We start from the raw sequence: 922746 nt of genomic DNA, 5'->3' as shown, positions 1-922746 counted from the left end.
TTTATTCCTTAAGGCCGGTTTTTATGTGACAAAGCAATGAACACGGGATTGTGTGATTGAAAGGGGCAGGACTTTCGGGTAAACTGATGAAAGGAATAACGGAGGTTAGAATTCATGAATACTTCATTTAGCATTGTCCAATTGATCATTTCGGTTCTACTGTTTTACGTAATGTTTTTCGGCATCGGTTTTTTATTGAATATGCTGCTGCGGATGACGTGGCTGATGGCGATCGTCTATCCAATCGTCATTTTGCTGGTCATTGACGATGTCAGCTTTTTCAGCTATTTCACAGATCCAGGCGAGTCTTTCTCCATGCTCGGCGATACCATCGCCTCTCTTACAGGAAGCGATATTGCCGTGTTGCTTGCCGGTTGGGCAGGAGCGATCACTTCCGGGTTTGTTATGAAAATCTTGCGTAAAAACGGTTATCAAATGTTCTAAATTTAACGATAGAAAACCGCCGGACCGATGGAAGGTCTGGCGGTTTTTTGTATGCGAGGGGTGGGCCTATCAACGCAGGATGCTATAGAAAACGATTGCGATGGCAATGCCGGTGAGCGCGCCCATAAACACTTCACTCGGTTTGTGCCCAAGCAGCGTTTTCAGTTCTGCTATTTTTTCTTCTTCTTTTTTCTGCGGCCATTTTCTCGTCTCATCCATGAATAGATAGAAATCGTTGCGCATTTTGTTGATCGTCAACGCTTGCTGGCCAGCTTGGAAGCGAACGCCCGTAGCATCATACATCGTGATGACGGCGAACATCGCGGCCACAGCAAAAATAGTGGAATCCACCCCGTGCTCGAAAGCTACAGCCGTCGTCAAGGAGGTCACAGCAGCCGAATGCGAACTGGGCATCCCCCCGGTCGAAGTGAACAATTTCCAATCCAGTTCACGGGTCACCGCATACTGAATCGGGATTTTAACAAATTGGGCAAAGACAATAGCGAAAAGGGCAATCATCAGCGGCAAATTAGAAAACAATTCCATCCGGTAAACAACCTTTCCATTCCTTGATATTGGTTTAGTATAACACACCGGGTTTACGGGTTAATGGAAAATCATTTCGGGCGCCGAACTACCCCGTTTACTGAATAAATGCTAAACTGGAAGAGCAAGTAAAATAGAGGGGGAGACAAAATGGAATTACGCATACAAGCTGATGCAGCTCAAGTAGAAGCTGACATTTTAATCGTCGGTTTAAGCCGGCATCCGGAAAACAGCAAAGGATGGGAAGCATTTTCAGGGCGCTTCAACGGCATGCTGGAAGAATGGGTCAAAGGCGATCTGCCATTTGATTTGAATTCACTGATTACATATCCTGCGCTAAGCGGTTCTATTCCGCGCGTTCTTTTTGTGGGTTTGAACGACCGCAAGAAATTAACAGAAGATGCGCTTCGCATCGCTTTTGGCCATATCGGAAAAGAGCTGGCGAAAAAGAAAATCAAACATGCCGCTGTTTATTTGGATTCGTTCCTAAACGATGATATTTCTTCAGAAGATGCCGCTTATTTGGCAGTGGAAGGCATCACAATGGGCACGTATAAATTTGATGACTACAAAACTTCGTCCAATGAAGCCGATGTGTCACTCGAGACGCTTTCTATTCTCTCAGAGGACGATGCAGAAGAACTGCAGGCTTCTGCTTTCATTGGACAGGTTTTCGGCCAGTCGGTCAATGAAGCCCGTACACTTGTCAACATGCCAGCGAATTTATTGACGGCGACAGCAATGGCGGACTACGCAAAAGAATTAGGCGAAACATACGGATTCGAAACAGAGATTCTGGGCAAAGCCGAAATGGAAGAGCTGGGGATGGGGGCGATTTTAGCAGTCAACCAAGGGTCGGTTGAAGAGCCTCGCCTGATCGTATTGAAATATAAAGCGACGGAAAACTTTGAGGAGCCGCTTGCACTAGTCGGCAAAGGGATTACGTTCGATACCGGCGGCTATTCCTTGAAGCCGAAAGACGGCATTGTCGGCATGAAAGGCGATATGGGCGGAGCGGCAGCCGTTCTCGGTGCGATGAAAGTCATCGGCGAATTGAAGCCAGAGAAAAACGTGATTGCGGTCATTGCATCGACAGACAATATGGTGTCAGGCAATGCCTTCAAGCCGGATGATGTGATTACCTCTTTAAGCGGCAAGACCATCGAAATTTTGAACACGGATGCGGAAGGGCGCCTGGTGCTTGCGGATTCTGTGACTTATGCAAAACAGATGGGGGCAACGCATATCATTGATGTAGCTACGTTAACAGGCGGAGTCATCGTGGCATTAGGAAATGATAAAACAGGCGCTTTGACGAACGATGAAGCGTTCTTTGAAACGTTCCTGGAAGCTTCGGAAGAAACCGGGGAATTTGTTTGGAGATTGCCTCTGACGGAGAGCGACAAAAAACGGATCCGTAAAAGCGATGTAGCGGATTTGAACAACTCACCGGGACGCGATGGCCACATGATTTTCGGCGGCGGGTTTGTCGGGGAGTTTGTCGACAATACGCCGTGGATCCATTTGGATATTGCCGGCACATCCCATGCAGCGTCAGCGCATGATCTTGGACCACAGGGCGGAACAGGCGCGATGGTGCGGACGCTGGCCATGATGGTAGAGAAAATGGCGGAAGAAGCGTAAAAGAATAAAAAACAAGCGGGTTATGCGACAATCGCATACCCGCTTGTTTTATTGTTGGCGTTTTTTCTTGGCTACGGCTTCTTTCATATCGTCCCGCACCGTTTCTTCCGCTAGTTTAATGCCCGACATATAAGAGGCACGGCCAATTAAATGGCCGGCTACCGGCGACGTAATAAACAGAAAAATGATGGAGATGATCAATTGGGAGTTGAAATGATCTTCAATCAGCCAAAAGTAGATGAATGTCCCTCCCAGTATACACATGACGCCGAGTGTAGAGCTTTTAGAAGCGGCGTGAGTGCGTGTATACACATCTGGCAGGCGCACAAGGCCGAGTGCCGTAACAGCGCTGAAAAGAACCCCAGTGCTGATTAAGATAATAATGAGGATATTAGCGATTGTCGTTTCGATCGAAAATCTCTCCTCTCTCAATGAATTTTGCGAAAGCTGTCGTGCCGATAAACGACAGGATGCTCAACAGCAGAATAATTTCCAAAAAGAATTCTGTGCCGATGATGAGTGACAAGAGGGCGACGATGGAAACTAAGGCGACGCCTAAGGCATCGAGTGCCACTACCCGGTCAGCCACTGTGGGCCCTTTTACGAGCCGATATAAGAGTCCTACGAACGCACAGCTGATAACGACTAAGGCTATCCAATAAAACATCATCATGGACGGCTCACCTCCATAATGGCACGTTCAAATGTATTTTTGATTGAAGAAACGGCCTCATCGATGTCAGCAAAATCAATGGCATGGATATACAATTTTTTCTGATCATCGGAAATTCCGATAACTAAAGTGCCAGGCGTAAGGGTGATTAATGCTGATAGCAGCGTGACTTCCCAGTCTTGCTTTAACTCCGTTTCAAGTTCAAAAACAGCAGGGCGGATATTCAATCGCGGCTGAATCACTAACCTGAATACGGAAATGCTGGACATCACCAACTCTTTCAAGAAGAGGAAGAAGAGGGAAATCACTGCCCAGATTCTTACAAGATACAAGCGATGGCTGAAGAATCTTCGCATTAAAATCACGAGAAGAAGCCCGACCAAAAAGCCGATTGCGAATCCGGTAGGCGAGAAGGAGTTCGTCATGAACATCCAAACGCCTGCCAAGAAGAAATTAAGTAAAATTTGCAAAGCCATCGTCATCTACTCCTTTAATACCGCATCTATATAGATGGATGGATTTAGTAGAACTTCTCCTGCTCCATTAATGAGGGGCATGAATAATTCTGCGCCCACACCGAGGATAACGGTGATTCCGACCAGGATGACAGCAGGGACGAACATTTGGTAATAACTGCGTTTTTTGAGCGGAACAATTTTCACAGGCTCGCCCCAGAACGCATAGATGAAAATACGGATCGCACTCAACAGTACGAGCAAACTTGTCGCAAGCACGACAATGCTGCCCCAGAACTGAGGGCCTTCAAATCCGCCTTGGACAATCAACAGCTTACCAGGGAAACCGCTAAGCGGCGGAATGCCGGCTAAGCCGAAAGCGGCGATGAGATAGACCCAGCCAAGCACAGGATAAGTCTTCATCAATCCGCCCATCTCCCGAAGATTGGAAGTGCCGAAAATGACTGCCACAATCCCTACGAGGAAGAATAAGGCGGCTTTGATCAACATGTCATGGACCAGATAAAAGAGTGCTCCCTCGATTCCTGCTTCGTTCATCTGGGCAATCCCGAATAAGATGACCCCGACAGCAATAATGATGTTATAAATAATGATTTTCTTGACATCAAAATAGGCGAGGGCACCGATGCATCCGGCAAGAATGGTCAAGATAGCAATGATGCCGAGCAATTCGTGCGTAAAAGCTATGTTCATGGTGAAGAACAAAGTGTATGTACGGATAATTGCGTAGACACCGACTTTTGTCAGCAAAGCTCCAAATAAAGCTAAAACGGGAATTGGGGGCGCATGGTAAGCGCCAGGCAGCCAGAAATAAAGCGGAAAAATAGCTGCTTTGAAGCCAAACACGACCAAGAACATGACGGCAATGACGGTCAATATGCCAGTCTCTTCAATCTGTGGAATTTTCACGGCCAAATCCGCCATATTTAACGTTCCTGTCACTGAATAGAGAAAGGCGACGGCCGCTACAAATAAGGCAGAAGAAATGACATTCACCAACAAGTATTTGATGGATTCCCGCAGTTGCGGCTTTTCGCCGCCGTGTACAATCAGCATATAGGAAGCCATGAGCAGTACTTCGAAGAAAACAAATAAGTTAAAGATGTCTCCTGTGGTAAATGCTCCGTTGACCCCAACCAGTAAAAACAGCACAGCTGGATAGTAAAAAGATTTTTCCCGATCGATTCCAATTGTCGGCATACTGTAGAAAATGACGAACAAAGTGATGATGGTCGCACTTAGTACAAGTAGGACGGACAGCATATCTGATACCATCGTTATGCCGAACGGCGCATCCCAACTTCCCAAGGTGACCGCTTGGACACCATCGGCTTTCACTTTCAAGAGAAGGAACAGCACCGAAATTAAAGTAGCGACAGCAGCGGCAGCCGAAATAATGCGCTGCAGGCTAATATTTTTCGGAAAGAATAACAAGATGGCAGCAAATAATAGGGGAATTAAAATCGGAAACAGAAGTAAATTAATCATTGTCTTCAGTTCCTCTCATCAAATTCATATTATCGGTGCCGAGTTCCTGGTATGCACGGTAAGCAAGGACTAGGAAAAATGAAGTTACAGCAAAAGAAATAACAATGGCTGTCAAGATCAAGGCTTGAGGCAACGGATCTGCATAGTCGCTCACGCTGACGCCATCAGCAACGACTGGCGGCGCAGTTCCACCAAGCCCGCCCATCGTTAAAATTAAGAGATGGGCGCCATGGCTTAGAAGGCCGGTTCCGATAATAATACGGATCAAACTTTTAGAAAGCATTAAGTAGACAGCGGCCATGAAAAGAAAGCCGATGACAAAAGACATAATAATTTCCATTATTCATCCTCTCCAATCGTTTGAATAATGGTCATCGTAACGCCAACAACAACCAGATAGACACCTAAATCGAATAACGCTGCAGAATGCAAAGACGTTTTGCCGAATAGCGGCAAGTCAAAATAATCATAAGCATGCGTAAAGAAAGGTACGTTAAAGAAAATGGAAGCGGCGGCTGTAGAAAGAGCAATCAATAAGCCAATTGCTGTCAGCATAACGTAATTAACCGGAATGATTTTCTTCACGGTTTCAATATCATACGCCAGCATCAGTAGGACGATGGCACTTGCGGTTAACAAGCCGCCTACAAATCCGCCGCCTGGTGTGTAATGTCCGGCAAAAAAGATATGGACGGCAAACATCAGGATGATGAAAGTGACCACTTTTGTCGCCGTTTTCAGCATCACATCATTTGTTCTCATGTTGGCCCTCCTTTTTTGTTAAACGGAGTTTGATCATGGTGATAATCGCAATGCCGGCGATGCCGAGAACAGTGATTTCAAATAAGGTATCAAATCCGCGGTAATCAACGAGAATGACATTGACAATATTTCCGCCGCCTGCTTCCGAATAGACCGTTTCCTTATAATATTCTGAAATAGAAGGCAGGATCTTTTGTGAATGGGCAGATAAAGCTACTAATGTCATAGTGGCCCCGACGCCTAATGCAATTAATCCGTTTCCGACCTTAAAGCCTATGCGCTCTTCTTTTTTGCTGGATTTCGGCAAATGATAGAAAGCCAAAAGGAATAAGGCAACAGAAATTGTTTCAATGACCAATTGGGTCAGCGCCAGATCCGGTGCCCGGAAAATGACGAAGAATAAGGCTACCGAATAGCCGACCGCACCAAGCGCAATAATGGCCGTAAGCCTTGATTTTGCTGCCAAAATGGTAATGGTGCCGCCGACTAAAGCAAGCGCGATGACAATTTCATAAAAGCCGATCGGAGCTAAATCCGTCAGATCGAATGCGAAAGCTTCGTTCAAAAATAGCGTGCTCAGCACGATCAAGAAAAAGAAGCCAAACATATAAACGAGGTAAGAACGGATGAACCCTGTCATATAAACGGCTGAAAAACGATTGGCCCCGCCGTCGCTCATGTACATAAAATGATCATATAAGCGGTTGAGCGACACCTTGTCTGGGAAGGCGTCATAGGAGCGCTGCCATTTGCGGAGCGTCCAGAACATCAAACCGCCGATTAGGAAAATGCCGATTGTCATGGCCAGTTCCGGCGTTATGGCTCCGTGCCAAGCTGCTACGTGGACATGGACATCAGATGGCGAATCATACAAGAAAGGCTGGATCGCCGCAACTGCAGGATTCACAATCCACTTGCCGACAAAGTTTGGAACAAAGAAAATGGCGACAACCAATACCGCTAAAATAGCGGGAGAAATCAACATGCCGATCGGCGCTTCGTGGGCTTGCTTCGGCAATTCTTCCGGCTTATGCTTGCCGGCGAATGTATGGAACACAAAATAGAAACTGTAGATGAACGTAAACACGCTCGCAATCCATGCAACTACTGGGAACAATAATCCCCAGACATCCATGGAGAAAAGGTCAAATTCCGTGATGGCAAGCATGGCCGTTAAGAACATTTCTTTGCTTAGGAAGCCGCCGAATAACGGAATGCCGGCCATGGAAAACGAACCGATCATGGCGATCGTGAAGCTGACCGGCATTAAACTCATCAAGCCGCCGAGCTTGCGGATATCGCGTGTGCCGGTTTCATGATCGACAATGCCGGCAATCATAAACAAACTGCCTTTGAAAACAGCGTGATTGACGAGATGGAAAATTGCTGCAAAGCCGGCATATTTAAAGACGGTTTCTGCTGCATTCTCAACATGGAAGCCCATCGCAGATGCGCCAAGCAAACTCATGATCAACCCGAGCTGGGAAACGGTCGAAAAGGCAAGAATGCCTTTTAAATCTTTTTGTTTTAAGGCAAAGAATGAACCCCAGAACAAAGTAAACAAGCCAACTCCCGTGACAAGCCAAATCCATGTGCCTGAAACCGCAAAAATAGGCGTGAACCTTGCGACAAGATAGAGGCCAGCTTTGACCATGGTCGCGGAGTGGAGATACGCACTGACTGGCGTCGGCGCCTCCATCGCATCCGGCAGCCAGATATAGAATGGAAATTGCGCAGATTTTGTAAAAGCTCCAAGCAAAATCAAAACTAAAGCCCAGACGAAGAAATCATGCCCTGCAAGTTCCGGGGCTTGGGCGATCAGTTCCCGAATGGAATAAGTATTGCCCATAATGCTCAGCAAAACAAATCCTCCGAGCATCATTAAGCCGCCGAATACGGTAATCATCATCGACTTCAACGCTCCAAAACGCGAACGGTCCCGGGTATACCAGTAGCCGATCAGCAAGAACGAGGAAATCGAAGTCAATTCCCAGAAAAGATAGAGGGAAATCAGATGATCCGATTGGACAACGCCAAGCATGGCGGTCATGAACATCAGCAAATAAACATAAAAATTATGTAACTGTTCGCGTTTTTTATCCAAATAAAAAATGGAATATAAAACGACGAGTGCTCCTATTCCGCTGATCAAAAGCGAGAATAGCAGGCTTAACCCATCTATATAGGCAACGATGGCAAGATCGATTGAAGGAATCCAACTCAACTCAGAAACAAGCGTACCGCCTTCAAGCGTAGTCGGCAGCAGCGTTAAATAATAGATGAACAGAATCACTGGAACAATCAAGACAAACCAACCCGTATGGATGCGGCCAAGTTTTTTAAATAGCAGCGGAATGAACAAAGCTGCAATCAATGGTAAAAAAATCAAAAACACAAGTGACAAATGAATCCTCCTTCCAAGCGCATTCATGATGAGTTTCTAGAAAAATTATAACGTACATAGCAAGATTTTGCACCGTTGCACAATTGTCCGCCTGAAAAAGAAGGCAAAATTCCAACGCTTTAGAAATAGGAAGAAACTCAATTAAGAAAAATTTGTGAAACCGGTTATAAAGCCGAAAAAAGCACCGATTCCTAAAAAGAAACCGGTGCATGTTCACAAATTTTCTTGAATTTCCTAAGTGGATTTCAGTTCCTGTTCAAGCAGAACGTCTTCGAAATCCTGTTCGGGCTTAGAAGTCGTATATTTCAGGAAGAAAAACGACAATAGGAACAGGACGCCAGTGACGACAAAGACAGAGGAAATGCCAATAAATCCGCTGACGATTCCGCCGAACATCGGACCGACGATATTGCCGAGGAAGCGGAAGCTGGTGTTATAGCCCATTACTTCGCCTTGAATTTCAATCGGCGCTTCCCGGCGCATCAACGCCGTAGTTGTTGGGATCATGCCGCCGACAGCGATGCCGAACAAGAGACGGAGAACCATCAATTGCCAAAGTTCGGTGACGAAAGCTTGCGGTACGATGAACACAAAAGCGAGAATCAGCAAGAACGTCAAGACTTTTTCATAGCCAATCTGATCCCCGAGCCGGCCCCAGCGCCGGGCAAAAAGCAAATTCCCGACGCCTGTCGCACTGAACGTGATGCCGGCAAGCAAGGCGACATTCGTGCTGTCTGTTAAATGGGAAACGTATAATGACAGGAGAGGCTGGATGCTGAAGTTCCCGATTTGGATCAGGGAAGTGATGATCATGACGTTAAAAAGAAGCCGGTGATTTATGATTCCCTGTACAATGGTTTTTCGGGCATAGACATGGGCATTCTTTTTCTTCACTTTCTTCACTTCTTTCAAGCCGACTGCCACGATCAACGCAGCGAACCCGATGACGCCGGAAGTGATGACGAAAGTGTAGATGAAACCGAACGTGTCAGCCATCAAACCGCCGATCACCGGTCCGAAAAGCGTACCGGAAACACTGCCCATCTGAAGCGTGCCAAGTGTTTTGCCGGCCGTTTCCTTCGCAGTCTGCGAACTTACAAAAGCGAGGGAAGTCGGGATGAAGCCGGTGACCAACCCCATAAACAAGCGGATAAAAAACAATTGCGGCACTGAATCAGCTGTACCCATGAGGAAAATGCTGATCGCAATACCGAACCCGTTAATGATCAATATCGGTTTGTAGCCGTACTTATCGGCAATCCGCCCCCAAATCGGAGACATGATCAAAGCTGCGACGAACGTGACCCCGAAAACCAGCCCTGCCCATCGCTGCACATATTCTTCCGTGAAATTGCCCATCGATTCGATATAAAGAGAAAGGAAAGGCATGATCATAGTGGTGCTTCCTGCTACGAGGAAATTGGAAAACATGATAATGAAAAAGTTCTTTTTTTGTGTATCCATTCCGTGAATCCCTTCTTTCTGAACCACTCATCTACCTCTTATTATATATTATTTCGCCTCACGAAAAAAGTATGATGAACTGTGGGTGAATTCGGAAAAATCTTGTGATAAACTAGAGCGGGGTGAATCGAGATGAAAATGAAAATAGCACTATTGCTTTTATTGGCTGCAGTATTGGCTGCTTGTTCGAGCGGAGAAGAAACGGCCGGCGAAAAGGCTGAACCTAAAGAAGCCCAAACTGCTTCTGACACCGCTTCTGAAACACAAGAAGAAGTGGAATTGCCGCAGCTTTCCAATGAAGTGGCGGAAAATGAAGCGCTTGTCGAGATGAAAACGTCCATGGGGTCCATGAAAATCAAATTGTTCCCGGAATATGCGCCGAAAACCGTTGAGAACTTTTTGACGCATGCGGAAGAAGGCTACTATGAAGGCGTCACTTTCCACCGGGTGATTAAAGACTTCATGATCCAAGGCGGCGACCCGACCGGTACAGGCGGAGGCGGCGAAAGCATCTACGGTGAAAGCTTTGAAGATGAATTCAGTGAAAATCTCTACAACTTCAAAGGCGCGTTGTCTATGGCAAACGCAGGGCCAGGCACAAACGGCAGCCAGTTCTTCATTGTTCAGGCTCCTGTCGCTGACCCGAATGCTTTCAATGAAATCCATACGGATCAAATCGTGAAAGCATACGAAAAGCTGGGCGGTACGCCTTGGCTTGACGGAAAGCATACGGTCTTCGGCCAAGTGATCGAAGGCATGGATATCGTTGACGCTATGGCCGCGGTTGAAACGGCTGAAGCCGACAAGCCGGTTGAAGATATCGTTATCGAATCCATCGAAGTGCTTCAACCATAAGAAGAAGGGAGTTGGTCTATGAACCGGCTCCCTTTTCTTTTTTTGCCAATGTGCTATTATAGCTTCTATAACTATAGAAATGTCAGGTGAAAAAGATGAGTATGAGTGAGATGAACCGAAGAGCGGTGAGAGTCTTGGAAGAATGGGATCCGTTTGCTCTCGGGGAAGAGCGGTACGGCGTGGAAATTGGCAATGTGGTGGACCAATTGCATGTATTGGACCATCCTTCTGATTTAGCCAAGCAAATCCAGAGCATTTATGAAGTTTCTTTTGAGAAGTGGATTCCTTTGGAAAAATGCGTAGATATTTCATACAAGCTCTTGGCGTTAAAATATGAAGCGAAATCCATCATCTAACTAAAAAAGCTATCGGCAGCTCAGGCTGCCGATAGCTTTTTATTTTGCTGCTGACAAACCGTCTGTCAAATTGGAGGACGGAACTTCAAGCGCATTTGAGAGTTTCAAAATGGTTTGGAGCGAAGGCACTTCTTCTCCGGATTCGTAAGCTTGGAGGCGGGCTACGCCGACTCTTGCTTTTAATGCTAATTCATCAAGCGATAAGTTGCGCTCTTCGCGCAAAAATTTTAATTGAGCCGCTAAATCTTTTTTCATAATGAAACACTCCTTCGCATGGTGATACTTTCCTATATGGAAATAATACCATAATCTTTTTATTTCGCTAGTCGAATATTATGGCATTTTACAGACAATCTAGTTAGAAAGCGTCAATGATTCCTTGGATAAAGACGATGACGATGGCGATTGGAGCCACGTATCGGACAAGAACACTCCAAATGCTAACCCAGGTTGAAGCGCCGCTAAGCTCCGCTTGCGTATCGGTTTTCTTCAACACGTAGCCGGCGAACAGCGAAATGAATAAGGCGCCGATCGGCAAGCCGATTTTGCTGGTCAACACATCCACAAAATCAAAAAACGTATAGCCAAATAAGAATGGTTCCGACATGACCCCGAAAGACAAGGCACTTGGAATTCCCACGAGGAAAATCATCAACCCATATAGCCAAGCAATTTTCCGGCGGCGTTCGAATTTGTCTTTGACGCCAATCGATACGACAATTTCGAGCATCGCAATAGAGGAAGTCAATGTCGCGAACAACATCAAAATAAAGAAAATGATGATTAAAAATTCACCCATGAACAGCTGATCGAAAATCGCCGGCAAGATGATGAAAACAAGCCCTGGACCTTGGTCAGGTGAGTAGCCTAAGGCAAAAACTGCCGGGAAGATGATTAATCCCGCCATAATCGAAATAATGATATTCAACGAAACGACGCTAAGCGCTGAACGGGTAAGATTTTCCGATTTGTCTAAATAGGATGCGTACGTGATCATACCAGCAACCCCGACACTAAGCGAGAAAAATGCTTGGCCAAGAGCGGTCAAAGCGGTCTCGAAATTAAAGAAAGACCAATCCGGCACAAACATGAATTCCACTCCAGCCATCGCGCCGTCCAGTGTCAATGAACGGATCATCAAAACGACAAAGAAAATCAGCAAAGCAGGCATCATGATTTTGCTGGCGCGTTCGATGCCGGCTTGCACTCCGCCTTGGACGATCCAAATCGTCAAGAACATAAAGACTGCTTGGGCGAGCAGGACTTCCAAAGGATTTCCGATAATGCCATTAAACAATTCAGCAAATGCATTGTCGCCAAGATTTGATAATTGCAGAAGCAAAGAGCGGCCAAGATACGATAAGATCCATCCGCCGACTACACTGTAGAAAGACAAAATCATGAAAGAGAAAAAGAAACCGGACCAGCCGATTAAAAACCATTTCTTGCCGGGAGCCTGCTTTTTTAAACTTGTCACGGCATCCGCTTGGCCGCGGCGCCCGATGACAAATTCAGCAAGCAGCACAGGCAGCCCAATGGCAATGGTGCTTACGATAAACATTAAAATAAAGACACTTCCGCCGTTCGAGCCGGTCTCATAAGGGAATTTCCAGATGGCTCCTAAACCGATGGCGCTGCCGGCAGCAGCCAAGATAAAGCCGATCTTCGAAGTCCATTGTTCGCGTTTTTCCATTTCTTCACTCCTATAATCTATAGATTTTTTCATTCTACACGAGCTCCCTTGAAAAAAATAGCCATATTTCAAATCACAGGTTATTTATCGTGTATAATAAACAGAAAAAGGAAAAGATTGAATATTCCTTTAACGCGAGGGGCGACATCACTTGAGAGAGAAAGAATTATTTCATGCTGCACAGACCGGCGATGGCGCAGCATTTGGGGAATGGTGCAGGAACCACTGGTCGCGTATCGGGCAATTCGGCTATCAAAACGGTGTGCCGCCTGGCGATCTGGTCCTCTACCAGGAAGCCGTCTATCGAGCCATTGGAAAGCAGCTCCTGAAAATAGAAGTTGATCAAGCGGAACAAGCTTTATATATAGAGGCAATTGCTGCCTTGAAAGAATACGCACGCCAAACCTCATCGGGCGAAAGGGAAGAATTGCTGCGTTTTGAGGAAGACCTGGAAATGCATCGCGCCATCCAGCAATTAGCGGAAGACAGAAGAGTGATCTTCACTTTATTTTATTTTCAGCATATGGACAATGAAGCAATTGCGCTGCTGACTGGCCAGTCAACGGAGAAAATCGAGGAAGAGTTGGCTAAAGCGGTAGAATTTCTGGCTGATGCTTTACAGTTGGAAAGCGTCGGCCAAACGATGAAAAGAATCGAATTCCTGGAGAAATCGTATAACCGCATCCAGGTGCATGTTCAGGAGGAGGATTTGCTGAGCGGTGTATCGGAAGAAGAACCGGAGCTTGCAAAAGCGGCAGTCGCCCGGAATGCTGCCCCTACCAAGAAAGTAGCTGCGCTGCTAGTCACGGCGGGCTTGTTTTTGACCGGTGTAATCGGCGCATCGTTTGTATTGAATGATGAGAATCCGAAAATTACGGCTTCTGCAGATAAAGAGGACCAAATCACAAGAGAATTGATTGAGGACTGGCGGGCCCAATACAAAGAAGCGCGTAAAACAGCGCCTGAGCGGATGGGCATCCAGCAGGAAATGTTCGATCAATTTGGCTACGTCAAAGAAGCCGATGCCAAGCTGAAGCGCATTTTAAGCGATAAAAACATCAAAAAGATGGAAAACAACCCTAAAATACTGGAAGAGGAAATGACAAAGGCTTTAGTGAGCATCGAAACTCCTAAAGGGATGGTTGCCAGTTTAAGCGGGACGGTATTGCCGGCAGAAGAAGCCCAGGAATTCCTTCATGAATACGCATTGAAAACGAAAGAAATCATGGGGGTTGTGGATACGGCTCTTCTTGCGCATCAGGAAGAGTTGGCAGAAATGAAATTCGAGGGGGAGCTTTCCCCTGAAAAGTTGATGGGCAACCAAAAAAAAATGCCGGAGGAGCTTCAGCATTTGCTAGCCGGGATGCATGAACAAGGCTTGATGATTTCCACGCACCCATACGAAGAACGGTTTATATTGCGGCGCAACATGGACGCTCTTTTCTCGAATGAAGGGCTGAGCATGGATTTTTACACGAGCGAATACACGCATTTATTGCAAAACGAACCATATTTTGATGAACAGGGTTTGTTAGTTGATGTCGAATTCATGTCTTATGTGTTGAATGGGATGGAAAGAGCATTGATTGAATCGGAAAATTATTCTCGTTTGTATTTGGAATTTGAATACATTTTCCAGCATAGTTTTTGGCTCATGGTCAAAGGTTCGGATGCAGACCCGATATTCGACAGCAAAGGCGTCGTCCATAAAAAGTACCAGACTGCCTGGAAACAAATGCTGATTCAATCTGGAAATCCGATGATTTACACGCTTCTTCCGATTGTCGAGGAAATGGAAGCGAGCGGCTGGACGAAGTCTGAGAGCTATGACGCATTGGCCTATACCGATATTGTCCAGGCACTTTACTTGGAGAAAGCGCAGCAGTTGGCTGAAAAAATGCCGAATGGCGATGTGAAAGTGGAACATCGGATGGTTGATTTAGCGAATTTTGATTTCACTGAGACCGAAAAACTGTATGAAGCATTTTCCCAAAACCATGATGTGGCTTTACTGGAAAATGTCGACCCGCTGGATATATTATTCCTTTATTATTATGCGAACAATCAAGAAGATAAAGAAATGATGTGGCATTTGACAGCCGATAATGGCTGGAAGCCAGAAAAGGACCAATTCTTATCCGAATGGAGAAAGCAGCCGGATCTGTCTGAAAACGTCCGATGGGTCGAAACGGCGAAAGACGGCTTTGAGCGGAACGGCCGAACTTTATTTTTATATCCCTCAATGGGCTATGGGATGCAAGGTGTGATCAGCGAGCCTACGCCAAAGCTGATCATGTCGGAAAACCATACATGGCTGGTTGAGAACCAGCTGGTTGAATCGTACGTGCTCGAAGAAGAACCTGAATTTGTGGCGAAAGTCAAAGCCTTGTATGAAAAATTTGCAATTGATTTTGATCAGGACATGCTTGAGGACTTAACAGCGGGCGAAATTTCCGGGATGTTTTTCTACGCAAGAGAAGTGGAGGACTACGCAGCGATGCAGAAACTGTCGGATGAAGACGTGTTGGCCCTGGACGCTGATTATTTTGTCCAGCAATTAAAAGTACGGGGTGTTCCGAAGCTTTCAGAGATTGGCCGCCTGCTGTTTTCAAGTGAAACCTTGCATTACGATCTCAATTTGCAGCGGTCCGGCAGAATCCAATATGAACTGAAAGAGGCAGACGCTGAGTACATGATGGGCAACGGCCATGCCTTGTTCCAAAGGGATAAAGGATGGCGAATTGGCAATATGGATATGTACTGATTTTACTCTGCTGCCTATGTTGTGCTATAATATACAGATGCCAATAGGTGTATAGGATAATTTAGATAAGACTAGGAGCGGGTAGAACATGACAAAAACATATCAAGCAGGAGACACAGTCTCAGGAAAAGTAACAGGAATCCAGCCATACGGTGCGTTTGTAGCACTTGATGAGCAAACTCAAGGATTGGTCCACATTTCAGAAATCACACACGGCTACGTTAAAGAAGTCAGCGAATACCTTTCAGTTGGCCAAGAAGTAGACGTAAAAGTTTTGGAAGTTGATGAAAAGTCTAAAAAAATCAGCTTGTCAATCCGCGCATTGCAAGAGCAGCCACCAGCAGCTCAGCGCAGCGAAAAGCCAAAACAATCTCTTCAATCACACGTGAACGAAAATGATTCAGAAGGATTCAACTCGTTGAAAGACAAAATGCAAGAGTGGATCAAGCGTTCTGGACAGTAAGAAAAGTGGAGTCGGCCATCTAGCCCCGACAAGCGCTGGAGACTTTGCCGGAAATGGCGCATTTTGCCATTGAGGTGAAGTCGAAGCGACCTCGAGGGGCTGGCCGACGGAGCTAGACAGGAAGAAAAGTGGAGTCGGCTGAAAAGCCGGCAACAAAATAACGAAGCGCGAGGCTATCCTTGCGCTTCGTTTTTTTTGATTTTCCGGAGCCGGTATTGCAGATTTTGCCGGCTCATGCCGAGGGCGGATGCAGCTTTCGTGACATTGCCGCGGTGGAGGTCCATCGCTTTTTGAAGATAATAGATTTCAGCTTCCCGCAAATAATCATCCAGCGGCAACAAGTCTTTCCGGGAGTGGAAGATGAAATCTTCGGGAGTCGCCGATCCGATTTTTTGGGTTTTGGCTTTAAAATGCTGCGGCAGCAGCTGGTACGTAATTTTTTCTTGAGTGGTCAATAGGGAAGTCGCTTCGTCCAGTATCAGTTCGAGCTCTTTTAAATTGCCGGGCCAGTCGTATGATAAAAACAATTCTTCCACTTCTGCGTCAAGCCCCGAAACAATCGAGCCAAAATGCATGCGATGGCGTGACAGATAGTCTTCGACGAATGGCACGATATCTTCTTTCCGATTGCGCAGCGGCTCCAATTGAATCGTCATAGCTGAAAAGAAATAGTATAGTTCTTTCAGCAATTTTTCCGAACTGATGAGGTCTACCGGATCTTCACCGACACTGGCAATGAAATAGGTGTCACTCGTAGCACGGGACTTGGCCATTTTCAAGAGATGCTCTTGAAGCGGAAGGGAGAGAAGATCGATCCGTTCGCAATAGATTGTGCCGCTTGGATGTTCCGCCAGATCGAGCCCGAGGCGGTCGATCTTCTCCTGATCTGTGCCGTGGCAATACAAAGTATGAAGCTGTCCTTCAGAAGATGAAGCGAAGTGGATAGCTTCTGCAATCAGCTCTTTTCCGGTGCCCGCTTCACCAATCAGCAATACCGGCAACTTGATCATCGCCGCTTTTTGGGCTGTCGCAATAACTTGCTGCATGCTGTCCGATATGGCGGAAATGCTATTGAAAGTAATCGGCTCCTCGTATTTTTTCAATGGCTGATAAACCACTTTTTCCAGCGTGGTGACATCTTGGGAGATTTCAATCGCTCCGACCAATTGCCCGTGATCAAAAACCGGATAGGTATCATTGATCGTCGTGATCTCCTGCCCTTTCCGATTCCAATAAGTCTGTTTTCGATTCGAAACCGGCATGCCGCTCTGCAGCACTTGCAGCAGCGTACTTTCATGCTGGTCGAATCGGAACATTTCCAACAGCGAACGATCCGCTAATTCTTCAAAATCAAATCCTTCAATTTCTTTCATTTTATCGTTGTATAAGATGGTTTTTCCTTTGGTGTCAATGGCATGAATGCCTACTGCCACACGTTCAACAGCGAATTGATAAAACAAGGAAAGATCTTTTTCTGACGCGCTCACGTTCTTCACTCCAAAATTATTTTGACGTTATCCGATAAAATACTTGAAAAATGCAATTATCTTTTGCATTATTATAAGTATAAACTGTTTGTAAGTGCAAATTTTTTTTGCACTTAAACAAATTTCAAGGAGGATTCACATGATTCCCTATAAACACGAACCATTTACTGATTTTTCACAAGAAGAAAACCGCAACGCGTACCTCGAAGGGTTAAAAACAGTTGAAGCTTATCTTGGCCAAGACTATCCATTAATCATCGGCGGCGAACGTGTAACGACTGAAGATAAAATCGTTTCCTTCAACCCGGCAGATAAAGAAGAAATCATTGGCCGTGTTTCTAAATCGAATAAAGAATTAGCTGAAAAAGCGATGCAAAGCGCTCTTGAAGCTTTTAAATCATGGAAAAAAGTAAAGCCTGAAGTGCGCGCAGACGTATTGTTCAAAGCAGCAGCGATCATTCGCCGCCGCAAACACGAATTCTCTGCACTTCTTACCAAAGAAGCGGGCAAACCGTGGAACGAAGCGGATGCAGACACAGCGGAAGCAATTGACTTCCTGGAATATTATGGCCGCCAAATGCTTCGCCTAAAAGACGGCATGCCTGTTGAAAGCCGTCCGGGTGAATACAACCGCTATGACTATATTCCACTAGGTGTCGGCGTTGTCATTTCCCCATGGAACTTTGCATTTGCGATCATGGCAGGAACTACGGTTGCAGCAATGGTGACAGGAAATACGGTTCTATTAAAACCAGCGTCAACAACTCCGATCGTAGCTTATAAATTCATCGAAGTTCTTGAAGAAGCGGGCATGCCTGCAGGTGTCGTCAACTACATCCCAGGACCAGGCGGAGAAGTTGGGGATTACTTGGTTGACCATCCGAAAACTCGCTTTATTTCATTCACAGGATCACGTGCAGTCGGACTTCGCATTGCCGAACGTTCTGCAAAAGTGAATGAAGGGCAAATTTGGATCAAACGTTTAATCGCTGAAATGGGCGGTAAAGATACAATGGTCGTTGATAAAGAAGCCGATCTTGAACTGGCTGCTCAAACGATTGTGAAATCAGCATTCGGTTTCAGTGGACAAAAATGTTCAGCAGCTTCACGTGCAGTGATCGTCGAGGACGTTTACGATACAGTGCTTGAGCGCGTTATCGAATTGACGAAAGAATTGACGATCGGTAATCCAGTTGAACAATCGAACTTCATGGGACCGGTTATCGACGCAGCGGCATTCAAAAAAATTACGGATTACATCGAAATCGGAAAAGAAGAAGGACGTTTAGTGGTCGGCGGAACTGGCGATGATTCAACAGGTTACTTCGTGAACCCGACGGTCTTTGCAGATTTAGACCCGAATTCACGCATTATGCAAGAAGAAATCTTCGGGCCAGTCATCGGAATTTCAAAAGCGAAAGATTTTGATCAGGCGCTTGAAATTGCCAACAACACAGAATACGGCTTGACTGGAGCGGTCATCACGAACAACCGCGAACACTTGGAGCAAGCGCGTGAAGAATTCCATGTCGGAAACCTTTACTTCAACCGCGGCTGTACAGGCGCAATCGTTGGATACCAGCCATTCGGTGGATTCAATATGTCAGGGACTGACTCTAAAGCAGGCGGACCGGATTATTTAACACTTCATTTGCAAGCAAAAACTACTTCTGAAATGTTATAATCATTCCGTTAATGTTATAATTATTCATTGAAAAGGCAGACTGATCGTCTGCCTTTTTTAAAAATAAGGAGGAATTGACATGACTAAGACGCAAACAATCATTGAAACTACTGAAAAATACGGTGCCAACAACTATCATCCACTGCCAATCGTCATCACAGAAGCAGAAGGTGTATGGGTAAAAGACCCGGAAGGCAATAAATTCATGGATATGCTTTCTGCATACTCGGCAGTAAACCAAGGCCATCGCCATCCGAAAATCATTCAAGCATTGAAAGACCAAGCGGATCGTGTAACCTTGACTTCACGTGCTTTCCACAATGACATGCTGGCTCCTTGGTATGAAATGATCTGCAAGATTTCTGGAAAAGAAATGGCATTGCCGATGAACACAGGAGCAGAAGCGGTCGAAACAGCATTTAAAGCTGCTCGTCGCTGGGCTTATGATGTTAAAGGGGTAGAAGAGGGACAAGCAGAGATCATTGCGTGCAACGGAAATTTCCATGGCCGTACAATGACAGCGGTATCATTATCTTCTGATCCTGAATACCGCAGAGGGTTCGGGCCAATGTTGCCGGGCATCAATTTGATTCCTTTCGGAGATCTTGAAGCCTTAAAAGCTGCTATTACGCCAAATACAGCTGCATTCTTGATTGAACCGATTCAAGGCGAAGCAGGAATCATTATGCCGGAAGAAGGCTTTTTGAAGGCAGCAAGAGAACTTTGCCGTGAGAATAACGTCCTATTCATTGCCGATGAAATTCAATGCGGCCTTGCACGTACAGGCAAAATGTTCGCGTGTGAATGGGAAGACGTAAACCCGGACATGTACATACTTGGAAAAGCACTTGGCGGCGGTGTCTTCCCGATCTCGTGTGTAGTCGCTGACAGCGATATTCTAGGTGTATTCAACCCGGGCTCGCATGGCTCTACATTCGGCGGCAACCCGCTTGCTTGTGCCGTATCGATTGCGTCAATGGAAGTACTGCAAGAAGAAAATTTGGCACAGCGTTCTCTTGAACTTGGAGAATATTTCATGGGAAGACTTCGCGAAATCGAACATCCTTCTATTAAAGAAGTGCGCGGACGCGGTTTGTTCATCGGCATGGAGTTGACGGAAGAAGCTCGCCCTTATTGCGAGCAGCTAAAAGAGCTTGGTTTATTATGCAAAGAAACGCATGATACGGTGATCCGTTTTGCGCCGCCTCTGGTTATTGCGAAAGAGGACTTGGACTGGGCGATTGAGCGCATCCAAAAAGTATTCGCAAAATAATATCAACCTAGCAAATCCAAAGTCAATTATGTTACACTAGTGGCGGAGTAATTACTATAAATATAAAGAGGCGAATTAAAACAATGGCTGAAAACCTGAACTTGTTGACGTCAACGCAGAACGTGATCAAAACTGCATTGGATAAACTTGGATACGAAGAATCGATGTATGAACTTCTTAAGGAACCGATGCGGATTATGGAAGTACGCATTCCGGTTCGAATGGATGACGGAAATGTAAAAGTGTTCACTGGATTCCGTGCGCAGCATAATGACGCAGTAGGGCCGACAAAAGGCGGAGTGCGTTTCCACCCGGAAGTAAACCGTGAAGAAGTTATGGCATTGTCGATGTGGATGACGCTTAAATGCGGCATTGTCGATCTGCCTTATGGTGGCGGTAAAGGCGGCATCATCTGTGATCCACGTGAAATGTCCATGCATGAAATCGAGAAATTGAGCCGTGGCTACGTAAGAGCGATCAGTCAAATTGTTGGACCGAACAAAGACATTCCAGCACCGGATGTATTTACAAACTCTCAAATCATGGCTTGGATGTTTGACGAGTACAGCAAAATCGATGAATTCAATTCACCTGGTTTCATTACCGGTAAACCGATTGTCCTAGGCGGTTCTCAAGGCCGGGATAAAGCGACTGCTCAAGGGGTAACCATTGTTATTAATGAAGCTGCTAAAAAACGCGGTTTGGATATGAAAGGCGCACGTGTCGTTATCCAAGGTTTTGGCAACGCAGGAAGCTTCCTTGCAAAATTCTTGCACGATGCAGGAGCGAAAGTAGTCGGCATTTCGGATGCGTACGGTGCATTGCATGACCCGGACGGATTGGATATCGATTACCTGCTAGATCGCCGTGATAGCTTTGGCACTGTGACTACTTTATTCGATAATACGATTTCAAATAAGGAATTGTTTGAACTGGATTGCGATATCATCGTCCCTGCTGCCATTTCGAATCAGATTACCGCTGAAAACGCGCCGAACATCAAAGCTTCGATTGTCGTAGAAGCGGCTAACGGTCCAACGACGGCAGAAGCGACAAAGATCCTCACAGATAGAGGGATTCTCCTTGTTCCGGATGTATTGGCAAGTGCCGGCGGCGTTACAGTTTCTTACTTCGAATGGGTACAGAATAACCAAGGTTATTACTGGACACAGGAAGAGGTAGATGAAAAACTGAACAAAAAGCTAGTCGATGCATTTGAAAACGTTTATAACGTTGCAACTACGCGCAATATCGACATGCGACTTGCCGCTTATATGGTAGGTGCCCGCAGAACTGCAGAAGCTGCACGCTTCCGTGGTTGGGTATAAGAAAAAATGGCCGTTCCTAGAAACAAAGGAACGGCTTTTTTTAGTGCATAATTTTTGCGTTTTCCTTAGGCTATCGACATAATAGTAAAGGAAAAGGAGGTTAAAACAATGAATTCATTTTCTTTTTATAACCCAGTAAAATTGATCTTCGGCAAAGGCCAACTCGAATCACTCCAAACAGAATTGCCAAATTACGGCAAAAAAGTTTTAGTAGTCTATGGTGGCGGCAGCATCAAGAAGAATGGCCTCTATGATGAAGTAATGGATACCTTAAACCAAGCAGGCCTTGAAATCTTCGAATTAGGTGGAGTAGAGCCGAACCCGCGGATTACAACCGCGCGAAAAGGCGTTGAAATCTGCAAAAAAGAGAACATCGATGTTTTATTGGCAGTCGGTGGCGGTTCAGTCATTGATTGTACGAAATTGATCGCATGTGGTGCTACATATGATGGAGATGCATGGGACTTCGTCTCCCGTAAAGCCCAGCCTCAAGGCGCTTTGCCTTTCGGTACAGTATTAACCATTGCAGCAACCGGTTCTGAAATGAACGCTGGATCTGTTATTACGAATGAAGAAACGCAAGAGAAATACGGTTGGGGAAGCCCTTTTTCATTCCCTAAATTTTCAATTCTGGATCCTACTTATACGATGTCGGTACCGGAAAACCATACGGTATATGGAATTGTCGACATGATGTCCCATATTTTCGAGCAGTATTTCAATAATGCAAGCCATACGCCAGTTCAAGACCGGATGTGTGAAGGGGTATTAAAAGCGGTTATTGAAACGGCGCCTAAGTTGATGGAAGATCTTCAAAGCTATGAACATCGTGAAACCATTATGTTTGCAGGTACGATTGCTTTGAACAAATTCCTGGAAATGGGCTATCGCGGAGACTGGGGCACACATAATATCGAACATGCGGTATCAGCAGTTTATGACATTCCGCATGCAGGCGGATTGGCCATCCTGTTCCCGCAATGGATGCGCCACAATGCAAAAGAAAATCCAAGCAAATTTGCCCAATTGGCCGTTCGTGTATTTGATGTAGATCCGGAAGGGAAAACGGAAGAAGCGATTGCTTTTGAAGGAATCGACCGTTTACAGGAATTCTGGACTTCATTAGGAGCGCCGACGAAACTGGATTATTATGGCATAGACGATTCGAAAATCGATTTAATGGCTGAAAAAGCGATGGTCTATGGTGAATTTGGCAATTTTGCTAAATTAAATGGAGAAGATGTAAAACAAATTCTTCAAGCTTCACTTTAAGCATAAAAAAGACCAGGCATTGAGCCTGGTCTTTTTCTATGCTTTCGGTTCTCTAAGAGGTGGCAGGGATTCAGGGCGTGTGCTTAAATGTTTCCAATGTGTTTCGCCATCGTCTGCATCAAATGTTACAAGGACATCATCGACGCTTGGCTGGCTTAAAATAAGCTGTGCTAACAAATCCTGCAATTCATCTGCTTCTTTAATGGACAATTCAGGATCAATTTCAATTTTTGTTTCAACATGCAGAAACTCACCTTCTTTTACCACTTCAAGTTCTTTAATATCCCGCACCCCTGGGTGGTCTAACAGGACATGGGCAATGTGGTTGACCATTTGCTCATCCGTTTCGCCAATCGCACCGCGGGCATTTTCGAGAAACACCTTCATGACTACATAAAACATCATGAGGCCGATTGCGATGGAAGCAGCCCCTTCAATTGCAAGGAAGCCGGTAAAATGAGCAATTAGGACAGCGATCAATGCAAGTACGCCACCACTTGTTGCGACCAAATCTTCCATAAATACAAGTTTAGTAGCAGGCTTTGCACGGTTTAAATGGCCAAAGCTTGTCGTGACAGGTGCCATGATGCCGCCTTTAACTCCGGCTTCATGCAACACTTCTTTGCCGGCTTTATAAAGAACAGCAAATTCAAGAATAATGGCTATCGATAAGACCACAACACTAATGATAAATCCTTCAGCTTCAACTGGATGAGTCAGCTGATGCCAGCCTTCTACAATTGTTTCGTAAGCCATGATGCCAACGACCAAGACAGCTCCTAACAGCACAAGGTTTAAAAGCCTGCCAAACCCATTCGGAAATCTTTGAGTCGGCGCCTTTTTAGATAATGCAGAGCCGATGAAAACAAAATATTGGTTCGCGGCGTCTCCAATGGAGTGCATCGTTTCAGCAAACATGGCAACATTTCCTGTAAAGAAAAATGCAATTCCTTTCATAATTGCGATTACTGTGTTCATCACCGCAGCCAGCAATGATGGTTTGTTCCCGCCTTTTAATAATGTAAAAAATTCACTCATCCCAATTCCTCCTCAGCTGATCAATTCAATTTCCGCTTTCTCAACATGCTTTATTTTTAAAATCCTTTCATATAAAGCTACAGTTTCTGTCTCTTGCAAAAAAGAAGCGCGTATCGCAATTTCATGGCAAGGAAAATCTTCTTCTCTGTGTTGAAACAAAGACATAGCTTCTATAATAACGCCTTCTGACGTTATTTCTTTAATGGCCTCCTCAATATGGGAGGGGTCTGAAATGAAAATCTTGATATTCGCTTCTATTAACCGCAATCGCTTTGGCCCGAATTTGAAAAGAAGGGGAGGGACAACCTCGATTCCGATCAGGATAATCAGCACTGAAAATGCAGCTTCTACATAAAAACCTGCTGCTACGGCGATACCGATGCCGCCAGCACCCCAAATCATAGCAGCAGTAGTTAAACCAGAGATGGAATCATTGCCGCGTTTTAAAATAACGCCGGCACCAAGAAAACCGATTCCGGAAACAATCTGTGCAGCTAAACGCAACGGATCCATCGTGATATTAACATTCGCAAATTCACTCCCTTCTGCAAGATAAGCAGATTCAATTGATATGATGGTCAATAAGCAGCTGAATGTCGCGATGACGATGCTCGTCTTTAAGCCGACAGGTTTTCTTTTCAATTCTCGTTCAAGCCCAATAACTAAACTTAAAAGTGCGGCAACCAAAAGTTTGATAAAAGTTTCAAAGGAAGCGAGAGGAAGAAAGGTGAAAAAATCCATATCAGCACTCCTTTCAAATGATGGTTGATAAAGAAAGGGGGACATGTCACACTATTTAAAGTGTGAAACTTTGCATAAGCAATAGAGAGAAGAGGCGTCTTTATGGAAAAACCAGTTGTTCATCCTTTGATCCCAATCATCATTGGTGTATTCTCTGTCGCGCTGTCAGCGATTTTTGTAAAAATGACTTCTGCTGATTCAGGAGTCACTGCTTTTTATCGGATGCTTTTCTCCGTTCTACTTATGAGTCCGGTGTTCTTTATGAAATATACCCAGGAAATCAAGAAGCTAAGCAAAAAAGATTGGGCATTCACTTCAATAGCTGGGATTTTCTTAGCATTCCATTTCATTCTATGGTTTGAATCGTTGAATTACACCTCTGTTGCCAGTTCAACGGTTCTTGTTACCTTACAGCCTTTATTCGCATTCGCAGGAACCTATTTCTTTTTTAAAGAGAAGCTATCAGTTAAAACGCTCGTTTCTGGAGCAATCGCTGTACTCGGCAGTGTATTAATTGGCTATGGAGATTTTAAAATTAGCGGTTCCGCTTTATATGGAGATATATTAGCGTTGATTGCATGTGCCCTTATCACAGGTTACTTGCTATTTGGCCAGGATGTACGCCAAAGATTATCGCTCATCACCTATACTTTTGTTGTTTATAGCTTTAGTACAATAACATTGTTCTTCTATATAATTGCAAAAGGCGAATCTTTTGGCCCGTATCCTGCTTCCGAATGGATGTGGTTTTTACTTTTAGCGATTATTCCTAACTTACTTGGCCACACATTATTCAATTGGTCTTTGAAGTGGGTGAGTACGAACGTCATTTCGATCGCGATTCTTTTTGAGCCCGTGGGAGCTGCTATACTGGCTTATTTCATACTTGGAGAGCTATTAAGTTCTTCTCAAATTATAGGCGGAACAGTGGTATTATGCGGCATAATCTTATTCGTAGCAGACTACGGAAAAATAAAATCATTCTTTTTTAGAAAAAGGGGTTGATTTTCTGCGCTCGGCGGTTTATATTTATATATGTCCTTAAGACGACCGAAAAAATATTTTAAAATAGTATTGACAACAAGTCGGACCTAAGGTATATTAATAAAGTCGCCAATGAGTGCGGCGAACATGAACCTTGAAAACTGAACAGCAAAACGTCAATAAATTACTGATCAGGCTCAGCCAGATCGAAGCGAATCGCGCGCCTTTTCGGAGGCGGCGATGCGCCAGCAGTATTGAGCAATCAACACTACTCTATAATGGAGAGTTTGATCCTGGCTCAGGACGAACGCTGGCGGCGTGCCTAATACATGCAAGTCGAGCGGAACTGGGGGAGCTTGCTCCTTCCAGTTTAGCGGCGGACGGGTGAGTAACACGTGGGCAACCTGCCCTGCAGATCCCTCAAAGACGATGAGGTAGATAGGTTCGAGGTGGAAGCGTGGCGACACGTGCAGCTGACGAATACTAATCGATCGAGGACTTAACCAACTTTGTTTACGGAAACCAGCGGTTTCACCCGTTTCAATGTCGCCTATCCAGTTTTGAAAGAATAAGGCAAAAGTTTTTTTAAAAAAAGCTTGAAATACCGGTCAGAATTGGTATAATAAAACTTGTCTTTCAAAAACTAAAGAGTCCAGTGATGATGGCAAAGAGGCCACACCCGTTCCCATCCCGAACACGGAAGTTAAGCTCTTTTGCGCCGATGGTAGTTGGGGGTCTCCCCCTGTGAGAGTAGGACGTCGCTGGGCATACATACTGGAGGATTAGCTCAGCTGGGAGAGCATCTGCCTTACAAGCAGAGGGTCGGCGGTTCGATCCCGTCATCCTCCACCATTATTTTCTCTTTCGCCGGAGTAGCTCAACTGGTAGAGCAACTGACTTGTAATCAGTAGGTTGAGGGTTCAAGTCCTTTCTCCGGCACCACTTTTTGTGAGAGCCATTAGCTCAGTTGGTAGAGCATCTGACTTTTAATCAGAGGGTCGAAGGTTCGAATCCTTCATGGCTCACCATTTTAATTTCATTATTGCCACGCGGGTGTGGCGGAACTGGCAGACGCACTAGACTTAGGATCTAGCGCCTTCGGGCGTGGGGGTTCGACTCCCTTCACCCGCACCATTTTTGCGGAAGTAGTTCAGTGGTAGAACGCCACCTTGCCAAGGTGGAGGTCGCGGGTTCGACCCCCGTCTTCCGCTCCATTTTTTTGCAGCAATTCAAAGCCGACCCATGCCGGGGTGGCGGAACTGGCAGACGCACAGGACTTAAAATCCTGCGGTAGGTGACTACCGTACCGGTTCGATTCCGGTCCTCGGCACCATCTTTGTTTGCAGAAAAAAACCGTCAGGTTTTCATCATGAATAAGCGCCCGTAGCTCAATTGGATAGAGTACTTGACTACGAATCAAGCGGTTAGAGGTTCGAGTCCTCTCGGGCGCGCCATATTTTTATAAGAAGCATCTCAGTTCGGGAAGTAGCTCAGCTTGGTAGAGCACTTGGTTTGGGACCAAGGGGTCGCAGGTTCGAATCCTGTCTTCCCGACCATTCAATGGGGCCTTAGCTCAGCTGGGAGAGCGCCTGCCTTGCACGCAGGAGGTCAGCGGTTCGATCCCGCTAGGCTCCACCAACTATATATTTTAAAGATCCTGGCGGCGTAGCTCAGCTGGCTAGAGCGTACGGTTCATACCCGTAAGGTCGGGGGTTCGATCCCCTCTGCCGCCACTTTTTTAGGACCTTTAGCTCAGTTGGTTAGAGCAGACGGCTCATAACCGTCCGGTCGCAGGTTCGAGTCCTGCAAGGTCCACCATTTATCTATTATCACGGAGGAATACCCAAGTTTGGCTGAAGGGATCGGTCTTGAAAACCGACAGGGGAGTCAAATCCCGCGGGGGTTCGAATCCCTCTTCCTCCTCCATCTTTATAAAAAATGTGTGGACTATCCTTTTAAAAACTTCTATATAATAGAAGAAACTAGTAAGACTATCATTATCGCGGGGTAGAGCAGTTCGGTAGCTCGTCGGGCTCATAACCCGGAGGTCGCAGGTTCAAATCCTGCCCCCGCAACCAAATGGTCCCGTGGTGTAGCGGTTAACATGCCTGCCTGTCACGCAGGAGATCGCCGGTTCGATCCCGGTCGGGACCGCCATTTTTATCTTTCAAATGTGGGTCAGTAGCTCAGTTGGTAGAGCATTAGATTGAAGCTCTAAGTGTCGGCGGTTCGATTCCGTCCTGACCCACCATTTATGCGGGTGTAGTTTAGTGGTAAAACCTCAGCCTTCCAAGCTGATGATGAGGGTTCGATTCCCTTCACCCGCTCCATTATACATATGGGCCTATAGCTCAGCTGGTTAGAGCGCACGCCTGATAAGCGTGAGGTCGATGGTTCGAGTCCATTTAGGCCCACCATTCCGAAGTAGCTCAGTGGTAGAGCACCGCACTGTTAATGCGATGGTCGTAGGTTCGAATCCTACCTTCGGAGCCATACTGGGGAAGTACTCAAGTGGCTGAAGAGGCGCCCCTGCTAAGGGTGTAGGTCGGGAAACCGGCGCGAGGGTTCAAATCCCTCCTTCTCCGCCAGTAATTGGCCCCTTGGTCAAGCGGTTAAGACACCGCCCTTTCACGGCGGTAACACGGGTTCGAATCCCGTAGGGGTCATATAAAAGTGCCATGCATTCAATTGCATGGCACTTTTTCTTTTGTTCAAAACTTTACCTTAACGAATGGCTGTTTCTTTAGATGAAAAAAGAGGTTCTTCAATTAAGAAGAACCTCTTTTTTCTATAGTAGATGATGAATCAAGAGCCCAATCCCAAGCAGGAAGGCAAATAAAGTATTGGTAATTCCTGTTGCCTTCATTGCTGGCATAACTTCAAGCGGCGCAGTATAGCGTTTGAAAGTTTTCACAACATTGAATGCTTTAGGGGCACTTAGAAATACTAAAAGGGTCCACGGGGTTAAATCATTGAAAATCACTAAAGCCAAGATCCATAAATATGAAATAGCAAAGAATGAAGCCAGAATCATTACTCCGACCGGTCTGCCTGTCAGGATAACCAATGTCTTTCGGCCGCTTGCAGCATCTCCGACCATATCACGGATATTATTAGTCATCATGATCGCTGCAACTAATAAGGTGCTTGGTACGGCTAGCAATGATGCTTCTACTGTGACAGACATCGTTTGGATATAGAACGCAATAATTACAATTAAATAGCCCATAACGACTCCTGAGAACAATTCACCAAATGGGGTATAAGCAATAGGAAATGGGCCACCTGTATACAAATAGCCAATAGCCATCGCTGCACCGCCTACGACGAGCAGCCACCAACTGGTTTGAGAGCAAATCCAAATGCCGATAACAGCAGCGATTAGATAGAGAAGCAAAGCAAGTGATAAAACAGTTTTGGGTTTGACCCCGTTCCGGACAATAGCACCGCCGATACCGACAGATTTTTCATTATCCAATCCACGGGCAAAATCATAATATTCATTGAACATATTGGTTGCCGCTTGAATCAATAAACTCGCAATCAGCATGGCGAGAAATAATCCCCAATGGATATCGGTATAATTGATGGCGATCATGGTGCCTAAAAATACGGGAGCAAACGATGCGGTTAATGTATGTGGACGAGTTAATTGCCACCATACGCGCCAGCCGCTGTCTGCCTGAATGGAATGTGTCATGTTGTGTACCTCTCCTTTAATTCTTTCCACCCTTTATTGTACTTCAAATTCACGGTAAATACAGCATATGGTGTGCTGAAATTGGAAGAAAAGAGTATGATAGAGGGTAGAGATTTAAAAAGTGAACTATCACGTGTATTTTGCATTTAAATGAAAAACGGAGGTAATTTGATGAATTCACAGCAGTATTCATCGCCGGAAAATTTTACGGATACGCGTTACTTGGCGTATCGATTTTATACGGAAACGATTGAGGTATCCAGAATGTCGGCTTTGGCTTTTTTTGAAGCGGGTGAACAGCAGTTTAAAGGGAAACGGATGTTTTGGCAGAACCGGGAAAAGACGTTTACGTGGGTCGGTCTTGGACATGCGCATGTAATATCAGCCCATAGCCCGCACGGCCGCTTCGAGCAAATTAAAGAAGAGTGGCAAAGTTTATGCAAACAAATTGTCAATGAAGAGCGGGAAGTTCAGCCCATTCTTTTCGGCGGCTTCTCTTTCGATCCGTTAAATGAGAAAGATAGCGTATGGACAAAATTTCCAGAAGCCTATTTTGCTGTGCCGACTTTTCAAATGATTATTAAAGGTGAACGGGCATATGTCAGTATCCATCTCATCACAAAGGATAAAGATACGTTTACTGCTTTTGATGCATTGCGTAAAGAACGGGATCGATTAATCCATTCCGCTCAAGTATCAGAACTCAAAAAATACCGTAAACCGCTAGTCGTTAAACGGACAGAACTGAAAAAAGATGAATATCTTGATTCCATTAAAAAAGTGACGGCTGTTATTAAAGCGAAACAGGCGGAAAAAGTCGTAATTGCCCGAGCACTAAAGCTGAATTTTGATCAGCCTTTGGCACCGGCATCTGCTCTTTCCCAAGTTTCAGAAGAACAGCCGGAAAGTTTTCTTTTCGGAATGGAAGCTGAAAATCAGTTTTTCTTTGGGGCGACACCTGAACGATTGGTTAAAGTGGAGGACCGCCAAGCACTGTCAACTTGTTTAGCAGGATCGACTCCACGCGGCAAAACGGTAGAAATTGATGCCGCACTTGGCAATGAATTACTAAATGATAAGAAAAACCGTTCGGAGCATCAATTTGTCGTGAAGATGATCAGCCAGGTATTCGATGCACATAGTTCGAAGATGTTTGTGCCGAAAACGCCGAAGCTGATGAAAATACGGGATATCCAACACCTTTATACGCCAGTCGAAGGGGAGTTGAAAGATGGATCCAATCTATTGGATCTTGTACGGGATCTGCATCCGACGCCTGCTCTTGGAGGAGAACCGAAACAGGAGGCGATGAGTTTGATCCGCCAGTACGAAACGATGAACCGGGGCTATTATGCTGCTCCTGTTGGCTGGATCGATGCAAAAGGCGACGGCGAATTCGCTGTCGCAATCCGTTCAGCTTTGCTTGATGGAAAAGATGCTTATTTATATGCGGGTGGGGGAATAGTTGAAGATTCCCATCCGGAAGCAGAATATGACGAAACATGGGTTAAATTCAGACCGATGCTCCGTGTACTTGGAGGTCAAATGAGTGACGAATCGTAAATCATTAACAGAGTATGTATCAGCTTTTACCCATTCACTCGTCCATCTTGGAGTGAAAAATGTAGTTATCAGTCCAGGTTCCCGTTCGACGCCGCTTGCTTATGCGTGTATGAAACAGGAGGGCTTGACGGTTTACCGTCAAATCGATGAACGTTCAGCAGCTTATTTTGCTTTGGGGATGGCGAAAGCTTCCGGCAGTCCAGTGATGCTTCTTTGCACATCTGGAACTGCTGCAGCTAATTATTTTCCTGCCATTGTAGAAGCGTATTATGCACGAGTTCCTTTATTGGTAGTGACGGCTGACCGTCCGCACGAATTGCGCGAAGTGGGTGCGCCTCAAGCGATCAATCAAATCAATCTGTTTGGCTCCCATGTGAAGTGGTCAGCAGATTTGCCGATGCCGGAACCGGAAAATCAATTGAGTTTTCTTTCCCGGCATTTGCACCGTTCGATTGCCACAGCGAAAACGGCGCCAAAAGGCCCTGTACATTTAAATGTGCCATTCCGTGAACCATTGCGGATCGATTTTGAGCAAACCTATGAAAGCCCGGGAGAGATGATGCATTTTACCGGGGAGTTTGTCTTGAATGAAGAAACCAAAACGTTCCTTCAAAACCTAATGGCTAAAGAACGGGGCTTATTAGTAGTCGGTGAAATGACAGAGCGGATGCCTTCGGAATTTTGGAAGTTTGCTCGAGAATTAAATTGGCCGATTTTAGCTGATCCTTTATCCAATCTTCGTTCAGGGGTTAAGGCCGAGGACCGGCATTTAATCATTGATGCCTATGACGCTTTATTGAAGAATGGGGAATTTAAAGAAGCCGTGGTCCCTGATACAGTGATTCGGATTGGCCCGCAGCCAGTTTCGAAGCCGTTGACATTATTTTTGGCAAGCGTTAAACCGGAAACGTATGTTGTTTTTGATGAAAGTCCGATGATGCGCGATGCGCAGTCTGTTGTAACCCATCACATCCAAGCGCCTCCAACAGAATTATGGAAGCTTGGACTGGAGGCACGGCAGCAGCAGGGATTTACCGAGAAATGGCAGAAAGCATCGGCGCTGTATTGGGAAATTGTTGAGCAGCATTGCCAGGATGAAATGGATGAAGGGGTTCTTGCTAAAGTGCTGTTCGAAGAATTAGATGCTTGCGATTTGATCGTTGGCAGCAGTATGCCGATTCGGGATGTAGATACATTCTTCCGTACGAACGGGCGAGATGCCATGATTTATGCAAACAGGGGAGCTAACGGAATCGACGGAGTCGTTTCTACGGCATTCGGTGTACAGGCGGCTTCCAAACGCCCTGCTTATTTATTGATAGGCGATTTGTCGTTTTTGCATGATATGAATGGATTGATTGCATCTAAAATGCAAGAAACGGATTTGACAGTGGTCGTCATGAACAATGACGGCGGCGGAATTTTCTCTTATTTGCCTCAATCGGAAGAAGAGCGGCATTTTGAAGCGTTGTTTGGTACACCGACCGGCTTGAAATTTGAAGATGCAGCGCGCATGTACGATACAGAATATGCTGCTGTTCAAACAAAAGAGCAACTGGTCGAGGCGTTGCGACTGCCGAAAGAAAAACAAGTCAAAATCATCGAAGTCTTTACTGATCGACAGCAAAATGTGTTGAGCCACCGGAAACTATGGGATCGATTTAACGAGGAGCTGGCGAAGCAATGAAAATGAAAGTTAACGGCTTGGATTACCATGTGGAATTACGGAATGAAGGCCAGTCTCCGTCTATCGTTTTTCTGCACGGCTTTACAGGAAGCACCCAAACGTGGCGGAAGATAGCTGATAAGCTGCCGGACTATAAAATCGTTCTTGTGGATTTGCTGGGCCACGGCAAAACTGCGATTCCGGAAGATGCTTCCCGCTACGTCATGGAGCTGCAAGTCCGTGACTTAAATTCTTTGTTTATGGAACTTGGCTTAAAGGAATTTATTCTAGTCGGCTATTCAATGGGCGGCCGGACCGCTCTCGCTTATTCTGCTGCGTATCCGGAACGCTTGCAGGCGCTTGTTCTGGAAAGTGCATCGCCCGGACTTAAAACGGCTGAGGAGCAGTTAGAACGCCAACAGCGAGATAGTGAACTTGCGTTAAAGATTTTAGCGAATGGCATGCCGTCTTTCGTTGAGAAGTGGGAAAACATCCCTCTTTTTGACAGCCAAAAAAAACTGCCGAAAGAAATAAAGGAAGAAATCAAAAAAGAACGGCTGAGCCAACAGCCACTGGGACTTGCAAACAGCTTAATCGGTATGGGAACCGGCTCGCAGCCGTCTTATTGGAACCAGCTAAGAGGCATTCGTGTTCCGGTATTGCTGATCACGGGGAGCTTGGATTTGAAATTCCAAGGCATTGCTGACGAGATGAAAACGGCTTTTTGGCAGGCGGAGCATCAAATAGTCGATGCAGGACATGCAATTCACGTGGAAAAACCGGCTGAGTTTGCTACAATAGTAGATGAGTATTTGAGATTGAACATCCAAGGAGGAAAATCATGACTCGTGAATGGGTAACAGAACGTACATATGAAGACATCAAATATGAGACGTATAACGGCATTGCTAAAATTACCATCAACCGTCCGGAAGTGCGCAACGCATTCCGCCCGAAAACAGTGGAAGAAATGATCGATGCATTTTCTCGTGCACGCGACGATTCTAAAGTAGGCGTTATCGTCTTGACCGGCGAAGGCGAAAAAGCATTCTGCTCAGGCGGAGACCAAAGTGTACGCGGGCACGGGGGCTATGTAGGAGAAGATGAAATTCCACGTTTGAACGTATTGGACCTTCAACGTTTGATCCGTGTAATTCCAAAACCGGTCGTAGCAATGGTTTCAGGTTATGCAATCGGCGGCGGACATGTCTTGCACGTAGTCTGCGATTTGACGATTGCAGCTGACAATGCACGTTTCGGCCAAACAGGCCCACGCGTCGGTTCTTTTGACGCTGGATACGGTTCAGGCTATTTGGCACGTATCATCGGCCATAAGAAAGCGCGTGAAATTTGGTACCTATGCCGTCAATACGACGCACAGGAAGCATTGGATATGGGCTTGGTCAACACAGTCGTGCCATATGAGCAGCTTGAAGATGAAACGGTTAAATGGTGCGAGGAAATGCTCGAAATGAGCCCGACTGCACTTCGGTTTGTAAAAGCGGCGATGAACGCTGATACAGATGGCCTTGCTGGGCTTCAGCAAATGGCTGGAGATGCTACATTGCTTTATTACACAACAGACGAAGCGAAAGAAGGACGGGACGCGTTTAAAGAAAAACGCAAACCGGACTTCGGCCAATTCCCTCGTTTCCCTTGATCAACGAATATTCAAAAGCTGTCCTCTCAGGGGACAGCTTTTTTTAGAAAAATAAAACGCGGAACTGGGATTTCAGCTGTCTTACAAGAAAGGATTTTTATAATGACCTATCCAAACTGGCTGACTCAGCGCAGCCATTTAAGCGGCAGCCGTATGGCGCTGTCTTTTCATGATCAGCAATGGACTTTTTCTGAAGTCAATGAGTTAGCGCTTGAATATGCAGGAAAGCTGGCTTCTTTTGGCATCAACACGGATTCCCGTGTCGCCATTCTTGCGAAATCCACGCCTGATTTTGTTTTTATTATGTATGGATGCCTGCATGCCGGCTGCGAAATGGTGATGCTGAATGAGCGTTTGGCTCCAGCAGAATTGGCTTACCAGATTGAAGATTCTGCGGCCGATTTTGTTTTAGTAGACGATGTGCTGCAGGAGAAAATCGAAGAGCATGTACCGGTTTTATTCAGCAAAATCAAAGCAGCTGCTCCGTCCGACTGGGTGCCGGCGAGCGAATGGAAAAAAGATCGGACGATTTCGATCATGTATACCTCAGGGACGACGGGACATCCAAAAGGTGTCCGGCAAACGGCTGAAAACCACTTTTCGAGCGCTGTTTCGTCTGCATTGAATATCGGGATTGCGCCGGAAGATGTCTGGCTTTGCTCTGTGCCGCTGTTTCACATTAGCGGATTTTCCATATTGATGCGTTCACTGATTTACGGCATGGGCGTACGCTTGTATGAAAAATTCGATGCAGAGCGGAGTGTCGAAGAAATTTGCAACGGAACGGTGACACATGTGTCAGTGGTCAGTGTCACCTTAGAGCGCATCCTCCGCACGATTGAAGAGCGGGGAGCTACAGCTTCACCGAAATTTAAAGCCGTCCTGGCAGGAGGAGGCCCAGTGCCGGTTGCGTACATTCGACGTGCAGAGGAATTGCAGATTCCTGTCCTCCAGACATATGGAATGACAGAGACTTCCTCGCAAACGACGACGCTTCAGCCGGCTGATGCCGAGCGGAAAATCGGTTCATCCGGCAAACCGCTGTTTCTGTATCAAGTGAAAATAGAAGGGGCTGAGAACGCTGGTGAAGCCGGCGAAATTCTCATCCACGGGCCGCAAGTGACGCCTGGATATATTGGCCGCTTTTCGGAGCGGGAAGTGCAAGCCGACGGATGGCTTCATACAGGCGATATCGGCTATTTGGACGAAGAAGGATTTTTGTTTGTCGTAGATCGGCGTTCAGATTTAATTGTTTCCGGAGGCGAAAATGTCTATCCTGCTGAAATCGAGAAAGTGCTGCTCGCCCATCCAGCTGTCCGGGAGGCCGGGGTATGCGGTGCACCGGATGAAAAATGGGGAGAAGTGCCGGTGGCTTTTGTCGTTTTGAACAAACCGGCAGAGACTGAGGAGCTGCTCGCTTATTGCAAACAGCAAATCGCTTCCTATAAAACGCCAAAGCAATTGAAGCTCGTGGAATCGCTGCCGCGCAATGCTTCCAATAAACTCTTACGAAGAGAGCTGAAAACATGGTTGTAACGATCTCGGAAATCGGTTTATCATCGATTAAGCAGCCGTTGAAGCAGCCGTTTAAAACGTCTTTGCAGCGCGTAGAAGAGCGCGAAGTGATCCTGGTAAAAGTGCAGTCATCAGAAGGATTAGTGGGCTACGGGGAATGTGTAGCGTTCTCCACACCTTGGTATACAGAAGAAACTGTGGCCAGCTGCCGCTTTGTAATGGAAAATGTGCTGATTCCTTTATTGAAAGGCAAGGTGGTGGAGAGACCGGAAGAGATCCATCATCTTTTTAGCCGGGTAAAAGGCAATCGAATGGCGAAAGCGGCGATTGAAATGGCTATCTGGGACCTGTTTGCGAAGAAAAAAGATCTGCCGCTTTGGCAAATGGTCGGCGGGACCCGCGAGGCAATTCCAGCAGGAGTAGTGGTCGCGGCGGATGAGACGGAAATTTCTGATCAGGTAGAAGCGGTGGTTGAAAAAGGGTACAGCCGAGTTAAGATAAAAATTACTCCCTTCACCAATATAGAATTGCTTACAGGCATCGTTTCCCGTTATCCCGATACGCTGTTCTTCGCTGATGCAAACGGTGCATTTGATGAGCAGAGTTTCGAGCAGCTTAAACGGTTTGACCAAATCGGATTGACTTTGATTGAACAGCCGTTTGGGGAACAGGAGTGGCATTTGCATGCGAGAGCGAAGCGGGAAATGAAAACACCGATTTGTTTGGACGAAAGCATCACGTGTTTAGAAGACGTCGAGCGGGTGATTAATGAGCAAGCAGGCGACATCATTGTTTTGAAAATGGCCCGGCTCGGCGGCTGGAGCGAAACGCTGCGGATCGTCGAATTGTGCCGGCAGCATTCTATTGGGATGTGGGTGGGCGGCATGATTGAGTTCGGTGTGTCAAAAGCCCATAATCTCGCTCTTGCAGCACTTCCCGGAATTTCTTTGCCTGGCGATTTTTCAGATTCGGATCATTTCTGGAGACAAGACATTATTGAGCCTGGAATAAAAGTCAGGAATGGGAAAATTGCATTGAGCGAGAAACCGGGCATCGGCTATGCGGTCCGTTATTAAGCAAGCATGGATTCAACAGAATCCGTGCTTTTTTTTCAGGCTTTTGGAACCGTTTCAAGATTGAGGCGTATAAGATAATAGAAGAAAACCGATAAAAGGAGGCGCCAGATGTTCTTAAAAAGAGTCACATTGCTCCACGAAAAAATTGAAAATCGGGTGGAGTATCCGTTTACCATTCCTTCGATCAGTGGACTTGAGCAATTGGAATTAACAAGCTCGGTCACTTTTTTTGTCGGGGAAAACGGATCCGGAAAATCCACGCTGCTTGAAGCCATTGCTGATAAATGCGACTTCAATACAGCTGGCGGGGGCCGCAATAATATATACGATGTCCATGCTTCCCAGTCGGTATTGGGCGATTATATCCGTTTGTCCTGGCTTCCGAAAATCGGGAACGGCTTTTTCATGCGAGCGGAATCGTTCTACCATTTCGCGACACATATTGATGAAATGGCAAAAGAAGAAATGATTCCATACCGGGCATATGGAGGGAAATCCTTGCATGAGCAGTCTCACGGTGAATCGTTTTTGTCCCTATTCTTAAACCGCTTTAGCAGCGAAGCCATTTATTTACTGGATGAGCCGGAGGCGGCGCTTTCCCCTCAGCGGCAATTGATGTTTTTGCGGATTTTGCACGAATTGACGCAAGACGAAGAATGCCAATTTATTATTGCGACCCATTCTCCGATTTTGCTTGGATTCCCCGGAGCTCAAATTCTTAGCTTCGACCATGGAGAGATTCAAGAAATCCAATATGAAGAAACGGACCATTACCGCATCACGAAATCATTCTTGGACCATCGGGAACGGTTTTTAACAGAAATTACGGCAGATGAAGAAGAATGACAGCAAACGACCATAAAATCAATAAAAACATAAAAAAAGGCGGACTCCATACGGAATCCGTCTCTTTTATTGCAAAGCTGTTTTCAACGTTTCAAGATTTTTTTCCATCAAACTGAAATAGGTTTCTTCGTTGTCGATGTTTTCTTGGGTGAGAACGCCGAGATTGTTCAATTCAAGCGCTTCTGCACCGACTTCTTTCTGAATCACTTCCGTAAGATTCGACGACACGTTCTGTTCGAAAATGATGTGTTTGATGTTTTTCTCTTTTGCTAAATCAACAATTTCTGTCAGTTCTTTCTGCGATGGTTCATCTTGGCTGTTTAGACCGGCGATTGCGACTTGCTCCAATCCATATGGCTCCGCCATATAGCCGAATGCCGCATGGGAAACGAAGAAGGTTTTCTTGTCCACTTCTTCGGCCATTTTCGCAAAGGAGCGGTCTAATTCTTCCAGCTCAATTTTCAGATCGGCGTAATTGCTTTCGTAGATTTCCGAGTTTTCCGGATCTGCCTCCGCCAAGGAATCTTTGATCGATTCCGCTAATTTCTGGCTAAGCACAGGAGAAATCCAGACATGGGGATCCGTTGAACCATGGTCGTGGCCATCATGCGAGTCCTCTGCATGGGCATCATCGCCGTGATGATCTTCTTCGTGGCTGGTCGCCGCAACCAATTCTTCATCCGTGATGGCATCAGCGGTTGCGACAAACTCGACTTTCTCATTTTTCAGCGTTTTTTGGGCGCTGTCGATAAATCCTTCCAGGCCAAGGCCAACGTAAAACAGCAAATCCGCTTCAGCAAGCGCGATCATGTCTTGCTGGGTCGGTTCAAAGCTATGTTCATTGGATCCTGCGGGATAAATGGATTCAACGGCAACGGCATCGCCGCCAATCCGTTCCGTAAAGTAGGTAAGCGGATAGACGGTCGTATAGACATGGAGCTTCGAATCGGCTTCCGGTTCAGGTAGTGAGCCGGAAGATGCGTCTCCACAAGCGGCCAATAATAAAACCAGGATAAACAAGGGAATAAGTTTCTTCATGAGTTTCCTCCAAAATGTAACGGTTACGTTTTATTTACTTAGAGAATATTACACGATGCGTTTTCAAAACACAAGAAAAACCACCAAAATTATTTTTTTGGTGGCCATTCTTCCGGAACAAAATCGATTCCGCCTTTATTGAAAGGGTGGCAGCTCAGGATGCGGCGTATGGCTAAATAGCCGCCCTTGAACGCACCGTGCTTTTCCACAGCTTCGATTCCATAATGCGAGCAAGTCGGATAGAACCGGCAGCTCGGCGGTGACAGCGGCGAGATGAACCGCTGATAAAAGCGGAATATCTTGATTAACGCAGTTTTCATAATCGCTCATCTTCTTTCAAGAGGGTATTTCCTTATGTTTATTGTAGGCAGATTGGAGGTATAAATAAAGTATAAGAGCTTATCAAATACAAATGGAGAGTGATTTTAATGTCAGCAGAATTAAACCACGAATTAAACGTGCAAGTCGCAACATGGTCAGTAGCCTATACGAAATTACATAATTTCCATTGGTACGTAAAAGGCCCGTCATTCTTTACGCTTCACGTGAAATTTGAAGAATTATATAATGAAGCGACGCTTCATATGGATGAAATTGCAGAACGTTTGCTTGCGCTTGGCGGCAAACCGGTTGCAACGATGAAGGAACAGCTGGAGCTTTCAGTCGTTGAGGAAGCGACAAGCAAAGAAACGGCAGAAGAAATGGTCGATATCATTGTCAGCGATTACGATAAAATCATGAAATCATTGAAAAAAGGCATGGAGCTTGCAGCAGCGGATGGGGACGACATGACAGAAGATATGTTGAACGCGATCCACCAGAACTTAGAGAAGCATTCTTGGATGCTTTCTGCATTCTTAGGCGAAAAGAAGTAAAATAGAAGGACTCGGGCGTACACTTTAACGAGTGTACGCTTTTTTGATGGCAAAGAGGTGAAATGATGAAATATACAGATTTAAACGGACTGCCCTGTGAACTTTCTTTTGTACCCGGAAGCTTTGAAATTCCAAGCAAGCATGTGCTGGTGATTGCTAAGCACGAGGGAAAATGGCTAATGACCGACCATCCACAGCGTGGAATCGAATTTCCGGGCGGTAAAGTGGAAGCGGGCGAAAGTTTAGAGGCAGCCGCCGCCAGGGAAGTATATGAAGAAACAGGAGGCGTAGTGGAAAAGCTGGAATGGTTTGCCGCATACGCCGTTTATGACGAGCCAGCTTTCTGCAAAACGGTTTTTGCTGCCAAAGTGGAGCGAATCGATTCGGTAAATTTGTTGGAGACAAAAGGCGCCGTATTGAAAGAGACATTAGAGGACACAGGAAATTTCAGTTTCCTTATGAAAGATCCTGGAATGCTGAAAATTATGGAGAAGGTGAAAGCGCTTGGAAAATGGGAAGATTGAATCGGCGAAACGTTATCCTTCGCCTAATCCGCAAGTCAAGTTGACGGAAATCGTTTATTGGTCGGAAGGCCTTAAAGTAAAAGGGCTGCTCGCTGAACCGGTGAATAGGGAAAGCACGAGCGGCATCCTGTATTTAAGGGGCGGCATCCAATCGATCGGTATGGTGCGCCCGGCTCGTATTGCGCAATTTGCGTCATACGGATTTACCGTGTTTGCGCCTTATTACCGTGGGAACCGCGGCGGAGAAGGGCGCGACGAATTTGCAGGGGCAGACCGCTGGGATGCGGTCCATGCCGTGGAGGTGCTCAAGCAGAAATGTCCAGGGCCGGTCCATCTATTGGCATTTTCACGCGGCGGCATCATGGCGCTTTGGACAGCTGTCTTGCGGGATGATATTGCTTCTGTGGTGACTTGGGCAGGCGTGACGGATACCGTGCTCACATATAAAGAGCGCCCGGATATGCGCCGCATGATGAAACGCTTGTACGGCGGTACCCCAAACACAGCCTTGACTGCGTTTGAAGAACGGAATCCATTGCTTCGGATTGAAGAAGCACATATGCCATTCTTAATCATTCACGGGCTGCAAGATGAAAATGTTTTTCCTGCGCAGGCCTATTTATTGGAAGAAGCGTTGAAGATGAATGATCAACCGCATGAAACCTGGTATTTCCCGGAATACACGCATTTCTTCCCGCCGGCAGCGAACCGCAAAGTGGCAAAGGCATTGACTATATGGATGAAAGAGCAGGAAAAAAGTTGACCGATTGGAACCAGGAAATAAAAAAGAAGCTCTCCATATTAACTGGAGAGCTTCTTTCCGTTTTTTTGCTTATGACAGTGGAGCCGGTCCGCCAAGTTGGCTGATCGCTGGATCAACTGTGCCGAACTTTTTGAAGTTTTCTTGGAACTTAGATGAAAGTTCTTTTGCTTTTTGATCGTATGCTTCTTTGTCTGCCCATGCATGGCGCGGATTTAACACTTCAGTCGGAACTCCTGGAATTTCTTTTGGAATTTCCAAGCCGAAAATTGCTTCTTTTTCGGTTTCAATGTTGTGCAATTCGCCTTTCATGGCTGCACGCACCATCGTCCGTGTGTAAGAAAGCTTCATGCGGTTTCCGACGCCGTATTCGCCGCCAGTCCAGCCTGTATTCACTAGGAAAACATCGACATTGTGATCGTCGATTTTCTCACCCAGCATTTCAGCATACACCGTTGCGTGAAGCGGAAGGAATGGTGAACCGAAGCATGTTGAGAATGTTGCTTCAGGTGCCGTGATTCCGCGTTCTGTACCGGCAAGCTTCGATGTATAGCCGCTTAGGAAATGGTACATCGCCTGTTCTTTTGATAGTTTGCTGATCGGAGGCAAGACGCCAAATGCATCCGCCGTCAAGAACACGATCGTTTTAGGGTGTCCGCCTACAGACGGGTCTACAATATTATCGATTGCTTGAATCGGATAAGCTGCTCGTGTATTCTCAGTTAGGGAACCATTGTCATAATCAGGGATGCGCGTTTCCGGATCCACTACAACATTTTCAAGAACCGATCCGAAACGAATCGCGTCATAAATCTGCGGTTCGTTTTCACGCGATAAATTGATGGTCTTCGCATAGCAGCCGCCTTCGATATTGAAAACGCCGTTATCCGACCAGCCGTGCTCGTCGTCGCCGATCAATTTGCGGTCGCCGTCTGCGGATAAAGTCGTTTTTCCTGTACCAGACAATCCGAAGAATAACGTAACATCGCCGTCTTTGCCAACGTTCGCTGAGCAGTGCATAGGAAGAATGCCTTTTTCCGGCAAGATATGGTTCATAATCGAGAAGATGGATTTTTTCATTTCGCCTGCGTATTCTGTTCCGCCGATCAAAATGATTTTCTTTTCCATCGAAACGATGATGAACGTTTCAGAATCTGTTCCATCAACCGCAGGATCCGCATGGAATGTCGGTGCATAGACAACCGTAAATTCCGCTTCGTGCGCAGCCAGCTCTTCTTTTGTCGGGCGAATGAATAGTTGATGCGCAAACAGATTGTGCCACGCGTATTCATTGATGGTTTGGATCGCCAAGCGTGATTCGTGGTCTGCGCCGGCAAAGCCTTTAAATACATATAACGCATCTTTTTGCTTCAAATGGTCGATGACTTTCGCATACAAATTCTCGAAAATCTCAGAAGAAATCGGGCGATTGACATTGCCCCAGTCTATTTTGTCTCTCGAAATCGCTTCATCAACGATGTACTTATCTTTTGGCGAGCGGCCTGTATATTTGCCGGTTTCAGCTGCTACAGCGCCTTCTCGAGTCAATACCGCTTCCCCACGGGATGTTGCAGCTTCCACTAATTGTGGAACTGATAATTGGACGTGCACGTTTTGGCCATTTAAAAGATCCTTTAGGTTGTTTTTAATATTCACTGGATTCATTTATATGTACCTTCCTTTTCGGTTATTCCCATTGCGAATGGGGAGGATGTATATTCGAAGATTAGTATAACACATTGTATTAAATAGTCTATACTAATAACGGGTGGAATCGAAAAAAACGAAAATAATGTGCTTTTTGAAGGCCAATAAACCTATAATATCTTTTATTCAAACGGATGGTCATTAAAACGTTGACATCGCTTTGCACATTCCGTATGATGAAAAATTGAACGGATACTCTTATTCCGAGCTGGTGGAGGGGTCAGGCCCAATGAAACCCGGCAACCTGCTGCGATTTGCAGCGATGGTGCCAAACCTGTAGCAAGGCTTTTAGGCCTTGGATGATAAGAGTGAAAGGTGCTGCTGATGATTTCTCCTTTCCTCATGCAAATGATGGAAGGGATTTTTTTATGAAATTTTGCCCTTAATCCTCGTGTGCAAGAGCCACAACGGCTTAAAGTTCAATCCCTTTTGGGAACGGACTTGACATGGGAAACGAGTACCGTATCAATTTCGAGAGCAATCTCGCAGGATCTAAGGAGGAACACATTTTGACAAACCGTCGATTATTCACGTCAGAATCAGTAACAGAAGGGCATCCGGATAAAATTTGCGATCAGATTTCAGACGCCATTTTGGATGCCATTTTATCAGAAGACCCAAATGCACGCGTTGCATGCGAAACAACCGTAACGACTGGACTCGTTTTAGTCGCAGGAGAAATCACGACTTCTACGTATGTTGACATTCCGAAAGTCGTTCGTGAAACCGTTCGCGAAATTGGCTATACCCGTGCAAAATACGGATTCGATTCTGAAACAAGTGCCGTTTTGACAGCGATTGACGAACAATCACCGGACATTGCTGCCGGAGTCAATGTAGCGCTTGAATCGCGTGAAGGCCAAATGACAGATAAAGAAATGGACGATATCGGAGCAGGGGACCAAGGCTTAATGTTCGGCTATGCAACAAACGAAACCGAAGAATTCATGCCGCTTCCGATTGCTTTGGCGCATAAATTGGCGCGCCGCCTTGCAGAAGTGCGGAAAGAAGAAATTCTTCCTTACTTGCGCCCGGATGGGAAAACGCAAGTAACGATCGAATACGATGAAAACAATAAACCATTGCGTGTAGATACGATTGTCATTTCGACGCAGCATCACCCAGAAGTGACGCTTGAGCAAATCCAGCGCAATCTTAAAGAATATGTCATCAACGAAGTGGTTCCTGCACACTTGATCGATGAAGAAACAAAATACTTCATTAACCCGACTGGCCGTTTTGTTATCGGCGGACCACAAGGAGATGCCGGCCTTACAGGACGCAAAATCATCGTAGACACTTACGGTGGCTATGCACGCCACGGCGGCGGAGCTTTCTCCGGGAAAGACGCAACGAAAGTGGACCGTTCGGCAGCTTATGCCGCTCGCTATGTAGCGAAAAACATTGTCGCAGCCGGCCTTGCTGAACGCTGTGAAGTGCAGCTTGCTTACGCAATCGGCGTCGCACATCCCGTATCAATTGCCGTTGATACATTTGGAACAGGCACAGTAGAAGAAAACAAATTGATTGAGCTTGTGCGCGGAAACTTTGATCTTCGCCCAGCAGGCATCATCAAAATGTTGGATCTTCGCCGTCCAATCTACAAACAAACGGCAGCTTATGGCCACTTCGGCCGCACGGATATCGACCTTCCGTGGGAGCGCACGGACAAAGCAGCTGCTTTGAAAGAGCAATCCGCCCAATAATAAAGAGAAAAGACGGCTGAGCGAATTTTGCTCAGCCGTCTTTTTTTCTATTGAAGCGATTTATAGTAAGCGCCTTTTTCAGCGTATTCGCGGACGATGCGCTGCATGTCTTCGATGTCTTCTTCGCGCAGCTCGCGCACCACTTTTGCCGGCCGCCCAAATGCCAGCATGCCAGGAGGGATGACTTTGCCTTGCGGAACAAGGCTGCCAGCGCCGATAAATGCACCTTCTCCCACTTCTGCTCCGTCTAGGATGATGGAACCCATTCCGATCAGTGCCCCTTTGCGGATTTTACAGCTATGCAAAGTCACTTGATGGCCGATGGTCACTTCGTCTTCCAAAATCAGCGGGTTCCCCGGGCTTTGGTGAAGCATGCACAGGTCCTGGATATTGGTTTTCTTGCCGATAATGGTAGGTGCGACATCGCCGCGGATGACGGTATTGAACCAAACCGATGAATCTTCACCGATTACAACATCGCCTGTAATCGTTGTATGGTCAGCGATAAAAGCCGAAGGATGAATAGATGGATGCTTGTCTTTGAATGGGTAAATCATGGAAAACCTCCAGTAAAAAAGATAAGATAATATTAATCCTATCAAAATAAGCGCAAAGGTCAAATGCACGTTGCAGGCTGCGCTAAGGAAAGGGGGGCAATACATGTGGAAATGGGAATCGATCGGACCGGCGAAAGCGGTAGTGGTCCTTGTACACAGTGCATATGAACATCATCTGCGCTATGCCTGGCAAATCGATCAATGGCGCGGCGCGAACTTCCACGTCATCATGGGCGATTTGCCCGGGCATGGCGAAAATGCTGGAAATGAGAGCGCTCACCGGGAATCGTTTGACGAATATGAGAAATCCATCAAAACAGCTGTGAAAGTGGCGATGGAAAATGAATTGCCGGTATTTATCGTGGCCCAAGGATTAGGTGCGACTCTCGCGATGGGTGTGCTTTCCAAAAATAGAATAAACATCGCCGGCGCTATTTTCACATCGCCTTGGCTGCAATTGATCAAGACCCCTTCTAAATTCTCGAATGCCTTGACCGGCTTTCATAAAGTAACATCGCGGGTAAAGATCAATCACCATATTTCCATTGAAGAATTGACCAAGAACCAGGAAGTGATCGAGCAGGAAAAAGAGGATCCTTTCTACAGGACTGAGATTTCAGTTGGCTGGTATCATGAACTTCAATCGTATTTGAAGCAGCTGGCCCAAAGCAAAGGGGCATTTCCGGATATTCCGGTGTTTATCCATACAGGAGAACGGGACATCATCACCGATAAAGAAATGGCGAAACGTTGGCTCAAACAGCAGAACCTGAAGGAATTCAGCTATAAAGAATGGACAAACGGCTACCATGATTTATTCCAGGAGCCTGAACGCGAAGACATTTTCATTTCTTCGCATTTATTCATCAAAAATGTTTTGCGTTCGTTAGGATACGTGGTGCAATAAGTTTTGTGAGAGAAGGGATGACATGGCATTAGCCTACAGCATATTAGACCAATCACCGATTTCAGAAGGCCTTACACCCGAGCAGGCGCTGAAGGAAACGGCAGAGCTTGCACAAATGGCGGAGAAATGGGGCTATACGAGATTTTGGGTTTCTGAACACCACGATGCAACGACGCTTGCAGGATCTTCACCCGAAATTTTAATCTCCCATTTAGGGGCGGTGACCAATACCATTCGGCTCGGCTCAGGAGGCGTCATGCTGCCGCATTATGCTTCGTTTAAAGTGGCCGAAAACTTTAAGCTGCTTGAAACTTTATACCCGGGACGGATTGACGTCGGAGTTGGCCGGGCGCCGGGCGGGATGCCGCGGGCGAGCTACGCGCTGAATGATGGCCGGAAACGGGATGTAGACCGTTTTCCCACTCAAATAGATGAACTGCGCATGTATTTGGAAGACCGGATTCCGGAAGACCATCCCTACTATGGCATGAAAGCAACGCCGGTGACAAAGTCAGCGCCGCCTGTGTGGGTGCTTGGCTCTAGCCAAAGTTCTGCGCAACTCGCTGCTGAAAAAGGCTTATCTTATATGTTCGCCCAATTCATCAACGGAGAAGGCGGCCAAAGTTTTGCCGAAACCTACCGCGAACGTTTTGAATCGAAGGATGGATCAAAGCCATATCAAGGCGTGGCGATTTTCGTTGTGTGCCAAGAAACGGAAGAGAAAGCGGAGTGGGTGGCATCTTCCATGGATTTGTCTTTAGCTATGGGGGCACAGGGAATGCCGTCAAACGGTACGCCGCCGCCAGAGCGCGCATTCAATTATCCTTATTCGAAATTCGAACGCCTGCTGGTGGAAGAAAACCGCCGACGGATGATTGTCGGGACGCCGGAAAAGGTGGCCGATGCTTTGGAGGCGTTGGCAGAAGGCTATGGTGCGGAAGAATTGATGCTCGTGACCATTACCTATGATTTCGCGGACAAATTAACTTCTTACCGATTAGTGGCAGAAGAAATGCAGAAACGGCAAAGCAAATAAAGCAATTAGACGATTTACTTTTGGAAAAATCGAATCGCTTCTTAAGACGAATAAACGTCCGCAAAATGTTTTCAACATTTGCGGATGTTTTTTTATTGCCCTGGAAAATAAAAAAAGGCTTGCAATTAGGAAGCAAAAAATATAATCTATAAAACGTAATGATTACAGTTTGTAAAATGTTTAAAAGGAGCGAATCAGAATTTTTTATTGTGCTAAGGTTTTGATGTTTAAGAAGGGGAAAAATTTTTGCGGTTTCACAAAACGTAATGATTACGAATAAAAAGAAAGGCAATTGGGTTTTGAAAGACTGTACATAAAGATATGACATTTAATTTCAGGAGGAATAGAAAATGAAGAAAACAATAAAAGGATTCGGGTTATTGCTATTAGTTTTAGCATTAGCCGCATGCCAGTCAACTGACGAAACAAACACGGGCAGCGCCACTGAGCAGCGGGCTCATTCAGAAAGCGAAAAAACGGATCAGGAAGTGCCTGAAGGTGTATTGATTGAAGGGATGGCAGCACATTATCATACAGGAGATAAAATCGAGCTGACAGCATTCTTAAAAGAAGAAGCTGAAGGCGGCCATTGGCACTGGTACAGCAGGGCTAGCAGCTCCGATGAATGGGAAATGATTTCTGGACAGGAATCAGCCGGTTATACCGGAAAAGCAACGAGTGAAATAGCAGAAATCAAAGCGGCCTTTTACGGTGAGGGAAAAGGTTCAGAAGTCCAGTCGGCACCTGCCGAAATTGTGATTGATGACCATCATGGCCATGATGAAGCCACGACTCAAATCTATGACGGTTATTTTGAAGACGAACAAGTAGCGGACCGGGGATTATCGGATTGGGAAGGGGATTGGCAATCTGTTTACCCTTATCTCGTTTCAGGGGATTTAGATGAAGTTTTTGCACACAAAGCTGAAACTGGCGATATGACAGCGGAAGAATACAAAGAATACTACACAACCGGCTACATAACGAATATCGATCGGGTGTTAATCAGAGACGAGAGTGTGACGTTTTTTGATGGGAAAGAGGAATATTCAGGAGAGTATGCCTCAGACGGCTATGAAATTCTTACCTATGAAAAAGGAAATCGCGGGGTCCGTTTTATTTTCAAAAAGACGGCAGGCTCCGAACAAGCACCTGCCTTTATCCAGTTTAGCGACCACCATATCTACCCGGTCAAATCTTCACATTTCCATTTGTATTGGGGAGCGGACCGGAAAGAATTATTGGAGGAAGTTACGCACTGGCCAACCTATTATCCTTCAGATTTAGATGCAGAAGGGCTAGTCCGTGATATGTTGGCGCATTAGAGGAGTAAAACAAAAGCACCCGGAGAATATTCTCCGAGTGTTTTTGTCATTGGATGGATTTGGTAAACGCTTAAGCTTCTTGCAACATCTTGCTTCTCTCGCAAACAAGAATTTCCCGAAGAAACAAGCCTTTTTTAACCAAGCAGCGGTCGGTGATCGAAAACCCGGCTTCATCGATCATGTAGTCGATCGGATCGATCGTCACCACAAGCAATTTTTCGGTGACCGGCAGCGCGTCTTTCAGAATTTCTTGTTGCTCAGACTCTGTAGCATTCGTGTAGAGGTTATAGGGCATGTCGATGATGGCGACATCGTATTGCTGTTTGATGTCGGCAATGGCTCCTAAATCGACAGAACCCGTTAAACCGAAATGTTCAATATTCTCGCGCGAACCTTCGACGACAAGGGGATTGATGTCACGCCCGACAATATCGATGCCCATCGACAACGCTTCGACGAGTACGGTGCCAATGCCGCAGCAAGGATCGATCGCTTTCACTCCAGCTGGATCCGGTACGGCAATATTGGCAAGCGCCCGCGCCACTTTTGTACTGAGGGCTGTCGAGTATTCGCGCGGTTTTTGCTGATGTTTGAACCAGACAGCTTCAGTTTGCAGATAGTGGCCGAAATACCAACGGCCGCCGAACAGGATCAACCCGAAAACGACGTCCGGCTGATGGACATCTGCTTTTCCTTTGATGACAAAGCCTACCTGCCATTCGATGCTGCGTTTTTCCGTGTAGTCGACTTGATCAGCAGGGGCCAAGCCGTTCAGTTTTGGAAAAATGACTTTAAACGTGGCATTCCCCAAGTCGATATTAGCCGCCTGATAGACGATATCAGCAAGTGCAGGCGCTTCAAACAGCAATTCAATCCGCTCCTTGATAAAGGGGCTTCTGCTGGGCTCGATTTTCCGGTTGCTTTTTAAGACTTTTTCCTCCGTATCTTCTCCGAAGAAAGATCGCATCTCTAGTAGGCATAAGTCTTTTTCGTCTTGATGATAGGCATATGTATAAATAAATTCACCTGTGGTGGTTAAGTTTTTCAATCCATCCCGTCCTTCATTCTGGTTATTAGGGTCTTATCAAACAGTATACCAATATCTGCTCAGCGGTGAGCTGCCGTTTCCGTCTAATGAGTGACGGCGGATGACGTATTCAGTTAAACTAGTACGGAATGAGAGACAGCGGGGGGATAAGCATGACTGAATTACAACGCATTGCGAAGCAAGAAGCTCTTGAAATGCCGGCATTTAAAAGTCACGAGGCGGCATTTCATTATTTTGAAGAAAAGTATGGCGAAAAAATCGTATTTGAAGAATCGTCAGATGGAGGCAAACAAACTTGTTATTTCTACCGATTGATTATTGATGAAGCCGCCTACATTGAAGGGGTAACGGAAATGAATTCCACAGGGAACATTCCCTTCGATTTTTTGAAGAGCTACCAGCCCATTCGGATTTGGGAAGATGGCCGCGTCGAAGTAGATGTTCAATGAATGAAGAGAAAGAAAAGAGGCGATGCCATTGGAGCATTGCCTCTTTTTCCTATTTCTTCTCGATTGCCACCAAAAAAGGAGGGGAGTGGCGCTGGTTGATAAAGCCGTACTGCAAAACGTCGAAAGAAGTCTGCGGCAATTGGACGACATAATCCATAACCGCATCCCGTTCTTCGCTGCCGCCCTCATGTCCCGAATAAATGACAATCAGCACAACGCCTTTTGGTTTCAATAAGCCTAGACATTGGCTGATAGCCGCCAAGGTTGACTGGGATTTTGTAATGATGCTGTGGTCGCCTTTTGGCAAATAGCCGAGATTAAATACGGCCGCGGCAACGGGAGCTTTTACGTAGGTTGAAATCTTCGCATGGCTGTCATGGATCAATTCGACCTGGGCAAATCCCGCTGTGCGTTCTCTCGTGTTTTGGATCGCTTCTTCCTGAATATCAAATGCGAAGACTTTGCCCGCATCACCGACGAGCCCGGCCAAAAAATGTGTATCGTGGCCATTTCCAGCAGTCGCGTCAATGGCGCAGTCGCCGGCTTCAACTGCTTGTTCCAGTAAGAATTTTGTATAAGGCAATACTCGCTGCAAGGTCATGCATTGACACGCTCCCGGTAATTTTTTCCTTGCCAAGAATTTCTGGCTTCAAGTTCCGCATCAATGCCGTTTAGAACGTCCCATTTATTGGCGCTCCACATCGGTCCGATCATCAAATCGATGGGGCCGTCTCCAGTGATCCGGTGGATGACCATTTCAGGCGGCAGCACTTCGAGCTGATCTGCGACCAAATGTATGTAGTCCTGCTTTTCCAGAAATTCAACCATTCCTTTTTCATATTGCTTCACCATCGGCGTTCCTTTCAATAGATGAAGCAGATGGATTTTGATGCCCTGGACGTCTAGCTTTGCCACTTCGCGGGCGGTTTCCATCATCATCTCCCGGTCTTCCAAGGGCAAGCCGTTGATGATATGGGTACAGACGCGGATGCCGCGGTTCCGAAGTTTTGTGACGCCTTCCACATACGAAGGGAAATCATGCGCCCGGTTCACAAGAAGCGCGGTGCGTTCATGGACCGTCTGCAAGCCGAGCTCCACCCAAAGATAGGTGCGTTCGTTTAATTCCGCGAGATAGTCAACGACATCATCCGGCAGGCAGTCCGGGCGTGTTGCGATGCTCAATCCGATGACGTTTTCCTGTTCCAGCGCCGCTTCAAACTTTTCTTTGATTACCGAAAGCGGGGCATGTGTATTCGTATAAGCTTGGAAATACGCCATATATTTTCCGTCTTTCCATTTCCGGTGCATTTTTTCTTTTATTTTTTCGAATTGGACGGGGATGGAATCGACCCGGTCTCCAGCGAAATCACCCGATCCTGCAACGCTGCAGAATGTGCAGCCGCCGTGCGCGACTGTGCCATCGCGATTGGGGCAATCAAAGCCGGCATCGAGTGCAATCTTCATCACTTTAAATCCAAAATGGTCGCGCAAATGGCGATTCCATGTGTAATAGCGTTTGCCGTCAGAAGAAAAAGGCAAGCTCATTTCCATCGTTAACAACTCCTCTTTCCACTATTGTAGCACGGGCTAAAAAAGCGCTTCAACGGCAGAAAAATCTGTCTTTGAGGGTATCGGTTAATTTCTCTTGTAGAGACGGTCCAAAAGGAATACAATGACTCTTGGAATTTAGTTCGAAGGGAAGAATTGACATGCCGAAACGCGTATGGCTATTAATCATTGGAATGCTCGTCAACGTCACAGGGAATTCATTTTTATGGCCATTGACTACTATATATATGCACGATCATTTAGGGAAATCGTTGTCGCTTGCCGGGCTCGTTTTAATGGGCAACGCCGGGGCAGCTGTTATCGGGAATTTGCTTGGCGGGGCGCTGTTTGATAAATTCGGCGGCTACAAATCGATTATGAGCGGGATTATCATCACCATTCTTGCATTGTCGGGTTTGACGCTTTGGCATGAATTTTCGCCGTTTGTCGTTTTTTATACCATCATTGGCTTTAGCGGGGGAATCGTTTTCCCGAGCATGTACGCGATGGTTGGGACAGTCTGGCCGGAAGGCGGCCGCAAAGCGTTTAATGCCATTTACTTGGCTCAGAATGTCGGGGTAGCGATTGGGCCTGCGATGGCGGGAATTTTAGCTGCCTATAGCTTCGACTATATATTCGGAGCGAACTTAGCGATGTATATCCTATTCTTTTTCATCGCTTTATTCGGCTTCAAATCGATGTCAATTTCTCCGCTGTCCCATACTTCTGTGATCAATGAAGGAAAAAAAATACGGAAACGGGCGCCTTTCAATGCGTTGATGATTGTTTCTGCCGGATATTTTCTTTGCTGGGTCGGATATGTGCAGTGGCAGTCAACGATTTCTGCTTATACACAGGAAATCGGGATCACATTGACGCAGTATAGTTTCTTATGGACGTTGAATGGGTTCCTGATTGTCGCAGGGCAGCCGTTTATCCGTCCGATCATGAAACGCATTGAAGACAATATCAAGCAGCAATTGATTATAGGAATCTTGATCATGATGGTTTCTTATGTCGTCGTTGCATTTGCGCAAGATTTCTCGATGTTCATTGTGGCAATGGCCATTTTGACCGTCGGGGAAATGTTCGTGTGGCCTGCTGTGCCGGCACTTGCGAATCAGCTTGCTCCGAAAGGCCGTGAAGGATTTTATCAAGGGATCGTCAACAGCGTCGCAACCGGTGGGCGCATGGTCGGGCCGCTGCTCGGCGGTGTCATGGTCGACGTCTACGGGATGCCGGCATTATTTGTGCTCGTGACGGTATTGGTGGCAATCGCCATCATCACTTCCTTGTTATATGACCGTCCGTTGAAAAAAGAACAGGCAGAGCAGCTTCAAGAAAAGTATAGTTGAGGAAATGGAGAAGAAGGCCGGAAACGGGCCTTCTTTTTTATTTGTAAAAATTGCAGCAGAGGTTATTCCTTTTGGTTTTGGGTCCCTGTATTGCCTTTTGGCTGAGACTTTGTTTAAATTGAAAGTGAAAGCGTTTTTTATTTACATAATTCTGTCAATGGAAAGAACGGGGGATGGCTGAAATGAAACCGATTTATGGATCCGCACGCGAAGCGGTGGAACAGATTCAAGACGGCGCAACAATCATGGTTGGCGGGTTTGGGCTCGTAGGGATTCCGGAACAGCTGATTTTGGCGTTGGTCGACAAAGGGGTAACGGACTTGACCGTCATTTCGAATAACTGCGGAGTCGATGAGTGGGGGCTTGGGCTGTTATTAAAAAATAAACAAATTAAGAAAATGATCGGCTCTTATGTAGGAGAAAATAAAGAATTTGAACGCCAAGTGCTGTCCGGTGAAATTGAAGTGGAATTGACGCCGCAAGGTACATTAGCTGAAAAGATGCGCGCAGGCGGAGCAGGGATTCCGGCGTTTTTCACACCGGCTGGCGTCGGTACGACGGTCGCTGAAGGAAAAGAAATCCGTGAATTCGACGGCAAGGAATATGTACTGGAGCATGCGCTCCGTGCCGATTTCGCATTAGTGCGTGCGCACAAAGCGGATAAGATGGGGAATCTCGTCTACAACAAAACGGCACAGAATTTCAACCCGTTGGCAGCAGCCGCTGGAAAAATCACGATTGCAGAAGTCGAAGAAATCGTCGAAACCGGCGACATCGACCCGAACCACGTGCAAACACCGAGCATTTATGTGCAAGGTTTATTGCAGGCGAAACAGGAAAAACGCATTGAACGGCTAACGACCCGTTCGGTCTAAGAAAGGATGTGTGCAGCGATGGATAAAAACCAAGTAAGAGAAAGAATTGCGAGACGTGCAGAAAAAGAGATCAACGACGGGGACTACGTAAACTTAGGGATTGGCATGCCGACATTGGTGGCGAATTTCATCTCCGACAATAAAAGCGTCGTGCTCCAGTCGGAAAATGGATTGCTCGGCATCGGGCCTTATCCGACAGAAAATGAAGTGGATCCTGATTTAATCAATGCCGGAAAAGAAACCGTGACAACGATCAAAGGCTCCTCTTTTTTCACTAGTGCTGAATCGTTTGCCATGATCCGCGGCGGCCATATTGACGTAGCGATCTTAGGCGGAATGGAAGTTGCTGAAAATGGGGACTTGGCCAACTGGATGATCCCCGGGAAAATGATCAAAGGCATGGGGGGCGCGATGGACCTGGTGCACGGCGCCAAAAAAGTCATCGTCATCATGGACCATGTGTCGAAAGACGGCTCCCCGAAAATCAAAAAACAGTGCGATTTGCCGCTGACAGGCAAAGGCGTGGTCAACAAAATCATCACGGATCGTGCCGTCATCGAAGTGACGCCGGACGGTTTGGTGCTGACGGAAGTGTTTGAAGGCTTCAGCGTCCAGGATATCATTGATTCGACGGATGCTCCGCTGAATACCGAGAACGTGAAAGTGTCCTGAGCTATTGCCAAAAAACGGCGGTTCCGCTAAAATAAAGGGTAATAACCTATGACAGTGAAGAGGATCAGTAAATTGTTTTCATTCTGTAGAGAGCCGGCGGGTGGTGCAAGCCGGTGTCTGGAGCAATTGAACTCGCCTTGGAGTCCGTGTATGTGAAACCAAGTAAGATACACCGTTTTCCGCGTTAAGGAATCAAGTTGAGCGAGCAATCGCTAATTTGGGTGGTACCGCGGGAGACTCCCGTCCCTTATGAAGATGAGGGGCGGGAGTTTTTATTTTGAGGAGGAATTTGAGATGACATTCAAGCACAAGACAGTCGAGAAGAAATGGCAGAAGTTCTGGGAACAGAACAAAACGTTCAAAATGGAAACCGATTTTGATAAACCGAAATTCTACGCATTGGACATGTTCCCGTATCCATCTGGAGCTGGACTCCATGTGGGCCATCCGGAAGGCTACACGGCAACGGATATTTTGAGCCGCGTGAAACGCATGCAGGGCTATAACGTTCTTCATCCGATGGGCTGGGATGCATTCGGCCTTCCGGCAGAACAATACGCACTCGACACAGGGAACGATCCGGCGGAATTTACGGCGAAGAATATTGAAACGTTCAAACGCCAAATTCAGGAACTTGGATTTTCGTATGACTGGGACCGCGAAGTCAACACGACCGATCCGTCTTACTATAAATGGACGCAATGGATTTTTATCCAGCTTTACAATAAAGGCTTGGCGTATGTAGATGAAGTGGCCGTGAACTGGTGTCCGGCGCTTGGCACTGTTCTGGCCAACGAAGAAGTGGTCGACGGCGTTTCTGAACGCGGAGGGCATCCGGTTGAACGCCGCCCAATGCGCCAATGGGTGCTGCGCATCACGGAATATGCGGACCGTTTGCTGGAAGATTTGGAAGAGCTGGACTGGCCGGACAGCTTGAAAGATATGCAGCGCAACTGGATCGGGAAATCTGAAGGAGCGGAATTGGAGTTTAAGGTAGAAGGTACGGAGCACTCATTCCGCGCATTTACCACACGTCCGGATACGATTTTCGGTGCCACTTATGCGGTTCTTGCACCGGAGCATAAATTGGTCGCTTCCATCACGACAGCAGACCAAAAAGCGGCAGTTGAAAAATACATCGATGATGTGAAAACGAAGAGCGATTTGGAACGCACCGATTTGGCGAAATCGAAATCCGGTGTGTTCACAGGATCTTACGCAATCAACCCGGTCAGCGGCGAAAAAATGCCAATCTGGATTGCGGACTACGTGCTTGCGACTTACGGAACAGGTGCCATCATGGCGGTACCTGCGCATGACGAACGCGACTATGAATTTGCGAAGCAATTCGACTTGCCGATCGTCGAAGTGGTATCCGGCGGAAACGTCGAAGAAGAAGCCTATGCAGGCGACGGCGAATTGATCAATTCGGACTTCTTGAACGGCTTGAACAAAAAAGAAGCCATCGCCAAAGCCATTTCTTGGCTTGAAGAACACGGCGTCGGCGAGAAGAAAATTACGTATCGCCTTCGTGACTGGCTGTTCAGCCGCCAGCGCTATTGGGGTGAGCCGATTCCAATCATTCACTGGGAAGATGGCACCATGACGCCGGTCGATGAAAAAGACTTGCCACTGATGCTGCCGGTAACGACGGATATCAAACCGAGCGGAACAGGCGAATCGCCGCTTGCGAATATTTCGGAATGGGTCAATGTTGTCCATCCGGAAACCGGCATGAAGGGCCGCCGCGAAACAAACACAATGCCGCAATGGGCAGGAAGCTGCTGGTATTACTTGCGCTATATCGATCCGACAAACGACGAAATGCTAGCTGATCCGGAATTGTTGAAACACTGGCTTCCGGTTGATGTTTACATCGGCGGAGCGGAACATGCCGTCCTTCATTTATTGTATGCGCGCTTCTGGCATAAAGTGCTTTACGATCTTGGCGTCGTTCCGACGAAAGAGCCGTTCCAGAAACTGTTCAACCAAGGAATGATCCTGGGAGAAGGCAATGAAAAAATGTCGAAATCCAAAGGCAATGTGGTCAACCCGGACCAGATCATCGAAAGCCACGGAGCAGATACGCTTCGCCTTTACGAAATGTTCATGGGGCCGCTGGAAGCTTCGATTGCTTGGTCAACAAACGGACTTGACGGTGCACGCCGCTTCCTGGACCGTGTATGGCGTTTGTTCATCGATGAAGAAAGAGATGCATTGAGCGCGAAAATCGTGGATGCAAACGACGGCAAACTGGAAAAAGTCTATCACCAAACCGTGAAGAAAGTAACGGAAGACTTTGAAGGGCTTCGTTTCAATACCGGGATTTCGCAAATGATGGTCTTCATCAACGAAGGCTATAAGGCTGACGCGATTCCAAAAGAATACGTTGAAGGCTTTGTGAAATTGTTGTCGCCAGTCGCTCCGCACGTAGCAGAAGAGCTATGGGAGAAATTGGGCCATACCGAAACGGTGACGTATGAAGCGTGGCCGACGTTCGACGAATCGAAAATGGTCGATGATGAAATCGAAGTGGTCGTGCAAGTGAACGGCAAATTGAAAACGAAACTCGTGATTTCTAAAGACAGCACGAAAGAACAGCTGGAAGCGGCAGCACTTGCGGATGAGCATGTCCAAAAAGCTGCAGAAGGCAAACAAGTCCGTAAAGTGATCGCGATTCCAGGAAAACTGGTCAACGTGGTCGTCGGATAAAACAGCAAAACCTGCCGGGAATTTCCCGGCAGGTTTTTTCTTTGTGCAAATAAACTCCTGGATACCGCAAGCAATATAAGCGATTGCGCAAGCAAATCATGAGATTCCGCAAATAAAACAGGAAATTCCGCAAACAACCACAAGGATTCCGCAAGCAACCCCGAAAACGCCTAAAATAAAAACCCATTTGCTCGGAAGCAAACAGGTTTTGTCATCAATTAGTCACTTTCAATTCTTCTGCAAAAGCTGCGGCACTGCGCCCGGCAACGTTTCCGGTCACGAGCGCGGACGTAATATTGTATCCGCCGGTATAGCCGTGGATATCCAAAATCTCGCCGCAGAAATATAGGCCGGGCTTTTTCTTCGAAGCCATCGTTTTTGGCTCGATTTCTTTGATTGAGACGCCGCCGCCGGTGACGAACGCTTTTTCGATCGGCTGCGTGCCGGTCACGTTCATCGAAAACGCCGTCAATTGCTGGGCGAAAGCCCGCACTTTGTCGCTGGCAAGCTCTGCACCGACCGCTTGCGGGTCGATGCCTGCACGCGCCATTAAGAACAGCAGCCAGCGCTCTTGCGTAATGCTTTTCCAGACATTTTTCACCGCTTTTTTCGGTTCGTCTTTCATCATTTTATGAAGCAGCTGGAACGCGGATTCGGCATTTTCCTCCGTTAAGGTATTGATGCGCATCTCCACCGGCTCGCCGCCATTTTTCTTCATTTCCTTGACGACATACTGGCTGCAGCGAAGCACCGCCGGCCCGCTAAGCCCGAAGTGGGTGAAGAGCATATCCATTTGGTGGGTCACCAAGTTTTTCCCTTTTTTATTCAATACGGACACTGCGGCATCGCGAAGTGCGAGCCCTTGAAGTTCGCGGCTGACGATAAACGGCTCTTTTGATAATAAAGGCACTTCGGTCGGGTACAAGTCGGTAACGGTGTGGCCCGCTTTTTCAGCCCACGGGTAGCCGTCGCCCGTTGAGCCGGTTTGCGGAACAGCTTTTCCGCCGACTGCGACCACAATGGCTTTGGCTGTAAATTCTTCACCGGAATGCAGGCGGACGCCGGTCACTTTTTCATCGGTCATCAACAATTTCTTGACCGGCGAATCCAGCATGACTTTCACGTTCAGCCGGTCCATTTCGCGGAACATCGCATCGGCTACATCTTGCGCCCGATTTGACACAGGGAACATGCGCCCGTGGTCTTCTTCTTTTAAAGCAACGCCTAAGCCTTCAAAAAAGGAAATGATGTCTTCGTTATTGAAGACGGAAAATGGGCTGTGCAGGAATCGGCCGTTGCCCGGGATATTTTTCACAATTTCGTCAAGCGGCAGCCGGTTGGTCACGTTGCAGCGCCCGCCGCCGGAAATGACCAGTTTTTTTCCGAGCTTTTTGCCTTTTTCGATCAGTAAAACCTGCTGCCCTGATGAGGCAGCGGCGATGGAAGCCATCAATCCTGAGGGACCCCCGCCGATAATGATAACGTCATACATAATATAAGAACTCGCTTTCGTTTTAATTTTAGAAAATAAAGGAAGTGGTTTTAATGTTTAGGGTTCAGCGGCAAAAAGCGCCGCTTATAGGGCATCCTTGTTAAATCCCTATTGCTCCTGCAGCACTTCGTGCTTCGTCGCAAAGAGATGAGCCAAACTTCTTTTGACTCATCTCTTGCCTGCCAGAGCTGAACAGGCATCTCCGCTTTTCTTACAGTATACACGATGCGTCGAAACTCGTTGAGTAATTTCTTCTATAGGTGTAAACTATCGTGTAGATTGCTTTTAACAATGAACAAGTCAGGAAGTGCAAAATGTCATCACTCATTAAAGGAACCGCCATTTTAACCTTAGGTTTATTTCTGTCAAAAATCCTCGGAGTCCTATATGTTATTCCATTTTACGGCATGGTCGGAGAAGAAAATATCGGCCTGTACCAATATGCGTACATACCTTATAACTTGATGCTGTCGCTGGCCATATCGGGAGCGCCGATTGCGTTTTCGAAATTTGTCGCTAAATACAATTCGCTTGGTGATTACGAAACCGGAAGAAGGCTGTTGAAATCGGGGTTGACCACAATGATGGTCACCGGCTTTGCTGCATTCGTCTTCCTGTATTTATTTGCCGGCCCGCTGGCGGAAATCACCATCGATTCAAATGATAAAGTCCACACAGTCGCAGACGTGAAAGAAGTGATCCAATGGGTCAGCTTTGCGCTGCTGGTTGTGCCATTCATGAGCTTGTTCCGCGGATTCTTCCAAGGCTATAATTTCATGATGCCGACCGCTGTCTCGCAATTGATCGAGCAGATTGTGCGCATTGTGTTCTTGCTTGCAGGCGCTTATCTTGTCTTGAACGTTTTTGGCGGAACGCCGGAAACTGCGGTCCAGATTGCAGTGCTTTCCGCTTTTGTCGGCGCGCTCGGCGGGGTCCTTGTCCTATTTTATTATTGGAAAAAGAAAAAACCGGAATACAATCAGCTGCGTGCGAACTCGGTTGAATCGTATGATGTCAGTCTGCGCGATATGTATAAGGAAATCGCGATCTACGCGGTTCCGGTCGTGTTTTTGGGCATCGCCAATCCGTTATTCCAATTTGTCGACATGCTGACATTCAATAACGCGATGGCTGTTACGGAAGGAGCGGCAAACTCAAGCATCTATTTGAGTATGCTGAACTTCCAGACGCATAAACTGGTCATGATCCCGGTTATGCTTGCGACTGGATTTTCCATGGCGCTCATTCCGTTGATCACGAAATATTTTACAATCAATGACCATAAAGCGGTAAACCGGACACTTGATCAGACATTCCAGATTCTCTTGTTCTTGACGCTTCCGGCAGTTGTCGGAATGACGCTCTTGTCCGATGAGCTTTACCATATCTTCTACGAAATCAGCGATATGGGTTCTGAAGTGCTGTCGCATTACTTGCCGGTAGCGATTCTTTTCGCTTTGTTCCCGGTTACCGCATCTATTTTGCAGGGGATCAACCAGCAAAAATGGATTATCCTGAATTTATTGGTCGGCTTGTTATTGAAATTGGCGTTGAATATTCCATTGATCGAACGCTTTGAAACAGACGGGGCGATCGCTGCCACCATTATCGGCTATGTCGTCGCAATCGGCATGAATTTAGCGGTCATCAAAGTGACCATGAATTACCGTTCGAATATGGTGCTGCGCCGGCTATTCCTGATCGTTTTGATGAACATCGTCATGGCGATTGCGGTTTTTGCAGCTTTAGCCGGAGTCGATGTATTCATTGATATGGATACAAAACTCCATTCGATTTTCCGTATCCTGATTGTCGGAGCAATTGGCGGGGCGGTTTACGGCTATCTTGGATTGAAAACAGGAATTGCCCAAAAACTATTGGGTGAGCGTTTAACAAAATACACGAGAAAATTCGGATTCTAGGAGGAAGACATGCGCATCGATAAGTTCTTGTCGAATATGGGGTATGGCTCCAGAAAAGAAGTGAAAATTTTACTGAAATCAAAAGCGGTCGAAGTGAACGGGAAAGAAATCCGCGACCCGAAAGTCCATATCAACGAACTTTCGGATGAAGTGACGGTCGGCGGCGAACGCGTAGAATATGCAGAATTCATCTATTTGCTGATGAACAAACCGCAAGGCGTGATTTCGGCGACGGAAGATAAATACGACCGAACGGTCATCGATCTGCTTGAGGAAGAAGAACAGAACTTTGAGCCGTTTCCGGTCGGGCGCCTGGATAAAGATACCGAAGGATTTCTTTTGCTGACGAATGACGGAAAACTTGCCCATGAACTCCTGTCACCGAAGAAACATGTAGACAAAAGGTATTTTGCTATCATAGACGGAGAAGTTACGGAAGAAGACGGTGCGGCTTTTGAGAACGGCGTCGTCCTCGATGATGGCTATAAAACCAAACCGGCTGTGCTGAAAATCCTGAAAAGCGGAGCAGTCTCCGAAATTGAATTGACGATTACGGAAGGCAAATTCCATCAAGTGAAGCGGATGTTCCAAAGCGTGGGGAAGGAAGTCACGTATTTAAAGCGTCTATCGATGGGGCCGCTGGAATTGGATCCGGCGCTTGCACTCGGCGAATACCGCCATTTGGCAGAAGAAGAAATAGAGCGCTTAAAACAAAGAAAATGACCGCAGCCTTTGCGGTCATTTTCTTTGTTTAAGAAGGTTTCTTGAGCTGTCTGTACGATTTTCCTGCGCTTTGCATGTCCAGTCGCAAGCACCCAGCCTCTCGAGTCGCTTCAGTCTTATCTATAATGGCAAAAACCGCCATTTCCGATAAGCCTTCCAGCGCTTTTCAAGGATTAGCGGGTGCTTGCGCTTTTTCTGTCAGGAAGTCATCTTCACCTTTTTATGCGTCGTTGTCCATTTGCCGCGAGTTGGACTCGTCACCAAATCGTTGAAGGCTAACACATTCAAATCTCTTTGAATGGTGCGAGGAGTGATGCCGAATTCATCGACAAGATCTTGCGTAGTTACAGTTCCGTTGTCACGGATGTACTTATACATATCTTTAATTCGAATGAGCATACGATCAGTTGTAGGTTTCATGTAAGAGAACCACTCCTTCATCTTTTTTCCCATAGGCAAAGACTAGCGGACGAATTGTTGAGGTATACTCAACGGTTTTGAAATAAATGCCAAAGACAGCCCCTTTTCTTAATAAATATGCCAAATCTATTATCTGACAATTTGATTATATCGAAAAAGTAATAGAATATCCATAATTATTACCGATTTCACACAATCTTAATAGATGAAATCAGGATTTTTCAGGAGATTTTCAGGATCTTCCTTCAAAAAAATCTAAAAAGGTGTACAATAGCTTTAATCAAAAAAGGGGAGTGAATTATGGACTGGCTACAAGAAGCGGAAAAACGAAGAGAAAGCATAATTACCGAATTGCGGCAATTGCTCGCGATTCCGAGTGTGCTGAGTGAAGAGACAGCACCAGATGCCCCTTTTGGCAAGGAAGTTAAACGAGCGCTCGACTGGTTTTTAGCGAAAGGCGAGGAAAAGGGCTTTGAAGCGAAAAATGTGGCGGACGTTGCCGGACACCTGGAAATCGGCACGGGCGAAGAACTGCTTGGGATTTTAGGGCATGTCGATGTGGTTCCTGTTGGCGATGGCTGGACAAAAGAGCCTTTTGGCGGCGAAATTGAAAATGGCAAATTATATGGCAGAGGCGCCATCGATGATAAAGGTCCGACAATTGCTGCTTGGGCCGCTTTAAATATCGTCAAAGAAGCCGGCTTTGAATTTTCAAAGCGGGTTCGCTTAATTATCGGAACAGATGAAGAAAGCGGCTTCCGCTGCGTCGACCGCTATTTTGAAACTGAAGAAATGCCGACGATTGCGTTTGCACCTGATGCAGATTTTCCGATCATCAATGCCGAAAAAGGAATTGCCGGCCTTCGTCTTTCCAAAAACATTTGGGAGATGCCGGATGAATTGATTTCTTTCGTTTCAGGCAAACGCACGAACATGGTGCCGGACTTGGCTGAAGCGGTTGTCGAAGGCGGCCTTTCCGATTGGCAGCAGGCCTTTGAAACGTTCTGCACTAAACACTCCGTTTCAGGGTCGGCTGAAAAACAAGGTGAAGGCGTCAAATTGCTCCTCTCTGGAAAGTCAGCCCATGCGATGGAGCCGGACCACGGAATAAATGCTGGAATTCTCCTGGCACTGTTTTTAAAAGATCATTTAACTGGAGACGGCCAGGAATTCACCGAATTCATCTCTGCTAATTTTTATCAGGACTCTCGCGGTCGTAATTTAGGTCTGGCATTCCGTGATGACATTTCTGGAGACACGACGTTCAACGCCGGAATTTTCCGTTTTGAACGAAATGAAACAGCGACTGTAGAAATCAGCATGCGCTATTCGATCACTTACCCGTTCGAAGAGCAAGTGAAGAAAGTGGGGCTGCTCGGATACGAATTGACGGTTGAATCCAATTCCCCTCCACATCATGTTGATGAAAATGATCCGTTCATCAAGACGCTGCAGAAAGCCTATGAACGGCAAACCGGCGAAAAAGCTGATCTTTTAGCGATCGGCGGCGGCACTTATGCGCGCGTTCTCGATAAAGGCGTAGCTTTTGGGATGCTGTTCCCGGGTGAAAAAGATGTTGCCCATCAAGCGGATGAATTTGTCGATATCGACAATTTGATTAAAGCGACTGCGATTTACGCAGAAGCCATCTATGAATTAGCTTGCAAAAAATAAGAAATGAAATTGAGAAAAGAGGGACTGCTGATGGATTGGATATTGCATAATGATGAATTTATTCGTGAAGAGGAATTGAACATTTCAAAAGAAGACCGGGGTTATCAATTCGGCGACGGGATCTACGAAGTGATCCGTGTGTATGAAGGCAATCTATTTACGGCGGAAGAGCATATCGACCGCTTCTATGAAAGTGCGGAAAAGATCAAGGTCATCATTCCTTACACAAAAGACGTCTTCCATAAATTGATGTACGATTTGGTGGAAATGAATGAAATCGAAAATGGGCAAGTGTATGTGCAGCTTACACGCGGAGCATATACGCGCCAGCACCAATTCCCATCCGATACGGCACCGGTGCTCATTGCCTATCCGAAAAAGCTAGAGCGTCCGCTTGAATTGATGGAAACGGGTGTCCATGCGAAATTTATCGAAGATATCCGCTGGCTGCGCTGCGATATCAAGAGCCTGAACTTGCTTGGAAATATCCTGGCGAAACAAGAAGCGTACGAAGCAGGTTGTTTTGAAGCCATTCTTCACCGCGGCGAAGTAGTCACAGAAGGGTCTTCTTCCAATATGTACGGTTTGAAAAACGGAGTGCTGTATACGCATCCGGCATCGAACTTAATTTTAAACGGCATCACCCGCCGCGTAATTTTAAACTTATGTGCAGATCTTGGCATCGAAGTCCAAGAGCTTGCCTTCACGAAAACGCAAGCGCTTGAAATGGATGAGTTCTTCATGTCTTCAACGACGACTGAGGTTATGCCGATTGTCCAGATCGATGGGCAGCAAATCGGAGAGGGCGTTCCTGGAGAACTTACCCGCAAATTGCAGGAAGCTTTTGAAGCAAACCTTAAATTGACCGTAAAATCTTAATAAAGTGGCCGGCAAAAGCCGGCCGCTATTTTTTTGTTCTGCTGCAAATGGTAGACTGAAGAGAGGTGAAGCTGATGGAAGCCCATTATTTTATTGGAATCAAAATTCCTGCTTTTGCTGCAGCTGCTTTGGAGCAGGCCAGAAGTTCCTGGGGGATGGATCGCCACAAACGCTACACGGCACCGGAAGATATGCATTTGACTCTCTTGTTTATCGGCAACGATCCACACGAAGAAATCGCACAAGCAGCGGAGGCTTTAAAAGAAATCGATGCTGCTGCTTTTGAGTTGACGATTAATGGCATCGGCGTTTTCGGGAACCCGGCAACGCCGCGCATCGTTTATGCAGCCACGGGGGAAAGCGAAGCGCTCCGAAAACTGCAGGCGAACGTAAAAGAAAAAATCTTGAAATTTCAGATGAATCCGGATTTAAAGCCGTTCGTGCCCCATATTACGCTAGCGGCGAAATGGAAAGGCGGTCCGCCTATCGAACCGGATTGGCAGCTTGAACCGCTCACTTTTCCAGTAGACAGCTTTGCGATTTTCCGCATCGCTCCCGGGCACAAACCGAAATATATTGAGAAGTATACCTATCATTTGAAAGAAGGCGTGTAAGGCGCCGGGATGAGGCCATATGAAAACATTATTTATCATCAATCCAGCAGCCGGAAACGGCAATGCCATGAAAAAGTGGAGAACGTTTAATAAAACACTGGATTTTCCTTTTGAAGCGAAAATCACGGAGTACGCGGGCCATGCCATTCGAATCGTGAAGTCATTGCAGCAATCGGAAGATTCCTATCTGGTGATTGGTTTTGGCGGAGACGGCACGCAGCGGGAAATCACCATCGGTGCAGCAGGAGCAAAAAATCTTGTGGTGGGCTCAGTAGCGGCAGGGTCTGGCAATGATTTCGGGAGAGGGTTCCAATCATTTAAAGACGGTCCAGCCATTTCAGATTTTTTAAAGTCGCCGAAAAGCTCTATTGAAGATCTGGGCGAATTCAGCAATGGGGAAATGCATCAATTCGTCAGCAGCAGCGGCATTGGGTTTGATGCGGAAATCTGTGAAGTCGTCAACCGCTCCCGGTTGAAAAAGTATTTAAACCGGATCGGTGCCGGCAAACTCGTTTATTTGATGTATGTTGTGCTAACGTTGATCCGTTTTCAGAAATTCGATTTAACGCTCCACCTTGATGGAGAGGAAAAAGAATTCAGGGACGTTTGGTTTGCAACCATCCATAATCAGCCGTATTTTGGCGGCGGCATGAAAATTTCTCCCCATTCAAAAACAGATGACGGCTTGCTTGAATTAACAGTGGTCCATGGAATTTCGCGCTTGAAACTGCTGCTGGTCTTTGGTACGGTTTTTAGCGGAGCCCATACACGATTTAAGGAAGTGGCCCAGTTCAGCGCTAAAGAAATTTTGGCTGCGACGCCGCATCATTCGGTCCACCGGCATGTCGATGGAGACGCGATTGCCAAGACCGATTTGGCGGAAACAGTGACGTATGCTGTGAGCGCTTCAAAATGGCAGGTTATCCAGCAATAAGGAGAACGAAGGCAATTTGCCTGTTTATCATTATAAGAAAGAAAGAGGATGTAAAATGAGAGCACGCTATAAACCGTGGGCAGCGGATTTAATCGAATCGCACCCGGAAATCGTTATTCCTGATCCAACTTTATTAAAAGGAAAATGGCAGCAAGAATTTGGCAACGACCAGCCGCTTCATATTGAAGCCGGCACCGGAAAAGGGCGCTTCATCGTCGGAATGGCAAAAGCGAACCCGGAAATCAATTACATCGGGATCGAATTGTTCGACAGTGTCATTGTTACGGCGCTTGAGTCCGTATTGGAAAGTCCGGAAGGCGTACCGAATCTTCGGCTGCTGCGCGTCGATGCAAAAAATCTGGCAGATTACTTCGAAAAAGCGGAAGTGGATCGCCTGTATCTGAACTTTTCCGATCCTTGGCCAAAAACGCGCCATGCAAAACGCCGATTGACGCATGAATCTTTTTTGAAGATTTATCAATCAATTTTGCCGGCTGATGGCGAAATCCATTTTAAAACAGACAACCGCGGCCTGTTCGAGTATTCATTGGTAAGCATTTCAGAATACGGGATGCTGTTGAAAGACGTTTCCCTTGATCTTCATGCTAACGAGCCGGAATGGAACATCATGACGGAATACGAAGAGAAGTTCTCTAAAAAAGGCCAGCCGATTTACCGGATGGAAGCGCAGTTTCAAGAAAATTAATTCACAAGGGGGATTTACAGTGGAGAAATTTCAATTTCACGATATGGCATTAACATGGTTGGACGGGGGCACTACTTGGCTGGACGGGGGCACAATGTTTGGGGTGGTGCCGAAAGTGGTCTGGTCAAAACGCTACCCGGTCAATGAAGGCAATCAAATTGAATTGCCGACCCATCCGATTCTAGTTCAATACAAAGGGCACAATGTCCTCATTGACAGCGGACTCGGTTCTGGAAAATTGACCGATCGCCAAAAACGCAATTTAGGGGTTTCTTCAGAGTCTCAGATCGAAGAAAACTTGAAAGAAATCGGTTTAACTTTAGAAGACATCGATACGGTCATCATGACGCATTTGCACGGCGACCATGCTGCCGGGCTTACGAAATTGCAGGGGGATCAGTACGTACCGGTTTTCCCGAATGCGACTATCCATGTTTCTGCAGTCGAATGGGAAGAAATGCAGCATCCGAATATCCGTTCCAAAAATACATATTGGAAAGAGAATTGGGAGCCGATCGTCCGCCAAGTGGAAACATTTGAAGGGGAAAAGACCTTGTTCGATGCCTTTACGATGATCCATACCGGGGGCCATTCTAACGGCCACAGCGTTGTGAAAATGGAAAGCGGCGGGGAAACGATTTTGCATATGGGAGATATTATGCCAACGCATGCCCATCAGAATCCGCTATGGGTCCTCGCTTATGACGACTACCCGATGGATTCGATTTTTGCGAAAGAAAAGCTGATGAAAGAAGCGTTGGAAAAAGGCTATTATTTCTCCTTCTACCACGACGCCTATTTCCGCATTTTAAAATGGAGCAGCGACGGCAAAGAAATCGTCGAATCTGTTGCCTATAAACAGAAGCCATAAAAAGAGGAGTTGTCCCAAAAGCAATTTGGGACAACTCCTTTACTCATTTATATTTAAACTTTTGTAACTTCAAGAACTGCGCCTGTGTACGCATCTGCAAGGAATTCGAATTGCTCAAGTTCATCCTGGCTGTGGCGCGTAATGCCGCCTTTATAAACGTCTGTCGTAATCGCATGCTGTTTGTATGGCTCGGTTTTCATGAAAATCCACGAGCCGTCAATCGGACCTTCTTCTTTAAATGCTGCTTTCACACTGCTTAATACATCGTCTGCAGGATAGAGCTTTTCTTTGCGGTCATACACTTCTTTGATGATGAAAGTGGCTGCTACACCTGTAACAAAGCCGATCAATAAATCACGATTCTTCACTGAAATCCCTCCTATACGTACTGTTTAAATTGTACCATAGAAGTTTTCGATGCGAAATTAAAAGGGAATGCGGAGAAGAATTCTTTCGGAAAACGAAATGCAAGGCTGGAAATAAACTGATAAAAGAACTAAACTAGATAAAGGCAAGTTATTTAGGAGGAATTAAACGCATGAATACTGAGACAAAAGAATTATTTAAAACCTTAACAGAACTTCCGGGAGCGCCTGGAAACGAGCATGCGGTCAGAAAATTCATGAGGCAGGAACTTGGAAAGTATTCTGATGAATTGATTCAGGACAACCTTGGAAGTGTTTTTGGCGTTAAGCAGGGCAACGAAGATTCGCCAAGAATTATGGTGGCAGGCCATATGGATGAAGTTGGGTTCATGGTCACGCAAATTACCGACAACGGCATGATCCGCTTTCAGCCTTTAGGCGGCTGGTGGAATCAAGTGATGCTTGCGACACGTGTAGAAATTATTGCAGGCGATCGGATCATTCCTGGTGTCATCGGGTCGATTCCGCCGCATCTACTCAGCGATGAATTGCGCAGCAAACCGATGGAAATCAAGAATATGCTGATTGATATAGGAGCTGACGATCGGGAAGATGCGTTGTCGTTCGGCATTCGCCCTGGACAGCAAATCGTTCCTTACAGCCCATTCACGCCGATGGCCAATGACAAGAAAATCATGGCCAAAGCGTGGGATAACCGCTATGGCTGCGGACTCGCCATCGAACTGTTGAAAGAATTGAAAGATGAAAAGCTGCCGAACCAATTATTTTCTGGCGCTACTGTAATGGAGGAAGTCGGCCTTCGCGGTGCTCAAACGGCTGCGACGATGCTCAAACCGGATCTTTTCTTTGCACTGGATGCTAGCCCGGCAAACGATGCCAACGGCAACAAAAACGAATTTGGCCAGCTCGGTAAAGGCACGCTCCTGCGCATCACAGATAAGAGCATGGTCACGCATCGCGGCATGCGGGAATTTATCCTGGATATGGCAGAGACCCATAACATTCCTTATCAATACTTTGTCTCTCAAGGCGGTACCGATGCCGGAAGAGTCCATTTAACAAACGAAGGGGTGCCGAGCTCGGTCATCGGCATTTGCTCGCGATACATCCACACATCGGCTTCGATCATCCATACAGACGATTATGCAGCAGCAAAAGAGCTGTTGGTGAAACTTGTAAAGGCAGCCGATCAGACGACGGTGGATACCATCAAACAAAACGCTTAAAAAGTGCCTTCGGGCGCTTTTTTTTGAATTGATCTCAAAATAGAAAGGGAGAAGCAGGATGAAAACGTTAACTGTGTCAGTCGCTTCGAAAAATCCGGCAAAGATCGATGCAGTCTCGGCTGTTTTGGAAAAGTTGCAACTAGGAGCCGAAATTGTGCCGGTGGATGCTGGATCCGGCGTCTCCGCCCAGCCCTTTTCATTGGAAGAAACACGCCAAGGAGCTGTAAATCGGGCCCAGGCAGCCCTCCTCGGAAAATATGATCTGGCATTCGGGCTTGAAGGCGGCGTATATGTATTAGAAGAGTCGCTTTACTTGTGCAATTGGGGAGCCCTGGCAACAAAAGAAGGGCGCATCTATACTGCTGCGGGAGCACAGCTGCCGTTGCCGGAGCGGATTTCTGAACAGCTGCGCGCCGGACGGGAACTGGGTCCGGTGATGGATGAATATGCCGGAGAAATCGGCATCCGCCATCATAAAGGGGCGATCGGCATTTTAACGTCAGGGCTCGTTAAACGGAATGAAATGTTTGAGCACATTGTCGAACTGCTGGCTGGCCAATTCCTGAAAGACAGCGATTAAGTTGCATGTCCCTTAAAACACCTTTAAAATAAGGGTTAGTTACGAAGTTAGGGAGGAATTTGTGTGCCTCGTAGGAAATTGGGATTGGCAGTGATAGCCGCTGCATTTTTACTTGCCGGATGCGTTGCGACGCCGGAAGAACGAGTGGCGAATGGAATGGAATCAGTTGAATCGGCATTTGAACAACAGCCGGAAAATACGAACGAACAGACAGACCATGTGGAGTTCTATCTGCCGGGAGGCTACACAGTCGAAGAACCTTCTGATGAAAACAATATTATTATCACAAAGGGCAGCGATTCCTTTGTGTTGTTCGTCAATCCGAATGAATCAGCAGACAGCCGGTTGTTCTACGACCTTCAAAAAGCTAATCCGGAGCAGGAGTGGATAGCGGATGAAACTTTCGAGGAAAATGGGCGTTTTGGATTTGCAACCGTTCGGAATATTGCAGAAGACCTCTATGAATTGGTGGTCAGTGCCGGAGGCGTCAAAATGACGACCATTTCCAAAGAAAGCAAAATTGACGGTAATCTGGAATGGATGATGAAGACGGTCCGTTCAATCGACAGCGAAGAATAGGAGTTTAAATGATGAGAAAATTAGCGAACGTTGAAGAATTCAATACACTGGCAGCTACAGAATCTGTTGTATTCATGTTCACTGCCGGATGGTGTCCGGACTGCCGCTTCATCGATCCGATTATGCCGGATGTGGAAGCGAAATTTAGCGGCTATACCTTTGTATCAGTAGACCGCGATGAGTTCATCGACTTGTGCATCGAAAAGGATATTTACGGCATTCCAAGTTTCCTCGCTTATAAAGACGGGTCAGAAGCTGGCCGGTTTGTCAGCAAAGACCGCAAAACGCAAGACGAAATCGAATCATTTATCACGAATTTATCTGCTTAAAGCATTGGTTTCATTAAAGCAGAGGCGGCGGGATAAAAAAATGACGGTTCGCCATTTATGGCAGAACCGTTTATTTATGAAAGAAGGGACGCAAACCGATGAAATCATTTGAACTTGTCAATATTCTAAGAGAGCGGATGCCGAATCCGCAATTGAATTGGCGTTTCGACCGGGAAAAGAACATGCTCCACATCAATCATGAAACATTGAAAAAAGGCACAAGCATTTCACTTCCACAAGTGATCAACCGGTACGAAGCAAAAGGGGAACCGGCGATTGAAGAAATCGTCTACATCATCACGGAAACATTTGAAGCAATGGAAAAAGAGCTGAAAGGTGAATTGAAATCGACGGAACATATTTTTCCGGTCATCCGCTCGACTTCGTTTCCGAAAGAGTCGAAAGAAGGAAATAAGTTCGTAACGAGCGAACATACGGCAGAAACAAGGATCTATTATGCTTTGGATGCCGGGACTACCTATCGCTTAATTGACGAAAATATGTTAAATTCATTAAGTCTGACAGTCGAGCAGCTCAAAGAAATTGCCAAATTCCAGGTGAAGAAGCTGAAAACTGCAGTGAAAGAAGATCAAGTGGCGGGCAACGTGTTTTATTTTCTAAATGAAAATGACGGCTATGATGCTTCCCGAATTTTAAATGACAGTTTCCTAAAAGAGATGAAAACAAAAATAACCGGTGATATGACCGTTTCTGTGCCTCACCAAGATGTGCTGATCATTGGAGATATCCGGAACGAAACAGGCTATGATGTGCTGGCTCAAATGGCAATGCACTTTTTCACGAACGGCAAAGTGCCGATCACGTCACTTTCGTTCATTTATGAAAATGGCGAGCTGGAACCGATTTTCATTATGGCGAAGAATCGAAAAGAAGAGGAGAACGATAAGAAATGAATGCTTTTTACAACAAACAAGGAATTGGCGATGTGCTTTTAGTCCAATTGCAGACAGAAACACCAGAAAAAATTCACCCGGAACAAACAGGGGATATTACTTTGATTAAAGACGCTTCGGGCGCGATTGCCGGATTCAATTTGTTTAATGCGAGTGAATACATGGAGCTGGAAAGTGCAGCTTCTGTTGAAGTGACGGAAGGACTGGTGACGGTTCTTCAAAATGCCTTGGAGAAAAATGGCGTTGACTATATTTTAGAAGTCGATTTATCGCCTAAATTCGTGGTCGGATATGTGGAATCGAAAGAAAAACACCCGAATGCCGATAAATTGAACATTTGCCAAGTAGCGGTCGGATCTGAACAATTGCAGATCGTCTGCGGCGCGCCGAACGTGGAGGCAGGCCAAAAAGTGGTTGTTGCCAAAGTGGGAGCTGTGATGCCATCTGGAATGATTATTAAAGATGCAGAGCTTCGCGGAGTGGCTTCAAGCGGGATGATTTGTTCTGCAAAAGAATTGGCGTTGCCGAATGCGCCCCAAGAAAAAGGGATACTCGTTTTACCAGAAGATGCAGAAACGGGATCACCATTTGAAGTAAAGGCGTGACGCAAAATGAGTTGGGTTAAAAACTTATGGAGCCGTATGTTCCCCGAAGACACGGAAGAAGATTATGAGGAAATTGAAAAAGAATCCGAGCCGGTTTCTTCTGCTCGCCCTAAAAGAGCACCTTTTCGATTCCCTGTCATAACGGACGAAGAAAAAGGATCTTTCATCAAACAAAATCCTAGAAACGGTAAGCTTGACGACAGTTTCAGAAGAGGCGATGAGCAGCCGGTTGCACCGAGAAGACGGCCGGTGAATCCGGCTATCCAGCGCGCGTTAAACTACGATGCGAAATCTTTGCAGGAAGACCAGCTGGAAACGGTGAAAGAACACACGCCGGTGAGGAATCGTGAGCCGAGTCAACATGTTGAACCTACCCGGACTTACGAACCGCGCCGAAGACGCGAGCTGCGCAGCTATGAAGCACCGAAGCCAATCGTTCAATCCTATGAACCGCCTGCGCCGCCGAAAAGCCGCAAATACGAAGCGCCGAAAAGCGTTAAAAAAACCCGGCGCTTTGAACCAACTCGCGTACCTTCACCGATTTACGGCTACAATGACACGCCGGAAATCCGCAGCAACAATCCGATTGTGAAAAAGGCTACAACTTTTGAGCAATTGAAAAACGACGAGAAGGAAGTTTCAGCGATTCTTGCAGCAACAAAGGCTCCGGCTTTGAATTTTGCGCCGGATCCAGTTGAACAACCAAAAGAGGCGGCGCCTCAGCCGATTGACAACGATTCGCCTGATCCAACATTTGAGCTTTTGACAGCGAAAAAAGAAGCAACACCGATGGAATTGGATTCTAGCCCTAAAATCCTTGATAAAACGCCAGCGCCGAATGGGGATTCAGGGGATGAAGTTGAAGCCGCAATTGAAGCGGCACCGGAAATGACAGTGGAAGCTCCGAGCGAATCCGAATCAGATACGGTGGAAGCGCCTGCTGTAGGTCTATCAGTTGATCCGGCTCCAGAAGCGCGTAAAGAAGAAGTAGATGAAATCAAAAATGAAAATCCCGTACATACTGAACGTGAAGCTGCTGCAGTGCTGCCGGCTGAAACGGCGAAACCAGCTGAGAAACGGGAAAAGACAGTGCCGTTCAATGTATTGATGTTAAAGTCGGATAAAGAACGGATCAAAAAGCCGTCCATTCCTGCAGTCCCTCGGCCTGAAAAAAATACCCCCGATGTTCCAGCTGTGGAAGCTGAATCATCGGACCAAATGCAAGCATCGACGGATGAAAAGAAATTGGAAGTCAAACGGCAAATGATGTCGGAAGTGTTGTCTGCTGAAAAAGCGCCTGAAATGGAGTCGCCAGAAGCGGTTGAAGCAGAAACAGTGGATTCCAGTAAAGAAGCTAAGGCCTACGAGCGTCCGGGAACCGATTATCTCCGGCCGCCCGAAAACGATTTAGTGGACGAAGTCTGGATGGAGGAACAAGGAGAGCGGCTCATTGAAGCGTTATCCCATTTCCAGATCCAGGCGTCCATATTAAGCATTGTCCAAGGGCCTGCTGTTACGCAATTTGAAGTGACAGTCGCACAAGGCGTAAAAGTCAGCAAAATCCGGAACTTGGCGGATGACCTGAAATTGGCATTAGCTGCCAAAGATATTCGGATTCAAGCCCCGATTCCTGGGAAAAGCTCAATCGGCATTGAGATTCCAAACCGCAAATCCCGGCCTGTCCGCATTTCGGAAGTTATTGAAAGCCGCGTGTTCCTGGAATCTGAATCACCGATGGAAGCGGCTCTTGGACTTGACCTGACCGGAAAGCCGGTGACGCTGGATCTTCGGAAAATGCCTCATGGTTTGATAGCAGGAGCTACAGGATCCGGGAAAAGTGTATGCATCAATTCCTTGTTGGTGAGCTTATTGTATAAATCCTCTCCAAGAGATTTAAAGCTTTTGCTGATCGATCCAAAAATGGTGGAGTTGGCCCCGTATAACCATATTCCGCATCTGGTCAGCCCGGTCATTACGGATGTGAAAGCGGCTACTGCTTCTTTGAAATGGGCAGTCGAAGAAATGGAACGGCGCTATCAATTATTTGCCCATGCTGGGGTCCGTGATTTAAACCGCTACAATAAGATGGTGGAAGAAAAAGGCGATTATGCCCAACATCTGCCTTATATTCTGATCGTCATTGATGAATTGGCCGATTTGATGATGATGTCGCCTTCAGACGTTGAAGATGCGATTTGCCGGATTGCCCAGAAAGCGAGAGCGTGCGGAATCCATCTGGTAATTGCGACGCAGCGGCCATCGGTAGACGTAATTACAGGATTGATCAAATCCAATATTCCGACACGCATCGCGTTCTCGGTTTCTTCCCAGGTCGATAGCCGGACGATTCTGGACACGCAAGGAGCGGAACGCTTGCTCGGCAGGGGAGATATGCTTTATTTAGGAAATGGCATGTCTGCGCCTGTCCGCATCCAGGGCACGTTTGTGACAGATGAAGAAATTGAAGATGTTATCGCCCACGTAAGAGCTCAAGGCGAACCGGAATATTTCTTCAAAGAAGAAGAATTGATCAAGCGGGCGAGCGGAGCCGATTTTCAAGATGATTTGTTTGAAGAAGCATGCCGTTTTATTATGTCTCAAGGAAGCGCGTCGACGTCCCTCCTTCAACGCAAATTCCATATCGGCTACAACCGGGCGGCGCGATTAATGGACTTGCTTGAAGAGCACGGCTTTATTTCGGAACAGAACGGAAGCAAAGCGAGAGCGGTTCTTATGACAGAAGAAGACATTACTGAAGTATTTCAGTAAGAATTTCAAAATACTTGAAAATTAAAAGGATATATCGGGTATATTGCTCTTTCATAAAAAATGGTATAATCGAGTGATTATGTTTTAACATAAGCAAGCAGCTATTCAGTCCGTCAGACGAATTGATTAGACTAATTTTCAACTCCCACAGGAGGTTCATTTATGACAGTACTACATTTTACCGGCATTAAAGGTTCCGGTATGAGCCCACTTGCGCAAATTATGCACGATATGGGGGAACAGGTCCAAGGCTCGGATATCGAACAGCACTTTTTCACAGAAGACCGTTTGCGTGAAAGAGGCATCACAATTTTGCCTTTCGACGAAAATAATATTCAAGAAAACATGACAATAATTGCAGGGAATGCTTTTAATGACAATCACCCTGAACTTGTAAAAGCGAGAGAGCTTGGCGCAACCATCATCCGTTACCATGAGTTTCTTGGGGACTTGATGAATCAATATGTATCGGTGGCAATCACAGGAGCGCACGGCAAAACGTCGACTACCGGATTGATGGCGCATGTACTTGATGGCTATAAACCCGTTTCATACTTGATCGGGGACGGGACCGGATTCGGCAAAGAAGATTCGCATTTCTTTGTAGCAGAGGCGTGCGAATATCGCCGCCATTTCTTGGCTTATCATCCGGATTATGCAATCATGACAAATATCGATTTTGACCATCCCGATTATTTTGCAGGAATCGATGATGTGTTCAATGCCTTTGAAGAAATGGCAAAGCAAGTGAAAAAATGCATCATTGCTTGCGGAGACGATGAATACCTTCAACGGATCCAAGCGCCGATTCCGGTCGTCTATTATGGATTTGGAGCGGAAAATGATTTTCAGGCGAGAAATGTCGTCAAGTCGACAGAAGGCACGACATTTGATGTGGTAATCCGCAATGAATTCTACCATACCTTCACGATTCCGATGTTTGGCGACCATGCGATATTAAATGCATTGGCAGTCATTTCCCTCTGCCATTATGAAAATATTCCAGCAGAAATTGTCCAGCAGCAATTAGCGGATTTTGAAGGAGTAAAGCGTCGGTTCACCCAAACTGAAATCGACGGGCATATTCTGATCGATGATTATGCGCACCATCCGACTGAAATCAGTGCGACTTTGCAATCTGCACGCCAAAAATTTCCGGATCGGGAACTTGTGGCCATCTTCCAGCCGCATACTTTTACACGGACGCAAACATTCCTTCAGGAGTTTGCCGACAGCTTGAGCGAAGCTGACCATATTTATCTATGCGATATTTTCGGTTCTGCCCGGGAAGAAGCGGGCGTTTTGACGATTAAAGACCTTGAAGAGAAAATTGAAGGCAGTTATATTCTCCAGGCAGATGACGTTAAGCCGCTGCTCGCACATGGACAAGCCGTATTTTTGTTTATGGGTGCCGGAGATGTGACGAAATTCCAAGAAGCATTCGAGAAATTATTGAAGACTGAGGAAACAGTTTAACTTTTAAGTTAAGCTGTTTTTTTATGCAGAAATTCTACGAGAATGGGATGTAGGGATTACAGAGGAATTGAATAAAGCCCGATTTCTGCAAAGCAGAAAAAGGCGGGTGAGGGAGATGGGAAGAGAAGTTAGCGGGAGTTTCTAGTTTTCTGAGCCAAATCGTCTTTTCTATAGGAGGATTTCCTTAAGTTTTGTTGAATTAAGTTAAAGTACCGGTGTTTAGGTGTATAAGCAGCAGGGTACAAAAGAGATATAACAGTTTCGCAAAAGGAGGAAAAAGCATGGATTGGCAAATACTGCTTTACATAGCAGCTATCGTAGCAGCTATCGGATTTTTAATTCTATGCGTAGCATTGGCGATGACATTGAATTCGCTGAAGAACACATTGAAAGAGGTAACTGGAACAGTAGCAGGCCTTGAAAATCAATTGCAGGGGGTCACGTTGGAGACAACGAACTTGCTGCACAAAACCAATGAATTAGCTGAAGACATTCAAGTTAAATCTGAAAAACTGAACACAGTGGTAGATGCAGTGAAAGGCGTAGGAAATTCGGTAACGGATTTGAATTCGTCTATCCGCCGCGTCACTTCTGAAGTATCCACTCAAGTTGAATTGAACCAAGACAAGATTGCGCAAGTTGTTCAATGGAGCAACGTTGTCATGGGAATCCGAGACAAGTGGAAAGAGCGCAAAATCTATGAATCCCGTGCTGCATCATCTTATGCACCTGTTCCAGGGCAGAAGCAGTTGCCGCACAATGATCAATACTAAACTACTTTAATGGAGGAATGTTCAAATGACTCATAACAACGACAACAACCAACGCCCAACTTATAATGAACCGCAATACAATCGCGACTATTATTCTCAAAACGGCCAGAACTATCAGCAAAATGATTATGTGCCGCAATCTTACGGCATGACAAACCGCTATGATGACCTTTACGATTATGAGGATGAGTCAAGCTCAAAAGACTTTATCATCGGCGCTTTAGTCGGCGGAATTATCGGTGCTGCTACAGCATTGTTCTTAGCGCCTAAATCAGGCAAAGAATTGCGTTCGGATTTAAATACGCATGCCACTACTTTAAAAGAAAAAACAGCAACTTATACAGATACTGCCAAAGGAAAATCTGGCGGGTTAACACAGCAAGTTAAAGACCAGTCTTCTAAAGTTGTGGATAAAGTGAAAAATCTGAAAGGCGGCCAGTCTCCGATGGATGACGGTACGGCTTCATCAGAAGGCGAAGAATCGATTGAAATGTTGGATACGGTGCAAAATTCAGTGGATAAAGCAGAATCATCAGGCAAAGAAGCCTTTACGTCAACTGCAAATGCTTTGCGCGAAGCAGTAGAAGAAGTGAAAGAAGAAAAGAAATCCGAATCAAGCAACAGCAACTCCAGCAGCAATAAACCAAACAACAACTCAACCAACAAAAATAATAATTCAAACAGCAATAACTCAAGCAACAAAAACAACAACAAATCATCAAACTGATTTAGGAGCGGGTTAAATGGAAAATCTAGTGCGTGTACAGGATCTGGACAGTTTGAAGCAGCATGCAGGGAAAGCCCAGCATTATTGGCTATTTAAACACAGCAGTACATGCCCGGTTTCAGCCGCCGCATGGAATGAATTCAACGAATACTGTTCATTGCATCCAAATCAACTGTTTTTATTTTTAGTGGTTCAGGAAGACCGGGAATTGTCACAAAATATTGCGCAAATCACCGGAATCAAACATGAATCGCCTCAATTGTTCCATTTTTCAAGCGAAAAAGTGGATTGGCATGCCTCTCACGGGGATATAACCAGCAAATCCATGACTGAATTTATCGCTTAAAAGTAAGCTGAAGCCTTGTGCTTCAGCTTTTTTCATTCCAAAACACTTTAGCGCGTTGAATCGCTAAAATAAATTTCGTGACTTTATTGAATACTTTGCTTATAATAGTCCTAATATGTTAATATGAGTCACTAAGTAAGGTGAATCTCGAAAGGGGAAGTAGAAAATGAGCCAATTAGATTTAGAACAGCTTAGAGAAAAAGTTGACGCAGTCAACCTGCAAATCCTTTCTCTTATCAACGAAAGAGCAACAGTCATCCAGGAAATCGGAAAGATCAAAGAAAAACAAGGTGTCAATCGCTACGATCCGCTGCGTGAACGCCATATGCTTAACTTATTAAAAGACCATAACAACGGCCCGCTTGATCAAAAAACCGTTGACCATATATTCAAGGAAATTTTCAAATCCGCTTTGGACTTGCAAGAAGAAGACCAACGCAAAGCATTGCTGGTTTCCCGTAAAAAGAAATCAGAGGATACCGTAATTACAGTTAACGGGGAACGCATCGGTGAAGGAACCCCTTCATTCATCTTCGGGCCATGTGCAGTTGAATCGCAAGAGCAAGTATCGAAAGTTGCAGAAGCAATTGGCGGAAAAGGCCTTCGTTTAATCCGCGGTGGAGCATACAAGCCGCGTACTTCTCCTTACGATTTCCAAGGTCTAGGCCTTGAAGGCTTGAAAATGTTAAAAGCGGCAGCAGAACAATACAATTTGGCTGTCGTGACGGAAATTGTGACGCCTTCGCATTTGGAAGACGCATTGCCGTACTTGGATGTGGTTCAAGTAGGAGCGCGCAATATGCAGAACTTCGAATTGCTGAAAGCGGTAGGGCAAATCAACAAACCGGTTCTTCTAAAAAGAGGGATGGCTGCTACAATCGATGAATTCATCAATGCAGCAGAATACATCATCGCATCAGGAAATGATCAAATCATCCTTTGCGAACGCGGAATCCGCACTTACGAAAAAGCGACAAGAAACACACTGGACATCTCAGCAGTGCCGATCTTAAAGCAAGAAACGCATTTGCCGGTATTTGTAGACGTTACCCATTCTACTGGCCGCCGCGACCTCTTATTGCCAGCTGCTAAAGCGGCAATCGCAATCGGAGCTGATGGCGTTATGGCTGAAGTCCACCCAGACCCAGCAGTCGCATTGTCCGATGCAGCTCAGCAAATGAATTTGCAGCAATTCGATGAATACTACGATTCATTGATGAAATTCATGAAGCAATACGAATTGAAAATGTAATTCCGAAGAGCCGGGCCCCCCGGCTTTTCTTTTTTTAGTTGATTAGAGGAAACGCTTTATCGTATGATTATAGATATAGGAAAGGAGGGCGCACCGTGACCGTTACGATTTATGATGTAGCAAGAGAAGCGAATGTATCCATGGCTACCGTTTCGCGCGTAGTGAATGGCAACCAAAACGTAAAACCTGCTACAAGAAAAAAAGTATTAAAAGTAATTGAAGAATTGGGGTATCGCCCTAACGCAGTGGCTAGAGGGTTAGCCAGCAAGAAAACGACAACGGTCGGCGTCATCATTCCCGATATTTCAAACAGTATGTATGCAGAATTAGCTCGGGGAATCGAAGACATTGCGACCATGTACCGCTACAACATCATCTTGTCGAACTCAGACCAAAATCAAAATAAGGAACTTCAATTGCTGGAAACAATGCTTGGAAAACAAGTGGATGGCATAGTTTTCATGAGCGATGTAATCTCAACTGAACTTCTTTATGAAATGGAAAGATCGCCAACTCCGATCGTTCTAGCCGGATCGATTGATGAAACGAATGCAGTGGCATCCGTAAATATCGATTATCATGGAGCTGCCTATGAAGCGGTTAAAAAATTGGTCGATAATGGACATAAGAAAATAGCTTTTGTTTCGGGTCCGTTAAGCTCTAAGATCAATAAAGACTTCAAATTAAAAGCCTATAAAGAAGCGTTGGAGGACGCAGGCATCGACTATGATGAGAAATTGGTCGTAGAATGCAATAACTCTTATGATGAAGGAATGAAAGCAGTCGCTACTTTGCAGCCTTATGAGCCAACCGCTTATTTCGTCAGCAATGACGAAATGTCGATCGGTGTCATTCATGCGCTTGAAGAAAGCGGGAAAAAAGTGCCTGAAGATGCAGAAATCATCAGCTACGAAAATTCCAAACTGGCTCGCATGGCACGTCCAATGCTGACATCCATCGCATTTCCTTTATATGATATCGGAGCCGTCTCCATGCGTTTATTGACAAAGTATATGAATGAAGAAGAAATCGAAGAAAAACAAGTCATTTTGCCGTATCGCATTGAAGAACGCCAATCGACAAAAAATAATGCATAAAAAAAGAGCCCTCATCAGGGCTCTTTTTTATGCATTTCGAATCATATATAAGGCTTTATTGAGCATTTGGAAGTTCTTGTCGGTTATTTCTTCTTTTCTTGGAATGGCTTGGTACATATTGACGGGGTCTTCCCACGTTTTAATCAGCGGCACAGGCGATTCGGGCTGCCATTTGGAAAGCCATGGTTCTGGCAAATTGCCATGCGGCAAAGGGAAATTATTCATTTCCATCCAAATCATCGACCAAGCGCGAGGGACAACGCGCCAAATGTCATAACCGCCGCCTCCGACCGCAATCCACCGGCCGTCGCAGTACGTGTGAGCCAGTTCGTGGGCGATTTTAGGAATCTCTCGATAGATATTCATCGTTCCATATAAATGGGTAAGCGGGTCCAAATAATGGGCGTCAGCACCGTTTTGGCTAAGGATAACGTCGGGCTTGAAGAATTCTACAATTTCTTTCATCGCTGTCCGGTAAATATCAAGAAACGATTCATCTTCCGTAAAGGCATCGATCGGAAAATTGAAAGAAGTGCCATAGCCTTGGCCGCTCCCGCGTTCGTTGATATTGCCGGTTCCAGGGAAGAGGTAGCGTCCGGTTTCGTGAATCGAGACCGTGCAGACGTCCGGATCGTCATAGAAGCTCCATTGGACGCCGTCCCCATGGTGGGCATCGGTGTCAATGTAGAGGACCCTCGCTCCGTATTTTTTCTTGATGTAATTAATGGCCACTGAACTGTCGTTGTAAATGCAGAAGCCTGAAGCTTTTCCGCGGAACCCGTGATGGAGGCCGCCGCCCAGGTTCAAAGCATGCTGGGCTTTTCCTTCCATAACGTAATCGACAGCAGTCAATGTGCCGCCGACTAATCGCGCACTCGCTTCATGCATGTTCTCAAAAATCGGCGTATCTTCGGTTCCGATGCCATAGCTTTCACCGGCTTCCGGTGTGATTTCGCCTCTGCTTGCTTTTTTTACGATTTCAATATAGCGTTCGTCATGGGCAAGCAGCAATTCCTCATCTGAAGCGACTCGGGCAGGCACAATCAAGTCTTCTGGAAGCGCATTCATTTCGCGGAGAAGATCGATGGTCAGCACAAGCCTTTTTTGGTTGAATGGATGCGTATCAGAAAATTTATACCCCAATTGATCTTCTGAAAAAATAAATACTGCGTGTTTCATTCGTTCATTTGCGGTGCGCTCGGCCATAAGACATCGAAACCTTCTTTTCGCAAGTCCTCAATGAGCGAAAGCGGATTCATCGTTTGAACCCGGAACACCAGGATTTTGTTCGCGCGATTGCTGCTGTCGGGGTATACCAGCACGCTTAAAATATTCACGTTTTTATCATGGAAAACTTTGGATACATCAAACAGAACGCCGGAGCGGTCAGGGACTTTTATTTCTATTTGCGAGCCTGGCTGATGGGCCCCGGTCAATTCAATGTATTTGTACAATAAATCCGTTTCGGTGATAAAGCCCACCAATTTGCTATTGCTGATGATCGGAAGGCAGCCAATTTGCTGATCATAGAAAACCAATGCGATTTCTTCCACAAAATCCATCGGGTGAGCCGTGATCGGATTTTTGGTCATGATGTCTTCCACTTTTTTTTCGTAAGCGTCTTTTTTAGGAGAGACGGTAAAACGGGAGGGCAGGGCATCTTTTAAATCACGGTCAGATACGACGCCTACGACTTTGCCATTCTCTACTACGGGTGCGTGGCGGATTCGCTGTTTTTCAAAAAGTTCAAATACATCTTGGACGGTTTGGTCCACAGATAAAGTTTGCACTTCCGTTTTCATAATTTCTTCTATTAACATGGAAACACCCCTTTTGTTCGATTAATACATATAGCGGTTCATGAAACGGAGCTGGTCAAATTGCTGGACCGACTCTGGCGGAACTCTGCTGCCGATTCTGGCCATCAAGCAATTGGCGGGATGGGAACTGATTTCCGGATCGTCAGTCGCGAAATATTCCAATCCGCCAGCCTGCATCATCTTCTCCATAATCTTTCGGTACTCCCAGACATTTAATCCGGTGCCTTTTAAATCCCAATGCCAATAATATTCAGTCGTAATGACGATGAAATCTTCGAAATAATCATCCTGCATCGATAAGCGCAGCAAAGATTTTCCGACACCGCCGCCGCGGTATTTAGGAATGATTTCGATGGCGCCAAGTTCAATCAAGTCTTTCATTTTTCCTTCCGACCATCGTTCAAGAGGATCAGGGTAGAGGAAAGTTACGTAGCCGACAATGGTATTTTCCACTCGGGCAATAAGAATGCGGCCTTCCGGGAGATCGGCAATTTCCGTAATGGCTTTGTGCTGTTGGGCCGGCTGTCTAAATGCCACGAGGTCTTCGTGGAATTCAAGCGCTTTCAATTCTTTTGAAGGGACGGGCCCTTCAAGAAGCAGCGGACCATTTTTTGTTTCTAGATTCATTGAATGGTATTCCTTCTGATGTTCCATCTTTTCACCGCCTGTTAGGTACAATTAGGTACATTATACATGAAATAAAAATAGAAATGGGATTTGGAAAGTGAAATTATCCATTGTTTTCTAAAAAGTTAAAATTATTCGCAATCAATTGTCAGAATGTTGTAGAATGAAGGAGAACCAATTGGGAAAGGATGATTTGGATGAAAGTGGAAGCGATACCAGCAAAACAAGGGGAGCATCATCTACATAATTATGAAGACATCGCAGCTAATTTCGACTGGACTGAAGTTGAAAAAGAATTCAGTTGGTATGAAAGCGGTAAAGTAAATATGGCGTACGAAGCGATCGACCGCCACGCTGAATCCTATCGAAAGAATAAAGTAGCTCTTTACTACAAAGACCAATCGCGAAACGAGTCGTATACGTTCTATGAAATGAAGCGTATGACAAACCGTGCAGCGAATTTATTGAAATCCCATTCGGAACTGGAGAAAGGCGACCGCATGTTTATTTTTATGCCGCGTTCTCCGGAACTCTATTTTGCCATGTTCGGTGCCTTGAAAATGGGCTTGATCGTCGGGCCATTATTTGAAGCGTTTATGGAAGGCGCCATTTACGACCGCTTGGATGACAGCGACGCGAAAGCGATTATTACGACTCCGGAATTATTGCCGCGCGTGCCGTTTGACCGGCTGCCGCATCTTAAAACTGTTTTCCTTGTAGGGGAAGAAATTGAAGAAAATGATCATACGGTTGATTTCATGAAGCATCTTCACGGGGCTTCCGATAAATTTGAAATTGAATGGCTGGATAAAGAAGACGGCCTTGTGCTCCATTATACTTCCGGTTCGACCGGAAAACCGAAAGGCGTTCTACATGCCCAATATGCGATGGTCCAGCAATACCAGACCGGCAAATGGGTATTGGACCTTCAGGAGGAAGATATCTACTGGTGCACAGCCGACCCTGGCTGGGTGACGGGGACAGCTTATGGCGTCTTTGCTCCATGGCTGACCGGTACGACTACTGTTATTTTAGGAGGACGTTTTTCTCCCGATGGCTGGTACAAAGCGATTGAAGATTTTGGCGTCACCGTTTGGTATAGTGCGCCGACAGCTTTCCGCATGCTGATGGGCGCAGGAGATGCATTGGTAAAAGAATACGATCTATCAACGCTTCGCCATGTTTTATCCGTTGGGGAGCCCTTGAATCCGGAAGTTGTGCGTTGGGGTGTCCAAGTATTCGATAAACGGATCCACGACACATGGTGGATGACAGAAACGGGAGCGCAGACCATTTGCAACTACCCATCCATGGCAATCAAACCGGGCTCGATGGGCAAACCGGTTCCGGGCATCAAAGTGGCCATTGTTGATGATCAAGGAAACGAACTGGCGCCAAACCAAATGGGCAATTTGGCGATCGAAAAAGGCTGGCCGTCCATGATGCGCCAAATTTGGAACAATCCATCAAAATACGAATCGTATTTCTTGAATGATAAATGGTACGTTTCCGGGGATTCGGCTTATATGGACGAAGAAGGCTATTTCTGGTTCCAGGGACGGGTAGATGATGTCATCATGACTTCCGGCGAACGCGTAGGTCCATTCGAAGTAGAAAGCAAATTGCTTGAGCACCCAGCGGTGGCAGAAGCAGGGGTCATTGGAAAACCGGATCCGGTACGCGGGGAAATCATCAAAGCCTTTGTTGCGTTAAATGCGGGCCATGAACCTTCTGAAGAATTGGTCCAAGACATCCAGCAATTCGTCAAAAAAGGGCTGGCTGCCCACGCGGCGCCGAAAGAAATCGAATTCAAAGACAAACTGCCGAAGACCCGAAGCGGTAAAATTATGCGCCGTGTCTTGAAAGCATGGGAACTCGACTTGCCGACAGGCGATTTGTCGACGATGGAAGATTAATAGAGAAAAGCGGAGGCAGCCGTTTTGATCCGAAAGGCTTAAGACAGATTGGCGAAGCGGGGTTCTTTGCCGTACAGCCAAGATGGCTTATGACCCGAGGATCTGGCTGTTGGAGTCTGGACAATAGAGAAAAGCGGAAGTGCCCGTCTAGCCCCGACAAGCGCTGGAGGGCTTTCAGGGAATGGCGCTCTTTGCCATTTGCTGAGAGACCGAAGCGACTCGAGGGGCTGGGCACTGGAGTCTGGACAATAGAGAAAAGCGGAGGCAGCCATCTAGATTCGCCGGACATAAGACGAGCTGGCGAAGTGGCGTGTTTTCAGCCACACAGCCGGATTGGCTTATGACCCAAGAATCTGGCTGCCGAAGTCTAGACAAAGAAAAGCGGAAACAGCCGTTTAGATCCGAAAGCTTGAAACATAAAAGGCACCAGCTGAGATTTTTCTCAGCTGGTGCCTTTTTAAGTTGCGGGAATAAATTATTCACCGTCGCCTTCTTCCGGTTCTGTTGGTTCAGCCGGAGGAGGGGTAGTGCCGCCATTAGCTGGAGGAGGAGTAGTTTCTTCTTCTTCCTCTTCCTCTTCAGGAGGCGTTTCCGTTTCGTCTTCTTCATCCGCCGGAGGAGCTGTATTTTCCTCCGGTTTGGCAGGAGCCGCCGGTTTTGGCGCTTCAATGCCTACTGTATTGGAGAGCGGCGATTGTTGGCCGGTGATGTCCACAGCTACGACAAAATAGCTGCCTGGACCCGGCAAAGTATAAGAATTTCCACGAGATTCCGAGATGGAAGCGAGTAAAGAATTGCCTCCGCCGCTCCGGTAAATGCGGTAGCCGACGACATCATTCGAAGCGGAATTGCTCCAAGTAAGAGTTCTGCCGTTCAACGATGCTTGAACACCGGCAGGCGCTACGCCATCGTGGTTCAATGTAGAACCGGAAACAATATTCGAGAATCTTGAATTGCCCGGGAAGAGTTTGCTTGCATCTCCGCCCAATTTACCGAGCATGCGGTCAATATAAGCTTTGGAAACACCGGCACCGCCGCTGCTGACAAATTCTCTTGGCGTACTATCCAGTGCCAAGTAACGGGAACCATTTACAGTCGTATAAGATCCTGAAGTCAAGCTGTCATCTGCTTTTGTCGGAACCATAACGTTGGCATTGAACAAGTCGGCTTTCACTAAGCCAGCACCCGAACATGCACCGCCTGGGGCAAGCCCTGAAATGCTGCAGAATGAGCGGGTGACAACGCCTTCAGGTGCTTTGAACGTTTCTTTAGTACCGATTAATTCAGGGTTCGTGTCATAAGCGGCATTCATTAAGCGCGCCCATAACTGGTTAACCCGGACAGAAGGCTGTAATTCGCTGTTTGGCCGGTCATTTAATTGGAACTTCTCTGTTCCATAGCCGAGCCATACGCTCATCGTTACGTTCGGGTTTAAGCCGACGATCCACACATCTTTTGCATCTTGGGTGGTTCCGGTTTTGCCGGCAAAGTCTGAGCTGAATTTAAGTAAGCTGTTTGCACGATTACCAGTACCACGTTCCGTTTTAAAGACATCGCGCATCATATCCGTAAGGATATAAGAAGTTTGTGGAGAAAATACTTGTTCTCCGTCTTCTGTATTTTGTTCAAATACGATATTGCCGTCTGCATCTTCAATGCGTTGAATCATGTATGCATCTTTATGTTTGCCATTTGTAGCGAACATGGAGTAAGCACTCGTCAGTTGTTCAACTGAAGCTTCGACACCGCCGCCAAGGGCAGATGTTAAAAAGGCATTCACTTTCTCTTTATTCTCAATCACTCTCGTTAATCCAGCTTTTCTCATATAGCTGCTTGGATCTTGGTTTTGAATTTGAGAATAGAGGCGAAGTGCCGGCAAGTTTTGGGATTCTGCTAAAGCATTGCGGGCAGGCATGATGCCTTGTTCGCTCGTTGGAACAAAGTTGCTCGGTTTGTAAGGCTTCTGGCCAGGGATATTTTGTGTGAATTTCACATCGACCACCGGGCTGCCAGCCCCGATTTTTCCTAGTTCAATCGCAGGTCCGTAAACCAACAGCGGTTTAGCGGTAGAACCGATGGAACGGAAAGCTTGTGTCGCATGATTCAGTTTTTCGATTTCAAAATCGCGCCCTCCGACAAAACTTAAAATTTTGCCGGTGCTGTTTTCGACGGTCATACTGCCGATTTGGACAGGGTATTGCTTCTGTATTTCTTCGCCCTCTGCATTAAGAGCAGGAGCGGTCAAAGTCGCCCCGTACGATTCGTAGGATGCGGCCGCTTTTTTCTGTGCATCGAACATTTCTTTGTTGATGGTCGAGTAAATGCGGTAGCCATTCGAACGAACGGCACGGTCTGCCAAAATGGCATATTCTTCGTATAACTTATCATTTTCTTCTAATGTAGCAGGGTCGATTCCATTTTGTTCAGCGAGTACATCCATAATGATGCGGGATGCACGTTTTTCTAGCTCAACTGTGATGTGCGGATATTTCTCATAAGAACGCTGTTCATCTAAACGGAAATCTTTTTTGATGTCGTAAGCGATTGCTTCATCGTATTCTTTCTGGGTAATGTATTCTGTTTCCTTCATCCGGAATAGCACCGTCTTCATGCGGTCAATTCCGTACTGCAACGCTTCATCGTCTTTCGGATCGCCAGTTGATGTATAGGGCGTATAGCGGAAAGGCGCTTTCGGGATTCCCGCAATGAAAGCGGCTTGCGGCAAGTTCAAATCACTTGCAGATACGTTAAATAAGCCGTTTGCCGCAGTTTCAATCCCAGCAATATTCGCACCGGAAGAGTTTCTTCCGTAAGGGATGATGTTTAAATAAGCTTCTAAAATCTCGTCTTTCGACATGAATTTTTCGAGGCGCATTGCAAGCAAAATTTCTTTGGCTTTTCGTTCGTAGGATACTTCATTGGTTAAAATTTGGTTCTTGATCAACTGCTGTGTCAATGTCGATCCGCCTGTTTGGCTGTCGGAGTTTGAAACATCCTGGAACAATCCACGGAAAATCGCTTTTGGCACGATTCCGTCATGTTCTAGGAAGTATTCATCCTCTGTCGCAAGAACCGCGTCAATTGCAAATTTTGAAACCTTATCGAGCTTTGTTTCTTTTCGTTCTAAATCGGTGCGTAATTTTCCGATATAGACTTCGTTGTCAAAAAACATCTCAGAGGTTTCGGCATAGCTGTAAATTTCACCGCGCATTTCATCCGGCGTACGAAGTTTTTCTTCGTCCACCAGGGAAGCGAAATAACCGGCTCCAACGGAAGCGGCAAATACACCGCCGACGACAAATATAATTGCAAGCAAAATAGCCAAGTTCCAAAGCACACCACTAGTGATGCTCAAACGTTTTGCCCATTTTGCGGAAGTCCATCTATTGTAGGTTTCTTCGGTTTTCCTAAGGCCGTCCCTTATCTTTTCAAGCACTTTATCAACCTCCTAAAATCTCGCTTTATTATAGCATATTCACACAAAAGCAACTAAAAAGATTGACAATATGTCATAATAAAGTAAACTAACTAATATATTTTCATATTCAAACGATGAAGAGTCCGAAGTAGGCGTTGCAAACTTTGTAGAGAGAGCCGGTGGTTGGTGCAAACCGGTCAAAGCGCAGTAGCTGAATTACAGGCTTGGAGTTTACGGAAGTGCCCCGTACGGCACATATTGAGTCGGGAGAATCAGATTCTCCAAGCTGGGTGGTACCGCGCAAAAGCGTCCCTGCATGAATTTCATGCAGGGGCTTTTTTTATTAGCTGAAACAAGGAGGAAATGGAAATGGCAAATGCATTATTGGAAGACTTAAAATGGAGAGGCTTGCTTTACCAGCAAACCGACGAAGAAGGCATGGAGAAATTATTAGATGAACAGAAGATTTCGTTGTACTGCGGTGTAGACCCGACAGCGGATAGCATGCACATCGGCCATATCGTGCCGCTATTGACATTGCGACGTTTTCAGACGCACGGGCATCAGCCGATTCTTTTAGTCGGCGGAGCTACCGGCATGATCGGCGATCCCTCTGGAAGAAATGAAGAGCGCCAACTGCAGACAACGGAACAGATTGATAAGAACGTGGAAGGCATTAAAGTCCAAATGGAACAAATTTTTGATTTTGCTTCTGAAAATGGTGCGAAAATGGTTAACAACCGCGACTGGATAGGGCAGATGAGCATTATTGAATTCTTGCGCGACTACGGAAAATTGATTTCCGTGAATTACATGCTGGCAAAAGATTCGGTTGCATCACGTTTGGAACAAGGAATTTCTTTCACGGAATTCTCATATACATTGATTCAGGCAATTGACTACAACCACTTGTACAACCATTACAATTGCCGCGTTCAAATCGGCGGTTCTGATCAATGGGGGAATATCACATCAGGGCTTGAAGTGATTCGCAAAACACATGATGAAGAAGCGAAAGCTTTTGGCATCACGATTCCGTTAGTGACGAAAGCGGACGGAACGAAGTTCGGGAAGTCGGCAGGCGGCGCTGTTTGGCTCGATGCGAAAAAGACTTCTCCTTACGAGTTCTACCAGTTCTGGATCAATACAGCGGATGCAGATGTCATCAAATACTTGAAGATTTTCACATTCCTCGACCGCGAAGAAATTGAAGCTCTTGAAACTACAGTGGAAACGGAAGCGCATTTGCGTAAAGCGCAAACGGTTTTAGCTGAAGAAATGACCAAATTGATCCACGGCGAAAAAGCGCTTGAAGATGCGCAGCGCATCACGAAAGCCTTGTTCAGCGGAGATTTGAAGGCTTTATCAGCAGAGGAAATGCGCGCTGCTTTTAAAGATGTGCCATCAGTTGAACTCGCGAAAGAAGCGAAGTCGATTGTCGACTTGATCGTCGAAGCAGGCATTTCTTCATCTAAACGCCAAGCGCGGGAAGATGTCACAAACGGCGCAATTTCGGTGAATGGTGAAAAAGTCACTGACCTTGACTACATCATCGATGAAAAAGACCGGTTGGAAGATGCGTTCTCCATCATCCGCCGAGGCAAGAAAAAATACCATATGGTTCAGTTTAGTTAATAAATAAAGGCAAAATGCGGCTTCCATTGGGAAGCCGCATTTTTTTAATCCGCTTTTGTTTCAAGTGTTTTTTCTTTCTTCATTAATTGAATGAGCTGATAGCCATCAGATGAGTGTCCTGCGTATGGACCCATCCATTTCGGATAGATGACAGGGATGGACGTACCGGCAAATAACCAAAGATTAATGTACATGAAACCTTTCGTGAAATTCTGAAGGTCCCAATTCGTCAGCTGATTTAAAGCGGCGAAAGACAAAAGTGCAAGGCTTAATGAAGCAGCAGGACCTCCTGCTAAGAATAAGAATCGTTGAATTTTTGATCGTTTTTCTTTTGGCTTCACCAAAGCGCAAAATCCGTAATAAGCCCACCGGATATGAAACGAAATCTTTCCGAACCGAAAATTTTCTTTATTGCTGTCATCCAACGGACCTAGATAGACTCTCACTTTTTCTTTGGATAACAAAGCACTGCCAATGGCATGGCCGACTTCATGAAGAAGGACTGCAATCGGTAGGCCAACCAATTAAATCAATACAAAAGAAATCATGCCATCCCTCCTGGTCTTAATACGGAGCTAGAATCGAAAGGTTTCACCAGTAAATGGAAAAAGTCATAAAATGTTCACGAAATGAATATCTTGAAGTCAGGATAAGTCGTCTCACAACAAAAAAATACGTATTCATTATATGATAGGGGATGTGAATATAATTTATTGGAGGAATTTGAACAAATGAATGTATTAGTAGTAAAAGCGAACAACCGTCCGGCAACTGAAGGCATTTCAAGCAAGATGTACGAAACGTTCATGGAGTCGGTGAAAGATAATAAAGACTTGAACGTAACAACTTATGATGTGTACGAAGAAGATATGCCTTATTTCGGCCAAGATCTTTTCAATGCATTCGGCAAATTGCAAAATGAAGAAGAATTGACAGATATCGAACAACGTCTATTAGCAGCGAAACAAAAAGCAATGGATGCCATTTCTGCAGCTGACCTTGTGGTATTTGCATTCCCATTATGGAATTTGACGATTCCTGCTAAATTGCATACATTTATCGACTATGTGTATGCCGCTGGATTTGCATTCAAATACGATGCAGAAGGTAATATGATTCAATTGATGACAGACAAAAAAGCGATTTTCTTGAATGCACGCGGAGGCGTTTACTCTTCACCAGAAGCGGCACCGATGGAAATGGCTGTTAATTATATGCGCAATGTTTTCGGCGGCGTGTTCGGCATGCAGATTGTTGATGAAGTCATCATCGAAGGCCATAACGCAACACCTGACAAAGCGGCACAGATTATCGAAGAAGGCCTTGAGCGAGTGAAAGAGGCAGCTTCTAAATTGGTTCACCAAAACGCATAATCTACTAGAGAAGCGCTTAACCGTCTATCGAGCAATTTTGCTTGGTAGGCGGTTTTTTTTATTTTAAAGAGGAATAGCGGCATTCCGCAGAGAATGCAGTTAAGAGGATATTATTAGTTGAATCGAGGGATTTAATGAGTACAAAATGGTTGGAATGGGCTAAACGCATTCAGTCTCTGTCTCAAGCAGGGTTAACTTACTCGAAAGATGTATACGATATGGAGCGTTTTGAAGAATTGCGCACTATCAGTACAGAAATTATGGCTGAACATACCGAAGTGGAAATGGAAAAGATCAAAGACTTATTTGCGAGTGAAAAAGGTTACCAAACTCCCAAGGTGGATGTCCGGGGAGCCGTATTCCGGGATGGGAAAATTTTATTGGTCAAAGAGAAAGTCGACAATAAATGGGCGCTTCCAGGAGGCTTTTGTGATATCGGCCTATCCCCAAGCGAGAATATTGTGAAAGAAATAAGGGAGGAATCGGGGTTTCAAGCTGTTCCAGTAAAACTATTGGCTCTTTTGGATATGAATAAACACGGACATCCGCCGCAGCCCTATCATTATTATAAATTATTTGTTCAATGTGAAATTGTAGGCGGTAGGGCATCATTTGGAGTAGAGACGGACGGAGTCGAATTTTTCTCAGCTGCTGCATTGCCTGAACTTTCTTTGAATCGGAACACAGAAGCTCAAATCGAGATGCTTTTTTCGTTTTTACATCATCCAGAAAAAGCAGCGATTTTGGATTGAATTTAAAAGTAGGGTGGGGTATGGATGAAGCGGCAGCATGCGGGTTTGGGAATAATAATAGCGGCACTTGCAGCTTGTATGCCTACAAGCCCGATTATCGAGAAAGAAATAGAAAAAATCGATATTCGCTGTCTGGAAACGGAGGCTCTGATTGAAATCACAGATCCGGTCCGTTTACAGGCCGTAAAAGAGGAAATCAATTCAAGCAAACGAGAAGGAACAGAAGAGTTCGAACTGGCGGAAGGCCATACTGCAATATTGCGATTTGATGATGGCAGTGAATGGGAGACGACGTTTTATCCTTCAGGGCATGCAGTGATTGAAGGATATTATGTCCGTTCAGAACTTGAAGATTTTTGTGGAGAATAAAAAAGGGGATGAAAGTGAATAGGTTGGCTAAACATCGTTTATGATCTAAACGGTGTTTTCTTTTCGGCTCCAAAGCTTAAAAGTTTTACGGCGTTTTCCAAACTTTCTTTTTGTCTGGGTCGTCTAAATTTAAGACAGGAGGCTAAGCAGTGGACGAAATAACGTTTGACCAGATCAGTACAGCAAGTTCAGAGGAAATTATTAACGAAGCTATTAAAGAATATGGAAAGGAAATTTTGCAGCTCGTATATTCTTATGTGAAAAACCGGGCGGCTGCAGAAGACTTAACTCAGGAAATTTTCATTAAGTGCTATAAATCACTGCATACATACAAGCAGAAATCGACATTCAGAACGTGGCTCTGGCGAATTGCTATCAATCATAGCAAAGATTATTTGAAAAGCTGGCATTACAAGAATATCGTTCTCGCTATAGAAGAGCCATTCCTTCATGAGGACAGCAACATTGCGCTGGAAAAATCAATTATCCAAAAAGATGAAGATGAGGAACTGGCTGCTGTTGTCATGAAATTACCCGTCATTTATCGGGAAGTAATCTATCTCTATTATTTTCAAGAGCTCTCAATCCGTGAAATTGCTGCAACTTTAATGAAGAATGAAAGTACCATCAAAACAAGATTAAAGAGGGCTAAAGAACTTCTTAAAGAAAGTTTGGAGGGATAACAATGGAAGAACGTTTAAAAGAACTGAGACAAGTGATGAAGAAAAAAGTATTCAATCAATTGGAATTTACAGATCAACTTAAAAACAGCATCCACACGGAAATAAGAAAGCAGGTGGAGAGTGATGAATATGTCTATTTGTCTGTGCTGCAACTTCTCGTACAAGAAAAAACAGGTGTTGTCTTAATCACTTACCTTCGAAGCAGGGGCATTAAAAGGTTTGAAGAAAATGAGGGATTGCTATATAGCTTATTGCATCGTTTAGAAGTGAATGGTCTTTTGGTCAGCAAATGGGAAGAGAATGAAGCAAAGTTGTATAGTTTAACTGATAAAGGCCAGAAAATATTAAGGAAAGCTGAAAAGAAATATGCTGTTAAACAGTCTTATTTAAAAGAGATATTGGAGGTGTAAAGAGCTGTGGGGAATAGAAAAAACCATTATGTGAAGAAAGTGACTGAGCAAGTTCGTTCAAAAGAAGCGAAAGAACAGGTTGAAGCTGAATTAACTTATCATTTAAGAGAAACCCAAAAGGCATTGCTTAATAAAGGACTTAATGAGATGCAAGCAGAAGAAAGGGCAATTGAACAGATGGGAAGTCCAGTTCATTTAGGGATACAGCTGAATTCGCTTTACCGGCCAAAACTGGATTGGGCCATGCTAACGCTGTTCCTGTTAATTATCGGATTTAGTTTCTTGCCTCTCGTAGCAATAAATGCCGCAGACCTCGGCAGTTATATCGGGAAGAAAAGTGTCATGGCAGTGCTTGGAGTTGCAGCTGCAATAGGGTTAATGTTCTTTGATTACCGGAAATTAAAAAATCTACATTGGCTATTTCTGGGGATTGGGATTATATTGCTGCTTCTGTTGAATTTCCTGTCCACTGGAATGATGAACGGTTATCCAATTATCGATTTTGGTCCGCTGTCTTTTCAAATTCTACATACCTTGCCAATTTTATTTCTGTTTTGGGCTTCTTATTTAGTGCAGGAACAAGCGGTATTCTGGAAAGCTGCTCTTTTCTTTCTCCTGACTTCCGCTTTAATGCTAAATGCAGGTGGAATGGCTGCTTTCCTGATTTATAGTTTAATGGTTTTAACCATGTTGATATCCAGCTCCTTGAACAATAAGAAAATATTCGGATTTGCAGCAGTTTGCTTGACGTTAACCGCTTCTATAATGGCTATCACATTTACTTCTCTGAAAGAGTATCAATTAGAGCGCTTCTATGCGTTTTTGAATCCTGAAAAATATAGTGAAACTTCGGGATATATGTACATGCAAATTAACCAAATAGTAAGTGAATCCACATGGTTTGGCGATCTTAGCGACATGCAGTTTATCCCTTCTGCGCATACAGACTTCATTTTCTTAAATATTATTCATCATTTTGGATGGGCAGCTGGGTTGCTTCTTTTACTTGCGTTAACTGGAGTGGCCGTTCGCATGGTCTATATTGCTCGCCAACTAAAAGATCCATATGGAAAGATGTTGCTGAGCGGAGGAGTTGCTCTATTTGTAGTTCAAGCTATTTATAATATCGGGATGATTTTTGGAGTGCTGCCGTCGATCAGCATGTCATTGCCGCTTCTCAGTTACGGATTCTGGCCGACTATGCTTGGTGCCTTAGTAGTGGGCATTTTCCTGAGTGTTTATCGCCGCAAAAACTTTAACATTAGAGCTGAACCGAAGTCTTTGCATTAAGTACTGAAATTCCGTAATGATTGGATCAAAAGGAAAATGTTTACCTCCTCTCTCTGCGGGTAATTTGTCACTATGGCAGAACATAATCCAGAGGAGGCGTTCAGAATGGCAAAACAACGAGTTGCAGGATCGTATCAAACAGAAAATGAAGCAATTGCCGCGATAGAGGAGTTAAAGCGGCAAGGTTATCGTTCAGAAGATATTTCCGTACTAAGCAAGGATAAAAGAGAAGCAGAAAATATTATGGAAGAAACCGATACGCATGTCGAAGAAGGTGCAGCTGCTGGCGCTCTAACAGGCGGCGCCTTAGGTGGTCTCGGCGGCGTGCTGGCAGGAATTGGGGCTCTAGCCATTCCCGGAATCGGTCCGATTGTAGCAGCTGGACCCATTGTTGCTGGATTGACGGGAGCTGCCGCTGGCGCAGGCATCGGTGGTTTGGCTGGCGCTTTGATCGGGATGGGTATTCCGGAAGACGAAGCACAGCGCTATGAATCTCAATTTAATGAAGGCAGCATTTTAGTATTAGTTGAAGATCAGAAAGATTTCCTTCCAGACCATAACGACCGGGATGGCTTTGTGGATCCTAAAGATCCGTTGATCGGCGGAAATTCTTCGACGGCGATCAGAGGCGACGATGGTCTGGATGATACGCGTTCAATTGAAAAACGCGGACCTGCGGGACTTTAACAATTAAAGCAAGCAAAAACGAGCAGCCGTATATGGCTGCTCGTTTTTATCGTTGTTTCGCTTTGATGAATCGCGGCAATTCCATATCCCTGTACTGTTCTGGGTGAAGAAGTTTTCCGAGCTTCACTGCTCCTTCAATCAAGCGGGGAGAAGGCCGGCAATACAGCTCTTCTTCCATTACATGGATGTTTTCAAAGCCTTTCATTTCATCCCAGCCCGGGCGTTTTCGGACAAGCTCGGGTTTGACTTTGGAGGTCATGATGCCGACCCAGGCGAGCAGAATATAATCGGGATTTCGTGTTCGCACATCTTCCCAATCGGTTTGGATATTCGCAGAATCGACGTCTTCGAAAACGTTGCGCCCGCCAGCGAGCTCGCTGATCTGCGTCAGCCAGTTGACGCGGCCTGGCGTGAACACAGGCTTCGGCCACCATTCCCAGTAAAGGGAAGGGCGAGAAGAAACGGCTGCCGCCCGCTTTTTTAAATCAGCGACAACAGATAGAAATTCCTGTTGAATGGGAACGGCGTCTATGCCGCAAGCTTGGCCAATTGTTAAAAGGTCATGGCCAATTTCCTCTAAAGTTTGGGGATCCAACACAAGGTGCGGAATCTTTCTTTTTACCAATTCTTCCACATTTTTTTCCATTCCCGGTACGCTGAGGGAAGCCAGAACCAAATCGGGCTTCAACGCTTCGAGTTCATCCATTCGAATCGATAAATCAGGCCCGAGCCGAGGCAAGTGAGTAATTGAACTCGGCCAATCGGAATAATCATCGATTCCTACAAGCAAATCCTCTGCCCCTAAAAATGCAAGCAGCTCGGTATTGCTTGGACAAATTGAAATAATCCGCATTATCTGCACCTCCGTTTTAACCAGTTTACCATTAAAAAAATCCCTCTGCCAAACAGGCAAAGGGACTCATAGAAGAAGACAGTCATACAGAGTTTGGCATTCCGCCGCTATTGCTGATAGTTGGGAATCGGTAACAGGTAACTTGGGAACGGGTGATAAGTCATGGGTTTGGCCATTTCCTGTTCGAGTAAGTGCACCGAAGCGCAGCAATTTTCTTCCTCTATGCCTTGAAGCGGAGTCTCACCCCTTCAAGGTTAAAAATATGTTGAACCATCGAAATTAAGTGCTATCGTATAATTTTTAGCGTTGATGGCATTCGATAGCCGGTTCGCCTGGCGTTCATTGTCCAGTGCTTTTAAGCGATATTCCTCGGGATCGAATAAGGCGACTCTGATAAGCGCCGCAGCTTCGCCGAAATTATAAGGGAATTCCTCTTTTTTAGAAGCGCCAAAAACTTTGTAGAGTCGGGCTTTTGCGCGAAGCTGGGTAGCGTATTCAATCGCCTCAACGATAGTTAGGGCTTCGCCGTTGAATTCGATGACATGCGAAATGTTTGCTTCATACATTAATTTGTCCAATGTCCTAAAATCCTTGCGGACGTTTTCCAAATCGTATTCAGCATCTGCGATTGAACGAGCTTGTTTAGGCAAGCTGCCTCCTTTTTCAATCTCTGCAAAAGAGACACGCACCATTTCCTCTTCCAATTCGTGAATCCGCTTTGCCAAAATACTTTTTAATTTGACTGCCTCTGCAAGTGAAACTTTCGCCATACGCCTTACCTCATTTCGGTTTTCATGATAATACAAGATTAGCACCTCCGCTATAAATCGACAACAAAAAGGCAAAAAGGGGAAAGAATAAAAAATGTCTCGCTTATAATTATGCACTTGTTTAAAGAATCGTATATGATTAAATTAAGGCAATTTAATTTAGAAACTAAGGTGATTTTCAAGGCAAATTAGCCTGTCCGAAAATGCCTCTGGATGCAAAGGGAGAGACATATGCTCAAAAATCAGGGTTTATATCATTATTTGACTGAACGTACATGGGAATTAACCGAAAAATGGTATGAAGGGTTGGACAAAAATAAAGGGGGAGTCTACAGTTCGACTGACCCTGAAAAAATAGAAACGTTAAAGCATCAGAACCATGAATTTCATGTGCGTTTCTGTGCCATGTTTGAAAAAGATAAGGAAGAGTTTTTTGCGGGTTTCCAAGATTGGATCGAAACGATTGCCAAAGATGAAGACCATCTCTCCACGCCGGTAGTGAGTGTACTCGGCGAATTTTTCCGGACGCAGGAACAATACTTAGAAATGATTGGATCTTATGCCAAAGAGAATGAAGATACGGTCTCAATAGAACAATTAAATGAATGGAATCTTGCAGTAGTGAATTCAATCAGTTCGGTCATCCTTGAGTTCACTTCCCAAAATACAAAAGCCGCTCAAGATCGCTTGCATGCCCAGCAGCAAATGATCGTGGAAATGAGTGCACCCGTTATCTTGCTGACGAAACACTCAGGTTTTCTTCCGCTGATCGGCGAGATTACGACCCATCGTGCTCAAATCGTTTTTGAAAAAACGCTTCGCCAGAGCGCTAAACACAATATCGAAAAATTGTTCATCGATCTTTCCGGGGTGCCGATCATCGATACGATGGTCGCCCAGCAAGTGTTTCAGCTGATCAACGGTCTAAAGATTATTGGAGTCAAAACAGCCTTGTCCGGCCTGAGCCCGGTCATCGCACAAACAGCCGTCCATCTCGGAATTAAATTTGTGGACATTGAAGTTTACAATACATTGGCACAAGCGCTAAAAGAAAATGGCATTTCGTTAATAGACGGATAATAAAGCCCTCATTAAAGCGGCGCTTTCGTTGTTAGTTGAATCTAGCAGCGAAAGCGCCGTTTTTTTATGCGATCTTTTTAATGAAAGAAATGTAAAATTATTCTAAAAAAATGATGCAAGTTGCTTTTTCGAAGAAGTATACTGATAGAGTCGGGGGAAAGGATTGCATCAAACAGCAAGGGGCTTGCCGATGATTGCTGCTGTAATCGAAGGACTTATAAGTAAAGTTACGAGCTTGTACAACTAGGAGGACGAGGGAATGGTCGGTACTGCTGCACTTTCAAAAAGAAAAAAGTTTTTTGAAGATTGGACTCTGTTTGAAAAAAGTTGGCTGGTTGTTTTTGCTGCGATTAATATCTATTTATTCTTTGCCTGGGACGATACACTTCTTGGGTTAATCAGTTCTTTGACCGGAATGTTTTGTGTGCTGCTAGTCGCAAAGGGGAAAATCAGCAATTATTATTTCGGGATGGTCCAAACATCCACCTATGCTTACATTTCTTTCACTTATGGGCTGTACGGAGAAGCCATGCTGAACGGGCTTTTCTATTTTCCGATTCAGTTTATCGGATTATACTTATGGCACCGTAACAGCATAAAAAACAAAGACAGTGTACAAGGCGAAGATGTCGCTGTAAAAACAATGAGCATCAAATCTTGGATGTATTCAATAATCGCCGTCATTGCCGGGACTGTGCTGTATGCTATTTTGCTTCAGGTGATCGGCGGGCGGTCTGTCGGATTGGATTCGGCGACAACGATTCTTTCGGTCATGGCGCAAATTCTGATGCTTAAGCGATTTGCAGAACAGTGGCTAATTTGGATTTTAGTAAATATCTTGTCGATTGCCTTATGGGTAATTACGCTCGATGCATCAGGCGGCAACGATTATGCATTGGTTGTCATGTGGACGGCATTTTTATTCAATTCGATTTACGGCTACTATAACTGGAGAAAAATGGCCAAGAAGCAGGATTTGGCAAAGGAGAGCATGTAGGGATGGCTATAGGAAAAGTAGGGATGTATGGCGGGAAATTTCTAATCGTCCATCAAGGGCATGTAAGTGCCATGATTCGAGCCAGTACGATGGTCGAAGAATTGCACGTCATGATTACACATGATGAAGAATATGAAAAGGAATTCTATTTTAAAGGAACGACGATGAAGCCGATCCCATTCCATCAACGGCTCCGGTGGTGGAATGAACTGACGAAAGACTTGCCGCATGTTAAAGTCCATGCAATTTCTGAAAAGCAGACCGGCGAATTTTCAGATTGGGAACAAGGGGCCGAAAGCATTAAATCGGCCATTGGAAAAGAGATTGATACGGTGTTCAGCTCCGAACCGGAATATGGGCGGCATTTTGAGAAGCTGTATCCGAACGCGCAGCATATTGTTCTGGATGCAGAACGACGGACTTATCCGGTTTCTGCGACGCAAATCCGGGAAGAAGGGGCAATGAAGCATTGGGCAATCATTCCGCACGTCGTCCAGCCATATTTCGTCCGGAAAATAGTGGTGGTCGGCACTGAAAGCTCAGGGAAGTCGACATTGGTTAAGAACTTGGCCAATTTGTACAATACGAGTTATGTAGAAGAATACGGACGCACGTTCTACGAAGACATCGGCGCAGAAATTGCGATTGAGTCCGATTTTCCGAAAATCGCCTTTGAACACAAGTACCATGAAGAAGAACAGGCGAAGCGCGCCAATAAACTGCTGTTCATTGATACAGAAGCGAATGTGACCCAATACTTTTCTTGGGCCTACCTCGGCTACGAACAGCCAATCTTGGATCATGTCGCGGATCTTCAACGGTATGATTTATGGCTATTCCTGGAGCCTGACGTGGAATGGGTGGATGACGGCATGCGTTCTTTCGGTGACCCATCCGTAAGGCAGAAGAATCATGCCTACCTCAAAGGACTTTTGGATAAACGCGGTATTCGATACCATTCCATAAACGGCGATTATAACGAACGGCTGGAAAAAGCGATCGAACTCGTGGACGGAGTGCTGGAAGAAAAACTCTATTCCTAACCTGAATAAACCAGTAAATCAAAAGGGCTCCCTTTAAACAGGGGGCCCTTTTTCTTTCCACAAAAAAACCTCGAACCGGCGGACCGGATCGAGGTTTTTTCAATTACCGTGAGTAGTACTCAACGATCAACTGTTCGCTGATTTCAGCAGACAATTCGCTGCGCTCTGGAAGGCGCACGAATGTACCTGTTTTAGTATCAGCATCGAAAGTAACATATTCAGGAACGAAGTTGCTTACTTCGATTGCTTCGTTAACTACATCAAGGTTGTTAGATTTTTCACGGAAAGAAATCGTTTGTCCTGGTTTCACGCTGTATGACGGAATGTCAAGGCGTTTGCCATCAACAAGGATGTGGCCGTGGTTAACTAATTGACGAGCTTGGCGGCGAGTGCGCGCAAGACCTAAACGATATACAACGTTATCAAGGCGAGCTTCAAGCAAGATCATGAAGTTTTCACCGTGTTTACCTGGCATTTTACCAGCTTTGTTGAACAAAGTTTTGAATTGGCGTTCGTTTACACCGTACATGAAACGAAGTTTTTGTTTTTCTTGAAGTTGCAAACCGTACTCAGAAACTTTTCTGCGTTGGTTAGCACCGTGTTGACCTGGTGCGTAAGGGCGTTTTTCTAATTCTTTACCTGTGCCTGTTAGGGAAACTCCTAAGCGGCGTGACAGTTTCCATGATGGACCTGTATAACGAGACATATATGTCTCCTCCTCTTTTTTTGGTTTTTGAAGTAAAATAAAAACCAGATGCATTCATGCTGTAAGCCATTTTGTTTTCATGTACCTTCGCTCTGCAGCCATGAGTTACGCGATACACCTATGCAGATAGGAACAAAATGAACAAACACGCACATACAACTGCTGCGATTATTTTACACAAAGTCTAGTATAACTGAAATCGAAAGAAAAAGTCAACGAAAAGAAAAAACTGTCTGAAGCAACGGCTTTCTTTTTTTTAATTTCCAAGGTAGAATGAAATTAGTTATAATGTAAGCGTTTTCAAAAACTACTAAGGGGTGTAGGGAAATGAAGAAATCAAGGATGACTATGGAGACAGCGGTAATTCATAAGGGGTATGGCAGTGCTGTTCATCACGACAGTTTAGCTGCTCCGTTGTATCAGACTTCGACGTTTTCTTTTGAAACGGCAGAAGAAGGGGAAAGCCGTTTTGCGGGAGAGAAAGCTGGCAATATTTATTCGCGCCTTGGAAATCCGACAGTGCGCATTCTGGAAGAACGAATGGCTGAAATTGAATACGGCGAAGGGGCGCTGGCATTTGGCTCGGGGATGGCGGCAGTCAGTGCGATTTTAATCCATGCAACAAAAGCGGGAGACCATGTTCTGTGCTCGCGCGGCATATATGGCTGTACGTTCGGTCTATTGGAAATGATGGAAGAGAAATATAAGATTACGCACGACTTGGTCAGCATGACAACCGAAGAGGAAATTGAAGGGGCGCTCCGTCCGGAAACCGTCTGCATCTATTTAGAAACGCCGATCAACCCGACGATGGAAATTGTCAATCTGGAAGCGGTTATGGCTGTAGCCAAAAAGCATGGTTTGCGCGTAATCGTTGATAATACCTTCAGTTCGCCGTATCTTCAAAATCCCATTTTAATGGGAGCCGATTTTGTTCTGCATAGTGCGACAAAATATTTGAACGGACACGGCGATGTCATTGGGGGCATTCTTGTCGGAAAAGATGGGGAAGAGATGCAAAATATCCGCATGACTGTGCAAAAAGACGTTGGAGGAATTATGTCGCCTTTCGATGCCTGGCTTATCATCCGCGGTTTGAAAACATTGCATGTCAGAATGGACCGCCATATCGCGAACGCAAAGAAGGTTTTGGCGTTCTTGAAAGAGGAACCGCTGGTGAAAAAAATCTACTATCCATTTGACGATGCCCATCCGCAAGTGGAAATCGCAAAAGCGCAAATGAAAGACGGCGGCGGTTTGATTTCATTTGAAATTGAAGGCGGCAAAAAAGAAGCGCAGGCTTTCATGAATGCCTTGTCGCTGATTAAAATCGCGGTCAGCTTAGGGGATGCAGAAACCTTGATCCAACATCCGGCCTCCATGACCCACGCAGTAGTGCCGCAAACAGAAAGGGAAGCGATGGGCATTACCGAATCGCTCATGCGCCTTTCCGTTGGACTTGAACATACAGATGACTTAATCGAAGATTTGGCAAAAGCGTTTGAAACGGTAAAACCGAAATTGCAGGAAGCCTAGAAAAGCGGAAGCGCCCGTTAAGCCCCGACAAGCTTAAGACAGCCAGCGGCGGAAATCGTGATTTCCAGAGCTGGGTGGCTTAATACCTCGAGGGGCTGGGCGCTGGAGTCTGGACAATAGAAAAGCGGAAACAGCCGGTTAGGTCCGAAAGGCATAAGACAGATTGGCGAAGCAGCGTTCTTTGCCGCATAGCCAAGACGGCTTATGACCCGAGAATCTGGCTGTTGGAGTCTGGATATTAGAAAAGCGGAAGCGCCTAGCTAACAATGATGGCTTCAAACTTCTACAAAAAAAAGCCAGGATCTCATTTTATGAGATCCTGGCTTTTCACGCTTATAGATGTTTTAGCAGAATTTCTGCAAAATGCTCAAGGCCCGCTTGATCATCGGCAGTGAAACGGCTAAGTTCTGGACTGTCGATATCCAGAACGCCGATTACAGTGCCGTCTTTTACGAGCGGCACCACGATTTCAGAACGCGAAGCTGCGTCGCAGGCAATATGTCCAGGAAAAGCATGAACGTCTTCAACCAGCATCGTTTTCTTTTCCGATACGGCGGTGCCGCAGACGCCTTTTCCGACTTGGATGCGGACACAAGCAGGCAGGCCTTGGAAAGGTCCGAGAACCAACTCTCCATTTTCCATCAAGTAAAAGCCGACCCAGTTAATGCGTTCCAAAAACTGATTGAGTAGCGCAGAAGCATTGCTTAAGTTTGCGACTGTATTGGTTTCACCTTCTAATAATGCATCCAGCTGTTTGCCGAGCATCGCATACTGGTCTGCACGGGTGCCGCTGTAATCTGTTTGAGTAAACATTCAAAAACCTCTTTTCGTTTAAGGGTGATCTATATTTTTGCTTTGTTAAGTATAGAATTTCTCATAATGCTTATGCAAGCCATTCGCACTATGGGCATCCGAGCCAAAAACAAGTGGAATAAAAAGCGATTTTGCATAATCGATGTAAGGAAACGGAGGATACGGTTCCAGGCAATCGGGTTTTGAAAAACCGGCACCGTTCATATCAATTTCCATTCCAGCTTCTTTGATCCGGTTGAATAGTGCTTTTATGCGCAAACTGTCATCGATTTGTTCGCCGTGTGCCAGCTGGAATTTATGCACTAATGTCGGATGGCCGATCCGCTTAGGCTTGAAAGCGCCGAGTTCCGCTAGAATAGAGGATTCTACCGCATCGTAATATTGGCTGTAGACGGCTTCAACTGAACCCATTTTTCTCGATAGTTCCATGAAAACTTCTTTGCTGAAATCCATGCAATAAAACTGGCCGGCTGATTCAAGAAAGTGGACAGACAAGATGGAATCGTCTAACACAGGCCCGTATTCATCCAAGAATGCCTGCGTTTCTTTTTCGTAGCCGCGGATATAATCAATTTCCAGGCCTAAGCGAATGCGAATATCGTTCTTATATGCATCTTTTGCCTGTTGAATGGCGTCTATATATGGAGGCATCTCTTCTAATCTCATGCCGCTGTCCTGCTCAGGCGTTGGATCAACGAATGAGGAGGGGAGGGGAGCATGTTCCGTAAAGGAAATGTCGGTAAAACCGGATTTAATCGCTTTTTCTATGTAGGAATCGAGTGAATCTTGCGTGCCGTGAGGGCAGAAAGGCGTGTGGATATGCCCGTCTCTTTTCATTAAAACACCAGCTTTCTTTCGAGTTGAAAAATATTTATCCGTTTTCTCCAATTTGACAAACAAAAGAATGGAATACATGTTAAAATAGTAGAATCATGAAATAAATTTACATAGACCAGCAAATGTGATTTTGGAACAGGGGGCTATATGACTTATGATGAAGTATATCATCATTGCGGTCATCATTCTATTAGCGGCAATTACCGTCGGCTTTTTGTTTCGCAAGAAACACAGCGCGGAAATCGAACGCTTAGAACAGTTAAAACTGCAAATACAAAATAAACCGATACTTGAAGAACTGACGAAAGTAAAGCAATTGAATATGAATGGCCAGACGGAGGAAATGTTCGAACGCTGGCGCAACATATGGACGGAAGTAATGGATGTACATATTCCGAAAATCGATGCTTCTCTATTTGACGCTGAAGATGCCATCGACCGCTTTAAATTCGGAAAAGCTTCATCGATTGAAAGAGACATTGAAGCCCGCATTGAAAATGTGGATCAGCAAATGAATGATATTTTGGTCGAGTTGGAACAATTGATTGGCAGTGAAGAAAAAAACCGCAGCGAAATGGACCTGATGAAAGAGCAATATCGCCAAGCTCGCAAGAATTTATTGGCCCATCAGCATTCCTACGGCGCTGCTGCCGGTCCGCTCGAGAAAAAGCTGGAATCGTTCACACCGCTTTTCAATGAATATGATGCGTTGACGGAACAGGGAAATTACTTGGAAGCTCGTGAAATAGTCATGAATTTAGCGGCTGAAGGGGATTATGTCTTTTCGTTAATCGATGATATTCCGCCTTTGCTCACGGATGTCCAATCCAAAATTCCTTCCTATATAAACGAATTGCGCAATGGCCAACGGGAAATGGAGTCTCAATCCTATTACCTGAACCATCTGGAACTGGCAGGGCAGCTGAATGGCATGGAAGATGAACTGGCTGTTTTGAAACAAAATATTGCAGAGCTTAACATTGCCGAAGCAAAAGAAGAAGCCGAAATGATGAAAGACCGCATCGATTCCTTCTATGAATTGCTTGAAAAAGAAGTCAAAGCGAAGCACTATGTGGATCAATACAAAGTGGAGACGGGACGCCAATTGGAAATCGTTTCCCGCGAAACAAACGCCATGGCGGAAGAATGTGCCATTGTCCAGCAAAGCTATAAGATTCCGGAAAGCGAAGCTTCCATTCCGGTCGATTGCCTGGACAAATTGGAAGAATTGCAGAGCCGCTTCGATCTATTAGAATCGCGTACAGGAGAAGCGCAATCGGCGTATTCAAGTTTAGAAGAAGAGCTTGCTTATATCCGGGAAGAATTGACGAAGATTGATGTCATCCAAAATGATTTCTCTAATTCGTTGAGAAGCCTGCGCATCGATGAAAATGCAGCCCGCACGAAATTAGAAAGCCTAAAACGGCAGTTGCAGGAAACCGACCGCATGCTCCATAAAGCGAATATGCCGGGAATTCCAGAAGAAATGGATGTCCGCTTAGAAGAAGCGGAAGAGCATCTATTTGTAGCTATGCAAGGGCTGCAGGAAGTTCCATTGAATATGAAATTAGTTGATAACTACTTGATGAAAGCGGAGAAGTGCATCGATGAGGTAGATGAAAAAGCGACAGAGATGGTGGAAAATGTTCAATTGATCGAACGCATCATCCAGTATGGAAACCGCTACCGCAAAACGAATCCGCAAATGAATGCCAAGTTGATGGAAGCGGAAGAATCGTTCCGCCAACTCCGGTATACAAAAGCATTGGAAGAAGCCGCTACAGCTGTCGAAACGTTTGAACCGGGTTCAATGAAACGCATTGAAGTGCTGGTCAAAGAAGATGCTTGGCGTACGTAAATACAAAAAGAAACCACCAGCCACTTGAGCTGGTGGTTTCTTTTTCGGAGGTGCCTGAAATGATTTATTTGGATAATAGTGCAACAACCAAGCCGAGAACAGAAGTGCTGGAAACCTTTATGAAAGCCAACGAACAATATTATGCCAATCCGGCTTCTTTGCATCAGATGGGAAATGAAGCCGAAGACTTGCTGGAAAATGCAAGAGAGCAAATCAAGCGCATTTTAAATATGGAGCACGTAATTTTCACTTCGGGTGGAACAGAATCCAATAATTTAGCCTTATTTGGAGCTGCCCGTGCCAACCGGCATCGAGGAAAGCATATTATTTCTTCAGCTACCGAGCACCCTTCTGTTTTAAATTCGTTGAAAGAATTGGAGAAGGAAGGGTTCGAAATTACAATCTTAAACGTGAATTCATCAGGGGAAATCAGTTTGGATGAGTTGAAGAATGCGCTTCGAAACGATACGATTCTTGTAAGCCTCATGCATGTCAACAATGAAATCGGGACGATCCATCCGATTGCTGAAGTAAAAGCTTTGTTGCAAGAATCGCGTACTTTGCTGCACGTGGATGCTGTGCAGAGCATAGGGAAGATCCAGTTAAATGCCAACAGCATGCCGGATTTATTGACGGTTTCCGGCCATAAAATCCATGGCTTGAAAGGCAGCGGCGTGTTGGCTTTCAACCAACTTGAACTTTCTGCGGTTCAATTTGGCGGCGGCCAGGAATCCGGCTTGCGAAGCGGAACGGTATCTGTGCCGCATGCAGCCGCTTTCGCGAAAGCACTCCGGCTAGCTGAACCCAATCCCGCTTTTGCTGATTGGAATAAGGAACTGCGGGAATTTTTCTCGGAATTTGCCGGAGTCAAAGTGGTCAGCCCTAATGGGGCAGCTCCACATATTCTGGCCGTTGCGGTAAAAGGCGTCAAAGGGGAAATTTTGGTATCCGGGCTTCAAACCGAATCTGTCATCGTTTCGACTTCGAGCGCCTGCTCTTCAAAAAACAAAAAGGCAAGCCATGTAATTGAAGCAATCGGACTTTCGCGGGAATATAAAGATGGCGTCATGCGCATCAGTTTCGGGGCATTTACAACAGCAGAAGACATTGCGCGTTTAAAAGAAGCATTCACAAATATGCATAAGCTTATAAAATAATCGGCAAGTCTACAGCCAGGAATATAAATTTTATCAGTTTTGCCATAAAAGGAGATTTATTGGATGAAAACAAATCAAATCCTCGTCCGTTACGGGGAATTATCGACTAAAGGAAAAAATCGCAGCTCGTTTATTGGGCGCCTGCGTGATAATATCCGCCAAATGTTCGCAGATTTAGAGAACATCCGAGTCAAAGCAGAGCGCGACCGGATGTTCATCTTTACAGACAGCGAAGAAGATATGCAGCAAATCTTGGAAAGGCTGCCGAAAGTTTTCGGCATCCAATCATTCAGCCCGGTGACGGAAACGGCTTTGACGATGGAAGCGATGCAAGAAGCTGCGATTGCCGTGATCGATAAGCTCGACCTTGAAGGCAAAACGTTCAAAGTGAACGTTAACCGGGCGAATAAAGATTTTCCTCACGAAAAGCTGGAAATTATGCAAGCAATCGGTTCGAACGTATTGCGCAATTTCCCCGAACTCACGGTTCAAATGAAAAAACCGGACATCGAATTAAAAGTCGATATCCGCGAAAACGGTGCCTTTTTAATGGCGGAAGTCATTCAGGGAGCCGGCGGCCTGCCGGTCGGAGCTGGCGGAAAAGCGTTATTGATGCTGTCAGGCGGCATTGACAGTCCGGTAGCAGGCTATCATATGCTGAAACGGGGAGTTCGCCTGGAACTGATCCACTTTTTCAGCCCGCCTTTCACGAACGACCGCGCAAAAGAGAAAGTGTTTGATTTGGCCGAAAAACTCAGCCATTTTGGATCTTCGGTAAATCTGCATGTGATTCCTTTTACCGAATTGCAGCAGGAAGTGCATAAGCAAGTGCCGGATAATATTACAATGACTTCGACGCGCCGAATGATGATGAAAATAGCCGATTTGGTTTTAGCGGAAACGAAAAGCCAAGCAATCATTACCGGTGAAAGTTTGGGGCAGGTAGCGAGCCAAACACTGGAAAGCTTGAATGCCATCAACGCCGTGACCAACTCACCGGTGCTGCGGCCATTAATTGCAGCGGATAAGCTTGAAATCATCGAAACGGCTCAAAAAATCGGGACTTACGATATTTCCATCCGGCCGTTTGAAGATTGCTGTACAATTTTTACGCCAGCCAATCCGAAAACAAAGCCGAAACTGGAAAAAGTGGAGTACTACGAGAACTTCGTATCGTTTGATGAATTGATCCAAGAAGCAGTACAGAACCGGGAAGTCATTAAATTCCCACGAAAAAAAGAAAATAAGTTTGAAGACCTTCTCTAACTGCCTGAAAAGGCAGTTTTTCTTTTATTATAATTATTTTGAATAATAAAATAGTTAGGTTATGATAATAAGGATATAATAATTTTTACCATCCAAGGGGGACAGCCTAGTGAACAGAGAAGACTTATTGGCACCGGAATCTTATAATTTAACGGAAGAAATTGAACGCTTTGCAACAGGTGATGGCAAACTGGCAATCATTTGGGAGAACGGCCAAGGGAAAAAGAAAGAAGTTACATACGATGAATTAATCAAACAAGCAAATAAAGCGGCAAACAGCTTTGAAAAAGCAGGGCTCCAAAAAGGAGATATCGTCTTAGTGATGGTGCCTCGCTTAATCGAAGCCTATATTGCTTATACCGGGGCTCTAAAAGCGGGGCTTGTCGTGATTCCAAGTTCTGAAATGCTTCGGGCAAAAGATATCTCTTATCGTTTGAACCATAGTGATGCGAAAGCGGTCATCGCTTACGAACTGTTCATGGATCAGTTTGAAGAAGTGGAAGAAATGAAAAAGGTCACAAAATTCGTCATCGGCAAATCGGACACGAGCTGGATTTCATTGACTGATGAGATGGAAACAGCTTCTGATGAATACCAGGCTGCAGAAACGAAAAATGACGACATGGCATTTCTGTCCTATACGTCCGGGACGACGGGCAATCCAAAAGGGGCTGTCCATAGCCACGGATGGGCGTATGCACATCTTCGCACTTCCGCTGAGCATTGGCTGGGCGCGAAAGAAGGCGATCTTGTCTGGGCAACGGCAAGCCCTGGCTGGCAGAAATGGATCTGGAGCCCGTTCCTTGCGACACTCGGAAGCGGGGCTACCGGATATGTGTATAATGGCAAATTCGATCCGGAAGTTTACTTGCAGATTTTAGAAAGTCAGAAAATTAACGTTTTATGCTGTACTCCAACAGAATACCGGTTGATGGCGAAGCAGAAAAATTTAGCCTCTTTCGACTTGTCTTCTCTGCACAGTGCAGTCTCAGCTGGCGAGCCGTTAAATGCGGAAGTCATTAATGTATTCAAGGAACATTTCAATTTGGAAGTCCGGGATGGATACGGCCAAACAGAAAACACCTTGTTGGTCGGAATCATGAAAGGGATGGAAATCCGCATCGGTTCCATGGGGAAACCGACTCCAGGGAACCGGGTCGAGATCATCGATGAAAATGGCCAGCCGGCAGCGGAAGGCGAAGTCGGGGATATCGCGGTGCATGTTTCAACGCCTGCTTTATTCAAAGGCTACTTCAAAGACGATGAACGGACGAAAATGCAATTCCGCGGCGATTACTACGTCACTGGCGATAAAGCATCCAAAGACGATGACGGCTATTTCTGGTTTGAAGGAAGAGGAGATGACATCATCATTTCTTCCGGCTATACGATCGGGCCATTTGAAGTGGAAGATGCCCTCGTCAAACATCCCGCCGTTCAGGAATGCGCGGTCATCGGCGCTCCGGATGAGATCCGCGGGACCATTGTCAAGGCATTTGTCGTTCTAGTAGAAGGCAATGAACCATCTGGCGAATTGGTCAAAGCATTGCAGGATCATGTAAAAGAGCTGACAGCCCCGTATAAATACCCGAGAGCGATCGAGTTTTTAGAAGAACTTCCGAAAACCGCTTCCGGCAAAATTCGCCGAGTGGAGCTCCGGCAAAACGAAAAAAATAAATCCTAACAGCAAGCGGCCGGTTTATTCGGCCGCTTTTTTTATTTAACCCGGCGAATCTAGACGGCCGCTTCCGCTTTTCTTATTGTCCAGACGCCAGCGGCCAGGCCCTCGGGTCATAAGCCATCTTGGCTATGCGGCAAAGAACGCCGCTTCGCCAATCTGTCTTATGCCTTTCGGACCTAAACGGCCGCTTCCGCTTTTCTTGTTTACTTAAAAATTATAGGGGCATATAATTAGACTATTATTTCGAGAGACAAAATAAAGAGAGAATGGTGAGCATTTTAAGATGAGCGATGAAAAAAGAGGCATACTGTTTACAATACTGACTTATACCATCTGGGGAGTCTTGCCGATTTATTGGAAGACGGTCGACCATGTGCCGGCGGATGAAATTTTGAGCGGCCGTGTCGTCTGGTCATTTTTGATTACCTTGGCGGCTATCGTATTAATCGGGCGGGCTAAATTATTAGTAGCCGATTTAAAAGCTTTGTGGAAATCGAAAAAAACATTTTTTACATTGATGCTGGCCTCGTATTTAATTACAGCGAACTGGTTCTTGTATATTTTTGCGGTAACAAACGACCGGATCGTAGAAACCAGTCTTGGCTATTACATCAATCCGCTTGTATCGATGCTGCTCGGAGTGTTTTTCCTAAAAGAGAAAATGGCCCCGGCAGTTAAAGTCGCTTTTGTATTTGCGGCAACGGGCGTTGCGATCTTGACGATTTCATACGGCGAGTTTCCTTGGCTTGCTTTTGGAATGGCATTTAGTTTTGCCTTCTACGGCTTTATCAAAAAAACGATTAAATTGGATGCACTCCGGGGACTGGCGCTTGAAACTTTATTTGTCCTGCCGCTTGCAGCGGCATACATGGTTTATTTGTTTGTTTCCGGACAGGCTGTATTCCTCCACGATTCCGGCACAACGGATCTGTTGCTGATCTTAAGCGGTGCAGCGACTGCGCTGCCATTGTTCCTGTTTGCCACAGGGGCGCCGTTGATTCCGATGTATATGATCGGTTTCCTTCAATATATTGCGCCGACGCTGATGCTGCTGCTTGGCGTACTGGTCTACGGAGAAGATTTTGACCGCATTGATTTGATTTCCTTTTCGTTTATCTGGTTTGCTTTAGCGCTGTTTACGGGATCAAAAATTATCGAGGCGCGGAATGGCAAACGGGCAAATGCCAATGCACCGCTTTAATAACTTCCCGCAGAAATGAAACATTTTTTGGTGTTGCACGTATAATGGGTTGTAGACTTAAAGGAGGGAACTGAATAGATGAATACAAAAAGATGGATCGCGTTAGTGGCGGCCGCAGCCGTTTTAGGGCTATCTCTTGTCATTAACTCCGCATTTGCATTTTTCCAATCTGCGATGAATGCGAATTTTGATGAAATGTTGGCTACAAGTGAAACAAGTTTTGCCGAAAATGTGATTGAATCAGGTGATTTTGACGAGCGCATTGCAGTATTGAATGTGGAAGGTGTGATCCAAGACACCGGAGAAGCGTCGCCTCTGTTCGGAAGTGCCGGCTACAACCATGAATTTTTCATGGAGCAGCTGGAGCAAGTGAAATCAGATGACAGCATCAAAGCGTTTGTCTTAAAAGTGAATTCACCAGGCGGCGGAGTGGTCGAATCTGCTGAAATTTACGATAAGATCAAAGAGATTCAGGAAGAGACAGAAAAGCCGATGTACGTATCAATGGGAGCGACAGCTGCTTCCGGCGGCTATTACATTGCAGCACCGGCCGATAAGATTTTTGTGAACCGCGAAACTTTGACTGGCTCGATCGGCGTCATCATGGAAAGCGTCAACTACGGAAAGCTTGCTGAGAAATACGGCATCGACTTTGTGACGATCAAATCGGGGCCATATAAAGACATCATGAGCCCGACGCGTGATATGACAGACGAAGAAAAGAAAATACTTCAAGATATGCTGGATGATTCCTATGAGTCATTCGTCGATATTATTGAAGAAGGCCGCGGCATGTCAGAAGCTGAAGTGAAAGCTGTCGCAGACGGCCGTGTGATGAATGGCCGCCAGGCAGTAGAAGCGAATTTGGCCGATGACTTCGGCTATGAAGAAGATGTCATTGCAGCAGTGAAGGAAGATTTCGGATTAGAGAATGCGGAAGTTTTTGAATACGGCGCATCGGATGGCCTGGGATCTCTGCTTTCATTTAAACTCAACTCATTCTTAGGGAATGACATGGAATCAAAAATGATGGCCAAATTATTTTCAGAGTACAACTCGCCGCGGATGATGTATCTTTACGGTGAAAAATAAGGGAGGGACGATTGATGACGGACCATTTGAATGAGGGAAATCAGGCTGTACCAAGTGAACACGCAGCTCGTCCCTCAACTCCGGATTATGAAGAAGTTCTATTTTACGAACGCAAACCTGCCGGATTTTGGGTGCGGTTTTGGGCTTATTTGATCGACTTGCTGCTCATTTCAGCGGTCACTTCGATATCGGTGAAACCGATCTTCCTTTTATTGGGGCTTGAAACGAGCGGCTCGCCTTGGTATGCACCGTATGCCATCATTTCCGCGGTTCTTTTCTATGCGTATTTTGTGTTGATGACAAAATACTTGAGCCAGACAGTCGGCAAAATGATTATGGGCATCCGGGTCGTTTCATTGAAAACCGATAAATTGTCTTGGAGCACGCTGCTTTTCCGCGAATGGATTGGCCGCTTTATTTCTGCGACAATTTTGCCGTTGTATTGGATTGTAGGATTTACTCCTTTGAAACAGGGAATCCATGATTTTGTTGCAGATACGACAGTGATCCATGAGCAGGCTTACCGCAAAAGCGCAATAATGAAGAAAAAAGCAGCAGATGGGTCTGAGTTGCAACACAACGAGGCATTCTAGTAAGATTGTAAGTGGAGAAAAAGGAGGCGTTTTTGTTGGTACAAATTACGTTTAAGAAAAATCCTGTGACGTTGCCAGGAAATGAAGTTAAAGTAGGAGACCAAGCACCGGATTTTACAGTTCTGGCAAATGATTTGAGCCCCGTGACCTTACAGGAAACGGCAGGGAAAGTACGTTTGATCAGTGTGGTGCCTTCTCTTGACACGGGCGTTTGTTCCGATCAGACAAAACGTTTTAGCGAAGAAGCCGCTTCACTTGGCGACAATGTAGAGGTATTGGCAGTTTCCGCGGATTTGCCATTCGCCCAAAAGCGTTGGACTGAAATCAACGGCGTGAACAGCATCACGGCGCTGTCGGATCACCGGGACTTATCGTTCGGAGAAGCATACGGCGTCACGATGAAAGAGCTGCGTTTACTCGCGCGTTCTATTTTCGTTGTAGATGCAAACGACCGTGTCGCTTACGTGGAATACGTTCCAGAAGGCACGGACCATCCGGATTACGACAAAGCGATCCAAGCAGTAAAAGAATTGACAAACTAATACAAGAAACCCACTCATACTGAGTGGGTTTCCTTATTGAGGACGGTTAAGAAAATGAATTCAGCAATGGAAAAGATATTTTATTTTATTGATAATCACGCGACGGACATACAGAAAGAACAGGACCTTTCGTATTTGGAAAGCTTGCTTGAAACGACAGAAACGTGGCTGGACGGCCATATCAAGCCGGAAGAAGATGCCGGAAAAGAAGATGTGCGAAAAGCGATCCAGCTGGCAATCCTGAAAGGGATGAAAGAACATGTCCAGCCGCACCATCAGATGACGCCGGATGCCCTTGGGCTTTTGATGGGCTATTTGGTCGAGCTGTTCATCAAAGAACAGAAAGCGACGATCCTGGATCCTGCGCTTGGTACCGGGAATTTGCTGCTGACGGTCATGAATTACCTGGACGGCCAATTGACAGGTGTCGGAGTTGAAATCGACGACTTGCTGATCCGCTTGGCGGCTTCTACAGCTGATTTAGTGGAACAGCCCGTCACGTTCTACCGGCAAGACGCGCTTCAGCCACTATTGATCGATCCGGTGGATGCAGTAATCGCGGATCTTCCGGTCGGCTATTATCCGGATGAAGAAACAGCCGGCGGATACGAGCTGAAAGCGGAAGAAGGCATGTCGTATGCCCATCATTTATTTATCGAGCAGGCGCTGAAGCATACAGTGGATGGCGGCTATTTGTTTTTCGTCATTCCAAAAGGGCTCTTCGAATCGCCGCAATCTGCACAGCTTCATACTTTCCTGAAAAAGCATGCGCATATCCAGTCGGTGATGGAATTGCCAAACACTTTGTTCAAGAACTCAACGTATGCCAAAGGTATTTTGATCTTGCAAAAGAAAAAAGAAGGCGTAAAAGCGCCGAAAGAAGTGCTGCTCGCCGTTGTTCCGAATATGTCGAAGCCAGAGCCGATGGCAAAATTCTTCTCTCAAGTCAGCGGTTGGTTCAAGGAAAACAAAGCTTAATTTCCTGTTTTTATGATATAATAGAAGCCAATAGTCTAACTGTATAAGATCTATACAAGAAACGGGGGATGAACGATGGCTGAATCGAACGACACACCGAAAAAAGTCAGTTTGCAGGAAGCGGTAAAACGCCAGCTGGAAGCAAAGAAAAACCAGGCCGTAAACAATAAAGGCGGTGGCGGATCTTCAATGGAAACGAAAAAGATGAAGAGCCAGCAAACGAAAAAAGTGAGCAACACACGCCGCAAAATGGGCGTGTAAACGAGAACCTCCAGCACAATGCTGGAGGTTTTTTCTTTTGCATTTTTATGGCGGTTTGGTGAAGAAAAGCGAATGGCACAGGAAATGCCTCTATTGTTAGAGAAATAAAAGGAAACAGAAGATAGAGGGGCACAGTCAGATGGACAAATGGAGACAGCAATTGATCAATACGGAAAGAGGCGTTTTTGAAGTTTTCACTAAAGGAGAAGGGCCGGCGATGTGTGTAGCGCATCACTATTCCGTTTTCAATGCAACGGGCGACTATTTTGCCGAAACTTTTACACCGTTTTGCACCGTCTATTTAGTTAATCTAAGGGAAGCGGGCCAATCAGCTAAAGCGGAGCAGCCGTATCAGCTCAGTATGCTTGAGACAGTTTTTGACCTGGAAGCGGTTCGGAAGGCGCTTGGATATCAACAGTGGATCTTTGCCGGGCATTCGACCGGCGGGATGCTTGGTGTCATTTATGGAATAGCGGCTTCAGCAAGTTTAACGGGATTGATGCTAGTCGGTGCGGCAGCCAGAGACTACGCGGCTTTTTCAACCGACTGCATTTACAACGAAGACCATCCCGAATTCCAAAAGATGCAAGATTTATTGGAAGCTTTGAAACAAGAGGGGCTTGAGCCGGAGCAAAGGAAGGAGCTCGGAATTCAACGGACCCAACTTTCGCTTCATCAACCCGACGGCTATGAACAATATTTTCATAGCAGACATGCAAAAACGATTTCCGCAATCCGCCTGGACTTTTTCAGCCGCGAGCTGCAGGTTTTCGATGTCACGCGGAAATTGCATCTGATTACAGTACCCGTGTGGATTGCGTGTGGGGAACATGATGTCCAGTGCCCGCTTCTCTACTCGATAGAAATGAAAAAGGGGATTCCGAATTCGCAATTGGCTGTTTTCAGCAAAAGCAACCATTATCCATTTTTAGAAGAAAAGCCGAAATTCGTATCGGATGCCCAGTCGTTCCTTGCAGAAGTAAGCCAGCAAAACAAAGCTCAAATGGACGTTTGAAAATTGTGTACAGAAAATTTCGTTGATGGTACAATCAGGAAAAATAGAGTTCTTAGGACAGGAGCATATTGAGTTGAACAAAGATAAATTTTTTATGGCCGCTTCAGCAGCCGCCATCGCAGCCGCTAGTGTAGCCGCACCGGCCAATGCAGCATCTGCGCATCCTTTTACAGATGTCGGGGAAAAATACGAAGAAGCTGTCAGTTTCCTCTTCGAAAATGAAATACTCAGCGGCAAAACGCCAACTCAGTTCGGGACCCAGCAAGCATTAACAAGAGGCGATGCGGCGGTCATCATGGCCCGTACATTAGGCGTAGACACGGAATTGGCGCCGGATGCCGGATTTACCGATCTGAATGACCGTGTACGAGGCTCTGTCAACGCCCTTGCTGAACTCGGCATTGTGGCTGGCGTCACCGATACCCAATATAAGCCGAATGACAAGTTGACGCGCGGCGCCATGGCGAAATTCCTGGTGCTCGGCTTTGCGTTGGAGGAAGAGCAGGAATCTGAAACACCATTTACCGATGTCGGCGGTGTGTTTGCTCCCTTTATCAATTCATTGTATGGACTTGGCATTACCAACGGAAAAACAGAAACGTCTTACGGAACTTATTTGAACATCACGCGCGGGGAATTTGCAAATTTACTCTATAAAACCATTTCCTATATCATCGATAATATGTACTTGTTTGAAATTGAACGTGCGGAAGTCACTTCTTCTACTTCGTTTCAAATCGTGGCTAAAAAAGAAGTGCCGGCAGAGTTTTCTCCTCGTGACTTAGGCTATTACTTTTTCTATTCGGCGAGGCTGGATGATGGTACACTGATCGACTTTACGCCGAATTCTTTTCAGCTTTCCCCGGACCGGAAAACCTTTGTCATCAATCATAAAAACGACGACATGGCGGGAAAAAAAGGCATCATCGTCATCAGTGATTTTGACAGCACCGTAGAGATCCCGTTCGATTTTACAGTTCCTGAAATGACATCAGGCGAAGGCATTCAAGTAACGGAAGATATTAACACCATTTTTTCAGTGCCGACAACACTCGAAAGAAAAGAATAAATGAAGAGCCTTTGCTGAACGGAAGCAAAGGCTTTTCTTATCGAAAAATTTAGTCTGTGATCCGACTGATGTTTAACGTATAATGAAACAAATGGAAAATTAAAGCAAATGATAAGTTGGAAGGGGAATCATAAAATGACGACAATCGGTATTGTACGACATGGGATTACAGAATGGAACCGTCTCAGAATCTCGCAGGGCTGTGCAGATGTGCCGTTGAACGATACAGGCCGCAAACAGGCAGCAGCAATCGCTCAACGCCTAGCAGAAGAAAACCCTTGGGACTTGATCGTTTCAAGCGACCTCTCACGGGCAAGAGAAACGGCAGAAATTATAGCTGAAAAACTGCAGATGCCGATTTCCCGTTTGGATCAGCGGATCCGCGAAATTTCCTGCGGAGAAATTGAAGGGACAACGGAAGCGGAGCGCTTAGAAAAATGGGGTGCGGATTGGCGAAGCTTAGACCTTGGCATGGAAAAAACGGAAGATGTGGCAGCCAGAGGATTGGCGTTTATTAAAGAACTAGCCGAACAGCATCCTGGAAAACGGATTTTGATGGTCAGCCACGGAGCATTGATCGGCTTAACTTTACAGGCGCTGCTGCCGGACCAATTTCTTAAGACGGATCTGGACAATACGTCCATCACGATTCTTGAACAGGCAGAAGGTCTCTGGCAATGTCCTTTGTATAATTGCACAAAGCATTTAACAGCCCTGCAACCAATGGAATAATGCTGCCCCGCCGTCCCAGCCCTTTTCTAAATATTTTTTCAATTACATAAGTTTTACATTATAATGAAAGTATGAAAAAAGGAGTTCAAGCAAGGAGGGACGGCATGGACGAGTTGAAGGAGAAGGTAGCGGAAGCTTTTATCCAATTGGAAAAGAAAAATTTAGGGCAGGCTGAGTTTTTATACCAGGAATGCATGGAAGAATGCCGTGAAGGCAATCCGGATTTATTCAAATCGGCTCTTTTGGGGCTTGGCAATGTGAAAAGCGCGCAGGGCAAATTTGATGAAGCGCAAAAAATCTACCAGCAGCTCTACGAGGGTGCTTCTCAAGAAAACGATTGGGAATACAGTGCGGTTGCGCTGCATCAGTTAGGGGCGGCAGAGCGTTTGTCCGGCAAGCTGAAAGCAGCCAAAGAAACCTTTATCCGTGAATACGACGTCCTGCAAAAGCATATGCCTTCTTCTAATGCCTTGTTTGCAGCGAATTACTATGAGCATGGCCTTATTGCGTTGAGTGAAGGAAAGGTTAAAGCAGCCAAAAAAATGATGCAGACGTCGCTGGATTATGCAATGAAATCGGATGATTTGGTGAGCATTGGCTATTCCTATCGGGGCAACGGGGCAGTGCTGCAAGCGACTGGTCAAAATGAAGAGGCGATGAAGTCTTTTGCTACCGCAAATAAAATGTTTGCACAGGCAAAAGAAAAACTTGCGATCAAAGAAGTGCAGGCAATTATTGCGGAATTGGAAAGCGCAGGTTCGGGAGATAACCGCAAAAGTGAACTTTTATAGAGGCTGCTGCACCAGTCTGATAAAATAATGAACCGCTTTGGCAATGAGATGCAGGAAGGTGAAAAAATGCTGCCACAGGAAATAGCAGTCCAGAAAATAACGGAAAGTTTGATACGTGATCCATTCATAAAAGCAGTATTTTTAAAAGGATCGATGGGGAGAAACGAACACGATGAACATTCGGATATCGACCTCTATTGTTTAGTGGATGGGAAGGACGAAAAAGCTTTTCTGAATAACAGAAAAGCCCATCTTGAATCGTATCGCCCGATTATTTTTGAAGATGATATCTTTATCATTGCCCCGCAGCTTATTGCGGTATTCGACGATCTTTTGCATATGGACCTTTTCACCGTGACCGCGGAATCTTTTACGAAAAAGGATTTCTTCAAAGTGCTGTATGACCCGCATGGGGCAATGGAAGAATTTAAAGAAAGCCAATCGCTGACGATCAGTCCGCAGGAATTCAAAGATGCGGTGATTGATGTGGCCTGGTTTATGTTCCAATACAAAAAAGCGGCTGCCCGTGGAAACGATGTATGGGCATCCCGCATGCTGACCAACTCGATCGACCATGTTGCACGGGTGCTGATGCACAAATACAAACCCGATCGGGCCCAGCTCGGATTAAAAGCGATGAGTACTGCCTTGCCGAATGAAGTAAAGGAAGATCTTGCGGCACTATTGGAAACGATCACGCCGAATCGGCACCGGGACGCGGTCGTCCGGTTGAGCAATTTGCTTCATAACGAAATGGAATGGATCATCGAGAAGCTCGAAGGCGATACCCAAACGGAAGAGCTCCTTAGAAGGATGGTAGAATGGCATTTGCCGATTAAAGGAAAGATATAAACGTTAAGTTTACAATATACTTATTATGAGGAATTTTATTTTAAACATTCACTTGAATTTATTATGATGCTATTCCATAAAACAGCTGCCTTATAACAGGGCAGCTGTTTTTGTTATCTATTTGATAAATTGGAGGGGCGCACCCAAAGCTTGGAAAAATCCACGTAGCCAAAGTGGCTGATGGAAATGTTCATTAAATCTGCAGAAAAGGGAATCTGTCTCTTTTCATAATACAGAGGAATCAATAGAGAGGATTCGACCAAATATTTTTCGAGTTCCAAGTTCAACCGAGTCCATTCTGAAAACGGCGTATGGGCATACCGGTTTAAAAGATTGCTCAACGTTGAATCTGTTTTGCAATGTGCCGCCAGGGGAGAATAGCCGTTTCGGAAAAAATGGTAGAAGGAAAAGCTTTGGTTCATTTCAAAGACTTCGCCGTGTACAAAAAGATCTGCTTGTTGATCCAGTCCGTTGTCATTCAATTTTTCTTTAAACGACAGGTGCTGGATTTCGACAGGGATTCCTTCCTCTTCTAGTGCTTCTTTTAGCCAAGCTGTTGCCCCTTCTAAATAATCGGTCGTTTTGATGATGAGTGGACGGTCTAATTCCGGGCGAGGCGGACGCGAAATCGGATAATCAGGATGTTCACCGATCAGTATGCTCTGATGGTTGGCTTTAGCCCGAGGGTAATGGGCTTCGATTTTATGGCGGTGCTTAGCTATCGCAAAATGGATGTAGTCACGGACTTCTTTCTGCTGGATGGGAGAGTCCCGAAAAGCATTGAAGATGACCATGCCGACCCCTGAATCACTTTCAACGATAAACGTATCACAGGACGCGTCTTGAGACGTCGAACGATAGATGATCGAATCAAAATCTTTGGGCACTTGAATGAATTCCACAGCATCCAGCAACGGACGTTCCCGGAAATAATCATTGAATGCCCTTAATGTCGTCTTGCTCAATCCATCTCCCTCGAAGCAGAACGGCCCCGTTCCAATCACCTCTCCAGAAAGCTCTTTAAAAATACTCGAATTGATCATCCCAAGCATTTGAAGGCAATAGCTGCAGCCGGCCGGAAAACTGATTTCCAAAACGAGCGGAGCGATCGCTTTGACCGAAGTGATCGGTTGCCACAGTTCCTGGAAATGGCTATGGCGGCGCAAACGGTTCAAGCATTTTGCTGCATCTTCAGCGGATAAGGTGGAGCCGTCATGAAATTTCACATCTTTTCGTAAATACAGCACCAGTCTCGTGTCGCTCATTTCCCAGCTATGGGCAAGTTCCGGTTCCACCTTTCCCATACTGTCAACAGAAACGAGACGGTTTAAGACATTCGCAATCATATTGGCACTATAAATGTCCGCAGCTTCTAAAGGGTGCCTCGTGAGCAGCGGATTTTTCTTCGGAACAATCAATTTATCGGCATCGCTCGTGTCCTGGACATACCCGAAGTTCATTCGAAATTTATCGACCAAACGCATTTTGCTTTCCATTGACCAGTCGAGTAAAAGATACTTGCTGCTGACTTCCACTGATTCCTGTTCAATTATTTTCATCAATTCTTCTTCTAAACTTTTCTCCACATCTTTCAGCCACTCCAGTTTGGAGACATTTCCTCTTCCTTTGCCTGCGGTGAAGGTGAGCCAGCCTTCAATGCTCCATTTTTGGAGAAGTCGCGACGTTTGCTTCAAGCTTAACTGAAGAATCTCTGCAAGATCTTGCTTTTTAGCCGCACCTGAAGGGACGGCATGCCACATTTTCAATAATTGCTGATCCATGGGTTCCTCCTTTTAAAGTGGACATTAATTTTAATAAATGTCTATTTTCTAATTGTTTTGTCTAGTTTAATATACATAAGACAAAGGAGGCTGACAACATGAAATGGAAAGACTATCCACAAAACATCAAAGTCCGTTTGATCACTTCATTTTTTAACCGGGCAGTATCTTCTGCAGTAATGCCTTTTATGGCATTGTTTTTCGCCCAGGAAGTAGGCAAGGTATGGGCAGGAGCCTTCTTGGTATTTACAGTCATTATCGGGTTTCTTATTAATTTAATCGGCGGCTATGTGTCGGATCGTTTTCCGAGAAAACAGGTAGTCGTATGGACTTCCGCTTTGAGCGCTATTTTTTTCCACTTGATGACGATCAGTTTATTGCCTGATCAAAATTGGATTTGGCTATTTGCTGCAGCCTATCTGTTCTTTGTCGTTACCAGCAGTTTGGGGCGGCCAGCCATGCATGCACTGATCATTGATTCCACTACTCCCGAAAACCGGAAAGCAGTTTATACGATCGAGTACTGGCTGACGAATCTTTCCATGGCAATCGGGGCAGCGCTTGGCGGATTGCTGTACGTCAATCATCAAATCGAGCTATTTATTCTCTTGACCATTACGGCATCAGGGCTTCCGATTGCTTTTCAAATCTGGTTGCAGGACGGGGATGTGGAGCAGCGGAAACAGCAGCATCAAAATGTTTTAATGGATGTGCTGCAAAATTACCGTGTCGCTTTTCGCGATCTCCCGTTTGTGAAAGTTGTGGTCGGCTCCATGTTCATCTTTGCGGCTGAATTTTCTTTGAACAGCTACATCGGCGTCCGTTTGGCGGAAACGTTTGAAGCCGTCAGCATCGGCAGTTTTGAAATCGTCGGCGTTCGCATGCTCAGCCTGTTAAATATCCAGAACATGCTTTTGGTCGTATGCTTGACGTTTTTTGTCAGCCGGATTACAGATAAATTCTCGAAACAGAAAGTCTTGCTGACTGGCCTGATCGTCTACAGCATCGGCTATATTACCATTACGTCAGCGGACGTTTGGTATATCTTAATTCTATTTAACTTCATTGCGACGATCGGGGAACTGATTTATTCACCAGTCCGCAATGCCGAACAAGCCAACATGATTCCAGCCGACAAACGCGGCTCTTACTCCGCTTTTTCTAACATCTCATTCAGCGGAGCGGACTTGCTGGCGCGTTCGACCATTATCATAGGCGCTTATCTCGTGCCGTCGATGATGTCCGTGTATATCGGGGTCTTATTGATGATTGGCACGTTCTTAGTTTACACGGGTTTATTCGTCAGAAATTATACAGCTCAGAAAGAAATAATTACCAAATTGTCTTAGTAGATCTCAATAGAATAGTGTACTATTAATAGAAGAAATGAAAAATTCTGATTAATAGCAAGGAAGAAATAGCTGGCTAAAGCTATTTCTTTTTTGTCGGATTGACAAGATTTAATTGGAGGGAAGCAGCTGTGAACATACGAAAAGCATTGCCGGAAGACGCAGAGAAATTAATAGACTTAATGAAGCATGTAGAACAATCGGGATTGATGCTGTTCGAACCTGGAGAGCGAAATACGCATCCGGAACACTTCAGTAAAAGAATCGAGGCTTTAGGCGAAGATTCCGCCATTTTTTTAGCAGAGGATGCGAGAAGCCTCGTCGGTTATTTATTTGCCATGGGAGAAGGTGTGAAGCGAAAGCGGCACTCGGCCTCCATTGCTTAGGCATTGCCGAGGAGCATAGAGGAAAAGGGATCGGAACGGAACTTTTCGCAGCTTTGGAAAGTTGGGCAAGAAAAAAAGGGCTTCGACGCCTTGAATTGACAGTGATGGAAACGAATGCAGCTGGACAGGCTTTGTATAAAAAAGCGGGGTTTGAAGTGGAAGGAACGAAAAGGGATTCATTGATTGTGAATGGCCAATTTATCAATGAATATTATATGGCGAAGATTATCGGATAACCCGACTTTATAAAAGGAGAATGTAGCTTTGATTATTCAAAATGAACATCTTGCGATCCGCGAAATAACGCTAAAAGATAAAGAAATCATGGCTCATTGGCTGTCAGATCCGCGTGTCCTCCATTTCTATGAAGGACGGGACAATCCCCATGATGAACAGCTGGTCGCGGCTCGTTTTATCAATCGACATGACGAAACAGCAAGATGCATCGTGGAATACAAAGGAAGAGCGATTGGCTATATTCAATTCTACCCCGTCTTAGCGGAAGAACGGAAAATTTACGGGTACGGCAGCCAGGAGAAAATCTTCGGCACCGATCAATTTATCGGAGAGCCGGATTATTGGAATAAAGGAATCGGCACCGAATTGGTGAAGTTCATCAAACCTTATTTGTTCGAATCATTAGGAGCAGACCGCATCGTCATGGACCCGCAGACTGAAAATAAGCGGGCGGTAGCCTGCTACGAAAAATGTGGATACCGGAAAGTGAAACTTCTGGAAAAGCATGAACTGCACGAAGGGAAAATGAGAGATTGCTGGCTGATGGAATGCAGAAAGGTGTAATTGCGTATGGCAGCCGGTGCTGATAATTGCGAATTCCGAGCAAGGAGGCGATAGAGTGAAGAACAAAGTCATTTTTGCTTTTTTGGTGGTATTGACGACCAGCTTGATGGGGTCCTCATTTGCAGTGGGCAAAATGGGCTTGGAGTTCCTTCCGCCGCTTTTGCTGGTCGGCCTCCGTTTTACATTAGCGGGTATACTGATGGCTGTTAGTGTAAAAGTTTTAAAAAAGAAGCACCCTGTAAAAGCTAAAGACTGGCTGAAAATCCTGCTGATCGGCGCGCTCCAGACAGCGGGTGTGATGGGTGCGATTTTTTTAAGCCTTCGAACGATTACGGCTGGGGAATCTGCTATTCTCACTTTTATGAATCCATTGCTGGTGGTAATATTCGGTACGCTTGCCTTGAAGATTACGTATCGTTTCCTGCAGTGGGCCGGTGTGTTTTTAGGCTTTTTGGGCGTGGCCGTTACGATGGGCGGACAAATCCAAATGGAAATTGGCACTCTTTTCGGTTTTGCAAGCGCGGTTTTCTGGGCAGTCGGAACTTTATTGATCAAAAAATGGGGCTGGCAATTTGATACTTGGGTTTTGACGGCTTATCAAATGTTGTTCGGCGGCATCCTTCTTTTGGGGATGAGCTTGTTCCTGGAAAGTAAGCCTCCTGTGTTCACGGCCGCTTCTGTGGTAATTATTCTATGGCTTGCGATTCCGGCATCCATTGTCCAGTTTTCGGTTTGGTTTTATTTGCTGCAAAACGGTAATCCTGGAAAAGTCAGTGCCTTTCTATTCCTCGCCCCATTTTTTGGCGTCCTTACGGGCTGGCTACTGTTGGACGAAAAAATTGGAATTACGCTGCTAATTGGCGGTGTTTTGATTTTTGCAGGAATTTTCTTGGTGAATTGGCCGGACAAAAAGGCAGAAGGAACAGTGCAAGCAGAAATTGCAAAAGGATGAAGAGGTGGCTTATGCGGACTTACACATTGCTGGAAAGTTTTTTATTTCCTTATATTGAGATTAATTCCTATAACTTAGCGAAAACACAACTAAATAAAAGGTGCTAATGCATATTAAAAAAAGAGTGAAATCTGACCTGAACCTCAGGTCTTTTTTTATTGAATTAGTTACAAAAACAGGTTTAAAAGATAACAGAAAAGTGTATACATAGTTGGGAGTTATGAAACGCATCACAGCATGAATCTGGCATCAGCTGAAAAAGAGGGGTAGCAGAATGTTAAGCAGATATAAGAAATCCTATAGAAAAATCGCAATGGGCCTTCTCGCTTTGGTTGTGAAAGATAAAGAATTGAGAAGTCTTCAGCAATTAATCGATCTGTATGAAAGCGATCCGCTTTATCAATTATATATTTGGAAAGAAAACGAAAAAATCGTCGGATTGATCGGCGTGGCCAAAGAAGCCAATGAGTTTAATGTCCAGCATCTATCGATTATCCCTTCGTACGCAAAAGACGAAATCGCCGAAAAGATGCTTGCGAGCCTGCAGGAGATTTCCCGGTTTGAAAAAATGAGAATTGCGAATGAAGCTGACGAGGAATCATTGCCTGTATCAAAAGGAATCGCATCTATGGAACAAGCCATTTCGTAAACGATCAAACTTCAGATGGAATCAAATGATTCCATCTGAAGTTTTTTTCGTTCTTGCAATCCCTATTCTTGTTTCTTTATAAAAAGAAGGCTTGACTTGTAAAAAAGACATGATAAGATTTAAAGAAATTAGAAATCGATAGAACTTGTTGAATGATGAAAAAGTAGTTTGATTGTGTGCAGCCAAAAGAGACTGGACGGCAGGTGGAAGTCCAGGCAGCAAATCAAATGAATTACGCCATCTGTATTTTTCAGCAAACAATGAAGTGGATGCGTCGATGGAAGCGAGGCATCAAATTGGGTGGTAACGCGGAGAAAACCTTCGTCCCTTTATAGGGATGGAAGGTTTTTTTGTTTGGATAAAAGATTGGGTTTCAGGAAAGGGAGTCGTGAAGAATGTTTCAGATTAAAGCAGTGATTTCACCAAATTTTAAAGAGGCGATTGCGCTAACGGCTCTGGTTGTGGCAATCATCAGTGTGAGCATTATCCGGTTTGAGGCAGCGCCGCACATGCCCATTCTCTTTTCAATTTTTTTATTGATTTGCTACGGGCTGGCAAAGAAAGTGCCTTACCGTGAACTGGAAAAAGGGCTGGTAGAAGGTGCCGGAGCCGGAATGGGCGCAGCCTTCCTATTCTTTCTCATCGGCATTTTAATCAGCAGCTGGATGATGAGCGGTACAATTCCGACTTTGATCTATGCAGGGTTTAACCTTGTCACCCCGTTATTCTTTTTTGCCATCGTTTTTGTTGTGACGTCTCTCATTGGGCTGTCAATCGGCAGTTCATTGACGACGGTCGCAACAGTGGGCGTCGCTTTTACCGGGATCGCAGGAGCGATGGATTTATCTCTGGCGATCACGGCAGGCGCAATCGTGTCCGGTGCTTTCTTCGGAGATAAGATGTCTCCGCTTTCCGACACGACGAATCTGGCGGCTTCCATTGTCGGCACCGATTTATTCGAGCACATCCGGAATATGGGCTGGACGACTATTCCGGCATTTGTTCTAAGCTTTATTTTCTTTGCCGTCTTATCGCCAAGTGTGGAATTGAAAGATACAGCAAATATTGAACTCTTCAAAAGTGGCCTGCAAGAGACCGGATTGATCCATTGGTATGCTTTGCTGCCGCTCATCTTGTTGGTATTCCTAACTTTAGCAAAAGTGCCCGCCTTGTTGACATTGGCCATCAGCTCGATCACTGCCGTCGGCTTGTCTTTCGTTCATCAAAGCGTCCCGTTTTCTGGCGTGCTCGGAACTTTATTCGGCGGCTACGTGTCTAATACAGGGATTAAAGAAATTGATGCTCTGCTCACACGCGGCGGTATGCAGAGCATGTTCTTTACCATCGGGCTTGTGCTTCTTGCGCTCAGCATGGGTGGAATGCTCTTCAAGCTGGGAATCATCCAGTGTTTGCTGGCCCAAATTGAAAGCTTATTGAGAAAAGTGGCTTCCGTTGTCGCGGCATCTGCTTTAACGGCCATTGGCGTCAATATTTTAATCGGAGAACAGTACTTGTCGATTCTGTTGACGGGGCAGGCTTTTCAAGGAGCCTATGCCAAACTTGGCTTAGCTGGTAAAAACTTGAGCCGCGTCATGGAAGACGCCGGGACCGTTGTGAATCCGCTGGTGCCATGGAGTGTATGCGGCATTTTCATTACATCCGTGCTCGGAATTTCTACGCTCGCGTACCTGCCGTTTGCGTTTTTCTGCCTGCTTTCCCCGATCTTAACGGTCTTGTTCGGCTTTACCAATAAAACACTGACCTATGTGGATAAGGCTTGATTTTTAAAAGAGGGAAAAGTATCAGGAATTTAACTGGAAAGTTATAATGGAAAAATAGTCAGCTTTTATCACATCAATTAGTATCGGAGGAGCTTTTTATGAACGAACTGCCGATTTGCCCTAAGTGCAATTCTCCTTATACATATGAAGACGGCAATATGCTCGTTTGCCCGGAATGCAGCCATGAATGGAATCCAGCTGCCGAAAGTGAAGAGACAGACGAACCGAAAGTCAAAGACGCCAATGGCAATTTACTGGCGGATGGGGATTCTGTTACGGTTATCAAAGATTTAAAGGTGAAGGGAAGTTCTTCTGTTTTAAAAATAGGGACGAAAGTGAAAAATATCCGCCTTGTTGAAGGGGACCATAATATCGATTGCAAAATTGATGGCTTCGGGCCGATGAAGCTGAAATCAGAGTTCGTGAAAAAAGGATAAAAGGCATATGAAAGAAAGGGGAGTTTCAATGTATTGGACAGACAGATGGGCAGAAGCAAATGGTGTGAAATTGCACTATATGGAAACCGCTATTTTTGATGATATGATGACTCCTTTAGTCTACGTGCCGGGGGCCTTAAACCAAGCAGAACAAGCGACTGAGCTATTGGGCTATTTCGAAGACAGAAGACGGATCAGCATGAGTTTGAGAGGGCGAGGCAAAAGCGAAGCGCCACACTCAGGCTATGCCTTCAAAGACCATGTTGCAGATATTGAAGCAGTCGTTGGAAGAAGCGGAGTAAAAGAATATTGCCTTCTCGCATATTCGATGGGCGTTCCTTATGCCATCGATTTTGCTGCAGAAAATCCTCATTTAAAAGGGATGATCCTTTGCGATTATCCTGCAAAATATCCATCCATTCCCGAACAATGGGTGAACCGGGTAAGAGCCAGTGGTTTTGTCCCTCAAGAAAATTCCCATGTACCGAATGCGATCCAGCAAGAATCTGTTTCGCTCAGCTTAGAAGAGCAATTGGCAAAAATTGATATTCCGGTTTTAGTCATTAGAGGCGAAAAAGAAGGCTCCCTGTTAAAAGAAAGCGACGTGGAATTTTTCCAAAAGCATTTAAAAGATGTCCGAATCATGACCGTAAAAGACGCTGGCCATGAACTTTGGGAACCCGATAAGGAAAACTTCATTCGGCTTATTGCCGGATTTTTAAAATGGCTGGACAAAAAAGAAAAATTTCTAGGATAGGAAGAAGCGGATGATTTAAACGAATCATCCGCTTCTTTACGTTTCCAAAGTTATTAGACAAATATTCAAAGACTGTTCATTTTCTGAAACTTTTCTGCCAAGTTGTTCGTATATACTAATAGGAAATACATCGAACATAGGAAAGATTTCATGCGTATACATAAGCTATAAAGAGAGGAGAGGCGTTGTGAAACGTACTTGGGGATGGATTTTGGGAATTGTCTTGTTTAGCGGCTTGTTTTTTTACTTTACCACCTTCTTTTCCTACGAGGCATCATCGGCCGCGCTTTCAGGATTTCCCGTACCGAAAAGCGCAAAGCTGACCGAAGAAAATGAAGCGGCGAAATTATACGAATGGAGCCGGGCTTCTGAGGAAAAAGGAATTCCTTTTGGCTATGAAGTGGTGTTAAAAGCGAACGGCTGGGAAAAAGGTTCGAGGCAAGGTGCTTCTGTACGCTACACGAAAGGCGAAGAACAAATAGATGTCATTTCTGCTTCGAATCGCTTGATCTTGATCCGCATTCAATAAACGGCTATCCAGCCAAATGAAAAGCTGTATCCAGAAATTCTGGATACAGCTTGATTCGGTTTAGCGGCGCCCGATATCCGATCCGACATCCGGTTTTTGCGGATCTTGGAGCGGTGTTTTATCGCCGACAATATAATCAGTGGGGCTATTGCTTTCCAATTCATCGCTTGTGCGGTAAGTGCTCGCATCGATATCATCGTCTTCGGTATCTTCTGTCCGTACGACCAATACGTCGCATTTAGCAGAACGGACGATATGCTCGGATACGCTGCCAATCAAGAAACGTTCGACTGCATTCAATCCAGTAGCTCCGCAAATGATCAGATCTGCAGTTACTTTTCTGGCAAGTTCCCGGGAAATCATGGTTTTCGGAGAACCGTAGTCGACCAAAATGTTAACTTTTTCAACGCCTGCTGCCTGTGCTTCTTTTTTATAGCCGCCAAGCAAATCTTCTGCAAACTTTTGGGCGCGGTCTGCGATGGAGCGGTCGTAAGCTTCAATCGCCGCAAATGAACGCGTGTCAATGATGTTCACTAAGTTCAATGTGGCGTGGTTCCGCTTGGCAATGCCGACCGATTTTTTAAATGCCCATTCTGCTTCTTTGGAGCCGTCAACTGCTACTAAAATTTGTGAATATTTCAGTGTCATATTGCATTCCTCCTTGTCTATATTGTTTAATTTCGCTAGAGCTGGAGAGAAATCCTTTATTTAAAGGAGAAAATGTGCGAGAAAAATGGACAAATTGTGAAGCAGACGCTTTCGTACAATAACGTTTTAAATGGATGAATTAAGAAATCTCTTCCGTTATGAAGAATAACCCGAAAAAATGCATGAAAGCCGGCAAATGGGTAATACAGTTAATGAAGGCGGGGAACGCCCGGCCATTTATTTAATAGAAGCATGTAAACGGAATTTATAAATAGGAGGGTTTGTTATGCGAATAGGCATACCGAAAGAAATTAAGAATAATGAAAACCGGGTAGCAATGACTCCGGCTGGCGTGGTCAATTTAGCGGTGCACGGCCATGAAGTCGTGATCGAAACGGACGCAGGAACAGGTTCCGGGTTTACAGATGCGGATTATGAAGCGGCTGGAGCCCAAATTGTCCAATCAGCGGAAGAAGCATGGGCACAAGAAATGGTCATGAAAGTGAAGGAGCCGACTCCGGAAGAATATGGATATTTTAGAGAAGGCTTGATTCTCTTTACGTATCTGCATCTTGCGCCGGAACCTGAATTGACACAAGCGATGCTGCAAGCAAAAGTGACAGGCATTGCCTATGAAACGGTGCAGCTGCCGAATAATTCTTTGCCATTGCTGACGCCGATGAGTGAAGTCGCCGGCAAAATGTCGACGCAGATCGGCGCGCAATTTCTTGAAAAGATTCATGGAGGCGGCGGTATTCTTCTCGGCGGCATCCCTGGCGTTTCGAGAGGGAAAGTGGCGATTATCGGCGGCGGAGTGGCCGGGACCAATGCAGCGAAAGTGGCCATTGGCATGGGCGCAAGTGTGACGATCCTCGATTTAAATCCGGACCGCCTTCGCCAATTGGATGACTTATTTGGAACAGACGTTCAAACCATGATTTCCAATCCGATGAACATTGCGGATTCGGTGAAAGAAGCGGATCTTGTCGTTGGAGCGGTATTGATTCCTGGAGCGAAAGCGCCAAAACTGGTGACGGAAGAAATGATTCAATCGATGAAACCGGGATCGGTGGTTATCGATATTGCGATTGACCAAGGCGGCATATTCGAAACAAGCGACCGTATCACCACCCATGACAACCCAACGTATATGAAGCATGGCGTGGTTCATTACGCCGTGGCCAATATGCCGGGAGCGGTGCCGAGAACTTCCACCATCGGTTTGACGAATGTCACTGTGCCGTATGCCGTGCAAATAGCGAATAAAGGCTTTGAAAAAGCAATAATGGAAAATGAAGCATTAAAAAAAGGCGTTAATACATTTAATGGTTTTGTCACTTATAAAGCAGTGGCAGACGATCAAGGTGAAGAGTTTCGACCGGTCGAAGAATTGATTGGCTAATTGAAAAGGCGGCCCAGGAAAAATTCCTGGACCGCCTTTTTTCGTTTATGAATGGTGAATGATCTGCAATTCTTTTGGAAACTTCGTTAATACTTCAACGCCAGTTTCGGTAACAGCGACATCATCTTCGATGCGGACGCCAACTTTTCCAGGCACATATACGCCTGGTTCTAACGTAAAGACCATTCCTGCTTCCATAACCATATTATTGGAGCCGTGAAGCGATGGGAATTCATGGACAGAAATGCCAAGGCCATGGCCTAGGCGGTGCGTGAAATATTCGCCGTAACCCGCTTTTTCAATGACATCGCGGGCAGTCTTGTCCAGTTCAGCAGCTGTTACGCCGGGTTTTACCGCGTTCAATGCAGCTTCTTCCGCTCGTCTGACGATTTCATAGACTTCTTTTTGTTCTTCGGAAGGTTCGCCAAGGGCAAGTGTCCGCGTAATATCCGAACAATAGCCTTTATGGACGACGCCTAAGTCGAAGAGCACAAGGTCGCCGCTCTGAAGTTTTCTATCACCGGTCTTGCCGTGGGGAGAAGCCGCTTTAGATCCGGCTAAAACCGTTGTATCGAATGACATATGGGTGACTCCGCGTTTTTTCAGCGCCAGCTCAATCTCGGTCATCAACTCAATTTCGGTGATGCCTTCACGCAAGTTTTTGGCTGCCACTTCGATTGCGTAATCAGCCAGTGCTGCAGCTTCTCTTAAGATTTCCAATTCCGCTTCATCTTTGATGACGCGCATCGCGTTGACTTTGTCATCTAAGGCAAAGAAGGACGGATTGCCGAAGAATTCGTTCAATGCCTCGTAACGGTCCACGGTCATATGGGATTTTTCAATCGCCAATGTACGGATGGAATCCGATTTGGCTGAAGCTGTCCGGTGAAGGACTTCCATGGCGTTTTCCGTATCGACATGGCCGATGATATCCCCAGACCAGCCGGCATTTTGTGCATCCGGTATTTCCATTTGCGGACAAATGAGGAACGGTGCCGCATCTTTGAAAACCATAACCCCAAGAAGCCGTTCATGCGGATCGCTTTTAAAACCGCTCAAGTAAAATACGTTATCCGGGTTGGTGATAAATGCCGCGTCGATTTCCATTTCGTTTAAATAGCTTTGCAATTGCTCAATTTTATTCATATGTATTCCTCCTTGTCTATGTGTAGCATATCAAAAATCGGGGTATAATACAGCTTGGAAAGATCGATAATGAGAGCTGGAGGGGATTAAATGAAAGTATCATTTCATGGCCATTCGGTAGTGAAAATTCAAACAGCAGGCAAAGTGATTTTAATTGATCCATTCATTTCGGGGAACGGGTTGACGGATCTCGTGGCAAGCGAAGAAAAGCCAGATGTCATTCTTTTGACGCATGCACACAACGACCATGTCGGCGATACGGTAGAACTTGCACTGCGGAACAATTCGCAAGTAGTGGCGCCGGTGGAGCTTGCCAATTATTTGGCTGGCCAAGGAGTTGAAACGGTTGGCATGAATCTTGGCGGCGCAAAAGAATTCGAGTTCGGCACCGTCAAATACACGAAAGCCTTCCATAGTTCTTCTTATACCACTCCTGAAGGCGATGCCATTTACGGCGGAATGCCGGCGGGTATCCTTTTTAAAGCGGAAGGGAAGGCGATTTACCACGCAGGCGATACTGAAGTGTTCGGCGATATGGAAATCATCGGGAACCGCAATGAAATAGATTTGGCGTTTGTGCCGATCGGCGATTTTTTCACGATGGGGCCGGACGACGCCGCTTATGCGGTGGAATTGATCAAGCCGAAAACCGTGGTGCCGATCCATTACAACACGTTTCCGCCAATCAACCAGGATCCTGAATATTTCAAAGGTCTTGTTAAAGGCGCAGAAGTCAAAATTATGCAACCTGGAGACGTTATCGACTATTAATTTTCAGCAAGGAGTTGTCCCCATTTAGTTAGGGACGACTCTTTTTTATGGATGCCGGTTCAGTCTGTTTTTTCTATGACTTATGATACACTTGGAAGTATAGAATGCGAGAAAGAACAGGTGAAATTATGGCGACGAAACACGAACAGATACTGGAGTATATCGAAACGCTCCCGGTGGGCGAAAAGATCTCTGTGCGCCGCATTGCAAAAGATCTTCAAGTCAGTGAAGGGACGGCCTACCGGGCAATCAAAGAAGCGGAAAACCAGCGCCTTGTTTCAACGATTGAACGTGTTGGGACCATCCGGATCGAGCGGAAGAAAAAAGAGAACATCGAACGGCTCACCTACGCGGAAATTGTCAACATTGTCGATGGCCAAGTGATGGGCGGGAGATCCGGGCTGCATAAATCGCTGAACAAATTTGTCATCGGTGCCATGCAATTGGATGATATGATGCGCTATACAGAAGCGGGGAATCTGCTGATTGTCGGCAATCGCTTTAAAGCCCACGAATATGCCTTGCAAGCAGGCGCCGCCGTGCTTGTGACCGGCGGCTTTGAAGCTTCAGATACGGTAAAGAAATTAGCGGATGAATATGAGCTTCCCGTTATTTCAACGAGCTACGATACGTTTACTGTAGCGACCATGATCAACCGTGCCATCTATGACCAGTTGATTAAAAAAGAAATTTTATTGATTGAAGACATTTTGATTCCTTTGGAAAATACAAATTTTCTGCAGGACAAAGATACGATCAGCCATTACCACGAATTGAACAAGGAAACCACGCATGGCGGCTTCCCGGTCGTCGATGACCACGGCAAGCTGGTCGGCATCATCACATCACGTGATGTCATCGGGCACGGCGATGCCGAATTGATTGAAAAAGTAATGACGAAAGATCCGATTACGGTTTCCATGCAAACGAGCGTCGCTTCAGCGGGGCATCGCATGATTTGGGAAGGCATTGACTTGCTGCCGGTGGCAGATGACCACGGCAAGCTAAAAGGCGTCATCAGCCGGCAAGATGTGCTGAAAGCCATTCAAACCGCACAACGCCAGCCGCAGCAAGGCGAAACAATTGATGATCTCATTATGGGGCAGATGCATCTGCAATCGACGGATAAAGTCGTTCTGAATTTCCGGGTGACCCCGCAAATGACCAATGCTTACGGCTCGATTTCCTACGGAGCATATTCGGCGATTTTAATCGAAGCCGCTACAACAGCGTTAAAGACAAAAAACCGGAAAGACAGTGCGCTGGAAAATATGACGGTCTATTATTTGAATCCCGTTCAACTGGACTCGACGGTGCTGATCAAACCGGTGATTTTAGACATGAGCCGAAAATCGGCAAAAGTCGACGTTGAAGTGAGCTTCGAAAATAAGATTGTTGGAAAGGCGTTACTAACGTTCCAATTGCTGGACCGCTAGAAAAGCGCAAGCGCCCGGTAAGCACCGACAAGCGCTGGAAGCCTTGGCGGAAATGGCGTTCTTTGCCATTGGCGGAAAGGCTGAAGCGACTCGAGGGGCTGGGCGCTGGAGACTAGACATTAGAAAAGCGTAAGCGCCCGGTAAGCACCGACAAGCGTTGGACAATAAAAAACCCCTCCTATAAAAGGAGAGGTTTCTTATTGGTTCAAACGCGCTTCTTCGGCTACGAACGAGTGGTAATGCTTCGCCGCTTTGTAATTGTAGATCATCAAAGCGAGGCCAAGAATGATGAAAATGCCGGAAATAATGTACGTCACAATCGATTGGAAGACGAACAATTGGTTGATGCCAAAAAACAGCACAAAGCTGCCAAGCGCAACAGACGCGATGGAGGCATACCATTTTCTCCGGATGGGCAAAGTTGCACGGAATTGTTTTGTTTTATAATAAAAATAAAAAACAAATGATATAATTATCATACCTACTAATACGATCATTGGAGAACCTCCTGTATTCCATAACTCACTCCTATTGTACTGAGAAATGGACAAAAATGCGAATGGATTTCCTTAAAAAACGGAGGAACAGCAAAATGTACAGTCAAATCATCGACACAATTAAAGAATACGAAACCATCATCATCCACCGCCATGTCCGGCCGGACCCGGATGCTTACGGATCCCAATTAGGCTTGAAATACTTGCTTCAGCACAATTTTCCCGAAAAGCGGATTTTGGCTGCAGGCGAACATGATTTCACTTTGGACTTTTTGGATTTTCCAGACCAAGTGGAAGACGGCGACTTTGATGGTGCTTTAGTCATTGTCACAGATACCGCAAATACCGAGCGGGTGGACGACCAGCGTTATCAAAACGGCGAAAAGATCATTAAAATTGACCATCACCCGAATGATGACGCATACGGAGATCTTTTGCAGGTGGACACCAATGCAAGCTCCGCCTCCGAATTGATTTATGAATTATTTACATACGGCCAAGAGCAGGAAAATTGGGAGATGCCGGATATGGCTGCGCGTCTCCTATATGCTGGAATCATCGGAGATACTGGCCGCTTCCTCTTCCCGAGCACGACGGAAAAAACGTTTAAAATTGCCGGAGAATTGATCAAATACAATTTCAGCCGCGATGAATTGCATAACGGCATGTACGAAATGGAACGGAAATTGCTGCATTTGCAAGGCTATATCTATCAAAATTTTGTGATGAACGAAAGCGGCGCAGCTTACGTGAAAATTACGAAAGACGTTTTGAAGGATTTTGACGTTACGGCATCGGAAACTTCCTTGTTGGTCGGTTCTCTCGGAAATGTCAAAGGCTTAAAAGCCTGGGTCATGTTTATCGAAGAAGATGCGGAAATCCGCGTTCGGCTGCGCTCGAAAGGGCCGGTCATCAATGGACTGGCAAAAGAGTTCGGCGGCGGGGGACATCCGATGGCTTCAGGAGCCACAGCCTATTCATGGGAAGAAGCCGAACAGGTCATCGAACGTTTGACAAAAATTTGCGCTTCATAAGAAAGGAGGGATTGGATTGTCAATGGTTTATCCGCATATAAGCACGTCAGCAGATTTGCTGAAAAGCACGGTTCGCCTTGATGAACTTTTCCCTTTTCTGATCGAACAGGGGACGGCATCTGCAGCAATCGTCAACTCGAAATTATACGGCATTCTTCCATTTTGGGAAGCGTGCCATAAGGCCGGCATCCATGGGGTGGTCGGCCTTTCTGTGTTTATCGAATTTGAGGAGCAGGAGTACCCAGCAGTGCTCTATGCCCAGTCAAATGCGGGGTATAAAAACTTGCTTAAAATTACGTCCGCCTTATCGACACGGGATAAAGCGGCGATTCCCGAACAGTGGCTGAAAGCCTACCGGCAAGGATTAATCTGTGTGATTCCTGATAAAGCGGAATGGGTGATGACCGATCGAAGCGAAGCGGTCCATTTTCTCCAGGAAATTTTCGGCAGCTTTTGCTATGGCAGCATCGAACGTCCCGGAGGACAGCGCAATAACCATGAAGAAGCCTTTATCGCTTTATGCGAAACAGAAGGTTTACAAATGATGGCGACGCAAGAAAGCCGCTATTTGCATGAAGGCGATGCTTTTTCCCACGAAGTTGCTTCGGCTATTTCACAAGGCTTGAAGATGAACGATCCGGAACGCAAGCGCCCTGCTCATCAAAAAGCGCATGTGCCTTCTGCAGAAGAATTTTCCTCCTGGTTTTCGGATCGTCCGGAATGGCTCCAGATAACCCGGCAGGTGCTTGAAAGCTGCAACGTGACCATTCCTTTGAATCAACAGCTGCTGCCGGTATTTCCATTGCCGGACGGTACAGACCGCTCCACTTATATTTGGGATCTTTGTACAGCGGGCCTGGCCGAACGGATTCCAAATTACGGGGAAACCTATTTGGAGCGGTTGAAGTACGAACTCTCGGTCATTCGGAAAATGGGCTTTATCGATTATTTTCTAATCGTTTCGGATTTCATGAAATTTGCGCGAGACAATGACATTCTGACAGGGCCGGGCCGAGGATCTTCAGCCAGCTCGCTCGTCGCATACAGTTTACGGATTACGGATGTCGACCCGCTGGAACACGATTTGCTGTTTGAGCGTTTCTTGAATCCGGAACGGGTGACATTGCCGGATATCGACATTGATTTTGCCGATCACCGGCGCCATGAAGTCGTAGAATATGTCGCAAAAAAATACGGGGAAGTGCGCACCGCACAAATCATTACATTCGGTACTCTTTCAGCAAAAGCGGTAGCACGCGATACCGCTCGTGTATTTGGATTTGAACCAGAAGAGCTGGACGCGATTTCGAAAATGATTTCGAACCGGCCAGGCACGACATTGCGCTCTGCCTTGAAAGAAAACAAACGGTTGAATGATTGGATCATCGAAAAGGAAGAACGCAAAAAATGGTTTAAAACCGCTTTGAAATTGGAAGGGCTCCCGCGGCACGCCTCTACCCATGCTGCCGGCGTAATTTTAAGCCCGACGCCGCTCGTCGACCATGTGCCGATCGAAAAAGGGAACGAAGGCATATATATCACGCAGTGGCCAATGGCGGAACTGGAAGCGGTCGGCTTGCTGAAAATGGATTTCTTAGGACTCCGCAATTTGACGATTCTTGAACAAATCCGGCGTCTGCTCTTTAAAGATACGAAAAAGTGGATGGATTACCGGAAGCTTCCCTTGATGGATGCCGAAACGTATGCGCTTTTAGCGCAAGGAGATACGACGGGCATCTTCCAATTGGAATCGGATGGCATGCGCGGTGCCTTAAGGCAGATCAAACCGACGGCTTTCGGCGACATTGTCGCCGTCAACGCGCTGTTCCGTCCAGGCCCGATGGAATTCATTCCTTTATATGCACGGCGAAAGCACGGGCAGGAACGGGTGGACTATATCCACCCACTGCTTGAGCCGATTTTAAAAGAAACATACGGCATCATTGTCTACCAAGAGCAGATCATGCAGATAGCTTCCCGCATCGCCGGCTTTTCTCTTGGCGAAGCGGATTTGCTGAGACGCGCTGTCAGCAAAAAGAAACGGGAAATCCTTGACGAAGAACGAAAGCATTTTACGCAAGGTGCGGTGAAAAAAGGGTTCTCAGAATCAGAAGCATCGCAAGTCTATGACTTGATCGTGCGGTTTGCCGATTACGGATTTCCAAAAAGCCATGCCGTAGCCTATAGCATGATTTCCTATCAGCTGAGCTATATGAAAACGCATTACGCCGTTTACTTTTATGCGGCGCTGCTCGCTAACAGCGCAGGCAATGCTGAAAAGACCGCACAGCTCTTGCAGGAGATCAAGGATAAAGGCATCCCGGTCCTTCCGCCGTCTGTCCAAAAGAGCCGCTATTCGTTTTCTGTTGAAGAAGGCCAGATCCGTATTGGCTTGAATGCAGTCAAAGGAGTGCCGGGAAGTGCCATTAAAGCGCTATTGGCAGCACGGAAAGAAGGTCCGTTTTCGAGCCTCTATGCGATAGCCGAACGCATTTCAGCCATCCATTTTACCCGAAAGGCTTTTGAACCGCTGGCAAAAGCAGGCGCCTTGGATGATTTTGGGCTCGACCGCGCGACGGTGCTTGCTTCACTGGACAGTGCCGTCAAGCATGCGGAATTGGTGAAGCCGAACGAAGAGCCTGGCCTATTTGATGAAATGGGATCGAGCTTTATGAAACCGAAATACATTCAAGCTTCTCCTATTCCGGAAACTTTAAAGCTCGACTATGAAAAAGAAGCGTTAGGATTTTATTTGTCGACTCATCCTATGGCGAGAGAAAAACAGCAGCGCAATAAACCCTATACCGATTTAAAGAATTTGAAGAATATCCAAGACCGAAAATCGGTGACGGTTCTCGGAATGGTGGACGATATTAAACGGATACGCACCAAAAAAGGCGATGCAATGGCTTTTGTAAGTTTGCAAGATGATTCCGGCCAGGCTTCTGTCACCTTATTTCCGGCGGAATATGCCAAATATAATCACTTGCTCGAGTCGCACAGCGTTTTGGAAGTACAAGGAACGGTAGAAAACCGGAACCATAAAACTTCCGTTATTTGTAAAACTATTCATACTTGACTGCCTTTCTTTTGAGAAAGGCAGTTTTTTCTTTACGGCAGCCGAAAAGTTTTGTATTCTAGAAAATATGAGTGGCCAGACCACTTTCAAATTTATGGAAGTAAGGAGCTATCATGAATCAGTCAAAACGATTTTTAGACATAGTAAAAGACATTCGTGACATGATTCGGCGGGAAAAGATCAAACCGGGCAATCGTATTCCATCCGAAAGGGAGCTGGCCGAGAAATTGCAAGTCGGCAGATCAACGCTGAGAGAGGCGCTGCGAAGTTTGGAGCTGCTTGGCTTGATTGAAACGAGACGGGGGGAAGGCACGTTTCTTTCTGACCATCGAAACCATCAATTGGTGGAAGTTTTATCGACGTTCATCTTACAGGATAAACAGTCTCAGGAAGATGTTTGGGAAACCCGGCTGATCCATGAAGTGTCCGCTATCCAGACGATTTGCCAAAACAGCAAATTAGCGAGCTTAAAAGTTTGGGATAGCTTCAGAAATCGGCTGAATGAAAATGAAAGCTTCTACCGGGAAGATTTTGTCCGTGAACTGATGGTGCTGTCCGGGAACCGGTTATCATTGAAAATTTGGTTCCTGCTGCAGCAGTACAGCGGAAATCCTTATCAGGAGCCCGTTACAGCAACTGAAAAAGAAATGCTGCTACCATTATTGGCTGCGCTTGAGCAGCAAGATATGAGCTCGGCAATTGACTTATTTAAAACTTGGAGCGGTTGGATACAAAAGGGGAGAATGCAAAATGGCAATGATTCGCGAGATCTTTAAGCGCAACAAAGACAAACAAGGCACCACAATGCCAAATAAAGATTCAAAAGATATTCCGGAAGGATTAATGACAAAATGTCCTTCGTGCAAACAAATCACATTGACGAAAGAATTGAAGAGCCTTCATAAAGTCTGTCCGAAGTGCGACCATCATTTTAAAATGACGGCTTATGAACGCGTCGAAAGTTTATTGGACGAAGGCTCTTTCGAATCGATCGACGATCACATCAAATCCGAAAATCCGCTTGGGTTCCCAGCGTATACCGATAAAATCCGTTCCGACAGTGAAAAAACGGGGTTAAACGAAGCGGTCTTGACTGGAACCGGAAAATTGAACGGCCAAGAAATCGTCGTAGCGATCATGGATTCCCATTTTCGGATGGGATCGATGGGGTCCGTAGTCGGGGAGAAAATTACACGCGCTGTGGAAGCTGCGACCGTGAAAAACTTGCCGTTCGTCATCTTTACAGCAAGCGGCGGCGCCCGGATGCAAGAAGGCGTTTTATCATTGATGCAAATGGCCAAAACAAGTGTGGCATTGAAGCGCCATAGCAGCGCAGGATTGCTGTTTGTTTCCGTTTTGACCCACCCGACGACTGGCGGCGTATCCGCTAGCTTTGCTTCGGTGGGCGATATTAATATTGCCGAGCCGAAAGCGTTAATCGGATTCGCGGGGCGCCGGGTCATTGAACAGACTGTACGCGAGAAGCTGCCTGAAGATTTCCAAACCGCAGAATTTCTGTTGGAACATGGCCAGCTAGATGCTGTGGTCCATAGAGCGGATATGAAAGAAAAATTGAGTACAATCGTGCGTCTGCATACGAAAGGAGCTGTTTGAAATGGCTAAAAAAAACGCAGCTCCAAAAACGATGGGTTTTGAAGAACCCCTGATTCAATTACGGAAAAAAATCGAAGAATTGAAAGAATATACCGCAACTGCGGATGTCGATCTCAGTTCAGAAATTGACAGCTTGGAAGAGCGCTTGGCAGGCTTGGAAAACGATATTTATGAAAACATGAAGCCATGGGACCGCGTTCAAGTCGCGCGCCATCCAGATCGTCCAACAACATTGGATTACATTCCGTTGATTTTCAATGATTTTATCGAATTGCACGGAGACCGGCTTTACGGAGACGATGAAGCGATTGTCGGCGGCATCGGTTCGTTTGATGGGCAGCCGGTCACCATCATCGGCCATCAGCGAGGCAAAGACACAAAAGAAAATATTCGCCGCAACTTCGGAATGCCGCATCCGGAAGGCTACCGAAAAGCGCTGCGCTTGATGAAACAAGCAGAGAAGTTTAATCGGCCAATCGTTTGTTTGATTGATACAAAAGGCGCATATCCGGGCAAAGCAGCGGAAGAGCGCGGGCAAAGCGAAGCGATTGCGAAAAACTTGGTTGAAATGGCTGGCCTCGAAGTGCCGGTTCTTTCAATTGTTATTGGCGAAGGCGGAAGCGGCGGAGCGCTTGCCCTTGGAGTCGGCAATCACATTTTGATGCTTGAAAATTCTACGTTCTCTGTAATTTCGCCTGAAGGGGCCGCCTCGATTTTATGGAAAGATTCAGCACTGGCTCAAACAGCTGCCGAAGCCATGAAGATCACGGCACCAGACTTGTTTGGCATGAAAATCATCGAAGCGATCATTCCAGAGGTTCGCGGAGGCGCGCATCATCATTATGAAAAGCAAGCCGAAATGATTGCACAAGCCATCCGAAAATCTTTTGAAGAGTTGAAGGGGCTGTCAGGCGAAGAACTGATCGATCAGCGCTACAAAAAATTCCGGTCAATCGGTATTTTCAGCGAATAAACTCAAGCAATCGACAGCCAGGCGGAAAATGCCTGGCTGTTTCATTTTTGCAGGAAATTTACTACGAATAAAAAATATAAGCGCTTACAGTTTTTGAAAGATAAAAAAAACCAGCTCTTAATGGAAGTATTATGGTTTGGAGACTGACAGTAAAGGGTTTGCATGGTAAGGTGAAAAGAGTACAAGGATTAGTGGGAGGCGAAACAAATGAAGCGAATTGGTGTATTAACAAGCGGAGGCGATTCCCCGGGAATGAATGCTGCAATACGGGCAGTTGTTCGGAAAGGAATTTTCCACGGCTTAGAAGTCGCTGGCATCTATCAAGGATACCAAGGGTTAATTGAAGGGAAAATTGAGACCTTGGAAGCCAGGGATGTTGGGGACATTATCCAACGGGGCGGAACAAAATTGTATTCCGCACGATGCGAAGCTTTCAAAACGGAAGAAGGCCAATTAAAAGCGATTGAACAAATGAAAAAGCATGGTTTGGAAGGGCTTGTTGTCATAGGCGGCGATGGCTCTTATCAAGGTGCGATGGCTTTGACAAAACACGGATTCCCGTGCGTCGGAGTTCCGGGCACAATTGATAATGACATTCCAGGCACTGATTACACAATCGGTTTTGATACGGCTTTAAATACAGTAATCGAAGCGATTGATAAAATCCGGGATACTGCAACTAGCCATGAACGGACATTCATTATAGAAGTAATGGGCCGGGATGCAGGAGATTTGGCTCTATGGGCAGGTCTGTCCGGCGGAGCGGAAACGATTTTAATCCCCGAAGATGATTTTGACCTGGATGAAATCATTGATCGGTTGGAAAAAGGGAGAAAACGCGGCAAACGCCATAGCATCATCATCGTGGCTGAAGGCGTTATGAACGGCAATGCCTTGGCTGATTTGATTACCTCTAAAGCGGATATTGAAACACGCGTTTCAGTTCTTGGCCATGTTCAGCGAGGCGGTTCACCGACTGCGAGAGACCGGGTGCTCGGCAGTTTGTTCGGAGCTCACGCAGTGGAAGTTCTCCTTCAAAACATTGGAGGCCGGGCAGTTGGCATGAAAAATCACCAAGTGGTAGACTATGATATGACTAAGGCATTTACGACGAAGCATGAAACAGATATGAGTTTGTACACCTTATCCAAAGAACTATCAATTTAATAAGGCAAATGGAGTGAGTATATTGAGAAAAACAAAAATCGTATGTACGATCGGACCAGCAAGTGAATCACCGGAATTGCTCGAATCGCTGATCGAGGCAGGCATGAACGTAGCCCGTTTAAACTTTTCGCACGGAAGCCACGAAGAACATGCAACTCGCATTCAGCGCATCCGTGATGCAGCAGCGAAAACAGGCAAAATTGTAGGGATCCTACTAGACACGAAAGGCCCAGAAATCCGTACCCATAAAATGGAAAATGATTCCATTGAATTGGTGACGGGCCAGGACATCGCGATTTCCATGACAGAAGTGGTTGGGACGAGCGAGATGTTCTCGATCACTTATGAACAGCTGATTGAAGATGTGCAGGAAGGATCGGTTATCCTGCTAGATGACGGGTTGATTGAGCTTCGTGTGAAGAGCCTCGACAAAGCGAATGGCTTGATCCACACGTACGTGGAAAATGCAGGAACGCTCAAAACAAAAAAAGGCGTAAACGTTCCAGGTGTATCCGTGCAATTGCCGGGGATCACTGAAAAAGATGCGCAGGATATTCTTTTCGGAATCGAGCAAGGCGTCGATTTCGTCGCTGCATCATTTGTGAGACGAGCTTCTGATGTAATGGAAATCCGCAGCTTGCTTGAAAAAAATGGCGGATCTCATATCCAGATCATCCCGAAAATCGAGAACCAGGAAGGCGTCGACAATATTGACGAAATCATTATGGTTTCTGATGGCTTGATGGTTGCCCGTGGAGATCTTGGTGTAGAAATTCCAGCGGAAGAAGTGCCGCTAGTCCAGAAATCATTGATCGAAAAATGCAACAGCGCCGGCAAACCGGTCATTACAGCGACACAGATGCTTGATTCTATGCAGCGCAACCCGCGTCCGACACGAGCAGAAGCAAGTGATGTGGCCAATGCGATTTTTGATGGGACGGATGCCATCATGTTGTCAGGTGAAACGGCAGCCGGCATTTATCCGGTAGAATCCGTTGAAACGATGCACCGCATTGCAATGACAACGGAAGATGCATTGAACTACAAGCAAATCGTCTCGAACAGAAGAAAAGAAAAAGAATCGAATATGACAGAAGCTATCGGCCAAGCTGTTGCTTATACAGCTTTAAACTTAAAAGTTAAGGCGATTATCGCTCCAACAGAAAGCGGCCATACAGCGAAGATGATTTCGAAATACCGCCCAGGCGCACCGATCATCGCTGTGACGTCTTCTGATATTCCTTCTAGAAAATTGACGCTCGTATGGGGAGTTCAACCGATTGTTGGATCCAAAGTTCATTCAACGGATGAATTGCTGGAAAACGCAGTAGATGAAAGCTTGAAGCACCATTATGTGAAGCACGGAGATTTAGTCGTGATCACTGCGGGCGTACCGGTAGGACAAGCGGGTACAACAAACTTGATGAAAGTGCATTTGATCGGCGACAGCATTGCACAAGGGCAGGGCATCGGCAAATCCGTTGCTTTCGGCAACACGCTCGTTGTGAAAAATTCACAGGAAGCATTGGGTCAAGATACGACCGGGAAAATCATCGTAACGATCGGAACAGACCGTGAAATGATGCCGGCTATCGAAAAGTGTGCCGGAATCATAACGGAAGAAGGCGGATTGACAAGCCACGCAGCAGTTGTCGGCTTAAGCCTTGGAATTCCGGTTATCGTTGGCGTTGAAAACGCAACGTCGTTGATCAAAAACAATTACGATATTACAATTGACGCCGCTTCAGGCATCATTTATGATGGCCACGCCAGCGTCCTATAAGCTAGCATTGACATCAGCCACTCCGTTCACCAGCTTTTTTTGCTGAAGGGCAACCTGGATTTTCGGTTTAGGAAGCCGGCAAGGATCCGATCGATTCTTGCTGGCTGCTAATCGAAATCGATGCAGAGAGGGGACTAAGCAAACGATGAAATGGATTTTTTTAGCGCTGCTCCTTGTACCGACACTGGAATTGGCCATTTTAATTTGGGCTGGAGGAGCCATTGGATTTTTCCCGACGCTATTGATTATTGTAGGAACAGGTTTGCTGGGAGCTTTTCTAGCGAAGAAGCAAGGGCTAAAAGCGATACGGGATATTCAAGAGAGCTTTAATCGATTTGAACCGCCGGGCGACCATTTGCTGAAAGCGGCATTTGTCCTGGTTGGCGGTGTTATGTTATTGACTCCCGGCTTTATTTCGGATGTCATCGGCTTAACTTTATTGTTTGGGCCTACCCAGAAAATCTATAAACCTTTAATCATGAAACTGTTGAACAATAAGATGAAGAACGCTCGGGTTATCGTACGATAATTCCGAGTGAATTCATCGTTTTAAAGGAATTTCTAATAAAAACAAGCGTTTTCATTCACAAATTCTTCAACATTGATTATAATGGGTTAGTAAGGCATTCAGCGGAAGTCTACAAAAGACAGATAACCCATCATTTCGGGCTTTTTTTTTGGAGTGATGAAATATACTGGAGAAGGAGCGAATTATATGACATCGGCAAAAGGTTTAGAAGGTGTAGTAGCTACACAATCTGCCATCAGTTCTATTATTGATGACACGCTTACATACGTTGGCTACGATATCGATGATTTAGCAGTCAACGCGAGTTTTGAAGAAGTGATTTATTTGCTTTGGCATCAACGCTTGCCAAAAGCTGATGAATTGGCAGAGCTTAAGCAGCAACTAGCAGATAACATGGCAGTGCCGCAAGCAGTTCTGGATCATTTCAAAACATACGATATTAAAAAAGTACATCCAATGGCTGCTCTTCGTACAGCCGTTTCCATGCTCGGCTTATTCGATGAAGAAGCGGAAGTTATGGAAACTGAAGCAAACTACCGTAAAGCGATCAAAATCCAGGCGAAGATTTCTACGCTTGTAACAGCTTTCGGCCGCATCCGCAATGGCCAAGAGCCAGTAGCTCCTAAAACGGATCTAAGCTTTGCAGCTAACTTCCTTTATATGTTGTCTGGTTCTATGCCAGAAGACATCGAAGTCGAAGCTTTCAACAAAGCGCTTGTTCTTCATGCAGACCACGAACTGAATGCATCGACTTTCACAGCACGCGTTGCGGTGGCGACTTTGTCTGATATCTATTCAGGCATCACAGCTGCAATTGGAGCTTTAAAAGGTCCATTGCACGGTGGAGCGAACGAACAAGTTATGAAAATGTTGACAGAAATCGGTTCTGTAGAGAACGTAGAATCTGTCATTACTGAGAAACTTGCCAACAAAGAAAAAATCATGGGCTTCGGACACCGCGTATACCGCAAAGGTGACCCTCGTGCCAAACACTTGCGTGAAATGTCACAGAAATTGACAAAAATCCGCGGTGAAGAAAAATGGTACGATATGTCTGTCAAAATTGATGAAATCGTAACGGGACAGAAAAACCTTCCACCAAACGTGGATTTCTATTCTGCATCTGTTTACCATTCATTAAATATTGAACATGATCTATTTACACCAATTTTTGCTGTTTCACGTACTTCAGGATGGTTGGCTCATATTCTTGAGCAGTATTCAAACAACCGCTTGATCCGTCCACGCGCAGAATACATCGGACCTGGCATGCAGAAATACATCCCAGTGGAAGAACGATAGGATTTAGCATAAAAGTATCATAAACAATAGGGCTTGCACTTTGTGCAGCCCTATCAATTTGAACTCAGGAGGCAATTACACATGACAAACGGCGAAAAAATTACAGTTGAAAACGGCGTATTGAACGTTCCTAACCAAGCAGTTATCCCATTCATTATCGGTGACGGTACTGGCCCGGATATCTGGAATGCAGCTTCACGTGTATTGGAAGAAGCAGTAAACAAAGCTTATAACGGCGAAAAAGCAATCGTATGGAAAGAGGTTCTTGCTGGCCAAAAAGCATTCGACGAAACAGGCGAATGGCTTCCACAAGAAACGCTTGACGTTATCCGCGAGTACTTGATCGCAATCAAAGGACCTCTTACAACGCCAATCGGCGGCGGTATCCGTTCATTGAACGTGGCACTTCGCCAAGAATTGGATCTTTACACTTGCTTGCGTCCAGTCCGCTATTTTGAAGGCGTACCTTCACCGGTTAAACGTCCTGAAGATACAGACATGGTCATCTTCCGTGAAAACACTGAAGATATCTATGCAGGTATCGAATACGCGAAAGGCACTGAAGAAGTTGAGAAAGTGATTTCTTTCCTTAAAGACCAAATGGGCGTTAACAAAATTCGCTTCCCTGAAACTTCAGGAATCGGCATCAAGCCAATTTCAGAAGAAGGAACAAAACGCTTAGTACGTGCTGCAATCAACTATGCAATCACTGAAGGCCGCGAATCATTGACTTTGGTCCACAAAGGGAACATCATGAAGTTCACTGAAGGAGCTTTCAAAAACTGGGGCTATGAAGTGGCTGAGCAAGAATTCGGCGACAAAGTATTCACTTGGAACCAATACGATGCGATTAAAGATGAGCAAGGAACAGATGCTGCAAACAAAGCACAGGAAGAAGCACTTGCTTCTGGAAAAATCCTTGTTAAAGATTCAATCGCTGATATCTTCTTGCAGCAGATTCTTACGCGTCCAAGCGAGTTCGACGTTGTTGCAACAATGAACTTGAACGGAGATTACATCTCTGACGCATTGGCTGCACAAGTTGGCGGAATTGGTATCGCACCTGGTGCGAACATCAACTACATTTCTGGACATGCAATTTTCGAAGCGACTCACGGTACAGCTCCGAAATATGCTGGACAAGATAAAGTAAACCCTTCATCTGTCATTTTGTCAGGCGTCTTGATGCTTGAACACTTAGGATGGAACGAAGCAGCGAAATTGATCACAAACTCAATGGAGAAAACAATCGCTTCTAAAGTTGTAACTTATGACTTTGCCCGCCTAATGGACGGCGCTACAGAAGTGAAATGCTCTGAGTTTGCTGACGAATTGATCAAAAACCTATAAGATAAAGAGAGGGAGGCCATCCCTCTCTTTTTTTATCCACTTTAACCATAAAGGAGAGTTTTTATGACATTGAAGCGTAAAAAGATTTCAGTTATCGGTTCAGGTTTTACAGGAGCGACCACGGCTTTTTTATTGGCCCAAAAAGAATTAGGCGACGTCGTCTTAGTGGATATTCCACAAATGGAGGACCCGGCTAAAGGAAAAGCGCTTGATATGGCCGAAGCCTCTCCTGTACAAGGTTTTGATGCACATGTGAGCGGAACGGCCAATTATGAAGATACGAAAGACTCGGATTTGGTGATCATTACGGCCGGCATCGCCCGTAAACCGGGAATGAGCCGCGACGATCTTGTCCAAACGAACCAGAAAGTCATGAAAGCTGTTACAGCGGATATCGTAAAATACTCACCCAATACAACCATTATCGTTTTGACCAACCCGGTTGATGCGATGACGTATACCGTTTTTAAAGAATCAGGATTTCCAAAGGAACGCGTGATTGGCCAATCCGGTGTATTGGATTCAGCACGCTTCCGAACCTTTGTGGCTGAAGAATTAAATGTTTCGGTCAAAGATGTTACTGGATTTGTTTTAGGTGGACACGGAGATGATATGGTGCCGCTTGTGCGCTACTCCTATGCTGGCGGGATTCCGCTGGAAACGTTGATACCGGAAGCAAGGCTTTCGGAAATTGTCGATCGTACCCGCAAAGGCGGCGCTGAAATTGTCAACTTGCTGGGCAACGGTTCCGCCTATTATGCTCCTGCTGCTTCCTTGGTTGAAATGGCCGAGGCCATCTTGAAAGACCAACGGCGTATTTTGCCTTCCATCGCTTATTTGGAAGGCGAGTATGGCATGGATGGCATCTATTTAGGGGTGCCGACCATTTTAGGTGCAGGGGGCATTGAAAAAATCCTTGAAATCGATTTAAATGAAGAAGAAAAAGCATTGCTAAAAAAATCGGCCGAATCCGTGAAAGCAGTCATGAAAGTTTTAGCTTAACGCTATATTGAACCGGGCAGGAGAACTCCGCGCCCGGTTTTCTAATGGCATAAATATTGTTGGGATAGGAGCAAAGGCCTGAGTCTGTATGATTGCCTGGACGCTTGCACAATTCAACATATAATTGATACTATAAGAGTATTAAGATTGGGGAGGGAACTTATTATTGCTTGGAAAAAAGCGTGAATTAGGCCGTAAAATAGAAGACCTGAAAATAGGGGAGAATCTGCAGTTGACAGAAACGGTTGAAGATAAAGATCTTCTTCTTTACCTCGGACTTACCAACGATGGAAACCCGCTATACATCCAGCATGATTTCGCTGCACAAACGGCTTTCGAAAAACCGGTCGTGCCAACCATCATGTTGACGGGGATTATCACTTCGGCCATTTCAAAATATTTACCAGGCCCTGGATCTTATATTAATGAACAGCAAATTAAATTTCACCGGCCTGTCTATCACTACTCAACTTTTCATTTCTCTTTGGAATTAGTGAAAATTGATGTAGAAGGAAACGAGGTCACGATAAAAGTCGAAGCATCTGATGAAAAAGGCAATTTATTGATTTCGGGAACAGTTCTCGTCAATCCGCCCAAGCTGGAGAGCCAGTTGGCCAGCCATTAAGATGATAGCCGTAATGCGGTTTGAAATGGGGGTTTCAAACTGAATGTGGAGGATGTAAAATGCTGAACAAAATATTGATCATTGAAGATGAGCATTCGATTGCAACATTATTGTCCTATAATCTGGTGCAGGCAGGCTACGAAACGATTGTTGCCTATGACGGAAAAGAAGGCTATGAAATGGCAATGAGCGAAAAACCTTCCCTCATTGTCCTGGATTTGATGCTGCCTTCTATGGATGGAGTCGAAGTGTGTAAATCGCTTCGCCAACAAAAAATCAATACGCCGATCATCATGCTGACAGCAAAAGGCGATGAATTCGATAAAGTATTGGGGCTGGAATTGGGTGCAGATGATTATATGACGAAGCCATTCAGCCCGCGTGAAGTCGTCGCACGCATCAAAGCGGTACTGCGGAGAGTCCAAGCTGCGCCAGCAGAAGCACAGGATTCATCTGCCCCGTTAATCATGGGGAATTTGGCTGTTTATCCAGAACGTTTTGAAGTGTTTTTGAATGAGGAACAAATTGAATTTACGCCAAAAGAGTTCGAGCTTCTCGTATATTTAATGGAAAACAAAAACCGGGTATTGACCAGAGACCAGTTATTAAGTGCCGTTTGGAAGTATGATTTTGCCGGAGATACACGGATAGTTGATGTACATATTAGCCATTTGCGGGAAAAAATAGAAGAAAATAGCCGAAAACCTCTTTTTATAAAAACGATTCGGGGGCTCGGATATAAATTTGAGGAGCCAAAAGCCGGATGAAGTCATTCAGACATCGGCTTCTGGTGACGATAATGGCATGGATCAGCTTGCTTTTAGCATGTATTCTTCTTATAGTCATCCAACTTTTCCCGATGTATGCAGAAGCGGAAGACAAAACGGAAGTATGGATTATCTTGGCACTGATTTTTATCGGTGCTTTGTTGTTTTCAGCACTTATCGGTCATCGGATCATTAAAGTCCAAGCTCTTCCGATTGAAAATGTTACTCAAACTGCACTGGAGCTCGTCAAAGGAAATTACCGTGCCCGGGCTTTTGAGTATGGCAACGTCGGTGCAGTTCAATTAAGTTCTACAATCAACATATTGGCACGAAATCTGCAGGAAATCACGGCTGTCCGTGAAATGGAGCAGGAGCGCCTAAAAACCTTGATTGAGAATATGGGCAGTGCCTTAATCATGATTGATCGGCAAGGCGGCGTTGCTTTAGTGAATCGATCATTTTTGGGAGAATTTCATTTGATTGAAGAACAAGTGCAGGAAAAGTTTTACAAAGAAGTGCCTCTGCCTGAGGTATTTGAACGATTCATCGAACAAGTTTTTATGACAGAGCAGGCGGCACGGGATCAATTGGAGTTTAAACAAGGCATCCATACGAAAAATATTGACGTATACGGAGCCCCTGTGCTTGGAGACCATGAACAATGGCTAGGAATCGTGATTGTTTCGCATGACATCACCGAGTTAAAACGGCTCGAACAAGTCCGAAAAGACTTTGTAGCGAATGTCTCGCATGAGCTGCGGACGCCAGTTACGTCGATCAAAGGCTTTTCCGAAACGCTGATTGATGGAGCCTATACGGACGAAGCAACCTTGCTGTCATTTCTGGAAATTATCCATACGGAAAGCAATCGGCTTGAAATGCTGATCAACGATTTACTGGATCTTTCCAAAGTGGAGCAAGCCGGTTTCCGAGTCAATGCGCTTCCGACTGATATGGAAAAAGTGATCAAACGGGCAGAAGAAATGGTCAGCAAAAGAATCGAAGAAAAGAAAATCAAACTGGATCTCCAGCTCGAACCGGTTATTCTTCAAGGCGATCCCGACCGTCTATTGCAGGTCATGATGAATTTGTTAGTGAATGCGATTACTTATTCATCGTCTGAGACCACCATCACGGTAAGATTATATACAAAAGGCAAATCCGCCTTAATTGAAGTGGAAGACCAAGGAATTGGGATTGAGGCTTCTGAAATTGGACGTTTGTTCGAACGTTTTTACCGAGTTGACCGGGCAAGAAGCCGGAACTCGGGCGGCACCGGATTAGGATTATCAATTGTAAAGCATTTAATCGAGGCGCATCACGGAAAAGTAGATGTGGAAAGCACAGTAGGAGTGGGGACTAAGTTTACTGTTCAATTGCCTTTAGGGAGTTAATTTAGGAGGAAAGCATGGATACATTACCTTTTTTGCCAATCATTGTAGGAACGGATATGAACGCCTACAATATGGCGATTTCATTTCACGAAGCTTATGGAATTAAGCCGATTTTAGTCGGAAAAGAACCTTTGTCATTCACAGCGATGAGCAATATCACGGAGACGATCGAATTGCGCTCCGGCTTGGCCGATTCTGCTCAATTTGCTTCAATCTTAACCGAGATTGCTGGGAAATACAGAACGCCGGGCAAGACGTTGTTGCTGATCGGCACAAACGATTTATATGTTCGGTTAATTATTGAGAATGCCTCTGTTTTAAAAGAGCATTTTGTTTTCAATTACATCAATGAAGATCTGATGAATCAGCTTCAAGTTAAGGCGAATTTCTATAAGCTTTGCAAAGAACATGGCATTGAAACACCAACGACGTTCTTTTACGATTGCCGCTCCGGCAAGCCGTTTGAAGAACAGATGATGTATCCTGTCATTATCAAGCCGAGCAACGGGATCAAATACAATCTCAATAAGTTTGCCGGACAGCAAAAAGTGTATAAAGTGGAAAATCCGCAAGAGCTGAAGCAAGTCATCGATACGATCATCGGAAGCGGCTATGATGATGAACTGATCATCCAGGATTTCATTCCCGGCGATGATACGTATATGTGGGATTCGGTGATTTATGCAAGTTCCAAGGGCAAAACGCAGCTTGTAACGTTTGCCCAAGTCGTACTGCAGGAACATACCGTGACCGCAATCGGGAACTATACTGCTTTAATTACCCGCTATGATAAAGAAATGATGGTGAAGCTCCAGAATTTCCTTGAAGCAGTGGGCTATACCGGATTTGCGAATTTCGATTTGAAATACGATGAACGCGATGGGAAATTCAAAGTCTTCGAAGTGAATATCCGCCAGGGGCGTTCGAGCTATTACGTTACGGCGCTCGGCCATAATATGGCTTCTTGTTTCGTCGACGACCTCATTTACCACGTTGAAAAACCGGTCACTTATCTAAATGAAGATTTCCTATTCACGGTCGTGCCGAAAATCGTCTTGAAAAAGTTCGTAGACAATAAAGCCGTTCAGCGTGATATTAAAGAATTATTGAAAAAAGGCAAATATGGAAATCCGTTATTCTATAAAAAGGATACGCATTTAAAGCGGAAGCTGTATTTGTTTGCGCGGCAAATCAATTATTATAAGAAATATAAAAATAATCAGTGGTAATATTTACAAAACATTCACACTGCCTTCACAATAGAGTGATATGGTGTTTAAGAACCCCCTTTAAACCGCATAAATGAAAAAGAGCCCTCTAACCCGGGGCTCTTTTTCGTGTTCTAATGAAAAAAGAAAGAGTTGTATGTAAGATTGTTTAATTTCATGAAACTATTTTAATATTGCTTCGTAGAATGAGTATACATAATAAAAAGGGGGTCATTTTATGACTACAAAAAAAATACTGAGCGTCATTGGCTTAGCCTTGTTGGGAATCGTCCTATTAATTGCTGTTTTTACTTCCTGGTATACCGTAGACGAATCCGAACAAGCCGTCATTATCACGTTCGGGGTAGCGAATGAAACCGTAACAGAATCGGGCTTGCACTTCAAATTGCCATGGCCGATCCAAAAAGCTGAAGTGCTTTCCAAAGAAACTTACAGCTTGCAATTCGGCTATAACCAGAATGATCAAGGAGAAATCACCTCTTACGACGCAGAAACCAAGATGATTACGGGAGATGAAAACATCGTCCTTGCGGATTTAATCGTCCAATGGAAAATCACAGATCCGAAAAAGTACTTGTTCAATTCAGAGTCGCCTCGGGAAATTCTCCATGATGCCACTTCTGCTTCCATCCGTTCCATCATCGGGAGCTCGCTGATCGACGATGCCCTTACTTCAGGGAAAGCGGAGATTGAATCGGAGACAAGAGATTTGCTGGCATCGCTTATCGACAAATACGATATCGGCATATCTATTTTGGCCGTCAAACTCCAAGACGTTGAGCTGCCGAATGAAGAAGTCCGTGCGGCCTTTACGAATGTAACGGATGCACGGGAAACGATGAATACAAAAATTAACGAAGCGAAAAAATACGAAAACCAGAAACGCAATGAAGCGCTTGGTGAAAAAGCAGCCATCAATTCGCGTGCTGAAGGGCAAAAAGTGGCGCGTGTTGAACAAGCACGCGGAGACGTCGCAGTATTTGATAAACTGTATGCCGAATATCGCACGAACCCTGAAGTCACACAGCAGCGCCTGATCATTGAAACATTGGAAACTGTTTTGCCGAACGCAAAACTTTATATCATGAATGACGAAGGCGGCACAATGAAATATTTGCCGCTGGAGAGCATGCAGTCTGTCGTGCCGCCGGCTGCTGAGACTGAAGAAGGAGGCGGAAACTAATGGAGCCAAACAAACCGATCCCTGAATCTCCGAAACCGAATCCATGGGGAAATTCAAAAAAACCGAAAAAGCAAAAAGAACCGAAAGAGCCGATCAATTTTAAGAAGCATTGGAAACTGATCATCGGTGCAGTTGTCCTTTTGGCTGTCTTCCTTATTCTTTTGACAAACGTCTATGTCGTTAAAGAAAACGAGTACCGGGTTGTCCGCCAATTCGGAGAAGTCGTTGACATTCACGACGATCCCGGCATTAAAATGAAAATCCCGTTTATCCAAAGTGTGACGTCGCTGCCGAACTACCAAATGACTTATGACGTTTCAGAAGCCGAAATCAATACAAAAGATAAGAAACGGATCATCATCGATAATTACGCAGTATGGGAAGTTGTAAACCCGATCGATCTAATCTCCAATGCCGGAACGATCATTAATGCAGAATCCCGTATGGAAGAATTTATCTATTCGGTTGTCCGGGCTGAACTTGGCCAATTGAATTATGAGGAAATCATCAACGATGAAAATTCTTCTCGCGGCAGCGTGAACGACAACGTCACAAAGAAAGTAAATGAGTTGTTAAAGACAGACAAATACGGCATTCAAGTGATTGATGTCCGCATCAAACGCACCGATTTGCCGGAAGAAAACGAACAATCGGTGTATACACGGATGATTTCTGAGCGCGATTCTACAGCCCAGGATTATTTGTCTCAAGGCGATGCAAAAAAACGGGAAATTGAAGCTCAAGCGGACCGGGAAGCGCAGGAATTGATCGCAACTGCCCGCAAAGAAGCCTCGTTGATTCAAGCGGAAGGCGAATCTGAAGCCGCTAAAATCTATAACCAATCGTTCTCAAAAGACCCGGATTTCTACCAGTTGTACCGGTCTTTGGATTCCTATACAAAGACCATTGGCGAGGATACAGTCATCATCCTGCCATCTGATTCCCCTTACGCCAATATCTTAACAGGGAATTTGGAATAAAAGGGAGCCGTCATTTCTATTCTTTTTGCCTGCATGGTAAAATGATAGGAATGATGGCTTATTTATTTTCATCGAAGACATAAAAGCCGCCAAAAATTTTGGCGAAGCAGATGAACGATTCTTTTTGAAGATCGTCAGTAGTGAGAGGGGTAATATTGTGGCGAAGAAAATTCTTTTATTGGACGGAAACAGTTTGGCTTACCGCGCATTTTTTGCGCTGCCTTTGCTTACGAACGAACACGGCATCCATACAAATGCAGTCTACGGGTTTACAATGATGCTTCAGAGAATCCTTGAAGAAGAGCAGCCGACGCACATGATCGTGGCATTCGATGCAGGAAAAACGACTTTCCGGCATGAAACGTTCAGTGAATACAAGGGAGGGCGCCAAAAAACGCCGCCTGAGTTATCTGAGCAATTCCCTTATTTGAGAAAACTGATCGATGCCTACCGCATCAAACGGTACGAATTGCCGAATTACGAGGCGGACGACATTATCGGCACATTGAGTTTAGAAGCTGAACGAGCCGGTGACGAAGTGATTGTCATTTCCGGCGATAAAGACTTGACGCAGCTCGCTTCTCCGTCGACGACGGTCTACATCACACGTAAAGGTATTACCGATATTGAGAAATACACGGTAGAACACATTAAAGAAAAGTACGGCTTGACGCCAGAGCAAATCATCGATATGAAAGGCCTGATGGGCGACGCTTCAGATAATATTCCCGGGGTGCCGGGAGTAGGCGAGAAAACCGCGCTTAAATTGCTTGCGGCCCATGGCACTGTGGAAGGTGTTTATGAAGCCATTGACCAGCAAAAAGGCAAGTTGAAGGAAAAGCTTGAAGCCAATAAAGACTTGGCATTGATCAGCAAAAAGCTGGCAACCATCGAGCGCCAAGCGCCGATTGAAATCGCGGTCGATGAACTTTCTTACGGCGGGCCGGACCAGGATGAACTGGTGAAGGTCTGGAATGAATTGGCGTTTAAATCGTTGCTGGAAAAGATGGAATACACCGCAGAAGAGACCGAAAAGGAAGAATTGACTTTTGAAGTGCTGAGCGAAATTGATGCATCGATTCTGGAAGATGAAATGGCTGTCCATTTGGAATTATACGATGAGCAGTACCATACGTGCGATTTGCTCGGCGTTTCGCTTGCCACAGCTGAAAAAACCTATGTGATTCCGATGGACGTCATCAAAGAATCGCAGGCGTTCAAAGATTGGTTTAAAGATGATACGAAGAAGAAATACATGTCGGATTCCAAAGCATCGACAGCAGCCTTTTTCCGCTGCGGCGTCGAAGTGGACGGCGTGGATTTCGATTTGATGCTCGGAGCCTACATTGTCAACCCTTCGCTGACTTATACCGACTTGGCGAATATCGTTCAAGAATACGGCTACAGCGAAGTTTCCCAAAACGAACAGATTTACGGAAAAGGCGCTAAAAAAGCCGTGCCGGCCGATGCGGTTCTGCATGAGCACATTGCAAGGAAAGCCCGTACGATCTGGGCTGTGCGGCCGCTCGTGTTGAATAAATTACAAGAAAATGAGCAATACGATCTGTACCGCAATTTGGAATTGCCGCTTGCCACGATACTAGGTGCCATGGAGTCGCTTGGCGTCACCGTGGATAAAGAGCAATTGCTGGCTATGGGAGAGGAATTATCCGGCAAACTGGTGAAAATCGAATCGGAGATCCACAGTTTGGCGGGTGAAGAATTCAACATCAATTCACCGAAGCAATTAGGTATGGTTCTTTTTGAAAAGCTGGGGCTGCCGGTTCTCAAGAAAACAAAAACCGGCTATTCGACAGCAGCGGATGTATTGGAAAAGCTAAACGGACAGCACGAAATCATTTCACACATCCTTCTATACCGCCAGCTTGGGAAAATCCTTTCTACGTATATCGAAGGGCTGTTGAAAGAAATCCATGAAGACGGCAAAGTTCATACGCGTTTCCAGCAAGCCTTGACGACGACAGGACGTTTGAGTTCCATCAACCCGAACCTCCAGAACATTCCTGTGCGGTTAGAAGAGGGACGGAAAATCCGAAAAGCCTTTATTCCGTCATTCCCGGGATGGGTAATGGTCGCTGCCGATTATTCGCAGATTGAATTGCGCGTCCTAGCAGAAATGTCGAAAGATGAGCGGCTGATCGAGGCGTTCAAAAACGACCGGGACATCCATACGACGACGGCCATGGATGTGTTCCATGTTCCGGCAGAGGAAGTGACCGGCGATATGCGCCGTGCGGCAAAAGCGGTCAACTTCGGGATCGTCTACGGAATCAGCGATTATGGCCTTTCCCAGAATTTGAATATTACCCGAAAAGAAGCGCAAGCTTTTATTGACCGGTATTTTGCGAGCTTCCCGGGAGTGAAAGGGTATATGAATGATGTTGTGGCAGGTGCGAAGAAGAACGGTTTTGTGACGACGCTTATGAACCGCCGACGCTATTTGCCGGATATTACAAGTTCGAACTTCAATTTGCGCAGCTTTGCAGAACGGACCGCGATGAATACGCCGATTCAGGGAAGTGCTGCTGATATCATCAAGAAAGCGATGATTGACATGGCCGATGCTCTGGAGCGCGAAGGGCTAAAAACGCGTATGCTTCTGCAAGTGCACGATGAATTGATTTTCGAAGCGCCGCCGGAAGAATTGGAGAAGTTGAAGGAATTGGTTCCGCAAGTAATGGAGCATGCCGTTGAGTTGAATGTTCCGCTGAAAGTGGACTTTGCCTTTGGCGATACGTGGTACGATACAAAATAACAGGAGGCTTTTGAATGCCTGAACTTCCAGAAGTTGAAGGCGTCGTCCGCCAGATCCGGCCTGCTGCCCTCGGCAAGAGAATCGAGGAAGTATTCGTTTCGGATACGATCCGGATTTCAAAAACGAGCGGCAAGGAAGCGATCATCAAACGGATGGAGACAGACTTGTTTATCAGCCGGTTGATGGGCGCACAGATCATCGGCGTAGAACGGCGCAGCAAATACATTTATTTTACATTAAAAAAAGATGGCGAGTTTTTGCTGGTCAATCATCTCGGCATGTCTGGGGCATGGTTTTATGTCGACAGCCTGCTGTCGATCGGGGAAGAGAAGTTCCGCAAGCATGTCCATGTGGTGCTGACTCTGAGCGACGGCAATTTATTGGCATTTTCCGATATCCGCCGTTTTGGCGAAATGCGGGTATTAAAAGAAGAAGCGGACTTTCCGCCGCTGCTTTTGATGGCTCCGGAACCATTCGAAGAAAGGGCCATGGCGCATTTTCTTCAAATGGCCGAAAGCCCAAAATACCAAAATAAACCGATCAAAGAAGTGATCATGGACGGACAGGTCATATCGGGCTGCGGGAATATCTACGCAACCGAAGCGCTGTTCAAAATGAAAATCCATCCGAACCGGGCAGCAAAACGAATCAGCAGAACGCGGAAAATTGAACTGTTCGAGACGATTGTTGCGATTTTGCTGGAAAGCATCGATGCAGGGGGAAGCACGATTTCAGACTACCGCAATGTCAATGGGGAATCTGGCAATATGCAGAACCGTTTTGGCATGTACGGCAAAAAACAATGCATGGAATGCGGCAGCATGACGAAGTCTCTGCAAATTGGCGGAAGAACTTCAGTCTACTGCCCGACCTGCCAAAAGTGAGGACGAGAAAATGATTATAGGACTGACTGGCAGCATTGCGAGCGGAAAAAGCACCGTTTCGAAAATGCTTGAAGAATTAGGATATCCCATTATTGATGCCGATCAAGTAGCGCGGTTAGTGGTCGAGCCGGGGCAAGAAACGTTGGTGAAAATCGCCGCTTTGTTCGGACAAGATGTCATCAAAGAGGACGGCACGATGGACCGTGCCAAAGTCGGCGAATTGATTTTTAACGATCCGGCTAGCCGCAAAAGTTTAAACGACGTCATCCATCCGGCCATCCGGCAGGAAATGCTCCGGCAGCGCAGCGAACTTCTGGAGCAGGGGCATGAAACGATTATTATGGACATCCCATTGCTCTTTGAAAGCCGGCTCCAGCATTTCGTCGATAAAATTTTGGTTGTCAGTGTAACGGAAGAGAATCAGTTGAAACGATTAATGGAGCGAAACGGGCTTAACGAGAAGGAAGCGCGTGCGCGCATCGCTTCTCAATTGCCGATGTCGGTGAAAGAAGAAGGGGCCGACGCAGTCATTTACAACAACGGCACTTTTGATGAAACAAAATGGCAGCTGAACCGCATCTTGGATAACTGGCAGGTTCAATTGGGAAGAGAATAAAACGGGATAATAGGCTTGTCGTCTATCGAAGCAGCCTATTTATAGTTATTGTGAATGCTGAAAATCAATCCAAAAGCATGAAAAGTCGAAGCCGGGTGCCAGTCGCCCGGCTTTTTTTATTGGGTTCGAATTAAAGGTTCCATAAAACAGTAAATGTGTTATACTATATAAGAAATTAAAAATCAACAGTATGACTTATTTAAATGGGGGTCTCATAAAATGACAATTTCTATTGCGATTAACGGATTTGGCCGTATTGGCCGCATGGTTTTCAGACAGGCAATTTTAATGGACGACATTAAAATCAGTGCTGTAAATGCCGGATACCCTGCTGAAACTCTCGCGCATCTTATTAAGTATGACACAAATCACGGCACCTTTATGGGTGACGTCTCTTCCGAGGAAGACGCATTAATCGTTAACGGCAAACGAGTTCAACTCGTTAACGAAAGAGATCCTTTGAATCTCCCGTGGAAAGAAATGGACATCGACATCGTAATCGAAGCAACCGGCAAATTTAATTCGCGAGAAAAAGCGGCGCTTCATTTAGATGCGGGAGCTCGAAAAGTCATATTGACCGCACCAGGAAAAGACGAAGATATCACCATTGTGATGGGGGTCAATGAAGACAAATTCAACGTCGACGAACATAGCATCATTTCCAATGCCAGCTGCACGACCAACTGCCTTGCCCCTGTCGCAAAAGTATTGAACGACGCATTCGGCATTGAAAATGGCCTCATGACGACTGTTCATTCTTTTACAAACGACCAGAAAAACCTGGATAACCCGCATAAGGATTTGAGACGCGCGCGTGCGTGCAGCCAGTCGATTATCCCTACTTCTACCGGTGCTGCGAAAGCGCTGTCATTGGTCTTGCCGGAACTCGAAGGAAAGCTTCATGGAATGGCGCTGCGTGTGCCGACTCCGAACGTCTCGTTAGTGGATCTAGTAGTGGATTTAGAGCGGGATGTGACGGTTGATGAAGTGAACGAAGCCTTTATCAAAGCCTCTGAAGAAGGTTTGGATGGGATTTTGGCGCTCACGATGGAACCATTGGTATCAGTGGATTTCAACACCAATCCGAAGTCGGCAGTAATTGACGGACTTTCTACGATGGTGATCGGCAAACGCAAAGTGAAAGTTCTTGCCTGGTATGATAATGAATGGGGCTATTCTGCACGCGTCATTGATTTGACGAAAAAAGTAGCGGATGCTTTAGTCTTCGCTGAAGCTTAACCCGAAAATGCCGCGTTTCTTTTTCAGGAAACGCGGCATTTCTATGTCTTTGGCGGGTCTCGACGCCACTGAAAAAAACTTGAATTAAATTTATTGCATTTCATACAGATACACCTTATACTAACATTCGTAGTTGAAAATTAACTACCAGCTTCTATGTGTTCATGGAACTTCATGAAGGCGTTCAGGAAGCATGTGTTTTATTCACATGACTGCTTAAAGGGTTAGGACCTCTTTGGACTAACTTTCCCCCGTGGTAGTCAACTTTGAATATTTTGAGCACGAAAACAAAATGATATCAAAGGGGGAAACGAACCATGGAAACAATGGGACGTCACGTAATTGCAGAACTTTGGCAGTGTGATTTTGACAAATTAAACGATATGGATTATATCGAACAAACTTTTGTTGATGCAGCACTGAAATCCGGAGCGGAAATCAGAGAAGTAGCTTTTCATAAATTTGCACCTCAAGGTGTAAGCGGAGTTGTAATCATTTCCGAATCGCATTTGACAATCCACAGTTTTCCGGAGCACGGCTATGCAAGTGTAGATGTTTATACTTGCGGAGATCTTGATCCGACGATTGCAGCGAAGTATATCGCTGAAGCGCTGAACTCGCAAACGAGTGAAGTGACCGAATTGCCGCGCGGCATGGGTCCAATTGGCGCTGGAGAAACAAAAGTTTCAGTAACTGTATAATCCGTTATTTTGAAAAACAGCAAGCAGGGGATAAATTCCTCTGCTTTTTCTATTTTCCTAAAGAAATTTTGTTATACTAGAAAAAACAGATAGAAAGTTTAGGGAGATGTCGAAATGAAATGTCCGGCTTGCCAGCATAATGGTACACGCGTAGTAGATTCGCGGCCAGTTGATGATATGAAGTCCATAAGAAGGCGCAGGGAATGTGAAGCTTGCGGCTATCGTTATACGACGTTCGAAAAAGTGGAAGAGATGCCATTGATTGTGGTGAAGAAAGACGGATCGCGCGAAGAGTTCAGCCGCGAAAAAGTGTTGAGAGGCTTGATCCGTGCTTGTGAAAAACGCCCGGTTTCACTGGAAGTTCTTGAAAGCGTTGTATTCGATATTGAGAAAGACCTTCGGCGACAGGGAAATGCCGAAGTGAAATCAGAAGAAGTCGGTGAATTGGTCATGGACCGTTTAGCTGGCATCGATGAAGTCGCTTATGTTCGATTTGCATCGGTGTACCGCCAGTTTAAAGACATTACCGTATTTATCGATGAATTGAAGGATTTATTGAAAAAGAGTCCGGATGACAAGAAGTCCGAGTAAGGCGGTGGATTATGACAGCCCTGTATAACGAACTTCAGCCTGCAGATTCCTTCCGAATTCTCATGCCGTATCCTTTTTCCAATTATGACCGCCAGTTGTTGACGCTCCTCTACCAGCCGCTGGTCGGTGCAGAAGCCATCGCTTTTTACTTGACGCTGTGGGCGGAAGGGGAAGAAAGCGCGCAAGAAGCAACACATTACGTATTAATGAACACACTTGGCGTATCCATTTCGCGGATTTTTGAATCACGTATTCAAATGGAAGCCATTGGGTTGTTGAAAACGTACCGCAAAGACCAGGAAAACCGTTCGTTTGTCTACGAACTTTGTCCGCCGCTGGATCCGAAAAGTTTTTTTGCCGATCCGCTGCTGTCAATGTTTCTTTTCAGCAAAGTGGGGGAAACGACTTATCGCAAAGTAAGGGACCGATTTGTGGTCCACCGGGAAGTGTTGGAAGGCTATGCGGAAGTGTCACGTACATTTACCGATATCTTTCAGCCGGTCCATGCCAAAGCAGGCTATCCTTCCGGGACGGATGACTTGCAGGAACGCAAAAAAGGTTCGTATGAAACGGAAGCGGAATTTGATTTTTCTTTATTGCGCCAAGGGTTGTCAGAGCAATTGGTGCCGCACAAAGTGCTGACAGCGAGCATCCGCGAGCTCATTGAAAAACTGGCATTCCTCTACAGCTGGGGGCCGCTTGAAATGCAGAAAGTCATTCTGCTCGCCATTGATGAGGACTATAAACTGACGCTTGAAGGTTTGAAGCGGGCAGCCGCTGATTATTACAAATTGACGGTAGCCACCACAGCGCCTCAATTGGTGCAAGTGAAGAAAAAAGAAACGGCCAAAAAAGAAGCGCCGAAAACAAAAGAAGACGAATTGATCGATTATCTGGAGTCGGCTTCTCCGGTCGAAGTGCTGCGGGATATTGCAAATGGCAAGGAGCCTTTGCCGGCAGATGTACAGCTCGCGAATCAGCTGGTTATCCAGCATGGCATGGAGCCCGCAGTCGTGAATGTCCTGCTGCAATATGTCCTGCTGCGGACGGATATGAAACTGACTAAGGCTTATGTAGAAAAATTGGCGTCCCACTGGCTTCGAAAAAATATCAAAACGGCAAAAGAAGCGATGGAGCTTGCGCGCATTGAGCACGAGCAGTATTTGAAATGGAAATCGGAAGGATCTCCGGCAGCAAAAACGAGAAGTTCTTCTTCCAGCCGCAAACCGGTAAGGGAAGAAAAATTGCCGGAATGGTTCTATAAAAAAGATGAGGTTCAGCCTGCAAAAGAGGCGGACAACTCTGAAGACCTCGAAGCGGCAAAACAAAAACTATTAGCGAAATATGCGATGAAGAAAGGTAAGGGTGATTAAATGGAACCGATCCGGGAGACATTGAAACGTGTCGTGAATGCCCCTGCTTTTTCCGAGCGCTACAATGCGATGCGGCAGGAAGTGCTGGAGCATCCGGGCGTTCAGCATTTTTTAGATGAACATTCTTCGGAAATTGATAAAAGCATCGTCGATAAAGGCATGGGCAAGCTGTATGAATACATCGACCAGTCCCATGACTGCAATAAGTGCCCGAACCTTGGAGCCTGCATCAACCATTTAAAAGGGTTTGAACCGAACTTGGTTCTAGAGCGCGGCAATATCGGGATTTCTTATACGCCGTGCCGCTTAAAGAACGAGCACGACAACAAGCGCCGTGCGTCTTCATTGATCCATAGCATGTATATGCCAAAAGAAGTCATGGAAGCGACTTTGTCCGGATTTGAGCTGGATGCGAGCCGCGTAGAAGCGTTCAATGCCGTCGATTCTTTCCTTGATGCCACTAAGGGGCCGGGCGAACTTCCGGAAAAAGGCATCTACCTTTACGGGAAATTCGGCATCGGCAAATCCTATTTGCTGAGTGCAGTGGCAAATGCATTGGCTGAGAAAAACATCAAATCGGTCTTGGTTTTCGTTCCTGAATTCATGCGTGAAATGAAACAGGCGATTGGCGACCAGACCTTGCAGGAAAAAGTGAATTATGTAAAAAAAGCGGATGTCTTGATGCTGGATGATATCGGAGCAGAAGCAATGTCGAGCTGGACGCGGGATGAAGTGCTTGGCACGATCCTTCATTACCGGATGGCTGAAAAGCTGCCGACTTTCATGACGTCGAATTTCAGCTATTCAGAACTTCAGCACCATTTGACGTATTCCCAGCGCGGCGAAAAAGAAGACCTAAAAGCGGCGCGTGTGATGGAGCGCATCCGTGCATTGACAACTCCGGTCAAACTGGACGGACGAAACCGCAGAATTTAATCCATCAAGGTGTTGTCTTTTTAAAGTTTTCGTCGTATAGTAAAAACAATCGATACAAACTAATGCGTTGACAAGGACAAGAGTGGATTTGTACGGCTCATAGAGAGGGAGGCCCTGGCTGAAAGCTTCCCAGTACGGCAAAAACACTTACCACCTTTGAGCAGCAATTGTGAAATTTTCCAGTAGCAATTGACGGTACCGGCCCGTTAGCCGATGCAGAGCTTCATTTTGGACAGGATCCGTCCGTCCAGGATAGAAGAAGGGTGGAACCACGAACTTAAGCTTCGTCCCTTTGGGATGAGGCTTTTTTTTATTGGTTTCATTTGGGGCTGGCATCTTGGAAGCCGCGAAATAAGGCTAGATGCTCGGCCTAGAACATAAAAAAGGAGAGAGCAGAATGTCAGACATGATCCAATTAACATTTCCAGACGGCGCAGTAAAGGAGTTTCCAAAAGGCACAACAACTGAAGAAATTGCCCAATCGATCAGCCCGGGCCTTCGCAAGAAAGCACTCGCTGGTAAAGTAGGCGAACATTTGATTGATTTGAAATCACCGATTTCAGAAGACGGCAGCATTGCGATCATCACACCGGAATCCGATGAGGCGCTGGAAATCCTTCGCCACTCTTCGGCTCATTTATTGGCACAGGCAATCAAACGCCTTTATCCGGATGCAAAACTTGGCGTCGGCCCGGTGATTGAAAACGGCTTCTACTATGATATCGATACAGAAGAGTCGATTTCAGCGGAAGATTTGCCAGCGATCGAAAAAGAAATGAAAAAAATCATCAACGAAAATATTGAAATCGTCCGCCATGACGTATCTCGCGCTGAAGCGCAAGAACGTTTTGCGGCGATCGAAGATCCGTACAAATTGGAGCTTTTAGAAGCGATTCCGGAAGATGAGCAAGTGTCGATCTACGAACAAGGCGAATTTTTCGATCTATGCCGCGGCATCCACGTACCGTCCACAGGCAAATTGAAAGAATTCAAATTGCTGAGCGTTGCGGGTGCATACTGGAGAGGCGACAGCGACAACAAAATGCTGCAGCGCATCTACGGAACTGCTTTCTTCAAAAAAGAAGAGTTGAAAGCGCATCTTGAAATGCTCGAAGAAGCGAAAGAACGCGACCACCGTAAAATCGGGAAAGAATTGAATTTATTCATGAACTCCCAAAAAGTAGGGCAAGGCTTGCCGATGTGGCTGCCAAAAGGCGCAACAATCCGCCGCATCATCGAACGCTATATCGTCGATAAAGAGGAAAGCTTAGGGTATGACCACGTCTATACTCCGGTTATGGGAAGCGTCGACCTTTATAAAACAAGCGGCCACTGGGACCATTACCAGGAAGATATGTTCCCGGTCATGCAGATGGACAACGAGGAATTGGTTCTTCGTCCGATGAACTGCCCGCACCATATGATGATCTTTAAACAAGGCATCCATTCTTACCGCCAATTGCCGATCCGCATCGCGGAACTTGGGTTGATGCACCGCTACGAAATGTCAGGTGCGTTGTCCGGCCTTCAACGCGTTCGCGGCATGACGTTGAACGATGCGCATATTTTTGTGCGCCCTGACCAAATCAAAGACGAATTCAAACGCGTCGTCAACTTGGTCATCGACGTATACAAAGACTTTGATTTGAAAGATTATTCGTTCCGCGTTTCTTACCGTGACCCAGCGGATAAAGAAAAATACTTTGACGATGACGCAATGTGGGAACGTGCACAGTCTATGCTGAAAGAAGCGATGGACGATCTTGGCCTGGATTATGTAGAAGTGGAAGGCGAAGCGGCATTCTACGGTCCGAAACTCGATGTCCAAGTGAAAACTGCGCTCGGCAAAGAAGAAACATTGTCGACTGTCCAACTCGACTTCTTGCTGCCTGAACGCTTCGATTTGAGCTATATCGGAGAAGACGGCAAACAGCACCGCCCAGTCGTTATCCACCGCGGCGTCGTTTCAACTATGGAACGGTTTGTGGCTTTCTTGATCGAAGAATACAAAGGCGCATTCCCGACTTGGCTGGCGCCGGTCCAAGTGGAAGTGATTCCGGTTTCGCTTGATGCCCATAGCGACTACGCGAAAAACATCCAAGAGAAATTGCAATCCCACCGGTTGCGCGTCGATATCGACGAACGCGATGAGAAGCTTGGCTACAAGATCCGCGAAGCGCAAATGCAAAAAGTTCCGTATATGCTGGTGCTTGGCGACCAGGAAGTCGAAAACGGTTCGGTCAACGTCCGCAAATACGGCGAACAAAAATCCGAAAGCATGCCGTTCGATGATTTCTTGAAACTGATCCAAAGCGAACTTCGCTAAAGGGTTGACATGCTAATATGTGCATGGTATTATGAATAAGGTTATAGAATACTTATATGTGCAAGCAGGAGCACCCGCTTCTCACCTGATCGACCAGTTGTTGGCAGGTAGACACGATTTTGACTTTTTCACGCTGCGGCGTGCTGTCATAAATTGCGGGTGGGCCGAACGAGGCCCATCCGCTTTTGTTTTGGATCGGACCTGTAAGCCGACACGGTCGGTTACACATGTTAAGCTATTCGCGACACTATCCGGAGGTGGATTAATATTAGCAAAGACATCAATGTAAATGAAGGTATTCGTGCACGTGAGTTACGGGTTATTGATCAGAACGGTGAGCAACTCGGTATTAAAACACGTAACGAAGCACTTGAAATTGCTGCACGTGTCAACTTGGATCTTGTACTAGTGGCTCCTCAAGCTAAGCCACCGGTCGCACGCATTATGGACCATGGTAAGTTCAAGTTCGAACAACAAAAGAAAGACCGCGAAATCCGTAAAAATCAGAAAGTCATCGTTGTAAAAGAAGTGCGTTTAAGCCCTTCAATCGACGACCATGATTTTAACACGAAACTTCGCAATGCGATTAAGTTCCTTGAAAAAGGGGACAAAGTCAAAGCTTCAATCCGCTTTAAAGGCCGTGCGATTACGCACAAAGAAATCGGACAGCGCGTCCTTGAACGCTTCGCAGAAGCATGCAAGGAAGTTGCAACGGTTGAACAGCGCCCTAAAATGGATGGCCGCAGCATGTTCTTGATGCTAGCGCCAGTTAACGAAAAAGAATAACAGATCAATTGTTTAGGAGGAACTCGAAATGCCGAAAATGAAAAGCCACCGCGGTGCGATGAAACGTTTCAAGAAAACTGGAACTGGTAAAGTAAAACGCAACCGTTCACACACAAGCCACTTATTTGCAAACAAATCGACTAAGCAAAAACGTCACCTACGTAAAGGGAAACTTGTTTCTGCAGGCGACTTGAAACGCATCAAATCTCTTATCTATAACATGAAGTAAGAAAAGCGGAAACGGCCGTTCAGATTCGAAAGGCATAAGATGAATCGGCGAAGCGGCGTTCTTTGCCGCACAGCCGAGTCGGCTTATGTCCGAGAATCTGGCCGTTGGAGTCTGGACAAGACAAACACACGAACAAAAAATCGAATTTTATATATTCAAGCAGGAGGTAATGTGATATGCCACGCGTAAAAGGTGGAACAGTGACGCGCCAGCGTCGGAAAAAGGTCATTAAATTAGCAAAAGGTTATTATGGTGCAAAGCACATCCTTTTCAAAGTAGCAAACCAGCAGGTAATGAAGTCAGGTAACTATGCTTACCGTGACCGCCGCAACAAAAAACGTGATTTCCGTAAACTATGGATCACGCGCATCAACGCAGCAGCTCGTATGAACGATATTTCATACAGCCGTCTAATGCACGGTCTTAAAGTTGCTGGAATCGACATCAACCGCAAAATGCTAGCTGAAATCGCTGTATCTGATGCAGCAGCTTTCACAGCACTTGTAGATGCTGCAAAAAAAGCAGTAGCGAAATAATTTCAAAAACAAAAGACTGACGAATTTCGTCAGTCTTTTTTTCATGGAGGGATTCAGTTGTTTTTAATCATTGCCGGATACTTTACCGTGCTTTCGCTGCTGGCGCTTATTATGATGAAAGTGGATAAAACCCAAGCGCAGCGCCGGAGCCAGCGAATACCAGAGAAAAACCTATGGTCTGTTGCGATTCTAGGAGGCGGCATCGGCGCCTATATGGGCATGATGTGGTTCCGCCATAAGACCCGGCACACCAATTTCCGTATAGGCTTCCTAATGCTTGCAGTCATTGATGCAGCCGCTTTGGTTTGGAGCTACTTGAATTTTGTTTGATTTACTGTTTCATTAACTGTTCGATCGGATTTTTCCAATTGATTTTGGCAGCGGGGTAATTCATCTGGATTTCTTTTTCAAGGAAATAGAAATCTTCTTTTGTGAAGCCCTGCAGCTTATCCGGATTTTCCGCCCATACGAAAATGGAAACGACTTCAAAAGCATCTTCGGTCGTTCCTAAATATTTTTCGCCTTCAAATACAGCGCCTCTCAGCGTAATGAAAAAATTCTTGCGGACGTTTTTAACATCATCATAAAAGTAATAAGAGTTCGCTTCAATAGCTGCGTCCAATTTCCGTTTTGGATCTACTACATAGCGGATTAACCGGTAAAATAAATAAATGATAAGTGCGATGACAACGAGGCGTATGAAAAAAGCCATGAGAAATCCCCCATCTCTATAGGTTCTACTGTATAATACGGACGAAAAGTACTTTGGTTTCAAGATTTTATTGAAAAAGGAGGATTTTTATGAACTTGCATCAATTATTCGAAATGCAGGAAGAATTGGACCGTTACATCCAGACAAATCGTGGCATCGAAGAAGACGTTTTCCAAAAAAAAGGCTTGGCACTGCTAATCGAACTGGCGGAGCTTGCAAATGAAACCCGTTGTTTTAAATTTTGGAGCACAAAAGGACCATCCGATCGTGAAGTTCTGCTTGAAGAATACGTCGATTCCATTCATTTCTTGCTGTCGCTGGGGATTGAAAAAAACTTGAGCACATTGGAGACATGGCCGGATGCGGTCAAGCATGCCGATTTAACGGAACTTTTCATCGGAACGCAGGAAAAGATTTTGAAATTCATGGACAACCATTCCATGTTCACGTATCAGGAAATTTGGAGCTGGTACGGCGGGATTGCTTCGGCTCTCGGCTTTAGCTACGAAGACGTGCTGGAAGCGTATTTTGCGAAGAACCAAGAGAATTATCGCCGCCAAAAAGAAGGGTATTAAACGAATTTTTTGATAAAAGAAAGCGCATCGATTATAATAAAAAAGTAAAAATATTTAGGAGGTCGAAATAATGGCTAAAATGGATGAAACCGTATTGATGCTGAAAGAACTGACAGACGCTAACGGGGTGCCGGGCAACGAACGCCAATCCCGCGAAGTGATGAAAAAATACATAGAACCTTATGCAGATTCAATTGAAACAGATGGTCTTGGCAGCTTGATCGCGAAAAAAGAAGGATTGGCAGACGGACCGAAAATCATGGTTGCCGGACATTTGGATGAAGTCGGCTTCATGATTTCTCAAATTGACGATAAAGGCTTTTTGAAATTCCAACCGCTTGGCGGCTGGTGGAGCCAAGTAATGCTGGCGCAGCGTGTAACGATCACAACGCGCAGCGGAAAAGAAGTAACCGGCGTCATCGGTTCGAAGCCGCCGCATATTTTACCGCCGGAAGCCCGCAAAAAACCGGTCGAAATCAAAGACATGTTCATTGATATCGGTGCGTCTTCCCGCGAGGAAGTAAAAGAGTGGGGCGTAGCTCCTGGAGATATGGTGACTCCGTATTTCGAATTTACGGTGATGAACAATGAAAAAATGCTGTTGGCGAAAGCTTGGGACAACCGCATCGGCTGCGCCATCGCGATCGATGTCCTAAAAGGATTGAAAGGCCAAGACCACCCGAACGTCGTTTACGGTGTCGGCACGGTCCAGGAAGAAGTAGGCCTTCGCGGAGCAAAAACAGCAACAGCTAAGATCCAGCCGGATATCGGTTTTGCTGTTGATGTGGGCATTGCTGGCGACACACCGGGAATCACCCAGCAGGAATCCACAAGCAAAATGGGCGCTGGCCCTCAAATTCTTCTATTCGACGCGTCGATGGTTTCGCACCGCGGCTTGCGTGAATTGGTAGTCGATACGGCCGAAGAAGCCGGCATCCCTTACCAATTCGAAACGATTGCCGGCGGCGGAACCGATGCAGGCTCGATCCATTTGACAGCAAACGGCGTACCGGCACTGTCGATCGGGGTAGCAACGCGCTACATCCACTCGCACGCAGGCATCCTGCACCGCGACGACTACGAAAACGCTGTGAAACTGATTGTCGAAGTCATCAAAAAATTAGACAAAGACACAGTGGCGCGCATTACATTTGAATAAAGGATTTCCCCTTCCACGTTTTGTGGGAGGGGATTTTTTGTGGGTTGCGCAAACAAAGTGGTTTATTCCGCAAGTAAACTTGGTTATTGCGCAAATAAGCTTCCTTATTTCGCAAACAACGCAAGGTATTCTGCAAACAAACTTCAGAATTCCGCAAATAAAATTGAGGTTGCCGCATGAGGATCACTTTCTTCTTAAATATGTAGAAAATTTTTATATCTGAAATAGGGAATTCGGTGATATACTTCAGTTATTCTTTCAGGAGGTGTTCAATGAGTAAAAAAAGGATCTCTTTATTGTCCGAAACTGAGTCGTTGGAAAGGCTGATGTACCGGCTGCCTGAAAATCATCCGAAGCTTCCGTTTCTGAAAGTCGAGCATTACAGGACGGCTGCCGGAAAGCGGGGAGAAGAAAGGCTGCAAAGGAAGTTCAGTGAATTTGTATCGGAAGACAGTCACCGCTTTCTCCGAAATGTTTGTCTGTCGCTAGGAGATTGGAAAATCCAAATGGACGGATTATTGCTGACCGAAAGAGGAGCAGTCATCATTGAGTCTAAAAACATCAGCGGCCAAATCCATTTTGATGAACTGACAGATGAATTTTCGAGGACCGATATGGAAGGCGTTCGGACTGTAATGGAAGATCCGGCCATCCAATTGAATAAACACATTCGTTTTCTGGCAATGTTTTTTAAGCGGCATAAAATAAATTTGCCGGTTAAAGGCGTCGTTGTTTTTACATCGAAGCATTGTGAATTTATTGCGAAACCTAAAAATATTTACGTGTGCAAGACCTATCAACTGATTGAGTATCTTTTCGCCATCCTTCAGACTTTCCCCCAAAAAGTCACTCATCTAAATTTATCGAAAGTAGATAAACTTCTCCAAAAGCACCAAAATCCTTATAAGCGACTTCCTTTATGCCAATTATATGTTATTGATCCGGAAGAATTGGAATCCGGAATTCTGTGCACTCATTGCAAGAAGCACAGTATGTTGCACAAGCATAAAATCGGTTGGGTCTGTGCAATCTACAATGGTGCGGATCCATGCGCTTTTCAACAAACTGTCCAAGAATATTTTTCGTTAATTGACCAACAGATCAGCAATAAACAGCTACGGAAATTTTCCAAGCTCGAATCAAAGTATGCTGCATCTCGTTTATTGGCAACCTTTGATCTTGAACCAGCAGGCGCATTCAGGAACCGGACCTATCAACTAAAGAAAAACGACTAGCTTTTCACTCTTGGTGAAAAGCTTTTTTTGGTTGCTGCAAATAAAGTCCCTTGATGCGCAAATAAACGTGTAAATTCCGCAAATAAAACGTCCGATTCTGCAAACAAACTTCCTCTTTCCGCAAATAACACTTGGTATTCTGCAAATAAACCCCAAAACCTGAAAAATAAAAAAATCTAATGTTAACTCTACTTGACTAAATGTTAAGTATACTGTACATTATGTTATATAAACCGAACATCTACAAAGGGAGGATGAAGTAGATGCTGAAAAACCGCGTAAAGGAATTGCGGGCGCGCTATGGATTTACACAAAGTGATCTCGGCAAGCGGGTGGATGTGACGCGGCAGACGATCGCATTTATTGAGAAAGGGGAATTTTCTCCTTCAATTACGCTCGCTTTGAAACTTGCTCATTCATTGGAAACGACAGTGGACGATTTATTTTGGCTCGAAGGGGAGGACTACGATGAAAAATGATTTTCGATTGAATTACCCGCTTTGGATGATGGCTTTTATTTTATTGCTAGGGGTGTTGGCGTTTGGGTTGAATTCGCCGATTACGGAGTTCGTCAATACAGAGAAAGAAACGAGCTTTACCATCAAACTGGAGGCGTTGGAAGGCTTTATCGTGTTTTTTTCAATCATTATATATTTTGCAATGCTGGTGATCTTCATGGTGCGGCTTAAAAAGCACAATAAGGAAAATCCGACGCAAAAGATTTCGCCGCTGGCTATCCGCCCGCCTGAGTATTTGGAGCAGGACGAAGGCATGACATATATTACGCGAAAAGCGGTTCAGAAAGTTTATAGCTTCATTACGCTTGCGCTTCCGCTTCTCGCGACACTTGTAATCTTCCTGCCGGTGCCGAAGCTGCTCATCATTTACGGAATTCTCGCAATCGCATTTGGCCAATATTTGATTTACTACCTCGAAGTTCGAAAACACTTTAAGGAGGAAACAGAATGATCTATGAATACTTTCTCGTTTTCCTTGGCGCCGCCATTCCGTGGCTTGAAATCGCATTGGTGATTCCGCTCGGCATTGTCTGGGGCCTGTCTCCTTTTTGGGTAATGGTCATGGCCTTTGTCGGCAATATGCTGACGGTGCTCGCCTTGATCATCGGCTTTGATAAATTCAAGGATTGGTATTTAAAGCGGCAAGAAGCGAAAGGAAAGACGGATTCGAAGAAAAGTGAGCGCGCAAAGAATATATGGAATAAATATGGATTGCCTGGGCTCGCATTGCTTGGCCCGATTCTGATCGGCACGCATATTGCGGCATTTATCGGAATGACGCTCGGTGCCACCAAACGCAATACGACGATTTGGCTCGCCGTCAGCATCGGTTTATGGACACTTGTTTTTGGGCTCGCAACCGCACTCGGCTTTGACTTTTTCACGAGAGAGCTTTAGCTGGACGCTTCGCCCGCCCACCTTATGCCTGTCGAATCGAAACGGCTGCCTCTGCTTTTCCTTAATATGCTATACTTGAGCTATTCTGAAATAAAGGCGTGAACTGAACATGAAAAGAATTGAATCGACACAAAACTCGCTGGTGAAGCATTGGAAAAAACTTGTCACCACTCGCAAAGAGCGGGATAAATTCACCGAATTCCTGGTGGAAGGCTTTCATTTGACGGAAGAGGCACTGAAGAAAAAAGATGCCATCAAGTCATTGATTGTCCGGGAAGGCGTGGAAATTCCGAGGGATTGGAATGTGGACGATGTGCCGATGTATTCCGTGACTGCAGCTGTTGCGAAAGAGATTTCCGAAACGGAGCACTCGCAAGGAATTTTCGCTCACTGTGCGCAGCTGGAATTCACAGAAGCGGATCAGCAGCAATGGACAAAACTTTTGCTGATTGATGCAGTCCAAGATCCGGGCAATATTGGCACGATGATCCGCACCGCATCTGCAAGCGGCATCGATGCGGTGGTTTTAGGAAAAGGATGCGCGGATCCGTTCAATCCGAAAACGGTGCGTTCGGCGCAAGGGTCGCATTTCCAGATCCCCGTTGTCCGTGGCGAGTTGGAAGAATGGACTGGGCAATTGAAAGAACGCGGCATCGCATTATTCGGCACGGCCTTGATTAATTCAACACCAGTTCATGAAGTGGAGAGCCAGGAAGCGTTCGCTTTGATCGTCGGCAATGAAGGAAGCGGTGTGGATCCGGTTCTTTTGCAGAAAACGGACCGCAATTTGATGGTGCCGCTCTACGGTGAAGCGGAATCGCTGAACGTGGCTGTAGCGACTGGAATTTTGCTGTATAGTTTAGTTCCGAAAAACTAATTTGATTAAATGAACGCAATTTCGTATAATTGAATAGTAAATAAGAAAAGCTGTGACCGGGAAAAGTACGTTGTGCCGTTGCATCAAGAGAGTCTGCGCCTTGGCTGGAAGTGCGGATATGCGAGAAACTTCAGAAGTTCACCCCGCGAGCTGCCTGTCGGGACCAGCAAGCTGCTGTAAAGATGGGCCGGTGAAGAGCCGTTACGTAAACGAGTGATTGCGCCTGGCGCAATAACTAGGGTGGTACCGCGAATAATGCCTCGTCCCTTTTTGGGGACGGGGCTTTTTTATGTTTAAGGAGGAGAAAAGATGGAAGCACAATTGCAGGCATTGAAAACAGAAGCGCTTGAAAAAATTGCAGCAGCAGCGAATGTGAAAGAATTGAATGACGTCCGTGTCGCTTATTTAGGGAAAAAGGGGCCGATTACCGATCTTTTGAAAAGCATGGGGAAATTGCCGGCTGAAGAGCGTCCGAAAATGGGCGCGCTTGTAAACGTTGTCCGTGAAGAAGTCACGACAACATTAGAAGAACGCATGGTCATTTTGGAAGAAGAAGCGATCAACATGAAATTGCAAAGCGAGACCATTGATATCACCTTGCCAGGACGCCCTGTCCGCACCGGAAATCCGCATCCGTTAACGCGTGTTATTGAAGAAATCGAGGATTTATTTATCTCGATGGGCTATGAAATTGCGGAAGGCCCGGAAGTTGAAAAAGATTATTACAATTTTGAAGCGCTGAATTTGCCGAAAGGCCATCCGGCGCGTGATATGCAGGATTCTTTCTATATTACCGAAGATATTTTGCTTCGTACGCATACGTCGCCTGTCCAAGCGCGTACGATGGAAGCGAAAGGCGGCGAGCCGATCAAAATCATCTGCCCGGGGAAAGTCTATCGCCGCGACAATGACGATGCAACGCATTCCCACCAATTCACACAGATCGAAGGTTTGGTCATCGGCGAAGATATCCGTATGAGTGATTTAAAAGGAACGTTGTCTGTATTTGCGAAGAAAATGTTCGGCGATGATCGTGAAATCCGTCTTCGTCCAAGCTTCTTCCCGTTCACTGAGCCTTCCGTTGAAATGGATATTTCTTGCTTCAAATGCGGCGGGACTGGCTGCAACGTCTGCAAGAAAACCGGTTGGATTGAAATTCTGGGAGCTGGAATGGTGCACCCGAACGTACTTGAAATGGCCGGCTATGATTCAAAACGCCTGACAGGATTTGCTTTCGGCATGGGGCCGGAGCGTATCGCAATGCTGAAATACGGCGTAGAAGACATCCGCCATTTCTATACCAATGATGTCCGCTTTTTATCCCAATTCCAGCGCACTGAAGTTTAAGGAGGAAATCAAACATGCTCGTATCCATTAAATGGTTGAAAGAATATGTCAATACACAAGAGTTAGATCCCGCTGAACTGGGTGAGAAAATCACTCGTTCAGGAATCGAAGTGGACGCAGTCATCGACCGTTCACACGGCATGACGAACGTTGTCGTCGGCTACGTAGAATCGTGCGAAAAGCATCCGGAAGCGGACAAATTATCGATTTGCCAAGTGAACGTCGGAGAAGACGGCATCCAACAAATCATCTGCGGCGCCCCGAATATCGCAGCAGGCCAAAAAGTGATCGTTGCCCGTCCAGGCGCTGAATTGCCAGGCGGCATCAAAATCAAAAAAGCGAAGCTCCGCGGAGAAGTTTCGAACGGAATGATCTGCTCGCTTCAGGAACTTGGAATCGAAGGGAAATTGGTGCCGAAAGCTTATGCAGAAGGCATATACGTGCTTCCGGAAAACGCAGAAATCGGTTCTGACGTGGTGACGAACTTCGATCTTGACGATACGGTACTTGAACTGGGCTTAACGCCAAACCGTGCAGATGCCATGAGCATGCTGGGCGTGGCATATGAAGTCGGCGCTATTTTATCGGAAGAAGTGAAGCTGCCGGAAGCCACATATACAGAAGCGGCAGAAACGGCTGAGTCGATGCTGACATTGAACATTGACGCACCGGAAGCAAATCCGTTGTATGTCGCAAAAGTCATCCGCAACATCGAAGTGAAAGAATCGCCGATGTGGCTGCAGCAGCGTCTCATGGCAGCAGGCGTCCGTCCGCACAATAACGTCGTCGACGTGACGAACTTCGTCTTGATGGAATATGGCCAGCCGCTGCATGCGTTTGACTACGATTCTTTGAAAACCGGGAATATTACGGTCCGCCATGCGAAGCAGGATGAAATGATCACGACTTTGGATGATGCAGAACGCAAATTGTCGCCTCATCATTTAGTGATCACAAACGGCAAAGAACCGGTAGCACTTGCAGGCGTAATGGGCGGCGCAAATTCAGAAGTGAGCGATTCGACAACGACGATTGTCATCGAATCGGCCTATTTCGCATCGGGATCAATTCGCCAAACTTCGAAAGACCACGGCTTGCGAAGCGATGCCAGTTCCCGCTACGAAAAAGGCGTCGATCCGAACCGGGTCATTCCAGCAGCTGAACGTGCCGCAAGCCTCATCGCTGAACTTGCAGGCGGAGAAGTGCTGGCTGGATCGGTCATTTTCGACGAATTAGAGCGCGAAGAGAAAATCGTGAAAGTAAGACCGGATTTTATTAACACCCGCCTTGGAATGAAAATTCCATTTGAAGATATGCTGGAAATCCTGGAGCGCTTGAAGTTCAAAACGGAAGCGGCGAACAACCAATTGATCATTTCGGTGCCGACCCGCAGACAGGATATCCAAATTGAAGAAGACGTTGTGGAAGAAATCGCGCGCCTATACGGCTACGATGAAATTCCAGCCACCTTGCCGGAAACGGAAGCGCGTCCAGGCGGTTTGACGCCGTATCAAGCGAAACGCCGGATTGTGCGCCATTTCTTGGAAGGCGCAGGCCTGCTGCAAGCAACGACGTATTCATTGACTTCTGAGAAGTCTGCGAAGCAATTTGCGTTGGCGGAGACGGACACAACGCGACTCCTGATGCCGATGAGCGAAGAACGCAGCATTCTGCGCCAAAGCTTGCTTCCGCACCTTCTTGATTCGGTTACTTACAATACGGCTCGCCGCATCGATTCAGTTGCCCTATATGAAACCGGCGCTGTATTCTTGAAAACCGATGAAGAACTATTGAATGAAGAAGAGCATCTTGCGATCGCAATGACGGGCTTATGGCTCGACAATAGCTGGCAAGGCGAGAAGAAACCGGTTGATTTCTTTGTATTGAAAGGCATCGTCGAAGGGCTTGCTGAAAAGCTTGGCGTTGAATTGACATTTGAACGCGGGCAGATGGACGACCTCCATCCAGGGAGAACGGCTTTCATCATTCTTGATGGCCAGCGGATCGGCGTTATTGGCCAATTGCATCCGACCGAACAAAAAGAACGTGATTTGAAAACGACCGTGGTGCTGGAACTGAACTTGGCAGCGCTGCTAGAGCTGGCTGCGGATCCATTGCTTTACACGCCAGTTTCGCGCTATCCATCGATCACACGTGATATCGCCCTCGTCCTATCAAAAATTGTGGAAGCAGGCACGATTGAGAAAGTCATTCGAACAGCTGGAGGCAAATTGCTGAAAGACGTCCGCGTATTTGACCTATACGAAGGCGATAAGATGGAAGCAGGCAAGAAATCAGTAGCGTTTACATTGACGTACTTTGATCCAGAAAAAACATTGACAGATGAAGAAGTTGTAGCGGTACATGATAAAGTATTGAAGGCTTTGACAGAAGTCGGAGCGGAACTTCGGAGTTAACAAACAAGGAATAAAGTATAAGAAAAAAGCAGAATTCACGAATTCTGCTTTTTTCTGTGCTTCTTTATAAGGTAGTAAGTAATACTATTGTAATCAAATAGGGCTAGCAATCTTATTAAGGAATGATAAAATAAGAATATTCCAAAAGAATTTCAATAGCGTTTTTTATTCGCCAGCGCTTGGGCTTTCTTCGTATTGGCGAAATGAGCTTTCGTGATGTTTTTTAAATAGCTTTCGCCGTGCTTCAATAAAATCTTGGCGGCAGCTTCATCCACTATTTTTCCCGCGCCTTTTGGCAAGGCGATGCCGGTTTCCCGGCTCATCCGGTCCATTTCTTCCAGAAAAGCGACGCGCGCAATGATGGAAGCACAGGCCACGGATACGTGGAGACCTTCTGCTTTGGTCGAGAACAGGACATTTTCCTGGATGATTTCTTTCTCGTCTTTAATGTGCTTGTAGTAAATGCCGCGTTCGGCAAATTGATCGATTAATATGGCATCAGGCTTTTCCGGTGCCATCTTTCGCAACACGTGTTTTAATGCCTGGTTATGCATCAGCGCTTTGATTTTACCTTGCGACCAGCCTTGTTCTTGTACGCGGTTGTATTTTTCATTTTTCAATGTCAGGACGCTATGGGCAAAAGCCGCCTTTAAATCAGGAGCCACGCGGCGCATCCAATCGTCCGTCAGCTGCTTGGAATCCTTTACGCCAAGCTCGTGGGCGAGCGCTACTTTATCCGCCGGTACGTAGCAGGCGGCCACGGTAATCGGCCCAAAGAAATCGCCGGTCCCGGTCTCATCGGAGCCGAGTACGGAAAGTTTCGCGAAGTTCGGCGGCAGCTGATCGCCTTTGGCCGCGACTGTTTTGGCGGCTTCAGCTTCTCCCCAACGCACAGCTTCCCGTTCGGCGCCAGCACCTTGAAACATGGCTTTTCCAGAGGTGTAGACTGTGACGACCGTATCCGTTAATTTGGCCGTGAAGCGGACATAAGGCGTTTTCGCAGCCGTTTGGTTCGGCTTGTAATGGGCAATGATTTGGAGGAGACTTTCCTCCGGAAGTTTCAACACAATATTTGACATGAAGGCGCCTCCTTTCTTATGATTCACATTGTACGCGTGTTCATGTTATGATTATCTATAGCATTTCTAAGGAGGGGTGGAGCATTGTCGGATGAACAGAAAATAACGACTTCAGTCGAAATATACGGCGATACCTATAAAATTGTCGGCACGGAAACATCCGGCCATATGCGGCAAGTGGCATCGATGGTGGATGAAAGTATGCGCGAGTTCCATGCGATGAATCCATCTCTCGATAGTTCGAAGCTGGCCGTTTTGGCCGCCGTCAATACGGCTCATGAATATCTTAAACTGAAAGAGCGGGTAGAACAATTAGAAAATGAATTGAGAAAGTTGAAGGGTTGACGTAGATGCTTGATATTATTTTATTGATTTTATTGATCGGCGGCATAATTGTCGGTGCGAAACGGGGACTGGTCCTTCAGCTGATCCATATGGTTGGCTTTATCGTGGCGCTCGTTGTCGCTTATCTCTATTATAAACCGCTCTCGGAATATTTTGTCCTGTGGATCCCGTATCCGGCTGTCAACGATGAATCGCGTTTCACGATTGCCATTGAACAGCTGGATCTGGACCAGACGTTTTACCAGTTGTTTGCCTTTGCCTTGATTTTCTTTGCGGTGAAATTCGGCCTGCAGCTGCTTGCGTCCATGTTCGATTTCTTGAAGTATTTGCCGGTGCTCGGATTTATCAGCAAAGTGCTCGGCGCCGTACTCGGTTTTATCGAAGTATACATACTCCTATTCATCTTTATCTATGTGTTTGCACTGCTTCCGATGGAGGCAATCCAGAATCAGCTGGAGAATTCCGGAATCGCCCAAATGATGCTGGAGCATACGCCTTATTTCTCGGAGAAAGTAAAAGAATGGTGGTATATTTATATGTAAGCAGTAACTTCTCTCTTACTGGAGGGAAGTTTTTTTAAGTCTAAATCTGGAGGTCTGTCTGTATGAATAAGAAAATCATCATCAGAACACTCGAAAAAATTGCGTTATATATGGAATTAAAAGGGGAAAACCCATTTAAAGTATCGGCTTTCCGAAAAGCCGCGCAAGCGCTTGAGCTCGACCAACGGAGCTTGGATGAATTAGGGGATGTAACGAAACTCAAAGGCATCGGGAAAGGAACGGGTGACGTCATTCTGGAATTGATCGACAGCGGGAAATCTACGTTGCTTGAGGAATTGCAGGAAGAAGTGCCGAAAGGGCTGATTCCATTGATGAAATTGCAGGGCTTGGGCGGCAAGAAGATTGCGAAGCTCTACAAGGAACTGGGCATCGATTCTGCGGAAAGCTTAAAGCAGGCTTGCCTAGACCACGAAATTCAGAAGCTTCCGGGATTCGGTCCGAAGTCAGAAGACAAAATTCTCAAGGAATTGACCGATTTTGAATCCCGTCCAGGCCGGCATCCGATCTGGAAAACGGAAGAAGCTGTTGAATTTATCTCTGAGATTCTGTCAAACATCCAGGAAGTCGCCGAGTTTTCGGTAGCGGGCAGTTTCCGCCGGACGAAAGAAACAAGCAAGGATCTCGATTTTATTGTAGCAACGGACGCTCCTCTAGTCGTCAAAGATCAGCTGCTAGCCGCATTGCCTGTCCAGGAAACGATTGCTTCCGGCGAAACGAAAGTATCGGTGACCGTGGAATTCCAGGATCTGATCGATATCGATTTCCGTCTGGTGGCGCCGGAAGAATTCACGACAGCGCTTCACCACTTCACCGGATCAAAGGATCATAACGTGAAAATGCGCCAATTGGCCAAATCGCAGAACAAGAAAATCAGTGAGTACGGCGTAGAGCAGGAAGATGGCTCGATTGCAACGTTTACATCCGAAACAGATTTCTATGCCCATTTCGGTCTGCCGTTCATTCCGCCGTCTGTCAGGGAAGATGGCCGGGAACTCGACCGTCTTGAGGAATTGCCGGATCTTGTCGATTTAACAGACATCCAATCGGATTTGCATATGCACACCACTTGGTCGGACGGCGCCCATTCGCTGCCGGAAATGATTGATGGCTGCAGGGCAAAAGGCTATAAATATATGGTCATCACCGACCATTCCGAGTACTTGAAAGTGGCGAACGGCTTGACGCCTGAACGTTTGTTGAAACAAAATGCGGAAATCCGTGAGCTGAATAAAAACTATGATGACATTGAAGTGTTATCCGGTACGGAAATGGATATTTTGCCGGATGGCTCGCTGGATTTTGACGACGAGGTATTGGAGCAGCTGGATTTTGTCATCGCAAGCATCCATTCCAGTTTCCAGCAGCCGCAGGAGCAGATCATGGAGCGGCTGTTCACGGCAATGAAAAATCCGCACGTGGATATGATTGCCCATCCGACCGGCCGCATAATCGGCCAACGGAGCGGCTACGACCCGGATATCGAACAATTATTGGACTGGGCAAAAGAATACGGCAAAATCGTTGAATTGAATGCAAGTCCTTACCGTCTTGATTTAGCAGTTGAGTATTTGGAAATGGCGCAGGAAAAAGGTGTGCCGGTTGCGATCAATACAGATGCGCACGCCATTGAAGGTTTGGATGTTATGGAAACCGGGGTCAAGCATGCGCAAAAAGCTTGGCTGAAAAAGGATCATGTGGTCAACACATGGCCGCTTGAACGCTTTAAAGAATTTTTGAAAAAGTAGGAGGTGTCTCATTTGATCGCTGAACGCGCATTGAGAACACTAGAATATTATAAAATCCGCGAAGAAGTGGCACGTTTCTGCACTTCATCGCTTGGGAAAGCCCATATTGAAAAATTGCTGCCGTCGACGGATATCGATGAAGTCAACCGATTATTGGAACAGATGGACGAAGGGGCAAGCATCTTACGCGTAAAAGGGAATGTGCCGATGGGCGGCATTTTCGACATCCGCATGCATGCAAAACGCGCACAAATCGGGGGTTCGCTTAGCCCGATGGAATTGATGGAAGTGTCATCGACCATCCGGGCGAGCCGCATTCTCCGCCAGTTTTTTGAAGGCATTCGGGAAGAAGAAACAATCCAAATCCCTCTTTTCCTGGAAATGAAAGAATCAATGCCGATCTTGACGCAGCTCGAACACGATATCAATATGTGCATCGATGACAACGGCGGTGTTTTGGACAGTGCGAGTTCCGCACTTCGCACCATCCGCCAGCAGCTCCGTGCACAGGAAAGCCGCGTACGCGAACGGCTCGAAAGCTTGGTCCGCGGTAAAAACGCCTCGAAAATGCTGTCAGATTCCATTGTGACGATCCGCAATGACCGCTTCGTTATTCCGGTCAAGCAGGAATACCGGAGCCATTACGGCGGCATCGTGCATGACCAATCATCTTCCGGCCAGACTCTTTTCATCGAACCGGATGCAGTTGTCCAAGCAAACAACGAAGTTCGCCGATTGAAGATGAAAGAAAAAGAAGAAATCGACCGCATTCTCCAAATGCTTTCTGCTCAGGTGCAGGAAGTGGCGCACGAATTGTTCTTATTGGTTGAAGTGCTTGGAGAAATCGATATGATTTTTGCGAAAGCGAAATACGGTGCAGCCAATAAATGCTCGAAACCGGAAATGAATACAGAAGGCTATATCAATTTGAAAAAAGCACGCCATCCGCTCATTCCAATTGACGAAGTGGTGCCGAATGACATCGAATTCGGGCGCGATATTACAGCAATCGTTATTACCGGACCGAATACCGGCGGGAAAACGGTGACGTTGAAAACCGTTGGGCTAAGCACCTTGATGGCACAATCGGGCTTGCCGGTTCCAGCACTTGAAGGATCGGAACTAGCGGTGTTTGATCAAGTGTTTGCCGATATCGGCGATGAGCAGTCGATTGAACAGAGCTTAAGTACGTTCTCTTCCCATATGGTCAATATCGTGGATATCTTAACGAAATTCGACGAGAACTCCCTGGTCATTTTTGATGAGTTGGGGGCAGGGACCGATCCGCAGGAAGGGGCAGCGCTGGCGATTTCTTTACTGGATGAAGTGCATGGCCGCGGTGCGAGAGTCATCGCGACGACCCACTATCCGGAATTGAAGGCGTACGGCTATAACCGTCCAGGTGTGGCCAATGCCAGCGTAGAGTTTAATGTGGAAACGTTGAGCCCGACTTACCGGCTGCTGATTGGCGTTCCCGGACGAAGCAATGCGTTTGAAATTTCCAAGCGCCTTGGTCTCCCGGAGCATATTATCAGCCATGCGAAAAGTTTTACTGGCACGGACCGGCGTGAAGTGGATTCGATGATTGCGTCGCTTGAAACGAGCCGCAGAGAAGCCGAGAAAGATGCGGAACGTTCAAGTGAAGTGCTGGAAGAATCCGAACGCTTGAAAAAAGAACTGGAAAATCAGTTGAAAGAATACGAAGAGCAAAAAGAGAAGCTGCAGGAAAAGGCAAAAGAAAAAGCACGGAAAATTGTGGAACAAGCAACCCGTGAAGCGGAAAGCGTCATGTCTGAACTCCGCAAAATGCAGATGGACCAAGCTTCTTCAGTAAAAGAACATCAGTTGATCGATGTGAAAAAACGTCTCGAGGCAGCAATGCCGGAAAACCGCGTTTTGAAACGAGCGGCGAAAGCGAACCAAGTGAAGCCCTTGAAACCGAATGATGAAGTCAAAGTGATTTCATTCGGACAAAAAGGAACTTTGATCGAAAAAGTATCCAAGGATGAATGGATTGTCCAGATCGGCATTTTGAAAATGAAGCTGCCGGAATCTGATCTGTCGTATACGAAACCGGAAAAACAAAAAGAGACAAGAGCCATGGCAACCTTGTCGAATCGGGACAGCCATGTGAAATTGGAACTCGACTTGCGCGGAGAACGCTATGAAGATGCCCTTGTCCGTGTTGAAAAGTATATCGATGATGCGTTACTATCTAATTACCATCAAGTTTCAATCATTCACGGCAAAGGAACCGGTGCGCTGCGCACAGGGGTCCAGCAATATTTGAAGAAACATCCGAGAGTTAAAAGCTATCGCTTCGGGGAAGCAGGGGAAGGCGGCTCTGGCGTAACAGTCGCAGAGCTAAAGTGATTTCGTATAGGGGAGAATAGACATGTCAGAGACTGGGTTTTGGACACATCCGTTAGTGGAAACGGCGGGATATTTCAGCGTTGTCGTTTTATGTTTAATCGTCGCCATGGTGATTTTTGAATTGGTGACGAAGTATAAAAACTGGGAAGAAATCAAAAAAGGAAATTTAGCGGTAGCAATGGCAACCGGCGGGAAAATTTTCGGCGTCACGAATATTTTCCGCTTTTCCATCGAACGCCATAATACCTTGCTGGAAATGATCGGCTGGGGATTGTATGGGTTTGCTTTATTGATTTTTGCTTATCTTTTGTTTGAGTTTCTGACTCCGAAATTCAAAGTGGATGAAGAAATTGAAAATGACAACCGTTCCGTCGGCTTCGTCTCGTTGACCATCTCAGTCGGCCTGTCTTTCGTCATCGGTGCAAGTATTTCTTAGGAGTTGTAAATTATGGAGAACCTGATCAAGATCCTATTTGTATGCTGTGCATTATTCATCATCGTAGGAATCGTTTTTCTGTTTATTATCTAAATCTGAGCAGTCGGCCGAAAAGGCGGGCTGCTTTTTTCTTGGACTTATTTGCTGTTGAAAGCGTTCTCATTTACAGATATAATTAAAAATAGGAATATTCACACGATTTGAAAATCAAAAGGAGGAAAAAAGAATGACAGAAAAGCCATGGCTTGCCCATTATCCGCCTGAAGTCCCAAAAACTTTGGACTACAAAAGTATGCCGGTGCAGGAATATCTGACACATGCTTATGAACAATTTCCAAAGAAAACGGCCATCCATTTCATGGGAAGAGATGTGAGTTACGAAGAGCTTTATGATTCCTCGATGAAATTTGCCAATTATTTGCAAGGTCTTGGCATCCAAAAAGGCGACCGGGTGTCCGTCATGCTGCCGAATTGTCCGCAGGCCGTGATCAGTTTCTACGGGATTCTATATGCTGGCGGGGTAGTGGTGATGACGAATCCGCTATACACAGAACGGGAAATCGCATACCAAATGAACGACTCCGATGCAAAAGCCATCGTTTCTTTGGATATTCTCTTCCCCCGAATTTCAAAAGTTGTGAAAGATACAAAACTGGAAAATGTCATTATTACTGGAGTCAAAGACTATCTTCCGTTCCCGAAAAATATGATTTACCCATTTATCCAGAAACGCCAGACCGGGTTATCGGTGAAAGTGGAGCATCGCGGAGTCAATCATTTGTTTACAGAAGTGATGAAGACCGCATCTAAAGAAGTTGAAACTGCTGAATTCGACTTCAACGAAGATCTTGCGCTGCTTCAATATACAGGGGGGACAACGGGCTCGCCTAAAGGCGTTATGCTGACGCATAAAAACTTGATTTCGAATGCGACGATGTGCGATACATGGCTTTACAAATGCAAAAGGGGCGAAGAAACGGTTCTTGGCATCATTCCGCTATTCCATGTTTATGGTTTAACGACGGTGCTGATCCTTTCCGTCATGCAAGGAAACCGAATGGTGCTGCTGCCGAAATTTGACGCAGAAACGGCACTTAAAACGATCAACAAACAAAAGCCGACTTTATTCCCCGGCGCTCCTACGCTTTATATCGGCCTGATGAACCATCCGGATATCGGAAAATACGATTTGTCTTCTATTGAAGCCTGTCTGAGCGGGTCTGCACCACTGCCGGTTGATGTACAGGAGAAATTCGAGAAAATTACTGGAGGCAAACTGGTGGAAGGCTACGGCTTAACGGAAACGTCGCCGGTTACCCACTCGAACCTGATTTGGGGAGAACGCGTCAAAGGGTCGATCGGATTCCCGTACCCTGATACGGACTGTAAAATTTTCCTTCCTGGAACGACGGATGAGGTGCCGGCAGGAGAAATTGGAGAAATTGCGATTTCGGGTCCACAAGTGATGAAAGGCTATTGGAACCGGCCCGATGATACCGCTGCGACGATTGTCAACGGCTGGCTGCTGACAGGAGATCTCGGCTATATGGATGAAGACGGCCATTTCTTTATCGTCGACCGCAAAAAAGACATGATCATTGCAGGCGGATTCAATATCTACCCGCGTGAAATCGAAGAAGTCCTTTATGAGCACGAAGCGGTACAAGAATGTGTCGTAGCCGGAATCCCGGATCCATACCGCGGTGAAACAGTAAAGGCTTACATTGTGCAAAAAGAAGGGTATACTGTTTCTGAGGAAGAGTTCAATAAATATTGCCGTGAACATTTGGCAGCATTCAAAGTTCCGCGCGTCTATGAATTCCGCAAAGAGCTTCCCAAAACTGCAGTCGGAAAAATCCTCCGCCGTTCATTAGTGGACGAAGAAGTCGCGAAGCAAAATGAAGCGGTGCCTTCTTAATTAGCCGGAAAGAGCCAACCACTAACGCCGTCATAACGAAGCTAGCGCTGATAAAAGCTTGACACTTTAATAAATAGCCTATAATATGAAAATATGAATGAAGCGCCATTCATATTTTCATATTTTTTTTGGGTGGTGATGATTTGGTAAAAAAGGATAAGCCAAAATACAAACAGATCATAGATGCTGCAGTTGTGGTAATTGCAGAAAATGGCTATCATCAAGCGCAAGTATCTAAAATTGCGAAGCAGGCTGGGGTAGCTGACGGCACCATCTACCTTTATTTCAAAAACAAAGAAGATATACTGATTTCCGTTTTTGAAGAAAAGATGGCGGTGTTTGTGGAGAAGCTCGAACAGATCTTGGTTCGCGATATTCCGGCAGTGGATAAATTAGGTTTGATGATTGAAAGCCATTTTAGTCTGCTGGCAAGTGATCTGCATCTCGCCATTGTGACCCAATTGGAACTCAGACAATCGAACACCGAGATTCGAATGAAAATAAATGGCGTGTTAAGAGGATATTTATTGCTGCTCGACAAGATCCTTGTTAAAGGGATGGAAGACGGAGAATTCGATGAAAAAATGGATATCCGTTTAGCTCGTCAAATGGTTTTTGGTACAATGGATGAGACCATCACCACTTGGGTGATGAACGATCATAAATATGATTTAGTCGAATTGGCGCCAAAAGTCCACCGTCTCTTGATGAAGGGGATTCGCGCTTAGGGAAGGGGTTCGTCGAATGGAATTTATCAGTTGGAAAAAAGAAGACGGCGTTGCGGTTGCAACAATCAATCGTCCGCCGGCAAACGCTTTGTCTCGTGCATTGATCATGGAAGTGAACAGTCTGCTGGATGAAGTGGAACATGATGAAGAAGTCCGTGCAATCGTCTTGCATGGCGAAGGAAGATTCTTTTCTGCAGGAGCGGATATCAAGGAATTTACAGAAGTAACCAGCGGCGAAGAATTTTCAAAACTGGCAGCAAGCGGACAAGCTGTGTTCGAACGCGTGGAAACTTTTCATAAACCGGTGATTGCAGCCATCCATGGAGCGGCTCTAGGCGGCGGTTTGGAATTGGCAATGAGCTGCCATATGCGTTTTGTATCTGAAAATGCTAAACTAGGATTGCCGGAACTTCAGCTTGGTTTGATTCCGGGATTTGCTGGAACGCAGCGTTTGCCTAGATACGTAGGCGTCGCAAAAGCAGCAGAAATGCTTTTGACAAGCGATCCGATTACTGGAGCGGAAGCAGCCCAGCTGGGATTAGCCAACCGGGCTTGTGCAGAAGCAGACTTACTTTCGGAAACGCTTTCAATTGCAAAGAAAATTGCGAAGAAAAGTCCAGTTTCTGTTAAAGCGGCCATTGATATGCTGCAGTATTCGAAGTCTGCGAGCTACCATGAAGGCGTAAAAGCAGAAGCGGCTTCTTTTGGAACAGTTTTCGTTTCAGAAGATGCAAAAGAAGGCATCCAGGCATTCCTGGAAAAACGCGAAGCACACTTTAAAGGGAAATAATACTTGGGAGGTTTACGTTCATGAACATTTATGTATTGGTAAAACGTACTTTTGACACAGAAGAAAAATTAGTCATCTCTGGTGGCAAAATCCAGGACGACGGCGCAGAATTCATCATTAATCCATATGATGAGTATGCGATTGAAGAAGCGATCACGGTTCGTGACGAACACGGCGGGGAAGTAACCGTTATCACAATCGGCGGAGAAGAAGCAGAGAAACAGCTTCGTACGGCGCTTGCGATGGGTGCGGATAAAGCAGTCTTGATCAATACAGAAGACGATTTGGAAGAAATGGATGAGTTCACGACTTCCTACATATTAGCTGAATACTTAAAAGACAAAGAAGCAGACTTGATTTTAGCCGGGAACGTAGCAATCGATGGCGGCTCTGGCCAAGTGGGGCCGCGCGTTGCTGATTTGCTTGACATCAACTACGTGACGACGATTACGAGCCTAAAAATCGATGGATCCACTGTAACGATTGTAAGAGACATCGAAGGGGATGCAGAAGAGCTTGAAACGTCATTGCCATTGCTTGTAACAGCTCAGCAAGGTCTGAACGAACCTCGTTACCCATCACTTCCAGGGATCATGAAAGCGAAGAAAAAGCCGCTTGAAGAGCTGGAGCTCGATGATTTGGATATCGAAGAAGATGATGTAGAAGCGAAAACAGAAACAATCGAAATTTACTTGCCGCCGAAAAAAGAAGCTGGCCGCGTGCTAGAAGGCGATATTTCAGCACAAGTTTCGGAATTGGTCGGATTACTGCGCAACGAAGCGAAAGTTATCTAAAATAAGAAAAGCGCAGGCAGCCGGAGTCTGGACACTAAAAATAACTGAACGATTAATTTTCACATCTACTTAGGGGGTAAACAGACTATGTCGAAAAAAGTATTGGTATTAGGCGAAACGCGTGAAGGCGCATTGCGCAACGTAACGTTTGAAGCAATTGCCGCTGCGAAAAAAATCTCTGGCGGTGGAGAAGTAGTAGGCGTGTTGATCGGCGATTCAGTCGCTGACTTTGGCGCAGAACTGGTAAATTACGGAGCTGACCGTGTCATCACGGTGGAGCATCCTCATTTGAAATCCTACACTTCAGATGGCTACGGCCAGGCATTCATGGCTGTCATCGATCAAGAAAACCCGGAAGGCATCGTTTTCGGCCACACAGCAGTCGGAAAAGACCTATCGCCTAAAATTGCATCGAAATTGCAGTCCGGTTTAATTTCGGATGTGACGAATATTGAAGGAGAAGGCGATGACGCTGTATTTGTCCGTCCGATCTATTCAGGTAAAGCGTTCGAAAAAGTAAAATCAAAAGAAGGCCTTACATTTATCACAGTCCGTCCGAACAACATTACGCCACTAGCAAAAGAAGAGCGTTCAGGCGACATCAGTTCACTTTCAGTGGATATTACAAACTTGCGCACGATCATCAAAGACGTTGTCCGCAAATCAGCGGAAGGCGTTGACCTTTCAGAAGCGAAAGTGATCGTTGCCGGCGGACGCGGAGTGAAGAGCACAGAAGGCTTCGAGCCATTGCAGGAACTTGCGAACCTTCTTGGAGGGGCTGTAGGCGCTTCACGCGGAGCGTGTGATGCGGATTACTGCGATTATTCATTGCAGATCGGCCAAACAGGCAAAGTGGTAACGCCGGACCTTTACATCGCAGCTGGAATTTCAGGCGCGATCCAACACTTAGCAGGTATGTCCAACTCGAAAGTCATTGTTGCGATCAACAAAGACCCAGAAGCGAACATCTTCAAAGTTGCGGATTACGGCATTGTCGGAGACTTGTTCGAAGTCATCCCGATGCTGACAGAAGAATTCAAGAAAGTAATGTAAGATAGAAAAGCGCAAGCGGGCGTTAAGCTCCGAAAGGCATAAGACAGAACAGCGAAGCGGCGCTCTTTGCCGCATAGCTGGACTGGCTTGTGCCCCGAGGACCTGCCCGCTGGAGTCTGGACAAAGAAAAGCGACGGCCCTTGCGATAGTGAGGGCCGTTTTTTTATGGGAATTAATGCGAACGCACCTCATTCTGGAAGTTCCGCACCCCAAACCGGTTTTTCCGCACCTAAAATGGATATTTGCGCACCTAAATACAAAGTTTTCGCACCTCAATAATTAATTAGTGGTATTGAATGAAAAATGAAGCATCCTGTCGCCTTATGGATTCGTCAGCTTCAAAAATGCGCTGCCGTTTAAAAATCCTCTATCCGGTTTTTCGTTTTATTCTCCCGCGTACGGGGTAGATAGGGAGTAGGCAAATAAATAGCTACGGTTTTTAGGGCATGCTATAATCTAGACATAGTTTGGTTACATTATAAGGAGGAATTATTCATGGCAATAGTACACGGTACAGATTCAAACTTTTCACAAGAAATCTCAGAAGGTTTAGTATTAGTAGATTTTTGGGCTACTTGGTGCGGGCCTTGTAAAATGATTGCTCCAGTTCTTGAAGAATTAGACGCTGAAATGAGCGATAAAGTTAAAATCGTAAAAGTGGACGTGGATGAAAACCAAGAAACTGCTGGAAAATACGGCATCATGTCCATCCCGACTCTTCTATTGATGAAAGACGGAGAAACAGTTGATAAAGTTGTTGGATTCAGACCAAAAGAAGCTTTGGCAGAATTAGTTAACCAACACGCATAATTCTTAACCGGGTCCAGTGATGGCCCCGGTTTTTTAATAGGGTGAGAAAATGGCAAATGAATTGATCCAACACAAATTAGCGATTCTTCCCGATCAGCCGGGCTGTTACTTGATGAAGGACCGGCAAGAAACGGTCATTTACGTCGGCAAAGCGAAAGTGCTGAAAAATCGTGTGCGCTCTTATTTTACCGGAAGCCACGATGCGAAAACCCAGCGCCTGGTAGGGGAAATCGTAGACTTCGAATACATTGTCACGAATTCGGAAAAAGAAGCGCTGATCTTGGAACTGAACTTGATCAAAAAGCATGATCCGAAATACAATATCATGTTAAAAGACGATAAAACTTATCCGTATTTGAAAATCACAAATGAGCGCCATCCGAAATTGATTATCACGCGGCAGGTAAAGCGCGATAAAGGAAAGTATTTTGGCCCTTATCCGAATGCGTATGCAGCGAGTGCCACAAAAAAATTGCTCGACCGGCTTTATCCGCTTCGTAAATGCCATACGATGCCGGACCGCGCCTGCCTCTACTATCACATGGGGCAATGCTTGGCGCCTTGTGTGAAACCTGTTGAAAAAGATACTTACCGAGAAATGATTGATGATATTTCCCGGTTTTTAAACGGCGGTTTCCGTGAAGTGAAACAGGACCTCGTTGAAAAAATGTCGGAAGCTGCAGAAAACTTGGAATTTGAGCGGGCGAAGGAATACCGTGACCAGATTTCCCATATCGAAACGGTTATGGAAAAACAGAAAATGACGATGAATGACTTTACGAACCGGGATGTCTTTGGCTATGCCATTGATAAAGGCTGGATGTGTGTACAGGTGTTTTTTGTCCGGCAAGGCAAGCTGATTGAGCGGGACGTTTCGTTATTCCCGCTTTACCGGGACCCGCAGGAAGAGTTTATGACATTCCTCGGACAATTTTATGAACAATCAAACCATGTAAAGCCGAATGAAATCTTATTGCCGGAAGGCGAAGATGCGGATTTGGTTCGCGAATGGCTGGATATGCGCGTTCTTATTCCGCAGCGCGGAAAGAAAAAAGACTTGGTGGCGCTGGCAAAGAAAAACGCTGAAATTGCCATCAAAGAAAAGTTCCAGTTGCTTGAACGCCAGGAAGAGCGCACAGTCGGAGCTTGTGCGGAGCTTGGCGAAGCGATGAATATCGAAACGCCGCTTCGCATCGAGGCATTTGACAACTCCCACATTCAAGGGGCCGATGCCGTTTCTGCAATGGTCGCTTTTGTAGACGGCAAGCCTTCCAAAAAAGATTACCGGAAATATAAAACGCGCAGCGCGTCTAAACCGGATGATTACGCCGCCATGCGCGAAGTCATTCGCCGGCGCTATACACGTGTTTTGCGCGACAACTTGCCGCTTCCTGACCTGATCGTCATTGACGGTGGGAAAGGGCAGATGGAATCGGCCCGGGAAATTATCGAAGACGAACTGGGCTTGTCTATTCCAATTGCGGGCCTCGCAAAAGATGCAAAGCACCAGACTTCCCAGCTGTTGTATGGCAATCCCGTAGAAGTGGTGCCTTTGAAGCGGACGAGCGAAGCGTTTTATCTGCTACAGCGGATTCAAGACGAAGTTCACCGTTTCGTCATCACTTTCCACCGGCAGCTGCGCGGCAAAAACTCGATCCAGTCGGCGCTTGATGGGCTGCAAGGCGTCGGGCCTAAGCGCAAACAGCAATTGCTGAAGCATTTCGGCTCCGTCAAACGCATCAAAGAAGCGTCAATTGACGAGTTAAAAGAGGCGGGGATGCCGGAAGGCTTGTCTCAAACGATTTATCAGCATTTTCAAAATGAGACATTGTCAACCGAGTAGTAACATGTTATCGTAGAAGAATAATTGAATCACTTGGAAAAGTGATGATAGAGGTGCGGCCGTCAAGAGTAGCCATTCGGAGATTTGCAGAATCGATGAAGAATGGAGAAAGGGACGCCCGCCGAAGTGTGCTGAAGTTTGCAACTCGCATGCTGGTCCTGCATTTAATAAGTGCTGGGCTGTCAGAGTTTATCTCTGGAGGGCTATCTCACATGGACGTTTTTCGTATTCGTACATGCTAAAGAGGTAGTTTGCCGGTCAATCGGCGAGCTGCCTTTTTTATTTGGCAGGCAAAGCTATATCCAGTCTTTGCTTTTCATGTTGAGGGCCACATCGAAAAAATGTGGGAGTGAATGGAATGAAAACAGTTGTCATGAAATTTGGAGGAACATCAGTCGCAACTCCGGAAAAAATTATCGGTGTCGCGAAAAGAGCCATTGCTGAAAAAGAGAAAGGCAGTAGAGTCGTAATCGTCGTATCTGCGATGGGGAAAACGACCGATACATTGTTGGGGTTGGCAAGCGAGATATCAGCAGAACCGCCGAAGCGGGAGATGGACATGCTGCTAGCTACAGGGGAACAGGTGACCATTTCACTGCTCGCCATGGCATTTAAAGCGCTTGGCCATGAAGCTTTGTCGTTTACCGGTTGGCAAGCGGGCATCGAAACCGAATCGGTGCCGCGCAATGCACGCATTGAACAGATCCATACCGATCGGCTGGAAAAAGTATTAGACAATGGCTGCTTCTGCGTAGTGGCAGGATTCCAAGGCGTTGACAGAATCGGCAATATTACGACGCTTGGTCGCGGAGGGTCCGATACGACAGCAGTGGCGCTTGCCGCTGCCTTAAAAGCAGACCGCTGTGATATTTATACCGATGTGGACGGCGTCTATACATCGGATCCGCGCTTTGTCGGCGGTGCCCGGAAGCTCGAGCAAATTTCCTATGACGAAATGCTGGAACTCGCCAATCTGGGGGCTGGCGTCCTGCATCCAAGAGCTGTCGAATTTGCGAAAAACAACCAGGTTTCCTTGTCGGTCAGAGCTAGTTATTCCGATGAACCCGGCACAATTATACAAGAGGTGGTCACTGTGGAAAAAAATCTTATCGTCCGAGGCGTCGCTTTTGAAAAAGGCATTGCGCGCGTCACTGTCACATATAAAAAACCGTTTAATGGTTCATTGGCAAATATCTTTACCAAGCTTGCCGAACACCATATCGATGTGGACATCATCGTCCAGAGCATTACGGATGCATTCCCGCCGTCCGTTTCGTTTTCCATCAAAGAAGAAAGCCTGGAAGAAGCGCGCCGGGTGCTCGAACAATACAAAGAGGAAATCGGCTTTGTCTCCTGCGAATTTGAAGTAGGCCTCTCGAAAGTCTCCATTGTCGGATCCGGCATGGTTTCAAATCCGGGAGTCGCCGCGCAAATGTTCGATATTCTCCGCATGGAAGAAATTCCGGTGAAAATGGTCAGCACCTCAGAGATTAAAGTATCGGTCGTTGTGCCGCTCGATGAAATGCAAAAATCAGCGAATGCCTTGCACAGAGCCTTTGGTTTAGATGAATAAAAAAGAAAACCCCGATAAACAGATTCGGGGTTTTTTCATGGAAAAGAACAGTGATGGCTCAAAAGTGAGGCTATGCTTTTTCACGCAGATCCGTTTTTAAGGTGATCCGCACGAAATTCTTTTTCGGGAAAACTTCTTCGTAGGCTTCTGTCAAGAAACCGCCCACTTTTTGTTTTTGTTCAGCCAGAAAGCCGGCTTCCAGTTTAAAGCAGCGATTTTCGATTTTGTTGGGGTGGAGTGTATAGGTGGTTTCATCCTTGCCGGCCTTTTCCAAGGACAATTGGCCAAAATTTGCTTGGCTAAAAAAATCAGGTGCTTCTTCCATCGCGAAAAGAGGGAATTTGCGGGCAAGCGATTTCCCGGCCCAGTAAAGGATATCAGCCTCGTGCTGGCCTAAAACTTCTGATAATACATAGTCCCGTATAATTTCATAACCGAACTCCTGATCGGTTTCCGCATCTTTTACAGTCATGTCAAACCCACTTTCAGTATAATAAATTAATAGTAAGAATCACTTAGAAATATGCTAGTTGCCTTGACGCTCCAATAGGGGCGGAGTACAATAAATATGTCATATTATTGTATCATGATGTTGGTTGCAGTCAATGGATGCTTTCGTAACATATCGTTTGCTCTTTTTTCTGCGTATTATTGCTTGAGGGAGGTAAAAGTTTTGGACAATCGTGAATTTTTAATGCGCAGGTTACATTCTTTACTCGGAATCATTCCAGTAGGGCTGTTCTTGACGCAGCACTTAATCGTCAACCACTTTGCTACACAAGGTGAAGCTGCTTTCAACAAAGCTTCTCACTTCATGGCGAACTTGCCGTTTGTTATTTTCTTAGAGATCTTCGTTATTTATTTGCCGTTGATGTATCATGCGTTCTACGGTGTATACATAGCGTTCACGTCTAAGCATAACCCGGGCAAGTACAGCTACATGCGCAACATTTTATTTGTTGCTCAACGTTTCACAGGTATTTTCCTGGTAGTCTTCATTGCGTGGCACGTCTTTGAAACTCGTTTCCAAGTTGCGATCGGCAATGCAGCGGAAGCTGATTTCAATATGATGGAAAATATCCTGAGCAACCCATTAATGTTAGCGTTTTATATTGTGGGTGTTACGGCAGCGACGTTCCACTTGGCTAACGGCTTCTGGTCATTCTTAGTCACTTGGGGAATCACGCAATCGGAAAAATCTCAACGTATGGCATCCTACTTCACGCTTCTAGTGTTTGTAGTGCTGACTATCATTGGTATCAGAGCTTTGTTTGCGTTCGTTTAAGAACGTTTTGATTATTGGTGAACTAAAAGAGGAGTGAATACCAAAATGGCGAGAGGCAAAATTTCTATCGTAGGCGGCGGCCTTGCCGGTTTGATGGCAGCAATTAAAGCTGCTGAAGCTGGCTCACCTGTCGACCTGTTTTCAATCGTTCCAGTTAAAAGATCTCACTCAGTTTGTGCACAGGGCGGGATCAACGGAGCGGTAAATACGAAAGGTGAAGGGGATTCCCCGGCAATTCACCTTGATGACACCGTTTACGGCGGTGACTTCCTGGCGAACCAAAAACCTGTTAAAGCAATGACAGATGCAGCACCAGGAATTATTCGCATGTTCGACCGCATGGGCGTTATGTTCAACCGTACGCCAGAAGGTCTTCTTGATTTCCGCCGTTTCGGCGGAACGATGCACCATAGAACGGCTTTTGCCGGTGCAACAACTGGCCAGCAATTGCTTTATGCACTAGATGAGCAAGTTCGCCGCCATGAAGTAGCTGGCTTAATCACAAAATACGAAGGCTGGGAATTCCTTGGCTTAGTATTGGATGACAACGGCGTCGGCAAAGGGATCACTGCCCAAAACATGACGACAATGGAAATCCGGGCGTTCCGTGCAGATGCAGTCATTATGGCAACTGGCGGACCTGGGATCATTTTCGGCAAGTCGACAAACTCTGTCATCAATACAGGGTCTGCTGCTTCGATCGTTTATCAGCAAGGCGCGTATTATGCAAATGGCGAGTTCATCCAAATTCACCCGACAGCGATTCCAGGAGACGACAAGCTTCGTTTGATGTCTGAATCGGCTCGCGGTGAAGGCGGACGTATCTGGACATATAAAGATGGTAAGCCTTGGTATTTCCTGGAAGAGAAATATCCAGCTTACGGAAACTTAGTTCCTCGTGATATCGCAACGCGCGAAATCTTCGATGTTTGTGTAAACCAAAAACTAGGCATCAACGGCGAAAACATGGTTTATCTTGACCTTTCCCATAAAGATGCAAAAGAATTGGATATCAAGCTTGGCGGAATCATTGAAATCTACGAGAAATTCACTGGTGATGACCCTCGTAAAGTTCCAATGAAAATCTTCCCGGCTGTCCACTATTCAATGGGCGGACTATGGGTTGATGACCACCAAATGACAAGCATTCCTGGCGTTTTGGCAGCAGGAGAATGCGATTATTCTCAGCACGGCGCGAACCGCCTTGGTGCGAACTCATTGCTTTCTGCGATTTACGGCGGAATGGTTGCAGGACCAAACGCAATGGAATACGTTCAAGGTTTGGACGTATTGGCTGAAGATCTTCCTTCAGACATCTATGACCGTGCAGTTGCTGAAGAGCAGCGCAAATGGGATGAAATTCTTGCACTTGATGGAACTGAAAATGCTTACGTTCTACACAAAGAACTTGGCGAATGGATGACAGACAACGTAACAGTTGTTCGCTATAACGACCGCTTGAAAGCGACAGACGAGAAAATCCAGGAATTGCTTGAACGTTTCAACCACATCAGCATCACGGATACTCAGCTTTGGAGCAACCAAGGCGCAATGTTCGCGCGCCAGTTGAAAAATATGCTACATTTAGCACGAGTGATCACGCTTGGGGCTTATTACCGCAATGAAAGCCGTGGAGCTCATTACAAACCGGACTTCCCGGAGCGCAATGACGAAGAATTCTTGAAAACAACGATGGCCAAATTCAATGGCTACGATGAGCCGATTTTCACTTATGAAGAAGTCGATACATCGCTGGTTGAACCTCGAATTCGAGATTACTCATCAGCACACTAAGAAGGGAGCTAATTTACCATGGGTGAAGCAGCAAAAACGGTTATATTTGAAATCGAACGCCGAAACTCTACGGATGAAGAGCCGTATTTCGAGAAGTTCGAATTGCCATATCGCTTGAACATGAACGTCATTTCGGCGTTGATGGAAATCCGCCGGAATCCAGTAACAATGGACGGCAAAAAAACAACTCCGGTCACTTGGGACATGAACTGTCTTGAGGAAGTATGTGGAGCTTGTTCAATGGTCATCAACGGCAAAGCGCGCCAGTCGTGTACAGCTCTTGTCGACCAGTTGGAACAGCCAATCCGCCTTCAGCCGATGAAAACATTCCCTGTAGTCCGCGACTTGATTGTTGACCGCAGCCGCATGTTCGATTCACTGAAAAAAGTCAAAGCTTGGGTGCCGATCGATGGAACCCATGACCTTGGCGACGGACCTCGTATGCCTGAACGCAAACGCCAATGGGCTTACGAACTTTCAAAATGTATGACTTGCGGCGTATGCTTAGAAGCATGCCCGAACGTCAACGACAAATCCGATTTCATCGGACCTGCACCACTTTCACAAGTTCGCTTGATGAACGCACACCCGACTGGCTCTATGACGCGCGATGAACGCTTAAATGCGATCATGGGCGAGGGTGGACTGGGCAGCTGCGGTAACTCTCAAAACTGTGTTGAATCTTGCCCTAAAGGAATTCCTTTGACAACTTCAATCGCAGCGTTGAACCGCGACACAACAGTTCAAATGTTCCGCAACTTCTTCGGAAGCGACAGAATGGTAGACTAGTAACGAAAAGCGGAAGTGCCCATGTAGATTCGAAGGGCATAAGACGATCGGGCGAAGCGGCATATTTTCAGCCGCACAGCCGGAGTGGCTTATGCCTCGAGAATCTGGGCACTGCAGCTAGACATCGCGAAAAGCGGAAACGCCTTTTTACGTCTAGATAGAGGAAATGTTCAAAATCCCTGCTCCGGCAGGGGTTTTTTCTTTTGATTTATTTACATAAGATTTCAGGTGGAAGGCCGATTTTTGCTATACTAATAAAATATGACCTTGTATTACATACTGGAGGATTTTAAATGAAAGCCAAGTACATTGAAAATTTTAATAAATGGAAAGAAGAGTTTCGCTTTTCTGCGCCAGTCCAAGTCCGCTTTTCAGAAACAGATATGTTCGGGCATGTAAACAATACGGTGCCGATTACTTATTTTGAATTTGCGCGCATTGAGTATATGAAAGAACTGGGGCTAATGCAGCGCTGGCTAAAAGGCAGCGATTTGTTTCCGGTCGTCGCGGATATGCAAGTCGACTACGTGAAGCAAGTTTTCTTCGACGAGAAATTGGACGTATTCGTCAAAATTGCGTCAGTCGGCAACTCTTCGATCGATGTCCATTACCACGCAGTCAATGAAAAACAAGAAACCTGCTTTACCGGAAGAGGCGCGATGGTGCAGATTTCAAAGAAAACCGGAAAAGGATTCCCGTGGAACGCGGAAGAAAGGGAATTGCTCACCGGCAAACAGGCGATTTCAATAGAAAACTGACTGGGTTCTTGCCATAACCGCAAAAAACCTTCACTATAGAAGAGAAGATACGTAACCGAGGAGTGGATGATTGAAATGACAAATACCAATAACCATATTCCACACAATTCCGATAAAGTAGCGTTTATGGAAAAAGAATTGCGCTATATATCCGGCTTGATCAAGCAAAAAGGCCGAGAGATTTTGAATTCTTATACGATTACGCCTCCCCAATTCGTGGCGCTGCAGTGGCTTTTTGAACATGGCGATATGACAATCGGAGACCTTTCGAACAAAATGTACCTGGCTTTCAGCACAACGACAGATCTTGTCGACCGCATGGAAAAAAATGAGCTGGTGGTCCGTGTACGGGAAGAGCAGGACCGCCGAGTCGTTCGAATCAAATTACTAAAAGAGGGCGAACGGATCATTGAAGAAGTGATTCAAAAGAGACAAGATTATTTAGAGACGGTGCTTGAAGATTTTAGCGCCGATGAAGTTGAACAGTTTTCATTCCTGCTTGAAAAACTTCATACAAACATGAAATAGAATTGAGGTAACTAATTTGAATGCGCCAATCGGAGTTATTGATTCAGGAGTAGGCGGACTGACGGTGGCAAAAGAGATCATCAAACTTTTGCCGAACGAACAGATTTATTACATAGGGGATAATGCCAGATGCCCTTATGGACCCCGTTCTCTCCAAGAAGTCCGTAAATTCACATGGCAAATGGCTGAAGCTTTGATGAAAAAGAAAATTAAGATGCTGGTGATCGCCTGCAATACAGCGACGGCTGCTGCTTTGAATTCTTTGCAGAAAAACTTGCCGATCCCTGTCATTGGTGTAATTTTCCCGGGAGCGAGAGCTGCCATTAAAACATCGCACAGCAAAAATATCGCAGTTCTTGGAACGCTAGGGACTGTGAAAAGCGGCGCGTATGAAAAAGCGATCAAATCGCTGGTTTCTTCTGCCCATGTGGTCCAACTGGCCTGCCCGCGGTTTGTGCCGCTTGTGGAAAGTGATGAATACGAAGGGGAATTTGCCCGGACGATGGTACAGGATACACTTTCCCAAATTGAAGAGGAAGAATTTGATACCGCTATTTTAGGCTGTACGCATTATCCGCTATTGCAAGGATTTATTGAAGAAGTTTTCGGCAGTGGTGTAAAGGTATTGTCTTCTGCCCAAGAAACGGCAAAAGACGTCGAGCGGCATTTGAGGTACAATAAACAGCTTGCTGACCGGCAAAAGCCGCCAGTCCATCATTTTTATACATCCGGTTCCACGCCGATCTTTACTTCGATTATTGAAAAGTGGCTGAACATTGAACATCCATTGATCCACTCTATCCGATTCCCCAAGACCTGATGGCTAAGCTATCAGGTTTTTGGCTGTCTTAAAGGAAATATGGTAAGCTATTTGAGCAAATACAAGGAGGATTCTCATGACAAGAATTGATGAACGAGCAACAAATGAACTGCGCCCGGTGCAGATGGAAGTGGATTATTTGATCCACCCTGAAGGGTCTGTATTAATCACGGTGGGCCAGACGAAAGTGATTTGTACAGCGACGGTGGAAGACAAAGTGCCGCCATTTCTGCGCGGCCAGGGAAAAGGCTGGATTACGGCAGAGTATTCCATGCTGCCGCGTGCCACCAATAGCCGGAACCGCCGGGAAGCATCTGCCGGGAAAATCAGCGGCCGGACAATGGAGATTCAGCGGTTGATCGGCCGTGCGCTGCGCGCTGTCGTAGATTTGGAAAAGCTTGGCGAACGGACGCTTTGGATTGACTGCGACGTGATCCAGGCAGACGGCGGGACGCGTACAGCTTCGATTACTGGGGCTTTTGTAGCGATGGCGATGGCTATAGGGAAATTGGAGCTTCCGGCATTTCCGGTTACCGACTTTCTAGCAGCGACAAGCGTGGGAATCGACAGTGAACATGGTGCCATTCTGGACTTAAACTATGTAGAAGACTCTTCTGCAGAAGTGGACATGAATCTTGTGATGACGGGATCCGGCCAATTTGTGGAATTGCAGGGGACCGGAGAAGAATCGACGTTTACACGGGCGCAGCTCAATGAACTTCTTGATCTTGGTGAATCCGGCATCCAGCAATTGATCGGAAAACAAAAAGAAGTACTGGGGAGCCTGGCGCAAAAAATCGGCGAAGAGGTGAAATCGAATTTATGAAACAAGTAATCATTGCAACTCAAAACAAAGGCAAAGCAAAAGATTTTGAAGCCCTTTTTGGGCCGCTCGGCTACGAAGTGCTGACGCTTCGCGATGTAGCCAAAGACATGGACGTTGAAGAAACAGGGGTTACTTTCGAAGAAAATGCCATCCTCAAAGCGGAAGCTGTAGCTGAAGCCCTTCAAACGACGGTGATTGCGGACGACAGCGGCCTCGAAATTGATGCATTGAACGGTGAACCGGGGGTCTATTCCGCACGTTATGCCGGTGAAGCAAAAAGCGATGAAGCCAATATTGAAAAAGTATTGAGGAAATTGGAGGGTGTGCCTGAAGAACAGAGAACAGCACGGTTCCGGTGCGTTTTGGCGATTGCTTCGCCGAATAAAGAAACCGTCACTTATTCAGGATTCTGCGAAGGTGTGATTCTTTCCGAACGGAGAGGCGAGAACGGTTTCGGCTACGATCCGATTTTCTACGTACCGAGCGAGGGCAAGGCGATGGCCGAACTTGTGCCGGAAGAAAAAGCCGCCATTTCCCACCGCGGCAATGCCCTGCGTGAATTGGAAAAAGCGATGCCGGAATGGTTGAATAACGGCCAATAAAAGAAAATGAAATAAATTCTAATGTTTTTTTAAAATAGCGTTGACTTTTTGTTAAATCATTTCTATAATTAAAATTGTCTTTCAGTTGAAAATCGAACACCTCATACAAGGTGAGAGAGTTTCAATAGAAGAAAGCCTTGTCCCAGTAGCTCAGCTGGATAGAGCAACGCCCTTCTAAGGCGTCGGTCGGGCGTTCGAATCGCTCCTGGGACGTTTTAACTTTAATTTAGAGTGAGTTAAAGAATAATAAATGCGCTCGAATCGTTTATGTATAGCGGTTTTGAGCGTATTTTTATTTTTATTAGAATGTATAAGAAAAAGTTAAAAAATAGAATCATTTTACACACGTTTTACACACTGACTTTACGCATTGATGAAAACACTTCTTTCGTAAGCTCAGCATCTCGTTCGCGTAATTCTTTGATGATGTGCGAATAAACTTCCATCGTGATCTGTGGGTTTGCATGACCCAGTCTTTCAGAAACATAAAGAACGGTTGCGCCGGAATACAATAATATACTAGTGTGTGTATGACGCAAATCATGTACTGAGATTAAGTCGATTTTTAAGTCGGTTAAAATAGCCTTTAAAACCTTGTTAGCGCCTTCGTTTGTCAGTACCCCATATTTACTCTTGTCACTGTGGAAAACCAAACCACGGAAGTGTGAAGGGGTATTTTCGAATAAATTTTTAAAAGCTCCAAGAATCGTTTCATCCAAATCAATAATCCGGTCGGAAGCGCCGTCACCTTTTGTCGGACCGAAACCGGTTCCATTTTTATAGTCCCAAGTTTTATTTATGCGTAGTGTACCTTCATCAAAATTAAAATCCGATCGTGTTAAGCCAACTAATTCACCAAAACGCATTCCAGTAACTAACGCTAAGAGTAATAAATAATTTACTAGCTTTTTGTTATCCAAACGATTATAAAGGGCGTTAAGCAACTTTTCGCTTTCGTGCAAATGCAAATGTTTTTCTTCTGGACGTTTCGTCGGATTGCTCCCAGAGAACTCAGACTTTCTAGTAAAGTCTACACGGATCAGGCCTTCGTCCACAGCGTCCTTTACACAGGCCCGAATATGAGTATTTAGCTTCTTAGTGGTGAACTTCGCATGAGTTTCTGCATAATTGTTCAGAAATAGTTGATAGGCAGCTTTATTTATACTCTGAATAGGTTTATCGCCAAAGTATTTTTTTACCGTCTCATAGCTATTTAAATAGCGTTCGTAAGTTGTGATATGTTTATTTTTTTTGTAAAGATTTATCCAGTCGTGAAAGTATTCGGCGAAAGATGTGGATTTTGTCACTGGTGCGATGCCTTTTGACAATCCAGATTCTATTTCAGCAGCAGCCACTTGAGCATCCTTTTTAGTTCGAAAACCTCCTTTACGAATGGGCTTCGATTTCCCGTCTACCATTCGACTGACTGTATACTGCCACGTTTTTCCTCTTTTTGTTACGCTGGCCATAAAAATTCCTCCTTTAGGGTAAAAGAAAAGAGCAGAGAGACTGCTCTAAATTAAAAAGTAGTTACTGATTTTTTTAGTTTTCCAAGGATTTGGACATTCTTTACTTCATTGAGATCAAGAACTCTCGTTTCGTATTTGTCGTTAGAGCTTTCTAAAATTAATGTGTTCCCTTTTTTATAAACTTTTTTCAATAATGTTTCTTCACCCACAACAACTGCCGCAATTTCTCCATTTTCAACTTCGCTTTGTTTCCTGATTAATAATTTGTCCCCTTCAAAAATTTTAGAGCCTGTCATTGAATCACCTTGAGCGATTAGCATTATGTATTCTCCACCATTTAACCAATCTCTGGGAACATCTTCAAAGTCGATAGGGTCTTCAAAAATAATTCTGCCATTCCCGCATGAAATTTGACCGTATATAGGCAACCTTATAAAATTAAAAGCTTTATAAGAATGTTCTGATTTAAATTGATTATTTATACCCATGTAATCGGTAAACGTTTCATTGATTTCTAAATTATCTCTGTCTTCGGTTGGTTTGTATGATGGTTTTTCATTAATGTCTGGAAAAAAATCATTAATATTAACTTCCAAAGCGTGAGCAATGGCAAAAATCATATCTTGATCCGGCTCATTAGTTCCGTTTTCATAAGAAGAAATAGTATTATGTTTTACTCCAATTTTCAATCCCAACTCTTTCTGAGTTAACTTTTTAGCCTTTCTAAATTTCCTAATTTGCTGACCAACGTATTTTGTAATATCATGCGACATTTTATTTTCCCCTCTCGAATAACTTCTTTCCTTATTATATATCATGTTTCATGAAGTTGTCTACAATTTTTTTCATCATTTATGAAGTTTTTTGTTGTAATATTTTTTAACTTCATGTATCATGAAATTAATAAGTCAGGGGGTGATGAAATGCAAAGCAAACTAATATCACTTAGAAAGTATCATGGCATAACTCAAAAGGATATGGCAGATGAACTAGAAGTGGATCTTAGAACTTATATCAACAAAGAACATGGAGATTCACAATTTAAAATCAACGAAATGTTTATTATTGCAAAAAAGTTGAATACACCAATAGGTGATATTTTTTTACCGCCTAACTTCATGAATCATGAAGTTTCAGCGAAGAAAGAAGGTGAATGTCAATGCAGCAACTCTCAGTATGTTTGACAATACCGATTCCAGAAGACTCCGTGCTGATTTCGAAAGTAGAATTGGAGCAATTAAAACAAAGCGAATTGCACGGAGTTTACTGGAACATGAAAGACCTCGAACAACGGACTGGCCGGAAACAGGGATGGTTGAAAGAAAACGTTCTATATCCCTCGAAGTTTCGAAAAACTTTAGATGTTGAAAGTGGCGGGTTTGTTTCTTATCCGCAAGCTTCTGGACAACCTTGGGTTTTTCAAGCGACTAAAATGGCTAATTTTTTGGACGAGAACTTTCATCGCATTTTCAAAGAAAACTGAACAATATATTTTTTTGGTAATGAATTGGAATAAATTTCTTCAAAAAATAGTGATTGGATAAAGCATGTAAATGAAAAACAAGTATCAATATTATCCAATTGGAAGGAGCAGTCAAATGCTAAACGAACAAAACGTTATCGAAGTGATGACACTCGGCGCAATTGCCAGCGGCTTCATCGGAGCTGTAGTCGGCGCTTATGTGCTGGACCGGGCGAATGAGAAAAACTCGGGCCGGGAAGTCCACAGACAGTTTAATACTAATTATGCGCGCAAGATGGCGGCTCTGGCTACATCGTCAGGGACTATTCGGAAGGGGTGGAATTGAAATGGCATTTGAAAAGTCTTTAGTAAACACGATTGAACGACCAGAAATAAACGGCATCCAGAAAATTTATAAGTTTGACAATGATATGGGCGCAAGCGTCATCAAACACGATTATTCATATGGCGGCGATCAAGGATTGTGGGAATTAGCTGTAACTCAATACGAGGGTGAAGATTGGCACATCAATTACAATACGCCGGTTACTAGCGATGTAGAAGGTTATCTTTCTTGGGAAGATGTTGAAAATTCACTTCGTAAAATCAGCGAGCTTGAGGAAGGGGTTTATTGAAATGGTCTTTCTCAGAGTAACTGAACCATACGGTGGCACTCAAATCGTGAATATGGACAAAGTTGAACGCATTACGGATGCCGGCGCAGGACAGGCGAAGTTTTGGTTTAGCAGTGACGATGTGGACACAATGCTCGTCCAGGAAAGCTTTAAGGAAATCGAAAAGATGCTCGATGTGGCATTAACCGGTTATCCAAGAGTGGTCGATAAAAAAGCAATGGAAATGGTCACTTCGCTTCCGCCAGCTTTACGAAATGGGATGAAGGGTGGTTTGAAATCCAATGGATATTGAACATCCAGATATTGACCGGATCCAGCGCACCGGCTATCCATCCACAGACTATCTTGAATTTGAACGGCAGCAGGAAGAAGAAATGGAGGAAGAAGAATGAATGAACTAACTTTTATACACAAAGACTTATATCCAACAGCATTAAAGCTAGTGAAGAATTTCGTTTCAAAATCAGAAACACGCCCGATACTGATGTACTCGCTCCATACAGAAGATGGGGGCATGTGGGCGACAGACTCGCATCGTTTAATAAACATTCAAGATATTCACGGTTATGAAAAAGAATTGCTGGTACATGCAAAATCAGGAATGCTAGCTCATGGTGAATTTCCTAAAGTGGACCACTTGCTAAGTGACACTGAAAAGAATAGTGAACTATCCATAATTTTGGACAAAGAAAAGATTCAGCTGTGGATGATCTTATTCAAACAAATCGCGGCTATGGAGAAAGCATTGAAAGAAACCTTCCATGCTTCCGTTAAATTAAATTTCGCTGACGAGGGACTGAACATCGAAGTCTTAACTGGAAAGATTCGAATGACGCTGCCGGGCGAGGTTGTGAAAAAACCATCGAAGTTTGATTCAATATCTTTTTCAGCAGAATTTATGAAACAAGCAATGGAAGCATTTATGCAGCTTGAATCCAATGAAGTCAAAATATCTTTTGACGGAAGAAATAAGCCGTTCTTGATGACTGATTCGGAACGAGTGAAAATTCTCCTTCTTCCAATTAGAACATTCTAAGCAACGCTTTATTTTTTTACCACCCACTGTCAAATCTTTCTTGAAAGTTAGACGGAAATTCACTATCGGCTGTAAAAGTTTTGGAAGTCAGAAATTATTGGCATTGAAAGGGGTGAGGGCGTTGAGTGTAAAAAGCGCAAAAAAATAGACCTTCTGCTCGAACAGAAAGTCTACACCGTAAGCCTCTGGTGAGGAATAACAAAACTTAGTGATAGTTTATCACGAAATGGAGGAAAAAGCATGTCTGATTTTATCGAAGAAATTGAACGCGCCAAAGAAGAAGCTGAACGTGCATCTTTCCAGATCGATAACTTGGAAACGCTCGGCTGGGCATTCCGGAAATTATCTGCACTGCAAGCGAAAGAACAGGAAATTAAAGAATACGAGAAAGCTGAAATTTTCCGTATCAAGTCTTGGGCTGCTAAAGAAACTAACAAACTGGATGATGACATTCAATTCTTCCAATCACATATTGAGCGGTACCATTTCAGAAAGTTGCAAGAAGATCCAAAAGCTAAAACGCTATCAACGCCATATGGAAAGAGCAAAAGCACGACTTCGAAGCCCTCTCCACAATCTGTGGATGATACAGCGCTGCTCGAGCACATTAAGTCGAACGGCTTCACTGATTATTTGAAAGTGGAAGAGTCGGTGAAGTGGGGAGATTTTAAAAAGCGAATCCAAATCACTGAAACGGACGACGGATTTGCTGCATTTGATGAAAATGGCGAGAAAATCCCTGGCGTCATTGTTAAGCCGGAAAACATTTCGTTTAAATCGGAGGTGGAGAAATGAGTTTTGCTCCTAAGAAAGCGCGGCGAGAAAAACAAAAGGCCGTCATTGGTTTCATCGGTGCAAGCGGAAGTGGAAAAACAGTCTCGGCATTACTCACAGCTTATGGGATGATGCGCGAAGCTTATCCAGATGCTAGCGAAGAAGAAGTCTGGGAGAAGATTGGTGTTGCAGATACAGAGCATGGCCGTTCCCTTCTCTACGCAAATGAACAATTTGGTGAGGTAAAGGTCGGCGAGTTTCTTCATATAGACTTCGATCCACCTTATTCAACAGAACGATACAACGATGCGGTGCAGGCGTTGAAAAATGCTGGATGCGAAGTCGTTATTATTGATTCCCTCTCACATAACTGGCAGGGAGAAGGCGGCATTATCGAAACGCATGCCGGTATGTCAGGTAACTCGTTTCAAAACTGGGGGAAGCTGTCCACAGAGACAACCAGCCTAATCAAAACTTTAACTCGGAATAACGTTCATATCCTTTGTACACTTCGGACCAAGACGGAGTACGTTGTTGAACCGAACGAGCAAGGTAAGTCGGCACCGCGGAAGATTGGCACGAAGCCTGTTCAGAAGGACGAAATGGAATATGAATTCATGATAAATTTCGTCATCAATGCGGAACACTTAGCCGAGACCACAAAAGATAACACTCGATTATTCGAAGGGAATCTCGTTCGGCTAAATGAAGATGTCGGCTCCAAGCTTTATAAATGGCTCGAGCTAGGCGTTGATATCAAAGCCGAAGAAGCTGCAGAAAAAGCTAAAGAAGATGAAGAACGGGCGGAACTTGCTAAAGAAATCCGCAAGCTTGAACAAATCTCCGAAGCCCATAAAGCAAAGGTAACGGAATTTGAATATAAAACCAAAGCGAAGGTCGAGGACTTTAATTTGCTGCTTCTCGAACGCGCGAAATCATTGCTTGAAACTATCGAAGCACCTGCCACGGAAGAACAAACAAACTAAAACCTATTGGAGGAATTACACATGATTAAAGTAGACCACAGCCAAGCACCACAATTCGAGGAATTCAAGAACGGATTTTATGAAGCAGTCGTTACAGAAGTTAAACCAACTAAAACTAAGGGCGGAAAACCAATGTTAGTTTTCAATTACATTGTCCGCGATGATGTCAATCAGCCGTGTAAGAAAAAGCAAATCAACTTCGATAACTTTGTTATTCAAGAGGATAACGAATACTTCCCAGGATTCTTTAACCAACGATCTAAAGCATACGGAATTCCAAACGGGGTTGAATTTGCTACTTATACCGAGTGGGGACAATCAGTTGTGGGGAATGCGGTAAAACTGAAAGTTGAAGCTGTCCAGTCTGGACAATATGTAAATGCTAATGTCGTAGGCTGGTACCCAACAGAACATCCGTTAGGCTCAGCTCCGGCAACAGAAGATCCGTTTACAAACGGTTCGGGACCAATCAATGTATCCGATGAAGATCTTCCTTTCTGAGTCTAAAGTCCTAACTAAATTACCGAGGGGATAAAACCCCTCTTTCTTTTTATCAAAAATGAGGTGAGAACAATCGAACTGGAATACAAAGTAGACGGCATGAGAGTTAATTTAGGAGCGATTCCAGCGGAATTGAAGGAATGTCCTCAATGGATCGTGTGGAAGAAAGAGCAACGAAATGGGAAATGGACAAAGATTCCCTACCAGGTCAACGGTGAAGCTGCTCAATCTAATAATCGCAATACCTGGTCAACTTTTGAAGAAGCGTCGCAGGAGTTCTTAAATAATACGAAGTATGACGGCGTTGGTTTCATGTTTTCAAAAGATGATGAATATATCGGGGTGGATATAGATGACTGTCTCGAAGGGGATGTCGTTAATAAGTTCGCTGCTGAAATCATCAATCTCTTAGATTCATATACAGAATATAGCCCGAGTGGAAATGGAATTCACATCATCGTTAAAGGTGAGTTGCCGGCGCACATTACAGGCACAGGTAAAAAAGATTCGAAAATGGGATTAGAAGTTTATCGACACGGAAGATATTTCACTTTCACCGGCCATCGAGAAAACGATAACGATGTATATGAAAGAACAGAAGAAATTGAAGAATTATTCCGGAACTACCTAAAAGTCCAGAAGCCGATTAAGCAAGATAAAGTCGGCGGCAAAACGATGAATCTAACGAATGCTGATTTATGGGTGAAGATGTTCAATGCGAAAAATGGAGCTGCTATTGAGTCTTTATACAAAGGCGATCTAATCAATAATGATCATTCTTCATCAGATATGGCACTTTGCAACCACTTAGCATTTTGGACAGGAAAAAATGAAGTTCAGATGGATGCTATGTTCCGGGAGTCGAGCTTGTGGCGCGAAAAGTGGGATAAGGTCCATTACTCCACTGGAGAAACATACGGTGAAATGACCTTGAAGCAGGCCATCGCCGGATGCCAATCAACTATCCTGGACCATGAAAATTCTCAGTATCAAATCCACATAGCAAACAACAGCGATGACACATTCGTTGATGAAAATACGCTAAAGGATCTGAACAAATTCCCTCTATCTGAAATGGGGAATGCTGAACGAATTATCGATAAGCATGGAGATAATCTTTATCACATTAAAGGCGTTGGTTGGAAGATATGGGACGGCAAGCGCTGGGTTGACGACTATATGAGCAAGATTGAGGTTTGGACTTCTCAGACGCTCAGAGAACTGTTTAAAGGTGAAGAAGTCCACCGGAAATGGGCTAAGTCGTGTGAGCGTCGTAGTATCCGCATGAGCAGCATTAAAGACGCCGAGCCGATGCGCCGCATTGAGCGAACAGAGTTTGATTACGATTTGAACCTATTCAATTGCAAGAACGGGGTCATCGATTTAAGGGATGGGAAAGTGCTTCCTCATTCAAGAGACTTTATGATGACGCAAATTTCTCCTGTTGAGTACGATCCATTTGCAACTTCGCCAGTGTGGGATGCGTTTTTAGAATCCATCTTTCAAGACGAACAGGGCAACACGGATCATGACCTTATCAAATATATTCAAAAAGCGATTGGTTATGGATTGACCGGAGAAGTAACCGAACAAGTTATGTTCTTCTTCATTGGTGGTGGCCGTAACGGTAAATCAACCTTCATTAATACGATTCAGCACATTATGGGAGATTACGCACGTCAAACGAATACCAATACATTCGTTAAGAAAACAAATGAATCTGCAGCCAATAACGACATTGCCCGATTACACGGCTCTCGCTTTGTATCAGCTGTGGAAAGTGAAGAGGGTCAGCACTTATCGGAATCTCTTGTGAAGCAGCTGACAGGCGGAGAGAAGATATCTGCTCGATTCTTGAATCAAGAATTTTTCGAGTTCACACCTCAGTTTAAGATTTATTTCACTTCAAATCATAAGCCAATTGTCAAAGGCGCCGATGAAGGGATTTGGCGGAGAATCAAAATTGTTCCGTTTAACGTAACCATCCCGAAAGAGAAAGTGGATAAACGATTAAATGAAAAACTTATGAATGAATTGCCAGGGATTTTTAACTGGATGATAAAAGGCGCGCTTATGTGGCGAAAAGAAGGTCTTGGCACCACCGCTGCCGTAGATGCTTCCACAAAAGATTATAAAGAGGAAATGGATTTAATCGATCCGTTTCTAGAAACTCATTGCTTCTTAGCAGAGAACGCAAAAATTGAAGCGAAAGAACTTTATAAGAAATACGAACAATACTGCTTCGAGTATGGTGACTTTGCACTTAAAAACCGAACATTCTACCGAATTCTTGAAAGTAAAGGGTTTAAGAAAAAGCGAGGTACTTTAAACAAAGTCTACATTTACGGCATCGGGCTAGAGGGAGACCGATGGAAATATATCGAGCAAAATCCTTCAACAGTTACTGAATCAGTAACTCAAAAATCAGAAGAAAATTCTTTTAGTAACTCAGGAAAACAGGAGCAAAAAGCAATGAAAAAAATCTAAAAAATCTAGATGTATCAAGGGTTTGGCAGAAATGATTATTTTCCTAATTATTCTTATTTAGTTATTAGAGTTACTGAAATTACTTAAAAATAACTCAGTGAAAATAAAACGATATAACCCTTCTTCATGGGAGCCTGAGCAAAAAACGAGTAACTTTAGTAACTCGAACACTGGATAAGTAGTCTTGAACCGTTGGTATGAAAGGATTTTACGGCAGTTACTAAACTTCAAAACTTAGTAACTGAGGGGGTTTTTCAGTAAAGAAAAGTAACTAATTGAGGTGAAAAAGCCGTGATTTATAAAAATATCATCGAAACCTTCGAAAAGTGCGGTTCACCATTAAAAATTGTGAATGGAGAACTTTTCTACGAAGATAACGATTTAATTCCCGAACATTGTGTGGATCTGGCGAAAGAATTTAAAACACGAATAATTGATTATTTGGAAGGTCGACAAATGAACCAACTGTTTAAGCGAGATAATCTGTTCATGCAAATCATGTATTTCTACCGGAACATATCGGATGCATCCAACGAGCATATCGAACGCTGGTTAAATACCGACAGTGAAGCTGCTTCGGTATTCACAGAATTAACCGCAGCTTATGAATCCTGTGGATGGGACGACATTTCTAAGGTTCCGTTCAATTATGAAAATGAAGAAACGATTCTGCTGATGGAAAAACTTTATCAAAATGGGATCCGGTTCTTTAAGAAGGAGGCGGCATGATGATTCGCTACTCCTACACAGAGAAAGAAATGAAACAGATTCTAGATTCCATGACCATCATAGTGGATACTCGTGAAAAAATGAATGACCACATCTTGCAATACTTTAAAGCAAAGAAAATTCCGTTTGCTATCAAAACAATGAAAACAGGTGACTACAGTTGTTTGATTCCGAAAAATGAGGACCTTGGTATCAATCGAGATATTTATCTAAGTTCATGCCTAGAACGGAAAAATGGAGTGGACGAATTAATTGGTAACTTGAGCAAAGATAAACGGTCGGCATTTGAAAATGAGTTGATTCGCGCCAGTCAAAATCCCTTCACTCTGATTGTGGAAGATGCAGAAGGCTATGGCAAAATTCTAGCTGGCGTCTATAAGAGTCAATACGATCCGAAAGCTTTACTCGGAAGTCTAAAAACATTCGAAGCGCGTTATGATTTCTCGATTGTTTACCTAGATCCAAAATATACCGGCAACTATATTTACTACCACTTCTTATATCAGACACGTGAATATTTGAAGAAAGGGATGTTTTGATTGAGAAAAGGCATCGTCAACATCACTGCCCGTTCTGAACAGGAACTCGCCATGCGGATCCATGAACTCGAAGCGAGAGGGTATACGATCAAGCATCAAGCGCCAGTCCAATACGCCGACCGGCAGGAAATTTCCTACGATAGCACTCGCCGGGGCAAGAGCAAGAATTTCTTCCAGTACAATGCCCTGCCGGCTTATCGGGTGCAGATGGTGAGGGAGGAAGTAGAAGCATGAGAAGTCACTACGAAAAAGTAATAGCTGCAATTCCGAGCTGGAAGCCAACGTATCGGATTCCGCATTTCGGAGTCAATGCCATTAAACACATTTGTGGATGTGACACAGCACAGGCTGTTGAGATTTTGGACCGGCTTACCTATGAAGGGGCTGTGCCGAAGGAGAAATGGTGAGCAAGTTGCTCGGTAGTAGAATCAAACTATAGAGGAGTGGGAAATTTGGAAAGAAAAATAAAAATGGAATTACACCACGATCATTTTCAGAACTTTAAGCGGTATAACATTCCGCGAGCACAGTTGGTTATCGCAGATATACCATACAATCTGGGCAACAACGCTTATGCGTCAAGCAACCAGTGGTATGTGGATGGGGATAACAAAAACGGAGAAAGCGCACTGGCCAATAAATCATTTTTCAAGACTGACGAAAATTTCAATTTAGCTGAATATATGCACTTTTGCAGCAAGTTATTGAAAAAAGAGCCGAAAGAAAAAAACGAAGCGCCTGCCATGATTGTTTTTTGCTCTTATCAACAAATGCCGATGATCGAGCAGTACGGGAAGAAGTATGGATTTAACAAGTCGTATCCGTTGTTCTTTATCAAAAATACGAGTTCGCAAGTATTGAAGGCAAACATGAAAATCGTCGGCGCCACGGAGCACGCGGTTGTTTTGTACCGAGATAAGCTGCCGAAATTCCGCAATGGAAAAACCGACGATTCAAAAGGGCGCATGATTAAAAATTGGTTTGATTGGAAACGCGACAACGCGAAGGAATACCCGCGAGTACACCCGACGCAAAAGCCGATCAACCTATTGAAAGAATTAATCGAAATATTTACCGATGAAGGCGATGTAGTCATTGACCCATGCGCGGGAAGTGGATCTACTTTAAGGGCGGCCTACGAATTAAACCGGCACAGCTACGGCTTTGAGATCGAAAAAGAATTTTATAACAAAGCAAAAGAAACGATTTTAGATGTCAGCCACATAAACAAGTTTAAACAACTTGAAATTGACTACGACTTTGACGCGATTTAATACGCCATACGACCAAACAGCCGAGAAATGAAAGGATGATTCCTTATGAATATCTTACTCATTTTATGCTTCCTGCTCGTCGCGCTGGTGTGTTTCGCCAGCGGCATGGCGACGGGGGAATTTATCACAAGCGAAGAAGCGAGAAGAAAACGGAAGGAGAATAGCAATGGATAAAGAGGAACTGCGGTTGAAGCGCCAGGCGATCCTGCGGGAGATTGACCGACTTGAATATAAACGTTGCGAAAAATGTATGGGCAACACAACCACGAATGAACAACGGAATTGCAATTGCCATGCAGCGAAGAAAATCCGAAAGTTCGGGGAAGAATACAGCAGCTTGACGATGACTAGCAAACAAGACCGTCTTAATCGGATTGTGGAAGAATTCCATCGGAAAGGATTAACACCTGAACTGTACAGACGATTCCGTGAAGCTGAAATCAGCAACAAAGAAATTCGCAAGCTGATTGGCTGGGACGAAAGGAAGCTAAATGAATGGCGGAACGAAAATGGCTTTGCGTTAAGAGTGAAAAAGCCGAGCCAGTCTCCTATACAAGTAAAGGCGATCGATGCCGAAGAAAACGGATTAACCTTAGCCATTTATAAGAATTCGAAGAAAATCGGTTTTACGGATAAAGAAATCCGTGAGAAGTATCGCTTGAGTCAAACGGCGTTAGTTAAGTTCAAAACAAAATATAATTTGATGTTGCCGCCCGGAAAACACGCGAAAAGGCTTCCGAGGCAAATCAGTGGAGGGGTCAAATGAAAACCATCAAACAAGCTGTACTGGAAACCATTGAGCAGCGTTTAACTGAACAAACGGATAAAGGCAGCGCCAAATACGGACAATCCCTTGATGAGGTTCCTGTGCACGCCTACGACTGGAATTTAATGGCCGCAGAAGAAATGATTGACGGCTTGCAGTATCAGCAAATGGAGATTAAGAAGTTGAGACGCTTGAATAGCATTTTAGAAGATGAGAATAAAAAACTCAAATGGGAGTTGAAGATGCGATGAGTGAGAAGGTGTTGTTGACGAAGGAACTGGTACAAGAATTCGAGTCTTTCAAAGTATTAAGAAATTCGCTAGATGAGTGGGCTCGTGACAAACAGGACCCAAACGCAGCGAAGTCGATAATTCACGAATTAAGTTTCGATCAAATGGCTCGTGCATATTTAATCGGCTACGAAATCGAAAAGCCGAAGTTTCAGCCGGGGGACAGGGTGATTCATATAAATTATACAAATCATCCTGATTGGAAAAAAGATTTCAAAATTGCTGAGGTACTCAAGCAATCAGAATATAGAAGTCGTGTTTTCTTTGAACTTAAAGATTTCGGTGATTATGAAGAAAATTATATCCGCCACGCCACTCCAGAAGAAATCTACTGGCTGGAAACTCTCGGCAGAGACAAGGTCATGGACTTCCATGAGAACGACATCTACGTGGATGGAGACGGTGATTTATTTGAGCTAAGTCAAAACGGGCAGTGTGATAATTATACGCGATTCAGCTCTGCCGAAAAATGGTATAAATCTGGCGGAGATTTTAAAGGCGTCTACCCAGCAGACGCTTTCAAACCGTTTCCGAAGGAGGAATCCAAATGAGTGAATCAAATATCGAACGATTGCGACGAATAAAAAAGGAATGGCTCTCTATACAAATTCACTTTACGTGGCTGAGTGGTAAGGAACTGAAATTATTTCAAATGAGTGATGATTTTGAATTTCTTGTTCAACAAGCTGAGCGATTTGAGATTCTTTCAGAATATCATGATGGAGCGTTAGCTGAAAATCGAAGATTACGTGAAGCGTTGGAATTTTATGCAGACGCTAAGAATTGGTCTGTGGAAATTATTAAAGATAACGGAAATAAGCATCGCATTGCACACGTAGTAAATGGTGACAGTGGGAATATTGCCAGTAAAGCATTGGAGGGAACGGAATGATCGATGAATATGGCTGGTCAATCGTAATCTCAGTCTATTTAGTCTGGGGGATTGGAACAGGGATTCTCCTGTGGGTGTTATTCAAAATTTGGGAGAAAGTTTTTACTGAAATTCTAACAGTTTTCAAATTAAAGAAAGCTTTTATTGATTTCATCATTGACCGTAGAAAGAAGAAATCGGTTTATACACCGAAATTGAAAAAGGAGAGTGAGCGAAATTGATTATCGGCAGAAATCAACCTGTGCGTCATTGGCTTAGACAATTATTTGCAGAAGCTTTCGAGCGAGATTTAAAAAATGCCATAGAAGAACCGTTCACATACGAAAATAAGAAAGCGAGGGCACAAGATGAATATCGCAAATTTATTCGAAATCCAAAGAAAACTAGACGCTGAAATTGAAGCAAAGCATCCGACTGCTGCGGGTGAAGATCGATTGGCAAAACGCATACTGGCTTTACAAGTGGAATTGGGGGAATGTGCGAATGAATGGAGAGGGTTTAAGTTTTGGAGTACGGATCAGAAAGCGAGAACAATCGATAAAAAAGTCGTTTATGACCCTAACCCTGAAAATACGCAATCAGCGAAATTTGTTAGAACGAATCCACTCCTTGAAGAATATGTGGACTGCTTGCATTTCATTCTATCTATTGGCAACGGCTTAAACTTCGATATTCAAATGCTCGAGCAAATGGTAAGTCCGAAAAAAATGAAAAATCCTGTGGACCAATTCTTGTGGACAAATCGAGGGTTAACTAATTTATACGAAGCACATAGAGATATGACGCCGACCAGCCGACCGCATTATTACTTACTTCTATTCGATGCGATTATGGGACTCGGTGAAATGCTCGGCTTTACATGGAATCAAATCGAAGAAGCCTACATGAGCAAAAACGCCATCAACCATCAACGCCAGGCAGAGGGGTATTGATATGGTTCCTAAAAAACGCAACGTCGGCGATAAATATCGACCTGTAGCCACGGTGATGAAACGAAAGAATGGCGTACCGACTGTATTGAAAATTGGGAAGCTGCGGTATGTGTTGGATGCTTCGAGTAAATAGAGGGGAGAGTGGAAGATGAAATTCATCAAAGTCACTAAAGCGCAATCCAAGGAAAAAATAGCATTGCTAATTTCAGATGTAACTAAATTAGAAACTGACAAAATTCCCAGTCATCACCGCAGTATTGATTGCACAAAAATATATTATGGTGCCGATCATTGGGTGAGAGTCGAAGAATCGATAGATGATGTATTAAGGATGTTGGATAAAGGTTATCCAGTGAATACTGAATGACCACCGAACAACGCAACGAACTGATTGACGAACTGGTGAATCGGACGAAGATTCGCCGGAGTTATTTTGAAGCTTTATCAGATTCTCGTCTTTTAGAGGAAATAGATAAATTGGGATTGATTTATTGAAAAGGAGTGAACCAATTGGCTAAATCGTTGTTATGGATAATCTTCATTCTTCATTTTATAGCCGGCATGATTATTGCTTACGCAGGCGAGGAAGTCTCGCTTACCACTACTATTTTATCGATTGGCATTTTAGGCGTTATAGCTATCTGTGAATCAATCGAGAAAATAGGTAAATAAAATTTATATGAATAAATGAGGAGTGAACCAAATGGGCGCATTCATTGCTAGGCAACCAAACGGGTTATTGTGCAGGTTCTCTTCTGTGGTTGATTGTCCGACGAAATGGAATATGACCGATGAAGATTATCTGAATAATGCTACAGGCACCGTAAATAATCGTGAACACGGACAAGATATTTTAGATAACTACATGCAGCCTTTCACCGAAGTGATTGAATACTTCCGAACAGAAAACATGAGCGCTGCAGAATTTATCGATTTTCTTATTGATGTGGGTTATATCGAATTAAAGGAGTGAAAGCCAGTGACCACCAAACGAAAAGAAAGAGCCTACTTTTTAGTAGACTCCATTTCTTCCAACTTTTCTTTTATGGCAGCTTCAACGATCCGAGACTGAGGAATCATCGTTTTTTCTGAAACCTCTTTAAGTTTTTCAATCAGTTTTTCATCGAGAGAATAAGTTACTTTTATTTTCAAATTAACCAACTCCTTTAGCAGTAATATACCATACATTTATTGTATGAACAATGGTAATATGTTACAATAAGTGTATGGTATATCTAATTAAGGAGTGATGAAATGAAATACAAATGCTTCTGTCATCGGGATGATTTTAGAGATTTAACTAAAGAAGAATTAATGACAATGCTTCGAACTGTTAACAGCTTTTCGACAAAAGAATTCGTAGTCCATTATAAAATTCCTGAACGAGATTTTCACATGCTTATGATCGAAAGAAAAATGAACCCATTAAAATCTATTGGAGTTTATCAAGATGTGAAAGCAAAAGATTTCACTGGTTTATATATGTCTGATGAAATGATTAAAGGTTACAACATACAAACTCCGGCAAAAGCTACTAAAAAGTTAAAGTTTCCAAAGTTCCTAATTAAACCAAGGATGCCAAAAGAAATCAGAAGAGAGCGTCGAAAAATGTCAAAGGGTTTAATAAGAGAAATCAAAGAAATCTATAAAAACAAATGCGCTGTTTGTGGAACAGAAAAGAATATTGATATTCATCACATATTACCTGTTTCTGAAGGTGGGGAGTCATTGCCTCACAATCTTCAATTGCTTTGTGTGGAACATCACGCAGAAGCTCATAAGGGTGAACGTGCTTATAATCTCATTAAAAGTAGAGCTATAAAGTTAAGGGAGTGATTCGGTGTTAGATTCATATAGATTTTATGAAGATTTAATCATGGAGATTGAAGTCCTGGAATTGCAAATTGAATCTGCAATACAAGAACGTGAGAACTGGCATTTCATGAATAAACATCGAATAGGTAAACACTTACCACTTGATGAAGTATTGATCCGTATGGATACATTAGCCGAGCGCATCGAATGGCTGACAGAACGAATCGAAGATAAGAAGAAGCTTCGCCGGAATATACAAGAGAAGCTGAACGGCTTTGAAGGATTGGAGTACAAAGTAGCCTACCTTCGAATTGTCCAAGGTAAACGATTGGAAGATATAGCAGAGGAACTTGGCTACTCAGTGGATTGGATAAAGAAAGTATCAGCTACCGTAACTAAGCACTTAGAAAGCACTGACATAGTTTACAAAACCATGTAATCTAGTATTGTAAACTACTATGTATAAGCTACTTTGGTTGGCAATATCAAATATAAAGCGCTTGTGATGATACTCCGGTACATCGCAGGCGTTTTTCAATACATAAACGAAAGGATGTGATGCCTGTCAATAATCTAACCATGATAGATGGAGGAAGGACGGGGATCACATTATCTGCCAGCTCGGGCTTATGAGCGATGTAAAGCATCTGGCTGAATCGGCTGGGTGCTTTTGTATTTGTGTGGAGGGAGTGGGGATATGAATACTTGTTTTAATTTTCGTCATGGATGTAATAAGTCGGCGATTACTGAATTTTGTCCTGAGTGCTTAATGAATGGCGGCATATACAGCAGAAGTATTAATAAGGTTGCGTTTATCAAAAGGCTCTATAACTCTATTCGTGTAATGACAGAACCCAACAAGACGAATGAACAGTACAGTAACTTACATTCTAATGGCTATATATTCAAATGGGTAGTAAAGCTAAGGGCTAAACGATGACCGAACTCTACATCATCACCAGTTCAATCCTAACCATCTGTATCGGCGTTCCTCTTCTCTTCTTATACATTCATATGAATCGAGATTGGAGGGATTGATGTGGAGGAACTAAAACCGGACAGTCCATATAAAACCGAGAAAGATAAGAAGCTATTCTACTGCAGCCCGAAGTGGGAGAAGCTTAGACTCATTGCTCTCAAGCGAGACAACTACGAATGCCAAGAATGCAAACGTCAGGGACGAGTCACTGTGGACTCCAAGAAGATTGCAGGCGAAAAGAAGAAGGTTCGAATGAATGTCCATCATATTAAAGAGTTGGAAGATTATCCGGAGCTTGCACTTGACCTCGATAATCTCGAGACGCTTTGCATTCGCTGCCACAACTCAACGCATGGCAAGGAGTTTAAGTTGAAGCGTAAAGAGAAGCGATGGCAGGATGAATGGTGGTAACAGTTCTTCTTAATAAATAAAAATAGATTTAATATATTATTTTATCCCCCCGCCCAAATTATTTTGCCTTATTTTTTTCAACAGGGAGACCGAGGAGGGGGAAAGCAAATTTCAGATTTTAGAGGAATTCGCGCAAGGTAATGAATTGGGAATTGGTTTCCAAATAGAAGGGTGGGATTTAGGTGGCTAAAACCAAACGCGAGACATTGAGAAAGAAAATCGAAACGGATTTAATTCAACAATTGAAGGAAAAAGAAATCACCGGAAGTCATTATTCTGACTTGATACAAGACTACTTGTCTTTGTGGGATTTGAAATGCGAGTTAATCGGTGACATTGAAGAGACGGGAATAAAGGTTCCTGGTATGCACGGGCCTAAATCCAACTCTTCTATAAATGATTTGCACAAGACAAACGACCGGATGATTAAAATTCTTGATGCATTGGGATTAAAAGCAGTTTCAACGGAAGACAATAAAGAGCCTCCAAAGAAACCGGCTAGTGGTCTCCTATGATTCATAACAAACATGTGGATGAATACATTCGCCTGTTTGAATCCGGTCAAATCGTTTTAAATAAAGAGCGCATCATGCTGCTGGAACACCTGCAGAAGAGGGTACTAAGCCGTGACGATATCTATTTCGACGAAGAACTAATTGAAAACTTCATAGCGTTTGCGGAGAAATATTATTTCCCCTTAGGTTCATTCCAAAAATTCATTGCAGCGTTTGTTTTCCTTTTCTACAAGGAAGATGACGCTGTTTTTTATGACCAATTTTTATTACTGATGGCTAGGGGAGCAGGGAAGAACGGATTTATATCGGTTCTCATTCATTTCCTAATAAGCCCTCTGCACGGTATTGAAAAATACAATGTATCGATTGTGGCCAACACCGAAAAGCAAGCAAAGATGTCTTTTGTGGAAGTCTACGACACGATTGAAAGTAAAGAAGGGTTAAGCGATTATTTTTATCCGACAAAGAAAGAAATAAAGAGCCTGGATACAAACAGCATCATTCAATACCACACCTCAAATGCTTCTTCTAAAGATGGTTTGCGCGACGGTGCGGTTATCTATGATGAGATCCACAGATACGAAACAGCAGAAACCGTAAACGTGTTTTCGAGCGGGCTCGGTAAAGTTCGGAATGCTCGTGAGTTTTTTATCGGGACTGATGGTTTTGTTCGTGAAGGTTTCCTGGACAAAACCAAAGAGCGCGCCATGAGCATTTTAAAGGGCGAGGAACCAAACGATACCCTTTTCCCTTTCATCTGTCGCATTGATGATATTAAGGAAATTGACGATGAAGAGATGTGGGAAAAAGCGAACCCAATGTTCAGTAAGCCGATGAGTCTTTATGGGAAGGGCTTGTTCAAGAAAGTACAAGCGCAGTACCGACAGCTTAAAAGTAATCCTTCAGGAAGAGAAGAGTTTGTTACAAAAAGGATGAACCTTCCAGAAATTGATTTAGCTAAAGATGTTGCGAGCCGGGAAGAAATTCTAGCGACAAATCGTTCAATGCCAGACTTGCGAAATAAAACTTGTGTAGCCGGTCTAGACTTTGCCTCTATTAAGGATTTTGCAGCAGTTGGACTTCTATTCAAAATCAATAATGAATATATATGGAAAACTCATTCATTTGCTCGGCAAGGCTTCTTGGACAACGTTCAAATGAAAGCGCCGATTAAAGATTGGGCTGAGCAAGGGCTATTAACAATTGTGGACGAACCGGTAATCGATGTTAAGCATATCGTGCAATGGTTTGTTGAGATGCGTGAATTATATGGAATTACAAGCATCATCGCAGACACGTTTCGTTTGGATCTAGTTAAAACTGCGCTTGAAAAAGAAGGCTTCCACATTCTCTATATTAAAAATCCGAAAGCGATTCACTCTCTCTTAGCTCCAAGAATCGAAACGCTATTCGCGAATAACCAAATTATTTTCGGAGACAATCCACTGATGCGATGGTACACGAATAACGTTTATGTCCACATCAAACCTGATGGGAACAAAGAGTATTTGAAGAAAGATCGTTTTATACGTAAGACAGATGGATTTCAGGCGTTCTTGCATGCGATGTGGCAAGCGGACAATTTGTTGGAAGAAGAAGTCGAATTCTTCCTAGCGGATATTAACTTTTAAGGGAGGTGATAAATATTGGGGTTTTTAGATGCTGTATTTAAAAGGAACAGTGAACTTGGTTTCATGTTCGATGTGGAGTTGCTGCAAGATACGTCGAAGCGAATCCACATGAAGCTGTTGGCAATCGAGATATGCGCTTCCTTTCTAGCCAGAACCATTAGTCAATCTGAGTTTCGGATAAGGGATGGAAAGAGTTTCGTAAAGGATGAATTATATTACCGTTTAAACGTGCGGCCGAACAAGAACATGACGTCTAGTACATTTTGGCATACGGTCGTAACGAAACAAATTCACGATAACGAATGCCTTATTATTCAAGGCGATGACGGTGATCTGTTAATTGCGGATAGTTTTGACCATAACGCTTATGCGGTTTACGAAGACACGTTTACTAACGTGAAAGTCAGGGATTACACCTTCGGCAGAAGTTTTAAACAAAGTGAAGTTCTACACATGAAGTATCGAAATGAAAACCTTTCGCCTTTAATTGATGGGCTGTTTGCGGATTACGGTGAATTGTTTGGTCGTATCGTAGCTTCACAAAAGAGGAAGAATCAGATTAGAGGAACGGTCGATGTGGATGCCCGAGTTGGTCAAAGCGAACAAGCGAGAAATCAGCTACAGGAATTCATTAATAAAATGTACAAGGCATTCAGCTCGCAAGATGTCGCCATTGTTCCACAGCAGCCAGGCTTTGAATATAAAGAATCAAATAGTGGAAGTTCAGGAGCTGGGCAAAGTGTAGACGAAATCAACAAAGTGACGAATGGTTTCTTAGATCAAATTGCAATGGCCATCGGCATACCCATTAGCTTGCTTCGTGGCGACATGGCAGATGTGGAGAAGCAAACCAAGAACTATATGATGTTTGCGGTTAATCCATTTCTTAAAAAAGTATGTGATGAAGGAAATGCGAAGTTTATTGAGAAACAAGAGTTTTTAAATGGTAAGCGAATCGAAGCGAAGACTATTTCTTATAACAGCTTATTCGACCTTGCCAATTCAATCGACAAACTTATTTCTTCCAGCGCATTCACCGGTAACGAAATTAGGGACGAAATTGGTTATGATCGGTCGGACGATCCGAAATTGGATACGCATTGGGTAACGAAGAACTACACAGAAACAAATTCAACCGGCGAAGGAGGTGAGAATGAGTGAGGAAGATTTCGAAAGAAGAGTATTTCAAAAACTTTAAAAACCAATCGCATATCGAGCAAATGAAAAAAGTCGAACGACAGTTTAAAGCAGTTAAAAACGAAGCAACTAATGCAACCGAATTAACGATTTATGGCGTTATCGGTGATTCATGGTGGGAAGATTCAGTTTCTGCAGCTGACGTTGACGAAGCGTTGCAATCAATCAGCGGTGATATCGTAATCAACTTGAACAGTCCTGGTGGCGATGCATTTGAAGGGATTGCGATTTATAATCGTCTGAAAAAGCATGATGGCAAAGTAACCATCAATGTGGACGGATGGGCATGTTCAGCGGCTTCTGTAATCGCCTGCGCAGCGGACGAACTATTTATGGGACTTGGCTCTATGTTCATGATTCACGAAGCCAGCACGATTGTATGGGGTTCTAAAACGGACATGCGCAAAGAGGCGGATGTGTTAGAGAGTCTTGAAGAAGGCATCATCGATATTTATATGACGAAAGCAAATGTGAGCCGAGAAGAAATTAAGAACATGGTTGATTCAGAAACTTGGTTCAGCGCACAGAAAGCGGTTGAAATTGGTTTTGCTGCAGGCACAAATGCTGCATCATCTATAACGGATGATGAAGAAGTAACTCAATTAAAAGCTCAAATGTCAGCTTTGAAAGACGAATTAGCACAACTGAAAAATGAAAATCAAAAGAAGCCCGAGCCTGTTAAACAAAACAGAGCAGCGAGGCTTTTTTAAATTAAAAAAAATGGAGGAATTAAACAATGACAATCAAATTTAATAAATCAGAAACATTCCAAAACGCTAAGCAGGCTTTGACAGCGGTACTTTCTAAAGAAGACGTGACTGAAAAAGAGACTACAGAAGCTTACGAAAACTATTTCAATGCGTTGCAAACTGAGGTGGCTACTGCCATCACAAAAGAAGTGAACAACGAAATGTTAGATCGCTCAATTCTCCAACAACGCGGTCAGAACGTTTTGACTTCGGAGGAAACAAAATTCTTTAATGAAGTTGTAGTATCAGGCGGTTTCTCTGACGATTCTATCCTTCCTGTTACTACTCAGGAACGTGTATTTGAAGACTTGGTAAAAGAGCATCCGTTACTTGACGCTTTAGGTTTGCAGGATTTAGGAGCAGTTACACGATACATTGACGCTGATCCGACTAAGGCTTATGCATGGGGACCACTGTTTGGTCCGATTGCAGGACAAGTTGCTGCAGCATTCAGCGAACAAACAATTACTCAATTAAAACTTACTGCTTTCGCTGTTATCCCTAACGATATGCTAGAACTTGGACCTGTGTGGATTGAACGTTATGTCCGTGCTTTGCTTGTGGAGTCTTACTCTACTGGATTGGAATTCGGATTTGTTAATGGATCAGGAGTAAATCAACCAGTCGGTTTATTGAAAGACGTGAATAGCGACACGGGCGCAATCACAAATAAAGTTTCTTCAGGGACTTTAACGTTCGCTCCTTCTGAATATGGCGAAATTGTACAAGGTGAACTTTATAATGTGGTAAGTGCTTTGTCTACAAACGAGAAAGGTGAAGGACGTAAAGTGGCCGGAAAAGTCGTTATGGTTGTAAATCCTGTTGATGCGATTGGCGTACAGTTCCGTAATACGATTCAAACTGCAAACGGTCAATGGGTTACCGCGATGCCTTTCAACATTCAAGTAATTGAATCTGAGGAAGTACCAGCTGGAAAAGCAATCTTCTTTGTGAAAGGCGAATACCTAGCTGTTATCGCTGGCGGTTACAAATTGAAGAAGTTCGATCAAACACTTGCGATTGAAGATGCGACTCTATACACAATCAAGCAATTTGCAAACGGCAAACCAAAAGATAACAAAGCGGCTCTTGTTTACGACTTGGATATCAAATTTGGTTTTGCTGCTGATGCACCAACAGGCTAAGGAGGGGATTTAAATGGCAAAGTTTAAAGTGAAGAAAACCTTTAAAGACATCCACACGAACGAAATCTACAAGCCGAATACTGAAATCGAAATGACTGTAAAAAGAGCCGAAGAGGTAGAAAAAAACCTCGACGACTCTTTTTTAGTTCGGGTCGACACGCCGGATAAAAAAGAAAAGTAGGTGATTGAATGGCAATCACACCTGAAATTTTAACTGAGTTTAAAGAGAGAATGCGGTTGAGTGATGATGAAGATAATAACTTAACCCGCATTCTCAGCGCTTCTGAAAAGGCTCTGATTAGAGCCTGTGGAAGCCATCACATCAATGCCGATGAAACGTTCAAAGAATTAGTTTTTGAGCGTTCACGGTATGTCTATAACGATGCCTTAGAATACTTCAATGAAAACTTTTCTAGTGAAATTAATAGCCTTAGCATTACGAAGGCGATGGAAGAAATAGAAGGTGAAGCCGATGCAACCGTTTAAATATCAGCCTCCTATTAATTCTGGCCAATTCCGGAATCGTATTTCCATTTACGGTCCAACAATTTCGAAGGATGAACTTCACCAAGAAGTTGAAACATTTGGAGAAGTCGCAAAGGCATGGGCCATGATTAAAACGACGCAAGGGCGCGAAATCATGGAACCGGCAAATGCTGCCGAATATTCGACAAGATTCGTCATTCGGTTTTCAGCTTCTTTAAATGAATTGTTCAAAGCCGATTCTACGAGATTGGAAATTCATTACGATGGAATGATTTATGACGTTGAAAGCATCATTAACGACGATGAAGCTGATAAAACGTTCACGATTGTTTCGAAAGGGCGTGCTTAAATGGCAAACAGCCCAAATGATTTAACCACACTTCTTAACAGACAGCTTGCTTTATATGCTGATGACATTGTGGCGGATGTAGAAGAAGCTGTAAAAGAGGTTTCCCAAGAAGGCGTAGATAAGTTGAAGGCGAGAAGCCCGAGATTTACAGGGAGTTACCGAAAAGGCTGGCGTGTGAAGAAAGTAAAGAAAAAGTATGTCATCCACAATAAGACAGATTACCAGCTTACCCATCTGCTCGAAAAAGGGCACGCTAAGGTCGGTGGCGGGCGAGTGGCTCCTAAGCCACACATTGCCCTTGTGGAGCAAGAACTCATCGAGGAATTGCAACGCAGGGTGATCGAGGCGGTGGATCGATGACGCTAATCGATTTAGCAAACTTACTTTCCAGACTAGGTTATCCGTTAGCCTATTCCCACTTTAAGAGTGAGCAGAAGCCGCCATTCATTGTTTATCTGGTAACAAGCGGAGATTCTTTCTCCGCAGATAATACGGCGCTTCATGAAAGCGCGGATGTGGATATCGAACTCTATGTAGATACAAAAAATCTAACGCTGGAAAATCAAATAAAAACGTTATTAAAACAAAACGAACTCCCCTTCTCTTATGCAGAAACCTACATAAAAGAAGAGGGAGTTTTTAAATGCACATTTTCCATCCAATTAATATAAACGGAGGTTTTAAGAATGGCTCAAAACAAAGTAAACTTTGGTATTAAAAACGTGCATTATGCACTTGCAACAGAAGGAGAAAACGGAGCATTAACTTACGGGGCACCTGAGCGGTTGCCTGGCGCTGTTTCCTTGAATTTAGATCCTAAAGGAACACAGTCGGATTTTTACGCAGATGACCGTAACTATTACACAACTTCAACGAATAGCGGCTATGACGGCACAGTAACTATGGCAAACTTGACCGAAGAATTTAGAACAGACGTCTTAGGTGATGTATTAGAAGATGGGATTCTTACGGAAAATGCGAACGCGAAGCCGAAAACAGTAGCGCTTTTGTTTGAATTTGATGGTGATGTAAAAGCTACTCGTCACGCATTGTATAATGTCACGCTTGCGCGCCCAGGCTTATCCGGTGAAACAAAAACCGAATCCGCAGAACCAGGCACGCAGGAATTAACGTTTGTGGCAGCGCCAGACATTAATGGTGTTGTGAAGCGTTCAACTACTTCTCAAACCACTCCGGAGGTTTATGACGCTTGGTACACTACTGTTTTCACGAAAGTTGCGGTGGGATAATTGGAAAAAACAATCACAATTGACGGCAGACAGGTGGCTTTTAAGTCATCTGGCGCTCTGCCGAAACGTTATAAAATGCAGTTTGGTCGGGATTACTTCTCGGATATGTTAGCGATGAAGAGTATGAGCGAAGAGATTGTGGATGGTAAAGGGGAAATGCAAAGCGTTAACTTTGATTTGTTTTACGATATTGCATGGACACTAGCAAAAACAGCTGACAGTTCAATCCCTGATCCAGTGTCTTGGCTAGACGAATTTGACGTGTTCCCAATTGCTGATATTCTTCCACAGATCCAAGAACTGATTACGGCTTCCATTTCCTCTAACAACGCTAAAAAAAAGTAGGAAACGGTACTAAGTCATCTGGCGAAGCGATGACCACAGAAATGTATTTATTGCTTACTAAGGACGCCAAACTACAATCGGATGATTTGGAAACAATGACAGTCGGCATGGTTCTCGATTATGTGGACTATTACTTTGAAATAAAACATCCAAAAAAAGAGAAAGCAAGAACAGCGAGTCAGGCTGATTTTGATAGCTTCTAACTTTGAACACTTACTTCTTGAAGTAGGTGTTTTTATTTTTGCTCGAAAGGGTGTGAGGAAATAGTGAAAATACAAGGCATCACAATTGCTCTTGGAGCCGATGCATCAGGCATTGAAACGGCTTTGTCGGATGTGAACAAAGCATCAGGGAAGACGAGCAAGGAACTGCAGCAGATTAATAAAGCGTTGAAGTTCGATCCAGACAATGTCAATCTTCTGCAACAGCGCTTTGATGTACTACAGGACGCGGCCCGTAACGCGGCGGCAAAGTTGGATACTTTGCGACAGGCCCAGGCGGAAGTGGACCGTCAGTTTGCGGCAGGGGAAATTGATGATTCCCAATTCCGGGCGTTTAATCGAGAAATCGAAATGACCGAGGGCTTGCTTCGAAATCTGCAGAATCAGGCTCGGCAAACTGATCTTAGAATCAACCCCACTGTGGATACGAGCGACCTTCAAAATGCTGAGCAGGACATTGAAGATTTAGGCGACGCTGCTGAGCAAGCAGGGGATCGAATTACTCAAGCTCTGGCAGGCGCAGTAGCTGGGATCGGACTTGCGGGTATCGCTGAAAACGGACTGGCTGAATCGGATTTGCAAGCAAAGATCAATATCACGTTTGATGTGCCGGAAGATTCGAAACAAAGCGTTCGGGAAGCATTGGCGGAGGTTCAAGCCTATGGTGTGGACGGAGAAGAAGCTTTAGAAGGCTTGCGTAAACAGTGGGCTTTAAATAAAGATGCTTCTGACGAAAGCAATCGCTCAATCGTAAACAGCGCAGCGGCTATCGCCAGTGTCTATGGTGATATCGACTTTAAAGAATTGATTCAAGAAACGAACGAAATCGGAAAAGAATTAGAAGTTTCTGATGAGGAAGCTTTAAATCTTGTGAATTCTTTGCTGAGAATCGGATTCCCGCCGGATCAACTAGATATTATCGCTGAATATGGCGGGCAACTACGGCGTGCCGGTTATGAAGCTAAGCAGATTCAAGGAATCATGGCGGCAGCTGTCGGTACGGGAAGTTGGAATATCGACAACTTGCTTGACGGTTTAAAAGAAGGACGTATTCGCGCCACTGAAATGGGCGAGGGGTTATCTGAGGCAATGAAAGATAGCCTGAGAAAAGTCATGGGTCCAGTCAAGAAAATGAGTGACGAACAACTCCAAGCGATGGAAGAAGGACTGGAAAAGCAAGAAGGAGCTTTGTCTAAATCGCTCGACGCACAATACGAATCGACTGAAAAAGGTTTTGAAAAACAAGTGGAAGCTATGTCCGATTCGATGGATGAACAGTATGAAGCGGCTGTGGACTCGTACGACCGACAACGAGATGCGTTGGAAGATTCGCTAGCCGATGAATTAAAGTCATTCGAGAAAGCTGCGACTCAACGTATCAAGTTAATTGATAAAGAGTATATGGAAAAAATGAAGCTGATTGATGAAGACCGTTATAACAAACTCAAAGCGATTGACGATGAAATTAATGGACTAAGAGCCTTGACGGAAGCTGAAAATAAAGCTGCTAAAGATCGTGAGAATGCTGAGAAGCGTGCCGAACTTAATGCGGATATCGCAAATCAGCGAACGAAAAAAGGACGCCGGCTGGCCACTGAGAAGCTCAATGAATTTGAAGCGAAATTGCGCGCCGATCAAGTCCAAGAAGAACGTGATGCCGAAATTGAAAGCTTAAAAATCCGCAAAGACGGCATAAATGAGGCAGCGGACGAAAAGAAAGAAGCGCTTAAATCAGAATACGACCTATTGAAAGAGCGAGCAACACAAGAGATTGAGGTCGGCAAAGAAACGCTGAAAGAACGGCAGTCACTAGAATTAGAAGCCTTTGATAAAAGGAAAAAGGCTAGTCTTGAAAACCTGCAGGAAATTAACAGCAGGGAATTGGATGCGCTGAAAGAACGCCAAGAAGCACAGTTGAGCTTGATGCAAGAAGCCAATGCGAAAGAGCTAGAAGCTTTCCAAAAAATGAATGATGAAAAAATGGAGTTGGCCAAGAACCCTCCAGATTCAGCAGCATTTGTGGCTATGGAAAAACAATTGGTTGCATGGGGCAAGGCAATCGCCAGTGGTACGGATCCTAAAGCCTTTGAGGAAATGACTAAATGGTTGAACGGTATTGAAGATGCGACTCTGCGTAACACTTTAGGAGTCGGTATATTCGGCACCATCTGGGAAGATCAAGGCGAGAACATTGTTGAGTCCATTCTAGGTGCAGATGAAGCGCTAGTTAAGTTAAGCGAAAGCGAACAGAAAGCAAAAGACGTAGCAGACTCAATGGATGCTTCGGCACTCAAGAAAATGAATGAAGCGATACAAAGTATGATGGTTGAACTTGCGCCATTACTTACATTCATAGCTGGTATCATCGGTAAATTTGCTGAGTTTGTCGTTGCGAATCCAGCGATTTCAGCGGCATTTCTAGCAATCGCAGTGATTATCGGTACACTGGCCGCAGCATTTATTGCACTAGGTCCAGCCATAGCGGCAATTCCTGCTATATTACCAATACTTACAGGTGCCTTTGCTGCGTTGAGTGGTGTTTTTGCGACAGTCACAGCGGCACTTCCGGCAATTGGGGCGGCCATCGCTGCTATCGCGGCACCGGTAGCCATTGCCATTGCAGCAGTATTAGCTTTAATCGGCATCGTCGCATTGATCGTGAAAAACTGGGAACCAATCAAAGAGTTCTTTTCGAATCTGTGGGCGAATATAGTCGAGATTTTTATCAACACAAAAGACGCCATTTTCGAAGTGGTAGGAAATTGGATTTCAGGAATCAAAACAAGATTCACCGAAATGAAAGACGGAGCCATTGGCATATTTGAAAGCCTGTCCACAGCTGCGGGAGTCGTGTGGAGGGCAATGAAAGAAGTCCTAATGAAACCCGTAAATTCGATTAAGGACGCTATTACAGGTGTATTTGAGACAATTTCAGATACACTCACAGGCATCTGGGACGGCATTACAAATAAAATAAAAGACTCCATTAATTTCATCATCGAATTAATCAACGATTTCATCGGCGGCATGAACACGCTCAAGATTCCTGACTGGGTTCCGGCCATCGGTGGTGCAGGTGTAGACATTCCATCCATTCCAATGCTTGCAAAAGGCACGGAGTATTTCAAAGGCGGCCCTGCAATCGTCGGAGAACGCGGTCCAGAGCTTGTGGATATGCCGAGAGGTGCGAGGGTAACATCGAATGATAAACTGGCCGGCATGGGCGGCACAACGATTACCGGCAATAACTTTATTATCCGAGAAGAAGCAGACGTGAAACGCGTCGCAAGAGAATTGCACAATTTAGCACAAGTAGAAATGAGGGGGAGATAATGGCGATTCCAGGAATAACATTCAACGGCGTCCACAGTAGTACGTTACCGATTGTCATGCTTGATAGTCGCCGGCCCCTCTTTGCTCAGCCGAAAGATACCTATGTGGATATTCCGTTTCGGAGTGGGAGCGTACTGGTATTTGATCCAAGCTTTAATGATATCGAAGTAGAAGTGGATTTTTTGATAAAGACTCCAGCAAATTCCACTGTTTATAAAGAAGCGCGGAGAATTGCTCAATGGCTGACAACCCATGAAACACGGCGGCCATTGGTTTTTGATGACGATCCAACATTTACTTATCAAGCGAAAGTAAGCAACAGCATCGATTTAGAGCGTGTGGTTGAGTGGGGAACATTTACCGTTGTCTTCCGTTGCTTGCCGCATACACAGGAGGTATGAGCATGAGCAATTGGGACGGCGGTAGAACGTTTATCACGATTCGAGATAATGATACGTATGAGGAATTAGGCGTTGCCTATGATCTTATGAACACGAGTATTTACGAAGAAATTAATAACAAATTTACATTGGATTTTAATATACTTCCTTATTTCAACGTGTACCGAATCATGCATCCGAATTTTGTGGAATTGAACGGAAACTATTTTCGTATCCGGCGTATCGAGAAAAAACGAACCAATTCATTAATGATGGCCATCAGCTGTGAGCACATTTCTTATGAATTGAATAATCCCTACGAATTAGATGCAGCCAATGAAGATATTGAGTTGCCGGATGATTATCCATACGAAGGAACGCCGAGAGAAATTTTGGAAGAAATGTTACAGGGAACGCGTTTTTCTATTGGCGCCGTCCACTTTAATCAGTCGGTGCAATTTACTTCAAAGCCAATGGGAACACGAAGCATGATTATTGGTTTAGCCAACGAAATCGGCGCAGAGGTAGTATGGGATAAGTTTACGATTTCATTAGTTGCAAGACGCGGCGCAGACCGAAACTTATCATTTGAAGTCGGAAAGAATTTGCTTAGCATGACAGAAGTTTATGAAATCCATGCGAATGGTGCATATAATCGTTTCTACGATGTGGATGTAATTGATTTGTCCCGGATTAAAGACGAAAATGCGCAGCAGGAACTTTATGATATTCAGTTAGGCGATACCGTCACACTGATTGATGAACAGTTCAATATAAATATCAGTCAACGTGTGGTTAGTCATGAAATTGATCCATTTAGAAAAGAATTGCCGAAAATCCAATTGGAGCATGTTAGAAAAAGCATTACCGGCACGATTGCCGATGTTTCTTCTTCAATTACTGATTTGAAGCGCATGAAACCTGTACAGGGTGGAGGTGGATCGTCGGAGGTCGTGATCGATTTCGTTCCAGCTAATTTCAGTGATCCTATCATTAATTGGACTGACGCACCAACAGACCTTTCTAAATTAGTAAGACTAAGGGTAGTTTCAGAAGATTATCCGGTAACCGTTACAGGACCGTCAAATTTAATTGCTGGATTAAAAATTTTAGGTGAAGCATCAGAACCGACTACGCTTCAAGGTGGGTTGTTAATTGAGGTAGATGGTGTGGTAATGCCATTAAATAATTCTTTTGTAAATACGACTCTAAATCCAGGATTCAATACTATTGGATTTCCGTTTTCTTTTCCTTATTTCGATGAATCTTATAAAGGGAAAGACATTTTTATTTACATGCAATTAATCATTTCAGCCGGGACATTAAGAATTTTAAAGATGGGAACATCTATGTATTTAAAAGGACCCAATTTAATTGTTAGTGAACCAACCAATTCTTAAACAGAAAGGAAGTGCACCAATGGCAGAAATCAATGAAAGTAAACTGATCCGTGATGCGCTGGGTTCACCAATCCCGCAATATTGGGATGAAGAGAGCGAAGTGTATATCGCAAATACAGTCGATGGCAGCGAAATCGATGTGGATTTCAGCAAGAAGAAATTATTGCGTGATAAATTAGGCAGCCCGATTCCACAGCAAGCATGGGACCCTGCTGCAGGCAAATTTGTACCTGGCGGACCATCCACAGGAGTTGCCGGTGTTCAGTCGATTAATGGTAAAACAGGGGCGATTAGTGGCATTGCTGAGGAGAAGGATTTGCAAGAAGTTTCTCGGCAGTTGGCAGACAATGTAAAACAAGTTGATTTTGTTTCCTTGCTCAAAGATCATAATGTAACTGCTGATAACATCTATGCTCGTGTATTAGGGGAAAAGAACATAGAGGTTGTTGTCCCGTTCAAGGGGAATCAAGCCGCGACTTATGGATTTCGCAAACCTCCGATTGCGAATGAAGAATACATCCTATTCCAAGAGGCATTTGTCAGTGAGATTTCGAAAAGCAAAACCACAGTTAACAACAGCGTTGTGGCAAGAAAGGATTTCGGAGAAAGAACCGGCTCATGGTATGATCAGCTACTTGGCAGCACACTACCCAATGCCAATAACTATACGAGTGTCGTTGGGGCAACCATGACAATTAGGTTCACTGGAGACAAAATCGAGTTCAACACCTCCAAAAGAAACAACGGTGGGGTTTGGAAGTTCGTGTTGGATGGAAATGAAGAAAATGCCGTCTTGGTCAGCATCTACAATCCCACAACGATAAATAAAGTGACCATCCCGATTTTTGAAAACCTGCCCGTTGCAGAACATACAGTTGTGGCAACTTTCATAGGGGACGATCCGGCTAATCTGCCGAGCGGCGGAGCTGGAACTTCACGAGGTTGGATATTGTATAGCAGTGAGGGGAAGTATGACGAATACACTTTTACCACTAGTGAATTAAACGAAGAGGAAGGCACGACAATCTTAAACACAAAAAAGTTTGATGTCCTTCGAGACAACAGTAACAAAGAGTTCGCGGTTCGTGTCAAGCCTAACGGAACTTCCTTGACAACAGAATTTGTTCCTGGGCATGTTACGACAGCGACAGCGTTCGCGCTAGATCAGCGAATTTTATTTGATGGGATTGAGATGAAAGACTGGACTCCTGATGCATTTAAGGAAGTTCAAAGCGTACAAATCATTCAAAAAATGAAGGGCATCCATCCGCAGGATACTGCCAACCCATTAATGGAAATTTATTCGACTCACACCGTCACATCAAAAGGAGTGTCTGTTAAAATAAAAATCAAGTTCTTGCGAGAACTCTTCTGTTCAACTGGATATGGCATGATGTTCCCCGTGAAAAACAGTTTTGCAAATAAACTCCATACGAGCTTAGGGAATACGTACTTAACGGAAAAGACAGATGGAAGCATCACAAATTTGGTTGAAGATGATAAAGCCATCAGTTACCTTTATCTAAATGAAAAAGGTGTTAGTGGCGAGCGGGATATTGTTGCTGCTATGACAATCCAAAACCCATTCGAAAGTTTCCGATTAGGAAAGACAGACCGTGCAAATCCCGTAGTTTGGTTGCAGCACCGCGATACTGATATTCAAAAACTCTATACGCAACCTTACTTCAACGCTGTGATTCCGTCAGGCGATACTTTTGAAGTCGGCGGGAATTTCTTTATTGGGTCGCTACCTTATGCAGCCGAAACGTTGTTATAGAGAAAATTTAGGGATGCGACCATTGATGACATTTTCAATAAAATGCAACAAATGCGGCAATGTGGTTAACGAATTGGTGGAGCAAGAAGAAATTTATTCTGATGGTGAAACCTTATCTGACAGTAATTCTACCATTACAGTTAGCAGCATCGCAGGATACCACTTTACTTCTAGTATTGAGATATCCTGCAAATGCGGAAATACTATGTAGACGGACCAAACTACCGAGTAAAAATAATTTCAAAATCTTAGCAGGACTCCTTCCTCTTTTGCCGAATATTGGTAATGGGATGAGGGGGTGAAAATATGGGTTTAACTGAAAGCCAAATGCTAAGTTATTTAGAAGATACGGATTTAAATGAAGATACTAAAAGAGCTATAGTTAACTTAATCAGAGCGAATAACAAAGAAATTGAGAAATCTATGCCACAAGATTACGTTAAAAAATATAGCGATTTCAGAAGAGATAAGGGAATGAGATAATCTAAACCGAAGAGTGTCCACACGGGCGCTCTTTTTCTATGCCAAGAAAGGAGTGAGCAACATGTTCAAACGAAAGCAGGAAGCTATACCCGTCGTCGAGGTTGGGTTATCCATCCTTTCTCTATGCCTGGCATTCGTGTTTTTCGGCAGTCCGCAAATGTTTGACCGGCTGCCATCTACTTATGAATTTTTTAAAGCCCTGGCACCGGAATGGGGCTGGGCAATATTCTTCTTAGTGGCTGCTTCTTTAAAGTTACTGGGGATTGCAACGAAACAACGAAATATACGAAAGGCGGGACTGATCGGTTCCACTATCATCTATGGATTAATTGCAGCTGCGTATTATTTGGGGACTGGATTGTTCAGTATCGGCTTCTTTACGTACGCAGTGCTGTCGTTTATAGCGCTTTTTTCCGTACGGGAGGTTGATTTTTTAAATGGGGAATGATCAGGGGACAGGCTATGCTGTGCTAGATTTGAGAATGGGAGAGGCAGAGAAAGACATCAGAGAGTTGCGGGATGACTTGCGAAACCACATCAACCAAAACGATGACGAGCACAAGAAAATGCAGGCGAGCATCGCAGAAAGCAATTTGATGGTACGAGAAATTAATTTTTCAACCAAACAAGCAGCTACTGATATTAATGAAATGAAACAAAACTCTAAAGAGTCCACAGATCGAATCGAAAAGAAATTGGAAGCTCTGGGTGCCAAAACCGACAAAGAAAGCGGATGGCGTGCCATTATCATGGACATGATCAAGATTATTTTCTTACTAATCGGATTCATCGCTACAGGTAAATGGATTTTATAAAAGGAGGGAACAAAATGACGGCAGACAAACTAAAACAATATATCGGATTTATCGGGGGTGCTCTTGGGGGCATCCTTTTATTTTTGCAGGCGCTAGGAGTCGAGCTAGCGCACTTTAACAATGAATCGATCAACGCCTTTACTGAAATGCTTTTAACATTTGTGCCACTAATCCTGGTCGGTTATGGCGTGTGGAAGAATCAATATTTAGTAACAAAAAAAGCGAAGCAACAGGAGTATATTTTGAAAAGAAATGGAGTGAAGTAGCATGACTTACACGATTATCGATAAGTTCATTCCTACATCAAAATACGCCATTAAAGCACCTTATTCTATGAATCCTGAAACCATTACCATCCACAACACCTGGAACGATGCAGCTGCTTTATCAGAAGTGACTTACATGACCAGTAATGCAAATCAGGTCTCCTACCATGTTGCTGTGGACGATAAGCACGTAGTCCAAGCCATTCCTTTCTCTCGTAACGCATGGCACGCAGGGGATGGTCAGGGAGCAGGGAACCGCAAGTCCATCGGTATTGAAATCTGCTACAGCAAAAGTGGAGGAGCGAAATATACGGCGGCAGAAGAAAATGCGATTGATTATGTTGCACATATTTTAAAAGACAAAGGTTGGGGAATCGACCGTGTGAAATGGCACAAGGACTGGTCTGGTAAGAATTGTCCGCACCGCATTTTAGAGGAAGGACGCGCAGCTAGCGTTCGAAATAGAATCGTCAAGCGGCTGCAAAAATTGAAGTCTGGAGGCGTTACAGCTTCCGTGCCGCCTGTAAGCGAACGTGGCTATCTGATGGAAGGCGATTCTGGCGCAGAAGTGAAGAAGCTGCAGGAAGACCTGAATCAAGCCGGATTTAAATTAACTGTGGATGGCATTTTCGGTGAAGGCACAAAAGAGGCTGTCTTGAAGTTTCAACTCCGCACCAATTTAGAACGAGACGGCATCGCAGGCGCATCCACAAAAGCGAAACTTGCTGCAGTGATCGCCCAGCAGCCGAAACCAAAGGAGGAAGTAAAAGTGGCAGAAGAATATAAAAAGGACGCGCAACCGTCGAAGTCATTAGCTCCGGAATATAAGGAAACTGTAAAAGCCGGCATCACCGATGGAACTTATCCGCAGCGACCAGCTACCCGTGAAGAAGTGGCTGTTATGGTTTACCGGGCTTTTAATAAAAAGCAATAATATGCTATAATATAAGTACAGGATATATACACCTAGCGATGTACGTATTACTGTTTACGGGTAGTTTCTTACCGGTGTGCGCACACAAAGAAACGGTTTCGGATTGCTTCCTCGGTTTTGCCTTAAAACCAAATCGGCTGGTATAAAACTATGGCGAAAGCCCATTAAAAAAATCCTTTAATGGACAATCTTAAAAAATCAAAGAGTATACCGCAGTTACCTTAATTGGGCTGCGGTTTTTATTATTACATCTTGTCAAACACTATATAGTATAAGCCCTCCTGCTACGGAAATAGCGAGAGGGCTTTTTTTTATTCTGGCTTAGCTTGCAGTGCCATTGTATCTGATTCCGCATCGCCTTGGTATAAGTAATAAATGCCATTCAACGTATAGGAGGTTTCCTGATCCAGCATATTGCTTTGACCGTTAATGCCGAGTTTGTCTAATATCGTCATTTTCTGCGTGATACTTAATGAAGGATCTACACTTTCAATAAGGCTTTCAAAAGCTGCCATTACTTCTTTATTCTTAACTAGCAATGCGGCTCCCGAAGCGACCGTATTTACCTTAACGATTTCCTTATTATCATTTACGAACATGAAAGCATAAATGCCATCTGTCAAAGTTATATTATAGCGATTCTCTTCATATTCACGCTGCCATTTAGCGATTTCGAAATTCTTGCTACTAAGTGATTCTTTCAAAGCAACTTCGTAATTTTCCACTTTAAAACCAAACGTTTTCTCTTCCTCTTCGCTATTTACTGAACAGCTAACTAAAACCACCACTAACAAAACGATCACAAAAATCAAACCAAAGCATCCGATACCACAACCTTTTAGCGCCTTTTTGCTTTTATCATCCACAGAATCATCCCCTTGTTGATAACTATAATGGAAATGATATGCAAAATAAACAGTGGAAAATAGATATTATTGTTAACTGTTGAATATGGCAAAGTGTTTTTATTTCATGAGATTCCTTTTATAATAAAGAAATGACTATTTAGGAGGGGCGAATATGACCGGTATGATTCCACGCGAATACATAGAACACTTTGAGAATATGATCTATCTGCCAATGGTGATTAAAATCTTCAGGCAAGACCATCAGCACTTCCAGACCGGCGCATTCAAATTAAAAGGTCCATACCTGGAACTGGTCGAAGCTGCATGCAAAATCGCAGAAAGCGAATATCGAGAAACCAAAGAATATATGCGTAAAAAGAAATTGAAACTTGAGACCGGCGAACACGATGACTTTGCCACCATGTACATCTTTTATCATGATGGATTCACCAGTCGCCGGAAATACTTAAACGTTCGGCTGCGCAACCGGACGGAAGAATTGATCGGCGTTTATCTGCAGCAAGCCGCGAATATAGAAAAGCCCTCCGCCGATTAAGGTAGAGGGTTGAAATAGAATTTTACACAAATTTTACACAAAACTCATTGAAAACATTATAAACATTGGGGTTTCTTCCTATTATATACGTCCTCCTGGGACGTAAAATTATCGAAATGATACATAGAAAGAGGCCTGAAGCAATTTGCTCCAGGCCTCTTTTATTATAATTGCAGCATTAACCATTATGAATCTAATAGTAATTGGGGGGAGAAAGTTGTTGGTATGCGAAAACTGCAAAACCGAATGGACGTGGAAACAGACCTTAAAGAGCTCTTTTGTTTTGACGACAAGCATGACGTGCCCGTATTGCGGCGAAAAACAATATGCCACTCCGAAATCCAAAAAACGCACGTTTCTATTAAATATGCTGATTCTTTTGCCGCTGTTGCTCCAAGCTCTTTTTGAAATGGGGGTCTGGACCACTTTTAGCCTCATGATTGGATTTTTTATCCTTGTCATGATTTCCATGCCTTTTTGGATGAGCGTGCAAAACGAGGAAACATTTAAAATAATGTAAGGATCCGGTGCATTTGCTCCGGATTTTTTATTTGTCCAGAATGTGAATCGCTATCAAAAAAATCGAAAAAAATATGAACTCGAGTTCATGTTATTCTCCGATACGTGTTATTCTAAGAAAAGAGGTGAGAACATGCCAAATGAAGACCTTGTTGGAAGTTTTCCGACTTCTCCTAAACAATCACGATCAAAACAAAAAAAAGAAGCATTGATTGCCAGCGGCAAGGAATTATTCAGCCGAAAAGGGTTCGACCAAACCACTGCGAAAGAAATCGCTGCACACGCCCGTGTTGCGACCGGTACGTTTTATCGGTATTTTTCCGATAAGCGTCAGCTTCTCATGTCCCTGATCGAAAACCAATTGGATTCCATGATGCCGCTTGAGTTGGAATGGCGAGGGGGAGACCCGGAAAAGCTGCTCGCTGGGCGCCTTGAAATCCATTTCCACAAGATCAATGAATCCAACCTTCAAAAGCTGATGCCGGAACTTTTGCTGCGTGATGCCGAACTTGCTGAAATTGTAAATAAAGCAAGAGAACGTATTCACCAGAAATTTGTGAAGGATTTATCTGTCTTGCAGAAGAAAGGCTATCTTTGGCCGGACATTGATGTTGAAACTTTAACGTGGTGTTTGGAGTCCTTATTAGAAAAGCTGCAGAATCGGGTCAGCAAAGGCGAAGAAGTAGACTACCAACAATTCGCGAAAATATTTTGCCGAACTTTGTTCCCGCCGGAAAGCCTGCAGAAAATGCGCACAGGAAAGATTTAAGAAAGGAATGTGAAATGATGAAAGCTAAATTATTCACTGCAACCAGCAACACCTCATGCCGTAAAGCGATCGCTTGGCTCGATGAGTACGATATTCCATACGAAGAAAAAAACCTCTCCACGACACCCATCACAATTGAAGAGATTCAAGAAATCCTCTCGCTGACCAATGAAGGCACAGAAGAAATCATTTCGAAAAAAGCATATGCCATCAAAAAGCTGAAAATCGATTTTGATGCACTGTCCCTGCCTCAGCTTTATAAAGTCATCCAGGACAATCCAGGCGTTTTGCGCTTGCCGATTATCCATGACGGCCGAAAACTGCAGGTGGGCTACAACGATGATGAAATCCGCCAATTCTTGCCGCGCTGGTTCCGTTTGGATCAATTTAAACAATTAATCAGCTTGTCAGGGAATATATGATGGCGCAAAGCCTCTTATGAAAAAATTCTTGGTTTTATTTTCCCGATAAATCCCCTTATGTTATGATAGAGGCAATAAATGGGGTGGTTAAAATGCGGAAGAAATATAGGGAGCTCAAACGGAAAGGCAATGTCATTGTATTTCCGACCACGATTAGCCGATTGTTGACAGACGGCATGAATCTCCTGAAAGAGGAGCAGTATGCTGAAGCACGCGATAAGCTCTACCAAGTGCTGGCGTATGAACCTGAACATGCGGGGGCGCTTGGGGCCTATGCTTATTGCTTATTTGAGTTGGGGGATTACGAAGAGGCGCTCGACGTCTGCCGCGAACTGTTGAAAGTGGGTCCAATCCATTATTTGGAGACGATGGAATTATACATAAGCTTGTTGATGCAAGTCAGGGAATTTGAAGAAGCAGAGCAAATGATCGAAATGCTGATCGAGGAAAAGGTTTTGCCCGAAGAACGGCTCGAGCAATTTCAGCAATTGCGCGAGTTGAATGAACGGATTGCTGCAAATGTATCCAAAGAAAAAGTGGATATCCAGCTTTACGATGCTGAGCATTTTATCACGCTGCGGCCGAGCGAGCAGGAGCATTTGATCATGGAGCTGCCGCCGACATCCTTTGAGCCGCTGAAGGAGAAGCTGTTTGCGCTGGTTGAACATCCAAAAACCGATCTCCTCACAAAAACATACATATTATTTATGCTTCACCAGGAAAAAGTGGCTGGCCGGCTTCACATCCAAAAGTTCCATTACGAAGGGGAATTTTCTGCCGCCGCCTTGCCGGACCCTATAAACAATAAACGCATTGCAACAATCCGCACTTATTTAGAAGAAGCATTATCGAAAGACCCGACCCGCCTGGGAATGGCTATTGAACTGTTTGAACGGCATATTTACTTGTTCTATCCTTTTGCATGGGATGAATTTGAAGGGCGGGAAGTGGCCGAAGCCTATATGGGCTACTTGGACAGTTTGTTCACGGGAGAAGCGCCGAATGGGGTGGATGAAGAGCTGCACAAGCTGATAATTCAGGCAGAAGCTTGGTTTGAGATTCGGAATGGGTAGAAATAGTTGAACATGGCGCCATCTATGCTATAATATGGAGGTTGTCAAAATTCGTAGAAAACACGTACTATGACTTTGCAGAAAATGTTTGGAGGGCTAATATATGTCAGCAAAATGGGAAAAACAAGAAGGTAACACAGGAACGTTAACAGTAGAAGTGCCTGTAGAAGTAGTAAATGCAGGATTGGATCAAGCATTCAAGAAAGTCGTAAAAGAAATCAACGTGCCAGGTTTCCGTAAAGGGAAAATGCCTCGCCAAATGTTCGAAAAACGTTTCGGCGTAGAATCATTGTACCAAGATGCTTTGGACTTCATCTTGCCGGACGCTTATGCGAACGCTGTTGAAGAAGCCGGAATCAACCCAGTTGACCGCCCGGAAATCGATATCGATACAATGGAGAAAAACAAGCCATTGGTATTCACAGCTAAAGTAATCGTTAAACCTGAAGTTCAGCTAGGCGAATACAAAGGCATCGAAGTAACAAAACAAGATACTGAAGTAACTGACGAAGAAATCGAAAACCAATTGAAAGAAAACCAAGAACGTTTTGCTGAACTTGCTGTTAAAGAAGACGAAGCAATCGTTGAAGGCGATACAGCTGTTATCGATTTCGAAGGTTTCGTTGATGGAGAAGCATTTGAAGGTGGAAAAGGAGAAGATTATTCTCTTGAAATCGGTTCAAACTCATTCATCCCTGGATTCGAAGAGCAGTTGGTCGGCGTAAAAGCAGGAGAAGAAAAAGACGTTGAAGTCACTTTCCCTGAAGAATACCATGCAGCTGAGCTTGCTGGTAAAGCAGCAACATTCAAAGTGAAAGTACATGAAGTAAAAGCAAAAGAACTTCCTGAACTCAACGATGAATTCGCTAAAGAAATCGATGCTGAAGTCGCTTCTTTAGAAGAGTTGCGCACAAAAATGAAAGAAACATTGTCTGCTGAAAAACAATCAGCTTCTGATGCTCAACTACGCGATGAGTTGGTACAAAAAGTTGCAGAAAACGCAACAATCGACCTTCCGCATGCAATGATCCACACGGAAATGGACCGCATGATGCAAGATTTCGAACAGCGTTTGACGCAGCAAGGCATGAACCTTGACCTTTACTACCAATTCTCAGGACAAGACGAGCAAGCGTTGCGCGCTCAAATGCACGATGACGCTGAAACGCGCGTTCGTGTATCACTAGTTCTTGAAGCAATCGCTGAAGTTGAGAACATGGAAGTGACAACTGAAGACATCAACAAAGAACTTGAAAAAATGTCTGGCCAATTTAACATGGATGCAGAGCAAATCAAAGCGGCTTTAGGCGGTACTGAAATGCTTGAAAACGATATCCGTATGCAGAACACAGTTGAGTTCTTAGTAGAAAATGCTAACATCACAACTGAAATTGCAAACGCTGAAGACGCTGAATAATTAACGCCTATAATTTACAACCGAAAACAAGGCACGGCATCGTGCCTTGTTTTCCTCTACATAAAACCAATAAAATCGACTATTGTCATTTTAATTACGTACATAATGCTTTCCTTTTGGTTTAATTCTAATTAGTTGATACAATAACGAATATCTTGTAAGATAATGGCTTGAATAGGGGTGAATACATTGTTCAAATTCAATGACGAAAAAGACCATCTTAAATGTTCATTTTGCGGAAAACCGCAGGAGCAGGTCCGTAAACTGGTCGCAGGGCCAGGTGTATATATTTGCGACGAATGTATTGAGCTTTGCACGGAAATCGTAGAAGAAGAGCTTGGTACAGAAGAAGCAGTTGAGTTCAAAGAAGTTCCAAAACCGAAAGAGATTTTGGACATTTTAAACGGTTATGTAATCGGCCAGGAAAAAGCGAAGAAATCGTTGGCGGTCGCAGTGTATAACCACTATAAACGCGTTAACTCAAACAGCAAGATCGATGACATCGAACTGTCTAAATCGAATATTGTTTTAATTGGGCCGACAGGAAGCGGGAAAACATTGCTTGCTCAAACTTTAGCCCGCATTTTGAACGTTCCATTTGCTATCGCAGATGCGACGTCATTAACAGAAGCCGGATATGTCGGCGAAGATGTGGAGAACATTCTCCTGAAGCTGATCCAAGCTGCGGATTATGACGTGGAACGTGCTGAAAAAGGCATCATCTATATCGATGAAATTGATAAAGTAGCCCGCAAATCGGAAAACCCATCGATTACACGCGATGTTTCCGGTGAAGGCGTTCAGCAAGCCCTCTTAAAAATTCTTGAAGGAACAACTGCAAGTGTGCCACCACAAGGCGGACGCAAGCATCCTCATCAAGAATTCATCCAAATCGATACGACGAATGTATTGTTCATTGTCGGCGGTGCTTTTGACGGCGTAGAACAAATCATCAAACGCCGTTTGGGCAATAAAGTCATCGGTTTCGGTGCAGATCCAAACAAAGAGGAATTGGATCAGAAATCATTGCTCAGCCAATTGATTCCTGAAGATTTGCTGAAATTCGGTTTGATTCCAGAGTTCATCGGCCGTTTGCCGGTATTGGCAAGCCTTGAGCAATTGGATGAAAATGCATTGGTGCAAATCTTGACGGAACCGAAAAACGCATTGATTAAGCAATATCAAAAAATGATGGAGCTTGATGATGTCGAATTGACATTTGAAGACGATGCCTTAGTTGAAATCGCGAAATTGGCGATCGAACGAAAGACAGGTGCCCGAGGGCTTCGTTCAATCATTGAGAACATCATGCTTGATGTCATGTTTGACTTGCCATCCCGCGAAGATATCGTAGAATGCGTCATCACAAAAGAAACTGTCACTGAAAGCGCTCAGCCAAAACTATTGCTAGAAGACGGTTCAGAATATAAAGGCGACAATAACGAGAAAACATCCGCCTAAAAGTTACTGCTTTCAGCAAGAAGCCGCAGAAAATTTGCGGAATATAGGATGATACGGGCTGACTCTGATCGTGCACATCCGCGCGTTTAGGGTCAGCTTGTTTTTTTGATGAAAATAACCGGAGGTGTTCTCCCGAATGGCTAAGAAAAAAATAACGAAACGCGTGCCTTTATTGCCGCTGCGAGGCCTCCTCGTATTTCCGACGATGGTCCTGCACATTGATGTAGGCCGGGAACGGTCTATTGCGGCGCTAGAGCAAGCGATGCTCGAAGACAACATCATTTTCCTGGCGACTCAAAAAGAAATGAGCATCGAGCAGCCGGAAAAAGAAGATCTTCACAAAATCGGTACACTTGCTTACATTAAACAAATGCTGAAATTGCCGAATGGCACCATCCGTGTCCTTGTAGAAGGGCAGGAACGTGCACAATGGAAGCAGTATACAGAAGAAGAAAACTTGACGATGGTTGAAGTGACGACGTTCCCGGATGAAACGGAACGGACAGCGGAACAAGACGCATTAATGCGCTTGCTGCTCGAGCACTTTGAAAAGTATGCGAAAGCTTCGAAAAAAATCACGACTGAAACTTATAATACGGTGGCCGACATTGAAGAGCCCGGCCGTTTAGCGGATATGGTGGCTTCTCATTTGCCGATCAAAGTTGCGGGCAAACAGGAAATTCTTGAAACGTTCGATATCGATAAGCGATTGGAAATGCTGATCACCCGCTTGCACAATGAGCAGGAAGTGATTGATTTGGAAAAACGCATCAGCCAGCGCGTGAAGAAGTCGATGGAACAGACCCAAAAAGAGTTTTATCTTCGCGAACAGATGAAAGCCATTCAGACAGAGCTTGGCGACAAAGACGGCAAATCTGCTGAAATCGTTGATTTGAAGAAACGAATCGAAGAAGCCGGCATGCCGGAATCTACGGAAAAAGCGGCACTAAAAGAATTGGACCGTTACGAAAAATTGCCGTCAGCAGCAGCGGAAAGCGGCATTATCCGCAATTACATTGAGTGGCTGGTAACGATCCCATGGTCGAACGCGACTGAAGACCGTTTAGACATCAAATATGCGGAAGAAGTCCTTGACCGGGACCACGACGGCTTGGAAAGCGTCAAAGAGCGCGTGTTGGAATATTTAGCGGTGCAGCAGATGACGAAATCACTGCGTGGACCGATCCTTTGCCTCGTTGGGCCTCCGGGCGTCGGGAAAACGTCCTTAGCAAAATCGATTGCCGAATCGCTTGACCGCAAATTTGTCCGGGTATCGCTTGGCGGCGTACGCGACGAATCGGAAATCCGTGGACATCGCCGTACGTATGTCGGCGCAATGCCAGGGCGCATGATTCAAGGAATGAAAAAGGCATCTACGATCAATCCTGTTTTCTTGCTGGATGAAATCGATAAGATGTCAAATGACTTCCGCGGAGACCCGTCTTCTGCCATGCTTGAAGTATTGGATCCGGAACAGAACAATTCGTTCAGCGACCATTATATAGAAGAAACGTATGATCTTTCGAATGTTCTATTCATTGCGACGGCAAATGATCTTGGATCGATTCCGGGGCCGCTTCGCGACCGGATGGAAGTCATTTCGATTGCCGGCTACACTGAAGCCGAAAAACAAATGATCGCCAAAAACCATCTGGCGCCGAAACAATTGAAAGAACATGGGCTGGAAGAGGGCCAATTGACTTTCGATGACGAAGCTTTGCTTTCCATTGTCCGTTATTATACAAGGGAAGCGGGAGTGCGCGGCCTTGAACGCCAAATTGCTTCCATTTGCCGCAAAGTGACGAAACAGATTGTCAGCGGTGAAAAAGAATCGGTGGCAGTAACCGCTGATTTGGTCGAAGAATATTTAGGCAAACGCAAATTCCGCTATGGAATGGCGGAGACCGTCAACCAAATCGGTGTGGCGACAGGCCTCGCTTACACAACAGTAGGCGGCGATACGCTTCAAATCGAAGTTTCGTTATCGGCCGGCAAAGGCAAACTCCAATTGACCGGTAAACTTGGCGATGTCATGAAAGAGTCGGCACAGACGGCACTTTCATTCGTCAGAGCAAATGCCGAATCACTCGGCATTGATCCGTCTTTCCATGAGTCGCAGGATATCCATATCCACGTGCCTGAAGGAGCGGTGCCAAAAGACGGCCCATCTGCCGGGATTACGATTGCGACAGCTTTAGTATCTGCGCTGTCAAAACGCCCGATTCGCCGAGAAGTCGGAATGACCGGCGAAATTACATTGCGCGGACGCGTGTTGCCGATTGGCGGCGTGAAAGAGAAAACATTAAGCGCACACCGTGCGGGATTGAAAACGATCATCTTGCCGATCGATAATGAGCGGGATATCGAAGACATTCCGGAAAGTGTCCGTGAAGAATTGACGTTCAAACTTGTTTCTCAAGCGGAAGAGGCACTTGAAATCGCATTAGAAGGAGAAAACGAATGATAGTCAATAATGTAGAACTTGTAATCAGCGCCGTCCGGCCGGATCAGTATCCGGAAGACGGCTTGCCGGAATTTGCCTTAGCGGGGCGTTCGAATGTCGGGAAATCGTCTTTCATCAACAAAATGATCGGCCGTAAAAGCATGGCGCGCATTTCCTCGAAGCCGGGGAAAACGCAGACCTTGAACTTTTACAAAATCGAAGAGAAATTGTTCTATGTCGACGTACCGGGCTACGGCTATGCCAAAGTAGCGAAAACGGAGCGAGAAGCATGGGGCAAAATGATCGAGCGGTATATCACGGGGCGCGAAGAATTGAAGGCGGTTATCCAAATCGTCGACCTCCGCCATCCGCCGAGCCGCGACGATATCGCCATGTACGATTTTATGAAGCATTACGACATTCCGTGCATCATCATTGCAACGAAAGCGGATAAGATTCCAAAAGGGAAATGGGACAAGCATAAGAAAATTGTCCGTGAAACCTTGGAAATGGAAAAAGGCGATCCGCTAATCGTCTTTTCATCTGAAACCGGTCTTGGCAAAGATGCCGCCTGGGCTGAAATCGAAAAAAGAATGTAAAGTGCAAGAGTGCAGCTCGCAGCTGCACTCTTTTTTTATTTATAATGGCATTCTGCAAGGTAAATTGCCTATTCCGCAAATAAAACAAGAGATTCCGCAAACAAATCATTTATTGAGCAAATAAACTCCCGTATTCCGCAAGTAAACGCAGTTATTCCGCAAACAACAGCTCGCACGCTTAATGAGTTGCCGCACTATTTCGACTAAGAGCGTTATACTTGTTGTCGGAAGGATGCTTTGCTAAACTTACATTATAATAATTATAAAGTAATAATATTACCGCCCACTTTACAGCAAAATGTAAGAGTTTCATGGCTTGTTCACATTTTGAAAAGCTTATGGAACTATAATAGTGGTATACTTATAGATAGGAAATATTGAACGTGAAAGGTGTTTTGATCCCATGCATACATTAGTAGTCGGGGTGAATTATCGCTCTGCACCCGTGGAAATCAGAGAAAAACTGTCGTTTATCGAGTCTGAACTTCCACAAGCGATGCAAGCGCTAAAAGAACAAAAAAGCATATTGGAAGATGTCATCGTATCGACCTGCAACCGGACAGAGATCTATGCAGTGGTCGATCAGCTTCACACAGGCCGCTACTATGTGAAGCAATTCTTGGCGGAGTATTTTGGGCTTCCGCAAGAATCATTTTCCCAATATTTATTTGTCTATGAACAAGAAGAAGCGGTTGAGCATCTGTTCCGGGTAACAGCCGGCATCGATTCCATGGTGCTTGGTGAAACTCAGATTCTTGGACAGGTCCGGAACAGTTTCCTGGCTGGCCAGGAATACGGGACGACTGGAACGGTTTTCAACCAATTGTTCAAGCAAGCCGTGACGCTCGCAAAGCGCGCGCATTCTGAAACGGCAATCGGCGAGAACGCTGTGTCGGTTTCTTATGCAGCGGTTGAACTGGGCAAAAAAATCTTCGGCAGCTTGAAAAACAAGCATGTCGTGATTTTAGGCGCCGGCAAGATGGGCGAGCTTGCGATTAAAAACCTGCAAGGCAGCGGTGCTAATCACGTGACGGTCATTAACCGTACGTTTGAGAAAGCGGAAGCGGTTGCTGAGAAATTTGAAGGCAAAGCGTTGCCGATGAACCAATTGCAATGCGCATTGCTGGATGCAGACATTTTGATTTCTTCAACAGGTGCGACGGATTTTGTCATCGATTTCGAATTGATGCAATATGTGGAGAAGCTCCGCAAAGGCAAACCGTTATTCATGGTCGACATCGCCGTACCGCGTGACATCGATCCGCGCATTGGCGATTTGTCGAACGTCTTCTTGTATGACATCGATGATATGCAGGGAATCGTTGAAGCGAATTTGGCTGAACGTGAACGCGCTGCAGGGGAAATCATGGCCATGATCGGGCAGGAGTCGAACCAATTCAATGATTGGCTTGCAACACTCGGTGTGGTTCCAGTGATTTCGGCATTGCGCCAAAAAGCATTGGCCATCCAGTCGGAAACCATGGCGAGCATTGAAAACAAAATGCCGGATCTGACAGACCGCGAAAAGAAAATCCTCAACAAACATACAAAATCGATCATTAACCAATTGTTGAAAGATCCGATTTTGCAGGCGAAAGAAATGGCTGGTGCGCCAAAAGCGCGGGAACAGCTTGAATTGTTCCAGCAAATCTTTGGCATTGAAGAGGAAGTTGAAGCAGAAGTCCAGAAGCAGACGGCAGCCGTTAAACCTAAAGCAGCCGCTTCTTCAAAACAGGCAGAGCAACAGGAAATTCCCGGATATTCATTTTAAGCTTTCTGAAAGAGGCGTTTTCGAATCTATATGTTAAAATGTAGATACGAAGCGCCTTTAACTATGGAAACGAAGGGGAATAGGATGGCTGATATAACAATGGCAAGGCTGCATGAAGCTATGGTTATTCTATATGCTGTCAGCCTTGTTTTTTATTTTATCGATTATTTATATAAAGAGAAAAAAGCCAGCCGCATTGCCATGACGTTGCTCGGAATTGTTTGGGTTTTGCAGACTGTGTTTTTGGCGCTGTATATTATTGAAACGCAGCGCTTTCCAATATTGACCCTTTTCGAAGGGATCTATTTTTATGCCTGGCTGCTCGTGACATTGTCGCTCGTGCTGCGCATCTTTTACCGATTTGACTTTGCGGTATTTTTTATCAACATCATCGGATTTATCTTTATGACCATTCATACGTTTGCGCCGGTCCAGATTGAACGTTCGCCGGTCGGGGAATCGCTCGTATCCGAGCTGCTCTTGATCCACATCACGTTTGCGATCCTGTCCTATGTGGCGTTTTCGCTGTCTTTCGTTTTTTCAGCGCTTTACATGATTTTGTACCGCTTGCTGAAAAAGAAAAAGTGGACGAAACAGTGGAGCAATTTGCCGTCGCTCGGGCAAGCGGAGCTCGGCATGACGATTTCGATACTGGTCGGCATTTCCTTGCTGTTCGTATCGCTCGTCCTCGGGTTTCAATGGGCCGTCATTTCGCTTAATGAATTCTCGGTTTTCGATATGAAAATTGTCGGGTCATTCGTCCTGCTGCTTGTGTATAGCTGGATCCTGTACCGCAACCGCAAAGGCGCGCTCAGCGGCATGCCGTATGCCATGGCACATATTTATGCGTTTTTATTATTATTGATCAACTTCTTTTTAGGAAGTCGGTTATCTGAATTTCATTTCTGGTATTAAAGAAGGGTAGGATTCAAATGAGAAAAATTATTGTAGGTTCAAGAAGAAGTAAACTTGCGTTGACCCAAACGAATCAGTTTATTGAAAAATTAAAAGCGGCAGGTGCGCCGTTTGAATTTGAAATAAAAGAAATCGTAACAAAAGGCGACCGGATTCTTGATGTGACGCTTTCGAAAGTTGGAGGCAAAGGCTTGTTCGTCAAAGAAATTGAACAGGCGCTTTACAATAAAGAAATCGACTTTGCAGTCCACAGCATGAAAGATATGCCGTCGGTTCTTCCGGAAGGCTTTGTCATTGGGTGTGTGCCGGAACGTGAAGATCCGCGTGATGCGTTCATTTCAAACGATCATGTGAAATTGATGGACCTTCCAATTGGGGCCGTTGTCGGGACAAGCAGCTTACGCCGCAGCTCACAGTTGCTGCTTCTGCGCCCGGACCTTGATATCCAGTGGATCCGCGGAAACATTGATACCCGCCTTGCGAAATTGCGCTCTGGCGACTTTGATGCGATTTTACTGGCTGCTGCCGGTCTGAAGCGCATGGGCTGGAAAGAAGACATCGTGACGGAATTCCTGGAAGTCGATGAATGCCTTCCGGCGATCGGCCAAGGAGCACTAGGCATTGAATGCCGCGGAGAAGATACCGAATTGCTTGCGGAACTGGCAAAATTGAATGACGAGAACACGGCGCTTGCAGTTCATGCAGAACGCAAATTCTTACGAGATATGGATGGCAGCTGCCAAGTGCCGATTGCGGGCTATGCAACCGTTTCTGAAGGCGAAGTTTCGTTTACCGGTTTGATTTCGTCGCCGGACGCTGAACAAGTGTTCAAAGAAACAGCTGTCAGCCGTGATCCGATCGAAGTAGGCCGTACTGTAGCTGAAAAAATCAGTGCGCAAGGCGGCTATGACTTGATCCAAAAAGTAAAAGCTGAGAGCAATGTCTGAGAATATACAGCGTTTAAAGGGTGAGACCATTGTTTTCACCGGTTCTAGAAAGCCGGAAGAAGCAGTCTCGAGAGTAGAGGAATTGGGCGGCAAAGCATTGTATTTGCCGCTCATTGAGACGTCCATCCGCCAAAGCGAAATCCCTTCGGTCGAGCAATACGATTGGCTGATTTTCACAAGTGCGACGAGTGCAGAGGCTTTCTGCCAACTGCACGTTTCCACTCGTGCAAAAATCGCTGCGGTCGGGGAAAAGACGGCGGAAACCTTGGAGCAGCATGGCTACCAGGTGGATTTTATTCCTTCTATCTATAGTGCAGATGTCTTTATAAAAGAATTTCCCGCATTTGCCGGCAGTGATGTGAAATGCCTGTTTGTGAAAGGGACGCTTGCGAAGAGTACGATTGCTTCGATGCCGCTTCAAATCGATGAATGGACAATTTATGAAACTTCCCTTAAAATCGGCAATGCACATACATTGATGAATATGAAAGAACTGATTGTGATATTTGCCAGCCCTTCCGCAGTCTCGGCTTACCGGGAAGCTGGAGGGGATTGGTCAGGCATCCGAACGGCGGCCATTGGCCACATTACGGAAAATGCCATTAAACAGAATGGCGGACGGGTCGATTACCGCCCGAAAAAGTATACGTATTTAGAAGTGATCAACGAAATAGCGAAAGGGAGTTGCAAGAATGACAGAATTGAATTTTAGACGCCATCGCCGTTTGCGCGGATCGGCTAACATCCGTTCCATGGTGCGCGAAACAAGCGTACAGAAAGAAGATTTTATTTACCCGATTTTTGTCGTAGAAGGCGAGAATGTGAAAGAGGAAATCTCATCAATGCCGGGCGTATTCCATTTTTCATTGGATAGACTAGGCGAAGAATTGGACGAAGTGGTTTCTTTAGGAATTCCTTCCGTCATTTTGTTCGGTGTGCCGAATGAAAAAGACGCTGTCGGATCTCAAGCTTACCACGACCACGGCATCACGCAGGAAGCGATCCGTTTTGCAAAAGACCGCCATCCGGATTTAGTGGTCATTGCTGATACATGCCTTTGCCAATATACCGACCACGGCCATTGCGGCGTGATCGAAAATGGCGTGATCTTGAACGACGAATCGCTTGATTTGCTTGCCCGTACAGCAGTGTCTCAAGCGAAAGCGGGAGCTGACATTATTGCCCCGTCAAACATGATGGACGGTTTTGTCGCAGCGATCCGCTACGGTTTGGACCAGGCTGGTTTTGAAAACACGCCGATTATGTCATACGGCGTGAAATATTCTTCCGCTTATTACGGCCCGTTCCGTGAAGCGGCGCATTCAACTCCGCAGTTCGGCGACCGCAAAACCTATCAAATGGATCCGGCGAACCGCCTGGAAGCTTTGCGTGAAGCAGGATCAGACATCGAAGAAGGTGCGGATTTCATGATCGTGAAACCGGCTCTTTCTTATTTGGATATCATCCGTGAAGTGCGCGACAACTTTGATGTGCCCATCGTTGCCTATAACGTCAGCGGCGAGTACGCAATGGTCAAGGCAGCAGCGCTGAACGGCTGGGTCGATGAAAAGCAGATCGTTTTGGAAACGTTGCTCAGCATGAAACGCGCTGGAGCGGATATCTTGATGACGTATCATGCAAAAGATGCGGCACGCTGGCTGGAGGAGAAATAAATGGGATACGAAAATTCGATTGCAGCATTTAACGAAGCGAAAAATTTAATGCCGGGCGGCGTCAACAGCCCGGTGCGTGCGTTTAAATCAGTCAATATGGATCCGATTTTCATGGCTTCCGGCAGCGGTGCGACGATTACGGACATCGACGGCAATACGTATATTGACTATGTGTTGTCTTGGGGTCCGCTGATTTTGGGCCATACACATCCGGAAGTTGTGAAAGCGATTCAGGCGACGGCCATGTCCGGCACAAGTTTCGGTGCGCCGACTTTGCTTGAGAACGAACTTGCAAAACTAGTCATGGACCGTGTGCCGTCGATTGAAATGGTGCGCATGGTTTCTTCAGGAACGGAAGCGACGATGAGTGCACTTCGCGTAGCGCGCGGCTATACGGGACGCAATAAAATCTTGAAATTCGAAGGCTGCTACCATGGCCATGGCGATAGCCTGTTAATCAAAGCAGGTTCAGGCGTCGCGACGCTTGGCCTTCCGGATTCACCGGGAGTGCCGGCATCGATTGCGCAAAACACCATCACGGTTCCTTATAACGATTTGGAAAGCGTGAGACACGCATTCCGCGAATTCGGCGACGATCTTGCGGCTGTCATTGTTGAGCCGGTTGCCGGCAATATGGGCGTCGTTCCTCCGAAAGACGGTTTCTTGCAGGAACTTCGCAATTTGACGACGGAAAATGGCACGATCCTGATTTTCGATGAAGTCATGACAGGATTCCGCGTCGGCTATAACTGCGCCCAAGGTTATTTCGGCGTAACGCCGGACATGACGTGCCTCGGCAAAGTTATCGGCGGCGGGCTTCCGGTCGGTGCATTCGGAGGCAAACGCGAAATCATGGAACAAGTGGCGCCAAGCGGTTCCATCTACCAAGCAGGGACACTTTCAGGCAACCCGCTTGCGATGACAGCTGGCTATGAAACTTTAAGCCGTTTAAATGAAGCAAGCTATGAAACGTTCATTGAACGCGGTGACCAGCTGGAAGCCGGTTTCCGTGCGGCTGCTGAGAAATACAACATCCCGCATACCGTTAACCGTGCGGGTTCGATGATCGGCTTCTTCTTCACGAATGAAGACGTCGTTGATTTTGAATCAGCGAAAACATCCGATACGGCATTATTTGCCGACTACTACCGTTTGATGGCGGAAGAAGGCATTTTCCTGCCGCCGTCCCAGTTTGAAGGCATGTTCCTATCAACTGCCCATACAGAAGACCACATCGCAAAAACTGTGGAAGCTTTCCACAACGTATTTGCCAAATTAGCACGTTAAGAAGAAAAGAGAAGAGCGGCCGGATTTTGATAAATCCGCCGCTCTTTTTTGTGGAATAAAATAGGGTGAGTGTCCAAAGAATCTGAGTATATGCTCATAGAACGCGGAAAACTGCTCATAAACTCCATAGCGCTTCTCTTTTAGTGTAGAATGGACAGTAGCTTAAGTAGTGAAAGTAGGAAATTTAGTGAGACCGTTTATTTTAACTGCGTTGATCGCGATTGCTTCAGGGGCTTTATTTGAAGCTGTCGGCATGTTTTTGCCTTGGCTGCTCGGACCGATGTTCGTGCTCTTGATCTTAAATCAATTTACAAAACTGAAATTTTACTGGCCAAAATTTTTGAAAGTGGCGGGCCTCGTGCTTCTCGGCGTCCAAATCGGTTCGTCGTTTTCACGGGAAGCGGTGTTTTTGATGTGGTTTGATTTGCCGTTCATGGCCTTTCTGACACTTTCCGTTGTCGCGCTTTCTTTGCTTCTCGGCCTGCTTTTCCGCAAGATGGCGAATGAAACCTTGGCGACGAGCCTGCTTGGTTCCATGCCAGGCGGCTTATCGCAAATGGTTGTCATTTCGGAAGACGTCAAGTCCGCGAATGTTACCGTCGTAACGATGATGCAGACGTTCCGTATCCTATTGGTCGTCACGATTGTGCCGTTTTTGACAGTGTTTTTAAATGGACGGGAAGCGGGCGAAATCCTCTCGCAGGAATTTTCGTTCGCACCGGGCCATTTCTTTTTGGCGATTGCTGCGGGCATCCTGATTTACTTCGGCATGAAAAAAATCGGATTCCCGGCAGCGGAAGTGCTCGCACCCATTCTGACGATGGCGGGCATGCAGACGATCACGGGGGAAGTGCTCGTTGAAATGCCGTATTGGCTGATTGCCATGGCGCAAATTTTCATCGGGGCAAACTTGGGCCTTCAAATGGAGCAGGTTCGTGAAAAGATGAACATCCGCCTGGGTGCAGCCATTGTGGTGAACAATGTGCTGCTGATCGTTTTCTCAACTGTCATCGCGTTCCTGTTGACGAGCTGGCTTCCAGGGTATCTGTTCCTCGACTTCTTCTTGAGTGCAGCGCCAGGGGGCATGGCGGAAATGGCGATTACAGCGCTTGATGCTGGAGCGGACGTGGCGCTCATTACGAGTTTTCATTTATTCCGCCTGTTCTTTATCCTGCTCGTCGCATCTCCGATTGTGGCCGTTATCGTGAAAAAGCTTGACGCTAAAAGCGCAAATTGAGTACAATGGATTCAAGTAAATAATTAATGTGTTGATGAGGATAGTAAAATGTGCGTGCATTTCAGAGAGAAGGCCGAGTGGTGAAAGGCTTTCATGAACAAGCATTTGAATGTCACCTCGGAGCAGTTTCCGTGAAATTGGAGTAGCGGGGACCGGATGTGAAATCCGTTATCGAACTTGAGAGCCAGGTTTTTTTAACTTGCGCATAAAGGTGGTACCGCGAACAACTCCTTCGTCCTTTTCAGACGAAGGGGTTTTTTTGTTTTCTAAAGGAGTGGAAGGATATTACGCAAAGCAGCTCTACTTTTCTGCGAAAGCATTCATTGCTTTACTGCATAACTTACTACCATATGTTGAAATAAATAGTTTTACAAAATGATATTCCGCAAAACAGCTACGCTTTCCGCGGGCTCGCGCTAAGCTAACTCAGGCTATACGCCCGAGTGGATCTCAGCACTTCGCTGGTCCCGCAGGAGTCTCCGCTGTTTTGCTCCATATCAAGGCATCCCTTAGCGCCGGCGCGTCCAGGGGCTAGGCGGAGCAATAAGACGAGTGCTCTTCTCGGCTTATTGTGTGAGCCATGCCCAAAGCGCCGAAGCGATTTGTAACAGCTAATACTTTAGTTCAACATATGTGGTCATGAAAGTTAATAATTCTTTCATTATTAGTTATGAAAACAACGCGCCACGCTCAAGTCCGTACTTTATTTTAAAAGGAGGAATTTCAATGACTGAACAAATGCCGACAAAGTATGATCCGCAAGGGATTGAAAAAGGCCGCTACGAGTGGTGGATCGACAACAAATTTTTTGAAGCGAAACCGGAAAGCGGCAAAACGCCATACACGATTGTGATTCCGCCGCCGAACGTTACGGGGAAATTGCACCTTGGGCACGCATGGGACACAACGCTGCAGGATATCATGACGCGCATGAAACGCATGCAGGGGTATGATGCATTATGGCTGCCGGGGATGGACCACGCCGGAATTGCGACGCAGGCGAAAGTGGAAGGGAAATTGCGTGAAGAAGGCAAATCCCGCTACGACCTTGGACGCGAGAAATTCCTGGAAGAATCATGGAAATGGAAAGAAGAATACGCTGGCCATATCCGTGAACAATGGTCGAAACTCGGCCTCGGGCTTGACTATTCCCGCGAGCGTTTCACGTTGGATGAAGGTTTGTCGGATGCAGTTAAAGAAGTATTCGTTAAATTGTATGAGAAAAAACTCATCTACCGCGGCAAATACATCATCAACTGGGACCCGGCGACGAAAACCGCCATTTCCGATATCGAAGTTATCTACAAAGATGTGCAAGGCGCGTTCTACCATATGCGCTATCCACTCGCTGACGGCAACGGGCATATCGAAATCGCGACAACGCGTCCGGAAACGATGCTTGGCGATACAGCGGTCGCGGTTCACCCGAAAGATGAGCGCTACCAGCACTTGATCGGCAAGAAAATCATTCTTCCGATTGTTGGGCGCGAAATGGAAATCGTTGCGGACGATTACGTGGATATGGAATTCGGAAGCGGTGCGGTGAAAATTACGCCTGCTCACGACCCGAATGACTTTGAAATCGGCAATCGCCACAATCTTGAGCGCGTCTTGATCATGCACGAAGACGGCACGATGAACGAAAACGCCGGCAAATACGAAGGGCTCGACCGCTTCGAATGCCGCAAGCAAATTGTCAAAGACCTGCAGGATATGGATGTTTTATTCAAAATTGAAGAGCATATGCATTCGGTTGGACATTCGGAGCGCAGCGGTGCCGTAGTTGAGCCGTATCTATCGACGCAATGGTTCGTAGATATGAAGCCATTGGCACAAAAATCGGTGGATCTTCAAAAAGGCGAAGAAGGCGTAAACTTTGTGCCGGACCGTTTTGAAAAGACGTACCTTCACTGGATGGAAAACATCCGCGACTGGTGCATTTCCCGTCAATTGTGGTGGGGCCATCAAATTCCCGCCTGGTATCATAACGAAACCGGTGAAATTTACGTAGGCATGGACGCACCAGCGGACGCTGAAAACTGGACGCAGGACGAAGACGTTTTGGATACCTGGTTCTCATCTGCCTTGTGGCCGTTCTCTACGCTTGGCTGGCCGGATGCAGACAATGAAGAACTGAAACGCTACTACCCGACAGACGCACTTGTAACCGGCTATGACATCATCAACTTCTGGGTTTCGCGCATGATTTTCCAAGCGCTTGAATTCACGGAAGAAAAACCGTTTAAAGACGTATTGATTCACGGCCTCGTTCGTGATGCGGAAGGGCGAAAAATGTCGAAATCGCTTGGCAACGGGGTAGATCCGATGGACGTCATTGCCGAATACGGCGCGGATTCGCTTCGCTACTTCCTGGCAACGGCTTCAAGCCCAGGGCAGGATCTCCGCTTCTCGATGGAAAAAGTGGAATCGGTTTGGAACTTTGCGAATAAAATCTGGAATGCTTCCCGTTTCGCATTGATGAATATGGAAGGCATGACGTATGAGGAAATTGATCTTTCCGGCAAACGGTCAGTCGCCGATTCATGGATCTTGACTCGCTTGAATGAAACCATTGAACAAGTGACGCATCTTGCAGAACGTTATGAATTCGGTGAAGTGGGCCGTTCGCTTTACAACTTCATCTGGGATGATTTCTGTGACTGGTATATCGAGATGGCGAAATTGCCATTGTACGGGGAAGACGAAGAAGCGAAGCGGATGACGCGTTCGGTTCTTGCATATGTACTCGACAACACAATGCGCCTGTTGCATCCATTCATGCCGTTCATTACGGAAGAAATCTGGCAGAACTTGCCGCATCAAGGCGAATCGATCACGATTGCTGCTTGGCCGGTTGTGGATGAATCCTTGTCCGAAGAAAGCCAGTCAACGAACATGAAATTATTGATGGACATCATCACCGCTGTTCGCACAATCCGTGCAGAAGTGCAGTCGCCGATGAGCAAGAAAGTGCCATTGACGATTTCGGCTAAAGACGAAAATACGCATAATGTCTTGACGACGAATGCAGCGTACATCGAGCGTTTCTGCAACCCGGAAACCTTGACGATCGGCCAAAACATCGCAGCACCGGAAAAATCAATGTCCGCTGTGGTATCTGGCGCAGAACTCTTCATGCCGCTTGAAGGCTTGATCGACGTTGACGCTGAACTTGCGCGCCTTCAAAAGGAACTTGAGAAATGGGCGAAAGAAGTGAAACTCGTTCAAGGCAAATTGTCGAACGAACGCTTCGTTTCCAAAGCACCGGAAACGGTAGTGGCAGAAGAACGCAAAAAAGAAGCCGACTACTTGGAGAAGCACGCAACTGTTGAAAAACGCATGGAAGAATTAAAAAATCTGTAATAGCTAAAAGCCGGCCATTCTCGAATCTGAGGGTGGCCGGCTTTTTTGAGTTTTATTGACACTACTCGGCTCTTTATCGACACTAAATCACTTTCTATCGACAACTGATCCAATCCGAGCAAATAAAAAAAGCCTGTAAGCAACAAGTTTTCATCAAAAACGGAAGTGAGGGGTGCTTAGTTAGCCATCCACACCCGATTTCCATGTGCTATTGACACTATTTGACTCTTTATCGACACTACCCGAGTTTCTTTCGACACTCATCGGAGTTCTATTGACACTATGGGAGTTTCTTCTGACACTAATCGAGTTTCAACTTCAATTGTGTCGGCCTTACCCAGAAAAGCAAAATAAAAAAGCCCGCTTTATCAGCGAACTTCCATCACACGAGAAAAGGGGCATCTTTCTCCAATTTCTGAAGATGCTGCATCAACAATTCCACAATATTCTCTTCATGCGTTTAATAATACAGCCATGCGCCAATTTTGAAACTAAAGAAGAGGGGAGCAATGGCGATGAATGAGCTGCAGCCGAATTCCATATAAAATTAAAACGCTCCCGAAATGCATTTCAGGAGCGTTTTTATTACTCAGCAATTTTAACAATCGGCTTGATGGTCGAACCGTTTTTCGAATCCTCGAAAGCTTCGTTGATCTGTTTAAAATCATATACTTTCGTCAGTTTGTCAAACGGGAACAGGCCGCGCTTGAAATAATTCACGAGCTGCGGAATGAATACTTGCGGGATCGAGTCGCCTTCGATTACGCCCATCACGGTTTTCCCTTCTGCCATGATGTCGTTGTGGACATCAAAAGTCATTTCTGGCGTCACTCCGACGATTGCACAAGCACCGAGTGGGCGAAGCGAATGGATGGCTTGTTTAACGACCGGAGGAACACCGGTCGTCTCTACTGCATAATGCAGGCCGCCGCCCGTAATTGCCTTGATCTCTTGAACGACATCCACATTTTTGCCGTTCAGTATGTGAGTGGCGCCAAGTTCCTTCGCCAACTCCAGCCGGTTGTCGTGGATATCGACTGCGATGATATTGAGGCAGCCGGCAATTTTCGCGGCCATGATGGCACTCAATCCGACGGCACCGCTGCCAAACACAGCAATAGAAGAGCCGAATTCCGGCTTCAAGCGGTTCAATACCGTCCCGGCTCCTGTCTGAATTCCGCATCCAAGCGGCCCGAGCAGGGTCAAATCCACTTCTTTGTCGACTTTGACGACATTCCGCTCATTGGTCACTGCGAACGTACCGAACGACGACTGCCCGAAAAACGTTGAAACCGCATGGTCATGATGGTGAATCCGGTTTGTGCCGTCCTGCATCTTTCCGCCAAAGTTCAAATCGTTAAAATTTAGGCATACCGTCGGATGGCCGTTCAGGCAATTCTCGCAATGGCCGCAATAGGCAAACGACAAAACGACATGGTCACCGGCCTCAATCGTCGTAACCGCTGACCCGACTTTTTCCACAATGCCCGCTCCTTCATGGCCGAGCACCGCCGGAAAAGGCGATAAACCCAAATCCCGGGCAACGGCATCTGTGTGGCAAACGCCAGTCGCCACGATTTTCACCAATACTTCATGGTCTTTCGGTTCGCCAAGTTCCACTTCTTCAAATGTAAAATCTTCACCCAACCCGTGCGTCACTGCTGCTTGAATTTTCATCGAATCCCTCCTGGCATTTTTTGTCCACTTAGTAAGATACCCGCTTTCATTACAGAATAGTCATTCTGTAGGACAATCAACTCCGTCCCTGCAATTTCCCCTGTCCCATAAAAAAAGTCCGCAAGCAGCGGACTTTCATAGCGGGCGGAAAGGGGCATCTTTCTCCAATTTCTGAAGATGCTGCACCAATAACTCGGCAATATTCTCATCATGCGTTTCATAAAACGAACGGGCACCGACAGGATCTTCGATTTCATTGAATACATGCCGTCCGTCTGGCAATAAAAGAAAATCAACGCCGATGTAATCGCTTTTCAATGCACGGGCAATTTTTAATACGTCCTGTTCCTGCGCCGCAGTAAGGATGTATTTCTCCGCTTTGCCGCCGAGCGAATAATTCGCTTTGAACGAATCCGCAGAACTCCGCTCCACGGCACCAACTACTTCGTCTCCAATGACATAAGCGCGGACATCCGCTCCATGTTCAATAACGGGCTGGAAAATCGAAGCTTCAGCGGGAATTTCATCCGCCGAGTGAACCAATTCTACGCCAGTGCCGCCGTGGCCGTCCGCTGTTTTCGCCACACACGGAAATTCTATCGCTTCCCGGTAAGTTGGAATGACGGGCACTCCCATTAATTGCATGAACTGATACGACTGCCACTTGTCATTGGCGATCCGGTTCACTTCGGCGCGGTTGACCAAGCGAATTTTTTGGTCCTCCAAGAACCGTGCAGCAGAAGGGCGGCGGACCCTGAACAGAACGAGCGAACCTTCAAGCTTTTCGGCAAGCTCACCCAATCCTTCATTCGACCAATCGTCCCAGCACACGAGCTCAAAACTGCCGAACTTCTGCAGCTCATCGATAAATCCTTTATTGCGCTGAGCATCCGCTGTTTCGTATAAAAGAATCATTTCAAGTCCTCCAATATGAATGTGATCATGGCATCCGCGACATTGATGCCCGTGACATTCAAGATATTGCGGATATGGGCAGCGGCATTCACTTCACACACGAGCGGCTGTTCCTGTTCATCAAACAGCAAATCGACGCCGGCAAAAACTGCACCGACAGCATTGGCTGCCTCCAGTGCAACTTTCCGCTGCGCTTCGGTCAAGTCAACCGGAGAAGCGGTGCCGCCGTTCGTGATGTTCGCCCGGAAATCCGTTACGGAGTGGCGGTACATTGCGGCGACGATTTCACCGCCGACCACATTCACGCGAATGTCGCGTCCGCGGCTCGATGCAATAAATTCCTGAAAGACGAAATCGATGCCGCGAAGCGATTCCACTTTTTCGTAAAACTCCGCTTCCGTTTCGATTAGATAGACTTTCATGCCAAAGGAGCCGTGGCCTTCTTTGATGATCATCGGCAGTTTCAAGGCATCGATTACGCGTTCGAAATAACCGGATTCCAGAATCGAGAAATTCGGATAGACTTTCGGTGCGACGATGGTCCGCGGCATCGGGAGGCCATTCGCCGCCAGTTGGATATACTGCTTCGCTTTATTGTCGCAAAGGTCGATGATCGCCGGGTCGTTATAGACAGGCACACCACGGCTTTTCAGGAAATAGCCAAGCAGAATGTCTTTGTCGAGGAGCACCGCAAAATCCGGAAGATCGGATGGGAGAGAGAGGTCCATCATCGCCTCGTAATTTTTCATGATTGTGGCGGATACACCTGCGCGTTCCGCCGCATCGGCTGTTAAGCGGGCTTGGTCAGCGAATTTATCGGAGACCAGACTTCCGTTATAAATTACCCAACATGTTGTCATTTCCAGTTCTCCTTCATGGTATAATTAATCTTAAAAAAAGTGTATCACGTTTAACGGAGAAAGAAGGGTAAAAATGATAAATGGACTCGATACCTACAAGAAGAAATGGAACATCCAGACAGAAGCTGCTATCAAACCCGGCCTGCATGCCATCACAGCTGCCTTAAAAGAATTAGGCAATCCCCATCAAAAAGGAACATTCATACATATTGCCGGCACAAACGGCAAAGGCTCGACTGCCACTTTCCTGGCAAGCATCCTGCGTGAGCACGGGTTATCGGTCGGCAATTTCTTCTCTCCGGAAATTGAAGACCTCCATGACCAAATCCAGATCAACGGTGAGCCGATTCCAGAAGAAGAAATGGACCGCACGATGAACCGGCTCGCATCTCTCCGGACGCCGCTGACGGATTTCGAATTGTTGACGGCTGCAGCATTCCTGATATTCAGTGAACATCCGCTTGACGCCGTGATTATCGAAGCAGGGATGGGCGGACGCTTCGACAGTACGAATGTCATCGATCCATTCCTTTCAATCATTCCGTCTATTTCGATGGAACATACGGCTTTTCTCGGCGATACACTGGAAGAAATTGCTTGGCATAAAGCTGGGATTATCAAAAAGTGGAAACCCGTTGTTGTCGGCAATCTCCCAGAAGCCGCAATGGCAGTAGTAAATGAAAACGCTGACAAACTCCATTCCGAAGTCATCAAAGCTAAAGAGCCGATTACGGTAGAATTAAAACTGAAAGGGGAGCATCAAATCCGAAACGCCCAACTCGCAGTGGAGGCAGCGAAGGAAATACTGCTGTTGACATTCGAACCAGAAAAAGCGAATGCCGGGCTATCGAAAGCAAGCATTCCTTTTCGCTTCGAAGAACTTTATCCGGGATTGGTTTTGGATGCTGCGCATAATGTTGAAAGCGTTGAAGCGCTGATCCAAACGGTGAAAGAACAATTTCCGACAAAAGAAATTCACTTTGTGGTAGGAATTTTAAAAGATAAGAACTATAAAGAAATCTTGCGAAAACTGGAAGCGATCAGCGATCGGTTCACGTTTATCTCGTTCGAAAGCGAGCGTGCATTGGAAGCTAATACTTTATTTGAAGAAAGTAGAAGTAAAATAAAGACAATTCAAAATCAATATGATATATTACCTGTACAAGGTATAAACGTCATGACAATAGTCACGGGTTCAATGAATTTATTGTCAATTCTACGGAATGATAAATTTAAGGTATTTGCTAACTATAAAAGCGCCGCCCGCTAAGGGTTTAGCCTTAATTCGCGCAAAATCAGCTAGGGAGAAGATGCTATGCCGAATTCAAACAACAGAAGAACAGTTCTTTGGGCATTGTGGCTATTGATCGTTCTGCCTGGATTTTATTTGATCATCCATTATTTCCCGCCTCCGGAAATTGATCCATGGAACCTTTTTGCCTTCATCTTATTTTTCGTATTGATGTGTTTAATGCCCATGAATATCAACGGAGCATCGACTTTTCTCGTTCAATGGGTGACCGTCGCTGTATTCTTGAAATATGGCATTGTCGTAGAATTGTTCATTTCCCAGCTGACGATGCTGGTGGTGCTGTTCAGAAGCCGGACAGATGAACCGCAATCCCTTCGCATCCCGTTCAATTCGATCATGTTTTTCCTGATTTCCTGTTTAGCGGGTATGGCATTTATCTTGGCCGGCGGGGAAATTGGATCGGTCAATCTTGTCCATATCATCGTGTTCGGTTTAATTTTCCAAATCGTTTCAGTTGTTGCCAATCAAGTGATTTTTTACATTTACGATCAAATTACCGGCACGCCGAATAAATTCTTTTCCATTGACGCCATCTGGGATTTTGCGCTGACGTTGTGCGTGTTCCCTTACGCTATTGCCCTTTATATTACAGAAGCTTATATCGGCAGTGCGGCTCTCGTGCTGCTCGGCATTCCGTTCTTCATCATGACAGCGGTCATGAAAATGTACAACAGCTCGGAACAAGTCAACATCGATTTGAAAAAAGCAGGGGAGATCGGCCATCAGCTGGCTGCCCGGCTGTCATCGGACGAAGTGCTCGACCAATTCGTTCTTCAAGTAGCAGATATGTTCAAAAGCGATTACGCCTATGTCATCGACTACCGTGGCGGCGAATTGATCATGCTGCGGATGTTTGAAAATAATGAATTCATCAAATTGGACATACCGGCAGTCCGCTACAATAAAGGCATTGCCGGAAATGTCATCGTCACAAACACACCGGTCGTCTACGAGAAAAAGAGCCAGTGGAATGAAATTGTCACCGGTTATATCCCAGTGGATGCGGAAAGCATCATGTGTACACCGGTCGCCCGCAACAATAAAATTGAAGGCGTGCTCGTGCTCGCTTCGAAGAAAAAATATGCGTACGTCAGCCACCAGCTGCAGATTCTCGATATCTTGAGTACGTATTTCGCCGTATCGCTTGAAAAAGCGGGCTACGTCCAAAAAGCGATCGCGAAAAGCGAGCGCTGCGGCTTAACGAAATTATACAATTACCGTTATTTAGATGAAGCACTTGAAAAATGCATGAACAAAGTCAAATCCGGCGAGCTCGAAAAACTGTCGCTCGTCATGATGGACATCGACCACTTCAAGAGCATCAACGATACGTATGGCCACCAAAGCGGCAACGATATCCTGATCGAACTCGCACGGCTGTTGGAAGCGGAAGTGGGGGAGGAAGGCACCGTCGCCCGCTACGGCGGCGAAGAATTCGTCGTGCTCTTCCCGAATTACGGCAAAGACCTGTCGATGTTATTTGCAGAATCTTTGCGCAAGAAAATCGAAAAGCATCCATTCCGGATCAAAACCGATCTAGGTGCGGACCGGAGCATCCAAGACGTCCATATCACGCTTAGCATCGGTGTCTCCACTGCACCGGACGACAGCGACGAACCGAATGCACTGATCCGCAATGCGGACCGGGCGTTGTATATTGGAGCGAAGCAGGCGGGGCGGAATAAAGTAGCGGCTTATGTGAAATAGAAAAGAGTGGAACTCCTAAAACTCAGGAGTTCCACTCTTTTTAGTAGCTGCGGTCTTTTTCGAGAGGCGGGTCAACTTTGTAGATGACCGGCTCTTGCTGTTTTAAATCGGAATAGGTGGAGATGATTTCTGAATCGTAAATAACCTGTAAGCGAGAATCTCTAGTTTGCTGTCCATTTACATTTTCAAAATAATCAGCTCTATTTGGAATTTGATAAGATCCCGTGAAGAAAGTATCTTTTGCTCGGCCGCGAATTGCATTTAATACAATTTTTCTGGCAGAAATTCCACCATCAATCTTAATATTCGACCCTACTCCAAACATCTCAAAATCTTGTTCCGTATAAAAGAATCCCTTGATGTAACTCGGTGCATCTTGGTTGACCGAGTTGTTGGAAATTTTAATATTTCCTTTGGAAAGAATAATCAGGGAGCCTCTTTTGCCGGAACTAAGGCTTTTTCCATTGATCCGAGAGTATTCAATCGTTACGCTTCCATTAACGTATAGGAGTACGTTGCTAAGTAAATCGGCACCTTTAATAGTAACATTCCCATTAACATAGATTGGGCCATCTAATGTAATAGCCGAATAATTACTAACATTTTCAGAAGTGCTATTATTTCCGATCAAAAGATTCCCGTTTACATACATACCACTTTCAAATGTTGAATTTGTATCTAGAAAAGTTGCGCTTCCGTTTGTTGAGACTTGTTTGAATTTATTGGTGCCTTTAAAAGTGAATGTTCCGCTATCGTCATAGTAATTAACATAATCATATTTACTACAGAACCACCACCAACCATCGACACATACTCTCTCGCTATATGTATAGCTAAGGAATACTTTTGAAGAAGGCTTGTTTATTCCGTTTATCGTTTTGCTGCTTCCAGCATCTAAGTTTTCGACACCAGCACTTGTACGGCTATATTCAAAATTTGCTTTTTGAGTTGTAATACCGATCGGACTTCTAACTGGCTCCCTAGAAACCAAATCTGGAGCGAATCCAGGCCGAAACAAATCGTCAATATTGCTCTTTTCTGAATAACCATTAGAAGTAAAGTTGGTTAATGCAATATGGCTTGAATAAGTAGGGCTATGAGTAAAGAAATAAGCGTTCTTGCCAAGAAATAACCGAGAAGAATCCGTACCAGGAAGAGGAATAGCTGAAGGCGCTAGACTCGGAATCCATCGATCGCCGCCCAATTGAGCATAACCATTCGAGCTGGTTACGATGTTCCCGTCCACTTTCACATCTCCTGTAATATCCACTCCGCCATGCATCAGCAAATTTCCTTCTCCCGGTTGAAAACCATCTGAACTGTCAATATTGGTGCCAACGGCATATCTTAAAGCTTCAGGGGCAGTTTCAGCTCCAATTTCAATTTTGCTGACCAGCTCTCTATTGGATTTGCCTGAAGTTCCAATACTTTTAAAAGTAACCAATTTCTTTAATGGGTTTACTTCATTTTCTTCCGTAATGCTATCAACGTAGGATTCAATGCAAACTTTATAAGAACCGGTTGTAGATATGGTAGCTGCAGAATTAGTTGCTGTACATCTGTATTTATCCAAAATTCTTTCAAGCTGAAATAGAAAGTCGGTTCTTGGGACCCCATTGGCACCTAGATATTTGGTAAGATCATCATTTATTTGGGTCGTCATAAGATCAATGCCTTTTTGAGATAAATCTGCGGATTGTGTAATATCTTCTCGAACTTCATTTTTATTTCCACCATTAAAAGTGAACATCATCAGGGTAGCACCTAAAATACTAAACACAACTAATATCAACAATGTAACAAGTAAAGCGTAACCTTTCTGCTGTTTCAAGTATTTCATCAATGACGCCCCCTACCAGTTAAATGAATTCCATTTTGCATGACCATTATAGTTTATCCTCAATTATTGAAATAGTATTTTTAAAATCCATTTGGTGGGTTCTTCCTTTTACAGTAGTTTCAAGTGTGAATTTGATAGTGAATTCAACGCCATCTCTGGTATTGATATTGGCGATATTTGAAAGGTTGCTTGAAGAGGTGCATGGTACGGGAACAAATTTCACATTTGCATTATTAAATCTTACTGGCTGGCCCCGTACAATTACTTCTTTATTCAATACGCCTGTTTTGTATGAAGAGCCGTTGCTTTTAGTTACGCTTACTTCTGAATTTACAAATCCATTTGTGCAAGAGTTGACTAATTTTGCCTCTGTTTTTTTCATCACATAGAAATCTGAAATGTAATTCGCCATGATTAGATCGGCTTCATCCCGAAGTTCGGTTTCAACTTTGACCCGGTTGTAATTGTTATACCCCTGGAAAAGAATTGAATACGCTAAAGTACCGATAATACTCATGATCACTAATGTAGCTAAAACTTCGACTAAAGTAATGCCATTTTCATTATTAGGTTTAAGGCTTGACATAAGGCAAATATCCTTCCACAGTACTGGATAAATTTGAACTTGGAGACTTAGCAGTCACGGAGACATTATAAATAGATAAATTTAATTCCGAAGTGTTTTGAGTAAAATCAATGCTTATCAAATAATTCTTCCCATTAATGGTTTCTGTACGGGTAAAGTCTACACCGCTCTTTAATGTAGTAGGGGGGAATGCATAACCAGTATTTTTAAAATAAAGAACAGGATCTGATTTCAAGCGTTCCAAGTTTGCATCCGCTAGATTAATGATTACTAATTTTTCGCTATTGGTGACCGCTAGTTTATTCGTAGTTCCAAAAAGAGCCATAAATCCCATTAGAACAATAGAAATTAATACAACTGCTGCTAATACTTCTACTAAAGTTAACCCTTTTTCATTCTTCATAAAGCACCTCGTCTATCTAATGGAAAAATATAATTGGAACTAAATACCTATTTCAAAGATTTTTTTTTGCTTCTACAGATATATATAACACTTTTCCCTTCGCTAATCTATATTATGGGACTTTATTTTGCAATAAAAATATTTTCGTCTAGGAGGCAAGAACTACTTTCATCTGTAACAATTATCTTGTATGATAACAAGTGATTAGTAGTAAACTCAACCTAAGCGCTTTACTTCATTTTACATTTTATCAGGTGAATAGCGAGTTTTAGTAGAATAATCATTGTTTTGTCGATTTAAAATCAATTTCAATTTTTTTCAACTTATACAGGAGGTTCGTTATGGTTCGTATTTTAATTTTAATTATCTTTGCGGCAATTGTTTTTGCATTAGCTTATACCTTATTCAAGGCAATCCCGATGAAAAAGAAAATGACGATTTTAGTACGAGCGGTGACAGCGGCAGCAATCGGATTGATAATGCAAAATTACATGCCATTTTATATGTCGCTGCTTGCGATAGTGGCAATTTCTTTGATGGCGTCATTAATTTATATGAAGCAGTTAGAAAAAGCGCAATTGGAGAAGGTCAAACAGTCTGAAGAACGCCGGGCAGCTCGCCAGAAATTCCTTTCACGTCAAAGTAAAGTGAATTTGGTTAAGGATGATAATCAAGATCTTGCCAAAGCGTCTGGGATGGACAGCATGAATCCGAAGCGGAGGGAGTCGTAAGATGGACAATAAAGTTTTTGGGACTACATTTTTAGCGATTATCCTTTCAGCCTTTTTATTCTTCGGCGTTGCAAATGCAGGGGCTTTGGCTGTAGATAAATGGTTTTTTCCAGTCGAAAAATTTGGCGACAATACGTATATCGGTGCAACGGATGTTTCAAATATGGAAGTTACTGAAGCCAAACAACTATTTGCTGGCCGAGTGGAATCCTGGAAACAGTCTGCGCAGCTCATTGTCACGTACCAAGATGCAACTGCTAATTATCCATTGGACAACGCCCAGATCCTATTGGACGAAACAGTCCAACGTGCTCAAAGCGGTTCGCAAAACAATTTCGTGTTCGAATTATCGGATGCTACGACACAAACTTTTTTGGCGGAGCAGTTTCCTTCTGCGGTATTTTCCAATGAAGAAATTCAAAGCGTAACGACTAAATTAGAAGAAAGCCTCCATAACGGGCAAGCAGAAACCCGCATCACGATCAGTGATGACAATTTAAGTGTTGAACGCGAAGTCGTTTCTTCCGTTTCGTTCAACCATAATTTACAAAGCAAAGGCGCTCAAGCAGCATTGGCAGCGCTGGATGGTTTCCAAATAGCGCCGAATGCTCAATTCTCACTGATCGGCTTTTTGGAGGAACAAGGTCTTCAGCAAGTTTCGGATGAGGAGCTGACAGAAATTGCTTCGGCGATTTATGGAGTGGTGCTGCAATCTAATTTCATTATTGATGAACGAAGCATCGGCACGAAAATGCCTGCTGCTATTCCTTTAGGCCAGGAAGCGGCAATCAATCGAGCATTAAATGTCGATTTTGTATTTACGAATCCGAATTACAGCAGTTTTATCTTGAATATCGGAACAAACGGAGCGGCAATAGAAGCTTCAATGACCGGGTTGCCGTTTGTCTACTCGTATTCCGTTCAGATTGGTGAACAAGAAGAAGTAAAACCTCGTTTAATCAAACAATATAGTGCGTTCGTGTCGAATGGATCTACGGTGAAAGAACCTGGAGCGGATGGAGTCCGCTTGAATGTCAGCCGTTTGATTCTAGCTCAAGGAGAAGAGCTTGAAATTGAACCGATTTCAACCGATTTCTATCCGCCAACACACCGGATTGAAGTCTATCCTTTAACTTCAACAGAAGTGGTTCCAGAAGGTGGAGAAATTATAGATCCAGCTACTGGCGAAGTCACTACTCCAGGAAGCACTGATTCGACTCCAGGCGATACAGTAGATCCTTCTACAGGAACGGATGGAACGGGTTCATCTTCAGGGGATACAGGAATTGATGGATCCGGCTCTTCAACAGATGGCAGCCAAACTGGCGGCAATGGTGCGGCCAGTGGTTCTGAAAATAACAATAGTGGAACTGGGAACACGGGCAACAGTAATAACGCTGGTGGTTCAGAAAACAATAACTCGACTGGGGCGGGCAATAACGGCTCCGCACCAACTTACGATAAAGGCGGAAATATCATTAATCCTTAATAGCTTTGAGGGGGAGTAGACTTGGCAATCGTACGCAAAAGGCTAGGCGATATTTTAATTGAGCAAGGCTTGCTCACAGATGAAGATTTAAAAGAAACGTTAAAAGCAAAATCGGCTGACCAGAAATTAGGGGATGCTTTACTGCAGCGTGGTCTAGTAACCGAACAGCAATTGATCGAAACGCTCGAAGTTCAGCTCGGCATTCCGCACGTCACTTTGTTCCGCTATCCATTTGATCCAAATCTTTTCAATGTAGTGCCAAAGGAATTCGCAAAGCGCAATTTACTGGTGCCTTTAAAAACTGAAGGCGATAAATTATTTGTCGCGATGACAGATCCGATGGATTTTATTACAATCGACGATCTTCGCTTGACGACCGGCTTCCAAATTGAGCCGGCCATCGCTTCGAAAGATGATATCTTGAAGACAATTGCGAAATACTACGATGAAGAGTCGTACGATGAAATGCTTGGAGAAATGCCGCAAGTTACCCAGCAGCAACAAGAAGAACTAAGCGATCTGGATGCGCCGATTGTCCGGTTAGTAAACCAAATTCTTTCCAGCGCAGTGGCACAAAAAGCAAGTGATATCCATTTTGATCCGCAGGAAAGCCGGATTTTGGTCCGCTACCGCATTGACGGGGCGCTTCGTACGGTTCGGACATTGCCGAAACAGATGCAGGGAATGATTACTGCCCGCATCAAAATCTTAGCCAATCTGGATATTACAGAAAGCCGCATTCCGCAGGATGGACGGATTAAGTCGACTGTCGACTTCCGTCCGATCGATTTACGTGTTTCATCTCTGCCCACAGTTTACGGCGAAAAAGTGGTTATGCGGATTTTGGATTTAAGTAATAACTTAACAGATATTTCGAAGCTTGGTTTTAACCAGACAAATATGGAACGTTTTATGCAAGCAATCGAAAAACCGAACGGCATCATCCTAATATCCGGTCCGACAGGTTCAGGTAAATCTTCTACATTATATGCAGCGTTGAATAAATTGAATGCTGAAGAAGTAAACATCATTACCGTTGAAGATCCGGTTGAGTATCAATTGGAAGGCATCAACCAGATCCAAGTGAATACGAATGTCGGGTTGACTTTTGCCGCTGGGCTTCGTTCGATTCTTCGCCAAGATCCGGATATCGTCATGGTCGGGGAAATCCGGGATAAGGAAACAGCGGATATTTCGATCCGGGCTTCTTTGACCGGTCACTTAGTTTTAAGCACGATCCATACGAATGATTCAATCGCCTCCATTTCACGTTTGATGGATATGGGTGTAGAGCCGTTCCTAGTGACGGCTTCCTTAAATGCCGTTGTAGCCCAGCGTTTGATTCGGCGCGTATGCCGTGACTGCCGCGAAATCCAGCCGGCGACTATGCGTGAAAAAGAAATTTTTGAAAAACGCGGATTCGACATCGATATCATTGCAAGAGGAAGAGGTTGTTCCCAGTGCAATATGACGGGATATCGCGGACGGATGGCGATTCACGAAGTTTTAGTTGTAGATGAAGCCATTAAAGACGTGATTAACAGAGGCGGTACGGCAGCTGAAATCCGTGAAATTGCCAATAAAAACAAAACGATCTTTTTGATCGACGATGGCTTAATGAAAGTAAAGGAGGGCATGACAACGACAGAGGAAGTAATGCGCGTTGCCATGATTGACTAATTATGCCAAATGACTATATTAACAAAGTATTAACTGCTGCCCAGGAAAAAAATGTATCGGATATTCACATCACAGTCGGAATTCCACCGGTCTTTCGGATGCACGGAACGCTTCAGCGATTAGGGGAGGAAAGCATCACACCGGAACTTTCAAGAGAAATAGGAAAAGCATTAATTCCCGAGAAGCTATGGGACGTTTTTCTAGAAAAAGGCGAGATGGACTACTCCTACTCGTTACCTGGAGTTGCCAGATTCCGAGTCAACTCATTCCAGCAGCGTGGCTCGATTTCCCATGCATTCCGGATGATTCCGACCGGCGTTCCGACAATTGAAGATTTAAACATGCCGCCGACCTTAAAAAACTTGGCTGAAATCAACCAAGGGTTGATTTTGGTGACGGGGCCAACGGGATCTGGCAAGTCGACGACGCTTGCTGCAATGATCCGCCACATCAATGAAAAAATGAATAAGCATATCATAACGCTGGAAGATCCGATTGAATATTTGCATCAGCACGGGACGTCAATCATTGACCAACGGGAAGTCGGCTTTGACACCGGCAGTTTCGCAAATGGCTTGCGGGCGGCATTGCGCCAAGATCCAGACGTGATCTTAGTCGGAGAAATGCGTGACCTTGAAACCATTTCAACTGCCATCACAGCTGCCGAAACGGGCCACTTGGTCATGGCGACACTCCATACGTCGAGTGCCGCGTCAACGATTGAACGGATTATCGACGTCTTTCCGCCGGAACAGCAATCCCAAGTACGTACGCAACTTGGCGGTGTCTTAAAAGCGGTCATTGCACAGCGGTTGCTGCCGACTGCGGACAACAAAGGACGCGTCGCCGCTACGGAAATCATGATCAATAACACGGCCATCGCCAATTTGATCCGCACGGAAAAAGTGCATCAAATTCCGAACGTGATTTTGACGAACCGTTCTGCGGGCATGCATATGATGTTGACGACGATTCAAAACTTGCTTTCGCAAGGGAAAATCTCTCGCCAAACAGCACAGCCTTTCCTGGAAGGAGAGGAATAGAAAATGGCGCGTTTTAAATACGAAGGCCGTGACCGGAAGAAAATCCGTTCTGGGGTTGTAGTAGCTGCCAGCCGGCGTGACGCAGTCGAGCGGTTGCGTGACGAAGGCATCAAAGTGATCGATATCCGGGAAGTTCAAGCAACTGCCCTTCAAAAAGATATTGTGATCGGCAATCCGGTAAAACGAGATCAGTTTATCATGTTTCTTCGCCAGTTCTCGACGTTGATGAGAGCTGGCGTAACGATTGTTGATGCCGTACGCATCCTTTCAAAGCAAGTCGATTCCAAACCGCTGCGTAAAACATTAGTGGAAGTGGATGAAGAGCTGAGAAAAGGGAATACGCTATCGGATTCTTTGGCAAAATATCCAAAGATTTTTGAGCCGCTAACGATCAATTTGGTACGTGCAGGCGAGATGTCCGGGAATATCGATGAATCTCTTGACCGGTTAGCCACTCATTACGATAAAGCCTACCAAACGAGGCAAAAGGTAATTTCAGCTATGACGTATCCTGCGGTTGTAGGATTACTAGCCATAGGAGTTGTCATTTTCTTGTTGTCTTCAATCGTGCCGATGTTCGTCGATATGTTTGCGAGTTTTGGCGGCGAATTGCCATGGATTACGCAATTTGTTATGACTGCCAGTGACTTTGTCATCGGCTACTGGTATATTCTCGTGCTCATCGTAGTCTTGATAATTGCAATGTACTGGCTGATGAGAAAGAGCGAAGCGGGAAATATGTTTTTAGATAAAGTGGTTTTACGAGTGCCGATTTTCGGCAACATTATGAAGAAATCTGCTTTAGCAAGATTAACCAGAACTTTGAGCTCCTTGTTCTCAAGTTCAGTCCCAATCCTTCAAGCGATGACAATGACGGAGAAAGTAGTAGGGAACGCGGTCATGTCGAAAGTGCTCTTGTCCGCGAGAGACTCACTGGAACGAGGCGGCTCTCTAACTGAACCCATGAAAAATCACTGGGCATTTCCGCCGCTGATCCCCCATATGATTTCTATCGGAGAACAAACAGGTTCGCTCGACCATATGCTGGAAAAAGTGGCTGAGTTTTATGAGAAAGAAGTCGAGCAAGAAACGGACCGGTTAAAAGCATTGATCGAACCGTTGATGATTGTCTTCCTGGCACTACTTGTTGGGACTATAGTCCTTGCTATTATGATGCCGATGTTTGGTATGTTCGAAAACATAGACAATATGTAGGGACGAAAGTTCTTTTTGAATGTAAATTTTTTATAAATTTTTATGATTTTACTATTGTGTATTTTAGTTCTATTGATATAATAAGATTGTGCTTGAGAAAGTGCTAAAATAACCATATATGGGGGCAAACGCCGATGAAAAAATTCATCCAAAACAAATTAAAAGATCAAAAAGGTTTGACGTTAATCGAGCTTTTAGCAGTAATCGTAATTATCGCTATTATTGCTGCAATTGCAATTCCGGCAATTGGGAACTTAATAGACAACAGTCGTAATGGAGCGGTTAAATCAGATTATCAAAATGCATTAGCTGCAGCCAATGTTTATTTTACTGAAAATCCTGCTGGTGAAGCTAAAGAGGCAGTAACTAATAATCCGACTGTAACTGTAGGAGTGCTTCTCACTAAAGGTTTCTTAGATGATAAAGGTTCGTTGAAAGATGCAGTTGTAATAACTAAAAAATCTGGTGGTAACACGATTTCTGGATCCGCTGAGGCTAATAATAAAACTTACACTTTAAAGAGTGCATTAACAAATTCTCAACTTACTAGTATTAAAAATGGTGATTTCGAAGGAACTGCTATCGAACCAAAATAATTCTTTATGATTAAGTTTAGGAGCTGAAAAAATGGCCTTATCGTTTTTATCGAGGAAAGCGCGAGTCGCAACCATTACTATAGAAGAAGACGCAATCCGGCATGTGGATATCAAGTCGGCTTCGCCGCTGGAGTTGAGCTGTGCGGAAGAGATGGATCTTCCGCAGGGCATCATCGAAGACGGCAAAATTATGGATAGCGAAACGCTTGAATCGATTCTCGATAAGGCTGTTGATCAGTGGGGTCTCTCTAAGAAGTCAGTCCGCTTCCTCGCCCCTGACGAATTCGTGATTATCCGCAAAGTGAACTACCCCGAAGACATTGAAGCCGATGAACTGAAAGGCCACTTTTTTATTGAAATCGGCTCTACGCTTTACCTTCCCTTTGAAGATCCGGTATTTGATGTCGTGCCGTACGAATCGGATGCAGAAGAACCGGAAGCGATTATCATTGCCTCCAAAGAATCGGTCATTTCCGATTACGAGCGCGTGTTTGACCGGGCCAAACTGGATCCGGTCGTAGCGGATATTACGCCGCTTGCCTTGTACCGCCTCGGCTATTTGCAGCATGATTTCCAGAAAGACGAGCACATCATGCTGATTGATATCCAGTCAACGAAAATGACAGTGTCGATTTTCCATGAGCATTATCCGTTATTCATGCGTCCTGTAGAATTTGACGCATTCGGCGGTTTGGTTTTAGACAAAGAAACGATTACGTCTACGATTGAAACCGAATCCGAAAAATTAGCTAATTTTTACCGCTACAACATGAACGGTGGAGAAGCCGGCATTACGCATATCGTCTGCAATGGGGAGTTCGAAGACTGGTTTACGTTCCAGTCCCGCCTCGAAGAGCGGTTTGCGGTGCCTGTCACGCCGCTCGTCATTGATCCTATTCCGTCCGATCAGTTGAAAAGTGTACCTGTACGCTTCAATCGTGCGATCGGTCTCGCATTGAAAGAGGTGTAAGCATGCTGGTTGATATTAATTTATTGCCGCAAAAGGAACGGGACCGTCCCGCTTTCCTCATTGCGGCACTTTCGATTTTATTGGTAGCTGTCATTATTTGGGCGGTTCTCTTTTTCATGGCTCGCGCTAATACAGCTGAACAATCCGATTATTTGGCACAAAGCGAACAAATTGCAGCGGAACAAGCGATTTTGCGTGCGGATATCGAGCAGACTTCAGGTTTGAATGAAGAACAGCAATTGCAGGCGACCGTCGATTGGGCGGTAAACTACCAATACGATACCGTTCCGTTATTGGATGAACTGGTGTCGATCTTGCCTGAACGCGGATTTTTCAATAGTTTTTCTTACATAGCACCTAACCAAGCGACGTTGACGTTGCAATTTGATACAACGCGAGAAGCCGCTTATTATTTGACGCAATTAAAAGCATCCGACTTGATCGCTTCTGCGACTTTGGATTCTGTAGCAAACCAAGCCGTGGATACAGCGGTTGTCGAAGGGGAAGAAATCCCGGAAGACGCGATGCTTGAAAATCCGCGTTATTTGGCAACTTATTCGATTGTTTTTGTAGATGAACGCATTCCGGCAGAAGGAACGGCAGAAGGCGAAGTGGTGGACGGAGAAGTCGTTGCCCCGCCAGTTGAAGAAGTTCCGGCAGAAACAGCACCAGTAGAAGAAACTCCTGTAGAAGAGACACCAGTAGAAGAAGCACCGGCAACTGACGCAGATGCTGTTCCGGCTGAAACGGAGGGGGATTTGCGATGAGCAGTTTGACTCGGAGACAAAAAGAAATGGGGCTCGTGGTCCTGGCTGTTTTATTCCTTTTAGGTTTAGCTGCTTATTCGTATTTTGGCATCTATACACCTGCCCGCGATGCTAAATTGCAGGCAGAGCAATTATTGTCATCTGAACGGGAAGTGCTGATGGCGCTTGAGACACAAGTAAAATCAAAGCCGGTCGGCGAAAAAATCAGCATTTCAGACTTGCAGCAAAAAGTTTCAGTGGAACCGTTGACGGATCTGATCCTGTTGCAAGTGGAACAAGCTGAATTGATTTCGGATACACTTGCTCTATCGATCGCATTTACGGAAGGGCCGCTTGAATTGCTGCAGCCGGTTGAAGGCGTGGAGAACATTCAGGAAGTCTTAACGACGGTGGAAATCGAAGCAGCGGATTACGCAAGCATCCTGCGTTTTATCCGAGAAATCGAAGCGATGGATCGCATCATGATCATCGATGCCATCGATTTTGGCGCGAACCCGGAAGTGACACAAGTTACGGAAGAAGAAGAGACGCTAACCGCATCCCTCACTTTCTCAGCGTTTTACCGTCCGGATTTAATCGCTTTGCAAGATACGATGCCGAAAGTAGCGGTACCGGCTCCTGCTGGAAAAAGCAATCCATTGCCGCAGAACGACGGGACTGACCTAGAATTAGAGACGACAACGCCTGAAGCGGTCGAAGTGCCGGCTGCAGATTCAGTTCCTTCGGCAGACGCGGAAGAAGAAAGCACAGACGTTTCAAAAATCAATACACAAGACAGCTTCCAAGTTGCCGGCCTTTCTGAGCAAATTCATCAGATCAAGGCCGGCGATACGCTTTCTGCGATTTCCCTCGAATATTTCGGAGATGCTGATAAAGTAGCGGAACTGCAAGAAGCGAACGGGCTGGACAGCACCTTGATTTTAACGGGAAACCAATTAATTATTCCTGAACTTACATAAAAAAGAGATAATGGACGAAGAGCCTAGCGCTGGGCTGCTTCGAATGTTAAATTCCTTAGATGGGATAATAAAACGGTTGTTTCCATAAAAAAGTGGATTCAGCTTATTTGCTATGCAAAAAAACGGATGAAAAGGGGCCGCTATGACAATCACCTATACTGTGTTTTCGTTTATTTTCGGACTGGTTTTCGGTTCTTTCTTTAATGTAGTAGGCCTTCGGGTGCCGAAAAAGGAATCGATCGCTTATCCGCCTTCCCATTGCACAAACTGCAACCGCCAGCTGACGGCGCTTGATCTCATACCGGTATTTTCCTATCTCTTCCTGCGCGGCAAATGCCGATCGTGCGGCGAGAAGATCCACTGGGTTTATCCGCTGATGGAATTCATCACTGCGGTATTATTTGCGTTCTCATTTTGGGTCTTCGGGTTCACGCCGGAACTCCTCATTGCGATTCTTTTTGTGTCGCTTCTCGTGATTATCACGGTTTCGGATATCGCTTATATGCTGATTCCGGACCGGGTTTTGCTGCCGTTTGCGCTTCTCTTGCTTGTGCTCCGTTTCTTCATCCCGCTTGACCCGTGGTGGGATTCGATTTTAGGCGCTGTCGTCGGCTTCCTTCTATTGTTCTTGATTGCGGTCGTATCAAAAGGCGGCATGGGCGGCGGCGACATCAAATTGTTTTTTGTCATCGGTCTGGTGCTTGGGACGACGGGGACGTTGCTGACGCTGTTCTTAGCTTCTTTGATCGGTGCGATTGCGGGAATTTTCCAATTAAGAATAAAAAAAGCCGGCAGAAAAACACCGGTGCCATTTGGTCCTTCAATTGCGCTAGGCGCGTTGATTGTCTATTTCTGGGGTGAGCCGCTGCTTGATTGGTATTTCGGATTTTTAGGATGAAGCATAGGCTTCGTCCTTTTTTCTTTGCACCAAAATAAATATTTGAAAGCTGTTGGATATGCGAATAATCAAAAATAGAGCGGCAAATCCTATTTTTGATTCGGCCTATCGCTTAAAAAATCATTTTTCGCATCCTGAAGAAATTTTTCAAACCGAAAAATTTTCGGTATGATGCTAAAAAGGGAGGTATACGAAATGAAATTCAAAGCAAATCAGCCGGTTGTCTTGGCATCGGCATCGCCGCGTCGAAAAGAATTACTGGAAGGGCTCGGCATTAACTTTAAAATTATTCCGAGTAAAAAAGCAGAGCCTACGCCTGAAAATTTCAATACGGCTGTGGAATATGTGGTCGAATGTGCACTTCAAAAAGCGAAGGAAGTTGCCAAAGAGGCGCCGGAATCCGTTGTCATCGGTTCGGATACCGTTGTTGTGCTTGGCGGAGAGATCTTGTTGAAGCCGAAAGATAAAGAGCAGGCCCGGAATTTTTTAGCGCGTTTGTCCGGCAACACACATGAAGTGGTTACGGCGCTAGCGATTAAACAAGGGGATAACGAGCAAACATTTTATGAAGAAACTGAAGTGGCTTTCTACGAGCTGGACTCTGCGTGGATAGAAGCATATATCAACACGAGCGATCCATACGACAAGGCAGGCGCTTACGGCATCCAAACGGCGTCCGGGTTATTCGTCAAAGAAATTAAAGGCGATTACCAAACGGTTGTCGGCTTGCCGGTTGCGAGCCTTGCCCGGAAGCTGGAAGCGTCCGGCTATATTTCGCTGGAAGGGAGCCATGTCCATGCTGACTTCTGAACAGCCGTTGATGATCCGGGACGTCCATGCGCAGGACCGGCCGCGTGAGCGGCTGGTCAACCAAGGCGCCACGAGTTTATCCAATCAGGAATTGATTGCAATTTTGCTTCGCACCGGAACGAAGCAGGAATCCGTTTTACATCTCTCCAACCAGGTGCTCCTCCATTTTGAGCATCTCCATCATTTAAAAGATGCAACGATCGAAGAAATGACTTCCATTAAAGGCATTGGCCAAGCGAAGGCTGTTCAGCTTCTCGCTGCCATTGAACTTGGCCGCCGTTTATCCTCCAAACAAACCGACACAAAATATACCATTCGTTCCCCAAAAGATGCCGCCTCCTATTTGATGGCGGATATGACATCCCTCAAACAAGAACATTTCGTGGTTCTTTTTCTCAACATCAAAAACCAAGTCATGCATAAGCAAACCGTTTTCGTCGGCAGCTTGAATGCGAGCATTGTCCATCCGCGTGAAATTTTTCGCGAAGCGGTGCGCAGATCGGCCGCTTCCATCGTCTGTGCCCATAACCACCCTTCCGGAAACCCGGCGCCTTCACCGGAAGATATCGCCGTCACGAAGCGTTTGGTGGAGGCTGGCAGCATTGTCGGCATCGAACTATTGGATCATATCATCATCGGTGACCATCAATTCATTTCCTTGAATGAAAAGGGCTATATGTAACACTGTTGTTTTCTTTGCTTTTCAGCTATAATGAAAGGTATTGTGTAAACACTATGGCTTTTTGGCATATAAAGAAGGGAAGATTTGACTTGTTTGGAATCGGATCAAAAGATGTAGGAATAGACTTAGGTACTGCGAATACGCTAGTTTTTGTAAAAAATAAAGGGATTGTTCTCCGTGAACCTTCAGTTGTCGCGAAAAACACGAGCACAGGCGAAATCGTCGCTGTCGGAAACGATGCACGCAATATGATTGGCCGGACGCCTGGGTCCATCGTAGCGATTCGTCCAATGAGAGACGGCGTTATCGCTGATTATGATACAACGACGGCAATGATTCAATATTACTTGAAAGAAGCAATGAAAGTGGCAGGCGGGACTTGGAAAAAGTCGAACGTCATGATTTGTGTGCCTTATGGCATCACTTCAGTCGAACGCCGTGCGATTATCGATGCATCTCGCCAGGCAGGAGCTCGGGAAGCTTTCACGATCGAAGAACCTTTTGCAGCGGCAATCGGGGCAAATCTTCCGGTATGGGAACCTACGGGCAGCATGGTCGTCGATATTGGTGGCGGTACTACTGAAGTTGCAGTCATTTCACTTGGCGGCATTGTAACGAGCGAATCGGTTCGGGTGGCCGGCGATTCAATGGACCAGGCAATTACGCAATACATCCGCAAAACGTATAATTTAACCATCGGTGAGCGGACAGCGGAAGCAGTGAAAATGGAAATTGGTTCAGCTCGCGCAGCAACAGAAGCCGAGAAGAATTTAAAAATGGAGATCCGCGGACGCGATCTTTTGACGGGCCTTCCAAAAACAATTGAAATTTCTGCGGACGAAATTGCGGAAGCGTTGAAAGAGTCAATTGCCGCAATCATCGACGGCGTGAAAAAAACGCTTGAAACGACGCCGCCTGAATTATCAGCGGATGTCATGGAACGCGGAATCGTCTTGACCGGAGGCGGAGCGCTTCTAAAAAACCTGGACAAAGTTATTTCAGATGTTACAATGATGCCTGTTATCATTGCAGATGATCCATTGGATTGTGTCGCAATTGGAACTGGTAAAGCTTTAGATAATATGGATCAGATCCGACGCCAGCAATCGCATAAATAAGGAGGATTGCACTAATGCCACAGTTTTTTTCGAATAAGCGGCTTATCTTGCTGCTACTCGGCGTTATCCTGCTCGTCGCGTTGATTTCTTTTTCTCTGCGCGATCGGGATAATGTGTCATTGCCGGAGCAGATCATCAAAGATGCCGTTGGTGCTGGGCAATCGGTCTTTTCAGGGCCCGCACATTTTGTCACAGGGGTTTTCGATAACGTGGATTCGCTATTGAATACATATGAAGAAAACAAATACCTGAAATCACGCCTGGAAGAATTTGCAACGGTCCAGGCGGAAGTCACGGATCTTCGTTCTGAAAACGCGGAACTGAAAGAACTGGTCGGCAAAGAAGAGGATTTACGGGATTATAATCCAATCCAGGCAACCGTCATTGCACGGAACCCGGATCAATGGGAAGAGAAAATCGTCATCAACAAAGGCGAGACGAGCGGCGTGAAGCCGAATATGGCCGTCATGACAGCGCGCGGCTTGATCGGCAAGGTGACGCTGGTGACCAAATTGTCTTCTACGGTCGAATTGATTTCCACTCAAAACCCGAACTACCGCGTATCCGCGATGGTGCTCGGGGGCGATAAAGAGGTATTCGGCTTGATTGAAGGCTATGACGCCGATCGCCGGGAATTGCTCTTGAAGCGGATTGATGCTGAAATCGAACTCAAAGAAGGGCAAAAAGTCGTTTCCAGCGGGCTTGGCGGGATTTTCCCGAAAGGCATCGTCATTGGGGAAATTACGGAAGTGGCCATCGATGAATTCGGTTTGACAAAACTCGCTTACGTCAAACCGGCGGCAGACTTCACGTTGCTGAACCATGTCGTGATAGCGGACCGGCTGGCGCCGGAAGTGGACGGGGAAGATAATGGGGAGACAGGAGACGGTGAATCATGATCCGTTATCTGATTCCGCTTATCGGCCTGGTCCTGTTTTTCCTTGAACCTGTTTTCGGACTTTTTTCACCGCTGCAGATGAATGGCGATTTTTATTACATCGTCCCGCGCTTTTTGATCATGTTTCTGATATTCGTGTCCGTTTATTACGACACAAAACGGGCAATGTACTACGGATTATTTTTCGGACTCTTGTATGATGTCTTTTTCATTGATATTATTGGTTTATATTCTTTTTTGTATCCGGCCGTTTGTGTAATCGCCGGATACACCGTAAAATCAATCCACCGGAATCTATTCATCACGACTGTTTTGACTTTAGTCTTGACGGCGCTTTTCGAATTCGTCCTGTTTCAATTCTTTTCGTTGATCGGGCTTGCTTCGATGCCGATTAAAGCCTTTTTGGGAACCCGCTTGCTCCCGACGATGATTGCGAACTCGCTGTTTTTATTCATCTTGGGCTGGGCTTTCCGATCGGTGATCGTGGCCCGTTTTATCGAACGCCAGAACAGTCCGGGAATGTCCGGATACAACGGCCAGTAAGGCTTATTTTAATGAAAGCGCAGGTGACACATTTTTGAGGAATCTTGTCTATATCAAAGGGACGAAACAAGGGCTCGTTCTGCAGCTCGATGACCAGTGTTCTTACACCGATCTGCTGACGGAGCTGCAGGCAAAGGTGTCGGATCCTGCGCTTGATGGCAGTGCGGAAGTGCAGATTCATCTGGGGAACCGGTACTGCACGGAAGCGCAGACGAAAGAAATCATTGCGATCACGCAAAGCAATTCGCATCTGCGGGTGTCGAGCGTGAGAAGCGATGTCATTACCGTCGAAGAAAGCAACCGCCGGATCATGGAACGCCAATCCGAAACGTATGTCGGCATTGTGCGTTCGGGCCAGGTGGTCAAAGCGGAAGGCGATTTGGTCGTGGTCGGGGACGTCAATCCGAACGCGAAAGTGGTCGCCGGAGGCAATATATACGTGTTGGGCCGCTTAAAAGGGATCGCTCATGCAGGAGCAAACGGCAACCGTGAAGCGGTCATTGCAGCTTCATGGCTGGAAGCGACGCATCTGAAAATTGATGATGCGCTTGAAACGATGACCGATGAACTCACGGTGCTTTCCGAGCAGCCGGAAATGGAATGTGCTTATTTACATACGAATGGCCATATCATCATCGACCGCTTGCAGGAATTGCGCTTTATACGGCCGCAAATTTCAACGTTTAAAGGAGGAAGCTAATGTGGGAGAAGCAATAGTCATAACGTCAGGTAAGGGAGGCGTCGGAAAAACGACGACGACCGCCAATCTCGGCACTGCATTGGCTCTTCAAGGCAAAAAAGTATGCTTAATCGATACCGATATCGGTTTGCGGAATTTAGACGTTATTTTGGGACTCGAAAACCGGATCATCTACGATTTGGTCGATGTTCTCGATGGCCGCTGCAAAGTCCACCAGGCGCTTGTCAAAGACAAGCGTTTTGATGACATGCTGTATTTATTGCCAGCTGCTCAAACAACGGATAAGAACGCGATCAATCCGGAGCAAATGAAAGAATTGGTGACGAAGCTGAAAGATGAATACGATTTCGTCATTATCGATTGCCCGGCCGGCATCGAACAAGGCTATAAAAATGCCGTGGCGGGCGCCGATAAAGCGATCGTCGTCACGACACCTGAAATTTCAGCTGTCCGCGATGCCGACCGCATTATCGGTTTGCTTGAGCTCGAAGAAAACATCGAGCCGCCGAAGCTGATCATCAACCGCATTCGCCAGCATTTGATGAAAGCGGGCGAAGCGCTCGATGTCAACGAAATCACGACGCACTTGTCGATCGATTTGCTTGGAATCGTTGCTGACGATGAAACGGTCATTTCAAGTTCAAACCGCGGCGAACCGGTCGTAATGGATCCGAACAACCGCGCAGCAATGGGCTACCGCAATATCGCCCGCCGCATTTTAGGTGAATCTGTACCGCTTATGACAATGGATCAGAAGAGCGGCGGCGTGTTCTCAAAAATTAAAGCGATTTTTTCTAAATAACAAACGACGACGATGCCCCCGCATCCGAATTGTTTCTGCTCACAAACGAGCAGGAATGATTTGGGTCCGGGGGTTTTTTATTTGGGAGGTGCTAAATGAACGAACGATTGTTGGCGCAAATGGTATTGGTGGAAAGATTGTCAAAAAGCCATCCAGCTTGGAATTCGATAAGCAGCGAACTAAAAAGTTCGCTGGCTGGAGCAGGAGGAGAACAACGAACCCTATCCTTGTTGAAAAGAGAATTGATCCTTCCAGGAGAAACCATCATTTTGACGGATTTATCGATTCCTAATGGAAGTGGTTACGCCCAAGTGGATCTTCTTGTTGTAAATCAAAAATTGGTTTGCGTCCTCGAAGTGAAGAATATGAAAGGCGATTTCTATTTTGATTCGGAAAATTTTCAGTTTCATCGAATGGTGGATGGGCGGCCGGAAGGAATGAAAAGCCCGGAGTCACAATTGCATCGTGCAGTCAAAGCGACAGAACGGTTTTTAGGCATTCCTGTCGCCGGAGTGATTGTGCTGGCGAGCCGTTCAGGGCGAGTAGTAGAGGGGCCGAAGAACTATCCTGCAGTGTCTCTCGACTATTTGCCGTTCTATTTGGAAAGTTTAGTGGGAGGAAGAAAGCTAGTTGACGAACAGAAATTAGCAGCGAAAGTGCGTGCTTTGCCTAAGAGGAGTTTCGATCAGAATTTGTTGGAGCGCTACGGGCTTCGTATCGATTCCTTGCGGCTTGGTGTGACGTGTCCGCGATGCAGGAATTCGGCTTTGAGCAGAAAAAATCGAAAATGGCACTGCGGGGGCGGCGGCGGTTCCTTCCATGATGCACATGAAGTAACGCTTCAGGAATATGCGGTTTTATTCGGAGCGGAATTGCCGACAAGTTTTGCTTACCGGTTGCTTGGGGTAGAAGACAAGCATTTGCTTTACCGGTTATTGGAGAAGTCTGCCCTGCGGGGAAATGAACGCGGCAGACGGTGGATTGTGCCGAGGCGGGAATTGTTGGAGGCGTATTTTGGATCGATTTGGCGCTGAACGCACCTCGCTGCGATTGTTTCGCACCTCACAGCAACTTTTCCGCACCCCAGAGCCTAAAGTTCGCACCTCAACACCGAAAGCCCGCTCGCTATTGAATAAAACCGTTGACGCGGCATGCGCATGCGTGGTATTATTCTACTGTTATGTTTGTAGCGCACCTGTGCTACAACCGCTCGAATCAGGTTATTTGAAGAGCCAGCAGCAATGCCGGTCACCTGAATAGGCGAGTCTTAGTCTAAGAGGAGGTGCAAGGATATGTACGCAATTATTGAAACTGGTGGTAAACAAATCAAAGTTGAAGCGGGCCAAGAAATCTACGTTGAGAAATTGAACGGTGAAGCTGGTGACGTGATCACATTTGATAAAGTTCTATTTGTAGGTGGAGACGATTCTAAAGTGGGTGTTCCTTTTGTTGAAGGAGCTACTGTATCGGCAACTGTTGTTAAAAACGGCCGCGCTAAAAAGATTACTGTTTTCAAATACAAATCGAAAAAGAACTACCGTAAAAAACAAGGTCATCGTCAGCCATACACAAAATTGACTGTCGACGCGATCAACCTGTAAGACATGATTAACGTCAAAATTAAAGAAGCATCAGGCCGTATTTCTTCTTTCGAAATGTCGGGGCATGCGGACTTTGCGGAACACGGGCAGGATTTGGTATGTGCCGGAGCATCCGCTGTTTCTTTCGGAGCAGTGAACGCCATCATGGAACTTACCGGAATCGAACCTGGCATTACGCAATCTGAAAGCGGCTATTTAAAAGTCGATTTCCCGGATGGACTCGATGAGAAAACGGATGGACAGGTGCAATTGCTTGTTCGCAGCATGATTGTTTCATTAAAAACGATTGAACAAGACTATGAAGAATATATTAAAATAACCTTCACAGCTTAGGAGGTGGGACAGAATGTTAAGATTAGATCTTCAGTTTTTCGCATCTAAAAAAGGTGTAGGTTCTACGAGAAACGGACGTGACTCAGAATCTAAACGCCTTGGCGCTAAACGTGCAGACGGCCAAGAAGTAACTGGTGGTTCAATTTTATACCGTCAACGCGGTACTAAAATTTATCCAGGTGAAAACGTTGGACGCGGTGGAGACGATACGCTTTTTGCTAAAATCGACGGAGTCGTACGTTTTGAACGTTACGGACGCGATAAGAAAAAAGTGAGCGTGTACCCAGTAGCACAAGAAGCTTAATACAAAACGAAAGGGCTGCGCATGCAGCCCTTTTTATTTTGAAAAACTATGGCGGCGTTTTAAAATCTCTCTCATCTCTTCTTTTCCTGGAAAATCCAGCGGTAAAATTGGTATACTGAAAAAAGAAGACGAACGGGACGTGACTTATGAAAACACCAATGACAGTGGCACAATCGCTTCGGCATGCGCGCCATGATTTCTTGAATGAATTGCAATTGATCAAAATGAATTTGGATCTTGGGCGCTTGGATGAGGTCCAGGCGATTATTCGCACGCATGGCGAAGCGGCTGTGCAGATGAGCCGGCTCTCGGGTTTGAAAATGGAAAAGCTGGAAGAATGGCTGCTGCTTTCGCAATGGCGCTACCCGGAATTCCGTTTTCATCTCAGCTGCCAGGCGGTAAAGGCACCAGTCCATTTGGATGGACTTTATGCGGAAACGATTGAAGCGTTGATCGAGGCGGCTCTGGAAGGGACGGATCCGTACGAGGAATACGAATGCTTCCTTACGTTTTCGAACGAAGATTCTTATTTTATTGCAGAAATTCGGTTGACTGGTGAATGGACAGAAATAACGGTTCCGGAAACGGAGCTTGAGATAGTGAAAGCGTGCGGACCGGATGGCTTGAACATCGCCATACGCGCACAGATGGAGGGATAATATGTTTGTCGATCACGTAAAAGTTTATGTTAAAGGTGGAGACGGCGGAGATGGAATGGTTGCATTCCGCCGCGAAAAATATGTGCCGAACGGAGGGCCTGCAGGCGGCGACGGCGGTAAAGGCGCAGATGTCGTCTTTATGGTCGAAGAAGGCTTGCGCACGTTGATGGATTTCCGCTACAAACGGATTTTCAAAGCAGACCGCGGGACGCACGGCATGAGTGCGAATAAGCACGGCGCGAAAGCATCGGATTTAATCATCAAAGTTCCGCCGGGCACGGTTGTAAAAGACGCGGACACCGGTGAAACCATCGCCGACCTCGTTGAGCACGGGCAGACGGCTGTCATCGCTCGCGGCGGACGCGGCGGACGCGGGAATTCCCGCTTTGCCACGCCGCAGAACCCGGCTCCGGAATTATCGGAAAAAGGAGAACCGGGATTTGAGCGCAATGTCATCCTGGAACTAAAAGTATTGGCGGATGCCGGTTTAGTCGGATTCCCGAGCGTCGGGAAATCAACCCTATTGTCAGTCGTTTCGGCTGCGAAACCGAAAATCGCTGAATACCATTTCACGACGATCGTGCCGAACCTCGGAATGGTTGAAACGGATGACCACCGCAGTTTTGTCATGGCCGATTTGCCGGGACTGATTGAAGGCGCACATGAAGGCGTTGGCCTTGGGCATCAATTCCTTCGCCATATCGAGCGGACACGGGTTATCATCCACGTCATCGATATGTCGGGGATGGAAGGGCGCGATCCGTATGAGGATTACGTGACCATCAATGAAGAATTGAAGCAGTACAATATGCGTCTGACGGAACGCCCGCAAGTGATTGTAGCGAACAAGATGGATATGCCGGATTCGGAAGAGAACTTGAAGAAATTCCGCGAGAAATTGCCGGAAGATGCACAGATTTTCCCGATTTCTGCGCTTTCCCGCCAAGGCTTGTCGAATCTTTTATTCGCCGTGACGGATCTGCTCGAAGTCACACCGGAATTCCCGATGATCGAAGAAGTGGATGAAGAGTCGGACAACGCAGTTCTTTACAAACATGAAGCGCAAGGCGACGGCTTTGAAATTACGCGCGATCCGGATGGTTCGTTTGTGCTTTCAGGCTATGCGATCGAGCGCCTGTTCAAGATGACCGACTTCTCGCGTGAAGATTCAATCCGCCGTTTTGCCCGCCAGATGCGCGGCATGGGCATTGATGATGCACTTCGTGAGCGCGGCGCCGAAAATGGCGACACGGTACGTTTGATGGAATTTGAATTTGAATTTATGGATTGATCAATCGATCAGCCCGGATCGAGCTCAGCTGGCCATTGGCGCCGGCTGGGTTCAGTTTCTCTTTAGATGGAGGGTAAATGGATGAAGGATATATCAGAACAACGGTATTACTTGGTGCGCGAAGACGTTTTGACGGAAGCGATGCAAAAGACGCTTGAAGTGAAAAGACTGTTGCAGCGCGAACACATGTCCATATTGGATGCAGTCAATCAAACCGGCCTTTCGCGTTCCGCGTTCTATAAATACCGGGATGCTGTATTCCCGTTCCACTCAATCGTCAAAGAGCGGATCCTGACGGTATTCTTGCAGCTTGAAGACCGGTCCGGAACGCTTGCGACGCTATTGCAGGCGGTTGCGGAAGCCCGGTGCAATATTTTGACCATCCATCAGACCATTCCGATCCAAGGGCGTGCAAACGTCACGCTGTCTTTGGATGTCACGGCGATGGATTTGGAGTTGGAAACGTTCCTGCAGCAGCTGAAAAAACTCGATTTTGTCGAGTCGGCTGATGTGGTTTCAAGTGGATTATCTTAATGGAGGAGTGGTTGGATGGCTGAAACAAGTTTGAAAAACCGAATTTCTTTTTTAGGGCCGGAAGCGTCTTTCACGCATTTGGCAGCTTCACGTGTATTTCCGGGCAGCACCTTGGTTCCATTCACATCCATTCCTGAATGCATAGAAGCAGTGGCAGAAGGCAGCGTCGAGTACGCTGTCGTGCCGCTGGAAAATGCATTGGAAGGATCGGTTCCGCTGACGGTCGATTATTTATTCCATGAAGCGCAGCTTTACGTAGTAGCGGAAGTGCTTTCGCCGATCAGCCAGCATTTATTGGTCCATCCGGACAATGCAGGCGCGGAGTCACTGGAAGCGATCTATTCGCATCCGCACGCACTGGCACAATGCCATAAATTTCTTTACTATACATATAAAAACACGCCGCTTGAGCAATACAGTTCGACGGCCGCTGCAGCGAAAATGGTCAGCGAGCTGCCGGAACGCAATATTGCGGCGATCGGCAACGAATTCTCCGCCGAGAAATACGGCTTGACGATTCTGCAGCGCGATATCCATGACTTCCATTTCAACCATACCCGGTTTTTTGTGTTGTCGAAAACGAATCACCGCTTGGAAGATCCGAGCCATGAAGGCCAAGTGAAAACGACGCTGATGATTTCGCCGCCAAAAGATGACCGCTCCGGCGTGCTCCACCAAGTGCTTTCCGTGTTTGCCTGGCGCCAACTTAACTTGAGTAAAATCGAGTCGCGCCCGTTGAAAACCGGCCTCGGCAATTATTTCTTCATCGCCGATGTCTTGGAAGATGAACAGGCGCCGATGATGCGAGGGGCATTCGAGGAGCTTGCGGCGCTTGGCTGCGAAGTGAAGAGTCTGGGTTCGTATTTTACGTATAAGAGTGAATGACAAGATCCCGCGGCGACGGCGCTGCGGGATTTTTTCTGCCGAAAAGCGGATTCTGCAAATAAAGGAGGGGATTGCGCAAATAATATTGTTTATTCCGCATGCAATGCTCCTAATCCCGCAAATAAACCCGTGTATCCCGCAAACAACGAAGCAGATTCCGAAAATAAACGAAAAAATCCTGAAACCGGCGATCGGTTCCAGGATTTCGAGTAAGCTTTTATTCATTTTCCTCCAGCAACAAGCCATTCTCGCGCATGGCAGCAATGGCTTGTTCAAGCATCGCGACATTTGGTGCGGTGATCGTGTGGAGATGCGTGCCGCCGGTCAGTTCCAGCAAATAACTCGCACCTGTTTCACGCACGCGCTGCATGAACGCGTCGACTTCTTCGCTGTTTGAGACGTGGATGCCGGCGGTGAGTTCGCCGTAAACCGGGTGTTCAACGGATACGTCTTTCACCGTTACGCCGGTCGCGACGAGAACTTTGAGTTCGCGTTCCGTATCTTCCGCCTGGTGATGGCAGGCGATGGTGCGGCTGATTTCTTGATTGGCCTGGCTATTCATATAAAGATAGCCTTGGCTGGTCGCAATGATCGGTTCATTTTTCGCTTTCAACAGCGTCATGTCTCCGACGATGACTTGGCGGGAGACGTTTGCAAAAGCGGCAAGCTCGCCGCCGGTCAAAGGTTCTTCCGCCGTTTTTAATTTTTCCAGCAGGATTTGGCGCCGCTGTTCGCCGTAAAGTTTTTTCATGGGAATCCTCCAGCATTTTTGAATGATTTCTTCTATTTTACCACGGACGTTTTCAGAACGGGTTTGTTTCGTAAAAGGGGAACAGATATGCTATAATCAATAGGTTAAATTGAAGGGGCGAAAAGAATGTACGATTACATAAAAGGGACGGTTACGCGCGTAACGCCCGAATATTTAGTAGTAGAACAGCAAGGCATCGGCTGGCAGATTTTTGCGCCGAATCCGTATTCCTTCGGATCGGAAGAACTGCAGGTTTTCCTGCACCATCATGTCCGTGAAGATGCGCAATTATTATTCGGCTTTCCGACTTTGGAACAGCGGGAATTATTCCGTAAACTGATTTCCGTGTCCGGCATCGGGCCTAAAGGAGCGCTCGCGATTCTCGCAAGCGGGCAGCCGCAGCACGTCATCGAAGCGATCGAACGTGAAGATGAATCCTATTTGGTGAAATTCCCGGGCGTCGGCAAAAAGACGGCCCGCCAGATGATTCTGGACTTGAAAGGAAAGCTCGCGGAATTTTTCGGAGAGCCGCTTGAATCGGACGACTTCCAAGGCTTGCTTTCGAATGACGATATCGAACTTGAAGAAGCGATGCTCGCACTTGGTGCGCTCGGCTATTCGGAACGCGAAATTGCGAAAGTGAAGCCGAAGCTGAAAGACCTGGATCTCGATACAGAAGGCTACATGAAAAAAGCATTGCAATTGTTATTGAAACAAAACTGATGAAAAGGAGGCGAACGGCATGGAAGATCGCGTAATTGGCGGCGAAATTTCCGAATTTGATGAACGCTTTGAACAGTCCTTGCGGCCGCAGTATTTATCGCAGTATATCGGCCAGCAAAAAGTAAAGCATAGCCTGGAGATTTTTATCGAAGCGGCAAAGATGCGCGAAGAAAGTCTGGACCATGTATTGTTATACGGGCCTCCCGGACTCGGTAAAACCACGCTTGCTGCAGTCATCGCCAACGAAATGGCGGTCAATGTCAAAATGACGAGCGGCCCGGCGATTGAACGCCCCGGGGATTTAGCGGCCATAGTGTCGTCTTTAGAACCCGGCGACGTCCTGTTTATTGACGAAATCCACCGCCTGAACCGTTCGATCGAAGAAGTGCTGTATCCGGCGATGGAGGATTTTTGCCTCGATATCGTAGTAGGGAAAGGGCCGACTGCCCGGTCCGTGCGGCTTGATTTGCCGCCATTTACGCTGATCGGTGCGACGACGCGGGCGGGTGCTTTATCTGCACCGCTTCGCGACCGTTTCGGAGTGCATGCACGCCTTGATTATTACGACACGGAATCCCTTACGGATATTGTGATCCGGAGTTCGCAATTGTTTGAAGCGGAAATCGATCCGAATGCAGCGGTCGAAATTGCCCGCCGCTCCCGCGGAACACCGCGTATTGCGAACCGCCTATTGAAACGCGTCCGCGATTTTGCACAAGTGCGCGGCAACGGAACGATTACAGAAGAAATGGCGTCGCAAGCGCTTGAGATGCTGCAAGTCGATCCGCTTGGCCTCGACCATATCGACCATAAATTGATGATGGGCATGATCACGCGCTTCCGCGGCGGCCCGGTTGGACTGGATACGATTGCGGCAAGCATCGGGGAAGAATCGACGACGATTGAAGACGTCTATGAACCTTACTTGCTGCAAATCGGCTTTATCCAACGGACCCCGAGAGGCCGCGTGGTCACTCATACAGCATATGAGCATTTCAATATGGAAATGCCTGAATGACTCCAAATGAAGGAAGTTTTTAGAGATGAATGTTAATGATTTTGATTTCCACTTGCCAGAAGAATTGATTGCCCAAACGCCTTTGCTTGACCGGACCTCGAGCCGGCTGCTCGTGATGGACAAAGAAACAGGCGCGATCACGCACCGCCATTTCCGCGACATCACGGAACATTTGGAAGCGGGCGATACGTTAGTATTAAATGACACGCGCGTTCTGCCTGCCCGTTTAATGGGTGTGAAAGAAGAGACGGGCGCCCATATCGAATTATTGCTGCTGAAGCAGATTGAAGACAATGTGTGGGAAACACTCGTAAAGCCTGCGAAGAAAGTAAAAATCGGCACGGTGATTTCGTTCGGAGACGGGCTTTTGAAAGCAGAATGCACCGGCATCCTCGACCACGGCGGACGCCATTTCAAAATGATCTATGACGGCATTTTCTATGAGATTTTGGAGCAATTGGGCGAAATGCCTTTGCCGCCATATATCCGTGAAAAGCTTGAAGACCAGGAACGCTACCAGACCGTCTTCGCGAAAGAACGGGGAAGCGCTGCTGCTCCAACAGCCGGCCTTCATTTTACCGACGAACTTCTTGATGAAATCCGGGCTAAAGGTGTGAACATTGCCTTTATCACGCTGCATGTCGGACTGGGCACGTTCCGGCCGGTATCGGTCGATTCCATCAAAGACCATACGATGCATGCAGAATTTTACCGCATCAATCAGGAAACGGCTGATTTAATCAACGATACGAAAAAACGCGGCAACCGGGTGATTTCAGTCGGCACCACTTCAACACGGACACTGGAAACCGTCGCCAGCAAATTCGGCGGCGAATTGAAAGAAGACAGCGGCTGGACCGATATCTTCATTTTCCCGGGCTTTGAGTTTAAAGCGATCGACGGCTTGATCACGAATTTCCATTTGCCGAAATCGACTTTGGTCATGCTCGTCAGCGCCTTATCGAACCGCGACAACATTTTAAATGCTTACAATGAAGCAGTTAATGAACGCTACCGCTTTTTCTCTTTCGGAGATGCGATGTTCATTGAACCACAGAAAAAGGAGACTCATCAATGACGCAAGCAGTATGGTATGAACATATTAAAACATGCAAACAGACCGGCGCCCGTTTAGGGATTGTCCACACGCCGCACGGTTCTTTTGAAACGCCAGCCTTTATGCCGGTAGGGACGCAAGCGACCGTCAAAACGATGTCGCCGGAAGAATTGAAAGCGATGAACGCCGGAATCATCTTGAGCAATACGTATCACCTTTGGCTGCGCCCAGGCAACGACGTCATCCGCGAGGCAGGCGGCCTGCATAAATTCATGAACTGGGATCGCCCTATTTTGACGGATTCCGGCGGTTTCCAGGTCTTCTCATTAAGTGAATTCCGCAACATCAAAGAAGAAGGTGTTCATTTCCGCAACCATATGAACGGCGATAAACTGTTCTTGAGTCCGGAAAAAGCGATGGAAATCCAGAACGACCTCGGATCTGATATCATGATGGCGTTTGACGAATGCCCGCCGTATCCGGCATCTCATGACTATATGAAATCAAGTGTGGAGCGGACGTCCCGCTGGGCAGAGCGCTGCTTGGAAGCGCATGCCCGCAAAAACGACCAAGGCTTGTTCGGAATCGTCCAAGGCGGCGAATACGAAGACCTGCGCAAACAAAGCGCCCGCGATTTGGTATCGCTTGATTTCCCTGGATATGCAATCGGCGGATTGTCTGTAGGGGAACCGAAAGACGTGATGAACCGCGCGCTTGAGTTCACGACGCCGCTCTTGCCGGAAAACAAGCCGCGTTATTTGATGGGCGTCGGCTCGCCGGATTCCTTGATTGACGGCGCGATCCGCGGCGTGGATATGTTCGACTGCGTCTTGCCGACCCGCATTGCACGGAACGGCACGTTGATGACGAGCACCGGCCGGTTGAATGTGAAAAATGCTGCGTTCAAACGCGATTTCGGTCCGATCGACGAGAAATGCGATTGCTACACATGCACAAATTACACGCGCGCATACGTTCATCATTTGATCCGGACAGATGAAACGTTTGGAATCCGACTTACTAGTTATCATAATCTTCATTTTCTGTTAAACTTAATGGAACAGGTGCGCCAAGCGATTCGTGAGGACCGCCTGGGAGATTTCCGCGAAGAATTTTTTGAAGCTTACGGTTTCAATAAGCCAAACGCTAAGAATTTCTAAACACAGATAGAAAGTGAAAGGGGGAAATTGAAAAATGGATACTTTAATAGCCTTATCACCATTACTATTGATGTTCTTGTTAATGTGGTTTTTCATCATCCGTCCTGCTCAAAAACGCCAGAAAGCAACAGCGAACATGCAGTCGGAATTGCGCCGTGGAGACCGTATTGTCACGATCGGCGGCCTGCATGGCCTAGTCGATGCAGTTGACGATTCAACTGTCTACATCACTGTAGCTGATGGAACACGCATGCAATTCGAACGCCAAGCGATCGCTCGCGTGGTAGAGTCTGCAAAATCGACGATCTGATAAAAATTTCGCCTTCGACTCGAAGGCGATTTTTTTTGACTAAAAGAAACTGTTGAGATTCCAAATACAAGAAAAAGATGGTTCTAAACTTTCTTTCATTCGTATACAATGGAAAAGAACGGCTGAAGGGAGAATAAATATGTTAAAATTTACCGAACAATACGAAATGGTTTTGCCTGCGCTCGAAAGCAAATGTTCGGAATTTCATTATTTCCAGTACGATACTTTCACGCCAGAAGAATTGTGGCAATATTGTGTAAAGAAAAAGTGGCGAAAAAAAGACGTCGAAACGATGCATCTCTATGAAATGGTCAACGACATTATGGAAATGACGGCTTCGGAATTCGTTGCCTATCACCAGGTTGAAGGTTTGAAGGGCGGAAATTGGTTTACTGAAAGCGGACAGGACGATCTGGAGCAGCTGCTCCGTCCGTCAAATAAAAAGCCAACTTCTATTTGACACCGTTCAGCACCTGTTTCATAATGATAGTGCTGTGTTTTTCACACTGAGGAGGAAAGTTACATATGAAAGCAAGAGGTCGTATCATAGCCTTTTTCTTACTGGTCATCGTACTAATAGGAATGATTGGCACCACGAGTTTACCTATCGCAAAAGACATTAAATTAGGTCTGGACCTTCAAGGCGGATTTGAAGTTCTATATGAAGTAACGGCGCTTGAAGACGGACAGAAAATCAATCAGGACGTCTTGGCGGACACGACAGATGCGTTATCGAGCCGGATTAACGTGCTGGGTGTCAGCGAACCCGTTATCCAGATTGAAGGCGATGACCGGATCCGCGTTCAGCTTGCCGGCGTAGAAGACCAGGCAACTGCCCGTGAACTTTTATCGACCGAAGCAAACTTGACGTTCCGCAATGCGGAAGATGAAGTCATGCTTGCTGGTAAAGATTTAAAACAAGGCGGAGCCGCTGCCAATTTTGATGAAAATGGCCAGCCGGTTGTTACGCTTGAATTGAACGATCCAGGAAAATTCGCTGAAATCACGAGCGAAATTTCTCAGATGCCGCCGCCAAGCAACGTCTTGGTTATTTGGCTGGATTTTGAAGAAGGCGTGGATTCCTATGCAGCTGAAGTGGCGAAGCCTGATCCGAAATTCGTTTCGGCTCCGCGCGTCTCTCAGCGCATCAACTCTCCATCGGTGGAAATCTCAGGAGCTTTCACTGTTGAAGAAACGCAAAACTTAGCCGGTATTTTAAATGCCGGAGCCCTTCCGGTTAGTTTAGAGGAAATCTATTCCACTTCGGTTGGAGCGCAGTTCGGCGCAGAAGCATTGGATCAGACGATCTTTGCAGCGGCAGTCGGTATTGCGTTAGTCTTGCTGTTTATGCTGGTTTACTATCGTGTGCCAGGGCTTATTGCCGTCATCACACTGACCGTTTATGTTTACCTGATTCTTCTCGTATTCGAAATGATTGGCGGCGTCTTGACGCTTCCTGGGATCGCGGCGATCATGCTCGGGGTCGGGATGGCGGTCGATGCCAACATCATCACGTATGAACGGATCCGCGAAGAATTGCGCGTCGGCCGTTCGGTGAAGGAATCGTTCAAAGCGGGTGCAGCGGATTCATTCTCTGCCATCCTAGATGCGAACGTGACGACATTGATTGCAGCCATTGTGCTCTTTATTTTCGGAACAAGTTCAGTAAAAGGTTTTGCCACTTTGCTGATCATTTCCATCCTTGTCAGCTTCATCACAGCTGTATGGGGATCTCGCCTGCTTCTTGGCCTCTGGGTTAACAGCGGCGTATTGGACGGCAAATACGGTTTATTCGGCCTGCGGAAATCGCTCGTCCATAAACCGGAAGAAAACCTGGAAATCCTGGACTTATCCACTCGTTTTGACCGTTTTGATTTTGCACGAAACCGCAATAAATTCTTTATTGCATCGATTGCTTTGATTGTGGCAGGGATGGTCGTCATCGGCGTATTCCGCCTGAACCTGGGCATCGATTTCTCAAGCGGTACACGCGTTGAGATCACTGCCGACTCGGAATTATCGCAGTCTGAAGTGGAAGGCTTCTTAGAGGAAGCTGGATATGAAACAGAAGGCGTGGTTATTTCCGGCGACAACAATAATATCGGGGTTGCCCGTTATACAGAAGACTTTAGCCAAGAGCAAATCAACGAGTTGAAGTCGCTCGCTGTGGATGAATACGGAGTAGAACCGAATATTTCCACCGTGTCGCCGACAGTTGGAATTGAACTTGCGAAGAATGCCTTAAAAGCGCTCGCTTATGCAGCGATCGGCATTATCATTTATGTAGCATTCCGATTTGAATGGCGCATGGGTGTCGCATCCATCGTCGCTTTGCTGCACGATGCGTTCTTCATCATTGCTGTGTTCAGCTTGCTTCGACTGGAAGTAGACATTACTTTCATCGCGGCAGTCCTAACCATCGTCGGTTATTCGATCAACGATACGATCGTCACATTCGACCGTATCCGCGAGAATATGAGACGCATGAAGAAAATCGATACGATTGATGCACTGGAAGACATTGTCAACAAATCGCTTCGCCAGACGCTTGGGCGTTCGGTGAACACGGTATTGACGGTTATCTTCGTCGTTATAGCGCTGCTCGTTTTCGGAGCGCCATCGATTACGAACTTCTCGATCGCGTTATTGATCGGTTTAATTGCCGGTACGTATTCTTCAATTTTCATCGCCGCTCAATTATGGCTAGTGTTGAAAAAACGTGAATTGAATAAAAAAGGTCCAATCGACATCGAGAAATTGGAAGAGAAAAGCAAATGGGGTTCTGACGAGCCTGTCGTATAAGTTTATAAACGAAATGGAACAGGGTATAGATAATATGACCTTGTTCCATTTTTTTATTTATCCGAAAGGGGCTAACCCATATGAAATATCAATGGCTCGTTTTGCTGGGACTCTTATTTGCTGTTATTATCGCCATTTTTGCGACTGTAAACGTAGACCCGGTGCCCGTCAATTATGTATTTGGGGAAGCGGAATGGCCGCTGATCCTCGTCATTTTAGCTTCCGCGCTCCTTGGTTTCCTGCTGAGCGGAGTGGTCGGCATCATCCGGACATTCACGTTGCAGCGAAAAGTGAAGTCGCTGCAAAAAGAAATGGCAGTGAAAGAATCGTTGATCGCGACGCAGCAAAATGAAATCGCGGAATACCAGAAAGCCGGCGTTGAGCCGGAAGCAATGGTGATCACCGATGAAAAAGCACAGCTTTAAACGAAAACCTTTCGGCGGAACAGCCGAAAGGTTTTTGTCTGGAGAAAATTTCTGTATAATGGACGGGTAAGGAAGTGAATGAGAATGATTGAATCGAAAAAAAGATGGCGCTTGACCGCGCCTGATGAACAGATAGTAGAAGAAATTCAAAAAGAATTATCGATTTCGTCCGTCTTGGCGAAAATCTTAGTGACGCGCGGCCTGACGAGCGCGGAAATGGCCAAAAGATTTATGGACTTGGACCCAAGCGGCATACATAATCCTTATTTGATGAAAGATATGGATATCGCTGTCGAGCGGATACGCCAAGCCATCGAATCACAGGAGAAAATCATGGTATACGGCGATTACGATGCCGATGGAGTGACCAGCACGACAGTCATGATGACGGTTTTAGAAGATTTAGGAGCGGACGCAATATTCAAGATTCCCAATCGGTTCAAGCATGGCTATGGGCCGAATAAAGAATTGTTCCAGCAAGCATTTGATGAAGGCGTCAAATTGATCGTCACAGTCGACAATGGCATTTCAGGCATCGAAGAAGTAGCGTTCGCCAATGAGTTAGGCATGGAAGTCATCATCAGCGACCACCACGACATCGGAGACACGATGCCGAATGCACTCGCTATCGTCCATCCGCGCCATCCGGCAGGGCATTACCCTTTTGGCGAGCTGGCAGGAGTCGGGGTGGCTTTTAAAATTGCCCAGGCTTTATATGAAGATGTGCCAGATCATTTGTTTGAGCTTGTTGCAATCGGCACCATCGCGGACTTAGTGCCGCTGCACGACGAGAACCGGCTATTCGTAAAAGAAGGATTATCGGCGCTTCAAAATTCGCCGCGTCCCGCGATCGAAGCGTTGGCGGAAGTTTCCGGCGTCAAACAGCGTGAAATTACGGAAGAGACGATTGGCTTTATGTTCGGCCCCCGCATCAACGCCATTGGACGCTTGCAGGATGCCGACCCGGCAGTAAAACTCTTTATGACGGATGACCCGGGCGAAGCGCGGAACTTGGCAGGCGGCCTGGATGTGCTGAATAAAGAACGCCAGGCGATCGTAAAGAAAATTACTGATGAAGCTGTAGCCCAAGTGGATCAGCGTTATCCGGATGAGCCGCCGCATGTCATCGTTGTGGCCCAGGAAGGATGGAATCCGGGAGTAGTCGGGATCGTTGCATCCAAACTGACGGAAAAATATTATCGTCCGTCGATTGTCTTGTCGCTGAGTCCGGAAACCGGAAAAGCGAAAGGTTCGGCCCGCAGCATCGAAGGCTTCCATTTATATAACGAGCTTGCTGCTAACCGGGACATTTTGCCGCATTTCGGAGGACACCCGATGGCAGCGGGCATGACGCTCCAAATGGCGCATGTGGATGAACTGCGGGAACGGTTGAATCTTCAAGCAAAAAACAGTTTGACAGAGGAAGATTTGATTCCGGTGGTGGAAATTGACATTCCGGTTCGTCTGGATGAAATTGATATAGAGACGATCGAATCGATGCGCACACTTGCGCCTTTCGGGATGGGCTTTGCGAAGCCGAAGTTTTTCTTGGAAGGCGTAAAGGTGTCGTCGATCCGGAAAATCGGCGCAGCCCAGAATCACCTGAAGATGGAGCTCGCGCAAGATTCCGGAACGCTGGATGCGGTCGGCTTTGGCATCGGCTCGATTGGCGACGAATTGACGCCGGATGTGAAAATCGATGTGATTGGCGACTTGCAGATCAATGAGTGGAACGGCCGAAAGAAACCGCAATTGATGGTGGAAGATGTGCGGACTGACCAGTGGCAGTTATTTGATATCCGCGGCATCCGCCAGGTATCGCGCTGGTCAAAGCTGATTCCTGAAAAAGGGCAAGTTTTTCTTGCTTTCAAGCCGGAGACCGCAGCAGTTTTCCGGACGCTCATCGATGAGCCGATCTACAGTCCGGAAACCTTGAACGAACTGGAGGGGCCGAAGCATCATCTAGTGCTGCTCGATATGCCAGAGACGGAAGAGCAGTTAGCCATAATATTGTCGATTTTTAAACCGCAGCGGATTTATGCTCATTTCTACGCGAAGGAATCGCAGTATTTTGAGCAGATCCCTACGCGCGAGCAATTCAAATGGCTGTTTGCGTTTCTTAAAAAGCGTGGATCATTCGATTTCAAAAAGCACGGCGATGAATTGGCGAAGCATAAAGGCTGGAGCCGGGACTCAATATTTTTCATGCTGCAGGTGTTTTTTGAACTCGGTTTTGTTACACTTAACAATGGACTTACAGAGCTTGCTGAATCTCCAGGGAAACGTGATTTGTCGGAGGCGCCGATCTACAAGAAGCGGGAGCAGCAGATTGCGTTGGAGCAGAAGCTATTGTATGCATCTTATAAAGACTTAAAAGAGTGGTTTGATGCGAAAGTATCAGCCAAGGAGGAAGAACAGATATGGATTTAAAGCAGTACGTAACAATTGTTGAAGATTGGCCGAAACCGGGCATCAGCTTCAAAGACATCACAACGATCATGGACAATGGCGAAGCGTATAAATACGCGACAGACCAAATGGTGGAATACGCTAAAAAGGTCGGTGCGGACATCATCGTCGGCCCTGAAGCCCGCGGATTCATCATCGGCTGCCCAGTAGCTTATGCGCTTGGCATCGGCTTTGCACCGGTCCGCAAAGAAGGAAAATTGCCGCGTGAAGTGATTCGCGCTGAATATGGCCTTGAATACGGCAAAGATATTTTGACGATGCACAAAGATGCCATCAAACCTGGCCAAAAAGTATTGATCACGGATGATCTTTTAGCGACTGGCGGTACAATCGGCGCTACGATCAACTTGGTTGAACAGCTTGGCGGCGTTGTTGTCGGCTGTGCATTCTTGATCGAATTGACGTATTTGGATGGACGCAAAAACTTAGACGGCTACGACGTTATGACGTTGCTTCAATATTAACTGATTTCTCTCTGCCTTTTGGCAGGGGGATTTTTTTATAAATGCGGGGGTATGGAAAGGAGAGGTGATGGAAATGGAACTAAGCAAATACCACGATCCAGGAAAAAATAAAGAATTGATTGCGGCGATTTTGAACGATCCAAAGCCGTTGGCAGAAACGACAAGAGAAACGCTTGAACTTTTTCATTCCGTTAAACATTCAAAGCCGCTTCCCTTCCACAGTAATTACCGTAAATCGTGGATGGAACGTTTGTGGGCGTTGACCGGCAAAAAACATTCAACGGTGGATCCATATCATTATTCCATTACAGTCGCTGGAGGCGAAGCCGTACCCGAATGGAAAAGCGGGCTCGACCGGGAATATGCGAATCTGGAACGTTCGTTTCAGCGAATCGTAAATGTGGAATCTTTCGGGGCAGTCGGGGACGGAGTGACCGACTCAACGGAAGCCTTCCGAAATGCGATTGGAAGCGGGCAGGTGGATGTCTTTGTCCCTTCCGGCATTTTCATTGTGCGAAAAATCGATTTGCCGTCCTGGACTAGGCTGCGCGGAGCGGGCAAAGGGGCAACGGTGATCCGTCTCCACGATGAAGCGCCGAAAAAGCAGCGGCTCGTCACAAATCGAAACTACGTAAAAGGCAATCATCATATTTCCGTTGAAAACTTAAGCCTCGATTGGAATGTGGAGCGCCTCGGCAATATTGAAAACACGAGCGCCGGCCTCAACCATTCCAGCTGCCTGACCTATGCGCACTTGACTTATGGCTGGGTGAAAAATGTCGCGGCGTATAATCCTGGCCTGCATTGCTTTGACATTTCGTCTCCGACCTATAATTACGGCGGCGACGGGATCCGGGCAAGAGGAGGAAGCCGTTACATCTGGCTCGACCGGGCAAGCGGCTATGGATTTGGCGACGACGGCATCACCACCCATCACAGCGATTATATTTTCATTTCCAATTCGCATTTCTGCGACCCGAGCGGCCGTTCCCATCAAAAAGGCTTTTCCAATTCGAACGGCATCGAAATCGATGACGGCTCACGATTTGTCTGGCTGTCGAACAACTCGACAGCGCGCTGTTTCGGCGGTTTGGAAATTAAAGCCCACGCCACTTCGTCAGCTGCGACCGGTGTTTTTATTTCCGGCCATTTATCTGTCCATGACAACCGGTCGTTCAATTTCCGCCATATCGGCCACCATAAAGCGGAAGATCCGGATTCACTCAGCGCTTATAATATCGCAGCGCAATATCTTGTATCCGTCGCGCCGGTGTTTGCGGACATGTACGCCGGATCTTCTCCGCGGGCATTGGTCGTTTCGGGATTCCGCAACGTTGCCATCAACCGCTTCCGCTTTATCGGAGATCCGCACTATGACTATGCCAATCAACCGGCAGCCGCCATCCAATACAAAGCGGCGAATGTTTCCTTAACGAATGGAACATTTTCCGGATTCCGCACAGCGTCAGCAGACATTTCAATTGCCGGCGGGAAGCAGCCCGCGCTCCATGTGAAAGCGGCAAATATCCAGTGCCTTTCTTCCGCCAAAAAATCCGTCTCTGTCGGAAAAGGAAATTCGACAGCCATAGTTGAACAAATTAAGGCAGATTTGTGAAACAATTAAAGGTTAATTGCCACAAGGCTTTACTTTTACACCTGTTATTTTTTATAATAGAAAGATATACTTTTCGAAAAATTAAAAGCAAGGTGGGCAATTATGGCGAAAGATTTAGTAAGGACACCTGAAGACGTATTTGAGATGGTTGCGTCTTATATGAATGCCGATCATGTAGAAACGATTAAACGAGCATATGAAGTAGCGCTGAAAGCCCATGAAGGACAACTCCGCAAATCCGGCGAACCGTATATCGTCCATCCGGTGCAAGTGGCTGGGATACTCGCAGAACTGCAAATGGACCCAGCGACTGTTGCTGCAGGCTTTTTGCACGATGTCGTCGAAGACACGACTGTCAGCCGTGAAGACATTGTCCGTGATTTCGATGAAGAAGTCGCCATGCTGGTGGACGGCGTGACGAAGCTTAGCAAGATTAAATACATGTCCAAAGAAGAGCAGCAAGCAGAAAATCACCGCAAAATGTTTGTCGCAATGGCTCAGGACATCCGCGTCATTTTGATCAAACTGGCAGACCGCCTGCACAATCTGCGGACGTTGAAATACCAGTCCGTCGAGAAACAGCGCATGAAAGCGAATGAAACGTTGGAGATTTTCGCGCCGATTGCACACCGTCTCGGTATCAATACCATTAAATGGGAATTAGAAGACACAGCCCTTCGCTACTTAAATCCGCAGCAGTATTACCGCATCGTCAACCTGATGAAAAAGAAGCGCACCGAACGCGAAGAATACTTGAATAATGTCATGGATGAAATTCGCAAGCAGCTCAACGAAGTTGAGATAAAGGCGGATCTTTTTGGGCGTCCAAAACATATTTACAGCATTTACCGCAAAATGGCGATTCAAAACAAGCAGTTCAATGAAATCTATGACCTGCTCGCTGTCCGGGTAACGGTTGAAAGCATCAAGGATTGCTACGCCGTACTCGGCATCATCCATTCTACGTGGAAGCCGATGCCGGGCCGCTTCAAGGATTATATTGCGATGCCGAAGCAAAACCTTTACCAATCGCTCCATACGACGGTCATCGGGCCGCAGGGCGATCCATTGGAAGTGCAGATCCGGACGGAAGAAATGCACCGCATCGCCGAATACGGGGTCGCTGCCCACTGGGCGTACAAAGAAGGTAAAAAAGTCGATATGCCGAAGAATACGGTCGATTCGCGTTTGACATGGTTCCGTGAAATCCTGGATTTCCAGAACGAAGCGGACAACGCGGAAGAGTTCATGGAATCCTTGAAATTCGACTTGTTCTCGGACATGGTTTACGTGTTCTCACCAAAAGGCGACGTCATCGAAATGCCGGCTGGATCGGTGCCAATCGATTTTGCCTACCGTGTCCATTCGGAAATCGGCAATAAAACCATCGGCGCCAAAGTGAACGGCAAAATGGTCCCGCTCGATACCGAATTGAAGACAGGCGACATTGTGGAAATTCTCACATCGAAGCAATCATTCGGCCCAAGCCGAGATTGGCTGAAAATCGCCAAGTCGACGCAGACGAAAAACAAGATCAAGCAATTCTTCAAAAAGCAATTGCGTGTGGACAATGTCCAAAAAGGGAAAGAACTCGTTGAAAAAGAAATCAAAGCGCAGGATTTTATTCCAAAAGATGTGTTGACGAACGAAAACATCAAACGGGTTTGCGAAAAGTTCAATTTTGCCGGGGAAGACGATATGTTTGCAGCGGTCGGCTTTAACGGCATGACGGCGCAGCAAGTCGTCAACCGGCTGGCTGAACGCCAGCGCAAAAAACGCGAGCAGGAAGAAGCGATCGAGAAATTGACCGTGGAAATGAAATCCAATGCGCCGCGCAAACAGACGGAATCGGGCGTCATTGTCCGTGGCATCGACAACATGATGATCCGCTTGTCCAAATGCTGCAACCCGGTGCCGGGCGACAGCATCATCGGGTTTATTACGAAAGGCCGCGGCGTTTCCGTGCACCGCGCCGATTGTCCGAACATCCATGCAGACCAGATGGACCGCTTGATCCCGGTTGAATGGGACAATTCGGGGCTTCCGGAAAAGAAAGACTACCAAATCGATATCGAAGTGGAAGCTTATGACCGCACCGGCCTCATCAACGAAGTGATGCAGATGGTCAGCGAAGCGAAAACGACCATCGCTGCCGTCAGCGGCCGAGCCGATTCGAATAAAATCGCGACGATCAACATGACGATCCTGATTCCGCATATTACGCATCTGAACCGGGTAGTGGAACGCATCAAACAGATTCCGGATGTCTATTCCGTTCGCCGCGTCACGAACTAAGGAGGAACTATGAGAGTTGTTTTGCAGCGTTCAAAAGAAGCATCCGTAACCGTTGACGGGGAAGTGACGGGTTCGATCGAATCGGGCTACGTCCTGCTTGTCGGGGTTACGCATGAAGATACACAAAAAGATGTCGACTACGTCGCAGGGAAGATTGCCCAATTGCGGTTGTTTGAAGACGAAGACGGCAAGATGAACCGGTCGATTTTGGAAAACGGCGGAGACATCCTGTCGATTTCCCAGTTCACCCTTTACGGCGACGTGAAAAAAGGGCGCCGCCCGAGCTTTATCCAAGCTGCGCGCCCCGAAACGGCTGAACCGATCTGGGAAGCATTCAACGACGCACTCCGAAACAATGGGTTGAAAGTGGAAACCGGCATTTTCGGTGCAATGATGGATGTGGAGCTCGTCAACGACGGCCCTGTCACGATCGTAGTGGAATCGAAATAATAAAACCGGCTTGAAGGGGAGACCTTTTGAGCCGGTTTTTGGTTTTATTTGCGTAAAAAGTGGAGTTGTTTGCGGGATTCTCGAGTTTATTTGCACAATAAGTGATTTTATTTGCAGCAACCGGCTCGTTGTTTGCGCAATAGCGGACTTTATTTGCAAAATACACAAAAAAACAATGCGGAAGAAAATTCTCCGCATTGTTTTTTTACTCTTCTAATTGCGCATCAAAATAATGGATAATGCCGTTATACAAACCGAGTGCGGCCTGGTCACGGAATTTGCTGGTTGAAACAATTCGTTCGTCGTTGTAGTTGCTCAGGAAGCCAAGTTCAACGAGAACAGCAGGCTGGCGATTTTCGCGCAGCACTAAATAATTTCCGGGCTGGACGCCGCGGTCACGCAATTCGACTTTCTTGCCAAGCCCCGCGTTAATGTATTCAGCCAGCGGTTCCTGGTAATCATGCAGATAATAAGTCGTAAATCCAGAGACGCTGCTGTCATTCGTTGCGTCATAGTGGAGCGAAATAAAAGCATCCGCTGCCACTTGGTGTCCGGTGGAAACGCGTTTTCTCAAATCGACATACACGTCGGACTGCCGTGTCAGCACCACTTCCGCACCAGCAGAACGGAGATGGTGCGTCAACGTTTCAGCCGTTTTCAAGGTCAAGTCTTTTTCTTCAGTATCGCGTGCACCGACCGTACCGCCATCATTTCCGCCATGCCCGGGATCGATGACAATCGTCAAGCCGTCTAATGTGCCAGCTTTTCGGTCAGGTTTTTCTTTCTTTTCTTGCTGGACAGTTTCCGTTTCACCACTCGTCACGACCCAAGTCGCGATATAGGCATCTTGTCCGCCAGGCAAGGAAACTTGATACCAGTCGCCGTCTTGGCCGATGACCGACAAACGTTCTCCGGCATTTGAGCGGCTGACGACTTCAGAAGAAGTTGAAGGCTTCGAGCGGAGATTGGTGCCATCTGTCAAGACAGTCACCACTTCCGTATCGGTGCCGGAAACAGCGTTTGCGCTTTGATCGGATAAATGGCCATGAAACGCATATACCCAACCGCTGTCATTCGCGCTCAGTTCAATTTCGACCCAATTGCCTTCCATCGATTTGATCGGGAAGACTTTGCCTTTGCGCACTAAATCTTTCACGTCGGAATTCAGATCCGGTTTCGTGCGGACATTCAATGCGTCTACCGCAATCTCAAAAGAAGAGACGGCAGCTGCTTCAGGCGAGGGGCTGCTGACCGAGCTTTCGGAAACGCTTATGTATTGTTTGGCAACAAAACCGCGAGTATTATGGAAATCGATTTCGACCCAGTCACCGGCTTGCTGGATGATGGTCGCTTGTTCGCCGGCATTCATTTGCGTCAGGACAGAAGACGAAAGATCTGGCTGTGTGCGGACATTCAGCCGGTCTACAGTTGAAACGGCTGTCTCGCCAGATGCGCTGCTGCCAGAGTCACTTTTTGCTGATGTGGTCAGCCAAGAAGCGATCCATCCGGTTTCGCCGTCGATGTTTACTTCGTACCACTCATCTGATTGCGAAACGACGTTAACGGTTTCGTCTTTTGACAGGGAACCGGTGACGCTATACGATAAGCCCGGACCGCTTCGGATGTTGACGGTAGATGCAGAGATTTTCATCTCCGTGCCAGCGGCATAAGCTGCCGGAACATTTGCGGCAGGCAGGCTGCCGGCGGCCAATAAAATAAATAAGATCAAAACAATCGGCCATTTGCGGTTCATGTAGCACCTCCTTGGAACTTATTGAATTGGGACGCGAGGAAAAGAAAATCGGCATGGAATTTTCCTTCGTCTACTTTGTATTATTGTAAAAAATCCGGCGTTTGTCAAAAAAGGTTGACAAGGATTCGGGGAGTCCTTAAGATTAATCATTATACTCATATATTTAGATTTGCCGATGACGAAGAAAGTAATTGCATGATTGGCTGAAAAGAGAGGGAAAGTCCTGGGCTGTAAACTTTCCTGCAGGGATCTGTGATGAAAAACACTTAAGAGGCTCCTTTCTGAAAGGCTTTTGGCTTATTAGGAATGGACGGAACCGGCCGTTATCCGGAATGAGAGGATGGACAGTTTTTTTGTGCATCAACTAGGGTGGAACCGCGGAAGCTGAAAATGAGCTCTCGTCCCTTGCGTAAGCAAGGGGCGAGGGCTTTTTTGTTTGGAAAAAATAAGGGAGTGAAGAAAATGAGCATTCAAGCACCACGTGGCACATACGATATTTTGCCTGGCCAATCAGAGAAATGGCAGGAAATCGAACAGAAAATCAACGAACTATGCCGGCTTTACCAATACAAGGAAATCCGGACGCCGGTATTTGAGCACACCGAATTATTCCAGCGCGGTGTCGGCGATACGACAGATATCGTCCAAAAGGAAATGTATACATTCCAGGACCGCGGCAATCGCAGTCTGACGCTTCGTCCGGAAGGGACCGCTTCTGTAGTCCGGTCGTTTGTGGAAAATAAACTATTCGGCTTGCCGGACCAGCCGGTCAAATTATTCTATACGGGCCCGATGTTCCGCTATGAACGCCCGCAAGCAGGCCGCATGCGCCAGTTCGTGCAGTTCGGCGTGGAAGCGATCGGTTCAAAAGATCCGGCGATCGATGCAGAAGTGATTTCATTGGCGATGGAGCTTTACCGTTCCGTCGGTTTGAAGCGGCTGCGCTTAGTCATCAACTCGCTTGGCGACACCGAAAGCAGGCTCGCGCACAAAGAAGCGCTGGTGGCGCATTTCGCGCCGCGCATCGATGAATTCTGCAGCGACTGCCAGACGCGATTGGAAAAAAATCCGCTGCGCATCCTGGATTGCAAAGTCGACCGCGACCACCCGTTGATGGCGACAGCACCGTCGCTTGCCGATTATTTAAATGAAGAATCTCAAGCTTATTTTGATGATGTGAAAATGTATCTTGAAGAGCTTGACATTGACTATGTGGTCGATCCGAACTTGGTTCGCGGACTCGATTACTACAATCACACCGCTTTTGAAATCATGAGCGACGCCGAAGGATTTGGCGCCATCACGACACTTTGCGGAGGCGGACGCTATAACGGGCTTGTCGAAGACCTCGGCGGACCGGAATCGCCGGGCATCGGCTTTGCGATGAGCATTGAGCGTCTACTCCTGGCATTGGAAATGGAAAAAGTGGAAATCGGAAAGTCGCAGAATTTGGAAGTGTACGTGATTGCGATGGACGAATCCGCGAAGAAACAAGCGTTCAGCTTGCTCAAGGATTTCCGGGCAAACGGCATTTCGGCCGATATGGATTATACCGGACGCAAATTGAAAGCCCAGATGAAATCAGCAGACCGCAAAGGCGCAAGCTACGTCATCGTCATCGGAGAAACGGAAATGGCAAGCGGCAAAGCCGGTTTGAAAGAAATGGCTACCGGCGAACAGCAAGAGCTTTTATTCTCTGAAATGGCCGAAACGATCAAGAATAGAAAAACATTGGAGGAATAAAACATGTCGAGATCGCATTATTGTGGTGAAGTAAATGAAACTGTTATCGGACAGCGTGTAACGTTAAAAGGATGGGTACAAAAACGCCGTGACTTAGGCGGTTTGATCTTCGTAGATGTACGCGACCGCAGCGGCATCGTCCAAGTCGTGTTCAACCCTGAAATCTCAGAAGAAGCGGCAGCGATCGGGGAATCCTTGCGCAATGAATTCGTCGTCCACATCGACGGCCTGGTTGTGGAAAGAGCCGTTGGCCAAGTGAATGCGGCGATGAAAACCGGAAAAGTGGAAGTGCAAGTGGATCACGCTTCGATCATCAACGCAGCGAAAAACCCGCCTTTTGCGATTGAAGACAATACAGACGTCAGCGAAGACTTGCGTTTGAAATACCGCTACCTCGACTTGAGACGCCCGGCGATGTTCGAAACCTTCAAAATGCGTTCGGATATCACAAAATCGATCCGCAGATTCCTGGACACAGAAGGGTTCTTGGAAGTGGAAACACCGATCCTGACAAAATCCACACCGGAAGGCGCCCGCGATTATTTGGTGCCGAGCCGCGTGCATGACGGCGAATTTTATGCGCTTCCTCAATCGCCGCAGCTGTTCAAGCAAATGCTGATGGTTTCCGGATTCGATAAATACTACCAGATTGCCCGCTGCTTCCGTGATGAAGATTTGCGTGCTGACCGCCAGCCGGAGTTCACCCAAATCGATATGGAAATGAGCTTCCAGTCAATGGAAGACATTATCGGCATGAATGAGCGCTTGATGGTCCAGATGATGAAAGAAGTGAAAAACGTCGACATCGAGCCGACTTTTCAGCGCATGAGCTATACAGAAGCAATGGACCGTTTCGGATCTGATAAACCCGATGTCCGCTTTGGCCTTGAACTTGTCAATGTTTCAGACCTTGTGAAGGATTCTTCTTTCAAAGTGTTCACAGGCGCGATTGAAAACGGCGGCGAAGTGAAATTGATCAACGTCAAAGGGCAAGCGGCCCATTATTCACGCAAAGACATTGACGCACTGGGTTCATTTGCGGCGGTTTACGGCGCCAAAGGGCTTGCTTGGATGAAAGTGGAAGCAGACGGCATCAAAGGGCCGATTGCGAAATTCTTTGAAGGCGAAGCGGCAGATGCATTGAGGGAGCGCGCTGAAGCGGAAGCAGGAGACCTTCTATTATTCGTCGCGGATTCTTCGGCAGTTGTGGCGGATACATTAGGGGCACTTCGTTCGAAATTCGGCAAAGAGCTTGGCTTGATCGACAACTCGGTCTACAAATTCCTATGGATCACCGACTGGCCGCTATTTGAATACGACGAAAAAGAAGGCCGCTATTTTGCAGCGCACCATCCATTCACGATGCCTTTTGAGGAAGATATCGATAAATTGGAATCAGACCCGCAAAACGTCCGTGCACAAGCTTATGATTTAGTATTGAACGGCTATGAACTTGGCGGAGGATCGCTTCGCATTTATCGCCGCGACATTCAAGAGAAAATGTTCAGCGTGCTTGGCTTTACAGAAGAAGAGGCGCGTTCGCAGTTCGGCTTCCTGATGGATGCTTTCGAATACGGCACGCCGCCGCACGGAGGCATTGCATTTGGCTTAGACCGTTTGGTGATGCTGCTTTCTGGCCGCACGAACTTGCGCGACACGATCGCCTTCCCGAAAACAGCGAGTGCAAGCGACTTGCTGACGGATGCGCCAAGTCCAGTATCCAAAGCGCAGCTTGATGATTTAAGCCTATTGCTGAATGTTCAGAATACTAAAAAAGAACCAGAGTAAATTTCTTGTGCAAATAAAAAGAGTGTGCTAACATACAATTAGTAGAGAATCCTGATGTGTTCGTTACGAGCAATTCAGTTTTGACCCAACATTTTGTCGTCGGGAGACCAAATTTCATCATGGCTAACATGCCTTAACGGGAAGTTATAAGTGGTGGAGAGGTCACCCACCTGCTAGAAGCGGGTTCAAAAACGATGCGCAACACCAAGGACGGCACGATTGGGATTCTCCTATTATTTTAAATTTCCGCCCTCCGGCAATTTGTCGGGGGGTTTTATTTTGAGAAGAATAGGTATACTTTTTAAAGGTGCGAAGAATTTATAGTGGGCGTATTTCATGTCCAGACTCCAGCGCCCAGCCCCTCGAGTCGCTTCAGCCTTTCCGCCAATGGCAAAGAACGCCATTATCGGCAAGGCTTCCAGCGCTTGTCGGGGCTACACGGGCGCTTGCGCTTTTCTTCGTGTATAATTCCTAGTAGAATGATCAACTTTGAAGGGCAGGGAAATTATGTTACATCAATTTTCAAGAAATGAACTAGCAATCGGCAAAGAAGGCATGGACCTCGTCAAAAATTCGACAGTGGCCATTTTAGGGGTAGGCGGGGTCGGATCGTTTGCTGCAGAAGCATGCGCACGCAGCGGCGTCGGCCGCATCATTTTAGTGGATAAAGACAATGTCGACATCACGAATGTCAACCGCCAATTGGTGGCGAATCTTTCGACGGTCGGCCAGTCGAAAGCGGAAGTCATGAAAAACCGCATCGCGGACATCAACACGGACTGCGAAGTGATTTCCTTACATATGTTTTATACGGAAGAGACATATGAAGAATTTTTCAGCTACGAACCCGATTATGTCATCGATGCATCGGATACAATGATCTATAAAGTGCATTTAATGACGGAATGCTATAAGCGCGGCGTGAAAATCATTTCAAGCATGGGCGCTGCCAATAAAACAGACCCGACGCGTTTCCAAATCGCTGACATCTCGAAAACGCATACCGATCCGCTAGCGAAAGTCATCCGCCGGAAATTGCGTGCAGCCGGCATTAAAAAAGGGATTCCCGTCGTTTTTTCTGATGAAAGTCCAATCATCGTCCGCGAAGACGTGGTGGAAACTGTAGGAAAGCCGAATGCGCCGATCCGCAAAGCGCAGATGCCGCCATCCTCGAATGCATTTACGCCGTCGACGGTCGGCTTGATCTGTGCGAGCTGGGTCATCAACGACATTACAAAAAACATTCACATCAACCGTGTACGAAATAACTAAAAAGGATCCGGCTCGAAAGCTGAGCCGGATTTTTTATGCGGAAAATTGCTGAACGTTTATAAAAAACTTCGAAGGTTTGCAAATTTTTCAAACCGCTTATAAAAGAATAAATACGATAACCGAAAGCAGCCCTCTCCTATGAAAGCAAAAAAAGAGCCATTTCCAGAAGCGGAAATGGCTTTCGATCGTTTATTTTTTATTTTTCCGGAATGATTTCAGCTTTTCGTAAATGCCGGCGTACTTTTTCTCAGCTCCGGCAATCACCGGTTTATAATATTCGGCTTTCCGCACTTCTTTCGGCAAATAATCCTGGTCGACCCAGCCCCCGAACGAACCGAGCGGCGTGTCATGCGGATACCGGTAGCCGCCATGGCCAAGTTCGGCGCTTCCGGCGTAGTGCGTGTCGCGCAGATGCATCGGGATGTCGCCAGTCTCGCCTTTATTGATAGCGGAAATTGCCGCGTCGATCGCCCGGTAAGCGGAATTCGATTTTTCGGACAGGCACATTTCGGCGACGGCTTGTGCGAGCGGAATGCGGGCTTCGGGCAACCCGAGGCGATCTGCCGCCTGGCAGGCTGCGAGCACATGCCCGCCAACTTCCGGATTCGCGAGGCCGATGTCTTCATACGCCATGACGAGCAAACGTCGGGTGACGGCCGTCAAGTCGCCATTTTCTAATAGGTGCGCTAGATAATACATCGCAGCATTAACGTCGCTGCCGCGGACCGATTTTTGGAGCGCTGACAGCAAATTAAAGAAATGAGAGCCTTTTTTGTCGCCGAAGACGCCGACACGCTTAATCATCTGCTCCACCATTTGGTCTTCAACAATGAACGTATCGTCGATTTCATCCGATGCGATGATGATCGACTCGAGCATCGTCAGCGCTTTACGGGCATCGCCGTTTGTGCCATCTGCGATGCGCTCGACTTGTGCCGGTGAAATCCGGATCTTTAAATTGCCAAGGCCGCGTTTTGGATCGGTTAAAGCGGTGTTCAATAAATTCACAATATCGTCATGGGTCAACCGCTTGAGCTGTTTGATTTCCCCGCATCGGGAACGGATCGCCGGGTTCACGTCATGGAACGGGTTTTCCGTCGTGGCGCCGATCAACACGATCGCGCCGCTTTCGACATGCGGCAATAGGGCATCTTGCTGGAGTTTATTGAATCGGTGGATTTCGTCCAGGAATAAGAGGACTTTTCCGGTCATGCGCGATTCTTTGACCACGTCTTCGACATCTTTTTTGCCGGAAGTCGTCGCATTGAGCGCGATGAACGGCAATTTCGATGTGCCGGCGATGGCGTGGGCGATCGAGGTTTTGCCGATCCCCGGCTCGCCGTACAACAGCATCGACGGGATATGGCCGTTCTGGATCATTTTATATAAAGCCGTATGCGGGCCGATGACATCTTGCTGGCCGACCACTTCATCAATGGTGCGCGGACGCATACGGAAAGCTAAAGGTTCGTTCTGCAATGAAAAAACTCCTTCCGTACATTCGTTCTATCAGTATATCGTTTTGCTAAATAAAAGTCATTGCAAGTCCATTTCCGACAAATATGCTATACTATTTTGAAGAATAATTGGAATCTGACTCAGAGGTGTAAGCATGAAAATTTCAACAAAAGGCCGCTACGGCTTGACGATTATGATCTCACTCGCCAAACATTACGGAGAAGGGCCGATTCCGCTCCGGAAAATTGCGGCAGAATATGATTTATCCGAAGCGTATTTGGAGCAGCTTGTCGGCCCCTTGCGCAATTCGGGATTGGTGAAAAGTGTTCGAGGCGCTTACGGCGGCTACATGCTGACGCGCGACCCGAAAGAAATTTCCGCCGGAGATGTCATCAAAGTGCTGGAAGGCCCGATCCAACCAGTGGAAGGCATTGAAGACGAAGCCCAGCCGCAGCGCGAATTGTGGATCCGCATCCGCGATGCTGTGAAAAATGTGCTGGAGACGACAAGCATCGACGACCTTGCCAACCAAAAAGAAGACAATAACGAAAATTATATGTTTTATATATAAGGAGACAGTTAAAATGAATCGAATTTATTTAGACCATGCAGCCACTTCTCCGATGCATCCGGAAGTGGCTGAAACCTTTTCCGAAGCGCTTCTCAGCGTTTTCGGCAACCCATCAAGCATCCACGGGACCGGACGCGCAGCACGCAAGACGCTAGACGACGCACGGCGCATGTTTGCTGCAAGCATCCATGCAGACGACCCGGAAATCATTTTTACAAGCGGTGGGACGGAAGCGGACAATATGGCGATCTTCGGCACCGCTGCCAAAAAAGAAGGCAAGCACATCATCACATCGCAAATTGAACATCACGCTGTTTTGCATGCCTGCGAGAAATTGGAACGCGAAGGCTACGACGTAACGTACTTACCGGTTGACGAAAAAGGGTTGGTCCGAGCAGAAGACGTGAAAAATGCACTGCGGGACGATACAATTCTAGTGACCATCATGCTAGGCAACAATGAAGTCGGATCGGTTCAGCCGATTGCGGAAATCGGTGAACTGTTAAAAGAGACAGAAATTACGTTCCATACGGATGCGGTACAGGCTTATGGCGTTTTGCCGATTGACGTAGAAGCGCTGAATGTCGATCTTCTTTCTGTATCGGCCCATAAACTCAACGGCCCAAAAGGCATCGGTTTCCTTTATCAGCGAAAAGGCACGCCGCTTTCGCCGATTTTTTACGGCGGCGAACAGGAACGGAAGCGTCGTGCGGGAACAGAAAATGTTCCGGCGATTGCCGCATTTGCCAAAGCGGTCGAAATTTCGCTCGCGACGATGGACGAGCGGGCGGCAGCCTATGCGCGATATAAACAAATTTTTAAAGACGTCTTAACGGATGAAGGCATTGAGTTCTCCGAAAACGGCGGCAGCCAAATGCCGCATATTTTGAACTTGAGCCTGCCGGGAATCGATATCGAATCGTTCCTCGTTAATTTGGATATCGCCGGAATTTCCGCTTCGAGCGGATCGGCCTGTACTGCCGGCTCCATCGACCCGTCACATGTACTTGTGGCGATGTTCGGTGAAAAAGCCGAGCAATTGCGCAATTCCATCCGGTTCAGCTTCGGCATTGGCCTGACTGAACAGCAAATAACAGAAGCTGCAGAAATGACAGCACAAATCAGCAAGCGTTTAGCGCTGCTATGAAAAGGTGATAGAAAATGACGAAAGCTCCACAAGATACACGCGTTGTCGTCGGCATGTCCGGAGGAGTCGACTCCTCGGTAGCCGCGTATTTATTGAAAGAACAAGGGTATGACGTCATCGGCATCTTCATGAAAAACTGGGATGATACCGATGAAAACGGCGTCTGCACGGCTACGGAAGACTACGAAGACGTCATCCGCGTCTGCAACCAGATCGGCATTCCGTATTACGCCGTGAATTTCGAAAAGCAATATTGGGACAAGGTTTTCACCTATTTCCTCGAAGAATACAAAGCCGGCCGTACACCGAATCCGGACGTCATGTGCAACAAGGAAATCAAATTCAAAGCATTTCTTGAGCATGCACTGAGCCTCGGTGCGGATTATCTCGCAACAGGCCACTATGCGCAAGTCGCGCACGCGGAAAACGGCGAAACGAAAATGCTGCGCGGCAAAGACAACAATAAAGACCAAACGTATTTCCTGAATCAATTGAATCAGGAGCAATTATCGAAAGTGATGTTCCCGATCGGGCATATGGAAAAAAAGAAAGTGCGTGAAATCGCACTTGAAGCAGGACTGGCAACAGCAACGAAAAAAGATTCGACGGGCATTTGCTTTATCGGTGAACGCAATTTCAAGGAATTCCTTGGCCAATACTTGCCGGCACAGCCAGGTTCCATGGAGACGCTTGATGGCGTGAAAAAAGGATCGCATGACGGGTTGATGTACTACACCATCGGCCAGCGCCAAGGGCTTGGCATCGGCGGCGCCGGAGATCCGTGGTTCGTCATCGGCAAAGACTTGGAAAAGAACATTCTTTATGTCGGCCAAAATATTAACCATGAAGCTCTTTTCTCAGACAGCCTGTCTGCGGTAAACTTGAGTTTCACATCCGATACAGCACCGGTTGGCACGTTGAAATGCACAGCGAAATTCCGCTACCGCCAGGCTGATGTCGGCGTAACGGTGGAATTTAAAGGCGAAGAAGCCATCGTCACATTCGATGAGCCGGTCCGCGCGATCACGCCAGGACAAGCAGTCGTTTTTTATGACGGCGAAGAATGCCTGGGCGGCGGTACAATTGACCGTGTGTTCAAAAACGGCGCACGTTTGGAATATGTAGGTTAATGGGAGAGACGAATATGAATTACAATGAAATCGGGATACAAGCATTGCAAGAAGGCAATACGGAAGAAGCGATCAAAGCGTTCACGAAAGCGATTGAAGAAGAACCGGAGAACACCCTCGGCTACATCAATTTCGGCCATGTACTGACATCGATGGACGATGTTGAACGCGCTGAACGCTTTTTCCAAAAAGCGATCACACTGGATGAAACATCGGCTACCGCTTACTACGGGTTGGCCAACCTTTATTTCAATGTCGAGCGTTTTGAAGAAGCCTTGAAGCTATACGAAAAAGCCGTTCAATACGGCCTCGAAGGGGCAGATGCCCACTTCATGATCGGCAAATGCTTCGAAAGGCTGGAACAGCCGAAATTGGCCCTTCCGTATCTTCAGCGTGCCGTTGAACTGGATCCGGAAGACGTCCAGGCGCGCCTTAGCTACGGCATCACGCTGGCGTCAATGGAATTGTTTGACCTGGCAGAACCGCAATTTTTGCAGGTGCTGGAACGGGAGCCGGACCATGCCGATGCCCATTATAACTTGGGTGTCTTGTATGCTGTGTCGACTGACCGCACGGCGGATGCGATGCATCATTTGAAACAGGCGTATACATTGGATGAACGAAATGAAATGGCGCGTTATGCTTACGATATGATCGCGACGAAACTGCAATAACCACGAAAGAAAGGAGACGACAGACATGACCGGACAAATCGATTTATTCCAGGAAGAAGTGCAATTTGTACTGGGCAGGCCCGTCGTCTCGATTTTTCACAATCCCCAGAATTTATTTTCCATCGCGAAAGTGAAAATCCAACAGACGAACACCTCCTATACTGAAAAAGAAATCATCGTATCCGGCTATTTCCCGAAACTGTCGCTGGAAGAGCAGTACCGCTTTACGGGCTCGGTGAAAAACCATCCGAAATACGGCGTCCAATTCCAGGTGGAGACGTTTACGAAAGAAGTGCCGGAAACGGAACAGGGCATCGTCCATTATTTATCGAGCGATATGTTCAATGGCATCGGCCGGAAAACAGCGGAAACGATCGTCAAAAAACTCGGCAAAGACGCCATCAAAAAGATTTTGGAAGATCCGGAAGCGCTGGACGCTGTACCGCGCCTTTCCGATGAGAAGAAAGAGACGATCCGCTCCACGCTGCAGATGAATCTCGGTTTGGAGCGCGTGATGATCCAATTGAACGACTGGGGCTTCGGCCCGCAAGTCGGCATGCGGATTTATCAGGCGTACCGTGAAGAAACGATTGACGTCCTGACGAAAAACCCGTTCCGGTTAATCGAAGAAATCGAAGGCATCGGTTTTCAGCGGGCGGATGAACTGGGTGCGAAACTCGGCATCACCGGCGCTCACCCGGACCGCATCAAAGCATCGATCCTGCATTTATTGAACCAGGCATCGCTGTCGGAAGGGCACGTCTACATGGATGCGAAAACGCTGATTCCGCTCGTCAAAGAAATGCTGGAATCGAGCCAGCGCGATGAAATTTCCATCGAAGCGATTTCAAAAGCGATGATTGAGCTGAATGAAGAAAGCAAAGTGGCGGGGGGAGAAAACCGCCCCTATTTTCCGTCGCTCTATTATTCGGAAGTCGGCATTGCGACGAAACTCGAAACGCTGCTCGGCTCCCAGGCAAACCGCGACCGTTTCCCGGCATCCGAAGTACGGCGCGCCCTCGGTGAAGCGGAAGAGCGGCTCGGCGTAAATTATGCCGAAACGCAAATCCAGGCGATTGACGGCAGCATCAACTCGTCGGTCATGATTTTGACCGGCGGCCCCGGCACCGGGAAGACGACCGTTGTCCGCGGCTTGGTCGAAGTGTATGCGGAGCTTCACGGCTTGTCGCTTGATCCGAAAGACTACGCGAAGAAAAAAGAGCCGTTTCCGATCATTCTCGCTGCACCGACAGGGCGCGCAGCAAAACGCCTGAGCGAATCGACGGAACTGCCGGCCATGACAATCCACCGGCTGCTCGGATTTAACGGCCAGGAAAAAGAAGAAGAGACGGAAAAAGAAATCGAAGGGCGTTTGATCATCATCGATGAAATGTCGATGGTCGATACGTGGCTAGCGCATCAATTGCTGAAAGCGGTGCCGGACGATGCCCAAATTATTTTCGTGGGAGACCAGGATCAGCTGCCGCCGGTCGGCCCGGGCCAAGTGCTGCGCGATCTGCTCGAATCAAAACGGATTCCGACGGTCGAATTGAAAGACATTTATCGCCAGACTTCCGGTTCGTCCATTATCGAACTCGCCCACCAAATGAAAAAAGGCCAATTGCCGGCGGACATTACGGCTAAAACATCTGACCGGTCATTTATTAAAGCCGGTGCCGATCAAATTGCGGATGTTGTCGAGAAAGTGGTCAAGAGCGCGTTGTCGAAAGGGCATTCCATCAAAGATATCCAAGTGCTGGCACCGATGTACCGGGGGCCGGCGGGAATTGATGCCTTGAACCGCATGATCCAGGAAATGGTCAACCCGAATCCCGACGGCAAGCGGAAAGAACTCGTCTTCGGAGACATCACGTACCGGATCGGCGACAAGATTCTGCAGCTCGTGAACCAGCCCGAAAGCAATGTGTTCAACGGCGATATGGGTGAAGTGATTGCAATTTTAAAAGCGAAAGAAACGGTGGAAAAGCAGGATATGCTCGTGGCATCATTTGATGGCATCGAAGTGACGTACCAGCGAAGCGACTTGAACCAGTTGACGCTTGCGTATTGCTGTTCGATCCACAAATCGCAGGGATCGGAATTTCCGACGGTCATCATGCCGGTCGTCCGCGGCTATATGAAAATGCTGCGGCGCAATCTTCTGTATACGGGCATCACTCGCAGCAAAGACTTTTTGATTCTTTGCGGCGATCCGCAAGTGTTCCGCTACGGCGTTGAACGGACCGACGATGTGCAGCGCATGACAACATTGAAGAAGCGGCTGCAATTGTCTGCGGAAGAACCGGTCCAAGAAACAGAGACGGCTGAAAAAGCTTTACCAGTTGAAACAGTAGCTGCCGCTAAAACGGAGCTTGAAATGGCCGAAGCTAAAACGGCTGCGCCAAAAACAAAAGGGCCGGCTAGCCTCACCAATGAAAACGTCCATTTCATCCATCCGCTTGTCGGCATGGAAGGCATTACGCCGAAAGATTTTATGGAAGTATAGGAAGCGCTCGCATGTGGCGGGCGCTTTTTTTGAAGCGAGCTTCTTTAGCTGCTGAGCGTATTTTCACTTTAACCGAGCGTATTTCCGACATTACCGGGCGTATATCAAAATGATGCGGCTAATCGCTCCTATTGACACAGCGAAACCTTTTTCTATATAATTCAATTTATAGCAACCAACACATTGATGGAGACAGTATAATTTGGCAGCTGTACAGAAAAAGGTTCCCGAGGCTGAAAGAACCTTCCGCATGCGATTTTAGAAAGCTACTCCGGAGTGCAGCTAATCCCTGCCGTCACGCCGCGTTAAGGCATAATGAGAGACACGGATGTTTTCCGTGTAATTAGGGTGGTACCGCGAATTAAAGCCTTCGTCCCTTGCGCAAGCGCAAGAGATGGGGGCTTTTTATTGTGCCCGATCCCCGCGCTTGCCGCCCAAACCGGCTTTAGCTAAAAGAATTGAGGAGGAATAACGATGAAAAACATGAAAGCGGCAGACATCAGAAGATTGTATATCGAATTCTTTAAAGAAAAAGGCCACGATCAAGAACCGAGCGCGCCTTTAGTCCCGTTCGAAGATCCCTCATTATTGTGGATCAACAGCGGTGTCGCCACGTTGAAAAAATATTTTGATGGACGCGTGATTCCCGATAATCCGAGAATCGTCAATGCGCAAAAATCGATCCGCACAAACGATATCGAAAACGTCGGTAAAACAGCGCGCCACCATACGTTCTTCGAAATGCTCGGGAATTTCTCCATCGGTGATTACTTCAAAAAAGAAGCGATCCATTGGGCTTGGGAATTTTTGACCGACGAAAGATGGATGGGCTTCGATGCTGAAAAGCTTTCTGTCACGATCCATCCGGAAGATGAAGAAGCATACGATATTTGGCTGAATGAAGTCGGCGTGCCGGCTGAGCGCATTATTCGCCTGGAAGGAAACTTCTGGGATATCGGCGAAGGCCCAAGCGGACCGAACTCGGAAATCTTCTATGACCGCGGCGAAAAATACGGCAGCGACATGAATGACCCGGAATTGTATCCTGGCGGCGAAAACGACCGTTACCTGGAAGTGTGGAACTTGGTGTTTTCTCAGTTCAACCACAATCCGGACCATACGTATACACCGCTTCCGAAACAGAACATCGATACCGGTATGGGACTTGAGCGCATGGCTTCTGTCGTTCAAGACGTTCCGACAAACTACGATACCGATCTATTCACGCCGATCATTGCGAAAACGGAAGAGATTTCCGGCAAGAAATACGGCGAAGACGAAGAGGCAGATATGGCATTCAAAGTCATCGCCGACCACGTCCGTACCGTTGCCTTTGCAATTGGAGACGGAGCGCTTCCATCAAACGAAGGACGCGGATATGTTCTGCGCCGCTTGCTGCGCCGGGCTGTCCGCTATGCGAAAAAGCTGGGCATTGAACAACCGTTTATGTTTGAACTGGTGCCGGTAGTCGGAGACATCATGAACGATTTCTATCCGGAAGTGACGGATAAAAAAGATTTCATCATCCGCGTCATGAAATTGGAAGAAGAGCGTTTCCATGAAACTTTGCATGATGGCTTAGCGATTCTATCGACAGTCGTCGAGCAGCAAAAAGCAGCCGGCCATTCGGAAATTCCTGGAGAAGATGCATTCCGTTTGTATGATACGTACGGATTCCCAGTTGAATTGACAGAGGAATATGCGGAAGAAGAAGGCATGACGATTGACCACGCCGGATTTGAAGCAGCGATGCAAGCACAGCGCGACCGTGCACGCAGTGCGCGCCAGAACGTCAACTCGATGCAGACGCAATCGGAAGTGCTGGGGAACATTAAAGAGGCGAGCGAATTTATCGGCTATACACAAACGGTAGCAGATGCAAAAATCCTTTACATCATTAAAGACGGCGAGTTGGCTGAAAGCGCGCATGAAGGGGAAGAAGTGCAGGTTATTCTGGACCAGACGCCATTCTATGCTGAAAGCGGCGGTCAGATTGCTGACCACGGTAAATTGACGAACGACTTGGTGAAAGCTGTCGTGCTCGATGTGAAAAAAGCGCCGAATGGCCAAAACCTCCATTCGGTCAGAGTGGAAACCGGGGAATTGACGAAAGCATCGGTACACGCGCAAGTGGATGCAAGCGAACGCCGCCACACGGTCAAAAACCATACGGCAACGCATTTATTGCACCAAGCACTAAAAGACACTTTAGGGACACACGTCAATCAGGCGGGTTCTTATGTCGGACCGGATCGACTCCGTTTTGACTTCTCTCATTTCGGGCAAGTGACGAGTGGGGAACTGGAGCAAATCGAACGAATCGTCAACGAGAAAGTCTGGGAAGGCATTTCCGTACAAACCGGCTACCATAACTTGCAGGAAGCAAAAGACATGGGGGCTATGGCCTTGTTCGGCGAAAAATACGGCGACGTGGTCCGGGTTGTTGAAATCGGCGGCTATTCGCTTGAGCTTTGCGGCGGTGTCCATGTAGCAAATACAGCTGAAATCGGCGTCTTCAAAATTGTTTCGGAAAGCGGCATTGGTGCCGGCATTCGCCGCATTGAAGCAGTAACGGGCAAAGGCGCTTATGAAAACTTGAAAGACAGCGAAAACTTGCTTACAGAAACTGCGGGCCTATTGAAATCTTCGACAAAAGACCTGATCCAAAAAGTCCAATCGTTCCAGCAGGAAATGAAAAACCTTCAGCGCGAAAACGAATCGTTGATGGCAAAAGTTTCGAATGCCCAGTCTTCTGAAATTATGGCAGCTGCACGCCAAGTAAATGATATTACGGTGCTTTCTGCACGCGTTGAAGCCAAAGACAACAACCAATTGCGCCAAATGATGGACGATTTGAAACAGAAATTTGAGAAAGCGGTTATTGTGCTGGGTGCTGCTGACGGTGAAAAAGTCATGTTGGTCGCAGGTGTGACAAAAGAATTGGCCGGCGGGAACTATCATGCCGGACAAATCGTCAAACACGTAGCTGAACTTTGCGGAGGCAAGGGCGGCGGCCGTCCGGATATGGCGATGGCGGGTGCGAAAAATCCGGAAAAACTGGATGAAGCTTTGGAATCTGTCTACAACTTGCTCAAATAGGTTTAATAAATGGGAGATATCGTTTATAATGAGAGTCAGGCAGCGAGAACGTTTATCTCCTATCTAAATCCGAAAGCGAGGTGCTTGTCGTGAGTTCATTTGATCAAACTATGAAATTCAATCCGTCTGATGAATCGATGGAGCAGGAAGTGAAGCATGTGATGCTTCAGGTTCATGCTGCACTTGAAGAAAAAGGGTACAACCCAATCAATCAGATTGTCGGCTATTTATTATCAGGTGATCCGGCTTATATTCCTCGCCACCAGGATGCACGCAATATGATTCGCAAACTTGAACGGGATGAAATTCTGGAAGAGCTTGTGAAATTCTACATCAAAAAGAATAACGAGGAATAACATGAGAACAATGGGACTGGATGTCGGTTCGAAAACAATTGGCGTTGCCATCAGCGATGCGCTTGGGTGGACGGCCCAAGGCATCGAAACTGTCAAAATCAATGAAGCAATAGGTGAATTCGGCCTGGAGCGTTTAGGTGAATTGATCAAACAGTACGAAGTCAGCCAGATCGTTGTCGGTTATCCGAAAAACATGAACAATTCAATCGGTCCGCGCGCCGAAGCATCTGAGAAATTTGCAGCTCTGCTTGAAGAAGCGTATTCCCTGCCGGTTGTGCTATGGGATGAACGGCTTACGACGATGGCGGCAGAAAAAATGCTGATTTCAGCAGACGTCAGCCGAAAGAACCGCAAGAAAGTGATCGACAAGATGGCGGCAGTCATGATTTTGCAAGGCTATCTTGATTTTAAAAAATGATGAGGTGACCCAAATGGAACACGGACAAGAGCATATTACGGTCGTAGATGAAAACGGCAACGAACAATTATTTGAGGTATTGTTTACATTTGAATCAGAGGATTTCGGAAAATCATACGTTTTGTATTTCCCGGTAGGCGCTGAGGAAGATGACGAAGGCGAAATTGAAATCCAGGCTTCTTCTTTCACTGAAAACGAAGATGCAGATGGAAAAATCGCTGGCGGCGAACTTCGCCCGGTTGAAACGGACGAAGAGTGGGACATGATCGAAGAAATGCTGAACACGTTCCTTGAAGAAGAGGAACAAGAAGAAGAATTTTAATCTAAATTGGAAAGGGACGGAATTGAAGGCTGATTCCGTCTTTTTCTTTTGGGACGATTTCTGTATACTGATAGAGAGATACTTTAAGACATGGAACTTCTTCATTCCTGCTGCGTTTCAATAGTGTGGAACCAATGAGAGTGGCCAGTGATTTTCTGCTTATCCGGGCAGAGTCTTGCTGGCCATTAAAATGGAATGAAGATAAAGCTAAGGGGGGAACCCATGGACAAGCCGTCAAAGAAACAGATCATGTTCGAACGGATGAGCGAAAAGAAGAAAGAAACGAAGGTAGTCCGGCGGATTGTGGCGATTATTGCCTTGGTCCTGCTGCTGATTGTCGGAGTCGCTGGATTCCTGGCCTATAATTTTGTCACGAGTGCATTAGAGCCGGTCAATCCGGATTCTGAAAAAGTGATTGAGGTCGAAGTGCCGATCGGTTCGAATCTGGACAGCATTGCGGAATTGCTCGAAGAAAAAGGGCTGATTAAAAATGCCCGCATCTACAAATATTACGTGAAGTTCAACAATCATTCAGATTTCCAGGCGGGAACGTATGGTCTATTGCCGTCGATGACGCTGGATGAAATTACGGAAAGCTTGAAAACCGGCAAAGTCTACCGTGAACCGCTGTTCTCAATCACGGTCCCTGAAGGGCTGACGCTCGAAGAAATTGCAACGCGGGTTATTGAAGAAAAAACCGATTACACAGCTGAAGAATTCATGGCGCGTGTAACGGATGAAGCTTACATCGACCAGTTGATGAATGAGTACCCGACGCTCTTGACCGATGAAATCAAAGGCGAAAACGTCAAGTTTGCCCTGGAAGGCTATTTATTCCCGGCAACTTATCCGTTTTACGAAGAAGATCCGTCATTAGATTTGATCATTAAACAGATGTTGGATGCTACGAACTCAGTCGTATCCCAATATCAGGCGGTACTCGAAGAAATGGAAAAGACGCCGCATTGGCTGCTGACTTTCGCTTCGCTTCTTGAAGAGGAAGCGACAGCCCAGGCAGACCGTGAAACGATTGCCAGTGTCTTCTACAACCGCTTGAACGACGGTATGCCGCTGCAGACAGACCCGACCGTCATTTATGCAATGGGCGAACATAAAGAACGTTTGTTCAATAAAGACTATGAATTCGAAGATCCGTATAGCACCTATCAAAACAAAGGATTGCCGCCGGGGCCGATTGCCGGAGCCGGAGCTTCCTCAATCCAGGCTGTGTTGGATCCTGCTACGACGGAATACTATTATTTCTTAGCTGATTCCGAGGGAGTCAATCATTTTGCTAAGACATATGACGAACATTTGAAGAATCAGGCTGAATACATCGGCAACTGATGATGGACAAGAAGGAAGCGACCTCGCATTCCTTCTTGTTTTATGTTATTATAGGTAGTAATTTTTGCTGCGGTAAAAAGGAGCTTTTAACGATGGAACAACAGAATTTATCCGCTGCTTTGGCATTGGTCAGAAAATATGCAGAAACGCATCACGTGCCGATTATGGAAGAGTCCGGAATAGACGAATTGCTCGTTTTGCTAAAAGAGCAAAAGCCGCACCATATCTTGGAGATCGGTTCGGCAATCGGGTTTTCAGCCATTAAAATGGCTGCTGGAATGCCGGGATGCCACGTTGATACGATTGAACGGGATGATACCCGCTACGAGAAAGCGGTGGAATTTATTTCGCTTGCCGGGATGAGCGAGGCGATCCGCATTTTCCATGCCGATGCATTGGAAATGAATTTAGCGCAGTTGAAGCCTTCCTATGATGCGATTTTCATTGATGCGGCCAAAGGGCAATATGAAAAGTTTTTTGTGAAATACGAAAGCCTGTTGGCTGACAACGGCTTGATCTATTGTGATAATATGCATATGCACGGCATGGCCGATATGGAGATTTCGGAAATTCCAAGAAGAAAACGGACAATGATCCGGAATCTCAAAGCCTTCAAAGAACATATGCTGAATCACCCCTCTTACGAAGTGGAGTTGCTGCCAGTAGGAGACGGCATCATGATTTGCCGTAAAAAGCCATTCAAAAAATAATATAGTTTGCAAGGAGTATGGAAGAATGTCTAAAAACCGTCCAGTCGTAATTGGAATTGCAGGAGGATCCGGCTCAGGCAAGACGAGCGTAACGAATTCCATTTATGAAGTATTCAAAGAAAATTCAGTAGTGGTGATTGAGCAGGACTACTATTACAAAGACCAAAGCCATTTGGCATTTGAGGAACGGCTGGAAACGAACTATGATCATCCGCTTGCCTTCGATACGGATTTGCTGATCGACCATATCAATGAATTGATCGATAGAAAACCGATCGAAAAGCCTGTTTATAATTATGCCCTACATACCCGTGCTGAAGAAACGGTGGCGATTGAGCCGAAAGACGTCATCATTTTAGAAGGCATTCTTGTCCTTGAAGACCAGCGCCTTCGCGATTTGATGGACATTAAGCTATTTGTCGATACCGATGCCGATTTGCGGATCATCCGCCGTTTGCTGCGCGACATCAATGAGCGGGGACGGACGATCGATTCAGTCATTGAGCAATATTTGACCGTTGTACGTCCGATGCACAATCAATTTATCGAACCGACAAAGCGCTATGCAGATGTGATTATCCCTGAAGGCGGGCAGAACGAAGTCGCAATTGACTTGATGGTTACAAAAATTAAAACAATTCTTGAATAGATTGACAGTTTATAATATGATGATACGAGACTGACGGATAGCAACAATCCAAAGTCAGCAGTTGAAGGAGTGGGAACAATGGCTAACGAAAAACAATTTCCGATGACAGCTGCAGGAAAGCAGAAGTTGGAAGAAGAACTGGATTTCTTAAAAACCGTAAAACGCAAAGAAGTCGTTGAACGGATCAAAATAGCACGCAGTTTCGGGGATCTTTCCGAGAACTCTGAGTACGATTCGGCTAAAGAAGACCAGGCATTTGTAGAAGGTCGAATTTCAACATTGGAATCGATGATCCGCAATGCGGTCATCATCAACGAAAATGAATTGAACAAAGATATCGTCCGTTTAGGAACAACGGTTACTTTTGTAGAAGTTCCGGATGGCGACGAAGAATCTTATACAATCGTTGGGTCAGCTGAAGCAGATCCATTGGAAGGACGCATTTCCAATGACTCGCCGATTGCAAAAAGCATGATCGGCCGCACGATTGGAGAAAATGTTAAAGTTTTGACACCAGGCGGCGAAATGGAAATTAAAATCATTTCAATTACCTAATACTTTTAGCCATTCTTAGTAAGAATGGCTGTTTTTATTAAAAAATAATCGAAAATGAAACATTCTTTTCGTCAAATCGTCAAATTTGTTAGAGCGCATTATGCTAAAATAATGTGAAGAGGAGGCAATTGAATGTCAAATGAACAAAAACCGTATCCTTCTCGTTTGAAAAAGAAAAACCGGTCCAATTCTATTTTGAATATGATGATCGGTTTGGTATTTACATTAATCCTTATTACGGGAGCTTTTATATTCCTGGATAATGGAGAAGAAAATGCGGCGGAGCCTGAACAGGTGGAAATCGCATCAGATACTGAACAGCAAACGAGCGAAGAAGATACGAGTGCAGCAGAAAACGAAGCAACAACTGAAGAAACGACAGACACGGACACAGCAGTAGAAACAGAGGAATCGACCGAAGAGGCTGCCGAAGACACAGAAGCTGAAACTGCTGACGAGAACGCAGCAGCTGAAGAAGACAGTGCCGAGGAAGCAGAAGAAGGCAAAGTGACGGTTGGCGGAAAAATTACGCGTGAGGAATCAAATGATCCTATCGTGGAAGAAACCGTCATCAACACGAGCTGGGAGCCGGTCGGCACTTCCCAATCCGGCAACCATGTTTCGGTCTATGAAAAAGGTTCAGTAGATTGGAATGAAAAAATCCAGGCCATTTCTTATGCGACGGGTTTAGGCGAAGATAATATGTATATCATGATGGTGAAAAACGGCGGTGGGCCGCAAAAATCCATCGGTGTCGTTCAGTCGAAAGACCAATCCCAAAAATATCGCGTCCATCTTGAATGGGTTGACAGCGAAGGCTGGAAACCTGTTAAAATGGATGTATTAAAAACGCTTGATGGCGCCTATTAATAAGGCGTCTTTTTTTTCGAAATGATTTAAGGACGAAAGGATGATAATAAAATGAAAATTGGCGTAATTGGTGCGATGGAAGAAGAAGTGGAACTGCTGCGGAGCAGTTTGGAGAATACGGAGACAGAAACGATTGCAAATTGCGAGTTCACCTCCGGTACATATAAAGGCCAAGAAGTTGTCTTGCTGAAAAGCGGCATCGGGAAAGTGAACGCAGCCATGTCGACAACCCTTTTGCTTCATCACTTCAAACCGGATATCGTGATCAACACGGGATCCGCTGGCGGATTTGATGAAGAATTGGAAGTTGGCGCGATTGTCATTTCAGACGAAGTTCGCCACCATGATGTGGATGTGACGGTTTTTGGCTATGAAATGGGCCAGGTGCCGCAAATGCCGGCTGCTTTTACTTCCAATGAAGAATTGATTGAACTGGCCGTAAAAGCGGTAGAAGAGATCGGAGAGCACGCTCATGCAGTTGGCTTGATTGCTACAGGCGACTCATTCATGAACGATCCGGAACGCGTAGCGAAAGTGCGGGAGTTTTTCCCAGCAATGAAAGCCTCGGAAATGGAAGCAGCTGCCGTTGCGCAGGTGTGCTATCAATTTAATGTGGCTTTTGTCGTTATCCGTGCGCTATCCGACATCGCCGGCAAAGAATCGAATATTTCTTTTGATGAATTCCTTCCGGTAGCGGCAAAACATTCGACGCAAATCGTTCTTCATGTAATCGAGCGCTTGGCAGACCGAATTTAATTCATTCGTATGAGCAAAAGAAAAAAGCTGGAAGCGTTTTTTACAACGCTTCCAGCTTTTAAACTTTTCTTAAGGTAAATGTGCTGATCATCAAGATGGAGCAAATCATGAAAAGAAACATGAAAGCAACTGGCGGAAATACCGAAATTCCGAAAAAGGACAACGTGACAACTGTTCCGGCTGCCGTGATCGGCAAACCAACAAAATAGCCGTTCGATTCAGAGATGTTGAAGCGGGCGAGCCTGAAAGCGCCGCTGGCTATATAAATCACCGTGAACACCATGCCCGTTATGCCGAAATCGGTCAAAACCAATTCATAGATTAGAATTGCGGGTGCAACACCGAACGAGATGATGTCACTCATCGAATCGAGCTGTTTGCCAAGTTCCGATTCCTGATTGAACTTTCTTGCGACCATTCCATCAAAACGGTCTAGAAATGCGGCAATGAAAATAAAAAGTACGCTATAGCTATAGAAGCCGTTTAACGAGGCCATGATTGAGGCGCCGCCAAAAGTCATATTGCCGATAGTGAGCATATTTGCAGTTTGAGATCTCAGCTTTTTAATTGTGCTATCCATTCGTTCGATTATCAGCAATGGAAAACACTCCTTTTTTGTCTAGTCTACAGCAGATGTAATTTACAAATGCCTGCGATTTTATCGTGTACATTCTTTTCGGTGGAGTAGGCGGGGGATTATTCAGTATGGCATAATCCGGCATGCATGCCAACAGAACGGGCGAATTTAAGAAGACACTGTATATTTATAACCCGCTTATTCATTTCATTATACTGTGAAAGGCCAAAAAATGGTAGACTATTTTAAGCGATGGAGGTGCTCCTGTGAAGAAAAAACTTTATCAGCAATCAATTGAATTGACGAACGGCCCTTTAACTTCTGGCCTGGTCAAGAAATTTGCTGAATCACCGATAAGCCGAAAGTTTGTGCCTGGCTATATTAAAACTTACAAAATTGATACAAACGATATCGAAAATCCACTCACATCTTTTCCGACTTTGCATGATTTTTTCATTCGTACATTGAAGCCGGAGAGCCGGCCGATTGCTGATGCGGAGATTGTGTCGCCAGTGGATGCCCAAATCGAAATTGTAGGAGATTTGCATGAAGGCATTCAATTTCTTGTGAAAGGCCAGCATTATTCTCTTGCAGATCTGCTAGGCAGTAAAGCGTTAGCGGACCGGTACCGGGAAGGGAAATACATTGTTCTCTATCTTTCTCCTGCCGATTACCACCGAATACACAGTCCGGCGAATGGGAAAATCGTCAAGCAATATTTCCTTGGAAAAAAATCGTATCCTGTTAATGGATGGGGGCTAAAGTTTGGCAAATCGCCTCTAAGTGGGAATTATCGTCTGGTTTCTGAGCTTGAAACGGAATTCGGGCACATGTTGTCGGTGAAAGTCGGTGCCATGTTCGTAAATTCTATTCGTTTGACGAATCTGTCGGATCAATGGGCAAAGGGAGAGGAAGTTGCTTATTTCAGCTTCGGTTCGACTGTAGTGCTTTTCTTTGAAAAAGACAGCATTGAATTTTACGGGAATGTGAGCGCCGGAAAACGTATCTATATGGGAGAAGCACTCGCATATATGGTATAATCAATAGCATTAAGTTCGGAGAAACAGGAGTTGTTTGCAGTGTATCGATATTTTATACCGAGCCAATACGTGAGAAAAGTCTATGACATTTCGCCAGAGATGCTTTTGGAACAGAATGTAACAGGAATCATCACGGATTTGGACAATACTTTAGTTGAATGGGACCGAGCAGATGCGACGCCGATGCTGATTGAATGGCTGAAGGGCATGAAGGATGCCGGCATCCAAGTGGTCATTGTGTCCAATAATAATGAACTTCGCGTGAAGTCTTTTGCGGATCCGCTTGGCATCCCTTTTATTTTTCAGGCAAGAAAGCCGATGGGACGGGCTTTTCGTAAAGCTTTGGCCATTATGCATGTAAAGCGGGAAAATGTCGTGGTTATCGGAGACCAGATGCTGACGGATATTTTCGGCGGCAACTTGAACAAATTCCACACCATTCTTGTGCTGCCAGTCGCGCAGTCAGACGGTTTCTTTACGCGTTTTAACCGAATGGTGGAACGCCGCATCATGAAAAAACTAAAACAAAAAGGTCAACTTACTTGGGAGGAAGAAAATTGAACGAAATGCCAACATGCATCGGATGCGGAGCGCAAATCCAGACAGATCGCCCCGGCGAACTGGGATATGCTCCTGCATCGTCTTTAGATAAAGAAGAAATTATTTGCCAACGCTGCTTCCGTTTGAAAAATTACAACGAACTGCAGCCGGTTTCACTGACAGATGACGATTTCCTGAAAATCCTGAATGGACTAGGAGAACGCAAAGGGCTGATTGTGAAAATCGTTGATATCTTTGATTTTAACGGCAGCTGGCTGCCAGGCCTTCACCGGTTTGTCGGAAACAACGACATCCTGTTGATTGCCAATAAAGCAGATTTATTGCCGAAATCAGTCAAACAGCAAAAACTGGTCAACTGGATGAAGCAAGAAGCGAAGAAACTGGGCTTGAAGCCGATTGACATCTTAACGGTCAGTGCCCATAAAGGCACTGGAATAGATGAAGCGATGGCCTTGATCGATAAATACCGCAAAGGGCAAGATGTCTATGTGGTCGGCTCTACGAATGTCGGGAAATCGACGTTCATCAACCGCATTATCAAACAGGCAACCGGGCAGTCTGATATTATCACCACTTCCCATTTCCCGGGAACGACACTTGATATTATTGAAATCCCGCTGGATGACAAACGTTCGCTATACGATACGCCGGGAATCATCAACCATCATCAGCTTGCGCATTATTTGAATCCGGCCGACTTGAAAATGATCATGCCGAAAAAAGAGCTGAAGCCGCGCGTTTTCCAATTAAATGCGGAACAAACGCTTTATATCGGCGGCCTTGCCCGCTTTGATTTTATTAAAGGGGACCGCTCTTCTTTCACTGCCCATGTCGCCAACGACCTTGGAATTCACCGGACAAAGCTGGAAAATGCAGATGCTTTATATGAACAGCACCTGGGCGGAATGCTAGCTCCGCCTTCTGCTGAATATAAGGAAGATTTCCCGGAGTTAGTGCGCCATGAATTCCGGGTAAAAGATAGTAAAACAGATATCGTATTTTCAGGCCTTGGATGGATTACTGTCCAGCATCCGAATGTAGTGATCGCTGCCTATGCACCTAAAGGCGTCGAAGTGATTTTGCGTCCATCGCTGATTTAGGAGGATTTTCATGAAGAAATGGTATGCCGTAATAGGAGATCCGATCGCCCATTCCCTATCGCCCTTTATGCATGATTTGTGGATGGACGAACACGGGGTCGATGCCAGTTATATTCCGGTCCATGTAAAACCGGCGCGTTTGAAAGAATCGTTCGATGCTTTGAAAACGCTTGGTGTGGGCGGATTTAACATCACTTTGCCGCACAAGCAGGCCATCGTTCCTTTTCTGGATGAATTGGATGAAACGGCCATCATTATGGACGCTGTCAATACGGTGACGTTTGATGGCCAATCCTATAAAGGCTGGAATACGGACGGAGACGGGTTTGTCCGGTCGCTCATGACTGAGCAGATTGCGCTCCATGAAAAAGTGCTGATCATCGGAGCAGGCGGTGCAGCACGGGGCATTGCTTTTGCATTGAAACGCGCTAACTTTCATGACGTCTCGATCGCTAACCGAACCTATCAACGGGCAGAAGAATTGGCAGCAGCTACAGGAAGCGAAGCCATCACGATGCAGGATGCTGAAAAGTCTTTAGGGGATTTCCGCATTATTATCCAGACGACTTCGGTCGGGCTCGCGGAAGGCGAAGCCTTGCCGCTTTCGCTGGACCAGATTCAGCCGGATTCACTGGTGGCGGATATTATCTATACGCCGCTTGAAACTCCGTTTCTAAAAGCGGCAAAAGAAAAAGGATGCAGGATTTTGAACGGCGTCGGCATGTTTGTCTATCAAGGCGCCATTGCCTTTGAAAAATGGACGGGCATTCGTCCGGATACTGAAAAAATGATCCACATCATCACGGATAAACTAGGAGGAAATTATGTTAACAGGTAAACAAAAACGCTTTTTGAGAAGCGAAGCCCATCATTTAGATCCGATTTTCCAAGTCGGCAAAGGGGGCGTCAGCGGAACGATGCTGCGCCAGATCGAGGAAGCTTTGGAAGCCAGAGAATTGATTAAAGTCAGCATTCTTCAAAACAACGAAGATGACAAACACGACGTAGCGAACCAGCTGGCTGAAGGCACGTATGCGGAATTGGTTCAATTGATCGGCCATACCGTCGTGCTTTACAAACCGTCGGTCAATAAAAAACGGATCGAGCTGCCGGTGAGCAAATGAAAAGAGTCGGGATACTAGGCGGAACTTTCAATCCACCTCATCTCGGCCATCTGATCATGGCCAATGAAGCATTCCACGCCGTCGGTTTGGACGAAGTGCGCTTTATGCCGAATTTTATTGCCCCTCATAAAGAAGTCAGCGGTGCAGGTGCAAAGGAACGTTTGGCAATGACGGCGCTCGCAGTTGAAGACACGCCGTATTTCTGCGTCGAAGATTTTGAAATCAGGCAAGGCGGAGTCTCCTATAGCTTTGATACGATATCAAAACTGCGCGAAAAGGAACCCGACAGCGAATTTTATTTCATTATTGGCGGAGACACGGTGGAAGGCTTGAATACTTGGCACCGCATAGATGAACTGGCAGCGATGATCCGGTTTATCGGGATTAAACGGCCAGGCTATTCCCATATAAGCCCGTATCCAGTGCAAATGATCGACTCGCCAGAAATCCATCTATCGTCAACGATGATTCGCAGCCGCGCTTCTGCAGGAGGCACGATTCGCTTTTTGGTTCCGGAAAAAGTGGGAGCTTATATTCGAAAGGAGCGGTTATATGGATCGGAGCACGATGCTTCAGAGAGTGAAGAAACGCGTTCCTGAAAACCGGTTTAATCATATACTCGGGGTGATGAAGACTGCAATGGCTTTAGCCCAAAAATTCAACGTCTCGGAAGAAAAAGCGCAGATTGCGGCGATTTTGCATGATGTTGCTAAATTTTCCGACCGGGAATGGATGAAATCCATCATTGAAAAGCAGCAGATGGATCCTTTGCTTCTCGAATACCATTCTGAATTATGGCACGCTCCAGTCGGCGCCTATGTTGCTGCCTATGAATTCGGCGTTACCGATGAAGACATCTTGAACGCGATCCGCTACCATACGACGGGACGCCCGGGAATGTCGGATTTAGAAAAAGTGATTTATATTGCCGATCTTGTGGAACCGAACCGCAAATTTTCAGGAGTTGAAGAATTGCGACAATTAAAAGATCAAGGATTGGATGTTATGATGGAAGCCAGCGTCAAGCATACGATTGACTTTTTAACATCAAAAAATCAGCCGGTTTATCCGGATTCACTGAAGTGTTATGAATACTTCGTGCAACAGAAAGGGAAAGTGAAGAATGACTAAACACACATTACTACAAATGGCATACGATGCCGCAGAGGATAAAAAAGCCGAGGATATCGTGGTTTTGAATATGGAAGGCATCTCGCTTCTTGCTGATTACTTTATCATTTGCAGCGGGAACTCTGACCGCCAAGTCCAAGCGATCGCCCGTGAATTGATTGAGCAGTCAAACAAAGCGGGAAATGAAGTGAAGAGCGTTGAAGGATTTGATGCTGCGCGTTGGATCTTGATCGATCTTGGAGACGTGGTGGCCCATGTTTTCCATAAAGATGAACGGTCATACTACAACTTGGAGCGCTTGTGGAGAGAAGCTCCACAAATGGAAATATGAGATACGGAAAATTTGCATCAGTTTACGATGAACTGATGGAAGATATTCCGTATGAACGATATGTGGAATGGGTTGCTGCCCATGTGAAATCCGGCACTTTGCTGGATTTGGCGTGTGGGACAGGAACCCTTTCGCAGCTTTTTGCTGAAATGGGCTATCAAGTGACAGCGAGCGACTTGTCAGAAGAAATGTTGGCTATTGCAAGCCAGCGTTTCCAGGATGCCCAGCTCCAAATTCCGCTGCTCCAATTATCGATGGACCATCTGGAAGGATTAGCTGGCTTTGATGCCGTTACAATCGCCATTGATTCATTGAATTACTTGGAAACCGAACAACAAGTCCAGGAAACATTCAAAGAAGTGCATGGTGCACTGAATGCGGGCGGACATTTTTTCTTTGATGTCCATTCTCTCTATAAAGTGGATCATATTTATATGGAAAGCCCGTTTGTTTATGACGGAGAAGATATTTCATATATTTGGCATACAGCTGAAGGCGATTTTGACCACAGCGTAATCCATGACTTGACCTTCTTTATCCGCAATGGGGAATTTTTCGAGCGGTTTGAAGAAACGCACGAACAGCGGACGTTTCCGGTTGAGCAGTATAGCGCTTGGCTCGAAGATGCAGGTTTTGAAGTAATGGAAACCACAGCCGATTTTACAAATGAAAAACCTGGTGATGACAGCGAACGCATTTTTTTCCACGCAGTCAAAAAATAAAATTTGCCATCCGCAATCCTTGCGGATGGTTTTTTGTATTCGGATCCTGCTGGCTGAAAATAAATTCGACATGGACCGAAAGTTGATATATAATTCAGACAGCTTCCGTCTGATTGCCGATTGTGGAAATGAGGGAAACTGACTGAACTTTTCACAGTTGAAAGACAACATCGGCTGGCTGCTGATCCCGGCCATTGCCTTAATAGCCGCAGCCATCTATTTTTTAGCTCCTCAAGATGATCCAGAAGCGACGCTGGAACTGATCCAGCCCGAGCCCCCACAGCAAACTGAAACCCCCATCGAAAGCAATCCCATACCTGAAGTGATCATGGTCGATATTAAAGGCCAAGTTGCCAATCCAGGCGTTTATGAACTGCAGACAGGAGCGCGTGCAAAAGACGCGATTCAGGCAGCTGGCGGATTTTTAGAAACGGCTGAAACGTTGTCCATCAATTTAGCGATGGTCGTACAAGATGAAATGGTTCTCTACGTTCCGGAAATTGGAGAGGAAGGAGCTGTTCCGGCCATTCAGGCCGGGCAGCCTGCCGCAGCCGACGGCAGTCCGCTCGTTAATTTGAATACAGCAACGGCTGAGGAATTGATGACATTGACGGGCATTGGTCCGTCGAAAGCTGAAGCAATTCTTTCCTACCGGACAGAAAACGGAAATTTTCAAAGCATCGAAGACTTAACGAAAGTCTCAGGCATTGGCGACAAAACTTTTGAAAAACTGAAAGAGGCCATTACGGTGAATTAACCGGCTATGAGCCTAAAGGACGGTTGACGAAATTTTCGCCTCTGCTACACTTATTTTAACTAACCAGCAGGAGGCAATCAGATGAAGCGAATAACTTGGGATCAATTTTTCATGGCGCAAAGCCATTTACTAGCATTAAGAAGCACATGTACAAGGCTATCTGTTGGAGCGACGATAGTCCGGGACCGCCGGATTATGGCAGGCGGCTACAACGGCTCGATTTCAGGCGGCGACCATTGCATCGACAAAGGCTGCTATGTGGTGGATGGACATTGCGTACGGACCATCCATGCCGAAATGAATGCACTTTTGCAATGCGCCAAATACGGCATCAATGTCGGCGGTGCGGATATGTATGTCAGCCATTTCCCTTGCCTCCAATGCACGAAGTCGATCATTCAAGCCGGCATAGCGAGGCTGTATTATGCAGCGGATTACAAAAACCATGAATATGCAATCGAATTGCTTGAACAAGCCGGCGTTGAAGTGGTGCAAGTGCCATTCGATGAACGCAAAATTGATTTCTTAAGCGTAGAGAAGACAGCTTTGTACATGGAATTGCTCGAAAAATTGCGGGAAAAAGGCGGCAGCGATGAAGAATTGGCCCATTACAATGAACGGGTGAAACAATTATTCGGAGAAGTGGAAGAAGTAGAAGAAGCCGAAGTATAAGTCCGAATTTCTTCATTTATTTCGCGGCGGCTACGATGGCCGCGACTTATGCAGCGCATGAATCACCGAGGATGCTTGGTTTCATGGCGCTGCTTTTTTTGTGGATGGCCTGGAAACGGGAACCTCTTTTATTCATGGCATTGATCGGGGTGGCGGCCTGCTCGTTTTTTGCGCTGCAGGAGATCCGGCAACAAGAAGAAGCGCAATCCGGTTCAAAGTTTACCGGCGAATTGCTGTTTTTAGCCAATTATACAATCGATGGAGACGGGCTCCGCGGATTTGCCAAGCTCGATGGCAAGGAACTGGTTTATGCCAAATACCGGTTTGAATCCGCTGAAGAAAAAGCGCTTTATGAAAATTCGCTTTTTAAATCGACCTTACAGGTAAGCGGTGCTTTCGAAGAGCCCTCTGAGCCGTCCCATCGTTTTGCTTTTGATATGAAGAAATATTTGAAGCATAACGGCGCGAAAGGTTTGTTGAAAATAGAAGCCATTCATGCGATCGCTGAAAACCGCACCTTCAACAGCTGGATGTCGAGCAGGCGCGAATCTTTAAAAACACACATCCGCGAAAGTTTTCCAGCAGGTATATCTGTTGAGGCGGAAGCGCTATTAATCGGCGAGCAAGACCGTATGAGCCCCGAAGACCGGCAATTATTTCAAACGCTTGGCATTACGCATTTATTTGCCATTTCCGGACTTCACGTGGCGATTATCGCAGGCATCGCCTATTTTCTATTGATCCGGCTCCATTTTCGAAAAGAATCGGTCGTTCTGTGGATGCTGGCCATTTTGCCGCTCTATGCACTGCTTGCCGGGGGAGCGCCGTCCATCTGGCGTTCCGTCTGTATGGTATGCATTGTCCTGGCAGGAAGCCTCTTCAAATTGAAGTGGCCGATTTCGCATGTGTTAACCGCAAGTTTCATCTTTTTCGTGTTATGGAATCCGGCCCTATTGTATAATATCGGGTTTCAATTATCTTATGGCGCTACGTTTGCCATCATCTATTCCAGCCGGTTTTTATCCTTGTCGGCTTCGGCAATTAAAAATGGACTGATCATCACCGCGGTTTCCCAACTAAGTTTGTATCCATTGCTGCTGCATCATTTCTATGAAATTTCCCTTTCGTCTTTTTTAGTCAACAGTTTATTTGTGCCACTCTATACCGCAGTTATTTTGCCGGTAAATTTAGTTCTCTTAGGCATGACTTTCCTTTGGCCGGCCGGCGCAGACTTTCTTTTTCCCATTTATGAGCCGGTGCGGAGCCTTATTGCTGAACTGATGGAATGGCTCGCTCGAATTCCGCATCAAATGTGGAACCCGGGAAAGCCGGAACCGCTTATGGCCGTTCTGCTGATGGCAAGCGTATTGATTTTTTACGTGCTGGCTGAAAAGGGCTTTCGCCTATGGCAGTTGCTCGTTTTGATCGTTCCGGCGATTTTGTTTACATTGATGCCCTATGCCGACAACAATCTGAAAATCACGTTTTTGGATGTAGGGCAGGGTGACAGTGCGGTAATTGAATTGCCGTACCGAAAAGGGGTCTATGTGATCGATGCCGGCGGGCTTTTGCGTTTTGATCAGGAAACTTTTCAGGAGCGGGAGAAGCCTTATGAAATCGGCCGCCAAATTGTTGTCCCTTATTTGAAAGGGAAAGGGATTTCTGCTGTTGATATTTTGGTGCTTTCTCATGCAGATGCGGACCACGCAGAAGGTGCAGACGAATTATTTAAGCTCCTGTCCATCAAACAGCTTCATTTAACGCCGGGTTCAGCCGAAACGGATCTGATGCAGGCACTTGCGCCGTATGCTCAAGAAGCTTCTGCTGCTTTTCCATATGCTGGCTCTTCCTGGCGTTCGGGGAACATCAATTTTACGTACTTGTCGCCTGCAGACAGCCTTTATGAAGGCAATAACGATTCGTTGGTACTGCTATTGGAATCAGAGGAAATGCGGATCCTTTTTACCGGCGATCTGGAAGCGGAAGGGGAAAGGGAGCTCCTTGAGAAGTACGGAGAGAAAATCGCAAATCTGACGCTGCTCAAAGTCGGGCATCATGGCAGCAAAACGTCCAGCAGCGAACCTTTCCTGGAAATGGTGAACCCGGCCCTGTCGATTTTTTCTACGGGCAAAGACAATCGCTATGGCCATCCGGCAGATGAAGTGGTGCAGCGTTTTGAGGATCTGGGGTTGAAAACGATTAATACAGCAGAGCGGGGGACGCTTGAATTTTCCTGGGATCAGGGAGAAATGAGATTGGAAGCCATGCGCCCAATAAAAAAAGGTTCCAGCCCATAAAGGCGGAACCTTTTTTCTATTTAGCGAGCTACAAATTGCACTACTGCCGCAATAATAAAGATAGCTGCAAAAAATACGAATGATACAACAAATCCCATTCCTGCGTCGATCGCGTCATTGCGCTTCGACTGTACGTTCTGTTCAAATTCATTCATTGCTATCCCTCCTAATTCCCTCTTATTATAAGCGATGGGTGTGGAAAAATCTAGATTGAAGCGGATTAATCTAAAGGAATTTAGCGGCAGACACAAAAATGTCAAAATACCAAAACGGCTGAAAATCCGATATAGTAGAGGGAGGAGGTGCGGTTTATGATCACTTCAGTATGGAAAGCGATACGCAGTGGGCAAATCGATCCTGTATACATCATTACAGGGACGGAAAGTTATTTCATCGAAAAAACTTTGGATCTGTTGAAAACGAAATTGACGGACGGAGAACCGGAGTTCATTCACTTTGACCTGGACGAAGTGCCTGTCGATTATGTAATAGAAGAAGCGGATACGATTCCGTTTTTCAGTGACCGAAAATTGATCATCGCGAAAAACGCTTCTTTCCTGAAAGCGGCTGAACGCGGAAAGGAAAAGATCGACCACAATTTAAAAGCGCTGGAAGCATGGCTCGAAAATCCGCCGTCCAGTTCCGTGACGGTTTTTGTGGCGCCTTACGAGAAACTGGATGAACGCAAAAAAATTACGAAGCTCATGAAGCAGCGGGCAATCATGGTGGAAGCGAAATCGCTGCAAGCGCATGATTTGGAAACGTGGCTGGTCCATGAAGCGAAAAATTACGGCAAGGCGTTGGACAAGCAATCAGCCCAGAAACTGGTGGAGATGGCCGGGACCAATTTGACGCTCTTGTCGTCGGAGCTTGAGAAGATGTCGCTTTATCTCGGGGCGGATGAAGAAGAGATTACGGTCGGGTTGATCGAGCAGATGACGGCGCGGACCCTTGAACAGGATGCGTTCAAAATGCTGCAGTCCTATTTGGACGGAGATGTCAGCGGGGCGCTCAGCGTCTACTACGATTTGATCCGCCAGAAGGAAGAGCCGGTCGCTTTGACGGCGCTGCTCGCTTCTCAGATCCGTTTCATGGTGCATGTGTTTTATTTGCAGAAAAAAGGCTATCACGCACAGGCGATTTCCAAGCAATTGAAGGCGCACCCGTACCGCGTCAAATTGTTGGTGGAAAAGCGCCAGCAAATTTCCGAACAGCGTTTGCTGGAAGTGCTGGACGATTTAGCGGACATCGATCTGCAGTTGAAAACGCAAAGCGGAAACCGCGAACGGATCCTGGAGTTCTTTTTGATGAAACGGAAATCGAAAGCGGCAGATGCACGCTGAAAAAAGAAGAAAGGCCGACTCCCATAAGGGAATCGGCCTTTTGCTGTTACGCTTGTTTTTTCATCAAGCGAGATTTTCTACGAGCTGCTGTGTTTTTGTGGATAAGACCTTTAGAAGCTGCTTTTTCCACTTGTTTGATCGCTGCTTTTACAGAATCGCCAGCGTTTTCATCTTTGTTAAGAAGAGCTGTATCAGCTTTTTTAACCGCAGAACGCATTGTTGATCTCACGTGTGAGTTCTGAGCATTTTTCGTTTCATTCGTGCGGACACGTTTGATTGCAGATTTAATGTTTGGCATGTATTTCACCTCCTAGACAAATAGGAACAGAGATGGAATCATCTCATGTATCTTTTATGTCTCTATACAACATGAGTTATTTTATCAAATCGGGAAAAGGAATGCAATAGATATGTGCAAAGAAGTTTGCCTTGACACCAAAATCATTTCAACAGTCTTACATTGCTGAATACCGGCTGTACTGCTATAATTCATAGTAGTTTATATGGGAGTGAAGAGAATGAATCATGAGGAAAGATTATCCCGGCAAAGCAAAATCCGTAACTTCTCCATTATCGCACACATCGATCATGGGAAATCTACGCTTGCTGACCGCATACTAGAAAAGACAGAAGCATTAAGCTCACGTGAGATGAAAGCGCAATTGCTGGATTCCATGGACCTGGAACGCGAACGCGGAATTACGATTAAGCTAAACGCCGTGCAGCTGAACTACAAAGCAAAAGACGGAGAAACGTATATCATGCACTTGATTGACACTCCTGGGCACGTCGATTTCACATATGAAGTTTCCCGCAGCCTTGCTGCTTGTGAAGGCGCAGTGCTGGTTGTCGACGCAGCGCAAGGGATTGAAGCCCAAACATTGGCAAACGTCTATTTAGCGCTGGACAACGACTTGGAAATTCTGCCGGTCATCAACAAAATTGATTTGCCTGCAGCAGATCCGGAACGTGTCCGCCAAGAAGTGGAAGATGTCATCGGGCTGGACGCTTCAGAAGCGGTTCTGGCTTCAGCGAAAGCGGGCATCGGTATTGAAGAAATCCTTGAACAGATCGTTGAAAAAGTTCCGGCGCCTTCAGGTGACCCAAGTGCACCTTTGAAAGCTTTGATTTTTGACAGCGTCTACGATCCGTACCGCGGCATTGTCTCATATATACGGATTGTTGAAGGAACGGTGAAACCGGGAGACCGCATCCGAATGATGGCATCCGGCAAAGAATTTGAAGTCATCGAAGCAGGAGTCTTCACTCCGCGCGCAACGCTCCGCGAAGAATTGACGGTCGGCGATGTCGGCTTCCTGACAGCTGCCATTAAAAATGTAGGCGATGCAACGGTCGGGGATACGATTACGCTTGCAAACAACCCGGCAAAAGAAGCATTGCCAGGCTACCGCCGCTTGAACCCGATGGTATACTGCGGTTTATATCCGATCGATACGTCGAAATACAATGACCTTCGCGATGCACTTGAAAAACTGGAATTGAATGATGCGGCGCTGCAATTTGAGCCTGAATCGTCCCAAGCGCTTGGCTTCGGCTACCGCTGCGGATTCCTGGGATTGCTCCATATGGAAATCATTCAAGAGCGCATCGAGCGCGAGTTCAATATCGATTTGATTACAACAGCTCCAAGTGTTATCTACCATGTCCACATGACGGATGACGAAGTATTGAATATCGACAACCCGGCGATGATGCCGGATCCGCAGAAGATCCGCGTCGTAGAAGAGCCGTACGTAAAAGCAACAGTCATGGTGCCGAATGATTTCGTCGGAGCCGTTATGGAAATCTGCCAGAAAAAACGCGGCAACTTCCTGACGATGGATTATGTAGACAACTCGCGTGTCAGCATCGTCTATGAATTGCCGTTAGCCGAAATCGTTTATGATTTCTTCGACCAATTGAAATCAGGCACAAAAGGCTACGCTTCATTTGACTATGAATTGATCGGCTATAAAGAGTCGAAGCTTGTAAAAATGGACATCTTATTGAATAGTGAACAAGTGGATGCATTAAGCTTTATTGTGCACCGCGATTTCGCTTATGAGCGAGGAAAAGTCATCGTTGACAAATTGAAGACGTTGATCCCCCGCCAGCAATTTGAAGTGCCGATCCAAGCTGCCATCGGCCAAAAAATTGTTGCCCGCCAAACGATTTCAGCGATGCGCAAAAATGTTCTGGCAAAATGCTACGGCGGGGACATTTCCCGTAAGCGCAAGCTTTTGGACAAACAAAAAGAAGGCAAGAAGCGCATGAAGCAAGTGGGCTCTGTCGAAGTGCCGCAAGAAGCATTCATGGCCATCCTGAAAATGGACGACCAATCAAAATAAACAAAAGGAGGAGGCCGATTTTGCGCCTCCTTTTCCTATTAGAAAGAAGGAATACTATGGTCAAGGGATTGTACATCCATATCCCCTTTTGCCACCAGATCTGCCATTACTGTGATTTCAATAAAGTCTTTTTTAAAGACCAGCCTGTGGATGCCTACATTGATTCACTTGGAAAAGAGCTGGCGCTTTGGAAACAGGAAGGGGCGCTCGATAAGCCGTTGGAAACTATTTTTCTTGGCGGCGGCACTCCGACATCGCTCGACCCAGACCAATTAAAAAAATTATTGGGCTACATCCATGAATACGTGCCGATGGCGGAAAAGCTGGAATGGACATCGGAAGCGAATCCGGATGAATTGACAAAAGAAAAAATGGAAGTGCTGTTTGCAGGAGGCGTTAACCGCTTGAGCATGGGCGTCCAGACGTTCGATGCCGATCTATTGCAGCGCCTTGGACGCACCCACAGCAATCAGGACGTGCACCGTGCGGTAAAAGAAGCGCGCGAAGTCGGCTTTACGAACATCAGCTTCGATTTGATGTACGGGCTGCCGGGGCAAACGATGGCGCAATGGGAAGATACACTGAAACAGGCATTCGCATTCGATTTGCCGCATTTCTCTGCCTACTCCTTGATCATTGAACCGAAGACGGTTTTTTATAACTTGATGACAAAAGGCAAACTCAATGCCGTGACCGAGGATCTGGAAGCGGATATGTATGAAAAGCTGATGGCCGAAATGGAGCAGCGCGGCTTGAAACAATACGAAATTTCGAATTTTGGGCGGCCAGGATTCCAATCCCGGCATAATCTCATTTATTGGGACAATGAAGAATACATTGGCGCCGGCGCCGGTGCGCATGGCTACGTAAGAGGCATTCGCTATTCTAATGCAGGGCCCTTAAAAAAATACATGGGGCCGCTTGATGAAGGGAACCGTCCTTTGCTCAGCACGCATGAGGTGCCTATGAATGAGCAAATGGAAGAAGAAATGTTCCTTGGCCTCCGGAAGACGGCAGGCGTATCGCTTGCGCATTTCCAGGAAAAGTTCGGCCGTTCGCTTGAGGAAGTGTACGGCGAAATTATCGCCGCGGAGATCGGCAAAAAGAATTTGGCCATTGAAGAAGGCCGGATCAAATTAACGAAGCATGGCCGCTTTGTCGGCAATGAAGTTTTTGAGAAGTTCCTGCTTGCTTAATTTTGCGTGGCAGAAATGAACTGCTTCAGCCGGCGAAAATCAGTTTTAAAAAATTTGTCTTTCATTGACAAAAACAAAAGCGCATTCGTTGACAAGGCTATGAGAATTTGATAATTTTAAGGTAGTCTTAGCACTCACACCTATTGAGTGCTAACAGAGGTGATGATCATGTTAACAGAACGGCAGTTGCTCATTTTAAAAGTAACAGTAGATGATTACATTCAATCAGCTCAGCCGGTCGGATCGAACCAACTCTCTAAAAAATCCGAAATCCCATTTAGTCCGGCAACGATCCGTAATGAGATGGCTGATTTGGAAGGCTTGGGTTTTCTTGAGAAAACCCACACTTCTTCCGGCAGGGTGCCTTCGGAAAAGGGGTATCGCTACTACGTCGACCATATGCTGACGCCGCGTCCGCTGCCTAAAGAAGATATCGTGCAGCTTCGTTCCATTTTTGATGATAAGATTGCAGAAACCGAAGAAGTGATCAAACGGTCTGCCATGATCCTATCGGAATTGACGAATTATACAGCCATTCTGCTTGGGCCCAATATGCGGAAGCATACAGTTAAAAAGCTGTCGATTGTCCCTTTGACGATGGATACTGCAGTGGCAATTATCGTAACGGATAACGGCCATGTAGAAAACCGGGTCTTTACAATACCGCAAGGGCTGGATCCTTCGGATATTGAAAAGATGGTCAATATCTTAAATGAACGGCTAGTCGGTGTTTCATTGAACGACTTGCACCGCCGTTTGGAACAGGAAACTTTGACGATCTTCAAACAGCATGTTAACCGCTATGGCGAACTTTTTTCGACCTTCAGAAAAGCGGTTATCCTTCCGCAAGAGGACAATGTCTACTATGGCGGAAAGCTGAACATCCTGAACCAGCCGGATTTCCACGATTTGCATAAAATCAGGAATCTTATGGATGTGATGGAAGAGTCCAAACATATTCCCATGATTCTTCCTGTAGGCAGCCAAGGGCTCCATATACGGATCGGTTCGGAAAATGCGCTTTCAGCAATGGAAGATTGCTCAGTGATCACCGTTTCATACGATATCGGGGAAGAACAGACGGGATCAATTGCTATCGTCGGTCCAAAACGCATGGATTATAAACGCGTTGTCACGTTGCTCGACACACTTAGCGGCGATTTATCGAAAGAACTGACCCGAATGATCAGGGGCAAGTGAACAAAAGGAGGAACAGGATTTGTCTAATGAAAAAGAACCTCAAAAATCGACAGAAGAACTAGATCAGGAAATCCAAACTGAAACAAAAGGGGACGTAGTGGAGCAGCAAGAAGAACTCGTTCTTGATGAAGCTGCTGGACCTGCTGAAGAAACAGCGGAAGCCCCGGAAGTGGATGAAGTTGCTGCCTTGAAAGCGGAATTGGAAGCTGAGCAGAACAAATATCTTCGTTTATTGGCTGATTATGACAATTTCAAGCGCCGCTCCCAAAAAGAACGGCAAGACGCGGAGAAATTCCGCTCGCAGTCATTGCTGGCTGACTTGCTTCCTGTAATGGACAATTTTGATCGGGCTCTATCTGTTGAAACAAAAAGCGAAGAATCTGCGTCTTTATTAAAAGGCATGGAAATGGTTCAGAAATCTTTGCTTGAAGCGGTTAAGCGCGAAGGCTTAGAAGAAATTAAAGCACTTGGTGAGCCATTCGACCCGAATTTCCACCAAGCCGTCATGCAGGAAAAAGACGAAACAGCCGAACCTGGCGTTGTATTAATGGAACTGCAAAAAGGCTATACGTTAAAAGGCAGAGTCTTGCGCCCGGCAATGGTTAAAGTAAACGAATAAATCAGATGATGGAGGAATTTCAATGAGCAAAATTATCGGTATTGACTTAGGAACTACAAACTCAGCTGTCGCAGTATTAGAAGGCGGCGAACCAAGAATCATTCCAAATCCAGAAGGCAACCGCACAACTCCTTCTGTTGTTGCATTTAAAAATGGTGAACGCCAAGTCGGTGAAGTAGCGAAACGCCAGTCTATCACAAACCCGAACACGATCCAATCGGTTAAACGTTTGATGGGTACGCAGCAAAAAGTAACGGCTGAAGGCAAAGAATATACACCGCAAGAAGTTTCTGCAATGATTCTTCAATACTTAAAAGGCTATGCAGAAGAATACTTAGGCGAAAAAGTGACAAGAGCTGTCATTACAGTTCCAGCTTACTTTAACGATGCAGAACGCCAAGCAACAAAAGATGCAGGCCGTATTGCAGGCCTTGAAGTGGAACGCATTATCAATGAACCGACTGCAGCAGCGCTTGCCTACGGCCTTGATAAAATGGAAAAAGACGAAACGGTACTTGTCTACGACTTGGGCGGCGGTACGTTTGACGTTTCGATCCTTGAACTGGGCGACGGCGTTTTCGAAGTTAAATCAACAGCCGGCGACAACCGTCTTGGCGGAGATGACTTCGATAAAGTAATCATCGATTATTTGGTGCAGGAATTCAAAAAAGAAAACGGCATTGACTTGTCTCAAGACAAAATGGCGACACAGCGTTTGAAAGATGCTGCAGAAAAAGCGAAAAAAGACCTTTCCGGCGTTTCTTCTACACAAATTTCCTTGCCATTCATCACTGCAGGAGAAGCTGGACCGCTTCACTTGGAAGTGACAATGAGCCGTGCGAAATTTGATGAATTGACTTCTTCATTGGTAGAACGCACAATGGGGCCGACTCGCCAAGCATTGAAAGATGCAGGCATCTCTGCTTCAGATCTTGACCGCGTCATCTTAGTTGGTGGATCTACACGTATTCCTGCCGTTCAAGAAGCAGTGAAGAAAGAAACAGGAAAAGATCCTCATAAAGGCGTTAACCCGGATGAAGTTGTCGCAATGGGTGCTGCTGTACAAGGCGGCGTATTGACAGGCGACGTGAAAGATGTGGTCTTGCTTGACGTAACTCCGCTATCTTTAGGAATTGAAACAATGGGCGGCGTGTTTACGAAATTGATCGACCGCAACACAACGATCCCAACTTCAAAATCGCAGACATTCTCGACTGCTGCTGATAACCAGCCAGCTGTAGATATCCATGTATTGCAAGGTGAGCGTCCAATGGCCGCTGCCAACAAAACGCTTGGCCGTTTCCAATTAGCGGATATTCCGCCGGCACCACGCGGAATTCCACAAATCGAAGTAACATTTGACATCGATAAAAACGGAATCGTCAGCGTAAAAGCGAAAGACCTTGGAACGCAAAAAGAACAAACGATCACGATCCAGTCAAACACTTCATTAAGTGATGACGAAATCGAACGCATGATCAAAGAAGCAGAAGAGAACGCAGAAGCGGATGCGAAAGTGAAAGAAGAAGTAGAACTTCGCAATGAAGCGGACCAAGCTGTTTTCCAAACAGACAAAACAATCGCTGACCTTGGCGAAGTTGTCACGGAAGACGAAAAGAAACAAGCGGAAGAAGCGCGTGACGAGTTGAAATCCGCTCTTGAAAGCGACAATATCGACACAATCCGTGAGAAAAAAGATAAATTGAACGAAATCCTTCAAGGTTTGGCTATGAAAGCTTATGAGCAAGCGGCTGCAGCGCAGCAAGCAGCTGGCGGCCAAGAAGGTGCAGCTCCAGGAAACGATGACATCGTGGACGCTGAATACGAAGAAGTCAACGACGACAAAGACAAGTAAGATAAGCGGGGCCTGAAAAAGTCAAAGCAAAGCAACATGCTTTGGCTTTTTCAATGTCTTTGCAACCACAATTTAAACCGTGTACAATTACAGGTGATTGCAATAGGGAGAGTGACATATGAATAAACGAGATTATTATGAGGTGCTCGGCGTTTCAAAAGACGCTTCGAAAGAGGAAATCAAAAAAGCTTACCGGAAATTATCGAAACAATTCCACCCGGATATCAATAAAGATGCGGATGCTTCTGAAAAATTCCAAGAAGTAAAAGAAGCGTACGAAGTTTTAAGCGATGAGCAAAAACGTGCACAATACGATCAATTTGGACACCAGGATCCGAACCAAGGATTTGGCGGATTCGGCGGCGGTGCTGAAGGATTCGGGTTTGACGATATCTTCAGTACGTTCTTCGGCGGCGGTTCAAGACGCCGCGACCCGAATGCGCCGCGCAAAGGCGACGATCTGCAATATTCGATGACGATCGATTTCATGGATGCGGTTTTCGGCAAAGAAGAAGAAATCGAATTGCCGAAAGACGAAACATGTTCAACTTGCCATGGATCTGGCGCGAAGCCTGGAACAAAACCGAAAACTTGCCCTTATTGTGAAGGTTCTGGCCAAGTGAATGTGACACAAGATACGCCGTTTGGCCGTATGGTCAATCGCCGTGCTTGCCAACATTGCCAAGGCACCGGACAAATCATTCCAGAAAAATGCTCGACTTGCCACGGCGAAGGGAAAGTCCGCAAAGTCAAGAAAATCAAAGTTACCATTCCTGCAGGCGTCGATGATGGCCAGCAATTGCGTGTTACCGGCCAAGGCGGACCTGGCGTGAACGGTGGGCCAACTGGAGACCTTTATGTAGTCTTCCGCGTCAGACCGCATAAATCATTCGAACGTGACGGCGACGATATTTATCTGAATCTGCCTATTTCCATTGCCCAAGCGGCTCTCGGCGATGAAATCGAAGTTCCGACGGTTTCGGGCAAAGTGAAATTGAAAATTCCGGCAGGAACCCAAAGTGGAGCGCGTTTCCGTTTGAAAGGCAAAGGCGTGAAGAACGTTCATGGCTACGGCACGGGCGACCAGCACATTATTATCCAAGTGAAGACGCCAACGAAATTGAACGAAAAACAAAAGCAGCTGCTCCGTGAATTTGCAGAAATCAGCGGAGATATTCCTGAAGAACATAGCAGTTCGCTGTTTGATAAAATCAAGCGCACCATCAAAGGTGAGTAAAGGAGCCGGTTTTAGATGAAATGGTCAGAACTGTCGATTCACACGACAAACGAAGCGATTGAAGCTGTTTCGAATATAATGCATGAGGCAGGCGCAAGCGGAGTCGTCATCGAAGACTCCGATGACTTGACGAAAGAAAGAGCCGATGAATTCGGCGAAATCTGGTCGTTGGATCCCGTCGATTTCCCGTCAGAAGGCGTTATTTTAAAAGCGTATTTGCCCGTAAATAGCTTTCTCGGTGAAACAGTTGAAGCGATTAAATTGGCAATCAATAATTTAGTGAAGTTCGATATCAATCTTGGCGCCAATGTGGTAACGATCAGCGAAGTGAACGAAGAAGAATGGGCTACGGCGTGGAAAAAATATTATCACCCGGTAAAAATTTCAAAACGTTTTACTATCGTTCCGACGTGGGAGACGTATGAACCCGTTTCGAGCGATGAATTGATTATCGAACTCGATCCCGGAATGGCTTTTGGAACCGGAACGCATCCGACGACGGTCATGAGCCTTCAGGCGCTTGAAAAAACGGTGAAACCTGGAAATCGGGTAATTGACGTAGGGACAGGATCAGGCGTTTTGGCAATCGGTGCAGCTTTATTGGACGCCAAAGAAGTCCATGCCCTCGATCTAGATGATGTGGCGGTAACAGCAGCCCGGATCAATGTCAAATTGAATAAAGTCCAGAACAAAATCAAGGTCGTCCACGGCAATCTGTTGGATACGATTGATGAGCCGGGCGATGTTGTAGTAGCCAATATCTTAGCGGAAATCATCATGTCATTTACGGATGATGCTTTCCAAGCAGTGAAGCCAGGCGGGATTTATATCACTTCAGGCATCATTTCTGCGAAGAAAAATGATGTAAAAGACGCGCTTGAGGCTTCTGGATTTATCGTGGAAGATGTCATGATGATGGAAGACTGGGTAACGATCATTTCTAAAAAACCGGAATAACGGGGTGTAACGATGCAGAGATATTTTATAGACGGCAAAGTTCCCGACAATCGAAAAGTGGCGATAACAGGCGATGATGCGAAGCACATCGCCAAAGTTATGCGCCAAGGCGCAGGGGACGAAGTCATCGTTGTAATGGAAGGGAAATCTTTTTTAGCTACGATAGAAAGCGTCGATTTCGATATCGAGCTGCAGCTAACAGAGGAGCGGCAGGCGGATGTGGAACTTCCGAAAAATGTAGCGATTGCCTGCGGTTTGCCTAAAGGCGATAAACTGGAACTCGTTGTCCAAAAAGCTACGGAGCTCGGCATGCATGCCATGATTCCATTCGAAGCTGAACGGTCGATTGTGAAATGGGATGCTGGAAAAGGCGAAAAGAAACGGATCCGCCTTCAAAAGATTGCTAAAGAAGCAGCCGAACAATCCCATCGGGTGAAAATACCTGAAATACATAAAATCCATACGTTCAAGCAATTGCTTGAAACGGCAAAATCGTTTGATGCCATTATCGTCGCTTACGAAGAAGAAGCCCGGGCGGAAGGCGGTAAGCGGTTTGCCGAAATTTTAAAATCAATGTATGATAAAGATTCAATGATCCTTATTTTCGGTCCGGAAGGCGGAATTTCAGTTTCTGAAGTTGAGCAGCTGAAGGAAGCCGGTGCGTTGTTCACGGCTTTAGGCCCTCGTATTTTACGGACGGAAACAGCTCCGCTTTATGCCTTATCTGCAATGTCTTATGAATTCGAATGAGAGAGGTGGATACTGATGCCAACGGTTGCATTTCATACCTTAGGTTGTAAAGTGAATCATTATGAAACCGAAGCGATTTGGCAATTGTTTAAAGAACAAAGCTACAGCCGCGTGGAGTTCGAACATCATTCCGATGTCTATGTCATTAATACATGCACTGTTACGAATACAGGAGATAAAAAGAGCCGCCAAGTGATACGCAAAGCCGTGCGCAAAAATCCGGATGCTGTCATTTGTGTAACCGGGTGCTACGCGCAGACTTCTCCAGCCGAAATTATGGCGATTCCCGGCGTTGATATTGTGGTTGGCACGCAAGACCGCACAAAATTGCTCGGCTATATTGACCAGTACCGACAAGAGCGAAAGCCGATCAACGCAGTTGGGAACATCATGAAAAACCGTATATACGAAGAGTTGGACGTTCCGGCTTTCACTGACCGGACACGTGCTTCATTGAAGATTCAAGAAGGCTGCAATAACTTCTGTACTTTCTGCATCATTCCATGGGCCCGTGGGTTGATGCGTTCAAGAGACCCGCAAGAAGTCGTTAGGCAGGCGCAGCAATTGGTAAATGCGGGATATCAGGAAATCGTCTTGACCGGAATCCATACCGGCGGCTACGGGGAAGACTTGAAAAATTACAATTTAGCCCAGCTTTTGCGTGATTTGGAACAGCAAGTCGTTGGTTTGAAACGGCTGCGGATTTCTTCCATCGAAGCAAGCCAGTTGACGGATGAAGTTATCGACGTGCTCCAAAATTCGAATATTGTGGTGCGCCATCTTCATATTCCGATTCAATCGGGATCGGATACGGTATTGAAACGCATGCGCCGAAAGTACACAATGGAATTTTTTGCAGACCGGCTTGTGCAGCTGCGCAAAGCTTTGCCGAATCTTGCGATTACTTCAGATGTCATTGTCGGATTCCCTGGAGAAACCGAAGAGGAATTCATGGAAACGTACAGGTTCATCCATGAGCACCAGTTTTCTGAACTCCACGTTTTCCCATACTCGCAGCGCACCGGTACACCAGCTGCCCGTATGGATGGCCAGATTGATGAAGAAATTAAAAACGAACGGGTTCACCGCCTGATTGCGTTAAATGATCAATTGGCTAAAGAATACGCTTCGAAATTCGAAGGGGAATTGTTGGAAATCATTCCTGAAGAACGCTTCAAGCAAAACGAGGAAACCGGATTGCTTGAAGGATACACGGACAATTACTTGAAAGTGGTCATCCCTGGCGATGATTCGCTGATTGGAAAGATTGTCAAAGTGAAAATCGTGAAAGCCGGCTATCCATATAATGAAGGGCAGTTTGTCCGAGTGATGGAAGAGCAGCTGGTTTAGCGTAAAACCGAATTTAAAAAGAGAATGGAGTAATTTTAACATGACAAACATCGCTTCTTATATCGACCATACCTTATTAAAACCTGAAGCTACTCAAGAACAAATCGTCCAACTTTGCAAAGAGGCTGCAGAATACCAATTTGCTTCTGTTTGCGTGAACCCTGCTTGGGTAGCGACTGCAGCAAAAGAACTAGCTGACAGCACGGCGAAAGTCTGCACCGTGATCGGGTTTCCATTAGGCGCATCAACTTCTGAAACAAAAGCTTTTGAAACGGCAGATGCCATTTCAAAAGGCGCTGACGAAATCGATATGGTCATCAATATCGGCGCTTTGAAAAGCGGCAATCTTGAACTTGTGAAAAATGATATTGCGGCAGTAATAGAAGCTGCCAAAGGCAAAGCGATCGTTAAAGTCATTATCGAAACTTGCTTATTGTCAGATGAAGAAAAAGCAGTTGCATCACGCCTTTCAAAAGAAGCGGGTGCAGATTTCGTTAAAACTTCAACTGGCTTCTCAACAGGTGGAGCGACTGTGGCGGATGTGAAAATCATGCGCGAAACAGTAGGTCCTGACCTTGGCGTCAAAGCTTCAGGCGGCGTAAGAAGCTTAGAAGATCTAAACGCAATGGTAGAAGCGGGAGCAACTCGCATCGGCGCAAGTTCAGGCGTCCAAATCATGCAGGGATTAATTTCAAATTCCGATTATTAAGTATTGACCTAGGTCGATATATACGTTATAATTTTTGATATATAACACGTACTGTTATATGCTTCAACGTGTGTTCGGAGGGAGGGAAAAAGAGATGTCAAAAACTGTAGTTCGTAAAAACGAATCGATTGAAGATGCTCTTCGCCGCTTCAAACGCACTGTTTCTAAATCCGGAACAATGCAAGAGGTAAGAAAGCGCGAGTATTATGATAAGCCAAGTGTTAAACGTAAATTGAAATCAGAAGCTGCGCGTAAACGTAAATTTTAATTGACCTTACTCCATAAAAGACATTAAAAAATATGAACGATCAGCCATGGCCGGGTACACGAATCATCGTGTACCCGGTTTTTCTATGCCTTCTTCTGGAAGCGGTCGTCCCAATACGTTTGACTAGATGGCTGCCTCCGCTTTCAAATTCTGTAAGCGCATTCCTTCGTGTTTCAAAACTGTTCCTTTATAATGAAATTAGCTACAAAAAATGAAACCTTTTCCCTTTTGGTCCGTATTAAAGGTAGCAGTAAAACGAAAGGAGAGATTCGTTTGCATCCGTTTAGGATTTTCTCTGCATTCATGGCGCTAAGTGCGTTGTCGGTATTCTTCATGCCTGGTGCATTGGCAGCAGAGTCTGCTGAAGCGGGCAGCACGTTCGGCAGCCAATTGGTTGAATTTATCACTCATCCGGTTGTTGTGCCGGTTCTGCTGTCGATTGCAGCCCTAGGCATTCTTCTGGAAATGTTTACACCGGGCATGGGCGTGCCTGGGTTGATCGGGTTTACCGCTTTAGCTATTTATTTTTATGGCCATTGGGCAGCTGGGTTAGCGGGATGGAGCACGTTGTTCCTGTTAATTCTTGGCGTCACTCTCCTTTTAGTTGAACTGATTATTCCAATCGGGCTTATTGGATTTCTCGGGTTGTTAGCTATTCTTGGCAGCGTGTTATTGGCAGGCGGAGATCTTAAAACCACTGCCATCGCCATTTTGATCGCATTAATTGTAGCAACTGCAGGGATGGTGATTATTGTGAAATTTTTTGGCAAGAGGCTTCATCTATTCAAACGGGTGGTCTTGACAGATTCGACCAATACGGAGAGCGGATATGTATCGAATGTAAACCGCTATGAATTGGTTGGGCAATTTGCAAAGACCGCTACAGCACTTCGCCCTTCCGGTACGATTAAATTGATGGATGAACGGATTGACGCCGTTTCTGATGGACGGTTTATCGATGCTGGAAAAGAAGTGAAAATCATCAAAGTCGAAGGTTCACGGATCGTAGTACGAGAAGTGGAAAAAGAAGAGGAGGAATAGAAGCATGGAATTAGGTCTTATAGGTTTAGCCGCAGCAATAATCGGCGTCATCATTGTTCTGGCAATATTCTTCACGTTTGTACCGATTACCTTATGGATCTCTGCTTTAGCGGCAGGGGTTAAAATCAGCATCTTTACGTTAATCGGAATGAGATTGCGCCGCGTTATTCCGTCGCGCATCGTAAATCCGTTGATCAAGGCTTCAAAAGCTGGATTGACGGTATCGATCAACCAACTGGAAAGCCATTACTTAGCAGGCGGTAACGTTGACCGCGTTGTCAACGCATTGATTGCGGCACACCGTGCCAACATCGAGCTGCCGTTCGAACGTGCAGCTGCCATTGATTTGGCAGGCCGCGACGTATTAGAAGCGGTGCAAATGTCTGTTAACCCGAAAGTTATCGAAACACCATTTATTGCGGGTGTGGCGATGGACGGGATCGAAGTTAAAGCAAAAGCGCGTATCACGGTTCGTGCGAATATTGACCGCTTAGTCGGTGGTGCCGGTGAAGAAACGATTGTTGCCCGTGTCGGCGAAGGGATTGTCTCTACACTTGGTTCCAGTACAAACCATAAAAAAGTGCTTGAAAATCCGGATTTGATTTCCCAGACGGTTTTGGCAAAAGGCCTGGATTCAGGTACAGCGTTTGAAATCTTATCCATTGATATCGCGGACGTTGATATCGGCAAGAATATTGGTGCTGAACTTCAAACGGAACAAGCGGAAGCGGATAAGAAAATTGCACAGGCAAAAGCGGAAGAACGCCGCGCAATGGCTGTTGCAAGCGAGCAGGAAATGAAAGCGAAAGTTGTCGAAATGAGATCGAAAGTTGTTGAAGCGGAGGCGGAAGTGCCGCTCGCAATGTCCGAAGCGCTTCGTTCTGGCAATATCGGTGTTATGGATTACGTAAATTACAAGAACGTCCAAGCGGATACTGGCATGCGTGATTCAATTGCCAAGACCGGCACAGAAAAATCCGACGATAAACAATAACCGTCGACAGCAAGGGAGGTTATTGAATGGAAGGTTTTATCTTCGCACTTATTGTGATGGCGCTCGGAGCAATATTCGGCAATAAAAAAGGCGGCGAAGACAAGGATCCGGCAAGCAAACCGGTTCCAAAAAGCCCCCAGACCCGCCAAAGCCGGCAAGCACAAGCCCGTGAAGCCGGACAAAAAACTTTTAAACGAGTGGAAGACTACGCCAAAGAAATCTACGGCGATTTGCAGACTCAAATGAAAGAACAGCCCGAAAAAACGAAACAGGTGCAGCAGAGAGTGGAAAAAGCAATAGACCGGACGCCGCTTCGCGAAACTCGCCAGGAAATACAGCGTGAGATTCAAGAGCGGCAGCCGTCGGGCAGGCTGTCAGCACACCAAAATGCCCGTTCAGCTGCTCCTGCAAAACCAAAGCAGGAAGAGGATATCTTCCCGCTGGAAGCCAACAATATCCGAAAAGGCATCATTTTAGCAGAAGTATTGATGCCGCCAAAATCGAAAAGGTAATGTTGTAAACCGATCAGTTCATGCTGATCGGTTTTATTTTTCTAAATAATAATGTTATGTAAACAAAATGATTAAAATGTTTTACAATTCCAAATGAATAGTGATACAGTGAAATTGTACTAAATATTCGATTCCAAGGAGCGTCTACATGACAGAAAACCAACTATTAGAACTGCATGTGAAAGATCCAAATGAAGCGGTGCAGCTGCTCGGGATTTCTGATAGTCACATGACTTTAATCGAAGAAGCATTTCAAATTCAAATCATCACGCGTGGAGACGTTATTAAATTATCTGGCTCTGAAGAAGGCAAACATATTGGGAAATTACTGATTGAACAATTATTGAAAGTAATCCGCAAAAACATCAATATTGACCAGCGCGATATCGTCTCAGCGATTGAGATGGCCCGTGCCGGCACCATAGAATATTTTGCAGAACTATATGATGAAGAAGTTGCCAGAAATGCAGGCGGCAAAGCAATACGTGCAAAAACCATCGGCCAGCGGCATTATATTCACGCTGTGCGCAGCAATGATCTCGTCTTCGGCATCGGCCCTGCCGGAACAGGCAAAACATATTTAGCAGTGGTGATGGCGGTGCAGGCATTAAAGAATGGCCATGTCAAAAAAATCATTCTTACCCGGCCGGCGGTTGAAGCAGGCGAAAGCCTCGGTTTTTTGCCCGGCGATTTAAAGGAAAAAGTGGATCCTTATCTGCGGCCTTTATATGACGCACTTCATGATGTGCTCGGCCTGGAACAGACAAACCGGTTTATCGAACGGGGCACTATTGAAATTGCGCCTCTTGCTTATATGAGAGGGCGGACGCTGGATGAAGCATTCGTTATCCTCGATGAAGCGCAGAACACGACGAAAGCGCAAATGAAGATGTTCTTGACCCGCCTTGGATTTGGTTCGAAAATGATCATTACTGGCGACAAGACCCAGATCGACTTGCCGAGAGGCGCAGAATCCGGTTTGATAGCGGCAGAAACGACACTAGCCAAAGTACGTGGAATCCACTTCCAGTATTTAGAACGAGGAGACGTGGTACGCCACCCGCTAGTTGCGAGAATCATCGCAGCTTACGAAGACCAGCCTTCGTAAATTTAAAAAGCTATCATTTATAGCCGGCAAGGGAAAGAACGACTTTTCCTTGCCGGTTTTTTGCAGTTTTATCAATCCATACAAAATCCATCGATTGATGAAAAAAATGAAAGTAATATTACATAGCGAATTTCAAAAAATTACAAATAGACAATGAAATACTTTCTTTAAATTGATATGATGAAAGTACAAGAAGAGAGGTGTTTCAATGCGCAATTGGGCGAAACAAGTCTACGATAAGATGGGTTACCGGGTAATTGCAGCGGCGTTGATTTTTCTGATCGGCGCGATTATTTATGGGTTCCTTTTTGCCTCGGTGAACGGCGATACATATAAGGTTGAACTTTTCCAGCTTTCTGAAGAAACCATCCGGTCCGCTAAAACGGTGGAAGATCCGGTGAAAACGGAATTAGAACGCCAACGGGCTGCGGCTGAGCTGGGGCCGAGCTATCAATTTTCAGCAGAAAATGCGGACAACCAGGCAGCTTTGATCAAGTCGATTTTCGGGTATATATCGGATGTAAAGGAAATTCCTGAAAATGAAGAGACGCTGAAGCCTCAAGCCATCAACAAAATGATTGAAGATGTGAGAAAAAATCTCCAGTTGTTGGATACAAACGAAACGAATCTCCGCTTAACGGATGAAATGCTCCGAGCGTTGCTTCTGGTGCCGGATGAAAATCTAGCGAAAATGGAGCAGGAATTGACGGAACTGGTCAAATCCAGATTAAGCGAACCCCTAAGGGAAGAAAACGTCGAAGATGTTCAAAATGAAGTAGAGCAGGAGCTCCGGAAAAGTACGAGAATTCCTGCGTCCGCTTTGCAGGCGGCTGTTGTTATCGGACGTTTTGCCATTGTGCCGAATGAAGTCATCGACGAGGAATTAACGGAAGCGCAGGCAGAGTCCGCGCGGGCAAGTGTCGAACCGACCCGCATTTTGCAAGGCCAGGTATTGGTCCAGGAAGGGCAAATGATTGACCGTGAAGTTTACCGTCAATTGGAATTAGCAGGCATGACGCAAGAAAAGGAAGATTTTAAGCCGCTGGCAGGCTTATTGCTGTTCGTTGTGATCACGATGGGAATTCTTGTCATCTTAACGATTCGTTCGAAATCTTCGAATCAGCAGAAGCTGATTAAGTTCTCGGTTATTCTTGCGGTTGTTCTGATTTCATTGACGCTGATGCAGCTTTTAAGTTTAGTCAGCGATAATTTTGACGTGACCATCGCCTTTCTTTTTCCGACAGCGTTGGCTGGAATGCTGGTGCGCATGCTGTTAAATGAACGAATCGCTGTTTATGTGACATTAGTGATCGGGGCAGTGGGCGGAATGATGCTGCAAGGGGAAAACACTTCGACATTGCAGATGGACATTGCGCTGTACATCATTTTCGGAGGGCTTGCCGGCGTTTATTTGATTGCGCAGCAAGACCGCCGCTCTCATTTGCTGCAGACAAGTTTAGCTGTAGCCGTAGGAAATGCCCTTTTTATCGGTTTCTATCTATTGGTGGGCCAAAGCCAGTACGACTGGACAGAAATCGGCTTTTATTTTGCAGCTGCTGTCATTTCCGGGTTATTTTCCGGGGCTTTGACGATCGGTTTGCTGCCGTTTTTTGAGTCGGTTTTCGGCTTATTGTCAACCATGCGCCTCATTGAACTATCGAACCCGAATCATCCATTATTAAAGAAAATTTTAACCGAAACACCAGGCACTTATCACCATAGCGTCATGGTGGCGAACCTTGCAGATGCGTCCTGCGAAGCGATCGGTGCAAACGGCCTTTTGGCGAGAGTGGGCTGCTACTACCATGATATCGGCAAAACCAACCGTCCGCAGTACTTTATCGAAAACCAAGTCAGCATCAAAAACCCGCATGATTCCTTGCCGCCTGAAAAGAGCCGGGACATCATTTTGGCGCATGGTTCTGAAGGTGCGGAATTGTTGAGAAAGCATAAAATGCCGAAAGAAATCATCGATGTGGCAGAACAGCATCACGGCACCAGTTTACTGAAGTTTTTCTATTATAAAGCGAAAGAAGAAAATCCGGAGGTCTGTGAAAAGGACTACCGGTATGCCGGACCGAAACCGCAGACAAAAGAAATTGCCATCATCAGCGTGGCAGACAGCATCGAAGCGGCCGTCCGTTCGATGAAAGAGCCGACATCAGAAAAAATAAAAAAATTGGTTGATGCCATAGTTGAGGATAAACTAAAAGATGGGCAATTTGATGAATGTGACTTGACGATGAAAGAGTTGAAGAAAGTCAAACATGTGATGTGCGAAACGCTGAATGGCATCTTCCATTCACGGATCGAATATCCGAAAGAACCTAAATGATTGGAGGAAAAAATATGCTAACCATCGATTTTATTGATGAAACAGCGACGTTAGAAGAAAGCGAGCTGCAATTTGTTGAGAAAATTTTGAAGCATGCAGCAGAAGAGGAACGAGTGGGAGATTCGGAAGTATCGGTAACGTTTGTGACAAACGATATGATCCAAGCGATCAATAAAGAATACCGCGGCAAGGATGCGCCGACAGATGTCATCTCTTTTGCGATGGAAGAATTGGGCGAAGGGGAAATGGAAATCGTCGGTTCTCCTGAAGCGAGAGTTCTGGGAGATATCATCATCTCCTTGGACCGGACAAAAGAACAGGCTGCCGACTACGGGCATTCCTTCGAACGCGAACTGGGCTTTCTTGCTGTCCACGGATTTTTGCACCTGTTAGGTTATGACCATATGAATGAAACGGATGAAAAGGAAATGTTCGGAAAACAGGAGGCGATTTTGACATCGCTAGGCATCACCCGTGACGCACATGAAACTGAGTAGATTTTTCCGGTCTTTTCAATATGCAGCACAAGGGATCTATGCGGCAATCCAGAAAGAACAGAACATCCGATTTCATTTATTGGCGGCAGTTGTTGTAGTCCTTTCCGGGTGGCTGACCGGCCTTTCCAAAACAGAATGGCTCATCGTCATTTTGCTGATCGGCGGCATGCTCGCGTTCGAACTTGTCAATACAGCGATGGAGCGCGTCGTGGACCTCGCTTCGCCTGAGCTCCATCCGCTTGCAAAACAGGCAAAAGACATGGCAGCAGGTGCGGTTTTGGTATTTGCAGTGGCAAGTGCTATAATTGGTTTACTGATATTCATACCAAAATGGTTTTAACTTACAGAGGTGAAGCGCAATGGAAAAAGAACAATTGATGACAGAATCAAAAACGGCGCGGGAACGGGCTTATGTGCCTTATTCAAAGTTTAAGGTCGGCGCAGCGCTTCTGACGGCTGACGGCAAGGTCTACCACGGCTGCAATATTGAAAATGCGGGCTATTCCATGACAAACTGTGCAGAGCGCACAGCGATGTTCAAAGCTGTTTCAGAGGGCGAACGAAACTTTGCAGCATTGGCCGTTGTAGCCGATACGAAAGGACCGGCATCGCCATGCGGTGCATGCCGGCAAGTAATCGCCGAATTCTGTTCGCCGAATATGCCGGTTTATTTAACAAATTTAAATGGAGACGTCCAGGAAACAACAGTCAGTGAATTGTTGCCGGGAGCGTTTTCAACGGAGGATTTAGAGTATGCAGCAGGGAAATAACGGATTTAAATCAGGCTTTATCTCAATTATTGGACGTCCGAACGTCGGAAAATCGACGTTTTTAAACCGGGTGGTCGGCCAGAAGATCGCCATCATGAGCGACAAGCCCCAAACAACGCGCAATAAAGTGCAAGGCGTTGTGACAAATACAGACAGCCAAATGATTTTCATCGATACGCCAGGGATCAACGAACCGCGCCATAAATTGGGCGATTTCATGCTGAAAGTGGCGAAAAACACGTTCCGTGAAGTGGATGTGCTGTTATTTGTAGCCAGTGCAGACGACCGCATCGGCAAGCAGGACCGCTTTGTCCTTGAAATGATCAAAGGCTTGGACGTGCCGGTCTTTTTAGTATTGAACAAAATCGATCAAGTACACCCCGATGAACTGCCAAAATTGATCGAGTCTTACCGAAGCGAATACGATTTTACAGAAGCGATTCCGATCTCGGCGCTGCAGGGCAATAACGTGGAAAATCTACTCGCAAAAATTACGGAATATCTGCCTGAAGGGCCGCAATATTACCCGGCGGACCAAGTGACAGACCATCCGGAGCGCTTCATCATTTCGGAACTGATCCGGGAAAAGGCTTTGCATTTGACGCGCGAAGAAATCCCGCATTCGATTGCAGTGGTCATCGAGAAAATTGCACCGGACAGCGACAATGAAAACATGATCCGTGTCCAGGCAACGATCATGGTTGAGCGGGATTCCCAAAAAGGGATTGTCATCGGCAAAAAAGGTGCCCTCTTAAAAGAAATCGGTTCACGCGCACGCAAGGACATCGAAAACCTCCTTGGCTCAAAAGTCTATTTGGAACTTTGGGTAAAAGTGCAAAAAGATTGGCGCAATAAAGCAGTGCATTTGCGCGACTTCGGTTTTAGAGACGACGAATATTAAGGAGTCGGTTCCATGCTGAATCAATTAGAGGGAATTGTGATCCGGACGCAGGCTTACGGTGAAAACAATAAAATTGTGACGCTGTTCACCCGCGAAGCCGGAAAAATCACTTGCATGGCGAGAGGGGCCAAAAAGCCTTCAAGCCGCTTGGCTGCTGTAACCCAGCAGTTTACCCATGGCAGCTATTCCGTTTTCAAAGGGCGTGGAATGGGCACACTTCAAAGCGGGGATCCGCTCGAGTCGCTTCGCCACATCCGTGAAGACATTATGAAAACGGCTTATGCCAGTTACATTACCGAATTGATTGATCGGCTGACGGAACAAGATGAACCGCAGCCGTCAATCTATGATATGCTCTATCAGGCCCTTCATGCGATTGAAGAGGGGTATGATCCCGAAGCAATTTCCTTGTTTGTGGAATGGAAGATGCTGCCTTCAGCAGGACTGACGCCGACTTTGCACGAATGTGCGAACTGCGGGGCAACAGAAGGGGAATTCGCTTTTTCGTTTCAGGAACTCGGATTCCTTTGCCACCGCTGCTTTGAAGTCGACCGCTACATCATCCGTCTGAGCCCGGCGCTCGTGAAGCTGATCCGCACTTTTTATTTTGTCCCGATCGAACATGTCGGTTCCTTGAAATTGAAGAAGGAATCCAAATCGCTGCTTAAAGGGATTGTGCGGACAATCTACGAAGAGCAGGCGGGGATCCGCTTGAAATCCAGGAAATTCCTGGAACAATTGGAACGGACACCTGAATTTATGCCCCGAAAAGAAGAGCAGGACCCGCAGCAGGATGAAATTACCTGAGCGGGTCTTTTTTTGATGTTTTTACTGAAGGAAAAGCCGGTTGTTTGCAGAATCGGGAAGCTTTATTTAGAGTTACTTTCCGATCCTAAAAAAGAGGACCCGCATCAAAATTGCGGGTCCCCTTCATATACGATTAATTAAAATTGAATGTGTTTTTCGATATAAGCCTGTACTTCAGCAATCGGCATACGGACTTGCTCCATTGAATCGCGGTGGCGGACCGTAACTTGGCCGTCTTCCACGGAATCAAAGTCGTACGTGATGCAGAACGGTGTGCCGATTTCATCCTGGCGGCGGTAGCGTTTCCCGATTGACTGCGATTCGTCGTAATCAACCATAAAGTGCTTCGCCAGATCCGCAAATACTTCTGTTGCGCCTTCAGCCAGTTTCTTCGAAAGCGGAAGAACCGCTGCTTTATACGGTGCAAGAGCCGGGTGGAACTTCAATACAGTGCGTTTGTCGTCGTTTTCCAGCGCTTCTTCGTGGAATGCATCTACCAGGAAGGCAAGCGTTACGCGGTCAGCGCCAAGGGACGGCTCGATGCAATAAGGCACGTAGCGCTCGTTAGTCACCGGGTCGATGTAATTGAAGTCTTCGCCGGAATGCTCCATATGGCGCTTCAAATCGAAGTCGGTACGGTCAGCGATGCCCCATAGTTCGCCCCAGCCGAATGGGAATTTGTATTCGATATCGACAGTAGCATTCGAGTAATGCGACAATTCGTCTTCGTCGTGTTCACGAAGGCGCATATTGCCTTCCGACATATTCAAGTTCAGCAGCCAGTTTTTGCAGAAATCGCGCCAATAAGCGTACCATTCCAAATCTTCGCCGGGCTTGCAGAAGAATTCAAGTTCCATTTGTTCAAATTCACGTGTGCGGAACGTGAAGTTCCCCGGCGTGATTTCATTGCGGAAACTTTTGCCGATTTGTGCAATCCCGAACGGCATCTTTTTGCGCATTGAACGCTGGACATTTTTATAGTTCACGAAAATTCCTTGTGCAGTTTCCGGACGCAGGAAAATCTCATTTGTTGAAGATTCCGTAACACCTTGGAAGGTTTTGAACATCAAGTTGAATTGGCGGATATCCGTGAAATCTTCTTTGCCGCAAGTCGGGCATTTGATTTCGTGTTCTTTGATCAATTCAGCCATTCTTTCGAAAGACAAACCGTCTACGATCATTTCGATCCCTTTTGCATCCAGGGCATCTTCGATCAATTTATCTGCACGGTGGCGCGTTTTGCAGCTTTTGCAATCGATCATTGGATCGTTGAAGTTGCCGACGTGGCCGGATGCAACCCAAGTTTTCGGGTTCATCAAAATCGCAGCGTCAAGGCCGACGTTATGCGCGGATTCCTGGACGAATTTTTTCCACCATGCTTTTTTGATATTGTTTTTCAGCTCTACGCCAAGCGGGCCGTAATCCCACGTATTGGCCAAGCCTCCGTAGATTTCAGATCCCGGAAATACAAAGCCTCTGTGTTTTGCTAACGATACTATTTCTTCCATTGACATAAAAAAACCTCCATAAAATAAAAAATCGTACACGTCCCGGACATAATGTCCGAGGACGAGTACGTTAAGACCCGCGGTTCCACCTCGATTGGCTGCATAAAACAGCCCTCTTTAAAGAAAGTGCGACTCCGGAGTGCCTTTTCCCATCCATGCAGGCTTCCACCAACCCTGCTCGCTGATTGCGACGGTACTTATAACTCCATCATTGTCTGCTATTCGATTCTTTAGTATTGTATCATGCGAAAGTTTTCTTCGCAATATCGCATCCATTAGTATATAATAATCATCATTGAGTATAACATATTTTGAGGCGGTGAGTCCGATCGAACTCAATAAGAGACAAGAGGAAATCCTGCAGATTGTGAAAGGCAATGGTCCGATCACGGGCGAGCAAATTGCTGAACGCCTGCATTTGACAAGAGCAACATTACGGCCGGATTTGGCAATTTTGACGATGGCAGGATTTTTAGATGCCCGTCCGCGTGTCGGCTATTTCTATTCCGGCAAAAAACCCGGCCAAGACATAACGGATACGATGAATAATATGAAAGTGAAAGACTTTCAGTCGATTCCGGTAGTGGTCAGGGAAGACGTCAGCGTCTATGACGCAATTAGCCAAATGTTCCTTGATGATGTCGGAACTTTGTTCGTCGTAGACAAGAATTCGTTTCTGACGGGTGTGTTGTCCCGCAAAGATTTGCTGCGGACAAGCCTCGGAAGCCAAAATTTAACTGCCATCCCAGTACATATCATCATGACAAGAATGCCGAATATTACGTACTGCGTGAAAAACGAGTCGCTGATCCAGGCCGCTCACCGGCTGATCAATCAGCAGATTGATGCTTTGCCGGTCGTAGAAGAACAGCCGGAAGGCTTTAAAGTTATTGGCCGGTTGACAAAAACGAATATCACCCGGGCATTTTTATCATTGTCGGAAAACCACGAATTGTGAGGTGCACGAAATGAAACAGCTCCGTATGTTCATTGTCTCTGATTCTGTAGGAGAGACAGGCGAACTGGTTGCGAAGGCGGCTATTAGCCAATATTTATATGCAGATCAAAATGCTGTATTGAAGCGGTTCCCTTATATTGATTCCGTTGAGCATCTTGAGGAAATCATCAAACTGGCTGCACAGCAGCAGGCCTTCATCGTCTATACGTTAGTGTCGAAAGAATTGCGGCGGTATATCCAGGCGGAAACGCCAAAGTTCAATGTAACTGCTGTGGATTTGATGGGTCCGCTGATGGATGCGCTGGAAAATGAATTGGATTCCATTCCTTTAGAAGAAGCGGGGCTCGTCCGCAAATTGGATGATGATTATTTTAAAAAAGTGGAAGCCATCGAGTTTGCGGTCAAATACGACGACGGGCGCGACCCACGTGGAATTTTAATGGCCGATATCGTATTAGTCGGAATTTCGAGAACGTCCAAAACACCGTTGTCGCAATACCTCGCACATAAGCGTTTGAAAGTGGCGAACGTCCCGCTAGTGCCGGAAGTGGACCCGCCAGAAGAGCTTTACCGTGTCGATCCATCGAAATGCTACGGGCTGGTCATTTCTCCTGAAAAGTTGAATTCCATCCGGAAAGAGCGGCTGATTGCATTGGGATTGAGTGACGATGCCAATTATGCGAAAATCAACCGGATCCACGAAGAAATAGCCCATTTCGAGAAAGTTGTCAGCCGGATCGGCTGCGAAGTGATCGACGTCACGAACCGCGCTGTCGAAGAAACGGCCAATCTGATCTTAAGCAAACGGAAATAATCGCAAACTACACCCATGCAGGCATTTATTCCCAATAAAATAACGGAATTAAAGAAAAACCTCCTGATCAGGTGGTTTTTCTATTTAAGTTGTGGATTTTTTGTCGAAAACGTTTTATAATGAAGAATTGTGGCTAAAACAATTATAATGGCCAGGAATTTGCCTTGATCTTTTTAAGGAAAGATGAAGGAGTTCCGTAAACTATCACGAATTAAGTATGTTAAGCAAAAAAAGATGGTGATAATGTGTCAAATCGAGTTCCTGAAGAAGTGATCGAACAGATCCGCTCTTCTACGGATATAGTAGACGTCGTCGGTGAGTATGTACAATTAACAAAAAGAGGGCGCAATTGGTTCGGGCTCTGTCCATTCCATGGTGAAAGCACGCCTTCGTTCTCGGTTACATCCGACAAGCAGATTTTCCATTGCTTCGGCTGTGGAGCGGGCGGAAACGTCATCACTTTCCTGATGGACATTGAAAATATCACTTTCCAAGATGCATTGGCCCGCCTCGGCAGCCGGGCAGGGATCGATGTTGACGTTTCGGTTCCGAGCGATTCCGGTCCGGCACCTACAAAAACAGACCATCAGCTTATTTTGATGCATGAATTTGCAGCCGATATGTACCACCATATCCTTATGAATACAGAAGAAGGGCAGGAAGCGCTCGACTATCTGGAAAATAGGGGATTCACAAAGGAAATGATCGAAAAATACCGAATTGGCTGGGCATTGCCCGAATGGAATTACATGGCCACCGCTTTGCAGCGGAAAGGCTTCAGCGAAGAGGAATTGGTGTCGAGCGGGCTCGGGATCCAGCGTGAGCAAAAAAATGGATTTTTTGATCGCTTCCGCGGTAGAATCATGTTTCCAATTACCAATGAATCGGGGAAAGTTATTGCTTTTTCCGGCAGGATTTTAGTGAAAAGCAAGGAAGAAGCCAAGTATCTGAACAGTCCCGAATCGCCGATTTTCCAGAAAAGCCAGGTACTTTATAATGTGCATCTGGCACGCAATGCCATCCGGAAAAATCGGAAAATCGTCTTATTTGAAGGATTTATGGATGTAATTGCTGCCGGCAAAGCAGGCGTAGATAATGCGCTAGCGACAATGGGAACTTCGCTTACGCCGCAGCATATCAAAGCGATGAAGCGTTTTGCCCAGGAAATTGTCCTCTGCTTTGACGGGGATGATGCCGGATGGGAAGCTGCGAAAAGAGCGGCCATTGCATTGAATGAAGAAAATTTCAAAGTGGAAGTTGCCGTCCTCCCCGGCAAAATGGATCCTGATGATTTTGTCCGGGAACACGGCAAGGAAGCTTTTAAAGAGCAGATCATCGGCAAACCGCATGCGTTTATTGCGTTTGCAATGATGCATGCCCGCAGACATAAAAATTTTCAATACGAAAACGACCTTTTGCAATACATTCAAGAAGTGCTCCAGCTCTTAGCAGGGCGGTCGTCGCCGATTGAACGTGATCTTTACATCAAGCAATTGTCTAATGAGACCGGCCTGTCAGAGGAAGCGATTCTCCAGCAGTACCGGAAGCTTGAAAACAAAACCATTGAACGGAGCCGCCCAAGCGCGCCAGTTCAAGAAAAAGCGCCAAAGCGGGATCCGAAACGAGTGACATCCCTTCATCGCGCTGAAAGGCTGCTTTTTTCCCATGCCTTAGCGAATCCGCGTACCATGGAAAAACTAGCCGCGGCGGAGGATGGCATGCCGTTTGTCAGCGAGGAATTCAAAGCGCTGTATGTGCAGCTGCTTGGTTTTTACGAAGAGTGGGAAAAAGCGGATTTCCATAAATTTTTGGAAACGCTGCGCGATCCTGAACTTCGGAAGCTGGTGATGGAAACGGCTTTGAGCGAACGCGATCCCGAACATGCAGAAGAAGAGATCGCAGATTGCTTGGCCCATCTGCAAAAGCATCGAATCGAGCAGCAGATCAAATTAAAGATCCAGCAGTCGAAAGAAGCTGAAAAACAGCATGACTTGAAGCGTGCCTTAGTTTTGGCGCAAGAAGTGATTGCTTTGAAGAAATCATTATAGGTTAATCCCGTTTTTTTAAAGGAGGAAAATCGTATGGCTGAGAAATCAGAACGTCCAAACGAAGTTGAAGCTAGCAATGTCTCATTAAGCACTACAGAAGGTCCTGAAGCAACTGTAGAAGAAGCAAAAAAACAATTGATCGAAGCAGGTAAAAAAACGGGAGAACTGAACTATGAACAGATTGCCGATAAATTAGCAATTTTTGAAATGGAATCGGACGCCGTTGAAGAATTCATCGATCAGCTTGAGGGGCATGGCATTGAATTGGAACGGAAATCGGATGATGAAGAGCATTTGGACCGTCTCATGAAACCGACTGAAGAGAAATTCGACTTGAATGATTTAAGTGTGCCGCCAGGCGTCAAAATCAACGACCCTGTCAGAATGTACTTGAAAGAAATCGGCCGGGTGGACCTCTTAAAAGCGGAAGAAGAAGTAAGATTGGCCAAATTGATCGAACAAGGCGACGAAGAAGCGAAAAAACGCTTGGCTGAAGCGAACTTGCGCCTTGTGGTCAGTATCGCTAAACGCTACGTCGGGCGGGGCATGCTTTTCCTGGATTTGATCCAGGAAGGGAATATGGGCTTGATCAAAGCGGTCGAGAAATTCGACTACTCGAAAGGCTTTAAATTCAGTACGTATGCGACTTGGTGGATTCGCCAAGCCATCACTCGTGCGATTGCCGACCAGGCGCGTACCATCCGCATTCCGGTGCATATGGTAGAAACGATCAACAAATTGATTCGCGTCCAGCGCCAGCTGCTGCAGGATCTTGGGCGTGAGCCTTCACCGGAAGAAATTGGGGAAGAAATGGACTTATTGCCGGAAAAAGTCCGTGAAATCCTGAAAATTGCGCAAGAGCCGGTATCATTGGAAACGCCGATCGGCGAAGAAGATGACTCGCATCTTGGCGATTTCATTGAAGATTCGGATGCACAATCTCCTTCCGACCATGCAGCTTACGAATTGTTGAAAGAACAGTTAGAAGATGTATTGGATACATTGACGGACCGTGAAGAAAATGTATTGCGCCTCCGTTTCGGTTTAGACGATGGCCGCACACGCACGCTTGAGGAAGTGGGCAAAGTCTTCGGCGTTACCCGTGAACGGATCCGCCAAATCGAAGCTAAAGCGCTTCGCAAACTTCGCCACCCATCCCGCAGCAAACGTTTGAAAGACTTCCTGGAATAGAATAGCAATCGAATTTTTAGAAACGTCCCGTTTTTAAAAATCAATTAAATAAACTATAAAATATAAGCGCGAATGCTCTTCAGGCATTCGCGTTTTTTATTTATTTCCCTTTAAGAGTTGAGTTTGTCTAAATTTTTCCTATATAATGAAAGTTGTAAGCGTATTCATAGCAAAGGGGATGTAATGGGATGAATTTCGATTTGACGCAAGAACAGCAAATGATCAAGAAAACAATTAAAGAGTTTGCGGATAAAGTGGTGGCGCCTGGAGCAGTCGACCGCGACCGTACGAATGAGTTTCCGAAAGAGATTTTCAAACAGCTTTCCGACATGGGGATGATGGGATTGCCGTTTGATGAGAAATACGGCGGCGCTGGCGCCGACACAACAAGCTTTGCAATTGTGACGGAAGAGTTGAGCCGGGCCTGTGCATCAACGGGCATTACGTATTCGGCGCATATTTCACTCGGCGGTGCGCCATTGAACCTTTTCGGCACGGAAGAACAAAAAGAAAAATACTTGGCGCCGATTTGTTCAGGCGAATCGTTCGGCGCATTCGGATTGACAGAACCGAATGCCGGGTCGGATGCAGGCGGAACAGAAACGCGTGCAGTGGAAGACGGAGATGACTGGGTCATCAATGGCTCGAAAGTTTATATCACAAACGCGAGCTATGCGAAACATTTGGCGATCACTGCTATCACAGGAATGGAAAACGGCAAGAAAGAAATCAGCGCCATTATCGTGCCGACGGATGCTGAAGGCTTCACGATCATCGACAATTACGAAAAAATGGGCCTCCATGCATCCAATACAACGGAACTGGTATTAGAAAATGTCCGGGTACCGAAAGAAAACCTGCTCGGCAAGCGCGGGGAAGGCTTCAAGCAGTTCCTGGTGACTTTGGACGGAGGCCGCATAGGCATCGCTGCCATGGCCGTTGGGATCGCTCAGGCGGCGTTCAACCGTGCATTGAATTATTCAAAAGAACGCAAACAGTTCGGCAAGAGCTTATCCGAGTTCCAGATCACACAATTTAAACTGGCGGATATGGCGCTCAAAATTGAATTGGCGCGCAATATGGTCTACAAAGCAGCTTGGCTGAAAGACCAAGGGCGCCCGTTCACGAAAGAAGCTTCGATGGCGAAACTTTATGCATCGGAAATATCCATGGAAGTGGCGGACGAAGCGATTCAAATCCACGGCGGCTACGGCTATATGAAAGAGTATGAAGTGGAACGCTATATGCGCGATGCGAAGTTGCTGGAAATCGGCGAAGGAACGTCTGAAGTGCAGAAAATGGTCATTGCCAGACAAATCGGCTGTTAAGTTGCTGAATTTGTCACAATAACTCAAAACTTCTCCCATAAGACTTTTCGTTTTGAGAATAATACAGTACAATAATGAATGATACGAACACTATCATCAAGCAGAACTTTATAGAGGGAGGGGTAACGGATGCAAAAAAATGCAATTGTACCTTATATCTTAATCATGGCTTTCGGTATTGGTCTTATTTTCTTCTTATCTTTAGAAGGAGCGAATAACCAAGAAGAGATTGCTGCAGAACATGCTGAAGAAGACGGCGCTGGCGGCGAAGAGCAAGGCAACGACGGCGGAAGCACGGATTCTGCTGAATTCGATCCAGAATCACAAGCGCAGCAAAGCTGTGTATCATGTCACGGTTCAAGCTATGAAGGCGCAGTAGGACCATCATTGGTTGATACTGAACTTGACCAAGCAGGAATCGAAGAGATTATTGCAAATGGTAAAGGCGCAATGCCAGGCGGACTCATCGAAGAAGAGAACATTCCAGCTATGGCGGAGTGGGTTTTATCTCTCGAATAGTTTGAAAACCCCCTTAGTTCTTCTTGAGCTAAGGGGGTTTTGTTGATAGGAGGACAACGGATGAATGCACAACAATTATCGCTGCGTTTGGAACGGGTGGCAAAGCATGTTCCAAAAGGCGCCATCGTTGCAGATATCGGCAGCGACCATGCCTATTTGCCATGCTTTTTGGTATTAAATGGGATGGTTAAACGGGCGGTTGCCGGGGAAGTAGTAAAAGGCCCCTTTGAATCGGCCAAAAAACAAGTTCAGCAAGAACAGCTGGAGAATCAGATTACCGTAAGGCTGGCAAGCGGACTTGCAGCTATCCATCCTGAAGATGGCGTGACAGCCGTCACCATTGCAGGAATGGGCGGGCCCTTGATTGTCTCCATTTTAACAGAAGGGATAGCGCGGCTAGAAGGAGTCGAACGTTTAATCCTTCAGCCAAATGTCCATGCCAAAGCGATCCGCGATTGGGCCCAGCAAAACGGCTGGAACGTCCATTCAGAAGAAATTTTGAAAGAAAACGACAAAATCTATGAAATTCTCGTATTGGAACGCGCCGAAGCGAATTCCGTTTTAACGGAAACGGAACTCCTGATGGGACCGTATTTGATGAAAGAGCGTTCTCCGGTTTTCATCGAGAAATGGCGGCGTGAAAGTGCGCAGTGGAAAAAGATTGTCGCTTCAATGGAGGCTACGGAACAAACCGTGGAAATCCTTTCGCGGAAAAATGATTTGGTGCATAAAATCCAACTAGTAGAAGAGGTGCTGAACAATGAAAATACCGAATGGGCAGCAGATCATCGAGGAGTTTGAGAAATGGTCGCCTAAATATTTGGCGATGGAAGGCGATCCGATCGGGCTCCATGTCGGAACGTTGAACAAGAAAATTGAACGGGTCTTGGTAACGTTGGATGTCAACGAAGAAGTGGTGGATGAAGCAATCGCTAAAAGTGCCGAATTGATCATTGCCCATCACCCGCCGATTTTCCGCCCGCTCAAAAATTTGCAGACGGATTTCCCGCAAGGCCGTTTAATGGAAAAGCTGATCAAACACGATATCGCTGTGTATGCAGCCCATACCAATCTCGATGTGGCAGAAGGCGGCGTCAATGATCTTCTCGCAGACGCGCTTGGGCTCAGCGATACGAAAATTCTCGTTCCTACATACGAGGCGGAGCTGGTGAAAATCGCTGTTTTTGTCCCGGAAAGCCATGAAGAGCAAGTGCGCGAGGCGCTCGGGAATGCGGGAGCTGGAGCCATCGGGGATTATGAACATTGCAGTTATACGCTAAGCGGCACAGGACGGTTCAGACCGACAAAAGATGCCGACCCGTATATCGGCGAAGCCGGAAAGATGGAAATGACTGCAGAATCGAAAATCGAAGTGGTCATCCGGAAAAACGAAAAAGACCGTGCCATTAAAGCCATGATTGCAGACCATCCTTACGAGGAAGTGGCATACGATGTGTTTACGTTGGAAAACAAGGAATTGCCGATGGGATTAGGGCGCGTCGGAGTGCTGGATACAGAAATGAGCCTTGAGGATTTCGCAGAACACGTGAAAGGGCGGCTTGATGTACCGGCTGTTCGGATTGTCGGCGATCTTGCAAAACCTGTCCGGAAAGTGGCCGTGCTCGGCGGCGACGGCAATAAATACATTCACGCAGCAAAGCGTGCAGGAGCGGACGTCTACGTCACAGGCGATCTCTATTTCCACGTAGCGCAAGATGCAGAAGCGATGGGCCTCGCCGTTGTAGACCCTGGCCACCATGTCGAAAAAGTCATGATCAAAGGCGTCGTCAACCGGATGGCAAAGGTGCAGAACTGGCAGTGCGAGTTCCTGCCGTCCGAAGTCGATACAGAACCGTTTACATTCAAATAAAACAGAGAATCCAGTTTACTTTACGGCGACTGGATTCTCTGTTTTTAGTTGTTCGAGAAAGTCTTTCGCTTCTTTAGGAGAAGCCAAAATGACCAACTCTTTTTCAATTGCTAAACGCTGCAACTTCTGCAAGACGCGAGGGCGCTGGTCTCGGGAATAATTCCACACCCACTTCAAAAATTTCAAATCGAAGCGTTCCTGGCAGCCAGTGGCCATATCAGGGCGCTGCGTGTTCCGGTAAAGGAAATTGCGTTTCAATATCCGGTAAATGCATAAGTTGCGCGGCATATCCATGAAAATGATGCAATCAGCAGCTTCTAAGCGGAGGTCCAGTGTGCCGTTGTAATTGCCGTCAATAATCCATTCTTCTTTATTGACCAGTTGAAGCTGGATGGCTTCTTGCTGGCTCCGAGAGACAGCAGTCCAGTTCGGTTTCCAGAGGATGGCGTCAAGATGGTAGACGGGAAGCTGAAGTTTATCGCCCAGTTTGCGTGCGAAAGTGGATTTTCCGGAGCCACCCGAGCCAATGATCGCGATCTTTTCCATGCAATTTCACCTCGCTGTAATCATCTGTAAAGCAAAACCGTGAGACTTTGATAAAAGCTCACGGTTTATGTCAATGGCCAAAAGGACATTTCAAACTATTCGACTGGGTAAGGTTCAATGCGCTCCGAAGGTTTCGGATGCTTGATCTTCGGCAAGATTTTATTCAACGGGACACTGCGCGTCAATTCATGTGTTTCCGGATCCTCCGGATCGTATTTATCGAGGAAGTTCATCACTTCCTTGACGATCGGGGTCGGCGTCGAAGCGCCGGCCGTGATTCCCACCGTTTCCACACCATCCAGCCATTCCAGCTTCAGTTCCGAAAGATCGGAAATGCGGTAAGCAGGCGTTCCGGCGATGTCTTGGGAAACTTGCGCCAAGCGGTTCGAGTTGTTGCTCATCGGGTCGCCGATGACAATCAATAGATCCGCTTCGCCCGCTTGGGTTGCGACGGCTTCCTGGCGAACTTGTGTCGCCAGGCAAATTTCTTTATGGACTTCTGAATGCGGGTATTTCTCTTTTAAGCGTTTCATCATGTCCACAACGTCCCACTGGCTCATGGTCGTTTGGTTGGTCACGATGATTTTGTCTGCTGTTAATTGAAGCTGATCAACATCTTCAACGCTTTCCACCAAATGGACCAAGTCAGGCGCGACACCGATCGCCCCTTCAGGTTCGGGGTGGCCATTTTTGCCGATATAGATGATGTGATAGCCTTCTGCCGTCTTTTCCCGGATCAAATCGTGGGTAACGGTGACATCCGGGCAAGTTGCATCGATGGACACCAGCCCTTTTCTCCGGGCAAGTTCACGGACTTGCGGCGAAACGCCGTGCGCTGTGAAAATGACCGTGCCGGATTCGACTTTCTCCAAAATTTCAAGGCGGTTTTTGCCGTCCAACGTGATGATTCCATCTTCTTCAAATGCGTCTGTTACGTGTTTATTGTGGACAATCATGCCTAGTATATAAATAGGGCGGGGCAAAGTTTCGTCCATTGCCGCATTTTTTGCAATGACCATTGCATCTACAACGCCATAGCAATACCCTCTTGGCGATATTTTCATTACCTTCATAACCGCACTCCTTTCAAAATCATACCTTCATTATAAACGAGACGGCGTGTCTTTACAAAAGTTGCAATACGAAAAAAGCGAATTCATGCTATAATGTCAAGAGCGTAAGGAGGGAATATGATCCCATGACAAAATTTAATGATTATCCATTCAAGCCGTTCCTATTAGAAGCGGTGAAAAAACTCGGTTTTCAGGAACCGACCCCGATCCAAAAAGAGATGATGCCCCATATATTGAAAGGCAACTCAGCTATCGGCCAATCCCATACAGGAACAGGGAAAACCCATAGCTTCATCATTCCGATTGCAGAGCGCATCGACACAAGCCGCCAAGAAGTTCAGGCAGTGATCTGTGCACCGACACGCGAACTCGGCACGCAAATCTATGCAGAAATGATGAAGCTTGTTGAAGGATCCGATATCGAAGTGAAAAGCTTTATCGGCGGAACAGACAAAAAACGTTCCATTAACAAACTGAAGACCCAGCCGCATATCGTTATCGGTACACCAGGCCGCTTAAAAGACTTGGTCAATGAAAATGCGCTTTTGGTCCACACAGGAAAAATCCTTGTGGTTGACGAAGCGGATTTGGCATTTGATCTTGGCTTTATCGAAGAAATTGACCAAGTTGCCGGCAAGATGAAAGACGATTTGGAGATGTATGTATTCTCAGCGACCATTCCGGAAAAATTGAAGCCATTCCTGAAAAAATACATGGAATCACCAGTCCACGTTAAAATCGGCGACAAACGCCCGACGGCTGAAGGCTTAGATTTCTACTTGGTGCCAGCCAGAAGCAAACGGAAAGTGGAGCGCCTGAAAGAAATTATGGGCATCATTAATCCGTATTTGGCCATCATTTTCGTCAATACGAAAACAAATGCCGACTACGTGGCAGACGAACTGGCAAAAGCGGGCATCCGTGTCGGCCGGGTCCATGGCGATTTGGCTCCGCGGGAACGCGTGAAAATGATGAAGCAAATCCGTGATTTGGAATATCAATACATCGTGGCAACCGATCTTGCGGCACGCGGCATCGACATCCAAGGCGTCAGCCATGTCATCAACTATGAGCTGCCGGAAGACTTGGAATTCTTTGTTCACCGCGTCGGCCGTACGGCACGCGCCGGATTAAAAGGGATTGCCATCACGATTTTCAATCCGGAAGAGGAAGATGCGATTAACCGCGTCGAGAAAATGGGCATTCCTTTCCAGCAAAAAGATATCGTCAAAGGCGAGTTTGTTGATTTGAAAGACCGCCATAGCCGGAAAACGCGCGTTAGACAGACAAATGAAGCGGATGCGAAAGCGAAAACGATGGTCCATAAACCTAAATCTGTAAAACCGATGTACAAAAAGAAAATGAAATGGAAAATGGACGAAATCAAGAAAATCGAACGCCGCAAAAACCGCAAAAAGTAAGGAGATTATTTAGATGTTAATAGGTTCACACGTATCGATGAGCGGAAAGAAAATGCTTCTTGCAGCAAGTGAAGAAGCGGCTTCCTACGGAGCGAGCACATTCATGATCTATACGGGAGCACCGCAGAATACGCGCCGCAAGCCGATTGAAGAGCTGAATATCGAAGCGGGCCAGGCCCATATGGCTGCCAACAATTTGAGCCATATCGTGGTGCATGCACCTTATATCATTAACTTAGCGAATACCGTTAAGCCTGAAACTTTTGCACTTGGCGTTGAATTTCTTCAAAAAGAAATCGAACGGACGGCAGCGCTTGGCGCGAAGCAGATCGTTTTGCACCCAGGTGCCCATGTAGGCGCAGGCCCAGAAGCGGGAATTGCGAAAATCGTTGAAGGCTTGAATGAGGTGCTGGCAGAGGATTATGCGGTCAATATCGCCCTTGAAACGATGGCTGGAAAAGGCACGGAATGCGGCCGCAGCTTTGAGGAAATCGCAGCGATCATTGATGGCGTAACCCATAATGAGCGTTTGTCGGTTTGCTTCGACACCTGCCATACACATGATGCCGGGTATAATATCCAGGAAGATTTTGATGGGGTACTCGAAAAATTCGACCGCATTGTCGGAATCGACCGTCTGCAGGTGCTTCACATCAATGACAGCAAAAATGTCCGCGGGGCCGGCAAAGACCGCCACGAAAACATCGGATTCGGGGAAATCGGCTTTGAAGCCTTGAATGGCATTGTGCATCACCGCGACTTGCAGCATGTGCCGAAAATTCTCGAAACGCCGTATGTCGGAACCGATGCAAAAAATAAAAAACCGCCATACGCTTTTGAAATTGAAATGTTCAAAAACGGGATTTTTACTCCGGGTGTCATCGAAGAAATGAAAGCGCCGCTTTAATCAAAAGCATCATGCAACCGCAAGCTGAACCGGAAATTCCGGCAAGCTTGCGGTTTTTATTTTTATCCGAATGGCGGGAACCGGTGATTTTCTGAGTGCTTAACTATTTACAAGGGGGCTAAAGTCCTCTATACTGATTTAATGATGTAAATCGTAATCATTATTAATTAGAAAAGAGGCGGCTTTATGGACGCGCCATTGATCAATATTAAAGAAATCAGTTATGAATATGAACAAACGAGGGCACTCGAGAACATTTCCTTGAAAGTCGAGGAAGGCGATTTCCTGGCCATACTTGGACCGAACGGATCCGGAAAATCCACTTTGCTGAAAGTCATGCTGGGGTTGATCAAGCCGACAAAAGGGCAGATCGAACTTTTTGGCGTTGATTCGAAAAACTTCAAGCACCGCGAATGGATCGGCTACGTTTCCCAAAAATCCAATTCCTTCAATTCCGGTTTTCCGGCAACTGTGGAAGAAGTGGTCGCTGGGGGACTGGCGAAAAAAGCAGGTTTATTCCACAGGCTTCCGAAAAATTACAAACAGCATGTAAAAGAAGCACTGGTTTCAGTCGGGATGGAAGCTTTTAGCGGCCGCAGCGTCAGTGAATTATCCGGCGGGCAGCAGCAGCGTGTGTTTATCGCGAGAGCTTTGGTGGCAAAGCCGAAAGTGCTCATCCTGGATGAGCCGACAGTGGGCATTGATCACCAAAATGTCCAATCTTTCTATAATATGCTTGCTTCGCTTAACCGCGATCAAAACATCACGTTGGTGCTGGTGACCCATGACGTAGATACGGTAACCGACCGCATCACGCATGTGGCTTGCCTTAACCAGACCATCCATTTCCACGGATTTAAAGAACAGCTCCATACGATGAGCGACGCCCAGCGCGAAGCATGGTATGGCCATTCGGTCCGTAAAATTCACCATATCGGAGGAAGCCATAGCCATGTTTGAAGCCATTTTTACTTATGAATTTCTGCAAAATGCATTTGCCGCCGGTTTGATCATCGGTGTCATCGCACCGCTTCTCGGCGTTTTCATCGTGGTCCGCCGCCTTTCGCTTATTGCGGATGCCTTGAGCCATGTAACGTTAGCCGGAATAGCGGGAAGCCTGTTTTTAAGCCAGAGCGTAGCTGCCTTTGCTTTATTGAATCCTTTATTTCTAGGGATTGCTGCATCTGTCGGCGGTTCCATTCTGATTGAACGCCTGAGAAGCCTCTATAAACATTATGAAGAATTGGCGATTCCGATCATCATGTCGGCGGGAATTGGCTTTGGGGCGATTTTCATTTCGCTGGCGCAAGGCTTTTCCAATGATTTATTCGGCTATCTATTTGGCTCTGTTTCGGCTGTCAGCCGGGAGGACCTGCTGATTGTAGGTGCCATCGCCATCGTTGTCCTGGCATTTATTTTCTTGTTCTTCAAAGAATTGTTTGTATTGTCGTTTGATGATGAATACGCAAAAGCTTCCGGATTGCCGGCCAAATGGATTCATTTCCTCTTCATGATTGTGACTGCGCTTGTTATTGCCGGTTCGATGCGGATCGTCGGGATATTATTGGTGTCGTCATTGATGACGATCCCGGTAGCGGCGGCCATGCGGGTAGCGAAAAGCTTCAAACAAACAATCTTGCTATCCATCTTTTTTGGCGAATTTTCCGTCATCACCGGTTTAGTTACGGCATTTTACTTTAATTTGGCGCCGGGAGGCACCATTGTTGTCACTTCAATTTTCTTGTTATTGCTGGTCATTGGCTTTAAAAAGATCTCTGTTTCAATGAAGAAGGGGGCTGTCGCATGAACATCTCAAAAGCGTGGGACATTTTAAAGGAAAACGGCTATAAGGAAACGACGAAACGGTCGCAAATCCTTGAATTATTTGCAGATGATGACCGCTATTTGACGGCGCGTGATCTGCTCGACGTCATGCAAAAGGATTATCCGAGCATGAGCTACGATACGGTATACCGCAACTTGGCGACGTTCGTGTCGCTTGGCATATTGGAAGAAACGGAGCTGTCGGGTGAGCGCCATTTCCGGATGCAATGCGAAAGCGAACACCACCACCATCACTTCATCTGCATGGACTGCGGGAAGATCAAAGAAATACCCGTGTGTCCGATGGATATGCTCGGCGCGGCATTGCCGGCTTATGAAATTGCAAACCACAAATTCGAAATTTACGGCAAATGCCCGGAATGCCAATAAGAAAAGCGGAAGTGCCTGTTCAGCTTCGAAAGGCATAAGACGGATTGCCGAAGCGGCGCTTCTTGCCGCACAGGCGAGACGGCTTATGCCCCGAGAAGCTAGGCGCTGGAGTCTGGACAGTAAGAAAAGCGCAAGCGGTGAAGATGCCGCTTGCGCTTTTTTTCAAACGAACTTTCGCCATTTGCAACAAAGCAAACAAAAAAACCATCAGCGAAACGCGCTGATGGTTTTCAATTTATTTTGAACGAATGCTTTGCTGAAGAGCAAATTCTTTTTCGACCCATTGCTCAGCTTCCAGCCAATTGAACACGCGCACCACATTCTTCGGTGTTGGCAAGCGGTTATAAGGCGTATCGAACAGGATGACCGGAATGTCCAGCTCCTCAGAAATTTCGACCGCGTTATCATGCTTATCTTCAAAGAAAAGATCCACTTGATGGCGTTTCGCTGTTTCGATTTTCTTATGGGTGCCGATCAATTCGATATGGTCATACGCAATGGCATGCTCGGCAAACCAATCGTATGTTACGTCGCGGGCATTTTCGCCGCGCGCTGAAATGAAATACAATTCGTAGTGCTCTTTCCATTTTTCCAAAATATTTTTGGCGTTCTCTGAAATGGGAGAAGTCGCATAAATTTTCGGTTCAGCTTCCCGGAACCAGTCAAAAAATTCGCCTTTTGGAAGGTGGGGCAGAGCTGCAGTCAAATCGTATTCTTTTATATCATCCAGCGTCAGGTTGCTGTTGAATGCTTCATTAATATGTGGAATCAATGAGGTCGGTGATGTCACCGTCCCATCGATGTCAATGCCAAAACGGCTTCTCATAGCTTCACGACCTTATACTTGTTGTTGTTCCAATTCTGCTTTTTCAGCAGCTTGTTTTTCAAAGTATTCCTGTGCAAGCTTATCGATTTCAACCTTCAATTCTTCAACCATCGTTTCTTCCGGCACTTTGCGGACCGTTTTTCCTTTCATGAACAGCAAACCTTCGCCTCTCGCACCAGCGATGCCGATATCCGCTTCGCGTGCTTCCCCGGGGCCGTTTACAGCACAGCCAAGAACCGCTACTTTAAGTGGAGCTTTAATGTGGGAGATGTATTCTTCCACTTCATTTGCGATCTTGATCAGATCGATTTCAATGCGTCCGCAAGTCGGGCAAGAAATCAGTGTTGCGGCATTAGAAGATAAGCCGAAAACTTTCAATAATTCACGTGCCACTTTTACTTCTTCGACTGGGTCCGCACTTAGCGAGATGCGCAATGTGTTGCCGATGCCCTTCGCAAGCAATGCACCGATGCCGGCCGCACTTTTCACCGTTCCGGAGAACAACGTACCCGACTCCGTGATGCCTAAGTGAAGCGGATAGTCAAAAGCTTTTGAAGCTTTTTCGTAAGCTTCAATCGCCAAACTTACATCTGACGCTTTCATCGAAACGATGATGTCGTGGAAATCCAAGTCTTCCAAGATTTTAATGTGGTGAAGCGCACTTTCAACCATGCCGTCAGCAGTCGGGTAGCCGTATTTTTCAAGGATTTTGCGTTCCAATGAACCAGCGTTGACACCGATGCGGATCGGAATGCCTTTTGCTTTTGCTGCGTTTACAACCGCTTCCACTTTTTCGCGGCGTCCGATATTGCCCGGGTTGATGCGGATTTTGTCAGCACCTTGTTCAATTGCGATCAAAGCTAATTTATAGTCAAAATGAATATCAACAACAAGCGGGATATTGATGCGTGCCTTGATGGCACCGATAGAGTAAGCCGCACGCTCATCCGGGCAAGCAACACGGACAATTTGGCAGCCCGCTTCTTCTAGGCGCAGAATTTCTGCAACTGTCGCTTCCACATCGTGGGTTTTTGTTGTTGCCATACTTTGAATGAATAATTCATTGCTTCCGCCGACCGTCAGATCACCAACTTTAACGGGGCGTGTTTTCGTACGGTGAATGCTTTCACTCATTAAAATTCTCTCCTTTTTAGCAGGATAGGCTTCACTCGGCCTACCGCTTTTTCCAACTAGTTGACTAGTTTGTTACAGTTACCTATTGCCATTTTAGCAGTCTGACAACCTAAAAGACAAGAAAGAACGGTTGAGTTGCCATTTTTTGAATAATGGCAAGAATTCTTTGTACTTCAAGGGTCCATTCTCGGGTAGAATCCAGGATTGTGTAATGTCTATACTTTTTTTGCCGGCTGTTTCGGATAATAATTCGTAGCCAAATATAAATAGAGGACCGTCAACAGACTGGTTGCAGCAGAAACCCAAAGATCGGCTCCGATAAAACTGAACACAAATGAAATAAGTGTCGGAATTGTGACTGCTAAAGCAGCCGTGCGCCAAAGATGGCGATATTCGCCTTTGCGCTTTTTTAGTTTAATGAACAGCAGCCCGACCAACGCGAAAAAACTGATTTTCAAAAAATGGTAGAGGGTCGTCGAAACAAATAAAAACACAAAAGCAAAAGGGTAGAGCAGAAATTCAATTTCTTCGACAAATTGGAGAAGGCCTTCAACATCACTGGCTGTGTCGCTCAAACCGAGTGATAATTCAATGAAGGAAATTACCGTCATAAATAGGATAAACACGAAAACAAAACGCAGAATCTTTCCTATCGTCATTATACGGACGGCTGCCTGCTTTTTAGGTTCCATTAAACTGGCTTTGAATAATTGATAAAGGTTCACGTGCATCTTCCTTTCAACTGATAATTATATCCTAACATGCGGAAGTGTATCCAATAGGAGTGCTTTGTTACGGCAATGTAAATTTTAAATAAAGGTATTTACAAGGTCTTATCGAACTCTTCATAATAGACAGGGTGTGAAATCGTAAATTAGGAGTTGAATGTATATCGTGGAAACGAATTGGCAAGAAATGCTTTTTACTTTCTTTGGCGGTTTAGGGATATTCCTGTTCTCCATTAAATATATGGGGGATGCCTTGCAAAAAGCTGCAGGCGACAGGCTGCGGGGAATCCTCGACCGCTTTACGACCAATCCTTTCATGGGAGTTCTAGTAGGGATTATTGTCACGGTGCTGATTCAATCGAGTTCGGGGACGACGGTCATTGTCGTAGGTTTAGTCAGTGCCGGATTTATGACTTTAAGACAAGCGATTGGCGTTATTATGGGGGCCAATATCGGGACAACTGTAACCGCCTTTATCATCGGTTTGGATGTGGGGGCTTATGCACTGCCGATCATGGCTGTGGGTGCTGCTCTGATCTTCTTCTTTAAGAAGAATCAGATTCAAAACTTTGGCCAGGTAGTCTTCGGTTTCGGCGGGCTGTTCTTCGGTCTTGAACTGATGAGTGACGGAATGAAACCTTTGCGCGAATCCGCAGCGTTCATCGACTTAACGATCAGTTTAAGTGATCTGCCGATTCTAGGCGTAGTCGTCGGTACAGTGTTCACATTGATTGTACAGAGTTCAAGTGCGACCGTCGCGATTCTGCAAGGCCTTTACGCAGAGAACGTTCTATCATTAGGCGCGTCGCTGCCGGTTCTTTTCGGAGATAACATCGGAACAACGATCACTGCAGTATTAGCAGCATTAGGCACTTCAATTGCTGCACGCAGAGCTGCAGCTGTCCATGTCCTGTTTAATGTTGTGGGCTCAATTATTTTTCTGCTTCTCTTGATGCCGTTCACAGCCTATGTGGAATGGATTGCAGGAATTTTGAATCTGGAGCCGAAAATGCAAATCGCTTTTGCCCACGGTACATTTAACGTAGCCAATACAATTATTCAATTTCCGTTGATCGGCTTCTGGGCTTATCTAGTAACCAAATTCATACCAGGTGAAGAAGTCTTGATCGAATTCAAGCCGAAGCACTTGGATGTCCATTTTATCGAGCAGTCTCCTTCTATTGCCTTAGGGCAGGCAAAGGAAGAAGTGCTGCGAATGGGCGGGTATGCAGTGCAAGGACTTGAAGAAACTTACGAATACTTAAAAACAAAGAGCAAGAAAAGTGCGGAGATGGCTTATCAACTGGAAGATGCCATCAACAACCTTGACGGCAAAATCACCGATTATCTTGTGTTGATTTCAGCTGAATCCATTTCGGCTACAGACTCAACACGCCATACGATGTTAATGGAAACGGTTCGGGATATTGAACGGATCGGCGACCATTTTGAAAATATCATCGAATTGGTCGATTATCAGGAGAATAACCGGGTTAAAATCACAGCAGATGCGATGGAAGATTTGCGAGAAATGTTCACCTTAACGATCGCCACCGTGAAAAAAGCGCTGGATGCTCTCGATACAACAAGCCACGAGCTGGCTCGTGAAGTTGCAGAGCAAGAAGATCTGATTGATAAGATGGAGCGCAAATTCCGCAAAAAACATATTATGCGTTTGAACGAAGGCCAATGCTCGGCGCAAGCTGGGATTGTCTTTGTCGACATCGTCAGTAACTTGGAGCGTATCGGCGACCATTCGGTCAACATCGCTGAAGCTATTCTCGGCAACCGTGTATAAAAGCGGAATCCCATCCGCTCTGGGATCGGAAGCAGAAAGCCTTTTATAGAATAGTGGAACTTTTGCAGGCTCATACAGTAGAATAGATTTAATGGCTCCTTTTCATTTCTTTACATTTAATCATGTAAGGCACGGTGAAGAGGAGTTTTTGTTAGGAGGTTGAAAATGGAGATTTTCGCTTGGATTGTCATTTTGTTATTTTTTGCTGTCGGGTTTGTCGGCTTGGTTTATCCAATCATTCCAGCGGTCCTATTTATCTTCGGCGGATTTGTCGTTTATGGGCTGTTCTTCGAGTTCAGCGATTTGCCGTGGTGGTTCTGGCTGATTGAAAGCTTGTTTGTGGTTTTGCTGTTTGGAGCCGATGCACTTGCCAATGCTTTTGGCGTAAAAAAATTCGGGGGTTCAAAAGCTGGCTTATGGGGCAGCACAATCGGATTGATTGTCGGGCCCTTCGTCATTCCGATTGCCGGTATTTTGGTCGGGCCATTCCTCGGTGCGATCCTCGCTGAATTGATTTTCAATAAGTCGACCATCAAACAATCGGTAAAGTCGGGCATCGGGTCGGTCGTCGGGTTTATCACTTCGGTCTTCACCAAAGGGATCATACAAATCATTATGGTCGCCCTGTTCTTCCTGGTAATTTGATTCAGTCAAAAGACTGATTAAATGAATTGTCTGGGCATTTTAATTGTATCGCTCGAAAAACTTTGATACGCTATGAACGTAGAACAATAGACTCAAGGAGGAATTTAATCATGGCTTATGAATTACCAGAATTACCTTACGCGTATGACGCACTTGAACCACACATCGACAAAGAAACAATGAACATCCACCACACAAAACACCATAACACTTACGTAACAAACGTAAATGCGGCTTTAGAAGGCCACGAAGACCTTGCTTCAAAATCAATTGAAGAATTGATCTCTGATTTGAACGCAGTTCCTGAAGATATCCGTACAGCAGTGCGCAACAATGGCGGCGGACACGCTAACCACTCGTTGTTCTGGCAATTGCTTACGCCAAATGGCACAGGCGCGCCATCAGGTGCACTTGCTGAAGCAATCGATGCTAAATTCGGCAGCTTTGACGAATTCAAAACGAAATTCGAAAATGCCGGCAAAACACGCTTCGGTTCAGGCTGGGCTTGGCTAGCAGTTTCAAACGGCGAGTTGGAAGTGACTTCTACTCCTAACCAGGATTCTCCATTAATGGAAGGCAAAACGCCGATCCTTGGAGTGGACGTTTGGGAACATGCTTACTACTTGAAATACCAGAACAAACGCCCTGACTACTTGGCGGCATTCTGGAACGTTGTAAACTGGGATGAAGTTTCAAAACGCTACGAAGCAGCAAAATAATCCGAGTTCAATGGAACTTTGCACACACTTTTTCGTCAGAAAAAGTGTGTGTTTTTTTATGTAAAATGCTATACTAGCAATTGCCTATTTTGGTGAAAGGAGTGCACTGACAATGAATACCCCTCAGAAAAGGCGTGTGTCGCTTGCAAAAGCGAAACTGAAGTCGCATACCGTCTTTCGGATGAATATCCTCTTTTTCTCCATTTTCTTGCTATTTTCTGTATTGATTCTTCGGCTCGGCTACTTGCAGATTGTTAAAGGCGAAGATTTCACGCGTGCCCTGGCCCGTACGGAAGAAGTTCCGGTCAACACCAGCGTGCCGCGAGGACGGATCTTTGATAGCGAAGGCCGTGTACAAGTTGATAACAATCCGGTAAACGCCATTACTTATACGGCCATGCAGACGACCAAAAGAGAAGAAATGATGCGAGTGGCGGAAAAGCTGGCTTCCTTGATTGAAAAAGATCCTAAAAAAGTGACGCTGCGCGATAAGCAGGACTTCTACATATCCTTGCATACCGAGGAAGCGACGGCAAAAGTCACGGAAGAAGAGCGCCTGGAAATCGCCAATAAAGATATTCAAGAAAAAGAAAAACAGCGTGAAATTGATGCATTGATCCGTGAACGAATCACCGATGAAGAGCTGGCGAGTTTGACTGACCAGCAGCTGGAAGTTCTGGCAATCTATCGTGAAATGACATCCGGCTATGCACTTTCACCTCAGATCATCAAAAACGAAGGTGTAACAGATGAGGAATTTGCCCGGGTTTCCGAGCGATTGACCGACCCCGATTTAAAGGGAGTCAATACGATTACGGATTGGAAACGGGTGAAAACATCGGATCTGACCATTTTAGGAAATACGACAACGCCTGAACAAGGGCTTCCGGCAGATAAAATCGACTACTATTTGGCCCGGGATTATTCCCGTAATGACCGTGTCGGCATCAGTTTCCTCGAAGAAGAATACGAAGAAGTGCTGCAAGGCCAGAAATCGATCGTGAAAAACGTCACGGATGGCCGGGGACGCGTTGTTGAAACAGTGACGGTTGATGAAGGAGAGCCCGGGAAAGATGTCGTGTTGACAATCGATTCGGAAATCCAAAACGCCATGGAAGACATTGTCGAAAAGAAATTGCTGGAGCTGAAAGCAGGCCCCAACTCCCAATTGGTGAAAGACGCGTATCTTGTCATGATGGATCCACGGACAGGGGAAATCATTTCATTGGTCGGCAAGCAATTGGACCGTGATGAAAACGGCAAACGGATTGTCCGCGATTATTCATTCGGAACGATCACTGCTGCCTATCCGACAGGTTCAGTCGTCAAAGGGGCGACGGTGCTTGCCGGATACAGCAACGACGCAATCGCTATGGGGCAGACGATGATCGATGAACCGATGCTGCTTCCAGGCGGGTTGATGAAAGCCTCTCTCTTCAATAGAACCATCGGAAATCGGGTAGCGGTCAATGACCAGACGGCCCTTGAGCGTTCATCCAACGTGTATATGTTTAAAATTGCCTTGGCGATTTCCGGCAACGCCTATGAACGCTACAGAGGATTCAGCGTAACGCAGGATGATTGGGACACGATGCGCAATTCGTTTGCTGAATTCGGCCTTGGCGTCCGCACAGGCATCGATTTGCCGAACGAAGGAAAAGGGGTTACTGGGCGCTTCTTGCGTACGGAACCGGGGACCTTCCTCGATTTCGCCATCGGCCAATATGATACTTATACGCCGCTGCAATTGCTGCAGTATGTTTCAACTATTGCCAATGACGGCTACCGCATGCAGCCGCATGTGGTCAAAGAAATCCGCCAGCCTTCCAGCGACGGCAAAACTTTAGGGGCGGTAGAAACAGTCGTTGAACCCAAAATTCTGAATCGCATCAATAATAGCCAGGCCGAAATCGACCGGGTAAAACAAGGGATGCGGCAGGTTTACACGGGCAGCAACGGAACCGCCCGCAAATATTTTAATGACCTGAAGTATACGGCTGCCGGAAAGACAGGGACAGCGGAAATCAATTATTACGACGATAAAGAAAGTCCGTTCTATACGAAAGCATCGGTCAATACGACCCATGTTGGATTTGCGCCTTTTGAAAATCCTGAAGTTGCCTACGCTGTCGTGATTCCTTATATTACGACAGACCCGCGCCATGTGCCGCCGGCAAGCAATGAAATTGCTCGTGCCGCTTTGGATAAATACTACGAACTGAAAAACAAAGAAGTGAATGAATCACCTTCCGTTATCAAATCACCTGCCACTGATACAGCAGTTGAAGAAGGGGAAGAAAATTGATCAAAAGCGATGGATACGGGCTTTAAGCCTGTGTCCATCGCTTTTTTTCACGTTAAATCAATTTGTAAGCCAAAATGCATAGAAATAAACCCGGTTTACATTTTCTTAACATTCGCTCCATACTTCCTCAACAATCCCTCTTTATAGTTAGGAGTGTAAATAACATAACCCTTAGGAGGAAATGAGAAATGAGAAATTGGAAGTTCGCAATGGCATCGGCAATTCTAGGTTCAGCGTTAATTTTAGGGGCATGCGGCGGAGAAGAAGGATCTGCGGATTCAAGTTCTGACGTTGAAGAAACAACATCTGATACAGCAGGTGAAGAGTCAGCAGAAGTAGAAGGCGCTGTTTCGGGTGATGGATCATCGACAGTTGCACCTATCATGGAAGGAATTGTTGAAGAATATGCTGGAGACCAACCGAAGGTCCAAGTAACAGTTGGAGTTTCCGGTACTGGCGGCGGATTTGAAAAGTTCATCCAAGGTGAAACGGATTTCTCAAATGCATCACGTCCGATTAAAGAAGAAGAAGCGGCAAGCCTGGAAGAAGCAGGCATTGAATACACGGAGTTCCTGCTCGCATACGACGGCTTATCAGTAGTTGTCAGCCAAGATAACGACTGGGTCGAAGATTTGACTGTAGAAGACTTGAAAAAGCTGTGGGTTGAAGATGGCTCTACGAAAAAATGGTCGGATATCAATCCTGAATGGCCTGATGAAGAAGTGGTCTTCTACGCCCCGGGAACTGATTCAGGAACATTTGATTATTTCAATGAAGTCATTCTAGAAGATGAAGACATCGTCAGCAGCGCGACGCTATCAGAAGATGACAACGTGTTGGTTCAAGGGATCCAAGCTGATCCGAACGCGATCGGATTCTTCGGGTTTGCTTATTACGTCGCTAACAAAGATACATTGAAAGTAGTGAATATCGGCGGAGTGGAGCCGACTCACGAAACAATCGAATCAGGCGAGTATGAACCATTATCGCGTCCGTTGTTCACATATGCGGCAAACAAAGCCATTTCAGAAGATCCAGCTGTTTATGATTTCATGGAGTATGCATTAGAAAATGCCGGCGATATGGCTGAAGCAGTGGGTTATGTGTCGCTTCCAGAAGAAGAATATGAAAAAGGGCTAGCAGATTTAGAGGCTCTTAAATAATACGGGTTAAAGATCGGGTCTTAGGGTGAGCAGCCGCTGCTCGCCTTTTGCGGTTGAAAGGGGATTTCATATGCGTCCATCTGTGCAGGAAATGATCGCGCAGTCGAAAGGCAAGAAAAGCAAAAAAATCATTGAAAAAATCATTCCAATTTTATTATTCCTGATTGCTTCAGTGTCAGTGCTGACGACAATCGGCATTGTTCTGACTTTGATTGTGGAAACTTTCACGTTCTTCTCGCGTGTTTCCTTTATCGATTTTATCGCGGGCACCACTTGGCTTCCGTTCTCAAACAAAGAAGCGCAGTACGGCATCCTGCCATTGATCGTCGGTACACTTAAAATTACATTGATTGCAGTAATTGTAGCAGTGCCAATCGGCATCGGCGCTGCTATCTATTTAAGTGAATATGCAAGCGAAACCGTCCGCAGGATCGTCAAACCGGTACTCGAAATCCTGGCTGGCGTTCCAACGATCGTTTACGGATTCTTCGCTTTGACGTTTGTTACGCCTGTGTTGCAAGGCTTATTTCCGGAAATTAAAATCTTCAACGCCATTTCACCAGGAATTGTAGTGGGCATCATGATCATTCCGATGATCGCTTCTTTATCCGAAGACGCGATGTCTTCGGTGCCAAGGCAAATTCGGGACGGCGCCCTTGCAATGGGTTCCACTAAATTTGAAGTGGCGACGAAAGTCATTTTGCCAGCGGCTTTATCCGGCATTGTGGCGTCAGTGGTGCTGGCCGTTTCCCGTGCGATCGGGGAGACGATGATCGTGTCACTCGCGGCAGGATCGACTCCGCGGTTCGACGGAGACTTCACGGGTTCCATCCAGACGATGACTTCCTACATTGTGCAAGTTTCAAAAGGCGATGCAGGGTACGGCACGACGATTTATTACTCCATCTATGCTGTCGGTTTTACTTTGTTCATCTTTACGATGCTTATGAACATCCTTGCCACTTATGTTTCAAAACGTTTCAAGGAGGAGTATTGAGATGAGATATGTAGACCATGACTTAGTTGTGAAAAGGATGGGCGGCAGAAAAATCGTCAATTATCTGTTCAAAGGCCTTTTCATGCTGGCGACCACCATTGCCTTGCTTGCATTAGCTATTTTGCTTTACCGCATCGTTACTCAAGGAGCGGGAAACCTATCGTGGGAATTCTTGAACAACTTTGCTTCCCGCTTCCCGGAAAAAGCAGGAATTAAAGCTGCTTTGATCGGTTCTCTTTGGCTAATGGCAGTTGTGGCTCCGACTTCGATTATTTTAGGAGTCGGATCCGCCATTTATTTAGAGGAATACGCGAAGAAAAACCGGATGACTGCATTCATCCGCACGAATATCTCGAATTTGGCTGGCGTTCCGTCCGTCGTGTTCGGCTTGCTCGGGCTAACGATTTTTGTCCGTGCGTTGTCGCTTGGCAACAGTGTGCTGGCAGCCGGCTTTACGATGAGTCTGCTGATACTGCCGGTCATTATTGTCGCTGCGCAGGAAGCAATACGGGCGGTTCCAAATGAACTCAGAGATGCGTCGCTTGGAATGGGGGCGACAAAATGGCAAACGATTGTCAGAATCATTTTGCCTGCGGCTATTCCGGGAATCCTGACAGGGAGCATTCTTGCCTTATCCCGAGCCATCGGCGAAACGGCGCCATTAATTGTCATCGGGGTGCCGGTCATCATTCAGTTCCTGCCTTCAGGTGTGACGGATACTTTTACCGCTTTGCCGATGCAAATCTATGATTGGTCAAGCCGTCCGCAGCAAGAGTTTCAGGCAGTGGCAGCAGCAGGAATTATCGTGCTTATGGCCGTACTCTTGACGATGAATTCCATCGCAGCGCTGATCCGCAATAAATTCCAAAAACGCTATTAATGCGATTTATGTGAGAGGGGCAACACACATGACAACCATCAGTCCGGTCAAAACTGTAAAAGAAAGCAAGCCTAAAGAACAAAATAGCCCGAAAAAATCGGTATATTTAACAAAACAGCTGAATCTTTGGTACGGCGACAAACATGCTTTGAAAAATATCGACTTGGATATTAAAGAACATGAAGTAACGGCAATTATCGGGCCATCCGGCTGCGGAAAATCAACGTATATCAAAACCTTGAACCGCATGGTGGAATTGGTGCCGTCTGTAAAAACGTCCGGGGAAATCCTTTACCGTGAGCGGAATATTTTCGATGCCAATTACGGTGTCGAAGAATTGCGCACGAAAGTCGGCATGGTGTTTCAGAAGCCAAACCCGTTCCCGAAATCGATTTATGACAATGTGGCGTATGGGCCAAGAATCCACGGCATTAAGAATAAGAAAATCCTGGATGAAATTGTCGAAAAAAGTTTGCGCGGCGCGGCCATTTGGGATGAAGTGAAAGACCGGCTGAATGAAAATGCCTATAGCATTTCTGGCGGCCAGCAGCAGCGGATCTGCATCGCGCGGGCACTGGCGATCGAGCCGGATGTCATCCTCATGGATGAACCAACTTCTGCACTGGATCCGATCTCGACATTGAAAATCGAAGAGTTGGTGCAGGAATTGAAAAAAGACTACAGCATCATTATTGTGACGCATAATATGCAACAGGCTGCACGGATCTCTGATAAAACGGCTTTCTTCTTGAACGGGGAAGTTATCGAATATGATGATACGGATGTTATTTTCTCAAACCCTTCCGATAAACGGACGGAAGACTATATTTCAGGGCGATTCGGATAAGGAGCGGGGATGCATTATGTCAGTACGCGAAAAATTTGATTATGAATTGAGTTCTGCGCAAGACCAGTTGATTCTGATCAGCAAAATGGCGGTTGAAGCTTTGAGCAAATCCGTAAGGGCTTTAATGGCCCATGACGTGGATGCGGCACTTGAAGTCATCGAAGATGATATCGAGATCAATCAATTGGAAGAAGAAATTAATGACCAAGTCATTTTGATGATTGCCAAACAATCACCGGTCGCAACCGACTTGCGCAGGCTGATCGTCACCATTAAAGTAGCGAGTGATATGGAGCGGGTCGGCGATTATGCGGTGAATATTGCAAAAGAAACCATCCGTATCGGCAAAGAAGAGTTGCTTCCGCAGATCCGCCAAATCGAACAGATGCATGACCTCGCAGTGGCCATGCTCCATCAAGTGATCGACGCTTTTGTAGAGGAAGATGTCTTGAAAGCGAAAGAGATTGCGGAATTGGATGACCAAGTTGACGGTTTATACGGGGATGTCATCCGAAAGCTGATGCATGCAGGCGGAGAGGATCCTGAAAAATTGAGCCAAATCACGCAGCTCGCTTTTGTGAGCCGATACATGGAACGTTCAGCTGACCATGCGACAAATATCGCGGAACAATTATTTTATCTGGTAAAAGGGCGCCATTACGATTTAAACAGCTAACCGCTTCCCGGCAGCATGCACTGCTGGGAAGTTTCTTTTTTTTATGAAAGAAATAATGAATAATTTCAGTAGACTTTGCCTCTAGATATGCTATAATAGTTAAGTCGTATAGATCAACCGCTTATTAACAAATGATCTTTGAAAGAATTAGGAGGGATACCGATGCGTGTTAACATCACTTTAGCTTGTACAGAATGTAGCGAACGTAACTACAGCACTGTTAAAAATAAGCGCAACAACCCTGAGCGTCTTGAAATGAAAAAATATTGCTCACGTGAAAAGAAAATGACTCTACACCGTGAAACGAAGTAATTCATTGACTGCCAAAACCTACACGGGTTTTGGCTTTTTTCTTTATATAAGGAGATGTTTGGAGATGGATAAATCCACAAGCAGAAAAAGAATCCTTGCACAATTAAAAGAAATGCCCGAAAAAGTACATAGAGAAAGAAGCGGGAAAATCATCCGGCGATTGGTGGAAGACCCTCTTTTTGCAGGCGCATCGACGATCGGTGCGACAATCTCAGCTTTTCCGGAAGTCGATACTTCGCTATTGATCGACTATTGCTGGAGCGTCGGCAAAAGAGTGGCTGTTCCAAGATGCATCCCAAGCAGCAGGGGGATGGACTTTTACTTATTGACTGACTACGATGAATTGGAAAACGTTTATATGAAATTGCGGGAACCCCGCATCGACCCGAGCCGCTACGTTTCTCCGGAGGAAATCGAGTTGATGCTGGTCCCTGGCGTCGTCTACAGCAAATCAGGCTACCGCATTGGCTTTGGCGGCGGCTACTATGACCGGTACCTTTCTGCGTATAGCGGAAAAACCGTTTCACTTGCTTTTGATATGCAACTGGCAGAATCAGTGCCGGTGGAAACCCATGATATTCCTGTGCAGCATATTATTACGGAAAATGAATGGATTGATACGATGGGGTGGAGAAAATGAAAAATTTATATGATGTGATGCAATTGCTGAAACGGTACGGCACCATAATCTATACAGCGGATTTTCAGGCAGATCTCGCCTTGATGGAAGATGAAGTGCGGGAACTTTACCGGATGCAGTTTATCACGGCGAAAGAATATACTACCGCGTTGATGATTCTTCGCCAAAAACGCAGTGAAGGCAAATAGTTCATAAAAATAGCATTTTGAGGTTTTATTCGGCTGAATGAGGGTACTCAGTATGTTGAAGCTATTATCGGCAATTTTGAGTAGACCGCCTTATTGGGAATTGAATGGGAGGCGGCTTAAGAATACGGAAATTACTCTTTGTAAAGGAGGATGCGAGGGATGCTGAAAAGAGAATGGCCCAAACATTCAATCCTGGCAATCGCCATCGTTGCTACTTGGCTAAAAACCTACATCACTTATAAAACCAGTTTTTCCATCACGATTGATAATGCGTTGCAGGAATTTATCCTTTTTATCAATCCGCTTAGCTGGCTCCTGTTCGTATATGGCGCTTCGCTATTTTTTAAGAGCGACAGAGCCAAAAATCGGTTTATTCTTGCAATCGCTGTCATTTCATCGGTTGTGCTCTACGCCAATGTGGCCTTTTACCGCTTTTTCAGCGATTTCATCACGCTGCCGCTCCTATTCCAGAAAGATAATTTCGGTGATTTAGGGGCCAGTGCCGCTGAAAGCGTTTTTTGGACAGATTTGGCTTATTTCGCGGACGTTTTTGTGATCCTATTGGCCATCAAGTTGCTAAAGGTCAAATCCGGCGCAATAGCTGTTAAAGGGCAGCAGAAAGCCTATTTTATCCTTTCTGCTGCAGTGATGTTCTTCAATTTGGGGCTCGCGGAAGCGGAACGTCCGCAGTTATTGACGCGCAGTTTTGACCGCGAAATGCTTGTGAAGAATATCGGCATGTATAATTACCACCTCTATGATGTATACATCCAATCAAAATCACAAGCACAGCGCGCCCTGGCAGACGGGTCGCAGCTTGTCGAAATCAATAACTACGTAAGTTCAAATCAGCCGGAGCCGAATCCGGACATGTTCGGCCTCGCGGAAGGCCGGAATCTCATCGTCGTCACTTTGGAGTCGCTTCAGTCATTTACGATCAACAATGAAATGAACGAAGAAACCATCACTCCTTTCCTGAACGAGCTGACTGAAGATGAAGACACCATTTATTTCCCGAACTTTTACCATCAGACCGGGCTTGGGAAAACTTCCGATTCGGAATTCCTGCTTGAAAACTCGCTTTACCCGCTTAGCGGAGGCGCCGTCTTTTTTACGCATAGCGGCAACTCCTATAATTCGATGGCAGAGAGCCTCGGGAAGAACGGCTACCATACCTCTGTCCAACATGCGAACACGAAGAGCTTCTGGAACCGCGACATGATGTATGCTTCATTGAATGTCGATGAATTTTTGGATATCGACAGCTATGAAATCGGCGAAGGGGAGGCCGTGAACTGGGGAATGAAAGACATTCCGTTCATGGAGCAATCCGTCGAACACATGGCCCAATTGCCTCAGCCGTTCTATACGCGCTTGTTGACCTTGACGAATCACCATCCATTCTACTTGGATGAAGAAGACAAACTGATTGATGAATTCGATTCAGATTCCGGCACGCTGAACCGCTATTTCCAGACGGCCCGCTATTTAGATGAATCCGTTAAAGTGCTATTTGATGAATTGAAGCAGCAAGGGCTTTATGAAAATTCAATTATCGTTATGTATGGGGACCATTACGGCATTTCAGAAAACCACAATGCCGCGATGGAACAGTATCTTGGAAAAGAAATTACGCCTTACGAAACGGCGCAGCTGCAGCGCGTTCCATTCTTTGTCCATATTCCGGGATATGGACAAGGGGGTATTGATGAAGAAATTGGCGGGCAAGTGGATATCCGTCCAACCATCATGCATTTAATGGGTGTGGAAACCGAAGACGATATCCAGTTCGGCGGGGACCTGTTCTCAGAAGAGCATGAAGAGTTTGTTGTGTTCCGCGACGGCCGTTTCATCACCGAGAAAAGCGTCTTTGCCGGAAACACTTGCTATGACAGGGAAACCGGCGAAGAAATAGACGGAGCAGCTTGTGAACCATATATCGAGCCTGCTTTTACCGAGCTTGAATATTCTGAGTCGATTATCAACGGAGACCTCCTTCGCTTTTACGACGAGGACAATGGCCAATTGATTTTATCGGAAAAAGAACTGGAGAAATTGGAAAAAGAGCAGGAAGAAAAAGAAGCGATTGAAGTCGTGCCCCAGCAATAAAGGAAAGCGGATGCCCATGCAGCATCCGCTTTTCAGATTGCCGAGAAACCGGTTCGTCTTAGCCCGGAATCGCGCCGTGGCTGGAGCATTCTCGAAAGATATGGAGCAAAATAGCGAATATCATATTCTTATCTATCTTTTTCCACATAGTGAAAAGCGATAAAAAAAGCTGATGCCCGGAAGGCATCAGCTTTTTTGGATTAATGTAGGCTTGGTGGATATCCTTGTGTAATGATCGTTGCGATCGTGAAACCGCCGAAAATCACAAACGTACCGAAGTTGAAAATTAATCCTAAAAATTGTTTGTTTTTCAAGGTTTGTACAGTGCCTACTGCTGCTAAAATAGCAATCAGCCCAAATATAACCATAAGCAAGTTCATCTATGACACTCCCTTCAACATTAACAGCCAGTGCCGCCGTGTTCTCTTATTATTGTAATGAATAACCTGATGTTTGTCGAGGGATAATATTGTCATTCCGTTGAACACTTAAGATGCTATAATTTGAAAGAGGTGAATTGCACATGTTGAAAATCAATCAAATGGAATTAGGGCCTGTTCAGACAAATTGCTATATCATTTCCAATGACTTGGAGGAATGTTTGATTTTTGATCCAGGGGAAGAAAGCAAACGAGTGGCGGATTTCCTGAAAAAGAAAAAGTTGAAGCCGCTGGCGATTTTGCTGACGCATGCCCATTTTGACCATATCGGAGCGATTGACGATTTACGGGACCAGTTCGGCATTCCGGTTTACTTGCATCGCTTGGAAAGAGACTGGCTTGGATGTCCGAATCTCAATGGCTCTGGAAAGTACCCGGCCTTGCCGGATTACCGGATGCGGGAAGCGGATATTTTGCTTGACCAAGAGAAGTCGCTCCAGATCAGCAGCTTTGAAATGGAATTGTTCCATACACCGGGCCATTCGCCGGGAAGCATGACATTTTCTTTCGGCGCTGAAGGGTTTGCGATTGTCGGGGATACGTTATTTCGGGGGAGTATCGGAAGAACGGATTTGATCGATGGGTCTGAAGCGAAATTGCTCCGATCGATCAAAGAATCTCTATTGACGATGCCGGATCATATGATCCTTTACCCGGGGCATGGACCGGAAACGACTCCATCCCAAGAAAAGAAATTCAATCCTTTTTTGCAATCATTCAATTAAAAAGGGGAATTAAAAAAGCGGCCGCAATGGGCCGCTTTTCGTTTTGATTTTTTGATTAATGTCCAGCTCCGGGAATATGGATGAACGTTGTGTAGTAAGTGAAGCCTACAAAGAATACGGTCAAGTATGCTCCGAAAATGTACAGGTACATGCGTTCGGAAATGTTTAAGAATCCAAGAAGAACGAAAAATCCAGTATTAGCTACCATTATCAATGATACCTCTACCATATCACCTACATAAAAAAGAACTGCGAATATCCCAGTCCACCATCCCATTAATTTGAACATCTTATCCATGGGTAATCCCTCCTTTGCCACAACACAATAATCTCCTATTTATTATATAGGAAAGGAAGCGATTGTGTAAACAGCGAGTTGTCCTTTCTTTGTGACAAACAGGTGTATTGTTGCCGTGCTGATCAAACAATCGTGTTTTCCGAAGCCGCTTTGAAAGTGAGCTTACCTCAAGAAATGGTTTATTGCAATTGTTGAGGAAAAAGCAAGGGGAAAACCGGAGCAGCCTGACCGGCTGAAAAGTGTCCAAAAATGAGATTTCCCCACTATAGGGCGATCAAATATTTATTTTGAAGGAAACTATTCACAAAGCAAATCGAGCCGGTTATACTGTGGGGGAATGAAGAGGCGCCCTTCGTTCTACTACTAATAGGAGGTGGCTATGCAGGAAATCGTCGAACGGCGGTGCAGCGATCTGCTGAGCCAGGCAGTGGAAAATGCTGCAACCGATATCCATATTAAACCTGAGCAAGATGGCTATTCCATTTCGTTCCGTTCTTTTCAGGCTTTCAAGCAAGTAACCAAAATCCCCCTAGAATTAGGCAATCGCATGATTGCGTATTTTAAATACCTTTCCCTTCTGGATATGAGCGAAAAGCGAAAACCTCAAACAGGCTCATTCCAACTTCCAATTGAAAATCATCCTTATTATTTTAGAATATCAACTTTGCCGTCAGTTTTAACAAAAGAAAGCATCGTGATCCGGATTATGGCAGATGATGCGGCCGTTTCCATCCATACGCTTGCGGCATTTCGGGATTCCGCCCATTTGCTCGAGAAGTTATCAGGAGCGCCGCAAGGCCTCTTGCTGTTCACCGGCCCTACCGGCTGCGGCAAATCCACAACTTTGTATTCGCTTTTGAAGCATTGTGCTGAACGGCTAAACCGCAATATCATCACGCTGGAAGATCCAGTGGAGCGGAAAAACCATTCGATTCTGCAAATACAAGTGAATGAAAAAGCGGGATTAAGCTATGCAGCAGGTTTGAAAGCGATTTTGCGGCATGATCCGGATATTATCATGATCGGCGAAATCCGGGACGCCGAAACTGCACAAATAGCGGTCCGGGCAGCATTGACAGGGCATCTCGTGCTATCGACCATCCATGCAAGGCATTCGGTCGGCTGCCTTCACCGGCTTTATGACCTCGGCGTATCTTATGAAGATATGGCGCAGACGCTGATTGCGATATCTGCGCAGAAAATCATACCTGTATACAACAGCATGGACCAGCTGGAAACTTCGTACCGTGCATTATATGAAATTTTGCACGGGGAACGTTTGATGGAAGCGCTGGATTCGGCGAAAGAAAAGAAACCGTATCGGCTGCCTGAACATTTGTCGTTTGGCGGTCAGATCCGGGAAGGGGTGAAAATCGGTGCGATTGAAGCGATCCCTGAAGCCGAGAACAATCCCTATTCATGACCGGGAGCATTTTCTCAGCAGACTGTCCGTATTAATGAAAGAAGGCTACCTGCTGCCAACCGCACTGCAGCTTTTGCTTCCGGTGCACACGCAAAAACTCGAAGAAGCACTCGATGGCATCGGCGTTATTTTGAAAAGTGGCGGTACGGCTGCAGAAATCCTGAAATTTCTTGGCTTCAAAGACCGTGTGCTGTTTCCGGTGGAAATTGCGGAATTCCATGGCCGTTTGTCTGAGTCGATCGAGAGCATCGCCAAAAGTTTCTCGAGGACAGAACAAGTCCAGAAGAAATTAAAAAATATTTTGATCTATCCCGTATCTTTGCTGCTTTTCACTTCCATGCTGTTCTTATTTTTTCGGACGAACTATGTGCCAAACTTGACGGAACTCATGGAATCGCTGCAATCCGGCGACGACACTTCCGGCGTGCCGACGTATTTATTGAATTTGCCGGATGTTTTCATCGGCCTCTTTGCAGCATTCGGCTTAGCGGCTGCGGTTTTTTGGATCGTCTTGCAAAAACAGAAAATCCCGGTCCAAATCAGCTGGATTTTGAAATTGCCGCTGCTGCGGAGCTATATGCGGCTCTACTGGTCGCATCTTTTTTCCCGGGAGCTCGGCACCTTGCTGCACAGCGGCATCTCTTTGCAGCAATCCTTGCAATTGCTGCAAGACCAGACGTACCATTCGATCATCCAGTTTATGGCTGCTGCCTGCCGTGATGAAATCGTTAGCGGCCAGAATCTATCCGTAGCGCTTTCCCGCCAGTCCTTTTTTGCGGACGATATGGCTTCATTCGTCCAGCACGGGGAATTGACGGGGCATCTTGGGAAAGAACTGATTCTGTACAGCGAAGTATTAATGGAACGGATCGAGAAAAAGTCCCAAGCGATGCTGAAGATCATCCAGCCAGCTTTTTTTGTCATCATTGCCTGCTGCATTGTCGGTGCATATTTGGCGATTTTATTGCCGATGTACAATCTAGTCCATACGATTTGAGGAGGAGAAAGATGAAAATTCTAAAAAGCCAAAGAGGATTTACTTTAATTGAAATGCTGATTGTTATGTTGATCATCACGGTTTTAATCGCGATTGCGATACCCAATGTCACCAAGCAGACTTCGGCCGTCGAAGACAAGGGCTGCAAAGCTTATGTGCATATGGTCCAGGGCCAGGTCGAATCCTACCGTATGGATGAAAAGACGGTGCCGACGATGACGAATCTCGTAGATAAAGGCTATTTGAAAGAAAATGAAACAAGCTGCCCGAACGGCGACCCGGTATCGATTTCAACCGCTGGCGTCGTGACGACTTCTAAAAAAGGCACGCCATAATTAAAGGGGAGCAGGGTTTCACATTAATTGAAATGCTGCTGGTGCTGCTCGTGCTGATGACTGTGACAGGCATCGCCATTCCAAATTACCGGGCGTTTGAAATCGAAAAGGAAGAACAGCGCTATTTTGAATTGCTGCAGCAGGATGTTTATTTTGCCCAAAGCGAAAGCTACCGGTCCAAAACGCCGATTATGGTCGTCTTTAGGGAAGCCAGCCATTCAAGCGAAGTCGTGCAGACGTTCAGAGGTGCGCTGTTATCGAGGAAAATGCCGGAAAGCGTGCAGCTGAAAAAGACCAGCAACCTGAAAGAAATCCATTTTACCGGCAATGGCTCCATATCGGGGTCCGGTACATTGAATTTCGAAACGAGTGCAGGCATTAAATCCATTGTGGTCCATTTGGGCAAAGGGAGGGTGGTGTTTTCTGAATGAAAAAGGGGTCTCCTGGGCGGAAACCATGCTTAGCCTATCCATGTTTTTTATCGTCTTCGGAACGCTTTTGCCGACATTCCAATACACGCAGCAAGCGATGCATTTGAAAAAAGAAAAGATGGTCGCTTTTGAGACGATGCATGAAGGCGCAAAGCAAATAGCGAGCGGGACGGTATCCGGCCAGAGAACAGTGGACGGCACGCTCTATCGTTGGGAGTTTTCAGGCGATTTATGCGTCAGCTATGAAAACTACAGAGGCGAGCATGAAACTGTATGTTTAAATTAAAACGGTTGAATGAGGACGGCTTTACTTTTATCGGTTCGCTTTTTGAACTCTTCATCCTCATGGCTTTTCTGCCGTTGATCGTCATTTTCTTCAGCCTGATGATTCATGTCGATAAACAAACAGATGCCGGCAATGCTGAATGGCATTTATTTTCCTACGAACTGCAAAGCTATTTGACGAAAGTCGATTCCATCGAAGTGATTAACAGCGGCAGCGGCATAAGGATCATGCAGGAAGAAGTGGAATACGATATCGAGCTGTACGGGAATATGCTCCGGAAGCAGAAATTCAGGCAAGGGCACGAAGTGATGGCCACTAAGCTGAAATCCTGCTCTTTTCGATTGAATGGCACAAACTTGACGGTGTTTGCGGTTTTCGCAAATGGCCGAACAGCGGAGGCTGAATATGTTTATACGCATGCTGAAAAATGAAAAAGGGGCCTTGTATCCGATTTCGCTTGTGTTTTTTCTGTCTGCTTTAATCCTGCTATCCCATAGCCTTTCCTTGTACGCCGTCCATTATAAAACATATGACGGATTGGAAAATATGCATAGACATGCTACTATACAACTACTAATGGAAATTCAGAAAAATAAAATACCTGAACAGTAGGGTGGCATTGGGTGGTAGGATGAAAAGAATTTATTTGATCGGATTCATGGGCTGCGGCAAAAGCGCGGTTGGCAGAAGGCTCAGCTTTTTAATGAAGCTGCCTTTCTACGACATGGATAAAGAAATCGTACGGCAAACAGGGATGACGATACCTGAAATCTTCGATCAATACGGAGAAGAGCATTTCAGGGATTTGGAAACCGCGTTTTTAGAGAATTTCAGCAACAGCAGATGCATTATTTCGACGGGCGGCGGTGTGGCAATGAGAGAGCGCAATCGCAAAATCATGCGGGAAACCGGCCTTGTCTTATTTTTGGATGCCCCGTTTCGGGAAATTTGGCGGCGGATCCATAAAGATCCAAACCGTCCGATTGTCAGGGATTCCACGAGAGAAGAAATTGAAGCGATGTTTAAATCGCGGTACCGGACATACAAAGCTGCTGCCCACATCACCATCCGCACAGAATTTCGTACGCTTCGGCAAATTACGCAATATGCAGCCTTCCAGGCAAATCGCCTGAAAGGCGAATAATCTAAGAATTTTAATCCTTATTGTTCGTATTTTACAACTCAATAGAAAAAAGTTTGCGCTTACGCCATTTCAATGTTAGGATATAGTCAAAGTTGTACTATTCAGTATAACGTTTTGGACCAATCAAATTGATTTGGGCGGATGATTGTACGGGGAGAGAACGCAAAAGCGTCGCCGAAGGAGCAAATGACAAAAAGTCATGAATCTCTCAGGCAAAAAGACTCGTACGGGACGCATCTCTGGAGAATGCTGCACAGCAGCTACCAAAGAGGAAAGCCGTAAAGGTAAACTTTCAGGTTCCAGGACAGAGATTTCCCTTTAAAAGGGGAATCTCTGTCCTTTTTTCATGGAAAAATGCCGATTGGGAGTGAATATTGGCGGATTAGCCATGCTGAAGGATCTGACAACTAAGGAGGAAGTTGAATGGGAGAACTGACAAACCAATTACAGCGAACACCACTTTTTGAATATTATGCAAAATATGGCGGAAAAACCATCGATTTTGGCGGCTGGGAATTGCCGGTGCAATTTTCAAGCATTAAGGAAGAACATGAAGCGGTAAGAACAAAAGCCGGCCTTTTCGATGTTTCGCATATGGGTGAAATTTTCGTCACAGGCAAGGACAGTTTGGCTTATTTGCAGCAGCTCGTTACCAATGACGTTTCCAAAATCCAAAACGGGCAAGCCCAATACACGGCAATGTGTTATGAAAATGGCGGCACAGTCGACGATTTATTGGTTTATAAAATTGAAGACGGCCATTATATGTTGGTGGTCAATGCATCTAATATTGAAAAAGATTTTGAGTGGATGCAAAAAACGGTTTTTGGTGACGTGAAATTGGAAAACCATTCAGCTGATTATGGCTTACTTGCTTTGCAGGGACCGCTCGCGGAAAAAATCCTTCAACGGCTGACTGGGGAAGACTTGGCCGAAATCAAAGCTTTCCGTTTTAAAACGGATGTTTCGATCGATGGGCATTCCGTAATCGTTTCCCGGACAGGCTATACCGGTGAAGATGGCTTTGAAATTTACGGCAGCCCGGAAGCTGTAGTGGCACTTTGGGATGCAATTTTGGCTGAAGGCGCTGAAGACGGACTGGTCCCATGCGGGCTCGGTGCACGCGACACCTTGCGCTTTGAAGCATGCCTTGCGCTTTACGGCCAGGAAATTTCCGAAAACATCACGCCTCTGGAAGCGGGATTGAATTTTGTCGTGAAATTGAATAAAGAAGAAGCGTTTATGGGCAAAGAAGCTCTCGCTTTCCAAAAAGAAAATGGGATCCCGCGAAAATCTGTGGGAATCGAAATGATCGACAAAGGAATTCCGCGCCATGGCTATGCAGTTTACTCCAGCGGTGAAAAAATCGGCGAAGTCACAACCGGCACCCAATCGCCGAGCTTGAAAAAAAATATTGGTTTAGCCCTTATTTCCAAAGAACATGCAGAGCTTGGATCAGAAGTTGAAATCGAAATCCGCAACAAGCGCCTGAAGGCAAAAATTGTTGAAACGCCGTTTTACAAACGTTCCAAATAATTCAATTTGAAAAGGGGTCAGCACTCTATGAAACATCGCTATTTACCAATGACGTCTCAAGACGAAAAAGAAATGCTGGAAGCTATCGGAATCGAATCAATAGATGAATTGTTTGCAGATATTCCTGAAAAAGTCCGTTTTAAAGGCGAATACAAGATCAAACCTGCCAAATCGGAGTCTTCTTTGACGAAGGAACTTGCGGCCTTGGCAGCGAAAAACGCGGATTCCAACCGCTTTGCTTCTTTCCTTGGAGCCGGCGTCTATGACCATTACAAACCGATTATCGTTGACCATGTCATTTCCCGTTCAGAATTTTATACGGCTTATACACCATACCAGCCGGAAATTTCCCAAGGTGAATTGCAGGCGATCTTCGAATTCCAAACGATGATCAGTGAATTGACGGGCATGGACATCGCCAACTCTTCCATGTATGACGGCGGAACGGCTTTGGCGGAAGCAGGAATGCTTGCGGCCGGACATACGCGCCGCAAAAAAATTCTCGTATCGCGTGCTGTCCATCCGGAATCCCGCGATGTTGTGCGCACATATGCGCTTGGACAATCCATTGAAGTGGAAGAAATTCCGTTGAAAAACGGCCATACTGATTTGGAAGCTTTGAAAAACATGATCGACGAAAATGTTGCAGCCGTCATGGTGCAATATCCGAACTTCTTCGGCCAAGTCGAAAACTTGAAAGAATTGGAGCCGATCATCCACGAGGCTGGCGCATTATTTGCGGTATCAGCAAACCCGCTTTCACTTGGCGCTTTAACGGCTCCAGGCAAGCTAGGCGCGGATATCACAGTTGGCGACGCCCAGCCTTTCGGAATTGCTGAAGCTTTCGGCGGCCCGCATTGCGGATATTTCGCTGTTACCAAAAAATTGATGCGTAAAGTGCCGGGGCGCTTAGTCGGCGAAACGGTCGACGAAGATGGCCGACGCGGGTTTGTTTTGACGCTGCAAGCGCGCGAGCAGCACATCCGCCGCGACAAAGCGACTTCAAATATCTGTTCAAACCAAGCGCTTAATGCACTCGCCGCTTCTGTTGCAATGACAGCACTTGGAAAAGTCGGAACAAAAGAAATGGCAGTCCAAAACATCACGAAAACCCATTATATGAAGCAACAATTAAAAGAAGCCGGCTTCGAGCTTCCATTCAGCGGCGCTCACTTCAATGAAATTGTCGTGAAAGTCAATGGGCCGATTAAAGAATTGAATGACGGTTTATTGGCTAAAGGGATTATTGGCGGCTACGATCTTGGCCGCAGCTACGATGAATTGGACGGCCATATGCTTGTTTGTGTGACGGAACAGCGGACAAAAGAAGAAATCGATGCATTTGTGCAGGAATTGACTGCGAAAGTGCAAGAAGTGGGGGCTACTCATGCATAAGGACAATCAACCGCTCATTTTTGAAATGACCAAAGAAGGCCGCATCGGCTACAGCCTGCCGGATTTGGACGTGCCGGAAATCGATCTTGCTGAGCTCTTTCCGGAAGAATTAGTGCGCGATGAAGCAGCAGACCTTCCGGAAGTTTCCGAACTGGATATCATGCGCCATTACACGGCTCTTTCAAAACGCAATCATGGCGTGGATTCCGGATTCTATCCGCTCGGGTCGTGCACAATGAAATACAATCCGAAAATCAATGAATCGGTTGCGCGCTTCCCGGGATTCGCAAATATCCACCCGTTGCAGGATGAATCAACTGTCCAAGGCGCAATGGAATTATTGTTTGATCTTCAGGAACATTTAAAAGAAATTACAGGAATGGATGAAGTCACGCTTCAGCCTGCTGCCGGAGCACACGGCGAATGGACAGGCCTGATGATGATCCGTGCCTATCATGAATCGAGAGGCGACATGAAGCGCACGAAAGTCATTGTTCCCGATTCTGCGCACGGGACGAACCCGGCTTCAGCTACAGTTGCCGGATTTGAAACCGTAACGGTGAAATCGAATGAACAGGGCCTTGTGGATCTGGAAGATCTTAAGCGGGTTGTGGGCGAAGACACAGCTGCTCTAATGTTGACGAACCCGAATACGCTCGGTTTGTTTGAAGAGCAAATTCTTGAAATGGCTGCCATCATCCATGAAGTCGGCGGCAAGCTGTATTACGACGGCGCGAACTTGAACGCGGTTATGTCAAAAGCACGCCCGGGAGATATGGGCTTTGATGTCGTCCACTTAAACTTGCACAAAACGTTTACAGGCCCTCACGGCGGCGGCGGCCCGGGATCCGGCCCGGTCGGCGTGAAAAAAGATTTGATCCCGTACCTGCCAAAACCAGTACTTGTTAAAACGGAACAAGGCTTGACGTTCGACTATAACCGTCCGGAATCCATCGGGCGCGTCAAGCCATTCTACGGCAACTTCGGCATCAACGTCCGGGCTTATACGTATATCCGTTCAATGGGGCCAGATGGCTTGAAGGCTGTTACGGAATATGCGGTATTGAATGCAAATTACATGATGCGGAAATTGCAGCCGCATTTCGATTTGCCATATGACCGCCATTGCAAACATGAATTCGTCTTGAGCGGCCGCCGCCAGAAAAAACTCGGCGTCCGTACATTGGATATGGCGAAGCGCCTGCTCGATTTCGGCTATCATCCGCCGACCATCTATTTCCCATTGAATGTGGAAGAAGGCATGATGATCGAGCCGACTGAAACTGAATCCAAAGAAACATTGGATGCCTTTATCGACGCGATGATCCAAATCGCGAAAGAAGTGGAAGAAAATCCGGAAATCGTCCAAGATGCACCGCATACGACGGTCATCAAACGTTTGGATGAAACCCAGGCAGCCCGCAAACCGGTGCTGCGCTATACCAAACCAGAATAGAACTAAAAAAGAAGCCCGATGGAATTTTTCCATCGGGCTTCTTTAGGTTCAAAAACCGATTGTGGCATCTTGTTCAACCCAGCCGTTCTGCTGAGTGCGCTTGTTTTGCTTTTGCAATTCACGGATGCTGTTTTCGTAATTGGAATCGCCTTCGTAATGCCAGTTCAGTGCAGAAGACATATACAGTTCATTCATCTGAGAAATGGAAAGCCCTTTGCTCAAGTCGGCCATATGCTCCAGTTGGGAGTCGGTGAAAATCGACTTGACGTCGAGTTTTTTCAAATAGGATTTTCGCAGACTCTTATTTGGTGACGGTATTTCATATGCCCGGTCAAAGCGCCCGGCGCGGTTGATCAAAGCGGGATCGATTTTTTCCGGATAGTTGGTCGTTCCGATGATAAACAAGCCCTCGCGTGATTGTGTGCCGTCTAGCGTGTTGAGGAAGACCGACCGGGTGAATTCGGGCATGGAATCAATGTCTTCAATGACCAGGATGGCAGGTGCTAAGCGTGAAACGATGCCGAAAACTTCCTGGACGGTATAGCTGTTTGTGTATTCCGTGATCTGCCAATAGATCACGGGTGCATTGGTGGAGCCTGTGATGGATTTGACCAGCGTCGTTTTGCCGTTGCCTGGAGCCCCGTACAATAAAATGCCGCGTTTATAAGGAACGCCGTACTCTTTAAAGAACTGGCCGCCGTCCTTGAAAAATTCGTCGATGGAGCGGAAAATATCCGTCTTCACCTTGGTTTCAAGCATGACATCTTCTCTGGAGACGATGGCCATTTCTCCGTAATTCCGCCGTTTCACTCCGTCTTCCGTATCGACAAGGAAAGTGATGTTGTTCATCAGGGCTTGGCGCACCATCTCATTGGCATGTTCCAAAAATGCAAACGCATCTTCTACGGTCTTGGCAAAGCACTGAAATTCTGGCCAGCTATTCTCAGATGGCGTAAAAAAAGAAATCTGTGCAAGCGCGACATCGTGGCTTGGAAAATAAATTAAGCGGTTTTCGAAAGTTTCCTGTATTTTAATATGGCCTTTGTCGCTGCTGTCAGAAAGGTTGGAAATTTTGGCGAGCGGTTTGGCTTCATATAAATAGGAAAGCGTCTCGTAGGGCAAATGGCCGTTTTCCATCATATCCAGAAGGTGCGTGCTCAGCTGGATGATGGGCTCTGAGATATCGATCTGCTTCCATGGTCCATTCGAACGATTCGTCAATATAGAAAAGATTTTATCCGAAACAACGGAAAAAGCGGCGTAATGGGGCAAAGCTTCTTGAACTTCAACCGTATTCGGAAATAGGATAGGTATTTTCATGTGCTGCCTCCTGAATTTAGATGATGTCCACCTGATAGGTAGAAAAAAGCCTTTCCATCCCGGAAAGGCTTTTTGATTATGATTTAGACTTGATTTTGCCGGTCCATTGCTTGAATCCGCCTTGCAATTGATAGAGCTGCGTATAGCCTTGTTTTTTGAGGAATAAAGCTACGCGGCCGCTGCGTGCACCATTTTGGTCGTAAAGGTAGACGGGCTTATCGGCGCGGATTTCTTTGTAGCGCTGGCGCAATTGGGATTGCGGCAAGTTGCGGGCTCCTAAGATATGTCCGCCTGCAAATTCCTTCGGCTCGCGGACATCGATCAGCTGCGCTTTTCGGTACCCTTCGATAAATTGTTCCTGGGTCAATGTAGTGACAGCTTTCTTAATGCGGTAGTAGGAAATAACCGCAAAGATAATGACGATCAATAATACTGCTAAAATAACATACAGAAAATCCATTGTCTTGCCCCTTTCTATTCTCCTTCTATTATAAAAGAAGGAGTGACTCTTATTCAATGGCAATGTTACACTTATTAATGGATTTAGGAGGCGATCTTGTGAAATATGGCAGATGGTTTTTTATCAATTCCGGGTATTGCAGCGCTTCGTACAATATGGCGCTTGATGAAGCCTTGTTGAATTGGCATAGCGAAGGGTTGATTCCGCCGGTCATCCGGTTCTATGGTTGGCAGCCGGCCGCCTTGTCGATCGGCTATTTTCAAAAAGCGGAAACGGAAATCGACTTAGACCGGGTGAAAGAGCTTGGCCTCGGATTCGTGAGGCGGCCGACCGGCGGCAGGGGAGTCCTGCATGAACACGAACTGACGTATAGCGTCATTGTCAGCGAGGAGCATCCGGACATGCCCGAAAGCGTCACGGAAGCTTACCGGATTATAAGCGGCGGCTTGCTGGAAGGCTTTAAAAATTTAGGCCTTGATGCGTATTTTTCAGTGCCGGATACTGAAGAAAAATTGGCGGACTTGAAAAAACCGAAGTCGGCAGTTTGTTTTGACGCGCCGAGCTGGTATGAGATGGTTGTTGAAGGAAAGAAAGTGGCAGGCAGCGCACAGACACGTCAAAAAGGCGTGATCCTGCAGCACGGCGCTATTTTAATCAACTTGGATGCCGAAAAGCTGTTGTCTCTTTTCCGCTTTTCAAACGCTGAAGCAAAAGAAAAGATGCGCCGCAAAATTCCGCATAAGGCAGTATCCATCAATTCCTTGCGCAGCGAGCAAGCGACGATGGAAGAATGCGTCGAAGCCTTCAAGAAAGGTTTTCAGACTTCTCTAGAAATTGAGCTGGAACCATACATATTGACTTCAGAGCAAATGGAATATGTCAAGAGCTTAGAGGAAGAAAAATATGCAGCGGATTCGTGGAATTTTAAAGCGTGAGGAGCCTTTCGACTCATTTTCAAAATGGAAAGCCCGCTGCATTCGGCTTTGCGGGTTTTTTAAGCTTTAAAATATAATTTTGTTATTTAAAAACGTTTCAACATCTAGTATGATGGGAAATGTACTAATACTATATATAGTGTTTATCTCCATATAATATAAAGGAGGAATTGTCAAATGGTTTCCGTTGCACAATCCCAATATACACTTGATCCAAATTTATTAAACAAGGACATTCAACTTTTCCCGCAGGTGCATGAAATTACGCCGGACATGAAGACGACTCATAAAGGGGTTTCTCGTTTGGTCATGATCGACCGGTACTCTTTCAAAGACACAGCGAAGACTACGCTGAAAGCAGGAGATTTTGTCGTGCTTACCGTCAAGGAAGATCCGAAGTTTCCGGCCCGCGGACTCGGCTTTATCGTATCAGTCGACAAAGAAGCGAATACCGCTAAAGTGTGGATCGAAGAAGATTACCGAAGTGCGATTGACAAAGAAGACGAAATCCAAAGCGGCATCGTCAGCCGTTCTCTTGACGTGATTGAAAAGCCGTTGGAAGTCTACTATGAACAAATTGCAAAACGCAATGCAACAGGGCTTGCTTCTGTTGAAACAACACCTGAAAAACGCCAGGAATGGTTTGAGAAATTCTACAAACAGTTGGTGGATTTGAAATTCATTCCAGCAGGGCGCGTTCTTTACGGTGCAGGCGCTGATACGGATGTTACGTATTTCAACTGCTACGTGATGCCATTCGTAGCTGATTCGCGTGAAGGCATTTCTGACCACCGCAAACAAGTGATGGAAATCATGTCGAGAGGCGGAGGCGTCGGAACAAACGGTTCGACATTGCGTCCGCGCAATACGCTGGCGCGCGGAGTAAACGGCAAATCATCAGGGTCGGTTTCATGGCTCGACGATATTGCGAAATTGACGCATTTGGTGGAGCAAGGCGGATCTCGCCGCGGCGCACAAATGATCATGCTTGCTGACTGGCACCCGGATATTGCTGAGTTCATCATCTCGAAAATGCAGAATCCGCGCATCCTGCGCTATTTGATCGAAAATACGAATGACGAGACGATCAAGAAACTCGCTCACGAGAAACTGAAATTCAAACCGCTTACTCAACAGGAAGAAGCGATGTATCAAGGAATCCTGAATTACCGGGCGATTCCTGGAATGGGCGGATTCAATGAAAAAATCATGCGCGATGCGGAAACGAAGCTGCGTGACGGCGGTACTTACACGGTCCATAATGAAGAATTTTTGACAGGTGCAAATATTTCCGTAACATTGACGGACGATTTCATGAAGGCAGTCGAAGAAGACGCTGACTTTGAACTTCGCTTCCCGGCAGTGGAGTCTTATTCAAAAGAAGAAATGGCTGTTTACAACGAACAATGGCATGAAATCGGAGATGTCCGCGAATGGGAGCGCATGGGACACAAAGTCCGCACATACCGGACAATGAAAGCCCGCGACCTTTGGAATTTGATCAACGTCTGTGCCACTTACTCAGCAGAACCGGGCATTTTCTTTATCGATAATGCAAACGAAAAAACGAATGCCCGTGCTTACGGACAAAAAGTTGTGGCAACCAACCCGTGCGGCGAACAGCCGCTTGCCCCTTATTCAGTCTGCAACTTGGCAGCGGTAAACTTGGCGCAATTTGCGGATCCGAAAACAAAGCAAGTGGATTTTGAAGCACTGAAAGAAACCGTGCGCGTCGGTGTTCGCATGCAAGATAACGTAATCGATGCAACGCCGTATTTCCTCGAAGAAAACCGTGTCCAGGCGCTTGGCGAACGCCGCGTCGGACTAGGCGTCATGGGCCTTGCAGATTTACTGATCTATTGCGATAAGGAATACGGTTCCCCGGAAGGCAATGAACTGGTCGATGAAATTTTCAAGACGATTGCCATCGCAGCCTATGAACAATCAACTGAACTTGCAGCAGAACGCGGAAGCTTCCCGTTCCTAGTCGGCAATACAGATGAAGAAACAGCAGCGCTTCGCAAAGCTTTCACTGAAACAGGCTTTATGCAAGGAATGCCGGAAACGGTCCGTGCGTCGATTCTCGAAAACGGGATCCGCAACTCTCATTTATTGACGGTTGCACCGACCGGATCGACCGGAACAATGGTAGGCGTTTCAACAGGACTTGAACCTTATTATTCATTCACATACTATCGCAGCGGCCGCCTCGGCAAGTTTATTGAGGTAAAGGCGGATATCGTCACTGAATACTTGAAAAACAACCCAGAGGCTGATGAAGAAGATCTGCCGAAAGCGTTTGTGACATCGATGGACCTTGCTCCGGAAGCCCATGCGGATGTGCAGTGCATTATCCAGCGCTGGATCGATTCCTCCATCTCTAAAACGGTCAACGCACCGCGCGGCTATACAGTCGAGCAAGTGGAAGGCGTGTATGAGCGTCTTTATAAAGGCGGTGCCAAAGGCGGTACGGTTTACGTAGACGGAAGCCGTGATTCACAAGTCTTGACGCTGAAAGCGGAAGAGAACACATTTGAAGAAGATCACCAGGAAGATGTGAAAGGGAAACGCCCAATCGTCCTTATTGATACCATTCAAGATTTGCGCTCCACAAACGTGACAATCGGTTCTGAAGTAGGCGACACATGCCCGGTCTGCCGAAAAGGGACTGTCGAAGAAATGGGTGGCTGCAATACCTGCACAAACTGCAATGCGCAGCTGAAATGCGGATTGTAAGTTCCGTTCATAAATTTTTAAAAGCGATGGCTCTTGCCATCGCTTTTTTATTTTGCCGATTTTAAATAAAAAAAGTCTCCAGGGTTTTTCGGAAATAAATGTAGATTATTACATAAGGTAAAACAGAAAAAATCAAAAGAAGAAACAAGAAAGAAGGAAAGAGAGAAGAAGTTGCTCGAATGAAGGCTTGTGATAAAATAAAAAAGGTGAGGCAAAAGAGGAGTGATGGGAATGAAAATCTTATGTTTGAACGGTCCAAACTTGAACCGATTAGGCAAACGGGAAAAAGAAGCGTACGGAACATTTACACTGGCCGAACTGGAAACTGAATTAATGGAATTTTCCGGCCAGAACGGCATCACATTGGAATGCCGGCAATCAAATCACGAAGGCATCCTGGTTGATTGGATTCACGAAGCGGCAGAGGATGGGACGGAAGGCATTGTCCTAAATCCAGGGGCATACACCCATACTAGTGTCGCCATCCGAGATGCCATTGCATCGGTAGAAGTACCGGTCATCGAAGTACATATTTCAAATATTTATAAACGCGAAGAATTCCGGCATCACTCCTATATTGCACCGGTAGCTGCCGGACAAATCGCAGGATTCGGAAAAGATGGATACAAACTTGGCTTGCAAGCTTTATTATTTCGAAACTAGAAGGGAATGGCGAAATTGAAATTACAAAAATTGCGCAATGAAATGGCAGAGCAAAACATCGAAGCACTATTGGTCACGAGTTCTTATAATCTTCGGTACATAACGAATTTTACCGGTTCAGCAGGATTGGCGCTTGTTACGAAGGATCGGGCATTTTTCATTACAGATTTCCGCTACACGGAGCAGGCTTCCGAGCAGGTAACGGAGTTTGAAGTGGTGCAAGCTAAAACAAATTTATTGGAAGAAGCAGCCGAAAAGGCAAAAGAACTCGGCATCAAAGCGCTGGCTTTTGAGCAGGATTATGTGACTTACTCTTCCTATCTACAATACAAAGAAAAACTGGCAGCAGAATTGGAGCCGGTCAGTGGCCTGATCGAAAAAATCCGCATGATCAAGACGCCGGAAGAAGTCGAGATCTTAAAAGCGGCAGCAAAAATTGCGGACGATGCGTTTGAACATATTTGCGGCTTTATCAAAGCAGGGCAAACCGAGCTTGAAATTTCAAATGAACTGGAATTCTTCATGCGCAAACAAGGCGCGACTTCTTCATCATTCGATACGATTGTCGCATCCGGCCATCGTTCTGCGTTGCCGCACGGCGTGGCGACCGACAAAATCGTCGAACAAGGCGATATGATCACGCTTGATTACGGGGCGCTATACAACGGCTATATTTCAGATATTACCCGCACAGTTGCAGTAGGAGAGCCGTCTGAAAAAATGAAGGAAATCTATCAAATCGTTTTGGACTCTCAATTGCTGGGCGTTGAAAAAATCGGTCCGGGAATGACTGGAATTGAAGCAGATGCCATTGCGCGCGACTACATCAAGTCAAAAGGCTACGGCGAGGCGTTCGGCCATTCTACAGGGCACGGTATTGGGCTTGAAGTCCATGAAGGTCCTGGGTTATCATTTAAATCACAGACGGTGCTTGAGCCAGGCATGGCTGTAACAGTGGAACCGGGAATTTATCTTCCGGGAATTGGCGGAGTACGCATCGAAGATGATATACTAATTACCGAGTCAGGAAACGTACGATTAACTAACTCCACAAAAGAGCTACGCATTTTATAACAAACGGAGGAACTTAAAATGATTTCAGTAAACGATTTTAAAACAGGAGTAACAATTGAAGTGGATGGCGGAATTTGGCGCGTTATGGAATTCCAGCACGTGAAGCCGGGTAAAGGCGCAGCATTCGTCCGCTCGAAATTGCGCAACTTACGCACAGGCAGCGTAACGGAAAAAACTTTCCGTGCCGGTGAGAAAGTCGCGAAAGCTCAGATTGACAACCGTAAAATGCAATATCTTTATGCAAACGGCGATGTGCATGCCTTCATGGACACAGAAACTTACGACCAAATCGAATTGAACGAAAAAAACATCGAGTACGAATTGAAGTTCTTGCAGGAGAACATGGAAGTGCAAGTGATCCAGTTCCAAGGAGAAGTGCTGGGTGTTGAATTGCCGAACACAGTCGTATTGGAAGTTGCTGAAACCGATCCAGGGATCAAAGGCGATACTGCGAGCGGCGGATCTAAACCAGCGAAGCTTACAACAGGATTGGTTGTCCAAGTACCATTCTTCATCAACGAAGGCGATCATTTGATCATCAATACGACAGACTCTTCATATGTATCACGCGCACAATAAGCAAGGCCTTTCATCCTGTTTATATATAGGGATATTTTGCTAAGTCGCAGCAGAAATACTGCTTAATAAAAATCCGGCCTCTTACTATAGAGGCCTTTTTTTAAATGTACATCTAGCTATTTCCAAACCATTCAAAAAAGTCTAAAATGGTAGAGTAGTTCATTACATACATAAAGGGAGTTGGATACATTGAAAATTCAAGAAATCCGGGAAATCATTAAATTAGTGGACAATTCATCAATTGATGAATTCACATATGAATCTGAAGGCACGAAAGTGAAGTTGAAGAAAAGCGGAAGCACAGTAAGCGCTTCAGCACCTGTCCAAGCTTCGGCACCTGCAGCTGAACCGGCTGCGCAACCGGCTAAAGCGCCAGTTTCAACTCCTGCAGCTAAAGCGGAGGAATTGATTTCTGAGGAGGCACCTGAAGTTCCAGCAGCCCAAGAAGAAAATATGCATAAAATCCTGTCTCCAATGGTCGGGACATTTTATCAGTCGCCGTCGCCGGAAGAAGAAGCGTATGTTCAGCCGGGGACAAAAGTCTCTGCAGATCAAGTGGTATGCATCGTCGAAGCGATGAAATTATTCAATGAAATCGAAGCGGAAGTGGATGGGGAAATTGCTGAGATTCTTGTCAAAGACGGACAGCTTGTCGAATACGGCCAACCTTTATTCCTCGTCAAAACGAAGTGAGGAGGGAAATGGCCATGAAAAAAGTTTTAATAGCAAACCGTGGAGAAATTGCCGTCCGGATCATCCGTGCCTGCAAGGAAATGGGCATTGAAACCGTAGCGGTTTATTCAGAAGCAGATAAAGAAGCGCTGCATGTGGAATTGGCCGACGAAGCTTATTGCATCGGCCCGAAACTTTCAAAAGACAGTTACTTGAACTTCTCGAATATCATGAGCGTTGCGAAATTGACGAACTGCGACGGCATACATCCGGGATATGGTTTCCTTGCTGAAAACGCGAGTTTTGCCGAGCTTTGCGAAGCTTGCGACATCATGTTCATCGGCCCGACTTCTGATGCCATTTCTAAAATGGGAACAAAAGACGTGGCCCGTGAAACGATGAGAAAAGCCGGCGTGCCGGTAGTGCCGGGTTCGACTGGCATCGTCGGAAGCGAAAAAGAAGGCTTGGAAATTGCTGAAGAACTCGGCTTCCCAGTGATCATCAAAGCAACAGCAGGCGGAGGCGGCAAAGGCATCCGGGTTGCTCGCAATCGTGAAGACTTTATCACTGGACTGCGCATGACCCAAAAAGAAGCGGCAGCTGCTTTTGGCAATCCGGGCGTTTATATCGAGAAATTCATTGAAGATTTCCGCCATGTGGAAATCCAGGTTCTGGCCGATTCCCATGGAAACGCAATCCATCTTGGGGAGCGCGACTGTTCGATTCAGCGCCGCATGCAGAAACTAGTCGAAGAAGCACCGTCACCGGCATTGACACCTGAAATCCGTGCGCAGATGGGCGACGCAGCGGTTAAAGCGGCGTTAGCCGTTGAATACCGCGGTGCAGGCACGGTCGAATTCATTTTTGATGCCATCAACCAAAAATTCTATTTCATGGAAATGAATACAAGAATTCAAGTTGAGCATCCCGTCACTGAAATGATCACTGGAATTGATTTGATCCAGCAGCAATTGAGAGTGGCCTCCGGCGAAACTTTGGCTTATACGCAAGAAGACGTGACATTTAAAGGGTGGGCAATCGAATGCCGCATCAATGCTGAAAATCCGGCGAAGAATTTTATGCCTTCAGCAGGCAAGGTCAATATGTACCTTCCGCCGGGCGGACTTGGCGTACGCATCGATTCAGCGATGTACCCGGGCTATAGCATCCCGCCTTACTACGATTCAATGGTCGCGAAATTGATCACATTTGCAGACACCCGTGAAGAAGCGATTGCGAAAATGAAGCGTGCGCTGAACGAGTTTGTCATCGAAGGCGTTCACACGACCATTCCGTTCCATTCGAAATTGATGGACCATGAAGTGTTTAAATCTGGAGACTTCAATACAAAATTCCTAGAGAAATATGATGTATTGGAATCCTAAAAGGAGGAGACCAACCGATGGCTGAAAAAACTGCCCCTTATGTACGCATGCAATCAAAAGGCGCTCAAGACCTTGGCAATATCGAAGTAGCTCCTGAAGTGCTGGAAATTATTGCGAGCATCGCTGCAACGGATATCGAAGGAGTGGCCAGCATGCGCGGAAACTTTGCTTCAGACGTAGTAGAGCGTTTAGGCAAAAAAGTGCATGGCAAAGGCATCAAAACCGAATTATCCGAAGAAGGATTGATGATTGATGTGTATTGTGTCGTCAATTACGGTGTTTCGATACCGAAAACGGCATTGAAAATTCAAGAACAAGTGCGCCAAACACTTGAAAATATGACGTCTCTTCAAACGCAAGAAGTGAATGTGCATATTACTGGAGTCCAGTTCGAAACTCCGGCAGGCGAATAATTGTAAGCTATACCTTTTCCTTCTTTTGGAAAAGGTATGGCTTTTTGTTTTGCCGCTCGCCGGGCTCTGCAATTAAATGAGGCAGATCCCGAATCTGACAGCGTTTGAAAACAGCACGATGTTGCCGGGAAAGGGAATTAGTCTAAAGATTTCAAACATGGAAGTTCAGGCTGAATACCTGTATAATGAGGGGTAATTAGTTGCGAAAAGGAGATCGGGAATAGATATGAAAAGACACGAAGCACGTGAAAAGGCGCTCCAGACTTTATTTCAGTTGGACGGCACCGAATTGGCGATTGAAGAAGCGATTGAGCATGTAATGGGAGCGGAGCAGGACAATTTCTACAGTCTGCTTGTCCAAGGAACGCACCAAAATATGCCAGCAATCGACGAGAAATTAAAAGGGCATTTGGAGAATTGGTCGCTTGAGCGCCTTCCGAAAGTCGAACGCACCATTCTTCGGCTGGCAGTATTTGAACTTTCCTTTATGGAAGATGCACCTTCAAATGTGGTCATGAACGAAGCAATCGAATTGAGCAAAACTTTTGGAGATGACAAATCAAGCCGTTTTGTTAACGGTGTACTATCGAAATTCACTGACGAACTGGCAAACTAATTGGAGGGTTTTTAAATGGCTGCAACAATCATTGATGGTAAAGCAGTAAGCCGTAAAATTAAAGAGCAAGTGCAAACGAGAGTGGAAAATCTAAAGCAACAAGGTGTGGTGCCCGGACTGGCGGTCGTGATCGTCGGCGAAGATCCTGCATCTCTTACATATGTGAAAAATAAGAAAAAAACATGCGAAGCGCTGGGGATGCGATCCGATCTCCACCAATATCCCGATACGATCAGTGAAAGGGAATTGCTCGAAACGATTGAAGAGCTGAATAATGATCCGGAAATTCATGGAATCCTTGTGCAATTGCCATTGCCGGCCCATATTGATGAATTCGGAGTGATTCTGGCCATCGACCCATCAAAAGACGTGGATGGCTTTCATCCGGTATCTGTCGGCAATATGGTCATTGGCAGAGAAGCATTTCTTCCGTGTACGCCGCATGGCATTATGAAATTGCTCGAGCATTACGAAATCGATCCAGCCGGAAAGCACGTAGTCGTGATCGGCCGAAGCAATATCGTCGGGAAGCCTGTTGGCCAACTCATGCTGCAGGCTAATGCGACAGTCACTTACTGCCATTCAAAAACAAACGATCTGCCTTCGTATACGAGACAGGCGGATATTTTGATTTCGGCGATCGGAATCGCTAAGTTTGTCGACCGCCGTTATGTAAAACCCGGGGCTGCCATTATTGATGTCGGTATGAACCGAGATGAAAACGGGAAATTATGCGGGGATGTGGATTTTGACGATGTGCTGGATACAGCATCCTACATCACGCCGGTTCCAGGCGGCGTCGGTCCAATGACCATCGCGATGCTGATGGGAAACACCCTTCAATCGGCTGAAAACGGTTTGGCGAAAGACAAATCGGGCGAAACGATGTAAAATAGATAGAAATGAAGCTGTTTTTCGAAAGAAAGACAGCTTTTTAATTTCTAAGACAGGGGTTGAAATGTGTTGTCGGCCGACCCGTACTTATCCGTAAAAGCACTGACCAAATACATAAAAAAGAAATTTGACGCGGATCCCCATTTGCGCGACGTCTATGTCAAAGGGGAATTATCAAATGTCAAAATCCATACAAGCGGACATATTTATTTCACATTGAAAGACAACTCTGCGCGCCTTGCAGCCGTCATGTTTTCCGCGAATGCCAAATCGGTCAAATTCAAGCCGGAAAGCGGGATGACGGTTTTAATCCGTGGAGATGTCAATGTCTATGAAGCATCAGGACAATACCAATTATATGCCCAGTCGATGCAAGCGGACGGGATAGGGGATTATTACCTGGCCTTCGAACAGTTGAAAGAAAAACTGGCAAAAGAAGGTCTGTTCAGTGCTGCCCATAAAAAGCCTTTTCCTCGTTTTCCAAAGCGGATCGCCGTTGTTACTGCTCCGACTGGCGCCGCGGTAAGAGATATCGTTACAACGTTGAACCGGCGTTATCCTTTGGCGAAAGTGGTGATTTTCCCGACGCTGGTGCAAGGGGCCCAAGCAACGCAGTCGATTGTCCAGTCGATTCAAGCAGCCGGAAAAAGTGATTTTGATGTGATGATCGTTGGCCGCGGCGGCGGCTCGATCGAAGACTTATGGGCGTTTAACGAAGAAGCGGTCGCACGCGCGATTTATCAGTCGCATATTCCGATCATCAGCGCAGTTGGGCACGAAACGGATACGACCATTTCCGATTTCGTCGCAGACCTTCGGGCTCCGACGCCGACTGCAGCGGCGGAACTGGCAGTGCCGAGCAAAGCTGAATTGATCGACCGGCTGCTTGGCTACCGGTCAGCCATGTATCGGATGACCTCGAATATGATTACGAAAGATCAGACGGCGCTAAATCGGTTGACGAATTCGATGCCATTCGCTTACCCGGACCGTTTATACCGGCCATTCATCGAACGGATCGAAAGAGCGACGGATTCTTTGCAGCGTGAAGCGGGGCAGCTGATTAACCGAACTAAAGAGCGCCATGCCTATTTGCATGGTCAATTGGCAAATCGTGCACCAGTCCATCGGATCAAACAATCGGCGTTGGATATCAGCCAGTTGGAGCGGCGGCTGGATCATTTATTGACTGCGCAGCTTCGCTCAAATCAGCAGCAGTTCTCAGCTGCGATGCGGACGCTGGACGCCTTAAGCCCGTTGAAAATTATGGACCGGGGCTATTCAATTTCCTATAAAGAGGGCCAAGTCGTGAAAAGCATCAAACAAGTGGAAGCGGGAGATGAGTTGACCGTTTCCTTGCAGGATGGCACGTTAAAAGCGCTAGTGACTGAACGAAATCTGATGAACGAAGGAGATAAAGAAAATGGCTGAAAAAGAGATCATGTTTAACCAGGCGATGGAACAATTAGAAGAGATTGTCCGTCAGTTAGAGCAAGGGGATGTACCGCTCGAAGAAGCACTGACGCTTTATCAAAAAGGGATGGAGCTTTCCAAAGTCTGCCACGATAAATTGCAGAGCGCAGAGAAGCAGCTCGTCACGATGATGAATAACGGCAAGGAAGTTTCAGTTGACGTAGAAATGGATGGGACGTCGAAATGAATTTAACTTTATTCCGTGAAATGAATGAACCGTTGATCCAACAAGAATTGTCGTCATTGATCCAAGAGCTGAACATTCCTGCTTCGCTAAAAGATTCGATGGATTATTCGCTGCAGGCTGGCGGTAAGCGGATCCGTCCGATTTTATTGCTGGCCGTCGTGCAGGAACTGGGCGGCAGCCATCCGGACGCGCTAAAAGTGGCGGCAGCCATAGAAATGATCCATACGTATTCATTGATCCATGATGATTTGCCAAGCATGGACAACGATGATTTGAGACGTGGCATGCCGACGAACCATAAAGTATATGGCGAAGCGGTGGCCATTCTTGCAGGCGATGCTTTATTGACCTACAGCTTCGGCATTGTGGCACGTCTTAAGCATGTATCCAGCGACGATAAAATCCGCTTGATCGACTTGATGAGCGTATCAGCAGGAGCTGAAGGCATGGTGGGCGGCCAAGTGCTGGATATTGAAGGCGAAGAAAAGAAATTGACTTTGGCGGAACTGGAACAAGTCCATCGCCTGAAAACGGGGGCTTTGCTGACCTTCAGCATTGTAGCTGGGGCGATACTCGGAGGTGCCACTCCGGAACAAATGGTGGCCTTGTCGAAGTTCGGCGAACATATCGGGCTCGCTTTCCAAATTCAGGATGATATTTTGGATGTGACAGGAACTTCCCAGGAGCTTGGCAAAACGGCCGGAAAAGATGAATCGAGTGAAAAAAGCACCTATCCAGGCCTTTTGACCCTTCCGAAAGCGAAAGAAAAGCTGGATTACCATGCTTCCGAAGCATTGGCAGCCATCCAATCGCTTGGCGGAAATCCACAGTTGCTTAACGAATTGACCGCTTTGATCGTGGAACGAAACAATTAAGCGATGCGCTCAAGTTTGTACATTTGGAATAGATTGTTATAATAGGTAAAGGTAATTTAACGGTGAAAAATATAGAAAAAAGGTGTGTGATGGCAATGGATCTGCATACGATTACTAGTCCATCTTTCTTAAAACAGCTGGATCAAAAACAGCTTGTTGAATTAAGTGAAGATATCCGGCAATTTCTTATTGAAAATTTATCAAGAACAGGCGGGCATATCGGCCCGAATTTAGGAGTGGTCGAATTAACGATTGCCCTGCACCGGGTGTTCAATAGCCCGACAGACAAATTTATCTGGGACGTAGGCCATCAATCCTATGTGCACAAAATCTTGACGGGGCGTGCCAGCCAATTTGATACGCTGCGCCAATTCAAAGGATTGTGCGGATTCCCGAAACGCAACGAAAGTGACCATGACGTCTGGGAGACCGGGCATAGTTCCACTTCATTGTCGGCTGCTATGGGAATGGCCGCTGCACGCGATATTAAAAAAGACACAAACCACGTGATTCCGATTATCGGAGACGGAGCGCTTACGGGCGGCATGGCTTTTGAGGCCCTTAACCATATCGGACACGAAAAAACGAATATGATTGTTATCTTAAATGACAACGAAATGTCCATTGCACCGAATGTTGGAGCGATGCATAGCGTTCTAGGCAGAATGCGGACCGCCGGCAAATACAATAAAGTCAAAGACGACTTGGAATATCTTTTGAAGAAAATTCCAGCGGTCGGCGGGAAATTGGCTTCTACAGCAGAACGCTTGAAAGACAGCTTGAAGTATTTGCTTGTATCCGGCATGTTCTTTGAGGAACTGGGCTTTACATATCTTGGACCGATCAATGGCCATGACTTGGAAGAGCTGGAAGAAAATCTGCGGTATGCGAAAAAAATGGACGGACCTGTCCTATTGCATGTGATCACGAAAAAAGGCAAAGGCTATTTGCCGGCTGAACAAGACCGCATCGGTACGTGGCATGGCATCGGGCCTTATAAGATGGAAACAGGAGATCTTGTGAAGTCATCTTCCAAGGCGCCTTCTTGGAGCGGCTTGATTGCTGAAACTGTACGGAAACTGGCAAGAACGGACGAACGCATCGTAGCCATTACACCGGCAATGCCGGTCGGTTCGAAACTTGAAGGCTTTGCTTCCGAGTTCCCAAACCGCATGTTTGATGTCGGCATTGCCGAACAGCATGCGACGACGATGGCTGCAGGGCTGGCGACGCAAGACATGAAGCCTTTCCTGGCGATTTACTCTACATTCCTTCAGCGCGCCTATGACCAGGTAGTCCATGACATTTGCCGCCAAAACTTAAATGTGTTTATTGGCATTGACCGTTCAGGATTGGTTGGAGCGGATGGAGAAACGCATCAAGGCGTATTCGATATTGCGTTCTTGCGCCATTTGCCGAATATGGTAATCATGATGCCGAAAGATGAAAATGAAGGGCAGCATATGGTGAAAACGGCCATTGAGTACAACGATGGGCCGATCGCACTCCGCTACCCGCGCGGAAATGGTCTAGGCGTAGAGATGGATTCCGATTTGGCGGCTTTGCCGATCGGTTCGTGGGAAGTATTGAAAGAAGGCAAAGATGCCGTCATCTTGACTTTCGGTACGACGATTCCGATGGCGCTTCATGCTGCGGAACAATTGCGCGAACAAGGCATACAGGCAGAAGTGGTCAATGCGCGCTTCATCAAACCGATGGATACCGCCATGCTTCATCAGATCTTCGGGCGCAACGTGCCAATTGTAACGATTGAAGAAGCTGTACTGCAAGGCGGCTTCGGCAGCGGCGTACTGGAATTTGCTGAAGAAAATGATTACCGCGGCGCAATCATCGACCGTTTGGGCATTCCGGATCAATTTATCGAACACGGCGATGTTGCTGAACTGATGGATGAAATTCATTTGAACAGCGATGAAGTGGTAAAAGTCATCAAAAAGCGTGTAAATGCTTCTGCGAAAGCGGAAACGAACGTATGACGAATAAAGTGAAAAAAGAACGGGTGGATGTTCTCCTGGTCGAACGGGGAATTTGTGAAACCCGGGAAAAAGCAAAACGCGCCATTATGGCTGGAATTATCTATTCCAACGAAGAACGCATGAATAAACCTGGAGAAAAAATTCCGGAAGATGCACCCCTGCAAATGAAAGGCAATGATTTGAAATATGTCAGCCGGGGCGGCTTAAAGCTTGAAAAAGCGATTGCCGAATTTGATTTGTCTGTAGACGGCAAGTTGATGCTTGATATCGGTTCTTCGACTGGCGGGTTTACGGATTGCGCTTTGCAGAACGGCGCGAAGCATTGCTACGCACTGGATGTCGGCTATAACCAGCTGGCCTGGAAAATTCGGCAAGACGCGCGCGTAACGGTGATGGAACGCACCAACTTCCGGAATTCGAAACCGGAAGATTTTACAGAAGGCTTGCCTGAATTTGCGACCATCGATGTCAGTTTCATTTCTTTGCGCATCATTTTGCCGGTCCTGAAGCAAATCATCGTCCCAGGCGGCGATGTGATCGCTTTAGTGAAGCCGCAGTTTGAAGCCGGGCGTGAAGCTGTCGGCAAGAAAGGGATTGTCCGGGAACCGAAAACCCACCGCGACGTGCTGATGAAAGTCGGCGGCTTTGCGGTGGACGCCGGATTCCATCTGCGGAATATGTCTTTTTCCCCTATCACGGGGGGAGAAGGAAATATTGAATTTCTGTTCCATCTCCAGTCCGCTCTGGACGGTGAAGAAATTTCAGCGGTTTCGGAACAAACGGTTTTAGCAACCGTAAAGGAAGCACATGAACGCCTATAACACATTCCATTTGGGATGTGTTTTCTTTTTGTGAAAATGGACCTGTTTTGCAAATGAAAATTCGACTGGTCGTATTTCAGAACTGCCAATTTAACCAGTAAATTTCGTGTTTTTCTAATTGACTTGTCAGCGCCTCTGTTTAAAGGTACGATATTAAGGAAATAGAATATTTATTCATTCTAGGAGGATAAAACGTGAACAAAGGCCAACGCCACATCAAAATCCGTGATCTGATTTCGAACCGCGAAATCGAGACGCAGGATGAATTAGTCGACTTATTGAAATCAGCAGGCTATGAAGTAACGCAAGCGACGGTTTCAAGAGATATCAAAGAACTGCATTTAGTGAAAGTGCCGCTGCAAGACGGCCGTTATAAATATAGCCTCCCGGCAGACCAGCGTTTCAATCCGATGCAAAAATTGCACCGGGCGTTGACCGATGCGTTTGTCAGCATTGACGGAGCGAGCCATTTCCTGATTATGAAAACGCTGCCGGGGAATGCGCATGCCATCGGTTCTTTAATTGACCATTTAGACTGGGAAGAAATTTTAGGGACGATCTGCGGAGATGACACATGCCTGATTATTTGCCGTGATGTCGAACAGCGCGAAATTTTAAAACAGCGTTTAATTGAAATGCTCTAAAAAAGAGGTGGATGGGTGTATGCTTCGGGAACTGGATATACGCAATTTTGCGATCATCGATTCCTTGACAGTCAGCTTTACAGAAGGGTTGACAGTGTTGACGGGGGAAACTGGGGCCGGAAAATCGATTATTATCGATGCGGTCCATTTATTGGCTGGCGGCAGAGGCAGCCAGGAATTTATTCGCCATGGCGCTAAAAAAGCCGAAATAGAAGGATTGTTCACATTGGATAATGAAAAGCATCCAGTGTTTCGCAAATTAGAAGAATTCGGCATTGATTCAAGTGATGGGGATATTCTGCTCCGCAGGGAATTGAACGACCGCGGAAAAAATGTCTGCCGGATCAACGGCAAACTAGTAACCATTTCAATACTTCGTGAAGTGGGCGCTGCCCTCATCGACATTCACGGCCAGCACGAAACGCAGGAATTGATGGATGAAAAACAGCATCTTCATTTGCTGGATCAATTTGCCGGAAAAACGTTGACGAAAGCGAAAGAAAGTTATTTCCACACGTATGACAAATACATGAAACTGAAGCGTGAATTTGCCTCTTACAATGAAAACGAGCAGCAGATTGCCCAGCGCATCGATTTGCTGACGTTTCAGCTGCGGGAAATCGAAGCGGCAGAACTGATCGCTGGCGAAGAGGAAGAGCTCCAGCAAGAACGAAAAAAACTTCAAAATTTCAATAAAATCTTTGAATCGGTTTCGGCCGCGCATGAAGCGATCCAAGGGGAGTCGAAAGGGCTCGATTGGGTAGGGTCTGCCATGTCGGAACTTGAACATGCCGCTTCTGTAGATGAACAGTTGAATAGCCATTCCGAAACGCTTTCAAGCGCTTTCTATTTAATCCAAGACGTGTCGGCTGATATTAAGCGGATTCTGGATGATATGGAGTTTGACCCGGCCCGTCTGAATGAAATCGAGCAGCGCCTTGTTTTGATCCAGTCGCTTAAACGGAAGTACGGGGCTTCGGTGGAAGATATTCTGTTGTACCATGAAACGCAAGTGGACGAATTGGACAAGTTGATCAACCGTGATCAGCGCATTCAATTGGATCAGGAAAAACTGAAGGAATTGACTGAAGACCTGCGCGTGGAAGCGGAAGAGCTGACGATTTTACGGAAAAAAGCCGCCGCGAAGCTTGGCAAAGCCATCATGGAACAATTGCGCGAGCTCCATATGGGAAAAGCTTCTTTTGAAGTGAATTTCGCTTCGCTGCCTGGCGGAAGGTTTGACCGCACCGGCCGCGACGCCATTGCGTTCTATATATCAACGAATCTTGGCGAACCGCTGAAGCCGTTGACTAAAGTGGCCTCCGGCGGCGAATTGTCGCGGATGATGCTGGCGCTGAAAACGATCTTTTCAAAACACCAAGGCATTACGTCCATTATCTTCGATGAAGTCGATACGGGAGTCAGCGGTAGAGTGGCGCAGGCGATCGCCGAAAAAATTGCCGCCATCTCGGTCCATTCCCAAGTGCTGTGCATTTCCCATTTGCCGCAAGTCGCCGCGATGGCTGACCAGCATTTATTCATCGAAAAGAAAGTGGAAAAACAGCGTACAACCACAGCCGTCCATGAACTTGAAGGCTATGAACGGACAGAAGAAATGAGCAGAATGCTCTCAGGAGCGGAAATTACTGATTTGACTTTACAGCATGCCGAAGAATTGCTCACGCTTGCGCGCGACAGAAAACTTGCCATGAGGTAGTATGCAAAAAGCAGTCAACAGGGGGACAAGTTGATGGAAAAAATTAAAATTGCAATTGCGGACGATAATCGGGAACTTGTCAGGCTGATGAGCGATTATTTAAGCAAAGAACCGAATATGGAAGTTGTCGCGATCGCCTACAATGGAAAAACGTGCATTGAAATGCTGAAAAAGCAAAAAATCGATATTTTGGTTTTGGATATCATTATGCCGTATTTAGACGGCATTGCGGTTTTGGATGCGATCAAAGAAGACAATAACTTACGGGGGATCGACGTTATCATGCTTTCGGCATTCGGCCAGGAATCGATCATGAGCCAAGCGGCCCAATACGGTGCGTCTTACTTTATTATGAAGCCGTTTGAAACCGAGCGCCTTGCTGTGCAAATCAACCACATCATGCAAAACCGGTCGATTCCGCAGCATACGGCGAGCAGCGAAACATTAAAAGAAGAGCGCATCAGCACGATGATGAAAGATATTGGGGTTCCTCCTCATATCAAGGGCTACGTGTACTTGAAAGAAGCGGTTTCGCTTGTACTGGATAATCCGGATATTTTAAACCGGATTACGAAAGCCTTGTATCCGGGAATCGCCGATATTTTCGATACAACGCCTGCAAGGGTCGAACGTTCGATCCGGCATGCGATCGAATTGGTATGGAACAAAAGCGAAACTACCCACATATCAAAGATTTTCGGCTACAGCGAAGAACACCTGCAATCCAAGCCTTCCAATTCACAATTCATTGCAATGGTTGCGGATAGCATTCGCCACGATCATCATTTATAATAGGAATATGCGGTTAATCCTGATTAACTGCTGGGCTTGAAAGCTCAACGAATGTCTATTCATCGGAATTAAAATAGAAAAAAGCCAGGACACAGACCTGGCTTTTTTTATATTAGAAAGAGGATGATGAAACGTGTCTGAAGTTAAAGTGTACGCTCACCGCGGCGCCTCCGGATACATGTTGGAAAACACATGGAGCGCTTTCCAAAAAGCGTGCGAATTCGGAGTGGGCATCGAGTTGGATGTGCAAATAACGAAAGATGGAGTTGTAGTGGTCTACCACGACGACAATTTAAAGCGGCTCAGCGGGAAGAATTGCCTGATTGAAGCCAATAACTACGAGTCGCTGAAGGATATTAAAATCGGCAAGCGCTGGAAACGGCGGTTTATCAGCCATTCCATTCCACTTGCTTACGAAGTAATTCAATGGGCAAAAGAGAAAGACGTGCCATTGAACATAGAAATGAAAAAGTCGGTCTCCACCCATCCGGAAGGACCTGAAATTTTGGCAGCGATGCTTGAAGGGGCAGGAGAGTTTCACCTTTCCTCATTTGACCCTCAATTGCTGCGGAAAATGAAAGAAAGGATGCCGGAAACCGAAATGGCCTTGATCGTCAAAAAAGGCATGCCGCTTGAAAAGATCGAAAAAATGGAATGGATCGACAGCATCCATCTCCACAAGCGGCTGTATTCCATGGAGTTTTTAAAGAACTTGCAACAAATGAAGAAAAAAATCCGCATTTACGGGCTGCTCGGACGAGAAGCTGCTTTACGTGAGCTGGCGCCGGAGCTTGCAGGTGTGATTACGGATTATCCGGATCGGATTAAAGAAAAATTGCGTCTTGCCTATGAGAGGTAAGACGCAATTTTTTTGGATTTTGAAGATTATTTTTGGGGGCGCTTTTGAAATTTTTCAGCGACTGTCCCTTTCTTGCGGTCCCGGTTCAATAGGAAGCCGGCGAAAAATCCAATTCCGATAACGACAAACAGTGTGCCCAGGGTAAATTGAAGCCATAGTGCAGGATACGGCTCCAATAATTTATTGAACAAAGTATCGCGCATAAGTTTGATGCCATATGCAGCCAGGATACCTGGAATCAGCAAAATAATAAAAGCGATTAAACGGCCCATCTTTTCACTCCTTTCATCCATTGTTTCCAATTCTGATAAAGTTGTCAAGAATTCAATCCTGAGGTACGCTTGGAAGAGGTACTGCAATTAATTGCAAAATACTCAGGGAAGGTATGAATCCATTTGCAAAACGTAGCGATTGTTGGCGGCGGCGCTGGAGGCTCTGCCATTTTACGAATTTTATTGGAGTCTGATTATATGCGGGTCGTTGGCATCGCGGACACTAATCCGGATGCCCCGGCCATTCGTACTGCGAGAACTGAAGGGATTTTCACCACGGACAACTACCGGGATTTTGATAAAGAATTAGTGGATATGGTTTTTAACGTAACGGGAAGCGAAGCCGTACAAAAAGACCTGCCGCAATTTTTTTCGGAAAATACGGTGATCATACCCGGCAGCATTGCCAATGCCCTTGTCCGGCTATTGATCGAAAAAGAGCATTTGATTTCTTTGCTAAGCGAAGAAAGCCATAAACAGAATATCATTTTTAATTCCATAGAAGAAGGCATGATCGGAATCGATAGAGACGGGCATGTCAATTTCATGAACCGAAGCGCAGCCCGCATGGTCAACGTGGATATCGAATCTGCCATCGGCCGGCCGGTCAATGAAATCATTTCGTCGAGTGAACTGTCGCGGATTTATGAAACTGCGCGCACCGAATTGAACCGGGAACTCGTGCTAAAAAACGGCACCAAAATTGTCACTTCCCGATTTCCGATGATTGACGAGAACGGGGAAACCATCGGCGCATTTGCGGTGTTTAAAGATATCAGCGAAGTCGTTTCGTTAGCAGAGCAGATTACCGATCTAAAAGAAGTGCAGACGATGCTGCAAGCGATTATCCAGTCGAGCGATGATGCCATCTCCGTAGTCGATGAGAAAGGCAATGGGCTGTTAGTCAATCCGGCGTATACGCGCATTACGGGCCTACAGACGGAAGATGTCATCGGGCAGCCGGCTTCAGCGGATATTTCGGAAGGGGAAAGCATGCACTTAAAAGCGCTGCAGACACGCAAGCCCTACCGCGGAGTGAATTTGAAAGTCGGCCCTGCGAACCGGGAAGTCATTGTCAATGTGGCGCCGATAATCGTAGACAACCAACTAAAAGGAAGTGTCGGCGTCATCCACGATACGACCGAAATCCGGTCACTGATGAAAGAATTGGACCGGGCGCGGAGCATCATTCGGACCCTGGAATCGAAATATACATTTGATGACATTGTCGGCTATTCTTCCGAAATGCAGCTGAGCCTTCAGCAGGCGAAGCTTGCCGCCCAGACGCTCGTAACCGTCTTGCTTCGAGGGGAATCCGGAACCGGCAAAGAATTATTCGCCCATGCCATCCACAGTGCGAGCGAACGGAAATTCAATAAGTTTGTGCGGGTTAATTGTGCAGCTCTATCGGAATCGCTGCTCGACAGCGAACTGTTCGGCTACGAAGAAGGCGCGCTCCCAGGCGTTAACAGCGGAGCAAAGCGCGGATTGTTTGAAGAAGCGAACAACGGCAGTATTTTCCTGGATGAAATCGGTGAATTGTCCCCGGCGCTCCAAAGCAAATTGCTTCGTGTCCTGCAGGAGCATGAAACGCTGCGCATCGGCGGTACAATTCCTATTCCGGTCAATGTCCGAGTAATCGCTTCAACCAATGCGAATATGGAAAAAGCGCTTCTTGACGGGACGTTCCGCGAGGATCTGTACTACCGGCTGAACCGCATGCCGATCCTAATTCCGCCCCTGCGGAAACGGAAGCAGGACATTCCGCAAATCGTTGAACGGCTCTTGCTGAAGTTGAATCAGGAATACGGACGGAATGTAGAGGCGGTCACCGAAAAAGCGACGCAATTGCTGAAAGTCTATGATTGGCCAGGCAATGTCCGGGAATTGGAAAACGTCATCAGCCGGTCGATGATTTTCATGCAGATGAATGACAAGACGTTAACCGAAGAACACATTCCGCGGAACATGCTGAAAGCGGCTGAAGCAAAGCATGAAGTCGTCGTTGAATCATCAGTGCCGCTCCAGGAACAGCTGGACGCCGTCGAGCGCGGCATTTTGCATCATGCGCTCACGCAATTCAAAGGAAATAAGTCGAAGACTGCCAAACAGCTGGAAATTTCTCTTCGTACTTTATATTATAAACTCGAAAAATATGGCTTATCATGAATGTGTGCAAATTATTGCAGGGTTTTGCAATAATTTGCACAGTAAATAGCCTTAAAAAGGAAATAAAGCGCTTTCAAGACTTATATCTTGGCTTTTATTCTGCTTTAATTAAAAAGGAACGGGGTGATTTTGATGGCCACATTAGTGGAGATCCTGGAAAATACGGCGAGCAGCAAAGAAACGGTAGTAGCTGTTGCGGCTGCGGCAGACTCGGAAGTCCTGGAAGCGGTCCATCGTTCGCTCGAGCGGAATCTTGCCAGTTTCAGGCTTTTCGATGACTTGGAAAAATTGCGGTCTGCAATTGGGAAAAGCCATCCTTATCTCAGCAATCACCCTAAAATAAAAATTCACCATGCAGCCGATCCTCAATCAGCAGCAGAAGCAGCTGTAAAGTCAGTTTCCAACAAGGAATCTGATGTATTGATGAAAGGCCATATACCGACAGCAATATTAATGAAAGCGGTTTTACAGCCAGCATTTGGCCTGCGGACCGATCAGGTTTTATCGCATGTAGCCGCTTTTGAAATCGAAGGTTTCGAACGGCTTGTATTTGTGACGGACGCCGGAATGAACATCCATCCGGATCTGCAGCGAAAAGCTGAGATCATCCAGAATGCTGTTTTTTTCGCACATTCCCTGGGGATCCAAATGCCGGTGGTTGCGCCGCTCGCTGCCATTGAAGTCGTCAATCCCGTTATGCAGGCAACTGTTGATGCCGCCGCGCTTACCGCAATGAATAAGCGCGGACAGATAACAGGGTGCATTGTAGAAGGGCCGCTAGCCCTTGATAATGCAATTTCGCTAAAAGCAGCAAAACACAAAGGGATCGCTGCGAAGTCAGCGGGGTTAGCTGATATTCTGTTGGTCCCCAATATCGAATCAGGCAATATCTTGTATAAATCATTGGTGTTTTTTTCGAAAGCGAAAGTGGGAGGCGTCATTGTAGGTGCGAAAGCGCCCATCGTGCTGACTTCCCGGGCAGACAGCGCAGAAACGAAATTGTTCTCGCTTGCACTCGCCATTCGCTCATCGACTATCTAACGAGACCACTAGGAGGAATTTACAATGGAAATTTTCAAAAGAATGGAACAGCACGACTACGAACAATTGGTATTTTGCCAAGATAAAAACTCAGGATTAAAAGCAATCATCTGCATCCACGATACGACGCTCGGACCTGCTCTAGGCGGTACACGCATGTGGAATTATGACACTGAAGAAGAAGCAATCGAAGATGCAATCCGCCTTGGCCGTGGAATGACTTATAAGAACGCAGCTGCCGGATTAAACCTTGGCGGAGGCAAAACGGTTATTATCGGCGATCCGCTGAAAGACAAAAACGAAGAAATGTTCCGTGCATTCGGACGCTTCATCCAAGGCTTGAATGGCCGTTACATCACAGCTGAAGATGTCGGTACAACTGTTGCAGACATGGACTTGATCCATGAAGAAACAGATTTTGTTACAGGCATCTCACCTGCATTCGGTTCTTCAGGAAACCCTTCACCGGTAACTGCTTACGGCATTTACATCGGCATGAAAGCGGCTGCGCTTGAAGCATTCGGCGATGATTCGCTTGAAGGCAAAACAGTTACGGTTCAAGGCGTAGGAAACGTAGCTTATACCCTTTGCAAACATCTTCACGAAGAAGGCGCAAAACTGATTGTTACGGATATTAACCAAGAAGCGGTGCAGCGCGCTGTCAATGATTTCGGCGCCGTGACTGTTGCACCTAATGAAATCTATTCACAGGAAGCGGATATTTTCGCACCATGTGCAATGGGTGCCATCATCAATGACGATACGATTCCTCAACTGAAAGTTAAAGTCGTTGCAGGATCTGCCAACAACCAATTGAAAGAAGAGCGCCACGGCGATGAATTGGAAGCAAGAGGCATCGTTTATGCACCGGACTTCGTCATCAACTCAGGCGGCGTAATCAACGTTGCGGATGAATTATACGGCTACAATAACGAACGTGCGATGAAGCGCGTAGAAACCATCTATGACAGCATCACTCGCATTTTTGAAATCGCAAAACGCGATGGCATTCCAAGCTACATCGCAGCTGAGCGCATGGCGGAAGAACGCATCAACCGCGTTAAAAACTCAAGATCACAATTTTTGCGCAACGGACATAACATCCTAAGCAGAAGATAATAGAGAAATGGAGGATTCGCTTGTGCAAGAACAGCATCATCGTATTTTGGTCCTGAATCCCGCCTCAGATGCGACTAAAATCGGCGTTTTTGACAACGACATTTTGATTATGGAGAAAACGCTCCATCATTCATCGGATGCATTTGATGAATTTGCTTCATTAGCAGATCAAAGTGCCGTTCGAAAACAAGCGATTCTTGAAGCGTTGGATGAAGAAGGCATGAATGTCTCGAACCTGGCGGCCGTATGCGGCAGGGGAGGATTGCTTCGTCCGATAGAAGGCGGGACCTATTTAGTGAATGAAGCAATGCTCGAAGATTTACAAAAAGGAATATTAGGTCAGCATGCCTCCAATTTAGGGGGCATTGTTGCGTATGAAATTGCAAGTGGCTTAAATATCCCTTCATTTATTGTCGATCCGGTAGTGGTTGATGAGCTATCGCCGCTTGCCAGAGTTTCCGGCTTTAGCGGCATTGAACGAAAATCGATTTTCCATGCCCTGAATCAGAAAGCGGTTGCCCGCAGATACGCAAAAGAGCGGGGGCAAAGCTATGAAGAGGTCCGATTGATCGTCGCCCATTTAGGCAAAGGCATTACTGTCGGAGTCCATCAGGGCGGCAAAGTGGTCGATGTCAACAACGGCCTCCATGGCGATGGCCCATTCAGCATGGAACGCGCAGGGACAATCCCTTCCGGCGATCTGGTGGAGTTGTGTTTTTCCGGTCAATACAGCCGGCGGGAAATGCTGCTGAAGCTTGTCCGGAATTCTGGAGTATCCGGCTATTTAGGGACAAGCGACAGCGTCCGAATCGAACGGCGGATTAAGAATGGCGACCTTGCAGCAAAATCGATTTTTGACGCTATGGCTTATCAAGTAGCGAAAGAAATCGGGGCAGCAAGCGCAGTTCTTGAAGGCCGCATTGATGCCATCATCTTAACGGGATCGTTGGTGCACGGCAAAGCGTTAACCGAAGAAATCACGAAGCGCATCCGCTGGATTTCGGATGTGGTGGTCGTACCGGGGGAGAACGAGCTTCAGGCATTGGCTGAAGGAGCAGTCCGGGTTCTAAGAAATGAAGAAGACGCGAAAGTTTACCCAGCATTATCAGAATAAGGAGGTCATCTTCACTTATGGCACAAAATTATGATGTAGTCATTCTAGGCGGCGGAACGGGCGGATATGTAGCTGCGATCCGTTCAGCACAATTAGGGTTAAAGACGGCGATTGTTGAAAAAGGAAATTTAGGCGGGACCTGTTTACATAAAGGCTGTATTCCAAGCAAAGCGCTGCTGCGCAGTGCGGAAGTCTACTCTACAACGAAAAACCATGCGGCGGATTACGGCGTTAACACAGGCGAAGTTTCATTGGATTTCTCCCGTGTCCAACAGCGAAAACAAGGCATTGTGGACCAATTGCATGCAGGCGTCAAAGGCTTGATGAAAAAAGGCAAAATCGATGTTTATGAAGGCATCGGGCGAATTCTCGGGCCGTCCATCTTTTCGCCAAACCCAGGCACGATTTCAGTGGAACTGAACAACGGGGAAGAAAATGAAATGCTGATCCCGAATAACGTCATCATTGCGACCGGATCTCGTCCGCGCACGCTTCCGGGCCTTGCCATCGACGGGAAATTCGTCATGAGCTCGGATGAAGCGCTTGCGATGGAAGAACTTCCAAAATCTATTCTTATTGTCGGCGGAGGAGTCATCGGCATCGAATGGGCATCCATGCTGAACGATTTCGGGGTGGAAGTCACGGTAATTGAGTACGCTGACCGCATTCTTCCAACGGAAGATAAAGATATTTCGAAAGAAATGCAAAAACTCCTATCGAAAAAAGGCATCAAATTTGCAACGAGCGCCAAAGTGATGGCTGAAACGCTTCAAACGGGCGAAAACGGCGTGGCGATCCAAGCAGAAACGAAAAACGGCACGGAATCTTTCTCAGCTGAGAAAATGCTGGTTTCGGTTGGGCGCCAGGCAAATGTTGAAAACATCGGCCTGGAAAATACGGACATCGTGGTGGAAAAAGGGTTTATTCAAGTGAAAAACACCTTCCAGACAAAAGAATCGCATATATACGCAATTGGCGATGTTATTGGCGGCCTTCAGCTTGCGCACGTGGCTTCGCACGAAGGCATTACAGCGATCGAGCATATTAAAGGAAATAATCCGCATGCCATCAACTACGATTTGGTCTCCCGCTGCATTTATTCGAATCCGGAAGCGGCAAGCGTCGGCATTACGGAAGATCAGGCAAAAGAAAAAGGCTTTGATGTCAAAGTCGGCAAATTCTCATTTAAAGCAATTGGGAAAGCGCTTGTTTACGGCGAGTCAGATGGATTTGTGAAAATTATCGCTGACAAAGCCACGAACGATATTCTCGGTGTCCATATGATCGGGCCGCACGTAACGGATATGATTTCTGAAGCGGGCCTTGCAATGGTGCTTGACGCAACGCCATGGGAAATTGCCGAAACGATCCATCCGCACCCGACATTGTCTGAAGTCATGGGAGAAGCGGCACTTGCTGTAGACGGAAAAGCAATCCATAGCTAAAGGAGGAGTTCAAATGGCTTCAAAACACGAAGAAGCAGGTTTGACGAAAGAAGATTTATTGAAGATCTATGAAACGATGATGACGGCGCGCCGTGTGGATGAGCGGATGTGGCTCCTAAACCGGGCCGGCAAAATCCCGTTCGTCATTTCATGCCAAGGGCAAGAAGCGGCTCAAGTAGGAGCAGCTTATGCACTGGATAATACGAAAGACTATATTGCACCTTATTACCGTGATTTGGGCGTCGTGCTGCATTTCGGCATGACTCCGAAAGACATTATGCTTTCAGCGTTTGCAAAAGCAGAAGATCCGAACTCCGGCGGACGCCAGATGCCAGGGCATTTCGGCCAAAAGAAAAACCGTATTTTGACGGGTTCTTCGCCGGTAACGACGCAATTGCCGCATGCAGTCGGTGTTGCACTTGCCGGGAAAATGAAAAAGCAGGATTTCATCACGTTCAATACGCTTGGCGAAGGTTCTTCCAACCAAGGAGATTTCCATGAGGGCTTGAACTTTGCAGGCGTCCATAAATTGCCGGTCATCACAATGGTCGAAAACAATAAATACGCGATTTCTGTTCCATTCGACCGCCAAGTGGCGAGCAAGAACGTATCAGACCGTGCAGCAAGCTACGGCATGCCGGGTGTGACAATTGACGGAAATGATCCGATTGAAGTCTATAAACACGTGAAAGAAGCGGCTGACCGTGCACGCCGCGGCGAAGGCCCAAGCTTGATCGAAACGGTTTCTGAACGGATGACGGCCCATTCATCGGATGATGATCACCGCCAATACCGTTCAGCAGACGAATTGGCTGCGCAAAAAGATAAAGATCCCATCCTGACTTTTGGTGCATATTTGAAAGAAAACGGCATCATGGATGATGAATTGGAAAAAGAAATCAACGACCGCATCATGGTGATCGTAAACGAAGCGACAGATTACGCTGAAAACGCTCCATACGCAGAACCGGAACATACACTTAAATATGTCTATGCGGAAAAAGGAGGAAACGAATAATGGCAGTAATGAATTATATTGACGCCATCACGCTTGCCATGAAAGAAGAAATGGAACGTGACGAAAACGTTTTTGTCCTAGGTGAAGATGTCGGGAAAAAAGGCGGCGTATTTAAAGCAACGCAAGGATTGTATGATCAATTCGGAGAAGACCGTGTAGTTGATACGCCGCTTGCGGAATCAGCGATTGCCGGTGTTGGAATCGGAGCAGCGATGTACGGCATGCGCCCGATCGCTGAATTCCAATTTGCAGATTTCATCATGCCTGCAGTCAACCAGATCATTTCGGAAGCTTCGCGCATCCGCTACCGGTCGAACAATGATTGGTCATGCCCGATCGTTTTTCGCGCACCATTTGGCGGCGGCGTTCACGGGGCGCTTTACCACTCCCAATCAGTGGAAGCGGTATTTGCGAATCAGCCTGGATTGAAAATTGTCATTCCGTCCACTCCATACGATGCGAAGGGATTATTGAAAGCGGCGATCCGCGATGAAGATCCGGTCATGTTCTTTGAGCATAAACGGGCTTACCGTTTGATCAAAGGAGAAGTTCCAGAAGACGACTATACTGTTGAGATCGGAAAAGCGGATGTAAAACGCGAAGGCGAAGACGTTACCGTCATTACTTACGGACTGGCTGTCCATTTCGCGCTGCAAGCGGCAGAGCGCCTGGCAGAAGACGGCATTTCTGCACATGTTCTAGATCTGCGCACGATTTATCCGTTGGATAAAGACGGCATTATCGAAGCAGTGAAGAAAACCGGAAAAGTTCTATTGGTCACAGAAGACAATAAAGAAGGAAGCATTATCGGTGAAGTGGCGGCGATCATCGCTGAAAACTGCCTATTTGACCTTGATGCACCGATCAAACGCTTGGCAGGGCCAGATGTTCCGGCGATGGCGTATGCGCCGACAATGGAAAAATACTTCATGATCAACCCGGATAAAGTGGAAAAAGCGATGCGGGAACTTGCGGAATTTTAATCGAAAAGCGGAGGCTGGCGTTCAGCTCTGAAAGGCTTATGACCCGAGGAGTTGCCCGTTGTGAACAAAGAAAAGTAAAAGATGCACTCAATAAAAGGAGGAATCCCTTTTGGCTATAGAAAATATTAAAATGCCGCAGCTGGGCGAAAGTGTAACGGAAGGAACCATTGAAAAATGGCTCGTACAGCCAGGAGACCACGTCAATAAATACGATCCTTTGGCTGAGGTCAATACGGATAAAGTAACGGCTGAAGTGCCTTCTTCATTCACGGGTATCATTAAAGAATTGATTGCGAGCGAAGGCGATACGCTGGAGGTCGGAGCGATCGTTTGTACGATCGAAACCGAAGGCGGAGATGCTGCGCCGGCTGAAGAGGAAAAACCATCTGAAGCCGGAAAAGAAAACGTCATGCCTGCTGCAGATACGGAAGTGACGAAAGGTTTGCAAGGAACGAAAGGTTCCTCACAGCCTGTCCGTCCGGAAGGTTCGAAAGCCCGCTATTCACCGGCTGTTTTGCGCCTCGCGCAAGATAACGACATCGACTTGGCGCAAGTGCAAGGCACTGGAAACGAAGGGCGCATCACGCGCAAAGATTTGCTTGCCTTAATCGAAAGCGGCAATATTCCAAAAGCTGGGGATGCACCTACAGCGCCGGCCCAAGAAGAAAGCCGTCCGGCTGCAAGTGAGTCTGCACCAGCCCAAGCGCCATCTGCACCAGCACCGGCACAGAAATCCGCGCCGATTGAAAGTGCACCTGGCGATATTGAAATTCCTGTTACGGGTGTCCGCCGTGCGATTGCTGCCAATATGCTGAAGAGCAAGCACGAAGCGCCTCATGCGTGGATGATGGTCGAAGTCGACGTGACGGAATTGGTTTCCTACCGCGATTCTTTGAAAAAAGATTTCAAGAGCAAAGAAGGATTCAATCTCACGTATTTCGCATTTTTCGTCAAAGCCGTTTCTCAGGCATTGAAAGAGTTTCCGATGATGAATTCGATGTGGGCTGGAGATAAAATCATCCAGAAGAAAGACATCAATATTTCTATTGCTGTCGCATCGGACAACGCCTTATTCGTTCCGGTCATCAAAAACTCGGATGAAAAATCGATTAAAGGCATCGGCAAGGAAATCAACGAATTGGCTGTTAAAGCCCGTTCCGGCAAATTGAAATCTGCTGATATGCAAGGCGGGACATTTACCGTCAACAGCACGGGCTCATTTGGTTCTGTGCAATCAATGGGCATCATCAACCATCCGCAAGCGGCGATTCTGCAGGTCGAGTCGATTGTGAAACGCCCGGTGATCATGGACAATGGCATGATTGCAGCGCGTGATATGGTCAATTTGTGCTTGTCTCTTGACCACCGCGTATTGGATGGGTTGATTTGCGGCCAGTTCATGGCCCGCGTAAAAGAAATTCTCGAAAACATGAACAAAGACAACACTTCTGTTTATTAATTTCTTGAAACAGAGGTTTCCACTTTTTAAAGCAGAGAGAAAAGCTCGGAGTCTTCGGACTTCGGGCTTTTTTTCCTTTAATGTCCGTGCTCTGTCGGGTAAAATGAAGATAGATCGCCTTTGAGGAGGGAACCCAGTGACAATCGATTCCATGAAACAGACTAAATTTTCGAAGCGTACATATGAAGAATGGCAAACTGCCGCTGAAGGAGCATTGAAAGGCAAGCGGTTCGATGAAACCTTAAAAACAAAAACGCTTGAAGGAATAACGCTCGAACCTCTTTATACAAAAGAAATGCTGGAACAGTCCGGCAAGAAGATTGATGAGCAGATCCAAGCTGTCCGCAGCGGAAAGCAACTGCCGGGATGGTTCATTGCACAGGAAACGGCAGCGGCTACTGCAACGGATTATTTGGCAGCTGTCAAAGAAGACCTGGCACGCGGAAATGAAATGATTGTCTATACAAGCTTTCAGCGCCTGGAATGGAATGACAGCGAACTGAAGGAATTGGCAGCACTCATCGAACGTTTCCCGTTGTACTTCCGGTTGACATCAGATGACACGCAAATTCTGCGCGTCTTCGATTTTGTCGATGAAGCCAAGCTGACAAATGTCCAAGGCGTGATTTATTCGGAAGAATTTGTGAAAGCGCCTCCAAAAGTGCGTACGCAGCTTATTGATACGATCCCTGTGCATCATGCTGGAGGCACTATAATCCATGAACTTGGGATGGCGCTTAGCATTTTAGCGGAAACAATTAATAAAGAAGATTTTCAAAATCAAGCTGAAAATACGTGGGTGCGCTTTGCAGTCGATACGGCATTCTTCCAGGAAATTGCAAAATTGCGGGCGTTCCGTGTGCTTTGGACGGCCTTTTGTTCAGCATATGGCGAGGAAGCCCCGCCAATCCCGATTTTCACTGAAACATCGGTCCGTTCGTATTCAAAATTGGATCCATACGTCAATTTGCTTCGCGCAGGCAATGCCACTTTTTCAGCCGTGCTTGGCGGAACAAATGCGCATACGGTCCATCCGCATGATTTCCTGACCGTTTCAGACGGACAGAGCCGACGGATTGCACGCAATGTCCAATTGGTCATTAAAGAAGAAACGCACGTCAATCATGTCATGGATGTTAGTGCAGGATCTTATTTTATTGAAACGCTGACCCATGAATACATCGATGCAGCATGGAATTATTTCCTGGAAATCGAAGGGGCAGGCGGCTATACAGAAGCGATGAATTCCGGTTGGCTGACTGATGACATCCAAGCGAAGTGGATGGAGCGCAAAGAAAAAGCGGCACTCCGGGAAATGTCCTTGATCGGCACAAATGTGTATGCAAATCCGCAAGAACCGGTTAAAGACGGCCAAATTGATGAGACGCATCTGGAATATATGACTGCGAAACGGTTGGCGGCGCCATTTGAGAAATTGCGGGCGCGCAGCAAAGAAGTGATGCTGAAATCAGCGATTGTCCATCTCGGCCCATTAAAAGCCGTGAAAGCACAATCGGATTTTGTGCAAGGCTTTTTGGCTGTCGGTGGAATCGAGACGGAAATCAGCCCGGAAATCCGGACAGCGCAACAATTGAATCAGTTCTTAACAGAAAATCAAATCCAGTACGCGGTCTTATGCGGAGGGAAAGAAAAAATCGATGAAATTGTCCAAGGCTTGGATACAGATGCAGTAGTTGATGTGGCAGGAAGATATCCGGAGCAGCAAATGGCGGAATGGAAAGCTTTCCAGATCAACGATGCCATCTATACAGGCAAACACATCACTTCAAAACTCGAGGGAATTTTAGAGTTAGGAAAGGAGGCTGTTCAAGAATGAAAAAACCGGATTTTACGAAAGTTGACTTGAATGGGCTAAAAGCTTCCCGAACAGAAGATTTTCAGCAAGAGGCATTTGAAACAAACGAAGGCATTGCTGTCAAACCTTTTTATCAGGCAGAAGATGCAGCGGGAACAGAGGACAGTCTTCCAGGATTTGCACCGAATGTCCGCGGTCCTTATTCGACGATGTATGTGTCGCGCCCTTGGACTGTCCGGCAATATGCAGGATTCTCGACTGCAGAAGAAAGCAATGCTTTCTACCGCCGAAACTTGGCGATGGGGCAAAAAGGGCTGTCCGTCGCATTTGACTTGGCGACCCATAGAGGGTACGACTCTGACCACCCGCGAGTAGTGGGGGATGTTGGAAAAGCGGGAGTTGCGATCGATAGTGTAGAAGACATGAAAATCTTATTCGACGGAATTCCGCTTGACCAAATGTCCGTGTCAATGACGATGAACGGCGCTGTGGTGCCGATCATGGCATTTTTCATCGTTGCGGCTGAAGAACAAGGGGTCACTCCAGAACAGCTGGCCGGGACCATTCAAAATGATATTTTGAAGGAATACATGGTCCGCAACACCTATATTTATCCGCCGGCGATGTCGATGCAGATCATTGCCGATATCTTCAAATACACATCAACCAAGATGCCGAAATTCAATTCCATTTCGATCTCGGGCTACCATATCCAGGAAGCAGGAGCGACAGCGGATATCGAATTGGCCTATACGTTGGCAGACGGATTGGAATATGTCCGCACCGGCCTTGCTGCCGGCATCGGCATTGATTCATTTGCGCCGCGTTTGTCATTTTTCTGGGGCATCGGCATGAATTATTTCATGGAAATCGCGAAAATGCGTGCCGCCCGTGAAATTTGGGCGAAAATGATGAAAAGCTTTGATCCAAAAAATGAAAAATCATTGGCATTGCGCACTCATTCCCAAACTTCGGGTTGGAGTTTGACCGAACAGGATCCGTTCAATAACGTCACGCGGACATTGATCGAAGCAAACGCTGCAGCAATGGGGCATACCCAGTCGCTGCACACGAATGCATTGGATGAAGCCATTGCCCTTCCGACCGATTTTTCTGCGCGGATCGCCCGCAATACGCAATTATTCTTGCAGGAAGAAACGATGATGACCAAAGTGATCGATCCTTGGGGCGGCTCTTATTACGTAGAATCTCTGACAAAGGAATTGACGGAAAAAGCATGGCAGCTGATCGAGGAAGTGGAAGAGCTGGGCGGAATGGCGAAAGCGATTGAAACCGGCCTTCCGAAAATGAGAATCGAAGAAGCGGCGGCTAAAAAGCAGGCGCAGATCGATTCCAATGAAGAAGTGATCATCGGGGTTAACCGATACCGCTTAGATGAAGAAGACCCGATCGACATTTTGAATATCGATAATACGATGGTCCGCAAAAAACAAATTGAGCGGATTGAACAGATGAAAGCAAATCGCGCTGAGGAAAAAGTGAAGGAAGCACTTGCGAAGTTGACGGAAGCTGCGAAAACTGGCGAAGCAAACATTTTGGAATGCGCTGTTGAAGCTGCCAGATACCGGGCGACACTTGGTGAAATTTCAGATGCGATCGAAGCCGCGTCCGGCCGCCATAAAGCGGTGATCCGTTCGGTGAGCGGCGTCTACAGCTCAAACTTCTCCAATCAGCAGGAAATGGAAACGGTCAAGGAAATGACTGAGGACTTTATCGAAAATGAAGGCCGGAGACCGCGCATTTTGGTGGCGAAAATGGGACAGGATGGCCATGACCGCGGAGCGAAAGTCATCGCTACCGCATTTGCCGATCTCGGCTTTGATGTAGATATCGGGCCCCTATTCCAAACGCCGGCAGAAACGGCCCAGCAGGCGGCGGAAAATGACGTCCATGTGATCGGGGTCAGTTCACTTGCAGCGGGCCATATGACCTTGGTGCCGGACCTTGCAGCAGAACTGAAAAAAATCGGCCGGGAGGATATTCTGATTGTCGTCGGTGGAGTCATCCCGGCGCAAGATTATGAGTTCCTTCGCAACAACGGGGCGAGTGCGATTTTTGGACCTGGAACAGTCATTCCTGTCGCTGCCCAAAAAGTCATTGAGGAAATTTATGTACGCCTTGGATATGAGGAAGTGGCAGACTGATGGACCGGCAAAAAGGGTCGCGTCGTGTCATGGAAGGCGTGAAAGCCGCACATGACGGCATGAAGTCTTCTCCGCGGAAAAAATTCAAAAAGCCGGAAGCTAAACCGTTCGATGTGGAAGTTATGGCTGACGGGGTGCGCAGCGGTTCGCGTCTGCATCTCGGAAAAGCGATCACTTTACTAGAAAGCTCGAATCCAGCGGATAAAACGAATGGCCAGGAGCTGTTGAACCAGCTGCTGCCGCATACCGGCAACAGCATCCGCCTCGGCATCACCGGCGTGCCGGGAGCCGGCAAAAGCACGTTCATCGAAACGTTCGGCGAAATGCTGACAAGGGAAGGCCACCGGGTGGCTGTACTTGCCATCGATCCGAGCTCTTCGATTACCGGCGGAAGCATTTTAGGGGATAAAACCCGGATGGAGCAATTGGCCAAAAATCCAAATGCGTTCATCCGGCCTTCCCCGACAGCTGGCACACTCGGCGGCGTCCATAAAAAAACACGCGAAACAATGCTTCTTTGCGAAGCCGCCGGCTATGATGTCATATTAATTGAGACGGTCGGCGTCGGACAAAGCGAAACCTTAGTGCGGGGCATGGTCGATATGTTCCTGCTGCTCGTCTTGACGGGTGCCGGGGACGAACTCCAGGGCATGAAAAAAGGCATACTGGAGCTCGCTGATGCTATCATTGTCCATAAAGCAGACCAGCATAATCTGGAGCTTGCCCAAAAAACGGTGCGCGAATACAAACAGATTCTGCATTTTATGCAGCGGGCAACCGAAGGCTGGAAAACGCAGGCACTGCCGGTGTCTTCATTCGAAAAGACCGGAGTCCAGGAAACATGGGCCATGATCCGGGAATTTGAAGAGCTGATCAAGTCGAGCGGCTATTGGCAGAAACGGCGCCAAAACCAAACGAAGGATTGGTTCCGATCCATGATCACGGATGAATTGCTCGGCCGCTTTTATGGAGACCCCAGCCGCAGCCAGCAGGTGAAAATGCTGGAACGCGAAGTGCTTCAAGAAAAAATGACGGTTTCCCAAGCCATTGCGGATCTGTTCGAGTAAGCTTTTTTGCAACTCTTTTCAAGTCCTGCTATGATAAATAGAGTAATAAATAAGGAGTGTTCGATATGGCAATGGATTTTAATTTTCTGATGAATGATATAGTAACGCAAGCCCGCCAGGAAATGGTTGACGCTGGCTATACGCAATTGCAAACGCCTGAAGAAGTGACAGATGTATTAGCTCAGCCAGGGACTAGCCTTGTGATGATCAACTCTGTATGCGGCTGTGCCGGCGGAATTGCACGTCCAGCAGCTACGCATGCCGTGCATTACGACAAGCGCCCTGACCGTTTAGTAACGGTATTTGCAGGCCAGGACAAAGAAGCAACGGCTCAAGCACGTGCGATTTTCGGCGAAGACCACTTGCCTTCATCTCCATCGTTCGTCTTCATGAAAGATGGCAAAATGGTTGATGAAATCGGCAGACATGAAATTGAAGGGCATGACCCGATGTCTGTAATCACGCATATTCAAGAAATCTTTGAAGAGCATTGCGAAGAAATCTAAAGAGAATGCCCCTCAAAAAGGGGCATTTTTTTATTGCGGAGAATGTGGAGGTTAAAGGTTTGGTATTTATTCGCCGAATCCAGACGGCCGCCTACGCTTTTCTGCGTTGTCCAGACTTCGGCAGCCAGATTCTCGGGTCATAAGCCAATCCGGCTGTGCGGCTGAGAACACGCCGCTTCGCCAGCTTGTCTTATGCCCGTCGAATCTAGACGGCTGCCTACGCTTTTCTGCATTGTCCAGACTTCGGCAGCCAGATTCTCGGGTCATAAGCCAATCCGGCTGTGCGGCTGAGAACACGCCGCTTCGCCAGCTTGTCTTATGCCCGTCGAATCTAGACGGCTGCCTACGCTTTTCTTTTGTCCAGACTCCAGCGGCCAAGTTCTCGGGTCATAAGTCGCCTCGCCTGTGCGGCAAAGAACGCCGCTTCGGCCATTCGCCTTATGCCTTTCGAACTTAAATGGCCGTTTACGCTTTTCTTATAAGGGGATGCCTATGAAACTTAAGAAATACCGGATCGGCTACCGCACGATGAAGACAGCTGCGGGCGTGGCGATTGCCATTTCGCTAGCGCAGTTGCTGCAGCTTGATTATTACGTCTCGGCTGGAATCCTAACGATTCTCTGCATCCAGCCGACGAAAAAGAAATCGATCCGCGCTGCTTTTTCCCGCCTGGTCGCGAGTTTAATTGCAATTGCTTATGCTTTTCTGTTTTTTGAAGGAATTGCGTATCATCCTTTGACCATCGGCATTATGATTTTGCTGTTCATCCCGACTTTGGTGACGCTCCGTTTTGCGGATGGATTTGTGTCAAGTTCGGTCATTCTTTTGCATATTTACGATTCCCAGAACTTGACGCTGGATCTGTTTGTCAATGAATTATCCCTCATGGCTGTCGGTTTTGGCACGGCACTCGCCGTCAATATGTACATGCCGAGCATCGAGAAAAAGCTGGACGATTACCGCTACCAGATTGAAGTGCTGTACTCCTCGATTTTCTCGGAAATTGCTAATTACCTCCGGCAAGGGGAATCGGACTGGACGGGAAAAGAATTGATGGAAAGCACGGAGCTGTTGAAAAATGCCAAAGCCCTCGCTTATCAGGATGTTGAAAACCACGTGACCCGCCTTGAAAACAAGTATTACCATTACTTTGACATGAGGGAGCAGCAACTGGAAATCATCGAACGCATCTTGCCTAAAATTACAGCATTGCCGGTAATTGTCGGACATTCCCATTTGATCGCAGATTTTTTGGAAGATCTGGCGAGCCATGTCCATTCAGGCAATACCGCTTACCGCTATATCGGCAAGCTGCAAGCCGTCAAAGATGAATTTGCGGACATGCCGCTGCCCGATACCCACGATAAATTCCTGGCAATGGCTGCTTTATATCAAGTGATTGAAGAGATGGATGCTTATTTGGAAATCAAATCTTCCTATAAAGGATTTAAAAGTGCGAAACCTGCTATCGCTTGATAAAAACACAAAACCGATGAAGGGATCCTTCATCGGTTTTTGTGTTTTATTTTTTGTTTTTAAGATCGCCAATGGCGTCTTGTGCTTTGCCTTTTAATTTGTCGGCTTTTCCATCGCGCTGCATTTTTGGATCATCGGTTGCGTTGCCGATCTGATCTTTCATTTCGCCTTTTGCTTTGCTGACAGTGCCTTTTAGTTTGTCTCCGAATCCGTTGTTTTCTGCCATTGTGTATTCCTCCTTGTTGTTGTCTTATTCTATATATAGCCTGAAAAAAGAAATTTAAAACAAACTCGCGTATAATGGAAGCAGGAAACCGAGGAGGGAAAGCATGGAAAAACGTGATGCTAGACAGATTCTGGAACAAAAAATGAAAGAGACGCGGCCGAAGTGGACCCGAAGCCAATCTGCGCGCCCTAAAAAATATAAATCAACGATGCAGACCCCTGAAGATTACGTCGTACTGGATTTTGAAACGACCGGGCTCCGTTCCGGCAGCGATAAAATCATTCAGATCGGCGCTGTGAAATACATTCAGCACGAGCGGAAAGAAACGATGTATTTAATGGTCAATCCAGAATGCCCGATTTCCGGAACCATTACGCGGATCACCGGCATTACGAACAAGGATGTTGAAAATGCGCCCGTAATCGAAGAAGTGGCGCACGAACTGATTGCTTTTATTGGAGGACTGCCGATTGTTGCACATAATGCGCCGTTTGATATGGGCTTTCTTTATGCATTGGAAGACATTACGCCGATTCCGGAATATACGGTCATTGATACCGTGAAGCTTGCCAGAAGAGCGATTACGGAGACGCCGAACCATAAGCTGACGACGCTGACCGCTTTTTTGAAATTAGAGCATGATGCCCATGATGCGCTTGGCGATTGCCTGGCGACGGCTTCCATCTATCAATTTTGTGTGGAACGGCTGCGCTGAAAAAGAAAAGACGGAAAATCGGCAAGTGCGATTTTCCGTCTTTTTCTATTTTGCAGCCCTTAAATGATGAAGCTGATGCCCATAAGCAAACTTGAAAGCAGCATTAGACCGACCATTGTGTAGACAATCACTTTTCGGAAAGCACTATTTCTCATCCATCGAAACTCCTTTTTAGATAGTTGAACTTTGTTTTTATCATAGCATATTTTAGATGCATTTTATAGGAAGACCTTTGGCATTATCCAAATATTCAAGAAGAACTAGAGTTTTCCGAACTGAATCTGTACAATAAAAGAGAACATAAAAAAGGAAGTGAAATTAATGAAGAAAGTCGACCATATCGGAATTGCGGTGCGCAGCATCAACGAAGTGCTTCCTTATTATACGGAGACGCTCGGCTGTCCTTTATTGAAAATCGAAGAAGTGGAATCGCAGAAAGTGCGTGTGGCTTTTATCGATGCGGGCAACATTAAACTGGAATTGCTTGAACCGATGGATCGTGCTGGAGCGGTTTATAAATTTATCGAAAAAAGAGGGGAAGGCATCCATCACATCGCTTTTGGAGTAGATGACATCGAATCCCGTATGAAAGAACTCCGGGATAATGGAGTACAGTTGTTAAGTGAACATGCAAATCCAGGAGCAGGCGGTGCTTTAGTGGCGTTCCTGCATCCAAAATCTTCAAATGGCGTATTATACGAACTTTGTGAAAAGCATTGATTGAGGAGTGGGGAAATGGACATTTACGAAAGAATCAATGAATTATACGACCGCAAACGGGAGATTGAACTCGGGGGCGGAGAAGAACGCATTGACAAACAGCATGAAAAAGGGAAATTGACGGCACGGGAACGCATTGAATTGCTTGTCGATGAAGGTTCCTTCGTCGAACTTAGCCCGTTCGTGGAACATCGCACGACGGATTTTGGCATGGCGAAAGGGCCGGGCGAAGGGGTTGTTACCGGATACGGCAAAGTGAACGGACGTCCGATTTATTTATTTTCGCAAGACTTTACAGTATTCGGCGGGGCGCTCGGCGAAATGCATGCCCAAAAGATTGCCAACGTGATGGATTTAGCCGCTAAAAATGGCGCGCCGTTCATCGGACTGAATGATTCAGGCGGCGCGCGCATCCAGGAAGGCGTCCTGTCCCTTGACGGATACGGCCATATTTTTTACCGGAATTCCATCTATTCGGGCGTCATCCCTCAGATTTCAGTCATCATGGGACCATCCGCAGGCGGCGCTGTCTATTCGCCGGCCATCACAGACTTTGTGTTCATGGTCGATAAAACGAGCCAAATGTTCATTACCGGACCGAAAGTAATCGAAACGGTGACGGGGGAGAAAATTTCTTCTGAAGACCTCGGTGGATCTCGCGTACATACAGCAATAAGCGGCAATGCGCATTTCCGTTCGGATTCCGAGCAGGAAGTGCTGAAAATGGTGCGCCAATTGATCAGCTACTTGCCGCAAAATAATCAGGAAATGCCGCCGCGACTGGAAGTGGATGAAAAAGACGATTACCGGCCAGATCTTGCGGACATTGTGCCGTTTGAAGCCATCCGTCCATATGACGTCCGCAAAGTGGTGGAACAAGTAGTGGATACCGATAGCTTTATGGAAGTGCAGCCGGAATTTGCCCGCAATATCGTCATTGGACTTGCCCGCATTAAAGGCGAAACAGTCGGCTTGGTGTGCAACCAGCCGAAAGTAATGGCTGGCGGCCTTGACATCGATTCATCCGACAAAGCGGCGCGCTTTATCCGCTTCTGTGATTCGTTCAACATTCCGCTCATTACGTTTGAAGATGTGACCGGATTCTTCCCGGGCATCAAACAAGAACACGGCGGCATTATCCGCCATGGTGCGAAAATCCTTTACGCATATTCAGAAGCGACCGTTCCGAAAATGACGGTTATTCTTCGGAAAGCATACGGCGGCGCCTATGTGGCGCTTAACTCGAAATCAATCGGCGCCGATCTTGTATATTCGTGGCCGAATGCGGAAATTGCGGTAATGGGGCCCCAAGGCGCAGCAAATATCATTTTTGCCCGCGAAATTGCGGCAAGCGATAATCCGGAAGAAACGCGAGCTGCCAAAATCGAAGAATACCGCGAAAAGTTTGCGAACCCATACGTGGCTGCTGCACGCGGAATGGTCGATGACGTCATCGATCCGCGCGAAACCCGCATCAAACTGATCCAGGCGCTTGAAATGATGCGCAATAAAAAAGATACAAGACCGGCGAAAAAGCACGGGAATATGCCGCTGTAATAAGAAAAGCGGAAACGGCCGTTCAGGTTCGACAGGCATAAGACAAGCTGGCGAAGCGGCGTTCTATGCCGCATAGCCAGGATGGCTTATGTCCGAGAATCTGGCCGTTGGAGTCTGGACAATAAGAAAAGCGAAAACGGCCGTTCAGCCTCGACCAGCTTAAGACGGATTGCCGAAGCGGCGCTTTTTGCCGCACAGGCAAGACGGCTTAAGACCTCGAGAGGCTGGCCGTTGCAGCTGGACAATAAGAAAAGCGGAAACGGCCGTTCAGGTTCGCCAGCCATATTCGCTGCACCAAATAAAGAAACGAGAAACGGTTGTCCGCAAAAGACAAGTTCCTTTCCATTCCTTTTCAAACTGGAATGTCTTTACTTTCATAGATTTTATAAAAGAGGGGTGCCAGATGAACAAGGAGAGATTATTAAACGAGTTTCTGGAATTGGTCCAGATTGATTCGGAAACAAAAAATGAAGCGGAAATCGCTTCGGTGCTAAAGCGAAAATTAGAGGATATCGGCTTTCACGTGGCGGAAGATGATTCATCGGTCCGCAACGGGCACGGGGCAAACAATTTGATTGCAACGCTGCGCGGCGCTTTTACAGAAGTGCCAGCCATTTATTTCACCGTCCATATGGACACGGTAGTGCCAGGCAAAGGCATCAAACCGGAAGTGCGTGATGGCTATGTGGTATCAGACGGTACGACCATTCTCGGTGCGGATGATAAAGCCGGAATAGCCGCGTTGTTTGAAATGGTCCGGACAATCCAGGAACAGCAAGTGGAGCACGGCGATATCCAATTTGTCATCACTGCTGGAGAAGAAAGCGGCCTTGCAGGAGCGAAAGAGCTGGATCCATCCCTGTTAATTGCGGAATACGGCTATGCGGTAGACAGCGACGGAAAAGTCGGCGGAATTGTCACGTCAGCACCGAATCAGGCAAAATTATGGACGACGATCCATGGCAAAACAGCGCATGCAGGCGTTGCACCTGAAAAAGGGATTTCGGCGATTACGATTGCAGCAAAAGCCATTGCGAAGATGAACCTTGGCCGCATCGACGAAGAAACGACAGCTAATATTGGCCGCTTCGAGGGCGGACAAGCGACGAATATCGTCTGCGACGAAGTGCATATCCTTTCTGAAGCGCGGTCCATCAGTGAAGACAAATTAGCTGCCCAGACGGCGCATATGGAATCCGTTTTTGAAACGGTGGCGAAACAAATGGGCGGGAAGGCCGTAACGGAAGTGAAGTTGATGTATCCGGGCTTCCGTTTCGAAGAATCGGAACGGGTCGTTCAAATTGCAAAAAAAGCAGCACAAAAAATCGGACGACCATCGCCTGTTTTGACAAGCGGCGGCGGAAGCGATGCGAACATCTTCAATGGCTTCGGCATTCCAACCGCGAATCTTTGCGTCGGCTACGAAGAAATTCATACGACGAAAGAGCGCATCCCGGTAGAAGAATTGGAGAAATTAGCTGAAATGCTGATTGAAATTGTGAAAGAATCAACGAAAGCCCAATAATCGAATAAGTTGGACAAAGGGAGAACAAGCTGTTTGTTCTCTCTTTTTTTGTTAAAATGGAAGAAAAAGCGAAAGTGAAGCGATTTTCATGAGCGGGCGAGTGATTTTCCACATCGATATGAATAGTTTTTATGCCTCGGTTGAGCAATCTCACGACCCGACCCTTAAAGGAAAGCCGATTGCGATTGCCGGGAATCCGAAAGAACGGCGCGGCATTATCGTGACTTGCTCTTACGAGGCGCGAGCGCATGGCATCTACACAACCATGCAGGTCTTTGAAGCGAAGCGAAAGTTTCCGGAATTGATCCTGTTGCCTCCGAACTTTGAACGGTATCGCACGGCGTCAAAAGCCATGTTCGAAATTCTGCGGTCCTATACCGATTTGGTCGAACCGGTGTCAATCGACGAAGGCTACATCGATATGACTGAACTGGCCCAGGAACGGAATGCGGTTTCGCTCGCGGAAGAAATACAGCAGCGCATTTTAGCGGAACTGGATCTTCCTTGTTCGATTGGCATTGCGCCGAATAAATTCCTGGCAAAAACGGCCTCGGATATGAAAAAGCCTATGGGCATCACCATATTGAGAAAACGTGAAATCCGCGAGAAGCTTTGGCCGCTCCCCGTCATTGAAATGCACGGCATCGGCGAAAGCACAGCAGAAAAGCTGAAAAACTTAAAAATCGCGACGATTGGCGATTTAGCTTTGGCCAATCCTGGATTAATCAAAGAGAAGATGGGCAAGAATGGCTTAAGGCTGCAAAATCGGGCCAATGGAATAGATGACCGGGCAGTGGATCCGGAATCTATCTACGATACAAAAAGCGTTGGAACTTCCACCACTTTGCCGATTGACGAAACAGATGAAGAAAATTTAAGGGTGATCTTCCGGAACCTCAGCGCAAAAGTCGCAAACCGGTTGGAAGCAAAGGAATTGGCTGGGCCTACTGTCAGCATTCAGACCCGCAGCTCTGAATGGAAAAATCGGACGCGCAGCGTCACATTAAGAAATACGGTATGGAAAGCCGATGATATTTTTCGCAACGCTTGGCAGCTATTCATCAAAAATTGGAACGGGGAGCCCTTGCGGCTAGTGGGCGTGACGGTATCAAACGTAGCGGCAAAAGAAGATATGACCGAACAGCTATCCATATTTAATTTTCAGGAGCATGCGAAAGAAGAGCCGATCCTGAATTTGATTTCGCAGCTAGAAACAAAGTTCGGCAAAAATGTGCTGAGCAAAGGGGTCAAACTAAAAAAAACCTCGTATGATTCAAAAACGAGCTTCAGCAAAGACTTTTTGGATGACCACGAAAGAAAGTAGGGGGATTATGCAATTATTATTTCTTGGAACCGGAGCGGGCATGCCGTCCAAACAGCGAAATACCAGTTCGCTTGCACTTAAATTGCTTGAAGAACGCGGCACCATCTGGCTTTTCGATGTCGGGGAAGCCACTCAGCATCAAATCCTTCATACGACATTGAAACCCCGGAAAATCGAGAAAATCTTCATTACCCATCTGCATGGCGACCATATTTTCGGATTGCCGGGATTGCTCGGCTCCAGGTCGTTCCAAGGGAGCGATCAGCCGCTTGAAATCTACGGGCCTGAAGGCATCCAGGAATTTGTGGAAAGTGTCTTGAAAATTAGCCGGACCCACTTGACCTATCGGCTTGTTTTTATTGAAAAGCTGGAAGGCCGCATTTTTGAAGACGACAAGATGGTGGTTGAAACGGCTCTGCTGGACCATGTCATTCCATCTTACGGCTACCGGATCACCCAAAAACCGCGGCCGCCGAAATTAAATATTGAAAAAGCGACGCTGCTCGGTGTACCGAAAGGCCCGCTGCTCGCGAAACTGAAGCGCGGGGAAGACGTGGTGCTTGAAGACGGAAAAATCGTAAAAAGCTCTGAAGTGACAGAAGCGGAAGAGCCAGGATTTGTCGTCTCTATTTTGGGCGATACCCGCTTTTGCCAAGCGGCCATCGATTTAAGCCGGGGGGCGGACGTTGTGGTCCATGAAGCCACATTTGATGCGAAGACGCAGAAATTAGCGAAAGACTATGGCCATTCTACCATTTCCGACGCAGCTGAAACGGCACGGAGAGCAGAAGCGAAATTGCTGATTGCGAATCACATCAGCGCGAGGTTTTTGCCGGAAGACGAAAAAACCTTGAAAAATCAGGTTAAAGACCTCTTTCCGGATCTGGAAATTGCCCGGGATTTCATGGAATTCGACTGGAATTTGCATACACGAAAATTTAAGAAGAAAATGGAAAGCCATCGATAAAAAGATGGCTTTTTTTGAGAGTTCAAAATTTTTTATGCAAATAATAGAACATACGTTCTTTTTGTGTTAAAATAAAGGTACAGCTGCAGAGGGCGGTACGGCCATTCCCCAGGAAAGGGGGTGGTGAAATGACGATTACAGAATCATTCGGGCTTGTTTTTACGAGCATTGGCCTGACCATTAGTGCGTTAACTTTTGTTGTGTCGTTGATTCTCGTCATAAATAAAAAAAAATAACCGTCCCTGTGGTGAGGAATGACGGTTATTTTCTAAAGCCGAGTTCCAGCCAAACCGCTCTCAGGCGGTAAGCAGCTGGCCGAATGCGCTTTGCATTCGGTTTTTTTATGAAGAAGTCCAAGCCTGAATCAGACCCGTCCATCTTTCATTGTATTACTTTTAGTATACTAAATTTTGAGTTTTTTGCAACTGCCTTACACCCATCCGCGTTTATAGGGCACTGGCACGTCGATATCCGATTTCAGCTCTTTCGCTGCAGTATATGCCCAGTAGGGGTCACGGAGCAATTCACGGGCCAGGAAGACCAAATCCGCGCGGCCGTTTTGCAGAATTTCTTCTGCGTGGAGCGCGTTTGTGATCAATCCGACAGCGCCGACTTCGATAGGGGTTTCATGTTTGATCGTTTCTGCAAACGGCACTTGATATCCTGGGAAAGCGTTGATTTTTGCTGGAACGACAGCTCCTGAACTGACGTCCACCAAATCCACTCCTTGGGCTTTCATCCACTTCGCCATTTCTACGTACAATCCCGGCGTCATGCCGCCTTCCGTATAATCATGGGCTGAGATGCGGACGAATAGAGGACCGTCCCATACTTCATTTACAGCATCAATGATCTCTCTCAAGATACGGTAGCGATTCTCAGATGATCCGCCATATTCATCGCTGCGTTTATTGCTAAGCGGCGATAAAAACTGATTGATCAAATAACCATGTGCTGCGTGCAGTTCAATCACATCAAATCCAGCTTGTTTCGAACGCTCAGCTGCCATTTTAAACGCTTCGACTGTTTCTTTGATTTCCGTAAGGCTCATTTCCTCCGGCATTTTGTATTGGTCACTAAAGGCGATTGCACTCGGAGCTTGAATCGGTCCGTCTACCGTCGCTTTTCTTCCGGCATGCGCCAATTGGATGCCGGTTTTCGAGCCATGCAATTTCATAAGGCGTACAAGTTCAGCCAATCCTTCAATATGCCCGTCTTCCCAGATCCCAAGGTCCTGAGCAGAAATGCGGCCTTGCGGCTGGACAGCTGTAGCCTCCAGAATAATGAGCCCTATTTGGCCGACAGCACGCGCCGGATAATGGACCCGGTGCCAGTCAGTGACCTGGCCGTCTTCTTTATCGCTTTGGTACATGCACATCGGGGCCATGACGATGCGATTTTTAAAGGTTGTGTTTTTGATGGTGTATTCTTCGAATAATTTTGCCATTCCAAATGCCTCCTCTTATTTACAAAACAATCAGAGTTTAAGTATAGCAAAATACCTTATTCAAACTCTCGTCCTAAAGCTTGGGATCTGGCCGCTGCTTGTTCGACACATTGGCTGACGATTCCCTTGAAGTCATTTTTTTCAAGCGCAGCGATGCCTGCAGCAGTTGTTCCGTTCGGGCTCGTGACTTTTTTCCGCAGCTCAGCAAAATCCTCGTGCTGCAGCATATCAGCAGCTCCGGAAAATGTCTGCCGGACCAATTTTTTGGCATCGCCAGGGGACAGGCCATTTTGTATAGCCGCTTCCGTCATCGCTTCTGCAAAATAATAGATATATGCCGGGCCGCTGCCGGCCACTGCCGTTACAGCATCAAGCTGGCTTTCTTCTACGACAGTGACGCCGCCGATCGACGACAGCAAGTTTCGCAAATCGTGCTGCTGGTTTGTGGAAACGTAGCGGCTCCAGGCCACACCGGTAGCGGATTTGCCGATCTTTGCCGACGTATTTGGCATTGCGCGCGCCACCGGCAAATTGCCGACGTATTTTTGGATGGTCTGGATCGAAACGCCAGCCACTACCGATAAAATGACAGCATCTCCTGAAAGCTTGTCTTTAATGCTCGTTAAAGCGGCTTCCACATCTTTAGGCTTCATAGCCAGTAAAATGAAATCCGCATTCTTCAATTCATTCTTTTCTTCCTGGACGATTTTCACGCCATATTCGTCTTTTAGGAATTCCAGCCGTTCTTTATCGGACTTGTTTGTCACCGCAATTTCTTCAGGTTTCAAAATCTTCTTTTGAATCCATCCATGAACCATGGATTCTGCCATTGAACCGGCGCCTACACATACAATATTCATTTGCCTCACGTCCTTTGTCAAAAGTCACAATATAAGTTTTCGCATATTCCAAAAATCCGGGGAAGCGCCAAATAAAAAAAGCGCATCCGTCCCAGCATCTGCAAGGACGAAAACGCTTAATTTCCGCGGTACCACCTAAGTTTGCCGATAAACGGCACGACTCGAAATCCTTACCGCGGATAAAACGTCCGTGTTTTCACGGCAGCTCAAAAGTAGGTTCAAGAAGGGAGCGGGGATGCACATTTCACCATCAGTGCACTCTCTTTACACCATCACCGTCTTTACTGGTCTTTTTCTTCGCTCGGCTATGTAACTGCCATTATAGGGGGTGGATTGAACGTTTGTCAATTGGCTTTTAGGCGTGACGACACGGTTCTTAAGCTGTATGATAGATGAATAGCCATTCATTCTTTAAGGAGCTGAATTTATGAGTATACATAAGATTATTATTCCGACACCTTTTGCCGTAGGAGATGTAAACTCCTACTTATTAAAAGGCGACGCGCTGACGTTAATCGATGCGGGGCCAAAAACGCCAGAAGCATGGGAAGCGATAAAAGCGGGGCTTAGTGAAGTGAATCTGCGCCCGCAGGATATTGAACAAGTGATTTTAACGCACCACCATCCCGACCACGCTGGCTGGGTGGATGGTTTTGAAAATGCAAAATTGTACGGACATCCCTATAACGATTTATGGTTAAGGAGAGATGAAGCCTTTTTTCAATACCACGATGCCTTCTATTTGGAACGCTTAAAAGAAGAAGGTGTGCCGGATGACTTGGAATACTGGGTCAAAAAGATGAAGCGGCCGCTGAATCTGATGGGCAGCCGGCCGCTCGACATGTCGATTAACGAAGGGGATGCCTTGCCAGGCCATGCGGAATGGAAAGCCATGGAGACACTGGGCCATGCGCAAAGCCATTTGTCATTTTGGAATGTAGAAACGGGCGAAATGATCGGCGGCGACCATGTCATTGCAAAAGTATCGTCCAATCCATTGATTGAACCGCCGCTTGATCCGGACCAGGGGCGGCCAAAATCATTGCTTCAATACAATGAGTCGCTCGGGCGGCTATTGAAAATGCCGATCCAGGTCATTTACAGCGGACATGGTGAAGAAGTCTACAATATGAAAGAATTGATCACTTCCCGTTTGGAAAAGCAGCATCTCCGGGCCATGAAAGTATTGAACATGATTGCGCACGAGGAAAAAACAGTTTATATGCTTGCTAAAGAATTGTTCCCGCATGCGTATGTGAAAGAACTCGGATTGACGCTTTCCGAAACGATTGGCCAGATCGATTATCTTTTGGAAGATGGGCTCATTACCGAAAGGCTGGACAGCGACGGCCTGTTTTATTACCAAAAAGCGTAGCGCCCTTCTTTCGTTTGATATTGCGTAATGGCAGGTTAGAGGGTAAAATGAAGCCGTTGGACTTTTCTAAATATGGACAGCACAACTGAGATTAACACGAAAAGGAATGGGTTATGTTGAAGAAATTCGCAATGGTGATGACAAGTTTGTTATTTTTAGCCGCGTGTTCAAATGATGAAGAGGCAAAGCCGAAAGTGGAAGAACCTAAAAAAGAAGAAGTTGCGACGGAGCAGCAGCAAGCGATGACGGAAGAAGGATTTATCACGCAAGTGACTACCGACCAGATTCTCGTCAACAATATTTACTTTACGATTCCGGAAGAAGTTAGCATAAAGCATGATGACGGCAAGGAACAGAAAGACGGCGTGATCAGCGATATCCGCACGGGCATGAAAGTGGTCGTAGACTATAAAGGGCCGCTCGAAGATTCGTTCCCGATGGAAGGCAAGGCCGAAACGGTTTCCATCCAGGAAGATGAAGCATCAGTGGAACAGGCCGAAGCTTTGACCGCTTTTATCGAAGGCGAGAAACTGCCGCGCTTGTTGATGCTCGGCCAGCCGATTGTCCGCGAAAACGAAATCGGCTTCCTGTTCACTAATATGGAGAACGGCAAAATGTCTGAAGTCAAAATCGACTTGGATACACATGAATATACAATTGGCGGAGAATAAGCTTTCTTTGCCAATCTTAAGTGTTAGTAGGAAATCCTGAATTTGTGCGAATATTTCAACAAGAAAAGCAGCTGCGGCTGCTTTTCTTTTTTTGCTTCAATGTAATTAAATTCACTTGCGCTAATAAATATTCCATGTTAGTATATGAATATTCATATTAGATAATGCATAAAAATACATTGGAGGTTTTCATATTGAATAAAAAGATCGTACTCGCATACTCAGGTGGATTAGATACATCGGTGGCCATTCCGTGGCTGAAAGGACAAGGCTACGACGTCGTCGCTGTGTGCCTGGATATCGGGGAAGGCAAAGATTTAAACTTTATTAAACAAAAAGCGCTTCAAGTAGGAGCGGTTGAAAGCTATATGATCGATGCAAGAGAAGAATTCGCGAATGAATATGCACTTATATCCATGCAGGCGCATACCTTATATGAAGGCAAATATCCGCTTGTGTCTGCCTTGTCCCGTCCATTGATTTCGAAAAAATTGGTGGAAATTGCCGAAGCGACCGGGTCGACTGCAGTCGCGCACGGCTGTACGGGGAAAGGCAATGACCAGGTCCGTTTTGAAGTTTCCATCAAATCATTGAACCCGGCACTTGAAGTGGTTGCGCCGGTTCGTGCTTGGGCATGGTCGCGTGATGAGGAAATCGCTTATGCGAAAGAAAACAATGTGCCGATTCCCATCAACTTGGACAGCCCATTCTCGATTGACCAAAATTTATGGGGCCGCGCGAACGAATGCGGCATTCTAGAAGATCCATGGGCTGCGCCGCCGGAAGATGCGTATGACATTACAAATGCGTTGGAAAATACGCCGGATACGCCGGATGTCGTGGAAATTGAATTTGAAAACGGTGTTCCCGTCCAATTAGACGGTGTTTCTTACTCATTCACGAACTTGATCCTGGAATTGAACAAGCTTGCAGGCAAGCACGGCGTCGGCAGAATCGACCATGTTGAAAACCGCCTGGTCGGCATCAAATCACGTGAAATTTATGAGGCTCCTGCAGCGATGACATTGATTGCGGCACATAAAGAACTCGAAGATATTACACTTGTTAAAGAAATGGCGCATTTCAAGCCGGTAATTGAAAAGAAATTGACCGAATTGATCTACGAAGGCCTTTGGTTCTCGCCGCTTCGTACAGCGCTTCAAGCCTTTTTAGAAGAAACGCAAACTTTCGTCAACGGCACGGTGCGTGTGAAATTGTTTAAAGGCCATGCCATCGTTGAAGGACGTAAGTCAGCAAATTCTCTTTACAGCGAACAACTGGCTACTTATTCAACGGATGATACATTCAACCATGAATCGGCTGTCGGCTTCATTGAATTGTGGGGGCTTCCGACGGTCGTCAATGCACAGGTCAATAAAAAAGAAGTTGCGATCCCTGAAAATGTGAAGGTAGGCGTTCAGTCATGACCAAACTGTGGGGAGGCCGTTTCCAGAAATCGGCCGAACAGTGGGTGGATGAGTTCGGCGCTTCGATTTCTTTTGACCAAAAACTTGTACTTGAAGATTTAGAAGGCAGCACGGCCCATGTCAACATGCTGTCGGCTTCCGGCATTCTTTCAAAAGAAGATGCGGCGCTCATCCTATCCGGGCTGGAGACGCTGAAAGAAAAAGCGGCAGCTGGCGATTTGGAATTCAGTGTAGCCAATGAAGACATTCATTTAAATTTGGAAAAATTCCTGATCGATGAAATCGGTCCGGTCGGCGGCAAGCTCCATACAGCGAGAAGCCGAAACGATCAAGTAGCGACCGATATGCATCTTTATTTGAAAAACCGGGTAACAGAAATAATAGAAGCTGTAACTGCATTTCAGGCGGCAATCGTGGATCAGGCAGAAAGCCATGTGGAAACGATTGTCCCGGGCTATACCCATCTTCAGCGGGCACAGCCGATTTCATTCGGCCATCATTTGCTAACGTATTTCTGGATGCTCCAGCGCGATAAGGAACGTTTGTCGGAATCCCTCAAGCGCATTGACCTTTCGCCGCTTGGCGCAGGAGCGATGTCAGGGACGACATTCCCGATTGACCGGGAACTGTCAGCGAGCCTGCTCGGCTTTTCAGGCGTCTACCAGAACAGCCTGGACGCTGTCAGCGACCGTGATTTCATCGTCGAATTCCTAAGCAACGCGTCAATGCTGATGATGCATATGTCGCGTTTTGCGGAAGAAATCATTCTTTGGTCGAGCGAAGAATTCCGCTTCATTGAATTGGATGACGCTTTTTCCACCGGTTCGAGCATCATGCCGCAAAAGAAAAATCCTGATATGGCAGAGCTGATCCGCGGCAAAACCGGCCGTGTCTACGGCAATCTGTTTGGTTTGCTCACAACTTTGAAAGGCTTGCCGCTCGCCTACAATAAGGACATGCAGGAAGATAAAGAAGGCATGTTTGACACTGTCCATACCTTGATGGGCTCTTTGCCGATATTTGAAGGCATGGTCCGTACGATGACTGTCCGGACGGATTCGATGGAAAAAGCGGTCCATTCCGACTTTTCCAATGCCACGGAACTTGCCGATTACCTGGCAGCGAAAGGCATGCCTTTCCGTGAAGCGCATGACGTCACCGGGAAACTGGTCTTTACGTGCATCCAGCGGGGCTATTATTTAAAAGATCTGCCGCTTGCCGACCTTCAAGAAGCAAGTGCTTTGATTGACGAAGATATTTATGAGACGCTAATGCCCAAAACCGCTGTTAAACGCCGCAACTCACTCGGCGGCACAGGCTTTGAACAAGTACACCACCAGTTGGGACTTGCCAAGCAACTCATCGGGTAATCAAGTCCAATGTTATAAAGCCGTAGCGCTTGGTACCCGCTATCGGCGCCTTTTGAGCGGAATTCCTATCCCCCTTAGGAATTCCGTTTTTTTATGCTGTTTTATACAAGCAATCTCAGTCAAGAGTCTGATTTATTTCAAGAATCGAAATAGTTATTCCTTTTCCACAACGGTATTGATAGAATAATAAAAGTATATCTTGTTCAATTTATGCAGTTCCATATCGTACAGCAAGGGGAAGAGAATATGCGTGTGTTTTTCGAATTAGGATGGTTTTTTAAAGAACGGAAGCTTCATTATGCTGGCGGTATATTCATGCTGTTGATTGTGGCATTTCTTGGAGTGTTGCCACCGCGGATTATCGGTTTTGTGGTGGATGAAATCAGCAAAGGGACGTTGACAGTTTCATATTTGCTGATGTGGCTCGGAGTGCTGGCGGGTGCTGCACTCGCCATGTACGCGCTTCGCTATGCATGGCGGATCATGATTTTCGGATCCTCCATTCTTTTGGCAAGAAATTTACGGGAACAGCTTTTCCGGCATTTTACCCGGATGTCTCCGACATTTTATCAGAAGCGGCGGGTCGGCGATTTGATGGCCCATGCAACGAATGATATTCAAGCCGTCCAGCAGACTGCAGGGGCCGGCGTTTTGACTCTTGTCGATTCCTTGGCTACCGGGGGCTTTGTCATTGCGGCCATGGCGCTCACGGTCAGCTGGAAATTAACGTTGATTGTTCTGCTCCCGCTTCCATTGATGGCTTTCATGACAAACTATTACGGCAAACTGATGCATCAGCGTTTCCACAAAGCACAAGAAGCCTTTTCGAGTTTGAATGACAAGACGCAGGAAAGCATTTCCGGCATGAAAGTGATCAAGACTTTTGGCCAGGAAAATGAAGACATCGAAGACTTTAAAAGGCTGTCTCATACGGTAGTCGATGAAAATATTAAAGTGGCGCGCGTCGATTCGCTGTTTGACCCGACCATTTCGGCCATCATCGGCATTTGCTACCTTTTGGCGATTGGATTCGGATCGTATTTTGTTGTTTCCGGCAGCATGACCATCGGTGACCTTGTCGCGTTCACCGCCTATCTTGGATTGCTTGTGTGGCCGATGCTCGCATTTGGCTGGCTATTCAATATCGTCGAACGCGGCCGCGCGTCTTATGACCGCATCCGGCTTTTGCTTTCTGAACCGGTGGAAATTGAAGACCAGGAAGGCGCCGTTGACCTGGAGCCGAAAGGAGACCTGGTGTTTGCTCTTGACCGGTTTCATTTCACCAATGATGAGCGGGCAGCTCTCCAAAACATCCATTTCCGTTTAAAACGCGGCGAAACCCTTGGCATTGCAGGAAAGACCGGATCCGGGAAATCGGCCATCCTGCGTTTATTATTGAGGGAATTTGATCAATACGAAGGTGAAATCACCTTCGGCGGCATTCCGATCAATGAATACAAAAAACAGAGCTTGCGCGAAGCGATCGGCTATGTGCCGCAAGAGCATTTCTTGTTTTCAACGACAGTTGCCGGCAATATTGCATTTGCCCGGCCGGATACGACGATGGAGGAAGTTCAGGCGGCGGCTAAACTCGCTTATATCCATGAAGATATCCTGAATTTCACGCATGGCTATGAAACCGTGGTCGGAGAACGCGGCGTCTCTCTTTCCGGCGGGCAGAAACAGCGGATTTCAATCGCCCGTGCGTTAATGATGAAGCCGGAACTGCTGATTTTAGACGATTCGTTGTCAGCAGTTGATGCAAAAACGGAAGAAGCCATCTTGTCGTCGTTGAAAGAAACGCGCAGCGGGCAGACGACGATTATTACGTCGCACCGCCTTAGTGCGATCCAACATGCACACCAAATCCTCGTCATGGACGAAGGGACAGTGGCGGAGATTGGAACCCATGATGAATTGATGCGGAAAAAAGGGCGTTATTATGAAATGTATGAGCTCCAGCAATTAGAGGCGCTCGTTGAGCAGGGAGGCGAGGTATAATGGAAAAACAGCCGACGCTTACCGGCAAAGACCAATGGACTGTGTTTAAGCGCCTTTTGACTTATTTGATTCCCCACAAGAAAATGCTGGCATTTGCTATGCTGCTTCTGGTATTGACCGTTTTAGGAGATGTGTTGGGGCCATTCCTCATTAAAACGTTTATCGATGATTTTCTGACGCCGGGTAATTTTCCAACAGGCCCGGTCGTTGGCCTGGCAGTAGGCTATTTATTCATCCAGATTTCCAATGTGGTGATCAGTTATTTTCAATTGCTGAAATTCCAGGAAGCGGCTTTAAAGATCATTCAGCAAATGCGCATCGATGTTTTTGCCAAAGTCCAGAATCTCGGCATGCGCTATTTTGACAAAACGCCGGCCGGCAGCATCGTTTCAAGAGTGACGAATGATACGGAAGCGATCAAGGAAATGTTTGTCAGCGTCTTGATCGGCTTTATCCAGAGCGCTTTCTTGATTATCGGCGTCTATATTGCGATGTTTTTCCTGAACGTGAAATTGGCGGCGATTTCGCTCGTTCTTTTGCCGATTCTGTTTTGGATCATGTATCTGTACCGCAAATACAGTTCCGTGTTTTATCAGGATCTGCGCGAACGGCTTGGGCAATTGAATGCCAAGATTTCAGAATCCGTCCAAGGGATGGGCATGATCCAGGCATTTGGGCAGGAAGAGCGTTTGAAAGACGAATTCAGCGGCATCAACGAGCAGCACTGGCAAGCAGGAAAACGCAACATCAAAATTGACGGATTGCTGCTGCGGCCCGCCATCGATTTGGTGTATGCATTGGCGCTAATTATTTTATTGAGCTATTTCGGCATCACTTCTTTTTCAAATACCGTTGAAGTCGGAGTGATTTATGCTTTTGTGACCTATATTGACCGGTTCTTTGAGCCGATCAACCAAGTCATGCAGCGGCTTTCCATTTTCCAGCAGGCGATTGTCGCTGCAGCGCGTGTTTTTTCGCTCCTGGACGAAGACGACTTGGCGCCTGCTCAAAACAGCACGGCTGGCACGATAGAAGATGGCCGGATTGAATTTAAAGGCGTCAGTTTTTCGTATGACGGCACAACAGACGTGCTGAAAAATATTTCGTTTACAGCAATGCCTGGCGAGACGGTTGCACTTGTCGGCCATACGGGGAGCGGCAAAAGTTCAATCATCAATTTATTGATGCGTTTTTATGAATTCTCAAAAGGAGACATTTTAATTGATGGGAAATCGGTTAAGAATTACGAATCTCAGGAGCTCCGGAAGAAAATCGGTTTGGTGCTGCAAGATCCTTTCCTTTTCTATGGCAGCATCGAAAGCAATATCCGCCTTCATAACCAAAAGATGACGGATGCAGAAGTGCAGGAAGCGGCTGAATTTGTCCAAGCTGACCGGTTTATCCATGCGTTGCCGAACGGCTACCGGCAGGACGTCACAGAACGCGGTTCGACTTTTTCAAGCGGACAGCGGCAGCTGGTGGCATTTGCCCGGACGATGGCAACGAATCCGAAAATTTTAGTGCTGGATGAAGCGACAGCGAATATTGACACGGAAACGGAAATTGCGATCCAGGCAGGGCTTGAACGCATGCGAAAAGGGCGGACGACAATTGCGATTGCGCACCGGCTCAGTACGATCCAAGATGCAGATCAGATTCTAGTCCTCCATCATGGCGAAATCGTCGAACGCGGCACGCATCAAGAATTGCTAGCAGAACGCGGGCTTTACCATAAAATGTATTTATTGCAAAACGGAATAGTAGAAACAATGTAAAGCGGCTCCGGCCGCTTTTTTGTGTTCAAAAATATAGGGTGAGCACTCCTGAAATACATGTATAAAACTACATAAGGTTTATTTAAAAAAAAAAAAAAAACCAGTAATAAAAAAATGAAAAAATGAGGTCAAAATCAATGTCCACAAATATGTCACAGGCAAAGAGGCGGTTTTGAGCGAGATTATTTGGTAAGATGGGAGGAGTAAAAAAGAGAAACTATGCTCATTGGAAATTGGGGAGCAGCAGTGGATTCAATTGGACTTTGACGAGCAAGTCGATTCTTGCAGTTGGAGCAAAGATAAGGAGTGACCGATAGTGGCTGCTGATATAAACTTGTTTTTGGCGTTTGGAGCAGGATTTCTTAGCTTTATCTCGCCGTGTACGCTGCCGCTGTATCCAGCATTTTTATCTTATATAACCGGGATGACGATCGATGAGATTAAAAATGACAAAAAGGTAATGCAGCGGCGCGGGATGTACCATACTTTGTTTTTCCTTTTAGGATTTTCAACTATTTTTATTGCGCTTGGATTCAGCACATCGTTCTTCTACGAATGGTTCTTGCGCTACGATGATTTGATCCGCCAATTGGGTGCCATCTTTATTGTGATTTTCGGACTGATGATCGTCGGCGTCTTTACGCCAAAATTCCTCATGCAAGACCGGAAGTTCTCATTTAAAAACCGGCCATCCGGTTTTCTGGGAACATTTATCATCGGCATTGCCTTTGCAGCCGGATGGACGCCTTGTACGGGACCGATTACAGCAGCAATTTATGCGCTGGCGGCAACAAATCCTGGTTCAGGGATCTGGTATATGATTGCGTATATTCTTGGATTTGCGATTCCGTTCTTTGTGTTGTCGTTCTTCGTCGCACAAACCGGATGGCTGCGCAGAAACAGCAATAAAATCATGAAAATCGGCGGTTATGTCATGATTGCAGTCGGCATTCTTCTTTTCTTCGACGGCATGACCTACATTATCCGGATTTTAGGTCCACTTTTTGGAGATTTCCAAGGGTTTTAAATGATGGTATGATTATCATCAGTAAAAGCTGATTAAGCGGGTGTAAGTATGAAAAACAAATTACAATTAAAACGAGGAAACAAGGTGGGGTTTGATGTTTGATATGATCTCCCCTGAAATAATGCTGATTGTGACGACTGTCGGCGCGCTCGGCATGGGGGTCCTGGCGATGTTTGTCCGCAGCAAATCGGCGAAAAAGCCGGCTTCTGTCAAAAAGATCGTTTTACCGCCATTATTTATGTCGACCGGCGCATTGATGTTCATCTTCCCATTTTTCCGGGTGCATCCGATGCAAATCCTGGAAGCCTGTTTAGTGGGCATACTATTTTCGACGGTCCTGATTTGGACGTCGAAATTTGAAGTGCGCGACGGCGATATTTACTTGAAACAGTCTAAAGCCTTTATGTTCATTTTATTTGGTTTATTATTGATTCGCGTCGTTGCCAAAGTGGTATTGAGTGCAAGCATTGACGTAGGCGAACTTGGGGGCATGTTCTTTATCCTGGCGTTCAGTATGATCGTGCCTTGGCGCTTGGCTATGTATCTGCAATATCGGAAAATGACGAATAAAATAAAAAGCGCAGTCCCGAATTAAGGGGCTGCGCTTTTTTATTGGGATACGGCCTTTTGATTTTCCTGATTGAAATAGACTTCATAAGGGCTCACATCGATCTGCATTTCAGCCAGTTTTTTGCGGAGGAATTTATGGTCCCTCTTTGGCGTAGCTAAAATATAGCCTCGAATGATATGTTCAAGTTTCATTGATTTCACATTTTCCTCTAGTAGAATCTGTCCGATCCGGCCGGCAATTTTCTGCTTGGCTACAGGACGGAAAAGATCTGGAACAGGCTGGACCAATTCATTCAACATTGCTTTTTCTTCAGTGCCCCATAAATGGATGGTTTTATCGACATAATATTCTTCCCAGTTTAACTCTGAAAGCCCATCTTCTTTTGGCATCGATTTAAGAAACTTGCGGAACATGAAATATCCGCCTATGGCAAAACTGCCAATTAAAACAGCGCCCCAGAATAAGATAAACCATAAAAACCAACCTTCAAGTGCCATGTTGTTCACCTCATTTATTCATACCTGTTCCTATTATAGAAGGGTTTTTTAAAAAATTCATTAAAAAGGTATCTTCTTTTTTCATTTGTGTCTATATAGCGAATGAAAGGAGGTGATCGACATGGCAGTCAGCGAATTTAAAAGTGCAAGCATCCGCTGCACATTTGACCTTGGCTTAGACAGCAAAGGCAAACCAAAGAAAAAAGTAAAAGCGTACCACAATGTTACAGAAGCAGCAGGAGCTACACAGATTTATGAAGTGGCAGTCGTATTGGCAGACTTCGGCACAAAACCGATGATGCTTGTTGAGAAACAATCCGGCTTGAACATCTTCGCGTAATCCAAACCATAGGGGGAATAGGAAATGGCCAAAACACTGGAATTGATTTTTGAAACAGCAGCTGGAAAAGATGTGACGCTGTCAGTTGAAGAACCGCGTGAAGATATCTCGCCGCAAGAATTAAACGCAGGCATGCAGACGATCATTACGCAAAATATCTTTGAAGTGGAAGGCTCCGCTTTTGCAAAAGCGAAGGCAGCCCGGCTCGTAGAACGGAATGTCACCGATTATCCATTATAAGCAGCAAGGGCTCTCCTTAAATAGGAGAGCTTTTTAATATAGGAACGAGGTGAAAAAACGATGGATGAATGGATGCGTTTAATTCAGGAAGTTGGATTTCCGATCTTTGTGTCATTTTATTTGATGCACCGGGTGGAAGCGAAGCTGGTCGCAATACATGACGCGCTCATCACCTTAAAGACATCCTGACTTCACAGAATTGTGATAAAGGAAAGCCCCGAAATATTGAATTCAGCGATCCCATTCGATAAGATGGATAGAGCAGAAGAATGGGGGCAGGCAATTGAAAGGTTTTAAAACGCTCGTGCTTTTCGCTATGGTCTTATTGCTTTCAGCATGCGGGGATCAGCCGATTGACGATTTCTCGCATACAAACCAGCGAGGCGAAACGGTGTCATTGGAAAGTTTAAAAGGCACGCCATGGCTTGCAACATTTGTTTTTACAAATTGTGAAACGGTTTGTCCGCCTATGACGTTCAATATGGCAGGAATTCAAGAAGAACTGATCAAAAAAGGCATCGAAGACTACAAAATTATTGCTTTCAGTGTGGATCCGAGAGAGGATACGCCTGAGAAACTGGCGGAATACCTCGCCAACTTCTCCGTGCCGGATGACTCCAAATGGAATTTGTTGACTGGCTACAGCCAGCAGGAGATTGCGGATTTTGCGAAAGAAAATTTTAAAGCTTTTGTCAAAGATGATCCGAACAGCAATCAGGTCGTACACGGAACTTCCTTTTATCTCGTTGACCAGGAAGGCAAGGTCGCCCATAATTACGATGGTTTCGAACAAGTGCCGGTGGATGACATCGTCAAAGACTTGGAAAATTTAATCGAATGAAAAAACCGGTCCCTAGAGACCGGTTTTTTCTTTGCTCAGCAAATCGCGGATTTCCATAAGCAGCTCTTCTTTTTTGTCCAGCACTTCGGGTTCTTCCTCTGCCGGCACATCTTTTTTGCGCTTAAACTTCGTAAACAATCGAATCACTAAGAATATAGAGAATGCAATGATGAAAAAATCGATGACCGATTGAGCAAAAGCGCCGTATCGAACATTTACCCCATTTAAAGAGTAAGTCAAATCTTCGACACTGAAACCGCCGATTAAGATCCCAACAAGCGGCATAATGATGTCTTCAACAAGAGAAGACACGATCTTGCCAAAAGCTGCCCCGATGACAACCGCTACAGCTAAATCCAAGACATTACCTTTTAAGGCAAATTTCTTGAAATCTTCCCACATGTTTATCACCACCTTTCTTTAAGTATACCGAAATGGCATCCTTTGGCTAGGCACAATTAATGGAAAATGACAGGCTGTTTTTATTTTCCAAAAGAAAAATAAAAAACTTTATGGTAAACTAGGGGAAATATGTGATAGGTGTGGGGAAATGAAGAAAAAGAAAAAGAAAAGCCTGGCAGCACGGATTCGGATCTGGTTTTTGATCTTCCTGGTGCCGGTATTGCTCGTGATGACCACACTTGCGATTGTGGTTTTTTATGTGTTTAACCCGGAAGATATTGTTCATACGATTAAAGAAACACCCCAGCAATTATTTGAACTGGAAGTCCCAAAAGAAAACATCCCGTTGTACAAAGAAGCGGCCGAAACGTACGGCATTCCGTGGACCTTGCTTGCTGCGCACCATCGCATTGAAACCAAATTTTCAACGATGGATCCAATGTTATCGCCAGTTGGCGCTGAGGGGCATTTGCAATTTATGCCCTGTACATTCGTCGGTTGGCAGCACCCAACCTGTTCAGGAAAAGGGGAAGGGGAAATTTCGGAGGAAGAGAAAACCGATCCCGCTGTCATTAAAGAATACGGCGGATACGGAGTCGATGGGAACGGCGACGGCGTGGCAGATCCCTATGATTTAACCGATGCTTTATATAGCGCAGCCAACTTCTTATCAAAATATGGAGCGGCGGACGGCGATTTGGAAACCGCGATTTTCCAATACAATCACAGTGAGACTTATGTAAATGACATTCTGCATTACTATCATTTGTATGAAGAGCAATTTAAAACACCATAAAAAAAACGGGGCAGATGCCCCGTTTTTTTTATGCCTGTGGTTATGCTCTGCGGCCTTTTCTCATTGAGCCTAAGATCAAGCTCAATACGAAGACAAGGACTAAAGCACCAATCAATGCCGGGATAATGAATACGCCCCAGATTTCTGGACCCCAGTCTCCAAGCAGCAAGCTACCAAGCCATGCGCCGATAATCCCTGCAATAATGTTCCCGATAATGCCTCCAGGAATGTCTTTACCAAGGATTAGACCCGCAAGCCATCCGATGATACCACCCATGATCAAAAATAATATAAATCCCATTTCGTTCCAGCTCCTTTTAAGGTTATGAATAATTGCTACACTGAATATATAACCTTATTCAGGACGTTTGAAACATGTACAAGTAAATTTTATAGGATTTCAGCGCCAAGGGTGTTTTTGAAATGCCGTAATGCCCAGCGATGGCCTTCTTCGTCAAAGCTCGCAACCGCTTCTTCATAGACTTTGATCGCGAAGTTTTTATTGTAAGCATCCACTGCAGTGTGGAGCACACAAATGTCCGTGCAGACCCCGACAATATGAACTTCTGTGATATTTCGCTCTCGCAGCATGATTTCCAGGTTGGTGCCGGCAAAAGCACTATACCGCGTTTTATCCATCCAAACAATTTCTTCTTTATGCTGCTCATAAACTTCTGCAAGGCGACCGTAAAGATCTCGCCCAGCTGTTCCGCGAATATTATGCGGCGGAAACAATTTCGACTCCGGATGCAGTTCATTTTCGTGTTCATGCAAATCGACCGGCATAACAACGAAATCACCATTTTTTACAAATTCCTCTGTCAACGCGCAAATTTTCGATTCAATAGCTTGTCCCGGCTTTCCAACCGTCAACGCCCCATGGTCTGCGACAAAATCCACTGTGTAATCCACAACCAATAATGCTTTTTTCATCCCAATTCCTCCCATCCATTATGGATTCATCTAATCATAAAAACAATTTAAAGAAAAGTAGAAAAAATCTTTTGCAAATAAAATCATAATTCAGTATACTCCTTAAAAGGAGATAAGGAGATGAGAAATATGGTATATGAAAACACGCAGAAGCTGAATCGCCAAGCCTTGTTGTTTGTGGCGCTTCATACATTAGTCATTCTGAATTTCGTCATCGATTTCGAATTCTTCATTTAATCCTAAAAGCGCCTGTCCCGGCAATGGGACAGGCGCTTTTTCGGTTTAATCTTGTTTTAGTCGAGTCAGGGACTCTGTGAGCATGCGTGAAGCGGAGTCCAATGAAACTCCCATAATTTCCTGGATTTCTTCCAAATTCTTATGTTCCACCGTATAAAGATAATGGACATAAGCGAAACGAAGGTCTCCAGAGCGGATCGGCACGCCTAGAAAGTCAGTTAAGGCTTCCGTATAATCTGATAGAGAGCCCATCTTGAACATGGAATAGCCGTCTTTCACTTTTGAAGAAAGGAGGTAGGGCGTATTGCGGAAAACCGCTCGCTCGATGCCTTCCATCAAAACCGGAATTTCTGTGCCGGAAAATCTAAGCTGGCACACATAGCCGTCTTTTTTCTCAAGCGGCAGCAAAAGGCCGCCATCGGCATCTTCAAAATCATCCACTTCAATCGTAGTCATATCACGCAAGCGCAATCCTCTCATATATAAGATAAAAAGGAGTTTGGCATTCAACGACAATTGGCTGGATTCCAGCACAGAATCCTTTTTCTCGAGCAGTTCAGCGTAATTGACATGGATATCAGCCGGCGTCAAATCCAGCTTTTCAGCAAATTTGAATTTGGGCATGAAGTCCACTGGAATTTTGCCGATCTGCCACATGTAATCAAACCAGAGGCGGATGTAGATCAGCTTGCGGTTCAGCGTGCTGTCTTTTATGCCCGTTTCGTGCTGTTGCTGAAGAAATTTTTGAATATCAACTGGCCGGATCTCGTGCGGTTCCACCGGCTTTTTATACGTATTGCGCAAAAAGGCGAAGAGCGCTCGAATCAGTTGCACTTCATGGACAACCGTATTCGGGCTGATGCCATTTTTCAAACGATATTTTTCATAGCCATAAGGCATTTCGTCACACCCCTCTTCTCATTCTTTCCTTTAATTATACCATTCATTGGATGGAATAGAACGCACTTTCCCCTTTGAAATCCAGTATTCACGCGGTTTTTTGAAGGAATTCCTGTCATTTTCGATCTTACAGGTCAAAATGCTTTTATTTGGTGGAAATGGGGTATGGCATACAAGAAGGCATATGGCTTATGAGCAAAAAATTGGAGGCATTCGAATGTACAAAGAAGAAAATGCAAAAGTGCGGACAGCCGTCTTACGCGCGGTCGAAGGGATTCCCGACGAAGTGTTAAATACGAAACCTTCGCCGGAAGAGTGGTCTCCCATGCAAATCCTCGATCATCTACAGCTGATGGAATCGGTGGTCGCCCAAAATATCCGCAAAGAGCTGGCGAAAAGCGAAAGCGAAAAAGTGCGGAAGAAACCGATTCAATTGACCGTTAGCCGATTGATTAAAGTGGCTGCCCCGAAATATGTGGTTCCAACAAATGGCTTCGTCTCTCTTGAAGAGATGAAGAAACGGTTGGAGGCGTCCACAGCATTGCTCGACCAAGTCTATAGAGACGCGCCGGAAGATGCGCTAGAAGCAAAATCATTGCCGCATCCTGTTTTCGGGAAAGTGCCTCTGATTCAATGGTTTCCGTTTGTGGGCCTGCATGAAAAGCGCCATCTGAAGCAGTTGGAAAAGACATTGGAAAAACTTCAGGGTAGTACGAATTAGTAATTGGAAAAACTTATCACATTCTATAATTTTAATGTAATTTACTTATGCTTCTGGATTCGTTATGATAGAAGAGGAGAAAAGACGCTAACAAGAGCCTTTTCAGAAGATTTAAAGGAGGAACATGATCATGGCAAAAAGCAGTTTGCATAACAGCCGTACTTCTTTTGAGCTAAATGGCAAAACGTACAACTACTATCGTTTAGCTGCATTAGAAGAAGCAGGAATCGCGAAAGTATCACGACTTCCTTATTCAATTAAAGTCCTTTTAGAGTCTGTCCTGCGTCAGCACGACGGATACGTCATCAAAGACGAGCATGTAGAAGAACTTGCAAAATGGGGCAAGAACGCTAACAAGGAAGCTGAAGTTCCGTTCAAACCTTCCCGCGTTATTCTACAGGATTTCACAGGAGTTCCAGTAGTAGTCGATTTGGCAGCGCTTCGTTCAGCTATGGCTGAAATGGGTGGAGATCCTAACAAAATCAATCCAGACGTACCGGTTGATCTAGTGGTTGACCACTCGGTGCAAGTAGACAGCTACGGCACTAACGAAGCATTGAAAATCAACACGAAATTGGAATTCGAACGCAACGCAGAGCGCTACCAGTTCCTTAGCTGGGCTCAAAAAGCTTACGACAACTACCGTGCAGTTCCGCCGGAGACAGGGATCGTTCACCAAGTTAACCTTGAGTACTTAGCGAACGTCGTCCATGCGATTGCGAACGAAGACGGTACATTCGAAGCTTATCCGGATACATTAGTCGGAACGGATTCCCATACAACCATGATCAACGGTCTTGGTGTTCTTGGATGGGGCGTCGGCGGTATCGAAGCGGAAGCTGGAATGCTTGGACAACCTTCATTCTTCCCGATTCCTGAAGTAATCGGAGTGAAATTGACAAATGCCTTGCCAAACGGCGCAACAGCTACGGATTTGGCGCTTAAAATTACACAAGTGCTTCGCCAAAAAGGCGTAGTTGGGAAATTTGTGGAATTCTACGGTCCGGGTGTTACGACATTGCCGCTTGCAGACCGTTCAACAATTGCGAACATGGCACCGGAATACGGCGCTACCTGCGGATTCTTCCCAGTTGATGAAGAAGCGCTTGACTACATGCGCTTGACTGGCCGCGAAGAAGACCACATCGCGACAGTGAAAGCTTATTTGCAGGCGAACGACATGTTCTTCGATGCAGATAAAGATCCGATTTACACCGATACAATTGAACTTGACCTTTCAACAGTCGAGCCGAACCTTTCTGGACCAAAACGCCCGCAGGATTTGATTCCTCTTTCTCAAATGAAAACGGAATTCAACAAAGCGGTTACTGGACCTGAAGGCCCGCACGGTTTTGCACTTGGCGAAGAAGAAATCAACAAGACTGCTACTGTCAACTTCAAAGACGGCTCTACAGCCCAAATGAAGACAGGCGCAATCGGCATCGCTGCCATCACATCTTGTACGAACACTTCTAACCCATACGTTATGCTTGGCGCTGGACTTGTTGCGAAAAAAGCGGTTGAAAAAGGCTTAATGCCGCCAGCATACGTGAAAACGTCATTGGCACCTGGTTCAAAAGTTGTAACGGGCTACTTGCAGCAAGCTGGTCTTTTGGATTACCTTGAGCAAATCCGCTTCAACTTGGTCGGATACGGCTGTACAACATGTATCGGGAACTCTGGCCCGATGCTTCCTGAAATCGAAGAAGCGATTCTCGACAGCGACTTGTTGGTAACTTCTGTTCTTTCCGGTAACCGTAACTTTGAAGGGCGCATCCATCCGCTTGTAAAAGCAAACTACTTGGCTTCACCGCCGTTAGTTGTTGCTTATGCATTAGCTGGTACTGTGGATATCGATCTTCAAAACGACCCAATCGGACAAGACCAACAAGGCAACGATGTGTTCTTGAGCGATATTTGGCCAACGACAGAAGAAGTAAACGAAGTCGTGAAGAGCACAGTAACGCCTGAATTGTTCCGTAAAGAATACGCGCGCGTCTTCGACGAGAACGAAACATGGAATGCGATTGAAACAAATGACGATTCTCTTTACAACTTTGATGAGAATTCGACTTATATTCAAAACCCGCCATTCTTCCAAGGCCTTTCAAGAGAGCCTCAGCCAATCCAAACACTTACGGATCTCCGTGTAGTGGCGAAATTCGCTGACTCGATCACGACTGACCACATTTCACCAGCTGGAGCAATCGGCAAAGATACACCAGCAGGGAAATACTTGCGCGAAAACGGCGTAGAACCACGCAACTTCAACTCTTACGGCTCACGCCGAGGAAACCATGAAGTCATGATGCGCGGAACATTCGCGAACATCCGTATCCGTAACCAAGTGGCTCCAGGAACAACTGGCGGCTTCACGACTTACTGGCCAACGGGTGAAATCATGCCGATCTATGACGCAGCGATGAAATACCAGGAACAAGGAACCGGCCTAGCCGTGCTTACGGGCAAAGACTATGGCATGGGCTCTTCACGTGACTGGGCTGCGAAAGGGACATTCTTACTTGGCATCAAAACAGTTATCGCAGAAAGCTATGAGCGTATCCACCGTTCAAACCTTGTGATGATGGGTGTTCTTCCATTGCAATTCGTGAATGGACAAAACGCTGATTCACTAGGGTTGACTGGACGCGAAAGCATCTCCGTTAACTTGACGGATGACGTGAAACCACGCGACATCTTGAAAGTCACTGCAACTGCTGAAGACGGCACAGTAACAGAATTCGACGCATTAGTGCGCTTCGACTCTGAAGTTGAAGTGGATTACTACCGCCATGGTGGGATCCTTCAAATGGTACTGCGCAGAAAATTAGTAGAAGCTTAAGAAAAGCGTAATCGCCAATAAGCTGCCGAGAAAATTCTCGGCAGCTTATTTTTTATTTCTAACGGGATTTTTTGTATACTTACAGACAGAGGTGAAAAGGAAATGCACATTAGTGAAAAAGAAATTGAAATCCGCTATGCGGAAACCGATCAAATGGGCGTCGTCTACCACGCCAATTACATCATCTGGCTGGAAATCGGCCGGACGAAATTGATCGAAGACTTAGGGTTTACATATGCTGGAATGGAAGAAGATGGCTACCTGTCGCCGGTTACGGACATTTCAATCCAATACAAAGCCGCGCTTCGCTACGGTCAAAAAGCCATCGTGCGGACGTGGGTGGAAGATCACGGCCGTTTGCGCACAACATACGGCTACGAAGTGCTCCACGCAGACGGTACGCTTGCTGCGAAAGCGACGTCCGAGCATGTCGTTGTGAAAAAAGACACTTTCCGCCCCGTATCGATCCAGAAAATCTATCCGGAATGGCATGCGAAATACGAAGAAATCAAAAGGAAGTCACCCGATGGCGTTCGGAATTAAGCGGGACGAATTGAATCGCTGGAAGCAGGACGTGAAGGAAGAAAAAATCGCTTTTCTGACCCATTATTGGATCGATGAGCGTTTCCCGGGTTCGTCGACCGTCACAAAAGTCGGCTGCAGCAATCTGGAAAAACTCGAAAAATGGGGCCGCCAATACGGGCTGAACCCGGAATGGATGGACCTGCGCGGCAACTATCCGCATTTTGACCTTTTTGGGGAACACCAGGTCAGCATCATGGAAGCCGAAGGCATGCTCGATCAATTGAATAAATTCAAAAAAGAAAAAGCGTGAGGAGCCTCACGCTTTTTCTTTTTCGTATGAATAATCCAGTTCGTGCAGGTCGTCATTAACCGAGACGACTAAGTCGTGGCCGTCAAAATACCAAATGTCCCGTTCTTCGATATAGTAGGTCACTTGGTCCTGTTCGATTTTCACAGCCGCCTCGTCCGGCTCGTCTTTTGTGACGCCGAGCGAGAAGCCGGGCTGCAGATTTCCTGCGCCTCCGTAGCGGACGAAAAATCGCACGGTGTCGCCGGATTCAACTTCCATTTCGTTATGGAACCATGTAAATGCATCTTCAGTGATTTTGATTTCCACGTAATGTGCACGCCCTTTCATTCAGCTACAGCCATTTGACCTTCGGTTCCGTGCCGGCTTTGATGCGCGCGATATTCGCACGGTGCCGGAAAATGATAAATGATGCGAGGATGATGATGACAATCAAGAATGGATAATCCCCTGTGTTCAGTGCATAGATCAACGTATAGATGACCGCAACGACCGCAAGGATGATCGATGACAGCGATACCATTTTAGTGATTTTCAAAGCAATCAGCAGAGCAACGACCGCCACGATGAACAAAGGCCATTGGTAGCCGAGCAAAATGCCGCCGGACGTCGCAACTGCTTTGCCGCCTTTGAATTTCGCGAAAATCGGGAACATATGCCCAATGACCGCAATGACCCCAAATACCAGCGGATGGATGTTGGTGTCCATATAAAGCGGAATGAGGGTGGCTGCCGTTCCTTTTAAAATATCGAGAATCGTCACCACAATGCCTGCTTTGATGCCAAGGGTGCGGAACGTATTGGTCGCGCCCAAATTGCCGCTTCCCTTTGTCCGGATGTCCGTTTTATAAAAAATTTTCCCAATCCATAAGGCAGACGGGATCGAGCCGAGCAAATAGGCTAGTATGACTGGAAGCAAGATGTCCATGTTTAACTCCTTTAAACAGCTGATATTTATAGTTCAAGTTTAACATGAAGCGCATTCATCCGACAATATCGAGTGCCGGATTGCAAATGCTGATTGCTGTCGAATATGATACAATAGAGAAACACAGCGGTTGATGAGTGAAATCATCGGCTTCGCATGATACTGTTAACGCAAAGAAAAACGGAAAAAGGATAGGTGAATTGCATGAACAATCCAAGCCGTGAAGAAATCAAAAAAGTTTTGGATACTGCAAAAACCATTGCAGTCGTGGGGCTGAGCCCGAACGTGAACCGGACGTCCTATATGGTTTCCGAAGCGATGCAAAAAGCGGGATACCGGATCATTCCGGTCAACCCGGCAGCCGATGAAGTCTTAGGGGAAAAGAGCTACGCCTCTTTGCTGGATCTGCCGGAGCCGGTCGACATCGTCAACGTTTTCAGACGCAGTGAATTTTTGCCGGATCTTGCGGAAGATTTCAAAAGGATCGATTGCCCCGTGTTCTGGACGCAGTTGAACGTTGTCGATGAAGAAGTCTTCAATGACTTGACCGAAAAAGGCTACACGGTCATCATGGACCGGTGCATCAAAGTGGAACATGCCATCCTTAAATAAGATCACCAAGGGGAAGAGGGCGCAAAGCTCTCTTTTTCTGTGATTATTGACAGATAGCACCGTTATCGATACGATTAAAAGAGTGAAATGTACGAACAGATGTTTGATGGAGGGAAAGCAATGGCCAAAATTCAAAATACAGCATACAACGAAGAAGCAATTCAAGTACTCGAAGGCCTAGATGCCGTTAGAAAACGCCCGGGTATGTATATCGGTTCAACCGATGCAAGAGGTTTGCACCATCTGGTCTATGAAATCGTCGACAACTCGGTCGATGAAGCATTGGCCGGATTTGGTGAAAAAATAGATGTGACCATCCACGAAGACAATAGTTTAAGCGTACGGGATTACGGCCGGGGCATGCCCACAGGAATGCACCGAAGCGGAAAACCGACGCCGGAAGTGATTTTGACCGTTTTGCACGCCGGAGGAAAGTTCGGACAAGGCGGCTATAAAACGAGTGGCGGACTCCACGGCGTGGGGGCTTCGGTCGTCAACGCATTGTCCAAATTCCTCGAAGTGACGATTCACCGCGACGGCAAAAAATACCGCCAGCGCTTTGAAAACGGCGGAAAGCCGGTAACGACGCTCGAAGAAATCGGTTCGACTAAAGAAACCGGCACCTTGATCCATTTCCTGCCGGACGACACCATTTTCTCGTCAACCAAATACAATTATGAAACCTTATGCGAGCGCTTGCGCGAATCTGCGTTTTTATTAAAAGGCTTAAAAATCGAGTTAACGGACAAACGCACGGATGCCCACGATACGTTTTTCTTTGAAACAGGAATTGAAGCGTTTGTCGGCTATTTGAACGAAGAAAAAGATGTTTTGCATCCGGTCGCTTATATCGAAGGCCAGCAGGAAGAGATGGAAGTCGAATTCGCTTTCCAGTTCAACGACGGCTATTCGGAAACGATTCTGTCCTTCGTCAACAACGTCCGCACTCGTGACGGCGGCACGCACGAAACCGGTGCAAAAGCGGCTATGACGCGTGTCTTCAATGACTACGCACGGAAAATCAATTTGCTGAAAGACAAAGACAAGAACTTGGAAGGCTCAGACATCCGCGAAGGATTAGCGGCGATTGTATCGGTCCGCATTCCGGAAGCGCTGCTGCAGTTTGAAGGGCAGACGAAAAGCAAGCTCGGCACGAGCGAAGCCCGCAGCGTCGTCGATGCTGTCGTATCGCAGAAATTGATGTATTTCCTTGAGGAAAATGCGGAGCTGAGTGCATCGCTTGTACGAAAAGCCATCCGTGCTTCCCAGGCCCGCTTAGCGGCAAGAAAAGCACGGGAAGATGCCCGCAACGGCAAAAAACGCAAAAAATCGGATGCATTATTGTCCGGTAAATTGACGCCGGCTCAGTCCCGCAACGCGGCGAAAAACGAACTCTACTTAGTCGAGGGGGATTCTGCCGGCGGCTCCGCGAAGCAAGGCCGCGACCGGACCTTCCAGGCGATCTTGCCGCTCCGCGGAAAAGTCGTCAACACCGAAAAAGCGAAACTCGAAGAAATCATGAAAAACGAGGAAATTTCGACGATCATCCACGCCATTGGCGGAGGCGTATCAGCGGATTTCTCCATTGACGACATCGCCTACAACAAAGTCATCATCATGACCGATGCGGATACAGACGGCGCGCATATTCAAGTGCTGCTGTTGACGTTCTTCTACCGCTACATGAAACCATTGATTGAAGCCGGAAAAGTCTTTATTGCCTTGCCTCCGCTCTATAAAGTATCAAAAGGCGCCGGCAAGAAAGAAGTGGTCGACTATGCATGGACGGAAGCGGATCTGGAAGCTTCCACTAAAAAAGTCGGCAAAGGCTATATGCTGCAGCGCTATAAAGGACTTGGCGAGATGAACGCGGACCAACTATGGGAAACGACGATGAATCCGGAGACGCGGACTTTGATCCGCGTGACGATTGAAGACGGCGCACGCGCTGAACGCAGAATTACGACCTTAATGGGCGATAAAGTAGAACCAAGAAGAAAATGGATTGAAAGCAACGTCGACTTCGGCATGGAGGAAGACGCCAATATTCTAGAAAATGATTTGATTCATGCTGAGGAGGAACTTGTATGACACAAACCGAACGTTACCAAGATCTGCCATTAGAAGAAGTCATCGGCGATCGGTTTGGGCGCTATAGTAAATACATCATCCAGGACCGCGCACTGCCCGATGCCCGGGACGGCTTAAAGCCAGTACAGCGGCGGATCCTTTACGCGATGTACAAAGAAGGCAATACAAACGACAAGGCATTCCGCAAATCGGCGAAAACCGTCGGGAATGTTATCGGCAATTATCACCCGCACGGAGACAGTTCTGTCTACGAAGCCATGGTGCGTTTGAGCCAGGACTGGAAAATCCGCCACATGCTCGTAGAAATGCACGGAAACAACGGGTCGATGGACGGCGATTCACCGGCAGCCATGCGTTATACGGAAGCGCGGCTATCTGCGATTTCCTCGGAATTGCTGCGCGATATTGATAAACGGACCGTTGAATTCATTCCGAACTTCGATGATTCGGATATGGAGCCAACCGTCTTGCCGTCGCGCTTCCCGAATCTATTAGTCAACGGCTCGACCGGTATTTCGGCCGGTTATGCGACCGATATTCCGCCCCATGCCTTGCACGAAGTATTGGATGCTGTATTGATGCGCATGGACAATCCGAAAGCGACCGTTGACGAGTTGATGACCGTCATGCATGGACCGGATTTCCCGACAGGGGGAATTATCCAAGGAGTGGACGGCATTAAAAAGGCTTATGAAACCGGTAAAGGAAAAATCATTGTCCGCTCAAGAGCCGCTATTGAACCGCTAAAAGGCGGAAAAGAGCAGATCGTCATCACCGAAATTCCATTCGAAGTCAATAAAGCTTCGATGATCAAAAAAATCGACGACCACCGCTTCGACCGCAAATTGGAAGGGATCTCTGAAGTTCGCGACGAATCGGATAGAAGTGGGCTGCGCATTGTCATCGAATTGAAAAAAGACGTGGATGCGAACGGCATTTTGAATTATCTCTACAAAAATACCGATTTGCAAGTCAGCTATAACTTCAATATGGTGGCGATTTACAACCGCCGTCCAACGATGATGACGCTGCCGACGATGCTCGATGCATATATTGACCACCAAAAAGAGATCGTGACGAAACGCTCGGAATTTGATCTGCAAAAAGCCAATGACCGCATGCATATTGTCGAAGGATTGATCAAAGCGCTATCTATTCTGGATAAAGTCATCAAAACGATCCGCGCTTCGAAAGACAAACGCGATGCGAAAAATAATTTAATCGCTTCCTACGCGTTTTCGGAAGCCCAGGCAGAAGCCATCGTTTCCTTGCAGCTATACCGCTTGACGAACACCGATATCACGGAATTGAAAGCGGAAGCGGAGAGCTTGAAAAAGCTGATTGCGGAATTGACGGGAATTTTGACAAGCGCGACGAAACTGAAGAATGTCATCAAGAAAGAATTGGCGAATGTCCGCAAGCAATTTGCAGAGCCGCGCCGCTCTTCCATTGAAGAGAAAATCCAGGAAATCACGATTACCCGAGAAGTGATGATTCCGAGTGAAGAGGTGGTAGTCACCGTAACAAAAGAAGGATACGTGAAACGGACAAGCACCCGCTCGCACGCTGCATCCAACGGCCAGGATTTTGCGATGAAAGAGACGGACCATCTGCTGTTTGAAGGCAATCTGAATACGCAAAACACCATTTTGCTGTTTACAACGGCCGGCAATTTTGTCTACCAGCCGGTGAATGAATTGCCGGATATTAAATGGAAAGACTTAGGCCAGCATTTATCAAGCATTGTGCAGTTGGAGCCGAATGAATCGATTCTTGCAGCATATCCGTTTGAGAATTTCGAAGACGACGCTTATATCTTGACCGTCTCGAAAAACGGGTTGGTCAAACGCTCTGCATTGAAGGACTATCATGTGCAGCGCTATTCCCGTGCAATCAAAACGATGAATTTGAAAAAAGACGATGCTATGATTTTTGCCGGGGTGATGAAAAAAGAAACCGAACTTTTCATCGGAACAAACCAAGCATATGGCGTGCGATTCCCAATTGAAGAAATTCCGGTTACAGGGCTTCGTACAGCCGGCGTTAAAGGCGTCAATTTAAAAGACGGCGACGAAGTGGTATCTGCCATCCTAATCAATCCGGATGAGAAACAGGATTTGATTTTGGTAACACACCGTGGAGCTGCGAAAAAAATGAAGCTCCAGGAATTCGAAGTAGGGAGTCGGGCGAAGCGTGGTGTGGTCATGCTGCGCGAGTTGAAATCGAACCCTCATCGAGTAGTTGCTGTTATAGCCGCTGCCGGGAAGGAAGAAGTGCTTCTTGAAACAGCTAAAGGCATACGCACGAATTTGGCGGCCAATAACTTGAAGACGGTTGACCGCTATTCGAACGGATCGTTCATATTGGATGAGGGGTCGGATGGAAAAGTCATTGTCGCATATCGGATAGAAACGAAAACAGAAGAATAGCCTTTAAAAAGCACTGTCCTTGGGCAGTGCTTTTTTGGGTATGGAGAGAAGTGTAGTTTACACATAAGCAACCGCTTATATTATTAATATATTTATTATGTATACTAATTTAAATGTATTCGAAACCATCTGTATAAGCGTATACTTATTTATTAAATAAATAAATTATGTAAACAAAATACAATCATACAACAGGACCGAATGGCCCCTCCTCTAATTGTCGGTGAATTCCGACGATTCATTTGACACTCTTTCTGCACAGAAATATACTTGATCTATTGCAGTGGCAAAATCTTTGGATATAAGGGAGGAACGTATCTTATGTTTGCACCTTTAACACCGCTCGATTGGAAACGCCGTGCGATCAAGTACTATCCTGACAAGACGGCGGTCATTGATGAAGAAAAGTCGTTTACATACCGGGAATTTGGAAAGCGCACCGATCAATTGTCTCTAGCCCTACATAATGCGGGCATCCAGAAGGGCGACCATGTAGCGGTCATGCTGCCGAATACCCACTATATGCTGGAAAGCTTCTATGGCATTTGCCAGCTGGGTGCGGTCATGGTTCCGCTGAATTACCGCCTGACTGCTAAAGACTTGGAATACATCATTCGCCATAGCGATGCACGGATGTTGATCGTCGATGCCGAATTCGGGAAAATCATTGAAACTATCCAAAAAGAATTGCCAATTGAAAAATATATTGTCGTCGAAGTGGACGGACATGGCTCAAGCATTGAGGGAGAAACGTATGAATCGTTTATTGCTTCAGCCGGAAGCGAAGGGCAATTGCCTGAAGTCGAGATCGACGAAAATCAGATGATGACGTTAAACTACACAAGCGGCACGACTTCAAACCCTAAAGGCGTGATGCTGACGCACCGCAGCAATTATTTAAATGCGGCAAACTTTCTGCATCATCTGAATGTCACCCATGATGATGTCTATTTGCACACCTTGCCGATGTTTCATGCCAATGGCTGGGGCGGGATCTGGGCATTGACAGCTGCCGGCGGGACGCACGTGTGCCTTCGGAAAGTGGATCCTCCGCTCATCCTCGAGCTTTTTGAAAAACACCGCATTTCGCTTCTTTGCGGGGCTCCGACCGTGGTGAACATGCTTGTCAATGAACCGAAGGCAAAACAAGTGAAAATCACCACCAATCCGCGTATGGCGACAGCCGGGGCTCCACCTGCTGCCGCATTGATTGCAAAAGCCCAGCAGATTCTCGGCTTGAACATGATGCATGTCTACGGGTTAACGGAGACGTCTCCGTTCATCCTTTATTGTGAATGGAAAAAGGAGTTTGACAGCAAAACGCCGGAAGAACAGGCAGAAATAAAAGCGCGGCAAGGAATTGAACTGGCCTTCAACGGAGAAACGAAAGTGGTCAATCAAGAAGATGGCCGTGAAGTGGCCTGGAACGGCAAAGAACTCGGCGAAATCATCACACGCGGCAACGTCGTTATGAGCGGCTACTACAAGGATCCTGAAAAAACAGCGGAAGCGATCAAAGATGGCTGGTTTTATACAGGCGATTTAGCCGTTACTTATCCAGATGGCTATATCGAGATCCAGGACCGGATCAAGGACATGATCATTTCAGGCGGCGAGAATATCTCGTCTACTGAAATCGAGGGCGTGCTTTACCAGCATGCCGATGTGATGGAAGTCGCCGCCATTGCCGTGCCGGATGAAAAATGGGGCGAAGTGCCAAAAGCCATTATTGTGCTGCAGCCGGGAGCAACGGTAACGGAACAAGAAATCATCGACTATACGCGTTCGAAAATGGCGCACTTTAAAGCGCCGAAATCGATTGAGTTTGTTGAAGCACTGCCGAAAACCGCGACAGGAAAACTGCAAAAGTTCCGGCTGCGGGAAATGTATTGGAACAGCTCGAAAAAAGTAAATTGATCATTGAACGAAGCAAACTGCTTCCGTTTTTGTTTGAGAAAGAAAGGAAGGACGCCAGTGGATAGCATCATATTTGATTTAGATGGAACGTTATGGGATTCCCGGAAAACCGTCGCTGCTGCATGGAACGCCGCAATCGAGCAAAACAAGCTGGACGCTGAGCCGATCACGGTCGAAGATTTAAAATCGACGATGGGCCTTCAAATGCCGGACATCATGAAGAAACTGTTTCCGCAATACGATGAGGCGGCGAGGAATGAGTTGATCCAGACGTGCGGGGAAATTGAATGCGTTTATTTGAAGAAAAGCGGAGGGGTGCTTTACCCCGAGGTGAAGGAAATTATCGGCCAGCTCGCGGAAAAGTATCCGCTCTACATCGTCAGCAATTGCCAAGAAGGCTATATTGAAGCTTTTCTCGCTTTCCATGAGATGGAGGAGTATTTTAAGGATTTTGAAAATCCGGGAAGAACAGGGTTGACGAAAGGTGAAAACATTCAGCTGCTGATGGAGCGGAACGGGCTGAAGGATCCAATTTATGTAGGCGATACAAAAGGCGATCAGCAAGCGGCTGAGTATGCCGGCATTCCATTTGTCTATGCTGCGTATGGCTTTGGCGAAGTAGAAAGCTTCGAGCAAAAAATTGACCGTTTTGAACACCTGCTTGAAGTCGCAGAGCTCGCTTGATCTCTCGCATCTCCAGTTTTTAAGAAAGGAAGGGCTTACATTCACAGCCCTTCTTTTTTGTTTGCCCTGAATGAGGTAGTATGGACAAAGGAGAAAAAAACGGGCTGCAGAATCCCCTTGGCGGTTATAGAAGAAATACAGAAAGGCACTTGGTTGGCCGGACGACGATAAAAAGGGGGAGGCAGACCCCTTTTGAAAATTGCTGGGTCAAGTAATCATCTTTCGCACACCAAGCGGCCATCCTGCATTGTCCAAACCGAAACATGTAGATTTACGATTATTGGAGGAACTCATTCATGGCCGAAACAACCGCTTTACCGAAACAACCTATTTTCAGAACCACCCCCATCCTCATTTCTTTCCTGATTGCCGGCTTTATCGGGCTTTTCAGTGAAACGGCTTTAAATATGGCATTAGGGGATTTGATGATGCATTTCAATATCAACTCAGCCACTGTCCAATGGCTGACGACCGGCTACCTTTTGACGCTCGGCATTCTCGTGCCAGTGTCGGGTTTGCTGCTGCAATGGTTTACAACACGCAAACTTTTTATGGCGGCGCTTGGCTTCTCGATCGGCGGGACACTGCTTGCAGCTCTTGCACCCAGTTTTGAAATCTTAATGATTGCCCGCGTCATTCAAGCCGTCGGCACCGGTTTGCTGCTGCCGTTGATGTTCAATACGATTCTTGTCATCTATCCTGTCAATCGCCGCGGAGCGATTATGGGCTTGATGGGGCTGGTCATCGTATCGGCGCCTGCAATCGGGCCGACGATTTCCGGATTATTGATTGAAAACTTGAATTGGCACTGGATTTTCTGGATTTCTTTGCCGTTCTTAGTGTTTGCATTGGTTTTTGGGATCGTCTTCATGCAAAACGTATCCGAAATCACAAAACCAAAAATTGATGGAGTTTCCATCGTGCTTTCGACGATCGGGTTTGGCGGCATCGTCTACGGCTTCAGCAGTGCCGGAGAAGAAGGCTGGGGAAGTGCGATCGTTGTCTCGACGTTACTCGTCGGCATCATCGCTCTTTTCCTGTTCGTTGTGCGCCAACTGAAAATGAAGCAGCCGATGATCAACATGCGTGTCTTTAAGTTTCCGATGTTCACACTGGGCTTGCTCAGCGTGTTTATCGCTTTCATGGTGATTCTCTCAACCAGCATCCTGCTGCCGCTTTACTTGCAGACGGGGCTTGGCTTAGCCGCTATCGTCGCAGGGCTTGTGCTTTTACCTGGCGGGCTTTTAAATGCATTGATGTCTCCCGTTACGGGCCGCTTGTTTGATAAATACGGGCCGCGCGGGCTTGTGATACCAGGATTCATCCTTATGATCATCATGCTTTGGCAATTTACGAATGTCACCACTGAAACGTCCCTTTACTGGATCATCGTCTTGCATACGTTCTTATTTATCGGCATTTCCATGGTCATGATGCCTGCCCAAACGAATGGCTTGAACCAATTGCCGAGAAACCTGTATCCGGACGGTACCGCGCTGATGAATACGCTGCAGCAAGTCTCCGGTGCCATCGGAACGGCTGTCGCGATTACGATCATGTCCACATCGCAGGAGAGTTTCCTGCAAAATGCGGCTGAACCCGCAGATCCATCGGCCATTGCCGCTTCGTTGACAGCCGGCATTCAAAATGCCTTCACCTTCGGCTTGATTTTAGCAGCTGTCGGCTTGGTCATTTCGTTCTTTATCAAATCCCCGCTCACTGCAAAAGAGTGAGGGCAGAACCATTTGTTTTTGAAGGGAGTTTTCGCTATGGCAAAAAGAACTTTGTATTTCTTGTGTACAGGCAATTCTTGCCGCAGCCAGATAGCTGAAGGCTGGGGGAAAGAAATTCTTGGCGAGGATTGGCAAGTGCTAAGTGCGGGAATCGAAGCGCACGGCTTGAATCCAAATGCAGTCAAAGCGATGAAGGAAGTCGGAATTGACATTTCTGCTCAAACATCGGATAGAATTGATCTGGATATTCTTAATCACGCTGATTTTGTGGTTACTTTATGCGGCGACGCAACAGATAAATGCCCGGTAACTCCGCCCCATGTAAAACGCGCTCATTGGGGATTTGAAGATCCGGCAAAAGCGGAAGGCACAGAAGAAGAAAAATGGCAGGTTTTCCAAAGGGTCCGCGATGCAATCGGCGAACGGATCCGTGAATTTAGCCGGACCGGCAATTGAATGAATAGCAATTAAAAATACCGCTCCCGATTTTGGGAAGCGGTATTTTTTCTGTTCAAATGACGCCAATCATTACTGAAATAGCGAGCAGCACAATACTGAAACCCCACATGATCAAGAGCGAATAGCGGATGTGGCGGCCCATTTCCAGTCCGGCGAGGCCGAGAGCAAGCCACAGTGCCGGAGAAAACGGGCTGACGAAGGTACCGATGATGTTGCCGATGATCATCGCATACGCAGTAGACAGCGAGGAAACTCCTGCGCCTGACGCCACTTGTTCAACAATCGGCAATAGGGCGAAGTAGTAGGCATCTGTACTAAGCAATAAATCAAAAGGAACCCCGAAAAATCCAATGATCAGATGAAGATAAGGCAGGACAAATGCCGGCAGTATTTTTACTAAATCTGTAGCTAATGAATCCAGCATCAACGTGCCATTTAAAATCCCAAGAAACGAGCCGGCAGCTAGTATAATTGCTGCCATGAGCAACGCATTGGGCGCATGCGCTTTGATCCGTTCCATCTGTTCCTTCATGTTCGGATAGTTAAGCGGCAAGGCCAAGCTGACGCCGATCATGAAAGCAAAACCGGCAGGCACAATGCCCCAGACCAAAATGCCGATGATGGCAAGTGCAAGAGCGGCATTCACCCATAGCAATTTCGGCCGGCGCAAAGAGGCAGTTTTTCTATTCGCTTCTTCTGCGCGATTGATTGGCGCATCTCTTTCTTTGAAAAGTTCTTCATTAATATCACCGCGTTTTGCAATTAAACGCTTTTCGCGGATCGCAAGGAATACAGCGAGTCCGATCAATAGCAAAATGCCGATCACTTGTACTTTAATCAACGGACGCCATAATTCTGTAACGTCCACTCCGAGAACAGCTGCCGTCCGGCCAAGCGGCCCAGCCCATGGCAACATATTCATAATGCTCGCTGAGGTCCCGACGAGCAAAAGCAATAAATAAGGGTTCATTTTTAAGCGCTTATAAAGGGGCAACAAGGCAGGGATCGTAATCAGGAACGTGGAGGCGCCGGAGCCATCAAGCTGGGCGACAGCGGCGATCAGCACAGTTCCGACTGCGACTGCGATAATATTCCCGCGAGATAAAGCGATCATTTTATTGATTAATGGATCGAATAAGCCGACATCTTGCATTAGGCCGAAAAAGAGGATAGCGAAGATGAACATGATGACGACGCTCATCACGGATTCGATCCCGCTGTTAAAGAAATCTCCAATCTCTGCAAATCCGAAACCGGCAACAAATGCCGCGACAATCGGTACGAGCACCAATGCCACAATGGGTGTAATTTTATTGCTGATCAGTAAGCCAACAATAATAGCGATGGTCAATAAGCCGATAATACTTAACATGATAATTCCTCCTGTTATATAAAGAAGTAAATGGAAGGGTAAATGAAAACGCATACAATTTAAACATTTAGAAAAACCCCTCTGCTAAAGATGTTAGAAATAAACTTAGCACAGAGGGGTTTGAAAAATAAGATTATTCAATTAAGGCAATTAAAGCGCGTTTCGCTCATTTTGTTCATTCTGTCCACGGAATGTACCGGCGTTCGGGTCGGCCGATTTCTCCGTAATTCAATTGAGCTTTCGCATCTCCCGTCGACACAAGATGCTCGAGGTAGCGGCGTGCAGTCGAACGGCTGACCCCGACTGCTTGGCCTGTTTCCATTGCATTCACGCCAGGGGCCGGGGAGGTGTTTAGAACCTCAAGGACATCTGATAATGTCAAAGCATCAATCCCTTTTGGCAAGTCGCCTTGATGCATGTCTTCCTTAATAACCCCAATGTGCTGGCGGCCGATGAGGCGGTCAATGTCGCTTTGTTCCAAATCCACTTTTGACGAGAAGAACGTTTTTTGGTCTTTATAGCGGAGCAGGCTTTCTTGAAAACGGACAAAATCCACAGGTTTGATCAAATAATCGGAAATGCCGCCGCGCACTGTTTCTTCGATCGTTTTGGCATCCGTTGCTGCAGACAGCATGATAATATCGACTCCGCGATACGCACTGCGGATTTCCCAGAACAGGTTAAGCCCCGAGCGGTCCGGTATGAAAACGTCCAGCAACACAAGATCCGGCAAGGGTTCCGCCTGTTCTAGAAAAGCGATTGCTTCATCGCCCGTTTTCGCGATCGCCTCTGCGTGGAAGCCTTCGATTTGATTCACCAATTCCTGGTTAATGTTCGCTACACGGAAATCGTCTTCAATGATTAATACTTGTATAGTGGGTTTCATCTTTGATTCGCCTCTTTCGGTAATGAAATAACAAAACAGGTTCCGCCGAGTTCGCTTTCTTCTAAATGCAAATCGCCGCCTGCTGTTTCGACTAAGCGGTGAGCGGTGTAGAGGCCATAGCCTCGGTCCCTGCCCATTTTGATAGAATAGCCTTTGTCAAATAACCGTCCAGCATCAGCGTCTGCCAGGCCGGATCCGGAATCGTCGATTTCGAATAGGAGGTCCTCGCCGACGTCCGTAAAGTACAACGAAATTTGCCTGATGTGGGACGGGGCCGTTCTTACGGCTTCCAATGCATTGTCTAAAAGGCTGCCAAGCGCTGTTAGAATGGCCTGTTGTTGAGGTGCGGTCAGTTCTGCTATTAATCTGCTTTCCGGTTCAATGGTGATGGCTACATGCTGTTCGTTTGCCTGGTGGAATTTTCCGAGCAACAAGCCGCTGATCAATGGATCCCGCACTTTATCCACCAAATAGCGGGTCCATTCCTGCTGGGTATGGCGCTCCAGTTGAAGAAATTCCAGGACTTCTTCTTTTTTATTTAAATGGAGGAGTCCGGAAATGGTATATAGTTTGTTTGAGAATTCATGGGTCTGAGCCCGCAATGCCTGAGCATACTGGGTGACTCGAGAAAGTTCTTTCGTCAATTTATCAATTTCGGTCTTATAGCGGAAAGTGGAAACGGCACCGACCAGTTCACCTTCTACATAAATCGGTCCAGAGTTGACATAAACGGACGTCCTGCCGTACATGCGCTCTTTGTCAAAGCGGCTTTCAGCAGATTTCAAAATGTCCGGCAGCTCAGAGTCGGGAAAGGCCTTGGCAATCGGCTCACCGATCAGCTTTTCTGCCGGCCCGTTGCCGCCAAACAGCAAACGTTTAGCCATTTGATTGAGCAGTGTGATGCGGCCCGTTGCGTCCACCGCAATGATGCCTTCATGGGTCGATTGCAGGATCGTTTCTTTTTGGAATAAAAGATGGGCGATTTCTTCCGGTTCTAGCCCGTGTAACAGCCGTTTAATATAAGATGCGATGCCGATTGCAGCCAAAAAACCGGCTGCAGCAATCAGCAAAAGCATGAGCCAGAGCTCCTGATTGTAAGCTTTGATGAGAGTTTGGATGTCCGTTGCCAGAAAACCGACGGACACGACACCGATAATGTCGCCTTCTTCATAAATCGGGACTTTGGCGCGCAACGAACTGCCGAGCGATCCCGTTGCTTCCGATACGTAAGAATTGCCGAATACTAGCGCCTGTTCGTTGTCTTCTCCGACCATCTTTTGGCCGATTTTTTCAGGTGCCGGATGGGAATAGCGGATTTCCTCCCTATTGCCGACCACGATAAATTCGGCATCGGTCGCTTTTTGGAGAGGGGAGATGAGCGGTTGGATAACGAAGGCTGGATCTGGTTCATGAAATGCTTCTGCAATTTCCGGATTGAGGGCAACGCTTTCTGCTAACGCAAGCGCCTGTTCCCCGAGCTGGCCTTTTAAAGTATCGGTGACGAAATAATTAAGGAATACGCCAGTGACTGCAACCACGGTTATAATCAGAAAGCCGATTAACAAGACCATTTTCATCTTTAAATTCCACCGGTTTTTCGGTGTTTCTGTCCGTTTTTGGTTTTCATTTTTGGGAAAGTGAATCATTCGACTGTCTCCTTCCTAAATAGCGGCTTTTGCCATAATAGCATAGATGCGTCCTGAGGAGAGGTGCAGGAGGGAAGAAAATTTCGTCGCTCTTCAATAGAAAAGAAAAAACGCCCCGGGACAGCGGCACTCGGTGGCGAGTGCTGTCATCCATGGGCGTTTTCGCTTAGTTTCCTAAAAATGATTCCTCAAAGAAAGTTAAAAGCGTTTCTAATGTGATCGGATCGCTGTAAGTGGAAGCTTTCGTGTTGATTTCAAACACTTGGCCGTTTTTCACAGCGGGGATGTTTTTCCAGACATCGGTTTCAACGAAAGAGTTGTCGACATCCGGGTTTTTGCTGAAGATAACATAGTCTCCGGCGAATTCCGGAAGCACTTCAGAAGAGAACGTGTACACGCCTGCTTCAAGCGCCAATTCTTCAACTTTGGCCGGCATTTTCAATTTCATGGCCTGATACAGGATTTCCGTGCCGCGCGCATAATTATCGCCGAACACATAAAATTCTTTATTGCCGCTTTCGATTACCGATACGGTGGCGTCTTCACCGATTTCCGCACGGATTTCATCGCCAGCAGCTGCCGCGCGTTCTTGGAAGTCCGCAACCCAATCCGTTGCTTCTTGTTCTTTGTTCAATAATTTGCCGATTTCCACTTGCTGATCCAAGTAATCGAGCTTGCCCCATGTAAAAGCGACAGTCGGTGCGATTTCGCCGAGTTTGTCCAAGTTTTTCATATGGGAACCTGCGATGATCAAATCGGGCTCCAACTCAAGGATTTTTTCCAAGTTGTCTTCTGTCACAATTTCAGCGTCTGTCAGCTTATCGGTAAAGAGGGGATTGGCATTGGTCCATTCATCCACTCCGACGATATTGCCTTCGAGTGCAAGGACGTTCGGTGCATTCGTCAATGCGATAATGCGCTGCGGTTCTTTTGGCACTTCAACAGGGCCTGTTTCCGACTCATAGGTAATGGTATCTTTTTCCGAGTCTTTGTCAGCTTCCGCTGCAGTCCCTTCGTTTTCCGTATTTCCGCATGCCGCAAGCAAAAGCAGCAGGAAGAAAAGAAACGGCAAGATCAACTTTTTCATCTTATTCTCTTTCCCCTTTCGGTTATCCGTGAAAATGATAATCATTTTCAATTAGATTCTTTTAAATCATAAAATGAAAGCGGGCGGCTGTCAATCCTAAATTTATTGGAGAAGGTGCTAAAGCTGCCTGTAGCAAACTCTGTAAAGATTCACTTTCGCTCCCAACGATGCGGTTATGGAGAAAAGGGGCTCTTCTATCGGAAGAAAGGGCATTGTGGAAAAGCTGATAAGAATGGTACGCTAGCACCAAGGGATAATTTTACAATTTCAAGTGAAATGAGAAAAGAGGACAAGGAATGATTAAATGGAAATGGGCGTGCGGAATTTTGGCGATCTTAGTCGCTTCGCTGGCTTTTCTGCTGGTAGCTCAGCATCGGCAAGTGGAGAAAGCGGTGATCAAAGATTATGTACTGCAGCATGCATCGGTAGAGCAAGCGCTTCAGATCGGGATTGAAGAATACAAGGAATCCCAAAATGCCGAAGCGCTTGCGGATGATTTAATCATTGCTTATGGTGCAGCAGACGGACTATACGGCTTGCCGAACGATCTCAAAGCGGCCCCGGGCTTCGTTTATTTTTCAAATATGGAATTCTTCTATAAAGTGCAGGATCAATTTGATTTCTACTTGCCGATCGGCATCCGGGAAATCATGGACGATGCGAAAGACGGCGTGCTGACGGAGAAATCTTACGCGAAACTGATCGGCTATCATCAGCTTTTGGAAGAGTTTAATCAACTCGCGCTTTCGGGAAATATCGACAAGAAGAACGCAAAAGATTACGAAGAAGATTTTGAAGCGTTTTATGCAGCGAATGAAGAAAAAATGACGGAACTGATCAATTGATGGCGAACAATACGTTTTTAAGGGCAGAGACATGTTTTCTGCCCTTTCTTTTATTCATATAGTAGAAACCCTTTCAGGAAGGAGCATCACCATTCAGACTTCGTTGCTCAACAGACTCCGACGGAAGCCGAAACGATCGCAGGAGAAAAATATGAAGAAGCGGTTTATGGCTGGAAATCGATAAGAGGGAGCGCTATAGAGTAAAATGCCCGGTTCCGGAACTCCAAAAACGAAAAAAATTTAAAAATTTTTTTGCTTTCCGAGTATAGCTATTTCCTTTTATTTTCCATAATCCATAAAAGGGGATAATTGACCGCATCTGCTTGGCACGTGCCTTCGGGAAATAGTCGGTCCAGTAAAATGGCTCTTTTTACTGTCGATGAATCTCATTTATTAAACCTGAAATTTTGATCTCATTAATAATAAGAGCCGATAAAAAGAGGGATGAAATATATCTTAAAATAGTTTGAATTATCTAATAATTCATAAAGCTATCAAAAAATAACAATTTTTAAGGAAAACGATGACGACAGAAAAATACCGTAAAATTAAGTATTTACAAAAGATATAGGATATTATAGTCTGTTGGTAACGAAATAAAGAAAAAAGAAAGAGGGAATCTGACAAATATATGCTAAAAGATATAGTTCGAATGTTTATATTTTTTTACTAATTTAAGTTTTCTGAATTTGTGGTTATTTTCAAAAGGACCATTCAGTCTCATATAGTAGAACGAAAAAGAAGGTTTTCCAGTTTTTTAGGAAGGAAGGATCGATATGGTGTGCATCTCATTCGAAGAAGCAATAGTTCAAAAAATCGGCTTATGGCTGGAAACAGAGGGAGAGTTTCTTGCGGGGCGTTACCGATTCCAAACAAAGCGAACCCTCCAGGGCAAAGAACAGCTCCTTTGTTCACTTGAAATCGCTCCGCTTGATAAATTGAGCAAGGATGCTCAAGCGGCCAACCAAGCAAGCGTTTACTTGCTGCCTGATGAGCTTTCGGCATTCAGCACCGCGCTTTGGCGCCACCCAATTCCGTTTCCGACGAATTTTTCGCAAGTGCAAACCGCAGCCCAGGGCCTGACTTGCATTCAGCTGACGACCACTGAGCCGCCCGAAGACTTTGCCAAGCGGCTGTCTCAAGCCCTCAAGCAATTGAACGGGCAGGCGGCAAGTTGATCTTCTCATTAGGGTTTCCAGATTTTTGTTTCATAAATTTGTCCATTTTAGCCTCAGCCACGGAAATTCAGTATTCATTCTAGTCAATGACTGACCATTACAAGGGGGAAATGAACATGACAATCATTCAAAAAGAAACAATCGAGATGGAAGAAAACGCAATCAACTACCTGGAACTTTACTTGAATCATATCGCCGGATACAAGAAATACAAAGAAGAAAAGCGGAAATCAAAAAAAGACGCTGCGTTTTCTAATATGGAAGTCGCACAGTAACAGGAAGTAGCAAGCATATAATCTTCGAAAGCCTCGGCCGCCATGGTTCGGGGTTTTTTCGACCGTTTTTTTATGGTAGATTGCAACCTATACCGATGTTTACACGATGCTCCGAAATTTATATGCCCGTCTGCCGCAAGCGAAAGAACGGCAGTTAACAGCAAAACATTTCTCTTTTAATACCGAAGGCGGACGCTGCGAACATTGCCAAGGGCTCGGCTACGTGTTCATCAATATGCATTTCTTGCCGGACCTCGAAGTTGTCTGTCCCGTATGTCCCGGTAAGCGGTTCAATGAAGAAGTGCTGGCTGTGCACTATCAGGGGCTGTCGATTTCCGATATTTTGGATCTCAGCATCCAAGAAAGCTTGCCGCTGTTTCAAGGACAGAGGAAGATCGTTTCTACGATCGAGCTGTTGCTGGAAGTCGGCCTCGGCTATCTCCAATGGGAACAGACGCTAACGACGTTGTCAGGAGGCGAAGGACAGCGCTTGAAACTCGCAAAAGAGCTGAACAAGCCGGCGAAAGGTCCGACGCTTTATATTCTGGATGAGCCGTCGTCAGGCCTCCATCCGAATGACGTCAAGCAATTGCTGGTGCTGTTGAATAAACTCGTCGATGCTGGCCATACGGTGATCATTGTCGAGCACAATACGGAAATGATCCAAGAATCCGATTGGGTCATCGATATAGGGCCGGAAGGAGGCGAAGCGGGCGGGGACATCGTTGCCACCGGTACGCCGGTGCAAATCGCGGCAAATCCCGCTTCATTTACTGGAAATTTTTTAACCGTTTAACGGGTACAGATGCAGCGCAAAAATGCTAAAAAAGCAAGTAATTATCCGTTTTTACGGGGGTTAGACTCGGAAAATGAAAAAAAGCGCGAAAAAGCAGTTGATGAAAATTGGAAAAAGGAGCGGTCAAAATGGCACATGAATTTTGGATCAATCTGCCGGTAAAAGACTTAAAAAAGCCGCGTGAATTCTTTAAAATGCTTGGATTTAAGCTGAATGAGCGGTTTGCTGATAGTGAGGATATGGCGGGATTAGTGGTTGGCGACCACCAAGTGATGGTTATGCTGTTTCCGGAAGCGACATTCCAATCATTTACAGGAAGCCCCATAGCAGATCCGCAGCAAGGAAGCGAAGTTTTATTGTCCATATCCATGAATTCACAGCGGGAAGTCCGTGAAATGACCGAAAAAGCAAAAAATGCAGGTGGAAAGGTTTTTGCCGAGCCTGGAGAACGAAACGGCATGTATGGAGCCGGATTCTGCGATTTGGATGGGCACCGGCGGAATTTACTGATCATGTAGCAAGTTATGCTGAAGAACGAAATAAATCCTCAAGCGCATGGTCAGCCGGTCAGCCGATTCCGATTAACAAACTGAATGCTTGAGGATTTTATTAAAATATTTTTAAACGGAATTGTTTAATGATTCATTTGCAAATGATAAATGGAATTTGATTGACCATTAAAATGTGCAAAACGAATTTTAAAGTAAAATGCTGAAACTGCAAAAATCACGTAAAAAAACGATTTTGTCTCACTGTCTTAAGTATACTTATTAAGTGAAACGTTACTTCCGATAATTTATATTATGTAAACTAAATGTTTTTTTGTTTTTGCAGTTGATATTCTTGCTCTCCTCTTTGATGCGCTCTCTCGATTACCTGCAATTATGCTATGATGGATTAAGTATTCCTTTTCTATCTTATACGAATTGAGTGATGTATTCAGTGACACCTGCCAACGAGAAACGAACTTTCTTCCAATGGATTAACTTCCTGATTCCTTATCTTTATACCATCGGCATCTTGGCCATTTTGTTATGGATGGCTGTTGCAGCCATCGCATTGGCTATCGTTACTTTCCGGGACGATCCGGCTTCGTTGCTGATGCTGACAACAACTGGTACGAGCTCTTCTGACTTAATCGCTGGAACTTCTTGGCTCGATGTCTTAATTAAACCGATTCTTGCCTCTGATTTCAACCAGATCGTTTTTAAAGGGCTTTTTATGCTGCTGGTCTGGATGCTGCTCTTTTTGGTCGTTCCATTAGCTTTTAGGCGGCTTACCCGGTTTAAATTCTTCAATTTAGAAATTGAAGTTGATGCAGCTGCTCAGACGGTCATTGAAACGATTGAAGTCAGTGCCCCGAAAGCGAAGTTAATGGCTTATTTATCGAGTTCAGAAGCAACTGACCGCACAATTGCGCTGTTGGACGCTGAATCTGCCCAATTTGCTGATGTATTGGCTTATTTTCTGGAAGAAATTCAAGCAGGCTACAAGAAATCGCCTTTGAATACCAATTTTTCCTTCACCGTCTACACGCATAACCCTCCTGCTGAATTGAACGAGCTGATTGCCGCTTCCAGAGAAGCAAATGCTTCGATCATCAGCAATAAAGCGGATCCGGATAATGTGATGAAGAAAAGCTATTTCGTCTATGCGTACCAAAATGCTGAAAGAGAATTCATCACTGTCATTAGCAGCTATACGAGCCTGTTTGATTTATTCGACCAGTATCTTTTTGAAACATTGCACCATACAGTCACGAGAAACCAGGAATATTATGAGTTGCTGATTGCTGTTGCGACAATGGATGCAAATGCCTGACCGATTCTTTTGACCTTATGGCCTTGATGCCTTATGATGAAAAAAAGGAGTGATGTACTATGGTAAGCGCGAATACTCCATTGAAACAGAAAACAGTAAAAGAACGTGCCGAAAAACGGCTGACATCCATTCGGTCACGCAGCCGGGCCGCTGAAAAACCAAGCATTAAAGGCAATCTCATCCAACCGGTTCACGTCACCAAATCCGATGCGTTAGTGAAACGAATTGCTGAACGGAAATCCAATTAAACGAAACGCCCCTAGACCTGATCCGGTTTAGGGGCGTTTTTATGGATTAGCTGCTATTGCTGCGTTTCATGTCGCGGATGGCCTGCACAGATAACCGCACCAGCAAAATGACGCATAGGAACAAGCCTGTGTAGGCTGCCGTATTCAAATAAACCGCATAAGCCGTCTCAATGAACTGGGCAATGGCGAGCAGCGCCGCCGACACCAGTCCGAATGTGATTCCGGTCATCAAGAGCACGAACCGCGAAAACAATTGAACGACGAAATTGGCGTTTTGCTTATCGGAAAAGACATCGTGATGCAGGATAATTTTGCCGCTTTCAATCCGTTCCACTAAACGGTCCACGCGTTTTGGCAGCTTCAAAAGTTCCGGAATTAATACAGCCATTTCGCTTTCGACTTTCTCCTTCGTCGCTTTCGGTTCCGTAAACGGCTTTTTCAGGAACGACGTTTTGTAATTCTTCGCAAACGTCTTCGCTTCCGTGAACATATCAAAAGTCGGATCGATTAAATGGAGCGTGCCATCGAGCGTGATCAACGACCGCAGCGCGATGCCGACTGACGGATAAAACGACAAACCGAAATCTCTGACGACATCAAATAGCGAATGAATGAGTTCAGTTGTCGGAATCCGGTCCACATACGAAATGCGCAGCAGCAATTGCCCGATGGCTTGTTCGAACCGGTGGCGGTCGATGTGCTGGTTGTCTTCAACGAGCAAGGTGATCGCATCGTAAATCACACTGGAATCCCCTTGCTGCACGCCTAAGATGAAAAGGTTCAGCCCTTCCTGCTGAGAAGACGCTAAGCGCCCTACTGCCCCGAAATCAAGCAAGATCGGCGATCCGTCCCGTTCGTCAATGAAAATATTGCCGGGATGCGGATCTGCGTGAAAAATGCCGGAAAACAGCATCTGTTCAAAGAAGGAAAAAAGGATGGTCCGGGCAAATTCTTTTGAATCGGTGTCAAACCGATCGAAAAGTTCCTGCCCTTGCGCTAGGTTTTTGCCCATGACCTGTTCCATGACGATGAGTTGGCTGTTGCTGTATTCGGTGTAGATGTGCGGAATTTTCACTTGATAAGGGCTATTTTTTAAGGCGTTTGAAATTTGCACCGTATTGCGGGCTTCGATATCAAAATTGACTTCTTCGCGCAATCCGGCTGCAAATCCAATGGCGAGCTCTTTAAACCCGAGATTTTCCGCCCATTTGGATTTGCTTGTGACCCATTCGGCGAATTCCACCAGGATGTTCAAGTCGTCCCGCATAATGCGCTTAATGTCCGGCCGCAGCAGTTTCACGACAACCGGCTGGTGGTTTTTCTTTAAAACCGCTTTATGGACTTGCCCGATCGACGCAGCAGCAAGCGGCTCCATGTCAAAAGTCGAGAAAACATCCTCCATTTTATGGCCTAACGAGTTTTGAAGAATCGTCTGGACTTGCAGCGTTGTGAGCGGTTTGACGTTTTGCTGGAGCGTTCCGAGCTCTTCAACGAACACCGGCGGGAAAAGTTCGGTCCGTGTAGAAAGCACCTGGCCGAATTTGATGAAGATTCCCCCGCTTTGTTCCAGCGTATCCCGGAAGGCAATCGCGAGCTCCCGGTCATTTTCCCGGTGTCTTGCGTATTTCAAGGCCCGTGATATGCCGTTGCGAACGGCAATTTCCACGACCTGGCTCAAGCGTTTCTGCCGTCTCCAACGATGCTGGATGCGTTTCAGGAAAAACTTGCGTCCGGTGATCCGTTCGCCTCTAGATCCCAATTCGATGGGATCGAATAATTCAAAAAGCAAATACAGAAGCATCGAAATCAGTAAAATACTGCCGATCCAGATGATGGTGCTGACATTGGCGGCGTTTTCCACGACGCTTTCGTTCAGGAAATCGGTATAGCGCAAATAGGAATACCAGTAGACAAAAGTGGTAAGCGCCACACCGATCGTGACTGACAGAACGCGTTTCGTGAAATTCACTTTGGCTCCCATTAAACGGCCGCTGACGAAATAAATGAAGACGGTAATTAACAGGATTTCTGCGAGCAGGATTACATAAACCAAGGCAACTCTTCCTTCCCGTTCCAAAATAGCTGATTTGTTTTAACATTTTGTCAGTTTCAGTATAGCAAAATTTAGGGCGAAACAAAAAAACCCTTCACCAAGAAGGGTCCGTTCACTCAATCGGCAATTCATAATAAGGCTCTTCTTGCTGCGTATCGTCAAACCAGCGGTGATCGATGAAATGAAATCCGAGTTTTTCGAGCACTCGCTTGGAACTTTCATTAGCGGGATCGGCTGAAGCATAAACGGTGGCAATTCCGGCTTTTTGCCGAGCGAGATTTAACGCAAGTGCCCCAGCTTCCGTAGCATAGCCTTTTCCCCAAAAAGCAACGGCAAAATGATAGATCAATTCGATCTTCTCCTCATCTTCCCCTGGATTAAACCCGCATGCTCCGACCAGCTGCCCGGAATGCCTTTCTATGACCCCAAACACCGTAAGCCCGGTCGTCTCAAAGCACTTCCGGTAAGCATTGATCACAAGCGGCAGCGTTTCTCGGTCGGTGGCTCCGCCAGACGCGGCCATCACTTCGGGATCGCCCCAAAATTGCATAGCTCCTTCAATATGCTGTTCATTCATCACCACAAGGCCTAAACGCTCTGATTCCGCTAAAGCCTTCATACGCTGAGGTGTCCCTTTGGCGCTAGCGGTTTTAACTCGTCGAGGACGGAGCGGATGGTATGGAGCGTGTCCCATTCCCTTTCAGAGTATTGAACGATCGGATAGTTTCCCGGAAACAGGGCTTCATTGATTTCATTCACGGACAGCCCTTCCGCATCCAGCATGATAATTTTTTCGCTCATCTCACGGAGTTTCTCCAGCTTTTGCTGGAGAACTTCTTTGCCGTTTGGAAAATAGCCCGCATGGCTGCAGTAAAGGTGCGTGAAGCGATAAGATAATAAAATCTCGAGTGAGTCCATTATCTGTTTGACCGATTCAGTGGCCATGGTCACTTTTGTGTGGGGAGACACATACAAATCGCCGCTGAAGAGCCGCCCCGTTTCTTCATTAACCAAAGACACGTGATCGTAGGCGTGCCCGGGCGTGTAGATGACTTTCCATTCCAGATTGTTGGAATGAATCACTTCTGGAATCGGGGCTGCTTCGAACGCTTTTCGCTGTCCCCAGATCATTTGGCGGTATAATGGGTACTTTCCGTCTGCCAAGCAAAGCGGGATGCCTTTTTCATGCATCAAGAGCGGCACGCGAAAGTTTGCTGCAAGAAAGGCGGCATTCCCCGTATGGTCTTCATGGTTATGGGTAAAAACCGCTTGATCAAAATGATGTTCTTCGAAAAAAGGCTCGAGTTCGGTTAAAAGTATTTCAGGGCCTGAATCAATCAGCATACCATCAACTAAATAGACAAATACTTTTCTTCCGTATTTCTCTATAGTCCCTTCTGCACACAAGACCCCTTCTTTAACGTAGCTGCTTAACATCGTATTCCCCCTTGAAATGCATTTCCTTAATCATACGCATCGCTTTATTTTCTGTCATCTTCTTGAAGCCCTTTTTTTGTTGCGTTTTTGTTTTTTATATTATTTTCCTTATGTAGAAATCTACAATTGATTAATTTCTGCAAAAAAAGAGAGACCGAAGTCTCCGTTAAAAACCGGCTAACGCAAAAACGAGCAGAATAATTACGTAAGTCATAATGATCCACATTACGGCGCTCGGTACAAGCAAAGTCAAAAATCCTTTCCACGTCGCCATCCGGTGGGCTTCTGCTAGCCCTTTGCTTTGGATTACGATGCTCCAAAGGCTCGTAGCCATCAAAATCACAAAATAGGCTGCGTACAAAAAGACATGAAACGGATCCTCCTTCGGCGTTAGCGACAGGAAAATTTCGGGGGCAATGATCCAGAAAAACAATATGAGCGGAAGCAGCCAAATCTGCGGAATCAATCCGGCAATCACCGCTTTAAAAACGTCTTTATAAGCAGCTGAACCTTTCATTATTTTCCCGAACCATAAGTATAGAACAGACATAAAAGCGGATGCGATTAAAAGCAGAACTGGAGCAATGACAAAAGCAAATAACAGTGCTGCCCCCAATGGCAATTCAAGCATGGCGGATTGAGACAGGCTGATAAATCCGGCGCTAATGCCTGCCAAATAAAGCAAAAAGAAAAAATAAGGCCATGCTTTAGTCGCCAGGACCCAGCGAATCGCCTCGCGAGTATGCAGCCAGATGGCTGTAAATGGATTGAGTTGCCGCTCTTTCTCAAGTTTATCCATTCCCTGCACTCCTTCCGTATTCATTTCATAAAAAAAGAGACCGAAGTCTCTTAGATTGAAGCGGTGCCGATAAGAATCATAAAAACAATAACCATAAATGCGACTACAATTATTCCAATGATGAGCAATGGAATGAGCAAGGTGAAAAATCCTTTCCAGCTTGAAAAACGATGCGCTTCCCCAATTGCCTTGCTTTGGATCACAATGCCCCAAATCGTCACAATCGCTAAAATCACGGCGAAAATGGCCATAAAGAAAATTGCGCCATTAGAAGCTGATTCGCTGCCCGCGAAAAATAAATCAGGTGAAACAATCATCAAAATGAGGAACAGTGGCAGCAGCCAGATTTGCGGAATCATGGAAGTGGCAACCGCTTTGAACAATTCGATGTAAGTCCCTGTTCCTTTAAACAGTTTCCCGACGAGCAAATAGATGCCGGACATAATGGCGATTCCAATCGCGACAGCAATCGGCGAAATAATCGCACTCCCAACGATTAATATCCCGATAGGAATCCCGATATCATCTGTTCCTTGGTACAGGCTGACAAACGTACTGGTGATTCCTGCAAGCAAAATGAGCAGAAAAACATAGACCATCGATTTTTCTTCAATGACATAACGCACCGTGTTCCGCGTGTTTAACCACACGGATAAAAATGGATTGAGTTTGCTGTTGTAAGTCGTTTCGTGCTGTTCATTCATAAGACTTCCCCCTCTATTCTCTATAATCTTTATACGTAATATAGCCATATCGGTTTCAAATAAAATAGAAATCTTTTGCTTTTGAAGTTCTTGATTGCGCTTTTTTGGGTTTTATTTATAAACCTTATGTAATATTCTACATGTATTTCTGAAAAACCATCAGTTGCACTTTATTTTTTCGGATAAAATCCTTAAAGCTTCTTCCGATGATGTAGCAATAACGGCCTTATCAGGACAAGCATGAAATTTCTTTACGAATACGGGCTTCATCTTCTCTTCAAAGTAGCGATTCCATGTAAACATCTTCTGGAGCATCTTGAATGTCGGTTTATAATTTGCGCTCTCTGCTCCCGCTATTTGTTTTAAGAAGCGTTTGATAATGCGTCTCTTCCGCTCTTTTAATGGGATATCCAAAAAAATTATCCAATCTGCCTGATCGATCGCGGCGTCCGTCCAATCCATGTGGACCCCTTCAACGATCCATTCCGGCCACATCAATGCTTCGGCTAAATGAGCATTCCTTTGCTCTACTGAGTTCCGAATATCTCCGCCCGGTGCACGTTTCCAGACAAAATTATCCGTCTCGAAATGGTGCAGACCCAGTTCAGTCGCCAAATGTTTTGCCAATGTTGTTTTTCCGCTGCCTACCGAACCTGTTATGTAGATTTTCAATAATTTTCACGCCTTCATGCAGACTTGGCCTTCGCTTTCATTTATTATACCGAAGCGCTTTAGGGAAAAAGCGGGTTTGCTGAAAATGGGCAAAAAAATACATGAGCCTAAGAAAATTACGCTTAGGCTGATGGTTCTTTTGCAGCATATTTCGTACAGCCACACTTTTTTCAAGCTTTCATTGATTCCTGTTGGACCCGGTCCATAAAGGCTTGGACGGTCTCCTCCCGTTTTCGCTTTGACCCGGCTAGCAGCATGGCTTTGCCGGTCATATTGGTGCCTTTATTTGATCCTTCGTATATGAATTTCGTCTGGTTATCATTCACTTTTTCGAGCGTATACCGGTACTCCACTTCAAACATGCCGCTCATTTCAAATTTTACCGCTTTATGCTTGCGCTCAGGCGTGTCATCGAATGCAATCGTTTCGACGAGATAGCTTTCGAGCTGGCTGCCCGCATAATAGCTTTGCGAATGTTTGGCGCCTAGCGTATCGTCTTCTTTTTCCAGCAACAGATGCTCTTCCACTTTCGGCATGATTCTTTTGACGTTCCGGTCCATGAATAATTGCCAGACCTGTTCAATAGGTGCATCGATGAGGATTTCTTTTTTCCACTTTGCCACGATGATAGCTCCTTTTCCCAAATTAAAGATTTACTAGCCTGGCGCGTCTAAATACTGTCCGTCAGGCTCGAAATAATGTCCAAAGCCGGCGATTTACTGTCGGTTCCAGCTGAAATACTATCCGCCGCCTCTTAAAACGGGTTCGTCGCCCATTGACTGGAGGTTGGAATGAAAATACGCGGATGCAGTTTCAGCTGCGCTACGATATATTCTGCAATGTCTTCCGGCTGCATGAATTTTTCTTCGCTGTTTTCCGGCGTTTCCGTCGATCCGGCGAATTCTGTAATGACCCGGCTCGGCGTCAAAGCGAAAACGCGGATGTTATGTTTGCGCACTTCCTGGGATAAAGATTGGGTAAAGCCGAGCACCCCGAATTTCGAAGCACTGTAAGCACTCGACCCCGGATCGCCTTTCAGTCCGGACATCGAAGAAATATTGATGACGTCTCCTCCGTTTTTCTCTACCAGCTGCGGAAGCACCGTGCGCGTCACATAGAACATGCCCATCAAATTTACATGGATGACTTGCTTCCAGTCTTCCGGCGGCGTTTCCAGAACCGTGCCGAATTTGCCGATTCCTGCATTGTTGATGAGGATGTCTGCCGAACCTAACGCCTCCGTCAATTTCGAAATCGCCGTTTCCACTTCTTCCAGCGAAGAAACATCCGCCACAGCATAATCCGCTTGGATGCCTTCTTTTTTCGCTTCTGCCGCCACTTTTTGCAGATCGCTTTCCGTACGTGCAATCAAACCGAGATGGACGCCTTCTTTCGCCAGCGCCAAGGCAGCTGCTCGCCCAATCCCTTTGCCCGCACCTGTAATAAATGCCGTTTTTCCTGCCAATGATTGTGCCATATGCTCTCCACCTTTTCAATTATTCATACGTTCAGTTTGAATGAATTGCCTTTAAAACGCAAAAATTCTAGATTCCTTCCCTTCCCGCTTTTAAGTACAATAGAAGAAAGACAGACACATAAGGATGGCTCTATGAAAACTTCAACCGTTTTACTTTTAACGCTCGGCATCATGCACCTTTTGACCATGGTGAATATCGTGTTCCTCGACGGTGCTTTGAACGACTTGGTCTTTTTCTTTAATACCGCACTTTTCTTCTTCGCTTTTTCCTTCTATCTGTGGAAACGGGAAAAAGACAGCAAAGAAACGCCGCCAACTTCAACCAAATCCAAAAAATGAAGTCATGTCGATGACTTCATTTTTTTATTGGCGTTTAATTTTCAATGTCCGCTTCTGTTTCTTCTTGGAATAGACCGGCGGCGGTGCCGGATTAAAATCATCGTCGTAAAGGCCGGTGTACGCTTTATACCACAGGAACAAATGAATGAAGACCACTTTGATGACCGCATAGGCAGGAATGCCAAGAATGACGCCCGGAATCCCGAACAGATTTCCCGCAGTCAATAACACCGCAATGATCGTGATCGGATGAATGTTCAAGTTATTGCCAAGGATGAGCGGCTGGATGACCCGGCCTTCCAAAGTTTGTTCGACAAAAAACACAGCCGCGATTTTCACGAGCATAAACGGCGGATGAAGCACGATCGCGATAACGACGACGGGAATAAAAGCGATGAACGAGCCAAGGAAAGGAATCAGGTTCAATGCCCCCGCCATGATGCCGAGGATCAATGCGTATTCCAGGCCGATCAGGCTGAAGCCGATCCAGAACATCAAGCCGACGAAAAAAGCGACAATGAGCTGGCCTCGGATATACTGGCTGATTTGGAGATTCATTTCCCGCAGCAATTCATACGATTTCACCCGCATTTTGGATGGCACGAACGGCATCAAATAGTAAGGCAAATGGTGGCCGTCTTTCAGCAAATAAAACAAGATGAACGGCGTCGTAATCACCGCAAGAACCGTCGTGGACAAAACACCGACCACGCTGCCGATTCCCGTGACTGTCGTATCCACAACATCCTCCGTCTGTCCGCTGATGGAACCGGTGAAGCCGTCTTCGTCTCCCGTCAGCTGCTTTTGAAGCTCGGACAAGACGTCGCTTTGAAAAACGCCATTCACTTGGGAGATGAAGCGGTTCAAATAGTCCTGCCAATTGTCAATCAGGCTTAGCGTCTGTTCGCGTAGAATCGGAATCAGCGTAGCAATCCCCCATGCCAGTAATCCGGCGATAATGAGAAAGACAAGTGCGATGCCGCCCGCACGGTGGATCTTTTTCGTTTCCATCCAGTCGATCAAAGGATTCAACAAATAATACAGCACGCCTGCCATGATGATCGGCAGCCCCATGACGTCAAAAAAGGCTGTGAATGGCCGAAACACAAAGCTGACTTTCGGCAACAGGAATAGAATCAGGAGCACGAGCAGCAGGATGAACAAAATGGACACCGCTTTATTGTTCAATACCCATTTCATAAACCAGCTGGCCGCGAGTTTCAGCATTTGCTTATCGTTATGCTCTTCCATGATGAAGCCCCCTTAGCGAATTTGAGGACCGCTTGATGCCTCTATGTATAGGGGGGAGCCAAAAGCTTCTATAGCAATAAAATACCCGGTTGAAAAATAGTTAAGCGCTTAACTATTTTTCTTCCCCTGCACAAAAAACCGGATGGATCTGTTGAGATCCACCCGGTTTTTGATTAAACGGCTGCCGCCACTTTTTTCTTCAATAGCCCTGCAACGATTGCAGTAATGACTGCGCCTCCGATAATGGCGAGTGCGTAGAACAATACTTTCGTAATGCCGCCGTCAACCAGCCCCATGACGAATATGCCGCCGTGCGGTGCCCGCAATCCGATATCGAACAGCATCACGAGCGCACCCGTAGTCGCCGCTCCCGCCACACATGCCGGAATGACGCGGGCCGGGTCAGCTGCCGCAAAAGGAATAACGCCTTCTGTGATAAAGCAAGCACCGAGAACGTAAGCTGTTTTCCCGGCTTCCCGTTCCGGCTTCGTGAATTTATTTTTGAAAAGCGTCGTAGCAATCGCCATGCCAAGCGGCGGCACCATGCCGGCCGCCATGACCGTCGCCATGAAATTGAAATTCTGTGCATCGAGCATGGCAATGCCGAATGTATAGGCCGCTTTATTGACAGGGCCGCCCATATCGATCGCCATCATGCCGCCAAGCAGCAAGCCGACCAGCACTAAGTTTGTTCCGCCGAGGCTCTCGAGGAACGACGAAATCGCCGTATAGACTTTTGTCAGCTGCGGGTTCACAAGCATCATGATGATACCGGTAATGGCGATGCTGAACACCGGGAAGAACAAGACCGGCTTTAGGCCTTCAAGCGCATCCGGCAACACCGAAAACGCTTTTTTCACAAGAAGCGTTACATAACCCGCCAGGAAGCCGGCGATCAAACCGCCAAGGAATCCGGAACCGCCGCTTGCTTCTTCAACACCCGTGACGGTAATGGCAATCAAACCGCCGATCATCCCCGGCGCAAATCCAGGCCGCTCGGCGATGCTCATCGCAATAAATCCGGCAAGCACCGGCACCATCAGGAAGAATGCATTGCCGCCGCCGATCGTATTCAGCATGGCCGCAAATTCATTGTAATCCGGGCTTGCTGGGTCCGATGCATTAATGCCCCAGAAGAAAGATATGGCGATCAAGATCCCGCCGCCGACCACAAATGGCAGCATATTCGAAACACCGTTCATCAAATGCTTGTAAAAGCCGCCTTTAGAATCGCCGTCGTTTGCGTCTTCTTTTGTCCGGTCGTGCTTGTATTCCGGTGCATCTCCGCCAATTGCACGGTCGAGCAGATCGTCCGTTTCGTAAATTGCTTTTCCGACTTTCGTCTGGATCACCGGCTTTCCGGCAAAACGGGCCATTTCCACTTTCGTGTCGGCCGCAACAATGATGGCGTCCGCTTCTGCAATTTCCGCATCCGTCAACCGGTTCTTGACGCCGCTTGAGCCGTTCGTTTCCACTTTCAATTGGATGCCGCGCTCTTTCGCCCGTTCATTCAATTTCTCAGCCGCCATATACGTGTGGGCTATGCCGGTCGGACACGCTGTGACCGCGAGGATTTTCTTGCCTGAAGCTTGGGGTGTACTGCCTGCATCCGCAGCTTCAGTACCTGTCCCGTCCACTTCCGACTCCTTGTCTGTTACGGCTTGAAGCACTTCTTGCTTTGTCGTTGCCGCAAGCATTCGATCCCGGAACTTGCTGTCCATCAGAAATGTGGCAAGGCGAGACAGCGCTTCCAAATGATCGTCATTTGCGCCTTCTGTCGCAGCGATCATGAAGAATAAATGCGCGGGCTGCCCGTCAAGCGACTCGTAATCCAAGCCATCCAGCGAGCGCCCAAAGGCGATTGCCGGCGACTTCACCGCTTTCGATTTCGCATGCGGAATCGCAATGCCGTCGCCGATCCCGGTCGTACTTTGATCTTCGCGCGCTTGAATATCGGATTGGAAAAGATTCGGATCGGCTAATTTTCCGGCTCGGTCCAACTGGCCGATCAGCTCCGAAAGCACTTCTTGTTTCGAGCCGGCTTTGAGATCCAAAATAATGGTTTCTTCAGTCAATAATTGTGTAATTCTCATACGATCACATCCCCATGTTTGATTTCTTTCACGTGAACTTCCCCCACTAATTCTTCCACATCTTCTTTTCGGCACAAATCGGATCGGAAAGCGGTAGCGCTCCCGCTGGCCACTCCGTATTTAAACGCTTCAAGCGGGTCTTCCGTTTCGCAGTACGAGGCGATAAAGCCCGAAACGAGCGAGTCCCCTGATCCGACTGTATTGACGACTTTGCCGATCGGCGCTTTCGCTTCAAATGCCGATGTTTCATTAATCCATAAGGCTCCGTCGCCGCCCAGTGAAACAATGACATTCTCCACTCCGCCCGCTACCAATTTCTTAGCATAATGGAAAGCTTCCGCTTTCGTGGAAATGGCCGCATCGAACAGTTCGCCCAACTCATGGATGTTTGGCTTTATCAGAAAAGGCGAAAATTTCACCAGCTCTTTTAAAGCAGGACCCGATGTATCCAAAACAAACCGGATCTGCCGTTCGCTGCAGCGTTCAGCAATTCCGCTGAAATAAGAAAGAGGGATCATCACAGGAAGGCTTCCCGCAAGAACCAGCCAATCCCCTTTTTCCATATTGTTTATTTTTTCAGTCAATTGGGCCAAATCCTCTGCACGAAGCGCGGGTCCGGGTCCATTCAATTCCGTTTCTTCCGCCGCTTTTATCTTGACATTTATGCGGGTGATTTCAGCCGTTTCAATAAAATCTGTCTCAACACCTTCACGCAGAAGGAAATCTTCTATATAATTGCCTGTAAATCCACCTATGAACCCGAGTGCCTTATTGCGGGCTCCCAGTCGCTTTAAGACGCGTGAGACATTGATGCCTTTGCCTCCGGGATAATAGAATACCTCTGATGTGCGGTTCAGTTTTCCGTTTTCAAAAGAGGGTAAATACGTGGTGTAGTCAACAGACGGCGTAATCGTGCATGTATAAATCATTGTTTCTCCACCTTTACTGTCGTCTTTTTTTCCAGCTGTTCCATCATGTGCCGATCGATTTCATTTACAATGAGATCAGCGCCGTCCAGGTCCATAATTTTGGCGAAACTGACTTGATTCGCTTTCGTATGGTCTGCAAGGACGAAGGTTTTTCGCGCGTAGGTACTGGCAAGCCTTTTGACGGCCGCTTCTTCGGGATCCGGCGTCGTATAGCCGTAGTCGGGATGAAACCCGTTGACGCCCAGAAAACAAAGGTCAAATCGGTAATTCATCAAGGATTGAATGGTCTGGGAGCCGACCATGGCACCTGTACGGGATTTCATCAACCCTCCCGTCAGATACGTCGTAATGCCATGTTCATTCAAGGCATCCACCAAGGTTAAGCCGTTGGTGACAACGACCACATCTTTGTCTTTTAGAAAAGGAATCATTTGGAACGTTGTCGTGCCGGCATCCAGGAAGACGCTGTCGCCTTCTTGGACGAATGATGCCGCATATTTTGCAAGTTTGATCTTTTCTTCAAGATTCCGTGTCGACTTATCGGAGATGCTCGGTTCAGAAAGGTTGCGGCCAGGCAAAACGGCGCCGCCGAATACCCGCACTAAAAGCTGGCGGTTTTCGAGTTCCGTCAAATCTCGGCGGATGGTTGATTCGGAAGCTCCGGTATCATCTACAATTTCCTGAATTTTGATGGTCTGTTTTTGGTCGAGCAAACCTAAAATGTATTCGTGGCGTTCATTCGTCAGCATGTTTGCACCTTCTTTATTTAAGGTTAAGTAGATAATACTTGAAACCCCTTCCAAAATCAATCATAATCATTCATAAGCAGTCAAAAACATTCACGAACTTAGTTTTTCTTTCAAAATCGTTCATGAATGACTTTGATACAAGCAAATTCAATCACATTTCATTAGGAGGAATTTTACATGGTAGAAAAACAATTCACAATTACAGATGAAGCAGGGATCCACGCACGTCCGGCATCAGCCTTAGTCGGCTCATTGGCTAAATTCAAATCGGACATTACGTTGGAGCATAAAGGCAAGAAAGTGAACTTGAAATCGATCTTAGGCGTTATGTCTTTAGGCGTTTCTTCAGGTTCAACCGTTACAATCGCAGCTGATGGCGAAGATGAAAACGAAGCCATCGAACAAATTACAAATGTGATGAAATCCGAAGGGCTTGCTGATTAATGATCACTTCCCTCTCTGGAATTGCGGCTTCAAACGGAATCGCTTTTGCGAAAGCATTCAGATTGGAAAACCCAAAGCTGGATGTTGAAAAAACGACAGTCGAAGATACGGAAAAAGAAATTTCCCGGCTGGACGCCGCTTTAGCAAAATCCGTAGCCGAACTTGAAGTGATCCAACAACGGACGCGCGAGCAGATCAGCGACAAAGAAGCTGCAATTTTTGGTGCGCACTTGCTCGTACTCAGCGATCCCGAATTGATTGGACCGGTCAAAGAAAAAATTACAAATGACAAGCAAAATGCCGAGTCGGCTTTAAAAGAGACAGCGGATGGTTTCGTTGCCATGTTCGAAGCGATGGACAACGAATACATGAAGGAACGGGCTGCGGATATCCGTGATGTGACGAAGCGTGTTCTTGCCCACCTTCTCGGCGTTTCCATCCAGAATCCAAGCATGATTTCGGAAGAAGTGATCATCATTGCGGAGGATTTGACGCCTTCTGATACGGTTCAACTCAATCCGCAATTTGTGCAAGGCTTTGTGACAGAAATCGGCGGACGTACGTCGCATTCAGCGATTCTTGCGAGAACACTTGAAATTCCCGCTGTCGTCGGTGCGAAATCCCTGATGGCGACGATTCAAAACGGCGTTTCGGTTATTGTCGATGGCTTGGATGGCCAAGTCCTGATCGATCCGGACGAAGCAACGATTGCCGAATATCAAACGAAAAAAGCCCAATACGAAGAACAAAAAGCCGAATGGGCAAAATTGAAAAATGAAGCCACGGTAACCGCAGACGGCCAAGCCGTTGAAATCGGCGCCAACATCGGAACGCCTAAAGATACAACCGGGGTTCTTGAAAACGGCGGCGAAGCGATCGGCCTTTACCGGACCGAGTTCCTTTATATGGGGCGCGATGAATTCCCGACAGAAGAGCAGCAGTACGAAGCGTATGCAGCTGTATTAAAAGCAATGGAAGGCAAACCGACCGTGGTCCGCACATTGGATATCGGCGGCGATAAAGAGCTTTCATACCTGGATTTGCCAAAAGAACTCAACCCTTTCCTTGGCCTCAGAGCGATCCGTTTATGCCTGGAAATGCCGGACATGTTCCGGACCCAGCTTCGCGCTTTGCTTCGCGCAAGTGTCCACGGCAACTTGAAGATCATGTTCCCGATGATTGCGACGTTGGAAGAGTTCCGCGAAGCGAAGGCATTGCTGCTGGAAGAAAAAGCGAAATTGCTTGAAGAAGGCATCGAAGTGAGCGACAGCATCGAAGTGGGCATCATGGTGGAAATTCCATCCACGGCCGTTATGGCCGATGCGTTTGCGAAAGAAGTGGACTTCTTCTCGATCGGCACCAATGACTTGATCCAATACACGATGGCTGCAGACCGGATGAATGAACAAGTATCATATTTGTATCAACCTTTCAATCCGGCGATCTTGCGGCTGGTGAAAATGGTCATTGATGCGTCGCACCGGGAAGGAAAATGGACCGGCATGTGCGGAGAAATGGCAGGCGATGAAATTGCCATCCCAATCCTGCTCGGCCTCGGACTCGATGAATTCTCAATGAGCGCTTCATCGATCTTAAAAGCACGTGCGCAAATCAGCAAATTATCTAAAGCGGAAATGGCGAGCCATACCGAACGCATTTTAGCGCTTGGCACTTCTGATGAAGTTGAAGCTTACGTAAAATCGATTGTTTCATAATAAAAACCAGTGGGGATTCAACCCCACTGGTTTTATTCTTTTTCGGATTCTTCTTTCCCGGTATTGGCAGTTTTTTTGAACTGCTTCAGCTGTTCTTCTTTGTCTTGTTCGGGTTCAAAATCCGGAAGGTCTGCATTCGGCATTTCAGTGAATTCTTCCTGGTCTTTCTCTTCTTCCCTTTTTTTATCAGCCATCGTCTCACTCCTCCGGTAAATTTGTCGTCTTATTGGCTGTTTACCCGAAATCAGGCAACGCAATCCCTTATTTGCTGAGTGTGTCGATCAACCCCATCGCACTGACTTCAAGATCCAATTGGATAATTTCATATACCCGATGGTTTTCCGGAACGCATAATGCATCCAAATGGACTCGAACCCGGTTCATTAACCGAGCGGCTAAATCGGCAGCGCCTCCTCCTGCTGACCAAACAGATTTTGCCTCTTCTACAAAAATCCCAAGCCAATTTTCCACTTGAGCCAGCGCTTCTTCCGAAAAGGAAGATTTGCTGTAATGGCCGTAGTAAATCGCATCAAACTGGGCATCCCGAAAGCGTTCGATTGCTGATTGCATAGCGACGGGATCAAATTGATTCGGTGAAGTCGACGGCAAGTAAAAGTCGATGCCGTCTTTTGCCAGTTGTTCGTAGCGGATGCCGACTGTATCCCCTGCAAAAACGCCGTTGCTCGGTGGATGGATGATGGAAAAATGATGTTTTGCATGGCCTGGTGTATCCCAGAATTCCAATCGGCATCCCGCACCGATATCGAGCTGGTCCCCTTCTGTTTTTACAAGCAGCCGCTCTTCCGGAATGGCTATAATCGGATCGAATAATTGTTCGAATTTTTCTCCGTAGACTTCTTTCGCTCCAGCGATCAACCGGCTGGGGTCCGCCAAATGGCGCGCTCCCTTAGGATGGACCACTACTTTTGCGTTCGGGCATTCCTCAAGCAATAAGCCCGCTCCCCCGGCATGGTCTAAATGGATATGGGTGACAATTATGTATTTCACCCTTTCCAGTGAAAGCCCGAGCTCGTGAAGCCCTTTTTTAATATATGGAACAGAAGGGCTCGCGCATGTGTCAATCAAGGTCAGCTCTTCTTCGGTTAACACATAGGTGCCTGTCCGTTCTTCCACTTTTAAATCATGGTCATCAATGATAAAAATTCGGTCATCCAATTGCTGCGGCATCGTATTTTCCCCTCTCTTAAACTAGATTGAATATTCACCCATTTTAACAAATTTTTGAAACAAGACCAACGAATAAGGGGCAAATAAAAAAGCAAGAAGACTCTATAAGTCCCCTTGCTTTCAAATCGTATTTAAATTCTTGCTTTATTTTTCGTAAAATCTTGGTCGGCGTAGTAAGCGTCTTTCACGAGCAGGTTCGGCCCCAGGCATTTGACAGCCGGACAATGGCAGGCGATCGTCTTAGCCAATGGACGTTCGAGCCAGCGGTCCAGCATCTCAGGCAGCGAGTCGGTTTGGATATTGCCCATCGGCGGCGTGTCGCCAAAATCTGTAACGATCACTTCTCCTGTAAAGACGTTGACATTCAAACGGGACCGGCCATCCGGGTCATTCCGGACCGTGACGTTTTTGCTGCTGCGAATCCGGTTCAGCAGCTGAATATCTTCATCGTCCATACTGCACGGATAAAACGGAAGCGTTCCAAAGAGCATCCAAACGTCTTCATTGCGTTCATCAAGCAATTGATGGATCGCTTTTCGCGTTTCATCGAGCGGCAGCACTTCGAGCTGGCTCGCAAAATCGCTAGGGTACATCGGGTGTACTTCGTGCCTTGCACATTTCATTTCTTCGATCACTTGTTTATGGATTTTGGCAAGATGCGGCAATGTACGTTTATTGAGCATCGTTTCAGCAGAGACCATCACGCCCGCTTCAGCTAAAGCCCGGCTATTGTCGATCATGCGCTTGAATTGTGCTGCTCGACGTTCACGCGGCGGCTGGCGTTCCATATTGGCAAATCCGCCGTCCACAAAATCGTCAATCGTTCCCCAGTTATGAGAGATGTGCAATACATCCAAATACGGCGCAATCAGCATATACCGTTCAAGCGGCATCGTCAGGTTCGAGTTCATCTGGGTACGGATGCCGCGTTCGTGCGCATATTTCATCAATGGCAACACGATCTGCTCGACGGACTTTTTGGAAAACATCGGTTCTCCGCCTGTGATGCTGATGGTCCGAAGGTGCGGAATCTCCTCTAAGCGGGCGATCAATAAATCAATCGGCAAGGCATCCGGGTCTTTATGCTGAAGCATATAGCCGACTGCACAATGCTCACAGCGCATATTGCAAAGGTACGTGGTGGTAAACTCAATGCTCGATAGGGTCAATCTGCCGTGCTGTTCAATATCCATATATGCTTCCCATGGATCATATTGCGGCGTTATTTCTTTCAGCTTCAGTACAGTATTCATATGAAAGTCTCCTTACTTTTATTCCGCTTTTTATTATGGGCTTGTTCCAATAGCGGTGCAAGGGCATTTGAAAAGTCAGTTTTTTAATACTGTTCTAAAATCATTTCGGCTGTTAACCAATGGACGTTTCCGGGTATATTCTAGCATCTAGATTTCTAAAACATGAAAGGCGGTTGACTGATAGTGCCAGATCCTTTAGAAGTTATTCCGAAATGGGACAAAGAAAAAGTGAAATCCACGCTGCCCGTCCGCACGGCTGCCGGCCATAAAGGAAGCTTCGGGACGGGTTTGCTGATTGCCGGAACCCGCGATATGCCAGGTGCTGCCCTTCTTGCCGGCCTAGGGGCCATGAGAAGCGGGTTAGGAAAACTCGAAATTGCAGCAGAACCTGACGTGATTCCGATGATCCTCCCTTCACTGCCGGAAGCCACTTATATCCGAAAGATCGAAGAAAAGTTCACTTCCCCTGATTTTAATTTAGCGGCATACAAAGCGATTGCCATCGGCCCAGGAAAAATTCCGAATGAGCAAATGGAACAAAACTTGGCGCAGCTATTCCAGTCCGAAGTTCCGCTCGTACTCGATGCCGGGGCTTTATCTAAACGCTCTTATCCAAAAAGAAACGGCCCTACCATCTTGACACCGCATCCCGGGGAATTTTCCAGAATCAGCGGCATCCCGGTAGAACAATTCGCTTCGGAAAAATCGGAGTATGCCAAGCAACTGGCAAAAGAACTGGATGCCGCGATCGTCTTAAAAGGGCTGGATACCGTAATTGCCTTTCCGGACGGCGAAACTTGGGTGAATCCGACCGGAAATTCCGCACTCGCCAAAGGCGGCACCGGCGATACACTGACCGGCATGATGCTCGGCATGCTTTGCTGCCACGAAAACTGGAAGCATGCCGTATTGAATGCCGTTTACTTGCATGGTGCATGCGCAGACCAATGGACAACCAAAAAATCTCCCCACACATTATTGGCTCATGAGCTCTCTGGCCTGCTTCCGGAAGTTTGGAAGAGCTTTGAAAGCTGATTTTTTAAAAAACAAATTAGTAAGATCTTCATGTTCCAGGAGGGATCCATATGGCGAAAGAAAGAACGATCGAATCCATGATCGGCAGCTATTTCTCCACGTTGCTGCGTGCCAACTTCGGCAAAGGCCCCACTTCCGTCTTCGTCGCTCGAAATGGCCCTTATTTAGCCGTTCACCTTCGCGGTTTTTTAGGGCCAATGGAAAAAGTACTGTTAAAACAAAATGAAACAAAACGCATTATGGAAATCCGGGATTTATTGTTGAATGAATTGCGTCCTGACATCGTATTGGAGTTATGGAAAATAGCCGGCATCGAAATTCAACATATTTATGCAGACTGGAATCTACAGAATGAAACGGGTTTGGTCATCGGCGTTATCAGACCCGATGAAGAAAAGAAAGAAATGCCGTGGCCAAAAGAGATCGACTATGCAGCTTTCGAAGACGAAATCAACAAAGCCAGCGCGATAGCCCAAAAATCTCCGGAAAACACGAATCTTGTCTGGCTGAATGACCGTATGGTTTTAGTGGAACGCTCAGGCATCTTAATCCAACTCGAGAAAGAGCTGATCCGTATCGGGGTTATTGAAGAATTAAAAATGGCGAAACGGCCAATCGAACGAAACATGCTGGATGAGCCCCGCTTAGAGGCAATTATCGGTAGGAAAATTCATGAAATCTATGTGGATTGGAATTTTGAAGAGGATTTAGGCTATATGGTTTTTATTTTTGAGGCTCCAGCTAAAACCGATAAAGAAAAAATGGCCGGACTCCAATGAGTCCGGCCATTCGACATCAGTCGACGGCGACTGCCGTTTCCACATTTTCCATGCGGTTTTTCCTTGCTTTTGCAAAGAACATCGCCACAATGACTATCGTCAAGATCAATCCGACAATAAACGAAATATTTAAATCGAGATTGAAGCCGATTTTTTGGTTCAATATATAAACGAATACCATATATGTGATAAAAATGGCAGGCGCCATCGCTACCAAGTAATTCTTGCCTTGAATATACAGATACATTGTACCAATCCATAAGGCGATGGCTGCAGTCGCCTGGTTTGCCCAGGAGAAATAGCGCCATAAGAGATTGAAGTCAATTTGAGTCAACATGATCGATACCGCAAATAAAGGAATTGCGATGATCAACCGCTTCATTATTTTCTGTTGATCCATTTTGATGTAGTCGGCAATAATGGATCTGGCCGCACGGAAAGCTGTATCCCCTGATGTAATAGGCAAAACAATAGCGCCAAGCACCGCGATAGTCCCTCCGATGGCCCCTAGCAGTGTCATTGAAACTTCATTTACGACAGCTGAAGGTGTACCTGAGTTGATCATCGAACTTAGTGTCTGGCCGTCAAACATGCTCATCGATGCTGCAGCCCAAATCATTGCGATAATCGCTTCCGCAATCATCATGCCGTATAAGATGTAGCGCCCCTGCGATTCTTTTTGGACAGTCCGAGAAATGATCGGCGACTGGGTCGCATGGAATCCGGATAAAGCCCCACACGTAATCGTAAAGAACAGCATCGGGAAAATCGGCAAATTGTCCGGGTGCATATTTGCTATCGACAGCTCAGGAATTTGGTAGTCCGAGAAGACCAAAGCAATTCCGACGCCCAATGTCCCAATCAGCAAGACTGCACCGAAATACGGGTATAGGCGACCGATGATTTTGTCGATCGGCAAGATTGTCGACAAGAAATAATACAAAAAGATAACGCCGATTAGTACACCTACAGCCACTTTTCCGTCCAATAAAATGGATAATAGCGATGCTGGTGTTGTAACGAATACGGTACCGACCAAGAGAAGAAGCAATAAAGCGAACACATTCACAATATGTTTGGAAACCGTGCCAAGGAATTTGCCGGCCAGTTCCGGAATATGCGCTCCTTTATTGCGGATGGAAATCATACCTGTCAAGTAATCGTGGACAGCTCCAGCAAAAATGGAACCGATGACAATCCAAAGAAAAGCGACAGGTCCATATAATGCTCCCATAATCGGACCGAAAATCGGTCCCGTACCTGCGATATTCAGAAGTTGAATCATCGCATTTTTATGTTTGTTCATCGGGACAAAGTCCACTCCGTCGCCATTAGCATAGGCTGGCGTCTTCCGGGATTCTGCCGGTGCAAACATTTTTTCGATGAATTTACCGTATGTAAAATAAGCGATGATGAGGATAATAATTGAAGCAAAGAATGTAATCATCTGGAACCTCTTTTCCTATTTTTTTAGTAAACGCTTTCATAAAATAGCGATATTTGAACATAATTTTAACCAATTTCCTCTCCTTATATATTGGTTACGTATTCAATATGTAGAATAAAGCGAAAAATATTACGAATGCCTCTAATTATATTATTAGAATTTTCTTAAGTCAATATTTCACAATATTATTTTTTTGAAAAAAAGACTTAAAAGCTGCCATCTCGAAATTGCAGCTTTTACGTCATATTTGTTTCGCAGCAGCAGCTTCCCTTTCCGGAATGGAAATGCCGGTTGAAGCCAAAGTATTTAAGAGAAGCTCGTGCATCATTTTATAGCCTTCTTCATTTGGGTGGATTGCGTCCAGCCAAATGGAAGGGTTTTTCCCCATTGGCTCTGTACGCGAGATGATGATGCCTTCTTCGCCGATAGCCGAATTCCACATGCGGAATAATAGATTGGTGAAGCCGAAATACTGCACTTCTTTTTTCATGGAATTATAGAGGTTGTTTTGGACAATCAATTGGTGTTCATTGAGGCTCCGCAAATGCCGGTAAATCTCCAGGAGATTTTTGCGGTAATTTTTCTTCAGGTTTGCAAACTGTTTGACCAGCCCTTTGGCACCGCTCCCTTTAAATCCGCGGAGCAAATCATTGCCGCCGATATTCAGAAGCACCATATCGGCATCCGCCAAAACCCGGTCCCATAGCCCGTTTTGCAGCCGATCAACCAATCCATTGCTCGTTAAGCCATTGATCCCTAAATTTGTTACCGTACTATGGTGGAACGTTTCTTTCAGGTATTTGGCAATGCCGCCTCTTGTGCCATAGCCGTAGGCAACGGAATCGCCTAAAATCACGATATGTTTTATTTCAATTTTTTCTTTGATATTTTGAGTGGATCTTGCCCCTTTAAGAAGGGACTTTGACATGTTTGTTTTGGCCAAAAAGCAGCACATCCCTTTCAAAGTTGATAACATTATTTTAACATAAAATGGGATAATTTTCGATTAAAGCGCCTTTCAATGGTGGTTCTCTCCATGCCAATTTTTTGCGATTTTCTTATCAAGCTCTCCTGCTTGGCAAAATACGGCGGTATGGGCAGACTGTCGCTTTAGTTTCAATCCCTTGCATTTAAATACGGCTTAGCTTATCTTCAACAATAGGATCATCTATACAGACAGGAGAAATCGTTATGAATCATTTCGATCAAACCCTGGAAACGTTCATCGAAAGCTTTGGGTGGCTAGCCCCTATTCTATTTGTGGCTCTGCATTTAATCAGGCCGATCTTATTCCTTCCTGTCATTGTCGTATGCATTGTCGGCGGCGTAGTTTTCGGTTTTTTTGAAGGTGCACTCCTTTCATTTATCGGTTTGTCTCTCATGAGCTTCGTTTCATATGTACTGGTCAATAAATTCCCGAACTTCCGGGAGAAAATGTCGAAGCTTAAAGACAAAATGTTTCCAGACCGGACACTGTCGGTCGGCCAAGTGATGATTTTGCGCATCATGCCTTTCATTCACTTTCATCTGCTGTCGCTTTATTTGATGGAAATGACTAAAAATTTGCGGGAGTATATGTATTTTTCAACACTTGGGCTCATTATGCCAGCAATCCTCTACACGGCATTTGGCCAAGCGATAACGGAAATGCCCTGGTATGTCAGCCTCTTGATGTTTATCATCCTCGCTATTTTATTTGCGGCCATTGAGCGCTACAACAAGCACCATATGAATGCCCAAAACAATAAACTTTCTTAATCGGGCTAAATAAGGGGCAAAAAAAGGCTGAACGCATTTGCGTTCAGCCTTTTTTTACGACACTTCTTCCGTTCTCTTTGCCCGATGCCAAGCTTCGAACTTTCCGACAGCCAGCGGCGGGCTGAATAAATAACCCTGCCCATAATGGCAGCCTTTGTCAATGAGCAACTTTAATTGGTTTATTTCCTCAATGCCTTCAGCCACCAAACGAAAATTCAAATTCTCTCCCATTTCAATAATCGTTTTAACCAAGACTGAAGCATTCCAGCTCAACAGCATCTCGTTGATAAAAGAACGGTCAATTTTCACGATATCGATCGGCAAACTATTTAATAAGCTCAGCGAAGAATAGCCCGTTCCGAAATCAATGTGATTCGTCAGCTGAAGGCGATTTGCCAGTCCCGTTAAATTGTCATGAAACGCTAAGGAATTCATGTTTTCTTCCGTTTTTCTTTTATCCATCATCAGCAGGCTGTGCATAATGGCAATAAAAATAAAGGTCGCGACCACAATTCCCATCAGCATATAATCTGAATTTAAGACGAAGTTCGGAACAGCTGAATGAATGGAATGATTTTCACTTTCTGATGCAATCCACGTCACAGAAGCCATCGCGGTATAATGGGTGGCGCTGACTCCAGCAGCCATTAGAAGCGCTGCAGGCAGGTGCAGCAACGAATAGGGCCGATTCTTGACACGGGAAAAAGCAAGAAACGACAGATAGGAAATACTGAATGCGAGTACTCCGGCGAGTGCCACCGGCCTATAATCATGCATCATGTTCGCCGATAAATTCATTCCGTGCATGCCGACAAAATGCATGGAACAGATTCCGATGGCCATAAACAGCGAAATCAAGACAAGCATCCGTTGAGAAGTCTTTCGAAAGCGCAAAAGCCAAAAGGATAAAAGCGAAGAAATGATGGCTAATAGAATGGACGATATGGTCAACAAGCCATCATAGGAAACGGCCAGCTCCATTTTATAAGCAAGCATCCCCGTGAAATGCATGGACCAAATCCCAAGACCCATAATGACAGCACTGCAGATTAACCACAGATGGCTGTTTGCGTTCTTCATAAAAGAGCGTTTGAGCAATTCAATAGACGTGGAGCAGGCAAACATGGCAATGACCACGGAAATGATAACAATCGGGTAATTGAATGCGAGCGGGATCTTCTCCAATATTTTCGACCTCCTGAATAGTAACCGGTTGGGGCTTACTTTTCCCTTCGCTACGGGTAGTCCATAGCAAAAGAGAAAAGGTATATATGTATAAGCTGTTCATTGAAAAGTAAACCTTAATACCCTGTTTTTGTTTTCTTATGCAAGGACTATCTTATCATATAAAATGGAATTTTTTTTAATAATAAAGAAATTTTTTACAAAAAATCTAACGCAATACAAAAAAGCACTTCGACTGGAAATCGAAGCGCTTTTTTCTTCTATATAATTGGTTTTATTTTCTGTTTATCCGCAAATTGTGGTTAGACCGTCTGCGGGATCTTCGGTGCTTGCCTCTTTCGTCGTTTTCAATTTTCGCCGATATCAAGCCGAGCACGACCCCGAATAAGGCGCCGCCGAGCACTTCGATGGGCTGGTGCCCAAGAAGCTCCTTTAATTCATGTTCGCGTTTTTCAAACTTCAAACTCGGGAAATCCCCTGTCAGAGATACGAAACTGTCTTCCAGGTCATTGACCAATTGGGCGATTTCCCCAGTATGGCGCCGGATCCCCTGCGCATCGTACATAACGATGGTGCCGAACACAACAGCCAGCGCCGTTTCAGTATGGCCCGTGCCTTTATTTGCCGCCACATAAGAAGCAAGAGCTGAAACGCCGGCAGAATGGGAGCTGGGCATGCCTCCTGTAGTAAAGGCCTGCTTCCAATCCCAGTTGCCCGTCACTTTCTTATGGGTAAAAATTTTCAGTCCTTGCGCAATGCCGATAGCTGATAATGCCGTCACGATGCCTCTGTTCATATTTTCAATCCCTGTGGTTTCCATAGCCGCTGCCTCCAGTCCAAGTCTCATTGCCTAATTTTTAATTTGATGGCCGTGCGTGCACTGCACCCTGTGCAGTTTTTAAGCGCCGCTCCGGCGTCCGGATGAGATATTCCAGTCTTTCTCTTATACCCCAAGTGAAATCATTTTATTCCCTTCAACCGAAACTTTTAAGTGCGTCGTGTGCTTTCTGCTGCTCCTATAACGAAGTTTATGAAACTTGCAGCAGCCTGAGCCGTAAACTAAAGGGAGGTGATGACAGATGCAAATGAAAAAAGTAATGCCTTTACTCCTGATTTTAATGCTCCTTCTGCCTGTAACGGTTTTTGCAGTGGATTTTGAAATCGATGAAGCAACCATTGACGCACGTTTGATGGAAGATGGCACCGTAGCCGTTGAAGAACAATTCACTTATGAATTCGATGGGGATTTTGAAGGAATCACCCGGGAACTCAAGCCGAAAACCGGTACGGAGATCACCGGCTTCACGGCCCACGAAAACAAGAAAAAGTTGAAAGTCGAAAAAGAAAAAAGCCTTTATAAGATCTACCGGAGCGGGGATGATGAAACCATAACCGTTACGCTCAATTATGTCATTGAAGGAGCGATTGAAAAGTTCGATGACGGCACTGAATTTTATTGGCCGTTCTTCGATGACCGGAACGAAAGTGACTATGAACAAATGACCATCGCTGTTCACCCGCCCGCTCCAACGGATGAAGTGCTATTTCTCGGATACGATGAAGCATTTGAGAAAGGGATTGCAAGCGATGAAGGGTCTGTTGTCTTTAAGTTGGGCAAAGTGCCTGAAGGAAGCAACGGAGATATAAGGGTCATCTATGATGCGCAATTATTCCCTGGAGCAGCTTCCACAGATGGGACCGTAAAAGAGCAGTTATTGGCAGACCGCGAGCAGCAGGAAGCTGAAGCCGCGGCATTTGCAGCGAATCAAAACACAGCTTCCACAATCGGAAAAATTGCGCTGCCCGCTCTGGGGCTGATATTGGCCGGTATCCTTTTTTCAGCTTATTGGCGTGCCCGGAAGAAAAAAGCGGCAATTGAAGTAAGAAAAGACGGGTTTTCCGTACCCGATGAAAAACTCAGCCTTCCTGCCGCCGTCTATTTCACCCATTCCCCTTATTTGACGCCGGACGCGATGGCCGCCGCTTTACTGGAGCTTGTCCGGAAGGAAATCGTAAAACAACTGTCGGAAGATCAATTTGAACTGACCGGCAAAAAAGCGTCGCTGCCGCATGAACAGACATTGATCGATTTGCTGTTCCACAAAATCGGAGACGGACAAACCTTTCAATTGTCCGAAGTGGAAGCCTATTCCAAGAAAGAATTAAATCATTCGGCCTATAACGATGCGGTTGCGAAGTGGAACCGCGAAGTGGCAGATGAAGTGAAAGGACGTCATTTTAAAGAGAAGGTGCCGGCCCTCAGGGGGATGGTAGCTTCAATCGCTGCCACTTCTGCCGGTCTGGCCATATATACCGGCATTTATGAGCTTTATCCGCTAATGGCCCTGTCCATTTTAGTTGCCTTGACTGCGGCCAGCTTTGCCCTTTTCTATTCACCGATAACAGCTGAAGGACATACGGTCAAAGCGCAATGGAAAGAAATGCAGACTGCCATGCAGAATTTACCGGCAAGTAAATGGCAGGCGTTGGATGCAGACGATAGGCTTCGGGCTTATGCCTACCTTCTCGCAGTAGACGGAAAACAGCTCGACAAAAAATCGCGAAGTTTTTCAGCAGCTGGCCAATATGCAGAAGAAACCGATTCATCTTTGTATTTCAATCCGATTCTTCTTTCAGGCGTTTTCGTTGCGGCGAGTTCCAATACTTCCGTTTCTGCGAGCAGCGGAAGTTCAAGTGTTTCTTCTGGCGGCGGAGTTGGCGGAGGCGGAGGCGGTTCCGGTGCATTCTAACCTTTTGCCGCGGAAATCCTGCGAAGTCAAAAGGCTTCGGCCTGCTGTAGGGTCCGTGCTATGATAAAGGCATGTTATTAAACGGAAAAGGATGCTGATGAAATGGATACCACTGCTTATTTAAAACGTTTTAACGCTTATCCGGTCGAGGAGCTTTATTTGCAGGATTTGGCCCGGCTCCAGTCGCTCCATATGCAGAATGTGCCTTTTGAAAACCTGGATGTCATCCGATCAGTCCCGATATACTTAAACCTGGAAAACATCTACGAAAAGATCGTCACGCACCGGCGCGGGGGCTATTGCTATGAAATCAACGGGCTGTTCCACTGGCTGTTGAAGGAGCTCGGGTTTGATGCGCAATTGATTTCTGCAACTGTTATGAAGCCGGATGGTACGTGGACAAAAGCCGATACCCATGCGGCCATTCTCGTCAACTTGGATACGCCTTATTTAGTGGATGCAGGATTCGGCGATTCCACTGTCAGTCCAATTCCGCTTGGCGGCGAACGCCATACAGACAATAGCGGAACGTATTCGGTGGTTGGCCATGAAGGGCTATACTACGACTTAGTCCGCGAAAACGGCGAAGATCAGCAGATCCTGTACCGCTTTACTACCGACGAACGGATGCTTGCCGACTTCCATGAAGGCTGTGTTTTCAATCAAGTCTCCAGAGAATCGCCTTTCACCCATGATGATTTGGTTACCAAAGCAACGCCGGACGGACGGATCACCCTATCCGGCATGCAGCTGACCATTTCGGCAAATGGCGAGAAAACAAAAAAAGAATTGACTGCAGACGAAAAGTCGAAACTTTTAAAAGAAGAATTCGGCATCCTCTTGGACGCGGAAGAAGCCGTTGAAACCGCCACATAAAAAGCAAAGAACCGGAAACTGGGATTGGCTCCCACTGTTTCCGGTTCTTTTTTATTTTTCTTTGATTTCACCATGAAAAGCCGATTCGTAAATCGAGAAAATATCGTCGCGTTCAAGAGGCATCGGGCTTCTGGCAAGAATCCGCTGCTGTTTGATGGCATCATCTGTTAGGTGATCAAGAGCTTCCTGCGCAATGCCAAATCCTTGAAGGTTCAGTGGAATATTAACGTCTGCCACTAAACGCTGCAGCTCCTCTACACATTTATAGGAAGCTTCTTCTTGGGACAGTTGAGTAGAGCTGACTCCCAATGCCTCAAGGATGTCTTTCATGCGTTTTTCGCAACTTGAACGGATGTAGCCCATGACATAGGGAAGCAATACCGCATTCGATTCGCCGTGTGAAATGTGGAACTGGCCGCCCAGTGGATAAGCCAGGGCATGGACACCGGCAACTCCGGCATTGAAGAAGGCGAGACCTGCTAAATAGCTGCCATAGCTCATGTCCGAACGCGCTTGTTTATGGTCTCCTTCGTTTACAGCGGTGCGGATCGAACCGCTGATCAGCCGAATGGCTTGAAGCGCTAGCGCATCCGTTACAGGACTCGCATTGACCGAAACATACGATTCAATTGCATGTGTCAAGGCATCGATGCCTGTTGCCGCTGTGACTTTTGGCGGCAATGAAACCGTAAGAGCCGGATCCACTATTGCGACATCTGCCAATAAGAAATTATGGGTCACCACGTCTTTTGTCGTTTCAAGAGATAAGACAGCAATGTCGGTCACTTCAGAGCCTGTCCCGGAAGTTGTTGGAATCAGGATTTTCGGGATGCCTTTGTTTGAAATTTCACGCGTCCCGGTCAAGTTTAGATAATCGGCAGCTTGGCCTTCGTGTGCAGCCAACACCGCCGCTAGTTTGGCAAGGTCCAAGGCACTTCCCCCGCCTAACCCGATTACCAAATCGAATTGATGCTCTTTCGTATAAGCGACGAGTTTTTCCCCTACTGCAAGAGGCGGTTCTGGAACCACTTCTGTATAGATGCTTGTTTTCCAGCCTTGCTCTTTTAAAGGCGCTTCGATTTTATCCGCAATTCCAAGATCCACTAAAAAAGGATCGGTGACGATCAGGATATTGCTGGCGTTCGTTTTTTTCACTTCGTCTGTTAAATGGTCGAGCGCTCCCCAGCCGGTATAGCTCAGCGGGGTAAACGTAATTTTATGCGACATTGTGTTCCACTCCTTCTTCGGTCTATTGCAGCGGATTGTGGTTCCACACAACCAGTTTCATTTCCGTCATTTCTTCAATCGCGTATTTCAGTCCTTCTTTGCTGTTGCCGCTTTCTTTGACGCCGCCGTAAGGCATTTGGTCGACCCGGAATGTCGGGATGTCATTGATGATGACACCGCCTACTTCGAGGCTCCGCGAAGCGTTGAATGCGGTGCTGATATCATTCGTGAAGATGCCCGCCTGCAAGCCGAAATCAGAATCGTTGACTTCACGAATGCCGTCTTCGACCGAATCAATCGGATTGACGATGACGAGCGGCGCAAATACTTCCATACAGGACACTTTCGAATCGCGCTGAACATTAGTGAGGATCGCCGGCTGGAAAATGCCGTTTTCAATCTTCCCGCCTGTGATTAACGCTGCCCCTTCCGAAACAGCTTCCTCCACCCAAGATTCCGCCCGTTCCTGTTCTTTTTGGGAAATCATAGCAGAAAGGTCCGTATGTCCATCCAGCGGTTCGCCGATCACAAGTCGCTCCGCAGCCGCTTTAAATTGTGCAATAAAATCTTCCATCAGTTCTCTTACAATGTAGATGCGCTGAAGGGAAATGCATACTTGGCCCTGGTTGGAAAAAGCGCCGGTCACCGCTTTTTCGACAACCGCTTTCAGATTGACGCCCTTATCGATGATCACACCGGCATTTGATCCTAGTTCAAGCGATACTTTTTTCAATCCTGCTTTGTCTCGGATTCCTTTGCCAACTTCCGGGCTTCCTGTGAACGTAATCATCCGTACCTTTTCACTTTCTACCAATGCATCGCCGACTGTTTTGCCGCTGCCCGTCACCACATTAAAAGCTCCTTTGGGCAAATCCGTCTGATCGAGAAGTTCGGCCAGGAAAAGGGCGGAAAGCGGCGTTTGAGAAGCCGGCTTCAAAACAATGGTGTTTCCCGCCGCAATCGCTGGACCGACTTTATGGGCTACTAAATTTTGCGGGAAGTTGAATGGCGTGATGGCTGCCACAACGCCGATCGGCTCACGCATCGTGTAGCCAACCCGGTTCGCTCCCCCTCTAGCCGCATCAAGCGGAATCATTTCACCCGTCAATCTTTTCGCTTCTTCTGCTGCGAATTTATAGGTTTCAATCGTCCGGTCGATTTCAGCCAATGCATACTTTAATGGCTTTGCTGATTCCAACGCAATCATTTCAGCCGCTTTTTGTTTATGGTCAATGAATAACGACGTCAGCTGCTCTAAAATCTGCGCACGTTCATATGCAGTCAAACGAGACATCGATTCCCTGGCGGCTTCGGCTGAATCGATGGCGAGCTGGACATCTTCCAAACTCGCTTTTGGGATTTCAGCCAATTTTTCAGCTGAATAAGGCGACAGCAAATCCGAATATTCCTTCGCCTCTGCCCATTCTCCGTTTCTATATAGCTTTTTTCTCACGAATATCAGCCTCCAATTCCAATTTGTCTTGCAAACCGTCCACATCTTTAGTGAAAGTCCGGTCGGTTTCGCCTTTGAAGAAATCTTTGCCGTAGATCAATAAGCATAAACCGATGCCGATGGCGAACGCCCAAGCAGCGCCCTTTACGCACAACACCGCACCCATAATTCCGGCAATCCCAAGGTCCCGTTGGCTCTTCGCCTCCAAAATCCCTACTTTGACGCTAACGTATCCTTGGATCAACAGCGTAAGCGCGAGCGCAACACCAAGAATCGGTTCAACCAAAGTGACAATCGGCAGCAGGAACAATCCGGTATTCGTCCCCCATCGGAAAGAGCCTGCGCCGCCGAAGAAGGAATCCATCGCTTTGCGCCCTTCTTTAAAGCGTTCGACGACGACGACTTGCATCGCTGACCATAGCGGGCCAGCCATCGTAACGTCTGGTCCGATGATACTCATAACGGAGTTTCTCGTGCCAAAGATCAAGTGGGCACGGCTCGGATTATAGTCCAATTTTTCGTCTGGCCGAGCTTTGGCGCCTTCTTTAACCAACGCATTGGTTTGGAGTACATCTCCAAAAAGCACAATATACGTAGCCAGTACTGTCGGAAGTCCTGTTAAAAATAGCATAAGCGGCGGGAAGCCTAATCCGAACAGCGTGTAATTTGTCCACAATCCTACGAAGTCCGGCGAACTGATGCCCCACTCAATTTTCGGCCATGAAGCTTCGCCAAATAACGGCGCTAAAATAATGGCTAAAACGATAATCGGGAAAACCCCTAATTTTCCGATGGTATTCCAAAACAGATTTTTGTTTCGGAGCTTGCTGAAATGTTTCGAAAACAAAAGATAGAATCCGATGCCGATCGCGATGGAAATCGTCCAAGGGAAGGTTTCAAACCGGCCGCCAACTTCAAAAACGGAAATGACGGCTGCAAATCCGGCTCCGAGAATAACGCCGGATTTAATCGCGGATGGCACCAGCTGCACCACTTTTGACGCCAATCCAGTGGCACCCAGGAAGAGCGATAAAATCCCCAAAGTCATTTGGAACGCGATGAGTGCGTGCACTCGTTCCGGGCCTTCCGGGAACTGCATGCAATAGAGCATGATCAACGGAATGGCGGGTGTAATCCAGCCAGGAACTGCCGGATCGCCAAGCAAATGATGCAGCAAATAGAAAGCCCCGTTCAAAACAACGATCGCTAATGCCACTTCAAAAGGCATGCCCAGCAATTCAATCAATAAAGGAATCGCAGATAAATCAACGGCACACATCAATAACCCTTGAATATAATCGGGCCATTCAAATCGATAATGAATAAATGGCAATCTGATCTTAAACGGGCCAGCTGGTATGTATGGCGACTCTTCCCCAAACTTACGGTCTTTCCATTTCATTTTTACCCCTCGTTTCTTTTTAGTAGTTGATGGCAAAACAAGTTTGGATGAACGTTCTCCCCCTTTGATGAAACCGCATACATAAAAGTTCTAAAAAAATGAATACGTAACCATTTTAAAGAAAAAATAAATTCATATAGCCATTTATATGAATTTATTTTTTCATGGTTGTATTTCTTTCGAATAGTCTAACAGATTTTTTAATCTGGATGCAAGACTTATTTTTCTGAAAAATCATTTCGAATAATTTTTCCACTGCTAAAAATCCCAATCCGCGTTCATCTTCCATGCCGACGGTCGTCAAATCCAATGAAGCATGCCGGCTCAGTTCCACATTGTCGATGCCGATAATGCTTAGGTCCTCAGGGATGCGAATGCCTGCAGATATATAAAAGTCCATCAGGCGAATCGCGATGGCATCCGTCGCCGCACAGATCGCTGTGGGCCGTTCAGCGGATTTCTGTAATGCGAGAAAAGTTTCGTAAAGCTCTTCCTTTTTCGTATCGGTAACAATCACTCGTTCTTTTGGAATAGCGATTTGCTGATCCTGCATAGCTTGGATAAAACCTTCCATCCGCCCCTTGAATGTGCTGACGGTCAGAGGGCCGCCAATCCAGACGATGTTTTCATGCCCTTTATCCAGTAAGTGCATGGCTGCTAAATAGCCTGCCTGCCGATTGTCAATTTCCACATAGTTCTTCTCGCTTTGGTGTTTCCGGTTAAACGATATAAAAGGAATGCCCGATTTTTCTAATTTATTGAAGATAGGATCATCGAGGTAAATCGAAGACAAAATGATGCCGTCCACTTTGTTTTCAAAGACAGAATGATAGACTTCTTCGCTATTGTCGTCATTGATGAAATGCACATTGGTGCGGAATCCTTGGGCATTCGCGTAGTTGATGATGGCCGTTGTTGATTCAGAGAAAAATGGATTATGCAATGGCCCGGAGATCAAAGCAATCGTCCGCGTTTTCCGCTGCACCAACGACCTGGCATTGCCGTCCGGAATATAATTCAGTTCTTCGATTGCGTCCATCACTTTTTGTAATGTGGGTTTTTTTACGCGTTCAGGGGTATTTAAAACCCGGGAAACTGTCGTTTGAGAAACGCCCGCATGTTTCGCTACGTCTTTTGAGGAAACCAATCCGTTCACCTATCTTTCTTTGCCAGCCATGAGTGTCTGCTTGTGTATATTACTAATAATGTACCACAGGATTTCAAAAGAATGCCAAGCAGAAATAGAAAAAGCCTGAGCATCCGCTTAGGCTTCCCCTACTACTCACTGTATTCATAAAGTGTAATGCTTTCAATATGGTTCAGGTAGCGTCTCAGCTCTTTTGCTTGTTCTCTCGATATTTCGCCGTCTTCATACATTTTATAGATTTTTGATCGGCCCATGTCCATAATAATCAGGCGCAATTCTTCTTTTTGAATTTCGTATTGTTCATTGAAGTGCGATTCAGGCGTTTCCAATCCTTTGATCATCCGGCGGTAGTCGTGCATGACGGAACTTGCCATCTGTTTCTCGCCTTCATTTGAAAGCCTCTGCAAATAGTCCATTGCTTTTTCCAGCGCTTCCAATTGCACTTCTTTTCCAAGTTGAATATTCACCAGACGTGTTTCATCATCTTTTAAATACTCGCCTTTAAAACGGCGCCAAGCCCGGATCAGTTTGCTTTGAATATAGACATTTAAGGAATGCACGTTTTTTTCGATCGCCGCTTCACGTCTTCTGAATGATTTCGCAAAGGCTTTTCGGATTTTTTCATCCCCGAACCTTTTTTCTTTCAGCCGCATTTCGACATGGGATTTTTCAATCGATAAAGCTTTCATCCGGATTTTCTTCAATTGTTTCCGCCGCTGTTTGTTTTCATCCGATCTTAATTCTTCTTCCGGCAAAATTTGTTTAAGCCTTAATTTATATTCTTCAATCAGTTCATATGCGACGGTTTCGTTTTCTTCCGTCGTCTCGGCTTTCAATTTCTTGATGGATGCAAGCAGGAGCCTTTTTCTCGCTTCTTCCGTATCAATTTTCCCGACAACTTGCCCTTCCACCGTTTCACCGCGGCTCAAGAGCGGCAATAAGATGGTCGCAGCCAGCAGCGTGAAGAGAATCGTTCCGGCAGCTAAAAAGATGATAAGCGAACGGTTCGGAAAATCTTCTCCCGATTCCAACGCATAAGGGATAGACAACACCCCGACCATCGTCACCGTCCCTCTTACCCCTGTCAGACTGGTCAAGAGAGTTTGTTTAAAACTCGGCTTTTCGACTTGATCCGATTTTGTGAAACGGGCCTCAAAGCTTGCAAAAAGGTACGACCAGATAAACCGGACGCCAAAAATGAAAACGCCGATGCCGATTACATAAGAGAAGAGCAGCAAATAGCCGATATCCGGATTTTCCAGTACGCCGCTCATGGAAGAAGGAATGTTCAATCCAAGCAGCAAGAAGACGATGCCGTTCAGCACAAACAGAATAATCGTCCAGATGTTTTCAGCCAGCATCTGTTCTTCAGCGACTAAAGTTTCGGTGCGTTCCCGCACGAGCGAATGGATGATGCCGGCAACCACTACCGAAATGACTCCGGAAGCGTGGAGCAATTCTTCGGTCACGATGAAAATGAAAAAAGGCGTCATAATGTGCAGCAATGACTGGAACGTGACATCGTTGATGCCTTGCTTGCGAAGCAAATGGCGAATCCAGATGACCAAAAGCCCGAGAACAATCCCCAGCACGCCGCCCATTACAAATTTATAGGAAAAGTCAAAAACCGCTTCCTGGATTGAGAAATAACCGGTAACCACAGCAGCGACGGCATAATTGAACGCAACCAGTCCGGATGCATCGTTGATCAAGGACTCGCCTCTCACTAAATTCAGCACTTTATCAGGGATATGGATGCGCTTCGCGATGCCGTTGACTGCAACCGGATCAGTCGGCGACAAGATGGCGGCAAGAGCAAATGCCGCATAAAGCGGAATGGCGGCAATCATCCAATGGATGAAATAGCCGCCGAGCACCGTAGTAAGCAGTACGAGGATGATCGCATTTCCAAGAATCGGGCCGCGCATGCGCCACAGTTCTTCCCTCGGAAAATGGCGGCCGTCATTATACAGCAGCGGGGCTATAAACAGCAGCAAAAACCATTCGGTATCGATGTCAAAAGATATATCTTCAAAAAACAGCACCAATAGGACCCCTAAAGCGATTTGGATCAAGGCCGTCGGGATGAATGGCGTGTAATGGCTGATGACATTTGAGATGAGCAATGCTACAAGCAAAAGAAGGATTGTCATTAAAATGTCCATAAATGACCTCCAGTCGTTTTCATGGTTTCTACCTGTATACCCCTAAAGCGTATGGCTTTAGACAAAAATCCGTATGGAATCACAAAAAAACCAGGGACGGCGCTTATTCGCCTTCCCTGGTTTCCTCTACTGCCTCTGCATTTGCAGATTTTCTTTTATCGATAAAAATCTTTCGTTTATGCCACCGGAAAAATTCGCCGTTTTCCGGATACACCGAGATTTTCTTGCCTTTTTTCAAACCGTATTCGGCGTAGCGCTCTTCCGGAATCTGTTGGGCGATATGCAGCGTTCCTCCCGCTGTGAAACTGATGAACCCGGCAGTGAACATCGCTTCGTGGTTGCTGCAAAGCAGCAAGCCGTTAAAAGGATTGATTTTCTCTGCATCCGTGCTGTCTTTCCAGGGTTTTGCATAGCCGGCTTTTAGCGCGGCGTCGATGTCCATGCCGCAAAGCGGACATTCCTTATGCCATAAAGGCAGCAATGATTTTCTGAACTGCAGCTGGCCGCGCTGGATTTTCGTCTTCATTTCCATAATGGTTTCTGCAATGAGCGTGATGAGCGGATTGTGTTCCGTCATCCGGACCACTTCCATTGCAAGTTCCAATTGCTCCGCTTCCGGTACATAGACATTCAACCGGCTGATGCCTTCCAGCAATTCAATGGCGAGCTCTTCGTTGCAAGGAAAAAGGTATCCCGGATTGCCGGTGCCGTCTTCTTTAAAGGCAGCATATTTAACCGGCAAAAGCGGTAAGATATCCACCAAGCAGTCTTTCACCAGTAACGGATTCTCCAGCTCCCGGTATTCAACCGGCACCAAATAGCCGGCCGCTGACTCGTTTTCAAGCATCCCTTCTTCATACGGCTTCCGTTCTTTTTTGAAAGTATCTTTTGCTACACTGATGGCCGCAATTGCCCCTTTGACGTAATGAAAAATGCGATCTCCTTTTTTCACTTCCATCAGCCGTTGATAGGAATGCGGCACCATTCCCGCTTTGTCCGTTTCCGGAGCCCAGAGCAAGCCGGCATTCTTTTCTTCCTGATACGTTTCACCTTGCATGACGATATATGCGTTCAAAACTCTTCCTCCTAATTGCTCAGCCGAATCGGCATTTCATCTAACTTGCGAAAATTCGTTTATGTAAACTTCCATGCTTCTATCATAACCCAAATTCTATTTAAATGTTCGACAAGAAGTCTGGCCATCCATTAGAAAAAGGACGCTCGCTTTGAGCGTCCTTAACAGAAAAGCTTTGATTTATTCTATGCCTGAACTGATCACGCTTCGGATAAAATAACAGTTGGCTGCGACAAAGACGTATTGCCTTTCTTCATTGCTGATGATGGATTCAGCTGAAGGGGTTTCTGACTCGCTGTATTGTACACCGCACGTTTCACAAATAAATTTAGGCATGAAGTTTCTTCCTTCCTGTCGATAGTCGCTTTGGAGACGTTTTTCTTTTCAGTATAAAATTGTTTTATTATTCCGTCATCCTTCAGTAGTCCAGAAACGCGCATAAAAATGCCGATGAAGAAGGAACCTTCATCGGCATTTAAGTTGCAAATCTCTTATTTTCTACGAAGTTCATCCACTCGCTTCAAAATGATCGGGATAAGCGGATTGTCCGCTTCCAGTTCTGCCACTTTTTGAAGTGTTTTTTCAAATCCTTCGGCTGCGATCATTTCTTGCAATTGTTTAGCTTCCGGATCTTCGTCATTCACGTAAAGCAAGACAGCTGCAATGACCGTTGCTAAATGGATCGGCTCTTTCCCCGTCAACTGCCAGTAAAGGCTTGCCGGCCGTATCAACCGGTCGTTTTTGCCCAATTTGCGCAAAGGCCCTCGCCCAACACGTGTGACATGATCCGATATGTTCGGATTCTGGAAGCGGCCAATGATTTTTTGGATGTACGCTTCGTGTTCTGCCCGGTCAAAACCGTGCTCTTGAATGATCACTTCACCGGTTTCACCTAAAGCTCCTCTTAGGAGCTCTTCGATCTCTTCGTCCTGCATCGCATCGTAAATCGTCTGGAACCCTTTATAACGGCCGAAATAAGCGGGAACCGTATGGCCGGTGTTTACAGTGAACAATTTCCGTTCAATGAACGCACTTAAATCATCTACGTAAGTGATGCCTTCAACGGCAGGTACCGCTCCTTTGATGGCCGGTTTTTCCACCACCCATTCGTAGTATGGTTCAACCGCGACTGCTAATACATCATCGCTCGTCTGGTCCGGTACGATCCGGTCGACCGCCGCATTCGGGAAAGCAATCAACCGGTCCGCCATTTCCCTTTCCTCTTCTGACAGATGCGTATAGACATGCTCTTTCAACAAGGAACTGGCGTTGATCATGTTTTCGCATGCAATGATGTTCAGCGGCTCTGGATTTTTCTTGAAACGGGCTCTCAGCCCTTCTGCAATCAGGCTTGAAATCATCGGCAATACTTTCGGGCCGACAGCCGCAGTCACCAAATCCGTTTGAGCAATTGCTTCTGCGCCTTCTGCCGGATGGCTCAGCGTATTGATGCCGTGAACTTTTCCCACACGAATGGTCTGCTGTTCAGAACCCATTAAAGTCACTTCATAGCTATTTCGCTCATTTAAAGCATCAACAACTGCACCGTTGACGTCTAAAAATACCGTTTCGTAATCTGATTCATATAAAAGGGCGCCGATAAACCCTCTTCCGATATTGCCGGCGCCAAAGTGAACAGCTTTCATTCAGCTCACCTCGCTGAATAGGTCCAGAATCTCTTCTTCCGTAGTGGCATTTAGAATTTTATCGATATTTTCTTCTTCCGAACAAACAATTGCAATATTTGAAAGGATTTCCAAATGCTCATTTCCTTTTCCGGCAATGCCGATCAGGATCTTCGCAATGTTGCCGCCGCCAAAATCGATGCCATCCGGAACGGTTACTACCGAAATACCGGTTTCCAGGACATTTTTCTTCGCATCTTCTGTGCCATGAGGGATTGCGAGCGAATTCCCCATGAACGTAGAAGTCAGCTCTTCCCGTTCCAGCATCTTCTCAATATAGCCTTCATCTACATATCCGCCGTCGACGAGAATGCTCCCGGTATAGCGGATCGCTTCTTCTTTTCCGGATAATGAAACATTTAGTCTGATATTTTCTCTGCTCAATACTTCTTTTGCCATTTATTAAACCACTCCTTTAAAGATGGTTTAGCCTCACTTATCTGTTTTTAAACGTTGGGCTAATTTATCGTACTCTGGGCTGTTCATGAAATTATCAACAGAAATATGTTCAGCCCCAGGCAGTTTCGCTTTCGCGCGATCTGTTAAATCTTTGTGTGTCACGACGATATCGGCATCATCCGGCAATTGATTGATTGCCGTATTGGTAACCGGAATGTCGATATTTTCTTTCTTGAACTTATTGCGCAATAAGGACGCCCCCATCGCACTTGATCCCATGCCCGCATCACAGGCAAATACCACTTTATGGACATTTTCCGGCGCAAGCATCGTGGAATCCGCCGGCTGTGTATTATCAGCCTCGACTTGTCCACCTGCAGCTGCACCAACGGCCGCTTGAGCTGGTTTAGGCGTTAAATAGCCCGTCGCATCGCTTTTCTTGCCTTTCATTTCTTCCATTTTGCCAGCTGCTGCAGCTAAATCTTCATCTTCTACTTTGCTCGTTTTCAAGATAACGGAAGCAATGGCGAAAGAAACAGCGGCAGCGACCACAACGCCTGAAATTACGCCAAGATAATTTCCTTGAGGCGTCAATGCCAATAAGGCGAAGATACTTCCCGGCGACGGCGTCGCCGGAAGGCCGGCATCAAACAGTGTAAACATGAATACCCCGCTCATGCCTCCCCCGATTGCCGCTAACAGCAGCATCGGTTTCATCAAGATGTACGGGAAGTAAATTTCATGGATACCACCGAGAAACTGGATAATTGCTGCACCGGGAGCTGAAGCTTTTGAAACCCCTTTGCCGAAAATACTGAAAGCCAGGAGAATGCCAAGACCTGGCCCAGGGTTCGTTTCAAGCAAGAACAAAATGGATTTTCCTGCTTGTGCCGCTTGATCGACGCCGAGCGGACTTAAAATCCCGTGGTTGATCGCATTGTTCAGGAAGAGAACTTTTGCCGGTTCAATGATGATGCTTGCGAGCGGCAATAAGCCCATATCGACAATGACTTCAACGCCATCTGCCAGAATATTCGTCAATGAACTGACAACAGGCCCGATGATGTAGACGGAAAAGCCGGCGAGGATCGCCCCTAAAATACCGGCAGAAAAGTTGTTGTAAAGCATTTCGAAGCCGGTTCTGATTTTTGCCAAAAACAGGTTATCAATCAATTTCATGAGATAACCGGCAAGCGGCCCCATAATCATGGCTCCTAAGAACATCGGCACATCGGCGCCTACAATAACTCCCAATGTGGCCGTTGCACCAACTACGCCTCCTCTAAAATCATAGACTAACCGTCCACCGGTAAAACCGATCAATAATGGAAGCAAGTATTTGATCATCGGATCGACAAGACTTGCCAGCGTTTCATTCGGAATCCAGCCATCTGGTATGAATAAAGCCGTAATAATCCCCCATGCAATGAATGCTCCAATGTTCGGCATAATCATGCCGCTTAAATAGCTCCCAAAACGCTGAACTTTTGCACGGACATTTGTTTCCGCCATTTAAATCCCCCTTTTCATATTCAGTTAAATGAAGTGAACGCTTTCATCTTACATAACCATCAAGCCCTTTCTTTTTTGAAATTATGCCCAATATTAAGTTTGTACCCTATTTAAACTGCTGCTTAATCTCCAAATTCGAAATTGGGCCATTTTAAAGCCAAAGGAACTGAATAGCCGAATAAAAAACATCACTTAATTTTAATGTAGCATAAACTTTTGTGAAGAAGGTTAAAAAATTCTTAATTATCAAATTAATGGAGGCGGTTTCCAACTTTCACTGATTCGATTTATCACTGAATATTTTTATTATGTCATCTAAAGTCGCAATGCATAAAGATGCAGTCTGCTTGAAAAGCGGTAAATTGGCGACTCGATTAAAACTCTTCCATGCAAATCGAATTAAGATGATAAACAATGATCCGCTTTAGTTTATGGGTTTCCAGCAATTGCGGCCGGATCATTCCATCAAGCGCCAATCCGTCCAACAATGAATACATCCTCTCCGTCTCCAGGTGAACATCCGCGTCTTTCTTCAATAAATTGAGCAAAACAAGATACGACATCACTTCTTTGATCGCAAGGTAGACACTGTCTTTTTCCGCATCAAACACCTCCCCTTGATGGCGGGCATGGATTTTGAACACCAATCTTACTTCGGCTTCCAGTTTTGTTTCTCCTGCCGCCGGCATTAAATCCAATAAAACCTGGACGATTTTTTCTTTTGGCGGCATATCCAATTTAAAAATCCTCGTCATCCTTTCAGCAGTTTTTTGGTAGATCAAGTCTCGGGAAAACCCCAGCAAGTCATTTTGCGAAGCAAAATAATAGCGCAAAGACCCTAAAGAAATCCCAGCTTCCTTCGCTATATTCCTGACAGACGCCCCTTCCATCCCTTGTTCTAAAATAACTTTCCACGCGGCTTCAGCAATCATTTCTTTGCGTTTGGCATGTTCGATAAGTTTTGGCATACCTCTATTTTATCAGAATACTATTAAAATTCAATTAATTAATACAGTCGTATTATTATCGGAATAAGTCGATTCTTTATTTAATACGGATGTATTATCAAAAACTTGATAACTTTGATGTGATGTGGATAACCTCTCGGGGCTGTGGGTTACTGCATGGAAAGTTGCGTGAATAAAAAAATGCCCATCTCCTCAGAGATAGGCATTTTATAATTTGAGCATACGGAACATAAAGTAAAAAGTGCTTCCTAAAATTACGGCAAGGAAGACTGGCAAAAATGCGATGCCCAATCCCTCTTCTGCACCTTTAGCGACCTGGATGGTTTGATAGGTGATGAAACCGAAAAATATTACGATTTCGTTTTTCAGCACATTCATCATCAAGCGCGCGTTTTGATATTGCGCTTCGATATTGTCTTCCCGTAAGTTCAGGTAGTTGAAGGTATGCGGGTATTTCGACAAAAAAGTCATCAAGAGCCACAAACCGCCGCCAATCAGCGGCAAGATCCATAATTCCATCTTGCTGCCCCAGCGGTCCGCTTCGCCGCTCCCGTTGAAATGCGCCGGCACTTCATCCGGCAACCCGCCGAATACGTAGACTAAGTAAACGATTGATCCAATAAATACAATGAGGCCAATTGCATCCAACACCTGTTCAAAGCGTGATTTAGGAAGATCTATTTTAGGCTGCTTCATCTGATAGTCCCCTCCCCTCTCTCTTCTTTTTACGAAAACCCAGTGGAATGGTTTCAAAAAACACAAAAGCCGATTTGCGTTATTCGCAAATCGGCAATTCATTCCTTTAAATTCCTTTTTACGGCTGCTGTCTTGGACGGATCAAAATTTCATTGACGTCGACATGGGCAGGCTGCTGCACGGCATAGCCGATGGCGCGAGCAATATCTTCTGCTTGAAGGAATTCCATTTCAGGGCCCTCTTTGAAGCCATTTAACACATCGTCATCGGTAATGGTATTTACCAGTTCCGTTGCCACGGCTCCTGGCGAGACAATGGTTACACGGATTGCCATGGCTGGATCAATTTCCTGGCGCAGCCCTTCGGAAATCGCCCGCACCGCAAATTTCGTGCCGCTGTATACGGCGCTGCCTGGCGTGACCGAATGCCCGGCGACTGAAGAAATATTGATGATGTGCCCTTCTTTTTGGCTCTCCATCTGCGGAAGCACCGCCGCAATTCCGTAAAGAACGCCTTTAATGTTTACATCCACCATCCGGTCCCATTCATCCAATTTCAATTTGTTCATGAACGACAGCGGCATTAAGCCCGCATTGTTTAATAACACATCGATGCGTCCGAAGTGCTCGATAGCTGCCTCTGCCAAAGCTTTCATCTGATCAGCGGAAGTAACGTCCGTCACCAGATATTCCGCTGTTCCGCCAGCCTCTTCAATGGCCTGTTTTAATTCCGCAAGGCGGTCTTCCCGCCGTGCAGCTAACATGACCGAATACCCTTGCCCCGCAAGTTCTTTTGCAGCTGCCTGTCCGATGCCGCTGCTTGCTCCTGTAATGATTGCTGATTTCGTTGCCATATGTACTCATCTCCATTTCTAAATTGCTCTCACTTTCATTATGTACCCATTCTTTGGACTTTGACACTTTTAAAAACACGAAAACAACTGGAGGTCTACTAGTATGAACGAAGTTCATTTTTTTCAAAATAAACCTGTTCCCCAACTGTCTTTATGATGATATCAAAATTTTGGCGAAAAGGATGCATAAAAAGTTCATATTGAATCCGCCGCTCTTCATGCGACTGATGCAAATAATCAAGTTCTGCGCCTCTTTCTACGACATCTCGGCCCGCTCTTCTTTCAAACTCTGTTTGGCCATCCGTGTAAAGATAAATTTTTAAGTCAAATAAGGCCGGATTTAAGAAAGCGACGCTCATGCCTTCAATAAACGACAGTTTTTTATCCGCTGTAAGGAGTTCACCTTCCAGATAATGAGTATCAATCGTCTTTACACTCAACCCGTCCTGAATCATTCGGATGTCACGCTCCAAAGATGGAAGGTGATGGGCGCCAGGGTGGCAGGCAGTCATTTTAAACCGATTAAGTTGATCTTCATATGTGTATTCGAGCATCGTATTTATACGGACACTCGGACTGATGATATAGGGATCCGTGTTCAGGTAATTCGCTTTGTTTCGGCCGATCTGATCCATCAGTTTTTTTGCAAATACGGTTTTCCCTGCAGCTCCATGTCCTGAGATGCCAATCATGAGTTTCTTCTCTGAATGGCCAATCCGTTCGGCTAACTCTTGAATAAATCCGTCCATTGCTTCCCTGCTTTCTCTCATCAATTTCCGAGTTCTTCTGCCAGCCCCACCAAGATCCCTTCAGGTCCCCGAACATAGCAAAGTTGGTAAGATTCTTCGTAACGAACCACTTCCCCTTCCAGCTTCGCCCCTTTCCGGGTCAGCCGAGAAACCAGTTCATCCAAATTCTTTACCGTAAACATGACGCGCAAATAGCCGAGCGCATTCACCGGGGCCGTCCGGTGATGAGAAATCACTGCCGGGCTGATAAACCGCGAAAGCTCAATCCGGCTATGGCCGTCCGGTGTTGCCATCATCGCAATTTCGACAATTTGCGAATCCAATCCGGTTACACGGCCAGCCCATTCCCCTTCCACAGTCATGCGCCCTTCCAGTTTCAAACCGATTTCGTCAAAAAACGAAATGGCATCATCTAAAGATTCGACCACAATCCCGACATTGTCCATTCTCTTTAATTCGCTTTTACTCATGGTTCCCGCTCCTTTTTGAAAGAGTTTAGGTTGTCCATACGCTTAAGATCGGTCTAACCCATACTTTTTTATTAATAAAATCCATTTAAGAATTGTATGTGTTGACTTCTTCTTTACTTTCTATTAATCGGACATGATTGATGTTGCTCCATAACAAATCCGTTGAGTGGTGAAGTCATGCGATTCAAGATATTGACCCAGCCGTTTTCCTTTTTGTTCAACTAATAAGTTCGTTATTTTATTGCGTCGTTCAGGATTCATCTTTTTCTCCTTTAAGAAACGTGCCTAATATTCTTTACTTCGAAATTCGATTGAGTTTATATCAATTTTCCATTCCTTTTTAAACTGCTTGTATCTCCAGCATTCTAGAAAAAAGAAACCGAGCAATGCACCGCCTGGAGCTGAATAAGTGACAGGACCGCCAATTAAAATAACACTTAATAAATATCCCGCTAACATCGTAATCAGGAAAAGAATAATATTCGATTTTTCTTGTTTGAGAAATGCTGCTTTCAACTTCTTTTCCACCTCACATCGGTATTATTACAGATCTTGAAGAGGCTTAATTATTTTCAGCGATTTTCTTCAACTCATTAGCGCGATTTACGATAAATCGTTTCATGTATTTTTCCAAAAATACTTTATCCGCTATGGTGCCAAGAAGCCCAAGTGGAGAGCAGTAAACAAAACGGTCTTTCATAACCGTGCCATTCTCTTTTACGACAAATTCATGAGTATGCGTAAATGAGTGAAAGACACCTTTAACCATCACATCTGTAAATCGGTAGGGCCTCTCAAGTTCAATAATCTTAGCCGTGAGTTTTTGCTTGACTCCTAGATGAACTGCCTCCCACGTCACTTGGTCGCTGTTTTCCATTAGTCCTGACTTCACACCAGCAACTGCTCGCTCTTTTGATTTGGCGGTTGTTTTCATGTGAATGTCTACATCACGAGCAAGGTCAAAGCACACTTCAATTGGCGCATTGATGAAAATTTCATGAATAATAACCGGCATAAAAGAATCCCTCTCTTTCAGGGGAGTGCCTAAAAAAACCTTCCTTTTAAGCTTTAGTGTACAAAAATGAAGGTACAAGTATTCTAAATCATTGGCTTCGTTCCTAATATTCCGTGACAATGATGCCTTCCATATTATCACCGGAAATTTCATAGGAGCTGCCCTTTTGAACGCGAATGTTCTCAGCTTCCGAAACCGGATAATAGCTGATGAGATAGTTTTTATCGTTTACCGTCGCGGAAATGCGCTTCTCGTTTTTTAAATAAACTAGGTATTCTTCTAACACAAAATTCTTTTCTTTCATAATAACACTATGAGGCAATCCCACATACCGGATATGCCATGGTTCATATTCGATGCCGGTGACATCCGTTTTGTCTTTCGGATAGCGCAGGATGAACCCGTATTTCCACGAGTTTTCTTCGATCCACTTTCCTTCCGGCGCTTTTTCCATCTTCATCTCCGTACTTCCAACATCGAGCGAGAGCCCAAGGTGGTGTTCGCTGTGCCCTGCAGGCAATGCAAAAGAAGAGCCCATCTCCTCATAGAGCGCTTCTTGCTGGGAAAAACTCCGATAGCCGCTCGTCATGACGAAATTCGAAACGCCATCCGTTCGAGCTGCCGCCATCATTTCCACGAACCTATTCGCAATTTCTTTTGAAAGGACGAGCTCTTTCTCAAAGATTGAAAAGCCTTCAACGAGTTCCTGCTGATTTGCAAGATCTATTAAGTCTTGTTTGATCCCTTGCTCTTCAGCGGCATATTCCCGGTTGACCAATAATAAGTCGCCTGCATGCAGCTGATTTGCGTTCACTTCCACCTCTTGAAGTTCCGCAGCTCGCTTGTCCGTTTCATAAGAGCTGATTTGGCTCTCTAATTCAATATCCAGACCCGGCGAATAAACCTGGCCTCCAATGAAAAAAAGACTCATACCCAGTAACAAAAATCCCCATTTCTTCATAGCTCCGTCTCCTTTTATCCTTCTTTAAAGAAGAATAACGAAAAGATATGAAGGAAAAGCATAGGGAATTCTTAACGTTTTCTTAAGTTTCCTGGACTGAATCAAGAAATCCAAGTGTACGATAGCTTACTTGCTTCGATTAGCCGTATGAAATGAACAGGAGCGGATATGGTCATCAACCATGCCTATGGCCTGCAAAAATGAATAAGTCGTTACAGGCCCGACAAATTTGAATCCGCGCTTTTTCAGTTCTTTGCTGATTTGGATGGATAAAGGGGATTCGGCAGGCACCAGCGTTTCGGTTTCCCAATTGTTAACGATTGGTTCAAAATCAACAAACTTCCACAGAAAATCCGAAATACTCCCAAACTCTTCTTGAATTTTCAACGCGGCTTTCGCATTGGTGCGAACCGATTGAAGCTTCGCTAAATGTTTAACGACAGGAAAATTTTCTTTAATGTCTTCCAGTTCTCCATCACTCAAACCAGCACAATAGGCCATATCGAAGTGATGGAATGCTTCCTGGTAAGCTTCTCTTTTGCCTAGAACGATGCTCCACGACAGCCCTGCCTGCGCTCCTTCCAGCGTCAGCAATTCAAAAATATAGCGGTCATCCCGGCTTGGCCGGCACCATTCTTCATCATGATAGGCCCGCATCAGTTCGTTTGCCTGCGGCCATTGGCATTGTGGCATAGGATTCCTTCCTTTCTTTGATAGAAACTATGTTGCGATTGGCTCCACTCTAATTGTATTGCAGTGGCGGCAGAAGTAAAAATTCAGCACCATCTCCCCGAATAAAAATGGTACGACCGTAATTAGTTCACCTTCAGTGGCATCTTCGCCAATAGAAGCAATATAATCCATCTTGCCCTTACAAAATCGGCAAATAAATTCTTCTTCCTCCCCGTCGGTTAATTCGCCTCCAAAAAGCCGCGCCACGTAAAGTAATCCGAGTTCATCAAAGACTTCATTTCTTTTTTCATCGCTTGATCTTTTGGAAAGGATGCCTTTCTTAGACAAAGGCATTAAATGGACTTCAACTTCCGGCAGAGGCACTGGCAATTGATCTTCTTGCTCCATCACCCACTTTGCTTCGTCATCCTGCTCCAAATTGCGTATACGCTTTTCTTCTATTTTATATAATTGAGTACTCCAGCACCCTGAGCAATTTAAGCAGCTGACTAAAGGCAAGTTTGGAATGGCTGTACCAAGGTTTTCAAAAATCGGATCGGTAAGATCAAAAGTCAACAATAGCTGCACTTGCAGGCCGCAAGTTGGACAAGGGAGCGATTCAATTGATTGCCCGCCAAAAAGATGCCGGTAGCTTCCTTTCCCCTCGATAACTTGATACCCTTTTCTTTGCAAGTTTTTTCTCATCGCTTTTCCCCTTTCCCTTATTTCATCTCTGCTTTTTACAAAAATAAGGACCAAAATCAGTTTCATGCGTTTTAACGTAAGTCCAACTAAAATCAGAACTGACTATGTAGACATCTGCCATTCCAGCCCCTCGGTTTAAAATATCCGACGTTTTTAAATCTGCCACCCGGTTAATCTTTAAAACGTCCGTCTTTTCTTGATAAAAGAGGTAGCATTGCTCTTTCTTCTGTTTATTAAATGCAGCTAAAGCTTTGTCTCCCGTCACCACTTCCACTTTTTCATAGCTAAATATATGCCAGAACATTTCATGAAAATGGATTTGATCCTTTTCAGACCTTGAGAGGTTTTTGGCAAATACCTTTTCCCATGTTTTTCTTATTTCAATGGCGTCGCTTTCCGTTAACAATTCAACTTGTATTTCTTTGCCTTGTAGTAAATCCTTTTGTTCCAATTTGTTAGACTTTTGATTTTTCTTAGACATATGGCTCAACTCTTTCTATTTTAGGCACCGTGCCCCACTCAATAAGTCGAAGTGCCTCCCATGATTTTTGAAGCAATCTTGGTGCAAGTTTCCATAGGTAATTGCTCTTCAAACCGAGCAACAAAAAGATATTGAATCGCATTTGCCAACTCTTCGACAGAATTTATTCTAAAAGACAGCCTGGTGATCTCTCTTATTTCACTTTCATATTCATCAGTTGGAGAACCCATAGCCCATAAACCTACAGGATCCCATTCATCCACAATATTCTTAATCACAGTGAAGGCATGTTCATAGCTCCTCCTGTGTTTCAAGTTCTGCTTATGATTCTTCTTGCTCAATAGTACACCCCGTCCATTTTCAAAGCATTAACTTCATGGTCTGTAATGATTAAAAACATAGATTCATGGCGAGCAAAAATAGATCTGGTGTTGTAGTCGAAGGAGCCCGGATAATCCATCACTTTACCGGTTGTTCCAAATTCCCAAACAATAAACTGGTTTTCTTTTAGAAACACACCAAGTTCATGGGTAAGCGCAAAGGCAATGACGTTTCCGGTATCAAAAGGTGCGGCAAGCGCTTTTTGTTTTTTTAGCTGCGCATCCAAAAAGAGCAGTTCGTTGCTTTCCGTCCTAAATCCCAAGCATGCGTAAGGTTTATAGCGAGCAAAAAGCGGATCGTACAAAAGCTGATTTTGAACGGCGATATCATAATAAGATTCCAACTGCTGGAAAGGCGCAGCATAATTTAATCGATTTTGTCCATTTCGATTGCCAAAAACGCCCTCATCGCCGTAACTGCACAGCACCCCTTGCTGATAAGGCATCAATTCAAAAATAAACGGGCCGACTTCACAATCTGAAACGAATTCTCCCGCCAAGGTATAAAACGATAGGGTCCTATCATTCAAGAGACAGAAATGCTCTTTCGTAAAGCGGATCTTCGAATGGCCGGTCGAACCTGTCATAATTGTTTCACCGTTCAATTGAACAAGGTTTTCGCCTTTTCCTTTTAGCAGCACCAAGACTTGGCGGTTTTTGCAATCAGCATCAATAATGGGCCATTTCTCGCTTTCGAATAGCATGTCTTCCTGTAATTGCATTGAGTTCATTTCCTTTCGCCTTGATCTGATGATCGCTGTCTTTCCAATATACTAAGCAAGGCTAGAGAACGCTAGCAATTTAAGGAAATCTTTTCATCGGTATGTTAAGTTCACCCAGCCTTTCCTCGCCTGCGCAGTTGAACATTCCTGTAAGCAGGATTTTTCTTTATTTTCGAGAAGTTAACAGTATGTAAAATTGGCATCGGCATAGCAAGAGACTAAGCGAAAAGGAAGCGTAGCCATGACTTTACTTCAACCAATCCCACAGAACCAAGCAAGAGAAATCAGATCCAGTCTAAAAGCAGATTGTACGCAGTGTTTCGGCTTGTGCTGCACGGCCCTGAACTTGATTGCTTCAAACGATTTTGCCATCAATAAACCTGCAGGGATTCCGTGTCCGAATTTGCAGAAGGATTACCGTTGCCGGATTCACAGCGAATTGCGCGAAAAAGGATTTAAAGGATGTACCGTTTTTGATTGCCTTGGCGCTGGCCAAATGATTGCGCAGACTACTTTCGGTAGGAACAGCTGGCAGAACCAGCCGGAAAATGCGGAGAAAATGTTTAAAGCTTTCCCTGTCATGGAGCAATTGTTTGAAATGATTGCTTTTACCGCCGAAGCCCTTTCTTATAAAAGCAATCCGGTGCTGCAGCAAGAACTTACCAAGCAATTGGATCTGCTGCAAAGGCTGACGAAGCTAAGCGCAGATGAACTGCTGAACTTGGACTTGATTGGCTATCGTCATCCGGTCAAAGAGCTATTAGTGAAAGCCAGCCGCGAAATTCGTAGACGGGCCGTTCCGGTTAATGGAAAACGGAAACTTGAACAGCCTGGCGTTGATTGGATGGGCAAAAATTTGAAGGGCAAGGATTTGAGGGGAACGAATCTGAGAGGGGCTTATTTGATTGCAGCTGACTTAGCAAAATCGGATTTACGCGCTGTTGATTTTATCGGAGCCGATCTGCGGGACGCTAATTTATGCGGAGCAGACTTATCGACCAGCCTGTTTTTGACGCAGATGCAGATCAACTCAGCGAAAGGCAATCAACAAACACAATTGCCCGTTCATTTGGATCGTCCGTTTCATTGGAAGGATTAGCAATCACTCGATTTCAATAAAAAAGGACGATCACCGCTTTAAAAAAGCTAAGCAATCGTCCTTTTAAATTTGCAATCTACTGTTTTCTATTCTTCTAATTCCATAGTCCGCTTCATCCTTAAACGATAAATATAAACTAAGGGAACCAAGCCGCAAACGCATAAGATGCCGCCAATCAAAAAGCCATCAGCCCAAGCAAATCCAGGAGTCATCGCAGTGAGAACAACCACTCCTGCCGCGATAGTAATTGTAACGATTAATCCGATCGCCAAAGATTTTTTCGGGCTGCGTTTTTCTCTTTCATGGTCCACGCTTGTACTCATAGACACATACGCATAGACTACCGTAGTCAGCATAAACACTAACCAAATCGGATTCTCCCGCATCCCCTCAAGGCCGCCCTGAATCAGTTCATATCCCAGTATCAATAATATTCCAAGCGTTTGGACCACATAAGCAATTCGGATATGTTGGAGATTCTTCAAAATTAAGCGTTCATCTTTTATTTTTTTCATTCAAACTCCTCCTTTTCCACCCAAAAGATCTCATCCAGACTCGCATCCACTGCGTAGCAAATCAATAAGCACAGTTTCAATGAAGGATTGTATTTCCCTTTCTCGATTAAACTTACCGTCTGCCTCGTGATTCCGACTGCATCCGCCAATTCCTGTTGGGTCATTCCGGCTTTTACGCGGCCAAGCTTCACTTGATTTTTCATGATCCAACCTCCATAAACTGATTGTAACATATAAGTTCCATTTAGTAATATATATGTTACATTATTCGTTTTATCATCAGCTGTGAAAATACATTTTGACGGTTAAAGTTTACTTTAATATCACAGAGGTATTTATGACGTATACCAGGAGTTTCCATACAAGAAAGGATGGTACACATTGAAAACGGTAAAGTTAGGCCATAGCGATTTAGAAGTGTCAGCGATTGGATTAGGATTGATGGGGATGTCCCCTATTTACGGACAAGTGAATAACGAAGAGTCGATCAAAACGATCCACCGTGCTTTGGAATTAGGTGTAACATTGCTGGATACAGCGGATGTCTACGGCAATGGGCATAATGAAGAATTGCTGGCGAAAGCGCTAAAAGGCCGACGCGATCAAACCGTCATCGCCAGTAAGTTTGCGTTCGGCCCAAATTTTCAAGGCATCAATGGCCATCCCGATTATGTGAAGGAATCCATTGATAAAAGCTTGAAGCGGTTAGAGGTCGATTATCTCGATTTGTATTATCAGCACCGTGTAGATCCGAATGTGCCGATCGAAGAGACAGTAGGAGCGATGGCAGACTTGGTGAAAGCCGGAAAAGTGCGGGCGATCGGTTTATCAGAAGCGTCTCCGGACCAAATCCGCCGTGCCCATGCGACGCATCCGATAACGGCCGTGCAAACCGAATATTCGCTTTGGAGCCGGGACGTGGAAACGGACGTTTTTCCGACGGTCCAAGAACTCGGGATCAGTTTTGTCGCCTACAGCCCGCTTAGCCGAGGATTTTTATCGGGCGAATTAAAGAAATTTGAAGACTTCGATGAGAACGACGGGCGCCGGAACCTTCCCCGTTTCCAACCCGAAAACTTCGAAAAAAACGTGGAATTGGTTGAGAAAGTGAAAGAACTGGCTGCAGATAAAAATTGTACGCCTTCCCAACTAGCCATTGCCTGGACCATCGCCAATGGCGCTTTGCCGATTCCTGGCACAAAACGCATCAAATACCTCGAAGAAAATGTCGCTTCGCTTCAAGTCGAATTGACAGCCGATGATTTGCAGCGCATTGATGCCCTATTGCCGAAAAATTCAGCGGTTGGAGACCGTTATTGACTTCTTATACGAAAGAAGAAAGACCCTGGCTACTCATGCCAGGGTCTTTCTCATGTTTTTCTATTATCTTTCTTCACTCATAAATGGATGAAAAATTCATGATTCCAAATAACGCAATCAGCAAAGCTGGAATTAACTGATCATTCATCAGCAATTAACTTATTCGCCAGGCACTGCCACAGGTGCTTCTACTGGAACTTCAACCGGCTCTTCTACAGGAGCTTCAACCGGTGCAGAGAAGTCGAACGGCACAGCCAATTCTTTTTCATAGTCATCGATGATGAGCTGCCCTTTTTTGCCAACCAGATCCAAGTTGCCCAAGTTAAAGGTAGCGAATAGGCGATCCTTAGAGAACGAAGCTGTAGTCGGCGTGAACTCAAATTCAGAACCATCTTCAAACTGCACCGTAAAATAGAAGAGGTCCGCTACATCCTGCGCGCGGAATTCGCTTGGGACAGCCTCTGTCAGTTTTACTTTGACGGATGTACTGCCAACGAGTTCAGCTGACGCCGCTTCAGGGAAATAGAACGATTCCATGACGAAAGAAATGGTGTTGTATAAAAGGTTCGCGAAATCGCCGCGTGTAATATTGGTGTACGTGCCATAGGAAGTGGCGGTCTTTCCGTTTGTGATGCCGGTGCCGTAAAGAGCGCCGATGTACGGTGCAAAGACGCCGCCCACATCGGTAAATGGTGTGTCTTCTTCAAATTCTTCCAGTTCAAACGCTGCGACCAATAGTTTCGCCATCGCGCCGCGTGTCAGGATGTCATTCGGCTTAAACTGTGTTTTGGTGACGCCGGAAACAATGCCGTATTCTGCTAAGCCGTTGACAGCGCCGCGCACCCGGTTATTCAAATCTGTAAAGCCCGCATCCGGTGCGGATTCTGTGTCTACCCCAACGGCATTCGCTAAAATGACCGCTGCGTCTCCACGCGTTAGCTGCTGGTACGTGCCAAATTGTGTGGCGCTTTTTCCGTTGATGATTTCGTATTCGTACAAGAAGCTGACGGCTTCGTCATAGCGCGGTCCGACGTCGCTGAAAGTGTGGGTGGATGATGCGCTGACAGGTGATGCAACTGCGGCTACAGCCACGACGGCTGCGCTGGCAGCCATAAAAAGGTTACGGTTGTTCAATTGGATAATCCCCTATTCTCTATGTGATCTCGCTACTCTGCTCCGGGTTTATTGACTGGTTTTTCCTGTTCCGTCGTTCGAAATAAGCGGTACCAAATTAGTATAGCGGGATTCCTTGGAAAAACAATCCTACTTTAGGGATTAATTTCACTAATTTAGCTTCTACACCGAATCGCAGAATATTCCTGCTTTTCGGGATACCCAAAACTTAAGATTGGCGTGTCCTGATACGCCGTTTTTCTAGTATGTAGATGGAAACAATTGAAGTTGTGGAGCTTCCGTTTAAATGACAGAGCCTGCAAGCAAATTGTTCACTTTTTATGGCCGCCGATCAACCGGGTCCGCGCAATGGCTGTTCCAGCTTCGGTTTTCGAAACAGCCCGAAAAATGGCTGCGTAGCCGTACCGGTTCCGGATCTCGTCCATGGCGGCCGCCAGTTTTCTCCGTTCCCATTTCCGCTTTTCAAACAGGCTCAGCTGGACGGAAGATTCGCTTTCGAGTTTGCTGATGGACAAATGGATTTGGCGAACCGGCAAGTTTTGATGGAATTCATGGAACAAGTCCTGGCACACCCGGTAAACTTTCATCGTATCGTTGGTGGCTTCATGGATGGTCCGGGAACGGGAAAAGCCTCCGCCGAAGGCCGATTTGCTGTAGCCGACGCCCAGTTGAATCGTCCGCCCCGCCATTCCCGCGTCCCGCGTCCGTTTGCATACGTCCTCGCACATTTCCAAGATCACCGTGAAGATGTCTTCGGTTTTCACGTAATCCCGGTACAGAATCTGCCCTTTTCCGTAGCTGATCTGCCCCTCGACAAGTGGTGCACCGAGTTCTGAAAAATCGATGCCGTTGGCGTGCTGGTACAATTGATGGCCCATGATGCCGAATTTCTCTTCCAATCGCTTGAGATCCGCCTTCGCCAAATCGCCGACCGAAAAAATGCCCATATGGTTGAGGTTGGTTTCCATCCGGGAACCGATTCCCCACATTTTGCTGAGCGGGGTGACAGGCCATAATTTCTCCGGGACATCTTCCATTTCCCAGTGCACCACGCCTTTCTTTTTCGCCTCCAAGTCAAGCGCCAGTTTCGCCAGCAGCATGTTCGGCCCGATGCCGATCGCAGAAGGCAGCCCGAATTGGCGGTAAATGGCATCCTGGATATCCACCGCAATTTCCTCCGGGCTGTTCCACTGATTCAGAATGCCCGTGAAATCGATAAAACTTTCATCGACGCTGTAGACATGGATGTCTTCGTGCGCCACATATTGGCCCAGTAAATCCGTGATCGCCATCGAGATTTGCAGGAAGAAATGCATTTTCGGTTCAAGGAGCTGGATGCGCGGGTCATCCGGAATTTCAAAAAGGCGAGTGCCGGTTCTGACGCCAAATTCCGTTTTCATGCGCGGCGAAGCCGCCAAGACCACGCTGCCTTTGCGCTCCTGATTCCCCACCACCGCAATGCAGGCCTGCATCGGATCTTGCCCCGTTTCGACAGCGAGGCAGCTGGCATAGAAGCTGCGCATATCGATGCAGGCAATCACCCGTTTTCTTCCTGAATAACCTGTCATTTGATCCACCCCTAAAAGAACACTTGTTCTTATTCTATACCACGGATTTCAAGGGAACAATCCTTCCGGATAAATAAATTTTACTGAATGAAGGGGTAGGGTGAGCGACTGATCAAGTAACTGTCTCCTTCTCTACTGAAAAGTAATGATTAGAATCGATACTATACAATCAAGCAGATCCTTTGTAATATAAAGAAAACGCTTTCGCGAAAAGGAGAATGTCCGATGTCTAAGACCGCTCTATTAATCGTTGATGCTCAAAATGAGATGTTCGATCCTGCCAACCCTGTCGATCAAAGCGAGAAACTGCTCGAAAATCTGCAGTCCCTTCTTCAAAAAGCACGGTCAGCTAAGGTTCCGGTCATTTATGTGCAGCATAACGATGCCGGGCTCGTAAAAGGCACGGATTTCTGGCAAATCCATTCCTCCCTCACGCCGGAAGAAGGCGACGTCGTCATCCAGAAGTGGGCTGCGGATTCCTTCCAAGAAACTGAGCTGTTGGAAACTTTGAAAAATGAAGGCATACAGAAACTCGTAATAGGCGGAAACCAGACCGAACATTGCATTGCTGCGACGACTCGCCGTGCGAGCGATTTGGGGTTTGATGTAGTTCTTGTGAAAGATGCCCATGGTACGTGGGATTCTGACGACTTCACCTCCAAGCAAATCATCAACCATCAAAATGAATTATTGAGCCATTTCGCCACTTTACAAGGAACAAACGAAATCACGTTCGAACAATAGCTGCCTGTCAAAAAAAGTTGCCATTATTAAGGAGGATTTTAGTTGTTTAAATATGTAATTTTCGATGTGGATGGAACGATTTTGGATACGGAACGGGCCATTTTAAAATCACTGGACCAAGTTTTGCGAGAAGAAGGCCATGCGTATCCGATAGAAGAATTACGTTTTGCGCTGGGCATCCCCGGACAAGAAACCTTAAGAAAACTGAAAGTGAACGATATGGAGCGTGTCCATTCAAAATGGTCGCAAGCCGTATTGGAATTTTCGCATGAAGTAGAGGTCTTTGAAGGCTTGCGAGAAGTGATACAGTCATTGCCGGTAATCCCGGTTCGAACAGGAATTGTCACGTCAAAAACAAAGCAGCAATTGGCAGATGAATTCGAACCGTTTGGGTTAACTTCTAATTTTGAACAGATCGTCTGCGCAGATGACACCAAAAATCACAAACCGCATCCGGATCCGTTATTGCTTTGTTTAGCGAAATTGAACGCGCCTCCAAACGAAGCTATATATATTGGCGATTCGGTCTATGACATGCAATGCGCTAAGGAGGCAGGCGTGAAATTCGCGCTTGCGTTATGGGGTGCGAAGCGGCGAAAAGGATTTGAATCCGCTGACTACGTATTGGCGGAACCAAAAGATATGTTGCAATTACTTAACGAGTGATTAGCCTAAAAGGAGGAATGGAACGATGTCGAGAATCGAAAATTCCAAATGGAAACTTAGCTTGGCCGGCTTTACAGCGTTTATTTTAGGCTCAATCTTCTACTTGATAACAGGGCCTAATCTGCCAGGAATACTTGGTTTATTGACTTCAGCCATCGTTCTGTTCTTTCTAAATGCAGGTTATGTTATTTATAGGAAAATAAAAGCGAAGAAAGGCAAAGAGGCGTAGTCTGGTTCCCTCCTGCTTTTCTTCGCTTTTTTTAGGAAGCTTCCCCTACCATTCGCGCCATTCTTCGGTAACGTCCTCTTCCGTCTCCAACCCGGCTTCCTGTGCTTTTTCCATAACTCGCATTTTTTTAGGTCTCTATTGCTTCATTTAAAATTTCTATTTTTTCACAATAGAAACTCACTGAATCGTCTTCATAGTCCTCAATTAAATAACGGCGCTCCTTTTCAACCCTGTACTCTTTTAAATCCGTTATGTGGAATCCTAATAACTGATTATAAGCATTTCCAAAGCCAGTTAATTGAAGTGATGAGACATTGACAAATTTTAAAATCACTTCAAAAGGTTTCTCTTCTTCTGAAATCAAGGTCATTTCCAAAGATGAAACCTTATCAAAAACATCGTTATATTCTTCGTAAAAATGAAAAGCTGGAATCAGTAAGGTTCCGCTAAATTTAGCATCGGGCATTTTCATTGCCAGCCCAATTGTTTCATACCATGGGACTCGCATCGTTAACTCCTTTCCATCACTTCTTCATTACCATTCTCGAGCGGATAGATATACATATCCACATCGATAGTAGTGCCAGTTAAATAGCAAAACTTAATGATTTCTTCGTCAAAGGAAAGCCAAGGTTGTTCGTCTCCATAAATACTTGGAACGATGGTGAGTATAAAATTTACATCGTATCGCTCTTTTATTTGAAGCAGTTGGGGGATTTTGTTTTTGAGGTTCCGGATGGTTTCTTTGCACTGGGCTTCTACATCCAGTCTTCCCGCCTCAGACTTTTCAGCGCTCCATGCCGAGAAACGGTATACAGAACCATCAATCCTTTTATCACCATAAGCCCAATAGCTGAAAGGTTGGATCCCTAGAGTATGCGTCAGTTCTTGTGGCGCAAAGATCCCTTTTTCATAAGCTATAAATCCATTATCAAATTGACCATTGCTTTTAATGGCAAAATAAGTGTAGCTGTTCGTCTTCTCCATTCGACACCCCTTACTGATTAAGCATAAAATATTCAAAAAATACATTCTCTTCCAATGATTATAGCGAGAAAAATGATCTAGTGGAACAAGTCCCACAATACTGCTCATTAAATTAACGACATAAAGACGTCTGCGCTTGCCGCTCTCAGAAAAACTGCCCGATCATTCCCTCCTGCAAGACACCAACCTGTCTATCATCTAATATAAAATGAAAAGTATTCACTTATACTAACGAAATGGAGAGATAGCAGGATGAAAAAACAGGCTCTTGTATTTGTTCTATTATTGAGCGGCTGCCAAGGATCTGAAGAAGCTAATAGTTTATCGGATCCTTCCACTTATGATGTGACAGGAATCATCACAGAAACTTACTCTGATAAAGTACTTTTGGAATTATCCCAAGGGCTTGAAGAAAATGAGAAAGAAATGTGGCTGGTTGTTAGTGAACATACTAGCATTAGTGATTTCCAAAAGAATAAATTAGAAAAACAGGATTTGCGTATACAAGAAAAAGCAAAAGCGAATTTAGAAGATTCCTGTGTCGATACTGAAACAAGAACTTGTTATGCAAAAGAACTGTTTGTAGATAAAGAAGGTTGAAGTTAATTCTTCTAAACTCAAAAGAGCTTTCTTTTAAAAGTAAGAATTGCTTCTTTTACTCACGATACAAGAGCAACCCAATATTCCAGACGAGCCCAACTAGCACACAAATTATCGAAATCATTATGGCTATGGCATACAAAGTTCCTGAATAGACTACATTCTCAGCTAATATAAACAGGAGTATCCCAAAAAATAAATACATATGCGGCAAGATAAATCGATTCATAGCATCACACCTTTTCATAATTTCTTTTCCAATTAAATTGTTGGCATTTATTGTTAATACAAGTATAAGGAGTGTGAAAATAGATTACTAGTAATTATGGTAATATTTACATTTTTATAAGTATTTACAACCCAAGAAAGCAAATATCACTCGGTAACTTCGGTCCCAATCTCCTCCTTGCACCACCAATTCCCCTATCCTATACTAGGAATAACTTTTCATTGAAGGGACTGAATTATGCGCAGATGTCAAAGTGATTACCTCAGAGAACGAAAAAAATGGAGGGAAAACTATTGATTACAGAAATGAGCACCGAACGATTGATTTTAAGAAAAATGGAGGCCGCAGATTCTTCTGCGCTCTTTGCACTTTGGTCCGACCCACAAGTGACCCGGTTCATGAATATTGATCCTTTTACATCCGAAGCTCAAGCAAAGGAAATGATCCAGCTGTTTGATCGGCTGCACCGGAACAAACAAGCCATTCGCTATTCTATTTTTATCAGGGAAACAAAAGAGCTTATCGGTTCATGCGGCTTTAACTATGTGGATTCCGAAAATGCAAAAGCTGAAATTGCTTATGACCTCAGCCGGCACTTTTGGGGACGCGGTTTTGGTTCTGAGGCCGTTGCCGCCCTATTGCATCAGGCATTCTACGGAATGGGCCTTAACCGGATTGAAGCCAAAGTCGATCCGCTTAACAAAAATTCAATCCATTTGTTAAAAAAACTGGCTTTCCATTTCGAAGGAACCCAAAGGCAATCCGAAAAAATAAACCAGCAATTTTTCGATGTGAATATGTATTCGAAGTTGAAATCGGATTGACGCAGAACTTAAACATAAAAGCGATCTTCCTCGTGAAGTGAACTGAACCCCAAATGGTAGACACTTTAAAAAAAGTGACCCCATTTGGGGTTTTTTCTATTTTCAGACCCCGGTATACTAAACTTAGCGAACTTGGACGGGAGAAGATTACATGAGTAAAATCATATTCAATGAACATCAACAACGGGTCTTGGAGGCGAATCCGAATGTCGCGTCCGTATCGGATCGAGCGATTCAGTACACGCCGGAATTTAAAATCCACGCCGTGAAGGAATATCAGACAGGCAAAAGCCCTTCTCAGATTTTTAGTGAAAGTGGGTTTGACTTAACCGTTATCGGTTCTAAAAAAGCGACGTCTTCTTTGAATCGTTGGCGGACGACGTTTAGAACGTATGGAGAAGAAGGCTTCTTAAAGGAGCGCCGTGGAAAAGGGAGTACTGGCCGCCCTTCCACTAACGATCTCTCTGCGGAGAAAAAGCTGGAGAAGGCGGAAGCACGCATCAAATACTTAGAAGCGGAAAATGAGTTGCTAAAAAAGCTCGAGGCGCTCGAGAGGCAGGCGAAGAAACGCAGCTGACCCCGGCGGAAAAATTCGAAGCGATCAATGCGGTGATCCGGAAATTCCAACTGAGAAATCTGGTGGGAACCCTTTGCCGCACCGCGGGTGTCAGCCGGAGTGGCTATTACGCTTGGCTGGAGAAAGTGGAACAGCACGCCATTCGCGAAGAACAGGACTACCAGGATTACCTCTTGCTCAAAAGCATCTATGATGCGCATCGGGGGAAAATCGGGTATCGCACCTTTTACATGGTCCTCGTGGAACTGCTAGAAACGCCGATGAACCACAAGAAGATCCGACGCCTTATGCGCAAATTCAACCTCTTTGCCAAAATCCGGCGAGCGAATCCCTATAAGCAGATCGCCAAAGCCACACAGGAACACACCGTCTGTCCGAACCTGTTAAACCGTGCGTTCGAACAAGATGAACCCGGCAAGGTATTCGTCACGGATATCACGTATCTGCCGAACCGGTCGGGGCAAATGGCGTATCTGTCCGCCGTAAAAGATGTCGCCACCCGGGAAATCGTTGCCTATGAAGTCACGACGACGCTTACCATGGAAATTGTCTACCGCACGTTAAAGAAATTGAAAGAAGCATTGGATGGCAATATTCACCCGGAAGCGATGATCCATTCCGATCAAGGTTTCCACTACACCCATCCCGAATACCAACAACGTGTGAAGGAAATGAAATTGACCCAGTCGATGTCCCGCCGGGGCAACTGCCTCGACAACGCCCCCATCGAATCATTTTTTGGTCACTTTAAAGATGATGTCGGCCACCAGCCTGGATGAATTGAAAGGGCTCGTGGATGCGTACATGGACTATTACAACGGAACACGCAAGCAATGGAATCTAAAAAAGATGACTCCGGCACAATACCGAAGTCATCTCATTGCAGCCTAGCTGCAGGGTACCTTTTTTATAAACTGTCCATTAAATGGGGCGCAGTTCTTATTCTGAATATCTCCTTTTTGTTTGTTAGCTTTCGATAACGCTTAGAAATGGAAACTTCGCTCTTTAGAAGCTCAATTACAAAGTCTGGTATATAAGCTTATCAATGTATGATTATTTCCAGTAAATTCACTTTCTCTTACGGCTCTTCGAAGTTAAATGGAATCAAAGAGGGGAATGTAACTTAACTGCACTTAAGTCACATTCAAATCTGCTTGACTAAAACACGCACATCCTCACTTCAGTTGAAGTATCTACCTCACTCCTTCTTCCCCTGGCCATTCCCGGTCTTCTTCTTGAACTAACCGCAGCAATTTTCTGCGGTGGTCTTCGCGAGCCCTCACTTCCTCTTCAAAAGCTTCCTTAGAAATGGTGGGCAAATGAGCGGCTTGGACTTCAGCTAAGTCAAGATGTGGAGGCAAATTATCAGGAGCATTGTCCATATCTCCTTCAAATGTATTTAAGTAACTGACAATCCCCGAGCGAACCTGCTGCAAGAGGAGTTGATTCGGCACATTCTCTTCCGGGATGCCAAATTGCCAGATGGTTACCGCATCATCTAATTGTGCCAATACCGGCGCTATCGCTTTTCCCGAATTCTCACTATAGTAATATTGCAAAATCGGGTAGGCCTTCTTTTGTTCAGCTATACTGGACAATTGGGCGGCAAATGTATTCAAAAGCAAATCCACATTCCGAAAATTTTTCCCATTCCATGAGTTTTTCACCATTTCCACGCCACTTTTCCCCATAGCCGTGACACTATCGGCAAAAGAACGTTGTTGCGTTACAGAATTAATCACGGAAAGTATGTAAGTGACACTCATGGTGATCAATAGCATCCCTGTTCCGGAAGCAAGGATGGACGCAATTTGCCATCCTCCTTCTTTCGGGCTGTATTCCCCATTTCCTAATGTGATGATGCTGTAGCCGGTATAATAAATTCTTTCTACCCAAGAAACCGGATGATTATCGGTTGAATCCGAAATTGAAGTCCCGCTTCCCGCAAATACGAATGTCCATCCCATCCATATCAATAAAACCCATAAATTAATCGTTAGCGTAATGATAAGCGGACCGGAGAAACTGAGAAGTTTTGGAACTTTTTTGCTCATTCGCTTCAAACTCTTCCACGTAATCGCAGCCAATCGATTCGTAAGCGGGCCGGCTCCTCCGTCCACCCATAAGGTCGTCCATAAAAAATCCAGAATTCCTGCTGCTAACAAGAAAATCCCTATGAATAAATAAAAAATTTCCACTGCCGTTCCCCCATTTCTTCTTTACTAATTCCCTACCCTCTCATCCTCAATTTAATAGGAAATGCAACAAACAATTTTCTTTTTAATAGATTCAAAGATTAGAAATGAACCATACATATCAAAAACCTAAGTTTCCTACAAATAGCGTTCCTGATAGTCTACTTATCCAACAAAAAGAAGAGAAATAACTTGTTAGTTACTTCTCTTCCGATAATCCCTCATATGTTAACTAAAAATAAATATAGTAAAAATTACATTTATTCCTTGAACCTTACGTAGGGTAATGTTTTATAGTGAAACTAGCTTACTTTTGCAAAGGGGGAATCGTTGTGCAAAATACCATTGTTAAGGCATTAATTAAAGAAGAACAGATTCGTCTATATTTTATTGACAATACCCAGCTGCTTCGCGATATCTTTGCTTTAAACCAAGAACTGCCTGAATCGCTTAAACTGATGTTGGGCAAAACGGTATCCGCGATGAGCATACTTTCCGGCACGCTCAAAGGAAACCAGCGAATGAGCCTCCAGATAACGTTGAGCAATCCTCGCCATAAAATTTTTGCGGAAGCCGAAGCGAATGGAAATGTCAGAGGATACCTGAACGAAGAACTTTTGAGATCTTCTAATACAGAAGAAAAGTCGATGCAAGATTTGATTGGACCTTCTGGGATGATCCGTGTCATAAAGGGTTCTGAGATGAATCAATTCACCAGCATTACCGATATGCCAAATCAACATATCACGGATGATATCGCCAACTATTTTGTGCAGAGTGATCAGACGCCGACCTATCTTTATTCCGACATTCAGTTGGATAATGGAGCTTCCCTTCTTTCCAGCCATGCACTATATGCACAACTGCTTCCCGGTGCACCATCACAACTGCTTTCAGAAGTGAAAATGATTGTAAAAGCCAATCCAGATATTTTCAGTAAACTAAACGCTGAAGAAGCGAGTGACAGCGAAGAAGCGTTAACCCAGTTCTTTGGGGATGCAAAAATTATCGGCCATAGCTCCAGTCAATTTTTCTGCGGGTGCAGTAAAGAAATGTTCTATGGCATGCTTTATTCATTGAGTGAAGAGGAAATCAAACGGAGCATTGAACGAAATGAAGACATCGAAACTTTTTGCCATATTTGCGGGAAAACCTACACGTTTGAGCAAAAGGAGATGCAGCAACTCTTCTAACTTCGAATTTCTCGTTTTTAGTTGGTGAATAGAAATGGTGTTGAATGGAGGCTAATCGAATGAAGGAATATTGGAAAGTCGGAGAAGTTGCAGAATTGACGGGTTTAACGATTCGAACTTTACGCTATTACGATCAAATCTGTTTATTTTCACCTTCTCAGTATACGGAGTCAGGACATCGGCTTTACACGAAAGCAGATTTGGTACGTCTTCAGCCAATTTTGTCCTTAAAGCAGATGGGAATATCGTTAGAAGAAATACAACTTCTGTTGTCTAATCCGGAGGAACAAACCGTTGCGGAGATTTTGCAAACCCAAATTTCTCGCGTCAAAAAAGAGATAGAGGTTCAGCAAAAACTAGTAGCGGAGTTGGAAAATGCGTTATCGGCTGTACACAGCAACCGGACCCTCTCGATTTCAGAACTTACTAAATTAATGGAGGCGCTGAAAATGAATAAGGAAAAATACTTTTCGAAGCAGCAATTGGATACCATGGAAAGCCGATATGAAAACGCCGACAAACAACTTTTAAAGCAAGCAGAGCAAGAATTTAACGGTCTGATCAAGGAAATTCGTTTTGAAAAAGAAAAAGGTGCTTCTCCTTCCGATGAAAAAGTACAAGATTTAGCGAGAAAATGGAATGACATCGTGAATGCCTTTTCCGAAGACGATAGGACTTTCCGCAAGCAAGCCGAACATTTCCACGCTGAAAACCCAGGGAACGAACTGCAGTATGAAATAGATGGCGAGCTATACCAATTTATCAATCAAGCATTGAATCATAAGTGATTTTATATATAAGGAAGAGGAAAGCTGATAAATTGGCTTCCCTCTTCCTTTCTTGTATTTGTTTTTAAAGAACTTCCGATAACCTCATGATATGTAAACTAATTTAGCATCTGTCGGAATTCCTCTATTCACTCACATAATAAATATATACTTCCATTAAACAACTTAAATTGATAAGCAATAGGAAACGTGGTAAAACTAAAGTAATTATAGACCTTGCCTCTGACTAGATTTCGCGAGATGGAAAAAATTCCACTTGAAGCATAGATAGTAGGGTAGTTGAAGAATTTTAAATCAAGTTTTAAAGCCAGAGCTTCTTTGCCTTTCACTGGAATATACGAAGCAGGAGGTGAAAGTATGTGCATTCCCCATAATGAAATTGAACGTCAAGCGTATATTATGAGTGAAAAAATCAGAAAGAATTCTATCTACAAACCGATCAGGCTTGATTTCATTAACGGAAAAAGCACTGAATTTAAGAATCAGGCTTTAGAAGACATTGGAGACGGAAAAGACCTTCCTTTAGTTAGTCAAATAATTTTAGAAGATAAAGAAGGCACACGTTTCGGAATAGAACCAAATGAGATTGGATTACGTTATGCTGCAGGAGAAATCACTTATAAGGAGTATAAACAGTTGCAAAACAAAGAAAGTAAACTGTTTATAGGATACGTCACAGCGCTATCAAGCGGCTTTCTTTTGATAAGCTGGGCGGCTCTGAAATTGTTTTTTATGTAGCCATCAAAACTTAGCAGTTGTGTCTGTTGCCAATCAATTGAATGATGATTTTGAAAAAGAAGCGTAAAAACAGGCAGCCAGAACAAATTGAACTGACCCAAAAAAGTTAGACAAAAAATCAAGCAGCTTGCTCGACATGAGTTCGGTATTCAACCGGACTCATGTTTTTTAATTTGCTTTTCATTCGTTTCTGGTTGTAATACAGAAACTGAAAAATCCGATTACCTTTCACCATGCCAATAATAATCACTCAGTACTTCGGCAAATGCTTCAATCGTCCGGCTAATTTCTTCCGCCGTATTGTCCACTCCGCCAACTTCAACAATCACCGATTGAGGCGCAAGGTCTTGATTATAAACCCCATTTCCTTGGCTGCTGTCTTTTTCTAATATTCCTCTGGACAAGCCCGGGTATCTCTCTTCGATCTTTTGATGTAAACCGGCTGTGAACGACAGGTTCTTTTCAAACTCTGCGTGGCCTGTTCCAACGACAAACAGCAATTGCGCAAACGCATTTCCTTTAATTTCTGTTGTTGTGGAATCTTTTCGCAAAGAATCCCGGTGAATATCCAAGAAAACTTCCAGATTGCGGTTTTCTTTTTGGGCAGCCTGAACGTGTTCCCGTGATACCGGATAAGAACTGCCATAAGTCAATCCTCTGGCACCGAGTTCTTTTCCAATGTCTGAAGCGTCTACTTGCGTCCCGATTCCACGGCGTTCCATCGCTTCTCCGAGCATCTTTCCGATCAACGTGACGTTTGCTGTCGCGTGATAGGCTTCTTCCGGCTTTTCAGTGTTTTTTAAATACGTCAAGAACGCTTCTCGGCTATGGGAGTGATAAATGTACAGTACATCTTTTCCATCGGTTGTATGCATCGGATCTATTTCTTTGGGGTGTCTTCTATCTATAAAATATCTTTCAATGTTTGCTCTAATCAGTTCTCTATCCTGGAACAGGCTTTCCATAGTGGGCTGGAATTCATCTCTGAATCGCGGACCTATAGGTCTTTCCGAATTGGCTGCTTCACCGGTCTGTCCATCAGCGGTTTCATTTGATGATTCCAAAAGTTCAAAGTAAACATTCTCCTTGTCTGTTTCAATAGAAGATGCCACATCCACCCTATTTTGTTTCTGATTTTCATTCTTTATAAAGTAATAGCCGAGCACGAGGCATAGAACCAGCAAAAACAGCAGAAGCACAAGAGTCAGATTCGATCGATCACGCCGTCTCCTTTCTTCTTGAACTGTTCTTTTCTTTTTGTTATCCAAAACCATGAAGGACCTTCCTTTTCTCAACACGCCTCTTTCACATCTTACGGGCAATGGGCATTCCCGTTATTTTCGTTTGAGTATTTTCGTTTTATCTTTCTTTATATCGGCTGCGTCTCCTTTTTCTTAACAATTTAACTGGTAAAAGGATCTTTAGAACGGCTTTTTCCCCTAGAATCCAATCAGGTCAATCAAATGAAAGTCATTCAAGGTAATCCGATTTCCGCAGCCTTTGCAGGTGAAGCTCAATTCAAAATCAATGGTTTCTGAAAACGCATTTTCAGTAATCTGGTCCTCCAGGAGTTCTCTTCGTTCTTTATTGCTTGTCGCTTTGCCTAATTCGTTAATAAATTCTTCCTGAAAATTCTCGATGACCTCGTTCTTCCAGCTCACACCTATCCGAAAATTTTGTTGGACTGAGTGGATGCCGACTTCACCGTTTCTCTTAGATGGAATTAATTCATCAATTACCTTACACGCTTCACAAATGAGTTGAATCTTCATTTCCCTCTCCTCCAGTTGAAAGACTCTGGGTATCCTAAAAGTACAGCCCATTTTTCTAGAAATCCTTCCTTCTATGCTTTTAAGAGTTTGGCATTGATGGCAACAATGACGGTGCTGAGACTCATGAAGACCGCGCCGATTGCCGGACTGATCACGATGCCCCAAGGAGCCAAGACGCCGGCAGCGAGTGGAATCGCAAAAATATTATAGCCGGTCGCCCACCATAGATTTTGCACCAGTTTCCGGTACGTCTTTTTCGACAAGTCGATCAGCGACACCACATCGTTCGGATCGCTTCGGACAAGGACCACATCGGCTGTCTCCATCGCGACATCCGTCCCTGCGCCGATGGCAATCCCGAGGTCAGCTGTCGTCAGTGCCGGCGCATCGTTCACGCCGTCTCCCGTCATTGCCACTCTGCGCCCGCTATCTTTGACTTGCTGAATTTGATGGGCTTTCTCGTTCGGCAGCACTTCCGCATAGACTTCATCGATGGCCACTTGTTTCGCTACCCAATTGGCCACTTTCCGGTTGTCGCCCGTCAGCATGATTGAATGGATGCCTTTCGCCTTCAAGGCAGCAACAGCTTCCTTGGCGCTATCGCGGACAATATCCGCCAAGGCAATCATTCCAGCTAGTTGGTCTTCCGCCAGTACAAAGACGACTGTTTTCCCTTCTTCGGATAACTGTTCAAATCGTTCCTGATTGTAGCGAAGTTCATGACTGTCCATATAGCCTGGGCTGACCACATTCACTTTCTGGCCATTCACATTTCCTTGAATCCCTTTACCGGGTATCGATTCAAAATCGCTTACTTTTCCGATGGTTAGCCCTTTTTCTTTGGTCGAATTTACGATACCGGCGGCGATCGGATGCTCGGAATTCTGTTCGATGGCCGCAGCCAGTTGCAGCACTCCTTCATCGGTATAATTCTCGATCGGCACAACATCTGTGACACCGAACTTCCCTAGCGTCAGTGTCCCGGTTTTATCAAACACCACGGCATCCAAGTTTCGGGCCCCTTCGAAGTCGGCGCGATTCCGGATCAAGAGCCCTTGCTTGGCGGAGATGGATGTGGAGACCGCTACGACCAGCGGTGCCGCCAAGCCCAACGCATGCGGACATGCGATGACCATTACCGTCACCATGCGTTCAATCGCGACATCAAACGCATAACCGAACGCCAGCCACGCGAATAGGGTGATAAACCCTGCTGCCAGCGCCAAATAAAAGAGCCATTTGGCTGCCCGGTTTGTCAGGTCCTGCGTGCGGGATTTGGATTCCTGTGCTTCCTTGACCATCTTGATGACTTGCGATAGATAGGAAGCCTCCCCCGTTTTTTCCACTTGGATGATGAGCGAGCCTTCCTTGTTTACCGAACCACCAATGACACTGTCCCCTGTTCCTTTATCAATCGGAACCGATTCCCCAGTCAGCATCGATTCGTCGATTGTCGATTTGCCTTCCAATATCAACCCATCCACTGGGATTTTCTCGCCCGGTTTGACCAGCACCCGATCATTGTTTTGGATATCAGCTAACGGGATGTCTTGAACCTGATTGTGTTCATCGAGCTTGTGCGCTTCGCTCGGCATCAGCTTCACCAACTGTTCCAACGCATTGGAGGCCCCCATTATGGAACGCATCTCAACCCAGTGCCCGAGCAGCATAATGACCACCAGCGTCGCCAGCTCCCAGAACAGCTGGTTGCCGTCCCATCCGAAGACCACTACGGTGCTGTATCCATAAGCGATGGTGATGGCCAACGCAATCAAGGTCATCATGCCCGGATTCTTCTCTTTGAGTTCCTGGATTCCGCCGGTTAAGAATGGCCAGCCTCCGTAGAAAAAGACGATGGAGGATAATGCGAATAAGATATAAAGATCGTTGTTGAAACGCCAATTAACGCCCATAAAGTGCTGAATCATTGGCGATAACGCTAAAATCGGGATGGTGAGTATCAAAGAAATAAAGAACCGTTTTTTGAAATCCGCCACCATATCGCCATGTCCGGAATGCCCCTGGTGCCCGTGGCTCCCATGTTTCGGATGTGTCTGTTTCGGCTGGATGGTGGATTCATCTTGAAGCTTCCTGTCCGAAGGATTTGGGTAGTCCTTGGAATGTGCCGGTTCATGATGATGATGCTCTTCCTGTTTCGCCATTGCGGTTCACCTCTTCCATCAATTTTTCGGTTTCGAAAAATCCAATCTTCTTCTGTTGATTATAGAAAGAAACTATCGAGAAATTATGGAGAAAATTCAGTTTCATAGAGGAAACGCATCAAATTGTGCAGTTTCTATGGAGTTTAAGAAATTCCGTTTAGTGGCGAGTCCAAAGGGAAGAAGTAGACAAGAGACAAAACTAAAAATGGAGGTTTTACACATGGCACATGAACAGCATCAGGAATTGATTCAGGCTTTGCACGATTGCGCAGCGGAATGCAATCACTGTTTTGACGCTTGCCTGCAGGAAGATAACGTAAAAATGCTGGCTGACTGCATCCGACTCGACCGGGAGTGCGCAGACATATGCGCATTTTTGGAACACGCAATCACCCGCAATTCGCCGTTTGTAGCTGAACTGGCAGCTGTTTGCGCGAAAATCTGTGAAGCATGCGGCAATGAATGCGACAAACATGCAGACATGCATGAACACTGTAAACGCTGTGCGGAAGCTTGCCACAGATGCGCAGAAGCTTGCCGGAACATCGCCTAATTACATGAACTCCCCGCCGGAAAATGTATTTCCGGTGGGGAGTTCTTTTCTTTGAGCGTTATTCTGTCTCATTCACCCATTTGTAGCCAATCCCCCAAACAGTCAGGAAATGGTCATCGATGGGGAATCCGACCTGCCGAATCTTTTCCCGAACATTCCGTACGTGCGAATCGATGGTCCGTCCTTCCGTTTCCGAATCGAATCCCCAAACCAATTGGATCAGCTGGTCCCTGCTGAACACTTTGTCCGGATTTTTCAACAGCTGCCCCAGCATCAGGAACTCTTTCGGTGTCAGCTTGATGGATTGGTTTTGATAGCTGAGTTCGAACCGGTCTTCATCCCAGAAGAGGCCCTTTACTTCAATGCTTTTTTTAGGCGCTCTTCTGCGCAGCAGCGCTTCCATCCGAGCCAGCAGTTCCCCTTCATTGAACGGCTTCGTGACGTAATCATCCGCCCCCAGTTTCAGCCCCTTAATAATGTCCTCCTGTTGCTCACGAGCCGTCAGCATAATGATCGGCACATCCGAGACTTTCCGGATTTCCCGGCATAGCTCCCAGCCGTCCATTTCGGGCATCATGACATCGAGGAGTATCAAGTCATAGGTTTCTTTGTCCAAATAGCGTAAAGCTTCAAAAGGTCCCAGCGCTTTTGTACAAAGATAGTGGTGGGGCTTTAAATACAATGCCACCAAATCCAGCATCCGTTTTTCATCGTCCACCAACAGCACTTTCTGCAAACGAATCCCCCCTTGTCAATTCAATACGGACCGTCGTCCCTTTGCTTTGTTTACTTTGAATCGAAATTTGGCCGCTGTGCGACTCGACGATTTCTTTGGCGATGGCAAGACCGAGACCGCTGCCGCCGTGCTGCCGAGACCGGGATTTGTCGACGCGGTACAGCCGCTCAAAGACAAAGGGAAGAGCAGCTTCTGGAATGCCTTCCCCTTCATCGCTGACACTAATCACTACCGTATCCTCCTCTTGCACAGCGAGAAGCGTCACCACCGTCCCTTCCGGCGAGTATTTCCGGGCATTGTCGAGTACATTCAACAGCACCTGCTGAAAGCGTTCCGGATCGATGAATGCCGTCATATCCGGAGGACACTGGACGACCAAGAAAATGTGTTTCTCATCGAACGCGGGACGGACCAAACCGGCAACCGAACGAAACAGCCGATTGATTGAAACCTGCTCTTTTCGGATGGAAAACTGGTTGTGATCAAGCTGGGCTAATTCGAATAATTGCCGAATCAATTCCGTCAAATGGGTCGTTTCCTCCCGGATGATATCAATGTACTCCCGCCGTTCATCATCAGACGTATCCGGACGTCCGGCTATGTCAGCGTAGCCCTTGATGTAGGTCAGTGGCGTTCGCAATTCATGCGAAATGCTGGCCAGGAATTCGTTCCGTGCCTGCTTTAAGCGATTCAGATCCGTCGATAAGGTGTTAATGGCGTTCGCCAGCTCCCCCAGTTCGTCATTCCGGTCGAGATGAAGGCTGACTTCATTATTCCCTTCGCTCAATTGCTCTGTGGCTTCCTTCATCCGAATCAGTGGAAGCGTGATCAAGCGCGACAAGATAAAAATTGCAGCAATGGTAAGGCCGAACGCAATCAATCCAACGAACAAAAATTGATTCCGAAGGTGTTCGACTATCCCTTTGATGTGGTTGGTTTCAGCAAACATAAATACATGCCCTCGGTGTTCACCTGCTACCGTAATGGGACTGTCGGTCGCAATAAACCGTTTTTCATCCCACCGATCCTCCACGATTTCTCCTTTTTGCGGAACTTGACCAAAATCAGTGTGCTGCAGCACATCCCTCATTTCGGGTTCAATCGTATCGGAATGGGTCAGCTCATTCCCTTCCGCATCCGTGATGATGACAATGAAATCGGAAGCCGATTCCATCATGGCTACATGGTTCAACGTGCTGGATTCAAAGCTGTCTTCCAGCACTTCGCTGTGCGTGTTCCCCCGGGCCAATAGATTGGACATGACTTCTTCCACCCGTTCCTCTACGTAGTTGACATACAAGATCAAAAACAACACCGACTCGATGAGGATGATAAAGACAAAAAACAGCAATCCGATTTTCAAAGCAAGTTTATTGAACATGGCAACCCTCTTCCAGCCTCAACGCATCAGGTTCAGGGGCATGCTGTCCCTTCCTGTGAGTCATTAGTTTCAATTCACATATTTCCCTTTCCAGTTTACGTATTTTATTGGGTTTTGCTGTTTTGCAGCAGCGGTTTCCAACTTTGGGTACCGTCTTCAGAGAAGTAGGCATCGCCCCGCAGCGTGTAAAAAGCCAGTTCCTGGTCATTCGCCGGATTTACGGCGATAAAAGCGATGCCATCTTCCGGAAGAGCCGGTATGTTCAGTCTTTTCAACGCCTCATTTTCACCAGTATACTGCATCAAAGCCGCCGCTGTCCCGAAGCTCCCGAAGTACAGCCCTTGCTCGGTGAAATGCACCGCGGTCCCTCTTTCTCCTTCAGCCGTAAGGGCTTGGAACGATTCTCCTGCATCTTCCGAGAAATAAATGCCTGTCGAAGTAGCCGCCGCCACAAAAGCTGAATCTGTCGGGTGAAGAGCCAGTCCTATCACTTCGCCTTCCAGTCCTTCAGCTTTTACAGGTTGCCACGACTCCCCTTTTTTCGTGCTTCTATAAACGCCTGCTTCCAGCAAGGAATTGGGCGCCGGATTAATCAAAAAGAGGTCATGGCTATTGTAACCGACAGCCATGGCATGAAAATCCGTCTCTCCCTGGAACGCAATTTCTTCAAGGGTTTCTCCACCGTCCACACTGCGCTGAATTCCAAGCGGATTGGGTAACTCAGAATCTGCGCTCGGGTGGCCAGACGTAATAAAACCGTCATCTGTCGCATTGAACCCCATGTAATCATGGAAATTATCCGTTGTTTCGAACCACTCACCGTCCCGGTAGATTTTCAATCCAATGTGTGACGCAAAATACAAGTCTTTGTCATTTCCCGCATAGCCCATTCCATGGACATGATTCATTTCTCCATCGTACGGGGCCTCAAAAGAGCCCGTATCCTCTCCGCTGCAGCCGGCCAACATAATTACCGCCAACAGTGCACCGATCGCTTTTCTTTTCATCTTCATTTCTCTATTCCTCCAGCTCTTTCTTTCTAGAAAATGTTCTTCTCCACCAGTTTACTAAATAAGTTTCGATTTTTTGTGCAGTTTCTTCTATAGAATAGAGAACTTCCCTTAGTGGTTCACGAACTTGCCATAATCCACTGCCCAGACCATTTGCACAAGAAAATGTCATGGTTCCTGCACACAATATGCAAAGTTAAGGGGTAAAGTATCTAAAGACAAATGTAGAAAGAAGGAGATCGCAATGCCAAAAAACAAATGGATGATGGGGATACTGTCACTTGTAGTCGCCGTCACGTTAAGCGCCTGCAATACAGATAGCGAGACGAGTGAAGAATCAATGGATATGAATAATGCAACCGAAGAAAACATGAGCGAGGATTCGGGGCATATGAATATGGACCATTCCGGTTCAGGAGAAGTACCAGCAGATTTACAGGAAGCGGAAAGTCCAACCTATGAGGTAGGAAGCCAAGCCATTATTGAAACGGATCATATGGAAGGGATGAAAGGCGCGGAAGCTACGATTGTTGGAGCTTACGATACGACTGTTTATGCGGTCACTTACACTCCGACCAATGGCGGCGAACCGGTGGAAAACCACAAATGGGTCATCCACGAAGAACTTGAAAATCCAGGAGACCAACCGTTGAAACCAGGTGATGAAGCGACAATCGCTGCCGATCACATGGAAGGAATGGACGGTGCCACAGCTACGATTGCTACTGCCGAGGAAACAACTGTCTACATGGTTGATTTCACGCCGCCGACTGGCGGCGAACCGGTCACCAATCATAAATGGGTAACTGAAGCTGAATTATCAGCCAAATAACCCAACTTAAGCTGTAGCTTCTCCGATTCCCAAGTGCTGACGATCATGCAAAACCAGAAAATATGCAGGATGCCGGCTAATCTGAGAGTGATTGGCCGGCTTCTTTATATTTCAGACGAAAACTGCATGGAGTGACGATAAAATTCGTTGTAATTCTTTCTTCTACAGTAAATTATGCATTTTCTATGGAGTTTATATGGGAATTTAAATGGTAAACAGATAAGAAAGGCATCGATCCCGTTCAGGCATTCTTGTCAAAATCAATCTTTTACTATAAGGAGAGGGTTTTATGAACAGTTACGTTAAGTTTGGAATCATGATTGTCACTTCGACCTTTTTGATGTATTGGTTGATGTTCTTAAACGTTTTTCAATTCGAACATATCACATTCAGTGAAACAAGAATCTATATGGCGTTGATTATGGGCTCTGTCATGGCCATTGTCATGCTGTTATTCATGTGGCCAATGTACAAGAACAAAAAAGTGAATTCGTTGATTTTAGCTGGCAGTGCAGTAGTATTCGCGCTTTCACTTTGGCTCGTCCGCAGCCAAATATTAATAGAGGACACCGGATGGATGAAAGCGATGATCCCTCATCATTCCATCGCTATCCTAACTAGCGAACGAGCCAATATTTCAGATCCACGAGTGAGAGAGCTGGCTGATGCGATTATCAAGACGCAACGCGAAGAAATCGCTAAGATGAAAAGAATAATAGAAGACCTGGAGGACGAGGAATAACCGGCTCAAAAAAGGAAGGCCAAGCAGCGATTGCAATTCGCTTTTGGCCTTCCTCTTTTTCTAGAAATAAATTTCTCTCCTTATCGATTTTCTGCCGATAAGTTTTGATATGTTAACTAGATCTATTATTTAAGTGAAAATCTTATAAATTACTTTTCTGCTTAGAAATATATACTTACTTTGCTATACCTCTTAGCTTATTAATAACTGACAGTTTAGTTTAAAAAGCAGGTATTTATTGAAGACTGTATAATTAGTTACTAGTCAGGATATTACCCACTCATCAGATATAAAGGAGACATACTAAATGCTTCAATATATTCAGTACAATTTCGAACAAATAGGACCAACTATAATCGCTATCCCCGCACTTGGCGAACGAAAGGAAATCTTTGAAGAGTTAGCAAAAGACTTAAAGGAATTTCGATTTCTTGCAATTGATTTACCAGGCCATAACAATACTTCTTCCCAAAATGATTTCACAATCGAAACCTATGTCAAAGATGTAAACAAGCTTTTAGATTACCTCTCCATTTCAAAAGCTCATTTTATAGGGAATTCCATTGGCGCCTGGATCATACAAAGCTATTATAAAAGCCATCCTGAATCTGTTCTTTCTATAACCCTCATGGATGGGGGGCATTATTTTCCTGGAGACTACGAAAATAGTGAAGAAGGAGAAATTAAGCTTCCAATCATCGAAAAATTTGAGGATTTAAAGATGGCCATTAAACAACAAGTTGATTCAATGGACAAATTAGCCTCCAGTAAAAAAGAACTTTTTAAAAACTACATGCTTAATAACTTTATTTTTAAAGACGGCGTTTATGTTCATCATAGTAATCTGAATGCATTAAATACTCTTTCAAGAGCTATCGATAAAACTAACTACTGTATTCAGCAGTCTAATGAACTTCCTTTATTATTATTGCTGGCTGACCAAGGAAGAGAGAATTCAGAAGAAGAAAAAATAAATAGTTTTTTGACTTTAAATAAACATGCAACAGTAGAAAGTATCCATAATAGTTATCATTTCTTACCCATTACCAATACAAGCGATGTGGCAAAACACTTAAAACTACATTTAGTATAGAATCAAAACATAACACAAATAATAATTCGGCTACCTTTCAAAGGCAGCTTTTTTTATAAGCGGAAAAACCGTTCGTAAAAGTACACTACTACAAACAAGAATAGGAGAATTTTCAATTGAAGCTCCTTCTCTTAATAAATCTTGATTTGTAAAATATGTACTTCAATTCCGGCTCTAAAACCGTATAGAATAGCCCTTTGAATGTATCATTTTTTCTAGCAAGTTCAATTTTTCTTCGTCTTCTTATTAAGTCAATGAAAAGAAGGATCTGAATGTAACTTAATTAGACATAAGTTACATTCAGATTTAAATTTTAACAACAAAAAATGCCTCTCAAAAAAGGCATTTTTCAGCGATATTTATGACCATTTTTCTTCATCGTCTACCCATTGTTTATTCTTTAAGTCATACGATGTGCCTTCGTCGTGGAAAACAAAGTATGATGGCAAATCCAATGAAGCCCCACCTGCGGTTTCCCAGCATTGACGGAACCAATCTGCAAATACCTGTTGTTCTTGTGGAACTAACGTTTCCTCATTCTGCTCGTAAAAGTCAAAAAATGCCTCCAGCTGATCATCATTTACCTGATAATATTCTACTTCTGGCAGGACCTCTTCACTTCCAGCAAAAACTGTTTGGTCATTTCCTTCGTTGAAAACTTCGTTGGCGTCTTTATCCATGGAGAACATGGTTATGGATAGTTCGAACCTGGTAGGTTCAATAGATGGGGTGAAATCTAAAAGGTCTATGTCAGAAGAAAAATTGTATGTAAAAATTCTTTTCATATTTGAAACCACTAAAGGAGATTCTTTCTCCAAGTTGGCTTTGATAGAACTGATATACTCATCGACCGAAAACATAAATAAACCTCCTTAAAATTGTTTAAAAGCATTGATTATGACATTGATTTACCGATTTAAACTACTAAATATCATAACACCAATAATTGGAACTTAACTACTTATTTTATAAATATTTCAACTCTTTTAAAGGTATTAATCTCCGATAAATGAATGTAACTTAATTGCTATTAAGTTACATTCAAATAAGTAATAAAGGCTTTGCTTTCTCCCGGTTATAGAGAAGTGAAATTTGGATATTCGAAAGAGGGAATCATGCTACACTAAATAATAAATAGGGTAATATTGTTATTTGAAAAAGGAGGAATTTTTAATGGATGAAATACCTAAAATTACCTTCGGTGTCAAAGTCGCAATGGGGGTTATGGCATTTTCAGCTACTCTTATCATCCTTTTACTTGGCGTATATGGGTATTTTAAGTACTCAGCTTATCAAGATGCAGAGGAATTAGAACTTCTTACAGAGGAACATATAACAAATAAATATCCCGATGCAAAAATCTTTAAAATTGAAGCTGATACTGCACTTTTAGGTGAACGTCTTGCTCATGTCGTATTTGAAGGTGAACCAGACTTTACATATTCATATGGACTGGGGATCGCTGGAATAATTCAAATTAAACCGAATCCTCCAGAAGATGAAAAATCTCAATATAATTACCTAGAACAGTAGTTTTGAATAAAATCAATACCTATTAATTTTTGGTTGCAACTTTGACATTTTTTAAACTGTATAAATCTGCCAACTTGAATGTAACTTAATTAGACTTATGTTACATTCGACAAAGGTATATATGTGGCTTCTGAATAACTGGTAAATTTTAATTTACAGACCTTCATAAACGGTGACTTTCCACGGCAGCCATATCAAATCTTCTTCCGCCCCTACCAAATCTTTAAGCACATCATTCGTGTAACTAGCTAGCTCTTCAGCTTTTTGCTGTTCCGGAAACAGACCGAATTCATTGATTGACAGGTTTGGATCAAGGGATAAATAATCCTCTAGAAGATGATTCCCCAAAAAAGTAAGCAACTTCCCACCCAACCCATAACCTGCAATGTCGTAGCCAGCAAACATCCCGCTGTTGCTAGCTGGCTGCCTTTTCCCTAGACAGAGGACAACTCCTTCACCATTTTCATCATTGCTATGATTTCGCCAGTCGTGAAATTCCGGAAGATGCTTTTCGTCCAAACTGATGCCAATTAATAAAACGTCTGGATTTTGAGGCTTCGCTTCCCGATAACCCTCCAATGCATCCTCCAACGTCTCAAATACCATGGATACCATGACCTTGTCCAGTACCTGTTCAGATAAAACCGGTGTCGGCTTTTGGGGCTCTCGCCCCTCCCAAATGTCGAAGAGATTGGGAAAGATGCCGCCCACTTTATCATCCAATGAAATCAGCTTTTCGACGTGGATTCCTCCGGCTACTACTTGTTTAAGAAAATAAGCTTGATTAGCACAGGCTGCTGACAAGAGAAAATAGCCGCCACTGTATTCTCTCCATTTCACCTCCCCTTTTAAACTTTTAATTTCAAAACCTTATAGTTCCATGTGTTGAATGTAACTTAATTCACATTAGGTTACATTCACTTTATTTAGTTCCCTCGATCTTTATCAAACCATTCTTCTCCATTCCACTCGGGAACCATTCCACCTATCGCAGGGAGCGATATTTCCGGATCAGTTGATTGAATAAAACTCAATAATGCTTTTCCTTCAAGTAAGAATCTCCAGGAATTTATCTGGATGATTTCTAATACTTCAATGGCCAGTTCAGGATGTTTCGCAAGGAAGGACTGATAATGAGTAAAAATCAACAGAATGCCCGTATTGTTTATTAGTAAATCAGATAGACAATCACTAAACGCATTTAGGTTTTCACCGTAATAAGCTGGAAAATCCAACTTCCTCGCAACTTCTTTATGGAAAAGCCCTTCATCCCATTCTTTACAATCAAACCGTATTATCTCAAAACCTTCAGCTTCGATTTCTCTACTGTTTTTATCTAAAATGTCTGTTTTGCCATACAAAACTATACTGCCGTTGACCATCATCTGTTTCCAAACCGTTGATTGCACATCCAATTTCTTTAGCCCCTTTTCTCACTTAATCTAGAAAGCATTTTTGAAATCTTATCCCTCCGATGCTACTTTTCAAGTTTCTTAAGAATTAAAGAGTTGAATGTAACTTAACTGCACTTAAGTTACATTCAAATCCTAGTCTTTAAGCCAACACTTTCAATTGGATTTTGCCGAGAATCTTTTATTACTTCTCCAAATCAATCTTGTCTTCCCTCTTCTCGAATTCTATCTAACACAAAATTTTTTAAGAGGCTATACCCATTCAATACCTATCTCAGCAAATGAAATTCTACTTTCGTTCATTCCTTCTTCATTTCTTGATCCAATGGCATCTATATCACGTTGAATCAAAGTGATTGCTTCGTTAGGCTTTGCTATTTTCAAGTAAAAGAGTTTTTTCAACAACGCCATTTGCTCTTCCGTAAATTCATATTCTTCTTCACAAGCCTCAAATGCTGCTTCAGGGTCCAGGGATTGAATTTCTAAAAGTTCCCCTCCTCTTACAAGCATTTCATCAAAAAAATGGCAGGAGAAAACCTGATTTCTATCTCCCCACATGGCTGTAGTAATTGAAGGAAGAGTCTCCCCATCTACATCGTCCAGCAAGTACTGGAGCGTTTCCTGCTCAGCGAGTTGGATGACTTTTTCAGGCGCCTGATCTAAATAGTCTTTTGCGCTTAAACTGTCAGATGAAAGTTCATCATTCCGAAATCCGGCTACAAAAAAATCCGGATGAAAGGTTATGGTGCCTCTACTTCCCTGACTGTTATTCATATTACAGTTAAAACCATCCCATGAAATTTCATGAGCAAGCTCTGGAGCATCAGCGATGAAAATAGCATGAGCGATGGATGCCAAAATGCAGCCTTGCCGCAATTCCTCATGTGACCACCCTTGTTCCATGATTAGATATGGAGACAATTTGTTTCCCCCTTTATTTACCTTTTGTAATCACACATTTCCTTTAACTATACTAAGTAAAAGAATGGAAAACCAGTAAGTTTTCGAAAAGAGAACCGTTCGTAAAAGTACACTTATACGAACGCCTCCAGTACCAGCATAGAACCCACAAAAAAACGTTCGCAAAGCTCCTAAAACACTTTACGAACGTTCTCCTATTCAGATAGATATTTACGAACGCTTTTTTGAGATTCTACTTTTGAGTGCGCTGGCTGAAATCAGCTTCGATGTCCTCTTTCCAATTCCGATGCAGTTTCTTGCCTTGGCGGAAGGAACTGACGGTTTCATTCAGAACGCGGTAGTTGAGTTCAGTGCCCAGTTCATCGGCATGGTAGTTGACAGCGCGGTCTTCTTGGATGCCAAAGTTTTTCGCGGCAGCGATGGCGTCAATATTGGCACCGAGGAAGATGAATTCCCAGCCGAATTTCTCTTTCTGGCAGGCGATCGTCTTTCTGATTTTCGCGTAATTGTACTCACAGCTTGCGTTTTCCATGCCGTCGGTGGTGATTACAAATAACACTTTCTCAGCCTGCTCTTCTGCACTGGTCCGCTTCTGCACATTCACCAGCTTTTGAATGGAAGATCCGATGGCATCCAAAAGCGCGGTCGTGCCGCCGACTTCGTATTCTTTTTCGGTCATCGGCGCGATGCCGGCAATTGCAATGCGGTCATGCAGCAACTCGAAGCCGTGATTGAATAGGACGGTTGTGATTTTTGCGTCGCCTGCCTCTTTCTTCTGTTTTTCGAGCAGCGCATTAAACCCGCCGATTGTGTCTTTTTCAAGCCCCGCCATCGATCCGCTTTTATCGAGAATAAACACAATTTCAGTACTTCCTTTTTTCACCTTGTTTTCCTCCTTGTGTGTCCTGTATGGTACAGGCGTTTGTGATACTCCAAGGATAATCGAATGGCGGGTACAATCGGTCGCTTCAAAAGCGACATTTACGCACCGAGCAGCGTCTGCTCAAAAGCAAAGAGGGCTTCGTTGATTTCGAAGATATCATAGATTTGGTGGGTAATGAAATATTCGATGATGACATCGAATTTTTGGCTATTCGAAAAAGCGTAGCCAGCGGTTCGCAGCAATTCCGCTGTTTCTTCAAGGTCCAGTTCCAGCGCAATCGCAAACGCGAATACGGTTTTTTTGAGCGGTGTATAGCCCGGAGAATTCCGGATCTTCGAAAACAATCTCCGGTCGATATTCGCTTTTTTATAAACCGCTGTATCGGTCATTCCTTTTTCGTCGATAAATTGAAGGAGCCTGTCCGAAAAAGTTCCTTCAATCCGGCTCAAGGCTTCTTCCAGGCCATTGATGGCTTGCCGGCCCACTGCCCGTTCTTTGGCTGAATGGAACACTTCTTCTGAAATCCGATGGTTCCGAGCATATTTCAGCTCTTGCTGTTGGACATAGTGTTCATCCAGGTAATTGCCGATGGATTGGGATAATTTTTCGCTAAAGCCGAATGACGCTTGGTCAAAGACGACCAGATACACAAGCAATTCATGTTCCGGTTCCATTAAGAAACGATGGATTTCCGAAATGGCGACTTGCAACGCCTGTTCTTTTGGGTATCCGTATATGCCGGAAGAGATTAGCGGAAAAGCGATCGAATCACAGGTTAAGGAATGGGCGAGCCCAAGCGAATTTGCATAGCACGACCGGAGAAGTTCTTCTTCCTTGTGCTTTCCTCCGTGCCAAATCGGCCCTACTGTGTGGATAATGTACTTGGCATCCAAATTAAAGGCTTCTGTACTGACCGCTTCCCCGACCGGGCAATAGCCGATTTCATTGCAGGCTTGCTGCAGCTTTTCGGCACCTGCTGCATGGAATATCGCGCCACATACCCCGCCGCCCATCTGGAGTTCTTTATTCGCGGCATTGACAATGGCATCGACCTGCATTTTAGTAATGTCATTTCTTACAATTTCTAACGGCATCTGATCGTCCCCCTTTCTTCTATTATAATATTCGCTTGCAACCGTAGTAAGCGTTCAGCCCAAAAGCTTATCGATTTCCCGGATTTCGAGCTTCATCCGTTCCGGCCAGGAGAGCAATTTTTCGTCGGCATATTGCCTGCCAGCTAATGCCAGTTTGAGCAGCTTTTCGTCTTGACCTATCCATTCCGCCAGACCATCCGCAATCCGTTTCCCATCCATTTCATCGAATAAAATCGCGTTAGCTCCGTCTTCCAGTACGCGGCAGACGCTATCATTTTTTAAGGTGCAGACGGCTGTGCCGAGAGCTAATGCCTCCAGTATCGAATTTCCCAGATTGCCGCTTTCATTCAAAGTGATATAGAGGTCGGCATTGGCAATGTGGTAAATGGCTTCTTCATGATCCAATGCATCCAATAAACGGATGTTCTCCAATCCCTTCGAACGGACCATCTCCATAACTCTGCTTTTTTCAGGCCCATCTCCAATCGCGATTAAATACGGAGACGGCTTTTTTTCCAGAAGTTCCATCAATTTCACAATGCGGTCCAGCCGTTTCCATTCAACGAAACGATTTGCCGTGCAGATCACAAAAGCCCCTTCAGGCAATCCCATTTTCGCTCTATAATGTTCATCCGGTTGTTCGTTCAAATATTTTTCTTTATCGTGCAGACCATTCGGCCAAAAGCGAACACGGTCCATTTCAATGCCAAGTCTTTTCAATACTCGGTCGCCGTCGGTGCCATCGTTTGCCATGATAATCAGATCCGCTTGAACAGCCGTACCATTTATATAGTCGTGGGCTTCATAAAATTTTGGGCTGTCTAATAGAAGGCCAAGTTCCGTCCCTTGAAAACGGGTGATACATGGAATTCCTAGTTTGTCAGACAACCTTTTCGCCGCACGGGTGCTGAAAATTTCATAGCCGTAGATAAGGTCCGGCTGCAGCTCCGACGCCAGTTCAATTCCTTCCCGGTAGGCTATGCGGTTCCAAAACTTTGCAAAAAACGTCGCTTCTGTCCTGTCCGCTTCCGCATGGTCTTTTACCAGATTTAGCCGCTTTATCGCTTCAAATACGGGATAATACCGCGAGCGCTTCACAATGATATGCGGAAAAGGGCTGCTTTCTTTCGGCACATCTGCAAATGTCAGCATCGTCACATGATAGCCTTCCATGCTAAAACCTTTCAGCGTATTATATAGAGTTTGGTTTCCGGCGTTTTTTATTGCCTGTATCGCCTTCAAAGTTCACAAGCGGCAAAGTGTTTAGCATCAGCATCCGTTTCATTCGCCATCGCCTCCACCATGAATAGATTCGAAGTCCTATTCATTCTTTTCCCAAAAACTCAATGCCTCATGCCCAACTAAAAAAGCTTATCTCAAAATCCGGCCATGGCCGTTTTCAAGATAAGCTTCAGATGTTTATTTTTCAAGATTTGCTTTTGGTGAAGCATGAAGGTTTTGCGCCGGTTCCCTTTCAGCAGCAACAGCCGGTTTTTTCGACCAGATTGTCGCAAGAATCGGACCCGAAATGTTGTGCCAGATTGCACCCCAAACGCTTGGCAAGGCAGCCAATGGACTAAAGTGTGCGGTCGCCAAAGCCACGCCGAGGCCGGAATTTTGCATGCCGACTTCAATTGAAATCGCGCGGCGGTCGTTTTCATTTAACCCAAGTGCAAAAGCCGTCAAATAGCCAAGGAGCAGCCCGAAGCCATTATGAAGAAAGACTGCGAAAAAGACGATCGCGCCTGAACTGATGACGTTTCCGGCATTTGCTGCAGTGACTGCTGAAACAATGATCAAAATCGCCAATACCGAGATCAGCGGTACGATGGTGATGCTTTTTTCCACAAATTTCGGCAAGAAGCGCTGGACCATGAAGCCTAAAGCAATCGGAACAATGATCACTTGAATAATGGACATGAACATTGAAACCGGATCAACCGGAAGCCACTGGCCAGCGAGAAGCAGCAACAGCAGCGGCGTCATGATCGGTGCCATTAATGTAGAAAGAGAAGTCATGGCAACCGACAAGGCGAGATTTCCTTTTGCTAAATACACCATGACGTTTGACGCGGTTCCTCCGGGAACACAGCCAAGGAGCACGAGCCCGGCCGCTAGTTCCGGCGGAAGATTCAATACTTTCGCGATGGCAAAAGCTGCAAGCGGCATGATGATAAATTGGGCAGCAACGCCAATGATAACGGGAAGCGGCCGGGTCAAAACAATTTTAAAATCAACGGGTTTCAATGTCAGCCCCATTCCAAACATGACAATTCCCAGCAAAATGGTGATGTATGCGCCGAGCGGAAGAAATGGATCGGGAAGTAAAAAGGCGATAAGTGCAATCAGGATGACCCAGAAGGCGAAATATTTGCCGGCAAAATTGCTGATGGATTCTAAAACTTTCATTGGACCGCTCCTCTCGTTTCTTGCTTGATCAGTTTATTTGGATTTAACCGGTTGTCAGGATCCAGCGCCTGTTTAATTCGTTCCATGACGAGCAGTGCGGCTCCGTGTTCTTGCTGCTGGTATTTCTGCTTGCCGATTCCAACGCCGTGTTCACCGGTGCAAGTGCCTCCCCGTTCGAGTGCATAAAGAACAATCTGCTCATTCAGCAACTGGGCTTTAGCCACTTCTTCGGGGTCATTCATGTCCATCATCAGCAAGACATGGAAGTTGCCATCCCCAACGTGTCCGACAATGCCGCCGACCATGCCTAAGGCGAATACTTTCTCACGGGCATCGGCGACAGCGCCTGCCAGTTCCGAAATCGGCAGACAGACATCTGTCACCATCATTTTCTTGCCTGGATTTCCATGGATAAAGGCATAAGCTAAATTATGGCGCGCTTCCCACAACCGGTTGCGCCCCGCATTATCGGTTTCAAACTCGATGCTTTCGCAATTATGCCCTTCAACAATTTCGTTCATAAAGGCGATGTCTTGCTTCAGCCCGGCTTCATTGCCGTGAAATTCAAGAAATAAGGTCGGTTTTTCTGCATAATCCGTTTCACTGAAAAGATTCACTTGGCGGATTGAGACTTCATCCACCAGTTCCACTCTCGCAATCGGGATGCCCGCCTGCAAAATCGAGACAACTGCTTCGACCGCATCTTTAACGCTTGGAAAAGAAGCACGTGCGGCCGATACATGCTCGGGGATGCCGTAGACTTTCAACGTCAATTCTGTAAAGCAGCCGAGCGTCCCTTCTGATCCCGTAAATAATCCATTCAAATGAAGGCCGGACGACGACTTCGCCGCTTTATTGCCGGTATGGATTACCGTTCCGTCAGCAAGCACCACCTCGAGATCACGGACCTGGTCGCGCATGACCCCGTATTTGACGGAAGTCGTTCCGCTCGCATTGGTCGCCGCCATTCCGCCGAGTGTCGCATCCGCTCCCGGATCGACCGGGAAGAACAGTCCATATTTCTTTAATTCTTTATTCAATTGCGTACGGGTAACGCCTGGCTGAACTTTGACCAAAAAATCATGTTCCAGCACTTCGAGCACCTGATTCATCTGAGAGAAATCAATTGTAATGCCGCCGTTGTCCGGAATCACATGCCCTTCCAAGCTCGAACCAAGCCCAAATGGAATAATAGGAACGTGCAAACTCTTTGAAATTTCCATGATGTTCACGACATCTTTCGTCGTCGCAGGAAATACCACGATATCCGGCAGTTTTTGGGCGTGATACGATTCGTCCCTGCCGTGCAATTCCCGCACCGTTTCATTCAAAGTAATTTGGTCTGTGCTCAACTTCGTTTGTAAAGCCTCAACGGCTCGTTCAATTTCCTGCAGCTTCATTGCCGTTCATCCCCTCATTTAACTATCAATATAAAGACATTTTTCAATTGGTCCGACCAATAAAATTTATTATACCGATTAATCTGAATTTTTCAATGATTATTTTAATTTATTGATTATTTTTTGGGAAATTGATAAGGTGAAAGAACTACTGGTTTATCAGGAGGAGCGAAATGAATGGTTTCTGGAAAGAAAAAGACATCGCAGATTATTGCGGAAAAAATCGAAGAATTCTTTTTGAATGGAGATTTGCATCCTGGCTCCAGACTGCCGTCGGAGCGGGAACTCGCTGGCCGCTTCGGTGTTAGCCGCTCTTCTGTCCGAGAAGCGCTGCAGCAGCTGGAATTGGCTGGAGCCATTGTGATTAGGCAAGGCGGCGGCAGCTACATCAACACGATCGAAGTCCGGAAAGTGAGCCGTTTGCTTTCCGATTCCATCGTTGAAGCTGAAAGCCACCTTGTCCAGGACATGCTCGAACTTCGGCGCGCACTCGAAATCGAAGCGATTTCCCTCGCAGCGGTTAGAGCCATTCCGTCTGATTTAGCGAATATCAAACAAGCACTTGATGAGATGAAGAATGCCTTATACGATGCGGAAAAAGGAATCAAAGCGGATTTGCATTTCCACCAGCGCATTGTGGAGGCATCACATAATCCCTTATTGATCCATCTTGTTCAGTCATTAGCGGAAAAAATGGAAGATTCCATCCGGGCAACCCGCACGCACCGGTTTATGGATGTGGACCGATATGAAGATACTTATGTGGAACACGTCGAATTATTCGAAGCCATCTCCATCCGGAATTCGGCGCTTGCAAAAGAACGGATGGAAAAACACATCACCCGTATTTTGGACGAACTTGATCTGCCGGATTTTCCATTGCCAGCCCAACCGGACAACGTGGGGTAAAACAAAAACGCCTGCTGTAAAGATCAGTAGGCGTTTCGTTTTCATTTACCGCATAAATCCACCTTCGGAATGGATGATTTGCCCCGTGATCCAATCGGCATCCCGTCCAGCCAAAAACTGGACCAATTTTGCCGCGTCTTCCGGCTTGCCGATTCGGCCAAAAGGAAACCGCTCCTGCAAGTATACTTTCAAGCGATCGTCCATCCAGCCGGTGTCCGTCGGGCCTGGATTGATGGCATTTACCGTTATGCCAAGCGGCGCGGCTTCCGCTGCCAGCGTGATGGTCATCGCTTCAACCGCCCCTTTGGTTGCGGCATAAGCTAGTTCACCCGGCATCGCTCCTTGGAACTGCCCCGAACTCAAGTTGATGATCCGGCCGCCTGATCCTTTCTTAAATGCCTTGGCGAATTCACTGCAAAGAAGCGCCGTTCCGCGGACATTGACTTCGTAGTGGCGGTCCCAAATATCTGCTGTCAACTCTGTAAACGGACCGCTAGTGGAATAAGCGGCATTGTTGACCAAAATATCCGGCGGTCCCATTTTGCGGATAACCGTCTCCATCAACAGAGCTGGCGCTTCTTTTTGCGACAGATCCATCTCCATTGCTTCCGCTTTTACACCAAATTCCCTGAGTTTGAAAAGCAATGCTTCCGGCTCATCAGCTTCCACTCCCCATGGCATTTCCCGGTCATAAGCCGTCCAGTAAGTAAAAAATAAGTCGCAGCCGTTTTTAGCCAGTTCCAGGCAGATGGCCGCACCGATGCCTTCCAGCCGGCTCGCACCGGTCACTACCGCCAATTTTCCAGCGAGTTTCATCCAACCACACCTTTCGGCTTTTCGGAATTCAAATAAGGCATGATCCGGCTCCGGTTCAATTGGAACCGGTCCCAGATCCTTGAGACAATTAGTCCTTGCTGGACCATATCTTCAAATTCTGACAGAGTGACGAGTTTCGCATCGCAAACTTCCCCCGGCTGCAAGACGAGGTCTTCCGGCTGGATCGGAGCCGTTCTTTTCCAGATGTAGCTATCCAGAAAATAATTAGGATAGCGAATTTCCCCCAGAAACTCCAGCTCTTTTTCTTCCGCCACGAGGCCCGTCTCTTCTGCCAGTTCACGCACAGCCCCCTGTATACTCGATTCACCTGCAGTCACGGAGCCTCCCGTCGTTTCCCAAAGGAGCGGATACATTTTTTCCGCGTCTCTTTGCGTCAAGAGAATCTGGCCATCCGCATTCACTGTTAAAATCTCCACTACCACATGGTATTCAATCGGCTGCTGGGCTTCTCCTCTTGTATGTAATTTGTTTATCAGTCTTTTGTTCTCATCTACCAAATCCCAGACTTCCATTCGGATCTCCTCTTTTCTATGGCTTTCTTTTACATTGGTTAATGGCATCTTCTAAAGCTTCAAGCTCATGGAAATCGTTCTCGTTTGGAACCCGAGATTTTCATATAATTTCACAGCAAAATTCTCAGCTTTTGCGCTTAGTCGAACTTCCGCATAGCCTTCTTTCTGAAAATGGCTAATCGCTGCATCCATTAAAACTTTGGCATACCCGTTGCCTCGAAATTCCTTCAACACAAATAATTCATAAATAAACCCATTCTTTTCATCAGTGAATTGGTCTTTACCGATGCCTAATAGTACCCATCCCAACAGCTGATCTTCTTCTGTAGCAGCTAAATAAAAGCACCCCTTATCCAGCAGCGACTGAATAAGCTGCCGAATTTTTTCAATGGTTGGCCTGGCTTCTCCCAGAGTACCGTCGAATATGGCCTGTGGAGACAACGAGAGAATCGTTTCCATCAATCCTTCATTTGGTTCGCTTATATTCATATTCGTCCTCCTGTTGTAACAGTTTTTCTGGTATGCCATTTTACTCCCCGTAAAAGCGATAAAACCTTCGGTACTGGCTCGCAATGAACCGGCATTCCGAAGGTTTTCTTTTACAGGATCAAACCATAATCGGTCAAACCAACAATGATTTTTCATACTTGCCGAAGAATTGATTGATCGTAATGATGGAGCCGGTAATGATCGACATGATCTTTTGGCCGATCGTTTCTTTATTGCCTTCAGTTTCCTTAAAAATCAGTGAGCTTCTCCACAACTCTTTCAAATTGCTGTATTCGTGCGGAAGCTTTTCAGCCAGTTCAAGCAACTGTTCTTTGTGCGTCACTTGTTCCAGCAAGATTTTGACCTCCTGCAGCAGCTTGGAACTGACCGCCATCCTTTTGGTTTCAAATACATACTGGGATAATAGGCACATCAGCCGTATTTCGTCCTGTCTTAAAGCACGGGAATTTGGGGCAGAAGAAGCCAAAGCCACGGTATTGTTTACAAATGGATGGATAATGGTGCAGTAAATGGTGCGGTCGATCATTTCATCACTTCCCCGTTCTAAATTTGCGGATTTTTTCCGATCTTATTCTTTTATCCAATAAGAGGCACCGTCTTTGCTCCGATCAAAGAAACCGTATTCGATCAAATATCGCCGGATTGATACATAGTCATGATAAACCTTTTCCAAGATTTCGTTCATTTGGAGTTCCGTGTAAGTTCGATCCGGATCGAACCTTGAGGCAATGGATTCTAAAAGAACCAGCTTCTTTTTCACCTTGCTTGGAAACACTTCAATCCGGTTTGTAAAATCACCTTTGAAATAATTTGCTAAAATCTTTTCTTTTTCTTCAGCGGAAATTCCAGCAGTAAGATTCATTTTTAGGCTCCTTAACAGAAAATGTCCAATCGTGTCATTTATTCCAAAAGTATAACAAAAATTCCGATAAGTTGATACGGCCCTCCCATCAAAATATTCTCGTATGCGGTTTGCTATCCTCGATATCTGGCAGGATTCTCTATATGATGAAGAGGCACGGAAAATTAACGATGAGGTGAAAAAATGGGCACAGCATTGATCCTAATTGATATTCAAAATGATTATTTTCCAACAGGCAAGATGGCGCTTCACAATCCGGAAAAGGCAGCTGAGAATGCAGCAAAAGTTTTGGATTGGTTTCGAAAAAATCAGAAGGACAACATTTTCCATGTTCAGCACATCGCTGCCAACCCGGCGGCCGGTTTCTTCCTCCCGGATACAGAAGGCGCTGAAATTCATCCAACGGTCCAGCCACAGGAAAACGAACCCATTGTGGTAAAACATGCACCGAACAGCTTCCTCCGTACAGACTTGGAAAGCCAGTTAAAGGATAAAGGAATTACTAAGCTTATCGTGGCCGGCATGATGACCCATATGTGCATCGATGCCACAGTGCGCGCTGCAGCTGATTTAGGCTATGAAACCACGCTAATCGAAGATGCATGTGCAACACGTGAGCTCACTTATCAAGACAAAAGGGTGCCGGCCGAACATGTGCATACCGCATTTGTCAGCGCGCTCCAATCGTATGCAAAAATAATAACGACTGATGAGTTCTTAACACAAGATGGATCGGTCCATTGATCAGAAAAAGGAAGCTTGTTCCATGCAAGCTTCCTTTTTTGTTCCCATTTTATGAAATCCGCCCGTATAAACGACGCAGTCAGAGGAGAATCATCCACGAAATGCTGAAGATGATATAGACCGCTGATACTGTCATCCAGAACGTATTTGTTGAGGTGTCTGGGTGTTTTTCTTTAATGACTTTTTTGATGATAGCGACTAAATTCAGGCAGAACACGATGGCTAAAATCGGGTTTAAATAAATCCCTGCTAATATTAAATTTTCCATCTCCCTGACTCCTTGCTGGTTTTTTTATATTAGAAATTCATTTTAATTTACAATACGGCATTGCGTTGCTTCCGGTTCTCTTTAATCAAATTCAAAAGCTGCAGGCCGTCACTTCGGCCACCGCCTAGAAATCGCGGATATGTAAATGGAAGCAATGGGCTCGCAAACAAAAAGAAGCAAATGCCTGCAAGATTGACAAAAATGCTCTCGGGCACACCCGAAGAAAAAATGGCAGCTGCATAAAATAAGGCAGCCCCTACAAGTGAAAGGAGCGGCCCGCCCAATAAAAAGATCGTTCGCGGACGAACTGCCGAAAGCGGGACTTCTCGCCAGTTAGGTTGAATGCAGAATCCATACAGAGCCAATGTCAGGTAGCATGTAATCCGGCCAAGTATGATTTTCAGCTTCTTTTCTTTACTTGAAGACCCCAAATATATTTCGGCTGTAGCTTTTTTATTTTGCATAACTGTAGCAACAGCATGCCCTAGCTCATGAATGAATAGCCCCGTTGAAATCATCAGCAGAACCAGCATTATTTCCAGTATCATCCCCAATGCGTTCTCCCCCCTTTTATACCGGCTCAACTCTTTAATTGAATTATTCGAGATCTTATAGTTAATTTTACCATTTAAGATCATTTAATCCACTAATTTCTAAAAAATCCAATAAATAAAAAAGGTGCTTAAACTCAAGCACCTCTTCTCTATCGTTCACCTTAGTCAGTGAATGTATCAGCCGGTCGAAAAGGATTTCCATAGCCCTTCTGAAATCACTTCCACTTTTCCATCGGTCACTTTAATCGCCGTTTGATCGTCGATGGCATAAGACGGACCCTGGATTTTCGATGCCCATTTTGCTGCATGATCCAACGTGTTTTCCGGAAGCGATTCGTTTTCCAGATGCGGAAAAATCGAGAAGCCGATGAGGCTAATGCCTTCATCTTTTCCACTGGGCGGCATCCAGCCCATGAAATCTTCGCCAATCCGCGGAGCCAGCGCCATACTGCCGGCACTCATGCCGACATAAACGGCCTCTAACTTTGGCAGCATTTGCGCAAGTCCGGATTCGCGCATCCAATGCGCCAAATAGAGCGCGTCCCCTCCTGAGACAAGAAAGACGTCCGTTTTTTCGATCAGCGGCAACCATCGTTCCCATGGAATACTCGGGAGTGCCGTAAGTTCCAATATTCCGACGGATTTCCAGCCAAAATTCACCATCGGGTTTTCCGAATTGCCGCTGATAAATTCCCAAGTCTTTATACCGGGGCCGACCCATGGATGTCCGTACATGGCCGTCGGTATGCAAAGCGCCGAACATTCTGATACGGGTTTTCCGAGCGATTTGACCAATGCATCCTCAATGCTTTTATTTGTGATGCCGGCTGATGTGAGCATATACTTCATGATTCCCTCTCCTTTCACGCCATTCACTATCGTCTTAGACGGAATTATTTTAGGATAGGCAGATTCGGTTGATGGACCCAGTCCAAGATAAATCTGGCTTGGTGGGGATTCAAATGCGGAAACTGATCCGGCGAGAAGAAACGGTGTTCCTTGCTTTCTTCTGCATCTTGGATCAACTCCCCTGCAAAATCCGTTGCATGGAAAATAATTTGGACACTGAAAATTTGATCTCCATTTGCGTATTCAGCAAAACCTTCTTCGCCAGAATAAAGGCCGAACAGCTTTAAATCTTCGACTTTCAAACCTGTTTCCTCGAGTGTTTCACGCACCGCTGTCTCCTCGAAAGTTTCTCCAGGTTCCATCACTCCTCCAGGAATCCCCCAGACATCATCGTCTTTCCGGTGCTGCAGCAAAATCTGGCCATTTCTTTCAATTATGATCCCGCAGCCGACAGTCATAAGCATCTTCGTGCCGATTACCTTCCTCATTTCTTGGATGTAATTCATGTTAGCCTCCTATGAGATAAAAATTGTATCTTGTACCAAAGCCTTTCTTCCAGGTATTTGAATGAAAAGCATCTTCAACTCATCCCTTAAAATGGGACATACTTGAACTAGTTTTTCTGCTGGTTCCTGATCATCAATTGACCTGCAATCAATCCCAGCAAACCATTCGTGACAATGAGTGCGCTATTCGGTGTATTGGAAACGATTAAAATTAGAGTTAGTACACCCGCTATTCCAGCGAACAATAAAGCATTCGAAGTCATACAGCCCATCCTTTCTTTTAAATCCTGTACCAAAAGTTGTCCCTCCAACATTTCTTTTTCTTAAGAGAGACTGGTAAAATCATTACACCAATTATATCCAGTGTTTATATAAAAAATTTTAAACATTCTCAACAATCACTTTTGCGTTCTCTGAGCTTAATTTTTTTATGTACGAAATCAAATCTAATTAGAGATTATTCAATAAACCGGAATTTAAAACGTATCCGTTTGAACGCAAACTGTGCATCGCAAGAATGGAAATCATCCACTACGTACAAAACCGGTGAAACCAAGCTAGACAAAAAATAATACCTACGAATCCAAAAAAAAGCTGTCCCATCTGCCACAACATGTGGCCAGGCGGAACAGCTTTTCAAATTTTAACGGATCGTTTTCAAAGCGGTCGACCAAGGAATGACTTGGTCGAGCATTTGGTTTACCGAGGCTGCTTGCACAGGTGCAGGTTTGAACTCAGCGCCATTCACGAAATCAGTGAACAACGAAAGAGCCGGATGGACACGGACGTCCGCTACCAATAATTCGCCCAGGATACCGCGAAGGTGTTCAGCTGCGCGTGCACCGCCTACGGAACCGTAGGATACGATGCCGGCTGCTTTGTTGTTCCACTCAAGGCGCAGATAATCCAATGCGTTTTTAAGTGAACCTGTGATCGAGTGGTTGTATTCTTGCACGACAAAGACAAATCCGTCCTGGGCTGAAATTGCTTCTGACCAAGCGGCTGCGCCTGATGCGTCCCCGCCGTTTTCACCTAGCAATGGCAGTTTGTAATCTGCGATATCAATGATGGTATAGTTCGCATCATTGCGCTGATCCGCCAGTTCTTTCACCCAATTCCCTACTTGCGGGCTTAAGCGCCCTTCACGTGTTGATCCTAAGATGATGCCGATGTTTAACTTCGTCATTTCTGTTTCCTCCTGTTGTTTGTTTCCAAATAGTTTTGATAAAAAGCTCATTTAAATGATTCTCCTTACAGATACTCTTTTTCGATCGTTTTCGTGCTGCGCACCGTATCGATTGGGCGAACCATTGCTTCAATCTGTTCACGCTTCGGCTCTAAGAACGGCGGCAATGATAATTTCTCGCCGACTGTTTCATACGGTTCGTCTCCCATGAATCCAGGGCCGTCTGTAGCCCATTCAAAGAGAATCCCTTGCGCTACCCGGGCATAAAGCGATTCGAAGAAGAAGCGGTCCACGTAGCCGGAAGTACTGAATCCTAGTTGCTGCATCCGGTCAATCCATTCTTTCAAGACATTCGTATCCGCTACCCGGAATGCGGCATGGTGCACCGTGCCAAAGCCTTGCTGGCCGCGCGGCAATAACGTATTGTGCTCAACAATCACTTGTGCACCATTCCCGCCTTCGCCGACTTCAAATAAATGAAGCGAGCCTTCTTTTGCGATTTCGCGCATCAACATCGCTTTTTCCAGCACTTCTTTGAAGTAATCGAATTCTGCAATGCGGACGTGGATCGGACCCAGCCCTGTAATGGCATATTCCAAAGGAACCGGCCCATTCTGCCAAGGGGTTCCGGAAGCGACGCCGACATTTCCTTCGTCAGATACCAGCATGTATTGCTGGTCGTCAAAATCCACGAAGGATAACGTCTTTTTGCCGAACACTTCTTTGATGCCTTTATGTTTCACTTCATATTTATCAAAACGCTTCACCCAGTATTCCAGTGCAGCGTCAGTCGGCACCCGGAAAGCCGTTTTGTAAATTTCATTCGTGCCGTGCGTTCCTTTCGGGATGCCCGGGAAATCGAAGAACGTCATATCGGTTCCTGCCGACCCTTTATCGTCTGCAAAGAATAGATGGTATGTTTGGATATCGTCCTGGTTGACGGTTTTCTTAACTAGGCGCATTCCAAGTACATAGGTAAAAAACACGTAGTTTTTTTCAGCACTGCTTGTAATAGCCGTTACGTGGTGAATCCCTTTTAATTCGTTCATAGCAAATCTCTCCTCTAATCAATAATTATCTCGAATTCGAGATATATGGTTAAAAAAATAAAACTTTGGCAAAATGGCTTATCCATAAATTATCTTTAATTCGAGATAATCATATCATGGCATTTTGAACTGGTCAAGCATAAAGTTTTTTCTTTGCCTTCAATTAAAAAGAGCATCCACTCGCGGATGCTCTTTTCGGCTCGATCGCTTGATTATCTCAAAGCCATTTTTACGGTTTTTCGGTAATACCCTACCGTCAATAAGGCAAAAAGCAAATAAATGGCAGCAAATAAAATCATGACAGTTATCGCTGAAACCAGTATGCTCGACTGGAAAAAGTAAGATAATGCTTTCAGGGCAAAAATCGAATGAATCAAACTGATTGCGAGCGGCAACCCAAAAACAAACAGCTGCTTGCGGATAATGCCATTCATAATCTCATTCACCGAAAAGCCAAGCTGGCGCAGCGTCGAATAGCTTTGCTTTTCTTGTTCCGCTTCGGTCATTTGCTTGAAATACAGGATGCTTCCGGTAGAAACCAGGAACACGAGCCCCAGGAATCCAGCGATGAAAATCATCAGTCCGTTCGACTGCATTCCGTCTTGAACCGTCGAATAATAATCTTGGCGCGGATTGGCCCCATAATATTTCGGCTGGTGATAAATCGCGGATGCCGCTTCCAAGTCTTGGCCATTTAATATATGGAATCCATCAATTCGGCGGATTTTAACCGAGCCGCTGGCTTGCAGCTCTTCTTTTAATTGTTCATATTTCGTTGGGTTCACCACCACTTGGGTATAGAAAGTCTCCCAGTTGATGACGTTCCCTTCCCCGAATGCAGCAATTTCAATCGGTTCTTCTAAATCATCAAAGTAAAGGTCCGCCGGCAAGCGTTCGTCGTCCATGAACATGGAAAGGGATGACGTAGAATGCAGGCTCGCGCTGGCAGTTCCAGGCGCTTCGATATCGATTCCAGTGTTTCGCAGCTCTTCATCGCTCACAATAGCAATGTACAGAGGATCACTTGGAACCGCCAAAGCGCCTGCTTCCAATTGGCCGCCTGTTACGAGAATTTCCATTGTGCCATGCTGGAATTCAATGCCTTCCTCTTTCATTTCCGCACTTATTTCTGTCGCAAAAGCTTCCTCGTCTTCAAAGATGAAGTCGAATGGCATTTTGGCAAGGGCTTCTTGTTCCGTTGAATAATAGAACGAGTAAGCACCTGCAATCATCGACAACGTCATGGCCGACAAGACGGTGATGATCGTCAAGGAATTGACGTTGCCTTTTAAACGGTGCATCAAAGGCGCAATTGATAAACTGTTGACCAGCCCAAGATGCCCTTCTTTTCGGCTTCTGATTTTGTACAAAAGCCAGCTGAGCGTCACCCGGAAGATCAGATACGTGCCAGCCACGGTTAAAACCATCACACCGAAAATGTTCAAAAAGAAATTCGTATCGAACATTCTTTCAGAAAGCCAGTAGCCAAACACGATGAAAAGTACGCCGGCAGCTGCGAGAATAGCGGCAGCAGCCGTTTTCGGTTTTTTTGGATGTTCTCCGACTTTTTCTTTGTTAAATAAGGACAGCAGCGTGTTGCGGTAAACCATCCGGATCATTTGGATTGTCGTTAAAGCAAAAATTCCAATAAACACGGCAATCGTCTGCAGCACTGCCTTCATGGAGAAAGAAACACTGATAGCGGTCTCAAATCCAACCAATTTTAGCAAGAGTAGGAGGAAAACACGGGATACGAGCATTCCAATTAAAATGCCGACAAGTAAAGCCCCGATTCCCAATAAAGTATTTTCAACCACCAATAAACGGGCAATTGTGCTTTTTTTCAAGCCGATCAATTGATAGAGCCCAATTTCCCGGCTTCTTCTCTTCAAAAAAATCGAATTTGCATAAATGATGAAAATTCCGGCGATAAAGATCAGCAAAATCCCGGCAGCCAGAAACGCCTTGCTGATCATCTTGTTTCCTTGTTCCACTATGGCTTGATCATATTGCAGTGTGGCAAACACAAAATACAGAACCACGCTCAGGATAAGTGCAAAGAAGTAAAGGTAATAATGCTTGACGTTTTTCCGCATGCTGCGGATGGCCAAATCAAAGAGCGTCAATGCTGTCACCCCCGAGCACAGCCTGAACGTTAAGGATTTCCTGGAAAAACGCCTGTCTTGTTTTAGCGCCTTTGTACAGTTCGGAATAAATTTGGCCGTCTTTCAGGAAGATCACGCGGCTGCAATAACTGGAAGCAAGCGGATCATGAGTCACCATCATGATGGTCACTTCGCGCTTTTCATTGACGTCTGCCAGGTTGCCGAGCAGAGAAGAAGCGGCTTTTGAATCAAGCGCTCCGGTCGGTTCGTCCGCAAAAACCATCGATGGCTGATTGATGAGCGCCCGCGCAGCGGAAGTCCGCTGCTTTTGCCCTCCTGAAATTTCATGCGGATATTTGTTTGCTAGTTCCGTGATCCCCAGGATGTCAGCGATCGAGCGGAATTCCGCTTCCGCTATTTTCTTTCGCATCTTGCCGAGCGATACCGGAAGCAAAATATTTTCTTTCACGGTCAGCGTGTCCAGCAGGTTGTAGTCCTGGAAAATGAATCCGAGACGATCGCGTCGGAATGCCGACAACTGTGCGTCTTTCATTTTCGATATATCCGATCCGCTGATTGTGATCGTCCCTTCAGTCGGCCGGTCAATCGTGGCGAGCACATTCAGCAATGTCGTCTTGCCGGCGCCGGAAGGACCCATGATGCCGACGAATTCCCCTTTTTCCACACGCAGGTTGATGCCTTTTAAAACTTGCTGGACATTCCCTTTAGAGCCGAATGATTTTCGTATATTGACGGCTTGGAGAACGGAGTGCGAATCTGTTTTCTTATTGGTTTTAATCGCCTCTTTTATTTTTGTAAACATAGTTTTGCCTCCCTGTTTTCTTATATCCCTATCGTACCGTGTGCTTTGCACCCGGTCGTTTGATTTACATGACAAACAGGAAGCTCAATGTGACAATGCCGTCACTTACGGATATGATCGAATTCGTTTTCCATGGAAAAGGCCAATTCCATCGTTGTTCCTTTTGCCAATTCGGATTTGGCGTTCAACTGGATGCCGATTTTCTCTGCCACCATCTTCGCCAGATACAAGCCGAGGCCCGTTGCTGCATTCTGGATTCGGCCGGTCGAGCCTGTAAAGCCTTTATCGAAAATTCTCGGCAAATCGTGCGGTGCAATGCCCTGCCCTTGATCTTTCACCATTAACACTGTATGCCCTGATTCTTCGGTTCGCACGGAAATGGCGATCGTTCCGCTGTCCGGGCTGTACTTAACGGCATTTGAAAGAATTTGCCGCAGGGCAAAACGGCTCCATTTTCTGTCCGTTATCACACTCTGTTCCAGCCCATCCATTTCGACTTCCACGTTCTTCTCTAAACACCAGGACATCAATTCACGGATTTCGGCTGAAACCAGTTCTTTTAATTCTACTTCCTCCAAAGCATAATCGCTTTCGAGTGTCGGCAGCCGGCTTATGTATAATTGCTGGTCGATCAGTAAATAGATCCGCAGCCATTCCGCTTCAATTCGACTTGCAGCCGGCATGTCCCGATTCGAATCAATGATCAGTTTCATGGCCGTCAGCGGCGCTTTCGCTTCATGCACCCAAGCCGCTGTATAATCGCCTTGAATCATGCTGTTTTTCCGAACTTCCTCAAGCTGCGCTGCGAATTGCATTCCCTTTTCGATTAACAGGTCATTGATGATTTCTTCTTGTTTAAATCCAGCATCCGGCAGAGCTTCGACCCAGTCCATGCCGTTCGTTTCATCCATAGAAGCCAGTTCTTTTACATAAGCGGTTTCTTTGAAGTAGCGCCAAAGGATAAAGCAAACAAGAGAAACGATCACTAAAGCGTTCATATATAAAATGGAGGATGCCGCAACATCAATCCCAGGATCCAGCCACAGCAACAAGTCAATCGCACCCAATACAAAAATGATGAAAAAGATCCAGCTCATCCGGTCACGCAAAAAACGCAAGAACATCGAATCCCTCTTTTCTAAAAAGTGACGGCCACATAGCCGAGGCCTTTTTTCGTGATAATGGCATCGCCTAAATCGAGTTCCGCAAGTTTTTGCCGAAGCCTCGTGACATTCACCGTTAACGTATTGTCGTTGACAAACCGTTCATCGTCCCACAGTTTACGGATCAATTCATCACGTGAAACGATTTCATCTTTCGCATCGACTAGTACACTTAAAATGAAAAATTCGTTTTTCGTCAATTCGACTTCCCTTTCATCTCGCCGAATGAGGCCGCGTTTTAAATCGATGACGGCGCCGTTCCATTCTTTTACATCGGAGGATTCTTCACCGTAGGAATAGACGCGCCGAAGCGTCGCTTGGATTTTGGCAATCAGGACGTCTGAATGGAACGGCTTTTGCACATAATCATCGGCCCCCATCTGCATCGCCATTACCATATCCATCGGATGGTCGCGCGAAGAAAGAAAGATGATCGGCACTTTGGAAATCGACCGGATTTCACGGCACCAATGGAATCCATCGTAAACCGGCAACTGGATGTCCATGATGACCAGATGCGGTTTCTGTTCCATAAACCCTGTTAAAATTTCCTGGAAACTTTCAGGTCCGACCGCTTCAAGCCCCCATTTCTGCAGCCCTTCTTTCAGCGCTTGATAGATTGCCGGATCGTCTTCTACGATGTAGACTTTCATATCCATTACCCACACGCCCTTTCTTTCTTACATTCTACTGGAAATCCGAATCGACAAGCAACGACAACGCCAAAAGGCCCCGCCCGGTTAAGGGCATGGCCTGGTTGATCAACCTTTGATTTGGACTAACTGATTGCCTTCTACATCGTATTGCATCATCCGAACACTTGGATCCTTGTCGTACTCCAGAACCGCCATTATTTTTTCTTCTCCGGCTACTGCCTCCCAGTCCGCATCGTCCACTACCAGGAATTTATCCACATAGGCCCTCCCGTCACCGATAATTGAATTGCTTCCGTATTCCGCTTTCAACTCCTGCCCGCCAATTGTCAACCGTTCCTGCTCTTCTTTTGCGAAAAGCACCGCTTCGCCTTTCGATAAATCAGGCACGCTTTTCAGTGCTTCAGTCTTGTCTCCTCTGATTACTTCTCTCAGCAATTCCTTATCAACCAAAGCTTGCGCCGTCTGTTCACTTAGCACCATAACTTTTTCGCCATTGTCTTCCGCTATTTTAATTTGATACTGATCGTCGCTGACCATGCTGATTTCTTCTTTTTTATCTTCAATAGCCGACTGTTCTTGCTTCAATACTTCTTCGATATTCGGTTCATCCCCGTATACAATTAGGCCGTTCGCTTTATCGAGCCATCCGCATCCTGAAAGCAAAGTTCCTGCCAGAATAGCGGATGCACCGATCAATGTCATTTTCTTCATATGAATTTCCCCTTTCAATTCAGAACATGCGTCTTTCAGAAGCTCGTCCTTTATTAACTTTAGTATAAGAGGCTGCGCGAGAAGTTTCGTTCGTTCTAGATGACGCTATGCTTACAATATTGCAAGGAACGAAAAAAGAAGCTGCTTTTATGAAGCAGCTTCTCTCTAACCATGAATTCAGAACATCGGTTTGAACAGTGTGTAGAATACGGTCCCTTCCGGACTGGTCTCGATCTCGATTTTTGCATTATGCCTTGCTGCGATTCCGTAGGAGACTCCAAGCCCAAGCCCTGTGCCATTGTCTTTTGTCGTGTAGAACGGCGTTCCCAGTTTTTCCAGAATCTCTTTTTCAATTCCCGTTCCTTGATCCCGCACTTCCAACACGACGTCGCCGTCTTCTTTCATATAGGTCGAAATGGAAAGGGTCTTTCCGGCTTCCATTGCCTCCAACCCATTACGGCATAGATTGATCAGCAATTGCTTGATTTCATCCGGATTCAGGAAAAGCTCCGGAATCTGAGATGTCTGGATATCGATCAATTTGTTTTGGTTGATCGTATCAATTTCCAGCAAAGGTGCCACATCGTAGATCAATGCGTTCAAATCGGATTTTTTCAAATCGGATTTGTTGATATTGCCCATGGCCAGGAATTTCGTGATGATCGAATTGGCGCGGTCGAGTTCATCGATCATCAATTTAAAGTATTTCTTGTGCTCGCCCAAATCTTCCATCGTCAACAATTGCAGAAAGCCTCGGACAGTGGTCATCGGATTGCGGATTTCATGGCTGATCCCAGCCGCCATATGGCCGATCAGCTCCAGATTGGCCAGTCGCTTCAATTCTTTCTCGAAGTTCTTTTTTTCCGTTATGTTTTTGGACAAGCAGCAAATTCCTTCATCGTATGGATAAGCCACCATTTCCTGCCAGAAAACACCGGATGGGGAAGACAACTCGAAATGGACCGGTACCCTGTCAAACATCGCCTTATGGAATTGTTCGAACATAGCCGTCTCAGCCAATTCAGGAAACGTCTCCCAAATCGATTGGCCGAGGATATCACTCGACTCCATCCCTTTTGGCAGCGGCTGATGCTTATTGATATAGATAAACTTCCATTCTTTGTTGAGTGCGAAAAAGCCGTCGGTGATGCTTTCAATCACATCGGTCACGCGTTCATTGGCATTTGCCAATTCTTTCGTCCGTTCATCCACGAGTTCCTCCAGCTGTTCCATCTGCCAAAGGTTATCAAAATTGATGGCAGTGGCATCCAAAATGGATTGGACCAACTGAATGTCCGGATTGTTCAGCGAAATCGTTTTTTCGAAAAAGGATTCCACGGTTAAAACGCCCAGCACCTTCCCTCTGGAAATCATCGGGAATAACAGGACTCTGCGCTTGCCGTCCAGCGGAATGATCGCCATCTCCTTGTTGCGGAACACTTCATGCAATGTCGGTCCAAAGACTTGGCCCGTTTTTTCATTCATGCTTGAAGTCCATTCTTCCATTGGCCATAGGGAGTTTTCGCTGACTTTTGCAATCGCAATTTCTGAAGTGCTGCCGTCCCGGATGTGCAAAGCGGCATTCCGGCTGCCCCAAATTTTCCGCACGTAGGAAAAACTGATCGTTAAGCAATCTTTAATGGAAGAACAAGCTGAAAGTTCCCGGTTTGCATCCAATAAAAGCTGTTTCTCGCTGACCACCTTTTCTTTTTGCTCCAAGTTTTTTGCGTTCTGGATAGCAATAGCTGCCATATTCACGTAAGCTTCGGCACTTTGCAGTTCGGATTCATCCATTTGAATCTGGTTAAAGTAAAACAACTGGACCATTCCGAGCATTTCTTCTTTATAGATAATCGGCAAGGCCAATAACGATTTGATTTGCAGCGCTTCACAGACTTTAGGGTCTGGCCTGGGATCAAGCAGAACATCTTCGATATAAATGGTTTTTTTGGTTTCAATTAATTCTTTGGCTAAAAGATCCGTTTCCGGGTCAATGACCAATGAATAAATGGACATGCCATTCATATAGTCCGGCTTGCCTGCGCTGCCTCTGAATGTGCCATCGCCAACCGGAAGGAAAATTCCAACAGCATCGCATTGGATGATCTCTTCTGATATCGCAGAAGTCACATAATCCAAAACTTCATTCAATTCAAGTTTTTTATTGATGATTTTTGTGATTTCAAAAATCTTAGAGTTTCCGGTCGTCTCTTTTGCCATCGTCATTACTCCGTTCTATAAAGGAAACTATCAAGGAATAGAAGGAAAAATAGTCCATTCGGCTCCTTGCACATAAAAATTTCATTAGATACCAATAGCTTACCATATATTCCTATTTTATACTTACTCCTTTTTCTATATTTTAATCTTGCTTTTCATGACCCTGATTGAATATGATTAGAAACGAAAGGAGTTGATAAAATGAAAAAAGTGGCCATCGCAGAAATAATGATTCTGTTGTGTTTTTTCCTATTCGCAAACCCGGTTCAGGAAGCAAACCAGCTGCCTTCCCAACCGTTTAAAGAAGAACCGATTATTTCTTCAATGAAGATCGTCACAAAAGTGGACGCCCTCAGCCCCTCTACCTTGATGCTCGTCCAAAAGTGGGAAAAGCAAACGCCTGCAGCCGTTTTGCCGAGGCCATTTTTAGTTCGAGCCGAGCCCTCCTTCAGCAAACCAGAAGTTCCGTTTTTTAGGAACGCTGTGTTTTTAGGATTTATCCACGTGATCCACCACCAATCCAATTATCTCTCCTAAGGCCCTCTTCACCTTCAAATTCAACTATTAAAAAACAACGTCGCCTCGTTGCTTTTTAATAGAAGAAACGAGGCGCATAAGGGGCCAATAACATGAACGAAAAAAGTGAATTCCGAATCGCTCTGGAAGCGAATTTAATCGTGGGCGCATCTGCTTTATTATTTTTCGGCAGTATACTCGCTGTTGCGCAGTGGACAGGCAGCGACTTGATATCCATCTTCTCTGACCTTCCCTGGAACGAGATCAATACTTGGAGTGACATTCAGCGCAATTAATGAGGCGACAACAATCAAATCAAACGGATGGGGAAAGCATGCCTTTCTCCATCCGTTTTTTATTTTGCCCTATTTCGTCTTCCCTCTCCGTTTGACAACGCGCATCTTTTATGAGATTATTTCCTAACGACCGTTAGGAAGGTGAGAAATTGAAAGCAATGCTATTACTTGAAACAGCGATGAAGCACTTTGCGGAAGAAGGCTATGAAGGAGCCTCGCTCAGTAAAATCGCTGAAGAAGTCGGGATTAAAAAACCCTCTATCTATGCCCACTATAAAAGCAAAGACGATCTGTTCCTATCCGCTTTACACGATTCAATGGAATCCCAAAAAACGCAATTGGCTTCCTACTTTAATCTTTCGCGCAATCAATCGCTGGAAAAAACCTTGTTCGGCTATTTCCACTGGTTTGCGAAAGAATCGGATGAAAATGTCCAGATGAAGTTTATCTTGCGGACCGCTTATTTTCCCCCGCTGAAACTGGAAAAAGAAGTCGGCCAGCTATTCAATCCTTTTTTTGAGGACATGCATCGCCACCTTGCCCGGATGCTCAGGGAACGGGAGCGCCAGGAAAGGGTCCTGTACGAAGAAGATTACAGCAAAGCGGCATTGGCTTTTCTCACAATAGCCGAAGGAACAATGACGGAACTTGTATACAGCGGAATGGAGCAATACCAAAAGCGGCTCGAAGCCATTTGGCCCATTTTTTGGCGCGGCCTTTCGCTTTAAGAAATCAACAAATATGGACGGATTAACTTGCTTTATCATCTAAAGGAGAATTCTATGTGAAAACCAACAAACTTGTTTTAGCCACTTTATTATTGAACTTATTTATCGCCTTTTTAGGCATCGGCCTTGTCATTCCGGTAACGCCTACCATTATGAATGAATTGAATATTTCCGGGACCGTGGTCGGCTATATGGTTTCTGCATTTGCCCTCGCTCAGTTGATCATGTCGCCCATCGCGGGGAAATGGGTGGACAAATTCGGCCGTAAACCGATGATCATCATCGGCTTGCTCATTTTCAGCATTTCCGAACTTCTTTTCGGAATCGGTAAAAATGTAGAAGTCCTTTTCGTTTCACGGATTCTAGGAGGCGTCAGTGCTGCTTTCATCATGCCCGCTGTCACAGCTTTTATCGCTGACATTACAACGAGCAACACACGTCCGAAAGCATTGGGCTATATGTCGGCAGCCATTTCCACCGGATTTATCATCGGACCGGGAATTGGCGGATTTCTAGCGGAAATCGGCACCCGGCTTCCGTTTTTCTTTGCAGCGGGATTTGGCCTTTTCGCAACCATTCTGTCGCTTATCACATTAAAAGAACCGGCTCGCAATGATGAATACGACGATCAGCCGATTCAAAAAAGCGGATTCGGCAGAATCTTTGCACCGATGTATTTTATTGCATTCATGGTCATTTTGATTTCCTCTTTCGGACTTGCTTCATTTGAATCGCTGTTCGCTTTATTCGTGGACCATAAATTCGGCTTTACTGCCAAAGATATCGCCATTGTCATTTCGCTAGGCGCCATTGTCGGAGTCATCGTCCAAGTTGGGCTGTTTGACCGCTTGACCCGTTGGATTGGTGAAATCAGTTTAATCCGTTATAGCTTAATCATCTCCACTGCCCTCGTGCTCGTCTTAACGTATGTGACGAGCTACTGGGCGATTCTTTTAGTGACCATGACCGTGTTTACCGGATTCGATTTGATGCGTCCGGCAGTTACTACGTACCTTTCCCGCATTGCCGGGAATGAACAGGGATTTGTCGGCGGCATGAACTCCATGTTCACGAGCATCGGCAATATCATTGGGCCTATCATCGGCGGCATTCTTTTCGACATCGATTTGAACTATCCTTTCTATTTCGCCACTGCCGTTTTGGCCATCGGAATCGCGCTTGCTTTCGTCTGGAAGACTCCAGCAGCGCTTGGCACAAAAGCTAAAATCTAATTTGAACGAAAAAACCAGTGAGGCTGCAATTTCCTCACTGGTTTTTTATGTTTCCTCTATACTGTTTTAATTTATTCCAGCGTATTGCCTTCTGCCGGGATCGGGCTGTTTTTCAACAGACCGGCTAAATGGTACGTATTATACGCCAAGCGTTCGATCGCCGATTTCGTAAAGTCATTATTCCGGCCTGCTTCGATATAAGAAGGGCCCGGCCCCGCTTCTCCCACCCAGTAGGCGTCCACATTCGGCGGAATCAAAAAACCGATATGCGACAATCCGTAAAGGATCGAGGCCGCTGAGTGCTTCGCACCATCTTCATTTCCGGTGATGACAGCCCCACCGACTTTATTGTAGAAAATGGCTTGCCCTTTGTCGTTCGTTACACTGCTGCTGCCGTAAAGGCGTTCAATGGCCACTGTAGCGAGCGAACTTTTTTCGCCAAGCCAAATCGGCGTCCCGATAATTAAAATATCCGTTTCTTTGACCTTTTCCAGGATTTCCGGCCACTGGTCGTCCCCGCCCATATCTTCTTGCACGCCAAATGCAATGCGGTAATCGGCTAAACGGACGATTTCCGACTCCACTCCTAGGCTGTTGTAATGCACTTGGACATCGTTCATGAACCCTTCCGTGTTGGACGTTTCTCCGGAACTTTTCAGCGAACAGTTTAAGAATAGCGCTTTTAATGGCTGCATGCCTCTCATCCTTCCGTATTGAAATTCATTTTTGCTTCTATTATCAGGTGTTCCCTAGTCTGCGAAAACAAAACAGCCTATCCATGTACCTTAAAAAACCGCTGCGTCCATTTAAAAGACGCAGCGGTTTTTTAATCAATTTTTTCACAGAAATTTTTCCACCCATTTTTCGAAATTGGCCACGACGATATCCAAATACGCAATCGTAGCTTCATCGGTAAGATTGCCTTCTGCATCCATTTTCGTATGGACAGCGCCGATGTAGACATCATTGCCGATTAGGACCGGCGATTGAAGGCCCGCAGCAAACAAAATATCGCGTAAATGCATTTGCGCTTTTACAGTCCCTAAATTGCCCATGGATGCACCCATAATCCATGAAGGTTTCCCGATCATGACTTTATCCACGCGGGATAGCCAGTCGATGGCATTTCCTAAGACGCCAGGAATGGTGGAATTGTATTCAGGCGTCACCCAAAGAACGGAATCCGCTTCTTTAACTTTGTTCTTAAACTCGACAATTTCCGGCGGCATGTCGTTTTCAATGTCCTGGTTGTATAAAGGCAGAACGCTCAGATCCAAAATTTCAATTTCAAAACGGTCCGCGTAGCGGTTTTTCACATATTCCGCTAATTTCCGGTTGAACGATTCTTTCCGGACACTTCCGACAATAACTGCAACTTTCATCCAAATGACCTTCTTTCATGTTGTAGTAGCGAATAAATCACTCTAGTGCTAGAAATCAATCTGTTTTCTAGTTTAAATGAAAAAGAGCATAAGTGCCAATGACTTACGCTCCTCCTAAAAATCAAACCGTTTTCTTCTTCGTTGGGGTAAACAAGGTAATAATCAAAGCGACCACTGCTAAAATCATCATCAAGTAATAAGCATCTCCGGTTCCATAAGCAACAGCGAGTCTTTGGATGGCTGCAGCTGCCGAATCGGCCATTTCCACAGCCAATTCACTGGCATAGCCTGCCGATTGTGTACTGAACACGGTAATGACCACTGCAGTGCCGATTGAACCGGCAATTTGGCGCACCGTATTGTTAACTGCCGTACCGTGCGTAATAAGGACTTTTGGCAAAGCATTTAAACCGGCGGTGTTCAGCGGCATTGTAATGAAACTCAAGCCAATCCGTAAGAATACCGTGCGAATCATCAAGAATAGATAACTTGTATCTGCCGATAAATCCGTAATGACCCACATCGAAGGAATGATAAAAATCAGCCCGATGCTAAACAGCGGCTTTGCCCCGAACCGGTCGAAAAGTTTTCCGGTAACCGGCGAAAGCAGCGCATTGATGAGAGCGCCGGGCAAAAGGAGCAGCCCAGCATCAAATGCCGTAAAACTTCGCCCATTTTGAAGATAAATCGGCAAAAGCGTCATATCTGCATAAAGCATCATGGTCACCAGCACATTGATAAGCGAGGTCATCGTGAACGTCTTATTTTTAAAAACGCGTAAATTCAGGAGTGGATCTTCCGATTTAATTTGGCGCAGGCAAAAAATGCAGGTAAAGGCTATTCCCGCAACAATCTCGCTCAAAACAATTGGGTTTCCCCACCCTTCTTTCCCGGCGCTGCTGACTCCGTAGAGAATGAGGCCAAAACCGATGGTCGACAGGATGACGCTTAGGACGTCCAGTTTCGCTTTTTCGGTTTCCGTCACATTCACCAAGTATTTAAGCGCCAGCAAAATGATGACGACGACAAAAGGAATCAATCCGATAAATAACCAGCGCCATGAAAAGTACTCAATGACAAAACCGGCAAGCGTCGGCGCGATCGCCGGCGCAAAAATAATGGCAAGGCCAATGATGCCCATCGCACTTCCCCGTTTTTCAATCGGGAAAATGAACATGACAACGCTCATCATAAGCGGCATAATAATTCCTGCGCCTACTGCCTGGATCATCCGTCCGGCAAGCAGGATGGAAAAGCCCGGAGCAATTGCGCACAGAATCGAGCCGATCAGCAAGAACAGCATCGAACTGATAAACAATTGCCGTGTAGAAAAACGTTTCATCAAATAAGCGGTAATCGGAATCAGCACCCCATTTACAAGCATGAACCCCGTGGATATCCATTGGACCGTCGTCGCTTCGACAGAAAACACCTCCATCAAGCTGCTTAACGCGACATTGAGGAGCGTCTGATTTAACGTGGACAGAAAGCACCCTAAAATCATGACGGTCAATAAAACTTTCGTATTGATATTGTTAGCCATTTTCTTTTCCCTTCTCCATTGCTTTTTCGACATGATGTCAATAAAATATATGATAACAACTTTGAATTCCCATTCCTATTAACAAATTTCTGCCATTTGTCAACAAAGCAACAGTTCACTTCAAAATGTTGAAGAAAACAAAGATAATAGACAAAGGAGCTAGACATGAGCACACCCAAAAAGGCTGATCCGCGGTCATTAAGATCGAAGCGGGAGTTGAAAAGAGCGGTCGTTTCCCTCTTAAGTGAGAATCCCGACATTTCTTCTCTGACCGTCCAGAAAATTGCCGATAAAGCAGAACTGAACCGCGCCACTTTCTATTTGCACTACTTGGACATCAACGACTTATTGCACCATTTAGTGCAGGAAATCTTTGACGACTTGTCGCAAAAACTTGCCCCATTTCTTGAAATTGAATCGATGAAAGATGAGGAAAAATTGCTGAGCTTCCTTGATTATTTTTATGAGCATCGAAAGCTTTTTGCCGTTTTATTCGAAGGTCCGCAGTTTAAAATCAAACTGCACGAACTCCTGAAGGATTTTGTCCAAAACAGAAGAGGTATACGGGGGGCGGCCAATCGGGAAAATCTCGTTTCCATCGACTTGCTGGCAGCTTCGCTTCTGGGGATCATCATGTGGTGGATCAAACAAGGCACTTTCTACAGTTCCGAGTATATCGCGCATCAAATCAGTTTAATGTATCAAAAATAATCAAAAAAGGCCGTCAGAATTTTTTTGACGGCCTTTCTCTTAAAAAGATAATTATTTGTCGTGCACTTCCACATAAACGGTGCCAATCACTTTTTCATTGAAGACCGCTTTTAACTGCCACATGCCTCCTTCAGGGATTTCCATAGTCGTCGGGATATGGTGGTCTGCCCCGTTATTCGGGCTTGGAATGGACTTCTCTTCTGGCACAACAATGATTTCTTCACTGCTGTTTTCGTGCTTTCCGAGTACTTTGAAAGTACCGGTAAGTTCAACGTCGCTCCCCCAGAAATGCCACATGTATTTTTGCGGGCTGTTTGCCATGAAATGAGCCGCCTCGCCGTGAATGAAACCGGCGCGCCCTTCTTCTCCAATCATTGTATAGCCGTTCGCATCAAATAGGGGACTTTCATGCCATTTGGACTCTGTAGTTTTTTTCAAAAGCATAAACTCCTTTTGCCCCTCCCACTCGATTTCTCCTGGAATTTCGTCCGTACCTTTATAAAGGATGCATCTTAAACATTCATCAAAATCAACAGTTGCTTCATTCAATCCTTCATTCAAGAGCAGGGATCCTCCGAACGACTCCAGGTTCTTTTTATAAGTGAAGTCATAATTGATTTCTTCCGGCTGCTGCCCATCGCCGATAAATTCAACCGACATAAACGCCGAGCGGACGCCGTCGCCAAGATCTTTTTGCGTATAGGTCACTTTCCAATTCTCACTTTGGTCTGTAAAGTTTGTGATTGGGACCATCCTTTGTCCAGACGATGCCGGCTGCATCTCGCTTCCATTCTGGGCAAGAGCATAGGCGAGAAAAGATCCGATAAATGCCAACAAAATGAGGAATAGCGCAGAAACTTTGAAAGTGCAGAAACGATTCCGTGATTTTTTCGTTGACTTGATTTCATTGTTCATTTTCAAAAGAATTTTATCTTTCATCGATTCAGAAAAGCGGGGCTTTTCTCCAATAACCTTATCCATTTCCCGTTTAAATTTGTTCATCCAGCAGCCCCTCCCATTCCTGTGCATGAATCTTCTCTTTCAGTAGGCTCTTTGCTCTTCGCTCTTCGCAGCCGAGTTTTTACTGTGTTTTCGGAACAGCCCAGCACCTGGCTGATTTCTTTTGTTGTAAATTCCTGGTAATAATAAAGAAGAATCGCTTCCCGGTAATGGATAGGCAGCGCAAGAACTTTTTTCAACAGCACTGCTTGGCCAGACAGCTGTTCTACCGCTTCTTCTGGCGTTTTGTTCCGTGAAATCAACTGGCCGATCGATTCTGTAAACAGGGAGCACCGATTTTTCCAGCTCCGGAGATGATCATGGCATTTGTTGACGGCGATCTTGGAAAGATATGTTTTTAGCGATGCGCGCTGTTGAAACTGCTCCGCTTTCTGGTAATACGCCAGGAAAACTTCTTGTACGATGTCTTCTGCTGCCGCCCAATCCTTCACGTATAAATAAGCGAGCCGTATCAAGTATTCCCCGTGTTCGTCCATGGCTTCTTTTAGCTGCTCTTTTGCAGTCCATTCTATGTATTCATTTGCCACACCATCACCCCCCTTTTTAAACACCCCATAGACGTAAGTTTCAAAAAAATAGTTTCACAAGTTTCTTTTTAAGAATTCCTCGAACTTTTATTTTCTTCTGGCGTCCTAAAGAAATAGAGGAATTCTAATCTTCAGGCAATCCGGGCTCTTTCTAATATAAACGAAGTCAGCTGGATTAAACGACAGTAACGAGGAAATTTCTATTTTCCGTTTCTTTACAGTATGGTATACTTTTTATTTCGTGGACCGTGAACATTAATGGAGGTTGTATGATGGAAGTTTTGATTTTGCAGATGATGGAGGCGCTGAAGAGTTTATCCTATTTCGGGATCATGCTTGCGCTGACGTTTGAATTTGTGCCCGCTGAGCTGGTGCTTCCTTTGGCAGGCTATTGGGTATATGAAGGTGACCTCGTTTTAATTGGCGCGATTTTAGCCGGTTCGATCGGCGGGGTGCTTGGGCCTTTGACTTTATATGCACTGGGACGCTACGGCGGACGCCCAATGGTTATCAAATACGGAAAGTATTTTCTGGTCAAGGAAGAGCATATTGATAAATCCGACCGCTTTTTCGAAAAATACGGCGCGGGTGTCGCCTTTTTAGGAAGATTCGTTCCCGGAGTCCGTACTGCCGTTTCCATTCCATGCGGGATGGCTAAAATGAATGTGTGGAAATTTATGTTCTTCACGTACCTCGCCATGCTGCCGGTCACAGCGATCTATGTGTACTTGGGCTATCGCCTCGGTCCGCAATGGGCAATGGCTGGTGAATTATTCGGCCAATACGCCAACTACTTATTGATTCCGATTGCCCTTGTCGTGATTTGGTTTGTACTGAAGCAGCGGCGTAAAGTGAGATCCATTTAAAAAATTATGCAAAGCCAACAGACGCGGTCTGCTGGCTTTTTATTTTTACGATATCGCGTTTGCCGCGGCTCTCCACCTTTCGCTTTCCTTTTGGCAATGGGATATGCCATACTTCAATTGGCTTTTATAGATGTGTTGATCAATCCGCAGAAAGGTATTGGGTGCAATGAAAATTTCTCATAAAAAATACGCAGTTTCCAGCACAATTCTCACCATCATCGTCTGTTTCTTGATGGGTTTTATCGATGCCTATACTTTTCTGGTGCAGGACGAGGTATTTGCCAGTGCCCAAACAGGCAACTTTGTCAGCATGAGCGCCAAGCTCTTCTCTGGAGAATGGCAGGAAGCGCTCAGCCACGTTTGGGTCATTGCGGGATTTGCAGCCGGCGCATTTGCCGGAGAAGCGATGCTGGATCGATATAAAGAAAAAGGGTTTGCCAAATACCGCTATTTTCTTTTCTTCCAGTCCATCCTTTTGCTTTTTCTTGCAATTTTTGAAAAGCGGACGGAGGACTTGATCATCTTAATCGCCTTGGGCCTCCTTGCCGGTTTTGTTTTGACTACGTTTCGAAACGTCAATGAAACCATGGTTAATAACGGAATTATGACCGGCAATTTGAGAAATCTAATGGGCTTCTTTTATCAAATGATTTTCCGGAAAGATGCAGAAGCCAAACGGCATCTTGTCAACCTGGCAGCCACCATCCTTATTTTTGTGCTTGGCGTCGGAGCTGGCACTCTCACCATTTTATTGAACGCCGACTACCATTTATGGGCCGCTTTCTTCATCTCCACCGGTGCTTTTGCCTGGGCTCTGCTTTCTCCTGCCTTGTCAAAACCATAAAAAAAGCCATCCGTTGGGATGGCTTTTTAAATTGCTTTATCCAATTTTTGATTCGAGGCGGCTATTCGCCAATTGGATGGCCAAACAGTCGTCCAAATAGCCGATGGCAAAGAGGTAGTCATGCAGAAGATCAAGCGGCATGATGAAATACAGCAATGCCCCGCCCATGATGGCCAGCTCTTTTTTTGTGCCGTTCGCTTGATCGTAATGCTGCTTCCATTTTTTTAATAACTGCAGGTAGCGGCCGGCATTTCCGAAATGCTTTACTTTCGAGCTGAACGACTCTTTTAACATTTCATGCCCTTCCTCGGTCTCCGCAAATAAAGAGCAGCCGTCCAGTTCGGCAGCAATCCGGTCCATCGTGATGCGTTCATCCTGCATTTTCACCAGTGCCAGCATATGCCGCATCTCAGCCGTCGCCGGTTTTTCTTCCCCATCTTCCGAGGCACTTCGCTTTGCCGCTTTCGGCAAATCCACCGCCGTGCCTTCAGCAGCAATTAAATCAGAGAGCGGCATCTCTAATATTTGGGCAAAAACTTTTAAATGGTCAAGCGTAGGCTTTCTTTTGCCATTGAGGATCCGAGAAATTGTCGCTTTGTCCACACCGGTCAACTCCGCAAAATGCCGGAGTGTATAATTTCGTTCATTCCACTTTTTCTGCAATAATTCGCCGATGCCCTTTTTTATTTCTGGCAAATGAACTTCCTCCTTCCATTTCTAATAGCTGGTGTTTAAATCTTGATGGTTTCTACTTTAAGCACTCGTTGATATATTGTCAAATTAGCTATCCGTTGACAAATTGTCAACACCTCTTTAAACTCTTGGTAGACTGACCGTTTTCCAAGAAAAGATGAGGTGATGGAATGAAACGAGCAAAAATCAGGAAAATCAAAAGAAAAAAAGTTTCCATTTTGCTGATGGGCATATTAGCGGCCAGTTTAGCGCTTGCTTGTGCTACCGCCTATAGCCAATTTAACCCGAAAAAAACCGTAACTTCCGGTCCCGCTGCATACATAAACAAAGAATCTGACGAGACAGACGAGGAAATTGCAGATTTTGACATGGAGAGCATCAATCTTCTCTTGATTGGAAGCGATCGAAGAGAAGAGGAATATGGATTATCGGACGCATTGATGATCGTAAACTACCAGCCCGAATCTAAAAGAGTCCGCCTTGCCTCCATCATGCGCGATGCTTATGTCCATATTCCCGAACACGGCATGCAAAAAATCAATGCTGCCCATGCCTTCGGCGGCCCTGAATTGGTCAGTGAAACAATAGAAGAGAATTTTGGCATCAAAACGGATTATTATGCAGCCGTTGATTTTAACGGGTTCCCTAAGCTTTTAGACCTCATCATCCCAAGCGGCATCGAAATCGACATTCCATATGAAATGTCCCACGGCATCGGCATGACGTTAGAACCTGGAAAACAGACCTTGCATGGCGATCAATTATTGGGCTATGTCCGTTTCCGGCATGACAAAAACAGCGACTATGGACGCGTCGAAAGGCAGCAGGAAGTGCTGTCCGCGGTGAAAGACCAAGGAGTCGAATTTAAGACTTTGCTCAATCTGCGAAAAATAATTGCAGCTGCCGATACGTATATCGATACGGATATTGATAAAAAGTCAATGCTCAGCCTTGGCAAATCCCTGATCCAAAACGGAACAGCCGATATGGAGACGCGTCGCATCCCGGCGGCAGACACATTCACAGAAGAACGGAAAGATATTGGTGAAGTGCTGGTATTGGATTTAGAAGCAAATCAAAACGTGTTGGAGGACTTTTTCAAGTAAGTTTCCTCTTACAGAATGCATTTATTGCTCGAGGAAAGGAGTTTTCACATGCGCAACTGGGAGTTTATGGAGTGGACAGAGAATATCGATCATGGAACGACCACAAAAGGCTTTCCCTTCTATCAAGTGGGCATCAGCGGTTGGAACGCCGATGGCCCATCATCCAATAAAGAACAGCTGATCCGTATTCGGACCGTAAAAAATAATTTGTCGATCACGACGCATATCGACTACCTCCACCCCGATGCCCGATTTAACTTAAATGCCCGCAGGTTGGCAAAAGAGATCACGTTCTATTTGGAAGACTCATTTCGGGACGAATTTTCCCGTACTTGATTTTCATCTTTTTTTCCTCTTCCGGTTTTACCCATCAGGCAAGGCGGCCAGCTTATGTTAGTCAATTGCCGGTATCGGGTATAGCACATCAAAGACATTTATCGATTTGAGGAGGAAACAGAATGGATTCTACAATTTGGCTCTATGCAGCACTGGGGATCGTCGTACTTGGCATCATTATCGCAGGTATAGGGGTATTCCTAATGATCAAAGGGATTAAAGAACCGATGAAGGAAATCAAAGGCTCTGCGAATAATTTGAAAGACCGGATGGACAATTTAAAACTTGAAACGACAAGCCTGCAGCACCATGCTAATGAGATCAAAGAAGATGTACAAGTGAAGTCAGAGAAAATCACGTTGTTCCTCGATGCAGCCAAAGGCACTAAGAATTCAGTAGTGGATTTGAACTCATCGGTTCGCGCCATTACGAAGGATATTACGCATCAAGTCGACAATGACCGCCATCAGCAAAAGCAAGTCGAACAATGGAGCAATACCGCGGTGACGATGCTTGCCATGGCACAGGAAAAACAGCTTCCGAAGCATAAGCTGGAAGAACATGCAGACCCTGTCTATGAATTTGAAAACTAGTCTCGGATTTTACAAAAGGGCAGCCGCTTCGGCTGCTCTTTCTTTTTGCACAAAAAAGCCGGCATGTGAAACCCTTGCCGGCTTTAGTAAATTCTATTGCAACCAACGGATTAATTAACCGCTTGTTTTTTCTCATTTAACTGGCTTGAAAGATCCTGGAACCATTCTTTATCATCCGTAGCTAAGGCAAGATCAATCAGGAATTCCAACTCCGCCACTTCTTTCGATTCTGCTGCGGGCAGGCTTTCGACGATTTGGATCGGCATTGCGATCGTCATGCCGATAATGGCTTCATTGTCGCTTTCTACCACAGTAACATTCACAGCTTCTTTCAGGACATTCATGGAATCGATATAGCCGATAATCAGTTCGCCGTGGCGGGATTTGCCTTTTACCCAATCACTTGTCTTTAGAATCATCTTGTTCGTTTCCATACTGATGCACCTACTTTATGATTTTTTATTTCCTCAACTTAAATCTATTGCTTAATGTCCTTGATTCCCTATTGTTTCCGTCGCAAACCACTTCTCGGATGAAAATGAAACGATCCGGGTAGCTGCTTTTAATTTTACTCCTCCCCCGTGCCCGAAACAATTTATATGCCTCGAATTCAAGATAAGATCTCTTACGGTTCTCTGTTGCAATAATTCCATTGGAATAGATCGAAATCAATGAATTTTGTGGTAAACTAACGAATATACGTTCTGCTATTTCGACATTATATTATCTACCTAAACGAAAGGATGCGACGGAAATGGATCGGGATACCGTATTAAAAGAACTGGAAGCACTGGGCACAGAACGCACGAAAAAAAGGTACCTCAGCAACGGTGCACGGGAGCCGCTTTTCGGTGTCGCTACAGGCGCAATGAAGCCGCTTGCCAAGAAAATCAAGAAAGACCAGGCTTTAGCTGATGAACTTTACGCTACCGGCAACTTCGATGCCATGTATTTTGCAGGCGTGATCTCTGACATGAAAACACCGGAAGAATTTGACCGCTGGATGGAAGACGCCTATTTTTTCATGCTGTCCGATTATGTAGTAGCTGTTTCTTTGGCAGAAGCGCCATTTGCCCAGGAACTGGCGGATAAATGGATAGCGAGCGGCGAGGAACTGAAGAGGTCTGCAGGCTGGAGCTGCTATTGCTGGCTGCTCGGGAGATGGCCGGACAGTGCGTTCGACAAAAACAAACTTTCCGCAATGCTTGACCAAGCAAAAGAACAGATCCACGACGCACCAGACCGCACCAAAGTATCCTTGAACAATTTCATCTTGACCACCGCGATTTCCTTCGAACCGCTTCATGAAAAAGCAGTGGAAACGGCTGCAGCCGTCGGTCCGGTAGAAATCCGCAAAGACGAGAAAAAAAGCAGCACTTTGCTTGCTTCTGAAGCCATCCAAAAAGCGGTGGACCGGGGCCAGCTCGGGTTCAAACGGAAATATGTGCGGTGCTGACACTCACCTTCCCCATCACTTGCCCATTGCGGCAAGGTGATGGGTTTCTTTCTTTTCAAAACCATTCAAAAAGCAGCTTTCATTAACAGGGTTTGACGATTAAAAGATATAATGGACCCTGAGTACAATTTTAGATAGGGGGATAACATGAGAAGCGGCAACCCAAGTTTAAAAGATGACAAATTTATCCGCACCACTTCAAAGGATAATGGCCGGTTGATGACGATTCAAGGGACGGTCAATAAAACCTTCATTCTCCTGCTTTTGGTATTGGCTACGTGTGTCTATTCATGGAATCAATTTCTCCACGATCCGGCAAGTGCAACTCCGTTAATCCTGATCGGGGCGATTGGCGGCTTTATCACAGCTTTAATTACCATTTTCGTTCCTAAAATTTCTCCGATCACCGCACCGATCTATGCATTATTGGAAGGCCTGTTCATCGGAGCGATTTCCGCTCAGTACGAAGTCCAATTTGGCGGAATCGTGTTCCAGGCTGTGCTATTGACCATCGGGGTGTTATTGAGCTTATTGATCGCTTATAAATCCAGTTTGATCAAAGTCACGCAGAATTTCAGGCTGGGGGTCTTTGCGGCTACCGGCGCTGTCTTTGTCGTTTACCTGATTTCCTTCATCGGCAGTTTTTTCGGTTTTCAAATCCCGTACCTGCACGAAGCAAGCCCGATCGGCATTGCGATCAGTGCCGTAATTGTCATTATTGCTGCATTAAACCTCGTGCTGGATTTTGACTACATCGAAAATGCAGCAGCCAAACGCGTGCCGAAATACTTTGAATGGTACGGGGCATTCGGCTTGCTTGTGACGCTCATCTGGCTGTACCTCGAAATTCTTCGGCTGTTATCGAAAATCCGGAGCCGATAAAAAAAACGCCCACTGGGCGTTTTTTCTATTTCTTTAACATGGCGCTGTGCAAAGAATATTAACAGCTACACATGGGCTGCTTGCTTCAATTGACTTTCCATGTCGTCGAGCCATTTCACGCATTTATTCAGTATCCACGGGAATGGATGGTAGTAAAGCGGCTGTTTCTTATAGGCAAGCCCCTGTACATTTCCGTGTGCCGCTAATATTCGATAGGCTTCCGAAGCTTGCGGAACGATTGCCGATTTGGTTCCCCATCCCGCAATGACCGCATCTGCCTGCTGCAACTGATTTTGCAGCTCATGATGCCGGCCGCTCGAAAAAATAGTATGGCGGTTATCTTCCTGTTGACCCATCAACTGCTGCGTTTCCCAATACTCTTCAAACTTCCCTGTTCTTATGTCCGTCAGATTGATGACATTGATCCCGTCCCAGTCCATTCGCTCCATTAGCCGCATCAGCTGATGCAGCGAATTATCGGGAACAGCCGGAACCAATGGAGGCATCTCCACTTTCCCGCGAAATACCGGAATCGATTCTACTCCTGAAAGCGGCAGGCTCTTCCCCGGATTCAACAGCACCAGTAAAGCATTTACCCGCTCCACTTCCCTATTCCTTCTGCGGATTGCTGCAAGGCTCCGGCAAAGGCGGCGCTGGCCATCCACCTCCAAATCATAGAAAGTTCCTTCAGTCGAATAAATGGACTCCAACTCTTTTCCTGACAGAAACATCTAATTCCTCCCCAACTTTATTTTCTTAATTGAAGAAGCGTCTTTTGAATGGCCAGCAACGGAATCTGCCATCTGATATGTAAGTAAGTTCATAGTAGCATAAGGAACATACGTTCACAATCAATTTAAAAAACTATTCAAATAAACAACTTATGAATTAAAATTTGACAGAATATTAACTTTTCAGCACAATGAAACTGTGTTTGTTTAACAATTGAACAAAGATGGGAGATGTGCAAATGAAGAAGTTGAATATTGGGATGGTCGGCTATAAATTTATGGGGAAAGCACATAGCAATGCATACCGTGCGCTGCCGATGTTCTTTCCCGACCGCCTCCACCCTGCGATGAAAGTGATTTGCGGACGAAATAGAGAGGCAGTCGCATCCGCTGCTCACCAATTTGGTTGGGCGGAATCCAGCTCTGATTGGAAAACACTTGTTTCCCGGGAAGACATCGACGTGGTCGATATCAATGCCCCGAGCAATGCCCATAAAGAAATTGCGATAGCTGCAGCTCAGGCCGGCAAACATTTGTATTGTGAAAAACCGCTGGCCCTTTCATTGGCGGATTCCCGTGAAATGCTCGAAGCGGCCGAAAGTGCAGGCATAAAGCACATGGTCGGATTCAATTACCGGTTTGCCCCTGCAGTGATCCTTGCGAAGAAATTGATCGACGAAGGGCGGTTAGGCGATATTTATCATTTCCGGGGGTGGTTTCTGCAAGACTGGCTGGTTGATCCGGACTTCCCTCTTGCTTGGCGCCTTCAGCAGGAAATCGCCGGTTCCGGCGCACACGGAGATTTAGGAGCCCATCTCATCGACATGGCGCATTACCTCATCGGCGATATGGCAGAAGTCATCGGCATGAGCGAAACCTTCATCAAGGAACGGCCGCTGCCAAGCGACTCAGGCGCTCTATCTGCGACAAGCGGCGCAGCAGCAGAAAAAGGACCGGTCACGGTGGATGATGCCACGCTATTTATGGCGCGTTTTGCAAACGGCGCACTCGGCAGTTTTGAAGCGACCCGCTTTGCGAGCGGCCATCGCAGCACCAATTCATTTGAGATCAACGGTTCCAAAGGCAGCGTCATTTTCGACTTTGAGCGCATGAATGAGCTGCAGGTGTATTTCACTGATGACCAAGAAGATGTCCAGGGATTCCGCCGCGTGCTCGCAACCGATTCAGCCCACGCGTATTCAGGCGTATGGTGGCCAACGGGGCATCCGATTGGATATGAGCATACCTTCACCCATGCTTTTGTTGAATTTCTGGATGCCATTCAAGAGGATCGGCTGCCTTCCCCAAACTTTCACGATGGGGTTAAATGCCAGCAAGTGCTCGAAGCGGTGGAACAATCAATAAAAGAACGAACATGGATTGACGTGGCAAGCCTTTAACAGAAGTAATTTATCAGTCAGGAGTGAACAACTTTGAAGAAAAAAGCATTGATTGTGCAGGGCGGCTGGGATGGTCATGAACCCGAGCAAGTTGCAGGTATCTATAAAGAACTGCTCGTCTCGGAAGGGTTCGAAGTGGAGATTTCCGATTCACTGGAAGCCTATGCAGATCCCGAAAAATTGAAAGCGCTTCACTTAATTGTGCCCCATTGGACGATGGGAGAAATCGACCCTCAATATGTGCGGAATGTATCGGAAGCGGTCATTAGCGGTGTCGGGCTCGCTGGAAGCCACGGGGGCATGTGTGATTCTTTCCGGAAAAATGTGGACTGGCAGTTTATGACCGGCGGCAATTGGGTGGCTCATCCAGGAAACGACGGCATTGAGTATACCGTCAATATTAAGCAATCTTCGAGTCCGATTTTAGAAGGCCTTGACGATTTCAAAGTCATCAGCGAACAATACTACCTGCATGTCGACCCGGCCGTCGAAGTGCTGGCCACTACCCGCTTTCCGGTAGCTCACGGGCCGCATGTCCTGAATAAAGCCGTAGATATGCCAGTGGTCTGGACGAAGCGTTGGGGTGTCGGGCGCGTATTCTACAGTTCGCTTGGGCACGTAGCGGATATCGTCGCAATGCCTGAAGTTTCATTTATTATGAAAAGAGGCTTTTTATGGGCCGCAGAAGGAAAAGAGCTTTACGGTGAACCGAATCATCAAAACCGGAATGCTTTTGATAATACTCAAATTTATACCGGTATGGGCGACAGCCAATAACATCGAGGAGGATCAGGATGAAGCCATTTACGGTCGGCATTATCGGCTGCGGATACATAAGCTCCATTTACATGGAAAATATCCCGGCTTACAACCATTTAACGTTAGCAGCTTGTGCAGATCTGGATTTAGAACGCGCTCGATCGCAAGCCAAACAGTTCGGAATTCCGAAAGCTTGCAGCGTCCAGGAATTGCTGGATGATCCAGAAATCGATATGGTCATCAATTTAACGCTGCCGAAAGTCCATGCGGAAGTTTCGCTTCAAATCTTGGAGGCCGGCAAACATGTATATGTCGAAAAACCATTGGCGATCGATCTCGAAGATGCAAAACGCGTGTTAGCCAAAGCCGCTGAAAAAGGGTTGGCTGTCGGAAGCGCCCCGGACACTTTTTTGGGGGCCGGCATCCAGACCGCTCTTCAGCTGATTGAAAACGGAGAAATTGGCGGTCCGATCGGCGCGTCGGCTTTTGTCATCGGACGCGGGCACGAGCATTGGCATCCGAATCCCGCTTTCTATTACGAAAAAGGCGGCGGTCCGCTATTTGACATGGGCCCCTATTACCTGACCGCTTTGATTGCCCTTCTTGGCCCGATCAAACGAATTGCGGGATCCGCCCGCATCAGCTATCCGGAACGAACCGTCACCAGCGAACCAAACGCCGGACAGAAAATCACTGTTTCGACTGAAACCCATATAGCCGGGACGATCGATTTTGCATCCGGCGCTATCGGTACGCTGACATCAAGTTTTGATGCCTTTGGCGGCTCTTCCCTTCCGCCCATTGAAATCTACGGCAGCGAAGGCACCCTGCTCGTTCCGGATCCGAACACCTTCGGCGGCCCAGTGCGGATAAGGAAAAAAGGGGAAGAGAATTTCACCGACATCCCGCTGGTTTCTGATTTGCAGGAAAACGAACGCGGGCTCGGTGTCGCGGACATGGCCGACGCTATTTTGAACGGACAGAAGCACCGGGCGAGCGGAAAGCTTTCTATGCATGTGCTGGAAGCGATGCACGGTTTCCTGATTTCTTCGCAGAAAGGCGTTTATTACGAAATGGAAAGCAGCTGCGAGAAACCGGATGCAGCGCCTTGAAATGGCAAAGTATTTAATCAAGCGAAAGCATAGTTTAAGACAGAATGATTAAGGGTTGACTCTATATGAAGAAAAAAGGATTTTTCATGGTGCTGGCCCTTCATTCTATGAATGGTCTATCTATTTCAACAAAGTTAAAAAACCTCCAGAACACCGGAGGTTTTTTGACTTTTTTATAAACTTCTTTTCTTTTTATGAAATCCAATCAGCAGCTCGACCCTATTATCCTAAAGGATATTCCCCGTATTTCGCCCATAGCTTCGGAAACTTGCGGCTCAAGGTTTCTTCGTCATCTTCATCCCAGTCAAAGTCAATTTCCGGATCCGGCTTTTCATCTGCCAGCGAATAATAGATCTCGAGGTAATCCTCTTGCTCAAGCCCCGTCTTTTCTTCAAACGCAATCGTCGCGCACGTCAGCAAATCTTCAAACTCCGGTACATCTTCTTCTTTTCCCAAATAAGGCATGATGCTCTCAGGATCGGCCAACGCTTTTTCGTACGCATCTTTCCCTAAGAACACGAGCCAGGCGCGAAAATAATCAAAGGAATCGTCTGAACAGCCGCCCATAATGATATAGGCTGCAGCCCACAAATCGGACGTATACGATTTTTGATAAACCCGATTGAATTGAATATCAAAATGAACGATTTCACGGATGGATTTTCTCGACAAATACGCTGTAAGCCATTCAAGCTGTTCTTCCATGTAGTCGCCCCTTTGATGGGCGGCATCGATTAGCCGCCAAAATTCCGCTTCAGTCATTTGCATGGCTTGACCGCTATCCTCTCCCTGGTCCCGGTAGCCTTTTTTCAGTTTTGACTGGATCAGCTTATTCGCTTCTCGCAGGCAATGTTCTTCCGAAGAAAACTCTTTCGTATTAATGGAGCCTTGCGTTCCGATTTTTCCGTAAGACACGATAAACATATTCCCTTGCACTTTAATTTTCCAAAATTTATTGGAAAATGCAGTGATGCAGACAAGTGACCTTTCCATGTGATTCCACCTTTATTCGCATATTCTTCACTCAAGGGTAACATACTTTGCATTGGTAAAATCGATGGTTTATTTTCGTTAATTCTCGATTTGCTCTTTTCTTCCGAAGCGGAAAAACATGAAACGCAGACCATAATTCACTGCTAGCATCCGAATGCCCACGACGATGAAAACAGCAAGGGTCAACAGCAGCGGCGAAGTCCAGCCGAGCCAGACATAAACGCCGCAGAACATCGCCAATACAGCGTGGATCTCTTCTTTTAACGCGAGCGGTTTTTTGCCTGCTAGTAGATCGCGGATCATCCCGCCGCCAAGTCCCGTGAACATTGCAGCCAATAGCATGAGACCGAGATGGCCATTAACAAGTTTTACCGTCAGCGCACCTTGCAGCGCAAAAGTGGCGAGTCCAATCGAGTCAAATAAGAGCCCCCACCTTTTCCAGTGCTGGGTCCACTTCAAGGGCAATAGGACAATGATGGCGAGGGTCGCAAACACAATCGCAATTGTCTGTGATTCCCATAGAGCAGAAACCGGCGCCCCGATCAATAAATTCCGGATCGTCCCTCCCCCAAAAGCAGTCGTTAATCCCAATACAAATACGCCGACAAATGAAAATTCCGCTTCAATGGCCACCAGCGCTCCACTGGCAGCATATGCGGTTACTCCAATAATGATTAAAATCGTCCAAAACACGCCCAATTCCTCCAATTTTTCAACTCGACCCCGCATGAATACTTCGCTAATGTCAGTCTATTGTGAACTTTTAAAAATACAAAAACCACCATTCTACAGGTATGGTTAACCTGTAGAATGGTGGTTAGTTAATTGCACTTGCGTACCTTATCCCAATCCGCCGCTTTTTATATGCAATTCGTTTTTAACTGCTCATCAATCGGCTGATCAAAAACAAATATCGAAATCACTTCGTCGTCCTCGACATGAATATCTGTAAACAACTTCTCGAATTTCGCACCAACCAATTCTTCCATGTCAGTGGGGGGAATTTGATTGTACAGCTCCTTGATCATCTGCGTTCGAGCCTGCCGAATCATATCTCTCCCATTTTCGTTCTGAATCATAAAATGTTCCACTGGACTTAGGCTGCCACTCATATGAGCGATGGCCCAATTGTTTTGAAACGTCACTTTTATTTTTTCAGGACCTTTGCCCACATGTTTTTTCCGATAAGCACGAACTAAATTAGCAAACTGCTGTTCACGCTGCTGTATTGAAAGTGTAATCACTCAAACCTTCTTTCAACTAACTATATGATCTTAGACTAATTTGTTAAAAATTGATTGCCAATTTTCATTTAAACAGTATACCACTATATTAAAGATATGCCACATTCTAAGCAAAAAAGAACCTGCCAATCTTTCGGCAGGTTCACTTTTTTCACATTTTGCAGAAAGTTTGCAGACTCAGTTATTTGCTGTCAAATAATCCGCAAACTCAGCTTCCGTTGACGCTTCCGTATAATCCATGGCTGACATGCCGTCATTTCCTGCAATGGTCGGGTCCGCACCTCTCTCAAAGAGTAGCTGTGCCATCCCATAGTCTTCGTAGTAGATGGCCGTGCCGATTGCTGTGTCGTAATCGTCTTCCGTATTGACATCGGCTCCCGCATCAATGAGGAGTGAAGCCATTTCGCTGTCGCCGTTATAGACGGCATACATCAAGGCGGAGGCACCGCCGGAGTCGACAGCATCCACATCGTCGCCATCCGCTATAGCCGCTTCCGCATCAACGAGATTCCCTTCGTCCGCGGCCGCAATAAGCGCTGTTTGCCCTTCAACGGAAAACCCTTCGTCGCTATAAAGTGCATCATCAAAGCCGCTTAGAAATTGAGAATAGACTAAGGTCCCACCAGCAAAAAGAGCGATACTGACAAAATAAACGCCCATGATCCCTGCAAAAATCAGCGCGGCGCCGATAGCAATTCTTCCGGTGTTCTGGGTATAGACCCGGGCATCGCTCTCTTCAAATTGCTGGATCGCCTGAATGCGTTTTGGCAAGAGCGGGTGCGAAGAAAGCACTTCGCTCAACCAGACGATGCCGTTTGATTCGGTCGAAATCTGTTCGCGGTATGCCTCTTCATTGACTTCGGTGTACATTTTTTTGCCGATGCCAAGAAGCGTCAGCGCCCGTTTCGCTGCTGCAGCGTTCTGAATGGCAAAAGCAGCATGCCGGTCGCACGTGTATTCACATGAGCGGCTGTACGCTTGGCTCAGGAATGGAATAAACCCGGCTGGCACAATCAAAAGGTTCTTCCAGACATGGCGGCGTTTTACGTGTGCCAGTTCATGCGCGATGATAAAATCGAGTTCTGCTTGTCCCTGTTCGCGTGCCAGTTCAAACACTTCCGAATACAAAACGACCATATCGCGCCCGAAAAAGCGGGTCGCAAAGGCGTTCAATGCACCTTCTGATTGGATCACAAAAACTTCCGGAACTTTCTTAAGCTCCATTTCTTTTGAAAGAATTTGCACTCTCTCGTAGACATCCGGAAATTGGCGTTCGTGGATCCGCATGCCGTTTCCGCGTATGGATCCCAACATCATCGCGTTGGCAAAAAGCATGAAAGCAAAAATAATAAGTGCGATGGCAATGCCGACGACGGAAATGATGGCGAATACATAAACCAGGATGCTAAAGATTAAGCTGATGATAAAATAAATGGTTTCCCTGTTCGATTGAATTGCTGACCTGTCCAATAATCCTCTTCCCTTCTTAATGGAATAACTTACATATAATAGCACATTACTTTGGAAAGAAATACTTGAATTCAGAGTATCTTCCCCTTTCCTTTTTAGATCTTTTGGCCTTTACTTATTTATTCATATCCGCTACACTGAACTCAACCGGGCAAACCCGGCCCACAAAAACCGCATACCGTTTACTGCACTAGGGGTGCCCATTATGGCTGAGATGCAAGCGCAAGCTTCGATCCCTTATAACTCGATCAGGTTAGGACCTGCGTGAGGAAGTGCGGCGCATTTCTGAAATGATTCCTTTTGAAATTATTTGTAGATTATGGCTGCATCTTCACGGATGCGGCCTTTTTTGTGTACATTTTTAGGAGGAATTCAATATGGAACCATTGCAATGCGGCACGAGCCCGATTGTCGGATTTCGCTTTTCGCTTCATCCGATGACTGGCGATTTCATCAAAATCATCAAAGGGGCGCTGAACGAAACCGATACCTCAAATGTTTGGATGCACACAGACGACGTCTCGACCGTCATTCGGGGAAAACAGAATCACGTCTTCAATGTCGCAAAAGCGCTTGCCTTGCATGCGGCGAAAACTGGTGAACACGTGGCACTTTCCGGCACGTTTTCCATCGGCTGCCCTGGCGATTCGGCAGGAGATGTGTATTTGGAAAAATCGGATGAACTGTTGAATACGGATGCGACGAAGCAATACGTTTCTTCGCAATTTGCGCTTTATCCGATGAACAATCCGGATTACATGGCGGTCATTTACCGGGAAGTTGACCGGGCAAAAGAACGCGGCGTCTTCAACGACTCGATGCATTACGCGAGCGGCATCCACGGCGACATCCATGACGTCTTTGCCTTTTACGAAGAAGCATTTGCAAATGCGCGTTCTGAGGAGCATCGCCACCTTGTCATGACGGTTTCGATGAGCATCAACAGTCCTTCCCACGGAGGCAAATAAAATGCTGAAATCGTGGAAATTAAAAGAAGTGGTATTGATGTCTTTGTTTGCGGTCGTGTTCGGCATCGTTTACCTAGTGTTCGTCCATGTCTCGAACATCTGGGCCGCTGTGATCGGACCCCTCGCTTATGAATGGATGTTCGGCATCTGGTTCATCGTTTCCATCATCTGCATGAACATCATCCGGAAACCCGGTGCAGCCGTCCTATCGGAATCGATGGCTGCGGCAATTGAAGTCCTGCTCGGGAATGCGGTCGGCCCCCGCCTTCTTCTGTCCGGCATCGTTCAAGGATTAGGCGCAGAAGCCGCATTTGCACTAACCGGCTATAAGCATTTCAATCTTGCGGTGCTGATGCTTGCCGGTGCCGGTTCGGCCGTTTTCAGTTTTGTTTACGGCTATTTCATCTCCGGCTATGCCGCGCTTGATCCTTCCTTTGTCGCTTTGATGTTTACGCTTCGCGTGATCAGCGGCATGGCCATTGCGGGAATCGGCGGGAAATTCATCTCTGACGGGCTGCTTGCGACCGGTTCGCTTCGCGGCTATGCGATTTCCCGTTCAACGAAGGGTGATGCCCGTGCATGAGACGATTTTTTCTTTTCGAAATGTCCGTTTCCGTTTTCCTGATGACGAACAACTTACTTTAACCGATTTATCTTTTGATATTCACCGCGGCGAACGCGTTGTCATTTCAGGGCCGAGCGGCTGCGGAAAAAGCACGCTGGTCTATTTGCTGAATCGCTTATATCCGTTCAACTGCGATGGAATAATTTCAGGAAGCCTCCAGCTTTTTGGCAAAGATGCTGAAGAATATGCGCCTGGTGAAATCAACCATCGGATTGCGACCGTTTTTCAAGACCCCGATTCCCAGTTCTGTATGCCGACTGTCGAGGAAGAACTGGCCTTTACGCTGGAGAACTTGCATGTTCCGCGCGAAATGATGAAGCAAAAAATAACGGAGGTTTTGGCGTTGACCGGGTTGTCCGCTCTTCGCCACGAAGTGATCCAATCCTTATCCGGCGGAATGAAGCAGCGAGTGGCTGCTGCTTGTGCATTGATCATGGAGCCTGAAGTGCTGCTTTTGGATGAACCGATTTCACATTTGGATCCGGTGACTGCAAAAGAATTCATCCTCTGGCTCGACCGTCTGCAGCATGAATTGGATTTGACCATTGTCGGTGTGGAGCACCGGCTGGATTTATGGGATTCCTTTTTCAGCCGAGAAATCCAATTGGATCGTTCCGGCTCTATAATTGGCGATAAATTAGCTACAGCTCATCCCCCTGTTTTATTGCCGGAACGGGCTTCGACGATGGTTCCAGAAACAGTTTTGAAGGTCAACGGAATGGCAGTTAAAGCCCACGGAAAAGAACTTTTATCCGGCTTATCATTTACCGCAAACCGGGGCGAAATCATGATTGTCGCTGGGCCAAACGGCAGCGGAAAGTCGTCATTATTAAAAGCATTGTGCGGCATTTATGCGCTTGATGCGGGCAGCATTCAATCGCCCGGCATCGGATTCGTGCCGCAGTCTCCCGAGTATCTATTTTTGGAAAAAACTGTAGTAAGAGAGTTGGCGTTTTCAGGCATTGCCTCTTCAGCCCAATTGAACGATTTAATGGAGCGCCTCCGCTTGAAAGAAATTGAAAACGCCCATCCGTTTTCAGTGAGCCATGGTCAAAAACGCCGTGTCGCGACCGGTGCGATGCTTGCCGACCGCCGCACAGTCCTTCTGATGGATGAACCCACTTCCGGGCAGGACGCTGCGGCACTTCTCGAATTGCATCGGCTGATTTCGGAACGGGCGGATGAAGGAGTCACTTTCTTGATCGTCACACACGATATGGAGTTTGCTGAGAGCCTTGCCGATTCTGTCCTGCTGATAAAAGACGGAAAAATGACAGGAAAATATCCTGCTCAAGATGTTTGGAATCATGGCGAATTGCTCGCTGAACATCACTTGCTTCCACCGAAAGGAGCTGGACGGCTTGCGGAATCTTTTGCATGACATGAACCCTTCGCTAAAGTTCGTCTTGGTGGCCCTTTCGATGTTTGCCATCGCCTTTTTCTTTAATCCGTGGACACCATTCATTTTTTGGATTGGCGTTCTGCTCTTGCAAGTGTTCATGAGCAAAGTGAACTGGAAGGCCTGGTCCTTGTTCATGCTGCCCTTTGCGTTAGGCGCTTTTGGCTATTTATGGACGACCATCGTATTTGCTGCCGATACTAACGGCGACGTTGTATGGTCATTTCTCGAATTCCAAGTGACTGCTGAACAGTTGCAAACCGCCTTGTCGCTCGCGTTCCGAGTCATGGCATTTTCTACACTCTCACTCATGTTCGCTTTTACAACCGATCCGGTGAAATTCATCATGAGTTTGATGCAGCAATTGAAACTGTCTCCAAAACTTGCCTACGGCGTTCTCGTTGGCTATCAATTCCTACCCGTGATGAAAGATCAATTCCAGCAAATCCAGCAAGCCCATCGGCTCCGCGGCGCTGAACTTGAAAAAAATGCACTGCGCCGCCTGCTCGGCATGCGAAGAATCTTGATTCCGATGCTAGCCGGTGCTGTCCGGAATGCGGAGCGTTCCGCGTTTGCGATGGAAGCAAGGGGTTTTACTGGTGAAGCAAGATCTGACTATTTCGAGGTAATTAAGCTTAGAAAAGTGGATGCAGCCATGACAGCAGTTTTTCTTCTTTTGCTGGTTGCCAGCTGTTCTGCTGGATATTGGTTTTGATGTTTGAGGGCTTCTTTTGAGGCTCTCTTTTTCTTGCTGCTGGTTTTTGTTTTTTAAAATATCCTTATGTAGTTTATTACAAGTATTTGTGAAAACGCTCTTGTGTTTATTCTCGACAGCCTTTTCCTGTTTTTGCTTACTCTTTTGTTCAAATAAATGACCCTCATGTAATTTTCTACATTTGAAAACCAGAAACCCGCTCATTTTGTCAATGGCGGGCTTTTCAGTATGGCTCGTTGATACAGTAAGGCAAAGCCGTTCCTTTCCATATTGCGTGCAGACGAAGTTCCCGGCTTCGTCGTTACCGTGATGTATCGGCAGCCCTGCTCTTTTGCAAACCGGATGCGTTCTTCAATGAGCCGGTTTTGATAGCCTTTCCCCCTATAAGCTTGAAGTGTAGCGGTTAAAAACATCTCTGCCAGGTTTCCTTTGATGGCGATCGTCGCCCCTGCGGCGTATTCCTTCCCTTCTTTTAAAAGAAAAGCTGTATTGCCGGACACTTCCCAAAATGCGCGTACCGCTTCCATTGCTTCTTCCGTAGCTGTTTCGTCCCCTGAAATGCCGAGAGCCACTGTCCAGGCCCAATCGTAAGAATGGAACTCGTCCACTGTGACAATTTCTGCAGCCGGATTTCGGGCTGGTTCTTGCCATGTTTCGGTATCCAGGATCCATACGGAAAGAAAATGGTCGAATGTATAGCCCTTATTTTGCAACACGCGAATAAAAGCTTCGTTGCAAAAAGGGGTAATTTCCAAGTGCAGATGCTGCGCAATCTTCCGTGCAGCGAGTTCTGCTTCGATCGCTTTAAGATCTTGTTCGCACACCGTGTCGTCAAAGCCGAATCCGAGGCCATAGCAGTACGACGGCGTATAAAAAATTATCCCTTTCCCTTCTGCTGCCATATAATTCCCATTATAAGAAGAAGCGTTTTGCTTATGGATATCCATTTGCCTTTTCGTTCCATCGATTTTCAATTCTTCTATCGCTTTTGCCAAAGCAAGATTATTGATGGCTGCCATCTTTTTCTCCTCCGATCAAAAAAGCACATGAATTGCCGGAACAATTCATGTGCTTTTATTCGTTTGCTATTCCTGTACTCCGTAGGTGATTTCATCTTCGTCTTTTGCGTTGACTCCATTTTTGATGTGGACGACCGTCCGCAAAATCAATTTTGCTTTTGGCGCATCCAGTATCCAGCGTTCGTCCGGAACAATTTCAAATTGCTGCATGACGGTTTTTTTTGATTTTACAGAGCCTGCAAACTCCAACGTCTGCTTGGCCACTGTATGTTCAATGATGTCAAAATCGCTGTCTTCCCGGTAATTCTCGATTTGCTTCAACACATTCAGCTCGATATAGTCAATTTCCTGGTCGCTTTCCCCGCCGGTGAAATAGACGGTGCCGTTCAAGGTTTCGCCTTCGTCTAAATGCGGCCTTTCAACTACAGTGTCGATTTGCATCGAACCAATGCCGATAGAAGATAAAAATTGTTTGAAATTCATACATGGAAACCCCCAACTTTTAATAATCTTTCTATACCACTGCCATTAATTTCTCAAACTGCTAGTTCAGCTCGGTGTAGTCGTATTTGTTTTCAAGAGCCGGTTCATGGCGGTTATACCGCCGTTTGAATAATTTGTACAGATGCGACACTAATACGCGCACCAGGGCATACATCGGTATCCCCAAGATGACTCCGGCTATGCCGAATAGGGATCCCGCTGTCAGCAAAACGAAAATAATCGTCACCGGATGGATGAACATCGTTTTCCCCATGACTTGCGGCGATATCAAATTGCCTTCCACCAATTGGACCACAGTCCAGACGATCGCAAGCTTCACCAGCATGAACGGCGAAGTCACCAATGCGATAATTGCTGCCGGCGTAATGGCAATCGCCGGTCCAAGATACGGCACGACACTCGTGACCATGGCGAGAACCCCAAGCAGCAGTGCATAATCCATGCCGATAATGAGAAAGCCGATGTAGATCATGACGCCAATACAGAAAGCGACAATGATTTGTCCTTGGATATATGCGCCTAATTGCTTATCTGCTTCCGACAGCACTTCACGCGTATCGTGGCGCAAACGAGGCGGCAGCAGCTTCACGAAATACTCCGGAAGCTTCTCCCCGTCCTTCAACAGGTAAAAAAGGATAAACGGAACAATCACAATGGATAAGATAACGGACGTAATCGTCGAGATCAACCCTGTCACTCCGGAAATAATGGTCGTTACCGTGTTTTGCAGCGTGTCTGTAATATTGCCGGGCAGCGTCGCCACCAACTGCTCAATATCAAAGCTTGAACCCGTATAATAGTCGCCGATGTAGGATGTCCGCAAAAAAGCATCCAGATCGGTTAAAAGCTGCATGAAGTAATTCGGAAATTCCATGATCAAATTCTGGAATTGCGTCTTCAAGAACGGAAATACCAATACGACTAGTAAGGTGATCAGTCCGACGAGCCCGAGGAAAATGATCAAAATCCCCCAAATGCGCGGAATTCGAAATCCTTCCAATAGCCGAAGAATCGGGCGCAGCAAATAATACAGGATCAGTGCCAGTACGACTGGCAGCACGACCGTTTTCATGAAAACACTTAAAGGGTTGAAAATGAAAGAGACTTCCCGGAAGATGAAAATCACCAATCCGAGAAGTACAAGGGCAATCAAAGTGAAAAGCGTATTCGTTCCACCTAGAAAGCGAATAAAATTCGTCGAAAAAAAAGATTGTTTTTCCGGTTCCATTGCCACTCCTACTTTCTGAAATATTTCTCTATCTATCAGTTTAACATATTGTCAGACTATTCATTTCAGAGTTTGGGATAAAAATTCGGACAAAGCTTGTCTGTTCTTTTCCATATCCAGTTCCAGAACAGAACCCGCATGGGAATAAGATCCGTAGCTATAGCCATCTTTTACAGGAATCGTCAGGCGGTCCAAGTCGCTGCCGCCGTTCAAAGCCAGCTGCATTGCCAATTTCACTTGGTCTGTTGAAGGAATGTCCGTCTGGATATATCCTTGGACCGCCCCTGCAAGTTTCGGGTATTTCGGAATCCCCGACACGCTGATCAGTTCTTCCTTCATCGCAGACAGCACTTGCTGCTGGCGGCGGACACGGCCAAAGTCGCCTTCATTGTCCGCTCGGAAGCGGGCGTAGCCAAGAAGTTCCTTGCCGTTCAATTGATGCGTGCCTTTTGTTAAGGACACGCCGATTTTTTCAGACATGTCTTTTTCGACTTCAATTTCCACGCCGTCCGGTGCTGCAATATCCACCAGCTGTTCGAAGTTTTTAAAGTCGATCAATGCATAATGCTGGATCTCGATGCCGAACATGCCGCGAAGTGTGTCAGCCAGTAAGTCCACTCCGCCTAAATAATAAGCGGTATTCAGTTTATATGATTGGTAGCCCGGGATGTCTGCGTAAATATCCCGCATGAACGAAGTCAATTTCACTTCATCCGTCTGTTTATCATGCGTCATGAGCATCATCGTATCCGTACGCGATTTTTCTTCTCCGCGTGTGTCGATGCCCAGCACTAAAATATTCTCGAATTCGTCGTTTTCCGGATCGCCGTTGAATGTCACCGGAATTTGCTCTGTATTTTCAGCGAGCTTGCTGCCGTTTTGAAATTGGATAAACACGTATGCCCCTATCGCTAGAATGGCAATGAATAACAATAAAAGTAGTCCACGGAGGCGGAACCGTTTTTTCTTGCGCCGGCCTCTCCTGGCTTGTTGGCGTTCTTCTTCCATACTCTACACGTTCCTTTCTGAATCGTACCTTACATGAGACGCCTAACCGCTTAAATAGGTTTCTGTTTCATAAGTATAAACATATTTATTGTGCGAAAACAGTGGGAGTGGTAAGATTTTTTCATTAACTGCTTTGAATAGAAGAAATTGTCACCTAGAAATGAGAGGAGAAAACGATATGACTGAAAAAGCGACATTTGCAGGGGGCTGCTTCTGGTGCATGGTCAAGCCGTTCGACCAGTTTGACGGCATTGAACGCGTCATTTCCGGCTATAGTGGAGGCCATGTAGAAAACCCTACATACGAGCAAGTGAAGTCCGGAACAACCGGGCATTTGGAGGTTGTGGAAATCACGTTCCAACCTGAAATCTTTTCCTATGAACAGCTGCTTGAAATTTTCTGGCAGCAAATCGATCCAACCGACAATGAAGGGCAATTCCAGGACCGCGGTTCTTCCTACCGTCCGGCCATTTTCGTCCATAATGAAAAACAGCGCGAATTGGCGGAGAAGACAAAACGCGAGCTGGATGAAAGCGGCCGTTTCAAGAAGCCCGTGGTCACGGAAATCCTCGATGCGGCTCCGTTTTATGCAGCAGAAGACTACCACCAGGATTTCTACAAAAAAAATCCCGACCATTATACGGAAGACCGCAAACAATCCGGGCGCGATGAATTCCTTGATGCAGTTTGGGAGCAAGACAAAGTGAATCAGTAAAAAGAAACGAGCTGTTCCAATTTGGAACAGCTCGTTTTCCTGTTTCTTCTATATAATTACTCGTCGGCCAGCCCTTTGACGATTCCTTCCACTTCCTTTAAGGAATGGATTTCATAGGTTGGCTTAATCCCGGTTTCATTTTTCTTATGCTGCGGATTAAACCAGCAAGTTGCAATGCCGTAATTGTTCCCGCCCCGGATGTCTGAAGAAAGGGAATCTCCCACGATCAATGCTTTCTCTTTTTCTGCCCCTTCCAGCTTTCCAAATGCATACTCGAAAATTCCAGGCTGCGGTTTTTGGAATCCGGTTTCTTCCGACACGATAATGTGTTCAAAAAGATCGGCAAGCGGTGAATTTTGGAGCCTCATCTTCTGGACTTGGCCAAATCCATTTGTGATGATGGCGAGCCGGCAACCTTCAAGGGAATGGCATAGCTCAACTGCCCCTTCAATCAAATGCGTTTCGTTGCCGAGATGCGTTAAATACGATTGGCTGAAAAGCTGCGGATCGACTGCCACTTCATGGTGGGCAAACAAACGCTGAAACCGTTCGACGCCAAGTTCCGGCAAAGTAAGCGTTCCTTCTTCAAGATCCTTCCATAGAACGCTGCTGATTTCACGGTAGCTCGCATGATAATCTGCGAAGCCTGTCGGCATTTTATAATCCATAAAAGTATTATGTAAAGCTGCCTTTTCAGTTGCCGGAAAATCGAGCAAGGTATCATCAATATCAAATAAAACCACTTCATATTTCATCTTTTATTTCTCCTTTACGCGATTTCAAGTTGTGAGGGCTTTTTTTCGTTTGCTTAAGAGAATGGCGAATAGAGCGAGCAGCACGATATAGCTCATAAAGAGCACTAAGGTCAAATCGTGGCTTCCGAATCGGTCGTAAAAGAAGCCGACGCTAAACGGCATGATGCTTGAAATGATATACCCTCCCCCTTGGATCATCGAAGTCCAGCTGTTTACATCGTCCGCCCGTTCGTTTTCATCAAGCGGCATCAACAGGGCTATGGGGAACAACCCGCCTAACGTAAAGCCAAGGCAAACGGCTGCTGGCCATGCGAGCACTAACTGATCCATCATGAGAAGCCCTATGCCAGATGCTCCGAAAAGAAGGCTGACCATCGTCCAAAACAAACGGCTCGGAAATTTCGCCAAAAGCGCCGGAATCGATAAATTCCCGACCAATTGAACGGAAGTCATGACGGTGAGCACAGCACTGGCAGCCAATACCGTCATTCCTTTTTCAATGAGAATCGGCGCAAGCCACGTGATCATCGAAAAAAACAAGGCCGATTGAAGGCCGAAAAACACCAGCATGTACCAGGCGCGGCGATTTTTCCATGGAGAATTCCCCGGGCCAACAGTTAAATCATCTTCCAACCCATCGCTTTTCGGTTCGTTGACCCGGAACCAAAGGATTAACGCGATGACTGCCAACGCTCCCCAGCTGGCAAGGGCGAGCGGCCAATCCGTCCATGTGTAGAAAACGCCGGTAAAACCGGTTGATAACGTAGCGCCGAGACCCAAACCAAAAGAATAGACGCCGATCAAAGACGTGGTTTTCGTTGGGAAATTCCGTTTGATCATCGCAGAAATCAACGGACTGATAATTGCAATCGACAAGCCGATAAAAAACGAGCTGGCTAACAGCACGGCAAATGTCGGAGCAAGACCTCGAACAAAAGTCAAAGCGCCGATGACCACGATTAAAAAGGCCACTGAACGCTTCATCCCGAATTTCCGGTTGAAGACGACAGCAAGCGGAGCAAACAAGCCCATGCAAAACACCGGAATCGACGTCAGCAAACTGACCTGGCTATTGCTCAAGCCGAGATCCGTACGGATGATTTCAAGCACCGGCCCGACAGATGAAATGGCCGGCCTCAAATTCAAAGACACAAAAAAGATGGCCATGACCATCAAGCCGAGCGCAGATTTCTTCTGCAAAGCAGCCATAATTTTATTCCCCTTTCGCATCGGGCATACACAAACTTGTGTTCCCCGCAAGATTTTATTAAAATGAAGGTTGAAAGGCGGGTCATCCAATGAAACTTGTAAACTGGAGCTACGCAAAACGATATAATATTAAAGCGATATTCGATGAATTTCCGCACGTGGTGGTGCTGTTCCGGCAAATCGGCGGCTATTATTTCATCTTTTCGATGAAAGGCCTGACGAAAGAACATATTCCAGAACGCAAAGATTATGTGAAGATGGAGTATTTGCTGAACAAGGATCTCGGATTGCTTGATGCCTATAAATTGCGCAAATACAAATAAAATACACATTGCTTTAAGTTTATCCCAGACTGCATGTGATTGCTATCGATTTTGGCGGGATTCGTGGTATACTCTTCTTATTGTGAAATTTAGGAGGTACGTTTAAATGATAGCTGTAAATGATGTAAGTCTTCGCTTTGGCGACCGTAAACTTTTCGAAGATGTCAATATTCAATTCAACCCCGGCAACTGCTACGGATTAATCGGCGCAAACGGTGCGGGCAAATCCACGTTCATCAAGATCCTATCTGGTGAATTGGAAGCGCAAAGCGGCCATGTAGCTATGGGTTCAGGCGAACGCTTGGCTGTACTCAAGCAGGACCACTTCGAATACGAAGAGCACGCCGTTTTGGAAACGGTCATCATGGGCCACAAAAAACTTTATGATATCATGGCTGAAAAAAATGCGATTTACATGAAAGAAGATTTCTCTGATGAAGACGGCATGCGCGCTGCTGAACTCGAAGGCGAATTCGCTGAATTGAACGGTTGGGAAGCGGAATCGGAAGCGGCCATTTTGCTGCAGGGCCTTGGCATTTCTGAAAACCTCCATGACAAAAAAATGGCGGAACTTTCCGGTTCCGATAAAGTAAAAGTATTGCTTGCCCAAGCCCTATTCGGCAAGCCGGACGTCCTTCTTCTGGATGAGCCGACGAACCATTTGGACTTGAATGCCATCAAATGGCTGGAAGAATTCTTGATCAACTTTGAGAATACCGTCATCGTCGTCTCGCATGACCGCCACTTCCTGAACAAAGTCTGCACACATATTGCGGATCTCGATTTCGGCAAAATCCAATTGTATGTAGGAAACTACGACTTCTGGTACGAATCGAGCCAATTGGCAACACGCCTTGCAAGCGACCAAAATGCGAAAAAAGAAGAGAAGATCAAAGAACTTCAAGCGTTTATCGCCCGTTTCTCCGCAAATGCTTCCAAATCGAAGCAAGCGACGTCACGGAAGAAAATGCTCGATAAAATCGAGCTGGATGATATCCGCCCTTCTTCCCGCAAATATCCGTTCGTCAACTTCACGATCGGCCGCGAGATCGGCAATGACGTGTTGACGGTTCGCGACGTGAGCCAAAAAGTAGACGGCAATCAATTGCTGAATAACATCAGCTTCAATATGAACAAAGAAGACAAAATCGTCTTGATCGGCGATCCGCTTGCAAAATCCGCTCTTCTCCGCATTTTGGCTGAAGAAGACGAGCCGGCAGCAGGTACGATTTCATGGGGCGTGACGACTTCACGCGCTTATTTGCCGATCGACAACACGGCGTATTTCGAAGGCAGCGAACAATCGCTAGTGGATTGGCTGCGCCAATACTCGCCGGAAGACGAAAGCGAAACTTTCCTTCGCGGCTTCCTCGGCAGAATGCTCTTCTCCGGCGAAGAAGTGAAAAAGAAGCCATCAGTCCTTTCCGGTGGCGAAAAAGTGCGCTGCATGCTTTCAAAAATGATGCTTTCGCACGCGAACGTTTTGCTTTTGGATGAGCCGACAAACCACTTGGATCTTGAATCCATCCAAGCGCTCAACAACGGCATGATCGCTTTCAAAGGCGCGATGGTCTTCACTTCACATGACCATCAGTTTATCCAGACGGTTGCGAACCGCGTCATCGAAATCCGTGAAGACGGCTCCATCCTTGACAAGCAATTGAGCTACGATGAATTCCTGGAATGGAAAGAAGCTCAAGGCATCACCAACTAATGATTTTAAACCGCCTCTCGTCTGGAGAGGCGGTTTTTCTATGTCTTGATGCTTAGATGTAAGAGTTATGCGCGTTCAAACGAATTTGCGCGCGCTTAAATAAAAATATGCGCGTTCAGAAAGAAATGCGCTCGCTCAGGAAAATTTGCGCGCGTTCGCAGAAATTTACGCGCGTTCGGCAAAATTACTGCTCTCCCGTCGGCCCAAATCAAAACCGCAGGCAACTCCCAATACACGGAGCTGCCTGCGGTTCGCCTATACAATCTGTTTTTATTTCATGAAACGCTTCACTAAACGGCCAGCCGGCAGTTTGGAAACAAATTTATTGCCTGAATTGGATATGCCGCGGACAACGGACAACAGTTCGTCGTCGCCGGCCCAATGTTCTTCGATGACTTCGATCGGGAATTTGTTGAGCAGCGTGTTGATAACGAAAACCGCTACCACCACATCATCCAGGAAACCTCCCGGCCCTACGATAAATTCCGGCAAGAAGTCAATCGGTGTGATAAAGTAGAGAATCCCGGCACCTACCATGCCTTTGTTTTTGGAATCGATGCGGCTGTCCAGCATCAATTTCGTCAGCAAATGGAAAAGGTCCGGCGCAAATAAGAGGTATTTGCTGAAGCGGCTGAGTGGCCCTGATTTGTTTTCAAGCCAATGTTCAATCCTGCTCCGCAGCTGTTGGTAGAAGTCCTTCTGCTCATCAATCGATGGCAGCGGTTTCTTTAAATAAGCATCCGTCATAGAACTATCTCCTTTTTCGCACAGAAATTTTTAGTACGAGAAAATTTAGAAATCCATTGTAATATTCGTGGCGATTCTTTCTTTTCCGGGCGCTCCGTCAACCGCGATAAAGTTGACGATCATGCCTTCTTTGAAATTCGATACGTCATCAGTATCCGTATGCTTGGCATGCGTGAAGAACATTTCTCCATTATCGCCTTTTATATAGCCAAAGCCTTTTGCTGTGTCAAAAGAGACAATTACGCCTCTTAGGTCTTCCGTATTTTGCATATCGTTTGATCCGGCCATTCTATTCCCTCCTGTTCAAGTTCATCTATGCCTATCTCATTTATACCCAAAACACATCGTAACTTAAACAAAGGGCACTTTCATAAAAAATAAAGACGGATAATTCCGAATACAAAGAAACTAATTTTAAGCAAAAAAGAACCGCCCATCAGATGAGCGGTTCTTGGAGATTATAGTTTAGTAACATTTGTAGCTTGAGGTCCGCGGTTGCCTTCCTCTACTTCAAACTCAACTTTTTGTCCTTCGTCAAGCGTTTTAAAGCCTTCGCCTTGGATCGCTGAGAAGTGAACGAATACGTCATCTCCGCCTTCAACTTCGATAAAACCGAAACCTTTTTCTGAGTTGAACCATTTAACTGTACCTTGTTGCATGTGTACTACCTCCTGTAGATAAAAAATTTGCAATATGGAATTTCCATAAAAAAATTCACATATTCAAAAAAGTACCATAACGTGCTGATCACTTTTTTGAATAGGTGAATAGCTGTTGCTGGTGAAATCTGATTTTAACTTCGTCAAACATCTTAGTGCTATATATTCATTATAGCAAGCAAATTAGAAAAGTCAAATAAATCTAAAAACTTTTTATTGGGCTGCCATTTTCCAGCCACAGCAATCCGTAATACATCTGCATATCGTCATCGCATGATTCGCAATACTCGATTTCGCCTTCGAGCCAAAACGCAGCAAACGCCGGTTCCCGGATTTCACTTAAGGGATAGTTGCGCCTAAGCTCTTCCACCAATCCATCCCAATATTTCCGCGCTTCAACTTTGCTCGAAAATGTTTTGCGGGAAAGAACTTTTTCCTCCCATTCTTCGAACATCCACCACGGTTCAAACTCCGCTTTCATGTAAACCACTTCATGCATGCACCGGCCACTCCATTTCTCTACTATGCATTTTGCCAAATTTTTCGGCGCTTGTCCAGTATTTCGAATCTTCCCCGCTTTAGCCCCCAAAGTTTGTATTGCTTTTGCCTTCGCTGTAAAATGGAAGGGAGTTAAGCAAATAACTGAAACTTTTTGCATATTGAAACGTATTATTGAGTAGCAGGAAAGGAGGAATTCCGATGAAGGCTTTTGAGAACTTCATAAAACGCCAAAGCATCAGCCTGCCTCTTATGAGCGTGATGTTCCCGGTGCTCTATATGGGCGCTGAAATCGGCCTGATTGCTTCTGGGGCGGTTGCAGCCGGAACCTATATCGCCAGCAATACGACCGTCAAACAAATTCAATTTTCCTCCGATTCCAAGAAACTTGGAATGACCCGGAGCGAATATAAGCATATCCGCCATCAAGTAAAAGAAGCAAAAAATAAAATTAAACAGCTTCAAGGAAATTATTACCGTGTGCGTTCCATCGCTTCATTCAAACAATTGATGGAATTGACCCGGTTCTCAAATAAAATCGTGCAGCAGGTCCAAACGAATCCCCGTAAATTCTATCTAGTGGAATCTTTCTTTTATTCCCATTTGGATACGGCACTGGAATTGACCGAAAAGTATACGCTTCTTGTCGGCCAGCCGGTAAAAGACCGGGAGTTGAAAATTGCGCTCCAAGATACGCGTGAGACCCTCCGGTCGATGACGAGCGTCATGGAACGGGATTTGCAGAAAGTGCTTTCAACCGACGTGGAAAAACTTCGGATGGAGCTCGATTATGCCCGCTTGACCGTAGACCAGCACAATAATCAGCAATTGCTCGTGCAAAAAGCGCCATCAGACGATGAAGGAGACGTGGAACATGACACAAAATCGATCGAATCAAAGTGAATTGGATGATTTACTCGGCAACCCATTCGGCATGGAGCCCATGAAAGAAGAAGTGAATTTGGCAAAACGCGAAGACGGCCGCCCTGTCGCTTTAATGGAGCGCCTCACAAAAGACGAGCAGGAAAAAGCGCGTGAACTAGCCAAGCAGATTCCTGCTGGGAACTATGAAGCCATTTTAACTTACGGCGCCAATGCCCAAAATCAATTGGGGCAGTTCTCCCATAAGATGCTCGACCATGTGCAGCAAAAAGACATCGGGCCGGTCGGCGATGTTCTCCATGATTTGATGAAAAAATTGCAGGAATTGAATCCGGAAGAACTTTCCCAGGAAAAACGCTCCGGCCTCCGCAAATTATTTGCCAAAGCAAAATACTCCGTCCAGGAGATGATGACGAAATATCAAAAGCTCAGCACCCAGGTAGACCGCATCAGCGTCCAGTTGGACCATTCAAAACGCGGGCTGCTGGAAGACGTTCAGATGCTGGAGCAGTTATATGACCAGAACAAAACGTATTTCCAGGCCTTGAACGTCTACATCGCAGCAGCAGAACTCAAGCGGGACGAAATCCTTAACGAGACCATCCCTGCCCTGCGCAAAAAAGCGGAACAGTCGAATGACCAAATGGCCTACCAGGAAGTAAACGACATGGCCCAATTTTTGGACCGCCTGGAGAAGCGGCTATACGATTTGCAATTGTCCCGCCAGATCACGATTCAAAGTGCACCGCAGATCCGCATGATCCAGCAGACAAACCAGACTTTGGCTGAAAAGATCCAGTCGTCGATCATGACATCGATTCCGTTGTGGAAAAACCAGATTGCCATCGCTTTGACGTTGAACCGCCAAATGAAAGCCGTTGAAGCCCAAAAGCAAGTGACTTCTACTACAAACGAATTGCTGTTGAAGAACTCAGAAATGCTGAAGCTCAATTCGATTGAAACCGCTAAAGAAAATGAACGCGGATTGGTTGAAATCGAAACGCTGAAACAGACGCAGGAAAACTTATTGACGACGATTGAAGAAACATTGCGCATCCAAGCTGAAGGACGCAAAAACCGCAAAGCGGCAGAAATCGAAATCGGCCGCATGGAAGAAGACTTGAAGCAGCGGCTTCTTTCCATCCAAGACGATCGCGAAGGCAACCGTCCATAAACCGCAAATATCCCCGGAAGCACATCGCTTCCGGGGATATTTTTTGTCTGCTGGCAGTCAACCGGACTGGATCACCAAATGCAATGTCCGTTTCAAGAGGCGCAAAGTCTGTTCCACGAACTGCTCCAAGGAATCCGCACTGACCGATTTATTGCCGTACATCATTTGATAAAAAGAAGCCTGCTCTTCCGAAATCGGCTCGCTGCTCAAAAACAGATGGAGCACTTCGATTGCGCTTTTTTTTGCTTCTAAAACAGCGTTTGCCGTATCCACTACGCCGTTCTCTGCATAATCATAGGCAGAAGGCTCACCATCTGAAAAGACCAGTAAAAAGCGGTGTTTTTCGCTGCGCTGCTGTAGCCGGTCTGTCATCCAACGGATGGCAAATCCATCCCGGTTGTCTTCATGGGCTTCTAAAGAAAAGATTTCGGGTGCATGGTCGCGGCTGCCGTCTTCGAATTTATGCATCCATTCAAAATAATTGGGCTGGCTCGCTTCACTTGCTTCATAGGCGTCTTCATAAAATAAAACAATTTCATGCGGTACATTGAGATTCCGCAAGACATCATGGAATAATAAAACCGCTTGCCTCGTTTCTTCTAATTTGTCCACCATCGATGCAGATCCATCGATCAGCAAACAGAACACGGCATCCAATTCTTTCGAAGGGGCTGATTTGCGGTAAAAAGGTTTTGGTCGCTCCTCGATCACCAAAGGCAATAGATTTTTCGACAGCCTTCCCGCATTCAAATTCCCTCTCGCTTCTTGCCGGCGCTGCGTCATTCTCTTTTTCAATTCTTTTAAAAGAGCCCGCACATAGGGCGCCTGCTTTCTTCGCCAAGCTTCAATCGATTGCCGGTGGTCTCCGGACAATTCGATGCGCTTTTCCGTGTATTCCACCGCTTCATTGGCGGCGCCGAATTTTCCAGCGGCCTTTTTCGGCTGGTCCTCCATCTTCCGGTCGTTATCATCGTTGCCTTTAAGATGTTCACCTGCTGAATTTCCTTGGGCCGTTTGCTCCGGTTCTCCGCTGCCTTCGTCTTCCCTGCCGCCGTCCGTTGGCTTGGAATCGCCTTTGTCCAATTCAAATTCCATAGCAGGAGACGTCTCATTTTCCGTTTCCCGGTGCCACGTCTGGAACCACTCTTCAATGGTATCGATGTTTTTCCCTTCTTTAGAAGCCTCGGTCTCCATGCCCTCGTAGTAGCGAAACGGCGGAACTTCGTCGATCGAGTCGCCAAACGTATAATAGCTGAGCACCATGTCCTGGAGAATCCAATACTCAAGCCTTCCCATCAAGCTGTCAACGACTGCGCAAGAGTCGGCAGTCGATTTTGCATCAAACATTCTTGACCATAAGAAAAACAATTCACTAAAAGATTCTTCCATTTCAGCTGATTGGCCGCGTAGCGCCAAGAAAGCGGCGTTTAAAAACGCTTCCGCCTTAAAGCCTTTTTGCATATTTTGGCGGTAATGGCCTTTATGGTAGTCGATATAGACCCCTTCCCGAATCGCAAACGCTTCACGGGTTCCGGGGCGTTCTTGGCTGATCTGCTCAATCAGCCGGAATTCCTCTGCACAAAGGAGCAGCTGCTGCCGCAAATGCGGCAATTCGCTTTCTTCCTTAAGGAAGCGCCGCCAAATGCCTAAATTGAAATGGCGCCAATAGCCGGCTGCGAGCAAATAGATATCGGACAAATAGCCGTTCCGTTCAATCTGCTTTGGGCGGTGCCGCCAAAAAACGCTGATGGACAGCGCTGATTCAGACGGGCGGAATTCCAGCAATTTTCGGGTGGTCACTTTCAGGTACGGGGCATCTGCAAGCGCCCCGGCCAGCATTTCCATCTGATGCAGCAATTTTGTATCAATGGTTTCATTATTGAACTGAATAAATCGATTGACAGATGCCATGTGTCACACCTACTTTTTCCACGTATTTGCAAGATCCATAAACAAGTCGCGTTCGCTTTCATCCTCGAGCTTTTCGGCAATCGCATAGCGGACCGCACGCAGCGGATCCATGTGCTGCGCCAGCGCGGTAGCATCCAGCAAACTCCTGATGGAAGCCGCCTCTTCCGATAACAGCCCGTTTTGAACTTGCTTCATCAAGTCTGAAGCTAAATCGAGCATGAACGTTTTCAATTCAGAACCCGCTTCCGAAAATTCCCGATCCCATAATTGCTGCAGCTGTTCCCCTGTCAAATAAGGGATTGGATACGCGATGAAACGGTTTTTCAGCGCTTCATTCATCGGTGCCGTCCCGATATACCCTTCGTTTATCGCTGCAATGACACCGAAATCAGGATGTGCTTGAATCACTTCTCCTGTGAACGGATTGGTCATCATGCGGCGATAATCCAGTACACTGTGAAGAATCGGCAAAGTTTCCGGCTTTGCCATATTGATTTCGTCAATGTAAAGGAAATGGCCATTTTTCATCGCCTTGACGACCGGGCCTTCCACGAATTCAATTTGGCTTTCCCCATTCCGCTGCGTCAGCGTCTTAAAGCCCAAAAGCGCTTCTGCATCCAAATCCACCGAGCAGTTGATGCTCTGCATCGGCTGGCCGAATTGGGCGGATATGCTTTCAGCAAGTTTTGTTTTACCCGCGCCCGTCGGCCCTTTCAGCAGCACCGGCTTTTGCAGCATGACAGCGGCCAATATGTCTTGCCAAAGATTTTCGTCGGGTGCAATATATCCCCCGGCAGCAATCAGCTTGGCGTCATCGCCATAATCCTTGCCGGTTCGATTGCGTTTATCCATTTCTTGTTCCATCAAAGCCATGTCTTCTCCCTCTTTCCAAAGAAAAAAACCGATGAGCTGGCACCGGCTTTCCTTCCTTATTCAAAATACGTTTTGTAAAACCCGCCAACTTTGCCCGTGTTGTCCACGACAAAGATGAATTCTTCTGTTTCATTTTTCACTTCATACGTTTTGCCTTCCGTCAACACATTGGAAACCAAAAATTTCGCCGCATTTGTATGCGTGCAAGTCACCGTACGGATTGTCTCTTTTGTCAGCCATTCGTTATGAATCACATGCCTCATCCTTTTCTATATGTCTACCTTTCAGTATAAGGAAAAACCGGCTAAAATTCAATTGCGCTTATCACTGCCGGTTTTCTTGCTCCATACTAACCGGGCCGCAACCAGCAAAACGACGATTACCGACAAGGCAACCGAAAACATTTGCAGATTTTCGAGGATGGACTGGTAGGCATACGGGAAGGTCCGTCCGATATTGAAGTAGACCAGCATCCAGATCAAGCCGGCAGTATAGGCATAAAGCATATAGGATGCGAATGGATAACGGTTCGCTCCAACGACATACGGCATCGCCCAGCGAATGCCAGGCAAAAAGAAGCTGAACGAAATCGCTAAGGGGCCATGCTTTTCAAGGAACACGGAAAAGCGGGAAATCACGCCTTCCAGCCGCGTGCGATTGAGCCGGTGAATCAAACGATGGCCAAGCAACCGGCCGATGAAATAAGCAAAGCTGTTGCTCGAGATCAATCCCAGATATGCAGATAGGAACGCATACACCGGCTTGAAATAGCTGACTTCCGTCAAAACGCCTGAAAAAGCGGCAGCCACTTCATTTGGAATCGGCAAGCCGAACAGCAAGAGCCAATTGAAAATGAACATGCTGACATAGCCGTATTCCTTCACTAATTCCACAAAAAAACTGATGTCCAATTAATGCCACCGCCTTCAACCGCTCTCTCCCTATCATCGCATAACAAAAGGGAGCCCTGCAAATGCAGGGCTCCCTTCACAAAAGAAATGTCTTTTACGATTCCAATAGAAGATCTTCTGGGTTTTCGATTAATTCTTTTACCATTTTCAGGAATCCAACAGAATCGCTTCCGTCGATTACGCGGTGGTCATAAGAAAGAGCCACGTACATCATCGGACGGATTTCGATTGAATCGCCGATTGCGACCGGACGTTTCTGGATAGTGTGCATTCCGAGAATCCCTACTTGTGTACCGTTCAAGATTGGCGTTGACATCAATGAACCAAAGACACCACCGTTAGTGATCGTGAATGATCCGCCTGTCATATCGGCAATCGAAAGTTTTTTATCGCGTGCTTTTTTCGCAAGATCTGCAATGCTTTCTTCAATTTCAGCAAAGTTTTTCTTGTCTGTATCGCGTACGATCGGCACAACTAAGCCTTCTTCAGTTGAAACGGCGATGCCCACATCATAGAACTGTTTCAATAGAAGATCATTGCCATCCAATTCAGCATTGACATATGGATATTTTTTAAGTGCTGCAGTTACCGCTTTTGTGAAGAATGACATGAAGCCTAGGCGAGTTCCGTCATGGTCTTGCTGGAACTTGTCTTTTTTGCGGCTTCTAAGCGCCATCACGTTTGTCATGTCGATTTCGTTGAACGTTGTCAACATCGCTGTAGACTGGCGGACTTCTAGTAAGCGTTTGGCAATCGTTTGGCGGCGGCGGGACATTTTCTCGCGCACGATGCGGCCGTTTTCTTCATCGGATGAAGCAGCTGAAGCTTTTGGCGCTTCCGCTTTCGCTGCTGGCGCACTTGCTGCAGGTTTAGAACCATGAGCTTCCACGTCTTGCACGCGAACGCGCCCCATTGGATCTACTGGTGAAATAGCAGCAAGGTCGATGCCTTTTTCACGAGCTAATTTGCGTGCAGCCGGGCTTGCGATTGTACGGTCCGAAGAAGACTGCTCTTCGATTGCCGGTGCTTTTTCGTTCGCTTCCATTGTTGCAGGAGCTTCTGATTTAGCCGGCTCTTCTGATGGTGCAGGCGCTTCCGCTTTTGGAGCAGCTGCAGCGCTTTCGCCTGAACCTTCGCCAACGATCGCGATGACTTGTCCAACTTCCACAGTGTCGCCTTCTTGCGCCAAATGTTCTTGGACAACTCCGGCTTCTTCGGAAATGACTTCAACGTTTACTTTATCTGTTTCCAGTTCAACGATGAATTCTCCTTTTTCAACTGTTTCGCCTGGTTGTTTTAGCCACTGGGCGATCGTTCCTTCTGTAATCGATTCTGCTAATTCTGGTACTTTGATCTCTGCCACAAAAAATTCCTCCTTAGAATATCCCGTTCTTAACCGTTCATCTTATTGTATCAGACACCGCATAGGAAAAGCTCCTCCTTAGTGAAAGGATTACGCTTTTGCTAATGCTGCATCGATGATTCGAGTCTGTTCTGCTTTATGAGCTTCTCCGTCGCCTTCAGCCGGGCTTTGGCGTTTGATGCGTCCATAATAAGACACATCTTTGCCTGCCGCGATTTCACGAAGGTACGGCTCTGCAAAAGTCCATGAACCCATGTTTTGCGGTTCTTCCTGCACCCACCCAAGCTCTTTGACATTCGGATAGCGGTCAACAATCGCTTGAATTTTTTCCGCTGGGAATGGATAAAGCTGTTCAACGCGGACAATATGAGCCCACTCGTAGCCTTTTCCATCTTTCACACGTTCAGCCAAGTCAATCGCCATTTTGCCGCTTGCAAATAGGATGCGTTCCACTTTTTTGTCTTTTGTTCCCATTCCAGGCTGTTCAATAACTGTCTGGAAATGGCCTTCTGTCAAATCATCCACTTCCGCACCAACTAATGGGTGGCGCAGCAATGACTTAGGCGAAACAATAATTAATGGGCGGATCGCTTCTTCGGTCAACATTTTAGCCTGGCGGCGAAGAATATGGAAATAGTTCGCTGCACTGGACAAGTTGGCAACCGTCCAGTTGTTTTCCGCTGCCATTTGAAGATGGCGTTCAAGACGGGCGCTTGAGTGCTCCGGCCCCTGGCCTTCGTAGCCGTGAGGAAGAAGCATGACAAGCCCTGACTTTTGCCCCCACTTAGAGCGTCCAGCAGAAATGAACTGGTCGAACATCATTTGTGCCATGTTGGCAAAATCTCCATATTGAGCTTCCCAAATTACTAAAGCATTTTCATTTTCAACATTATAGCCATATTCAAATCCTAATACTGCCGATTCAGTCAATGGGCTGTTGTAAACGACAAAAGAAGCGTTTGCTCCAGAAATATGGTGAAGCGGGATCAATTCATTGCCTGTTTTATCATCATGAAGCACAAGATGGCGATGAGCGAACGTTCCGCGCTGTGCATCTTGCCCTGTCAAACGGATTGGATGGCCGTCTTGCAGGATTGCTCCGAATGCCAATGTTTCCGCATGCGCCCAATCGATTTTGCCTTTGCCGTTAAACGGATCTTCACGGCGTTTCAGAATGCGGGCCAATTTGCTGAAAACAGAGAAATCACTCGGCCAAGTCAGCAATTCTTCATTCATTTTGGCAAGTACGTTTTTTTCGACGCCAGTCGGCACTTCCGGGTAGCCTTTTGAGACAGCTTCCGGCATCGTCATTTTCGGTGCGTCGTCAGTTTTGTTTTCTTTCACATGGTCATAAGCTTCCTGCATTTCTTTCTGCGTATCGGCATCGAGTGCTTTTACATCTTCTTCTGAAAGAACTTTTTCTGCAGCGAGCTGCTGTCCGTATAATGCACGGACGGTGTCATGCTTATGGACTTCATGATACATCATCGGATTCGTCACGAGCGGCTCATCCATTTCGTTATGTCCGTAGCGGCGGTAGCCGATCAGATCAATCAGAATGTCCTTGCCGAATTTCTCGCGGTATTCAAACGCAAAACGGGCGACTGCAATCACAGCTTCCGGATCGTCTGCGTTTACATGAATGACCGGAACTTCAAAGCCTTTTGCAGGATCTGAAGAATAATGAGTCGATCTCGAATCGTATTGCTCTGTCGTAAAGCCGATCATATTGTTGGCGATGACGTGAATGGAACCGCCAGTCTGGAATCCGCGGATACGGCTATAGTTTAAGGTTTCCGTTACAACGCCTTGCCCTGGGAATGCCGCATCGCCATGAACAAGAATCGCATATGCTTTCTTAGAGTCGATGTCAGCAATGCCCGGCTGATTTGTCGTTTCCTGTGCAGCGCGCGTTTGACCCGCAACTACCGGGCTGACAATTTCCAAATGGGATGGGTTGTAGGCAAGTTTGATGTTTGTGCCTTTAGGTGATGTATAAGCAGCACCCATATGATATTTCACATCGCCGAACCAGCCTTTTGTAATTTGGACCGATCCGTCTTCCGGAAGAAACGCTTCGTCTCCGACATGGGCAAAACCGGCAAACATCATTTCGTATGGCTTATGCAAAATGTGTGTGAGCACATTTAAACGACCGCGATGCGCCATCCCGATCATGATTTTTTCTGTTCCTTTTTCTTCTGATAAGCGGACAAGTTCATCGATCAGCAAGACAAGGGTGTCTACGCCTTCAATCGAGAAACGTTTTTGGCCGACAAAAGTACGGTGGACGAATTTCTCGAACCCTTCAACACGCGTCAAAAGATCCAAAACCTCTTTTTTCTTCTCGTGGTCTAATGAAGGCTTAAATTCTCCAGCTTCGATTTTCGCTTGGATCCAGCTGCGTTCCTGCGGCTGAACGATATGGGAAAACTCGAAAGCGACTTTATCCGTATAAAGCGATTTCAAATACGCAATGGCTTCTAAACCGTTTGAGATGTTGGAAGGCGCTTCAGATAAAAGCAGTGAAACCGGCACTTCTCTTAAATCTTGTTCCGTTAAGCCATATGCAGATGGCTCCAAACGGGAAGTATCTTTTGGCTGATCATTTAACGGATAAATGTCAGACGCCAAATGGCCGTGCGCACGAATCGCTTCAGCTAATTGAACTGCCGCCAATACTTTTCCGAACTTGTTCGGTTCAACTGTTCCAGCTGCCTCAGAAATTGCCTGAGTTGCTGATGGTTGGCTGTTTTCAACAGGTGGTCCATATTGTTTGAACATCTCTGCAAATTCCGGATCAAGCAATTCCGGCGATTCTTGGTAAATGTCATACATTTCCATGACGTAGCCAAGGTTCGGCCCTGTAATGGAACTCCATGGGGATTTTGCATCTGAATAATTGCTAGACATTAAAAAACCTCCAACTATTTTGCCTTATGGCAGTCGCTATTATTATATGTGTACCTTCAATATTTTATCACGCCCGCGTGGATACATAAAGCGAAGGCGCTCATCGCATGAAGAACAAATTTCCATATCAATCTTACTACTTCCAGTAAAAAAAACAATGGTTTTTAGTGAAAATATTCACATAAAGACTTTTAAAGCGCTTTCACGCCTTCAACACCTTATTTTGACTGGATATTCTAGAACTTTTCCTTTGTTTTTTGATAATAAAAAACAAGGTTTCTGCCCCTTCTTTTCGCATTATATAAAGCATGGTCCGCCTGACTTACTAAAGTTTCCAAGTCGCTGGCGTGTTCAGGATAAATGGAGACGCCGATTGTCGCAGTCGGCGAAAAATGGATGCCTTCTATTTCCCAGCCAGTTTGCAGTTCCTTTTTAATCCGATCGATGATCCGGTCAATTTGGTTGGCGGCATCCTCCGGCGCCAGTCCGGCCAAGGCAACTAAAAATTCATCTCCGCCTATTCGGGCGACCATATCCTGTTTGCGCAGACTGCTCTGGATGGTTTGGCCAAAGCGGTAAATGAATTCATCGCCTACATCATGGCCATATTTATCATTCACGTTTTTGAATCCATCGCCGTCCATATAAAGGATGGCAATCCATTCTCCGGTTTCATCTGCACGCCTTTTCATTTCCATAAACTCTTTGACGATCATAAGCCGGTTCGGCAATTTCGTCAGCCCGTCATGGTAAGCCATAAAATGCAGTTTCCGCTCCAATTCTTTGCGATCGGTGATATCAAACATGATGGATAACAATTGATATACTTTCCCGTTGTATCGTGTTAAAGGAACGATGGTTGTATCCACCCAGAAATGACCGCCGGATTTTGTTAAGCTTTTCAACTCCCCCCGCCAAATCTTACCGGATAGCACCGTTTCAGTGATTTCACTGAATTCTTCATCGGTCATGAACGCCTTTCCAATTTCTTTGATGTTCGAGCCGATCAATTCTTTCCGCTCAAATCCGGTCAAGTTCTTGAAGTTGTCATTCACATAGACGATTTTACCGTTCGGGTGCCACATGCCTACAAGAGCTGCGTAATTCAAAGCGGCTTTGTAGCTTTCCAAAACATTTTCAGTTTTCTTCAGCTCTTCGATCAGTTCCGAGGCATTATTCAACTCGCGCAGAACGATATGGAACGCCCGTATCATTTTACCTTCATAAACCGGAGAATAGTTCACAGAGAAAAAAGCGGTCTCGTCGTCATTTTTCTTTCTGCTGATCACTGTATGCTGCGGGCTTACACCCGCTTTAAAATTTTTCAGCTCTTCTTTAATATTCTGAAATGTATAATCGTCGACATATGGAAGCTTGCTATAATGTTTGCCGATCCATTGTTCTTTTGGAATATCGAACGTTTTCGCGTAGGTTTCATTCATTCCAAATATGAAAAAGTCCGAAGTCAACGTGATCATCGGGTCTAAGGAGTCCCGGATGAGGGACTGGTAAAACAAATAGCCCTCTTCCACTTTCTTTTGCTTGGTGACATTTTTGGTAATCGCCAAAATATACCAAATTCCTGCGGCAAAAATCGGCGTCACTTTTGTTTCATTGGCCGCATGGTTTTCGCTGAAAAGATTATAGTCCTGATATGTATAAGGTTTCCCCGATTCCATAGCAGTCAGATAGGAGCCTTTGATGTCCTCCGCTAATTCTGCAGGCATGCTGTCATCTACAGAAGTCCCGGTAAGATCTTTCTTGAAAACGGCTGTGCAGGCCGGATTCACATACTCGTAAATGAACGTCTCCCCTTCTTGCCGCATGAAAAAAACCAGGTCATCGACGCTTCCGTAAAGCAAGTCCAATTGTTCTTTCGTAAAAGGTTTACCCATCCACAGCACTCTTTTCTATTAAACGAATTGTTTAGCTTTCACCGCTACTTTATCAATGAAGCGTTCGTAGTCTTCCTGTTCATCAAAAGTCTCTGACGAAAGAAATTTGCTGTTTGCCAGTTCTTCTGCCCATTCAAAGCGGTGGCGCGAAAGGTAGGTGGCATTGCCCGATAAAGCGAGATTAAAATCAGCGCCTTCTTTTTCTACCCGGCATTTCACCATGCCTCCCGGGTTGTAGACCGTCACTTCTCCGTATGGGACCATACCCGATAAACAGCTGATTAATGCGGAGGCGGTCATAGCTGTCCCACAAGCATTGGTAAAGCCGACGCCGCGCTCAAACGTCTTGACGAAAATCCCGGTTTCCACTTTCGTCACATAGCTGACATTCACGCCATCTGAAAAATAGCCATTCGGGCCATTGAACGTTTCCGCCCATTTTTTCTGATGGCTATCGTCCTGTAGATACGCTTTTGGCACAATTCCGATCAGATGCGGATTCGGAACAGCCACTGCAGAAAAAGCAATTTCTTCCGAAATGAAAGGAAGCGGCTTCATCAGCCATTCGCTATTCCCTTCATAAACCATCGGCAAATCAGCCAATTGGAATGAAACCGGTGAAATCTCCACCGCGTACATAGCATTTCCATCACCAAGCGGCTGCTCCTTTTTCACTGCCAATGAAGCTTTCATCGTTTCAATAACAGCTTCATCCAATCCGTCACGTTCACATACATAACGGGCGACACAGCGCAATCCATTGCCGCACATCGACGCTTCGGACCCATCGCGGTTAAAGACCCGCATTTTTGCCTGGCCCTTGTCAGAGGGCAAGACAACGAGCAAGCCGTCGACGGAAGAATCCATCTTCGCTAACTGGACGGCCAACTGATCGTAATGATCGTTTTCCGGACCTTCCAGCAAATAAAACGTGTTCATGGAACCATGGACTTTCAATAAAGTAATTTCCATTTCGTCACTCCTGGCTAAAAATTTGTGTATATCGGAACCCTATTTCTTAATATAGCGGGCCTTAGAATGGGCAATCACGAGTTTGGCCATTTCACTGGACGTTTTCGGCGGTTCTGCCATCGTCATGTTTTCCACAAGCAAATCTTCATCCAAATGAAGCTTTTGCATTTCGGAAAGGAAATTTTCAGGCGTCAAATCCTCTTCTTCAATGACGTGGGCAAAGCCTTGCTGTTTGAACAATTGGGCATTTAAAATTTGGTCTCCACGGCTCTTCTGCCGAGAAAGCGGAATGAGCAGCATCGGTTTTTTCAAAGCCAAAAATTCAAATATTGAATTCGAACCTGCCCGCGATACGACAAAATCCGTCATATGCAAAAGATGCGGAAGTTCGGTTGTAACGTATTCAAATTGGCAATAATTAGGAAGGTTTTCCAACGATGCATCCAAATTGCCTTTCCCGCATAAATGGATGACATTATACGCTTCCATCAAGGCTGGCAAGTTGCTGCGGATTGCTTCATTGACAACAGCCGAGCCTTGGCTGCCGCCCATAATCATCAATACCGGCAAGTCCGATTCAAAATGGCACAATTCTTTTCCGATTTCAGCGGAGCCTTCCATCAATTCGCTGCGGATAACGGAACCGGTGCAAGTTGATTTTTCCGCCGGCACATGCTTCAGCGTCTCTTTGAACACGGTGAAGATATGGTTGGCAAACGGCATCGCAATTTTATTTGCAAGGCCGGGAGTTACATCGGACTCGTGGATGATGACTGGAACACCTAACATTTTCCCAGCCATGGCAACCGGCACCGAAACAAAGCCGCCTTTTGAGAAAATCGCTTCCGGCTTTGTCTTACGGATAATGCTTAGCGCCTGTAGCAATCCAGCCCCTACCCGGAAAGGATCTGAGAAGTTTTTCATGGAGAAATAGCGTCTCAGTTTGCCGCTGGAGATGGCATGGTACGGCACTTCTGGAAATGTCTCCGGAATCAGTTCACTTTCAATGCCGTCTTTCGATCCGATGTATTCTACATTAAAGCCAAGCTTCTGCAATTCCGGAAGAATGGCCTGGTTCAGCGAGACGTGCCCGGCAGTGCCGCCGCCTGTCAATAAAATCGTTCTTTTCTTCATTCTGTATCCTACTCTCTAGAAAATATCTCTTTATTCTGTCTTGTGTGCATCTAAATGCACGGGTTTTCTATGCTATACTTAGGCTTATTTGAATTATTTGCGTCCGCTTAACATGCGGACGGAGTGTCTTACTGGAGGATGGATCATGGTCGAAACTAAAACAAAATCTGAAAAACTGAAATTGCTTTTCAAAATCGTTTTGCCGATACTCATTACACAAGTTGCCATGTATTTGGTCACTTTTTTTGATATCTATATGACTGCCCGGTATGGAACCGAAGATTTGGCCGGCGTTTCCATCGGCTCTTCTTTTTGGGTTCCCGTGTACATCGGGCTAGCCGGCATACTGATGTCCATCACTCCAATTGTAGCACAATTGATGGGGGCTAAGAAAAAAGAAGAAGTAAAAGATGCGGTCCAGCACGGAATTTATGTCGCCATTCTATTGGCGGTTGCCGTTTTTCTGTTTTTCCTGTTCGGTATCGATCCGCTCCTTGGTTTGATGGACCTGGAACCGGCAGTGGAAGCGGTCGCAGCGGAATATATCTTCGCAATGAGTTTAGGGCTCATTCCGCTATTCGCCTATAATGCCCTTCGCTCCTATATCGATGCACTTGGAGCGACCCGCGTCTCCATGTTCATCTCGCTGATGTCAGCGCCCATCAATGTCTTTTTCAACTATCTGCTGATTTTCGGCAGTTTCGGATTTCCGGAACTCGGCGGTCCCGGAGCAGGCTACGCATCCGCCATTACGTATTGGCTTGTGCTTGCTATCGCTGTCTGGATCATCCATAAAAGAAAACCGTTTGCCGAATTCGCCATCTTCAGGGCTTGGACGAAACTATCGCTAGCGCGAATTTCCGAAATCAGCCGAATCGGCGTGCCGATCGGCATTTCAATTTTTGCAGAAACAAGTATTTTCTCCGCCGTCACGCTAATGATGAGTACGTATGGAACCATAACAATTGCAGCGCATCAAATTGCAATCAATTTCACATCGCTTCTGTACATGCTGCCGCTCAGCATTTCAATGGGCGCCACTATCCTTGTCGGATTTGAAGTCGGCGCAAGACGTTTCTTGGACGCTAGACAGTACAGCTGGCTCAGTGTTGCAAGTGCAGTGGCATTCAGCTTCGCTTCCGCCGGCATCCTGTTTTTCATGCGCGGACACATCGCCGCCCTGTATTCTTCGGACCCGGCAGTGATCCAGCTCGCGATCCAGTTCCTCGTGTTCGCCGCATTGTTCCAAGTATCGGACGCCATACAAGCTCCGGTGCAAGGTGCACTGAGAGGCTATAAAGACGTAAACATCACGTTTGTCATGGCCGTCGTTTCCTACTGGGTCATCGGCCTGCCCGTCGGTTATATGCTGGCCGCTTACACCGGCTTCGAAGCGTTCGGCTATTGGATCGGATTGATCGCCGGCCTCTCAGCAGGTGCCTTCACTTTGTCCATTCGATTATTGATCAAACAAAAAAAGATTGCCGCTCAGCCAAGTTGAGCAGCAATCTTTTTATATAGGTCGAGCAATTGGGCTTTCTCTGTTTCAGCCAAATCGGATTGTCCGATCCGTTCAGCCGCAAAAGCCAGCTTTTCTGCGACCGGCTTCCGAATGCGCGGATGGGTCAGTTCATCTTTTAATTCAATGCGGATAGCCTGTTCCAGCTGAGCATCTGTTTCAATCTCTAAAACGCCGGCACGATTTTTCCATAGCTTCCGGTAAGCATCGATCAAGGCAGCTCCACTCCTTCAATCCCTTCTCCGATTACAACAATCTGCGTGTTCATCTTCATGTATTCCGGCAGCCACTGGGCCATTCCGTAAGCGTATTGAAACGCATGCGGGTATTTATCCCCTTCTAGCGGCACGTACCCTTTTATGCGGTAAACCGTTTCCGGCAATGCGCGCAGCCACGCTTCAAAGTCTTCCCGTTTGACTGGTTTTGCAAATGGAAAAACGCGTGTATTTAAGTTCAATTTGGAAACTGGAGCGGATTCGACTGCCCCTTTCTTCGAAGCAGTCAATTTCTCAAGCATGGAAAAAGGAACTTTTGAATGGGTCGTCTGCAAAATTGAAGCGGATGAATTCAGGCCCTGAAGTTCGAAAGTCACTTTTCCTTGTTCCGCTTCGCTCAATAGATCCATCTTATTGGCCAAGATTAAGTCCGCGTGGCGAATCTGTTCGATGAACAATGAACGGATCTGCGGGCTCAGTTGGCCCCGGTCAAGCCAGCGCTTCCCATCTGCTACGGTAATGATTCCTTTGAAATTCAAACGTTCCGCAAATAACGGAGAGAAAATTGCATCTAAAGCTTCTACCGGATGGGCCGCACCGGTCGTTTCGATCAACAGCAGATCAAATTCCTCTTCAGCCAATAAAGTTTGGATTTGAGCTTCCGATTTTTCGGAGCCGGTGCAGCAGATGCAGCCATCCAATAATTCTTTTAACGGCACGCCGTCTTCCACTGCATCCGAGTCAAAATTCATTTGGCCAAGCTCATTCATAAAGACCGCAGGCTTCAGGCCGGCTTCTTTCGCTTGCTGAATGATATTTTTTAATAGCGTCGTTTTTCCGCTTCCTAAAAAGCCGCTGAATAAATAGACGTCTTTCACTGTGGTTCCCCCTCAAATGGAATGTAGATAAAAAAGGCCCGCTAGGAGCGGACCTCAAATTTACTCTTTTGCATCTTCTGTCGCTGCTTCTTCTGTTTCTTTTTCAGTTTCAGCAGAAATTCCGGCTTCTTCCATCACGATTTTCTTCGCTTCCAGAAGCTGTGGATCGTCTTTTTCAATTTTCAAGCGCAGTGCATCCATAATGGCAAAACTTGTATCTCCCGTTACGATGCCTGTCGGTTCCAAATCATTTTCCTCCTGGAACGCTTCTACCGCTTCTTGAAGGTTTTCTTCAAATACACCGTCGATTTCTCCAACTTCAAAACCAAGCGCTTGCAGCATTTTCTCTGCTGTCCGCACGTTTTCTGAAATTGTCCCATCTTTCAGTTCAACCGAAGGATCTAAAATCGGCAATGATGCATATTCCGGATAGGCCACTTCCTTATCCGGCTGAATGCCTTTTTCATGAATCCAATTGCCTTCCGGCGTCAACCATTTGGCCGTCGTAAATTTCAAGTTCGAACCGTCTTCCAAGTCACTTGCTGTCTGTACGGTCCCTTTCCCGAAAGTCTTTTCTCCGACTAATTGGATTTCCGCAGATTCACTCATTGCACCTGCAAGAATTTCAGAGGCAGAAGCCGATCCGCCATCGATCAACAATGTGACGGGAACTTTTACTTTTGTTCCAGGTGAAGACATGTAAACTTCAGGCTCTTCGCCTTTGGCCTGGACTTCAAACATTTCTTTTCCTTCTTCAATGAACAAATTCGAAATATCCAAAGCAGTTGTCAACAACCCGCCCGGATTTTGGCGAACGTCCATCACGAGGGCTTCCATGCCTTCTTTTTCCATATCTGTAATCGCGCTCAGCAATTCATCATATGTGTTTTCCGAGAAACTGGTAATTTGAATATGGGCAACATTGTCGCCGATCATTTCTGCATAAACCGTTTCAATGGGAATTTCATCGCGGATGATTTTAAATTCCATCGGCTCTGCCGATTCACCGCGCTTCACTGTCAAGGTCACTTCAGAACCTTTTTCGCCGCGGATTAAAATTACCGCTTCAGAAGCACTCATTCCTTGAATGCTTTCGCCATCCACTTGTGTGATGATATCGCCAGGCATAATTCCCGCTTTTTCAGCTGGAGAATTTTTGATCGGAGATACGACACTGATGTAGCCGTTCCGCTCCTGCACTTCCGCTCCGATTCCTTGGAAGCTCGAAGAAATGCCTTCAAGAAACTGGGAAGCCTCTTCTTTATTCATATAATCGCTATAAGGATCATCCAATGAATCGATCATGCCGTTAATAGCGCCATTGATCAATTCCTGGTCATCAAGGTCTTCGTAGTATTCAGCATGCAGCTGATCATATGCTGCATACAATTTCTGGAATTCACTTCTCTGTGGAGAAGTCACTTCCACCGCTTTTTCGTCTCCGAACGTCAACGCAAAAACGGTTAACCCCGCTGTACATAATATCAGAACAACAACAAGCATGATAAAATAGAATGTTTTCATCCGGATAAAATGGGACGGAGCTTCTTCTGCCGGCGGGATCTGTTCGTGCTCCTCACCTGGGCGCTTTTCATCCATCATTTTCACCACTTTCATAATTGCCAATCAAACTGTTATAGATTTTATCAGGCTTGGCTAAAAATTAAAAGAAAAAGACTGTCAAGACAGTCTCTTTTTTTGTTCCTATTCCTGGATAGCAGCATCAAGCGCTACAACGATCATATCATTGAAAGTTGTCTGGCGCTCTTCTGAAGTTGTTACTTCTCCAGTGATCAAGTGGTCGCTGACAGTCAAGATAGACAATGCTTTACGGCCAAATTTTGCCGCCAACGTGTAAAGTGCAGCTGATTCCATTTCCAGGCCTAGGACACCGTATTTAGCCCATTTTTCATGTTCTGCAAACTCGTTGTAGAAAACGTCCTCAGTGAAAACGTTGCCCACGCGCAAGTTCAATCCTTTTTCAAGGCCAGCGTTATAAGCTTTCAATAGCAAATCAAAATCTGCAAGCGGAGCATAGTCTACGCCATTGAAGATGATTTCATTCATTTTTGAATCTGTAGATGCGCCTTGCGCCAAAATAACGTCGCGGACTTTCACATCTTCATGGATGGAACCGCAAGTACCGACGCGGATCAATTTCTGTACGTCATATTCGTTCATCAATTCCGTGATGTAAATGGAAATTGAAGGAACGCCCATTCCAGTTCCTTGAACCGAAATGCGTTTGCCTTTATATGTACCTGTATATCCGAACATGTTGCGGACATCGTTATACAATACTGCGTCTTCTAAGAAAGTCTCAGCAATATATTTTGCGCGAAGCGGGTCTCCCGGAAGTAGGATCGTATCGGCGATATCGCCTTTTTTTGCATTGATGTGAACACTCATTTATAAAACCTCACTTTATTTTAGTCGTTCTAATCATACTGTTTTTTCAGAGCCAGTGCAATCGATTACCTTAAAGCCTCCTATATTCATCCCAAATCGCATCAAAAGTCGAAGCTTTCAATACGGGATGGGCCCGTTCTTCAATATATCTGGACAATTCTTCGAAGTCTTCCGATGCTTTCGGAAAGCTGTGGTCTAAGAACATGGACTCTGCAAATTCCGAGAAATCATCTGCATCGAGCTTGCCCCGGTATTTCAGCGCAAATTGATAAAAAGAGCGTTTCACCCATTCCCCTCCTCTATTTTGGCAAGGAAAAGCCCGGACATTTGTCCGGGCATCCCCTCATTCGAATAGCTGTTTGTATTCAGATAAGCCTTCTGCATCCAACTGGTCTTTAGGCACAAAACGCAAGGCAGCCGAATTGATGCAATAGCGCAAGCCGCCAAGCGAAGACGGTCCGTCCGGGAACAAATGTCCGAGATGCGAATCTGCCGTCGCACTTCTGACTTCCGTTCTTCTCATGCCGTGGCTCGTATCAAAGCTTTCTTTGATTTCTGAACCTTCCAGCGGTTTTGCAAAGCTCGGCCAGCCGCAATGGGCATCATATTTGTCTTTGCTGCTGAAAAGCGGTTTTCCTGAAACGATATCTACATAGATGCCGTCATCGAACAATTGATCATATTCGCCCTGGAACGGCGGCTCCGTCCCATTTTCCTGCGTGACATGATATTGCATCGGCGTCAATTTTGCTTTTAAATCTTCTTTCATGATTGTCCACCCCAATTTCTTTCAATGAACCCTGCTCTTCCCGATCCAACCGAATAGCGGTTGTAATGGGCAGGGTTTTTCTTATAATAATCCTGATGGTAATCTTCTGCCAAATAAAATGGCTTGGCTTCCAGAATTTTGGTTGCAACCGGCTTTGAAAACTTGCCGGATTTCTCTAAATCCTGCTTCGATTGCTCCGCTGCTAACCGCTGTTCTTCCGAATGGTAGAAAATCGCCGTTTGATACGATTGGCCGCGGTCAAAAAATTGGCCGCCGGCATCTGTCGGATCTATCTGGCTCCAAAAGATTTCCAACAGTCTTTCATATGAAAAGATTTCGGGTTGAAAGGTGATTTGCACTGCTTCGTAATGGCCGGTCGTCTCTGAACATACTTGTTCATACGTCGGATTCGGCACATTGCCGCCTGTATAGCCGCTTACCACCGACTCGATTCCGTCATAGGAATCAAATGGCTTGACCATGCACCAAAAACAGCCGCCTGCAAATGTCGCTTTTTCTGTCTTCATCCAATTCCACCGTCCTTATCTCTGAATCGTTACACGCAATCGTATATCATCTTCTTCGAGATTGAAAGAGGTTGCCCTTACCGCTATTCCGCCATCCAGCGGAATTTCCGTCAATTTCAGCAACACTGATTCCTCGGAAGGCTCAACTTCCATAAATTCCGGAAGCTCTACTGAGTCTCTTAGTAATTTTAACGCAGATTCAGGCGGAATATCCAGCATGCCGACCTCGACCGACTTTTGCTGAAGCCGCAAATTGCCGTCTTCTTGCACAAAAGGCTCAAAACTTAAAAGGATCGGCAGCTTGACCGAAAATACTTCCAGCTCAGTCGACAAACTTACATCATCATCGACCGATAAAGCAAGAGGGATGGGCTGATCCGCCATCGCCTGCTGGATGTAGGTATTAGCAATTCCTTCAAAATCGTCTTTTGTCACATTGACGATTACCGAGTTCCCGGCTAGATTATTCCCAGCTGCGTTTTGATCCGCTAATGAATGCTTTTCTGATGGTGTAGTAATCAATAGGAATAATGCGGCGATAGCGAGTATGTTCACTGTCAGCAGCACTAAAAAAGCGGCACGCCATATCTTCAATTAAACCCCTCCTACTCTTGATAGCTAAATCCGCATTCGCCCATTCTTTCAAGAATCCGCTCCGTCATCAGCTCATAGCCTTTGCTGTTCGGATGGAAAAAATCTGTATGGTAAACGAGATTATCATTGCTGACAAACAAGTCCTCCACCGGCACAAAACACGCCAGCGGATCTTCTTCTGTTATTTCTTTCATAGCGTCATTGTAATTGGTGATGATTTCATCAAACTCTTCCACTTCATCCGTAATCAAAGAAAATGGGTTGTAAATGCCGATCGCAATGATGGGGACAGAAGGGTTGATTGCGCGGATGGATTTGAAAATAGTGCGGTAGCGATTTTCGTATAAAACCAGTTCATCCTTAAAAGCTTCGATATTCAAAGAAAAAAGGTCCCTTTTTACAATTTTCATGATATCGTTCCCGCCGATGGTCATCGTGACATAATCCGCCTCTGAAATCGGGCCGGTCAATGCACCTTTCGGAAACATGGCCAGCAATTGGTCGCTTCGGCGTCCCCGCTTGGCGGTATTTTCAACGATCGTCCCCCGCACCCCTGGCCATTCACTGATCTCGTCCGCCAGTCTGCCGGTATAGCCGCCAAAATTCTCGGTATCGCCAACCCCTTGCGAAAGCGAGTCGCCAAGCGCTGTAATAATGAGCGCTTGCGGCACGAAATTGGGCGGCACGCGATATTCAGTAAAAGCGATCGGAACTCTTGGTTCGGCTTCGTCTTTCCCAAAAATGAACGAAGAGCTGCATCCCGCCAAAATTCCCGCTGCTAAAAAGATGATAAACAGGATGCGTTTCAATTTAGTCGCCCCTTTAGCAGAGTCCATTTGACCGTCCGATCAGTCTGTATAGAACATGAAACCAATAGCTCCAACTCCTGTATGCGTCGAAATGACCGGGGTTGTGTAGTCAAATTTAATATCCGTATGCCCTTCTTGCTCAAGCTGCGCTTTTAGCGGACCGCCCATTGCCAATCCTTCCGCATGGGCAATTCCGATGCCTTTCACGGTCTTGCCGGCAGTCCGCTCTTTGAACTCGTCCATTAAGTATTGAACAACTTGTTTATAGCTGCGGGCTTTCGCGACAGGCGTATATTCTCCGCCGTCAAGGGAGGCAATCGGCTTGATTTTCAAGAATGAGCCGATCATGGCACGCCCTTTTCCGATACGTCCGCCTTTTACCAAGTTTTCCAGCGTATCCACTACTACGAACAGTTTCGTGTTTTCTCTGATTGTTTCTACTCTCTTTACAATTTCCTCCATGGCCTTGCCTTCAGCCGCCATATCGGCAGCTTCGAAAACCTGGAAAGCGAGTGCGTGGGAAATATAGCGGGAATCGATCACGGTCACATCCGTGTCTGTCAATCCGGCAGCTGCCCGTGCAGACTCCACGGTTCCGCTCATGCCGCCGGTCATGTGGATGGACAGCACTTGATCGCCGTTTGCACCCAGACGGTCATAGAGGTCTTTAAATACTCCTGGGGCAGGCTGGGAACTTTTCGGCAATTCTTTAGATGTCGCCATCATCTCCAAAAACGATTTCGGTTCCAAGTCCACCCGGTCCAAATAGCTCTTGCCATCGATTTGGATATTCAACGGCACCACATGGAGGTTGTATTTTTCGATCATATCGGGTTTTAAATCTGCTGTTGAATCGGTTACAATGTGTATCTTCGGCATAAAATCACTCCTACATCCTATATTCCTTTAATCGGTCCGTTTAAACGCCACTTTATTCGTGTAAAAAAACAGATCTATGGAAGACCTGTTTTTTTGCTTTCAATTTCTGCCACCGTTTGTTCCACTTTTGAACGGATAAGCGGAATCAAGGTTTTTGCATCCGTTTCTTTTATCAACTCAGCACCGATCGGCTCCAAAACCCTCACCGATACTTGAGCTGGACGGATTTTATTATTGTTTTGTTCCATGATTGCTGAAGTTCCATGGATGGCAATTGGCACAATGGGCACGCCTGCATCTTTGGCGATGCGCATAAAACCGGATTTAAAATCGCCGATCCCTTCGCCTTTGCTTCTCGTCCCTTCCGGAAAAATCAGGATGGAATGGCCGTTTTTCAGTTTTTCAATGCTATCTTCAATCGATTTGAAAGAACTTCTCCGGTCTGTCCGGTCCAGGAAGACGCAATTCATTTCTTCCATGTAATGCGGAATGATCGGCAGCTTCTTCACTTCTTTTTTGGAAATGAATCCAAAAGGCTTTGGAATGGACGACAGCAGCACCGGAATATCAAAATTCCCTTCGTGGTTGCTGATAAACAGGACAGGGCCTTCCGGAAGATTTTCCAATCCGCCGATTTCAACGGTGCTTTTTGTCCGCTTCATGATGCCGGCTGCCCACTTCTGCGGCTCAGAATGGATCAACGCATCATATTCCGCTTTTCCCATACCGGCTTTTTGCGCTTTAAACTTTTTAAGGTTTACAGCTGCAACCGGCAAATAGCCGAATAAAAATGAAAACGTCTTGATCGAATTATACATCTTCCTTCAATCAGCCCTTTCTCTCATAAACAAGATAGGAAAACGGGATGCCTGCAGAAGAAAGATGGTCAGACCGGGAAACCAATGCCCACTCATTTCCGTATTCCGGGAAAAACGTATCGCCTTCGAATTCCTTTTGCACCAACGTGATATACAAACGGTCAGCTTTTGGCAAAATGGACCTAAAAACCTGCTCGCCGCCGATCACCATGATTTCATCATGCATGCCCTTGCCCCGTTCCATCGCTTCATCCAGATTATGGACGATTTCAATGCCGTCCGCATGGTAATGCTCGTTTCTCGTTACGACAATGTTTTTGCGTTTCGGCAACGGGCGTCCGATCGATTCGAACGTATTCCGTCCCATTATGATGCTCTTGCCGACAGTATGCTTCTTGAAATACGCCAGATCTTCCGGAATATGCCAAGGCAGTTCATTATTTATCCCGATAACCCGATTCGGGTCATGTGCAACCATCAATGAAATCAATGAAACCCCTCCATTATTCGTCTGCAGCTGTTAAACCGCTACAGGTGCTTTAATGCGCGGATGCGGATCGTAGCCCTCGACTTGAATGTCCTCCACTTTCAAGTCGAATATCGACTCGACTTCTTCGTTTATGGCTAGGACCGGCAACTTTTTCGGCTCGCGCGATAATTGCTCATTCACTTGTTCCAAATGGTTGACGTAAAGATGGGTATCTCCTGTGGTATGGACAAAATCCCCTACGCCAAGGCCGCATTCCCGTGCAACCAGATGCGTAAGCAATGCATAGGATGCAATGTTGAATGGCACGCCTAAGAAAACATCCGCACTGCGCTGGTACAGCTGGCACGAAAGCTTGCCGTCTGCGACGTAAAACTGGAACATGGTGTGGCAAGGCGGCAGCGCCATATCGTCAACGAATTCCGGATTCCAGGCAGTTACCAAGTGGCGGCGTGAATCCGGATTGTTTTTAATCGCGTGGATCACATTTTTAAGCTGGTCGATGGAGCCGCCGTCCGTTTTAGCCCAGGAGCGCCATTGCTGGCCATAAACCGGTCCAAGATCGCCGTATTTCTCCGCAAAACCCGGTTCCTCCAGAATTTTCTGCTGGAATAAGGCCATTTGCTGCCCGTATACTTCCGCAAATGCCGGATCCTTTTGAGCGCGCCGGCCAAAGTCGGCCATATCCGGTCCCTTATATTCATCGCTTTCAATCCATTTGGCAAAAGCCCACTCATCCCAAATGTGATTGTTTTCAGCGAGCAAAGCCTTAACATTCGTATCGCCTTTAATGAACCATAAAAGTTCTGAAACAATGAGCCGGAACGCCGTTTTTTTTGTAGTCATCAATGGAAAGCCTTCATTAAGGTCGTATCTCATCTGATAGCCGAAAACACTTAAAGTGCCGGTTCCTGTCCGGTCTTCTTTTTTCGTGCCATTTTCTAAAATATGCTTGCATAAATCCAAATATTGTTTCATTTTAATTCGCCTCCATTGTTATCATTATCATAACAAAATCCAACAAAAAAAACCGTTCAAAATGCAACGGTTTTAAGAAAGCCATTTCGGCGGTGTATTTTTGGACCAATAAATATCGCCGAGGGCAATGTGCTGCTGGAAATTATCTTCAGCCACATGGTAATGGAAATTGAAGAAGTAGCCTTCCTGCGGTTTTTTCTCTGTTCTTACGTGAAAACGGATCAAGTCTTTGTTGGTTTCACTGTTGTAGACGTGGAAAATCTTTTCTGCGTGGTCTCCGGATGGCCGTTCGGAAATTGCCAACAGCCTTTGTTTATCAGGGTCGAGTCCGGCTAAATGGTCATTGATCGCCTGTTGGATATTCGGCAGGATCGATGTCTGGAATTCATCTTGGATCACCGGGCCGATGCGAGAACCGAATTTGACATAAGCCTGTTCTTCTGCGGCTTTATGTACCGTGTCCAAGACAGACTGGCTGCTGTAATAAAGTTCACTCGGATCCAGAAAATCGTATGTATATTGTTTTTCGTTGCCTGCTGCAGCTTGCGAATTGCTTGGCGCTTTATCGTCGAGCAAGTTCTCCCAAATCATATGGTTCGGGGAAATCGCCCCTAAAGTCAATACGGCCACTGCAATCATTAATGATTTTTGCCACCAGCTTTTCATCCATATCACCCACAATTTTGAACATTTTAGTAACTCTATTGTTTATTTAAACGAATTTCTTGTGTAAAGGTTTCATCTTCTTGAAATTCATTGTACAATAAAATTAATCATATAGCTCTGTTTTTTCGAAAAAGGAGGAACTTTTCATGGATGCATCATTATTAATCGGTCTTGGACTACTATTCATGCTTGGATATTTGACTTCATTAAACTTTACAGACTAAGAAAAAAACTTCCTAAGCGATTAGGAAGTTTTTTTGTGCAAAGTTTTTTTGCGATAAAATTTTATCGGCAGCTGATAACCCCATAATGGAATTTCGTATTCGGCCGGACGCGCCTTGCAAAGCCGTACCGTTCAAAATCCGCTGAGCGGAAATGCGCTTTCAGGACAACCGCTTTCCGGGATACACGGACTGCCTGTGCCATCCATTCTTCCGTCAACTGGCCGGCTTCAGCCGTTCCCCGGAGCGGAAGGAAATTGGAGGACTCCGAAATTTCTTCCGTGAACATGGGATCCATATAGACGACATCAGCTGATCGGTCATCGCACGTCTTCAGAAATTCAACTGCATCCGATGCTACAACCCGGATTCTTTTCATCGCTTCCGTTAAATGCGGCATCGATTCGTATGCCCGCAGCCCGTTCGATACGACGTATGCTAAAGTCGGATGGGCTTCACAGCCGATGACCCGCCCGTTCCCCCCTACTCTTTGAGAGGCGACGATGGCATCCGATGCCATCCCAAGCGTACAGTCGATCAGGCAATCGCCTTCAGACAGGCCTGATACTTCAATCAACGGATCCTGATCAAGCGGCCGCTTCGTCCGGAACGCTGCCGAGTTCGGATGAAAAAAGAACGGCTCCGTTTTACCTACCGGGTAAAACTCGAGCCGTTCTTTTGCTGCAACCAAGACATCGGCTTGTTCATCGGAATGGATCCGTTCGATCGAGCGTTTCCGGCGGAGCACAAATGGAATGGCCAGTTCTTCTGAAACCCGTGCGGCCAGCTCGTCCGTTTTTTGGTTCGGCCGGTATGCCGTGGTCACAATTGTCTTCACTCGCCGGCAACCTGCTCAAGCACTTGCGCCAAATGGTCGCGGATGTGTTCCACGTCATGGTCTTCAATCTGCTCCCGCGGAATGAAATAAGCGAGTTGGCCATCTTTTACAACGGCAATTGAAGGTGAAGACGGCGGCACATCTTCAAAATAATGGCGCATTTGTGCAGTCGCTTCTTTGTCCTGCCCGGCAAACACCGTTACCAAATGATCCGGTTTAGCAGCTGTCTGCTGCAATGCTTCGATTACCGCAGGACGTGCTAGCCCTGCCGCACAGCCGCATACGGAGTTGATGACCACCAGACTTGTTCCTTCCGCTTCACTCATATGTTCATTCACTGCTTCTGCCGTCAATAGTTCTTTAAAGCCGTGAGACGTCAATTCCTGGCGCATCGGCACGACGATGCCTTTCATATACTCATCATATGCGTTCATTTCAGATTCCCCCTATCGTATATTCTCTTCCATTCTAACGCAAATCACGTCCACTTTCACCGCAAACAGCTTTTCGTATTCTTTGCCTCCATCAAAAAAAGCATCTCCCGTGGAGACGCTCTCTTCACTCGCTGTAGTTATTGTTGATGTATTCCAGAATTTTTTCATAGGAATCTGCATCATACCATTCATATGGAACGGTTTGGGAGACGCCGTCTTTTTTAATCTGAAGGCTTGTGGCAGATAACTGGACGATTCGTGTATCTTCCGCATTTTCCTGATCTTCGATTTCATGCCCTTTGAAGTTGTTTTTAATGTCTTCGAAGAATTCGTTGCGCTTTTCCTCGCCGCCGAAATCCCACGACTCGTATTTGCCTTGGTGCAATAGTTCGATTGAGTAGATATCTTCTTCCATAGGCTCGCCTCCATCTGATTGACTGTTATGATTGATTGGCCATTCTTGTATTTACTTGCAGTTTACCTCATAGTTCGAAGTTGAAAACCTCAAATTTCGATAAAAAAGGAGCCGGAAGCTCGATCTGCTTGGCAGACGCGCTTCCGGCTCTTCTTTTTATTTTTCTTCTTTCATTGCCTGTCTCGCTTCGGTCATTTGTTTCCAGACTGAGCCCTTGGCATCTTCGCCTTGTTCAATGCGGGCAATCGCCATTTTGATTTGGAGCTTCACTTCAAATTCCGGATCTTCTTCCGCTTCTTTTAATGCAGGGAGTGCCGCCTCTGTTCCCGTTTCATAAAGGAACATCGCCGCACGCCAGCGGACGAGCTTATTTTTGTCTTTCAACGTTTCCATCATGATCGGCTCGAATTCTTCAAAGCCGAGGTCGCTGATCGTGTCGCCCGCTGTTCTGCGGACCGCCCAGCTTTTGTCTCTCATCGCAAGTTCCAGATAAGGGATCACGTCTTTGTCTTTGATGTCCCCAAGGAAAATGGCCGCTTGCCGGCGGATGGACATTTTCTCATCCTGCAGCGCCCGCTCCAGCAGCGGCAAATCGCTGAGCTCTCCTTCGTTCATCTGTTCGAGCAATTGGAAACGCGTCTGCCAGTCCGGTGCATCGAATTCTTCGAGCGTGACTTTTCTGCCGCGCACAACCGGTTCGGCAGACTCTGCAGAACGGTCTTTTTCAATCATCGCCTCCAAGCGTTCTGCCGGATAGGCTGCTTCCAGCTCTTCTGCCACTTGCTTGACGATCTCTTCCTTGTCGCCGTAGCGGACGCCATAATCCACCCACTTCCGCTGCAGTAAATAGTTTTCCTCTGTAGGGTCCATGACGGTGCTCATGGCCGTGACGAAACGCTCTGACATAGCAAAACGCTTTTCAGAAGCACTGTCAAAAACTTTTACCTGCAGCGGAATGCCTTTGAATTGCTGGACATGGACGTAGACTTCACCGTAATGCTCGTCCATTTCAATTTCATCATTTGCTGTGCTGTTCATGCCGCCAAAAACGTTGCGGACAGCCGCTAAAATGTTTTCCCAGTCGAATTTTGAAATCCGTTCAACCGCAAGAAAGTCGGCTACATGGTAAACGCCTTTTACGCCGTCAATGGCCAAAATCTGCTGGATTTCTGCCGGGGCAGCTTCTGAATTCTCTTTATTGTAATTATGGCTCTTGCCGAACGCCAATTCCTGGTCAATGATCACTTTCATCGTATTCGGGCTCGGGGTCGGTTCAATCGTAATAATCTTCATAAATTATCCCTCCTGCATGTAATTCCTTATGATTCGGCGATTTCCTGAAGATAGGTCCATCGCTCAATCTTTTCGTCGTATTTTGCAGTTAGTTCATCCACTTCCAACGTCAGCCGGTTCAATTTTTCAAAATCCGCTCCGGCGGTGGCCATTTCTTCTTCGCAGCTTTCAATCTTCGCTTCAAGTTCCGCGATTTCATCGAGAATCCCATTGTATTCCCGCTGCTCATTGAACGTCAGTTTCTTTTTGGGCTGCTGTTTTTTCGGCGTCTCTTGTTTAACCGGTTCTGCAATTTCCGGAACCTCGGCTGCCGGTTCTGCTTTTTCTTTAATAAAATCGGAATACAACCCTTGGTATTCGAGAATTTCGCCCGTGCCGGTCGTCCATAATTTCCGGGCGATCCGGTCAAGGAAGAAACGGTCATGCGATATCGTAATGACGACGCCCGGGAAGTTCTCTAAAAAGTCTTCCAACACAGAAAGCGTCTGGATGTCAAGGTCATTCGTCGGCTCATCGAGCAAGAGAATATTCGGCTGCTCCATCAGGAGTTTCAGCAAATACAAACGCTTCCGTTCACCGCCGGACAATTTGCCGATTTGCGTCCCGTGCGCATTGGAAGGAAATAAAAACCGTTCCAGCATTTGCGTTGCGGACAATCGGACGCCTTTCGCCGCTTCATAATCGCTTGAAATTTCCTGGATGTATTCAATCATGCGCTGGGATTCATCCATTTCCGGCAAATGCTGTGTGAAGTGGGCAATTTTCACGGTGCTTCCGTATTCGATTTTGCCTTCCGTCGGCTCGTACTCTCCCGCAACGATCTTCAGCAAGGTCGATTTGCCGGCGCCATTTGGTCCCACAATCCCGATGCGGTCGCCGCCTTGCAAAAGAAAATCGAAATTCCGGAAAATGACTTTATCGCCGAATGCCATCGACAGGTTCTCCCCTTCGATGATTTTCTTGCCAAGTCGCTGGCTTTGCATCGACAGTTCAAGCGAGGTATTGTCATTTTCTTTTTGGACGTTTTCTTTGATTTCTTCAAAGCGCTGGATGCGGGCTTTCTGCTTCGTCGAACGGGCTTTCGCTCCGCGGCGAATCCATTTCAGTTCAGAACGGAACCGGTTTTCCAGCTTTTGCTGGGAACTGGCAGCCATTTCATCCCGGATCGCTTTGTTTTCCAGGTAATCGCCGTAGTTCCCTTTATGGGTATACATGGTCTGGTCGGCCAGTTCAAAAATATGGGTGGAAACTGCGTCGAGGAAATAGCGGTCGTGCGTCACAAATAGCATGGCGCTTCCCATCCGGAGAAGCGTTTCCTGCAGCCACTCGGTTGAAACCGCGTCAAGGTGGTTGGTCGGCTCATCCAGCAAAATCAGATCCGCCGGCTCAATCAAAGCTTTCGCCAATGCCACCCGTTTTTTCTGGCCGCCTGACAAATTCCCGACGGGCGAATCAAACATATCAATGCCAAGCTTCGTCAATGCTGTTTTCGCCAGTGCATTGATGTCCCATGCATTTTCCCGTTCCATGCCTTCCTGGATTTTCATCAGTTCATCCTGCAGCTGCGTTGAGCTGGAATCGACCATCATATTTTTTAGCGCCTGTTCATAGGAACGGTTCAAGGCAAGAATCGGTGAATCTCCGGAAAACACCGTTTCCAATACCGTCAGCGATTCATCAAATTCCGGCTCCTGCTTTAAATAGGTGATCTGGTATTTTTTCGGGTGGTCCATCGATATGGAATCGGCTTCCATGTCTCCAGCCAGAATAGACATCAAAGTGGATTTCCCTGTTCCGTTCACACCGATCAATCCGGCGCGCTCTCCTGGATACAAAGAAAATTCTACGTTTTTAAAAAGCGTTTTCGCTCCGACTGTTTTCGTTAAATTCGTAATGTTTAAATGGCTCATTGATTCCCATCCGTTTCTTTTTTAAGTTGCTCTAAAAAGGATATCATAAACTGATGGCGTTCTTCAGCGATATGCTTTCCGGTCTCCGTATTCATATGGTCTTTCAGCAATAATAGTTTTTCGTAAAAATGGGTGGCGCTGCTTGTCGGTTTTGCCCGGTACTCTTCTTCCGTCATTTTTTGCCTCGGCTGCTCTTCCCAGTCGTATAGTTTGCGCCCCTTTGCACCTCCAAAAGCAAAAGTCCGGGCAATGCCGACAGCCCCGAGCGCATCGAGCCGGTCTGCATCCTGGACGATTTCCGCTTCAATCGATGCCGCTTTCACTCCGTTTCCTCCTTTGAAGGATACCGACTCGATCACCGTTTTTATTTTTTGCTGCTGCTCTGCCGTCAAATCGAGGCGCTGCAATATTTCAGATTCCAAGTCTTCTCCGGGCTTTCGGTATTTCGGGTCTGATACATCGTGCAGCAGCACGGCAAGTTCAACGGTCAATGCATCGGCTTGCTCTTTTTCCATCAGCAATCGGGCATTTTGCCGCACCCTTTCAATATGCTGCCAGTCATGGCTCGCATCAAAGCTTTCATAAATTGTTTTGACGTGTTTTTCACATTGCTCAACTAGCTTTTGCATGGATTATTGGACTCCTTTTCTTCTATTATAGCTTTTCTCCGCTCACTTTGTCCGCCCCTGCCCGGGAGATTGACGATTTATAGCGCTTCCTGTATAGTTTAATCCAACCGTAACCGGTTTTTTCATGGTACCGCTACAATATCAATAATAGGGGGAACGTGCATGCACCAGGGAACAGTGAAATGGTTTAATACGGAAAAGGGTTATGGCTTTATCGAGTATAATGATGGCGATGACGTCTTCGTCCATTTTACCGGAATTCAAGGTGAGGGCTTTCGTACATTGCAAGAAGGAAAAACCGTCTCCTTTGAAATTATTGATGGGAACCGCGGGCCGCAAGCCGCAAATGTAATTGAAATTGAAAGTTGACGATTGAAATTTTTAGTCCAGAAGGACGTGTATGGCCCTTTTTTATGTGGGGGACATTAAAAAAGCCGGGATGCGAAACCATTCGCATCCCGGCTTTTTTGACGATTTCTCGCCCTACTCTTACGATTTATGTTCCGTGCCGACTTTATTTAATTCATTTCCCAAAAACTGCAGCTGCGTCCCGACTGAACAATGGCTGATGCAAAAACGGTGAGCCGCTGTCTTGCCCTGCTCTTTGCGTATTTGTTTGCGGACGAAACAACCTTCGCAATAAGTTTCCATCATTTCATCAATCTCATTGATTATTGAAAGCTTGTTCAAACTGTCACCCCTTCAAAATGCCATTCGTTTATTTTACTCCTAATTTGTCTTTTTTTGCAACAATCGTTATACTGGCAAAGGACATTTTTTATTATGTTAGCGGTTCGTAAACTCCCGCTTTACCAAAACTAAGGAGGAAATTATTTTGTTCAACGAGTTTTTAGGCCTCGGCTTTGCCGTGGTCAACTTTGTCTTGCTGCTGCTCATGTACAAATTCTTCGGCAAGACCGGATTGTTTGCTTGGGTGGCCATGTCTACTGTTCTGGCGAATATCCAAGTAACCAAAACAATTGAAATCATCGGATTGACGGCGACTCTCGGCAACAGCCTATATGCTTCGACGTTTCTCGCAACCGATATCCTGAATGAAAAATACGGCAAGAAAGAAGCGAAAAAAGCCGTTTGGCTTGGATTTTCTTCTTTGCTGATCATGGTGATTGTCATGCAGCTCGGGTTGAAATTCATCCCGGCTGAAAGCGATATTGCGGATGGTTCCCTTCAAACCATCTTTGGATTGATTCCGCAAATTGCCATTGCGAGCATGGTGGCCTATCTGGCCAGCCAGCATTTGGACGTTATTATATTTTCTGCGATCCGCAAATTATTTCCAAAAGATAGCCAGTTATGGATACGGATCAACGGGTCTACCTTAATCAGCCAGTTGTTCGACACAATGATTTTTACGAGCATCGCTTTTTACGGCGTATTCCCATTCGATGTTTGGATTCAAATTTTCCTATCCACGTATATTCTGAAATTTGTCGTTTCCGTCATGTCGACGCCTTTTGGCTATATTGCCAAGGCACTGAAACCCATTGATGAAAAGTAGGTGACCTATGCTTGAAGTGTTTATTGATGCGGCTACTGCCGGTTCTCCGCAAGTGAGTGCGGTCGGCGTTTTCATCCGGGGCGAAGGCCATTTGATCAAATGGAGCGGCTATATCGGAGAAATGGATAACCATACTGCCGAGTTTACTGCGTTGGTAAAAGGGCTAGAACTAGCCAAGGAACTGACGAGCGGCATGGTCTCTGTTAAATCGGATTCGCAAGTGACTGTTGAAGCATTTGAACGCGGGTTTATCAAAAATCCGAAGTTCAAACCCTTGCTCGAACAAGCACTTCAATTGTCTGCCTCCTTCGAATACTGCTTCATCAAATGGATTCCCGATTCCCAAAACCGCGCAGCAGATGATTTAGCGAGAAAAGAACTGCGGGCGAATAAAAAATAAACTTGATAGTTAAAGCCGTTATCTTATCCACCAGATAGCGGCTTTTGTTTTCGAGTTCCATCAAGACGCATGAAAATAATTCTGCTACACTGAAATCAGCCTGTCTATTGGAGGAATTAGATGAAGTTTAATTTAGGAACGGCGCTCGATATTTTCATTCTATTGATTGGACCGTGGATTCTTTACACACGGGTGGTTGAAATTTTGGAGAACGGCGTTTCCGCCTATCCCATCATTTCCATCATCATCGTCACGCTGGCCCTCGTTTTTTCTGTAGCCAACCTTTACAAGGCGATTGCCGACAGGCAGCGAAAGAATTCCAATAAAAGATGAAAAGGTGAGTTTTCTTGAATTCATTACTGTTTTATTTTATTCCATTAATTATTTTCGGAGTCATCAATAATTGGATCGAACAGTTTAGTTGGCCCTATTATTTGGTGCTCTTGCTGGCATTTTTGTTGTTCCAGCTTGCCCGGCTCCGCTATCCGAAAGATGCAGTGCCGGGAATTGCCAAGATATCGCAGGGGCTGTTCTATGCATTGACGGTGGCCATTATTCTCAGAGACAAATATTTGGATGCTGCGCTTGTCAACGTGCTGATTGCCTTCACTTTAGTGGCGGTGCTTGTTGAAATCTCGCAGAACAGAAAAAAACCGTCGCAATGACGGTTTTTTTATCTGGTGAAATACCATACCAACGCGAGGACGATGGCAACGATTACCCAAGTGGCAATGCGGATCTGATTTCTTTTTTTGCGGATTTCCGCTTCTTCTTTGACGTCTTTCATGAAGGACATGCGCCTGCCTCCTATCTTTCCCATTCCTTTTGCACAGCCCCTTCGCTTATGATAGCCAAAAGGAGGTTTTAGGATAAAAAAATGCTTTTTTCCGAGCTTCCCTTCATTTTCCTTACAAAAATCTCACCATAAGGTCTTCATCAATATAACGGCCTTCCGCTTTCATCGAACGATACTCCGTCCCGTATTTTTCAAATCCACAATTCTGATATAATTCGATGGCGGGCCCGTTACCACTGACGACCGCTAAGTATAATTGTTCAAGGCCTTCTAGGCTCTTCGCATGCTCAATCAAGGCCTCCATCAACCGGCTTGCAATCTTCCGCCCTCTGGCGGAAGGCGTCACGTATACCCCGACCACATTGGCGCGATGCTGCAGCTTAGCCGGTGTGTTGCGCATTAAAGTGACATTCCCCAACAACCTGCCGCCGACAAAAGCCCCGAACGTAGTAGCTGAAGGCGAAGACAATCGTTCCGCTGTCTTCTCGACCGGTTTATCCAGCGCTTCTTCTAATGTAGCACCAAAAGCATCAGGTGAAAGCATCAATGCCTCAATGCGAAGTTCCCGATAAAATTCGGCATCTTCAGCGGTTAAAATTCGGATTTCCATTTATATTCGTCCTTTTCACTTAAATTCCTGTGTGACTTTCCCTTTGCCCTTTTCAACATCGATAACCGCAAAGGCTCCGTTGATGAATGTGATTTGCGGAGGGACATGTCCGAGATCGATGTCGTAGGCAATCGGAACACCGAGCTCTTCGGATAGGTCTTCATACAGTTTTTCAACGGTATATCCGCCGACTTCCCCATTTGCAGGGCTTCTCCCAAAGATGATGCCCGAGATATGGTTAAACCAGCCTGCATATTTCATTTGCGTCAATGTGCGCTTTAAGTCAGCCACGTTCATTTCACAGTTTTCCAAATACCACAGCACCGGCTCCCCTGGAATATGCGCTTCCCTGAAAGCTTCCACATTTCCAAAAGGCGTACCGATGATGTGGCGGATGACATCCATGCACCCTCCCAGAAGCCGGCCTGAAAATTGTTCCGGCTCACCGGAAACTGTTTTCCATTCTGTCTCTTCGGTTAAATGAAAGATGACCGGCGATGGATTTTCATGGTCCCATTTCTCCTGGAATTTCTCAGAAGAAACTTGGCTGATGGACTCGCCTTTGCGAGTATGAAGCACATCCAGCCATCTCGCTGTCGTGCTGTCAGATTCCGGTCCGCGCAAATCGACAAGGTTGGTGCCATGGGCAGTCGCAATTCCTGTCTTCAATGTAATTGCAAGGAGCAGCAAGCTGATATCCGAATAGCCCATCACCCATTTTTCGGGTATCGCACCGAAATCCATATGTTCCAGCACCTCGATCAACAATTCCCCGCCCCATGGCGGCATAATGAGATCCACTGATTCATCGTTTAACATTTCCATCAGCTCTTCTGCCCGCGTTTCTGCATCTGCAGACTTTGCTTCAGCCTGAGTCCAAGAAGTCTCTCCGATTTTCAATTTGAAATTGCGTTCCTCTAAACGCTCAATTGCCGATTGAAGAACGCCGTGATCAGCCGGCCCCACTCCGGACGATGGGGCGGTGACGCCGATCATTTCAATTTTCCGCGCTGGATATCGAATCATAGCCAATCTCCTTTAAAATTTGTCATTATGTAAATGATACGAGTAGATAGAGCATTCCGCAAAGAATAACTCCACCTAATATAAATAAGAACGTTTGAGTAATAAAGTCCCAAAAAGGGCTTCTTTCTTTGTCTAAAGGTTTGCTGCTCATATGTGCTACACCGAAGGAAAGGCCGGCTGAATCATTATGTACATTGTATTTAGCATTCTTTTTTGCTTTCTCGGAATTCATTTAATACCTCCAGAAATCATTTTTTATCAAAGAAAAGAGATTAGTTACATTATACTAAACACCTTTTAGATATAAAGAAAAATTTTCGAAATTTACACGAAATGAATTGTGGTTCATCCGATTAAAGAAAATTATGAAGGGTATGAGAAGAGTAAATACAGTACTTTGAGGAGGAAATGCAATGAAAGTATTAGTGGTAGGCGCAAACGGCCAGATCGGCAGGCATTTTGTCAAACTGCTGGCTGACAGCCCGGAGCATACACCGATTGCGATGATTCGCGTTGAAGAACAAATCAGTTATTTTAATAGCTTGAATGTGGAGACGGTCGTCACGAGCCTCGAAGGCACGGTGGAAGAAATTGCGGCCGCGATGGACGGCTGCGATGCAGTCGTGTTCACTGCCGGCAGCGGCGGCGGTACAGGAGCCGACAAAACGTTGCTCATCGACCTCGACGGTGCGGCGAAAACCATTGAAGCGGCAAGCCAGACCGGAACCGACCGCTTTCTTATGGTCAGCGCCATCCACGCGGACCGGCGGGATATGTGGGGCGATGACATTGCCCCGTACTATGTGGCAAAGCACCATGCGGATAATATTCTGCGTGCGAGCGGCTTGACCTATACCATTATCCGGCCGGGCCTTCTTACGAATGATCCCGGAACCGGGCGCATCAAGGCGACGGAATATGTCGACGCCGGCCCGATTCCAAGGGAAGATGTTGCCAAAGTCCTTTTGCATTCGCTCAACAATCTCCATGTCTTCAATAAAACATTTGAAATCATATCAGGCGATGACGAAATTGAAGAAGCCTTAAACCGGCTCTAAAAAAACGGATCTCATCGTGAGATCCGTTTTTTTAGAGCCTGTACTTGTTCTTTTACTTTCAAATTTTTAATTCCTAAAACTACTTGGAAAATGAATGCGATCGAACAAATGATGATAGCTGCCCATCCCATGTTGCTGATCGGCTGCTGGAGAACTGTGCGCAACACAATTAACAGCAGCATGGCAGATAAAGCGAAATTGACGATATACGGCTTATCGTAAAATTTCTTTAAGGAAATCCCCGCAAAGATGGCGACTGCGATGATTGATAATGATAAAACCATTTCCATGACTCAACCTCATTTTTCTCATTTTCCTTAGAATAGCATATTTTCAAATAATTCGATATAGTCTTTCGTTTACGGAAGCTCTGTGTAAGCGAGCCTTTCGATGATTTCCTCGTGCTGCGGATAATCCGCCTTCAATTGCTTCTGGGTGAAAAGTTCAAAATCGTTATAGTCGAATCCAGGCGCCACCATGCAGCCGACTAAAGAGAAGCCATCTTCACGATCGACAGTCGAGCCGAAAATGCTGCCTTTTGGGACCAGCACTTGCGGTTTTTCCCCATCGACGATGGCAATTCCCAATCGCTCCTGCCGGTATGCTCCGTCTTCATCAATGATGTGTACAGTCAGTGCGCTGCCTGCATGATAATACCAGAGTTCATCCGACTTCAATCGATGAAAATGGGATAGGTCTTGTGAGCGCAATAAAAAATAAATGCTCGTGTATAACGGCCTTTCCCCTTTATGGCTTTGAAAATCCATTCCATCTTCTGAAGTGAAGGAAGACTTGTAGTAGCCGCCTTCCGGATGTTCTTCCATTTGCAAAAATTCAATCCATTGTTCAGCGTCCATTCTTTTTTCCTCCGATACAAAATTATAGTTTACATAATAGTAATATTAATCAAATATTTTCTTTTTAATAAATTTTCCATTTTTGAAACTTTTGAATTTAATTCGCGTATTCATTATATAGCAGTTATTCCAAGGAGGGAAACAGATGAATAATCATGAAATCGATTTTAAACTGTATGGGGACGATATGCAGTTTGTCGAAGTGGAGTTGGATCCGAACGAAACCGTCGTGGCGGAAGCCGGTGCATTGATGATGATGGAAGACGGCATCGTCATGGAAACGATTTTCGGCGATGGCTCGAAAAGCGGCGGTGCGGGCATCATGGGAAAATTAATGGGCGCCGGCAAACGGATTATTACCGGGGAGAGTTTGTTTATGACGACGTTTACGAACCAGGGCACCGGCAAACGCCACGTATCTTTCGCTTCTCCCTATCCCGGGAAAATCATTCCGATGGACCTCAGCATGCTGGGCGGAAAAATCATTTGCCAAAAAGATGCCTTTTTAGCGGCAGCAAAAGGCGTTTCCATCGGCGTTGAATTTCAACGGAAACTCGGGACCGGATTTTTCGGCGGTGAAGGATTTATTATGCAGAAGCTTGAAGGCGACGGAATGGCGTTTGTCCATGCAGGCGGCACGCTTCACCGGAAAAATCTCCAAAAAGGGGAAGTTCTTCGGGTCGATACCGGCTGTTTAGTCGCGATGACTCCTGATGTCGACTACAATATTGAAATGGTCTCCGGCGTAAAAACGGCGTTATTTGGCGGTGAAGGATTGTTCTTCGCCACTCTTCGCGGACCGGGCAGTGTCTGGATCCAATCCATGCCATTCAGCCGGTTAGCAAGCCGCGTATTTGCAGCGGCTCCGCAAAATCCTGCAGGCAAATCACAAGGCGAAGGCAGTATTGCCGGCGGCTTGTTTGACTTGCTTGGCGGCAAATAATCTAAACTCACAAAATCCCCCGCTGCCTTTTGCAGCGGGGGATTTTTTTGGTATTCCAAATTACAAATTGCGATTTCGCATCTCTTTTACTGCCGATTCATATTTATCAAAATCAAATTCAATCGTCCCAGGCTTGTAGAAATAGAGGATCGATTCTTTTTCGCCTTGGCCGAGCATATGGGTCACTGCCGCTTTCGGGCTCCCCATATCAACGCCCGCTTGGGCTGCTTGCGCCAGCTTCGCTAAAATTTCTTCCGGTATTGCTTCCACGTCTATTCACTTCTTCCTTTTTGATACATGATGTCTCCAGCTACGACCGTCAGCTCCACTTCCGCTTCGATGATCTGTTCGAGTTCGCCTTCAAACAAGTCCCGGTCAAATACCGAGAAATCCGCATCGAAGTTTTCCGCAATGATTCCGCGCTCCTGCTCTTTGCAAATCGCCGCAGCGCTTCCGCTCGTGTACAGCTGAATGGCTTCAAAACGGCTTAATTTCTCTTGCGGCATATAGCCTTCATGCGTTTCGTACGGCTTTCTTCTTGCTACGGCTGCATAGATGCCCTGAAGCGGATCCACCTCTTCAATCGGTGCATCCGATCCTCCTGCACAAATGAGGCCGCGGTCTACTAGGCTCTTCCATGCATAAGACCATTTGATCCGTTCTTCTCCCAAGCGTTCAATCACCCACGGGAAATCCGAACTGACAAAACTTGGCTGCAGGTCCAGAATAACCGCTAATTTTTCCATGCGCTCCACCAAATCCTCACGGAGAATCATGGCATGGATCAAACGGTCACGCTTTCCTTCCGCTACCGGATGAGCTTCAATTGCGTCCAGCGCTTTTTCCATCGCCAAATCGCCGATGACATGGATCGCAATGGCTTCCCCGTGTTTCCGTGCCATAGCAACCAAACGATGCAATTCTTCATCCGAATGGATGGCAACGCCGCTCGTGGATGGATCATCGTTGTACGGCTTGCTTAATAGCGCCGTTTTCCCGCCGATCGAACCATCGGCAAAAATTTTCATGGCGCCCGGATCAATAAACGGTTCCGCGTAGCTCGCATGTTCCATCATCGCTTCAAACTGGCTATGGGCACGCAGCAGATTCGCGCGGAATTTCAGTTTGTCGCTGCCGATCACATTTTTGAACGCCTGCAGCGGCTTTGTGTAGTCATGGCCGTAATACCCCATGTCTTCTGTATGGGCCCCGGTCAATCCGAGAGACAATAAATTTTCCACCGAAGTTTTGAGTGCATGCGTCAAATATTCAACACTGACTTCCGGAATTTGATCGGCCACCAGGTCTTGTGCTGCATCCAGCAAATAGCCTGTCGGTTCTCCGTCATTGTCCCGGACGATCACTCCGCCTTCCGGATCCGGTGTATCTTTCGTGATCCCCGCCAATTGGAGCGCGCTTGAATTCGCCAAAACAGCATGGCGGCATACGCGTTTCAACATCATGGGCGATTCGGAAATCTCGTCCAGTTCTAAGCGGTGGAAAATTTTCCGGTCGGGAAAATTGTTTTCATTCCATCCTTCTCCGATAAACCAGCTTTCCGGAGCCAAATCTTTTGTCGAACGGATCAGCTGCTCCTTCATTTCTTCTGAGGATTCAATTTTGGAAAGGTCCACCCGCAGCAGTTTCTCACCGTGCCCGATCATGTGCATATGGCTATCCACAAAGCCCGGATACATGATCTTCCCATCCAAATGCATTTCTTTATCTGCCAGCTCTTTTAATTCGTTATATGTACCGATCTTTTCGATTTTGCCATCAGAAACCAAAACCGCTTCTATGGTTTCGCCTTCACTCACCATCGTATAAATTTTTCCGCCGTGCCATAAGGTTTTCATCACGTCACTCCTTTTCTCATTGTTAATCATAATTCCATTTCCTCCGAGTGACAACTCAATTCAATCGGAATACTCAAAATTTTTTGCGAGAAGTTCCCAAAAGAAAGTGGCTTTCGGTTATGGTATAATAAATGGATATTTTAGAAAGCAGAGGTGAACCCTTCAAACCGGAGGGACGAATTGGACAGTATACTTTACTTGAATTTGTTTTTAGTGGCTTTATTAATTGCTTTGACTGCATTATTTGTTGGCTCGGAATTTTCAATTATCAAAGTGAGGACTTCCCGCATTGACCAACTGATTTTGGAAGGCAATAAAAACGCAATACGCACCAGAAAAATCGTGGATAACCTGGATTATTATTTATCGGCCTGCCAACTTGGCATTACGATGACCGCTCTGGGTCTTGGTTGGCTCGGGGAACCGACGGTCGAACGGATCCTGCATCCGGTTTTTGAAAATTTCGGCGTTGTAGACCCTACAGCATCCATCCTTTCTTTTGGAATCGCATTTGCAGTGGTGACTTTTCTCCATGTAGTGCTGGGTGAACTGGCTCCCAAGACATTGGCGATCCAATATGCGGAACCAATGGCTTTATTCTTTTCAAAGCCTTTGGTTATTTTCGGAAAGATTTTAAACCCGTTCATCTGGCTTATGAACGGTTCTGCGCGCCTATTGCTGCGCATGTTCGGAATTGAACCTGCCGGACATGAGCAAGCCCATTCGGAAGAAGAGTTAAAAATTATTATGAACGAAAGCTACCAAAGCGGTGAAATCAACAAAACCGAACTTTCGTATATGCAAAACATCTTTTCTTTCGATGAACGCGTCGCAAAAGACATCATGCTGCCGCGGACGCAGATGGAGACAGTTTCGTTGGAAATGGATGAAAATGACTTGATGGAAATCGTCAGAGACCATCAATATACCCGCTACCCTGTAACCGAAAATGGCGACAAGGATGACATTATCGGGTTTGTGAATATTAAAGAAATGCTGACGAATTTCACAGTGAATGGAAGTTTAACGGAAAGCGTCATTGTCCATGACATTCCTTTTGTCTTGGAAACAGCGCCGATTCAGGATGTTCTGCTAACGATGCAGAGGCAGCAGGTCCATATGGCCATTGTCATTGACGAGTATGGCGGCACTTCCGGCGTCATTACGATGGAAGATATCCTGGAAGAAATTGTCGGAGAAATCCGCGATGAATTTGACGATGATGAACGGGACGAAATCAAAGCACTCGATCCGCTGAACTATCTTGTAAACGGACGTGTTCTCCTTTCAGATTTAGAAGAGCGGTTTGCCATCGTTTTTGACGACAGCGAAGACGTGGATACGATAGGCGGTTGGGTCCAGCTGAAAAACACCGACATCACAGAAGGCGGCACTGTCCAGTTGCCAACCCATGTCATCACGGTGCGGGAAATGGAAAACCACCAGATCATTATGGTCCAGCTGACACGCAAACATCCGAAAAAAGAACTTTCACTCATTAAAGACATTCGCGAATAAGACAAGGCAAAACCCCCGTTCATTTGTTAAGTGAACGGGGGTTTTCTGCTTATTTTTTCTCCAGCAACGATTTTTCGTATTCAAATTTTTTCATAAGCATTTCGCCGCTATAGCCTTCTTCGATCAGTTTTGCCAGGATGCCTTTTGCTGCATCGCCCATCGGTGCGGTTTGCTCATTCGCGTCGATTTCTACGACGTTCTTTTCATCTGTGATCCAATCCGAGAAGCTGCCTGCATACAAGCGGAGCGATGTATAGCCTTTATGGGCCAGCATCGCATACAGCGCTGCAGCGGTAACGCCGCTTCCGCAATAGACGACCGCTGGTTCGTTTTTCTGAAGGACATTCGAAAAATCCACTTCTTCCGTGAATTCCCCTCGATGGTCAACCAATTGCTCCCAGTCGAAATTGCGGGCACCCGGAATTCTGCCTGCAACCGGATCGATCGGCTCAGAAATCCCGGCATAGCGTTCAGCAGACCGTGCGTCCAACAAGATGCCGAGTTCGTCGCCATTAATGATTTGCTTTACGTAGGATTGGTCGGCATAAACCGAATCATCAAAAGAAAGCTCCACTTGCGCAGCAGGAGTCCCGGGAATCTCCTGAGTCGTTTTGAACCCTTCTTTTTTCAGCGCTTCAAATCCTTTTTTGCTGATAAAGGCATTTTCGAATCCAGCGTATTTCAATAGCCACCAGGCACGCGCTGCATAAGGAGCTCCGCCTTGGTCGTAAATGACGACCTCATCTTTCGGATCAAGGCCGCTTTTTTCAATCAGCCGGGTCAACTTTTCTTTTGAAGGCATCGGATGCCGTCCGCCTGTTGCCTCCATATCGGAAAGGTCCTTTTCAAGGTCCCAGAAAACCGCCCCTTCGATATGTCCTTCTTGGTAAGCTTTTTCTCCCCATTTCGGATCCTTCAAATCAAATCGTGCATCAATCCATCGAACGTTTTGTGTTTGGCTAATGTTCTTGAATACCGTCATACTTTACACCCTTTCCGCTACGAGATTTGAAAACAAGTCTTTCCATTCAGCCAGGATTTCCTGTTGCTGGAGCACCATGCGTTCTGATTCAATCTGGTCGATGGCTTGGCGAAGCATATGCTGGCGCAAACCTTCCGCCTCCTGCTCGATCCATTTGTCAGCCCACTGGCTCATTTTAGCTTTCTCTTGGTCGAGATACGTTAAGGCATCCGGCTCCATCAAGACTTGCAAGGCATTCCGCAATTTCTCTTTTTCATTCTTTTCGAAAAAGCTTTTATTGTTCTTGTAATAGGATTTGACGGAAGCATAGGATGCTTCTTTAAAAGCCTGGTCCGGTTCAATTGCCGCCATTTCTTCCACTTCATAAGGCGTTAGCGAAAAATCCGGATTCATTTCTTTTAGTTTGGCGCTGTCGTCTTTAAAGCGGTTAGCAATCCGCTTTTCGATAAACTGGGCCAGACGGAAATGCGTCACCCGCAATTCCTGGGCAAAGTCGAATGCCGTCATTTCCACGATATCGCCGATGGCGGTATCCAAAGCTTGCTGGGCTGATTTTCCATTGAACGCCGACGGATTGAACGCTTCTTTGAAGAAATCGTTGAAGCGGTAGAATACGCGCTGATTGACGTAGTACAGCAATTCATCCAGTTCCTGCAGGGCTTCTTTCGCAAAAATACGAGCAGCAGATGCCCCGAACAGAATGCGCAATTGCTGTTCGATCCGTTTCAATTCTTCCAGCCGTTCGTCTTTGCGCATCAAGTTCTTTTCGGTTTGGGCAATCAATGCACTAAAACGGTCCACCGCTTTTTGTTCTTCTTCCGCCAAGGATTTGACAGCCATCCCTTTGATTTCATCTTTCAAGAAATGCTGGAAAGCTTCTTCGAACTCCGGCATGCCCGATACTTCCCGGTCTTTTAGCGCGAGCAAGCTCGAAACACCGTAAAGCCTTGGAAAACGGATGCCGAAACGCTGCAGCTCATCTTGCACATAAGAAATCACAGCGTCTTTTTCCTCTTCATTATTCGCTAAATCAATCGCATTGACGACAAAGAACATCTTATCCATTTCAAATGCATCTTTGACCCGCCCAAGCTGGATGAGGAATTCCCGGTCCGCTCTGGCAAATGCGTGGTTGTAGTAAGTGATGAACAAGACCGCATCGGCATTGCGGATGTATTCGAAAGCGACATTCGTGTGCCGGGCATTGATCGAGTCAGCTCCCGGTGTATCCACTAATGTAACGCCGCTTCTCGTCAATTCGCAATCGTAGTAAAAGTCGATTTCATCGACGAAACAGCTGCGCTCTTCTTTTGCGACATACAGTCCGAACTCTTCGCGGTTCGTCCGGAGCGTCTCGCCGAGATGAGCTTTGAATTCCGGATAACCTTTTTGGAACGCATCAATAAATGATTTATGGACTTGCTGTTCTGTCGAGCCTTCCTTTGAAAGCGACCCTGCTTTTGCGTAAGCTTCTTCCAGCGTATGGACTTCAACGCCCAAAATGCTAAAGGAATTCTTCACATCTTCTGTCATCTGGGCGACCGTTTTCAAACGGACATCTGCCGTTTCATGCGGATGGTCTTCCGTTACCGGTCGGATTCGGTTAATTGTCGCCGTCGTCGGATTCGGGGAAACCGGCAACACTGTTTCACCCATCAATGCATTGGAGAAAGAAGATTTCCCCGCACTGAATGCCCCGAAAAGGGCAATTGTAAATTCCTGTTTCTCTAGCCGTGCTGCTTTTCGCTTTAAGTATTCCGCGGTTTCAGCGAATCCTTTAACCGAAGTGAGGGCCAAAGCCGTTTGATTGGCTCTCTCAACTACTGCATTTTCATCAAACTGGCTGACAGCGGACGACGCAAGCGGATCCCGGTCTTCCCGGTCCACTGCCGTTTTTTGCTCGAGCATCGATTCATCAAATTCCACCATTTCCTCCATGGAAATTGAAAATTCATGCTGCCAGCGGTCCACTTTTTGTTCCGCCTCCAATTTTTGGCTCGGAAGCATTGCTGAAAAAGATTTTTTCACTTTATCGATCCGCTCATCCATTTCTTCCAGCGTGGTGATGGCCAGCAGTTTCTGGTCCAGCAATTGCGCTTTCATATCCATTTCTGTATTGGCATCATCGGATAATGAGATGAACTTTTCTTCCTGTGCTTTTTTCCAGCCTTCTGTTTCTTTAATAAACCAGCGCTGAATTGCGGCGGTGATATTCTTCGCAAAGTTCAAAATGGTATCGCTTGTGACCGGGCCGCTTTTCGGCAGCTGTTCTTCAATCAGCGAAAACGGCAGCGGAAATTCTTTTTCATCAATGGAAATCGACTCATCATCGGTTAAAAGCCCCGCATCTTTCAATGAATTTTTCATCAGTTTCTTTAGATGATTCGTGATTTGGGAAGCGGCAACAGTATCGAGCCTTTCCACCACTTCTCTTTTCCGAAGCGCCCGCTCTTCTTCTGTTTTTTTGCCGCTGAACAATAACCCTACTTTGAAACCGGGCTGGACGGACTCGACGTAATTCGTTAGGGCATTGCGCAGTTCATACGGCATAATATTGGCGTTATCCACCAATTCTTTTCGGTCTTTTTCGAATTTAGCCTGCCATTTTTCAAAATCCAGGACCGATCGCCGATTCGCCACTTTTCTGTTTTCCTGTTTAATTTCTTCGCGGTTTTCCCATTCGTCTTCAGCCAGCACGGAAGAAAAAGCTTGCAGCCGCTCCTGCTGTTCCTCTTCCAGGAAACGGAGATGCTCATCTTTCAATTGCTGCAAAGCGGCATCGGTGGCTTCTCCTACGTGGCCTTGCCATCCTGCCATCGCAGAAGCCACCAATCCTTTTACCTGCTCGAAATCATTGCCCGGAAATCCAAAGTCTTTTAATGAGGTAAAGAAAATTCCTTTCGGTTCGACTCCCCATGCCGCAAATGAATCATATACCGATCTTTTAAAGTCTTCAAAAGGCAATTCACTTGCCTGGTGCTTGTCGATCTGATTGACAATTAAGTAGAGCTCCGTGTATTTCTGGAGTTCCCGTGTGAAATTGAAATTCAGCTCAGATTGGACATGGTTGTAATCCATGACGTAAAAGACCATATCTGCAACGTGCAGGGCAGATTCCGTAGACAGGCGGTGCGCATCGTCTGTCGAGTCGACTCCTGGAGTATCCATTACGGTAATGCCTTCCGGAAGCACCGAGTCTTGATGGCCGATGTCGACTTGGGTCACATCCCCGCTCTTGCAGAATGCCTTGACTACGTCGAAATCGTAATTTTCCGGAAAATAAACCGGTTTCTCGTTTTTGCGGTTGACGATCGCAAAATCAGCATCTGCTTTTTGCACATTTACAATATTGGCACTTGTCGGGATCGGGCTCGATGGCAATAGCGTTTCTCCGGTCAGTGCATTGATCATCGACGATTTCCCCGAAGAAAAATGTCCGGCAAATCCAATAATGAAATTATTCTTTAATATCTTCTTTGCAAACAATTCCGCTTTTGAGGCGCGTTCTGTGTCTTCGTTGTCTGCAAATATTTTATAGAGCCTTGCTGTTTCAATTAAATCTTTTTGATGGCCATGTGCTGTCATTTGATAACCCCTTCTTCAGATACTGCTCCTATCATAACATTTTTTTACGCCCAACGAAAAAAGGAGTTGGCCCGTAAGTCTCTATCCGACTTATGGCCAACCCCTTCAGACGCCTTACGAAAATCCGTGGATGGACATGCCGCCGTCCACAAACAATGTTTGGCCGGTAATATAGCTTGCCGCATCCGATGCCAGGAAAACGACCGGCGTCGCCACTTCCGGCAGTTCGCCTACCCGCTTCATCGGAGTGACCGCCAGGATGGAATTCAAATAGTCTTCATCCGCCAATATTTTTTCCGTCAACGGCGTTTTAAAGTACCAAGGGCCGATCGCATTGACGCGAATATTTTTCGGGCCCCATTCCATCGCCATCACTTTTGTCATCTGGATGATCGCCGCTTTGGAAGCTGCGTAAACGACGCCTGTTTTCAGCGCACGTTCCCCTCCGACTGAGCTGATGTTGATGATCGAGCCGCCGGATTCCATTTGTTTGGCCGCTTCCTGTGAAAACATGAAAACGCTGTGCGCATTCGTATCCATGATTTTCTGCCACTCGCTGTCTGTCGCTTCTATTAAGGAAGAGCGGATGTTCATGCCCGCATTATTCACAAGCACATCAATTCTCCCGAAACGGTCCACTGTTTTTTCCACCGCTTGCTGAATTTGTTCCCTCGAAGTTATATCCGCTGCGACATAATCGGTCCGGCCGTTATTGATTTCCTGCTTCACAGCAATCAAATCAGCCTCTGTCCGCGCAACGAGCATCACGTTTGCTCCCGCTTCTGCCACTGCAATTGCAATCGCTTTCCCGATCCCTTTTCCTGCTCCTGTCACGATCGCAGTCTTGCCTTCTAAACTGAATGATTTTAACATAAAATCCCTCCTGTATTTATTATAATCAAAATTCTACGGAAATGGCGGAAGGAAAATAAAAAGCCCAAAAGCAACTGCTTTTGGGCTCCTATCACTACTTAATTCAGCTGATAAATCTTCGAATATTTCTCTTCCAGGTAAGCAGCCAGATAATCGGCGTTCAACCCTTCCCCTGTTGCATCTTCCAGGATTTCCAACGGCTTTTTCGACATGCCGTATTGATGCACGTTTTCGGTCAGCCATTCGCGGATCGGCGTGATATTGCCTTTAGCCAGCAACTCGTCAAAATCCGGCAAGCTTTTCAGCATCGCATTTTTAAATTGGGCGGCGTACATATAGCCAAGCGCATAGGACGGGAAGTAGCCGAAGCTTCCGCCTGCCCAGTGCACATCCTGCAGCACGCCTTCTGCGTCAGTTGACGGGCGTACGCCTAAATATTCTTCGTATTTGTCGTTCCAGAGCTTCGGCAAATCTTTCACGGCTAAATCCCCATTGAACAACCCTTTTTCAAGCTCATAGCGGATCATGATATGCAACGCATACGTCAGTTCATCCGCTTCAATCCGGATCAAGGAAGGTTTCGATTCATTAATGGCCCGCACGTAATCTTCGAGGCTTACCGCTTCAAATTGCTTTGGAGCGTATTTTTTCAATAAATCATAATTGCTTGTCCAAAAGTTTTTATTGCGGCCGATAAAGTTTTCGAAGAAAAGCGACTGGGATTCATGGATTCCCATCGAAGCCCCGTCTTCAATTGCAAGGCCGGAAAGATCCGCCCCCAGGTTCTGGTCATAAAGGGCATGCCCGCCTTCGTGGATCGTCCCGAAGACTGCCGTACGGAAATCCTGTTCGTCGTATTTCGTCGTTACCCGAACGTCGCGGCGGTTGATCGTTGTCATGAACGGGTGGACTGTTTCATCCAAGCGTCCGGCTTCAAAGTCATAGCCCAATTGCTTCAGGATTTCAATGCTGAGATCCCGCTGCGCTTGTTTTGGAAAATGCTCATATAGGAAGCCCGTTTCCGGTTTGTTTTCCGAAGCTGCAATTTTTTGCACCAACGGCACGATGCGGCTCCGCAGTTTGCCGAAAACTTCATCCAGAATGTCAGTCGTCATGCCCGGCTCATATTGGTCAAGCAATGTGTTATAGGCGCTGCCGTTCTTTTCGCCCCAATAGCCGATCATTTTCTTCGTCATCGAAACGAGCTCTTCTAAGTAAGGCTCGAATAACGAAAAATCAGCAGCAGCTTTTGCATCTTCCCAAACCGACTCCGCTTTGGACTGCAAGATGACGTATTTCTTATATTCTTCAGGCGGAATTTTTTTGCTTAGGTCGTATTCTTTGCGCGACTCTTCAACAGAGCGCTGCATCACGCGGCTCAAGCCAGCGAGATCCGCTTCCAAATCGGTCAATAATTGGCCGAATTCATCGGATGTGGATAACGCGAACAATTCTGAAGATAATGTGCCAATCGTTTCAGAACGGAGATCCGTCCCTTTTTTGGGCGCTCCTGTACGGAGGTCCCAATACAATAAGGAAAGCGCCTCATTGTAGGCCTGCATTTTGCTCACATGGTCTTTGTACTGTTTTTCAAGTGTCAACATAATCCCCCCAAATCTTCTTTGCCTAATAATTGTATCATAAGCAGGAAGAAGGGATTAGAAATTTTCAGCCGGCACCGGCAGAATTCCCTGCCATAAATGTTCTACAGCCAGCTCTTCTTCATTCAGCAGCAAATGGATTTCCCCGTAATCGTTTGACGTACGGATCAAGCGGCCGATTCCTTGCTGGATGCGCAGCTGCATAAACGGCAAATCAATTTCTTCCAGCGGATTGGAGCTGAAATTGCGCTTCGCTTCAAATACCGGATCTTTCGGCGGGAACGGCAAATCGACGATAATTACTTTTGTCAATGCTTCACCCGGCAAATCAAGTCCTTCCCATAGATGGTACGAACACAATACCTGGAATTTGCCTTCCTGGAATTCTTTGACGACTGTCGATAATTCCCGGTCTCCTTCAAATTCGATCGCATATTGATGGCTGAGCGGCAAGGATTGCTTGAATTGCTCCATATCGATTTTCGATTTGAAAAGCACCAATGTCTGGTCCCCTGAAGAAAATAGATCATATACGCGTTCAAACTTATCCTCTTGTTGAAGCGGATGCTTGACGATTTTCATCACTTCTTCGTATTCAAAAGGAGAAGGCACTGAAAACGACTGGAAATCATCAATGCCTAGGCTGTCTGCGATGTAGGTAAAATCCTTCTGAACTGACAGGGTCGCAGATGAGAAGATGATCGGCGTTTTTCCGTCGAACAGTTTTTCATCTAAAATGTCGGTCACGAGACGCGGCATGATGACCAAAGTTTCGATTTCATCTTTCACTTCCAGCCAGTTGACGGCATCGCCTTCTTCCACAAATAAGCGCATGGAGAACGTATAAAGCTCGAAATATTCTTCTGCGATTTTCAAATCGTATTCCGGAATCGTGTAAAGCTCACTTTCAAACACGAACTCCTCCATCAAGTCATCAATCAAAGCGATCAATTCTTTTCCTAAGGAAAGGAGCAGAGCCGTTTTGCGGATGCCTTGGCGATCTTCATCGCTTGGAATCGCACAGTTTCGAAGTTCCCGGAAAAACTCATTGTGCAAATCGATGGTCCGCTCGATCATATTTAACGTTTTTTCACGGACGCCGTCGACCATAATGCGTTCGGTCACATTGAGCAGCGTCATTTCCTGCACTTCATACGTTAACGCCCGCTGCGCTGCAAATTCCAGTAGATGCCCTTCATCCAATACAATCAATGAAGTTTCCGGCAGGAGCGGCGTTTGCCCTTCGCGGACGCGCGTTTCTTTCGTCCAAATATGCTCCATTAAAAAGTCGTGCGAGCAAATGACCAGATCGGTCGCCTGGCGATAATGGTTGCGGTGAATCGTCTGCCCGCATTTATTGCGCAATTCGCAGGCTGCACAGTTTTGAATTGGATGGTAATTGACTTGCTGCCATTCCTCATCCGTCACTTCGGGATAGCTTGACCGTTCGCCGTAAGGATAGGTGTTTTGCATCGAATACGTTTTATTGACAAATTCCGGCAGACTGAACTCGATATCGTCCAAAAAGTCAGCGTCGCTGCGCTTCTGAGCCCCTTCAAGTCGCTGAAGGCATAGATATTGGTCTCTCGACTTCGCTAGCCTAACGTCCATTTTCAAATCGAATAAGGAGTTCAGGCGGTCGATGTCGCCGCCTTTTTTTACGAGCTGCTCGATCAATGTCTCGTCTGCACAAGAAATGAGTGCCGGTTTGCCGGTATAGCGGGCGTAAGCAATGGCAGGGAGCAGATACGCGAGCGTTTTCCCGGTTCCGACGCCTGCTTCTGCAAACAACACCGATTTTTCTTTTAAGGCCTGCTCAATTTGGAAAGCCATGAAAATCTGCTCGTCCCGGAGATCGAAGCCTTTATCCGGCAATTCATCATAAAAGATATCCCCGATCCAATCATTCAATGACTCAAAGAATGTCTTCTCTTTCGATAATGGAAATGGTATAGGTTGTCTCATATATTCTCCTCACAGATAAACGGAAGGGCATGAGCCCTTCCGTTATCCTGTCATTTATTTTTTGGACGTTCGCCCCAGAACTGGAATAGATCTGTGCGGATAAATCCGTTGAATAATTTTCTTTTCTTAGTGGCCGGCTGCCCGTATAGCGTTTCAAAACGAGGCATTGACGACAGCATGTAAACAGACCATGACGGGTATTTGGCAAAAATCCGGCCCATGTCACCGATCATCTCTTCGATTTCTTCAATTTCTCCGATCCGCTCCCCATATGGCGGGTTGCCGACGACTACTCCGTTTTCACCGTGCGCTGTGAAATCTTTCAGCTGGCGCTGCTGGAATTGGATTAAGTCGCCGAAGCCTGCTTCCAGTGCATTTGCTTCTGCGATTTTGACCATTCGATGGTCGATGTCTGTGCCTAAAATATCGAGCGGCTGATCATAATTCGCCAGTTCCTCCGCTTCGTTGCGCACTTCTTCCCACATTTCTTCCTTCATCCATGGCCAATGTTCGCTGTCAAATTCGCGGTTATAGCCGGGTGCGATATTTTGTCCGATCATCGCTGCTTCAATCGCGATCGTTCCAGAACCGCAGAACGGATCGATAAACGGACGGTCCGGCGTCCACCGAGACAATTTCACAAGAGCAGCAGCCAAAGTTTCTTTAAGAGGCGCTTCCCCTTGGTCCAGCCGGTAGCCGCGCTTGTGGAGGCCAGCTCCGCTTGTGTCGATCGAAAGCTGCACTTTGTCTTTCAAAATGGAAACTTCAATTTTAAAGCGCGGACCCGATTCGTCCAGGAACGAATTGCGGTGATACGCCTTTTTTAGCCGTTCAACAATCGCCTTTTTTACAATGGACTGGCAGTCCGGTACACTGTAAAGTTTTGATTTCACCGATTTCCCTTGCACCGGGAAATTGGCATCAACCGGCAGGAATTTCTCCCATTCAATCGCTTTCGTTCGTTCGAATAATTCATCAAATGTATAGGCACTGAATTCACCCGCGATGATTTTTACCCGGTCAGCAGTACGCAGCCAAAGATTGGCTTTGGCGATATCGCGTTCTTCGCCTTCGAAGAACACTTTTCCGTTATCGGTTTTTGTTTCGTATCCTAATTCTTTTACTTCATCTGCTACAATCGATTCGAGCCCCATTGCAGCTGTAGCCAGTAATTTAAATGTGGTCATATTGACGCCCTTTCCTGTTGCTTGATATTCCAAATTTCGATAAATGCGGGCAATTCTTCTACCGCCATCGCCTTGCTGTAAATATAGCCTTGAATCATATCACAGCCGAGTTCTTCCAGCAGCTCCACTTGCTCAGTCGTTTCCACACCTTCAGCAACCACCGTCAGACGGAGGCTATGGGCCAAATTGATAATGGCATCCACGACGAATTCATTTTCTTTGATCGAGACAATCTCTTTCACAAAGCTGCCGTCCACTTTCAATTGATCAATCGGAAAGCGGCTTAAATAGCTTAGCGACGAGTAGCCTGTCCCAAAATCATCGACGGCTATCGAAAACCCAAGGTCCCGCAATTCATGCAGTTTCACCGTAGTTTCTGCAACATTTTCCATAATGGTATGTTCGGTCAATTCGAGTTCAAAAAAACTCGGTCGGCAATTCATTTTTTCAAAAATCGCCTTTAGCGAAGCGACGAAATTGGCCTGCTGAAAATGCAGGCTGGAAATATTGATCGAAATCGGGACATTTAAGCTGTTTTTAGAGTTCAGCTCAACAAAGTCCCGGCAAACTGATTCAATAATCGCTTCGCTTAGTGAAATAATCAGCCCGGTTTCTTCTGCAAACGGGATGAATTCAGCGGGCGACACCACGCCAAGCTTTTCGCTTTCCCAGCGGATCAGCGATTCGAAACCCGTCACTTGTTGTGTGCTGATATCGACTTTCGGCTGATAATGCATGTTGAACGAACGGTTTTCAATCGCTTTCCGCAACTCTGCTTCCATCAAAACGAGCCGTTTCGATGCCGTTTTCAGATCTTCGAAATAAAAACAATATTGATTGCGTCCATTCTGTTTCGCAAAGTACATCGCCTTATCGGCTTTTCTCAGCATGTCATCGAGTGTCATGCCGTCAATCGGATATAGGCTGATGCCGATGCTTGTCGAAATGTAAATTTCTTCTCCTGCCAGCTGGAAAGGCGTTTCCAGCACTTCAATGATTTTTTCCGCCATGTTGGCAGCTTCTCTCGGATGCTTGATGGCTGTCAAAGCTACGACAAATTCATCTCCGCCATAGCGCGCTAGAATGTCTTTGTTTTTCAATAGGCCTTTGATGCGGTCTGCTACATTCATGAGCAGCAGATCGCCCATATCGTGTCCAAGAGAATCATTGATTTGCTTGAAGCGGTCCAGATCCAAAAACAGGAGAGCGTGGCTAAGTTCGTATTTTTTCGAGGTTTTTATCAATTGCTGCATGCGTTCCGTAAAATCATAGCGATTCGAAGCGCCTGTCAGCGAATCCGTCAAAGCCATTTTCTTCAGTTCGTCTTCGGAAGATTTCCGGTCCGTCAGATCAGAGAAAATTCCGCAATAATTCCGGACCATGCCTTTGTCGTCGGTAATTACAGTAATGTTCAGCCATTCCGGGTAAATTTCGCCATTTTTTCGGCGATTCCATATTTCTCCGCTCCATTCGCCATCCGTATTCATTTTCTCCCACATCTTGTGATAAAAATCTTGTGCATGAATACCCGATTGCAGAACTTTAGGAGAGAGCCCCAAAACTTCTTCCCGGTCGTACCCCGTCACAAGTTCAAAAGCCGGGTTGACATGCACGATTCTTTTTTGGAGGTCTGTCACCATTATGCCTTCAGACACTTTCGTAAAGACTTTCTCAGGCAAATCTTTTGGAAACTTCGAAATTGAAATTGCAGAGTTCTTGATGAAAGCTTGCTCGACCAAAACCATACACCACGATTCTAATAGTATAAGAAGAAAAGCTCCCCTTCCGGAGAGCTTTTAATAAGCAATTTAAAGCCAAAAGAAATTCTATAAGCCATGTTTTGTCTTCCACGTACTCGAACGGTTTGACCCTCGTACTAGTGGACGGCAACCATCTATCTGCAAACTTAACGCTTGCCTCTTCCTCAGTTCAATTCCTTCAGAAAAGTGCCCCTACCATAATTTGGGTTTCTCACTCGCGGGGTTTACCTCGTTCCACCTGCATAATTTCTTATGCAGCTCCGTCACTGTGGCACCTTCAGGGTATTTCGGCCATATCCGAAGACTTAGGCGTTCTACCCGCCGTCAGCTGTTAAGCTGCCTTAGCTTATTGTTTCGCTAAGCGCGATCACTACGGCCATCGCAGGTCCGTGTGAGCATGGACTTTCCTCTCCGGATAGGATCCGGAGCGATTGCCAGAATTTCAAATGGCTTTACTAGTATACGTTATTCCGGGAAAGATTACAATGAAATTACTCGTTATTCAATTTGTTGCCAAAAACATGGTTCTCCAAATGAGACAGCCGGCGAAGGATGTCAAAATTCGTCGTTCCGGGTGCTGGAGTCGCCTGTTTGCGCGGCATATCTTCCAATTCTGCTTTTAAGCGTTTGTTTTCATTTTGCAGTTGTTCGATTTTTTTTGCGAAAATTTCATAGTCTTGAATGATTTCATCCAGGAAATGATCGACTTCGTCTTGGTTATAACCGCGCATTCCAGTTTTAAAATCTTTTTCTAAGATATCTTTAGCTGTAAATTTATTGTCCATTTTAATCGTCCTTCCGTAAAAAGCCTGCCATACGCTAAGTATAGCATAAGGCAGGTTATAGGTCTTTATATCTTCTTCACTTCAGAACGTTTTTTTCGAATTTTTTCTTCGAGGCGGGCTTGTCTTTTCACAATATCACTCACAAGGGAAAGCCGCACTTGCGTGTGTTCGCTTGCTTCCTTTGCAAACCCGGCCATGATTGCCGCTTGCTTCAAATCTTTCAGCTGATGCTCATATAATTTCGAAGCATGGATCCAGGCTTCTACTTCGACCGTCCCTCTTAGGTGCGGCGCCGCTTCCTTGAATAAGCGGAGGGCCTCTTCGTGCAAACCGGCCCTTTTTTTCTGAATCGCCAGCAGGTACCGTGCCATCGCAGCAGAACTCCCGCGCTCCAGGGCAACATGCTCCAAATAAGCCGCACTCTGGTCATACTGCTTTAAGTCTGCGTACCATTTGCCGATATTGGTATAGGCACCGCTCGTTTCCGTTTCCAAATCTTCCATCAACAGATCCGACGACAGGACATATAAAGAAACCAACGACAAAATGTCCAATTCATTATGGAAAAGAACTTTTGCAAGCCCTTCCGGATAGCCGCTTTTCACAGCATCCAAATAAATCGGCGGAATCAGATAGCCCGGCACATCGCCTTCCCTCGCAAAGCCTAATTTCTCTTCTTCGATTGTGCTCAGTTTCAATCGTTCCAATTCATTTTTCCAAATCCGTTTCGTGCCATGGAACAGGTCGATCTGGACCGGCGTCGGCAGCTTCGGCAAAATCTGGCGATGCATCGTCCAGCGCGACATCAGCTGCGGCCAGTCAAAACTTTTCCCGTTATAGGAAAAAATGATTGGCTGCTCTTCTTTCCATAGGCCTGTTTCATAGAGAAAAGCCGCTTCATTGGAAGGGTCGGGCATGATGTATTGAACCATTTCGAAACTGTTTTCATGTTTGACCAGCAAACCGATCAGGAAAATATAGGCGCCTGTTCCGCTGAGCCCGGTTGTCTCCGTATCAAAAAATACAATTTTATCATCCATCTTCAATTTAAACGGATGATCGAAGGAAACTTCTTGCCATGCTGCCAGCACACGGTCGAGTTCGTTGAGCTTCACTTTCCCGTGCCTGCTGTCCAAAGGGTAGGTGATCTTTTTTTCATAAACAAATCCGAATTTATTTTCTTTCAGCTCGAGTCCGATGCTCTTCCATTTTTCTTCGTGCACCGGACGCTCATTTGCTTTCGGCTGTTTCTTTTTCACGGGCTGCTTTTTCAGCATGCCTTTCATCTGAAGTAGTTTGCTTTCAAATGACATTCGCTGCTCACCTCTCTTTGCGGAGCTCGCTCAGTAAATCGATGACGTGGCTTTTCATGCTGATCGCCGCTTCCTGGGCTCCGATGCATGCCGGACAGCCGTCAAGGCAAGGGCATTCTTCCACATGCTGCTGCGCTTTGTCGAGCAGGGGCTGCCAGAGATCGTAGATGCGTTCACTGATGCCAATGCCGCCGGGGTAGGAATCATGGATAAAAAATGACGGCATGCCGTTATGCGGCGATTTTACTTGCGGCACAACATGGACATCTCTCCGGTCGCATTGGACAAAGATCGGGATGAACGATTCAATCGCATAAGCGGCGCCTGTCATCGTGTCCGATAGCTCAGAGTCTGAAAAATCTTCCGGCTTCTCGAAGCTTAGCCATGTCGAAGAAGTGTGCAACTCTTCTGCTGGCAGTGAAATCGGGCCGGAACCGATGTTGTCGTGGCTGTCGAATCGGATCTTCTTGAAAATCGTCGGCATCGCAAGAACGGCAATATCTCCAAACTGGACATCTGATGTATTCAGCTTGCGCGTCTTGTCTTCGCTCATCACTTTCAGTTCGACCGCTAAATTCGCATCGGTAAAATAATCCACATCCACTTCACGTACGTACGCTTTCTTTTCTTCCCAATCCAAAATTTCCACTTGGAATTGGGTTCCTTGATGAAGGTAAATCGCTTCTTCGTGCAGCAAAGTCATGGCGCTGAAGCGGTCCATTTCCCCGATGACTTTCGTGTTCGCCGGAATCGATTGGTCGATGATGACCACGTTTTCCTGAGAAGCCGACCGCAGTGAAATGTCATGGGCCGGAAAACGGTCGCTCATCCAATGCCAACGGTCAGAAGTCCGGACAAGCACCCCTTCTTCCTGCAAATATTCCAGCAATTCCTGGACGTCAAATTCCCCGTACTGATCGTCCGTTGAAAACGGCAATTCAAAAGAAGCGCATTTCAAATGATCCATGAGAATGATGATGTTCTCCGGGTGGATTCTCGCTTCTTCCGGCGTCTGGTCCAGCAGATATTCCGGATGGTTGATGATGTATTGGTCGAGCGCCGTGGATTGCGCCACATAGACCACTAACGATTCATCCTGCCTTCTTCCTGCCCGGCCCGCTTGCTGCCAAGCGCTTGCGATATTTCCCGGATAACCGGTCATGATGCACGCTTGAAGCTGCCCGATGTCCACACCGAGTTCAAGCGCATTTGTGGAGACAACACATTTGATCGTCCCGTCGCGCAGCCCTTTTTCGATGGCTCTCCGCTCCGTCGGCAAATAGCCGCCCCGGTAGCCTTTAATGGATTCGTCCTGAAGCTTCGTTTTCGTGATGGCTTTTAAGTAGGTGACGAGCATTTCCACCCGTACCCGGCTCTTTGCAAAAACGATCGTCTGGATATTCTGTTTGACGAGATGCGTAGCCAAGTCCCGGACTTCAAGCACTGCACTTCTTCTCACGCCGAATGTCGGATGGATGATGGGCGGGTTGTAGAAAACGATGTGCTTTTTGCCGGACGGCGCTCCGTTTTGGTCAATCAAAACATGCTCGGTGTTTGTCAGATTCTCCGCCAGTTCTTTCGGATTTGCTATCGTTGCCGATGTACAGATAAACACCGGATCGCTGCCGTAGAATGCGCAGATTCGCTTTAAGCGCCGAATCACATGTGCTACATGCGTGCCGAATACCCCTTTATACGTATGAAGTTCGTCTATGACTATATAATGAAGGTTTTCGAATAATGAAACCCATTTTGTATGGTGCGGCAATATTGCTGAATGGAGCATATCCGGATTCGTGATGACGATTTGGCCCGCTTTTCTGACTTTCGTCCGTATCGCCGGTGCCGTATCGCCGTCGTACGTATACGACAAAATATCCTGCTCCATCTTTTCGATCAAATCATGAAGATCGCTTTTTTGATCCTGCGCAAGCGCTTTTGTCGGGAATAGATAGAGCGCGCGTGCCCCTGGATCGCTTAAAATTTTGTGGATCACCGGCAAATGGTAGCAATACGATTTGCCGGAAGCCGTCGGTGTCACGGCGGTAAACGATTTGCCGCTCACAGCGAGGTCAAACGCTTCGCGTTGATGGGTATATAATTTATCCACCCCTTTTTTCTTAAGCGCTTGTTTTAAGCTATCGTGCATTCCTTCTGGAAATTCTGCATACATCGCCGGCTTTTCCTCTTTCGTATGCCAATGGACGATGCGTTCCATCATATCGGGTTCCGTTTTCCACTCTTCCATCAGTTCGGGAAGCTTTTTTCGTTTAATCATCGCTTTCGCTCTTTTCGTCTATCGCCCGGATGAATGTCTGCAAAGTATACTGGGCAGCCTGTATTGTTTGGAGAAAGCGCTTTTTGCTGGTATCTTTGTAAAAGCTTTGGACAAAAAATTGCGTCATTCCCTCAGCAGCCGTATCGATCTGCGGTTTGTGCACATGCTTTGGCCGCTGCTGCTGTATATAGAGCAGCGACTCCCGCTGCCATTCATTTATCAGTTCATGCCAATGATCGGCATATGGTTTCACATCATTGTAAAAATCCGGTTCGGCATCGCGCTCGCGCATGTCAAAAAACCGGTCCTGGCATTTCCCGCATTCATCGAATAGCGTGGAAGAAAGTTCTCGTACTGTCATAAATCTGCCACCTCCGTTGCCAATAGTTTATCATATTCCTAATAGGCAGACGAATATTATCGAACAGACATTCTTTTCAGTTGGCATTTGGAAGCCATTCCGCTATTATAAGTCTAGCAATTTTTGAAACCTTTCCACAACGGCGTCGTCTAAATCCGTGTGATATGATAGATGGAGTGAGGTGTATCACGATGGCAATAAATTATCCAAACGGAAAAAAGTTCATTCCTTCGAAAGAAAAGCCCGTTGCCAAAAAGAAAAAGGATTTTTCTTTCAGCAACCGGGGTAAAACATTAGAGGATGAATTGAACGAAACGAATGATTATTATTTGCAAAGGGGTCTAGCCGTCATCCATAAAAAGCCGGTGCCAGTCCAAATCGTAAAAGTGGAATATCCGTCGAGGAGTGCAGCGGTTATTCGAGAGGCTTATTTCAGAGCCCCTTCTACCACTGACTACAATGGCGTATGGAACGGCAAATACATTGATTTCGAAGCAAAGGAAACTGAAAATAAAACCTCCTTTCCTTTGAAAAACATCCATGACCACCAAATTCATCATATGGCCCAAGTCGTTAAACAAAAGGGTGTGGCCTTCATGATCATCCGTTTTTCTTCCTTGGAACGCTATTTCATCATCCGCTTTGAAGATCTCGAAGTTTTTTGGAACCGGATGATAACGGGCGGTAGAAAGTCCATCGCCTTGGATGAATTGGAAGCAACTGCAATAGAAGTGAAGCCAGGCGCTTTCCCGCGCTTAGACTACCTGCCTATTCTGCAAAATCTTTAAATGCAAGCATTTACGAAAGTGAGGAACCGATTGTGAGCGAAAAACCAGTTTCGCGTGAACAACGCAGAAAAGCACTCGAACAACAAAAGAAAACAGCACGGAAAAAGCCGGGCCAGAAGAAAAAGAAAGCCTCTTCCGGCGCAAGCTGGATCAAACGGATTGTTTTGGCCGTCGTCTTGATCGGTGTCGTCGGATTGCTATCCGGACTCGGATTATTCGCATATTACGCGAGCAGCGCCCCGGATCTCGATGAAGAATTGCTGCGGGATCCGATCAGCCCTAAATTTTTAGCCGCTGACGGCAAAACGGAAATACCGTTTATGACCGTGGAAGACCGGACCTACGTCAACTACGAAGACATTCCGAAAGAAATGGAAGCCGCCATTCTGGCTACTGAAGACAACCGCTTCTATGAACACTCCGGAATTGATGTCATCCGTTTAGGCGGAGCGGTCTTAGCAAATATCACCGGCGGTTTCGGGTCGCAAGGCGCCAGTACCATTACCCAGCAAGTGATCAAAAACTCGTTTTTATCCAACGAAAAAACATTAAAGCGTAAAGCCCAGGAAGCGTACCTTGCCTATAAACTGGAACAGGAGTACACGAAAGAAGAAATTTTTGAAATGTATTTCAACAAAATCCTGATGTCCGGCAATACGTACGGCTTCGGCACTGCGGCAGAACATTTTTACGGCAAACCCCTTTCTGAATTAGGATTGCCTGAAATGGCCCTGCTTGCCGGCATGCCGCAAAGCCCGAACAATTACAACCCTTTCAACCATCCGGAAGCTGCCGAAAAGCGCCGCAATATCGTGCTTAGCTTGATGGAACAGCATGAGAAAATTACCACTGCCCAAAAAGAAGAAGCCCAAGCAGCACCTGTGACTGAAATGCTGCTGGCTGAAGAAAACCGCCCGAAAGCGCCAACGGGAGAATACACGGCGTTCATGGAAATGGTGCAAAGCGAATTGGAATCATTGAGCGGCGACTACTCGCTTGATGAAGGATTGACCATCTATACCACGCTTGAACCGGATGTCCAAAAAGCAGTCAATGAAACGATGTCGTCTGATTTGTTCTTTGATGACAAAGTCGAATCCGCGATGACGATCGTCGATACCCAAACGGGGGCAATCCGAGCTATCGGAGCTGGCCGCGACTATTCCGGCGATGTCCGCATCAATTACGCAACATCCCGCGACCGCGTTGTCGGATCGACGATCAAACCTTTGGTGGCTTATGGCCCGGCAATCGAATACTTGGATTGGTCGACCGGCCAGCCGATCGTCGATGAACCTTACTCTTATGAAGGCGGTCAGCAAGTCCGCAACGTCGACGGCAATTTCCTTGGCGGAATGACGATCCGCGAAGCGCTTTACCGCTCACGCAACATCCCCGCGGTAAAAACTTTGAAAGAAGTCGGCGCTGAAGACGCCAAAGATTTCGTCCGCAAACTTGGACTGGATATCGAAGTTTTTGAATCGACTGCCCTAGGATCTACTGGCATTTCGACAGTCGATCTAGCCGGTGCATTTGCAGCATTCGGAAATGACGGCATCTACACTAAACCGCATACGATTACGAAACTGGTGTTCCGCGACGGCACAACCGAAGAAGTGGTAAAACCGGAATCGGTTCCGGCAATGAAAGACAGCACCGCTTACATGGTCACAGATATGCTCCGCGATGTTGTCGACTTGAATGTGCCGGGCGCGACCGGCAAAGAAGCGGCTCTTAGCGGCTTGGACCTTGCCGGCAAAACCGGTACATCCAATTACACACAAGAAGACTTAGCGAAATATGGACTTGACTCTTCTTCCGCACCGGACGTGTGGTTTGCAGGTTATACAAGCAAATATTCCGTTTCGGTATGGAGCGGCTACCCTACTCGTGAAATTGGAATTGACACCGCTTCTAACGAGCGTTTATTGGCGCAGCGGTTGTTCGCGAACGCCATGTCGAAAATTTCTTCGAGCGCCGAGACCGATAATTTCAAAAAGCCGGAATCCGTGGTCGAGCTGGAAATTGAAGCAGGAAGTTCACCATTGCGATTGGCTAGTGCATTTACACCTTATAATTTAAGATCTACTGAATTGTTCGTACGCGGCACAGAGCCGACGCAAGTATCCGAAGAATTCGTCCAGGAAGAATTGGATGCCCCGTCCGGCCTCCGCGCTTCTGTAGACGGCCAAACGGCGAATCTGACTTGGAATTACGATATTACGGAAGGCGTCGCATTCGAAGTCGCTGTTGAAGTGGATGGCAATAGTTCCGTATTGACCACAACCGGCGACCGGGCTTATTCCTTCAGCGGCTTGGAAGAAGGCAAAACTTATACGTTCCGCGTTACAGCGGTCAGCGATGACCTCCGAAGCGACCCTGCTTCTGTCGCAGTAGAAGTTGCAGGAGCTCCTGAAGAGGAAATCGAGGAAGAGCCGGTTGAAGAAGAAGAACCGGTTGAAGAGCCGGAAGAGCCAGTTGAAACGCCGGAAGATGAAAATCCGAACGGCAATGACAATGGCAATAGCGATAATGGCAATTCAAACGATAACGGCAACAATAATGGCAATGGCCAAAATAATGGCGATAATGGAAACAATGGAAACGGCGGGAATAATGGCAACGGAAATAGCGGCAATAGCGGCGGCAATGGTAATGGCGAAACGCCTCCTCCACCACCTGAAGACGGTGAAGGCGAAGGCGATGCCAATCCAGCCTCTGTTCCAGATGCAACCCCACCGGAAGAAAATGACCAGCCATAAAAATCAAATCAAAAAGACCGGTCCATCTGATTACCAGATGGGCCGGTCTTTTATTATCGCGCAATTCATCGGCACGCATTCAACTTATGTAAATCATTTCAAAAAACGCCTCAAATTGCATCTTCTTTTAAGTACGTATTTACAAGGAAAAAACATCTTTCTTTTGTCAATTCGCGCACTGTAGAAAGTTGTGCAACGCTTTCAAGCGTCCCATCGGCAAACTCGGCGGCGGCTTCTGCTGCTTGTTGGTCGCGTGCTGAAATCCAATCCAATTGTTTAAGCCGCAGCTCTTCCATTTCTTCTGAACTCAATTGGCTTCGAATTACGCTGTATATTTCATTTAAGGCTTTGTCCCATCGTCTGAGCGATTCTGCCTCACCTGCCTTCAATGCAGCAGTCGAACCATTCTTGTATGAATTTTCGAGTTTTGCAAGGGTCAGATCGATTCGTTCCAGTTCCAGCAAATAATAAGCTTTCGGGTTTTCCTCCACGGTTTCCCGCTCCATCGATTGATTTTCCGGAAGCGAAGGCGCGGACTCCTCTTCTGCCAACTCCGCTGTTTCTGCCGGCGGCTCTTCTTCGCTTGGCACAGCTTCTTTTCCAATAGTGGTGCAGCCGCTCAGCACTCCTAAAGCGACAAACAAATAAATCATTTTTTTCATAACGGCCTCCAACAATACATCATTCCTTTAGTACTGCTTATTCCTAATGAATCAAATATATACAGTTTCCATCAATTTAGCAATTCCATAAAAAACGATACTTTTTTTCTCATCATCGTCTATTATGTACACGGGGAGTGAAATGTATGGAAGAAGAAATTGAACAATTATACCTGGATCACAGTGACCGGGTGTACCGCTATATTTTTCTGCTGATCAGACAGAAAGAAAATGCAGAAGATTTAACGCAAGAAACATTTTATAAAGCGTTTAAAAACTTAAAATCGTTCAACCACCAATCCTCTGTGTCCACTTGGCTGTTGAAAATTGCGCGAAATGTTACGTATGATTTTTTGAGAAGAAAAAAGATGATCCGTTTTTTCAGCATGGATAACGAAGAGGATCATGCTAGCAGCCTTCCCGTTCTTGAAGAAATGGTTGCGCAAAAAGAACAAACGAGCGAATTATACCGCGCGATGAAAACGTTGAAAAAAGACTACCAGGAAGTTTTGCTTCTCCGTAAAATAAACGAATGTTCCATTAAAGAGACGGCTTACATATTGGGATGGACTGAGGCAAAAGTAAAGACAAAGACTTCCCGTGCCCTCGAGTCCTTAAAAAAGGAACTTATCGGAAAGGATGGTGGCTTGCATGGATCCGAACAAACAACTCGATGACTTTTTTCAGCAAATGAAAGATGTCGGCCGGTCTCCTAAAGCGCGCCAAGAAAGTTTGGCGAAGCTGCGGGAACGCCTGCAAAAGAAAAAGAAATTCCATTTGGCCCCGGCCTTCATTTCATTCGGTATGCTGATTGTTGCGGCTCTTCTGTTTTTGACTTGGTCGACCGCCCCTGCTCCGGATGGCCAATCCGGCGTCGGCCCCGAAATGCCATAGAAGAACGCACCATCACCCATGTGTTGAACGAGGAATTTAACGGGCCGAACAAAGAATTTATCAGGCTCAAGACCAATCCCGCCAATGTATTGGGGAAAGGCTCCGCATCTAGCGAAGATTCTGAAGCCGTTTATCTTTATGAATTTCTTGAAAAAACGTATGGACCTTATTTCACATCAAGCGGTTTTGATCAGTTCGTGCCTTACGCTTATTTCTACCATTTGGGCGAAGAGTCTTCTTCTTACCAATTCCGGCTAGGAGCCGTTGAAATCGAAAAAACCCAGGACGCACCGTCCCAATATGAGCTTGAATTTCAAGTTGAATTTACAAATAGCTTCGGCGTTTCCGAGAGCTTCCCGATGATGGGCATGGCTAAATTTGGAGATGGCGGGAAACTTCAGAACATTGAATTTGAAGATCCACAAGGCTTGAGTGTAACGATATTAGAGAACATCTGAAATTTTCCCGCCGTATTCAAGTGTTTTTCTGCTTCTTGCAAGCAGCCGTAAGCTTGGCGTAACGAGCTGCTCAATCGGTCGAGGCATTTCAGCCAGGTAAATTTGGCAGAACAAGAAGTGCAGCTAGCTTTTACAAAACCGCCCTCCATTGTGAAGGCGGTTTTTCAAGCATCATAAAATCTATTAAAGATTCGTAATATCTATAATAGAACCAAATTTTTTTATTGGTTTTCGGCAATCATCAAGTAGAGATCATCCGTCAGAAATTGTTTTTTGATGATTCTCATCCCACTGCCTTCCAGTTTTCTTTCCAATTCTGCATATGTGATGCGAGGAGCTTTTTCATTTGGTGCTCTTTTTGGTTCAAGCTCAAGGCAGACAAGAGAGCCGCCTATTTTCAAAACGTTCCTGAATTGCTGCAAGGTCTCCTCTAGCGGATGTATCTCATGAAGCACTAAAGACGCTACGATATGATCAATTGAAGCATTCGGCAACGGGATGCGATTGCTCTCCCCCTGAATGAGCTGGATATTCGGGATTTGCTGCTCCTCGGCTTTGGTGCGGATCATTTCAAGCATCGCGCCATCGATATCGAGCGCATAAACCGTCCCTTCTACCTTTTTAGCGAGCGGCAGTGTGAAATAGCCGGTTCCGGCTCCGAAATCCAGCACCTTGTCTGTTTTCTGTAGCAGCATCTGGTCCAACAATTGAGCCGGCGAAAACTCAGCCCTTCTAGCCGCACTTTCCAAATAAGCGACTTTTCCATTATGATGATGCGTGTGCTTTGCAAAATTATTTTCCATTAATGCCATCTCCTTCTTTTTCAGCGTACTTTTCTTCTATAAAATCAGCATTTACTCTGAAAGCTGCCAGGCTGCCCTCCGAAGCGGCGATCATCAATTGTGCCGGTCCCTCGGTCGCTGAATCTCCACAGGCAAAAACACCTTCAATTGTCGTGCGTTTCGAAGCATCTACTTTGATCCCGCCTCGGTCATTTAATTCGCAGCCAAGTATTTGTCCGATCGAAGAAGCTTGCTGCCAATCAGGCGTGATGAATCCGCCTGTCCGCTGAACTTTTTCTCCTCCGGCAAATTCGATTTCTTCCAGCTTGCCTGATGTTCCGTGCAACGATTTGATTTTTTCATCCCGGATGGTGATGCCCCGGCTGTTCAAGATCCTTCTTTCTTCACCTGTCAGCATCGCTTTTCCGTTTGTGCAAACGATGAGGTCAATCGTCCAATTCGAAACGAGCTTCGCCATATGGAAAGCCCATTGATTTTCAGAAATGACAGCAAGCGGCTGATCTTTCAGTTCCCATCCGTCACAATAGGGGCAGCTGAATAGGCTTGTTCCGTAAAACGCTTCTATCCGTTCTACAGCCGGCAGAATTTCCTTCATTCCTGTTGCCAATATCAGCTTCCGGGATTGAAAACCGTCTCCGTTTTCCGTTGTTAGGTGAAATAGCCCATTTACCTTTTTGACTTCCTTAACGCGCTGCTTTTCAATCCGTATACTAGGATAACGGCCCAATTCGTGCTGGGCAATTCGTTTCAATTCCTGCGGATCGATGCCATCTCTCGTCAAAAAGCCATGGGCTTCATCCGTCACACTATTTCTAGGCTTTTTGTCATCAAAAAGAATAGCTTTTCTGCGGGATCGGCCAAGGATCAGCGATGCACTCAACCCGGCCGGCCCTCCTCCAACGACTGCGCAATCCAATATCATCTCAACATCTCCTCTGTGCTTTTTTATGCTGCTCAACTTCCTTTATAAGATCCGACAAGCGTTTTCCCTGTAGCTCCCGTTTCATATTCTCCTCTGCTTGCCGCATCGTTTTCTCAATCAGGCAGCCTTCATGATGGATGGTGCAATCAAACAAATTCGCTTCCCCTTCAATTGCCTTGATCACATCAAAAAAAGAAGGGTCGTTTTGATTTCTTGCCAGCTTGTACCCGCCTTTTGCGCCGGGAGCCGATTCAATCAATCCGGCTTTTGTCAGCTTGGTCAAAATTTTCGATAGGTACGTTGGCGACAGCTTCTGCATTTCTGCTAATTCCTGCACTCCTACCGCATTTTCATTAGGCTCTCGCATTAAATGGAGCATCGTATGGAGTGCATAATTGGTAGCATTTGAATACTTCATTCCTGATCCCTCCGATTGATAAAAGACATTACAGACTCTTGTTGTCTTTAATCAAAATAACATTCCCGTTTTGAATTGTCAAAGCCGTTCTTTTTTTTTAGATTATGCGTCTAATTGGAAGCATAAGTTTTTCGATAAAACTGAATCCCACGTGGATTTGTCTTGCCAGGGAACTCTTCGTCGTCGGATCGATTGCTTTTAACGGCAGATTTATCCTACGGCGTCCGCAGCAACGTTAAAATCCATAGTACGAAAAAGACGACTGGAATCCTTTTCCGGTCGTCTTTTACTATCATCTTATATTTTTTATTTCAGCCAGCTGTCCAGAAACTCACTTTGATCTTCTTCGAAGTACCCCTCAAAAAATTGTTTGAATGTTTCGCTGTCGACTTGCTCGTATTGAAATTCGTTATAATAGGCCGATAAAAACTCAAATGCCGCTTCCGCTCCTCCGTTTGCTTCAAAAAACTCCTTGAGAAGCATCGGGATTTTGCCATAAATAGTGGAATAATAAGCCGTCTCCTCAAAATCGTCCAATGGAATATTGGCGTATCTTTCTGTCGGATAGGCCTCTTCTGCAAACGCAGCATCGCGAAATCCGCTGTCAGCATCCCCGTTCTGATCGCTGATGTACAGTGCGCTGGTGAACTCCGTCAGGCTTTCATCAAGCCAAGACTCCCTGAAAGGGTCATTCGTGACGAGATAATAAAACCATTGATGGGCTATTTCATGGATCAGCACCGACTCCAGCGCTTCTCGCTCTGACGCCACTTCAATAACGTTCGGATATTCCATATAGCCGTCATTTGCGATAATATCCAATTCCCGGTTCGGATTATCGCCAATCCGTTCTTCAAAGTAACTGTAGGCGTCTGCCGCCATTTCTGCCGTCGTCTCAAGGATTCCCGAGCCAGTTGGCACAAACACCCGCAGCTCTGTGTCATCGGCTTGGATCCTTTCTGTTTCCCATTCCTCCGGATCCAGGAGGGCCATATAGAAATCCTTGATGTTTTCGCCTTCTACTGTGCCGGAATCGGCTGGGGCAATTTGGCCGTCTTCTGCAGAAGTGGCGACCAAATATTCTTTCGGCAGCCGGTAGCTCACTTTATACTTTCCATATCCCGTATCATAGGATTCTCCTTTTGGATCATAATCTTCGATCACCCAGCCATCTTTATAAATCCCAAGCATCGGGTACCAATGAGCCAAATAATAATTATTTTCCACTTGGGATAACCGCATGCCGTACTCTGGCAGACGCATTTTGTAATTGATTTCCACTTCGACGGTCGATTGCGGTTCCAAGCTTTCTTCCAAATCTACCAGCAATTCGTTGTTGTCTAATTGATAGTCCGCTTTTTCTCCATTAACTGAAATCGAAGAAATCTTAAGCGCTGCATCTCCGTATTCATAAAATGGGGTCTCTGCTGAATTCATCGCATTGGGCACCAAATAAAAGCCGACATCCTTTAAAGATTTTTCAGATGAATTGGCCACAGTGATCGCGGCATTGACATTGATTGTGTCTTTTTTGTCCATCACCAGTTTCAGATCATAGCCTGCACCAATCTTTTCAGGCTTTCCGTGTTTATGGCAGCCGCTCGCGCACCATCCATTGGCTGCAAACAACAGCACACTTCCTGCAACTATAATAGCTGCTGCAACTCCTATCCATTTCTTCATGCCATTTCTCCATTCGTCTCTATCGCTCCATTCAGTCTATCATGAACAATTCAAAATCGGACCATTCAATCTTAATATTTTCCGCAAGTGAATATCGAATCAACTAAAAAAGACCTGCTGAATTTTCAGCAGGCCTTCCATTTTAGGACCCGTTTTTTAATCGAATCCTCTTCGAAGCTATTTTCTTGTTCATTTCAGAAAACAATTCATCCAGTTGCCGAAAAGCGGCATAATTATTTGGCCGCTGTGCGATAAACTGGATCCGCTCCTTGCCATTCATCGGGATGACTTCGCCGTTGCAATGGGCAAGCAACTCTTTCAACAGGTCCAATCCTTGCAGCATCAACGGAGCTGTCCCGCTGCTGCGCTTTTGGTGCAGGCTTGAAAGTTCTTCGGCTAAGGCAGCCCATTGGTCAAAATACGGCGAAACGGATTCTTTAGTTAACTTCTGTGATAATTTCACGCTTGACCAATCCTTTGTTTTCCCGTTTCTTCCCTTCTCTACAGCGTTCGAACAACGGGCAGATATGGCAGCCGGGGTTTTGGGATTTGCAATGGTAGCGGCCAAAAAAGATGATTTGATGATGGGTTTTCGACCAATCTTCGGCTGGCGTCTTTTTCATGATCGTTTCTTCCACTTGAAGCGGGTTGTCTTTCCAACGGTTCAACCCAAGCCTTTTCGCGACGCGTTCGACATGAGTATCGACCGCTAAAGCGGGTATGCCAAAAGCAACCGACACGACCACATTGGCCGTTTTGCGCCCGACTCCCGGCAGCGTCATCAGCAAGTCTCGGTCTGGCGGAACTTCACTCCCGTACTCATCGATGAGGATCCCGCTGAGGGCTTGGATATTTTTCGCCTTGTTCCGGAAAAGGCCGATGGAGCGGATGTCCTGTTGAAGCTCTTCTAACGGAACGGCTGCATAATCTTCCGGCGTTTCGTATTTCTGAAAAAGCGTCGCTGTGACTTTATTGACCAGCTTATCGGTGCACTGGGCAGACAAAAGCGTCGCAATCAGGAGATCGAACGGATTCCGGTGAATCAATTCGCAATGCGCATCCGGGAACATCCGATCCATTTCTTCCAGGCAAAGGAGCCATTCTTTTTTCGTCATCAATTGCATTCACCTACTAATTCCGTTCCTCCAACCAATTGTAGAATTGAACTTTTTTGGTGGTGCTGGCTGCTGGCTGAAGCTGGATATTTTTCTCTCTGAATGATGTTGCATGGCGTGACACTTCCATCGACGTTTTGATGTTTTTCTTTTTCCATTCAAACAGAATGCGGTCCACATAGCGAAGGCTGATCTTTTGGGAAATGACCGCTTCTTTTAACGCCATGCGGATAATCGCAGGGCTATGGCCGTCCTGGTCCATCCACATCGAAATCGTTTCAATTTCCATCGGCGAAAGAAAGCGGCCGAATTCCTGTTCAAACAACTGGAATACTTCGCCTTCCAATGCCTTTTGGGAAAGTTCTTTTTCTTCCTGTTTTTCTTTATAGACGCAGTCCAATAAACGTTCCCATAGAGGCTGCAAGGAAATATGCTCCGTAATCAATTCTTTGTCATTGTCCTGTTCAATGGCCAAATAGCCTTGCTGCATCAACTTTTGAATCATTGTGGTTACGTGGTTTTGAGAAGTCATCATGCGGCTGCCAATTTCATCCGGCGTCGGAAATGGATTTCCGGCTTCCAGAAAAGCATGGACATGCATGATAAGCATGGCTTCCTCATCCGTGATTTTCAATTCTTTATAGAATCGAAAAAAAAGCTGGGAAATGGCAACATTTCCCTGCTCGATCCAAGTTTGCAGTCGATCCGGCTGTTTCATATCCCAACCACCTTTCTATTCTGTTTCATTCGCTCAACTTCTTTTTTATAGGCTATAAACGCATTACGGATAAAGACGGTTCAACAAACGTGGGAATGGAATCGATTCTCTGACATGTTCCGCTCCACTGATCCAAGCCACTGTCCGTTCAAGGCCTAATCCGAAACCGGAATGTGGAACAGCACCGTATTTGCTTAACTCCAAATACCAGGCATAGGCTTTTTCATCAAGCCCGTGCTCTTCGATGCGCTGCTTCATCAACTCGAAATCGTAAATGCGTTCCGATCCACCAATGATTTCTCCGTAGCCTTCCGGTGCAATAAGGTCTGCACAAAGCACGACGTCATCGCGTTCCGGATGCGGCTGCATATAGAATGGCTTGATGCCGATTGGGTAGTTGATAATGAATACCGGCATATCATAGCTTTCAGCAATCGCAGTTTCGTGCGGTGCTCCGAAATCATCTCCCCATTTGATGTCATCATGGCCGTTTTCATTCAACCATTTAATGGCGTCATCGTAAGTGATGCGCGGGAATGGCGCTTTTATGTTTTCAAGTTTCGATGTGTCGCGGCCAAGGCGCTCCAATTCGAGTTTGCAGTTTTTCAAGACGGACTGGACAAGATGCGCGACAAATTGTTCTTGGACTTCCAAGCTTTCCGCATGTTCTACGAAAGCCATTTCCGGCTCGATCATCCAGAATTCAATCAAGTGGCGGCGTGTTTTTGATTTTTCAGCCCGGAACGTCGGACCGAATGAAAATACTTTGCCAAGTGCCATAGCGGCCGCTTCCATGTAAAGCTGGCCGGATTGTGAAAGGTACGCGTCTTCATCGAAATACTTCGTTGCAAAAAGCTCAGAAGTTCCTTCCGGTGCAGATCCCGTTAAAATCGGGGGATCCACTTTTACAAATCCGTTGTCATTGAAAAATTCATACGTAGCACGGATGATTTCGTTGCGGATCTTCATGATCGCATGTTGTTTGCGCGAACGAAGCCATAAATGGCGGTTGTCCATCAAGAATTCCGTACCGTGCTCTTTTGGCGTAATCGGGAAATCTTTCGCTTCGTGAAGAACTTCAATGCCTGTTACAGCGAGTTCATAGCCGAAAGATGAGCGTGTGTCTTCTTTCACTTCACCTGTTACGTAAAGCGAAGTTTCTTGAGTCAACCCTTTTGCCGTCGCAAAAAGCTCTTCCCCGACTTCTTCTTTTACGACAACCGCTTGAACGAATCCGGATCCGTCGCGCAATTGAAGAAAAGCAATTTTTCCGCTTGAGCGTTTGTTCGCGACCCAAGCGCCTACTTTAACTGTTTGTCCATTATATTGAGCCATCTCGGCAATTGTAATCTTTTTCATCATAGCCTCCAAAAAATTAAGTCAATAGTTGTCTTTTAATCGTTCCATTTTGATTGGACAAATTCGTGAATGCGCCCAACCGCTTTTTCAAGCGCCTCAAGCGACGTCGCATATGAAAGGCGGATAGTAGAGTGCGAGCCAAAACCGGACCCGGGTATCACCGCTACGTTCGCTTCAGTCAATAGCGCTGTCGCAAAATCATCGACTGAAGAATAGCCCGTCTTTTGCGCCGCTTCCGAAACATCCGGCAAGAGGTAGAATGCACCTTGTGGACGCAGCACCTTAAATCCTGGAATAGCTGCCACTTTAGGGAAAATCGTGTCCAAACGGCTTTCAAAAGCGCTCCGCATTTCTTCCACAGGTTCTTGCGTCCCGTTATATGCTTCAATTGCTGCGTATTGGGAAGTCGTCGTCGGGTTTGATGTCGAATGGCTGGCAAGGTCTGTCATCGCTTTGATGATAGCCGCATCGCCTGCTGCATAGCCGATGCGCCATCCGGTCATCGAATGTGATTTCGATACGCCGTTGATGATGATTGTCCGATTTTTTGCATCCTCTGACAACTCGGCTACAGATGTATGGCTCGCTTCTCCGTAAATGAGCTTTTCATAAATTTCATCCGAAACGATTAAAACATCGAATTCACGGCATACTTCCGCCAATTCCGCGAGTTCTTCTTTCGAGTAAATCATGCCCGTCGGATTGCTCGGCGTATTCAAAATGATGGCTTTTGTCCGGTCTGTAATCGCTTCTCGCAGCTGCTGAGCCGTAATTTTATATTCCTGGCTGGCTGTAGCTTCTATGTATACAGGAACACCTTGAGCCAATTTCACCTGTTCCGGGTAGCTGACCCAGTAAGGTATCGGAATGATCACTTCATCGCCTTCGTTCAGCAATACCTGAAACAAAGTATAAAGAACGTGTTTTGCACCAATGCCGACCATGATTTCATTCGGCTGATAGCTTAATTGCTGGTCGCGCTGAAGTTTATCGATGATCGCCTTTTTCAAAGCCGGGAGTCCGCCGGAAGGTGTATATTTCGTTTTCCCTTCCTTCATGGACGCATAGGCCGCCGCTAAAATATTTTCGGGAGTGTTGTAATCCGGTTCTCCGGCCCCTAGTCCGATCACATCAACGCCTTTGGCTTTCAGCTCATTCGCTTTTGCTGTGATCGCAAGAGTAGTTGAAGGCGTTAACGTCTGTACTCGATTTGCTAAGTTAATCAAAGTTGTTCAGCCCTTTCACAAATTCAAAATCTTCTTCCACTGTTTTCCATCACTTGCCATGATATAAATATAGTTTAACTGGTCTTCTTTATCTTTATAAGCGACTTCCCATACAGCTCCGTCTTTTTCCATCCCGAGCCGTGTATGCAGGAATTCTTTGACTTCCGCTTCTTTAGCCACTGCTTTTCTGGCTTGTTTGGCGGTCATTGCCTCATCAAGTGGGGCAATTTTCACTTCCCCTTCGCCAGTCGGTACAAAAATGGCATTCAATTTGCCTTTGGCGTCCGTTCCGATTACCGTAACAGCAGTTTGTTTGTTAGCATAGACATAAGCCTGTTTCACTTCTGCCAGCAAATTCTCATCTTTGACCCGTTCAATCGCCCGCTGTTCCGCATCGGAATACGGCTTGTTGCCGGCTACGATGACAATAATCATCAAAGCGACAGCCAAAAAAGATAAAAACCCAAGTATAAACGTAACCCATTGCTTCATTTGATCACCTAAGTCTTATAAATTGTAAAGATCGCTTGTTCCGGATCTTCCTTGTCCAATGCAAGTCCAAACATCAGATCGTTGTGTTTTAATGTTCGGTTCAAGGCATCCACCACTTTATACAAATCCGGCTGGTATTTCACATTTACGGTGGAGAGCACTTCTATTTTCGATTCCATGCAAAGCGACCTTCCTTTCATTTTGTCTGCTGTGTTAAGGGATAGAGTTTGGGCTCTATTCGCTGCACTTTATTTCATTGCTTATTATACCAATGTTCAATATCCGTTACCATCTTTTCTAAAGACACTTTCGAGACTTTCACTTTCGGCAAAGCATTCAAAAATTCTTTTCCGTACGACTTCGTTTCAATTCGACGGTCCAGGACGATGAACATTCCCTGATCGTTTTTTGAACGGATCAAACGCCCAAAACCTTGGCGCAGCCGCAAAACTGCTTCCGGCAATGCGTAATGCATAAACGGATTGATGCCTTCTCTGGAAATCATTTCGGATTTCGCTTTAAAGATGGGCTCATCCGGAGATGTGAACGGCAAGCGAACAACAACGACTGCCCGCAGCGCATCCCCCGGCACATCTACGCCTTCCCAGAAACTGTTCGTGCCAAACAGCACGGATTTCTGGAAGCGCTGGAATGATTTCAGGAGCCTCATCCGGCTGCCGGAAGAAATGCCTTGCGCAAACAGCATATATTCATCGAGAAGCCCCGTGTCTTGGATCAAGTCCACCGTTTTCCGCAGCATGTCTTGAGATGTGAATAAAACAAAACAGCGCCCTTCCGTGACAAGCACGGTCTGAATCACGGCATCGGCTACCGATTCGATGTACTCAACTTGCGAAACTTGTTGAATATCCGGCATATCTTCTACGACAAAAACCCGGGCTCCTTGATAAAACTCTTTTGGCGGTTCGAATTTCGTAATCGGCACATCAAATGGAATGCCAAGCTGATTGACAATAAAGCGTTCGTTTGACGGCACGCTCATCGTTCCGGACAGCCAAACGACCGCTTTTTCCCCGCGTACCGGCGCAATGATGCGCTGAACGATCGAAGTCACTTCGAAAGGCTGCTTGTAGAACGAAAGACTGGTCGGCAGGCTTCTCAAATCGCCTTCAATCCAGCTGACTTCATCTTCCAAGGGGAACACAAAGATTTCACTGAATTCGACCGCTTTAACCATTAGCTCTTCCGTCCAATAGCGCCAGTCCGTAATCGTCAAGCGGTCCTGGATGGTCGTTTCTGTCAGACGCTCGGCTTTTTGGAGAATCAATTGTGACAAATCGATCCACTCATTCAAAAAACGCAGCATATCCATAAAACGATCCTTCTCGTAAGGAAGTTCCGAGAGCAACGAAGCGCATTTCTTATGCCGGCTCCCTTGGAACCGGTTCTGGAAAGCGGCCGTCAGCGATTGGGCCAGCTCGTCGAATATCGCTGTGAATTTATTGAACAGCGCTTCTAAATGAAGCATTTCCGGAACACTGGAAAATCCGCTCGTTTCTGCCGCTTGGTAAAGTTCGTAGAATAATTGCTGGTCGTCGTACGTTCCCAATTGGCCGAAAATGTATTTCCACTGTGTGTAAACAAACGTTTTTTCGTATTGGGAGACGGCTGCCTGCACCACTTGATGCGCTTCATCCCAAATATAGGCATCCACGTTTTCCAAAATGCCTTGGTTTGTCGCCCGCTGGTTCAAAAGGAACGCATGGTTCGTGACGATGACGTGAGCGTTTTTGGAACGTACCAGTGCATATTCATAAAAATCGACCGCTTTTTCTTCCCGGGACAATTTCCGCAGATGCGATCGGCGAATTTTATCCAAGACAAACTGTCCGCCGCTGGAAGCGTTCAACTCATTCAAATCGCCGGTTTCGGTTGAAGTCAGCCACACCAGCACTTGCATGATGGTGAATGTTTCATCGTAGGATTCGTCTTCACCCTGCAGCAATTCGGTAAAACGTCCCAAATCAATATAATGGCTTAAGCCCTTGATAAGTGAAATGCGTACCGGGCCTCCGACAAGCTGCTCTACAATTCCGCCTTCTTTTTGGACCAACTGGTCTTGCAGATGCGTCGTATACGTACTGATCAGCACTTGTTTTCCGGTCTTTATGGAGTGGTTCACTGCCGGCAATAAATAGCCGATCGTTTTTCCCATCCCAGTGGACGCTTCAATGACCAATTCTTTTTTGTGATGGAGCGCCGATTGGATCGAGGCCATCATATCAAACTGGCTTTGCCTCCGTTCAAAATTCGGGAAAGCCGTTTCCAGGCGCTCTTCCCAGTCAAACACCGCTGAATAGGCTTCTCCAGTGCGCACCGATTGATCCGCGCGGACTTTTAACGGAACGCCTTTAAAGTTTCCAAACGCTTCACGCTGCCCATTTCGTTTCTTCTGGGTCATTTCGAAAAAGAGCCGGGATAGGTCGGATTTCAATTGAAACGAGCGCCTATGCAGGAGCGCCAACGTTTCATACGGCAGCTGCTCCATGTCTTTTTTCGCCTGCAAATACAAAAGCGCTGTCGCCATGGCATCGTCGTCCGCGCGATGGGCGCTTTCGAGCGGAATGCCAAGCTCCGAAGTGATGTCTTGCAGCTTATAGCTGAATGACGTCGGATACATCAATCGGGCGAGTTCCACTGTATCCATCGTCAATCCTTGCCAAGCGGGCAATCCGCTGCGCTTGAATTCCGCTTGCAGAAACGGCAGATCGAAATTCGTATTGTGTGCAATGAAAACCGCATCGCGCATTTTTTCAAAAATAGCGGCTGCATGCACTTCGAACGGAAGCGCTCCCGCTACATCATGCTCTGTAATATTCGTTAAATCCTGAATGAACAACGGAATTTTTCTTTCCGGATTGATAAATTCAGTATATGTATCCACAATTTGATCGTTTTCAATCGTTACCATCGCTATTTGAATGATCCGGTCTCCTTTAGCAGGGGAATGGCCTGTAGTTTCAATATCGACAACGACATATTTTTGGGTGTTCATCACAAGCCTTCTTTCTCGGGTGATTCTCTCTTCAAAAATTGTAACATATCCGGGTGCGTTCCGTCTTACGGACCGGCTAATTCAATCGATATTCCCATTACAGTGGAGTACGCAAAATCAGAAAAAGCCAGAGGGGAAAAGCGGTGCTCTTCCCCTCTGGCTTTAAATTTCTTTAGACGAAGCCCCGCTTGCTTACATGACGGTAGCTTCAGGTTCGTAATGGATGATTTCCCGGATTTTATTGTCTGCATCCATGATGGCCACGGTCGGTTTATGGCTTCGCGCATTTTCATCCATGACATAGCCGTAAGTCAAAATGATGACGATGTCGCCTTTTTGCACAAGGCGGGCTGCCGCTCCGTTCACACAGATTACGCCGCTTCCCCGTTCGCCGGCAATGATATACGTTTCAAAGCGCGCGCCATTATTATTGTTGACGACATGCACTTTTTCATTCGGCAGCATGCCGACTTCATCCAGCAGATCCTGGTCGATCGTAATGCTCCCTACATAGTTCAAGTCTGCTTGCGTAACAGTCGCGCGGTGAATTTTCGAATTCAACATCATTCGTAACATGTTCAGTTCCCCTTTGGATTAAAGATAAGATTGTCGATCAAACGTGCTTTTTCAAATTGGACAGCCAGGGCAAGTATGGCTTCTCCTTCAACGGCTGAAGCCAAGGCCGGATATGATAAAAACTCAATATAATCGATTTTGCCGGATGTATGCGCCTGAAGATAAGAAGAGACAGCCGCTTTCGGGTCCTCGCCTGTTAAAGCGGCCTGTTTCCCGGCCTGCAGCGCTTTATGCAAATGAGGCGCTTCGCTGCGTTCGGTTTCACTCAAATAGACATTTCTCGAACTTTTGGCCAGTCCATCTTCTTCCCTCACCGTTTCGCCCCGGCGAATTTCAATCGGGAAATTGAAGTTTGAAACGAGCGATTCGATAATGGCCAATTGCTGGGCATCTTTTTGGCCGAAATATGCCCGGTCTGCTTCGGTTAAATGAAATAATTTCGTAACCACTTTCAACACGCCGTCAAAATGGCCGAATCGAGTTGCTCCGCACATTTTCTCAGCTAGTTCCCCCGCAGAAAATGAAATCGATGATTCTTTTGGATACATTTCTTCAACCGATGGGGCAAAAATGATATCCGTTCCGGCAGAAGCGGCCAACTGCTGATCGCGCTCCAAATCTCTTGGATAGCGGTCGAAATCTTCGTTCGGTCCAAACTGAGCCGGATTGACGAAGATGCTCATGACGGCTACATCATTTTCCGCTTTTGCTTTCTCGACGAGCGACATGTGCCCTTCATGCAAAAACCCCATGGTGGGAATAAGTCCGATGGAACGCCCTTCTTTTTTTTGAGCGCGGACCCATTCTTTCAATTCCGTGATGGTGTTGATTGTACGCAAAACTTTTTCTCTCCTCTCGGGAAGAAAACCATATAAAAAGCCCTTCCATCAAAAAAAGACAGAAGGACAGTAAATTCGTGTGTGGTTTCCTCCGTCCCTGTCATATAAGTAGATCAAGGCAGATGTCGGCTATCAAATTGTATTTACTGCAAAATTGCCATAGATTTCAGGTGCAGTTCGCAAGCGATACTGCCCGTTGATCCAACTAAAAATACTATAGCAGAAATGCCCGTAAAACAAAACCATTCAGTTTGTCATTTCGATATCCGCCGAATAGATGCCATGCAGTTTTCCATCCGCTGTGCGAAGCTGGAGCACGCCGTCTTCCGTGATGCCTTCTGCAATGCCCGTCAACGTTTCTTTAGCCATTCGCGCACGCACTGTTTTGCCGATCGTTGATGAATAACTTTCCCACAAAATTTTCAACATGCCAAATCCGGTTTCAATATAGAGATCCGTATAAATTTCAAGATGAGAAAGAAGCGCCCGCACCAATTCTTGCCGGTTCACCAGCTTTCCGCTTTCGATGCTCAACGACGTCGCAATATCCTGCAATTCTTCCGGAAAATCCTGGAGCGATTGATTGACGTTCAGCCCGATTCCGATAATCAACGCTTGAATCCCGTCTGCGTCCGACTGCAATTCCGTTAAAATCCCTGTGCTTTTTTTGCCTTTGATCAAAATGTCATTGGGCCATTTGATTTCCGGTTTCAAGCCGGTCACTTCTTCAATCGCCCGCACCACTGCAACAGCTGCAACCAATGTGAATTGAGGCGCTTTTTGTGGAACGACATCCGGGCGCAGGACGACACTCATCCATATGCCTTTTTTCGCAGCAGAATCCCATTTTCGCGCAAGTCTGCCCCGACCGGCTGTCTGCTCTTCTGTCAGCACAATCGTCCCATCAGGCGTGCCTTCTTGCGCTAATTGATGCGCGATGATTTGAGTGGAAGGACATGATTCCACGTAATGGATCGTTTGCCCGAGCTTCTTCGTGTGAAGCCCTGCCCCGATCGCTGTGGCATCGAGCGTATCCGGTGCAGAAGTTAAATAATAGCCTTTTTTCTTGATGGACTCGATGCCGTACCCTTGCTCCGCGAGTTCTTTAATATGTTTCCAAATCGCTGTCCTTGAGACACCGAATTCATCAGCAAGCTGCTGTCCTGAAACCGGTTCGCCTTGGGCTTTTATCAAACGCTCTGCTAATTTATTGGTGATGGCGGTATTCATGCATGAACCATTCCTTTATGAGTTCTCTATCGTTGGCCAACTCCCCGAAGACGATCATCCGCTCGATCTTTGCGATCCACTCTTTGATCCAGGGGCCTTGCTTTTGGCTGCTCCACTTCATTAAATCGGAGCCGTTTACTGCCATTTCCGCTTTGCTGCGGATTGGAAGCGCGGATTTTTTCCCGGCGATTTCCACTTTCCTTCCGTTTAGAAGAGCAGCAATCGCTAATTGGGCATTTGTATAACTGTAAAAAACCCACTCATTCCATTCCGGAAGGCGAGCGGCTTCTAATGCCCTTTTAATGGTCTGTTTTTCTTCATTGGAGAATCGGTACGGCAAAATTGCTTCCATTTCCTGTGCATGCTCGAATAGCATAAATGCCCAGCCGGCAGCTGCCGTTTCGAACACCTGGAATTTTGCCCAGTCGGCTTTGAACAAATAGCCGGAAGGCAAGTGTTCTGCTAATCCGGTATCCGTTAAATAAGCGAAACTTCGGCTAGCTTTCTTATGGAGCATCATCTTATCAATCTCGCTTTTGATGCGCTCAATGGCGATTGATTTGATCAGGTGTGCCTGGTGCCCGATCGATGCCAATGTTGACGGATCGATTTGAAAATCCAATTGGCCGGAAAAGCGGATCGCCCGAAGCATGCGGAGCGCATCTTCCTGGAACCGTTCATCCGGATTGCCTACAGCCCGGATCAACCCTTTTGCCAAATCCTGTGCTCCGCCAAAAGGGTCTGTAATGGCCATGTCTTTATCCATGGCCATGGCATTAATGGTAAAATCCCGTCTTTTCAAATCCTCTTCCAGCGATTGGACAAATTCTACCGAGTCGGGCCGCCGGTGATCGGAATACGAACCTTCCGTCCGGTACGTTGTCACTTCAATCCCGGTTCCATCTTTTAAAACAAGGACGGTGCCATGCGCAATCCCCGTGTCGACTGTCCGTTCAAACAAGGACTTGACCTGCTCCGGTGAAGCATTGGTCGCCACGTCGATATCATGCGGCTTCTTTTCAAGCAAATAATCCCGAACAGCACCGCCGACCATGTAGGCTTCAAATCCGGCGACTTCGAGCTGCTCGATCACTTTGATCGCTGTTTTCATGACCGTTTCCTTCTATCTAATAAACTCTCGTAAATTTTTTCGTATTGCTGCAGAATCTGTTTCGAATGGAAACGTTCTTTAACTGTCGCGAGCGCCGCCGACTTCATCTCCTTGTGCATCCTTTCATCCTTCAGCATACCGATGATAAAATCTGCAGCCTGGTCTGTATTTCCTAATTCTACCAAAAATCCATTTTCTCCATGATTGATGATTTCAGGAATTCCGCCGATCGATGAACCGATGCAAGGGACTCCACATGCCATCGCTTCCAAAAGGACAAGGCCGAACGCTTCTTTTTCGGACAGCAATAATTTGGCATCGCTTAAACTATACAATTCCGAAAGATTGTCCCGCTTCCCTAAGAATAAAACCTGTTTTTCAAGGTTTAGCTCTCTTACCTGCTGGACAATCCTGCCCATTTCCGGTCCATCCCCAACCAAGAGGAGCCGCGTATCAAGCTCCTGATTGACTTTAGCAAATGTGTCAACGACATCCATGACCCGTTTCACCTTCCGGAAGTTGGACACATGGATCAGAACTTTTGCATCCTCGCTCAATCCCAAATCCGCTTTTAGCCCGCTAGAATCTTTTGGGCTATACTCCCTTTCATCGACAAAGTTATAGATGGTTTGAATCTCTTTTTCCGGATTGATCATTTCATATGTCTGGTTTTTTAATGAATCCGAAACAGCCGTCACGACATCGGATTTCTCGATGCCATAACGGATCGCTTCCTTCAATGAAGAGTCCGTGCCAAGCACCGTAATATCCGTCCCATGCAAAGTGGTCACGATTCCGATATCAGACCCCGCCATGTCCCGTCCGAGAATCGCGCATACCGCATGCGGAATCGCATAATGGACATGCATCAAATCCAGATTCTCATTTTTGATCACTTCTGCAATTTTCGTAGCTAAAGCGATGTCATAAGGGGCATATTGAAATACGGAGTAGCTATTGACATCGACTTGGTGACTATATATATTTGCATCCATCCCATTCAGGCGGAATGGCGTACTGGAGGTGATAAAGTGGATTTCATGCCCATGTTCTGCAAGCATTTTCCCGAGCTCGGTCGCCACGACGCCAGAACCTCCTACAGTCGGGTAGCAAGTAATCCCGATTTTCATTTTACGCACCACAATCTCCCCCTAATTTTTCCGCTCTTGGATGAGGCGCCAATCGACGAACCCCTCTTTTAGGCCTTGCAGCAAAACTTCTGCCGTGCCCATATTCGTAGCAAGCGGAACATTGTAAACATCGCACAAACGGATCAATGCCGTAACATCCGGTTCATGCGGCTGCGCAGTCAACGGATCCCGGAAAAAAATCACCATGTCCATATCGTCTTTTGCAATCATGGCACCGATCTGCTGATCTCCGCCTAGCGGGCCTGACTGGAACCGGATGACATCCAGCCCTGTTCCATCCATTATGCGTTTGCCCGTCGTGCCGGTTGCATACAAATCATGTGCCGCTAAAATCGGCTTATAGGCTGTAACAAATGAAATTAAGTCGTCTTTCTTCCGGTCATGCGCAATTAAAGCGATTTTCATAACATCTTCCCCTTTTAAATGATATGTTCCAATCCGTAGATCAATTCTTCTTTTTCCATTACTGTCTCGATCGAAAGCACCACGCCTGACATAAACGAGCCGCGATTAAAAGAATCGTGCCGGATTGTCAGCAATTGCCCTTCTCCTCCAAGCAATACTTGCTGATGGGCGACCAGGCCAGGCAATCTGACGCTATGGATCCGCATGCCGTCGTAATCCGCTCCTCTGGCGCCTCGCAATGTTTCTTTTTCTTTCGGGTGCCCTTGCCCGTGCACCGGCCGCTGGTTGGAAATCAAGTGCGCCGTCTTCATCGCTGTGCCTGACGGGGCATCCAATTTCTGGTCATGGTGCATTTCAATAATCTCGATATCGGGCAGGTATTTGGCCGCCTGTTCGGCAAATTTCATCATGAGAACCGCACCGACTGCAAAATTTGGGGCAATGATGCAGCCAAGTTTCGCTTCTTTCGCCATTTGGGCCAATTCGTTCAATTCTTCATCCGAGAAACCGGTAGTGCCGACTACCGGACGAATGTTCAATTGCAGCGCTGTTTTCGTATGTTCATAGACAGATTCCGGGGAAGTCAGATCCACTAGCACATCCGGCTTTGTTTCAGCATGCAATTTTTTCAGATCCAGATAAACAGGGACTTGATACGATTCTGGAAATAGCGAAGTCTCTGCCAAACTAGCACCGATTTCTTTGTAATCCAAAACAGCTACCAATTCCAGGTTTTCATTTTTCATCACTGTATGTACGGCTTCTTGGCCCATCTTCCCGCGTGCTCCCGCGATTGCTACTCGAATTGCCATTATGCTTCTTCCTTTCTCGTCCACCGGTCTTTATCCCGGGTATTGAATTTCTCCATAACACCGTCATGCGCTTTCGCCAAATCGATATCCAATGAATTCGCCATGCAGATTAAGACGAATAACAAATCGCCCATTTCCATTTCAATGGAATTCTGCTCTTCGGTCGACTTCTTTTTCTTTGGGCCGAATTGGTGCATCACTTCACGCGATAACTCTCCGAGCTCTTCAGTCAGCCGCGCCATCAATTCCATTGGGGTAAAGTACCCTTCTTTGAATTGTCCAATATATTGATCCACATCTTGCTGCAATTGTTTCATCGATTTATCACCGTTCATCTCATCACGCTCCTCATCTCATCGTAAAGAAAACTGGAGTTGTTGTCAAAATCAGAATAATAAACGATAATACAGAAGTTGAGTTTTTTAAAAGGAGCTGGTTCGGTGTCATGAAAGGTCTGCAGCTGAAAAATATATTTTTCATTTTGCTTGGTGCAGCTATTTATAGTTTCGGTTTTGTCCACTTCAATATCCAAAATGAATTGGGTGAAGGCGGATTTGCAGGAATCACGTTGATTCTCTTTTTCCTTTTCAATTGGGATCCCGCATTAATGAACTTATTATTAAACATTCCGTTGTTTTTTATCGGCTGGAAACTGCTAGGAAGAAAAGTTTTCCTTTATACCATTATAGGAACGGTAGCCGTGTCCGTTTTCCTGAAAATCTTTTTGGTCTATGAAATCCAGATCGATTTGCACAGTGATCTGTTCTTGGCGACTTTGTTTGCCGGGGTGTTTGTCGGCGTGGGCCTCGGAATCATTTTCCGCTACGGAGGGACTACAGGCGGAGTGGATATCATTGCCCGCTTGGTTCAAAAATACAGCGGCTGGAGCATGGGAAAAACAATGTTCCTGTTTGATGCCTGCGTCATCGTCCTGTCCCGTTTGACGTTCCTCGATAACCGGACGATGATGTACACATTGGTTGCTGTTTTTGTCGGAGCACGCGTTATCGACTTTGTACAGGAAGGCGCTTATTCCGGGCGCGGAGCCATGATCATTTCAAATTCGCAGGAAGAAATCGCCATGCGCATTGCGAACGAAATGGACCGAGGCATCACGATCCTGCGCGGCTATGGCCACTTCACGAAAGAAGAACGGGAAGTGCTCTATTGCGTCGTCGCAAAAAACGAAATTGTCCGGCTCAAAAACATTATCAACAGCGTCGATCCCCATGCATTTGTTTCCTTGACGGAAGTCCATGATGTGATGGGGGAAGGGTTTACGCTGGATGAACAAAAACAGCCCATCGGCTAAACAAAAAAGGAGTTGCCCCAAATAAGGGGCAACTCCTTTTGTCTTTTAAGATCTGTTCATGTTTGTGTAAATCAGCAGCAACCGTGCAAGTTCCATTACAGCAACTGCAGTCGCTGCGACATACGTCATGGCAGCAGCGCTCAATACTTTTTTCGCATGGCGTTCTTCATCGTTGCGGATGATGTTATGCTCCAACAATTGGTCCATCGCCCGGCTGGATGCGTTGAATTCCACCGGCAACGTGATCAATTGGAACAAGACCCCGGCAGCTAAAAGAATGATTCCGATCAGCAAACCGCCGCTCCAATTAGTAAACAAACCGATCATGATGAAAACCCATGACATGTTCGAAGAAATATTGACAATCGGCACTAACCGGTGGCGCAATCTCAAGAAGGAATAATCTTCCGCATCCTGGATGGCATGCCCGACTTCATGCGCGGCAACTGCCGTTCCCGCTACAGAAGCGTCATGATAGTTATGGCTGCTAAGCGCAACGACTTTTGTCAGTGGATTGTAATGGTCGCTTAACATTCCGCGGCTTTCAACGACTTGCACATCTGTTAGGCCGTTGCGGTCCAATATCGTGCGCGCCACTTGAGCGCCGGTGATTCCGGAAGTTGACCGTATTTTCGAATATTTACCGTAGGTCCGCTTTAATTTAAACTGAGCCCACATTGGAATAATCAGCAAAATTATAAAATAGACGATAAAACCCATCTAAGTTCCACACCTCTCTTTTATTCCTCTCCTCTATATTTTACAAGGATTGGTCAGGCATGGTCAACTGATACGCCGCGTGGTTTGTTGAGATGGGCAATGAAAAATGCAAAAGCGATGCACGCAATGGACAGCCAGAATGTAAAGTAGCCAATCTGAGCACTATAGGCAGCTAAACTGCGGTAAATGGGCATTTGGCCGAAGACATAATCAATGACATCATTATGCAGCGTCCAAATAGCCGCAATGGAAACGGATAGCCAGCCAAAACGATAGTGGTCCATGTACAACACGGCCTGAAGCGCCATAGCAAAGTGAGAACCGATCAGCATCCACCCCATCCAGCCGATCGAACCCGTCTCTATCAATGTGAGCAAGTTCATCACGACTGCCCACAAACCGTATTTAATCAGCGTGACAACCGCTAGCGCTTCTACTAACCCGTTTCTTTTGCCGATTAGCCAAAGGCCCAAGACAATGGTAAAGAATAGGCTCGCGGTCGGACTGTCCGGCACAAAAATCAGAAATTTGGGTTCAGTAATATCCAACTGCCATTTATACCAAATGAAGCCGTAGACGGTCCCGCCTAAGTTGATCAGAAATAGTAAGAACAAAAATGGCCGGAACATCAGCCACGCAGAAATTTTTTGCATAAACGATATCATCTGGTTCACCCCTTCAGATAGAAAAAAAGAGCCGGTTTCCCGGCTCTTTTCGTGCTTTAATTATTCGCTTAGGCCATCGATAAATTCAGACATGACTTTAAGGTCTTCTTCTGAACCTTCCCAAGACGGCGGCATTTTTTGTTCGCCATCTTCTTCAATACCATTTACAGCGATTTCAGCGATTTCTTCTGCTGTGTGCTCTGTATTTGTTAGAGCTGGACCAACAGCACCTTCTAGATTATCGCCGTGGCAACTGATGCAAGCGGCGCCTGAGTAAATTTCATACCCTGGGTCGGCTGTATCGATTTCCACTTCTTCCACGATTTGCCCTTGTGCTTCAGCAGCTTCCCAGTCATGGTTCGCAACAGATTCCCAAGTAAGGAAAACGATTGAAGCGACTGCAAGAAGCATAAAGCCAGTTGGAAGCGGACGTTTAGAAGGGCGTCTTTCTGGACCTGGATCCAAGAACGGAGCAAGCGCAAGCGCACCAAATGCAAGACCTGGAACGATGATGGCACCTACAATGTTGAATGGACCAGATGCAAATTCATATTTTAATAATTGGTATAAGAATAAGAAATACCAGTCTGGCAATGGAATATAGCCTGTATCTGTCGGATCTGCTTTACCTTCCAAAGGAGAAGGGTGAGCGACAGTCAAAAGCAAGAAACCAATTAAGAAGACAGCACCAATCATCCATTCTTTCAAAAGGAAGTTTGGCCAGAACGCTTCTGTTTTGCCAGGATATTCGGAGTAATCTTTGGGAACGTTCGGCATACGATGCTGTAAGCCTTTAATACGGGAGTCCCCAACGAATTTCATCCCTTTTCCGCGATGCATAGTGTCCCCTCCTTAAATAAATCCTTGTGGCCGCTATCTTATAGCGGGCCAGAAATACCTTGTCTTCTGATCATGATAAAATGCGCTGCAAGCAACCCAAGCAAAGCAGCTGGCAAGAAGAATACATGAATCGCGAAGAATCGTGTCAAAGTTTGCGCCCCAAGGATTGTTGAATCCCCTGCAAGCAATACTTTGATCGACTCACCGATTAACGGAACAGAAGCGGCAATCTGAATACCTACTTTTGTTGCAAACAATGCTTTCATATCCCATGGAAGCAAGTAACCAGTGAAACTTAATCCTAGGATTACACCAAATAGCATAACGCCTACGATCCAGTTCAATTCACGAGGTTTTTTATAAGAACCCGTAAAGAATACTCGTAGTGTATGTAGGAAAATCATAACAACTACAAGAGAAGCTCCCCAGTGGTGCATCCCGCGCACAATTTCTCCAAAAGCAACTTCGTTTTGAAGATAATAAACCGATTCCCAAGCATTTTCAATATCTGGTACGTAGTACATTGTCAAGAACATACCAGATAGAATTTGAATTACTGTAATGAAGAACGTAAGTCCTCCGAAACAGTAAACGAATGCTGAAAAGTGGTGTGCGGGGTTAACATGTTCCGGTACTTCATGGTCAGCGATATCGCGCCAGATAGGCGTAATATCCAATCGCTCATCAACCCAATCATATAACTTGTTTAGCACTGGTGTCGTACCCCCTAACTATTAAACTATTGTGTTCGCTTTTACTGCACCTAGAGCCACAAAACCGTCTCTTTCTTCAACTTCGAATTCATCGAGCGGTCCAAGCGGCGGTGTTCCAGCGACGTTTTGACCGTTTTTCTCATAGCGCCCTGCGTGGCATGGGCAGAAGAATTGGGTCGGGTGTTCCGGGTCGGCTGCCCAGTTTACTGTGCATCCTAAGTGTTTGCAGACTGGTGAAAGGGCAACAAGTTTATCTCCCTCTTTATACACCCACGCTGAACTAGTTACTTCAGATGTATACCATGCATCTACTTGTTCATAAGCGAAGTCGACGCGTACAGGTTCTTCTGATAAATCAGCTACTGCTGTGTCAGTCAATATGAAATCTCCAGCATCGTGCTGTTGGAGAATTGGGTCAACTGCAAAACGAACCATCGGCATTAGCATCCCTGCTGCCATGAATCCGCCTACACCTGTTAACGTATAGCCCAAAAATTGACGTCGTGATACACGATTATTACTCATCCTTATCCCCCCTCTAACATTCAAGGTCAGTCCAATGGACATACTCATTTCAAATATAATTACTAGGACAACCTAATGATATATCAATCAAATGTTAAGGTCAATATCGCAATGAAGCGAATATGACAGTTTGTGAACATTTCATGAAGGCTTTGACCATTCTTTCAAGAAAACCGGCAATACTTGGCGCAGTTGGTCTTCCATGACCGATAGCTTGAACGATTGATCCATATTCTCGGTTGGAATTGCCGGAAGCCAGATGACATTTGGCGCCTCTTCGATGGCCCGCCATTCGGGATCGGTTGTCACGTAAAATACATGTTTGAATGCAGTCTTGCTCAGCTCGCCGGAAATTTCTCCTGCGATGCGTGCGCGATCCGCCATTTTGCTATAGGAAAGCGGCGGAAAAAGCAGCACACGCCCTTTAAATTGTTTTTCTAATAGATTGGTCAATGATTGCAAATAGTCGGAAGCACTGGCGCTCGGCTTTAAACCGCCGGCGCTAAGATCCAACTGAACCAAAGGCACAACAGCAGTATCGACATATTCCTGTTGCTGTACGTATTGATCCACATCTTTACCTGTAAAATGCATAAAGCTTATTCACTCTCCATTTTCTTTAAAGTCTTCACTGAATGAAGCATGGCAGACAATTCAAAAAAACGTTCCCGGTCATTTGCATCCAATGCTTCATCAATTTGCTGGAGGATTTTCTCCTCTTGGAATGTTGACATGCTTTCTTCGAGCACTTGTTCCGCTAACAAGCGGTCTTGATCGATGATGGCTTCATTTTTCGGCATATACGGATTTTCCTCAAGCACTGACAGATAGAGTGGCGAAGGCGGCCGGTTCGGAAAATTCAGTTGCACATACAAATCGTCATCCGGATTCAGCCGCAAATCATGGAACGATTTCTCAGCATCCGCCGTCATCAAGTTGCCTTTATAGAAACGGAAAGGAATTTCATCGGATTCCGTCGAAGACATCACCATCGCACGCGGGCAATAATGGGCTTCTTCCACAAAATGCGTCTTTTCCAGAAGCTCTTCGTTGCTCAGCATATAATTCAGGATCCAGATGCATTCCCTTCTCTTCATCTTGTAAGACTGCAAAAACCATTTGACGAATTGCTTTTTCTCCCCAATCGAGACATAAGCGGTCATAGGCCGGCCTCCTTTCATTCGAATGACTGCTGCCAGTCAAACCATTCAGGGTTTTCAGGTTCAAGAACCTGCAGCTCTTTAATGATTTCGAGAGCGCGTTCCCTTTTCCCTTCTTCAATTAAAAAGCGGGCGAATTTCTCAAGGAAGTTCGGATCATCCTGAAAAGCAGGATAAGCTTTTTCGTAGTATGCCGCCGCTTGCTCAAATTGTTCTGTCCGTTCGTAGGATTCAGCAAGCATTGGATAGATTCCGGCCCAGTCATCTTCATTGGCGATGACGTTTTCCGCAAGCTCTAATACTTCCTCATCCATTTCTTCTGCATGGAAATAGGATACCAATGTATAAATGGCTTCCATATATTCCGGATCCAGCGCGATGGCTTCCCGCAAATATTGCACGCCGTCTTCAGTGTGCCCAAGCTTCATCGCCAGTTTCCCTGCAAATAAATAAAGCTCTTTGCCGAACTCGTCCCGGGCAATCCCTTCCAGAACCGCTTTATAGGCTGCTTCGTAGTCTTCGGCCAAATTGTAGCTTTGCGCCCGCAGCAAATAAGCGGAGAAGTAATCCGGATCGATTTCCAGCAGTTCATTCAGCTGGCGCACGGCCCGTTCATATTGCTTCGTCTGGAACGCAGCGAAAGCCGCCCGGTACAAGACATCCGGCTGTACTTGCTGCTTCAAAGCGGCGTCGTAATGGGGCAGCGCTTCTTCGTACGCTGCGCCAGCGCTGTAAACTTCGGCAAGCCTCTCCGACAAGTCGACCCCTTCAATTTCCACTTGCTGGTCTTTTAAATCCTGATAAATCTTCGCTGATTCTAAATATCTGCCCGAATCCAGCAATAATTCCGCTTTTGCCTGCATGAGCAGAGGCTCATCCGGCAGCAAGTCGATTGCCTCGTTTAGCCGGTTTTCTGCAGCCTCCAGCAGCCCTTGCAGCTGGAAAAGATCGGCAAGCGTCACAAGTGCTTGCGGATACAATTCATCATCTTTTGAAACTTCCATCAAACTATTCAGCGCTTCATCTTCCCGGTCGATTTCGATCAGGAGATTAGCGCGGTCAATTTTAAGCTGCCCTTCTTCCGGAAAAATGTACTGAAGGTGCTCGAGCACTTTTATCGCTTCTTCTACATAGCCGATTTCAGCCAGCCATTCGGCCAATCCATATTGCTCATCCGGATCTCCGCTGAGCAGATACGCTTCCAGTAAATTATTGACGGAATCAGGATCTCCCAGTTCAACCGCTTTTCGAATCTCTTCTATACTTGCCATACAATCACCTATTCTTTTCAGTTTCATATTTCCATCCTACACGAAAGTTTGTTCGAATCATAATAAAAAAACTCTCCCTAAGGAGAGTTATTGGAGCAAAGAATTCATCTCTTCGACAAAATTTGGAAACGATACAGCGATGCAATCGGGGTCGTCAATTTCCACTTCACCATCCGCAATCATTGCGGCTACAGCCGCCATCATGCCGAGCCGGTGATCACCATAGGATTTCACGGAAGCTCCGTGCAATTTGCTTGGCCCGTTGATGATCATGCCGTCTTCTGTAGCGGCAATATCCGCACCCATTTTAGACAGCTCGGCAACAACGGCTGAAATGCGGTCGGTTTCTTTTACCCGAAGTTCCTCAGCGTCTTTAATGACCGTCCGGCCTACTGCTTGTGTCGCAATCAAGGCAATTAAAGGGATTTCGTCAATCAGGCGCGGGATCAAATCGCCGCCGATTTCAATCCCTTTCAAGCGGGATGAGCGGATCGTCAGGTCTGCAGCCGGTTCGCCAGCTGTTTCAAGCTCTTCGACGTCAAAGTCCGCACCCATCTGTTCAATCACATCGAGAATTCCTGTTCGTGTCGGATTGATTCCGACATTCGTCAATTTCACGGTGCTTTTTTCCGTGATTAACGCGGCTCCGATCATAAATGCCGCTGACGAAATATCGCCTGGAACTTCCACATGTGCGGCTGTCAGCTTTTGTCCGCCTTCTAATTCTATGCGGCCTTCCGCTGTCCGGTTGATGCTCGCTCCGAAATGCTCCAGCATGATTTCTGTATGGTCGCGGGTCGGCATCGGTTCAATGACCACCGTTTTGCCTTCCGCTTTTAACGCTGCCAGCAAAATTGCTGATTTGACTTGAGCACTTGCGACTGGCAGGGTGTATTCGATTGCTTTTAGCTGGGTCCCTTGGATAGCTAAAGGTGTAAACTGCCCGTCCTGGCGCCCTCTTATATCCGCACCCATCTCGCGCAGCGGGTTGATGATCCGCTTCATTGGCCGTTTCGCAATCGATGCATCCCCTGCTACGACGGAATGGAACGATGAACTGGCGAGCAGCCCCATCATTAAACGGGTCGTAGTTCCTGAATTGCCGGTATCCAGCACTTCCGCAGGTTCCTTCCAAGACGCTTCTCCTCCGCTTCTGATGCTGACCGATTTGCCGTCTAGTTCAATTTCCACTCCCATCTTCCGGAAGCAACTGATCGTGCTTAAGCAGTCATCTCCAAGCAAAAATCCTTCGACTGTCGTTGTACCTTCTGCAATCGATCCAAACATGATGGCGCGATGAGAAATGGATTTATCGCCTGGTACTTGAATTTCACCTTTTAATGACGGTTTTGAAAAAGTTAACGTCAATGCCACAATGCCGCCTCCTTCTAAGAAATGTAAGAATCATAAGATGTTCTTCTATTAAAACAAGCCCGTGCCTTTTCCCGGTCTTCCGGCGTCTGGAAGCTGATGACGAGAATCCCGAAGACATCTTCACGGGTTTCGATAATCCGAAGATTGACAATGCTGATCTGCTCTTCAGCCAAATAGCCTGTCATTTCAGAAAGGATCCCAGGGATATCCGGAATGTCGATATACAAATCATAGGCGCTGTATAAGGCGCCATGCCCCGCAATCGGCAATTCGTCGCGGACTGATTTTGCTTCCTGGAAATAATCTTGAATGGCGGTTTCTTCGTTCTGGACCAGCAATTCCCGAAGCTCCGCCATTTCCGCCATCCAGTTATCCATCTGCTGAACGATCATCGCATTGTTTTGCGTGGTGATATCCCGCCACATTTCCGGATTCGATGAAGCGATCCTCGTAATGTCGCGGAAACCGCCTGCAGCCAATTGACGTGCAAAAGGATAGTCTTCTTCCTTCGCTAATTGGTGCACAAGCGACGCTGCGATCAAATGCGGGAAATGGCTCACAATAGCGGTCATATGGTCGTGGTCTGCTGCTGCCAAAACTTCAATTTTCGCTTTCGTAACCGAAAGGAGTTCTTTCAAAAACGCAAGCTGTTCCGCTCCAGCCTCATCATTCGGCGTCAGCACATAAAAAGCATTTTCAAACAGCACTTCCTTCGCTGCTTCCACTCCGCTTTTATGGGATCCCGCCATAGGATGTCCGCCAATGAAAGTGCAGTCAAGATTTTTCGCAGCTTCCATGATCGTTTTTTTCGTACTGCCGGTATCCGTCAAGATCACGCCATTTTTCAAATCCCAATACTTGCTCTGCTCCATCAATTTCAAGGTTGTCGCCACCGGAGTGGCAAAAATGATTACATCCGCTTCCTTCGCTGCTATTTCCACGGATGGCGGAGAACTATGGATAATTCCCATCTTGTATGCTTTCCTAGCAGTCAGGGCATCCGCATCGTATCCCGAGATATGCGCATCCGGATGCCGCTGGAGCGCTTTTGCCAATGATCCGCCAATCAATCCAAGGCCGATGATGAGGACATGAACGTTCATTTCGCTTCCACCTGGCTTTTTTTCAGCAAATCTGGGCGGAGCTTAACAGCATCATTTAAATAAATGTGCTGAATTTCCTTTTGTGCGACTTCTGTATTTACATGCATCATGACGCGGATACATAACGGAAGACTTCCAGGAACATCCATTTCATGCGTGCACATGACGGGAACATAGGTCCAATTTTCAAGGGTCCGTACAGCTTTTGCGGGAAAAGCGGAGGAGATGTCAGTAGTTGTTGAAATAATGACCGATGCTACAGCATCCGGGTCGATTCGGTTTTCCTTGGCCATCTCTGTGACAAGTTTTTTTGTTTCCAGTAAAATTTCGTCAGGCTGATCTGCTGAAACCGTGATGGCTCCTCGAATTCCACGAATCATTTAATCACTTCTCCAATCTTCAAACGTAATTCTTCATAGCTGTTTGCAGCGGCTTGCTCTTCAATTTTTTCCATTTGAGGCTGCGCGATTTGGCGAAGCATGACAAAATTTAAATCGCCTTTCGATGCCTTTTTGTCTTTTTTCATATAAGGCAACAATTCGCCAAACGAAATCTCCACGACCTTTTCAAACGGATAGCCGTGATGGTAGCCCCATTCCAAAAACGGGTTTAATCGATCATTGCTGGAAAGGTGAAGGGCATAAGCCATGCCAAGGACGACCGCTTCCCCGTGAGTAATATTTCCGTAGCCAAGATGGGCTTCAAGCGCATGGGCTAACGTATGGCCAAAGTTCAAAAATTTCCGCATGCCATTTTCAAATTCATCTTCTTCTACAATAGCCGCTTTGACCGCAATGCCTTTTTCAAGATGTCCCATTAATTCGGGATCGCTCATTGCTTGAAACGACTCAACCGCCAATAATTCGTCCAGCCACTGTTCATTTGAAATGAACGCATGTTTGATCACTTCTGCCATTCCCGACCGCCACTCATGGTCCGGCAGGGTTTTCAGCAGCTGGATATCGTAAAGCACCGCTTCCGGCTGATAAAAAGTGCCAATCATATTTTTTCCTAATGCATGGTTAATGGCCGTTTTCCCGCCAACTGCGCTGTCATGGGCCAGAATTGTCGTCGGCACTTGAATATAAGGAATGCCTCGCATAAAAGTGGATGCAACAAAACCCGCAAGGTCTCCAGTAGCACCACCGCCAAAAGCAAGGATCAAGGTTTTTCTAGAACAGCCTGCTGCTAGCAGAAAGCTATGGCAGTCCATAAAAGTTTCAATCGATTTAGCTTGTTCTCCTGACGGCACGTTAAATACGTCAACTTTATAAGATTTCAAATACGGCAACAAATGGCCCAAATGCAAGGAAGCCACTTTTTCATCTGCAATGACCACAATACGGTCAGCTGAGTCAAGCAGTTCCTTGTATTCGGAATTAAATAGTCCAAAGACATCTGTTCCAATATGTACGCTATAAGGCCGTCCGGCTTCTACTCGAATGGTTGGCATCTTCAGAACCCCTTCGTATAGTCCAAGTAATTCTGCACATTTTCTTTCAACCTTGGCAGTTGGTCGGCATCGAATTGTTCAAGCAAAGCATTTGCCGCTTCCCACGCCACGACATGCTCCGCCACGATCGATGCAGCCGGCACTGCACAGCTGTCAGAACGTTCGATGCTTGCCTGGAATGGTTCTTTCGTTTCGATATCAATGCTCTGCAGCGGTTTGTATAAAGTCGGAATCGGTTTCATGACGCCTCTCACGATAATCGGCATGCCTGTCGTCATTCCGCCTTCAAAGCCGCCCAAATTATTTGTTTTGCGCGTATAGCCGTATTCCTCTGACCAAAGAATTTCATCATGCACTTGGCTCCCAGGTTTTCTCGCCATTTCAAATCCAAGGCCGAACTCTACGCCTTTAAATGCATTGATGCTCATAACCGAAGCGGCAATCTTGGCATCCAGTTTCCGGTCATAATGCACGTAGCTGCCAATTCCCGCAGGCATCCCTTCAATAATGACTTCCACCGTACCGCCAATTGAATCGCCATTCTTTTTTGTTTCATCGATTAAATCGGTCATTTGTTTGGTGACAGATGGATCCGCGCAATAAACCGCATCGTTTTCCACGATTTCCCGGATTTCTGCTGCCGATTTTCCAATATAGCTTTCGGGGTTGGTTTTTATGCCGCCAATTTCTGTTACATGAGATACAATTTCGATTCCTAATTGTGAAAGCAGCTGTTTTGCTACTGCACCAACAGCTACGCGAACGGTAGTTTCTCTTGCTGATGAGCGTTCCAGCACATTCCGAAGATCCCGGTGGCCATATTTCATGCCTCCATTCAAATCTGCGTGCCCAGGGCGCGGACGTGAAATTTGGCGCTTTACTTCATCATTTTCATCTATTGGTTCAATGCCCATAATGTTCGTCCAATGTTTCCAATCATCATTCTTAACGACAAGAGCGACCGGAGAACCCAACGTTTTTCCGTGGCGCACGCCTGATACGATTTCCACGGTATCCTTTTCTATTTGCATGCGTCTTCCGCGACCATGGCCGCCTTGACGCCTTTTCAATTCTTTATTGATCATTTCTGCCGTTAAAGGCATTTGTGCCGGCAGCCCCTCAATAATAGCCGTAAGCTGTGGCCCATGTGATTCTCCTGCTGTTAAATAACGCATCTGCACTTTCTCCCTTCAACGCACTAAAGTATTTATGTACCACTATAACATATTGCATTTCCTCAATTCTATCTTAAATTTAGATAAAACTAAACTGTCCAAAAATTATTAGGCCAAAAACAAAAATAAGCAAAAAAAAAAAAGCAGCATAAGCTGCTTTTTTCAGAAGCTGGATTAGTTCACCCAGTTGTTCATTGTTTTTTCGTAAGTTACCAATTCTTCTTCTTTGAAGAACAAGCCGATTTCACGTTCAGCGCTCTCAGCAGAGTCAGAACCGTGAATCATGTTTTTGCCGACAGTTACAGCGAAGTCTCCACGGATTGTTCCTGGAGCTGCATCTTTAGGGTTAGTCGCACCCATCATTTGGCGTGCAGTCAAAATAACGTTTTCGCCTTCCCATACCATTGCAAAGACAGGGCCTGAAGTGATGAAGTCAACTAGTTCGCCGAAGAACGGACGCTCTTTATGCTCACCGTAATGCTGTTCAGCCAATTCAGTTGGGATCTGCATCAATTTAGCGCCTACCAAGTGATAACCTTTTTTCTCAAAACGTGCTACGATTTCGCCGATTACATTGCGTTGTACTCCGTCTGGTTTAACCATCAAGAAAGTTTTTTCCATTATGAACACTCCTCTATTAAAAGCTCAGGCATTTTTGCCCACCTTAAAAAATACTATCAGTTTGAACCTATTTGTCAACTCTGTTCTAAAACTTTCTCTTGCCAATAAAAAATGCAATTTTGCGCATCGTTTTGCTGGCCGAGCTTTTAGGCAGATAGGACAATTCTTCTAATGCTTTCTCCAAATATTTCTCGCTGATTTTCTTCGCTTCTTCAATAGCGGAGCTGTTGCGAATCGTTTTAACAATCGTCAGCCTCTCTTCATCCGTCATATCCTTTTGAAGATTATTTTTCAAAAGTTCATAGATTGCCTGATCTTTTCGTGCGCATAAAACCGGCAAGGTCATATTGCCCTGCATAAAATCGCTTCCGGCCGGTTTGCCAAGCTCCTCATCTGAAGAAGTGAAGTCCAAAATATCATCGATGATCTGGAAGGACATGCCGATAAAATAACCGAATCTTCTCAAGTGGGCAGCCGTTTTCAAATCCGCTCCCGAAACCAAGGCCCCGAGTTCACAGCTGGAAGAAATGAGCAATGCTGTTTTCCGCTTGATTCGACGCAAGTAATCACGCAAATTCTGATCTAGTTTGTATTTGTCTTCAATCTGGATGATTTCGCCGCGGCATACTTCAATCATCGTCTTTGACAAGATTTGATGAAGTTTTGGATCTTCAATTTCAGTAATGTACTCCAACGCCCGGGCTAAAATGAAATCGCCCGTATACATCGCGACACTATTATTCCATTCCGCTTTGACGGTCGGTTTGCCTCTTCGAAGCTCTGAATCATCAATTACATCATCGTGCACGAGCGAAGCCATATGGATCAACTCCAAAGGAACAGCGACCCGCTTCATCACATCAATATTGTAATTTCCAAATTTGCCTGCAAGCAAAACAAAAACAGGTCGGATTCGTTTTCCTCCAGCCTGCAATAGATGAAGAGAAGCATCATTTAGTAAGGGAGATTCGGAATCCACTGCCTGTTCTAATTCTTTTTCGATCATATCCAATTCCGGTTTAATATCGGAATAGAGCAATTTCAACTTCACCTTTTCCACTAAATAACCTTCTCCCGCTAATTTACTTTTTTCATTCCTAAATGAAGAGCTGCTGCTCCTCCGGTATAGGGCTTATACTTCACATTAACAAATCCTACTTGAGTGAATAATTTTGCCAAAGGCTTCATGCCTGGAAAATCTTTAGCCGACTCCTGCAGCCACGAATATTCTTTATAGCTTTTAGCGAATAATTTGCCGAATACCGGCATAATAAATCTGAAATAAAATCTGAAAACAGGCTTAAACAATAAATTATTCGGCTGAGAAGTCTCAAGGCAAGCAATCACGCCGCCAGGCTTCAATACACGATGCATTTCAGAAAGGACTTGCCGGTAATCCGGTACATTCCGCAAGCCGAAACCGATCGTGGCAAAATCAAATGAATTATCAGGAAAAGGCAAAGACATCGCATTGCCCTGGATCATTTTCACTTGAGGGAGGTGCTTTGTTTTTTCAATCCCTACGTTCAACATGTTTTGGCTAAAATCCAGCCCCACGACGCGCCCTTGTTCGCCGGTCGCTTCTGCATGGGCAATGGTCCAGTCCCCTGTGCCACAGCAAACATCAATAACTGATGAGCCTTTCGGCACTTGAAGCTTTTGCATGGTATCTTTACGCCATTTGCTATGTTGCTGAAAACTGATGACAGAATTCATGTGATCATAATTGCCGGAAATTTTTTCGAAAACTTCATGGACTTTCTGTTCTTTTGTTTTTTGCATATCAGTCATCCTTCTCGGGTTAGCTGCTCAGCTCTATGCTGGTGCGGGGTTATTTTATGGAGCATGAAATTCTTCAATTCATAATCAAACTTAGCATCTCGTATTAATTCAAGCACTTGATCATGCAGAACGTCCAATTTCTTCAGAAGCCATGCCTCGGGATCAGCAGGATACCGGAGTGATTTGTTTAGCAATTGAAGAATGCGGCTTTGTCCGCCTTCTTTTAAGCATTTCAATTCATTTTCGTATCTGACGTAGCTCAGCATGGCTTTTGCCAGCTTCGTATATTCGTGATAGCCGTAAAAGTTGTAGAATGCTTCAATCAGTTCAATTTCATTTTTTTGAATTAATTCGTCGACGAGTTGAATCGGGCGTTCTACCTGGTCGTAGAAAGAAGCCTTTCTCTCGCTCACACTGATGATCGCCGAAGCCAAATGCTTGATCATCGTCAAGTTTTCCATGTTTGAAAGCATTTGATAATAGATTCCGCTATAAAAATCGCCAGCCAATACGGTCAGCTGCTGTTTTTTCGAAGCCAGAATATCTTCTTTCACTTGGTCATGGGCATGCAATGCCGCATAGACAATAGATACAGTCTTAGCCGTCTGTTCTATGTCTGCAGACCATTGCTTTCCGTCTAAAAATGGCAGCAGCAAGAAAAACAAACGCTCCCGCTCGACGGATGGACCTTCCGTATGTTTTTCGAGAGTCCGCTGTTTTACAGCTTTTAGGACTTCGATTTCCAAGGAAGTAATTTTCGAATGTATTTGTTGTTCATTCATACTGCTTACTCCATTCATGATTTAGCCATACTTGACTATTATATCACAGGCAAAGCCTAGCCTTCACCCAAATGACCCTATTTTTTCGTTTCGCTTTCGATCACGCCGTGAGCCGTTTGAATTTCTGCTTTCCCACGAATTTTCATCGCTGAAGTGTGTTCCGTAAATTGTGCAATCATCACTTCGCCTTTGTCCAGTTTTTCTGTATGATGGAATTTCGTATCATTTCCCCGTGTCAATCCGATCACGTTTACGCCGTCTTCCTGGGCACGGATCACAATGTATTCTGGTTGAGCCATTTCCACACCTGCTTTTTCTTTAATTTTCAATTCATATTAATGTAAGTCATCACTTCGGCCCGTTTCACGTCATCCGCTTCAAAAATTCCTCTTGAAACAGCCGTAACGGTTTTTGCACCCGGCTTTTTAATGCCCCGCATCGTCATGCACATATGCTCAGCTTCAATCATTACATAGACGCCATGCGGATTCAATGTCTCCATTAAAGAATCTGCAACGGTTGAAGTGATGCGTTCTTGCAGCTGCGGGCGCTTTGCGACGGTTTCAACAGCTCTCGCTAATTTGCTTAACCCAGTTACGACTCCGTCCCTTGGGATATAAGCAATATGCGCTTTTCCAAAGAACGGAACTAAATGGTGCTCACATGTCGAGTAAAAAGGAATGTCCTTTACCAGGACAAGCTCTTCATGCCCCTCATGAAAAACCGTTTTAAAATACTCTTTCGGGTCTTCCTTTAATCCCGAAAAAATTTCAGCATACATTTTAGCGACGCGCTTCGGAGTATCCAGCAATCCTTCACGTCCCGGGTCTTCACCCACCGCTTCCAAAATCATGGTTACCGCTTTTTCAATTTTATCTAAGTCCACTTTTTGCGAATCTAAATCGATCACTCTGTTTCCTCCTGTTTAAACGGATTCAGTCTACCCGTTAGCAGCTTCGTTGTTTTAGTTGTTTGATCAGGCCTCAAGCCGGTCTTTTAGTTTTATCGTTAGCGGAACCTATACAGCGGCTGCGCTTTTCTCACATGAATCGTAGCATATACGTTCGGGATTCGCAAAAATGTATGCTTAAAAAAAGAATGGCTTTTGTGTGGTTTGTCACACAAAAGCCATTCTATGTACTGCACTGTAGATTATTTCACTGCGTCTTTAAGCGCTTTACCTGGTTTAAATGCAGGTACTTTGCTAGCTGCGATTTCGATCTCAGCACCAGTTTGCGGGTTGCGTCCTTTGCGAGCTGCGCGTTCGCGTACTTCAAAGTTACCGAATCCAATCAATTGGACTTTGTCACCTTTAGTTAGAGCGTCTTGAATCGCTTCAAATGCAGCGTCAACTGCTTTCGCAGCGTCTTTACGAGAAAGCTCAGCTGCTTCAGCAACAGAGTTCACTAATTCTGTTTTGTTCATGCCATTCACCTCCTCTCAAAGGGGATGCAAACCTTCAATCCTGTAAAAAGAGTATCATATCGAAAATCGCATAGCAACAACTAATAGAGCGCTTTAGCAATAAAACAGTAAAATACTGACAAAATATTCTAAATGCAGCTCTTTTTTAGCAGAAATCCCATGAAATCAATAAATTATTCATTGTTGAAGATCGGTTCCATGTCTTCGTCGACGGTGTAGGGAAGCGAATAGGCAGGGACAATCGGGCTGTCGTCATACAATAAGAACCGGATATCTTGGCCTTCTTCGATCGTTCCTTCATATTCCTGCAATTCCGTATATAGATCCATGGAATAGTCAACGTAGACATCGCCTTTTCCGGTAACTACAAGAGGCAAATTGCGGCCGCTATATGGGCTTACCGCCATTTGTTCTTCCTTGAACCCCATAGCCGTATAGTTTAATCGGTAAACATTGTCGGCAATAATTTCAGCGATGGGCGCTCGCCCGCCGTTGGCACTTTTTCGGATGTTGATCGACCGGATCGTTTCAGCCATTTGCAAATCTACCAATTTCACTGTCGGGTTTTCTTCAACATCCATCAATACATACTGAAAAATACCGCCTGTTTCAAAAGCATTGGAAGGTATTTCAGATAAATATTTCGGAACGATTTTCGAGAAATCAATCGGATATTTGATGAATTGATCCACGTCCATGTCTCTTGTCTTAATCGGCAGCAATCCGCCGCTTTCCTCTTGGTACTGATTGATGGCATTTTGCACGGAATTGACCTGTTCCTCGTATGGGATCTGATTTTCAGCCCGTTCACTTTCAGGATACATACAGCCGCTCAGCAATACTGCCAGAACCGTAAACATGATGAGCATTGAAATCTTTTTCATTTTCATCACCTCAAGCGCCGCCTGTCGGCCCGCTGAATATAATAAATACCATAATAAAGAAGCCTAAAATCAGCAAAATATATGCGATCAATGCGAAAATAAATTTTAAAAAGCCATTATTCAGCTTGTATCTGCTTAAATAAATCATTCCCATGGAGATCATTAAAAAAGCAATTCCTGCAAAAGAGACCCACATCTTGTCTAAAGAACTCATAATTGCCCGCCTTTCGTTCAGTTTCAGTCCATAGTATAGCATAAGAAATGCGCAGGTGCCCCGCCATATTTGACGGGCTTGGGACAATTTCCACAGCCAATAACCCCTGCTTATTTCTCTATGCTGCAAATGCTTTGCAACAAAAAAAGAAGAGTCCGCAAACTGGCAGCTCTTCTTTTTTACTTCTTACAGCAAGTTGATTAAATCTTCCATCTCATTCTTTTTCATTCTGCCCATAAGTTTTTCAGCAGCTTCATTGGTCGACTCTTCTTCAAACAGCACGGCATAGAGAGCCGCAGTGATCGGCATCGGGACGTCGTAGGCTTTTGCCAGCTGAAACGCCGCCTTCGTGGTCCGGATCCCTTCTACCACCATGCCCATCTCTTCCAAGACTTCTTCAATGGTCTTGCCTTTGCCGAGCATATTGCCGGCCCTCCAGTTCCGGGAATGGGGGCTCGTACAGGTCACGATCAAATCGCCGACGCCGGATAGTCCGGAGAACGTCAAAGGGGTAGCTCCCATCTTCACTCCAAGGCGTGCGATTTCAGCAAGGCCGCGGGTCATTAAAGCGGCTTTGGCGTTATCGCCGTACCCTAGGCCGTCCGTTATTCCAACAGCAAGAGCAATGATGTTCTTCAAAGCTCCGCCGATTTCAACGCCGATGACGTCGGTATTCGTATAGACGCGGAAGTATTGGTTCATAAACAGATCTTGCACAAATTCAGCGGACGCCGTATTTTCGCAGGCTGCGGTTACGGTTGTCGGATGTTCAAGCACTACTTCTTCTGCATGGCTTGGGCCTGACAGAACCACCACATCTTCCACCCACTGTTCCGGAATTTCTTCACGGATCATTTCGCTGATGCGTTTTAACGAATCGGGTTCAATGCCTTTTGAGACATGGACAAATAAAACCTTTTCGGTTAAATTTTCTTTAATTTTTGCGCAAACTTCTCTGATTGCTTTTGTAGGAACTGCCAAGACTAAAACTTTTGAATGGCGGACAGTTTCTGCCAAGTCGCTCGTTGCCTTTAACCGTTCCGGCAGTTCGATCCCTTTTAAATACTTCTCATTCGAATGTTCATTGATTTCATCTGCTTGCTCGGCACGATGGGTCCAAAGCAGGACGTCATGGCCATTTTGCGCAAGGACAAAACTTAACGCGGTTCCCCAGCTTCCCGCACCATATACAGATACTTTTTCCATCTTATCGCACCACCTTTAAACAATTATGTCCGAGCACGTGTAATCAGCCGGAGCGGTGTTCCTTCGAAATCAAAACTTTCACGGATCCGGTTTTGCAGGAAACGTTCATAGCTGAAGTGCATCAATTCAGGTTCATTGACAAACACGACAAATGTCGGCGGCTGGATCGCCACTTGCGTTGCATAATAAAGGCGCAAGCGTCGGCCTTTGTCAGAAGGTGCCGGGTTCATAGCCACTGCATCTTCGATGACTTCATTCAAAATGCTTGATTGGATGCGGCGTGAGTGGTTGTCATTGACTTTGTTGACGACTTCCAAAATATTATGGACGCGTTTTCCGCTGATTGCTGAGACAAACATGATCGGTGCATAATCCAAGAATAGGAAATGTTCACGGATTTTGCGTGTCATAACATTCATCGTTTTTTCGTCTTTTTCAATCGCATCCCATTTGTTGACAATGATGACAATCGCTTTTCCTGCTTCATGCGCATAGCCGGCAATTTTCTTGTCTTGCTCCTGGATGCCTTCTTCGGCATTTAATACGACCAAAACAACGTCGGAGCGTTCAATTGCCCGCAGCGCGCGAAGCACACTGTATTTCTCTGTTGTTTCGTAGACTTTCCCTTTTTTGCGCATTCCCGCTGTATCAATGATGACATACGGCTGGTCTTCATACGTATACTGTGTATCCACAGCGTCACGCGTTGTTCCCGCGACATCGCTGACGATGACCCGCTCTTCTCCTAAAAATGCGTTGACGAGCGATGATTTCCCGACGTTCGGACGTCCGATCAATGAGAATTTAATCACATCTTCCGGATAGTCCTCTTCATCTTCTTTCGGGAAGTTTTTCGCCACTTCATCCAGCAAGTCCCCAAGCCCAAGTCCATGTGAACCGGAAATCGGGAATGGTTCGCCTGCTCCCAATGTGTAAAAATCATAAATCATGTGGCGCATATCAGGATTGTCGATTTTATTGACAGCCAAAATGACTGGCTTCTTCGTGCGGTATAAAATTTTAGCCACTTGTTCATCTTGGACCGTGACGCCATCGCGGCCGTTCACGAGGAAGATGATGACATCCGCCTCATCCATTGCGATTTCCGCTTGCTGGCGGATCTGCTCCAAAAACGGTTCGTCCCGCAGGTCGATTCCGCCTGTATCGATGATATTGAATTCATGTGTCAGCCAATCTGCCGAACTATAGATGCGGTCGCGTGTTACGCCTGGAATATCTTCCACTATAGATACGCGTTCCCCGACAATCCGATTAAAGATTGTCGATTTCCCGACGTTCGGCCGGCCAACGATTGCTACTACCGGTTTTGACATAATTAGTTCATCCTTCCACTTCTGATATGCCTATTATACACGAAAAAGGTGATGGCATCTTGTAAATGTCCATCACCTTAAAAGGTGTAATATTCAGTTTTTCATCCGCCTTGCAAAAGATTTGGGATCCAATCCCCGAACTTCAAGGTAATGATAAAGTTCTCCTGAAATAATTAGTGGACATTTCTCCAGATCACTCAACTTTTTCGCCCCTAAAGCGGTCATCATCATTCTAAGGTCTTCCAGCAGCAGTTGAATTTCTTCTATTAGACTGGCTTCCCCTTTAAGGTAGGCCGTCTTCAGAAAAGATCCGGCCAGACCCGCAGCGGATGCGCCAAGCGCAAAAGCCTTGACCATCTCTTGGGCATTGCGGATGCCGCCCGATGCCAATATCGTTTTCGAAAAGGCCGATTTTGCTTCCACAATCGCTGCTGCCGTTGGTACGCCCCAATCCTGAAAATACGATAATTTGCGCTGGCGCCGCTCATTTTCAATCGAAGCAAAATTCGTTCCGCCGAAGCCGCTGACATCAATCGCTGAGATTTGTGTGGCAGTTAACAATTCGGCTGTTTCTTTAGAAATGCCAAATCCGGTTTCTTTGATGATGATCGGCACTTCCACGGATTCAGCAATCAGGCCGATACGTTCCAATGCACCTTTAAAATCCCGATCACCTTCTGGCATGGTCAATTCCTGAATTACATTCAAATGGATTTGAAGTGCATTTGCCTCGAGCATTTCAATCGCTTCCTGCGCTTGTTGGAGGCTCGCTTCACTCCCTAAATTGCCCATGATAAAGCCTGAAGGGTTTTCTTTGCGGACAATTTCATAGCTTGCCCTCTCGCTTGGGTCTTTTAAAGCAGCCATTTGCGAGCCGACTGCCATCGCCAAACCCGTTTCTTTTGCAGCCTTTGCAAGCATGCCGTTTAAATTTGCAGTTTCACTGCCGCCGCCGCCTGTCATGGCATTAATAAAAACAGGTGATTCAAATTGCAAATCACCTGTTTCCATATGAATGCTGACATCCGACAGACCGATCCCAGGCAAAGCTGAATGGACGAAGCGAATATCTTCGAACATCGTCTTGCTGCTTTGGCCAGTGGACAGTGCAAATTGAATATGGTCCATCTTTCTTTCAGCCCTCGACATATTATTCAGATTTAAATCCTTTTAATTTGTCGCCGATCACATCACTGATAGAGAACCCGCTTGACTCCTCAGGCATTTCGTAATTGGAAAAATCCTGTTCCCGCTCTTTTTCCTGGAGTTCCTTGATGCTAAGAGATAGGCGTTTATCCTCTTTATTGACATCAAGGACTTTCACTTGGACTTCCTGGCCTTCAGACAGCACTTCATGCGGCGTTCCGATGTGCTTATGGGCAATTTGAGAAATATGGACAAGGCCTTCTACCCCTGGCAATACTTCTACGAATGCTCCATAACTCACCAGACGCTTCACTTTGCCGTCATGGACAGAACCTTTCGGAGCTTTGTCTTCAATCGAATCCCACGGTCCAGGAAGCGTGTCTTTAATTGATAATGAAATCCGTTCTGAGTCACGGTCAACAGAAAGCACTTTTACTTGCACTTCTTGGCCTTCTGTTACAACATCAGAAACTTTTTCGACATGCTCGTGCGACAATTGAGAGATATGGACAAGGCCATCTACTCCTCCGATGTCCACAAAAGCGCCGAATGAAGCGATGCGCTGGACTTTGCCAGTCAGTACATCCCCAGCATGGATGGTTTCCATCACTTCAACTTTTTGGGATTCCTTTTCAGACTCTACTACCGCGCGGTGGGAAAGGATCAAACGGTTATTTTCCTTCTCCATTTCAACAATTTTAAAAGTCATGACTTTTCCTTTATAGTCCTCGAAGGACTCAACGAAATAATCTTCAACCAGTGAAGCTGGCACAAATCCGCGGACGCCAAGATCCACGACCAATCCGCCTTTTACGACATCCTTCACTTCCGATTCGATGATTTCGCCGGATTCGAACTTTTTCTCCAAGTCGTCCCACGCCTGTTCGGCATCGACTTTGCGCTTGGACAATACGAAGTTCTCATCTTCGACTTTTGTGATGACCAATTCCAGTTCATCACCTACTTGTACTGAATCTGATGCTTTTTCAATGTGGAGGCTCGACAATTCGCTAATCGGTATAACCCCATCAAAAGGTGCTCCTTCGATTGTCACGGTTACTGCTTTTTCTTCGATTTTAGCAACTATCCCTTTTACATGACTTCCGACTTGGAAATCACTGTTTTCCATCATATTCATTTCCTCAGACATAAGTAGCCCTCCTTCACAAACTATCCACTTCCTATTTTATTCGAATTCTCTAATAAAAACAAAAATAATCACTTATTTTTACTGTATTCATTCAGAATATCTTGGATGCTTGCCATAATCACTTCGGTCACTTCATCAGCAGAAGCTTTTCTCTCCCGAAATGGAGCCATTTGAATCGGATCACCGTAGACCACTTTCACTTTTCTAAACATTTTATAGGGGCCGATAATCGCACACGGCATCACGTCCGCCTCGCCTCTCAAGGCAAAGAAACCCGCCCCGCTCAAACCTTTTTTCAAAACTCCGTCAGTTGATCGGGTGCCTTCCGGAAAAAGGCCGACCACTTCTCCGCTTTTCAGCACTTTTAATGCTGTCCGCATCGCTTCCCGGTCGCTCATTCCGCGCTTCACAGGAAAAGCATTCACTTTCGGCAAAATGCCGCCGAGCACCGGCAGCTTAAATAATTCTTCCTTAGCCATGAAATGGACAGTTCGTGGAGCTGTCATGCCAACGACCGGCGGATCCAGTGCATGAATATGATTCGAGCAAAGCAGGATTCCACCTTCTTTAGGGAATTTTTCAGCACCGATCACTTCAAATCGGTACAGAGGAGTTAATGCTGTTTTAACCAATGCTTTACCAAATGCATATAAGTTCACTTTAACTCAACCTTTCTTCAGCCAGTTTCAATATTTCTGAAGCCGCTTCTTGAATCGTTAACGTGGTAGTATCCAAGAAAATAGCATCTTCCGCTTTTTTCAAAGGCGCCACGTCACGTTCGCTGTCCATTTTATCGCGTTTGGCAATTTCAGCCTGAAGCTCATGAAGCGGCGTTTCGATTCCGCGCGTTTTGTTTTCCTTGAATCTTCTCGCTGCACGTTCTTCTACACTTGCTGACATGAAGATTTTCAGCGGAGCATTTGGCAGCACGTGTGTGCCGATATCACGGCCGTCCATTACGACACCGCGCCCTTCAGCCAATTGCTGTTGCAACTCAACCATGCGCTCACGTACAAGCCCGTGTGCAGACATCTGCGATACGGCTTGTGTCACAACTTGTGTCCGGATTTCTTCCGTCACATTTTTTCGATCTAAAAATACTAGCTGTCCGTTCGTTGAAGGCTGAAGATCAATTGCCGTTTCTAAAAGCAAAGCCCCCGCCTCTTCATTGCTCGAAAGATCAATCCCTTGATTGATCGCTTTCAGCGTAATCGCACGGTACATCGCTCCCGTATCAATATATATATACCCTAATTTCTCTGCCACAATTTTAGCAATCGTACTTTTCCCTGCCGCTGCAGGTCCGTCGATCGCAATTTGTATCGGTTTAGCCAAAACAGTCACCTCATCATATGTATTCGATTTATTTTAACACAGAAAAGCGAAGGCGCCTATCCAGCACCGACAAGCGCTGGAGGGCTTTCAGTGAATGGCGCTTTTTGCCATTTGCTGAAAGGCCGAAGCGTCTCGAGGTGCTAGGCGCCCTGAGTCTGGACAGATGAAAAGCGCAAGTTCCCTTTATCGGAAGCTAACCTAGGAGCGCGACTTCCTGTCGCAACGGTTAGCTGACCCGCTTCGTGCGGGCCCTCGACGAGCATTAGACAATTGCTCGAAGCGGCGTCTCTTCAGCCGCACAGAGGAATTGGCTTATGACCTAGAGAATCTGGGCGCTGGAGCTAGACAAGAAAAGCGAAGGCGCCTATCCAGCACCGACAAGCGCTGGAGGGCTTTCAGTGAATGGCGCTTTTTGCCATTTGCTGAAAGGCTGAAGCGTCTCGAGGTGCTAGGCGCCCTGAGTCTGGAGAGATAAAAAGCGAAGGCGCCGAAGCCACTCGCGTGCTAAACCAACTCACCTAAAAATAAAAAATCGCTGCATCCATTGTTAAGGATGCAGCGACGTATGGTCGTGGTAATGGGTCAATGACAATTGATGCGCTTGTTTGACTTTCCGAAGGCCGAACCACCATAGGAACAGCATGAACGGAATGACTCCATACGACCAACTTGTATTTGAATACAAGATCGAATTATAAAGAATGTGGAGCACCAATGAAGCCAATAAACTCCAGAAAAGCCATTTGCGGCCATCATTAGAATTTGTAAATTTTGCTCTTCCTAAATAATAACCCATTACTACTCCAAATAGCGCATGGCTTGAAACCGGAAGGAAAGCCCGGATAAAAGCTGTCTGTAGTCCGAATTCCAATAGGTAGAGCACATTTTCAACCGTCGCGAACCCAAGAGACACACTTGCCCCGTAAAGAATTCCGTCATATGGGTCTTCAAAATCAATATGCCGATAAACTGCGATAATCAATACCAGCCATTTAAAAAACTCTTCTACAGTACTTGCAAAAAGAACATTTTGAGCAAACAAATGGGTAAAAACGCCTTCAGTCTGGAAAACGTATTGGATAAACATGATTGGAAAAGTTAAGACCGCCCCGTAAATAAAGCAATTCAGCAAGAGCCGGGAAGGTTCACTGGAAAATTGATCGCGAAGATAAAAATAACTAAACAAGGCTAAACTGGGAGCAATTGCAACTGTGAGTAAAATGATCATACGCCTGCTCCTTTGCTTAGAGTCTCTTTAGTATAACACGATTCACTGGAAAATTTTAGCCGAATCTATTGTCTTTAAAATTCAATAAGTAAAGCTATTGACATCGATTTCTTTCTTCTCCGACAACATGACCGCTAGTTTAATTCTTGCTTTTTTGCTGTCGTAATCGCTTCCCAAAAGAACGCCTTTCAGCAGCAAATCGTGCGCGCTGCCCGGATAGCCATAGCTCGGATACGCATTCCCTTCCTCAGCGCTCGTCGTTAACACGATTGTTACGCCATTTTTCACGGCGCGTTCGATAGCCTCGACCATATGCGGCGAAACCTGGCCTCTGCCTGCTGCTTCTAAGACAATCCCTTTAGAACCGCTTTCTACCAATAAATCAACCAGACGGCCGTCTTGTCCGGAATAGCATTTCACAATATCCACTTTCGGAAGATCGCCGTTTAACGAATGGACTTCCCGTGAAATCGGCTTTTGATAAACACTCACCACATCATTATCGATAATCCCCAAATAGCCGTGGCCAAAAGAGTCAAAACCTTGAAGGTTGCTCGAGTGGACTTTCTTCACGTATTTCGCAGAATAGATCCGTTCATTGAAGACGACTACCGTTCCGACGCCGCGCAAAGTTTCATCCACTGACACATAAATGGAATTCCGCAGATTCGAATAGACATCTGTTCCGACGTCATCCGGTGAACGCTGCGAACCCGTAACGACTACCGAACGGTCATCATCCACTGTCAAATCCAAAAAGTAAGAAGTCTCTTCCAGCGTATCCGTACCGTGGGTCACCACAATGCCATCGACGCTTTCGTCCTGCATTTCTTTATCGATCGCTTGTTTAATTATTTTCATTTCCTCGAAGCCGATATGCATGCTCGGCAATTGGAAAACATCGATCACTTTTACTTCGATTTCTTCCGGCAATTGGCACAATGCTGCCAATTCCCTTCCGGAAATCGCACCGGACTTCAACAACCCTTTCGAAATTTCCTTACTCGCGATTGTTCCCCCTGTAGTAATCAAAGAAACTTTTTTATTCATCGTATATACACCCTTTCCCCCCTATATTTTACACTATTCCAGATGCCAAAAAAGGCTTTCTTCATGAAATAAATAGAAAAAGGTTCTGGATAATTCCAGAACCTTAAAGCTCATCCTAAATTTAAGTAGCAAAGAAAGTTTTAAATGAGGTTTTCTTTTCTCGCAATGGACTCGGCAATCTGATCGCCGTGGAATCGCCCGTTTTCAATGAAGATTTCATTGGCATTATTGCCAGCTGCAATGACACCCGCGATATAGAGATCTGCCACGCCGGTTTCAAATGTTTCTTCGTTGATTTCCGGGCGGCCCGTTGCCCCGTCAATTGTAATACCGAGTTTCGTCAAAAATTCATGATCCGGATGATAGCCGATCATCGCAAAAACGAAGTCGTTTGGAATCACTTCTTTTTGGTCGTTTACTGTAAGCTCGACTTCCGTTTCTGAGATTCGGTCCACAATCGAATCAAATAGCATCGTAATTTCGCCTTTGCGTACTAAACTATCGAATTCAGGCAAGATCCAAGGCTTGATGCTTTTCGAGTAACTGGTCCCGTGATAAGACACCGTAACATGGCTGCCCGCTTTATGCAGTTCAAGCGCCGCGTCAACGGCAGAGTTTTTGCCCCCGATCACCAGCACGTTTTGGTCAAAATACGGATGGCCTTCTTTGAAATAATGCATCACTTTCGGCAATTCTGCCCCTTCTACATCAAGCTGATTCGGTTGGTCGTAGTAGCCGGTAGCCGCAATCACATATTTCGCTTCGTACCGGCCTTTTGTCGTCTCCACTTTAAAGAAATCTTCTTTCGTGACACCGAGCACTTTCTCAAACGGCCGGACGTCGATGCCGCTCCGCTTCACAACTTCCCGGTAGTACACCAACGCCTGGTTCCGCTTCGCTTTTCGGTCTTCCGTGATAAACGGAATATCGCCGATTGAAAGTTTTTCGCTGGAACTAAAAAAAGTCTGGTGGGTCGGATAATGATAAATGGCATTGACAATATTGCCCTTTTCAATGACCACCGGATCCAATCCGATTTTTTGTATCGCAATAGCTGCAGCGAGCCCGCAAGGACCTCCACCAATAATTACAACATCTTTCGTTTCCACATCTAACATCTCCCAGATTTAAATCAATTTGGTGCTTTCTTTTGGTTTAATGGTCAATACATGATATTCAGCTTCTGCGCCTAAACGCAGCGGCAGATGGGTCGTGCCGTAGCCGTTGCTGACAAGCCGGTAAACCCCATTTTCTTCTGTAAGGCTCCCTTTTTTATAAAGCCCCCACTTCCCGATTCGGATCTGGCCTCCATGAGTATGGCCCGCGAGCACAAAGTCAACCGGATAATGTTCCATCACACGCGGAAAAATGAAAGGCGTGTGCGAAACAAAAATGACTGTGTCATCAGCAGCTACGCCAGCAAACGCCGTATCCAACGGGTTTTCCCTGAAAGCGAAATAATCCAAACCTACTAATTTAAGGCGGCTATTTCCGAAAAGTTCAATCGAGGCATTTTCAAGCAAATGGACGCCGTACCGGGAAAATAGGCGCCTCAACTCCATCTCATCCACTTCCCGGTCATTGTTGCCCCAGATGAAATATACCGGCGCAACAGCGCTTAACACCTTTAAATTATGTTCCACTTTTCTTAAAGGTACACCTTTTTCAGCTATATCGCCACCGATGACAATAAAATCGACCGGAAAGTCAATCAGATTTTCCGGAAGGACCCGATGGTGAATATCTGATATAAATACCATTTTAAATGGTTTAAACGGCTGTATGGCTTCTAGGTGAAGGGTTTGGCGTTTTAACGTATGGACGTGGGCATTCCTGAACATAAAAAGAAGCAGCCCGATAGCCGCCAACCCGAATTTCAGAATCAGTTTCAATTAAAGAATCCTTTCCAATCAATAAAGAGGCACAAGCAAAGCTCTGCTTCCGCCTCTTCGACTATTATTTAATGAGTTCAGTCTTCTGATACGTCGAGCACCCGGAATCCGGATTTCTCCAACTCTTTTCTAAATTTATCGACGTTGTCTTTTTTGCGTACTTTCAAGACGATCCGGCGGACCAACTTGTCCGTTTCGTCAAATGTCACCAAGGAGATGACCGACTCTTTATGTTTTTCAATGATTTCACCGAGACGCCCGATTCTTCCTTCTGACTCAACAGACGTAAACGTGATGCGGACACCTTCTTTGTTCATGCCGAATGCGCTTTGCAGCTGATTCATCACATCATACCGTGTAACGATTCCGAGAAATTCTGATTTTTCAACTACCGCAATAATCGGAAAGTCATTCAATTCAAGAATCGCTTTTTCGTACACATCGTCTATCCCTAAAAATACATTTTGATTAACGACGACGTCGCGGACTTGAGCCGTCTTCATAAATTCTTCTTTCGTCTTGCCTGAGTGGAAATAAGCGCGGTACGCATGGTACCACGTAAAGATTCCTTTATATTCTACTCCATCAATGACCGGAAGTGCATCTATTGTATGCTTTTCGAGTAGATCCATCCCTTTTTCAATGGAATCATCCATTGTCACTGTAATGCATTTTTCTCTTTTGACCATGACACTTTTCACAAACATGCAGTTCACCTCTACTTTAGATTCTTGACACTCTTAACTGTATTTCGACGTGCACCGCTGGATTTCCTTTATTAAGGCAAGACTAAAGTCTGGCCTACGCTGATTTCGTTCGAAGGCAATCCATTCGCCTGTTTGATCTTTTCTACTCCCGCGCTGGCTCCAGCTGCTCCATACGTATTCACAGCTATGCGGTAAAGCGTTTCGCCTGCTTGGACTGTGTGGGTTTTTCCGGATGCCGGAGGGGTTTGCTTTTGAGCTGCTTCTTTTTCAGCTTGTGCTTTTGCCGCCGCTTCTTTTTCGGTCTGTGCTCTTGCTGCTGCCTCTTTTTCAGCTTGTGCTCTTGCCGCTGCTTCTTTTTCAGCTTGCGCTTTCGCTGCTGCCTCTTTTTCAGCCTGGGCTTTCGCTGTCGCCTCTTTTTCAGCTTGTGCCTTTGCTGCCGCCTCTTTTTCAGCCTGGGCTTTCGCTGCCGCTTCTTTTTCAGCCTGCGCTTTCGCTGCTGCTTCTTTTTCCGCCTGTTCATCGGCCGCAGTTTCATCCTGTTCTTCTTCTTCACCAGGAATCACAGCCACATCCGGCGAAGCCGATCCTGATTCCACACTTACTTCGTTCGCAGTTTCATCTGTCGGCAAGGTATCATCGGGTTCAAATAAGAAGGCCACATAAAACAGAATGGTAACAGGGATTAAAATGAAAATGAAAAATAAAGCCGGCAATAACATGTTCTTGGTTTTCTTCGGTTTTTCTTTTACTGCATTCCGCTGCGCTCTTCTTGACGGAGCGGCACTTCGTTCTACGGCAATTTCCTGTCGGTCTTTTTCAACTGATTCACGATAATTCTGTTTTCCCATAGTAGATTACCCCTATCTTAACTAATATCTTTATTATGCCGAAAAATATCCAGTTTGTAAACGAGGCTTCCATAGTTTGTCATAATGGCAATAGTGCATTTAGCCGATTTTGCCAACTCAGCAGATCCCGCTTTTTACCCGTCTCATTGCGCAGCTCGAAAACCTCATAATCGATCCAGTCGTTCACACAGCAGCTCTCCGGTTTTTGATCCATTTCCTGGTCAAAGCTCTCTATAAGATATTGACGTATACAGGAAGTAATGGTTACGAGTTTTTTTATTTTTCCGGCTTGTTTCACTTTTTCCTGTTGAAGCATCTCTATTTGTTTGTATGTCTCTTCAACAGATAATTGTTTTAGCCAATAGTCAATGACCCGGTAAGCCGTCTCACGCACAATTCCATCGCTGATTAACCGTTTCGGGTCATGCGACTGGTGGACTTGATAGATTTCATTTTTTGTCGGAAGGTCCTCCAGGACGATGCTTTCCATCAGGCTTTCGTCGCCTGGCGCCAGCAAAAGAGTAGCCAGTGCCGGCTTGCCATCGCGTCCCGCCCTTCCGACTTCCTGTACGTAACCTTCGATCGAAGTCGGCAATTGATAATGGATGACGTGGCGAATATCCGGGATGTGGACGCCCATGCCGAATGCATTTGTTGAACAGACCCACTCCAATTCCTTATTTTGAAATTGCTGCTGGACAAATATCCGGTCCTGGTGCTCCATGCCCCCGTGATAATAGGCAGCTGAAATCCCGGATTCGTTCAAAAGAGCAGCGAGTTTCTGCGATTTTTTTCGCGTTCCGGCATAGATGATGCCCGGCCCTTCAAACTTCCGCACAAACTCCTGGAGCCATTGAAGCTTTTCTCCCGTATTTTCAAAACGCTTGATATCATAGGCGATATTTTTCCGGTCCATCGGATGGGTATAGATAAACGGGTCGCTGATTTTTAAATACGTTTTTATTTCGTTCGTGACTTTGGCTGTAGCTGTGGCGGTTAATGCCAAAATTTGCGGATGGCCTAATGCGGGCAGAATTTCAGAAATCCGCAAATAATCCGGACGGAAATCGAAGCCCCATTGAGAAATGCAATGCGCTTCATCAGCTACTAATAGTGAAATCGTCATCTGCTCCAATTGCTTTTTGACAAAAGGCTGTACGAGCATTTCCGGCGAAATGAAAATAAACCGGTATTGGTTCAGCGTCTGCCAAATTTTCTCTTTGTCTTCACGCTTCAAAAATGAATTGAGCGCCACCACGGATTTTTCGCCCATTTTCTTCAACTGCGCGACCTGGTCCTGCATAAGGGACAGAAGCGGCGACACGATCAGCACACTGCCAGGCAGCACATAAGCCGGCAATTGATAGCACATTGACTTGCCCATGCCGGTAGGCAGCAAAGCGATTACATCTCTTCCCGCTATTACTTGTTCAATGATTTCTTTTTGGCCAGGCCGAAAAGATGTAAATCCGTAAGTTTGATGGAGCAATTCCTCCAGTTTCATTGCGCGTCCTCCCTTATGGCCAATGCGAGGCGGATTTGGAAATAACTGGCCGCCGGAACTTTGTCTTTGATGTTCCGCAATCGTTTCGTCTGCTCGGCTTGGCTGATTTTTATGATTTCGCCGTACAATTCAGGACTGAGGAATGCCGAATAATCAAATAGGGGATCGTTCATGGCAAGTTCGACGAAATGGTCTTCAATCGTACTGGATTTTAAGTGCCGGATTGAAGAGATTTCAGCCAATGAATATCCTTCTTTGAAAAGTTTTTCTGTTCTTCGGGTGGATTCTGTCAATGAAGATAATTCGACGATATTTTCTGTCATCGCATGTAATAAGGGATAGCGTTTTTCTTCTATCACTTCCAGCCAGGCATGCAAGGCTTCAATCACACGCAATTGGGCATCCAAGACCTGTATCCCTTGAACATCCGCTATTTGCTCCCACGTCATCCCACTCCGCCCAAAACCGCTTAGACGCTGCATCAGCGCAGTTTTATGGTCATCGCTTAACGCCACAGCTAGCAGACTATCCAGAATTTCCGACTTGAATTTTGCGACTGAAGCCAACTTCCGAAACTGGATGGCCTTTAAATATCTTTTTACCCATGCCTGAATGTCATCGGAATTATCGATCGGATCGAATTTATTGACCGATTGGCTCGTATGGGATAGGGTTTGAACCACTAAAGACAGGCGATTGAAAAATATCATTTCATTTCCCCTGTATTTCCAGCCGTTTAAGTTTGAGGAAGGTATGGGCATCGCCAACGCTTGCTCCGTCAAATCTATGACATCTTCATTGAAGCGTATGTATTTTTGGTCGATCAAGCTTCTAACCGTCTGATCGTAGACCTTTTTTTCCAATTTCGGCATCAGCGCAAAATAAGGATGCAAATGATAATACCCGATATCCTGGATGGTCTGGCCGGATTTTTTCCCTTTGATGATGTGATAAGGAGCCGACAATGTCCGCTCCAGATTTATGCTTTTCATGATGGTGATGACGAGTTCATCAAATAACAAGAGCGGTCCCCCTAGCTTTATTGGTTGAAAATCTCAACAAACTTCTTTAGAATGAATACGATAGTATAACTGAACTTGTTCGGAGATAAAGGAGAGGAAAATGATTATGGCTAAGTATACCATTGTCGATAAGGATACTTGTATCGCTTGCGGCGCTTGCGGAGCTGCTGCACCTGATATCTATGACTACGACGACGAAGGAATTGCATTTGTTATCCTAGATGATAACATGGGGACTGAGCAAGTTCCAGACGAATTGGAAGAAGACATGGAAGATGCATTCGAAGGCTGCCCGACTGACTCCATCAAAGTTGCAGATGCTCCGTTTGAAGGCAATCCGTTAAAATACGAAGATTAATTTACCATATGCGCATGCTCGGCTTTCCGCCTGGCATGCGTTTTTTGATGCCAAAATAAAAAAGCGGCGAAGGTCTCCCTTCGCCGCTTTGGTCATTTATGATTGATAATAAAGCCGCTGTTTTTCAATCCAGGAATACATGCTATTGAAGATCAATAAGACCACAGCAGCAAGTGCAATTCCTTTAATCAGATTGAACGGCAGGATGCCAAGAACGATTGTGCCAAACAACGCACTGCCTGTTTCAGCCGGCATATTTAAGAAATAAGTGTACATCGGCAAGAACACCAAGTAATTCAAGACGCTCATCCCGATTGCCATCGATAATGTTCCGGCAGTTAAACCGAGGATCATGCCTTTTTTAGAAGCGATTCTGCGATAGATCACGTAAACTGGCGTGATAAACAAGAGGCTTGTCGCAAAGTTCGCTAAATGCCCTACCGGCACTCCAGTCGGGCTTCCTGCAAATAGCCAGTCCAATACGTTTTTAAAGAATGCTACTAGGACACCGGCCACCGGCCCCATTGTAATGGCGGCGATTAACGCAGGCACATCACTGAAATCCACTTTTAAAAATGCTGGCAATGCCGGCAATGGGAAGTTAAAGAGCATTAAAATAAATGAGATGCTGCTCAACATTCCGATTACAATCATGGATTGTAATTTTTTGTTCTTCATATTCCTCTCTCCTTGTCGTGATTCACCAGAAGAAAGGCTTGGACCATGCTGCTCCATATAAAATCCCTTAAGCAAAAAATCACTTAAGGGAGAAAAGGCACACTTAAAATAGCGTTCCGTTTATATGTAAACGATACACGTCCGCACCTTCACCTTCTCCCATCCAGACTATACTGTCGGCTTTGGAATCTCACCAAATCCTGCTTTTTACGGCTCGCGGGCTTAAGGACTGCAGTCCAATTACCGCCGGTAGGGAATTGCACCCTGCCCCGAAGATGAATCGATATTTTGTTATGTCCTAATATTAGTAGAAAAAAGGCATAATGTAAACAGAAATGCTTCACATTATGCCTAATAATTATATTTTCTTTTTATTTTTGTCCGCTGCCCCCATTTTCAAAGCAATCCAGACTTAATTCAAGGGCCACTGAAGCTGGTTAGGAGCTACCGGCACAGGAAGCGGTTCCTGCAAATTAAATTCTTGCCATTCGGTTTGCTCCATTCCGGAGAATACGACCGGTTTTCCAAACGATTTCGCCGTCAATGAAACATTCTCAATCATTTGACGAACGGCTTGTTCATCAAAGCCGTTTAAATCCAATGGCTCAGAAAAAGTAACCGCCACTGATTCTTCTTTCTCCAAAACTTCAAATTCCAGCTCTTGCAAAATTGGATTTTCGAGAAAATCATTGGGCGAATTTTTCATTGCGAACAGTGCTTCAGGAGCAGATTCATAGTCCATTCCGTAATCCGGTACTGAATACGTGTCGCCGCCTGCAGTTGTGTAAGAATAAAAGGCATGCTTTTCCGGAGCCGGTTTAACCGGTTCAAGGATCCCTACCTGACTGAATTCAGCCCGATTTCCCTGTTCATCGGCCACTACGATTTCATCCATGTCTTTAAACGTTTCCTTAAGGATTCTGGTATAGACTTCAATGCTTGCCGAAGCCAAATCGTATTGATGGTCCTCCGGCAGCATATGTTCTGCAATGCTGCCGTTTGCGGAAATCCTGCCAAGCATAGGATGGTATTCTTCGAATCCGAAAGCCTGCTCATTCAATTGGCCCGCATAGCGATTGTATAAATCAACGGATGTCGGGTTTTCCTGAGAAAAATCACGGGCAATCTGAGCATCCGGAATTAAGAAAGAAACCGGGATGACGAAGGCATTTTCGGTTAATCCCATAGTGAACAGCGTGTTGCCCGCCAAATCCTCTTCGTATACTGCCTGGATTCCGGCAGATGCGGCACTTTCTTCGGTCCCGAAACTTTCAATTGAATTAGCGTCATTTGAACTTTCCGCTTCCGGCGAGGCCTGATCATTCAGTCGACTCGTGTCTGAAGTAGCCGCTTCGTCTTTGGAACTTTCCGAACCGCTGGAATCGGACGCGGAGTCCATGCCATTTTGGCTGATAATAGATGCGATTAAAACACCGACTGTGATAAAGGCCAAAGCCGCCACCAATAATGGCAGCCAACGTTTCGTTTTTGTTTTCACAGGTTTTTTTTCGTTTAGCCGCATGTACACTTCTTCCTTAGGCCGTTCATCCTTAATTTTTGGGAACTCTCTCAGCATACTTTCAATCTGGTCGTCGTCCCATTGCTTATTCGGCATGCGCTTCTCCCCCTTCCATAGAGGATAATTTTTCACGTAGCGACTTAATTGCACGGTGTTGCGTCGTCTTTACTTTCCCTTCGGTCCATCCAAGGACTTCTGCTGTTTCAGCGATCGATAAATCTTGGAAAAAGCGCATGATGATGACCATTTTTTGATCACCTGTACACAAATCCAGCGTTTTATAGAGCAGAATTTTGTCTTCATTCAATAACGAAACTTCTTCCGGTATTTTCTCAGAAGAAACCAGTTGCTGGGTCTCCCAGTCAAAATAATCCATCGAATGCTTTTGGCGCACCGCTGTTTTTCGGAAATGATCAATTGCGACATTTTTCGCAATGGAAAAAAGCCACGTTTTTTCAGAGCTCTTCCCTTCAAACCGGTCGTATGCTTTAAACACGCGTATATAGACTTCATGCATCAAGTCTTCCGACAGATGCCGGTTTTTCACTAAGTATATTAGAAACTGAAAGACGTCCTGGTGATACTCATCGTAAAGCCGATGGAAAACGGAGTCATTCATATGCTCCCCCCGTTCTTAGATTCGTCGTTTTTCAGACCCGCAAAGTTACATCTTTTTCAAAGGCAACAAGAAAATGAAGGAAGTGCCTTCGCCTACTTTGCTCTCTGCGTAAATCTTGCCCCCGTGGGAGTCAATGATGTTGCTGGCAATCGCCAATCCGAGGCCGGTTCCGCCTTTTCCTAGTGTCCGCGCTTTATCGGCTTTGTAAAACCGTTCAAAGACATATTGAAGGTCTTCTTCAGGAATTCCGACCCCGGTATCATTGACGGAAATTTTGGCATATCCCTGCTCTTGTTCGACTTTCACCATGACTTCTCCGCCTTCTGGCGTATGGCGCATCGCATTGTCGATCAAATTCGTCATGACCTGTTCAATGCGGTCTTCATCAAGCTCGGCGGCAGCCCAATCATCCATCTCCGTTTCAAACGATAAGCGGATGCCGTTTTCTTTTGCCACTTGAGAAAACTTCATCGTCATTCTTTCCACAATCCCATTTAATTGGACCAAGTCTTTATACAAGCGCATATGGCCGGATTCCATCCGAGCCAGATTTAAAAGGTCTGTCACCAGCCGGCCCATCCGCTGGGATTCTTCGTAAATGATTTTCGTCATTTCGCGGCGGTCTTCCTCAGAAGCTCCGACATCATCCAAGATGGCTTCGCTATAGCCTTGCAGCATGGCAATCGGCGTACGCAATTCATGGGAGACATTGGCGATAAAATCTTCTCTCAGCTTTTCCAGCCGGTGCTGCTCCGTCATATTGTGCAAAACGGCAACGGCACCCCGGATCGAGTTGCCGCTGTAAAGCGGGCTGAAAGAAACGCCGTAATAAGCGCCTTTGATTTCCAGTTCCTCTTCGATTTCTTCTTCGAAATCGAGGACATGCTCAAGCATATGGAGAAGCTCTGCGGGAAGCGGCTGCCCTTTTTCAGGGCCATTTTTAAAGAGCCATTGCTGCAATAATTTCTCTGCCGGCGGATTGCTTAGCAGAATCGTCCGGTCCTGGTTAAACGTGATGACCGCATCCGCCATCGAAGTTAAAATACTCGACAATTGCTCTTTCTCTTGCCCGATCACTTCCAGATGATGCTTTAACTGTTGGCCCATCTGGTTGAAGGCGGTTGCCAATTGGCCGATTTCATCCCGAGATGCAGCTTCGACTTTTGTATCAAAATTCCCTTTCGCAAGTTCAAACGCACCTTCACGCATTTTCCGCAAAGGGGACGTGATTCTGGAAGATAGAAAAAAAGCAAAAACTGTCGTTAAGATAAAGGCAATAAATGCGGAAAGAAAAACAATATTCGTGGTGCGGCTCGCTGTTCGGTCCATCACTTCCAGCGATTGATAGATAAAGACCGTACCGTGGACTTGATCCCCTGTTTGAAGCGGACTCGCCAATACAATAAAGGACTCCATCCGTTTTTCTTCAGTCAGCGAAGGCAAGAGCATTTCCTTCATGACGGTTTCATCCGTTTCAAAAACTTTTTGGAATGCAGGCTCATTCAGGATTTTCTCTCTTGTTTCATCCCCATTTTTGCCGTCATGGATATAATAGGAACTTTCAAAAGGCACTTCCGCGATGACGGCATTCGTTTCTGGACCCAGGATATCTTCGATGACCGTCAGCGAGATATTCAAGTTCCCGTGGTCATTAAAAATCCTGGCTATGGTAGCCGCTTCTTTGTTCAAAGTTTCTTCCACTGCTTCGCTGTGGTAATTCCCCAGAAATTCAAGCAGCAGCACCGTTACAATAAACAGCACAAATGAAACGAGAAGCAGTATGGTGATCCACAGCTTCCCGACAACACTATTCCATATTCTATTCATTGTTTACCTCGAATTTATAGCCGACGCCCCAAACCGTGACAATCATTTTCGCTGCAGATTCAGAGACCCGGTTTAATTTTTCTCTTAACCGCTTGACATGGGTATCGACGGTCCGCAGATCTCCAAAGAAATCGTAATGCCAAACTTCCTTCAGCAAATGTTCACGGTCGAATACTTTATCCGGTGATTTTGCCAGGAAATAAAGCAATTCATATTCTTTCGGAGTCAGATTCACTTCCACATTATCGGCTGTGACTCGGTGGGCATCGTGGTCGATCGTTAAATGAGGGAAGACGACCAAATCTTTCGAAACGGATGAATTGGCAATAGATGAATACGCGGAAGATCGGCGAAGTATCGCTTTCACCCGCAGCACTACTTCACGCGGACTAAAAGGCTTGACGATATAATCATCTGCACCCGATTCAAACCCTTCCACCCGGTTCGCCTCTTCCCCTTTGGCTGTCAACATGATGATCGGAGTCATTTTTTTCTCACGCAATTCCGTACTGACTTCAATGCCGTCTTTTTCCGGCATCATTAAATCCAGCAAGATGCAGTGATAATCTTTTTCTATAGCCATTTCCAGTGCCTGCACACCGTTTTCAGCTTCTTCTACTATATAGCCTTCACGCTCTAAGTACATTTTCAATAATCTTCGGATTCTTTCTTCGTCATCTACTACCAAAATCGTAATCTCTTCTGACATCGTAACCCCTCCAACTTTTGTCTCTTCGTCTTCATTGTACCGTCAACATTTGTAAAAATAAATAAAAAGCCTTTTCCGATGGGAAAAGGCTTTTCATCATTTAGCGAAAGCAGCGAAACTAAATGGCTGCTTTCGCATTTCTCCATTATGCGTAAGAATGCAAACCGGCAATGATCAAGTTGACCGCTACCAAGTTGAACATGATAATCGCAAAACCGACCACGCCCAGCCATGCCGACTTCTCTCCGTGCCAGCCTTTTCCGAGGCGGAGGTGGAGATAAGCTGCATAGAACAGCCAAGTGACAAGCGCCCATACTTCTTTCGGGTCCCAGCCCCAGAAACGGGACCAGGCGATTTGCGCCCAGATCATGGCGAAGATCAATGCGCCTAATGAGAAGAGCGGGAAGCCGATAATGACGGCCCGGTAGCCGATTTCATCCATTAGCTGCAGGTTTACATTTTTGACAAACGGTTTAAAGATCGCTGCAATTCTTCTGCGCGCAATCAAACGGATCAACCAGTAAATGATGGTTCCGACAATTAATGACCACATTACCGTTGTCAATTTGCCGGCGTTGACTACTGCAGGTGTTTCCATGAGCGGCGTCATCTTGTCTTCATTAAGCTGTTCGTACTGGTGCATACCAAAAATAGCGGGCATGTGGTACGTAATTTCGGCATTTTTGCCTTCTTTATCCACATATGCAAATTCGGATTCATAGCCTGTCAATGAGAAATAAGAGCTGGCTACGACAAATCCGATGACAAGAATCAACGAATACATAATGGCTTCCAGCCAGAAGCGCTGTTTGGATTTTTTGTTCAAATCTACTACTTTCAACAAGTAGATCAATCCGGCAGCGGCACTGATGGCGAGCACTCCTTCAGCCAACACAACCGTGCTTACGTGGATCGCGAGCCAGTTTGACTGAAGCGCCGGAATCAATGGGCTGACTTCACTCGGGAACATGCTCGCAAATGCGATGATCAATAAGGCAACCGGCAAAACCACCATTCCGACAATCGGCGTTTTATAAATCGCATAAATGACGATGAATCCCGCTACAAGTGTCATGCCAAATGCTGTCGTAAATTCGAACATATTGCTGAGTGGCGCATGTCCAGTCGCGCCCCAGCGGGTAAAGAAATACCCTAAGTTGGCGAGAAAGCCAAGAATCGTGATGGCAAATGCAATATTGCCCCATCGGCTTTCGGACTTAAAAGAACCTTCACTGGTTCTTTCTTTATTTCCTTTTACGGCTCCTCCGAATACAATTGCCCCAATTAAATAGGCAAAAAAGGCAACGTATAGCAGATTTCCGCTTAAATCAGTTAAACTCATGATTGTTCCTCACTTTCCAGTTTCTCTGCTTTCTCGATTTCTTCCTGCTGGTCTACATATGCAGGAAGCGATGCATATTCCGTTACTTGGTCAAGATCTTTCTTCAAGCCAAACCAGTTTTTATTGGTATGGCCGGCTAAAATGATCTCGCCATCCGCTTTTTGCTGAATCCAGAAACGGCGGTGGTTAAAGTACATCCCTTGCGCAACCCCGATCATAAAGATCAATCCGCCTAAACCAAGAATTGGCAAAGTGCGGTCTTTGCGGATGGTCAATCCGGAGACATCACGAGTTTCCGCTGCTTGGAAAGCAAGTTTATATTGGTTTTCCCCAAACGGTTCCACCGTATTTTTGATGGTAATGAAACTGGTTTCCCCGTCCGGTGTCTCCGGTGTTGTCATTTCCACCAAAAAGCCTGGGTTGTTTGGCAGCGGCGTAGCCGTTTGAGGTTCGCCGTTTTCAAAACCGGAAAAATCAGGATAATAGCCCAACAATTTAACGGCTGCCCCATTTCCTAAATCATAGGTTTTTTCAGGGTTGATCAAATCGATCGTCAATTCGCCTAACGACTCTTCCGACTCTTTGTTCGTCAACTCAAAACGCATAGCCTTCAGCTCATCCAAACGAAAATCCATTTGATAAATAGCATATCCATCGAATTTCAACGGTTCGTTGACTCGGATGGAAGATTCCTTCACTTTTTCAAGATCCGCGGCTCCTGGCAAACTGTCTTCAGGCTTCTGATAAAGAACGATGTCTGTCTGATAATTTTTCGCTACTGACCCAACACGGTCAATTGCTTCATTAAAGACTGCTTCGTCATCTTCTCCTGTATAAGTCTCCATTTGGAACCCTTTGTTTTCTAGAGAATAACCCGGGGCTTCCGGAATGGCTCTTGTTTCCCCTTCACGAAGCCAAAGACTTTCGTCCACATAAAAGCCCGGCATCATCCGCAGCATGACCCCGAAAAGGAAAATAATTAATCCAATATGATTGACATAAGGGCCCCATCTGGAAAACCGGCCTTTTTCAGCCAATAGCCCGTTTTTGTCTGTCGTGACCTTGTATTTCAGTTCTTTCAGCTTCTCTTCCGCTTTTTGCATGGTGTCTTCAGCACCAGGTCCGTCTGCGAAAATCCGCTGTTTGTTCATGAAACTGATATGCCGAAGCACACGCTGGTTTTTCAATGAGCGGTAGAGCGGTACAAAACGGTCCAAACTGGCCACAATCAAGGAAATAGCCAGCAAACCGACTAATAGGATAAACCAGAAAGAGCTGTACATGTCATGGAATCCGAGAAAATGATAGACACGTCCAACGCTTCCGTAGACATCAGCATAGTAGGCTTTGATCTCTTCAGCTGTGGTAGCCGGAATATATGCTTTTTGGGGCAAGATGGTTCCGATTGCTGCTGCCACAAGCAACAGGACAATTAAACTGACTCCCACTTTTACGCTTGAAAAGAAGTTCCAGACTTTATCGATAATCGATTTGTTATACGTTTGCGATCTTCTGGCTGTTCCTTCGTATCGCATATCTACTAGCTTGCTTTTCTGTTCTTTTTCAGTCAACGAACGTCCGCATACTTCACACAATACTGTTCCAGGCGGATTTAGATGACCGCATTGACACTGCTTTTTCTCCATCCGAAAAAAACTCCTTATTCAGGTTTGATTTCTTCCATAAAACCTTTAATATCTTCTTCTGTCATTTCGCCCGTCACAATCCGTTCTATTTCACCTTCCGGATTGATCAATACCGTTGTCGGCAACGGCCGGATATTATAAGCAGTCATGACACTTTTGGTTTTATCGATCACAATCGGGAAAGATAAGCCGTATTGATCTGAAAAAGACTGTACTTCAAAATCGGACTGGGCAATATTCACAGCCAATACTTGGACGCCTTGGTCTTTATAAACATCAAACTGTCTATCCATCGCCGGCATTTCTTTCGCACATGGCTTGCACCATGTTCCCCAGAAATTCAAAAATACGCCTTGCCCTTTATAATCGGACAATTTATGATCATTGCCTTCAAGATCTGCCAATGCGAAATCAGGCGCTTTGTCCCCGACTTCCAATACGGTGACGTCGTCCGCAGTCGCACTATTGTAGATCGTATAGCCGATTGCAGCAATTAAAACAAGCAAAATCGCCGATCGCATGATGAGCCTATTTTGCTTTTTCTTATTTTTCTTTTCGTTCAATTTTATTCCTCCTTCGAGGTTTCGAATGCAAATCCAATTATAGCAAAGTTTCCTGCTTGTTATGGATGGAGTTTTGAAGGGTTTGTGAACGTTAGTGGCGCTTGCCGGTCTCTGCCATTACCCGCAGCAGCTTCACTTCATGGGCAGTCAATTCTCTTGATTCTCCTGCATTCAAGCCTTTCAGTGTTAAAAAGGCAAATTGTTCGCGGCTCAACTTTTGCACCGGGAACCCGATTGCGTCAAACATTCTTCTGACTTGGCGGTTGCGCCCTTCGTGAATGGTGATCTGTACAATCGCTTTGCCTGTTTTCTTATCCCCTGACAATAATTTCACTTTTGCCGGAGCGGTCATGCCGTCTTCCAATTTGATGCCGCGCTCTAATTTCTGCAAATCCTCTTTTGTCGGGATTCCTTTCAGGCGGGCTACGTATGTTTTATCGATTTCGAACTTTGGATGCGTGAGGATATTGGCAAATTCCCCGTCGTTTGTCATCAGCAATAGCCCGGAAGTATCGTAGTCCAGGCGGCCTACCGGATAGATTCGTTTATCAATATCATCAAAAAAGTCCGTCACCACTTTGCGGTTTTTGTCATCGCTGACTGCTGAAATCACGCCGCGCGGTTTATACAGCAAATAATAGACTTTCTGCTCTTTTTCCAATTGAACGCCTTCGACTTCAATCGTGTCTGATTGGGAAACTTTTGTGCCCAACTCTTTGACCACTTTTCCGTTGACCCGTACCTTGCCGTCTAAAATCAATTGCTCCGACTTCCGTCTTGAAGCAACGCCCGCATGCGCAAGCATTTTCTGTAATCTCTCCATAAGTTCACCTCATTGATATATTTGAAACTAGAAATGCTGCAGCTTGTTAAAATGAATTTGATTTTCAAATAAAACGTACTTGTTCCCGTAGTCTCACTCGGAATTATGTCACATTTCGAAGAAAAGAGAAAGTGCTCAGCATCAAGTAAGGCAAGAAAATGCTTTAGTCAACCGCTCGCAGTAGGCAAAGTGAGCAGTTATTCTCCATTGCCTTGCCAGAAATCCAAATGCTCTGCTTTTGAATCAAACAAAAAGGCTCCCGGATATCGGCAGCCTTAAACTTTTTATGCTTTTACTTCTTCTTTGAAAGCCTCTTGGAAACGTGTCATAAACAGATCCGTTTCTTCTTCCGGGTTTTCAACTGCCTCTTCCGGCAAAGCCGGCAGTTCACTGATGTCTTTTAAGCCGAAATAATTGAGGAATTCTTTGGTTGTTCCATAAAGAATCGCCCTCCCTGCACCTTCAGCCCGGCCCACTTCCTGAATTAATCCTTTGGAAGCTAAAGTATGGAGCGGCTTTTCACTTTTTACTCCACGCAAATCTTCCACTTCCAGCCGTGTCAATGGCTGTTTGTAGGCGACAATTGCCAATACTTCCAGTGACGCTTGCGATAGCGCTTGGCTTGTCGGGTTCTCGACCAGCTTCTGGATGATTTCTGCCACTTCCGGTTTGGTCACGAGCTGGTACACCCCTGCCAATTCCTTCACCATAATTCCCGAATCGCCCTTGCTGTATTTCTGTGTCAATTCCTCGACACTTTCTTGAATTTCCTTTTCTTCAGCCTCTGTCAAAAATTGAAGCTGCCTCATATTCAAGCCGTCATCGCCTGTTACAAACAACAATGCTTCTATTTTACTCGAAAGAGTCGTCATCTTCATCCCACGTCTCCTTTTTTAATTCCACCATTAGATCAGTAAAATTCTTCTCTTGTTCCACTTTTACCACTTGCCGTTTCATCAGCTCCAAAATGGAGAGAAACGAAACAACCAATACCGCTTTATCATCGGAAGCAAAAAGATTGGCGAAATTGGTCCGGCCATTCGCTTTCTTCAGCCGATTGACAATCGAGCCCATTTGGTCTTTAATAGAGACTTCTTGGCGCGTGACTCGAGCCGATAACGGCGCTTTAAGCTGCTTTCGGCGAAGCATTTTTTGGAATGCCCCAAGCATATCATAAGCATTCACTTCCAAATCGATGTTCTCGAGGGAAGAATCTGCTTGAAGTCCATTCAAATCCATCGGCGCTTTAGTATAAATGGCCGACCGATTTGCTTCCAGCTCTTTTAGCTTGATGGAAGCTTCTTTGAATCTACGGTACTCGATCAATCTGGAAACCAGTTCATCCCGCGGGTCAGCCTCGTCGAATTCATAATCGATTTCTTCGATGTTCCCTTCATGGACCGGAAGCAGCATTTTGCTTTTGATGGCCAGCAGCGTGGCGGCCATCACCAAGTACTCGCTCGCTTCATTCAATTCAAGGACTTGCAGGGCGCGAATGTGTTCCATGTACTGGGAAGTGATCTCTGAAACCGGAATATCGTAAATATCGATTTCCAAACGGTGTATTAAATGCAATAATAAATCAAGAGGGCCTTCAAAAGCCTCTACTTTTACCTCATAAGACATGATTGACCACCTGACTGTAGATTTCCATAATATAAATAAAACAAATTGCGGCGGCTAACGCCTATTCCATATAAATGAAGTTTAACCAACTTCCTTATATTATAGTAGAAAGGGGATTAAAATGCACCCGCTCCATCACACACTTTTTATTGAATTTATAATCCATTTTAATTATGAAGAAGATTATTTCGAATGCCATGAAGTTGGCGAAGAATATTGGAAAATGGTAGCTCCAAAAGATAAAATGCATCCTTTGACCGGCTGGATCCAATTGGCAGTCGGCATGTACCACTGGAGAAGAAGCAATTATCCGGGCGCCTTGCGCTCATTTATCCGCTCCAGAGTAAAGCTCACAAACGCTGGCATCTGGACAGAAGGATTCGATGAAAAACAATTGATCCATTCTCTGACACAGGCAATTGAAGCCGTTACAGAACGAAAACCTTTTGTGCCGTTCCAAGTAGCGATTACGTCAAAAGAACTTGAAAACATGATAGCGGATTACCGAAAACAACATCCAATAGATGCGCAAGACCCCTACTACCTCATGCATAAGCATCGCCTGCGTGACCGTTCCTCTATTATTAATCTTCGGGAACAGCGCAAGCGCAGAAACCTAGAGCTTTAATGGAGTGGCCCCAACAGCCGCTAAATCTTTTTGACTAGAAAATGCACGCGCTCTTTGGCAGTGCAATTTTTAATTGTTGGTAACAACCCTTATCTATTATACAAATATAATAACTAGTGCATAGAAAAAAGAAAGTGCTATTTTAGCACTTTCTTTTCTTATTCTATCTTCATTTTCGAGAACCGCTTAACGTATCATTCAGCTTTCTGTTCAGGACATTTCTCTAAAAATGGCTGAGTTTCTTCTGTCGCCCGCATTTCCTTGCCTTGCATCATTTGCTGGATCTTTTCTACCATCGCCCGGCCGATCCCTTCGCCTCTATGCGACGGGTTTACTGAAACATGGTGGATGATGAAGTATTCTTCCTGCACTTCAATCCCTAAGAGCCCAACAAAGTCTTCGCCTTTTTTCCAGAGGTATAGCTGCCAATCCGGATTCTCTTCATATATATGCATCGTTTGCTGCAGTTTCTTCAACTCTCGCTCTTTCGGCATGAACGATAACAGCCCCATAGCGATTTTCTCAAATGATTTCTTATATCTGAATAACATATCCGATCCCTCATTTTCATGTTTAAGCGGCTTTTTTTATCCTACTATAAACTCGGAAATAACTCAAGTTCGGTCCGTGCTATCCGTTGATGACGCCTTCCGCAAAAAACAGCCAGTAGATGACGCCCCAGCCGATTGCCATTGCCAAGAGCAAAATCATCAAGAGGATATTGGTTTTTCTCATTACCGTTTCACCTGTTGTTTATAAGACATATCCTGTTTGATTAGATCATCCAAGTTTTCCCGTCTGACGACCAATTGATGCTCGCCGTTTTCAGCAAAGACAACAGCCGGGCGGGCAATCCGGTTATAATTGCTTGCCATCGAGTAGCCATAGGCGCCGGTGCAGAAGACCCCTAAAATGTCGCCAGATTCAATTTTTGGCAATGCTGCATGATCGATTAGCTTATCGCCCGATTCGCAGCATTTCCCGGCAATGGTGTAGGCTTCTTCAGCTGCTTCGCCAGCTCTATTTGCCAGGATTGAACTGTATTTCGCCCCGTATAGCGCCGGCCGGATGTTATCCGACATGCCGCCGTCAACTGCCGCGTACTTCCGGATTCCTGGAACTTCTTTCGTTGAGCCAATGGTATAAAGCGTTGTCCCGGCATCGCCGATCAAAGAACGGCCCGGTTCGATCCAAATTTCAGGAACCGGAAAATCCATCGCTTCCGTCGTTTCTTTAACCGTTTCAATCATTTCTTTCACATAGACGGAAGGTTCTAGAGGCTCATCGTCTTCTGTATAGCGGATACCGAAGCCGCCGCCTAAATTCAGAACTGGGCATGTATAGGCAAATTCTGTTTTCCATTGCCCCATTTTTCCGACCAGCTTTTCAGCTGCCAAACGGAAAGCGGCGGTATCGAATATTTGAGATCCGATATGGCAATGCAGACCCAACAAGTTTAAAAATTCATGCTGGTAAACTTCCTGAAACGCTTGATCCGCTTGTCCATTCAGTAAATCAAACCCGAATTTCGAGTCCTCTTGTCCCGTCGTGATGTAATCGTGGGTATGCGCTTCAATCCCTGGAGTTACGCGGAGCAAAATATTCATTGGCTGCTGCAGTTTCTCTGACAGCTCTTTGATGGCTTTGATCTCATGGAAATTGTCGACGACGATGCAGCCGATGCCTTCTTCAAATGCCATCCGCAGCTCTTCAGGGCCTTTGTTGTTGCCATGGAAGTGAATTTTCCGTTTCGGGAATCCGGCTTTAATGGCTGTGTATAATTCTCCGGCCGAAACGACGTCAAGCGATAAGCCTTCTTCAGCCGCCACTTGGTAAATCGCGATGGTCGAAAACGCTTTGCTGGCATATGCCACTTGGTAGCCGATCCCAGCTTCTTCAAATGTTTTCTGGAATGCTTTTGCACGGTCACGGAATAATTGAATATCGTATACATACAACGGGGTTCCGTATTCCTTCACCAGGTCTACAGAATCTGTGCCTCCGATTGTTAAATGGCCATCTTTATTAATCGTTTGTGTTCCGTATAAATACATGATTTCCCTCCTGTTGCGCGAATGGCGGATGTTAAAAAACCTTGCTGAGAATAATCTCAGCAAGATTTGTCAATCGGTGATCAGCGCTGAAATCAGCGGCGTCTTTTCAACCGGTTCGCTTGTATATTCGATACTATTATATATCATCTTCATGCATTCTGCGAGTTCTTCTGTATTCGAATAAATCGTGGCAATCGATTCGCCTTTTTTCACGAAATCGCCTACTTTCTTCTTCAATACAATGCCGACAGCCAAATCGATTTCCGATTCTTTTGTCGCACGGCCCGCTCCAAGAACCATAGCCGCGGTTCCAATTTCATCCGCTTCCATAAAGGAAATATAGCCTTCTTCCTCTGAAGGAACTTCATTTACGTATTTCGCCTGCGGCAATAAGTTGACATCGTCCACGATGGCAGGGTTTCCGCCTTGGTTCTCGATGAATTGCTTCATGATTTCAAGCGCTTTGCCGTTTGCAATCACTTCTTCCAGCATTCCACGGGCTTCTTCCAAAGTTTCCGCTTTTCCACCGACAACGACCATCTGGCTGCCGAGAACTAAGCATAATTCCGTTAAATCTTCCGGACCATTTCCTTGCAGCGTTTCAATCGCTTCTTTGACTTCAAGCGCATTGCCGATAGCAAATCCAAGCGGCTGGCTCATATCTGAAATGATCGCCATTGTTTTGCGGCCAGTCGCATTTCCGATCCCAACCATGGCATGCGCCAATTCCTTCGCATCTTCCGCAGTCTTCATGAATGCGCCTTCGCCTGTTTTCACATCCAGAACGATTGCATCAGCCCCAGCGGCAATTTTTTTGCTCATAATTGAACTTGCGATCAATGGAATGCTGTTGACTGTAGCTGTCACATCGCGCAAAGCATACAATTTCTTGTCTGCAGGCGTCAAATTCCCGCTTTGGCCGATAACCGCCAATTTAATATCGTTCACTTGCTTGATGAATTCTTCAGTCGATAATTCCACGTGGAAGCCTTCGATCGCTTCTAATTTATCAATTGTACCGCCTGTGTGGCCAAGGCCGCGTCCGCTCATTTTCGCCACTGGAACGCCGCACGCCGCCACTAAAGGACCTAATACTAAAGTGGTTGTATCACCGACACCGCCTGTTGAGTGCTTATCCACCTTGATGCCGTCGATCGCCGACAAATCGATCTGGTCGCCTGATCCTGCCATAGCGAGCGTCAAATCCGCACGTTCGCGGTCTGTCATATTTTTAAAATAGATGGCCATAAGGAACGCACTCATCTGGTAATCCGGGATGTCTCCTGCTGTATAGCCTGTAACGATGTGCTGGATTTCTTCAGTAGACAGTTCAAAACCGTCTCTTTTCTTTTCAATTAAATCAACCATTCTCATGAACGATAACCGCCTTTATTAGTTTAGTTTAGATAAGAAGCTTGAACCGAATTTCGGCATAGGCGCTGCAAAGTTCTCAGCAATCGTTGCTCCAATGTCAGCAAAAGTTTTTCCTAATTCGAGTTCTTTGCCGCCGTTGAAGCGTGGCGAATATGCCAGCAACGGAACGTATTCACGTGTATGGTCAGTTCCCGGGAACGTCGGATCGTTGCCGTGGTCAGCTGTAATGATTAATAGATCATCATCTTTCATTTGCTCAAGCACTTCCGGCAGGCGCTTATCGAAAGCTTCAAGAGCTTCTCCGTAGCCTTCCGGGTTTCTTCTATGGCCATAAAGCGCATCAAAATCCACTAAATTCAGGAAGCTTAAGCCATTAAAGTCTTCTTTTACGACTTCAACCAGTTTGTCCATTCCATCCATATTGTCTTTCGTCCGGATGGCTTTGGTTACGCCTTCCCCGTTATAGATGTCGTTGATCTTTCCGATAGCGATTACATCTTTGCCGATGTCTTTCATTTCGTTCATCACTGTGCGGTCAAACGGCTTCAACGCATAGTCGTGGCGATTTGATGTGCGTTTGAAGGCACCTTTTTCACCAAGGAACGGGCGGGCTATCACCCGGCCAACCAGAAATTCTGCCGAAAGCGTCAATTCACGCGCAATTTCACAGATTTTATATAGTTCTTCCAATGGAATAATTTCTTCATGGGCCGCTATCTGCAAAACCGGATCCGCAGATGTATAGACGATGATGGCACCTGTTTCCATATGCTCTTCGCCCAGCTCATCCAAAATTTCCGTTCCGCTCGCCGGCTTATTGCCGATGACTTTGCGGCCCGTTTTCTCTTCTAATTGCCGGATCAACGTTTCGGGGAAACCTTCCGGATATACTTTGAAAGGGGTATCAATATTCAAGCCCATGATTTCCCAGTGCCCGGTCATTGTATCTTTGCCAACAGATGCTTCCTGCAATTTCCCGAAATACGCGGAAGGGCTTTCAGAAGCTTCCATCCCTTTCACTGGCACAATGTTTGCCAGCCCTAATTTTTCCATGTTCGGCATAGTCAGCCCGCCTACAGCTTCTGCTATATGGCCAACCGTATTGGAGCCCACATCGCCAAATGCATTGGCATCAGGAGCTTCGCCAATTCCTACAGAATCCAGCACAATTAAATGTATACGATCAAACGGTTTATTAGTCATTTCTCTTCCTCCTTGTTTATGTGTCTATCGTAACATATTTTCGTTTATTGTCAGAAGTCTGACCTGTCTTTTTTTAAGCTCTTGGATGAAATTGTGTATAGACGTCTTTCAGCCTTGTTTTGCTGACATGAGTATAAATTTGAGTTGTCGAAATGTCTGCATGGCCAAGCATTTCTTGCACAGCCCTTAAATCTGCCCCATTTTCAATTAAGTGAGTGGCAAATGAATGTCTAAGTGTATGCGGCGTCAACTCTTTTTGGATGCCCGCTTTTTGGGCATGCTGTTTGAGCAGTTTCCAAAACCCTTGGCGCGTCAGCCGTTTCCCGCGTTGATTGATGAACAGGGCATCGGTTTTGGTTTCCGGTTTCACTAATTCTTGCCGCGGGCCATCCAAATAGAGTTTGCATGCATTCAAGGCTGATTTTCCGAGCGGAATGATCCGCTCTTTTCCGCCTTTGCCAAAGCATCGGACAAACCCCATCGTCAGATTAATATCGTCTATGTTTAAATTAATGCACTCGCTGACTCGCATGCCGCTTCCGTATAGGAGCTCCAGCATCGCCTGGTCGCGGATGCCGTTCGCTTTTTTTAGATCCGGTGCCTGGATTAATGCATCCACTTCTTCAATCGTTAAGACATTCGGCAATTTCTTTTCCATCTGCGGCATTTCCAAATGGACGGTAGGGTCGTTGTCGACTACGCGTTCTCTTATGAGAAATTGATGAAATGACCGAATGGAAGAGATATGGCGGGCTACCGTCCTTGACGTTTTTGTGTTTTCTTTTAAATGGCGCAAATGGTTTAAGATATGTACGCGTTCCACTTTTCTCAACGATTCCAATTGCTCGACTTCTTTTAGGTAATGCAAATAACTTTTTAAGTCACGTTCATAGGAAACAAGCGTATTGGCTGCCAGCTGCCGCTCAACCCGCAGGAAATGCAGATAATCATCTAACGCATCTTGTGCATATTTCATAGTATTCCCTCCTATTCAAAAATAGAAAAGGAAGGATGACCATTTAACGGCCGTCCTTCCTTTTCTCACCAATCATTGGGATGGATCTTGTGAGCTGCGGTCATGGCAACGCCAGCAAATGCCATGAAACGTGAGACGGTGGTCTTTAATTTGGAAATTCCACCGTTTTTCTACAACGGCCTCCACATCTTCAAGCAAGTCTTCCTGTATTTCGTCTACTGCTCCGCACTCTATACAAACTAAATGATGATGGAAGTGAGCTGCGCCTTCCTGGCGCAAATCGTAGCGTGAAACTCCGTCACCAAAATTGATTTTGTCGACAATTTTTAACTCAGTAAGCAATTCCAATGTCCGATAAACAGTGGCCAATCCGATTTCCGGTGCTATGTCTTTCACTAACAGGTAGACGTCTTCCGCACTTAAATGGTCCTCTTCATGGTTTAACAAGATTCGGACAGTTGCTTCCCGCTGTGGCGTCAGTTTGTAACTCGCAGCGTGCAACTGTTTTTTTATACGGTCAATCCTAGTTTCCATGCGACGCCCTCCCCTAAACTGCCTTCATTATATCAAAAGACAGTTCTCATTTACAACAAATACAACCATTCTTTATTAAGAATGATTATAAATAAGGAGGCGATCAATTCTCAGTTGAAATTTTTTGTTTTGCCCATAATACTGCAAACGCCGTTTTGGCATCATAAATTCGGTTTACCTTCATCAATTGCTCCGCTTCTTCAATTGTCACTTCCAACAGTTCCACAAATTCATCCTCATCCAACACCGCTCCCGAAGTAGATTTCTTAAGTCCCGTCGCGGAATAGAGATGAATCACTTCGTCTGCGAATCCCGGCGAAGTGGAAAACGATTGGATCAATTCAAGATGGTCGGCAGAGTAGCCCGTCTCTTCTTCCAACTCACGCATCGCCGTGTATTTCGGGTCTTCGCCTTTTTCGATTTTTCCAGCCGGAATTTCAATGATGGTCCGCTCTAACGCTTTCCGGAATTGTTCCACCATGATTATTTTATGGTCTTCCGTGATAGCCACCAACGCGACAGCTCCCGGATGTTCGATCAATTCGCGCTTGGATTGGTTGCCGTTCGGCAACATTACCTCATCCACTTTCAAGTTAATGATTTTCCCTTCGTAAATTCTTTCCGAGTGAATCGTCTTTTCTTCAAATTTGCTCATGTTCTGCCTCTTTTCATTTGTGATTTCTCTATGGCAAAGTATACCATAAGGAAAACGACAAATTAAACGAGGTGCAATGATGAAAAAAAGAACGTTGGGGACAAGCAATATCCAAGTGAGCGAAATCGGCTTCGGCTGCATGTCGCTGCCGCAGGAACTACAGGAAGCTCAGGCGATTATCGATGCCGCCGTTTCATCCGGCATCAATTATTTCGATACGGCCGATTTGTACAATAAAGGCAGGAACGAGGAATTGGTCGGTAAATTGCTGAAGCCTCACCGCCAACACGTTGTCCTTGCCACAAAAGTCGGCAACCAATGGAACCCTGATTCGGAAGAGGTGAAATGGAACGCCACGAAACCCTATATTCTGGAACAGGTGCATAATAGCTTAAGACGCCTTCAAACGGATTATATTGACCTCTACCAGCTTCATGGCGGGATGATCACAGATTCAATCGACGAAACGATTGAAGCGTTCGAAGCCTTGAAAAAAGATGGATTGATCCGGGAATACGGCATCTCGTCGATCCGCCCGAATGTCATCATGCAATATCTTGAAAAAAGTGACATCCGCTCGATTATGATGCAATACAGTTTATTGGACCGCCGCCCTGAAGAATATTTGGAAGAGATCCAAAAGGCTGGCCGTTCTGTCGTTACGCGCGGCAGCCTGGCAAAAGGATTGTTAACCAACGAAGGAATAGCGCGCGCAATGAAAACAGGCAGCTATATGGCATATCAGGAAAGAGAGCTTACGAAGACAATAAAGCAATTGATGGAGATTCATCCGAACCTTCATGCACTTTCTTTGCACAGCGTGCTCAAACAACCCGCCATCGCTTCCATTGTCGCCGGCGCAAGCTCCCCTTCCCAAATAGAAGATACGGTGAAAGCGTATGAAACAACCGTTTCGCCTGAACAGATCAAAGAAGCTTTAAGCCGCACGAAACAAGGCCGTTACCAAGAACATCGCGATTGAGCGGGTGCCCGCTGCTAATTTTGACTTATGGCCTTTCCAACCATTCAGTTAACCCTGTCGCAGTCAAAACAATCGGAGGTGTGCACGATGAAAAACCTTACTTCTATAGAAGACACCGCTCAGTTCATTCAACAACCCGGCTTGAATTTTCTTTACATCTTAAGCCCGTCTTGAAGCGTTTGCCATGCGCTGCTTCCTCAGGTTGAGGAAGTCTTTGAACAATTCCCGAAAATCCAGACCAGAACAGTGGATATCGCAGCTCAGCCAGAACTTGCTGGAGAACTTTCGATTTTTACCGCTCCAGTTCTGCTGCTTTTCGATCACGGAGCGGAATTAGTGAGAGAAGCCCGTTTTGTCCATATGGATGAGTTTGAACGAAAAATCGAGAGGATTTATCGCTCTTATTTTGAGTAAGCTTTACTTTTTGAAAATGACCGCAAACCATCGGCCTTTCAGGCCGGTGGTTTTTCTTCTTCCCCCTCGTTCCCACCCCTATTTTCATTTCAAAAAAGCTATTTATTTGATGAAAATGTCATTATAACTAATTCAAAAGAATCATTTTACGTAAAATTAACTAAATATTTTAATTATTTATAGGCTCTTTTATGTGGTTTTATGTTATTATCAAAAACAATAAGTTATTTGAATATTCAAAATAAACTTATCAATTTTTTACAGCTAGTTGATTCTTTTTTCTAAATGGCTGGATCACTTATAAGGAGGATGGATTATGATAAAAAAATTCTTTACTTATGCAGCAGCTGCCGCAATGACTTTTAGCCTTATTGTTCCCGTATCATCTTTAGCTGCTGAAACAGCGTTTACGGAAGTTTCGCCGGCAAACGCTGCCACAGATGTCTACCGCAATGCTACTTTAGAAACAGTTGTTCAGAACGGCGAAACGGTAGAAGCTGTCGAATTCATGCAAGGAGATTTCAAGGATGTTTCTACTGCCGGCATTAAAGCGAAATCGAACGTAGCGGGTGAAGAAAAAGAAGCTACCGATGCTAATAAAGCCGAGTTGGCTGCGGATGATGGCAAGTACTACACCACATCTTCCGATCAAGGAGATTCTTTCCAGACTTTCGAAGTGGATACCGGCAAACTTGAAAAAGGAGGATCTGCTGAAATTAATTGGCAAGGGAAAACATTGCCAGATTCAACGCTTTCCATTTCCATCTGGGACCATTCCAAAACCGAATGGGTGAAAGCCGAAGAAAAGAAATCCGACAGCAAAGGAAGCGAAATTAATTTCTCCATTAAAGTTTCGGATGCAAAATTTATGGATGCCGGCAAAATTCTCGTAAAAGTTCAAAACGAGCTGAAAAATACCGCTCCTTCTAAAGAAGAATTTTCGTTATTATGGTTTACAGATACCCAATTCTACGCAAGGCTCTATCCGGAAAATTGGGATAAAGTCACGGACTTCATCATCGATCAATACAACAAAGACCGCTTTGAATATGTGATCAATACCGGGGACTTGGTGGATACCCCGGACAGCGAAAAAGAATGGGCTGTCGCCAAGAAAAACCTGGACCGAATGGATGCAGCGAATATCCCATACGGCGTATTAGCTGGAAACCACGATGTGCAGCACAAATCCGATATGCGCATCGACTACACATACTTCCATAAGTATGCCGGCGCTGACCGGTTCGAAGGAAAATATTGGTACGGCGAGAATATGAACAATAACCAAAACCATTATGACTTGATGACCTTAAACGGCCACGAGTTCATCTTCGTCTACCTTGGATTCGGATTGGAGAACAAACCGGATACCCTCGCTTGGGCGAATCGCGTACTGGCTGAGCATGCGGATAAAAATGCCGTGCTGAATATGCACCAATATTTAGCTTATGACGGAAGCCTTGATCCTGGCATTCCTACCGTAGTTTACAATAACGTCGTCGTTCCGAATGAAAACGTTAAACTCGTGCTGTCCGGCCATTTCAATGGAGCGAAAAAGAAAATTTCCAAATTGAAAAATGAAGACGGTTCGAACCGGGAAGTGCTGCAAGTCATGGGGAATTATCAAGGCGTAGGCCAAGGCGGGGACGGTTATCTTCGATTCGTCGATTTCAAACCTGAAACTGAAGAAATTGAATTCACGGCGATTTCTGCGATCACGGGAGACATCGACCACTACGAACCCGAAGATTCCTTCACAGGAAAATACGATCTGGTCGACTGGGAACCGAGTCAAGAAGCGATCGCCAAAAACAAAAAAGAAGTTTCAACCGATTATGTTTCTGCCGAAATCTTTAAGGAAAAAGAAATTGGCATAGATGAGGAACTGGAAAAAGGCAAAGCTTCGGTAGAATGGAAGAACTTGGAACAAAAAACAAAATATTTCTGGTACATGAATGCTTATACGAAGGACAGCGAATTCCGATCAGCTATTTACGAGTTCACCACAGGCACTGAAATAGCGCCGCCAACTCCTGATCCGGATCCGGGCAACGGTGGCGGAACAACACCTGACCCTGGCACTCCTGGCGGCGGTGGAACAACACCTGACCCTGGCACTCCTGGCGGCGGTGGAACAACACCTGACCCTGGCACTCCTGGCGGCGGTGGAACAACGCCTGATCCTGGCACTCCTGGCGGCGGTGGAACAACGCCTGATCCTGGCACTCCTGGCGGCGGTGGAACAACACCTGACCCTGGCACTCCTGGAGGCGGCGGTTCAACTCCGACCCCAGACCCTGGTCCGGCACCAATTACTTTTACCGACGTAGCGCAGAAATACATGCCTTCCGTCACCTATTTGATCCGCGAAGATATTACGAAAGGCTACTCGGATACTAAATTTGGTACAGGAGATCCAATAAAGCGTGTGGATGCTGCCATCATGTTGGCCAAGGCTCTTAAATTGGACTTGAATGATGAGCCATCCGGATTTAAAGATGTGCCGAAGCGTGGCATCGAATATGTAAATGCATTGAAAGCTGAAGGCATCATCAACGGGAAATCGGCTACAGAATTTGGTTCAAATGATTTGATTACGCGCGGTGAAATGGCGATTATGCTGACAAGAGCTTACCGCATGAATGCCGTTACGAAAGAAACAGCGTTCACCGATGTCGGCGGACGGTATCGGGAGGCTGTTGCTGCGTTAGTGGAGTATCACATCACTAACGGAAAAACGGCCACAACCTTTGGCACAGTTGATCCGATTACCCGCGGTGATTATGCGATTTTCCTTTACAAATTGAATGATATGAATTGATGGCTTTTAAATGGCTTAACACGCAGCGCTTTTTAATGGGCTGCGTGTTTTGATTTTGAAAATTCTACTCTATGTTGCACTATATTCTATTGAACAGGCAATTGAAGAATTGCCGAAACAAATTGGAGGGATGGCAAATGGCTGCGGCAGTTAGAACGTTCCCGGCAACTTATTCTAAGGCACCTATCCTTTACCACGGACCAAGAAAAAAGCCATTTTCTGCTGGAAAAGCGATATTGGCCAGTACAGCATCACTCACTATAGTCTGGGGCTTTATCGCTGACAAGAATAGAACCACTCAAGCTAACCATTCGGATGCCCTGTCGATTTCACTTGGCGCATTTCTAGGTGCGGCCAGTTTATACTTCCTGACACGCAAAACTTTCGATTCGACTCAGGACATCCAATTGTCTGCGTTTCTGCCTTCGATGTTTTGGGCAGCCCAAGGAATTAGTTCAACGTATAATTCGGATGCAAGAAATACACCCTCGATTTCAACAGATAAGAAAATATGGCTGGATGAAAAATTGGTTTCAATGGCTATGCTTTCCTTGGCCGGCATCGGCTATGCACTGGAAAATCAGCAAAGGGATTAAACAGGCAAACCAAAAGCAAGGCCGCAAAAATTTTGCGGCCTTGCTTTTTAAGTGATCAAATCTGCAGTTATGTCGTCAATCACCAACACGTCCAAATAATGGCCATTCAATGCAGCCCTGATGCTTTCGACTTTATGGGACCCTTCTACAATGCCAATGACTTCTGGAATCTTTTTGTATTCATCGATCTCCAGGCCAATGACCAATTCATTTAACGGATGGATGATTTCCTCTCCGGATTGGCTATAGAAACGCGATCCGATGTCTCCGATTGCGCCAGCTTCTCTCAACGAATTTAAATCGGCCTCTGTTAAATACTGCATCGTCGCCATCGTCGAGCCTTCGTAAGGATTTCCGATTCCCACAACTGCCATATCAACGTTGCGCCCTTCTTCCAGCACCATGGCAATATCTTCTGATTCGATTAATCGTTTTTTCAATTCGGCATTTTCGACCATCGCTGGAGCGTATAGATAGGAACAGTTGGCATTCATTTTTTGGGAAAGCTGATAAGCCAGCAGATTAGAATGGATTTCTACCAGCCTTCTTCCCATCCCACCGACTAACGGAATGATTTTTAGCTGTTGATGCTGCTCGTACGGGTATTCCTGAACAAACTTAGCCAATGTGCTCCCCCAAGAAATGCCAAGCGACTTTTTTCCATTAAGGTTCTTGGATATGTAAAAAGACGCCGCTTTTCCTAAAAAATGCTTAATCATTTCCGGATCCTTTCCTGCAGCCGGAACTACAATCGCTTCCTTCAAATGGTATTTCTTTTCAAGCCTGTGCTCCAATTCAACCGTATGTGCATTTTCATCTTTAATATAAATTTCAACGATGCCATTTTCACGTGCTTTGTTCAGCAATTTGGAAATCACCGGGCGGGAAACCCCTATTTTTTTGGCGATTTCCGCCTGGGTCAGCCCTTCAAAATAATAGAGTCTTGATACTTTTACAATTTGCCTGCGTTCGTCCCAATTCATCATCAATGCACCTTCTCATTTTAATAAAACTTACAAAGCGGATGGATGGTTACGGAAACCGCCTTTCTCAAAACGGTGTTTCGACCATCCTTTTTACTGCAACGGATTGCCCCTGTGCTATGTCTTGTCCTATTATAGGACGCAATGGCCACTTCTGGCAATTAATGGTGAACGCCTTTTTCAAGCCATGAAATTGATGCTTCATGCAGGCTTTCAGAAATAGTCGGATGCGCATGGATCAACGATGCCAGTTCATCTACTGTCCCTTCTAAGTGCATAAATGCAGAAGGTTCAGCTATCATTTCTGTTACGTGGGTGCCAACCATCAAAACACCCAAAATTTCTCCGTATTGTGTGCCGGCAATCAACTTAGTAAACCCTTCCTTTTCGCCTTGCGCCAAAGCTCTCCCATTGCTCCTATGATCGATTCTTACCAACTTGTAATCTATTCCTCTCCGCTTCGCTTCTTCTTCCGTTATGCCGACACTGGCAATTTCCGGACTGGTATACACACATCTTGGCACGATTGAATAGTCGATGGTTTCCGATACTCCGGCAGCGTTCGCGGCGGCCACCCTTCCTTCTGCACTTGCTACATGGGCAAGCTGCCATCCTCCAACAATGTCTCCAATGGCATAAATTCCCGGCGCGCTGGAAGCCATCTGATTGTCCACTTTCACAAACGGGCCATTCATTTCGAGATTCAGCGCTGCAAAAGAAGCCGTATTTGCGGCTCTTCCAACGGCAAGCAAAATCGTCTCCGCCTCTATTATTTCTTGAGCGCCATTTTCTTTTTCAATTTTAACAAACTGACTGGATTCCTGCGGTTCAACATGCGCAACTTTTGTGTTTGTTAGAACTGTAATCCCTTTCTTTTTCAAAGATTTTGCAAGTGCTTTAGACGCTTCCGGTTCCTCACTTGGTACGATTCTGCTGCCCATTTCGACAATATGGACTCGGACTTGCAAACTGGCAAATATGCAAGCCAATTCCACTCCAATGATGCCGCCCCCTACAATAACCATTGACTCGGGAATTTTCTCGATATCAAAAATGGTGTCACTCGTGAAATAGGCAGCACTTTCAATGCCGGGAATGGGCGGGATCAGCGGCTTTGACCCGGTCGCAAGAATGAGGCGATCGCCTTTGATGAGCTCTTCCTTATCTTCCATGCGGATAGCGATTGTCCGGTCTTTCCTTACCTCGCCAAATCCTTCATAAACTTTGATTTCGCCTCTTTTTAATAAATAGGCGATTCCGTTTCTCAGCTGTTGAATAACCGCATCTTTGCGTGCAATCATTTTGGAGAGTGAAAAAGACACAGGCCCTGTTTCAATTCCCCATTCTTTCGCTTGTTCAATGGTTTCAATCACTTCTGCGTGCCGAAGCAAGGTTTTTGATGGGATGCATCCCCGGTTTAAACAGGTGCCTCCTAGTTCACGTGCTTCGATTAGCGCCACCCGTTTTCCGAGTTTCGCTGCCTGTATGGCAGCTACATAGCCTCCCGGGCCGCCTCCAAGTACTACCACTTCATAATTTTCCAAAGGAATCTACTCCTTAAACCAATAATTTAAAGGGCTGTTCGAGCACTTCTTTCAAGTCCGTCAAAAAAGCAGCAGCTGGAGCACCGTCGATCACACGGTGGTCAAAGGATAGGCTAAGAACCATCAATGGCCGAAGTTCTATAACGCCATTGTGCCCGACTGGCTTCTCGTTGATACGCCCTACCCCTAAAATAGCTGATTCCGGTTGATTGATGACTGGAGTAAAAGCATCGATGGCATACATGCCCAGATTGCTGATGGTAAAGGTGCCTCCCGACATTTCCTCGGGTTTTAAGCCTTGGCTTCGAGCCGCCGTCCCCAACCTTTTGCATTCAGCAGTCAAATCCGAAAGCCCCTTTTGATCTGCATTTTTCACTACAGGGACAAGCAATCCATTTTCCACCGCAACCGCTAACCCTAAATTGATTTCCTCATGGAAAACGATTTCATTGCCTTCCAGTGAAACATTTAAATTTTTATGAAGCTTTAGAGTGGATGCCGCCGCTTTTAAAATGATTTCGGTATAGGACAGCCGGAACCCGGTTTGTTTTTCAATCGGGCGAAGCAGTTGATTGCGCAACTGAATCGCCTCGGACATGTCCACTTCCGTCGTCAGCGTCACATGAGGAGCGGATGTTTTGCTCTCCAGCATGCGCGCGGCGACCACTTTGCGGATTCCTTCCATTTTCACTCGTTTGCTGCCACTTTCCGAAGCGGATGATGGCTGCTTCATTTTTTCCACATCAGCTCGGTATATTTTCCCTTTTGGACCTGAACCCGTTACGGTCTGCAACTCAATTCCTTTCGCTCCTGCCACTTTTTTAGCAAGCGGAGTTGCTGCCGGTGCAGCTTGTGAAAAGTCCGCCACATCTTTTTGGTGAATCCGACCTTTTGGCCCAGATCCGGGAACTTTGGAAAGAGTAACGTTTTTTTCTTTGGCCACTCTGCGCGCTGCCGGCGTAGCGCGGATTTTTTCCATCTCCGGCACTCCATCTCCGTCGCCGGTTTCATTTATCGACGCAGTCTCGCTGATCTCTATTCCCTGTAAATCATGCTTAGAAGGCTGCCGGGAGTCGCCCAGTTCACTTAACGCTGCACCCGATTCGCCGGGAGAAGATTCCGGAACCGTTTCACCGGCTTCGCCGATATAGCCGATCACCTGATTGATCGGAATTTCTTCGTCTTCGGCATAGTACTTTTTCAACAAGACACCTTCTTCATAAGATTCCACTTCAATGTTGATTTTATCGGTCATGATTTCAAAAAGAGGCTCTCCCACCTCAACAGAATCCCCTTCGTCTTTGAACCACTGCAGCAACGTTCCCACTTCCATGGTACTGCTCAGTTTTGGCATGAAGATTTCTTTTGCCATTCCGTTGCTCCTCCTTCCCTACAATCGATTCAATGTTTCTTTTACCGCTGAGACAATGTCCTCGACGCTTGGGACAGCGGCTTTTTCTAGGTCGGGATTATAAGGGATCGGCACCGCTTTTCCGCCTAGCCGTTTAATCGGAGCATCCAAATAATCGAATGCCTCGCTTTCTGCAATCATACTGGCTATTTCGCCGCCAAATCCGCCGCGTTTGACCGCTTCATGAACGACGATCAGGCGGCTTGTTTTTTTGACCGACGCAACAATCGTTTCTGTATCAAGCGGCACTAAGGTGCGTGGATCGATGATTTCGACACTGATGCCGTCTTTTTCAAGTTCAACAGCTGCTTCAAGCGCTTTATGGACCATGATGGCCGTCGCGACGATCGTGGCGTCGCTTCCTTCACGTTTAATATCCGCCTTTCCTAAAGGAATGGAATACGGTTCTTCCGGCACATCCGACTTCGTCTTGTAGCAAAGTTTATGTTCATAAAAAATAACAGGATTATCGTCATTAATTGCTGCTTTTAATAAGCCTTTCGCATCATAGGCGGTGGAAGGCTGCACCACTTTCAATCCCGGCACATGCGCCATCCACGCTTCTAAGCTTTGAGAGTGCTGTGCTGCTGCTCCTGTTCCAGATCCGGCAGGCGTACGAAGCACCATCGGCACTTTTCCTTTGCCTCCGTACATATAACGGATTTTGGCCGCTTGGTTGACCATATTGTCCATTGCAATTGTAATAAAATCAGAGAATTGAAGTTCAAGAATGGGCCGCATGCCGGTCAATGCCGCCCCTACAGCGGTACCCGAAATTGCGGCTTCCGAAATCGGCGTATTGCGGATTCGTTCCGGTCCAAATTCTTCGATCATGCCTCGCGTGACCCCGAATGCCCCACCGTAAACCCCTATGTCTTCACCTAAAATGAAAACGTCTTCATTTTCGCGCATTTCTTGGCTCATCGCTTCTCTCACAGCCTCTAAATACGTTAATTCTCTCATCGAATCCACTCCCCTTTCTTTCACCCTAAGCGTATATGTCTTCCATCAAGTCATCGAGAGTCGGCATGGGGCTATTTTTAGCAAATTCAACCGAATCCTCAATTTCCTTCTTTGCTTCGGCTTTAAGTTTGTCTGCGCTCTCTTCTGTCAACAATCCTTCTTCGATCAACACACTCCGGAACTTGGCAATCGGATCTTTTGCCCGCCATTCCTGCTCTTCTTCTCGGGTCCGATACTTTTTCGCATCGCTTTTCGAGTGGCCTTTCCACCGGTAAGTTTTGGCTTCCACTATCGATGGCCCTTCTCCATCCCGTGCCCGGTCTACAGCTTCGCCTACTCCGCTCATCACATCCAAAATGTCATTCCCATCAACCACTTTCCCTGGAATTCCATATGCTTCTGCCCGCTTTGCCACGTCTTCAATATTCATCATTTCTTTTGCCGGGCCCGACATGCCGTATTGATTGTTTTCACAAATGAAGACCACCGGCAGCTTCCAGATAGATGCCAAATTGAGTGCTTCATGGAAACTTCCCTCATTCGATGCACCGTCTCCAAAAAAGCAAAGCACAACATAGCCTTCTTTTTTCAGCTGAGAAGTTAAGGCAGCGCCGGCTGCAATTGAAAATCCGCCGCCAACAATTCCATTTGCCCCTAAATTGCCTTGTTCCACATCCGCTATATGCATCGATCCGCCTTTTCCTTTGCAATAGCCGGTGGTGCGGCCGAATAATTCAGCCATCATCCGGTTGGCCTCGGCTCCTTTGGCGATGCAGTGGCCATGGCCTCTATGCGTACTGGTTATCTTATCCCGAGCTTCCAGCACAGCAATCGATCCAACCGCTGAAGCTTCCTGCCCCACCGCTAAATGGGTCGTTCCGTGAATCATGCCTTTTGCAAAAAATTCATCCACTTTTTCTTCAAAATACCGGATAAGCCACATTTGCTTCAGCAGTGCAGTCAAATCTTTCCCTTTGACTCCAGCCGGTAAATTCACTAACTGGTTCATTTTCATCCCTCCATTTTTACATTTGTTCACACAAGTTACATATGTAATATATTAAGACTTTTCAGTTAATTAGTCAAGCAGGAAAAAGGCTGAACTTCTCTCAAATGGAGATGTCCAGCCTTAGCAGAAGCGCATGATTACTTATTCTTTTTCCCTTTATAAGTCTGCATTACTTTCCTCGAAGAGTTTACGTCTTTCAAAAGCCGGTACGGTTTTTTGATGGTGCGGACCGGAAGAGAAAACAAAAGGTGGCCTAATCCTTCTTTTGACTCTTTCGTCACCCGTTTCGGTTTCGTTGCAATGCGCTCAACTATTTCTTTGTAAAACTCTTTTTTCAGATCCATTTTCAATTCTTTCGTCCGGCCGCATTGCAAACATTTTATGGATTTCATATCGCTGTTGATGTAAGTGATTTCATGATCAACTTCCTCTTTGCAATTAACGCAATATAGACCCGCTTCCATCTTTTTCACTTTCATATTTGAACACCTTCTCGCTCCGTTGTTTGCCTTCTCTAAAGGCCGAATAGGATCAATTTTTCAAACCGGCATCTTAGCTTTAGACATTGATCGGGTGTACCTTTTGCTCTTTTTCCACAAACATTTCATCTTGCATCCTACGCAGCCGCCAGATCGTGGATTCCTTCGTCTGAACGACATCGCCATACGTAATAATTTCACCCTTTTTAATGGCACGCTTCAATTGGACATGGCGGTCCACCAGTCCCATCGGCAATGCTTGTTTATCTTTTGCCGCTTGCGCGGAAAGGATGGTTCCATAAACGGTGAAACCGCCGATGCTATCCAAAAATTGCCCTTCTTCCAAGTCTGTTTTGGCTACCGCTACTGTTTCAGCCTGCAGCCCTTTCCAAGGCGCAATAGTCGCTTCGTTGAAGATGAACGCTCTCGCAATGGAAATCGGCGTTTCCAGGCTAGTGAGATGATATGGACGGTAAAGCACATAATTTGGCCCTTCTCCCATGCTCAAATAGTGCATTTCGTGATTCACTTCTTCTTTTTCTGATGCAACGATTGCAAAGACGCCTGGAGCGATGCCGTTAATGTATTCGACAATCCTTTTATGGTCCACTTTTCCGCCCTGCTCTTTCAATTTGAACAGTTCCGGAAGCCCTTTTACATCACTGACAAAGCCGTGCATGCCCGGTTTATCCGGAAGAAAACCTGTTGCATTAGCGACAGCCGTCATTTCCACCATGGTCTTTGTTCCATCTTGAAAAGAGGCGAGCATTTTAGGGCTAGCGCCTTTTCGTGCGGCTTCTTCTGCCGCCGTATCTGGATTGGCTGCCAAATTAAGCGGGTTGTTTTTCCCTTTTCCAAGTGCAACGACTTCAAAACCGAGCGCATCCGCAAAATCATAAAGCTCCATTATCGCGCCGGGTTCATCGCCAGCTGTCCCCGTATAGACAACGCCGCTGGCATCTGCCATTTTTTTAAGCAGCGGGCCAATGGTGACATCTGCCTCTACATTCAGCATAACAATGTGTTTTTTGTTGAGGATGGCGTCCCAGGCAATTTTGGCGCCGATATCCGGAACACCTGTTGCATCCACGACAACGTCCACTTCCGGGAGTGCAGTGACAAGTTTTGCGTCTGTCGTCGCTACCACTTTTCCAGCTTTGACCGCTTCGGAAGCTTCAGCTGCCTGATCCGTCTTGACCACATCCGAAATGGCGACACCAGATTTTGTATAGGCCTTTGCAGCGTTCTCCAATTGAATGTCTGCCGTAATGACGACACGCATACCTGCCATGCTTTCTATTTGCGAAACCATGCCTCTTCCCATCTGCCCTGCGCCTACGAGGCCGACTTTAATGATGGTTCCTTGCTGCTCTAATTCTTGAAGTTTTCGGTTGATCCCAAGCATTTTTCAGTCTCCTCTCTGTTAGGCTTTGTAAATCTGAATTTTTGCTCCTACTGCCAATTCCGGCAGGGCTTTTTTCTCTACGCACATCGTTCCTGGCAAATCAGCCGAGGTTTCGCCATTAAAAGAAATCGTGCAATGCCCAATTTCATTTATTGTGTCGTTCACTTTGCTTCCGACAAATAAAATATCGTATGGTTCACCGGCAATTTCAAGCACATCGCCGCTTTCAATTTCTCCGAGAAGATGCACTTTTTCGTGAATGACCCCGAAAGTCCTTAACTCGATCGGCACGGAATCGTCAAAAATAACCATCATATTTTCTTCTGAAAAGATTTCCACTTCTTCCCCGATTTCAATTATTTTAGCTTCATATTTTTTAATCATGACATTCTCCACCTAGCTGCCCCCTTTAAGTTAACTGTACAAGCCAAAACTGAATAGATAAGCAATGATTACTGCCAGCGGCCCTGTAATCATCCGGGAAATCAAGACCGCCGGCACTCCGACTTCGATCGTTTCCGGCTCGGCCTCTCCAAGCGTCAAGCCAACCGGCACAAAATCAGCCCCAACTTGCGGGTTGATTGCAAATAATGCCGGAAGCGCCAAAGCAGGAGGGATATTTCCACGGCCGATTTCCACTCCGACCAACACCCCGACGACCTGAGCGATAACGGCACCGGGTCCAAGCAGCGGCGACAGGATCGGGAGCGCACAAATGACCGAAAGGATGAGCAAACCGAAAATATTGCCGGCAAGCGGAGAGACAAAGTTTGCTATGATGTCTCCAATTCCTGTAAACGTGATGATCCCAATCAGCATACTTACGAACGCCATAAACGGCAGGATATTCTTAAGCACTTGGTCCACTGTTTCGCGTCCAGCCTGGTACAGGACGCCTACTACTTTTCCGGCGCCGCGGCCTACTCTTTCGATAATGTTCATTTTCTTTGGCTGTTTATAGGTTTCGGCAGCTTTTCGCTTTGCTTCCTCTTTAATTTCCTGCGGCGTTTTGTGAGCAGCCGGCGCTTCCACTTCATCCACCGCATTTTTCACTTGGTCTTGGTCTTCGTAAGGGGCGGCTGCAGCACTGATATCAGAAACCGTCACACCCGAAACAAAGTTTTCTTCATTTATAAACTTCATCAGCGGCCCTGAAGGCGATGTCGGGTTAACGTTGATAGTCAATACCCCCATTTTCGGATACACGCCGCAGCGGGCTGTCCCTCCGCAGTCAATGATGACGCAAGCCATCGTTTCTTTTGCATAAGAAGTTTTAAAGCCGTCGACGGCTTCCGCTCCAGTCAGACGCGCAATTTCTTCAGCTACCGGATGAATTCCGCCTCCAGTGACCGAAACGATGTAACGCTGCTCTTCGTTCGGACGAATGGTCAGCGGCCCACCCCAGCCGCCTCGGCCTTTCGTGACGGAAATCGCCTTGAAATTTAATGGTGCATGCGTATTTGTCATATTCCTAGCCCCCTTTTAAGTTGAACACATCTATTGCGCTTAGACTTCCATGCCTTTTGATTTCATCATGCGAACCGTAATAATTTCTGTCACGATTCCGCGAATCAGGATAACGATGATCCCCACTAGGAAAAAGCGGATTGCCAACGGCCCAAGCGATAATCCCAATGTCGTGATTCCAGCGGAGATGCCCAGATAGACAAACAATTCAGCCGGGTTTGCATGCGGGAACAAACCAGTGATTGGATGCACAAAAGAGACAGCAGAGTCATAAAAAGCCGGTTTTTGTTTTTCCGGAAGAAATTTTCCGAAAGTATAAGCCATCGGATTGGTCAAAAAGAAAACGGCCAAAACCGGGAAAAGCGTATAGCGCAGAATGATATTTTTGGTGCTTCGGCGTGCCAGCCTGTTGATCCGTTCTTCTCCGATCATCCGGATAAGAGCATTAATGGCGGTAATCAGTACAATGAGCAATGGGATGATTCCTGTAACCAAGCCGGTAAACGTATCAGCTCCCGCTTGGAACATTCCGATAAAGCCTTCTGCGAGTTTAACTAAAAAGTCCATGATTGAATCTAAAACGCCCATATTCCTTCCTCCTTATACAGCCACAATGGCTTTCTTTTCCATTTGGCTTTCGATTTTTTCAATAGCCATTTTCACAGCTTGATCGACGGATTCGCCTCCTGTTTTCTTTTTAACCTCTTCAATATGAAGACCATCGTAAACCGTATACGGTTCAAACCGGCTAAAAACAGTGACGCCTTTCATTAATTGGCTTTCAAGAACCATCCCGTCATTGTTAACTACAATTACAGCGATCACCCCTATTCCTAGTTTTTGTTTCTGGATGCCCACCCCTAAATAGCCTGAAGGCCTTTTGCTCATTTTTTTGATGGTGAGCTGATAATTCTTCATTTGAATTTTTGTCATCATGATTTGAAGCAGCCATACTCCGGCAAATACGGCTATAAACCACCCCCACAAAAGAATCCCTCCATTCTTTTTTACATATGTTCTATAACGTAACATATGTTAATACCTTCATTATAAAAGCGCTTACATTAGAAATCAACTATTATTGAAAGAATATTAAAACTATTCTAACTCTCTTTCTATTCTAACCCCAATCGCCGTTTTTTGGATATATGCACAATAAAAAAAGACAGCCGTTTAAGGCTGTCTAGACTCTCTTACCGATTAATTTACCGGCTCATAGGGGAGTTAGTAAACTTTATCTCCATTAAAGATGGAATTTTTGACAATGACATAATCCACAGTGCGGATAGCACTCAGTTTATCTCCTCCGGCATAGGAAATCGCTGACTGCAGATCTTGCTCCATTTCGACTAAAGTATCTTTCAGAGAACCTCGGTATTCGACAAACATTTTCTTGCCTTCGACGTTTTTCTTTTCGCCTTTTTGGAACTCTGAAGCTGACCCGAAATATTCTTTATAAAGTTTGCCGTCAGTCTCCACTGTTTGGCCAGGCGATTCTTCATGGCCTGCAAATAATGAGCCAATCATTACCATCGAAGCGCCAAAACGCACCGATTTCGCGATATCTCCATGTGTGCGGATGCCGCCGTCTGCAATAATCGGTTTGGTTGCCGCTTTTGCACACCAGCGAAGCGCCGCCAATTGCCAGCCGCCCGTGCCAAAGCCTGTTTTAATTTTCGTGATGCAAACTTTTCCCGGTCCAATGCCAACTTTTGTCGCATCCGCTCCAGCATGTTCGAGTTCACGGACTGCTTCAGGCGTTCCGACGTTCCCAGCGATGACAAAACTCGCAGGCAACTGTTTTTTTATGTACTGAATCATATTGATTACAGAGTTTGCATGCCCATGGGCAACATCAATCGTGATATATTCCGGAATCAGCCGCTCTGCCGCCAATTGCTGAACAAATTCATATTCTTCCGGCTTCACGCCGACACTTATCGATGCATATAGGCCTCTTGCCTGCATATCCTTCACAAAATCAAGTCTTGTTTCCGGCTGGAAACGGTGCATAATATAAAAATAATTATTTTCTGCAAGGTTGATGGCAATGTTTTCGTCAATGATCGTCTGCATATTTGCAGGCACGACCGGCAACTTAAAAGTCCGTCCTCCAAAGTCAACGGATGTGTCGCATTCTGACCGGCTATTTACCACCGCTTTTGCAGGAATTAATTGAATATCTTCGTAATCAAATACATTTTCCACGTTATACACTCCTAAATACGAATAATAAATAAAATTATTTCGTTATTGTTCGTCCATAAGACAATGTACAATAATTAAAAATGTTTGTCAAAGGTTTTCAAATGAAAAACAGCCTGCGGAATTCGCAGGCTGCTTCGATCATTCCTCAAAAGGGCCTTCCACCACGATTTTTCCAATCGTCTTGTTGGTCAGCAACTGTTCATAGGCTTCTTTTAACGTATTGGCGTTCAACGGTTTCAACTTGTTGGCCATTGTTGAAACGACCGCTCCTTCATCTGCCCATTCGCTTATACGGTTTAATGCTTTATGCTGATCCCCCATATCCTCCGTTTGATAGACGGAGCGCGTATACATCAACTCATAAACGAACGTGGCGCTTTTTGCAAAAAGCTGCATGTCGAGCGGCTTTTGCAGCGGCAAAATGGAACAGATTTTCCCTTGAGGAGCGATCGCTTCTGCCATATTCGCCATATGCCCATCCGGATCCGAAAGGCAGAAGATATAGTCTACTTCTTTTAATCCCTGCTCTTTGAGCTGAGGCATCATTTTTTCATGATGATTGATGACGATATCAGCACCGTGCTTTTTCGCCCACTCTGATGTTTCCTGCCTTGAAGCGGTGCCGATTACTTTCAGCCCAGCCAATTTAGCAAGTTGAACGGCAATCGAACCCACACCGCCTGCTGCACCGATGATCAGGATGGATTTCCCTTCATTTTGGGCTGCTTCATGCGAAACGCCTAATCGGTCAAATAAGGCTTCCCATGCTGTTAAACTCGTGAGCGGGAGAGCGGCGGCTTGTGCAAAATCCAATTGCTGCGGTTTTTTGCCGACAATCCGTTCATCCACGACATGCCATTCACTGTGCCCGCCCGGGCGGTTATTAGTTCCGGCGTAGAACACTTCATCGCCGACTTCAAACAATTCACAGGCTTCTCCTTTTTCTAATACGATGCCTGCCACATCTCTACCGACAATCGTAAACGAATCATCACTGTCTTTCTTTGCATCCCGTGTCCGCAAGTCGGTCGGATTAACTGAAACTGCTTTTACTTCCACTAATAAGTCTCTTCCAGCAACGGCTGGCTTCGGCACCTGCTCAGCCACGAATTCAGGTGGTTTTGTCCGGTCTCCCGGCTGGTAAAATCCATAGGCTTTAATCGTTTGGTCCATTTACCTCTTCCTTTCTTCGGACAACTATTCCATTTATTTTGTTTCAGGCGATATGTCCTCTACATAAACATCAATGACCGCAGGTTTAGTCGCGTCTTTTGCTTTTGCTAAAGCCTCTTTCAATTCAACTTTTGTTTTCGCAGTGTAGCCTACTCCTCCGCAGGCAGCTGCAAAAGCGGCAAAATCGATATTGCCCAGTTCCACATTGGTCGGTTCATTGCCGATTTCCTGCTGTTCGTGTTCAATCAATTGGATTTTTTGATTATTAAAAATGACAAGCGTCATCGGTAAACGGTATTTCACGGCTGTCACAAAATCCTGCATGCCCATCGAAAATCCGCCATCTCCAATAATGCCAATCACTTGTCTGTCAGGGTAAGCGATTTTTGCAGCGATTGCCCCTGGCAATGCACACCCCATGGTCGCGAGCCAAGCAGAAGTAAGGAGTGCTTGGCCGTCCAGTTTCATATAGCGGGCAGTCCATATGGTCACACTCCCCACGTCTAAAGAAATCACCGCATCTTTCTCCAGCACTTGCTGGATTTCAGCAAGGACTTGCGGGGGCTGCAGTGTTTCTGTCTGCTGCTGGATATCTTCCTGCAATTGTTCATTCCATTTTTGCTGTTTTTCTTGGAACTCCCCTAAATATCGGCCTTCTTTTTCACGGCTATGCTCGGCTAGCCAAGAAAGAGCGGATTTTGCCTCAGAGACGATTCCGACTGTGGAAGGATAGTATTTTCCGATGACGCGCGGCTCTATATCAATTTGAATCGCAGGGGCATCTTCCGGCAAATAATCGCGGTAAGGATAAGCCGTCCCTGCCAGAACCAGCAAATCCGCTTCTTTCATTGCTTCTTTTGCGGGTTCTGTTCCAAGTTGGCCTAAGTGGCCAAGGTAATGAGGATGGCTTTCTGGAATCATCCCTTTTGACGGCAGCGAAGCAATGAGCGGCGCTTTAATTTTTTCCGCTAATGCCAGAAGTTCGGGCACTGCGTGTTTCGCCCCTTTTCCCGCCAAAATGATCGGACGATTCGAAGCCGAGATCAAATCCGCCGCTTTCTGCAGATCTTCCTCGGCGCCTCTGATTTTCGGCATCGAATAGACGGGCGAACTGATTTCTTTGTCCCGCTTGATGTTCGTGCTGAACAAATCATCTGAAACAATCAACACAGCCGGCCCTTTTTCAGCGTAAGCCGTTCGGATCGCCTGGTTCAGCATGTCCGGCAATTGTTCAGCTTGCTGAACGCGGCGGTTGTAGACAGCGACGTCTTCGAACATCGATTCAAGTTTAAGTTCTTGAAAATTGTCCGTACCCACTTTTTCGCTTTCCACCTGTCCGACAATCGCAAGAACCGGTGTTTTATCTTTTTTGGCATCGTACAGGCCGTTTTGTAAATGGACTGCCCCTGGCCCGGCAATCGACATGCAGACGCCGATTTTGCCCGTAAGTTTCGAATACGCAGCAGCGGCGAGTGCACCGGTTTCTTCGTGGCGGATTTGAATAAAGCGGATAGACTCTTCCTTCCTTAACTCTTCCATAAATTCGTTGATGGAATCTCCGGGCATTCCATATAGATGATCGACTCCCCATTCCTTCAGCAAGTCGACGGCATAGGCACCGGCTTTATGTTCAAACATACAGTCCCTCCTCCGTTTGGTCTTCCCCTCCTTCATTTCCCTTCTCTCGAACAGCCATAAACAATTTCAGCCAATAAAAAAACACAAACCGAACTTTTTGAGAGTCCAGCTTGCGATCGGTCAAATTAATAGATTAAACAGCAGCGGATCGTGGTTGATTTCAACAAAAGGGAAGCCTTGTTCGGCCATCCGCTGGACAAGCGGGTAATAGTCTTCTTTTGACTGCAATTCAATCCCTACTACGACCGGCCCCGCTTCCCGGTTCGTGCGTTTTGTGTATTCAAAATGGGTGATATCGTCGGTTTCGCCAAGCACTTGCTCCATGAACTTCCGAAGGGCTCCGGCCCGCTGCGGGAATGTCACAATAAAGTTATGCTTTAAGCCTTCATGAATCAGCGAGCGCTCTTTGATTTCCTGCATGCGTTCGATATCATTATTGCCGCCGCTCACCACACAAACGACATTTTTCCCTCGAATCTCTTCCTGGTGCTGTTCAAGAGCAGCAATCGCAAGGGCTCCGGCCGGCTCGACCACTATGGCACTTTCGTTGTAAAGCTGCAAGATCGTCGTGCATACGCGCCCTTCCGGAATGATGGAGACCTGGTCCACCACGTTTTGGCAAATCTGCAACGTCAGATCGCCGACTTGTTTAACGGCAGCACCGTCTACAAATGTATCAATCGCCTCCAGACGCGTCACTTGGCCATGCTCCATCGATGTCCGCATGCCTTGTGCGCCTTCCGGTTCGACGCCTATTAGTTTGGTCGACGGGCTGATTCCTTTTAAATACGAGCCTACCCCAGAAGCTAAACCGCCGCCGCCGATGGCACAAAATAAATAATCGACCGGCGCTTGCATATCATTCAGGATTTCCATCGCTACCGTGCCTTGCCCAGCAATGATTTTCTCATTGTCAAACGGATGGACAAACACTTTGTTTTCAGAAGTGCAATAGTTCATCGCGGAAGCATAGGAATCATCAAACGTATCGCCGATCAAGACGACCGAAACTTTATCGCCGCCAAACCGCTCCACTTGGGAAACTTTTTGGCGAGGGGTCGTCAACGGCATGAAGATTTTGCCTTCAATGCCCAATTTGAAGCATGAATAAGCGACCCCTTGTGCATGGTTCCCGGCACTGGCACAGACAACGCCTTGGCGTCTCTCTTCGTCACTCAAACTCTGAATAAAATTATAAGCTCCGCGCAGTTTAAACGAACGGACCGCTTGCAGGTCTTCCCGTTTTAAAAACACGTTGCAGCCATACCGGGCTGAGAGGATTTCATTTTTTTGCAGCGGCGTTTTAAGAACTACATCTTTCAATGCCTGATTGGCAATGACGATGTCTTCCACCGTTACTTTCGGAACTTTTACTTCGCGTTCTTTTTCTGCCATCATTCTTTTTGTCATAGGCCATACCATCTCCACTAAAATTATTTCTCCCCATCGTAACATATTTCTCGTAATTCTCAGTCTTTTCTGTGAATTTTTTTCGACTTTTTTCATCCTTTTAAAATGTAAGCGTTTCAATTTCAGGTTCTGGAAGTTTACTCGAAATTCTGCTCATGTTTTGACTAGATTTTTCGATCGCTTCTTTACTTTGTTTTTTTGCACAAGAAAAAAGAACCTTCCGCCTCCGGTGGAGGACGAAAAGTTCCTGATTCAAGTTAATATTTATTTCCTTTGTCGCCATGCCGTTCGAGAAGTTCCGCAAACGATAAATTCTTTTCGCGTTCTTTCCGCTCAAACAGTTCCTGCGCGTGTTTTTCTTCTGCACGTTTCTGTTCTTCTTTTACCAGTGCTTTTTTTGTTTCCTGTAATTTCGCCAAAATATCTTCTGGTAAATTGCTTGATGCCTCTTCTCTTTTCTTCGCCATGCTGTTCTCTCCTTAAGGACGTTTTACGATGGTTGCAACGCCTTGCCCGCCGCCGATGCACAGCGTCGCGAGGCCGGTTTTCGCATCGCGCTTCTTCATTTCATGAAGCAAGGAGACAAAAACCCGCGCACCACTGGCGCCGATTGGATGGCCAAGCGCGATTGCACCGCCATTGACATTTAATATTTCGTGATTAAATTGAAGTTCCCGATCCACTGCAATTGACTGGGCAGCAAATGCTTCATTCGCTTCAATCAATTCGATATCCGCTAAAGCTAGATCTGCTTTCTTTAATGCATTTTTAACTGCTTGAACAGGTCCGATGCCCATGACTGCCGGGTCTACTCCCGCATTTCCATTTGCCGCGATGACTGCGAGCGGCGTTAACCCTAATTCTTCAGCTTTTGCTTTTGACATCACGACCACTGCAGCTGCTCCGTCATTGATGCCCGATGCATTGCCAGCCGTCACGCTGCCGTCTTTCTTGAAGGCTGGACGCAATTTCCCTAACTTCTCAGCGGTGGAATCGCGTTTTACGTATTCGTCAGTTTTGAAAATGACCGGATCCCCTTTGCGCTGCGGAATTTCCACTGGCACGATTTCGTCGTCAAAGCGCCCGGCGTCGATCGCCGCTGCCGCACGTGCCTGGGAACGCGCTGAGAATTCATCCTGTTCTTCGCGCGTAATGCCGTAGCGGTCGCACAGATTTTCGGCTGTGATGCCCATATGGTAATCGTTGAATGCACAAGTCAGCCCGTCTGTGATCATACTGTCGATGACTTTTTGATCGCCCATCCGAAAGCCGCTTCGTGCATTTTGCAATAAGTAAGGCGCTTGGCTCATATTTTCCATTCCGCCGGCAACCACAATTTCTGCATCCCCTGCATAAATTGCCTGATAAGCTAAATGTACAGCTTTTAAACCAGATCCACAGACTTTATTAATCGTCATAGCTGGAACCGTTTCAGGCAAGCCCGCTTTGATCGATGCTTGCCTCGCTGGATTTTGGCCAAGGCCAGCCTGCAGCACATTGCCCATGATGACTTCCGAAATTTGATCTGCCGCAATTCCTGCTTTATTAACAGCTTCTTTAATGACGATGGCTCCTAGTTCAGTTGCCGGAACGTCTTTCAATGCCCCTTGGAACGATCCGATAGCCGTACGGACGGCGCTGACAATTACGATTTCTTGTGACACATTATTTCCCCCTTGTTAGCGTTTACTTGTTGCTCTTTTATCCCCCCTCTCGATACAATGATTAACAGGGGGGATATTATGTTCAGTTTACCAAAAAATGCAACAATTATCGAGGTTGGGCCGCGCGATGGCCTTCAAAATGAAGGGCGCATCGTGACAACAGACTTTAAACTGCAATTTATTGAAGGGCTGCAAAAGTCCGGCATCCAGGAAATGGAGCTTACTTCTTTTGTATCGCCGAAATGGGTGCCGCAAATGGCAGATGCCAAAGACATCATGGCAAGCGCCGAAAAACAAGGCCGCCAGTTTGTGTTAGCGCCAAATGAAAAAGGGATTCAGGCAGCTTTGGAATCCGGAGCAAGAGCCATTGCCGTATTTGTCGGCGTTTCCAATTCTTTCAATAAAAAGAATATCAACAAAACAACTGCCGAAAGCATGAAAGCGCTCGAACCGCTGGTAGCCAAATTGAAAGAAGACGGCATTTTCGTTCGAGCCTGCATTTCTACTGCCTTCTATTGTCCATTTGAAGGAGCCGTGGATCCAGAAGCGACACTCGCTCTTTGCCGGCAATTCGTCGAGTGGGGCGTGGATGAATTGAGTGTGGCCGATACGATCGGCATGGCAGCACCCAACGAAAGTTATGCACTGTTCAAGAAAATCACCGAAGCATTTCCGGATACACTTATCACAGCCCATTTCCACGATACGCGCAAAATGGCATTAGCGAACATCTATGCTGCGCTTCATGCCGGCGTTACGCGGTTTGACAGTTCGGCTGGCGGGCTTGGGGGATGCCCATTTGCACCCGGCGCTACAGGAAACGTGGCAACCGAAGACGTTGTCAATATGCTGCACCGCATGGGCATCGACACCGGCATCGACCTTGACCAATTATGCGATGCCGTCCAAAAAATTGAACACCATATATCCACTCCCGTACAAACCGGGATGTATAGCCTCTATAAAAACCGAGCGTAAGGAGCCAATGCCTTGAAGAAAAAATTATTATGGGCAACGGGAGCCGTTTCCAGCATCTTAGCAGCGACGACAACGGTCTTCGGCATTGCCCTATCGAACCGCATCATGTACATGAAGACAAAAGACGATGAACTAATCTTAGAACGCGAAATCACCTCGAAACGAATTGACGAACATTGGTATGCCACTGCCAATAAAACCGAGAAATGGATCGATTCCGAAAACGGCTATCCCATCAAAGCCATTTTTTTGGAGCCGCATCAAACGAACCGCTATGTTATCATTTGCCACGGCGTAACGGAATCGAAAGTGAATTCTTTTAAATATGCCCGAATGTTTGAGCGCCTCGGCTACAATTCAGTCGTCTATGACCACCGCCGCCACGGAGATTCCGGCGGGAAAACGACCAGTTTCGGCCATTATGAAAAAACGGATTTGAAAGCGGTAGTGGCAGCTTTGAAGATGCATGCAGGCGATGATGTAGTTTTTGGCATCCACGGAGAATCGATGGGCGCCGCGACAACGCTCCTATATGCCGGCATGGAAGACTCGGCCGATTTCTATATTTCCGACTGCGGCTTTTCGGATATCTCTGAACAGCTGCTGCATGTCATGAGAACGACGACGCCTCTTCGCACAACGCTTTCTTTGAGAGTGGCCAGCCTGTTCCTCAAATTGCGAGACGGCTATTCCATCAGCACCGTATCGCCGCGACAAGCGGTTGGACAGATCGAAAAGCCTGTTTTGTTCATCCATAGCCTGCAAGACGATTTCATCTTGCCAGCAATGACACAGGAAATGTATGATTTGAAACCGGATAAGAAAAAATTGAAGTTTTTTGAACAAGGCGGACATGCGCAGTCCTTCAATAAAAACCCAGAAGCGTATGAACAAACAGTAGCCGAATTTTTAGCGGAATTTGGCTTGGCCTCTTCTGAAGCGGATATAAGCACGGCTAGCAATTAATTTCGTCCAAACAAAAAAGCGCTCACGATGAGCGCTTTTTATTTTTTAGCTGGTTTTCCAGGTTTTGTTGACGCTTTATTCATTTGAGCCATCATTTGATTGATTTTTTTCTGAGATGGTTTTTGTCCCATCTGCATCATCATGATTCGCAGCATTTCTTCGTTAATCGGCGGGTTGTCCTGCAAATATTTCATCATGTATTGACGAGCGATGAAAAAGCCAAGCGCAACACCGGCGAGCAAAGCCACGATAACGATTACGATCCAAATCCATGTAGACATTCAAGTTACCTCCTTCGTGTTGCATAAATAAGTAGTGCACCACAATGGATTATACTATAAATCCGGAGTGGTGACTATACACAGAAATAGATAAAAAAGAGAAGGGACAGAGCTCCCTTCTCTTTGCTGCTTATTCTTCGATCAATTGTTTAACGCGGGCTGCCACATTTTCAGGAGTGAAGCCAAATTCCTTCATGATGCGTTCTCCTGGAGCGCTTGCGCCAAAATGGTCAATGGCTAAAATATCGCCTTCATCGCCTGTGTATCGTTCCCAGCCGAATGAAGTCCCCATTTCAATTGCCAAACGCTTCTTAACCGTTTTTGGAATAACGGATTGCTTGTATTCTTTATCCTGTTTTTCGAAACGGTCCCAAGACGGCATCGAAACAACAGAAACGGAAATGCCTTCTTCCGCTAATTGCTTCTGTGCCTCTACAGCTAAGCTGACTTCAGAGCCTGTCGCCAACAACAACGCTTGCGGGTTTTCTGCCGGAGAAACGACATATGCCCCTTTTTCAACGCCTGTTTCAGCCATTTCGCCGCTCTTCTCAAGCACTGGCAAGTCTTGGCGTGAAAGCACCAATAGCGTCGGCGTTGATTTTGCAGTCAACGCTAAACGCCACGCAGCTTTCGTTTCATTTGCATCAGCCGGGCGGACAACGCTCAAGTTTGGCATGGCACGAAGAGAGGCTAAATGTTCAACCGGTTCATGCGTCGGGCCATCTTCTCCTACAGCTACGCTGTCGTGAGTGAAGACGAATGTGACCGGAAGGCCCATCAATGCAGCCAAACGGATTGCAGGGCGGACATAATCGCTGAATACGAAGAACGTACCGCCGAATACATGCAGACCGCCGTGAAGCGCCATACCGTTTAGAGCAGCGCCCATTGCGAATTCACGCACACCGAACCAGATATTGCGTCCAGCTGGATTTTCAGCATCAAAATCGCCGCCGCCTTTAATATTCGTTTTGTTTGATCCTGCTAAATCCGCACTTCCACCGAAGAATGAAGGCACCGCTTTCGCAATCGCATTGACCATGTCGCCTGATGAAGCGCGAGTCGCTTGCTTTTTGCCCACTTCATATGTCGGGAATTCAGCATCAAAGTTTTCTGGAAGCTCTCCAGCAATCGCTTTTTGCAATTGCTCAGCCAATTCCGGATATTGTGATTCGTACGTTGCATACAACTCGTTCCAAGCGCTCTCGGCTTTTCCGCCTAATTCTTCCGTCGCTTGTTTGAACGTTTCATAGACTTCTTCCGGCACGTGGAAATCTTGATCGAATGTCCACTTGTAATATTCTTTCGCCAATTTCATTTCGTCTTCACCAAGCGGTGAGCCATGTGCATCAGCTTTTCCTGATTTATTTGGGGCACCATAGCCGATGACCGTTTTCACTTCAATAAGCGTCGGTTTGTCTGAAGATTTTTTTGCTTCTGCAATTTTAGCAGATAGGTCGTCCAGTTCGTTGCCGTCATCTACGCGCAAGTAATTCCAGCCATATGATTCAAAACGTTTTTTGATATCTTCAGAGAAACTCATGGCGAGGTCGCCATCAAGGGAAATGTCATTGCTGTCATATAGGACCACCAATTTATTCAGTTTCAAGTGGCCGGCAAGCGAAATGGCTTCACCCGCAACCCCTTCCATCAAGTCTCCGTCTCCGCAAAGAGCGAATGTGTGATGGTCAACGATGTCCAAGTTTTCTTTGTTGTAGGTAGCAGCTAAGTGGCGTTCGGCCATTGCCATGCCGACCGCCATGCCGATTCCTTGCCCAAGCGGTCCAGTTGTCGCTTCAACGCCGACTGTATGGCCGTATTCCGGGTGCCCAGGAGTTTTTGAATCCCACTGGCGGAAGTTTTTGATTTCTTCCAATGACAAGCCATACCCGCTTAAGTGAAGCAAGCTATATAAAAGCATGGAACCATGTCCAGCCGACAAGACGAAGCGGTCACGGTTGAACCAAGTCGGGTTTTTAGGGTTATGGTTCATATGTTTTGTCCATAATGAGTAAGCCATAGGAGCAGCGCCCATCGGCAAGCCTGGGTGACCAGAGTTTGCTTTTTCGATCGCGTCAATAGAAAGCGTTCTTATCGTGGTTACTGCAAGTTGATCTGCATGGTTTGACATGAAAAACATCCTCTCTTCTACAAAAAAATATAGATCCTTTTCTAGTGTAGTCAACAATAGAAAAGAATACAACTAGTAAACCGCATGCGGCGGTGTTTATCGGAAATTTGGGCGAAGTTATGTCGTGAAATGTCCAGTGGTTTGATCGAAAACAAAAAAAGAGAATAAGTATTAATTCAAATACTTATTCTCTCGAATATTTTTGACCTTTTCCGGCGTCACGTCATTGCCGTTCGGGTCGATGACTTTTACATTTTCAATTGTGCCGCGCATCGTTTTGCGGAAAGTCTGCAAATATTCCTGGCGAAGCAGCGACTGTTCTTTCGCTTCTTCGATAGACAAGCCGTCCGTTTTCGATTTGCGCGATAATTCATTTATGCGATTTAATTTATCCGGTGGTAACATAAAATCCCGCCTTTCTTCTATCATATCGTACAAAACAAGGGCAGTTTCTGCAATAGATTAGCCTTGTTTCAGGCTTTCAAATTCTTTATAGCGCCGGTGGACAGTCGCTTTGCTCGCCTGGTAGCCGAAGCCTTGCAATGTCACAGCGATTTCATGGAAAGTTAAACCGTTTTCTTTCAAGCTGACAATTTGCTCGATTGGGAGATCCAGGCGTTCCCGCCCTTCCGGATTTCCTTTCCCTTTCAAGTTCTTTTCTGGCTTATAGCCGTTTTCGACCGCACGCTTCATGCCGCGTTTGATCTTGGCATTATGTATTTTCCGCTGATACTCCTCGACAATCGCGAGAATCTCCAGGACCATGTCATCCATATCGTTCAGTGCGATGGGGCCTCTGTCGGATAATGTATAAACTTCGACGCCGTATTTTTTCATTACATGCAAGAGCGCAATGCGGGCATGCCCTCTCCCTAATCGTGTTTCATCTTGGATAAACACAGCATCAAATTTGCCGGTCTTGATGCAATTGAGCATCTCTAATAAGCCTTCACGGTCCATTTCATAGCCGCTGTGCTGGTCCGAGAAAATTTCTTCTACACTGTAGGACTGCTCAAATGCAAATTTGAGCAGCTCCTCTTCTTGCCGTTCTAGCGAAGTTTCTTGGGTGTCTTTCGTGGTGCTGACACGGCAATAAATTAATGCAGATTTTTTCATTCCGCATCACCTGCCAGCTTAACAGTTTCATCTGGGGCATACTTAAGTTGATCGCTTGGAATCTTAATCGATTGGCCAACGACAATTTTTGGGGTCTCTAATCCATTTTGCTGCATAATTTCCTCTATCCATTCATGGTGTGGGATATCGCCGCTGAACGATTCAGCCAGCGTCCATAGCGTGTCGCCTTCTTTAACTTCCACTTGGCTCGTTGTCGCTTCGTTGCTGTTGTATGAAAAAATCGTATAAATAGATACTAGCAGAACTAATAGGAAAAATGCTGCAAGATAAGAATTTTTTTGGATGAATGTCATGTGAACCGCCTCCTAGGAATGTGTGTTCGGAATATATGTTCTTATATTAATGCGAACAGGTGTTTTTGTCAACAAATAAATTCGAACCTATGTTTGCATTTCATATCCCAAGTTGGTATACTTATGGTAGAAAACATACTGAACAACTAAAAAGAGGTGAAACTGTTGAAAAAAGTATCAAAACGGCAGGAAGATATTTTGACATTTATAAAAGACGAGGTCCGGGCTAAAGGCTATCCGCCTTCCGTACGGGAAATCGGAGAAGCAGTTGGTTTGGCATCCAGTTCGACTGTCCATGGACATCTAGCGCGGCTTGAAAGCAAAGGCTTGATCCGCCGAGATCCAACAAAACCGAGAGCGATTGAAATTATCAGCACTGAAGATGCATTAATCGACAAAAGCCCTGTGCTTCATGTCCCGTTAATTGGTAAAGTAACAGCAGGATTGCCGATTACAGCGATAGAAAATGTTGAAGAGTATTTCCCTCTTCCTCAATCCTATGGTACGGAAGACGATCACATTTTCATGCTCGAGATCATGGGTGAAAGTATGATTGAAGCAGGCATCCTGAACGGCGACTATGTCGTCGTCAGACAGCAGCAGACCGCAAACAACGGAGACATCGTTGTGGCGATGACCGCCGAAGATGAAGCGACTGTAAAGCGCTTTTTCAGAGAAGAAGGCTTTTTCCGCCTACAGCCTGAAAACTCTTCGATGGACCCGATCATCGTGGAACAAGTTTCGATTCTAGGAAAAGTAGTCGGCGTATACCGCCAACTACATTAAAAAGAGAGCTGAGAAAAAATTCTCAGCTCTTTTTTTCGTCTCGTTCATTTTTCACAGGAAAAGATCAGCATGATAGGGACGCGCGTCCTTCTGTCATATTCCTCTTTTGTCGCAAAGCGGCTTCTTTCCGGTTTTCCTTCTCTCAACGCTTGAAGCTGAAATCCAGCAGCCAGCAGGGCCGTTATGTAATGTTCGGTCGTCCAGTGGTATTTTCGGATCGTTTCCCTCACCCAAGGCTCATTCCGTTCACCTTCGATAAAATAATCATCCACGATCCAATCTTCTCTTTTGCCTCCTTGCGCTTTGCTTTTGAAAGAAGAGGTGGTCAGCGGATGCTGAATGCTGAAAATGAAGCGCCCTTTTTCCTTTAGCGAGGCATGGACTTTTGCAAATAGGCTTTCAATGTCAAGAAGATAATGGACGACAAAACGCGACGTCACCAAATCATAGATGCCATTTCCAAAATCGGCGGCTTCAAGCGATTCGTTTATTATTTGAATGCCCGATCCGGCTGTTGTTTTTTTCGCGAGTTCAGCCATCTGCTTTGATCCTTCAATTCCTGTGTAGCTCCTCGCCCCTATTTCCATCAAATCCAATCCATATGCCGCATCTCCGCATCCTAAGTCCAATACTTCCTGCCCCTTTACCGTCTGGATAAGTTCCATCAGTATCGGTTTTTCAATCGCATTATTCGGGCTTTCCTCCCGGTTGCGCCGCTTTAAATAATTTTCCAGAAAGCTTTCCTCATTGTATGCACTCGGCCCTTTATAAATCATTCCAATCACTCCTTCAAGTTATTTCCGCATGGAAAAGGCATCCTTCAAATGAAGGATGCCTAAACGTTAAATTTCAGTGACAACTATATATTTGACAAGATTGATGGTGATGCGGTAAAGTTTTCCGGTCACTTCATCGACCATCTCATACGTGCCATTAGACGGGATTTTGTTCAATGCAGATTCGCGGTCGGTTCCTTTTACATTTTGCACAATGGTATTGCCTTGATCAAAATAAAATTCGACTTGGAATGTTTTCATGAAGGCCTCCTAAACTGTGTCATTTGAACTCTTTTACCAGTTTAACACAGCCTTCTGCTTATTGCTGTTTATATAATTCTTTGTAAGCGAGAACTTTCAGCGCAAGCATCTCTTCTTCGCTTAATTGGGTTTCGAGCTTTTGAATCGCTTCCTGCTGGGTCATAGTGCCTTTTTTCACTTCCGACTGCATCGTTTTCAATTCACTGATGCCCACTTTTTGGATTAATACACGAGTCGCCTCGCCTTTAGTCTTGATAGGCAGATCACGGCCTTCCGCTTCTTTAGCCTCTTCAATATATCCTGACAATTGCGGGTCTTTTTCTACATAGGTTTTGATTTCATCCATTTTTCCGCTCTCTGCAAGTTCGCTCGTGGCTTCTTCCACGATTTTATCCGAAGCGATATTTGTGCCGACATAATAAACGCCAATGCCTGCCGCCGCCAAAATGATTGCAAATACAAGAAAATATTTTAAAAAGCGCATTCGCCATTCCTCCATTGTTTCCGTACTGCTAAATAAGACGCATAACTCCATCAAAAGTTACAGAAAAGGCAAAACCCCGATGCCAGTCACTTTTCAAGGCTGGGCATCGGGTGGATTGCGGTCTATTCTGTTAACCTACTGAGTTGGTTCCTCTGTTCAGTTACCCACCAGTCGATATGATCTTTGTCAAATATCAACATGTCGCCAAAAGGCTGGCTGTGCGGTATTGTCCGCAGGGTTATCAAATTTCGGATTTGCGCTTCAGTCATTGGGCATTCTTTTGAATTCAAGTATATTAAAAGATTTTCAATCCCTTGAATTTTTTTCATCTAATCACCCCCACAAAATTTTCCTTGCGCTTTCAAAGAAAACTCAGTACGGATCATTAAATTTAGAAAGCCTATTTTACTAATACCCTGAATGTTAAGCTTATAACCCTTAGTTCCCGCTTTATTATCCCCCTCTTCGCGAAGTGGTGACCGGTTCAGTGTAATTCTTAATCTTCACTAACTTTACGTCCTCTTTGTTAAAAAGATTCAATTCCTCAAAATTGTCTTCAAAACGGACAATTTTTTCTGAAAGTGCCATATCAGCTATTTGATCACGGCTAGCGGCTTCAACTGTCCGTTCAACAGCCAGCCCTTTTTCCAAAAAGTATTGGATCACAAATTTAGGCATCAGCTCACCTCCTTATTAAAAAGTTCTGGATGCAGCTTGCCCTTTCCTCCTTCTTTTGTAAAATAAAAAAACTGCAAGAGCTTTAAAGCCCCTGCAGCCGAACTGATTAATACATTTTGAGATATTGCTCGCGCTCCCATGGGTGCACAGCGATGCGGAACATGTCCCATTCGATTTCTTTCGCTTCGACGAAATTGTTCAAGATATGGCTTCCAAGAGCTTTTGTCATGACTTCGTCATTTTGAAGCTCTTGCAATGCAGCATATAATGTCGGCGGAAGATCTTTGATGCCTACTGCTTCACGCTCTTTTTTGTTCATAGCATAGATATTGCGGTCAACCGGCTTCGGTGCTTCCAGTTTCTTTTTAATGCCGTCAAGGCCCGCACTCAAAAGAACTGCCATTGCCAAGTAAGGGTTCGCCGATGGGTCAACTGAACGGACTTCTACGCGAGTCGACAAGCCGCGGGAAGCTGGGATGCGGATCAACGGGCTGCGGTTTTGGCCAGACCAAGCCACGTAGCACGGTGCTTCGTATCCTGGAACTAAACGCTTGTAAGAGTTGACCGTCGGGTTCGTAACAGCTGTAAATCCTTGGGCATGCTCTAAAATTCCCGCTAGGAACTGGTAAGCTGTTTCGCTCAATTTCAATTCGCCGTCTTCATCGAGGAAGGCATTCACTTTGTCTTTAAACAACGAAACGTTCATATGCATTCCTGAACCGTTGACGCCGAAAAGCGGTTTTGGCATGAAAGTAGCATGCAGGCCATGTTTACGGGCAATCGTTTTCACCACTAATTTAAATGTTTGGATATCGTCGCAAGCTTTGATGGCGTCTGCGTATTTAAAATCGATTTCGTGCTGTCCTGGAGCCACTTCGTGGTGGGAAGCTTCAATTTCAAAGCCCATTTCTTCCAATTCCAATACGATGTCGCGGCGGCAGTTTTCGCCAAGGTCCATCGGTGCCAAGTCGAAGTATCCGCCGTTGTCGTTTAATTCAAGAGAAGGCTCTCCGCTTGCATCCAATTTGAACAAGAAGAATTCCGGCTCTGGCCCTAGATTGAAATGCGTGAAGCCCATTTCTTCCATTTCTTTCAGAACGCGTTTTAAGTTGTTGCGCGGATCTCCTTCAAACGGAGTTCCATCTGCACGGTAGATGTCGCAGATTAAACGGGCTACTTTCCCTTTTCCTGTAATCCACGGAAATACAACCCACGTATCCAGGTCAGGGAACAAGTACATGTCTGATTCTTCGATGCGAACGAATCCATCGATAGAAGAACCGTCAAACATCATTTTGTTGTCGAGTGCTTTGTCCAATTGAGAAGTCGGAATTTCAACATTTTTGATTACGCCGAGAATGTCTGTAAACTGTAAACGGATAAAGTTGACTTCTTCTTCTTTCACTAATCGCTTAATGTCTTCTTTAGTATACTTGCTCATCTTCTTTCCACTCTCCTATGTAAGTTTTATATTCACTCGCCTCATTTGAAAAAGCGAGATAAATCACCTTGCCGTAAGCCTCCGCGTTCATAAGAGCGAAGCTGCTGCATTTCTTCCCTTAAAATTCTGCGCAATTCTGCGTCGCTGATATTTTTGGGTTCAGCCTTTTCGTTTTCTGGTTGGTCTTTCAGGTTATAGATTTTCTTGATCCCCGCCATATTCAATCCCTGCTCCAGATACTCTTTAATTTCGAGCAGCGTATCGACATCATTCAATGAGAACATGCGTTTATTGCCTTCTGTGCGGGCTGGGCTGATCAATTCATGCTCTTCGTAATAGCGGATCTGGCGCGCAGTCAATTCTGTCAGCTGCATCACAATGCTGATGGGCAGAAGCGGCATCGTCCGACGAACCCGATTCGTCATTGTTTTCACCCTTTTCAGTTTTACTACTCTTTCAGTATAAGACACGTCAGGAAAGTTGTCAATCACATGTTACATTACCTGACATAAAAATATTCCTGCACTCTTTCAAGTGCAGGAACACTTATAAAAGACCAGCTTCTTCTAAAGCTGCGATTGAATTCAACACAGCAATTTTTACATGTTCATAAGTTAATCCACCTTGCACGAAAGCGGTATAGGGCGGCCGAATCGGGCCGTCTGCTGTAAGTTCGATGCTTGAGCCTTGGACAAATGTTCCGGCTGCCATGATGACATCGTCTTCATATCCTGGCATATAAGCGGGTTCCGGCTTGAATTGCGCATTCACCGGAGAACTGTTTTGGATCGTTTGGCAAAAAGCGATCATCTGTTCAGCTGTTTTAAAAGAAACGGACTGAATGAGGTCGGTCCGCGGCGCCGAATAATGCGGCGTCGTTTCCATGCCCACCGATTCTAATAGGGCTGACGTAAAAATCGCGCCTTTTAATGCTTGCGATACGATATGGGGAGCCATGAAAAACCCTTGGTACATATCCGGCAAGGCATTCAATGAAGCTCCTGCCTCTCCTCCTATACCCGGTGAAGTCATCCGGTAACCGCATTTTTCGACTAAATCTGCTTTTCCGGCAATATAGCCGCCGATTTTCGCCATTCCGCCCCCCGGATTTTTAATTAACGAACCGGCAATGAGGTCTGCCCCCGCTTCAATCGGTTCCCGCTCTTCGACAAATTCGCCGTAGCAATTGTCCACAAAAATAACGGCATCTTCTTTAATCGTTCTGACACGACGAACCATTTCTTCAATTTGATCAACTGTGAAAGAAGGGCGCGTGTCGTATCCCCTTGATCTTTGGATCGCAATCACTTTCGTTTTTCCAGAAATCTTTTGCTCGACAGCTGGCCAATCCACCTCATTTTTTGAAGTCAAATCGATGTGCTGATAGCCAATGCCGAAATCTCTTAAAGACCCTGTATCTTTTTTGCCCCCTGACACAATGGAGTCCAGTGTGTCATAAGGTTTCCCGGTAATGTACATCAATTCATCCCCCGGGCGCAGCATACCGAACAGCGCAATGGTGATTGCGTGGGTTCCGGAAATGATTTGCGGCCGGACCAAAGCAGCTTCCGCTTTAAATACGTCGGCATAGACCCGTTCTAATGTATCCCGCCCTTCATCGTCATAGCCGTAGCCTGTAGAAGGATGGAAATGATGGTCGCTCACTTTTTGCCGGTGGAAAGCATCCAATACTTTTTTCTGGTTCAAGTAAGCAATGTCGTCTGCATGCCGCAGCTCTTTTTGGATGGTTTCTTCTATTGATCGGATTGTTGTCTGCATGTTAATCTCCATTCTTTTTTAATGCCCTATCCATTATGACGCGAAACTTGAAATTGCGTCAAACTCTGATACAATTCATAGAGTTAGTTTTTCGGGGAGGATCAGTGCAATGGCTTGGGAAGTTTTAAGTGCAATCGGGACCGTCGCGTTTGCCATTTCCGGTGCGATTATCGCAATGGAAGAAGAATATGATATTTTTGGCGTTTATCTTCTCGGAGTCGTTACCGCGTTCGGTGGAGGGGCGATCCGCAATTTACTGATTGGCGTTCCCGTTTCCGCTCTGTGGGAACAGGAAATGATGTTCCAATTAGCAGCCATTTCGATTACCATCGTTTTTCTTTTCCCGCATAAATTGCTCGGACCGTGGAGCAGGTGGGGCAATTTCTTTGATGCAATCGGCTTGTCGGCATTTGCTGTACAAGGCGCGTTATATGCTGTTGATTTGGACATGCCGATTATCGCTGTCATGGTAGCCGCCATTTTAACCGGTTCCGGCGGCGGCATGATCCGTGATTTATTGGCAGGTAGAAAGCCGCTCGTCTTGAAAGCGGAAATCTATGCGCTGTGGGCGGCCATTGCAGGCATCTTGATCAGCATCGACATGATTCGCTCAGATGCTGTCTTGTACGGGCTGTTCCTTGCCATCACCATTTTGCGCATCCTGTCTTATACGTATAAATGGCGGCTGCCGTCCAGAAAAATTCAGCTGCCGTAAAAAAAACAAGCCATGCGGCTTTCAGCTGCATGGCTTGTTTTCTCTTTAAGCGATGACTTCCCCGTTCCAGTTCATCATGCCGCCTTCAATATTAACAGTTTCAATGCCGTTTGCTTCCAAAAAGTCGCATGCCATCGCACTTCTTCCGCCAGCTTTGCAGATGACGTGGACAGCCGTACCTGCCTCCAGTTCATCTAGCCGTTCTGGCAGCTGCCCGAGCGGAATGTGCTTCGCTCCGGGTACCATGCCATAAGCCACTTCTTCGTTTTCACGCACATCTATCAAGTAAATTTCTTCGCCGCGTTCGACGATTTCCTGCAATTCATCTGTTGTAATGGATTTCAAGGCTTATTTCCTCCTGTTAACTGTGTAAGTTTAAGCTACTTAAAAAGGGTATACCCCCCTTCCGCTTCTGTCAAATGAAAAAACCAGCCGGGTCGCTCCGGCTGGCTAATCGCTTATTCTTGATGTTCGATGTTCACGGGTTTTGCAGGCGAGAACGTCGAAATGGCATGCTTGTAGATCAATTGCTGTTTGCCTTCCGTTTCAACCAGCACCGTAAAATTATCATAAGATTTGATGGTTCCTTTTAGTTGGAAGCCATTCAGTAAAAAGACGGTGACAAAAATATTATTTTTACGCAGCTGATTTAAATAGACATCTTGAATGTTGACTGGTTTCATGAATATCCCCCTTAGAATAAACCCTACTCTGTGATTTGCCGTGCTATTAGCTCTATTCGACGGCCCCGTTCATTTTCCTGCATCATCGCTTCAATTTCTGCCAGCTTTTTTTCATCGGCTGCTAAAGCATCAATCCAAAAGATCGGCAATTTGTTTTTAAAATACGTAAATTGCCGTTTTGCATACTTTCTGGAATTTTGTTTGATTTTGCTGACGGCCTCATCCAGTGCAAGTTTCCCGTCAAAATAAGCAAGAATTTCTTTATAGCCAATTGCTTGAACCGACTGGGCCTCGCGAATGCCGCGGTCGTACAGCCCTTTCACTTCATCCAGCAGCCCTTTTTGGAGCATGGCATCGACGCGGTCGTTGATCCGTTCATATAAGACCGGTCTTGGAATATCCAAACCGACAATCAGTTCGTTGTACATCGGAGACAATGCCTTGGTCCGCTCTTCCTTCGCCTGGCCGCCCATATTGATTTCAATGGCACGCAGCACTCTGCGTGTATTATTCGGATGAATATCCGCCTCCGGGTCAAGGGCTAGCAATTTTTGATGCATGGCCAAAGGGCCTCTCTGCTTTAGTTCTTCAGCCAATTTCCCGCGAAGTTCTTCATCCGCCTGCTGCTCCGAAAAGCGGTAGTCGAAAAGCACAGCTTGGACATAGAGGCCGGAACCGCCGACGATAATGGGAAATTTGCCGCGCGATTTTATTTCCGAAATGTTCTCTCTGACCAATTGCTGGTACTCCGCAACAGAAAAGGGTTCTTCCGGATCCTTGATGTCCAACAAGTGATGGACTACCCCATCCATTTCATGTGCTTCGATTTTAGCGGTGCCAATCGACAGTCCGCGATAAACTTGCATCGAGTCGCCGTTGATGACTTCCCCGTTGTGCCGCTTTGCCAGTTCCAAACTCAGTGCCGTTTTGCCGGACGCAGTCGGTCCGACAATGGCCATTACATCAATCATTGTTTCCCATCCATTCTACTAAGGTGTCAAAATGCTGTTGTTTATTGGTTTCATGCAGCAATTCATGCCGGCCGCCTTCGGCTAAATACAATTTCACGTTGGTCATGCCGGCTTCTTGATATTGTTTGGCTGCTGCGAACACCCCTTTGCCGCTGTCTCCAACCGGATCTTCTGCGCCGCTGATGAGGAGCATGGGCAAATCTTTGCGTATTTTATCGATTTCCGCTTTTTTATGGATCATACTCAACCCGTGGAACAAATCCACATAAAATTGATTGGTCGAAGGCTGTCCGCTCATCGGGTCATTTTCGTATTTCTCGACCGCTTCCTTATCCCGGCTGAGCCAGGCAAATAACGATCCTTCGTCTTTGAACGGTTTGATGAAACTGCCGAAAGTCAGTTTGCCAAGCGTCGGGCTGACGGCTTCTTTCCCGGAAAACTTTGCAGCGGCCAAAGCGTATAAAAGCCCCGCTTTTCCTGCGACACCCGGGTCTCCCCCGGTGCCGGATATCACAGCTTTCGCTATTTCATCGCTGTGCAATTGGATATAGCGCCTTGCGACGAAAGAGCCCATGCTATGGCCGAAGAGGATGAATGGCAGTTCGCCGATTTGAGATTGGACACCTTTCACTACTTCACCGGCATCTTCTACAATACGGTTGAAGCCATCGAAATCAGCAAAGAAGCCTTGTGTGCCGTTCCGTCTCGCCGTCTGTCCGTGCCCGCGTTGATCGTGTCCTGAAACAACAAAGCCATGATTCGCCAAAAAGCGGGCAAATTCTTCGTAGCGCCCGAAATGTTCCGCCATGCCATGAATGATGTGGACATGGGCAACCGGGTTTTCCGGTTCATAAATTTCGTAGTAAATTTCTACGCGATCACTTGCCCGGATAAAATTCTTCGTAATTTTCAATGCATGACCCCTCCCGAGAATAAGATGTACGGCATTCATTTTCTATATCCGATTACATCACGCGTTTAAACATTTTTTCTACATCATATGTTTTAAAATGGATAATGACCGGACGTCCGTGCGGACAAGTGAATGGCTGCTCTGCATTTTTCAAATCGGCCAGCAGCCGTTCCATCTCATGCTTTTGAAGATAATGGTTCGCTTTGATGGAACGTTTGCAGCTCATCATGATCGCGGCATCTTCCCGCAATTTCTTCACATCCACTTTTCGTTCATCCAGCACTTGTTCGATCAACTCTTCAATGACTTCCTGTTCAAATCCGGAAGGGAACCAAGTCGGATGCTCCCGGACAATGAAAGACTTATCGCCAAATTCTTCTAAAAAGACCCCGCTTTCAGCCAAAAGGTCTAAGCTGTCTTTTAAGCGCAGCGCTTCGTCCCGGCTGTAATGGAACGTCAGTGGCAGTAATAGCGCCTGCCGTTCCCCGGCATCGATATCACCGACTTTCTCCCGGAAAAATTCATATTTGATCCGTTCCTGCGCCGCATGCTGATCGATCAAATAAAACCCGTCATCGCTTTGCGCCACGATATAGGTGCCATGGATCTGGCCCACTACTTCAAGCTCGGGAAATTGCGGGCTCGTGTCTTCTTCGAATTCGGGTCCGGCTGGAGGCATTTCCGGCTGTTCATCGTACAGCTTTTCTTCCAGTGTTTCAAAAGGCGTGGTTTCGGCCACTTTTCTTTCTTCCGCCGGAGGATGAACCGATTCTTTAATAGGCGAAGCTTCCGCAAAAATCGGATCTTCTTTTCCACGCAGTTCCTCCACCGCTTCTTTGACGGTAAACGAGGATTTCCAAATATCCAGCTGCTTGGAAGGGGTTTGTTTCGGTGCTTTCGGCTTTTCGATGACCGGTGCCCGGACGGCAGAAGAAATGGTCCCGCGAATGGTGGCATGGATCAATTCCATCAATTCTTTTTCTTTGCTGAGCCGGATCTGCTGCTTCGCAGGATGTACATTGACATCGGTCAAATAAGGATCGCCTTCAATGTTCATGACGACGATGGGCTGCCGCTCCAACGGCAAAAACGTGTGATAGGCTTTATGGACCGTGTTCGCAATTGCGTAATGCTTGACCCATCGCCCGTTTACGAATAGCGAAATGTAATTTTTATTGGCACGGGTGATTTCGGGAAGTGAAGCATAACCCGATATCTTGTAGTCATGCGATTCGCCTTCAAACGGAATCATTTTTTTCGCAATGGAAACGCCGTAAATATCCGATATCACCCGTTTGATGTCGCCGCTGCCCGATGTTTGAAGAATCATCCGTCCATCATGCGACAATTTAAATGAAATGCCCGGATAGCTTAAAGCGAAGCGGTTCATCAGATCAATGGAATGCCCGAGTTCTGTCTGCAAGGTTTTCATGTATTTCAAACGGGCGGGCGTATTGAAAAACAATTGGTCGATTTGAATATCGGTTCCTTTTCGGAGCGCCCCTGCCCGGTGTTCGATCAAACGGCCGCCTTCCATGTGCACATACGTGCCGGATTCGCCGTTTGACGTATGGAGCGTCACTTTGGAAACCGAAGCGATACTCGCTAACGCCTCGCCCCGGAAGCCAAGCGTCCGGATGCGGAATAAATCATGTTCGTTCGCAATTTTGCTGGTGGCGTGTCGTGAAAATGACAGGAGCGCATCTTCTGAATCCATGCCGGCGCCATTATCGACGATTTGGATGGAAGTCAGACCCGCTTCCGTCAGAAGAACTTCAATGGCGGTACTTCCAGCATCGATGGCATTTTCAACTAATTCTTTGACGACGGATGTGGGCCTTTCGACCACTTCACCTGCTGCTATTTTGTTTGATAACGGCTCGTCCATTAATCGAATAATCCCCATATCCTCACCCCTTCTTGCTTAATTTCACTTGCAGATCATTCAATAATTGAAGCGACTGCAACGGCGTCATAGCTGCGATATTGGCATCAGCTATCGCTTGAAGCACTTCTTCGCTTTCGGTATCGCGATCATCAAAAAATGACAATTGCTCCACTTCGCTGACGTGTTTCTTGTTCTCTGATTCGAAACTCACGAGCAGTTCACGGGCCCGCGAAAGAATCGGCTGCGGCAGTTCGGCAAGCTCCGCCACATGGATCCCGTAGCTTTTATCAGCCGGCCCTTTCTTTACTTTGTGCAGGAATACGACTTTGCCGGACTGCTCCATGGCCGCTACATGGACATTGCTTAATTTATCCAACGTCTGGTCGAGTGCCGTCAATTCATGATAATGAGTAGAAAACAGCGTGTTTGCCCCAATGTTCTCGTGGATATACTCAATCATCGATTGCGCAAGCGCCATACCGTCGTAGGTGGATGTACCCCGTCCGATTTCATCGAACAACAGCAAACTGCGTTCCGTCGCATGCGTAATCGCATATTGCGATTCGAGCATTTCGACCATGAAGGTACTTTGCCCGGATACCAAATCATCCGCTGCCCCGATGCGGGTAAAGATCTGGTCGACAATCGGCAAATTTGCGGATTCCGCCGGAACGTAGGAGCCGATTTGCGCCATGACAATCGTTAAAGCGACTTGGCGCATATACGTACTTTTACCGGACATATTCGGCCCGGTGATCAAGAGCATGTTTTGGTCATTCGTCAAGACGCAGTCGTTCGGCACATAATGCTGTTTATTCAGCATTTTTTCGACGACCGGATGGCGTCCCTCGATAATGGAAATTTCTCGTGAACTATTGAAATCGGGCTTTACAAAGCGGTATTTTTCCGCCACATTCGCAAAACTCATGAGGACGTCAAGTCCGCTTAATGTTGCGGCCAGTTCTTGGATACGCGCAATGTACTGCTTTACTTCTTCACGGATTTTTACGAACAATTCATATTCCAAAGTTAAGCTTTCTTCTTCTGCCGTTAAGATCAAACTTTCTTTTTCTTTCAATTCAGGTGTGATATAGCGTTCGGCATTCGCCAATGTCTGCTTTCGCTCATAGCGCTCCAGATCGGCTAAATGCATATTCGCTTTGGAAATTTCAATGTAATAGCCGAATATCCGGTTATAGCCGATTTTCAGCGATTTGATCCCCGTCCGCTGGCGCTCTTGCTGCTCTAATTGCGCAATCCAATCTTTGCCGTTGCGGGAAGCGTAGCGGTATTCATCCAGCTTTTCGTGGTAGCCGTCCCGGATGACCCCGCCTTCTTTAGAAGACAACGGCGGATTTTCGCTGATCGCATCCAGCAATTCGCATACCTCGCCGCAGCGGTCCAATTTGCGGCTGAAATCCTGCAGCACATCATCGCCGGAATTTTGAAGTTCCGCGATGATCGCTGGAACTCTTTCCAATGAACTGCGCAGCTGGGCAAGGTCTCGCCCGCTGGCATTGCCGAAAGCGATGCGTCCACTGAGACGTTCCAGGTCATACACTTCTTTAAGCAAGGATTGCAGTTCAACCCGCACAAAATACTTTTCAATCAAAGATTCAACCATAAACTGGCGTCTTTCGATTTGCCGTTTATTGGCAAGGGGCTGGTGCAGCCATTGTTTCAGTTTCCGGCTGCCCATCGCCGTGACCGTATCATCAAGCAGCCATAACAAGGTCCCTTTCGTTTCTCCTCCGCGAATCGACTGCAATAATTCCAAGTTCCGTTTTGAATGGAAGTCTATCGACAGGAGCTGGCCGCTCTCGCTATAGGAAAAGGCCTGGATGTGTTCGAGGGACTGCTTTTGCGTTCGCGCAATATAGGAAAGCAAGCGCTGGATCGAGAGCCGCAAGTCTTCAGGACATGCAGCCAGCAGGCGCTCCTCTGCCTGGTAGACTTCATCCATCGTCTCAATCGAAAGAACGAGATCTTGCGCTTCTTCATTAAGCAGCAAGAACAATTGGTTCGATACAACCAACTCACGGATTTGCAGCGATTGCAATTCCTGAAGCAGCGCTTTTTCAGTTCCGGTTATGTATGTAGCTCTCGCTTCACCTGTGCTGATATCCACATAAGACAAGGCAAACCCATCCGGCAATTGATCCGCTGCCGCTAAAAATAGATTGGATTTGGAATCGATGCTCTTTCCTTCCGTATGCGTGCCTGGCGTAATAAGGCGTACTACTTCCCGTTTGACGACGCCTTTTGTCAGTTTCGGATCTTCCACTTGTTCGCAGATGGCCACTTTATGGCCTTTTTGAATCAATTGGTCGATGTAATTCTGTGCGGCATGATGCGGAACGCCGCACATCGGAATGCGTTCATCCCCATTGCCGCCTCTGCTCGTCAATGTAATTTCAAGCAATTGAGAAGCATTAAGTGCATCATCGTAAAACATTTCATAGAAATCCCCCAGGCGGAAAAACAAAAACGCATCCTGGTATTCGGATTTCACTTGCAAATATTGTTGGATCATTGGTGTAGGTGCCATTTTCATACCTCTTTCGCGAGCTTTTCGTCGTTCCTCTATTATAGCAAAAAGATAGGGAGAAAAGAAAAAACTGAAAGAGCAAGCTCTTTCAGCTTTTTTCATTTTTAACATTGATTTTAGCGTTTCCGCTTTTTTTGTCTAGACTTCAACGGCCAGCTCCTTGGGGCATAAGCCATTCTTCCTGTACGGCAAAAGGCGCCGCTTCGGAAGCCCGTCTTATGCCTTTCGGAGCTGAACGGCCGTTTCCGCTTTTCTTTGTCCAGACTCCGGTGCCTAGCTCTTCCGCCATAAGTCAGTCCAGCTGTGCGGCAAAGAGCGCCGCTTCGCTGTTCTGTCTTATGGCTGCCAGAGCTGGGCAGGCACCTCCGCTTTTCTTTTTAACAGTTGCCTGGCGTGCTGTTTTTTACTTGCGATCCTGTTTCGCCGCGAAGAAGGTCGCCGCCAGTCGATACGATGATGTTGTTGGTTACTTGGTTAGCGATAGCTGTCGATACCATTTGAAGCAAAGCATTGACATCGCTTTGAGACTGTTTGAATTCTTGGACAATCGGCACAGCATCGATTTCTTCTTCGATTTTTTGGATTTTGCTTTCGATCAAATTCAACGCGCGTTCTTTGCCGTACGCCTGGAAATTGACCGCTTGTTTTTGCAAGCTCTTCATGCTGGCAATTTTTTCACGAACTTTTTGGTTTTCGTTTATTTGAGCTTCTGCACGTTTGAAGAATTCCACTTCTTCTGTTTCAGCGATCATATCCGCCACTTCGCGTGCTTTTGCAATAATTTCTTCTTTTGAATACGCCATTCTTTAGACACCCACTTCTCGGCCGATGCTAGTATCCTTCCTTCCAGCATTCGTGGCCATATTTTTATACCTTATTATACTGAATAAGCACTCCACTCTACAAGGAAGCCGCTCCAATTGTCGGAGAATCGACAAGAAGGCGCAACGGTCAGCCTTTAAAAGGGTAGTCATCATTGATATATACGCGTTCGAATGAAACCGCTTTTCCAGTTGCGTCGTCAAGCTCAGTAAAAAATCCGCTGACCACTGAACGGCCGCGCTTCGGCACTTCAAAGCGGGTCGGCATATTTGTCTTGAAACGGTACAACACCGATTCCTTCGTCATCCCGAGGATTTCGTCGTATGGACCTGTCATGCCGACATCCGAGATATAAGCCGTACCGTTCGGCAAAATGCGTGCATCCGCAGTCTGTACATGGGTATGGGTCCCGACCACGACGGAAGCCCGGCCATCCAAATGCCAGCCCATCGCAATTTTTTCGCTTGTTGCTTCTGCATGAAAATCAACGAAGACAAGCGGAGAAATCGCTTTGGCTTCTTCTACTAGTTCATCCGCTTTTTGGAATGGATCTTCATGCGGCGGCAAGAACACACGGCCGTGAAGATTGATGACCGAAAGCGTCTTCCCGTTTTTGGTCACTGTGGCCATTCCCCGTCCAGGGGCCTCCTCCGAAAAGTTCGCCGGCCGGATCAAATAATCCACTTCGTCAATAAAATCGAAAATCTCTTTTTGGTCCCACGTGTGGTTGCCCATGGTGATCATATCGACGCCCATGAAGAGCAAATCCTGATAGATGGCTTTCGTAATCCCGCGGCCCGCTGCAGCATTTTCACCATTCGCGATCACCACATCCGGGTTGTATTTTCTTTTTAAACGCGGTAAATAGGACTCCAGCGCTTCTCTGCCGATTGAACCGACGATATCTCCAATAAATAATACTTTCATTTTGTTCACCTTTTCCCATAAGAAAAAGGCTTCTTTGAATAGACATTCATCGAAGCCTTTATCCTATTATTTTGCGTATTCAACTGCTCTTGTTTCTCGAATCACGGTCACTTTGATGTGGCCCGGGTAGTCCAGTTCTTCTTCAATCCGCTTGCGGATGTCGCGTGCCAGACGATGTGCAGTCATATCATCGATCTGTTCCGGACGAACCATAATGCGGATTTCGCGTCCTGCCTGAATCGCAAATGATTTCTCTACGCCTTCATAAGACTCGGAAATCTCTTCAAGTTTTTCAAGGCGGCGAATATAATTTTCCAATGTTTCGCTTCGAGCACCTGGACGTGCAGCTGACAAGGCATCAGCGGCAGCGACAATCACCGAAATGATAGAGGTCGCTTCTGTATCGCCGTGATGGGAAGCGATGCTGTTGATCACCACTGGATGTTCTTTGTATTTCGTTCCAAGTTCCACTCCGATTTCAACATGGCTGCCTTCGACTTCATGGTCGATCGCTTTACCGATGTCATGAAGCAAACCTGCGCGTCTTGCGAGTGTCACATCTTCTCCGAGTTCCGCTGCCATTAACCCGGACAAAAACGCTACTTCGACAGAGTGCTTCAAGACATTCTGTCCATAGCTTGTACGGTAACGGAGACGGCCAAGGATCTTAATCAAATCTGGATGAAGGTTATGGACGCCGACATCAAATGTTGTCTGCTCTCCGATTTCCCGGATTTGCTCATCCACTTCTCTTCTTGATTTTTCGACCATTTCTTCAATGCGCGCTGGGTGGATACGGCCATCGGAAACCAGCTTTTCAAGTGCCAATCGAGCGGTTTCACGGCGAATTGGATCAAAACCGGACAGGATTACCGCTTCTGGCGTGTCATCAATGATTAAATCGATGCCAGTCAACGTTTCCAATGTACGGATGTTTCTTCCTTCACGTCCGATAATCCGGCCCTTCATCTCGTCATTCGGCAAGTTGACCACTGAAACCGTAGTTTCAGCTACATGGTCAGCTGCAAAACGCTGCATGGCCAATGACAGGATATTTTTCGCTTTTTTGTCCGATTCTTCTTTCGCACGCGCTTCTGTTTCTTTCATCATCACTGCAATATCCGTCGAAAGTTCATTTTCAACTTGCTGGAGGATGATCGATTTGGCTTCTTCGCGGGTTAAAGAGGAAATGCGTTCCATTTCGGACTGTTGCTGACGAACTAATTCTTCAGCTTTGCTTTCCATCTGTCCAATATGCTGTTGTTTTTCTGCAAGCGATTCATCTTTGCGTTCAAGACTCGCTTCTCGTTTGTTTAATGCATCATCCTTGCGATCCAAATTTTCTTCTCTCTGCAACAACCGATTTTCTTGCTTTTGAAGTTCTAATCGGCGTTCCCGAATTTCAGATTCTGTTTCAGTACGCAATTTATGATTTTCGTCTTTCGCTTCCAATAAAGCTTCTTTCTTCAACGCTTCCGCTTCACGTTTTGCATCTTCAATAATTTGCTCCGCAGAATTTTTAGCGCCTGCTATATTGGAGTCGTTTGCTTTCTTTAACACAACATATCCAACAACTGCACCGACGATGATACCAAGCAAAGCGAAGATGATCTCGGTAAACCCCATTCGGACACCTCCTCTTGCTATTCTTTTCCTTTTTCAAAAGATCAATTAATATTGCGGGTCACACTTTTCAATCGTTGAAAAATTAGTAAATTATACAATTTTAATTGTATAGATGGACTTATAAAGTGTCAACCCATTGAGAATAAGGATTCAGCACACAGGGAAGCCCTACGGCAGTTCCGGCTAATAGAGAAAAGCCGCAAAGCATATGGCTTCGCGGCTTGGATCCCTTTTTTATTCTTCTTCGTCGATCAGAAGATTGAACTCTTCCGGTTCTTCGTCTTTATTGGCGGCAATCGTATACGTTGCAGCTGCCATGCCGTAAGACTCACGGATTTTGTTTGAAATTTCGTTGCGGATTTCCGGATTTGCAAGCAAGAACTGCTTTACATTTTCCCGGCCCTGGCCAATGCGTTCGTCGTTGTACGAATACCAAGAACCGCTCTTCTGGATAATTTCAAGGTCTGATCCAATATCCACGATTTCGCCTTCACGGGAAATCCCTTTGCCGTACATGATGTCCAATTCCGCTGTGCGGAACGGCGGAGCCACCTTGTTTTTCACAATCTTGATCTTCGTTCTGTTACCAATAATGTCAGAACCCGACTTCAATGCTTCAGCACGGCGAACTTCCAATCGTACCGATGAGTAGAATTTCAATGCACGGCCGCCTGGAGTTGTTTCCGGGTTGCCGAACATAACGCCGATTTTTTCACGAATCTGGTTGATAAAGATCACAATCGTATTTGACTTGTTGATGATCCCTGACAATTTACGAAGAGCTTGAGACATCAGGCGCGCCTGCAATCCCATGTGGGAATCTCCCATTTCGCCTTCGATTTCGGCTTTCGGTACCAATGCAGCAACGGAGTCCACTACTACGATATCTACTGCGCCGCTTCGTACGAGGGCTTCAGCAATTTCAAGGGCTTGCTCACCAGTATCTGGCTGAGATAGGAGCAACTCATCAATATTCACGCCAAGATTTTTGGCGTATACAGGGTCCAGCGCATGCTCTGCATCGATGAATGCAGCCGTTCCGCCTGTCGCTTGCACTTCTGCAATAGCGTGAAGGGAAACCGTTGTTTTACCTGAACTTTCAGGTCCATAGATTTCGATAACGCGTCCACGCGGATAACCGCCTATTCCTAGTGCAGTATCAAGCGCCAAAGAACCACTCGAAACCGATGATACATTATAGTCGCTTTTCTCGCCTAATTTCATCACAGATCCTTTACCGAACTGCTTTTCTATACTTTTTAACGCCATGTCTAACGCTGCTTTACGATCGCTCAAAAGAAATCCTCCTCTAATTAAAACCAATTTTTCTACCTGTCTCTAGTATACTTGCTCATTGAGAAATACGCAAGGAAAATGCGAACGTTTATTCGTGTTCGCATCGCAAAAATGATTTTTAATCGCCTTATACGGACCATTTTCCCGTTTTGAGCATAAAAAAACACGCAAAATTAAATTTTGCGTGCATTTCCGTCGGTCAGTGTTCGTATAATATAGGACAATGCCAATTTCACGGCTCTGAGGCGATTCGTATTGCGCATCCCGGATAATTGCAGCCGGTAGGCTTTCGTTTCTTCTTCCGTTGCAATGCCAATCCATACGGTGCCGGCAGGCTGGTCGCCATGGGCGTCCGGTCCTGCAGCACCGGTTAGGCTGACACTGATGTCCGTGTTGAATTTGGAACGGACCGCTTGAGCCATGGCAACCGCAGTTTCTTCGCTGACAACGCCGAACCGGGCAAGCACTTCACTTGAAATGCCCAACTGGCTGATTTTCATTTCTTCATTATAGGTGATAACGCCGCCAGCCAAAACCCAACTCGCCCCGGCTACAGCCGCAAGTTCAGATTGAAACAGCCCAGCAGTTAAGCTCTCGGCAGCTGATATGGTCTTCTGCTGCTCACGAAGCAGATCAATCGCTTTCGAAGCGAGCGAATCATTGTCATAGCCGTACAAGTAGTCGCCAACACGTTCAAGCAGGGTCGCTTTCGCTTCCTCGATTAACTTCCAGGCCTGCTCTTCCGTATTCGTTTTCGCTGTAATCCGCAGCGTCACTTCCCCGTCAGAAGCAAGCGGCGCAATGGTCGGATTCGTCTGCTGTTCTAAAATATCCTGGATGCGGTCTTCAAGTTCCGCTTCCCCAATGCCATAAAAACGCAAAACGTGTGACAAAATGACGTCTGCCTGATTCAGCAGTTTAGCGAGCTTTGGCTTCGCTTCATACTGGAACATCGGCTCCATTTCTTTAGGCGGCCCAGGCAGCAGCATATACGTATGCGTTTCGGTTTTATAAAGCATGCCCGGTGCCATCCCGTGGTGATTGACCAGCACCTCGCTGCCTTTTAAAACCAAGGCCTGCTTTTTATTGTTTTCCGTCATCGCTCTCCCAGCCCGTTCGAAAAAGGCCACGATGGAATCAAGCGCTTCATGGTCCATCTCTAACGTCGTCCCCAAATGGCGGGCTATCGTTTCTTTCGTCAAATCATCTTTGGTCGGCCCTAAGCCGCCTGTGAAAATAATCAGATCTGCTCGGTTTTCCGCAATGTTAATCGTATCTTTCAACCGCTCCGAATTATCGCCGACTACCGTATGGTAATACACATTAATTCCAAGCTCTGCTAAATGGTTCGATAAAAAACGGGCGTTTGAATTCGTAATCTGCCCGAGAAGCAGTTCAGATCCTACAGCAATTATTTCAGCATTCATCCATCTTCACCCCTTGAACGATTTTTTGTTTATTATTTAGATGCCATCAAGCCTTTGCGGTTTGCATAGAAATAATCCCAGCCTGACCAGACCGTGAAAATCAATGCGATGTAAAGCATAATTTCGCCAAATGGCACTCCCACCAGAACAAAAATGGCATCGTGCAGCAATAGGGCGGAAATGGCGAGAATCTGCGCAGTGGTTTTAATTTTCCCTAAGCTTCCGGCAGCGACGACTTCGCCTTCTCCTGCGAGCACGAGACGCAAGCCTGTGACAGCGAATTCCCGGCTGATAATGATGATGACGATCCATGATGCAGCGAAGCCCAGCTCCACTAAAATGATCAATGCCGCTGAAACCAGCAACTTGTCTGCGAGCGGATCCAAAAACTTGCCGAACGTCGTGACAAGATTGTATTTTCTCGCGTAGTATCCGTCAACCCAGTCAGTCAGGGATGCCACGATGAAAATCAGCCCTCCGATAAAATGGGAGACCGGCATCTCTGCACCGAACAAGGTCATGGTGCCCCAACCAAAATCGACCAGCATGATCACCATAAATATCGGAATCAGCAAGATTCTCGATACCGTAATGCGGTTTGGAATATTCATATGTTTGCCCCTTTCCTTTCTCAAGAAAAATAGCCATCAAAAGATGGCTATTCTGCGTCCGTAAATTGAATAACGATATTTTGGGTAATCAAGTCTTGCGTATATTCAATCGGTTCGCCATTTACCGTAAGTTTGACATTCGAGCTGGCTCCCAGTCTTACACGCACTTGTGCAACGCCTGAAACGTCTATCGCTTCACTGTCGCTCGCCTGCATCGTACGCGCCGGCTGCATCAGCTCCTGCTGATTCGGGCCAGTCGCCGATACCCAAGACGGGCCGCTCGCTTCGATTTTCAACTCCCGCGTTGCGGGACCTTTCCAAGCAAAAGTCGTTGTTTCTCCTTCAGAGCCAACGACAGACAGGCTCGTTTCCGGCTCTGCAGGTTCCTCCGGCTCTTCCGCTGGAGTTTCTTCCGGCTGTTCTTCTGCCGGCGGTGCTTCTTCGTCAGCCTCGTCCGTTTCTTCGTACGGAACGCCTTCTTCATCTGCCGCATCTTCTAACGGATCGTTTGTCGCCAAATTATTATAAAAGAAAATAACAACAGCTAAGATGACGACAATAAACAAAGCGACAATCACTTTCGGCATAATTTCGCCCATCCCGCTCGAAGAACTCTTAGCTAAGGTTTGGCGCCGGGAAGGAGTCGGCGGCGTCAGTGTCGGCCGAACTTCTTCTTTCACAGAAACCGGGACCTCCGATTTATGCTGTTCGAGCAATTCATCCGAGTTCAATCCCACAGCTTCTGCGTATTGTTTAATGAAGGCACGGACATAAAACGGTCCGGGCATCATGCTGTGGTTGCCTTCTTCAATTCCCGCTAAATAGCGTTTTTGTATCTTTGTTACATCCTGTAAATCTTCCAAACTGTACCCTTTAGCGATTCTCGCCTCTTTCAACCGAGTACCTAATTCACTCAATACGATCACCTGCCCACTTAAAAGTTAAATCCGCCGAACATATCCGCTTGATTCTGGTCGCCCATGAAGTGGTTTTTCTCCAACACTTCATATGTAATCTTTTCTTCTGGATGATGGCGCAATTCGATTATATAATCGAAATCTTCGATGCTGTACTCAGATTGCTGGACAAACATATCGGGATGTTCCACAACTTTAATCGTTGGCATACGCATCATTTCTCGAACCAGCTGCAAATGGCGTTCATCTCCGGAACGGCGTGTAACGATGCCATCCAGTATGAAGATGTTGTTCGCGTTATGCTCATCTCCCATCAACTGATTTCTCACCGTTTGCTTGATCATCGTCGAAGATAGGAAAATCCATTTTTTATTAGCGCTTACACTTGCTGCGACAATCGATTCCGTTTTTCCAACCCGCGGCATTCCGCGAAGGCCGACTAATTTATGGCCTTCCTGTTTAAAAATTTCAGCCATGAAATCGACCAATAATCCGAGTTCATCACGGACAAAACGAAAAGTCTTGCGATCATCCGCATCTCTTTGAATATAACGGCCATGGCGAACAGCTAAAATGTCACGGAGTTTCGGTTCACGGAATTTCTTCACCGCGATTGTCTCAATCGTAGAAACAATCTGTTCGAAGCGTTCCAGCTGAACATCATGCTCTGCACGCAGCAGCATTCCTCGCCTGCCTTGGTCTACGCCATTGATGGTGACGATGTTTACTCTGAGCATACCAAGAAGAGAAGCTATATCCCCTAATAAACCCGGACGATTCACTTGAATTTCGTATTCAAAATACCATTCTCTCATTCATCATCCGACCTTTCATTGCCAATATTTGACCAAAAAGTTCCTAACTCTTATGATAGCTGATTTAGTGCCCTAAGAAAAGGGGCAATAAGAAAGGAGTTGGCCCAAAACCTTTGGGAACAACTCCTCGATTATGAAGCGAACGGAGCAACTAGATGGATAATTAAGTAAAAACCGCACAATGTGCAACTCACATATGCCATCCGCCATTAATCCGGAGAACTTGGCCTGTCATGTAATCCGCTTTGCCGTTCACCAAAAAGTCAACAGCATCTGCCACATGGCGAGGCGCCCCTAATCCGAGCGGAATTTCTTCCTCGATCACAGCAAGTTCTTCTGCGGTAAAATTCCCATTCATTTTTGTCTGAATGAAACCTGGAGAAATTGCATTTACCCGAGTGCCGGAAGCTGCCATTTCTTTGGCGTACGCTTTGACAAAAGCCAATTGCGCCCCTTTTACAGAAGAATAGACAGTTTCAAGAGCAGCACCTGTCTCTCCCCATATAGACGAGATGAAGACGACATAGGTTGCCGGATGGCGATGAAAATAACGTGAGATTCTGCGGATGGCCGAAATCGGATTTTTGACGTGGACATTCCACAAAGCGTCCATTTCGGCATCTTCCGTATCAATCAGCATTTTTTGCAACGCATGGCCGCTTGCCACCACAATGCATGCGGCATCATAGACTTGGGCTGCCAGCCGCTCGGCTCCGTCCGAACGGGTGAAGTCGGCTTGGACAGCAATAAACTCCTGTCCCGGAAACTTTTCGCTTAAATTTTCCGCAAGCCGATTGACGGGAGTGGAGTTCCAGTGAAGATAAAGCGACCAGCCATCAGCTGCAAGCTGTAGAGCGATGGCTTCGCCAATTTCTCCGGAAGCTCCCATTACGACGGCAAACCGTTTCACTGGCGGTCCTTCTTCGGTGGCATAATCGTAAAGTTTGAACGCTGGCTGGCTGAACTCACTGTTGCAAATGCAGCTTGCAGATCCGGCACTTCTATTTCTTCGAGCATCGGCACGACGTCGAATAAATTCATCTCATTAAATGCATACCGCGTAAATTGGTTGGCGATAAATTCAGGGGAATTTAGCGCTCTCAGGAAAAATCCGATTTTCTTGCGGCGGATCCGGTCAAGATCTGCTTGTCCGAACGCCCATTTCTCTATGGCTTGGTCCAGTGTATGGTTGATTTCTTTGATTAATTGCTCAGGTTCATTGGTATCAGAGCCGATCAGCGCATAGCCAAAACCATTTTCCAATGAGTAATCGAAAGAATAGGACTCGTCAATTAAATTGCTTTCGTACGCATGGTGATAGAAATCTGAAGTCCGCCCGAACAGCAATTCGAAAGCCAGTTCAGCTGCCAACTCGTGCTTCAGCATCGATTTCCCTGAGTAATGGAGCACTTCCGGCTTGATGCCGACAAAGATTTTCGGCTTTTGCACACTCATTTCAAGAGTCCGTTCCTTAATCGCCACTTCCATCGGCTCATCCGGATAGATGCGTTTGATTTCTTTTGGCTCTTCAAACGTCTTTTGATCCTGGTTTGCTTTGACGAACTCCATCATCTGCTCCGGATCCACAGCACCGACCACGAACAGCACCATGTTGGATGGATGATAGAACGTGTTATAGCATGTGTACAAATGTTCAGCCGTAATATCCTGGATGGAATCGACTGTTCCAGCGATATCAATTTTCACCGGGTGGTTCTTATACAAGTTTTCGATCATGCCGAAATACAAACGCCAGTCCGCTTGATCGTCATACATCGTGATTTCCTGTGCGATAATGCCTTTTTCTTTCTCCACGGTTTTCTCGGTGAAGTAGGGGCTTTGGACAAAATCCAGCAGCGTTTCCACATTTTCATTGATTTGCCCGGTCGCTGAAAACAGATACGCAGTGCGGGTAAAGGAAGTGAAGGCATTGGCAGAAGCGCCTTGTTTGCTGAATTGCTGGAAGACATCGCCGTCTTCTTTTTCAAACATTTTATGCTCCAGGAAATGGGCAATGCCGTCTGGCACTTTAATCGCTTCTTCTTCCCCGTAAGGCACAAAATGATTATCGATTGAACCGTATTTTGTTGTGAACGTAGCAAAGGTTTTGGAAAAACCTTTTTTCGGCAAGATATACACTTCAAGCCCGTTCGCTAGTTTTTCGTGGTACAGTGTTTCATCTAATTGTTCGAATTGAACTTTATTCAACTGAATCGTCCTCCTTGCCTGCTAGGAAATAGGTCATTTCCAACGATAATTGTTGAGCCGCTTCAGCAATGTCTTCTTTTGTGACCGCATTCCATTTGCTGATCAAATAATCCGGTTCAAATGCTTCATCCAGTTCCATGTATTGATCATAAATGTCGATTTGGCCTCTAGCCGAATCCAGCGCTTCTTTTAATTGATTGATCAAAAGCGCTTTCGTTTGGCCCAGTTCCACGTCTGAAATATTGGCTTTTCTCACTTCTTCCAATTGTTCAAGGATGAGCTTCACAGCTTTTCCTTCCAGTTTCGAATCAATTCCGGCGAGGATGAACATCAAGCCGAATTGCGAAGCGTACGAACTTGAAACGTAGTAAGCCATGCTTTCTTTTTCACGGATATTGACGAACAGTTTCGAATGGGCGTAGCCTCCGAGAACCCCGTTCATCAACTGCATTACCGGGAACTTTTCGTCGCGGAAAGTGATCGGTGTAAAGAACGCCATATGCAGTTTCCCTTGTTTCATATCTTCGTATTCGATCACGCGAGACTCTTCCGGAGATTTCAGTTCCGTTGACGGCCCTTCCACTGCCTGGTCACGGCCTTCGAAATGAAAGTACTCTTTAATATAGGAAGCAATCATGTCCGGCTTGATGTCACCGACCACATAAATTTCAATTTCATTATTGTTCAATAAGGTTTCATATTCTTTCACCAATTGCTCGTTCGTCACTTTCTCCAGTTCTTCGAGCGAACCATTTGCTTGAATGGAAGCGGGATGCCCCGGCAGAGCAAGTTCCATCATGCGCTGCTGCGCGTAGCGGGTCTTTTCGTCAAAGATCGATTCAATCCGTTCTTTGATGGTCTGCTTTTCGCGCAGGAAAATGGATTTCTTAAAGAGCCCGTTTTCCATATTGGGCTTGAATAGGACGACATACATCAAGTTTAAGACTTTTTCCAATACGCCTTCTTCGGAAAGATATTGGTCATTCACTGTTTCTACATTTAAAGTGACGATGTGTTCATTGCCCCGTTTTGAAGAATCTATGTAGAGGGAAGTGCCATATAAATCATCCAACACCATGCGCAGCGCTGTATGAGATGGATATACCTCATTGCTGTGCTGGAGCACATTTGCCAAAACGGAACGGGCAGATGCTTTTTCAGGTGTTAAACGGTCTTTGAATTTAAAAGAAAAATTTATCGTCTTGAATTGAGTCGTTTCATTTACGTGGACATTCACGCCTTGTGCGATCTTAATAGATTGAAACATCAGTAAATCCCCTCTCAGCTTTCTTATTCTAACTATACCGAACCACTGGAATGAAATGCAAATAATGAAGAATGCCCATGCGGCCAAAAAAAAGAACCGCCGCTTGGGCGATTCTTTTTTTGGATTAGCGCTGCCCTTTGATGTAAGGGATTCCGTTCGCTTTTGGCGCATTTGCACGGCCAATAAAACCGGCCAGAGCTAAAATGGTCAAAACGTATGGAAGAATCAGCAAGAAGACATTCGGGATATCTTGGATGATTGGAATAGATGAGCTGGCGATACTTAACGCTTGAGCTAAACCGAAGAACAAAGCGGCTCCCATCGCACCAAGCGGATGCCATTTACCGAAGATCATCGCCGCGAGCGCCATGAACCCTTGTCCATTGATCGTCGCGTGTCCGAAATCACCGGAAATCGTCTGCGCATAGATGGCTCCGCCGATCCCAGCTAAAGCTCCGGAAATCATGACAGCAATATAGCGCATTCTGTTTACGTTGATTCCCATTGTATCTGCTGCCATTGGATGTTCCCCGACTGAGCGGAGGCGCAAGCCGAACGGCGTTTTATAAATGATAAACCAAGCAATGATGGCAATGAGGATTGCCAAGAAAGACGTGTTATAAATTTTCGTGAAGAACATCGGCCCGATAAACGGAATATCCGATAGGACCGGGAAATCATAGCGCGTAAAACGCTCGGTGATGAAATCCGTCTGCCCTTTCCCGAAAATTTTCTTCACCAGGTAAAGAGACAAAGCAATTGCCAGCAAGTTGATGGCAACCCCTGATACTGTTTGGTCCGCCCGGAACGAAATCGATGCAACCGCGTGAACCAATGAAAGCAACAGCGCTGCAACCATCGCAGCGATCAACGCCAGCCAAGGAGTTGCGTCGCCAAAAGTATCGGCAAATAATAAGTTGAACAAAATGCCCACGAATGCGCCAATGACCATCAAACCTTCGAGGCCGATATTAATAACGCCCGATCGCTCGGAAAATACACCGCCGATTGCTACTAAAATAAGCGGAGCTGCATAAAATATCGCTGAAGGAACGATGAAATACAAAACTTCCAAGAAACTCATATTACTTCGCCTCCTTCTTCTTAGCCGCGCGCAGCAGGAATAGACGGATGATGTATCCTGATGCTACAAAGAAAATAATAACGGCAATTACAATTTCCACAATCTCAAGCGGAATGCCCGCAGCATTCGGCATATTGAGGGCGCCGTATTTCAAAGAACCAAAAAGAGTAGCCCCGAAAATAACGCCGAGCGGAGTGTTCATTCCAAGCAAGGCAACCGCGATCCCATCGAATCCGATGCCCGTAAATCCTGCTTTGGAAGACACGTATTCAAATGTTCCAAGAGCTTCCATTGCACCGCCTAGGCCGGCAAATGCTCCTGAAATCACCATTGCTAAAATAATGTTTTTGTTGACATTCATGCCCGCGTATTGAGAAGCGTTGTGGTTGAACCCGACCGCTTTCAATTCAAATCCGAGCGTCGTTTTTTCAAGAATAAACCACATGACACCTACCATGACAAGGGCAATGATAATGCCGTAGTGAAGACGCGAAAACTCCGTTAAATTTTCAAGAAACTCTGAACGCAATGATGCACTGGCAAAAATGGATTCTGTGCGGTCTCCGCCGCCGGATACCGTTTTGATCAACGCGTTCGTTGTATGAAGCGCGATATAGTTCATCATGATCGTGACGATAACTTCATGGACATGGAATTTCGCTTTTAAAAGTCCAGGAACAAATCCCCATAACGCACCTGCTGCTGCTGCCGCTAAAATAGCGAGCGGCAAGTGGATGATCATTGGAAGTTCAACCGCTACTCCGACATACGCGGCAGCGAACCATCCAACGATCAATTGCCCTTCAACCCCGATATTGAACAAACCTGAACGGAAAGCAAACGCTACCGCAAGCCCGGCCAATAAATAAGGAGTGATTTGGCGAATAGTTTCTCCTATTGTATATAAGTCACCGAAAATCCCGTTCCATAAAGCGGCATAGCCGTCAATTGGATTATAGCCGCTGATCAACATGATAATTGCTCCGACTATTAAACCAAGAATTACGGAAATGACTGGGACCAGAATATTTGTTGCTCTAGTCGACATGCTGATCCTCCTTATGTTCAGAACCCCGAACCGCATGCCCTGCCATCAGCAAGCCAAGTTCCTGTTCTGTTGTTTCTTCTGGAAGCACCGTATCGACAATTTCGCCGTCATGGATAACGGCAATGCGATCGGATACGTTCATAACCTCGTCCAATTCGAACGAAATCAAAAGGACTGCTTTTCCATTATCCCGCTGTTCAATCAAACGGCTATGGATAAATTCAATGGCCCCTACATCAAGGCCACGCGTCGGCAATGCTGCAATCAGCAGTTCCGGATTCCGGTCAACTTCACGGCCGATAATCGCTTTTTGCTGATTCCCGCCTGATAAAGCCCGGGCAGGTTCGTGCGGTCCTTGCGTCCGGACATCGTACGCTGCAATAATTGCTTTTGCTTTTTCATCAATCTTGTTGTAATCAATGATGCCGCTTTTTGAAATTGGCTGTTTATAATACGTCTGCAGGGAAATGTTATGGCCAATCGGGAAATCCAATACTAAGCCATGCTTATGGCGATCCTGCGGGATGTGGCCAACCCCTGCTTCTGTAACTTTACGCGGCTTTAACCCTGTGATGTCCTTGCCGTGAAGCGAAATGGTTCCACTTTTCACTTTGCGAAGCCCCGTGATCGCTTCAATCAACTCCGATTGTCCATTCCCGTCTATACCGGCAATTCCGACAATTTCACCTGCACGGACATCCAAATTAAGATTCTTGACCTTTGCTACTCCGCGGTAGTCATCGACGACTAAATTTTTGACGCTTAGAATATTGTCTGTAGGAGACGCTGGACTTTTCACTGTTTTAAATTCCACTTGGCGTCCAACCATTAAGGAAGCCAGCTCTTGCGGATTGGTCTCAGACGTGATTACGGTGCCGATGCCTTGCCCTTTTCTAATAACGGTAACGCGATCGGAAACATCCATGATTTCTTTAAGTTTATGCGTAATCAAGATGATGGATTTGCCTTCCGCAATCAACCGCTTCATAATCTGGATCAATTCCGTGATTTCCTGAGGCGTCAAAGAAGCAGTCGGCTCATCGAAAATTAAAATTTCTGCACCGCGGTACAAAGTTTTTAAAATTTCGACACGCTGCTGCATGCCAACCGAAATATCTTCGATGATAGCGTATGGATCGACGTTCAACCCGTACTGTTCAGAAAGAGCTTGAACTTTTTTGGCTGCGTCTTTTTTGTTGGTCACTCCGTATTTAGTCGGTTCACTTCCCAGAATGATGTTTTCAGTTACTGAGAAATTTTCGACTAGCATAAAGTGCTGGTGCACCATGCCGATTCCTAAATCATTTGCTACGTTCGGGTCTGAAATGTCCACTTTTTCTCCGCGCACTCGAATCTCGCCGCCTTCAGGCTGGTAAAGGCCGAACAGCACGTTCATTAAAGTTGATTTCCCTGCCCCATTCTCTCCCAATAACGCATGGATTTCGCCTTTTTTAAGTTGCAGCGTTATATTGTCATTGGCAACGAATGTCCCAAATTCTTTGCGAATATTGAGCATCTCGATTACATATTCCATTGTTTTCACTCCTTCGAAAACTGGTAACTTAATATTTGTTTAAAATTAATACATGAAAGGCTTTTGCTGAGAAAAGCCTTTCATCTAATAATTCATAAAAATAGGCGAAAAAAAATCATAAAGGCCGGTAAGACCGGCCTTTATGATGACCGTATTGAGGAATGCTTAGTTTTCTAGAGTTTCAGGAACGACGATTTCGCCGCTAGCAATTTTCTCTTTGTACTCGTCAATTTTAGCCATAACGTCTTCTGTGATTGCTCCGCGTGAATCCGCAAGGCCAACACCGTCTTCAGCTAAACCGTAAGTCAATGTTTCGCCGCCAGGGAAGTTGCCTTCCATCGCTTGGTTTGAAATGTCGATTACTGCTTGGTCTACACCTTTAAGAACTGAAGTAAGTGTTACGTTAGCATCGCCGACTTGACCTTCGTCGTATTGGTCAGCATCTACACCGATAACCCAGATGTTTGTATCCGGATCTGCTTCTTTGCGTTCTTTCGCTTCAGTGAATACCCCGTTGCCTGTTCCGCCAGCTGCGTGGAATACGATATCCGCTCCAGCAGAGTACATGCGGTTAGCTGTTGTTTTACCCAATTCCGCTTTATCAAAAGCACCTGTATATTGTACATCGACTTCAACTGCAGGATCTGCAGCTTCAACGCCTGCTAGGAAACCAGCTTCAAAGCGCTCGATTACTGGAATTTCCATTCCGCCAACAAAACCAACTTTGCCAGTTTCAGTCATAAGAGCTGCTGCTACACCCGCAAGGAATGCACCTTCTTGCTCTTTGAACAATACGCTGGCTACGTTTGGAGCGTCAACGACAGCATCGATAATGGCAATTTGAGCGTCCGGCTGCTGTTCAGCGATTTCTTTAACAGCGCCTTCCATCAAGAACCCAATTCCATAAACGACGTCGAAGTCACGACGGATCAAGTTGTTTAAGTTCGTATTATAGTCTGCATCAGAAGCCGACTGGAGATAGTCAAATCCGCCGTCTCCTTTTTCAAGGCCATTTTCTTCCCCAAACGCTTGCAAACCTTCCCAAGCTGATTGGTTGAATGATTTATCATCCACACCGCCGACATCTGTAACCATTGCTACTGAGAAGTCGCTTGTTTCTTCTGAACTTCCGCCGTCGCCAGATCCAGTGTCACCGTTTGAAGTATCTTCGTCGCTGCCGCACGCAGCAAGCATTGTTCCCGCTGCAAGCATTAAAGATAGACCTAGACCAAATTTACGTTTCGTCAATGTAATAACCCCCTGAGGTATGTTTGATATTAGCAGGAATTTGCCGTTTTACACACGTTTTCGAACTACATGAAAACTAAACTTATCAGCTCTGAAGTAATTCTTTGAGTAAAGCACCACACGATCGTCCTCATCGTAGTGGAGCTGTTTTAACACCAATAATGCTGTTTCCGGATCGCATTCAAGAATCGGCGACGCATCTTCGTGGTATCCGATTGGATCTATGAATGTGACCGCATAGGCAATGCGGGTTTCTCCGGACTCTTCTATCGCTGAGAAGATCGAGCTTTCTTTGCGTCCGAGAAAATCAGCCGGCAGATAAGCCGCTGGCACTTTGTCGATGCAATAGACGACAGGTTCACCATTTGCTGTTCGGACGCGTTCAATAGTAATTATGGATTCATCAGCATCGCAATGAAAGCGTTTTATATCTTCTTCGGACGAAAGGCTCTCACCGGTGCTTAGATAAATCACGCCGGGTTCCATGCCTGCCTGGCGAATCATGTCGGAGACGCTTGTCAATTGTTCGATGCCTGTCGAAAATACAGGTTTTGGATTGACAAAAGTCCCGACGCCATGCCGCCTTACGATAATATTATCTTCTTCCAATAACCGCAGTGCTTCTCTTAAAGTCGCACGGCTGACTCCAAGTGATTTCGCAAGTTCGAACTCGGATGGCAGCTTCTCTTTCTCTTTGTACAATCCGGCCGCAATGTCTTGCTTCATTCGATCAATCACTTGAAGGTACAACGCTCGATGATCCGATTTAATTGTCATAAGACTCACCACCAATGACAGAGATCAGACATCTGATGTAAAACATTCCTACTAATCAAAATTACTATAACACTTATTCCAGACGAAATAAATAGTCTTTTGTCGAATTTCGCGAATTTTCATTGCAAATATTTCATTCGATGTAATCAGATTGTCACAAAAATTCTGATATTTCCTTAATATTCCTCCTGCTTTGGAACTAAAACAGTTCGCGGTTTGCTGCCTTCATAAGGGCCTACTACTCCCCGCTGTTCCATCTGGTCAATGATTCTTGCGGCTCTTGAATAGCCGACCCGGAAGCGGCGCTGCAGCATGGAAACAGAAGCAGTCTGCATTTCTGATACGAGCTGCACAGCTTCGTCATAGATTTCGTCGGTCTCGTCGTCAATCGCTGCTTCTTCGACCTCAGACGGAATCATGTCTTCCTGGTATTGGGCTTTCTGCTGTTCAATAGCAAAGTCCACGACTTTTTCAACTTCTGAATCCGACAAGAACGCGCCTTGAACCCGAACCGGTTTTGATTGGCCTGCTCCTAGGAACAGCATATCACCCCGGCCCAGCAATTTTTCCGCTCCGCCCATGTCCAAAATCGTACGGGAGTCAATCGCAGAAGAAACTGCAAAAGCGATCCGCGAAGGGATATTGGCTTTAATGACACCGGTAATGACGTTAACGCTCGGGCGCTGCGTGGCGATGATCAAATGGATGCCTGCTGCACGGGCCATCTGCGCTAAACGGGTAATGGCGTCTTCCACTTCATTTGAAGCGACCATCATCAAGTCCGCTAATTCGTCAACAATGACAACGATAAACGGAAGCTTTGGATGCTTTTCTTCGTTCTCTTCATTGAAAATCCGGACATAATCGTTATAGCCTTCGATATTCCGTGTGCCGGTATGCGAGAACAGTTCATAGCGGCGCTCCATTTCTGAAACGATTTTTTTCAATGCCTGGGCCGCCTTGCGCGGGTCCGTTACGACCGGCGCCAATAAATGGGGAATGCCATTGTAGACGTTCAATTCCACCATTTTGGGGTCAATCATCATCATTTTCACTTCATGCGGCTTTGCCCGCATAATGATGCTGGTGATGATGCCGTTGATGCAAACGGACTTACCGCTCCCTGTAGAACCAGCTACTAATAAATGCGGCATTTTGTTCAATTGCGTCATGACGGCTTGGCCTGTAACGTCGCGGCCTAGGCCGAAGAGCAATTTTGCATCCGGCTTATTGTTTTCTTCTGATTCGAGCACTTCCCGCAGGCTGACAATCGCCACTTCTGAATTCGGCACTTCGATGCCGATGGCTGATTTTCCGGGAATCGGCGCTTCAATCCGGATATCCCGCGCTGCAAGGGCAAGCGCCAAATCGTCGTGCAAGCTGACAATCTTGCTGACTTTCACGCCTGTATCCGGAAGCACTTCGTATTTTGTCACAGCCGGCCCTAAATGGACTTGCGTCACTTTTGCGCGCACACCGAAGCTTTGGAAGGTTTTTTCAAGCTTCTTCGCATTTTTTTGAATCCCTGCATATTCGCCGCTTTGGTCGCTGTGCGGCGGCAAAGTCAACAAATCGATCGGCGGCAGCTGATATTCTTCATTTTCCATTTCTTCATGAGTGGACATGAGTTTGACTTCCCCGTCATCCGAATCTTCCAGTTCCGGTTCAATCGGCGCCGCTTCCGCTTTTTTCGGCTTTACGTTTTCAGTGAACGCCGAAATGATCGGTTCTTCATGCACATCCGGGTAAATCGTTTCCTCTTCGTCGTATTCCAGTGCATCATCGACTTCCATGATGTGTTCCGGCTCTTCCTGTTTTTCTGCTTTTTCCGCTTTTTTCCGCGGAGCTGCTAGCCGTTTTGTTTTCGGCTGTTTCAAGCGAACCAATATGCCATCAATTGCCGGGCGCATGCTTGGGATTTTCTCTGCAATATAAGGGGCAGCTGTTTTCCCGGTTAAAATAATTGCTCCGATCGAAAGAAGAAGAATGGCAATAATCCAGGTTCCGGCCGTATCGAATAGAACATGGAACATGGCATACAAAAATCCGCCGAACAAACCGGCACCGCTGGCATCATAGCTTTGCCAAATCGAACCCGTCAACCGGGTGGATTTGACTGTCTCGGCTATCACATTGCCCGATGTAAGCGGCAAAATGGATCCAGCCGCATAGACCAAATGGCAAATCAACGCAACGCCTGTTAAGATGAACAGCCCGCTCACTGCGGCCTTCAGCCTTGGCCTTGGCCATCTTCGGCGCACCATGACATGGATAGCCGTAAAGAGCAAAGCCAGTGGAATTAAGAAGGCTAAATTCCCCATTAAAAGCTCTGCTGTGTTTAACAGCATTTTCCCGATGATGCCTAATTGGAACGCCATAAGCACTGCCATGACGATTAACAGCAAGCCGATGACTTCATAGCCGATCGGAGGAAACTGCTGTTTTTTCTTGGATGCCGGTTTTTTCTTTTTCCTATTTTTTGCTGGAGTCCGCGGCATGTTAATCCCTCATTTCCTTCATTTTTACGAAAAGCGCAATCGCTAGATTCGGCTTTGGAGCCCGGAAGCGTTCATCTTGAATGTTTCTTGCGCTGATCGTTTTCCTAAACATTGAAAAAGGATTTCCACCGCGTGAGGCGGTATGGAAATCCTTTCACTTTTACTCTCTTAATATTCCATAATAATCGGAATGATCATTGGGCGGCGCTTTGTCTGTTGGAATAAATAAGAATTCAATGTGTCGCGAATTTCCTGTTTAATATTATTCCATTCAAAAGCATCTTTAATGACGTATTTCTCGACTACTTTCCGTACCAACTGGGTGGATTCTTCCATTAACTGCTCCGATTCGCGCACGTAGACGAATCCTCTTGAAATCATCTCCGGCCCTGAAGCAATTTTCTTTTCTTTGCGGTTCAATGTCACAACAACGATGAAAATCCCGTCTTGCGATAACAATTTGCGGTCGCGAAGGACGATGTTGCCGACGTCTCCGATTCCAATGCCGTCAATTAGTACATTGCCGGCCGTGACGCGCCCGCTCATCCGGACTTTGCCGTCTTTGTATTCGACGATATCGCCTTTATCAGCAATGAAAATATCCGATTTGTGCATACCGACTTGCTGTGCCAATTTAGAATGTGCAATTAACATTTTGTATTCGCCTTGGATGGGGATGAAATATTTTGGTTTCATCATGTTAAGCATCATTTTTAAATCTTCTTGGCTGCCATGTCCGGATACGTGGACTTTTTTGCTGGACGTTAACACATTTGCTCCGGCTTTCGCCAATTTGTTCATCGTTTGGAACATTGGCACTTCCATGCCAGGAGACGGGGTAAACGTAATCAAAACGGTATCCGTTTCTTTGATTTTCACATCTTTATGCTGTTTGCGGACCATTTTATCCAATGCCTCAAGCGGCTCGCCCTGGTTGCCGGTGACGATGATGACCACTTCTTCATCATTGTAGTTTTCCAGGTCTTTCAAGGAGATGACCGTATCTTCGTGCACGGTTAAGTAGCCTAAGCGCAATCCCACTTCATAGCTGCTTTCCAAGCTTTTCCCAGCAACTGCCACTTTTTTGCCTGTCGCATGCGCTGTATCGAAAACTTGCTGGATCCGTATGAAGTTCGACGAATACAAGGAAACGAGAATACGCCCTTTAGCGGCGATAAACGCAGACAGCAGATGGTCTGCAATGACTGTTTCCGAAGTTGTGTAGCCTGGACGCTCCGCTTCAGTTGAATCGGAAAGCAGCATCAAGACGCCGTCTTCTCCAAGTTTCGCCATTTTTGCGATATCCGGCTTGTAGCTGCCTTTGGCCGACTGGTCAAATTTGAACTCGCCAGTATGGACGATAGCACCTTCAGAAGTATGGAAGACAATTCCTAAAGCATCCGGAATGCTATGCGTCGTATGGAAAAACGTTACATGCGTCTTGTCGAAATTCATGCGACTCTTATTGGTTACTTCAAAGAACTTCACTTGCTTTAATGAACCTTGCTCTTTTACATGCTCTTTTGCTAAAGCGATCGTCAATTTCGATCCATAGACAGGCGCCTGCACTTTTTTCAGCAAATAAGCGATTGACCCGATCGCATCTTCATGTCCGTGCGTCAGGAAAATCCCTTTTACTCGGTCTTTGTTTTCTTCTAAAAACGTAATGTCCGGGATGACGATATCGATGCCCAGCATTTCATCTTCCGGGAACATCAATCCGCTGTCTACGACAAAGAGGTCTTCATCAATTTCGATGACATACATCGCTTTTCCGATTTCACTGACTCCGCCGAGCGGAATTACTCTGATGACTTCATTCTTTACTTTACTCAAATTATTTCCTCCTAAAATTCACCCGTACACATCCATAGACTTTATTATACGGGAATTAAAGGTAACAGTCCAAACAAAAAATAAACCGGACGGCTGTCCGGCTTAGTTTTTCTCAATTAGAAGCAACTCTTAGATGATTTCCTGTTCAATCATCGATTCGGCGATTTGCACCGAATTCAAGGCTGCGCCTTTGATTAAATTATCAGCGACTATCCATAAATGGAAGCCGTTCGGGTTATCCAGGTCCTGGCGGATTCTCCCTACGAACACTTCGTCTTTGCCGGCTGCCATTAACGGCATTGGGTAAACTTGGTTAGAAGGATCGTCCATCAGCACAACGCCCGGTGCATCGGCTAACGCTTTTTTCACATCGTCCACTGTCGGCGCACCCGCCAGTTCCACATAGACCGATTCAGAATGGCCTGTCACAACCGGCAAACGGACGCATGTGGCCGCTACAGCCAAGTGCTCGTCATGCATAATTTTTTTCGTTTCATTGATCATTTTCATTTCTTCAAACGTATAGCCGTTGTCTGTAAACTGATCGATTTGCGGAATCGCATTGAACGCAATCGGAAAATGCCGTTCCGCTGATTTTACCGGCAGCACGTTCGCTTCAGCGTTCGGAGCATTTTCAAAGTCTGCCGCCTGTGCTTTCAGCTCATTGATGGCCGCTAGCCCCGCACCTGAAACGGCCTGATACGTGGACACGACCACTTTCTTCAGCCCATACTGCTCTTTTAATGGCTGCAGTGCGCAAACCATTTGGATCGTTGAACAGTTTGGATTCGCAATAATCCCGTTATGTAAAGTTAAATCTTTCTTGTTTACTTCCGGCACGACAAGCGGCACTTCTTTATCCATTCGGAAAGCACTTGTATTGTCGATAACAACGGCTCCACGCTTCACGGCTTCGGGTGCAAATTTTTCGGAAATGCTTCCGCCCGCACTGAATAGGGCAATATCAATGCCTTCAAACGATTCAGGAACCGCTTCCTGGATAAGATGTGTTTTGCCATTAAATTCGATTTCCTGGCCTGCTGAACGACTTGATGCTAAAAATACAATCTCTTTTACCGGGAAATTCCTTTTTTCCAGCTGGTCTTTCATCTGCTGTCCGACGGCTCCTGAAGCTCCCATGATCGCTACATTATATGTTTTCACAAAATTCGCTCCTTCTCTGTATGTTGGCGTTATTGTACCATAATTCATCCTGATAAAGCAGTGAATTCCATACAAAAAATGCTTCCTTAAGTTAAGGAAGCATTTTTTGACTGTATAATTGAAATAGCTGGATTCTCAGTCAATAAACTCATCAAGTTCTGGACTTTTTCCGCAGACACTTGTTCAATCAACTCGATGATTTCTTCATGCGGTTGGTGTCTTTGCAATAATAATTCGTTTTTTCCATTGCGGCTCATCCGGGAGGAAGTGCTTTCCAAACCGAGAATGACATTGCCTTTCAATTGTTCTTTCGTATCTTCGATTTCTTCGCGCGTCAGACCGTTCGTTTTAATCGCCGCGAGTGTATCCAGGATCACTTCCTGCAATTCCGGCATCTGTTCATTTGAAGTGCCGCCATAAATCGCTAGTGCCCCGTGGTCTGAATACGCCGAATGGTAGCTATAAATCGAATACGCAAGCCCGCGCTCTTCCCGAATTTCTTGGAATAGGCGTGAAGACATGGAACCGCCAATGACATTATTCAATACCGCCAAATTGAAAATATCAGGATGCTGCATTGATAACCCCGGGTATCCGAGGCAAAGGTGCCCTTGTTCGGTTTCTTTGGTTTTAAAGGAGTGGCCTGCAGTAAAATCAGGAAGCAAATAGTTTTTCGGCCGGTTTGTTCTGTTGAATGTTCCGAAAAGCTTCTCGATCAATCGAATCAATTCCGGCGTAATATTTCCCGCTATCGAGATGACCGTATTTCGAGGGGTATAATGCCGCTCCATGAAATCTTCGATCTTTTCTTTTGTAAAACTTTGCAGCGTCTGGACCGTCCCTAAAATCGGCGCCCCGATCGAATGGTGGGGATACATGACTTTCCACAATTGTTCGTGGACATCATCATCCGGCATATCTTCAGTCATGCTGATTTCTTCCAGGACCACTTGCCGCTCTTTATCTATTTCCACCGGATCCATTTTCGAATTGAAAAACATATCTGCCAGCACCGTCACCGCAAGTTCTGCATGATGGTCAAGCACTTTCGCGTAATAGCAGGTATATTCTTTTGATGTATAGGCATTCATGTCTCCGCCGATGCGGTCAAATTCCCGGGCAATTTGTTTCGCCGAACGCGTTTCCGTTCCTTTGAACAGCATATGTTCAATGAAATGCGTTAATCCATTTTCTTCAGGCAGTTCATCTCTTGAACCGGCATTTACAAAAACTCCAACAGCCACTGAACGAAAATGCGGAATTTTTTCAGAAACGATCCGCAGCCCGTTTCCGCATACATGTGTATTTACCAAATTTCTTTTCCCCCTAATTTAAGAAAAGCGCCAACGCTCTTCAGGCTTTTGGCCTGGAGCGCTGATGCTAAGTTGCAGTTGTCCCTAATTATCCTGCCATTTGAAAAAAATTGCCAACATAAGCTGGCAATTTCGTTGAAGATCTTATTGGTTTTCTTTTTCAGCTGCTTCTTTTTCTTCTTTCAAGACCACTTTGCGTGAAAGGTTGACGCGCCCTTGACGGTCGATTTCAATGACTTTCACTTTGACAACTTGATCCATTTTCAGAACGTCTTCTACTTCTTTCGTACGCTCTTCCTGAATTTCAGAAATGTGAAGAAGCCCGTCTTTGCCAGGGAATAGTTCGACAAAAGCACCGAATTTCTCAATGCGCTTCACTTTGCCTTCGTAGTATTCGCCGACTTTCGCTTCACGTACAATATTTTCGATCATCGCTTTGGCTTTCGCATTCATTTCTTCGTCTACAGATGAAATGAAGATGGTGCCGTCTTGCTCCGTATCGATCTTAACGCCTGTTTCATCAATGATTTTATTGATGACTTTACCGCCAGGTCCGATCACATCGCGGATTTTATCAGGATTGATCTTCACCATGATGATTTTCGGTGCGTATTTAGAAAGCGTCGTTCTTGGTTCAGCAATTGTTGCAAGCATCGATTCGAGGATATGGATCCGTCCGATTTGTGCTTGCGTCAACGCTTCCTCCAAAATTTCACGGGATAAGCCGTCAATTTTAATGTCCATTTGAAGTGCTGTAATCCCTTTTGCCGTACCTGCCACTTTAAAGTCCATATCGCCAAGATGGTCTTCCATCCCTTGGATATCTGAAAGAACTGTATAGTTTTCGCCTTTTTTCACAAGGCCCATCGCAATACCGGCAACCGGCGCTTTCAATGGTACACCTGCATCCATCATCGCAAGCGTTGATGCACAAATACTCGCTTGGGAAGTAGATCCATTGGATTCAAGAACTTCCGCCACTAAACGGATCGTATATGGGAAATCTTTTTCGTTTGGAATAACCGCTTCAAGTGCCCGTTCACCAAGTGCCCCGTGCCCAATTTCACGGCGGCCCGGCCCACGAAGGAATCCAGTCTCACCTACTGAGAACAACGGGAAGTTGTAATGGTGCATAAAGCGCTTTGTGTCTTCAATGCCAAGGCCGTCGATGATTTGAACATCGCCTAAAGCACCTAGCGTACAAATGCTCATTGCCTGCGTTTGCCCACGCGTGAATAATCCAGAGCCGTGTGTGCGGTTCAAGATGCCCACTTCGGAAGATAATGGACGGATTTCAGAAGGCGTACGGCCATCCGGACGGATTTTCTCATCCGTAATCAGGCGGCGCACTTCATCTTTGACCATTTTATCAAGAATTTGGCCGGCTTGTTTTTTCACCGCTTCATCCGATTCTTCATATGCAGCCAAAGCGCGTGCTTTCACTTCTTCAATCGCTTCGTTGCGCGCTTGCTTTTCATTGATTTGGACTGCTGCATTCATATCAGCTTCTACCGCTTCTTTCAGCGTAGCCGTCAATTCAGCATCCAATTCATAAAGCTGGATTTCCGTTTTTTCTTTGCCGACTTCAGCTGCAATCTGTTCCTGGAATTCGATCAATTTCTTGATTTCTTCATGGCCGAACATGATGGCTTCCAAAATGACGTCCTCAGAAACTTCTTTCGCTCCAGCTTCTACCATGTTGATCGCATCTTTTGTACCCGCTACAGTCAAGTTGATCGAACTTTGCTCAAGCTGCTCGTTTGTCGGGTTGATGATGTATTCGCCATCGATCATCCCAACGATAACGCCCGCAATCGGGCCGTCAAATGGAATATCTGAAATCATAAGCGACAGCGATGATCCGAACATAGCGGCCATTTCAGACGGGCAATCCTGGTCGACTGACATAACCATCGAAATGACTTGGACTTCATTGCGGAAGCCGTCCGGGAATAGCGGACGGATCGGACGGTCGATTAAACGGCTTGTCAGCGTCGCTTTTTCAGAAGGGCGCCCTTCGCGTTTAATAAATCCGCCAGGGATTTTGCCGACTGCATATAAACGCTCTTCATAGTTTACAGTCAATGGGAAGAAATCCAATGGTTTTGGCGTTTTTGATGCAGTGGCAGTAGAAAGCACTGCTGTATCGCCGTAACGGATCAGGGCAGCTCCGTTTGCTTGTTTTGCCAACTGGCCAACTTCAACTTGCAATTCGCGGCCGGCCCAATCGAATGTATAGACTTTTTTCGTTTGCTCCATAATCGAGCTCCTCTCTCTTACAATGTTTCACTATATGTATCCAATAGTTGTATCTAGTGTATCAAAAATCCAATCGGAGTGCGATTGAATGAGATAAATTTTATCCATAAAGAAAAAGCGGGACGAATCCCGCTTTTACTAATTGCTATTATCGGCGTAAGCCTAATTTTGAGATAAGCTCGCGGTAGCGTGCTACATCGTTCTCGCGCAAGTATTTAAGCAAGTTGCGACGGCGACCTACCATTTTGAATAGACCACGACGTGAGTGGTGATCTTTCTTGTGAGTACGCAAGTGTTCGTTCAAGTTGTTGATGTCTTCTGTAAGAATGGCGATTTGAATTTCTGCAGACCCAGTATCCGTGTCATGCACTTTGTATTCATTGATCAATTCATTTTTACGTTCTTGAGTGATTGCCATACTGTTTCCACCTCCTAATTTCTGATATCCCCTATTACCGAGCAAACGTTGGTGATTCGATTTGCCAAGCAACGGTTCGTACGTTTTCAGTACTTTGTAATGATAGCATAAGACATTTCCAAAATCAACTATGCGCCTTATTTCCTCTCAGCAAAATATGCGATTGCTGTTTCTTTGTCTTTCTGGATTTGTGCCTTCAGTTCATCAATGCCCGAGAATTTCTGTTCATCGCGAATGCGCAGCAACCAGTCGACATCCACCATCTCGCCGTAAATATTCCGATCGAAATCGATGATATAGACTTCAATGGTATTTTTCTTAATATCCGGATTATTGAAAGTCGGTTTATAGCCGACATTGCAGACGCCGTTATAAAACTGGCCTTGAACGCGGATTCTCACCGCATAAACGCCGCGTCCGGGTACAAAACTGCCGATTTCCGGTTCAACGTTGGCCGTCGGAAATCCGATGGTTCTTCCGCGCTTATCGCCGTTCACAACGGTGCCGGAAATTCGGTACGGCCGGCCGAGCAGCCCGCTCACTTCTTTGACATCCCCTGTTTTCAGCAAACTGCGGATGCGTGTCGAACTGATTTTCTCATCAGCTTCGATTTGTTTTTCGATGGTCGTAACTGCAAAGAAACCTTCGCCTTTTTGCTGCATCGTCTCCATATTGCCTTTCCCTTTACTGCCGAACGAATAGTCAAATCCGGCAGTCACGTGGACCACATTCAGCCCTTTGATGAAATGCTCAATAAATTCATCGGGGCTCAGCTGGGCAAAATCGGATGTGAACCGCACAATAAAACAGATGTCCACGTTCATCGATTCGAGAATTTCCATTTTCTTTTGCAGCGGCGTGATGTAAAATACTTCTTCTTTTCTGCCGCCGAGAACTACGGAAGGATGCGGATCGAACGTCATGACCGCCGACTTGATGTTTAATTTTTTCGCTTGGGCTATTGCTTCGCCGATTACACGCTGATGCCCTCTATGTACGCCGTCAAAAAATCCAAGCGCGAGTGAAATCGGACCGAAGGGCGCCTCCGGTTCAATATGATTGGGATAACTTAAATGAATGATTTCCATCTTACACCTCGTCCATCTTCGGAGAACCGAACATTTTTTCAGGCTTCATCTTGTCCGCTTTTTCCGGGTGCCGCTTATAAAGTGCAAGCGGCTCGCCTCCGACTGTGAACACCAGGAATTCATGTTCTGCCATGAGCGGATGACGGTCTAGAACCTGCCCATTTTTAATCGCAAAAAAATCTTTGCGGTCGATTTCAAAAAATGGAAAGCTGCTAAGCCCGTAACTCAACGGTTTCAAAATTGTGCCGATAGCTCCATTTTGAGCAAGTTCCTCCACTTCGGCAAGTGTTTTGCAGTCTCCAGCATCAAATTTTCCAGAAGCCGTACGCGTGAGTTTCGACATATGCGCCGGGTAGCCGAGCTTTTCCCCTATTTGAACAGCCAATGTCCGGATATACGTCCCTTTGCCGCATCGGATGCGGATTGAAAATTTCAGCTCTTGGCCGCTCCACTGCTCATCATCGCTTAGCAATTCAATGGAGTCGATGCGGACAGTGCGTTTCGGCCGTTCAACAGGAATGCCTTGCCGCGCGTATTCATACAACTTTTTCCCATTCACTTTCACAGCGGAATACATTGGTGGAATTTGCGTAATTTCACCCGTCAAGGCTTCCAGTGCTTCCAGCAATTGTTTCCGCGTAACCGCCTTTTCAGAAAGGTCCGATTCTACAATGGCGCCAGTCGCATCTTCTGTTTCGGTCGAAAAGCCGATCGTTACTTCCGCTTCATACGTTTTGCCTTGGTCGGTAATGTATTCAGCCACTTTAGTGGCTCCTCCGATGCAGATTGGCAGCACGCCGTCGACTTCAGGATCCAATGTTCCTGTATGTCCAACTTTTTTTGTTTTCAGGATTTTTCTTAATTTAAAAACGCAATCGTGCGAAGTCATGCCTTTTTCTTTCCATAGCGGAAGCACTCCGTTAATAGCCATTCCTTGCCAACCCCTTTTTCAATATGTATAAAAAAAGCCTGCTTATCTAATAGTAGACAGCAGGCTTTTACTAAGCTTGGACGGCCAGATTTTCCCTTCTGTTATAAAAGGGACGGCCGCCGGCAAAGTTGAACTTGCACTGATTTGCCGCTAATGCACTGGAAATCAATGAAATCCTTATTGGTCTTCTTTTGGCTCTTGAATATCACGCAAAAGTGAATCAATCCGATTTCCGTATGCAACAGATGTATCGAATTCAAAAGCGAGCTCAGGCGTTTTGCGCAGGCGAATCCGTTGGCCGATTTCCGACCGAATAAACCCTTTCGACTTCGACAGCCCCAGCAAAGTCTGTTCTTTTGTTTTTTCATCGCCTAGTACAGAGATATAAACCGTCGCTTGCTGCAAGTCCCCGGTTACTTCTACGTCCGTTACCGTAACAAAGCCGATTCTCGGGTCTTTCAGTTTGCGGCCGATAATATCGCTAAGTTCTTTTTTCATTTGCTCGCCTACACGATTAGAGCGCATTGTCATTGATTATTCACCTCGTTCTCACAAATATTCTTGATGAACTTCAAGACATTCCCATGCAGGATTGCTTTCCAGATAATAGAGCACTTGCGCCATTTCTTTATCTGCCACTTCTTTCGAGGAAGCGACAGTGACAAAGGCCAGGCGCGTGCGCTGCCATACATTCTGGTGGTCAATCTCTGCCGCTGAAACGTTGAATTTCTGCTTGGAACGGGTCAGCATGCTTTTCAGGACCGCCCGTTTTTCTTTTAACGAATGCGCAACCGGAATGAAGAATTCACATTCCATGTAGAGGATCATTTGCGTTCGATTTCTTCCATTACGAAGGCTTCAATAATGTCATTTTCTTTTACATCGTTGAAGTTTTTAATCGTGATCCCGCATTCGTAGCCTTTAGCTACTTCTTTAGCGTCGTCTTTGAATCGTTTCAATGTATCGATTTCACCTTCGAAAACGACAATTCCTTCACGAATGACTCGAACGCCGCTGTCGCGCGTAATTTTGCCGTCGATTACATAGCTTCCGGCAATCGTTCCGACTTTAGAGACTTTAAACGTGCTGCGGATTTCCGCTTGGCCAATGACTTTTTCCTCAAATTCAGGATCAAGCAAACCTTTCATGGCAAATTCAATCTCTTCAATTACTTTATAAATGATACGGTGCAAGCGAATATCTACACCTTCAGCTTCTGCAGCACGTTTTGCATTCACATCCGGACGGACGTTGAAGCCGATAACGATGGCGTTTGAAGCAGCGGCCAATGAAATATCAGATTCGGTAATAGCACCGGCACCAGTGTGGATAATTTTTACATTTACACCTTCAACATCAATTTTCATAAGAGATGCAGCCATCGCTTCAACTGCGCCTTGAACGTCAGCTTTCACAATAAGGTTCAATTCTTTCATTTCCCCTTGCTTCAACTGATCAAACAAATTGTCGAGGGTAACGCGTGTTTTTTCAGAACGCTGTACTTGAAGTGCAGAAGTTGCACGGGTTTCACCGACCTGGCGAGCCGTTTTCTCATCTTCGAACACCACAAAGCGGTCTCCTGCTTGAGGCACATCGTTTAATCCCGTAATTTCAACTGGAGTTGACGGGCCGGCATCTTTTACGCGGCGGCCAATATCATTGACCATCGCACGGACGCGTCCGTAAGTATTGCCGACAACAATCGGGTCTCCGACGTTCAATGTTCCATCTTGGACGAGCAAAGTGGCAACAGGTCCGCGGCCTTTATCAAGTTCCGCTTCAATTACCGTACCGATAGCACGGCGTGCTGGATTCGCTTTTAATTCTCCTACCTCAGAAACGAGCAAGATCATTTCAAGCAGCGTATCGATCCCTTCGCCTTTCAAAGCAGAAAGCGGTACGAAAATCGTGTCTCCACCCCATGCTTCCGGAACTAAGCCATGCTCGGTCAATTCTTGCATGACGCGGTCCGGATTAGCGCTTGGCTTATCCATTTTGTTGACTGCGATGATGATCGGCACTTCTGCAGCTTTCGCATGGTTGATCGCTTCCACCGTCTGCGGCATTACACCATCATCTGCGGCTACTACGATAATCGCAAGGTCGGTAACTTTCGCTCCGCGCGCACGCATTGTTGTAAATGCAGCGTGCCCTGGTGTATCAAGGAAGGTGATTTTCTTGCCATTTTCTACTACTTGGTATGCACCGATATGCTGGGTGATCCCGCCGGCTTCGCCTGCAGTCACTTTCGTATGGCGGATTGAATCCAGCAATGTAGTTTTACCATGGTCAACGTGGCCCATGATGGTAACAACTGGCGGACGCTCTTCATTCAACGTTTCATCTTCTGCTTCGAAGTAAACTTCCAAGTCAGATTTATCAACGATGATTTCTTCTTCCACTTCCACTTCGTATTCTGCACAGATCAATTCGATCGCATCTTTATCCAGTTCTTGGTTAATGGTAGCCATAACGCCAAGCATGAATAATTTTTTGATGATTTCAGAAGGCTCGCGGCCTAATTTTTTCGCTAATTCACCAACTGTCAACGATTCAGAGAACGTAATTTTAGCTGGAAGTTCTTTTTCTTTTTTAGGCATTGGCGGCATCGGGTTTGCTGGACGCTGCTGCTTTCCTTTGTTGCGGTTGCGGTTTCCGCCGCCTGGACGGTTTGAGTTGCGCTGTCCTGGTCCTGCAGTCGGTTTTGCAGCTTTTGGCGTAAAGTTAGAGCCTCTCGCTGCCGGTTTGTTTTGCCCCTGTCCGCTTTGTGGACGGGTTTGGCCGCCGCCTTGCGGACGAGACTGGCCTTGTCCGGATGGACGCGAACCACTTTGCCCCCCCTGAGGACGGGATCCTTGACCGCCTTGTGGACTTTTTTGTGCATGCTGCTGGCGGGTTTGCGTTTGCATGCGCTGCCTTTGTGCAGATTTTTTGTAAATGCCGTCCAATTTGGAAACAGCGTTGTCCTCTAATGTAGCCATATGGTTGGCCACTTCAATATTTAGCTTTGATAACTGGTCAATAATTTCTTTGCTCGGTTTGTCTACTTTTTTAGCGTATTCATGTACTCGAATTTTGGTCATCTGCTCACCCCCGGTTTTTTTCGTCGAACAAGCTTATCAGTTTTTTGGCAAATCCTGAATCCGTGATTGCAATCACTACTCGTTCTTCTTTGCCGATTGCATGTCCAAGTTCGAAACGTGTTCCGAATACTCGAATCTCGACATCATATGATTTGCATTTATCATGCAACTTCTTGCTTGTATTGTCTGAAGCATCTTCAGCCAATATGATTAATTTTGCGTTTCCATTGCGGACTTCGTTTACGGCCATTTCCTCCCCAGTGGTGGTCATGCGTGCACGAGTCGCCAATCCTAGTAGTTGCAGGATTTTTTGATCATTCATTATTTTTTCAACTGCTCTCTGCGGACAACGCGAATTAATTCGTCGTAAATTTCAGCTGGAACTTTAACTTCCAATTGATTGTCCAAAACTTTCTTTTTCTGCGCCAAGGCGATCGCGTCTTCCGATTTGGAAACGTATGCGCCCCGGCCTGATTTCTTGCCCGTCAAGTCGACAAACACTTCGCCTTCTTTTGTGCGGACAACGCGAATCATTTCTTTTTTAGGATGCATCTCGCCTGTAGCTACACACTTCCGAAGTGGAATTTTCTTTTGCAGAGCCAACCGACATCACCTTTTCTTTCTTATTCTTCTTCGTTGTAGAAATCGAAGTCATCTAATTCTTCACCAGATTCGACCAACTCGATTGATGAGTTTTCATTCGGATAGATTCCGAGTTCACGGGCATCCGTCTCACTCTTGATATCGATTTTCCAGCCTGTCAATTTCGCAGCTAAGCGTGCGTTTTGACCGCGTTTGCCGATTGCCAGTGAAAGCTGGTAATCCGGTACTACTACTGTTGTCGATTTATCTTCTTCATTGACTTGGACATCCAAAACTTTGGAAGGGCTAAGCGCATTGGCCACAAAAACAACCGGCTCTTCCGACCATTCCACGATATCGATTTTCTCTCCGCTCAGTTCGTTGACAATCGTTTGGACGCGTGCACCTTTTGCTCCGACACATGATCCTACAGGATCGATGTCTTCACGGTGTGCGACAACCGAAATTTTCGAACGGTCACCCGCTTCGCGTGCGATAGATTTGATTTCGACAATTCCTTCGAAAATTTCCGGAACTTCGTTTTCAAACAAACGGCGAAGAAGGCCCGGATGTGTACGGGACACAAATACTTGCGGTCCGCGTGTTGTACGCTCAACTTTCGTGATGTAGACTTTGATGCGGTCATGAGGCTGGTAAGATTCATTCGGCATTTGTTCCGTCTGAGGAAGCACCGCTTCTACTTTTCCAAGGCCAACATAAAGATTGCGGGCATCCATGCGCTCCACGATGCCGTTGACGATATCATCGGCACGGTCAACGAATTCTTCGAAAATCAATCCGCGCTCCGCTTCGCGTACGCGCTGAGTCACGACTTGTTTCGCAGTTTGGGCAGCAATGCGGCCGAAATCACGAGGTGTCACTTCTTCCTCTACAACATCTCCAAGTTCATAGGCTGGGTTGATCGCCTTTGCATCTTCAAGCGAAATTTGCAGACGGTCATCTTCCACATCTTCCATGACATCTTTGCGTGAATAGACGAGCATCGTACCTGTTCCCAAGTTCAAATCTACGCGAACATTCTGCGCCTGGTTGAAATTGCGTTTGTATGCTGTCACTAAAGCAGCTTCAATCGCTTCAATCAGCACTTCTCTTGAAATCCCTTTTTGTTTTTCCAAAGCATCCAATGCTTCTAGCAGCTCATTGCTGCTGTTTTTGCTTGTTTTCTTGCTTTTAGCCATTAGTCAATTCACTCCCAAGTTTCTTCAATCAGGTTTCACAGAAAAGTCAATTGCCAAACGGATGACGGCAATTTTTTCCCGTGGAATCACAATTGTTTTTCTGCGTGTTTTGATTTTGATTTCAATTTCTACTTGTTCTTCATTATACGACAGCAAATATCCTTCGAATTCTTTTGCATCTTCAACGGGTTCATACGTTTTGATATAGATGAATTTTCCGATGGCCATGTGGAAGTCCTTGTCTTTCTTTAACGGACGCTCCGCCCCCGGAGAAGAAACTTCCAAGAAGTAATTCTGTTCGATCGGATCGATTTCATCTAAAATTTCACTTAATTTTTCACTGACCACTGCACACTGTTCAATATCGATCGGCGCTTCCGGATTGTCGACAAACACCCGTAAAAACCAGCTGCGGCCTTCCTTTACAAATTCCACATCCACGAGTTCCAAATTCAGTTCTTCGATGATGGGCATTGCGAGTTGTTCAATTTGTTCTGTAATTTTGCTCATACGTGCCTCCTGCCAAATTTATGCCATAACAACAGAAAAGAGCGGGAGATCCCACTCTTCTGCGACAGAGCTATCAGTAAATGTTACTACAATAATACCATAATGATCGGAATGGTGCAAATGCCTAGAAGAGCGACAACTGGTTTGCATCAGGCATTCCTTCAAGGCAGCCATGGTCGTCCATGTATTCAATGATCGTTTTGGATACGCGGCCTCGCTGCTGAAGATCTTCTTTTGACAGGAATGTCCCATGTTCCCGAGCGGCGACAATCGATTTGGCAGCGTTTGTCCCGAGCCCGGGAATGGCGTTGAACGGCGGGATCAATGACGTTCCATCAATGATGAATTCATCCGCTTTCGATTTATACAAATCGACTTTTTGGAAAGTAAATCCGCGTTCCACCATCTCTAGCGCAAGTTCCATAACCGTCATCAAGTTTTTCTCTTTTGTCGATGCCTCTAAGCCTTTTGAATTGATCTCTTCTACCCGTGCACGGATGGAAGAAGAACCTTTCGCCATGGCATTGACATCAAAATCTTCAGCGCGCACCGTAAAGTACGCTGCGTAATAAAGGATCGGGAAGTGCACTTTGAAATAAGCGATCCGCACAGCCATCAATACATAAGCCGCGGCGTGGGCTTTCGGGAACATGTATTTGATCTTTTTGCACGACTCAATATACCAGTTCGGCACGCCTTCTTTTTTCATTGCTTCTTCCATTTCCGGTGTCAGCCCTTTACCTTTACGGACCGATTCCATAATTTTAAAAGCCAAAGAAGACTCTAACCCTTGGTAGATCAAATAAACCATGATATCATCCCGGCAGCCGATTACATCTGATAATTGGCAAGTCCCGTTTTGGATTAGCTCTTGTGCATTGCTGAGCCAAACATCCGTCCCGTGCGACAAGCCGGAAATCTGAACCAGTTCCGAGAATGTCGTCGGTTTCGTTTCTTCAAGCATTTGGCGAACGAAACGGGTACCAAATTCCGGAATGCCGAGCGTTCCGGTTTTACAGCCGATTTGCTTTTCCGTTACGCCAAGCGATTCTACTCCTGAAAAGATTTTCATCACTTCCGGATCATCCGTCGGGATCGTTTTTGGATCAATGCCGGATAAATCTTGCAGCATGCGGATCACCGTCGGATCATCGTGGCCCAGAATATCCAGCTTCAGCAAATTATCATGGATGGAATGGAAGTCGAAATGCGTCGTTTTCCATTCTGAATCCTGTGCATCCGCCGGGAATTGGATCGGCGAGAAATCGTAAATGTCCATATAGTCCGGAACAACAATTATCCCCCCTGGGTGCTGCCCTGTACTTCGCTTAACGCCTGAACATCCCTGCACGAGGCGATCGATTTCAGCTCCGCGAAGCGTCATGTCCCGGTCATTGGCATAGCCGCGGACATAGCCGTAAGCGGTTTTTTCTGCGACTGTACCGATCGTACCCGCACGGAATACATTGTCTTCCCCGAACAATTCTTTCGTGTAGTTGTGGGCCCGTGCCTGGTAGTCGCCACTGAAGTTCAAATCGATATCGGGAACCTTGTCCCCTTTAAAGCCTAAGAACGTTTCAAATGGAATGTCCTGCCCTTCTTTTTGGAAAGGGATGTTGCAATCCGGGCAAAGTTTGTCCGGCAAATCAAATCCGGATCCAACGGAACCGTCATCAAAAAACTCCGACTTCTGGCATTTCGAACAAATATAATGCGGCGGAAGCGGATTGACTTCCGTAATTTCCGTAAGTGTTGCGACCAGCGACGAACCGACCGACCCACGGGAACCGACCAAATAACCGTCGTCCAAGGATTTTTTCACCAGTTTATGGGAAATCAAATAGATGACCGCAAAACCGTGACCGATGATGGATTTTAATTCTTTTTCAATTCGGGCTTCGACAATTTCAGGCAGCTTTTCGCCGTAGATTTTATGGGCCATATTATAGCTCAATTCACGGACCTCTTCATCTGCGCCTTCAATTTTCGGCGTATACAAATCGTCTTTGATTGGTTTGACCGTATCAATCATATCTGCAATGCGATTCGAATTTTCAACGACGATTTCATGCGCGGTTTCAGTGCCAAGAAATTCAAAAGCATCCAGCATTTCAGTTGTTGTACGGAAATGGACTTTCGGCAATTTATGGCGATTCAGCGGATTGGCTCCACCCTGGGAACCGATCAGCACTTGTCTGAAGATCGCATCGTTTTCATTTAAATAATGGACATTGCCTGTTGCAACGAGCGGAATTTCAAGCTTTTTGCTGACTTTCACCAATTTGCGGATGACGTCTTCCAAATTCCACTCATCCCGGATCAATTCGCGTTCGATTAAATGCGAGTAAACTTCTTTCGGATGAACTTCCAGGTAATCATAGAACTTCGCTGTCTGCTCGACTTCCTCCATCGATTTCTGCATGACCGCTTCAAATACCTCGCCTTTGTCGCAGCCCGAGCCGACCAATAATCCTTTTCGGTGGCGCTGCAGCAGCGAACGCGGGATGCGCGGCACGCGGTAAAAATAATCGATATGCGAAGCGGACACCAATTTAAACAGATTTTTCAAGCCTTCGTCATTTTGCGCAAGCAATGTGCAATGCGTCGGCCGCGAACGTTTATACGAATCTCCCCCGCCCACATAATCATTGAGCTCGTCATGGTAAAGAATCCCTTTTTGATGGGCTTCTTTCAACAGGTGCGTCAATAAATAAGATGTCGCTTCTGTATCATAAATGGCCCGGTGATGCTGGGTGAGTTCGATGCCGAATTTTTTCGCCAATGTATTCAAGCGGTGATTTTTCAATTCGGGATGCAGCATGCGGGCAAGTTCCAATGTATCGATTGTGGCATGTTTGGTCTCAATGCCATATTTTTTATAGCTGACATAGAGGAAGCCCATATCAAAGGAAGCGTTGTGGGCAACCATGATATGGTCGCCGGCCCATTCGTGGTATTTGCGGATCACTTCTTCAACTTCCGGCGCATTTTTTACCATGTCATCCGTAATGCCTGTCAAATCGATCGTCGTGGCTGACAATTCATGGTGCGGATTGGCAAAGCTCTCGAATTTATCGATGATTTGTCCGCCTTTGATTTTTACAGCGGCGAGTTCGATGATCGTGTCGTAAACCGCTGACAGGCCTGTGGTCTCCAAGTCAAAGACCACAAAGGTTTCATCTTCTAATAGGGCATGGCGCTCTTCGTAGGCAATCGGTACACCATCGTCCACCAAGTTGGCCTCCAACCCGAATATCGCTTTGATGCCATGCTTTTTGCTTGCTGCGTAGGCATCCGGAAACGATTGAACGCCCGCGTGGTCCGTAATTGCAATCGCAGGATGCCCCCATTTAGCCGCTTGCGCTACTAAAGAGTCCACCGAGGAAACAGCATCCATAGCGCTCATCGGCGTATGAAGGTGCAATTCCACCCGTTTTTGTTCTGCAGTATCTTTCCGGAAATCCGGTTTGATTTCTGCCATGTCCTGAGCCATCATGACCAAATCACGGACGAACGTATCCATTTGGATCGAGCCGCGCGCTCTCAGCCACATGCCTTTTTTCAGGCTGGCCATCAACGCTGCGTCTTCCTTGTCGCGCGAGAACATCTTCACAAGAATCGAATCGGTGTAATCGGTCATTTTGACGGTCAGAAGCGAACGGCCGCTTCGAAGTTCACGAACTTCCACGTCAAAGACGTAGCCTTCAATCGTTACTCGGCGTTCTTCATCAACGATTGATTTAATATCGGAAATGGCTTCATCCGGTTTGATTGCCGTACCCATTTGGAATGGCCCTGCAGGCACTCCGTTGTCTGCCCGGTCCGTTTCACGTTTCTTCATATCGGCGAGCGCTTTTTTCGCCATTTCTTCTTCTTCAATTTTGCGCTGTTCCATAAAGGCGAGATGGGCAGCTTCCTGATCGCCTTCTGCCAATTGGAAATCGATGCCAATGCGCGGGAAGCCGAACTGCTGGTATACTGCAGCCAACTTTTCCGTGTATTTGGATTTCAACGCCATCATTTCATGTTCATGGCTGCAGCAAAGCATCAGCTTGGAACCGCTCCATTCCGGAACTTGAGACAAAAGCTGATCCCGCAGCGGCGGTGCCATGTCAGAGAATTCTTCCACGACATATCTCCAATACTCAGTCACCAAATCGCCGTCTGCATTAGCCGTTTCACTTTGAATATTCAATTGGATATGAGCGATGCTTGAAAATGTCGTATGCAGGCGCTCTTTCAACAATAAGAATAATTCAAGCGGCAATACTTGTTTGACTTTGATCAAAAACCGCCATGTCCGCTCTTTCTTATGGACAGTCATCCGGGTTAATTCCGCTCCCTCAAAATATGGCATATGTACATCTTCTATAAGGTCGAGATGCTGAAGAAGTAGCTTGAAGCGCATCTTTGAATCTTGCTGGTTTGTCATAACTATCCCCTTCGTTAAAATGTATTCCCAAGATCTATAAACGAGTCTTTTATAAATGCTGATTTCCTGGAAAACCTCTGTTGTCCACAGCTTCTTCCGGTATCTAATACTTAGCCGCTTTGTGTAGCTGGCAAGTTAATCGATTCTTTCATTCTTGAACGGATTGACTTCCAAACAACTTTTCAAGAAACTGAAATTTCATTATTTCGGGTGAAAATAAAGAAAGGAAAGCACCTAAGTACTTTCCTTTAATCATATCAGATTTAGAGATTATTTTTTAAAGAATTGCTGCACTTGCTCCAATAATTCTTCGCGATTCCACTCGAATGTGTCGCCAGTACGGCGATCTTTCACTTCTAAAATTCCTTCTGCCGCTTTCTTGCCGATCGTTATGCGAAGAGGAATCCCAATCAAATCGGCGTCGGCAAATTTCACACCGGCGCGTTCATTGCGGTCATCCAGCAGCACTTCGTAGCGATTCGACTTCAAAAGTTCGTGCAGCTCTTCTCCGAGCGTGCGCTGCGTTTCATCCTTCATATTGACAGGAACCAAGTGGACTTCATACGGAGCAACTGCATCCGGCCAAGTGAAGCCGCTGTCGTCTTGGAATTGCTCGGCGATTGCCGCCACTACACGCGATACGCCGATGCCGTAGCAGCCCATAATGTAAGGCGTTGCTCGTCCCTGATCGTTCAGGAATGTCGCTTTCATATCTTCACTGTACCGCGTTCCCAGTTTGAAGATATGGCCCACTTCAATTCCTTTTGCAAAACGGATCGTACCTTGGCCGTCTGGAGACTGGTCCCCTTCTTGGACAAAGCGGAGATCCGCAAATGCTTCAACCGCAAAATCTTTTTCCGGATTTACGTTAATGTAGTGGAAGCCTTCTTCGTTCGCTCCCGTTACCCCGTTCACAATCGATTTAACGGCATTGTCTGCAAATACACGGATGGAAGCAGGCAATTGGATTGGCCCAAGAGAGCCGATTTCACAATTCAGCAATTCCTTTACTTCTTCCGGAGTCGCCATTTCGACGACCGTTGCCCCAGTTGCATGTTTCACTTTGACATCGTTGATTTCGTGGTCGCCGCGTGAGAGCACGACGACAAAATCTTCATCTGCTTTGAACACCAACGTCTTAATGCATTTTTCTTGTGAAACGTTTAAGAAAGCTGAGACTTCCGCAATCGTTTTCTGATCCGGCGTTGCCACTTTTTCCATTTCTTTCACTGCTTCTTCTGATTTTGGATACTCCATGTTCACAGCCGCCATTTCGATATTGGCTGCATAAGAAGATGAGTCCGAATATGCAATCGTATCTTCGCCAATTTCAGAAAGAACCATGAATTCATGGTTGTCTTTTCCTCCAATGGCGCCTGAATCCGCAATAACTGCACGGAAATTCAAGCCGAGCCGCGTGAAGATATTGGTATAAGCCTGCATCATCACCTCATACGTCTCATCAAGGCTTTCTTTCGTTGCATGGAACGAATACGCATCTTTCATTAAGAACTCACGGCCGCGAAGCAGACCGAAACGCGGACGCTTCTCATCACGGAATTTTGATTGGATCTGGAAAAGATTCAAGGGCAATTTTTTATAGGATTTGATTTCGTCGCGCAATAGGCTCGTAATGACTTCTTCATGCGTCGCACCCAGTGCAAATTCACGGTTGTTGCGGTCAGTCAATCTCATCAATTCGTCGCCGTAGGAATACCAGCGGCCCGTTTCCTGCCAAAGTTCTGCTTGCTGCAAAGCCGGTAGAAAGACTTCTACACTGTTGGCAGCTTCCATTTCTTCGCGGATGATCGTTTCCACTTTTTGCAGAACCCGTTTGCCCATCGGCAAGAAGGAATAGATTCCACTTGTGTTTTGGCGGATAAAGCCTGCTCTTAATAATAACTGATGCGATTTCACATCGGCATCTGCTGGCGTTTCTCTTAATGTAGGGATAAAAGTTGCTGATTGTTTCATTCCAAAATACACCTCAACTGACTATGAATTTTTAATAAAAGATGGAATTATCCAGACTCCAGCTGCACAACTCCTTGAACCTATGTCGCTTTTCTATTTAAAAGAAGAATTTTTGAATATCATTCCAGGTAACCACAATCATCAGGACCATGAGAAGCATGATTCCGACAAAATGGACCATCCCTTCTTTTTGGCGGTCTACCGGTTTGCCTCTCAACGCTTCAATGATAAAGAACATCAAACGTCCACCGTCCAATGCCGGCAACGGAAGCAAGTTCATGATTCCCAAGTTGATGCTGAGCATCCCTGCCCAACTCATTAACGTGAAAATACCGTATTTCGCTACTTCTTCTGTCGTTTTGTAAATGCCGACTGGGCCTGAGAGGGCGTCAATGGTAAATTGCCCGGTCACCAGCATCCCAAGCAAACGGAAAATTTCCTGGAACCAGAACACTGTCCGTTCTGCCCCGTATACGAAGGAGCCTAGAAAATCTTTCTCGAACGGGCTTTGGTATAGAACACCGATAACGCCGATTTCTTCGGGAGATTGTTCAGAAACTTCAGGAGTAATCGTGAAATTCAGTTGTTCTTCGCCGCGCTCTACTTGGAATGGCAATGGATTGCCTGCATTATCTTGGACAATCGCTACCAGCTCATCCCAATTCGCAATCGCTTTGCCGTCGATATTCGTCACTAAATCCCCGTTTTGCATGCCGGCTTCAGCAGCTGGGCTGTCTTCCGTCACTTCCGTAATGATCGGTTCATTCGTTGGAATTCCCTGCATCATCCCGAGTGCCGAGAAAATGAAGAATGCCAGGATAAAGTTAAATAACGGACCTGCAAAAATGGTCATAAAACGGTGGACAATGCTTTTTGAATCAAATTGGCGGTCATATGGCGCCAAGACGATTTCTTTGCCGTTTTCTTCGACAACTGCATCGCGGGCCACTTCGATGCGGACGAATTTCTCTTCTTCGTCGTATCCTTTAATGTAAAGCTCTTTTTCCAAATCGGCTTCTTCGACTTCCAGCAATAAAATATCCGGATACATCGTCTTTTGGTTCATGATCACTTTTTGGGCTTTGCCGTCTGCATTAAGCAAAACGCCAATGCGGTGACCAGCCTGAATCTGAATCGTATCCAAGTCTTCTCCAGCCATACGGACATAGCCGCCTATCGGCAAAAGCCGGACCGTATAAATGGTTTCACCTTTCGTGATGCCAAGAATTTTAGGGCCCATGCCTATCGCAAATTCACGGACCAGGATGCCAGCACGCTTCGCAAAAAGGAAATGCCCCAATTCATGAAAAAATACTAAAGCACCGAAAATTATGATAAACGATAATACTGTTTCCATATAAACCCATCCTTATAAACCGTTTCCGGTTTTAATCTTTAGCTATTTTAGCATGTTTTTAACGGATTTTCTTGTTTCAGCATCGACGTGCAGGATCGTTTCCAAATCTGGTGCAGAGATGACTTCATGATGGTCCATTGCGCGTTCAATCAATTCTTCAATTTGGAGAAACTTGATTTCTTCGTTTAAAAACATGGCGACTGCCTGTTCGTTTGCCGCATTTAATACGGTGGTCATCGTGCCGCCTGTTTTGCCCGCATCAAAAGCAAGTTTCAGTGCGTGGAAGCGCTCAAAGTCCATTTCACGGAAATGCAATTTCCCAAGTTCGGCCAAGTTTAAGCGCTTTGCCTCCGGACGCGGCAACCGGTCCGGGTAGGAAAGGGCATACTGGATCGGCACCCGCATATCCGGCGTTCCGAGTTGTGCGATGACACTCGTATCTTGGAACTCGACCATCGAATGGATGATGCTTTCCCGGTGCAGCAAAACGTCAATATCTGCATACGGAAAGTCGAACAATACATGGGCTTCAATCACCTCGAGCCCTTTATTGATCATGGTTGCCGAATCGATGGTGATTTTTGCGCCCATGGACCAGTTCGGGTGGTTCAATGCTTCTTTGACGGTGACGTTTTTCAGCTCTTCACGAGTCGAATCACGGAAACTGCCGCCGGAAGCCGTTAAAATCAGGCGGCTCGCCTGCTCCCTTTTTTCCCCGTTTAAAGCCTGGAACAAAGCAGAATGCTCGCTGTCTACCGGCAAGACATCCGCCCCGTATTTTTTGGCGCTGCCCAAGACCAGATGGCCGGCAGTAACCAAGGTTTCTTTATTGGCGATGGCAATCGTACGCCCCAATTTAATGGCTTCCAACGTCGGTTCCAACCCAACACTGCCGATGACTGCATTGACCAGCACATCCGCATCGTATGTAGCCGTTTCGATTAATCCGGCATGTCCGAAGACAAAGGAGACGCCAGGAAATTCTCTTCTAAGTTCAGTTGCATCTTCTTCTCTCTGTACACAGACAATTTCAGGCCGAAATTCTTGAATGAGCTGTTTGACCACTTGAATATTTTTGCCGGCAGAAAAACCGCGCAGCGTAAATTCTGTATGATGTTCTCTAATGATGTCTGCTGTTTGCATACCGATGGAACCGGTCGCTCCCAGTAAGATGATATTTTTTCCCATTCAATTAATTCCTTTCTTAAATGAAATGCAAAAAGTGAAGCAACGGCATGACAAATAGAATACTGTCGAAACGATCCAGTATGCCGCCATGCCCCGGCAAAATATTGCCGGAATCTTTCACGTTAAAATGGCGCTTCAAAGCGGATTCGACCAAATCGCCCATTTGCCCAAAAACAGAAGCGATGATCGAAACAGCGATAATCAGAAGCACCGGTTTTTCAAGGTCGACAAAAAAGTTGAAAATCAGCCCAATCGCAATCGCCCAGACAATTCCGCCAATAAACCCTTCGATGGTTTTATTCGGCGAAATTTCCGGCCAAAGCTTGCGTTTGCCGATTTTGCGGCCTGTAAAATAAGCGCCTGAATCCGTAAACCAGACCACGAGAAGGGCGAAGACCACAAACGCCAGCCCTTCCAAACGCGTTTCGATCAGGTAATAAAACCCGATTCCTACATATAATGTTCCGAGAATCGCAAATGCCGCATCGTCGAATGTGAAACTGTTCTTTACGACTACGGTATGGATTAACAGAAGAATAACTGCCAAGAATGCAATTTCAACTTTCACGTAGCCGGTTATTTCCGTTAAACCGATGGCCCATTTATCAGGAAGCATGAACGCATAAAGAGCGATAAGGGAAATGAGTCCCGGAATACTCCAAAGGGTTCTGCCTTTCATTTTCAAAAGCTCTTGCAGCCCAATCGTCGCAAGTGCGTAAGTAAGCAAGATAAACGGGATTCCGCCGATGATGACAAAAGGAATGAAAAGGGCAGCGGCTATAATCCCGGTGATGATCCGTTGTTTCAATTCGCTTCTTCTCCCTTCAATCCTCCAAAACGGCGGTTTCGCTGCTGATAGTTCTCGATGGCTTCAAGCAAAGACGCTTCGCCGAAATCCGGCCATAGCGTTTCAGTAAACCAAAACTCGGTGTAGGCCAGCTGCCACAGCATAAAATTGCTTAAACGGACTTCCCCGCTTGTGCGGATCAACAAATCAGGCTCTGGAAGCTGATTCGTCATCAACCCATTTGTAATGTGGTCTTCTGTGATATCTTCTAGGGCTAATTTTCCAGCTTGGACTTGTGCGGCAATGTCTTTCACGGCATCCACAATTTCTGCCCGGCTGCCATAGTTCAAAGCGAAATTTAAAATAAGGCCGGTATTGTCTTTTGTGGCTTCTTTTGCTTTTCGTATCGCTTCGATGGTATGCGACGGCAAGTTATGATGGTACCCCATCATTTCGACTCGCACATTTTCCTCTATCAATTCCGGAAGAAAAGTCGATAAGAACTCTTCCGGCAAACGCATCAAAAAGTCCACTTCCATTTTAGGGCGTTTCCAGTTTTCTGTTGAAAATGCATACAGCGTTAAAACACTTACCCCTAAATGATTGGCAAGTTTTGTGATTTTGCGGACCGTCTTCATTCCTTCGTGGTGGCCAGCTATTCTAGGCAATGAACGCTTTTTTGCCCAGCGCCCATTCCCATCCATAATAATGGCGATATGCGCAGGCACTTCTTCATTTGCCACGGCTAAGGCACGGCTTTCGTTTTCCGGCGCGGTATCGGCCATTCTTTTTAATAGTTTATTGAACATTATCTAATCCTCCACCTATTACAAATCGGCATGTCTAATGCTTATCATATCAAAAAAATCGCCTTCGTGCGCTTTCTTTCACGAAGCACTTGAATTTTTTGGCATAAAAAAGCGTCCTGTAAAACAGGACGCTTTATAACGAGTGAAAGTTCGATTAGACTTCTAAAATTTCTTTTTCTTTGTCTTTAGCCACTTCATCGATTTTCGCAATATACGAATCCGTCAATTTTTGGACGTCATCAGAATAGCTGCGCAAGTCGTCTTCCGTGATTTCGCTCTTCTTCTCGAGCTTTTTCAAATCATCATTTGCATCACGGCGAATGTTGCGGATGCCCACTTTTGCGTCTTCCGCTTCTTTTTTCACTTGTTTCACTAAATCCTTGCGGCGTTCCTCAGTCAACGCTGGGATGGCCAAGCGAATCACCGTTCCGTCGTTTGATGGGCTAAGGCCCAAGTCGGATTTCATGATGGCTTTTTCAATATCGCCCATGACTGTTTTATCATACGGCTGAATTACGATCAAGCGTGCTTCCGGAACAGAAATCCCCGCTACTTGGTTGATGGGTGTAGGAGCTCCGTAATATTCCACTGTCAGTTTGTTCAGGATCGAAGGGTTAGCACGTCCTGCACGGATAGAAGATAGTTCACGTGAAAAAGCTTGAATGGCGTTTTCCATTTTTGTTTTCGTATCGTTCAATACAGTTTTCGGCATTAGATTGATCTCCTCACTACTGTCCCGATTTTTTCACCGAGAACAGCCCGTTTTATATTTCCATTTTCCATAATTGAGAATACTACGAGTGGAATGTCATTGTCCATACAAAGTGTAGAAGCAGTAGAATCCATTACTTGCAGCCCCTGCTGGATGACGTCGAAATAAGAAAGCTCTTCGTATTTAACGGCAGTTGAATCTGTTTTCGGATCAGCTGAATAAACGCCGTCCACATTATTCTTCGCCATTAAAATCACATCCGCTTCAATTTCGGCAGCACGGAGTGCAGCTGTCGTATCCGTCGAGAAGTAAGGATTGCCTGTACCTGCAGCAAAGATGACAACCCGCTTTTTCTCTAAATGGCGAATTGCTCTTCTGCGGATATAAGGTTCTGCTACTTGGCGCATTTCAATAGAAGAAAGCACGCGCGTTTCAATGCCCTGCTTTTCTAAAGAATCTTGCAGCGCCAATGAGTTCATGACTGTCGCAAGCATCCCCATGTAATCTGCAGTTGCCCGGTCCATGCCCATTTCAGAGCCGATCTTGCCTCTCCAGATATTGCCTCCGCCTACTACTACCGCTACTTCAACACCCAGCTCGACCACTTCTTTTACTTGGCTGGCTACCGTTTTGATGATTTCAGGAGACAAACCGAAACCTTGTCCGCCTGCCATCGCTTCTCCACTTAGTTTTAGTACAATGCGTTTATATTGTTGAACACTCATCGGTACCCTCCATTACACTTTTATTGAAAAATAGGGAACACTTGGACGTGTTCCCCAGGTAAAACATATTGAATGATTATTTTTTGTTGACTTGGCTCATAACTTCATCAGCAAAGTTATCTTCGCGTTTTTCGATGCCTTCTCCAACTTCGTAGCGGATGAATTCTTTAACAGCTCCGCCAGTTGAAGCAGCGAAATCGCGTACTTTTTGATCTGAGTTTTTAACGAAAGCTTGGTCAAGCAAGCAAACGTCCTCGAAGTATTTACCAAGGCGGCCTTCTACCATCTTCGCAACGATGTTTTCAGGTTTGCCTTCGTTTAGAGCTTGTTCAGTCAAGATTTTGCGCTCGTGTTCTACTTCTTCAGCAGAAACTTCGTCGCGTGATACATATTTAGGGTTTAATGCAGCAATGTGCATAGCGATATCGCGTGCTGCGCTATCGTCAGTTGAGTTTTCAAGTACAACTAGCACCGAAATGCGGCCGCCCATGTGAAGGTAAGGGCCAAAAGCGTCTGCGTCAGTTTTCGTACGTACTTCAAAGCGGCGCAAAGTGATTTTTTCGCCGATTTTAGCGATTGCATTTGAAATGTGGTCAGCAACTGTAGAACCGTTTGACATCGTTGAAGCCGTCGCTTCTTCGATTGTAGCTGGCTTTGTTGTGATCAAGTGCTCGCCAAGTTCTTTAACAAGCGTTTGGAATCCTTCGTTTTTCGCTACGAAATCTGTTTCAGCGTTTACTTCGAAAATTACCGCATCGTTGCCTTGAACCAGGATTGAAGTAATCCCTTCAGCTGCGATTCTGTCCGCTTTTTTAGAAGCGCTTGAAAGGCCTTTTTCACGTAGGAAATCGATTGCTGCGTCGATGTCGCCATCTGTTTGAACTAGTGCTTTTTTGCAATCCATCATACCTGCGCCTGTTTTTTCACGCAATTCTTTTACCATTTGAGCTGTAACTGCCATGATTAAATTCCTCCTTAAGATGTGTACGATTTCTCAAAAAAAGGTGATAAGTGGGTTTGGCCGCTTATCACCTGTCATACTTGTGAATTACTCAGCAGATTCAGCTGCTGCTACTTCTTCGTCTTCTTCAGGTTTTGACTCAAGCAAAGCATCAGCCATTTTACCAGTCAAAAGTTTAACCGCGCGGATTGCATCATCGTTTGCAGGGATCACATAATCGATTTCATCCGGATCGCAGTTTGTATCAACGATACCAACGATTGGAATGTTCAATTTGATTGCTTCTGCTACTGCAATGCGCTCTTTGCGTGGGTCAACTACGAACATTACGTCCGGAAGTGAACTCATATCACGGATACCGCCAAGGAATTTAACAAGGCGTTCGTGTTGTTTTTTCAATTGAACTACTTCTTTTTTCGGTAGAACTTCGAAAGTTCCATCTTCTTCCATGCGCTCGATTTGTTTCAAACGGTTCACACGTTTTTGGATTGTACCGAAGTTAGTAAGTGTTCCACCCAACCAGCGTTGGTTGATGTAGTAGTTGCCAGAACGTTCTGCTTCTTCTTTGATCGCGTCCTGAGCTTGCTTTTTCGTACCAACGAATAGTACTTTACCGCCTTCTTCGCCCACTTGTTTCATGAAGCTATAAGCTTCCTCCAATTTGCGGACTGTTTTTTGAAGGTCGATGATGTAGATACCGTTACGTTCAACGAAAATATATTTTTTCATTTTCGGGTTCCAACGGCGAGTCTGGTGACCGAAGTGTACACCAGCTTCAAGCAATTGTTTCATAGAAATTACTGACATGTTTGTTTCCTCCTGATAGGTTATTTTTCCTCCGCATTTTTCTTCTCTGAACCGTTACTTTTGCAAGCACCTGCGGAACAGATCAAAATGCGTGTGTATTTAACACCATTTGAAATTATACCACGGTCCGTGTTCGTTCCGCAACAAGTTTCTCTTATTAATTGAGGAACTTAGAAAATGTCCGTTTGGATTCCGAAAATAATTTTAAGTTTTAGTCTTCGAAAAGTAAGATTTTGAAGCGGAATCCACTCCGGATTATTTTGCATCAAACAAAAAAGGCACCGGAATCAATCCAGTGCCTTTCAATCATTGATCAGTTCATTTTCAATTGTTCAAGTTCAGCTAGGAATTTCGTGTTCAATACTTTGATGTATGTCCCTTTCATCCCTAAAGAACGCGATTCAATTACGCCGGCACTTTCAAGTTTGCGAAGTGCGTTAACGATAACTGACCGTGTGATGCCGACACGGTCAGCAATTTTTGAAGCGACCAGCAAACCTTCGTTGCCGTCAAGCTCTTCAAAAATATGTTCGATGGCTTCAAGCTCACTGTAAGAAAGTGAAGAAATCGCCATTTGAACAACTGCTTTGCTGCGTGCTTCTTCTTCGATGCGGTCGCCTTTTTCGCGAAGGATTTCCATCCCTACTACAGTAGCGCCGTATTCGCCAAGAATTAGATCATCATCGTGGAATTCGCCGTTTACGCGCCCTAAAAGAAGCGTTCCTAAGCGTTCTCCTCCGCCGATGATCGGTACGATGGTTGTCAACGCTTCTTTGAACAATTCACGCTCTTCTACCGGGAAGATTGTGTGCTCGCTGTTAACATCCAAGTTTTCAGTTGTTTCGTGGATATTTGATAGATTTTGAGTATACTCAGTTGGGAATTGGCGCTCTTCAAGCATTCCGATCATGCGCTCGTTTTCGATTTGCTGGTTGATTGCATATCCAAGAACTTTACCTTTGCGGCTTACGACGAAAGCGTTGCATTCGATTACTTCGCTTAAAGTTTCCGCCATGTCCTTGAAGTTTACAGGTTTCCCTGCAGCTGCTTGCAGCATTGAGTTAATACGACGTGTTTTTTCCAATAAATTCATTTAAATGAACCTCCTACTAATTTGCGAACAGTATTTATTTAATATTCTAAAGGTTTTTACTACTTAATGAAACTATTTTGCATGAAATTACAGAATAAATTGTGACAAATCTTTATTTTTAGCCACATTTTCAAGCTTTTCGTTCACATATTGAGGCGTGATATCAATTTGAGCCGGTGTAATCTCCGACGCTTCAAACGACAGATCCTCCAACAAGCGCTCTAAAATCGTATGGAGCCTTCTGGCACCGATATTATCTGTATCCTGGTTCACTTCATATGCTATTTCCGCTAGTCTGATAATTGACGCATCATTGAAGTGTACCATAACTCCTTCAGTTTCGAGAAGCGCTTTGTACTGATTTAACAAAGAATGTTTTGGTTCTGTAAGGATTTTGACAAAATCTTCGACTTCCAGCTTCTGAAGTTCGACGCGGATCGGGAATCGCCCCTGCAATTCAGGGATCAAATCAGAAGGTTTCGACATATGAAATGCTCCAGCTGCCACAAACAGCATGTAATCCGTTTTCACCGCTCCGTATTTTGTCGATACGGTCGATCCTTCGACAATCGGCAAGATATCGCGCTGCACCCCTTCGCGGGAAACATCGGCAGATGAAGAGTTATTCTTGCTCGCAATTTTATCCATTTCATCAATAAAGATAATGCCATGCTGTTCAGAACGCTTGATCGCTTCTGAAGCCACTTCCTCATCGTCCACTAATTTCGCGGCTTCTTCGGCTGTTAATATTCTTCTGGCTTCTTTCACTTGCAGACGGCGTTTTTTCTTTTTCTTCGGCATCAATGAGGATAAGGCATCTTGCATATTTGCACCCATTTGTTCCATTCCCGAACCTTGCAGGGCATCAAACATGGATGGCATGTTTTCAGTCACTTCTACCATGACCCATTCATCTTCCAGTTTTCCTGCCTTCAAGTCTGCAGCAATTTCCCGCCGCTTTACACGGACTTCCACTTCAGCTGTCGGATCTTCCTCTTCCTGCTGATCCATTTTTTGTCCAAAAAGCATCTCCAATGGATTTTGGCCGTTCGCTTTTTTCTTTCGCGAAGGCGCCAACAGCTTAACGATCCGCTCATTCGCTGCTGATTCCGCCTGGAATTTGACGGCTTCAAATTTCTCTTCTTTGACGATGCGGACAGCCGCTTCCACTAGATCGCGGACCATCGATTCCACATCACGCCCAACGTAGCCCACTTCCGTGAATTTTGTCGCTTCCACTTTCACGAACGGAGCCCCTGTCAATTTGGCGATGCGGCGAGCAATTTCGGTTTTCCCGACGCCCGTCGGCCCGATCATTAAAATGTTTTTCGGAATCACTTCATCCCGGAGCTCTTCATCCAACCGGCTTCTGCGGTAGCGGTTTCTAAGCGCGATCGCAATTGAACGCTTGGCTTCTTTTTGTCCGACGATGTACCGATCCAAATGGTCGGTGATTTGTCTAGGAGTTAAATCTTGTTGTGATTTCATTTGCCCAACTCCTCTACGATAATTTCGTGGTTTGTATAAACGCAAATATCCGCTGCTGTTTCAAGTGCAGACTGAGCGATTTCTCTGGCAGTCATTTGATCCCCGGCATATTTTTTCAATGCACGCCCGGCTGCCAATGCGTAATTCCCGCCTGAACCGATCGCAAGTATGCCATCGTCCGGTTCGATCACTTCACCTGTACCGGCTACGAGAAGCAGCTCATTCTTGTTCATGACGATCAACATCGCTTCTAATTGGCGGAGGATTTTATCTCCTCGCCATTGTTTGGCAAGTTCCACAGCTGCGCGCTGAAGATTGCCATTGTATTCAGTCAGTTTGCCTTCGAACATTTCAAATAGCGTAAAAGCGTCCGCTACAGAACCGGCAAATCCGGTCAGGACTTGGCCATTGTATAATCTCCGAACTTTTCTCGCTGTATGTTTCATGACGACCGCATTGCCGAAAGTGACTTGCCCGTCGCCAGACATGGCACATTCGCCGTTATGCTGCACGGCAAATATGGTAGTTGCATGGAATTCCTGCATGGTAAATCCCCCTCTAAGCTCTTGGATGAGCATTTAAGTATGTTTTTCGTAAATGTTCTTTAGTCACATGTGTATAGACTTGCGTCGAACTTAAATGTGAATGCCCGAGCAATTCCTGGACCGTCCGCATATCAGCGCCGTTATTCAGCAAATGCGTTGCAAATGTATGGCGGATCATATGGGGATAGATCGTGGAATTGATCGATGCCTTTTTCATGCACTCACTCAAAATATGGCGAATGCCTCTATCCGTCAGCAGTTCGCCCCGATTATTGACGAAAAGCCCTTGATGGTCCTGTTTCTTCATTAATTTAGGACGTGCTTCTTCAATATAATGTTCCAGTGCTTCGTGGGCAAACTGGCCGTAAGGGATGTAGCGTTCTTTCCGCCCTTTTCCCATGACTTTGACTATCTGCATCTGGCGGTCCAAATCTTGCATGCGGATATTTATGCATTCACTGACCCGCATGCCGGTTGCATATAACAGTTCAAGAATCGCCATATTCCGCAGCGACAGCTTGTCCTCGCCTTGAACAGAAAGGAATAAAGCCTCCATTTCTTCTTCATAGAAAAATTGCGGCAGGCGTTCTTCTTTTTTAGGGTGGTAAAGCGACCGGAAAGCGGCTTCACTTAACCCGAATTCGCGATTGCCGTATTTGAAAAAGGAACGGATGGATGAAATTTTTCTCGAAATCGTCGTGCGCGACAACGTCATTTCGTACAGATTCGTGACATAGTTTCTAGCGTGCAAATATTCTACATCCCGTATATCCGGAATCCCTTCTTTTTCTAGGAACAGAAAAAAATCCTCCAAGTCTTTTTCATAATGGTGGACGGTGTGTTCGGAATAATTTTTTTCGAGTTGAATGTAGGTCATAAATGATTTGAGCATCTCTTCTTTATTCATCCGATGGACCCACCTTTTTTGGCAAATAGAAAAGCCTCTAAATTATAACAACATTTAGAGGCTTTTTTCAATTAAACAGTCACGGTATTCATAAAATTGTGAATAGCTGCCAGTGCACGGTCAGCATGTTTTTCAGCGCGTTCCTGCTTGGATTTTACGCGTTCGCCTAAATCCGGGAACAATCCGAAGTTGATGTTCATCGGCTGGAAGTTTTTGCTGTCGGCTTCTGTAATATAGCGTGCCATGCTTCCTAAAGCCGTTTCTGCCGGGAAGACGATTTGCTCTTCTCCAAGTGCAAGTTTAGCTGCATTGACGCCGGCAAGCAATCCGCTTCCTGCTGATTCAACGTAGCCTTCAACGCCTGTCATCTGTCCAGCAAAGAAGATGTTCGGATTTGCCTTCAATTGATATGTCGGCTTCAATACCCGCGGCGAGTTGATGAATGTGTTGCGGTGCATCACACCGTATCTCACGATTTCCACATTTTCGAGCCCCGGAATGAGACGCAACACTTCTTTTTGAGGTCCCCACTTCAAGTGCGTTTGGAAGCCGACAATATTGTAAAGGGTTCCGGCCGCATCGTCTTGGCGAAGCTGCACAACAGCATAAGGGCGTTTGCCTGTTTTCGGATCTTCGAGCCCTACCGGCTTCATCGGTCCGAACGTCAACGTTTTTTCTCCGCGAGCCGCCATCACTTCAACCGGCATGCAGCCTTCAAAATAAATTTCTTTTTCGAATTCTTTCAACGGCACGACTTCCGCTTCGACCAAAGCCGTGTGGAAACGTTTAAACTCTTCTTCCGTCATCGGACAATTCAAGTAAGCCGCTTCCCCTTTGTCATAACGGGATTTCAAATAGACTTTATCCATGTCGATGCTGTCTTTTTCAATAATCGGCGCTGCAGCATCGTAGAAATAAAGGTATTCCTCACCTGTCAATTCTCTGACTTTTTCAGCCAAAGCCGGAGAAGTCAATGGGCCGGTTGCGATGATCGTGATGCCTTCCGGAATTTCCGTTACTTCTTCGTTAATGACTTCAACTAACGGATGGTTGCGGACTTTTTCCGTCACCAATCCCGCAAACTCGTGGCGGTCAACGGCTAGTGCTCCGCCTGCCGGAACAGACGCGCGGTCTGCAGATTCGATAATGACCGAATCCATATGGCGCATTTCCTCTTTGATTACGCCAACCGCATTGGTAAGCGAGTTCGCCCGCAATGAATTGCTGCAGACAAGTTCTGCAAATTTATCTGTATGGTGCGCTGGCGTCTGTTTTACTGGGCGCATCTCATAAAGCCGCACATTAATTCCTCTTTTGGCAACTTGCCAAGCCGCTTCACTTCCTGCAAGGCCAGCTCCGATCACGTTTACATATTTCGTCATAGTTAACACCTCTGTCTATTATTGAACTTCTTCTTTGTAGTCGCAGTTTGTGCAATTGATCTGCACGCCTTTTTTCACTTTCTTCTCTACAAGCAACTCGTTGCATTTCGGGCACGGCCGTTCAATCGGTTTATCCCATGAGACAAAGTCGCATTCCGGATACCGTTCGCAGCCATAGAAAACCCGGCGTTTCTTGCTCTTGCGCTCTACGATTTCGCCTTCTTTGCATGTCGGGCACGTGACGCCGATATGCTTGACGATCGCTTTCGTATTCCGGCAGTCCGGGAAATTGCTGCAAGCCATAAACTTGCCGTACCGGCCAAGCTTAAAGACCATCGGAGAACCGCAAACTTCACAATCTTCGCCAGCAGGTTCATCTTTGATCTGGACTTTCTCCATTTCATTTTCAGCCACTTCGAGATCTTTTTCAAAATCCTTGAAGAACACATCAATGATGGCGCGCCAGTCGATATCGCCTTCTTCTACGCTGTCCAGGTCATTTTCCATTTTTGCCGTAAACTCGATATTCAAGATATCCGGGAAAAAATCGCTGACCAGTCCGTGGACGATTTCCCCTAATTCTGTCGGGATAAATCGTTTGGCATCCAATGCGACATACCCGCGTTTTTGAATCGTATCCAATGTCGGAGCATATGTGGAAGGCCTGCCTATCCCCAATTCTTCCAAAGTGCGGACCAAACGGGCTTCGGTATAGCGCGGAGGCGGCTGAGTAAAGTGCTGTTTCGGATCAATTGCAACAGCTTCTACAATATCACCTTCTGCCATATCGGGCAAAATATTGTCTTTGTCTTCCGTCTGGTCATCTGTACCTTCGATATAGAGTTTCATGAATCCCGGAAACTTCACTTGGGATCCGTTGGCACGGAAGACCGCTTCCCCGTTCTGCAATTCCGCCATCACCGTGTCCAGAATAGCCGGTGACATTTGGCTCGCAACAAAACGGTCCCAAATCAATTTATACAAACGGTATAAATCGCGCGACAAAATGCTTTTTAACGATTCCGGCGTCCGCATCACGCTGGTCGGACGAACCGCTTCGTGGGCATCCTGTGATTTGGCCGACTGTTTGGCGGCCGTTGTTTTGGTTACATAATCTTCTCCGTAATTGCTTGTCACAAAATCCATGGCATCTTTTTTAGCGGTTTCGGAAATCCGGGTGGAGTCTGTACGCATATACGTAATCAAACCGGTAATGCCTTCTTTGCCGACTGCGATGCCTTCATATAATTGCTGTGCTAACATCATCGTTTTCTTCGCACGGAAGTTTAATTTGCGGGCAGCTTCCTGTTGGAGGGATGAAGTTGTAAAAGAAGGGGAAGGATTTCTCTTTCTTTCTTTTTTCACAACGCGGTTCACGGTGAACTTTTTATCTTTCATCGAAGACATAACTGCTTTTACATCTTCTTCGTTTTGCAATTTCATTTTTTCAGTGGCAGAGCCGTAATACTGCGCTTCGAATTTCTTCTTCGCTTTTTCAAACTCGCCTGTAATGGACCAGTACTCTTCCGGTTCGAAATTTTTGATTTCGTTTTCCCGGTCGATGATCAAGCGCAAAGCGACGGATTGAACACGTCCCGCCGACAAGCCTTTTTTCACTTTTTTCCACAGGATTGGGCTGATGCTATAGCCTACCAAGCGGTCCAGTATCCGTCTCGCTTGCTGGGCATCCACCAAATCCATATCTATTTTTCTTGGATGTTTGAATGATTCTTTGATGGCATCTTTTGTAATCTCGTTGAACACTACGCGGCATTCCGTGGTCTGGTCCACGCCGAGCGCATTTGCCAAGTGCCATGCAATCGCTTCCCCTTCGCGGTCCGGGTCAGCTGCGAGAAAGACTTTCTTCGCTTTTTTTGCTTCTTTTTTCAAATCCTGCAAAATAGGGCCTTTGCCTCTAATTGTGATATAACGCGGTTCATAATTATTTTCAACATCCACGCCCATCTGGCTGCGGGGAAGATCCCGCAAGTGGCCAAGTGAAGCCCGGACTTTATACTTTTTCCCTAAATAGCGTTCGATTGTTTTCGCTTTAGCCGGCGATTCTACAATCACTAAATAATCCGACATGAATATTCCTCCTCATAGAGGTTTCTTAAAATGAATAAAAGAATTACCTGATGCAAAATGTATAACAGTTTTTGTCGGAATGCAAGGTTTTTCATTTTGCTTAGTTATAAATCCTCTGTAAGTTGGGGGTATTCTTCCAGTACCCGCCCCCCGTTCCATAGCGGTACAGCGCCTTCTGCAATGAGTTTATGGGGTCCCGCGGATAAAGGTGAGTAAATATTCCCTGGAACCGCAAAAACGTCCCTGCCATGCTCCAGTGCATGTTCTATCGTGCTCATCGTTCCGCTCTTCTCTTTCGCTTCCGTTACAATGATCCCTTTTGACAGCCCGCTGATGATGCGGTTTCTCATCGGGAAATTCCACCTGAGCGGCTGCATATAAGGTGGATATTCCGTTATGACTAAATGGGTTTCTTCTATTATATTATTGAGCGGACGATTTTCTTTTGGGTAGGGATGCAAAAAACCGCTTCCGGTGACTGCAATGGTCCGGCCTCCACTATCGATAGCTTCTTGATGCGCCATCGCATCTGCACCAACCGCCAGACCGCTGACAATAACCGTTTTTTTCGCAATCAAAGGCGGGAGCAGCGTCTGAATGGCGGCCCGCGAATAGCCGGTAGCTTTTCTAGAGCCGATTATGGCGATTTTAAAGGGTGCTAAAAGCAGGCGTGTATCGCCTTTTGCGTATAGGATGGCTGGCGGGTCAATCAAATCCAGCAAACTTTCGGGGTAATGGGAGTGGAAATAAGATATGGGGGTTATCTTATGTTTTTGATAAAGTTCATCAAAAGGGATATGCAAGGAATCGGCATACGCTTTTTTCAATGAGGCGGCTTGAGCAATTGATATTCCAAGCAATGCCGACCATTCGTTCGGCGGCCTGTATGTCAAGCGGCCAAGTTCAGGGTCATCTGCCATTAATCGCTGGAGCCGGTTCAGTGGCTTCGGATAAACATAATGAAGTGCATAGAATCGCTGTAAAAATTCTTCAGTCATTTTCTGCCTCCTCTATTTTTTTGTATAAAAATAAGGCGCATCCAAAAGATGCGCCTTATTCTGTTAATCAATGCGTTTTACATTTGTCGTAAAGGCCTTTTTCTTTGATCACTTTGATCAATGTTTCGCCAATTACTGATGGAGTGTCTGCAACTTCGATTCCAGCTTCGTTCATTGCTTTGATCTTGTCTGCAGCTGTTCCTTTACCGCCAGAAATGATCGCACCGGCATGGCCCATACGTTTTCCTTCTGGAGCAGTTTGTCCGCCGATAAAGCCGACTACAGGCTTCGTCATGTTCGCTTTCACCCACGCAGCAGCTTCTTCTTCAGCTGTTCCGCCGATTTCGCCGATCATTACGACAGCGTACGTATCTTCATCTTCGTTGAAAGCTTTCAACACATCGATGAAGTTTGTGCCGTTTACTGGGTCTCCGCCGATTCCGACAGCCGTAGACTGGCCGATGCCTTCTTCAGACAATTGGTGAGTCGCTTCATACGTCAATGTACCAGAACGTGAAACTACGCCGACATGCCCTTTTTTGTGGATATAGCCTGGCATGATACCGATTTTGCACTCATCAGGTGTAATAACGCCTGGGCAGTTCGGTCCAACCAAACGAGTTTTCTTGCCTTCCATATAGCGCTTCACTTTTACCATATCCAATACTGGAATGTGCTCAGTGATGCAGATCGCCATATCAAGGTCGGCGTCAACAGCTTCAAGAATCGCGTCTGCAGCAAAAGGTGCCGGTACGTAAATTACTGATACGTTTGCGCCAGTAGCTTTAACAGCATCTTGTACAGTGTTGAAGACAGGTACGCCTTCTACTTCAGTTCCGCCTTTGCCAGGTGTTACGCCGGCAACGATTTTCGTTCCGTATTCAAGCATTTGTTTTGTGTGGAAAAGGGCAGTTGACCCTGTAATTCCTTGCACAAGTACTTTCGTGTCTTTGTTAATATATACACTCATTTTTGTCCCTGCCCTTCTTAGCCTACAAGTTCTACGATCTTTTTAGCGCCTTCTGCCATCGTTCCGGCTGCGACAATATCAAGACCTGATTCGTTCAGCAGTTTTTTACCTAATTCTACGTTTGTTCCTTCAAGACGAACAACTAGAGGTACATTCAAGCTAACTTCTTTCGCTGCTTGGATAACGCCTTCTGCGATGATGTCGCACTTCATGATACCGCCGAAAATGTTAACGAAGATCCCTTTTACATTCTGGTCTGAAAGAATGATTTTGAATGCTTCCGTTACTTTCTCAGCAGTGGCACCGCCCCCAACGTCAAGGAAGTTAGCGGGTGTTCCGCCGTAGTAGTTGATCGTATCCATTGTTGCCATAGCAAGTCCGGCGCCGTTAACCATACAGCCGATGTTCCCATCTAAAGAAATGTAGCTTAAGTCATACTTAGAAGCTTCAATTTCTTTTGCATCTTCTTCGTCGTAGTCGCGCATTTCCATCACGTTCTGATGACGGTAAAGTGCGTTTGCATCAAAGTTGAATTTCGCATCCAATGCTACGACTTGTCCGTCTCCAGTCACCACTAACGGGTTGATTTCAACGATGGCTGCATCTGTATCCACGTAAGCCTGGTACAATCCAAGCATCAATTTCGCTGCTTTGTTTACCAGTTTAGCCGGGATATTCATGTTGAATGCCATACGGCGAGCCTGGAAGCCAGTCAAGCCTACAACCGGGTCGATTTCTTCATAGAAAAGGCGCTCCGGAGTATTAGCTGCCACTTCCTCGATGTCCATTCCGCCTTCTTCAGAACCCATAAGAGTTACGCGAGAAGTTTCGCGGTCTAATACCAAACCAAGGTAGTATTCTTTTTGGATGTCGCTTCCCGCTTCAATGTACAAGCGTTTCACTTCTTTGCCTTCAGGACCTGTCTGATGCGTAACTAGCACTTTGCCAAGAAGTTCCTTCGCATATGTACGCACTTCATCCAAGTTCTTCGCAAGTTTAACTCCGCCGGCTTTACCGCGGCCACCTGCGTGGATTTGGGCTTTCACCACAACAACATCAGTACCAAGTTCTTTAGCCGCTTTCACTGCCTCTTCCGGAGAAAAAGCTACATGGCCTTCAGGAACTGCTACTCCATATTGCTTTAGGATTTGTTTTCCCTGATATTCATGGATATTCATCTGTCATCCTCCAATCAAACATCTGTCTCGTAATTTTATTGCCTCTACCATTGTATTAAAGTTGTCATCGAATGTCCACAGTTGATGATTATCGCCCTAAAAACTTAGACTATTCAAAATCCAGCCGCCCGATTAAAGCTTGTTTGATGCTTCCATCGATTTGATCGGCTCGAAAGTTTTTCGGTGGATTGGAGTGGCGCCGTACCGGGCAAGCGCCGCTAAATGCTCTTTTGTACCGTAGCCCGCGTGATGTTCAAACCCATATTCCGGATATTCTTCTGCGTAGCGGTCCATGATGGCGTCCCGCCCTGTTTTTGCCAATATGGAAGCAGCTGCAATCGCCAAACTTTTTGCATCGCCTTTGATGATGGATTCGCAAGGTTGGGCTGTCTCCAGCTTCATCGCATCCGCTAGGATAATGTGCGGCTGCGGGCCCAGGGATTGGGCTGCGGCTGTCATGGATTCTTTTGTCGCCTGGAATATATTCAAGCGGTCGATCGCTTCCGGCGATTGAATGTGAACCGCGTAGCTCACAGCTGTCTCTCGAATAATTTCAGCAAAATGATCGCGTTTCGCTTTTGATATTTTTTTGGAATCGTCCAGCCCGACGAGTGCTGTACAATCTTCCGGCAAGATGACGGCCGCTGTAACGACTGGTCCCGCAAGCGGCCCCCGTCCCGCTTCGTCAATCCCGGCAACCAATGCTTCCGGATGCGTTTTGAATGATTCATCAAAATCCAATTTCGCTTGGTGATTATGTATTAGTTTGACTTTGGCTTCTTTTTTCCGCTGCCATGTTTTCACCAATGCCCGGACGCTTGAACGTTCATCTTTTGCCAATTCATCCATCCACGCATCCCATTCTTCCAAAGCCGCCAACTTTTCTTTTATGTCTTTTATTTTCTGCATTGTTTCAACCCGTTTCTGCTTAGTCTGCTGCGCTTGAACGGCATTAGAAAAGGCTGTGCCCAATTGCTTGAGAACAGCCCTTTTGTTTCCGGTCACGCTTCGTCTTCTGTAATCATTTCATCCTTATAATCGAATGTGATTTTTCCAAGATGCTGATTCCGGATGTCGCGGACGATGATTTCTGCAGTCATTTCATAGTCCACTTCCCCGTCATTCGTCAAACATCTTCTCCTCTTGCCGATTTTATCGAAAGTCTCGACAATCTCTTCATCTACCTGCTCAATTCCGTATCTTTCCAATAACCGTTCCGGATAGCGCTGTTCCAGGAAGTTCAATGAATAGACCGCGAGTTCCTGCATTTGGATGACCGAGTCTTTAATCGCCCCGGTGACAGCCAGCTTAAAGCCGATTTCCGGATCTTCAAATTTCGGCCAGAGAATCCCCGGCGTATCGAGCAATTCGATTTCTTTGCCGACTTTGATCCATTGCTGCGCTTTTGTCACTCCGGGCATATTGCCGGTTTTCGCCAAGCTTTTCTTGGAAAGGCGGTTGATGAGCGTCGATTTCCCGACGTTCGGAATGCCGACGATCATCGCACGGATCGCACGGGGCTTGATGCCTTTCGCAATCATCCGATCCCATTTTTCTGCAAGAATTTCCTTAGACGCTTTTGTCACTAATTGCAGCCCTTTGCCTTCAAGCGAATTGATGGCAACGGCTCTTGTTCCTTGATCTTCAAAATAACGAATCCACTTTTTTGTTTCAGCATCATCTGCCATGTCCATTTTGTTCAATATGATCAAACGGGGTTTTTGCTGAATCACTTGGTCAATCATTGGATTTCGTGAAGACAAAGGCAACCGGGCATCCACAAGTTCGAAAATGATATCAACCAGTTTCAGTTTTTCCGTAACTTCTCTTCTGGCTTTGGCCATGTGCCCAGGAAACCATTGTATCGTCATTAAAAACACTCCTTAATTAATAACCCCTGCTTCTGCTACTGGCCAAAACACGAAATTCGTGCTGCCAATAACTTCGTCAATCGGAACAATTCCGATATGGCGGCTGTCTTTGCTGGCCCTCCGGTTATCGCCCATGACGAACACATAACCTTCCGGGATCGTACTTTGGTTAATCTTCTCTTCTAAAGTAAAATCTTCTGTTAATGTTCCAGTAATGCCTTTTTTATACTCATCTAAATAAGGCTCATCGACCGCTTCTCCATTAATGTATAACTGATCTTCTTCGTAAGCGATGTGATCGCCCGGCAATCCGATGATCCGTTTAATGTAGTCTTTCTGTTCCGGTGCATGGAAAACGACAATGTCGAATCTGTCCGGTTCCCCGACAATATATCCGATCTTATTGACAATCATCCGGTCTCCATGTTCCAAAGTCGGCATCATGGACTCTCCGTCCACCACAATCGGGGTGAAAAAGAAAAAGCGGATAATTGCAGCAATACCGAACGCGATCAGTAAAGCTTTAGACCATTCCCAAACCTCATTTTTTTTCTTCACTTCACGTTCCATCCATGTTCCTCCCTAAACTTTCTGTTTTAATTGTACAAGGATAACAAACTTTTAGCAAAGACAAAGAAAAGCGGAAACGGCCGATTAGCCTCGACAAGCTTAAGGTGGATTGCCGAAGCGGCGCTTTTTGCCGCACAGGCAAGACGACTTAAGACCTCGAGAGGCTGGCCGTTGGAGCTGGACAAAGAAAAGCGGAAAGAGCCGTTTAGCTTCGGCAGCTAAGAGATGGTCTAAACGAAGTGCAGTCCATCTCTTTGCGACGAAGCACGAAGTAATGCAGGAGCAATATATGTTTTAGACAGACTGCGAGGAGGCTGTGGCCGCCGCAGCGGGCTGGCTTATAGCCGAGAAGCTGGCTCTTGCAGCTGGACAAGAAAAGCGGAGACGCCTTGTCAGCCCCGAAAGGCTTAAGGAAGAACACGAAGGAAATCCTGATTTCCGGTGTGGGCTGACTTAGGATCCCGAGGGGCTAGCTGCCGGGGCATCAGCAATCCCTCCAAATAAACAAAAAGAAAGAGGGCGAATTCGCCCTCTTTCATTAGTGCAATCTTATCGAATTTCTTTGATGCGTGCTGCTTTACCGCGTAGGTTGCGCAAGTAGTACAATTTCGCACGACGTACTTTACCACGGCGAGTAACTTCAAGCTGTGCAATTTTTGGTGTGTGTACAGGGAATGTACGTTCAACACCAACACCATAAGAGATTTTACGGACAGTGAATGATTCACTGATTCCGCCTCCACGGCGACTGATTACGACTCCTTCGTATACCTGGATACGTTCGCGAGTTCCCTCGACAACTTTCACGTGTACACGAACAGTGTCTCCCGGACGGAAATCTGGAAGATCCGTACGAAGTTGTTCTTTTGTGATGTCTGCAATAATGTTTTGCATGTTTTTTTCTCTCCTTCTACAGATGCTCTTGCACACAATTGATTGTTGCAGCGGAACACCGTGATCCTGTACTTCACATAAAAGTACAGACTCCATAGTACCACCAAATCTTTTGTTCTGCAAGAGAAAATCCGCTTATCATTTTTTATTTTTCAACGCTTCTAAAAGCTTTTCTTGCTTCGGCGTCAATTCAAGCTTTTCCAATAGATCCGGACGCCGCTCCAATGTCCGCAGCAAGCTTTGCTGCTCTCTCCATTCGTCGACTTTCGCATGATTTCCTGAAGTTAAGACAGCCGGAACTTTCCAGCCTCGGAATTCTGCCGGACGCGTGTACTGAGGGTGTTCGAGCATGCCGGTAGAGAAGGAATCCTTCACAGGGGAATCGGAGTTCCCTAGCACGCCCGGAAGAAGTCTGACGACACTGTCGATTACGGTCATTGCAGCCAGCTCTCCGCCAGTCAGCACAAAATCGCCGATGGAGATTTCGTCCGTCACCAAATGCTCGCGGATCCGTTCATCATAGCCCTCATAATGGCCGCAGATGAAGATCAGCTCTTCTTCGTTTGAAAGCTCTTCCGCTTTTGCTTGCGTAAAGCGTTCGCCTTGCGGGCACATAAGGATAACGCGGGGTTTCCGTTCTTTTGCCACAGTTTCCACTGCATTGAAAATCGGCTCCGGCTTCAGCACCATGCCTGCGCCTCCGCCAAAAGGATAGTCGTCCACTTGGCGTTTATTGTCCGCAAATTCCCGGATATCAACGATTTCCAAAGAAACCGCTCTTTTTTCCTGGGCTTTTTTCAGGATGGATTGCTGGAAAACGCCTTCGAACATGGTCGGAAATAGAGAAAGGACGTGTATATTCATCACGACAACAAACCTTCCAAAACTTCGATGACGATTTTCTTCTCATCAATGTCGATTTCTTTGACGACATCTTCAATATATGGGATGTAATGCTTCTTGCCTTTCTTCGGCGTGACTTCCCATACATCGTTGGCACCCGTTTCCAGAATTTCCGTCACTACGCCGATTTCTTCGCCTTCTGTCGAAAAAACCGTACATTCCAGAATTTCGTGGTGGTAATATGCATCGTCTTCTAACTCGGTCAGGTCATGCTCCGCAATCCGCAAATAGGATTCCTTGAATTCCTGGACATCGTTGATGTTTGGATAGCCTTCAAAAGTCACTAGCTCAAAGTTCTTATGCTGGCGATGGCTGGCGATTTTCACCATGATCGGTTTTTTCGCATCCGGTTTGAACAACCCCAGCTTCATGCCGACCGCAAAACGCTCTTCCGGGAAATCCGTACGGGACATCACCCGGACCTCGCCGCGAATGCCGTGCGTATTGACGATTTTCCCTACATTAAACCATTTCACGCTAAAACATCCTTCCACTTCGGTTTTGGCTGCAAAAAAGGAAGGAACCTAGGCTCCTCCCTTTTTGTTAATCCACAATATCGACGTAAGTTTTTTTCTTATGGTAATTGCCTGCTGCTGAATAGACCACTGAACGAATCGCTTTCGCAACGCGTCCTTGTTTACCGATCACTTTCCCTGTATCTTCTGAATGCACGGAAAGCTTGTAGACGATACGGTTTGCATTTTCGTCTGTTACAACTCGAACTTCTTCCGGATGATCGACCAACGGTTTCACAATTGTTTCAATCAGCTGCTTCATAAGAAAGACTCCCTTACTTGCTTAATTTTTCGTTATGGAATTTCTCCATAATGCCGTTTTGAGAAAACAAGTTGCGTACAGTGTCAGATGGTTTAGCGCCATCGTGAAGCCATTTCAACGCTAATTCTTCGTCGATTTTCACTTCAGCTGGAACTGTCAGCGGGTTGTAAGTACCTACTGTCTGGATTTGACGGCCGTCACGTGGAGCACGTGAATCAGCAACTACGATACGGTAAAAAGGAGACTTTTTAGCTCCCATACGTTTCAAACGAATTTTTACTGCCATTTCTTAAAGCACCTCCGAATAGTTTCACACAAGATATTATATTAGCAAGCTTTAAATAGTTTGTAAAGTATTTTTTCTTAACACCTGAAAATTTATTTGAAAAGCGAATCCAATCCAGGCATCGACATCTTCTTTTTGCCTTTTTGGTTCATGCCGGACATCTGTTTCATCATCTTTTTCATGTCTTCAAACTGCTTCAGCAGGCGATTGACGTCTTGGATCGTCGTGCCGGATCCGCGGGCAATCCGCTTACGGCGGTTTGCATTAATGATTTCAGGGGACGTTTTCTCTTGTTTCGTCATCGAACGGATAATCGCTTCGACACGCCCCATTTGGCTTTCGTCCACTTTCGCGTTTTCAAGCCCTTTGATTTTATTGGCTCCTGGGAGCATTTTCAGAATTTCATCCAACGGCCCCATTTGTTTGACTTGCGTCAGCTGATCCAGAAAATCATCGAATGTGAACGAAGACGTGCGGAATTTCTCTTCCATTTCCTTCGCTTTTGCTTCATCAATATTCGACTGCGCTTTTTCGATCAACGACAGCATATCGCCCATGCCTAAAATACGGGACGCCATGCGTTCTGGATGGAACGGCTCGAGCGCATCCATTTTTTCGCCCATCCCGACAAATTTAATCGGCTTCTGGGTGACTGAACGGATGGAAAGTGCAGCACCGCCTCGTGTATCGCCGTCCAGTTTTGTCAAGACGACGCCGGTAATGCCGATTGCCTCATTGAAATTCTGTGCCACGTTGACGGCATCTTGACCGGTCATTGCATCCACGACCAAGAAAATCTCGTCCGGTTCTTTCAATGCACGGATATCTTTCAATTCCTGCATCAAGTTTTCATCCACGTGCAGGCGGCCGGCCGTATCGATAATGACCGTATCCAAATGCTCTTGTTTTGCGTATTCGATTGCCTGGCGTGAAATCTCGACTGGCGAGATATCTGTGCCTTTCGAAAATACCGGCAATGACAATTGCTTGCCGATCGTTTCAAGCTGCTGGATGGCAGCTGGACGATAGACGTCTGCCGCAACCAATAGGGGCTTGCGGTTGTTCTTTTTGCGCAATTGGCTCGCAAGCTTGCCCGTAGTCGTCGTTTTACCGGCCCCTTGAAGGCCGACCATCATGATGACTGTTGGCTGCTTGGTGGAGAACTCGATCTTGCTTTGCTCTCCGCCCATTAATTCCGTCAACTCATCTTTAACGATTTTAACGACTTGCTGGCCCGGCGTTAAACTTTGCATAACGTCTTGGCCAACAGCGCGTTCGCTGACTTTCTTTACGAATTCCTTGACGACTTTCAAGTTGACATCCGCTTCAATTAATGCGAAGCGGACTTCGCGCATCATTTCTTTAACGTCTGCTTCAGACACTTTCCCTTTGCCTTTGATCTTTTGGATCGTGCCTTGCAGGCGTTCAGCTAAGCCTTCAAATGCCACTATTTCCGCCTCCTAATCCAACTCTTTTAATTGATTGAGAAATTCCTGGACCCGCTCATCTGCAATCGGTTCTTTTTCAAATTCCGCAACCAGCTGCTGGCGTTTCTGGAATTTCCCGAATAATTGCAGCTTTGCTTCATACTCTTCAAGCATCGCTTCTGTCCGGCGGATATTGTCATAAACCGCTTGCCTCGTTATATCATAAGCCTCGGCTATTTCACCTAATGAATGATCGTCCAAATAATAGAGCATCATATAGCTCCGTTGCTTGGGCGTCAGCAACTCCTGATAGAAATCAAACAAATAATTCATGCGTGTCGTCTTTTCCAAACCCATCATCGCTGCTCACCTCGCTTGCTCTACTGACAACAATACTGAAAACTGCCTATTCCGTCAAGTAATTTTACTTGTCTGCCTCTTCCATCTCTTCTTCTTTGTCGAGGCCTTCTGCAAACAGGCCATAGACGTATTTTTGCGGGTCGAATGGCTGCAAATCGTTCATTTGTTCGCCGAGGCCAACAAACTTCACCGGGATTTTCAGCTTTTGGCGAATCGCTAAAACGATGCCCCCTTTTGCCGTCCCATCGAGTTTTGTCAAAACAATCCCTGTAACGTTGGTTGCTTCTTTAAATGTCTGAGCTTGGATTAAAGCATTTTGCCCTGTTGTGGCATCCAGCGCTAACAGCACCTCATGCGGCGCTCCCGGCACTTCGCGCGAAATGACGCGATGGACTTTCTCCAGCTCGTTCATCAAATTGACTTTGTTTTGAAGACGGCCTGCCGTATCGCAGATCAAGACGTCGACGCCGCGCGATTTTGCTGCACGGACCGCGTCGTACATAACCGCAGCCGGGTCTGACCCTTCGCTTTGTTTGATGACATCCACGCCAACGCGCTGCCCCCAAATATCCAGTTGATCGATCGCTCCTGCACGGAACGTATCGCCGGCTGCAAGAAGCACGGATTTCCCTTCACTTTTAAGGCGATGCGCCAATTTTCCGATGGTCGTCGTTTTGCCGACGCCATTGACGCCGACAAACAAGATGACTGTCAAACCATCGGCGAATTTCAATTCATTGATTTCTTCGTCGCCGCCCTCGTAGATCTCCACCAATTTTTCAGATATAACGGATTGGACGCGCGAAGTATCTTTTACATTTTGGCGCTGCACTTCGAAGCGCAGCTGGTCCATCAATACCATGACCGTTTCAAAGCCGACATCCGCCTGCAGCAGGATTTCTTCCAATTCTTCGAAGAAATCTTCATCCACTTTGCGGTATCTTGCCACTAAGTCGTTGATCTTAGATGTAAATCCGGTACGGGTTTTCGTTAATCCCTCTTTATATTTCTCTGTCGACTCTTCGGCTTCTGCGTTGCCGGCAAATCGATCTTTTAACTTTTTAAAGAAACTCACAAAACCACTCCTTTTTAAATTTCTTCCTGCAGTTTAACAGAAACCAGTTTGGAAATTCCCGACTCCTGCATCGTGATGCCGTAGAGGACGTCTGCCCCTTCCATCGTTCCTTTGCGGTGCGTGATGACGATAAATTGAGTGTCTTCGCTGAATTTCTTTAAGTACCGGCTGTAACGGACAACGTTCGACTCATCCAGCGCCGCTTCTACTTCATCCAGCACACAGAACGGCACAGGGCGCACTTTCAGGATGGCGAATAAGAGCGCAATGGCCGTCAACGCCCGTTCCCCGCCGGACAATAAATTCAGGTTTTGAAGTTTTTTGCCGGGAGGCTGCGCAATAATATCCACACCGGTCATCAGTAAATCGCTTGGATCGGTCAGGACAAGGTCCGCTGCACCGCCGCCGAACAATTCTTTGAACACACGCTGGAACTGCGTGCGGATGGCATGGAACGTTTCATCAAAGCGGCTGGTCATTTCTTCATCCATTTCGCCGATCACGGTGCGCAGCGTATCTTTCGCTTCATTCAAATCGTTTCGCTGGTCGGTCAAGAACGTATGGCGTTCAGATACATGCTCGAATTCTTCGATGGCGCCAAGGTTGACCGGCCCTAACTCTTCGATCGACTGCTTCAGCAATTTTACTTTCTTGCGGACATTTTCTTCCTCATCCTTCAATTCAAACCGCTTCGCTTCTTCCAGCGACAATTGATAAACGGTCTCCAATTGGGCAAGGAATGTCTGGATTTGAACGTCTATCCGGGTCGATTTCACTTCACAAATGCGGATCGCTTCGACGAAGCCTTTATAGAGGCGCTGCTGTTCTTTAAAACTTTCGTCGAGTCCGTTCATTTCCGTTTGGCTCGCTAGACGCTCTGCTTTCAAAGCTTCGACCGCCGCTTGCTCCAGCTGTTTCTTTTCCGACCATTTTGCAATCTCGGCAAGGATTTCTTCATCCGAATAAACCTTCGCGGCTTCTTCCGATTGGATCCAATCCAATTCTTTTTGAAGATCCTGCAATTTGCGGTCACTCTTCAATTTTCGCTCCAGAAGCTCCGATTCGCTTTGGACCAATTGGGAGACGCGTTCTTTGACCACCGCAAATAAAGATTTCTGGTCAGCGAGTTTGGCCATTACGGCATCCCGGGCCGATTCGTTTTGCTGCTTGAAATGCGACAATTCATCGATCTGAGAAGAAACCGATACGAGCTCTTCTCCGATTTCACCCAGGCGCTCAGCAGCCGTTTCTTTCCGCTTCGCCACTTCAGTCAGATCAAAATCTTTATTGCTTTGTTCTGCCTGGAATAAACGGAAGCGGTCTTTCGTCGATTTCAATACGGCTTCCACTTCACGCAGCGTCATGGCACGTTCCGCTTCTAAATCCCGGTATTTTTCGCCTTCAGAACGAAGGTTGTTCAAACGCTGTTCCGTTTCATGCACCTGCGACTGTTCTTGGCTCACAGTTTTCTCCGCCTGGACGATAGTTTCCGCCAGTTCTGCCGACTGAAGGATCAATTGCTCAAGCTCCGCTTTTCTCGTGAAAAACGAGGCCCCGGTTTTATTGGCTCCTCCGGTCATCGAACCGCCGGCATTGACGACATCGCCATCCAGCGTAACGACACGGTAGCGGCTCATGGTCAATTTGGAGATGGCCGAAGCCCCTTTTAAGTCTTTTGCGACAATGACATTGCCCAGCAGATTTTCAATAATCATTTGGTACTGGGCATCATAGCTGACCAATTCGTACGCCATATTGACGAATGAAGGATGCTGCTTGATAGCTGAAATGGAAGACTCTGCAATTTTGCGGGATTTCATCACCGTCATCGGCAGGAACGTCGAACGCCCCGCCCGCTTATTGCGGAGAAATTCGATCGCTGAACGGGCATGCTGCTCATTTTCGGTAATGATATGCTGGCTTGATGCCCCTAAAGCGGTTTCAATCGCTTTTGCATAGTTCTGGTCCACTTGTGCGATTTCTGCTACGGCTCCAATAATTCCCTCGAGCAAGCCTTTATCACGAGCTACCAGCACTTCACGCACGCCTTGGAAGAATCCGGAGAAATCCACTTCCAATTCCTGTAAAGTCTGAATGCGTGCACCTAGCTGCTTTTGGGATTGATACGCCTGGAAAAGCATTGCCTGCTTTTTCTCATAGCCTGTTTTGAGCTCCGTAAAATGAGTTTCGGTCGATTTATAAAGGGCCCGTTTTTCAGCCAGGAGCTTCTGGATTTCTTGATGTTTCTTTTCGGCTGAGGCCTTTTCTGATTCCAGTTTAGCCAGTTCTTTCGAAAAATCCGCTTGCTGTACGGCAATGCGGCTGCTCGATTCCGATAATTGCAGCTCCTGGAGTTCAAGGTTTTTCAATTCATTCCGGACCGTTGCCTGCTCATTCATCAATTCGATATAAACCGATTTCTGTGATTCAATATCTTCTTCAATATCCCCAGGCGTCCGGTTTAATTGATCCTGCAATTGCTTGATCGCAATCTGGGCTTTTCGCTGTTCGGCTTTACGCTCTTCCAGCAGCTGCAATTGAGCCCCATGCTTCTGCTGCAGCTGGCCGTTTTCCTCTTGCTCAGCAGCGAGCGACTCTTGTAGCTGCTGCGCTTGGCGATGAGCGTTGCTTTTCTTTTCCGACATCAATAATTTGCGGCCTTCCCATTTCTCGGTTTCGCCGCTCGCTTGTACCAAACGGTTTTGGGAAGCATCAATTTCAAGATCCAATTGGGCTAATGAACGGCGGATTTTTTTCACAGCCTGTTCTTTTTCTTCAATTTCTTTGCCCAATTGCTGTTCTTTTTCGGTATGGCTCTTTGTTTCTTCTCTTAGTGAAGCCATTTCCTCTTCAAGGCGGCTAATATCAAAAGCCAACAGCGCAATGTCTGCGTCTTTCAGCTGCTCGCTCATGTCCAGGTAATCGCGCGCTGTCGAAGCCTGGATTTGAAGCGGCTCCATCCGGCTATCCAGCTCATGCAGAATATCGAGCACGCGGTTCAAGTTTTCATCTGTTTCATTCAGTTTCAGTTCCGCTTTTCTTTTGCGCTGCTTGTATTTTAGAACACCGGCCGCTTCTTCGAAGATCGAACGCCGTTCTTCTGCCTTGCTGTTTAAGATTTGATCGACGCGCCCTTGGGAAATGATTGAAAAAGCCTCTTTCCCAAGGCCTGAATCCATGAACAGATCCGTGATGTCTTTTAAGCGGCAATTTTGCTTGTTAAGCAGATAGGCACTTTCGCCACTTCGAAAAACCCTCCGCGTTACACTGATTTCACTGTAATCGAGAGGGACTCGGCCATCCGTATTATCGAGTATTAAGGTGACTTCCGCAAAATTCAGGGCTTTTCTTGAATCGCTGCCGCCAAAAATCACATCTTCCATCTTTGCTCCGCGCAGGGACTTGGCGGATTGTTCGCCGAGCACCCAGCGGATGGCATCGGTCACATTGCTTTTTCCGCTGCCGTTAGGGCCGACTACCGCGGTAACACCTGGAACAAAATCGATGCCGATGCGATCGGCAAAGGATTTGAACCCCATAATTTCTAATCGTTTCAAAAACATTATTGATCCTCCACTGCTTCCTGCAATTTTTGGATTGCCAGTTTAGCTGCTTGTTGTTCCGCCTCTTTCTTCGAGCGGCCATTTCCGATTCCTAATTCTTTCTCTGCCAGCGACACCCGCGTCACGAAAATGCGGCTATGGGCTGGCCCTTTTTCTTCGATGATTTCATAGCTCAATGCACCGTTGTTCTTCTGCTGCACGAGCTCCTGCAATTGGCTTTTATAATCCATCACATGCGAAAAAGCACCGGTTTCCACTTTAGGGAATAAGACGACGTCCAAAAAGGCCACTACCGGCTCCAGCCCTTGATCCAAGTAAAGAGCGCCGATAAACGATTCGAAAACATCCGCCAAAAGGGCAGGGCGAGTGCGTCCACCAGTCAATTCTTCCCCTTTGCCGAGAAGAATGTAACGGCCGAAATTCAATTCATTGGCAAATAAAACCAATGAAGGCTCGCAAACGATTGCTGCGCGCAATTTGGTCAATTCGCCTTCGCTCATTTGTGGATATTTTGAAAACAGGTAATGGGATACCGATAATTCCAGGACAGCATCACCCAAAAACTCCAGGCGTTCATTGTCTGTGTAATATCTTCTCCGATGCTCATTCACATAAGATGAATGCGTAAATGCTTGGTGAAGCAATGCAGGTTGATTGAAGTGAATATTCAATTGTTCTTGCAGCTCAGTAAATGCGGCACGCTCGCTTTCTTTTAGCGTTCCGTTTTTCTGCTGGGTAGGTTTTCTTTTCATTGCCATCTTTTATCTGCCTTCCTTTGACGTTCTTCGTTTAATTTTACCTTTTTTCAGGACATTGTGCAAAAAATGTCTTAACTGCGCTGTTACAGTTCTTTTATCATCGGAAGCATGAAAAAGCCAATGAGGAAAAAGCACGGCCTTTTCCTCATTGGCTTTATTTTTCGGCCCATTCAACAGCCTTCTATATTTTGAAAAAAGATTATGCTTGTTTTTTCTCAATATAAGCTACTGCGTCGCCTACTGTAGACATGCCTTCTGCGTCTTCATCTGAAATTTCCATGTCGAATTCGTCTTCAAGTTCCATAACCAATTCAACCACGTCCAAAGAATCCGCTCCTAGGTCACCTGTGAATGAAGCTTCAAGTTTCACTTCGTTCTCTTCTACTCCAAGACGATCTACGATTACTTTCGTTACTCTCTCTAGTACTGTTGCCAATGTCGTCACCTCCCCTCAAATCAGTATACAAAATTTCCTGCTACATGACCATTCCGCCATCAAGATGAAGCGTCTGGCCCGTCATATAAGATGAATCGTCAGATGCCAGGAACAGTACCGCCTTCGCAACTTCTTCCGGTTTGCCAAAACGCCCTAATGGAATCTGGGCCAGCATCGTTTTTTGGATGTCTTCCCCTAAAGCATCGGTCATATCGGTTGTGATGAATCCGGGCGCTACTGCATTAGCCGTAATATTGCGGCTTGCCAGTTCCCGTGCCGTTGTCTTCGTCAAGCCGATCACGCCAGCTTTGGCAGCTACATAGTTTGCCTGCCCGGCGTTGCCCATGACGCCGACAATCGATGCAACGTTGATGATTCTGCCTGACCGCTGTTTCATCATTTGGCGCGTAACGCCTTTCGTGCAAATGAAGACGCCTTTTAAGTTCGTATTGATCACGTCATCCCATTCGTCGTCTTTCATGCGCATCATCAAGTTATCGCGCGTAATGCCCGCATTGTTGACGAGAACATCAATGGATCCAAAAGCTTTCATTGTTTCATCGATCATCGCTTTAACCGCATCGGAATCGGAAACATTCGCTTTCACGGCAATGGCTTCGCCGCCGTTTGCCCGGATATCCGCTACAACCGCTTCCGCTTTTTCTTGGCTTCCGCTATAGTTTACAACCACTTTTGCGCCGGCTTCTGAAAATCTGCGGGCGATTTCAGCGCCGATTCCTCTCGACGCCCCCGTAACGATGGCCGTTTTGCCTGCCAGTTTGCTCATTTCCCCAGCTCCTCTACCGCTTTTTCAAATGATTCCAGGTCATAGACCGGCAATGTCTTCACAGACCGGTCAATTTTCTTCACCAGCCCGCTTAGGACTTTTCCAGGCCCGACTTCAACGAAAACCGTAACGCCAAGGTCGATCATTTCACGCACTGACTGTTCCCATAAAACCGGAGAATACAATTGGCGCACAAGCAAGTCCTGGAATTGCGTTGCATGCGTTTCGCTTTTCGCCGCAACGTTTGTGATGACCGGAATTTCAGCATCTTTTAAGTAAATCTGGCTAAGCACTTTAGACAGATCCTGCGAAGCCGGACGCATCAATTCTGAGTGGAAGGGACCGCTGACATCCAACGGAATCGCCCGTTTAGCCCCGCGTTCTTTCGCAACGGCGCAAGCTTTTTCAACGCCGGCTTTTGTTCCGGAAATAACAATTTGACCCGGACAGTTTAAATTGGCTAATTGCACTACACCGTCCGTATCCGTTACTTCGTTTGTCACTTTTTCCAGTGCTTCGCTGTCCATTCCCAAAATCGCAGCCATCGTTCCTTCGCCTGCCGGAACCGCTTCATTCATGAACAATCCGCGTTTATGGACAATGCTGACCGCTTCTTCAAAAGGCAAAACGCCTGATGCAACTAGCGCACTGTATTCGCCCAAGCTATGGCCGGCCGTATAGTCCGGTACGATGCCGGCACGGTTCAACCGTTCGGTAATCATGGCGCTGACTGTCAGCAGTGCCGGCTGTGCATGGTATGTAAGTGTTAAATTTTCTTGAGGTCCTTCAAGCATCAATTCCGATAAATTGACGCTTAGCGCCTCGTCCGCTCGATCAAAAAAGCTTCTGCTTGTTTCATCCGATAGGAAGCTTTCGCCCATCCCGACGGCCTGAGAACCTTGCCCAGGGAAAATAAATGCAATTTTACTCATCTTGGCTCTCCTTTTTCAGCGTACTGTAAATCGTTCCCGTCACATCAAATTCCACCATCGTGCGGGTTTGGCGGATCGCATTAAACAAAGCCGTGGAATTGGATGACCCGTGCGCCTTAATCACTGGCGCTTTTAGCCCGAACAACCCGGCTCCGCCGTATTCGCTATAATCCAGCATGCCTTTCAGCCCGCCGATTTCGTCTTTTACGAGAAATGCCGCCACTTTTGTTTTGGCAGATGACATAAAGACCTTTTTAATCATGGAGAAGACATTCATCGCCGTGCCTTCGATCGTTTTCAATACCATATTACCGGTAAATCCATCCGTCACCACGACATCCGCTGCGCCGTTCAATAAATCACGGGATTCGACGTTGCCAATAAAATTGAGAGGCGCTTCTTTAAGCAGCGGAAAGGCCGCTTTCGTCAAATCATTTCCTTTTTTCTCTTCCGTGCCGATATTTAGCAAGCCAACCCGCGGATTTTGGATCCCTCTCACTTTTTCAGCATAGATGCTGCCCATGACGGCATACTGGACTAAATGTTCCGGCCGCGCTTCCGCATTCGCTCCCATATCAAGCATGACGAAGCCTTGTCCGTCCATCGTCGGCAAAGTAGGCGCCAACGCCGGACGGTCTACTCCTTCAATCCGTCCGACGACAAACAAGCCAGCAGCCATTAAAGCTCCTGTATTCCCTGCACTGACGCAGGCATCTGCCCGCTGCTCTTTGACAGCTTGCGCCATTTTGACCATGGAAGAATCTTTTTTTCTTCGAACGGCGCGAACCGGATCATCCGTTCCTTCGATCACTTCTTCGCAATGAATGATTTCCAGGCGCTCATGGTCTTTTAGGTAAGGCTGCATTTTTTCCTGATGGCCGTATAACTGCACCGCCACATCCGGAAATTCATCCAATGCCTTATAGACGCCTTCTATGATTTCTTTCGGGGCGTTGTCTCCGCCCATTCCATCTACTGCTATTTTCACTCTTCGTCACCTTCACTTTGTTCTGTCATTCGGTACATCTCAAATGTACCGATAAAAACGGTCACTTGATCCACCGAAGAAACGACTTTTACATAAGCCCGATTTTTTTCCGGATTGCGATCCACTACTTGCGCCTTCGCTACCAGCCGCTGCCCCGCTTTGACCGGCTTCAGAAATTGGAGCTCGGACTTGACCGTCAAAGCCAATTCGTCGTTCATTACGGCAACTGCCAAGGAATTCGCCTGGGCAAACAAGTGGTGGCCGCGGGCAATTTGGTTGCGCTGGAAAACATGCTCCGGCTTCACATCAAATATCGAGATCGCTCGCTCATCCAATTCTATATCTATGATTTCGCCGATCACTTCATCGATCGGCAACGATTTCACTTCGTCATCAAATGTTTTTACAGCTACGTGCTTAATCCGTTCCCGAAGTTCCGGAATGGATAATTCCAGGCGGTCAAGCCGGATCGTCTGCACGCTGACGCTGAACTCCGCCGCCAACTCCTCGTCTGTTACAAACGGGTTTTCTTTGATTGACTGGATCAGCGCTTCCTGCCGTATTTTTTTAGGTCTTTTCACATTGTCACCGCCCGCTATTAGCACTTGGTACTAATATGAGTATATAAACAACAAAAAAAGAATGCAAGGATTATCTGAGTCCCTGCATTCTTAATCGAGCCTTCCAAGAGCCAGTGCTCCCGATTCTTCCAATTGTTCGCGTAGGCATCTTGTCTCTTCGCTGACCCAGAATTCTTTACTGTTAATCATTGTTTCCGCATCTTTTCGGGCTGTTTCAAGCGCCCGGTAATCATGCACGAGATCGGCCATTTTGAATTCGGGCAATCCGCTTTGCTTCCGGCCAAAGAAATCCCCAGGACCGCGAAGCTGCAAATCTTTTTCCGCAAGCACAAAACCGTCATTCGTTTCCGTCATGGAAGTCATCCGTTCTTTGCCGACTTCCGTCTTTGGATCTGCCAACAACACACAGAACGACTGGTCGCTGCCGCGTCCGACCCGTCCGCGCAATTGGTGGAGCTGCGACAAGCCAAAACGCTCAGCGTCATAAATCAGCATGAACGTGGCATTCGGGACATTCACTCCAACTTCGACCACAGTGGTAGAAACAAGGACGGCAATTTCGCCTTCTGTGAACGAGCGCATCGTCTCTTCTTTTTCGTCCGCCGGCAAACGGCCATGCATCAATCCCACCGTATGTTTGCCGTGGAAATAGCTTGAAAGCTGCTGGAACAAATCGACTGCATTTTGGAAATCCAGTTTGTCGGATTCTTCGATCAGCGGGCAGATGACATACGCTTGCCGTCCCGCAGCCAGCTCTTTTTCCATTCGGCCGACAATTTTGCCGAACATGTCTTTCTTCATCCAAAAGGTCTGGATTTCTTTTCGGCCGACCGGCATTTCGTCGATCACCGACACATCCATTTCCCCGAAAGCGGAAATCGCTAATGTTCTCGGAATCGGAGTAGCCGTCATAAACAGCACATCCGGATTATAGCCTTTGTCTTTCAGGACTCTCCGTTGGTCGACGCCGAAACGATGCTGCTCATCCGTGATGACCAGGCCCAACTTTCTAAAGCGCACATCCGGCTGAATCAACGCGTGCGTCCCGATCAAAATGTGGATCTCGCCTGCCGCCAGGCTTTCCAGAATCAATTGGCGTTTCTTCCCTTTGACGGATCCCGTCAACAATGCAATATTCAGCCCGAACGGTTCGAACCACTGGGCGAGCGTATTGGCATGCTGCTCCGCTAGAATTTCAGTCGGCGCCATCAATGCACCTTGAAGACCTGCTGTCACTGCCGCATATAAAATAATGGCCGCAACGACCGTTTTCCCGGATCCTACGTCGCCTTGCAAAAGCCGGTTCATGCGGAAAGGCTCTTTCATGTCTTTGCAGATTTCATTGACGACCCGCTTTTGGGCGTCCGTCAAATCGAACGGCAAGGCCTGAATAAATTCTTTGAGGCGATTTAAATCATAATCGATAAACGAGCCGCCTTCTTCTTCCCGGTTCTTTTTTCGGAGCGCTTGCATTTTCAATTGGAACATCAGCAATTCTTCATAGACAAAGCGGCGCCTCGCTTGCTTCAACGCTTCGCCGTCCGTCGGAAAATGGATCCACTCCAGCGCTTCGCCGACGGACATCAAGTGGTAATTTTGCCGCAGGCTTTCAGGCAAACAATCTTCCAAATCGGTTTTCGCAATATCCAATGCTTGCCGCATCAATTTGCGGAACGTTTTTTGGTAGATGCTGCCTTTCAAACTATAGACCGGTTCAAAATCCACTCCGTCCGTGCGAGGTCCGATTGTATGGCTGGACACCGTAATCACTTGGCGGCCCCGGTCCCATTTACCGGTCAACGTAACAATTTCGCCAATATGCAATTTCGCTTTAACATATGGCTGGTTAAAGAAAATCGCTTTGATGAGGTGCCGGCCGACCATCACTTGCACTTGCGTCCGGGATTTGTTCTTCCCTAAAAAAAGGACGGAAGGTTCACTTTCGACCCTTCCCTCCACTGTTACCCGTTCATTATGAGGCGTATCAGCCAAATCTTTCAGCTGAAAATCTTCATGGCGGTAAGGAAACGTCATGATAAGGTCATGGATCGTTTCAATTTTCATTTCCTGAAGTGATTCGGCAGCTTGTTTGCCGACCCCTTTTAACGTGGCGACAGAATCTTTACTGCCCACTGCCTACCACTGCTCCACCAAAAATTTTGGACTCCAGCCATTTGCCCGTAGGCGTTGCAGCCAAACCGCCTTTAGCCGTTTCCCGCAAAGCGCTTGGCATCGATTGGCCGATTTCAAACATTGCGCCGATCACTTCGTCGCAAGGAATGCGGCTTGTTACGCCGGCAAGCGCCATGTCAGCTGCTACGACGGCATTTGCGGCGCCCATGGCATTCCGTTTCACGCACGGCACTTCCACTAATCCCGCCACTGGATCGCAGACAAGACCGAGCATGTTCTTCATTGTAATCGCAAAAGCTTCGGATGATTGCTGCGGTGATCCGCCAGCCATTTCCACAATTGCCGCCGCAGCCATCGCTGCTGCCGATCCGACTTCCGCCTGGCATCCGCCGGCAGCCCCTGAGATGGACGCATTGTTTGCCACGACAAAACCGAAGGCTCCCGATGTAAATAAATACCGGATCATTTGCTCACGCGTTGGATTTAATTTGTTTTTCACCGAAAACAGCGTTCCTGGCACAACGCCGGCAGATCCTGCAGTCGGGGTCGCACAAATAGTGCCCATCGCTGCGTTTACTTCATTTGTCGCCACTGCTTTGCTGACAGCATCAAGCAAAAGGTCGCCTGACAAGGCATTTCCTTTTTTCATATATTCCTGCAGCAGGACAGCATCTCCGCCGGTTAACCCGGAAACGGAATGGACGCCGTTCAAGCCTTTTTCAACGGCTTCTTCCATGACGGTCAAGTTGCGGTCCATCTGTTTCATGATGTCTTCCCGTGACCGGTCCATCAATAGCATCTCTTGTTCAATCATAATTTCTGAAATCAATTTATTTTCCTGTTCCGCTCGTTCAACTAATTCACGTACATTGCGAAATAATGCTTCCACAGTTGAAACCCCCTTCTCAATCGGCAATTCTCGTCACTTGCGTGATATTCGGCAGTTCCGAAAGTTCATCCAGAATCGCCCGATCGACGTTCTGGTCGATTTCGATGACCATCAATGCCATATGCCCTTTTTCTTTGCGTGAAACTTCCATATGCCCGATGTTGATGTCGTATTTATATAAACAATTTGCTACGTTTGCAATACAGCCCGACCGGTCTTCATGAACCACCAGGATGGCCGGATGGTTTCCGGACAATCGCAGTGGAAAGCCGTTCAATTCCGTAATCTCTATTTTGCCGCCGCCTATGGAAATGCCCATTAACGACATTTCAGACCGTTCATCGCCAATAACGATGCGCGCGGTATTCGGATGGTCCACATGGCCCGTTTCCGGTATGAATTCAAAGCTCATCCCCAGCTTTTCCGCTTCTTCAAACGAAGTTTTGATGCGTTCATCAAATGTATCGTAGTCCAATAATCCGCCCACAATCGCTACATCCGTGCTGTGGCCTTTATAGGTTTCAGCAAATGACCCGTATAAATGGATTTTCGCCCATTTCGGCTGCCGGCCGAATAAATCTCTCGCCACTCGTCCAATTCGCGCAGCTCCTGCTGTATGCGAAGAAGAAGGGCCGATCATGACCGGCCCTATAATATCAAAAACAGATTTGAACTTCATTGCCCAAACCCCTTTCTATCAGTTACTTATAGCTTCAGTTTACATGATTTTGAGCTATTTAACAAAAATAAAAGGAATTGCCCCAAAAGTAATTTGGGACAGCTCCTTTTGCAGTGAAACTAGTGCAGCGATGCAACGGCAATCTTATTCTGCTCCGCTTTATTCGAAATAAAGGGCCGGCCAATAAGTCGTTAGTCGACTTGCAGGCCAGCCCTTCCTCGTTTCTATTCCACAGAAATAATATAGGGATATAACGGCTGTTTCCCGTTATGGATCTCTACTTCTACCTCATCATTTAACGATTCGATAAAGCTGCCTAACGCTTCAGCCGCTTCTTCCGTCGTGTCTTCTCCGTAAAGAATCGTGACAATTTCCGAATCTTCATCAATTAGCTTTGCCACCAATTCTTCTGTGACCCGTTCAAGGTCGGAATCCGAAATGACGATTTTGCCTTCCGAGATGCCCATGAAGTCATCTTTTTTGATTTCGATGCCGTCAATCGACGTATCGCGGACTGCAAAAGTCACAGATCCTGATTTCACTTGTTTCGATGCATTCTCCATCAGTTGAAGGTTTTCCTGGACCGATGCTTCTGGATTGAAAGCGAGAAGCGCAGACATTCCTTGCGGCACGTCTTTTGTCGGCACGACTGCCGCTTCGATATCCAGCAATTCTGCTGCTTGCTCCGCTGCCATGATGATGTTTTTATTGTTCGGCAAAATCAGTACGCGTTCCGCATTGATCGAACGGATGGCATTCACGATGTCTTCTGTAGAAGGGTTCATCGTTTGCCCGCCTTCAATCACATAAGAAGCGCCAATGCTGCGGAGAAGTTCCGCAATCCCTTCGCCCATCGCTACGGTGACGACAGCGTACGGATGCGAAGTTGCTGCAGCCGGCTGTGCTTTTTGGAAGCCTTCTCCCACAATATCAATATGCTGCTGGCGCATATTTTCAATCTTCATGCTGATCAGGCTGCCATAGTTTTGTCCATATGTAAGAACTTTTCCAGGCTCTTCCGAATGGATATGGATTTTTGCGATTTCATCGTCTGAAATGACCAGAAGCGAATCTCCATACTCACTTAAATCCGTGCGGAAAGCAGCTTCATTGAATTCTTTTTTGCCTTCTTCGAATTTCACCATAAATTCTGTGCAATAACCGAATTTAATATCAGCTGTATCCATGAAGCCGGCGATGTTTTTATGGTGCTCCGCACTCACAAGATCGTCCATTGTATTATGGGCATGCTTTTCAGGCAGCTGTTCGCCTTTTAGGCATGCCAAAAATCCTTCGTAAATATAAACGAGCCCTTGGCCTCCGCTGTCGACAACGCCGACTTCTTTCAATACCGGAAGCAAGTCCGGTGTGCGTTCTAGTGAAGCTTTCGCTTCCGCTACCACTGCTTCAAATAAAACAACAATATCTTCTTCTTTATTCGCCAGCTCCATTCCTTTGGCAGCGGCATCTTTTGCAACGGTTAAAATAGTTCCTTCAACCGGTTTCATCACGGCTTTGTAAGCTGTTTCCACTCCATGCTGAAGCGCTTCTGCCAATTTCGCTGCAGAAAGTTCGGATTCGTTTGAAATGTATTTGCCGAATCCACGGAATAATTGCGAAAGGATAACGCCCGAGTTCCCCCGCGCGCCCATCAAGAGCCCTTTGGATAAAGCCCCTGCCGTTTTGCCGATGTGTTCTTCTGCGTTCGCTTTTGTCTCTTTTGCGCCCGACGTCATCGACAAGTTCATATTGGTTCCGGTATCGCCGTCCGGCACCGGGAATACATTTAATGCATCTACATAGTCCGCATTCTGGAACAGATGGTGAGATCCCATCTGTACCATTTCCGCGAATTGAATTCCATTTAATGACTTCATAGCCGTTTTTTCCTCCTCTTACGGGTTCGTGACGCGAACCCCTTGAACATAAATATTAACTGCCTTGACTGGCATGCCAAGCGTTTTGGTTATCGTATATTTGACTTTGGACTGCACTTGATAAGCGACTTCAGAAATCTTTGTGCCGTAGCTGATGATGACATACATATCGATTGCCAAGTCGCCATTTTCTTGGCGGACAATGACCCCTTTAGCAAAATTTTCTTTTCGCAGGATATCGGTTAATCCGTCGCGGATCTGATGCTTCGTCGCCATGCCCACAATTCCGTAGCATTCGATAGCAGCTCCTCCAGCGATTTGCGCAATTACATCATTGGAAATATCGATTTGGCCATATTCGTTCTTTAATTCAATCGACATGAGAATTCCTCCTTGAGTCCTATTTCACTTCTTCCATTCTACATGAAACCATTATACAAGAAAAGCCGCCGTTTAGGGTGTAAAGGTTTTTTTCTTGAAAGACCCTCAAAATTAGTTGCAAAGCGATAATGTGTGTGGTAAATTATTAAAGTATGTGAAACGAAAAACGAACTGAAATTCTATTATAATTTTCAGCTTCACTTGTGAGGAGGGACTTACATGCCTAAAGTATGTGCAGTTAGTGGACGCAAAGCTCGTTCTGGAAACGCCCGTTCACACGCGTTGAATTCGACAAAACGTACATGGGGAGCAAACCTTCAAAAAGTTCGTATCCTTGTAGACGGTAAACCGAAACGTGTATGGGTTTCTGCAAGAGCATTGAAATCAGGAAAAGTTGAGCGCGTATAATCGCTCATGAATAATGCCAGGTTGACTTCTGTCAGCCTGGCATTTTTTCATGCGTTCATTTATTGCGTTGTTCCAACTCGTCCGCTCTATCCGAACTTTCAATCATCGCACAGCTGCCTTTCGAAAAGGCGACGATGCCTTCTGTTTCCAGTTCATTGCTGATAAAACGGGTAGAGCCGAAAGGTAGGGTTTCATCGGCAACCTCGTATTTGAAATGGGTCAGTGAAAATCCTTCGACTGCTTCGGCAAACGGATAAAAAGAAATATAGCGGTATTTTTTATCGGCTTGCACTCGATGTGATCCCGGCGACAAGAAGCGGATGCGGTTCTGCCGGTTGACCAGCATGAATTCCGTATCCGGAAATTCTTGCTGCATCCGGTAGACGGCGTGCAGCGAACTCATATAATGGTCCAGCCTGCCTCCCGTCACTCCTGTAACGATCACTTGGCGGGGCGAAAACTCCATCGCCTTCACCAATGCGAGTTCCGTGTCGGTCTCGTCTTTTTCGGCCGCTGCCCGGTCAAGAGCCGGAAACAACGTTTCAATCCGCTGCATCTCTTCTTCTGTCACCGAATCAAAATCGCCGACTGCAGCAATTGGACGGATGCCTTGGTCCAGCAGCACGACTGTGCCAGCATCGACGCCAATAAACGCAGCCTCTTTCCATTCCGAAAAATCCGGCATTTCGGAACGAGGGCCCCCTGCTATCACAACGACAATCACGAAATCGCCTCTTCTCCAGCCTTCTTAATTTTCTGCAATGCCGCAGCGCGGTCCGGTTTGCTGTAGATCGCAGATCCCGCCACGAATACATTCGCTCCGGCTTTCGCACATGGAATAATGGTTTCTTCATTGATGCCCCCATCAATTTCAATGTCGATGGACAAGCCTTTGTCGCGGATAATCTTCGACAATTGCTCCACTTTCGGCACAACCGAGTCAATGAATTTCTGGCCGCCGAAGCCCGGATTGACCGTCATGAACAACACAAGATCGATGTCTTCCAGAATCGGCAAAATCGCTTCCACCGGCGTATGCGGATTTAAAACCACTCCCGGTTTAACGCCGAACGAACGGATCAATTGGATCGTTCGATGCAAATGAGGGCTCGCTTCCACATGGACCGTGATGTAATCGGCTCCTGCTTTAGCAAAATCCTCGATGTAGCGGTCTGCATTCTCAATCATCAAATGGACATCAAACGGCAAGTTCGTCAACGGACGGATTGCGTCCATTACGACGGCTCCAAACGAAATATTGGGCACAAAATGGCCGTCCATTACATCAATATGGATCCAGTCTGCTCCTGCCGCCTCGACTTCGCGGACTTCTTCGCCCAGTTTCGAAAAATCTGCTGCTAATATAGAAGGTGCAATTTTAATCATTTGAATACCTCGGCTTTCGGCTCATAATTTCTTCTAAAAACTTCAAATAATGTTTGTAGCGGTAGTCTTTGATTTCTCCGGTTTCCACAGCTGCTTTTATGGCGCATTTCGGTTCATTCAAGTGAAGGCATTCCCGGAATTTGCAGTCATTCGACTTGTCCGCCATTTCAGGGAAACACGCTGAAAGCTCTTCTTTTTCCATCGTATCAAATTCAAATGAACTGAATCCCGGCGTATCTGCCAGCAAGCCTCCGTTCACTTCAATCAATTCCACATGGCGGGTGGTGTGCTTCCCGCGGTTCAACGCTTTTGAAATATCGTCCGTCTTCAGTGCTAATGAAGGCAAAATCGTATTCAACAGCGTCGATTTCCCTACACCGGACTGGCCAGCCAGAACGCTGACTTTTCCTTCTAAAGTAGGCATGAGCCGCTCCTGGAGCTCAGCGTCTCCTTTATAGGTCGGAATGACTTCATAGCCAATTTTTTCATAATCCGCAATAAATTCGCTGATCCGCTCTTGTTCATCTTCTTTCAGCAAATCCATTTTCGTTAAGCAAATGATCGGCTCGATGGAATGGGATTCGATCGCCGTCAAAAAGCGGTCCAATAGGAGTGGATGGAAATCCGGCTGCTTGGCCGAAAAAACGAGAATGGCCTGATCAACATTTGAAATAGGCGGACGGACAAGCTCATTTTTGCGTTCGTATACGTGCAGAATCGTCCCTTCCAAATCGTTGTCCGCTTTGTAATCGACGTAGTCTCCAACAAGCGGCGAAATTTGGCGATTGCGGAAGACTCCGCGCCCTCTGCATTGAATGTAGCGGTCTCCATCGTCGTCCAATACATAATAAAACCCGCTTAACGCTTTTCTGATTTGACCTTTCGGCATGCTTTCACTCCTTTTAAATTGAGGTAAAGAAATCCCCTCTTTTTGGAAAAGAGGGCGTTTCTTTGAATCGGCTATTCCACTGAATTATAGGCAATTGTTTCTTCTTCAATAACGCGGTCGTCGCGCACAATTCGATAAACCGCACTTTTCCCTTCGGCAATCTGCAATTCGATGCGGCGCGAAGTGTCTTCTGTAATGGTAAATTCCTCTGCCGGTTCAGCCATGGTCGTATTTTCATCCTGGATATAGACGGCAACTTTTTGTTCTACGGCCGGTTCCCCTTCAGCTGCCGGTTCAGCCGGCTCATATGGAATCTGGATCGTGTGGATATACGTTTTCATCGGCAATGCAGCCGGGCCAGACGAAACCGTCACTAAAATATCGCTGCCTGCTTCGAGTTCTTCTCCGGCAGCCGGGTCCTGTGATAAAACGACTCCGGCTGCAACCGAATCAGACGGGGCTTCATCAACAATCCGAATGTTAAATCCGGATGAACGCGCATATTCATTGAGGTCCGCTTCCGTAAAGCCGGATAGGTTCTGGACTTCCCGCATGTCTTTGCCTTTGCTGACCGTAAATTCAATTTCCGTTTCCGAAATGATGACTTCAGTCCCTGCTTCGGGCTTTTGGCTCAAAATGGTTCCAGCCGGTTCATCCGAGAATTCTTCTTCTTGGTCGATCGATTTATAATTCTGTTCTCCCAGCAGTTCCCGGGCTTGGTCAATCGTGCGTCCGACATAATCGGCAAGTTCCGCTTTTTCTTTTCCTGTGCTGATGAACAGCTGGATTTCAGATTCGCGGTTGCGCATTTTACCGGCTTCCGGTATCGTCCTCACCACCCGGCCTTCGGCCACTTCTTCCGAGGTCTGCTCTTTTTCTTCTCCAATGATAAATCCAAGCGAACGCAATTCTTCAATCGCTTCGTCGCGTTCCATGTCTGTGACGTCCGGCACCGCTACTTGGCGCGGTCCGAACAGATCCGGAAATGCGATTGCCACAATTAACCCTGCCAAAATTAAAAATACTGCTATGCCCACTATCCAAGGCCACTTTTTCTTCTTTTTCTTCGGCGGCGGTTCAACCGGTTTTTTTGCCGGTTCTTTTTTGCTCACCGGCGCTATTGTTTTCGTTTCTTCGACGCTGCCGTATACCGCTGGGTCTTTGATTGCTGGCATGGCCCGGGTGGCGTCTTCATCAATAGGAGCTGAAAACTTCGGTTCATTCAAACGTTCAGGCAGCAGCACCGTCGACAAATCCTCCTCCAGCTCGCTGGCAGATTGATAGCGGTGCTGCGGATTTTTGGCCGTGGCCTTCAACACGACGTTTTCCAAACTTTGAGGCATGCCCGGAACAATTTCACGCAACGAAGGCGTTTCGGTCTGAAGATGCTTTAACGCAATGGAGACGGCCGATTCTCCCGAGAATGGCAATTTTCCTGTCAACAATTCGAACATGACAATCCCTAGAGAGTAAATATCCGATTTTTTATTGGCGGTGCCGCCCCGTGCTTGTTCAGGCGATAAATAATGGACCGTTCCAAGCACGGAATTGGTCTGAGTATAGGACGTGGCGCTTAAAGCCATCGCGATTCCGAAATCCGAAATTTTGACGTTTCCTTCCGCATCCATCAAAATGTTTTGAGGCTTAATGTCCCGGTGGACAATCTGGTTTTGATGGGCATGTGCCAAAGCAGATGCCAGCTGTTTCATAATCTTGACCGCCTGTTCCGGCGCGACGGGAGAATTGTCGATTATGTATTCTTTCAAGGTTTTTCCTGGAACATATTCCATGACTAAGTAATGCAGTGAACCTTCTTCGCCGACATCAAAAATGTTGACGATATGCGGATGTGCCAAACTGGTCGTAGACAAAGCTTCCCGCTGGAATCGCCGGCGCAGCTCTTCTTCATTTGAAAAATCGTAGCGCAGAATTTTAATGGCAATATCGCGGTCTAAGATCATGTCGTGGGCCAAATATACGTTGGACATCCCGCCTCCGCCGATCAGTTCTAAAATTTTATAGCGGCCATTTATGCTTCTGCCGATTAACATGGCTACACCTCCTCAACCTTTGAGGACAGAAGAACGAATGAGATATTGTCTTCTCCTCCTAAATCATTGGCGAGCTTCACCATCTCCTGCCCTTTTTGCGAAAGCGGCTTGGATGAACGGACGATCGACGCGATTTCATCTTTTGAGATTTTATTGCTCAAACCATCTGAACAAATCAGCAAGTAGGAATAATTTTCCAAGGTAAAATGAAGGATTTCTCCGTCAATATCCGGTTCGGTCCCCAGCGCTTTGACGATCCAGTTTTTCTTTGGATGGTCTTCTGCTTCCGCTTCGCTGATTTCCCCGTTGTCGATCAAGACATTGACATAGGAATGGTCCCGGGTGACTTGCTCGACCGATCCGTCGATCACGTAAGCTCGGCTATCGCCGATATGGCACATGACGCATTCTTCTTTATCCAAAATGGCTGCGATTAGCGTAGTCCCCATCCCTTTGCAATCCGGATGCGTTTCTGCGTACTCATAGACAAGCCGGTTTACCGATTGGACATTCAAAGAAAGCCAGGATTTCCGCTTTTCGATCGACACAAAGGCATCCGGCTGTTCTTCATTGAACAAGCGGCTCAATGTACTGACTGTCAATTCGCTGGCAATGTCTCCGGCGTTATGGCCGCCCATCCCATCCGCTACTATGGCAAGCATAAGCCCCTCAGGCCTTTTCAAGACTGCTACCCGGTCTTCATTCACTTTTCTTTTCTTTCCCGTATCGCTTTCCATGACGTATTGATACAAATCCCGACACCCCATTTCTCCTCAAATCAAATCTTTTCCTGTGTGAATTAACTTGTTTGCGTTTTGCGGAAAGCGGAAATGAAAAATCCATCTCCTCCAAAATCCTGCGGGAATACCTGGACAAACCCGGAATTTTTCAACCCCAGTGCTTCCGGCAGGGAAACTTCCATTTTTTCCATGTATGGATGTTCTTTCAAGAAGCGTTCAGCCGTTCCCCGATTTTCAGTCGAATCGACTGTACAAGTGCTGTAGACGAGAATGCCGTCTTTCTTCAGCAGCTGCGCAGCTTGGTCCAATAAGTCGGCTTGGATATCCTGAAGCCGTGAAAAATCATCGGCTGTTTTGGAATATTTGATATCCGGCTTGCGTTTGATGACGCCAAGCCCGCTGCAAGGAGCATCTACCAAGATCCGGTCAAATTGCTCCGGTCCAAAACGCTCCACGCTTTTCTTGCCATCTCCGGCAGCTGTTTCGATAATCGAATGGCCTAAGCGTTTTGCTGTTTCATCAATCAATTTCACTTTATGCGGATGGAGATCCATGGCAAAAAGCTGCCCTTGGTTGCCCATCTTTTCAGCGATATGCGTCGTTTTCCCACCAGGGGCGGCGCACATATCGAGGATCTTCATGTTGGGCCCCGCTTGCAGGGCATAAGCCGGCAGCATGGAGCTCTCGTCTTGAATCGTGATAAACCCTTTTTCAAAAGTCAGGCTCTTCGCCGGCTGTCCGTTTGATACGATGAGGCATTCCGGCACTAGCGGGCTTTGCACAGCATCCAATCCTTCAGAAACGAGCATTTCGATCACTTCTTCCGGTGTCGCTTTTACGGTATTGACTCTGACCGTCTGTGCCGGTATTTTATTGTTTTCCAATGCCATTTCACGCGTTTTTTCGAGGCCGAACTGCTCGGCCCAGCGTTTGATCATCCACTCAGGATGGCTCGTCTCGATGGAAATTTTCTTAACCGGATCACTGATCGCATTAACTGAACGGACGCCGTCGCGCTGAACGGAACGGAGAACGCCATTTACTAAGGAAGCGACTCCTCCGTGGCCGCGCCGCTTGGCAATTTCCACGGCTTCGTGGACGACTGCATGCGACGGAATCCGGTCCAGGTAAACGATTTGGTAAAGAGACAGCCTTAAGAGGATTTGGACCCAAGGCTCAATTTTCCCTTTGATAAACGGCTCCAAATAATAATCAAGCGTCATTTGATGCTGTAAGGTGCCGTAGGTGATTTCCGTCAGCAGGCCCCGGTTTTTCGCTGAAATGCCGTAATTTTCAAGGGTTTGATGCAAAAGCAGGTTGCTGTATGCCTGTTTGTTCTCAACTGCCCAAAGAATCGAAAAAGCGGCATCCCGGACATTGCCGTGAAGTTTTTTGTTTTTCATTCGAATCGATCTCCTACCTGGATTTTCGGTCCTTTTAAATAATCTTTCGCGGACATCCGCTTTTTGCCAGCAGGCTGGAGTTCGGTAATGGCAAGAATTCCTTCGCCTGTCTGCACCAAAATTGCTTCATTGGCCAATTCGACCACTTCTCCGGGTTTGCCGCTTTTCGAAGAATCGGCTTCTTCGGCCCACCAAATTTTCATATTAGCATCTTGGAATGTCGTATAAGCGACCGGCCAAGGGTGCAATCCGCGTACTTGGTTGTAAATCGCCTGAGCCGATTTTGACCAGTCAATGCGTTCCTGCTCCCTTGAAATATTGCGGGCAAAGGTCACTTTTTCTTCCTCTTGCGGTATGCGCTTATTCGTTCCTTCTATAATAGAAGGCAAAGTTTCTTTTAACAGTTGGGTGCCCGCTTCACTAAGCTTTTCGAACATCCGGCCGGTATGGTCCGTTTTTTCGATTTCAACAGCGGTTTGGGAAATGATGTCGCCTGCATCCAAACGGTCGACCATATACATGATCGTTACGCCGGTTTCCGTCTGGCCATCGATAATCGCCTGATGAATCGGGGCACCGCCGCGATATGCTGGCAGCAATGATGCGTGGACATTGATCGCTCCGAGTTTCGGCGCTTCTAAAACGGCCGTCGGCAAAATCTGGCCAAATGCAGCCGTGACGATCAAATCCGGTTTCAAATCCAGTACATGCTGCAGCTCTTCCGGATTTTTTAGTTTTTCCGGCTGATATACGGGCAGCCCTAAACGAACGGCTTCTTCTTTTACCGGAGTCGGCGTCAAAACTTTTTTGCGTCCGACTGGACGGTCAGGCTGAGTTACCACTGACACCACTTCATACCCTTCTTCTACAAGCATGCGCAGGATTGGGGCAGAAAATGCCGGAGTCCCCATAAAGACGATTTTCGTCAAATCTGTTCCTCCTCTTCAGCTGCCGCTTCTGCAATCATGGCATCCAATTCTTCTTGAGTCACGTATTTGGAAATTTTCGAGGTGAACAAAATGCCGTCCAAATGGTCAATTTCATGCTGGATGGCACGTGCTTCGTAGCCTTCAGCTTCCAGTTCGTACCAGGAGCCGTCGCGTTCCTGCGCTTTGATCTTAATATGGTCCGGGCGCGATACTTCACCGAAAATTCCAGGGAAACTGAGGCATCCTTCGACGTCCGTATCTTCCCCTTCAAATAACACAAGTTTCGGGTTAATCATTTCGATCGGTTCCTGGCCTTCTGCAAAATCCACGATGGCTACGCGCAAATTCACGCCGACTTGCGGTGCTGCAATGCCCACGCCGTCGTTTTCAACCATTGTTTCATGCATATCATCCAATAAAACCGCCAATTTCTTGTCAAACTTTGTCACTGGCAGGCATTTCTGTTCAAGGATTTCGTTCGGGTGTTTCACTATATCTCGGATTGCCATTTTGTTCTCTCCATTTCTTTACATGACGGAAGTCGGATTCATATCGATTGCTAAGGTCGCACCTTTTTTAATCCATTCTGAGCGGTAGATTTTAATCAACTGCTGCATGACTTCAGCCAGCTTCGGTTCTTTTTTGTATTTTATCAAACATTGGTAGCGATATCTATTATTGACACGGGCGATCAGCGAGGCTGAAGGGCCGATAATCAACGTATTTGCTGACAGCTGCCCCTTTAAATAGCTCACCGTTTGCTCCGCATAGGATGCTGCTGTCATCAAGTCTTCATGGGTAAACTGGATATTCACGACGAAATAATAAGGCGGATAGCCGCTTGCTCTGCGCATGGCCATTTCGCGGTCATAAAACGGTTCATACAATTGGTCTTTCGCCAAAGTGATCGCATAATGCTCCGGTGTATAGGATTGCACAATAACCGTTCCCGGCAAAACATCCCGCCCTGCTCTCCCGCTGACTTGCGTCAACAGCTGGTACGTCTTTTCTGCAGCCCGGAAATCCGGCAAATGAAGCGTTGTATCCGCGGATAACACGCCGACTAAAGTAATATTCGGGAAATCCAGCCCTTTTGCTATCATTTGCGTGCCGAGGAGGATGTCCGCTTTTCCTTCGCCGAATGCGGAAAGGATTTTTTCATGAGCGCCTTTATTGCGTGTCGTATCGACGTCCATCCGGAGAACCCGGGCTTCCGGAACTAAACGCGCCAGCTCTTCTTCCACTTTTTGGGTGCCTGTTCCGAAAAAGCGGATATGTTCGCTTTCGCATTCCGGGCACGTGTGGGGCACCGGCTCATCGTATCCGCAATAATGGCATTTCATCATTTCCGTAGACCGGTGGTACGTAAGCGAAATGTCGCAGTTCGGACATTGCATGACTGTGCCGCAGTCCCGGCACAGCACAAACGAAGAATAGCCGCGTTTGTTCAAGAATAAGACGATCTGCTCTTTCCGTTCGAGCCGCTCCCGGATCGCTTCTGCGAGCGGTACAGAAAACATCGAACGGTTGCCGCTTCGAAGCTCTTCGCGCATATCGACGATTTCGACTTCGGGAAGCGGCTGATTTTTCGCTCGCTGCTCGAGCACCAAAAGTTCGTAGACCCCTTTTTGCGCACGGGCATAGGATTCCAAAGAAGGCGTGGCGCTGCCCAGTATGACCGGGCATTGATGGTATTCACTGCGCCAAATGGCCACATCGCGCGCATGGTAGCGCGGCGAGTCGTCCTGTTTATAGCTGGATTCATGTTCTTCATCCAGAATGATTAAGCCGAGGTTGCGAAAAGGCGCAAAAATGGCCGATCTGGCACCGACCACCACTTTCACTTCGCCGCGCTGGATTTTCCGCCACTCGTCGTATTTTTCGCCAGCCGACAATCCGCTGTGCAGAACCGCGACCATATCGCCGAAACGTTCTTTAAAGCGCAGCGTCATTTGCGGCGTCAACGAAATTTCAGGCACCAGCATGATCGCTTCTTTGCCTTCTTTCAGCACTTGGTCGATGGTCTGGAGATAAATTTCCGTCTTTCCGCTTCCCGTGATGCCGTGAAGCAAGAACGTTTTGGAAGTACTCAGCGACCCGTCGATTGCATCAAAAGCAATTTGCTGCGCATCCGTCAGCTGCAAGGAAGGCTTTCGTTCGATTTCCGACTGCAATTTCGGATCCCGGTAAAGCTCTTCATTATTGATGATAGCAGCCCCTTTTTCGACCAAACTGTAAATTGTCGGCAAAGTGGTGCCGGCATCTTTTTGCATCTGGGAAGATTCGATGGATTTTCCCAAATTCTCTTTCATATAGTCCATTAACTTCAGCTGCTGTTTCGCATTCGGCCGGATTTCAATCGATTCCAATGTTTCAAGCGAATCTGTGATGTGGATCATCCGGACTTTTTTCACAGCAGTCTGCTGGGAAATATCCGTGTCTGCGACAATCGTGCCTTTTTCCAGTTCTTTTTTCAATAACCCATAGACTTCGACAGCTTCCTGGGCGCGGACAAATGGCCGCTTGCCAAAATAGGCCTGCAAAGGCGCCGCAATTTCTTCGATCGGTGCATTCAGCACAAAACGCTTTTCGTATTTTGCCCGGAGCGCAGAAGGAATCATCACTTGAAGGGCATCAATTTCAAAGCAGACGGTCTGCTTTTTCATCCATTTCGCCATGTCCAACAATTCTTCATTGAGCACCGGCACGACGTCCATCAATTCATGGATCGGCTTTAAGCGCGCCGGATCAAACGCTGTCGTATCTTTTATCGCGGTAATGAACCCGAGGACTTTGCGGTTGCCAAATGGCACTTTCACCCGCATGCCCGGTTCAACTAAAACTTGCAAGTGTGCAGGAATGGCATAATCGAATGGCCGGTCAATGGGATGTGCGGCGACGTCGACAATGACTTCAGCGATCATGGCGCTCTTCCTGTTCATGGATCATCGCTAAAAGTTGGCGTGCCAGTTCTGCTTTCGGCATCATTTCAAAGGACTGTTCAAATCCGCCTTTGCCGTAGACAGTCACCCGGTTTGTATCGGATTCAAAGCCCGCCTGCGCTTCACTGACATCGTTCGCAATGATATAATCGGCATTTTTTCGCTGAAGTTTGTCTTTAGCGTATTTTGCCACATCGTTTGTTTCCGCCGCAAAACCGATCAATAATTGATGGGTTTTCTGTCCACCCAAATAATGCAGAATATCGACCGTCCGCTCCAGTTCAATTGTTGAGCCGCCTTCTTGTTTCTTCATCTTTTGGGGATGCACGGCAATTGGGCGATAGTCGGCAACCGCTGCCGTTTTAATGACCATATCCGCATCATCGAAATGCAGTTTGACAGATTCCAGCATGTCTGCTGCACTTTCCACGGAAATCCGGGTAACTCCATTTGGCACTGGCAAGGAAACAGGGCCGCTGATCAAAATCGTTTCAGCTCCCATTTGCGCTGCCGCTTCGGCCATGGCATAGCCCATTTTGCCGCTTGAGAAATTCGTCAAGAAACGTACAGGGTCTATCCGTTCTCTTGTGGGACCTGCTGTCACGACCACTTTTTTGCCTGCCAATGGTTTAGGGGCGGCAAAAAAATCTGCAACCAGCGCGGTAATTTTTTCAGGCTCTTCCAGACGCCCTTTTCCAACATAGCCGCATGCCAAAAAACCTTCAGAAGGTTCGATGAAGCGCACACCGTCTTCATGAAGCTGCTGAATATTGCGTTTAACTGCCGGATGGTCGTACATATGGACATTCATCGCCGGTGCCATCCAGATAGGAGCCGTGGCTGCGAGCAACGTCGTTGTGACCATATCGTCGCCGATGCCATTCGCCAGTTTGCCGATGACATTGGCTGTTGCCGGAGCCACGAGGATCAAATCTGCCCAATCCGCTAAATCGATATGGGCGATGACTGATGAATCTTTTTCGTCGAATGTATCAAAATAGACATCGTTTCTCGACATCACTTGAAAAGATAAAGGCTGGACAAATTGGCGGGCTGATTCGGTCATGATCACTTTGACGGAAGCTCCCGCTTGGGATAGCTTGCTGACAAGCGCAACCGCTTTATAAACGGCGATCCCTCCGCTTACACACAATAGAATTTTACGATTTGCCAACAATATAAACACCCTTTCTAAACAACAAACTCCCAAAGAACAAAGTTGCTCTGGGAGTCGTCGGTTACGATTAATCGTTAAATTTCATCTTCATAAATTGCAAATTCATCTTGGTGTTCCGGTTTTAGGGCTCCGGCAGCGACTTCTTCAAGCGCTCTGCCGACGGACTTATGGGAAACGTATTTATCGAGCTTTTCGTCGCCGTGTTCGTGCAATTGGCGTGCCCGCTTAGAAGCAAGCGCAACCAGTGAATATTTTGAATCGATTTGAGTTTTTAGTTTGTCAACAGAAGGGTATAACATCAGGCATTCTCCTTTAGCATATCAAAATATCTTTTTTCAACACGTTCACGTTTGCAATGTTCTGCGATGATGATGGCATTGATGCGGTCACAGGCATGTTCAACTTCATCGTTTTCTACAACATAATCGTATAAGTTCATCATTTCAAGTTCCTGGCGGGCAGCCCCGAGACGCGAAGCAATCACTTCGTCCGTTTCTGTGCCCCGGCCGATCAGCCGCTCTTCCAGTTCAGACAAACTCGGAGGCGCCAAGAAAATGAAGAGGCCATCCGGCACTTTCGAACGCACCTGCGCCGCTCCCTGCACTTCAATTTCAAGAAATACATCCCGGCCGGCATCGCGCATTTTATTGACGTACTCAAGCGGTGTGCCGTAATAATTGCCGACAAACTCAGCCCATTCGAGCAGCTGGTCCTGTTCGATCAATTCTTCAAACTCATTGCGGGTTTTGAAGAAATAATCGACTTCATCCACTTCGCCTTCGCGCGGCGATCTCGTCGTCATCGAGATGGAATATTCATAATTTGTATCCGGCTGTGAGAACAGCTCTTTCCTGACGGTGCCTTTGCCGACACCCGAAGGCCCTGATAGTACAATCAGAAGTCCGCGTTGTTTTCTCATTTTATCCCTCATTCATCTCGTCATCGTTTTGTTCTGCCCGCTGCATGACGGTTTCTGCAGATACTGCGGAAATCACCACATGATCACTATCCATGATCAATACGGACTTGGTCTTTTTTCCGCCAGTAGCATCGACCAGCAACCCTTTGCTGCGCGCTTCCTGGATCAGCCGCTTCGACGGTGCGGAATCCGGCGCGACAATAGAGATTATGCGACTTGCCGAAACGGCGCTGCCGCCTCCCAGAGAAATGAACTTCACCATTTTCTTCACTCCATCACCGCCATTTGCAGCTGATCATTCTTCTTCGTTTTCTATCTAACTGTCTTATTATATCATAATATGCGGTGAAAATGATAAGATAGAACAAAACGATTTGAAAGAGGGATTTTTCATGGCATTTGATGGATTATTTACAAAAGCGATGACAACAGAGCTTCAGCAGCTGGTGTCAGGCAGAATTTCAAAAGTTCATCAGCCTAATCAGCTAGAACTGTTATTGCAGATTCGTTCACAGCGGCAAAACCATAAATTATTAATCTCCATTCATCCTTCCTATTCGCGCATCCATCTGACAGGCATGGCAAATGTCAATCCATCGGAGCCGCCGATGTTTTGCATGCTGCTTCGGAAACATATTGAAGGCGGCGTGATTACAGAAGTCGTCCAGCACGAAATGGACCGGCTGATCATTTTAAAGATCAAAGCAAAAAATGAAATCGGTGATGATATCGAACGCGAACTCCATGTGGAAATGATGGGCCGCCATTCGAACGTCATTTTGGTCGATGCAGAGCGCATGATGATTCTCGACAGCTTGAAGCATTTGCCGCCGAGCGTCAATTCGTTCCGCACGATTTTGCCGGGACAGCCTTATGTTTTCCCGCCTTCCCAGGAAAAAAAGGATCCTTTTGGCGCAGCTGGGCAATTGGGTGGACTAACTGAAAAAGAAATTGTCAGCGAGTACGCCGGATTTTCTCCGTTGAATGCACGGGAACTCCATTACCGGATGGCGCAGGCAGACGATAAGCAAAAAGCGGCTGAAGAATTTTTGGCTGCGTTTTCCGCGCCTAAGCCTCTTGGCTATTATGTAGAGCACGAAGGAAAAAGTTATTTTTCTGCTGCATCGCTTACCCATACCGGCGGCACTGAGCTTCGGTTCGGAAATTTAGGCGAACTCCTGGACCGCATGTATTTTGCGAAAGCGGAGCGCGACCGGGTCAAACAGCAAGCCGGCGATCTGGAGCGCTGGCTTCAGAACGAAGTGGCAAAGCTGAAACTGAAATTGAAGAAATTGAAGAAAGAACAAGACCAAGCGGAAAAGCGGGATTTATTGCAATTAAACGGTGAATTGATCATGGCGAATCTCCACCGGATCACAAAGGGCATGAAGGAAATCGAAGTGGACAACTATTATACAGATGAAAAAGTGAAGATCACTTTAGATCCGCGGAAAACGCCGATCGAAAATTCCCAAAAATACTATTCCCGTTACCAGAAAGCCAAAACTGCGCTCGTCAAGACGCAAGAGCAGATTGAAAAAACGGTGGACGACATCAATTATTTTGAAACGCTGATGCAGCAGGTCCAGCAAGCAGGCATTTCCGATATTGAAGAAATCCGCGAGGAACTCGCAGAGCAAGGATTCATGAAAGCCCAGAAGTCGAAGAAAAAGAAAAAACCGACCAAGCCTTCCGTCGAACCGTATGTATCCAGTACAGGCGTGCCGATTTCCGTCGGAAAAAATAATAAACAGAATGACTACGTGACTTTCAAAGTGGCGTCAAAATCCGATACATGGCTCCATACGAAAGACATCCCGGGTTCGCATGTCATTATCCACAGCAGCGACCCGGATGAAACGACGATTCTTGAAGCGGCGGCCATCGCCGCTTATTTCAGCAAAGCCCGCGAGTCTTCTTCCGTGCCGGTTGACTACACTGAAGTGCGCCAAGTGAAGAAGCCGAACGGTGCAAAACCGGGATTTGTCATTTATTTCGAGCAAAAAACAGTCTTCGTCACACCAGACGAAGACCTGGTCATTAAATTAAAGAAATAAGTTTGTCCGACCGCAGGCATTAAACGCCTGCGGTTTTTTATATGTTCCGATCTTCCATTAATTGGACAAACAGACAAATTGCCCAAACTTCTTGAACATGCTATCTTTTATAGGAATGACAATTAGGAGGAATACATAATGTTGAAAGCGTTGACACTGAAGAACGGAATGGCCGCTATTGGCGTCCTTTCCCTTGGATTGCTCGCTGGCTGCAGCAGCAGTGACCAAACGGAAGAAACAGCGGAAACGAAAAGTGCCTGGGACGAGATACAGGAGAAAGGTTCGCTTAAAGTGGCGACTTCCGGCACGCTTTTGGCCACTTCTTTCAGAGATGCCGAATCCAATGAACTGACGGGATTTGAAGTGGAAGTCGTACGGGAACTTGGCGAGCGTCTCGATTTGGAGGTTGAATTCACGGAACTGGGGTTCGATGAAATGTTGACGAGCGTCAACACCGGACAAATCGATATGGCAGCGAACGATATCGAAATCTCCGAAGACCGCTTGGACAAATTCATTTTCTCCACGCCGATCAAATATTCGTATGGAACGGCTGTCGTGCGAAAAGATGACCTGTCAGGCATCAAAACCCTGGAAGATTTAAAAGGGAAAAAAGCGGCTGGCGCTTCCACCTCGATTTATATGGAAATCGCGCGTGATTACGGAGCCGAAGAAGTGACTTACGACAATGCAACAAATGAAGTTTACTTGCGCGACGTCTCTATCGGCCGGACGGATGTCATCTTAAACGATTACTACCTCTCCACTTTCGGGGTTGCGGCCTTCCCGGAGCTGAACATCACCATCCATCCGGATATTAAATACAGCCCATCTGAAGTCGGGTTGGTCATGAATAAGGACAACGAAGAATTGGCGGACAACGTGAATCAGATGTTGGAAGAAATGCTTGAAGACGGCACCATTTCCGAAATCTCTGCTGAGTTTTTCGGCGGAGCCGATGTCTCCGTCAAACCCGATATTGAATAGGCACGCGAGGAGGATATTGAATGGCTGACATCGAATGGGGCTTGCTGTTTGACCCGCAGCTTGCGATCGAGTCTCTTCCTTACGTCTTGGAAGGAATCTGGTACACACTATTGATTTCACTGGTGAGTATGGGCCTCGCTCTTATCATCGGATTTTTCCTGGCACTTGCAAGAACTTCGAAATTCAAGATTCTTGAATGGCCAGCCCGCCTCTACATTTCCTTTATGCGCGGAGTACCAATTTTGGTTATTTTGTTTTTGCTCTACTTCGCGTTGCCCGTCATCGGCATTGAGTTTTCAGCATTGCAGGCGGCGCTTATCGGCTTTACCATCAACTGCGCTGCTTATATTGCAGAAGTTTTCCGCTCTTCCCTCGCTTCTGTCGACAAAGGGCAATGGGAATCTTCCACGGCGCTCGGCTTGAGCTATTGGCAGACGATGCGGCGCATCATTTTGCCCCAATCGGTCCGCATTGCGGTTCCGCCGCTTTCCAATGTGTTTCTCGACCTCATCAAAGCCTCTTCCTTGGCTGCGATGATAACCGTGCCGGAAGTTTTCCAGAAAGCGCGGATTGTCGGAGCGCGTGAATACGATCTCTTAACGCTCTTGATCTTAGTCGCTTTAATCTACTGGGCCATCTGTTCAGTGATGACCGTTTTCCAAAATTACATGGAAAAGCGCTATGCAGACTACTTGTAAGAGCAGTAGAAGAACGAGAAAAAATGCCTGGAACATTCTGTTGGATAACAGACGTTCCAGGCATTTTTGTTGTCAGCTTTCCGGCATATACACGACTTCCCGAAGATGGCCATCGAGGTCCTGGAAGCTCCAGCCATACATATACTCATCGTCCATTTTATCGTTCGAAACAGCGCCGCCTGCTTCAATGGCTTTTTCGACCATTTCGTCCACTTCTGCTTTGCTGTCTGCAGAAATGGCCACAATGACTTCAGTGGATGCTGCGGAATCCGTTAATTGTTTTTTCGTAAACTTTTGGAAAAACGGTTCCACCAATAACATGACATACATGTGATCGCCAATAATCATGCAGCTGGCATTTTCATCAGTCATTTCATCATTAAAGCCAAATCCTAATGCGCTAAAAAAGTCAACCGACTTCTGCAAATCCTTCACCGGCAAATTAATAAAAACATCCTTCACTTTTCTGGCCATTTTATCCCTCCTTTCCGATTTGATCATTCAGTGCTTTTATTCGCCGAAAATCATCCGAACCCATTATTTTTACATCTGTTCAGGCGCACCGATGCCAAGCAGCTTCAACCCTTCTTTCAACACAATGGCGGTGGATGAAACCAAGGCCAATCTGGTTCCCAATTCCTCATCTTCCTCTAGAATTTTCACATGGCTATAATATTTATTGAAATCCTGCGCCAATTCGATCAGAAATTTAGCGATGGCTGAAGGTTCATTGTGATGGAAGCTTTTTTCAATGACGTCCGGGAACTCCAGCAACCGCTTCACCACTTGCCAGCTATACGCATCATCCAAGCCCTCAATCGGCCCATGATGGCCGCCCGCTTTCCGCAAGATTGAGCAGGCACGTGCATGCGTATACTGGACGTACGGTCCGGTTGCCCCTTCAAAACGAAGCATATCTCGCAGCGAAAACTCCACATTCGTCATCCGGTCGTTGCGGAGATCGTGGAAAACCACGGCGCCGACCCCAACCATCTCAGCGACTAGCTGCTTTTCTTTCAAAGCCGGATTTTTCTCCTCAATATTTTTTGCTGCCAGCCCAATGGCTTCTTGCAGAACTTTTTCCAGCAGCACAAGGCCGCCTTTTCTGGTCGACATTTTCTTGCCATTTTTCAAGATAAATCCGAACGGAATATGCTCCATTTCGTTTGCAAAGGAAAAGCCCATCTTTTGCAAAGCCTGAAAAACCTGCTTGAAATGCAAAGTCTGTTCCTGGCCCACCACATACAACGCTCTAGCGAATTGATAGTTTTCATGACGGTATAAAGCGGCTGTCAAATCCCGCGTCGCATAGAGAGTGGCGCCGTCCGATTTTCGGATCAATAGCGGGGGCATGCCTTCCGCTGTCAAATCCACCACTTCAGCCCCGGCAGAAGCACTCAATAAATTCTTTTCGGCCAATAAAGCAATCGTCTTCTGCATTTTATCGTTGTAGAAAGCCTCACCGTCCAATGAATCAAACGACACGCCAAGCAATTGATAGATCTTGTTGAATTCCTGCAGCGATTCTTCTTTAAACCAAAGCCAGAGCCTGCTAGCCTCTTGGTCGCCGTCTTCTAATTTCTTAAACCAGCTTCTTGCTTCCTCGTTTAGCTTCGGATTCTTTTCTGCTTCCTGATGAAACCGGACGTAAAGTTCCAGCAATTCCTTGATGGGCTCTTTTTGCACCGCGCTTTCTTCTCCCCATTGTTTGTAGGCAACGATCAATTTGCCGAATTGCGTCCCCCAGTCTCCCAGATGATTGATTTTCACTGTTTGATAGCCGCATTTTTCAGCGATTTTCGCGAGCGAATTGCCGATGACCGTTGACCGTAAATGCCCCATGGAAAAAGGTTTTGCAATATTGGGGGATGAAAAATCGATGACGATATTTTTTCCGTTTCCGAATTCATGTTGCCCATACGTGCTGCCTTTTGCCATAATCTCTTCAATGACAGCTTTGCTTGCCTCTTTCTTTTGGAAAAACGCATTGATATAGGCGCCGTCTGCCTGTACTTTTTCGAATGACGGATGGCTGATAAGCGGTGCAAGTTCTTCTGCGATTTTGCTTGGTGCTTTCCGCATTGTTTTGGCTAGCGCAAAACAAGGGAAAGCTAGGTCGCCTTGCCCTTCGAATTTCGGCTGTTCGATCAGCCGTTGGATGTCGGTTAAATCCAGTTTCCCCTCGATTTTTTCATCGATGGCCATTGCAAACACTGCTGAATTTTTCATGCTCTCTCTCCTTTTCAAAAACAATAGAAAAATCCCGCCTCTAAATAAATTTAGAGACGGGATTCCCGCGGTACCACTCTGATTGCCCAAACAGGCCAGCTTAAAAAGATAACGGATTCCTCCGACTGCACCCTACTTTCATTTCAGGGAGTTTCTCAGAAGTGCGCTTCATTTTGAATTCGGCTATCAGGCTCCCACCACCCCTGACTCGCTGCCGCTCCCTTCAAAACTACTCTCTTCATCACAGAATTTTTTGGTTATTTTTGTTATTCTAAGCGAAAACCGGAAAAGAGTCAAAGTTATTTTGGAATTTTTTCGATTTACATCTTTAAAGAGTCCACGTAGTTTTTAGCATCTAATAAGGACAGGCCAAGATATTCACGCGCCAATTTTACGGCTTGTACATCTTTCCCTTGGGCCAACAGCTCACGAAGTTCTGCATCGACTTTCGGGTCTTCAACAGGCCCGCCTTTCCTTAAAGCGTCTATGGTTTTCCGCATAGCGGCCATCTGCTTTTCCATCGTTTTAAACCGTTCGTTCACCGAAGCGTACAGCAACAGCATCGCTGCCAACACCACTCCTACTATCAGGATATTCATTCCATCTCCACCTTTCGATTTCAAAAAAACCCATTACAATAGTTTTTTGCCTTTTCCGTAAAATTGCACTCGTTCATGTTCCGGTACGAGTGCTCCTCCCGTAGCCCAGACAATATGGACGGCTTTTGATTCGTCTATTTCGTGCTTCTGCAAGTAATCGGTTTTCACTAATTCGGTTGGCCCCCATAGCCCTGCAGCTGCTGAAGGCTCGATGAAGACCCCTTCACTGTCAGACAAAAGAGCCAACCCTTTAAACAGCTCTTCATCTTCAATTGTATAAATGCCGCTGACAAGATGTTCACTAATGGAAGAAGCGAAACTGGATGGGCGTCCTACCGCTAAACCGTCCCCTTCTGTCCGGTTGTCTATGCCGAAGTCCTGGACACAGACCCTTTCTTTTTCACCGGTAGCCAAGCCGATCAGGACCGCCGGCGAATGCGTCGGTTCCACAAAAAAGCAATGGACGGCATCGCCAAAAACCTGTTTCAGGCCGAACGTGATGCCGCCGGGCGCACCGCCGACGCCGCAAGGCAAATAAACGAATAGGGGATGTTCGCGGTCAACCCTGACATTTGCTTGAGCCAATTGTTCTTTTAAATGAAAAGCCGCAACGCTGTAGCCAAGGAACAACGGCTTTGACTTTTCATCATCTACAAAATAAGCTTCCGGATTTTTCCGTGTCTGCTCTCTGCCTTCTGTAATGGCTTCGCTAAAATCACCTGAAAATTCATGGACGATGGCACCTTTTTGCCGAAGCAATTCTTTTTTCCACGGCTTCGCATCTGCCGACATATAAACCGAAGTCTGGAATCCAAGCTTCGCTCCCATGATGCCAATGCTCAATCCCAGATTTCCAGTGGATCCGACGCCGACCGAGTACTGGTGAAAAAATTGAATAAACTCATCTCCAAGGAATTTCTCATAGGAATCCTTTTCAGCTAAAAGCCCTGCATCCATCGCCAAATTTTCTGCGTGCTGCAAAACTTCGAAGACGCCGCCGCGCGCTTTCACCGACCCTGCGATCGGAAGCTCACTGTCGCATTTCAAATATACATCACCGCGGACGGTTGCCGAACTCCGCTCATTTAACGCCTTTTTCATTTCCAATATTCCCCTCATCGGCGATTCAATGATCCCATCTCTTGTTTCAGGAAAAGCTTTTGCAAGAAACGGGGCAAAACGTCCCCATAATTTGGCGGCTTGCTCCATGTCTTTTTTAGAGACAGAAAGCGGCGGGAATTCCTCCACTTTTTTCAGTTTTGGATTTTGCCAAAAAAGCGGCTCCAAAGACATCGCTTTCTCCACTACCGGAAAATTTCGCTGCCATTCATTGAGTTGCTGTTGGGTAAAAGGCATAAAATCGTCCCTCCTTGTTGTTTAGACCATAACAAAAAACAGCTGAAAAATCATGAGTTTCCTCAAATTTTTCCGATGAACGACAAAAAAGCCGGCCCCTGCGGCCAGCTTTTATGAAGTTCTATCTTTACGTCAAAGTTCCCGCTTTTAAATTCTCATGCCAATCAGCAAGCATCGGCAAATCTTTTTCCTGAATCGCTCCAGCCGCTGCCGCCTCTTCAACGAGCGCTGGAAAGTCCGTCAGCGTATGGAATGTAAGCCCAGCTTCAGTGATTGCCTCCATCGACTGCGGCAAATCGTATGTAAAAATTGCGGCGATGCCAAGCACGTCAAACCCGGCCGCTTTTAACCCTTCAGCTGCTTGGAGGACCGAACCGCCTTTTGAAATCAAATCTTCGACGACGACCACTTTTTTTCCTGCCTCGATTTTCCCTTCAACCATATTGCCTTGCCCGTGCTCTTTCGGTTTTGAACGGACGTAGACCATCGGCAAATCGAGTCTGTCGCTGACCCAAGCGGCATGCGGAATGCCAGCTGTTGCCGTTCCTGCTACAACTTCACACTCCGGATAAAATTCTTCGATTAAGCCAGCCAGCCCTTTGGCAATTTCTTTTCGCACTTCCGGGTAAGACATCGTGAGCCGGTTGTCGCAATAAATCGGGGACTGGACGCCTGATGCCCAGGTGAACGGATCTTCCGGCCGCAATTCAACGGCTCCAATATTCAGTAAGTGGCGTGCAATATGCTGTTTCATCATCGACCGCTCCATTCGTTTTTAATTTGGCTGTATGCCGCAACCGGGTCTTGCGCTTTTGTGATGGCTCTTCCGACGACGATATGCGTCGATCCTTGTTCTTTGGCCGCTTTTGGCGTCGCCACCCGTTTTTGGTCATCTGCCGCGGCTCCGGCAATGCGAATCCCCGGCGTTACTTTCAAAAACGCTTCTCCGCAGTCCCTTGCAATCGCTGAAGACTCCAGCACGGAACAGACAACGCCGTCTAATCCGGCACGCTTTGCCTGTTTGGCATAATGCAAGACCGACTCTTCCAGGCTGACATAAATCAGCTGGTCTTCGTGCATCTGCGTTTCATCTGTTGATGTCAGCTGCGTCACCGCAATCAATTGCGTAGTGGAACCGGCTAAGCCTTTTTTCGCCGCTTTCATCATTTCCACTCCGCCTGCAGCGTGGACATTGGTCAAATCGACGCCGAGTTTCGCAAGCCCGCGCATAGCGGATTCTACGGTATTTGGAATGTCGTGAAGCTTCAAATCGAGGAAAATCTGATGGCCCTTCGATTTGATCATCCTCACCAATTCCGGCCCTTCCTGATAGAAAAGCTCCATGCCTACTTTTACAAATAGCGGCTCACCAAACAGAGCCAAAAATTCTTCCACTTGCTCCTTTGAAGAAAAGTCTAATGCGATGATGGGTTTGTTCACAGGCGGTGGCTCCTTCCGATTAATTCTTCTGCCGAATCAAATCCGAGTTCATGCAGCCTTTTTGGCAGCTTTTCGATGATTTCCGGACAAACGAACGGATTGACGAAATTAGCCGTGCCCACAGCTACTGCGCTTGCGCCTGCTGACAGGAAGTCGATGGCATCGTCGACATTCGTTATACCGCCCATGCCGATAATTGGCAGATCCGTATGCTGGCTCACTTCATAGACCATTCGCAGCGCTACTGGCTTAATGGCAGGACCTGATAATCCGCCGGTAATGTTGGCAATGACCGGCCGGCCGGTTTTCGGGTCCAGGCGCATGCCAAGCAAAGTATTGATCATCGTGATGCCGTCCGCTCCACCTTCTTCAACCGCTTTGGCAATCGAGACGATATTTGTAACATTCGGCGACAATTTGATATACACCGGCACAGAAGAGACCGTTTTGACTGCTTGTGTTAGTTCCCGCGCCACATCCGGATCCGTTCCGAACGTAATGCCGCCTTGTTTGACGTTCGGGCAGGAAATATTGATTTCAAGCGCATGCACGTTCGGTGACGTTGAAATTTGCTTTGCAACCTCCACGTAATCTTCCGTCGTGGTGCCCGCTACGTTCGCAATGATCGGCACGTCGAATTGTTCTAGCCATGGAAGTTCTGAGCCCATGACTCCTTCGAGCCCTGGATTTTGCAGGCCGATGGCATTCAGCATGCCGGACGCAGTTTCTGCAACGCGTGGCGTCGGATTGCCGAGACGCATTTCGACTGTCGTCGCTTTGATCATGATCGCGCCAAGTTGGGCCAAATCGTAGAGCTGCGCATATTCTTTCCCGAAGCCGAAGCAGCCGGATGCCGGCATGATCGGATTCTTTAACTTGAGTCCTGGAAGCTTTATCGCTAAATTCGTCATGAAATCACTACCCCCGCCTGAAATACCGGTCCATCTGAACAAACCTTGATGTAATCCGTTTCGCTTTTCGTCGTTCGGCAGACACAGGCGAAGCAAGCGCCGATGCCGCAGCCCATCCGCTGTTCATAAGACAAGAACCCTTTTTTCTCCGGATATGCCCATTGCACCGCTTCAAGCATCGCTGTCGGTCCGCAGCTGAAATAGGCATCGAAATCTTTCGGCAGTTCGTTCAAAATATGCGTCACAAAACCTTGGGTTCCGTGCGAGCCATCGACCGTCGCAATATGGGTGTCGCCGAGACTTTTAAATTCTGCTTCATAAAAAACAGCGTCTTTGCTTTCAAAACCTAGAATATGCACCGTCTCAATGCCGCGTTCATTGAGCGCTTTCGAAAGTTCGTATAAAGGCGGCACGCCGATTCCCCCGCCGATCAAATAAGCTTTTTTCGCAGCTTCTTCGACCGGAAAGCCGTTGCCAAGCGGCCCCAGTACGTCGAGGCCATCACCCGGCTTTTTTTCAGCCAATAAATTCGTGCCTCGCCCTTCCGCCCGGTAAATCATCGTAAATTGGCGCTTTTCCTTATCGTAGGAAGCGACCGAGATCGGCCGGCGGAGGAGCGGCTCGTAACTGTCCGCTACCCGGACATGGACGAACTGCCCTGGAGCCGCCATGTCGTTTACAAGGTCTCCTTCAACGGTCAATTCAAAAATGCGATGGGCGATTTCCTTCTGGCTGACGACGGTCATGTGCTGTTGCCGAATCATACGCCTGCCCCCATTTCCTCTGCAGAGAAAGTCATCGATTCAATGACGCGGAGCATCGCTTCTGCCGTATCAAGCGACGTCAGGCACGGAATGCCGTTTTCCACCGATTCCCGGCGAATCCGGAAACCGTCGCGTTCCGGCTGCTTTCCTTTCGTCAACGTATTGATGACAAGCTGGGCGCGGCCGTTTTGGATGACGTCGATCAAAGTTTGGCCGTCTGAACCGATTTTCCCGACCGTCGACACATTGATGCCTGCGCTTTCCAACGTGCTGGCTGTCCCTTCAGTCGCCATGATGTGGTAGCCGATCGCTGTAAAACGCTTCGCGAGGCCGATTGCCTCTTCTTTGTCTTTATCGGATACAGTCATCAGTACGGTACCATGGTCTTTTATTTCCATGCCAGCGGCAACCAATCCTTTGTAAAGTGCTTTTTCGAGTGTAGAATCTCTGCCCATCACTTCTCCGGTCGATTTCATCTCTGGGCCGAGGGTAATGTCGACGCGGCGCAGTTTCGCAAATGAGAACACCGGCACTTTCACGTAGACGCCTTTTGACAGCGGTGCGAGCCCTGGCGTGAATCCTTGCGCTCGGATGCTGTGGCCGAGTATCGCTTTCATCGCTATGTTCGCCATCGGAATCGCCGTGATTTTGCTCATGAACGGCACAGTCCTGCTAGAGCGCGGATTGACTTCAATGACAAACACTTCGCCTTTCGAGATCACATATTGGATGTTCAAAAGTCCGATAATGTTCAATCCTTTTGCGAGGCGGGCCGTATAATCCACCAGCGTATCGAGCAGCTGCTGCGAAATGTTCTGCGTCGGGTAGACGGCAATCGAATCCCCTGAATGGACGCCGGCGCGTTCAATATGCTCCATGATGCCGGGGATCAGTACGTCTTTTCCGTCTGAAATGGCGTCCACTTCGATTTCAATCCCGGTCAAATAGCGGTCGACAAGTACGGGATGTTCGGGACTTGCTTCGACCGCATGCTCCATGTAATGGCTCAAGTCGCTTTCATTGTAGACGATTTCCATCGCCCGGCCGCCGAGCACATAGGATGGGCGCACCAATACCGGATAGCCGATGTCATTTGCAATGATAATCGCTTCTTCGGCAGAAACCGCTGTTTTGCCAAGCGGCTGCGGGATCCCGATTTCGTGCAAGGCCGCTTCGAATTTGTTGCGGTTTTCAGCCCGGTCCAAATCTTCCAGAGAAGTGCCAAGAATCTTCACTCCGTTTTGCTCCAGCTTTTCAGCAAGATTGATCGCCGTCTGTCCGCCGAACTGGACCACCACGCCTTTTGGCTGTTCGATTTCAATGATATGCATAACATCTTCCACCGTTAACGGTTCAAAGTATAATTTGTCCGAGATGGAGAAATCCGTCGATACCGTTTCCGGGTTGTTGTTGATGATGATCGCTTCATAGCCTGCTTCTTTGATCGCCCATACAGAGTGCACCGTGGCATAGTCAAATTCAACCCCTTGGCCGATGCGGATCGGGCCGGATCCAAGGACGATGATGCTTTCTTTTTCCGTACGGATCGACTCGTTTTCATCTTCGTATGTGCCGTAGAAATACGGCGTTTCCGATTCGAATTCTGCTGCGCAAGTATCCACCATCTTATAGACAGGCATCAATTCCTGTTCTTTGCGCCAGTTGTAGACTTCTTGCTCTCCTACTGCCCACAGCTTTGCAATTGTCTTATCCGCAAAGCCCATGCGCTTCGCTTTTTTTGCTGTTTCCCGGTCGAACCGGTTGGCTTTCAACACATTTTCAAATTGGACCATATCTGCGAACTTCTTCAAAAAGAAGAGATCAATCTGGCTCCAGTCTTGGATTGTTTCGATGGAAACTCCGCGGCGCAGTGCTTCTCCGATAAAGAATAAGCGCTCATCGCCAGCCCGGCGGATTCGTTTCTCGATCCATTCATCGCTCATCGTCTCCGCTTTCTTCAGCTCCAAATGAAATTGGCCGGTTTCAAGCGAGCGAACGGCTTTTAGAATCGCTTCTTCAAACGACCGGCCCATCGCCATCACTTCGCCCGTCGCTTTCATTTGGGTTCCTAAATTTCGTTTCGCGGACTCGAACTTGTCGAACGGCCAGCGCGGAATTTTAGCGACCACATAGTCAAGCGCCGGTTCAAACGCCGCATAAGTCCGGCCCGTTACCGGGTTCATCATTTCATCGAGTGTCAGCCCTACCGCAATTTTTGCAGCAAGCTTCGCAATCGGGTAGCCGGTCGCTTTCGAAGCGAGCGCCGATGAACGGCTGACGCGCGGATTGACTTCGATGATGTAGTAATTGAAGCTGTAGGGGTCAAGCGCCAATTGGACGTTGCAGCCGCCTTCGATTTTGAGTGCACGGATGATCTTCAGTGACACATTCCGCAGCATTTGATATTCCCGGTCAGACAAGGTCTGGCTCGGCGCCACAACAATCGAGTCGCCCGTATGGATGCCGACCGGATCGATATTTTCCATGTTGCAGACCACAATTGCCGTGTCGTTCGCGTCACGCATCACTTCGTATTCGACTTCCTTAAAGCCCGCAATCGATTTTTCCAGCAAACACTGGGTAACCGGGCTGTATTTCAAGCCGCTTGTGACGATTTCCTGCAGGTCCTCATCGTTATGGCAAATGCCGCCGCCTGTTCCGCCAAGCGTAAATGCCGGCCGGACAATGACCGGGTAGCCGATGCGTTCAACAAACGCTTTCGCTTCCTCCATATTGTGGATGATGTCAGAATCCGGAACCGGTTCCCCCAAATCATTCATCAAGGTGCGGAATAAATCCCGGTCTTCCGCTTTATGGATTGCTTCCAGTTTCGTGCCTAAAATTTCGATTCCCAGTTCGTCCAGAATGCCCGATTCATCCAGTTCAATCGCCATATTCAGCCCCGTCTGGCCGCCAAGCGTCGGAAGCAATGCATCCGGCCGCTCTTTGCGGAGAATCCGGCTGACAAAGTCCAATGTAATCGGTTCGATATAGACTTTATCCGCGATTTCGGTATCGGTCATGATCGTTGCCGGGTTGGAGTTGATCAAAATCACCCGGTATCCTTCTTCTTTCAGCGCGAGGCACGCTTGTGTCCCTGCATAGTCGAATTCTGCTGCTTGGCCGATGACGATCGGACCGGATCCGATCACGAGTATACTTTGGATATCTTGTCTTTTAGGCATATTGCTGCTCCTTTCGAGTTGCGTTCATGATGTCGATGAAACGGTCAAAGAGGTAATTGGAATCTTCCGGACCCGGCGATGATTCGGGATGGTATTGCACGGTGAAAGCCGGATAATCCAAATGGCAGAGGCCCTCATTTGTTCCGTCATTGACCGCTCGGTGCGTCACTTTCAGCCGCGTCCCTTGCAGCGTCTCTTCGTCAACGGCATAGCCGTGGTTCTGTGAAGTGATTTCGATGCGGCCCGTCGTCAAATCTTTGACCGGGTGGTTGCCGCCGCGATGGCCGAATTTCAATTTGAACGTTTCGGCCCCGCATGCGCGGGCGAATAATTGATGGCCGAGGCAAATGCCGAATATCGGCACTTCACCCAACAATTCGCGGACGACTTCTACGCACTCTTCCACATCTTTCGGGTCTCCCGGTCCGTTCGACAGCATGACGCCGTCCGGCCCCCAAGCGAGAATTTCCTGGGACGTCGTATTATACGGCACTACAATGACGTCGCAATCGCGTTTATTGAGCTCCCGCAGAATGCCGTGCTTCATGCCGTAATCAATCAATACGACCCGTTTGCCGCGTCCCGGGCTCGGATACGGCCGAGATGTTGATACCTTGGCTACTTGATCAGACGGCAATTCGGTCTGCTGTAATTTCTCAACAACTTTTGCAACGTCCACCGCTTCATCGGCTGCTGTCAAAACGCCTTTGATCGAACCTTTTGAGCGGATCAGCCGCGTCAATTTCCGCGTATCGATTTCCGCAATTCCCGGAATTCCTTTGATGCGGAATAATTCATCCAAGGTCGTATTGCAGCGGAAATTTGAAGGGAATTCCGCCGCTTCCCGGACGACCATTCCTTTGACAGCCGGTTCGATCGATTCGAAATCGTCGCTGTTGATGCCGTAGTTGCCGATTAGCGGATACGTCATCGTGACAATCTGCCCGCAGTAAGAAGGGTCTGAAAGGATTTCCTGATAGCCGGTCATGCTTGTGTTGAACACCACTTCGCCCACGGATGCTTCTTCGCTTCCGAATGCCGTTCCTTCAAATACCGTTCCGTCTTCCAAGATTAAATAACGCTTCATTATTTGTCCTCCTCCTGCCAAACGATTTGTCCTCCGAAAATGGTCATTGCCGGCCAGCCTTTGCATGCCCAGCCATTGAAAGGCGTATTCTTGCCTTTTGATAAAAACGTATCCGAATCGATTTTTTCTTCTCGCTCAAGATCGATTAAAACCAGGTCTGCCATGCCCCCTTCTTCTATCGTGCCGTGCGGCAAGCTGAACGTTTGGCTCGGCTTCACCGTCAGCCAATCGATCAATTGCGTGAGCGTCCATTTACCCGTTTCGACAAAATGCGTATAAAGAAGCGGAAACGCGGTTTCGAATCCGACAATGCCAAACGGCGCTTTCTCCATGCCGTTCGATTTTTCCTGAACGGTATGCGGAGCATGGTCCGTTGCAATAAAATCAATCGTGCCGTCCAGCAAGCCTTCATGGAGCGCTTCTAAATCTTCTTTCGCGCGAAGCGGCGGATTCATTTTGTAGTTTGCGTCGTTCCCTGGAATGTCGTCTTCCGTCATTAACAGATGATGCGGCGTTACTTCCGCTGTCACCCGGATGCCCGCCCGTTTCGCATCCCTGATCACCCTCACCGATTCTTTTGTCGATACGTGGCATACGTGGTAATGGGCACCGGCAGCTTCAGCGAGCAGCACGTCCCGTGCAATATGTACAGATTCTGCGATCGAAGGAATGCCTTTTAGCCCCAGCTCTTTGCTGCGCTTCCCTTCATGCATCACCCCGTCGTATATGAGGCTATTGTCTTCGCAATGTGCGACTACTGCCATGTCAATCTTTGCTGCACCCAGCATCGTTTCGTACATCATCCCGGCTTCCTGGATTCCTACTCCGTCATCCGTGAAAGCAAATGCGCCATGCTCTTTCAATTCCTTGAGGTTCGTGCGTTCTTTTCCTGCTTCGCGGATTGTGATCGAAGCATAAGGCAATACCCGGATCCGGGCGTTTTTCTCAATCAACCCATTCACATGCTGGAGATTTTCTTTTGTATCCGGTACAGGCCGCGTATTTGGCATCGCGCTGATCGTTGTAAAGCCACCTCTTGCCGCAGCATGCGTTCCGCTTTCGATCGTTTCTTTCTGCTCGCCGCCAGGCTCCCGCAAATGTACGTGTACGTCAACGAATCCCGGAGCGACCAAGCGGCCTTTGCCGTCAATTTCAGGTTCTCCTTGTGCCGCCAGTTCAGCGCCGATTTCTTCAATCCGTCCATTTTTGATGCGGACAGCGGCAGGTGCCAGCTCTCCATTTTTCAGCATGTTTACGTTTTTGATGAATAAGTCCATTGTCAAACTCTCCCTTTCATTGCGTATTCCAGTACTGCCATCCGGATAAAGACGCCGTTTTCCATTTGCTTGAAGATCCGTGAGCGGCTGCATTCCACTAAACAATCCGAAATTTCCACTCCTCTATTGATGGGTGCTGGATGCATGATGATCGCCGAATCTTTCATTTTTTTCTCCCGCTCTTCCGTTAAGCCGAATTGCTTATGGTAGTTCTCCTTCGAAAACAAAGCGGATACAGCATGGCGCTCATGTTGGACGCGGAGCATCATGACCACGTCCGTCGTTTCAATAAAATCATCGAACTGTTCGGATGTCTCATATCCGCCGCCCCATTCGTCCGGACAGACAAAGGAAACGTTTGCGCCAAGTTTTTCTAAAGCAGCTGCGTTGGATTTGGCTACCCGGCTATGGGCGATATCGCCTACTATCGTTACATGGATGCCTGCGATTTTGCCGAACTCCTGATAAATCGTGAACAAATCGAGGAGTGACTGCGTCGGGTGCTGGCCGGAGCCGTCCCCGCCGTTGATGACTGGAATCCTGCAGCCAGCAAGCTGTTCGTAATACGCTTCTTCTTCGTGGCGGATGATGACTCCATCGACTCCGATCGCTTCAAAAGTTTTGACTGTGTCGTAAAGCGTTTCTCCCTTCAACACGCTCGAGAAAGCTGTTTCAAATGGCAGGACCGTCAAACCCATTTTATGCTCCGCCATTTCAAAGCTCATTTTGGTCCGGGTGCTCGGTTCAAAAAACAAGTTCACGACCGTTCCGCTTAGCGGCTGGCTTTTGCCGCTCTTGAATTCACCTGCACGCTTCAGCAGATGCATAATGGTTTCGTTGTCTAAGGTGTTCATTGTCAATACGTCCGGCATGTTCATCCGCCCTTTCCTCATTTCAGCTATAAAAAAACACCTTCCAAGGGGCAGGAAGGTGTGAGGAAATAAGGGCATAGCAAGCCCATGATCCAAACCTTTCCATGCCTCTCTGGACATTCATTAAAAGGTGATTATTCAGTTCCGTCGTCAAGTTCTTCCTTATTGCGCCCCGGCAAGATCAGGTTCAGCAAAACCCCGATGATGGCAGCCAACGCCATGCCTTCCACTGAGAACGCTTCGCTAAATTCGATTTTCGCTCCGCCGATCCCGATGACCAGGATGACCGACGAAATTACGAGATTTCGTTTGTCCCCGAAATCGATGCCGTTATCGACCAGCATACGAAGGCCGGATGATGCGATGATCCCGAACAGCAAAATCGATATGCCGCCAAGCACCGCTGTTGGAATGGTATCAATCACCGCCATCACTTTGCCAAGGAACGAAAAGATGATGGCGAAGACGGCAGCGCCTAAAATCACGTAGACGCTGTAGACGCGTGTGATGGCCAGTACGCCGATGTTCTCGCCGTAAGTCGTCTTCGGTGGTCCGCCGACCAGTGAAGAGATAAAAGTTCCAATGCCGTCGCCCAGAATCGAGCGATGCAATCCTGGATCTTTTATGTAATTTCTTTTGACGATTTTTCCGAGCACGAGCTGATGCCCGATATGTTCAGAGATCGTGACAATCGCAATCGGCACCATCACAAACAGCAATGTCGGCGTCACCGTAAAGGAATAGTCGGCTCCGGGAATCAGGAAGTCCGGCACCGCGAACCAATTCGCTTCGGTGATTGCTGTGTAATCGATGATTCCGATCATCGCGGAGTAAAGATAGCCGATGATGATCCCGATTAAGATCGGCATTAAGCTGATGATATTCTTGAAATAGATATTGCAGATGATGGCCGTAATCAGGGTAACCAGCGCTGCTGAGAAATGCTTGAAGCTGTACTGGCTGACTTCGTTGACCGTAATGTTCATCGCCATGTCGACTGCCGTCCCGGACAAAGCCAGGCCGATCACGATGATGACCGGTCCCACCACGATCGGCGGCAAGAGTTTCATAAGCCAGCGATAGCCGGTCTTCCAGATGATCAGAGCGACGATTGCGTAGACAAGTGACACAAACATGGCGCCGATCATTGCGGATCCGATGCCGCCAGTTTCCGTCGCGATCGTGATCGGAACAATGAAAGCGAAGGACGATCCCAGATAAGCCGGCACTTTAAATTGGGTGATGATGATGAAGATGATGGTCGCCATTCCGCTAGTCAGGAGTGCAATCGCCGGGCTTAAGCCGACTAATTGCGGCACCAGGATCGTTGCGCCGAACATGGCGAACATATGCTGCAGGCTCAAAGAGATCCATTGGCCCGCTTTCGGTTTGTCTTTTATATCTAAAATTGCTTCACTCACACTCTTTCGCCCCTATTCTTAAACATGTATGGCGACGCGGTCATTGCCGTCGCTTTCCAACATTTGGACCACAATCCGTTCTTCGCTCGATGTCGGAATGTTCTTCCCAACAAAGTCAGCCCGGATCGGCAGCTCGCGGTGTCCCCTGTCAATCAATACTGCGAGTTGGATTTGCGACGGGCGCCCAAGGTCCATGACGGCATCCATTGCGGCTCTCACCGTTCTTCCCGTATAGAGCACATCGTCCACCAGCACCACTTTTTTATTTGAGATATTGTGTTCGATGTCTACTTGCTGGACGAGCGGTTCCTGGTTTTTGTGCTTGAGGCTTAGATCATCTCGGTAAAGCGTGATGTCGAGCTCCCCTTTTAAAATCGGCTTGCCCTCGATCTGCTCGATCCGTTCGGCGAGACGCTCGGCGAGGAACGTTCCCCGTGTTTTAATGCCGACCAAAATGCATTCATCGATGCCTTTATTGCGTTCAATAATTTCATGCGCGATGCGGGTAATCGCTCGGGCAATGGCTTTCTCATCCAAGATTTCAGCTTTTTCGACCATGATTTTCTCTCCTTTTCCAAATAAAAAACCTCTTGCCCGAAAGGCAAGAGGATAGATGCGCAGAAAAATCCAGCACGGAAGACAGTCTTCCGGCTTAGCGTATGTACCTTCTCAGCCTCTCTGGACTGTTATTAAAGGTGTTGCTTATTCGATTAGTTTTTTCAAGTATAAAGAACAACTTGGCGGTTTGTCAATCCTTCTCTCGAAGAGATTCCAAAAGCTCCGCGAATTCTGCAGGCATGTCCGCTGAGAATTCCATGTATTCGCCGGTCTTCGGATGATTGAATCCGATCACTTCTGCATGAAGCGCCTGCCCGCCGATATCCATCGTTTTCCGCGGACCGTACTTTGGATCGCCGACTAGCGGGAAGCCGATATATTTCATATGGACACGGATTTGATGGGTACGCCCAGTTTCCAAACGGCATTCCACTAGCGTGAAATTGCCAAAACGTTCTAATACGCGGAAATGTGTGACAGCATGCTTGCCTTTATCCACCACCGACATGTTCTGGCGTTCTTTCGGATCGCGTGCGATCGGTGCATCAATCGTTCCTTTGTCGTGCGGTATATGGCCATGGACAAGCGCCACATATTTACGCGTCACGGTTTTTTTCACCAATTGGTCCACGAGCGATTGGTGGGCTGCATCATTTTTAGCGACCATCAATAAGCCCGACGTATCTTTATCGATTCGGTGGACAATTCCAGGGCGAACGACGCCGTTAATGCCTGATAAATCGGTGCAATGATGCATCAATCCGTTGACTAATGTGCCTTGAGAATGGCCTGGAGCTGGATGGACCACCATTCCTTTTGGTTTATTCACGACTAATACATCTGCATCTTCATAAACAATCTCCAAATTCAAATCTTCCGGAACAACGTCCAGCTCTTCTAGAATCGGCGGAGTGGCAATAATGACGTCGTCCAGCCGCACTTTATAATTCGGTTTGACCGTTTCGCCGTTGACTTTGATGGCACCGTCTTTGACCCAGTTCGCGATCTGTGAGCGCGACCAGTCTTCATCCATTGCTGAAACGACTTTATCAATGCGTTCTCCAGCCATTTCTTCTGTAATTTCTAACGTTAAATCTTCCATTAAGACACCTTTTTCTTTTCTTGTTTTTCGTCATAAATGACAAATATAATCATCAACACCACACCGACGGTCAATGCTGCATCCGCTACATTGAAAATCGGAAAATCATAGTTGATGACCGGGATTAATACATCTACAAAATCGACAACTTCCCCTCGGAACATCCGGTCGATGAAATTTCCGACCGCTCCACCAAGGATAATCATTAAACTCAATTGGAATAATGGCTGCCCTTTTGCGTGTTTATGGAAGTAATAAAGAATGCCGATAATAACTGCTATCGTAATAATGGCGAAAAGCCACATTTTCCCTTCCAGCATTCCCCAGGCTGCCCCTCGATTGCGGTGCGAAAGCCACGCTAAATAAGGTTCCATTACCGGGATGCGTTCGCCTAACTCCATCTGTTTCAATACTAGCCATTTTGTCCACTGATCAGCTGCAACGATCAGCAATGCAATTCCATAATAAATAAACATGTGTTTCCCCCGTCAATTCATCAGTCAGTTTATTTTAACACATCCCCCGCTAAAAAAGTATGCAGGCTAAAGCAAGTGCTCTTTTTCTCGCAAGTTGAATGAATATTGGTTTGGGATCCATTCTTTTCATTTACTTTCCAATCCACTTTTCTAAAATAAAAAACAGGAAGAACCCGATTCGGCTCTTCCTGTTCCAAGACTTTTAAGCGTATTGTGTTTCTACAACACTTGCGCAGCGCGGGCAAAGCGTCGGATGCGCTTCACTTTGGCCGATTTCTGTTGAAACCGTCCAGCAGCGTTCGCATTTTTCGCCTTCCGCTTTTTCTACGACTACCGCTACATCATTCAAGTGCAATGCGTTTTCAGGCGCTTCTGCACCGCCAAATTCGTATTGGGAAACGATGAACAATTGTGCCACATTGTCATCTACAGAAGATAACAAGTTTTGCAATTCTTCATTGCCGAAAACGGTCACTTTCGCTTCGAGCGACTTGCCGATGACTTTTGCAGCTCGTGCTTCTTCCAGCGCTTTCAAGACAGCATCACGCACGTCCATGAATTGGGACCATTTTGCTTCCAAATCGGTGAATGCCGGATTCTCCTGGCTTTCTGGGAAGTCGGTCAGCTGAACGCTTTCCTCTTCCACAAATCCTAGGTAGCCCCACATTTCATCCGTCGTATGCGGAATGATCGGCGTTGCCAATTTCAAGATCGCCATCAATGAATCAAACATGACCGTTTGCATGGCACGGCGATGCGGGTGGTCAGCTGCTTCGATATAGACAACGTCTTTTGCAACGTCCAGATAGAACGAACTCAAATCGTTTTGGCAATAGCCATTCAATGCGTGGTAGATCGATGAGAACTCGTAAGTTTCATAGCCTTTCTTCACTGCATCAATCATTTTGTTTAATTTCATGACCATGTACTGATCCATTTCACGCATGTCTTCGAATGCTACGCGATGCTCTTGTTCATTGAAATCCGCCAAGTTGCCGTGAAGGAATTTCAGCGTATTGCGGATTTTGCGGTAAACTTCCGATACTTGCTTGAAGTTTTCATCCGATACGCGAACGTCCGCGGTATAGTCGACAGATGCTACCCAAAGACGCAGAATATCTGCACCCATTTGGTTCATCACTTTCGCAGGAACGATGACGTTCCCAAGAGATTTACTCATCTTGCGGCCGTTGCCGTCAAGCGTGAAGCCGTGGCTCAACACGCCTTTATATGGCGCGATTCCGTTGATGGCTACACTTGTAGACAGGGATGAGTTGAACCATCCGCGGTATTGGTCAGACCCTTCCAAATACAGATCAGCCGGATATTGAAGGTCTTCGCGCTCGTCCAACACGCCTTGGTGAGACGATCCAGAATCGAACCAAACATCCATGATGTCCGTTTCTTTTGTGAAAATGCCGTTCGGGCTGCTTGGATGCGTAAATCCGGCCGGCAGAAGTTCTGCCACTGAACGTTCGAACCAAACGTTCGATCCGTGTTCACGGAACAAAGCGGAAATGTGGGCAATCGTTTCATCCGTGATGACCGGGTCGCCATTTTCAGCATAAAATACTGGAATCGGCACGCCCCATACACGCTGGCGTGAAATATTCCAATCGCCGCGGTCGCGCAGCATATTGAATAATCTCGTTTCGCCCCATGCAGGAGTGAATGTCGTTTCATTGATCGCTTTTAGGATCTGGTCGCGGAATGCTTCAATTGATACAAACCATTGAGCCGTCGCGCGATAGATGACCGGCTTTTTCGTGCGCCAGTCATGTGGATACGAGTGCGTGATGAACGAAAGTTTTTCAAGCGCTCCTGCTGCATCCAATGCTTCTGTGATCGATTTATTGGCTTTGTCATAGAATTCGCCTTCGAATCCAGGCGCTTCAGCCGTCATGACCCCGCGCTCGTCAACCGGGCAAAGAACATCCAAGCCGTATTTTTTGCCGACTAAGAAATCGTCTTCCCCGTGCCCTGGCGCCGTGTGTACACAGCCGGTACCGGAATCCGTCGTAACGTGGTCGCCAAGCATCACCAGTGAAGTGCGGTCATATAATGGGTGTTTCGCTAAGATGTGCTCGAGTTTCTCACCCTTCATTTCACGGACCACTTCATAATCTGACCATTCCAGTTCCTTAGCTACATCTTCAAGCAATGCACGTGCAATGACGAAAAGTGAACCGTTTACTGAAACTTCTACATAATCCAGATCCGCATGGACCGTGATTCCCAAGTTTGCCGGGATTGTCCAAGGCGTCGTTGTCCAGATGATCAATTTAGTGCCTTCTGCCAATACGCCTTTCCCATCTATTACCGGGAATGAAACATAGATCGAAGGAGATTTTTTATCCTGATATTCAATTTCAGCTTCTGCTAAAGAAGATTCACTTGATGGGGACCAGTAAACCGGCTTCAAGCCTTTGTAGATATAGCCTTTGCTCGCCATCTTCCCGAATACTTCGATTTGGCGCGCTTCATAAGCAGGCTTCAATGTCACATATGGATTTTCCCAATCGCCGCGGACACCGATGCGCTTGAACTGTGAACGCTGATTGTCGATCTGCTCATATGCATATTCTTCACAAAGCTTGCGGAATTCAGCAAGCGACATTTCTTTGCGATTGACGCCTTTATTGGTCAATGCCTGTTCGATCGGCAAACCGTGCGTATCCCAGCCTGGAACATATGGGGCATGGAAGCCCATCATCGAACGGGAGCGGACGATCATATCTTTTAACACTTTGTTCAACGCATGCCCCATATGAAGATCGCCGTTTGCATACGGCGGGCCATCGTGAAGAATGAAGAACGGACGCCCTTTTGTGCGTTCTAATGATTTCTGGTAAATGTCCATGTCATCCCATTTTTTCTGCATTTCCGGTTCCCGGTTCGGCAAATTGCCGCGCATCGGAAAGTCGGTTTTCGGCATCAATAACGTATCTTTGTATTCCATCAAAATTCCTCCTGTAGACATAATAAAAAGCCCCCCATCCCTGGAAAGGGACGAGGAGCTTAAACTCGCGGTACCACCCTTGTTGCAGCTCGAATAAGCTGCCACTCGATCGCCGTAACGTGGCGTGGACGGTTTTGGCTACTCCAGTTCACCAAAACTGCTCAAGAGTGATTTCTTCACAACATCCTTCACCAGGCTCCCACTATCCCTGGATCGCTTTGTCGAATTGAAATGAATACTGTCTCTATCAATGCGTTTGTGTATAGTCGTTTTTAAAACTATTTCATGTAATTATAAAAGCAAGCTACGAAAGCGTCAAGTTCAGTATTCTTCTTTTTTCGCTTCCAGCTTGTCCAAATTAGTCGTATCGATGTCATATTCCATCAAAGTTTCCCAATCATCTGTATCAATCAGATCCAGCTGGGCTTCAACAAGCATTCTGAAACGATTGCGGAATACTTTGGATTGCTTCTTCAATTCATCGATTTCCATGGCGATGCGGCGGGCTTTTGTCAGAGACTCATTGACGATGCGGTCCGCATTTTTCTCCGCTTCGCGTACGATCAATTTCGCTTCTTTCTGGGAATTGCGGCGCACTTCTTCTGCCGCTTCCTGCGCAACGACAATCGATTTTTGCAAAGTGGATTCAATGGTCGTAAAATGGCCGACGCGTTCATCCGTCTGTTTCAAACGCTCTTCGAGTTCCTTTTTCTCTTTCAGCAAAAGTTCATAGTCTTTGATGATCTGATCCAGGAATTCATTGACTTCGTCTTCCTGATATCCTCTGAATCCTCGGCTAAATTCTTTATTATGTATATCCAGCGGGGATAATGGCATTTCGTGCACCTCTCCTTAACATCTCGTCGTAATTTACATTATACAGTCCATTGGCATAAATATCAGTAATATTTCGTAATTTTTCAGTTGCGCTTATTTGTTGCTTTCCAAACGACCGATTTGAAGGCGGATTTTATCTTTTTTCGTACGCCCTTCTACTGCCAGCACTTTCACTCGGCCAAGCCCTCTCGATGACAGCATGTCGGATTCGTGCAATTCAAACGAAGCCTGCTCCTGAACGGTCCAATTTACTTTCACTTTGCCGCCGGTGATCAATGAAGACGCTTTCTGGCGGGAAATATTGTAGACAGAACTCATGACGGTATCCAGTCTCATCGAACTGACTGTATGGTTTTCCTCCGACCATTCTTCTTTTACGGTGAGAAATTCTTCTTCATTTGCCACTTCTTCCAAATGCACTTTCACTTTGGAAGCGGAAGTGAAATTCGCATGCAAATAAGCGCTCACTTCTTCAGCGACCGCCAATTGAATCGTTTGCCCGTCAATCCGGATATCGCCGAATTTGCTGCGGTCTAGCCCAATCGCCATCATAGACCCCAGCACTTCCGGGTGCTGCAGCGTGACGAATTTCGTCGGATACTTCAGCTCATAAACGGTTATGCGGAAATCTTCTTTTTGGACTTCGTAATACGATGGATACAGAAGCACGCGCTGGCGTTCAGCGTCTTCAAACAAGCCGGAAGCAGCCATTTGAATATCGCTTGAACCGAGCACAGACTGTACGATAAAACGCTGGCGCGGGTCAAGAAAATCCGTCAATTTAGGCGTATAGCGATCTTCCACATCAATCATCCATCCTGATACTTGTTCGATAAATGGCTGTTCGTCTTTACGGAAATGCTGGAATAGAGAATCCATGCCAAGTGCCCCTTTCGTTTTCGATTGGTCTGACAAGTAAAAAACCCCACAACTGTGAGGTAATTAATAAAAGTAATTAAATAGAACAACGATTCCCCGGCTTGCCAAATTCAATGCAAAAATCGCAACGATCGGTGAAAAGTCAATCATGCCTAGCGGCGGGATAAACCTTCTGAAAATATCCAGGTAAGGATCTGTTATGCTCGAAAGCATTCTTCCGAAACCGGACTCTTTCGCATTCGGCAGCCAGCTCATCAAGATACTGGCAATTAAAATGAACGAATAGATGTTTATAGCAACTAATAATAAATTTACGATAGCTATCATTGGT

949 protein-coding genes, 21 tRNA genes, 1 rRNA gene, 2 other RNA genes, 4 pseudogenes, 6 riboswitches and 11 other annotated features are annotated in these 922746 nt (G+C 46.1%); of the genes and pseudogenes, 520 read left to right on the top strand and 457 right to left on the bottom strand.

The genetic code is table 11. The features are described 5' to 3' along the window. The first annotated feature begins 114 nt into the window (after positions 1-114). The gene (locus BN1080_RS11250; RefSeq protein WP_052652149.1) at positions 115-444 is read left to right on the top strand and encodes a YuiB family protein; all 330 of its coding nucleotides are present in this window, start codon (positions 115-117) and stop codon (positions 442-444) included. A 69-nt stretch (positions 445-513) separates the two neighbouring features. Here BN1080_RS11250 and BN1080_RS11245 read toward each other — a convergent pair whose 3' ends face one another. After that, complete coding sequence (locus BN1080_RS11245) at positions 514-990, bottom strand: divergent PAP2 family protein (RefSeq protein ID WP_052652147.1); 477 nt, start codon at positions 988-990, stop codon at positions 514-516. A gap of 150 nt (positions 991-1140) precedes the next feature. Here BN1080_RS11245 and BN1080_RS11240 point away from each other — a divergent pair, with 150 nt between their 5' ends. Further along, entirely contained in the window at positions 1141-2634 is a 1494-nt protein-coding gene (locus BN1080_RS11240; protein WP_052652145.1) for a leucyl aminopeptidase, read from the top strand. A 48-nt stretch (positions 2635-2682) separates the two neighbouring features. Here BN1080_RS11240 and mnhG read toward each other — a convergent pair whose 3' ends face one another. The 8 genes from mnhG to BN1080_RS11200 form a co-directional block, all read right to left on the bottom strand. Then, complete coding sequence (gene mnhG / locus BN1080_RS11235; RefSeq protein WP_279577074.1) at positions 2683-3066, bottom strand: monovalent cation/H(+) antiporter subunit G; 384 nt, start codon at positions 3064-3066, stop codon at positions 2683-2685. Beyond that, positions 3026-3307, bottom strand: coding sequence for a Na(+)/H(+) antiporter subunit F1 (locus BN1080_RS11230; RefSeq protein ID WP_052652143.1), 282 nt, complete (start codon positions 3305-3307; stop codon positions 3026-3028). Before BN1080_RS11230 ends, mnhG begins: the two co-directional genes overlap by 41 nt. After that, entirely contained in the window at positions 3304-3783 is a 480-nt protein-coding gene (locus BN1080_RS11225; RefSeq protein ID WP_052652142.1) for a Na+/H+ antiporter subunit E, read from the bottom strand. Before BN1080_RS11225 ends, BN1080_RS11230 begins: the two co-directional genes overlap by 4 nt. Before the next feature lie 6 nt (positions 3784-3789). Beyond that, positions 3790-5271 (bottom strand): Na+/H+ antiporter subunit D, encoded by a 1482-nt coding sequence (locus BN1080_RS11220; protein ID WP_052652140.1) that lies wholly within the window; start codon positions 5269-5271, stop codon positions 3790-3792. After that, complete coding sequence (locus BN1080_RS11215; RefSeq protein ID WP_052652138.1) at positions 5264-5611, bottom strand: Na(+)/H(+) antiporter subunit C; 348 nt, start codon at positions 5609-5611, stop codon at positions 5264-5266. Before BN1080_RS11215 ends, BN1080_RS11220 begins: the two co-directional genes overlap by 8 nt. Continuing rightward, positions 5611-6033 carry a Na(+)/H(+) antiporter subunit B gene (locus tag BN1080_RS11210; RefSeq protein ID WP_052652136.1) on the bottom strand — a complete coding sequence of 141 codons (423 nt, stop codon included), beginning with the start codon at positions 6031-6033 and terminating at the stop codon, positions 5611-5613. The genes BN1080_RS11215 and BN1080_RS11210 overlap by 1 nt, the downstream gene beginning before the upstream one ends. Further along, entirely contained in the window at positions 6020-8437 is a 2418-nt protein-coding gene (locus BN1080_RS11205; RefSeq protein ID WP_052652134.1) for a Na+/H+ antiporter subunit A, read from the bottom strand. Before BN1080_RS11205 ends, BN1080_RS11210 begins: the two co-directional genes overlap by 14 nt. Before the next feature lie 234 nt (positions 8438-8671). After that, positions 8672-9901: an MFS transporter gene (locus BN1080_RS11200; protein WP_052654566.1), complete on the bottom strand. Its 1230-nt coding sequence runs from the start codon at positions 9899-9901 to the stop codon at positions 8672-8674. A gap of 132 nt (positions 9902-10033) precedes the next feature. On the opposite strand from BN1080_RS11200, the gene BN1080_RS11195 reads away from it, so the two are divergent. Both BN1080_RS11195 and BN1080_RS11190 read left to right on the top strand, forming a co-directional pair. After that, positions 10034-10756: a peptidylprolyl isomerase gene (locus tag BN1080_RS11195; protein WP_052652132.1), complete on the top strand. Its 723-nt coding sequence runs from the start codon at positions 10034-10036 to the stop codon at positions 10754-10756. Positions 10757-10857: 101 nt separating this feature from the next. After that, entirely contained in the window at positions 10858-11112 is a 255-nt protein-coding gene (locus BN1080_RS11190; RefSeq protein WP_407674780.1) for a DUF1871 family protein, read from the top strand. Positions 11113-11151: 39 nt separating this feature from the next. On the opposite strand, the gene BN1080_RS11185 is transcribed toward BN1080_RS11190, so the two are convergent. Further along, positions 11152-11367, bottom strand: coding sequence for a helix-turn-helix domain-containing protein (locus tag BN1080_RS11185; RefSeq protein ID WP_052652128.1), 216 nt, complete (start codon positions 11365-11367; stop codon positions 11152-11154). Positions 11368-11470: 103 nt separating this feature from the next. Beyond that, the gene (locus BN1080_RS11180) at positions 11471-12805 is read right to left on the bottom strand and encodes a sodium-dependent transporter (protein WP_052652126.1); all 1335 of its coding nucleotides are present in this window, start codon (positions 12803-12805) and stop codon (positions 11471-11473) included. Positions 12806-12956: 151 nt separating this feature from the next. Here BN1080_RS11180 and BN1080_RS11175 point away from each other — a divergent pair, with 151 nt between their 5' ends. Both BN1080_RS11175 and yugI read left to right on the top strand, forming a co-directional pair. Next, the gene (locus tag BN1080_RS11175; RefSeq protein ID WP_052652124.1) at positions 12957-15569 is read left to right on the top strand and encodes an RNA polymerase sigma factor; all 2613 of its coding nucleotides are present in this window, start codon (positions 12957-12959) and stop codon (positions 15567-15569) included. A gap of 88 nt (positions 15570-15657) precedes the next feature. Beyond that, positions 15658-16032 carry a S1 domain-containing post-transcriptional regulator GSP13 gene (gene yugI, locus BN1080_RS11170; protein WP_052652123.1) on the top strand — a complete coding sequence of 125 codons (375 nt, stop codon included), beginning with the start codon at positions 15658-15660 and terminating at the stop codon, positions 16030-16032. Between the two features lie 173 nt (positions 16033-16205). Here yugI and BN1080_RS11165 read toward each other — a convergent pair whose 3' ends face one another. Beyond that, entirely contained in the window at positions 16206-17519 is a 1314-nt protein-coding gene (locus tag BN1080_RS11165; protein WP_052652121.1) for a sigma-54-dependent Fis family transcriptional regulator, read from the bottom strand. A gap of 139 nt (positions 17520-17658) precedes the next feature. Between BN1080_RS11165 and pruA the strand changes: the two genes are divergently transcribed. The 4 genes from pruA (at position 17659) to BN1080_RS11145 (ending at position 23076) form a co-directional block, all read left to right on the top strand. Continuing rightward, positions 17659-19203, top strand: a complete 1545-nt coding sequence (gene pruA, locus BN1080_RS11160; protein ID WP_052652119.1) for an L-glutamate gamma-semialdehyde dehydrogenase — start codon at positions 17659-17661, stop codon at positions 19201-19203. A gap of 79 nt (positions 19204-19282) precedes the next feature. Continuing rightward, positions 19283-20476: an ornithine--oxo-acid transaminase gene (locus tag BN1080_RS11155; protein WP_052652117.1), complete on the top strand. Its 1194-nt coding sequence runs from the start codon at positions 19283-19285 to the stop codon at positions 20474-20476. Positions 20477-20559: 83 nt separating this feature from the next. Then, a complete protein-coding gene (locus tag BN1080_RS11150; RefSeq protein WP_052652116.1) occupies positions 20560-21804 on the top strand; it encodes a Glu/Leu/Phe/Val family dehydrogenase in 1245 nt (414 codons plus the stop codon). 108 nt (positions 21805-21912) lie between these two features. Continuing rightward, complete coding sequence (locus BN1080_RS11145) at positions 21913-23076, top strand: iron-containing alcohol dehydrogenase (RefSeq protein WP_052652114.1); 1164 nt, start codon at positions 21913-21915, stop codon at positions 23074-23076. 36 nt (positions 23077-23112) lie between these two features. Here BN1080_RS11145 and BN1080_RS11140 read toward each other — a convergent pair whose 3' ends face one another. Together BN1080_RS11140 and BN1080_RS11135 are read right to left on the bottom strand one after the other, a co-directional pair. Continuing rightward, entirely contained in the window at positions 23113-24114 is a 1002-nt protein-coding gene (locus BN1080_RS11140; protein WP_052652113.1) for a cation diffusion facilitator family transporter, read from the bottom strand. A 12-nt stretch (positions 24115-24126) separates the two neighbouring features. After that, the gene (locus tag BN1080_RS11135; protein WP_052652112.1) at positions 24127-24855 is read right to left on the bottom strand and encodes an MgtC/SapB family protein; all 729 of its coding nucleotides are present in this window, start codon (positions 24853-24855) and stop codon (positions 24127-24129) included. A gap of 102 nt (positions 24856-24957) precedes the next feature. On the opposite strand from BN1080_RS11135, the gene BN1080_RS11130 reads away from it, so the two are divergent. The 22 genes from BN1080_RS11130 (at position 24958) to BN1080_RS11025 (ending at position 28505) form a co-directional block, all read left to right on the top strand. Beyond that, the gene (locus tag BN1080_RS11130) at positions 24958-25860 is read left to right on the top strand and encodes a DMT family transporter (protein WP_052652111.1); all 903 of its coding nucleotides are present in this window, start codon (positions 24958-24960) and stop codon (positions 25858-25860) included. A 630-nt stretch (positions 25861-26490) separates the two neighbouring features. Beyond that, positions 26491-26606: ribosomal RNA gene (rrf, locus tag BN1080_RS11125) — 5S ribosomal RNA — on the top strand. A gap of 9 nt (positions 26607-26615) precedes the next feature. Then, positions 26616-26691, top strand: a tRNA-Val gene (locus BN1080_RS11120). A 14-nt stretch (positions 26692-26705) separates the two neighbouring features. Continuing rightward, positions 26706-26781 (top strand) — tRNA-Thr (locus tag BN1080_RS11115). 10 nt (positions 26782-26791) lie between these two features. Then, a tRNA-Lys gene (locus BN1080_RS11110) sits at positions 26792-26867 on the top strand. A 21-nt stretch (positions 26868-26888) separates the two neighbouring features. Further along, a tRNA-Leu gene (locus tag BN1080_RS11105) sits at positions 26889-26973 on the top strand. A 5-nt stretch (positions 26974-26978) separates the two neighbouring features. After that, positions 26979-27053: transfer RNA gene (locus BN1080_RS11100), tRNA-Gly, on the top strand. A gap of 30 nt (positions 27054-27083) precedes the next feature. Further along, positions 27084-27172 (top strand) — tRNA-Leu (locus tag BN1080_RS11095). A gap of 44 nt (positions 27173-27216) precedes the next feature. Further along, positions 27217-27293 (top strand) — tRNA-Arg (locus tag BN1080_RS11090). Positions 27294-27318: 25 nt separating this feature from the next. Further along, positions 27319-27395: transfer RNA gene (locus tag BN1080_RS11085), tRNA-Pro, on the top strand. A gap of 6 nt (positions 27396-27401) precedes the next feature. Beyond that, positions 27402-27477: transfer RNA gene (locus tag BN1080_RS11080), tRNA-Ala, on the top strand. A gap of 21 nt (positions 27478-27498) precedes the next feature. Then, positions 27499-27572, top strand: a tRNA-Met gene (locus tag BN1080_RS11075). 8 nt (positions 27573-27580) lie between these two features. After that, positions 27581-27657: transfer RNA gene (locus BN1080_RS11070), tRNA-Ile, on the top strand. Between the two features lie 15 nt (positions 27658-27672). Continuing rightward, positions 27673-27765, top strand: a tRNA-Ser gene (locus BN1080_RS11065). A gap of 75 nt (positions 27766-27840) precedes the next feature. Further along, positions 27841-27917 (top strand) — tRNA-Met (locus tag BN1080_RS11060). A gap of 3 nt (positions 27918-27920) precedes the next feature. Further along, positions 27921-27996, top strand: a tRNA-Asp gene (locus BN1080_RS11055). A gap of 18 nt (positions 27997-28014) precedes the next feature. After that, a tRNA-Phe gene (locus BN1080_RS11050) sits at positions 28015-28090 on the top strand. Positions 28091-28095: 5 nt separating this feature from the next. Further along, positions 28096-28169: transfer RNA gene (locus tag BN1080_RS11045), tRNA-Gly, on the top strand. 10 nt (positions 28170-28179) lie between these two features. Then, positions 28180-28256, top strand: a tRNA-Ile gene (locus tag BN1080_RS11040). Between the two features lies 1 nt (position 28257). After that, positions 28258-28332: transfer RNA gene (locus BN1080_RS11035), tRNA-Asn, on the top strand. 4 nt (positions 28333-28336) lie between these two features. After that, positions 28337-28427, top strand: a tRNA-Ser gene (locus tag BN1080_RS11030). Positions 28428-28433: 6 nt separating this feature from the next. Then, positions 28434-28505, top strand: a tRNA-Glu gene (locus BN1080_RS11025). A 122-nt stretch (positions 28506-28627) separates the two neighbouring features. On the opposite strand, the gene BN1080_RS11020 is transcribed toward BN1080_RS11025, so the two are convergent. Then, complete coding sequence (locus BN1080_RS11020; RefSeq protein ID WP_052652110.1) at positions 28628-29539, bottom strand: 1,4-dihydroxy-2-naphthoate polyprenyltransferase; 912 nt, start codon at positions 29537-29539, stop codon at positions 28628-28630. Between the two features lie 171 nt (positions 29540-29710). Between BN1080_RS11020 and BN1080_RS11015 the strand changes: the two genes are divergently transcribed. The 7 genes from BN1080_RS11015 (at position 29711) to BN1080_RS10985 (ending at position 37865) form a co-directional block, all read left to right on the top strand. Then, positions 29711-31102, top strand: a complete 1392-nt coding sequence (locus tag BN1080_RS11015; RefSeq protein ID WP_052652109.1) for an isochorismate synthase — start codon at positions 29711-29713, stop codon at positions 31100-31102. Beyond that, the gene (gene menD, locus BN1080_RS11010) at positions 31089-32789 is read left to right on the top strand and encodes a 2-succinyl-5-enolpyruvyl-6-hydroxy-3-cyclohexene-1-carboxylic-acid synthase (RefSeq protein ID WP_052652108.1); all 1701 of its coding nucleotides are present in this window, start codon (positions 31089-31091) and stop codon (positions 32787-32789) included. Before BN1080_RS11015 ends, menD begins: the two co-directional genes overlap by 14 nt. Beyond that, positions 32786-33613, top strand: coding sequence for a 2-succinyl-6-hydroxy-2,4-cyclohexadiene-1-carboxylate synthase (menH, locus tag BN1080_RS11005; RefSeq protein WP_052652107.1), 828 nt, complete (start codon positions 32786-32788; stop codon positions 33611-33613). The genes menD and menH overlap by 4 nt, the downstream gene beginning before the upstream one ends. Then, positions 33610-34428, top strand: coding sequence for a 1,4-dihydroxy-2-naphthoyl-CoA synthase (gene menB, locus BN1080_RS11000; RefSeq protein ID WP_052652106.1), 819 nt, complete (start codon positions 33610-33612; stop codon positions 34426-34428). The genes menH and menB overlap by 4 nt, the downstream gene beginning before the upstream one ends. Before the next feature lie 102 nt (positions 34429-34530). Continuing rightward, a complete protein-coding gene (locus BN1080_RS10995) occupies positions 34531-35964 on the top strand; it encodes an o-succinylbenzoate--CoA ligase (RefSeq protein ID WP_052652105.1) in 1434 nt (477 codons plus the stop codon). Beyond that, on the top strand, positions 35955-37019 hold the full coding sequence (gene menC / locus BN1080_RS10990) for an o-succinylbenzoate synthase (protein WP_052652104.1): 1065 nt from the start codon (positions 35955-35957) through the stop codon (positions 37017-37019). Before BN1080_RS10995 ends, menC begins: the two co-directional genes overlap by 10 nt. Positions 37020-37127: 108 nt before the next feature. Then, positions 37128-37865, top strand: a complete 738-nt coding sequence (locus BN1080_RS10985; RefSeq protein ID WP_052652103.1) for an AAA family ATPase — start codon at positions 37128-37130, stop codon at positions 37863-37865. 66 nt (positions 37866-37931) lie between these two features. On the opposite strand, the gene BN1080_RS10980 is transcribed toward BN1080_RS10985, so the two are convergent. After that, positions 37932-38903 carry a metal ABC transporter solute-binding protein, Zn/Mn family gene (locus BN1080_RS10980; protein ID WP_052652102.1) on the bottom strand — a complete coding sequence of 324 codons (972 nt, stop codon included), beginning with the start codon at positions 38901-38903 and terminating at the stop codon, positions 37932-37934. Between the two features lie 89 nt (positions 38904-38992). Continuing rightward, on the bottom strand, positions 38993-39223 hold the full coding sequence (yidD, locus tag BN1080_RS10975; RefSeq protein WP_052652101.1) for a membrane protein insertion efficiency factor YidD: 231 nt from the start codon (positions 39221-39223) through the stop codon (positions 38993-38995). 108 nt (positions 39224-39331) lie between these two features. On the opposite strand from yidD, the gene BN1080_RS10970 reads away from it, so the two are divergent. The 3 genes from BN1080_RS10970 (at position 39332) to BN1080_RS10960 (ending at position 41065) form a co-directional block, all read left to right on the top strand. Next, positions 39332-39778 (top strand): Dps family protein, encoded by a 447-nt coding sequence (locus tag BN1080_RS10970; protein ID WP_052652100.1) that lies wholly within the window; start codon positions 39332-39334, stop codon positions 39776-39778. 65 nt (positions 39779-39843) lie between these two features. After that, a complete protein-coding gene (locus tag BN1080_RS10965; RefSeq protein ID WP_199876617.1) occupies positions 39844-40302 on the top strand; it encodes an NUDIX domain-containing protein in 459 nt (152 codons plus the stop codon). Then, positions 40283-41065 (top strand): alpha/beta hydrolase family protein, encoded by a 783-nt coding sequence (locus BN1080_RS10960; protein ID WP_052652098.1) that lies wholly within the window; start codon positions 40283-40285, stop codon positions 41063-41065. The genes BN1080_RS10965 and BN1080_RS10960 overlap by 20 nt, the downstream gene beginning before the upstream one ends. 69 nt (positions 41066-41134) lie before the next feature. Here BN1080_RS10960 and pckA read toward each other — a convergent pair whose 3' ends face one another. Next, positions 41135-42727: a phosphoenolpyruvate carboxykinase (ATP) gene (gene pckA / locus BN1080_RS10955; RefSeq protein WP_052652097.1), complete on the bottom strand. Its 1593-nt coding sequence runs from the start codon at positions 42725-42727 to the stop codon at positions 41135-41137. 237 nt (positions 42728-42964) lie between these two features. After that, positions 42965-43078: riboswitch (SAM riboswitch) on the top strand. 200 nt (positions 43079-43278) lie between these two features. Between pckA and metK the strand changes: the two genes are divergently transcribed. Beyond that, on the top strand, positions 43279-44475 hold the full coding sequence (gene metK / locus BN1080_RS10950) for a methionine adenosyltransferase (RefSeq protein ID WP_052652096.1): 1197 nt from the start codon (positions 43279-43281) through the stop codon (positions 44473-44475). 47 nt (positions 44476-44522) lie between these two features. Here metK and BN1080_RS10945 read toward each other — a convergent pair whose 3' ends face one another. Further along, positions 44523-45032: a gamma carbonic anhydrase gene (locus tag BN1080_RS10945; RefSeq protein WP_052652095.1), complete on the bottom strand. Its 510-nt coding sequence runs from the start codon at positions 45030-45032 to the stop codon at positions 44523-44525. 103 nt (positions 45033-45135) lie between these two features. Between BN1080_RS10945 and BN1080_RS10940 the strand changes: the two genes are divergently transcribed. From BN1080_RS10940 to BN1080_RS10930, 3 genes are all read left to right on the top strand, one after another. Then, the gene (locus BN1080_RS10940; protein WP_052652094.1) at positions 45136-45939 is read left to right on the top strand and encodes an alpha/beta fold hydrolase; all 804 of its coding nucleotides are present in this window, start codon (positions 45136-45138) and stop codon (positions 45937-45939) included. A gap of 22 nt (positions 45940-45961) precedes the next feature. Further along, positions 45962-46975 (top strand): LLM class flavin-dependent oxidoreductase, encoded by a 1014-nt coding sequence (locus tag BN1080_RS10935; RefSeq protein ID WP_052652093.1) that lies wholly within the window; start codon positions 45962-45964, stop codon positions 46973-46975. Positions 46976-47325: 350 nt separating this feature from the next. Next, complete coding sequence (locus BN1080_RS10930) at positions 47326-48300, top strand: ZinT family metal-binding protein (RefSeq protein WP_052652092.1); 975 nt, start codon at positions 47326-47328, stop codon at positions 48298-48300. Positions 48301-48370: 70 nt separating this feature from the next. Here the strand turns inward: BN1080_RS10930 and BN1080_RS10925 are convergent, their stop codons facing one another. Beyond that, entirely contained in the window at positions 48371-49348 is a 978-nt protein-coding gene (locus tag BN1080_RS10925; protein WP_052652091.1) for a TRM11 family SAM-dependent methyltransferase, read from the bottom strand. Between the two features lie 152 nt (positions 49349-49500). On the opposite strand from BN1080_RS10925, the gene BN1080_RS10920 reads away from it, so the two are divergent. After that, positions 49501-49797: a hypothetical protein gene (locus BN1080_RS10920; protein ID WP_052652090.1), complete on the top strand. Its 297-nt coding sequence runs from the start codon at positions 49501-49503 to the stop codon at positions 49795-49797. Positions 49798-49846: 49 nt separating this feature from the next. Here the strand turns inward: BN1080_RS10920 and BN1080_RS10915 are convergent, their stop codons facing one another. Both BN1080_RS10915 and BN1080_RS10910 read right to left on the bottom strand, forming a co-directional pair. After that, the gene (locus tag BN1080_RS10915; RefSeq protein WP_052652089.1) at positions 49847-50398 is read right to left on the bottom strand and encodes a tRNA 5-(aminomethyl)-2-thiouridylate-methyltransferase MnmM; all 552 of its coding nucleotides are present in this window, start codon (positions 50396-50398) and stop codon (positions 49847-49849) included. Next, positions 50395-51348: a tRNA modification radical SAM protein MnmL/YtqA gene (locus tag BN1080_RS10910; RefSeq protein WP_052652088.1), complete on the bottom strand. Its 954-nt coding sequence runs from the start codon at positions 51346-51348 to the stop codon at positions 50395-50397. The genes BN1080_RS10915 and BN1080_RS10910 overlap by 4 nt, the downstream gene beginning before the upstream one ends. Positions 51349-51506: 158 nt before the next feature. On the opposite strand from BN1080_RS10910, the gene BN1080_RS10905 reads away from it, so the two are divergent. From BN1080_RS10905 to leuS, 4 genes are all read left to right on the top strand, one after another. After that, positions 51507-52700, top strand: coding sequence for an MDR family MFS transporter (locus BN1080_RS10905; protein WP_052652087.1), 1194 nt, complete (start codon positions 51507-51509; stop codon positions 52698-52700). A 182-nt stretch (positions 52701-52882) separates the two neighbouring features. After that, complete coding sequence (locus BN1080_RS10900) at positions 52883-53575, top strand: CoA transferase subunit A (protein WP_052652086.1); 693 nt, start codon at positions 52883-52885, stop codon at positions 53573-53575. Between the two features lie 18 nt (positions 53576-53593). Further along, entirely contained in the window at positions 53594-54247 is a 654-nt protein-coding gene (locus BN1080_RS10895) for a 3-oxoacid CoA-transferase subunit B (protein ID WP_052652085.1), read from the top strand. A gap of 45 nt (positions 54248-54292) precedes the next feature. Continuing rightward, positions 54293-54498: a binding site (T-box leader), on the top strand. Positions 54499-54541: 43 nt separating this feature from the next. Next, the gene (gene leuS / locus BN1080_RS10890) at positions 54542-56959 is read left to right on the top strand and encodes a leucine--tRNA ligase (RefSeq protein ID WP_052652084.1); all 2418 of its coding nucleotides are present in this window, start codon (positions 54542-54544) and stop codon (positions 56957-56959) included. A 214-nt stretch (positions 56960-57173) separates the two neighbouring features. Here leuS and BN1080_RS10885 read toward each other — a convergent pair whose 3' ends face one another. Next, complete coding sequence (locus BN1080_RS10885) at positions 57174-58451, bottom strand: BaiN/RdsA family NAD(P)/FAD-dependent oxidoreductase (protein WP_052652083.1); 1278 nt, start codon at positions 58449-58451, stop codon at positions 57174-57176. A gap of 314 nt (positions 58452-58765) precedes the next feature. Here BN1080_RS10885 and BN1080_RS10880 point away from each other — a divergent pair, with 314 nt between their 5' ends. Beyond that, complete coding sequence (locus tag BN1080_RS10880) at positions 58766-60373, top strand: putative polysaccharide biosynthesis protein (RefSeq protein WP_052652082.1); 1608 nt, start codon at positions 58766-58768, stop codon at positions 60371-60373. A gap of 9 nt (positions 60374-60382) precedes the next feature. After that, a complete protein-coding gene (locus tag BN1080_RS10875; protein ID WP_052652081.1) occupies positions 60383-61096 on the top strand; it encodes a pseudouridine synthase in 714 nt (237 codons plus the stop codon). Between the two features lie 198 nt (positions 61097-61294). Here the strand turns inward: BN1080_RS10875 and BN1080_RS10870 are convergent, their stop codons facing one another. Beyond that, entirely contained in the window at positions 61295-61516 is a 222-nt protein-coding gene (locus BN1080_RS10870) for a DeoR family transcriptional regulator (protein ID WP_052652080.1), read from the bottom strand. Between the two features lie 300 nt (positions 61517-61816). On the opposite strand from BN1080_RS10870, the gene pepV reads away from it, so the two are divergent. From pepV to BN1080_RS10840, 6 genes are all read left to right on the top strand, one after another. Beyond that, positions 61817-63190, top strand: coding sequence for a dipeptidase PepV (gene pepV / locus BN1080_RS10865; protein ID WP_052652079.1), 1374 nt, complete (start codon positions 61817-61819; stop codon positions 63188-63190). A gap of 30 nt (positions 63191-63220) precedes the next feature. After that, entirely contained in the window at positions 63221-64069 is an 849-nt protein-coding gene (gene dat, locus BN1080_RS10860; protein ID WP_052652078.1) for a D-amino-acid transaminase, read from the top strand. A 74-nt stretch (positions 64070-64143) separates the two neighbouring features. Beyond that, the gene (gene thpR, locus BN1080_RS10855) at positions 64144-64683 is read left to right on the top strand and encodes an RNA 2',3'-cyclic phosphodiesterase (RefSeq protein ID WP_052652077.1); all 540 of its coding nucleotides are present in this window, start codon (positions 64144-64146) and stop codon (positions 64681-64683) included. Positions 64684-64702: 19 nt separating this feature from the next. Then, a complete protein-coding gene (locus BN1080_RS10850) occupies positions 64703-65617 on the top strand; it encodes a diacylglycerol/lipid kinase family protein (protein ID WP_052652076.1) in 915 nt (304 codons plus the stop codon). A 55-nt stretch (positions 65618-65672) separates the two neighbouring features. Then, positions 65673-66323, top strand: a complete 651-nt coding sequence (trmB, locus tag BN1080_RS10845) for a tRNA (guanosine(46)-N7)-methyltransferase TrmB (RefSeq protein WP_052652075.1) — start codon at positions 65673-65675, stop codon at positions 66321-66323. 19 nt (positions 66324-66342) lie between these two features. Further along, on the top strand, positions 66343-67194 hold the full coding sequence (locus tag BN1080_RS10840) for a YtnP family quorum-quenching lactonase (RefSeq protein WP_052652074.1): 852 nt from the start codon (positions 66343-66345) through the stop codon (positions 67192-67194). Between the two features lie 53 nt (positions 67195-67247). On the opposite strand, the gene BN1080_RS10835 is transcribed toward BN1080_RS10840, so the two are convergent. Beyond that, complete coding sequence (locus tag BN1080_RS10835) at positions 67248-67562, bottom strand: PepSY domain-containing protein (protein ID WP_052652073.1); 315 nt, start codon at positions 67560-67562, stop codon at positions 67248-67250. A gap of 170 nt (positions 67563-67732) precedes the next feature. Between BN1080_RS10835 and BN1080_RS10830 the strand changes: the two genes are divergently transcribed. The 13 genes from BN1080_RS10830 (at position 67733) to ccpA (ending at position 80253) form a co-directional block, all read left to right on the top strand. Next, positions 67733-68806 carry a M42 family metallopeptidase gene (locus tag BN1080_RS10830; RefSeq protein ID WP_052652072.1) on the top strand — a complete coding sequence of 358 codons (1074 nt, stop codon included), beginning with the start codon at positions 67733-67735 and terminating at the stop codon, positions 68804-68806. 58 nt (positions 68807-68864) lie between these two features. Beyond that, the gene (locus tag BN1080_RS10825) at positions 68865-69386 is read left to right on the top strand and encodes a DUF84 family protein (protein ID WP_052652071.1); all 522 of its coding nucleotides are present in this window, start codon (positions 68865-68867) and stop codon (positions 69384-69386) included. 63 nt (positions 69387-69449) lie between these two features. Then, on the top strand, positions 69450-69965 hold the full coding sequence (locus BN1080_RS10820) for a hypothetical protein (protein ID WP_052652070.1): 516 nt from the start codon (positions 69450-69452) through the stop codon (positions 69963-69965). An 11-nt stretch (positions 69966-69976) separates the two neighbouring features. Beyond that, the gene (locus BN1080_RS10815) at positions 69977-70294 is read left to right on the top strand and encodes a thioredoxin family protein (RefSeq protein WP_052652069.1); all 318 of its coding nucleotides are present in this window, start codon (positions 69977-69979) and stop codon (positions 70292-70294) included. A 98-nt stretch (positions 70295-70392) separates the two neighbouring features. Then, the gene (locus tag BN1080_RS10810; protein WP_052652068.1) at positions 70393-71208 is read left to right on the top strand and encodes a DUF1444 domain-containing protein; all 816 of its coding nucleotides are present in this window, start codon (positions 70393-70395) and stop codon (positions 71206-71208) included. Beyond that, complete coding sequence (gene ytpR / locus BN1080_RS10805) at positions 71205-71813, top strand: YtpR family tRNA-binding protein (RefSeq protein WP_052652067.1); 609 nt, start codon at positions 71205-71207, stop codon at positions 71811-71813. The genes BN1080_RS10810 and ytpR overlap by 4 nt, the downstream gene beginning before the upstream one ends. A 6-nt stretch (positions 71814-71819) precedes the next feature. Further along, the gene (locus tag BN1080_RS10800) at positions 71820-74582 is read left to right on the top strand and encodes a DNA translocase FtsK (RefSeq protein WP_110925626.1); all 2763 of its coding nucleotides are present in this window, start codon (positions 71820-71822) and stop codon (positions 74580-74582) included. 162 nt (positions 74583-74744) lie between these two features. Continuing rightward, on the top strand, positions 74745-76058 hold the full coding sequence (murC, locus tag BN1080_RS10795) for a UDP-N-acetylmuramate--L-alanine ligase (RefSeq protein ID WP_052652065.1): 1314 nt from the start codon (positions 74745-74747) through the stop codon (positions 76056-76058). A 281-nt stretch (positions 76059-76339) separates the two neighbouring features. Next, a complete protein-coding gene (locus tag BN1080_RS10790) occupies positions 76340-76831 on the top strand; it encodes a DUF948 domain-containing protein (RefSeq protein ID WP_052652064.1) in 492 nt (163 codons plus the stop codon). 25 nt (positions 76832-76856) lie between these two features. Then, the gene (locus BN1080_RS10785) at positions 76857-77558 is read left to right on the top strand and encodes a YtxH domain-containing protein (RefSeq protein ID WP_052652063.1); all 702 of its coding nucleotides are present in this window, start codon (positions 76857-76859) and stop codon (positions 77556-77558) included. Positions 77559-77574: 16 nt separating this feature from the next. Continuing rightward, positions 77575-77904: a bacillithiol system redox-active protein YtxJ gene (gene ytxJ, locus BN1080_RS10780; RefSeq protein WP_052652062.1), complete on the top strand. Its 330-nt coding sequence runs from the start codon at positions 77575-77577 to the stop codon at positions 77902-77904. A 166-nt stretch (positions 77905-78070) separates the two neighbouring features. Continuing rightward, entirely contained in the window at positions 78071-79156 is a 1086-nt protein-coding gene (locus tag BN1080_RS10775; protein ID WP_052652061.1) for a bifunctional 3-deoxy-7-phosphoheptulonate synthase/chorismate mutase, read from the top strand. Between the two features lie 95 nt (positions 79157-79251). Continuing rightward, on the top strand, positions 79252-80253 hold the full coding sequence (gene ccpA, locus BN1080_RS10770; RefSeq protein ID WP_052652060.1) for a catabolite control protein A: 1002 nt from the start codon (positions 79252-79254) through the stop codon (positions 80251-80253). A 27-nt stretch (positions 80254-80280) separates the two neighbouring features. Here the strand turns inward: ccpA and BN1080_RS10765 are convergent, their stop codons facing one another. From BN1080_RS10765 to BN1080_RS10755, 3 genes are read right to left on the bottom strand one after another with little or no spacing between them, the layout of a single operon-like run. Next, complete coding sequence (locus tag BN1080_RS10765; protein WP_052654564.1) at positions 80281-81432, bottom strand: acetoin utilization protein AcuC; 1152 nt, start codon at positions 81430-81432, stop codon at positions 80281-80283. Further along, a complete protein-coding gene (locus tag BN1080_RS10760; RefSeq protein ID WP_052652059.1) occupies positions 81429-82073 on the bottom strand; it encodes an acetoin utilization AcuB family protein in 645 nt (214 codons plus the stop codon). Before BN1080_RS10760 ends, BN1080_RS10765 begins: the two co-directional genes overlap by 4 nt. 21 nt (positions 82074-82094) lie before the next feature. Continuing rightward, positions 82095-82727 (bottom strand): GNAT family N-acetyltransferase, encoded by a 633-nt coding sequence (locus BN1080_RS10755; protein ID WP_052652058.1) that lies wholly within the window; start codon positions 82725-82727, stop codon positions 82095-82097. A gap of 170 nt (positions 82728-82897) precedes the next feature. Between BN1080_RS10755 and acsA the strand changes: the two genes are divergently transcribed. Beyond that, positions 82898-84616, top strand: a complete 1719-nt coding sequence (gene acsA, locus BN1080_RS10750; RefSeq protein WP_052654561.1) for an acetate--CoA ligase — start codon at positions 82898-82900, stop codon at positions 84614-84616. A 475-nt stretch (positions 84617-85091) separates the two neighbouring features. Here acsA and BN1080_RS10745 read toward each other — a convergent pair whose 3' ends face one another. Beyond that, positions 85092-88052: a transglycosylase domain-containing protein gene (locus BN1080_RS10745; protein ID WP_052652057.1), complete on the bottom strand. Its 2961-nt coding sequence runs from the start codon at positions 88050-88052 to the stop codon at positions 85092-85094. 107 nt (positions 88053-88159) lie between these two features. Continuing rightward, positions 88160-88351, top strand: a binding site (T-box leader). 52 nt (positions 88352-88403) lie between these two features. Between BN1080_RS10745 and tyrS the strand changes: the two genes are divergently transcribed. Then, positions 88404-89669: a tyrosine--tRNA ligase gene (tyrS, locus tag BN1080_RS10740; RefSeq protein WP_052652056.1), complete on the top strand. Its 1266-nt coding sequence runs from the start codon at positions 88404-88406 to the stop codon at positions 89667-89669. Between the two features lie 44 nt (positions 89670-89713). Here the strand turns inward: tyrS and BN1080_RS10735 are convergent, their stop codons facing one another. Continuing rightward, positions 89714-90193, bottom strand: coding sequence for a hypothetical protein (locus BN1080_RS10735; protein ID WP_052652055.1), 480 nt, complete (start codon positions 90191-90193; stop codon positions 89714-89716). A 207-nt stretch (positions 90194-90400) separates the two neighbouring features. Between BN1080_RS10735 and BN1080_RS10730 the strand changes: the two genes are divergently transcribed. From BN1080_RS10730 to BN1080_RS10700, 7 genes are all read left to right on the top strand, one after another. Continuing rightward, positions 90401-91042 (top strand): FMN-dependent NADH-azoreductase, encoded by a 642-nt coding sequence (locus BN1080_RS10730; RefSeq protein WP_052652054.1) that lies wholly within the window; start codon positions 90401-90403, stop codon positions 91040-91042. A 134-nt stretch (positions 91043-91176) separates the two neighbouring features. Next, a complete protein-coding gene (locus tag BN1080_RS10725; RefSeq protein ID WP_052652053.1) occupies positions 91177-91794 on the top strand; it encodes an NUDIX hydrolase in 618 nt (205 codons plus the stop codon). A 24-nt stretch (positions 91795-91818) separates the two neighbouring features. After that, on the top strand, positions 91819-92163 hold the full coding sequence (locus BN1080_RS10720) for a hypothetical protein (protein ID WP_052652052.1): 345 nt from the start codon (positions 91819-91821) through the stop codon (positions 92161-92163). Between the two features lie 149 nt (positions 92164-92312). After that, positions 92313-92846, top strand: a complete 534-nt coding sequence (locus BN1080_RS10715) for a sigma-70 family RNA polymerase sigma factor (protein ID WP_052652051.1) — start codon at positions 92313-92315, stop codon at positions 92844-92846. 2 nt (positions 92847-92848) lie between these two features. Then, entirely contained in the window at positions 92849-93256 is a 408-nt protein-coding gene (locus tag BN1080_RS10710; protein WP_052652050.1) for a PadR family transcriptional regulator, read from the top strand. A 6-nt stretch (positions 93257-93262) separates the two neighbouring features. Beyond that, positions 93263-94546 carry an FtsW/RodA/SpoVE family cell cycle protein gene (locus BN1080_RS10705; protein ID WP_052652049.1) on the top strand — a complete coding sequence of 428 codons (1284 nt, stop codon included), beginning with the start codon at positions 93263-93265 and terminating at the stop codon, positions 94544-94546. Positions 94547-94651: 105 nt separating this feature from the next. Continuing rightward, entirely contained in the window at positions 94652-95233 is a 582-nt protein-coding gene (locus BN1080_RS10700) for a general stress protein (RefSeq protein WP_052652048.1), read from the top strand. Positions 95234-95279: 46 nt separating this feature from the next. On the opposite strand, the gene BN1080_RS10695 is transcribed toward BN1080_RS10700, so the two are convergent. Both BN1080_RS10695 and BN1080_RS10690 read right to left on the bottom strand, forming a co-directional pair. Beyond that, positions 95280-96086, bottom strand: a complete 807-nt coding sequence (locus tag BN1080_RS10695) for a cobalamin-binding protein (protein WP_052652047.1) — start codon at positions 96084-96086, stop codon at positions 95280-95282. A 254-nt stretch (positions 96087-96340) separates the two neighbouring features. After that, positions 96341-96856, bottom strand: a complete 516-nt coding sequence (locus BN1080_RS10690; protein WP_052652046.1) for a hypothetical protein — start codon at positions 96854-96856, stop codon at positions 96341-96343. Between the two features lie 231 nt (positions 96857-97087). On the opposite strand from BN1080_RS10690, the gene BN1080_RS10685 reads away from it, so the two are divergent. From BN1080_RS10685 to nadR, 3 genes are all read left to right on the top strand, one after another. Then, on the top strand, positions 97088-97936 hold the full coding sequence (locus BN1080_RS10685) for an STAS domain-containing protein (protein ID WP_052652045.1): 849 nt from the start codon (positions 97088-97090) through the stop codon (positions 97934-97936). Between the two features lie 259 nt (positions 97937-98195). Continuing rightward, entirely contained in the window at positions 98196-98933 is a 738-nt protein-coding gene (pnuC, locus tag BN1080_RS10680) for a nicotinamide riboside transporter PnuC (protein WP_052652044.1), read from the top strand. A gap of 2 nt (positions 98934-98935) precedes the next feature. Next, positions 98936-99976 (top strand): multifunctional transcriptional regulator/nicotinamide-nucleotide adenylyltransferase/ribosylnicotinamide kinase NadR, encoded by a 1041-nt coding sequence (gene nadR / locus BN1080_RS10675; RefSeq protein WP_052652043.1) that lies wholly within the window; start codon positions 98936-98938, stop codon positions 99974-99976. Between the two features lie 103 nt (positions 99977-100079). Here nadR and rpsD read toward each other — a convergent pair whose 3' ends face one another. Continuing rightward, a complete protein-coding gene (rpsD, locus tag BN1080_RS10670; protein WP_052652042.1) occupies positions 100080-100682 on the bottom strand; it encodes a 30S ribosomal protein S4 in 603 nt (200 codons plus the stop codon). A gap of 327 nt (positions 100683-101009) precedes the next feature. Here rpsD and megL point away from each other — a divergent pair, with 327 nt between their 5' ends. After that, the gene (gene megL, locus BN1080_RS10665) at positions 101010-102218 is read left to right on the top strand and encodes a methionine gamma-lyase (RefSeq protein ID WP_052652041.1); all 1209 of its coding nucleotides are present in this window, start codon (positions 101010-101012) and stop codon (positions 102216-102218) included. A gap of 333 nt (positions 102219-102551) precedes the next feature. Here megL and BN1080_RS10660 read toward each other — a convergent pair whose 3' ends face one another. Both BN1080_RS10660 and hisJ read right to left on the bottom strand, forming a co-directional pair. Then, positions 102552-103031, bottom strand: a complete 480-nt coding sequence (locus BN1080_RS10660; RefSeq protein WP_052652040.1) for a GAF domain-containing protein — start codon at positions 103029-103031, stop codon at positions 102552-102554. 45 nt (positions 103032-103076) lie between these two features. After that, on the bottom strand, positions 103077-103868 hold the full coding sequence (gene hisJ, locus BN1080_RS10655; RefSeq protein WP_052654558.1) for a histidinol-phosphatase HisJ: 792 nt from the start codon (positions 103866-103868) through the stop codon (positions 103077-103079). Positions 103869-104022: 154 nt separating this feature from the next. On the opposite strand from hisJ, the gene ezrA reads away from it, so the two are divergent. From ezrA to BN1080_RS10580, 15 genes are all read left to right on the top strand, one after another. Further along, positions 104023-105726: a septation ring formation regulator EzrA gene (gene ezrA, locus BN1080_RS10650; protein WP_052652039.1), complete on the top strand. Its 1704-nt coding sequence runs from the start codon at positions 104023-104025 to the stop codon at positions 105724-105726. Between the two features lie 59 nt (positions 105727-105785). Further along, a complete protein-coding gene (locus tag BN1080_RS10645) occupies positions 105786-106883 on the top strand; it encodes a cysteine desulfurase family protein (protein WP_052652038.1) in 1098 nt (365 codons plus the stop codon). Positions 106884-106946: 63 nt separating this feature from the next. Beyond that, positions 106947-108149 carry a tRNA uracil 4-sulfurtransferase ThiI gene (thiI, locus tag BN1080_RS10640; RefSeq protein WP_052652037.1) on the top strand — a complete coding sequence of 401 codons (1203 nt, stop codon included), beginning with the start codon at positions 106947-106949 and terminating at the stop codon, positions 108147-108149. Positions 108150-108258: 109 nt separating this feature from the next. Further along, positions 108259-109833, top strand: coding sequence for an acyl-CoA synthetase MbcS (gene mbcS, locus BN1080_RS10635; RefSeq protein ID WP_052652036.1), 1575 nt, complete (start codon positions 108259-108261; stop codon positions 109831-109833). 280 nt (positions 109834-110113) lie between these two features. Then, positions 110114-111031, top strand: coding sequence for an EamA family transporter RarD (rarD, locus tag BN1080_RS10630; RefSeq protein ID WP_052652035.1), 918 nt, complete (start codon positions 110114-110116; stop codon positions 111029-111031). 78 nt (positions 111032-111109) lie between these two features. Continuing rightward, positions 111110-112123 carry a signal peptide peptidase SppA gene (gene sppA, locus BN1080_RS10625; protein WP_052652034.1) on the top strand — a complete coding sequence of 338 codons (1014 nt, stop codon included), beginning with the start codon at positions 111110-111112 and terminating at the stop codon, positions 112121-112123. 14 nt (positions 112124-112137) lie between these two features. Further along, the gene (locus tag BN1080_RS10620; protein WP_052652033.1) at positions 112138-112716 is read left to right on the top strand and encodes an RDD family protein; all 579 of its coding nucleotides are present in this window, start codon (positions 112138-112140) and stop codon (positions 112714-112716) included. Positions 112717-112751: 35 nt separating this feature from the next. Further along, a complete protein-coding gene (gene tpx, locus BN1080_RS10615) occupies positions 112752-113258 on the top strand; it encodes a thiol peroxidase (RefSeq protein WP_052652032.1) in 507 nt (168 codons plus the stop codon). Positions 113259-113312: 54 nt separating this feature from the next. Continuing rightward, positions 113313-114236 carry a class I SAM-dependent methyltransferase gene (locus BN1080_RS10610; RefSeq protein ID WP_052652031.1) on the top strand — a complete coding sequence of 308 codons (924 nt, stop codon included), beginning with the start codon at positions 113313-113315 and terminating at the stop codon, positions 114234-114236. A gap of 75 nt (positions 114237-114311) precedes the next feature. Continuing rightward, positions 114312-114497 carry a hypothetical protein gene (locus BN1080_RS10605; RefSeq protein WP_052652030.1) on the top strand — a complete coding sequence of 62 codons (186 nt, stop codon included), beginning with the start codon at positions 114312-114314 and terminating at the stop codon, positions 114495-114497. A gap of 139 nt (positions 114498-114636) precedes the next feature. After that, positions 114637-115512: an alpha/beta fold hydrolase gene (locus BN1080_RS10600; RefSeq protein ID WP_052652029.1), complete on the top strand. Its 876-nt coding sequence runs from the start codon at positions 114637-114639 to the stop codon at positions 115510-115512. A gap of 73 nt (positions 115513-115585) precedes the next feature. Beyond that, positions 115586-116581: an S-layer homology domain-containing protein gene (locus BN1080_RS10595; protein WP_110925625.1), complete on the top strand. Its 996-nt coding sequence runs from the start codon at positions 115586-115588 to the stop codon at positions 116579-116581. 135 nt (positions 116582-116716) lie between these two features. Beyond that, positions 116717-117313, top strand: coding sequence for a histidine phosphatase family protein (locus BN1080_RS10590; protein WP_052652028.1), 597 nt, complete (start codon positions 116717-116719; stop codon positions 117311-117313). Positions 117314-117417: 104 nt separating this feature from the next. Further along, positions 117418-118104 carry a tetratricopeptide repeat protein gene (locus BN1080_RS10585; RefSeq protein ID WP_052652027.1) on the top strand — a complete coding sequence of 229 codons (687 nt, stop codon included), beginning with the start codon at positions 117418-117420 and terminating at the stop codon, positions 118102-118104. Between the two features lie 66 nt (positions 118105-118170). Continuing rightward, positions 118171-118956 carry a nucleotidyltransferase domain-containing protein gene (locus BN1080_RS10580; protein ID WP_052654555.1) on the top strand — a complete coding sequence of 262 codons (786 nt, stop codon included), beginning with the start codon at positions 118171-118173 and terminating at the stop codon, positions 118954-118956. A gap of 113 nt (positions 118957-119069) precedes the next feature. Here BN1080_RS10580 and BN1080_RS10575 read toward each other — a convergent pair whose 3' ends face one another. Beyond that, complete coding sequence (locus tag BN1080_RS10575) at positions 119070-120737, bottom strand: ABC transporter substrate-binding protein (protein ID WP_052652026.1); 1668 nt, start codon at positions 120735-120737, stop codon at positions 119070-119072. A gap of 98 nt (positions 120738-120835) precedes the next feature. Between BN1080_RS10575 and BN1080_RS10570 the strand changes: the two genes are divergently transcribed. The 10 genes from BN1080_RS10570 to BN1080_RS10530 all read left to right on the top strand — a co-directional run bounded on the left by BN1080_RS10570 (position 120836) and on the right by BN1080_RS10530 (position 128378). Further along, positions 120836-122086 carry an MDR family MFS transporter gene (locus BN1080_RS10570; RefSeq protein WP_052652025.1) on the top strand — a complete coding sequence of 417 codons (1251 nt, stop codon included), beginning with the start codon at positions 120836-120838 and terminating at the stop codon, positions 122084-122086. Between the two features lie 131 nt (positions 122087-122217). Further along, complete coding sequence (locus BN1080_RS17525; RefSeq protein WP_324607156.1) at positions 122218-122472, top strand: GNAT family N-acetyltransferase; 255 nt, start codon at positions 122218-122220, stop codon at positions 122470-122472. Beyond that, positions 122418-122708: a GNAT family N-acetyltransferase gene (locus BN1080_RS17520; RefSeq protein WP_324607170.1), complete on the top strand. Its 291-nt coding sequence runs from the start codon at positions 122418-122420 to the stop codon at positions 122706-122708. Before BN1080_RS17525 ends, BN1080_RS17520 begins: the two co-directional genes overlap by 55 nt. Before the next feature lie 28 nt (positions 122709-122736). Continuing rightward, positions 122737-123273, top strand: coding sequence for a GNAT family N-acetyltransferase (locus BN1080_RS10560; protein WP_052652024.1), 537 nt, complete (start codon positions 122737-122739; stop codon positions 123271-123273). 55 nt (positions 123274-123328) lie between these two features. After that, positions 123329-124225, top strand: a complete 897-nt coding sequence (locus tag BN1080_RS10555; protein WP_052652023.1) for a DMT family transporter — start codon at positions 123329-123331, stop codon at positions 124223-124225. 274 nt (positions 124226-124499) lie between these two features. Continuing rightward, positions 124500-124874 carry a hypothetical protein gene (locus BN1080_RS10550; RefSeq protein ID WP_052652022.1) on the top strand — a complete coding sequence of 125 codons (375 nt, stop codon included), beginning with the start codon at positions 124500-124502 and terminating at the stop codon, positions 124872-124874. Between the two features lie 395 nt (positions 124875-125269). Further along, entirely contained in the window at positions 125270-126655 is a 1386-nt protein-coding gene (gene nhaC / locus BN1080_RS10545) for a Na+/H+ antiporter NhaC (protein ID WP_052652021.1), read from the top strand. 98 nt (positions 126656-126753) lie between these two features. Then, positions 126754-127092 (top strand): zinc ribbon domain-containing protein YjdM, encoded by a 339-nt coding sequence (locus BN1080_RS10540; protein WP_052652020.1) that lies wholly within the window; start codon positions 126754-126756, stop codon positions 127090-127092. 28 nt (positions 127093-127120) lie between these two features. Beyond that, on the top strand, positions 127121-127849 hold the full coding sequence (locus BN1080_RS10535) for an alpha/beta fold hydrolase (RefSeq protein ID WP_052652019.1): 729 nt from the start codon (positions 127121-127123) through the stop codon (positions 127847-127849). Positions 127850-128036: 187 nt separating this feature from the next. Continuing rightward, positions 128037-128378 (top strand): hypothetical protein, encoded by a 342-nt coding sequence (locus tag BN1080_RS10530; RefSeq protein WP_052652018.1) that lies wholly within the window; start codon positions 128037-128039, stop codon positions 128376-128378. Positions 128379-128576: 198 nt separating this feature from the next. On the opposite strand, the pseudogene BN1080_RS10525 reads toward BN1080_RS10530, so the two are convergent. Continuing rightward, a pseudogene (locus BN1080_RS10525) lies at positions 128577-129026 on the bottom strand (universal stress protein); the annotation flags it as partial. A gap of 286 nt (positions 129027-129312) precedes the next feature. On the opposite strand from BN1080_RS10525, the gene ald reads away from it, so the two are divergent. Continuing rightward, positions 129313-130428: an alanine dehydrogenase gene (gene ald, locus BN1080_RS10520; protein WP_052652017.1), complete on the top strand. Its 1116-nt coding sequence runs from the start codon at positions 129313-129315 to the stop codon at positions 130426-130428. A gap of 45 nt (positions 130429-130473) precedes the next feature. Here the strand turns inward: ald and BN1080_RS10515 are convergent, their stop codons facing one another. Next, a complete protein-coding gene (locus BN1080_RS10515) occupies positions 130474-131574 on the bottom strand; it encodes a M24 family metallopeptidase (RefSeq protein WP_052652016.1) in 1101 nt (366 codons plus the stop codon). A 90-nt stretch (positions 131575-131664) separates the two neighbouring features. Here BN1080_RS10515 and BN1080_RS10510 point away from each other — a divergent pair, with 90 nt between their 5' ends. After that, positions 131665-132345, top strand: coding sequence for a metal-dependent hydrolase (locus BN1080_RS10510; RefSeq protein WP_052652015.1), 681 nt, complete (start codon positions 131665-131667; stop codon positions 132343-132345). A 128-nt stretch (positions 132346-132473) separates the two neighbouring features. Further along, complete coding sequence (locus BN1080_RS10505; protein WP_052654553.1) at positions 132474-133781, top strand: DRTGG domain-containing protein; 1308 nt, start codon at positions 132474-132476, stop codon at positions 133779-133781. 197 nt (positions 133782-133978) lie between these two features. Here BN1080_RS10505 and BN1080_RS10500 read toward each other — a convergent pair whose 3' ends face one another. Beyond that, complete coding sequence (locus BN1080_RS10500; RefSeq protein ID WP_052652014.1) at positions 133979-134278, bottom strand: YtpI family protein; 300 nt, start codon at positions 134276-134278, stop codon at positions 133979-133981. A 95-nt stretch (positions 134279-134373) separates the two neighbouring features. Between BN1080_RS10500 and BN1080_RS10495 the strand changes: the two genes are divergently transcribed. From BN1080_RS10495 to BN1080_RS10350, 30 genes are all read left to right on the top strand, one after another. Continuing rightward, positions 134374-135312: a DHH family phosphoesterase gene (locus BN1080_RS10495; protein WP_052652013.1), complete on the top strand. Its 939-nt coding sequence runs from the start codon at positions 134374-134376 to the stop codon at positions 135310-135312. A 22-nt stretch (positions 135313-135334) separates the two neighbouring features. Continuing rightward, positions 135335-138391, top strand: a complete 3057-nt coding sequence (gene dnaE, locus BN1080_RS10490) for a DNA polymerase III subunit alpha (protein WP_234399001.1) — start codon at positions 135335-135337, stop codon at positions 138389-138391. Between the two features lie 113 nt (positions 138392-138504). Continuing rightward, positions 138505-139167, top strand: a complete 663-nt coding sequence (locus BN1080_RS10485; protein ID WP_110925622.1) for a FadR/GntR family transcriptional regulator — start codon at positions 138505-138507, stop codon at positions 139165-139167. Further along, positions 139142-140005 (top strand): acetyl-CoA carboxylase, carboxyltransferase subunit beta, encoded by an 864-nt coding sequence (accD, locus tag BN1080_RS10480; protein ID WP_052652011.1) that lies wholly within the window; start codon positions 139142-139144, stop codon positions 140003-140005. The genes BN1080_RS10485 and accD overlap by 26 nt, the downstream gene beginning before the upstream one ends. Before the next feature lies 1 nt (position 140006). Beyond that, positions 140007-140978: an acetyl-CoA carboxylase carboxyl transferase subunit alpha gene (accA, locus tag BN1080_RS10475; RefSeq protein WP_052652010.1), complete on the top strand. Its 972-nt coding sequence runs from the start codon at positions 140007-140009 to the stop codon at positions 140976-140978. 207 nt (positions 140979-141185) lie between these two features. Further along, complete coding sequence (gene pfkA / locus BN1080_RS10470) at positions 141186-142145, top strand: 6-phosphofructokinase (RefSeq protein ID WP_052652009.1); 960 nt, start codon at positions 141186-141188, stop codon at positions 142143-142145. A 22-nt stretch (positions 142146-142167) separates the two neighbouring features. Continuing rightward, the gene (gene pyk, locus BN1080_RS10465) at positions 142168-143928 is read left to right on the top strand and encodes a pyruvate kinase (protein ID WP_052652008.1); all 1761 of its coding nucleotides are present in this window, start codon (positions 142168-142170) and stop codon (positions 143926-143928) included. A 145-nt stretch (positions 143929-144073) separates the two neighbouring features. Continuing rightward, positions 144074-144457, top strand: coding sequence for an FxsA family protein (locus BN1080_RS10460; protein WP_052652007.1), 384 nt, complete (start codon positions 144074-144076; stop codon positions 144455-144457). A 186-nt stretch (positions 144458-144643) separates the two neighbouring features. Continuing rightward, complete coding sequence (gene citZ, locus BN1080_RS10455) at positions 144644-145759, top strand: citrate synthase (protein ID WP_052652006.1); 1116 nt, start codon at positions 144644-144646, stop codon at positions 145757-145759. Positions 145760-145840: 81 nt separating this feature from the next. Continuing rightward, positions 145841-147109 (top strand): NADP-dependent isocitrate dehydrogenase, encoded by a 1269-nt coding sequence (icd, locus tag BN1080_RS10450; protein ID WP_052652005.1) that lies wholly within the window; start codon positions 145841-145843, stop codon positions 147107-147109. Between the two features lie 63 nt (positions 147110-147172). After that, entirely contained in the window at positions 147173-148111 is a 939-nt protein-coding gene (gene mdh / locus BN1080_RS10445) for a malate dehydrogenase (protein ID WP_052652004.1), read from the top strand. Positions 148112-148277: 166 nt separating this feature from the next. Further along, a complete protein-coding gene (locus tag BN1080_RS10440) occupies positions 148278-148736 on the top strand; it encodes a MaoC family dehydratase (RefSeq protein ID WP_052652003.1) in 459 nt (152 codons plus the stop codon). Between the two features lie 59 nt (positions 148737-148795). Beyond that, entirely contained in the window at positions 148796-149503 is a 708-nt protein-coding gene (locus BN1080_RS10435) for a response regulator transcription factor (RefSeq protein WP_052652002.1), read from the top strand. Then, entirely contained in the window at positions 149500-150897 is a 1398-nt protein-coding gene (pnpS, locus tag BN1080_RS10430) for a two-component system histidine kinase PnpS (RefSeq protein WP_052652001.1), read from the top strand. The genes BN1080_RS10435 and pnpS overlap by 4 nt, the downstream gene beginning before the upstream one ends. A 14-nt stretch (positions 150898-150911) precedes the next feature. Beyond that, a complete protein-coding gene (locus BN1080_RS10425) occupies positions 150912-152126 on the top strand; it encodes a carboxylate--amine ligase (protein ID WP_052652000.1) in 1215 nt (404 codons plus the stop codon). A 217-nt stretch (positions 152127-152343) separates the two neighbouring features. Beyond that, a complete protein-coding gene (gene hflK, locus BN1080_RS10420; protein ID WP_052651999.1) occupies positions 152344-153309 on the top strand; it encodes an FtsH protease activity modulator HflK in 966 nt (321 codons plus the stop codon). After that, positions 153309-154289, top strand: a complete 981-nt coding sequence (gene hflC / locus BN1080_RS10415) for a protease modulator HflC (RefSeq protein ID WP_052651998.1) — start codon at positions 153309-153311, stop codon at positions 154287-154289. Before hflK ends, hflC begins: the two co-directional genes overlap by 1 nt. A 154-nt stretch (positions 154290-154443) precedes the next feature. Then, positions 154444-157065, top strand: coding sequence for a DNA polymerase I (gene polA, locus BN1080_RS10410; protein ID WP_052654550.1), 2622 nt, complete (start codon positions 154444-154446; stop codon positions 157063-157065). Between the two features lie 14 nt (positions 157066-157079). Then, positions 157080-157949 (top strand): bifunctional DNA-formamidopyrimidine glycosylase/DNA-(apurinic or apyrimidinic site) lyase, encoded by an 870-nt coding sequence (gene mutM, locus BN1080_RS10405; protein WP_052651997.1) that lies wholly within the window; start codon positions 157080-157082, stop codon positions 157947-157949. Positions 157950-157959: 10 nt separating this feature from the next. Next, a complete protein-coding gene (gene coaE / locus BN1080_RS10400) occupies positions 157960-158565 on the top strand; it encodes a dephospho-CoA kinase (protein WP_052651996.1) in 606 nt (201 codons plus the stop codon). A gap of 219 nt (positions 158566-158784) precedes the next feature. Continuing rightward, positions 158785-159804, top strand: a complete 1020-nt coding sequence (locus tag BN1080_RS10395) for a glyceraldehyde-3-phosphate dehydrogenase (protein WP_052651995.1) — start codon at positions 158785-158787, stop codon at positions 159802-159804. Positions 159805-160121: 317 nt separating this feature from the next. Then, on the top strand, positions 160122-160505 hold the full coding sequence (speD, locus tag BN1080_RS10390) for an adenosylmethionine decarboxylase (protein ID WP_052651994.1): 384 nt from the start codon (positions 160122-160124) through the stop codon (positions 160503-160505). A 114-nt stretch (positions 160506-160619) separates the two neighbouring features. Further along, entirely contained in the window at positions 160620-161096 is a 477-nt protein-coding gene (nrdR, locus tag BN1080_RS10385; RefSeq protein WP_052651993.1) for a transcriptional regulator NrdR, read from the top strand. A gap of 11 nt (positions 161097-161107) precedes the next feature. After that, positions 161108-162469 (top strand): replication initiation and membrane attachment family protein, encoded by a 1362-nt coding sequence (locus BN1080_RS10380; RefSeq protein WP_052651992.1) that lies wholly within the window; start codon positions 161108-161110, stop codon positions 162467-162469. Continuing rightward, positions 162470-163405, top strand: a complete 936-nt coding sequence (gene dnaI, locus BN1080_RS10375; RefSeq protein WP_052651991.1) for a primosomal protein DnaI — start codon at positions 162470-162472, stop codon at positions 163403-163405. Positions 163406-163463: 58 nt separating this feature from the next. Beyond that, positions 163464-163700, top strand: a binding site (T-box leader). Between the two features lie 102 nt (positions 163701-163802). Continuing rightward, positions 163803-165731 (top strand): threonine--tRNA ligase, encoded by a 1929-nt coding sequence (gene thrS, locus BN1080_RS10370; protein WP_052651990.1) that lies wholly within the window; start codon positions 163803-163805, stop codon positions 165729-165731. A gap of 279 nt (positions 165732-166010) precedes the next feature. Further along, positions 166011-166517: a translation initiation factor IF-3 gene (gene infC / locus BN1080_RS10365; RefSeq protein ID WP_040852855.1), complete on the top strand. Its 507-nt coding sequence runs from the start codon at positions 166011-166013 to the stop codon at positions 166515-166517. Positions 166518-166545: 28 nt separating this feature from the next. Then, complete coding sequence (rpmI, locus tag BN1080_RS10360; RefSeq protein ID WP_033541514.1) at positions 166546-166746, top strand: 50S ribosomal protein L35; 201 nt, start codon at positions 166546-166548, stop codon at positions 166744-166746. 176 nt (positions 166747-166922) lie between these two features. Beyond that, positions 166923-167282, top strand: coding sequence for a 50S ribosomal protein L20 (gene rplT, locus BN1080_RS10355; RefSeq protein WP_052651989.1), 360 nt, complete (start codon positions 166923-166925; stop codon positions 167280-167282). Between the two features lie 57 nt (positions 167283-167339). Beyond that, positions 167340-167612: a DUF1294 domain-containing protein gene (locus BN1080_RS10350; protein ID WP_052651988.1), complete on the top strand. Its 273-nt coding sequence runs from the start codon at positions 167340-167342 to the stop codon at positions 167610-167612. 1 nt (position 167613) lies between these two features. Here the strand turns inward: BN1080_RS10350 and BN1080_RS10345 are convergent, their stop codons facing one another. Further along, on the bottom strand, positions 167614-167994 hold the full coding sequence (locus BN1080_RS10345; protein ID WP_052651987.1) for a hypothetical protein: 381 nt from the start codon (positions 167992-167994) through the stop codon (positions 167614-167616). Between the two features lie 89 nt (positions 167995-168083). Between BN1080_RS10345 and BN1080_RS10340 the strand changes: the two genes are divergently transcribed. The 9 genes from BN1080_RS10340 (at position 168084) to pheT (ending at position 177019) form a co-directional block, all read left to right on the top strand. After that, a complete protein-coding gene (locus BN1080_RS10340; RefSeq protein ID WP_052651986.1) occupies positions 168084-168569 on the top strand; it encodes a dUTP diphosphatase in 486 nt (161 codons plus the stop codon). A gap of 70 nt (positions 168570-168639) precedes the next feature. Continuing rightward, positions 168640-169728 (top strand): M42 family metallopeptidase, encoded by a 1089-nt coding sequence (locus BN1080_RS10335; RefSeq protein ID WP_052651985.1) that lies wholly within the window; start codon positions 168640-168642, stop codon positions 169726-169728. Between the two features lie 272 nt (positions 169729-170000). Further along, on the top strand, positions 170001-170963 hold the full coding sequence (locus BN1080_RS10325) for a nuclease-related domain-containing protein (RefSeq protein ID WP_052651983.1): 963 nt from the start codon (positions 170001-170003) through the stop codon (positions 170961-170963). Positions 170964-171226: 263 nt separating this feature from the next. Then, positions 171227-171442 (top strand): helix-turn-helix transcriptional regulator, encoded by a 216-nt coding sequence (locus BN1080_RS10320; RefSeq protein WP_052651982.1) that lies wholly within the window; start codon positions 171227-171229, stop codon positions 171440-171442. Continuing rightward, positions 171432-171932 (top strand): hypothetical protein, encoded by a 501-nt coding sequence (locus BN1080_RS10315; protein ID WP_052651981.1) that lies wholly within the window; start codon positions 171432-171434, stop codon positions 171930-171932. Before BN1080_RS10320 ends, BN1080_RS10315 begins: the two co-directional genes overlap by 11 nt. Beyond that, positions 171929-172378 carry a small multi-drug export protein gene (locus tag BN1080_RS10310; RefSeq protein WP_052651980.1) on the top strand — a complete coding sequence of 150 codons (450 nt, stop codon included), beginning with the start codon at positions 171929-171931 and terminating at the stop codon, positions 172376-172378. Before BN1080_RS10315 ends, BN1080_RS10310 begins: the two co-directional genes overlap by 4 nt. 109 nt (positions 172379-172487) lie before the next feature. Then, positions 172488-173255 (top strand): TrmH family RNA methyltransferase, encoded by a 768-nt coding sequence (locus BN1080_RS10305; RefSeq protein ID WP_052651979.1) that lies wholly within the window; start codon positions 172488-172490, stop codon positions 173253-173255. 43 nt (positions 173256-173298) lie between these two features. Next, positions 173299-173526, top strand: a binding site (T-box leader). 38 nt (positions 173527-173564) lie between these two features. Continuing rightward, on the top strand, positions 173565-174602 hold the full coding sequence (gene pheS, locus BN1080_RS10300) for a phenylalanine--tRNA ligase subunit alpha (protein ID WP_052651978.1): 1038 nt from the start codon (positions 173565-173567) through the stop codon (positions 174600-174602). A gap of 14 nt (positions 174603-174616) precedes the next feature. Beyond that, entirely contained in the window at positions 174617-177019 is a 2403-nt protein-coding gene (pheT, locus tag BN1080_RS10295) for a phenylalanine--tRNA ligase subunit beta (RefSeq protein ID WP_052651977.1), read from the top strand. A gap of 152 nt (positions 177020-177171) precedes the next feature. Here the strand turns inward: pheT and rnhC are convergent, their stop codons facing one another. Beyond that, a complete protein-coding gene (rnhC, locus tag BN1080_RS10290; protein ID WP_052651976.1) occupies positions 177172-178098 on the bottom strand; it encodes a ribonuclease HIII in 927 nt (308 codons plus the stop codon). Between the two features lie 84 nt (positions 178099-178182). Here rnhC and zapA point away from each other — a divergent pair, with 84 nt between their 5' ends. The 13 genes from zapA to BN1080_RS10225 all read left to right on the top strand — a co-directional run bounded on the left by zapA (position 178183) and on the right by BN1080_RS10225 (position 193069). Next, entirely contained in the window at positions 178183-178443 is a 261-nt protein-coding gene (gene zapA, locus BN1080_RS10285; protein ID WP_052651975.1) for a cell division protein ZapA, read from the top strand. Between the two features lie 5 nt (positions 178444-178448). Continuing rightward, positions 178449-178985, top strand: coding sequence for a CvpA family protein (locus BN1080_RS10280; protein WP_052651974.1), 537 nt, complete (start codon positions 178449-178451; stop codon positions 178983-178985). A 62-nt stretch (positions 178986-179047) separates the two neighbouring features. Continuing rightward, positions 179048-180751, top strand: coding sequence for a DNA polymerase/3'-5' exonuclease PolX (gene polX, locus BN1080_RS10275; RefSeq protein ID WP_052651973.1), 1704 nt, complete (start codon positions 179048-179050; stop codon positions 180749-180751). 12 nt (positions 180752-180763) lie between these two features. Further along, positions 180764-183124, top strand: a complete 2361-nt coding sequence (locus BN1080_RS10270; RefSeq protein ID WP_052651972.1) for an endonuclease MutS2 — start codon at positions 180764-180766, stop codon at positions 183122-183124. 22 nt (positions 183125-183146) lie between these two features. Beyond that, the gene (locus BN1080_RS10265) at positions 183147-183560 is read left to right on the top strand and encodes a DUF350 domain-containing protein (RefSeq protein WP_052651971.1); all 414 of its coding nucleotides are present in this window, start codon (positions 183147-183149) and stop codon (positions 183558-183560) included. Between the two features lie 226 nt (positions 183561-183786). Beyond that, positions 183787-185478 (top strand): AMP-binding protein, encoded by a 1692-nt coding sequence (locus BN1080_RS10260; protein WP_052651970.1) that lies wholly within the window; start codon positions 183787-183789, stop codon positions 185476-185478. A 143-nt stretch (positions 185479-185621) separates the two neighbouring features. Then, complete coding sequence (locus BN1080_RS10255) at positions 185622-186206, top strand: TetR/AcrR family transcriptional regulator (RefSeq protein WP_052651969.1); 585 nt, start codon at positions 185622-185624, stop codon at positions 186204-186206. A 16-nt stretch (positions 186207-186222) separates the two neighbouring features. After that, positions 186223-186996, top strand: coding sequence for an enoyl-CoA hydratase (locus BN1080_RS10250; RefSeq protein ID WP_052651968.1), 774 nt, complete (start codon positions 186223-186225; stop codon positions 186994-186996). A 20-nt stretch (positions 186997-187016) separates the two neighbouring features. Further along, entirely contained in the window at positions 187017-187790 is a 774-nt protein-coding gene (locus tag BN1080_RS10245; RefSeq protein ID WP_052651967.1) for an electron transfer flavoprotein subunit beta/FixA family protein, read from the top strand. A gap of 87 nt (positions 187791-187877) precedes the next feature. Next, positions 187878-188843, top strand: a complete 966-nt coding sequence (locus BN1080_RS10240) for an electron transfer flavoprotein subunit alpha/FixB family protein (RefSeq protein ID WP_052651966.1) — start codon at positions 187878-187880, stop codon at positions 188841-188843. Between the two features lie 495 nt (positions 188844-189338). Next, complete coding sequence (gene trxA, locus BN1080_RS10235; RefSeq protein WP_052651965.1) at positions 189339-189653, top strand: thioredoxin; 315 nt, start codon at positions 189339-189341, stop codon at positions 189651-189653. 49 nt (positions 189654-189702) lie between these two features. Then, the gene (gene uvrC / locus BN1080_RS10230; RefSeq protein WP_052651964.1) at positions 189703-191496 is read left to right on the top strand and encodes an excinuclease ABC subunit UvrC; all 1794 of its coding nucleotides are present in this window, start codon (positions 189703-189705) and stop codon (positions 191494-191496) included. 40 nt (positions 191497-191536) lie between these two features. Further along, positions 191537-191710: riboswitch (Lysine riboswitch) on the top strand. Positions 191711-191854: 144 nt separating this feature from the next. Then, complete coding sequence (locus BN1080_RS10225) at positions 191855-193069, top strand: aspartate kinase (protein WP_052651963.1); 1215 nt, start codon at positions 191855-191857, stop codon at positions 193067-193069. A gap of 70 nt (positions 193070-193139) precedes the next feature. Here BN1080_RS10225 and BN1080_RS10220 read toward each other — a convergent pair whose 3' ends face one another. Next, the gene (locus BN1080_RS10220) at positions 193140-193541 is read right to left on the bottom strand and encodes a YslB family protein (RefSeq protein WP_052651962.1); all 402 of its coding nucleotides are present in this window, start codon (positions 193539-193541) and stop codon (positions 193140-193142) included. A 222-nt stretch (positions 193542-193763) separates the two neighbouring features. Between BN1080_RS10220 and BN1080_RS10215 the strand changes: the two genes are divergently transcribed. The 9 genes from BN1080_RS10215 (at position 193764) to BN1080_RS10175 (ending at position 200684) form a co-directional block, all read left to right on the top strand. Continuing rightward, positions 193764-194354 (top strand): succinate dehydrogenase cytochrome b558 subunit, encoded by a 591-nt coding sequence (locus BN1080_RS10215; protein ID WP_052654549.1) that lies wholly within the window; start codon positions 193764-193766, stop codon positions 194352-194354. Between the two features lie 45 nt (positions 194355-194399). Next, positions 194400-196148: a succinate dehydrogenase flavoprotein subunit gene (sdhA, locus tag BN1080_RS10210; protein ID WP_052651961.1), complete on the top strand. Its 1749-nt coding sequence runs from the start codon at positions 194400-194402 to the stop codon at positions 196146-196148. A gap of 18 nt (positions 196149-196166) precedes the next feature. Beyond that, positions 196167-196937 (top strand): succinate dehydrogenase iron-sulfur subunit, encoded by a 771-nt coding sequence (gene sdhB, locus BN1080_RS10205; RefSeq protein WP_052651960.1) that lies wholly within the window; start codon positions 196167-196169, stop codon positions 196935-196937. A gap of 293 nt (positions 196938-197230) precedes the next feature. Beyond that, on the top strand, positions 197231-197695 hold the full coding sequence (locus BN1080_RS10200) for an acyl-CoA thioesterase (RefSeq protein WP_052651959.1): 465 nt from the start codon (positions 197231-197233) through the stop codon (positions 197693-197695). 75 nt (positions 197696-197770) lie between these two features. Beyond that, on the top strand, positions 197771-198223 hold the full coding sequence (locus BN1080_RS10195; RefSeq protein ID WP_052654547.1) for a MarR family winged helix-turn-helix transcriptional regulator: 453 nt from the start codon (positions 197771-197773) through the stop codon (positions 198221-198223). A gap of 16 nt (positions 198224-198239) precedes the next feature. Continuing rightward, positions 198240-199043: a glutamate racemase gene (gene racE, locus BN1080_RS10190; RefSeq protein ID WP_052651958.1), complete on the top strand. Its 804-nt coding sequence runs from the start codon at positions 198240-198242 to the stop codon at positions 199041-199043. 76 nt (positions 199044-199119) lie between these two features. Then, the gene (gene rph / locus BN1080_RS10185; RefSeq protein WP_052651957.1) at positions 199120-199869 is read left to right on the top strand and encodes a ribonuclease PH; all 750 of its coding nucleotides are present in this window, start codon (positions 199120-199122) and stop codon (positions 199867-199869) included. Further along, positions 199866-200471 (top strand): XTP/dITP diphosphatase, encoded by a 606-nt coding sequence (locus BN1080_RS10180; protein ID WP_052651956.1) that lies wholly within the window; start codon positions 199866-199868, stop codon positions 200469-200471. Before rph ends, BN1080_RS10180 begins: the two co-directional genes overlap by 4 nt. Before the next feature lie 139 nt (positions 200472-200610). Beyond that, positions 200611-200684 (top strand) — tRNA-Arg (locus BN1080_RS10175). A gap of 137 nt (positions 200685-200821) precedes the next feature. Here BN1080_RS10175 and BN1080_RS10170 read toward each other — a convergent pair. Further along, on the bottom strand, positions 200822-201940 hold the full coding sequence (locus BN1080_RS10170) for a site-specific integrase (protein ID WP_052651955.1): 1119 nt from the start codon (positions 201938-201940) through the stop codon (positions 200822-200824). 50 nt (positions 201941-201990) lie between these two features. Next, the gene (locus tag BN1080_RS17365) at positions 201991-202713 is read right to left on the bottom strand and encodes a helix-turn-helix domain-containing protein (RefSeq protein WP_052651954.1); all 723 of its coding nucleotides are present in this window, start codon (positions 202711-202713) and stop codon (positions 201991-201993) included. A gap of 150 nt (positions 202714-202863) precedes the next feature. Here BN1080_RS17365 and BN1080_RS10160 point away from each other — a divergent pair, with 150 nt between their 5' ends. The 26 genes from BN1080_RS10160 (at position 202864) to BN1080_RS10055 (ending at position 216216) form a co-directional block, all read left to right on the top strand. Beyond that, positions 202864-203124 (top strand): helix-turn-helix transcriptional regulator, encoded by a 261-nt coding sequence (locus tag BN1080_RS10160; RefSeq protein WP_052651953.1) that lies wholly within the window; start codon positions 202864-202866, stop codon positions 203122-203124. Continuing rightward, positions 203100-203423 carry a DUF771 domain-containing protein gene (locus tag BN1080_RS10155; RefSeq protein WP_052651952.1) on the top strand — a complete coding sequence of 108 codons (324 nt, stop codon included), beginning with the start codon at positions 203100-203102 and terminating at the stop codon, positions 203421-203423. The genes BN1080_RS10160 and BN1080_RS10155 overlap by 25 nt, the downstream gene beginning before the upstream one ends. Positions 203424-203538: 115 nt before the next feature. Continuing rightward, positions 203539-203748 (top strand): hypothetical protein, encoded by a 210-nt coding sequence (locus tag BN1080_RS10150; RefSeq protein WP_052651951.1) that lies wholly within the window; start codon positions 203539-203541, stop codon positions 203746-203748. Position 203749: 1 nt separating this feature from the next. After that, a complete protein-coding gene (locus BN1080_RS10145; RefSeq protein ID WP_199876614.1) occupies positions 203750-204037 on the top strand; it encodes a hypothetical protein in 288 nt (95 codons plus the stop codon). Between the two features lies 1 nt (position 204038). Then, on the top strand, positions 204039-204329 hold the full coding sequence (locus tag BN1080_RS10140) for a hypothetical protein (protein ID WP_052651950.1): 291 nt from the start codon (positions 204039-204041) through the stop codon (positions 204327-204329). 96 nt (positions 204330-204425) lie between these two features. Further along, positions 204426-205073: a hypothetical protein gene (locus BN1080_RS10135; RefSeq protein ID WP_052651949.1), complete on the top strand. Its 648-nt coding sequence runs from the start codon at positions 204426-204428 to the stop codon at positions 205071-205073. A 240-nt stretch (positions 205074-205313) separates the two neighbouring features. Then, complete coding sequence (locus BN1080_RS10130; RefSeq protein ID WP_052651948.1) at positions 205314-205868, top strand: host-nuclease inhibitor Gam family protein; 555 nt, start codon at positions 205314-205316, stop codon at positions 205866-205868. Next, positions 205865-206833, top strand: a complete 969-nt coding sequence (locus BN1080_RS10125; protein ID WP_052651947.1) for an AAA family ATPase — start codon at positions 205865-205867, stop codon at positions 206831-206833. The genes BN1080_RS10130 and BN1080_RS10125 overlap by 4 nt, the downstream gene beginning before the upstream one ends. Before the next feature lie 21 nt (positions 206834-206854). After that, the gene (locus BN1080_RS10120) at positions 206855-207334 is read left to right on the top strand and encodes a DUF669 domain-containing protein (RefSeq protein ID WP_052651946.1); all 480 of its coding nucleotides are present in this window, start codon (positions 206855-206857) and stop codon (positions 207332-207334) included. 99 nt (positions 207335-207433) lie between these two features. Then, complete coding sequence (locus BN1080_RS10115) at positions 207434-209821, top strand: phage/plasmid primase, P4 family (RefSeq protein ID WP_052654543.1); 2388 nt, start codon at positions 207434-207436, stop codon at positions 209819-209821. 291 nt (positions 209822-210112) lie between these two features. Beyond that, the gene (locus BN1080_RS10110) at positions 210113-210550 is read left to right on the top strand and encodes a hypothetical protein (RefSeq protein WP_052651945.1); all 438 of its coding nucleotides are present in this window, start codon (positions 210113-210115) and stop codon (positions 210548-210550) included. Continuing rightward, positions 210550-211089, top strand: coding sequence for an ERCC4 domain-containing protein (locus BN1080_RS10105; RefSeq protein ID WP_052651944.1), 540 nt, complete (start codon positions 210550-210552; stop codon positions 211087-211089). The genes BN1080_RS10110 and BN1080_RS10105 overlap by 1 nt, the downstream gene beginning before the upstream one ends. Continuing rightward, on the top strand, positions 211090-211323 hold the full coding sequence (locus tag BN1080_RS10100; protein WP_052651943.1) for a hypothetical protein: 234 nt from the start codon (positions 211090-211092) through the stop codon (positions 211321-211323). Next, complete coding sequence (locus BN1080_RS17240) at positions 211320-211496, top strand: hypothetical protein (protein ID WP_199876613.1); 177 nt, start codon at positions 211320-211322, stop codon at positions 211494-211496. The genes BN1080_RS10100 and BN1080_RS17240 overlap by 4 nt, the downstream gene beginning before the upstream one ends. 45 nt (positions 211497-211541) lie before the next feature. Continuing rightward, positions 211542-212363, top strand: coding sequence for a DNA-methyltransferase (locus tag BN1080_RS10095; RefSeq protein ID WP_234398958.1), 822 nt, complete (start codon positions 211542-211544; stop codon positions 212361-212363). Positions 212364-212408: 45 nt separating this feature from the next. Further along, entirely contained in the window at positions 212409-212537 is a 129-nt protein-coding gene (locus BN1080_RS17460) for a hypothetical protein (protein WP_267882915.1), read from the top strand. After that, positions 212530-213129 (top strand): hypothetical protein, encoded by a 600-nt coding sequence (locus BN1080_RS10090; protein WP_052651942.1) that lies wholly within the window; start codon positions 212530-212532, stop codon positions 213127-213129. The genes BN1080_RS17460 and BN1080_RS10090 overlap by 8 nt, the downstream gene beginning before the upstream one ends. Continuing rightward, entirely contained in the window at positions 213126-213380 is a 255-nt protein-coding gene (locus BN1080_RS10085) for a hypothetical protein (protein ID WP_052651941.1), read from the top strand. The genes BN1080_RS10090 and BN1080_RS10085 overlap by 4 nt, the downstream gene beginning before the upstream one ends. Beyond that, positions 213377-213970 (top strand): hypothetical protein, encoded by a 594-nt coding sequence (locus BN1080_RS10080; protein WP_052651940.1) that lies wholly within the window; start codon positions 213377-213379, stop codon positions 213968-213970. Before BN1080_RS10085 ends, BN1080_RS10080 begins: the two co-directional genes overlap by 4 nt. Further along, entirely contained in the window at positions 213967-214311 is a 345-nt protein-coding gene (locus tag BN1080_RS10075) for a hypothetical protein (protein WP_052651939.1), read from the top strand. The genes BN1080_RS10080 and BN1080_RS10075 overlap by 4 nt, the downstream gene beginning before the upstream one ends. Further along, positions 214308-214532, top strand: a complete 225-nt coding sequence (locus BN1080_RS10070) for a hypothetical protein (protein WP_052651938.1) — start codon at positions 214308-214310, stop codon at positions 214530-214532. Before BN1080_RS10075 ends, BN1080_RS10070 begins: the two co-directional genes overlap by 4 nt. A 126-nt stretch (positions 214533-214658) precedes the next feature. Then, a complete protein-coding gene (locus tag BN1080_RS10065) occupies positions 214659-215243 on the top strand; it encodes a dUTP diphosphatase (protein ID WP_052651937.1) in 585 nt (194 codons plus the stop codon). Position 215244: 1 nt separating this feature from the next. Then, positions 215245-215376, top strand: a complete 132-nt coding sequence (locus tag BN1080_RS17455; RefSeq protein WP_267882914.1) for a hypothetical protein — start codon at positions 215245-215247, stop codon at positions 215374-215376. A 15-nt stretch (positions 215377-215391) separates the two neighbouring features. Further along, positions 215392-215610: a hypothetical protein gene (locus BN1080_RS10060; protein ID WP_052651936.1), complete on the top strand. Its 219-nt coding sequence runs from the start codon at positions 215392-215394 to the stop codon at positions 215608-215610. A gap of 143 nt (positions 215611-215753) precedes the next feature. Beyond that, the gene (locus BN1080_RS17235) at positions 215754-215915 is read left to right on the top strand and encodes a hypothetical protein (protein ID WP_199876612.1); all 162 of its coding nucleotides are present in this window, start codon (positions 215754-215756) and stop codon (positions 215913-215915) included. Between the two features lie 31 nt (positions 215916-215946). Further along, positions 215947-216216, top strand: a complete 270-nt coding sequence (locus BN1080_RS10055) for a hypothetical protein (protein WP_052651935.1) — start codon at positions 215947-215949, stop codon at positions 216214-216216. A gap of 32 nt (positions 216217-216248) precedes the next feature. On the opposite strand, the gene BN1080_RS17020 is transcribed toward BN1080_RS10055, so the two are convergent. Beyond that, positions 216249-216395, bottom strand: a complete 147-nt coding sequence (locus tag BN1080_RS17020; RefSeq protein ID WP_110925621.1) for a ribbon-helix-helix domain-containing protein — start codon at positions 216393-216395, stop codon at positions 216249-216251. Between the two features lie 102 nt (positions 216396-216497). On the opposite strand from BN1080_RS17020, the gene BN1080_RS10050 reads away from it, so the two are divergent. From BN1080_RS10050 to BN1080_RS09940, 24 genes are all read left to right on the top strand, one after another. Further along, complete coding sequence (locus BN1080_RS10050) at positions 216498-217079, top strand: HNH endonuclease (RefSeq protein ID WP_052651934.1); 582 nt, start codon at positions 216498-216500, stop codon at positions 217077-217079. A 40-nt stretch (positions 217080-217119) separates the two neighbouring features. After that, positions 217120-217497: a hypothetical protein gene (locus BN1080_RS10045; protein WP_199876610.1), complete on the top strand. Its 378-nt coding sequence runs from the start codon at positions 217120-217122 to the stop codon at positions 217495-217497. A gap of 600 nt (positions 217498-218097) precedes the next feature. Beyond that, positions 218098-218448, top strand: a complete 351-nt coding sequence (locus BN1080_RS10035; RefSeq protein ID WP_052651931.1) for an HNH endonuclease — start codon at positions 218098-218100, stop codon at positions 218446-218448. Positions 218449-218630: 182 nt separating this feature from the next. Further along, entirely contained in the window at positions 218631-218963 is a 333-nt protein-coding gene (locus BN1080_RS10030; protein WP_052651930.1) for a hypothetical protein, read from the top strand. After that, positions 218960-220594 (top strand): terminase TerL endonuclease subunit, encoded by a 1635-nt coding sequence (locus BN1080_RS10025; protein WP_052651929.1) that lies wholly within the window; start codon positions 218960-218962, stop codon positions 220592-220594. The genes BN1080_RS10030 and BN1080_RS10025 overlap by 4 nt, the downstream gene beginning before the upstream one ends. A gap of 63 nt (positions 220595-220657) precedes the next feature. Beyond that, positions 220658-221755 (top strand): phage portal protein, encoded by a 1098-nt coding sequence (locus BN1080_RS10020; protein WP_052654539.1) that lies wholly within the window; start codon positions 220658-220660, stop codon positions 221753-221755. Next, a complete protein-coding gene (locus BN1080_RS10015; RefSeq protein ID WP_234398957.1) occupies positions 221752-222501 on the top strand; it encodes a head maturation protease, ClpP-related in 750 nt (249 codons plus the stop codon). Before BN1080_RS10020 ends, BN1080_RS10015 begins: the two co-directional genes overlap by 4 nt. A gap of 26 nt (positions 222502-222527) precedes the next feature. Continuing rightward, positions 222528-223685 (top strand): phage major capsid protein, encoded by a 1158-nt coding sequence (locus tag BN1080_RS10010; protein WP_052651928.1) that lies wholly within the window; start codon positions 222528-222530, stop codon positions 223683-223685. 13 nt (positions 223686-223698) lie between these two features. Beyond that, positions 223699-223866: a hypothetical protein gene (locus BN1080_RS17230; protein WP_199876609.1), complete on the top strand. Its 168-nt coding sequence runs from the start codon at positions 223699-223701 to the stop codon at positions 223864-223866. Between the two features lie 8 nt (positions 223867-223874). After that, positions 223875-224171 (top strand): hypothetical protein, encoded by a 297-nt coding sequence (locus BN1080_RS10005; RefSeq protein ID WP_052651927.1) that lies wholly within the window; start codon positions 223875-223877, stop codon positions 224169-224171. Then, positions 224158-224520, top strand: coding sequence for a phage head closure protein (locus BN1080_RS10000; RefSeq protein ID WP_052651926.1), 363 nt, complete (start codon positions 224158-224160; stop codon positions 224518-224520). The genes BN1080_RS10005 and BN1080_RS10000 overlap by 14 nt, the downstream gene beginning before the upstream one ends. Then, the gene (locus tag BN1080_RS09995) at positions 224521-224880 is read left to right on the top strand and encodes an HK97 gp10 family phage protein (protein ID WP_052651925.1); all 360 of its coding nucleotides are present in this window, start codon (positions 224521-224523) and stop codon (positions 224878-224880) included. Beyond that, entirely contained in the window at positions 224877-225191 is a 315-nt protein-coding gene (locus tag BN1080_RS09990; protein ID WP_052651924.1) for a hypothetical protein, read from the top strand. The genes BN1080_RS09995 and BN1080_RS09990 overlap by 4 nt, the downstream gene beginning before the upstream one ends. Before the next feature lie 15 nt (positions 225192-225206). Further along, a complete protein-coding gene (locus BN1080_RS09985) occupies positions 225207-225770 on the top strand; it encodes a major tail protein (protein ID WP_052651923.1) in 564 nt (187 codons plus the stop codon). Beyond that, on the top strand, positions 225771-226115 hold the full coding sequence (locus BN1080_RS09980) for a hypothetical protein (RefSeq protein ID WP_052651922.1): 345 nt from the start codon (positions 225771-225773) through the stop codon (positions 226113-226115). Positions 226116-226381: 266 nt separating this feature from the next. Continuing rightward, the gene (locus tag BN1080_RS09975; protein ID WP_052651921.1) at positions 226382-229669 is read left to right on the top strand and encodes a hypothetical protein; all 3288 of its coding nucleotides are present in this window, start codon (positions 226382-226384) and stop codon (positions 229667-229669) included. Then, positions 229669-230070, top strand: coding sequence for a distal tail protein Dit (locus BN1080_RS09970; protein ID WP_052651920.1), 402 nt, complete (start codon positions 229669-229671; stop codon positions 230068-230070). Before BN1080_RS09975 ends, BN1080_RS09970 begins: the two co-directional genes overlap by 1 nt. Positions 230071-230072: 2 nt before the next feature. Then, positions 230073-231449 (top strand): phage tail spike protein, encoded by a 1377-nt coding sequence (locus BN1080_RS09965; protein WP_052651919.1) that lies wholly within the window; start codon positions 230073-230075, stop codon positions 231447-231449. Between the two features lie 19 nt (positions 231450-231468). After that, the gene (locus BN1080_RS09960) at positions 231469-233226 is read left to right on the top strand and encodes a hypothetical protein (RefSeq protein WP_052651918.1); all 1758 of its coding nucleotides are present in this window, start codon (positions 231469-231471) and stop codon (positions 233224-233226) included. A gap of 306 nt (positions 233227-233532) precedes the next feature. Further along, complete coding sequence (locus BN1080_RS17225; RefSeq protein ID WP_199876608.1) at positions 233533-233709, top strand: hypothetical protein; 177 nt, start codon at positions 233533-233535, stop codon at positions 233707-233709. A 61-nt stretch (positions 233710-233770) separates the two neighbouring features. After that, a complete protein-coding gene (locus BN1080_RS09955) occupies positions 233771-234157 on the top strand; it encodes a hypothetical protein (RefSeq protein ID WP_052651917.1) in 387 nt (128 codons plus the stop codon). Continuing rightward, the gene (locus BN1080_RS09950; protein WP_052651916.1) at positions 234147-234524 is read left to right on the top strand and encodes a hypothetical protein; all 378 of its coding nucleotides are present in this window, start codon (positions 234147-234149) and stop codon (positions 234522-234524) included. Before BN1080_RS09955 ends, BN1080_RS09950 begins: the two co-directional genes overlap by 11 nt. Positions 234525-234538: 14 nt before the next feature. Further along, on the top strand, positions 234539-234790 hold the full coding sequence (locus tag BN1080_RS09945; protein WP_052651915.1) for a phage holin: 252 nt from the start codon (positions 234539-234541) through the stop codon (positions 234788-234790). A gap of 1 nt (position 234791) precedes the next feature. Beyond that, positions 234792-235724 carry a peptidoglycan recognition protein family protein gene (locus BN1080_RS09940; protein WP_052651914.1) on the top strand — a complete coding sequence of 311 codons (933 nt, stop codon included), beginning with the start codon at positions 234792-234794 and terminating at the stop codon, positions 235722-235724. A gap of 311 nt (positions 235725-236035) precedes the next feature. Here BN1080_RS09940 and BN1080_RS09935 read toward each other — a convergent pair whose 3' ends face one another. Further along, on the bottom strand, positions 236036-236590 hold the full coding sequence (locus tag BN1080_RS09935; RefSeq protein ID WP_052651913.1) for a hypothetical protein: 555 nt from the start codon (positions 236588-236590) through the stop codon (positions 236036-236038). A gap of 154 nt (positions 236591-236744) precedes the next feature. On the opposite strand from BN1080_RS09935, the gene BN1080_RS09930 reads away from it, so the two are divergent. The 17 genes from BN1080_RS09930 to BN1080_RS09850 all read left to right on the top strand — a co-directional run bounded on the left by BN1080_RS09930 (position 236745) and on the right by BN1080_RS09850 (position 257024). Beyond that, positions 236745-237128, top strand: coding sequence for a YhjD family protein (locus BN1080_RS09930; RefSeq protein ID WP_052651912.1), 384 nt, complete (start codon positions 236745-236747; stop codon positions 237126-237128). Positions 237129-237345: 217 nt separating this feature from the next. Further along, positions 237346-237648 (top strand): TIGR04104 family putative zinc finger protein, encoded by a 303-nt coding sequence (locus tag BN1080_RS09925; protein ID WP_052651911.1) that lies wholly within the window; start codon positions 237346-237348, stop codon positions 237646-237648. A gap of 132 nt (positions 237649-237780) precedes the next feature. Further along, positions 237781-238416 (top strand): TetR/AcrR family transcriptional regulator, encoded by a 636-nt coding sequence (locus tag BN1080_RS09920; protein WP_052651909.1) that lies wholly within the window; start codon positions 237781-237783, stop codon positions 238414-238416. Positions 238417-238433: 17 nt separating this feature from the next. After that, the gene (gene spx, locus BN1080_RS09915; protein WP_052651907.1) at positions 238434-238838 is read left to right on the top strand and encodes a transcriptional regulator Spx; all 405 of its coding nucleotides are present in this window, start codon (positions 238434-238436) and stop codon (positions 238836-238838) included. A 92-nt stretch (positions 238839-238930) separates the two neighbouring features. Beyond that, positions 238931-239911, top strand: a complete 981-nt coding sequence (locus BN1080_RS09910) for a tetratricopeptide repeat protein (protein ID WP_052651905.1) — start codon at positions 238931-238933, stop codon at positions 239909-239911. Positions 239912-240014: 103 nt separating this feature from the next. Continuing rightward, positions 240015-241328: a trigger factor gene (gene tig, locus BN1080_RS09905; RefSeq protein WP_052651903.1), complete on the top strand. Its 1314-nt coding sequence runs from the start codon at positions 240015-240017 to the stop codon at positions 241326-241328. A gap of 189 nt (positions 241329-241517) precedes the next feature. After that, the gene (gene clpX, locus BN1080_RS09900) at positions 241518-242789 is read left to right on the top strand and encodes an ATP-dependent protease ATP-binding subunit ClpX (RefSeq protein WP_052651901.1); all 1272 of its coding nucleotides are present in this window, start codon (positions 241518-241520) and stop codon (positions 242787-242789) included. A 136-nt stretch (positions 242790-242925) separates the two neighbouring features. Then, positions 242926-245253 (top strand): endopeptidase La, encoded by a 2328-nt coding sequence (gene lon, locus BN1080_RS09895; RefSeq protein WP_052651899.1) that lies wholly within the window; start codon positions 242926-242928, stop codon positions 245251-245253. Next, on the top strand, positions 245250-245831 hold the full coding sequence (gene yihA / locus BN1080_RS09890; protein WP_052651897.1) for a ribosome biogenesis GTP-binding protein YihA/YsxC: 582 nt from the start codon (positions 245250-245252) through the stop codon (positions 245829-245831). The genes lon and yihA overlap by 4 nt, the downstream gene beginning before the upstream one ends. A 403-nt stretch (positions 245832-246234) precedes the next feature. Next, on the top strand, positions 246235-247602 hold the full coding sequence (hemA, locus tag BN1080_RS09885; protein ID WP_052651896.1) for a glutamyl-tRNA reductase: 1368 nt from the start codon (positions 246235-246237) through the stop codon (positions 247600-247602). Between the two features lie 84 nt (positions 247603-247686). Beyond that, positions 247687-248517 (top strand): cytochrome c biogenesis protein CcsA, encoded by an 831-nt coding sequence (gene ccsA / locus BN1080_RS09880; RefSeq protein WP_052651894.1) that lies wholly within the window; start codon positions 247687-247689, stop codon positions 248515-248517. Between the two features lie 17 nt (positions 248518-248534). Continuing rightward, complete coding sequence (hemC, locus tag BN1080_RS09875) at positions 248535-249464, top strand: hydroxymethylbilane synthase (RefSeq protein WP_052651893.1); 930 nt, start codon at positions 248535-248537, stop codon at positions 249462-249464. Then, positions 249457-250176, top strand: coding sequence for a uroporphyrinogen-III synthase (locus BN1080_RS09870; protein WP_052651892.1), 720 nt, complete (start codon positions 249457-249459; stop codon positions 250174-250176). The genes hemC and BN1080_RS09870 overlap by 8 nt, the downstream gene beginning before the upstream one ends. Beyond that, entirely contained in the window at positions 250157-251137 is a 981-nt protein-coding gene (gene hemB / locus BN1080_RS09865) for a porphobilinogen synthase (protein ID WP_052651891.1), read from the top strand. Before BN1080_RS09870 ends, hemB begins: the two co-directional genes overlap by 20 nt. After that, complete coding sequence (gene hemL, locus BN1080_RS09860) at positions 251138-252424, top strand: glutamate-1-semialdehyde 2,1-aminomutase (RefSeq protein ID WP_052651890.1); 1287 nt, start codon at positions 251138-251140, stop codon at positions 252422-252424. Positions 252425-252611: 187 nt separating this feature from the next. Continuing rightward, positions 252612-253661 (top strand): AbrB family transcriptional regulator, encoded by a 1050-nt coding sequence (locus BN1080_RS09855; protein ID WP_052651889.1) that lies wholly within the window; start codon positions 252612-252614, stop codon positions 253659-253661. 22 nt (positions 253662-253683) lie between these two features. Next, positions 253684-253904: a binding site (T-box leader), on the top strand. A gap of 483 nt (positions 253905-254387) precedes the next feature. Further along, positions 254388-257024 carry a valine--tRNA ligase gene (locus BN1080_RS09850; RefSeq protein WP_052651888.1) on the top strand — a complete coding sequence of 879 codons (2637 nt, stop codon included), beginning with the start codon at positions 254388-254390 and terminating at the stop codon, positions 257022-257024. Between the two features lie 585 nt (positions 257025-257609). On the opposite strand, the gene BN1080_RS09840 is transcribed toward BN1080_RS09850, so the two are convergent. The 3 genes from BN1080_RS09840 to BN1080_RS09830 form a co-directional block, all read right to left on the bottom strand. Further along, positions 257610-258701, bottom strand: a complete 1092-nt coding sequence (locus tag BN1080_RS09840) for an NAD(P)-dependent alcohol dehydrogenase (RefSeq protein ID WP_052651886.1) — start codon at positions 258699-258701, stop codon at positions 257610-257612. A 135-nt stretch (positions 258702-258836) separates the two neighbouring features. Continuing rightward, positions 258837-259616, bottom strand: a complete 780-nt coding sequence (locus BN1080_RS09835; RefSeq protein ID WP_052651885.1) for an ATP-grasp domain-containing protein — start codon at positions 259614-259616, stop codon at positions 258837-258839. After that, on the bottom strand, positions 259613-260476 hold the full coding sequence (locus BN1080_RS09830; RefSeq protein ID WP_052651884.1) for an ATP-grasp domain-containing protein: 864 nt from the start codon (positions 260474-260476) through the stop codon (positions 259613-259615). Before BN1080_RS09830 ends, BN1080_RS09835 begins: the two co-directional genes overlap by 4 nt. A gap of 73 nt (positions 260477-260549) precedes the next feature. Between BN1080_RS09830 and BN1080_RS09825 the strand changes: the two genes are divergently transcribed. After that, complete coding sequence (locus tag BN1080_RS09825; protein ID WP_052651883.1) at positions 260550-261746, top strand: bifunctional folylpolyglutamate synthase/dihydrofolate synthase; 1197 nt, start codon at positions 260550-260552, stop codon at positions 261744-261746. Positions 261747-261791: 45 nt separating this feature from the next. After that, positions 261792-263495 carry a sensor domain-containing diguanylate cyclase gene (locus BN1080_RS09820; RefSeq protein ID WP_052651882.1) on the top strand — a complete coding sequence of 568 codons (1704 nt, stop codon included), beginning with the start codon at positions 261792-261794 and terminating at the stop codon, positions 263493-263495. A 40-nt stretch (positions 263496-263535) separates the two neighbouring features. Here the strand turns inward: BN1080_RS09820 and BN1080_RS09815 are convergent, their stop codons facing one another. From BN1080_RS09815 to BN1080_RS09805, 3 genes are read right to left on the bottom strand one after another with little or no spacing between them, the layout of a single operon-like run. Beyond that, positions 263536-265335 carry a hypothetical protein gene (locus BN1080_RS09815; protein ID WP_052651881.1) on the bottom strand — a complete coding sequence of 600 codons (1800 nt, stop codon included), beginning with the start codon at positions 265333-265335 and terminating at the stop codon, positions 263536-263538. 46 nt (positions 265336-265381) lie between these two features. Beyond that, the gene (locus tag BN1080_RS09810; protein WP_052651880.1) at positions 265382-265921 is read right to left on the bottom strand and encodes a PulJ/GspJ family protein; all 540 of its coding nucleotides are present in this window, start codon (positions 265919-265921) and stop codon (positions 265382-265384) included. Next, positions 265908-266324 (bottom strand): prepilin-type N-terminal cleavage/methylation domain-containing protein, encoded by a 417-nt coding sequence (locus tag BN1080_RS09805; protein WP_052651879.1) that lies wholly within the window; start codon positions 266322-266324, stop codon positions 265908-265910. Before BN1080_RS09805 ends, BN1080_RS09810 begins: the two co-directional genes overlap by 14 nt. A 341-nt stretch (positions 266325-266665) precedes the next feature. On the opposite strand from BN1080_RS09805, the gene BN1080_RS09800 reads away from it, so the two are divergent. The 25 genes from BN1080_RS09800 to pheA all read left to right on the top strand — a co-directional run bounded on the left by BN1080_RS09800 (position 266666) and on the right by pheA (position 287832). Further along, entirely contained in the window at positions 266666-267055 is a 390-nt protein-coding gene (locus BN1080_RS09800) for a hypothetical protein (RefSeq protein ID WP_052651878.1), read from the top strand. A 1-nt stretch (position 267056) separates the two neighbouring features. Then, complete coding sequence (locus BN1080_RS09795; RefSeq protein ID WP_052651877.1) at positions 267057-268544, top strand: VanW family protein; 1488 nt, start codon at positions 267057-267059, stop codon at positions 268542-268544. A 21-nt stretch (positions 268545-268565) separates the two neighbouring features. Continuing rightward, positions 268566-270224, top strand: coding sequence for a GspE/PulE family protein (locus tag BN1080_RS09790; protein WP_199876607.1), 1659 nt, complete (start codon positions 268566-268568; stop codon positions 270222-270224). Between the two features lie 2 nt (positions 270225-270226). Beyond that, positions 270227-271267, top strand: coding sequence for a type IV pilus twitching motility protein PilT (locus BN1080_RS09785; RefSeq protein ID WP_052651876.1), 1041 nt, complete (start codon positions 270227-270229; stop codon positions 271265-271267). Positions 271268-271270: 3 nt separating this feature from the next. Further along, positions 271271-272482, top strand: coding sequence for a type II secretion system F family protein (locus BN1080_RS09780; RefSeq protein ID WP_052651875.1), 1212 nt, complete (start codon positions 271271-271273; stop codon positions 272480-272482). 134 nt (positions 272483-272616) lie between these two features. Then, the gene (locus BN1080_RS09775) at positions 272617-273078 is read left to right on the top strand and encodes a prepilin-type N-terminal cleavage/methylation domain-containing protein (RefSeq protein ID WP_052651874.1); all 462 of its coding nucleotides are present in this window, start codon (positions 272617-272619) and stop codon (positions 273076-273078) included. A 31-nt stretch (positions 273079-273109) separates the two neighbouring features. Then, on the top strand, positions 273110-274048 hold the full coding sequence (gene pilM / locus BN1080_RS09770) for a type IV pilus biogenesis protein PilM (protein WP_052651873.1): 939 nt from the start codon (positions 273110-273112) through the stop codon (positions 274046-274048). A gap of 2 nt (positions 274049-274050) precedes the next feature. After that, positions 274051-274815 (top strand): PilN domain-containing protein, encoded by a 765-nt coding sequence (locus BN1080_RS09765; protein WP_052651872.1) that lies wholly within the window; start codon positions 274051-274053, stop codon positions 274813-274815. Further along, a complete protein-coding gene (locus BN1080_RS09760; protein WP_110925618.1) occupies positions 274812-275774 on the top strand; it encodes a LysM peptidoglycan-binding domain-containing protein in 963 nt (320 codons plus the stop codon). Before BN1080_RS09765 ends, BN1080_RS09760 begins: the two co-directional genes overlap by 4 nt. A gap of 142 nt (positions 275775-275916) precedes the next feature. Further along, entirely contained in the window at positions 275917-276672 is a 756-nt protein-coding gene (locus BN1080_RS09755) for a prepilin peptidase (protein WP_052651871.1), read from the top strand. Positions 276673-276867: 195 nt separating this feature from the next. Continuing rightward, positions 276868-277482 (top strand): Maf family protein, encoded by a 615-nt coding sequence (locus BN1080_RS09750; RefSeq protein ID WP_052651870.1) that lies wholly within the window; start codon positions 276868-276870, stop codon positions 277480-277482. Next, positions 277469-278164 carry a RadC family protein gene (radC, locus tag BN1080_RS09745; protein WP_052651869.1) on the top strand — a complete coding sequence of 232 codons (696 nt, stop codon included), beginning with the start codon at positions 277469-277471 and terminating at the stop codon, positions 278162-278164. The genes BN1080_RS09750 and radC overlap by 14 nt, the downstream gene beginning before the upstream one ends. 89 nt (positions 278165-278253) lie before the next feature. Continuing rightward, positions 278254-279282, top strand: a complete 1029-nt coding sequence (locus BN1080_RS09740) for a rod shape-determining protein (RefSeq protein ID WP_052651868.1) — start codon at positions 278254-278256, stop codon at positions 279280-279282. A gap of 14 nt (positions 279283-279296) precedes the next feature. After that, the gene (gene mreC, locus BN1080_RS09735) at positions 279297-280181 is read left to right on the top strand and encodes a rod shape-determining protein MreC (protein WP_052651867.1); all 885 of its coding nucleotides are present in this window, start codon (positions 279297-279299) and stop codon (positions 280179-280181) included. After that, entirely contained in the window at positions 280178-280723 is a 546-nt protein-coding gene (gene mreD, locus BN1080_RS09730; RefSeq protein ID WP_052651866.1) for a rod shape-determining protein MreD, read from the top strand. Before mreC ends, mreD begins: the two co-directional genes overlap by 4 nt. A 34-nt stretch (positions 280724-280757) precedes the next feature. After that, on the top strand, positions 280758-281423 hold the full coding sequence (gene minC / locus BN1080_RS09725) for a septum site-determining protein MinC (RefSeq protein WP_052651865.1): 666 nt from the start codon (positions 280758-280760) through the stop codon (positions 281421-281423). Position 281424: 1 nt separating this feature from the next. Further along, the gene (gene minD / locus BN1080_RS09720; protein WP_052651864.1) at positions 281425-282225 is read left to right on the top strand and encodes a septum site-determining protein MinD; all 801 of its coding nucleotides are present in this window, start codon (positions 281425-281427) and stop codon (positions 282223-282225) included. Positions 282226-282320: 95 nt separating this feature from the next. After that, entirely contained in the window at positions 282321-283259 is a 939-nt protein-coding gene (locus BN1080_RS09715) for a nuclease-related domain-containing protein (protein WP_052651863.1), read from the top strand. Between the two features lie 160 nt (positions 283260-283419). Further along, positions 283420-283503, top strand: a sequence feature (ribosomal protein L21 leader region). A 14-nt stretch (positions 283504-283517) separates the two neighbouring features. Next, the gene (gene rplU / locus BN1080_RS09710; protein WP_052651862.1) at positions 283518-283826 is read left to right on the top strand and encodes a 50S ribosomal protein L21; all 309 of its coding nucleotides are present in this window, start codon (positions 283518-283520) and stop codon (positions 283824-283826) included. Positions 283827-283829: 3 nt separating this feature from the next. Further along, positions 283830-284159, top strand: coding sequence for a ribosomal-processing cysteine protease Prp (locus BN1080_RS09705; protein ID WP_052651861.1), 330 nt, complete (start codon positions 283830-283832; stop codon positions 284157-284159). Positions 284160-284172: 13 nt separating this feature from the next. Beyond that, positions 284173-284463, top strand: a complete 291-nt coding sequence (gene rpmA / locus BN1080_RS09700; RefSeq protein WP_008431505.1) for a 50S ribosomal protein L27 — start codon at positions 284173-284175, stop codon at positions 284461-284463. 146 nt (positions 284464-284609) lie between these two features. Then, the gene (locus BN1080_RS09695) at positions 284610-285122 is read left to right on the top strand and encodes a Spo0B domain-containing protein (protein ID WP_052651860.1); all 513 of its coding nucleotides are present in this window, start codon (positions 284610-284612) and stop codon (positions 285120-285122) included. A gap of 1 nt (position 285123) precedes the next feature. Continuing rightward, on the top strand, positions 285124-286413 hold the full coding sequence (obgE, locus tag BN1080_RS09690) for a GTPase ObgE (RefSeq protein ID WP_052651859.1): 1290 nt from the start codon (positions 285124-285126) through the stop codon (positions 286411-286413). 81 nt (positions 286414-286494) lie between these two features. After that, entirely contained in the window at positions 286495-286947 is a 453-nt protein-coding gene (locus tag BN1080_RS09685) for an ACT domain-containing protein (protein ID WP_052651858.1), read from the top strand. 15 nt (positions 286948-286962) lie between these two features. After that, positions 286963-287832: a prephenate dehydratase gene (gene pheA / locus BN1080_RS09680; protein ID WP_052651857.1), complete on the top strand. Its 870-nt coding sequence runs from the start codon at positions 286963-286965 to the stop codon at positions 287830-287832. A 217-nt stretch (positions 287833-288049) separates the two neighbouring features. Here pheA and BN1080_RS09675 read toward each other — a convergent pair whose 3' ends face one another. After that, entirely contained in the window at positions 288050-288583 is a 534-nt protein-coding gene (locus tag BN1080_RS09675) for a transcription repressor NadR (protein WP_052651856.1), read from the bottom strand. Positions 288584-288709: 126 nt separating this feature from the next. Here BN1080_RS09675 and ruvA point away from each other — a divergent pair, with 126 nt between their 5' ends. The 13 genes from ruvA (at position 288710) to dtd (ending at position 303371) form a co-directional block, all read left to right on the top strand. Next, positions 288710-289306, top strand: coding sequence for a Holliday junction branch migration protein RuvA (gene ruvA, locus BN1080_RS09670; RefSeq protein WP_052651855.1), 597 nt, complete (start codon positions 288710-288712; stop codon positions 289304-289306). A gap of 19 nt (positions 289307-289325) precedes the next feature. Then, a complete protein-coding gene (gene ruvB, locus BN1080_RS09665; RefSeq protein ID WP_052651854.1) occupies positions 289326-290324 on the top strand; it encodes a Holliday junction branch migration DNA helicase RuvB in 999 nt (332 codons plus the stop codon). A gap of 25 nt (positions 290325-290349) precedes the next feature. Continuing rightward, positions 290350-291402 carry a tRNA preQ1(34) S-adenosylmethionine ribosyltransferase-isomerase QueA gene (gene queA / locus BN1080_RS09660; RefSeq protein ID WP_052651853.1) on the top strand — a complete coding sequence of 351 codons (1053 nt, stop codon included), beginning with the start codon at positions 290350-290352 and terminating at the stop codon, positions 291400-291402. Beyond that, positions 291399-292541: a tRNA guanosine(34) transglycosylase Tgt gene (tgt, locus tag BN1080_RS09655; protein WP_052651852.1), complete on the top strand. Its 1143-nt coding sequence runs from the start codon at positions 291399-291401 to the stop codon at positions 292539-292541. The genes queA and tgt overlap by 4 nt, the downstream gene beginning before the upstream one ends. A gap of 34 nt (positions 292542-292575) precedes the next feature. Continuing rightward, the gene (gene yajC / locus BN1080_RS09650) at positions 292576-292851 is read left to right on the top strand and encodes a preprotein translocase subunit YajC (protein ID WP_052651851.1); all 276 of its coding nucleotides are present in this window, start codon (positions 292576-292578) and stop codon (positions 292849-292851) included. Positions 292852-292990: 139 nt separating this feature from the next. Then, complete coding sequence (locus tag BN1080_RS09645) at positions 292991-293311, top strand: post-transcriptional regulator (RefSeq protein WP_052651850.1); 321 nt, start codon at positions 292991-292993, stop codon at positions 293309-293311. Between the two features lie 65 nt (positions 293312-293376). Beyond that, positions 293377-295653 carry a protein translocase subunit SecDF gene (gene secDF, locus BN1080_RS09640; RefSeq protein ID WP_052651849.1) on the top strand — a complete coding sequence of 759 codons (2277 nt, stop codon included), beginning with the start codon at positions 293377-293379 and terminating at the stop codon, positions 295651-295653. A gap of 80 nt (positions 295654-295733) precedes the next feature. Next, positions 295734-296078 carry a LapA family protein gene (locus BN1080_RS09635; protein WP_052651848.1) on the top strand — a complete coding sequence of 115 codons (345 nt, stop codon included), beginning with the start codon at positions 295734-295736 and terminating at the stop codon, positions 296076-296078. 84 nt (positions 296079-296162) lie between these two features. Then, positions 296163-298508, top strand: coding sequence for a single-stranded-DNA-specific exonuclease RecJ (recJ, locus tag BN1080_RS09630; RefSeq protein WP_052651847.1), 2346 nt, complete (start codon positions 296163-296165; stop codon positions 298506-298508). Further along, positions 298499-299011, top strand: coding sequence for an adenine phosphoribosyltransferase (locus BN1080_RS09625; protein ID WP_052651846.1), 513 nt, complete (start codon positions 298499-298501; stop codon positions 299009-299011). The genes recJ and BN1080_RS09625 overlap by 10 nt, the downstream gene beginning before the upstream one ends. A 73-nt stretch (positions 299012-299084) precedes the next feature. After that, positions 299085-300626 (top strand): glycosyl hydrolase family 28-related protein, encoded by a 1542-nt coding sequence (locus BN1080_RS09620; RefSeq protein WP_052654531.1) that lies wholly within the window; start codon positions 299085-299087, stop codon positions 300624-300626. A gap of 102 nt (positions 300627-300728) precedes the next feature. After that, positions 300729-302921, top strand: a complete 2193-nt coding sequence (locus BN1080_RS09615; RefSeq protein WP_052651845.1) for a RelA/SpoT family protein — start codon at positions 300729-300731, stop codon at positions 302919-302921. A gap of 9 nt (positions 302922-302930) precedes the next feature. After that, positions 302931-303371: a D-aminoacyl-tRNA deacylase gene (gene dtd / locus BN1080_RS09610; RefSeq protein ID WP_052651844.1), complete on the top strand. Its 441-nt coding sequence runs from the start codon at positions 302931-302933 to the stop codon at positions 303369-303371. A gap of 205 nt (positions 303372-303576) precedes the next feature. On the opposite strand, the gene BN1080_RS09605 is transcribed toward dtd, so the two are convergent. Beyond that, positions 303577-305124 carry an N-acetylmuramoyl-L-alanine amidase family protein gene (locus tag BN1080_RS09605; protein ID WP_052651843.1) on the bottom strand — a complete coding sequence of 516 codons (1548 nt, stop codon included), beginning with the start codon at positions 305122-305124 and terminating at the stop codon, positions 303577-303579. Positions 305125-305290: 166 nt separating this feature from the next. Then, positions 305291-305533 (top strand) — a binding site (T-box leader). 53 nt (positions 305534-305586) lie between these two features. Between BN1080_RS09605 and hisS the strand changes: the two genes are divergently transcribed. From hisS to BN1080_RS09590, 4 genes are all read left to right on the top strand, one after another. Continuing rightward, on the top strand, positions 305587-306867 hold the full coding sequence (gene hisS, locus BN1080_RS09600) for a histidine--tRNA ligase (protein ID WP_052651842.1): 1281 nt from the start codon (positions 305587-305589) through the stop codon (positions 306865-306867). A gap of 3 nt (positions 306868-306870) precedes the next feature. Further along, positions 306871-308655 carry an aspartate--tRNA ligase gene (aspS, locus tag BN1080_RS09595; RefSeq protein WP_052651841.1) on the top strand — a complete coding sequence of 595 codons (1785 nt, stop codon included), beginning with the start codon at positions 306871-306873 and terminating at the stop codon, positions 308653-308655. Positions 308656-308700: 45 nt separating this feature from the next. Then, positions 308701-308885, top strand: a non-coding RNA gene (ssrS, locus tag BN1080_RS17015) — 6S RNA. A gap of 277 nt (positions 308886-309162) precedes the next feature. Then, the gene (locus BN1080_RS09590; protein ID WP_052651840.1) at positions 309163-309927 is read left to right on the top strand and encodes a tRNA threonylcarbamoyladenosine dehydratase; all 765 of its coding nucleotides are present in this window, start codon (positions 309163-309165) and stop codon (positions 309925-309927) included. 189 nt (positions 309928-310116) lie between these two features. Here BN1080_RS09590 and BN1080_RS09585 read toward each other — a convergent pair whose 3' ends face one another. Next, the gene (locus tag BN1080_RS09585; protein WP_052651839.1) at positions 310117-311406 is read right to left on the bottom strand and encodes a replication-associated recombination protein A; all 1290 of its coding nucleotides are present in this window, start codon (positions 311404-311406) and stop codon (positions 310117-310119) included. 133 nt (positions 311407-311539) lie between these two features. On the opposite strand from BN1080_RS09585, the gene cymR reads away from it, so the two are divergent. The 15 genes from cymR to mtnN all read left to right on the top strand — a co-directional run bounded on the left by cymR (position 311540) and on the right by mtnN (position 326495). Beyond that, the gene (gene cymR, locus BN1080_RS09580; protein WP_052651838.1) at positions 311540-311956 is read left to right on the top strand and encodes a cysteine metabolism transcriptional regulator CymR; all 417 of its coding nucleotides are present in this window, start codon (positions 311540-311542) and stop codon (positions 311954-311956) included. A 13-nt stretch (positions 311957-311969) separates the two neighbouring features. Next, positions 311970-313103: a cysteine desulfurase family protein gene (locus tag BN1080_RS09575; RefSeq protein WP_052651837.1), complete on the top strand. Its 1134-nt coding sequence runs from the start codon at positions 311970-311972 to the stop codon at positions 313101-313103. Between the two features lie 14 nt (positions 313104-313117). Further along, a complete protein-coding gene (mnmA, locus tag BN1080_RS09570) occupies positions 313118-314233 on the top strand; it encodes a tRNA 2-thiouridine(34) synthase MnmA (protein ID WP_052651836.1) in 1116 nt (371 codons plus the stop codon). Positions 314234-314247: 14 nt separating this feature from the next. Then, positions 314248-314907, top strand: a complete 660-nt coding sequence (locus BN1080_RS09565; RefSeq protein ID WP_052651835.1) for a tetratricopeptide repeat protein — start codon at positions 314248-314250, stop codon at positions 314905-314907. Between the two features lie 25 nt (positions 314908-314932). After that, the gene (gene recD2, locus BN1080_RS09560) at positions 314933-317413 is read left to right on the top strand and encodes an SF1B family DNA helicase RecD2 (RefSeq protein ID WP_052651834.1); all 2481 of its coding nucleotides are present in this window, start codon (positions 314933-314935) and stop codon (positions 317411-317413) included. Positions 317414-317587: 174 nt separating this feature from the next. Further along, positions 317588-317794, top strand: a binding site (T-box leader). A 93-nt stretch (positions 317795-317887) separates the two neighbouring features. Next, complete coding sequence (gene alaS, locus BN1080_RS09555; protein ID WP_052651833.1) at positions 317888-320512, top strand: alanine--tRNA ligase; 2625 nt, start codon at positions 317888-317890, stop codon at positions 320510-320512. Positions 320513-320601: 89 nt separating this feature from the next. Beyond that, positions 320602-320868 (top strand): IreB family regulatory phosphoprotein, encoded by a 267-nt coding sequence (locus BN1080_RS09550; RefSeq protein ID WP_052651832.1) that lies wholly within the window; start codon positions 320602-320604, stop codon positions 320866-320868. Position 320869: 1 nt separating this feature from the next. Further along, positions 320870-321286 (top strand): Holliday junction resolvase RuvX, encoded by a 417-nt coding sequence (gene ruvX, locus BN1080_RS09545; RefSeq protein ID WP_052651831.1) that lies wholly within the window; start codon positions 320870-320872, stop codon positions 321284-321286. Between the two features lie 13 nt (positions 321287-321299). Beyond that, positions 321300-321608 (top strand): DUF1292 domain-containing protein, encoded by a 309-nt coding sequence (locus tag BN1080_RS09540; RefSeq protein ID WP_052651830.1) that lies wholly within the window; start codon positions 321300-321302, stop codon positions 321606-321608. Between the two features lie 222 nt (positions 321609-321830). After that, positions 321831-322955 carry an endolytic transglycosylase MltG gene (gene mltG / locus BN1080_RS09535; RefSeq protein WP_052651829.1) on the top strand — a complete coding sequence of 375 codons (1125 nt, stop codon included), beginning with the start codon at positions 321831-321833 and terminating at the stop codon, positions 322953-322955. Between the two features lie 92 nt (positions 322956-323047). Then, positions 323048-323665 carry an O-methyltransferase gene (locus BN1080_RS09530; protein WP_052651828.1) on the top strand — a complete coding sequence of 206 codons (618 nt, stop codon included), beginning with the start codon at positions 323048-323050 and terminating at the stop codon, positions 323663-323665. 25 nt (positions 323666-323690) lie between these two features. After that, positions 323691-324314: a uridine kinase gene (gene udk / locus BN1080_RS09525; RefSeq protein ID WP_052651827.1), complete on the top strand. Its 624-nt coding sequence runs from the start codon at positions 323691-323693 to the stop codon at positions 324312-324314. A gap of 78 nt (positions 324315-324392) precedes the next feature. Further along, positions 324393-324869 (top strand): transcription elongation factor GreA, encoded by a 477-nt coding sequence (gene greA / locus BN1080_RS09520; RefSeq protein ID WP_052651826.1) that lies wholly within the window; start codon positions 324393-324395, stop codon positions 324867-324869. Positions 324870-325001: 132 nt separating this feature from the next. Continuing rightward, a complete protein-coding gene (locus BN1080_RS09515) occupies positions 325002-325739 on the top strand; it encodes a DUF1510 family protein (protein ID WP_052651825.1) in 738 nt (245 codons plus the stop codon). Positions 325740-325790: 51 nt separating this feature from the next. Continuing rightward, positions 325791-326495 (top strand): 5'-methylthioadenosine/S-adenosylhomocysteine nucleosidase, encoded by a 705-nt coding sequence (gene mtnN / locus BN1080_RS09510; RefSeq protein ID WP_052651824.1) that lies wholly within the window; start codon positions 325791-325793, stop codon positions 326493-326495. A gap of 58 nt (positions 326496-326553) precedes the next feature. Here mtnN and pssA read toward each other — a convergent pair whose 3' ends face one another. Next, complete coding sequence (gene pssA, locus BN1080_RS09505) at positions 326554-327093, bottom strand: CDP-diacylglycerol--serine O-phosphatidyltransferase (RefSeq protein ID WP_052651823.1); 540 nt, start codon at positions 327091-327093, stop codon at positions 326554-326556. Positions 327094-327338: 245 nt separating this feature from the next. On the opposite strand from pssA, the gene BN1080_RS09500 reads away from it, so the two are divergent. From BN1080_RS09500 to BN1080_RS09445, 12 genes are all read left to right on the top strand, one after another. Beyond that, positions 327339-328112 (top strand): phosphatidylserine decarboxylase, encoded by a 774-nt coding sequence (locus BN1080_RS09500; protein ID WP_052651822.1) that lies wholly within the window; start codon positions 327339-327341, stop codon positions 328110-328112. 30 nt (positions 328113-328142) lie between these two features. Continuing rightward, positions 328143-328673 (top strand): YqeG family HAD IIIA-type phosphatase, encoded by a 531-nt coding sequence (locus BN1080_RS09495; RefSeq protein WP_267882913.1) that lies wholly within the window; start codon positions 328143-328145, stop codon positions 328671-328673. Then, positions 328670-329773: a ribosome biogenesis GTPase YqeH gene (gene yqeH, locus BN1080_RS09490; protein ID WP_052651820.1), complete on the top strand. Its 1104-nt coding sequence runs from the start codon at positions 328670-328672 to the stop codon at positions 329771-329773. The genes BN1080_RS09495 and yqeH overlap by 4 nt, the downstream gene beginning before the upstream one ends. A 10-nt stretch (positions 329774-329783) precedes the next feature. After that, positions 329784-330611, top strand: a complete 828-nt coding sequence (aroE, locus tag BN1080_RS09485) for a shikimate dehydrogenase (RefSeq protein ID WP_052651819.1) — start codon at positions 329784-329786, stop codon at positions 330609-330611. Continuing rightward, positions 330598-330897, top strand: coding sequence for a ribosome assembly RNA-binding protein YhbY (gene yhbY, locus BN1080_RS09480; RefSeq protein ID WP_052651818.1), 300 nt, complete (start codon positions 330598-330600; stop codon positions 330895-330897). The genes aroE and yhbY overlap by 14 nt, the downstream gene beginning before the upstream one ends. Beyond that, positions 330894-331496, top strand: coding sequence for a nicotinate-nucleotide adenylyltransferase (locus tag BN1080_RS09475; RefSeq protein WP_052651817.1), 603 nt, complete (start codon positions 330894-330896; stop codon positions 331494-331496). Before yhbY ends, BN1080_RS09475 begins: the two co-directional genes overlap by 4 nt. Further along, the gene (gene yqeK / locus BN1080_RS09470; RefSeq protein ID WP_052651816.1) at positions 331450-332028 is read left to right on the top strand and encodes a bis(5'-nucleosyl)-tetraphosphatase (symmetrical) YqeK; all 579 of its coding nucleotides are present in this window, start codon (positions 331450-331452) and stop codon (positions 332026-332028) included. Before BN1080_RS09475 ends, yqeK begins: the two co-directional genes overlap by 47 nt. Beyond that, positions 332021-332359 (top strand): ribosome silencing factor, encoded by a 339-nt coding sequence (gene rsfS / locus BN1080_RS09465; RefSeq protein ID WP_052651815.1) that lies wholly within the window; start codon positions 332021-332023, stop codon positions 332357-332359. The genes yqeK and rsfS overlap by 8 nt, the downstream gene beginning before the upstream one ends. Beyond that, entirely contained in the window at positions 332356-333081 is a 726-nt protein-coding gene (locus BN1080_RS09460) for a class I SAM-dependent DNA methyltransferase (protein WP_052651814.1), read from the top strand. Before rsfS ends, BN1080_RS09460 begins: the two co-directional genes overlap by 4 nt. A gap of 157 nt (positions 333082-333238) precedes the next feature. Then, a complete protein-coding gene (locus BN1080_RS09455) occupies positions 333239-333838 on the top strand; it encodes a helix-hairpin-helix domain-containing protein (RefSeq protein WP_234398956.1) in 600 nt (199 codons plus the stop codon). Positions 333839-333919: 81 nt separating this feature from the next. Continuing rightward, positions 333920-334510, top strand: a complete 591-nt coding sequence (locus tag BN1080_RS09450) for a ComE operon protein 2 (protein ID WP_052651813.1) — start codon at positions 333920-333922, stop codon at positions 334508-334510. A gap of 83 nt (positions 334511-334593) precedes the next feature. Next, complete coding sequence (locus BN1080_RS09445) at positions 334594-336807, top strand: DNA internalization-related competence protein ComEC/Rec2 (protein ID WP_234398955.1); 2214 nt, start codon at positions 334594-334596, stop codon at positions 336805-336807. 20 nt (positions 336808-336827) lie between these two features. Here BN1080_RS09445 and BN1080_RS17010 read toward each other — a convergent pair whose 3' ends face one another. After that, entirely contained in the window at positions 336828-336962 is a 135-nt protein-coding gene (locus BN1080_RS17010; protein WP_036806444.1) for a YqzM family protein, read from the bottom strand. A gap of 156 nt (positions 336963-337118) precedes the next feature. Here BN1080_RS17010 and holA point away from each other — a divergent pair, with 156 nt between their 5' ends. Beyond that, positions 337119-338150, top strand: a complete 1032-nt coding sequence (gene holA / locus BN1080_RS09440) for a DNA polymerase III subunit delta (protein WP_052651811.1) — start codon at positions 337119-337121, stop codon at positions 338148-338150. A 46-nt stretch (positions 338151-338196) separates the two neighbouring features. On the opposite strand, the gene rpsT is transcribed toward holA, so the two are convergent. Then, the gene (gene rpsT, locus BN1080_RS09435; RefSeq protein WP_052651810.1) at positions 338197-338448 is read right to left on the bottom strand and encodes a 30S ribosomal protein S20; all 252 of its coding nucleotides are present in this window, start codon (positions 338446-338448) and stop codon (positions 338197-338199) included. A 220-nt stretch (positions 338449-338668) separates the two neighbouring features. On the opposite strand from rpsT, the gene lepA reads away from it, so the two are divergent. The 21 genes from lepA to recO all read left to right on the top strand — a co-directional run bounded on the left by lepA (position 338669) and on the right by recO (position 359604). Further along, positions 338669-340498 carry a translation elongation factor 4 gene (gene lepA / locus BN1080_RS09430; RefSeq protein ID WP_052651809.1) on the top strand — a complete coding sequence of 610 codons (1830 nt, stop codon included), beginning with the start codon at positions 338669-338671 and terminating at the stop codon, positions 340496-340498. A 56-nt stretch (positions 340499-340554) separates the two neighbouring features. Then, a complete protein-coding gene (gene hemW / locus BN1080_RS09425; RefSeq protein WP_052651808.1) occupies positions 340555-341694 on the top strand; it encodes a radical SAM family heme chaperone HemW in 1140 nt (379 codons plus the stop codon). A gap of 168 nt (positions 341695-341862) precedes the next feature. After that, on the top strand, positions 341863-342894 hold the full coding sequence (gene hrcA / locus BN1080_RS09420) for a heat-inducible transcriptional repressor HrcA (RefSeq protein WP_052651807.1): 1032 nt from the start codon (positions 341863-341865) through the stop codon (positions 342892-342894). Between the two features lie 19 nt (positions 342895-342913). Then, positions 342914-343513 (top strand): nucleotide exchange factor GrpE, encoded by a 600-nt coding sequence (gene grpE, locus BN1080_RS09415; RefSeq protein WP_052651806.1) that lies wholly within the window; start codon positions 342914-342916, stop codon positions 343511-343513. A gap of 22 nt (positions 343514-343535) precedes the next feature. Further along, a complete protein-coding gene (gene dnaK / locus BN1080_RS09410; protein ID WP_052651805.1) occupies positions 343536-345368 on the top strand; it encodes a molecular chaperone DnaK in 1833 nt (610 codons plus the stop codon). Positions 345369-345486: 118 nt separating this feature from the next. After that, positions 345487-346605, top strand: a complete 1119-nt coding sequence (gene dnaJ / locus BN1080_RS09405; RefSeq protein WP_052651804.1) for a molecular chaperone DnaJ — start codon at positions 345487-345489, stop codon at positions 346603-346605. Between the two features lie 15 nt (positions 346606-346620). Continuing rightward, positions 346621-347562: a 50S ribosomal protein L11 methyltransferase gene (gene prmA, locus BN1080_RS09400; RefSeq protein ID WP_052651803.1), complete on the top strand. Its 942-nt coding sequence runs from the start codon at positions 346621-346623 to the stop codon at positions 347560-347562. A gap of 12 nt (positions 347563-347574) precedes the next feature. Then, on the top strand, positions 347575-348312 hold the full coding sequence (locus BN1080_RS09395; protein WP_052651802.1) for a 16S rRNA (uracil(1498)-N(3))-methyltransferase: 738 nt from the start codon (positions 347575-347577) through the stop codon (positions 348310-348312). A 15-nt stretch (positions 348313-348327) separates the two neighbouring features. Further along, complete coding sequence (gene mtaB, locus BN1080_RS09390; protein WP_052651801.1) at positions 348328-349662, top strand: tRNA (N(6)-L-threonylcarbamoyladenosine(37)-C(2))-methylthiotransferase MtaB; 1335 nt, start codon at positions 348328-348330, stop codon at positions 349660-349662. 40 nt (positions 349663-349702) lie between these two features. Further along, positions 349703-350371, top strand: a complete 669-nt coding sequence (gene deoC / locus BN1080_RS09385) for a deoxyribose-phosphate aldolase (RefSeq protein ID WP_052651800.1) — start codon at positions 349703-349705, stop codon at positions 350369-350371. Positions 350372-350465: 94 nt separating this feature from the next. After that, on the top strand, positions 350466-350639 hold the full coding sequence (gene rpsU, locus BN1080_RS09380; protein ID WP_052651799.1) for a 30S ribosomal protein S21: 174 nt from the start codon (positions 350466-350468) through the stop codon (positions 350637-350639). Positions 350640-350912: 273 nt separating this feature from the next. Further along, a complete protein-coding gene (locus BN1080_RS09375) occupies positions 350913-351680 on the top strand; it encodes an NfeD family protein (RefSeq protein ID WP_234398954.1) in 768 nt (255 codons plus the stop codon). Positions 351681-351684: 4 nt separating this feature from the next. Then, complete coding sequence (floA, locus tag BN1080_RS09370) at positions 351685-352674, top strand: flotillin-like protein FloA (RefSeq protein ID WP_052651798.1); 990 nt, start codon at positions 351685-351687, stop codon at positions 352672-352674. Between the two features lie 26 nt (positions 352675-352700). Further along, a complete protein-coding gene (locus BN1080_RS09365) occupies positions 352701-353186 on the top strand; it encodes a hypothetical protein (RefSeq protein WP_052651797.1) in 486 nt (161 codons plus the stop codon). A 148-nt stretch (positions 353187-353334) separates the two neighbouring features. After that, the gene (locus BN1080_RS09360) at positions 353335-354294 is read left to right on the top strand and encodes a PhoH family protein (protein WP_052651796.1); all 960 of its coding nucleotides are present in this window, start codon (positions 353335-353337) and stop codon (positions 354292-354294) included. A gap of 208 nt (positions 354295-354502) precedes the next feature. After that, positions 354503-356629 (top strand): HD family phosphohydrolase, encoded by a 2127-nt coding sequence (locus BN1080_RS09355; protein ID WP_052651795.1) that lies wholly within the window; start codon positions 354503-354505, stop codon positions 356627-356629. A 14-nt stretch (positions 356630-356643) separates the two neighbouring features. Then, the gene (ybeY, locus tag BN1080_RS09350; protein ID WP_052651794.1) at positions 356644-357126 is read left to right on the top strand and encodes an rRNA maturation RNase YbeY; all 483 of its coding nucleotides are present in this window, start codon (positions 356644-356646) and stop codon (positions 357124-357126) included. Beyond that, a complete protein-coding gene (locus BN1080_RS09345) occupies positions 357113-357466 on the top strand; it encodes a diacylglycerol kinase family protein (RefSeq protein WP_052654528.1) in 354 nt (117 codons plus the stop codon). The genes ybeY and BN1080_RS09345 overlap by 14 nt, the downstream gene beginning before the upstream one ends. Positions 357467-357485: 19 nt before the next feature. Beyond that, the gene (locus BN1080_RS09340; RefSeq protein ID WP_052651793.1) at positions 357486-357896 is read left to right on the top strand and encodes a cytidine deaminase; all 411 of its coding nucleotides are present in this window, start codon (positions 357486-357488) and stop codon (positions 357894-357896) included. Continuing rightward, on the top strand, positions 357880-358797 hold the full coding sequence (gene era, locus BN1080_RS09335; RefSeq protein ID WP_052651792.1) for a GTPase Era: 918 nt from the start codon (positions 357880-357882) through the stop codon (positions 358795-358797). The genes BN1080_RS09340 and era overlap by 17 nt, the downstream gene beginning before the upstream one ends. A gap of 12 nt (positions 358798-358809) precedes the next feature. Further along, the gene (gene recO / locus BN1080_RS09330) at positions 358810-359604 is read left to right on the top strand and encodes a DNA repair protein RecO (protein ID WP_052651791.1); all 795 of its coding nucleotides are present in this window, start codon (positions 358810-358812) and stop codon (positions 359602-359604) included. A 137-nt stretch (positions 359605-359741) separates the two neighbouring features. On the opposite strand, the gene BN1080_RS09325 is transcribed toward recO, so the two are convergent. Continuing rightward, entirely contained in the window at positions 359742-361118 is a 1377-nt protein-coding gene (locus tag BN1080_RS09325) for a glycine--tRNA ligase (protein WP_052651790.1), read from the bottom strand. Between the two features lie 313 nt (positions 361119-361431). Here BN1080_RS09325 and BN1080_RS09320 point away from each other — a divergent pair, with 313 nt between their 5' ends. From BN1080_RS09320 to BN1080_RS09285, 8 genes are all read left to right on the top strand, one after another. Continuing rightward, the gene (locus BN1080_RS09320; protein ID WP_052651789.1) at positions 361432-362070 is read left to right on the top strand and encodes a transcriptional regulator CcpN; all 639 of its coding nucleotides are present in this window, start codon (positions 361432-361434) and stop codon (positions 362068-362070) included. A gap of 10 nt (positions 362071-362080) precedes the next feature. After that, positions 362081-362884: a pyruvate, water dikinase regulatory protein gene (locus BN1080_RS09315; protein ID WP_052651788.1), complete on the top strand. Its 804-nt coding sequence runs from the start codon at positions 362081-362083 to the stop codon at positions 362882-362884. 245 nt (positions 362885-363129) lie between these two features. Next, positions 363130-364932 (top strand): DNA primase, encoded by a 1803-nt coding sequence (dnaG, locus tag BN1080_RS09310; protein WP_052651787.1) that lies wholly within the window; start codon positions 363130-363132, stop codon positions 364930-364932. A 33-nt stretch (positions 364933-364965) separates the two neighbouring features. After that, positions 364966-366123 carry an RNA polymerase sigma factor RpoD gene (rpoD, locus tag BN1080_RS09305; RefSeq protein ID WP_052651786.1) on the top strand — a complete coding sequence of 386 codons (1158 nt, stop codon included), beginning with the start codon at positions 364966-364968 and terminating at the stop codon, positions 366121-366123. 188 nt (positions 366124-366311) lie between these two features. Next, entirely contained in the window at positions 366312-367451 is a 1140-nt protein-coding gene (locus tag BN1080_RS09300; RefSeq protein ID WP_052651785.1) for an acyl-CoA dehydrogenase, read from the top strand. A 129-nt stretch (positions 367452-367580) separates the two neighbouring features. Then, a complete protein-coding gene (gene cccA / locus BN1080_RS09295) occupies positions 367581-367970 on the top strand; it encodes a cytochrome c550 (RefSeq protein WP_052651784.1) in 390 nt (129 codons plus the stop codon). A 60-nt stretch (positions 367971-368030) separates the two neighbouring features. Continuing rightward, complete coding sequence (locus BN1080_RS09290) at positions 368031-368771, top strand: tRNA (adenine(22)-N(1))-methyltransferase (RefSeq protein WP_052651783.1); 741 nt, start codon at positions 368031-368033, stop codon at positions 368769-368771. Beyond that, a complete protein-coding gene (locus tag BN1080_RS09285) occupies positions 368731-369840 on the top strand; it encodes a Nif3-like dinuclear metal center hexameric protein (RefSeq protein ID WP_052651782.1) in 1110 nt (369 codons plus the stop codon). The genes BN1080_RS09290 and BN1080_RS09285 overlap by 41 nt, the downstream gene beginning before the upstream one ends. Positions 369841-369855: 15 nt before the next feature. Here the strand turns inward: BN1080_RS09285 and BN1080_RS09280 are convergent, their stop codons facing one another. Then, positions 369856-370386 (bottom strand): DNA topology modulation protein, encoded by a 531-nt coding sequence (locus tag BN1080_RS09280; RefSeq protein WP_052651781.1) that lies wholly within the window; start codon positions 370384-370386, stop codon positions 369856-369858. Between the two features lie 95 nt (positions 370387-370481). Next, positions 370482-371459, bottom strand: a complete 978-nt coding sequence (locus BN1080_RS09275; protein WP_052651780.1) for a 4-hydroxy-3-methylbut-2-enyl diphosphate reductase — start codon at positions 371457-371459, stop codon at positions 370482-370484. Between the two features lie 125 nt (positions 371460-371584). Here BN1080_RS09275 and BN1080_RS09270 point away from each other — a divergent pair, with 125 nt between their 5' ends. The 5 genes from BN1080_RS09270 to BN1080_RS09250 all read left to right on the top strand — a co-directional run bounded on the left by BN1080_RS09270 (position 371585) and on the right by BN1080_RS09250 (position 376001). After that, positions 371585-372880, top strand: a complete 1296-nt coding sequence (locus tag BN1080_RS09270; protein ID WP_052651779.1) for a DEAD/DEAH box helicase — start codon at positions 371585-371587, stop codon at positions 372878-372880. Positions 372881-372893: 13 nt separating this feature from the next. Further along, the gene (locus tag BN1080_RS09265) at positions 372894-373787 is read left to right on the top strand and encodes a deoxyribonuclease IV (RefSeq protein WP_052651778.1); all 894 of its coding nucleotides are present in this window, start codon (positions 372894-372896) and stop codon (positions 373785-373787) included. 186 nt (positions 373788-373973) lie between these two features. Further along, positions 373974-374747, top strand: a complete 774-nt coding sequence (locus BN1080_RS09260) for a metal ABC transporter ATP-binding protein (protein WP_052651777.1) — start codon at positions 373974-373976, stop codon at positions 374745-374747. Beyond that, complete coding sequence (locus tag BN1080_RS09255; RefSeq protein WP_052651776.1) at positions 374740-375594, top strand: metal ABC transporter permease; 855 nt, start codon at positions 374740-374742, stop codon at positions 375592-375594. The genes BN1080_RS09260 and BN1080_RS09255 overlap by 8 nt, the downstream gene beginning before the upstream one ends. Further along, a complete protein-coding gene (locus tag BN1080_RS09250) occupies positions 375591-376001 on the top strand; it encodes a Fur family transcriptional regulator (protein ID WP_052651775.1) in 411 nt (136 codons plus the stop codon). The genes BN1080_RS09255 and BN1080_RS09250 overlap by 4 nt, the downstream gene beginning before the upstream one ends. 235 nt (positions 376002-376236) lie before the next feature. On the opposite strand, the gene BN1080_RS09245 is transcribed toward BN1080_RS09250, so the two are convergent. The 3 genes from BN1080_RS09245 to BN1080_RS09235 all read right to left on the bottom strand — a co-directional run bounded on the left by BN1080_RS09245 (position 376237) and on the right by BN1080_RS09235 (position 378686). Then, the gene (locus BN1080_RS09245; RefSeq protein ID WP_052651774.1) at positions 376237-376827 is read right to left on the bottom strand and encodes a nucleotidase; all 591 of its coding nucleotides are present in this window, start codon (positions 376825-376827) and stop codon (positions 376237-376239) included. A 12-nt stretch (positions 376828-376839) separates the two neighbouring features. Beyond that, on the bottom strand, positions 376840-377961 hold the full coding sequence (ispG, locus tag BN1080_RS09240; protein ID WP_052651773.1) for a flavodoxin-dependent (E)-4-hydroxy-3-methylbut-2-enyl-diphosphate synthase: 1122 nt from the start codon (positions 377959-377961) through the stop codon (positions 376840-376842). 215 nt (positions 377962-378176) lie between these two features. Then, positions 378177-378686, bottom strand: coding sequence for a DUF1189 family protein (locus tag BN1080_RS09235; protein WP_052651772.1), 510 nt, complete (start codon positions 378684-378686; stop codon positions 378177-378179). Between the two features lie 169 nt (positions 378687-378855). Between BN1080_RS09235 and BN1080_RS09230 the strand changes: the two genes are divergently transcribed. The 13 genes from BN1080_RS09230 to BN1080_RS09170 all read left to right on the top strand — a co-directional run bounded on the left by BN1080_RS09230 (position 378856) and on the right by BN1080_RS09170 (position 391968). Further along, entirely contained in the window at positions 378856-380487 is a 1632-nt protein-coding gene (locus BN1080_RS09230; RefSeq protein WP_052654526.1) for a Na/Pi cotransporter family protein, read from the top strand. A 165-nt stretch (positions 380488-380652) separates the two neighbouring features. Continuing rightward, complete coding sequence (locus BN1080_RS09225) at positions 380653-381132, top strand: DUF456 domain-containing protein (protein WP_052651771.1); 480 nt, start codon at positions 380653-380655, stop codon at positions 381130-381132. 110 nt (positions 381133-381242) lie between these two features. Next, positions 381243-381851 (top strand): superoxide dismutase, encoded by a 609-nt coding sequence (locus tag BN1080_RS09220; RefSeq protein WP_052651770.1) that lies wholly within the window; start codon positions 381243-381245, stop codon positions 381849-381851. Positions 381852-381963: 112 nt separating this feature from the next. After that, positions 381964-384156 carry a peptidoglycan D,D-transpeptidase FtsI family protein gene (locus BN1080_RS09215; RefSeq protein WP_052651769.1) on the top strand — a complete coding sequence of 731 codons (2193 nt, stop codon included), beginning with the start codon at positions 381964-381966 and terminating at the stop codon, positions 384154-384156. A 188-nt stretch (positions 384157-384344) separates the two neighbouring features. Continuing rightward, positions 384345-385319, top strand: a complete 975-nt coding sequence (locus BN1080_RS09210; RefSeq protein WP_052651768.1) for a PstS family phosphate ABC transporter substrate-binding protein — start codon at positions 384345-384347, stop codon at positions 385317-385319. A 70-nt stretch (positions 385320-385389) separates the two neighbouring features. Then, the gene (gene pstC / locus BN1080_RS09205) at positions 385390-386316 is read left to right on the top strand and encodes a phosphate ABC transporter permease subunit PstC (protein ID WP_052651767.1); all 927 of its coding nucleotides are present in this window, start codon (positions 385390-385392) and stop codon (positions 386314-386316) included. A 1-nt stretch (position 386317) separates the two neighbouring features. Further along, positions 386318-387196, top strand: a complete 879-nt coding sequence (gene pstA / locus BN1080_RS09200; protein WP_052651766.1) for a phosphate ABC transporter permease PstA — start codon at positions 386318-386320, stop codon at positions 387194-387196. A 28-nt stretch (positions 387197-387224) separates the two neighbouring features. Next, positions 387225-388043: a phosphate ABC transporter ATP-binding protein PstB gene (gene pstB, locus BN1080_RS09195; protein ID WP_052651765.1), complete on the top strand. Its 819-nt coding sequence runs from the start codon at positions 387225-387227 to the stop codon at positions 388041-388043. 16 nt (positions 388044-388059) lie between these two features. Further along, positions 388060-388719, top strand: coding sequence for a phosphate signaling complex protein PhoU (gene phoU, locus BN1080_RS09190; RefSeq protein WP_052651764.1), 660 nt, complete (start codon positions 388060-388062; stop codon positions 388717-388719). Between the two features lie 162 nt (positions 388720-388881). Next, complete coding sequence (gene rpmG, locus BN1080_RS09185) at positions 388882-389031, top strand: 50S ribosomal protein L33 (protein WP_036809376.1); 150 nt, start codon at positions 388882-388884, stop codon at positions 389029-389031. Positions 389032-389095: 64 nt separating this feature from the next. Further along, complete coding sequence (locus BN1080_RS09180; protein ID WP_052651763.1) at positions 389096-389671, top strand: 5-formyltetrahydrofolate cyclo-ligase; 576 nt, start codon at positions 389096-389098, stop codon at positions 389669-389671. Continuing rightward, complete coding sequence (locus tag BN1080_RS09175) at positions 389668-389859, top strand: YqgQ family protein (protein WP_052651762.1); 192 nt, start codon at positions 389668-389670, stop codon at positions 389857-389859. The genes BN1080_RS09180 and BN1080_RS09175 overlap by 4 nt, the downstream gene beginning before the upstream one ends. 159 nt (positions 389860-390018) lie before the next feature. Next, positions 390019-391968 (top strand): LTA synthase family protein, encoded by a 1950-nt coding sequence (locus BN1080_RS09170; RefSeq protein WP_052651761.1) that lies wholly within the window; start codon positions 390019-390021, stop codon positions 391966-391968. A 200-nt stretch (positions 391969-392168) separates the two neighbouring features. Here BN1080_RS09170 and BN1080_RS09165 read toward each other — a convergent pair whose 3' ends face one another. Then, positions 392169-392348 carry a DUF2759 domain-containing protein gene (locus BN1080_RS09165; RefSeq protein WP_052651760.1) on the bottom strand — a complete coding sequence of 60 codons (180 nt, stop codon included), beginning with the start codon at positions 392346-392348 and terminating at the stop codon, positions 392169-392171. Between the two features lie 143 nt (positions 392349-392491). Here BN1080_RS09165 and BN1080_RS09160 point away from each other — a divergent pair, with 143 nt between their 5' ends. After that, complete coding sequence (locus BN1080_RS09160) at positions 392492-393133, top strand: MBL fold metallo-hydrolase (protein WP_052651759.1); 642 nt, start codon at positions 392492-392494, stop codon at positions 393131-393133. A gap of 55 nt (positions 393134-393188) precedes the next feature. Here the strand turns inward: BN1080_RS09160 and BN1080_RS09155 are convergent, their stop codons facing one another. After that, the gene (locus BN1080_RS09155; protein WP_052651758.1) at positions 393189-393431 is read right to left on the bottom strand and encodes a DUF2626 domain-containing protein; all 243 of its coding nucleotides are present in this window, start codon (positions 393429-393431) and stop codon (positions 393189-393191) included. A 379-nt stretch (positions 393432-393810) separates the two neighbouring features. Between BN1080_RS09155 and comGA the strand changes: the two genes are divergently transcribed. The 10 genes from comGA to gcvPB all read left to right on the top strand — a co-directional run bounded on the left by comGA (position 393811) and on the right by gcvPB (position 402434). Continuing rightward, positions 393811-394854 (top strand): competence type IV pilus ATPase ComGA, encoded by a 1044-nt coding sequence (gene comGA / locus BN1080_RS09150; protein ID WP_052651757.1) that lies wholly within the window; start codon positions 393811-393813, stop codon positions 394852-394854. Beyond that, a complete protein-coding gene (gene comGB, locus BN1080_RS09145) occupies positions 394808-395851 on the top strand; it encodes a competence type IV pilus assembly protein ComGB (protein WP_052651756.1) in 1044 nt (347 codons plus the stop codon). Before comGA ends, comGB begins: the two co-directional genes overlap by 47 nt. 11 nt (positions 395852-395862) lie before the next feature. Further along, positions 395863-396186 carry a competence type IV pilus major pilin ComGC gene (gene comGC / locus BN1080_RS09140; protein ID WP_052651755.1) on the top strand — a complete coding sequence of 108 codons (324 nt, stop codon included), beginning with the start codon at positions 395863-395865 and terminating at the stop codon, positions 396184-396186. After that, the gene (gene comGD / locus BN1080_RS09135; RefSeq protein ID WP_324607169.1) at positions 396183-396617 is read left to right on the top strand and encodes a competence type IV pilus minor pilin ComGD; all 435 of its coding nucleotides are present in this window, start codon (positions 396183-396185) and stop codon (positions 396615-396617) included. Before comGC ends, comGD begins: the two co-directional genes overlap by 4 nt. Positions 396618-396642: 25 nt before the next feature. Next, positions 396643-396903 carry a hypothetical protein gene (locus BN1080_RS09130; RefSeq protein WP_052651753.1) on the top strand — a complete coding sequence of 87 codons (261 nt, stop codon included), beginning with the start codon at positions 396643-396645 and terminating at the stop codon, positions 396901-396903. After that, positions 396891-397334, top strand: coding sequence for a competence type IV pilus minor pilin ComGF (gene comGF / locus BN1080_RS09125; protein WP_234398953.1), 444 nt, complete (start codon positions 396891-396893; stop codon positions 397332-397334). Before BN1080_RS09130 ends, comGF begins: the two co-directional genes overlap by 13 nt. 200 nt (positions 397335-397534) lie before the next feature. Then, positions 397535-398047, top strand: coding sequence for a shikimate kinase (locus tag BN1080_RS09115; RefSeq protein ID WP_052651751.1), 513 nt, complete (start codon positions 397535-397537; stop codon positions 398045-398047). 141 nt (positions 398048-398188) lie between these two features. Then, positions 398189-398281, top strand: a riboswitch (glycine riboswitch). Between the two features lies 1 nt (position 398282). Next, positions 398283-398359: riboswitch (glycine riboswitch) on the top strand. Between the two features lie 111 nt (positions 398360-398470). Then, a complete protein-coding gene (gcvT, locus tag BN1080_RS09110; RefSeq protein WP_052651750.1) occupies positions 398471-399583 on the top strand; it encodes a glycine cleavage system aminomethyltransferase GcvT in 1113 nt (370 codons plus the stop codon). 27 nt (positions 399584-399610) lie between these two features. After that, the gene (gcvPA, locus tag BN1080_RS09105; RefSeq protein WP_052651749.1) at positions 399611-400978 is read left to right on the top strand and encodes an aminomethyl-transferring glycine dehydrogenase subunit GcvPA; all 1368 of its coding nucleotides are present in this window, start codon (positions 399611-399613) and stop codon (positions 400976-400978) included. Further along, complete coding sequence (gene gcvPB, locus BN1080_RS09100) at positions 400971-402434, top strand: aminomethyl-transferring glycine dehydrogenase subunit GcvPB (RefSeq protein ID WP_052651748.1); 1464 nt, start codon at positions 400971-400973, stop codon at positions 402432-402434. Before gcvPA ends, gcvPB begins: the two co-directional genes overlap by 8 nt. Before the next feature lie 48 nt (positions 402435-402482). On the opposite strand, the gene BN1080_RS09095 is transcribed toward gcvPB, so the two are convergent. After that, a complete protein-coding gene (locus BN1080_RS09095; RefSeq protein WP_052651747.1) occupies positions 402483-403754 on the bottom strand; it encodes an AAA family ATPase in 1272 nt (423 codons plus the stop codon). 76 nt (positions 403755-403830) lie between these two features. Beyond that, a complete protein-coding gene (locus BN1080_RS09090; RefSeq protein ID WP_052651746.1) occupies positions 403831-404214 on the bottom strand; it encodes a rhodanese-like domain-containing protein in 384 nt (127 codons plus the stop codon). Positions 404215-404369: 155 nt separating this feature from the next. Here BN1080_RS09090 and BN1080_RS09085 point away from each other — a divergent pair, with 155 nt between their 5' ends. The 19 genes from BN1080_RS09085 to BN1080_RS08995 all read left to right on the top strand — a co-directional run bounded on the left by BN1080_RS09085 (position 404370) and on the right by BN1080_RS08995 (position 423546). Next, the gene (locus tag BN1080_RS09085; protein ID WP_110925704.1) at positions 404370-405149 is read left to right on the top strand and encodes a lipoate--protein ligase family protein; all 780 of its coding nucleotides are present in this window, start codon (positions 404370-404372) and stop codon (positions 405147-405149) included. 177 nt (positions 405150-405326) lie between these two features. Further along, positions 405327-407885, top strand: coding sequence for a vitamin B12-dependent ribonucleotide reductase (locus BN1080_RS09080; RefSeq protein WP_052651745.1), 2559 nt, complete (start codon positions 405327-405329; stop codon positions 407883-407885). A gap of 231 nt (positions 407886-408116) precedes the next feature. Further along, the gene (gene aroQ / locus BN1080_RS09075; protein WP_052651744.1) at positions 408117-408548 is read left to right on the top strand and encodes a type II 3-dehydroquinate dehydratase; all 432 of its coding nucleotides are present in this window, start codon (positions 408117-408119) and stop codon (positions 408546-408548) included. Positions 408549-408554: 6 nt separating this feature from the next. Further along, positions 408555-409622 carry a M24 family metallopeptidase gene (locus BN1080_RS09070; RefSeq protein WP_199876605.1) on the top strand — a complete coding sequence of 356 codons (1068 nt, stop codon included), beginning with the start codon at positions 408555-408557 and terminating at the stop codon, positions 409620-409622. An 18-nt stretch (positions 409623-409640) separates the two neighbouring features. Further along, complete coding sequence (gene efp, locus BN1080_RS09065) at positions 409641-410201, top strand: elongation factor P (protein ID WP_052651743.1); 561 nt, start codon at positions 409641-409643, stop codon at positions 410199-410201. 189 nt (positions 410202-410390) lie between these two features. Then, positions 410391-410894 (top strand): acetyl-CoA carboxylase biotin carboxyl carrier protein, encoded by a 504-nt coding sequence (gene accB, locus BN1080_RS09060; RefSeq protein ID WP_052651742.1) that lies wholly within the window; start codon positions 410391-410393, stop codon positions 410892-410894. A gap of 14 nt (positions 410895-410908) precedes the next feature. Continuing rightward, positions 410909-412258 carry an acetyl-CoA carboxylase biotin carboxylase subunit gene (gene accC / locus BN1080_RS09055; RefSeq protein ID WP_052651741.1) on the top strand — a complete coding sequence of 450 codons (1350 nt, stop codon included), beginning with the start codon at positions 410909-410911 and terminating at the stop codon, positions 412256-412258. A gap of 17 nt (positions 412259-412275) precedes the next feature. After that, on the top strand, positions 412276-412671 hold the full coding sequence (locus tag BN1080_RS09050; protein ID WP_052651740.1) for an Asp23/Gls24 family envelope stress response protein: 396 nt from the start codon (positions 412276-412278) through the stop codon (positions 412669-412671). A 226-nt stretch (positions 412672-412897) separates the two neighbouring features. Beyond that, positions 412898-413287, top strand: a complete 390-nt coding sequence (gene nusB, locus BN1080_RS09045) for a transcription antitermination factor NusB (protein ID WP_052651739.1) — start codon at positions 412898-412900, stop codon at positions 413285-413287. Positions 413288-413302: 15 nt separating this feature from the next. Beyond that, a complete protein-coding gene (gene folD / locus BN1080_RS09040) occupies positions 413303-414178 on the top strand; it encodes a bifunctional methylenetetrahydrofolate dehydrogenase/methenyltetrahydrofolate cyclohydrolase FolD (RefSeq protein ID WP_052651738.1) in 876 nt (291 codons plus the stop codon). Positions 414179-414250: 72 nt separating this feature from the next. Then, entirely contained in the window at positions 414251-415612 is a 1362-nt protein-coding gene (gene xseA, locus BN1080_RS09035; RefSeq protein ID WP_052654518.1) for an exodeoxyribonuclease VII large subunit, read from the top strand. Continuing rightward, a complete protein-coding gene (gene xseB, locus BN1080_RS09030) occupies positions 415605-415841 on the top strand; it encodes an exodeoxyribonuclease VII small subunit (RefSeq protein ID WP_052651737.1) in 237 nt (78 codons plus the stop codon). The genes xseA and xseB overlap by 8 nt, the downstream gene beginning before the upstream one ends. Further along, positions 415838-416716, top strand: coding sequence for a polyprenyl synthetase family protein (locus tag BN1080_RS09025; RefSeq protein WP_052651736.1), 879 nt, complete (start codon positions 415838-415840; stop codon positions 416714-416716). The genes xseB and BN1080_RS09025 overlap by 4 nt, the downstream gene beginning before the upstream one ends. Positions 416717-416811: 95 nt before the next feature. Continuing rightward, positions 416812-418713 (top strand): 1-deoxy-D-xylulose-5-phosphate synthase, encoded by a 1902-nt coding sequence (gene dxs, locus BN1080_RS09020; protein ID WP_052654516.1) that lies wholly within the window; start codon positions 416812-416814, stop codon positions 418711-418713. Further along, positions 418710-419534 (top strand): TlyA family RNA methyltransferase, encoded by an 825-nt coding sequence (locus BN1080_RS09015; RefSeq protein WP_052651735.1) that lies wholly within the window; start codon positions 418710-418712, stop codon positions 419532-419534. The genes dxs and BN1080_RS09015 overlap by 4 nt, the downstream gene beginning before the upstream one ends. Before the next feature lie 194 nt (positions 419535-419728). After that, a complete protein-coding gene (ahrC, locus tag BN1080_RS09010) occupies positions 419729-420178 on the top strand; it encodes a transcriptional regulator AhrC/ArgR (RefSeq protein ID WP_052651734.1) in 450 nt (149 codons plus the stop codon). A 19-nt stretch (positions 420179-420197) separates the two neighbouring features. Beyond that, complete coding sequence (recN, locus tag BN1080_RS09005; protein WP_052651733.1) at positions 420198-421895, top strand: DNA repair protein RecN; 1698 nt, start codon at positions 420198-420200, stop codon at positions 421893-421895. 33 nt (positions 421896-421928) lie between these two features. Continuing rightward, complete coding sequence (gene spo0A, locus BN1080_RS09000) at positions 421929-422687, top strand: sporulation transcription factor Spo0A (RefSeq protein WP_052651732.1); 759 nt, start codon at positions 421929-421931, stop codon at positions 422685-422687. Between the two features lie 133 nt (positions 422688-422820). Continuing rightward, a complete protein-coding gene (locus tag BN1080_RS08995; RefSeq protein ID WP_052651731.1) occupies positions 422821-423546 on the top strand; it encodes a glycerophosphodiester phosphodiesterase in 726 nt (241 codons plus the stop codon). Positions 423547-423572: 26 nt separating this feature from the next. Here the strand turns inward: BN1080_RS08995 and BN1080_RS08990 are convergent, their stop codons facing one another. After that, complete coding sequence (locus BN1080_RS08990; RefSeq protein ID WP_052651730.1) at positions 423573-423818, bottom strand: DUF2627 domain-containing protein; 246 nt, start codon at positions 423816-423818, stop codon at positions 423573-423575. Positions 423819-423941: 123 nt separating this feature from the next. On the opposite strand from BN1080_RS08990, the gene BN1080_RS08985 reads away from it, so the two are divergent. The 13 genes from BN1080_RS08985 to BN1080_RS08925 all read left to right on the top strand — a co-directional run bounded on the left by BN1080_RS08985 (position 423942) and on the right by BN1080_RS08925 (position 441196). Next, positions 423942-425987: a sigma-54 interaction domain-containing protein gene (locus BN1080_RS08985; RefSeq protein ID WP_052651729.1), complete on the top strand. Its 2046-nt coding sequence runs from the start codon at positions 423942-423944 to the stop codon at positions 425985-425987. A 132-nt stretch (positions 425988-426119) separates the two neighbouring features. Continuing rightward, positions 426120-427028, top strand: coding sequence for a phosphate butyryltransferase (yqiS, locus tag BN1080_RS08980; RefSeq protein ID WP_052654515.1), 909 nt, complete (start codon positions 426120-426122; stop codon positions 427026-427028). Positions 427029-427052: 24 nt separating this feature from the next. Next, on the top strand, positions 427053-428147 hold the full coding sequence (locus tag BN1080_RS08975) for a Leu/Phe/Val dehydrogenase (RefSeq protein ID WP_052651728.1): 1095 nt from the start codon (positions 427053-427055) through the stop codon (positions 428145-428147). Between the two features lie 22 nt (positions 428148-428169). Then, the gene (gene buk / locus BN1080_RS08970) at positions 428170-429261 is read left to right on the top strand and encodes a butyrate kinase (protein WP_052654512.1); all 1092 of its coding nucleotides are present in this window, start codon (positions 428170-428172) and stop codon (positions 429259-429261) included. A 17-nt stretch (positions 429262-429278) separates the two neighbouring features. Next, positions 429279-430706 carry a dihydrolipoyl dehydrogenase gene (gene lpdA / locus BN1080_RS08965; protein ID WP_052651727.1) on the top strand — a complete coding sequence of 476 codons (1428 nt, stop codon included), beginning with the start codon at positions 429279-429281 and terminating at the stop codon, positions 430704-430706. A gap of 13 nt (positions 430707-430719) precedes the next feature. Further along, positions 430720-431724: a thiamine pyrophosphate-dependent dehydrogenase E1 component subunit alpha gene (locus BN1080_RS08960; RefSeq protein WP_052651726.1), complete on the top strand. Its 1005-nt coding sequence runs from the start codon at positions 430720-430722 to the stop codon at positions 431722-431724. Next, positions 431724-432707, top strand: a complete 984-nt coding sequence (locus BN1080_RS08955) for an alpha-ketoacid dehydrogenase subunit beta (RefSeq protein WP_052651725.1) — start codon at positions 431724-431726, stop codon at positions 432705-432707. The genes BN1080_RS08960 and BN1080_RS08955 overlap by 1 nt, the downstream gene beginning before the upstream one ends. Positions 432708-432816: 109 nt before the next feature. Then, on the top strand, positions 432817-434166 hold the full coding sequence (locus tag BN1080_RS08950; RefSeq protein ID WP_052651724.1) for a dihydrolipoamide acetyltransferase family protein: 1350 nt from the start codon (positions 432817-432819) through the stop codon (positions 434164-434166). A 136-nt stretch (positions 434167-434302) separates the two neighbouring features. Continuing rightward, positions 434303-436003, top strand: a complete 1701-nt coding sequence (locus tag BN1080_RS08945; protein ID WP_052651723.1) for a methylmalonyl-CoA mutase family protein — start codon at positions 434303-434305, stop codon at positions 436001-436003. After that, positions 436000-438147, top strand: a complete 2148-nt coding sequence (gene scpA, locus BN1080_RS08940) for a methylmalonyl-CoA mutase (RefSeq protein ID WP_052651722.1) — start codon at positions 436000-436002, stop codon at positions 438145-438147. The genes BN1080_RS08945 and scpA overlap by 4 nt, the downstream gene beginning before the upstream one ends. Beyond that, complete coding sequence (meaB, locus tag BN1080_RS08935; protein WP_052651721.1) at positions 438147-439214, top strand: methylmalonyl Co-A mutase-associated GTPase MeaB; 1068 nt, start codon at positions 438147-438149, stop codon at positions 439212-439214. Before scpA ends, meaB begins: the two co-directional genes overlap by 1 nt. Before the next feature lie 65 nt (positions 439215-439279). Then, the gene (locus BN1080_RS08930) at positions 439280-439720 is read left to right on the top strand and encodes a BrxA/BrxB family bacilliredoxin (RefSeq protein WP_052651720.1); all 441 of its coding nucleotides are present in this window, start codon (positions 439280-439282) and stop codon (positions 439718-439720) included. A gap of 492 nt (positions 439721-440212) precedes the next feature. After that, positions 440213-441196: an aromatic acid exporter family protein gene (locus tag BN1080_RS08925; RefSeq protein ID WP_052651719.1), complete on the top strand. Its 984-nt coding sequence runs from the start codon at positions 440213-440215 to the stop codon at positions 441194-441196. Positions 441197-441242: 46 nt separating this feature from the next. Here the strand turns inward: BN1080_RS08925 and BN1080_RS08920 are convergent, their stop codons facing one another. After that, positions 441243-441422, bottom strand: a complete 180-nt coding sequence (locus BN1080_RS08920; RefSeq protein ID WP_052651718.1) for a CsbD family protein — start codon at positions 441420-441422, stop codon at positions 441243-441245. A gap of 103 nt (positions 441423-441525) precedes the next feature. On the opposite strand from BN1080_RS08920, the gene BN1080_RS08915 reads away from it, so the two are divergent. Continuing rightward, a complete protein-coding gene (locus BN1080_RS08915; protein ID WP_052651717.1) occupies positions 441526-442137 on the top strand; it encodes a 3'-5' exonuclease in 612 nt (203 codons plus the stop codon). A 59-nt stretch (positions 442138-442196) separates the two neighbouring features. On the opposite strand, the gene prli42 is transcribed toward BN1080_RS08915, so the two are convergent. Next, positions 442197-442292, bottom strand: coding sequence for a stressosome-associated protein Prli42 (gene prli42, locus BN1080_RS17215; protein WP_199876604.1), 96 nt, complete (start codon positions 442290-442292; stop codon positions 442197-442199). 166 nt (positions 442293-442458) lie between these two features. On the opposite strand from prli42, the gene mce reads away from it, so the two are divergent. From mce to rnz, 5 genes are all read left to right on the top strand, one after another. Continuing rightward, on the top strand, positions 442459-442857 hold the full coding sequence (gene mce, locus BN1080_RS08910; protein WP_052651716.1) for a methylmalonyl-CoA epimerase: 399 nt from the start codon (positions 442459-442461) through the stop codon (positions 442855-442857). Positions 442858-442872: 15 nt separating this feature from the next. Next, complete coding sequence (locus tag BN1080_RS08905; protein ID WP_052651715.1) at positions 442873-444414, top strand: acyl-CoA carboxylase subunit beta; 1542 nt, start codon at positions 442873-442875, stop codon at positions 444412-444414. Positions 444415-444817: 403 nt separating this feature from the next. Beyond that, entirely contained in the window at positions 444818-445939 is a 1122-nt protein-coding gene (locus BN1080_RS08895) for a M20/M25/M40 family metallo-hydrolase (protein WP_052651713.1), read from the top strand. Between the two features lie 88 nt (positions 445940-446027). Beyond that, positions 446028-447263, top strand: a complete 1236-nt coding sequence (locus tag BN1080_RS08890; RefSeq protein WP_052651712.1) for a DNA polymerase IV — start codon at positions 446028-446030, stop codon at positions 447261-447263. Between the two features lie 7 nt (positions 447264-447270). After that, complete coding sequence (gene rnz / locus BN1080_RS08885) at positions 447271-448230, top strand: ribonuclease Z (RefSeq protein WP_052651711.1); 960 nt, start codon at positions 447271-447273, stop codon at positions 448228-448230. 430 nt (positions 448231-448660) lie between these two features. Here the strand turns inward: rnz and namA are convergent, their stop codons facing one another. Further along, on the bottom strand, positions 448661-449677 hold the full coding sequence (namA, locus tag BN1080_RS08880) for an NADPH dehydrogenase NamA (RefSeq protein ID WP_052651710.1): 1017 nt from the start codon (positions 449675-449677) through the stop codon (positions 448661-448663). Positions 449678-449733: 56 nt separating this feature from the next. Continuing rightward, the gene (gene proC / locus BN1080_RS08875) at positions 449734-450537 is read right to left on the bottom strand and encodes a pyrroline-5-carboxylate reductase (protein ID WP_110925613.1); all 804 of its coding nucleotides are present in this window, start codon (positions 450535-450537) and stop codon (positions 449734-449736) included. Positions 450538-450636: 99 nt separating this feature from the next. Then, positions 450637-450844 (bottom strand) — a binding site (T-box leader). 120 nt (positions 450845-450964) lie between these two features. On the opposite strand from proC, the gene BN1080_RS08870 reads away from it, so the two are divergent. The 8 genes from BN1080_RS08870 to BN1080_RS08835 all read left to right on the top strand — a co-directional run bounded on the left by BN1080_RS08870 (position 450965) and on the right by BN1080_RS08835 (position 460778). After that, positions 450965-451912 (top strand): MBL fold metallo-hydrolase, encoded by a 948-nt coding sequence (locus BN1080_RS08870; protein WP_052651709.1) that lies wholly within the window; start codon positions 450965-450967, stop codon positions 451910-451912. 113 nt (positions 451913-452025) lie between these two features. Beyond that, on the top strand, positions 452026-452583 hold the full coding sequence (locus tag BN1080_RS08865) for a DUF3221 domain-containing protein (protein ID WP_234398952.1): 558 nt from the start codon (positions 452026-452028) through the stop codon (positions 452581-452583). Between the two features lie 194 nt (positions 452584-452777). After that, complete coding sequence (locus tag BN1080_RS08860) at positions 452778-454010, top strand: argininosuccinate synthase (RefSeq protein ID WP_052651708.1); 1233 nt, start codon at positions 452778-452780, stop codon at positions 454008-454010. Further along, complete coding sequence (gene argH, locus BN1080_RS08855) at positions 454007-455380, top strand: argininosuccinate lyase (protein WP_052651707.1); 1374 nt, start codon at positions 454007-454009, stop codon at positions 455378-455380. Before BN1080_RS08860 ends, argH begins: the two co-directional genes overlap by 4 nt. A 246-nt stretch (positions 455381-455626) precedes the next feature. Continuing rightward, positions 455627-457381 carry an ABC transporter transmembrane domain-containing protein gene (locus tag BN1080_RS08850; RefSeq protein WP_052651706.1) on the top strand — a complete coding sequence of 585 codons (1755 nt, stop codon included), beginning with the start codon at positions 455627-455629 and terminating at the stop codon, positions 457379-457381. After that, the gene (locus BN1080_RS08845) at positions 457381-459156 is read left to right on the top strand and encodes an ABC transporter ATP-binding protein (protein ID WP_052651705.1); all 1776 of its coding nucleotides are present in this window, start codon (positions 457381-457383) and stop codon (positions 459154-459156) included. The genes BN1080_RS08850 and BN1080_RS08845 overlap by 1 nt, the downstream gene beginning before the upstream one ends. Positions 459157-459472: 316 nt before the next feature. Continuing rightward, positions 459473-460183, top strand: a complete 711-nt coding sequence (locus tag BN1080_RS08840) for a cytochrome c biogenesis CcdA family protein (RefSeq protein ID WP_052651704.1) — start codon at positions 459473-459475, stop codon at positions 460181-460183. A gap of 94 nt (positions 460184-460277) precedes the next feature. After that, positions 460278-460778, top strand: coding sequence for a CcdC family protein (locus tag BN1080_RS08835; protein WP_052651703.1), 501 nt, complete (start codon positions 460278-460280; stop codon positions 460776-460778). Positions 460779-460792: 14 nt separating this feature from the next. Here the strand turns inward: BN1080_RS08835 and BN1080_RS08830 are convergent, their stop codons facing one another. Continuing rightward, positions 460793-461251, bottom strand: a complete 459-nt coding sequence (locus BN1080_RS08830) for a DUF2621 domain-containing protein (RefSeq protein ID WP_052651702.1) — start codon at positions 461249-461251, stop codon at positions 460793-460795. 121 nt (positions 461252-461372) lie between these two features. Between BN1080_RS08830 and BN1080_RS08825 the strand changes: the two genes are divergently transcribed. The 4 genes from BN1080_RS08825 to BN1080_RS08815 all read left to right on the top strand — a co-directional run bounded on the left by BN1080_RS08825 (position 461373) and on the right by BN1080_RS08815 (position 462672). Further along, positions 461373-461591 carry a DUF1659 domain-containing protein gene (locus BN1080_RS08825; protein ID WP_052651701.1) on the top strand — a complete coding sequence of 73 codons (219 nt, stop codon included), beginning with the start codon at positions 461373-461375 and terminating at the stop codon, positions 461589-461591. A 24-nt stretch (positions 461592-461615) separates the two neighbouring features. After that, complete coding sequence (locus BN1080_RS08820; RefSeq protein ID WP_052651700.1) at positions 461616-461831, top strand: DUF2922 domain-containing protein; 216 nt, start codon at positions 461616-461618, stop codon at positions 461829-461831. 60 nt (positions 461832-461891) lie between these two features. Then, the gene (locus tag BN1080_RS17005; protein ID WP_110925612.1) at positions 461892-462020 is read left to right on the top strand and encodes a YvrJ family protein; all 129 of its coding nucleotides are present in this window, start codon (positions 461892-461894) and stop codon (positions 462018-462020) included. 127 nt (positions 462021-462147) lie between these two features. Continuing rightward, positions 462148-462672: an SCO family protein gene (locus BN1080_RS08815; protein ID WP_052654506.1), complete on the top strand. Its 525-nt coding sequence runs from the start codon at positions 462148-462150 to the stop codon at positions 462670-462672. Positions 462673-462684: 12 nt separating this feature from the next. Here the strand turns inward: BN1080_RS08815 and mscL are convergent, their stop codons facing one another. Further along, the gene (gene mscL, locus BN1080_RS08810) at positions 462685-463074 is read right to left on the bottom strand and encodes a large conductance mechanosensitive channel protein MscL (RefSeq protein ID WP_052651699.1); all 390 of its coding nucleotides are present in this window, start codon (positions 463072-463074) and stop codon (positions 462685-462687) included. A 148-nt stretch (positions 463075-463222) separates the two neighbouring features. Here mscL and BN1080_RS08805 point away from each other — a divergent pair, with 148 nt between their 5' ends. Continuing rightward, positions 463223-463870 carry a lytic transglycosylase domain-containing protein gene (locus tag BN1080_RS08805; protein WP_052651698.1) on the top strand — a complete coding sequence of 216 codons (648 nt, stop codon included), beginning with the start codon at positions 463223-463225 and terminating at the stop codon, positions 463868-463870. 40 nt (positions 463871-463910) lie between these two features. On the opposite strand, the gene BN1080_RS08800 is transcribed toward BN1080_RS08805, so the two are convergent. The 3 genes from BN1080_RS08800 to BN1080_RS08790 form a co-directional block, all read right to left on the bottom strand. Then, the gene (locus tag BN1080_RS08800) at positions 463911-464171 is read right to left on the bottom strand and encodes a GlsB/YeaQ/YmgE family stress response membrane protein (protein WP_052651697.1); all 261 of its coding nucleotides are present in this window, start codon (positions 464169-464171) and stop codon (positions 463911-463913) included. Positions 464172-464260: 89 nt separating this feature from the next. Then, positions 464261-464803 carry a cysteine hydrolase family protein gene (locus BN1080_RS08795; RefSeq protein WP_052651696.1) on the bottom strand — a complete coding sequence of 181 codons (543 nt, stop codon included), beginning with the start codon at positions 464801-464803 and terminating at the stop codon, positions 464261-464263. A 282-nt stretch (positions 464804-465085) separates the two neighbouring features. Beyond that, positions 465086-465940: a site-specific integrase gene (locus BN1080_RS08790; protein ID WP_052651695.1), complete on the bottom strand. Its 855-nt coding sequence runs from the start codon at positions 465938-465940 to the stop codon at positions 465086-465088. A gap of 217 nt (positions 465941-466157) precedes the next feature. Between BN1080_RS08790 and BN1080_RS08785 the strand changes: the two genes are divergently transcribed. From BN1080_RS08785 to BN1080_RS08770, 4 genes are all read left to right on the top strand, one after another. Beyond that, complete coding sequence (locus BN1080_RS08785; protein WP_052651694.1) at positions 466158-466661, top strand: DinB family protein; 504 nt, start codon at positions 466158-466160, stop codon at positions 466659-466661. Between the two features lie 130 nt (positions 466662-466791). Further along, on the top strand, positions 466792-469503 hold the full coding sequence (acnA, locus tag BN1080_RS08780) for an aconitate hydratase AcnA (RefSeq protein ID WP_052651693.1): 2712 nt from the start codon (positions 466792-466794) through the stop codon (positions 469501-469503). A gap of 102 nt (positions 469504-469605) precedes the next feature. Further along, positions 469606-470046, top strand: coding sequence for an acyl-CoA thioesterase (locus BN1080_RS08775; protein WP_052651692.1), 441 nt, complete (start codon positions 469606-469608; stop codon positions 470044-470046). Further along, the gene (locus tag BN1080_RS08770) at positions 470030-470338 is read left to right on the top strand and encodes a hypothetical protein (protein ID WP_052651691.1); all 309 of its coding nucleotides are present in this window, start codon (positions 470030-470032) and stop codon (positions 470336-470338) included. Before BN1080_RS08775 ends, BN1080_RS08770 begins: the two co-directional genes overlap by 17 nt. 6 nt (positions 470339-470344) lie before the next feature. Here BN1080_RS08770 and BN1080_RS08765 read toward each other — a convergent pair whose 3' ends face one another. Both BN1080_RS08765 and plsY read right to left on the bottom strand, forming a co-directional pair. Next, on the bottom strand, positions 470345-470644 hold the full coding sequence (locus BN1080_RS08765; protein WP_052654504.1) for a HesB/YadR/YfhF family protein: 300 nt from the start codon (positions 470642-470644) through the stop codon (positions 470345-470347). Between the two features lie 25 nt (positions 470645-470669). Further along, positions 470670-471263, bottom strand: coding sequence for a glycerol-3-phosphate 1-O-acyltransferase PlsY (gene plsY / locus BN1080_RS08760; protein ID WP_052651690.1), 594 nt, complete (start codon positions 471261-471263; stop codon positions 470670-470672). Between the two features lie 204 nt (positions 471264-471467). Here plsY and BN1080_RS08755 point away from each other — a divergent pair, with 204 nt between their 5' ends. From BN1080_RS08755 to arsC, 7 genes are all read left to right on the top strand, one after another. Next, on the top strand, positions 471468-471875 hold the full coding sequence (locus tag BN1080_RS08755) for a CoA-binding protein (RefSeq protein WP_052651689.1): 408 nt from the start codon (positions 471468-471470) through the stop codon (positions 471873-471875). A 120-nt stretch (positions 471876-471995) separates the two neighbouring features. After that, on the top strand, positions 471996-473966 hold the full coding sequence (parE, locus tag BN1080_RS08750; RefSeq protein ID WP_052651688.1) for a DNA topoisomerase IV subunit B: 1971 nt from the start codon (positions 471996-471998) through the stop codon (positions 473964-473966). Continuing rightward, positions 473963-476395: a DNA topoisomerase IV subunit A gene (gene parC, locus BN1080_RS08745; protein ID WP_052651687.1), complete on the top strand. Its 2433-nt coding sequence runs from the start codon at positions 473963-473965 to the stop codon at positions 476393-476395. The genes parE and parC overlap by 4 nt, the downstream gene beginning before the upstream one ends. 321 nt (positions 476396-476716) lie before the next feature. Further along, positions 476717-478312, top strand: coding sequence for a long-chain-fatty-acid--CoA ligase (locus tag BN1080_RS08740; RefSeq protein ID WP_052651686.1), 1596 nt, complete (start codon positions 476717-476719; stop codon positions 478310-478312). 57 nt (positions 478313-478369) lie between these two features. Next, on the top strand, positions 478370-478996 hold the full coding sequence (locus BN1080_RS08735; RefSeq protein WP_110925611.1) for an HAD family hydrolase: 627 nt from the start codon (positions 478370-478372) through the stop codon (positions 478994-478996). 296 nt (positions 478997-479292) lie between these two features. Continuing rightward, positions 479293-480729 carry a DHA2 family efflux MFS transporter permease subunit gene (locus tag BN1080_RS08730; RefSeq protein WP_052651685.1) on the top strand — a complete coding sequence of 479 codons (1437 nt, stop codon included), beginning with the start codon at positions 479293-479295 and terminating at the stop codon, positions 480727-480729. 36 nt (positions 480730-480765) lie between these two features. After that, complete coding sequence (gene arsC, locus BN1080_RS08725) at positions 480766-481185, top strand: arsenate reductase (thioredoxin) (RefSeq protein ID WP_052651684.1); 420 nt, start codon at positions 480766-480768, stop codon at positions 481183-481185. A gap of 55 nt (positions 481186-481240) precedes the next feature. On the opposite strand, the gene BN1080_RS08720 is transcribed toward arsC, so the two are convergent. The 4 genes from BN1080_RS08720 to BN1080_RS08705 form a co-directional block, all read right to left on the bottom strand. Then, a complete protein-coding gene (locus BN1080_RS08720) occupies positions 481241-482560 on the bottom strand; it encodes a CitMHS family transporter (protein WP_052651683.1) in 1320 nt (439 codons plus the stop codon). A gap of 175 nt (positions 482561-482735) precedes the next feature. After that, positions 482736-483446 carry a response regulator gene (locus BN1080_RS08715; protein WP_052651682.1) on the bottom strand — a complete coding sequence of 237 codons (711 nt, stop codon included), beginning with the start codon at positions 483444-483446 and terminating at the stop codon, positions 482736-482738. Next, the gene (locus BN1080_RS08710) at positions 483443-485092 is read right to left on the bottom strand and encodes an ATP-binding protein (protein ID WP_052651681.1); all 1650 of its coding nucleotides are present in this window, start codon (positions 485090-485092) and stop codon (positions 483443-483445) included. The genes BN1080_RS08715 and BN1080_RS08710 overlap by 4 nt, the downstream gene beginning before the upstream one ends. A 166-nt stretch (positions 485093-485258) precedes the next feature. Next, entirely contained in the window at positions 485259-486179 is a 921-nt protein-coding gene (locus BN1080_RS08705) for an iron-hydroxamate ABC transporter substrate-binding protein (RefSeq protein ID WP_052654501.1), read from the bottom strand. Between the two features lie 296 nt (positions 486180-486475). Here BN1080_RS08705 and BN1080_RS08700 point away from each other — a divergent pair, with 296 nt between their 5' ends. The 7 genes and pseudogenes from BN1080_RS08700 (at position 486476) to BN1080_RS08675 (ending at position 491342) form a co-directional block, all read left to right on the top strand. Next, the gene (locus tag BN1080_RS08700; RefSeq protein WP_052651680.1) at positions 486476-487024 is read left to right on the top strand and encodes a hypothetical protein; all 549 of its coding nucleotides are present in this window, start codon (positions 486476-486478) and stop codon (positions 487022-487024) included. 776 nt (positions 487025-487800) lie between these two features. After that, positions 487801-488202 (top strand): hypothetical protein, encoded by a 402-nt coding sequence (locus BN1080_RS08695; RefSeq protein ID WP_052651679.1) that lies wholly within the window; start codon positions 487801-487803, stop codon positions 488200-488202. A gap of 116 nt (positions 488203-488318) precedes the next feature. Next, complete coding sequence (locus tag BN1080_RS17210; protein WP_199876603.1) at positions 488319-488477, top strand: hypothetical protein; 159 nt, start codon at positions 488319-488321, stop codon at positions 488475-488477. 79 nt (positions 488478-488556) lie between these two features. Continuing rightward, positions 488557-489273: pseudogene (gene uvrA, locus BN1080_RS08690) on the top strand (ABC-ATPase UvrA); the annotation flags it as partial. Positions 489274-489401: 128 nt separating this feature from the next. Then, positions 489402-489791: a VOC family protein gene (locus BN1080_RS08685; RefSeq protein WP_052651677.1), complete on the top strand. Its 390-nt coding sequence runs from the start codon at positions 489402-489404 to the stop codon at positions 489789-489791. Between the two features lie 415 nt (positions 489792-490206). Then, positions 490207-491094: a hypothetical protein gene (locus BN1080_RS08680; protein WP_052651676.1), complete on the top strand. Its 888-nt coding sequence runs from the start codon at positions 490207-490209 to the stop codon at positions 491092-491094. Between the two features lie 59 nt (positions 491095-491153). Next, positions 491154-491342, top strand: coding sequence for a hypothetical protein (locus BN1080_RS08675; RefSeq protein WP_052651675.1), 189 nt, complete (start codon positions 491154-491156; stop codon positions 491340-491342). Between the two features lie 46 nt (positions 491343-491388). On the opposite strand, the gene BN1080_RS08670 is transcribed toward BN1080_RS08675, so the two are convergent. The 8 genes from BN1080_RS08670 to BN1080_RS08635 all read right to left on the bottom strand — a co-directional run bounded on the left by BN1080_RS08670 (position 491389) and on the right by BN1080_RS08635 (position 498484). Then, positions 491389-493395: an ABC1 kinase family protein gene (locus BN1080_RS08670; protein WP_052651674.1), complete on the bottom strand. Its 2007-nt coding sequence runs from the start codon at positions 493393-493395 to the stop codon at positions 491389-491391. 112 nt (positions 493396-493507) lie between these two features. Then, a complete protein-coding gene (locus BN1080_RS08665) occupies positions 493508-494014 on the bottom strand; it encodes a GNAT family N-acetyltransferase (RefSeq protein ID WP_052651673.1) in 507 nt (168 codons plus the stop codon). Beyond that, positions 494011-494832: an MBL fold metallo-hydrolase gene (locus tag BN1080_RS08660; protein WP_052651672.1), complete on the bottom strand. Its 822-nt coding sequence runs from the start codon at positions 494830-494832 to the stop codon at positions 494011-494013. The genes BN1080_RS08665 and BN1080_RS08660 overlap by 4 nt, the downstream gene beginning before the upstream one ends. 166 nt (positions 494833-494998) lie before the next feature. After that, entirely contained in the window at positions 494999-495631 is a 633-nt protein-coding gene (locus tag BN1080_RS08655; RefSeq protein ID WP_052651671.1) for a YIP1 family protein, read from the bottom strand. Between the two features lie 50 nt (positions 495632-495681). Continuing rightward, on the bottom strand, positions 495682-496335 hold the full coding sequence (locus tag BN1080_RS08650) for a YIP1 family protein (protein WP_052651670.1): 654 nt from the start codon (positions 496333-496335) through the stop codon (positions 495682-495684). A 159-nt stretch (positions 496336-496494) separates the two neighbouring features. After that, positions 496495-497007, bottom strand: coding sequence for an AAA family ATPase (locus tag BN1080_RS08645; RefSeq protein ID WP_052651669.1), 513 nt, complete (start codon positions 497005-497007; stop codon positions 496495-496497). Between the two features lie 170 nt (positions 497008-497177). Next, positions 497178-497630 (bottom strand): SRPBCC family protein, encoded by a 453-nt coding sequence (locus BN1080_RS08640; protein ID WP_052651668.1) that lies wholly within the window; start codon positions 497628-497630, stop codon positions 497178-497180. 131 nt (positions 497631-497761) lie between these two features. Beyond that, positions 497762-498484, bottom strand: coding sequence for a 3-ketoacyl-ACP reductase (locus tag BN1080_RS08635; RefSeq protein ID WP_052651667.1), 723 nt, complete (start codon positions 498482-498484; stop codon positions 497762-497764). A 132-nt stretch (positions 498485-498616) separates the two neighbouring features. Between BN1080_RS08635 and BN1080_RS08630 the strand changes: the two genes are divergently transcribed. Next, positions 498617-498823, top strand: coding sequence for a hypothetical protein (locus BN1080_RS08630; protein ID WP_052651666.1), 207 nt, complete (start codon positions 498617-498619; stop codon positions 498821-498823). 24 nt (positions 498824-498847) lie between these two features. On the opposite strand, the gene BN1080_RS08625 is transcribed toward BN1080_RS08630, so the two are convergent. The 4 genes from BN1080_RS08625 to BN1080_RS08610 form a co-directional block, all read right to left on the bottom strand. After that, on the bottom strand, positions 498848-500074 hold the full coding sequence (locus BN1080_RS08625; RefSeq protein ID WP_052651665.1) for an AI-2E family transporter: 1227 nt from the start codon (positions 500072-500074) through the stop codon (positions 498848-498850). 173 nt (positions 500075-500247) lie between these two features. Then, positions 500248-502167, bottom strand: a complete 1920-nt coding sequence (locus BN1080_RS08620) for a PTS fructose transporter subunit IIABC (RefSeq protein WP_052651664.1) — start codon at positions 502165-502167, stop codon at positions 500248-500250. Continuing rightward, positions 502164-503096: a 1-phosphofructokinase gene (gene pfkB, locus BN1080_RS08615; protein WP_052651663.1), complete on the bottom strand. Its 933-nt coding sequence runs from the start codon at positions 503094-503096 to the stop codon at positions 502164-502166. Before pfkB ends, BN1080_RS08620 begins: the two co-directional genes overlap by 4 nt. Beyond that, positions 503093-503845, bottom strand: a complete 753-nt coding sequence (locus BN1080_RS08610) for a DeoR/GlpR family DNA-binding transcription regulator (RefSeq protein WP_052651662.1) — start codon at positions 503843-503845, stop codon at positions 503093-503095. The genes pfkB and BN1080_RS08610 overlap by 4 nt, the downstream gene beginning before the upstream one ends. Positions 503846-504022: 177 nt before the next feature. Here BN1080_RS08610 and BN1080_RS08605 point away from each other — a divergent pair, with 177 nt between their 5' ends. Continuing rightward, positions 504023-504289, top strand: coding sequence for a phosphocarrier protein HPr (locus BN1080_RS08605; RefSeq protein WP_052651661.1), 267 nt, complete (start codon positions 504023-504025; stop codon positions 504287-504289). Then, positions 504289-506004 (top strand): phosphoenolpyruvate--protein phosphotransferase, encoded by a 1716-nt coding sequence (ptsP, locus tag BN1080_RS08600; RefSeq protein ID WP_052651660.1) that lies wholly within the window; start codon positions 504289-504291, stop codon positions 506002-506004. Before BN1080_RS08605 ends, ptsP begins: the two co-directional genes overlap by 1 nt. Positions 506005-506036: 32 nt before the next feature. Here ptsP and BN1080_RS17205 read toward each other — a convergent pair whose 3' ends face one another. From BN1080_RS17205 to yfkAB, 3 genes are all read right to left on the bottom strand, one after another. Continuing rightward, complete coding sequence (locus tag BN1080_RS17205; protein WP_199876602.1) at positions 506037-506198, bottom strand: hypothetical protein; 162 nt, start codon at positions 506196-506198, stop codon at positions 506037-506039. Between the two features lie 67 nt (positions 506199-506265). Continuing rightward, positions 506266-507192 (bottom strand): MBL fold metallo-hydrolase, encoded by a 927-nt coding sequence (locus tag BN1080_RS08595; protein WP_052651659.1) that lies wholly within the window; start codon positions 507190-507192, stop codon positions 506266-506268. A gap of 131 nt (positions 507193-507323) precedes the next feature. After that, a complete protein-coding gene (gene yfkAB, locus BN1080_RS08590) occupies positions 507324-508445 on the bottom strand; it encodes a radical SAM/CxCxxxxC motif protein YfkAB (RefSeq protein WP_052651658.1) in 1122 nt (373 codons plus the stop codon). A gap of 183 nt (positions 508446-508628) precedes the next feature. Between yfkAB and BN1080_RS08585 the strand changes: the two genes are divergently transcribed. Together BN1080_RS08585 and BN1080_RS08580 are read left to right on the top strand one after the other, a co-directional pair. Next, positions 508629-509480 (top strand): NAD(P)H-hydrate dehydratase, encoded by an 852-nt coding sequence (locus tag BN1080_RS08585; protein WP_052651657.1) that lies wholly within the window; start codon positions 508629-508631, stop codon positions 509478-509480. Positions 509481-509530: 50 nt separating this feature from the next. Continuing rightward, complete coding sequence (locus BN1080_RS08580; RefSeq protein WP_052651656.1) at positions 509531-510259, top strand: Na-translocating system protein MpsC family protein; 729 nt, start codon at positions 509531-509533, stop codon at positions 510257-510259. A 16-nt stretch (positions 510260-510275) separates the two neighbouring features. On the opposite strand, the gene BN1080_RS08575 is transcribed toward BN1080_RS08580, so the two are convergent. After that, positions 510276-511706 (bottom strand): carbon starvation CstA family protein, encoded by a 1431-nt coding sequence (locus tag BN1080_RS08575; RefSeq protein ID WP_052651655.1) that lies wholly within the window; start codon positions 511704-511706, stop codon positions 510276-510278. Between the two features lie 241 nt (positions 511707-511947). Further along, a complete protein-coding gene (locus BN1080_RS08570; protein ID WP_052651654.1) occupies positions 511948-512649 on the bottom strand; it encodes an SGNH/GDSL hydrolase family protein in 702 nt (233 codons plus the stop codon). Between the two features lie 248 nt (positions 512650-512897). On the opposite strand from BN1080_RS08570, the gene BN1080_RS08565 reads away from it, so the two are divergent. Further along, a complete protein-coding gene (locus BN1080_RS08565; protein WP_052651653.1) occupies positions 512898-513464 on the top strand; it encodes a TVP38/TMEM64 family protein in 567 nt (188 codons plus the stop codon). A gap of 54 nt (positions 513465-513518) precedes the next feature. On the opposite strand, the gene BN1080_RS08560 is transcribed toward BN1080_RS08565, so the two are convergent. Both BN1080_RS08560 and BN1080_RS08555 read right to left on the bottom strand, forming a co-directional pair. Further along, positions 513519-514649: an MHYT domain-containing protein gene (locus tag BN1080_RS08560; RefSeq protein ID WP_052651652.1), complete on the bottom strand. Its 1131-nt coding sequence runs from the start codon at positions 514647-514649 to the stop codon at positions 513519-513521. A 274-nt stretch (positions 514650-514923) separates the two neighbouring features. Then, complete coding sequence (locus BN1080_RS08555; protein WP_052654499.1) at positions 514924-515454, bottom strand: divergent PAP2 family protein; 531 nt, start codon at positions 515452-515454, stop codon at positions 514924-514926. 274 nt (positions 515455-515728) lie between these two features. Here BN1080_RS08555 and BN1080_RS08550 point away from each other — a divergent pair, with 274 nt between their 5' ends. Both BN1080_RS08550 and BN1080_RS08545 read left to right on the top strand, forming a co-directional pair. Continuing rightward, the gene (locus tag BN1080_RS08550) at positions 515729-517399 is read left to right on the top strand and encodes a DUF2207 domain-containing protein (RefSeq protein WP_052651651.1); all 1671 of its coding nucleotides are present in this window, start codon (positions 515729-515731) and stop codon (positions 517397-517399) included. A 102-nt stretch (positions 517400-517501) separates the two neighbouring features. Then, entirely contained in the window at positions 517502-518275 is a 774-nt protein-coding gene (locus BN1080_RS08545) for an arylamine N-acetyltransferase family protein (RefSeq protein ID WP_052651650.1), read from the top strand. 51 nt (positions 518276-518326) lie between these two features. On the opposite strand, the gene BN1080_RS08540 is transcribed toward BN1080_RS08545, so the two are convergent. The 23 genes from BN1080_RS08540 to BN1080_RS08430 all read right to left on the bottom strand — a co-directional run bounded on the left by BN1080_RS08540 (position 518327) and on the right by BN1080_RS08430 (position 539012). Beyond that, a complete protein-coding gene (locus tag BN1080_RS08540) occupies positions 518327-519502 on the bottom strand; it encodes an iron-containing alcohol dehydrogenase (protein ID WP_052651649.1) in 1176 nt (391 codons plus the stop codon). A gap of 22 nt (positions 519503-519524) precedes the next feature. Beyond that, positions 519525-520955: an aldehyde dehydrogenase family protein gene (locus tag BN1080_RS08535; protein WP_052651648.1), complete on the bottom strand. Its 1431-nt coding sequence runs from the start codon at positions 520953-520955 to the stop codon at positions 519525-519527. After that, on the bottom strand, positions 520936-522357 hold the full coding sequence (locus BN1080_RS08530; protein ID WP_052651647.1) for a hypothetical protein: 1422 nt from the start codon (positions 522355-522357) through the stop codon (positions 520936-520938). Before BN1080_RS08530 ends, BN1080_RS08535 begins: the two co-directional genes overlap by 20 nt. A 154-nt stretch (positions 522358-522511) precedes the next feature. Continuing rightward, positions 522512-523513, bottom strand: coding sequence for a LacI family DNA-binding transcriptional regulator (locus tag BN1080_RS08525; protein WP_234398950.1), 1002 nt, complete (start codon positions 523511-523513; stop codon positions 522512-522514). A gap of 122 nt (positions 523514-523635) precedes the next feature. Further along, positions 523636-525669 carry a Na+/H+ antiporter gene (locus tag BN1080_RS08520; RefSeq protein ID WP_052651646.1) on the bottom strand — a complete coding sequence of 678 codons (2034 nt, stop codon included), beginning with the start codon at positions 525667-525669 and terminating at the stop codon, positions 523636-523638. A gap of 103 nt (positions 525670-525772) precedes the next feature. Then, positions 525773-526744, bottom strand: a complete 972-nt coding sequence (locus tag BN1080_RS08515) for an HNH endonuclease (protein ID WP_052651645.1) — start codon at positions 526742-526744, stop codon at positions 525773-525775. A 180-nt stretch (positions 526745-526924) separates the two neighbouring features. Beyond that, positions 526925-527080 (bottom strand): hypothetical protein, encoded by a 156-nt coding sequence (locus tag BN1080_RS17200; RefSeq protein WP_199876601.1) that lies wholly within the window; start codon positions 527078-527080, stop codon positions 526925-526927. Between the two features lie 155 nt (positions 527081-527235). Beyond that, the gene (locus BN1080_RS08505) at positions 527236-528390 is read right to left on the bottom strand and encodes a mannitol-1-phosphate 5-dehydrogenase (protein WP_052651643.1); all 1155 of its coding nucleotides are present in this window, start codon (positions 528388-528390) and stop codon (positions 527236-527238) included. After that, complete coding sequence (locus BN1080_RS08500) at positions 528391-528828, bottom strand: PTS mannitol transporter subunit IIA (protein WP_052651642.1); 438 nt, start codon at positions 528826-528828, stop codon at positions 528391-528393. It abuts the gene before it with no gap. A 33-nt stretch (positions 528829-528861) separates the two neighbouring features. After that, a complete protein-coding gene (locus BN1080_RS08495; protein WP_052651641.1) occupies positions 528862-530340 on the bottom strand; it encodes a PTS mannitol transporter subunit IIBC in 1479 nt (492 codons plus the stop codon). Between the two features lie 374 nt (positions 530341-530714). Continuing rightward, on the bottom strand, positions 530715-531308 hold the full coding sequence (locus BN1080_RS08490; protein WP_052651640.1) for a TetR/AcrR family transcriptional regulator: 594 nt from the start codon (positions 531306-531308) through the stop codon (positions 530715-530717). 207 nt (positions 531309-531515) lie between these two features. After that, on the bottom strand, positions 531516-532004 hold the full coding sequence (locus BN1080_RS08485) for a DUF1648 domain-containing protein (protein ID WP_052651639.1): 489 nt from the start codon (positions 532002-532004) through the stop codon (positions 531516-531518). A gap of 118 nt (positions 532005-532122) precedes the next feature. Further along, positions 532123-532857 (bottom strand): SDR family oxidoreductase, encoded by a 735-nt coding sequence (locus BN1080_RS08480; protein WP_052651638.1) that lies wholly within the window; start codon positions 532855-532857, stop codon positions 532123-532125. Positions 532858-532955: 98 nt separating this feature from the next. After that, positions 532956-533606 (bottom strand): uridine kinase family protein, encoded by a 651-nt coding sequence (locus BN1080_RS08475; protein WP_052654497.1) that lies wholly within the window; start codon positions 533604-533606, stop codon positions 532956-532958. Positions 533607-533626: 20 nt separating this feature from the next. Beyond that, positions 533627-534076 (bottom strand): VOC family protein, encoded by a 450-nt coding sequence (locus tag BN1080_RS08470; protein WP_052651637.1) that lies wholly within the window; start codon positions 534074-534076, stop codon positions 533627-533629. Positions 534077-534361: 285 nt separating this feature from the next. Beyond that, positions 534362-534592 (bottom strand): hypothetical protein, encoded by a 231-nt coding sequence (locus BN1080_RS08465; protein WP_052651636.1) that lies wholly within the window; start codon positions 534590-534592, stop codon positions 534362-534364. A gap of 46 nt (positions 534593-534638) precedes the next feature. Further along, positions 534639-535091, bottom strand: coding sequence for an SRPBCC family protein (locus BN1080_RS08460; RefSeq protein WP_052654495.1), 453 nt, complete (start codon positions 535089-535091; stop codon positions 534639-534641). Between the two features lie 103 nt (positions 535092-535194). Then, positions 535195-536052: a M15 family metallopeptidase gene (locus BN1080_RS08455; RefSeq protein WP_052651635.1), complete on the bottom strand. Its 858-nt coding sequence runs from the start codon at positions 536050-536052 to the stop codon at positions 535195-535197. Positions 536053-536178: 126 nt separating this feature from the next. Next, complete coding sequence (locus BN1080_RS08450) at positions 536179-536745, bottom strand: DNA-3-methyladenine glycosylase I (protein ID WP_052651634.1); 567 nt, start codon at positions 536743-536745, stop codon at positions 536179-536181. Between the two features lie 27 nt (positions 536746-536772). Next, complete coding sequence (locus BN1080_RS08445; protein ID WP_052651633.1) at positions 536773-537429, bottom strand: hypothetical protein; 657 nt, start codon at positions 537427-537429, stop codon at positions 536773-536775. A 22-nt stretch (positions 537430-537451) separates the two neighbouring features. Then, positions 537452-537910: a DUF4275 family protein gene (locus tag BN1080_RS08440; protein ID WP_052651632.1), complete on the bottom strand. Its 459-nt coding sequence runs from the start codon at positions 537908-537910 to the stop codon at positions 537452-537454. 38 nt (positions 537911-537948) lie between these two features. Further along, complete coding sequence (locus tag BN1080_RS08435; RefSeq protein ID WP_052651631.1) at positions 537949-538251, bottom strand: DUF1871 family protein; 303 nt, start codon at positions 538249-538251, stop codon at positions 537949-537951. Beyond that, positions 538248-539012 carry a hypothetical protein gene (locus tag BN1080_RS08430; RefSeq protein WP_052651630.1) on the bottom strand — a complete coding sequence of 255 codons (765 nt, stop codon included), beginning with the start codon at positions 539010-539012 and terminating at the stop codon, positions 538248-538250. Before BN1080_RS08430 ends, BN1080_RS08435 begins: the two co-directional genes overlap by 4 nt. Positions 539013-539253: 241 nt before the next feature. On the opposite strand from BN1080_RS08430, the gene BN1080_RS08425 reads away from it, so the two are divergent. After that, the gene (locus BN1080_RS08425; RefSeq protein ID WP_052651629.1) at positions 539254-540111 is read left to right on the top strand and encodes a pentapeptide repeat-containing protein; all 858 of its coding nucleotides are present in this window, start codon (positions 539254-539256) and stop codon (positions 540109-540111) included. An 86-nt stretch (positions 540112-540197) separates the two neighbouring features. Here the strand turns inward: BN1080_RS08425 and BN1080_RS08420 are convergent, their stop codons facing one another. Beyond that, positions 540198-540626, bottom strand: a complete 429-nt coding sequence (locus BN1080_RS08420; RefSeq protein WP_052651628.1) for a hypothetical protein — start codon at positions 540624-540626, stop codon at positions 540198-540200. After that, on the bottom strand, positions 540623-540829 hold the full coding sequence (locus tag BN1080_RS08415) for a helix-turn-helix transcriptional regulator (RefSeq protein WP_052651627.1): 207 nt from the start codon (positions 540827-540829) through the stop codon (positions 540623-540625). The genes BN1080_RS08420 and BN1080_RS08415 overlap by 4 nt, the downstream gene beginning before the upstream one ends. Before the next feature lie 178 nt (positions 540830-541007). Between BN1080_RS08415 and BN1080_RS08410 the strand changes: the two genes are divergently transcribed. Next, positions 541008-541946 carry an aldo/keto reductase gene (locus tag BN1080_RS08410; protein ID WP_052651626.1) on the top strand — a complete coding sequence of 313 codons (939 nt, stop codon included), beginning with the start codon at positions 541008-541010 and terminating at the stop codon, positions 541944-541946. 159 nt (positions 541947-542105) lie between these two features. On the opposite strand, the gene BN1080_RS08405 is transcribed toward BN1080_RS08410, so the two are convergent. Beyond that, positions 542106-543080 (bottom strand): S-layer homology domain-containing protein, encoded by a 975-nt coding sequence (locus BN1080_RS08405; RefSeq protein WP_234398949.1) that lies wholly within the window; start codon positions 543078-543080, stop codon positions 542106-542108. Positions 543081-543391: 311 nt separating this feature from the next. Next, on the bottom strand, positions 543392-544648 hold the full coding sequence (locus BN1080_RS08400; protein ID WP_052651625.1) for a Y-family DNA polymerase: 1257 nt from the start codon (positions 544646-544648) through the stop codon (positions 543392-543394). 225 nt (positions 544649-544873) lie between these two features. Here BN1080_RS08400 and BN1080_RS08395 point away from each other — a divergent pair, with 225 nt between their 5' ends. The 3 genes from BN1080_RS08395 to BN1080_RS08385 are packed head-to-tail and all read left to right on the top strand — an operon-like array spanning position 544874 to position 546287. Continuing rightward, complete coding sequence (locus BN1080_RS08395; RefSeq protein ID WP_052651624.1) at positions 544874-545392, top strand: cysteine hydrolase family protein; 519 nt, start codon at positions 544874-544876, stop codon at positions 545390-545392. A gap of 42 nt (positions 545393-545434) precedes the next feature. Next, entirely contained in the window at positions 545435-546058 is a 624-nt protein-coding gene (locus BN1080_RS08390) for an HAD family hydrolase (RefSeq protein ID WP_052651623.1), read from the top strand. Positions 546059-546083: 25 nt separating this feature from the next. After that, positions 546084-546287, top strand: coding sequence for a hypothetical protein (locus tag BN1080_RS08385; RefSeq protein WP_052651622.1), 204 nt, complete (start codon positions 546084-546086; stop codon positions 546285-546287). Positions 546288-546414: 127 nt separating this feature from the next. Here the strand turns inward: BN1080_RS08385 and BN1080_RS08380 are convergent, their stop codons facing one another. Together BN1080_RS08380 and BN1080_RS08375 are read right to left on the bottom strand one after the other, a co-directional pair. Next, on the bottom strand, positions 546415-546795 hold the full coding sequence (locus BN1080_RS08380) for a hypothetical protein (protein ID WP_052651621.1): 381 nt from the start codon (positions 546793-546795) through the stop codon (positions 546415-546417). Between the two features lie 2 nt (positions 546796-546797). Beyond that, a complete protein-coding gene (locus BN1080_RS08375; protein ID WP_052651620.1) occupies positions 546798-547274 on the bottom strand; it encodes a DUF4279 domain-containing protein in 477 nt (158 codons plus the stop codon). A 252-nt stretch (positions 547275-547526) separates the two neighbouring features. Here BN1080_RS08375 and BN1080_RS08370 point away from each other — a divergent pair, with 252 nt between their 5' ends. The 4 genes and pseudogenes from BN1080_RS08370 (at position 547527) to BN1080_RS17510 (ending at position 550395) form a co-directional block, all read left to right on the top strand. After that, the gene (locus BN1080_RS08370) at positions 547527-547874 is read left to right on the top strand and encodes a hypothetical protein (protein ID WP_052651619.1); all 348 of its coding nucleotides are present in this window, start codon (positions 547527-547529) and stop codon (positions 547872-547874) included. A 522-nt stretch (positions 547875-548396) separates the two neighbouring features. After that, positions 548397-548927: a GNAT family N-acetyltransferase gene (locus BN1080_RS08360; protein WP_052651617.1), complete on the top strand. Its 531-nt coding sequence runs from the start codon at positions 548397-548399 to the stop codon at positions 548925-548927. A gap of 151 nt (positions 548928-549078) precedes the next feature. Continuing rightward, positions 549079-549504 (top strand): HTH domain-containing protein, encoded by a 426-nt coding sequence (locus tag BN1080_RS17515; RefSeq protein WP_052651616.1) that lies wholly within the window; start codon positions 549079-549081, stop codon positions 549502-549504. A 32-nt stretch (positions 549505-549536) separates the two neighbouring features. Further along, positions 549537-550395 (top strand): annotated as a pseudogene (locus BN1080_RS17510) (IS3 family transposase). 302 nt (positions 550396-550697) lie between these two features. Here the strand turns inward: BN1080_RS17510 and BN1080_RS08345 are convergent. Further along, complete coding sequence (locus BN1080_RS08345) at positions 550698-551702, bottom strand: potassium channel family protein (protein WP_052651615.1); 1005 nt, start codon at positions 551700-551702, stop codon at positions 550698-550700. 329 nt (positions 551703-552031) lie between these two features. Between BN1080_RS08345 and BN1080_RS08340 the strand changes: the two genes are divergently transcribed. The 3 genes from BN1080_RS08340 (at position 552032) to BN1080_RS08330 (ending at position 554418) form a co-directional block, all read left to right on the top strand. Next, positions 552032-552892, top strand: coding sequence for an Hsp33 family molecular chaperone HslO (locus tag BN1080_RS08340; RefSeq protein ID WP_052651614.1), 861 nt, complete (start codon positions 552032-552034; stop codon positions 552890-552892). A gap of 59 nt (positions 552893-552951) precedes the next feature. After that, entirely contained in the window at positions 552952-553680 is a 729-nt protein-coding gene (locus BN1080_RS08335; RefSeq protein WP_052651613.1) for a MerR family transcriptional regulator, read from the top strand. A gap of 279 nt (positions 553681-553959) precedes the next feature. Further along, positions 553960-554418, top strand: a complete 459-nt coding sequence (locus tag BN1080_RS08330) for a hypothetical protein (protein ID WP_199876600.1) — start codon at positions 553960-553962, stop codon at positions 554416-554418. Between the two features lie 118 nt (positions 554419-554536). Here BN1080_RS08330 and BN1080_RS17565 read toward each other — a convergent pair. The 4 genes and pseudogenes from BN1080_RS17565 to BN1080_RS08315 form a co-directional block, all read right to left on the bottom strand. Next, positions 554537-554620 (bottom strand): annotated as a pseudogene (locus tag BN1080_RS17565) (IS3 family transposase); the annotation flags it as partial. A gap of 19 nt (positions 554621-554639) precedes the next feature. Further along, a complete protein-coding gene (spoIIP, locus tag BN1080_RS16990) occupies positions 554640-555692 on the bottom strand; it encodes a stage II sporulation protein P (protein WP_110925603.1) in 1053 nt (350 codons plus the stop codon). A 165-nt stretch (positions 555693-555857) separates the two neighbouring features. Continuing rightward, complete coding sequence (locus tag BN1080_RS08320; protein ID WP_052651611.1) at positions 555858-556190, bottom strand: hypothetical protein; 333 nt, start codon at positions 556188-556190, stop codon at positions 555858-555860. 71 nt (positions 556191-556261) lie between these two features. Then, the gene (locus BN1080_RS08315; RefSeq protein WP_052651610.1) at positions 556262-558352 is read right to left on the bottom strand and encodes a heavy metal translocating P-type ATPase; all 2091 of its coding nucleotides are present in this window, start codon (positions 558350-558352) and stop codon (positions 556262-556264) included. 220 nt (positions 558353-558572) lie between these two features. Here BN1080_RS08315 and BN1080_RS08310 point away from each other — a divergent pair, with 220 nt between their 5' ends. Next, positions 558573-558905: a four-helix bundle copper-binding protein gene (locus BN1080_RS08310; protein ID WP_052651609.1), complete on the top strand. Its 333-nt coding sequence runs from the start codon at positions 558573-558575 to the stop codon at positions 558903-558905. Positions 558906-558963: 58 nt separating this feature from the next. On the opposite strand, the gene BN1080_RS08305 is transcribed toward BN1080_RS08310, so the two are convergent. From BN1080_RS08305 to BN1080_RS08295, 3 genes are all read right to left on the bottom strand, one after another. Further along, a complete protein-coding gene (locus BN1080_RS08305) occupies positions 558964-559641 on the bottom strand; it encodes a response regulator transcription factor (RefSeq protein ID WP_052651608.1) in 678 nt (225 codons plus the stop codon). Next, positions 559613-561022 carry a sensor histidine kinase gene (locus BN1080_RS08300; protein WP_052651607.1) on the bottom strand — a complete coding sequence of 470 codons (1410 nt, stop codon included), beginning with the start codon at positions 561020-561022 and terminating at the stop codon, positions 559613-559615. The genes BN1080_RS08305 and BN1080_RS08300 overlap by 29 nt, the downstream gene beginning before the upstream one ends. 104 nt (positions 561023-561126) lie before the next feature. Then, entirely contained in the window at positions 561127-562035 is a 909-nt protein-coding gene (locus BN1080_RS08295) for a F510_1955 family glycosylhydrolase (RefSeq protein WP_052651606.1), read from the bottom strand. Positions 562036-562276: 241 nt separating this feature from the next. Between BN1080_RS08295 and BN1080_RS08290 the strand changes: the two genes are divergently transcribed. The 3 genes from BN1080_RS08290 (at position 562277) to BN1080_RS08280 (ending at position 564699) form a co-directional block, all read left to right on the top strand. Next, positions 562277-562864 (top strand): YdhK family protein, encoded by a 588-nt coding sequence (locus tag BN1080_RS08290; protein WP_052651605.1) that lies wholly within the window; start codon positions 562277-562279, stop codon positions 562862-562864. Positions 562865-563153: 289 nt separating this feature from the next. Continuing rightward, complete coding sequence (locus BN1080_RS08285) at positions 563154-563606, top strand: DUF305 domain-containing protein (protein ID WP_052651604.1); 453 nt, start codon at positions 563154-563156, stop codon at positions 563604-563606. A 307-nt stretch (positions 563607-563913) separates the two neighbouring features. After that, positions 563914-564699 carry an alpha/beta fold hydrolase gene (locus BN1080_RS08280; RefSeq protein ID WP_052651603.1) on the top strand — a complete coding sequence of 262 codons (786 nt, stop codon included), beginning with the start codon at positions 563914-563916 and terminating at the stop codon, positions 564697-564699. 359 nt (positions 564700-565058) lie between these two features. Here BN1080_RS08280 and BN1080_RS08275 read toward each other — a convergent pair whose 3' ends face one another. Next, entirely contained in the window at positions 565059-565559 is a 501-nt protein-coding gene (locus tag BN1080_RS08275) for a hypothetical protein (protein WP_052651602.1), read from the bottom strand. A gap of 313 nt (positions 565560-565872) precedes the next feature. On the opposite strand from BN1080_RS08275, the gene BN1080_RS08270 reads away from it, so the two are divergent. Next, positions 565873-566232, top strand: coding sequence for a hypothetical protein (locus BN1080_RS08270; RefSeq protein WP_052651601.1), 360 nt, complete (start codon positions 565873-565875; stop codon positions 566230-566232). Between the two features lie 153 nt (positions 566233-566385). Here the strand turns inward: BN1080_RS08270 and BN1080_RS08265 are convergent, their stop codons facing one another. The 8 genes from BN1080_RS08265 to BN1080_RS08230 form a co-directional block, all read right to left on the bottom strand. Further along, positions 566386-567072 carry a hypothetical protein gene (locus BN1080_RS08265; protein WP_052651600.1) on the bottom strand — a complete coding sequence of 229 codons (687 nt, stop codon included), beginning with the start codon at positions 567070-567072 and terminating at the stop codon, positions 566386-566388. 86 nt (positions 567073-567158) lie between these two features. Beyond that, complete coding sequence (locus tag BN1080_RS08260; protein ID WP_234398999.1) at positions 567159-567641, bottom strand: barstar family protein; 483 nt, start codon at positions 567639-567641, stop codon at positions 567159-567161. Between the two features lie 255 nt (positions 567642-567896). Further along, positions 567897-568565, bottom strand: a complete 669-nt coding sequence (locus BN1080_RS08255; RefSeq protein ID WP_052651598.1) for a hypothetical protein — start codon at positions 568563-568565, stop codon at positions 567897-567899. Positions 568566-568797: 232 nt separating this feature from the next. After that, complete coding sequence (locus BN1080_RS08250) at positions 568798-569448, bottom strand: vWA domain-containing protein (RefSeq protein ID WP_052651597.1); 651 nt, start codon at positions 569446-569448, stop codon at positions 568798-568800. 98 nt (positions 569449-569546) lie between these two features. Continuing rightward, a complete protein-coding gene (locus BN1080_RS08245) occupies positions 569547-570542 on the bottom strand; it encodes a macro domain-containing protein (RefSeq protein WP_052651596.1) in 996 nt (331 codons plus the stop codon). 54 nt (positions 570543-570596) lie between these two features. Then, positions 570597-571715, bottom strand: a complete 1119-nt coding sequence (locus BN1080_RS08240) for a glycosyltransferase family 4 protein (RefSeq protein ID WP_052651595.1) — start codon at positions 571713-571715, stop codon at positions 570597-570599. A 246-nt stretch (positions 571716-571961) separates the two neighbouring features. After that, positions 571962-572951 (bottom strand): bile acid:sodium symporter family protein, encoded by a 990-nt coding sequence (locus BN1080_RS08235; protein WP_052651594.1) that lies wholly within the window; start codon positions 572949-572951, stop codon positions 571962-571964. Next, entirely contained in the window at positions 572948-574351 is a 1404-nt protein-coding gene (locus BN1080_RS08230) for an FAD-binding oxidoreductase (protein ID WP_052651593.1), read from the bottom strand. Before BN1080_RS08230 ends, BN1080_RS08235 begins: the two co-directional genes overlap by 4 nt. A 177-nt stretch (positions 574352-574528) precedes the next feature. On the opposite strand from BN1080_RS08230, the gene BN1080_RS08225 reads away from it, so the two are divergent. Further along, a complete protein-coding gene (locus BN1080_RS08225; RefSeq protein ID WP_052651592.1) occupies positions 574529-575260 on the top strand; it encodes a FadR/GntR family transcriptional regulator in 732 nt (243 codons plus the stop codon). 45 nt (positions 575261-575305) lie between these two features. Here the strand turns inward: BN1080_RS08225 and BN1080_RS08220 are convergent, their stop codons facing one another. The 5 genes from BN1080_RS08220 to BN1080_RS08200 all read right to left on the bottom strand — a co-directional run bounded on the left by BN1080_RS08220 (position 575306) and on the right by BN1080_RS08200 (position 577981). Beyond that, positions 575306-576076, bottom strand: a complete 771-nt coding sequence (locus BN1080_RS08220; protein ID WP_052651591.1) for an SDR family oxidoreductase — start codon at positions 576074-576076, stop codon at positions 575306-575308. Beyond that, complete coding sequence (locus tag BN1080_RS08215; RefSeq protein ID WP_052651590.1) at positions 576073-576609, bottom strand: NUDIX hydrolase; 537 nt, start codon at positions 576607-576609, stop codon at positions 576073-576075. Before BN1080_RS08215 ends, BN1080_RS08220 begins: the two co-directional genes overlap by 4 nt. Positions 576610-576660: 51 nt before the next feature. Beyond that, on the bottom strand, positions 576661-577098 hold the full coding sequence (locus BN1080_RS08210) for a GNAT family N-acetyltransferase (protein WP_052651589.1): 438 nt from the start codon (positions 577096-577098) through the stop codon (positions 576661-576663). Between the two features lie 133 nt (positions 577099-577231). Beyond that, complete coding sequence (locus BN1080_RS08205) at positions 577232-577645, bottom strand: hypothetical protein (RefSeq protein ID WP_052651588.1); 414 nt, start codon at positions 577643-577645, stop codon at positions 577232-577234. A 42-nt stretch (positions 577646-577687) separates the two neighbouring features. Further along, on the bottom strand, positions 577688-577981 hold the full coding sequence (locus BN1080_RS08200) for a DUF2087 domain-containing protein (RefSeq protein WP_052651587.1): 294 nt from the start codon (positions 577979-577981) through the stop codon (positions 577688-577690). 183 nt (positions 577982-578164) lie between these two features. Here BN1080_RS08200 and BN1080_RS08195 point away from each other — a divergent pair, with 183 nt between their 5' ends. Further along, positions 578165-578725, top strand: a complete 561-nt coding sequence (locus tag BN1080_RS08195) for a cysteine hydrolase family protein (protein ID WP_052651586.1) — start codon at positions 578165-578167, stop codon at positions 578723-578725. A gap of 79 nt (positions 578726-578804) precedes the next feature. On the opposite strand, the gene BN1080_RS08190 is transcribed toward BN1080_RS08195, so the two are convergent. From BN1080_RS08190 to BN1080_RS08130, 13 genes are all read right to left on the bottom strand, one after another. Then, positions 578805-578993 (bottom strand): hypothetical protein, encoded by a 189-nt coding sequence (locus BN1080_RS08190; protein ID WP_052651585.1) that lies wholly within the window; start codon positions 578991-578993, stop codon positions 578805-578807. 47 nt (positions 578994-579040) lie between these two features. Beyond that, positions 579041-579631 carry a hypothetical protein gene (locus BN1080_RS08185; protein ID WP_234398948.1) on the bottom strand — a complete coding sequence of 197 codons (591 nt, stop codon included), beginning with the start codon at positions 579629-579631 and terminating at the stop codon, positions 579041-579043. Positions 579632-579724: 93 nt separating this feature from the next. After that, the gene (locus BN1080_RS08180) at positions 579725-580396 is read right to left on the bottom strand and encodes a Type 1 glutamine amidotransferase-like domain-containing protein (RefSeq protein WP_052651584.1); all 672 of its coding nucleotides are present in this window, start codon (positions 580394-580396) and stop codon (positions 579725-579727) included. Between the two features lie 44 nt (positions 580397-580440). After that, positions 580441-580902, bottom strand: coding sequence for an NUDIX hydrolase (locus BN1080_RS08175; protein ID WP_052651583.1), 462 nt, complete (start codon positions 580900-580902; stop codon positions 580441-580443). 107 nt (positions 580903-581009) lie between these two features. Further along, positions 581010-581198 carry a hypothetical protein gene (locus BN1080_RS08170; RefSeq protein ID WP_052651582.1) on the bottom strand — a complete coding sequence of 63 codons (189 nt, stop codon included), beginning with the start codon at positions 581196-581198 and terminating at the stop codon, positions 581010-581012. 347 nt (positions 581199-581545) lie between these two features. Continuing rightward, a complete protein-coding gene (locus BN1080_RS08165) occupies positions 581546-582139 on the bottom strand; it encodes an NADPH-dependent FMN reductase (RefSeq protein ID WP_199876599.1) in 594 nt (197 codons plus the stop codon). 14 nt (positions 582140-582153) lie between these two features. After that, positions 582154-583137 carry a ring-cleaving dioxygenase gene (locus BN1080_RS08160; protein WP_052651581.1) on the bottom strand — a complete coding sequence of 328 codons (984 nt, stop codon included), beginning with the start codon at positions 583135-583137 and terminating at the stop codon, positions 582154-582156. A gap of 212 nt (positions 583138-583349) precedes the next feature. After that, positions 583350-585263 carry an ABC transporter permease gene (locus BN1080_RS08155; RefSeq protein WP_052651580.1) on the bottom strand — a complete coding sequence of 638 codons (1914 nt, stop codon included), beginning with the start codon at positions 585261-585263 and terminating at the stop codon, positions 583350-583352. Continuing rightward, entirely contained in the window at positions 585250-586065 is an 816-nt protein-coding gene (locus tag BN1080_RS08150) for an ABC transporter ATP-binding protein (protein ID WP_052651579.1), read from the bottom strand. Before BN1080_RS08150 ends, BN1080_RS08155 begins: the two co-directional genes overlap by 14 nt. 101 nt (positions 586066-586166) lie before the next feature. Next, complete coding sequence (locus BN1080_RS08145) at positions 586167-587189, bottom strand: sensor histidine kinase (RefSeq protein WP_052651578.1); 1023 nt, start codon at positions 587187-587189, stop codon at positions 586167-586169. A 14-nt stretch (positions 587190-587203) separates the two neighbouring features. Beyond that, positions 587204-587887 (bottom strand): response regulator transcription factor, encoded by a 684-nt coding sequence (locus BN1080_RS08140; RefSeq protein ID WP_324607154.1) that lies wholly within the window; start codon positions 587885-587887, stop codon positions 587204-587206. Between the two features lie 102 nt (positions 587888-587989). Continuing rightward, positions 587990-588595 carry a lipoprotein BA_5634 family protein gene (locus BN1080_RS08135; protein WP_052651577.1) on the bottom strand — a complete coding sequence of 202 codons (606 nt, stop codon included), beginning with the start codon at positions 588593-588595 and terminating at the stop codon, positions 587990-587992. A gap of 177 nt (positions 588596-588772) precedes the next feature. Then, entirely contained in the window at positions 588773-590815 is a 2043-nt protein-coding gene (locus tag BN1080_RS08130; protein ID WP_052651576.1) for a GAF domain-containing sensor histidine kinase, read from the bottom strand. Positions 590816-591016: 201 nt separating this feature from the next. Here BN1080_RS08130 and BN1080_RS08125 point away from each other — a divergent pair, with 201 nt between their 5' ends. From BN1080_RS08125 to BN1080_RS08110, 4 genes are all read left to right on the top strand, one after another. After that, positions 591017-591352, top strand: a complete 336-nt coding sequence (locus BN1080_RS08125) for a hypothetical protein (RefSeq protein WP_052651575.1) — start codon at positions 591017-591019, stop codon at positions 591350-591352. 92 nt (positions 591353-591444) lie between these two features. Next, entirely contained in the window at positions 591445-591627 is a 183-nt protein-coding gene (locus tag BN1080_RS08120) for a hypothetical protein (RefSeq protein ID WP_052651574.1), read from the top strand. Positions 591628-591785: 158 nt separating this feature from the next. Continuing rightward, positions 591786-592355, top strand: a complete 570-nt coding sequence (locus BN1080_RS08115) for a TetR/AcrR family transcriptional regulator (RefSeq protein WP_234398998.1) — start codon at positions 591786-591788, stop codon at positions 592353-592355. 56 nt (positions 592356-592411) lie between these two features. Then, a complete protein-coding gene (locus BN1080_RS08110; RefSeq protein ID WP_052651572.1) occupies positions 592412-593587 on the top strand; it encodes an MFS transporter in 1176 nt (391 codons plus the stop codon). 71 nt (positions 593588-593658) lie between these two features. Here BN1080_RS08110 and BN1080_RS08105 read toward each other — a convergent pair whose 3' ends face one another. The 3 genes from BN1080_RS08105 to BN1080_RS08095 all read right to left on the bottom strand — a co-directional run bounded on the left by BN1080_RS08105 (position 593659) and on the right by BN1080_RS08095 (position 596512). Then, the gene (locus BN1080_RS08105; protein ID WP_052651571.1) at positions 593659-594282 is read right to left on the bottom strand and encodes a flavodoxin family protein; all 624 of its coding nucleotides are present in this window, start codon (positions 594280-594282) and stop codon (positions 593659-593661) included. A 144-nt stretch (positions 594283-594426) separates the two neighbouring features. Next, entirely contained in the window at positions 594427-594969 is a 543-nt protein-coding gene (locus tag BN1080_RS08100) for an NADPH-dependent FMN reductase (RefSeq protein ID WP_052651570.1), read from the bottom strand. A gap of 121 nt (positions 594970-595090) precedes the next feature. Then, positions 595091-596512: a DHA2 family efflux MFS transporter permease subunit gene (locus tag BN1080_RS08095; protein WP_110925601.1), complete on the bottom strand. Its 1422-nt coding sequence runs from the start codon at positions 596510-596512 to the stop codon at positions 595091-595093. A gap of 165 nt (positions 596513-596677) precedes the next feature. Between BN1080_RS08095 and BN1080_RS08090 the strand changes: the two genes are divergently transcribed. Next, positions 596678-597223 (top strand): TetR/AcrR family transcriptional regulator, encoded by a 546-nt coding sequence (locus tag BN1080_RS08090; protein WP_052651568.1) that lies wholly within the window; start codon positions 596678-596680, stop codon positions 597221-597223. Between the two features lie 51 nt (positions 597224-597274). Here the strand turns inward: BN1080_RS08090 and BN1080_RS08085 are convergent, their stop codons facing one another. Then, a complete protein-coding gene (locus BN1080_RS08085; RefSeq protein ID WP_052651567.1) occupies positions 597275-598225 on the bottom strand; it encodes a hypothetical protein in 951 nt (316 codons plus the stop codon). Next, complete coding sequence (locus tag BN1080_RS08080; RefSeq protein ID WP_234398947.1) at positions 598222-598770, bottom strand: sigma-70 family RNA polymerase sigma factor; 549 nt, start codon at positions 598768-598770, stop codon at positions 598222-598224. Before BN1080_RS08080 ends, BN1080_RS08085 begins: the two co-directional genes overlap by 4 nt. A gap of 272 nt (positions 598771-599042) precedes the next feature. Here BN1080_RS08080 and BN1080_RS08075 point away from each other — a divergent pair, with 272 nt between their 5' ends. Both BN1080_RS08075 and BN1080_RS08070 read left to right on the top strand, forming a co-directional pair. Next, positions 599043-599636 carry a DedA family protein gene (locus BN1080_RS08075; protein WP_052651564.1) on the top strand — a complete coding sequence of 198 codons (594 nt, stop codon included), beginning with the start codon at positions 599043-599045 and terminating at the stop codon, positions 599634-599636. Positions 599637-599802: 166 nt separating this feature from the next. After that, entirely contained in the window at positions 599803-600480 is a 678-nt protein-coding gene (locus BN1080_RS08070) for a YoaK family protein (protein WP_052651562.1), read from the top strand. Between the two features lie 36 nt (positions 600481-600516). Here BN1080_RS08070 and BN1080_RS08065 read toward each other — a convergent pair whose 3' ends face one another. Continuing rightward, complete coding sequence (locus BN1080_RS08065) at positions 600517-601176, bottom strand: helix-turn-helix domain-containing protein (protein WP_052651560.1); 660 nt, start codon at positions 601174-601176, stop codon at positions 600517-600519. 167 nt (positions 601177-601343) lie between these two features. Between BN1080_RS08065 and BN1080_RS08060 the strand changes: the two genes are divergently transcribed. The 3 genes from BN1080_RS08060 (at position 601344) to BN1080_RS08050 (ending at position 603208) form a co-directional block, all read left to right on the top strand. Then, positions 601344-602279, top strand: coding sequence for an LCP family protein (locus BN1080_RS08060; protein ID WP_052651558.1), 936 nt, complete (start codon positions 601344-601346; stop codon positions 602277-602279). 48 nt (positions 602280-602327) lie between these two features. Beyond that, entirely contained in the window at positions 602328-602615 is a 288-nt protein-coding gene (locus tag BN1080_RS08055) for a hypothetical protein (protein ID WP_052651556.1), read from the top strand. A gap of 122 nt (positions 602616-602737) precedes the next feature. Beyond that, entirely contained in the window at positions 602738-603208 is a 471-nt protein-coding gene (locus BN1080_RS08050) for a DUF948 domain-containing protein (RefSeq protein WP_052651554.1), read from the top strand. Positions 603209-603318: 110 nt separating this feature from the next. Here BN1080_RS08050 and BN1080_RS08045 read toward each other — a convergent pair whose 3' ends face one another. After that, positions 603319-603642, bottom strand: a complete 324-nt coding sequence (locus BN1080_RS08045) for an IDEAL domain-containing protein (RefSeq protein WP_052651552.1) — start codon at positions 603640-603642, stop codon at positions 603319-603321. Positions 603643-603962: 320 nt separating this feature from the next. Between BN1080_RS08045 and BN1080_RS08040 the strand changes: the two genes are divergently transcribed. Continuing rightward, complete coding sequence (locus BN1080_RS08040) at positions 603963-604664, top strand: DNA alkylation repair protein (protein ID WP_052651550.1); 702 nt, start codon at positions 603963-603965, stop codon at positions 604662-604664. Between the two features lie 147 nt (positions 604665-604811). After that, positions 604812-605546 carry a Bax inhibitor-1/YccA family protein gene (locus BN1080_RS08035; RefSeq protein ID WP_052651548.1) on the top strand — a complete coding sequence of 245 codons (735 nt, stop codon included), beginning with the start codon at positions 604812-604814 and terminating at the stop codon, positions 605544-605546. Between the two features lie 65 nt (positions 605547-605611). Here the strand turns inward: BN1080_RS08035 and BN1080_RS08030 are convergent, their stop codons facing one another. After that, positions 605612-606277 (bottom strand): DUF1643 domain-containing protein, encoded by a 666-nt coding sequence (locus tag BN1080_RS08030; protein WP_052651546.1) that lies wholly within the window; start codon positions 606275-606277, stop codon positions 605612-605614. A 239-nt stretch (positions 606278-606516) separates the two neighbouring features. Here BN1080_RS08030 and BN1080_RS08025 point away from each other — a divergent pair, with 239 nt between their 5' ends. Genes BN1080_RS08025 through BN1080_RS08015 form a run of 3 tightly spaced genes read left to right on the top strand, consistent with a single transcriptional unit; the run spans position 606517 to position 609548 of the window. Continuing rightward, positions 606517-607677 (top strand): Gfo/Idh/MocA family protein, encoded by a 1161-nt coding sequence (locus BN1080_RS08025; protein WP_052651544.1) that lies wholly within the window; start codon positions 606517-606519, stop codon positions 607675-607677. A gap of 33 nt (positions 607678-607710) precedes the next feature. Continuing rightward, positions 607711-608454, top strand: a complete 744-nt coding sequence (locus BN1080_RS08020) for a ThuA domain-containing protein (protein WP_052651542.1) — start codon at positions 607711-607713, stop codon at positions 608452-608454. 17 nt (positions 608455-608471) lie between these two features. Next, on the top strand, positions 608472-609548 hold the full coding sequence (locus BN1080_RS08015) for a Gfo/Idh/MocA family protein (protein ID WP_052651540.1): 1077 nt from the start codon (positions 608472-608474) through the stop codon (positions 609546-609548). Positions 609549-609770: 222 nt separating this feature from the next. On the opposite strand, the gene BN1080_RS08010 is transcribed toward BN1080_RS08015, so the two are convergent. From BN1080_RS08010 to BN1080_RS07995, 4 genes are all read right to left on the bottom strand, one after another. Beyond that, positions 609771-610541 carry a DUF4240 domain-containing protein gene (locus BN1080_RS08010; RefSeq protein ID WP_052651538.1) on the bottom strand — a complete coding sequence of 257 codons (771 nt, stop codon included), beginning with the start codon at positions 610539-610541 and terminating at the stop codon, positions 609771-609773. A gap of 78 nt (positions 610542-610619) precedes the next feature. Then, positions 610620-611234: a trimeric intracellular cation channel family protein gene (locus tag BN1080_RS08005; RefSeq protein ID WP_052651536.1), complete on the bottom strand. Its 615-nt coding sequence runs from the start codon at positions 611232-611234 to the stop codon at positions 610620-610622. Between the two features lie 167 nt (positions 611235-611401). Further along, entirely contained in the window at positions 611402-611785 is a 384-nt protein-coding gene (locus tag BN1080_RS08000) for a Na-translocating system protein MpsC family protein (protein WP_052651534.1), read from the bottom strand. Positions 611786-611962: 177 nt separating this feature from the next. Then, positions 611963-613255, bottom strand: a complete 1293-nt coding sequence (locus BN1080_RS07995; RefSeq protein ID WP_052651532.1) for a M48 family metallopeptidase — start codon at positions 613253-613255, stop codon at positions 611963-611965. A gap of 182 nt (positions 613256-613437) precedes the next feature. Then, positions 613438-613543, top strand: a riboswitch (TPP riboswitch). 89 nt (positions 613544-613632) lie between these two features. Between BN1080_RS07995 and BN1080_RS07990 the strand changes: the two genes are divergently transcribed. Genes BN1080_RS07990 through BN1080_RS07975 form a run of 4 tightly spaced genes read left to right on the top strand, consistent with a single transcriptional unit; the run spans position 613633 to position 616962 of the window. Then, positions 613633-614223 carry a YkoF family thiamine/hydroxymethylpyrimidine-binding protein gene (locus BN1080_RS07990; RefSeq protein WP_052651530.1) on the top strand — a complete coding sequence of 197 codons (591 nt, stop codon included), beginning with the start codon at positions 613633-613635 and terminating at the stop codon, positions 614221-614223. A gap of 1 nt (position 614224) precedes the next feature. Next, positions 614225-614806, top strand: coding sequence for an ECF transporter S component (locus BN1080_RS07985; RefSeq protein ID WP_052651528.1), 582 nt, complete (start codon positions 614225-614227; stop codon positions 614804-614806). Then, positions 614799-616229 carry an ABC transporter ATP-binding protein gene (locus BN1080_RS07980; protein ID WP_052651527.1) on the top strand — a complete coding sequence of 477 codons (1431 nt, stop codon included), beginning with the start codon at positions 614799-614801 and terminating at the stop codon, positions 616227-616229. The genes BN1080_RS07985 and BN1080_RS07980 overlap by 8 nt, the downstream gene beginning before the upstream one ends. Then, a complete protein-coding gene (locus tag BN1080_RS07975) occupies positions 616210-616962 on the top strand; it encodes an energy-coupling factor transporter transmembrane component T family protein (RefSeq protein WP_234398946.1) in 753 nt (250 codons plus the stop codon). The genes BN1080_RS07980 and BN1080_RS07975 overlap by 20 nt, the downstream gene beginning before the upstream one ends. A 200-nt stretch (positions 616963-617162) precedes the next feature. On the opposite strand, the gene BN1080_RS07970 is transcribed toward BN1080_RS07975, so the two are convergent. From BN1080_RS07970 to BN1080_RS07955, 4 genes are all read right to left on the bottom strand, one after another. Beyond that, a complete protein-coding gene (locus BN1080_RS07970) occupies positions 617163-617981 on the bottom strand; it encodes a GNAT family N-acetyltransferase (RefSeq protein WP_052651525.1) in 819 nt (272 codons plus the stop codon). Positions 617982-618047: 66 nt separating this feature from the next. Continuing rightward, positions 618048-618464, bottom strand: coding sequence for a sporulation protein (locus tag BN1080_RS07965; RefSeq protein WP_052651523.1), 417 nt, complete (start codon positions 618462-618464; stop codon positions 618048-618050). A 61-nt stretch (positions 618465-618525) separates the two neighbouring features. Beyond that, entirely contained in the window at positions 618526-619713 is a 1188-nt protein-coding gene (locus BN1080_RS07960) for an AI-2E family transporter (RefSeq protein WP_052651521.1), read from the bottom strand. A 60-nt stretch (positions 619714-619773) separates the two neighbouring features. Further along, positions 619774-620721, bottom strand: coding sequence for an LCP family protein (locus BN1080_RS07955; RefSeq protein ID WP_052651520.1), 948 nt, complete (start codon positions 620719-620721; stop codon positions 619774-619776). A 178-nt stretch (positions 620722-620899) separates the two neighbouring features. Here BN1080_RS07955 and msrA (BN1080_RS07950) point away from each other — a divergent pair, with 178 nt between their 5' ends. Then, a complete protein-coding gene (msrA, locus tag BN1080_RS07950; protein WP_052651518.1) occupies positions 620900-621436 on the top strand; it encodes a peptide-methionine (S)-S-oxide reductase MsrA in 537 nt (178 codons plus the stop codon). 56 nt (positions 621437-621492) lie between these two features. Here msrA (BN1080_RS07950) and BN1080_RS07945 read toward each other — a convergent pair whose 3' ends face one another. Then, the gene (locus BN1080_RS07945; RefSeq protein ID WP_052651516.1) at positions 621493-622191 is read right to left on the bottom strand and encodes a YjjG family noncanonical pyrimidine nucleotidase; all 699 of its coding nucleotides are present in this window, start codon (positions 622189-622191) and stop codon (positions 621493-621495) included. 24 nt (positions 622192-622215) lie between these two features. Then, positions 622216-623400: an MFS transporter gene (locus BN1080_RS07940; RefSeq protein ID WP_052651514.1), complete on the bottom strand. Its 1185-nt coding sequence runs from the start codon at positions 623398-623400 to the stop codon at positions 622216-622218. Between the two features lie 89 nt (positions 623401-623489). Here BN1080_RS07940 and BN1080_RS07935 point away from each other — a divergent pair, with 89 nt between their 5' ends. Both BN1080_RS07935 and BN1080_RS07930 read left to right on the top strand, forming a co-directional pair. Then, positions 623490-623723, top strand: a complete 234-nt coding sequence (locus tag BN1080_RS07935) for a hypothetical protein (protein WP_052651512.1) — start codon at positions 623490-623492, stop codon at positions 623721-623723. Positions 623724-623829: 106 nt separating this feature from the next. Next, on the top strand, positions 623830-625437 hold the full coding sequence (locus BN1080_RS07930; protein WP_052651510.1) for an ABC-F family ATP-binding cassette domain-containing protein: 1608 nt from the start codon (positions 623830-623832) through the stop codon (positions 625435-625437). Between the two features lie 270 nt (positions 625438-625707). Here the strand turns inward: BN1080_RS07930 and BN1080_RS07925 are convergent, their stop codons facing one another. The 4 genes from BN1080_RS07925 to BN1080_RS07910 form a co-directional block, all read right to left on the bottom strand. Then, complete coding sequence (locus BN1080_RS07925) at positions 625708-626184, bottom strand: YkvA family protein (RefSeq protein WP_052651509.1); 477 nt, start codon at positions 626182-626184, stop codon at positions 625708-625710. A 45-nt stretch (positions 626185-626229) separates the two neighbouring features. Further along, positions 626230-626472, bottom strand: a complete 243-nt coding sequence (locus tag BN1080_RS07920) for a cold shock domain-containing protein (RefSeq protein WP_052651507.1) — start codon at positions 626470-626472, stop codon at positions 626230-626232. Between the two features lie 170 nt (positions 626473-626642). Continuing rightward, positions 626643-626843 carry a cold-shock protein gene (locus BN1080_RS07915; protein WP_052651506.1) on the bottom strand — a complete coding sequence of 67 codons (201 nt, stop codon included), beginning with the start codon at positions 626841-626843 and terminating at the stop codon, positions 626643-626645. A 202-nt stretch (positions 626844-627045) separates the two neighbouring features. Beyond that, a complete protein-coding gene (locus BN1080_RS07910) occupies positions 627046-627342 on the bottom strand; it encodes a DUF1033 family protein (RefSeq protein WP_052651504.1) in 297 nt (98 codons plus the stop codon). 200 nt (positions 627343-627542) lie between these two features. Here BN1080_RS07910 and BN1080_RS07905 point away from each other — a divergent pair, with 200 nt between their 5' ends. Together BN1080_RS07905 and BN1080_RS07900 are read left to right on the top strand one after the other, a co-directional pair. Next, positions 627543-628244 (top strand): 5-bromo-4-chloroindolyl phosphate hydrolysis family protein, encoded by a 702-nt coding sequence (locus BN1080_RS07905; protein WP_052651502.1) that lies wholly within the window; start codon positions 627543-627545, stop codon positions 628242-628244. Continuing rightward, positions 628216-629397: a toxic anion resistance protein gene (locus tag BN1080_RS07900; RefSeq protein WP_052651500.1), complete on the top strand. Its 1182-nt coding sequence runs from the start codon at positions 628216-628218 to the stop codon at positions 629395-629397. Before BN1080_RS07905 ends, BN1080_RS07900 begins: the two co-directional genes overlap by 29 nt. A 57-nt stretch (positions 629398-629454) precedes the next feature. On the opposite strand, the gene BN1080_RS07895 is transcribed toward BN1080_RS07900, so the two are convergent. From BN1080_RS07895 to BN1080_RS07855, 9 genes are all read right to left on the bottom strand, one after another. Then, positions 629455-631308: a vWA domain-containing protein gene (locus BN1080_RS07895; protein WP_052651498.1), complete on the bottom strand. Its 1854-nt coding sequence runs from the start codon at positions 631306-631308 to the stop codon at positions 629455-629457. Between the two features lie 9 nt (positions 631309-631317). Further along, positions 631318-632172, bottom strand: a complete 855-nt coding sequence (locus BN1080_RS07890) for an AAA family ATPase (protein ID WP_407674803.1) — start codon at positions 632170-632172, stop codon at positions 631318-631320. Between the two features lie 65 nt (positions 632173-632237). Next, positions 632238-632435 (bottom strand): DUF6501 family protein, encoded by a 198-nt coding sequence (locus BN1080_RS07885; RefSeq protein WP_052651494.1) that lies wholly within the window; start codon positions 632433-632435, stop codon positions 632238-632240. A 57-nt stretch (positions 632436-632492) separates the two neighbouring features. Beyond that, entirely contained in the window at positions 632493-633092 is a 600-nt protein-coding gene (locus tag BN1080_RS07880) for a DedA family protein (protein WP_052651492.1), read from the bottom strand. A gap of 94 nt (positions 633093-633186) precedes the next feature. Next, positions 633187-634455, bottom strand: coding sequence for a 2-oxoglutarate dehydrogenase complex dihydrolipoyllysine-residue succinyltransferase (gene odhB, locus BN1080_RS07875; RefSeq protein ID WP_052651490.1), 1269 nt, complete (start codon positions 634453-634455; stop codon positions 633187-633189). 90 nt (positions 634456-634545) lie between these two features. After that, positions 634546-637368: a 2-oxoglutarate dehydrogenase E1 component gene (locus tag BN1080_RS07870; protein ID WP_052651488.1), complete on the bottom strand. Its 2823-nt coding sequence runs from the start codon at positions 637366-637368 to the stop codon at positions 634546-634548. 236 nt (positions 637369-637604) lie between these two features. After that, entirely contained in the window at positions 637605-639263 is a 1659-nt protein-coding gene (locus BN1080_RS07865) for a sensor domain-containing diguanylate cyclase (RefSeq protein WP_052651486.1), read from the bottom strand. A gap of 18 nt (positions 639264-639281) precedes the next feature. Beyond that, positions 639282-640235 (bottom strand): diaminopimelate epimerase, encoded by a 954-nt coding sequence (gene dapF / locus BN1080_RS07860; RefSeq protein ID WP_052651484.1) that lies wholly within the window; start codon positions 640233-640235, stop codon positions 639282-639284. A gap of 39 nt (positions 640236-640274) precedes the next feature. After that, on the bottom strand, positions 640275-641369 hold the full coding sequence (locus BN1080_RS07855; RefSeq protein WP_052651482.1) for an undecaprenyldiphospho-muramoylpentapeptide beta-N-acetylglucosaminyltransferase: 1095 nt from the start codon (positions 641367-641369) through the stop codon (positions 640275-640277). 145 nt (positions 641370-641514) lie between these two features. Between BN1080_RS07855 and BN1080_RS07850 the strand changes: the two genes are divergently transcribed. Next, on the top strand, positions 641515-642870 hold the full coding sequence (locus BN1080_RS07850) for an MATE family efflux transporter (RefSeq protein WP_052651480.1): 1356 nt from the start codon (positions 641515-641517) through the stop codon (positions 642868-642870). On the opposite strand, the gene BN1080_RS07845 is transcribed toward BN1080_RS07850, so the two are convergent. The 20 genes from BN1080_RS07845 to BN1080_RS07750 form a co-directional block, all read right to left on the bottom strand. Beyond that, positions 642858-643103 carry a hypothetical protein gene (locus tag BN1080_RS07845; protein WP_052651479.1) on the bottom strand — a complete coding sequence of 82 codons (246 nt, stop codon included), beginning with the start codon at positions 643101-643103 and terminating at the stop codon, positions 642858-642860. The genes BN1080_RS07850 and BN1080_RS07845 overlap by 13 nt on opposite strands. Beyond that, positions 643100-643981 (bottom strand): CobW family GTP-binding protein, encoded by an 882-nt coding sequence (locus BN1080_RS07840; protein WP_052651478.1) that lies wholly within the window; start codon positions 643979-643981, stop codon positions 643100-643102. Before BN1080_RS07840 ends, BN1080_RS07845 begins: the two co-directional genes overlap by 4 nt. Before the next feature lie 60 nt (positions 643982-644041). Beyond that, the gene (locus tag BN1080_RS07835; protein WP_052651477.1) at positions 644042-645580 is read right to left on the bottom strand and encodes a lmo1851 family serine protease; all 1539 of its coding nucleotides are present in this window, start codon (positions 645578-645580) and stop codon (positions 644042-644044) included. Between the two features lie 105 nt (positions 645581-645685). After that, complete coding sequence (deoD, locus tag BN1080_RS07830) at positions 645686-646390, bottom strand: purine-nucleoside phosphorylase (protein WP_052651476.1); 705 nt, start codon at positions 646388-646390, stop codon at positions 645686-645688. 70 nt (positions 646391-646460) lie between these two features. After that, positions 646461-646676, bottom strand: a complete 216-nt coding sequence (locus BN1080_RS07825) for a YozE family protein (RefSeq protein ID WP_052651475.1) — start codon at positions 646674-646676, stop codon at positions 646461-646463. 57 nt (positions 646677-646733) lie between these two features. Then, positions 646734-647159, bottom strand: a complete 426-nt coding sequence (gene msrB / locus BN1080_RS07820) for a peptide-methionine (R)-S-oxide reductase MsrB (RefSeq protein ID WP_052651474.1) — start codon at positions 647157-647159, stop codon at positions 646734-646736. Further along, entirely contained in the window at positions 647156-647686 is a 531-nt protein-coding gene (gene msrA / locus BN1080_RS07815) for a peptide-methionine (S)-S-oxide reductase MsrA (protein WP_052651473.1), read from the bottom strand. The genes msrB and msrA (BN1080_RS07815) overlap by 4 nt, the downstream gene beginning before the upstream one ends. 15 nt (positions 647687-647701) lie before the next feature. Next, a complete protein-coding gene (locus BN1080_RS07810) occupies positions 647702-648280 on the bottom strand; it encodes a YpmS family protein (RefSeq protein ID WP_052651472.1) in 579 nt (192 codons plus the stop codon). An 11-nt stretch (positions 648281-648291) separates the two neighbouring features. After that, positions 648292-649089: a GDSL-type esterase/lipase family protein gene (locus BN1080_RS07805; protein WP_052651471.1), complete on the bottom strand. Its 798-nt coding sequence runs from the start codon at positions 649087-649089 to the stop codon at positions 648292-648294. Positions 649090-649128: 39 nt separating this feature from the next. Next, positions 649129-649968 carry a DegV family protein gene (locus BN1080_RS07800; RefSeq protein WP_052651470.1) on the bottom strand — a complete coding sequence of 280 codons (840 nt, stop codon included), beginning with the start codon at positions 649966-649968 and terminating at the stop codon, positions 649129-649131. Between the two features lie 74 nt (positions 649969-650042). Continuing rightward, the gene (locus tag BN1080_RS07795) at positions 650043-650786 is read right to left on the bottom strand and encodes a lysophospholipid acyltransferase family protein (RefSeq protein WP_052651469.1); all 744 of its coding nucleotides are present in this window, start codon (positions 650784-650786) and stop codon (positions 650043-650045) included. 10 nt (positions 650787-650796) lie between these two features. Then, entirely contained in the window at positions 650797-651276 is a 480-nt protein-coding gene (locus BN1080_RS07790; protein ID WP_052651468.1) for a dihydrofolate reductase, read from the bottom strand. Positions 651277-651306: 30 nt separating this feature from the next. Then, a complete protein-coding gene (locus tag BN1080_RS07785; protein WP_052651467.1) occupies positions 651307-652251 on the bottom strand; it encodes a thymidylate synthase in 945 nt (314 codons plus the stop codon). 72 nt (positions 652252-652323) lie between these two features. Further along, positions 652324-652917: a YpjP family protein gene (locus tag BN1080_RS07780; protein WP_052651466.1), complete on the bottom strand. Its 594-nt coding sequence runs from the start codon at positions 652915-652917 to the stop codon at positions 652324-652326. 285 nt (positions 652918-653202) lie between these two features. After that, a complete protein-coding gene (locus tag BN1080_RS07775; protein ID WP_052651465.1) occupies positions 653203-653976 on the bottom strand; it encodes a class I SAM-dependent methyltransferase in 774 nt (257 codons plus the stop codon). Then, on the bottom strand, positions 653973-654410 hold the full coding sequence (locus BN1080_RS07770; protein WP_052651464.1) for a BrxA/BrxB family bacilliredoxin: 438 nt from the start codon (positions 654408-654410) through the stop codon (positions 653973-653975). The genes BN1080_RS07775 and BN1080_RS07770 overlap by 4 nt, the downstream gene beginning before the upstream one ends. A 124-nt stretch (positions 654411-654534) precedes the next feature. Beyond that, positions 654535-654825 (bottom strand): hypothetical protein, encoded by a 291-nt coding sequence (locus tag BN1080_RS07765; RefSeq protein WP_052651463.1) that lies wholly within the window; start codon positions 654823-654825, stop codon positions 654535-654537. Positions 654826-654981: 156 nt separating this feature from the next. After that, the gene (locus tag BN1080_RS07760) at positions 654982-656118 is read right to left on the bottom strand and encodes a conserved virulence factor C family protein (protein WP_052651462.1); all 1137 of its coding nucleotides are present in this window, start codon (positions 656116-656118) and stop codon (positions 654982-654984) included. A 26-nt stretch (positions 656119-656144) separates the two neighbouring features. Beyond that, a complete protein-coding gene (locus BN1080_RS07755) occupies positions 656145-658028 on the bottom strand; it encodes an ABC-F family ATP-binding cassette domain-containing protein (RefSeq protein ID WP_052651461.1) in 1884 nt (627 codons plus the stop codon). Further along, positions 658025-658657, bottom strand: a complete 633-nt coding sequence (locus tag BN1080_RS07750; RefSeq protein ID WP_052651460.1) for an HD domain-containing protein — start codon at positions 658655-658657, stop codon at positions 658025-658027. Before BN1080_RS07750 ends, BN1080_RS07755 begins: the two co-directional genes overlap by 4 nt. A 162-nt stretch (positions 658658-658819) precedes the next feature. On the opposite strand from BN1080_RS07750, the gene BN1080_RS07745 reads away from it, so the two are divergent. Next, positions 658820-659026: a cold-shock protein gene (locus BN1080_RS07745; protein WP_052651459.1), complete on the top strand. Its 207-nt coding sequence runs from the start codon at positions 658820-658822 to the stop codon at positions 659024-659026. Between the two features lie 120 nt (positions 659027-659146). Here the strand turns inward: BN1080_RS07745 and BN1080_RS07740 are convergent, their stop codons facing one another. Continuing rightward, positions 659147-659347, bottom strand: coding sequence for a zinc-finger domain-containing protein (locus tag BN1080_RS07740; protein ID WP_052651458.1), 201 nt, complete (start codon positions 659345-659347; stop codon positions 659147-659149). Between the two features lie 145 nt (positions 659348-659492). Between BN1080_RS07740 and BN1080_RS07735 the strand changes: the two genes are divergently transcribed. From BN1080_RS07735 to BN1080_RS07720, 4 genes are all read left to right on the top strand, one after another. Then, positions 659493-660176 carry a queuosine precursor transporter gene (locus BN1080_RS07735; RefSeq protein ID WP_052651457.1) on the top strand — a complete coding sequence of 228 codons (684 nt, stop codon included), beginning with the start codon at positions 659493-659495 and terminating at the stop codon, positions 660174-660176. A 7-nt stretch (positions 660177-660183) separates the two neighbouring features. Next, on the top strand, positions 660184-660576 hold the full coding sequence (locus BN1080_RS07730; protein WP_052651456.1) for a ribonuclease HI family protein: 393 nt from the start codon (positions 660184-660186) through the stop codon (positions 660574-660576). Between the two features lie 120 nt (positions 660577-660696). Further along, on the top strand, positions 660697-660909 hold the full coding sequence (locus BN1080_RS07725) for a hypothetical protein (protein ID WP_052651455.1): 213 nt from the start codon (positions 660697-660699) through the stop codon (positions 660907-660909). A gap of 14 nt (positions 660910-660923) precedes the next feature. Continuing rightward, positions 660924-661241 (top strand): hypothetical protein, encoded by a 318-nt coding sequence (locus BN1080_RS07720; protein ID WP_052651454.1) that lies wholly within the window; start codon positions 660924-660926, stop codon positions 661239-661241. 8 nt (positions 661242-661249) lie between these two features. Here BN1080_RS07720 and BN1080_RS17450 read toward each other — a convergent pair whose 3' ends face one another. From BN1080_RS17450 to BN1080_RS07705, 4 genes are all read right to left on the bottom strand, one after another. Continuing rightward, positions 661250-661372, bottom strand: coding sequence for a hypothetical protein (locus tag BN1080_RS17450; RefSeq protein WP_267882912.1), 123 nt, complete (start codon positions 661370-661372; stop codon positions 661250-661252). 112 nt (positions 661373-661484) lie between these two features. Continuing rightward, positions 661485-661982: a GNAT family N-acetyltransferase gene (locus tag BN1080_RS07715; protein WP_052651453.1), complete on the bottom strand. Its 498-nt coding sequence runs from the start codon at positions 661980-661982 to the stop codon at positions 661485-661487. A 15-nt stretch (positions 661983-661997) separates the two neighbouring features. Next, the gene (locus BN1080_RS07710; protein ID WP_052651452.1) at positions 661998-663008 is read right to left on the bottom strand and encodes a S66 family peptidase; all 1011 of its coding nucleotides are present in this window, start codon (positions 663006-663008) and stop codon (positions 661998-662000) included. Between the two features lie 25 nt (positions 663009-663033). Continuing rightward, a complete protein-coding gene (locus BN1080_RS07705; RefSeq protein WP_052651451.1) occupies positions 663034-663240 on the bottom strand; it encodes a hypothetical protein in 207 nt (68 codons plus the stop codon). Between the two features lie 181 nt (positions 663241-663421). On the opposite strand from BN1080_RS07705, the gene BN1080_RS07700 reads away from it, so the two are divergent. Further along, positions 663422-664066 carry an SDR family oxidoreductase gene (locus BN1080_RS07700; protein WP_052651450.1) on the top strand — a complete coding sequence of 215 codons (645 nt, stop codon included), beginning with the start codon at positions 663422-663424 and terminating at the stop codon, positions 664064-664066. Between the two features lie 11 nt (positions 664067-664077). On the opposite strand, the gene BN1080_RS07695 is transcribed toward BN1080_RS07700, so the two are convergent. Both BN1080_RS07695 and BN1080_RS07690 read right to left on the bottom strand, forming a co-directional pair. Then, positions 664078-664356, bottom strand: a complete 279-nt coding sequence (locus tag BN1080_RS07695; protein ID WP_052651449.1) for a hypothetical protein — start codon at positions 664354-664356, stop codon at positions 664078-664080. A gap of 69 nt (positions 664357-664425) precedes the next feature. After that, a complete protein-coding gene (locus BN1080_RS07690; protein ID WP_052651448.1) occupies positions 664426-664923 on the bottom strand; it encodes a cupin domain-containing protein in 498 nt (165 codons plus the stop codon). Between the two features lie 145 nt (positions 664924-665068). Here BN1080_RS07690 and BN1080_RS07685 point away from each other — a divergent pair, with 145 nt between their 5' ends. Then, positions 665069-665866 (top strand): TIGR00266 family protein, encoded by a 798-nt coding sequence (locus tag BN1080_RS07685; protein ID WP_052651447.1) that lies wholly within the window; start codon positions 665069-665071, stop codon positions 665864-665866. Between the two features lie 60 nt (positions 665867-665926). Here the strand turns inward: BN1080_RS07685 and BN1080_RS07680 are convergent, their stop codons facing one another. Both BN1080_RS07680 and BN1080_RS07675 read right to left on the bottom strand, forming a co-directional pair. After that, the gene (locus BN1080_RS07680) at positions 665927-666136 is read right to left on the bottom strand and encodes a hypothetical protein (protein ID WP_052651446.1); all 210 of its coding nucleotides are present in this window, start codon (positions 666134-666136) and stop codon (positions 665927-665929) included. A gap of 2 nt (positions 666137-666138) precedes the next feature. Then, positions 666139-667722 carry an amidohydrolase gene (locus BN1080_RS07675; RefSeq protein ID WP_052651445.1) on the bottom strand — a complete coding sequence of 528 codons (1584 nt, stop codon included), beginning with the start codon at positions 667720-667722 and terminating at the stop codon, positions 666139-666141. A gap of 180 nt (positions 667723-667902) precedes the next feature. Here BN1080_RS07675 and BN1080_RS07670 point away from each other — a divergent pair, with 180 nt between their 5' ends. Then, a complete protein-coding gene (locus BN1080_RS07670; RefSeq protein WP_052651444.1) occupies positions 667903-669240 on the top strand; it encodes a hemolysin family protein in 1338 nt (445 codons plus the stop codon). 49 nt (positions 669241-669289) lie between these two features. On the opposite strand, the gene BN1080_RS07665 is transcribed toward BN1080_RS07670, so the two are convergent. From BN1080_RS07665 to BN1080_RS07615, 12 genes are all read right to left on the bottom strand, one after another. Then, positions 669290-670222 carry a sulfurtransferase gene (locus tag BN1080_RS07665; RefSeq protein WP_052651443.1) on the bottom strand — a complete coding sequence of 311 codons (933 nt, stop codon included), beginning with the start codon at positions 670220-670222 and terminating at the stop codon, positions 669290-669292. Between the two features lie 3 nt (positions 670223-670225). Next, positions 670226-673807: a dynamin family protein gene (locus BN1080_RS07660; protein ID WP_052651442.1), complete on the bottom strand. Its 3582-nt coding sequence runs from the start codon at positions 673805-673807 to the stop codon at positions 670226-670228. Positions 673808-673921: 114 nt separating this feature from the next. Further along, a complete protein-coding gene (locus BN1080_RS07655; RefSeq protein ID WP_052651441.1) occupies positions 673922-674680 on the bottom strand; it encodes an SDR family NAD(P)-dependent oxidoreductase in 759 nt (252 codons plus the stop codon). Positions 674681-674778: 98 nt separating this feature from the next. Further along, positions 674779-676284: a carboxypeptidase M32 gene (locus tag BN1080_RS07650; RefSeq protein WP_052651440.1), complete on the bottom strand. Its 1506-nt coding sequence runs from the start codon at positions 676282-676284 to the stop codon at positions 674779-674781. Positions 676285-676338: 54 nt separating this feature from the next. Further along, entirely contained in the window at positions 676339-678246 is a 1908-nt protein-coding gene (locus BN1080_RS07645; RefSeq protein ID WP_052651439.1) for an ATP-dependent DNA helicase, read from the bottom strand. A 50-nt stretch (positions 678247-678296) separates the two neighbouring features. Further along, positions 678297-679433, bottom strand: coding sequence for a THUMP domain-containing class I SAM-dependent RNA methyltransferase (locus tag BN1080_RS07640; RefSeq protein WP_052651438.1), 1137 nt, complete (start codon positions 679431-679433; stop codon positions 678297-678299). Continuing rightward, positions 679430-681172 carry a putative bifunctional diguanylate cyclase/phosphodiesterase gene (locus BN1080_RS07635; protein WP_234398945.1) on the bottom strand — a complete coding sequence of 581 codons (1743 nt, stop codon included), beginning with the start codon at positions 681170-681172 and terminating at the stop codon, positions 679430-679432. Before BN1080_RS07635 ends, BN1080_RS07640 begins: the two co-directional genes overlap by 4 nt. Before the next feature lie 85 nt (positions 681173-681257). Beyond that, positions 681258-681636: RNase P RNA component class B (rnpB, locus tag BN1080_RS16985), an RNA gene on the bottom strand. Between the two features lie 48 nt (positions 681637-681684). Beyond that, positions 681685-681978, bottom strand: a complete 294-nt coding sequence (gene gpsB / locus BN1080_RS07630) for a cell division regulator GpsB (RefSeq protein ID WP_052651436.1) — start codon at positions 681976-681978, stop codon at positions 681685-681687. A 65-nt stretch (positions 681979-682043) separates the two neighbouring features. Further along, the gene (locus tag BN1080_RS07625) at positions 682044-683291 is read right to left on the bottom strand and encodes a ribonuclease H-like domain-containing protein (RefSeq protein ID WP_052651435.1); all 1248 of its coding nucleotides are present in this window, start codon (positions 683289-683291) and stop codon (positions 682044-682046) included. 7 nt (positions 683292-683298) lie between these two features. Further along, positions 683299-685569: a DEAD/DEAH box helicase gene (locus BN1080_RS07620; protein ID WP_052651434.1), complete on the bottom strand. Its 2271-nt coding sequence runs from the start codon at positions 685567-685569 to the stop codon at positions 683299-683301. Then, positions 685562-685930 (bottom strand): YppE family protein, encoded by a 369-nt coding sequence (locus BN1080_RS07615; protein ID WP_052651433.1) that lies wholly within the window; start codon positions 685928-685930, stop codon positions 685562-685564. Before BN1080_RS07615 ends, BN1080_RS07620 begins: the two co-directional genes overlap by 8 nt. 191 nt (positions 685931-686121) lie before the next feature. Between BN1080_RS07615 and recU the strand changes: the two genes are divergently transcribed. Beyond that, positions 686122-686718 carry a Holliday junction resolvase RecU gene (gene recU / locus BN1080_RS07610; protein ID WP_052651432.1) on the top strand — a complete coding sequence of 199 codons (597 nt, stop codon included), beginning with the start codon at positions 686122-686124 and terminating at the stop codon, positions 686716-686718. A 32-nt stretch (positions 686719-686750) separates the two neighbouring features. Beyond that, positions 686751-689480, top strand: a complete 2730-nt coding sequence (locus tag BN1080_RS07605; protein WP_110925599.1) for a penicillin-binding protein 1A — start codon at positions 686751-686753, stop codon at positions 689478-689480. Between the two features lie 110 nt (positions 689481-689590). Here the strand turns inward: BN1080_RS07605 and BN1080_RS07600 are convergent, their stop codons facing one another. After that, the gene (locus tag BN1080_RS07600; RefSeq protein WP_052651431.1) at positions 689591-690142 is read right to left on the bottom strand and encodes a lysozyme inhibitor LprI family protein; all 552 of its coding nucleotides are present in this window, start codon (positions 690140-690142) and stop codon (positions 689591-689593) included. 146 nt (positions 690143-690288) lie between these two features. On the opposite strand from BN1080_RS07600, the gene BN1080_RS07595 reads away from it, so the two are divergent. From BN1080_RS07595 to BN1080_RS07585, 3 genes are read left to right on the top strand one after another with little or no spacing between them, the layout of a single operon-like run. Beyond that, positions 690289-690819 (top strand): RNA polymerase sigma factor, encoded by a 531-nt coding sequence (locus BN1080_RS07595; RefSeq protein ID WP_052651430.1) that lies wholly within the window; start codon positions 690289-690291, stop codon positions 690817-690819. After that, positions 690794-691036, top strand: coding sequence for a Med9 domain-containing protein (locus BN1080_RS07590; RefSeq protein WP_052651429.1), 243 nt, complete (start codon positions 690794-690796; stop codon positions 691034-691036). The genes BN1080_RS07595 and BN1080_RS07590 overlap by 26 nt, the downstream gene beginning before the upstream one ends. Positions 691037-691056: 20 nt before the next feature. Then, positions 691057-691494, top strand: coding sequence for a hypothetical protein (locus tag BN1080_RS07585; RefSeq protein ID WP_052651428.1), 438 nt, complete (start codon positions 691057-691059; stop codon positions 691492-691494). A 221-nt stretch (positions 691495-691715) separates the two neighbouring features. Here the strand turns inward: BN1080_RS07585 and BN1080_RS07580 are convergent, their stop codons facing one another. The 20 genes from BN1080_RS07580 to BN1080_RS07490 all read right to left on the bottom strand — a co-directional run bounded on the left by BN1080_RS07580 (position 691716) and on the right by BN1080_RS07490 (position 709705). Further along, complete coding sequence (locus BN1080_RS07580) at positions 691716-692297, bottom strand: class I SAM-dependent methyltransferase (RefSeq protein ID WP_052651427.1); 582 nt, start codon at positions 692295-692297, stop codon at positions 691716-691718. Then, positions 692287-693219, bottom strand: coding sequence for an NAD(P)/FAD-dependent oxidoreductase (locus BN1080_RS07575; protein WP_052651426.1), 933 nt, complete (start codon positions 693217-693219; stop codon positions 692287-692289). Before BN1080_RS07575 ends, BN1080_RS07580 begins: the two co-directional genes overlap by 11 nt. Before the next feature lies 1 nt (position 693220). Further along, positions 693221-693637 (bottom strand): Rrf2 family transcriptional regulator, encoded by a 417-nt coding sequence (locus BN1080_RS07570; protein ID WP_052651425.1) that lies wholly within the window; start codon positions 693635-693637, stop codon positions 693221-693223. A gap of 306 nt (positions 693638-693943) precedes the next feature. Continuing rightward, positions 693944-695320, bottom strand: coding sequence for a M1 family metallopeptidase (locus tag BN1080_RS07565; protein ID WP_052651424.1), 1377 nt, complete (start codon positions 695318-695320; stop codon positions 693944-693946). A gap of 142 nt (positions 695321-695462) precedes the next feature. After that, entirely contained in the window at positions 695463-695783 is a 321-nt protein-coding gene (locus tag BN1080_RS07560) for a YpoC family protein (RefSeq protein ID WP_052651423.1), read from the bottom strand. After that, entirely contained in the window at positions 695758-696438 is a 681-nt protein-coding gene (gene nth, locus BN1080_RS07555; RefSeq protein WP_052654474.1) for an endonuclease III, read from the bottom strand. Before nth ends, BN1080_RS07560 begins: the two co-directional genes overlap by 26 nt. A 13-nt stretch (positions 696439-696451) precedes the next feature. Then, positions 696452-697153, bottom strand: a complete 702-nt coding sequence (locus BN1080_RS07550; protein ID WP_052651422.1) for a DnaD domain-containing protein — start codon at positions 697151-697153, stop codon at positions 696452-696454. Between the two features lie 63 nt (positions 697154-697216). After that, positions 697217-698512 carry an asparagine--tRNA ligase gene (gene asnS, locus BN1080_RS07545; RefSeq protein WP_052651421.1) on the bottom strand — a complete coding sequence of 432 codons (1296 nt, stop codon included), beginning with the start codon at positions 698510-698512 and terminating at the stop codon, positions 697217-697219. A gap of 35 nt (positions 698513-698547) precedes the next feature. Further along, a complete protein-coding gene (locus tag BN1080_RS07540; protein WP_052651420.1) occupies positions 698548-699738 on the bottom strand; it encodes a pyridoxal phosphate-dependent aminotransferase in 1191 nt (396 codons plus the stop codon). A 15-nt stretch (positions 699739-699753) separates the two neighbouring features. Continuing rightward, positions 699754-700230 (bottom strand): cell wall elongation regulator TseB-like domain-containing protein, encoded by a 477-nt coding sequence (locus BN1080_RS07535; RefSeq protein ID WP_052651419.1) that lies wholly within the window; start codon positions 700228-700230, stop codon positions 699754-699756. Positions 700231-700238: 8 nt separating this feature from the next. Continuing rightward, positions 700239-700409 carry a YpmA family protein gene (locus BN1080_RS16980; RefSeq protein ID WP_110925597.1) on the bottom strand — a complete coding sequence of 57 codons (171 nt, stop codon included), beginning with the start codon at positions 700407-700409 and terminating at the stop codon, positions 700239-700241. A 74-nt stretch (positions 700410-700483) separates the two neighbouring features. Then, positions 700484-703246: an ATP-dependent DNA helicase DinG gene (gene dinG / locus BN1080_RS07530; protein WP_110925596.1), complete on the bottom strand. Its 2763-nt coding sequence runs from the start codon at positions 703244-703246 to the stop codon at positions 700484-700486. 192 nt (positions 703247-703438) lie between these two features. After that, a complete protein-coding gene (gene panD, locus BN1080_RS07525; RefSeq protein WP_052651417.1) occupies positions 703439-703822 on the bottom strand; it encodes an aspartate 1-decarboxylase in 384 nt (127 codons plus the stop codon). A 2-nt stretch (positions 703823-703824) separates the two neighbouring features. Further along, positions 703825-704661: a pantoate--beta-alanine ligase gene (panC, locus tag BN1080_RS07520; protein WP_052651416.1), complete on the bottom strand. Its 837-nt coding sequence runs from the start codon at positions 704659-704661 to the stop codon at positions 703825-703827. 246 nt (positions 704662-704907) lie between these two features. Then, positions 704908-705891 carry a biotin--[acetyl-CoA-carboxylase] ligase gene (locus BN1080_RS07515; RefSeq protein ID WP_052651415.1) on the bottom strand — a complete coding sequence of 328 codons (984 nt, stop codon included), beginning with the start codon at positions 705889-705891 and terminating at the stop codon, positions 704908-704910. After that, the gene (locus BN1080_RS07510) at positions 705869-707002 is read right to left on the bottom strand and encodes a CCA tRNA nucleotidyltransferase (RefSeq protein WP_052651414.1); all 1134 of its coding nucleotides are present in this window, start codon (positions 707000-707002) and stop codon (positions 705869-705871) included. The genes BN1080_RS07515 and BN1080_RS07510 overlap by 23 nt, the downstream gene beginning before the upstream one ends. Beyond that, positions 706999-708132 carry an N-acetyl-alpha-D-glucosaminyl L-malate synthase BshA gene (gene bshA / locus BN1080_RS07505; protein ID WP_110925699.1) on the bottom strand — a complete coding sequence of 378 codons (1134 nt, stop codon included), beginning with the start codon at positions 708130-708132 and terminating at the stop codon, positions 706999-707001. Before bshA ends, BN1080_RS07510 begins: the two co-directional genes overlap by 4 nt. Before the next feature lie 21 nt (positions 708133-708153). Then, positions 708154-708558 carry a methylglyoxal synthase gene (mgsA, locus tag BN1080_RS07500; RefSeq protein ID WP_052651412.1) on the bottom strand — a complete coding sequence of 135 codons (405 nt, stop codon included), beginning with the start codon at positions 708556-708558 and terminating at the stop codon, positions 708154-708156. 14 nt (positions 708559-708572) lie between these two features. Further along, positions 708573-709370: a 4-hydroxy-tetrahydrodipicolinate reductase gene (gene dapB / locus BN1080_RS07495; RefSeq protein ID WP_052651411.1), complete on the bottom strand. Its 798-nt coding sequence runs from the start codon at positions 709368-709370 to the stop codon at positions 708573-708575. After that, the gene (locus BN1080_RS07490; RefSeq protein WP_052651410.1) at positions 709370-709705 is read right to left on the bottom strand and encodes a nucleotide pyrophosphohydrolase; all 336 of its coding nucleotides are present in this window, start codon (positions 709703-709705) and stop codon (positions 709370-709372) included. The genes dapB and BN1080_RS07490 overlap by 1 nt, the downstream gene beginning before the upstream one ends. Positions 709706-709815: 110 nt before the next feature. Between BN1080_RS07490 and BN1080_RS07485 the strand changes: the two genes are divergently transcribed. Then, the gene (locus BN1080_RS07485) at positions 709816-710682 is read left to right on the top strand and encodes a YitT family protein (RefSeq protein ID WP_052651409.1); all 867 of its coding nucleotides are present in this window, start codon (positions 709816-709818) and stop codon (positions 710680-710682) included. A gap of 45 nt (positions 710683-710727) precedes the next feature. Here BN1080_RS07485 and BN1080_RS07480 read toward each other — a convergent pair whose 3' ends face one another. From BN1080_RS07480 to BN1080_RS07305, 36 genes are all read right to left on the bottom strand, one after another. After that, a complete protein-coding gene (locus BN1080_RS07480) occupies positions 710728-711402 on the bottom strand; it encodes a zinc metallopeptidase (RefSeq protein ID WP_052651408.1) in 675 nt (224 codons plus the stop codon). A gap of 53 nt (positions 711403-711455) precedes the next feature. Next, positions 711456-712067 (bottom strand): lipoprotein heptaprenylglyceryl N-acetyltransferase LhaT, encoded by a 612-nt coding sequence (lhaT, locus tag BN1080_RS07475; RefSeq protein WP_234398944.1) that lies wholly within the window; start codon positions 712065-712067, stop codon positions 711456-711458. A gap of 60 nt (positions 712068-712127) precedes the next feature. After that, on the bottom strand, positions 712128-712907 hold the full coding sequence (locus BN1080_RS07470) for a menaquinol-cytochrome c reductase cytochrome b/c subunit (RefSeq protein ID WP_052651407.1): 780 nt from the start codon (positions 712905-712907) through the stop codon (positions 712128-712130). Between the two features lie 38 nt (positions 712908-712945). Continuing rightward, entirely contained in the window at positions 712946-713620 is a 675-nt protein-coding gene (gene qcrB, locus BN1080_RS07465) for a menaquinol-cytochrome c reductase cytochrome b subunit (RefSeq protein ID WP_052651406.1), read from the bottom strand. 21 nt (positions 713621-713641) lie between these two features. Further along, positions 713642-714145, bottom strand: a complete 504-nt coding sequence (locus tag BN1080_RS07460; protein WP_052651405.1) for a QcrA and Rieske domain-containing protein — start codon at positions 714143-714145, stop codon at positions 713642-713644. A gap of 141 nt (positions 714146-714286) precedes the next feature. Next, positions 714287-714739 carry a DUF2487 family protein gene (locus BN1080_RS07455; RefSeq protein ID WP_052651404.1) on the bottom strand — a complete coding sequence of 151 codons (453 nt, stop codon included), beginning with the start codon at positions 714737-714739 and terminating at the stop codon, positions 714287-714289. A gap of 5 nt (positions 714740-714744) precedes the next feature. Next, positions 714745-715308, bottom strand: coding sequence for a ReoY family proteolytic degradation factor (locus BN1080_RS07450; RefSeq protein ID WP_052651403.1), 564 nt, complete (start codon positions 715306-715308; stop codon positions 714745-714747). 14 nt (positions 715309-715322) lie between these two features. After that, a complete protein-coding gene (locus BN1080_RS07445) occupies positions 715323-716576 on the bottom strand; it encodes a tetratricopeptide repeat protein (RefSeq protein ID WP_052651402.1) in 1254 nt (417 codons plus the stop codon). Positions 716577-716663: 87 nt separating this feature from the next. Next, entirely contained in the window at positions 716664-717950 is a 1287-nt protein-coding gene (gene aroA / locus BN1080_RS07440) for a 3-phosphoshikimate 1-carboxyvinyltransferase (RefSeq protein ID WP_052651401.1), read from the bottom strand. A gap of 14 nt (positions 717951-717964) precedes the next feature. Next, a complete protein-coding gene (locus tag BN1080_RS07435) occupies positions 717965-719053 on the bottom strand; it encodes a prephenate dehydrogenase (RefSeq protein WP_052651400.1) in 1089 nt (362 codons plus the stop codon). Then, positions 719050-719433, bottom strand: coding sequence for a chorismate mutase (gene aroH / locus BN1080_RS07430; RefSeq protein WP_052651399.1), 384 nt, complete (start codon positions 719431-719433; stop codon positions 719050-719052). The genes BN1080_RS07435 and aroH overlap by 4 nt, the downstream gene beginning before the upstream one ends. Continuing rightward, positions 719430-720506 carry a 3-dehydroquinate synthase gene (gene aroB, locus BN1080_RS07425; protein WP_052651398.1) on the bottom strand — a complete coding sequence of 359 codons (1077 nt, stop codon included), beginning with the start codon at positions 720504-720506 and terminating at the stop codon, positions 719430-719432. The genes aroH and aroB overlap by 4 nt, the downstream gene beginning before the upstream one ends. Before the next feature lie 2 nt (positions 720507-720508). Further along, entirely contained in the window at positions 720509-721681 is a 1173-nt protein-coding gene (gene aroC, locus BN1080_RS07420) for a chorismate synthase (protein WP_052651397.1), read from the bottom strand. Positions 721682-721855: 174 nt separating this feature from the next. Further along, positions 721856-722302 (bottom strand): nucleoside-diphosphate kinase, encoded by a 447-nt coding sequence (ndk, locus tag BN1080_RS07415; RefSeq protein ID WP_052651396.1) that lies wholly within the window; start codon positions 722300-722302, stop codon positions 721856-721858. Positions 722303-722387: 85 nt separating this feature from the next. Then, positions 722388-723362 (bottom strand): heptaprenyl diphosphate synthase component II, encoded by a 975-nt coding sequence (gene hepT, locus BN1080_RS07410; RefSeq protein WP_052651395.1) that lies wholly within the window; start codon positions 723360-723362, stop codon positions 722388-722390. A 17-nt stretch (positions 723363-723379) separates the two neighbouring features. After that, positions 723380-724084, bottom strand: a complete 705-nt coding sequence (locus BN1080_RS07405; protein ID WP_052651394.1) for a demethylmenaquinone methyltransferase — start codon at positions 724082-724084, stop codon at positions 723380-723382. Positions 724085-724089: 5 nt separating this feature from the next. Continuing rightward, a complete protein-coding gene (locus BN1080_RS07400) occupies positions 724090-724866 on the bottom strand; it encodes a heptaprenyl diphosphate synthase component 1 (protein ID WP_052651393.1) in 777 nt (258 codons plus the stop codon). Positions 724867-724943: 77 nt separating this feature from the next. Continuing rightward, entirely contained in the window at positions 724944-725165 is a 222-nt protein-coding gene (mtrB, locus tag BN1080_RS07395; protein WP_052654470.1) for a trp RNA-binding attenuation protein MtrB, read from the bottom strand. Positions 725166-725191: 26 nt separating this feature from the next. Continuing rightward, positions 725192-725776, bottom strand: coding sequence for a GTP cyclohydrolase I FolE (folE, locus tag BN1080_RS07390; RefSeq protein ID WP_110925595.1), 585 nt, complete (start codon positions 725774-725776; stop codon positions 725192-725194). 242 nt (positions 725777-726018) lie between these two features. Continuing rightward, entirely contained in the window at positions 726019-726291 is a 273-nt protein-coding gene (locus BN1080_RS07385; RefSeq protein WP_052651392.1) for an HU family DNA-binding protein, read from the bottom strand. 173 nt (positions 726292-726464) lie between these two features. Beyond that, entirely contained in the window at positions 726465-727175 is a 711-nt protein-coding gene (locus BN1080_RS07380) for a hypothetical protein (RefSeq protein WP_052654466.1), read from the bottom strand. 10 nt (positions 727176-727185) lie between these two features. Then, positions 727186-727389 (bottom strand): DUF2768 domain-containing protein, encoded by a 204-nt coding sequence (locus tag BN1080_RS07375; protein WP_052651391.1) that lies wholly within the window; start codon positions 727387-727389, stop codon positions 727186-727188. A 186-nt stretch (positions 727390-727575) separates the two neighbouring features. Continuing rightward, entirely contained in the window at positions 727576-728595 is a 1020-nt protein-coding gene (locus tag BN1080_RS07370; RefSeq protein WP_052651390.1) for an NAD(P)H-dependent glycerol-3-phosphate dehydrogenase, read from the bottom strand. Between the two features lie 23 nt (positions 728596-728618). Then, the gene (der, locus tag BN1080_RS07365) at positions 728619-729929 is read right to left on the bottom strand and encodes a ribosome biogenesis GTPase Der (protein WP_052651389.1); all 1311 of its coding nucleotides are present in this window, start codon (positions 729927-729929) and stop codon (positions 728619-728621) included. A 93-nt stretch (positions 729930-730022) separates the two neighbouring features. Continuing rightward, entirely contained in the window at positions 730023-731057 is a 1035-nt protein-coding gene (fni, locus tag BN1080_RS07360; protein WP_324607153.1) for a type 2 isopentenyl-diphosphate Delta-isomerase, read from the bottom strand. A 22-nt stretch (positions 731058-731079) separates the two neighbouring features. Beyond that, positions 731080-732225 carry a 30S ribosomal protein S1 gene (gene rpsA / locus BN1080_RS07355; protein WP_052651387.1) on the bottom strand — a complete coding sequence of 382 codons (1146 nt, stop codon included), beginning with the start codon at positions 732223-732225 and terminating at the stop codon, positions 731080-731082. Positions 732226-732293: 68 nt separating this feature from the next. Next, positions 732294-732884 carry a lysophospholipid acyltransferase family protein gene (locus BN1080_RS07350; protein ID WP_052651386.1) on the bottom strand — a complete coding sequence of 197 codons (591 nt, stop codon included), beginning with the start codon at positions 732882-732884 and terminating at the stop codon, positions 732294-732296. 1 nt (position 732885) lies between these two features. Then, on the bottom strand, positions 732886-733560 hold the full coding sequence (gene cmk / locus BN1080_RS07345; protein ID WP_052651385.1) for a (d)CMP kinase: 675 nt from the start codon (positions 733558-733560) through the stop codon (positions 732886-732888). 547 nt (positions 733561-734107) lie between these two features. Beyond that, on the bottom strand, positions 734108-734788 hold the full coding sequence (prsW, locus tag BN1080_RS07340) for a glutamic-type intramembrane protease PrsW (protein WP_052651384.1): 681 nt from the start codon (positions 734786-734788) through the stop codon (positions 734108-734110). Between the two features lie 81 nt (positions 734789-734869). Further along, a complete protein-coding gene (locus BN1080_RS07335) occupies positions 734870-735838 on the bottom strand; it encodes an asparaginase (RefSeq protein ID WP_052651383.1) in 969 nt (322 codons plus the stop codon). A gap of 140 nt (positions 735839-735978) precedes the next feature. Then, positions 735979-736947, bottom strand: a complete 969-nt coding sequence (locus BN1080_RS07330) for a YpdA family putative bacillithiol disulfide reductase (RefSeq protein WP_052651382.1) — start codon at positions 736945-736947, stop codon at positions 735979-735981. Between the two features lie 18 nt (positions 736948-736965). Then, complete coding sequence (locus BN1080_RS07325) at positions 736966-737730, bottom strand: metallophosphoesterase (protein ID WP_052651381.1); 765 nt, start codon at positions 737728-737730, stop codon at positions 736966-736968. A gap of 77 nt (positions 737731-737807) precedes the next feature. Beyond that, the gene (locus BN1080_RS07320; RefSeq protein ID WP_052651380.1) at positions 737808-738437 is read right to left on the bottom strand and encodes a CBS domain-containing protein; all 630 of its coding nucleotides are present in this window, start codon (positions 738435-738437) and stop codon (positions 737808-737810) included. Positions 738438-738508: 71 nt separating this feature from the next. Further along, on the bottom strand, positions 738509-739285 hold the full coding sequence (locus BN1080_RS17580; protein WP_052651379.1) for a LysM peptidoglycan-binding domain-containing protein: 777 nt from the start codon (positions 739283-739285) through the stop codon (positions 738509-738511). Between the two features lie 79 nt (positions 739286-739364). Then, entirely contained in the window at positions 739365-740789 is a 1425-nt protein-coding gene (locus BN1080_RS07310) for a RecQ family ATP-dependent DNA helicase (RefSeq protein WP_052651378.1), read from the bottom strand. Further along, the gene (locus BN1080_RS07305) at positions 740786-741811 is read right to left on the bottom strand and encodes a YpbB family protein (RefSeq protein WP_052651377.1); all 1026 of its coding nucleotides are present in this window, start codon (positions 741809-741811) and stop codon (positions 740786-740788) included. Before BN1080_RS07305 ends, BN1080_RS07310 begins: the two co-directional genes overlap by 4 nt. A 106-nt stretch (positions 741812-741917) precedes the next feature. Here BN1080_RS07305 and BN1080_RS07300 point away from each other — a divergent pair, with 106 nt between their 5' ends. Continuing rightward, the gene (locus BN1080_RS07300; RefSeq protein WP_052654464.1) at positions 741918-742169 is read left to right on the top strand and encodes a ferredoxin; all 252 of its coding nucleotides are present in this window, start codon (positions 741918-741920) and stop codon (positions 742167-742169) included. A gap of 96 nt (positions 742170-742265) precedes the next feature. Here the strand turns inward: BN1080_RS07300 and BN1080_RS07295 are convergent, their stop codons facing one another. The 11 genes from BN1080_RS07295 to BN1080_RS07245 all read right to left on the bottom strand — a co-directional run bounded on the left by BN1080_RS07295 (position 742266) and on the right by BN1080_RS07245 (position 753521). Then, on the bottom strand, positions 742266-742847 hold the full coding sequence (locus BN1080_RS07295; RefSeq protein ID WP_052651376.1) for an ECF transporter S component: 582 nt from the start codon (positions 742845-742847) through the stop codon (positions 742266-742268). Between the two features lie 147 nt (positions 742848-742994). Then, a riboswitch (FMN riboswitch) is annotated at positions 742995-743128 on the bottom strand. A gap of 131 nt (positions 743129-743259) precedes the next feature. Then, a complete protein-coding gene (locus BN1080_RS07290) occupies positions 743260-744462 on the bottom strand; it encodes a hypothetical protein (RefSeq protein WP_052651375.1) in 1203 nt (400 codons plus the stop codon). Beyond that, complete coding sequence (sigX, locus tag BN1080_RS07285) at positions 744452-744985, bottom strand: RNA polymerase sigma factor SigX (protein ID WP_052651374.1); 534 nt, start codon at positions 744983-744985, stop codon at positions 744452-744454. The genes BN1080_RS07290 and sigX overlap by 11 nt, the downstream gene beginning before the upstream one ends. A gap of 45 nt (positions 744986-745030) precedes the next feature. Continuing rightward, positions 745031-746812, bottom strand: coding sequence for an ATP-binding protein (locus BN1080_RS07280; RefSeq protein ID WP_052651373.1), 1782 nt, complete (start codon positions 746810-746812; stop codon positions 745031-745033). Beyond that, complete coding sequence (locus BN1080_RS07275; RefSeq protein WP_052651372.1) at positions 746805-747521, bottom strand: response regulator transcription factor; 717 nt, start codon at positions 747519-747521, stop codon at positions 746805-746807. Before BN1080_RS07275 ends, BN1080_RS07280 begins: the two co-directional genes overlap by 8 nt. 145 nt (positions 747522-747666) lie before the next feature. Next, positions 747667-748863, bottom strand: a complete 1197-nt coding sequence (gene ccsB / locus BN1080_RS07270; protein WP_052651371.1) for a c-type cytochrome biogenesis protein CcsB — start codon at positions 748861-748863, stop codon at positions 747667-747669. Next, entirely contained in the window at positions 748860-750509 is a 1650-nt protein-coding gene (resB, locus tag BN1080_RS07265; RefSeq protein ID WP_052651370.1) for a cytochrome c biogenesis protein ResB, read from the bottom strand. Before resB ends, ccsB begins: the two co-directional genes overlap by 4 nt. A 14-nt stretch (positions 750510-750523) precedes the next feature. Next, positions 750524-751078, bottom strand: a complete 555-nt coding sequence (gene resA, locus BN1080_RS07260) for a thiol-disulfide oxidoreductase ResA (RefSeq protein WP_407674801.1) — start codon at positions 751076-751078, stop codon at positions 750524-750526. Between the two features lie 85 nt (positions 751079-751163). Continuing rightward, positions 751164-751895: a pseudouridine synthase gene (locus tag BN1080_RS07255; RefSeq protein ID WP_052651369.1), complete on the bottom strand. Its 732-nt coding sequence runs from the start codon at positions 751893-751895 to the stop codon at positions 751164-751166. Positions 751896-752179: 284 nt separating this feature from the next. Beyond that, on the bottom strand, positions 752180-752767 hold the full coding sequence (gene scpB / locus BN1080_RS07250; RefSeq protein ID WP_407674800.1) for an SMC-Scp complex subunit ScpB: 588 nt from the start codon (positions 752765-752767) through the stop codon (positions 752180-752182). Beyond that, positions 752748-753521, bottom strand: a complete 774-nt coding sequence (locus BN1080_RS07245; RefSeq protein ID WP_052651367.1) for a segregation/condensation protein A — start codon at positions 753519-753521, stop codon at positions 752748-752750. The genes scpB and BN1080_RS07245 overlap by 20 nt, the downstream gene beginning before the upstream one ends. 121 nt (positions 753522-753642) lie before the next feature. Here BN1080_RS07245 and BN1080_RS07240 point away from each other — a divergent pair, with 121 nt between their 5' ends. Further along, entirely contained in the window at positions 753643-754149 is a 507-nt protein-coding gene (locus BN1080_RS07240) for a DUF309 domain-containing protein (protein ID WP_052651366.1), read from the top strand. A 194-nt stretch (positions 754150-754343) separates the two neighbouring features. On the opposite strand, the gene BN1080_RS07235 is transcribed toward BN1080_RS07240, so the two are convergent. From BN1080_RS07235 to BN1080_RS07205, 7 genes are all read right to left on the bottom strand, one after another. Beyond that, positions 754344-754700 carry a GNAT family N-acetyltransferase gene (locus BN1080_RS07235; RefSeq protein ID WP_052651365.1) on the bottom strand — a complete coding sequence of 119 codons (357 nt, stop codon included), beginning with the start codon at positions 754698-754700 and terminating at the stop codon, positions 754344-754346. 183 nt (positions 754701-754883) lie between these two features. After that, on the bottom strand, positions 754884-756203 hold the full coding sequence (gene lysA, locus BN1080_RS07230) for a diaminopimelate decarboxylase (RefSeq protein ID WP_052651364.1): 1320 nt from the start codon (positions 756201-756203) through the stop codon (positions 754884-754886). Positions 756204-756272: 69 nt separating this feature from the next. After that, positions 756273-757577 carry a pyrimidine-nucleoside phosphorylase gene (locus BN1080_RS07225; protein ID WP_052651363.1) on the bottom strand — a complete coding sequence of 435 codons (1305 nt, stop codon included), beginning with the start codon at positions 757575-757577 and terminating at the stop codon, positions 756273-756275. Between the two features lie 18 nt (positions 757578-757595). Further along, the gene (gene deoB / locus BN1080_RS07220; protein ID WP_052651362.1) at positions 757596-758780 is read right to left on the bottom strand and encodes a phosphopentomutase; all 1185 of its coding nucleotides are present in this window, start codon (positions 758778-758780) and stop codon (positions 757596-757598) included. Between the two features lie 73 nt (positions 758781-758853). Next, a complete protein-coding gene (gene xerD / locus BN1080_RS07215) occupies positions 758854-759756 on the bottom strand; it encodes a site-specific tyrosine recombinase XerD (protein WP_052651361.1) in 903 nt (300 codons plus the stop codon). Positions 759757-759828: 72 nt separating this feature from the next. Further along, entirely contained in the window at positions 759829-760290 is a 462-nt protein-coding gene (gene fur, locus BN1080_RS07210) for a ferric iron uptake transcriptional regulator (protein ID WP_052651360.1), read from the bottom strand. Positions 760291-760393: 103 nt separating this feature from the next. Next, on the bottom strand, positions 760394-760945 hold the full coding sequence (locus tag BN1080_RS07205) for an NUDIX hydrolase (protein WP_052651359.1): 552 nt from the start codon (positions 760943-760945) through the stop codon (positions 760394-760396). 79 nt (positions 760946-761024) lie between these two features. On the opposite strand from BN1080_RS07205, the gene BN1080_RS07200 reads away from it, so the two are divergent. From BN1080_RS07200 to BN1080_RS07190, 4 genes are all read left to right on the top strand, one after another. Continuing rightward, positions 761025-761927 (top strand): aldo/keto reductase, encoded by a 903-nt coding sequence (locus BN1080_RS07200; RefSeq protein ID WP_052651358.1) that lies wholly within the window; start codon positions 761025-761027, stop codon positions 761925-761927. 189 nt (positions 761928-762116) lie between these two features. Further along, positions 762117-762341: a thioredoxin family protein gene (locus tag BN1080_RS17505; RefSeq protein WP_324607168.1), complete on the top strand. Its 225-nt coding sequence runs from the start codon at positions 762117-762119 to the stop codon at positions 762339-762341. A 316-nt stretch (positions 762342-762657) separates the two neighbouring features. Continuing rightward, a complete protein-coding gene (locus BN1080_RS07195; RefSeq protein WP_052651357.1) occupies positions 762658-765162 on the top strand; it encodes an S-layer homology domain-containing protein in 2505 nt (834 codons plus the stop codon). Positions 765163-765299: 137 nt separating this feature from the next. Further along, the gene (locus BN1080_RS07190) at positions 765300-765758 is read left to right on the top strand and encodes a hypothetical protein (RefSeq protein WP_052651356.1); all 459 of its coding nucleotides are present in this window, start codon (positions 765300-765302) and stop codon (positions 765756-765758) included. A 47-nt stretch (positions 765759-765805) separates the two neighbouring features. Here BN1080_RS07190 and BN1080_RS07185 read toward each other — a convergent pair whose 3' ends face one another. The 17 genes from BN1080_RS07185 to BN1080_RS07105 form a co-directional block, all read right to left on the bottom strand. Further along, positions 765806-766744 (bottom strand): sugar-binding transcriptional regulator, encoded by a 939-nt coding sequence (locus BN1080_RS07185; protein ID WP_052651355.1) that lies wholly within the window; start codon positions 766742-766744, stop codon positions 765806-765808. Positions 766745-766902: 158 nt separating this feature from the next. Then, positions 766903-768285 (bottom strand): dihydrolipoyl dehydrogenase, encoded by a 1383-nt coding sequence (lpdA, locus tag BN1080_RS07180; RefSeq protein ID WP_052651354.1) that lies wholly within the window; start codon positions 768283-768285, stop codon positions 766903-766905. A 13-nt stretch (positions 768286-768298) separates the two neighbouring features. Continuing rightward, on the bottom strand, positions 768299-769657 hold the full coding sequence (locus tag BN1080_RS07175; protein ID WP_052651353.1) for a dihydrolipoamide acetyltransferase family protein: 1359 nt from the start codon (positions 769655-769657) through the stop codon (positions 768299-768301). Between the two features lie 18 nt (positions 769658-769675). Next, positions 769676-770659 carry an alpha-ketoacid dehydrogenase subunit beta gene (locus tag BN1080_RS07170; protein WP_052651352.1) on the bottom strand — a complete coding sequence of 328 codons (984 nt, stop codon included), beginning with the start codon at positions 770657-770659 and terminating at the stop codon, positions 769676-769678. Positions 770660-770684: 25 nt separating this feature from the next. After that, the gene (locus BN1080_RS07165; RefSeq protein WP_052651351.1) at positions 770685-771668 is read right to left on the bottom strand and encodes a thiamine pyrophosphate-dependent dehydrogenase E1 component subunit alpha; all 984 of its coding nucleotides are present in this window, start codon (positions 771666-771668) and stop codon (positions 770685-770687) included. A 137-nt stretch (positions 771669-771805) separates the two neighbouring features. Continuing rightward, positions 771806-772147, bottom strand: a complete 342-nt coding sequence (locus BN1080_RS07160) for a hypothetical protein (protein ID WP_052651350.1) — start codon at positions 772145-772147, stop codon at positions 771806-771808. Positions 772148-772226: 79 nt separating this feature from the next. Next, entirely contained in the window at positions 772227-773552 is a 1326-nt protein-coding gene (locus BN1080_RS07155) for an NAD(P)H-dependent oxidoreductase (RefSeq protein ID WP_052651349.1), read from the bottom strand. 18 nt (positions 773553-773570) lie between these two features. Further along, entirely contained in the window at positions 773571-773936 is a 366-nt protein-coding gene (locus tag BN1080_RS07150; protein ID WP_234398943.1) for a PTS glucitol/sorbitol transporter subunit IIA, read from the bottom strand. Positions 773937-773966: 30 nt separating this feature from the next. Beyond that, complete coding sequence (gene srlE / locus BN1080_RS07145; RefSeq protein WP_052651347.1) at positions 773967-775019, bottom strand: PTS glucitol/sorbitol transporter subunit IIB; 1053 nt, start codon at positions 775017-775019, stop codon at positions 773967-773969. A gap of 39 nt (positions 775020-775058) precedes the next feature. After that, the gene (gene srlA / locus BN1080_RS07140) at positions 775059-775586 is read right to left on the bottom strand and encodes a PTS glucitol/sorbitol transporter subunit IIC (protein ID WP_052654459.1); all 528 of its coding nucleotides are present in this window, start codon (positions 775584-775586) and stop codon (positions 775059-775061) included. Between the two features lie 33 nt (positions 775587-775619). After that, positions 775620-776006, bottom strand: coding sequence for a transcriptional regulator GutM (locus BN1080_RS07135; RefSeq protein WP_052651346.1), 387 nt, complete (start codon positions 776004-776006; stop codon positions 775620-775622). Positions 776007-776243: 237 nt separating this feature from the next. After that, on the bottom strand, positions 776244-777227 hold the full coding sequence (gene guaC, locus BN1080_RS07130) for a GMP reductase (RefSeq protein ID WP_052651345.1): 984 nt from the start codon (positions 777225-777227) through the stop codon (positions 776244-776246). A gap of 138 nt (positions 777228-777365) precedes the next feature. After that, positions 777366-778400: a zinc-binding alcohol dehydrogenase family protein gene (locus BN1080_RS07125; protein ID WP_052651344.1), complete on the bottom strand. Its 1035-nt coding sequence runs from the start codon at positions 778398-778400 to the stop codon at positions 777366-777368. A 33-nt stretch (positions 778401-778433) separates the two neighbouring features. Next, complete coding sequence (locus tag BN1080_RS07120) at positions 778434-780038, bottom strand: pyruvate oxidase (RefSeq protein WP_052651343.1); 1605 nt, start codon at positions 780036-780038, stop codon at positions 778434-778436. 120 nt (positions 780039-780158) lie between these two features. Further along, positions 780159-781448 (bottom strand): threonine ammonia-lyase IlvA, encoded by a 1290-nt coding sequence (gene ilvA / locus BN1080_RS07115; RefSeq protein ID WP_052651342.1) that lies wholly within the window; start codon positions 781446-781448, stop codon positions 780159-780161. A 257-nt stretch (positions 781449-781705) separates the two neighbouring features. Continuing rightward, complete coding sequence (locus BN1080_RS07110; protein WP_052651341.1) at positions 781706-781915, bottom strand: YqkE family protein; 210 nt, start codon at positions 781913-781915, stop codon at positions 781706-781708. Positions 781916-781927: 12 nt separating this feature from the next. Then, on the bottom strand, positions 781928-783112 hold the full coding sequence (locus tag BN1080_RS07105) for an acetyl-CoA C-acetyltransferase (RefSeq protein ID WP_052651340.1): 1185 nt from the start codon (positions 783110-783112) through the stop codon (positions 781928-781930). Positions 783113-783190: 78 nt separating this feature from the next. Here BN1080_RS07105 and BN1080_RS07100 point away from each other — a divergent pair, with 78 nt between their 5' ends. Together BN1080_RS07100 and BN1080_RS07095 are read left to right on the top strand one after the other, a co-directional pair. Then, a complete protein-coding gene (locus BN1080_RS07100) occupies positions 783191-784090 on the top strand; it encodes a hydroxymethylglutaryl-CoA lyase (protein ID WP_052651339.1) in 900 nt (299 codons plus the stop codon). A gap of 12 nt (positions 784091-784102) precedes the next feature. Further along, positions 784103-785056, top strand: coding sequence for an alpha/beta hydrolase (locus BN1080_RS07095; protein WP_052651338.1), 954 nt, complete (start codon positions 784103-784105; stop codon positions 785054-785056). 38 nt (positions 785057-785094) lie between these two features. Here the strand turns inward: BN1080_RS07095 and BN1080_RS07090 are convergent, their stop codons facing one another. From BN1080_RS07090 to yneA, 5 genes are all read right to left on the bottom strand, one after another. Continuing rightward, the gene (locus BN1080_RS07090; RefSeq protein WP_052651337.1) at positions 785095-785337 is read right to left on the bottom strand and encodes a YneF family protein; all 243 of its coding nucleotides are present in this window, start codon (positions 785335-785337) and stop codon (positions 785095-785097) included. A gap of 130 nt (positions 785338-785467) precedes the next feature. Continuing rightward, positions 785468-787468 (bottom strand): transketolase, encoded by a 2001-nt coding sequence (gene tkt / locus BN1080_RS07085; RefSeq protein WP_052651336.1) that lies wholly within the window; start codon positions 787466-787468, stop codon positions 785468-785470. A gap of 171 nt (positions 787469-787639) precedes the next feature. Then, complete coding sequence (locus tag BN1080_RS07080) at positions 787640-787873, bottom strand: DUF896 domain-containing protein (RefSeq protein ID WP_052651335.1); 234 nt, start codon at positions 787871-787873, stop codon at positions 787640-787642. 57 nt (positions 787874-787930) lie between these two features. Beyond that, positions 787931-788584, bottom strand: a complete 654-nt coding sequence (locus BN1080_RS07075) for a YneB family resolvase-like protein (RefSeq protein WP_052651334.1) — start codon at positions 788582-788584, stop codon at positions 787931-787933. Next, a complete protein-coding gene (gene yneA, locus BN1080_RS07070; protein WP_052651333.1) occupies positions 788581-788898 on the bottom strand; it encodes a cell division suppressor protein YneA in 318 nt (105 codons plus the stop codon). Before yneA ends, BN1080_RS07075 begins: the two co-directional genes overlap by 4 nt. A gap of 165 nt (positions 788899-789063) precedes the next feature. Between yneA and lexA the strand changes: the two genes are divergently transcribed. After that, positions 789064-789684: a transcriptional repressor LexA gene (gene lexA, locus BN1080_RS07065; RefSeq protein WP_052651332.1), complete on the top strand. Its 621-nt coding sequence runs from the start codon at positions 789064-789066 to the stop codon at positions 789682-789684. A gap of 44 nt (positions 789685-789728) precedes the next feature. Here lexA and BN1080_RS07060 read toward each other — a convergent pair whose 3' ends face one another. The 8 genes from BN1080_RS07060 to BN1080_RS07025 form a co-directional block, all read right to left on the bottom strand. Then, positions 789729-790460, bottom strand: a complete 732-nt coding sequence (locus BN1080_RS07060) for a class I SAM-dependent methyltransferase (protein ID WP_052651331.1) — start codon at positions 790458-790460, stop codon at positions 789729-789731. A 66-nt stretch (positions 790461-790526) separates the two neighbouring features. After that, on the bottom strand, positions 790527-790721 hold the full coding sequence (locus BN1080_RS07055; RefSeq protein WP_052651330.1) for a hypothetical protein: 195 nt from the start codon (positions 790719-790721) through the stop codon (positions 790527-790529). 58 nt (positions 790722-790779) lie between these two features. Continuing rightward, complete coding sequence (locus tag BN1080_RS07050) at positions 790780-791205, bottom strand: hypothetical protein (protein WP_052651329.1); 426 nt, start codon at positions 791203-791205, stop codon at positions 790780-790782. A 122-nt stretch (positions 791206-791327) separates the two neighbouring features. After that, positions 791328-791534 carry a hypothetical protein gene (locus tag BN1080_RS07045; protein ID WP_052651328.1) on the bottom strand — a complete coding sequence of 69 codons (207 nt, stop codon included), beginning with the start codon at positions 791532-791534 and terminating at the stop codon, positions 791328-791330. Positions 791535-791658: 124 nt separating this feature from the next. Continuing rightward, the gene (locus tag BN1080_RS07040) at positions 791659-791883 is read right to left on the bottom strand and encodes a hypothetical protein (RefSeq protein WP_052651327.1); all 225 of its coding nucleotides are present in this window, start codon (positions 791881-791883) and stop codon (positions 791659-791661) included. Between the two features lie 106 nt (positions 791884-791989). Further along, on the bottom strand, positions 791990-793324 hold the full coding sequence (glnA, locus tag BN1080_RS07035; RefSeq protein WP_052651326.1) for a type I glutamate--ammonia ligase: 1335 nt from the start codon (positions 793322-793324) through the stop codon (positions 791990-791992). Between the two features lie 41 nt (positions 793325-793365). Continuing rightward, positions 793366-793749 (bottom strand): MerR family transcriptional regulator, encoded by a 384-nt coding sequence (locus BN1080_RS07030; protein WP_052651325.1) that lies wholly within the window; start codon positions 793747-793749, stop codon positions 793366-793368. Between the two features lie 121 nt (positions 793750-793870). Next, a complete protein-coding gene (locus BN1080_RS07025; RefSeq protein ID WP_110925594.1) occupies positions 793871-795103 on the bottom strand; it encodes a methionine gamma-lyase family protein in 1233 nt (410 codons plus the stop codon). 109 nt (positions 795104-795212) lie between these two features. Here BN1080_RS07025 and BN1080_RS07020 point away from each other — a divergent pair, with 109 nt between their 5' ends. Then, positions 795213-795818: a trimeric intracellular cation channel family protein gene (locus BN1080_RS07020; RefSeq protein ID WP_052651323.1), complete on the top strand. Its 606-nt coding sequence runs from the start codon at positions 795213-795215 to the stop codon at positions 795816-795818. A gap of 45 nt (positions 795819-795863) precedes the next feature. Here the strand turns inward: BN1080_RS07020 and BN1080_RS07015 are convergent, their stop codons facing one another. From BN1080_RS07015 to BN1080_RS06625, 80 genes are all read right to left on the bottom strand, one after another. Beyond that, complete coding sequence (locus tag BN1080_RS07015) at positions 795864-796163, bottom strand: rhodanese-like domain-containing protein (RefSeq protein WP_052651322.1); 300 nt, start codon at positions 796161-796163, stop codon at positions 795864-795866. Between the two features lie 113 nt (positions 796164-796276). Next, positions 796277-796501 (bottom strand): RNA chaperone Hfq, encoded by a 225-nt coding sequence (gene hfq / locus BN1080_RS07010; RefSeq protein WP_052651321.1) that lies wholly within the window; start codon positions 796499-796501, stop codon positions 796277-796279. Positions 796502-796524: 23 nt separating this feature from the next. Beyond that, on the bottom strand, positions 796525-797472 hold the full coding sequence (gene miaA / locus BN1080_RS07005; RefSeq protein WP_052651320.1) for a tRNA (adenosine(37)-N6)-dimethylallyltransferase MiaA: 948 nt from the start codon (positions 797470-797472) through the stop codon (positions 796525-796527). Continuing rightward, positions 797465-798385 (bottom strand): alpha/beta fold hydrolase, encoded by a 921-nt coding sequence (locus BN1080_RS07000; protein ID WP_052651319.1) that lies wholly within the window; start codon positions 798383-798385, stop codon positions 797465-797467. The genes miaA and BN1080_RS07000 overlap by 8 nt, the downstream gene beginning before the upstream one ends. A 52-nt stretch (positions 798386-798437) precedes the next feature. Beyond that, complete coding sequence (mutL, locus tag BN1080_RS06995; RefSeq protein ID WP_052651318.1) at positions 798438-800291, bottom strand: DNA mismatch repair endonuclease MutL; 1854 nt, start codon at positions 800289-800291, stop codon at positions 798438-798440. A 4-nt stretch (positions 800292-800295) separates the two neighbouring features. Next, positions 800296-802821 carry a DNA mismatch repair protein MutS gene (gene mutS, locus BN1080_RS06990; RefSeq protein ID WP_052651317.1) on the bottom strand — a complete coding sequence of 842 codons (2526 nt, stop codon included), beginning with the start codon at positions 802819-802821 and terminating at the stop codon, positions 800296-800298. A gap of 145 nt (positions 802822-802966) precedes the next feature. Beyond that, positions 802967-803110, bottom strand: coding sequence for a hypothetical protein (locus BN1080_RS17195; RefSeq protein ID WP_199876598.1), 144 nt, complete (start codon positions 803108-803110; stop codon positions 802967-802969). An 88-nt stretch (positions 803111-803198) separates the two neighbouring features. Continuing rightward, complete coding sequence (locus tag BN1080_RS06985) at positions 803199-803624, bottom strand: YlbF/YmcA family competence regulator (RefSeq protein WP_052651316.1); 426 nt, start codon at positions 803622-803624, stop codon at positions 803199-803201. 148 nt (positions 803625-803772) lie between these two features. Continuing rightward, positions 803773-804570, bottom strand: a complete 798-nt coding sequence (locus tag BN1080_RS06980) for a TIGR00282 family metallophosphoesterase (protein ID WP_052651315.1) — start codon at positions 804568-804570, stop codon at positions 803773-803775. Positions 804571-804636: 66 nt separating this feature from the next. After that, the gene (rny, locus tag BN1080_RS06975) at positions 804637-806196 is read right to left on the bottom strand and encodes a ribonuclease Y (RefSeq protein WP_052651314.1); all 1560 of its coding nucleotides are present in this window, start codon (positions 806194-806196) and stop codon (positions 804637-804639) included. Between the two features lie 234 nt (positions 806197-806430). Continuing rightward, entirely contained in the window at positions 806431-807492 is a 1062-nt protein-coding gene (gene recA / locus BN1080_RS06970; RefSeq protein WP_052651313.1) for a recombinase RecA, read from the bottom strand. Positions 807493-807665: 173 nt separating this feature from the next. Beyond that, positions 807666-808919 (bottom strand): competence/damage-inducible protein A, encoded by a 1254-nt coding sequence (locus BN1080_RS06965; RefSeq protein ID WP_052651312.1) that lies wholly within the window; start codon positions 808917-808919, stop codon positions 807666-807668. A gap of 32 nt (positions 808920-808951) precedes the next feature. Further along, positions 808952-809530 (bottom strand): CDP-diacylglycerol--glycerol-3-phosphate 3-phosphatidyltransferase, encoded by a 579-nt coding sequence (gene pgsA / locus BN1080_RS06960; protein ID WP_052651311.1) that lies wholly within the window; start codon positions 809528-809530, stop codon positions 808952-808954. Positions 809531-809577: 47 nt separating this feature from the next. Next, entirely contained in the window at positions 809578-810456 is an 879-nt protein-coding gene (locus BN1080_RS06955; RefSeq protein ID WP_234398942.1) for a helix-turn-helix domain-containing protein, read from the bottom strand. Positions 810457-810464: 8 nt separating this feature from the next. Then, the gene (locus BN1080_RS06950; protein WP_052651310.1) at positions 810465-811262 is read right to left on the bottom strand and encodes a YmfK family protein; all 798 of its coding nucleotides are present in this window, start codon (positions 811260-811262) and stop codon (positions 810465-810467) included. A 190-nt stretch (positions 811263-811452) separates the two neighbouring features. Further along, positions 811453-812172: an elongation factor P 5-aminopentanone reductase gene (ymfI, locus tag BN1080_RS06945; RefSeq protein WP_052651309.1), complete on the bottom strand. Its 720-nt coding sequence runs from the start codon at positions 812170-812172 to the stop codon at positions 811453-811455. After that, positions 812169-813470 (bottom strand): EF-P 5-aminopentanol modification-associated protein YfmH, encoded by a 1302-nt coding sequence (yfmH, locus tag BN1080_RS06940; RefSeq protein WP_052651308.1) that lies wholly within the window; start codon positions 813468-813470, stop codon positions 812169-812171. The genes ymfI and yfmH overlap by 4 nt, the downstream gene beginning before the upstream one ends. Then, positions 813463-814737, bottom strand: a complete 1275-nt coding sequence (gene yfmF / locus BN1080_RS06935) for an EF-P 5-aminopentanol modification-associated protein YfmF (protein ID WP_052651307.1) — start codon at positions 814735-814737, stop codon at positions 813463-813465. The genes yfmH and yfmF overlap by 8 nt, the downstream gene beginning before the upstream one ends. A 124-nt stretch (positions 814738-814861) precedes the next feature. Continuing rightward, positions 814862-815821 carry an ABC transporter permease gene (locus BN1080_RS06930; RefSeq protein WP_052651306.1) on the bottom strand — a complete coding sequence of 320 codons (960 nt, stop codon included), beginning with the start codon at positions 815819-815821 and terminating at the stop codon, positions 814862-814864. Between the two features lies 1 nt (position 815822). Next, positions 815823-816869 (bottom strand): ABC transporter permease, encoded by a 1047-nt coding sequence (locus BN1080_RS06925; protein WP_052651305.1) that lies wholly within the window; start codon positions 816867-816869, stop codon positions 815823-815825. Beyond that, a complete protein-coding gene (locus tag BN1080_RS06920; protein ID WP_052651304.1) occupies positions 816859-818403 on the bottom strand; it encodes an ABC transporter ATP-binding protein in 1545 nt (514 codons plus the stop codon). The genes BN1080_RS06925 and BN1080_RS06920 overlap by 11 nt, the downstream gene beginning before the upstream one ends. Positions 818404-818568: 165 nt before the next feature. Continuing rightward, positions 818569-819651: a BMP family lipoprotein gene (locus BN1080_RS06915; protein ID WP_052651303.1), complete on the bottom strand. Its 1083-nt coding sequence runs from the start codon at positions 819649-819651 to the stop codon at positions 818569-818571. A gap of 48 nt (positions 819652-819699) precedes the next feature. Beyond that, positions 819700-820428: a GntR family transcriptional regulator gene (locus tag BN1080_RS06910; RefSeq protein WP_052651302.1), complete on the bottom strand. Its 729-nt coding sequence runs from the start codon at positions 820426-820428 to the stop codon at positions 819700-819702. A gap of 176 nt (positions 820429-820604) precedes the next feature. Further along, a complete protein-coding gene (locus BN1080_RS06905) occupies positions 820605-822926 on the bottom strand; it encodes a DNA translocase FtsK (RefSeq protein WP_052651301.1) in 2322 nt (773 codons plus the stop codon). A 168-nt stretch (positions 822927-823094) separates the two neighbouring features. Beyond that, positions 823095-824762 (bottom strand): ribonuclease J, encoded by a 1668-nt coding sequence (locus BN1080_RS06900; RefSeq protein ID WP_052651299.1) that lies wholly within the window; start codon positions 824760-824762, stop codon positions 823095-823097. A gap of 129 nt (positions 824763-824891) precedes the next feature. Next, positions 824892-825902 carry an aspartate-semialdehyde dehydrogenase gene (locus BN1080_RS06895; protein ID WP_052654455.1) on the bottom strand — a complete coding sequence of 337 codons (1011 nt, stop codon included), beginning with the start codon at positions 825900-825902 and terminating at the stop codon, positions 824892-824894. A gap of 110 nt (positions 825903-826012) precedes the next feature. Further along, on the bottom strand, positions 826013-827239 hold the full coding sequence (locus tag BN1080_RS06890; RefSeq protein WP_052651297.1) for a M16 family metallopeptidase: 1227 nt from the start codon (positions 827237-827239) through the stop codon (positions 826013-826015). Positions 827240-827383: 144 nt separating this feature from the next. Next, complete coding sequence (pnp, locus tag BN1080_RS06885; protein WP_052651295.1) at positions 827384-829498, bottom strand: polyribonucleotide nucleotidyltransferase; 2115 nt, start codon at positions 829496-829498, stop codon at positions 827384-827386. Between the two features lie 148 nt (positions 829499-829646). Then, positions 829647-829916: a 30S ribosomal protein S15 gene (rpsO, locus tag BN1080_RS06880; protein WP_052651293.1), complete on the bottom strand. Its 270-nt coding sequence runs from the start codon at positions 829914-829916 to the stop codon at positions 829647-829649. Positions 829917-830053: 137 nt separating this feature from the next. After that, entirely contained in the window at positions 830054-831004 is a 951-nt protein-coding gene (locus BN1080_RS06875; protein ID WP_052651291.1) for a bifunctional riboflavin kinase/FAD synthetase, read from the bottom strand. Position 831005: 1 nt separating this feature from the next. After that, positions 831006-831935 (bottom strand): tRNA pseudouridine(55) synthase TruB, encoded by a 930-nt coding sequence (gene truB / locus BN1080_RS06870; protein WP_052651286.1) that lies wholly within the window; start codon positions 831933-831935, stop codon positions 831006-831008. Between the two features lie 177 nt (positions 831936-832112). After that, on the bottom strand, positions 832113-832466 hold the full coding sequence (gene rbfA, locus BN1080_RS06865; RefSeq protein WP_052651284.1) for a 30S ribosome-binding factor RbfA: 354 nt from the start codon (positions 832464-832466) through the stop codon (positions 832113-832115). Between the two features lie 18 nt (positions 832467-832484). Next, positions 832485-832763 (bottom strand): DUF503 domain-containing protein, encoded by a 279-nt coding sequence (locus tag BN1080_RS06860; RefSeq protein WP_052651282.1) that lies wholly within the window; start codon positions 832761-832763, stop codon positions 832485-832487. Continuing rightward, the gene (infB, locus tag BN1080_RS06855) at positions 832760-835018 is read right to left on the bottom strand and encodes a translation initiation factor IF-2 (protein WP_052651280.1); all 2259 of its coding nucleotides are present in this window, start codon (positions 835016-835018) and stop codon (positions 832760-832762) included. The genes BN1080_RS06860 and infB overlap by 4 nt, the downstream gene beginning before the upstream one ends. Positions 835019-835022: 4 nt before the next feature. Next, entirely contained in the window at positions 835023-835340 is a 318-nt protein-coding gene (locus tag BN1080_RS06850) for a YlxQ family RNA-binding protein (protein ID WP_052651278.1), read from the bottom strand. Next, entirely contained in the window at positions 835340-835621 is a 282-nt protein-coding gene (rnpM, locus tag BN1080_RS06845; RefSeq protein WP_052651276.1) for an RNase P modulator RnpM, read from the bottom strand. Before rnpM ends, BN1080_RS06850 begins: the two co-directional genes overlap by 1 nt. A gap of 20 nt (positions 835622-835641) precedes the next feature. Beyond that, complete coding sequence (gene nusA, locus BN1080_RS06840; RefSeq protein WP_052651274.1) at positions 835642-836799, bottom strand: transcription termination factor NusA; 1158 nt, start codon at positions 836797-836799, stop codon at positions 835642-835644. A gap of 24 nt (positions 836800-836823) precedes the next feature. Next, a complete protein-coding gene (rimP, locus tag BN1080_RS06835; protein WP_052651272.1) occupies positions 836824-837309 on the bottom strand; it encodes a ribosome maturation factor RimP in 486 nt (161 codons plus the stop codon). A 124-nt stretch (positions 837310-837433) separates the two neighbouring features. Beyond that, positions 837434-841741 (bottom strand): PolC-type DNA polymerase III, encoded by a 4308-nt coding sequence (locus BN1080_RS06830; RefSeq protein WP_052651270.1) that lies wholly within the window; start codon positions 841739-841741, stop codon positions 837434-837436. 270 nt (positions 841742-842011) lie between these two features. Beyond that, positions 842012-843715: a proline--tRNA ligase gene (locus tag BN1080_RS06825; protein ID WP_052651267.1), complete on the bottom strand. Its 1704-nt coding sequence runs from the start codon at positions 843713-843715 to the stop codon at positions 842012-842014. Positions 843716-843812: 97 nt separating this feature from the next. Then, positions 843813-845072 carry an RIP metalloprotease RseP gene (gene rseP / locus BN1080_RS06820; protein ID WP_052651265.1) on the bottom strand — a complete coding sequence of 420 codons (1260 nt, stop codon included), beginning with the start codon at positions 845070-845072 and terminating at the stop codon, positions 843813-843815. Positions 845073-845114: 42 nt separating this feature from the next. Continuing rightward, on the bottom strand, positions 845115-846260 hold the full coding sequence (gene dxr, locus BN1080_RS06815; RefSeq protein ID WP_052651263.1) for a 1-deoxy-D-xylulose-5-phosphate reductoisomerase: 1146 nt from the start codon (positions 846258-846260) through the stop codon (positions 845115-845117). A gap of 16 nt (positions 846261-846276) precedes the next feature. After that, positions 846277-847068: a phosphatidate cytidylyltransferase gene (locus BN1080_RS06810; protein WP_052651261.1), complete on the bottom strand. Its 792-nt coding sequence runs from the start codon at positions 847066-847068 to the stop codon at positions 846277-846279. After that, positions 847065-847856: an isoprenyl transferase gene (locus BN1080_RS06805; protein WP_052651259.1), complete on the bottom strand. Its 792-nt coding sequence runs from the start codon at positions 847854-847856 to the stop codon at positions 847065-847067. The genes BN1080_RS06810 and BN1080_RS06805 overlap by 4 nt, the downstream gene beginning before the upstream one ends. A 154-nt stretch (positions 847857-848010) precedes the next feature. After that, on the bottom strand, positions 848011-848568 hold the full coding sequence (gene frr / locus BN1080_RS06800) for a ribosome recycling factor (protein ID WP_052651257.1): 558 nt from the start codon (positions 848566-848568) through the stop codon (positions 848011-848013). Then, positions 848568-849293, bottom strand: coding sequence for a UMP kinase (gene pyrH / locus BN1080_RS06795; RefSeq protein ID WP_052651255.1), 726 nt, complete (start codon positions 849291-849293; stop codon positions 848568-848570). The genes frr and pyrH overlap by 1 nt, the downstream gene beginning before the upstream one ends. Positions 849294-849369: 76 nt before the next feature. Beyond that, positions 849370-850254, bottom strand: a complete 885-nt coding sequence (gene tsf, locus BN1080_RS06790; protein ID WP_052651254.1) for a translation elongation factor Ts — start codon at positions 850252-850254, stop codon at positions 849370-849372. Between the two features lie 87 nt (positions 850255-850341). Continuing rightward, positions 850342-851061 (bottom strand): 30S ribosomal protein S2, encoded by a 720-nt coding sequence (gene rpsB / locus BN1080_RS06785; RefSeq protein WP_052651252.1) that lies wholly within the window; start codon positions 851059-851061, stop codon positions 850342-850344. Positions 851062-851374: 313 nt separating this feature from the next. Then, positions 851375-852154 (bottom strand): GTP-sensing pleiotropic transcriptional regulator CodY, encoded by a 780-nt coding sequence (gene codY, locus BN1080_RS06780; RefSeq protein WP_052651250.1) that lies wholly within the window; start codon positions 852152-852154, stop codon positions 851375-851377. Between the two features lie 87 nt (positions 852155-852241). After that, on the bottom strand, positions 852242-853642 hold the full coding sequence (hslU, locus tag BN1080_RS06775; RefSeq protein ID WP_052651248.1) for an HslU--HslV peptidase ATPase subunit: 1401 nt from the start codon (positions 853640-853642) through the stop codon (positions 852242-852244). Continuing rightward, positions 853639-854187 carry an ATP-dependent protease subunit HslV gene (gene hslV, locus BN1080_RS06770; RefSeq protein ID WP_052651246.1) on the bottom strand — a complete coding sequence of 183 codons (549 nt, stop codon included), beginning with the start codon at positions 854185-854187 and terminating at the stop codon, positions 853639-853641. The genes hslU and hslV overlap by 4 nt, the downstream gene beginning before the upstream one ends. Before the next feature lie 13 nt (positions 854188-854200). Then, entirely contained in the window at positions 854201-855094 is an 894-nt protein-coding gene (gene xerC / locus BN1080_RS06765; protein WP_052651244.1) for a tyrosine recombinase XerC, read from the bottom strand. Positions 855095-855165: 71 nt separating this feature from the next. Continuing rightward, positions 855166-856476, bottom strand: coding sequence for an FADH(2)-oxidizing methylenetetrahydrofolate--tRNA-(uracil(54)-C(5))-methyltransferase TrmFO (gene trmFO, locus BN1080_RS06760; RefSeq protein ID WP_052651242.1), 1311 nt, complete (start codon positions 856474-856476; stop codon positions 855166-855168). 18 nt (positions 856477-856494) lie between these two features. Continuing rightward, entirely contained in the window at positions 856495-858564 is a 2070-nt protein-coding gene (gene topA / locus BN1080_RS06755; RefSeq protein WP_052651240.1) for a type I DNA topoisomerase, read from the bottom strand. 104 nt (positions 858565-858668) lie between these two features. Next, complete coding sequence (gene dprA, locus BN1080_RS06750) at positions 858669-859562, bottom strand: DNA-processing protein DprA (protein WP_052651238.1); 894 nt, start codon at positions 859560-859562, stop codon at positions 858669-858671. A 67-nt stretch (positions 859563-859629) separates the two neighbouring features. Next, a complete protein-coding gene (gene sucD / locus BN1080_RS06745; protein ID WP_052651236.1) occupies positions 859630-860532 on the bottom strand; it encodes a succinate--CoA ligase subunit alpha in 903 nt (300 codons plus the stop codon). 17 nt (positions 860533-860549) lie between these two features. Beyond that, a complete protein-coding gene (gene sucC / locus BN1080_RS06740) occupies positions 860550-861710 on the bottom strand; it encodes an ADP-forming succinate--CoA ligase subunit beta (protein WP_052651234.1) in 1161 nt (386 codons plus the stop codon). Between the two features lie 132 nt (positions 861711-861842). Further along, a complete protein-coding gene (locus BN1080_RS06735; RefSeq protein ID WP_052654453.1) occupies positions 861843-862619 on the bottom strand; it encodes a ribonuclease HII in 777 nt (258 codons plus the stop codon). A 92-nt stretch (positions 862620-862711) separates the two neighbouring features. After that, positions 862712-863581, bottom strand: coding sequence for a ribosome biogenesis GTPase YlqF (ylqF, locus tag BN1080_RS06730; RefSeq protein ID WP_052651232.1), 870 nt, complete (start codon positions 863579-863581; stop codon positions 862712-862714). Positions 863582-863593: 12 nt separating this feature from the next. Continuing rightward, a complete protein-coding gene (lepB, locus tag BN1080_RS06725; protein ID WP_052651230.1) occupies positions 863594-864151 on the bottom strand; it encodes a signal peptidase I in 558 nt (185 codons plus the stop codon). Between the two features lie 549 nt (positions 864152-864700). Further along, positions 864701-865045 carry a 50S ribosomal protein L19 gene (rplS, locus tag BN1080_RS06720; protein ID WP_052651228.1) on the bottom strand — a complete coding sequence of 115 codons (345 nt, stop codon included), beginning with the start codon at positions 865043-865045 and terminating at the stop codon, positions 864701-864703. A gap of 138 nt (positions 865046-865183) precedes the next feature. Further along, on the bottom strand, positions 865184-865909 hold the full coding sequence (trmD, locus tag BN1080_RS06715) for a tRNA (guanosine(37)-N1)-methyltransferase TrmD (protein ID WP_052651226.1): 726 nt from the start codon (positions 865907-865909) through the stop codon (positions 865184-865186). Next, positions 865909-866424 (bottom strand): ribosome maturation factor RimM, encoded by a 516-nt coding sequence (rimM, locus tag BN1080_RS06710; protein ID WP_052651224.1) that lies wholly within the window; start codon positions 866422-866424, stop codon positions 865909-865911. Before rimM ends, trmD begins: the two co-directional genes overlap by 1 nt. 67 nt (positions 866425-866491) lie before the next feature. Next, a complete protein-coding gene (locus tag BN1080_RS06705; RefSeq protein WP_052651222.1) occupies positions 866492-866725 on the bottom strand; it encodes a KH domain-containing protein in 234 nt (77 codons plus the stop codon). Between the two features lie 13 nt (positions 866726-866738). Further along, positions 866739-867011 carry a 30S ribosomal protein S16 gene (rpsP, locus tag BN1080_RS06700; RefSeq protein ID WP_052651220.1) on the bottom strand — a complete coding sequence of 91 codons (273 nt, stop codon included), beginning with the start codon at positions 867009-867011 and terminating at the stop codon, positions 866739-866741. A 92-nt stretch (positions 867012-867103) separates the two neighbouring features. Next, positions 867104-868459: a signal recognition particle protein gene (gene ffh / locus BN1080_RS06695; protein ID WP_052651218.1), complete on the bottom strand. Its 1356-nt coding sequence runs from the start codon at positions 868457-868459 to the stop codon at positions 867104-867106. Positions 868460-868471: 12 nt separating this feature from the next. Beyond that, positions 868472-868795 carry a putative DNA-binding protein gene (locus BN1080_RS06690; RefSeq protein WP_052651216.1) on the bottom strand — a complete coding sequence of 108 codons (324 nt, stop codon included), beginning with the start codon at positions 868793-868795 and terminating at the stop codon, positions 868472-868474. Positions 868796-868862: 67 nt separating this feature from the next. Beyond that, a complete protein-coding gene (gene ftsY / locus BN1080_RS06685; protein ID WP_052651214.1) occupies positions 868863-869873 on the bottom strand; it encodes a signal recognition particle-docking protein FtsY in 1011 nt (336 codons plus the stop codon). 14 nt (positions 869874-869887) lie between these two features. Further along, a complete protein-coding gene (smc, locus tag BN1080_RS06680) occupies positions 869888-873436 on the bottom strand; it encodes a chromosome segregation protein SMC (protein ID WP_052651212.1) in 3549 nt (1182 codons plus the stop codon). After that, positions 873436-874194 carry a ribonuclease III gene (gene rnc, locus BN1080_RS06675; protein WP_052651210.1) on the bottom strand — a complete coding sequence of 253 codons (759 nt, stop codon included), beginning with the start codon at positions 874192-874194 and terminating at the stop codon, positions 873436-873438. Before rnc ends, smc begins: the two co-directional genes overlap by 1 nt. 199 nt (positions 874195-874393) lie before the next feature. Then, a complete protein-coding gene (locus BN1080_RS06670) occupies positions 874394-874630 on the bottom strand; it encodes an acyl carrier protein (RefSeq protein ID WP_052651208.1) in 237 nt (78 codons plus the stop codon). Positions 874631-874670: 40 nt separating this feature from the next. Next, complete coding sequence (gene fabG / locus BN1080_RS06665) at positions 874671-875417, bottom strand: 3-oxoacyl-[acyl-carrier-protein] reductase (RefSeq protein ID WP_052651206.1); 747 nt, start codon at positions 875415-875417, stop codon at positions 874671-874673. Then, positions 875414-876349, bottom strand: coding sequence for an ACP S-malonyltransferase (fabD, locus tag BN1080_RS06660; protein ID WP_052651204.1), 936 nt, complete (start codon positions 876347-876349; stop codon positions 875414-875416). Before fabD ends, fabG begins: the two co-directional genes overlap by 4 nt. Beyond that, entirely contained in the window at positions 876342-877337 is a 996-nt protein-coding gene (gene plsX, locus BN1080_RS06655) for a phosphate acyltransferase PlsX (RefSeq protein ID WP_052651202.1), read from the bottom strand. Before plsX ends, fabD begins: the two co-directional genes overlap by 8 nt. Next, positions 877334-877918 carry a transcription factor FapR gene (fapR, locus tag BN1080_RS06650; protein WP_052651201.1) on the bottom strand — a complete coding sequence of 195 codons (585 nt, stop codon included), beginning with the start codon at positions 877916-877918 and terminating at the stop codon, positions 877334-877336. The genes plsX and fapR overlap by 4 nt, the downstream gene beginning before the upstream one ends. Positions 877919-878008: 90 nt before the next feature. After that, positions 878009-880051, bottom strand: a complete 2043-nt coding sequence (recG, locus tag BN1080_RS06645) for an ATP-dependent DNA helicase RecG (RefSeq protein ID WP_052651200.1) — start codon at positions 880049-880051, stop codon at positions 878009-878011. Next, positions 880041-880940, bottom strand: a complete 900-nt coding sequence (gene sdaAA, locus BN1080_RS06640; RefSeq protein ID WP_052651199.1) for an L-serine ammonia-lyase, iron-sulfur-dependent, subunit alpha — start codon at positions 880938-880940, stop codon at positions 880041-880043. Before sdaAA ends, recG begins: the two co-directional genes overlap by 11 nt. Before the next feature lie 16 nt (positions 880941-880956). After that, complete coding sequence (gene sdaAB, locus BN1080_RS06635; RefSeq protein ID WP_052651198.1) at positions 880957-881619, bottom strand: L-serine ammonia-lyase, iron-sulfur-dependent subunit beta; 663 nt, start codon at positions 881617-881619, stop codon at positions 880957-880959. 224 nt (positions 881620-881843) lie between these two features. Then, positions 881844-883496, bottom strand: coding sequence for a DAK2 domain-containing protein (locus BN1080_RS06630; protein ID WP_052651196.1), 1653 nt, complete (start codon positions 883494-883496; stop codon positions 881844-881846). Between the two features lie 18 nt (positions 883497-883514). Then, the gene (locus tag BN1080_RS06625; protein ID WP_052651195.1) at positions 883515-883877 is read right to left on the bottom strand and encodes an Asp23/Gls24 family envelope stress response protein; all 363 of its coding nucleotides are present in this window, start codon (positions 883875-883877) and stop codon (positions 883515-883517) included. 219 nt (positions 883878-884096) lie between these two features. Here BN1080_RS06625 and rpmB point away from each other — a divergent pair, with 219 nt between their 5' ends. Beyond that, positions 884097-884285: a 50S ribosomal protein L28 gene (rpmB, locus tag BN1080_RS06620; RefSeq protein ID WP_052651193.1), complete on the top strand. Its 189-nt coding sequence runs from the start codon at positions 884097-884099 to the stop codon at positions 884283-884285. A 55-nt stretch (positions 884286-884340) separates the two neighbouring features. On the opposite strand, the gene BN1080_RS06615 is transcribed toward rpmB, so the two are convergent. The 13 genes from BN1080_RS06615 to BN1080_RS06555 all read right to left on the bottom strand — a co-directional run bounded on the left by BN1080_RS06615 (position 884341) and on the right by BN1080_RS06555 (position 896983). Beyond that, complete coding sequence (locus BN1080_RS06615) at positions 884341-885009, bottom strand: thiamine diphosphokinase (RefSeq protein WP_052651191.1); 669 nt, start codon at positions 885007-885009, stop codon at positions 884341-884343. Beyond that, on the bottom strand, positions 885006-885671 hold the full coding sequence (rpe, locus tag BN1080_RS06610; RefSeq protein ID WP_052651189.1) for a ribulose-phosphate 3-epimerase: 666 nt from the start codon (positions 885669-885671) through the stop codon (positions 885006-885008). The genes BN1080_RS06615 and rpe overlap by 4 nt, the downstream gene beginning before the upstream one ends. Next, entirely contained in the window at positions 885664-886560 is an 897-nt protein-coding gene (gene rsgA, locus BN1080_RS06605) for a ribosome small subunit-dependent GTPase A (protein WP_052651187.1), read from the bottom strand. The genes rpe and rsgA overlap by 8 nt, the downstream gene beginning before the upstream one ends. A 71-nt stretch (positions 886561-886631) precedes the next feature. Beyond that, a complete protein-coding gene (gene pknB, locus BN1080_RS06600; protein WP_052651185.1) occupies positions 886632-888611 on the bottom strand; it encodes a Stk1 family PASTA domain-containing Ser/Thr kinase in 1980 nt (659 codons plus the stop codon). A 2-nt stretch (positions 888612-888613) separates the two neighbouring features. Continuing rightward, positions 888614-889378, bottom strand: a complete 765-nt coding sequence (locus BN1080_RS06595) for a Stp1/IreP family PP2C-type Ser/Thr phosphatase (RefSeq protein ID WP_052651184.1) — start codon at positions 889376-889378, stop codon at positions 888614-888616. Positions 889379-889410: 32 nt separating this feature from the next. Continuing rightward, positions 889411-890754: a 16S rRNA (cytosine(967)-C(5))-methyltransferase RsmB gene (gene rsmB, locus BN1080_RS06590; RefSeq protein WP_052651182.1), complete on the bottom strand. Its 1344-nt coding sequence runs from the start codon at positions 890752-890754 to the stop codon at positions 889411-889413. Next, a complete protein-coding gene (gene fmt / locus BN1080_RS06585; RefSeq protein ID WP_052651181.1) occupies positions 890751-891683 on the bottom strand; it encodes a methionyl-tRNA formyltransferase in 933 nt (310 codons plus the stop codon). The genes rsmB and fmt overlap by 4 nt, the downstream gene beginning before the upstream one ends. Next, the gene (def, locus tag BN1080_RS06580) at positions 891680-892192 is read right to left on the bottom strand and encodes a peptide deformylase (protein WP_052651180.1); all 513 of its coding nucleotides are present in this window, start codon (positions 892190-892192) and stop codon (positions 891680-891682) included. The genes fmt and def overlap by 4 nt, the downstream gene beginning before the upstream one ends. Before the next feature lie 18 nt (positions 892193-892210). Continuing rightward, positions 892211-894607, bottom strand: a complete 2397-nt coding sequence (gene priA, locus BN1080_RS06575; protein WP_052651179.1) for a primosomal protein N' — start codon at positions 894605-894607, stop codon at positions 892211-892213. Continuing rightward, entirely contained in the window at positions 894597-895802 is a 1206-nt protein-coding gene (gene coaBC, locus BN1080_RS06570) for a bifunctional phosphopantothenoylcysteine decarboxylase/phosphopantothenate--cysteine ligase CoaBC (protein ID WP_052651178.1), read from the bottom strand. Before coaBC ends, priA begins: the two co-directional genes overlap by 11 nt. A gap of 74 nt (positions 895803-895876) precedes the next feature. Then, positions 895877-896101, bottom strand: coding sequence for a DNA-directed RNA polymerase subunit omega (rpoZ, locus tag BN1080_RS06565; protein WP_052651176.1), 225 nt, complete (start codon positions 896099-896101; stop codon positions 895877-895879). Then, positions 896101-896721, bottom strand: a complete 621-nt coding sequence (gene gmk, locus BN1080_RS06560; protein WP_052651174.1) for a guanylate kinase — start codon at positions 896719-896721, stop codon at positions 896101-896103. Before gmk ends, rpoZ begins: the two co-directional genes overlap by 1 nt. Position 896722: 1 nt before the next feature. After that, positions 896723-896983, bottom strand: coding sequence for an extracellular matrix/biofilm biosynthesis regulator RemA family protein (locus BN1080_RS06555; RefSeq protein WP_052651172.1), 261 nt, complete (start codon positions 896981-896983; stop codon positions 896723-896725). 130 nt (positions 896984-897113) lie between these two features. Between BN1080_RS06555 and BN1080_RS06550 the strand changes: the two genes are divergently transcribed. From BN1080_RS06550 to BN1080_RS06540, 3 genes are all read left to right on the top strand, one after another. Next, positions 897114-898778, top strand: a complete 1665-nt coding sequence (locus BN1080_RS06550) for an Rqc2 family fibronectin-binding protein (RefSeq protein WP_052651170.1) — start codon at positions 897114-897116, stop codon at positions 898776-898778. A 138-nt stretch (positions 898779-898916) separates the two neighbouring features. After that, complete coding sequence (locus BN1080_RS06545; RefSeq protein ID WP_052651168.1) at positions 898917-899765, top strand: transporter substrate-binding domain-containing protein; 849 nt, start codon at positions 898917-898919, stop codon at positions 899763-899765. Positions 899766-899785: 20 nt separating this feature from the next. Beyond that, positions 899786-900463 (top strand): amino acid ABC transporter permease, encoded by a 678-nt coding sequence (locus BN1080_RS06540; protein WP_052651166.1) that lies wholly within the window; start codon positions 899786-899788, stop codon positions 900461-900463. Positions 900464-900535: 72 nt separating this feature from the next. Here BN1080_RS06540 and BN1080_RS06535 read toward each other — a convergent pair whose 3' ends face one another. The 20 genes from BN1080_RS06535 to BN1080_RS06440 form a co-directional block, all read right to left on the bottom strand. Continuing rightward, positions 900536-900937: a VOC family protein gene (locus BN1080_RS06535; RefSeq protein ID WP_052651164.1), complete on the bottom strand. Its 402-nt coding sequence runs from the start codon at positions 900935-900937 to the stop codon at positions 900536-900538. Between the two features lie 69 nt (positions 900938-901006). Then, positions 901007-902692, bottom strand: a complete 1686-nt coding sequence (gene argS / locus BN1080_RS06530; protein ID WP_052651162.1) for an arginine--tRNA ligase — start codon at positions 902690-902692, stop codon at positions 901007-901009. 49 nt (positions 902693-902741) lie between these two features. Then, positions 902742-902946: a binding site (T-box leader), on the bottom strand. Positions 902947-903012: 66 nt separating this feature from the next. Then, a complete protein-coding gene (locus BN1080_RS06525) occupies positions 903013-903291 on the bottom strand; it encodes a hypothetical protein (protein ID WP_052651160.1) in 279 nt (92 codons plus the stop codon). 33 nt (positions 903292-903324) lie between these two features. After that, complete coding sequence (locus BN1080_RS06520) at positions 903325-904647, bottom strand: D-serine ammonia-lyase (protein WP_052651158.1); 1323 nt, start codon at positions 904645-904647, stop codon at positions 903325-903327. 127 nt (positions 904648-904774) lie between these two features. Next, positions 904775-905401: an orotate phosphoribosyltransferase gene (pyrE, locus tag BN1080_RS06515; RefSeq protein ID WP_052651154.1), complete on the bottom strand. Its 627-nt coding sequence runs from the start codon at positions 905399-905401 to the stop codon at positions 904775-904777. After that, entirely contained in the window at positions 905401-906087 is a 687-nt protein-coding gene (pyrF, locus tag BN1080_RS06510) for an orotidine-5'-phosphate decarboxylase (protein WP_052651149.1), read from the bottom strand. The genes pyrE and pyrF overlap by 1 nt, the downstream gene beginning before the upstream one ends. Continuing rightward, positions 906084-906998: a dihydroorotate dehydrogenase gene (locus BN1080_RS06505; protein WP_052651145.1), complete on the bottom strand. Its 915-nt coding sequence runs from the start codon at positions 906996-906998 to the stop codon at positions 906084-906086. The genes pyrF and BN1080_RS06505 overlap by 4 nt, the downstream gene beginning before the upstream one ends. Continuing rightward, positions 906995-907762, bottom strand: coding sequence for a dihydroorotate dehydrogenase electron transfer subunit (locus BN1080_RS06500; protein ID WP_052651142.1), 768 nt, complete (start codon positions 907760-907762; stop codon positions 906995-906997). Before BN1080_RS06500 ends, BN1080_RS06505 begins: the two co-directional genes overlap by 4 nt. Then, entirely contained in the window at positions 907759-910947 is a 3189-nt protein-coding gene (carB, locus tag BN1080_RS06495; RefSeq protein ID WP_052651137.1) for a carbamoyl-phosphate synthase large subunit, read from the bottom strand. The genes BN1080_RS06500 and carB overlap by 4 nt, the downstream gene beginning before the upstream one ends. Then, positions 910940-912037: a carbamoyl phosphate synthase small subunit gene (locus tag BN1080_RS06490; RefSeq protein WP_052654451.1), complete on the bottom strand. Its 1098-nt coding sequence runs from the start codon at positions 912035-912037 to the stop codon at positions 910940-910942. The genes carB and BN1080_RS06490 overlap by 8 nt, the downstream gene beginning before the upstream one ends. Next, a complete protein-coding gene (locus BN1080_RS06485; protein ID WP_052651133.1) occupies positions 912034-913311 on the bottom strand; it encodes a dihydroorotase in 1278 nt (425 codons plus the stop codon). Before BN1080_RS06485 ends, BN1080_RS06490 begins: the two co-directional genes overlap by 4 nt. Before the next feature lie 2 nt (positions 913312-913313). After that, complete coding sequence (locus BN1080_RS06480) at positions 913314-914183, bottom strand: aspartate carbamoyltransferase catalytic subunit (RefSeq protein WP_052654449.1); 870 nt, start codon at positions 914181-914183, stop codon at positions 913314-913316. A 134-nt stretch (positions 914184-914317) separates the two neighbouring features. Then, positions 914318-915604, bottom strand: a complete 1287-nt coding sequence (locus BN1080_RS06475; RefSeq protein ID WP_052651130.1) for a solute carrier family 23 protein — start codon at positions 915602-915604, stop codon at positions 914318-914320. 18 nt (positions 915605-915622) lie between these two features. Then, positions 915623-916162: a bifunctional pyr operon transcriptional regulator/uracil phosphoribosyltransferase PyrR gene (gene pyrR, locus BN1080_RS06470; protein WP_052651128.1), complete on the bottom strand. Its 540-nt coding sequence runs from the start codon at positions 916160-916162 to the stop codon at positions 915623-915625. A gap of 190 nt (positions 916163-916352) precedes the next feature. Beyond that, complete coding sequence (locus BN1080_RS06465; RefSeq protein ID WP_052651126.1) at positions 916353-917264, bottom strand: RluA family pseudouridine synthase; 912 nt, start codon at positions 917262-917264, stop codon at positions 916353-916355. Beyond that, on the bottom strand, positions 917264-917740 hold the full coding sequence (gene lspA / locus BN1080_RS06460) for a signal peptidase II (protein WP_052651124.1): 477 nt from the start codon (positions 917738-917740) through the stop codon (positions 917264-917266). The genes BN1080_RS06465 and lspA overlap by 1 nt, the downstream gene beginning before the upstream one ends. Before the next feature lie 202 nt (positions 917741-917942). After that, positions 917943-920699: an isoleucine--tRNA ligase gene (ileS, locus tag BN1080_RS06455; protein WP_052651122.1), complete on the bottom strand. Its 2757-nt coding sequence runs from the start codon at positions 920697-920699 to the stop codon at positions 917943-917945. 43 nt (positions 920700-920742) lie between these two features. After that, positions 920743-920959 (bottom strand) — a binding site (T-box leader). A gap of 61 nt (positions 920960-921020) precedes the next feature. Further along, positions 921021-921536 carry a DivIVA domain-containing protein gene (locus BN1080_RS06450; protein WP_052651120.1) on the bottom strand — a complete coding sequence of 172 codons (516 nt, stop codon included), beginning with the start codon at positions 921534-921536 and terminating at the stop codon, positions 921021-921023. Between the two features lie 93 nt (positions 921537-921629). Beyond that, positions 921630-922415 (bottom strand): YlmH family RNA-binding protein, encoded by a 786-nt coding sequence (locus BN1080_RS06445; protein ID WP_052654447.1) that lies wholly within the window; start codon positions 922413-922415, stop codon positions 921630-921632. A gap of 63 nt (positions 922416-922478) precedes the next feature. Continuing rightward, positions 922479-922742, bottom strand: a complete 264-nt coding sequence (locus BN1080_RS06440) for a YggT family protein (RefSeq protein ID WP_052651118.1) — start codon at positions 922740-922742, stop codon at positions 922479-922481. Positions 922743-922746 lie beyond the last annotated feature (4 nt).

Source organism: Planococcus massiliensis, assembly GCF_000821325.1.
GTDB lineage: Bacteria > Bacillota > Bacilli > Bacillales_A > Planococcaceae > Planococcus > Planococcus ruber.
This window is presented reverse-complemented; position numbering and strand designations above follow the sequence as displayed.

Coding starts and splice junctions, on each gene's coding strand:
- tgt (WP_052651852.1), top strand. CDS start 291,399: ATGACGCAAGCAGTATGGTATGAACATATTAAAACATGCAAACAGACC.
- BN1080_RS07320 (WP_052651380.1), bottom strand. CDS start 738,437: ATGTTTGTGAAAAGTGTCATGGTCAAAAGAGAAAAATGCATTACAGTG.
- BN1080_RS07025 (WP_110925594.1), bottom strand. CDS start 795,103: ATGCAGACAACAATCCGATCAATAGAAGAAACCATCCAAAAAGAGCTG.
- leuS (WP_052652084.1), top strand. CDS start 54,542: ATGACATTCAAGCACAAGACAGTCGAGAAGAAATGGCAGAAGTTCTGG.
- sucD (WP_052651236.1), bottom strand. CDS start 860,532: ATGAGTGTATATATTAACAAAGACACGAAAGTACTTGTGCAAGGAATT.
- rny (WP_052651314.1), bottom strand. CDS start 806,196: ATGGGGTTTACCGAGATCATCTTCGCTTTGCTTGGTATCATCGTCGGT.
- lpdA (WP_052651727.1), top strand. CDS start 429,279: ATGGCACAAAATTATGATGTAGTCATTCTAGGCGGCGGAACGGGCGGA.
- BN1080_RS07155 (WP_052651349.1), bottom strand. CDS start 773,552: ATGCTTGGGATCAACCGAAAACTTCAAGAATTAGAGCAGCAAGGAACC.
- BN1080_RS09260 (WP_052651777.1), top strand. CDS start 373,974: ATGGACGCGCCATTGATCAATATTAAAGAAATCAGTTATGAATATGAA.
- BN1080_RS09605 (WP_052651843.1), bottom strand. CDS start 305,124: ATGAACCGCAAATGGCCGATTGTTTTGATCTTATTTATTTTATTGGCC.
- BN1080_RS06965 (WP_052651312.1), bottom strand. CDS start 808,919: ATGAATGCTGAAATAATTGCTGTAGGATCTGAACTGCTTCTCGGGCAG.
- BN1080_RS07040 (WP_052651327.1), bottom strand. CDS start 791,883: ATGCCTAAATTTGTGATCCAATACTTTTTGGAAAAAGGGCTGGCTGTT.
- BN1080_RS08395 (WP_052651624.1), top strand. CDS start 544,874: ATGTCTAAGACCGCTCTATTAATCGTTGATGCTCAAAATGAGATGTTC.
- gpsB (WP_052651436.1), bottom strand. CDS start 681,978: ATGGACAATAAATTTACAGCTAAAGATATCTTAGAAAAAGATTTTAAA.
- BN1080_RS09945 (WP_052651915.1), top strand. CDS start 234,539: ATGACGGCAGACAAACTAAAACAATATATCGGATTTATCGGGGGTGCT.
- dinG (WP_110925596.1), bottom strand. CDS start 703,246: ATGAACACCCAAAAATATGTCGTTGTCGATATTGAAACTACAGGCCAT.
- fabD (WP_052651204.1), bottom strand. CDS start 876,349: ATGAGTAAAATTGCATTTATTTTCCCTGGGCAAGGTTCTCAGGCCGTC.
- BN1080_RS08545 (WP_052651650.1), top strand. CDS start 517,502: ATGGATACCACTGCTTATTTAAAACGTTTTAACGCTTATCCGGTCGAG.
- BN1080_RS10895 (WP_052652085.1), top strand. CDS start 53,594: ATGGATAAAAACCAAGTAAGAGAAAGAATTGCGAGACGTGCAGAAAAA.
- dat (WP_052652078.1), top strand. CDS start 63,221: ATGGATTGGATATTGCATAATGATGAATTTATTCGTGAAGAGGAATTG.
- BN1080_RS07705 (WP_052651451.1), bottom strand. CDS start 663,240: ATGAATTCCGAGAAAGCAAAAAAGAATGCTAAATACAATGTACATAAT.
- nusA (WP_052651274.1), bottom strand. CDS start 836,799: ATGGCTAAAAGCAAGAAAACAAGCAAAAACAGCAGCAATGAGCTGCTA.
- BN1080_RS10945 (WP_052652095.1), bottom strand. CDS start 45,032: ATGATTTACCCATTCAAAGACAAGCATCCATCTATTCATCCTTCGGCT.
- ccsB (WP_052651371.1), bottom strand. CDS start 748,863: ATGAGTTTAACTGATTTAAGCGGAAATCTGCTATACGTTGCCTTTTTT.
- BN1080_RS08660 (WP_052651672.1), bottom strand. CDS start 494,832: ATGTTAAGCAGCTACGTTAAAGAAGGGGTCTTGTGTGCAGAAGGGACT.
- BN1080_RS06505 (WP_052651145.1), bottom strand. CDS start 906,998: ATGACGAATTTAGCGATAAAGCTTCCAGGACTCAAGTTAAAGAATCCG.
- BN1080_RS09920 (WP_052651909.1), top strand. CDS start 237,781: ATGCCAAATGAAGACCTTGTTGGAAGTTTTCCGACTTCTCCTAAACAA.
- BN1080_RS07895 (WP_052651498.1), bottom strand. CDS start 631,308: ATGGCATCTGTCAATCGATTTATTCAGTTCAATAATGAAACCATTGAT.
- BN1080_RS10310 (WP_052651980.1), top strand. CDS start 171,929: ATGATCTATGAATACTTTCTCGTTTTCCTTGGCGCCGCCATTCCGTGG.
- rplU (WP_052651862.1), top strand. CDS start 283,518: ATGTACGCAATTATTGAAACTGGTGGTAAACAAATCAAAGTTGAAGCG.
- BN1080_RS08805 (WP_052651698.1), top strand. CDS start 463,223: ATGAAGAAAAAGAAAAAGAAAAGCCTGGCAGCACGGATTCGGATCTGG.
- BN1080_RS09955 (WP_052651917.1), top strand. CDS start 233,771: ATGTTCAAACGAAAGCAGGAAGCTATACCCGTCGTCGAGGTTGGGTTA.
- tkt (WP_052651336.1), bottom strand. CDS start 787,468: ATGTCAAACCATGCAGATCAACTTGCAGTAACCACGATAAGAACGCTT.
- BN1080_RS10115 (WP_052654543.1), top strand. CDS start 207,434: ATGAGAGTTAATTTAGGAGCGATTCCAGCGGAATTGAAGGAATGTCCT.
- BN1080_RS07160 (WP_052651350.1), bottom strand. CDS start 772,147: ATGAAAGTGAAAAAGATGGAAGCGGGTCTATATTGCGTTAATTGCAAA.
- BN1080_RS08800 (WP_052651697.1), bottom strand. CDS start 464,171: ATGGGATTTATATTATTTTTGATCATGGGTGGTATCATCGGATGGCTT.
- BN1080_RS07460 (WP_052651405.1), bottom strand. CDS start 714,145: ATGAGTAATAATCGTGTATCACGACGTCAATTTTTGGGCTATACGTTA.
- trxA (WP_052651965.1), top strand. CDS start 189,339: ATGGCAATAGTACACGGTACAGATTCAAACTTTTCACAAGAAATCTCA.
- polX (WP_052651973.1), top strand. CDS start 179,048: ATGAATAAGAAAATCATCATCAGAACACTCGAAAAAATTGCGTTATAT.
- BN1080_RS08705 (WP_052654501.1), bottom strand. CDS start 486,179: ATGAAAAAGTTGATCTTGCCGTTTCTTTTCTTCCTGCTGCTTTTGCTT.
- BN1080_RS08120 (WP_052651574.1), top strand. CDS start 591,445: ATGAACGAAAAAAGTGAATTCCGAATCGCTCTGGAAGCGAATTTAATC.
- srlA (WP_052654459.1), bottom strand. CDS start 775,586: ATGGACTTTTTAGTTAAACTCGCAGAAGGCTTTATCGGAATGTTCCAA.
- BN1080_RS06895 (WP_052654455.1), bottom strand. CDS start 825,902: ATGGGAGCTTCAGGAGCCGTCGGACAGCAGATGAAAGACCAGCTGGAA.
- BN1080_RS09775 (WP_052651874.1), top strand. CDS start 272,617: ATGAAAAAATTCATCCAAAACAAATTAAAAGATCAAAAAGGTTTGACG.
- pgsA (WP_052651311.1), bottom strand. CDS start 809,530: ATGAATATTCCAAACCGCATTACGGTATCGAGAATCTTGCTGATTCCG.
- ispG (WP_052651773.1), bottom strand. CDS start 377,961: ATGAGTGAAAGCATTCACCGTACGAAAACACGCCCCGTTAAAGTTGGT.
- rpsD (WP_052652042.1), bottom strand. CDS start 100,682: ATGTCTCGTTATACAGGTCCATCATGGAAACTGTCACGCCGCTTAGGA.
- BN1080_RS17230 (WP_199876609.1), top strand. CDS start 223,699: ATGGCAAAGTTTAAAGTGAAGAAAACCTTTAAAGACATCCACACGAAC.
- BN1080_RS10135 (WP_052651949.1), top strand. CDS start 204,426: ATGAATGAACTAACTTTTATACACAAAGACTTATATCCAACAGCATTA.
- BN1080_RS08125 (WP_052651575.1), top strand. CDS start 591,017: ATGAAAAAAGTGGCCATCGCAGAAATAATGATTCTGTTGTGTTTTTTC.
- BN1080_RS09625 (WP_052651846.1), top strand. CDS start 298,499: ATGGATTTAAAGCAGTACGTAACAATTGTTGAAGATTGGCCGAAACCG.
- BN1080_RS10085 (WP_052651941.1), top strand. CDS start 213,126: ATGAAAACCATCAAACAAGCTGTACTGGAAACCATTGAGCAGCGTTTA.
- BN1080_RS08610 (WP_052651662.1), bottom strand. CDS start 503,845: ATGCTGACGAATGAACGCCACGAATACATTTTAGGTTTGCTCGACCAA.
- BN1080_RS10340 (WP_052651986.1), top strand. CDS start 168,084: ATGAACTTGCATCAATTATTCGAAATGCAGGAAGAATTGGACCGTTAC.
- yajC (WP_052651851.1), top strand. CDS start 292,576: ATGGATACTTTAATAGCCTTATCACCATTACTATTGATGTTCTTGTTA.
- ald (WP_052652017.1), top strand. CDS start 129,313: ATGCGAATAGGCATACCGAAAGAAATTAAGAATAATGAAAACCGGGTA.
- BN1080_RS17365 (WP_052651954.1), bottom strand. CDS start 202,713: ATGTCGCATGATATTACAAAATACGTTGGTCAGCAAATTAGGAAATTT.
- BN1080_RS06535 (WP_052651164.1), bottom strand. CDS start 900,937: ATGGCCAGAAAAGTGAAGGATGTTTTTATTAATTTGCCGGTGAAGGAT.
- BN1080_RS08050 (WP_052651554.1), top strand. CDS start 602,738: ATGGATTCTACAATTTGGCTCTATGCAGCACTGGGGATCGTCGTACTT.
- BN1080_RS10150 (WP_052651951.1), top strand. CDS start 203,539: ATGCTAAACGAACAAAACGTTATCGAAGTGATGACACTCGGCGCAATT.
- BN1080_RS07690 (WP_052651448.1), bottom strand. CDS start 664,923: ATGGACGCTGAACAATGGATTGAATTTTTGCAAATGGAAGAACATCCG.
- BN1080_RS16980 (WP_110925597.1), bottom strand. CDS start 700,409: ATGGAATCGAAAATAGAAGTGCTCTCCACCGTAAATGTGAAATACCAG.
- BN1080_RS08145 (WP_052651578.1), bottom strand. CDS start 587,189: ATGTTCTTGCGTTTTTTGCGTGACCGGATGAGCTGGATCTTTTTCATC.
- BN1080_RS09315 (WP_052651788.1), top strand. CDS start 362,081: ATGAAACAGCTCCGTATGTTCATTGTCTCTGATTCTGTAGGAGAGACA.
- def (WP_052651180.1), bottom strand. CDS start 892,192: ATGGCAATCCGAGATATAGTGAAACACCCGAACGAAATCCTTGAACAG.
- BN1080_RS09645 (WP_052651850.1), top strand. CDS start 292,991: ATGTTAAAATTTACCGAACAATACGAAATGGTTTTGCCTGCGCTCGAA.
- BN1080_RS07795 (WP_052651469.1), bottom strand. CDS start 650,786: ATGTATAATTCGATCAAGACGTTTTCATTTTTATTCGGCTATTTGCCG.
- BN1080_RS08925 (WP_052651719.1), top strand. CDS start 440,213: ATGAAACTTAAGAAATACCGGATCGGCTACCGCACGATGAAGACAGCT.
- BN1080_RS07575 (WP_052651426.1), bottom strand. CDS start 693,219: ATGATATTGGATTGCGCAGTCGTTGGAGGAGGGCCGGCCGGGTTGAGT.
- BN1080_RS17450 (WP_267882912.1), bottom strand. CDS start 661,372: ATGTCCTTCATGAAAGACGTCAAAGAAGAAGCGGAAATCCGCAAAAAA.
- lysA (WP_052651364.1), bottom strand. CDS start 756,203: ATGTATTTATACGGAACACAAACGATTAATAAAGATGGCCATTTAACA.
- BN1080_RS07110 (WP_052651341.1), bottom strand. CDS start 781,915: ATGGCGAAGAAAAGAGAAGAGGCATCAAGCAATTTACCAGAAGATATT.
- BN1080_RS10485 (WP_110925622.1), top strand. CDS start 138,505: ATGAATCAGTCAAAACGATTTTTAGACATAGTAAAAGACATTCGTGAC.
- BN1080_RS06545 (WP_052651168.1), top strand. CDS start 898,917: ATGTTGAAAGCGTTGACACTGAAGAACGGAATGGCCGCTATTGGCGTC.
- BN1080_RS08380 (WP_052651621.1), bottom strand. CDS start 546,795: ATGCGAGTCCCATGGTATGAAACAATTGGGCTGGCAATGAAAATGCCC.
- BN1080_RS09130 (WP_052651753.1), top strand. CDS start 396,643: ATGCTTAGCCTATCCATGTTTTTTATCGTCTTCGGAACGCTTTTGCCG.
- comGC (WP_052651755.1), top strand. CDS start 395,863: ATGAAAATTCTAAAAAGCCAAAGAGGATTTACTTTAATTGAAATGCTG.
- BN1080_RS07435 (WP_052651400.1), bottom strand. CDS start 719,053: ATGAACGTTCATGTCCTCATCATCGGCCTTGGATTGATTGGCGGATCA.
- floA (WP_052651798.1), top strand. CDS start 351,685: ATGGAATTAGGTCTTATAGGTTTAGCCGCAGCAATAATCGGCGTCATC.
- rpsT (WP_052651810.1), bottom strand. CDS start 338,448: ATGCCAAACATTAAATCTGCAATCAAACGTGTCCGCACGAATGAAACG.
- rpoD (WP_052651786.1), top strand. CDS start 364,966: ATGGCTGAGAAATCAGAACGTCCAAACGAAGTTGAAGCTAGCAATGTC.
- BN1080_RS06850 (WP_052651278.1), bottom strand. CDS start 835,340: ATGAATGATCAAAAAATCCTGCAACTACTAGGATTGGCGACTCGTGCA.
- BN1080_RS08295 (WP_052651606.1), bottom strand. CDS start 562,035: ATGAAGATGAAAAGAAAAGCGATCGGTGCACTGTTGGCGGTAATTATG.
- BN1080_RS07400 (WP_052651393.1), bottom strand. CDS start 724,866: ATGAATGAACAACAAATACATTCGAAAATTACTTCCTTGGAAATCGAA.
- murC (WP_052652065.1), top strand. CDS start 74,745: ATGACAGTACTACATTTTACCGGCATTAAAGGTTCCGGTATGAGCCCA.
- fabG (WP_052651206.1), bottom strand. CDS start 875,417: ATGAGCAAACTGGCAGGCAAAACGGCCATCGTTACGGGGGCGTCGAGA.
- BN1080_RS08915 (WP_052651717.1), top strand. CDS start 441,526: ATGGAAAAACGTGATGCTAGACAGATTCTGGAACAAAAAATGAAAGAG.
- BN1080_RS07865 (WP_052651486.1), bottom strand. CDS start 639,263: ATGGGTAAACCTTTTACGAAAGAACAATTGGACTTGCTTTACGGAAGC.
- BN1080_RS10980 (WP_052652102.1), bottom strand. CDS start 38,903: ATGAAGAAACTTATTCCCTTGTTTATCCTGGTTTTATTATTGGCCGCT.
- BN1080_RS06860 (WP_052651282.1), bottom strand. CDS start 832,763: ATGATCCTCTACATGGAATGTGAATTCTTCATTCCGGTTGCGCATTCG.
- BN1080_RS10080 (WP_052651940.1), top strand. CDS start 213,377: ATGAGTGAGAAGGTGTTGTTGACGAAGGAACTGGTACAAGAATTCGAG.
- BN1080_RS09835 (WP_052651885.1), bottom strand. CDS start 259,616: ATGATTCTTTTATACGAAACAGCGGATGCTCAGCGCAATAAAGGATTT.
- BN1080_RS07055 (WP_052651330.1), bottom strand. CDS start 790,721: ATGAAAACATTCCAAGTCGAATTTTATTTTGATCAAGGCAATACCATT.
- BN1080_RS09590 (WP_052651840.1), top strand. CDS start 309,163: ATGTTACATCAATTTTCAAGAAATGAACTAGCAATCGGCAAAGAAGGC.
- rpoZ (WP_052651176.1), bottom strand. CDS start 896,101: ATGTTATACCCTTCTGTTGACAAACTAAAAACTCAAATCGATTCAAAA.
- tyrS (WP_052652056.1), top strand. CDS start 88,404: ATGGCAAATGCATTATTGGAAGACTTAAAATGGAGAGGCTTGCTTTAC.
- BN1080_RS07470 (WP_052651407.1), bottom strand. CDS start 712,907: ATGCATCGCGGAAAAGGGATGAAATTCGTTGGGGACTCCCGTATTAAA.
- BN1080_RS08070 (WP_052651562.1), top strand. CDS start 599,803: ATGAAAATTTCTCATAAAAAATACGCAGTTTCCAGCACAATTCTCACC.
- pnuC (WP_052652044.1), top strand. CDS start 98,196: ATGGTCGGTACTGCTGCACTTTCAAAAAGAAAAAAGTTTTTTGAAGAT.
- dapF (WP_052651484.1), bottom strand. CDS start 640,235: ATGGAAATTACTTTATTGAAAGTCCATGGTTCCATGAACACGTTTTAT.
- sucC (WP_052651234.1), bottom strand. CDS start 861,710: ATGAATATCCATGAATATCAGGGAAAACAAATCCTAAAGCAATATGGA.
- BN1080_RS10755 (WP_052652058.1), bottom strand. CDS start 82,727: ATGGAACATCAGAAGGAATACCATTCAATGAATCTAGAAACAAAAAAT.
- BN1080_RS09475 (WP_052651817.1), top strand. CDS start 330,894: ATGAAAAGAGTCGGGATACTAGGCGGAACTTTCAATCCACCTCATCTC.
- BN1080_RS08680 (WP_052651676.1), top strand. CDS start 490,207: ATGTATTCAGTGACACCTGCCAACGAGAAACGAACTTTCTTCCAATGG.
- BN1080_RS09820 (WP_052651882.1), top strand. CDS start 261,792: ATGCCGAATTCAAACAACAGAAGAACAGTTCTTTGGGCATTGTGGCTA.
- sdhB (WP_052651960.1), top strand. CDS start 196,167: ATGGGTGAAGCAGCAAAAACGGTTATATTTGAAATCGAACGCCGAAAC.
- BN1080_RS09365 (WP_052651797.1), top strand. CDS start 352,701: ATGGAAGGTTTTATCTTCGCACTTATTGTGATGGCGCTCGGAGCAATA.
- gmk (WP_052651174.1), bottom strand. CDS start 896,721: ATGAGAAAACAACGCGGACTTCTGATTGTACTATCAGGGCCTTCGGGT.
- BN1080_RS07890 (WP_407674803.1), bottom strand. CDS start 632,172: ATGGAACAAGAAATGGATAAACGCAATCGAACCGGCAAGGATTATGGC.
- hflC (WP_052651998.1), top strand. CDS start 153,309: ATGGAGCCAAACAAACCGATCCCTGAATCTCCGAAACCGAATCCATGG.
- dnaK (WP_052651805.1), top strand. CDS start 343,536: ATGAGCAAAATTATCGGTATTGACTTAGGAACTACAAACTCAGCTGTC.
- mtaB (WP_052651801.1), top strand. CDS start 348,328: ATGCCAACGGTTGCATTTCATACCTTAGGTTGTAAAGTGAATCATTAT.
- spo0A (WP_052651732.1), top strand. CDS start 421,929: ATGGAAAAAATTAAAATTGCAATTGCGGACGATAATCGGGAACTTGTC.
- BN1080_RS09280 (WP_052651781.1), bottom strand. CDS start 370,386: ATGGAAAAGATCGCGATCATTGGCTCGGGTGGCTCCGGAAAATCCACT.
- mutL (WP_052651318.1), bottom strand. CDS start 800,291: ATGGGGATTATTCGATTAATGGACGAGCCGTTATCAAACAAAATAGCA.
- BN1080_RS06905 (WP_052651301.1), bottom strand. CDS start 822,926: ATGCCGCGGACTCCAGCAAAAAATAGGAAAAAGAAAAAACCGGCATCC.
- srlE (WP_052651347.1), bottom strand. CDS start 775,019: ATGACAAATACGCATGCACCATTAAATTTCAAGGCGATTTCCGTCACG.
- BN1080_RS07725 (WP_052651455.1), top strand. CDS start 660,697: ATGAAGTTTAATTTAGGAACGGCGCTCGATATTTTCATTCTATTGATT.
- BN1080_RS10105 (WP_052651944.1), top strand. CDS start 210,550: ATGATTCGCTACTCCTACACAGAGAAAGAAATGAAACAGATTCTAGAT.
- BN1080_RS06690 (WP_052651216.1), bottom strand. CDS start 868,795: ATGGGTTTGGAAAAGACGACACGCATGAATTATTTGTTTGATTTCTAT.
- BN1080_RS08415 (WP_052651627.1), bottom strand. CDS start 540,829: ATGAAAAATCAAGTGAAGCTTGGCCGCGTAAAAGCCGGAATGACCCAA.
- recJ (WP_052651847.1), top strand. CDS start 296,163: ATGATTGAATCGAAAAAAAGATGGCGCTTGACCGCGCCTGATGAACAG.
- pepV (WP_052652079.1), top strand. CDS start 61,817: ATGGACTGGCTACAAGAAGCGGAAAAACGAAGAGAAAGCATAATTACC.
- BN1080_RS08135 (WP_052651577.1), bottom strand. CDS start 588,595: ATGAAGAAAATGACATTGATCGGTGCATCCGCTATTCTGGCAGGAACT.
- BN1080_RS08235 (WP_052651594.1), bottom strand. CDS start 572,951: ATGAAAGTTTTAGAATCCATCAGCAATTTTGCCGGCAAATATTTCGCC.
- hemB (WP_052651891.1), top strand. CDS start 250,157: ATGACAGAATTGAATTTTAGACGCCATCGCCGTTTGCGCGGATCGGCT.
- BN1080_RS07750 (WP_052651460.1), bottom strand. CDS start 658,657: ATGCAAAAGCTAGTTGAGCAATGTGAAAAACACGTCAAAACAATTTAT.
- BN1080_RS09695 (WP_052651860.1), top strand. CDS start 284,610: ATGAAAACACCAATGACAGTGGCACAATCGCTTCGGCATGCGCGCCAT.
- BN1080_RS07175 (WP_052651353.1), bottom strand. CDS start 769,657: ATGGCAAAAGAAATCTTCATGCCAAAACTGAGCAGTACCATGGAAGTG.
- BN1080_RS10505 (WP_052654553.1), top strand. CDS start 132,474: ATGGCGACGAAACACGAACAGATACTGGAGTATATCGAAACGCTCCCG.
- scpB (WP_407674800.1), bottom strand. CDS start 752,767: ATGACGACTCTTTCGAGTAAAATAGAAGCATTGTTGTTTGTAACAGGC.
- BN1080_RS07650 (WP_052651440.1), bottom strand. CDS start 676,284: ATGTTGACACTTGAAAAACAGTACAAAGACCATGTGAGCAAAATGCAG.
- BN1080_RS08185 (WP_234398948.1), bottom strand. CDS start 579,631: ATGATCTTAAATGGTAAAATTAACTATAAGATCTCGAATAATTCAATT.
- BN1080_RS09620 (WP_052654531.1), top strand. CDS start 299,085: ATGGAACTAAGCAAATACCACGATCCAGGAAAAAATAAAGAATTGATT.
- BN1080_RS10380 (WP_052651992.1), top strand. CDS start 161,108: ATGACAGCCCTGTATAACGAACTTCAGCCTGCAGATTCCTTCCGAATT.
- BN1080_RS08675 (WP_052651675.1), top strand. CDS start 491,154: ATGGTAAGCGCGAATACTCCATTGAAACAGAAAACAGTAAAAGAACGT.
- BN1080_RS08505 (WP_052651643.1), bottom strand. CDS start 528,390: ATGAAAGCTGTTCACTTTGGCGCCGGCAATATCGGAAGAGGGTTTATC.
- BN1080_RS07150 (WP_234398943.1), bottom strand. CDS start 773,936: ATGATTAAAAAATATGAAGCTAAAATAATTGAAATCGGGGAAGAAGTG.
- BN1080_RS09300 (WP_052651785.1), top strand. CDS start 366,312: ATGAATTTCGATTTGACGCAAGAACAGCAAATGATCAAGAAAACAATT.
- mgsA (WP_052651412.1), bottom strand. CDS start 708,558: ATGAAAATCGCTTTAATTGCGCATGACCGGAAGAAAGACGACTTAATT.
- BN1080_RS08450 (WP_052651634.1), bottom strand. CDS start 536,745: ATGCCACAATGCCAATGGCCGCAGGCAAACGAACTGATGCGGGCCTAT.
- BN1080_RS07100 (WP_052651339.1), top strand. CDS start 783,191: ATGTTCAGTTTACCAAAAAATGCAACAATTATCGAGGTTGGGCCGCGC.
- BN1080_RS08030 (WP_052651546.1), bottom strand. CDS start 606,277: ATGTTTCTGTCAGGAAAAGAGTTGGAGTCCATTTATTCGACTGAAGGA.
- recU (WP_052651432.1), top strand. CDS start 686,122: ATGGCAATAAATTATCCAAACGGAAAAAAGTTCATTCCTTCGAAAGAA.
- BN1080_RS10965 (WP_199876617.1), top strand. CDS start 39,844: ATGAAATATACAGATTTAAACGGACTGCCCTGTGAACTTTCTTTTGTA.
- pnp (WP_052651295.1), bottom strand. CDS start 829,498: ATGGAGCAAACGAAAAAAGTCTATACATTCGATTGGGCCGGCCGCGAA.
- BN1080_RS10265 (WP_052651971.1), top strand. CDS start 183,147: ATGTCAGAGACTGGGTTTTGGACACATCCGTTAGTGGAAACGGCGGGA.
- citZ (WP_052652006.1), top strand. CDS start 144,644: ATGACATCGGCAAAAGGTTTAGAAGGTGTAGTAGCTACACAATCTGCC.
- BN1080_RS08130 (WP_052651576.1), bottom strand. CDS start 590,815: ATGGCAAAAGAGACGACCGGAAACTCTAAGATTTTTGAAATCACAAAA.
- BN1080_RS09685 (WP_052651858.1), top strand. CDS start 286,495: ATGAAGGATATATCAGAACAACGGTATTACTTGGTGCGCGAAGACGTT.
- deoC (WP_052651800.1), top strand. CDS start 349,703: ATGACAAACATCGCTTCTTATATCGACCATACCTTATTAAAACCTGAA.
- BN1080_RS08215 (WP_052651590.1), bottom strand. CDS start 576,609: ATGGAAGTCTGGGATTTGGTAGATGAGAACAAAAGACTGATAAACAAA.
- yugI (WP_052652123.1), top strand. CDS start 15,658: ATGACAAAAACATATCAAGCAGGAGACACAGTCTCAGGAAAAGTAACA.
- BN1080_RS07645 (WP_052651439.1), bottom strand. CDS start 678,246: ATGAGACAACCTATACCATTTCCATTATCGAAAGAGAAGACATTCTTT.
- BN1080_RS10580 (WP_052654555.1), top strand. CDS start 118,171: ATGCTGCCACAGGAAATAGCAGTCCAGAAAATAACGGAAAGTTTGATA.
- BN1080_RS07765 (WP_052651463.1), bottom strand. CDS start 654,825: ATGGAAGAAGATATCTACTCAATCGAACTATTGCACCAAGGCAAATAC.
- BN1080_RS11190 (WP_407674780.1), top strand. CDS start 10,858: ATGAGTGAGATGAACCGAAGAGCGGTGAGAGTCTTGGAAGAATGGGAT.
- BN1080_RS09095 (WP_052651747.1), bottom strand. CDS start 403,754: ATGAAAATACCTATCCTATTTCCGAATACGGTTGAAGTTCAAGAAGCT.
- aspS (WP_052651841.1), top strand. CDS start 306,871: ATGTCGAGATCGCATTATTGTGGTGAAGTAAATGAAACTGTTATCGGA.
- BN1080_RS06805 (WP_052651259.1), bottom strand. CDS start 847,856: ATGTTCAATAAACTATTAAAAAGAATGGCCGATACCGCGCCGGAAAAC.
- ybeY (WP_052651794.1), top strand. CDS start 356,644: ATGCTAACCATCGATTTTATTGATGAAACAGCGACGTTAGAAGAAAGC.
- BN1080_RS09285 (WP_052651782.1), top strand. CDS start 368,731: ATGAAAATACCGAATGGGCAGCAGATCATCGAGGAGTTTGAGAAATGG.
- BN1080_RS07580 (WP_052651427.1), bottom strand. CDS start 692,297: ATGGAAAATAATTTTGCAAAGCACACGCATCATCATAATGGAAAAGTC.
- BN1080_RS07480 (WP_052651408.1), bottom strand. CDS start 711,402: ATGGGTTTTATCGTCTATTTTATAATTTTGCTGATTATTCCAATGTGG.
- xerD (WP_052651361.1), bottom strand. CDS start 759,756: ATGAAATATGCACAAGATGCGTTAGATGATTATCTGCATTTCCTGCGG.
- mreC (WP_052651867.1), top strand. CDS start 279,297: ATGCCACAGTTTTTTTCGAATAAGCGGCTTATCTTGCTGCTACTCGGC.
- BN1080_RS08830 (WP_052651702.1), bottom strand. CDS start 461,251: ATGGCACTTGAAGGTTGGTTTTTATGGTTTATCTTATTCTGGGGCGCT.
- BN1080_RS06480 (WP_052654449.1), bottom strand. CDS start 914,183: ATGCCGGACGTATTGACAATGAACACCTTAGACAACGAAACCATTATG.
- BN1080_RS08955 (WP_052651725.1), top strand. CDS start 431,724: ATGGCAGTAATGAATTATATTGACGCCATCACGCTTGCCATGAAAGAA.
- yhbY (WP_052651818.1), top strand. CDS start 330,598: ATGTTAACAGGTAAACAAAAACGCTTTTTGAGAAGCGAAGCCCATCAT.
- BN1080_RS09250 (WP_052651775.1), top strand. CDS start 375,591: ATGAACATCTCAAAAGCGTGGGACATTTTAAAGGAAAACGGCTATAAG.
- BN1080_RS08455 (WP_052651635.1), bottom strand. CDS start 536,052: ATGAAGAAATGGGGATTTTTGTTACTGGGTATGAGTCTTTTTTTCATT.
- BN1080_RS08775 (WP_052651692.1), top strand. CDS start 469,606: ATGCACATTAGTGAAAAAGAAATTGAAATCCGCTATGCGGAAACCGAT.
- BN1080_RS07375 (WP_052651391.1), bottom strand. CDS start 727,389: ATGAGTTCTTTAGACAAGATGTGGGTCTCTTTTGCAGGAATTGCTTTT.
- hemA (WP_052651896.1), top strand. CDS start 246,235: ATGCATACATTAGTAGTCGGGGTGAATTATCGCTCTGCACCCGTGGAA.
- prmA (WP_052651803.1), top strand. CDS start 346,621: ATGAAATGGTCAGAACTGTCGATTCACACGACAAACGAAGCGATTGAA.
- BN1080_RS08715 (WP_052651682.1), bottom strand. CDS start 483,446: ATGAAACCCACTATACAAGTATTAATCATTGAAGACGATTTCCGTGTA.
- sppA (WP_052652034.1), top strand. CDS start 111,110: ATGAATACAAAAAGATGGATCGCGTTAGTGGCGGCCGCAGCCGTTTTA.
- BN1080_RS07755 (WP_052651461.1), bottom strand. CDS start 658,028: ATGAGCCATTTAAACATTACGAATTTAACGAAAACAGTCGGAGCGAAA.
- BN1080_RS09715 (WP_052651863.1), top strand. CDS start 282,321: ATGAACGAACGATTGTTGGCGCAAATGGTATTGGTGGAAAGATTGTCA.
- sigX (WP_052651374.1), bottom strand. CDS start 744,985: ATGAATGACTCCGTTTTCCATCGGCTTTACGATGAGTATCACCAGGAC.
- BN1080_RS06550 (WP_052651170.1), top strand. CDS start 897,114: ATGGCATTTGATGGATTATTTACAAAAGCGATGACAACAGAGCTTCAG.
- BN1080_RS08920 (WP_052651718.1), bottom strand. CDS start 441,422: ATGGCAGAAAACAACGGATTCGGAGACAAACTAAAAGGCACTGTCAGC.
- BN1080_RS07300 (WP_052654464.1), top strand. CDS start 741,918: ATGGCTAAGTATACCATTGTCGATAAGGATACTTGTATCGCTTGCGGC.
- BN1080_RS06465 (WP_052651126.1), bottom strand. CDS start 917,264: ATGGAAGATTTAACGTTAGAAATTACAGAAGAAATGGCTGGAGAACGC.
- BN1080_RS10240 (WP_052651966.1), top strand. CDS start 187,878: ATGTCGAAAAAAGTATTGGTATTAGGCGAAACGCGTGAAGGCGCATTG.
- BN1080_RS10815 (WP_052652069.1), top strand. CDS start 69,977: ATGAGAAAATTAGCGAACGTTGAAGAATTCAATACACTGGCAGCTACA.
- hflK (WP_052651999.1), top strand. CDS start 152,344: ATGACTACAAAAAAAATACTGAGCGTCATTGGCTTAGCCTTGTTGGGA.
- BN1080_RS09870 (WP_052651892.1), top strand. CDS start 249,457: ATGTCTGAGAATATACAGCGTTTAAAGGGTGAGACCATTGTTTTCACC.
- BN1080_RS07080 (WP_052651335.1), bottom strand. CDS start 787,873: ATGTTACCACCGGATAAATTAAATCGCATAAATGAATTATCGCGCAAA.
- hisS (WP_052651842.1), top strand. CDS start 305,587: ATGAGCATTCAAGCACCACGTGGCACATACGATATTTTGCCTGGCCAA.
- BN1080_RS10170 (WP_052651955.1), bottom strand. CDS start 201,940: ATGGCCAGCGTAACAAAAAGAGGAAAAACGTGGCAGTATACAGTCAGT.
- BN1080_RS07600 (WP_052651431.1), bottom strand. CDS start 690,142: ATGAAAAAAATGATTTATTTGTTTGTCGCTTTAGGAGTGCTGAGCGGC.
- BN1080_RS06875 (WP_052651291.1), bottom strand. CDS start 831,004: ATGGAAATCATTCATTTAAGTTATCCCAATCATATTGAACCGGAGGCG.
- glnA (WP_052651326.1), bottom strand. CDS start 793,324: ATGAGCAAGTATACTAAAGAAGACATTAAGCGATTAGTGAAAGAAGAA.
- BN1080_RS10060 (WP_052651936.1), top strand. CDS start 215,392: ATGAAATTCATCAAAGTCACTAAAGCGCAATCCAAGGAAAAAATAGCA.
- mdh (WP_052652004.1), top strand. CDS start 147,173: ATGACATTGAAGCGTAAAAAGATTTCAGTTATCGGTTCAGGTTTTACA.
- hslU (WP_052651248.1), bottom strand. CDS start 853,642: ATGAAATCACAACAAGATTTAACTCCTAGACAAATCACCGACCATTTG.
- BN1080_RS17460 (WP_267882915.1), top strand. CDS start 212,409: ATGAATATCTTACTCATTTTATGCTTCCTGCTCGTCGCGCTGGTGTGT.
- BN1080_RS09355 (WP_052651795.1), top strand. CDS start 354,503: ATGCGCAATTGGGCGAAACAAGTCTACGATAAGATGGGTTACCGGGTA.
- BN1080_RS07985 (WP_052651528.1), top strand. CDS start 614,225: ATGCTGAAATCGTGGAAATTAAAAGAAGTGGTATTGATGTCTTTGTTT.
- BN1080_RS09795 (WP_052651877.1), top strand. CDS start 267,057: ATGGACAATAAAGTTTTTGGGACTACATTTTTAGCGATTATCCTTTCA.
- BN1080_RS07535 (WP_052651419.1), bottom strand. CDS start 700,230: ATGAAGCAATGGGTTACGTTTATACTTGGGTTTTTATCTTTTTTGGCT.
- gcvT (WP_052651750.1), top strand. CDS start 398,471: ATGGGAGAACTGACAAACCAATTACAGCGAACACCACTTTTTGAATAT.
- dprA (WP_052651238.1), bottom strand. CDS start 859,562: ATGACTGAAGAATTTTTACAGCGATTCTATGCACTTCATTATGTTTAT.
- BN1080_RS09080 (WP_052651745.1), top strand. CDS start 405,327: ATGGTTTCCGTTGCACAATCCCAATATACACTTGATCCAAATTTATTA.
- BN1080_RS07205 (WP_052651359.1), bottom strand. CDS start 760,945: ATGAGCAAATTTGAAGAAAAGACGATTCACTCGGAAAGAATTTACGAA.
- BN1080_RS10570 (WP_052652025.1), top strand. CDS start 120,836: ATGAAATGGAAAGACTATCCACAAAACATCAAAGTCCGTTTGATCACT.
- fur (WP_052651360.1), bottom strand. CDS start 760,290: ATGGAAACTAGGATTGACCGTATAAAAAAACAGTTGCACGCTGCGAGT.
- comGF (WP_234398953.1), top strand. CDS start 396,891: ATGTTTAAATTAAAACGGTTGAATGAGGACGGCTTTACTTTTATCGGT.
- BN1080_RS07370 (WP_052651390.1), bottom strand. CDS start 728,595: ATGGAAAAAGTATCTGTATATGGTGCGGGAAGCTGGGGAACCGCGTTA.
- BN1080_RS10730 (WP_052652054.1), top strand. CDS start 90,401: ATGAATGTATTAGTAGTAAAAGCGAACAACCGTCCGGCAACTGAAGGC.
- gcvPB (WP_052651748.1), top strand. CDS start 400,971: ATGCATAAGGACAATCAACCGCTCATTTTTGAAATGACCAAAGAAGGC.
- BN1080_RS07030 (WP_052651325.1), bottom strand. CDS start 793,749: ATGACGAATCGGGTTCGTCGGACGATGCCGCTTCTGCCCATCAGCATT.
- prsW (WP_052651384.1), bottom strand. CDS start 734,788: ATGATCATTTTACTCACAGTTGCAATTGCTCCCAGTTTAGCCTTGTTT.
- BN1080_RS11015 (WP_052652109.1), top strand. CDS start 29,711: ATGAATTCACAGCAGTATTCATCGCCGGAAAATTTTACGGATACGCGT.
- accC (WP_052651741.1), top strand. CDS start 410,909: ATGAAAAAAGTTTTAATAGCAAACCGTGGAGAAATTGCCGTCCGGATC.
- BN1080_RS08430 (WP_052651630.1), bottom strand. CDS start 539,012: ATGCAATTACAGGAAGACATGCTATTCGAAAGCGAGAAATGGCCCATT.
- BN1080_RS09530 (WP_052651828.1), top strand. CDS start 323,048: ATGGAACAACAGAATTTATCCGCTGCTTTGGCATTGGTCAGAAAATAT.
- BN1080_RS06705 (WP_052651222.1), bottom strand. CDS start 866,725: ATGAAGCAGCTGATTGAAACAATTGTGAAACCGTTGGTCGATCATCCG.
- BN1080_RS17210 (WP_199876603.1), top strand. CDS start 488,319: ATGACAATCATTCAAAAAGAAACAATCGAGATGGAAGAAAACGCAATC.
- BN1080_RS07620 (WP_052651434.1), bottom strand. CDS start 685,569: ATGATTAAACGAAAAAAGCTTCCCGAACTGATGGAAGAGTGGAAAACG.
- BN1080_RS10930 (WP_052652092.1), top strand. CDS start 47,326: ATGAAGAAAACAATAAAAGGATTCGGGTTATTGCTATTAGTTTTAGCA.
- BN1080_RS09215 (WP_052651769.1), top strand. CDS start 381,964: ATGAATACCCCTCAGAAAAGGCGTGTGTCGCTTGCAAAAGCGAAACTG.
- ytpR (WP_052652067.1), top strand. CDS start 71,205: ATGAATGCTTTTTACAACAAACAAGGAATTGGCGATGTGCTTTTAGTC.
- BN1080_RS10025 (WP_052651929.1), top strand. CDS start 218,960: ATGATTCATAACAAACATGTGGATGAATACATTCGCCTGTTTGAATCC.
- bshA (WP_110925699.1), bottom strand. CDS start 708,132: ATGAAAATCGGGATTACTTGCTACCCGACTGTAGGAGGTTCTGGCGTC.
- BN1080_RS07915 (WP_052651506.1), bottom strand. CDS start 626,843: ATGCAACAAGGTACAGTTAAATGGTTCAACTCAGAAAAAGGTTTCGGT.
- BN1080_RS10425 (WP_052652000.1), top strand. CDS start 150,912: ATGGATACATTACCTTTTTTGCCAATCATTGTAGGAACGGATATGAAC.
- folD (WP_052651738.1), top strand. CDS start 413,303: ATGGCTGCAACAATCATTGATGGTAAAGCAGTAAGCCGTAAAATTAAA.
- BN1080_RS10905 (WP_052652087.1), top strand. CDS start 51,507: ATGCCGAAACGCGTATGGCTATTAATCATTGGAATGCTCGTCAACGTC.
- BN1080_RS17005 (WP_110925612.1), top strand. CDS start 461,892: ATGGATGAATGGATGCGTTTAATTCAGGAAGTTGGATTTCCGATCTTT.
- cymR (WP_052651838.1), top strand. CDS start 311,540: ATGAAAATTTCAACAAAAGGCCGCTACGGCTTGACGATTATGATCTCA.
- pstA (WP_052651766.1), top strand. CDS start 386,318: ATGAGATATGTAGACCATGACTTAGTTGTGAAAAGGATGGGCGGCAGA.
- BN1080_RS09025 (WP_052651736.1), top strand. CDS start 415,838: ATGAATTTAACTTTATTCCGTGAAATGAATGAACCGTTGATCCAACAA.
- rseP (WP_052651265.1), bottom strand. CDS start 845,072: ATGGAAACAGTATTATCGTTTATCATAATTTTCGGTGCTTTAGTATTT.
- BN1080_RS06910 (WP_052651302.1), bottom strand. CDS start 820,428: ATGACAATTAAATCGGATCATCGAGCGTTGTACCTTCAAGTGATTGAT.
- BN1080_RS08620 (WP_052651664.1), bottom strand. CDS start 502,167: ATGAGAATTACACAATTATTGACTGAAGAAACCATTATTTTGGATCTC.
- BN1080_RS10320 (WP_052651982.1), top strand. CDS start 171,227: ATGCTGAAAAACCGCGTAAAGGAATTGCGGGCGCGCTATGGATTTACA.
- BN1080_RS08490 (WP_052651640.1), bottom strand. CDS start 531,308: ATGCCAAAACTTATCGAACATGCCAAACGCAAAGAAATGATTGCTGAA.
- BN1080_RS10610 (WP_052652031.1), top strand. CDS start 113,313: ATGAATTCAGCAATGGAAAAGATATTTTATTTTATTGATAATCACGCG.
- rpsO (WP_052651293.1), bottom strand. CDS start 829,916: ATGGCAATCACTCAAGAACGTAAAAATGAATTGATCAATGAATACAAA.
- BN1080_RS09245 (WP_052651774.1), bottom strand. CDS start 376,827: ATGAGAAGCCGTTTTGGCATTGACATCGATGGGACGGTGACATCACCG.
- BN1080_RS09270 (WP_052651779.1), top strand. CDS start 371,585: ATGACAAAATTTAATGATTATCCATTCAAGCCGTTCCTATTAGAAGCG.
- arsC (WP_052651684.1), top strand. CDS start 480,766: ATGGCAAAAAGAACTTTGTATTTCTTGTGTACAGGCAATTCTTGCCGC.
- BN1080_RS08865 (WP_234398952.1), top strand. CDS start 452,026: ATGTTGAAGAAATTCGCAATGGTGATGACAAGTTTGTTATTTTTAGCC.
- BN1080_RS07910 (WP_052651504.1), bottom strand. CDS start 627,342: ATGCATGAAGTGGTTTACATGAAAGCGGAGTTTGAACCGTGGTGGATG.
- BN1080_RS07850 (WP_052651480.1), top strand. CDS start 641,515: ATGGTCGAAACTAAAACAAAATCTGAAAAACTGAAATTGCTTTTCAAA.
- BN1080_RS08895 (WP_052651713.1), top strand. CDS start 444,818: ATGAACAAGGAGAGATTATTAAACGAGTTTCTGGAATTGGTCCAGATT.
- sdaAB (WP_052651198.1), bottom strand. CDS start 881,619: ATGAAGTTCAAATCTGTTTTTGATATTATAGGGCCGGTCATGATCGGC.
- BN1080_RS10155 (WP_052651952.1), top strand. CDS start 203,100: ATGCAGCAACTCTCAGTATGTTTGACAATACCGATTCCAGAAGACTCC.
- BN1080_RS10395 (WP_052651995.1), top strand. CDS start 158,785: ATGACAATTTCTATTGCGATTAACGGATTTGGCCGTATTGGCCGCATG.
- infB (WP_052651280.1), bottom strand. CDS start 835,018: ATGACCAAAATTCGAGTACATGAATACGCTAAAAAAGTAGACAAACCG.
- BN1080_RS09515 (WP_052651825.1), top strand. CDS start 325,002: ATGTCAAATGAACAAAAACCGTATCCTTCTCGTTTGAAAAAGAAAAAC.
- speD (WP_052651994.1), top strand. CDS start 160,122: ATGGAAACAATGGGACGTCACGTAATTGCAGAACTTTGGCAGTGTGAT.
- pstB (WP_052651765.1), top strand. CDS start 387,225: ATGACAACCATCAGTCCGGTCAAAACTGTAAAAGAAAGCAAGCCTAAA.
- BN1080_RS08500 (WP_052651642.1), bottom strand. CDS start 528,828: ATGGCAAAAGAAGTATTGAGCAGAGAAAATATCAGACTAAATGTTTCA.
- megL (WP_052652041.1), top strand. CDS start 101,010: ATGAAGAAATCAAGGATGACTATGGAGACAGCGGTAATTCATAAGGGG.
- trmD (WP_052651226.1), bottom strand. CDS start 865,909: ATGAATATACACGTCCTTTCTCTATTTCCGACCATGTTCGAAGGCGTT.
- ccsA (WP_052651894.1), top strand. CDS start 247,687: ATGGCTGATATAACAATGGCAAGGCTGCATGAAGCTATGGTTATTCTA.
- BN1080_RS07380 (WP_052654466.1), bottom strand. CDS start 727,175: ATGAAAAAGATTTCAATGCTCATCATGTTTACGGTTCTGGCAGTATTG.
- rsfS (WP_052651815.1), top strand. CDS start 332,021: ATGACTAAACACACATTACTACAAATGGCATACGATGCCGCAGAGGAT.
- hemL (WP_052651890.1), top strand. CDS start 251,138: ATGGGATACGAAAATTCGATTGCAGCATTTAACGAAGCGAAAAATTTA.
- BN1080_RS09565 (WP_052651835.1), top strand. CDS start 314,248: ATGAATTACAATGAAATCGGGATACAAGCATTGCAAGAAGGCAATACG.
- BN1080_RS09085 (WP_110925704.1), top strand. CDS start 404,370: ATGGCGCTTGATGAAGCCTTGTTGAATTGGCATAGCGAAGGGTTGATT.
- BN1080_RS07050 (WP_052651329.1), bottom strand. CDS start 791,205: ATGCGCTTTTTAAAATATTTTCTTGTATTTGCAATCATTTTGGCGGCG.
- BN1080_RS11150 (WP_052652116.1), top strand. CDS start 20,560: ATGGCTGAAAACCTGAACTTGTTGACGTCAACGCAGAACGTGATCAAA.
- xerC (WP_052651244.1), bottom strand. CDS start 855,094: ATGAATAAAGAAGAGATGCTCAAATCATTTATGACCTACATTCAACTC.
- BN1080_RS07195 (WP_052651357.1), top strand. CDS start 762,658: ATGATAAAAAAATTCTTTACTTATGCAGCAGCTGCCGCAATGACTTTT.
- BN1080_RS07405 (WP_052651394.1), bottom strand. CDS start 724,084: ATGCAAAAAACAAAAGAACAGAAAGTCCATGAAGTTTTCGAAAAAATT.
- BN1080_RS09830 (WP_052651884.1), bottom strand. CDS start 260,476: ATGACAACATGTTGGGTAATTTATAACGGAAGTCTGGTCTCCGATAAA.
- meaB (WP_052651721.1), top strand. CDS start 438,147: ATGGACCGGCAAAAAGGGTCGCGTCGTGTCATGGAAGGCGTGAAAGCC.
- BN1080_RS10685 (WP_052652045.1), top strand. CDS start 97,088: ATGCTCAAAAATCAGGGTTTATATCATTATTTGACTGAACGTACATGG.
- BN1080_RS11155 (WP_052652117.1), top strand. CDS start 19,283: ATGACTAAGACGCAAACAATCATTGAAACTACTGAAAAATACGGTGCC.
- BN1080_RS09990 (WP_052651924.1), top strand. CDS start 224,877: ATGACGCTAATCGATTTAGCAAACTTACTTTCCAGACTAGGTTATCCG.
- BN1080_RS07385 (WP_052651392.1), bottom strand. CDS start 726,291: ATGAACAAAACAGAATTAGTGAACTCTGTTGCTGAAGCAGCTGAGCTT.
- BN1080_RS06925 (WP_052651305.1), bottom strand. CDS start 816,869: ATGTCGACTAGAGCAACAAATATTCTGGTCCCAGTCATTTCCGTAATT.
- BN1080_RS07550 (WP_052651422.1), bottom strand. CDS start 697,153: ATGAAACAGCCGGATCGACTGCAAACTTGGATCGAGCAGGGAAATGTT.
- recD2 (WP_052651834.1), top strand. CDS start 314,933: ATGACCGGACAAATCGATTTATTCCAGGAAGAAGTGCAATTTGTACTG.
- ptsP (WP_052651660.1), top strand. CDS start 504,289: ATGATCACTTCCCTCTCTGGAATTGCGGCTTCAAACGGAATCGCTTTT.
- BN1080_RS08755 (WP_052651689.1), top strand. CDS start 471,468: ATGAACAATCCAAGCCGTGAAGAAATCAAAAAAGTTTTGGATACTGCA.
- plsY (WP_052651690.1), bottom strand. CDS start 471,263: ATGGACATCTTGCTTCCAGTCATACTAGCCTATTTGCTCGGCTCGATC.
- BN1080_RS09940 (WP_052651914.1), top strand. CDS start 234,792: ATGACTTACACGATTATCGATAAGTTCATTCCTACATCAAAATACGCC.
- BN1080_RS08015 (WP_052651540.1), top strand. CDS start 608,472: ATGAAGCCATTTACGGTCGGCATTATCGGCTGCGGATACATAAGCTCC.
- BN1080_RS08770 (WP_052651691.1), top strand. CDS start 470,030: ATGGCGTTCGGAATTAAGCGGGACGAATTGAATCGCTGGAAGCAGGAC.
- BN1080_RS10850 (WP_052652076.1), top strand. CDS start 64,703: ATGAAAACATTATTTATCATCAATCCAGCAGCCGGAAACGGCAATGCC.
- argS (WP_052651162.1), bottom strand. CDS start 902,692: ATGAAAAATTCAGCAGTGTTTGCAATGGCCATCGATGAAAAAATCGAG.
- scpA (WP_052651722.1), top strand. CDS start 436,000: ATGAAAAAACCGGATTTTACGAAAGTTGACTTGAATGGGCTAAAAGCT.
- BN1080_RS07125 (WP_052651344.1), bottom strand. CDS start 778,400: ATGGACCAAACGATTAAAGCCTATGGATTTTACCAGCCGGGAGACCGG.
- dnaE (WP_234399001.1), top strand. CDS start 135,335: ATGGTTTATCCGCATATAAGCACGTCAGCAGATTTGCTGAAAAGCACG.
- coaE (WP_052651996.1), top strand. CDS start 157,960: ATGATTATAGGACTGACTGGCAGCATTGCGAGCGGAAAAAGCACCGTT.
- ruvA (WP_052651855.1), top strand. CDS start 288,710: ATGTACGATTACATAAAAGGGACGGTTACGCGCGTAACGCCCGAATAT.
- BN1080_RS08695 (WP_052651679.1), top strand. CDS start 487,801: ATGGTGTGCATCTCATTCGAAGAAGCAATAGTTCAAAAAATCGGCTTA.
- BN1080_RS08580 (WP_052651656.1), top strand. CDS start 509,531: ATGGCGAAAGAAAGAACGATCGAATCCATGATCGGCAGCTATTTCTCC.
- BN1080_RS08200 (WP_052651587.1), bottom strand. CDS start 577,981: ATGAATCTTACTGCTGGAATTTCCGCTGAAGAAAAAGAAAAGATTTTA.
- BN1080_RS10510 (WP_052652015.1), top strand. CDS start 131,665: ATGAAAGTATCATTTCATGGCCATTCGGTAGTGAAAATTCAAACAGCA.
- ezrA (WP_052652039.1), top strand. CDS start 104,023: ATGATGAAGTATATCATCATTGCGGTCATCATTCTATTAGCGGCAATT.
- BN1080_RS07200 (WP_052651358.1), top strand. CDS start 761,025: ATGAAAAAAAGAACGTTGGGGACAAGCAATATCCAAGTGAGCGAAATC.
- BN1080_RS09290 (WP_052651783.1), top strand. CDS start 368,031: ATGAATGCACAACAATTATCGCTGCGTTTGGAACGGGTGGCAAAGCAT.
- BN1080_RS10915 (WP_052652089.1), bottom strand. CDS start 50,398: ATGACCTTGCAGCGAGTATTGCCTTATACAAAATTCTTACTGGAACAA.
- pyrE (WP_052651154.1), bottom strand. CDS start 905,401: ATGAAACAGCATATTGCACGCCACTTACTGAATATTGGAGCCGTTGAA.
- BN1080_RS07565 (WP_052651424.1), bottom strand. CDS start 695,320: ATGAAGAAATGGATAGGAGTTGCAGCAGCTATTATAGTTGCAGGAAGT.
- BN1080_RS09395 (WP_052651802.1), top strand. CDS start 347,575: ATGCAGAGATATTTTATAGACGGCAAAGTTCCCGACAATCGAAAAGTG.
- BN1080_RS07590 (WP_052651429.1), top strand. CDS start 690,794: ATGGATCCGAACAAACAACTCGATGACTTTTTTCAGCAAATGAAAGAT.
- BN1080_RS08835 (WP_052651703.1), top strand. CDS start 460,278: ATGTTTGATATGATCTCCCCTGAAATAATGCTGATTGTGACGACTGTC.
- BN1080_RS07730 (WP_052651456.1), top strand. CDS start 660,184: ATGCTTGAAGTGTTTATTGATGCGGCTACTGCCGGTTCTCCGCAAGTG.
- BN1080_RS10725 (WP_052652053.1), top strand. CDS start 91,177: ATGAGTACAAAATGGTTGGAATGGGCTAAACGCATTCAGTCTCTGTCT.
- BN1080_RS08010 (WP_052651538.1), bottom strand. CDS start 610,541: ATGGAAAGGTCACTTGTCTGCATCACTGCATTTTCCAATAAATTTTGG.
- BN1080_RS09180 (WP_052651763.1), top strand. CDS start 389,096: ATGGATAAATCCACAAGCAGAAAAAGAATCCTTGCACAATTAAAAGAA.
- BN1080_RS08890 (WP_052651712.1), top strand. CDS start 446,028: ATGAGCGGGCGAGTGATTTTCCACATCGATATGAATAGTTTTTATGCC.
- accA (WP_052652010.1), top strand. CDS start 140,007: ATGGCTAAAAAAAACGCAGCTCCAAAAACGATGGGTTTTGAAGAACCC.
- BN1080_RS07710 (WP_052651452.1), bottom strand. CDS start 663,008: ATGATTCGATATCCAGCGCGGAAAATTGAAATGATCGGCGTCACCGCC.
- tig (WP_052651903.1), top strand. CDS start 240,015: ATGTCAGCAAAATGGGAAAAACAAGAAGGTAACACAGGAACGTTAACA.
- BN1080_RS07240 (WP_052651366.1), top strand. CDS start 753,643: ATGCACCCGCTCCATCACACACTTTTTATTGAATTTATAATCCATTTT.
- msrA (WP_052651518.1), top strand. CDS start 620,900: ATGACTGAAAAAGCGACATTTGCAGGGGGCTGCTTCTGGTGCATGGTC.
- BN1080_RS06830 (WP_052651270.1), bottom strand. CDS start 841,741: ATGACAAACCAGCAAGATTCAAAGATGCGCTTCAAGCTACTTCTTCAG.
- BN1080_RS10090 (WP_052651942.1), top strand. CDS start 212,530: ATGGATAAAGAGGAACTGCGGTTGAAGCGCCAGGCGATCCTGCGGGAG.
- thpR (WP_052652077.1), top strand. CDS start 64,144: ATGGAAGCCCATTATTTTATTGGAATCAAAATTCCTGCTTTTGCTGCA.
- acnA (WP_052651693.1), top strand. CDS start 466,792: ATGGCAAAAAGCAGTTTGCATAACAGCCGTACTTCTTTTGAGCTAAAT.
- BN1080_RS09460 (WP_052651814.1), top strand. CDS start 332,356: ATGAGATACGGAAAATTTGCATCAGTTTACGATGAACTGATGGAAGAT.
- BN1080_RS09090 (WP_052651746.1), bottom strand. CDS start 404,214: ATGGATTTTCTGTATGTTATTTTAGCAGTATTATTGATCGTCATTATC.
- radC (WP_052651869.1), top strand. CDS start 277,469: ATGCTGACTTCTGAACAGCCGTTGATGATCCGGGACGTCCATGCGCAG.
- BN1080_RS17200 (WP_199876601.1), bottom strand. CDS start 527,080: ATGCCTAAATTTATTTGTGAAACGTGCGGTGTACAATACAGCGAGTCA.
- BN1080_RS11215 (WP_052652138.1), bottom strand. CDS start 5,611: ATGGAAATTATTATGTCTTTTGTCATCGGCTTTCTTTTCATGGCCGCT.
- nusB (WP_052651739.1), top strand. CDS start 412,898: ATGAAAAGACACGAAGCACGTGAAAAGGCGCTCCAGACTTTATTTCAG.
- yidD (WP_052652101.1), bottom strand. CDS start 39,223: ATGAAAACTGCGTTAATCAAGATATTCCGCTTTTATCAGCGGTTCATC.
- BN1080_RS11185 (WP_052652128.1), bottom strand. CDS start 11,367: ATGAAAAAAGATTTAGCGGCTCAATTAAAATTTTTGCGCGAAGAGCGC.
- nadR (WP_052652043.1), top strand. CDS start 98,936: ATGGCTATAGGAAAAGTAGGGATGTATGGCGGGAAATTTCTAATCGTC.
- BN1080_RS10880 (WP_052652082.1), top strand. CDS start 58,766: ATGTCATCACTCATTAAAGGAACCGCCATTTTAACCTTAGGTTTATTT.
- BN1080_RS10500 (WP_052652014.1), bottom strand. CDS start 134,278: ATGATCGTATTAGTAGGTATGATAATTATATCATTTGTTTTTTATTTT.
- BN1080_RS08175 (WP_052651583.1), bottom strand. CDS start 580,902: ATGAATTACATCCAAGAAATGAGGAAGGTAATCGGCACGAAGATGCTT.
- BN1080_RS08655 (WP_052651671.1), bottom strand. CDS start 495,631: ATGGATAAACTTGAGAAAGAGCGGCAACTCAATCCATTTACAGCCATC.
- BN1080_RS09575 (WP_052651837.1), top strand. CDS start 311,970: ATGAATCGAATTTATTTAGACCATGCAGCCACTTCTCCGATGCATCCG.
- BN1080_RS07075 (WP_052651334.1), bottom strand. CDS start 788,584: ATGAAAAAATCTGCATTAATTTATTGCCGTGTCAGCACCACGAAAGAC.
- obgE (WP_052651859.1), top strand. CDS start 285,124: ATGTTTGTCGATCACGTAAAAGTTTATGTTAAAGGTGGAGACGGCGGA.
- BN1080_RS09615 (WP_052651845.1), top strand. CDS start 300,729: ATGGCGAAAGATTTAGTAAGGACACCTGAAGACGTATTTGAGATGGTT.
- BN1080_RS07800 (WP_052651470.1), bottom strand. CDS start 649,968: ATGCCGAAGATACACATTGTAACCGATTCAACAGCAGATTTAAAACCC.
- BN1080_RS07490 (WP_052651410.1), bottom strand. CDS start 709,705: ATGAACGGTGATAAATCGATGAAACAATTGCAGCAAGATGTGGATCAA.
- BN1080_RS09755 (WP_052651871.1), top strand. CDS start 275,917: ATGACAATCACCTATACTGTGTTTTCGTTTATTTTCGGACTGGTTTTC.
- argH (WP_052651707.1), top strand. CDS start 454,007: ATGACCAAACTGTGGGGAGGCCGTTTCCAGAAATCGGCCGAACAGTGG.
- BN1080_RS08625 (WP_052651665.1), bottom strand. CDS start 500,074: ATGGAAGAGCATAACGATAAGCAAATGCTGAAACTCGCGGCCAGCTGG.
- rpmI (WP_033541514.1), top strand. CDS start 166,546: ATGCCGAAAATGAAAAGCCACCGCGGTGCGATGAAACGTTTCAAGAAA.
- BN1080_RS11240 (WP_052652145.1), top strand. CDS start 1,141: ATGGAATTACGCATACAAGCTGATGCAGCTCAAGTAGAAGCTGACATT.
- mtrB (WP_052654470.1), bottom strand. CDS start 725,165: ATGGCTCAACCAGAATACATTGTGATCCGTGCCCAGGAAGACGGCGTA.
- uvrC (WP_052651964.1), top strand. CDS start 189,703: ATGGCAAATGAATTGATCCAACACAAATTAGCGATTCTTCCCGATCAG.
- BN1080_RS10645 (WP_052652038.1), top strand. CDS start 105,786: ATGATTTATTTGGATAATAGTGCAACAACCAAGCCGAGAACAGAAGTG.
- BN1080_RS09255 (WP_052651776.1), top strand. CDS start 374,740: ATGTTTGAAGCCATTTTTACTTATGAATTTCTGCAAAATGCATTTGCC.
- BN1080_RS08825 (WP_052651701.1), top strand. CDS start 461,373: ATGGCAGTCAGCGAATTTAAAAGTGCAAGCATCCGCTGCACATTTGAC.
- BN1080_RS07990 (WP_052651530.1), top strand. CDS start 613,633: ATGGAACCATTGCAATGCGGCACGAGCCCGATTGTCGGATTTCGCTTT.
- BN1080_RS10660 (WP_052652040.1), bottom strand. CDS start 103,031: ATGTTTACTCAAACAGATTACAGCGGCACCCGTGCAGACCAGTATGCG.
- BN1080_RS09070 (WP_199876605.1), top strand. CDS start 408,555: ATGGCGAAATTGAAATTACAAAAATTGCGCAATGAAATGGCAGAGCAA.
- BN1080_RS10250 (WP_052651968.1), top strand. CDS start 186,223: ATGGAATTTATCAGTTGGAAAAAAGAAGACGGCGTTGCGGTTGCAACA.
- BN1080_RS08420 (WP_052651628.1), bottom strand. CDS start 540,626: ATGAAAAAAATAAAAGATGAACGCTTAATTTTGAAGAATCTCCAACAT.
- BN1080_RS11250 (WP_052652149.1), top strand. CDS start 115: ATGAATACTTCATTTAGCATTGTCCAATTGATCATTTCGGTTCTACTG.
- BN1080_RS09785 (WP_052651876.1), top strand. CDS start 270,227: ATGCCAAATGACTATATTAACAAAGTATTAACTGCTGCCCAGGAAAAA.
- lepB (WP_052651230.1), bottom strand. CDS start 864,151: ATGGAACGTGAAGTGAAGAAAAAAAATGAGGTTTGGGAATGGTCTAAA.
- BN1080_RS08270 (WP_052651601.1), top strand. CDS start 565,873: ATGGATGAAATACCTAAAATTACCTTCGGTGTCAAAGTCGCAATGGGG.
- BN1080_RS07165 (WP_052651351.1), bottom strand. CDS start 771,668: ATGAACCAGTTAGTGAATTTACCGGCTGGAGTCAAAGGGAAAGATTTG.
- BN1080_RS08710 (WP_052651681.1), bottom strand. CDS start 485,092: ATGATTCACTTTCCCAAAAATGAAAACCAAAAACGGACAGAAACACCG.
- yfkAB (WP_052651658.1), bottom strand. CDS start 508,445: ATGAATACTGTACTGAAGCTGAAAGAAATAACGCCGCAATATGATCCA.
- BN1080_RS07970 (WP_052651525.1), bottom strand. CDS start 617,981: ATGGCAGCCATCAATAATCTTGCTTTGGCAAAAGCGATAGAAGAATTG.
- rpsU (WP_052651799.1), top strand. CDS start 350,466: ATGTCAAAAACTGTAGTTCGTAAAAACGAATCGATTGAAGATGCTCTT.
- BN1080_RS07675 (WP_052651445.1), bottom strand. CDS start 667,722: ATGAAAACCTTATGGCACGGCGGAAAAATTTATACGATGGTGAGTGAA.
- BN1080_RS07335 (WP_052651383.1), bottom strand. CDS start 735,838: ATGAATAAAAAAGTTTCTTTGATTACTACAGGGGGAACAATCGCGAGT.
- alaS (WP_052651833.1), top strand. CDS start 317,888: ATGAAAAACATGAAAGCGGCAGACATCAGAAGATTGTATATCGAATTC.
- BN1080_RS10970 (WP_052652100.1), top strand. CDS start 39,332: ATGTCAGCAGAATTAAACCACGAATTAAACGTGCAAGTCGCAACATGG.
- BN1080_RS07020 (WP_052651323.1), top strand. CDS start 795,213: ATGGCTTGGGAAGTTTTAAGTGCAATCGGGACCGTCGCGTTTGCCATT.
- pruA (WP_052652119.1), top strand. CDS start 17,659: ATGATTCCCTATAAACACGAACCATTTACTGATTTTTCACAAGAAGAA.
- BN1080_RS07185 (WP_052651355.1), bottom strand. CDS start 766,744: ATGATGAATTGGGACGAACGCAGGCAAATTGTAAAAGTATCAAGACTC.
- BN1080_RS06985 (WP_052651316.1), bottom strand. CDS start 803,624: ATGGCGTATTCAAAAGAAGAAATTATTGCAAAAGCACGCGAAGTGGCG.
- BN1080_RS10130 (WP_052651948.1), top strand. CDS start 205,314: ATGTCTGATTTTATCGAAGAAATTGAACGCGCCAAAGAAGAAGCTGAA.
- BN1080_RS08335 (WP_052651613.1), top strand. CDS start 552,952: ATGAAGGAATATTGGAAAGTCGGAGAAGTTGCAGAATTGACGGGTTTA.
- BN1080_RS07295 (WP_052651376.1), bottom strand. CDS start 742,847: ATGAAGAACAAAAAATTACAATCCATGATTGTAATCGGAATGTTGAGC.
- BN1080_RS08040 (WP_052651550.1), top strand. CDS start 603,963: ATGGATCGGGATACCGTATTAAAAGAACTGGAAGCACTGGGCACAGAA.
- BN1080_RS08565 (WP_052651653.1), top strand. CDS start 512,898: ATGAATCATTTCGATCAAACCCTGGAAACGTTCATCGAAAGCTTTGGG.
- tsf (WP_052651254.1), bottom strand. CDS start 850,254: ATGGCAGTTACAGCTCAAATGGTAAAAGAATTGCGTGAAAAAACAGGC.
- pheS (WP_052651978.1), top strand. CDS start 173,565: ATGGAAGCACAATTGCAGGCATTGAAAACAGAAGCGCTTGAAAAAATT.
- mreD (WP_052651866.1), top strand. CDS start 280,178: ATGATCCGTTATCTGATTCCGCTTATCGGCCTGGTCCTGTTTTTCCTT.
- rbfA (WP_052651284.1), bottom strand. CDS start 832,466: ATGACAATGCGCTCTAATCGTGTAGGCGAGCAAATGAAAAAAGAACTT.
- pfkB (WP_052651663.1), bottom strand. CDS start 503,096: ATGATTTATACATGCACGATTACGCCGTCTGTTGACTACACCACGTAT.
- BN1080_RS08730 (WP_052651685.1), top strand. CDS start 479,293: ATGGCCGAAACAACCGCTTTACCGAAACAACCTATTTTCAGAACCACC.
- BN1080_RS10690 (WP_052652046.1), bottom strand. CDS start 96,856: ATGGCGAAAGTTTCACTTGCAGAGGCAGTCAAATTAAAAAGTATTTTG.
- BN1080_RS07595 (WP_052651430.1), top strand. CDS start 690,289: ATGGAAGAAGAAATTGAACAATTATACCTGGATCACAGTGACCGGGTG.
- BN1080_RS10600 (WP_052652029.1), top strand. CDS start 114,637: ATGGACAAATGGAGACAGCAATTGATCAATACGGAAAGAGGCGTTTTT.
- BN1080_RS07570 (WP_052651425.1), bottom strand. CDS start 693,637: ATGAAGTATTCAAATGCTACCAATTATGCACTCCATACGATGCTCCAT.
- BN1080_RS08685 (WP_052651677.1), top strand. CDS start 489,402: ATGGCACATGAATTTTGGATCAATCTGCCGGTAAAAGACTTAAAAAAG.
- BN1080_RS08700 (WP_052651680.1), top strand. CDS start 486,476: ATGATTAAATGGAAATGGGCGTGCGGAATTTTGGCGATCTTAGTCGCT.
- nhaC (WP_052652021.1), top strand. CDS start 125,270: ATGTTTCAGATTAAAGCAGTGATTTCACCAAATTTTAAAGAGGCGATT.
- BN1080_RS08960 (WP_052651726.1), top strand. CDS start 430,720: ATGGCTTCAAAACACGAAGAAGCAGGTTTGACGAAAGAAGATTTATTG.
- BN1080_RS09840 (WP_052651886.1), bottom strand. CDS start 258,701: ATGAAAATTCAAGCAGCAGTGACGCACGGGTTGGGTGAAGATTTTACA.
- ndk (WP_052651396.1), bottom strand. CDS start 722,302: ATGGAAAAAACTTTCTTGATGGTTAAACCAGACGGAGTACAACGCAAT.
- BN1080_RS07955 (WP_052651520.1), bottom strand. CDS start 620,721: ATGGAAGAAGAACGCCAACAAGCCAGGAGAGGCCGGCGCAAGAAAAAA.
- BN1080_RS06500 (WP_052651142.1), bottom strand. CDS start 907,762: ATGATTCGGCAACAGCACATGACCGTCGTCAGCCAGAAGGAAATCGCC.
- carB (WP_052651137.1), bottom strand. CDS start 910,947: ATGCCTAAAAGACAAGATATCCAAAGTATACTCGTGATCGGATCCGGT.
- prli42 (WP_199876604.1), bottom strand. CDS start 442,292: ATGAGAAATAGTGCTTTCCGAAAAGTGATTGTCTACACAATGGTCGGT.
- BN1080_RS08060 (WP_052651558.1), top strand. CDS start 601,344: ATGAAACGAGCAAAAATCAGGAAAATCAAAAGAAAAAAAGTTTCCATT.
- BN1080_RS10005 (WP_052651927.1), top strand. CDS start 223,875: ATGGCAATCACACCTGAAATTTTAACTGAGTTTAAAGAGAGAATGCGG.
- BN1080_RS08300 (WP_052651607.1), bottom strand. CDS start 561,022: ATGTTCAATAAACTTGCTTTGAAAATCGGATTGCTGTTTTTTGTCTTT.
- BN1080_RS11210 (WP_052652136.1), bottom strand. CDS start 6,033: ATGAGAACAAATGATGTGATGCTGAAAACGGCGACAAAAGTGGTCACT.
- BN1080_RS07660 (WP_052651442.1), bottom strand. CDS start 673,807: ATGACAGCACATGGCCATCAAAAAGATTTAATTGAAACAGCAAGGCTC.
- BN1080_RS10875 (WP_052652081.1), top strand. CDS start 60,383: ATGCGCATCGATAAGTTCTTGTCGAATATGGGGTATGGCTCCAGAAAA.
- BN1080_RS08160 (WP_052651581.1), bottom strand. CDS start 583,137: ATGAACGAATTAAAAGGGATTCACCACGTAACGGCTATTACAAGCAGT.
- BN1080_RS07290 (WP_052651375.1), bottom strand. CDS start 744,462: ATGCCGAATAAGCAATGGGACGACGACCAGATTGAAAGTATGCTGAGA.
- ylqF (WP_052651232.1), bottom strand. CDS start 863,581: ATGACGATACAATGGTTTCCTGGGCACATGGCCAAAGCCAGAAGAGAA.
- BN1080_RS08635 (WP_052651667.1), bottom strand. CDS start 498,484: ATGGCACAATCATTGGCAGGAAAAACGGCATTTATTACAGGTGCGGGC.
- BN1080_RS08630 (WP_052651666.1), top strand. CDS start 498,617: ATGAAAACTTCAACCGTTTTACTTTTAACGCTCGGCATCATGCACCTT.
- BN1080_RS09265 (WP_052651778.1), top strand. CDS start 372,894: ATGTTAATAGGTTCACACGTATCGATGAGCGGAAAGAAAATGCTTCTT.
- BN1080_RS06735 (WP_052654453.1), bottom strand. CDS start 862,619: ATGCAGAAAATAAAAGACATAAAAGAAAAGTTGGCGGCTTTGGAAGAA.
- BN1080_RS07485 (WP_052651409.1), top strand. CDS start 709,816: ATGAAAGGTCTGCAGCTGAAAAATATATTTTTCATTTTGCTTGGTGCA.
- hemC (WP_052651893.1), top strand. CDS start 248,535: ATGAGAAAAATTATTGTAGGTTCAAGAAGAAGTAAACTTGCGTTGACC.
- BN1080_RS06625 (WP_052651195.1), bottom strand. CDS start 883,877: ATGTCGATTGAATTAAAGAACGAATATGGCCAAATCGATATTTCCAAT.
- topA (WP_052651240.1), bottom strand. CDS start 858,564: ATGTCGGATTATTTAGTGATTGTAGAATCGCCGGCTAAAGCGAAAACA.
- BN1080_RS06630 (WP_052651196.1), bottom strand. CDS start 883,496: ATGAAGTCATTAAATGGAATTCAATTCGCGGAAATGGTACAGATGGGA.
- lhaT (WP_234398944.1), bottom strand. CDS start 712,067: ATGATATCGTTTATGCAAAAAATTTCTGCGTGGCTGATGTTCCGGCCA.
- BN1080_RS09825 (WP_052651883.1), top strand. CDS start 260,550: ATGATAAATGGACTCGATACCTACAAGAAGAAATGGAACATCCAGACA.
- spoIIP (WP_110925603.1), bottom strand. CDS start 555,692: ATGGTTTTGGATAACAAAAAGAAAAGAACAGTTCAAGAAGAAAGGAGA.
- holA (WP_052651811.1), top strand. CDS start 337,119: ATGATCACTTCAGTATGGAAAGCGATACGCAGTGGGCAAATCGATCCT.
- BN1080_RS08150 (WP_052651579.1), bottom strand. CDS start 586,065: ATGTTTACAAAAATAAAAGAGGCGATTAAAACCAATAAGAAAACAGAT.
- msrA (WP_052651473.1), bottom strand. CDS start 647,686: ATGAAGACAGAAAAAGCGACATTTGCAGGCGGCTGTTTTTGGTGCATG.
- aroE (WP_052651819.1), top strand. CDS start 329,784: ATGAAGAAATGGTATGCCGTAATAGGAGATCCGATCGCCCATTCCCTA.
- BN1080_RS09950 (WP_052651916.1), top strand. CDS start 234,147: ATGGGGAATGATCAGGGGACAGGCTATGCTGTGCTAGATTTGAGAATG.
- BN1080_RS10790 (WP_052652064.1), top strand. CDS start 76,340: ATGGATTGGCAAATACTGCTTTACATAGCAGCTATCGTAGCAGCTATC.
- BN1080_RS17515 (WP_052651616.1), top strand. CDS start 549,079: ATGAGTAAAATCATATTCAATGAACATCAACAACGGGTCTTGGAGGCG.
- BN1080_RS10045 (WP_199876610.1), top strand. CDS start 217,120: ATGGAGATTGAAGTCCTGGAATTGCAAATTGAATCTGCAATACAAGAA.
- BN1080_RS08290 (WP_052651605.1), top strand. CDS start 562,277: ATGCCAAAAAACAAATGGATGATGGGGATACTGTCACTTGTAGTCGCC.
- BN1080_RS10245 (WP_052651967.1), top strand. CDS start 187,017: ATGAACATTTATGTATTGGTAAAACGTACTTTTGACACAGAAGAAAAA.
- BN1080_RS08285 (WP_052651604.1), top strand. CDS start 563,154: ATGAACAGTTACGTTAAGTTTGGAATCATGATTGTCACTTCGACCTTT.
- BN1080_RS08225 (WP_052651592.1), top strand. CDS start 574,529: ATGGTTTCTGGAAAGAAAAAGACATCGCAGATTATTGCGGAAAAAATC.
- BN1080_RS07255 (WP_052651369.1), bottom strand. CDS start 751,895: ATGGAGAGATTACAGAAAATGCTTGCGCATGCGGGCGTTGCTTCAAGA.
- BN1080_RS06930 (WP_052651306.1), bottom strand. CDS start 815,821: ATGAGTTTCTTGGAAGTTTTGTATTTCATCGTTCCTTCAGCGATATTT.
- BN1080_RS10785 (WP_052652063.1), top strand. CDS start 76,857: ATGACTCATAACAACGACAACAACCAACGCCCAACTTATAATGAACCG.
- era (WP_052651792.1), top strand. CDS start 357,880: ATGCAGCAGGGAAATAACGGATTTAAATCAGGCTTTATCTCAATTATT.
- trmB (WP_052652075.1), top strand. CDS start 65,673: ATGAGAGCACGCTATAAACCGTGGGCAGCGGATTTAATCGAATCGCAC.
- BN1080_RS06950 (WP_052651310.1), bottom strand. CDS start 811,262: ATGAGAGAATGGTATTTTGAATACGAAATTCAAGTGAATCGTCCGGGT.
- fni (WP_324607153.1), bottom strand. CDS start 731,057: ATGGACCATATTCAATTTGCACTGTCCACTGGCCAAAGCAGCAAGACG.
- BN1080_RS09675 (WP_052651856.1), bottom strand. CDS start 288,583: ATGAAAAAACTTTACGGCGAACAGCGGCGCCAAATCCTGCTGGAAAAA.
- codY (WP_052651250.1), bottom strand. CDS start 852,154: ATGAATTTATTGGAAAAAACACGTCGTATTAACTCAATGCTGCAAGCA.
- BN1080_RS08055 (WP_052651556.1), top strand. CDS start 602,328: ATGCGCAACTGGGAGTTTATGGAGTGGACAGAGAATATCGATCATGGA.
- BN1080_RS08195 (WP_052651586.1), top strand. CDS start 578,165: ATGGGCACAGCATTGATCCTAATTGATATTCAAAATGATTATTTTCCA.
- BN1080_RS09160 (WP_052651759.1), top strand. CDS start 392,492: ATGTTGAAAATCAATCAAATGGAATTAGGGCCTGTTCAGACAAATTGC.
- BN1080_RS07455 (WP_052651404.1), bottom strand. CDS start 714,739: ATGCATTTTACAGGTAAAGATGTGGATCAATACGTACAGCAACAGGAA.
- BN1080_RS08990 (WP_052651730.1), bottom strand. CDS start 423,818: ATGGGCCGTTTAATCGCTTTTATTATTTTGCTGATTCCAGGTATCCTG.
- BN1080_RS08650 (WP_052651670.1), bottom strand. CDS start 496,335: ATGAATGAACAGCACGAAACGACTTACAACAGCAAACTCAATCCATTT.
- BN1080_RS08595 (WP_052651659.1), bottom strand. CDS start 507,192: ATGCCGCAGCAATTGGATGACCGAATTTTTATCATTGATGACCATGAT.
- BN1080_RS07225 (WP_052651363.1), bottom strand. CDS start 757,577: ATGAGAATGGTTGATTTAATTGAAAAGAAAAGAGACGGTTTTGAACTG.
- BN1080_RS08105 (WP_052651571.1), bottom strand. CDS start 594,282: ATGCAGCCATTAAAAGCGCTATTCTTAAACTGTTCGCTGAAAAGTTCC.
- BN1080_RS08665 (WP_052651673.1), bottom strand. CDS start 494,014: ATGAAGGCTTTAGCGGAATCAGAGCGTTTAGGCCTTGTGGTGATGAAT.
- BN1080_RS08045 (WP_052651552.1), bottom strand. CDS start 603,642: ATGGAAACGAACAAGATGATTCTAAAGACAAGTGATTGGGTAAAAGGC.
- hemW (WP_052651808.1), top strand. CDS start 340,555: ATGGTCAAGGGATTGTACATCCATATCCCCTTTTGCCACCAGATCTGC.
- BN1080_RS08815 (WP_052654506.1), top strand. CDS start 462,148: ATGGTCTTATTGCTTTCAGCATGCGGGGATCAGCCGATTGACGATTTC.
- BN1080_RS09015 (WP_052651735.1), top strand. CDS start 418,710: ATGACGAATAAAGTGAAAAAAGAACGGGTGGATGTTCTCCTGGTCGAA.
- BN1080_RS11180 (WP_052652126.1), bottom strand. CDS start 12,805: ATGGAAAAACGCGAACAATGGACTTCGAAGATCGGCTTTATCTTGGCT.
- BN1080_RS08930 (WP_052651720.1), top strand. CDS start 439,280: ATGGCAATGGATTTTAATTTTCTGATGAATGATATAGTAACGCAAGCC.
- BN1080_RS06525 (WP_052651160.1), bottom strand. CDS start 903,291: ATGAATATCCTGATAGTAGGAGTGGTGTTGGCAGCGATGCTGTTGCTG.
- BN1080_RS09750 (WP_052651870.1), top strand. CDS start 276,868: ATGAAATTCAAAGCAAATCAGCCGGTTGTCTTGGCATCGGCATCGCCG.
- BN1080_RS09540 (WP_052651830.1), top strand. CDS start 321,300: ATGGAACACGGACAAGAGCATATTACGGTCGTAGATGAAAACGGCAAC.
- parC (WP_052651687.1), top strand. CDS start 473,963: ATGACACAAACCGAACGTTACCAAGATCTGCCATTAGAAGAAGTCATC.
- pfkA (WP_052652009.1), top strand. CDS start 141,186: ATGAAGCGAATTGGTGTATTAACAAGCGGAGGCGATTCCCCGGGAATG.
- BN1080_RS10125 (WP_052651947.1), top strand. CDS start 205,865: ATGAGTTTTGCTCCTAAGAAAGCGCGGCGAGAAAAACAAAAGGCCGTC.
- BN1080_RS09155 (WP_052651758.1), bottom strand. CDS start 393,431: ATGGATAAGATGTTCAAATTAATGGGATGGTGGACTGGGATATTCGCA.
- rpmB (WP_052651193.1), top strand. CDS start 884,097: ATGCCTAAAGTATGTGCAGTTAGTGGACGCAAAGCTCGTTCTGGAAAC.
- BN1080_RS08220 (WP_052651591.1), bottom strand. CDS start 576,076: ATGAAACTCGCTGGAAAATTGGCGGTAGTGACCGGTGCGAGCCGGCTG.
- BN1080_RS10435 (WP_052652002.1), top strand. CDS start 148,796: ATGCTGAACAAAATATTGATCATTGAAGATGAGCATTCGATTGCAACA.
- BN1080_RS17195 (WP_199876598.1), bottom strand. CDS start 803,110: ATGGCGGAAGAGCTAGGCACCGGAGTCTGGACAAAGAAAAGCGGAAAC.
- BN1080_RS08720 (WP_052651683.1), bottom strand. CDS start 482,560: ATGTTAAGTATTATCGGCTTATTGACCATCGCTATTATTGTTGGCTTA.
- msrB (WP_052651474.1), bottom strand. CDS start 647,159: ATGAAAGAAGATTTAAAAGCAAAATTGACGCCGATGCAATATCATGTC.
- BN1080_RS10605 (WP_052652030.1), top strand. CDS start 114,312: ATGGCTGAATCGAACGACACACCGAAAAAAGTCAGTTTGCAGGAAGCG.
- BN1080_RS08470 (WP_052651637.1), bottom strand. CDS start 534,076: ATGAGTAAAAGCGAATTAAAGAGAATGGACAATGTCGGGATTGTGGTC.
- dnaI (WP_052651991.1), top strand. CDS start 162,470: ATGGAACCGATCCGGGAGACATTGAAACGTGTCGTGAATGCCCCTGCT.
- mutS (WP_052651317.1), bottom strand. CDS start 802,821: ATGGCACCTACACCAATGATCCAACAATATTTGCAAGTGAAATCCGAA.
- xseB (WP_052651737.1), top strand. CDS start 415,605: ATGGCTGAAAAAGAGATCATGTTTAACCAGGCGATGGAACAATTAGAA.
- pheA (WP_052651857.1), top strand. CDS start 286,963: ATGGCTGAAACAAGTTTGAAAAACCGAATTTCTTTTTTAGGGCCGGAA.
- pnpS (WP_052652001.1), top strand. CDS start 149,500: ATGAAGTCATTCAGACATCGGCTTCTGGTGACGATAATGGCATGGATC.
- gcvPA (WP_052651749.1), top strand. CDS start 399,611: ATGAAACATCGCTATTTACCAATGACGTCTCAAGACGAAAAAGAAATG.
- BN1080_RS07770 (WP_052651464.1), bottom strand. CDS start 654,410: ATGAACGCATATGATGAGTATATGAAAGGCATCGTCGTGCCGATGCGC.
- BN1080_RS10305 (WP_052651979.1), top strand. CDS start 172,488: ATGAAAAGAATTGAATCGACACAAAACTCGCTGGTGAAGCATTGGAAA.
- BN1080_RS10495 (WP_052652013.1), top strand. CDS start 134,374: ATGTACAGTCAAATCATCGACACAATTAAAGAATACGAAACCATCATC.
- BN1080_RS10620 (WP_052652033.1), top strand. CDS start 112,138: ATGACGGACCATTTGAATGAGGGAAATCAGGCTGTACCAAGTGAACAC.
- truB (WP_052651286.1), bottom strand. CDS start 831,935: ATGGCTATTAACGGAGTGCTTCCGCTATGGAAAGAAAAAGGCATGACT.
- BN1080_RS10225 (WP_052651963.1), top strand. CDS start 191,855: ATGAAAACAGTTGTCATGAAATTTGGAGGAACATCAGTCGCAACTCCG.
- BN1080_RS09220 (WP_052651770.1), top strand. CDS start 381,243: ATGGCTTATGAATTACCAGAATTACCTTACGCGTATGACGCACTTGAA.
- BN1080_RS07120 (WP_052651343.1), bottom strand. CDS start 780,038: ATGTTTGAACATAAAGCCGGTGCCTATGCCGTCGACTTGCTGAAGGAA.
- mltG (WP_052651829.1), top strand. CDS start 321,831: ATGGACAAGCCGTCAAAGAAACAGATCATGTTCGAACGGATGAGCGAA.
- BN1080_RS07275 (WP_052651372.1), bottom strand. CDS start 747,521: ATGTCAGAAGAGATTACGATTTTGGTAGTAGATGACGAAGAAAGAATC.
- pstC (WP_052651767.1), top strand. CDS start 385,390: ATGCGTCCATCTGTGCAGGAAATGATCGCGCAGTCGAAAGGCAAGAAA.
- BN1080_RS08540 (WP_052651649.1), bottom strand. CDS start 519,502: ATGTCGCATAAAATTACGTTTACCCCGCTGAGCTATACCGGCTGGGGA.
- BN1080_RS07280 (WP_052651373.1), bottom strand. CDS start 746,812: ATGAATAGAATATGGAATAGTGTTGTCGGGAAGCTGTGGATCACCATA.
- BN1080_RS17240 (WP_199876613.1), top strand. CDS start 211,320: ATGAGAAGTCACTACGAAAAAGTAATAGCTGCAATTCCGAGCTGGAAG.
- BN1080_RS10195 (WP_052654547.1), top strand. CDS start 197,771: ATGACAAATACCAATAACCATATTCCACACAATTCCGATAAAGTAGCG.
- BN1080_RS07760 (WP_052651462.1), bottom strand. CDS start 656,118: ATGAAGATTATTACGATTGAACCGACCCCGAGCCCGAATACGATGAAA.
- BN1080_RS10280 (WP_052651974.1), top strand. CDS start 178,449: ATGCTTGATATTATTTTATTGATTTTATTGATCGGCGGCATAATTGTC.
- rimP (WP_052651272.1), bottom strand. CDS start 837,309: ATGAGCAAAATTACAGAACAAATTGAACAACTCGCAATGCCCATCATC.
- phoU (WP_052651764.1), top strand. CDS start 388,060: ATGTCAGTACGCGAAAAATTTGATTATGAATTGAGTTCTGCGCAAGAC.
- BN1080_RS10775 (WP_052652061.1), top strand. CDS start 78,071: ATGAGCCAATTAGATTTAGAACAGCTTAGAGAAAAAGTTGACGCAGTC.
- BN1080_RS07625 (WP_052651435.1), bottom strand. CDS start 683,291: ATGTCATTTGAAAGCAAACTACTTCAGATGAAAGGCATGCTGAAAAAG.
- BN1080_RS09815 (WP_052651881.1), bottom strand. CDS start 265,335: ATGAAATACTTGAAACAGCAGAAAGGTTACGCTTTACTTGTTACATTG.
- BN1080_RS08480 (WP_052651638.1), bottom strand. CDS start 532,857: ATGGCAACGAAATCAGCAATCATTACAGGAGCAAGCAGCGGCATCGGA.
- queA (WP_052651853.1), top strand. CDS start 290,350: ATGAATGTTAATGATTTTGATTTCCACTTGCCAGAAGAATTGATTGCC.
- BN1080_RS11195 (WP_052652132.1), top strand. CDS start 10,034: ATGAAAATGAAAATAGCACTATTGCTTTTATTGGCTGCAGTATTGGCT.
- dtd (WP_052651844.1), top strand. CDS start 302,931: ATGAGAGTTGTTTTGCAGCGTTCAAAAGAAGCATCCGTAACCGTTGAC.
- BN1080_RS09810 (WP_052651880.1), bottom strand. CDS start 265,921: ATGTCAAGCCTTAAACCTAATAATGAAAATGGCATTACTTTAGTCGAA.
- BN1080_RS10540 (WP_052652020.1), top strand. CDS start 126,754: ATGAACGAACTGCCGATTTGCCCTAAGTGCAATTCTCCTTATACATAT.
- BN1080_RS09805 (WP_052651879.1), bottom strand. CDS start 266,324: ATGAAGAATGAAAAAGGGTTAACTTTAGTAGAAGTATTAGCAGCAGTT.
- BN1080_RS06520 (WP_052651158.1), bottom strand. CDS start 904,647: ATGCCTTTTACCCAACAGCAACTCAATGAATGGCAGCGAAATTTTCCG.
- BN1080_RS07870 (WP_052651488.1), bottom strand. CDS start 637,368: ATGTCTAGCAATTATTCAGATGCAAAATCCCCATGGAGTTCCATTACA.
- BN1080_RS08975 (WP_052651728.1), top strand. CDS start 427,053: ATGGAAATTTTCAAAAGAATGGAACAGCACGACTACGAACAATTGGTA.
- BN1080_RS08315 (WP_052651610.1), bottom strand. CDS start 558,352: ATGGCGAAACAGGAAGAGCATCATCATCATGAACCGGCACATTCCAAG.
- BN1080_RS09360 (WP_052651796.1), top strand. CDS start 353,335: ATGACAGAAAACCAACTATTAGAACTGCATGTGAAAGATCCAAATGAA.
- BN1080_RS07835 (WP_052651477.1), bottom strand. CDS start 645,580: ATGGATGAAAAGCGCCCAGGTGAGGAGCACGAACAGATCCCGCCGGCA.
- BN1080_RS08180 (WP_052651584.1), bottom strand. CDS start 580,396: ATGAAGTATATGCTCACATCAGCCGGCATCACAAATAAAAGCATTGAG.
- pckA (WP_052652097.1), bottom strand. CDS start 42,727: ATGAATCCAGTGAATATTAAAAACAACCTAAAGGATCTTTTAAATGGC.
- BN1080_RS10010 (WP_052651928.1), top strand. CDS start 222,528: ATGACAATCAAATTTAATAAATCAGAAACATTCCAAAACGCTAAGCAG.
- BN1080_RS10515 (WP_052652016.1), bottom strand. CDS start 131,574: ATGAATAAAATTGAGCAATTGCAAAGCTATTTAAACGAAATGGAAATC.
- BN1080_RS07045 (WP_052651328.1), bottom strand. CDS start 791,534: ATGAAAAAAATTCAAGGGATTGAAAATCTTTTAATATACTTGAATTCA.
- BN1080_RS17205 (WP_199876602.1), bottom strand. CDS start 506,198: ATGGCTGATAAAAAAAGGGAAGAAGAGAAAGACCAGGAAGAATTCACT.
- acsA (WP_052654561.1), top strand. CDS start 82,898: ATGAAAGTGGAAGCGATACCAGCAAAACAAGGGGAGCATCATCTACAT.
- BN1080_RS11145 (WP_052652114.1), top strand. CDS start 21,913: ATGAATTCATTTTCTTTTTATAACCCAGTAAAATTGATCTTCGGCAAA.
- priA (WP_052651179.1), bottom strand. CDS start 894,607: ATGATCGCTGAAGTCATTGTCGACGTCGCCGCACATCCCATTGACCGG.
- pyrH (WP_052651255.1), bottom strand. CDS start 849,293: ATGAGTGTTCAACAATATAAACGCATTGTACTAAAACTAAGTGGAGAA.
- BN1080_RS08095 (WP_110925601.1), bottom strand. CDS start 596,512: ATGGCTAACAATATCAATACGAAAGTTTTATTGACCGTCATGATTTTA.
- BN1080_RS08370 (WP_052651619.1), top strand. CDS start 547,527: ATGAAAAAACAGGCTCTTGTATTTGTTCTATTATTGAGCGGCTGCCAA.
- BN1080_RS10075 (WP_052651939.1), top strand. CDS start 213,967: ATGAGTGAATCAAATATCGAACGATTGCGACGAATAAAAAAGGAATGG.
- BN1080_RS08485 (WP_052651639.1), bottom strand. CDS start 532,004: ATGAAGCAGCCTAAAATAGATCTTCCTAAATCACGCTTTGAACAGGTG.
- yneA (WP_052651333.1), bottom strand. CDS start 788,898: ATGACATTCATCCAAAAAAATTCTTATCTTGCAGCATTTTTCCTATTA.
- BN1080_RS09445 (WP_234398955.1), top strand. CDS start 334,594: ATGGCGCTGCTTTTTTTGTGGATGGCCTGGAAACGGGAACCTCTTTTA.
- BN1080_RS06540 (WP_052651166.1), top strand. CDS start 899,786: ATGGCTGACATCGAATGGGGCTTGCTGTTTGACCCGCAGCTTGCGATC.
- dxs (WP_052654516.1), top strand. CDS start 416,812: ATGGATCTGCATACGATTACTAGTCCATCTTTCTTAAAACAGCTGGAT.
- comGA (WP_052651757.1), top strand. CDS start 393,811: ATGCAGGAAATCGTCGAACGGCGGTGCAGCGATCTGCTGAGCCAGGCA.
- recO (WP_052651791.1), top strand. CDS start 358,810: ATGCTGAATCAATTAGAGGGAATTGTGATCCGGACGCAGGCTTACGGT.
- deoD (WP_052651476.1), bottom strand. CDS start 646,390: ATGAGTGTTCACATCAATGCAAAAAAAGGCGATATCGCCGATACGATC.
- BN1080_RS11220 (WP_052652140.1), bottom strand. CDS start 5,271: ATGATTAATTTACTTCTGTTTCCGATTTTAATTCCCCTATTATTTGCT.
- rsmB (WP_052651182.1), bottom strand. CDS start 890,754: ATGAAAAACAAAAAACTTCACGGCAATGTCCGGGATGCCGCTTTTTCG.
- BN1080_RS08275 (WP_052651602.1), bottom strand. CDS start 565,559: ATGTTTTCGGTCGATGAGTATATCAGTTCTATCAAAGCCAACTTGGAG.
- BN1080_RS10215 (WP_052654549.1), top strand. CDS start 193,764: ATGCGCAGGTTACATTCTTTACTCGGAATCATTCCAGTAGGGCTGTTC.
- mnmA (WP_052651836.1), top strand. CDS start 313,118: ATGACGAAAGCTCCACAAGATACACGCGTTGTCGTCGGCATGTCCGGA.
- BN1080_RS08375 (WP_052651620.1), bottom strand. CDS start 547,274: ATGGAGAAGACGAACAGCTACACTTATTTTGCCATTAAAAGCAATGGT.
- mscL (WP_052651699.1), bottom strand. CDS start 463,074: ATGTGGGAAGATTTCAAGAAATTTGCCTTAAAAGGTAATGTCTTGGAT.
- BN1080_RS08845 (WP_052651705.1), top strand. CDS start 457,381: ATGGAAAAACAGCCGACGCTTACCGGCAAAGACCAATGGACTGTGTTT.
- BN1080_RS10070 (WP_052651938.1), top strand. CDS start 214,308: ATGATCGATGAATATGGCTGGTCAATCGTAATCTCAGTCTATTTAGTC.
- smc (WP_052651212.1), bottom strand. CDS start 873,436: ATGTTTTTGAAACGATTAGAAATTATGGGGTTCAAATCCTTTGCCGAT.
- BN1080_RS08460 (WP_052654495.1), bottom strand. CDS start 535,091: ATGCCGGTTATTATTCATGAAATTTTCATCAATGCGCCAATTGAAGTG.
- ilvA (WP_052651342.1), bottom strand. CDS start 781,448: ATGACAAAAAGAATGATGGCAGAAAAAGAACGCGAAGTAAAAGTTCCG.
- rplT (WP_052651989.1), top strand. CDS start 166,923: ATGCCACGCGTAAAAGGTGGAACAGTGACGCGCCAGCGTCGGAAAAAG.
- BN1080_RS08440 (WP_052651632.1), bottom strand. CDS start 537,910: ATGTCTAAGAAAAATCAAAAGTCTAACAAATTGGAACAAAAGGATTTA.
- BN1080_RS08245 (WP_052651596.1), bottom strand. CDS start 570,542: ATGCCGTTAGAAATTGTAAGAAATGACATTACTAAAATGCAGGTCGAT.
- BN1080_RS09985 (WP_052651923.1), top strand. CDS start 225,207: ATGGCTCAAAACAAAGTAAACTTTGGTATTAAAAACGTGCATTATGCA.
- BN1080_RS09850 (WP_052651888.1), top strand. CDS start 254,388: ATGACTGAACAAATGCCGACAAAGTATGATCCGCAAGGGATTGAAAAA.
- BN1080_RS06445 (WP_052654447.1), bottom strand. CDS start 922,415: ATGGATTCTCTATTCCAGCATTTCCGTAAAGACGAACAGCCATTTATC.
- BN1080_RS17225 (WP_199876608.1), top strand. CDS start 233,533: ATGGGTTTAACTGAAAGCCAAATGCTAAGTTATTTAGAAGATACGGAT.
- hrcA (WP_052651807.1), top strand. CDS start 341,863: ATGTTAACAGAACGGCAGTTGCTCATTTTAAAAGTAACAGTAGATGAT.
- BN1080_RS08425 (WP_052651629.1), top strand. CDS start 539,254: ATGACTTTACTTCAACCAATCCCACAGAACCAAGCAAGAGAAATCAGA.
- BN1080_RS10910 (WP_052652088.1), bottom strand. CDS start 51,348: ATGGAAATGAGCTTGCCTTTTTCTTCTGACGGCAAACGCTATTACACA.
- BN1080_RS17580 (WP_052651379.1), bottom strand. CDS start 739,285: ATGGGAAAACAGAATTATCGTGAATCAGTTGAAAAAGACCGACAGGAA.
- BN1080_RS10940 (WP_052652094.1), top strand. CDS start 45,136: ATGTGGAAATGGGAATCGATCGGACCGGCGAAAGCGGTAGTGGTCCTT.
- BN1080_RS07715 (WP_052651453.1), bottom strand. CDS start 661,982: ATGGAAATCCGAATTTTAACCGCTGAAGATGCCGAATTTTATCGGGAA.
- yqiS (WP_052654515.1), top strand. CDS start 426,120: ATGGCCACATTAGTGGAGATCCTGGAAAATACGGCGAGCAGCAAAGAA.
- rpmA (WP_008431505.1), top strand. CDS start 284,173: ATGTTAAGATTAGATCTTCAGTTTTTCGCATCTAAAAAAGGTGTAGGT.
- hslV (WP_052651246.1), bottom strand. CDS start 854,187: ATGCAGGAATTCCATGCAACTACCATATTTGCCGTGCAGCATAACGGC.
- BN1080_RS08785 (WP_052651694.1), top strand. CDS start 466,158: ATGTACAAAGAAGAAAATGCAAAAGTGCGGACAGCCGTCTTACGCGCG.
- BN1080_RS10065 (WP_052651937.1), top strand. CDS start 214,659: ATGAATATCGCAAATTTATTCGAAATCCAAAGAAAACTAGACGCTGAA.
- BN1080_RS08530 (WP_052651647.1), bottom strand. CDS start 522,357: ATGAAATGGAAAGACCGTAAGTTTGGGGAAGAGTCGCCATACATACCA.
- BN1080_RS07515 (WP_052651415.1), bottom strand. CDS start 705,891: ATGAATACCGCCATCACCAATAAATTAGCAGAGCGTTTGATAAAAGCC.
- BN1080_RS09965 (WP_052651919.1), top strand. CDS start 230,073: ATGAGCAATTGGGACGGCGGTAGAACGTTTATCACGATTCGAGATAAT.
- aroQ (WP_052651744.1), top strand. CDS start 408,117: ATGAAAATCTTATGTTTGAACGGTCCAAACTTGAACCGATTAGGCAAA.
- BN1080_RS07920 (WP_052651507.1), bottom strand. CDS start 626,472: ATGGCCGGATCAAACGATATGCAAAATACGGAAGACCTAAGAGGCGTA.
- BN1080_RS10460 (WP_052652007.1), top strand. CDS start 144,074: ATGAAATGGATTTTTTTAGCGCTGCTCCTTGTACCGACACTGGAATTG.
- namA (WP_052651710.1), bottom strand. CDS start 449,677: ATGGCAAAATTATTCGAAGAATACACCATCAAAAACACAACCTTTAAA.
- mtnN (WP_052651824.1), top strand. CDS start 325,791: ATGAAAATTGGCGTAATTGGTGCGATGGAAGAAGAAGTGGAACTGCTG.
- mutM (WP_052651997.1), top strand. CDS start 157,080: ATGCCTGAACTTCCAGAAGTTGAAGGCGTCGTCCGCCAGATCCGGCCT.
- pheT (WP_052651977.1), top strand. CDS start 174,617: ATGCTCGTATCCATTAAATGGTTGAAAGAATATGTCAATACACAAGAG.
- BN1080_RS09780 (WP_052651875.1), top strand. CDS start 271,271: ATGGCGCGTTTTAAATACGAAGGCCGTGACCGGAAGAAAATCCGTTCT.
- BN1080_RS10825 (WP_052652071.1), top strand. CDS start 68,865: ATGAAAACGTTAACTGTGTCAGTCGCTTCGAAAAATCCGGCAAAGATC.
- hfq (WP_052651321.1), bottom strand. CDS start 796,501: ATGAAACCAGTCAACATTCAAGATGTCTATTTAAATCAGCTGCGTAAA.
- BN1080_RS08740 (WP_052651686.1), top strand. CDS start 476,717: ATGTTTGCACCTTTAACACCGCTCGATTGGAAACGCCGTGCGATCAAG.
- der (WP_052651389.1), bottom strand. CDS start 729,929: ATGTCAAAACCGGTAGTAGCAATCGTTGGCCGGCCGAACGTCGGGAAA.
- BN1080_RS09970 (WP_052651920.1), top strand. CDS start 229,669: ATGGCGATTCCAGGAATAACATTCAACGGCGTCCACAGTAGTACGTTA.
- BN1080_RS09635 (WP_052651848.1), top strand. CDS start 295,734: ATGAAATATCAATGGCTCGTTTTGCTGGGACTCTTATTTGCTGTTATT.
- BN1080_RS06595 (WP_052651184.1), bottom strand. CDS start 889,378: ATGGGGTGTCGGGATTTGTATCAATACGTCATGGAAAGCGATACGGGA.
- BN1080_RS06440 (WP_052651118.1), bottom strand. CDS start 922,742: ATGATAGCTATCGTAAATTTATTATTAGTTGCTATAAACATCTATTCG.
- BN1080_RS06920 (WP_052651304.1), bottom strand. CDS start 818,403: ATGGAATATGTAATCGAGATGCTCAATATTCGCAAAGAATTTGGGACA.
- BN1080_RS07510 (WP_052651414.1), bottom strand. CDS start 707,002: ATGAAAACAGCGATCAAAGTGATCGAGCAGCTCGAAGTCGCCGGATTT.
- icd (WP_052652005.1), top strand. CDS start 145,841: ATGACAAACGGCGAAAAAATTACAGTTGAAAACGGCGTATTGAACGTT.
- spx (WP_052651907.1), top strand. CDS start 238,434: ATGAAAGCTAAATTATTCACTGCAACCAGCAACACCTCATGCCGTAAA.
- BN1080_RS07190 (WP_052651356.1), top strand. CDS start 765,300: ATGGCTGCGGCAGTTAGAACGTTCCCGGCAACTTATTCTAAGGCACCT.
- BN1080_RS11130 (WP_052652111.1), top strand. CDS start 24,958: ATGGAAAAACCAGTTGTTCATCCTTTGATCCCAATCATCATTGGTGTA.
- BN1080_RS10870 (WP_052652080.1), bottom strand. CDS start 61,516: ATGAAACCTACAACTGATCGTATGCTCATTCGAATTAAAGATATGTAT.
- rarD (WP_052652035.1), top strand. CDS start 110,114: ATGAGCGATGAAAAAAGAGGCATACTGTTTACAATACTGACTTATACC.
- BN1080_RS08550 (WP_052651651.1), top strand. CDS start 515,729: ATGCAAATGAAAAAAGTAATGCCTTTACTCCTGATTTTAATGCTCCTT.
- BN1080_RS07930 (WP_052651510.1), top strand. CDS start 623,830: ATGATAGCTGTAAATGATGTAAGTCTTCGCTTTGGCGACCGTAAACTT.
- BN1080_RS09325 (WP_052651790.1), bottom strand. CDS start 361,118: ATGTCAATGGAAGAAATAGTATCGTTAGCAAAACACAGAGGCTTTGTA.
- BN1080_RS09960 (WP_052651918.1), top strand. CDS start 231,469: ATGGCAGAAATCAATGAAAGTAAACTGATCCGTGATGCGCTGGGTTCA.
- BN1080_RS10325 (WP_052651983.1), top strand. CDS start 170,001: ATGAGTAAAAAAAGGATCTCTTTATTGTCCGAAACTGAGTCGTTGGAA.
- BN1080_RS10760 (WP_052652059.1), bottom strand. CDS start 82,073: ATGTTAATAGAAGAAATTATGAAAACGGAAGTGCAAACTTTATCTGTG.
- BN1080_RS07900 (WP_052651500.1), top strand. CDS start 628,216: ATGACACAAAATCGATCGAATCAAAGTGAATTGGATGATTTACTCGGC.
- deoB (WP_052651362.1), bottom strand. CDS start 758,780: ATGACTAATAAACCGTTTGATCGTATACATTTAATTGTGCTGGATTCT.
- BN1080_RS08075 (WP_052651564.1), top strand. CDS start 599,043: ATGGAAGTTTTGATTTTGCAGATGATGGAGGCGCTGAAGAGTTTATCC.
- BN1080_RS07960 (WP_052651521.1), bottom strand. CDS start 619,713: ATGGAACCGGAAAAACAATCTTTTTTTTCGACGAATTTTATTCGCTTT.
- parE (WP_052651688.1), top strand. CDS start 471,996: ATGGCCAAAATTCAAAATACAGCATACAACGAAGAAGCAATTCAAGTA.
- BN1080_RS09340 (WP_052651793.1), top strand. CDS start 357,486: ATGGAAAAAGAACAATTGATGACAGAATCAAAAACGGCGCGGGAACGG.
- BN1080_RS08790 (WP_052651695.1), bottom strand. CDS start 465,940: ATGCCTTATGGCTATGAAAAATATCGTTTGAAAAATGGCATCAGCCCG.
- BN1080_RS17010 (WP_036806444.1), bottom strand. CDS start 336,962: ATGAATGAATTTGAACAGAACGTACAGTCGAAGCGCAATGACGCGATC.
- pilM (WP_052651873.1), top strand. CDS start 273,110: ATGGCCTTATCGTTTTTATCGAGGAAAGCGCGAGTCGCAACCATTACT.
- yfmF (WP_052651307.1), bottom strand. CDS start 814,737: ATGTTTCAATCTATTAAGATCGCACAAGGCGTGAATGTCCACGTAAAT.
- BN1080_RS10920 (WP_052652090.1), top strand. CDS start 49,501: ATGACTGAATTACAACGCATTGCGAAGCAAGAAGCTCTTGAAATGCCG.
- lon (WP_052651899.1), top strand. CDS start 242,926: ATGGCTAAGAAAAAAATAACGAAACGCGTGCCTTTATTGCCGCTGCGA.
- aroC (WP_052651397.1), bottom strand. CDS start 721,681: ATGCGTTATTTAACAGCAGGAGAATCACATGGGCCACAGCTTACGGCT.
- hisJ (WP_052654558.1), bottom strand. CDS start 103,868: ATGAAAAGAGACGGGCATATCCACACGCCTTTCTGCCCTCACGGCACG.
- BN1080_RS07945 (WP_052651516.1), bottom strand. CDS start 622,191: ATGAAATATGAAGTGGTTTTATTTGATATTGATGATACCTTGCTCGAT.
- BN1080_RS10800 (WP_110925626.1), top strand. CDS start 71,820: ATGAGTTGGGTTAAAAACTTATGGAGCCGTATGTTCCCCGAAGACACG.
- BN1080_RS09910 (WP_052651905.1), top strand. CDS start 238,931: ATGCGGAAGAAATATAGGGAGCTCAAACGGAAAGGCAATGTCATTGTA.
- BN1080_RS07785 (WP_052651467.1), bottom strand. CDS start 652,251: ATGAAACAATATTTGGATTTATGCAAGCATATTTTAGAAAATGGCACG.
- BN1080_RS09800 (WP_052651878.1), top strand. CDS start 266,666: ATGGTTCGTATTTTAATTTTAATTATCTTTGCGGCAATTGTTTTTGCA.
- cccA (WP_052651784.1), top strand. CDS start 367,581: ATGCAAAAAAATGCAATTGTACCTTATATCTTAATCATGGCTTTCGGT.
- trmFO (WP_052651242.1), bottom strand. CDS start 856,476: ATGACGAAATATGTAAACGTGATCGGAGCTGGCCTTGCAGGAAGTGAA.
- BN1080_RS07685 (WP_052651447.1), top strand. CDS start 665,069: ATGAATAATCATGAAATCGATTTTAAACTGTATGGGGACGATATGCAG.
- pknB (WP_052651185.1), bottom strand. CDS start 888,611: ATGTTAATCGGCAGAAGCATAAATGGCCGCTATAAAATTTTAGAACTG.
- BN1080_RS08115 (WP_234398998.1), top strand. CDS start 591,786: ATGCTATTACTTGAAACAGCGATGAAGCACTTTGCGGAAGAAGGCTAT.
- BN1080_RS07445 (WP_052651402.1), bottom strand. CDS start 716,576: ATGGCAAGTATAGAAGAGATTCGAAAAGCGGTTGAACTGGGAGATCCT.
- BN1080_RS09275 (WP_052651780.1), bottom strand. CDS start 371,459: ATGAAGGTAATGAAAATATCGCCAAGAGGGTATTGCTATGGCGTTGTA.
- BN1080_RS08495 (WP_052651641.1), bottom strand. CDS start 530,340: ATGGCGGAAACAAATGTCCGTGCAAAAGTTCAGCGTTTTGGGAGCTAT.
- miaA (WP_052651320.1), bottom strand. CDS start 797,472: ATGATTGATGTAATGGCCATTGTCGGACCGACTGCGTCCGGCAAAACG.
- BN1080_RS10585 (WP_052652027.1), top strand. CDS start 117,418: ATGGACGAGTTGAAGGAGAAGGTAGCGGAAGCTTTTATCCAATTGGAA.
- panD (WP_052651417.1), bottom strand. CDS start 703,822: ATGTTACGAATGATGTTGAATTCGAAAATTCACCGCGCGACTGTTACG.
- BN1080_RS07780 (WP_052651466.1), bottom strand. CDS start 652,917: ATGAAAAGCTGGTGGCAAAAATCATTAATGATTGCAGTGGCCGTATTG.
- BN1080_RS08605 (WP_052651661.1), top strand. CDS start 504,023: ATGGTAGAAAAACAATTCACAATTACAGATGAAGCAGGGATCCACGCA.
- BN1080_RS08230 (WP_052651593.1), bottom strand. CDS start 574,351: ATGAAGCTGCAGGAAATTGAACGAGCCGTTGAGGCTTTACAAACGAAG.
- BN1080_RS07935 (WP_052651512.1), top strand. CDS start 623,490: ATGAAACTTGTAAACTGGAGCTACGCAAAACGATATAATATTAAAGCG.
- BN1080_RS10160 (WP_052651953.1), top strand. CDS start 202,864: ATGCAAAGCAAACTAATATCACTTAGAAAGTATCATGGCATAACTCAA.
- BN1080_RS07310 (WP_052651378.1), bottom strand. CDS start 740,789: ATGAAACTGGAGGAATTGCTCCATCAAACTTACGGATTTACATCTTTT.
- BN1080_RS07615 (WP_052651433.1), bottom strand. CDS start 685,930: ATGACAGTACGAGAACTTTCTTCCACGCTATTCGATGAATGCGGGAAA.
- BN1080_RS08210 (WP_052651589.1), bottom strand. CDS start 577,098: ATGAATATAAGCGAACCAAATGAAGGATTGATGGAAACGATTCTCTCG.
- BN1080_RS08850 (WP_052651706.1), top strand. CDS start 455,627: ATGCGTGTGTTTTTCGAATTAGGATGGTTTTTTAAAGAACGGAAGCTT.
- BN1080_RS10180 (WP_052651956.1), top strand. CDS start 199,866: ATGAAACAAGTAATCATTGCAACTCAAAACAAAGGCAAAGCAAAAGAT.
- BN1080_RS10700 (WP_052652048.1), top strand. CDS start 94,652: ATGGCAAAACAACGAGTTGCAGGATCGTATCAAACAGAAAATGAAGCA.
- BN1080_RS06980 (WP_052651315.1), bottom strand. CDS start 804,570: ATGAAAGTATTATTTATTGGAGATATCGTCGGTTCAATCGGCAGAGAA.
- BN1080_RS06450 (WP_052651120.1), bottom strand. CDS start 921,536: ATGCCATTATCCCCGCTGGATATACATAATAAAGAATTTAGCCGAGGA.
- BN1080_RS10885 (WP_052652083.1), bottom strand. CDS start 58,451: ATGTATGACGTTATCATTATCGGCGGGGGTCCCTCAGGATTGATGGCT.
- BN1080_RS08905 (WP_052651715.1), top strand. CDS start 442,873: ATGGACATTTACGAAAGAATCAATGAATTATACGACCGCAAACGGGAG.
- BN1080_RS09170 (WP_052651761.1), top strand. CDS start 390,019: ATGCTGAAAAGAGAATGGCCCAAACATTCAATCCTGGCAATCGCCATC.
- BN1080_RS10695 (WP_052652047.1), bottom strand. CDS start 96,086: ATGCGGATTATTTCAATTTGTCCAAGCAATACCGAGCTGCTTGCATTT.
- BN1080_RS08870 (WP_052651709.1), top strand. CDS start 450,965: ATGAGTATACATAAGATTATTATTCCGACACCTTTTGCCGTAGGAGAT.
- BN1080_RS07700 (WP_052651450.1), top strand. CDS start 663,422: ATGAAAGTATTAGTGGTAGGCGCAAACGGCCAGATCGGCAGGCATTTT.
- BN1080_RS10550 (WP_052652022.1), top strand. CDS start 124,500: ATGTTAAGCAGATATAAGAAATCCTATAGAAAAATCGCAATGGGCCTT.
- rnc (WP_052651210.1), bottom strand. CDS start 874,194: ATGGCAATGAAAAGAAAACCTACCCAGCAGAAAAACGGAACGCTAAAA.
- yqeK (WP_052651816.1), top strand. CDS start 331,450: ATGGATCGGAGCACGATGCTTCAGAGAGTGAAGAAACGCGTTCCTGAA.
- BN1080_RS11200 (WP_052654566.1), bottom strand. CDS start 9,901: ATGGATACACAAAAAAAGAACTTTTTCATTATCATGTTTTCCAATTTC.
- BN1080_RS07655 (WP_052651441.1), bottom strand. CDS start 674,680: ATGTTAAAATCATTCAGTTTAGAAGGCAAGACTGCGATCGTGACAGGA.
- BN1080_RS07235 (WP_052651365.1), bottom strand. CDS start 754,700: ATGTTATTCAGATATAAGAAATCATTTGAGAAAATCGCTATGGGGCTG.
- BN1080_RS06825 (WP_052651267.1), bottom strand. CDS start 843,715: ATGAAACAATCAGCAACTTTTATCCCTACATTAAGAGAAACGCCAGCA.
- BN1080_RS07925 (WP_052651509.1), bottom strand. CDS start 626,184: ATGACGGATGCTTATTTAAAGAAACCGCTGCCATCGATTGATGAGCAG.
- BN1080_RS10145 (WP_199876614.1), top strand. CDS start 203,750: ATGGCATTTGAAAAGTCTTTAGTAAACACGATTGAACGACCAGAAATA.
- BN1080_RS07090 (WP_052651337.1), bottom strand. CDS start 785,337: ATGTCTACATGGATTTGGATCGTAATCGTTATCGTGGCTTTGCTCGCC.
- ileS (WP_052651122.1), bottom strand. CDS start 920,699: ATGGAATACAAAGATACGTTATTGATGCCGAAAACCGACTTTCCGATG.
- BN1080_RS09705 (WP_052651861.1), top strand. CDS start 283,830: ATGATTAACGTCAAAATTAAAGAAGCATCAGGCCGTATTTCTTCTTTC.
- BN1080_RS08385 (WP_052651622.1), top strand. CDS start 546,084: ATGTCGAGAATCGAAAATTCCAAATGGAAACTTAGCTTGGCCGGCTTT.
- BN1080_RS09450 (WP_052651813.1), top strand. CDS start 333,920: ATGAAGCGAATAACTTGGGATCAATTTTTCATGGCGCAAAGCCATTTA.
- BN1080_RS06485 (WP_052651133.1), bottom strand. CDS start 913,311: ATGGACTTATTCATCAAAAACGTAAACATGCTGAAAAATGGAGAGCTG.
- BN1080_RS11135 (WP_052652112.1), bottom strand. CDS start 24,855: ATGGATTTTTTCACCTTTCTTCCTCTCGCTTCCTTTGAAACTTTTATC.
- frr (WP_052651257.1), bottom strand. CDS start 848,568: ATGCCGAAAACTGTATTGAACGATACGAAAACAAAAATGGAAAACGCC.
- BN1080_RS10590 (WP_052652028.1), top strand. CDS start 116,717: ATGACGACAATCGGTATTGTACGACATGGGATTACAGAATGGAACCGT.
- BN1080_RS08100 (WP_052651570.1), bottom strand. CDS start 594,969: ATGAAAGTTGCAGTTATTGTCGGAAGTGTCCGGAAAGAATCGTTCAAC.
- BN1080_RS07965 (WP_052651523.1), bottom strand. CDS start 618,464: ATGAATTTCAAACAATTTTTATCTTCTATCGGCATTGGTTCGATGCAA.
- BN1080_RS09760 (WP_110925618.1), top strand. CDS start 274,812: ATGAGCAGTTTGACTCGGAGACAAAAAGAAATGGGGCTCGTGGTCCTG.
- BN1080_RS11230 (WP_052652143.1), bottom strand. CDS start 3,307: ATGATGATGTTTTATTGGATAGCCTTAGTCGTTATCAGCTGTGCGTTC.
- rsgA (WP_052651187.1), bottom strand. CDS start 886,560: ATGCCGAAAGGTCAAATCAGAAAAGCGTTAAGCGGGTTTTATTATGTA.
- BN1080_RS08820 (WP_052651700.1), top strand. CDS start 461,616: ATGGCCAAAACACTGGAATTGATTTTTGAAACAGCAGCTGGAAAAGAT.
- resB (WP_052651370.1), bottom strand. CDS start 750,509: ATGGAGAAAAAGCAGTGTCAATGCGGTCATCTAAATCCGCCTGGAACA.
- BN1080_RS08165 (WP_199876599.1), bottom strand. CDS start 582,139: ATGAGCTTTTTATCAAAACTATTTGGAAACAAACAACAGGAGGAAACA.
- BN1080_RS08310 (WP_052651609.1), top strand. CDS start 558,573: ATGGCACATGAACAGCATCAGGAATTGATTCAGGCTTTGCACGATTGC.
- BN1080_RS07695 (WP_052651449.1), bottom strand. CDS start 664,356: ATGGAAATGGTTTTATCATTATCAATCATCGCAGTCGCCATCTTTGCG.
- BN1080_RS07855 (WP_052651482.1), bottom strand. CDS start 641,369: ATGAAGAAAAGAACGATTTTATTGACAGGCGGCGGCACTGCCGGGCAC.
- pyrR (WP_052651128.1), bottom strand. CDS start 916,162: ATGGTCGAAAAAGCTGAAATCTTGGATGAGAAAGCCATTGCCCGAGCG.
- BN1080_RS08400 (WP_052651625.1), bottom strand. CDS start 544,648: ATGACAGGTTATTCAGGAAGAAAACGGGTGATTGCCTGCATCGATATG.
- BN1080_RS07665 (WP_052651443.1), bottom strand. CDS start 670,222: ATGACGGTATTCAAGAACATTAGCCAAACACAAAACGTTCGATGGATT.
- BN1080_RS08025 (WP_052651544.1), top strand. CDS start 606,517: ATGAAGAAGTTGAATATTGGGATGGTCGGCTATAAATTTATGGGGAAA.
- rplS (WP_052651228.1), bottom strand. CDS start 865,045: ATGCAAAACATTATTGCAGACATCACAAAAGAACAACTTCGTACGGAT.
- BN1080_RS11020 (WP_052652110.1), bottom strand. CDS start 29,539: ATGACACATTCCATTCAGGCAGACAGCGGCTGGCGCGTATGGTGGCAA.
- accD (WP_052652011.1), top strand. CDS start 139,142: ATGGCAATGATTCGCGAGATCTTTAAGCGCAACAAAGACAAACAAGGC.
- BN1080_RS07745 (WP_052651459.1), top strand. CDS start 658,820: ATGCACCAGGGAACAGTGAAATGGTTTAATACGGAAAAGGGTTATGGC.
- rph (WP_052651957.1), top strand. CDS start 199,120: ATGACAAGAATTGATGAACGAGCAACAAATGAACTGCGCCCGGTGCAG.
- BN1080_RS10830 (WP_052652072.1), top strand. CDS start 67,733: ATGAATACTGAGACAAAAGAATTATTTAAAACCTTAACAGAACTTCCG.
- BN1080_RS09050 (WP_052651740.1), top strand. CDS start 412,276: ATGGCTGAAAAAACTGCCCCTTATGTACGCATGCAATCAAAAGGCGCT.
- lspA (WP_052651124.1), bottom strand. CDS start 917,740: ATGTTTATTTATTATGGAATTGCATTGCTGATCGTTGCAGCTGATCAG.
- BN1080_RS10900 (WP_052652086.1), top strand. CDS start 52,883: ATGAAACCGATTTATGGATCCGCACGCGAAGCGGTGGAACAGATTCAA.
- BN1080_RS11225 (WP_052652142.1), bottom strand. CDS start 3,783: ATGGCTTTGCAAATTTTACTTAATTTCTTCTTGGCAGGCGTTTGGATG.
- BN1080_RS09765 (WP_052651872.1), top strand. CDS start 274,051: ATGCTGGTTGATATTAATTTATTGCCGCAAAAGGAACGGGACCGTCCC.
- BN1080_RS10810 (WP_052652068.1), top strand. CDS start 70,393: ATGAAATCATTTGAACTTGTCAATATTCTAAGAGAGCGGATGCCGAAT.
- BN1080_RS10345 (WP_052651987.1), bottom strand. CDS start 167,994: ATGGCTTTTTTCATACGCCTCGTTGTCATCGCACTTATCATTTATTTA.
- menB (WP_052652106.1), top strand. CDS start 33,610: ATGACTCGTGAATGGGTAACAGAACGTACATATGAAGACATCAAATAT.
- BN1080_RS10995 (WP_052652105.1), top strand. CDS start 34,531: ATGACCTATCCAAACTGGCTGACTCAGCGCAGCCATTTAAGCGGCAGC.
- BN1080_RS07245 (WP_052651367.1), bottom strand. CDS start 753,521: ATGTCTTATGAGGTAAAAGTAGAGGCTTTTGAAGGCCCTCTTGATTTA.
- BN1080_RS08280 (WP_052651603.1), top strand. CDS start 563,914: ATGCTTCAATATATTCAGTACAATTTCGAACAAATAGGACCAACTATA.
- BN1080_RS17455 (WP_267882914.1), top strand. CDS start 215,245: ATGGTTCCTAAAAAACGCAACGTCGGCGATAAATATCGACCTGTAGCC.
- ytxJ (WP_052652062.1), top strand. CDS start 77,575: ATGGAAAATCTAGTGCGTGTACAGGATCTGGACAGTTTGAAGCAGCAT.
- BN1080_RS11245 (WP_052652147.1), bottom strand. CDS start 990: ATGGAATTGTTTTCTAATTTGCCGCTGATGATTGCCCTTTTCGCTATT.
- BN1080_RS10315 (WP_052651981.1), top strand. CDS start 171,432: ATGAAAAATGATTTTCGATTGAATTACCCGCTTTGGATGATGGCTTTT.
- BN1080_RS10765 (WP_052654564.1), bottom strand. CDS start 81,432: ATGAAACACGCAGTATTTATTTTTTCAGAAGATCAATTGGGGTATAAA.
- recN (WP_052651733.1), top strand. CDS start 420,198: ATGCTTCGGGAACTGGATATACGCAATTTTGCGATCATCGATTCCTTG.
- rpe (WP_052651189.1), bottom strand. CDS start 885,671: ATGATTAAAATTGCACCTTCTATATTAGCAGCAGATTTTTCGAAACTG.
- BN1080_RS09115 (WP_052651751.1), top strand. CDS start 397,535: ATGAAAAGAATTTATTTGATCGGATTCATGGGCTGCGGCAAAAGCGCG.
- asnS (WP_052651421.1), bottom strand. CDS start 698,512: ATGAAAAAGATTACAATTGCCGAGATGGCTCAATATAATGGACAAACA.
- BN1080_RS11140 (WP_052652113.1), bottom strand. CDS start 24,114: ATGAGTGAATTTTTTACATTATTAAAAGGCGGGAACAAACCATCATTG.
- dapB (WP_052651411.1), bottom strand. CDS start 709,370: ATGGCAATTCGAGTAGCAATCGCGGGAGCACGCGGGAAGATGGGCCAA.
- BN1080_RS10710 (WP_052652050.1), top strand. CDS start 92,849: ATGGAAGAACGTTTAAAAGAACTGAGACAAGTGATGAAGAAAAAAGTA.
- BN1080_RS10020 (WP_052654539.1), top strand. CDS start 220,658: ATGTTCGATGTGGAGTTGCTGCAAGATACGTCGAAGCGAATCCACATG.
- nrdR (WP_052651993.1), top strand. CDS start 160,620: ATGAAATGTCCGGCTTGCCAGCATAATGGTACACGCGTAGTAGATTCG.
- mce (WP_052651716.1), top strand. CDS start 442,459: ATGAAGAAAGTCGACCATATCGGAATTGCGGTGCGCAGCATCAACGAA.
- BN1080_RS09165 (WP_052651760.1), bottom strand. CDS start 392,348: ATGAACTTGCTTATGGTTATATTTGGGCTGATTGCTATTTTAGCAGCA.
- BN1080_RS10260 (WP_052651970.1), top strand. CDS start 183,787: ATGACAGAAAAGCCATGGCTTGCCCATTATCCGCCTGAAGTCCCAAAA.
- BN1080_RS10720 (WP_052652052.1), top strand. CDS start 91,819: ATGAAGCGGCAGCATGCGGGTTTGGGAATAATAATAGCGGCACTTGCA.
- BN1080_RS07905 (WP_052651502.1), top strand. CDS start 627,543: ATGAAGGCTTTTGAGAACTTCATAAAACGCCAAAGCATCAGCCTGCCT.
- BN1080_RS09345 (WP_052654528.1), top strand. CDS start 357,113: ATGAAACTGAGTAGATTTTTCCGGTCTTTTCAATATGCAGCACAAGGG.
- BN1080_RS08035 (WP_052651548.1), top strand. CDS start 604,812: ATGAGAAGCGGCAACCCAAGTTTAAAAGATGACAAATTTATCCGCACC.
- BN1080_RS08320 (WP_052651611.1), bottom strand. CDS start 556,190: ATGAAGATTCAACTCATTTGTGAAGCGTGTAAGGTAATTGATGAATTA.
- BN1080_RS09210 (WP_052651768.1), top strand. CDS start 384,345: ATGAGAAATTGGAAGTTCGCAATGGCATCGGCAATTCTAGGTTCAGCG.
- BN1080_RS08085 (WP_052651567.1), bottom strand. CDS start 598,225: ATGAACAAATTTAAACGGGAAATGGATAAGGTTATTGGAGAAAAGCCC.
- BN1080_RS07640 (WP_052651438.1), bottom strand. CDS start 679,433: ATGACCACATTTAAATTACTGGCTACAGCTGCAATGGGGCTCGAATCG.
- ruvB (WP_052651854.1), top strand. CDS start 289,326: ATGGAAGATCGCGTAATTGGCGGCGAAATTTCCGAATTTGATGAACGC.
- BN1080_RS10120 (WP_052651946.1), top strand. CDS start 206,855: ATGATTAAAGTAGACCACAGCCAAGCACCACAATTCGAGGAATTCAAG.
- BN1080_RS09175 (WP_052651762.1), top strand. CDS start 389,668: ATGAAAAATTTATATGATGTGATGCAATTGCTGAAACGGTACGGCACC.
- BN1080_RS09995 (WP_052651925.1), top strand. CDS start 224,521: ATGGCAAACAGCCCAAATGATTTAACCACACTTCTTAACAGACAGCTT.
- BN1080_RS08795 (WP_052651696.1), bottom strand. CDS start 464,803: ATGAAAAAAGCATTATTGGTTGTGGATTACACAGTGGATTTTGTCGCA.
- BN1080_RS10985 (WP_052652103.1), top strand. CDS start 37,128: ATGTTCTTAAAAAGAGTCACATTGCTCCACGAAAAAATTGAAAATCGG.
- efp (WP_052651743.1), top strand. CDS start 409,641: ATGATTTCAGTAAACGATTTTAAAACAGGAGTAACAATTGAAGTGGAT.
- rnhC (WP_052651976.1), bottom strand. CDS start 178,098: ATGTCAAATATTGTGTTGAAACTTCCGGAGGAAAGTCTCCTCCAAATC.
- aroH (WP_052651399.1), bottom strand. CDS start 719,433: ATGATTCGTGGAATTCGAGGAGCCATCACGGTTTCAGCAGATCAGCCT.
- BN1080_RS10935 (WP_052652093.1), top strand. CDS start 45,962: ATGGCATTAGCCTACAGCATATTAGACCAATCACCGATTTCAGAAGGC.
- BN1080_RS08475 (WP_052654497.1), bottom strand. CDS start 533,606: ATGGACGGATTTATTCAAGAGTTAGCCGAACGGATTGGCCATTCAGAG.
- thrS (WP_052651990.1), top strand. CDS start 163,803: ATGTCAGACATGATCCAATTAACATTTCCAGACGGCGCAGTAAAGGAG.
- udk (WP_052651827.1), top strand. CDS start 323,691: ATGTCTAAAAACCGTCCAGTCGTAATTGGAATTGCAGGAGGATCCGGC.
- BN1080_RS10335 (WP_052651985.1), top strand. CDS start 168,640: ATGGCTAAAATGGATGAAACCGTATTGATGCTGAAAGAACTGACAGAC.
- thiI (WP_052652037.1), top strand. CDS start 106,947: ATGAAAACAAATCAAATCCTCGTCCGTTACGGGGAATTATCGACTAAA.
- BN1080_RS07170 (WP_052651352.1), bottom strand. CDS start 770,659: ATGAGAGAATTAACGTATTTAGAGGCTGTGAGAGAAGCGATGAGCCAA.
- sdhA (WP_052651961.1), top strand. CDS start 194,400: ATGGCGAGAGGCAAAATTTCTATCGTAGGCGGCGGCCTTGCCGGTTTG.
- lepA (WP_052651809.1), top strand. CDS start 338,669: ATGAATCATGAGGAAAGATTATCCCGGCAAAGCAAAATCCGTAACTTC.
- greA (WP_052651826.1), top strand. CDS start 324,393: ATGGCTAACGAAAAACAATTTCCGATGACAGCTGCAGGAAAGCAGAAG.
- BN1080_RS10200 (WP_052651959.1), top strand. CDS start 197,231: ATGAAAGCCAAGTACATTGAAAATTTTAATAAATGGAAAGAAGAGTTT.
- rpsP (WP_052651220.1), bottom strand. CDS start 867,011: ATGGCAGTAAAAATTCGTTTGAAACGTATGGGAGCTAAAAAGTCTCCT.
- BN1080_RS10220 (WP_052651962.1), bottom strand. CDS start 193,541: ATGACTGTAAAAGATGCGGAAACCGATCAGGAGTTCGGTTATGAAATT.
- BN1080_RS10140 (WP_052651950.1), top strand. CDS start 204,039: ATGGTCTTTCTCAGAGTAACTGAACCATACGGTGGCACTCAAATCGTG.
- BN1080_RS08240 (WP_052651595.1), bottom strand. CDS start 571,715: ATGGAAGGCTATCATGTGACGATGCTGACATTTGCAGATGTGCCGAAA.
- BN1080_RS07940 (WP_052651514.1), bottom strand. CDS start 623,400: ATGGCTGCTTTGCAGAAGAAATCTGCGCTCGGCTTGATGGTCATGGCC.
- BN1080_RS06555 (WP_052651172.1), bottom strand. CDS start 896,983: ATGGTGAAGTTCATTTCTCTGGGAGGCGGCAGCGCCGTTTCGGCAAGT.
- BN1080_RS08575 (WP_052651655.1), bottom strand. CDS start 511,706: ATGATTACATTCTTTGCTTCAATTATTATCCTCATCATCGCTTATTTT.
- secDF (WP_052651849.1), top strand. CDS start 293,377: ATGAAAGCAAGAGGTCGTATCATAGCCTTTTTCTTACTGGTCATCGTA.
- ruvX (WP_052651831.1), top strand. CDS start 320,870: ATGAGAACAATGGGACTGGATGTCGGTTCGAAAACAATTGGCGTTGCC.
- BN1080_RS09225 (WP_052651771.1), top strand. CDS start 380,653: ATGGAGATTTTCGCTTGGATTGTCATTTTGTTATTTTTTGCTGTCGGG.
- aroB (WP_052651398.1), bottom strand. CDS start 720,506: ATGCCAACCATTCGAGTAGAAGCCGGACGGCCTTATAGCGTACATATT.
- rnz (WP_052651711.1), top strand. CDS start 447,271: ATGCAATTATTATTTCTTGGAACCGGAGCGGGCATGCCGTCCAAACAG.
- BN1080_RS08445 (WP_052651633.1), bottom strand. CDS start 537,429: ATGAGAAAAAACTTGCAAAGAAAAGGGTATCAAGTTATCGAGGGGAAA.
- dnaJ (WP_052651804.1), top strand. CDS start 345,487: ATGAATAAACGAGATTATTATGAGGTGCTCGGCGTTTCAAAAGACGCT.
- BN1080_RS08205 (WP_052651588.1), bottom strand. CDS start 577,645: ATGATCGACCGCACCATTTACTGCACCATTATCCATCCATTTGTAAAC.
- BN1080_RS10535 (WP_052652019.1), top strand. CDS start 127,121: ATGTATTGGACAGACAGATGGGCAGAAGCAAATGGTGTGAAATTGCAC.
- rpsA (WP_052651387.1), bottom strand. CDS start 732,225: ATGTCTGAGGAAATGAATATGATGGAAAACAGTGATTTCCAAGTCGGA.
- BN1080_RS08190 (WP_052651585.1), bottom strand. CDS start 578,993: ATGGAAAATTTAATATTAGCAGGGATTTATTTAAACCCGATTTTAGCC.
- BN1080_RS08140 (WP_324607154.1), bottom strand. CDS start 587,887: ATGGATATGAAAGTCTACATCGTAGAAGACGATCCGGCAATCTATCAA.
- menH (WP_052652107.1), top strand. CDS start 32,786: ATGAAAATGAAAGTTAACGGCTTGGATTACCATGTGGAATTACGGAAT.
- proC (WP_110925613.1), bottom strand. CDS start 450,537: ATGAATATTGTATGTGTAGGCGCCGGTTCAATGGCAGAATCCATGGTT.
- rpsB (WP_052651252.1), bottom strand. CDS start 851,061: ATGTCAGTAATTTCTATGAAACAATTGCTTGAAGCTGGTGTACACTTC.
- BN1080_RS10055 (WP_052651935.1), top strand. CDS start 215,947: ATGGGCGCATTCATTGCTAGGCAACCAAACGGGTTATTGTGCAGGTTC.
- BN1080_RS07450 (WP_052651403.1), bottom strand. CDS start 715,308: ATGACCGCTTATGTCTCGATTGGGGAGAAAAAGCAATTCGTCAAATGG.
- BN1080_RS07060 (WP_052651331.1), bottom strand. CDS start 790,460: ATGATTTATAAAGGGCCGAGTGCATACAATGAGGAAAGCTTTCTGGAA.
- dxr (WP_052651263.1), bottom strand. CDS start 846,260: ATGGGAAAAAATATCATCTTACTGGGAGCGACCGGTTCCATCGGTATG.
- yihA (WP_052651897.1), top strand. CDS start 245,250: ATGATAGTCAATAATGTAGAACTTGTAATCAGCGCCGTCCGGCCGGAT.
- BN1080_RS10575 (WP_052652026.1), bottom strand. CDS start 120,737: ATGGATCAGCAATTATTGAAAATGTGGCATGCCGTCCCTTCAGGTGCG.
- BN1080_RS10050 (WP_052651934.1), top strand. CDS start 216,498: ATGAAATACAAATGCTTCTGTCATCGGGATGATTTTAGAGATTTAACT.
- BN1080_RS10000 (WP_052651926.1), top strand. CDS start 224,158: ATGCAACCGTTTAAATATCAGCCTCCTATTAATTCTGGCCAATTCCGG.
- BN1080_RS08090 (WP_052651568.1), top strand. CDS start 596,678: ATGAGCACACCCAAAAAGGCTGATCCGCGGTCATTAAGATCGAAGCGG.
- BN1080_RS09930 (WP_052651912.1), top strand. CDS start 236,745: ATGACCGGTATGATTCCACGCGAATACATAGAACACTTTGAGAATATG.
- BN1080_RS08520 (WP_052651646.1), bottom strand. CDS start 525,669: ATGGACATTTTAATGACAATCCTTCTTTTGCTTGTAGCATTGCTCATC.
- menC (WP_052652104.1), top strand. CDS start 35,955: ATGGTTGTAACGATCTCGGAAATCGGTTTATCATCGATTAAGCAGCCG.
- rpmG (WP_036809376.1), top strand. CDS start 388,882: ATGCGTGTTAACATCACTTTAGCTTGTACAGAATGTAGCGAACGTAAC.